Here is a 922,746-nt window from a genome sequence, read left to right as displayed (position 1 = left end):
TTTGATAGCCCGCAAGATAAATTTTTATGGGATGTAGGACATCAATCCTATGTACATAAAATTTTAACTGGACGCGCGAAAGAGTTTGGTACATTAAGGCAATATCAAGGTCTATGTGGTTTCCCGAAACGTTGCGAGAGTGAGCATGATGTATGGGAAACTGGTCATAGCTCGACTTCGTTATCGGCTGCAATGGGAATGGCTCTGGCACGTGATTTAAAGAAAACGAAAGAATATGTTATACCAATTATTGGAGATGGTGCTTTAACAGGTGGAATGGCCTTAGAGGCATTGAACCATATTGGACATGAAAAAACAGACATGATTGTTATTTTGAATGATAATGAAATGTCAATTGCACCAAACGTTGGTGCGCTTCATAATGTACTCGGTCGTTTACGTACCGCAGGAAAATATCACTGGGTAAAAGATGAGTTAGAGTATATATTAAAGAAAATCCCAGCAGTTGGCGGGAAAGTGGCTGCGACAGCAGAGAAAATAAAAGATAGTCTTAAATATTTACTAGTATCTGGTGTCTTTTTCGAAGAGTTAGGCTTTACATATTTAGGTCCAGTCGATGGGCATGATTATGAAAAGTTATTCGAAACGTTGCAATATGCAAAGAAAACAAAAGGCCCAGTACTTGTTCACGTTATTACGAAAAAAGGAAAAGGTTATAAACCGGCTGAGAGTGACGTTATTGGAACTTGGCATGGAACAGGACCTTATAAAATTGAATCAGGTGACTTCGTTAAGCCAAAAGAAGTTGCACCAGCATGGAGTGCTGTCGTTAGTGAAACAGTACTTAAGCTAGCGAGAGCGGATGAGCGTATCGTAGCAATTACACCTGCAATGCCTGTTGGATCAAAACTTGAGAAATTCCAAAAAGAATTCCCAGATCGTATGATTGATGTAGGTATTGCAGAACAGCACGCTACAACAATGGCAGCAGGTATGGCAACGCAAGGAATGAAGCCATTCTTAGCAATTTATTCGACATTTTTACAAAGAGCATATGACCAAGTTGTTCATGATATATGCCGCCAAAATTTAAATGTTTTCATCGGAATAGATCGCTCGGGATTAGTAGGAGCAGATGGTGAAACGCATCAAGGCGTATTTGATATCTCATTCTTACGTCACTTGCCGAATATGGTGCTTATGATGCCGAAAGATGAAAATGAAGGGCAACATTTAGTTTATACGGCGATGCAATATGAAGATGGACCAATCGCATTGCGTTATGCTCGTGGTAATGGACTTGGCGTTCATATGGATGAAGAATTAAAGGCGATTCCAATCGGTACGTGGGAGACGTTAAAAGAGGGTACACAAGCAGCTATTTTAACGTTTGGTACGACAATACCAATGGCAATGGAAGCAGCTGAGCGTCTTGAAAAAGCTGGGGTTTCAGTGAAAGTAGTGAATGCTCGCTTTATTAAACCAATGGATGAAGCATATTTACATGATCTTCTAGGGAAGAATATACCGATTTTAACGATTGAAGAAGCTTGTTTAATCGGTGGTTTTGGAACAGGAGTAGTTGAATTTGCATCTGAAAATGGTTACCATAGTGCATTAGTTGAACGAATGGGTATTCCAGACCGCTTCATAGAGCACGGAAGTGTAACAAAATTATTAGAAGAAATTGGTTTAACGACAGATGCTGTTGTAGACCGTATTCATACAATGATTCCATCAAAACAAAAAAGGGCGTAACAAATGAGCGTAAAAAAAGAAAGAGTAGATGTACTATTAGTAGAGCGAGGACTTATAGAAACGCGTGAGAAAGCAAAGCGCGCCATTATGGCCGGACTCGTATATGCAAATGAGATGAGACTTGATAAGCCAGGAGAGAAAATCTCGCAAGATACTGAGATTACGGTGAAGGGACAAGTTATGCCGTATGTAAGTCGTGGTGGTTATAAACTTGAAAAGGCATTAGAGACATTTCATCTTGATTTACAAGATAAAGTTATGATAGATATTGGTTCATCAACTGGTGGCTTTACAGATTGCGCGCTTCAAAATGGAGCGAAATTATCTTATGCATTAGATGTAGGATACAATCAACTAGCGTGGAAATTACGTCAGGATGAGCGTGTTGTTGTAATGGAACGAACAAACTTCCGTTACGTGACACCAGCAGACTTAGAACGTGGTTTACCTCAATTTGCAAGTATTGATGTTTCATTTATATCATTAAAGCTTATACTGCCAGTTTTAAAAACAATGCTTATGCCTAACGGAGATGTAGCAGCGTTAATTAAACCGCAGTTTGAAGCTGGAAGAGAGCAAGTTGGGAAAAAAGGTATCGTTCGTGATAGAAAAGTACATGAAGCTGTTGTAGAAATGATTGTCGATTTTGCTTTAAAAGAGGGCTATGATGTGGAAGGTTTAACATTCTCACCAATTACGGGTGGGGATGGTAATATTGAATTTTTAATTCATCTGAAATGGCATGGTGAACGTGAGAATGGCGAAAATCATTCTCCGATTTCTATAGAGCAAGTTGTTACAGAAGCACATGACGTTCTAAAACAAAAAGGGAAAGGGGAATAACATATGTTGTTCCTCTTTTTGCTGTAATTGTATAATGATTGTAAAAACAATTGTGTACAAGAAACGAATTATAAGTTAACATAAATAAGTGAAGTATACCAATGTTTAAACTATGGTAAGAGATAGTGTGAGGTGCAAATGTATGAATAAAGGTCAGCGCCATATTAAAATCAGGGAAATTATTGCAAACAAAGAAATTGAAACACAAGATGAATTAGTTGATATTTTACGTAATGAGGGATTTAATGTAACGCAAGCAACAGTATCGCGCGATATTAAAGAACTGCACTTAGTGAAGGTGCCATTACATGATGGGCGCTATAAATATAGCTTGCCAGCAGATCAACGATTTAACCCGTTACAAAAATTAAAACGAAATCTAGTGGATTCATTTGTAAAATTAGACACGGCAGGACATATGCTTGTGCTAAAAACATTGCCTGGTAACGCTCATTCACTTGGAGCACTTATTGATCATTTAGAGTGGGATGAGATCATCGGAACCATCTGTGGTGATGATACTTGCTTAATTATTTGCCGTACACCTGACGATACAGGTGTTGTCTCTGATCGTTTCTTAAATATGTTGTAACAAAAAATCTTGTTTGCTTTCCATCGTAAAGTGGGAAGTGAACAAGATATTTTTATTGGTCAAAAATATGATTTTTCAATTGTAATATAATATTTTGTTTGCATAAAGTTAGAAAATAGATGGATTGACCCGTAAAACAAATGTTTGGTACAATGAAGCGGGTTAGAAGAGTATATACATACAAATATATAGCATGATTATTTGAATGAAGAAATGAGAAAATCCTTTAGTAAGGGATTATTTTATAACGAGGTGAATGGGGCATTGTTATCGGAATTATCGATTAGAAACTTTGCTATTATTGAAGCATTAAATATTTCTTTTCAAAAAGGTTTAACGGTTTTAAGCGGTGAAACAGGGGCCGGAAAATCGATTATTATTGATGCGATTAGTTTACTTGTAGGTGGCCGTGGGTCAGCAGAATTTGTTCGATATGGAACAGAAAAGGCTGAGATTGAAGGGCTGTTTTATGTTGAAGATGATAAGCATCCATGTATTGAAAAAGCAGAAGAGTTAGATATAGAAATAGAAGATGGCATGATTATTTTAAAGCGTGATATTGCTGCGAACGGGAAGAGTGTATGTCGTGTAAATGGGAAGCTTGTTACACTTAGCATATTAAAAGAAATTGGGAAAACACTTGTTGATATTCATGGACAGCATGAAACGCAAGATTTAATGAATGAAGAACGACATCTGTTTATGCTTGATCACTTTGATGGGGATCGAATCGTTAAACAACTAGACATATATCAAAACGTATACGCTGACTATGAAAAATTAAAAAAACAATTGAAATCGTTAAGTGAAAATGAACAACAGATGGCACATCGCTTAGATTTAATTCAATTTCAGCATGAAGAAATTCGCAAAGCTGATTTAAAGATGGATGAAGAAAATGAATTAACTGAGGAACGATTGCAAATTTCTAATTTTGAAAAGATTTATAAAGCATTAGGTGATGCATATCGTTCATTGAGTGCTGACGGACAAGGATTAGATAATGTAAGAAGCGCAATGGGACAAATGGAAAGTATTACACATTTAGATGAAATGTATCAAGAGAATCATGATTCAATTGCAAATAGCTATTACTTATTAGAAGAGGTTGCATATCAACTGAGAGAAAAGCTCGATATGATGGAATATGATCCAAATCGTTTAGATGAAATCGAAACACGTTTGAATGAAATTCGTATGCTAAAGAGAAAATATGGAAATACTGTAGAAGAGATTTTAGCGTATGCAGATAAAATTGAACAAGAAATATTTACAATTGAAAATAAAGACGTTCATATTGAAACGACGAAGAAACAGTTGAAGGAATTAGAAAGTGTTATTCTGAAAGAAGCAACGTTGTTAAGTAATATGCGTCATGAGCTTGCAGAACACCTTACAAATGCAATTCATCAGGAATTAAAAGAATTATATATGGAAAAAACGAAATTTGAAGTGAGAATTATGAAGAGAGAAGGAAATGCAGAAGAGCCCCTTGTGGAAGGTGCACCGGTAAGACTTACGGCAGATGGTTACGATCATGTGGAATTTTATATTTCGACCAACCCAGGAGAGCCGCTAAAACCACTTTCAAAGGTTGCTTCTGGCGGAGAGTTATCTCGTATCATTTTAGCTTTAAAAAGCATTTTTTCTAAGCATCAAGGGGTTGCATCTGTTATTTTTGATGAAGTGGATACGGGTGTAAGTGGCCGGGTCGCACAGGCTATTGCTGAAAAAATTTATCGAGTATCAGTAAACTCGCAAGTACTTTGTATTACGCACTTACCTCAAGTAGCTTCAATGGCAGATTCGCATTTATTTATTCGAAAACAAGTAGCGAATGATCGGACAATTACATCAGTTACTGTTTTAACTATGGAGGATAAAGTAACAGAAATAGCTCGAATGATTTCTGGTGTGGAAATCACAGATTTAACGACGGAGCATGCGAAAGAATTACTTACGCAAGCGCATCATTTTAAACAGACAGCAGAGGCTATCCAGTAATGGATAGCTTTTTTTCTCAAATGACGATTTCTTAATTCTTCCGGTTATAAATAAAGCATTGCAAGGAGAGATTAAAAAGTGAAGCCAAGAGGCTGAATGTGGGGTAGGAGCGAGGAGAGTGAACAAGTTGAAATTAGAAAAATTTCGAAAAATAATAGGTCTTTGTCTCCTTGTTTCTTTAGTTTTTATTGGATGTTTTAAACCGCTTCGAACGTTTATTTCATCACCGAAACAACTTGTTGTTTTTGAAGGACAACAATCAGAAATATCATCATTACCAGTTTTCAAAGCTTCATCCACAAATCGTCATGTATTTACAGTGAGTTCGAATGAACAAAAACAAGGACTTATGGTAAATTCTCATCAAAATGGTGAAGCTGATATGGTATTTCAGCTTGCGGGTTTTCCAGTGAAAAAAGTAAATGTGAAAGTGTTAAAAGATTTTAAAGTGATTCCAGGTGGACAATCAATTGGTGTGAAATTAAATACAAAAGGTGTACTTGTTGTAGGCCATCATTTAATTCAAACTGAAAAAGGTAAAATATCTCCTGGTGAAACAGCAGGTGTACAAATTGGAGATATGATTACTGAAATTAATGGTAAAACCATTGAAAGAATGAGTGATGTAGCACCGTTTATTCATAATAGTGGAGAAACAGGTGAACCGCTTAATCTTGTATTGTTAAGAGATGGAAAATATATTCGCACGAAGCTAACGCCGCAAAAAGACAATGGTGAATCGTCTTATCGAATTGGCTTGTATATCCGCGATTCGGCAGCTGGAATTGGAACAATGACATTTGTTCATCCGGATTCTATGAAATACGGGGCGCTTGGTCATGTTATTTCTGATAATGATACAAAAAAGCCGATTCAAGTCGAAGATGGACAAATTATGCGCTCGACAGTTACATCAATTGAAAGAGGCAGTCATGGGAATCCAGGCGAGAAATTAGCAAGATTTTCACCAGATCGTGAAGTGATTGGCAATATTACAATTAATAGTCCATATGGTATTTTTGGAAAATTAAATACGAATATGAAAAACGGTATAATGGATAAAGCAATGCCTATCGCATTATCTCATCAAGTAAAAGAAGGACCGGCAAAAATATTAACAGTTATTGATCAAGATAAAGTAGAAGCGTTTGATATTGAAGTTGTTAGTACAGTGCAGCAAAAATTCCCAGCTACAAAGGGTATGGTAATAAAGGTAACAGATAAACGTCTATTAGCGAAAACGGGCGGTATCGTACAAGGAATGAGTGGAAGTCCAATTGTACAAAATGGAAAAGTAATTGGTGCTGTTACACATGTATTTGTAAATGATCCAACATCCGGATATGGTGTTCATATTGAATGGATGTTACATCAAGCTGGAATTAATATTTATGATCAAGAGAAAAAAGCGAGCTAATACATATTAGCTCGCTTTTTCTGTTGAAAAATTCGTTGAAATTTTGTAAAAGCTCCGCAAGAGGTGTTTTTTGTTGTAAAATAAAAGAAAAGGGTTGAACGTTTCGTTGTATTTCTATGATGGAATGTGTTGCGAAAGGGAATAAATGAACGATAAACATATTTTTTTGTGATTTTATCGGAAAGTAAGAAACTTTAAAAGGGAATTTTCACACAATTGTCGAACAATTCATGTAGCCTAGAAGGATACACATGTCGGAGAATCGATTCGGTAAGGGAGGAAAAGCTGTGGAGAAAATTAAAGTATGTCTTGTGGATGATAATAAAGAACTAGTATCAATGTTAGAGAGCTATGTAGCTGCTCAAGATGATATGGAAGTAATCGGTACTGCTTATAATGGTCAAGAGTGTTTAAACTTATTAACAGATAAGCAACCTGATGTACTCGTTTTAGACATTATTATGCCACACTTAGATGGTTTAGCTGTATTGGAAAAAATGCGACATATTGAAAGGTTAAAACAGCCTAGCGTAATTATGTTGACAGCATTCGGGCAAGAAGATGTGACGAAAAAAGCAGTTGACTTAGGTGCCTCATATTTCATATTAAAACCATTTGATATGGAGAATTTAACGAGTCATATTCGTCAAGTGAGTGGTAAAGCAAATGCTATGATTAAACGTCCACTACCATCATTCCGATCAGCAACAACAGTAGATGGAAAACCGAAAAATTTAGATGCGAGTATTACGAGTATCATTCATGAAATTGGTGTACCCGCTCATATTAAAGGATATATGTATTTACGAGAAGCAATCTCCATGGTATACAACGATATCGAATTATTAGGATCGATTACGAAAGTATTGTATCCAGATATCGCAAAGAAATATAATACCACAGCAAGCCGTGTGGAGCGAGCAATTCGTCACGCGATTGAAGTAGCTTGGAGCCGTGGGAATATTGATTCTATTTCGTCCTTATTCGGTTATACAGTATCCATGTCAAAAGCAAAACCTACGAACTCTGAGTTTATCGCAATGGTTGCGGATAAGCTGAGACTTGAACATAAGGCTTCGTAAACGCTGTAGTATCAAGGTGTTAAGCGTATTTCATAATAAAATTTAATAACCAACGAATTACGTATGTAGGCAATAAAGTACATAGGTAATTGGCGGTTAATTTAAAAACCTTCTATTTATTGGATTGAAATTTTGATTCCAATAGCTAGGAGGTTTTTTGTTGTATGAATAACTTTCAAATGAATGTAGAAAACTTTTTACTTCATTGCGATGCAAAGCATCTAAATAGAAGAAAATGATGAACTCTTATTAAGTTGACCTATCAATTTGAGGATGGGCACCAATAAATAGAATCATTTAATGATAGTTATGAAATATACAATGCCTTGATATAGCGATGGTTATACAGTATCCATGTCAAAAGCAAACCTACGAATTCTGAATTTATCGTAATGGTTGCGGATAAGCTGAGAGTAGGAACAGTAAGGGATTTAAGTTATAGTAAAGCTTAATAATTCTTGCAATTTATACTCGATAGTAAATTTAAAATCAATGAGTTTTTTATTTACCTCGATTTAAGGATTTTGAAGGAATACATATTTATATAGAAAAATGCAGTGAAAATACGGATATGTACAGAAAATAAGTGGATTTGACATCATAATCTCTATAACGTATCATTGATTTGGAAAAGTTAGAGATATAGGAGAATGGATGAATGACTTTAAAAAAAATAGTAAATCGAGCGTACCCAATCATTGTCATGACGGTGTTTTTATCTATATTTTCAATGATAGTAAGTAAATTTTTTATCCCAAAAACAATTTTGATGAGGGGTGAATTTCCTTATCCGACTGAGGAGTATACTCCCAAAAAAGTCGCTGCTGTTATAGCGTTGACGTTGCTTTTATTTGTGCTCTTCTTTATGTATTATAAATTGGTTATTAATAAAATGAAAAGAACGTATACAAATATTATGATTGCTTTAGGTATCATAATCATTTTGACGATGGAAATAAGTATTACTTCCATAGCATTTAACCCTGTTGTTGGGGATTATGCTATCCTTAAACAAGGAATTGTCTCTGTGTTTAATGGAGATAATCAATTTTTAGAAATGGGACAGCTTTTATTTTATCCATATAATACACATGTTGTATTAATAGGGGGATATTTTGCTAAATTGATAGGGAGCGTAGATTTAGCGATAAAAATATTACCAATAGCTTGTATAACAGGCAGTATTATTTTAAATGTATTGATTGTAAGGAAAATTACAAACTTTAAAGTTGCTCACATATCGATTGTGTTATCTGTGCTAAATATTTTTATATATTGGCAGGCACCAGTTTTCTATACTCATACATTGGTAATATTTTTTATTTCAGCAACAATGTATACATATTTGTGCTTGAAAACGGCGGAAACAAAAAGAATGAAGATTATTTTATGGATTTTATTAGGGGTTTTCGCAGCTTGTACTTATATTATAAGACCGACAGCATTAACCGTAGCGTTAGCGATTTTAATTGAAAATATTTTTAAGTTTCGTAAGGAATACTCTGTAAAGGTGTTAAGTAGTGTTTTATTTTGTTTAATCCTTATTGTAAGTTTTAAAGGTATAACGACAAAGCTAAATCTCAGTACCGATAATGAAATTGAAAAAATTCCATTCACTCATTGGGTGAAAATGGGCCTGAACAAAGATACGTATGGTGTGTGGAATCAGGCAGATGCAGATTATATTGATGATGAAAACATAAAGAATACGAAAGATTTGAATGAGCACAATCAAGAAGTTATAGTGCAACGTTTCAGTGAACTTGGTGTAATGGGTTATGTGCAACATTTGAATGAAAAAATAACTAGAGAATGGGTATCAAGTCAGTTCTCCATGTACCGTATTGGGCAATGGTTTGAACAGAAGAATGACATGGTAACTAATTACGTATCGAATTATAGTACAACGAAGTATAAAATCGTTACTATATATTCGTATATTATCAAATTATTTGTTTATATAGCTGTTTTGGCGGCTGTTATTCTTTATAAAAAGAAAGATGAAAATGAATCGGAAGTTATACGAATTGCGATGATTAGTGCATTAGGGGTATTTACTTTCTTGTTACTATGGGAAACAGCTCCTCATTATACGTATGAAGCATTTGCATTTATGAATATTCCAGCTTCTTTAGGATTGTATAAAGTGTTTATGATTTTTAACAAAGAAAAGAAAAACGCATAATTTGAGTAACTAAAACGAGTAATGAGAAGCCCCCTCTTTTGTTAAAAGAGGGGGCTTCATTTAAATGTTTGAAGAAAAGATTAAATGGGATCATAGTATATCCGGTAAGGGATTTTAGCAAGGAAGTCATCCGTGATATAATAGAAAATATAAAAAGCCCTGCAAAACAGGACTGTATTACTCTTCGTCTTTATTTTGTTTTTCTAATTCAACTAGCTTTTGAATTAAAATGTGCTGCGGCATATGCATGAGTTGTTCAAGTGGAACACCTAGTGCTTTTGATAAGCGGACTGCAGTATCTGGAGAAATTTGTAATGGTCTCATAGAAGTACCTCCTTTTTCGTATAGTATAGCATAAGATTGGGGGAGTGAGGATGACTCTTATATTTGCACATCGTGGTGCGGCTGGAACGTACCCAGAAAATACAATGATTTCATTTGAAGCGGCTGAGTCTTTTAGAGCGGATGGAATTGAACTTGATGTTCAATTAACGAAAGATGGAAAAGTTGTCGTCATTCATGATGAAACGGTGGACCGAACAACAAATGGAAAAGGTGCGGTTCGGAATTATGTATATGAGGATTTATGCAAGTTAGATGCAAGTTATAAATTTGGTGATAAAGTAGGGTTTTGTAAAATACCACTTTTAGAAGAGGTATTAGAATGGCTTGAACAAACGAGTTTGCTACTTAATATTGAACTTAAAAATAATAAAATTCCATACAGAGGTTTAGAGGAAGAAGTTATAACGCTTGTACGGAAATTTAGTTTAGAGGATCGTGTTATATTTTCTTCGTTTAATCACTACAGCATGAAACGGTGTCATATGATGGCTCCTGATATTCAAACAGCAATTTTATATCGCGAAGGTTTGCATAGTCCGTGGGCATACGCGAAAAAAATGGGGGCTACAGCAGTACATCCGAATTATCGTTACCTTCAAGATGCTATTGCTGAACTAACGATGGAAAGTGGTGTAGAGGTTCGCCCTTATACAATTAATGAAGAAACGCTTATGCGTAAATATTTTGATATGAATATATCGGCGATTATTACTGATTACCCTGAAACGGCAAGAACGTTGTTGCCAATAAAAAAATGAGACCGCGTGTAACGGTCTCATTTTTTTATTTATAAATAGTGGGGCCTTCCTATCTTCTAAAGCGAGCCTGTACTTTATTTCGTTTACGGTCTCGGTGCAAGACGAAGCCACCGAAGATATAAAACCCGAGCCCGAAGCAGAGAGCACCGATTAAAAATTGTAACCACAGTATAGAGATTGGTGGAAATAGAATCCCGAATACAGTATCTCTCATTAACTTTATACCAAACACAGCTAATGAAATAGGGATGAGTGCTAATAGTAGAGCAACGTAACGCTGCATACATAACTCTCCTTTTCAGATTATTTCGTATATTTTAATGATGTTATACGGAAAGGGGGTTTGTCAAGAGGGTGCTGAACGAGTAAGATAAGGGTGTGAAAAAATTTGCAGAGTTACTTCGAGAGGAAGTGTAATATATGAAACAAAAAGTATTAATTGTTGGTGCAGGTGAAGGCGGGAGCGCACTGCTGAATCTGTTACATAGTTCGAATATATTTCAAATTATAGGGATTATTGATATAAATCCGTTGGCAAAAGGATTACAAATTGCTAAGGAATATGGAATTGCAATTGGAGAAAGTGTAACTCCATTTCTTTCTATGCATATCGATGTAATATTTGATATGACAGGTGAAGATGATGTACATAAAGTTTTATTGGAAAAAAAGAAAAAAGACACTCTTCTTATACCAGGTGATATTGCAAAAATTGTTACAGGATTAGCGCATGAGAAGGAAGGGTTAATTGGGCGGTTAGAGGAACAAACGCAACAAGGAGAATTAATTTTAAATTCTACGCATGACGGCATGATCGTAATTGATCGAGAGGGACAAGTTCGTCTTTTTAATAAAAGTGCGGAGCGTATTATCGGATATAAAAAAGAAGAGGCGATAGGAAAATATATTTTAGAAGTCATTCCCACTAGTAAATTACTTCGCATTATACGTACGAAACAAATAGAAGTAAATTATGAACTAACATTAGAGAATGGAAAGAAAATTATTACAACGCGTATACCGATATTAAAAGAAGGCGGAGAGGTACAAGGGGCATTTGCAATTTTTAAAGATATAACAGAAGTTGTAGATTTAGCGGAAGAAGTTACAGACTTAAAAGAAATTCAAACACTATTAGAGGCAATTATCAACTCATCTGAAGAAGCGATTTCGGTTGTGGATGAAAAAGGAAGAGGTTTAGTCATTAACCCGGCATATACGAAATTAACGGGTCTAACAGAAGAAGATATTATTGGGAAGCCTGCTACAACTGATATTGTAGAAGGCGAAAGTATGCATATGAAAGTACTTCGAACGCGTCGTGCGGTGCGCGGAATACATATGAAGATTGGGCAAAAAAAGCGCGATGTAATTGTAAACGTAGCGCCAGTTATTGTGGATGGAATATTGAAAGGAAGCGTTGGCGTTATCCGTGACGTGTCGGAAATTCAAAAGTTAACAAATGAGTTGAATAGAGCAAGGCAAATTATTCGCACATTAGAAGCAAAATATTCATTTGATGATATTGTCGGAAATTCAGATGAAACAACGGCAGCTATCGAACAGGCGAAGCTAGGAGCGAATACACCAGCAACGGTACTGTTACGCGGTGAATCTGGGACTGGTAAAGAATTGTTTGCACATGCAATCCATAATGGAAGTAATCGAAAATACAATAAATTCGTCCGTGTAAACTGTGCGGCTATTTCGGAGACGTTGTTAGAAAGTGAATTATTTGGTTATGAGGAAGGGGCGTTTTCTGGAGCGAAAAGAGGCGGGAAACGTGGGTTCTTTGAGGAAGCGAATAACGGTAGTATTTTTTTAGATGAAATAGGGGAGTTATCTGCAAATACACAAGCGAAACTCCTTCGTGTATTGCAGGAAAAAGAAATTGTAAAAGTTGGTGGGACGAAAGCGATACCCATTAATGTTCGAGTAATTGCAGCGACACATGTGAATTTAGAAAAGGCTATTCTAGAAGGGAAGTTTAGGGAGGATTTATATTATCGATTAAATAAAATTCCAATTCAAATTCCATCTCTTCGTCAACGTAAAGGAGATATACCGAAAATTGCGGACAGGTTGATTCAAAAAATTAATCAAGATTATGGTCGTAATGTAGAAGGGCTCACTGATTCAGCTATTTTATATTTACAATCATACGAATGGCCAGGAAATGTGAGAGAACTTGAAAATATTTTAGGACGAGCGATTATTTTTATGAATTATAACGAGATCTATATTGATGTACAACATTTACCACCATTACATAATGAAGAGCAGGTAGAGTCAAAGCAATCTCATTTATTACCTGAATTAGAAGAAAAGCCACTTGAACATTTAGTAACAGAGTTTGAAGGGAATATTATTCATGAATATTTGGAGAGATTTGATGGGAATAAAACACAAACTGCAAAAGCGTTAGGAATTTCCGTTCGAAATTTATATTATAAGCTAGAAAAGTATGACCATGCAAAAAATAGCATGCAATAAATTGCGTACCGTGCAATTTATTGCATGGTATACAAAAAGCGACAAAATAAGACAGAATCTTTTGTTATTTTCCAAAGTATTGATTTTACTGCATTTTGAATGCGTTTTCATTATTGGTAAGACCACTTTTAAAAGTTGGCACGGTATTTGCTTTATAAATAGACGAGGGACGACGGAAAGGGTTGATTACAAAATATGAAGTTAGAATACTTAATTGATCAAGCAGCGGGACAGCCTAAAAAAACTGTAGCTGTAGCAGTAGCTGAAGATCATGAAGTAATTGAAGCTGTAGCGAAAGCAATTAAATTACAGCTAGCTCAATTTCGTCTATATGGAAATCAAGAAAAAATAATGGGGATGCTACAAGAACATGGTTTACAAACTTCAGAACATGTTGAAGTGATTGCAGCAATGTCTAATGCAGAGGCTGCAGAACTTTCTGTTAAATCTGTGAGAAATGGTGAGGCAGACGTGCTTATGAAGGGTAACATCCCAACAGCGAATATTTTGAAGGCTGTGTTAAACAAAGAGTGGGGCCTACGTAAAGGTAGCGTACTTTCACATGTAGCAGCATTTGAAGTTCCAAATTATGATCGTCTTATTTTCGTTACAGATGCAGCGATGAACATCGCACCTGATGTAACACAAAAAGCTGCTATTATACAAAATACTGTAGAAGTTGCCCGGGCAATAGGAATCGACTTGCCAAAAGTGGCACCAATTGCAGCAGTAGAAGTTGTGAATCCAGCGATGCAGGCGACAATTGATGCAGCGATGTTAACACAAATGAATCGCCGCGGACAAATTAAAGATTGTATCGTTGATGGACCACTTGCTTTAGATAATGCAGTATCACAAATTGCAGCAGAGCATAAAGGCATAGTAAGTGATGTAGCAGGTAAGGCAGATATTTTACTCGTCCCAACGATTGAAGCTGGAAATGTGCTATATAAATCACTCGTATACTTTGCGGATGCAAAAGTAGGAGCAATGATTGCTGGCGCAAAAGCACCGATTGTTTTAACATCTCGTGCTGATTCAGCAGAAACAAAAGTATATTCATTAGCATTGGCAGTTGCGACTGCTTCAAAATAAACCAAAAAGGGTAAAACATTAGGGGGAAACGACAATGACATTAGAAATCTTCGAATACTTAGAAAAATATGATTATGAGCAAGTGGTATTTTGTCAAGATAAAGAATCTGGTTTAAAAGCAATTATTGCAATTCATGATACAACACTTGGACCGGCTCTTGGTGGAACAAGAATGTGGACATATGATTCTGAAGAAGCGGCGATTGAAGATGCATTGCGTCTTGCAAAAGGGATGACATACAAAAACGCAGCAGCTGGTTTAAACTTAGGTGGTGCGAAAACAGTAATTATTGGTGATCCTCGTAAAGATAAGAGCGAAGCAATGTTCCGTGCACTAGGACGTTATATCCAAGGACTAAACGGACGATACATTACAGCTGAAGATGTTGGTACAACAGTAGATGATATGGATATTATCCACGAAGAAACTGACTTTGTAACAGGTATCTCACCATCATTCGGTTCTTCTGGTAACCCATCTCCAGTAACTGCATACGGTGTTTATCGTGGTATGAAAGCAGCTGCAAAAGAAGCTTTCGGTACTGACAATTTAGAAGGAAAAGTAATTGCTGTTCAAGGCGTTGGTAACGTAGCATATCATCTATGCAAACATTTACACGCTGAAGGAGCAAAATTAATCGTTACAGATATTAATAAAGAAGCTGTACAACGTGCTGTAGAAGAATTCGGTGCATCAGCAGTTGAACCAAATGAAATTTACGGTGTGGAATGCGATATTTACGCACCATGTGCATTAGGCGCAACAGTTAATGATGAAACTATTCCACAACTTAAAGCAAAAGTAATCGCAGGTTCTGCAAATAACCAATTAAAAGAAGATCGTCACGGTGACATCATTCATGAAATGGGTATTGTATACGCACCAGATTATGTAATTAATGCAGGTGGCGTAATTAACGTAGCAGACGAATTATATGGATACAATAGAGAACGTGCACTAAAACGTGTTGAGTCTATTTATGACACGATTGCAAAAGTAATCGAAATTTCAAAACGCGATGGCATAGCAACTTATGTAGCGGCAGATCGTCTAGCTGAAGAGCGCATTGCAAGCTTGAAGAATTCTCGTAGCACTTACTTACGCAACGGTCACGATATTATTAGCCGTCGCTAATCATTCATATATAACTTTTACAAAAGGTGTGGTTACCTCTTATGAGGTTTCCACTTCCTTTTGAATTTATTAGTGGAGGTAGCAACATTGTCTGTAAATCGAATTCTTGTTATTAACCCAGGTAGTACATCCACAAAAATTGGTGTTTTTGATAATGAAAGACCCGTTCTAGAAGAAACGATTCGTCATGACGTAGAACAGATTGGAAAATATAAGAGAATTATCGACCAATATGAGTTTCGAAAAGAAACGATTTTAGAAGTTCTACATTCTCATGGTATTAACATTTCAAAATTAAACGCTGTTTGTGGGCGTGGTGGATTACTTCGTCCAATCGAAGGCGGTACGTATACAGTAAACGATGCGATGTTAGAAGATTTGAAAAATGGCTTTAGCGGTCATCACGCTTCAAACCTTGGAGGCATTTTAGCATATGAAATTGCTTCTGGATTAAACATTCCTGCATTCATTGTAGATCCTGTCGTTGTAGATGAGATGGAGCCGGTTGCTCGTATAAGTGGCATTGCTGGTATGGAACGCAAAAGTATCTTCCATGCATTAAATCAAAAAGCAGTTGCTCGTAAAGTAGCTGAACAGTTAAATCACAAATACGAGGATTTAAATTTATTAGTTACACATATGGGTGGCGGTATTACAGTTGGTGCTCATAAAAAAGGAAGAGTAATCGATGTGAATAACGGTTTAAACGGAGAAGGACCATTTAGTCCAGAGCGCGCTGGTACAGTACCAGTAGGGCAACTAGTAGAAATGTGTTTCTCTGGTGAGTATTACCGTGATGAAATGATTAAAAAACTTGTCGGACAAGGTGGACTTGTAAGTTTAATCGGTACAAATGATGCGATTAAAGTAGAGCAAATGGTTGAAAAAGGTGATCCTGAAGCAACTCTTATTTATAAAGCAATGGCATATCAAGTTGCAAAAGAGATTGGCGGAGCTAGCGCTGTACTTCACGGGAAAATCGATGCAATCGTATTAACTGGTGGACTGGCATACAGTAAAATTCTTGTAGATGAAATAAAAGAGCGAGTGGACTGGATTGCAGATGTTATCGTACATCCAGGCGAAGATGAGTTAGAAGCGTTAGCAGAAGGAGCACTTCGTGTATTACGTGAAGAAGAAGCTCCAAAAGAATACGTTGTACGTGAAAAAGAAACGGTAGCTAGGGGTTGAGATAATGGCAAAAGAATATGATTTAGTCATCGTTGGCGGCGGTACTGGTGGATATGTTGCTGCAATTCGTGCATCACAATTAGGGTTAAAAACAGCACTAGTCGAAAAAGAAAATCTTGGTGGTACTTGTTTACACAAAGGATGTATTCCTAGTAAAGCTCTTTTACGTAGTGCGGAAGTATATGCAACTGCTAAAAAAAGCGAAGAGTTCGGAGTTATTGCAAGCAATGTAGAACTAAACTTTGCAAAAGTACAAGAGCGTAAAGAGAAGATTGTAACGCAGCTTCATAAAGGCGTTCAACATTTAATGAAACAAGGTAAAATTGATGTGTTTGAAGGTATTGGTCGTATTCTTGGCCCGTCTATTTTCTCTCCTATGCCAGGGACAATTTCAGTTGAACTTGCAAGTGGAGAAGAGAATGAAATGTTAATTCCAAAAAATGTACTTGTTGCAACAGGTTCTCGTCCAAATTCATTACCAGGTTTAGAATTAGATGGAGAATACGTAATGTCTTCGGATCATGCCCTAAAAATGGAAACGCTTCCTAGTTCGATTATTATCGTTGGTGGCGGTGTAATCGGTATTGAGTGGGCATCTATGCTTGCTGACTTCGGTGTAGAAGTTACAGTATTAGAGTATGCAAAAACGATATTACCACTAGAAGATCAAGACGTTTCAAAAGAAATGCAACGTCTATTCAAGAAAAAAGGTATTAAAGTGGTAACTGGTGCAAAAGTATTACCAGAAACATTGGTAAAAGATAATGGAGTAACAATCCAAGCTGAACACAACGGTGAAAATAAAGAATTTAAAGCAGAAAAAATGCTTGTATCTGTAGGAAGACAAGCGAATACGCAAAATATTGGCTTAGAGAACACAGATATCGTTGTGGAAAAAGGATACATTCAAACAAATGAGTTTTATCAAACGAAAGAATCGCATATTTACGCAATTGGAGATGTAATCGGTGGCCTGCAACTTGCTCACGTTGCTTCTCATGAAGGAATTGCTGCAGTAGAACATATTGCAGGGAAAGAAGTTACACCAATTGATTACTCTATGGTATCAAAATGCGTATATAGCAGTCCAGAAGTTGCTTCTGTCGGTTTAACAGAACAAGAAGCGAAAGAAAAAGGCTATAAGTTAAAAGTAGGTAAGTTCTCATTCCGCGCAATCGGAAAAGCACTTGTATACGGAGAATCAGATGGTTTCGTAAAACTTGTAGTTGATGAAGAGACAAATGACATTCTTGGTGTTCATATGATTGGACCGCATGTAACAGATATGATTTCTGAAGCTGGTCTTGCAAGAGTACTTGATGCAACACCTTGGGAAGTAGCACATACAATTCATCCGCATCCATCATTATCTGAGGCGATTGGTGAAGCAGCACTTGCTGTAGATGGAAGAGCGTTACACGCATAAAAATGTGGATTTAGGAGGTTATGAAAAATGGCAGAAGTAAAAGAAAAGCGCCATGAAGAGCTTGGCTTAAGTGATGAGCAAGTATTAGAAATGTTCCGTACGATGTTACTTGCACGTAAAATCGACGAACGTATGTGGTTATTAAACCGCGCTGGTAAAATTCCATTCGTAATTTCTTGTCAAGGACAAGAGGCTGCACAAGTTGGAGCGGCGTTCGCTCTTGATAGAGAGAAAGATTATGCATTACCATACTATCGTGATATGGGTGTTGTACTAGCATTTGGTATGACAGCTAAAGAGCTTATGTTGTCTGCTTTCGCGAAAGCTGGAGATCCAAACTCTGGTGGTCGTCAAATGCCTGGTCACTTCGGTCAAAAGAAAAATCGTATTGTTACAGGTTCATCTCCAGTAACAACGCAAGTACCACATGCAGTTGGTATTGCACTAGCTGGAAAAATGGAGAAGAAAGATTTAGTAACGTTCGTTACATTTGGAGAAGGTTCTTCAAACCAAGGTGACTTCCATGAAGGGGCAAACTTTGCTGGTGTACACAAACTACCTGTTATTTTTATGTGTGAAAATAACAAATATGCAATCTCTATTCCAGTTGAAAAACAATTGGCATGTAAAAACGTATCAGATCGTGCGATTGGTTACGGTATGCCTGGATATACAATAGACGGAAACGATCCGCTTGCAGTATATAAAGCTGTAAAAGAAGCAGCAGATCGCGGTCGTCGTGGTGAAGGCCCAACTTTAATTGAAACAGTATCATATCGTTTAACAGCACATTCTAGTGACGATGATGATCGTGTTTATCGTGATAAAGAAGAAGTAGAAGAAGCAAAGAAAAAAGATTCAATTATAACATTCGCGGCTTATTTAAAAGAAGCTGGTGTGTTAACTGAGGAATCGGAAAAACAAATGTTAGACGAAATTATGCATATCGTAAATGAAGCAACAGAATATGCAGAAAATGCTCCGTATGCAGCACCTGAAGATGCATTGAAGCACGTATACGCAGAATAGGGGGGAACGTTTCATGGCTGTAATGTCTTATATTGATGCTATTACATTAGCAATGCGCGAAGAAATGGAACGCGATGAGAAAGTATTCGTTTTAGGAGAAGATGTTGGTAAAAAAGGTGGCGTGTTTAAAGCGACACACGGTTTGTATGATCAATTTGGTGAAGATCGTGCGCTTGATGCACCGCTTGCAGAATCTGCAATTGCTGGGGTAGCAATTGGTGCGGCAATGTATGGTATGCGTCCAATCGCTGAAATGCAGTTTGCTGATTTCATCATGCCAGCAGTAAACCAAATTGTTTCTGAGGCAGCAAAAATTCGTTATCGTTCTAATAATGATTGGACTTGTCCAGTTACAATCCGTGCACCATTTGGTGGGGGGGTTCACGGTGCATTGTATCATTCACAATCTGTAGAAGCGATGTTTGCAAACCAACCAGGTTTAAAAATCGTTATCCCTTCTACACCATATGATGCAAAAGGCTTATTAAAAGCAGCCATTCGTGATGAAGATCCAGTATTATTCTTCGAACATAAACGTGCATATCGTTTAATTAAAGGTGAAGTGCCGGAGGATGACTACGTATTACCAATCGGAAAAGCAGATGTAAAACGTGAAGGTGATGATATTACAGTTATCACGTACGGATTATGTGTTCATTTTGCTCTTCAAGCGGCTGAAAAGTTAGCACAAGATGGCATCTCTGCACACATTCTTGATTTACGTACTGTATATCCATTAGATAAAGAAGCAATCATTGAAGCAGCTTCTAAAACAGGTAAAGTTCTTCTTGTAACAGAAGACAATAAAGAAGGAAGCATTATGAGTGAAGTGGCAGCAATTATTGCTGAAAACTGTCTATTTGATTTAGATGCGCCAATCGCACGTCTTGCAGGTCCAGACGTTCCAGCAATGCCATATGCACCAACAATGGAAAAATTCTTTATGGTAAATCCAGATAAAGTTGAAAAAGCAATGCGTGAACTTGCGGAATTTTAATCGGGGGGACTATACATGGCTGTAGAAAATATTACAATGCCTCAGCTCGGGGAGAGCGTTACAGAGGGCACAATTAGTAAATGGCTCGTTAATGTTGGCGATCACGTAAACAAGTATGATCCGCTTGCAGAAGTAATGACTGATAAAGTAAATGCTGAAGTACCATCTTCTTTCACGGGGATTGTAAAAGAGTTAATCGCTGGTGAAGGTGATACGTTAGCTGTAGGTGAAGTAGTTTGTGTGATTCAAGTAGAAGGCGCAGATGAAGTAGCAGCAACAGCTGTTGAGGAAAAAACGAAAGAAGAACCAAAGGTGGAAGTAGCTACGTCTGAAAAAGCACCGAAAGTAAAACAACCAACTGATGGAAAACCACGTTTTTCACCAGCTGTGTTAAAACTTGCGGGTGAGCATAACGTTGATTTAGATCTAGTAGAAGGTACGGGAGCAAACGGCCGTATCACTCGTAAAGATATTTTAAAGCTAGTGGAATCTGGAAATATTCCGCAAGCAGGTGCGGCGAAGAAAGAGGAAGCTGTAGCGGCAGTAGTAGAAGCTCGCCCAGAAGCACCAAAAGCAGCACCAGTAGCGCAAAAAGTAGAAGCCGCGAAACCAGTTTCTGTACCTACAATGCCTGGAGATATCGAAATTCCAGTAACAGGTGTGCGTAAAGCAATCGCAGCAAACATGTTACGTAGTAAACACGAAGCACCACATGCTTGGATGATGATTGAAGTAGATGTGACAAACCTTGTGTCATACCGTAACTCAATTAAAGGTGACTTTAAGAAGCGTGAAGGCTTTAACTTAACGTTCTTTGCTTTCTTCGTAAAAGCAGTAGCACAAGCGTTAAAAGAGTATCCTCAAATTAATTCAATGTGGGCTGGCGATAAAATTGTTCAGAAGAAAGATATTAACCTTTCTATCGCTGTTGCAACAGAGGAAGAACTATTTGTACCAGTAATTAAGCAAGCGGACGAGAAAACAATTAAAGGTATCGCTCGTGAAATTACAGAACTGGCAGGAAAAGTACGTACGAAATCGTTAAAAGCAGACGAAATGCAAGGTGGAACATTTACAATTAATAACACAGGATCATTCGGTTCTGTTCAATCTATGGGTATTATTAATTACCCACAAGCGGCTATTTTACAAGTTGAATCAATTGTAAAGCGCCCAGTAATTATGGATAACGGTATGTTCGGTGCTCGTGACATGGTTAACTTATGTTTATCACTTGATCACCGAGTACTTGATGGTTTAATTTGTGGTAAGTTCTTAGGGCGTGTTAAAGAAATTTTAGAAAACATGTCAGAAAATAATACATCTGTATATTAATAAAAAGCTCGCTTATGCGAGCTTTTTATTATCGTATTTCTTCATCTACATCCTACTATATGTATAAATACCTTTCCCAGTAATCTTACAATAAATGATTATGTATTAGGAATTTACGAAAATACATTGCTGATATATGGTATATGGATATAAAATAAGAAAAGAATAATTTTTTTGGCAAATCTTACTGATGAAACTGTAGTATAATATATTGTATTGTATGAAAAAGAGAGTTATTCTATATAAGTGTTTTATAGATAATGTGTAATCAGTCGTCAAAACATGAAGAATGTTGACTCCTGGTTTTTTATTTTTGCCGTAACAATGTTTCAGGAGGATGTCATGAAAAGAAGTACCGAGTTTCTAAAAAGTTTAGATGTAAAATTAATTTTAATTTTGTGTGCACTATGTGTGACGAGTATAGCTGCTATATATAGCAGTCAGCAAACGGGACAGTATGGAGCTGCAAACTTTGCTATGAAACAAGGTGTTAACTACATAATTGGGGTTGTATTGTTACTTCTTGTTGCAAGCATTGATTTAGATCAGTTACAAAAATTATCTTGGCCGCTTTATATTGCAGGGTTTGCTTCACTTATTCTTTTGAAAGTATTACCAGCATCAGGTTTTACACCTGAAAAGTTAGGTGCAAAAAGATGGTTTGTTTTCCCGGTATTTGGACAAATTCAGCCGTCTGAGTTTTTCAAAATTGCATTGCTACTTGTAGTAGCGAGTATAGCAGTGAAACATAATGCACAGTATATGGCAAGGACATTCCAAACAGATTTAAAGCTAGTAGGTAAAATTATGCTAGTTTCACTTCCGCCTATGGCGGTTGTATATAGTCAACCGGATACAGGTATGGTGTTCTTATATGCTGCTGCTATTGCATGTATTTTATTTATGTCAGGTATTCAAAAGAAATTGATAGCATTATGTACAGTTATTCCGTTGACCATATTATCTGCTTTAATATTTATTTTCTTTAAGTATCAAGATTTTTTCTATAATAATTTAGTTACTTTACTAAAACCTCACCAACAGTCGCGTATTGTAGGTTGGTTAAATCCATTTGAAAATGCAGATCAAGGTTACCAAACGCAACAATCGATTTTAGCTGTAGGTAGTGGAGGAATGGAAGGTAAAGGGTTTGGGGGAGGCAGCGTCTATATCCCAGAGAAGCATACTGACTTTATTTTCGCTACAATTGCCGAAGAAGGTGGATTTATCGTAGCAGCGTTAGTTGTCTTCTTGTTCCTGTTGCTACTATATCGAACAATTATTATTGGTTATTCCGCTGATAATTTATTTGGTACATTATTATGCGCTGGATCGATCGGTATATTAACAGTTCAAATATTCCAAAACATCGGTATGATCGTTGGGTTAATGCCTGTAAAAGGTATTGCATTACCTTTCTTATCGTATGGGGGAAGTTCCTTATTCTCGAATATGATTATGATGGGGCTCATACTATCGGTACGGAAAACTTATAAAAAATATATGTTTTCAGTTAAGTAAAAAAAGCTGGTTCGTTTTTTAACGAACCAGCTTTTTTACATATATGCTCATAAACGTTGCAAACTAAAACAGGATAGCAGTTTGAGACGGGTAAGGAGTGCAAAGTGATGCATATGCATATTTTTGAAGGAGCACGGCATCTTTCTAATAGTGAATGGGTTATTCGGGCTATTATAGCATACATATTTTTAATATTAGTTGCGAAAGCAATGGGGCAAAGGTCTATCGCACAACTTCGTTTTTTAGATGTTGTATTAGTGTTATTGCTTGGTGGGAATATTTCTAACGCATTGTCTGATGAAAAAGTAGGGTTACTGGGCTCGATGATTACAACGTTCATACTCGTTGTACTTCATATTATAAGCTCAGTTTTAATGCTGAAATGGGATAGATGGAGACGCTTTTTAGAGCCAGCACCTATCATTCTTATACATAATGGTTCCATTGATTTTAGCAATTTGAAAAAGGCGAGAATTACCGTGGAATATTTGTTTTCGGAACTTCGTATGCGAAATGTGAGCGATATTCAAACGATTAAATTAGCATTATGGGAAGCGAACGGTGTCGTTTCTATATTTCGGTATCCAGAATATGAAGCAGTTTCGCGGCTTGATCTTAAAGTGGCGGGAAGAAAATCTCCAGTTTCTTTTGTATTAGTAAAGGATGGGAGGATTCAGAAAGATGTTCTTGCATTATTAGGAAAAACAGAAGCGTGGGCGAGAGAATTTCTAGAGGAGAGTACAGAAGTCGAATCCATTATGTTAGCTACAGTAGATGAATCACATAAAATAAATATTTTGTTAAAAAAATGAAAAATATACGCATTTTGTCGTTTCGTACATATGATACAATAGTGTGGACAACGAAAAAGGAGGCGATACGGTGGGATATGTAGAAGAATTACGAAAAATAGTTGGTCATCGCCCTTTAATTTTAGTTGGTGCTGTTGTACTCGTTATAAATGAAAATGGTTATGTTTTATTGCAGCAGCGGACAGAGCCGTACGGAAAATGGGGGCTACCTGGCGGGCTAATGGAGCTTAGTGAATCACCAGAAGAAACAGCTTATCGTGAAGTATATGAAGAGACAGGAATAAAAGTGAAGAACTTGCGACTAATCAATGTATTTTCTGGAGCGAACTACTTTACAAAATTAGCAAACGGTGATGAATTTCAATCTGTAACAACCGCCTATTATACGGATGAATACGAAGGGGATTTTGTTATGAATAAAGAAGAAGCAGTTCAGCTTAAATTCTTTTCAGTAACAGAACTACCTGACTATATTGTAGGATCGCATAAAAAAATGATTGTTGAATATATGAAGATTATGGAAAAAAAGATATAATAAAAGTGAAAGAAATACAAAAACACAGCTCTGGTTGGTAGTCCAGACGCATGATTTCATGTCAGTAACCTTCCCCTCCGGGATGTCCCGTATTTCTAATTTTTTAAAGGAGGGGCTGTCAATGGAGTTGACAGTATATCACGATGGCCAATTTTTTGTTGGAATCATTACATGTAAAGAACAAGGGAAATTGTATGGAGCAAGGTATATTTTTGGAGCGGAACCGTCAGATGAAGAAGTGCTTATGTTTGTGAATAGTTCACTTTTAGAGCATTTTCAGCATTTTGCAAAATGTGGTGTAGAAGTTAAAGAAAAACAGCGTCCTAAAAACATAAAGCGTATCATACGACAAGCAGCAAAAGAAACAAATGTTAAACGTTTTACTAAGGCGCAAGAGGCGATTAGTTTATCTTATGAATTGCATAAACAAGAAAAGAAAGTGCAGTCTAAGGAGAAGCGAGAAGCTGAAAAAGAAAGAAGACGTTTAATTAAAGTACAAAAAGCAAAGCAAAAACATCGTGGTCATTAAAGAAAAGGTGTTAGAGCAATTGCTCTAACTCCTTTTCTATACTTAAATACACGTAAACTTACTTGTATTTCATAAACATTAACTGGTAAGATACAAATAGGTAGTTTTAGAGGAGGGAAAAGAGTGATTAATTTTAACTTTTTTATGAATGATGTTGTCCGCCAAGCGCGTGAAGAGATTGTCTCTGCTGGATATACAGAATTGACGACGCCAGAAGCGGTAGAAGAAGCGTTTAAAAGAAATGGAACAACACTTGTAATGGTAAACTCTGTATGTGGTTGTGCAGGTGGTATTGCTCGTCCTGCTGCTGCGCATTCCGTACATTATGATAAACGTCCTAACCACCTTGTAACGGTGTTTGCAGGTCAAGATAAAGAAGCGACAGCAAGAGCACGTGAATATTTCGAAGGGTATCCACCTTCTTCTCCATCATTTGCTTTATTAAAAGATGGAAAAATTGTAACGATGGTAGAGCGTCATGAAATTGAAGGTCATGAACCGATGCAAGTTATTGCGAAACTACAATCACATTTTGAAGAGAATTGTGAAGAACTATAAAAAATAAGAGAAAAGGCGGCACGTCCACAATCAAGTGGATGTGCCGCCTTTTTTATTTATTATTAAAATTTCAGAGATATGCATAGTTATGTTATTTTATGCATTATTTTATACATAACAAATAGCATTTATATTGTTTTATTATTTATTTTTATTTTATATATTGCATAAAAATAAAAGTGCTGATACAATACAAACATCGAATAAATATTCTATTAAACTTTTAAATATACATTATTAGGGGGAAGAAAGATGAAGAAGTTAGTATCAATATCGTTTGCACTTATTTTAATTGTAAGTATATTCAGCGCTTGTAGTAATGGGGAATCGAAAGAAACAAAAGGAAATAAGAAAGTACTCGTAATGGGGACTTCAGCAGATTATAAACCATATGAATACGTGGAAGCTTCAAAAAGTGATGAAATTATTGGTTTTGATGTTGATGTTGCTAAATATATCGGAAAAGAACTTGGGTATGAAGTGAAAGTGAAAGATATGGATTTTGGTGGTTTATTAGCATCTCTTAGTTCAGGAAAAGTTGATTTCGTAATGGCAGGCATGACGCCAACTGCAGAGCGTAAAAATAATGTTGATTTTACAGATATTTATTTTGTTGCGAAAAATATGGTTGTTTCTAAAAAGGATTCTAACATTAAATCTGTAGAGGATTTAAAAGGGAAAAAAGTAGGGGTACAAACAGGATCTATTCAAGAAGAGAAAGCGGCAGAATTTAAAAAACAAGTAGATTTCCAAGTTGAGGGACGTGACCGTATACCAGAAATCGTACAAGAAATTAAAGCTGGTCGTTTTGACGCTGCAATTATAGAAGACACAGTTGCTAAAAATTATTTAGAGAAAATGAAAGATTTACAAGGAATTGAAATTAAAGAAGCGCCAGAAGAAGTTGGAGCAGCAATTGCCCTTCCGAAAAACAGTGATAAAACAGCTGAATTTAATAAAGTAATTAAAAAAATGCAAGAAAATGGAGAAATGGATAAATTAGTGAAGAAATGGTTTGGCAGCGGAAAATAAGCTGCCTTTCACTTTTCTGTGAGGGGAATGAAAAGAATGAACTTAGATTTTTCGGCGATTACGCCTTCGATACCATATATACTAAAAGGTTTAGAAGTTACTTTGAAAATTGTAGCGGTATCAGCTTTAGCAGGATTTATTTTAGGAACGTTATTAGCACTTTGTAAAATTGCTAGAATACGAGCATTAAATATAGCAGCAGATTTTTATACATCAATTTTTCGTGGTACACCACTTGTATTGCAATTAATGATTATTTATTTCGGTGTCCCGCAAATAATTGGTTATGAAATACCAGCATTCTTAGCAGCTGTACTTGCATTTAGCTTGAATTCAGGTGCATACATGTCAGAAGTAATTCGTGCTGGTATTCAAGCAGTTGATAAAGGACAAACAGAAGCAGCAATGGCTTTAGGGATACCATATGGAAAAATGATGAGAAATATTATTTTCCCTCAAGCATTAAAAAATATATTACCAGCGCTTGTGAACGAATTTGCGACACTTACGAAAGAATCAGCTGTAGTAACAGTAATAGGCGCGACTGATTTAATGCGTCGTGCTTACATTGTAGGTGGTGAGACATTTAAATATCTTGAACCATTACTTTTTGTTGGACTGATTTATTATATGTTAGTCATTATTCTTACATTAGTCGGGAAGGCAATTGAAGGGAGAATGAAGAAAAGTGATTAAAATTGAAAACCTTCATAAATCATTTGGTAAAAACGAAGTATTAAAAGGAATTACAACAACGATTGAAAAAGGGGAAGTAGTTGCAATTATAGGACCTTCTGGATCAGGAAAATCAACATTTTTACGTTGTATGAATATGTTAGAAGCACCAACGGATGGTCACATTTGGATTGGAACGGAAGAAGTAACGAATCCGAAAACGAATGTTATGCATGTTCGTGAAAATGTCGGTATGGTATTTCAGCATTTTCACTTATTTCCTCATATGACTGTATTAGAAAATATTACGTATGCCCCTATCAATGTAAAAGGGGTAACGAAGCAAGAAGCTGAAAAGAAAGCTGAGAAACTTTTAGAAAAGGTTGGATTAGTAGATAAAAAAAATACGTATCCGAATCGTTTGTCGGGAGGACAAAAGCAACGTGTAGCAATTGCAAGAGCGTTAGCGATGGAACCGGAAGTTATGTTATTTGATGAACCGACATCGGCGCTAGATCCAGAGATGGTGAAAGAAGTGTTAGAAGTTATGAAATCGTTAGTTACGACAGGAATGACGATGGCTATTGTTACACATGAAATGGGCTTTGCAAAAGAAGTGGCAGATCGTGTTCTTTTCTTGGACGGAGGAAAGCTTGTAGAAGATAGTGCGCCAGAAGAATTTTTTGCAGCGCCGAAAAGTGAACGTGCGCAACAATTTTTACAAAAAATATTGTAATATGAAAAGGTTATGTGAATAATAAGTAGAAAAGGATGACATTGTGTCATCCTTTTTTATACTAGCTGTAAATACGTTTATACATATAGGAGCAATGATATGTTCAAAATTGGATACCGTACAGTAAAAACAGCAATAGGGACAGGCGCGGCAGTTTTTATTGCTCAGTTATTAGGATTAGAATTTTATAGTTCAGCAGGTATTTTAGTTATTTTATGTGTACAAAATACGAAGCGCAAATCGCTTCAAGTGTCGTTACATCGTTTTCTAGCGTGTGTATTATCAATGGTATTCGCGTTTTGTATTTTTGAAACGATCGGCTATACACCACTTGCAATTAGTATATTGTTACTTACATTTATTCCGACTGCAGTAATGCTTAAAATTCAAGAAGGTATTGTCACGAGTTCAGTTATTGTTATGCATCTATATTCATTGAAGCAAATTACATGGCTTATAGTTGGAAATGAAATTGCTATATTAACAATAGGAATTAGCGTGGCGTTATTAGTAAATATGTATATGCCGAGTAGTGAAAATAAGCTAAAAGAGTATCAGGATAAAATAGAGAGTAATTTTAAAACGATTTTGTTTGAAATGGTTGTGTATTTACGAAATCGAGAAAGTAGTTGGAGTGGAGCAGAACTCATTGAAACCGAGAATATGTTAAATGAAGCAAGAGATTTATCGTTTAAAAAACTTGAGAATGCATTTATGCGAGAAGATGATTATTACTATCGTTATTTTAATATGCGTATGCAACAATTCGAAATTTTAGAGCGAATGATACCATTAGCAGCTTCTTTATCGTGGACGTATGAACAAGCTGACATGATTGCAGATGTTGTTGAAAACATTGGTAATGCTATTAGCCCTGAGAGTACAGGCGTTATTTCCTTAAGGCAGCTTCAAGAAATGAGGGAATTATTTAGAGACATGCCATTGCCAGCTACACGCGAAGAATTTGAGATACGTGCGAAACTTGTTCAACTTGTGTATGAAATGGAACAATATTTACTCATTAAAAGTCGCTTTAAGGGAAAGGATAATATAAAAGAACTTATATAGAAGGTAGGAATTATCTATGCCGTATCTTCTCTCTATCATATTATGTCTTTCTTTATCACCGATTTGGCCTCTTGGGGATAATCCACGTGCCGGAGATCCTTTTATTATTGTAAATAAAGCAACGAATAAATTAGCTTACATTGACGATGGAAAGATTCAAAAGGTTTTTCCAGTAGCGACAGGGAAAACGAATGAATTAACTCCAGAAGGAACTTTTGATGTTGTAATGAAAGCGAAGGATCCGTATTACATTGCGAAGGATATTCCAGGTGGATCGCCAAAAAATCCACTTGGATCAAGGTGGATTGGATTTAATGCAAGAGGAACTGATGGAAGTAAATATGGAATACATGGAACAAACCAACCGAGTTCAATTGGAAAGTATATTTCACAAGGATGTATAAGAATGAAGAAAAACGATGTGGAATATTTGTTTGATCGTATTCCAATTGGAACGAAAGTATGGATTGTGAAATCGAAAAAATCATTTCAGCAATTGGCAAAAGAAAAAGGAGCCGTTGCATATGAAGAAGCCAACGAAAAGGTTGGCTTTTTCTATTGTAATAAGTTGTCTTGACATGTGTACATAACCATGCGTTAATGAAAGTATAGAAAGATAAAATTAGATAAAGGGGTTGCTCATATGTACTTGAATCCAAAACTTTCGTATATGCAGTTTTTTATGGGATTTCTATTTGTTATTACATTCATATTGGCAACTTTTAATATATGTTCTTATCTTGTAGCGATTGTATGTATGGCATTACTTAATCTCACTTTTGTTATTGGGGCATTTCAGCAGAAGCAATATACAAGTTTTGTAATAGCACTTGTAATGTCATTTTCCTTTAGTATTGTAGCGATTGTGTTTTATATAAAATAAACCATCTCGATGTCGAGATGGTTTATTTTGTCATGTGTAAAAAGTAAAAAAAGGACGAACACATCGCCCTTTTTACCAAAACATACTCGCGCCAGCAAGTAATGTTGTTACAAGCATAGAAATTAGCATCACATAAACCATAATTTTTTGAGCTTTTTTATGCATCGTTATACCTCCTTGCAAATCAGTACAATTTCATTGTAACGAGAAATGAAATTATGGACAAGGGGAGAGTAAGGACAAAATTCGGGAAGGGGTTGCAAAATATAACAGGAAATTTGAGTGTGTGTAGAGAATATAGTAAAAGGGTATATTGTTAATTTTTAGTTGGGCAAGCTGAAGAATGGAGATACGATGATGAAAATATACGAAACAGATCGTTTATATTTAAAGGAAATTGATGAGTCGTATGCTGAAACAGTTCTTCAATATTACGACAGAAATCGTGAGTTTTTAAAAGCTTGGGAAGAGTATAGACCGGATGATTTTTTTACGCTAGATTATCAAAAGAAAAAGTTGCAAAAGGATAGAAAAGAGTTCGAAGAAGGGAAAATCATCAGACTATGGATTTTTAAAAAGGGTGATGATACGAAAATAATTGGGTGTATTTCATTTAATTTAATCGTTCGTGGCATTTATCAATCTTGTGTACTCGGTTATAAATTAGATAAAGCAGAGTTAAACAAAGGGTATACGACAGAAGCGCTTAGAAAAGCAATTCAAGTTGCTTTTGAGGGATTTCAGTTACATCGTATAGAAGCTCCGATTATGCCTCGTAATTTAGCATCTATACAAGTAGTGACGAAGATAGGCTTTCAATATGAAGGCGTGTCTAGGAAGATGTTAATGGTAAATGGCGTGTGGGAGGATCATATGCGCTGGGTATTGTTAAATGAGTAATAGAAAGCAGATGGTTATCTAGACATGTAAACCATCTGTTTTTTGTCTTGTATTTCGAAACTTTTGCGAAATTCTGTTATAATTAATAGTGTTACATACATAATGGTAGTGCAGGAGGCGCAGTCTTATGATTAATCAAGAACGTTTAGTAAATGAATTTATGGAATTAGTACAAGTAGATTCTGAAACGAAATTTGAAGCAGAAATCTGCAAAGTATTAACGAAGAAATTTACAGATTTAGGTGTAGAAGTATTTGAAGATGACACAATGGCTGTAACTGGTCATGGTGCAGGTAACTTAATTTGTACTTTACCAGCAACAAAAGATGGTGTTGATACAATTTACTTTACTTCTCATATGGATACAGTAGTTCCTGGTAATGGAATTAAGCCTTCTATTAAAGATGGATATATCGTATCAGATGGTACAACAATTTTGGGCGCGGATGATAAAGCTGGATTAGCATCAATGTTCGAAGCAATCCGTGTTTTAAAAGAGAAAAATATCTCTCACGGTAAAATTGAATTTATTATTACAGTCGGAGAAGAATCAGGTCTTGTTGGTGCAAAAGCTTTAGATCGTGAGCGTATTACAGCGAAGTATGGCTACGCATTAGATAGCGATGGAAAAGTTGGTGAAATCGTTGTTGCAGCTCCAACACAAGCGAAAGTGAACGCAATTATTCGCGGGAAAACAGCTCACGCTGGTGTAGCACCGGAGAAAGGTGTATCTGCAATTACTATCGCAGCGAAAGCAATTGCGAAGATGCCACTTGGTCGCATTGACTCTGAAACGACTGCAAACATTGGACGTTTTGAAGGTGGTACACAAACGAATATCGTTTGCGATCATGTACAAATCTTTGCAGAAGCTCGTTCTTTAATCAATGAGAAAATGGAAGCACAAGTTGCGAAAATGAAAGAAGCATTTGAAACAACTGCAAAAGAAATGGGTGGTCATGCAGACGTTGAAGTAAACGTTATGTACCCAGGATTTAAATTTGCTGATGGCGATCACGTTGTAGAAGTTGCAAAACGTGCAGCTGAAAAAATTGGTCGTACACCTTCTCTTCACCAAAGTGGTGGCGGAAGTGATGCAAACGTAATTGCAGGACACGGTATCCCAACAGTTAACTTGGCAGTTGGTTATGAAGAAATTCATACAACAAACGAGAAGATTCCTGTTGAAGAGTTAGCAAAAACAGCAGAATTAGTTGTTGCAATTATTGAAGAAGTAGCGAAGTAATAGAATAGAAAAAGCGTGTAAATCAATTGTGATTTACACGCTTTTTATTTTGATTCGATTGTTTTTACAAGGCGTATAAGCCAATACAAGAAAAATCATAGCAGTATATAATATTAGACGAGAGAAAAATCCAAACGTATTCATGTTGAAAATTGGAAGGAGTAAATAATTAATTATGATGATTAATATAACTACAAGGAACATATAGTTAATTTCACCATAATCAGCCTCTTTCACATGTGTATCCTCTTTATATGGATTATAAAAAAGAACAAGTAATTATTATAACTATTGTGCAAAATTTGATATAATAAAAGAACGAACGTTCTGATTAGGGGGTGAGTACTATGCGAGAAATGTATCCGAAAAATGGTCGTGTAATTTTACATGTAGATATGAATTGCTTTTTCGCATCTGTTGAAATTGCTCATGATCCATCATTACAAGGAAAGCCATTAGCGGTTGCTGGAAATGAAAAAGAGAGAAAAGGAATTATTATAACATGTAGTTATGAGGCGAGAGAATACGGAATACGTACGACGATGCCCCTTTGGGAAGCGAAAAGGTTATGCCCGCAATTAGTTGTAAGGCGTCCTAATTTCGCATTATATCGCGAAGCTTCATTTCAAATGTTTCAAGTCCTTTCCCGTTTTACAGAAAAGATACAACCAGTCTCAATAGATGAAGGATATTTAGATATTACAGATTGCTACGCACTTGGTTCTCCTCTTGAAATAGCAAAGATGATTCAACAAGCACTATTAACAGAGTTGCAGCTTCCGTGTAGTATTGGAATCGCTCCAAATCTTTTCCTAGCAAAGACCGCTTCAGATATGAAAAAACCACTTGGTATTACCGTGCTTCGAAAACGCGATATTCCAGAACTGATTTGGCCACGTCCAGTTGGAGCAATGCATGGAATTGGTGAGAAAACAGCTGAAAAATTAAATGATATTCATATACAGACAATTGAACAGTTGGCAAAGGGAGACGAGCATATCATTCGCGCTAAAATTGGCAAGCACGGTGTTGATTTGCAAAGGCGTGCAAAAGGTATGGATGATAGGGAAGTGGATCCGAGTCAAATGGGACAGCATAAAAGTGTCGGTAACTCGATGACTTTTTCAAAGGATATGGATGAAGAGAAAGAATTACTTGATATGTTAGAACGTTTATCAAAGTCAGTGAGTAAAAGGTTACAAAAGCGAACCCTTGTCAGCTATAATATTCAAATTATGATTAAATACCATGATAGGCGAACAGTAACACGGAGTAAGCAATTGAAAAATGCGATTTGGGAAGAACGCGATATTTTTCAAGCAGCATCCCGTTTATGGAAGCAACATTGGGATGGTGATTCCGTTCGTTTACTAGGTGTTACAGCTACTGAAATAGAGTGGAAGACAGAATCGGTGAAACAATTAGATTTGTTTTCATTTGAAGAGGATGCAAAAAAAGAACCGCTACTTGCTGTCATTGATCAAATTAATGATAAGTATGGAACACCACTTTTACAACGAGGTAGTCAACTATTACGTAAGCAAGAGAAGTCGTTTCAACAAAAGTTAGAAAATAAATTTATGTAGAAGGTGTCATGAAGTAGTAAAAATCATGACACCTTTCCTATTTAACTCGCTTCTAAATCTAAAGAAGTCTTCCATCCAGCTCCAGTAACGCCAGATTCTAATAGCATTCTACTTACTATTTTTTCAATTAAGATAGCTGCATTTGTCTTGCAATGTAATGTAGCCTGTATACAAACTTTTTGATTAGAATCTACATCTTCACTATACAACTCTTTTAAACTGAGCCCTTCTGTACTTACCATATGCATAAGTAAAAAACGAATATGTGCTTCATTTTCTTCTGAACAAGTAAGGGAAAGTAAGTAGTTCGTTTGTTCAGGTGATTCTTCTTTTGATTTTTTATTCATAAAAAGAGCAATTGGACGAAGAAGTATATTTGCTAGTAACACGCCGGCTGCACCTAATATAGCTGCAACGAGGAAACCGGCGCCTGTAAGAGTACCGACAGCAGCTGCACACCATAAAGTAGCTGCCGTATTTAGCCCTCTAATACTAAAACCATCGCGGATAATAACGCCACCCCCTAAAAAACCAATGCCACTAACGACTTGAGCAGCAATGCGTGAGGGGCTAGCATCATGATCAAGCATGACAGATAATAAAACAAATATACAGGCACCAAGTGATACGAGAGCATTTGTCCGTAACCCAGCCATTCGATGTCTCCATTGTCTTTCCATTCCGATGCAAGCTCCTACAATAATTGCTATAACTAATCTGAATATAATGTCGTACCATACCATCATGGTCACCTCCATATATAAATATGTGTTATGTCTTTTAGAATGAGCGGGGAATACCCACTCATTCTTATTTTTACAACCAGCTATGAAACTTTTTAATATAAAGCTTTTTCAGGAATTGTGTTAAAAAAGCGTAGCCTAATAGTATTCCTACTAACCAAGGGAAGTAGCTAAGTGGCAATGCTTGTAAACCAACGGCTACACCAAGTGGTGAGAATGGAATATAAATCCCGATTGCCATAATAAGAGCGGTTAATAAAACGACGGGTGTTGATGCAGCGCTTTGAATAAATGGAATCTTCTGTGTTCGTATCATGTGAACAATTAAAGTTTGTGTTAACAATCCAACCACAAACCAACCGGACTGGAATAATGATTGCTCGCTCGGTGTATTTGCGCCAAATACATTCCACATGACTACGTATGTGATAATATCAAATATGGAACTAATTGGGCCGATACAAATAATGAAGTTTCGTAAGTTTGCAGTATCCCATTTTCGGGGTTTTTCTAGAAACTCTTTATCCATTTTGTCCCATGGAATAGAAAGTTGTGAAATATCATAAAGTAAGTTTTGAATTAAAAGATGAATGGCAAGCATCGGTAAAAAAGGAATGAAAGCACTTGCTACTAACACGCTAAACACATTACCGAAGTTAGAGCTAGCTGTCATCTTAATATATTTTAAAATATTTCCGAATGTAGTACGTCCTTCTACAATCCCGGCTTCTAATATAGTTAAACTTTTTTCGAGTAGAATAATATCAGAAGCTTCTTTCGCAATATCAGTAGCAGTATCAACAGATATTCCGACATCAGCTTCACGTAATGCTACAGCATCGTTAATGCCGTCTCCCATGTAACCTACAGTGTGTCTGTTACCTTGTAATGCTTGTATAATGCGAGATTTTTGCATTGGATTAAGCTTCGCAAATACAGTCGTTTCTTCAGCAAGTTTTGCTAATGCTTTATCGGGTAAAGAATCAATCTCGTAACCGAGGATTGGTTCGCCGATATCTAATCCAACTTCTTTACAAACTTTTCGTGTAACAATTTCGTTATCGCCAGTTAAAATTTTCACTTGTACACCATGCTTTTGTAATGCTTGAATTGCAGCTGATGCAGATGGTTTCGGGGGATCTAAAAAGCCGATATATCCAGCGAGAATCATATCAGTTTCGTCTTTTACTGCGTACTCTTTATCATTTATGTTTCTATCTTTTTTATAAGCCACAGCAATAACCCGCATACCTTCACTATTCAATGTCTCGCTTAGTTTTTTGACATTTGAGCGTATTTCCTCAGTGAGTGTAACGATTTTTTTATCCACTTCAGTGTAGTTGCAAATTGATAAAATTTCTTCTACGGCACCTTTACAAACCATTGTATGTTCACCTGAAATATCTTTTACGATGACTGACATACGCCGGCGGGCGAAATCGAATGGAATTTCATCTAGCTTTTGAAAAGCTGATGGGTCAAATGTATTGTTTTCCTCTGTATGCTTAATAACAGCTTTATCTATTAAGTTTTTCAATCCAGTTTGATAGAAACTATTTAAATAGGCAAATTGCAAGACGCGATTGCATTTATTTCCATTAGGATCTAAGTGACGAACAAGGATAACGTTATCTTCTGTTAAAGTTCCGGTTTTATCTGTACAAAGAATATTCATAGCACCTAAGTTTTGAATAGAATTTAGTTGCTTCACAATTACTTTTTGTTTAGACATGTTAACGGCACCTTTAGCTAAATTAGCAGTTACAATCATTGGCAACATTTCAGGTGTAAGGCCAACAGCCACGGCAATAGCGAAGAAGAAAGCTTCTTGCCAATCTCCTTTTGTGAATCCGTTAATGAGAAGGACAATAGGCGCCATAATAAGCATGAATGTAATTAAGAGCCAGCTTACTTTGTTTACACCTTTATCAAAGCTTGTTTCTACCCGCTTTCCGATTACCTTATTTGCTAAAGAGCCGAAATACGTATCGGTACTTGTTGAGATGACAACAGCTTTTGCGCTACCACTTACAATATTTGTTCCCATGAAGCAAAGGTTTTCCATATCGAGTGGATTGTAATTTTTTTTCATGTTTTTCGGTAAGATATGCTTATTTTCTGTATGGTAGCAGTTTTCGTATTTTTCTACAGGAAGTGCTTCCCCTGTTAAAGAAGATTGATTAACAAATAAATCTTTAGCGGATACAATACGCACATCGGCTGGAACGATATCACCTGCTGAAAGGGAAATAATATCGCCAGGTACAAGTTCCTCAATTGGAATTTCTGTTGTGTAATTTCGATTTAAATTCGTTACATTTTTTATTTCATGTACAAATCCATTTATTCTAAATACGCTCGCAGTTGTTCGAACCATAGCTTTTAACTTATCGGCAGCTTTTTGAGAACGAAATTCTTGGGAAAACCGAATCGTTGCACTAAGTAGGACCATTACAGATACGACAATTGTTCCTTGCATATCATCCGTGAAAAAGGAGAGTGCTCCAAGAGCTAATAAAACGAAAATAAATGGATTTTTAAATGCTAACAGAAGCTGAATGTACCACGGTGCCATTTTATTATGAGCTATTTCGTTCGGGCCATATAAAGAAAGTCTACGAGACGCTTCTTGTTTAGATAATCCATCTTGAGATGTTTCTAAAAGTTTTAACGCAGAGCTTATATCTTGTGTTGCAACCTCCACTAATAATTCGTTATTTGTTTTCATGCTATCTTGCTCATAAGCATGCTTTGTTTCTTGTCTTTGTAAATTAAACATCGGTAGTTCCTCCTCTGTCATGAAGGAGGAAACAATCTGTTACCTAACTATTTGAAATGGTGAGGAACAGTTTCTTTCCTACCTACATGATGAAATATGAATGTAAAACGTATGGGTATCTGGGCCGAATCATCAATTGCCAACTGTTCCTCACCTCCGTACAATTTAGTAGTTTCTGAATATGCTATGTTTGTTTCATAGTAAGGTGCATATAGACGTAAAAAGACCTTTACTCAAAACGAGTAAAGGTCTGAATTCGCAGTTAAAAGAGTCCACAACAAAGACTGCTAGTAGACATAAATAAAAACAGTTTTTGTGTATGACAAAATACATGCACCTCTCCCTCGTTGAGTTTTAGCACTGTATAGCATAGGTACTGAAACCAGCTACGTTAAAAAAGGCCTTCATTCCGACCTTTCCTGTTGACCCATTGGCGTCTCTCGACATTTTTGGGCAGCAGCGTTTCTCTATACAGGAGCCTCACCTAACAGAGACCATATTCAATTACATGTTGAATGTTAGCACTGTAAAATCGTAGTGTCAATATCTTTTTTATCTGTGTTTTTAAAATATTAAATGGATTTATAATAGATATATGGGATGAAATGCATGATATTAATTATAAATAATGTGGAAAATAAATATTTTTATAAAAGGGGAATTTGTAATGGTACCACAAAATTTTATTATAAATATTGAGAATCAAAAGTGGTTGTTTAATGAGCAGGAAGATTTATGTTCTCACGGGGAAATTTATTTAAATGTGGATGGAACGATTATTACACAAACAGGTATGGATGAGGAATGGGGAATAAGTGAATCAGCTTTAGCTCTGTTACGAACTTTAGATAAAGAATATATTTGTGATATTGAAAATGAAGAGGGGCTTATTTTGCACGGATGTGGCACTATGCTCATGTTAGGATGCCCAATTTTAATTCATTGGACTATAAACCATATAGGTGAAAATGTGGTTTTAAAGGATTTTGTCAAAGTTATTTCTACTGATCAAAAGGCTATATACTATGAAGGGCTTCATATAGAAGTAAATGAAAATGAATATAGAAAACAAATTGTTTCTTTTGCGCTACAAGCAAAAGAATTATTCAATAAATCAAGTGAAAAGATAATCTTAGATGAGTTTGATCAAAGTATGTATACAGACTTTTGGACGGAATATAATCATTTGCTAAATAAGTATAAATAAAAAAGCACTGTAACCAGTGCTTTTTTATTATAGATTACGAGATTGTAGGGTTTTCAAAAATAACAATCTCTGAACTGTTTGTAGTTGAAACGCGTTGGGCGTAATATGTTAAAGCTGAAGAAATATATGCTGGTAACGTATCATTTGTATGTGATGTTGTATATTCATGGATTAATTCCTTTAAAGTTGTCCATTCTAATTGTGCTGGGTGATCAGACACGAAAGAACTTACCCAGCGATCAAATGAAGATGAAAAATCAGTTTGTAAACGAAATACTTCTTTCATAATAAAACGCTCCCTTAAAATGTAGTATAATCATTTTAACACAAAACACGAACGATTGCTAAATTTTTTAAGTATAATGTTCGTGTTATATAGTTGTCTAGATGATTGGTTATGTAAATTCAATTTGCCATTTGAAATAACATTCCGTAAGATGAGAGATAGAGTATATTTAGAGCTGGAGGAAAGAAAGTGGAATTTGTATTTTTAGGAACTGGTGCAGGTGTTCCTTCAAAAGGAAGGAACGTTTCAGCAATTGCTTTACAATTGTTAGAAGAACGAGGACAAACTTGGTTATTTGATTGTGGCGAGGCCACGCAACATCAAATATTACATACATCTGTACGTCCGCGCCGCATTGAAAAAATATTTATTACGCATTTACATGGCGATCATATTTTTGGATTGCCTGGTTTATTAGGTAGCCGTTCATTTCAAGGAGGAACTACGCCTTTAACGGTGTATGGACCGAAAGGAATTAAACAATTTATTGAAGTGGCATTATCGGTAAGTACGACACATGTGAAATATCCACTTGAAGTTGTGGAGATAACAGAAGAAGGTACCGTATTTGAAGATAATGAATTTTATGTAGAAACGAAAAGATTGTCACACGGTATAGAATGTTTTGGATATCGTATTGTAGAGAAAGATATACAAGGTGCTCTTTTAGTTGATAAGTTGCTTGAGATGGGTGTGAAACCAGGTCCAATCTTTAAACGTTTAAAGGATGGAGAAGTAGTTGAATTAGAGGATGGCACGATATTAAATGGAAATGAGTTTATCGGCCCACCTCAAAAAGGAAGAATTATTACTATCTTAGGTGATACGCGATATTGCGAAGCAAGTAGGGAGCTTGCGCAAGATGCAGATGTACTTGTCCATGAAGCGACTTTCGCAGCAGAAGATGAGCAACAAGCGCATGATTATTTTCATTCCACATCTAAGCAAGCTGCGAGCATTGCACTTCAGGCAAATGCGAAGCGATTAATCTTAACTCACATTAGTTCTCGCTATCAAGGAGATACATATAAGGAATTATTGAAAGAGGCAAGAGAGTTGTTTTCTAATACAGAAATAGCGACAGATTTGAAATCATTCCCAGTAGAAAAATAATAATTTTGTAAAAAATGGTAACGGTGGGTTGCCATTTTTTTATGTCTAAAAAAATTTAAAAATAAAACTGTTATTATTTTATACTTATACTTGGATGATACAGAAAATTAGAATGGTTTGAATATATACGATAAAAATACGAAATAATGATTATTTAGAAAAACTGTTATATAAGTCAGATGACATACAAGTGATACAAATAGCAGGAATGGACTTTTATTCAGAACTTTTAAAATTCAACAAAAGTAAGCGTTTTATAAAAAACAAGCTATAATGAGGGCAGATTATAATTTATGATAAGTCACATGCTTTTTAGTTATTATCGTAACAAGTGAAGTTGACTAAACCATGAGAGAGTAACATGAGAATTATAATAGGAAAGATATCGCTTGTTTATGCTATCCTTGCAATGGCTTCTGTGTTAAACTTTGGATTGCTACCAGACTTTATTGTGGATTATCTTATATCATTTTTTAATGAAAATAATGCTAAGATTCTTATGTATTATTATAACTGGTATTATTTCAGGTTATATTGGATTACTTTTATTTAAAAATTATCCAATTCATACAGCAGAACAAATTCGTGGTACAACTGGAAAAGCGACAGATGTAGCAGGTTAATAGAATAGTAGAATAAATTTTTGCATAGAGGTTTAGGGGGAGTTATGATGAAGTATCGCTCAGTATTTGATATTATCGGTCCAGTTATGATTGGACCATCAAGTTCACATACAGCAGGCGCGGCAAGAATGGGGCAAGTTGCTCGCCAGCTGTTTCGTCATGAACCAGAAAGAGTAAGCATTTCGTTATATGGATCATTTGCAAAGACGTATCGAGGGCATGGTACGGATGTAGCACTAATCGGTGGAATATTAGGATTTGAAACAGATGACTTACGTATTCCAGAGGCGCTAGAAATAGCAAAAGAGCGCGGAATTGAAGTGGAATTCATTGAAGAAGATGCCAATGCACCTCACCCAAATACAGCGAAAATTCGTTTGTATAAAGGTGAAGAAGAAATTGAAGTTGTTGCTTGCTCAATTGGTGGCGGTAAAATTGAAGTTGTAGAATTAAACGGATTCGATCTTCAATTATCAGGCACAAGTCCAGCACTACTTATTGTAAATAACGATCGCTTTGGTGCTATTGCAGCAGTAGCTTCAATCCTTGCTACAAACGAGATTAACATTAGTACAATGAGTGTTTCTCGTAAAGAAAAAGGAAGAAGAGCGCTTATGGTTATTGAAACAGATGAATTATTAGCAGATGAAGTGATTGAAGAAATAAAAGCGCAACAAAATATTTGTCAAGTAACTATTATGGATTAATTGCAGGGGGGACACACCATGTTTCGGAACGCAGCGGAACTAGTGGCGCAAGCTAAAGAACAAAATGTAAAAATCGCAGAAATTATGATTCAATGTGAAATGGAAACAAGAAGTATTTCACGTGAAGAAGTAATTGCTGGTATGGAAAAGAACTTAGTCGTGATGGAACAAGCAGTAGAACGTGGTATTCGCGGCGTGAAATCACCAACTGGTTTAACTGGTGGAGATGCTGTAAAAGTTCAAGCGTATATGAAGAGTGGAAAAGGCTTATCTGGAGATACGATTTTGGATGCAGTAAGCAAAGCAGTTGCAACAAATGAAGTAAACGCAGCGATGGGAATTATTTGTGCAACACCAACAGCAGGGTCTGCTGGAACAGTGCCAGGTGTACTATTTGCGCTAAGAGAAAAATTGCAGCCTACACGTGAAGAAATGATTGAATTCTTATTTACAGCAGGAGCTTTCGGTATGGTTGTTGCGAATAACGCTTGTATTTCTGGTGCGGCAGGAGGATGCCAAGCTGAAGTTGGTTCAGCAAGTGGAATGGCGGCTGCAGCTGCAGTTGAGATGGCTGGTGGAACACAAGATCAAGCAGCTACAGCGATGGCAATTTCATTAAAGAACATGCTTGGTTTAGTGTGTGATCCTGTTGCAGGACTTGTAGAAGTACCTTGTGTAAAACGTAATGCAGCAGGAGCTGCAAATGCGATGATTTCAGCAGATTTAGCATTAGCTGGTGTAACGAGTACAATTCCATGTGATGAAGTAATTGAGGCAATGTTTAGAATCGGACAAACGATGCCAGTAGCACTTCGTGAAACAGCGGAAGGTGGACTTGCAGCAACGCCGACTGGTCGTCGCCTGCAAGAAGAGATTTTTGGGAAGAACAATAACTAAGTGTAATTATAGAAAAAGGAGCTCAAATAAACTTGAGCTCCTTTTTTTATTTTTCTTTTGTTAGTTGTTCTAATGTTTTTCCAAGATTATGTGATCGTTCCGTTGCCTGTGTAATACAAGAAATAAGTGCTTGTTGAAATTTATGTTCTTGTAATACTTCAATACCTGCTTCGGTAGTTCCGCCAGGAGAAGTAATTTCCTTTCGCAAAATAGAAGGGTGTTTGTCACTTGCTTTTAGCATTTCAGCAGCACCAATCATCGTTTGAAGAATAAGTGATTTTGCAACATCTTCTTTTAAACCAATTTTTTTTGCAGCTTCTTCCATAGCTTCCACTACGTAATAAATATAAGCAGGTCCACTTCCGGATAATGCAGTGACAGCATGCATATCTTCTTCCTCTACAACAGAGACGAGACCAATCGTTTCAAATAAAGATGTTGCAGTGCGAATATGTTCCGCTGTTGCATGTTTCGAAGGGGAGATAGCGGTAGCTGATTTTAAAATGGCTGCGGATGTATTTGGCATTGCACGAATAATTGGAACGTCTTTTTGAAGTAGTTTTCTAATTGAGTGAGTAGAAACACCTGCTAGTAATGAAATAATAAGCACGTTATTATTTATGTATTCTTTAAAAGGGATAAGCGCCTCTGCAACATCCTTTGGTTTCATTGCTAGAAAAAGAATATTTGCATCAGTAAGTAATTCTTTTTTATTATGAGTACCTTTGACACCGTATTTTTTATGTAGCTCTTGTAATCTTGTCTCGTTAGAACGATTACTTACAGTAATTTGTTCACATTTAACAACAGTTGCATGTAACAAGCCACCAATAATAGCTTCAGCAATAGAGCCTGCACCTAGAAAGGAAATGTTTTGAATAGACATGATGTTCCTCCTTTAATTTTGGTTAGAAATTCTTATAAATGTACATACATTCGTTTTTTTATAGGAAACACCTCTTTTTATCTGAAAATAATGACAAATATATATAGAAGTTGTAAACTGAAGAAGTATTCATTTTTGAACCGGAAAGAGACAGGGGGGCTAAGCATGACGGCGATTCACCGAATGGAGATTCCTGTACCATTTGCAGTGGAAACTGTGAATGTGTTTTTAGTTGAGGGGGAGACATTAACATTAATTGATACAGGGACGAATACAGAAGAGGCAAGAAATGCGTTAGAAAGTCAATTAGGTACATTAGGACATACGATAGAAGATATTGAAACAGTAGTCATTACGCATCATCATGCAGATCATTGTGGACTTTTAAATATATTTTCTGAGAAGACGAATATTATTGGACATCCTTGGAATGAGCCTTGGATCACACAAAATCCAGAGTTTTTAAAGCGGTATCATGAATTTTTTAGAGAGACGGCCTTACAGTTTGGTGTGCCAGTAGCATTTTTGAAAGACGAGTCGTTATTGACGACGAGGACACTTAAATATTCTTGTAATAGATCGTTAACGCATACTGTGAGAGAAGGAGATCGTATTAATTCTTTGCCTGGATTTACAGTGCTTGAAACACCAGGTCATGCTTCTACTCATATTTCTTTATATAGAGAATCTGATGGAATATTAATTGGTGGAGATGCTCTCATTAGTCATATTTCTTCGAATCCAATACTAGAACCACCATATGAAGGGCAAACAGAACGGGCACGCCCATTACTACAATATAATCAAACATTACAGCGTTTAAGCGAAATGAATATTTCACGCATTTTATCAGGGCATGGGGAAGATGTTCTAAATGTGAAACAACTTATTGAAACGAGATTACAAAAGCAAGAAACACGTGCTTTTAAAGTACTTGAGTTATTAAAGGAAAAACCAATGACAGCATTTGAAGTATGTGTAAAACTATTTCCGGTATTATATAAAGAACAATTACCACTTACTATTTCAGAAACGGTTGGACAATTGGACTATTTAGCATATAATCAACAAGTGATGATTGATGAGTCATCGCAACAATTGATTTATTATGCAAAGTAGGTGACAGCAATGACAGGACGTTTACAAAATAAAGTAATCGTCATTACAGGTGCTTCTAGTGGGATTGGTGAGCAAGTTGCAATGCAAGTTGCAGCACAGGGAGCGACTCCAGTATTAATGGCTCGAACAGAAGAGAAACTACAAGCGTTAGTAGACAAAATTAAAGAAACTTATAATACGCCTTGCTATTATTATGTATTAGATGTAAGTGATGAGATGGAAGTACAGTCTGTTTTTTCAAAGGTATTACAAGAAGTGGGACGTATTGATATATTAGTAAACAATGCGGGATTTGGTATTTTTAAAACGTTTGAAGATGCGTCAATGGGTGAAGTAAAAGATATGTTCCAAGTAAATGTATTTGGATTAGTAGCATGTACGAAAGCGGTACTACCTTATATGGTAAACAAGAATGAAGGACATATTATTAATATCGCTTCACTTGCTGGAAAAATTGCAACTCCGAAATCGAGTGCTTATGCAGCAACGAAACATGCCGTATTAGGATTTACGAATAGTTTACGCATGGAATTAGCCAATACAGATATTTATGTTACAGCAATTAATCCAGGTCCGATAGATACAAACTTTTTTGAAATAGCGGATCAATCTGGTACATATGTAAAGAATATGGGACGTTACATGTTAAAACCAACATACGTAGCAGAACAAATCGTAAAGTCGATGCACACGAAAAAACGTGAAGTAAACTTACCGAAGTGGATGGGAATTGGCCCGAAACTTTATGCTTTATTCCCAGGTTTATTTGAACGTGTAGCAGGTAAATCATTAAGTAAAAAATAGGAGATTTCCATATGGAAATCTCCTATTTTTTATTGTTTTCCAGTTACATAATCATAAACAATATCCTCAATTTCCTCGTATAAATCAATTTCAATATTTGAATGAGTCACCGTTTGAATATGTTTCACTAGCATTTCCTGATCTTCTTTTGATATTGGACTGCATTGATATTGTTGAAAACTTTTTATAATCATTTTCTCAATTAATTTTTCGTTCATATTTTTCCCCGCCTGTATGTACGTATGTATTGTTTTATTGTACTTGAAGTGAAATAAAAAAACTACTATGCACTATTTTTGTATAAAAATTCGGTTGAGTATATTATTTTTCTAATAAAATTAAGTTTTTTTAGATTTAAAAATTTATAAATATTTAATTGACTCTATAAATATACAATATTATAATCATACTTAATTTAAAGAATCGATATGAGGAGGAACTTATGAAAGTCGCAATTATTGGAGCCACTGGATATGGGGGCATTGAGTTAATTCGTTTATTAGAACAACATCCATATTTTTCGATAGCATCTCTCCATTCTTTTTCACAAGTTGGTGAGTGTATAACAAATGTATATCCGCATCTTCGAAATGTCCTTTTTCATACGTTACAAGAAATTGATGTGGAGACGATAGGAAAAGAAGCAGAAATCGTATTTCTAGCAACCCCAGCAGGAGTATCGGCGGAGTTAACTCCCAAGTTATTAGCAGAAGGTTTAAAAGTAATTGACCTATCTGGAGACTTTCGTATGATAGATCCTTCGTCATATGAACTGTGGTATAAAAGGCCAGCAGCGAAAGAAGAAATTCTTAGAAAAGCAGTGTATGGGTTAAGTGAATGGAAAAGGACTGGGATTCAAAAGGCAAATTTAATTGCAAACCCAGGATGTTTTGCTACAGCCACATTGCTAGCGATAGCGCCGTTAGTACGTAGCGGCATGATTGAAGAAGATTCGATTATTATTGATGCGAAATCAGGGGTATCAGGAGCAGGTAAAACACCAACAACAATGACTCATTTTCCTGAGCTATATGATAACTTGCACATTTATAAAGTGAATGAGCATCAGCACGTTCCAGAGATTGAGCAAATGCTTACAGAATGGAATAGTGAATCACAGCCAATTACATTTAGCACACATTTAATACCGATATCACGAGGAATCATGATTACACTTTATGCAAAAGTAAAACAAAAGATGGAAATAAAGCAAATTCAAAAATTGTATGAAGAAACGTATGAACAATCGCCTTTCATCCGAATTTGTACACAAGGGAAATTTCCAAGTCCAAAAGAAGTGAGAGGCTCAAATTATTGTGATATTGGCATAGCTTACGATGAAAGAGCTGAAAGAGTTACGGTCGTTTCTGTTATAGACAATATGATGAAAGGCGCGGCTGGGCAAGCGATTCAAAATGCAAACATAATAGCGGGACTAGAAGAGACAACAGGTTTACAACATATGCCGCTTTATCTATAAGGGGGACATGATGATTAAAGTAGCGTCTATTACAAAATTAGAAAATGGTTCAATTGTAACGCCGAAAGGCTTTTCTGCAATTGGTACTGCAAATGGTTTAAAAAAGGAGAAAAAGGATTTAGGTGCCATCGTTTGTGATGTACCTGCATCATGTGCCGCTGTGTATACAACGAATCAAATACAAGCAGCTCCTTTGCAAGTAACGAAGGATAGTATAACGGCAGAAGGGAAGTTACAAGCAATTATCGTTAATAGTGGAAATGCAAATGCTTGTACTGGAATGAAAGGATTACAAGACGCATACGAGATGCGCGCATTAGGGGCGGAACATTTTGGGATGAAAGAAAATTACGTTGCAGTAGCTTCAACAGGTGTAATTGGTGTTCCACTGCCGATGGATATAATCCGAAAGGGAGTTGCAACTCTTATACCAACGAAGGAAGAAAGTGAAGCATATTGTTTTTCTGAAGCAATTTTAACGACGGATCTTATAACGAAAGAAACTTGCTATGAAATGATTATTGATGGGAAGAAAGTGGCGATTGCGGGTGTTGCAAAAGGTTCAGGGATGATTCATCCGAATATGGCAACGATGCTTAGTTTTATTACGACAGATGCTCATATAGAGCATGACGTATTGCAAACAGTGTTATCCCAAATTACGAATCATACATTTAATCAAATTACGGTAGATGGAGATACTTCTACGAATGATATGGTCATCGTTATGGCAAGTGGATTATCAGAAACAAGACCGATAAATATGGAACATACAGATTGGGAAACTTTCGTATGTGCTTTACAGAAGGTATGTGAAGATTTAGCGAAAAAAATTGCGCAAGATGGTGAAGGAGCTAAGAAGTTAATAGAAGTAAATGTGCTAGGAGCTCAAACGAATGAAGAGGCAAAAAAAATTGCAAAGCAAATAGTCGGTTCGAGTCTTGTGAAAACAGCAATACATGGTGAAGACCCAAACTGGGGGCGAATTATTAGTAGTATTGGACAAAGTGAAGTAGCTATTAATCCGAACACAATTGACATTACTCTTCAATCTATATCGGTATTAAAAAATAGTGAGCCTCAAATATTTTCTGAAGAAGAAATGAAAGAGAGATTACAAGAAGATGAAATAGTCATTAATGTGTACTTACACTTAGGTGAAGAGACAGGATCAGCTTGGGGCTGTGACTTAAGCTATGAATATGTGAAAATAAATGCTTGTTATCGTACATAAGGAGAGAGAAGATGAGCGATTATATTGTAGTGAAATGCGGCGGTAGTATGTTGAATCAATTAAATGCTGTGTTTTTTGATTGTATAAAGAAATTGCAACAGAAGTATAAAGTAGTGATTGTTCATGGTGGTGGGCCAGAAATTGATGCCAAATTAAAAGATTGTAACATCAACGTAGAAAAAAGAGATGGATTACGCGTAACACCAAAAGAAGTTATGGATGTTGTTCAAATGGTGCTATGCGGAAGTACGAATAAAAAACTCGTAATGAATTTACAAAAGCATAATTTACTTGCTGTAGGTTGTTCGGGGTGTGACGGTAATTTACTTCAAGTTCAACCTGTCAGCGAGGAGATAGGATATGTGGGAGAAGTAAGTTATGTAGAAACAGCCTTATTAAAAGGATTAATAAATATGGGGTATATTCCTGTTATTGCTCCAATCGGGGTAAATGGTAATGAAATTTATAACATAAATGCGGACAATGCTGCAGCTGGGATTGCGGCCGCGTTAGGGGCAAAAGAGCTTATTTTTATTACGGATGTAGATGGAATATTACATGAAGGGAATTTGGTAAAGGAAACGGATGAATCTGAAATTGCAACTTTTATAGAAACAGGTGTTATTACAGGTGGGATGATTCCGAAAGTACAGGCGGCACTAGCATCATTAAAAATGGGAGTGCAAAAGATAAGTATTGTGAATGGTACAAAAGATTTTACTGAGGTTACGGGAGAGTGTATTGGAACGACGGTAACGAAAGGTGTGAGTATTGCATGACGAGTCATCTTTTTCAAACGTATGGCAGAAGAACTATTGAGTTTGTAAAGGGAACTGGAACGAAAGTTATTGATAATAAAGGTAAGCAATATTTAGATTTTACATCAGGAATTGGCGTATGTAATTTAGGACATTGTCACCCTACTGTTCTCAAAGGTGTACAAGAGCAACTTGATGATATATGGCATATATCTAACCTGTTTACAAACAGCTTACAAGAAGAAGTTGCGTCATTATTAACAGAAAATAGAGCATTAGATTATGTGTTTTTCTGTAATAGTGGGGCAGAGGCAAATGAAGCGGCTTTAAAGTTAGCACGTAAGCATACTGGAAAATCTCTCGTCGTAACATGCCACCAGTCTTTTCACGGTAGAACATTTGGAACGATGAGTGCAACGGGCCAAGATAAGGTGAAAGAAGGATTTGGTCCATTACTTCCATCTTTTTTACATATCCCTTTTAACGATATTAAAGCATTAGAGGAAGTAATGAATGAAGAAGTTGCGGCGGTAATGGTAGAAGTTGTTCAAGGAGAGGGAGGAGTAATACCTGCTGATCTATCTTTTTTGAAAGAGATTGAAACATTATGTAATAAGTTCGGTTCCTTATTTATTATAGACGAAGTACAAACGGGGATAGGAAGAACTGGAACACTATTCGCTTATGAACAAGTGGGAATAGAGCCTGATATCGTTACCGTTGCAAAGGCACTTGGGAATGGGATTCCTGTCGGAGCGATGATTGGCGGGAAAGAGCTCGGAACGTCGTTTACTGCAGGATCACACGGTTCAACTTTTGGCGGGAATTACATCGCGATGGCTGCAGCGAAAGAAGTATTGCAAGTGAGTAAAAAAACATCGTTTTTAAAAGAAGTACAAGAAAAAGGCGAGTACGTATTAGAGAAGTTGCAAGAGGAATTACAGCATGTCGAATGTATTCAAAATATACGTGGTAAGGGGCTTATGATTGGGATTGAGTGTAAGCATGAAGTTGCAAGTTTTATAGAACAACTAGAAAACGAAGGACTTCTCGTATTACAAGCAGGCCCTAATGTTATAAGACTATTACCGCCACTCATTGTCACGAATGAAGAGTTAGAACAGGCAGTATATATAATAAAAAAAGTAGTTTGTACAAAAAACGTATCAATCATATAAGGGGGAAGTTTCATGTCAACTGTACAAGTACCGAAATTAAATACGAAAGATCTTTTAACACTAGAAGAATTAACGAAAGAAGAAATTATTTCTTTAATTGAGTTCGCTATATATTTAAAAAAGAATAAGCAAGAGCCTTTATTACAAGGCAAAATATTAGGGCTTATTTTTGATAAGCATTCAACTCGTACTCGTGTATCTTTTGAAGCGGGAATGGTACAACTCGGGGGACATGGTATGTTTTTAAGTGGGAAAGAGATGCAAATGGGAAGAGGAGAAACCGTTTCAGATACTGCGAAAGTATTATCGCAGTATATTGACGGGATCATGATACGTACATTCTCACACGCGGATGTAGAAGAGCTTGCAAAAGAATCGAGTATTCCTGTTATTAACGGTTTAACGGATGATCATCATCCTTGTCAAGCATTGGCAGACCTCATGACGATATATGAAGAAACAAATACATTTAAAGGAATAAAATTAGCTTACGTAGGTGACGGAAATAATGTATGTCATTCATTGTTGCTAGCGAGTGCAAAAGTCGGAATGCATATGACTGTTGCAACGCCTGTAGGATATGAACCGAATGAAGAGATTGTAAAAAAAGCGTTAGCGATTGCCAAGGAAACAGGAGCTGAAATTGAAGTTTTGCATGATCCTGAATTAGCGGTGAATGAAGCAGATTTCATTTATACTGACGTTTGGATGAGCATGGGGCAAGAGGGCGAAGAAGAGAAATATTCTTTATTTCAACCTTACCAAATCAATAACGAACTTGTTAAGCATGCGAAACAAACATATCGTTTCTTACACTGTTTACCTGCCCATCGTGAAGAAGAAGTAACAGGCGAAATTATAGATGGACCACAGTCTATCGTATTTGAGCAAGCTGGTAATCGATTGCATGCTCAAAAAGCGTTATTAGTGAGTTTATTTAAAAATGTAGAAGAGCCTTCCTAAAAGGGAGGTTTTTTTATATTAAAATGTCGGATGTATATTTGGTTAACCATTTCGATATCATTTATAATAAAAGAGAAAACTAAATTTGTTTTTCAGAGTGTGTAAGGACATACTACATATAAAAATATAGTTAAAGAGATGATGAGGGTGAAAACAACTAAGAAAACATATTCGTTTTTTCAGCGGATGTGGAGAATATTAAAGTTTCAATATTATAAGTTGCTTCGATCGCCAGAAGGCGCAAAGAAAGTATCGTTAGGGTTTGCTATAGGATTCGGCTTAGAAATGTTAGTCATTTATACGGCATCGCTCGTATATGTAGTATTTTATCCAATCGTCAGGTTAGCAAAGGGATCTTTTCCTGCGGCAGTTATTGGCAATATTATTGGGAAAATATCGTTTCTCCCAGTATTTTTATTTCCGCTTGCGTATGCGCTAGGAAAAATGATTTATCCATTTCATGTACAGAAAATTCATCATGAACCATTTACGATAGCGGACTTGTTTTCAAGTCACATTTTTACGATATTAAAGAGCTTATTACAAAGTGAAGTGTATGTATTAATTGGAATGACGATTTTAGGAGTTGTGTTTGGTCTCATTTCATATTTCGTTGTGCATTATTTATACGAAAAGAACCGTAAGTTACGCTTGAAGAAAAGGAAGAAACGAGTGAGAGAACCACTTGTACAATTATAAACAATGTCACATTCATTTTCTCCTTTGAATATGTTTAAGAAAAAGGAGGAGAGGATAATGTATTATTATTACGTACCTCAAGTATATCCATATGTAAATTATTATCCGGTTTATGATACGAGTAGACAATACGAATTATATCGGCAACAACAATTACAGCAATTATCACAAATACCACAATTACCACAACAACAGCCTACACAGGAAAAAAAACCATATTTAACAACATGGCCATATTCCAATGTGTACTATGGTAACTATTACGAATCATAAAGCTGCTTCTATTTAGAAGCAGCTTTATACGTTTGTTTTCAAAATTAAATTTTGAATGGTTTGAAGAGAATGAATGAGCTTTTCGCGCTCTTCCTCAGATAATGTTTGGAAATTTTCTTTTAGTTTGTCTAAAATGAATTGCTGATACTGATTTACTAATAATTTCCCTTCAGCTGTTAGAGAAATTAAAATGACCCGTCGATCTTTTTCGCTATAATGACGCTCTATTAGTTCTTCTTGAATAAGTTTGTTTAATAGAGGTGTCATGTTAGGCCGTGAAATCGCTAGCCGCTTGCCGATTTCGGAAACTGCTAATGTGCCGTTTTCATGCAAAAGCAGTAATACTTGTGTATGTGATGGCGGCATATGTCTTTGAGAAGAAAATTCTCCAGGAAGCATAAATTTGCGATAAAAAAGAGGCACTAGCGAAAGAAGATGATCAACAATACGTTCCCACTCGCGTGATTCCATATAAAGGCCCCCTTCCACTATCATTGTAACAAAAAAGACATGTTATAAAAATAGAATTGTTTCATGGGAATTTTAATATTTGTAGGCCAATACTTTTTTTGTAAATGAATCGGCAATAATCGTATAGCCTTTATCATTTGGGTGTACTTGGTCAAAGAGCAATTCTTTTTTATCATTCGATATTAATTTACGAATTGGCAAAACGATAGATGGTTGATTCACTTTTGCAATGGAATAAACGGATTCATTCCAGCCGTCTAAAAACATATCTGCATAACTTGCGATGGAGTCATCGAGTTGTAACGGGTTATAGAGTTCAGAAAGAATGAGTAAAGCATCCGGATTTTGATCTCGGACTGTCTTTACAATATTTTTTACATCCGCTTCAAAATGAGCTTTTTCTTTATTTAACATTTTAATACCGTCTATAACACCGACATCACGATTTAAGCGAAATAAATTATTTCCCCCAATATTAATTGTAATGATATTTGCTGCTCTAATTTTTTGCTTTACATCTTCTGATTGAACTTTTTTAGCGAGACGATCTGTTGTAAGACCGTTTATCCCAAGGTTTTCTACAGTAATTGGTTTATGAATTTGTGCTTCTATTTGTTTAGAGGCTAATTCAGCAAATCCACCTTGTGTTGATCCATATCCTTTGGCGAGCGAATCACCTAGTACGAGATGATAAAAGGAATCGTTTGTTTGCTTATCAATCCAACTTGGAGTAGATGTTTTTTCTGTTTTTTCTTCGGGTTCATTTTGTTTTGTCTCGTCGTTCTTTTCAAAATAAGAATAAGAAATGATCAGAAGGAGGAGACAAACAATTGTTAAGATGACTTTTTTCATAAATTCATCCTCCTTGTAATTGGTAATTGTATCATATTCAGCAGTATTAGCAATGTAAGGGCATATTATATGTTTATGAAAAGTTTATAATAACTTTACAGAAAATTTGTTGAAGTTTGTCAAAAAATATTGACGATAGGAAAGAACTTTATATATGATAATGTCAGATAAGGTGAAATTTTAATTAGTGGGAGCTTTATTTCCTATTAATTGTTAGTCTTCATCAATCGAGCGTTTAAGGGGACTACTCGTTAGCGCAGGGTGAAATGAAAATTGTGTCTCTAATAGAAGAAAAAAGGTATGTGGTTAGAGACAGATAGGGATTCATTTCATTATTTCTGGTAATTGTATAAGGGGGATTTTTTGTGAAAAAGTCAAAAAAAATGCTAGCTGGAGCAACTCTTGCGATTGGTGTTATAGCACCGCAAGTAATGCCAACAACAGCTCATGCAGATGAGAACGCTGGGGAGAGTACAGTTAAGTTACGAATTCTAGAAACATCAGATATTCACGTTAACTTAATGAATTACGATTATTATCAAACGAAAACAGATAATAAAGTAGGTCTCGTACAAACGGCAACACTCGTTAATAAAGCACGTGAAGAAGTGAAGAACTCTGTCCTATTTGATGATGGGGATGCATTACAAGGGACGCCGCTTGGAGATTATGTAGCGAATAAAATAAAAAATCAGGAGAATTCTGTTGATTCTAACTATGTCCATCCATTATATCGTGTAATGAATTTAATGAAGTATGACGTCATCTCTCTTGGGAATCATGAATTTAACTATGGTTTAGATTATTTAAAGGAAGTGACTGGTAAAACAAAAATTCCGGTTATTAACTCGAATGTCTACAGAGATGACCATGATGGTAATGATGAGAATGACGAGCATTACTTTGATAGACCATATCATATTTTAGAGAAAGAAGTAATGGATGAAGCAGGCCAAAAACAAATAGTGAAAATTGGTGTAATGGGATTTGTTCCACCACAAATTATGAATTGGGATAAAGCGAATTTAGAAGGACAAGTTAAAGCGAAAGATATAGTTGAAACAGCGAAGAAAATGGTACCAAAAATGAAAGCAGAAGGTGCAGATGTTATCGTTGCACTAGCTCATTCCGGTGTTGATAAAAGTGGATACAACGTTGGTATGGAAAACGCGTCGTATTATTTAACAGAGGTTCCTGGCGTAAATGCAGTATTAATGGGACATTCACATACTGAAGTGAAGGATGTATTTAATGGTGTTCCAGTTGTAATGCCGGGTGTTTTTGGTAGTAACTTAGGTATTATTGATATGCAATTGAAAAAGGTAAACGGAAAATGGGAAGTGCAAAAAGATCAGTCTAAGCCGCAACTTCGTCCGATTGCTGATAGTAAAGGTAATCCATTAGTAGAATCTGATCAAAAATTAGTTAATGAAATTAAAGATGAACATGAAAAGACAATCGAATATGTAAATACACATGTAGGTGAAACGAAAGCACCAATTAATAGTTATTTTTCATTAGTACAAGATGATCCTTCTGTACAAATTGTGACAAATGCGCAAAAATGGTATGTAGAACAAGAACTTAAAAAACCAGAATACGAAAAGATTAAAGATATTCCGGTTTTATCTGCAGGTGCACCATTTAAAGCAGGTGGCCGAAACGGTGCAACATATTATACTGATATTCCAGCTGGAACGTTAGCGATTAAAAACGTTGCAGATTTATACGTATATCCAAATACGTTATATGCTGTAAAAGTAAATGGGGCACAAGTGAAAGAATGGCTTGAAATGTCTGCAGGTCAGTTTAATCAAATTAATCCTAAACCAAAAGAAAAAATTGAACAGCAATTGGTGAATACAGGATATCCTACATATAACTTTGATATTATAGATGGTTTAAAATATGAAATTGATGTAACACAACCGGCGAAATACGATAAAGATGGAAAAGTTGTAAATGCAAATACGAATCGTATTGTAAATATGACATATGAAGGTAAGCCAGTAGCTGATGATCAAGAGTTTATTGTTGCTACAAATAATTATCGCGGTAGCAGTAAAACGTTCCCTGGTGTAAGTGAAGGAGAAGTTATTTACCAATCGCAAGATGAAACACGTCAAATTATTGTAAAGTATATGCAAGAAACGCCAGTTATTAACCCGACAGCAGATAAAAATTGGACGTTTAAACCGATTGTTGCAGATAAATTAAATACAACATTTGATTCTTCACCAAATGCACAAAAGTACATAAAGAAAGATGGGAACATATCATATGTTGGACCATCTGAAAATCAATTTGCTAAATATGCAATTGATATAACGAAGAAGAATGATGATAAAGAAACTGGTGAAGGAAACCCAACGACACCGCCGAAAGGTGATGGAGGAAATCCGACGACACCACCAACAGGTGGGGGAGAAAATCCAACGACACCGCCAACAGGTAATGGAGAAAACCCAACACCACCAACAGAAGAAGGTAATAATGGTAATGAACCAAAGCAAGATGGAAACAATACTGGATCTGGACAAACTACAACAGATGATCAAAATACAAAAGAAACAACAACAACTGTAAGTGAAAATAAAGAAGCTGAAAAAGATGAACGTGATTTACCGAAAACAGGTGCAAGTATTGCTTCTACAATTGGAGCTGGTCTTGCGTTTGTTGGAGCGGGATTACTTATGTTATTTAGAAGAAAGAAAGCGAATTGATAGTCGAGAAATATAAAAAGGATTACCGATTTGGTAATCCTTTTTGTTATATTATGAAACTGGTACTGCTTTTTCTTTTTTCCATGAAAGACCGAATCCAGTAAAACCGACGATAATGGTTACGACTGGACAAGCTAAACAGAAGATTGCGTATGGCAGGTAATCGAATGTTGGAACGCTAAGAACATTTGTTAAGAATACGCCACTGACACCCCATGGTACGAGTGGATTAATTACTGTACCAGCATCTTCTAATACTCGTGATAAATTACGACGCTCTAAACCGACTTCATCGTATTTATTAGCGAATGCTTGTCCTGTTAAAACGATGGATAAGTACTGCTCACCAAGTAAGAAGTTTACACCAATTGCAGTTGAAGCAGTAGAAATAATTAAGCGTGTACTAGTTTTTACGAAGCTAGAGATAATATTCATCAGCTGCGCTATAATGCCCATTCCTTGTAATAATCCTCCCATACAAAGAGCTAGGAAAATAAGAGCAATTGACATCATCATACTTTGCAGGCCACCGCGAGATAATAAGCTATCAATATCTTTGATACCAGTTTTAGAAACGTAACCGTCTTGCATAATTTTAATTAAATCAGCTAAAGAAGTGCTAGGTTTAAAAATAAAGAGAATAATAATTCCTACCACAATTCCTGCAAGTAATGTTGGAACTGCGGGTACCTTTTTAAATGCGAATAGGAACAGTAATAAAATAGGAATAAGTGTAACGATAGAAATCGTTGCATTTTTTTCTAGTGTATTAATAAATGCTGAGAAATCAACGTTTCCACCAGATCCGCTTCCTAAAATGAAAAATGCGATAAAAGCAATAATGAAAGCTGGCACTGTTGTCCAAAGCATGTTACGAATATGTTCAAATAAATCTACACCCGTTACAGCAGGCGCTAAGTTTGTTGTATCAGATAAAGGAGACATTTTATCTCCGAAGAATGCACCAGAAATAATTGCCCCAGCAATAAGAGCTGGATCGTATCCAAGGGCAGTACCCATTCCCATAAAGGCAAGTCCTACAGTTGCAGCAGTTGTAAATGCACTACCGATACTCGTTCCAACAATTGCACAAACAACAAAAACAGTTGGAACGAAAATTTTTGGAGATACAAGTTGGAAGCCGTATACCATTAAAGTCGGAATAGTTCCAGCTGCGATCCAAACGCTAATTAATACGCCTACAAGTAAGAAAATAAATATAGATGGAATACCAGCTGAAATACTACTGATCATCCCTTTCTCCATAGTAGACCAAGAGATTTTCTTCAGGAATCCAAATGCTAATAAAAGAACGATACCAAATAAAATTGGGATGTGTGGTGAAACTTCTAATTGAATAACACTAAAACCAATACAGAAAAAGATAAAAATTGTTAAAAGAACAGACTCAATTTTTGAAACCATTGTTTTCCCCTCCTAAGTAATGTAAAATAGCTCTTTTTTATATAAAATTCGCCAATATTGTATATTTCCTTCTAAAATTTAGAATTTTGTGACAAATTACCGGTAATTGTTGGTCCTTCTATATGATACGGAAATGATTGGATAAAAAAACGTCCCTGCATATAATTATGCAGGGACGAAGAAATCGCGGTACCACCCTAGCTTGTGAAATGAATGTATCACAAAATAAAGGGTCATATGATATGCGCTTATAAAATAAAAAACGCCCCTGCAATATATGCAGGGACGAAAAATTCGCGGTACCACCCTAAATTGTGAAACAGTGTCGTTTCACCACTCTTTAGACATAACGGTCTATAACCGTCTTTCACTACTCCTCACGTTTCGTAAAAGAAGCTCCAGGGGGTAATTCATAATTCGCTCTGTACTGGTTCGCACCGACCACCAGCTCTCTGAAATCAGAAATCGAAATACTACTAAATCCTATCAACGCCGATTCATATGATGTTAGTTAAATTTTTATCATATTTTCATCTTACATGTCAATAAAAATATTAAATATTTTTTAGGGAAATAAAGGAGAATTGTTTTTAACGCTGTAAAAATGTACGTTATAATGAATTTGAAAGGGGGAGGAAAGAGTGAAGAAAAAAATAATTCTTTTTACCACTTTATTAGTTATTGGAGGAAGTGCTGGAATTTACACAGCTTTTGCGGCTGAATCAGAGCAGTTGAAACAAAAGCAAATACAACAGTCAGAAGTGAAGAAAGTAAAAGAAATAGAAGAGAAGAAATCAATGGAAAAAGCAGCAGAAAAACTAGGAGTTTCTACTGAGGGGAAAACAAAAGAAGAGGTTACGAAAGAAGTAAATACCGCTAGGTTTGAGAAGCGCCATGATTTATTAATTGAGCACGCTAAGCAACTTGGAATTGATACAGAGGGGAAAAAAGATGAAGAAATTATTTTAGAAATTGGAAAGATACAGCATGGAAAGTAGAACAACTTATCGTATGATAAGTTGTTCTTTTTTAAGAACTATTTGATTTTAAAATAATTGACAGTCATTCGGATTTAATGTTAACTATATTTATAAACAAGTTAACATTAGGGGTGACAGTTGTGACAATAAATAGTAGAACAATTGAAAAATCATCTTATACATATGAAGAATTAGCAGAGAAAAATAAAGCTTACGTATGGCACCCATTTACACAAATGAAAGATTATTTAGAAGAAGATCCTGTCATTATTGAACGTGGAGAGGGAAGAAAACTATACGATGTAAATGGTAATGAATATTGGGATGGTGTTTCATCTATATGGTTAAATGTTCACGGACATCAAGTACCGGAATTAGATGCAGCAATTCGTGAGCAATTAAATAAAATTGCTCATTCTACTATGTTAGGACTTGCTAACGTTCCATCTATTTTATTAGCAGAAAAAATTATTGAGGTTGTACCAGATGGATTGAAGAAGGTATTCTATTCTGATTCAGGTTCTACCGCTGTTGAAATTGCAATTAAGATGGCTTTCCAATATTGGCAGCATAAAGGGAAACCAAAGAAACAAAGATTTGTTACATTAAAAGAAGCATATCACGGTGATACAATTGGAGCTGTTTCAGTAGGGGCAATAGACTTGTTTCACCAAGTGTATAGTTCGCTCTTATTTGATGCGATTAAAATGCCGTATCCATATACATATCGTTCTCCTTACGGAAATAATAAGGAGGAAATTGTAAAAAGCCATTTAGAAGAAATGGAAGAATTGTTGAAAGAAAAGCATGAAGAAGTAGCTGCCATCATTGTAGAGCCATTAATGCAAGGTGCTGGCGGAATGATTACAATGCCAAAAGGATATTTAAAAGGACTGCGCGATTTATGTACAAAGTACAATGTATTATTTATTACAGATGAGGTAGCGACTGGATTTGGGCGTACAGGGAAAATGTTTGCGTGTGAACATGAAAATGTGACGCCAGACATTTTAACTGCTGGGAAAGGTTTAACAGGTGGATATTTACCAATTGCAGTTACGGTAACGACAGATGAAATATATAATGCCTTCTTAGGAGAATATGAAGAACAAAAAACATTTTTCCATGGACATAGCTACACAGGTAATCCGTTAGGGTGTGCCGTAGCAATCGCGAATCTAGAACTATATGAAAAAACAAATTTAATAGAAGAAGTGGCACGTAAAACGGATTATGTGACAGCGCAATTAGAAAAGCTCTTTGCCTATAAACATGTAGGTGATATTCGTCAGTGCGGATTAATGGTTGGTATTGAGCTTGTGAAGAATAAGGAAACGAAAGAAGCGTTTGACTGGACAGAAAGAGTCGGTGTTCAAGTATGTAAACGCTCAAGAGAGCTGGGTATGATTTTACGACCGCTAGGTAACACGATTGTATTTATGCCACCACTTGCTTCTACTTTTGAAGAGATTGATGATATGTTACGCATTTTATATAAGGCAATCTCAGATGTTACGGAGGGAGAATAATGAGTGGTTTTTTCATAACAGCAACTGATACTGAAGTTGGAAAAACAGTAGTTGCAGGTGCTATAGCAGGTGTATTTAGAGAATTAGGATATAACGTAGGGGTATATAAACCGTTACAAAGTGGGCATGTTGCATCAAACCCTGAGGGAGATGCGGCAAGGTTAAAAGTACTATCAGGTGTACCGACACAAGAAAATGAAATTTGCCCTTATTCTATTGAAGAACCACTTGCTCCGAGACTTGCCATGAAAAGAGCTGGAAGAGTAGTAAAGTTAAAAGAAATTACTGATTACTATAATGAACTATTAAAAGAGTTTAATAGCTTATTTGTAGAAGGAGCAGGTGGGCTTGCTGTCCCATATACAGAAGATGCTTTAGTAATAGATTTTGCAACAGAATTACAGTTGCCTCTTATTGTAGTAGCTCGTCCTACATTAGGAACAGTAAATCATACAGTGTTAACGATTGCTTACGCAAAGGCGCATGGCTTAACCGTAGCGGGTGTCATTTTATCAGGTTGCAAAGAATGTGAAATGGAAAGAGTGCAAGAAAATAAAGAGATGATTGAAGAGCTGAGCGGGGTACCAGTTTTAGGATTATTACCATTCTTTGAAGGTGAGTTTACGAAAGAAGAAGTATTAGAATCTGCAAAAGAACATATTATGATTTCAAAATTAGAGGAGTTTATCCAAAATGAATCAAACGTGGCGGGCGCATCTTCAATCTAAATTACAACAATTACATGAGCAAGGGCAGTATCGAAATTTATATGTAACAGAGAAGGCAGAAGAGACTTGGCTTATTCGAGATAAAAAAAGGATGTTAAATTTAGCGTCAAATAATTATTTAGGGTTAGCTGGAGATGAAAGGTTAAAAGAAGCTGCTATTGCCTGTACAAAAAGATATGGAACTGGAGCGACTGCCTCTCGTCTCGTTGTAGGAAATCATCCATTATATGAAGAGGTTGAGAGAAGCATATGTGACTGGAAAGGTACTGAAAGAGCTTTAATTGTAAATAGTGGGTATACGGCAAATATAGGTGCCATATCTTCTTTAGCCTCTCGGCACGATATTGTTTTTAGTGATAAGTTAAATCACGCAAGTATTGTTGATGGAATCATATTAAGCGGGGCAGAGCATAAAAGATATCGTCATAATGATTTGGATCATTTAGAGAAGCTGTTGAAAACAGCGTCACCTGAAAAGCGGAAATTAATCGTAACTGATACCATTTTTAGTATGGATGGTGATACTGCTTATTTGAGAGATTTAGTACAGCTGAAAGAGAAATACGGGGCAATCATTATAGTCGATGAAGCACATGCGAGTGGAATATATGGAATCGGCGGAGCTGGGTTATCTCATATAGAAAAAAATCTTGCTCAAAAAATTGATATACATATGGGGACGTTTAGCAAGGCTTTAGGGTGTTATGGTGCGTATTTGACAGGTGATGAAATTTATATAGAGTATTTACAAAATATGATGAGAAGCTTTATTTTTACTACAGCTTTACCACCAAGTACGTTAGGAGCAGTGCAAAAAGCAATTGAAATTGTAAAAGAAGATAACGAAAGAAGAGAGAACCTTATAGCAAACGGAGAATACTTCAGAACTAAATTAAGGGATGCTGGTTTTGATATTGGGAATAGTTCAACTCATATTGTACCGATTGTAGTCGGTTCAAATGAACATGCTTTACGGTTTAGTAAAAGGTTGCAAGAGGCAGGGATTGCGGCTATTGCAATTCGTCCGCCAACTGTGCCGGTTCATAGTTCTCGAATTCGCTTTGCAGTTACATCGCAACATACAATAGCTGATTTAAAATGGGCTATTGACCGAATTATTCACATTGCGAAAGAAGAGGAGATTTTCGTATGAACGAGCTAAAGGTTATTTTTATCCCCGGATGGGGAATGGAAGAGAATATTTGGGATTTAGTAATTCCGTATTTTAAAGGATATCCTGTTCAATGCATAGATTGGCGTAATGTGAACGAACGAAGTGAATTTGTGGACCGAATTATAGATGTAGCGCATAACGACAACGTAATTTTAGTTGGTTGGTCACTAGGAGCGTTAGCAGCAGTTGAAGCTTATAAAAAGATTAAGGCAAAAGGCATCGTATTAATTGGTGGTACTGCTAAATTTACAAATACGAGCGATTACAGTAACGGATGGAATGCTTTGCATGTAGAACGGCTGAAAAGGAATTTGGCGAGAAGGAAAGAAGATACGCTCAAACGGTTTTATGAAAATATGTTTACGAAAGATGAGTTAAAAGAGAATAAAAACTTTGAAGACATTGTAGACCGTTTTAAAGGTGATTCTATTCAGTCTTTACAACTAGGTTTGGATTATTTAATAGAAACAGATATGAGAGAAGAACTAAAAGAAATTAAAGTACCTATACTACTTATTCACGGAGAACAGGATGTAATATGCCCATTGTCTGCGGCACGTAGTATGACGGAGAATAGCAGCAGCGAGCTGAAAGTAGTAAGTGATGCAGGGCATGCGTTATGTGTAACGAATTTTGAATATTGCGCAAATGAGATAATTCAATTTATAGAGGGGATACGACATGATCAACAAAACGTTACTACAAAAACGGTTTAATGGGGCAGCCGTATCTTACGATCGATATGCAAATGTACAAAAAAAGATGGCACATTCATTACTTTCAATCTTAAAGGAACGATATAGTGAAACGGCATCAATACGTATTTTAGAACTGGGGTGCGGGACGGGGTATGTAACAGAGCAATTATCAAAGTTATTTCCGAAAGCACATATTACAGCAGTTGATTTTGCTGAAAGTATGATTGCAATTGCGCAAACTAGACAAAATGTAAAAAATGTAACGTTTCACTGTGAAGATATTGAGCGATTACGATTAGAAGAATCATATGATGTCATTATTTCAAATGCTACATTTCAATGGTTAAATAATTTACAACAAGTGTTAAGAAATTTATTTCAACATTTGTCTATAGATGGGATATTACTCTTTTCAACGTTTGGACATGAAACATTTCAAGAATTGCATGCTTCGTTCCAACGTGCGAAAGAAGAAAGAAATATAAAAAATGAAACATCGATTGGTCAACGTTTTTATTCGAAAGATCAGTTGCTTCATATATGCAAGATAGAAACAGGGGATGTGCATGTTTCTGAAACATGTTACATAGAGAGTTTTACAGAAGTTAAGGAATTTCTACATTCTATTCGAAAAGTAGGAGCGACTAATAGCAATGAAGGATCATATTGTCAAAGTCCCTCACTCTTTCGTGCGATGCTGCGCATATACGAAAGAGACTTCACGGGAAATGAAGGGATAATGGCAACGTATCATGCTTTATTTATGCATATAACAAAAGAGGGGAAGAGATGAAATGAAACAAGTACAAACAAAAAGGGATTGGAAAAAACTTGCATACGACGTAGTGGAAGAGAAGATGATTACGAAAGAAGATGCAATAGCGATATTAGAAGCTGATGATACAGAAGTTTTAGAAATTATGAATGCGGCTTACATTATTCGCCATCATCACTTTGGTAAGAAAGTAAAATTGAATATGATTATTAATACGAAATCTGGATTATGTCCTGAAGATTGTGGATATTGCTCACAGTCTATTATTTCAGAAGCACCGATTGATAAATATGCATGGTTAACGCAGGAGAAGATTGTAGAAGGGGCACATGAAGCAATACGCCGTAAAGCAGGTACATATTGTATTGTAGCGTCTGGTCGTCGTCCGACGGATAAAGAGGTAAATCACGTAATTGGAGCAGTTAAGGAAATTCGTGAAACGACAGACTTGAAGATTTGTTGTTGTTTAGGTTTCTTAAATGAAGATCAAGCAGGACGTTTAGCGGAAGCGGGCGTGCATCGTTATAACCACAACTTAAATACACATGAAAATAATTACGATAGTATTTGTTCAACTCATACGTATGATGATCGTGTTGATACAGTTCAAAAAGCGAAACAAGCGGGCATTTCCCCATGCTCTGGAGCGATTTTTGGCATGGGAGAAACAATTGAAGAGCGTGCTGAAATTGCATTTGAATTACAACGTATAGATGCAGATTCTATCCCTTGTAATTTCCTTGTTGCTGTAAAGGGAACACCTCTTGAAGGGCAAAAAGAGTTAACGCCAGTAGAATGTTTAAAAGTACTGGCAATGATGCGTTTTGTAAACCCGACAAAAGAAATTCGTATTTCAGGAGGACGTGAAATCAATTTACGCTCTGTACAGCCAATCGGTTTATTTGCAGCAAATTCTATTTTTGTCGGGGACTACTTAACGACAGCTGGACAAGAGCCGACTGCGGACTGGGGTATGATTGCAGATTTAGGATTTGAGATTGAAGAATGTGCATTATAAGATAGATGAAAAAGCAAACTTGTAAAAGGGTTTGCTTTTTTTGTAAATAAAATGTAATAAATAGTTGTGAACGCTTGATATTATTGGTTTTTGAGCGGAAAAAAGAATTTTTGTGGACGAATTTTCCAAGCCCTAGTTGTACATAGTAAATATGTAATTTATATTGGGTTGGAGGATTTTACATGTACAAATACATATTAGCGATTATGACTTGTTTAATTTTAATAAAAGCAATAAGTTCTGATCCAGTTAAGGCTGCTGAAAATCCTGAACAAAAAGAGATGCAACAAAGAATCGAACAACACTTTCGAACGAAAGCTGAACATTTTGGATTGAAAACGGAAGGAAAAGATTTAAAGGAAGTTAGAAAAGAAATTACTATTATAGAAGAAGCGAAAAAAAGAGAGAATGTATGGAGAACAGCACAAGCTCTTCATATAAAAACAGAAGGAAAAACGATGAATGAATTAATAAAAGATGTACAAAAAAAGGTGAAAAAATAAAAAGAGGCCGCAGCCTCTTTTTTTATGCCCATTGTTTTGATAAGTGAGCCATTTCAATTGCAGCAACAGCTGATTCATATCCTTTATTACCAGCTTTCGTACCTGCGCGTTCAATCGCTTGTTCAATTGTTTCTGTCGTTAATACGCCGAAAATAACTGGGATGTCCATTTGTAGTGATAAAGACGCAACACCTTTTGCTACTTCATTACAAACGTAATCGTAGTGAGTTGTAGCACCTCGGATTACAGTACCTAATGTAATAACCGCATCATACTTTCCGCTACTAGCCATCTTTTTAGCGATTAAAGGAATTTCAAATGCACCAGGAACCCAAGCAACATCAATATCATTTTCTTCTACACCGTGACGCTTTAATCCGTCTAAAGCGCCGCCAAGTAACTTACTTGTAATAAATTCGTTAAAACGTCCAACAACAACTCCAACTTTTAATCCTGTACCAACTAAATGACCTTCGAATACCATAATAAATCTCTCCTTTAATTATAAGTTTAGTAAGTGTCCTAATTTGTTTACTTTCGTTTGTAAATACGATTTATTCTCTTCTTTTGCTGGCATTTGCAACGGTACACGCTCGACTACTTCTAAATCGTAACCTTGTAAGCCAGCAATTTTTCTTGGGTTATTCGTTAATAATCGTAAACTTTGTAAACCTAAATCTTTTAATATTTGTGCTCCGATACCGTAATCACGAAGATCAGCAGGGAAGCCGAGTTTTTCATTTGCTTCTACAGTATCGAATCCTTCTTCTTGCAATTTATAAGCACGAAGCTTATTAAGAAGCCCAATGCCTCTTCCTTCTTGTCTCATATAAAGAAGAACACCTTTTCCTTCACGCTCAATTTGAGCAAGTGCTGCATGGAGTTGTGGTCCGCAATCGCAGCGATGTGAACCGAATACATCTCCTGTTAAGCATTCAGAATGAACACGCACAAGTACCGGTTCACCTATTGAAATATCACCTTTTACAAGTGCGATATGTTCTTTCGTATCTAATGAGTTAGAATAGCCAATTGCGTGGAAAGTACCGAAATCTGTAGGTAATGTAATTTCCACCTCTCTCGTCACAAGTGTTTCATGATGGCGGCGGTAAGCAATTAAATCTTCTATTGTAATCATTTTTATATCAAATTGTTTTGCGCATTCTATTAAATCAGGTACACGTGCCATCGTGCCGTCCTCATTTATAATCTCGCAAATAACTCCAGCTGGTTCGGCACCGCATAGCTTCGCTAAATCAACAGCAGCTTCTGTATGACCTGCACGACGCAGGACACCGCCTTCTTTCGCAATTAATGGAAAGATATGTCCAGGTCGATTGAAATCAGCGCCTTTTGATGCGGGGTTTAACAATTCTTGTATCGTAGTTGCACGTTCGTGAGCGCTAATCCCTGTTGTTGTAGAAACATGGTCAATGCTCACTGTAAACGCAGTATGATGTGAATCTGTATTATGAGATACCATTGGTTCTAATTGTAGACGTTCTGCGTACCCTGCTGTAATCGGTACACAAACGAGACCACGGCCATGTGTAATCATAAAATTAATTGTTTCTGGTGTAATGTACTCTGCTAAAGCAATAAAATCGCCTTCATTTTCTCGGTTTTCATCATCACATACGATAACGACTTTACCTTGTTTTAAATCTTCTAGAGCTTCTTCAATACGATGAAACATTGTGCTTCCCCCTTATAGAAATCCGTTTTCTTGTAAAAAGCTTTCGGTCATTGAACCTACTCGTTTTGTAGGTTTAGTAATAAAGCGTTCAATATATTTACCAATCATGTCACACTCAATGTTTACGATATCTCCGGCATTTTTTGCTCCAATGACAGATTCGCTTACTGTGTGCGGGATGAGTGAAATCGTTATGGAAGATTCGTCTATATCAAATATCGTTAAACTCGTTCCATCAACAGCAATGGACCCTTTCTGCAAACAATAGCGCAGTAGTTCATCAGAAATTGCTATTTTGTAATAGACGGCATTGTAATGTTGTTTTTTATTTAAAATCGTTCCGATTCCATCAATATGTCCTGAAACGAAATGTCCACCGAATCGTCCGTTTGCAGCCATTGCTCGCTCTAAATTTACTTTAGAGTGCGGTTTAAGCATGCGAAGTGATGTCGACTGCATCGTTTCAGGCATTGCATCAACTGTAAATGAAGTAGTTGTAAAGCTTGTTACAGTTAAGCAAATACCGTTAACCGCGATACTATCACCTAAGTGAACATCTGATAAAATTTTCTTTGCATGAATCGTTAATTTCATCGCTTCTCCGCTTTGTTGCATGTTTGCTATCGTTCCTAATTCTTCTACAATTCCTGTAAACATTTCGTCACCTCGTTTCGGGCATTCGCAACGATTTTTATATCATCACCAATTTGTTTCATCTCTTGAATTTTCAAGGAAAGCGCATTTTGTAATTTTGAAAAACCATTTCCTCCAAATAAAGTAGGAGCATCTTTCCCACCAATTAATTTCGGGCTTATATAGGTTACAATTTCATTAAAATTGTTTGTTTTTAAGAAACTTGCATGAATCGATTGGCCACCTTCAACGAATAGAGAAAGAATTTGTTTCTCTCCAAGAAAGGAAAGAAGGTCCTCGATTTCTATATGTTTCGTTTCCATTTGGAATATAGCTATATTTTTAGATTCATAAGAAGATATCTTCTCTTCCTTTACATCCTTACCGACAATAATCCATGTCGGTGCTAAACCATCTGTTATAACATGAGAAGATGGTGGCGTTCGTAAATGGGTATCTAAAACAACACGAATAGGATGTTTCCCACCATTTGGAATTCTTGTTGTTAAATGAGGATTATCAGCTATAACTGTATTCACTCCAACAAGAATTGCATCATGTGTATGGCGATATTGGTGAACATCAGCACGTGCTTCTTCACCTGTAATCCACTTACTTTCACCAGTTACAGTTGCTGTTTTTCCATCTAAGCTCATCGCTGTTTTGATTGTTACAAAAGGGCGCTTCGTTTTCATGTAGTGAAAAAAGTAGCGATTTAATAAAACTGCTTCTGCTTCAAGAACACCGGTCGTTACTTCAATTCTAGCTTCCTCTAATCTTCTTTTTCCGTTACCAGAAACGAGCGGATTACAATCGAGAGTAGCAATTACAACACGCTTAACTCCTTTTTCGATGAGCAATTCACAACAAGGTGGTGTTTTTCCAAAGTGGCTACACGGTTCCAGTGTTACATAAACGGTAGCGTCTTTGGCGTTCTGACCAGCCATTTGAAGGGCATGAACTTCAGCGTGTTCTTCACCAGCCCGTAAATGAGCCCCCATACCAACGATGTTTCCATCTTTTACAACAACAGCACCAACCATAGGATTTGGACTTGTTTGTCCTGATGTTCCTTCTGCTAACTGCAGGGCAATCCTCATATATTCTTGATCTGTCATTTTCTTCACCTCTCCTAAAAAAATCAAAAAACCCCAAGGATTTAATATCCTTGGGGTTTGGGAGACGTGATTTCTAGAAATATAGTTTGAATACGAAAGCATAGGAAAGAAACCTAACGATAATTGATATTTCTGCATAAGGAAAAAACCTAGCAAAATATCGAATTTTTAAACGCTAGTTGTCTCTTTTTATTTCAGTATAAAAAATAAGTATAGAAAATTAAACATATATAAAGAATCAAAATGAATCTTTAAAAATATGCATACTGAAATAAAAGTGTATTCACTATATAAAAAACTAGAAACATATCCTTCTCCCATCCAGACTATACTGTCGGCCCTAGAGTTTCACTAGATCCACCGTTTTCGAGTTGAAAACGGGTCACGGACTTAGAAGTTTTCACTTCATCACCGCCGGTTGGGAATTTCACCCGACCCCGAAGGATGCTGTTTGCTCAAATTATAGCACAAAAAAAATAAAAGGCTAGTAAAAAATATTCGAATGTGAAGAATTGTGTGAAAATATATGCAGGCTGGAATGGAAATAAAAGTATTAGAAATGTTGTAAGGAGAAGGGATATAACGGAGTTGCTAAAAAGAAAAAACATGCACAAAAAAATGTGCATGTCACATGTAAAATTATTCTGCCTCTGGTGCTCTAACAACAGACTCGAATTTACCTTTATGCGAAGCGTCGCAATAAGGCATATTTTTTGATAAACCACAACGGCATAAAGAAAATGCCGGTTTTGCTGGGAATACATTCCCTTGTGAGTCGACTAATTCCACGTCCCCTGTAACGCGAAAAGAGCCATTATCATTTACTTTAATTTGTACTTTTGCCAACGTTATCCCTCCTTCCCAAACGCTTAATTTCATCATATAATCAAGGGAAGTGCTTGGCAATATAAAGTGAAACTTTAATTAGTGGGGGAGGCATCCCCCACTAATTATTATTTGAACCAATCGGGCTTTTAGGGGCAGTTAATCTCCCGCCTAACTTCTTTGTTTCAGCCGAATTTTGAGATGGGAGTTTTACTGCCCGCAAATAGCGGGGAAAAAAGAGCACTTTGTTTGAGAAAGAAGAGAGTGTTATAATAGTTTTCATAACTGACTAGAGTAAGGTGACGAGAGATGGATAAACAATTACATACATTACGAAACATTGCAAATGAGCGCACGTGGGCATCATTTTTGAATGATAATCATCCATATAGTTTGTTACATTGGTCCATTGCAGGTGTAGGGCAAGAGGTAAAGGATGTTTGGTTACTTCAAGATGAAGTAACATTTCAAACGACAGAATTTCCAACGTTAGATGATGCAATGCAATGGATTTCTGAAAATATGGAACAAGTTACAGACGTTTTAGCGCAATAAAAAAACAGGCTTATGCAAGCCTGTTTTTTGTTTCTTTCACATATGTGTTTAAAAATTGATCGATGGCTGCTTCGTACTCTTCTTTATTTTCGTTATAAGAGCAAGCGTGTGCACCGTGTTCTGCAATATAAAGTTGCTTATTATTTTCTTTCGCTTCATATAACGCTTTTGTCATATCAGCTAAAATATAGTCGTCATCTTTACTATGAATAAAGAGAACGGGATTGTTAATGTTTTTTATACAGTCGATTGGTGAAACTTCACGAATTGTATAACCGTCACGAACTTTTAAAAATGCGTTTGCTAAAGGTAATAAAGGCCATTTTGGTAAATGGAATTCAACCTTTAAACGGTGCTGTAATTGTCCGTGAAAATCAGAGAAAGGACAATCTGCAATATAGAAATCAGCGCCATCTTCTACAAGTCCTGCGTATTGAAGAATTGTTGCGGCTCCCATAGATTCACCATGAATACCAAGTGTAATATTGGTTCCAAAACGGGTTTTTAGCCAGTCAACTACGGATTTCAAATCATGCTTTTCATAGTATCCATAGCTTGTTGTTTTTCCGCCAGTTTTACCATGACGACGATGATCGTAAATGAGGACATTATATCCCCTTTTTAAGAATAAGTTTGCATATTTTACAGAGTTTATTTTATTTACAGTTACACCGTGGCAAAAAACCATAAACTTATTGGAATGACCAGCAGGAATGTAATATCCGTGAAGGTCGTATCCGAATTGTGAAGGGATATGAATTTCTTCTTTATGAAGAGCATCAAAATCCTCTATACGAAAATGTTTTTTCGTTTCTCTTTCGAGTACTTCTTCCTCTGTTTTTTTCTTTAAGTACATCACTTTATTTGTAAAGAAAATCCCAAGGGCAGTTATTGCACCTAGTATAGTAAACAATGCTGCAAAAAAACGTTTCATACTTTACCTCATCCTCCAAATACCGTTACATGTGATACACTTATATTGTATCACAATGATATAAAAGGGGAGAAATAGGAAATGCTGCATATACAAAAAATTACGCCAGCGATGAAAGAAACAATCCGAATGTTCATGTGTGAGAACTGGGGAAGTTCATTGATGGTTTCACGTGGTAAGGGACATCAGTTAGAAGAGTTGCCAGGATTTGTTGCGCTCTCAGATGACAGAATAATCGGAATTATAACGTATGAAGTGACCGGAAATATGTGCGAAATTGTATCGCTAGATAGCTTTGAAGAAAGAAAAGGAATAGGGACGAAACTTGTGGATTGTGTATTACAAGTTGCAGAAGAAGAACGGTGCAGACAGGTTTGGCTTATTACAACAAATGATAATATGAATGCGTTACGATTTTACCAAAAACGTAATTTTGTAATGACTAATTTATATGTGAATGCGGTAGAGGAGGCGCGAAAAATAAAGAAAGAAATTCCACGTATTGGATATGATAATATCCCAATTTTACATGAAATTCAGTTGGAGTATCGTTTAGTGAAATGATGTAACAATTTTCAGAAATATGAGTTATTAATCTTGACGGATAGTGTAATTTAGGTTACCGTAAAATTGTAATCTATTACCATATTAAGGGGTGACGATGTGGCAACTATACGTGATGTTGCAAAATTGGCAGGTGTTTCAGTCGCAACCGTTTCACGAGTTATTAATGAAAAAGGATACGTTCATGAGGACACAGTAAAACAAGTAAAGGAAGCAATTGAAGAATTACGTTATAGGCCAAACAGTGCAGCGAAGCCACTATTTAAAGAGAATTCAACGATAATTGCATTACTTGTAGATAATTTATGTAACCAATCAAACATCACTTTGCTACATTGTATTGAGGAAATAGCATATAAAGAAGGCTATCAAATCATTATTTGTAATATAGAGAATAAAGATAGATACATACATATGCTGAAGCAAAATAACATTGCAGGTGTTATTTTGACGAGAGCAGTTTTTAAAAGTGTAGGAGAAATTCCATTTCCGTTTGTTGTGATCGATGAGCAACAATCACATGGAAATTATTATGAAAGTGGACAGAGAGCTGTTTCTTTATTAAAAGAGAAAGGGTGTCACTTTCTTGCATATTTCGGTGAGGGAGAAGAAAGTGAAGAAATGGAAGATTATATAGCAGGGTTTTTAGACGCTGTTTGGGATGAAGGAATCTCTTATCGAGAAGAATGTGTACAAGGGTATACAAATAAACAATTTATTACATTATTGCAAAACAATCCGTATATAGATGGAATTGTAACCTCAAGTGATCAGATTGCTATTGAGTTAATTCGGTCAGCGAGATTTCTAAATATACATATACCAGATAAATTAAAAATTGTTGGACCTAATGGGAGCATAGAGTGTGAATGGATAGGTTCATCACTACCGGCAATTGAAAGCTATGTCAAAGATAATGGAAAATTAGCTTTTCAACAATTAAAAGGAAAAATAAAAAAGTAAAAGGTGCGTTTTATACGCACCTTTTTATAATGTAATTGCGGCAATAAAACCAAATATAAGTAACGGTATATTGTAATGTAGAAAAGTGGGTACACATGTATCCCATATATGATGGTGCTGACCATCAGCATTTAAACCGGATGTTGGTCCAAGGGTACTATCCGATGCTGGAGATCCTGCGTCACCTAGTGCTCCGGCTGTACCGATAATTGCAATTGTGGCCATTGGACTAAATCCAAGCTGAATGCAAAGAGGTACAAAAATGGTTGTTAAGATAGGGATCGTTGAAAAGGATGAACCAATTCCCATTGTAACGAGAAGTCCAATAACGAGCATAAGAAATGCAGCGAGTGGTTTATTATTTCCGATTATATGTGCACTCGTTTGCACCAGAGATTCAACATGTCCTGTTTTTCGAAGAACAGCGCCGAATCCAGCGGCAGCAATCATAACAAAGCCAATAAAGGACATCATACGCATTCCGCTTGTTAATATCGCATCTGCTTCTTTAAGTGGTAGACTGCCACTAACCGATAAGACGATAATACCTGCTAAAGCACCAAAAATCATTGATTCTGTTGTTAATTGAACAGTTAATGTAGCAATGATAGATAATAACCCGAAAGTAATGCTACGTTTTGTATAGGGAACGATTTCATTTTCGGTAGTATGAATTTGTTCTGTTTCATACGTACGAGGTTTTCGGTACGTAATGAATACCGCTACACATAATCCAATAATCATACCAATTGCTGGAATAGTCATTGCTTTTGGAATAAGTGTGACATCAAATGTAAGGCCGCTTTGCGCAGCGTTGGTTTGTAATACGTCATGATAAATTTTTCCGAATCCTGCAGGGATCCACATATAAGGAGTAATCAATCCAAATGTAATAATACATGTGACAAGTCTGCGATCCACTTTCAGCTCATTTAATACTTTTAAAAGTGCTGGAATTAAGATGGGGATGAAAGCAATGTGAACAGGAATCACATTTTGTGAGAAACAAGCCATCGTTAAAATAATGAATAAAATAAGTATTTTAGAATAAACTTGTTTTTTCGTGTCTTGTTCATTGCCAATCCATTTTAATGCAGTTTGAATCATAGCATCTGGAAGTCCTGTTTTGGAAAGGGAAATAGCGAAACCACCAAGCATTGCATAACTTAAAGCGATTGGAGCACTGTTTCCAAGACCAGTTGTAAAAGTGTTAATCGTTTCTGAAATACCGAGTCCGCCGATAATTCCGCCTGTTAAAGCTCCAACAATGATGGCGACAATGACCTGGACACGTAACAAACTAAGCAATAGCATAATTGCTACTGCGACGAGTACAGCGTTCATAATAAATGTAATCTCCCTAAATTTTTATTCTGTTAAGACAAGTAAATATGAAATATTTTGCGATGTTTATACATACTTGCGACATATTATTATAAAATGTTTTCTATGAAATGTAAAAGAGCCTTTTGTTACTAATGCTGAAAAGCTAGCTCTTGTTTAATTGATTGCAAAGAATTAGCGAATAATTCTGGTTCTTCTAAATCAGGAGAATGTGCTGAATTTGGGAACCAAATCATCTTTTTTATAGGCGCTTCAATAAGATCGCAATATTCCTGAACGAGTGCATAAGGAGTTTGATAATCATAGCGACCAGAACAAAAATAAACTGGAATAGATAAACTTGAGATAGAAGAAAAGAAATCGATTGTCAGCATTTCTTCCCATAAAACGCCAGATTTTAAATTTCCTGCGAGAAACTTGAACCAATCTAATAGCGTATACTCAGGAGAAAAGAGACCTTTTCGTATGAAAGAAAAGGAAGATCCGTTTTGGATTGCGCCTCCAAATGTGCCAAGCCACTTTCTTTGAATAATGAGACGTCTCGTATCTAAAAATGGTGGTTTGCCTAATTTTAAAAGGGAAGCTAATGCTTTTTTATGATCATGTTTTTTTGCAGAATGAATTAAATGTTGATATAGCAATTCTTCATTTTGTTTCATATGTACAATTTGCCCAATACCGATGTAAGCCTCGATATACTTTGGATATTGATGTGCTATGTTAAGCCCAATAATACTTCCCCAAGAATGACCAGCGAGAAATAGTTTTTGTTTGTTGAACCTTTTAAGTACATATTGAATCACTTCTTTTGCATCGGAAACGAATTGTTCAATTGTGAAATTTGCTCCGAAATCTTTCATTGAAAAGGATTTACCAGCCCCGCGCTGATCCCAATTAATAACAATAAATTGCTTCTCTAATTCTTTTTGAAAATGGCGAATAAATCCGATTTGTGCCATCCCAGGTCCGCCGTGACAGCATAATAAAATAGGTTGCTCTACGTTTTGTCCACGCATAAGGAGAGTTTGTTTTCGATTATTTATCATAACGCTTTCTATCGTAGCGATACTATTAGGAATGAGTTGTTTGTTTTCGTTATAGAACTGAGGGGTGTAGCTACGAAAAAGCATATTGAAAACCTCCTTTTGTGAAATCGTATGAATCGCACAGGCTATTCATTTTGCATATACTGTTAGAAAATCATTGTAACATACCATACTAGTGTCATTTCAACACGGGAGGAGGGAAATTGTGACGATTGGAGAAATTATAGATGGTTTAAACAGACGTGAATCCATCGCTATTATAGCAAAACGTCTTGAAATAAGCCCGTATACATTATCGAAGAAATTAAGATTGATTGGATACGAATATGATGGAGAGCAGAAGAAACGTATTTTTGTAGGAGATGGAGAAGAACCACGTCACTTACAACTCCAAGAAGCGACCGCCCTTCAATATGAGAAAACAGATTATCAATTATTAATTTACGAGCAATTACAAAGCATTTATGAGTTACTAAGAAAAAGAGGCGAAGTAATTGCACCAATTATGAGTAAGAGTACAGAGAAAAAGAGACGAACCTTTTCTATTAATACAGAAATATTAGCAAGATTGGACCTTATATCAGAATCGAAAGGAATTCAAAAGTCTAAACTTGTAGAAGAGGCGTTGCAACAATTTTTACAGCAATATGAAGTTGACAAAACATCACATTTTGATAACTAAAGAAAAGGATACTATGTTCATTGGAAGAACGAGTATCCTTTTTATGATGTATATTACGTATAAAATAGAGGATCAGTACAAATCCTTTATGGCGTGAAAAATAAAATTTATTATTAGAGAAACACTTAATTTACTTTTTGAATTCTTCCATCAATAACTGGCTGAATTGGTTCTTTTAATTGTTTTACGTAATCGACTAACGCTTCAAAGTCGTTTGGACCAGTTTCTGCATTTTTACCATTTTTAAATGATACGAATCCGTCACCGCCAGAAGCTAAGAAGGCATTTGCAACTACGCTATACGTTTTAGATGGAGATAATTCTTCTCCGTTTGTTAAACGTATATTTGTAACTTTTTCACCGTTTGGTTTATTTGCATCCCACGTATATTGAATACCTGAAATTTGAAGCATTCTTGTTGTTCCTTTTTGCCATTGCTGATTTAAAATATCGCGAATGTCTTGACCTGTTAAATCTACTTTAATCAATTGATTTCCAAAAGGTTGAATGCCATATAACTCACCCCACGTAATATCACCAGCATCTAAGTCATTACGAATGCCACCAGGATTCATGAGGGCGATTTGAGTTTGCATCGTTTGACGCTGAGCATCGGCAACTAAATTTCCAAGAGTGGACTCACCAGCATCATTTTGTTTACGGTCGATAGGTGCTGTAGATTTTCCGACCACTTCATTTACAAGTGGTGCGATTTTTTCTTTATATTGATCTAGTTTTTTCTTTACTTGTTTATCAGGTTCTACACCTTCATGATACGTTGTAACAACTTCAGCTTTTTTCTTTACAATATCCTTTGTTTTACGATCAATTGTTACATCCACGTCTGAGAAAGCCGTTCCGTATGAATTTGCTTGGACAATTAGTTTATTATTTACTGTACCATTTACATACGTATGACTATGTCCACCGAAAATAACATCAACTTCTGGGTCTGTTTCATTTGCAATTCGAGTAAGATCGCCATTTGTTACCCCAGACTCATCGGTTGTTCCACCGACATGAGCAAGAACGACGATCGATTTAACGCCGAGGCGTTTTAATTGTTGTGTTGATTTATTAATTGCTTCTACTTCATCAGTAATTTGTACATTTTTAAGCATCGTAGGCATAACAACATTTGGTGTATCAGTTGTAACAACACCAATGAATCCAACAGGAACACCATCTACCATTTTTACAGTAAATGGTGGTAAAAATAAGCGGCCAGTTGATTTGTTATAGAAGTTAGCAGCTACATAGGGGAAGTTAGCCCCTTTGAAATTCCCTGTTTTTTCATGATATCCACCGTAAATGAGGCGTTTCATTTCATCAATGCCTTCATCAAATTCATGGTTCCCGATTGTACCAACATCAAATTTTAAATCATTTAAAAATTCAATCGTCGGTTCATCTTGTAATAATGCTGAAACTGGTGGACTAGCTCCGACGATATCACCAGCATGTACGAGAAGTGTATTAGGGTTTTGTTTTTTACGTTCTTTTAAATAAGTAGCTAAGTAATCAGCGCCACCAGCTTCTTTATTATTGATTTTTTTAACAGTATCTAGTTGTCCATGGAGATCATTAATACCAAGCATTTGTACGTCTATGTAGCGGTTTTGTTCAGCTGGATTCTGAGATGGGGGAGCGGCAAATACGCTTGAAAAAGTAATAGTGCTTAAAACAGCAACGGCAGGAATAATTTTTTTCCACATAATATAATTCTCCTCTTTTTATAATCTGACATCATACGACATAATTTTAATAGATTCATAGGATTATAGCTACATAAAAATTTAGTCTTTTCGAAAAATTAACATATTTACAAAAAGTGAATAATAGAGTAAAGACCCTTTTTTATTGTCGATTTCATCGTGTATCTACTATAATGGAGAAAAAAGTAAAAGGTGAGTAGCATGAAGAAAAAGAAACAAAGACAAATGCAAAGACAATCGCAAGTGAATCAACCAAAGAAAGAAACACTTACATTAGGCGATCAATTAAATGATTCACTCATGCAACAATTAAAGAGTAAGAAGAAAGAGTTGCAAGTGAGAGAAGAGGAAAAAGAGGTAGCTGAACTGGAAAGAAAGCGCCAAGAACAAAAAGAACGTGAAAAGAATAAATCATTTGAAGAACTGCTAAGTGAAAGTAACCTTACTTGGAAAGACTTTAAATAATAAAAAAATGATCAGTGAAATACCACTGATCATTTTTTGACGAGCTTGTAAGAAAAGGGGAGTTAGAATGAGAAAAATTGTCGTTGTTCCGCATGAAAACCATTGGATTGAAAAATTTCAAATGGAGGCTGAAAGATTAAAATCAGCGATGCCAGAAACGGTGAAAATGCATCATATTGGAAGTACGTCAGTGCCCGGACTGGCAGCTAAACCTATTATTGATATGATCATGGAAGTAGAAAATATCGAAAGAGTAGATGGGTGGAATGAACGATTTATAGAGCTTGGTTACATCGTAAAAGGGGAAAATGGTATTTCAAGACGCCGATATTTTATTCATGGAACTGAGGAAAAACGTTCGTATCATTTACACGTGTTTGAAAAAGGAAATCCAGAGATAGTAAGGCATTTAGCGTTTCGTGATTATATGATGGCTCATTGTGAAGAAGCAGAGGCATATGCAACCTTAAAGAAAGAATTAGCCGAAAAGTATACATATGATGGCACGTTATATACGGAAGGGAAAAATGAGTTTGTGCGCAATGTGGATAAAAAAGCGAAAGAATGGAGAGAAAATAACGTGAATGAATGAGTTCACGTTATTTTTTAGCTATATAAAAGTGTTATGTAAACTGTACGTATGTTTTGACTTTTTGGATGAATATTGTTGAAATAAAGTTGTGGCTTATAAATAATGTAACAATGAAAGGGAGACGACTGTGCATATTCCAACAACTACACTTCATAATGGCGTGAAAATGCCGATGATTGGTCTAGGCGTATATAAAGCAAAAGAAGGAGACGAAGTAAAACAAGCAGTAAAAACAGCGTTAGAGGTTGGATACCGTTCGATTGATACAGCGACTGTATATGAAAATGAAAGCGGTGTCGGAGAGGCGATACGTGAATCAGGAATTCCAAGAGAAGACCTATTTATTACAACAAAAGTATGGAACGACGATCAAGGATATGAGGAGACACTCGAGGCGTTTGAAAAGAGTTTAAAAAAATTACAAATGGACTATGTAGATTTATATTTAATACATTGGCCGGTAAGAGGGAAGTATGTTGATACGTACCGAGCTTTAGAGAAATTGTATGAAGAAGGTAAAGTGCGTGCGATTGGTGTTTCTAATTTTCATAAACATCATTTAGAACTATTATTACCAAATTGCAAAGTGAAGCCGATGGTAAACCAAGTGGAACTTCATCCGATGTTGACGCAATTTGAGTTGTGCAATTATTGTCAAGATGAGCAAATTCAAATGGAAGCATGGAGTCCGTTAATGAGGGGCGGAGAAGTATTCCAGCATCCAATCATTCAGGCTATTGCTAACAAATATGAAAAAACACCTGCACAAGTTATATTAAGGTGGGATATTCAAAGCGGGATTGTTACAATTCCTAAATCTGTTACACCATCTCGTATTAAAGAAAACTTTACTATTTTTGATTTTGCACTAACTGAAGAAGAAATACGTCAAATTAACACGTTGAATCGTGATTTACATGTAGGAACGAATCCTGATAAATATGATACGTTATAAAAAAGACTGTCTCCTAATACTGGAGACAGTCTTCTGTTTTATCGGTAATTCGATATTTTTAACGATGCAAAGCATATGTGTCATATTTAACAATCTTTTGAAGTTGTATATATTCTTCTTTCGTTAAAGGTAACTGTTGACTAGCTCGTATATTTTCCTGTAATTGTTGAAGAGAGCTTGCACCAGGTATAACAGCTGCAACAGTCTTATTATGTAAGCAATATTGAATAGCTGTTCCTGTTAAAGAGCGTTCTCCAATCATTTCTTTTACACTTGCTAGAGTTGCATGTAATTCATCGTAAGAATAAGAGAGATAATCCTTTCCCTTTACTCTTTCTATCTTTCTTGCATTATTATCAGTTAAAATTCCTTTTGCAAGTGGCCCGCGGGCAATGACGCTAATTTGGTGTTCATTTAGAAGGGGGAACCATTCTTCTGGACGACGATTTAAAAGGTTATATTCCATTAGTACACTAACGATGTTTGAGCGTTTTGCATATTCACGAACGACATTTGGGCGTATAGAAGAAATACCGTAATGGCGAATAATACCTTCCTTTTTCAATTCTTCAAAAGCTTCAATTGTTTCATCTATTGGATCTTCAATTGTTCCGCCATGAAGTTGGTAAAGGTCAATATAATCAGTTTGAAGTCTACGTAAACTTTCCTTTACTTCAGTCTTTATGTAAGCTTTAGAAGGATCCCAAGACCAGCCATTTTTTTCTTCTGTCCAACGATTTCCAACCTTCGTTGTAAGTACAATTTGGTCTCTTCTTCCCTTCAAGGCTTTTCCAACAAATTCTTCATTTAATCCGTAATCATATAAATCTGCTGTATCAAAAAAATTAATTCCTAAATCGATCGCTTCATCGATAATATGCATAGCTTCTGTTTCAGATGTACCGAGAGACATACAGCCAAGGCCCATTTCTGTAACAAACAAATCTGAGTTTCCTAATTGACGTTTTTTCATAGGTCAACCTCCTTACCTTTATTGTACGAGAGGGAAAAGAGGTTGACAAACGTTTACTTTCCGCTTCGCATTAACTGCCCGTAAAAGCATGATTAATGTTTCACTTTATTTGCTGTAATCCACTCTTGTACAGTTGTATACTCTTTGCTATATTGCTTTAGCTTATGGCGAATTTGCCATGCTTTTCCGACTAAAGTGACGCGATTTGGTAAAATATAAACTTTCATTTCTATCACGCTCCTTTCAATGTGGTAAAATGTATGAGGAAAGAATAGGAAATAGAACAGGGAGATGAAGTAGTATGAGTAATCTTGCAGAGAGAACAGTAAAAACTGAGCCAATTTTTGATGGTAGAGTTATAAAAGTTCGTGTTGATGATGTAGTATTACCAAATGGAGCAATGAGTAAACGTGAAATTGTAAATCACCCTGGTGCAGTTGCTATTATTGCTATTACTGATGAGGGGAAAATTGTGCTTGTTGAGCAGTATCGTAAAGCACTTGAAAAGGCGATTATAGAAATTCCGGCTGGCAAGTTAGAACCTGGTGAAAAACCTGAGGTAACAGCAGTTCGTGAATTAGAAGAGGAAACAGGATATGTATGTGAAAATATGGAGCTCATTACTTCTTTCTATACATCTCCAGGATTCGCAGATGAAATTTTATATGTATATAAAGCGACAGGTTTGACAAGAAAAGAAAATAAAGCTGAGTTAGACGAAGATGAGTTTGTGGAATTAATGGAAGTATCGTTAGAAGAAGCGATTACTCTTATGAAAGATCTTCGTATTCATGATGCGAAGACGATGTTTGCAGTACAATATTTACAACTACAAAAATAAACACTCGCCAAAGGCGAGTGTTTTTTAATTGATTTTTGCATATACACGTGCATCACGTAAGCTACCATCTGGTGCTAGGAAATCATTTTCCATTGTACCTTCTAGAATGAATTCTAGACGTTCTGCTAAGCTACATGCATTTATATTTGTTGCATCAGTACGAATTTCAATCCTTCTAGCGCCTAGTTTATCAAAGGCGAACTGAATTGCACCTTTAACAGCTTCGGTCATATAGCCTTGTTTTGTATAGGCACTATGTAGCCAGAAGTGAAGTGAAAACTTTGGAATATCCCAGTTTTCAGGCTTTAGTGTAATTGCTCCGATGAATGTACCAGATACTTTATCGTATAAGTGAAAATCAAGTGTTTCCCGAAGTAAAAACTGTCCGTGAGCTTCGCGAACAATTTCTTCAGCACTCTCTTCTGTTTCAGCGTTAATTGGTATCCACGGTACTAAGTCTTCTAGAGAAGCTTGGATTGCTTCATATACTTCTGCACCATCACCTGGAAATGGTTTACGAACTTGCAAGCGTTCAGTTTGAAATAATGTTGGAAAATCTAATAATAATGGTTTCAAGAGAAATCCCTCCTATTCTCTACTTTTTAGTTTAGCAAAGTAGAGCGGAATTTCAATGTTAATTCGTCATACTTTTTTCTTTCTTTCATACATTTTTAATAAGAGTGTGAACGGAGGGAAGAAAAATGTGGCGAAAAAATTGGCAAGACCGTGTAATGTCTCACATACAGGAAAACTCTTCATTATATATATTTAACGCTGTTTTATTATTGATGGGAGTAATATTCGGAGCCATTCTGGTGAATAGTTTACAAATCAATCAAAAACAAGATTTATCATTTTATTTACAACGTTTTTTTGGACAAGTCTCTAAAGGAGAATTTGCCATTGCGGGCGAAATGTTTCGAGAAAGTTACTTTTCGCAATTAAAATACATCGGATTTATTTGGATTTTAGGGATTTCAATTATTGGATTACCACTTATTTTTATTTTATTATTTGTAAAAGGAGTTGTCGTTGGATTTACAGTTGGTTTTTTAGTAAGTCAGCATGGATGGAATGGACTATTATTAGCATTTGTATCTGTTTTGCCACAAAATTTAATTATCATTCCAGTCTTTCTCGTTATGACAACTATTGCTGCAAGTTTTTCTTTACGGATGATTAGGCATCAATTTATTAGAAAAATAACCGAGCCACTATTACCATTATTAATCCGTTATACATGCTTCTTTCTCGTAATTGGAGTGGTGTTAGCACTTGCTTCTAGTGTGGAGGCTTACGCATCACCAGTTTTAATGAAAGAAGTCGTTGAGGCTATTAATAAAAAATAAATACTTTTTGAGAATAATTATCAATTTGTTTTTATTGTTTTTTCTTTTGACAGAAGCCCTTCTTCTGATATAATGGTGTAAGAGTGGCGAGGAGGGAGTAGTACCGAATGGAAGAAAGAATTGAACGAATTAAGAAGCAATTACATGCAGCGAGCTACAAATTAACACCGCAACGTGAAGCAACAGTTCGTGTGCTGCTAGAAAATGAAGAAGATCATTTAAGCGCAGAAGATGTTTACCTCCTTGTAAAAGAAAAGTCGCCAGAGATCGGATTAGCAACCGTCTATCGAACTTTAGAACTATTATCTGAGTTAAAAGTTGTCGATAAGATTAACTTCGGAGACGGTGTTTCACGCTATGACTTACGCCAAGAAGGTGCGCAGCGTTTCCACCATCATTTGATTTGTACACAATGTGGTGCTGTACAAGAAATACAAGAAGATTTACTTGGTGAAGTGGAAAGGAAAGTAGAACGAGACTGGAGCTTTAAGGTGAAAGATCATCGTTTAACATTCCATGGGATTTGTAAAAACTGTCAAGAAAATGAAACGGATGAAAAATAACCTTTTCCTATTTATCTAGGAAGAGGTTTTTTATTTGAATAAGGTATAAATTGGTGAAAGCTTGGCATATGTTGTAATAACTTATATTTTGGAGGAATTTACAATGCGCCGAGCTTTAAAATTAACTTTTGATGGAATAAAAGTATTTTTATTATTTACAAGTTGTACGATTTTGTTTTATTTCGCTATACTATGGATAAATGAAGAATATGAAAGCTATCATCGTTATGAAAAACCTAAAGAAGAGACTGTAGAAAAAGTATCAGGGAATGAAGAACCGGCAAAGGATGCTTTCGTAAATAGAATGATGTTTTTCTATGAAAATGGGGAGTAGTGTAGAGTGGAAGATCAATTAAAAGATTTTATTCATTATATGGTTGTCGAAAAAGGATTAGCAAAGAATACAGTAGTATCTTATGAACGGGATTTAAAAAGCTACGTAAAGTATTTGCAAAATGTGGAACAGACGAAAACTTTTCATGAAGTGACCCGTTTACACATTGTTAACTTTTTGCAGTATTTAAAAGAGAACGGAAAATCTTCGAAAACATTGGCGCGTCATATCGCATCAATTCGTTCGTTCCACCAATTTTTACTTCGTGAACGAGCGGTAGAACACGACCCATCCGTACATATTGAAACGCCGCAAGGGGAACGGAAATTACCAAAAGTATTATCAGTTGATGAAGTAGAGGCGTTACTTCAAACACCAAAAATGACAAGTGCTTTTGGGATTCGTGATAAGGCGATGCTAGAGTTACTGTATGCGACAGGACTTCGTGTTTCAGAATTGATTGCACTCAATTTAGAAGATGTACATTTAACGATGGGATTTGTTCGTTGCATAGGGAAAGGGAATAAAGAAAGAATTATTCCACTAGGAAGTTTAGCAACGGAAGCGATTCAAAAGTATATTGAAAAAGGAAGAAGAGAATTAATGGGGAAAAAAGTAGTAGATGCACTCTTTTTAAACCATCATGGTAATCGATTATCAAGACAAGGATTTTGGAAAATATTAAAACGATTAGCGAAAGAAGCAAATATTGAAAAAGAGCTTACACCTCATACGTTGCGTCACTCGTTTGCTACGCACTTATTAGAAAATGGAGCAGATTTACGTGCTGTACAAGAAATGCTTGGACATGCAGATATTTCAACGACTCAAATCTATACGCACGTTTCAAAAACTAGATTAAAAGATGTATATAAACAGTTTCATCCGAGAGCATAGTTACTATGCTCTTTTTTTCATAGATTAAGAGGGGAAGACCGCTTCACAGAAACTTCACAAACATTTCGTATATTGTTTTCAGCAGAAGACTGGAATATTACAATGTATTTCCTCTATACTAAATAGAGTATAAAGGAGGAAATGATGATGAAAAAACTGATTATAACTTTATTTATCGCGATGCTAGCGTTGGCTGGCTGTAATACAAACAAAGAAGAACCGAAAAAAGAAAAGAAACTTGAAAGTGTAAACGTAGCAATTCAAACGAATCCGAAAGAAATTAAACCTGGTGAAAAAACAGAAGTACAAGCACTTGTTACACAAGGAAAAGAAAGAGTAACCGATGCCGATGATGTAAAGTTTGAAATTTGGAAAGATGGCGACGAGAAGCACGAGATGTTAGATGGTAAGCATAAAGGAAAAGGTGTTTATGCAGTAGAGAAAACATTTGAAACTGACGGAGTATATCATATTATTCCTCATACAAATGCACGTGATATGCACGTTATGCCAGAACATAAAGTTGCTGTAGGAAATGCGAAAGTAGAAGATGCGAAAAAAGAAAATAGTGACCACAGTGCAGGACATGGAGATCATAAAAGTGACACAATGATCCATCTTATGGCTGGAGACATAAAGGCAAATGCTGAATCTACAATGAAAGTTCATTTAAAGCAAAAAGAAGAAGCATTAACTGGTGCTGAAGTACAACTAGAGATTTGGAAAGATGGTGTTGAAAAACACGAATTTATTCCGGCGAAAGAAGGAAATAAAGGAGAGTATGAAACGAAACATACTTTCAAAGAGAACGGTGCTTACAAAGTGAAAGTACATGTAAGAAAAGGCGAATTGCATGAACATAAAGAAGAAACAATAGAAGTAAAATAAAAAGTAGCTCTTTAGAGCTACTTTTTATTTTTGTTATGAAGAAATAAATCATAAAAAAATTAGCACTTCGTTGCAGAATGGATTACAATAGAAGTGTGAAGAAAATGAGAAATTCTACGAAAATGTATTAAAAAGAAAGCGTAAACATGTTATGATATCAGTATCAGATGTCTGACATCTGACTTAGAAAAAACTAGAAATGTTTTTGAATCGTTTCAAGTAAACGAAATAGGTTAGAAAATGATTTAAAGAAGTACTGTTTGACAATGAGAATTCTTTTGGATAACAGTTTCACTTTATAGCGTTTTGAACATACTACAAGAAGTAAAACTGAACTTATAGGAGGTCGCAGTTATGAATAAATATAAACGTATATTCCTAGTCGTAATGGACTCTGTGGGAATCGGTGAAGCACCAGATGCTGAGCAATTTGGTGATTTAGGATCTGACACAATTGGTCACATTGCTGAACATATGAATGGGTTACAAATGCCTAACATGGTGAAATTAGGTCTTGGTAACATTCGAGAAATGAAAGGTATCTCTAAAGTAGAGAAACCACTTGGATATTACACAAAAATGCAAGAGAAATCTACTGGTAAAGATACAATGACAGGTCACTGGGAAATCATGGGCCTTTACATTGATACACCATTCCAAGTGTTCCCGGAAGGATTCCCGAAAGAATTACTTGATGAATTAGAAGAAAAAACAGGCCGTAAAATTATCGGTAATAAGCCAGCTTCTGGAACTGAGATTCTTGATGAACTTGGTCAAGAGCAAATGGAAACAGGCTCTTTAATCGTTTATACTTCTGCTGATAGCGTATTGCAAATTGCAGCACACGAAGAAGTAGTGCCACTTGATGAGTTATATAAAATTTGTAAAATTGCACGTGAATTAACATTAGATGAGAAATACATGGTAGGTCGTGTTATTGCTCGTCCATTCGTTGGTGAACCTGGAAACTTTACACGTACACCAAACCGTCATGACTATGCATTAAAACCATTCGGTCGTACAGTAATGAATGAATTAAAAGATAGTGACTACGATGTAATTGCTATCGGTAAAATCTCTGATATTTATGATGGCGAAGGGGTAACTGAATCACTTCGTACGAAGTCTAACATGGATGGAATGGATAAGCTTGTAGATACATTAAATATGGACTTTACAGGTCTTAGCTTTTTAAACTTAGTTGACTTTGATGCATTATTCGGCCACCGCCGTGATCCACAAGGATACGGAGAAGCTCTGCAAGAATATGATGCACGTCTTCCAGAAGTATTCGCAAAACTAAAAGAAGATGATCTATTATTAATTACAGCAGACCACGGTAATGATCCAATTCACCCTGGTACTGACCATACACGTGAATATGTACCATTATTAGCATATAGCCCAAGCATGAAAGAAGGCGGACAAGAGTTACCACTTCGTCAAACATTTGCTGATATTGGTGCAACAGTAGCAGAAAACTTCGGTGTGAAAATGCCAGAATACGGAACAAGCTTCTTAAACGAGCTAAAGAAATAGGGGGATAAACAAATGAATCGTGAACTTATTACAAAATCAGCTTCATACTTAAAAGAGAAATTTCAAGAGACACCACAAGTAGGACTAATCCTTGGATCAGGACTAGGTGTATTAGCAGACGAAATTGAGAACGCAGTAACAGTACCTTACAGTGAAATCCCTGAATTCCCAGTATCAACTGTAGAAGGCCATGCAGGTCAACTAGTATTTGGTACACTTCAAGGTGTAACAGTAGTAGCAATGCAAGGACGTTTCCACTTCTATGAAGGATACGACATGCAAAAAGTAACATTCCCAGTTCGTGTTATGAAAGAACTAGGTGTAGAAACAGTAGTTGTAACAAACGCAGCTGGTGGTGTAAATACATCATTTGAGCCAGGCGATCTTATGTTAATTTCAGACCACATTAACTTCATGGGTACGAATCCATTAATCGGACCGAATGATTCTGAAATGGGCGTACGTTTTCCTGATATGTCTACATCATATACAGTAGAACTTCGCGAAATGGCGAAACAAGTTGCAGCAGACTTAAATATTAAAGTACAAGAAGGTGTATACGTAGGAATGACAGGTCCTGTATATGAAACACCTGCTGAAATTCGTATGCTTCGTACACTTGGCGGAGATGCAGTTGGTATGTCAACAGTACCTGAAGTAATTGTAGCGCGTCATGCTGGTATGAAAGTATTAGGTATTTCTTGTATTTCAAATATGGCAGCTGGTATTTTAGATCAGCCACTTCACCACGATGAAGTAATTGAAACGACAGAACGTGTTAAAGCTAACTTCTTAGCATTAGTAAAAGCAATCGTAAAACAAATGAAGGGGTGACTTCACAATGAGAATGGTGGACCTAATTGCAAAAAAACGTGACGGACATGCATTAACGACAGAAGAAATTAACTTTATTGTTGAAGGATATACAAATGGTGATATTCCTGATTATCAAGTAAGTTCACTTGCAATGGCAATTTTCTTCCAAGATATGAACGATCAAGAGCGTGCTGATTTAACGATGGCAATGGTAAATAGCGGTGATACAATCGACTTATCAGCTATTGAAGGTGTAAAAGTAGATAAGCATTCGACAGGTGGTGTTGGTGATACAACGACACTTGTATTAGGTCCATTAGTAGCTGCTTTAGGTGTACCAGTAGCGAAAATGTCTGGACGCGGTTTAGGACATACTGGTGGTACAATTGATAAATTAGAAGCAGTTCCAGGATTCCATGTGGAAATTGAAAACGATGAATTCATGCGTCTTGTAAATGAAAACAAAATCGCTGTTATCGGCCAAAGTGGTAACTTAACACCTGCTGATAAAAAGTTATATGCACTTCGTGATGTAACAGCAACAGTAAACTCAATTCCGCTTATTGCAAGTTCGATTATGAGTAAAAAAATTGCTGCTGGTGCAGATGCAATTGTTCTTGATGTAAAAACTGGAGCAGGTGCATTTATGAAAACGGATGAAGATGCAAAACGTTTAGCAGAAGCAATGGTACGTATCGGTAATAACGTTGGTCGTAATACGATGGCAGTTATTTCTGATATGAGTCAACCACTCGGTGAAGCTATCGGTAACGCATTAGAAGTTCAAGAAGCAATTGATACATTACAAGGTAAAGGGCCGAAAGATTTAGAAGAGCTATGTTTAACACTTGGAAGTCAAATGGTGTACCTTGCTGGACAAGCTTCATCTTTAGAAGATGCACGTGAAAAGCTAATTGAAGTAATGAACAACGGAAAAGCGCTAGAATCATTTAAAACGTTCTTATCAGCGCAAGGCGGTGACGCATCTGTTGTTGATGACCCTTCTAAATTGCCACAAGCACAATTTAAAATTGAAGTGGAAGCGAAAGAAGACGGATATGTATCAGAAATCGTTGCAGACGAAATCGGAACAGCAGCAATGCTTTTAGGAGCAGGACGTGCAACGAAAGAGTCTGAAATTGATTTAGCAGTTGGTCTAATGCTGCGCAAAAAAGTAGGCGATGGCGTGAAGCAAGGTGAATCCCTTGTTACAATTTACGCAAACCGCGAAAATGTTGAAGATGTAAAAGCGAAAATTTATGAGAACATGAAGATTTCTAAAGAACACGTAGATGCACCAACTTTAGTACACGGTATCGTAACGAAGTAATAAAAAAAAGCTGAGGAGATTTCTCCTTGGCTTTTTTTACTATTTTTTGTTTATAATAATAATGGGTGAAATTATGATTAGAATTTGTGCAGTAACAAAAACAGATGAAGTATTATATGATGTTTCTCTAGAAGAAACAAAGAAAGACCATATTGTATGGTATTGGCTAGATTTATATAAGCCAACGAAAGAAGAGTATACATATATTCTGCAAGACCATTTTAAGTTCCATCCCCTTGCAATTGAAGACTGTCTAGAATATGTACAGAGACCAAAAGTTGATTTTTATGATGGATATAACTTTTTAGTTCTTCACGCGTTTGGAGAAGATGGGCTAGAACCACATGAAATTGATTTGTTTGTTAGTGATCGCTATATTGTTTCTTTCCATTTTTCTCATAATAATGCAATTGAAAGAGTATGGAAAACACTTGGTGAGAAGAGGCGGATTAAGAAAGGACCTTTACATGTAGCACATACGATCACTGATCAAATTGTAGATGATTATTTCGCACCTGTATATTACATTGAAGATCATTTAAATGCGATTGATGATAATTTAACAGGTGAGACAGCAGGAGCCGTACTAGAAGAAGTATTTGATATTAGGGCAGATTTATCTAAGTTAAGACGTACAATTATTCCAATGCGTGATTTATTGTATCGTATTTTGAATTCCACTCGTTTTTACGGTATAAGTGATCATGAGATTTATTTTAAAGATATACATGATCATTTACTTAAACTTACGGAAATGATTGAGGCAAGTCGAGAGTTAACGGCCGATATTCGGGATAGTTATTTTTCATTAAACTCACATCATATGAATAACATTATGAAAACATTAACTGTATTCTCGACTATTTTCATGCCATTAACATTTATTGCGGGAGTATATGGAATGAACTTTACGCATATGCCAGAGCTTGGTGGACAATATAGTTATTTTATTTGTCTTCTTCTAATGGCATTAATTGGCGGCGGAATGATGGCCTGGTTTTATAAAAAAGGATGGTTTAAGTAAAAAAACACCGAGGATTTCCCCGGTGTTTTTTCTTAACCAATAGCATGTAATACAAACATAGCTAAGAATAAGCATGTAATGATATACATAGATGGTGCGACTTCTTTACGCTTTCCAAGAGCAACTTTTAAGATGGGGTAAGCAATAAATCCGAACGCAATGCCATCAGCGATACTATATGTGAGCGGGATCATGACGATAATTAAGAACGCTGGAAATCCTTCTGAAAAATCGTTCAGAGGAATTTGCTGAATGCTTGTAATCATCAGGCCGCCAATAATAATTAAGATTGGTGCAATGGCACTATCAGGAATTAGTTTGACAAACGGAAGTGCAAACAATGATGCAAAGAATAACAACCCCGTAACGATAGACGTCAGACCTGTCTTTCCGCCTGCAGTAATACCTGCGGCACTCTCTACTGTTGATACGGTAGGGCTTGTGCCAAATAGACCACATGTCATTGCTGAAATTGCATTGGCTTGGTAAGCACGTGGGAATTTACGGTCATCTTCTAATAAACCGTGCAGAAGTCCCATGTTCTCAAAAATAAGCACCATGCTTAAGGAGAATGTTGCAATCCAAAACGGTAAGGAAGAAAGTTTGCCAAATGACATAGCTCCAAACACATCGCCGTAATTAGCGAATGAGAATGAACTATTTCCGATTTGACTTGTATCAACAAGGCCAAATAGCCATGCAATACCAGTTCCTATTGCAATCGTCCATAAAAAGTTTCCACGTACGTTACGAATAAATAGTACAAGTGCAACGATAAGAGTAAGCACGGTCGCAAGAACGACAGGGTTACTTAATTTACCCATTGCAACAGCAGTATTTGGGTTCGAAACGACTAAACCACCTTTTTGCAATCCGATAAACGCTAAAAATAATCCGATGCCGACAGTAATTGCTTCTTTTAATGACTTTGGAATTGATACTGATAGCACGCGAGCGATTGGTGTAAAAGCGGCAATTGCAAAAATAATACCAGAGATAAAGACAGCAGCTAATGCTTCTTGCCAAGTTAGTCCAAGCGTATGCACAGCTGTGTACGTGAAGAATGCATTTACACCCATACCAGGGACAAGAATAGCAGGTGCATTTGCCCAAAATGCCATGAGTAGACATCCGACAAATGAACTGAAAACAGTTGCTAAAATTCCAGCTTCAAGAGGAATGCCAGCATCGGATAAAATTGACGCATTTACAATCATAATATATACGATCGTGAAAAATGACGTAACTCCAGCTAAAACTTCTTGTTTTGGTGATGTTTCGTGTAAACCTAATTTAAATGTTCTTTCAAGTATTCCTTTCATGTTAAACCTTCTTTTTCATATCCCTCTCCCACCCGTGATATCTCTTTCGTAAGAGCTCACCGTCCTTTATTATATCAGAACATCATGTTTTTACAACAAGGAAAATGATAACGTTTACTTATAAATGAAATTATTTATAAATACGTAAAAATCGCCCGTATTGTTGAAATAATTTCTAATTCTCCCGATTGAATAGGTGGAGCTGCTTGCGCATGTAAAGTAGCATAAGACGTAACCTCCCTTGGTAATTGGGCAGATTCTTCAACGAATGAGAGGGGAACAGGATTAATATTTAAATTATATGTACTCGCAATAGCACGAGCTTTTTCTACTGCCTGGTGCAGAGCTTGAATGAGAGCTTGCTCATAATATTTATTTGGATGAGATACTCGGAAACGTAACCCTTTTGCTACATTTGCGCCATTTGAAACGGCTATATCATATACTTCCCCAGCTTTTTGTACATTTAAAACGGTAATTTCATACAAATGCTCTACACGGTATCCTTGTAGCAATGCTTTATCATTTACATATTCGTATTGAGGAGTAATTGTATAAGAAATCGTCTCTATATCTTTATCGGCAATACCAAGCTGTTTAAGTGCATCCAGCAATTGTTTGGATTGCACTGCATTTTCTTCTTGAGCCTGTTTTACATTTTTATCATCTGTTCGAATGCCGAGTGTTAATATAACAACATTCGGTTTTGCTTTTACAACACCTTCTCCTTGTACAGTAATAGTAGCTTCTTTACCAGTATTAGCAGTGCGTACGTTGTGTAAATAAGGATTCATTCCACCCTGCATTTTCCATCACCATCCTTTTTATATGTATATGTGTGAACAAAAAAGAAATTTATATGAAAAAGTTACATAAATGAGAATGTTGAGGAAAGAAAGCATATACAACATAGGTATTTATAGATTATAATATGTGTAAATATGATAAAAAAGGGACGAGGCTATTGAACGAAAAAAGAGAAACGCTGATTTTAGATTTATCTGCATCATTTCGAAAAATGATACGTTTATTACAAAATGATATTAATACACGTTTTGCAGAACATATGCCATATAATGAATTTTCTGTATTACGTGCGTTATTTTTAAACAGTCCACAGATGGCTTCGCAAATTGCGAGTGAAGTAAACGTAACCTCCAGTCATATTACAGCTGTTACAGATCGTCTCGTACGAAAAGGATTAGTAGAAAGAAAACGTTCTAATTCAGATCGTCGAATCGTGTACTTAGAAATTACAGAGCACGGAAGAGAAGTAACTGAAAAACTTGAAGCTGTGCGTAAAGAATATTATAAAGAGAGATTTAAAGGTTGGAGCGACCAAGAAATAGAAATGGTCTTAGAACTATTTGGCCGCGTATTATAATAAATGAGGATAGGAAGCGAAAGCACTCCTATCCTTTTTCTTTTGAATAAAAATATTTTGAAACTCCGATACTTTAATTAAAAGATCGGAGGAAAGATTATGAAATATATTGCTGCACTTACCATTTTATTTGGTAGTTTTTTCTGTTTTCAAACATTCACGTACGCAGATACGCCTATCCAAGTGGTGCGAAAAGAAGTGAAGTACATCGAAAACGATAATACAGTCTTATATTCGAAATTATGGGTTCGTTCTATGCAAAACGCAGTATTATTCCACCATAGCGATAATATTCGTAATCGGGACACATTACGTAATGTAACAAGTTCATCGCTTGTTAAAGCGAAGCAACTATCTTTTCAGAAAGCGACCCTCTATATACCGAGATTATCGCAATACGTATCAAAAATAGGAAAAGAAAATATTCAAGTGTACTACATTGCGATTCACTATAATGTGAAAAAAGAAAATGCATATCAACTAGATGGCATGAATTATTTTCTACAAGTATTCGTAAAAGAGCGTGGGGAATGGAAAATTGCTGAAAGTATAGTTGCCCCGACAGAGCAAATTGTGCAAAATGGTGATGGATTTGGGATGAAAGAAGAGATGGTGTATGGGGATAGGAGAGAGAATGTGAAATAACCTCCTTTTAAAGGAGGTTATTTCACACGCCAAGAAAATTTAAATTTTAATAAGCGAGATAATAGTAGGTAGACTATCGTACTGGTCCCTATAAAACCAATATAATAATTTAAGATAGAACGACTTCCGCCCGCTGCCATTCCTCCAAACATTCCAATAAAGATTACACAACATATCATACATAGTGTTTTAAGCTTCGGATATAATAGAAAGTTTCCATTTTGTTCATTAGGTGATCTTGTATATAAGTACATTCCTAAAGGGAATAGAATAAGTATATTTGCAATTGGACCGGTAAGTTTTGTTGCTGAAGGGATATACGTAAAATTAGGTTCATCATGACGTACGCCTTGTTGATCAGTATAAGCACGTTGAGGATCGTAATTAAAATTAATATTGAATCCACGAACGGGCGCTAAAATACTCATTTTTTCTATTACTGAACCGTAACGATCTACATTTTCCTCCGTATAGACGGTATGATTGGAAGTAAGTCCAACCGTATGAATAGAAATAGCTCCGGCAATTAGAGTCGGCAAAATAAAAGGGAATCCAAGTATAGCAACACTGAAGAATCCTTGTGAAATCATATTACCAGCAATTGTTCCTATGCATAATGCAAGTGTATATATAGCAATTAAGACGATAACCATGTACAAGAAGTAAGTATGAAATGGTGAAAATATTTGATACTTATTATGAAAGGTTGTCTTTTTCATAATAGCAAAAAGTCCCCAATTTAGTATAACTATAGCTACAATATTACACACACCAAAAAGCCATTTCGTTATGAAGAGATGTGTTCGTTTAAATGGCATAGACCATAAAATGTCACTTGATTGATTTTGACGTTCCCATCCAATAAGAATGCAGGCTAATATAATAAGGAGTCCTCCTTGAACCATAATAGCATCGGGAAGTGAAAGTTGATAATTATATCGGTATATATACTTCCATTCATTATTTTCATGAAAATATTTTAATTGCTCGGCAGCTGCTAAATAGTATTTATATGATAGTACATAAAAACTTACTAACCAAAATAGCCAAATAATATATTTACTTTGTTTGTAGGTATGCACCCATAATGCTTTTTGAAACATAGGATCTCTCCTTTAAAAAACTTTATAGTTTGTAAGACGTGATAATATAAAATAAGTGACGATTCCAAATAAAAAGAACCCAACATAGTAACTAAATAATAAATCGAAACGTTTTAACATTTGCCCACCTATTAATGCAAAATAAAAGGTAGTACCCCATATCCAAATTGAGTTGTATTTTGGAAAAAGGAAAATTTTCTTATTATGTTCATTAGGTGATCGTGCATAGAGAAACATCCCAATAAGCAAACTGAAAATTGTATAGAAGATAGGAACAAGTATTATTTTTGCAGAGTAATAACTATGAAAAGTAGGTCCCCTTTGTATTACTTTTCCATGATCTTCATCTGATTGGGCAGTAGGGTGGTAATTATAACTAATTGAAAAGTCTAATATTGCGCTTGAAATGTTGGTTTTTCTATTGAATTCATAAACGTTTTCGAAATTCGTATAACTTTTATTCCCCTGTATCGCCTCAGCGTGAGCTGTAAAGAAAAGGAGTAAGAGTGAAAAGATTCCCATTCCCATGATGCAAAAAGTAATGCTAAAGATGCTTTGTGAAATAATACTGCCAGTAAATGTACCGATACATAAAGAGACAGTATAGATCGCTATATATGTGAAAATTGCATACAGGAAATATCGATGAAACGGTTCGAAAGATTGATATTCAAAGTGAATCGTAGATTTATAAATAAAATACATAAGACCCCAATTGATTAGAAGTGATAGTACAATGAAAAATCCACCGAAAACCCATTTCGACAAGAACATATCACGTCTTTTAAATGGAAACGTCATAAGTGAATTTCCATTTTGATTACTTCGCTCCCAGCCAATTAATATACAGGCTAGGATAATTGTAATAACACCTAACCAAAAGCTATTAGAGGAATAAAAAGAATAATGATAGTAGACCTTTTCTTCACCCAATCTTTCTGGGTGGAGAAAGAGAGACTGTTGTTCTTCTGCTGTTTGATAGTATTCAAAAGATAAACAATAAAGTGAACTGAAGAGAAAAAGCAACGCAGCATATTTCCCGCGCTTCCAATTCCACATCCACAACGCCTTATGAAACATACCCATCCTCCTCCAGTGTCGTAACGAAGACATCTTCAAGTGACATTGTTAATTCTTCAATGAGTATAGGTTGCTCTTTATAAAACTTCTCCAGTGTTGTAGCCACATTTCCCTCAATTAAAATCGTATACACTTTTCCTGTTTGATTTAATATTTTAATATTGCTTAAGTTTTCTAGTTTTTGAGGTAATGCACGCTCGTAAGCTACTTGTATTTTTGCAAATTGTGATTTTGCATCGTCTAGTGACGTAATAGATGCTACAGTATGTCCTTTTAACATAATGATTGTATCTGCAATTTGTTCCACTTCATCTAAATGATGGGTTGAGATGAAAATGGTAATTTCTTTTTCTGCAACTTCTCCAACGAGAAACTGTAAAATCTGTCTTTTAACGATAGGATCAAGTCCATTTGTTGGTTCATCTAAAATAATATATTCTGCTTTTGCAGCAACAGCTAAAATGATGGCAAGCAGTGCTTTCATTCCTTTTGAATAACTACGAATTCGTTTATTTGGTAAGTTGAAATGTTCTAGTAGTTCATAGAAATATGGTTCATCAAATGCTGTATAAACTGATTTATAAAACTTCACGATTTCTTTTACTGTATAACCGTTCAGTATGTTAGTAGAATCGGGAACATATACGATTTTTTGTTTCGTTTCAGGATTTTTATGGATGTCGATATCCTCATATGTAACAGTTCCCTCGTCCGGGTCTAAAATGCCGACCATCGTTCGTAATAAAGTTGTTTTTCCCGCGCCGTTTCTTCCAAGTAACCCGATGATACTACCTTTTTGTAATGTGAAAGAAACATCGTCTAAAATTGTTTGATTATCAATTGTTTTCTTCAAGCTTGTCACTTTCAGCATCCGTATTTCCTCCAATCTCTTTATAGTATGAATCTATCCAATCATGAATTTTATCTTTCGTAACACCAAGATAAGAGGCTTCTAATAGTAATTGATGAAATTGCTTTTCAACCATAGCGATTTTCCTTTCGTCTAATGTTGGGGTAATCGATTGGGATACAAATGTTCCTTTTCCTCGTAACGTTTCAATAATTCCTTGTCTCTCTAACTCTTGATACGCTTTACTCACTGTATTTGGGTTTATAACGAGTAAAGAAGCGAGTTCGCGTACAGAAGGAAGTTTATCACTTGGAGCCAACATGTTTTTCAATACGAGTTCTTTTATATTTTGAACAATTTGTTCCCATATCGGAGTGTTGCTTCTTGGGTCAAGTTGAATATGCAAGAGCAATGTCTCCTTCCTCATATGTATTAAGTGTACTACTATGCGTAATACACTTAATACAATATAGGGGGCGAATGTATTTGTCAACTGAAAATAATAGAAAAAATTGGTATTAAAAAAAGGAGAATTGGAAAAAATAGGTCTGATATAGAATGGAGGGTTAGTCATGAAGCGAGTTTTTGGAATACTTGTTTGTTTCATGTTATTGCTTTCTGGAACTTCAGTGAGTTTTGCGCAATCTGAAAAAACGAAGCAGGAGAAAACAGAAGAAACAACGCCGAAGTTAGCGGAACAAGCGTCGTCAGCAATCGTAATTGAGCAAGATACAGGTAAAGTTTTATTTGATAAAAACCCAAATGAAAAATTACCACCTGCTAGTATGACAAAGATTATGACAATGCTTTTAATTATGGAACAAGTTGAAAAAGGAAAACTAAAACTGACCGATAAAGTTAGAGCAAGCGAACATGCAGCTTCAATGGGTGGATCGCAAATCTTTTTAGAACCTGGGGAAGAGATGACTGTAAATGAGATGTTAAAGGGTATTGCAATTGCATCTGGAAATGACGCATCTGTTGCAGTAGCCGAGCACATCGCAGGTTCAGAAGAAGGATTTGTAAATATGATGAACAAAAAGGCGAAAGATTTAGGGCTGAAAAATACACATTTTCAAAACCCAACAGGTCTTCCGGCCAAAGACCATTATTCGACAGCAAATGATATGGCTATAATGGCGAGAGAATTGATGAAGTATCCACTTATTCGTAAATACACAGGTAAGTACGAAGATTATTTACGTGAAGATACGGATAAAAAGTTTTGGCTCGTTAATACGAATAAACTAGTACGTTTTTATCCTGGCGTAGATGGAGTAAAAACAGGTTTTACGACAGAAGCGAAATATTGTTTAACAGCATCGGCTGAAAAAAATGGTATGCGTGTCATTTCAGTTGTCATGGGAGCACCAACATCAAAAGAACGGAACAACCAAGTGACAAAGCTTCTTGACTATGCATTTGGACAATATATGACAAAGAAATTGTATACGCGCGGCGAAAAAATTAAGACAGTTCAAGTAGGAAAAGGGAAAAAAGAAAAAGTAGATTTAGTTGCGTCAGATAATGTTTCTCTTCTTATGAAGAAGGGCGAGAATATGGACAAGGTAAAACAAGAAGTAATTGCTGAAAAGAAAGTAAAAGCACCGATTAAAAAAGGTGACGCGCTTGGCACCCTTGTTATAAAAAAAGATAAAGATGTTTTATTAAAACAAACAATTATAGCAAAAGAAGATGTTGCTGCAGCGAGCTGGTGGGAGTTATTTAAAAGAAGTTTTGGGATGTTTTCAACATCAAAATAGCGGCAAATATTTTGCCGCTTTTCTATTCGTATGTAAGTGAATAATGCTGAAAGGTTTCACTTTATGACGAAATAGTTCTTCTTTTGTCAGCAGGAAGGATTCTTATTTTATATCACGAAAATCTTTATGTATGTGAATAAGTAAAGTTTGAGCATAAGGAGGAAATCGTGTGAGTCTTTCCATGCAATTAGAAGTAAAACGTGACGTCCTATGTGTGAGACTAGAGGGTGAATTAGATCATCATACGGCTGAAGAGTTGCGAACGAAAGTAACAGATATGATTGAGACACATGGTGTTCATCATATTGTTTTGAGCCTAGAGAACTTATCGTTTATGGATAGTTCTGGTCTAGGTGTTATATTAGGCCGATATAAACACGTAAAGGGATTAGGTGGAGAAATGGTTGTTTGTGCAATTTCACCGCCTGTTAAGCGTTTATTTGAAATGTCGGGCTTATTCAAAATCGTTCGCTTAGAAGAAAGTGAAGCGCACGCGCTCGCGACGTTGGGGGTGGCATAGATGAGAAATGAAATGAACCTTCAATTTTCAGCATTAAGTCAAAATGAATCATTCGCTCGCGTTACAGTGGCGGCTTTTATTGCACAACTAGATCCAACGATGGAAGAATTAACGGAGATTAAAACAGTTGTGTCAGAAGCGGTTACAAATGCAATTATTCATGGATACGAAGGAAATGCAGAAGGTATTGTTTATATTTCTGTAATTTTGGAAGAAGCAATGGTGAAACTCACGATTCGAGATGAAGGGATTGGAATCTTTAACTTAGATGAAGCGAGACAACCCCTTTTTACAACTAAACCTGAATTAGAGCGTTCCGGAATGGGATTTACTATCATGGAAAATTTTATGGATGAAGTAGAAGTTATTTCAAACGAATCTTTCGGGACAACAATCCATTTGACAAAATACTTATCAAATAGTAACGCTCTATGCAATTAAGGAGAATAGCCTATGGACATAGAGGTCAAAAATGAGAAGAAGAAACCTCAGTTAAAGGACCACGAGCTAAAAGCGTTAATTCAAAAAAGTCAAGATGGAGATCAACAAGCGAGAGATACAATCGTTCAAAGTAATATGCGCCTCGTTTGGTCGGTTGTACAGCGGTTTCTTAATCGAGGATACGAACCAGACGACCTATTTCAAATTGGATGTATTGGGCTCTTGAAATCGGTAGATAAATTTGATTTATCTTTCGACGTGAAATTTTCAACATATGCAGTTCCAATGATTATTGGTGAAATACAACGTTTCTTACGCGATGATGGATCAGTGAAAGTTAGTAGGTCTTTAAAAGAAACAGGAAACAAAATTCGAAAGATGAGAGATGAGCTTTCGAAAGAATTCGGAAGGGCTCCAACGATTAATGAAGTGGCAGAGGCACTAGAACTAACGCCAGAGGAAGTTGTTCTAGCACAAGAAGCGAGCCGGGCCCCTTCATCTATACATGAAACTGTATATGAAAACGATGGAGATCCAATCACTATTTTAGATCAAATTGCAGATCAATCTGAAACGAAATGGTTCGATAAAATTGCTTTAAAAGAAGCGATTAGAGAACTAGATGAACGAGAGCGCTTAATTGTATACTTGCGTTACTATAAAGATCAAACACAGTCAGAAGTAGCCGAGCGCATAGGCATTTCGCAAGTACAAGTTTCAAGACTTGAAAAGAAAATATTAAAACAGATGAAAGATCGAATAGACGAATAATTGTCTATTCGATTTTTTTGTGCCGTTAATAGGAGAGAAATGTTAATTTTCGCAAAAATTAACAGAATTTATTGATAATTTAGTCAATTTAAAATATAATCCAAGTATGAACTTGTCATAAAGGGGGAAGGAAATATGGAAACGAGGCAACAATGGGGAACGAGAGCTGGATTTATTTTCGCAGCGGTCGGATCTGCCGTTGGATTAGGAAACATATGGCGTTTTCCTTATACAGCGTATGAAAATGGAGGAGGAGCATTCTTTTTACCGTACTTATTTGCATTATTAACGACTGGTATTTCATTGTTAGCGTTTGAGTTTGCCCTTGGTCATCGTCATCGTGGTTCAGCACCACTTACATTTTTCCGTATTAACCCGCGTGCCGAATTTATTGGATGGTGGCAAATGTGCGTAACATTTATCGTTTCAACATATTATGCAGTAATTATTGCTTGGTCTATATCCTATACATACTTTGCAATTACTGGAGCGTGGGGAAAAGACACGCAATCATTTTTATTTAAAGAGTACTTACATGTTGCAGATAAGCCAGGACAATTTGGAGGACTTGTACCGGAAGTATTAATTCCGTTAGCTCTCGTTTGGATTATTGTGCTTGGCGTTGCATTTAAAGGAGTTAAAAAAGGAATCGAAGTTGTTAACCGTATATTTATTCCTTTATTAGTTGTTATGTTCCTTATTATCGTCGTTCGTGCAGTGACGATGGAAGGTGCTATGCAAGGACTAGATGCATTCTTTAAACCAGATTGGAGTCGTATTTTTGATGGGAAAGTATGGCTTGCAGCTTATGGTCAAATATTCTTTAGTTTATCTTTAGCATTTGGAATTATGATTACGTATTCTAGTTATTTACCGAAAAACTCGGATACAACAAATAATGCCTTTATTACTGGATTTGCAAATTCAGGATTTGAATTATTAGCAGGTATTGGGGTCTTTGCAGCTCTTGGATTTATGGCAAATAATATGGGAGTACCGGTTGATAAAGTAGCAAGTGCTGGCGTTGGGCTTGCGTTCGTAGTATTTCCCCAAATTATTAATGAATTGCCGATGTCACCGTTGTTTGGTGTTTTATTTTTCTTATCGTTAACGGTTGCTGGAATTACATCACTTATTTCACTCGCGGAAGTATGCTTTGCCGCTGTATCTGAAAAATTCAGTTTAAGTCGGGAAAAAACTATTGGAATTATGGGAACCCTTCTCGTGTTAGTTTCTCTTGTTTTTGCAACACGTGGTGGACTTATGTTCTTAGATGTTGTCGACTATTTCGCTAATAATTTCGGATTAATTACAATTGCACTTGCGGAAGTAGTTACGATAGGGCTCATTTTACGTCGTTTACCAGTTTATCAAAATCATGCAAACTTTGTATCTGATATTAAATTAGGAACGTTTTGGAGAGTGAGTTTACTCGTTATTACTCCGCTTATGTTAGGGTATATGCTAATTGATGGTACAATCCAAAATATTAAAAAGAACTACGGAGATTATCCGACTGAGTTTGTTGTAACGTATGGTTGGTCGATAGCAGCAGCATTCCTCATAGTTGCAATAATCATTGGCCTGAAAAAATGGGATGCACAAATTCATTCGGATTCTGCCAAGCTTGAAAAAGAATGGAAAGATCGAGGTGTTTCATAATGAGTGGATCAGCGATTATGATGATGGTTATTGGAATAGTAGTCATTTGGGGAGGGCTTGCATTAAGTATTGCAAACTTATTTAAGAAAAAGGCATAAGTAAAAAACATCTGTACCAAAATGGTGCAGATGTTTTTTTATGAAAAAATTGTATTAGAAAAAAATTCAATAACCATACTACAACTACGAGGAAGAGTGAAGGGGTGAATGAAAGTTGGAACAAACGATTTATATTAAAATGCGCAATCGTTTAAAAGTTTCTCCTACTTATGAAGTAAAGCTGGGTGATGTTGCTCAACTTGCCGGAGATTCTTCCGTAGTTGAGTTGTTACAAAATGAGATAGTTTACAAAATAACAGCGCATGATAAGACGCATGTTGTAATTGATGTTATGAAAGTAATTGAGATTATTCAACAGAAAGCATCTCACGTACAAATTAATTTACTCGGTTCCGGACAAACTCTTGTTGAAATTATATACGAAAAAAAGAAGGCACACCCAATTTTTTTCGGGCTTGTATGGCTTTTACTTTTCATTGGAGCAGCTCTTGCAATCATTTATTTCCATGAGGATGTAAGTATGCAACAAGTACATCAACGGTTATATTACATGATTACTGGAGAATTTAATGCACAACCACTTTTATTTCAAATTCCTTATTCTGTAGGTCTTGGTTTAGGGATGGTTCTATTCTTTAATCATGTATTTCAAAAACGAATTAATGAAGAGCCGAGTCCGTTAGAAGTTGAGATGTTTCAATACCAACAGTCACTTGATCAATATGTAATCGTTAATGAAAACAAGGATAATATGAAACAACTTGCCGATGATTGAGTCTGGGTTTGTTATTTTAATTGGTTTAGCTGGAGGGATAGCGGTAGGTAGCGGATATGTCGCATTTTTAGCTGTACTTGGTATAATCCCCCGTTTAGCTCAATTAACGAGAAGTGGAAAGCATATTCAATATTTTGAGTGGGCAGTCATTGCAGGTACTTTAACAGGGGCTTGGTGCAGTTTGAAAAACATTACACTTCAAACGTCGCAATATTGGCTCGTTATATTAGGGCTATTTTGTGGTACGTTCATTGGAATGCTCGCTGCGGCATTAACAGAGGTGTTAAATGTTCTACCTATTTTAGCTAAACGAGTAGGGGTAGAGGGGAAGATTATTGTTTTACTCGTTGCTCTTGTGCTTGGGAAAGTAATAGGATCGTTGTTTCACTGGATTTATTTCGTAAAGTAGGAGGCAGTATATAAATGACAAGTCAGAAATTGAAGGATGATTACATAAATAAAGTGAAGGAGTATCATCCAAAGCCAAACTATTTACTAAATTGTATCAAAGCATTTCTTGTAGGTGGACTCATTTGTACAGTTGGAGAAGTATTGATGAAATTTTATATACATTATTTTCACTTCAGTGAACAAGAGGCAGGAAACCCAACTGTTGCAACTCTTGTTTTATTATCCGCGATTTTAACGGGGTGTGGTGTATATGATAAAATCGGTCAATTTGCTGGAGCAGGATCAGCGGTACCGGTAACAGGATTTGCAAATTCTATGGCAAGCGCTGCTTTAGAACATAAGAGTGAAGGGATTGTTCTAGGGATTGCGACAAATATGTTTAAACTGGCAGGAAGTGTGATTGTATTTGGGGTTGTTGGTGCATATATCATTGGGTTAATAAGGTATACCTTTAAAATTTTTATGTCTTAAAGGAGGGGCTAGTATGAGGTTGACCGGAAAACAAACGTGGGTATTTCAAAACGACATATATGTGAATGCAACGGGTACTGCTGTCGGTCCGAAAGAAGCTGAGGGCCCTCTTGGAAAAGATTTTGATATTTCATATGATGACTTGCATTGTGGAGAGGAAAATTGGGAGCTCGCCGAACGAAGATTAATGTCAGACTCAATTCAACAAGCAGTGCAAAAAGGGAATATAAAAACATCGCAAATTGATTTCTTTTTAGCGGGAGATTTATTAAATCAAACAGTGACAGCAAATTATGTTGCGCGTCAGTGGGGCATTCCTTTTTTAGGAATGTTTAGCGCCTGTGCGACGTCTATGGAGACTTTAGCAGTTGGCTCAGCTTTTATAGACGGTGGATTTGCAAATCGTGTCTTAGCTACAGTAAGTAGTCATAATGCAACGGCTGAAAGACAATTTCGCTATCCAACAGAGTACGGTGGGCAAAAACCAGGGACAGCAAATTCAACTGTGACTGGTGCAGGATCTATATTAATTAGCAATGAAAAAAGTGCAATTAAAATTACGGCGGCTACAATCGGAAAAGTGCAAGATTTAGGAATCACAAATCCTTTGGATATGGGGGCAGCGATGGCTCCAGCAGCAGCTCATACAATTCAACAGCATTTTGAAGATTTAAGAAGAAGTGCCGATGACTATGATTTGATTGTTACGGGTGATTTATCAGCTGTTGGGACACCGATTGCAAAACAACTTTTACTTGAGGAAGGTTACGATCTTGGACATATATACAATGATTGCGGATTAATGATTTATGAATCAAGTCAAGAAGAAGTGTTTGCAGGTGGTAGTGGTTGCGCTTGTTCAGCAGTTGTCACATATGGCCATTTATTACACGAGATGCAAAAAGGGAATTTACAACGAATTTTTGTCGTTGCCACTGGCGCATTATTAAGCCCAATAATGATGCAACAGAAAGAAACGATTCCAACAATTGCACATGGTGTCGTATTTGAGAGAGTTAAAGGAGAGTGAATTGTGGATTTTATATATGCATTTCTTGTAGGTGGAGCTATTTGTGTAATTGGGCAACTATTGTTAGATTTCGCAAAGTTAACACCAGCTCATTTAATGGCAACTTTTGTAGTCATCGGAGCAATTTTAGATGGATTTGGATTGTACGATAAACTAATAAAGTTTGCAGGTGCTGGAGCAACAGTCCCTATTACAAGTTTTGGACATTCACTATTGCACGGAGCAATGCATGCAGCAGAAAAACATGGATATTTAGGAATTGGTATTGGCATGTTTAGTTTAACGTCTGCGGGCATTTCCGCAGCGATATTGTTTTCGTTTTTTATAGCACTTATATGTAAACCGAAAGGATAAATCAAATGAGACGAAGGGTTGTTTTGGTCACAGATGGAGATGAATATGCAAAGCGGACAATTGAGCTTTTAACGAAGGAATTTGGGGGAAGGTGTATTTCAGCATCACAAAGTAATCCAACCAAATTGACAGGGAAAAAAGTTGTTGAGCTTATTATGCAAACGCCATATGACCCTGTATTTGTCATGTTTGATGACAGTGGATTTATTGGAGAAGGATCTGGTGAAAAGGCTTTAAAATATGTAGCTACCCATAAACAAATTGATGTGCTCGGTATTTTAGCGGTAGCGTCTAATACGCATCATTGGGAATGGGCACGTGTAGATGTAAGTGTAGATCGGAACGGAAATTTAACCGAATACGGTGTTGATAAATTTGGACTTCCAGATGGTGAAATTGGCAGAATTAGCGGAGATACAATTTATTGTTTAGATGACTTGAATGTTCCTGTCATCGTTGGAGTCGGTGACATTGGTAAGATGTGCGGGAATGATGAATGGGAGAGGGGATCACCTATTACTAGAAAAGCGATTCAATTAATTTTGGAAAGGAGTGGTTTTTATGACGAAGCCTAAAAAAGTGGATATCCCTATATCAACTTTCATAAGTGATAATGAAAATTATTTAAAGCAGACAGTTGGACTAGGCGTTACATACGATGTTGGCATTCGTAAATTTCAAATTTTGAATAAAGAAATCGGTGTGTTATTTGTAAACGGACTTTGTGATACAAATTATATTATCCCTATTTTAGAAGAAGCGGTGGATACAAATGAGATAAGGGATGTAGAAGAAGATACAGTGAAGCTTTTAGAGAATCGCTTAATCCATCAACAAGTAAGCAAAGTGAAAACGATGGATGAGGTAATGCTCCAAGTATTATCAGGGCTCATTGTGATATTTGTGGAAGGTGAAACGGAAGCGTTCGCGATTGATGTTCGTAGTTATCCAGGGCGAACACCGACAGAACCAGATACCGAAAAGGTAGTACGCGGTGCGAGGGATGGATTTGTTGAAAATATCGTTGTAAATACAGCGTTAATTCGTAGGAGAATTCGAGATCCACGACTTCGAAATGAAATGGTTCGAGTAGGAGATAGATCACAAACGGATATTTGTATTACATACGTTCAAGATGTTGCAAATCCAGATTTAGTAAAGATTATAAAACAAGAATTAAATAACATCGATGTAGATGGAATTACGATGGCGGATAAAACAGTAGAAGAATTTGTTGTAAAGCAAAGCTATAACCCATTCCCGCTTATTCGATATACAGAAAGGCCAGATGTAGCAGCAAATCATCTACTAGAAGGACATGTATTAGTACTTGTTGACACATCGCCAAGTGCCATGATTACACCGACAACATATTTTCACCATTTACAGCATGCAGAAGAGTTTAGACAAAATCCAGCTGTCGGTACATTTTTACGCTGGGTGCGCTTTTTAGGTGTTATATTCTCGTTATTTTTATTACCATTTTGGTTAGTGTTTGTATTTGATCCAACTCTTTTACCAGCAAATCTTGCTTTTATTGGACCGACTAAGATGACGCATTTACCAATCCTATTACAGGTGTTAATGGCAGAGGTCGGACTTGAGTTTTTAAGGATGGCTGCTATTCATACTCCAACCCCATTATCGTCTGCAGCAGGGTTGATTTCCGCCATATTAATTGGTCAAATTGCAATTGATGTAGGTTTGTTTGTGCCAGAAGTAATTTTGTATGTAGCGGTTTCGATGATTGGTGCATATGCAACACCGAGTTATGAATTAGGATTAGGGAATAAGGTTGGGAAATTGTTTGTTATTATTTTAACAGGTCTCTTCCATGAGATGGGATTTGTAATTGGTATGACGATATTAATTTTATTTTTAACGTCTATAAAAAGTTTACAAACACCTTATTTATGGCCGTTTTTACCATTTGATTGGGGCGCGTTAACAAAAATTTTACTCCGTCCAACGATGTCTAGTTTAAAAGTACGACCAAGTATTGTAAGACCTCAAAATGTAAAAAGACAAAAATAAACGGGATTATACACCCGTTTATTTTTTTTAGTAAAAATTTATTGTTTTTTAACAAAAATCAAACATTTTTTGTGTACACTTAGAGTAGATATTGTGTATGGAAGGGGAAGAGGACATGATTAAATTATTTGTAAGTGATTTAGATGACACGCTCGTTTACGATGTGAATCATATGCAAAAAGAAGATGAACGTGCGCTGCGTTGGTTAGCTGAGAAAGGGACAAATATTTGTTTTGCCTCTGGCCGCTTTACACACAGAATTGATGAAGTTGTAAAAAGGTTTTCATTCCCATATTACACAACTGGCTTAAATGGAGCGACAATGTTACTTCCAGATGGGAATTTATTTCATGAATCGAGTTTTGAAAATACGGTTGCCCAGGAAATATATCGATATATACATAAAAAAGGACTAGCGGATATTGTTTGTGCAAATGAGCAACGATATACAAAAAGGAAAAATGAACATCACCATAATTTTGAAGCGTATATGGGCGTGCATATCGCTGAAATTGAAGCGTTAGAAGAAGAGTTTGGTAAGACTGTACACCCTGCAAAATTGTTTGTTTTTGGAGAAGAAGAGAAAATTGTGACGTTAGATCAAGAGCTACGAGATATGTTTCAAGGCGAAGCGGAAGTTTTTATATCAGGTAAACGCTATGTTGATATTATGCCAAGAGGCGTGAGTAAGGGGAGTGCTCTAAAGCGACTAATGGACCATTTGCAAATTGAAGCAAATGAAGTTGCTTGTATTGGAGATTCCTTCAATGATATTTCTATGTTTGAAGTAACCCCGCATTCATTTACTCTTCATCATGCCCATCCATATGTAAAGGAGAAAGCAAATCATATAGTGCGTTCGGTTGAAGAGGCTGTTATGAAATTACCGTTACTTGTATAAAAAAGAAGCCCGTCACTGGCGGGCTTCTTTTTTACTTGAATAAAGATTTAACAAAATCAATGATACTTGAGAAGAAATCTTTCACTTTATCTAGAAAACTTTGTCCTTCTTCAGATCCTAAAAAGGCAGAAACGTGTTCTTTTGCTTTGTTTAATTGACTACCAACTTGATTCCAATCGATATTAAGATTCTTCATTTTATCAAATAACGCTACTAGGTTATCTAACTGTTCATCTGTTAATGTAATGCCGAGTTGATCAGCAATTTTTTTAATTAATGAACGTAAATCTTCTGTTGTTTTTGGCTGTTCTTTTGCAATTTCTTCTTTAATTTTTGCAACAAGTTGAACTGCTTTTTCTTCACCAATTTTATCACCAAGCTGGGCTGTTTGTACCATTTCTTCATTCGCTACTTTTTTAACTTCTTCCGGAATTGGTTTATTGGACGCAGTTTCATATGCTTTCATTAATCCAGTTAAAGCTGCAGTTCCTGAAACTTTAAAAGGTGCAGTAATTTGAATTTCTGCATCTTTTACACCTGCTGTAATCAAAGCGTTAGTGTACATTGCATCTGTTACCCAGTTAATGTTCTTTGATCGTACAATAAGACCAGATCCTGGTTTTGTGTATGTAATCATAGAAGAAGAAATTGCTCTCGTACCAATTTGTGCTTTTGGAACAATGCCTTCTAGAAATTTATGTTCTTCCGCATTAGATACAGTGATAATTGTAGCATCTTTCGGTGCTTTCATTTCTTTTAACAGATCTTGTTTTTGTTGTTCGGATAAGTTCTCTCCTAGTGTAACAATTGATTCTCCCTCGATGATGTCTGCAAATGAAGCTGTTGGCATCATAAATACCGTTACAGCTAATAGCAGAGCTAATAATTTCGTTTTCACGAAAAACCGCTCCCTTTCTCTTTCTAAAATTTTCGGGCAACAAAGTTATTATAGTATATATTTCTTATTTGTCACCTAGCTTTTTCCACATTTCAAAAAAGAAGTATCTAGATTGTCGGATTCTTTTTGTTTCTAGTCATGAATGTGGTAATATAGTGCTGAGATAGTTGAAAGGAGACATATACATATGAAAACTTTAGGATACATATTAATGGAAAACGGTGAAAAAATCGAATTGGAATTTTTCCCAGAAGAAGCGCCAAAAACAGTAGAAAACTTTAAAAAATTAGCAGAGCAAGGATTTTATGACGGTGTTACATTCCACCGTGTTATTCCTGGCTTCGTAAGCCAAGGTGGAGACCCAACAGGTACAGGTGCTGGTGGTCCAGGTTACTCTATTCCATGTGAAACTGATGGAAACCCTCATAGACACCTTGTAGGATCACTTTCTATGGCTCACGCTGGCCGTAACACAGGCGGTAGCCAATTCTTTGTTGTTCATGAGCCACAGCCACATTTAGATGGCGTTCATACTGTATTTGGTAAAGCAACAAGCGGTATTGAAACAGTATTAAAAATGCGTCAAGGCGATGTAATGAAAGAAGTTAAAGTTTGGGAAGAATAAGGTAAGGGAAAAGAGAGCTTTTGCTCTCTTTTTTATTTTTAATGAGATTGAGTACTTCTTCTACAGCATCATACAAGTAGTATTGTTGCTAAAATATATTGCTTGTGAGAACAAACCTTTAACAAATTACATAGAATACATTACATTATATGTTTCCACAAATACTTTTTGTTATATTAATTTTGCTAGAATTGTGCTGCTTTAGGGTAACTATGAATGAAGTGATGTTGAATGATATGTTTCTTTTCATTCTATATAAAATTTTCTTTTTTTCACTCTATTTATTAAAGGAATAGTGCTGAAACATAGATTTGACTTTCTTCTTTTCGCTTTGTATGATTATCAAGTTGTTTTAGACTCTTCTCACTCTGTTGAAAATATTGTAAAATGAATGTGATATGAAAAGAGTGATTGAGGGGATTACTAGTTTGTAACTTTTGTGAGAAGGGATAAGGGTTATGTTAATTCGTTTTAAAAAAAGTTATGAAAAAATCGCAATGGGGCTTCTTTCGTTTATGCCAACTGAAAAAGATTTGAAAACATTACAATTGACAATGAAAGAATATGAAGCAAAAGATGATTGGCAATTGTATTTGTGGAAAGAAAATGAAGATTTTGTTGGAATAATGGGGATTGTAAAAAAAGAGAATCAAGTATTAGAAATTCAGCATTTAAGTGTAAATCCGTCTCACCGTCATGTGGGGATTGGAACGAAGATGGTTCAAGAGTTAAAGAGTAAATTTCTTGAGTTTACAATTTGCGGAAATGAGCAAACAGCAAGTTTTTGCGAAAAATGTAAAGGGCTAGAACAAAATATACATTCGTGAAAGCAGGGATAAGTAGTTTATTATCTCTGCTTTCTTTTTTGTAATTGTTCGTTTCGTTCAGTAATGACCTCTGTGCGATCACGCAAAGTGTGCTTGTGTATAATATATTCACTTGGAATAGCATTCAAGTCTTTCCAAGAGAGGTTTTGTTTTTTGCATAACTCTATGCACTGCTTCTCTAACAATGGATCTGATAAGGGTAAAAATAAAGGTACAAAACGTTCTTTTTTATGGATAGATTGCAATCTTTCATTGAGCAAGGAAAGAAGTTGTACTTGATTAATTCCTAAACGTTGTAAAGACACACCGCTTTTTTCTAAAATTGTGATTGCGCTTTTCATCATTTTTGTGGAACCATTCCAGTTAGCACGTCTTTGGTGGTATAAAGAAACTGCAATTTGAATGAGACCAACTAAGTAATGATCACGATTTCCTCTTGGTTTTGTCTTCCAGTACTCTTCTAGTATTTCGTGGCATTCAAAATAGTCGTAATCTCCTTGGAAATGAATTAAAAATTGTATGTATTCGGTAGGATACATGTTTTCTCGCCCCTATCTAACGGTTATACATATAAGTGTATCATAGAAATATGAACAATAAACGACTAGGAGATTTCCCCCTAGCCGTTATTGTTCATATTAGCAGAAGCAAGCTGCTCCTACAATAATTAGCAAAATAAACAGTACAACAAGTAATGCGAACCCACCGCTAAAACCACAATCAACGTGACCCATAGTTTTTTGACCTCCTACATTGTTCTTACTACACTGTTATCATATGAAGTGGTGGGCATGATGACATAGGCATCGGTCTATTTTTAATTAAATTTCTTAAAAAGGTTGGATAGAACATGAGTATGCTCTATACTTATGTTGTTATAGAAAAAATGTGGTGGGATGCTTTGTGCAATATAATTTTAAAGTAGAGGCTTTTGAAGGGCCTTTAGATCTATTGTTACATTTAATACATCGTTATGAAATTGATATATATAATATTCCTGTAGCAGATATTACAGAGCAATATTTATCTTATGTGCATACGATGAAAGAACTGCAATTAGATGTTGCAAGTGAGTATTTAGTAATGGCCGCAACGTTATTACAAATTAAAAGTAAAATGTTGTTGCCGAAACATGAAGAAGATGTACTTGATAACGGTGATGATTTTATAGATGATCCTCGTCAAGAATTGATGGAGAGGTTAATTGAATATAAGAAATATAAGCAAGTTGCTACTGAGTTAAAAGAAAGAGAACAAGAAAGAGCACAGCTATATACACGTCCACCAATTGACTTTACATCGTTGCAACAAGAAGAAGAGACAAGCTTGCCTCTTGATGTTACGTTATATGATATGCTAGCGGCATTTCAAAAATTAATGCGCCGTAAAAAGGCAAAAAAACCTGTAACAACACGTATTACTCGTCAAGAAATACCAATTGAACAGCGAATGACTGATATTTTAAAGCAGTTAAAAATAAAGGGTGGTCGCCAAAGTTTTCATGATTTGTTTGTTGATGATGAACGTGAAATAATGGTTGTAACATTTTTAGCAGTTCTGGAACTTATGAAAAATCAACAAATCATAATTGAGCAAGAACATAATTTTGATGAAATTTTCGTATCAAGCTCTAATAAATCTGCATAGAGCAAGTATATGAAATTGGGATAGAAACACTTTATCTCATGCTATGTTTTAATGTATCGTTTGGAACAAGAGAAGAAATATTGAACCGAACGCATTGATTGTGATTCGGTTTTTTGATGTGTATTTTTATGGGAAAATAGAAGGAAGGAGCTCGTGAAATGGATAGGAAAGAACAAAAGTCAATTATTGAAGGCCTTTTATTTGTTTCTGGTGATGAAGGGATTTATCCAGAACAAATAGCGAAAGTTCTTGAAATTGAAATGAATGAAGTAATTAATATTTTAGAAGAAATGCAACAAGAATGTGAAGGTGCAAACCGTGGTTTGCAAATTGTACAGTATGCAAAAGTATATCGTTTTGCTACAAAGAAAGAACATGCTTCATATTATCAAAAATTAATAGATACACCAACAGCTGCTTCACTCTCACAAGCTGCCCTTGAAACGTTAGCGATTGTTGCATATCGTCAACCAATCACAAGGACTGAAATGGAAGAGATTAGAGGAGTTAAAACCGATAAGGCGTTACAAACGTTGGTTTCACATTTACTTATAAAAGAAATGGGAAGAGCAGAAGGACCAGGGCGTCCTATTTTATACGGAACAACAAAAGAATTTTTGGACACATTTGGATTGAAAACATTAGATGATTTACCGCCGCTTTCTGAAGAGAATGAACAAATGAATGAAGCGGATTTATTCTTCGGTTCCTTACAAGAGATATCGAAATAAAAGCTTAGCATTTTGCTAAGCTTTTTTTGTATATCAATTATTTACAGTGCCATACTAAATGAAAAAAGGAGACGAGTTATGAGAGGTATGCGGATTATTCTATTATTAGTTTCTGTTTTATTATGTTTTTCTTTAAATAGCGCATCAGCTAAAAGGTATATGATGTCTATTCATACTACGTCTCCTTTACATATGCATCGGCAACATCTTAGTAAAATGAAAGTGAGCTTTTTAAAAGTGGGGCAAGGTGATGCAACACTTATCATAATGCCAAACGGACAAACAATGTTAATTGATGGAGGACCTTATGAAGCAGGAGAGGTTATTATTCAGAAATTAATTGAGAAAGGGATTAATCATTTAGATGTAATTGTCAGTACCCATCCTGATATGGATCATATAGGGGGGCTAATTCCAATTGTAGAGCAAATGCCGGTATCGCTTATATTAGATAGCGGAAAAACATATAGTTCTCTTACTTATCATACATATCGGAATAATATTAAAAAAAGAGGGATACCTTTCGTTTCAGTAAAGGAAGGACAATATATACCGCTGGATCCACATGTTTCTATACAAGTATTAAACAATGGGAAATCAAAAGATGAAAATAATGAATCCTCAATTGTTTTAAAGGTGCGATATGGAAAAGCGGATTTTTTATTAATGGGTGACGCGGATGTACGGACAGAACATGAAATATTAAAACAATTTGATGTACATGCAGATGTTTTAAAAGTGGGGCATCACGGCTCGTATACTTCAACAAGTGAAACGTTTATAAAAAAAGTGGAACCGCAGTTTGCTATTCTGTCTTACGGGAGTAGTAATCCGTATGGACATCCTCATCAAAGTGTAGTAAAACGCTTAAAAAGGCACGGTATAATGGTATATAGAACGAATAAACGTACAGTAGAAATAGAAACAGATGGTGAACATGTTATGTTAGAGTCTAGCGGGTTAATGCCATTGTTGAAGTGATTTCTATATTAGGGGTGGATACTGTCCCTTTTTGGAAAAATGAATAATATATATTATAATTATAAGGGACGTAAGAAATTTCCTTTTTTGTTGAATAAAAAGGAAATTTCATTAGAATGTATAGACAACTACTCGTGCATATATTAAGATGGAACTAGGCGAATAAGGTAATAATAACAAGTAGGTATTTCATGGGAAAGGATCGATGAAAATGAAAACGCAAATTGTCATCAATGCCAAAATTTACACAGGTCAAGAAATAGTGGAAAACGGATTTATCCGTTACGCAGAAACCATTAAAGAAATTGGTTTGATGGCTCAATATGTACCACAAGAAAATGAAACTGTTTTTGATGCTACAGGGAAGATTGTAATTCCAGGTATGATCGATGTTCATATTCATGGTGGATACGATATTGATGCGATGGATGCAAATAGCGATGGGTTAGTAACTCTAGGTAAAGAAATGTTAAAAGAAGGGGTTACAACTTACTTCCCGACAACAATGACACAAGCTCCAGAGGCAATTGAAGCAGCGCTAACTGCTGCGAAAGAAGCAAAAGAAAAAGGAGCGCATTTCGAATATATTCACTTAGAAGGACCTTATGTTTCAAAGAAACGTGCAGGTGCACAACCACTTGAACATATCGTTCCTGCAAATATTGAGCAATTTAAACAATGGCAAGAAGCAAGTGGGAATTTAATTAAATTAGTAACATATGCACCAGAAGAAGAGGGAGCATTAGAGTTTGAACAATATCTTGCTGAAACTGGTGTAGTGGGCACAATGGGGCATACAGATGCAATTGATGCGCAACTAAAAAATAGAAAGATTACACATGCGACACATTTATACAATCAAATGCGTGGATTACATCACCGTGAACCAGGAGTTGTTGGTCATGTGTTATTAAATCCAGATGTAATGGTTGAAGTAATTACAGATGGTATTCATATTCACCCTGATATGGTGAAATTAGCATATAAGTTAAAAGGACCGAAAAAAGTAAGTGTTATTACTGACGCAATGCGCGCAAAAGGTCTTGAAGATGGATTATATGAGCTTGGCGGACAGCCGGTACATGTAAAAGATGGTAGTGCTCGATTAGAAGATGGAACGTTAGCTGGTAGTATTCTAAAAATGGATCAAGCTTTCCGAAATGTAATTGAATTTACAGGTTGTTCAATCGAAGATGCAGTACTGATGACATCAGTTAACCAAGCAGAAGAGTTTGGATTAAATAATAAAGGTGCATTAGCAGTAGGAAAAGATGCAGACTTTGTTGTGATGAATGAAGATTTACATGTATATGATACGGTTCGTTTAGGAATTCATATGAAGGAAGGGAAGTAATTAAATGAATATTCTTGTTGTAAAAACTCCAGAAGAACTAGCAGAAGCAGGTTATAAATTAATTGAAGAAGTTGTAAAAACAAAAGAAAATCCAACATTAGGAATGGCTACAGGAAGCTCTCCATTAGGTATTTATGCAGAAATGCGAAAAAATAAACTTGATACAAGCCGTGTAACCACTGTAAACTTAGATGAGTACGTAAATTTACCACATGAAGATAAAAACAGCTATCACTATTTCATGCAAGAACAGTTGTTTAATCATCTTCCATTTAAACAAACTTATGTACCAAACGGGATGGCAAGTGATTTAGAGGAAGAGTGCAAACGTTACGAGGGCATTCTAACTGCTAACCCAGTTGACCTACAGATTCTTGGAATCGGTGAAAACGGTCACATCGGATTTAATGAGCCAGGAACACCGTTTAATTCTCCAACGAACATTGTTGAATTAACAGAATCTACACGCCAAGCAAACCTTCGCTTCTTCGAAAAAGAAGAAGATGTGCCAACTCATGCGATTACAATGGGAATTGGAAGCATTATGAAAGCGAAACAAGTTCTACTTGTTGCTATGGGTTCTAAAAAGGCAGAAGCTGTTAAAGAATTATTGCAAGGTGAATATAGTGAAGAGTGTCCGGCTACAGTTTTACAACGTCATCCGAATGTAACCGTAATCGCAGATCAAGAAGCTCTATCTTTATGCAGTGAGGCGATTGCTGATGAACATCGACAAGTATTCACCATTTCCGATCTATTATCAGATTCAAGAGTGGGTGAAACAGCTAATTGAGGACGGCGAATGGAAGCCGGGAGATAAAATCCCATCTGAGAATGAACTTTGTGATAAGTTCGAAGTGAGTCGTATGACAATCAGACAGGCGATTAATAATTTAGTGGAACAAGGCTATTTATATCGGAAGCGTGGAATTGGAACATTTGTCCAACTTCCGAAAGTGGAACAAAAATTGCAAGGAATGACGGGATTCACAGAAGATATGATTTCTCGTGGAATGAATCCAAGTAGTCAATTACTTAGTTTCCGCCTAGTTCCAGCTACTGCTAAAATAGCAGACCGGTTGAGAATACAGGAGGGGGAATCGGTTTATGAAGTGAGGCGTATCCGCTTAGCTGATGATGAACCGATTGCTTTTGAGACGACATATTTGTCGCCAGCTCTTGTAAAAGATATTAACGAAGAGATATTGCAACAATCTTTATATGAACATTTAGAGAAAAAACTGGGCTTTAAACTTGTTAGCGCTACTCAGTCAATTGAAGCTTCTGTTGCGACGGAAAATGAAGCTGAACATCTGCATATTCCTAAAAAGGCGCCTGTACTTGTAATGCGTCAATGGTCATATTCAGAAGGTGAGATACCGCTAGAGTACGTGAAATGTATTTATCGTGGAGATCGTTATAAATTTATTACGAATATCGCACGTAACAAATAGTATATTTCAGTTTGTGAAGTACAGTCGAAATGAAAATGGATAACATGTAAAGAAATAAAAATACGACTCATCCTTATAAGGAATGAGTCGTATTTTTATTATGAGCAATTACGTGGTTAACAGCATCTTTAACGTGATTTACTACATAGTGAGCGTGTTTTTTTACTGCATCATCTGCTTGCGACATAGCAAAACTGTGAGGAGTTAAAGAAAACATAGGAATATCATTGTAAGAATCCCCTATACAAGCAATTTCCTCAGGTTTTATTTCAAACTCATTTAATAAAACAGAAATGGCAGAGCCTTTACTAACATTCGGTGGCATTACATCTAAACATTGTTCTGCTGAGATGAAAGTACTAACTTTCCCGTGGAATTTTTCATCAATTTTTTTTTGAAGGAGTTGTAAGCTCTCCTTTGTTCCACCGACAGAAATTTTATTTGGGAAAATTGTATCATCAATCTTCTGTAGTAAGTTTGGTTCTTCAACAGAAGTCATTGTTACTTGTTGTTCAAGTTCTTGAATAAAAGGTGTTTTCTCTTCAATGTAATAATTATGCTCATCACTTACATAACGGAAATAAGGATTTTCATTCGTCATAGCTAACAAATCGGGAAGTATGCTGGAATCAAAAGTTGCAGATAATAGTTGTTTATTTTCATGTGTATATACAAAAACACCATTTACACTAATACGATGAAAATTTGTATTTACAGCTTTCATTAAGTCTGCAATTTCATTATCAAGTCTTCCGGAAGCGAAGCAAAGAATAACATTTTGCTCGGCGAGGCTGCGTAGTGCCGCAACATCTTGTTCATCAATAAGACCTCCGTGTTGCATCATTGTACCATCGATATCACTTACAAACATTTTAATCATGCTGTTATCTCCTTTCTATGTACAGTTGCTCTTACATTATACGCATCATATATAAACATGTCTAAAAAATGAATTTTTATTAAATGGCAGATGTTTTACATTGACGACAAAGAAGAATATTCTGTAACATAAAAGTAGGCTATTTAAGTACGAGGGTGGTGTTATATGAATAATTATCTAGAAATTAAAAAAGTTTTAAATAATAATGTCATCATTGCTAGCCATCCTGAACACGAGGAAGTAGTAGTGATTGGTAAAGGAATTGGATTTGGGAAAAAAGCGAAAGATGTATTGGAGCAAGAACAAATCGAAAAAATGTTTGTCTTAAAAAATGAACGTGATCGTGAACAATATAAATTATTAGTGCCGCATGTTAGTGAAAAATTAATTGAATTGATGAACGATATTATGCTGTACATTCAAGAAAAAGCGAAATCTCCACTAAATGAACATATTCATATTGCGTTAACAGATCATATTTCATTTGCAATTAAAAGGTTAAAACAAGGACTTACAATTGATAATCCTTTTTTAGTTGAAACAAAAATGCTCTATCCAGAGGAGTATGAAATTGCGGAAGGTGTTGTAGAACTTTTAAATTCTCGTTTGCAAATTACATTGCCAGAAGGAGAAATTGGTTTTATTGCACTTCACATTTACAGTTCGCTTACAAATTCTGATTTATCTTCAGTTAATCAAAACTCCCGTCTCATTGCACAACTTGTATCTTTAATTGAGACAAACTTAGAAATTACATTAGATCAAGAGAGCATTCATTATTTACGCCTTATTCGTCATCTTCAATATGCTATTGAGAGGGTGAAAAAAGGAGAAAAAGTAGAAGAATCGCAAAGTTTTGCTGATTTACTAAAGGCGGAGTATCCAGTTTGCTATAACGTAGCTTGGAAGCTAGTCAAGGTCATGCAAAAAGAGTTGCAACTACCTGTATATGAAGCTGAAAGTATTTATTTAACGATGCACTTGCAACGCTTAGTAAAGGCAGAGCATGTGTAATAAGTCATATATTTTTGTCTAAAATGAAAACGTTAAAAAAAATGATTGAATCGCTTACAATAGTTATGTATAATAACTATTGCAAAGTTATACAAATTTCGACAAACACATTAAGGTGAGTAACGAAAACGTTTGCCTTAATTATAGTGAACTTATACGTAAACCTATTTTTGACACGTGTTACTGATTCGATCAGGCATGAGTGGAGAAAAGTAAGGAATGTAAGCTAGAGAAAGGGATATACTACCCTTTGTATAGCTATCGTTCTATCTTTTTTTCCTCATGTCTTTTTGGCGTTTGTCGGAAGGTATCAATATAGATAAGAGAGGAAGGGTTTCCATGTTTAAGAAGATCTTTGGTGTTCTTCAAAAAGTCGGAAAAGCGTTAATGCTTCCAGTAGCGATTTTACCGGCGGCAGGTATTTTACTTGGATTTGGTAATGCATTTCAAAATCCACAGTTAACAAATGTTATTCCTGCTTTAAAAGCAGATTGGTTCGTAATGGTTGCAAAAATTATGGAACAATCTGGTGATATTATTTTCGCTAACCTTGCATTATTATTCGCAGTTGGGGTAGCAATTGGTTTAGCTGGTGGAGATGGAGTAGCTGGTTTAGCAGCATTCGTCGGCTACTTAATTATGAACAAAACGATGAGTGTGTTCTTAGAAGTAGATAAGCTAGTGAAAGTAACAAGTTCTGGAGCAGACCCAGTAAAAATTGGATTTGCAGATCCAGCGTATGCAAACGTATTAGGTATTCCAACGCTACAAACAGGGGTATTTGGTGGTATTATCGTCGGTATAGTAGCGGCATATTGCTATAATAAATACTTCAACATTGAATTACCATCATACTTAGGTTTCTTTGCAGGTAAGCGTTTCGTACCGATCGCAACTGCAACATTCTCTTTAATAGTAGGTATTATCATGTGCTTCGTTTGGCCATACATTCAAGGTGGCTTAAACACGTTCTCACATCAAATGATTGATGCAAATAGAACAATCGCAGCATTTATATTCGGTTTAATTGAACGTTCATTAATTCCATTTGGACTACATCACATTTTCTATTCACCGTTCTGGTTCGAATTCGGTCAGTATACAAATGCAGCTGGCGAATTAATCCGTGGTGACCAAAAAATCTTTATGGCACAGTTAAAAGACGGTGTAGAATTAACAGCAGGTACATTTACAACTGGTAAGTATCCGTTCATGATGTTCGGTCTTCCAGCAGCAGCTTTAGCAATGTACCATGAAGCACGTCCAGAAAATAAAAAATTAGCAGCAGGTATTTTAGGTTCTGCAGCATTAACATCTTTCTTAACAGGTATTACAGAGCCACTTGAATTTTCATTCTTATTCGTAGCGCCAGTATTATTCGGAATTCACGCTGTATTTGCTGGTCTATCATTTATGACAATGCAAATTTTAGGTGTTAAAATTGGTATGACATTCTCTGGTGGTTTAATTGACTTCTTATTATTCGGTGTACTACCAGGCCGTACAGCATGGTGGTGGGTAATTATTGTTGGCCTTGTACTAGCAGTTATTTACTACTTCGGATTCCGCTTTGCAATCCGTAAATGGAATCTAAAAACACCTGGTCGTGAAGAGGCAAATGCGAATGACGGTGCAGGAAAAACAGAAGCAGGCGAACTTCCTCGTGAAGTATTAGTAGCACTTGGTGGTAAAGAAAACATTGCTTCTTTAGATGCTTGTATTACTCGTTTACGTGTTCAAGTTAACGAACAAAAGAATGTAAACAAAGACCGCTTAAAAGAACTTGGAGCAGCTGGTGTACTTGAAGTTGGAAATAACATTCAAGCTATTTTCGGACCGAAATCTGACACATTAAAATCACAAATTCATGATATAATGTCAGGTCGTACACCTCATGTTGAAAAAGAAGAACCTGTAAAAGTGGAAGAAACTCCTCAAAAAGTTGATGAAAATGAAACAATTGTATCACCAATTGAAGGGAAAATCTTACCAATTACAGAAGTGCCTGACCAAGTATTCTCAGGAAAAATGATGGGAGACGGATTTGCAATTGAGCCAACTGAAGGAACAGTAGTTTCTCCAGTTAACGGTGAAATTGTCAATGTATTCCCTACAAAACATGCGATTGGTATTCAATCTGAAGGTGGAAAAGAAATTTTAATCCACTTTGGTATTGATACTGTAAAATTAAATGGTGAAGGATTCGAGGCACTTGTAGCACAAGGTGATAAAGTGAAGCAAGGCCAACCATTATTAAAAGTAGATCTTGCATTTGTAAAAGGAAATGCACCATCTATCATTACACCAATTGTATTTACAAACTTACAACAAGGGCAACAAGTCGAATTGAAAAAAGATGGAAATGTTAAGAAGGGCGAAACCGCTATTATTGACATTCAGTAGGAATTTGACGCAAAATGTTTATAATTATAATAGGCGATGTGGTTGACCGAACATCGCCTATTATATACAATAGATGATGTAGTACTCACGTCTATACAACTAAAAAAAACTGTAATTTAAAGGAGATAAATTATCATGGAAAAAATCTTTAAAGTAACTAGCGACTCAGGAATTCATGCTCGTCCAGCAACTCTACTTGTAAACACTGCAAGCAAATTCGGTTCTGACATTAACTTAGAGTATAACGGAAAGAACGTTAACTTAAAATCAATCATGGGCGTTATGTCTTTAGGCATTCAACAAAACGCAGAAATTAAAATCACTGCAAATGGTGATGATGCAGCTCAAGCACTAGCAGCTATCGAAGAAACTATGAAAAACGAAGGATTAGGAGAATAATGACTCTTAACATTCAAGGGATCGCTGCATCAAGTGGGATTGCTATTGCAAAGGCTTTCAGACTTGAAAATCCTGAATTTAACATCGAAAAGAAATCAATTACAAACGAAGCTGCAGAAATTGCACGCTTAGACGCTGCGCTTGAGAAAGCAAAAACTGAATTAGAAGCTATTAAGGACCACGCATTTGCTGAGCTAGGTGCTGACAAAGCTGCGATCTTTGAAGCACATTTATTAGTGTTAAATGATCCAGAACTAGTAAACCCAGTAAAAGATAAAGTAAATAGCGAAAAAGTAAATGCTGAATTTGCAATGGATGAAGTTGCATCAATGTTTATTTCTATGTTTGAAAACATGGATAATGAATATATGAAAGAACGTGCTGCGGACATTCGTGACGTAACAAAACGCGTTCTTGCACATTTACTAGGAATTAACTTCTCAAATCCTGGTACAATTTCTGAAGAGGTAATCATTATTGCTGAAGATTTAACACCATCTGATACAGCTCAGTTAAACCGTAAGTATGCAAAAGGTTTCACTACTGATATCGGTGGACGTACATCTCACTCTGCAATTATGGCTCGTTCTATGGAAATTCCAGCTGTTGTTGGTACGAAAGTTGTTATGGAGAAAATTCAAAACGGCGATATCGTTATCATTGACGGTTTAGATGGAGAAGTAATTGTAAACCCATCAGAAGAAACTCTTCGTTCGTTTGAAGAAAAGAAAGCGAAATTTGAAGAGCAAAAAACTGAATGGGCAAAATTAAAAGACCAAGCTACTGTAACAAGTGATGGACATCACGTTGAGCTTGTTGCAAATATCGGAACACCAAATGATGTACAAGGTATTATCGATAATGGCGGAGAAGGCGTTGGCTTATACCGTACAGAATTCTTATACATGGGTCGTGACAATCTTCCAACAGAAGAAGAGCAGTTCGAAGCGTATAAAGCAGTTCTTGAAGGTGTAAAAGAAGGTCAACCAGTCGTTGTTCGTACACTTGACATCGGTGGAGATAAAGAGCTTCCATACTTACATTTACCAAAAGAAATGAACCCATTCTTAGGATACCGTGCAATTCGCTTATGTCTTGATGAGCAAGATGTGTTCCGTACACAACTTCGTGCATTACTTCGTGCTAGCGTATACGGTAACTTAAAAATTATGTTCCCAATGATTGCAACTCTTGATGAGTTCCGTCAAGCAAAAGCAATTTTATTAGAAGAGAAAGCGAAACTTGTAGAAGCGGGTACAACTGTTTCTGATTCTATTGAAGTTGGTATGATGGTTGAAATCCCAGCTTCAGCAGTATTAGCAGACCAATTCGCGAAAGAAGTTGACTTCTTCTCTATCGGAACAAATGATTTAATCCAATACACAATGGCTGCAGACCGTATGAACGAACAAGTATCATACTTATACCAACCATATAACCCATCTATTTTACGTCTTGTAAAAATGGTTATCGATGCTGCTCATAAAGAAGGCAAATGGGCTGGTATGTGTGGTGAGATGGCAGGCGATTCACTTGCTATCCCATTATTATTAGGATTAGGTTTAGATGAGTTCAGTATGAGTGCAACATCTATTCTTCCTGCAAGAACACAACTAAGCAAGTTGTCAAAAGCAGAAATGGAAACATTAGCAGAAAAAGCATTAATGATGTCAACTGCTGAAGAAGTTGTTGAACTAGTTAAAAGCATATAACCAATAAAAAAACCTGAGTCGATTTGAAATCGGTCTCAGGTTTTTTCTATGAGAAAAATAAATCTTATTTTCTTACTATAGAGGATAAGGAACGGAATTAGATAGCGATAGCAACGATATCAGTTGGGCATACACGTAAAATACCAGTAAAAGTATTTCGATTTTGATTGTTCTTATCGTCTTTATTGTTATCTTTGTCGTCTTTGTTATTACGAGCTAAAGCAGAGAAAAGAGCAACACCGTTAGCGAAACCTTCAAAAATTACATTGTTGAAAGTGCCATTACCTCTAATGCTTAAAAGAGAAAGTTCTGTTCCAACTGAAATGCTAGCAAGTACGTTACATACAGCTGGTTGTTGTGGTCTAACTACTTCTCTCTCTTTCTCTTTCTCATGATGTCTGCACTCTCTTTCATGATGATGACAGTCTCTAAAGTTATCACAGCATCCAAATGATCCAAACATAATCCTCATCACCCCCTTCACACTTATAATCTATGTAAGTTCGGTAGTGAGTGACTGGACAGAGAGTGGAATTTTTTCTAGGGGATTTTCTCATTTTAAATGACTAGCTGGGTGTTTAGTACGGAATGATGTTTAAAATAGGGGAAATATAACAAAAAATGTAAAAACCACCGAAATAAATGAAATAGGTAGCCTTTACACTTTTTTACTTTTATATAAAACGATGATATATACAGGAAGAGCTAGGAGTAGTGGTACAATGGATCGTGCAGTATGTTTTTCTGATTCTAATTGGAATGCTTCTTCTTTTGGGAATTGTAAAATGGAGATGTTTGCGGCATCACCAATAAAATATAGAAGCAGTACAGTTACTATGTAACATAAAAGTGCGATAAAGCTTCCGTATGAACTCAATGAAAATCCCTCTCTTGTTATCTATTTGTTATCATTGTATCACAATTGTAACAAAAACACACGGGTATATTTCAACACCTAAACAAAATTCGACACAAAACGTCAAGTTTATTTATGATAAGGGAATAGAATATACTTTTCCATAAGTATAAATGTCGAATGATTTGTATTAATATTACAAAAGTATGACAGGGAATAAAAAAACGAAGGCAATGTAGTTACCTTCGTTTTTTATTATTTTGCCCACTCACTTACTTGCTCTACGCTCATACGAGGTGCAGGGTGTCCTTTTAAAGTTGATTCACCAATTGTAATAAGCATAATTGGAACGTAACGAGATGAAACGTTAAATTCGTCTGTCAGTGCTTGTGGATTGAAGCCACCAATAGCACAAGTATCCCAACCAGTTGCTTTAGCTGCAAGCATAAGTTGCATTGCTGCTAAAGATGCATTTGAAAAGGCAGCATCTCTTGGGAATTGTTCACGAGCATATGCAGATTCAATATTTTTAGCTAAGCGTTCTTTTGCTTCTTCTTTCATAAATCCTTGTTCTACAATTGGACCATATACTGGCTCAACATTTTTATAAGCTTCTAAATCACCTAAAATAGCGACTACTGCAGAAGCATCAAGAATTTGTTGTTGGTTATAAGCTATTGGGTGTAATCGTTTTTGTACATCTTCACCTTGAAAAACGAGGAATTTCCAGTGTTGCAAGTTCCAAGCGGAAGGTGCTTGTGCTGCGGCTTTTAAAATCTCATGTAATTCTGTAGATGAGATTTCTTTATTTGGGTTGAATGCACGTGTAGATGTGCGTTCATATAGAACGTTAAAAAAGTTGTCGTTTGTCATTGTATATCCTCCAAATTGTATATCGAATTATTTTCAAAAAAATAATATACACTACTTACATTTTGTAAGTTATCGAATTTAAGAATATAATATCTTTATTTTAATTGTCAAGTTTTAAAAATAAGCTAGGGCATTCATACAAACGATACAATTCCTACAATCATACACTAAAAAAGGAATTTATAGAGTGAAAAGCGAAGATAACATTCTCAATTAGCTTGTTAATATGTATCTCTCACAAATTAAAGTTTATTGGAGAACAGTCTTTTAAAAAAGTTTGTGAGGAATTCAGTAGAACAAGATATATGAAGTGAGTGAAGACTAGTGATGAACATACTACATTTTTTATTAGAGAATACGGTTTTCCAAAATGTGTTACAAGATCTGCAGTTAAATGTCCTTTATATAGAAAATGGATGTAAGCATCAACAAACGGTAGAAAATATCCATCCAAAATGTATGTTTATAGCAAATAGTTTTGAAGAGGGCGAACTATTATTTCAAAGAACGAAACCACACATTATCATTACGTATGTAACAGATTATTCTCAAATAAAATATATAAAGAATATGTATACTCCGCACAGTACATTCATTGTCATTTGGGATCAACAAATAACAAAAGAATTCACAGATGTACTTGCATTAGGAATACGTAATATTGTAATAGCTCCTGTAACTCCGCAAGCAGTGTTAGAGGAAGTGAATAAGAGTTTGTATCAACTTTCTTTAGTAAGGCAAGTCGGTTTGCAGCAGGAATTGCTTCAAACGATGTTTGATTTTCAAAATGATCTATTATTTATAGTAGAAGATGATGAGATTGTTGATTGTAATACAAATTTTTTAGCTTTTTTTGGATATGAAAATCTGTTTGCCTATCGTGAGCAACATTTAGTATTTGCTGAACATTTTATTAGAGAAAGTGGATACTATTCGACGACGCATGATATCACATGGTTAGACGATACTTTATCAAGTGGTAGAAGAATTAAGATGCTAAATTATGAAGGGGTAGTATCCACTTTTTTATTACGTGCGACACCATTGCCAGAAGATTTATCAAGATTTATTGTAAAGTGCACGGAAATTACAGAATTAGATGAAATCTATCAAGAGCAAGAAAGACTTGCTATGGTAGATTCATTGACAGAGATTTATAATCGTTTAAAGTTTCAACAAATACTAGAGGTAGAGTGGGAAAAGGTAATACGTAGTGATGAGAAAATAGCTATCATTTTATTTGATATAGATAATTTTAAAACGGTTAATGACACATATGGTCATGATTTTGGTGATTTGGCATTAATACAACTTGCAGAGCTTATGAAATCTAAAGTGGAGCAACAACATGTATTTGCAAGATGGGGAGGAGAAGAATTCATTATATTAGTGACAAATACAGTAGAAAAGGAAGCATTTCAAGTTGCGGAGTCATTACGATTCTTCATTGAAACAAAGCAATTCACTGGAATTTCGAAGCTAACAGCTAGCTTTGGAGTTGCGTTATATGAACAAGGAACTACAAGAGAAGAATTAATGCAACGAGCGGACATTGCATTATATGAAGCGAAAAAAAATGGGAAGAATCAAGTATGTGTGTATAGAAAAGAAAAAATGTAATTTTTCGCAACAAATTGTTGCGATTTTTTTTTATTGTTTGATAATAGAATAGGGGGACAATTTTTAGCGAAGGAATTATGGAGGATCAATATGATAAAAAAAGTAATGGTGATGGCTTCACTGTCTGCTATAGTTGGCGGCGGAGTATACTATTTTCTTGTTAGCCCCAATATAAAGGAAAACACTGTATTAACAACTAAAGTGAATCCTACTATTGAATCAGAAGTACAAGGGAATATAGAAGAAAAAGAAGAGCAACAAATTGATTATGCTAGCATATCTCAAAAATTAGATCAATATTTAGTCGGAAAGCAATTTAATGGAACAGTTTTGGTAACAGATAAAGAGCGTGTTATATTGAATAAAGGATATGGGTATGCTGATGTTCAAAATAAAATAGAAAATACGCCTCAAACAAAATATCGTATTGGTTCTATTACGAAAACAGTTGTTGCCACATCTATTTTACAGTTGCAAGAACAAGGTAAATTGAATATTCAAGATAATGTAAATAAATATATTCCTTCATTTCCGGAGAATAAAAATATTACACTATATCATTTGTTAACCCATACCTCTGGTTTACCTGAACATGCGAAAGGGAATGTGAATGCTGCTTCCCGTTTACAGTTAGTTAATTGGATTGGACGTCAAAATTTAGAATTTCCTGCAGGAACAGGTTGGAGATATACAGATTATAATTATATGGTTCTTGCTTATATAATAGAACATATCTCGAAAAAACCTTTAGGAGATTACATAAAAGAAAACATATTTGTAAAAGCAGATATGCATGAATCCGGTATGGGAAATATGGTACCTGGAGATAAAAATTTTACAAAGGGTTATGTGAAAAAAAATCAAGAGCTTGTACCAGCGCAGAAGTTAGGCATGGATTGGCTATATGGTTGTGGTGAGATGTATACGACAGTTGGAGATATGAAGAAGTTAGACGAAGCAATTATAAGTGGAAAACTTCTTTCTGAACAAAGTATACAAGCAATGTTTTCGCCTTCAGCAGAACGGAAATATGCATTTAGTTTTTATATATATCCAGATTATTTTCATAATCATGGTGTATTATCTGGTTGGAACACTTTCAATAATTTTAATAAAGAAAAAGGAATTTTTGTTATGTTATTTTCAAATGTAAAAAATAGTATGGATGATGACTTTAATAAAGAGTTCCGAAAGATGGTAAATGATTTATTAGAACAAAGGGGATGAGAAAATGGAACATAAAACTTTATCAATAGGTTTCATTGGTATTGGCGTAATGGGAAAAAGTATGGTTTATCACTTAATGCAAGATGGTCATAAAGTATATGTATATAATAGAACGAAAGCAAAAACAGATTCTTTAGTGCAAGATGGTGCACAATGGTGTGATACGCCAAAAGAGTTAGTGAAGCAAGTTGATATTGTAATGACAATGGTTGGATATCCACATGATGTAGAAGAAGTGTATTTTGGTATAGAAGGAATTATAGAACATGCAAAAGAAGGTACGATAGCAATTGACTTTACGACATCTACACCTACTTTAGCAAAACGTATTAATGAAGTTGCAAAAAGCAAAAATATATATACGTTAGATGCACCTGTCTCAGGAGGAGATGTTGGTGCGAAAGAAGCAAAACTCGCAATTATGGTAGGTGGAGAGAAAGAAATATATGATAGATGCTTACCTTTACTTGAAAAGTTAGGAACAAACATTCAATTACAAGGACCAGCTGGGAGTGGACAACATACAAAAATGTGCAATCAAATTGCGATTGCTTCCAATATGATTGGAGTATGTGAGGCTGTTGCTTACGCGAAGAAGGCTGGACTGAATCCAGATAAAGTGTTAGAGAGTATTTCAACAGGGGCAGCAGGTAGTTGGTCATTAAGTAATTTAGCTCCTCGAATGTTAAAAGGAGACTTTGAGCCAGGATTTTATGTAAAGCATTTTATGAAAGATATGAAAATTGCTTTAGAGGAAGCAGAAAAATTACAATTACCAGTCCCAGGCTTAAGTTTGGCGAAAGAATTGTATGAAGAGTTAGTTAAGGATGGCGAAGAAAATAGTGGAACACAAGTATTATATAAAAAATATATAAGGGGGTAAACGAGGTGGACCTTCAAAAGTTTGATGAGATGATTGATACTGTACAGCGAGCTACTTGTATGCAAATTAATGAAAAACAAAAAGAAGCTTTTAAACAAAAATATGATTTTGAACCAGACTTTGAATATGGAAGAGATGAGAAGGGGCATTATGTAATTCGAACCTCTAAAAAGATGTTAGAAGAAATGGAGTTTTATTTGGCATTGAAATATGATCGTGATGGAGTGGATCTTTATATGCAAGCTGAGATTGACGGTATATTTCATGTATCTGTTAGCTATGGTGAAGATGCCCTACATCTACAAGAATTGTTTCAATTTCTAGAAGAAAATAAATAAAAGTCCTCATTTGAGGACTTTTATTTATTTAGTCATTATAAGTTAGAAGCGCGGCGACATCGTTCAACCGGGAATGGGATAATTTGTGCGATGTGATTAGGACCAAATTGTTTTGTACGAGCATGGCGTATTATATAAAAAGCACACAGAATTGAAACAGGAATAGCGCCGAATAAACCAAATAATAAAGCGCTTACACAAGATGCGACAAATCCTAAAACACCAATTTCTAACTCTTCCATAATAGCTCCTAAAATAACAGGAAATGCTCCACATGTAACTCCAAGTATAAGTGCGATAAGTAAGCTCATGATTATCCCCCTCTGTTTGCGATATTATTTTCCTTCTTAGTTAATTGTAGTATATCACATGTAAAACAGAATTTTCAGAAAAATTTCAATAAATGTTCAATAAATGTTCAAAAAATACACTTGAAAAATCAAGACGTTAAATTTGTGATGAAATGGTACTTTTGAGTAAATAAAAAATCAGGCTTATTTCAAAAGTGAAATAAGCCTGTTCCATAGGAGGATGTATATATGTAGAGTGAATAAAAGTTTGGAAAAGGGGATCCAAGTCCTTTTATTCAACTAACTACCTTAATAGATTGGAACCCAGCCTTCAGTTGTCACAAAAATACGAATAGCTACAACTTGACGATCATCTTGCAAGGTAAAATAATGTCTTGCATTTTCTGGAACAGATATTAGATCGCCTGGCTCAAGTTCAACATCAAAGAATTTCCCATCTTTGCCTTCAATAGCGAAAATACCATGACCACTGACGATAAAGCGGACTTCGTCGTCTGTATGATGATGTTCTTTTTGGAAATTAATTAATAATTCGTCAAGGTTAGGTGTGCTATTTGAAAGTGAAATTACATCATGTGCTTTATAACCTCGACGTGCTGAAACATCAGCGATTTCTTTTGAAAAAACAGCTAATATTTCAGCTTTGTTTTCATCTGTTAAAGAATAATTTTCATTTAAATGAGTAGGAAGTTTAGAAATATTCCATTTCTCATATAAAACGCCTTCCTCTTGTAGAAATTTAGATACTTCCACTTCATTTTCAATACGAGTATTTACTTCATGAATACGAATTTGCGCCATTAGAAACGCCTCCTTGAATTGATAATAGTTTTATATGAAATTGGAATAAAAACTCATAAGCTTCTAATCTCTTCTTTGCATCAAAGCTATCTCGGCCCCATACGGTAATACCGTGGTTACGGATTAATACCGCTCCCGAATCACCTTGTATATGCTTTCGAAAGTTTTCTCCAAGCGTTGGGATATGGGCATGGTTTTCGATAATAGGAATGTGAATTGTTGCACCTTCTTCCCAAATATCGAGAGCTTTAATAATTTCTTGATTTTGAAGGGTAACTGCATCACTATATAAATTTGTGATGACATTATTATCAGTTGTATGAACATGAAGTACGCACCCGGCATTCGTATTGTTATAAATATGTGTATGCAATATTGTTTCTGCTGAAGGGCGTAATTCAGTCTCTAAAACGGGAACTCCTACATGATCTACTAATAGAAAATCATCTGGAGTGGTTTTTGTTTTATCTTTACCGCTTGCTGTAATGAGGAAAGTAAGTGGCTCATGACTAACTTTTATAGATATATTACCACTTGTTGCTGGGAACCAATTTCGAGTTGTTAATTCTTTTTTTATCTCGCTTAAGTCATACCATTGACGAAAAAGTTGTTTCATGATTTCACCTCCAACAAATGTTTTAATTCATTTTGAATATCATGGAATGTTTCAAACGGTGTATAAGCAATATAATTCTCTGCACACTTTGTAATAAGGAAGTCACGAGCAAATACTTTATCTGCTTGTTTCGCAGCTTGTAAATCAGTAATTGAATCTCCAATCACAATATGGAAGTCATTCGTATCACTCAATTTACGGATGAGAGATGATTTACATAATCCGCAATGATTTTGACAATGATGATCACAAGGATGAGGCCAATTCACCGTAATGTATTCATTTGAAAAATCTGTTTCATTACAGTAAATTTGCTCTTTTGGAATGAGTCCTTGTAAGAGTGGATAGACGAAGAAATCCATTCCACCTGATATAACGTAAAAAGAAATGTTATTTTCATTTGCAAATTGTATAAATTCATGAAAACCATTACGAAGTTCAGCAGTTTCTATTAAAAATTGAATAATTTCATCGTGCAGATGAGTAGGTATTAATCGAAATAATTGAGAAACACCTTCTTGAATAGATAGCTCTTGTGATAAAATTCTATTCTTTACTTCTTCAGCTTCTGGTGGTGCGAATTTTTCCATAATGGACATAATGTTATCATTATTTGTAATCGTGCCATCGAAATCACAAAATACTTGAATACTCATAATTTCACCTCATGAGAGGGATTTCCCCATATTTGTAGTGCACTATGCAAATTTATGTCATCTACTTCATGGAGTGGTTTATTTTGCAAAGTAGCCTCAATTGCAGTACGGAATGCTTTACCACCGCCTTGCGCTCCATTTGGATGTCCATGTATCCCGCCGCCAGCATTAATAACAACATCTTTACCGAAATCTCGTACAATAAAGGGAACGAAACCAGGGTGAATACCAGCAGATGGAACAGAAAAGCTCTTCTTGAAAAATGCATCGTCTTCAGTTAAATATTTTGAGATAGCAAGAGCTTCCTCTTTTTCTAGCGCAACACTTCCGTATGGAGATGGGAATAATGAAAAGTCAGCCCCAGCATAGCGTAGTAGCTTTCCGAGTAATAATGGAGATGAAATTCCATATAACTTAGATGCTGAATAAGCACCACTTACAGCAGGGTGTGCCATAATAGGAACTGGGATTTCATCATCTTCTGCAAGTGATTGCAGTACATCTAGTCCGTAAGCAAATACGTTAAATAATAGAATATCAGCTCCAGCTTGCACTGCACGTTTCGCATTTTCTTTTAAATCAAAAGTTCGTCCTGTTAAATTTACGGCATATAACGTTTTATGTCCGTATGTTTCATATACGGATTGTAAAACTTCTTTTCCAGATACAATGCGTTTCGTAAGTGGTGTTAATGCATTTTCAAATAATATTTCATCATCTTTTACTATATCTACACCACCACTTGCTTGATCACGTAATTGCGTTTTTAAATACCCAATATTTCGTCCAATCATTCCTTTAAAAATACTCATTAAAAGGGGACGATCATGCACTTGTAAAAGGTTTCGAATCCCATCTATCCCGAATTTTGGACCAGGAAAATGTTCTTTCAATTCTTCTGAAAAAGTTAAGTCAATTAATTTTACTTCGCCATCAAGGGATAGCTTTCCAAATGTAGTCGTTAAAATTGCTGGTAAATCTGGACTGAAGTTTAATAACGGATATTCGATTTTAATAATTCCGCGTTTTACTTTTTTACGTAAATACGAATTCGTATGTTCATGTTCAGCTAATTCCTCAATATGAATGACGTTGCCTTTATGTTGCTTTAATTGTTCTTGCAATAAGTGTGGCAAATGAGTCCAAGAGCCAATTGTTAAACCAAGTGCAATTTGCTCAGCCTTTTTTTCTAAGTTATGTGAATCATCATGGATTAAATACGTCGCTATAATTCCGCTCATTGTTATAACCTCCTAGTTAAATAAAAAAACCTCTCAGCTAAGGAGAGGTTTTTTTACAACCAGCTCCTTATCTGTCAGCATAATGCTGCGAGAATTAGCACCGTGTCTACGATTGTAGATCGGTTGCCGGGTTTCGTCGGGCTCGTCCCTCCACCTGCTCTTGATAAGAAGTATTTAGAAATGTTTAAATTTTTAAGATAACTGAATTTTGTCAGATATTTTTCATGTTGTCAATTACTTTTTGAAAAAATTTAATTTATCAATTCGATTAATGGCTTCTCGTAATCTATCTTCTGTATGCAAGAGACCAACACGGACATACCCTTCGCCATGTTCACCAAATCCAACACCAGGAGCAACTGCAACGTGTGCTTTTTCTAGTAAAATATCAGAAAATTGCTCGGATGTATAACCTTCTGGTACAGGAAGCCATGCAAAGAATGATCCGGTTGGAATGTCTACATTCCAACCAATTGAGTGACAAGCTGAAATAAGAGCGTTTCTCCGAGATTCGTAACTATTTACAAGATCTACTACACAAGACTGTGAACTTAATAGTGCTTCGCGAGCAGCATCTTGAATTGCACCAAAAATACTAACATACATATGATCTTGCAATAGGTTAATGGTTTCGATGACACTTTCATTTCCAACTGCAAAAGCAATACGCCAGCCAGCCATATTGAAAGTTTTTGATAACGTGTAAATTTCAATTCCTATATCTTTCGCACCATCTGCTTGCAAGAAACTAACAGGTTTGTGACCATCAAATCCGATAGCACCGTAAGCGAAATCGTGAACAACTAATATATTATGTTTATTAGCAAAATGAATGGTTGTATCAAAAAAATCTTTTGATGCAGTAGCACCTGTAGGGTTATTTGGATAGTTTAAAAACATTAACTTTGCCCGTTCAGCGATAGAGTCGTCAATTTTTTTATAATCCGGTAAAAAATGATTTTCTGCAATAAGCGGCATGGTTTCAAAGTGTGCCTTTGCTAAGGCAACCCCAGATAAATAATCTGGATAGCCTGGATCCGGAACGAGAATTGTATCACCAGGATTTGTAAAACAAATTGGTAATTCTACTAGTCCAGCCTTCCCACCAAACAAAATAGCAACTTCAGTTTTTGGGTTTAATTCGACGCCGTATTCACGTTTATAGAATGTAGTCACGGCTTCCTTTAAGCTTTCATGTCCGCGAAATGGCGGATATTTATGATGAATGGTCTTTTCGGCAGCATCTTGTAAAGCTTTTACGATATGCTGCGGTGTTGGTTGATCTGGATTACCTTGACCTAGATTAATAACATCGTGACCAGCTGCAACGACTTTGTTAACTTTTGCAACAAGTGAAGCGAAAAATTGTGTTGGCAATGATGTTACTATCTCAGAAGGTTGAAATAATTTCATACTTTCCACCTCTTTTGAAAGTTGTTACAATTCTAGTGACAAATGATATAATCTTTCCAGTATTTTGTAAAGAAAAAAATAAGAATGGGGCTGAAAAAATGAAAGTCGCATGTATTCAAATGGATATTGTTTTTGGAGATGTAGAAAAAAATATTGAGAATGCTAAAAATAAAATAAGCGAAGCTATGAAGGAAAGGCCAGATGTTATCGTCTTACCAGAACTATGGACAACAGGATATGATTTAACGAGACTTTCTGAAATTGCAGATAGGGATGGAGTGGAAACGAAAGAAAAGTTAATAGAATGGGCGAAGCAATATGATGTACATATTGTTGGTGGTTCTATAGCAAAGCAAACAGAGCAAGGCGTTACAAATACGATGTATGTTGTAAATAATGAAGGACAGCTAGTCAACGAATATAGTAAAGTACATTTATTTCAGCTTATGGATGAACATAAATATTTAATAGCCGGTAATGGTACGGGCGAATTTAAGCTGGATGATGTTGAATGCGCTGGAACAATTTGTTATGATATTCGTTTTCCAGAGTGGATGCGTGTCCATACTGCTAAAGGGGCAAAAGTATTATTTGTTGTAGCTGAATGGCCATTAGTTCGTTTAGCACATTGGCGTTTGCTATTGCAAGCAAGAGCAGTTGAAAATCAGTGTTATGTTGTTGCATGTAATAGAGCAGGAAAGGATCCAAATAATGTATTTGCGGGTCATTCTTTAATTGTGGACCCTTGGGGTGAAGTTGTAGTAGAGGCGGATGAAGAGGAATCAATTTTATTTGGAGAGCTTGAATTCGAGAAAATTAAAGAAGTACGTAAAGGAATTCCAGTTTTTGCGGATCGCCGTCCAGAATTATACAAATAAAATGTTGACAAGTGATTTTTATTCTTGGTATAGTCTTCAACATAAAGTTAAAAATTCAAAAAATTATACAACTCTTATCAAGAGCAGGTGGAGGGATTTGGCCCGATGAAGCCCAGCAACCGACCGTAATACCATTGTGAAATGGGGCGTTTATTACGCCAAAAGGCACGGTGCTAATTCCAGCAGAAAGTAAAACTTTCTGGCAGATAAGAGGGGAGAAGATAAACTTCAAACCTCTTTCTTAGTGGAAAGAGGTTTTTCTATGTTAGAAAAACCTCTGAATTTAAAAAGGGGGAGAAGACGATGGGATATTATTCATTAACAGAAATAACAGCTGTACAATATGCGAAAGATCATGGCTATTTTGAAGCGAAGGCAAATGTCGTTTGTCATGAAATTGGAGACGGAAACTTAAATTACGTGTTCAAATTAGATGATGGAGAGAAATCAATTATAATAAAACAAGCACTGCCTTATGCGAAAGTAGTTGGTGAAAGCTGGCCATTGTCTATAAAAAGAGCAACGATTGAAAGCAAGGCATTACAAATTTTTGCGCAGTATGTACCGGATTATGTTCCAGTAGTGTACAGTCATGATGAAGAGTTAGCGATAACGGTAATAGAAGACTTATCAAGACTAACAATTACAAGAAAAGGATTAATAGACGGAGAAGAATATCCGCTTTTATCCCAGCATATCGGCCGTTTTCTAGCACATGTTTTATTTTACACTTCAGATTTTGGTTTACAGTCAGAAGAGAAGAGGGTACTAGAAGGTACCTTTGTAAATCCGGACCTTTGTAAAATTACAGAGGAATTAGTGTTTACAGATCCGTTTGGACATTATGATACAAATGATTATGAGCCAGATTTACAGCTCGTGGTTGATGAACTTTGGAGTGATAAAACTTTAAAACTAAAAGTAGCACAATATAAATATAAGTTCTTAACAAGAAAAGAAACTCTTATTCATGGTGATTTACATACTGGTAGTATTTTTTCGTCACCTTCTGAAACGAAAGTGATTGATCCAGAATTTGCGACATATGGCCCATTTGGATTTGACATAGGTCAATTTATTGCAAATCTATTACTAAATGCTTTATCTAGAGAAGAAGAGAAAAGAAGTGTACTATTTTTCCATATAGAAAAGACGTGGAGTTATTTTGTAGAAACTTTTACAAAATTATGGATTGGAGAAGGTGTAGAAGCATATACGAAAGAAAAACAATGGTTACCAATTATTTTGCAAAATATCTTTACTGATGCAGTTGGATTTGCCGGATGTGAACTGATTCGTAGAACAATTGGTTTAGCTCATGTAGCAGATTTAGATGAAATAGAAAATAAAGAAACAAGAATTCAAGCTAAGAAACAAGCGCTATCCTTAGGTAAAGAACTAATAAAATATGAATCTAAAAGTGCTGATATTCAACTGTTTCGAACATTATTTCAACAGACAGTTTCAGGGGGCGTAAAAGCGTGAGTACAATTGTTACTGTTCCGAGATCTGTAAGCTGGAAAGGTGATGCAATTGCGGTATTAAATCAAACGAAATTGCCGCATAGCACAGAATACAAAACATTGACGACTATTGAAGAGGTTTGGAAAAGCATCGTAATGTTAGAAGTACGAGGAGCGCCTGCAATTGGAATTGTAGCTGCATTTGGCTTGGCGCTTGCATCAAAAAAATATAACACTGTACATATTGAAGAATTTCAAAAGAAGTTTAATAGAGATTGTAATTATTTAGGAACGTCACGCCCGACAGCAGTAAATTTATTTTGGGCAATTGATCGTATGAGAGAATCTATTCGAGAGATTACTACAATAAAAGAAGCACAAAAAACATTAGAAGAAGAAGCGCTTCGCATTCAGCAGGAAGATGAAGCGGTGTGCCGAAATATTGGGGAATATGCGTTAACATGTTTTAAAGATGGCGATAATATTTTAACAATCTGTAACGCTGGAAGTATCGCAACTGCCAGATATGGAACTGCATTAGCTCCCTTTTATATTGGAAAAGAGAAAGGTGTGCGTTTACATGTATATGCGTGTGAAACGAGACCAGTTTTACAAGGTGGTCGCTTAACGACCTGGGAATTGAAGCAAGCAAATATTGATGTGACCCTTATTACAGATAATACTGCAGCTCATGCTATTCAAACGAAAGAAATAAATGCAATTATTGTAGGGGCGGATCGAATTGTCGCAAATGGAGATACGGCAAATAAAATAGGGACAATGAATTTAGCTATTTTAGCAAAGCACTTTGATATCCCATTGTATGTTGCTGCGCCACTGTCAACATTTGATGTTACGAAAGAAACTGGAGCCGAAATAATTATTGAAGAAAGAGATGAAACAGAAGTTACGAAAATCTTTGGAAAACAAGTAGCACCAATTGGAACGAATGTTTATAACCCTGCATTTGACGTAACACCGAACGAATTAATTACAGGAATTATTACTGAGAAAGGTATTATAAGCGGGGATTATAAACGAGAAATTGCATCATTATTTGAAAAACAGGCTAATACATAATAGCTTGTTTTTTTATGCCTAAATGTATTGTTTTCTCTTACTTATATAATGAAAGGAGGAGAAGAGGATGGAAGAGTGGATCAAGATGATAGGTAATGTAGGGTTTCCAATTGTTGTAACATTATATTTACTCCACCGTATTGAAAGTAAATTAGAGGGGGTAATTGTTGCAATTGAGAAGCTCCCGCGGCAATTACTAAAGTACGAAGATCCTCGCAATAAAAAATAAAGTTTGCTCTTCTTGAGCAAACTTTATTTTTTATTGAGCAGTATAGCCACCATCGATAACGACAGCTTGACCAGTAATACCTTTAGCTTTTTCACTCGCTAAAAACATAGCATAATCAGCGATTTCTTGTACTTGTAATAAGCGCTTTTGTGGGACGAGTGGATAAATAACATCTTCTAAAACATTTTCAAGTGGTACATTTCGTGTAGTAGCTAAGTCTTGTAGTTGATTACGTACAAGAGGGGTATCGACATAACCAGGGCAAAGGGCATTAACAGTAATACCATGCGTAGCACCTTCTAAAGCGGCAACTTTTGTTAATCCAATTACGCCATGTTTTGCACTATTGTAGGCAGCTTTTCCAGCAAACCCGACAAGGCCGTTAATAGAAGCGACATTAATAATACGACCATATTTTTGTTGTTTCATAATCGGAAAGGCATGCTTAATTGCGATAAACGGAGCAATTTGCATAATTTGAATTAGTAGCTCAAACTTTTCCGTTGGAAAGTCTTCAATGGGTGAAACGTGTTGCATTCCTGCGTTGTTAATTAATATATCTAATGAACCGAAATGACTAACTGTTTGAGAAATTGATGCTGTAATTTCCTCTTCAGATGTAACGTCACATTTTAAACCGATAGCTTGAAAACCTTCACTTTGCAATTGCTCAGCAGCTTCTTTCGCACGTTCTTCAAGACGATCAGTAATTACAACTTTTGCACCTTCTTTTGCAAAAGCACTTCCCATTTCATATCCAATACCACTCGCAGCACCTGTTAAAAAGACAACTCGATTTGTAACCATGATGAAAAACATCCCTTCATAATAAAGTTTTCATAGTGCTCTATTTAGAGAGGTTATAATGAAAATCCTGCAAACATTTGGAAAAAATATCGTTAGCTATCTTGTTTTGCAAAATAGTCTTTGCTATACTATTTTGTAAAGCAAGATACTTACGCTTATCTATCTTGTAAAGCAAGATAGTAGGAGGATTTGAATTATGTCGACAAGTCAAATGCTGAAAGGGATTTTAGAAGGATGCTTACTTGCTATTATTTCTGAAGGCGAAATATACGGTTATGAAATGAGTGAGAAGCTAGCAAAGTATGGTTTTACAATGGCGAGTGAGGGAAGTATTTATCCGTTATTAATACGTATGCAAAAGGAAGGATTAATAACAAGTGTAATGAAGGAATCTCCATCTGGCCCAAAGCGAAAATATTATACATTAACAGAAAAAGGCGAAGAAGCACTAAATGAATTTATGGATCGCTGGGAAGCGATGCAAAGTAGTGTAGAACGTCTACTTGAAGGGAAGGGAAGGAGAAAATAATGTTATCAAGTGAAGCACGAAAGTTTTTGTTAGATATGAGATTATTTTTGACGGCAAAGAGTGTGAAAGAAAGTGATATTGAAAACTTTTTAGAAGACGCAGAACTTCATTTAATAGAAGGTGAGAGTGAGGGGAAGAGTGTAGAAGATATTTTCGGAAGCTCACCGAAAGAATATGCAAATGAACTTGTAAAAGTGATGGAAAGAGATAGACAGGAAACGTGGAAGCAAATTGGTTTTACAGTAATGAATATCGTATCTTTTTGGATTATTGCTTCTATCTTAATAGTGAATAATGGAATGTTACAGATTTCACTTATTCAGTGTATCGGTTACAGTTTTTCATTGATTTTAGTTGTTATGGGTCCTAATTTTCTACTTCGCAAAATGACCTTCGTCACAAGCTTTACAAAAACATGGTTTTCCATGTGGTCTTTAGTTATGATTGCTCCATTGTTTTTATTAGGAGCTGTTACGATATTAGATGTGATATATCCTACAAAAATGCTCACATTCACCGAAGTTCAAAGTTATATAGTAGCTGGTGGGATTTTTATCATAACAGTAGCTATAAATATATATTTTGAAGGATGGTTTAAAAACTTATATTTAATCATTCCGCTTTCTATTATGTTAATGTTTAAAACATTTACATCTGAAGATCTTATGCCAATGTTATTTCAAATTATATGTTTATACGGAAGTTTGTTTATTTTAATTTTCCTTGAAATTATGATGAAGACGAATAGAAGAGAAATGGTTAAATAAGGGAGGGGTTATAATGAATGTTTCTAAAGAAGGAGAAAAGTTTTTAATCGATACGAAAGTATATTTAATAACAAAAGGGATTAAAGAAGAAGAGGTGGACGCCTTTCTAGAAGATGCAGAACTTCATTTAATAGAAGGTGAAAAAAAGGGGAAGACGGTAAGGGACATATTTGGTGACTCACCAAAAGAGTATGCGGAAGAATTAGCGAAAGAGATGGAGAAGGATAAAAGCGGGAGTATAAAGACTATTTTAGGAATGATAATTGGAATAGGAGGATATTGGTTACTTACAAATATTTTATTTGGAAATCCGAATCAACAATTTACGTTAACGAATGTACAGTTAATCGGTTATCCTATCGTTTTAATCATTACGATTATTGGAACGATTGTTGCGTTTAGAATGTCTTCTTTTAAAAGTAAATTAGTAGAGTTTGGAATTATTTATGTAGTAGTGATGATACCTATTTTATTATTAGTGTTATTAATATTTATGAATAAATGGTATGGGACGCCAATTTTACAATTGTCGACAATACAGACATATATATTAGCAGTAACTATATTTTTATTACTTCTTATTGGTGAAGTATATGTTCTTGGTTGGATGGGTGTTGTGGTACTAATTGTTCCTCTTGCGATTATGTTCTTATTTAAAGACTTAGAAGAAAGAAATGTATTTTGGGGAATTGCAAAGATCTTACTTATGTATGGAAGTATATATGGATTAATGAGATGGTCTTTAAAAATTGAAGAAAGAAAAATTGGGAACTAGAAATTCAATAAAAAGCGGCTGCTCTGGATATACCAAAAATTATTTCCAAAGAAATATTATATAGGGATTTTTAGAGGGATTACATTTACATTTAGTTGTCTATTTTTATTTCTAGCAGCCGGGATTTGGTTTGTTGATTGGAACAAGTTGTTTTAAACAGTAACATGAGGGTTACTGTTTTTTTCTTTGTAGTAAAGAGCTTTGTAAAGAGAGCGCTTTTTGTTCTGTTGTTAATAAGGAATGAATATGAACGTTTTCTGGACGAGGGACTATCGGATACATAAGATTTGTTGGAGAAGGGTGGTGCTCCGAGCCGGTTGGAGAATGAGGATCTGCATGAGTAAGTTTTCCATGAATACGTCTTGTAAATAAAATATGACCGATTTCGTGAGCGAGCGTATATATATTTTTCATAGGGGCAGCCGAATTTGTTAAAACGATATAGCCAGTAAGTTGCTGTTGTTTTGCTAAAGAATAAGCGCAGGCAATTACTGCTGTTTCTTTGAAATAATCACTGCCAATATAACAAATATAAAGGTCGCATTCAGGAGCTTCATTTACACATGTTTGGAAAAAGGATGCCAACTTTTCTTGACTTTGAATGGAATTTTTATAACTGATTTCACGGTCAAAAAAACGGAAAAGTTCATTTAATACAATTACTTCTTGAATTTGAAATGTAATGGGGTGCCAAATTGATTCTGCAACAGCTAAATCTTTTGCGATGCGGTCATCAGAAATATCGGCGCCGGGAGTAATGCAAATACATATATTGACGTATGGATCCATAAGGAACACCTCAAATGAAAAAAGTTCTTCCTATAATATATGTGGGAAAAAGATGTCATGTATGGATAAACGCCTTCTTTATTGAATATATAGATGACAAGTCGAAAAAATTTCATAGTTCTATAACATGGTATGGTCGTCTTTTTGATATAGTAAAGGAAAGGGGGAGAATATATGTATACATTAAAAATCGTTTCAGACAGAGAAGCACTTTATCAATTTGCGAGTTATGTAAGAGTTGTACAAGGGGTTGAAGATGTATATGTAGAGGTGGGAGAACCTTTATATGAACATCCTTTAATGAAGTTTTATTTACATATTAAGCTGAAAGAAACATATGAGCAGCATAAAGCGTTACAGGAAATAGCAAGATTAGTAGAATTGGGTCGTTTTACATATGTCCATTATCGTAATGATGAAATTGAGGAAGCTTTTGAAGCTGTAAAATATGAAAGTTTTAAGAAATAAAGATGAAAAAACGGAGGCGAAAGCTTCCTTTTTTTCTTTAAAATTACATGAACAAAAAGAGAGAAATTTTGTTATGATAAGGGAGGTTAGGGAAAGGGGAATTTACATATGGGGTATATTGAAGAGTTACGAAAAGTCGTTGGTACAAGACCGCTTATTCTCGTAGGATCAGCAATCATTATATTAAATGATAAACAAGAAGTATTGCTTCAATATCGTTCAGATACATATGATTGGGGTGTACCTGGTGGGGCGATGGAACTGGGTGAAACGACAGAAGAAACGGCACGTAGAGAGTTATTTGAGGAAACGGGGTTAACTGCAAAAATAATGCAATTTCTTGGTGTTCTATCAGGAAAAGAAGTATATTTCCGTTATCCGAATGGCGATGAAATTTTCAATGTCATTCATCTGTATCAGGCACATCATGTGAGCGGGGAATTAAAGCTCGATCATGAAGGGTTGAAACTTCAATATTTTCCAGTAGATAAGTTGCCAAAATTGAATGAAACGACAGAGAAAATTTTGCAAAAGTTTTTATATGCACTGACAGAATAGAAGGTTAATTCCTTCTATTTTTATTATATTAAATATTTTGATTTTTTAGTATGTTTATAGTATGATAGTTGTAGATATACATCTTATGGAATTTCACCTAAAAACTGACTAGGGTACATAAGAGAGGGGCAAGTACAAAATGCATAATGTTGTTATTACAGCTGCAGTTCGTTCGCCAATTGGAACTTTTGGAGGAGCGCTAAAAAATGTAACGCCAGTAGAATTAGCTGTTCCTGTACTTCAGGAAGCTGTAAAACGAGGCGGGGTAGAACCACATGAAGTTGATGAAGTAATTTTAGGTCATTGTATTCAAAGAACTGATGAAGCAAATACGGCGAGAACAGCTGCATTAGCGGCAGGATTTCCTGACACAGTTACGGGATATACAATCCAACGTCAATGTTCTTCAGGTATGCAAGCAATTATGTCAGCTGCAATGCAAATCCAATTAGGTGTAAGTGATGTTGTTGTTGCAGGTGGAGTAGAAGCGATGAGTTCGAGCCCTTATGCATTGAAACAGCACCGCTGGGGACAACGTCTACAGCACGGAGAAATTCGTGACACGGTGTGGGAAGTGTTAGAAGATCCGATTCACCATATTATGATGGGTGAAACAGCGGAAAATTTAGTTGAACAATATGAAATTACAAGAGAGGAACAAGATGAAGTTGCTCTTCGCAGTCATACATTGGCACTGAAGGCAATCGAGTCTGGATACTTTGACGATCAAATTGTTCCTATTACAATAAAAGAGCGTAGAAAAGAAGTTGTATTTTCGAAGGATGAACATCCACGTGCCGATATTACAGCTGAAAAATTAGCTGGATTGAAGCCGGCATTCCGTAAAGATGGATCAGTGACTGCGGGAAATGCATCTGGCCTTAATGACGGGAGTGCAGTTCTAGTATTAATGAGCGAAGAAAAAGCGAAAGAAAAAGGTTTACAACCGTTAGCTAGAATTGTTGGATATTCAGTAGCTGGAGTAGATCCAAAAATTATGGGTATTGGACCAGCACCAGCAATTCGTAAAGGTTTAGAAAAAGTAGATTGGTCATTGGAAGATGCAGATTTACTTGAAATTAATGAAGCTTTCGCGGCTCAATATTTAGCTGTAGAGAAAGAGTTAGGCTTAGACCGTGAAAAAGTGAACGTAAACGGTAGTGGCGTAGGACTTGGGCATCCAATTGGTTGTACAGGGGCTCGTATTACGGTAAGTTTAATTCACGAATTAAAAAGACGTGGGTTAGAAAAAGGAATTGCCTCTTTATGCGTCGGTGGCGGTATCGGGGTTGCCTTATTTATAGAAGCACTATAAAAAAGAAGCAGCTATTGCTGCTTCTTTTTTTATGACTCAAATAGATGATGAAATAATCGATCACGATTTTCAAAGAAAAGTTTCGTCGTTTGATAATGCTCGGTTTCTTCTAATGTGGATTCGTGAATCCCCTCTTGTGTTAAAGAGTATATAGTAGATTCAGGGTAAGCCATTAAAATAGGAGAATGCGTCGCAATAACAAATTGTGAACCTTGTTCCGCTAGTTCATGCATTCGAATGAGCATGGAAAGTTGTCTCATAGGTGATAGAGCGGCCTCAGGCTCATCTAAAATGTATAAACCTTGTCCTGAAAAACGGTTCATAAATAAGGAAAAGAATGATTCACCGTGTGATTGTTTGTGTAGTGAGATACCACCATAAGAGTTGATAACCGGGTTCCCACGTGCTTCTCTATCAGCATCTATTTCATCAATATAAGAAGCAACGTTATAAAATGATTCAGCGCGAAGAAAGAAACCGTCGTTTGGTGTATTGAAACTTTTTGAAATTCGAAGGTATTCATGTAAAGGTGAATGGGAATCGTTTGTGCTAAAACGGAAGTTCTTCGTTCCACCTTCTGCATTAAAACCTAACGCAATTGCAATTCCTTCAAGTAATGTTGATTTACCCGTTCCGTTTTCTCCAATAATGAATGTTACATTTGGATGGAAAGCTAGTGATTGTAATGTTCGAATAGCGGGTAAGCAGTAAGGATATGCGGAAAAACTAGGGATATTTTCTTTTTTTAATGTGACATTTTGTAAAAAGGGTACGTCAATCAATATATAAACCTCAATTCATAACGGATTTTAATTCTAAAAAAGCAGCAAATACAAGTGTTAATGACACCTGAATTCCTTCCTTATATCCTGAATATTTTATGTGGATTATATCATTTAAACTATCATATTCCAATGTGAAAATAAATATTGCATGAAGATCTATTCTCTCGTTATGATAGATGGTATTCTATTGAAAATGTGAGAAGGAGTTAAAGTATGCCGTTTACATTTGCACATCCAGCAGCAGTTCTTCCTTTTGCGAAAAAGCATTCTAAATATATGTCAGTAACGGCTCTTATATTAGGTAGTATGGCGCCTGACTTTGAATATTTTTTACACTTTAGACCGTATGGTGTTATTGGGCATACGTGGCTTGGGTTCTTATATTTAAATTTACCACTTGTCTTCTTATTAGCATGTATATATCATTACATTTTAAAAAAGCCTTTTATAACACATTTACCTAAACCATTTGCTGGGTATTATACATATGTAGTAGATAAGGGGTGGAGGATTCATACATGGAAGGATCTTTTTATATTTTGTTATTCAGCATTATTCGGTATGTTAACGCATGTTGTTTGGGATGCATTCACTCATAAGACAGGCTATTTTGTTATGAAAATACCATTATTGCAAAGGGAATGGTACGGTATCCCTGTTTATAAATATATGCAACATGGAAGTACATGTATTGGTTTTCTATTATTAGTATACGTTTTATGGAAATATAGAAATGAAATGGGTAAAGACCTTATTTTAGCTTCGGAAAAAAGAAAGTATTGGATTTCAGTAATTGTTGTGGCAACTATTATATTTATCGTGCATGCGTTCCTAGATCCCTATTTTCATATTTTCCAAATTGGAGGTATAATAGTATCTGGACTGACAAGTTCATTTTGTGGACTTTTCATTGTTTCTATAGTTTACAAAGCAAGGGACTAATATTATATTCATGAATGATAGCGTTAGGAGAAATGAAATGATGAAAGCATGGAAAAGTATTTTTGTTTTATGTAGTTTTCTTCTTGTGTTAAGTGGTTGCTTCCATCAAGAAGAAAAGAAAGCTGAACCGAAGAAGAAAGAATCAATTCCTGAAACAAAAGAATATGGTGGGCGTGAGCTGAAAAAAGTAGGACAAAAAGTGAAAGAAACAGGATGGGGTACTTTCAAGTTAGAGCAGATGCACTCTGTGAATCAAACATTTGAAGTAGCGCCAATGAAAATTCACGTACAAGATGTGAAAGTAATCTCTTTATCACAGATGAGTGAAAAGGCAAAAAATACATTGAAAGTATACACGGCACTAACTCCTGAAGAAGTAAAACGTAGATTAGGGGATAAAGTAAGCCAAGAAGATGCAGAGTTATATGCATCGCTAAGTGGAACAGAGATTAGTAATACAATTCGTTACGTTGAGATTACATATAAAGTGGAGAATAGCGGAAATAAAAATATGCAATTTTTCTCTATGAATGATGTTATGATTAATGGTAAGCAACATTTTAAAGTAGCGACTCAAAACTTTTTATATGATGAAGATACGTTAGTTGGTACAAAAAATGTGTCAAGAGAAGACTATAAGCCTGGTGAAACAAGAGATGGTATTATTGGTTTAATACTTGACGATGGAAAAGACAAAGTAAAGGATATTCAGTTTACAACTGATGATTTACTTGCAGGAGATTCTGAAACACAAGATGTTGTAAAAGAGTCACAAACGTTTAATATCTCACTTTCGGAGTAAGGTGTTTTTAAAATAATGTAAGAAAAACAGTCAGCACTCAAATATTATGCTGACTGTTTTTTTATTTCTTTTATGTATGAATCTACATTTTGAAAAGGCACCTTAATTTTAAACGCATCTTTTTGTTCATTAAATTGCTTTTCATTGTAGGGACCGAAACGTTTATTGTGCTTTACGTCAATAATCCAATAATGTTCACTTTTTTTATTTGCAATTGCTGCGTCAGGGTTATTTGGATCTGATTTTTCCTCAGTTTGTTTTGCAATAATGTATTTATCATCCCAAGCAATGTCTGTAATTTTTGCAGGGATGTATTGTGTGGCATATACAGCATCTTGCGAGGGGAAAAGTTCAAATGCATTTCCAGAAGTACGTATGAGTTCGTATTCATCGTTAACCGTATAAGTTAAGTGACTTGTGTTTCCTGCACAACCAGTTAATAGGAAGGCGACGAATAGGATTATCCATTTTTTCAATATGGGAACCTCCTTTATAATGCTATTGTAACAAATTGTACAAGAAAAGTAAGAGAAACGCTAGTTTACAATGTTTTTTAGAAGTGGTACGATGAGACGGGTAAAGAAGGATATGAAGGAGTCGACATAAAATGAAGTTAAAGATGCATCGTCCAGCGCTTGTAATGAATCGCATAGGTGCTTCCCTAATTGACATGTTTTTAATCTCGGTTATGTATGGTGCAGTAGTAGCTATTATGACCGGAAACTATAGTGCTATGTTTAAGCGCTTTAATATAAGCTTAGGTGATTTTAGATATGATTTCGCAGTAGTTTTCATATTAATGGCGATATATTTTATTGTGTTACCCTTTATTTGGAACGGTGTTACACTTGGCAAAAAGGTAACAAGAATAAAATTAATTTCACTGAAGAGTGAAAAGCTAACGTTGCAAACATTAATTATAAGATTTTTTGTAGTGTTATTACCGAACGTATTGCTATTAGGAATTCCATTAATATGTAACGTATATATGATGTTGTTCCGCAAAGACAATTGCGGTTTTCAGGACTTAATTACAAAGACGAAAATAATAAGTCTTGTATAATAAAATAAAAAAAGACCCTTTTTATATATAAAAAAGGTCTTTTTTTATTTTATAAGTATATTGTGAATATTTACAGTGAGGAAAAGCTAAAATGTGTCATTTCTATTTGTAATAGATTGAAAATTAAGATAATGGTATAATAATTAAAAATAATATCTTTATCTCACCATTTGGGGCTGATTAAAGTTTTACTTTATATAATAAGGGGGAAGTTGAGATGACAGGAGGTAGCATAATTTTTTGGGGCATTCTCATTTTTATCGGTCTAGTTCTTGATCAGCGTAAGAGTAAGAAAAAAGAAGGATAAGAAGTAAACGCTTACAAATTGAATAGCAATTTTTCTTGCTTGCAGAATAATCTCATAAAGGAGTATACTGAATGACGGTAAGACTTATAGAAGGGGTAATGAAAATGAAGCTTGCAGGAAAAGTTGCTATCGTAACTGGCGGTGGCATCGGTATTGGACGTAATACAGCTCTTTTGTTGGCTAAACAAGGCGCAAAAGTAATTGTGACGGACATTGATCAAGAAAGTGGACAAGCAACAGTGGAGGAAATTACGAATCTAGGCGGAGAAGCCCTTTTTGTATTCTATGATATGGAAAAGCAAGGAGATTGGCAACGCGTTATTAGCATTACTTTGAATGCATTCAGTCGCATTGACATGCTTTTTCAAAATGCTGGTTTATATAAAATAGATTCTATTTTTTCTCGCCAACAAGAGAACGATTCCAATGTACTTTGTATTAATGACGTTTGGATAGAGATAAAACAATTAACGTCATCTTTTATGAAACAGCAAGAAGAAGTGGTGCTTAGTGATTTACCGATTTTCGGTATTATTGGCACGAAAGGACAATCATTTCATACAGTAGAAGCCCTAGTATAATAATGAAAACCGCCCTCAATATATGTGGACGGTTTTTTTGTATGTTATATAGAAGGAAATTTTTTTAGCGAATACGTTGTTCTGTTTGGTTGTCAAAGAAATGCGCTTTATTTAAATCAAATGCCAATTTAATTTGGTCTCCAGGTGAGAATATATGTCTTGCATCAACACGTGCTGCAAAATCTTGATTTCCAAGTTTCATATATAAAATAGATTCAGCACCTAACAATTCAGCAACTTCAATTTTTGTTGTGAAAGTAGTAGATTGTGAAGCTTCTAAAAATAGTAGTTCATCATGAATGTCTTCCGGGCGAATACCTAAAACAATTTCCTTATTTACATAGCCTTGTTCACGTAGCATCTTCATTTTTCCTTCAGATACTTTGATTTTTATAGTATTGTCTATAACGAAATCGGTTTCAGTCAATTTACCACGGAAGAAGTTCATCGCTGGTGACCCGATAAATCCACCCACGAAAATGTTTTCTGGTGTTTCATATACTTCTTTTGGTGTTCCAATTTGTTGAATCTTTCCATCCTTCATAACGACAAGACGCGAAGCCATAGTCATTGCTTCTGTTTGGTCATGTGTTACATAAATTGTTGTTGTTCCAAGGCGATGATGTAGCTTAGAAATTTCTGAGCGCATTGCAACACGGAGTTTAGCATCTAAGTTTGATAATGGCTCGTCCATTAAGAAAACTTTTGCATCTCGAACGATTGCTCTACCTAACGCAACACGTTGGCGCTGTCCACCTGATAATGCTTTCGGTTTTCTATCTAAATATTGTTCAAGTCCTAAAATTTTTGCTGCATCTTTTACACGACGATCGATTTCATCTTTTGGTATTTTTCGAAGTTTTAATCCAAATGCCATATTATCATATACACTCATATGTGGATAAAGAGCGTAGTTTTGGAATACCATTGCGATATCTCGATCTTTTGGAGGAACATCATTCATTAGTTTACCATCAATTGAAAACTCGCCTTTTGAAATATCTTCGAGTCCAGCTACCATTCGTAACGTTGTAGACTTTCCGCATCCAGAAGGACCGACAAATACAATAAATTCTTTATCTTGAATGTGTAAATTAAAATCAGTTACAGCTGTTACGTTATTATCATATATCTTATAAATGTTTTCTAATTTAAGTTCTGCCATGGTATTTCCCCCTAGAAATAATTATGCAAACGTTTTCTTTGAGTTCATTATAAACGAATAGATTCAAAAAATAAATAAAAAAAATAAAACGTTTTCATTTATTGGAGATTTATTAGTGGTTTTCATATGTTTTCTTAGAAAAAGAACAATAAAAATTGTAAGCGCTATTTTAAATTGAGATAGAATCTGTTATCATTCATTAATGAAAACGTTTGCGCCTTGAAAAAGAGAAAAATGAATGAAATGGGGTAGCATAATGGAAAAACAATGGTGGAAAGAAAGTGTAGTATATCAAATTTATCCTCGTAGCTTTATGGATAGTAATGGTGATGGTATAGGAGATCTTCAAGGGATTATTTCAAAGCTAGATTACTTAAAAGAGTTAGGGATTGATGTGATTTGGTTATCACCAGTCTATGAATCTCCAAATGATGATAATGGTTATGATATAAGCGATTATTGTAAAATTATGAACGAGTTCGGAACAATGGAAGATTGGGATGAACTATTACATGAAATGCATGAACGTAATATGAAATTGATGATGGATTTAGTTGTTAATCATACATCTGATGAACATAATTGGTTTATTGAATCACGTAAATCAAAAGATAATAAATATAGAGATTACTATATATGGCGTCCTGGAAAAGAAGGGAAAGAACCAAACAACTGGGGAGCTGCTTTTAGTGGATCTGCATGGAAGTATGATGAAATGACGGATGAATATTATTTACATCTGTTTTCTAAAAAACAACCGGATTTAAACTGGGATAATGAAAAGGTAAGACAAGATGTTTATGAGATGATGAAGTTTTGGTTAGAAAAAGGAATTGATGGATTCCGCATGGATGTTATCAATTTTATTTCTAAAGAAGAAGGGTTACCAACAGTTGAAACAGATGAAGATGGTTATGTTTCAGGTCATAAACATTTTATGAACGGTCCAAACATTCATAAATATTTGCATGAAATGAATGAGGAAGTATTATCGAATTATGATATTATGACGGTTGGTGAAATGCCTGGTGTAACGACAGAAGAAGCTAAATTGTATACTGGAGAAGAACGAAAAGAGTTGCAAATGGTATTCCAATTTGAACATATGGATTTAGATTCAGGAGAAGGTGGAAAGTGGGATGTAAAACCATGCTCACTTCTTACTTTAAAAGAGAATTTAACAAAGTGGCAAAAAGCATTAGAGCATACCGGATGGAATAGCCTTTATTGGAATAACCATGATCAGCCTCGCGTTGTATCTCGTTTTGGTAACGATGGAATGTATCGCATTGAATCTGCGAAAATGTTAGCGACAGTTCTTCATATGATGAAGGGAACGCCATATATTTATCAAGGTGAAGAAATCGGAATGACGAACGTTCGATTCCAATCAATTGATGAATATCGAGATATTGAAACGTTAAATATGTATAAAGAAAAAGTGATAGACCATGGTGAAGATATAGAAAAAGTAATGGAATCTATTTATATAAAGGGTCGTGATAATGCTAGAACTCCGATGCAGTGGGATGATCAGAATCACGCTGGATTTACAACGGGTGAGCCTTGGATTACTGTAAATCCTAACTATAAAGAGATTAATGTGAAACAAGCAATCCAAGATGAAGGTTCAATTTTTTATTACTATAAGAAATTAATTGAGCTACGCAAAAATAATGAAATAGTTGTATATGGATCATATGATTTAATATTAGAGAATAATCCTTCTATTTTTGCTTATGTAAGAACATATGGAGACGAAAAACTACTTGTTATTGCAAACTTTACTGCGGATGAAAGTGTATTTGAAATGCCTGAGGATATTAGTTATAGTGAATCAGAATTATTCATACACAATTACGATGTAGAAATCGGATTGATAGATAACATTACATTACGTCCGTATGAAGCGATGGTATTCAAATTGAAATAAGAAAAATCCTTATGCCACCTTGGCATAAGGATTTTTTGGGTTACCATTTTAATATGGAGAATCCATATGGAGGAAGTGTAACTTGTAATACACTTGCTTCTGCTGAAAATTCTTCATTTGTATAAATGTTAATTATTTTCTTACCAGTAACATGAAGAGGGAGTGAAACTGTAACTTCACTATTAGTAGGGTTTAAAACGAAAAAGATAGTTTCATCCTCATATGTTTTCGTATAAGAAATATAATTATGTTCATCATTTGCTTCGATGAATTGAAAAGTACCATGTCCTCCAAAAGCTGCATGTTGTTTTCGTAATGAAATCAATGTTTGTATATGTGTAAATAATGCATGATCTTGTTCTTTAGTATCCCAAATCATACATTTACGGCAATCGGGGTCCATACCACCATCCATGCCGATTTCATCTCCGTAATAAATACATGGAGAGCCGATGAAAGAAAGATGGAATACATAGAGCAATTTCAACTTATTTTTATCTCCATTGCATGTTGTTAAAATTCTTGGAGTATCATGGCTATCTAATAAATGAAAGGCTGCTTCATTTACATTCATAGAGTAGGAATGTAGAGATTCTGTAATTTGCTTCATAAATTCACTTGCTTTAATGGAATCGTTAGCAAAGTAAGAAAGTAGAGCGTTTGTAACAGGGTAGCTCATGACAGCATCAAATTGATCGCCTTGTAGCCACGGAAGGGCATCGTGCCAAATTTCTCCCAAAATATATACTTCAGGATTTAATGTCTTTATTTCAGTTCGGAATTCTCTCCAAAAGTTGTGATCGACTTCATTTGCGACATCAAGGCGCCAGCCATCTATATTGAATTCTCGTACCCAATAACGTCCTACTTCAAGTAAGTATTCTTTTACATCTGGATGAGCTGTATTTAATTTAGGCATATACGGTGTAAAGGCGAAAGTATCATAATTGGGAAGTGGATCGGTTATAATTGGAAATTCATGAATGTGGAACCACTCTTTATATGCAGACTTCTCACCGTTCTCTAGAACGTCTTGAAATTTCTCGAAAAAGTATCCACTATGATTAAACACAGCATCGAGCATTACTTTTATACCGTGTTTATGACATTCTTCAATGAGCTCTTTAAAAGTTTCTTCCGTCCCAAATTGTGGATCAATTTCCATATAGTCAATTGTGTCATATTTATGGTTTGAATGAGCTTTGAAAATAGGTGTGAAATATATTCCGGAAATGCCAAGCTTAACAAGGTAATCAAGGTTTTGAATAACACCAGCAAAATCCCCGCCGAAAAAATTAGTTGGAGTTGGATTCGTACTTCCCCAAGGAAGGGTGTTTTCTGGATTCAGCGTACTATCGCCATTAGCGAATCGTTCAGGGAAAATCTGATACCAAATGGTGTCTTTAATCCACGATGGTGCTTTGAATACATCATCTGCATGAATAAATGGAAAACAAAAAAAGTTACCAACATCATCATTTGGAATGTTAGAAAAGAATCCTCGCTCTGTATAAATAAGAGTGTCTGTTTCAGATTTTAATTCAAACCCATAACGTAAGCGCTTAAATTTTGGTTCGATTGCAATGGACCAATAATCAAATAATGCAGTAGAACCCGTTTTTTTCATTGGTGTACTTGCTGATATCCATTTCCCGTCTTTCCATTCGTAAGGATCACCGTAAATAAGATCGGCGCTTTGAACATCATCTCTCTTAGTACGTATTCGGATGTGAATTGTTTGTTCATCGTAAGCGTATGCATAATTATCTTTCGGCCTATGATAAATGGCTTCTTTAAACATATAGAAAATCCCCCTTCAATATCTCTATACATAGTATTCCCTTAAGTGTAATAATAAAGCCTGTATTGCAAACGATTGCCTTTCTTATAGCTTTAATATTGCTTATAAGAGTAGTATTCATTTCATATAAAGTCAATGTATAAAGAGTATAATGACATAATTTTTAAATTAATATTTGCAAAATGAATAAAAGAATGTATAATGATAGACAAATAGCGCAAACGTTTTCATAGACTTGAGATATTGTTTGCGCTTCAATTAAACTATTAAATGCAAACGTTTTCAGTTACTGAGGTACATAGACAATTTAGGGAGGTTTTTGGGATGAAGAAAGCATTATCATTATTAACGGTTTCAGCATTATCTATTGGTATGTTATCTGCATGTGGACCGAAAGATTCAGGGGAAAAAGAGGAAAGTAAAGCGAAAAAAGACTATGATCTTCTTGTTTGGGAAGATGATAAAAAAGGTGTTGGTTTAGAACCAGCAGTGAAAAGCTTTGAGGAAAAATATAAAGTAAAAGTAAAAGTTGTTGAAATGCAAATGACAGATCAAGTGAAGAAGTTACGCCTTGATGGGCCAGCGGGGACTGGACCAGATGTTGTAACATTGCCACATGATCAAATCGGAAATGCAGTAACAGAAGGTTTACTTTCTGAAGTGAAAGCAGATGATGCTGTAAAGAGTAAATTTACTAATTCATCAATAGAAGCACAGACATATAACGGAAAATTATATGGTTTACCAAAAGCAATTGAGACACCAGTCTTTATTTATAATAAAAAACTAATGCCAAAAGCGCCAGAAACGATGGACGAGCTGTTTAACTTCTCAAAAGAATTTACGAAAGATGGCAAGTACGGATTTTTAGCATTAGGAGATAACTTCTACTTTGCTAATGCATTCATGGCAGGTATGGGCGGTTATGTATTTGGTGAAAAAGATGGAAAGCCAAATGCAAGTGATGTTGGATTAAATAATAGCGGAGCAGTACAAGGTGCTGAATATCTTCAAAAATGGTACAAAGAAAAATTATTCCCGAAAGGTATTATCGGTGAATCAGGTGGGCCTGCTGCTGATGGACTATTCAATGAAGGAAAAGCAGCATCTATCATGAATGGCCCATGGGCGTTCCAAGCAATGGAAAAGAACGGGATTGATTATGGCGTTGCTCCAATGCCGAAATTACCAAATGGTCAACCGATGAAAACGTTTGTTGGGGTTAAAGGATGGCATGTAACAAGTTTTTCTAAACAAAATGATTTAGCTACAAAATTCACTGAGTGGGTAACAAATGAAGAAAACGCAAAAATTCGATTTGAGAAAACAAAAGAAATTCCTCCAGTAAAATCAGTAATGGAAGATCCAATTATTAAAGATAACGAAGCTGCAAAAGCAGTTGCAACGCAATCTGAAAATGGAATTCCAATGCCAAACATTCCAGAAATGCAAGAAGTTTGGAAACCAGCTGGAGATGCGCTTCAATTAGTTGTTACAGATAAAGAGGCACCAAAAGCGGCGCTTGATAGTGCAGTGAAACAAATTAAAGGTAATATTGAGGCAAATCATAACAAGAAAAAATAAGGTGAAATTCGTGCCTCTAATATGAGAGGCACGAATTCTCTCCCTTCCATGTAGGAAGAAAAAAGGGGGAAGGAACATGCAAACATCTATGGAACCAGCAAATGGGTTAAACCATTCAAAGCATAGAAAAATGGCAACCATGTTATCAATCATTCCAGGCGTGGGCCAAATGTATAATAAACAATTTGTAAAAGGTCTTATTTTTCTAGTATTAACAGGTTCATTTATTGTAGCCTTTGCTGATTTATTAAATATGGGATTATGGGGTATTGTAACGCTCGGTACAGAAGTTCCACGTGACCATTCTGTCTTTCTATTAGTAGAAGGAATCTTGGCCCTTATCGTTATCGTTTTTGGGCTCGGCATATATGCATTTAACTTATACGATGCATACCAAAATGGAAAGAAACGTGATATCGGAACACCGTTAAATTCTGTAAAAGAGCAATACCGTAATTTGTTAGATCAAGGTTTTCCTTATTTAATGGTTTCACCAGGTTTTCTACTACTTATCTTTGTTGTCGTATTTCCAATCATCTTCGTAATTTTAATTGGATTTACAAACTATGATTTATATCATTCTCCTCCAGCTAAATTAGTAGATTGGGTGGGCTTTAAAAACTTTATTGATATTTTCACTTTACCGATGTGGAGAGAGACATTTGTAAGTGTATTCTCTTGGACTGTCATTTGGACATTCGTTGCAACAACATTACAAGTTGCGCTCGGTATTTTCTTAGCGATTATCGTAAATCAGCCTGGTATTAAAGGAAAGGCGATTATTCGAACAATCTTCATTTTACCGTGGGCGGTTCCAGCATTCGTATCTATTCTTGTTTTCTCTGGTATGTTTAATGAAACATTCGGAGCGATTAACAATCAAGTATTAGCTTTATTCGGAATTGAAAAAATTGCTTGGATGACAGATCCATTTTGGGCGAAGATTGCTTTAATTATGATTCAAACGTGGCTTGGGTTCCCGTTTATCTTTGCGATGACAACAGGTATACTGCAATCGATTCCGGGAGAATTATATGAAGCGGCTACAGTAGATGGAGCGACAGCTTGGCAACAGTTTCGTAAAATTACATTGCCACTTGTGTTATATGCAACAGCACCAATATTAATTACGCAATATACGTTTAACTTTAATAACTTTAGTATCATCTATCTATTTAACGGTGGAGGTCCTGCTGTAGCTGGACAAGACGCAGGTGGAACGGATATTTTAATTTCATGGATTTATAAGTTAACGATGACTTCAGCGCAGTACGGAAAAGCAGCAGCTCTTACAATGATATTATCGTTAATCGTTATTACAGTTGCGTTATGGCAATTTAAGAGAACAAAATCATTCCAAGAAGAGGATATGATGTAAATGAATATTAAAAGACAGAAGATGTTACGTCTCTCATTAAGTTATTTAGTTATTTTCGTAATGTGTGCCATCATTTTCTATCCGTTATTATGGATTATTGGCTCATCGTTTAATCCAGGTGATAGTTTATCTGGATCAAGTATTATTCCACAAAATGCAACGTTAGATCATTATCGTAAGTTATTAGATCTAGAGAATAGTAATTACTTACTATGGTATAAAAACACATTAAAAGTAAGTGTTTTAACGATGATTTTCTCAGTGTTAGCAATTAGCTTTACTGCTTATGCATTTTCGAGATATCGTTTTGTTGGAAGAAAAAATGGTTTATTAACATTTTTAATCCTGCAAATGATTCCAAACTTTGCAGCGTTAATTGCTCTATACGTATTAGCTCAATTAACAGGATTAATTGATACACACCTTGCATTAATTTTAATTTATGTAGGCGGGGCCATTCCGATGAATACATGGCTTATGAAAGGGTATTTTGATACGATTCCGAAAGAACTGGATGAATCAGCTCGTATGGATGGAGCAGGACATTTCCGTATTTTTTGGCAAATCATTATGCCACTTGCAAAGCCAATCGTAGCGGTTGTAGCGTTATTTACTTTCATTGGTCCATTTACAGATTTCATTTTAGCGAGTATTATTTTGCGAACACCAGAAAATTATACTTTAGCAGTTGGATTATATGAAATGGTTGCGAAGAAATTCGGTAATGAATTTACAACGTTTGCAGCGGGTTCTGTGTTAATTGCGATCCCAATTTCAATTTTATTCCTATCACTACAAAAATACTTTATTTCTGGTTTAACAGCTGGAGGTACAAAAGGATGAAAAATGGGACATTACGTCCCATTTTTCTTTTCATCTCCCTATAAATAACTTTATAGGGAGATGAAAAGAGATTTGACATCACATGTGAAAAGAAGTGAAATAAATAGTATATTATAGTATAGGAAAAAATAGCTATATCCCTTACAATACATGAAGAGGGAGAATAGGATTAGTTTTGCAAGATATAAGAAATGAAAGTTTATGACTTGCAATGAGTGCGAGATAAAATATATGAAAAATGGCAGAGAAATGAGAGGAGGGGGATTTTTATGACAGTTACAATTAAAGATGTGGCGAAGCAAGCGAATGTGGCACCATCAACAGTTTCTCGTGTAATTGCTGATAATCCAAGTATAAGTGAAAAGACAAAGCGCCGTGTTAGGAAAGTGATGAGTGAATTAGGGTATCATCCCAATTTAAATGCGAGAAATCTTGCGAACCAAACGACGAAAACACTTGGTCTTGTTATGCCAAGTTCTGCAAGTAAAGCTTTTCAAAATCCATTTTTCCCAGAAGTTATAAGAGGGATTAGTTCATTTGCACACGTAGAAGGTTATGCGCTTTACATGTCGACAGGTGAAACGGAAGAAGAAATTTTTAATGGTGTCGTAAAGATGGTACAGGGACGCCAAATTGGTGGCATTATTCTTTTATATTCAAGGGAGAATGATCGGATTATTCAATATTTACATGAACAAAATTTCCCGTTTGTTTTAATAGGAAAACCATATGATCGAAAAGATGAAATTACATATGTAGATAATGACAATTATACAGCTGCAAGAGAAGTGGCAGAATATTTAATTTCATTAGGGCATAAGCAAATCGCGTTCATTGGTGGTGGATCAGATTTACTTGTAACGAGAGATCGTTTAGCTGGTATGAGTGATGCCTTGAAATTAGCAGACATTGTATTACCAAAAGAATATATTTTACATTTTGATTTTTCGAGGGAAAGTGGTCAACAAGCTGTTGAGGAATTAATGGGACTGCAGCAACCGCCAACGGCAATTATGGCAACGGATGACTTAATTGGACTTGGTGTGTTAAGTGCTCTTTCTAAAAAAGGATTCGTTGTACCGAAAGATGTTTCTATTGTAAGCTTTAATAATGCTTTATTATCAGAAATTGCGAGCCCTCCACTTTCGACAGTTGATGTGAATATTTATCAGCTAGGATATGAGGCAGCAAAAGCTTTAGTTGATAAAGTAGAGAATGCAGAATCCACTGCAAAGTGTATCATTATTCCTCATAAATTACTAAAACGTCAAACTTGTGATCATTATGCATAAAAAAGCTAAGAGTTTAACTCTTAGCTTTTTTCATTAGAAAGGCTTCTAATCGGTCGCAGCCTTCTTTTAAAGTTTCGATACTATACGCATAGGACAAGCGAAGGTAGCCTTCACCGTATTCAGAGAATGCTGTTCCAGGAACTACAGCTAGTCCCGCTTCTTTGACAAGATCAAGTGCAAAATCAAATGATGAAGATGTCAAATGACCAACATATGGGAATAAGTAAAATGCACCTGTTGGCTTTTCAACTGTTAATCCCATTTGAGTGAGTCTATTATATACGTAATCACGGCGTTTTTTATATTGGTGGCGCATCATTTTTGGTGCGTCTTTAGCTGCTGTTAATGCTTCAATTGCAGCGTATTGAGCGATTGAAGTAGCACACGTTACATTGTATTGATGAACTTTTAATATGTGTCCTGCTAAATAGCTTGGTGCAAATAAAAGTCCAACACGCCAGCCAGTCATAGAATGTGATTTAGATAAACCGTTAATGACAATTGTCTTTTCACGCATTTCTGGGAAATGAGCGATAGATGTATGCTTTTGTTCATACACAAGCTCGCTATAAATTTCATCTGAAAGGACGAAAATATTTTTATCTTTTAAAACATCTACAATATCTTTTAATTCTTCTGTGGATAAAGTTACACCAGTTGGGTTAGAAGGATATGGTAGTACGATACATCTTGTTTTTTCTGTAATAGCATTTTTTAGCGCGTCAGCTGTTAAACGGAATCCAGTTTCACGAACATCTACAAAAATGGGCGTTGCACCGCATAATCGAATAATAGGTTCGTAACCTGGATAAATAGGAGCAGGTAAAATTACTTCTGTTCCTGGCTCTAAAATCGTTCGGAATGCAACATCAATCGCTTCGCTAGCACCAATTGTAACGATGGTTTCGTTTTCAGGTGAGTAATGTAAATCGTAGTTATCTTTTACGAAGTTACAAGCTGCCTTACGTAATTCTAGTAAACCAGCGTTATGTGTATAGCTTGTATAGTTTTCTGTAATAGCCCGTTTTGCCGCTTCTTTTACGAGAGAAGGTGTAGGGAAATCGGGTTGTCCGATTGTTAAAGAAATCAAATTATCATAGTTTTGAATCATGTTAGAGAATTGACGGATTCCAGAAATTTGGATATCCTTCACTCTAGGGTTAATGAATTGTTCCATTGTATCTCCCTTTCTTCCGTTTGAAAATTAAGTTCATTTTATCATATTTTCTATGATTGCGCTTTGTATATGTAATTTAGAAAGAGAGAGAAAAGAGAAAAAAAGCCGCTATAAGCGACTTTTTAATATCCGTATTCCCAATCTATTTCATCTTCATTCCAGAGTACAGAGGATACCTTGCCAAGGTGAACAACTGATTCGTTCACAGCACATGTGCAATCTTCATCTCCTGCTTTATGCTGTAACTCTTCATATACTGATTTTTCAACATTTTCTAGAACAACCAAATTTTCTTCTTTTAAAACAAGCGTAGTACCCGCCATATTTATCTTCCTCCTACTAAAGTAATGATCACTTATTTGTAAACATAGATAGTATGGATTATATGCTGTATTTTGCTATAGTTGTCCGTCTAAAAAAGTATTTTTACATTTTCTTTGTAATCCGTATTCATTGTATACTGCACGAAGGAAATTTGGTACAGGGTTTACAATCATTTCGAAAATCTGTAACAATTATTATGAGTTGTTAACAAAGAATTAACAAATATGTTAAGAAAAATCAAAATTTTAAAACAAATAAACCTATAAAATGATATAATCATATCAAAATACATATAGGGGATGAGAGGTTATGGAGCTTATCCGTGATTTGTTGATTCAAATTGCCATCATAATTTTACCACTATTTTTATATGAAGCGATTCGTTTAAATCGCTATCAAGAAATGCCTCCGAAGCCAAATCGTTACTTTATTATGTTTTTATCTAGCGTTACGCTCGTTCTCTCCATGACATACTCTATTTGTTTTGGCAATGTGTGTGGGTATAACTTTCACCCAATTCCAATTGTCAGTGGTTTTTTATATGGTGGGATTGTTGGTTTAATCCCAGCGGTTATTTTTGTTGCATATGAATGGTTACTAAAGGGAATGAGCTTTCTTCCAGTTTTAGAAGTAACATTTCTATTGATAGTTCCGCTATTTTTATCAAAGAAATGGTCTCTTTTTTCAAGAGATAAGAAATTAATTTTAGCATTTATGATTTCATCATTTTATGTGCTTGTTTCTTTAGTATTAGGCATGATTAATGTTCTTTTGGAAACAGGATTTACACCGTATATTTCGCAAATATATAGCGGATTTATATTTGCCTCGCTTATCATGGTCATGACAATGGTATTTCAGGTGTATTTAACTGAATATTTAAATGAAAATGCATTGCTACGTACAGAGATGCAAAAATCAGAAAAGCTTAATATTGTAAGTGAGTTAGCAGCAAGTGTGGCACATGAAGTTCGAAATCCACTTACTGTTGTTCGTGGATTTATCCAATTGCTAGAAAGTACGGAAGATGTGAAGAATAAGGATTATATGCGTCTCGTATTAGCTGAATTGGATCGGGCGGAACAAATTATTTCAGATTATTTGAATTTAGCAAGGCCGCAAATTGAGAAAAAAGAACACATTTGTTTATCAGCCCAATTAATAGAAATGACCACTCTTATGTCGTCATTTGCAGCAATGCAAGGTGTATATTTACAAGTTGAAATTTCAGAAAGTCTTTATACGATTGGTGATAAGACAAAATTGAAGCAAGCTATTATGAATGTTGTTAAAAATGGTATTGAAGCAATTCAAGGAAATAAAGGATATTTAAAAGTAACAGCTATTCAAAAAGACGAAACAATCATAATAAGAGTTAAAGATAGTGGTGTTGGTATGACGAAAGAACAGTTAGCAAGGCTGGGGCAACCATATTATTCTTTAAAAGAAAAAGGGACAGGATTAGGGCTTATGGTAACATTTAGTATTTTACAAGCGCATAATGGTACATTGGAATATAAGAGTGAAAGTGGAAAAGGCACTGAAGCAATTATTATATTACCAGCTGTACAAAATAAGGAATAAAAGTTACCGATGGAAGGTAACTTTTTATTTTATATTGTTTATTCATTTGTTTTTTCTTGTTTTGCTCGGCTAAATAAACTTTTAAATGATTGAAAGAAGCTTTGCTCTTTTGAGGCAGCGACCATTCTTTTTGTTTCTTGAATTTCTCGAATAACTTGCATAAGCTGTGCATCACGATTACTGTCCTTGTTATAAATTTGACTAACAAGTTTATTCATTTTTTCTTCTTGTTTGGATTCTCGTTTATACATATGATTCATTAATAAGTCCATTTTTTCTTTTTGCAATGCATCTGTTTGAGCGGCGTGCTCGACTAACTCTTGAAGCATTTTTTCTTGAGAGCCTTCTTTTACATACACTTGTTGCATCAATTCATCTAGTTTCTCATCCTTTAAACGATTTTGTGTAATTAGAGTAGAATTTTGATGAATAATTGCTTCATTTAATTGAGCTAGCATTTCAAGTTTCAACATGAACTCCTCAAAGTTACGCCCATCTTCTTTTTCTTTCGGTTGTATCTCTTGCTTATCTTGTATAACTGGTACAGGTGGGGCCTCTTTTTCTTTTAAAATAATCGGTATCGTTTCTGAAATATCTTCTTGTAATGTGGCAGCTCTTTCATGTATAGATTTCAATAGTTTTAAATCATCAAGTTTATAAATACGAGCATCAGCTGTTTTAGAAATCATATAACCATGTTCCTCTAACAGTTGACTATATTTGCGGACTATATGTTTTGGGATGCCTGTTTTATTCGTGACATCTTTCGTTTTATAGGTAGCTTCCATGATATTTCCTCCCCAAAAAGTATCGTATATATCATTTCAATCTTTTATGAGGACTTCCTTTGAAAAAGAATGTCGGAAGGCTATTAGTTTTCTACAGCATTAGTGAAAAAATGAAATTTTTTGGCGGAATGGCAAGGAATAACTAAAATAATGTCTGAAAACATATACAGGAGAAGTTTGTTATAATAACTGAGGAAAAGAAACTGGTAGAAACATGGAGGTATACATGAAGCAATTAAAAGGTATTATCATTTCAATTATTGCAATTCTGTCTATTTTAGTAGCAGTTTATGAAGTACTTGTGCCAGAGGAAACAAGTGTAAAGAAAACGAATACGTATGATCAAGTGTTAGAATTTCCGAAAGAACGTTATCCAGAGACAGGAAAACATATTACGGATGCTATAAAAGAAGGGCATTCAGAAGTTTGTACAATCGATCGTGGTGGTGCTGCAGATAGAAGGAAATTGTCGTTAGCACCGTATCCATCAAAAAAAGGGTATGATCGTGATGAATGGCCAATGGCGATGTGCAAGGAAGGCGGAAAAGGAGCACATATTGAATATATAAGTCCGGCGGATAACCGGGGAGCAGGCTCTTGGGTAGGGAATAAGTTAGATAAATATCCAGATGGTACGCGTGTGAAATTTGAAGTGAAGTAGTATTTGTACATTTCATAATGAAGGAGAAGGGGAACTATGGAGTTAACAATTTCTTATTCGCAATTAATGTTGATGAACTATGACGGTGAGCAGCCTTATGTAGACTGGACGGATGAAGATTTTGAAAGAGGTTATGCTGAGGCAGAGGGAACTGTTATTTTTGAAGCACTTTCTGATTATACTTGTGAAGTGAAAGTGACCCCAGGGAAACATATTGAAAAAGAAGAAGTGGTTAGAACGATTACGGTTCCTTTTACGGTTGAAAATGAAAGTATCGTTATAACGAGCATTCTTTCAAACAAATTTCAAATATCTATTCCAAATGGTGAGTATACAGTTGTCTTACAAGCAATTCCTCTTGAAGAGCCAACGGATGATGAATTATATAAAATACAATACGAATTCTTCTTTGAAAGTAAAGAATAAAAAATGGGTTATCCTGAGAAAAGGATAACCCATTTTTGTTATGCGTTTGTTTTTAAAAGGGAACGAGCATCTTTCGCTGCTTGAACCATATGTTCTAAAGCTGGAATAACTTCTTCTGTTCTTCTCGTTTTTAAACCACAATCAGGATTAATCCAGAAATATTTAGGATCGCATACTTCTAAAGATTGTTCTACGATTTTATACATTTCATCTTTACTCGGTACACGTGGGCTATGAATATCATATACACCTAGACCGATGCCTTTTTCATATGTTGTATGTTTTAACGTATCAATAAATTCTCCGTGACTTCTTGATGTTTCGATAGAAATTACATCTGCATCTAATGCGCGAATCGCGTCAACAATATCTTCGAAGTTACTGTAACACATATGAGTATGAATTTGTGTTTCATTTGCTACAGAAGAAGTTGCTAAAAGGAAGGATTGTACTGCCCATGTAATATAAGCATCCCAATCTTTTTCTTTTAGTGGCATTCCTTCACGAAGTGCTGGCTCATCGACTTGAATTACTCTAATTCCGGAAGATTCAAGTAGTTCAATTTCGTGACGAAGAGCTAGTGCAATTTGATACGAAACTTCTTTTCTTGGAATGTCATTTCGAACGAAGGACCAATTTAAAATCGTAACAGGTCCAGTTAACATTCCTTTTACAACTTTCTCCGTTAAGCTTTGTGCATAAACTGTTTCCTTAATAGTCATGCCGTTAATAAAGGCTACATCACCATAAATAACAGGTGGTTTTACGCAGCGGGAACCGTATGATTGTACCCAACCGTTTTTAGTGAATGAGAAACCAGCAAGGCGCTCACCAAAATATTCGACCATGTCAGTTCTTTCAAATTCACCATGTACAAGGACATCAAGCCCAATTTCTTCTTGGTAACGAATCCATTTTTCTGTCTCTTTTTCAATAAATTGTTCATATTGTTCATTTGAAATAACACCGTTACGCCATTCTTTTCGCGTTTGACGAACTTCAGTTGTTTGCGGGAAGCTACCAATGGTCGTTGTTGGTAATAGCGGTAACTCCAGGGCAACTTGTTGTAATTCGTATCGTTTTTCAAATGGAAGAGGGCGTGAAAAATCTTCTTCTTTTAGTGCTGTTCGTGCTGCTTTGACATCTTCTCGGTTACGTGCAGCAGATGAGCGAATTGTATGATGTACGTTTCGATATGTTTCCAGCTCATTACTAATGCTTTCTGTACCTTGAGTGAGAGCGGAATGAATAAGAACTAACTCTTCTAATTTTTGATTTGCAAATGCTAATGCATCAAATAGCTCAGTCGATAAGTGAGTTTCTTCTGTTTTATCGATCGGTGTATGCAACAAGCTACAAGAAGGCTGAACGATGAAATCTTTCGTTTGGACTTGTTTTTGTAACGTTGTAAATAACTCAAGAACTTCATCAAGGTCAGCTCTCCAAATGTTACGGCCATCTATACAACCGACAGCTAAAGTTTTATCAGCTGGGAATCCATATTTTGAAATAGCATTTAAATTACCTTCTTTACCATGAATGAAATCTAATCCAATACCGGATACCGGGAATGTAATAATTTCTTCATAGTTTTCTTCCACGCTATCAAAATACGTTTGTAAAAGAAGAGTCGCATTTGGAACTTCTTTACGAATAGCTTCATAAATTTCTTTTGCTTGTTGAACTTCTTCTTTCGTTAAAGAAGCGAAAATTGGTTCATCAACTTGAATGGCTTGTGCACCAGCTGCATGTAGTTCTGAAAGCAGTTGTATGTAAGGTGCAACTAACTGTTTTAAAATGGAAGGGAATTGTTCTTTTGTATAGCCTTTAGCTAATTTTAAGAAAGTATATGGACCTAAAATAACAGGCTTTCCATCTACTCCTAATTCTTGTTTTGCCTCTTCGTATAAGCGAAGTGGACGATTATCTTTTAAAGAGATTTGTAATCCCTCTTCATATTCAGGAACGATATAGTGATAGTTTGTGTTAAACCATTTTGTCATTTCGGAAGCTACGTGATTTTTAGAGCCACGCGCCATTGCGAAATATACATCAAGGTAAGATGTAAACTCAGAAAAACGTGATGGGATAAATCCTAGCATATAGGCAGTATCCAAAACGTGATCATAATATGTAAAGTCGCCAATTGGAATGAGTTCAATCCCTTTTTCTTGCTGTACTTTTACGTGTTGAAGGCGAATTTCTTTCATTGTTGTTAAAAATTGTTCTTCATCAATTTTATTGGACCAAAAAGCTTCCAATGTTTTTTTCCACTCTCGTTGTAGTCCGATACGTGGATAACCTAAGTTACTTGTTTGAATTGCCATTTTAAATTCCTCCCTAATTGAAAGTAAGCATTTCCGTTTACTAGGAAATACTTATAACAAAAAGTGCAAAGACATAGAAAATAAGCCTTCCTTTTTGTTTTAACACCTCATCATCATCCGTGAATCTATCAGTGTTGTTAAAACAGGCAGGTCTCCTGACTTATGCTTCATATAATTTCTTTCACCTTCCCGTTTTCACAGTGGCACCAAAAAGAAATCTCAGCATTTACAGTGGCGGGACCGTGTTGGAGTTTCACCAAGCTTCCCTTTTAAACACGAAACGAAATGTTCGTGTACCTATTTTCCTTTTGAAAGGAATTTAACAAGCGATATGATATTGAAACAAATTCTAACACAATTTTTGGAATTTTGTCTACTGTTTTAAAATAAGAAAATTCCAAAGTTTTTATTTCTTATTATTCTGACTTTTTATTCTGAAGTAACTAATAATATTACAGTATAAAAAGAGAAATTGAGCTATGAAAGAAGTAGGGATGTCTTCTTTCATAGCTCAATTTTCATCTATAGCAACTTCTGAAAGTCGGCCTGCTATAGCATCTTTAAGGAGGGTGTTTAGCCATTGTAATTCAACTGTAATATGCTCAATTACACTTTGCAAGATATATAGTTGTGCACGTGGAACCTTTCCTTTATTACAATCATATATCGTTTGCATAGTATGTAAATATTGAAGAGTATCATTTTTCTTTTTTTCTAAAATAGGAACTAATTCATGATCATTGCTAAAGTGAGCGAAAGATAGGGCTGAATAAATAGGTTTATATATTTGGTTTTTTGCTTCGAATTGTTTTAATAGTAAAGTGTGGAATAGTTTTTTGCCTTCTTCTGTTATATGAAAAATCGTTTTGTCAGGTCGGTTTGTGTCTCTAATTACATTTGTAATGTGAATTGCGCCTTGCTTTTCTAATTGCTCGAAAGCGTAATAAAGTGATCCTTTAGCATATTTAATATAACAATCCATTTGTCGTTCTTTCATAATATGCTGCACTTCATATGGATGTTTATCTCCTTCGAGTAGCAAGCCGAGAATGACTAATTTCATGCTCATGCTGTCTCAACTCCTGTATATAAAAACTTTATACATATTATAAACGGCATATCCTTTTTCATAAAGGGATATGCCGCTTCTTTTTTATATTAACTGACTTGCTTTTGTTTTTCTTTCTTTTTAGGGCCTGTAAAGAGGCGTTCATTTCCCATTAGTAAAATACAAATAACACTTAGTACAGCCGGGATGAGTGCCCAGAAGAATGTGTTCGCAATAGATGTAGCGAGAGCTTCTTTAATACCCGCTAATATTTCAGCAGGAATTTTTGCGGTAGCGCCTGGTGATAATAAGAAACTTGTGTCTCCGCCTTTTGGAGCTAATTTTGCTAGTTCAGGGGGGAACACAGAGTTTAGTTTATCTGTAAAAATATGATTTTGAATTGTACCGAAAATCGTTACACCAAGAGTCATACCGAGTGATCGGAAGAATGAGTTTGTTGATGTCGCCGAACCGCGGTCTCGCATTTCTAACTTGTGAATAGAAGACATACTTAATACTGAGAATGAGAAGCCAACACCAAGCCCAGCGAGAATCATAAATAGTGTTACGAGTAAACGAGGTGTGTCCATTGTTAAAGTACTTAATGAATAAATACCAAGAACGAAGAAGACACCAGATACCATCATAATGTTACGATAGCTTGTTCGAGAAGCTAATTGTCCTCCTGTTTGACTTCCAATTACAGAACCAACCATCATTGGTGTTAAAATTAATCCAGCATTAGAGGCCGAACCTCCAAGAACGCCTTGAATGAAGATTGGAATATAAACTGTACAGATAATAAAAGCAGCACCATAGAAAAAGGCAACTCCTTGACTAGCTGCGAATAAAGGTTTTTTAAATAGATGGAACGAAATAATAGGCTCGGTTGCTTTTCTTTCTACAAAGAAGAAAATAATAAGCGCAATAACTACTGTTGTAAATAAGCCAATAATTACAGTGGAATTCCAGGCATATTCCTTACCACCAAGTTCTAATGCGAACATTAAGCAAACGATACTTATGACAAGTGTAATAGCACCAGCCCAATCAATTTTTTGTTTTCTAAATTCTAGAGACTCACTGTAGTATTTAGTAATGAAGAAAAAGGAGATAAGTCCTAATGGAATATTGATATAGAAGACCCAATGCCAACTTATATAGTCTGTAATATAAGCACCTAATAAAGGACCGAAGACACTAGATGTCCCGAAAACAGCACCGAATAGCCCTGTCATCTTCCCGCGTTTTTCTGGTGGGAAGATATCATACATAATTGTAAAGGCGATAGGCATAAGGGCACCACCACCGATACCTTGAATAGCTCTATAAATACTTAATTGCTCAATACTTGAAGCTGTTCCGCAAAGCGCAGAACCGAATAAGAAAAGAATGAGGCCCCCAATATAAAAACGTTTCCGCCCGTACATATCAGAAAGTTTCCCAAAGATAGGCATCCCTGCCATTGTTGCTACCATATAAGCTGATGTGACCCAAACAAACTTATCAAAGCCTCCTAGGTCTCCAACGATTGTTGCCATTGCGGTTGCAACGATTGTATTATCCATTGCGGCCATTAATATACCAAGTAGCAAACCAGCAACAACAAATTTTGTCTTGTTGGTGTCTTTTTTTAATGGTTGAGTTTCCAAATATAACCCTCCTTTAGAAATAAGTAAACTATATTAAGTTTTGAGTGCAGTGGATAAAAAATTTAAATGTATAGTTGATTTTAATTTCTTTTCCATAAGTGCACTAATATGCCATAAAGAATATTATAGTCAAATTTGACTATAAGGCAAATTTTTTCTTCCGTCAAAATATTCTTTCATATAAGTAGAGAACGAGTGAGCAATACGAATATTGCTATAAAGGAAATGAAGTAAATTGTAAAAAAATTTCATAAAGAACACCTTCTGTTAATAGATGAAAAATGGTTTTTTCTTCATATTGTCGAATAGGATAAAAGGAAGAGAAATATTAAACATTACTTGTAGCAAGCTTTAGTAAGTTGGGGAATTCATTGTGTGTATGGTACATCTGAAATGAGGTGAATATATATTATGAAAATATGGGGACGAATTTCGGATACAGGAAAGTATTCAATACCGCTACAACCAGTATTGTGGGTTGACGGATCGAAAAAGGAAAATGAATTTCCTCAAGTAGCCGTTACATTGCAAATTGGTAGTATGTATACAGAACAATTTTCGTATGAATTGACCTACGATGTAAACGACATACTTATTATGCGAATTGAAGTGGAAAATAAAGGGGTAGAAATGATTTCGAGAGTTGTTGTAAGTCATATGATTCGAGATTACTTTGCTTATATTCCTAATTCTTTAAAAGTTGATAAGGGGATAAGTGAGTTTTTATTCCAGCTTGTAAGGTGGCGAATTGATGATTTGTTACCAAATGAAAAGGTGGAACTACGTTGCAAAATAAAAGCTAATAAAGATAAAGCTCTTAAACAAGCATTCTTTCAGGCTACATATACATTTCAAGATAAAGAGATATCATATGGTCCACTGCAAACAAATGAAGTTGTTGTGCGGCAATGATAAAAAGGAACCTGTACAAAAGGTTCCTTTTTTAGTGAAGGTTGTGTTTTTTGAGTATTTTCTTTTGCTCTATTCCTTTTTTTCCTACATAGTTATTTTTGTAGCCAAAGTATAGAATAAATAAAAATGAAACAACATTTACAATTGCGTCGATTTGATCGTTTGTAATAAAGTGTATGCCGAAAGAGGTAAATAATAATTTTAATGATAATAGAAAACCAGCTAGTAAACGCATAGCATCTGATAGATTCTCTTTTTGTAGCATATAGATTACTCCTTTCTATAAAAGTTATATATTATATATATGAAATAGAGTAGGAAAGGTATACAAGCTTAAGCAGAAATGTACATTGCATATGTACATTTTTTATTTTGTAGAAAAACATTATTGATATAGAAACATATATTGGTATAAAAGGGGGAGAAGTATGAAACATAAAGGGAAAATTAGTGGATTATTACTTGGAAATACAGTGGCAGTTACAGAATGGATTGCACTTCAGGATGTAATTGCAAAACTGGATTCACGATCATTTTATACCGTCTTTATTATTTATATACTGCAAATGATACTAAGTTATTATTTTGGACATTGGTACGATAAAAGAGCGAACAAGCGTATGAATGTGGAAGTAGGAGGAATGGCAAGCAACGATTTTGTTGTTGATTTTTTTGGGAAAGTAGCCGCTTTATCTGAAAGAGATTCCCGTAATATTACAGTTTACATTCTTTCTGTAAAAGAATGGGAAGGATTAAAAGACACGTTGCAAGAAAAAAAATTGGGAGTGTTAGTACAAAAATTAGAGAGTACCATTGTAAAGACAATTCGGAAGGGAGATGTTGTTACAAAGTGGGATGAAAATAAGTATGTTATTGTAGCAATTGATAATGGTCATGAAACATCAACAATAACAAACAGATTAATGAAAAATATTGAAAGTGAAATAGAAGGTGATTTACTCAGTGTCACTCTTTTATTTGGAGCAGCTAGCTATCCAGTAGAAGGAAAAACGTTTGAAGAACTGTTGAGAAAGTCGCAAAATCAATTGTATCAGTATAGAAATTTGCAAGAAAATGAGTGAAGCTTCGATTTGAAGATATATGATAGGAAGAAGTTTTATTTGTAACATTTTTTTGACTTTTATTACAAAAAACGTTGCGTTTGTAATAAAAGTCTTTAAAAATATATGAAATAAGCATATAATTATGATGGTAGTGCCAATGCAATTTGCACAATGTGTTTTATTTTAAAAGTGTAGAGGAAAGCAAGCTCTACACTTTTCCTTTTTAGGAAATGAAAAGAATATTTGTAAGTTGTTGCGAGATATCGATTGTACTGTGTAAAATGAACAAAGAGATTATTTGATAGAAAGCTGGAAAGGGAATGATAGACGTGAGAGCGGAACGATCACCATTTATCAGGTGAACTATTATAGTCTTATTAAGACTGAGGTGAAATTCTGTGGCCATTAAGGTAATACATAGTGTGAACAGGTTTTAAAAAACACGAAGAACTATACTTAAAGATGGATATGGAACTGCTAAATACTTCAAAAAGAATAATGTAATATTAAGTAATAATTCGTACAAACAATATTAATGATCTTCGTAAAAAAGATGCGAGTGTATAGAACAATTACATATTTTATAACTTTTTTATATTACACGATGGTCGTTTATAAATAGGAGGAAGAGATGTTGAAATATAGTAAATTAGCAATTATAACTGCATTATCAATGACTTTATTAGCCGGTTGTTTTGGACCGAAACCAGAAGAAGAATTATATGTAGCGTTTGAAAACGCTGCTAAACAAGAAAAAACAATGTTTGAAGATGCAAAAAAACTTGAGGCTTTAGAGAAAGAAGGACAAGAATTATATAACCAGATTGTGCAAGAAGGAAAAGATAATAATCAAACTGTTAAAGAAAAATTGAATCAAGCAGCAAAGAATACAACTGAACGAGAAAAAGTACTTACAAAAGAAAAAGAGGCTTTAAATAAAGCGCAAGAAGAAGTGAAGTCAGCTGATAAGTATGTGAAGAAAATTGAAGATAATAAGTTGAAAAATCAAGCTGATAAAGTGAAAAGCACCTATGAGAAACGACACGATTCATTTAATAAAATGTATGACAGCTATAATAAATCTTTAAAACAAGAAAAAGAGTTATACACAATGTTACAAGATAAAGGTACTAAATTAAAAGATATTAGTGAAAAAGTAAAAGTAGTAAATCAATCTTATAAGGATATTGAGTCAGAAAAAGATAAATTTAATGAATTCACAAAGTCTTATAATACAGAAAAAGTAGCTTTTTATAAACAAGCAAATATTAAAATTAAAGAAGAGAAAAAATAAAACAGTTTGGCCTACACTTGGCCAAACTGTTTTATTTTTTTGTATAAGTACGACTATACCATGGAACAGGTTCACTTAATTTTTTTTCTTGTTTCAATGCTTCAGGACCAATATAATCTTGAAGTGTTTTTTTTGCTACTGTTAAAGATAAGGTTGTTTTCGGATTTCGATAGGAGGATTCAAGATGACCAAGATGCGGTAGAATTCGAAAATCTTCTTTCGTAGGAGGGATGTGGAAAAAATAATCGCCTAAACGTATAAGGACATCAGATTGTTGTTGGCTAAAACGTGGGTTTCTAGAAAAATGTAATCCTTCTTTAATTGCTTTTTTTTCAGCAATCAAACGTTCTAAAGCTGTCTTTTTTAACCAGTATAAATATTTAGGATTAGTAGCTGCTTTAGCATGACGATTCACAACGAAAATAGATTGAGCTAGTCGATTAATAGAATGTTGGTTTTGTAATTGAGATTGTGGTTGTGAAGGTTTCATATTGAATCTCCTTTCAATTTTTCATTATTATACCATAAATAAAGAGGTTTTTATTATATGCAAAAAGTGATTGTATATATTTTCAATATTAAAGCAATATTGTTACAAAAAACAACTATTTTGTATAATAGTAATAGAATATGTTTTTGAAATTTGATAATGAAAGAGTGAGAAGTTTGAAAGAAATATTAAAACAACAGTATGCCATTATAGATATTGGATCTAATACAATGCGTTTAGTTATTTATGAAAAGCAAAATGGAGGTTTTTATAAAGAGATTGAAAATACGAAAGTGGTTGCTAGGTTAAGAAATTACTTAATTGATGGTGTGTTGAATGAAGAGGGAATAGAAGTATTATTACAGACATTATTTCAATTTCAAGAAAGTACAAGGTTCCATCAGTTGCATCATGTACTTTGTGTTGCAACAGCAACAATTAGACAGTCTGAGAATCAAGAGGAAATTAAAAAGCTTATTGAAGGACAAACGGACTTTACTCTTAGAGTATTATCAGAGTATGAGGAAGCGCGTTACGGATACTTGGCGGTTATGAATTCTACATCGTTTTCAGAAGGAATAACGGTAGATATTGGTGGGGGAAGTACGGAAGTTACATACTTTAGAAATAGAGAGATTTTAGAGTACCATAGTTTTCCTTTTGGGGCACTTTCTTTAAAGCAACAATTTATTAAAGGTGATATTCCTACTAAAGATGAGTTAGAAGGAATGCAACGGTATTTAGAGTTTCAATTTCGAACGTTACCATGGTTAAGCAATAAGAAATTGCCTCTTATTGCAATTGGTGGTAGTGCGAGGAACTTAGTAAAAATCCATCAAAATTTAATATGTTATCCTATAGCAGGATTACATTTATACAAGATGAAAGAAGAAGATATTGAAAATGTAAAAGATGAATTAGAAAAATTGTCGTTCATAGAACTTCAGAAATTGGAAGGATTGGCAAAAGATCGAGCGGATACGATTATTCCAGCAGTTGAAGTATTTCATACACTTGTTCATGTTATAGAGGCACCGGCATTTGTATTAAGTAGAAAAGGGCTAAGAGAAGGTGTTTTCTATGAAGAGTTGACAAAAGATTTGGGGATTTCATATTATCCGAACGTAGTTGAAGAAAGTTTGCATTTACTATCACATGAATACGAAATGGACATGGAATTTGTTATTCAACTTATTAAACATGGAAGACTAATTTGCAAACAACTTGAGGAAATGGGGCTTATTTCTATGTCAGTAAAAGACTGGGAAGTGTTCCATCAAGCTACGAAAGTATTTAATATAGGCAAATATATAGACGAAGAAGCGAGCCGTTTACATACGTTTTATTTATTAGCGAATAAGACAATTGATGGCATGATGCATAAAGATCGAGTAAGGCTAGCGCTTATTGCATCGTATAAATCAAAAATGTTATTTAAACAACATTTATCACCATTTGAAGGTTGGTTTGATAAAAGCGAACAAAAAAAAATCCGCCTGTTAGGAGCTGTTTTACAATTTTCAGCTACTTTAAATGTAAGGCAACGATCGCTTGTTGATACCATATCTATAACAGAAAACGAAGAAGGGTTAACGTTTAAAGTTTTATGCGAACAATCAGCATTAGCGGAAAAAGTGCAAGCTGAAAAACAAAAAAAACAGTTAGAAAGAGTATTAAAAACGAATATTAACTTGTTATTTGAACTAAAACATTAGGTTGTACGGATGTCTTTACAAAAAATTTACACTTTATAATATTGTAATTTGCTAAAATAAAAGTAACTAAATTATAGTAAAAAAGTTTCAAGGGGAAGTGTGAAGAGAATGGAATTATTGAAGGGGAATGCAGTAAATTTAAATGATACAGCTTATTACAATAATCGAGAGTTAAGTTGGTTAGCATTTAATGAACGTGTCTTACAAGAAGCGCAAGATGCAAATAATCCACTTTTGGAAAGATTGAAATTTATTAGTATTTTTAGTTCGAATTTAGATGAATTTTTTATGGTACGTGTAGCGGGATTAAAGGATCAAGTGAGTGCTGGATTTAATCAACCAGAAAATAAAGCTGGCTTAACACCAAAAAAGCAATTAAATAAAATTGCGATAAAAGCCCATGCACTAATGACAGTACAATATGATACATTTAAAAATTATGTATTACCAGCGCTTGAGTTAGAGGGAATTGAACGTTTAACATTCAATGATTTGACGAAAGAGCAGCGAGAATTTATAGAAGAGTATTTTGATGAGCAAATTTTTCCGGTGTTAACTCCTGTAGCTATTGATGCATATCGCCCATTTCCAATGTTATTAAACAAAAGTTTGAATTTGGCTACTCTTTTATATGATGAGAAGCAAGCGGAAGAAGAAAACAGGACGAAATTAGGAATTGTGCAAGTTCCTTCATTACTTGAGCGCTTCATAATTTTACCGAGCGAAGGGCAAAAGCATAAATTTATTTTATTAGAAGACGTAATTAGTAGCTTTACTCATAAATTATTTACGGGATATACAGTATCATCTGTTACTCGTTTCCGTATTACACGCAATGCAGATTTAACGATTCATGAAGAAGGTGCGAGAGATTTATTAAAGGTAATTGAAAAAGAATTAAAAAAGCGTAAGTGGGGGGCTGCTGTTCGTTTAGAGGTTGGGAAAGAACACATTGATGAAAGAGTATTAGCGTTATTATATGAGGTTCTAGAAGTAAAAGATGAAGATGTATATATAATGGATGGTCCATTAGATTTAACATGTTTGTTTTCTTTATATAAAAAACTAGCTCCTTTATATGAACATCTTGTATATCCAGCTCTTATTCCGCAACCGCCTCAAGATTTAGGTGATGAAGAAGATGTATTTGAAAAAGCAATTGAGCATGATATTTTATTACATCATCCTTTTGAATCCTTTCAGCCGGTAGTTGATTTTGTTCGTGATGCGGCAGACGATCCGAATGTACTTGCGATTAAACAAACGTTATATCGTGTAAGTGGTGATTCACCGATTATTCAGGCGTTAAAGATAGCGGCTGAAAAGGGAAAACAAGTGACGGTATTGGTTGAATTAAAGGCAAGGTTTGATGAAGAAAACAATGTTCATTGGGCTAAAGAATTAGAACAGGCAGGCTGTCATGTTATTTACGGTGTAAGTCACTTGAAAACACATAGTAAAATTACGTTAGTTGTAAGAAGAAAAAACGGAAAAATTGAAAGGTTCGTACATCTTGGAACTGGAAACTATAATGATGCAACAGCGAAGTTATATACTGATTTTGGATATATTACATCAAGAAAAGACTTTGGGGTTGATGCAACCAATTTCTTTAATTATTTAAGTGGTTATACAACAAAGCCACATTTTCATCATTTATCGGTTGCTCCATTTGATATAAGAGAGCAATTTATGGATTTAATAGATGAAGAAATCCGTTATCATAGGCAATACGGAAATGGATATATTATCGCTAAGATGAATTCATTAACAGATAAACCATTAATTAAAAAAATGTACGAAGCATCACAAGCTGGAGTAAAGGTAGAGCTCATTGTTCGAGGAACATGTTGCCTACGACCTGGTATTCCAAATGTAAGTGAAAATATTCGTGTAGTTAGTGTTGTTGGAAGATATTTAGAACATAGCCGTATTTATTATTTCCATCATAATGGGGAGGAGAAAATATATTTATCTTCAGCTGATTGGATGACGCGAAATATGGAGAAGCGAGTGGAAATATCTTTCCCGATATTAGATATTGAAATGAAGGCACGAATTAAGGCGATTTTACAGCTTACATTAGCTGATAATGTGAAAACACGTGAACAAAATAAAGATGGTGATTACTATTATGTTATTAATGGTAGTACAGAAGAAATTGATAGCCAAGTGAAGTTGTTTAAGATGGCATATCAAAATACAGACGCTGAATAATGAAAAAAGTAAAAACCTCTTATGTCCATAAGAGGTTTTTACTTTTTTCTACTCATATGCTCCCAAAATGGAAGGATGAGTAGAAACAATAGTTTTATTATAAGCGTGTAATAAGGTGGTTCGTTGAGAGAATAACATTTGAAAGAATCGTTATTTTAACTTAGTAATAGTATGGTTGTTGACAGGGTCCACCGTAACAAGGATAAGGTGCTGGCGGCGGGAAAGGTGGTGGATAAGGTGGATAAAACGGTCGAGGGCCGAAAGCTAATGCTCCGCCGAGCAATCCACCAGCAATTCCAGCTAGAAAGGGAACGCCAAAAAACGGAAAGAAGCGTGAGTCGCCTACTGGACCAATAGGTGCTGAACGGACTGGGATTGGTTGATAATATGGATACATGAACATACCTCCTTTATTGGACTCACTTTCATCATATGGTAAATGAAACATGGATGAGCGCGTACAAGAAAGGATATGCAAGAAAATAGGCGAATTATTACGAATGTTGAAGTATAAAAAGTGTAATTTCAGGTTTTGACATAAAACGGAATGGGACACGTGTTCTTCCGAGGCCTCGATTGACATAGAGAGTTAAATCCTGAATTGTATAGAAGCCTTCAATATAGTCTTGGGCGAGTGCTGGTGTAATAATAGGTCCTAAAAAAGGAATTTGTACTTGTCCGCCGTGACTATGACCAGAAAGTTGCAAGTTGATTGGATATTTAGAAACTTTGGGCGCGATATCTGGTTCGTGAACAAGAAGAATGTTATAAGTACTTTGCCGTGCATGCTCTAATGTTTTCTCTATTTTTGGTCTGCCTAGTAGTATATCATCGAGACCGAAAATAGAAATTTCACTATTATCCATTAAACGAATTCTTTTTTCACTATTTAGCAATAGTTCAAATCCAGATTCACGCATGATGTGCTCATAGTATTCAGTTCCATATCCACCGTGATCATGGTTACCATAAATAGCGAATTTACCGAAGGGGGCTTGTATATTTTTTAAAATGGATGCAACGAAAGGAGTGTCAGTATACGTTTGATAATTATCAATGAGATCTCCGGTAAAAAGGACAATATCTGGATTTACAGCATTAATTTTAGAAACAACTTTAGATAAATGTTGAAGCGAGAAATAGTATCCGAGATGTAAATCGCTGAATTGAAGAATTTTTATACCATGAAAACTTTTTGGGATGAGTTGTGATTTTAATGTGTGCTGTGTAAAAGAAATGAAATGGGGCTCTATATATTTAGCATAGTAGTATCCGATGCTACTGGTTATAAATGAATAGAGACAAGTACGCATACCAATTTTTAAAAAATTTCTTCTTGTAATGTGCTTCATAAAAATATGAGTATACCTCAATGTTTTTATTCCATTTATAGGCTACTCAAATCTCCTTTCAGTTTATTTAAAATATACTTTACATAATAAAAAAGTAGTATAGATTACGAAAAAAAATGAATAAAAAGAAAGTTCTTTACGTTAAAATATCAGAAAAGTTTAAAAATATAAAGATTTCTATTAAATAAAGTGATAAAATGAATGTGTATTCATTTTTTGGAGGGGATGTATGTGAAAGAAAAGGTAGTTATTATAACAGGTGGATCGAGTGGAATGGGAAAAGGAATGGCGACTCGTTTTGCAAAAGAAGGGGCACGAGTTGTTATTACCGGACGTACAAAGGAAAAACTAGAGGAAACAAAGTTGGAAATTGAACAATTTCCAGGGCAAGTATTACCTGTACAAATGGATGTAAGAAATACGGATGACATTCAGAAAATGATTGAACAGATTGATGAGAAGTTTGGTAGAATTGATGTTTTAATAAATAATGCAGCTGGAAACTTTATTTGTCCAGCAGAAGATTTATCTGTGAATGGCTGGAATTCAGTCATTAATATTGTGTTAAACGGTACGTTTTACTGTAGTCATGCTGTCGGAAAATATTGGATTGAAAAAGGTATAAAAGGGAATATCATTAACATGGTAGCAACGTATGCATGGGATGCAGGTCCAGGAGTGATTCATTCGGCTGCAGCGAAGGCAGGGGTATTAGCGATGACGAAGACGCTCGCTGTTGAGTGGGGGCGTAAATATGGAATACGAGTTAACGCTATCGCGCCAGGACCAATTGAACGTACGGGCGGTGCTGATAAATTATGGATTTCAGAAGAAATGGCTAAGCGTACGATACAAAGTGTTCCGCTTGGAAGGCTGGGTACGCCAGAAGAAATCGCTGGTCTAGCTTATTATTTATGCTCAGATGAAGCGGCGTACATAAATGGAACTTGCATGACAATGGATGGAGGACAACATTTACATCAATATCCATTTTAAAAGGGATAAAAAATGAATGTTTGATTCATTTTTTATGGTTAAATGTGACGGAATTGTGACATATGAAAGAAAAGTGTTTACAAGAGGTCATATATACGTTATATTTAAGACCTCTTTTTTCTTCATAGTAGAATTGCTAATTCCCCTTAGCATTTTACCCCTCTAATCCCTTCAGGAAAACTGAAGGGATTTTTTATTATTTTTCCGTAAATATCATGTTATAATTTTTGAAAAGTAAAGGGAGGGAAGCACGTTGATAGATGCATTAGATGTAATGAGTAACTTGGATAAAGTCCTTCCTTATTATCAAGCTATTTTTAGTGCTGATGAGCATACTGTAATTGGATATGAAGTAGTAGGACGTATTCAAACAGAAGAGGGCATACAAAGTTTAGCTTCTTTCTTTCACGATGATTCGATTCCAAGTGAATTTCAACTGGAAGCGGATAATATTATAGTAGAAAAAGCTTTAAATCGTTATTTAGAAAGCGATCAAAAATTATTATTATTTATACATCGGAATGCTAATGTATTAATGAATGATGATGAAGAAAGCTTGCTTCAACTTTTATTGAGGTATGAAGAACAAGGTTTAAATTTAAAACAAATTGTTTTAGAGATTACAGAGCATGAATGTAAAGAAGATATAGAGCAATTTAATCATTTGCTTATGTATTATCGTACATATGGTATTCAAATTTCGATTAATAAGGTCGGAACGGGCACAAGTAATTTAGAGCGTATTAGCGTGTTAGCACCTGATATTTTAAAAGTAGATTTAACGAACTTAAGGCAAACAGCACTTTTACAATCTTATCAAGATATTTTATATTCTTTATCATTACTTGCTAGAAGAATTGGTGCAACTTTGTTATATGAAGAAATAGATGCTTTTTATCAACTGCAATATGCTTGGAAGAACGGCGGAAGATATTATCAAGGTAATTATTTGAAAGAATGTTTACCTGATTTTATTGAAACGAATGTTTTGAAAGAGCGACTTGGTAATGAATGTCATCAGTTTATTCAACATGAAAAGAAGAAGTTACAAAAAATTTATAATTTAACAGAGATGTTACGCGATCGCATTGGCGATGTTTTATCAAAACAAAAAAAGAATGAAGATATCAATGATTGGTTATTACAATTTAGTCAAAGTGTATCACAGTATAGTTTTCGCATATTTATTTGTAATGAAGATGGTTTCCAACAATCAGGAAATGTTATGAAAAAAGATGGAGAATGGATTGTGATGCCGGATTATTATATGAAGAACTGGAGTTGGCGCCCGTATTTTCTCGAGAATATCATGAAAATGCGTTTTGAGAATAAGGCAAGGCTTTCAGATTTATATGCAGATATCGAAACGGGCGAAATGGTACGAACATTTTCTTTCCCAATAGATGATGACAACTTTTTATTTATAGATTTATCATATGAATATTTATATGAAGAAGATGTTTTATTTTAATGCACGAAGAGATTCGTGCATTTTTTGTTTGTTTTTATCATAAATTGGTAATAGTGAAAATGGTGATGAAAATGCTGTCTATCGTTGTAAAGATTTTACGAACGAAATCTGTCCTTTCTTTGCATAATCATTGTTACAATGAATACTACAAAGACAAGTTCTTTTAAAAGGAAGGTGAAAAAATGAGGAAATATGGAATATGGCTTGTTCTATTTGTATGTGTTGCCTTTCTAGTTGGTTATAGTGTTACGACTGTTTTAGGGAAAGAGGAAGTGGAAGTGGATCGGAAAGAAGTATTTACAACGATACAAAAAGGCTATGAAACCCAGTTTTCAATTCGTGGGAAGCATTTGCCGATGAATAAGATGATAGAGACGTTATCACCGTATTTTACAGATAATTTCCTTCAAGTATTTACAGATGAAAATAGCAGAAGTGATAAACAAAGTGGTGAATATTTACTTCCGGCAAAAGAAGCGCCGTTTTCTTTTAATTCAGAAACGAAAATGTCGTATGATCAAGAGCATAAAAATTTATATGTATATGAGCGGACAAAAAGTGGACAATATCAAATTGTAACATTGAAAAGGGATCAAGATAAATGGAAGTTAGCAGGATATCATGAAAGTCAGGAACTTTTAACTGAAATAAAAAGGTTGCAACAATTATAAAGTGAAACTTTTAATTAGTGGGAGTTTTACTACCTACAAACAGCGGGATAAGAATAGGAATAGGTATTTACCTATTCCTATTCTATATTGAGTAGTTGTTGTAACTTTTCAATTTGAAAACCTGCAACTACTTCGCCATCAATTACGACTGTTGGAGTTGAATAGGAATCATAGTCGTTTAAAAGACGGTTGCGAGCAGCAGCGTCTTTTTTTACGTCAAATTCTTCATATGCAACGTTATTATGCTTCAAAAATTCTTTCACAATAACACATGGCGGACAATCAGGTTGTGTATAAACCTCAATTTTTTTCATTGTAATTCCTCCCTTTTTCTGTTTTTTATTATATTCTTCCAGTATAAAAACCGCAATAAAGAAGGGGAAATATGTTCTTTCTGTTTTTTCCTTCGCATTTCGACAAATTTTAGTTGAGTTTCTGGCTAATAACCTTTATCCTAGAGTGTGGAACATTTTTTCTGTTATGACGGATAGAATGAGTATAGCTGTAAAACCTATTGGTAGGAAGATCAGAGAAAGGAGAGATTTCATGTCTCTACTCCAAGGAATTTTAACTCGACTTGTTAGTCTACAAGAACAAGCTGAAAGCGGTGAAGTAGCACAACGCTATTTTGAAGTGAACGGTGAGCGCAAATGTAGCGTGAAATTTTTCGATAAAAGTGAAATGTATGAGTTAGAAGTGTATCAACAAGGTGAAAAACCTCAAGTGTACCAATTCGATAATATCGACATGGTTGCAATTGAGATTTACGATATCATTTCTTGATACATATAAAAAAGGTACTGCCATATGGCAGTACCTTTTTTAGTTCTATTACTTTCCAGCGTAATGTATAGAAGTTTTTTATTTTTCCTACAATGGTATTAAAATGAAAATTTAATCCGTGCAAGTTTGCTTATCCATGTGGATAAGTAGTCCCGTCAACCCGGTGAATATGTGAAGCTAAACTTCTCACAATTGCTGGGTTCTGCAAATAGCGGGAGAAATATAACTAGGAGGTTATCGTATGGAACGTTTACCAGTTGTGATTTGTCCTAATTGTCAAAGTTCTGCTGAGATTATTCATGTATTAACGGCTCAATCTAATCAAAATGTAATTTATACGTGTCAAGTTTGTCACTTTGTAATTCGAAATATTGAAACGAATAAAGGATAGGAAGTTATAATTTTAGTTTTTGTCCCATACAATGAGAATACGAAAAGTCTGTCTAATTGAAAGGACGTGACTCTGTGGACGGTGCACATAAATTTTACAATGTTTCAGAGAGACATTTAAATTTTGATATGGTCTTTAACCGTATTTGTAGTTTCATTGAAAAGGATCCGCGAAATTTGTATCGATTATCCATTGGGACAGACTCGCAAGCGCATCAAAAGGATACGAGGTTTATTACAGCAATCCATATTCATCGTGTTGGAAAAGGTGCCTGGGGTTGTTTACACCATAGATCAGTAAAAGATAAGCCAGCGACCTTACGTGAGAAAATATATTTAGAAACGCAGTTTAGTCAAGAAATCGCATGTCTATTTACGCCTACTCATATACAAACAATATGGGAGTTATTGCATCCTTATGCTCAAGATGGGGCTGGATTCATAATGGAAATTCATTTAGACATTGGGAATGATGGTTTAACAAGAGAATTTATTTTAGATATGACAGAAAAAATTCGAGCGATGGGATTAACTGCAAAAATTAAGCCGGATGCTTATGCGGCGTTTAGTTATGCAAATCGATATACGAAATGATTTTTTGTATGTTTATAATTGCTACATATCTTTTGGTAAAAACTGAATATTACATCTATTAAATAGGTTAAATTTTTTATATAATAAGAGTGAGTAACGATGCGAGTGTAAGGAGAGGGGTATATGCAAAGGGAAGTTGTTTTAACGAAGGAAGAAGAAAGTTTACTACTAGATATTTTATTTCAGCAAAATTATGCAAGTGAAATTTTAGCTGTGGAACTTACGGACATTGAGAATGGTTTGAAACAGACAGATGTGATGCAATATAAAAAAATCACAAGGTTATTTTACAGATTAAAAAATAAAGGGTATTAAGCGCTACCGGAATGGTAGTCTTTTTTTTGTGCTGTATGCTAAAATAGCTGTGTGATTGTATTTTTATTGAAATAAATTTAGGACAAAATAATAATATGAAAACGCTGTCATAAAATGTGAATAGAGTTATGAACATAAGCAGGAAAAAGGGAAAATGGGGGATGTAATATGATTAGTATTCCGAAAGACGAATTTCAACAAATTCTTGTGAAGGATTTAATGATTTCATCGGAAAAAGTAGCTCATGTCCAAATTGGAAATGGTTTAGAACATGCTTTACTCGTTCTTGTGAAATCTGGATATTCGGCGATACCTGTCTTAGATCCAATGTATAAATTACATGGTTTGATTAGTACGGCCATGATATTAGATGGTATGTTAGGATTAGAGCGTATTGAGTTTGAAAGACTTGATGATATGAAAGTAGAGCAGGTGATGAAGGAAGATATACCTTTTCTTAAATTAGAAGATTCATTTGCAAAAGCTTTAGAAATGACAATTGATCATCCTTTTATTTGCGCTGTTAATGAAGAAGGCTATTTTGAGGGGATTTTAACACGTCGGGCTATTTTAAAATTGTTGAATAAGAAAGTAAGGCAACATAATCGATAACGTGAGAAAAGTGACTTCATAGAAACGAAGAAGTCACTTTTTTTTCGTGCATATCACTTGTGTATGTATTATATTAAAAAAGACATAAAACATAAGGGAAGTTTGCGCTGAAAAATTGTATTTTCTGAATGAAAGCTTAATGGAATAAGGTGTATGGAAGCTAAGGAAAGAGGGAGAAAGTTGCAAATTGATGATTTTCAAATGATGGTTGTGTTAGCTCAGGAATCAAATATGAGAAAAGCGGCGGAACGTTTATTTGTTTCACAACCTGCGCTGAGTCAACGATTACAATCTATGGAGAAACAATGGGGAATGAAGTTTTTTATTCGCTCACAAAAAGGATTGACAATTACACCTGAAGGGGAAAAAGTTGCAAATTATGCCAAAGAAATGTTGCAAAAGGAAGAGGATATAAAAAGTGAGCTAGCTGTTTTTAGAACGGAAACTCATGGAACTTTAAAAATAGCTGTTGCATCAGTTATTGGTCAATATTGGCTCCCTCCTGTTTTGAAAAAGTTTGTGCATAAATATCCTTCTGTAAAGATATCGCTGTTTACTGGATGGAGTAGTGAAGTGCAAAAGCAGTTTTATGAAGGAGACGTTCATGTTGCTATACTGAGGGGAACACAAGAATATAAAGGTCAAAAGCAACAATTATTTGAAGATGAACTGTATTTAGTTGATAAAGAAATAAAAGATATTTCGATGCTAAAAGAAACAAATAGACCGTTCATTCAATTTAAAAGTGACTCAACTTATTATGGACAAATACAAAATTGGTGGTATGGTTTATTTTCTAATCCGCCTAAGCGAACGATTGTAGTTGACCAAATTGAAACATGCAAACAACTTGTTTTAAATGGTATAGGTTACGCCCTTTTACCTTCTACTGTTTTAAAGGAAGTACAGGAAAATATGTATAAAACACCTGTTCAACTGACGAGAGAAACATGGTTGTTAACAAGTGACTCGGCAAGGCAGTTGAAGCAAGTACAAGCATTTTTAGAAATTATAGAAGAAATTCAAAGGGAAAAATAAGATTATTATCTTGCTACTCGTTCTTTCGTTTGGTAGAGTAACATTATAAATGGATTTAGGAGGCAACAAGAATGAAAATGATGGACGCTAACGAAATTATTTCGTTTATTCAAAAAAGTGAAAAGAAAACTCCTGTAAAGGTATACATAAAAGGGGATTTAAAAGAAGTAACATTCCCTGAAACAGTACAAGCATTTGTGAATAAAAAATCAGGTGTATTATTCGGAGAATGGTCTGAAATTAAGACAATTCTTGATGAGAATAATAAGCACATCGTTGACTACGTTGTAGAAAACGATCGTCGTAATTCTGCAATTCCAATGCTTGATTTAAAAGGTATTAAAGCTCGCATCGAGCCAGGTGCTATTATTCGTGACCATGTTGAAATTGGTGACAACGCTGTAATTATGATGAATGCAACAATTAACATTGGTGCTGTAATTGGTGAAGGTTCTATGATCGACATGAACGCAGTACTTGGTGGACGTGCAACAGTCGGTAAAAACTGTCACGTAGGTGCAGGTGCTGTACTTGCAGGTGTTATTGAGCCACCTTCTGCAAAACCAGTTATCGTTGAAGATGATGTAGTAATCGGTGCAAACGTAGTTGTTTTAGAGGGTGTTACAGTTGGTAAAGGTGCAGTTGTAGCAGCAGGAGCTGTTGTAACAGAAGATGTGCCTCCATACACAGTTGTTGCAGGTACTCCAGCACGTGTAATTAAAGAAATTGATGAGAAGACAAAAGCAAAAACAGAAATTAAACAAGAGCTTCGTCAATTAAACCCAGAGAAATAAAAAGTAAAAAAAGCGTAAGAGCGTAAATGGGCTCTTACGCTTTTTATAGATAGAGGTGCAAAAATGACAGTAAGCAAATTTGTCCAAATTCGTAGAGATCTACATAGAATTCCAGAAATTGGATTTAAGGAATGGAAAACACAACAGTATATTTTAGATTATATAGGAACACTTTCTCTTGAATTTGTGGAAGTGAAGACATGGAAAACGGGTGTAATCGTTAAAGTAAATGGAAAAAATCCAGAAAAAATAATAGGTTATCGTGCAGATATAGATGGTCTGCCAATTACAGAGGAAACTGGATATGAGTTTGCTTCTATTCATGAAGGAATGATGCATGCATGTGGCCACGATGTACATACAACAATCGGTTTAGGCCTTCTAACGAAAGCTGTGAGCGAAAGAATAGATGATGACCTTGTATTTCTATTCCAGCCAGCAGAAGAAGGACCAGGCGGTGCTCTTCCTATGTTAGAAAGTGAAGAGTTAAAAGAATGGAAACCAAATATAATTCTTGGTCTTCATATTGCACCAGAATACGCTGTAGGGACAATTGCAACGAAAGAAGGACTGTTATTTGCTAATACTTCAGAATTATATATTGATTTAAAAGGGAAAGGTGGCCATGCTGCCTATCCGCATACTGCAAATGATATGATTGTTGCAGCGAGTCATCTTGTTACACAGCTTCAATCCGTTATTAGTCGCAATGTAAATCCTCTTGATAGTGCAGTAATTACAATCGGGAAAATTACAGGTGGTACGGTTCAAAATATTATTGCAGAAAAATCTCGTTTAGAAGGAACGATTCGAACATTATCAGTGGAATCAATGAAGCGTGTGAAAAGCAGAATTGAGGCAATTGTTGCAGGTATCGAAGCTTCTTTCCAGTGTGAGGCGATTATAGATTACGGAGCAATGTATCATCAAGTATATAACCATGAAGAGTTAACAAGAGAGTTTATGCAATTTGTACATAAACAAACAGATATGAATGTTATTACATGTACTGAGGCAATGACAGGTGAAGATTTTGGTTATATGCTTCGAGAAATCCCTGGATTTATGTTTTGGCTTGGAGTAAATTCAGAATATGGTTTACATCATGCAAAATTAAAACCAGACGAAGAAGTGATTGAAAAGGCAATTACATTTTTAAGCCAATATGTAAAGTGGAAAGGGAATAGAAAATAAAACTTCCGCTTTATTGAAGGTTCCAAAAAACTTTTTGTTATGAGGTGTAAGTAACGCTCGTATAGAGTGATTTTAGACATTTACATACAAATGAAAGAATAAAGTTAATTGGACTGTTTTAATAATGAGCAGGGGGTTTTTAGCCACTGCTCATTATTAATTATTTGACTAACTTATATATGTTTACTTTTAGTATGAAAAGTGTGTAAAATCAATGTGAAACATAGAAAAAAGGGTGGGGAATTACGTGCAAATTAGCAGTGCGATTTTATGTTTCGTCTTATATGCGTATGTTATTATTGCGGCGGTTTATTTTGGGATAAGTTTTTATGCCTATCGTTTAGTAGATAATAATGAATATGACGAAACATACAAATGGGTGAAGAGATATTTATCACCTGTACTAGAAATTATGAATGGGTTTGTGCTCTTTTTATTTATTGGATTAATTGCTTTCTCAACGAGTTTAGTAGGGAATAAAACTACGTTATTTGTATTGGGTATCATTATTTTTATGTTGTTAGGAATAAGGATTGGTAATACGGTCTTTTGGAATGAAAGAAAAGTAGATGGTTGGACGGGAATGTTAATTCCATGCATGTTAGCTGCAATCGTGACAAATATAGAACATGAATATTATCAATTACATTTTTGGCTTATTATCGTTTTAACAATTCTTTCTGTTTTGTATATAAGCACAGTAGTACTAACATATATTGCACATGAAAAAGGTGATGTTAAAGGCACTCGTTTCTTTAGAGGACGGGCATTATTTTGGAGTGTGCCGACGATGGCAGTTATCGCGCTTATTGCGATATTAGTAAATGGATATCAATTTTCTAGTTGGCAACTATTTTTAGAAAATTGGTGGATCTTTATCTTTTCGTTTATTGCTTTTTTAGGTGCAACGCATTATTTATTCCATCAACATCATTACATATGGGCGTTGTTATTTGCATTCATACAGCTTCTATTTGCCTTTTTTGGTCAAGAAACATTATTATTCGTTTTTGAAACATTTAGTTCGTTTGGAAATATATTTGTATTTGCTATGTTACTTGTTGGTATCGCTTTTTACTTGCAACAATATTTTTATATACAAAAACAAAAATAAGAGCTAATTACAGTTTTTGTGACGCATATAAAGTGTGTTACACTGAAAATAAATAGTACTTGAAGTTATTGGAGGAATTCCTGTGGGTGAGAAAGAAAAAGAATTTGCTGTCATTGGACTTGGTCGCTTTGGTGGAAGTATTTGCCGAGAACTAGCTCAATTAGGTATGGAAGTAATGGCAATCGACTCAGATGAGGATAAAATTAATGAATTTGCAAATATAGCTTCGCATGCTGTAATTGCAGATTCAACAGATGAGATGGTATTAAAAAGCCTTGGTATTCGAAATTTTGATCACGTAGTCGTTGCTATTGGAGATAATTTAAATTCAAGTATTCTAACTACTTTGATTTTGAAAGAATTGGGTGTAAAAAATATTACTGTAAAAGCTCAAAATGATTATCATGAAAAAGTGTTAAGTAAAATAGGTGCAGATCATATTGTGCATCCAGAACGTGATATGGGAAAAAGGATTGCTAATAATATTGCATCAAGCAATGTGTTAGACTACCTTGAGCTTTCAGATGAGCATAGTATTGTAGAGATTATTGCGAATAAAAAAATTGATGGGCACTCTTTAATTGAATTAGATATTCGTGCGAAGTTTGGATTGAATATTGTAGCAATTAAACGAGGTAAAGAAGTTATCGTATCCCCTCGGGCTACGGAGAATATTCAAGCAGGAGATATATTAATTGTCATTGGTCATGACGATGAAGTGGATCGATTTAAACACTTTTTAAGATAAGAGAAAAGAAAAGGACAATGCCTTCATAGCATTGTCCTTTTTCTTATATTTCCATAATGATTGGTAAAATCATTGGACGGCGTTTCGTTTTCTCATATAGGAATGGAGCTAATGTGTCTGTAATTTCATTTTTAATTTCAGACCATTGTGTTGTTTTACGCTCCATTACTTTTTCTAAATGAGTTGTAATTAATGTTTGTGCATCATTGATTAAATCGCTGCTTTCACGCATGTAAACGAAACCGCGTGAGATGATATCAGGTCCTGCTGCAACTTTAAATTCTTTCATATCAATGCTTACAACTACAATTACAAGTCCTTCTTCAGAAAGGATACGACGATCTCGTAATACGATATTGCCGATATCTCCAATACCGTTTCCATCAATGTAGACCGAACCAGATGGGATTTTTCCAGCTACGCTAGCTTCATCCGAACGTAAAGCAAGAACATCGCCATTATCCATAATGAAGCAATTTTCTTCAGGGATACCACAATCATTTGCTATGTTCATGTGCATACGCTGCATACGATATTCACCATGAATTGGCATGAAGTACTTCGGTTTAATTAGACGTAACATTAACTTTTGTTCTTCTTGTCCACCGTGTCCACTTGTATGGATATTTGAAAGTTTCCCGTGAATTACATCAGCGCCAGCGCGGTACAACATGTTAATTGTACGACTTACGCTAATTGTATTTCCTGGAATTGGTGAAGAAGAGAAAACAACTGTATCTCCAGGAATAATTTGAATTTGGCGGTGTGTACCGTTTGCAATACGTGAAAGTGCTGCCATCGGTTCACCTTGACTACCTGTACATAAAATAACAACTTTATTAGCTGGTAAACGGTTTAGTTGAGATGCATCTATGAATGTATCTTTTGGGCAACGAATATAACCAAGGTTTTGTCCGATTTCAATCGCTGCTTCCATACTTCGACCAAACACAGCTACTTTACGGTTGTTTTCAACAGCAGCTTCAATAACTTGTTGTAAGCGGTGAATATTTGATGCAAAGGTTGCGAATATAATCCGTCCGTCTACTTTACGGAAAATGTCTTGAATGCTATCACCAACGCGACGCTCAGACATAGTAAAGTTTGGAACTTCACTGTTCGTACTATCAGATAATAGACATAGCACGCCATCTTTACCGATTTCAGCCATTTTTGTTAAATCAGCTGGTTCACCAACTGGCGTGAAATCAAATTTGAAATCACCTGTATGAACAACTTGACCTTGAGGTGTTTTCACAACAACGCCGTACGAATCTGGAATACTGTGAGTTGTACGGAAGAAGGATACAGACGTTTTTTTGAATTTAATAACGTCATCTTCTTGAATTTCGTAAAGTTTTGCTTTACGAAGTAAGCCGTGTTCTTCTAATTTGTTTTTGATGAGTGCAATTGCTAATTTTCCGCCGTAAATCGGGATGTTCACTTGACGTAATAGGTAAGGGATTCCGCCGATATGATCTTCGTGACCATGTGTAATGAATAACCCTTTAATTTTATCTTCGTTTCGCACAAAATAAGTGTAGTCTGGTATTACATAATCGATTCCGAGAAGTTCGTCCTCTGGAAATTTAATTCCAGCATCAATTATAATAATTTCATCTTGAAATTGAACAGCGTATGTATTTTTACCGATTTCACCAAGCCCACCGAGAGCAAACACAGCAACTTGGTCGTTTTTTAGAAATTTCATATCGCTATACGATTTCCGCTAATGTTAAATCAGCGTTTTCTTTTTCATATTCAAGATGAGCGCCAGTAACAGACTGAACAAACTCGATATTATATGCGAACTTATTTAATTTTGTACGAACATCCTTTTCAGACGTAGCCTCTAAATATAAAACTTTTGTATTTTCACGTACTGGAACCTCAGTTAATTTTTCTTGATAAAATACTTTAAAAATCATTTGGAAAACCTCTCCTTGTCTATGTTTTGCATTATCTGTTACTTATTATAAAGCAAACAGTCACGATTTTCATGTTTTTTCGAATGAGAATGAAGAAAAAGCCCGAAATGGGCACAATTTAAGCGATTGTCTTTTTACGGACTAGACCGTTTAAATAACGCTTGAGCTTTTTCTTCAGCTTCTTCAGCATGATTACTCCTTCCTTTCCTTATTTTAAACATGCATATTACTAGTGAAAATTCTATCTCTGATATAAGAGATAGGACAAAAGTGAATGGTGAGTCTTGTCCTTTCCCATACAGTGAAAGTTATTCTATAGTAACGATTAGTAGCCGTTAGTTATAGGTATAGTATGAGGAAGAATGGAAAAGAAAATTCATCCGAACAAGTATCCACATGTTTTACTAATATATATATGCAAAGTTTACAAATAAGGTCAGAAAGGGAACGCTTTCTTCACAGATGTTTAATATGTTATACTTTTTTTTAGAATTTGAAAAGTGATATTCAAAATAGGAATATAGAGTGCCAGAAAGGATTTTGACAAATGAATGATAAAATTGTCTTTTTTGATATTGATGGAACATTATTAGATCATGATAAAAAAATTCCACAATCTACACGAGATGCAGTAAAACAGTTACAAGAAAAAGGTGTACATGTAGCAATTGCGACAGGGCGCGCGCCATTTATGTTCGAAGATATTCGTAAGGAACTTGATATACATAATTATGTTAGTTTTAATGGACAATACGTTGTCTTTGAAGATGAGGTAATATTTAATAATCCGTTACATCCAGATGCTTTACATAAGTTTACTCAGTTTGCAAAACAAGAAGGATATCCACTTGTATATCTTGACCATCAAGATATGAGAGCATCAGTGGAATATCATGATTATGTGAAAGAAGGCTTTGGAAGCTTAAACTTTGAGCATCCACCATATGAACCTAATTTTTATGAGGAACGTAATATTTATCAAACACTACTTTTTTGTGAAGTAAATGAAGAGGAAAAGTTTATTAATCATTATCCAGATTTTCATTTTATTCGTTGGCATGCATATTCAATGGATATCATTCCGAATGGTGGTTCTAAGGCAAAAGGAATTGAGAAATACATTGAAAAGTTAGGTTTTAATCGTGATCAAGTGTATGCATTTGGAGATGGTTTAAATGATTTAGAAATGATCGAAGCCGTTGGCACAGGTATTGTGATGGGAAATGGCCATGAAGACTTGAAAAAACTTGCAAATCATGTGACAAAGGATGTTAGTGAAGACGGTATATATCATGGACTAAAGTGGGCTGGATTGCTATAAGTGAATATGGAACCCATTTCATAATAAAGAGGCGGAAGATTAACTTCCGCCTCTTTATTATTATCGCTCTAGAGGCTTGGAATCATCAGGAGCGGCAAAAGGATTTTCTTTATTGATATGGTCATAGAACATAACGCCATTTAAATGGTCAATCTCGTGTTGGAATACGATTGCTGGTAAACCTTTTAAACGCAATTTTACTTCTTCGCCGTTAATAGAAGTTGCTTTTACTGTAATTCTTGTATAACGAGGAACATAACCAGGTACTTCGCGGTCTACAGATAGACAGCCTTCACCACCCTGTAAATATGTACGTTCAACAGAATGGCTAATGATTTTTGGATTGAATAATGCATGGCTATATAATGTACCATCCGCATCGGTTACATGAACTGCAATCATTTTTTTTGAAACACCGATTTGCGGAGCCGCTAATCCGATTCCAGGGCGTAAACTATATTTTTCAGCCATTTCAGGATCTTGGCTATTTATTACGAATTCAATCATTTCTTTTAAGGTAGTTGTATCTTCTTCGCTTGCCGGTAATGACACCTCTTCTGCAACGTTGCGCAAAATAGGATCTCCTTCGCGAATAACATCTTTCATTGTAAGCATATGTAATCTCTCCTTTCCTCTTTAGTCTACCAAAGGAGATGGAAAAAGTCATCGGCAAGAAAGGGTAGGCATTTTGGAAATGGTTCTATTATAGAGTAGTTATGTATGTGATAAACAGAAAAAGACGGCAAAGCCGTCTTTTTCTTTCCATAGTTGTTTCGTTTTACATTAGCGAATGCAAGCAGCACCAACGATAATTAAAAGAATAAACAACACAACGATTAAGGCGAAGCCGCGTCCAGACCCGCCACAAGAACCGCCATAACCGTAGGAAGGATATGAACAAGTTGGATAGCAATATGAGTATCCGTACATGAGATGACCTCCTTTATCATTTCCCGCTAATACTGCGGTTACTATAATGTATGGAAGAGAGGGGGGAAATGTATAGGTATTTACCTAAAAAAGGAAGAGTAGTTTGTATATTTTTGTTACGAAGAGAGAAAAACTAAAGAGAATTAAATCGTTTACATATTATTCTAAGAGAAAAAATAAGTGAAAAAGGGAATAATATAACAGTAGGTCAATGCTTACTAATACAGATGTAAAAAATAAAAACACGTTTGTGTAGTAGAAACCTGCATATTATTTATAAAAAAACGTATTCAAAGTAATTGACATCGTAATTAGAATAGTTGTAAACTAAAAAACGTGATCAAGATTGTATTAATATGTTTCTGAAAAAACATTAGTACAGATTGTTAGGTACACAAAATTATTCTCAACCGACAGACAAACATGTTGGTTTACATCGTTGCGCTTTTTAAACTGGAAAATAGCCAGTGAAAGCGTTTCAGAATATGGTTCAAGAGAGGAAGAGGTGAACGGAATGGGTACTAAAACAAAAAAGACCCTATTTAATGTTGATGAGCAAATGAAAGCTATCGCAGCTCAATTTGAAACATTACAAATTTTAAATGAAAACGGTGAAGTTGTGAATGAAGCAGCTATGCCTGAATTATCTGATGATCAATTAAAAGAATTAATGCGTCGTATGGTGTATACACGCGTATTAGATCAACGTTCTATTTCTTTAAACCGTCAAGGACGTTTAGGTTTCTACGCACCTACAGCTGGACAAGAAGCTTCTCAATTAGCGAGTCATTTCGCACTTGAAGCAGAAGACTTCATCTTACCAGGATACCGTGATGTACCACAATTAGTATGGCACGGATTACCATTATACCAAGCATTCTTATTCTCTCGTGGACACTTCATGGGTAACCAAATGCCTGAGAATGTAAATGCATTAGCTCCACAAATCATTATCGGTGCGCAAATCATCCAAACTGCTGGTGTTGCGTTAGGTATGAAACTACGTGGTAAAAAATCTGTTGCAATTACTTACACTGGTGACGGTGGTGCTTCACAAGGTGACTTCTACGAAGGTATGAACTTTGCAGGTGCATTCAAAGCTCCAGCAATCTTCGTTGTTCAAAACAACCGTTATGCAATTTCTACTCCAGTAGAAAAGCAATCTGCAGCTAAAACTGTAGCACAAAAAGCAGTAGCAGCAGGTATTTACGGAATTCAAGTAGACGGTATGGATCCATTAGCTGTATACGCAGCAACTGCTTTCGCTCGTGAGCGCGCAGTAAATGGCGAAGGCCCTACTTTAATCGAGACTTTAACATTCCGTTACGGTCCACATACAATGGCTGGTGATGACCCAACTCGTTACCGTACAAAAGATATCGAAAACGAATGGGAACAAAAAGACCCAATCGTACGCTTCCGTAAGTTCTTAGAAGCTAAAGGCCTATGGTCTCAAGAAGTTGAAGAGACAGTAATCGAAGAAGCAAAAGAAGATATCAAACAAGCAATTGCTAAGGCTGACCAAGCTCCAAAACAAAAAGTAACTGATTTAATGGAAATCATGTACGAAAAAATGCCTTACAACTTAGCTGAACAATATGAAATTTACAAAGAAAAGGAGTCGAAGTAAGCCATGGCTCAAATGACAATGATTCAAGCAATCACTGATGCTTTACGCGTTGAAATGAAAAATGATCCTAACGTACTTGTATTTGGTGAAGACGTTGGTGTAAACGGTGGTGTATTCCGTGCTACTGAAGGTTTACAAGCTGAATTTGGTGAAGATCGTGTAATGGATACTCCACTTGCAGAGTCTGGTATTGGTGGACTTGCAGTTGGTCTTGCACTTGAAGGATTCCGTCCAGTTCCAGAAATCCAATTCTTCGGTTTCGTTTTTGAAGTAATGGATTCAATTTCTGGTCAATTGGCTCGTATGCGTTACCGTTCTGGTGGACGTTGGACTGCTCCAGTAACAGTTCGTTCTCCATTCGGTGGTGGTGTTCATACTCCTGAACTACATGCTGATAGCTTAGAAGGATTAGTGGCTCAACAACCTGGTCTAAAAGTTGTTATTCCATCTACTCCATACGATGCTAAAGGTCTTTTAATCTCTGCGATTCGTGACAACGATCCAGTTATCTACTTAGAGCATATGAAATTGTACCGTTCATTCCGTCAAGATGTACCAGAAGGCGAATACACAATTGATTTAGGTAAAGCTGATATCAAACGTGAAGGTACAGATGTATCTGTTATCGCTTACGGTGCTATGGTTCACGCTGCATTAAAAGCTGCTGAAGAACTTGAAAAAGAAGGTATCTCTTTAGAGGTTGTTGACTTACGTACAGTTCAACCATTAGATATCGAAACAATCATCGCTTCTGTTGAAAAAACAGGTCGCGTAGTTGTAGTTCAAGAAGCTCAAAAACAAGCTGGTATTGCAGCTAACGTTGTAGCGGAAATTAACGACCGTGCAATCTTAAACTTAGAAGCTCCAGTTGTACGTGTTGCAGCTGCTGATACAGTATTCCCATTCTCTCAAGCAGAGAGCGTATGGTTACCAAACCACAAGGATATTGTTGAAGCTGTAAACAAAGTAATGAACTTCTAATTTTTAGTTTTTCATGTGCAAAAGAAATCAGCACATGCTGGTTTCTTTTGTACATATTCCATAATAATGAAATGAATCAGGGGGCTGAATTCCGTGGCATTTGAATTTAAACTACCAGATATCGGTGAAGGTATCCACGAAGGTGAAATCGTAAAATGGTTTATTAAACCAGGCGATGAAGTAAATGAAGACGATGTACTTCTTGAAGTGCAAAATGATAAAGCAGTAGTAGAAATCCCTTCTCCTGTTAAAGGTAAAGTACTTGAAGTACTTGTAGAAGAAGGAACAGTTGCAATCGTAGGAGATACATTAATTAAATTTGATGCTCCTGGATACGAAAACCTTAAATTTAAAGGTGACGATCATGATGAAGCTCCAAAAGCTGAAGAAGCAGCAGTAGAAGCTCCAGCAGCGGAAGCTACTCCAGCAGCAACTGCAGAAGTAGTAAATGAGCGCGTAATCGCTATGCCATCTGTTCGTAAATACGCTCGTGAAAAAGGTGTAGACATTCATAAAGTAGCTGGTACTGGTAAGAACGGCCGTATCGTAAAAGCTGACATCGATGCATTTGCAAATGGTGGACAAACTGTAGCAGCAACTGAGGCTCCAGCAGCAGTAGAAGCTACTCCAGCAGCAGCGAAAGAAGAAGCACCAAAAGCACAACCAATTCCAGCTGGTGAATATCCAGAAACTCGTGAGAAAATGAGTGGTATCCGTAAAGCGATTGCGAAAGCAATGGTTAATTCTAAGCATACAGCTCCTCACGTAACATTAATGGATGAAGTTGATGTAACTGAGCTTGTTGCTCACCGTAAGAAGTTCAAAGCAGTAGCAGCTGACAAAGGTATTAAATTAACTTACCTTCCATACGTTGTTAAAGCTTTAACATCTGCATTACGTGAATACCCAATGTTAAACACTTCTTTAGACGATGCATCTCAAGAAGTAGTTCATAAACATTACTTCAACATCGGTATCGCAGCTGATACAGACAAAGGTCTATTAGTACCAGTTGTTAAAGATACAGATCGCAAGTCTATCTTCACTATTTCTAACGAGATCAATGATCTTGCTGGTAAAGCACGTGAAGGTCGTCTAGCTCCAACTGAAATGAAAGGTGCTTCTTGCACAATTACAAACATTGGTTCTGCAGGTGGACAATGGTTCACTCCAGTTATCAATCACCCAGAAGTAGCAATCCTTGGTATCGGCCGTATCGCTGAAAAACCAGTTGTGAAAAATGGTGAGATCGTTGCAGCTCCAGTATTAGCATTATCTCTAAGCTTTGACCATCGTTTAATTGACGGCGCAACTGCTCAAAAAGCGTTAAACCAAATTAAACGTCTATTGAATGACCCACAATTATTAGTAATGGAGGCGTAATAACAATGGTAGTAGGAGATTTCCCAATTGAATTAGATACAGTCGTTGTTGGTGCAGGTCCTGGTGGATACGTTGCGGCAATTCGTGCAGCACAATTAGGTCAAAAGGTAGCAATCATTGAAAAAGCTAACCTTGGTGGCGTATGCTTAAACGTTGGATGTATTCCTTCAAAAGCGTTAATCAATGCAGGTCATCGTTATGAGAATGCAATGCATTCTGATGACATGGGTATCACTGCAGAGAACGTAAAAGTTGACTTTACAAAAGTTCAAGAATGGAAAAACGGCGTAGTTAAGAAATTAACTGGCGGTGTTGAAGGCCTTCTTAAAGGTAACAAAGTTGAAATCATTCGCGGTGAAGCTTACTTCGTAGATGCTAATACATTACGCGTTATGACTGAAGATGCAGCTCAAACTTATACGTTTAAAAATGCTGTTCTTGCAACTGGTTCTACACCAATCGAAATTCCAGGATTCAAATACTCTAAACGTGTTATCAACTCTACAGGTGCTTTAAGCTTACCTGAAATTCCTAAAAAACTTGTTGTAATCGGCGGCGGTTACATCGGTATGGAATTAGGTACTGCATATGCTAACTTCGGTACAGAAGTTACTGTAGTAGAAGCTGGCGACGAAATCTTAGCTGGTTTCGAAAAAGCTATGAGCTCTGTTGTTAAACGTGCTCTACAGAAAAAAGGTAACGTAAATATCCATACAAAAGCTATGGCTAAAGGCGTTGAAGAAACAGAAACTGGCGTAAAAGTTAGCTTTGAAGTTAAAGGTGAAATCCAAACTGTAGAAGCAGATTACGTATTAGTAACTGTAGGTCGTCGTCCAAACACTCAAGAAATCGGTCTTGAGCAAGTTGGAGTTAAAATGACTGACCGCGGCATCATCGAAATCGATGAGCAATGTCGTACAAATGTACCAAACATCTATGCAATCGGTGATATCGTTCCTGGACCACCATTAGCTCACAAAGCTTCTTACGAAGGTAAAGTAGCTGTAGAAGCAATTAGTGGCCATGCATCAGCTATCGATTACATCGGAATTCCTGCAGTATGCTTCACTGATCCAGAATTAGCATCTGTTGGTTACACTAAAAAACAAGCTGAAGAAGCTGGAATGACTGTAACTGTATCTAAGTTCCCATTCGCTGCTAACGGTCGTGCATTATCATTAAACAGCACTGACGGTTTCCTACAACTTGTAACACGTAAAGAAGATGGTCTTCTTGTAGGTGCTCAAGTTGCAGGTGCAGGTGCTTCTGATATTATCTCTGAGATTGGTTTAGCTATCGAAGCTGGAATGACAGCTGAAGATATCGCTCAAACAATCCATGCTCACCCAACATTAGGTGAAATCACAATGGAAGCAGCTGAAGTTGCTCTTGGAATGCCAATTCACATTGTAAAATAATTTAAGTAATGTAAATAGCCCCTCTCTTATTGTAAGAGAGGGGCTATTTTTATTTTCATCAAATGACTTGCAAGGTCTTTAAACGTACTTGTCGAATGAATATATAATACTTTAACAAATGATTTAGGCGTAACTTACTTCAAAGGTAATATATATCATCCTATAATATGTAATTGATTCAAACTTAACCCCATATATTAATAAAATAGAGCATGTCAAAGGAGAAGGTTCCATGAAAATATTACATGTTATATTTTATCATTTACTACTATGGAGTGGCTTTTCCACTGTATTAACATTATCGAATGGTGATAAGTTTCATTATAAAGTTATTCTTTTTTTCGTATTCCTGTATTTAGCCTATGTAATAGCGTATTTTGTATTACACGTAAGAAAGCAAGCGTTATTTCTTACATGTTCGAATTGTATACTATTTTTAATCGTATTATTTATTTTTTAAATTAACGTTTATAAAAATACATTGTTCTTCCATTAAATAATTGTAACTCTCCTTCTAATTTCTTCGCTAAAAAACGGCAAAATTCATTTGCTTTCCCTTTGTCACCATATGTTGCATTAGGTGGTAAAGAAACTTGGATGAAAAATTGTTCATTTTCTATACCAACACCAATATAAATTGAGTCATACCGGTCGTGATTGGATTGAAGTTTTAATGTTGTTGTAGATGTATCTAAAATTTCATAAGGAAAAGCGGTATTTGTATACGTGTAATTAATTTGGGCACCAGTTTTAGAAGTAACTGTTTTATAATAATGAAAAAGTTGTTTTATATCATCTATTGAAACAGATTGTTGTTTGGATTTTGGTACAAGCGTAATAAAGGCGTGTTGCATATAAGTTCCCCCTAACTTAGTAGAATACTATCATTCTACATCCTACTGAATTTTTTGACAATTAAAAGGAGTATTACATGTTTTGTTTAATATACTATTAATGAAACGTGATGTAGAAAGGTGGAAACCAATGTTTGAAAAATTGTATGATGAGCATGAAAGTGTGAAGGTACGATTTTTAGGGTTTATGACACATGATACACGTTATGATTTTGGTGTTATTTATACAAATATGTTTTTTGGAAAACCGCTCATTGTTTGTATGCAAACAGGAAGGTCTACTTTACTCGGAAGAGATGATGTAGAGAATGTTCAATATATACAGGAGATTTTTAAATTAGGATCAGAAGAGGAAGCGAAGGAGTTAGCTCAGTTTTTCAAATTTCTAGTTCCGTCAACTTCTTTACATGCGGAATATGAAGAATAATTAATGTGAAACAGTCGTACTTATAAATATGGCTGTTTTTTATTTGAATATCGCATACTAATTAAAATTTAAAATATTTAATGTGTTATACTAAAAACCTATTGACGTAAAAAGTATAACATATTAAAATAAAGACAGAAAGTTAAGCGGTTACAAAAAAGTTTTTGGGATTATAAACTTAGGGGGAAATGAAAAATGGGAACAATCGTATGTCAAGATTGTGAAGGTACAATTGCACACTTCGAAGATGAGAAAGTAACGGTACTTTACGGGAAATGTGGATCTTGCGGATGTGATCACACAGAGCATACAAAAGCCCAATAATTGATAGGAAATGGACAGCTAAAAGTTTTTAGGACCATAAACTTAGGGGGAAATGAAAAATGGGAACAATCGTATGCCAAGTATGTGAAGGAACAATCGGACATTTTGAAGATGAGAAAACGACAGTACTTTACGGAAAATGTGGAACAAATTGTGACTGTGCTAGAAAAGATAATGCGAAAGCTTAATGATAGATAAATAGATTACTATTAAAACTCAGGGGGAAATGAAAATGGGAACAATCGTATGCCAAGTATGTGAAGGAACAATTGGACATTTTGAAGATGAAAAATCAACAGTACTATACGGGAAATGTGGATCTCATTGCGAATGTGACCATAAAGAACATACAAAAGCTTAATAATAAGAAAAAGCGCCTACATGTGTAGGCGCTTTTTTAATAAATTGTAGTTGTATGGCCAACTGTTGCAACGATTGCATCATCTCTAATTGGAATAAAGCTTATGGATGTCTGTGGTGTACTAGAAGAAGCGTATTGGCTCATTATACGGCTATCTATACGGGTAATAGTATCGGTCAAGAAAGCTGAAATAAAAGCGTAAGGGACTCGTCGTTCATTTAATGAATAAATAATTTCTTCTTTTGTTTTTACACCTACGCCATGTCCGTAAAAAAAGAAATTTCCTAAATAGATTGTGTTTTCTCCTTGCCACTCAATCGTAGCTGGATTCACTTGTGGATTTTTAAAGTAAACGAGGTCACCTGGAACAAGATCGCCACCGTTTTTTGTTATGAGTCTTAGATCTTGATCGTAGTCCCATGTATAAAGTAAAAGGTTTGCAAATAGACGATTGAAAGTTTCTTCCTCATACAATGATAATAAAGCTTTATAAAAAATAATGATCATAGCGGTTGCGCATTCAGTTCCATATAGTTTTCCGTTTTTGAAAATATCTTGTATGGCAATAGAAGGTGGTATGTTTGGAAGAAGCTCGAATCCTCCAAGGGATGTTCTTTTCCAATACTGGGGGTTGCAAAAGGATTGTTGAAATGTGCGAAACTGAAATCCACTTTGAAAAAGTTCTAGTGCAGAGATAATAATATTAACTCGTAAATTGAGATCAAAGCTGAGTTCATCAGCTGTTCGGAAGGAATAAACTTCTTGATTTCCTGCCATTATTGATAAAATTTGTTGTTTCTCTGCTGCAAATGGCTCATATTCATTTGTAATATAAGGATGTACAATAGAACGGCCTATTACAATCATAATAGTATCCCCACCTATACGTTACATTCTTTAGTATCGTATGAAGAAAAGGAAAAAAGGTGAAAAAAAAGCCTATCAACTGATAGGCTTGTACTCTTTAATAACACGTAATGTTTGTAATGTCATATCTTCAGGACCTTGTACAGGTAAACCTGCTTCTAAGTTTTTACGAATATACTCTAAGTTTTCTTGTGTAATAATTTCCCCCGGAGTAAAGATTGGAATCCCTGGCGGATAAACCATAACAAAATCAGCTATAATACGACCCGCTGCATTTTCAAATGGAATGACTTCTGTTTCCGAATAAAAAGCATCTCGAGGAGAAAGTGCTAGCACTGGAATTTCTGGAATCTCTACTTGTACTTGAACACCTTTATCTGCCCTATTTCTAAATGTTGCTGCTAAATCTTGTAATGCTGCAATAAGTGTATTTGTATCACTTTCTGTGTCTCCTAAAGTGATAAGACATAGTATGTTGTATAGATCTGAGAGTTCTACTTCAATGTTATATTGCTCTCTAAGCCATACTTCAGCTTGGTGGCCGGTAATACCTAAATCTTTTACAGATACAATTATCTTTGTAGGATCATAGTTAAAGGTAGCATCTGTACCTAACATTTCTTTTCCAGGACAGTAAAGATGCTCAATAGAATTTATAGCATCACGAACATGTTCAGCTAATTGTATTGTTTGTTCTATGAGTGCTGTTCCTTCTGTAGCAAGACGTTTTCTCGCAACATCAAGTGATGCTAACAAGATGTAAGAAGTTGATGTAGTTGTAAGCATGCTAATAATAGATTGGACATGTTTTACATTCACCAAGCCTTCTTTCACATTAAGAATAGAACTTTGAGTTAAAGAGCCTCCTAATTTGTGAACACTTGTTGCTGCCATGTCTGCACCAGCTTGCATCGCTGACATCGGCAATTCATCGTGAAAATGAATATGAACACCATGAGCCTCGTCGACTAGTACAGGGATGTCATAAGAATGTGCTAATTGTACAATCTGTTCTAAGTCTGCAGCAAATCCAAAGTACGTTGGATTAATAACAAGTAAGCCCTTTGCATCTGAGTGCTCTTCAAGTGCTTTTTTGACAGATTGAATTGTGATTCCATGAGAAATACCGAGTTTCGGATCGATTTCAGGATGCATGAAAATCGGTTTTGCACCTGAGAAAATAATAGCTGACATTACTGATTTATGCACGTTTCGTGGTACTAGGATTTTGTCACCAGGACCGCAAACGCTCATCACCATTGTCATAATAGCGCCACTTGTACCTTGAATAGAAAAGAAAGTATGATCTGCACCGAATGCAGCGGCTGCTAAATCCTGTGCTTCTTTAATCATACCTTTTGGATGATGTAAATCATCGAGTGGCGCAATATTAATTAAATCAATTGCTAATGCATTATGCCCAATAAATTCGCGAAATGTAGGATCCATGCCTTGTCCTTTTTTATGACCAGGAATATGGAATTGAATTGGATTTCGCTTACTGTGCTCAACTAAAGCGGTAAACAATGGTGTTTCGTATTGGGACAATCTATACACCCCTTCTTCTTCATAATATTTAATTTGTTTTATATAATCCTGCTCTAAAAAAGGTAAGTCCTTTTTTTAGAATGAGGCTTGTTTTTCTGCCATTCAAAAAATCGGTTTTGAGATGGTAGCTTCACTTTATTTTCTATAAAACAAAAGCATTATATCACCAATAATTATAGATGTATAGAAAAAAATATTTTTAAGGTGAGTATGTTTAATAGTTAGCCTCAACTAATGAATGGAGGAAGACAATTCCATTAAAATGAATAAATAGTGTATAATGCAGAGTGGCTATAATGAAGAATAAAACATTCTCTTTAAGATAGCATAATGAAACAAGAAGAAATGATAAATGAGGTGCGAAATGGAATATCAATATCCGTTAGATTATGATTGGTCAAATGAGGAAATGGTTATAATTGTGAAGTTTTATGAAGCAATTGAGAAAGCTTATGAAAAAGGAATTATAAGAGAAGAATTAATGGGTTTATATCGTCGTTTTAAAGAGATTGTTCCATCGAAAGCAGAAGAAAAGAAAATTGATAAAGAGTTTCAAGAAGTAAGTGGATACTCTATATATCGTGCTATTCAAAGAGCAAAGGAAGTCGAAGAACAAAAGCTTGTAAAAATGTAAAAAATATTTTGAAAAATAAAAACTGAAGTGATATAATGTGATAACAACTAAAAACGGACAATATAAATTGTCCGTTTTCTACTATCGATTACAAAGTGCATATAAAGGAAGGAGTGATTGCATCGTAGATTCAATCTTAGCAAGGAATTGTTCGTTGGTCATTGCTGAAAACTCCTCTGGTGATATATGAATACCAACTAATAATTCTGCTTTTTTTACAGTAGCTAGTCGTTCAATCATCTTTTGTAAGTCTTCGGTTTCAAGTGTTTTATGTAATTTCACACTTGGTTTAGTATGGTCAATGGACCAAACGAAGTCATTTGGAATATTTGTTTTTAAATCATTTAAATGTTCTAAGAAGGCATGAGCCGTCTCAACTTTTTGTGGACACTCATAGATTAAACCAAAGTATATGAAGGCATGAGTACCCCATAAGCCGATTTGGAAATGCGGTAGCATTTTATATCCTCGTTTATTTGTTGAAAAAGCAACCCAAGTATCGTTTGGTGGATTGACTTTGCGACGTGCGTGTTTTGCAACATGATAAAAAAAGTTCTCATCAGTGTGTTGGGATAAGTATTCTGCAAATTGTTCCCCTAAAGCTTCTAGCTTAGGATGAATGTTCGTTTTAATTGCACTCATTCGTTCTTCGAGACCATCAACTGTAAAGACATCAAAATCAGTTGACTTGAATGTTTGTATTGTCATGATTGTTCCTCCAACTCCTATTTTGCTTTTATTTTAGCATAGCTTGTACTATTCATAAAAAAAACAGCACAAAAAAATTTAAATAAAAAAATATAATTTTGTTGCATAGATGATTTATCCAACATAGTATAGTATAAAACAAAAAATCAGAAAATTGAATTAATTCTAGTCCGAGGGCAGACGAATATTGGGAGGAGGCAAATAATATGAGACAGGTGATTAATGCGTTAAAGAGAACAGATGCCGAAAAGAGAATACCGGTGCTACGTTTGGAGCTAGATTATGAATTAGCAACTTTATATGATGCGATGATGGAAGATGATAAACAGAAAAAAGAAGAGTGTGTACAAAAGTTAGAAGTGTTAAGACTTGAAATGATTCGTTTAGAAGCGTAATAATAGTATATGTATAAAAAATTAGTTGGTGCGAACCTTATAAAGGGTTCGTTTTTTCTGTGAACAGTAAAGATCGGAGTGTTTAAACATGCAAGAAGTATGGAAAGACATCGATGCACACGCCAAACGGTGGATTCGGGATGCAGGAGAGTATTTAATGGCATCCATGAAAAAAGCACTTATTATAGAAACAAAATCCAATGCAGCTGACTTAGTTACAAATATGGACCGAGAGATAGAACAGTTTTTAATTGGGAAAATTAAAGAAACATTCCCGAATCATAATATTTTAGGAGAAGAAGGTTATGGAGACGAGATAACGTCTTCTGACGGGGTTGTTTGGTTAATTGATCCAATTGACGGCACGATGAACTTTGTTCATCAAAAAAGAAATTTTGCAATTTCAATTGGGATTTATGAGAACGGTATCGGAAAGATTGGACTTATTTATGATCCAGTACATGATGAACTATATCATGCAGTCAAGGGATCTGGAGCTTTTTGTAATGATATATCAATTCCTCCATTGGAAAAAGGAACTGTAGAGCAAGGTATTGTAGCTTTAAATGCGATATGGCTTACAGATAATCCATTGCTTAATATGGAAAGTATGATGGCACTTGTTAAGAAAGCAAGGGGCACGAGATCGTATGGCTGTGCAGCGTTAGAGATGGTGTACGTTGCAACAGGAAGAATAGATGCATATGTAACGCCGAGATTATCACCATGGGATTTTGGCGGAGGACAGATAATTGTAGAAGAAGTTGGAGGGAAGGTAACGACATTCTCTGGAGCGCCACTTTCTATCATAGAGAAGAGCAGTGTGCTAGTTGCAAAACCAGGAGTGTATGAAGAAGTGTTATCTTTTATATCAGAGCCACAAAAAAAGTAAGAGGCTATGTATAAGCTTCTTACTTTTTAGCGTTATTGTGATTTGCGCATTTTTCTTTTTGTTACAAAACCGTATCCAACTGCAACAAATGTACCGATAATGCAAATAATAATACCGATTGGACTATTTTCAGCAATCATAATGCCGATACCGATTAAGAAAATAACACCGATAATTGCGGTTAATAAAAAGCGATATTGAATGTGTTCCATTTCTTCACCCTCCAATCTCATTTTACTTTCACAAAAGTGAGAATACAACTATATTTTCATTCTTGCTTTTATTTTAATTGCTATTGTATCCCCTTCGCTCTTATAATAGAGAAGGATTAAAAAGACATTAGGAGTTGGACATGTTGAAAAAACGACAAGATTTACGTAATATAGCAATTATTGCCCACGTTGACCATGGTAAAACAACACTTGTTGACCAGTTATTACGTCAAGCGGGGACATTCCGTGCGAATGAACATATTGAAGAACGCGCAATGGATTCAAATGATCTAGAAAGAGAACGCGGTATTACAATTTTAGCGAAGAATACAGCGATTCACTATGAAGATAAAAGAATTAACATTTTAGATACACCAGGTCACGCTGACTTCGGTGGAGAAGTAGAACGTATCATGAAAATGGTTGATGGTGTTCTACTTGTTGTTGATGCATATGAAGGTTGTATGCCACAAACACGATTTGTTTTAAAGAAAGCTCTTGAGCAAAACTTAACTCCAATCGTTGTTGTAAACAAAATTGACCGTGACTTCGCTCGCCCTGATGAAGTAGTTGATGAAGTAGTTGACTTATTCATCGAACTTGGTGCAAACGAAGATCAATTAGAGTTCCCAGTTGTATTTGCATCAGCAATGAACGGAACAGCAAGTTTGGATTCAAATCCGGCAAATCAAGAAGAGAATATGAAATCATTATTCGATACAATTATCGAACATATTCCAGCACCAGTTGATAACAGCGAAGAGCCACTTCAATTCCAAGTAGCACTTCTTGATTACAACGACTACGTTGGACGTATTGGAGTTGGACGCGTATTCCGCGGTACAATGAAGGTTGGACAACAAGTTGCTTTAATGAAAGTTGACGGAAGTGTAAAACAATTCCGCGTAACGAAATTATTCGGTTACATTGGATTAAAACGTCAAGAAATTGAAGAAGCAAAAGCTGGAGATTTAGTAGCTGTTTCAGGTATGGAAGACATCAACGTAGGTGAAACGGTATGTCCGGTTGAGCATGAAGAGGCTTTACCATTATTACGTATTGATGAGCCAACGCTACAAATGACATTCCTTGTAAATAACAGCCCATTTGCAGGTCGTGAAGGTAAATTTATTACATCTCGTAAAATTGAAGAGCGTCTTCGTTCACAATTAGAAACAGATGTAAGTTTACGTGTAGATAATACAGATTCTCCTGATGCATGGATCGTATCTGGACGCGGGGAATTGCATTTATCTATCTTAATTGAAAACATGCGTCGTGAAGGTTATGAACTACAAGTATCTAAGCCTGAAGTAATTATTAAAGATATCGATGGCGTAAGATGTGAACCTGTAGAGCGCGTACAAATCGATGTTCCTGAAGAATACACTGGTTCTATTATGGAATCAATGGGTGCACGTAAAGGTGAAATGTTAGATATGGTGAATAACGGAAACGGTCAAGTTCGCCTTACTTTCATGGTTCCGGCACGTGGTTTAATTGGTTACACAACAGAATTCCTAACATTAACTCGTGGTTACGGTATTTTAAACCATACATTCGATTGCTACCAACCAGTACATGCTGGACAAGTGGGTGGACGTCGCCAAGGTGTTCTAGTTTCACTTGAAACAGGAAAAGCATCACAATACGGTATTATGCAAGTTGAAGACCGTGGTGTAATCTTCGTTGAACCAGGTACAGAAGTATATGCTGGTATGATCGTAGGAGAACATACTCGTGAGAACGACTTAACAGTTAACGTTGTGAAAATGAAACAACAAACTAACATTCGTTCTGCAACGAAAGATCAAACTTCAACAATGAAAAAACCACGCTTAATGACTCTAGAAGAGTCATTAGAGTACTTAAACGATGACGAGTTCTGTGAAGTAACTCCAGAATCAATTCGTTTACGTAAAAAGATTCTTGATAAGAGCGAACGTGAAAGAGCTGCTAAGAAAAAGAAATCTGTAGAAGCATAAAAAAAACAGCTACCTTTAAGGTAGCTGTTTTTTTTATGCTTATTTTTTAGAATATTTACTCTTTTTAGTGGACAGTATTTTTTTCGCAGGTTACTCTTGTATTAAGTACATAAAGAAATTTTGTTTTTTATGAGAAGGGGGGATAAATAGTGTTAGAAAGAATGTCTTTTTTTGCGAAATTATGTAAAGTTGATGAAAATCCAGAGTTAGGAATGTGGTTACTTTATGGGACGATTATTATATTAAGTGCTCTCGTCTATAATTTAGGATTTGCTAGAAAGTTGTCTGTACTAAAAAATATAGTAATATACATATCATTAGCAATTGGATGTACAGTATTAACCTTTTTTGCTGTATTTTTACCTGTTGGAGAAGGACTTGTTGTAGCGGCAATTGTACTTGGAATTTATAGATTGCGTTTGCGTCAAGCGAAACAACAAAAAGCAGGGTGAGGGGGCGAAGTTTTATGCGTTCAGTACAAGATGCACTATATAATTGGTTAACAATTAAAACAGTTGCGGAAGCACGTCCGGATGATAGTGCTGCAAAAGAAACGTATTTGTTATTTCAAAATATGATATATGAAGAACATATTTTGAAAAATGTGGAAGTTAAAAAGAACGAGGAAATGTATTTAATTACATATGAAATGAATGGGGAAAGGAAATCTGCAAGGTTTCCATTAGAAGCTATTGATTGTTTCTTGGATCAAATGAATCTTGAGCCTGAAAAATATAAATAAGTCCTTATCTATATGAGTAAGGACTTATTTACATTTTACCAATCGTCTTCGACTTTTTTATCACGATATAATCGGAAATTACCACTTGCATGACGTTCCATTGTACGCTCTGCAATTCGTTCCGAACATTCCATGCACATATATGTATGAATAGGGCGATTACGCAGTTTTTTTGCCATAGGATTTTCATTATCTAACATATCTTTTTTATCACAAATCATACATTTGACTCTCATTTCGTCACCTCAATACGAATTCTATCAGTATAAGTATATCATGGAAGTATAATGTTTTTGAATAATAGTGGGAAAAAATAATATTTTCGCAATTCGAAAAATAAGTTATGATAAGGATATACCAAGTATGTTTGGAGGTGAAAATATGGCGAATGTAGTAGAGCCTACTTTAACAGAGGGTTTAGTACAAACGTTGCGTAAAGAGTGTATTGTGATGATAGCAACGACAGATTTCGAAAAACAAGTTCCTAACGTAAGTGCTATTTCTTGGGTGTATGCAGTGAGCAAAACTAGTATTCGATTTGCAGTAGATCAACGTTCACGTATTGTGGAAAATATACGTCATAATACAGGTGTGGTATTGACTATAATGGCGAATGAATCCGTATTTTCCATAAGTGGTGCAGGTGAAATTTTGACAGATAGAATGGAAGGTATTTCTTTGAAATTAACTGTAATAGAAGTGAATGTGCAAGAAGTACGTGATGTTATGTTTTATGGAGCGAAACTTGCAATTGAACCAACATATGAAAAAACATACGATCTTCGGGCGGCCAAAAAGCTGGATAACGAAGTGCTAGTAGGAATAAGAGAATTATAAATGTGCTAAATAAGAAATTCGTTTATTCACTTTTGTAATCGGTTATTGTGATTTAACGTTAATAATTATAATAAAAAGTAATATATTGAATAGAAATGAATAAAGAATAAATAAAAGGTTTAATGACTATGATTTTCGATTCTACCTCGTTTACACGGTACATATAATTATAACAATGGTTCGTCCATATTTTATGGATGAAACCCTTGTTCTACAAATTTAAAAGTGGAGTCAGGGGGTAACAGGTTGGATAAAATTTATGTGTTAGATACGAATGTACTTTTGCAGGATCCTTTATCTATTTTTTCATTTGAAACCAATGAAGTAGTGATTCCAGCAGTTGTATTAGAAGAGGTTGATTCGAAAAAACGTTATATGGATGAAGTAGGACGAAATGCTCGTTATGTATCTAAGTTAATAGATAAATTTCGTGAAATAGGAAAGCTGCATGAAAGTATCCCGCTAGAAAATGGCGGAACATTTCGTATTGAATTAAACCATCGTTCATTTGTGCAACTACAAGATATTTTTGTAGAAAAAACAAATGATAATCGAATTTTAGCTGTAGCAAAAAATCTATCTTTAGAAGAACAGGAAAAAGAGGACGGGAAGTCTGTTATTTTAGTAAGTAAAGATGTACTCGTAAGGGTAAAAGCTGATGCAATTGGTTTGAAGGCTGAAGATTATTTAAGTGATCGCGTAATTGAAGTAGAAAATATATATTCTGGCTTTTTAGAAGGATATATATCAAAAGAACAATTGGATTATTTTTATGAGAAAGGTGAATTGCCTCTATCTGAAATTGCGAATCACCCTTTTTACCCAAATCAATTTGTAGTAATGAAAGATGCATTAGGGGGCTCTAGTTCTGCGCTTGGCATTGTGGATCACTTAGGTAAGAAGGTAAAGAAACTTATTTTTCACAATGAACAAGTGTGGGGGATACGACCACGAAACGTGCAGCAAATTATGGGATTAGAATTGTTGCTTCGTGAAGATATTCCGCTTGTAACATTAACGGGGAAAGCCGGCACAGGAAAAACGTTACTTGCGTTAGCTTCGGGACTTATGCAAACAGAAGATTTAGGGTTATATAAAAAATTACTCGTTGCAAGACCAATTGTCCCAGTCGGAAAAGATATCGGTTATTTACCAGGAGAAAAAGAAGAAAAGTTAAGACCATGGATGCAACCAATTTTTGATAACCTAGAGTATTTATTTAATACGAAAAAGCCAGGAGAGTTAGATGCTATTTTAGCTGGAATGGGTTCGATTGAAGTAGAAGCCCTTACTTATATACGCGGGAGAAGTATTCCAGATCAGTTCATTATCATTGACGAAGCACAAAATTTAACAAAGCATGAAGTGAAAACGATACTAACTAGGGTAGGGGAAAAGAGTAAGATTGTATTGATGGGAGATCCTCAGCAAATTGATCACCCATATTTAGATGAATATAATAATGGCTTAACGTATGTTGTAGAGAAGTTTAAAGAACAGCGCATTAGTGGTCATGTGAAGTTTGTTAAAGGGGAGCGATCTAATTTAGCTCAACTAGCAGCAGATTTATTGTAAAAAGGAGTGAGCTTAAGCTCACTCCTTTTCTTTAAATAATTGTAAATTTACGGATGTTCCGGATTGGATTTTGTCGATTAGATCCATCATTGAAATAGAGATGAACAGGTCCGTCTTCTTTTAATGGCTTTCCTTCTTTTGAAAAACCTAGTATAGCATTTTTGACAGTTTCTAATGGAAGTGTCATTGTATGATCTACAGTTTCAATTTCAACTTGCGTAGCGTCGTCTAAAATTTCAGCGTTAGCAAGGAATGGATGAAATGGTATACCAAATGTTCCAGTAATTAGCTGTTCTTTTTTATATTTCTTTACACTTTGTTGTATCGGCGGGAAGGCAGCACCATCACGAATTTCACGATCCCAATGTTCTGAAGTGTTTTTTAAATAAGTTTCTAGTTCAGACGTGTTTTCTCTAGTTTCATCAAAGTAAGTTGTCAAATCTACTTTTCGATCATCAAAGATCCAAACAGTTGGATCAATAGTGATTGGAAAACGTACTTTTCCGTTAATAAATAAAATTTCGCTCATTGTTGTTCCCCCATTTGTGTTATACTCCCACTTTTCAGTATAATAGCATTAGACACTGTTGTCACAAAAAATGTTTCTATTGCAATTTATTAAAACTATCGCTAATATTAATAGATAGGATAGAGGAGAGTAGGACGGAAACGGAGGGAATCAATTTGGCGTCTGAGACAGTAGCAAATCATCAGGAAAAGGCACTAGCCCTTCTACAAGCGGATGCAGAGAAGATTTTAAGACTTATTAAGGTGCAAATGGACCATCTTACAATGCCGCAATGTCCATTATATGAAGAAGTGTTAGACACACAAATGTTTGGACTATCCCGCGAGGTCGATTTTGCAGTTCGCCTTGGTCTTATTGCAGAAGAACAAGGGAAAGCAATGTTAGGTGAGCTCGAACGTGAGTTATCTGCACTTCATGAAGCGTTTACAAACAAACAACAATAACGGGTTCAAATAAGGGGGCTCAAACTAAATTAGTTTGAGCTTTTTATTTGTATAATAAAGCAGGAAGAATCAATGTACATATGGAATACAACAATAATTAAATTGAAACAGAAAGAGGAAATGAAATGAAAAAAGTATGGAAATCAATGGATTATTCATTATTACTTCCTCTTGTTATCTTATGTGTGCTGGGAGTAATAATGGTATATAGTTCTAGTTCCATTGTTGCGATTTCGAGGCATAACTGGCCGGCAAATTACTTTTTTAAAAAACAATTAATAACTTTAGCTATTGGAACGGTATTGTTAGTAATTGTAGCCTCGTTACCTTATAAGTTTTGGAGGAAACGAATAATTTTATCGGCGATGGGGCTAGGGAGTATTGCTTTACTAGCAGCAGCCTTGATTTTTGGTAAGGAAATAAATGGTGCAAAAGGTTGGATATTAGGTATACAGCCCGCTGAATTTGTTAAACTATCGATTATTATAATATTAGCTCGCTTTTTTGCAAGAAGACAAGAGACAAATACACCTGTTTTTAAAGGGTCGGGACTTACACTTGCTTTTGTTGGAATGGCAATGTTTTTAATTTTAAAGCAAAATGATTTAGGTACCGATTTGTTAATTGCAGGAACAGTAGGAATTATGTTTCTTTGTTCAGGAGTACGGATTAATTTATGGATTAAACGAATTGTTTTAACTTCTATAGTTTGGATTCCAGCGCTATATTTTCTGGCTAATTATAAATTAAGTGGGTACCAAAAGGCCCGTTTTTCAGTTTTTCTTGATCCATTCAATGATCCTCAGAATGATGGATTCCAATTGGTAAATTCTTTTATTGGAATTGCTTCAGGAGGGCTAAACGGTCGAGGATTAGGAAATAGTGTGCAAAAATATGGATATTTACCAGAACCGCAAACAGATTTTATTATGGCTATTATTTCTGAAGAGTTAGGTTTTATTGGTGTAGCTATTATTTTAATTTGCTTGCTACTTATTATTATTCGTTCATTCAGGATTGCTCAAAAATGTAAAGATCCGTTTGGAAGTTTAATTGCAATCGGAATTGCAAGTTTAATGGGAGTACAAACTTTTGTTAATGTTGGTGGTATGTCTGGATTAATACCGCTTACGGGAGTACCTTTACCGTTTATTAGTTATGGCGGGAGTTCCTTAATAGCTAATCTACTTGCGATGGGAATACTACTTAATATTGCTAGTCATGTAAAACGAGAAGAAAAACAGCAGAATGAGGTAATAAAAGAAAGAGAACAAAATGGACCACATCTTGTAGTTGTAAAATAAAAAACACATCGTGCTTTAGAGCATGATGTGTTTTTTATTTTCAAGTAGTTTTAAATATGATGTATTAATTTCTCTTTCAGTTAAAAGATATATCACATTTGTTTAAATGTGATATACAATTAAGTTGTTAGAAAAGGAAGAGGTATGCTATACTATTTTTGTGAAACAAATTGCACAGAAAACTTATCATTTGTTAAAAAATAAGGTATGATGGATAAAAATAAAGTGAAGCTTTCTAAGTATAATATAATGTGGAAAGTGAAGAACTTCACGCTTTTTAAGGTGTGTATATATTTTATCTCTAGAGTGGTAGGAAAGTAGAGGGGGAAAATCATGACAAAGCTGCAACGTATTCAAAAAGTATTGGTAGCTAACCGTGGAGAGATTGCAATTCGTGTGTTTCGAGCTTGTTCGGAACTTGGATTAAAAACAGTTGCAATCTATTCGAAAGAGGATAGTGGTTCTTATCATCGCTATAAAGCCGATGAGTCCTATTTAGTTGGGGAAGGAAAAAAACCAATTGATGCTTATCTAGATATTGAAGGCATTATTGAGATTGCAAAAAGTAATCATGTAGATGCAATCCACCCTGGATATGGTTTCTTGTCAGAAAATATTCAATTCGCGAAACGTTGCGAAGAAGAAGGAATTATCTTTATCGGTCCGAAAAGTAAGCATTTAGATATGTTTGGAGATAAAGTGAAAGCAAGAACACAAGCGCAGCTAGCACAAATTCCAGTTATACCTGGTAGTGATGGTCCAGTAGATTCATTAGAAGAAGTCGAAAAATTTGCTGAAAAGTATGATTACCCGATTATTATTAAAGCGTCCCTTGGTGGTGGCGGTCGTGGTATGCGTATTGTGCGTACTAGTGAGGAATTAGGAGAATCATATAATCGAGCAAAATCAGAAGCGAAAGCAGCCTTTGGTAATGATGAAGTTTACGTCGAAAAATTCGTTGAAAAACCTAAACATATAGAAGTACAAATTTTAGCAGATGAAGAAGGCAATGTTGTTCATTTATACGAGCGTGACTGTTCTGTACAACGTCGTCATCAAAAAGTTGTAGAAATAGCACCGAGTGTATCACTTTCAGATGATCTGCGTCAGCGTATTTGTGATGCTGCTGTGAAGTTAACAAAAAATGTAAACTATTTAAATGCAGGGACAGTAGAATTCCTTGTAAAAGATGATGAGTTTTACTTTATTGAAGTAAATCCACGTGTTCAAGTAGAACATACGATTACAGAGATGATCACAGGAGTGGATATCGTTCAATCACAAATTTTAATAGCTGATGGACATGCATTACATAGTAAAATAGTAGGTGTTCCGAAGCAAGAGGAAGTGGTTGTACACGGATTTGCAATCCAATCTCGGGTAACAACTGAAGACCCACTAAATAATTTTATGCCGGATACAGGAAAAATTATGGCGTATCGATCAGGCGGTGGTTTTGGTGTGCGTCTTGATACAGGAAATAGCTTCCAAGGTGCAGTTATTACACCATACTACGATTCTTTACTTGTAAAAGTTACAACTTGGGCACTTACTTTTGAGCAAGCTGCTGCAAAAATGGAACGTAACTTAAAAGAATTCCGTATTCGTGGTATTAAAACAAATATTCCATTCCTAGAGAATGTAGTAAAACATAAAAACTTCTTATCAGGAGAATATGATACTTCGTTTATTGATGTGTCACCTGAACTATTCTTGTTCCCAAAACGTAAAGACCGCGGAACGAAAATGTTAAATTATATTGGTTCAGTAACAGTAAATGGCTTCCCAGGAGTAGGGAAAAAAGAAAAGCCAATATTCCCAGATGCTCGTATTCCATGTTTAAAACATTCAGAGCCAATCCAAAATGGAACGAAACAAATTTTGGACGAGCGTGGAGCAGATGGATTAGTAAAATGGGTACAGGATCAAAATCGTGTACTTTTAACGGATACAACATTCCGTGATGCACATCAGTCATTACTTGCAACTCGTATTCGTACAAAAGATTTACATCAAATTGCAGAGCCAACAGCGAGAATGTTACCAAACCTATTCTCAGCTGAAATGTGGGGAGGTGCAACGTTTGATGTCGCGTATCGTTTCTTAAAAGAAGATCCATGGGAACGATTACTAGATCTTCGTGAAAAAATGCCGAACGTTTTATTCCAAATGTTACTACGTTCGTCAAACGCAGTTGGCTACAAAAACTATCCAGATAATTTAATTCAAAAATTTGTGGAGTGTTCTGCTCAAGCAGGCATTGATGTGTTCCGTATTTTTGATAGTTTAAACTGGGTAGAAGGTATGAGAGTTGCAATTGATGCTGTACGAGATACTGGTAAAATTGCAGAAGCAACAATGTGCTATACAGGAGATATTCATGATCCATTACGTAGTAAATATGATTTGAATTATTATAAAAACTTAGCAAAAGAGTTGGAAGCATCGGGAGCTCACATTTTAGGTATTAAAGATATGGCTGGCTTACTAAAACCAAACGCAGCATATGATTTAGTTTCAGCATTAAAAGAGACGGTATCGATTCCGATTCACCTGCATACGCACGATACGAGTGGAAATGGTATATTAACGTATACGAAGGCAATTGAAGCAGGGGTTGATATTGTCGATGTAGCAGTGAGTTCTATGGCTGGTCAAACGTCACAACCGAGTGCGAACACATTATTCTATGCACTAGGTGGAAATGAAAGACAACCAGATGTTAATATCGATTCTTTAGAAAAGCTATCTCATTATTGGGAAGATGTACGCAAATACTATGCACCGTTTGAAAGTGGTATGAATGCACCTCACACAGAGGTATATATGCATGAAATGCCAGGTGGACAGTATAGTAATCTTCAGCAACAAGCGAAGGCGGTTGGTTTAGGAGATCGCTTTGATGAAGTGAAAGTAATGTACCGTCGTGTGAATGACATGTTTGGAGATATTGTAAAAGTAACACCGTCATCAAAAGTTGTTGGCGATATGGCGTTATTTATGGTTCAAAACCACCTGACAGAACAAGATGTTTTAGAGCGTGGACATGCTTTGGACTTCCCTGGATCTGTTGTTGAAATGTTCTCTGGTGATTTAGGTCAACCGTACGGTGGTTTCCCGAAAGAATTGCAAAAGATTATTTTAAAAGGGAAAGAGCCGTTAACAGTAAGACCAGGTGAACTACTAGAGCCAGTAGATTTCGACGCGTTAAAAGAAGAATTATTCCATAAACTTGGACGCGAAGTAACAATTTTTGATGTAGTTGCATATGCATTATATCCAAAAGTATTTATGGACTATGAAAAAGTTGCTGAGCTTTATGGAAATGTATCTGTACTTGATACACCGACATTCTTCTATGGTATGAGGCTAGGTGAAGAAATTGATGTGGAAATTGAACAAGGTAAGACATTGATGGTTAAACTTGTATCAATTGGAGAACCACAGCCGGATGGAAATCGTGTCCTTTACTTGGAATTTAATGGTCAACCACGTGAAATTGTCGTGAAAGACGAGAGTGTGAAAGCAACAGTTGCACAACGTGTGAAAGGAAACCGTGAAAATCCAAATCACATTAGTGCAACAATGCCAGGAACGGTAATTAAAGTAGTTGTAAAAGAAGGCGATGAAGTGAAAAAAGGCGATTCTATGGCAATTACAGAAGCGATGAAAATGGAAACGACAGTTCAAGCGCCGTTCAATGGTAAAGTGAAAAAAGTATATGTTAACGATGGTGATGCAATTCAAACGGGTGATTTACTTATTGAATTAGATCACTAAAATAAAAAAAGAGCTGTGTAAATACAGCTCTTTTCTTTATTGCAAAAAATCCCTTGCCGAATTGGCAAGGGATTTTAGTTTTAAATTATTTTGTTTGTTTAGAAGTTGATCCGGCTTCTTTTGCATTCACTTTACTTCTTGTTCCTAACATAACTAAATAGCATAGTACGGCAAACAAGCAAGAAATGAATAGAGAATGTAACAATGCCATTGCTAAACTAGCGTTTGTAAATACAACTAAAATTCCTACTACAGCTTGAAGTGTAACAAGGATAAATGAAATGATCCATCCCCAATATACTACAGGTTGCTGTTTGTAATGACGAATAGCGAGAATCATCGCGTAAAGTATCCAAGCGAAAATTAAAATTGCTGCAACTCTATGGCCCATTTGAACCCATTCATGTAGTTGAGTTGGCATAGGTCTGTTTTTGCTACATAAAGGAAAGTCTGGACAGGCTAAGCTAGCTCTTTCGTGACGTACTAAAGCACCTGTGTAGACGACGATATAACTGTAAATTGTTACACCATAAATATGAAATTTCATTTTTTTGTCCATAATAAGAGAACGTGCATCAAATTTTTGGTCAATTTCAAAGATAAGACACGTTAATAAAATGACAGAAGCAAATGAAATTAAGGAAATACCGAAATGGATAGCAAGTACAGCTGGCATTTGTCCCCAAACAACTGCTGCTGCTCCCATTAATGCTTGTGCAACTAAAAATACGAAGGATAAAATTGCTAACGTTTTTGTTTCACGCACATGTTTATAATATTTCCAGGACAAAATACAAAGGAGAGTGACAAGAATTCCAGCTGATCCTGATGTTAATCGGTGGCTAAGTTCAATAATAGTTTCCATTGATAAATTAGATGGAACAAATTCACCGTTACAAAGTGGCCATGATTTACCACAACCTTGACCAGAACCTGTTTTTGTAACTAAAGCGCCTCCTAATAAAACTATTAATAAATCAAGGCTTGTAATGACTGCTAACCATTTAATAAAGCGTTGCAATCTCTTTCACCATCTTTCTGCTATGAAGTTATTGCGAAATATTTTCATTCCATTATGTATAGAATAAAACGCGCTAGTTCCTATGATATATAAAAAATAATAAAATAGCAAAGAAATGGAGGGGAAAGGAAAGGGGGAGAAAATAGGTGTAAAAACAGGGTTCCTAAGGAAAAAATTAGGTGAAAAATAGGCTATTTTGAAAAGAAATGGGGAGAATACGTGTTAAATAGGATAAAATAGTTTATTATAGAAGGTAACATCATGTTATGATAAGGACAAGTCAGAATGAAGTTTTTTATATTCGACACAAAAAGTTCATGTTTTCTTCACAAAATGTTCGGGAAATATGATTTAATATATTGGAGTATGGGCGTAGATTAGTAGTAGAATGGGTTAACAATGTTTCTACTGTAATAATATTGCTATATAGAAGCGAATTATTTCATTTGAAATAGGCGCAAAAAGAAAGATGAAAGTTTTAAGAGGGGGTTAGAGTGATGAACCATGCAACAAGTGAGCTGCATGATGAGTCCGCTGTTACAAGTGTACCGGAAACAACTCGGATACAAGATTTAAAAGCACTCGTTAAAATGGGGATTGTAAACTCAAATACACTTACTGTATTTACAGGATTTTGGTTGGCATTACACTTTAATGGATTAAGTGTAATGGACAATCTGGATAAGTTATTCTTTACAATCGTTGGTTCTGGATTAGTTATGGCAGGGGTATGTTGCTTAAACAACTACATTGATCGAGACATCGATCCATTAATGGAAAGAACAAAGACCCGTCCAACGGTTACTGGAAAGTATAAACCAGGATTTGCACTTACATTTGGACTAGTCATATTACTTCTTGGTTTTGTATTTTTATTATTAACAACACCAATGGCAGTCTTAATGGGATTTATTGGTGCTTTCACATATGTTGTTCTATATAGTTTATGGACAAAGAGAAAGTATACACTAAATACTGTTGTAGGTAGTATATCTGGTGCAGTTCCACCTTTAATTGGATGGGCAGCAATCGATCCATCTTTAGGTCATCCAATTGCTTGGATGTTATTTTTAATTATGTTTATTTGGCAAATCCCACATTTCCTTGCATTAGCGATGAAACGTGTTGATGAATATCGAAATGCAGGAATTCCAATGCTTCCTGTAGTTCATGGATTTGAAATTACGAAACGCCAAATTATGATTTGGACAGTATGTTTATTACCACTACCATTTTATATGAGTGGACTAGGGATAACATTTATGGTAATTGCAACACTGCTTAACATCGGATGGATCGCTTTAGGATTTTATGGATTCCGTAAGAAAGATGACATAAAATGGTCTGTGCAAATGTTTGTTTATTCCCTAAATTATTTAACAATCTTATTTGTATCAATGATTGTAGTTACATTCTTCTAAGACAACGACATAATTGGATTTCTTTACGTTGAGATTTACTTTACTTAACTATAAAGTACAATCTAATTCACAAGGAAAGTGGGGGTTGTTTGTATGAAGAAACAGTGGCGACTGCTTTCGTTCGTTTCACTGCTGGCTTTACTGTTAGGGGGATGCGGTAAAGCCTTTCAATCTACTTTAATTCCGCAAGGAGAAGTAGCAAAAATGCAATATGATTTACTTCTACTGGCAAGTGCAATCATGGTAGGAGTAGTACTAGTAGTTACTATTATTTTCTTGTATGTAATTGTGCGTTTCCGACAAAAGAAAGGTCAGGAAGATTATATTCCAGAGCAAGTTGAAGGAAATCACAAGCTTGAAATTATATGGACAGTTATTCCGATTATTCTTTTACTAATCTTAGCTGTTCCAACGGTTACATATACATTCAAACTTGCTGATGTAAGTGCGATGGAGAAAAAGAATATTGATAAAGATACTATCGTTGTTGATGTAACAGCGAATCTTTATTGGTGGGAATTTTCTTATAAATCAGAAAAGATAGTAACTTCGCAAGATTTAGTCATCCCCACAGGTAAGAAAGTGTATTTAAATTTGAAGGGTGCCGATATTAAACACTCATTTTGGGTTCCATCTTTAGCTGGGAAAATGGATACAAATACAGACAATGTGAACAAAATGTGGTTAAAGGCAGATAAATCGGGCACTTATAATGGTTTTTGTACAGAATTTTGCGGCCCATCACATTCTTTAATGCAATTTAAAGTGAAAGCTTTAGATGAAAGCGAGTACAAAAATTGGCTTGCTGATATGAAGAAGATTGATGGGAAGAAAGAAGTAGCTTCAACAAAGGCGCAAGAGGGCCAAGAAATATTTAATAAAAGCTGTATTGGTTGTCACGCAGTTGGATCTAATGATAGTAGACCACCTTCCGCTCGTATCGCACCAAACTTAGCAAACTTTGCGGATCGCGATATGGTTGCCGGTATTGCCGAAAACAATGAAGAAAACTTAAAAAAATGGCTGAAAGATCCTGAAAATATGAAGCCAGGAAACAAAATGACTGGCAAATATGGCAACTTAACGGATGATCAAATTGATGCATTAAATGCATACTTACAAACGTTAAAAGTTGAAAAGTAAAGAGGGATTATTCGCGAAGGGGAGGTTGAAAACGTGAGTTCTGTAGCAAAAAAACAGGGGATGGGTGCTGTCATATGGGATTATTTAACGACAGTAGACCATAAAAAGATTGCCATTCTCTATTTAATTGCAGGTGGATTGTTTTTTGTAATAGGCGGAATAGAAGCTCTATTTATTCGCCTTCAATTAGCGATTCCTAACAACGCTTTTCTTGTTGGGGATGCTTATAATCAAGTATTGACGATGCACGGTACAACAATGATTTTCCTCGCAGCTATGCCACTCGTGTTTGCATTTATGAACGCCGCTGTACCACTTCAAATTGGTGCACGTGATGTAGCGTTCCCGTTTTTGAATTCACTCGGATTTTGGTTATTTTTCTTTGGTGGAGTATTTTTAAATTTAAGTTGGTTTTTAGGTGGAGCACCTGATGCAGGATGGACATCTTATGCATCTTTAGCTTTAGCCTCTAAAGGTCATGGTGTTGATTTCTATGTACTCGGTTTGCAAATCTCAGGTATTGGTACATTAATTGGAGGGATTAACTTCCTTGTCACCATTATTAATATGCGTGCGCCAGGAATGACGTATATGCGTATGCCGATGTTTACATGGACGACATTTGTAACATCTTCGCTTATATTATTCGCTTTTCCACCGTTAACTGTAGGATTAGGACTTTTAATGTTAGATCGTTTATTTGGAACAAGTTTCTTTAATCCAGCATTGGGTGGGAATACAATTATATGGGAGCATTTATTCTGGATTTTCGGTCATCCAGAAGTATACATTCTTATACTCCCAGCTTTCGGAATATTCTCAGAAATCTTCGCGACATTTTCGAAAAAACGATTGTTTGGTTATTCATCGATGGTGTTTGCGACTGTATTAATTGGATTTTTAGGATTTATGGTATGGGCGCATCATATGTTTACTGTTGGACTTGGTCCAGTTGCTAATGCTATTTTCTCAGTTGCAACAATGGCGATTGCGGTTCCGACTGGTATCAAAATATTCAACTGGCTCTTTACAATGTGGGGCGGAAATATTCGTTTTACGACACCGATGATGTGGGCAGTAGCTTTCATTCCATCATTCGTCATGGGTGGAGTTACAGGGGTTATGCTAGCATCTGCACCAGCTGATTATCAATTTCATGATAATTATTTCGTAGTAGCACATTTTCATTATGTAATCGTTGGCGGTGTTGTATTTGGTTTACTTGCAGGAGCTCATTATTATTGGCCACTGATGTTTAATAAAGTATTAAATGAAACATTAGGAAAGATAACGTTTTGGCTATTCTTTATCGGTTTCCATTTAACGTTCTTTATTCAGCATTTCCTTGGCTTGATTGGTATGCCGCGCCGTTACTACACATATCTTGAAGGGCAAGGGTTGGAAATGGGGAATATGATTAGTTCTATCGGAGCGGTGTTTATGGCTCTTGGGACGATTGTTCTTCTATTCAATGTAATTAAAACGACAGTATCAAAAGAAAAAGCTGGTCGTGATCCGTGGGATGCACGTACATTAGAATGGACGATGCCAGCACCGACACCAGAATATAACTTTAAACAACTACCATTTGTTCGCGGATTAGATCCGTTTTGGATTGAAAAACGTGAAGGTAATAAAGAGATGACAGCAGCGGAACCAATTGGTGATATTCATATGCCAAATCCTTCGTTTTCACCATTTGTCATTTCTTTCGGATTGTTTATAGCGGCATTTGGTGCAATGTATATGCAGGGCGGAAAAGATAAGTTCTGGTTATTAGTAGCAATTATTGGTTTAATCATTACATTTGGCGCAATGTTCCTACGTTCAGTAATCGATGATCATGGATACCATATTCATAAGGAAGATTTAGATGATAAGGGGGGCAAGGCATAATGCATGTAGATGAAAAATTAACGAATGAAACATTTCCAGCAGAGCCTGAAAAAGCAACCCTTGAAGGGAAAAATAAGTTTGTCGGTTTTTGGTTATTTCTTGGAGGCGAAACAGTGTTGTTCGCTTCCTTATTCGGAACATATTTAGCATTAAAGAATTCTACAAATGGTGGACCAACATCTCAAGAAATGTTCCAAATGCCACTCGTTTTCATTATGACGATGCTTTTATTAACGAGTAGCTTAACAAGTGTATATGCGATGTATCACATGAAAAACTTTAACTTTAAGAAAATGCAACTTTGGTTACTAGTAACTGTATTGCTAGGTTTAGGATTTTTAGGGTTTGAGATATATGAGTTTTATCATTATACACATGAATTTAAGCATACTATGAGAAGTAGTGCGTTTGGCTCTGCATTTTATGCTCTTGTTGGTACACATGGACTCCACGTATTGTTTGGGTTGTGTTGGATTTTAACATTAATCTTTAGAAATGCGAAGAGAGGTCTAAATTTATACAATGCACCGAAGTTTTATGTTGCATCAATTTATTGGCACTTTATTGACGTAGTTTGGGTGTTTATTTTCACTGTAGTATATTTAATGGGAATGGTGGGATAAACAATGGCGATAAAGCAAACAAATAATCCTAAAGTTGATCTTGTTTATCGGAAGAGAAAAAGTGCGGAGGAAATGAAGCATCAAGTTATTACGTTTGCATTAATGATTTTTTTAACATTAGTTGCATTTGTAGCAGTGGCGTATCCAAAAACTTTTAGTCCGACTTTCTCTGTGCCATTTATTTTACTATTAGCAGTGGTACAAGTAATTTTTCAATTGTATTATTTTATGCATATGAGCCATAAAGGACATGAAGCAGCAAGTTTCTTTCTTTACTCTGGCCTGCTAATAGGGTTAATTACAATTTTAGCTTTTATGACAATTGTGTGGATTTGAAAAGTGAAAAATAAGGGAGCTTGTGTTGTCACAGCTCCCTCTTCATATTATGGAATAACCTTAAGAAGGTAGGTGTGACAATGAGTAACTTATGGATATTTGGTTTTCAGGCTTTATGGAGTCCAATTTTTTTATTATTTATGCTTTCGATTCTTATTGGGTACTTCTTAATTATTGGGCCTTATAGAATGAGATTTGAAAATGCGACGAAGGTAAGTAAGAAGCAAATTGTTTATTTTACGACTGGTATTGTTCTTTTGTATTTTGTAAAGGGAGGGCCTATTGATTTAATTGGCCATATTATATTTAGTGCTCATATGTTTGAAATGGCAGTCATGTATATTGCAGTTCCACCGTTACTGTTGCTTGGTATACCAATTTGGTTATATCGTTACATTACTTCTTTTAAGTTCGTTCAAATTATATTAAAGGTATTTGCTAAACCACTTATTGCATTGTTTGTATTTAACGGCCTGTTTTCTTTTTATCATTTACCAGTTGTTTTTGATACGGTAAAACAAAGTCAAATTGCTCATCCTATTTGTCTCACTATATTGTTTTTTACAGCAATCATGATGTGGTGGCCGATGTTAAATCCGTTACCAGAATATCAAACGTTAAGTGATATAAAGAAACTTGGTTACATGTTTGCTAACGGTATATTATTAACGCCAGCTTGTGCGTTAATAATTTTTGCGACAGCTCCGTTATTCGCAACGTATACGGATCCAGCCGCTTGGATGAAAGCAATGGAACTATGTGTACCGGCGGGCACTTTATCAGATTTAAATATAACTGGACCAGAATTTTTACACTGGATGCCAGTAGTACAAGACCAACAAACTGGTGGTATCATAATGAAAATTGTCCAGGAAATAGTGTACGGTACAATTATAGGCTATGTATTCTTTAGATGGGCACGTAGAGAGCGTGAAAAGGATAAGGAGCAGTTGCAGCAATTACCACCTTATTTGCAGACTAAGTAGAAGAAGTGTATGGGATTCCATACGCTTTTTCTTTTTTAGTTTTAGCTTTTCATTAAAGATTGAATTTTCTAATTATTTATGTTAAGTTAGTGTAGGCGTGTACTAAAAGTGGATATAAAATTTACTACTAGCTTTCATGCGTAATAATTCCATATGTAGTGCAAGTTTTTTAGAGAGTTACAAATATATATTGTTATCTTTAATAAATACGAACTATTTTAAGGGGGAATTTAAATGGGTAGTAGTGGAAGTATGGTAAAGCCGATTAGTGGTTTTTTGACAGCGCTAATTCAATATCCAGTACCAGTAGTAGAGTCACGTGCAGACATTGATAAACAAATTCAACAAATCATAAAAACAATTCATTCGACCAAATCAGGTTACCCTGGATTAGAATTGATAGTATTTCCTGAATATAGTACACAAGGGCTCAATACAAAAAAATGGACTACAGAAGAATTTTTATGTACAGTGCCTGGGCCAGAAACAGACTTATTTGCTGAGGCATGTAAGGAATCTGAAGTATATGGTGTTTTTTCAATAATGGAAAAAAACCCTGATGGTGGAGAGCCATATAATACAGCAGTTATTATTGATCCACAAGGTGAAATGATTTTGAAGTATCGTAAGCTAAATCCTTGGGTGCCAGTCGAGCCTTGGAAAGCTGGAGATTTAGGCTTACCTGTTTGTGATGGACCTGGAGGAAGTAAATTAGCTGTTTGTATTTGTCATGATGGCATGTTCCCTGAAGTAGCTCGTGAAGCGGCCTATAAAGGTGCAAATGTCTTGATTCGTATTTCTGGGTATAGCACACAAGTTAGTGAACAATGGATGCTAACCAATCGTTCAAATGCATGGCAGAATTTAATGTATACATTGTCGGTAAACTTAGCGGGTTATGATGGTGTATTTTATTACTTTGGTGAAGGACAAGTATGTAATTTTGATGGGACTACTTTAGTACAGGGGCATCGAAATCCTTGGGAGATTGTTACTGCTGAAGTATATCCAGAACTAGCAGATCAGGCTAGATTAGGATGGGGATTAGAAAATAATATATATAATCTAGGTTCAAGAGGATATGTAGCAACTCCTGGTGGGGTGAAAGAAAATCCATATACGTTTGTAAAAGATTTAGCTGAAGGTAAATATAAGGTTCCTTGGGAAGATGAGATTAAAGTAAAGGATGGATCTATTTATGGATATCCAGTAAAAAAAACGATTCATTCTTAGGGGAGGGAAAAAACAAGCGCATCATATTGATGCGCTTGTTTTTGTTAATCAATAATTTGAAGTTCCTTTAACTCTTTTTCGACATTTTGTAGGAGTTGTTCACTTTTTTGAAGTACATTCGTTGGGAAAGTCTCATCATCGCCATATTCAACGCCGTGAGGATAATAATGTTTTCCTAATAAGGGAGGGAGTAGTTTTACTTCAGCGTGTCTACTGCCAATGTCACCTTCAACAGCAACGCCTTGCACCCGCAAATAATAAACATCCTTTAATATTTCAAATTTATAATCGTATGTAACCCGTTCATAATCCCACTGTCCAGCAAGTACGAAGTGGTTGTTTTCCATGATTTCAGTTAAAAGAGTTAATTCAACGACGGCTCCATTAAATTTCGTATTTGTAAATTGCATATAATACCTCCTTTTTTAATGTTACACCATTATTTTTATAATAGTATGAATAATAAGAAAGTGCAATTCATATTGAGAGAAAAGGGATAATCCAGACTTTTTTCACCAAAATATGATATAGTGAAAAGAGTACGGTACACACAAAAAGAAAGAAAAGGATTTGTGTATATCTCAATTTTATGTTTTGTTCAGGAGGTATATCGTTTGAAGAAATTATTGCGTATCGTAATGATTACAATTTTAATTTTAGCTGTTGATTTATACGGGAAATTACTCGTTTCACAATATATATTAACCCCATCTCAATCAAAGCAAGAAAATAAAATTGTGAAAAAGAAAAAGCAAATTAAGGAAGACTCCTCAGACACTGTTTTAAATATGATTGGTGAAGACTCTGAAAATTTATTAGCGAAGTGGGGAGAACCCTCTCGAATAGAGCCATCTGCATACGGATATGAATGGTGGGTATACAATCAGGATTTAACTCAGTATGTTCAATTCGGAGTTTCTGAACGTAAAGTTATAACGGCGTACGCTGCTGGTGAACAAGTTAAGGTTCCACCTTATTATATAAATGAAAAATATGAAGAAGTATATAAAAAAAGTCCGCTTTCGCATGAAATTTCATTAAAAAGAGGGAAAAATAGTTATCAATTTGAACTATCTGATACCGAAGTCATGGAACAACCGTTAATACCTGTAGAAGATGGATGGGCGCAATTGTATTTTGATCAATTTACACATGAGCTTGTGGGTGTTCGTTATATGGATGATGAAACTTTATTACGCCAAAGACCATATCAGCTCGTTTATTCAGGTGAATTAATAGCAGAACAACCATTGACTCCAGAAAAGATAAAACAAGTAGAAAATGGGAATATGCAACAAATTTTTGATTTAACAAATATCATTCGAAGTCGTCATAAATTACCATTATTAACATGGGATCAGGAAACGGCAGATGTTGCTGTTGGTCACAGTAAAGATATGAAAGACAATAATTATTTTTCTCATGACTCACCTACATTAGGTACGCTAGGAGATCGTTTGCAGCGCGGGAAAGTAGGATTTCAACTTGCTGGTGAGAACATAGCGGCGCAACATAGTGATGGAATTGCGGCAGTGCAAGGTTGGTTAAATAGTGAGGGGCATAGAAAGAATTTATTAAATGAACAATTTACAGGATTAGGTGTTGGTGTATACGATAAATTTTATACACAAAACTTTATTCGAAAATAAAGCGAAACTGTAAGCGGTGGGGTGTTACATCACCTAATTAGTTACTTCGTATTCACTGAATTGTAGGTGGGAATCTGACCGTATGCAAATAGCAGAAAAAAAGGTGCATGAATCGTCTAAAAATAGGCGAACCATGCGCCTTTTTTTTCTTACTATATAGTAGATATACATGGAGAGGTGAGGATTATGCCAACAACAAAAGGGCCGTTACATCCATCGGTTCAACAGTTTAAAGAATTTGTAAACCATCACCCTAAAATGGTTCATGAGGTTAGAAGTGGTCACAAAACTTGGCAACAATTTTATGAAGAATGGTACTTACTTGGTGAAGAAGATCCAATATGGGCAACTTATAGACCGGATGGAGCGCCTGCGTTTTCTTCGGTAAAAGAAAATAAAAAAGAAAAAGATAATCGAACTGAAGAGGAAAAAACTGCTGATGTGATGGGGCAAATGCTTTCTTTTTTTAAAAAGTTGGACGTGGAACAAATGCAGAACCATTTAGCTAATGTGACGAGTGCTATTGGGAGCGTGCAACAAGTTATTCAGCAATTTCAAGGTAACCGTACGCAACAAGAACAAAGTACTTCAGAAAATAACCCGTTTTTCTTTCAAAAGGATTAGGGGGGAAAGATGATGAGAGCAGAAATTATGGAGTTTATAAAGGCTGATGAGGATTTATCTCGCTATATTAGAGAGCAACCGTACTGGTATAGAAAATTAACACGAAATCCTGAAGAAAAAGAGGCTTTTGAGTTAGCGGCGATGCAACATTTCAAAAAAACAATACCAGATAAAGTGGAAAAATTTCAAAATCAATTGGCTGTTGCTTCGATCATGATTGATATGTTTCAGTATATGAAGCAACAAAATGCAACCTAATTGCAAGTGAAAAATATGTCCGTCATGCAGAACTTTTGTTACAATAGAGATTGATTATTTAAAAAGGAGTTGCAGCATGACGGAAATTTGTTTAGTACGACATGGACAAACTGATTGGAATTTTCAAGAAATTATTCAGGGGCGAGAAGATATTCCGCTTAATGAAGTTGGTAAGAAGCAAGCGAGTCAAAGTGCAGCTGCTTTACAAGAAGAAACGTGGGATATCATTATAAGTAGCCCGTTAATTAGAGCGCAAGAAACGGCTAATGAAATCGCAAAGGCGGCTGGATTACAATCGATTTTATTAGATGATCGATTTGTTGAACGGAATTTTGGAGAAGCTTCAGGGAAGCCAGTTGCGACTGTTAGAGAGTTGATTGCTGAGGGTAAAGTAGAAGGTATGGAGCAAGATGAAGAGATTGTAGCTCGTTGCTTTGCTGCTTTAGAAGATGTTGCAACAACTCATTTTGGCAAACGTATTATTATTGTTGCTCACTCACACGCGATAAAAGCAATTTTACATGCCATTGAACCAGATGAAATTACATTTAAGACACCATTAAAAAATGCGTGTATTAGTTATGTGAAACAAAATAGTGGGAAATGGGATGTTCTTAAATATAATATAGCGGAACATATTACTGTATAAGTGTGTACGGATATAGTGTGAAAATAGTTTCATTATATCTTTCTTTTGAGTAAGTCACTTCAATTAGTAGTTCTAATCTAAATGTGGTATGATGGATACTCGGAGGTGTCTCTCATGATTGTAGCGACGCTAGAAAGCGTATTAATATTAGATAAGGCAGAGCAGCTTGCAAAAGCGATTATCTGTTCAGATATAGCAGAAGATTATCGTAAGTATTATAGAGAATTACATGAAGATATGGAACTTCAGACGTTAATTCAGCAATTTACAGCGATGAAAGAACGGTATGAGGAAGTACAGCGTTTTGGAAAATACCATCCTGACTACACTACCGTATCGATGAAAATGAGAGAATTAAAGCGTTCTGTGGACTTACATGATAAGGTTGCAGCTTTTAAAAGAGCAGAAACTGCTTTGCAGAAGTTATTAGATGAAGTTAGTGTAGCGATCGGTTCGGAAGTGTCTTCTTCCATTAAAGTGCCAACAGGGAATCCATTCTTTGATGCTGGTGGCTGTGGTGGAGGTTGTGGTACTGGCGGAGGTTGTGGTTGTAAAAAAACGGGGTGATGTACCCCGTTTTTTAGAAGTTGGAAGGAAACGTATACAGAGTTTGTCCTGTAATGTTATAAATTTCTGATTGGTTTTCATAGAATATAAAATATATGTTTTTAAAAGGAGAAGATGGAGAAGATTATGTTCGGGCAACGACAAAGTATGATTGTTTATTTACATTCATTGAAACATGCCAAGATTTTAAGGAAATATGGTAACATACATTACATATCAAAACGATTAAAATATGCTGTAGTATATTGTGACATGGAACAAATTGAGCATATGATGCATAAATTGAACAAACTTCCTTTTGTGAAAAAGATAGAACAGTCGTATCGCCCGTATTTAAAAACGGAATTTGAAAATTCCCGTCCTGATCGAGCAAAAGAATACGATTATAGCTAATAGAAAAAATCCCCTGCTAAATTTAGCGGGGGATTTTTTAATTGAAATAAAGTGTTATTTCATCGGAGGAATGAAATTGTTCATTCGTAAAATACCAATTAAATGATTAAAAAATAGTTCTTTTTCTGGGAAAGTTGTAGATGGCTTTACAGTAAAAGTAGCCACTTTTTTTCCGAGTTGCTCTGCCGTTTCTTCAAATAAAATGACACGTTTACTTTTTTTATTTTCAAATACAGGAATGCCTTCACGACATATGTATAATGGTTGGAAATCACCAGTAGTAGTTGGTTTTAATATTACAACAAGCGAACACACTTTTTTATCGTTTTTTATCGTTTCAAATTGTAACATATGTGCTATACGTTCTTGATTTGTTTTGGCAATTTCAAGTAATTCATATAAATCAGAGTAGCCTTCTCCGAGTTCTATAAAGCGTTGAATCATATTTTTTCCTCCTCTTTCTTTTACTGTAACATTTCACTTTTTAAATGAAAAGCACACAAAGAAAAAAAACCCTGCATAGCAGGGCCCTTCTTATACTAGCATGTACTAGTAAGAAGGCAAAGGGAGAGGAGAAACCGGAGGAAGAACTTATGGGGAAACGTAAGTCTTCTCCGCGGTTGGCAACAACATCGAAGGTGATGTTGTTATAATTATTTATGTCCAATCTAAATGAAGATATACATAATGAAATTAAATTTTATGTCAGGCTTTTTATTTTTCTTTTTTTTATTTTGTGATAGGATAAAAAAGATAAAGTGGAACTAATATACATATTGGATTCATATTAGTGAATGATGAGATGAATACATAAAAATAATGAGTGGTTATTTGATGCTGAGTTTTCTAATATTTTGGTGAATGTAATTTGTTAACGGTTACCGAAGTGGGAATGGCTTTCTATAATCGCTCGATAGATTGAAATAAAGGTAGTGACAACAGATGAGAGTAGTTTCAGGAAAATGTAAAGGACACCCACTTAAAGCGGTTCCTGGTAATACAACACGTCCAACGACAGATAAAGTAAAAGAATCTATTTTTAATATGATAGGTCCTTATTTTGATGGTGGTATCGCCCTTGATTTATTTGGTGGTAGTGGTGGCCTTGGAATTGAGGCTTTGAGCAGAGGGATCGATAAAGCGATTTTTGTTGATAGGGATAGTAAAGCGATAAAAGTAATTCATCAAAATTTAGAAAGTTGTAGAATACAGGAACAAGCTGAAGTATATCGAAATGATGCGGAACGTGCAGTAAAGGCGCTTATAAAACGTGAAATGTCATTCGATCTTATATTAATAGACCCACCATATAAAGAGCAAAAAATTGTATCTTTAATTAGTGTAATGGATCAACATGGATTGCTACATAGTGATGGATTAATTATGGCAGAGCATGGTAATGATGTGGTTTTACCTGATTCAATAGGAAAGCTTGTAAAAGTACGAGCTGAGAATTATGGGATTACTGCAATATCGATTTATAAGTATGAAGGTGAGGGGACAGAATGACAAGTATAGCTATTTCTTCAGGAAGTTTTGATCCAATTACCCTTGGGCATCTGGATATTATTAAAAGGGGAGCAAAAGTATTTGATGAGGTGTACGTAGTCGTTTTAAACAATTCATCTAAAAAACCATTCTTTTCAGTTGAAGAGCGATTAGAACTAATTCGAGAAGCGACAAAGGATATCCCGAATGTAAAAGTAGATTCGCATAGTGGGCTGTTAGTAGAGTATGCAAAAATGCGTAATGCAAATGCAATATTACGTGGTTTACGAGCAGTTTCTGATTTTGAATATGAGATGCAAATTACTTCTATGAATCGAAAATTAGATGAAAATATTGAAACATTTTTTATTATGACAAACAACCAATATTCATTTTTAAGCTCGAGTATTGTGAAAGAAGTTGCGAGGTATGGAGGAAGTGTAGTGGATCTTGTGCCTCCTATTGTAGAGCGTGCTTTAAAAGAAAAGTTTCAAACCCCGTTAAAGTGAACGGGGTTTTTCTTTATACGTGCGAAAAAATAATAAAATAACATATAAATATAGACAAAATAATGTAAAAATTGGTCCGTAATGTATAAAAGATGTCCAAATTTCATGTAGTATAGAAGGATGCTTGGATAAAAATACAGGAATATCTTTTTGCATAGGTGAGAAAGAACTTACTTTCTCATAAAATGGTGTCCAAAATATAAATGTAAAAATAGGGGCAAGAATACTTTGAATAATTCGTGCGAAAAAATAGGGTTTAAATCGGATGTCTGTTTCAGCTAATATGCTAGCAACTTGTGCCTGAATAGAAAGACCGCTAAATGCTAAAATGAAGCTTGTTACCATAGCTTGTTGTAAGAGGGGTGTTTCATTTATTTGACTAATCATTTGGCTTCCGAGTGTCATTTCGAAAACACCTGATAATATAGGTATACTAAAATCTGTACTTAGTTGGAAGAATGATAAAATATGTTGCATAATAAAAGAAAGAGCTGCTGTAATGTGGAATACAGTAATCATTTTATTTAACACAGAGAATAAAATAATAAATCCGCCAATCATAAGTAATGTTTGAATAGAAGAAACGATAGCGTCCCCAAGTAATTTACCGATTGGTCTTTTTTCTTGTAAGCGTGTCTCGTGAAGAATTAAAAAAGGGTTTTGAAAGCGGCGTTTTTTTGTAGTGTGTGTATTATTTTTGTAAGCGGTATTATGGCCGTAAAAACGCATAATTAATCCGACAGCAAAGTTACTTAAATAATGGGCAGCCGCTAATATAATCCCTAATTTTGGATTATTAAAAAAACCGATAGACACAGCACCGAAAATAAAAAGTGGATTAGAAGAATTTGTGAAAGAAACGAGGCGCTCCGCTTCAATCTGAGTTAAAAGGTTGCTTTTTCGTAGTCTAGCGCTTAGTTTGGCGCCTGCAGGGAAACCTGAAGCCATTCCCATTGCCCAAACGAATCCACCTATCCCTGGAACGCGAAAAAGTGGGCGCATGAGTGGTTCTAATATAACGCCAATAAATTTTACAACACCGATACTAATTAGAAGTTCCGCAATGATGAAAAACGGTAGTAGTGAAGGGAATACAACTTCCCACCATATATTTAACCCGCGAATAGAAGCTTGTAAAGCGGCTTGGGGGTGGAGTACAAGAGAAAAGGTTAAAAAAAGCGTTGATATGGTAAGGAAAGCGGTTTTCCATTTTTCATACATGTAAGTAAATCCCCCTTTGTCCCAAAAAACGTTCATTTCAGTATACGTGGATACGTAGTGAATTTAGACCATAAGTATGAAAAAGGAATGAAAAAAATTAAAGGGTGAGAAAAATGAAAGAACCAAAGATTGGTTTAGCACTTGGGTCTGGAGGAGCGAAAGGGTTTGCTCATATTGGTGTAATAAAGGTTTTAAGGGAAGCTGGTATCCCTATTCATATGATTGCAGGAAGTAGTATGGGGGCGCTAATAGGTACGTTTTATGCGGCAAGTAGTAACGTTGAAAGATTGTATAAATTGGCATCTGTTTTCAAGCGGAAGTATTATTTAGATTTCACGGTACCGAAAATGGGATTTATTGCTGGAAAACGTGTCAAAGATATGATTAAAATGTTTACATATAATAAAAATTTAGAAGAGTTAGATATCCCGACGGCTGTTGTGGCTACTGACATATTGAAGGGGGAAAAAGTGGTTTTTACAAGTGGACCAGTTGCAGATGCGGTGAGGGCTAGCATATCTGTTCCTGGAGTGTTTGTACCAGAAAAAATAGATGGACGATTATTAGTGGATGGTGGGGTTATTGATCGTATCCCAGTATCGGTTGTGAAAGAATTAGGGGCCGATATTGTTATCGCTGTGGATGTGTCTCCAATTAAGGTGAATGGCGATGTTACGTCCATTTATGACGTAATCATGCAAAGTATAGAAATTATGCAGCATGAGCTTGTAATGAATCGGCAAATTGCATCGGATTTAATGATGCGACCAGCTGTAGAGCAATTTAGTTCACGTGCTTTTACAAACATTGAAGACATTATTCGAGTTGGAGAAGTAGAAGCGGAAAAACATGTTTCAAATATTTATTTATTAATTGAGCAGTGGAAGGAGAAACATAATGTTTAAGCGTTTTCGGTTTATATATGCAATCTTAATAGGGGTTATATTGGCGATGTTACTTGTTTACGTGCGTTTACCGTATTATGTAACAAAACCAGGAATGGCTGCCAAATTAGAGCCTTACGTTCAAGTTGAGGGTGGAACGAAAGAATCTGGTGATTTTATGCTTGTTACGGTTTCAATGGGACCAGCAAATGTGGTGAATTTAATAGCGGCACAGTTTAATAAATATACACATATTTCAAAAGCGGAAGAAATATTGCAAAAAGGTGAGAGTAATGAAGAATATCAATTTCGCCAAAATTATGCGATGAAAGATTCACAAAATGCAGCAATTTATAATGCATATAAACGTGCAAATCGCTCCGTTTCTTTTGAAAATAAAGGTGTATTAGTTGCTGGTGTGGCAAAAGGAATGCCGTCAGAAGGAAAGCTTAAGCTTGGTGATGTTATTATAGCTGTTGATGGAAAAACATTTGAAAAGACGGAGCAATTTATTGAATATATGACTGGGAAAAAAGAAAGCGATGCTGTAAGTATTGAGTACATGAGAAATGGAAAACAATTGAAAGAAAATTTAAATGTAAAGACGATTCCTAATGGGAATGGACGTGTCGGTATAGGTGTTTCTATCGTTACGGAAAGAGAATTAGTGGTCGATCCGAAAGTGAAAATTAATTCTCATGAAATTGGTGGACCATCCGCAGGTTTAATGTTCACATTAGAAATATATAATCAACTTGTGGAAGAAGACTTAACAAAAGGGCATGAAATAGCTGGAACAGGTACAATTAATGAAAAAGGAGAAGTTGGCCCGATTGGTGGTATAAATCAAAAAGTGGTGGCTGCTAGCGATGCTGGGGCTGAGGTGTTCTTTGCGCCAAATGAAAAAGGAGCGGAGAAATCGAACTATAAAGATGCACTTGAGACTGCAAAGGACATTAAAACAAAAATGAAAATTGTACCAGTGGATACGCTGGATGATGCGTTAACATATTTAGAAAAGATGGATAAGGAAAAAACCTCTCTGAAATAGAGAGGTTTTTTTATAGGAATTTTGTAGTTGTTTCATCATAGCGAATAGGATGGTGTGTTATATCCTGTTTTAATAGTTGCGTGCGTAACGGTTCGTGCATGATGGAGAAATATACAGAGTTTGCTTTTTTCTCTATATCTAAAGCAGCATGGTCAAATGTTTTTGTATGAGTAAGGATTGGAAGTTCGATTTTTTTCTTGTTTTTTGAAAGATAAGTTTGTCCTTTTTGTGACATGCCTAGCAGGCGGATATATGGTGCATGTTGTTCTATATTTGCGCTACGTATTTCCTCTTTTGTTGTGTTTGTTAAAATGTGTGTACAAGCTCTTTGTAGTCTAGTCCATGTATAACGTTTTGTTTTTAATGCTTCCATGAATGAATAGAAGGAGGAACTGTTTTGTATTTTTGATAAAATACGATGCTCTAAACCTTCTTCTATTTCATATATATGTCGTAAGTCTCCTGAAGACATTGTCATGAGTTTATATTTAAAAAATGAAAAGTATTGTTCCCAATTATGTAATATCCCGTAGTTTTGTTTGTAATTTGCTAAAAGCGAAGTGGTTGCCTGTGGGAGAAAAGGTTCAATTGTTGTAAATGATCCTTCTTCGCTAAAGAGTTGTTTCCGAATGCTTGTCGCGCTTGCAATATGTTGGTCATTAAATGTTTCATCATGATAATGAGAGGCGAATCTTTTTATAGTTTGAGCTTGTATAGAGCTATTTTGTGACAGAATTGCTTTCATATATTGGAAGCCTAAAATATTATTTGGTTGTGACATATCTATGTTTTTTTCGGATGTTAAAATGTGTGAAAAAGCATCCGATGTTGCTTTTGCATAACTATTGCCAGCGTCCATGAATTGTTTTACAAGGCAGTTAAAAGTCTCTTCTTCGTTTTTTTGTACGGAGATGGTATTATAAAAATTTTCGATTTGTCCATCCTCACTACCGAAACAAATTTCAGAAACACGTAGGGCATTTAAAATGGAAATAGCACCATTTGCGAAGGTTTCAGCCTTTTGTGTCGCAAAGACGTATGGAAGCTCTACAACAAGGTCTACGCCGTTTGCTAAGGCCATTTTAGTGCGATACCATTTGGAAATGAGTGCGGGCTCACCACGCTGTAAAAAAGGACCACTCATAACGGCAATTATTATATCGGATTGTGTTAACTTTTTTGTCTCTTGCACATGATAAAGATGACCGTTATGAAAAGGGTTATATTCAACAACAATACCACCAGCTTTTATGGTAATCTCTCCTTTCGATGTAGCATCTTTTTGAAAAACGTGATACTCTATATATTATTTACTATGATGACTTCATTATAGTGTAAAGAAAAAACTTACACTATAAACGCATTATACCACTTGTTATACGGGTTTTAATCCTCTTCATTTTCAACGATGACCACATTTTGACCACTTCGACCACTTTTTAATACATTTCCTAGCATTTCAGTTACTTCAATTTGACGTTCTTCATAAACATCGGTATAAATATTTAAAGTTGTAGAAACATTTGTATGACCGAGCAATTTTGAAACAACCTTTGCATTTGCGCCAGAATCGATTAAAATAGTTGTAAACGTTCTTCGGATATCGTGGAATCTAATATACGGTACGTCAATTGCTTCGCACAAAGCTTTCATTTGGTAGCGTATCGTATATGGATGCACGATTTTTTTATTTCTTGTACAAATTAATAAGTCGAAAGAATTCTCCTTCTTATGACTTTGAAATTCTAACAACTCTCCCATTAATTCTTCTGTCATCGGGATTATACGATTAGATGCTTCAGTTTTTGTCTCACCTAATTCATACTTTCCATCAACAAGCGTTAATGTTCTTTGTACATGAATAGTCTTGTTTTTGAAATTAATATCATCCCACTGTAAAGCTAATACTTCTCCGATCCGCATGCCTGTATGCAACGCTAAAACAAACGCAATATAATAGCTTCCTTGTATTTTTGCATACTCCATAAACTTCATGGCTTGTTCAACTGTCCAACTAGCTTGCGACTTCTTTTTAACTTTAGGCCGTTTAGCTTTCTTAGCAGGATTAGAGTTAATCATTTCTAGTTCTACGCCTTTATCGAGGATTTGTTTTAACATAACATCAACGGATGAAATGTATTTCGTTGTTAGACCCTCTTTAAGTAGCTTCTGATGAAAATTATGCACAGTCAATGGTTTTATATCTGATAATCTCTTTTCGCCAAATTCAGGCATAACACGTGAGCGTAGAATGCGTTTGTATTGATACAATGTTGATGGTCTACATGATGATTCCTTTTCTTGCATCCAGATTTCTACGAGTTGAGAAAAGCGAATATCACTATTCTCGAAATCCCCATTTGCTAAATCATTTGTTACTCTTGCCACTTCTTCTTGAGCAGCTTTCTTTGTTTTAAAGCCACCTTTAGTGATTTGTTTCCGTTTACCTGTGATAGGGTCTTTGCCGACATCCATGGTAAAAGACCACTTCTCACCACGTTTACGAAAGTATGCCATGATTTTTCACCTCGTCATAATCGTTTTCTAGATACAAGCTGTGATATGTGGTAGTGGTATAAGAAATGATAGCACGGGTCTTAATAGCTGTAAAAGAAAAAATGTTTATGTAGATAAAAAGGAGATAAAAAAAAGATAAAAAAAAGATATATGTGTATTACAAAAAAGATGTACAATAGTATAGAAAAATATTTACATAAGCTGTAAAAGGGGAAGAGGATAAGGGGGAAAAAGTGTGGAGATTTATATTCCAACTCGTTTTAATCGTGCAACAATGTATGAACTTTTAGATATGTTAATTGATGAAAATTTAGAACCAAGAGATACAACTGTAATTTTTAATTTCCAAAATTTGCAATTCATTGAGCCTGTTGGGATAACTATACTGGGTAATTTATTTCAATGGTTAATGAAAAATGGAGTAGAGTGTTCAATTCGAACGCCTAGTGACATTCAGAATAATTATTCTCTTAAGTATTTAGATGACTCTTTATTCTTCGAGCGATATATTGGAAGGAAGTTAAGGACGTTTGCAAGTCCTAGGAACACTACGATCCCATTAAAACTTGTTAGCTATGCAGAAAGTTATTCGTTTTTAGAACTAACATTTTCAAATTGGTTGTCAAATCGATTGAATGTAACTGTTGAATCTGTTGCGGATATCAAGGCTTCACTTGGAGAAATATTTAATAATATCCGTGATCATGCCCAGGAAAATTCAGGATGTTTTTTTGCGCAGCATTATCCTAATAAAGATGGAGAAAATACTGTACAAATCGCCATTTCTGATTTTGGCGTAGGAATCCCATATAATATTCAACAGCAACGACCATCATTGAACGATGGTGAAGCACTTGCATTGGCTGTAGTACATGGTTTCTCTACACAAACTACTCCTCAAAATAGAGGGGCAGGATTAGCCTATTTATTAGCTCACGTTGTAAATAATAATCAAGGGAGTATGTATATTCACTCCAACCATGGTATATTATCTTGTAGAGCAGGAAATACTGCTCCTAATGTTGAATACGAAGTATCAACTTCTTATTATCCAGGAACTTTAATTGAACTAACTTTAAAGGCGGATAATATAGAAAATATTTTACCTGAAAGGGAGGATTTCGGATGGTAAATATTAATGTGTTAGATGTTGTAGAAAAATGCTATTCGAATGAGGACGGTCAAGTAATCCAAGACTTAATTAAAGTTGAATTTAAGAAGGATAAAAAAGTGGCAGTTTCATTTGCTGGAATTACAGCTGTAAATTCTTCATTTATAAATACTGCTTTTATCGATCTTTTATCTGAATACGACTTTTCTTTTATTAAAAATCACTTAACATTTGTTAATTCGACATCACAAATCAATAACATGATTAAAAGTAGGTTCGATTTTGAAGTGAACGAAAGAAAAAACTTGATAACCGTTTAAATTTATTCGAAAAATAAAAAGAGCCAATTTCGGCTCTTTTTATTTTGTATAATTTACAGTTACAGAGAAGGTGGGATACAATATTTGTATATTAAATAAAGGAGGGGAAAATATGGAGGAATTCACAAAGGATCCTGGTGGTCACAGAGTAGCTGATCCTGGTGTAGGTTGGCATAACGAACCAGGCGGTGGCGGTTGGAAATATGACGAAGATCCAGGAACAGGGTGGAAACCAATTTATGGTCCGGGGACAGGTGTATAAAAGAAAGGGGAGAGTGAGATTATGAAAAGCTACATAAAAGACCCAGGAGGTTCAAAGGTAATTTCTGATCCAGGAGGAGCAGGTGGAAGTCCATTAGTACTTGATCCAGGTAATGGAGGTGCAGGATTAAAAATAGAACCAGGTGGACATAGGATGAATGAGCCAGGTGGTGGAGGTTTAAAAAATAATACTGATCCAGGAGGATGGTAATTATGTTATTACACTCTAAAGAATCACAGAAACCCGGTACAGGATGGAAATTATACGATCCGGGGACAGGAATAGGTATTTTCGATCCAGGACCAGGCGGGGGATATATAACTGATCCAGGTGGTGGATGGCGAAAAGAACCGGGAGGTTTAAGAAAATGAAAAGAGATAACTCTGATCCAGGCGGTTTAAATGGAAGTCAATTGAAGCATAGTCCAAATCCGGGTGGAGGGTATTGGAAAGATCCAGGTGGCGGAATGGGTATGTATGATCCTTGGGCAGGTGGAGGATACATAAAAGATCCAGGCACAGGAATATAAAAAAAGAGAGCCAAGTGCTCTCTTTTTTGTTGATAAAAATTTGTTAATTTTTACCGTTGCGATTGGAAATGTTTTCTACTACAATCGACTCATAACAATTCTTTTTTCTCGTTTAAAAATTGCGTGTAAAACTTGAGTTGTTTACAGAACTGTTCTCGTTGGGATTCATCCAGGCCTGCGAAAACCGTTTGAATTTCATCGAGAACATTTTCTAAGTTCTTTTCATTGGTCGTGAACTTTCGACCCATTAGTGTATCGACAGAGATATCAAAGAATGACGCGATACGATCTAACGAATCTAAATCAGGTTCATTGAAGTTAGTTTCCAGATTACTAATCTGACTACGACTTAACTGAACTTTATTACCTAATTCAGCTTGAGTTAAAGAACGAATTTTTCTAAAACTTTTTAAATTTTCTCCAAATGTATTCATGCCTTTATTATAAATAAGGCATTATTTTTAGACTATATATACCAAATAATTTGGCGTAAATATTATATCAGCTTAATTATTTGGTTTAAAATCGAAAATAAACTAGAACAAGTGTTCTTTTGGTGGTAAAATATTCTTAATAAAAAACGAACTTTTCGAAAAAAACTTTCTCAACATAATTTGACTATAAACAGAATGAAGATTCTAAATCTTGTGATAAACTGATTTTAAAGATAAAAATAAGAACAAAAAAGACCCATAGCGCAGCAAAAGTAGTGTGCAGCCACTCTTATGCTGTTCCCCTAATACGGTAGGGAAAACACTTGCCATGAGTCAGCACAAGTATAACATATTAAATCTAAAAAAACTTAGATGGTGTAGTTTTTCTATTGAGAAAATTCAGGGAAGGTGTCTCGCGTTCAAAGGAGGCTTCATTATGAATAAAGTAGCTAGTTTAGGCGGCATTGTTTCAGGAGATGAATTAAATTCAGTAAAGCTTTCAAAAATAACTAATTTATCACAGTCAAATTTGTGGAAGACACTGAATGGAAAGGTGCCAATGACTTTCGCGAAGTTAGTTAAAATATTAAGTGGACTTGATTCTGAAGAACAAAAAATTAAAGTGATTCAAGAATTTTTAAAGTATACAGATAAAGAAGCAGATATAAGAATTGCAATGTATTATTTATATCTTTCAGGCTATACAGAATTACTTCACGGTCTTGTTGAGAAAGAATATAAACAATCAGTGACTAATAATTACAGAGATATATTCCGTGTATGTTTAGAGAGACAAACTCATTCATTAAGATCAGGAGCATTTCTTAAAGAAATAGAAGAATTACGGACAAAGATAAATTTAAACAAAACAGGTGTGAACATACTTATAAACACCTTAAGTGTATATGGTTATTTTGATTTAGGTGCATATAATGTTTTAACAGTTCTACAAGGAATGATACAAGAAAAAATAAATGAAATGCCAAGAGGATTGGAGAAGACATTAAATGAAGCGGAATTAAATATAATTTGTGCATATGCATATTTAATGCAAGATGAAGTAAAAATGGCTAGAGAATTATTGCAGGAAGTACTAGAAAAACAAGAGATTCCTCGTTTATTGAAAGCTACAGCACTTAGTATATTTGCTGAGAGCTATATTTTCTGTGATCCTAATAAAGCATTGCATTTTTTCGAACTCTCGCTTTCAGAATTAAGAAAGATTAAGAATAACAAATCATTACTAAAAAGAAAATTAGTGGAAAACACAACCGCTTTCTGTTGTATTATTCATAATATTCCTGTAAAATTAGAATATATACATGACGACGCTGAAATTGCGTTACGGTGTATTCGTCAAAACAAGAACAGTGAAGCTTGCGAAATATTAAATCAAATCAGTAATCGAACTGCAACTCAAGATTTTTATTTATCAATTGCAACGAATGATGAAGAATTGAGAAGAAAGGCATATCATCGGTTCTTAAAGGACGGAAACTTATTCTACATAAAAATTTTTGATATCTTAAAGTGAGGGACAGTGAGAATGAAAAAAATAATTGCTAGTGTAATTATTGCGTGTACGCTTACATTATCAGTGTTATCGATTAGTTCGGTACCAACTAAAGATAATCAAGCAGCAGAAAAAGTAAAAGAAGTACAACTAATGAAAATGGATCCAGGTACTTTAGGATAATAAATAAATTAAAATGCCATTGCATCTTAGGATGCGATGGCATTTCGTACGTTTAAGGGGTTATTCATTTTCTGCATTTTGGTATTTTTGAATAATTATTGGTGATGGGGGAAGGATTAAATGGGGAATTTAATAAAAGAAAAAAACGATATGATAATAATTGAAAGTAAAATAGAAGAGGCATTAGAAAGAAAATATAAAGGTGATAAAGAAGCAATGAAGAAACTTGAGAAAATAAAAAAAGCGATGGTTAGCAAATAAGCTATCTATCGCTTTTTTCTTATAATTCATCTTTAATCATAGCTATTATTTCTTCACGCTTTTTAGGATCAAGTTCATTAATTTGTAGCATTATTTCTTTAAGTTCGTCTTTCAAGTCTCTTGAATCATTTGAGTTTAAACTTTTATGTTCAGAAATTCCCATGATGTAATCCGCTGAAATACCTGATAAACGAGACATCTTTTCAACTGTCTCTCTTGATGGATTCCTTCGACCGTTTTCGTATAAAGAAATCATAGTTTTTTTTGCATTTAGAGCTTCTGCGAATTCACGTTGGCTCATCTTGAGAAGTTCGACTCGTATTTCTTTAATTCTAACGCCAATTACATTTTCACTCATTTTATTAATTCCTCCCCTAAAAACCATCACCTATAGTTTATGAACCCTCTATATAGAATGTATCAAAAAGGTTTGCTACAAGACAACTAAAATTTTTTGAATAAAAGGGTTGCTTGAAGCAAACCCTTAGTATATAATCAAATTAACCAAACAAGATGAAGGTGATAAAACATGATGATACTTGATATCGAAAAAGTTAAATCCCTAAGGACACAGCTGGGATATAGTCAAAGTGATGTTGCTGAAAACATCGGTTATCGAAATAAGTCAATCTATTGCAACCTAGAATTAGGGAACAGACAGCCAAGTATTACTAAATTAGTGAAATTAGCAAAGTTTTTAAATGTAACGACAGAAGAAATTTTGAAGGAGTCAATATAAGATGACTTATTTTTTTGCCAAGAGGTTTGCTTGAAGCAAACTAAAGGTGTCGTTATTTACCATGTAGTATTCCGATGAAATTATTAATCATACATAAAATATAAAGGAGTGAAATTCATGTACCAAATTAAACAATTACCATTCGCACTGAAAGCAGAGGATATACGGGAATTTCTAAACATTTCTCGATCGGCTGCGTATGCACTTATGAAGAGAGAAGATTTTCCGTTAATTGTAATCGGGAAAAGCAAACGTGTTAAAGCTGAAGATTTTCTTAAATGGGTAGAAGCGCAAAAGGTTGGAGCAAACGCTAGTTAAAATCAAGTTACGGATTTCCGATAAAATTACCGTTTGATAAATAAGGAGGTGATTTAGTGGAGGATACAACATCGTTAGTTATATTCGCAATGTTTATCGCGTGTAGCACTTTGTTACTTTACATTACTTACGAACCGATAAAAAGATGGGCTTGGAGTGACGTAAAACAAAATAAAAAGACCCACGGCAATGGGTCCTTTAAGAAAAAACACTTGTTATAAGTATATCACGGAAAGTAGGGAAATAGTACATGCGTTTAGCTGAATATCAAGTGCTATTACCTAAGAAGTTTTGGAACTTAGCAGAGAGCAAGGATGAATTAAAACAAATGATTGAACAGTATTTCATGGTTGGTTATCCGCATTATGAAATTCAACAAATTATCAAAAGTGGACAAGCATATGTGGCGGTTTGTACAAGGAGGTAAATATTTATGACAAATATAGTAACAGAAATTGGTGGATTAAATTTCAAAGGTAATGTGGTAGATCATGAGTGGTTTAATTACATTACTTTTAGTAATGGGAAGCCTCACATTGTAGCAATTATGGTTTTGAGTGAAATTGTTTATTGGTATCGTCCTACAGTTATTCGAGATGAAATAGATGGGAAAGTAACTTACAAGAAAAAATTTAAAGCAGACAAGTTACAAAAGAATTATCAACAGTTAGCCGATACTTTTGGATTTACAAAACTACAAGTGAAAAGAGCATGTGATTTATTAACGGATATGCTACTTATAAAAATCGAGTTCAGGACTATTAACGCTGATGGGAAAATTTTGAATAACGTAATGTTTGTGGAACCTGTACCAACAGAAATAAAGAAAATTTCTAGTATGTATCAACAATTAAAAGAAGCCCCTGGTTACTTAGAAGTAAATAGGGTGGTTACTTCTAAATTAAGACCCTCCTCACTTACAAGTAAGGAGTCTCCTAACTTTAAAGTAAAGACAAATACAGAGATTACTACAAAGAGTACTACAGAGAATGTAAGTAGTAGTAATATCTTCTCTTTCTACGAAAATAACTTCGGTATTTTAAATTCATTCATAGCCGAAAGTATTTCGCAATGGGTAAACGATACGAGCGAAGAACTTGTACAAGCGGCTATGGAGCGTGCTTTGAAACAGCAGAAGAAATGGAATTATGCTGAAGGGATTTTAAAACAGTGGGTTAACAAAAACATTCGTACTTTAGCTGATGTTAATGCAGCAGAAATAGAGTTTAAGAACAAAGGTAAAAAAGGAGCGAATAGAAATGGCAACACCAATGAAAAAACTGGCGGAATCCCTGGAATCGAAGGTGAATTACCATTCTGATCAATGTATGAATCACTCCTATGTAATAGGTGGACAAACAATCATTAAGCCAATTCAAATGATTATTTATCAAGGAAAACCTGTTTGCCCAAGATGTGTAGTTGAGCAAAACGATAAGGTTTTGGAAGAACAAGCTAACGCTCATTATAAGAAGATTAGCCGTTTACAGAAATTCAACATGCTGGAAAAGGCTAGTGTTATTACAAATAAGAAAATTCCTCTTTCAAGATTATCAGATTACAGAACCGGATGTGATGAAACGATTAGTCACAAGAAAGCTGTAGAAGAAACCTTGGAGGATTTAAAGAACGGAGAAATTAGAAAAGTTGTATTTACAGGAAATCAAGGGACGGCAAAAAGTTTCCTAGCATACAGCATGCTTCATGAATTAAATCGATATTTTTGGGATATCAGTCAAAAAGAAGAAAATTATCATCTTATGAAAAGTTGCTTGTACGTTGAATTAGAAGCAATAACAAGAATGATTATGGATTCTTTTGATGATAAGAGCAGTAAATATACACTTCAATATTTCGTTCAATTAATTGGACAAGCTGATTTCGTAGTTTTAGATGATCTTGGGGCAGAAAGCGGTTCAACGGATTCAAATAGACAGGCATCTGATTTCATTCAACGTCTTTTATATGCAGTATCAAACGCTAGACAAGGAATGAATACATTTACCACTACAAACTTTACTGGGAAACAACTTTTTAATAAATATGATGCTAAAACAGTTAGCCGTTTATTAGGTGATTCAAAGGTTTTGAAATTCACAACAGCTGATCAAAGGCTTGCAAATTTAGGTTTCTAATAAGGAGGAATAAGCATGTGTGCATTATGCCGTAATACAGGAATTATTCGTAAAGAAACTTATCCGGGTGTAATTGAAACGAACGGTTGTAATTGTGAAGTAGCAAAGCAACAGCAAGAAGAAAACGATAAGCGTTGGCAAGCATGGTTAATAAAATTCGAATCAATGAAACAAGAGTTGCAACGGAATCAACAACAAAAAGTAAGTTAACAAGGGGGAGCAAGGAATGAAAAACACAGGTGTTGCAAGAAAAGTGGACGAGCTAGGGCGTGTGGTAATTCCAGTAGAGTTACGCAGAACTTTAGGAATTGCTGAAGGTACAGCATTAGGCTTTCATGTTGAAGGGGAAAACATTGTTTTAAGAAAACATGACAAGTCATGCTTTGTAACGGGTGAAGTTGCTGAATCAAACATAGAGTTGCTAGGTGGCCGGATTTTTTTGAGTAAGGAAGGGGCAAGTGAGTTACTTAGTGCTCTTGAAAAGAGTGTGAAGGTACATGCCTAAACAATTGAATATTTTTGATCTAGAGCCAGCGATTTGTGAATTCGATGTAATGAAAGCCAATGTTAAGAAAGGAAATGGACGCGTTTCATATACAGATGTACGTGTCCAAATTCCAAGAAATGCAAAGGGAACAGATGAATTACCACGCACAACTAAACAAGATGATCGCTATGACATCTTTGAACAATATGTAATGGCAATTTGGAGATTTCAAAGAGCTATAGATAAGTTTTTTAATTGGGAGACAGCTGAAGAATTGTGTAAGGCAGCAAGGGATAAAAAAGAAATAATTCCGGTAAGGGTTTATTTAGGAAGTGGCTTTAAACCTGATGTTGTCGAGTACATGCAGTAGTAAAAAGGGAGAGGGACATATGAAAAAAATAGAAATTGATGTTAGCAGCAACAAACTTTTAATAGTGAAGGACGGAAATGTCACAGCAGTTAATCCACCAATGAGTGGATTCGGTGAGCAAGTCGCTGTTTGGATCAACGGTAAGGTTGATCGTGTGGATACTAAGTTTACAGAAAAAATAAAATAATCATTTTTAGAAAGTAGGTTCGCTTATGAGTATAGCAAGTAATCATGAAGCTATGAAGGAATCAAGATTGAAAATTTACATCGCTTTAGAAGAAGCTAACTTCATTTGGGATGAAAGAGAAGTAGTTCGTTTTCGTGAAATGTGGAGTCAAGGTATGAGTTTGCCGAAGATGGCAAAAGCGTTAAGGAGACATCAAGCGGAGGTTGCTCTCCTTGTAATAGATCAGGCTGATAAGTATTTAATTGAAAATCGTCCGATAGGATTAGGAATTTGCTAAATAGGAAGGGGAAATCAAAATGAAATCAATGAAAAACGGTGTTTTGGAAGTGACTAAATTAATTAGTAAATCAAAGGAAGGACAAGCTGTAATGAACGACAATCAAATTTGTGAATTAGATCAATATCAAGAAGCGGCATTACGTACATGGAATACAAATCAGGATTTTGGTGGACGTGTTTTAAATGCAGCATTAGGACTTTCGGGAGAAGCTGGTGAAGTCGCTGATATTGTAAAAAAAGCAATTTTCCACGGTCATGGATTTGATCCGGCTCATTGTCCAGGAGAAGAAGAAGGGAATACGCATAAAATCGCCTTAGAGCTGGGAGACATCTTGTACTACATTTCGATTATGTCTCACGAAATGGGATATACCTTAGAAGATATCGCTCAAATGAATATTGCGAAATTAGCTAAAAGATATCCGGATGGTTTTAGTAGAGAAGCAAGTCAAGCACGTGTAGATGTAAAGTAAGACAAAATTTGAATTTGGTACAAAAATACACAGAGTGATAAGTACAGTTTTATAAATAAAAGCTCCACTCTCAAAAGGGTGAGAGTGGAGCCTATGGATGAAATTACTGAGTTCTTGGGATGGTGAACATCAGTACATAAATAATAGCATGAGTATTCGGAAAAATCATCGAATAAATGTTTCCGATTTTTCAAATTATAGTTAATTAATTTTTATTAAACAAAAGCGTTATTTTAATCGAAAAGGGGAATGAACGATGGATGAGATTAAGTTTAGACTTTACCAAAAGTTAGCGAAGAAAATGATGTCTTGGGAACAGGCTAAAAGGCTATATAAATTAGATGTGTTGGATGATAACGATGAGAATAATGTTTTTAGCATCTGGATGCAATACACAGGGATTAAAGACGCACATGATAAGGAAATTTACGAAGGTGATATTGTATATCAAGAATTTTATGACCGTATATCAGAAAAACATGGATTTACAGGAGTAGTTAAGCAAAGGGAAGGCGCTTGGTGGATTTGCAACGGAATAGATCATGCTGAGTTGTTGTGGAGTGAATTAAACCTAAATCATATAAAGGGGAATATCTACGAGAATACAGAGCTGTTAGAAAATTGGACAAAATAGTTATTTGAATAGAAAAGGAGAAAAAAATGAAAACATCTAAATTTCAGTTTAATAGAAATCCAATTCGTGTTCTTGAGTATAGAGAGATTGAGCAACCAAGTATTGATGTATTAAAGAATACACCAGCATTATGGAACGCTTCATTAGATGATGCACTGAAATATGGAGGAGAGCTTACAAAGGCTGCTATTGGAGCGATGAATTTACGACATGACCGCAAGTACATTGTTGTAGATACAAAAGTTCATATGTTAATGCCTGGCATGTGTCCAGCAATTCCTAATTGGCATAGTGATGGTGTTCCAAGGGGATCGGAGTTACGACCGGAAGCAAAAGCAAATCCAGATATATTCGCGCAAGAAAAAATGAGCACTAGCCGTTTTCATCTACTTGTTACAGGTGAAGGGTGCTTAACTGAATTTATTGGACAACCTGTAGAGCTAGATGTACCTGCTGAACCAAGTACAAGGCTATACGGTATGGTGAATCAGCAAGTAAGGGAAAAAGTCGCATCAGGAGAATTAGAAGTATTCACAGCTCCTACATGTACGCCGATTGAGTTTGATTGGTTCGATATTCATCGCGGAATTGAAGCGACGAAACATGAATGGAGATATTTAATTCGAGTAACAGAAACGGATCATATGCCGCCACAGAGAGATTTACGACAAATTATTAGAACACAGCAGCAAGTATACGTTCCGACAGATTTCGGTTGGTAATTTGAACAAAATTCTTATTTTGGAGGGGAATAGATATGATGAAAGTTTTTAAAATGAATGATTGCGATTGGGTTTGCGCTGAAACGGAAGAGCAAGCTAAAGAGTATTACAAGAAAGAATGTGGTTTTGATGATGAGGAAATCAATGAATATTTTGAAGGGGAAGTTAGCTTGCAAGATACAATGCATATACTTGCAGATGATCTACCTTTAGAAGAGCAACAAATGTGTCAAACGATGATCCGTAGAGGCGGGGAACTACACGTTTTAAAAACATTTGATTGGGTAATTAGACACGAAAATATTACAAGCCCTCGTGTTATTGCGTCGACAGAATACTAAACAAAAACGCTATTTTATTAGAAAGGATGGTTCATATGAGCGGTTTCTATCCGAAAGCAAAAGTAAAATTATCCTTCGGTACTATGGGTGCAAATGTATATGATTTCGTTTCAACTGTTCAGGTTGAAAATAGAATAGATGATTTAAAGAGGTTGGAGCACAATTTGGAATTAGCATTAGAAATGGTTCGTAATGAAAAACGAGTTTTAGAGATGCATTTGAACAAAGAAAACTAAACAAAAACTTCATTTTGTTATAAATAAAAAGGCGGTTGTTTCCGCAACCACCTTTTTATAAAACAGAGCAACTTTTTCAGAAATAATATATGAATGATTCCTGAAAAGGTTATAGGATATAATCGCATTTTTATAACAAAAGTGACGAGCTCAGGTTATAAGAAAGGACTGACTATAGTGTATGCAATCCTACTTATAACAGTCACAAATAAAAGAGCAGCTAGTAAAAGCTAACTGCTCGATACAGATAAGTAGTGAAGGAATACATGGACGGTTAAAAGAGTTCTGGCTTATCGCCCATATATAGTATGTGTTTAATATTAAGGAATATTCGGATGTGTAAAATTAAAAAAGAGCACCTTCGAACAGTGCTCTTTCTCGGAGTGAATTTAAAACATTTAAGCAGGCCTTATGAAGGTGTATTGAAAAGTGTTCAATACAAAGTATGTCATTTTATAAAAAAGGTGATGAAAAATAAAAGAGCAGATAGCAAAAGCTAACTGCTCCACATTCGACAAAAGATTTCGGGCAGAAATCACTGCTAAGAAATCTGCTTATAGTTAGTATGTACAAGATTGCGCTTAGTATTCAAAGAAATAAAAAGCAGCCAGCAAAAGCTAACTGCTCCAAACAGGGATGTAACTCTAGATGTATATATATTATTGACGGAATGTTGGATTTTATTCAGGGGAGGAAGAGGGAAATGAAAGAAGTTGAGTTCAGAGCTTGGGATTTAAAAGATAAGCGAATGTATTATAACGTTGGTATTGTAGGAACTTTAATAATTTTAGAGCATGAACAAAGCGGTTATGAGTTCTGCGAATTGGAATTGAAATCATATGACCATATAGATAATAACTATGTGTTAATGCAGTATTCAGGCATTAAAGATGTAGAGGGAACAAAGATATTCGAGGGAGATATGGTAAGAATATTTGTTCCAAATGATCCAGAAGTAAAAGAATACACTTCTACAGTTTTTGAATTGGAAGGTGCACTTGTTGTTAAAATGGTTGGATTTGATATATACCAAGATGATCATTGTGTTGGATGGGTTCCGGAAGATTATGAATTAAAAGTGATAGAAAACATATATGAAAATAAAAACTCAATAAAATAATCCTTTTAATAGAAAGTGAGGTTAGGAGAATGAAGGCTTTGAAGAAAAGAAAAATTAGAAAAGCAATTGCTCGTCGTGCAAAAGATGTGGAGAAGTTTCAAGTCAATAAAGCTTGGAGAAACATTTTTGTACAAGCTGGTATTTTAAAGTGAATGCAAACAGAATACAGTCCGGCTAGAAAACTAGAGGACACCAATTCATTAAAGCAGCAATTAAGGCTGTTTTACGAATAGGTGTCCTTTTTATTTTGAAAAGGGAGATGGGGAAATGAAGGTGTTAAAGGATCAGCTACGTGAATGGAAAAAGCAATCAAAACAAGTAAAGAAGAAAAATATGAAAAAAAGAAAAGAAAAATTAAGTACTCGTGACATTGAAGATTTAATGGGGATGCATAGACCTTGTTACGAACGTAGACGTGGAGCATTAAGACAAAAATAATAACAATGGAGGAATTTAATATGAATAAACAATTAACATTTAAAATGCCTGTTTTAGATGAAGAAGAGACAAAAAATGAAGTTGAAAAAGTATTTGAGGAGTATCGTATGTATTTATCTCAAATGCCAAGTGACATTTTACCTAAAGTAACCGCATCGTATTCAATTGTTCCTCCATCTGTAACGAATGAATTCAACAGTTCTACAGAAAATATAGCGATTGAAAGGCTGCAATATGAAATGGCTAGAGATAAATTTATGAATTGGGTTCATAGGGCTGTTAACAGATTGCCAAAAAGAGAAAGACAGATCATTCATATGTATTATATGGAGGAAGAGAAGGGATACGATCCAGACATTATGGATGAAGTGAGACTGGGTAGAACCACATATTATAAGGTGAAAGGAAAAGCTTTATTACGTTTAGCTTTCAGTTTGCGAAAAGAAGTATTTAAACAAAAGGCGCAAAATGAAGAGGTAGAAGTAGTATGAACATTGTACAGCCGATTCGTGATAAAGAAATAATACAAGAAATAAAGGAATTCTATAAGAAGCAGAATGAGAGGAACTACATTCTGTTTCTTCTTGGTATTAATACAGGATTCAGAATATCGGACATCTTGCGTTTACGTGTTGGTGATGTGGAAGGTTGGAATATTGTAATACGCGAAAAGAAAACAAGAAAGATTAAAGATGTGAAGATGCCTTCAGAGCTGAAGAGAGCCATCAGAAATTATACTGAAGGAAAGCCAAAGAATGAATATCTGATTAAGAGTAGGAACGGAAAAAACAAACCGATTACTCGTGCAATGGCATATGTCATATTGAATCAAGCTGCAGAAGAATTTGGGTTGGAACGTATAGGTACTCATTCACTTAGAAAGACATATGGGTATCACCATTACAAACAATTTAAAGATGTAGTTGCTTTGCAAAAGATGTTAAATCATACAGATCAGAAAGAAACATTGAGATACATTGGGATGGAACAAGATACATTAAATGATTATCAAAGGAAGTTTAGAATCTAGCTCCTTTATTTTTTTAACACTTATTGAATTAGCTTTAAACTGAAAGTGTCAAATTCATTTTTATAAAATGCGAAAGAGATTGGTATATCTAAGGTTAAACGGAATAGGTGAATTTAACACAATCCAGATTATAGCTAATTCATTTTCAAGGATTAAAGAACATATTTATTCAAAACTATGCGAAAAGAGGTTGAAAAACGATGGGAAAAAGCACAAGAAGTAATGATGGGTTAAATTGCGGTGTAGTCATTTATGATGAAGTGGAGCAGAATTTACGAGAGAGATTAGGAAGTGATGCGGAAGCAAGGCGAGAATTTTATTCTCCAATTATTAATGGTGCAGGAGATGGCATTCAATTAATAGGAGGTATTGATTGGAGTTCTGGTAAAGATTGGTCTGTCATAGTAAGAAATCCAAGATTGTTAACTGAAGAGAAAAAGAGAAAATGAAAAACGCGAACTATTCGTGAACTATCTGCGGACGATTTACGGACACGTTTTGGTTTTTAACATGATATATTTGTATTGTGAGAAGTGGCGGAAAACACAACTCACAATGTTCCTTTATAAACTATATGTTGTCTAAACGATTTCATAATGATGGCACATAAAATCCGAAACCAGCAGATGGTAATGATTGAATGTTACCGTTATTAGGGAGAGCTTTTGCTCTTCTTTGAGCTAACAACATCCTAGGTAGACAGAATCAGGAGAACCTGATAAGTTTTCCGATGGTGTCTGTCGCGGTTGTTAGCTGAAAGCAGAATAAAACTTCATTTACCGTAATTATGTTTTGTGGATAGAGTAACAATTCCAAAGTTACTCTTTTATTCTAATTGAAGGATATTGCCTATTTTTGTCGAAATATAGATTATAGAATTGCAGAAAGGAGGAGTTAATAGTGGAGAAAGAAATGACTATTGCATTAGAAGGTAGAGAACTAGTGAAATTCACTGTACTAGAGCAAACGGCTGATAAGGTAGTTTCAGTGAGTGAGTATAATGACGGAACTATTGTTAAGTTTTATCAAGAAGCTGGTAACATTTCAGTTGAATGTAATAAAGATTTAGTCCTTCAAGAGGACGGTAAGACTGTGAAAATTGTAGGTTAAGTTAATAATAGGTTATTTAAAAAGCATTCCATACGGAGTGCTTTTTTTATTTTGGAGGAGGGTAAGTGATGAAATTTAAAGATATGGTTGAATGTATGGATAAGAATTGTAGAACTGTTGTTGTTGCTAAACATATTGACGGATTAAATTGTGTTAGATGTGGAGGTCCAACAATGCCGATGCAATTTGCGCCATTAGAAAAACAAGAAAAGAAATTAGGGACGATTGAACAAACAATTATCAATAATAAAAAGAAAGAGATTTATAAAGAACTTGTACAGCTTGCGCATCTAATAAAAGATAAACGGCATGAAATTAATTTGATGGTAGGGAATTTTCTTCCTGAAAAAAATAATATGGTGGACGAGTTTTTAATTGATGTTGTTACGAAGAACGAAATTCCTTCGGATATTGTTTTAACAAAGGAAGTGGGACAGTACTTATTAACAGAAGGTATTGACGAGCTATTGAAAAAGCCTCATGAAGTTGATGCGGAAAAGTTAGCTAAAAAAATTCATGAAACAATGCTTAAGAGAGTGAATGCAAATGCAAATATACTTAAATAAACTGGAAAAAACAATAATCATCGGCATAATCCTTCGCGCTCTTCGTAGTAAAAAGAAGTTAAAACAGTATGTGGGTTTAGAGCGGTTACCAGGTTTAATTCAAGTGTTAGATGAATTGCAAGAGAGTACAACATTTGAAGATAGAGAAGAAGCTCTAACAAGTCTAATCGATAAGTTGATTGATAATTTGTTAGAGAAAAGTAAGAGGTGATGTAATGAACTGGTTAGACTTCCTTATAGGCTGCTGTGTAGGTTCTTTATTTGGGATTATATTTTGTTCTATACAAGATATTAGATCAGTAGGTAGGAAAGGAATGAAAACGGATGGACATGTAATTTATAGATGTTTACTTTGTAAAAATGAAAGAAAGTTAAAAGTCCATAAAAAAGATTATTGCGAAGTAAAGGTTTGTCCGAATTGTCTTGGAGTTTCTGTAGACATTTTTAAAATAGCTAAGTACAAACAAGTTGGTGAGAAAGAATAATGGATAAAGAATACCTTATTCAATTAATAAAAGAAAATAAGCTGATGAAGTTCTATAAGTCAAAAGAATGGAGAGCGTTAAGATTAAAAGCGATTGAGCGAGCTAAGAATGAATGTGAGCATTGCAAACAGGAAGGGAAGGTAACGACACGGGATACGCTTGATAAACGTGGACGCAAGACAAAGATGGATGTGAATCATATCAAGCCAGTTAAAACTCATCCGCATCTTGCATTGGAATTAGATAACCTTGAATACATTTGTGTACGTCACCATAACATTGCTGATGGTAAGGATAAGATGATACGTAATAGTGAACCTAAGTTCGTCAATGAGGAGCGCTGGTAGCGATGATTATAGTTGATGGTAGTTGGACATTTGATACTGACTTAATGATTCAATACGCTGAGAAGGACGAGCGCACGTCATATGAACGAGATATGCTTAATCAGTTCCGGAAGTATTCTTACTGGCGTTACTGCCAAATAAGAGACTGTGTGAACCTAAGAAAGTGCAAACGACTTAAACTTAATGATGTTAGAGAAAGATTGCAAGAAGAAGAGAATTTAATATTTACGACAGACATTCTAAAGATTTCTAGTGAAGAAGTCTTTTTTATTTTGGATTTTATTGAAACTTACTTTGAATTAGTTTCTTAAACACCCCCCGGTCAAAAAGTTTGGCTTTTAGTAGGAGGACCATTCAACGGGGGGAGGAGATGGGAAAAAATATTTTTTGAGATATCAAATTAAGAGGGGGGGTACATGTGCAAAAACTATCAAAGAAAGCACAAATCAAACAAGATTTATTACAACAATTGGAAAATGCTAATTTGAATGGTATGCACTATGTTGACCTTGTCGACGATTACATAACATTGTTCGATACAAAAAACAAATTAGCGAGAGAAATTAAAAAGAATGGACCAATGATTGAATGGCAGAATAGTGAAAGCCAAAAGGGAATGAAAGCTAATCCAGCTACGAAAGAATTTCGTGAAACCAATAAGCGTATGACGGACTTATTAAAAGTGCTTGGTTTAAAAGAACCTGTATACGATGGAAGTAATGATGACGATGATGTCTAAGCAATCGGCAACATATCATCCATATATCGATGAATATATGAGTATGGTAGAAAGTGGTCGAATCAAATCATGTAAAGAACAAAAATTATTAATGAAATATGTTCGGAAAATATTAAGTCGCGACGACATCTACTTCAATGCTAAAGCAGCAGAAGATTCTATTAATGTTCCTGCTAAATATTTTCCGTTTGAATTATTCCTATGGCAAAAGTTTTTAAATGCATTGATGTATGGCGTACGCTTCAAAAAAGATGATCGTATTGTATTTGATGAAGTTTTAATATTAATGGGTCGTGGTGGCGGTAAAACAGGTTATATGGCATATGATTCTTTTTATATGATGACCGGACATCATGGTATTAATAATTACGATATTGATGTAGTTGCAACCAGTGAAGATCAAGCGAAGAGAACATTTACTGATGTATATAATGTTATAAATACGCCATCTTTTAAAGAGAAGTTTAAAAAAATCTTTAAATGGACATTAGAAGAAATTCAACATAAAAAAACAAATTCAGTGATGAATTATAACACTTCCAACTCTCGTACAAAAGACGGTAAACGTACTGGATGTGTAATTTTTGATGAGGCACATGAATACGAAAATTACGATAATATCAATGTTTATACAAGTGGTCAAGGTAAAGTAAGAGGTTCCCGAATCATTTACACCACAACAGATGGACACGTAAGAGGTGGGCCACTTGATGATTTAAAAGAAACAGCAAAATTAATTTTATCTGGCGAGATTGAAGATATTCATTTTTTACCATTCATTTGTAAGTTAGATAGTGAAGATGAGGTCGATGATCCAGCAAATTGGGAGAAAGCAAATCCTTCTTTACCATACAATGATGAGTTAAAAATAAAAATGAAACGGGAATACCAAAAAATGCAACGTAATTCGAAATTGCGAGTCGAATTTATGACAAAGCGTATGAATATCCCGATTTCAAATATCTTAGAAACTGTTTGTACCTGGGATGAATTAGAGCGAACAAATCAATCAATACCAGATTTATCTGGACTTGAATGTATTGGTGCTGTGGATTTCGCACAAGTACGAGATTTTTGTGGAATGGGTTTATTATTTAAAAAAGATAATAAACGATATTGGTTACATCATTCCTTTATTAATCAAGTTGCACTAGATATTCAAGATATAAATATGGATGTTATCCGAGAAGCAGAAGCAAAAGAATTATGTACCATTATTCGAACTGAAAAATCTATTGATCCACACCGGGTTAAAAATTGGTTCTTAGAAATGGCTAAGAAATATAGAATCAAAAAGATTTGTATGGACTCGCACCGTGCAAGTGTATTAGGACCAGTACTTGAAGAAGCGGGTTTTGAAGTTGAAATTGTAAGAAGGGGACATATTACGCATTCAAAATTATCACCACTTGTTGATGATTTATTTATTAATGGAAAGTTAGTATTTGGTGATGACTTATTAATGCGTTGGTATGTATGGAACACTTTCAAGGATAATAAAAACAATGGGAATATCGAATATGCAAAGATTGATCCAGAGAAGCGGAAAACAGATGGTTTTCACGCTTTTTTACATGCTCTTAATTTAGATAGTGAATTGAAAGAATCTAACGCTTTAACAAAAGAGAATGTTAGAAAGATATTTAGATCATTTAATGTGTAAAAGAGGTGGTGAGAATATGGGATTAAGAGAATGGATAAGTGGCTTTCTTGGAAGTAATAATACGATTACTTTAAAGGAGTGTGTTTATGAATTAAGTGTTGATTATTATTATAAAAAATTAGCTGTAGAAAGTTGTATTGATTTAATAGCCAACGCTCTAACTAGGAGTGAATTTCAAACGTTTGAAAAAGGGAAAGAAAAACGTGGTGAAAATCATTATTTACTTAATGTACAACCGAATCAAAATCAAAATGCATCAGAATTTATGCATAGCTTAGTTAATCATTTAATTATGGAAAATGAATGTGTAGTAATTATGCAAAATAAGCAATTATATATTGCAGATTCCTTTGATATTACTAAGTTTGCGTTAAAAGAAAACATCTACAACAGTATAACAATTGGTGATTTCACCTTTGATAAACCGTTTAATGAATCTGAAGTGTTTCATTTTAAATTGAATGACCGCAATATTATGCAAGTCATAGATGGAATGTATAACAGTTTTGGAAAATTGCTTGCATCGTCCATTGACTATTATAAAAGAAAAAATAATAAGCGCTTGTTAATTAAAGGCGATTTTCTAAGAGCGCAAGATCCAGAAACGCAAGCCGCGATTGATGAAATGTTTGAAGGTCAGTTAAAAAATTGGTTTAACGCTGATAAAGTAGGTTCTGCTTTTCAATTACAGAATGGATATGAAATTGAAGATATGAGTGATAGTAAAAACGGCGTCGCAAACAATAGCACAAGCCGTGATATTAGCGATTTAGTCAGTGACATATTTGGTTATGTAGCAACGGCTTTTCATGTGCCTATCGGTATTTTAAAAGGTGATGTGGCTGATATTGAAAAGCAAATGGATTCATTTTTAGCATTTTGCATTAATCCGATTGCTGAATTGATACAAGATGAATTTAATCGAAAGATGTACAAAAAAGAAGAGTATTTAAAAAGAACTTATTTAAAAATTGATACAACAAAAATTAAGATTGTTGATATTACGAAATTATCAACCGCAATGGATAAATTATTTGCGATTGGTGGTCTAACAATTAATGACGTCATAATGATGCTTGGAAAAGAGCCTATTGACGAAGAATGGGCAAACAGAAGACATGTAACAAAAAACTATCAAGAAGCGGATTCACTGGAAGGAGGTGAAAAGAATGAAACGTTACAAGAATGAAAAATATAACCATCTAGCTAATGTCCAACATGCCTTTAAGGCAGAAGCAAAAGCTGATTCGCTGGACATAACGATTTATGGTGATATTGGCGAATCATGGTGGAGTGATTCTACATCAGCAGTTGATATTGAGAGAACATTGAAAGCTACTTCGGCAAATGTTATTAATATCAATCTGAATAGTCCTGGTGGGGATGTATTTGATGGAATTGCGATTTATAACCAACTTAAAAACCATCCGGCAAAAATCATCATTAATGTAGATGGACTGGCAGCAAGCGCCGCATCTATTATTGCGATGGCAGCAGATGAATTAATTATGAATACAGGTTCTATGTTAATGATTCATGAAGCTTCTACATGGACTTGGGGGACAAAATTAGATATTCGTAAAACGTTGAATGCTCTTGAAGGAATTGACAAGTCGCTTGCGGATATTTATATGACTCGTTATCAAGGAGAACGTACAGAAATTGAGACAATGATTGCGAACGAAACATGGTTTACCGCAAATGAGGCAGTAGAATTTGGATTGGCTCACAAGGTAAATGAACATGTGGAAAATAATGAAGTGATAGATCCAGAGGAATTTAAAAATAATGTTCTACAAAATTTTCGAAATAAAAATAAACAGCATGAACCAGCAGTAGCAAGTGCAAATCAAAATATACTTAATAAATTTAAGCGCGCATAAAGCAGTGCTTTTTTTATTGTCTTACAAACAGGAGGGAATAAGATGACTATTAGAAATTTAGATCGTCCAGTAATCGAAAATAAAGATCAACAGATTATTAATGTGCAAGAAGCATTTGAAACAGGAGATGCACAGGTAGTAGCAGCACGTATTGTGGCAAATATGGAAAATAACATGCAGCATTTTCAAGATATGATGAACGATGTAATTAGTGAAGCACAACAAGCAAAAAATGAAAATTGGGATGCACAAGTATTAGCTTCCCGTGGTGTACGTATTTTAACAAATGACGAAAAGAAATTCTACAACGCAGCAATCGAGGCGAATTCATTCAATGAAACGCATAAATTAATGCCACCAACTATTTTTGAGCGTGTGTTTGAAGAGTTAGAAAAGGAACATCCATTATTATCCCTTGTTAACTTCCAAACAGTAGGAGCAACTACTCAATGGATTGTAAGAAAAGAAGGTGCAGCTTCAGCTTATTGGGGCGACGTATGTGATGAAATTAAAGAAATGATTGATGAAGGTTTTACAACAATTGATCAAGGAATGTACAAACTTAGTGGATTTTTAGTTGTATGTAAAGCAATGTTTGAGTTAGGTCCTGAGTGGTTAGATAAGTACGTCCGTACATTTATGAAAGAAGTTGTAGCTGAAGAATTAGAAAGAGTAATTGTTATGGGGACAGGAAAAAAACAGCCAATAGGCATGATTAAGGATTTAAAAGGTGCTGTAACAGATGGTATTTATCCAGATAAAAAGAAAATAATTCTAAAGGATTTTACACCCGCAACAATTGGAAAAGAAATTTTAGCACCTACAACAAAAGGTGGAACGAAACGTTATACAGGGGTTACTTTGATTCTGAATCCATTAGATTACGCAACGAAATTCTTCCCTATTGGGGCGAAGCGTAAAGACGATGGAACTTGGACGTATGATAACTTCGGTGTACCAGGTTTAACGATTGTTCAATCACCGGCAGTGCCATTAAACACAATGATTTCTGGAAAAACAAAAGATTACTTTATGGGGGTTGCTTCAAAACAAGAATTAGTATCAGATGATACAGTTCGTTTAATCCAAGATCAACGTTTATACCTGATTCGTCAGCTTGCAAACGGTCGTCCATTAGATCATGATTCGTTCACTGTATTTGATATTACAGCACTAGAACCGAAAGAAGGAACTCCAACACCCTAATTCCTCCTCTCCTGTTGAAGAGAGGAATTATGCAGCATTAACGAAGGTAGAGATTCAATCTCTACTAGATCAAAGCGGTATTGAATACAAGGCTAATGCAACGAAGGCCGAACTAATCACTTTATTAGAAGGTGATGCAAATGGATAATCTTTTGCAAGAATTAAAAGACGTTCTTAAAATCACATGGAATGAAGAGGATGCTAGTTTAATAAAACTTTTGGAAAAAGGAGAGGCGTATTTGTTGGCTTTAACAAATGCGTCTTTTGATTTTTCAAAGGAGCTAATCCCGAAAGATTTGCTGTTAGAACGGTGTCGGTATGTCTATAACAATGCAGGTGATGAGTTTGAAAAAAATTATAAAAATGAACTATCCAGACTTATTTTAGATGCAGCTTTAGGAAAAGTTGGTGTAATCAATGGCTCTAAAAGCGTATAGAGAAACGCTTAACGATGGATTTCTACAATATGGATATAAAAAAACAGAGCGTTCAGAAGAGGGGAAAAGAATAGGTGAGAAGTTCCATGAAGAAGGAAAGCTTGCCTATAAAGTGATGTCTTTACGAGACAGTGATTACAAAGTGGTGGGCGTTTTAACAACGGGATTAGATGTAAAAGTTAAAACACTATATCCACCTTCCTTTAGAAAGATAAATAAAAATAAACTTAAGGTATTAATAGATGGAATCGAATATGACGTGATTAAAGCGGATCATGATTCTAATAAACAATACCTATTCTTTTATTTGCAGCAGGCGGTGAAATCTCGTGAATGAAAAATCTAAAAGGCTTATGAAAGAGCAGAGAAGTGGCATTAAAAAAGCCCTTGAAGACGGATTTAAGCTGTTAGTTGTTGAGGATGAACTAGCAGAAGATGAAGAATCGCAGTTAACAGAAGAGGGATACAATTGTTTTATTTTGGAATATGGTGAGTTTCGACCATCTTCAAATGAGCGTACAATTTCTCAAAGCATATATGTTAGTTATTTATCGGAAAATCAATCAAATTTAGATGAGCAGGTCGTTGATATTATTTCGTGGGTTAGCAAGGTGAAAATGGTATCCTTTGTAGTTTCTAAAAGTGATCGTCTTCAAGTAAAAGATACAGATCGTTTTATTGATCGTGTTGTTTTTACGTTTAGGAGGGTGATTCCAATTGAGTGCATTTGAGCTTGAGTATGAAGCGATAGAAAAGCTTGAAGAAAAAATGCGGTTATTACCAAATAAGATGGAACCTACAATCAATACCATTCTCCACACGGATGGTATACGAATTGCAATAGAAGAGATTACGAAGCTGATTCCAGTATCTCGTTCTAAATGGAGTGTTCGAAATAAGACACATGCCAAAGATAGCAACTGGTCAAAAAGTGAAAAGATGAATTTAGGTTTTAGGATATTGGCCCGTGGTGGAGCAGCTAATAAAAAAGGTTCGTTTGGATATCTAGTTTTCCCAAACGAAGGTAGAGGATCTCACAATCCTTTAGAGCAAAGATTTGCGGAGCGTGGGATACAGAATGCCAGACCAAGAATTTTAGAGGAACTACATGTAGGTATAGATAAATTATTAGAGGAGGAATTATAAAATGCCTAAAGTGATTGAAGAATTTGATTCCGTATTAATTGCGAATGCAAGTATTCAATTTAAGAAGAAAGGTACGCAAGATCCAGGGACGAAATTTGGATGTGTAGGATCAATTGAAGGGGAACCAGAAAACAAGGAAATGAAAAAAACATGTGGTGGCGTGACGTTGAAAAAGAAATCGAAAACCACGGAACTGAAAGTTACTGTTTCAGCGCATATTCCTGTTAAAGTAGCAAGAGATTATTTTGGTTTTAATACAACTGGATTAAAGCCGGGTGTATGGGCGTTCGGTAGTGCTTCAAAGGGATATGATTTTGTATTTACGGCTGATGTAGTAGATGAGTTTGAAGATGTTGTAAAACTTATTGCGTTTCCAAATTGCTCAAACTCCACCGGTTTTAAATTTGCTATTGCAAATGGTGAGGAAGAATTGGCAATGATGGAGTTAGAATTTACGGCCTTACCAGATGAATTAAAGAATTTCTATTATGAAGCATTTGTAGATGAATTAGCAGATGCAACAGTCGCTCAAAAGTGGCATACACAATTTAATTCAGCTCTTGTGAAAGGAACAACTTCAGCTTAAAGCCCTAGTTTCATACAGGGCTTTTTCTTTTGGATTTAAATGAGAAGAAAATGAAAGTGAGGAAATAGCAGATGAAAGTACAAAAAATAACATTAAAAGAAGTCGAATTTGTAGAAGTAGAAGGTGAGTATGAAAAACGTTTTATTAATAAACAAAACTATCCGGCGTTTTTAACCAATTACGCTTTGAAAAAGGGCCAAGAAGAAGGGCTTATTACTAGTTCAATTATTGCTGATATCGTGAAATTCCAAGCATTAGATGGATTAAGAAATGAGGATAATGAAGATTTATCAGCTTTAGAACAAATCGATCAAACAAGTATTCATAAAGTGATTTATATGGCATTTAAAGGCGCAAACCCAAAAGAAAAGTTAACATTTGATGATTTCTTACAGAAGTATCATGATTCATTAGCAGAATCTATGGAATTATATACGAAACTGGTTGTTGATGTAATTAGTCAAGATCCAAATCAATTTGCCACAGCACTGAAAAAAAGTACAAATAGCGGCGGTAACGGTGAAAAAAAGTAAAAAATCCAGACATTAAAATTGAATGTGTGGAAGATAAATACGTCTTGTATTGTCTAGTCTCTGGAATAGATCCAGAGACTTTTTGGCATGAGCCAATTTCGTCTGTTGAGCGTATTTACGCAGGGATTACAGCGTTTGAAGCATGGCGTAACGATCCCAAGTAAAGGTAGGTGAGATAATGGCAAGAAATAATTCGGAAGTTGAAGTTATATTTAAAGCGCAAAATAAAGATTTTAATGATGCTATGAATGGCATGAATCAGGAAGCTAAAAAACTTCGTCAAGAAATGAAATTACAAGAAGAGCAGATGAAGTTAAACGCTACTGATTCAGAAAAACTACAAGCAAAGCTTCAAAATCTTTCTGGGCAATATGCAGTTGCACAAAGGGCTACACAAGCAACGGCGGAACATTTACAGAGAGCTAAAGAATTGTACGGAGAAAATTCAACCGAAGTTGCTAAGTTAGAATCAAAATTACGAAGTCAACAAATAACAGAACAACAGTTAGCGAATAGTATTAAACAAACTTCTGAAAGTTTAAAACAGGCAAGAGATGCTGAACAGGAAAGAACAAGTGAAACAGCTAAAGCAGCTCAAAAACTGAAAGAGCTAAAAGGGCAAGAAGAGCAGTTGCAATCTTCGCTTTCTAAGTTGAATGCTCAATACGAGTTACAAAAAGCGACGCTTGGTGAGAATGCTTCAGAAATAGAGAAGTTACGTTTAAAAATAGATAATCTTGGAGAGCAACATACTGTTGCAGCTAGTAAAGTACAAAACTATCAGAAACAGTTAGATCAAGCCAAACAGCAGTATGGTGAAAATGCTAGTGAAATCCAAAGATATGAAACGCAGCTTATACAAGCTCGGACAGCAGAACAGCAGTTGCAGAATCAATTAAGTGCGACAAATAGAAGTTTGCAGGAACAAGAAAACGCTACGAAACAATTAAAGACATTCTTTGATGCGACTGAAACGAGTGTAGATCATTTTGCAAATGCATTAGGAAATAACCTTACAAACGCAATACGAAACGGTACAGCGACAGCTAGGCAGTTAGAACAAGCGATTCAAATCATTGGTCGTGAAGCATTAGGTTCAGAAGCAGATATTGAGAAATTACAGCGCTCTCTTCGTTCTATAGATGATGGGAACTCATTACAACAAGTTCGAAATGACTTGAGAGACATTTCACGAGAAGCAGAAAGAGCATCGCACAGTTTTAAAGAATTAGATATCGGTTTAGAAAATATTCTTGGTGGATTAATGGCTGGCGGTGGTATTTCAGGAGCCATTGAGCAAGCACTGGATACCTCTAAATTAAAAACAAAAATTGATGTTTCTTTTGAAGTTCCAGCATCCTCTAAAAAATCAGTAGAAGAAGCGGTTCGTGGTGTAGAAGCCTATGGTGTTGATGTGGAAGAAGCACTGGAGGGTACACGTAGACAATGGGCGTTAAATAAAACTGTCAGTGATAAAGCGAATGCTTCCATTGTAAAAGGAGCAGGAGCCATTGCAAGTGCTTATGCAGGTATAGATTTTACTGAGTTAATTCAAGAAGCAAATGAAATTGGTAATGAATTAGGGATAACTAGTGATACGGCCTTAGGATTAACGAATCGGCTTTTAAAAATCGGATTTCCTCCTGAGCAATTGGACATTATCGCTGAATATGGTGGGCAGCTAACACGAGCAGGTTACAATGCTGAAGAAGTACAAGCGATTATGGAGGCTGGTGTTGATACAGGTACCTGGAATTAGATTATAGTTCCCTTGTATGGAGACATACAATGAAAAACTCCTTTAATTCAGTGGAACTCTCAAATGAGACAATACTGAGCGAAGCCTTTTAATTAAGGAACGTGCAACGACTAGTCGAGAGACGTAGGGTGTAAGCAAATGACACTCGAAACGGGGAGCAACTCAAGTAGTTGAAGATATAGTCTAATCTATGCGGTGACGTATAGCAGTTCATAAAAGAACGGGCGTGACGTTGCGAATCACGTTGAATATAAATGATTGATAATCTCTTAGATGGTTTGAAAGAAGGACGAATTAGGGCCGCTGAATTTGGTAAAGAAGTTCCTAAAGCACTTCAAGATTTACTTAAAGGCACAAAAATTTCTACTGAACAAATGCAAAAGTGGGGTAAAGCTGTAGCTGAAGGTGGTAGAGGCGGTTCAGTTGCCATGACTGAAATAGCAAAGGCTTTAGATGGTGTTGAAGATGCAACGCAGAAAAATTTAATAGGTGCGCAAATTTTCGGTAGATGATAAATTGTGCCGAAGTAAAATCGCGGTATGAAGCAAAGAGGGTGCGAATCCTGATTTGAACCGAAGGCTATACAAAGTATAGTCAGGGGCAGAGCATAGAGGGTGAAAAGATATAATCCCTCCACGAGACCGCGACACTTATTAGTGAAAACGTATGCCGAACTTACAGGAAATGAACTGTAAGAAGTAGAGGATAAAAAGCCTTTACGATAACAAATTGACGATGTACGAAGATCAAGGACAAAACATTACGAATACACTTATTGGAGCTCAAGACAAAGTTGTTGATCTAAACAAGAATCAAGAACAGCTAAATGAAACGATAAAGAAAATGGATGCCAGCCCAGCAGTAAAGTTTCAAAAAGCTATGAACGACTTGAAAATGGCACTTGAACCTGTTTTGGGAGTCATTGCTGATGTAATTAGTGCTTTTGCGAGCTTTGTTTCAGAGCATCCAGCATTAGCAGCAGCGATAACAACAATTGTAACTGCACTTGGAATCCTAGTTGGAGCCGCTATGGCTTTAGGGCCTATATTTATTACGTTAGCGAGTTATGCAACCTATGCTGGATTAAGTATAGGGGCGGTTGCCGCGACATTTTTTGGTTATACAGCAATTATTATAGGGGTAACCGCCGCAATTGTTGGATTAGTTGTTGGGATAAAACACCTTTGGGAAAACAATGAAGGGTTTAGAAATAGCATTACGAATGTAATTGAAAGCGTTCAAAATTTTGGACATGCATTATCTTCACTAGGTAAATATCTATTCTACACGGCTGTTGATGGAGATTATTTAAATGATTGGATTACTCATTTACCCAAAGGATTTCAAAATGCGGCTGAAATGATAGGATTGGCAGTCAGTAAGATACGCGAAGCGTGTCTTCATCTTTTTGATGCAGTAAAAGCTGTTTTTTCGGGAGATTTTAGTCAGTTAGGCGAAATCTTTAAGATGATCGGTCCTACTATAGCGGGAGCAATTGTAGGAGGAATTCCTGGTGTTCTTATTTCTGTATCTCGTTATTTACCAGCGATTGCAGAATATTTGAATGCAAACTCAGGAATTATCCTTGAAACTATTACGAATATCTTTACTAATATAGCCAATTTCGTAACAACAGCATTACCACAATTTCTTGAAGCTGGATCACAAATGATTTCAAGCCTTGTGAATGGTTTGGTTATAGCGGCTCCAATTGTGCTTGAAGCCATTGTTGGGATTATAAATACAATTTCACAGATGATTGCTACCTATCTTCCCGTGATTGTTCAAACGGGAATACAAATCATTCAAACTTTAATTTCTGGAATTGTACAAGTCTTACCTACACTCATAGAAACAGGACTTCAGTTGATCCTAACCTTAATAAACGGAATTATGCAGATGCTTCCACAGTTAATTCAAATAGCTGTAACAATTATTCAAACTATTATTAGTGGAATTATGTCATTTTTGCCCCAGCTAATTGAAATGGGAATAAATTTATTAGTTTCATTAATTACAGGAATCACACAAGCTTTACCTATGATTGCTTTAGCGATTATTACAGTCATTACAACTTTAATTGAAGCCATTACAGCGAATTTACCTATGATAATTGAAGCTGGTGTTAAGGTTTTAACTAGCTTAATAGACGGAATCATTAAAATGCTACCGCAACTTATTGATTTAGCGATAACTCTTATAACCAAAGTAGCGGATACTTTATTAACAAACTTACCTAAAATAATTGAATCCGGTGTAAAGATTTTAATGGCCATTATTGATGGAATCGTACAAGTGTTACCACAACTTATTAATGCAGCATTAGATTTAATTGTCAAAATAGCATCTACATTAATTGCGAACTTGCCGAAGATACTGGAAGCAGGCGTAAAGATTTTGCTTATGTTAATTGCTGGTATTGTAAAAGTTATACCAGATTTAATTGCGGCAGCATTAAAGCTTATCATTACTTTAGCAGGGGAGCTCATTAAGAATTTACCGAAGATACTGGAAGCTGGTGTCCAACTGATCTGGGCATTAATAAAAGGTATTGTCAGTATGGTTGGAAAATTAGGTTCTACAATCGTGACAGATATTGTACCGAAGATTGTCGATACATTAAAGAAGATTGATTTATTCAAGATAGGTAAAGATATTATAAGTGGATTGATAGACGGTCTAGGCAGTATGGCTGGCAAAGTGTTAAATAAGGTGAAATCTATTGGTAACGATATTCTTGACGGTTTTACTTCCTTCTTCGACATCCATAGTCCATCTCGAAAAATGAGGGATCAGGTTGGTAAACAAGTTGGTGCTGGGCTTGCTGTTGGTATGGAGCAATCTGTATCGACGGTTCTTGCAGCGGCTAAAAACTTAGCAACTTCGGTCTATTCCGTATTAGAAAATACGTTAGGTGCGTTCAATAGTTCGGCTATAAACGGAATGATGAATAATAATCCTCTTAGGAGTTATTTTGAAGCAATATTATACGATGGAGATTATCTTAATGATTGGATTACGCATTTACCAATGGACATGAGGGATGCATTAAAAGCGGTAGGTAAAGAATTAGAAAGTTTCACTATAGATGGAGTAGAAGACGATAGTCCTATTGCCCGTTATATTCGTAGTATATTAGAGGGCGGGAACCCATCCCAAGATATACTAAAAGAATTTAAGGAATCCAATAAGTGGCTAGAAATCGGTAAAAAAATAGCTGGTTTCAGAGAGCGAATTCTAAAAGATTTTTATAATGCTCCAAACGATAATACAAACAAAGATAATGCGTTGCAATCCGCTTTCAACAATATTTCAAACATGGTTGATGATACTTTTAAAAAGTTGAATTTATATGGGATAAACAAACAAGATAACATCGCTTCTAATCTGTCGGCATTAGCGACAGGAGCAGTTCAACCGATTGTTCAACAAATTGATAGTGGTCCTGTAGAAATTAATTTTTATAACACAATTAATAATGAACGTGATGTTGATCGCATGTTTGAAAAAGCAAATGATTGGTTTGCTGAGCGTGGCCGTAATGTAAAAATAGGAATAGGGAGGACTTAAATTGCTAGACATAGGTATCGATAATCAGTTAGCAAGTGACTATGGAATATGTATGGTAGAACGCCCTGTTATTCCTACAGCAGAACAGGAAGTAGAATATATTGAAGTGTCGGGTAGACATGGTTCACTTACAAAAAAAGGGGCGTTTAAAGACGTCCCTTTAAAAATAAAGTTCAATATGCTTGAAGAAGAGAATATTAAACCATTAATAAGGCGCATGAAGGCTTGGTTGATGAATGGAAAGAAATTATATTTTACAGATGATGATGTGTATCGAAAAATTAAACATGTTGTGGTAGGTGATATTGTAAATGAAATTGAAGAACACGGTGAATTTGAGGTGGATTTTAAGTTAGATCCCTTTGAATATACAGAAGATGCAAACATAATGTTGAGTACTCCTGGATTTATTCATAATCCGGGTACAATGGAATCGGCTCCAATGTTGTTTGTTGCAGGGAACGGTACATTTCGAATTTTCATTAATGATGTTTCTTTTCAGATTAAAGATGTAAAAGGCTCTGTTGTAATAGATTCAGAATTATTAGAGGCATATAGTGGTACAGTATCAATGAATGATAAAATGATTGGTGATTTTCCAGAATTTCAAATAGGATTAAATAAAATAGAGTGGTCAGGAGCTATCCAATTTATTTCAATTCAACCAAGATGGAGATATAAATAATGGTTACTTTATATAAACCAAATGAAACAGATTTTACGCATAACGGAATTGGTGTTTTAGATAAACATATTTATAGTGCAACTGTTGAGGAAGAACTCAACGGTTTATTTGTTTTTAATTTTAATTATCCTTTATTCGCTCCATATGGAACGAAAATTGACGGGATGAACATCATAAAAGTTCCTACTCCTGATGGGGATCAGTTATTTCGCGTGGTGACTCCTAAAGTGAGTATGGGAGAAATCAAAGCGGTTTGTTACCATATTTTTTATGATTTAACAGAAAACTTGATTGAAGATATATTTATTCAGCCCACAAATGGTAGTGCGGCTATGGCTAGGTTGTCATCGGGTTGTCAATATAAGCATCCTTTTACTTTTTATTCAGATGTAACAAATATCTCCACCGCACGTATTGTTCGAAAGAATCCAGTTGAAGCAATGTTAGATACGAGCCAAGATAATTCATTCGTAAATCGATGGGGTGGTGAATTAAAAAGGGATAACTTTGATGTGAAGATGTTGAAAAGCCGAGGGGCTAACCGTGGGGTAGTTATCAGGCATAAAAAAGATTTGTTAGGTTATGAAGGAAGTGTGGACTGGAAGAGCCCTACTACCAGAATTATGCCGCAGGGGTTTGACGGATTATTATTACCAGAAAAATATGTAGATAGCCCACTCATTAATAAGTATCCGTATCCGAGAATACGAGTTATTGAATTTAATCATATAAAAGCAGCTATCGGTAAAAATGCGAATGATGAAGATGCATTACCTCTAGAAGAAGCATATAAAAAGTTACGTCAAGCCGCTAAAGATATGTTTGATATTCAGATGGTAGATCAACCAAAAGCGACTTATAAGGTTGAATTTCAAGAGTTGTCTCAAACAGAGGAGTATAAGGAATATAAAATTCTACAGCGTGTCTGGATGGGGGATATTGTTACAGTTAAACATGAGGAAGATGGTATTGATATTCAAGCAAAGGTCATTGCGTATAAATATGATCCGATTAAAAAGGAATATATCAATGTAACCATTGGTAATTTTAAAGAATCTTTTACAGACGTGACAGGTAAAGTAGATCAAATTCAACAAGATTTATCCAATATGCCAGGATCTTTACTTGGTGCAGCGAAAGAAAATGCAACAAAATTAATTAATTCAGGGTTTGGTGGAAATGTTCGTGTATATCCAGACCGCATTCTAATCATGGATACAAAAAATGAAATGACAGCTTCAAAAGTGTGGCAGTGGAACATAAACGGGTTAGGTTATTCATCAAACGGGGTAAATGGTCCGTATGAGATTGCCATGACAAGTGATGGAAGAATTGTTGCGGATTTTATTACAACTGGAGTATTGAATGGGAATCTGATTCGAGGTGGAGAAATAACAGGAACCACTCTTAGAACTGCCAATGATTCCAATTATGTTTCTATTTCTAAGCAATTTATTAGATTAATGGAATCGTATATCACCCGGATTTTCATGGGCTATTATATAAATAATAATAATGTCATGCAACCCACTATTGTATTAGGTGGCAACAATGATATAACAGCCACGCAAGGTGCAGTGTTAATTTATCAGCTAGATGGTTCTCCGAAGTCAGGGGGAATCGGAATATCGAATGGGTATCAAAATGGTGACCCAACAAGAGTCTATTTCTCAGCATCTCTTGCGTTTAATAAAAATGGCCATGCGGAACTAAGTTCGGATCAAAGCTTAGAACTCGAGTCGAAAGAATCCTATGCTTCTTTGAAGTGTCAAAATAATCTTTTTCTGGAAAGTAAAGCAGGTGGCGCTTATTTTACTGCAAAAGAAGGGTTTAACTTTCGCCAAAATGGAGATCGAATTGTGGATTTGAAGTTGACACCTGGTGGAGATAGTGACATCGTATTTCAGAACATCTTATTACGGAATAATAGAAATTATGAAAGTACCTATGTGCAAGTAAAAAGTGGTGGAGGAACTTATTTTAACGGTGTTTTAGCAGCAGATTTTAAAGTGTCTTCTAAAAAGAAATATAAAACCAATATACGTGATATTAAATTTGACGCGTTAGAGAAGGTAATGGGGTGGGAGATTAAACAATATAACCTTAAAACAGAAATGGCTCAATTATATGATATGCGTATGAACCGTAAAGAAGGAGATCCACTCCTTACAACAAACGATATTACAACGCACTATGGAGTTGTACTTCCGGATGAATCAAAAGAAAATGGTGTTGGCTTATATGGGATGATTGCGCAGACTGTTAAAGCATTTCAGGAGTATGTAGCCAAAACAGATGCTAGAATCGAAGAATTAGAGCCAATAAAACCTAAAGGAAATATAAAACACAGGAACAAAGTAAAACGTCAAAGAAGACCGCCTAGACGCGTGAAAAGGAATAGTTAGAGAGAGGTGTAGTCATGCGAAATGAGGAAATTATTATAGATTTAGCAGATCCTGTGTTTACTAAAACAATTCGTTCCAGACAAAATGATAAAAACGGGTTGAAGATTACTGTATATGTAAGAGAAAAGGGGCAAAATGTTGATTTAACGGGGTATGCAGTGAAGTACGAAGCGATTAATCAAGTTGGACTGTTCGTTCGAGATGATGCTCAAATAGTTGATGCAAAGAATGGCGTATTTTCATACACATTGTCCTCACAAGCTGTTTCCGCATCGGATGATTGGACAGCTTATTTTGTGATGGAAAAAAGTACAGAACGAATGAGTACACCAGACATTCGGATTACATTAAGGCGTGATGTGAAAGAAGGAAATATTAAAATTGAAAACTATATTTCAGAGTTTGAGATTTTTAAGAAAACATTGGACGAGTTGCAGAAGAAATTAAATGCTATGGATGTTGTTAAGAAAAGCGGAGACACCATGACAGGTGATCTAGGGATGGACCCAGGTAAATCAGTTCAGTTTAAATCAAGTGGAAGTACTAATAATAATTATGTACTTAGAGGTCAAGCGGGACAGAATAAGCTGGTACTCTCAGATATCACGTCAAATAAGTTCATTTGGGATTACTTCAGTGACACGGATACTTTCACAGTTGTATCTAACACGAACCTCCTAAAGAAAACAGGAGATGTTATAACAGGTCTTTTAAAGTTCCATTCTCTGGGGCAAATGTTGATGACTCAACCTGATTCAGCGACAGGCCCTTCTGCTCGTGGGTTACACTACGCAGATAAAGACACAGACGGAAGCGTTAATCGTGGCGGAATTGGACGTTTCAAAGGGGCTAACAACGGTGATGAATATCTATACATGGGGTTCGGTACGAATCCTTGGGATTCTCAAAGTGGTTTAATAGTTCGTCCTGATGGATCAGCTACCTTGAAAGGTAAAAAGATAGCAACCGCTGATAATGATACAGGATGGATTAACCTTCCTACAACTGGGGTAGAGAATGTTACTGATAGAATTTTGAAGTACAAGAGAAGTGGGGAACAAGTTAATGTGATTGGTTCTATTCGAAATGCACAAAACGCAACAGTATTTGCTACACTTCCAGTTGGATGTAGACCTGTTCAAGACATTGCGGTTCCAACTATTATGATAACTGGAGGAGTGAATACAAACTTTTGTGAAGTTACAGTAAAAAAAGATGGTGGGATTTTCGTGAATGGTGTTCAAAGTGGAAGTACTTTTCATATTGCAATGAGCTTTTTAATTTAAATATTACAGATTGAGCGTGCATAAGCAGGCTTTTTTATTTTGTATAAAATAGGGCTTTGATTCAATTCATCAATCAAGAGGAGTGATTTCACTTCTCTTTTTATTTTGAGGAGATGATCAGTGTGAAACGAATAGTAGACCAAGTAATTTATGAAAAGCATGTTAGCCAGGAAAATAAAAACCTAGTCAAAGATTTTCTCATTGAAAAGAAATCGCAAGGGAAAGCGGCAAGCACTTTACAGCAATACAGTTGGGATTTACGGATTATTTTGTTTCTGATACATGAACACTTCGAAAATAAAAAGCTTATTGATTTAACACGTAAAGATATTCGGAATTTATCTATTATCTTTCAAGAGAGGGGAATGTCAAACGCACGTGTGAATGGATTGATGAGTGCATTACGTTCAGCTCTTGAGTTTTGTGCTGACGATGATGATTATAATTACGAGTTCAACGTAGGCTCAAGGGTGCGTGGTTTACCTAAGAATCCAATTCGAGACATCACATTTATAACAGAGGACCAGATTAATTGGCTAATCGATGAATTACTTGAGCAAGAGAAATATATGTTGGCTACGTATTTAGCTCTTTCTTATTACAGTGCAGCTAGAAAGAATGAGGTTTACCAGGTTCAAAAAGAAGGATTAACAGAACATTATTATACAAATGTGGTACGAGGGAAACGTGGTAAGAAGTTTAGAGTATATTACAATCACCGGGTGCAGAAATGCATCCGTTTATATATAAATCAGCGAGGTAAGGATACTATTCCAGATTTGTTTGTGCGTGTTTATAAGAATGGTGAGAGAAAAAGGTTGAACAAGAGTGTATTTAATTATTGGTGCGACATATTTGCTAAGATGCTGAATGAAAAGGAAGGAAAGGAATTTAAAATTAATCCTCATTGTTTCCGTCATAGCAGATTAGATAATTTGAAAGTACAAGGAATACCGCTTGAAAAACTAAAGTCACTTGCTAACCATTCTGATATTTCCACAACTGAATCTTATTTAAAAGATAGAAGTGAGGAAGATATTGCAGAGATATTTGGAATGGACCCAAGTTACTTTGCAGCTTAAAAAGGAGAGGGAAATATGGATCGTATTGATGTATTATTGAAAACATTTATAGCTACGTTTGGTGGCTTCTGTGGGTATTTTTTGGGAGGATGGGATGCGACATTGAAAGTCTTAGTGACGATGGCAGTTATTGATTATTTAACTGGCATGATTGCAGCAGGTTATAACGGTGAATTAAAAAGCAAAGTTGGTTTCAAAGGCATCGCCAAAAAGGTGGTGCTTTTTATTTTGGTCGGTGCGGCCGCCCAGCTCGATACAGTACTTGGAAGTAACAATGCAATTCGTGAAGCGACAATCTTCTTTTTCATGGGGAATGAATTGCTTTCACTTTTAGAAAATGCTGGACGAATGGGTATTCCACTCCCACAACCATTAACAAATGCAGTTGAAATTTTAGGTGGCAAACAAAAACAAGAAGAGAAAAAAGGGGATGTTCAATAATGGAAATCAGAAAAAAATTAGTTGACCCAAGTAAATATGGTACAAAGTGTCCGTATACAATGAATCCAGAATTTATCACAGTTCATAATACGTATAATGATGCTACAGCAGAAAACGAAGTAGCTTATATGATTCGTAATGACAACCAAGTCTCGTTTCATATTGCGGTAGATGATAAAGAAGCTGTACAAGGTATTCCTTTAGAACGTAATGCTTGGCATTGTGGTGATGGTGGCGGAAATGGTAATAGAAAGTCTATCGGGGTTGAGATTTGCTACTCTTTAAATGGTGGAGATCGATATTATAAAGCAGAAGATAATGCAGCTATTATTGTATCTCAACTGATGAAACAGTACGATATTCCGATTAGCAAAGTTCGTACACACCAATCGTGGAGCGGGAAATACTGCCCTCATCGTATGTTAGCAGAAGGACGTTGGAATAGCTTTATTGAAAGAGTCCAAAATGCATACAATGGAGGTGGTAAAGTAACTCCTACACCTATTCCTCCGGAAAATAATGGGACAGGTATTGCGTATATTGAAGGGAATGGCGTTAACCTTCGTAAAGGGCCAGGTACTGGATACGGGATTATTCGTCAATTAGGTAAAGGTGAGTCCTACGAAGTATGGGGACAATCAAACGGATGGTTAAACCTTGGTGGGGATCAGTGGATTTATAACGATCCATCATACATTCGTTATACAGGAGGAGATGCACCGGCACCTTCTAAACCTTCAAATGATGGTATTGGTGTAGTAACCATTACAACTGATGTATTAAGAGTTCGTACTGGTCCAGGAACTAACTATGGCGTCGTGAAAAATGTGTACCAAGGTGAAAAATATCAAACGTGGGGATATAGAGATGGTTGGTATAATGTTGGCGGCGATCAATGGGTTTCTGGTGAATATGTGAAGTTTGAAAAGTAAAACATATTACCATACAAAAGAATAATTTTGTAAACAAAAAGAGCCGTCATCATGACGGCTCTTTTTTTTATTTCTACGATTTTTAAAATTTATTTCTTATTCAATGCGCGGAATATAGGTTTCAATATTTTACCGAATATGCGGTATGCGTTGAAAATAGATCTTATGACTTTCATGTAATCTCCACCTTGAAATTTATTTAATATTAGATTCTTCTTCGATCCAAATATCTTCTACATGTAAATTTAATGTTTTTGCGATTTTAATAGCATTTCGTAAAGAAGGCTCACTTTTACCATGTACGATTTGACTTAGTTGCTGTGGTGTAATTTGCACTCTTTTTGCTAACGCTCCTTGTTTTATCATCCGATCATCTAAAATTTCTTTGAGCCTACATTTCATATCTATTCACCTCATCTTCGTATATTCGATAACAAAATGAAAATTCCTATTTATTTTTTTTAAGATGGACAAACAAGTTTTTATTTTCTAGTTCATATACCTGTATCAAGACCACGAGGAATACCAAGTGGAACTAAGGACATCAAGAAGGGGGAGGATTACATGCGTTGGCAGTATAACCACTTGAATACAACTCCATATTTACATCCTTCAAAAGAATTACAGTCTATGTACAATGAATCAAGATCCAGATCAGAAACAGAATCAATTATGAATCACATGAAAAATCATAAAGTGTTTAATAAAAAGGAATATAAAAGATATTTCAGTTTATCCCAGATTATCGAAGAGGATATATACGGTGAGGAAGAAGACGTTTTAAATTGGGAAATCCTAATGGACTGTTATGATGTAGTCCTTTCAAGAAAAGGTATTATATTCCGTGAAAAAGAAGAGGAGGAATAGGTATGACACTCGCAGGAGAAGCGGTAGTTATTTGGACGGCGACAGGTTTGTCAGTAGTTGCAATGAAGGTGGCGGAAAAAATGGGGAAGAGTGTTCCACATTGGCTTCCAGGTGTCACCTTGTACACAACACTTACAGGCTCGTTTCTATACCTTCTACGTTATGTTCTCGTTTTATTTCTATGAAGGCATACGACGTGGAAACCTTTTACTCCTTATGTCATAAGGAGTTTAGCTTGTATGCACGTATTCCTTGAAATAGGGATATATACCCTCTATAAGAGGGATATAGGGAGTGATTTTATGTTGGAGCTATTATCGGTACCGGTCGTTGGATTATTGTTCGCTATATTCGGTGATAAACTTAAAAGTAAAGATGATGACCGTAAAAAGATACAAGTATTTTTTGAGGTAAGTGGAATTGCTATCAGGATTGGGGAGAGATTACAGTATCCGGTTTTTCTTGAGCAAAAAAATGATGATCGAAGCACAACTTATGTATATCGATTACCGGTAGGGATGCCAAGTAAAATTATTCAGAAAGTTGAGGATGTTGTTTCTGAAGGATTGAACAAACCTGTTCGAATTGATTACGACAATTACAAATTAAATATTCGTGTTTTTCATAGAGATATACCGAAAAAATGGTCATGGTCTACGGATTTAGTGACAGAAGGGAAATGGCGTGTACCAATGGGCCAAAGTTTAGAAAAACTTATCTACCATGATTTTGATAAAACTCCACATATGGCACTAGGTGGTCTCACCCGAATGGGTAAGACGGTATTTTTAAAGAATGTAGTTACTTCACTTACTTTAGCGCAACCAGAGCATATTCATTTATACATTATTGATTTAAAAGGCGGTTTGGAGTTCGGGCCATATAAGAATTTAAAACAAATAGTTTCCATTGCTGAGAAGCCTATAGAAGCCTTTATGGTATTAAAGGATATTCTTGAGAAGATGGAAGAGAAAATGCAATACATGAAAGATAGACATTATACAAACGTTGTAGAAACAAGTATTAAAGAGCGTTATTTCATTATAGTAGACGAAGGCGCTGAATTGTGCCCTGATAAAAGTATGAAAAAGGAGCAACAAAGATTATTAGGAGCTTGTCAACAAATGCTTTCTCATATAGCGCGTATAGGTGGTGCTTTAGGATTTAGATTAATTTTCTGTACACAGTATCCGACAGGAGATACATTACCACGTCAAGTGAAACAAAATAGTGATGCGAAATTAGGTTTTAGGTTACCGACTCAAACAGCTTCAAGCGTTGTTATAGATGAACCGGGATTAGAATCGATAAAAAGCATTCCTGGACGTGCAATTTTTAAAACGGATAGGCTTACCGAAATACAAGTTCCTTACATTAGTAATGAAATGATGTGTAATTATTTAAAACAATATGAGGTGGAGAAACATGAGGATGCAAACGCATATGCAAATCAACCGTCAAATGGCGATACTTGCGACGATTAGGAAGCTACAGTTTGCAACAAGAAGGCATTTAATGAGTGTGCATGAAATGGGTGGGATAAGAAATGCAAATCGAATTATGAAGGATCTCTCTTCTTACACGAGTAAATTAACTCACAATAAAGAATATGTTTATTATTTAAATCAATCAGGGCACAAGTTATTTGGTGAAGGAAAAGTAGTTCATCATAGTAGAGTAGCACATGCTATTTTACGTAATGAAGCATGGTTACAACTGTTTTGTCCAGATAATTGGCAGATTGAAACAGAAATAAGGTATATAAAAGATAATAAGAAAAAGAAGATTATTCCAGATGTGAAGTTTCGTGATGAAGATAGGATACTTCATGCAGTAGAAATAGATCGTACTCAAAAGATGGTAGTCAATGATGAGAAATTAAAATGTTATGAAGAGTTTACTAAAATATATAAGCAAAAATATAAAGGAAAAGTGCCAGTTATCCATTTCTTCACCATTACAAAATATAGAGAAAAGAAGTTGGAGCAACTGGCAGCAAAATATGATGTGTTTGTAAAAGTATATGTAATCCAAGAAATTTAATTCTGTAGGCAATAACAAGAAAAGTATAGGGGAATATATATAAGAAGAGAGTGATCACAAACGACCACTCTCTTTTGACCACGTAGACCACATTGACCACAACTTGTACCACATTTATTATTTACTTTATGTCCATTTTGTCTAAAATAGAAAATATAGCTGGACAAAAACACACGTTTTAACACATAATGGACACAATGCATCTGTAGAGGTGTAAAGAAAAAACATTGACAAATATAAAATGGCTAGCTATAATTTTGTTTGTTGCCTTGAGGTGATATGATATGAAATGGTCCATCCATCAATTGAATAAATTGAGAAATAAAGGATTGACATTGGATGAGATGGTAGATGTAAGTGAGCTAAAAGAGGTCGAGAAAGATATTCGTGAAATTAATCCTGTTCATGTAACGGGAAGAGTTGATTTTGGCTCCGGTAAGTTTACGTTTCATCTACATATAACTGGAAGCATGGTTTTACCATGTTCTCGTTCTTTAGTAGATGTGACATTACCATTTGACATTAAAACAACTGAGGTGTTCCAAACTTCACAAGAAGAATTTGAAACTGAAGCTGAAATTCATTGTTTAGAAGGAGAAGTACTTGACTTACTGCCCGTAATCAAGGAAAATATACTTTTGGAGATTCCAATGCAAATTTTCAGTGATGATGTTTCTGGTGGAGCACCGACGCAAGGTCAAGACTGGCAAGTGATTTCGGAAGAAGACAAAGAAAAGACTGTTGATCCAAGATTGGCAGGACTTGCAAAGTTTTTTGACAAATAATCGGAAGACTGGTTCAGGCCTTCATATGAAAATAACTATTTCTTTTAAGGAGGTGGGAAGAATGGCTGTACCTTTTAGAAGAACTTCTAAAACAGTAAAAAGAAAGCGTCGTACGCATTTCAAATTATCAGTACCTGGTATGGTAGAGTGCCCAAGCTGTGGTGAAGCGAAATTAGCTCACCGTGTATGTAAAGCATGCGGTACTTACAAAGGTAAAGAAGTAATCAGCAAGTAATTGCAGGAAAATAAACGCAGAAGATATCTTCTGCGTTTATTTTTTTTGTCTTAATCTTTAGTTGTTGTATTCTATCTTTTCTAGTAACTGCATATGCTTAATAAAAAATGCATAGGGAGGACTAGAGAAATGGCGACAACAAGACAAGATGCTTGGACTGATGATGAAGATTTGCTTCTGGCAGAAGTAGTACTCCGGCATATTCGAGAAGGTGGAACACAACTTTCTGCCTTTAAGGAAGTGGGGAAAAATTTATCTCGTACACCAGCAGCATGTGGATTTAGATGGAATTCTTACGTAAGAAAGCAATATAAAGAACGTATTGAGGAAGCGAAGCAACTTCGTAAAGTAGAAAATTATGAAGTGAAAGAGACAAAAGTGTTAGAACCTACGTCAATTACGTTGAATGATGTTATTGATTTCTTGCAAAATTATAAAGATGAAAACTCTTTAACGGTGTTGCAACAACAAGTTGAATCATTACAAACAGAAAGAGAGCGTCTTCTGGAGCGATTATCAGTATATGAGGAAGAGTATAGAACATTGCTTGATTATATCGATCAAAAAAGAAGTGTAATGGTAGCGGAAAGAAACAATGCTCGCTCGACTGAGAAGTTAGAGAAGCTTAAGAAATAAAAAAACAGCTGTTATACAGCTGTTTTTTTTATTTCTTAAGCCGATTCTTCATTTGTAACCGCATTCAAATTTGTTTCTGGATGCCAAATATAAAAATCTCCATCAGTTACTGATACGGGGCTGAAATTTAATTTATCCCAAAAACCAGCTGAATGAATACGCGCTATCGTTTTAATAGGAAATTGCAGTTGTTTCGCATGATTTACAAGCATTTGTCCGAATCCTTGTTTTTGAAAAGTTGGTAATACTTCAAGTTTATAAAGTTCTAGGTAAGGACCTGTAATTTCGAATGGTTCTCCGCCGTTTCTTTTCATATATAGACTCATACGTGCGATTAGTGATCCGCCATAATAAATACCGTAAAATGGAGATTCACTGTCGTTTTCAATAATGTTTGCTTGCAATTCTTCCAGCATAGATAGTTCCTGGGCTCCGCACCCTTTAAATTTTTTGAATTCATCTAACGTTTTATAATTGATGAGCAAGCGCTCAACTTTTGGGAATCCCATTACATCACATCCTTTTCTTATCTCGTTGAATGCAGAAAAGTAAAAATATTTATAATATATAGTATAACTCATTTTTTTATTTTTATGAAGAAGATAGTATATTTCTTTTATTATTTTTTTGAGGATTTGCTAAACTAAGAGTATAAGTGTATTAATAGGCAGTATATACATAGTGAAAAATGAGAGTGTATTTGTTTGGCAGAGGACAACGAAATTATAGGGCGTGCTCATGTACTTTAAAAAGATATGAAAAAGGGGGGAGGCAAGGGTACTTAATGTGAATCCCTTGTGTGAAAATGAAAATTGGAATTGTCGGACCAGGTGCTATTGGTCTATTGTATACATTTTATTTACAAAAAAGTAACCAAGATGTTACGTTGTTTACAAGAACAGCTAAGCAGGCTGAAGAATTAAATGAAACAGGTGTAACTTGTATTAGAGATGGAAGATGGGAAACAGTATATCCGCCTGTTTTACCGATAGAAAGTATGGTAGCGCAAAATTTAGATTATATATTTATTGCTGTGAAGCAATATCATATAGATGACATACTACCGTTTGTGGAAGGTGCATCATCATTAATCTTTTTGCAAAACGGAATGTCGCATCTCCCAAAGATGCTGCAAATAGGGAGTGAAAATATAGCTGTTGGTATTGTAGAACATGGTGCGAAAAAAGAGGGAGGGCACATCGTTCATCATACTGGAGTAGGTGTAACGAGATTTGGAGTGGTTTGTGGCCAATCTATACATTTTAAAAAAATATTTCATTCTTTTCCTGTTGCTTATTTTCCAGTTCAAATAGAAACAGATTGGGAAGAGATTATGCGCAAAAAATTAGTAGTAAATGTATGTATCAATCCGTTGACGGCGTTATTGGGAGTAAAGAATGGTGAATTAATCACGAATCGTTTTTTTTATCAAATGATGGAGCAAGTGTTTCAGGAGGTCGCATTTCTTATTAGAGGAGAAAAAGAAATGGTATGGCAAATGGTACGAAATGTGTGTGAAGGAACGTCTCGTAATACATCCTCTATGTTAGCGGATGTAAGAGCGAATAGACAGACGGAAATTAATGCGATTGTTGGGTATGTATTAGAAGAGGCTAAGAAACAGCAACGACCAGTTCCGACACTTCAATTTTTGTTCGATGCAATAAAGGGGTTAGAAACAAGAGTATAAGTGTTATTCTTTGCTTTTAAGTGAAACATTGACTACAATGTGGATTGGTGAGAGAACTGGATACGAAAGGAAGAATTATATGGAGATAAAAGAAATCTCTGTTCCGCAACAAGGTGTTGTAGCGGACTATATGAACGGTAAAAAAGAGATACAGTCATGTTTTGATTATATGTTAACAGAAGATGCTTTTAAACAACGTTTACATGATTTGCGTGAAAGGGAGTTTTTCCGCCAAGATTTAGTAGCGCATTTATTAGAATATAATACAAAATTACAAGCGGGAGAATCTACACTTCAAAATGTAAAAGCGCTTGGAGATGAAAATACATATGTTGTTATAGCTGGACAACAAGCGGGGTTATTAACTGGACCGCTTTATACAATTCATAAAGTTATTTCAATTTTACAGCTTGCAAAGGAAAAGGAAGAAAGTTTAGGAGTTAAAGTTGTCCCTGTCTTCTGGATTGCGGGTGAAGATCATGATATGGATGAGATTAACCATACTTTTGTAGCGAAAAATAAAAAGATGAAAAAAACTATTTTTTATGATCGTAATCCGAAAAAGGCGAGTGCTTCTGAGTCTGAACTTTCTGTTGAAGATTGTAGAAGTTGGATTGAAGAGATTTTTAAAACATACCCAGAAACAAATTTTACAAAGGATGTATTAAAATTTGTTGATGATGCTTTGAAAAAATCGAATACGTATGTAGATTTCTTTGCTCATCTTATTACGAAAATCTTTGCTAATTCTGGTTTAATCCTTGTTGATTCACATCATCCTGAATTAAGAAAGTTAGAAATTCCATTTTTTAAGCGAATTATAGGTAAGTATAAAGAGGTGCAAGAGGGGCTTCGTAATCAGCAGGAAGTAATTAAAGAACTAGGATACAAACCGATTATTGAAACGAAGTCTCATGCAGTGCATATATTCATGGAAATAGATAATGAACGAGTATTGCTTGAAGAGCATCAAGGTAAGTTTGTTGGAAAGGATGGGGCGCATTCCTTTTCATATGAAGAGTTGATTGAAGAAATGGAGAGAAATCCGGCACGTTTTAGTAATAATGTTGTAACGCGTCCTCTTATGCAAGAGTATGTATTTCCTACGCTCGCATTTATTGGAGGTCCAGGGGAATTAGCTTATTGGAGTGAATTACAACAAGTATTCCATACTGTCGGTTTTCAAATGCCACCTGTCGTTCCTCGTCTTACAATTACTTATGTGGAGAGAGATATAGCGACAGATTTATTCGATCTGCAATTGAGAGAAAGTGATCCGTTTTTAAATGATGTCGATAAACTGCGTGAAAACTGGTTGTCTAATCGAGTAGAGGAACCGATTGATGATCATTTTGAAAAGGCGAAAAAAGAAATTGCCGATATTCATATATCTTTACAGCAATTTGTAAAGAAAATAGAGCCAGGATTAGGTGCGTTTGCAGGGAAAAACGAATTGAAAATTAATGAACAAATTGAACTGCTGGAAAGAATGTTGAAAAGAAATGTTGAGAAAAAGTATGAGGTTCAGCTAAATAAATTCCGCCGTATACAATTCGCACTTCGTCCATTAGGTGCGCCGCAAGAACGTGTGTGGAATGTATGTTATTATTTAAATCAGTTTGGTTTGGATTTCGTTGATCGTGTAATGGAAAACCCTTTTTCTTGGGACGGAAAACATCATGTTATAAAACTATAAAATCTTGCTCTTTGGAGCAGGATTTTATTTTTATTCCGTTGAATTTACTGTGAAGTGATTTTTTTCTGAATTATCAATCAAAAAAGTGTTGGATATGGTAATTGTGTTGGATACTTAAATATATGACAAAATAGCACAAAATGTAAACGTATTATTCGCTTTTTCGACAGTTTTTTATTTAAATTCCCGCAAAAGATGATAAAATTTAGTATATAATAAAAGAAAATAGCGATTTGTATAGTATGTTGCCTTTGTTGGTAAGTTAAATGAGTCGTTCTTTCGTATTATTTCATTCTCTAAGCGTGAAATATGTGCTTAGAGGAAGGGATACATTCAACATAATTAATTGGAAAAAGAGTAGGTGCAACAATGTTTAAACACGTAACAGTGCTTTTAAAGGAAACAGTAGACGGCTTAGATATAAAGCCAGATGGTACATATGTAGATTGTACACTGGGGGGAGGAGGACATAGTTCTTATTTATTATCCCAATTAACTGAAGGTGGAAAATTAATAGCGTTTGATCAAGATGAGATAGCGATTCAAAACGCGAAAGAAAAGTTCTCTTCATACGGTGAACAGTTTATAACAGTAAAGAGTAACTTCCGTTATTTAGCTGAAAAACTGCAAGAAATAGGTATAACAGAAGTAGACGGTATTTTATTTGATTTAGGTGTTTCATCCCCACAATTAGATACACCAGAGCGAGGCTTTAGTTATCATCATGATGCACCGTTAGATATGCGGATGGATCAAGATGCCCCATTAACAGCATATGATGTTGTAAATAGCTGGTCATATGAACAACTTGTAAGGATTTTCTTCCAATACGGTGAAGAGAAATTTTCAAAACAAATTGCAAGAAAAATTGAAGCTTATCGTGAGAATAAAGCTATTGAAACGACAGGAGAATTAGTAGAGCTAATTAAAGAAGGTATTCCGGCTCCTGCTCGTAGAACTGGTGGGCATCCTGCTAAGCGGGTGTTTCAGGCAATTCGTATAGCTGTAAATGATGAATTAAAAGTATTTGAAGAAGCATTGGAATCTGCTATTGAGATGGTTAAGCCAGGTGGAAGGGTTAGTGTTATAACATTCCATTCATTGGAAGATCGTATTTGTAAAACAACGTTTAAGCGAAATAGTACAACGCCACAATTGCCACCAGGATTACCGATTATTCCTGATGAATTTAAGCCGAAATTAAAGCTTATTACAAGAAAACCGATTTTACCTTCTGATATAGAGCTAGAAGAAAATAATCGTGCGCGTTCTGCGAAGTTGAGAATCGCTGAAAAACGATAAAAGGGAGAGAGAGGTATGACTAATTTAGCTGTAAAGTACAAACAACAAGCGCAAGAAGAGGTGCAAATTCAAACGCCCCCACAGCAGATGGCTAAGCCGAAGGTTAAAGCGAAAATTACAAGAATCGAAAAACTGTTGTATGTAGCGTTTATTGGCTTTTTATTGTATGCCTGTGTCGCGTTTATTGGAAATAAAGCAGGCCTTTATCAAGTTAATGTAGAAGCAGCGACGATAGAAGAAAAAATTGTACAGCAGCAAAAAGAAAATCAAGAATTACAAGCTGAAGTAGAGAAGTTAAGTCGCTATGAACGAATCGCTGAAGTGGCAAAAAAACATGGGCTAGAAATTAATGCGAATAATGTGAAAGGCCTCAAATAAGGCAATAGGTGTGAAGGAACGATGAAGAAGAATATGACTAAATTTCATACCAATAAGGGAGCAGGTTATTTTATGATATTTTTCCTCCTGCTCTTTTTGCTGTTATTAGCCCGATTTTTTTACATACAATCAACAGGAACAGTTCATAATCAGGATTTAGATGCACTTGCTAAACAAAAGCATAGTAAAACAGGAGTTCTTGAAGCGAACCGAGGAACCATTTATGATCAAAACGGTCATGTGTTAGCGCAAGACGCAAACTCTTACAAAATGGTAGCTGCACTAAAAGGTGCTAACTCAGTTGAGAATAAAGAAGATACTGCAAAGAAAATTGCAGGAGTACTTGGAAAAGGCGAAGAGGATATTTTAGCCACGTTAAATAAAGATAAAAGTCAAGTGGAATTTGGGAAGATAGGTAAGGGCTTGACGAAAGAAAAGAAAGAACAAATAGAAGCATTGAAATTGCCAGGGGTTTCTTTTATTACCGAAAATGCGAGAGTTTATCCAAATGGTGATTTCGCATCTTATGTTATAGGGCATGCGAAACCGAATGAAGATGGAATTGCAGTAGGTCAATTTGGATTAGAAAAAAGTTTGGATAAATATTTAGGAGCTTCAAATGGAGAGGTAGCTTATACAGGTGATCGTAGGGGGGTATCTCTTGACGGTGGGAAAGTGAATGTGAAGGCACCTAAAAATGGAGATAATGTATATTTGACAATGGATCAACGTATTCAAAGTTATTTAGAAGACGCGATGAAATCGGCGAGTCAACATTATGAGCCGGAAAGTTTAATTGGAATTGTGGCGGATCCAAAAACGGGGAAAATATTAGCAATGTCTAGTAAACCTAGTTATGATCCGAACATAGAGAATAATAAATACTTTTATAATGACGCAATTGCCAATGCATTTGAACCTGGATCAACAATGAAAATTTTCACGTTAGCGGCAGCTATTAATGAAGGTGTGTACAAAGGGCAAGATTATTATCAGTCCGGGACATATCAAGTCGGAAATAGGAAAATAAAAGACCATAACGGCGGTGCTGGTTGGGGCTCTATCACGTTTGATGAAGGGGTAGAGCGTTCTTCAAACGTAGCGTTTGCAATTTTAGGAGATCAAAAACTTGGTCCAGAACGTTTCCGAAAATATATTCATAGTTTTGGATTAGATGAAAAAACGAACATTGATTTATCAGGTGAAGGATCGAATACAATTTTATTTGATCAGCAAATACAACAGGTGACAACAGCTTTTGGACAAGGTTCCACTGTAACACCTATTCAGCTTGTACAAGCTGCAACGGCCATTGCAAATGATGGAAAAATGATGAAACCTTATGCAATTGATAAAATTGTAGATCCGATAACAGACAAAGTAAAATTAGAACATAAGCCAGAAGAAGTAGGAAAACCTGTTACAAAGGAAACAGCAGCGCAAGTAAGACAGTTATTAGAACGTGTTGTTACATCTCCGAAAGGTACAGGGACAGCTTATAAAATTGATGGATATTCAGTTGGTGGTAAAACAGGGACAGCGCAAATTCCGGATGGAAAAGGCGGCTATATGACAGGAAGACAGAATTATATATTCTCATTCTTAGGTATGGCACCAATGGACGACCCACAACTTGTTGTGTATGTAGCTGTTAAACAGCCGAAATTAAAAGATGATGAGAACGGCGCACAACCTTTAGCTGATATTTTTAAATATGTAACAAAAAATAGTTTAGAGTATTTAAAGATTAAGCCAAATGAAGTGAAAGATCCGAAAAAACATCTGAAAGAACAACAAACTACTGTTCCAGATGTAACTGGTAAAACGATGGCTGAAGCGGGGAAAGCGATTGATAAAGCAAAACTTCGTCCAATCGTACTAGGTGAAGGGAAAGTACAGCAACAAGTACCAAAAGCGACTGAACAAACATTAAAAGGCGACCGAGTCTTCTTGGTAGGAGATAAGCCTACAATGCCAAATATACAAGGATGGGCACTGCGTGATGTTATGAATTTAGCGAAGACATTACAGCTTAACTTGAAACCTTCTGGTACAGGATACGTAACAGAACAAAGTGTGGCGGAAGGAACATTATTACAACCTGGTACAGAATTAGGTGTCACACTCGTACCGCCACTCGAACCACAACAAGAAGCAGAAAAGCCGTAATGGTAAAAGAGAAGAAGTTCTAATTAAATAAGTACAAGCATATATTGGAACAAGCTAGGCGTAAGGGAGGCTTGTTCCGATATGCGTGTATCAAATGTAACAGTTAGAAAACGACTTATTTTTATACTTATATCAGGTATACTTATTTTCACTATTATCGATATTCGTCTTGGATATGTGCAATTTTTTCTTGGGAATATGTTAACGGATCGTGCGAAAGATTCATGGAGTCGTAATATTACTTTTGAACCCGAACGTGGGAAAATTTTAGACCGAAATGGTGTGGAACTTGCCACGAATAAAAGTGCTCCAACTGTCTTTGTTGTACCGAGGCAAATTGAAAAACCAGCAGAGACTGCAGAGAAGTTAGCTGCAGTATTAGGTGTGGAAAAAGATGAGATTTATAAAAGAATTACAAAAAAAGAATCGATTGTAAGGTTAGATAAAGGCGGAAGGAAAATATCACATGACAAAGCGAAAGAAGTACGAGGATTAAGTTTGAAGGGCGTGTATATCGCAGAGGATTCTATCCGGTACTATCCATTTGGAAACTTTTTATCACATGTATTAGGTTTTGCAGGTAGCGATAACCAAGGTCTTATGGGACTAGAAAAATATTATGATAAAGAGCTAAATGGGGACAAAGGTCATGTGCGTTTTTTTGCAGATGCGAAAGGACAAAGGATGCCTAATGTTGGTGATGATTTCAAAAAGCCAGAAGCCGGTTTAAATTTAGGATTAACAATCGATGCGCGTATTACAAGGATTATGGAAAGAGAAATGAATATTGCGGAGTCAACTTATAATCCAGACGGTATGATTGCAATTGCAATGAATCCTAAAAATGGTGAAATTTTAGGTATGTCTAGTCGGCCGAGTTTTGATCCAGCGGATTTTCAAAGTGTCTCTCCAGAAGTGTATAACAGAAATCTACCTGTGTGGAGTACGTATGAGCCTGGTTCAACATTTAAGATCATTACACTAGCTGCAGCATTGAATGAAAATTTAGTAGACTTAGAGAAGGATACGTTTTATGATGATGGAGCAGCTGAAGTCGGTGGAGCTAGATTGAAATGCTGGAAAGCAGGAGGTCATGGCAGTCAAACGTTTTTAGAAGTCGTTCAAAACTCATGTAACCCGGGATTTATTGAACTTGGTGATCGCCTTGGTAAAGACCGATTATTTAAATACATTCGTAATTTTGGTTTTGGGCAGAAGACTGGGATTGACTTGCAAGGTGAAGGCAGTGGGATTTTATTTAATTTAGATAAAGTTGGTCCAGTAGAGCAAGCGACAACTTCATTCGGCCAAGGGGTTTCTGTTACACCAATTCAACAAGTAGCAGCTGTAGCGGCGGCTGTAAATGGTGGAACATTGTATCAGCCGTATATAGCTAAGGAGTTTATTGATCCGAAAAATAATCAAGTTGTTAGTAAAAAGACACCTGTTGAGAAAAGAAAAGTTATTTCCAAGGAAACTTCAGAAAAAGTTCGTTATGCATTAGAGAATGTTGTAGCGAAAGGTTCTGGTAAAGGTGCTTATATTGATGGATATCGTGTAGGTGGAAAAACGGGTACTGCTCAAAAGGTGAAAGATGGTAAATATTTAGAGAATAATTATATTGTATCTTTTATCGGATTTGCTCCAGCGGATGATCCAGAGATTGTTGTGTATGTTGCTGTTGATAATCCAAAAGGGGTTACACAGTTTGGTGGAGTGGTAGCAGCTCCAATTGTCGGGAATATCCTTCGAGATGCGCTTCCTGTTATGGGAGTGAAACCGAGAAAAGAACAAGTTGAAAAAGAATATAAATGGGGCGATACACCAACTGTGGAAGTTCCGAATTTAATTGGAATGAAAAAGAAAGATTTACAAACACAACTCGTCGATTTACAGCTTGATATAAGTGGAGATGGAGAGAAAGTAATTAAGCAATCACCAGAAGCGGGAGCTAAAGTAAAAGAAGGCTCAAAAATTAGAATTTACTTCGGGAATTAAAGGTAACATAGTACGTTTTATGGTACAATTGGTGGAAGTGAGTTCTTTATAGAACAGTTACTTAACTTGAGACAATAAGTGTCTCAGTCATAAATAGGCCAGTAGCACTTACCTCCTTATATAGGAGGTAATGTGTTGCTTACTGAAAAAAAGATAAATAAACAATGTAGAGAGGGTTTAGTGAAATGAAGTTGCATACACTTTTATCATGTTTGCATGATTTTCCAGTTGTTCCAAAAGAAAATCCAGAAATCACATCTATAGAAGCTGATTCACGTAAAGTGAAAGAAGGAAGCTTATTTGTATGTATGAAAGGATATACGGTTGATAGCCATGATTTTGCTAAGCAAGCAGCGGCACAAGGAGCGGCTGCTATTGTTGCGGAAAGACCAATTGATGTTGACGTTCCAGTTGTACTTGTGAAAAATACTTTTCGTTCGTTAGCGGTTTTAGCTGATTATTTTTATGGTCAACCGACACACAAGTTACATTTAATTGGAATTACAGGTACAAATGGAAAGACAACAACATCGCATATTATGGATGAGATTATGCGAGCACATGGTCATAAAACAGGGCTAATTGGAACGATTAATATGAAAATCGGTGATGAAACATTTGAGGTGAAAAATACAACACCAGATGCACTAACACTTCAACAGACGTTTTCAAAAATGGTTGAACAAGGTGTGGACAGCACGGTAATGGAAGTTTCGTCACATGCGTTAGATCTTGGTCGTGTACACGGATGTGATTACGATGTAGCGGTGTTTACGAACTTAACACAAGATCATTTAGACTATCATAAAACGATGGAAGAATATAAACATGCAAAAGGGTTACTATTTGCACAGCTTGGCAATAGTTATAATCATAATCGTGAAAAGTACGCTGTGCTGAATAGCGATGATAATGTAACAGAAGAGTATATGAGAAGTACTGCAGCAACTGTTGTAACATATGGTATTGATACAACAAGTGACATTATGGCAAAAAATATCGTTATGACGAGTGGCGGAACTACATTTACCCTTGTCACACCGTATGAAAGTGTAAATGTTACGATGAAATTAATAGGTAAATTTAATGTATATAACGTACTTGCAGCAACAGCAGCAGGACTTGTTTCGGGTGTGAAATTAGAAACAATCATTGCTGTTATAAAGGAACTCGCTGGGGTTCCAGGGCGTTTTGAAGTTGTTGATGGAGGACAAAATTATACAGTTATTGTTGATTACGCACATACGCCGGATAGTTTAGAAAATGTATTAAAAACTGCAAAACAATTTGCAAAAGGTGATGTGTATTGTATCGTTGGTTGTGGTGGCGATAGGGACCGAACGAAGAGACCGATAATGGCAAGTGTTGCAACAAAATATGCAACTCATGCAATTTACACATCAGATAATCCAAGAAGTGAAGATCCAGCGGCTATTTTAGATGATATGGTACATGGTGCAAGTGGAAATAATTATGAAGTGATTATTGATAGAAAAGAAGCGATACACCATGCAATCACTAAAGTAAAAGCAGATGATATCATTATTATTGCTGGTAAGGGTCATGAAACGTATCAAATTATTGGTAAAGAAGTTCATCATTTTGATGATCGAGAAGTTGCGAAAGAAGCAATTACAGGGCGTTTAAACAACGAAGAGTAACAACGTGAGAGGAGGACTACATGTGCTTGAGCAAGGTTTATTAGTAACGGCTGGGGTAGCATTCTTAATTTCTGTTGCCCTTTCGCCATTGTTTATTCCATTTTTAAGAAAATTAAAGTTCGGACAGAGTATTCGTGATGAGGGACCAAAGTCACATCAAAAAAAATCAGGGACACCGACAATGGGTGGTATCGTCATATACGTATCTATGATGGTAACTTCACTTATTATGGCGATTAAGTTTAATTATTTAGGTGCAGAGGTTTCGTTATTACTATTAGTGACGTTTGGTTACGGATTAATCGGATTTTTAGATGACTACATAAAGGTAGTTAAGAAGAGAAATCTTGGTTTAACATCAAAACAAAAATTAGTAGGGCAGCTTGTTATTGCTATTGCATTCTTTTTAATTGGAAAAGGGCAAGCGTTCCACACATACATCATGATTCCGGGAACGGATGTTAAGTTTGAATTAGGTTGGGCGTATTTTGTACTTGTACTATTTATGCTTATTGGTGGATCAAATGCAGTTAACTTAACTGACGGTTTAGATGGTTTATTATCAGGAACAGCTGCTATTGCATTTGGAGCATTTAGTATTATTGCTGTGGCACAAGAGCAATTTGGAGTAGCGATATTCTGTATGGCAGTGGTAGGAGCTGTACTTGGATTTTTAGTATTCAATGCGAATCCAGCAAAAGTGTTTATGGGAGATACAGGTTCATTAGCTTTAGGTGGAGCCATTGCAGCTGTAGCGATTTTATTAAAACAAGAATTGCTACTTGTAATTATTGGCGGAGTATTCGTCATGGAAACTTTATCGGTTATTATTCAGGTCATTTCATTTAAAACAACAGGAAAACGTGTCTTTAAAATGAGTCCATTACACCATCATTATGAATTATGTGGTTGGTCAGAGTGGCGTGTTGTTGTGACGTTTTGGTCTGCAGGATTTTTATTAGCTGTGTTAGGAATTTATATCGGGGTGTGGATGTAATTGAAAACTGTAACTGAATTTCAAAATAAGAATATTCTTGTATTAGGCATTGCAAAAAGTGGTTATGCAGCAGCTACATTGTTACAAAAGTTAGGGGCGAATGTCATTGTAAATGACGGAAAGCCTTTAGCAGACAATGTACTTGCTGCAGAATTACAAGCAAAAGGAATGGACGTTGTATGCGGTGGCCATCCTTTAGAATTATTAGAGAGAAATATTTCTCTTGTCGTTAAAAATCCAGGAATCCCGTATTCTAATCCAATATTAGTTGCTGCGAAAGAAAAGCAAATTCCAATTGTTACGGAAGTTGAATTAGCATATCGTATTTCAAAAGCGCCATTTGTTGGAATTACAGGATCTAATGGTAAAACGACGACAACAATGCTGACATTTGAAATGTTAAAAGAAGGACAAAAGCATCCTGTTATTGCAGGGAATATAGGAACTGTAGCTTGTGAAGTAGCACAGGATGCAAAAGAAAATGAAGTTGTAGTTACAGAACTTTCATCGTTCCAATTGATGGGAGTAGAATCGTTCCAGCCTAAAATTGCAGCGTTCTTAAACTTATTTGAAGCCCACTTAGATTATCATGGGACGAAGAAGGAATATGGTTTAGCAAAAGCAAATGTTTTTAAAAACCAAACAGAAAACGATTATAGTGTAATAAACGCGGATGATGCAGATGTGATGGCTTTATCTGCGGATACTAAAGGTCAAAAAATCTTGTTTTCGACAACGAAAGAAATTGAAGATGGCGCGTGTATAAAAGATAACGCTCTTTATTTCAAAGGTGAAAAAGTTGTTGAAGTAAGCGATATCGTTTTACCTGGTCAACATAATCTAGAAAATATTTTAGCTGCGATGAGTATTGCGAAATTATTAGGTACTTCTAATGAAGCAATTACGGTCGTGTTAAAACGTTTTACGGGTGTAAAACATCGTTTAGAATATGTAACAACGATTAACAACCGTAAGTTTTATAATGACTCAAAAGCAACGAATATGTTAGCGACTGAGAAAGCACTATCTGCGTTTACACAACCGATTGTGTTACTAGCAGGTGGGCTTGACCGCGGAAATGAATTCGATGATTTAATTCCGTATTTCAAAAATGTAAAAGCGATTGTAACATTTGGACAAACAGCTCCCAAACTAGTAAGAGCGGCAGAAAAAGCGGGATTAGATATAATTGAAAGTGTCGATACTTTAGATGAAGCAGTGGTGAAAGCTTATGCTCATTCTAAAGAAGGTGATGTTGTTCTTCTTTCTCCAGCGTGTGCAAGCTGGGATCAATTTAAAACATTTGAAGAAAGAGGAGACATTTTTATACAAGCTGTGCATAAACTTATATAAAGTAAATCAAAACATCAGTAGGCTAACACCTACTGATGTTTTGTTACATAGGGCAAAAGGTTCTGCCTAAAGAGGTGGTGTTTGTGGGTAATGAAGAAAACGCCTGATTTTATGCTCATCATCGTAACACTTTCATTGTTGACAATCGGAATGATTATGGTTTATAGTGCGAGTGCAGTTTGGGCCTCTTATAAAATGGGGGACTCATTCTTTTTTGCAAAAAGACAATTACTGTTTGCGGGTCTTGGTGTAGTAGCTATGTTTTTTATTATGAAAATTGATTATTGGGTGTGGCGTACGTATTCAAAAGTAATTTTGCTAGTTTGCTTCATTCTTCTTATTCTCGTTCTTATTCCTGGAGTAGGTCTTGTTCGAGGAGGAGCACGAAGTTGGATTGGGATCGGAGCATTTTCGATTCAACCATCAGAATTTATGAAGTTTGCGATGATTATTTTCTTGGCAAAGTTTTTAGCGGAACGGCAAAAATTGATCACATCTTTTAAACGTGGTTTATTACCGGCTCTTAGTTTTGTGTTTCTTGCTTTTGGGATGATTATGTTACAGCCAGACCTTGGGACAGGAACGGTAATGGTTGGGACATGTATCATTATGATATTTATTTCGGGAGCGAGGGTCTTTCACTTTGCAATGTTTGGTTTGATTGGTGTAGCGGGATTTGTAGGATTAATTGCATCAGCACCGTATCGAATGAAACGCATTACATCATATTTAGATCCGTGGTCAGATCCACTTGGAAGTGGATTTCAAATTATCCAATCATTACTCGCAATTGGACCTGGTGGATTATTTGGGCTTGGACTTGGACAAAGTAGACAAAAATTTCTTTATTTACCTGAACCACAAACTGACTTTATATTTGCGATCTTATCCGAGGAATTAGGTTTTATTGGTGGTTCATTTGTGTTATTATTATTTAGTCTATTATTATGGCGCGGGATTCGTATCGCATTAGGAGCGCCAGATTTATATGGTACGTTTTTAGCAGTAGGTATTGTGGCGATGATTGCGATTCAAGTAATGATTAATGTTGGTGTTGTAACAGGACTGATGCCTGTTACGGGTATTACCTTGCCGTTTTTAAGTTATGGTGGATCAAGTTTGACATTAATGTTAATGGCAGTAGGTGTATTATTAAATATAAGTCGCCATTCTCGCTACTAAACCCTGTTTATAAGACAGGGTTTTTCGTATGTGTGTAAAAATGCAATATGTATATAGAAATAAATATAATGGAAATAAGAAAAGAGAAGCGGAGGAGTTAGTAGTGCGTGTATTAGTTAGTGGTGGGGGTACTGGTGGTCATATTTATCCAGCTCTTGCTTTAATTAGAGAAATAAAAAAGTTAAATCCAGAAGCAAGATTTTTATATATTGGTACGGAAAATGGACTAGAGAGTACAATCGTTCCAAAAGCAGGTATACCATTTCAGTCTATTGTTATAAGTGGATTTAAACGAAAAATATCATTAGATAATGTGAAAACAGTAATGCGTTTTCTAAAAGGTGTACAGGATAGTAAACGATATATTCGTCGTTTTAATCCGGATATAGTAATTGGAACGGGTGGATATGTATGTGGACCAGTTGTATACGCTGCAGCCAAATTAGGTATTCCAACTATTGTACATGAACAAAATAGTGTACCAGGTGTAACGAACAAATTTTTAAGTCGTTATGTTGATAAAGTTGCTGTTTGTTTTGAAGCAGCTACAGAGCATTTTCCAGAGTCAAAAGTGGTAATGACAGGTAATCCGCGAGCATCAGAGGTAATGGATCAAAATGGAATGAAAGGGAAACGTTCAGTTGGGCTTTCTCTTCCTAAAAAGTCTGTACTTATATTTGGTGGAAGTCGTGGAGCTAGACCGATTAACGATGCCTTCGTTGAAGCAATTGAACAGTTTGGGAACAAAAGCTACGAAATACTATATGTAACAGGTGAAGTACATTATGACAAAGTGATGGAAGCCGTGAAGCAAAAAGGGAACCCGAACAATGTTATTATTAAGCCGTTCATTCATAATATGCCAGAGGTACTAACTGGTGTAGACCTTGTTGTTTCAAGGGCTGGGGCAACAACACTTGCAGAATTAACAGCGTTAGGAAAACCAAGTGTGTTAATACCGAGTCCGTACGTAACAAATAATCATCAGGAAAAGAATGCACGTTCAGTTGTTGATAAAGGAGCGGCAAAAATGTTACTTGAAAAAGATTTAACAGCTGAAACGCTTATTCGTGATATTGATGAGATTTTATTGGATGCACAAACATTACAAAATATGAAGCTAGCTGCTAAGCAACTAGGTATTCCAGATGCAGCAAATAAGCTGTATGAAGTAATGAATAAGCTTGTAAAAAAATAAAGTGAGGCTTTAATCGGTGGGGAGTGATTCTTTCTCGTTGATTATTACCTTTCACTAATCGGATGTTTACTGGCATCCCGATTCTCGCCTAACTTCTTTGTTGCCGCCGAATTTTGATTTGGGAGCTGTACTGCCCGTAAATAGAGGGATAACGTTAGGTGAACGCCCTGCATATTATTGTCATAAGGAGACTTAATATGGGGGAGATTGTCTATGGAACAATTAGTAAATGAGCTTATAGAAGCAGACGTTGGTCGTGTTTTAGTTAACGAGTCGTTAGCACGTTATACAACTATGAAAATAGGTGGACCAGCGGATATTTTAATTGTGCCAAAGCATGTAGCCGGTATTGAAAAAACATTACAGTTAGTAAAGCAATACAAAACGAAGTGGACTGTAATTGGGCGCGGTTCAAACCTTCTTGTATCTGATCAAGGCATAGAAGGTGTTGTTATTCGTTTAGGAGAAGGATTAGATCACTTAGAGGTCGAAAAACATAAGGTAAGAGTTGGTAGTGGATATCCTCTTATTAAATTGTCAACTTTACTTAGTCGTCAAGGGTTAGCTGGATTGGAGTTTGCAAGCGGTATTCCAGGAAGTGTCGGTGGTGCAGTATATATGAATGCAGGTGCACATAAATCGGATATATCGAGTGTATTATCGAAGGCTCTCATTCTGTTTGAAGACGGTACAATTGACTGGTTAATGAATAAAGAACTGGAGTTTTCTTATCGGGCATCTGTATTGCAAACGAAACGTCCTGGTATTGTTTTAGAGGCGGAGTTTCAATTACAGGCGGGAAAACGTGAAGAAATTGTACGTAGCATGCAAAATAATAAAGATTACCGCCGTGAAACGCAACCATGGAATCACCCGTGTGCAGGAAGTGTATTTCGGAATCCAATCCCACATTTTGCAGGAGATTTAGTAGAAAAAGCAGGGCTTCGTGGTTATAGGATTGGTGGAGCTCAAATTTCTGAAATGCATGGCAATTTTATTGTTAATACCGGGGGAGCTTCAGCGCAAGATGTATTGTCCTTAATTGAATTAATAAAACATACAATTAAGGATAAATTTGATGTAGATATGCATACAGAAGTAGAAATCATTGGAAGATAACGGTTATTCGTTCCGCTCATTATCATTTATGTTATAATAAGAAGATAAGAACGGCATGAGGAACATGCCGTTCTTTATGTTACATAGGGGGATCGTACATGAATAATAGTAAAGTGATTAAACTACAAGATCGTGTACCAAAATTGAAAAATCAAAAGAAAAAAAACAAAAAAAATGTTAATCATCGATTGATTTTATACATATCAATTTTATTTTTATTAGTGCTCTTTTTAATTTATTTTCGGTCTCCGCTTAGTAATATAAAAAAGATTAGTGTGTTTGGAAATCACTATATGACGGATGAGCAAGTAATGAAGGATTCAGGCGTGACATATGATACAAGTTATTTCCGAGTGACAGCACATAAAGCTGAAGAAAACTTAACGAAGCGAAAAGAAATTAAAGCAGTAAATGTAAAAAAACGTTTTCCAAACAAGATTGATATTCATATCGAAGAATATTTAACGATTGGCTATATAAATAAAGAGGGAAAATTACAACCGTTATTAGAAAATGGAAAAACGCTTGATGTACTACCTAATGGAAAACTTCCTGTTGCAGCACCGATTTTCGAACCTTTTAAAGAAGAGAAAATGAAGGAGTTAATCGCTGAACTAGAAAAATTAACACCAGCTATTTTAAAATCTATTTCGGAGATTCGCTATTCACCAACGAATGCGAATGAAGATCATCTTACTTTATATATGAATGAAGGTTATGAAGTGAGCGCTACGATTCAAAATTTTGCAAAACGTATGGAAGCCTATCCGCTTATTTTAAAAACAATTGAGCCAGGTAAGAAGGTATTAATTGACTTAGAAGTAGGTGCATATACGAAAGAATTAGGTGCGGAAGAAAAAAAAGAATAGAATGGTAGTTTTCGTTGATTATAGCAGAAAAAACGAAACGAATGTTCTATTATATGTATACGAATTTAGAAGAATGGTTCATTTGATGAAAAATATGTAAAAATTCTTAGATTCATACTAGTATTGGTACAAGTTTCACTTTTCTATGAGTACATCTTAGTGTAGACTTATACTTGGCGGTAAACTTTACACTCGAAATAGAATTATTTCAAGATAAGCAGTTATTCATAGTTTACTGCGATATTCTTAATTGAATGCTAAATAAAAATAAGAAAAATATAGGGTTAAAAAAGGGAAACGTATAAAGACGTTGAATATTTTTCTTATAAATAGTAAAGTTGCGATTGTTGTTCCATATATTGAGTTGTATGGTATAAATAAAGAAGGAGGTGCCAAAGAATGAACAGCAATGAAATATATGTTAGTCTTGACATCGGTACATCCAATGTTAAAGTCATCATTGGTGAAATGGTTAATGACAGCTTAAACATTATTGGTGTTGGAAATGTAAAATCAAATGGTTTAAAGAAGGGATCGATAGTTGATATAGACGAGACTGTTCGATCAATTAAAAAAGCAATTGAACAAGCTGAGCGCATGGTGGGAATCCACATTGAGCAAGTTGTAGTAGGTGTCAATGCAAACCAGGTACAGCTACTTCCTTGTCACGGAGTAGTCGCTGTTTCAAATGAAGATCGTGAAATCGGGAATGAAGATGTCTTACGCGTTCTAGATGCAGCACAAGTTGTGTCAATTGCTCCAGAACGTGAGTTTATTGATGTGGTACCTCGACAGTTCATCGTAGACGGTCTTGACGAGATTAACGATCCACGCGGGATGATCGGTGTAAGATTAGAAATGGAAGGTACACTTATTACAGGCTCGAGAACTTTACTACATAACCTACTTCGTTGTGTAGAAAAAGCAGGTCTTGAAATTGTTGATATTTGTCTTCAACCTTTAGCGGCTGCAACAGTTGCTATATCTTCAGATGAAAAAAATAGAGGAGTAGCCCTTGTTGATATGGGGGGAGGATCTACAACTTTATCTATTTTTAAAGATGGAGAGTTACAAGCGACGAGCGTATTACCATTAGGTGGAGACCATATAACGAAGGATATTGCGATTGGGTTGAAAACTTCAACAGAAAATGCAGATCAAATTAAGTTGAAATATGGACATGCTTTTTATGATACAGCATCTGAAGAAGAGATGTTTACGGTTCCTATTATGGGAAGTGATCAAACAGAACAATATTCTCAGTTGGAATTATCGGATATAATAGAGGCTCGTGTAGAGGAAATTTTAATGTTTGTTCAAGATGAAGTGCGTAAGTTAGGAGTAAAGCAAGTGGCTTCTGGTTATGTACTAACTGGTGGAATTGCTTCTATGCCAGGTGTTCTTGACCTTGCATATGATATTTTACATGAAAATGTTCGTGTAGCAACTCCTGATTATATTGGTGTGCGTGAGCCCCAATATACAAGTGGAGTTGGATTAATTAAACATTCTTATCAAAAAGCTAAATTACGTGGGAAAAATGTGCAGGAAAAGCAAGAGCATTTTGAACCAGTACCAGCACCAGCACCAACGCCGGTACAACAGCAACCTGCAAAACAAAAAACTCGTAATCAAAACAATAATAATCAAAATGATGACCGCATGATGTCAAAAGTAAAACGTGTATTCCGTTATTTATGGGATTAAAATTGGACACGAAAAATGAGGTTCTAGGGGGATTTCGACATGTTAGAGTTTGATACTACTCAAGATCAATTAGCGAATATAAAAGTTATCGGTGTCGGCGGTGGCGGAAACAATGCTGTAAACCGTATGATTGAACACGGTGTACAAGGTGTAGACTTTATCGCTGTGAACACTGATGCACAAGCATTAAATCTATCAAAAGCTGAAACGAAAATGCAAATTGGTGGAAAATTAACGCGTGGACTTGGTGCAGGCGCAAACCCTGAAGTAGGGAAAAAAGCTGCAGAAGAAAGTAAAGAACAGATCCAAGAAGCACTTCGTGGTGCGGATATGGTCTTCGTAACTGCCGGTATGGGCGGTGGAACTGGAACTGGTGCAGCTCCAGTTGTTGCTCAAGTTGCAAAAGAATTAGGTGCTTTAACAGTTGGTGTTGTAACACGTCCATTTACTTTTGAAGGACGTAAGCGTGCGACGCAAGCAGCATCTGGTATTGCAGCATTTAAAGAAAATGTAGATACTCTTATTGTAATTCCAAACGATCGCTTATTAGAGATTGTTGATAAAAATACGCCAATGTTAGAAGCATTCCGTGAAGCTGATAACGTATTACGTCAAGGTGTTCAAGGTATTTCGGATTTAATTGCAACGCCAGGTTTAATTAACTTAGACTTTGCAGACGTAAAGACAATTATGTCTAATAGAGGTTCTGCTTTAATGGGTATTGGTTCTGGTAACGGGGAAAATCGTGCTGCAGAAGCTGCGAAAAAAGCGATTTCTAGTCCATTACTAGAAACATCTATTGATGGAGCTCAAGGTGTTATCATGAACATTACGGGTGGCGCTAACTTAAGCTTATATGAAGTACAAGAAGCGGCAGATATCGTAGCTTCAGCTTCAGATCCAGAAGTAAATATGATCTTCGGTTCTGTTATTAACGAAGGATTAAAAGATGATATCGTTGTAACTGTAATTGCAACTGGTTTTGATGATAGCATTGCAACTCAACCACCAAAACCAATTATTCGTCCGAATGCGAACCACACGCAACAACAGCAACAACCAGTAGCTCAACCTTCAAAACAACGTGAAGTAAAACGTGAAATGAAGCGTGAAGAGCCAGTTGTACATGAGCGTCATTCAGATTCAGATGATATCGATATTCCAGCATTTTTACGTAACCGTCGTAGACGATAAAAAAAGGAGCTTTCATGCTCCTTTTTTGTTTTTTTAATGGAAAAGACCTGCTAAGCAGGTCTTTTTTTATTTCGTATATTTCAATATATTTTGTTGGTGAAAATAAGAGTATATCATTCTATGAATTTGTACTTTTATTTTTTACCGACAGATTATGTCTAGAAATCACAAAATAACAAAAAAACACCTCCGCAAATTGACACACTTTCCTATTGGATATGCATTATACTAGTCTCAACTTGAAAAAAGAGGTGAATTGTTTGGTTGTTTACGCCGACGTTGTTTGGTTGTTAAACGCCTGCATTGATTTTCTTTTGCTTTTATTAACAGCTACCGTGTTAAAAAAGAAGATCAAAAGATGGAGGCTTGTGTTAGGGGCATTTATAGGTTCAACTATTGTTATTTTTGCCTTTACTCCTTTTGCTTCTATGATGACACATCCAATTATGAAACTACTGTACTCGTTACTTATTGTGTATACAGCATTTGGGTTTACAACATTTAGAAATTATGCACAAACTGTTTTTACTTTTTACTTTGTAACCTTTATGGTTGGCGGAGGATTAATTGGAACTCATTTCTTTTTGCAAACGAATGAAATGGTAAATGGATTGGTTCAATCTCAGTCAATTTCTTACGGCGATCCAATTAGTTGGTTATTTGTTATTTTTGGTTTTCCGGTAATTTATTATTTTTCTAAAAAGCGTATTGAAAGCGTAGAGGTCACGAAAATACACTATGACCAAATTGTGAAAGTAAAAATTCAATTAGCGGAAGAAGAACTAGAACTGGCAGGTCTTATTGACAGTGGGAACCAACTTTACGACCCATTAACAAAAACACCCGTTATGATTATGCATGTTTCATCATTAGAACATTGCTTACCATCTTGGTTAACAGAACAAATTTATTCCAAAACAGAAATTCCTCAAATACCAGAAAATGATTCTGGTTGGGCGACAAAATTACGTTTAATTCCTTTCCGTGCAGTAGGAGTAGAAAGTCAATTTTTGTGGGCAATTAAGCCTGACAGTGTGCAAGTTGATCATGAAGGTAGTTCTATTGTTGTAAACAAAGTATTAATTGGATTAAATACACAACAACTGTCTACTAATGGGGAGTATCAATGTATTGTGCATCCAAAAATGTTGATTTCACAAAAAATGGTGATCGCTTAATAATGAGAGGCGGGATAATATGATGAAATTAAAATTTTATTTAGTATACCTTTGGTATAAAGTATTGCTGAAATTAGGAATTAAGACCGATGAAATTTATTATATTGGTGGAAGTGAAGCGTTGCCACCACCGTTAACGAAAGAAGAAGAGGAAGTTCTTTTGAATAAATTGCCAAAAGGAGATCAGGCAGCAAGGTCATTACTTATTGAACGCAACTTAAGGCTCGTTGTATATATAGCAAGAAAGTTTGAAAATACAGGGATAAATATTGAAGATTTAATTAGTATAGGAACAATCGGCCTTATTAAAGCGGTAAATACATTTAATCCAGAAAAGAAAATAAAATTAGCAACATATGCATCGCGTTGTATAGAAAATGAAATTTTAATGCATTTACGTCGGAATAACAAAAATCGTTCGGAAGTTTCTTTTGATGAACCGCTAAACATTGATTGGGATGGGAATGAACTATTGTTGTCTGACGTGTTAGGTACAGATGATGATATTATTACAAAAGATTTAGAAGCTACTGTAGATCGTCACCTTTTAATGAAAGCATTACACCAATTAAATGATCGTGAAAAACAAATTATGGAACTTCGGTTTGGGCTTGCTGGAGGAGAGGAAAAGACGCAAAAAGATGTGGCGGATATGCTTGGGATTTCACAGTCATACATTTCGCGTTTAGAAAAAAGAATTATAAAAAGATTACGAAAAGAATTTAATAAAATGGTGTGAAGAATAGGACCAGCCGTTATGTAGGCTGGTCTTATTCTATTTAGTTGTATTAGGAAAGATAATTTAAATGAAAAATCGTGAAAAAACCATATGCATAAAATCCCCTTCAAAGGAAATACTTTACACTGTACAGCAACTCCCGATAGGAGGGAACACTTTGACGAGAAACAAAGTAGAAATTTGCGGTGTTGATACAGCTAAACTTCCAGTATTAAAAAATGAAGAGATGCGTAAATTATTTCGTGAAATGCAAAGTGGAGAGATAAGCGCAAGAGAAAAATTAGTGAATGGAAACTTACGTCTTGTACTGAGCGTCATCCAAAGATTTAATAACAGAGGAGAATATGTTGACGATTTATTCCAAGTTGGTTGCATCGGACTTATGAAATCAATTGATAATTTTGATTTAGGCCAAAATGTAAAATTTTCAACGTATGCTGTGCCGATGATTATTGGGGAAATACGCAGATATTTGCGTGATAATAATCCGATTCGCGTATCGCGCTCATTGCGAGATATTGCGTATAAAGCTTTGCAAGTAAGAGAGAAGTTAATTGCAGAAAATTCAAAAGAACCAACAGCAATGGATATTGCAAAAGTGCTAGAAGTAACTCATGAAGAGATAGTATTTGCTTTAGATGCAATTCAAGATCCAGTTTCATTATTTGAACCGATTTATAATGATGGAGGAGATCCTATCTTTGTTATGGATCAGTTAAGTGATGAAAAACAAAAGGACGAGCAGTGGGTTGAAGAACTAGCATTGAAAGAAGGAATGAAGCGTTTAAATGATCGAGAGAAAATGATTATTAGAAAACGTTTCTTCCAAGGAAAGACACAGATGGAAGTTGCAGAAGAAATTGGGATTTCCCAAGCTCAAGTATCACGTTTAGAGAAGTCAGCCATTAAACAAATGAATAAAACGATTCAAGGATAAGGTCTCACCAATTATGGTGAGACCTTTTTATATGTAATATGGTTTGTGCTCATAGTAGGGGATTAGTGTTCATATAATGAAACTAGCATGGTGTTTCGTATAGGTGGCTTCCTGTAAATATGAGAAACAGCTTCCAATTCGTCATATAAGGGAGAGGGTAAAAATGGTGATACGAATTTCAGAGTTACAGATGAAGGATGTTATAAATATTTCAGATGGAAAAAGGATTGGGAATATTGGAGATATTGAAATTGATATGAACACAGGGCAAGTTTGTTCTGTTATTATTTCCAAACAGACACGTATGCTAGGTATTTTTGGAAAAGATGTTGAGATTGTAATTCCTTGGAAGGAAATTGTGAAAATTGGGGAGGATGTCATACTTGTAAGAGTAGATCCTGTTAATACTGTAACAGAATCAATACAAACACCGACAATTTCATAAAGAATATTACAAATTCCTCTTTTTTTTCTGTTAGGATTATGAAAAAATAAAAGTATGGTAAAATAGACAGGAAGTACCATGCTTTTTTCTGTTATTTTAATTAAAAGGAGCCGCTTTATTATGAGAGAACCATTTAAATATGTGGACGGTATACTGTATTTACAAGCGTGGAAAGAACTTGGAAACATTACTGCTGGATTTACGACAAAAGATGGTGGGATAAGTACGGGCTCCTTTCATGCGATGAATTTAGGATTACATGTGAATGATATCGTGGAGAACGTTCATGAAAACAGACGCATTTTAGCAAATAAGTTACAAAAACCATTAGAAAACTGGATTTGCTCTGAACAAGTTCATGATCATCATGTTGAAAAAGTAGGGCAACAGGAAAAAGGAAGTGGCGTTTATTCATATGAGGACGGCATTTCAAAAACAGATGGCATTTATACGAGTAATGAAGATGTTCTGTTAACGTCTTGTTACGCGGATTGTGTTCCGCTCTATTTTTATGCACCATCACATGGTATGATAGGACTTGCGCATGCTGGATGGAAAGGCACTGTACAAGAGATTGCAAAGGAAATGATTCAAAAGTGGAATGCAGAAGGTATTTCAAGTGATGAAATTCATGTTGCAATTGGACCGTCGATTGGATCTTGTTGTTATGTTGTGGATGATCGTGTATTAACAGCAGCACAGAAAGTAATTAACGGTGCTGTTCCTCATCAAAAAATTTCTGACGGGCAGTACGCAATTAATTTAAAAGAAATTAATCGTATATTATGTGTACAAGCAGGCATAAAAGAAGAGCATATTGTAATGTCATCTCTTTGTACAAGCTGTGAAGAGCAACTATTTTTCTCTCATCGTCGTGATCAAGGTAAGACAGGAAGAATGTTGAGTTTCATAGGTTTTAAGGAGGAAGGAAGCAAGTGACAGTACAAGAAAATTTAGTAATTGTAAACGAAGCTATTAAAGAATCTTGCGTTCGAGCTGGACGTTCGTTGCAAGATATTAAACTTGTTGCAGTGACAAAAACTGTAGGGATTGAAAAAACAAACGAAGTAATTGAAACTGGAATTATCGATTTAGGTGAAAATAGAAATGAAGGTTTCTTACAGAAATATGAGCATTTCGGTTCAAAAGTTAATTGGCACTTTATTGGCTCATTACAAACGAGAAAAGTAAAAGAAATCATTAATGAAATTGATTATTTACATTCGTTAGATCGTCTTTCCCTGGCGAAAGAAATTCAGAAACGTGCTGATAAGAAAGTGAAATGCTTTATTCAAGTGAAAACCTCATCTGAAGAATCGAAGCAAGGATTAGCAATAGAAGAGGTTGTTTCTTTTATTCAAAGTTTGCAAGAATTCGATAAAATTGAAGTGGTTGGACTAATGACGATGGCTCCATTTACAGAAGAAGAGGAAGAAATCAGACGCTGTTTTAAGGAATTACGTATGTTGCAAACAAAGGTGCAGGAGCTAGAGTTATTACATGCGCCATGTAAAGAATTATCAATGGGAATGTCCAACGATTACACGATTGCAATTGAAGAAGGGGCTACATATATTCGTTTGGGAACGATTTTAGTAGGAAAAGCGTAAAAGGAAGGAGAATCTTATTATGAGTTGGTCAAAAGTAAAATACTTCTTTTTTGATACACCGGAAGAAAAAGAAGCAGCTCAATATGGTTATGAAAAGGAGCAAACAGACATGAAAAAGCAGCAAGATCCACCAGAACAACAAGATGTTACGTTTCCAAAAGCGCAACCGAAGCAAAATGTTGTGAGTATTGAAACAGCAAAACAATCTTCAAAAGTTGTTTTATTAGAACCACGCACATATTCGGAAGCACAAGGGATTGCGGACCACTTAAAAGGTAGACGAGCTGTTGTAATTAATTTGCAGAGAATGTCTACTGATCAAGCGGTACGTATCGTTGACTTTTTAAGTGGTACTGTATACGCTATAGGCGGGGACATTCAAAAAATAGGACCGAAAACATTTATGTGTACACCTGAAAATGTTGATATTGTTGGTGCAATTTCAGAGTTATTCGGTGAAGAAGAAGAAACAAATATAAAGAGGTGGTAATACGCCATGACAACAGTTTTAATGGTGTTAAGTTCTGCTATCGAGATTTACTCGTGGGCACTGATTATTTACATTCTCCTATCATGGTTTCCTGGTGCAAAGGAATCATCTTTTGGAGAGTTCTTGGCGCGAATTTGTGAACCGTATTTAGAACCATTCCGCAGATTTATTCCGCCGCTTGGTATGATTGATATTTCTCCACTCGTTGCGATTTTTGCGTTAAAACTTGCTAAAAGTGGTTTGTTCAGTTTGTTCAGCTATTTCTTATAGTAAGAGGTTAAATACATGAGCATTTACGAACATTTTAGGCCTGATGAAGAGGTCTTTGTAGATAAAGTGCTGGAGTGGAAGCGAACAGCGGAGTACCATCAAGTGAAATTAACAGATTTCCTTGATCCAAGACAGCAACAAATTGTTTCTATGGTAATTGGACAAGGAGATGTCGCTGTACAATTTGGTGGTGCAACGCCTAATGCAGAGCGTAAAAGAGCACTCATTTATCCAGACTATCTAGAATTAAATGAAGAAGAATTTCAAGTAGAAGTATTAGAAATTGACTATCCTTCCAAGTTTTATACGCTAGAACATAGGCAAATATTAGGTACATTTATGTCTCTTGGTTTAACGAGAGAAAAATGTGGTGATATTTTGCTGCAAGAAAACCGTGCCCAAATTGTAGTTGCGAAAGAAATCGTATCGTACATTGAGATGAACTTACAAGCAATAGGAAAAGTAAAAGTCTCCTTATCAGCAGTACAAGGAGAACAAATTCTACAAATACATGAAACGTGGGGGGAGAAATCTGGAACGGTTTCTTCACTTCGTTTAGATGTTATGTTAGCTGAAATGTTACATTTATCTAGACAGAAAGTACAACCTTTCATAAAAAATGGTTTAGTAAAAGTCAATTGGAAAACAGTGGAGCAAACTTCTTATGAATGTTATCCAGGAGACGTTTTTTCTGTTAGAGGATATGGCCGAAGTAAATTATTTTCTGTAGAAGGTAGAACAAAACGCGACAAATGGAGAATTTTGTATGGTATACTAAAATGATTGGTTTTTTAGAAGGAAATCCTCCTATTTTGTCGAAGAAAAGATATAATTGAAAGAGGAAATTTAGATAACTACTTGGAGGTGGCGTTGTGCCGTTAACACCATTAGATATTCATAACAAAGAATTTGGTCGCGGATTCCGTGGCTATGATGAAGATCAAGTAAATGAGTTTCTTGATCAAATTATCAAAGATTATGAATTGGTCATTCGTGAGAAAAAAGCTTTAGAAGAAAAAGTTGCGCAGTTAGAAGGGAAGTTAGATCATTTCTCTAATATTGAAGATACGTTAAACAAATCTATCGTTGTTGCGCAAGAAGCAGCGGAAGAAGTAAAACGTAATGCGCAAAAAGAAGCGAAATTAATTGTGCGTGAAGCTGAAAAGAATGCTGATCGTATTATTAACGAAGCATTAGTAAAATCAAGAAAAGTTGCTTTTGATATTGAAGAGCTAAAGAAACAAGCGAAAGTATTCCGAACTCGTTTCCGTATGTTATTAGAAACACAGCTTGAAATGTTAAACAACGATGATTGGGATAAACTAATTGAGTTAGAAGACGAAGTAGATGAACTGTTGAAAAAAGAAGAAACAGTGTAAGCTTGACGTTTTTCTCATTATTACATATAATTTTAAACAACATATTTATTAAGAAAAACGAAGATAGGGATAAGTACCTTTTCAAACCTTATATAGCGAACTGAGGATGGTGTAAGCTCAGGATAAGGAGATAGTGGGAATATCACCCTGGAGTTCCGCGCTGAACAAATAGAGTAAGCGTAGGCGTGTATTCGCGTTAAGAATATAAAGAGGATTCTATACATATGTATATGATCTACTAGGGTGGTACCGCGGGAGACTTTCTCGTCCCTTTTTGGGATGAGAAAGTCTCTTTTTTATTCCGTTTTTTAAGTATTTCTTTTATACATGTAAGGAGGAATTGAGCATGGAGTACAAAAATACATTACTGATGCCGAAAACAGAGTTCCCAATGCGTGGGAACTTACCAAAACGTGAGCCTGCAATGCAAGAAAAATGGGCTGAAATGAATATTTACGAAAAAGTACAAGAACATACAAAAGGTCGTCCTTTATTTGTATTGCATGATGGACCTCCATATGCGAATGGTGACATTCATATGGGACATGCATTAAATAAAGTATTAAAAGACTTTATTGTTCGTTATAAATCAATGACTGGTTTTAGTGCGCCATATGTTCCAGGATGGGATACGCACGGTTTACCAATTGAACAAGCTTTAACAAATAAAGGCGTAAAACGTAAAGAAATGACAGTTGCTGAGTTCCGTAAGTTATGTGCAGAGTATGCATATGAACAAGTAGAACGTCAACGTGAACAATTTAAGCGTTTAGGTGTACGTGCAGATTGGGATAATCCATATATTACTTTAGAGCCAGCTTATGAAGCACAACAAATTAAAGTGTTTGGTGACATGGCGAAAAAAGGTTATATCTATAAAGGTCAAAAACCAGTTTACTGGTCTCCAACGAGTGAATCTGCTTTAGCAGAAGCTGAAATTGAATATCAAGATAAAAAATCAGCATCTATTTACGTAGCATTCCCTGTAAAAGATGGAAAGAATGTATTAGAAGGTGATGAAAAGTACATCATTTGGACAACAACACCTTGGACATTACCTGCAAACTTAGGTATTTCTGTTCACCCAGAGCTTGAATATAGTATTGTAAAAGTAAATGATGAGAAATATATCATTGCTTCTGAGCTGTTTGAGACAGTTGCAAAAACGTTAGAGTGGGAAAATGCTGAAGTTGTGAAAACAGTAAAAGGTAGCGAACTTGAGTACACAGTTGCAAAACATCCATTCTACGATCGTGATTCATTAGTTATGCTAGGAGATCACGTAACAACAGATGCAGGTACAGGTTGTGTTCATACAGCACCAGGACACGGGGAAGATGACTTCGTTGTTGGTAAAAAGTATGGATTAGAAGTACTTTGCCCAGTCGATGATAAAGGTGTATTAACAAATGAAGCACCTGGATTTGAAGGCTTATTCTATGATAAAGCTAACAAGCCAATTACAGAAAAATTAGAAGAAGTAGGCGCGTTACTGAAACTAACATTCATTACACATTCATACCCACATGATTGGAGAACGAAAAAACCAATTATTTTCCGTGCGACAGCACAGTGGTTTGCATCTATTGAAGCATTCCGTAAAGAATTAATAGAAGCTGTAGCGGAAACGAAATGGGTACCAGCATGGGGAGAAACTCGTCTTCATAATATGGTTCGTGACCGTGGTGACTGGTGTATTTCTCGTCAGCGTGCATGGGGTGTGCCAATTCCGGTATTCTATGCTGAGAATGGTGATCCAATTATTACGGATGAAACAATTAACCATGTAGCAGATTTATTCCGTGAACACGGTTCTAACGTATGGTTCGAGCGTGAAGCGAAAGATCTATTACCAGAAGGATTTACACATCCGGGTAGCCCAAATGGCGAATTCCGTAAAGAAACAGACATCATGGATGTATGGTTCGATTCAGGTTCTTCTCACCAAGCGGTATTAGAAGAGCGCGAAGATTTACAGCGTCCAGCTGATTTATATTTAGAAGGATCTGACCAGTATCGTGGTTGGTTTAACTCTTCATTATCAACAGCAGTTGCTGTAACAGGTAAAGCTCCATATAAAGGCGTATTAAGTCACGGTTTCGTACTAGATGGTGAAGGACGTAAAATGAGTAAGTCGATTGGAAACATCGTCGTACCGAAGAAAATTATGGATCAATTAGGCGGAGACATTTTACGCTTATGGGTATCTTCTGTTGACTATCAATCTGACGTACGTATTTCAGATGATATTTTAAAACAAGTAGCAGAAGTGTATCGTAAAATCCGTAACACATTCCGTTTCTTATTAGGAAACTTAGACGACTTTAAGCCAAGTGAAAATGCAGTAGCTGTAGCTGAACTTCGTGAAGTAGATCGTTACATGTTAGTGAAATTAAATGACTTAATTACAAAAGTTAAAGAAGCATATGAGACATACGACTTCGCTGCTGTGTATCATGCAATTCATAACTTCTGTACAATTGATTTAAGTTCATTCTACTTAGACTTTGCAAAAGACATTTTATACATTGAAGGTGCAAATCACGAAGATCGTCGTGCAATTCAAACTGTATTATATGATGTTCTTGTTGCGTTAACAAAACTTGTAACACCAATCTTACCGCATACAGCTGATGAAGTATGGCCATACATTCCAGGCGTAACAGAAGAAAGTGTACAATTAACTGATATGCCAGAAGCTGTACAATTAGATGACGCGGAAGCGTTAAAAACAAAATGGGATGCATTTATGACATTACGTGATGACGTGTTAAAAGCACTAGAAGTAGCTCGTAATGAAAAAGTAATCGGTAAGTCATTAAATGCAAGCATTACGCTATATCCAACTGCAGAAATGAAAGCTATGTTAGAGTCTATTAGCGAAGACTTAAAGCAATTATTCATCGTTTCTGAGTATAAACTTGGTGGTATGATGGATGAAGCGCCAGCAGATGCACCGAAGTATGAACATACAGCGGTTGTTGTTGCTCAAGCAACTGGTGAAACATGTGAACGTTGTTGGGTAGTTTCAGAAACAATTGGTAAAGATGCTGAACATGAAACATTATGTGAGCGTTGTGCAACAGTTGTTAAAGAAAACTATGTAAAATAATAAAAAACTGACTGCTATTCATGCAGTCAGTTTTTTTGTTGATGGCATATCAAAAAAACTTTTCAGACTCTTTCCTGTGAAGGAAAAATGTGTGTGAGGTAAGCAAATAAATTTCGGACACACTAACTGTACATTACAGCTAGGAGGAATGTACACGTGAATGAAATTTACATGGAAATAAAAGAAGAATTGCAATTGATGAGAAAAGAGTTGCAAGAGAGACTAGCTAAAGAAGTAATGCACAAATATGATGTCGAGTTCAGCCAAGAGCTTGGATATGAAATTAAGGAAGAGATAAAGAAAAAATTGCTATTACATGATATAAAAGAGGATTTAAAGGATGTAGAACGCGCATTATTTAAAATGGAAATAGACATGTACGGTATTTGTGAAGAGACGGGGAGATTAATTTCGACAAAGCAAATGAAGACAATGCCGACTGCTCGTACGATTCATGAATTCTTCTATGAAAAGGTAAATGTATGAATACGCACAACGATATTATATTACCTTTTTTTAATTTATTTTATTCTTCTATAAAGGTTCATTGTGAAAAGGTAGCAGCTATGCTAAAATTTTGAGGTACACTGTCTTTGTGGGGGAAATGAAAATGATATATTATGTAATAGCGTTATTTGTCATTGCTATCGATCAAATATCGAAGTGGTTAATTGTAAAGAACATGGAATTGGGTACGAGTATTCCGATTATCGACAATGTATTATACATAACATCACATCGAAATAGAGGCGCTGCTTGGGGTATTTTAGAAAATAAAATGTGGTTCTTCTACATTATTACAGTTGTTTTTGTAGTGTTTATCGTATTTTATATGAAAAAGTATGCGAAAACAGACAAGCTTCTAGGTATTTCGTTAGGTCTAATTTTGGGCGGGGCAATTGGTAACTTTATTGATCGTGTATTTAGACAAGAAGTAGTGGATTTCATTCACGTGTATATTTTCTCGTACAACTATCCAGTATTCAATATAGCTGATTCAGCATTATGTATTGGTGTTGTATTAATTATTATTCAAACATTATTAGAAGGCAAGAAAGCGAAGGAGTAATTGAATGAGTGAAGTAGTACAAGTAACAGTTGCAGCAGAGCAAAAAAACGAGCGAATTGATAAATTCGTTACAGGGATAAATAACGAATGGTCACGTTCACAAGTACAGCAATGGATTAAAGATGATGTTGTGACAGTGAACGGGAAAGCAGTAAAAGTGAATTATAAAGTAAAAGAAGAAGATGAAATTACAGTAACGATTCCTGAGCCAGAAGCGCTAGATATTCAACCAGAGGATTTAAATTTAGAAATTTATTATGAAGATGCAGATGTGCTTGTTGTAAATAAGCCACGTGGCATGGTTGTACATCCAGCACCAGGGCATACAAGTGGTACACTTGTAAACGGCCTTATGCACCATTGTACAGACTTATCAGGCATTAACGGTGTAATGCGTCCAGGTATCGTGCATCGTATTGATAAAGATACATCTGGACTATTAATGGTTGCTAAAAATGATATGGCACATGAATCGCTTGTAAATCAGCTTGTAGCCAAAACAGTAACGAGACGTTACAAAGCGATTGTACACGGTGTGATTCCGCATGATAAGGGAACTATCGATGCACCAATTGGTCGTGATAAGAAAGAGCGTCAAAGTATGACAGTTGATGAAAATGGTAAGAACGCTGTTACACACTTCCAAGTGTTAGAACGTTTTAAAGACTTTACACTTGTAGAATGTCGCTTAGAAACGGGACGTACGCACCAAATTCGTGTTCATATGAAATATATTGGCTATCCACTTGCAGGAGATCCGAAGTATGGTCCGAAGAAAACGTTAGATATGAATGGACAAGCACTTCATGCGGGTATTTTAGGCTTTGATCATCCTCGTACTGGTGAATATATTCAGTTTGAGGCACCGATTCCAGAAGTGTTTGAAGACGCATTAAATATTTTACGAAAATAGTATTGACAAATCATAAGAAAACTGAGATACTGACAACAGTTAAATAATGATCCTTTAACACAGCCCCGTGAGGTTGAGAAGGTAACGGTTTGAAATACTTAGGGTATGTTGTACCCTTTTTTCAAAAGTCCTCTCGCACACGCTGAGAGGACTTTTTTTATACCATTACTCTCACGCAAGAAAAAAAGCTTGGAGGTGTAGAGCATGCAAGAGAAAGCTGTCGTTTTAGATGACCAAATGATTCGCCGCGCTTTAACACGAATTAGTCATGAAATCGTGGAACGAAATAAAGGTGTCGATAATTGTGTTCTTGTCGGAATTAAAACTCGTGGAATTTTTATTGCACAACGTTTGGCAGAACGAATTGGTCAAATTGAAGGAAAAGAAATGGAAGTTGGAGAGTTAGACATTACGTTATATCGTGATGATTTAACACTACAATCCAAAAATAAAGAACCACTTGTAAAAGGTTCTGATATCCCTGTAGATATTACGAAGAAAAAAGTTATCCTCGTTGATGACGTATTATATACAGGAAGAACAGTTCGAGCAGCAATGGATGCTCTTATGGATTTAGGTAGACCATCTCAAATTCAATTGGCGGTTCTTGTTGATAGAGGTCATCGTGAATTACCAATTCGCGCTGATTATGTAGGAAAGAACATTCCAACATCAAGTGAAGAGCGTATCGAAGTTGATTTGCAAGAGACAGATCAACAAGATCGAGTAAGCATATACGATAAGTAAAGCCCTTTTAAATGTAGTCCTGTGAGGCTGCCAAAGGGTCTTGGCTTTCATATGTCAAATTTGGCATACGAAAGTATAGGACTCTTTGTGCACAGGCACAAAGAGTTTTTTTATTGCAAAGATTTAAACTGAAGGAGGATGTAACAATGGAACAAAAGCCAGTGTTAGACGTTAATGAAGTACCGAAACCGGGAAAATGGTTATTTTTAAGTATACAACATTTGTTCGCGATGTTTGGATCAACAGTGCTTGTTCCGTTTTTAACAGGATTGAATCCATCAGTAGCATTAATATCAAGTGGATTAGGAACGCTAGCGTTTCTTCTTATAACGAAAGGTCAAGTACCAGCATATTTAGGATCATCATTCGCCTTTATCGCACCGATTATAACAGCGAAAACGGCAGGTGGGCCGGGAGCAGCAATGCTTGGTGGTTTACTAGCAGGGCTTGTGTACATCTTAATCTCACTCGGAATTAAGAAATCAGGATCAGAGTGGATTATGAAACTACTACCACCAATCGTAGTTGGTCCAGTAGTAATGGTAATCGGTCTAGCTTTAGCACATACAGCGGTTAACATGGCGATGAACGGTGCGGATGGCAAATACAGCTTTACACATTTTTCAGTAGCATTAGTAACATTAGCAATTACAATCATTTGCTCGATATTCGGAAGAGGATTTTTCAGTATCATACCAGTGTTACTTGGCATTATCGGCGGATATATCTTCGCTTACTTCCAAGGGCTAGTAGACTTAAAGCCGGTAGCTGAGGCAAAATGGTTTGTTGTACCAGATTTCACAGTACCATTTGTAACATACACACCAGAGTTTTCATGGAAGATTGTACTCTTGATGGTACCAGTTGCACTAGTAACAATATCAGAACATATCGGACATCAAATTGTACTTGGAAATGTTATTAAAAGAGATTTAATTGAAAAACCAGGTTTACACCGTTCGATCTTCGGTGACGGAGTAGCAACATTAATTGCATCACTAATCGGTGGGCCACCGAATACAACGTATGGTGAAAACATCGGTGTGCTAGCAATTACGAGAGCATACAGTGTATACTTATTCATCGGTTCAGCAGTATTCGCAATCATGTTCGGATTTATCGGTAAGATTTCTGCACTGATTCATTCGATCCCAACACCAGTTATGGGCGGGGTATCAATCTTACTATTCGGTGTAATCGCATCAAGCGGATTACGCATGATGGTAGATGATAAAACAGATTTAAGTGACAAACGAAACTTAATGATTGCATCAGTAATACTAGTAATCGGTATTGGTGGAGCGGTACTTCACGTAGGGGATTCATTCCAAGTCGAAGGAATGGCGCTTGCAGCAATTGTAGGTGTACTGTTAAATCTACTACTACCAGAAACAAAACAAGAAAAACATACAAAACAATCTAAGCAGATTGCTTCATAAAAATAACCTTTTAATTCAGTCCTGTGAGACAGAAAAGGGTGGCTTCTTCCTTGCACCCTAGTCTTACATGACTAGGGTATTTTTATGCAAAGGTTGTTATAAAAATACAAAAGTGGTAACATAAAAATCAGAAAGATGAGGGATGACGATGAGCCATTTGTTAACGATGAGTGAATTATCGGAAGTAGAAATTTCAGAAATCCTAAAAGACGCAGAAGATTTTGCGAATGGAAAAGAGAGCAAAACGACAGAGCAAACTTTTGTTGCAAACTTGTTCTTTGAGAATAGTACGAGAACGAGATTTAGCTTTGAAGTTGCTGAGAAGAGATTAGGACTAGATGTTTTAAACTTTTCAGCTGATGCATCTAGCGTACAAAAAGGAGAAACTTTATACGATACGATAAGAACACTAGAATCAATCGGAACAAAAGCAGTGGTCATCCGCCATGAGCAAGATCGCTACTTCGATGAACTAAAAGATCAGGTGAATATCCCGATCTTAAACGCTGGAGATGGATGTGGAAACCACCCAACGCAGTGCCTACTCGACCTTCTTACAATTAAACAAGAGTTTGGAAGATTTGAAGGTTTGAAGATTGCAATAGTAGGAGATGTTCGTCATAGCCGAGTAGCACGTTCTAATGCAGAAGCATTAACGAAGCTTGGTGCAACAATTTACTTTGCAAGTCCAGAAGAGTGGAAAGGTGAAGACAACACATTTGGAACATACAAACCATTAGATGAACTTGTTCCAGAAGTGGATGTAATGATGTTACTCCGTGTACAACATGAGCGTCATGATCATTATGAAACAGACATTATGAAAGAATATCATGAGAAACACGGATTAACAGTAGAAAGAGAAAAGCGTATGAAAGAAGGAAGCATTATTATGCATCCAGCTCCTGTAAACCGTGATGTTGAAATTGCAAGTGAACTTGTTGAGTGTGAGCGTTCACGCATATTTAAACAAATGGAAAATGGAGTTTACGTAAGAATGGCTGTACTAAAACGCGCCTTACCAAATGTATTAGGAGGAATGAAACATGAATTACTTGTTTAAAAATGGTCGTTATATGAATGAAGAAGGAAAAATTGTAGCAACAGATCTTCTCGTACAAGACGGTAAAATCGCTAAGGTAGCAGAAAATATTACGGCAGATAATGCTGAAGTAATCGATGTGAACGGAAAGTTAATCGCACCTGGATTAGTAGATGTACACGTACATCTTCGTGAACCAGGTGGTGAACATAAAGAAACAATTGAAACAGGTACACTAGCAGCGGCAAAAGGTGGATTCACTACAATTTGTGCAATGCCAAATACACGTCCAGTACCAGATTGCAGAGAACATATGGAAGACTTGCAAAATCGTATTAAAGAAAAAGCCCATGTCAACGTACTACCATACGGAGCAATTACAGTACGTCAAGCTGGTTCTGAAATGACAGATTTCGAAACATTAAAAGAACTTGGAGCATTTGCTTTCACAGATGACGGCGTAGGCGTACAAGATGCGAGCATGATGTTAGCGGCTATGAAACGTGCAGCAAAATTAGATATGGCAGTAGTTGCGCACTGTGAAGAGAATACGCTTATTAATAAAGGTTGTGTACATGAAGGGAAGTTTTCTGAGAAACACGGATTAAACGGTATCCCATCAGTATGTGAATCTGTACATATTGCAAGGGATATATTGCTTGCGGAAGCAGCAGATTGTCACTATCACGTATGTCACGTAAGTACGAAAGGTTCAGTACGTGTAATCCGTGATGCGAAACGCGCTGGAATTAAAGTAACAGCAGAAGTAACACCACATCACCTAGTGTTATGTGAAGATGATATCCCATCAGCTGATCCTAATTTTAAAATGAACCCACCGCTTCGTGGAAAAGAAGACCATGCAGCATTAATTGAAGGTTTATTAGATGGAACGATCGATATGATCGCAACTGACCATGCACCGCATACAGCGGAAGAGAAAGCACAAGGAATTGAAAGAGCACCATTCGGAATTACTGGTTTTGAAACAGCATTCCCGCTTCTATACACAAACCTTGTGAAAAAAGGAGTTATTACGCTAGAACAATTAATTCAATATTTAACAGAAAAGCCAGCTGATACATTCGGCTTAGAAGCAGGTCGCCTGAAAGAAGGTAGAACAGCTGATATTACAATCATTGATTTAGAACAAGAAGAAGAGATTGATCCAACAACATTCTTATCAAAAGGAAAAAATACACCATTCGCAGGTTGGAAATGCCAAGGATGGCCGGTAATGACAATCGTTGGTGGTAAGATCGCATGGCAAAAGGAGAGTGCATTAGTATGAAAAGACAACTTATCTTAGAAGATGGAACAGTATTAATTGGAAAAGGTTTCGGAGGAGAAATCGAAAAGTCAGGTGAGGTTGTATTTACAACAGGAATGACTGGATATCAAGAAACATTATCTGATCCATCATATTGCGGTCAAATCGTAACATTCACGTACCCATTAATCGGAAACTACGGCATTAACCGTGACGATTTCGAATCGATTCACCCATCTGTAAATGGTTTAATCGTAAACGAAATTTGTGATCATCCATCAAACTTCCGTAATGAAATTTCGTTAAATGATTACTTAAAAGAAAGAAACATCCCGGGATTAGCAGGAATTGATACGAGAAAATTAACGAGAAAAATTCGTCAATACGGTACATTACGCGGACGCCTTTGTAACATGGATGCAGATGTAGAATACATCGTGAGCCAATTAAAAGCGACAGTATTTACAGATCACGTGAAACGCGTATCAACGAAAGATCCATACCCAAGTCCAGGACGCGGACACCGAGTTGTACTTGTAGACTTCGGAATGAAACATGGTATTTTACGAGAATTAAATAAGCGTGACTGTGATGTAATTGTAGTTCCTTACAACACAACAGCAGAAGAAATTTTACGCCTTAGCCCAGATGGAATTATGTTAAGTAACGGACCTGGGGATCCAAAAGATGTACCAGAAGCAATTGAAATGTTAAAAGACATTATCGGTAAAGTTCCTTTATTCGGAATTTGCCTAGGACATCAATTGTTCGCTCTAGCATCTGGTGCAAATACAAGTAAGTTGAAATTCGGTCACCGTGGTTTAAACCATCCAGTAAAAAATCTTGCAACTGGAAAAGTAGCAATTACATCTCAAAACCATGGTTACGCAGTAGAAGAAGAATCAGTTGAAAATACAGAGCTTGAAATTACACATGTTGCTTTAAATGATGGAACAGTAGAAGGTCTTCGTCATAAGAAGTTCCCAGCATTTACAGTACAATACCATCCAGAAGCTTCAGCAGGACCTGAAGATGCAAATGATTTATTCGAAGATTTCTTAGCAATGATTGAAAACTTCAAGAAAGAAGGGGAAGAGTTATGCCAAAACGCCTAGACATTAACACAATTTTAGTAATCGGATCAGGACCAATTGTAATTGGGCAAGCAGCGGAGTTTGACTACTCTGGTACACAAGCTTGTCAATCTCTAAGAGAAGAAGGTTACAAAGTAATCCTTGTTAACTCTAACCCAGCAACAATTATGACAGATACTGCAACAGCAGATAAAGTATATATCGAACCATTAACATTAGAATTCGTAAGCCGTATTATTCGTAAAGAACGTCCAGATGCAATCTTACCAACATTAGGTGGTCAAACAGGGTTAAATATGGCTGTTGAACTTGCGAAATCAGGCATACTTGAAGAATGCGGAGTTGAAATTTTAGGAACGAAATTATCAGCTATCGAGCAAGCGGAGGATCGCGATTTATTCCGTACATTAATGCAGGATTTAAATGAACCAATTCCATCTAGTACGATCATTCATACGCTGGAAGAAGCACATGAATTTGTAAAAGAAATTGGTTATCCAGTTATTGTTCGCCCAGCATTTACAATGGGAGGAACAGGTGGCGGAATTTGTAGTAATGAAGAAGAACTAATTGAAATCGTATCCGGTGGATTAAAACATAGTCCAGTAACACAATGTTTATTAGAAAAGAGCATTGCTGGTTGTAAGGAAATTGAATATGAAGTAATGCGTGATTCGAATGATAACGCGATTGTAGTATGTAACATGGAAAACATCGATCCAGTTGGGGTTCACACAGGTGATTCTATCGTAGTAGCACCAAGCCAAACATTAAGCGACCGTGAATATCAAATGTTACGAAACACTTCATTACGAATTATTCGTGCATTAGGAATTGAAGGTGGATGTAACGTTCAGCTTGCACTAGATCCACATAGCTTCCAATACTATGTAATCGAAGTAAACCCACGTGTAAGTCGTTCATCTGCACTAGCATCTAAAGCGACTGGATATCCAATTGCAAAATTAGCAGCGAAAATTGCAGTCGGCTTAACATTAGATGAAATCATAAACCCAGTAACACAAAAAACTTACGCTTGCTTCGAGCCAGCATTAGACTATGTTGTTTCAAAAATTCCACGCTGGCCATTTGATAAGTTTGAATCAGCAAACAGAACACTTGGTACACAAATGAAGGCAACTGGTGAAGTTATGTCAATCGGACGTAACTTAGAGCAATCATTATTAAAAGCAGTTCGTTCTTTAGAGCTTGGCATTTATCACTTAGAATTAGACCACTTAAAAGAACTTGATAAAGAAACAATGAAAAAACGCATTATTAAAGCAGACGATGAGCGACTGTTTATTGTAGCAGAAGCAATTCGTCAAGGTGTAACGAAAGAAGAAATCAACGAATGGTGTGAAATGGACTTCTTCTTCTTACAAAAAATTGAAAACATCGTAAATATGGAACGCGAAGTAAAAGCGAATGTAGGAAATATGGAAGTACTACAAGCTGCGAAAGAAATGGGCTTCAGTGATCACTACATTGCAGCTGCTTGGAACAAAACGGAGCGTGAAATTTACGATATGCGTAAAGAAAGCAATATAACTCCTGTTTATAAAATGGTAGATACTTGTGCGGCAGAGTTTGAATCTGCAACACCATACTACTACAGCACATATGGTGATGAGAATGAATCGGTTATAACAGATCGTAAGAGTGTTGTTGTACTAGGGTCTGGTCCAATCCGTATCGGTCAAGGGGTTGAGTTTGACTATGCAACAGTTCACTCTGTATGGGCAATTAAAGAAGCTGGATATGAGGCAATCATTGTTAATAACAATCCAGAAACAGTTTCAACAGACTTCAGTATTTCTGACAAATTATACTTTGAACCATTAACAATCGAAGATGTAATGCACATCATTGATTTAGAAAAACCAGAAGGCGTTATTGTTCAGTTCGGTGGACAAACGGCAATTAACTTAGCGGCGAAATTAGAGGCTCACGGTGTGAAAATCTTAGGAACATCACTTGAAGACTTAGACCGTGCAGAAGATCGTGATAAATTTGAAGCTGCTTTAACAAAACTTGGTATCCCGCAACCAGTTGGTAAAACAGCAACGACTGTAGAACAAGCGGTAGCAATCGCAGAAGAAATTGGTTATCCAGTATTAGTAAGACCATCTTACGTACTAGGTGGACGTGCGATGGAAATCGTATATCGTCAAGAAGAACTGCTGCACTACATGAAAAATGCAGTTAAAGTTCATGCAGACCACCCAGTATTAATCGACCGTTACATGGTTGGTAAAGAAATTGAAGTAGATGCAATTTCAGATGGTGAGAATGTATTCATTCCAGGTATTATGGAACATATTGAACGCGCTGGAGTTCACTCTGGTGACTCAATTGGAGTATATCCACCACAAAGTTTATCTGAAAAACTAAAAGAACAAATCATTGAACATACAATTGCACTTGGAAAAGGATTAAACATTGTTGGATTACTAAATATCCAGTTTGTAGTATTCAAAGATCAAGTGTACGTAATTGAAGTAAACCCACGTGCAAGCCGTACAGTACCGTTCTTAAGTAAAATTACAGGCGTACCGATGGCGAATGTTGCAACGAAAGTTATTTTAGGGCAAGACCTAGTAGAGCAAGGATACGGAACGGGCTATCACCCAGAAGAGAAAGAAGTATATGTAAAAGCTCCGGTATTCTCATTCGCGAAACTACGTTCAGTTGATACAACATTAGGACCTGAAATGAAATCAACAGGGGAAGTAATGGGTAAAGACTTAACGCTTGAAAAAGCATTATATAAAGGATTAGTTGCTTCAGGAATTAACATCCCAACGCACGGATCAGTAATCATTACTGTAGCGGATAAAGATAAAGAAGAGGCGATGGAAATTGCAAAACGTTTCCACGAAATCGGCTATAACTTATTAGCAACAGCTGGAACAGCACAATCATTAGAAGAGCAAAATATCCCAGTACAAGTTGTAAACAAAATTGATTCTGAAGACTACAACTTACTAGATATTATCCGTCAAGGAAAAGCACAGTTTGTAATTAACACATTAACAAAAGGTAAACAACCAGCGCGTGATGGTTTCCGCATTCGCCGTGAATCAGTAGAAAATGGCGTGGCTTGCTTAACATCACTTGATACAACAAGAGCAATCTTACGAGTATTAGAATCTATGACATTCTCAGCTCATTCAATGAAAGAAATTACGCAAACAAAGCGTCACGAGGTGGTACATGCATGATGCAAAAGCAAAATATGATCGTCGTTAATCAAAAAGAAATCGCAAAAAACATTTACGAGTTAGTGCTTCAAGGAACTTTAGTACAGCAAATGAACGAACCAGGGCAGTTTGTACACATTAAGGTAGCAGAGGGCATTGCGCCCCTTCTGCGCCGCCCGATTAGTATTTGTAATGTAGATCAAGAGAAGAACGAATTTACAATGCTATATCGTGCGGAAGGACAAGGGACAAAAACATTAGCAACTAGAAAACAAGGTGAAATGGTAGACGTACTAGGACCACTAGGACACGGTTTTCCTGTAGAAGAAGCTGAAGCTGGTCAAACAGCTTTACTAGTAGGCGGGGGGATTGGTGTACCACCACTTTATGAACTATCACAGCGCCTCGTTGCAAAAGGTGTACGTGTAATTCACATCTTAGGTTTTCAAACGAAAGATGTAGTTTTCTATGAAGAAAAATTTGCAGAACTTGGTGATACGTACGTTGCGACAGTAGATGGTACACACGGTACAAAAGGATTTGTCACAGATGTAATTGATAATTACGGAATTGACTTTGATATTCTTTATTCATGTGGTCCGTTAGCGATGCTTCGTGCATTAGAAGGACGTTACAAAGAGAAAAAAGCCTATATTTCATTAGAAGAACGTATGGGCTGCGGTATTGGAGCTTGTTTCGCATGTGTATGCCACTTACAAGAAGATCCAAGTGGACATTCTTACAAGAAGGTGTGTAGCGACGGACCAGTATTTCCAATCGGGGAGGTTGTACTATGAACAGATTGCAAGTTGAATTACCAGGATTATCATTAAAAAATCCAATTATACCGGCATCTGGATGCTTTGGATTTGGTCGTGAATATGCACAGTTTTACGATTTAAGTGTACTAGGATCAATCATGATTAAAGCGACGACAGAACAACCACGCTATGGAAATCCAACGCCTCGTGTTGCTGAAACACCGGGCGGCATGTTAAATGCGATCGGACTTCAAAACCCAGGGTTAGAAAAAGTAATGAATTCTGAATTACCATGGTTAGAACAATTTGACCTTCCAATCATTGCGAACGTTGCAGGCTCACAAGCTGAGGATTACGTAGCGGTTGCAAAGGAAATTTCTAAAGCGCCTAATGTCCATGCACTAGAATTAAATATTTCTTGTCCGAACGTAAAAACAGGTGGTATCGCCTTTGGTACAAATCCTGAAATTGCTGCTGATTTAACGAAGCGAGTAAAAGAGGTTTCTGAAGTACCTGTATACGTGAAGTTGTCACCAAACGTGGCAAACATAGTGGAAATTGCAAAAGCGATTGAAAATGCAGGTGCAGATGGTTTAACGATGATTAATACATTGCTTGGTATGCGTTTAGATTTAAAAACAGCTAAACCAATTTTAGCAAACCGTACAGGCGGATTATCAGGTCCTGCGATTAAGCCAGTAGCAATTCGTATGGTACATGAAGTAAGCCAAGCGGTTAACATTCCAATTATCGGAATGGGTGGTATTGAAACAGCGGAAGATGTAATTGAATTCTTCTACGCTGGCGCAAGCGCAGTTGCAGTAGGTACAGCGAACTTTATCGATCCGTTCGTATGTCCGACAATTATTGAAGAGTTACCAGCATTACTAGATGAATTAGGATTTGATCACATTTCGGAATGTCAAGGAAGGAGCTGGAAGCAAACATGTCACAGTCGTTAATCGTTGCACTAGATTTTCCAGGGAAACAAGATGTAGAACAATTCTTGCGCCACTTTGAAGGGGAAGAGTTATTTGTCAAAGTTGGTATGGAGTTATTTTACAAAGAAGGCCCTGCAATTATTACGTACTTAAAAGAAAAAGGACATAAGATTTTTCTAGATTTAAAACTTCATGATATTCCGAATACAGTAAAAAGCGCTATGCGTAGCCTAGCTAGTCTAGATGTTGATATGGTAAATGTTCATGCTGCTGGGGGAAGCAGCATGATGAAAGCTGCGATTGAGGGATTAGAGGAAGGTAAGCAAGAAGGAAAAGAGAGACCGATTTGTATTGCAGTTACACAACTAACAAGCACTTCGGAAGCTATGATGAAAAAAGAGATTGGCATTGAGAAGACGTTAGAAGAAGCGGTTGCTCATTATGCAAAACTAACGAAAGAAAGTGGACTTGATGGCGTTGTTTGCTCAACGCTTGAAGTTCCAAAATTACGTGAAGTATGCGGGAATGAATTTGTAACAGTAACACCGGGGATTCGTCTTGCAAGCGATGATGTAAATGACCAGGTGCGCGTAGCAACACCGAAACGTGCGAGGGAACTTGGCTCAAGCTACATCGTAGTTGGACGTAGTATTACAAAAGCAGAAAATCCGCTTGAAGCGTATAAAACAGTAAAACAACAGTGGGAAGGTGTAACAGTATGAAAAAAGAAATCGCATCGCATTTATTAGAAATTGGAGCAGTATTTTTACAACCGAATGATCCATTCACATGGTCTTCAGGTATGAAATCACCAATTTATTGTGATAACCGTTTAACTTTATCTTATCCAAAAGTACGTCAAGCGATTGCAGCTGGATTAGAAGAGTTAATTAAAGAGAACTTCCCAACTGTAGAAGTTATTGCAGGAACAGCAACTGCTGGTATTGCGCACGCTGCATGGGTAAGCGATCGTATGGATTTACCAATGTGCTACGTACGTAGTAAAGCAAAAGGCCACGGTAAAGGGAATCAAATTGAAGGAAAAGCTGAAAAAGGTCAAAAAGTTGTAGTAGTAGAAGACTTAATTTCAACTGGCGGAAGTGCAATTACATGTGTAGAAGCACTTCGCGAAGCTGGCTGTGAAGTATTAGGAATCGTATCAATCTTCACATACGAGCTAGAAGCAGGAAAAGAAAAGCTAGAAGCAGCTAACGTAGCATCATATTCTTTAAGTGATTACAGTGCATTAACTGAAGTTGCAGCAGAAAAAGGTATGATCGGACAAGCTGAAACGAAAAAATTACAAGAGTGGCGTAAAAATCCAGCTAACGAAGCTTGGATCACAGCGTAACATGAAAAAAATGACCGCGGGGGAACGCGGTCGTTTTTTTTATTATTGTTAAAACTTCATGTAAAGAACAGATAGTAGGAATATCGTACTTGAGTTGTGAGTTATCTCGATTTAACCATATCCCTTGCATCCCAGCTGCTGTACTACTAATCGCATCAGTCTCTAATCGATCGCCAATATAATAGCAATCTTTCATTTCAAGGTTCGATTGTAATACGGTTCTGTGAAAAATTTCAGGATCTGGTTTCGATATACCAAGTTCACTAGAAGTAAATATATATTTGAAATGTTTTAAAATGTTTAGGGCAGTTAATTTTTCGACTTGTTGTTCATAGTCACCATTACTAATGATACCTAATGAGTGACCGCCTTGCTGCAAGTTCTGTAATGTATAGTGTACATCTTCAAACGCGGTCCAGTTGTTCTTATATAGTTCTATATATTGATTAAATCTATGCTGAGATTCTTTGGGTGATAGGTTTACTCCATATGTTTTAAATAAATGATACATTCGCATTACTTGTTGTTCTTGAAAAGATAATTCCCTGGATAAAAATTTGTTGAAATATTCTTCTGATAATTCATGCCAGACTTTCGTTGTCTCTAATTCATTGCCTGAAAAAATAGTATTATATATTTGAAAAAAATCTATAATACCATTTCTTTCAGCAGCCTCATAATCAAGTAAAGTTCCATCAATATCAAAGAAAATCATATTGCTGTCTCCTTGTTAACAACTATTTAGCGTTTTCAGCAACCTCATATCCTTTCACAAACAATAGCGTCATATAAGAAACGATAAACGAGAAGATGCTGTACATGCCAACCCAAAAGAAAAATTTTGGAGTAAAGGCGATAACACCTATTATTAAAAAACTAGCAAACGTTACAATCGGCATTACGTAATACATTTTCGTTTTGCGTGTTCCAATAACAGATACGATAAAGATAAATAATGGACAAATTAATAAGACGAAAATCAATTCATTCATAGGTATGTCCCCTTTTCTAATTGCAGTAATCTGTTTCTCGTAAACGTTTTGAAATAATTACTCTCCTAATATAATTTCGCTAAGTAATAACGAATCCCTCTTGAAAACTGATAATTCATGATGAATTTTACAAGCAAAAAACGTAAGCAAGAGAACACTTGCTTACGTTATAGGATAAACATTGCAACGATTGTGGTGACAATTAAACCGATAACAACCGGTAAAAAGTTTCGGCGTGCAAGTTCAAATGGATCGACTTTACAAATCGCAGCAGCAGGAATAAGTGCCCAAGGAATTAACGTCCCGCCCCCGGTCCATATAGCTGCAATTTGCCCGAGTGCTGTTAATGTAGCTGTTCCATGGCCAAGTGCTGTTCCAAAAAGATTGGCAATGGAACCAGCAAGTGATATACCTGAAAAACCTGATCCATCTAAGCCGGTAATGACACCAACGATGGTTAATGTCCCTGCCGATACATATTGATTTAAAGGAACAGTTTGAGATAAAGCGATGCCTAAGTCGTTAATGATTCCATGTGAACCTTTCGGTAAATAGTCCCCGATAATTTTCACAAAGCCACTATCTCCTAAATAAAAGAGTGCAGCGATAGGAATAACTGGTCCGAAAATTTTAAAGCCAAATTGGAGCCCTTCTATGAAATAATCGGTCGTTTTATTCAGTCCATTACCTTTGTAGGCGATGAGAGAAATGATGATAATCATAATAACAGTTGTTCCGCCGATAAGTGCAGTTGCGTCGCTTCCTTGTAGTTGAAATTGAATCATGCAAAGGATATCAATGATATATACGATAGGGATACAAATAGCGAGCCATTTCTTTGTGCGAGGAGATAATGAAGTGAGCGTTTTAGAAGACTCAGTTGATAGAATAGATTCTTGTATAGCTAAGCCTGTATGAAACTCTTTTCGTAAGAAGAAAAAAGCGACGGAAGTTGTCACAACGCCCATAACGATAACGAGTGGAACACTTGCAGATACGACGCTGGAAACAGGGAGACCCGCAGCGTCTGCGGTTAATTTTGGTGCGCCTTGTATAACGAAGTCGCCGGATAAAGCAATGCCATGACCGAATAAGTTCATAGCAATTGCTACTCCAATTGGAGGAAGACCGACACGTACAGCAACCGGTAATAAAATAGCTCCCATTAATGCGACAGCGGGAGAAGGCCAAAAGAAGAAAGAAATTGTCATCATCAAAAGGCCAATAATCCAGTAGGCGAGGGTAGGGGTACGGATCATCTTTGTAAATGGTGAAATCATTGTATCATTTATACCGGTATGAACGAGTAAATTGCTCATGGATACAATAATAGAAATGATTAATATAGTTGGTAATAGCTCAGTAATGGCGTAAATAAAACTTTGAAAAATGCCGCTAACGGCAAGAGGGATAGAACTTGTAGCAGTTAATGCTAATAAAAAGATAAAAACGATACAAATAATTGTAGTATCTTTCCGGAGAATAAAAAAGGTAATAATAGTGAGTAAACAAATAACATAGAGAGCGTGTAATAGCGTTAATTCAACTCCCATAACATTCACATCCTTAGGCAATCGTGTAGTTTATTGTATGAAAGTAGGGAAAGTATGTGAGTATAAGAAACAGAAAAAAAGGTAAAATTTCATGTACTGCAATGGTAAGGATAAAAAATGGATGTTACAGTACAATTAATCCTAAAAATGGAATTCAAGGAGGGCTTATGCACAAAAAAATTGGATTTTTGGGATTTATCATATCTTGTAGTCTATTAATCATTTTAAAGCTATTTACAAACAATGAATGGATAAGTATTATACCTGTTTTCGGGTTTGTATTTATACTTTTATATAACTGGGATGGTATGAAACAATACAGTAAAAAGTATCGGAATTATGATAGGTATCATCGTTGTTTGCTCATTGTTCGCAGGGGTTATTTTAATAGAGGGTCAGAAACAAATGGAGAAAATGTCTATTTTTCAAGAATGGATGTCTTCTGCAAACGGTCTTTATCTTGTAATAATAGTTGTTATTTTTCTAAGAATTGTTATAAGTATAGCAAGTTACATATTAAAGGAGAAGTAGAATGGGGGAGTGCGAATGAGAGAAAAAATAGGATATTATGGTGTGCTAGTTTGTTTACTATTATCAATTATTTCAGGACAATTTCTTAACAGTGAATGGGTACCAGTTATATTATGTATAGGAGTATTGATTTTTGCTTCTATGTATCGCTGGAATGAATGGAAAGCATATAGTCGAAAAAAGAAAATGGTTTTCAGCATCGAATTTGTCATTATAATCAGCACAATTCCGTTTTTGTTATGGAAAGGAAATGAGATAATAGATGGAATTGTAATGTTTCAAGGGTGGTTGTTTATTGCGAAAATGCTATATTTAATATGCATTTTAATGTTGGTAGTGGTAGTCACTAAAATAGTAAACGAAAAGCTATTCGTTAATGAATAAAAGAAAATGCCACCTTATTCGGTGGCATTTCCTCATTTTACTGCATGAGCTTTTTGCATCTTTTTAATTAAACGAATTTGTCCACGATGATTGATTTCATCTTCAAAAACGTGAAACCACTTAAAATAGTTATTTGCTGGTTTGTCATACCAAAAGTCTGTCGTTTTAAATAACCATTCATCAGGTAACGATTGAAAAGTCTCGATTGTTTTGGAACGTACTTCTTGTAATGTATTTATGTAAAATTCTATAGCGTTTCCTTTTATTTTCTCACGCCCAAGATCGCCTAATTCAATGCCAGGTAACCAGCGTTCTAATTCAGCCTCCGTTGGTTCACGGTCTTCAAAAGTATGAATCTGGTAGTAAAATTCAATAGCAGCCATATGATACAATAACATGCCAATTGAATTTGCTTCCTTATCATATAAATAATCAAGTTCTTCAATTGTTAAACTTTCCACTGCTTGCATTGTTGTATAGCGAGCGTAATTCATCATGGAAACAAGCTTTGAAAATTCTACATGTAAACCCTCCAATTTATCAATTACAAAATTCAATTAAAATTCCCCCTCTTTAAATGAATACTCCAGAGAAGGAATTCTATGTGCAAAAAAAGTTTTGTTTAAACCTTCATAATATTAACAAGGGATTATAATTAGTTCTCTATTTGATTTTGTAATAACGTCATAACCATCTTTGGTGATGACAATATCATCTTCGATTCTACAACCGCCCCAGTTCGGTATGTAAATGCCCGGCTCAACTGTAACAACCATACCTTCTTGTAAAGTTGCCTTGCTTTCTTGGGATAAGCGAAGTGGTTCATGTATTTCTAACCCAAGACCGTGCCCGGTAGAGTGGCCAAAGTATTGACCGTATCCATGTTCTGTAATGTAATTCCTCGTTATATCATCGATACTTTTCGCAGTTTCTCCAGGCTTAATTGCTTCAGTCCCACGCTTTAACGCTTCTCGTACAACATTGTATATTTTTTGGAATTCTTCCGATGGTTCCCCGATTGCTACGGTACGTGTTATATCGGAACAATATCCGTCGTAAAGTGCACCGAAGTCTAATGTAACGATATCGCCTCGTTCGATTATTTTATTTGATGCAACTCCATGGGGAAGTGAAGAACGAACGCCTGAGGCTACAATGATTTGGAATGAAGAAGATGTAGCCCCTTTTTTTCGCATGAAAAATTCTAACTCATCTCGAACGTCAGTCTCGCTTATTCCAGGCTTTAGAAATGTAACAATATGGTGAAATGCTTCGTCAGCGATTGTAGCTGCGATTTTCATTGTTTCTATTTCAGATGTGTCTTTAATAAGTCGAATATCTTCAATAATCTCACACACTGGAACCATTTCTGTATGTATATATTTTTGTAGTTTCTTAAATTGTTGCAAAGTCATATTATTGTCTTCTATACCAAGTTTTTGAATGTTTAATTTTGATACTTGATTTGCAACTTCTTCTTCTAAATTTCCTTTATGCATAATAATTTCTGCTGCTTTTATTTCCGTTTTTGCTTGATCTACGTAACGGAAATCAGTAATGAAAATAGCTTTATGCGCAGCGATTAAGACAACGCCTGCGCTACCTGTAAAGTTTGTTGCGTATTGACGGTTTTCTTTTTTTGTAATAAGTAACCCGTCGATTCCGTAATTATGTAGTTGTTTTTGGATGTTAGTTATTCTTACATTCATTTTAATTCCTCCTTTTTACATTAATAAAGCAAGAATTGTGCCAGTATATTTATTTAGAATAAAAGAGAAGAGGGTAGCTGTGTGTCAAAAAAACTAGACGAATGTAAAATAAATATATATAAAATTTTTACAGTAAGTTTTTATGTGACTGAACAATAATATAAACTCGCAAACGAAAATCTTTTTAATTTAAATATTATATTTTTTGTATAAATGAATTAAGTTAATTGGTATAATAAGGGATTGTTACGTTTTTTATAGGTAAAGAGATGTAACGAAAAAAACTGGGTTAAGGAATGTGAGTGTATGAAGAAATTAAGTAAAGTAATGTCATTTTGTTTGGCCGCTAGTATGCTTGTTATAACGGGGTGTGAAACAAGTGAACACAAAGTTCAAGTAAATGAAACGATTGAACAGCTTGATGAAGCGCCAGAAGTGACAGAAAAAGAAGCGAAAAAGATTGTAAGAAAGAGTGTAGATGGAATAGCAAATGCGTTTAGTGAGATGGAAAAAGAAAATGGATGGAGCCGAAATAATCCTGGGGATTTAGAGACAGCTAAAAAAGGAGTTAAAGGATTGGTTTCAGAAAAGTTTGTAGAGAATCAGCTTCCTGAATTGCTTGCTAACTTTAATAGATCGAGAGAGACTGATATGTTACCATTCCCAAATTATTTTCAAACTGAAATAAGATTTTCTTCTTCACAAGATAAAGAAAATTTAACGGTACATACATTAAGTTTAGAAGATGAAATAGGTCATGCGGCCCAAGATTGGGAATTTCATTTGGTGTATAAAGAAGGGGAATGGTTAATGGATAAATGGTCATTCGTTTTTCCTGAAGATTTAAAACTTACAAAAGAAGAAGCAAATAGAATTTTAAAAATGCCAGACGATAAGAATGTGTCATTTGTAAGTGAAGAAAATAGTGGCGATAAGAAATACATATTCAAAGATAGTAACGGATTAATTACTGTAAATGCGAAAACATCTCTTATTTCATACAATGTAGATAAAAATAGGTATGAAAAGGTAACGAAAGAAAGAAATATTCAAGAAACAGAACAAGTACAGAGAAAGGATTCGAGTGCGTATACAGGCTCAAAAGAAGAGAAACAATCGCAAAAAGAATCTTCTTCAAAGATAGATAGAGCAAATGTTTTAAGTGAATTAGCTGCTATAGATAAACAAGAAAAACATACGAATGCTATGTCAACCAATGATATAGTAAATGAAATAGAAGGAAATTATGAACTGTGGGATAATAAACTAAATGAAATTTACAGTACATTAAAAAGTACGATGTCACCTGATGCGTTTCAGTCGTTAAAAACGAAACAAATTGCGTGGGTTAAAGAAAAAGAAAGTAAAGTTAAAGCAATTGGTACTGATACAAATAACGGAACGATGAGGCGTATAGAAGCTTCAGAAGAGAAATATAAGATGACAAAAGCAAGATGTTATGAATTAGTAAATGGGTATATGAACTAGTGTGAACGAATATAAAAAATGCGTTGCTTATAAGCAACGCATTTTTGTATTTACGCTTTTAATTTCATTACAATATCAGCATCTGGTGTTACATATACGGTTTGCTGATTGTCGTACGTAACAAAACCAAGTTTTGCACCACTCGGTTTTTTCACATGGCGTATTTTAGTGAAATCAACAGGTACAGAGCTAGACTCTTTCGCTTTACTGTAATAAGCGGCAATTTTGGCAGCTTCTAGTAAAGTTTCTTCAGCAGGCTCTAAAGAACGAATGACAACGTGAGAGCCAGGTATGTCTTTCGTATGTAACCAAATTTCATCACGGCGGGCAAACTTCGTTGTTAAATAATCATTTTGTTTATTGTTTTTACCAACGAAAATCTCTGTGCCATCACTTGCTAAATATTTATCTAATACTGGCTTAGTAGGCTTTTTCTTTGCGTTTTTCGTTTTGCGATTGCGCACATAACCTTCTTCAGCTAATTCCTCACGAATTTCTTCAATATCTTTTGAAGAAGCAGCTTCCATTTGTTGAAGTAAGCTATCAAAATAAAGAATTTCTTCATTGGTTTTTTCGATTTGTTCTTCTACAACAACAACTGAATTTTTTGCTTTTTGATACTTTTGGAAATAGCGTTGTGCATTTTCAGATGGTGTTTTTAAAGGATCTAATGTGATTTTTACAGTTCCGCCATTTTCATCGTAATAATTAACGACCTCAATATCTTTATCGCCTTTTTTCAAAGCGTACATATTAGCTGTAAGTAGCTCTCCAAATAGTTGATATTTATCTGCTTTTCCAGCATCTTGCAGTGTTTTTTCGAGTTTAATGAGTTTTTTCTCGTTTTTATTTTTTTCATTTTGCATAAAGCGTTCTAAATCATGAGCTTGTTGTTTTACACGATCGCGCTCTGCTTTTCCGAAAAAGAAACGATCAAGCAATTCACTAACAGATGAGAACGTCTTATCTTCTCCTTGCAAGTGTGCAAGAGGGAAAAGATAAAAGAATTCTTTTCCATTTGAAGTAGTCATCGCTGGTGAATATGTATGAGTTAATAATGGTTTTTGTATGGAGAAAAATGCATCCGCTAATGCTTTTTCATTTACCATACCAGCTTTTTTCACTACTTCTTTTGCGAATAACGGGGATATTCCCGTAAAGGTGCCGACAAGCTGTTTATCCATGTTTCCAGATAGAAAGTCTAGTGGTCTAATAAATTCATCATTTGTTTCAATCTGAAGTGGGTTAATTTTATGTTGTGCTGGTGGTGCAATATATTCAGCTCCAGCGTATACAGTACGATGGCGGTTTACCGCTAAAGATATGTGTTTTAAGCTATCTAAAATAACATTTGTTTTCGTATCTACTAAGATAATGTTACTATGTCGGCCCATTATTTCGATTACTAATGTTTTTAATGATTCGTCTCCAATTTCATTCCGACTGCGAACTGTAATTTGAATAATACGTTCTAAGTCAATTTGTTCAATTTTTTCAATAAACCCACCTTCTAAATGTTTACGAAGAAGCATACAAAACATTGGCGGTATTGCTGGTGAATCGTAGTTTTGATTCGTTAAGTGCAGACGCGCATATGTAGGGTGAGACGAAAGAATTAGTTTTTGGTTCTTTCCGTTTGCTCGAATATGTAATAAAATCTCATACTTTGAAGGTTGATATATTTTGGAAATTCTTCCTGTGTAAAGAGAATTTGCAATTTCATGTGTAATTGCTCTTGTAAATAATCCATCGAATGCCATAAATGAACACTCCTTTCTAACTAAAAGTTAATTATAGCATTTTTTTGGACGAGGCTGAATAAGCTTTCAATAGAGTATGTCTGGAATCAGGAGGTCGATGGCAGGATGAACTGGTATGGAATGCGGGCACATGAAGTGGAAGAAAGAACGAATACGAATGTAAAGGTTGGACTTACAGAGAAAGAAGCAGAAGGGCGCGTAAAGAAATTTGGTACTAATGAATTAGAAGAAGCAAAAAGGCCTTCTGCACTAATGGTATTTTTAGCACAGTTTAAAGATTTCATGGTACTCGTTTTGTTTGGAGCAACAATTGTTTCTGCGTTTTTAGGTGAATACATTGATTCTATTGCTATTGTTGCCATTGTTATTATCAATGGTATTCTCGGATTTTTTCAAGAAAGAAAAGCTGAAAAATCATTGGAAGCTTTAAAGGAACTAGCCGCTCCACAAGTTACTGTAATGCGGAATGGAAAGTGGGTAAAAGCACCATCTAAAGCACTTGTTTTAGGTGATATTATTAAGTTTTCCAGTGGTGATCGTATTGGGGCTGATGTGCGTCTTGTTGAAGCATCAAGTTTATATATTGAAGAGTCTGCTTTGACAGGGGAGTCCGTACCTGTACAAAAGAAGGTAGAAGCATTGCAAGGGCAAGATGTTGCAATTGGTGATCAAAAAAATATGGCTTTTATGGGGACAATGATTACACGAGGATCTGGTACAGGAGTCGTTGTAGCAACTGGTATGAATACAGCGATGGGGCAAATTGCAAATATGTTACAAAATGCAGAGCAAATGGAAACACCACTGCAAAGAAGGTTAGAACAGCTCGGAAAAATATTAATTATTGTGGCTCTTATTTTGACAGCACTCGTTGTATTAGCTGGTGTGTATCAAGGGAATGAAGTATATCATATGTTTTTAGCTGGTGTGTCTCTGGCTGTTGCGGCTATTCCAGAAGGGTTGCCGGCAATTGTTACAGTAGCTTTATCACTTGGTGTACAGCGTATGATAAAAAAGAGAGCAATTGTACGAAAGTTACCAGCCGTAGAAACGTTAGGTTGTGCTTCCGTTATATGTTCTGATAAAACGGGAACAATGACGCAAAACAAAATGATGGTAACACATATGTGGTCAGGCGGAGAATTGTGGAAAGTGACAGGGCAAGGATATGAACCTAATGGCTCTTTTATGAAAGGTGAAAAAGAAGTGAATCCAGCTAAGACAAAAGCACTTTATCAGCTACTTACATTTGGTTCACTATGTAACAATGCAAATATTATTCAAAAGAAAAAGGCGTACGTATTAGATGGAGATCCAACAGAGGGAGCGCTTGTAGCTGCAGCAATGAAAGCTGGGATAACACGTGAGGCATTGAAAGGGAAATTTGAAGTTATTCGTGAATTTCCATTTGATTCAACTCGAAAAATGATGAGTGTTATTGTACGAGATCGAGAGGGGAAAAAGTTTATTGTTACGAAGGGAGCACCGGATGTTCTTTTACAAATGAGTCAAACGATTTTATGGGGGGATAAGCAACAGCCGTTAAGTGAGCTATATAGAAAAGAAGTACAGGCGGCTATTCATAGTTTAGGTAGTCAAGCGCTTCGAACAATTGCAGTTGCGTTTAAACCTTTAAAAATAACGGATTCTATTGAACATGAAAGAGACGTTGAAAAAGATTTTATGTTAGTTGGGATACAAGGTATGATTGACCCACCAAGACCAGAAGTGGCGCAGGCGGTAAAAGAGTGTAAAGAAGCTGGTATTCGAACAGTAATGATTACAGGTGATCATAAAGTGACAGCAATGGCGATTGCTGAACAATTAGGAGTTTTGCCACCAGATGGACGCGTTGTTGAAGGAGTAGAACTCGCGAATATGGATGTGGAGGAATTAGAAAATGTTGTAGAAGATACGTATGTATTCGCTCGTGTATCACCTGAACATAAATTAAAAATTGTTAAGGCACTGCAAAATCAAGGGCATATAGTAGCGATGACAGGTGATGGAGTGAACGATGCTCCAGCTATAAAAACAGCTGATATTGGGATAGCGATGGGGATTACAGGGACAGATGTTGCAAAAGAAGCCTCTTCACTTGTTTTACTAGACGATAATTTTGCTACAATTAAGTCAGCGATTAAAGAAGGAAGAAATATATACGAGAACATACGTAAGTTCATCCGATATTTATTAGCATCAAATGTTGGAGAAATTTTAGTTATGTTATTTGCGATGTTACTTGCATTACCCCTGCCGATGGTTCCTATTCAAATTTTATGGGTGAACTTAGTTACTGATGGTTTACCAGCGATGGCATTAGGTTTGGATAAGGCTGAAGGAGATGTGATGAAGAGAACGCCGCGCCACCCGAAAGAAGGGGTATTCGCTAGAGGGCTTGCGTGGAAAATAATAAGTCGAGGTTTTTTAATTGGGGCAGTGACGTTAGTAGCGTTTATTATTGCGTATAACCAACATCCAAATGAACTGAAATATGCACAAACTGTAGCGTTCGCGACGTTGGTACTTGCTCAGCTTATTCATGTATTTGATTGTCGTAGTGAGCATTCTGTCTTTCATCGTAATCCATTTGGGAACGTGTATTTAGTAGGGGCGGTTATCATTTCATTACTACTCATGCTAGTGGTGATATATTATCCACCGTTACAACCGATTTTTAGCACAATGCCGATACAAGCAAGAGATTGGTTATTAATTGGAGGTTTGTCATCAATTCCGACTTTCTTACTAGTAGGTTCTTTATTAACAGGGAAAAAGGCGAAAAAGAAAAAGCCAATGTTATATAAGAAGGGATTAAACTTGAAATAGTCAATGTTATGAAAATGTGATATAATTTACAGAAGGTAGTAGAGCCTTGTCTCTATTACCTTTTTCATTGAGTTATTTTATGGCTTGGATGTGATAAAAATGATTTCTAGTATGACAGGGTTTGGAAGATCGAAAGTAGAAAGTGATACTTTTCAAATTACAGTAGAAATGAAATCGGTGAACCACCGTTTTTTAGAGATGAGTATTCGACTTCCTAAGCAAATGATGGTATTTGAGGACAAAATTCGTAAAATAATTGCACAGCAAGTTCGACGTGGACGCATTGAAGTGTCTATTAGTATAGCAGGTGAAGGACTTGTTGAAAGAAAATTAAGTGTGAATTGGTCACTTCTTGAGCAGTACCAATCGATGATGGAAGATATAAAAGGAAAGTTTCAATTACAAGATTCTATTACACTCGAGCAATTAATGGCAATGCCAGAAGTAACAGCAATTGAAGAAATAGAAAATGTAAATGAACATTTTGAGAACAGTTTATATGAGGCTGTTCGTCAAGCTGCTCATATGTTGAAAACGATGAGAGATGACGAAGGAGAACGATTACATAAAGATATAGCGTATCGTTTACAAGAGATTAGCAATTGTGTAAATGCAATTATTCCACATGCACCAATTGTTACACAAAAATATCGTGAACGATTAGAAAATCGCTTAAAAGAATTACATAATCAAGAGTTAGATGAACAAAGATTGCTAACAGAAGTCGCAATCTTTGCAGAGCGTTGTGATATTCATGAAGAGTTAGTTCGTTTGCAAAGTCATTTAGAGCAATTTCGTGAAACATTGCAGATTGAAGAGCCTGTTGGAAGGAAAATGGATTTCATCGTGCAAGAGATGCATAGAGAAATTAATACGATTGGTTCTAAGGCAAATGACTTAACAATTTCAAAATATGTTGTAGAAATGAAAAATAACCTTGAAAAAATTCGTGAACAAGTACAAAATATTGAGTAGCTTTCAAAAAATATATAAAGTTATACGTGGTGGAGAAATCGGATAGACTTACTAGGAGGCGCAAACTATGGCCATGCGGTTTTTAAATATTGGATACGGAAATATTGTATCTGCTCATCGAATTATTGCTATTGTAAGTCCGGAGTCAGCTCCTATTAAACGAACAGTACAAGAAGCACGCGAACATAATGCTTTGCTTGATGCTACGTATGGGAGAAAAACAAGGGCGGTTATTGTTATGGATGATGGGCATGTTGTATTAAGTCCAATTCAACCAGAGACGATTGCACATCGTTTGAATAATAAAGAAGATTTAAGTGAGGAAGGGTAGGTTTTACATATTTATGAGAAGTAGAAGAGGATTGCTCATCGTTCTTTCAGGGCCTTCTGGGGTTGGAAAAGGAACGGTTCGTAAAGAGCTGTTTAGCCATGAGGATACACGTTTTCAGTACTCTATTTCAGTAACGACACGTAAGCCGCGTGAAGGTGAAGTAGATGGTGTGGATTATTTCTTTAAAGAAAGAGAAGAATTTGAGGAAATGATTCGTAATGAAAGATTACTTGAGTGGGCTGAGTTCGTAGGTAATTATTACGGAACACCAATTGACTATGTTGAAAAAACATTACAAGAAGGAAAAGATGTATTCTTAGAAATTGAAGTGCAAGGAGCAATTCAAGTTAAGAAAGCTTTCCCAGAAGGTGTATTTATTTTCTTAGCACCTCCAAGTTTATCTGAACTAAAGAGCCGTATTGTCGGACGTGGTACAGAGACTGAAGATGTTATTGAAAATCGTTTAACTGTAGCGAAAGAAGAAATCGAGATGATGGACGCTTACGACTATGTAGTAGAAAACGATCAAGTTGAATTAGCTTGTGATAGAATTAAAGCGATTGTGGTTGGCGAACATTGCCGCCGCGAAAGGGTAGCAAAATATTATAAAGAAATGACGGAGGGTCTATAATTATGTTAAATCCATCAATTGACTCATTACTACAAAAAATCGATTCTAAGTACACATTAGTAACAGTGGCTGCAAAACGCGCACGTGAAATGCAACTTGCTAATAACTGTGTTGTAGAGCAACCTGTTTCTCATAAATGTGTAGGTAAAGCATTAGAAGAAATCGATGCAGAAGCATTAAGCTACGTACCAAGTGAAGATAAAGTAGCTGAATAAGCCTTTGCCTTCGACAAAATAAAACATAGACTTTATAATTTTCTATGTAACGGTAACAACCTATTTACAAGTAGGTTGTTATTTTTTTACGAAAGGAATGAAATATTGGTACTGACGAGCTGGGAATTCTATTTCAGTATTATAAGTTTGAAAAAGAAAGAGGACGAGTCATATGCTAAAAGGGAAAAAGATACTTCTATGTGTAACAGGAGGCATTGCGGTTTTTAAAGCAGCTGCGTTAACGAGTAAATTGACACAATCTGGCGCGATTGTAAAAGTAATGATGAGTGAGTCGGCAATGAAGTTTGTTACGCCTCTTACATTCCAAGCGCTTTCTCGCCATGATGTATATACGGATACGTTTGATGAGAAAGACTCGGCTGTTATTGCTCATATTGATTTAGCAGATTGGGCGGATGTTGTACTTGTCGCACCTGCTACTGCCAATTGTATTGGAAAGTTAGCTGGTGGTATTGCAGATGATATGATTACAACTACTCTGTTAGCTACTACAGCCCCGGTATGGATTGCGCCTGCTATGAATGTGCATATGTATGAAAATAAAATTGTTCAAAAAAATATGATGACATTGAAAACGCTAGGATATACATTTATTGAGCCTGGGGAAGGCTTTTTAGCATGTGGATATGTAGCGAAGGGACGACTAGAAGAACCTGAAGCGATTATTGCACGGTTAGAGGAAGCTTTCTCAGAACACAAACCATTGCAGGGAAAAAGAATATTAATAACTGCTGGCCCAACACGTGAAAAAGTTGATCCAGTTCGTTTTATGACGAATTTTTCTTCTGGAAAAATGGGGTATGCGATTGCAGAAGTGGCGGCGAATTTAGGCGCTGATGTTATACTCGTTTCAGGACCGACAGCATTAAATCCACCGTTACATGTAACGACAGTGCAAGTGGAATCTGCACAAGATATGTTAGAAGCAGTTCTTCAACATTATCAAAACGTAGACGTTGTCATTAAAACAGCAGCAGTTGCAGATTATCGTCCGAAATATGTTCATGATAATAAAATGAAAAAGCAAAATGGTGATGCTGTCATTGAACTCGAAAGAACGGTGGATATTTTAAAAACGTTAGGTCAGAAAAAGGATCAACAGTTACTTATCGGTTTTGCTGCTGAAACGACAAATGTAGAGGAATATGCAACGAAAAAACTACGTGAGAAAAATGCAGATATGATTGTCGCGAATGATGTAAAAGCGCAAGGAGCTGGATTTGGCACGGATACGAATATTGTAACAATGTATAGAAAAGATGGAAAAGTTATTGAGTTACCACTTTTACTGAAAAAAGAGGTAGCTCGTGAAATATTAAAGCAAATTGAAATGATGTTAGAAGATGATCGTTTATGAAATTTGCAAGTGTAATTGTTGATGTACCTGCCCGTCAGACAGATCGACCATTTGATTACATTATCCCTGAAAAATGGGAAGATATTGTACAGACAGGAATGCGTGTAGTAGTTCCGTTTGGGCCAAGGAAATTACAAGGTTTTATTATTGGGATTAAAGATTCGGTGGATGTAGAAAGTAAGAAGTTAAAGACAATCCATGAAATATTAGATGTAACACCGGTTTTAAATGATGAATTATTAAAGCTTGGATATTGGCTTACAAGTGAAACGTTATGCTACATGATTTCAGCTTTTCAAGTGATGCTTCCAACTGCGATAAAAGCAACGTATAAAAAACGTCTACAAATTTGTAAGCAGGAAGAAATAGCATCTGAAATACTATATTTATTTCAGGATAAAGAAGCAATTGATTTTGAAGTAATCGAGCAGCAGCCACATTTATACCGGACTATTCAACAAGAAATTAAAAATGGTACGGTTGAAGTCGTTTATCAAGTGAAAGATAAAGTACAAAAGAAGAAGCAAAGAGTTGTTCAGCCGGAGTTGCCAGAAGATAAATTGGAATTAGCGGCATTTGAACTGAAAAGTAAAAAACAACAAGATGTACTTTATTATTTTGTGGAAAATTATAAAAGTGTACCGTTGAAAATAATTACAGAAGAGTTACAAATAACAGATGCTCCAATAAAAGCACTTGTTAAAAAGGGCTTCATTTCAGAAAAGTATGTGGAAGTATACCGAAATCCGTATGACGATGATGATTTTGAACAAACGAAACCATTTCCACTTACGGAGGAACAAAAACAAGTTATTACACCGATTTTATCATCAATTACAAATGAAACTTATAATCCATTTTTACTATATGGTGTTACAGGAAGTGGAAAGACAGAAGTATATTTACAATCTATAGCAGCAGTGCTCGAGAAAGGAAAAGAAGCTATCGTTCTTGTTCCTGAAATTGCACTAACGCCCCAAATGGTGGATCGTTTTAAAGGTAGGTTTGGCTCGCAAGTTGCAGTTCTTCATAGTGCGTTGTCTGTTGGAGAAAAGTATGACGAGTGGCGTAAGATTTTAAGAAAAGAAGTGAAAGTTGTAGTTGGTGCGCGTTCAGCCGTTTTTGCGCCTTTTGAGAATTTAGGGATTATTATTATTGATGAAGAGCATGAATCAAGTTACAAACAAGAAGATAATCCGAGGTATCATGCAAGAGATGTAGCTATCTGGAGAGGGCAATATCATAAATGTCCTATCGTTCTTGGTAGTGCGACACCAACACTTGAATCGTTTGCAAGGGCGAAAAAAGGTGTTTATAAACTACTAACAATGGAAAAACGTATGAATGAACAAGCTTTACCAACGGTAGAGATTGTTGACATGCGAGAAGAACTTCGTGACGGGAATAGATCAATGTTTTCTAAGGCGCTGCATGAAAAAATAGCAGATCGATTAGAAAAGAAAGAACAGATGGTACTATTTTTAAATAGAAGAGGTCATTCTACATTTGTTATGTGCCGTGATTGTGGGTATGTTGTACAATGTCCGCATTGTGATATTTCATTGACATATCATAAAATGAATCATCGTTTAAAATGTCATTATTGTAGTTACGAAGAGAATATGCCAACTGAGTGTCCAGCTTGTCAAAGTACATACATTCGTTTCTTTGGTACAGGTACACAAAAGGTAGAAGAAGAAATTACAAAACTATTTCCAGAGGCGCGAGTCATTCGAATGGATGTAGATACGACAAGTCGAAAAGGAATGCATGAAAAATTATTAAAGGCGTTTGGGGAAGAAAAAGCAGATATACTACTTGGAACACAAATGATTGCTAAAGGATTAGATTTTCCGAAAGTAACGCTTGTTGGGGTTTTAACTGCAGATACGACGCTTCACTTACCTGATTTTCGGGCAAGTGAAAAGACATATCAGTTATTGACGCAAGTAAGTGGACGAGCGGGTAGACATGAATTGCCAGGGGAAGTTGTGATTCAAACGTATACGCCAGAACATTACAGCATAGAGTTAGCGAAGAATCAACAATATGATGTGTTTTTTGACCAAGAAATGCAAATGAGACGAACAAGACAATATCCCCCATATTACTATGTTGTACTTGTAACTGTATCTCATCCTGAATTATTAAAAGCGGTGCAAGTGACGGAAAAAATTGCCTCGTATTTACGAACGCATTGCTCACAGCAAACAATGGTGTTAGGACCAGTTGCTTCAGCAATTCCAAGGATAAAAGATAGATATCGTTATCAATGCATGATAAAATACAAACGGGAACCAAACTTAAAGAACGTGCTCAAAATGGTAAATGAACATTATCAAGCAGAAATGCAAAAAGAGCTACAAATCTCAATTGATTTTAATCCAACAATGTTAATGTAGCGGAGGGAAATATGGCAGTTTTAGAAATAATCAAGCATCCAAATGAAGTGTTAGAAACACCATGCGAAAGAGTAATTAACTTTGATAAAAAGTTAGTGAAATTGTTGAAAGATATGCATGAAACAATGTTAATTGCGGACGGAGTCGGTTTAGCTGCGCCTCAAGTAGGTGTAAGCTTGCAAGTAGCGGTTGTTGATGTCGATGATGATACTGGGAAAATCGAGTTAATCAATCCATCAATATTAGAAAAACGTGGTGAACAAGTAGGTCCCGAAGGCTGTTTAAGCTTCCCGGGACTTTATGGTGAAGTAGAACGTGCCGATTATATTAAAGTAAGAGCGCAAAATCGCCGTGGGAAAGTATTTTTATTAGAAGCGGAAGGATTTTTAGCACGTGCAATTCAACATGAAATCGATCATTTACACGGTGTTTTATTTACATCGAAAGTGACAAGATATTATGAAGAAAACGAACTAGAATAGGTGTTAAAAGGAGCGGTTTTTAAATGATAAAAGTAGTGTTTATGGGAACACCGGACTTTTCAGTGCCGGTGCTTCGTCGTCTTATTGAAGATGGCTATGAGGTAGTAGGTGTTGTGACGCAACCTGATCGTCCAGTAGGTAGAAAAAAAGTATTAACACCTACACCTGTTAAAGTTGAAGCGGAAAAACATGGTATCCCTGTGTTACAGCCGTTAAAAATTCGTGAAAAAGATGAATATGAAAAAGTATTGGCATTAGAGCCAGATTTAATTGTAACAGCTGCATTTGGTCAGATTGTACCAAATGAAATTTTAGAAGCACCGAAGTATGGATGTATTAATGTCCACGCTTCTTTACTTCCTGAACTTCGTGGTGGTGCACCAATTCATTATGCAATTATGGAAGGTAAAGAAAAAACTGGTATTACAATTATGTATATGGTAGAAAAATTGGATGCTGGTGATATCTTAACGCAAGTGGAAGTGGAAATTGAAGAGCGTGAAACGACAGGCTCATTATTTGATAAATTAAGTGAAGCTGGAGCACACCTTCTATCTAAAACAGTACCTTTATTAATTCAAGGTAAGTTAGAGCCGATTAAACAAAACGAAGAAGAAGTAACGTTTGCTTACAATATAAAACGTGAACAAGAGAAAATTGATTGGACAAAAACAGGTGAGGAAGTATACAATCACATTCGCGGATTGAATCCATGGCCAGTTGCTTATACAACTTTAGCAGGACAAGTTGTTAAAGTATGGTGGGGAGAAAAAGTGCCTGTAACTGAACCGGCTGAAGCAGGTACGATTGTTGCAATCGAAGAAGATGGTTTTGTTGTAGCAACTAGTAATGAAACAGGTGTTAAAATTACTGAATTGCAACCTTCTGGTAAAAAGCGTATGAGTTGTTCACAATTTTTACGTGGAACAAAACCTGAAATTGGAACGAAGTTAGGAGAAAATGCATGAGACAAAATGTTCGTGAATTAGCTCTTGATGGTTTAATTCAAGTGGAAAAAAGTGGTGCATATAGCAACTTACTTTTAAATAATCTAATTGAAAAAAGTGCAATTGATAGAAAAGATATTGGTTTATTAACTGAAATTGTATATGGAACGATTCAACGTCGTGACACATTAGATTATTATTTACAGCCTTTTTTAAAAAAGAAGGTTGAGGCGTGGGTAAGGGTATTGCTTCGCTTATCTTTATATCAAATGATTTATTTAGACCGAGTGCCAGAAAGAGCGGCTATTCATGAAGCGGTTGAGATTGCAAAGCGTCGCGGGCATAAAGGAATTGCTGGTATGGTGAACGGTGTATTACGTTCGATTCAGAGAGAAGGTGTACCTTCTGTAGATGAAATCAAGGATCCAGTAGAACGTCTTGCAATTGCGACAAGTCATCCAGTTTGGCTTGTACAAGAGTGGACTTCTGCATATGGCTTAGAAACTGCAGAGAAAATGTGCGAAGTAAACATGTTACCACCTGTACCAACAGCACGTGTGAATGTTGATAAGGTAACGGTAGAAGAAGCGATTGAGTTGTTGGCAAGTGAAGGTATAGAAGCAAAACGTGGTGACTTGTCAGATGATGCAATTCAGATTGAAAGAGGAAATGTAGCGCATACAGAAGCGTTTAAAAAAGGATTTCTTTCTATTCAAGATGAAAGTTCTATGCTTGTAGCACGCGCTTTAGAACCGAATACGGGAGATGCAGTTCTTGATAGTTGTGCTGCTCCAGGCGGAAAAACAACGCATATCGCGGAACGATTAAAGGGAACTGGTAAGGTCATGTCCCTTGATTTACATGCACACAAAGTACGTTTAATTAAACAGCAAGCAGAGCGACTTGGTCTAGAAAATGTCGAAACAAAAGCGCTAGATGCTAGAAAAGTGCAAGAGCACTTTGCAAATGAAACGTTTGATAAAATATTGGTAGATGCACCGTGTTCTGGATTTGGTGTAATTAGACGTAAGCCTGATATTAAGTTAGGAAAAGATAAAGGCGATAGTGAAAGATTATCGACGATTCAACTTGCGATACTAGAAAAAATAGCACCATTATTAAAACAAGGCGGTCGTCTTGTTTATAGTACGTGCACAATTGAGAAAATAGAAAATGAACAAGTAATAGATAAATTTTTAAAAGAACATCCTGAATTTGAATGGGATACTACGATAAAAGAACGTATGCCAGAAAAATTAAGTCCGTATATTAATGAAGGTCAAGTACAAATTTTACCGCATTATTTTGCAACGGATGGCTTTTATATTGCTTGTTTAAGGAAGAAGGTGTAGCATCATGGAAACAACTGTAAGAAAACAAAAGAAAAATGTAGAAACGAAGAAACCATCAATTTACTCTTTACAACTTCATGAAATGCAAGATTGGTTAAAGGAACAAGGAGAACCGAAGTTCCGCGCTGGACAAATTTTTGACTGGCTATATAAAAAACGTGTAAAAAATTATGAGGATATGTCAAACCTTTCTAAAGGATTGCGTGATAAATTGTCGAATTCCTTTGATATTACTACTTTAAACACGTTAGTAAAACAAACGTCTTCAGATGGAACGATTAAATTCTTATTCCAATTATATGACGGATATTCTATTGAAACGGTATTAATGCGACATGAATATGGAAATTCCATTTGTGTAACAACGCAAGTTGGTTGTCGTATTGGATGTACGTTCTGTGCTTCGACACTTGGTGGACTAAAACGAAACCTAGAAGCTGGAGAAATCGTAGCGCAAGTAGTAGAAGTTCAGCGTGCGCTTGATGAAACAGAAGAACGTGTAAGTTCTCTTGTTGTTATGGGAATTGGAGAACCATTTGATAACTACGATAATTTAATGGGATTCTTACGCATCACTAACCATGAAAAAGGACTTCATATTGGTGCTAGACATATGACTGTTTCGACGAGTGGAATTATCCCGAAAATTTATAAGTTTGCTGAAGAAGAACTACAAATTAATTTTGCGATTTCATTGCATGCTCCAAACTCAGAATTACGTTCAAAATTAATGCCGATTAACCGTGCTTATAAATTACCGGATTTAATGGAAGCTATTAAATACTATGTAAATAGAACAGGGCGCCGTATTACTTTTGAATATGGATTATTTGGAGGAGAAAATGACCAAGTTGAGCACGCTGAAGAGCTTGCTGCGCTCTTAAAAGGTGTAAAATGTCATGTAAACTTAATCCCGGTAAACTACGTACCTGAACGTGATTATGTACGTACACCACGTGAGCAAATTTTCTTGTTCGAGAAAACGTTAAAAGATCGTGGAGTGAATGTAACGATTCGCCGTGAACAAGGTCATGATATTGACGCAGCCTGCGGTCAGTTGCGTGCGAAGGAGCGCAAAGAAGAGACGAGGTGACGAGATGAAAGCCGTATTTCTATCGGATAAAGGAAAAGTTCGTCAACATAATGAAGATAGTGCAGGAGTTTTTCACAATTTAGATGGAAATGTTTTAGCGGTAGTAGCAGATGGAATGGGAGGTCATCGAGCTGGTGATGTAGCTAGCTCGATGGCCATTCAATTATTCCATGATTATTGGAAGCAAACGCATAATATGAATGAACCGAAAAAAGTAGAACAATGGTTACATACTAGTGTTGGGATTATTAATGAGCGCATATATGAATACGCTCAGCAAAATGTAGAATGTAATGGTATGGGAACAACGCTTATAATAGCTGTTTGTACACCAAGTTTTGTGACGATAGGGCATATAGGAGATAGTCGTTGCTATATGGTATCAGAAGGAGAAATGACGCTTGTAACGGAAGATCATTCGCTTGTAAATGAGCTTGTGAGACATGGTGAAATTTCAAAGGAAGATGCAGAGTATCATCCGAAAAAGAATGTGTTATTAAGAGCGCTAGGAACAGAAGAAAAAGTTGGATTAGATGTTAAAACGTTGGTGCTTGAGGAAGATGATCAATTACTTCTTTGCTCTGATGGGTTATCAAACAAAGTTTCTATTGATGATATGCAACAAATTTTACAGTTAAATGAACAGCTTGAAGGTAAAGGGCAGCGTCTCATTCAATTGGCGAATGATCGCGGTGGAGAAGATAATATCACACTTGTTCTTATTGATTATGCGGGTTCGACAAACGAAAGTAGGTGAAGTGCAACGTGCTGATTGGAAAACGCTTAAATGACCGTTATAAGCTGCTGAAAATGATTGGTGGTGGCGGAATGGCCAATGTATATTTAGCTCATGATGATATACTTGGCCGAGATGTAGCGGTAAAAATATTAAGACTCGACTACTCAAATAACGAAGAGTTTATTAAACGTTTCCATCGAGAAGCGCAGTCTGTTACAACGTTGTCGCATCCAAATATTGTGAATATGTATGATGTCGGAGAAGAAGATGGTATATATTATCTTGTCATGGAATATGTACCCGGGCAAACATTGAAGCAATACATAATTGAGCGAGGTATGTTACCTATAGGAGAAGCTCTTGATATTATGGAGCAGTTAACATCCGCCATGGCACACGCCCATCATTTTGAAATTGTGCATCGTGATATAAAGCCGCACAATATTTTAATTCGAGCTGATGGAATAATAAAAGTAACAGATTTTGGAATTGCGACAGCTACAAGTGCAACAACAATTACACATACAAATTCAGTACTGGGTTCAGTCCATTATTTATCACCAGAACAGGCACGTGGCGGGATAGCAAATAAACAATCGGATATTTATTCTCTTGGAATAGTTATGTTTGAATTGTTAACAGGAAGACAACCGTTTTCTGGCGAATCTGCTGTTGCTATAGCTTTAAAACATTTACAAAGTGAAATCCCATCACCAAAAAGATGGAATGAAAATATTCCGCAAAGTGTTGAAAATATTATATTAAAGGCAACTGCAAAAGATCCTTTCCATCGATATCAATCTGCCAATGCTATGAAGCGAGATATTGAAACTGCGCTATATCCAGAGAGGATAAATGAGCAACCATTTTACATACCAGAAGATATGGAAGCGACGAAAGCGATTCCGATTATTCAACAAGAACAATTATTTGAAAATGTAAGTGATGAAACGATTGTTTTAAAAGGGAGTAAAGTGGAAGAACCGATAAGAGCAGAAGCAGCTGAGTTAGATAAGAAGAAAAAACGGAGTAACAAGTGGCTTAAAGTTTTAATTTCAACATTTTTATTTTTAGCAATAGGAATAACATTAGCGCTTACGGTTATTCCAGGATTATTTATTCCGAAAGATGTGAAAGTTCCTGATGTGGCTGGTATGAAATACACGACAGCTGTAAATACGTTAGTAGAAAAGGGCTTTGAGGTGACGGAGCCTAATATTGTATATACAGATGATATTGAAGTTGGGGATGTAATAAAAACGGAACCTGTAGCAGGAAGAGTCGTAAAAGAAAACGCTAAAATTACTATCTATCAATCAGGTGGAAAAAAGAAAAGTAAGATGGCGAATTTCACAGGGCAAAACTTTGAGAGTGTAAAAGCTGAGTTAGAAGAAAAATATAAACAAGTTACAGTAAATTATATTGAAAATGATAAGCCGAAAGGTGAAATTGTAGAGCAAATTCCGACGCCTGATCAAATGGTTATAGAAGCGGAGCAAGAACTGAAAATCTGGGTAAGTAAAGGTCCTTATCAAATTAGACCAGGTGACTTTTCGGGATGGACTGAAAATAGTGTAACTGGTTATTTGAATGAGAGAAAACTAACGTCAGATATAAAACGAGAGTATTCAGATTCAGTCGAAAAAGGACTTGTAATTTCGCAATTTCCAAAACCAGGTACACCATTAAAAGAGGGAGATAAAGTAACTATTATTATCTCTGATGGTCAAAAGCCTAAAGTGACTAAAACGGTAAAAGTGGACAATATCTCTATCCCATATGAGCCTGCTGTAACAGGTGAAAAAAAGCCGCAAACAATAGAAATTTATAAAGAAGACATGCAGCAAAAAATGGATAGACCGGTTGAAACAAGAACAATTACTGAATCAGCGACTATTTCTTTAGAATTTGTAATTCAAGAAGGTTCAAAGGGACACTATAAAATTGTACGAGATGGAGTAACGATTATTGATAAAGAAGTACCATATCCAACTCAATAATAGTGAAAGTCTACTTATTATTATTGCCTGTTATGCTGTCTACAAAGTGGACGGTATAGCAGGCAAAAATATATGATTCAAAAAGCTAGTAAAGTGATGCAGCTGTAAATATTTTTTTGCATTTAATGGGAAATTTAATGTATATTAGCGAAAGTATATATGGTAGGTTTTGAAATCGTTATTTGGAAAATTTAAATCCATTCATTTTTAAATTCAGCATCACCTTATACAAAAAAAGGAGAATTCTATGCCAGAAGGAAAAATTATAAAAGCTTTAAGTGGGTTTTATTACGTGCAGCATGAAGAAGGGGTTACGCAATGTCGTGGGCGAGGTGTATTTAGAAAAAATAAAATTACACCACTTGTAGGAGACCAAGTTGTTTTTCAGGCAGATAATCCAACTGAAGGTTATGTGCTTGAAGTGTTTGATCGAAAAAATGAACTTGTTAGACCTCCTATTGCTAATGTCGATCAAGCGATCCTTGTGTTCTCTGCAGTAGAACCAGATTTTAATCCTGGACTGTTAGATCGATTTTTAGTGCTGATTGAATATCATAACATTAAGCCAATTATTTGTATTAGCAAGATGGATTTAGTAGATGAAAAGATGAAAGCAACTGTTGAAGCTTATGCGAATGATTATCGTGAGATGGGTTATGATGTTTTATTTACTTCTATTAATACGTCAGAAAGTATTGATATATTAAAACCATACTTAGAAAATTGTGTTTCTGTCGTTGCGGGTCAATCTGGTGTTGGGAAATCTTCAATGCTTAATGTGCTACGTCCAGAATTAGAGCTGAAAACAAATGATATTTCCTCCCATTTAGGACGCGGGAAGCATACGACAAGACACGTAGAATTAATTGCAATTGGGAGTGGACTAGTAGCAGATACACCGGGTTTTAGTTCACTAGATTTCATTGATATAGAAGTAGAAGATCTTACATATTGTTTTCCAGAGTTGAAAGAAGCGAGCCAATACTGTAAATTTAGAGGGTGTACACATCTTTCTGAACCGAAATGTGCTGTGAAAGCTGCGGTTGAAGAAGGGAAGATTACAGAATATCGCTATAAGAACTATAAACAATTCGTAGAAGAAATTAGAGAGAGAAAGCCGAGGTATTAGTTATGATTAAAATTGCACCATCGATTTTATCAGCAGATTTTTCAAAATTAGGGGAAGAGATTAAAGATGTAGAAAAGGGCGGAGCGGATTACATTCACGTTGACGTAATGGATGGACATTTCGTACCAAATATTACGATTGGACCATTAATTGTAGAAGCTATCCGTCCAATTACATCATTACCATTAGATGTACATTTAATGATTGAAAATCCTGATAACTATATCCCGACTTTCGCACAAGCGGGAGCGGATATTATTACTGTTCACGTAGAGGCGTGTCCGCATCTGCATCGTACAATTCAGTTAATTAAATCTCACGGTATTAAAGCGGGCGTTGTATTAAATCCACATACGCCAGTTTCAGTGATTGAGCATGTATTAGAAGATATAGATATGGTATTACTTATGACAGTAAACCCTGGATTTGGTGGACAGAAGTTTATCCATTCTGTATTACCGAAAATTAAACAAGTTGCAGACATGGTGAAAGAGCGCAATCTAGAAGTAGAAATTGAAGTTGATGGTGGTGTAAATGCTGAAACAGCAAGACTTTGTGTGGAAGCAGGAGCAAATGTACTTGTAGCTGGATCAGCAGTATACAATCAAAAAGACCGCGGTGAAGCAATTCGCGTAATTCGTGGGTAGTGATGAACTTTTATCCTAGTAAGGTATTCATAGGATAGGGTAAAAATATGTAAAAAGGCAATCTACCGAATGGCAGATTGCCTTTTTACAATGGAAGGGGAAGAAAAAATGATTATTCATATTTTGGCAGGAGGACCTTCGGAATATTGCGCAGATTTTGCTCGATATGAGAATGAGGAAGTAGTGTGGGCTGCGGTTGATAGGGGAGTATACCGTCTATTAAAGAAAGGGATTACCCCGGCTGTTGCGTTTGGAGATTACGATTCAGTTACTGAAGAAGAATTAGTATGGATGGGACAGCAAACGAACGAATTACATATTGTTCCGCGGGAAAAAGATCAAACGGATTTAGAAATTGCAATCAACTGGGCATTAGGACAGAAGCCGGCACTAATTCGTATTTTTGGTGCTACCGGTGGAAGACTTGATCACGGTTTGGCAAATATACAAATGCTTTTAAAAGGGTTAGAAGTAGAGATAGAAATGTGTATTGTGGACAATAAAAATGAAATAACAGTTAAAAAAGTGGGTACACATATAATTGAAGAAAATAAAAATTTTCCTTATGTATCTTTTGTACCAGTTACTGAAATAGTGGAAGGGATTACATTGTTTGGTTTTAAGTACCCTCTTACTAATAAAACAATAGAGTGGGGATCAACACTTTGTATTAGTAACGAACTCGTTGAGGAAAAAGGTACTTTTTCATTTACTTCTGGCATATTAATGTTGATAAGAAGCACTGATTGAAGAAACAATTTTGCTCCTTACATCATATAGTGACCAAGTGGAGTAATGGGGATTAGGAGGGAAACCATGAGATTTTATACAATTAAGTTACCTAAATTTCTTGGTGGAATTGTTCGTGCAATGTTAAATACCTTCAAAAAAGATTAAAAAAAGCACCTATCACCGGTGCTTTTTCCATTGTTATAGTAAAAAAAGAGCCTATCGGCTCTTTTTTTTATTATTAAACACGTTCGATTTTGCCAGATTTTAATGCTCTAGCAGAAACGTAAACACGTTGAACTTTTCCGTCGATGCGTACGCGAACTTTTTGAAGGTTAGCGCCCCACTTACGTTTTGTAGCGTTCATTGCGTGAGAACGAGAGTTACCAGAACGAGCTTTTCTTCCAGTAATAGCACAAACACGAGCCATTTATATTTCCCTCCCTTGATACCTTACCATACGTAATTTTTCAATGTTAGTCTTTTATGCGATGCTAAAAACACTACTATAATTTAACACAACTAAAAAGAGAATGCAACACCGTAGAAAAAAGAAATCAAGAAAATTTACTTGACACTATATGTCAATGAAGAAAAGTTAAAATCCATAAAAATTGCTTGACATATTATAGTGGTACATGTTGTATAATAACAATGGACTATTTTGCTCATCATAAAAAAGTGTAATTTAAAACATAAAATATGAGAGTGAAAAGAAAGAACGATGGAATTTTCTTTAAAAAGATTATATGATAGTAACTAAAGTAGTCTAGCTCACTTTCACCATTTATGAAGGGGGAAACGAGATGTCAATTGAAATTAAAACGAAGTACGGTCAAATTGATATTAGTACAGATGTAATTGCAACAATTGCTGGAGGTGCCGCGGTAGATTGCTACGGTATCGTAGGTATGGCATCAAAAAATCAGTTAAAAGATGGATTAACAGACATTTTACGAAAAGAAAACTTCACTAGAGGTGTTATTGTTCGTAAAGATGAAGATGAAGTACATATTGATATGTATATTATTGTGAGCTATGGTACGAAAATTTCAGAAGTGGCACATAATGTGCAGACGAAAGTGAAATATACATTAGATCAAACTGTAGGACTAGCAGTAGATTCTGTAAACATCTACGTACAAGGAGTTAAAGTAATAAACTTGTAATGTGCATTAAGGAGGAAAATCTGTGTCAATTCAAAAAATTGATGGAAAACGTTTATCACAAATGATCATGCAAGGAGCGAATAATTTAACAAATAATGTTCAGCTTGTTGATGCATTAAACGTATTTCCAGTTCCAGATGGCGATACCGGTACAAACATGAACTTATCTATGACTTCAGGTGCGCGTGAAGTGAAAGCAAATCCTTCACAGCATGCTGGTAAAGTCGGCGTAAGTTTAGCCAAAGGATTATTAATGGGAGCTCGTGGTAACTCTGGAGTTATTCTATCTCAGTTGTTCCGTGGTTTCTCTAAATCCATTGAACAAAAAGAAGAATTAACAACAGTTGATTTTGCTGCAGCACTAGAAGCTGGAGTAGAGGCGGCTTATAAAGCGGTTATGAAACCGATTGAAGGAACGATTTTAACGGTTGCAAGAGAAACGGGTAAATATGCAGTAACAGTTGCGAAAAAACAGCGCGACTTTGTTTTGTTTATGGAAGACGTTGTGAAAGAAGCAAACGCATCGTTAAATCGTACGCCAGATTTATTACCTGTATTAAAACAAGTTGGCGTTGTAGATAGCGGTGGTAAAGGTCTTGTAGTAGTATACGAAGGATTTTTAGCTGACTTAAAAGGAGAAACGATTTCTTCTGATGCACCGACGCAAACATCTATGAATGAGATGGTACGCGCAGAACATCACCGTAGTGTACAAAGCCAATTGAGTACAGAAGATATTAAGTATGGATATTGTACGGAGTTCATGGTGAAATTAGAGGCTGAAAAGGTGAAAGAGCATAATTTCTCTGAACAAAAATTCCGTGAAGATATTAGTGTATATGGTGATTCTCTACTAGTTGTGTCTGATGATGAAATTGTAAAAGTTCATATCCACGCAGAACATCCTGGAGACGCTATGAACTACGGGCAAAAATACGGTAGTTTAATTAAGATCAAAGTAGAAAATATGCGTGAACAGCATACTGCTTTATTAGATGAACCTGCTATGGTTCCTGAACAACCAGCTCAATCGAAAGAAAAACAACCATATGGTATCGTAACTGTGGCAATGGGGTCTGGTATTAAAACTTTATTTGAGAGCATCGGCGCAACGAAAGTTATCGAAGGTGGTCAAACGATGAATCCAAGTACGGAGGATATCGTGAAGGCAATTGAAGAAGCAAATGCTGAAAAAATCATTATTTTACCGAATAACGGAAATATTGTAATGGCAGCAGAACAAGCGGCATCAGTTGTAGATCAAGAAGTTATTGTTGTTCGTTCGAAAACAGTTCCTCAAGGTATGGCAGCAATGTTAGCATTTAACCCAGTTGGAACGTTAGAAGAGAATGAAGAAAACATGCAAGAAGCTTTATCTCATGTGAAAACAGGTCAAATTACGTATGCTGTACGTGATACGGAAATTGATGGTGTAGCAATTCAAAAAGATGACTTCATGTGTATTGCAGATGGAAAAATTGTATCTACAAATGCTGAAAAAGTAGGAGCTGCGAAGCAATTACTAGAAGCGCTTATTGATGAAGATTCTGAAATCGTAACGATTCTACAAGGTGAAGATGCAACTGACGAAGAAGTAGCGGAGTTAGTTGAATTTGTAGAAGAGAAATTTGAAGATGCAGAAGTAGAAGTGCATGCTGGAAACCAACCAGTGTATTCTTTCATCTTCTCTGTAGAATAAGATAAGATTCGTTTTGAAAATAAATGGATTACTTACTTGCTAATGGATAAGAAGTAGTAATATGAAGTTTATTACTAGTTTTTATTCAAAAGGCTAGCATATTGAAGAGAGAAAAGAGCCTTGCTGCTAATAGTGAGGCTCTTTTTTACTTGTTTTATATAAGGGATTTGAGTAGTTTCTCTTAGAATGCCTATGATAGAATATATAAGGTGAAAGAGAGCGATTACAGATGCTAATTGGTACTCAAATAAAATGCAATAAAGAAAATAATGTGACGGGGTGTGAGAATCTTGAATGATGTTGTACAAGTTCCTGTTACGGATGTAAAGGGGATCGGAGGAGAAACATCTGAGTTACTACATGAGATGGGGATTTATACAGTTTCTCATCTATTAGAACATTTTCCGTACCGTTATGAAGATTATGCGATGAAAGATCTTGCTGAAGTAAAGCATGATGAACGTGTAACGGTTGAAGGGAAGGTTCATAGTGCTCCTTTGCTGCAATATTATGGTAAGAAGAAATCGCGTCTAACAGTTCGTGTTCTCGTCGGTCGTTATTTAATTACGGCGGTATGTTTTAATAGGCCTTACTATAAGCAAAAATTAACGTTAGATGAAACGGTAACGATTACTGGTAAATGGGATCAACATCGTCAAACAATTGCTGTATCAGAACTTCATTTTGGGCCAGTTGTACGTCAACAAGAAGTGGAGCCTGTTTACTCAGTAAAGGGGAAACTTACAGTAAAACAGATGCGTCGTTTTATTGCTCAAGCGTTAAAGGAATATGGAGATTCTATAGTCGAAGTGTTACCGGATGGTTTGTTAGGCCGGTATAAATTATTACCAAGATATGAAGCACTTAAGGCTTTGCATTTTCCGGTAGGACAGGAGGATTTAAAGCAAGCGCGTCGCCGTTTTGTATATGAGGAATTTTTCTTATTTCAGCTGAAAATGCAAACACTGAGGAAAATGGAGAGGGAAAATTCAAAAGGGACGAAGAAAGAGATTCTGTCAGTAGAATTACAAGAATTTATCGATGCATTGCCGTTCCCGTTAACTGGTGCGCAGCGCCGAGTTGTAGATGAAATTTTAAAAGATATGACATCTCCTTATCGGATGAACCGACTATTACAAGGTGACGTTGGTTCTGGGAAAACAGTTGTTGCTGCGATTGGCCTTTATGCATCGAAATTAGCTCATTATCAAGGTGCTTTAATGGTTCCTACAGAAATTTTAGCTGAGCAACATTATCAGTCGCTTGCTGAAACGTTTTCGCATTTTGGTATGAAGGTGGAACTGCTAACAAGTTCTGTTAAAGGTGCAAGACGCCGAGAAATTTTAGCGAAGTTAGAACAAGGAGAAATAGATATTCTTGTTGGAACGCACGCTTTAATTCAAGATGAAGTTATATTTCATAGGTTGGGTCTCGTTATTACAGATGAACAGCATCGATTTGGTGTAGCGCAGCGCCGAGTTTTACGGGAGAAAGGTGAAAGTCCAGATGTATTATTTATGACAGCGACACCAATTCCGCGTACGCTTGCAATTACTGCATTTGGAGAGATGGATGTTTCGATAATCGATGAGATGCCAGCAGGTAGAAAGGTGATTGAAACATACTGGGCAAAACATGATATGTTAGATCGCGTCCTCGGTTTTGTTGAGAAGGAAATAAAAAAAGGAAGACAGGCATACGTTATTTGTCCTCTAATTGAAGAATCTGAGAAACTTGATGTGCAAAATGCTATCGACTTACATAGTATGCTGACGCATCATTACCAAGGGAAATGCCAAGTTGGATTGATGCATGGGAGATTATCGTCTCAGGAAAAAGAAGAGATAATGGGCCAGTTTAGTGAAAATAAAGTGCAAATTCTTGTATCGACAACAGTTGTTGAGGTGGGTGTGAACGTACCGAATGCGACTGTGATGGTTATTTATGATGCAGAACGTTTCGGTTTATCGCAGCTTCATCAGCTTAGAGGGCGTGTCGGGCGTGGTAGTGAACAATCATATTGTTTATTAATAGCAGACCCTAAATCAGAAACAGGAAAAGAAAGAATGCGCATAATGACTGAAACAAATGATGGATTTGTATTGTCAGAAAAAGATTTAGAATTACGAGGTCCTGGAGATTTCTTTGGGAGTAAGCAAAGTGGCTTACCAGAATTTAAGGTTGCTGACATGGTACACGATTATCGAGCGTTAGAAACAGCAAGGCAAGATGCGGCGATACTAGTAGATTCAGAAGCATTTTGGCACAATGATCAGTACGCTGCCTTGCGTACGTATCTTGATGGGACAGGTGTGTTCCAAGGAGAGAAGCTCGATTAAAGGGAGTCAACAAAAATTTTTGTTGCATTCTACTTTTAATGATTATATACTACTGTTAGTACCTAGTCATAAAAATGGATGGTGCGGTATGAAGAAAAGAAGAAGTAAAAAAGAAAGACAAGAATTATTACAACAAACAATCGAATCAAATCCTTTTATTACGGATGAAGATTTAGCGGAAAAATTTCAAGTGAGTATACAAACAGTACGACTGGATCGTATGGAATTGTCTATTCCTGAATTAAGAGAGAGAATTAAACATGTAGCTACAAAGCAACATGAAGAAGATGTGAAATCTTTACCGTTAGAAGAGGTTGTCGGAGAAATTATTGATATTGAATTAGATAGACATGCAATCTCTATCTTTGAAGTAAAGGTAGAACATGTATTTAAAAGAAATCAAATTGCCCGTGGGCATCATCTGTTTGCGCAAGCAAACTCACTAGCTGTTGCGGTTATTGATGAAGAATTAGCTTTAACTGCAAAGTCTACCATTCGATACATTCGCCCTGTAAAATTAGGAGAGCGTGTTGTTGCAAAAGCGCGCGTTGAAGATGTAGAGAATGATAAGGGACGGACGGTTGTCAAAGTGCGTAGCTTCGTTGGAGAAGAACTTGTTTTTACAGGCACTTTTGAAATGTATCGATCTAGTAATTATAGTGAGGAAGGTAACAACTTATGAAAATCGCAATAGATGCAATGGGCGGAGATCACGCTCCAAAGGCTGTAGTATTAGGGGCAATGAAAGCTATTAAGGAATATTCTGATTTACATATTACGTTAGTAGGGAAAGAAGAGGAAATTCGTCAATATTTAACGAGTGATGAACGAATTACTATTCTTCATACAGACGAAAAAATAGAATCGACGGAGGAACCAGTAAGAGCGGTTCGTCGAAAAAAACAAGCTTCAATGGTACTTGCGGCACAGCAAGTAAAGGATGGAGAAGCAGACGCTTGTATATCCGCAGGTAGTACAGGAGCTTTAATGGCAGCTGGATTATTTGTTGTCGGTCGTATGGAAGGAATTGAGCGACCAGCTTTATCGCCTACAATGCCAACTGTAGATGGAAAAGGTTTTGTTATGTTAGATGTTGGAGCAAATGTTGATGCAAAACCAATTCATTTATATCAATATGCAGTAATGGGATCTGTTTATGCTGAGAAGGTAAGAGGAATTGAAAATCCTCGTGTTGGACTATTAAACGTTGGAACAGAGGATGGAAAAGGAAACGAGCTTTCAAAGCAAGTATTTGCAATGCTTAAGGATGCGCCAATTAATTTTGTTGGGAACGTTGAATCGAGAGATTTATTGCAAGGTGTAGCAGATGTTGTTGTATGTGATGGTTTTACAGGGAATGTAGCGTTGAAATCATTAGAAGGAACAGCACTTGCGCTATTCTCTATGTTGAAAGAACAACTAATGAGTTCGTTTACGAGCAAATTAGCAGCGGCGGTATTAAAGCCAAAACTTATGGTATTAAAAGATAAAATGGATTATTCGGAGTATGGGGGAGCTGCATTATTTGGATTGAAAGCACCTGTCATTAAGGCTCACGGTTCTTCTAATGACCAGTCGATATTTAGTGCGATTCGTCAAACGAGAGAAATGGTAGCGAAAGAAGTAATTCCTACAATTTCAAGCGTAATGGAGAAAGAGTCACTCCAATAAGAGGAGGATTTGAAATGGGAAAAATAGCATTTCTTTTTCCGGGCCAAGGTTCACAGGCAGTTGGAATGGGTAAACAATTAGCAGAGAATAATAAAGAGGTTGCAAAAGTGTTTGCAAAAGCAGATGAGGTGTTACAAGATTCACTTTCAGAAGTGATTTTTGAAGGACCGCAGGAAAAGCTTACATTAACAACAAATGCTCAGCCTGCATTATTAACAACAAGCTTTGCTATTTTGACAGCTTTGAAAGAGTATGACATTACACCTGACTTTGTCGCTGGTCATAGTTTAGGTGAATATAGCGCTCTTGTAGCAGCTGGTGCATTAACTTTTGAAGATGCGGTATATGCTGTAAGGAAACGCGGGGAATATATGGAAGAAGCTGTTCCGGGCGGGGAAGGTGCAATGGCAGCTATATTAGGTGCTGACCCACATATGCTGAAACAAGTTACAGAAGAAGTAACAAGTGAAGGATATGCAGTGCAAATCGCTAATATGAATAGTACGAAGCAAATTGTAATTTCTGGAACGAAGCAAGGCGTAGAGCTTGCTTCTCAAAGAGCGAAAGAAAATGGTGCAAAGAGAGCAATTCCACTAAAAGTAAGTGGGCCATTCCATTCCTCACTTATGAAGCCGGCAGCTGAGAAGTTCCAAAGTGTTTTGAATGAAATTACAATTCATGATACGAATATTCCTGTTATTGCAAATGTTACGGCGGATGTTATTACACGTGGTGCCGACATTCAAGAAAAGTTAATCGAACAGCTTTATTCGCCTGTATTATGGTACCCGTCTATTGAATGTATGGTGAAGCAGGGAGTAGATACATTTATTGAAATTGGACCTGGAAAAGTACTTGCTGGACTTATGAAGTCAATTGATTCATCAGTGAAAGCATATGCGATATATGATGAAGAGACATTAAAAGATACCATTTCAAATTTGAGAGGAGAAAACTGATGTTAAAAGGGAAGGTAGCATTAGTAACTGGCGCTTCACGTGGAATTGGTCGCGCGATTGCGATTGATTTAGCGAAACAAGGGGCAAATGTAGTAGTAAATTATGCAGGTAATGAACAAAAAGCAAATGAAGTAGTAGATGAAATTAAGAAATTAGGTTCTGATGCAATTGCGGTAAAAGCAGATGTTGCAAATGCTGAAGATGTTACAAATATGGTGAAACAAACAGTAGATACATTTGGACAAGTTGATATTCTTGTAAATAATGCTGGTGTAACAAAAGATAATTTATTAATGCGTATGAAAGAAGAAGAATGGGATACAGTTATTAATACAAACTTAAAAGGTGTATTCTTATGTACAAAAGCAGTATCTCGTTATATGATGCGTCAACGTCACGGTAGAATTATAAATATCGCTTCTGTTGTGGGTGTTATAGGAAACCCAGGGCAAGCTAATTATGTTGCTGCTAAAGCGGGTGTTATTGGATTAACAAAAACATCTGCAAAAGAGTTAGCAAGTCGAAATATTACTGTGAATGCAATTGCGCCAGGCTTTATTGCGACTGATATGACTGATGTACTAGATGAGAATATTAAAGCCGAAATGTTAAAAGTTATTCCAGCTGCTCAATTTGGTGAAGCGCAAGATATCGCGAATGCTGTAACGTTTTTTGCTTCTGATCAAAGCAAATATGTTACAGGTCAAACGTTAAATGTTGATGGCGGTATGGTAATGTAATAAAAGAATCGATTTCACCTAGTTTTTTTGGTCAATATTTAATATAATATTTGAGGGGAGGTGAATGGAATGGCAGATGTTTTAGAGCGCGTAACAAAAATCATCGTTGATCGTTTAGGAGTAGAAGAGACTGAGGTAGTACCAGCTGCAAGCTTCAAGGAAGATTTAGGAGCAGACTCCCTAGATGTAGTAGAACTTGTAATGCAATTAGAAGATGAATTCGAAATGGAAATTTCTGATGAAGATGCTGAAAAGATTGCTACTGTTGGCGATGCTGTGACTTACATAGAGAGTCATCTATAATGCTTAAGTGAAGTCCCGTTTTTTAGCGGGGCTTTCTGGCTTATATCTGGAGGGACCTATGCCGTACCGAAAATATAGAGAAAAAAAATACGAAACAAAATATCGTGAAGCATTTAAAGTGTTTCAAGAAAAGATAGGTATTACGTTTACAGATGAAAAATTATTGATTCAAGCATTTACGCATTCATCGTATGTGAATGAGCATCGAAAAAAACCGCATGAAGATAATGAGCGTCTTGAATTTCTTGGAGATGCAGTATTGGAACTTACTGTATCGCAGTATCTGTTTCAAAAATATCCGACAATGAGCGAAGGAGAGTTAACAAAACTACGTGCAGCTATTGTATGTGAGCCATCTCTTGTTCGTTTTGCGAACGAATTGTCATTTGGTAGCCTTGTTTTATTAGGAAAAGGTGAAGAAATGACAGGTGGACGTGAACGACCAGCTTTATTAGCGGATGTCTTTGAAGCGTTTATTGGTGCCCTTTATCTTGATCAAGGGTTAGAAACAGTTTGGGAATTCTTAAAAGAAATTGTATATCCGAAAATTAATGAGGGTGCTTTTTCTCATGTGATGGATTATAAGAGTCAGTTACAAGAATTGATTCAGCGTGATGGTAGTGGCAATGTTGAGTATCAAATTTTGCAAGAAAAAGGACCAGCTCACAATCGAGAATTTGTGTCACGTGTTACGTTAAATAACGTAGCTTTAGGTCTTGGTAGTGGTAAGTCGAAAAAAGAAGCAGAGCAACAAGCTGCTGCAGAAGCATTGAAAAAATTAAAAGAACAACTATAAGGAATCCCCCTTTGAATGAGGGGGATTCCTTGTGCATAGAATGAAACTTTCTTTTTGTTTGTAAATAAAAAGAAGGTAAATCCGTATAATAGCTTGTTTTTGTATAGAGAACATTTATAACGACGGAGAATAGGAGGAAGGCCTTTCGTGTTTTTAAAAAGATTAGAAATAGCAGGGTTTAAGTCTTTTGCTGAGCGTGTATCTGTTGATTTTGTCCCGGGTGTAACTTCTGTAGTAGGACCTAATGGAAGTGGGAAAAGTAATATTACTGATGCAATTCGCTGGGTACTTGGTGAACAATCTGCAAAATCATTACGTGGTGCAAAGATGGAGGATATTATTTTTGCAGGCAGTGATACGAGGAGAGCGGTTAATGTTGCTGAAGTAACAATAACTTTAAATAATGAAGATCAACGTTTACCAATTGAATACAATGAGGTGTGTGTAACACGTCGTGTATCTCGTTCAGGTGAAAGTGATTTTTATATTAATAAACAATCATGTAGATTGAAAGATATTATTGATTTATTTATGGACTCTGGTATGGGAAGAGAAGCTTTTTCAATTATTAGCCAGGGGAAAGTGGAAGAGATTTTAAGTAGTAAGTCAGAAGAGCGTCGAGGTGTATTTGAAGAAGCGGCAGGCGTACTAAAATACAAACTTCGCAAAAAGAAAGCTGAAGGAAAATTAGAAGAAACACAAGAAAACTTAAATCGTGTACAAGATATAATTCATGAATTAAGTAGTCAAGTAGAACCTTTAGAAAGACAAGCTTCTATTGCGAAAGATTATCTTGAGAATAAAGAAGAATTAGAGAAAGTAGAAGCTGCGCTTATTGTCCATGAAATTGAAGAATTGCATGAGAAATGGGAAGCACTTCGAAATCAGTTTGGGCATAATAAAAACGAAGAAGCTAAAATGTCAACGAATTTACAAAAAAGTGAAGAAGAACTTGAGGAATTACGAGGACAATTACAAGCGGTAGATGAGTCTGTAGACTCGTTGCAAGAGGTACTTCTTCTTTCTAGTAAAGAGCTAGAAAAACTAGAAGGGCAGCGCGAGTTGTTAAAAGAGAGAAAGCAAAATGCTACGACGCATTGTGCGCAACTTGAGCAGTTAATTGTTGAATTAACAGAGAAAGCTAAAATTTACGATGGTGAGATTGAGTCAAGTACAGAAGCTTTAATGCAATTTGTGAATGAAGTAAAAGAGTTGGAGCAAAAATTGCATGATAATGAGCAATTGCTTGCTACTTTTGCTGACAATTTAGAGGAACAGATTGAGAATTTAAAAGGTGACTATATTGAACTTTTAAATCAACAAGCTAGTCATCGCAATGAATTATCTATGATTGAAGAACAATCTAAACAGCAAACGTCTAAAAACGAGCGTCTAGATGAAGAGAATGCGAAATATGTAGAAATGCGTATGGAAATTACAGCGAAAAAGACGAAACTTGTAGAAAGTTACGAACAAGCGAAAGAAAAAGTAGCTGGCATTCTCTCAAACATACAGAAGACAGAGGCGGCACTTGGGAAATGTAAGACGCAGTATAGTGAAAATGAAACAAAACTATACCAAGCATACCAATTTGTGCAACAGGCACGTTCTCGAAAAGAAATGCTTGAAGAGATGCAAGAAGATTATTCTGGCTTCTATCAAGGTGTACGTGAAGTATTGAAAGCTAGAGAAAATAGGTTGCAAGGTATCGAGGGTGCTGTTGCGGAACTGTTAACGGTTCCGAAAGAATACGAAGTTGCAATGGAAATCGCTCTAGGTGCAGCGATGCAGCATATTGTTGTACAAACAGAGGAGCATGCTCGTAATGCGATTGCATTTTTAAAGCAAAATAAACATGGACGTGCAACGTTTTTACCGCAAGCTGTTATTAAAAGCAGATCGTTATCATTTGAGCAATTACGCATTGTAAATCAACACCCATCGTTTGTAGGTGTGGCGGCAGAACTTGTGCAGTACAACAATAAATATGAAAATGTAGTTTCAAATTTATTAGGTACTGTTATTGTTGCGAAAGATTTACGCGGAGCAAATGAGTTGGCGAAACAACTGCAATACCGTTATCGCATTGTAACAATTGAAGGTGACGTAGTGAATCCTGGCGGTTCTATGACTGGTGGGGCGGTAAAACAAGCGAAATCTTCTTTATTAGGACGCCAACGTGAACTGGAAGAGTGGACTCGCAAGTTAACTGATATGGAAGAAAAAACAACGAAGTTAGAAAACTTTGTTAAAGCAGTAAAACAAGAGATTCAAGAAAAAGAAGTGAAAATACGCGAACTAAGGCAAACTGTAGAAGTGGATCGTGTAGAAGAGCAGAAATTAAGAGAAGAGATTAATCGTTTAGAATTAGAAGAACATCGTATTAATGACCGCTTGTCTATTTATGATTTAGAGATTGAAGGGTTTTTACAAGATCGAGTAAAAATGCAAGGGCGTAAAGAGGAGTTAGAAGGGATTTTAGCGAATCTTCAAGCTGATATCACTGAGTTAGATAGTAAAATTGTAGCTTTAACAAAACAAAAAAGTGAGCAACATTCTTCGAAAGAAAAAGTTCAAAAAGAAATGACTGAATTAAAAGTGCTGGCAGCTGAAAAGCAACAACGCTTATCTAATCAAAAAGAAAAAGTTGAACGATTGACGAAGGAAAAAGAAGAAACGGATACGACACTTGTAAAAACGAAAGAGGATTTAGCATTCTTAAAACAAGAAATGACATCTAATTCAAGTGGTGAAGAGCAAATTACGAATATGATTGAGAAGAAAGCGTATGATCGTAATCAAACTTCAGAATTAATTCGCTCTCGTCGTGAACAACGTGTATCGTTGCAAGAGAGAGTAGAACATTTAGAACGCAATTTGAAAGAAACGACAGGTAAACATAAATATATTCTTGAAATGTTGAAAGATCAAGAAGTGAGAATAAACCGACTTGATGTAGAGTTGGAAAATAGATTACAACATTTACGTGAAACATATACGATTTCATTTGAAGCGGCGAAACTAAAATATACAATGACAATGCCTGCAGAAGATGCGCGTAAGAAAGTAAAATTAATCAAATTATCCATAGAAGAGTTAGGTACAGTGAACCTAGGGGCAATTGATGAATATGAACGTGTAGCGGAGCGTCATACATTCTTACTAGAGCAGAGAGACGATCTAGAAGAAGCGAAAACGACATTGCACCAGCTTATTACCGAAATGGATGAAGAAATGAAAAAACGCTTTTCTACTACGTTTGAAGGCATTAGAATGGAATTTCAATCGGTATTCTCTGAATTATTTGGAGGCGGTAGAGCGGATTTAGTAATGACTAATCCAGAGGATTTACTAAATACGGGTATTGATATTGTAGCACAACCGCCAGGGAAGAAATTGCAGAACTTAGGTTTACTTTCAGGTGGAGAGCGTGCTTTAACGGCAATTGCGCTTTTATTTGGTATTTTAAAAGTGCGCCCAGTACCGTTCTGTGTACTAGATGAGGTAGAGGCCGCCCTTGATGAAGCGAATGTAGCTCGTTTTGCACAGTATTTAAAGAAATTTAGTGATGAGACGCAGTTTATTGTAATTACACATAGAAAAGGTACAATGGAAGAGTCTGATGTGTTGTACGGTGTAACAATGCAAGAATCAGGGGTATCTAAACTTGTTTCGGTTCGTTTAGATGCCGGAGAAGAACTTATTGCAAGTGAATAGGAAGGATGGGAAAGTATGAGTTTTTTTAAAAAACTAAAAGAAAAAATTTCAAAACAAACGGATACAGTAACAGAGAAATTTAAACACGGATTAGAAAAAACTAGAAATTCATTTGCGGATAAAGTGAATGATTTAGTGTATCGTTACCGTAAAGTGGACGAAGATTTCTTCGAAGAGTTAGAAGAAATCTTAATTGGTGCAGACGTTGGCGTTGCGACGGTAATGGAATTAATTGATCAATTGAAAGAAGAAGTACAACGTCGTAACATTCAAGATCCAAAAGAAGTACAAGCTGTTATTTCAGAAAAACTAGTGGGAATTTACAAAGGTGACAGCGATTTTAGTAACGAAATTAATATGCAAGAGGACCAATTAACGGTTGTTTTATTTGTTGGTGTTAACGGTGTAGGAAAAACGACAACAATTGGTAAACTGGCGCATAAGTTTAAATCAGAAGGTAAGTCAGTCCTATTGGCAGCAGGAGACACATTCCGTGCTGGGGCGATTGAACAATTAGAAGTATGGGGCGATCGTGTTGGTGTAGAAGTGATTAAACAAGGATCTGGATCTGATCCAGCGGCGGTTATGTATGACGCTGTACAAGCTGCGAAAGCACGTAAGGTAGATGTATTACTATGTGACACAGCAGGACGCTTGCAAAATAAAGTAAACTTAATGAAAGAGTTAGAGAAGGTGAAGCGTGTAATTGAGCGTGAAGTACCAGGTGCTCCTCATGAAGTATTGCTTGTTATTGATGCAACAACAGGACAAAACGGTTTAAGCCAAGCGAAAACATTCCGGGAGGCAACGAATGTAACTGGTATTGTTTTAACGAAGTTAGATGGAACTGCTAAAGGTGGTATTGTATTAGCGATTCGTAACGAAATGGATGTACCGGTGAAGTTTGTTGGATTAGGAGAGCAAATGGATGATTTGCAGCAGTTTGATCCAGAACAATATGTGTATGGTTTATTTGCGAACTTAGTAGAAACAGAAGAAGTATAAGCGAAAGAAGCGGTATTTCCGCTTCTTTTTCTATAAAAATATATGATGTTAAGAAAAAAACTTGACACTCTTTTGGACTCCATGTAAACTAATTCATGTAAAGGGAAATCACTTAACAAAGGATGATCCAACATGCTCGAAAAAACAACGAGAATGAACTATTTATTTGATTTTTATCAATCGTTGTTAACGCAAAAACAAAGAAGTTATATGTCGCTTTATTATCTAGATGATTTATCTCTTGGTGAAATTGCGGAAGAATTTGATGTAAGTCGCCAAGCCGTGTATGATAACATTAAACGGACTGAAGCGATGCTTGAAGAATATGAAGAAAAATTAGTATTACTTCAAAAGTTTCAAGAGCGACAGCGACTTGTTGCAAAGCTAAAACAGCTAATCAGCGAAGAAGAGCATGTGAATGAAGAAATGAAACAAGTTGTTGAAGCTATCGAAAAATTAGATTAGGAGGGCGGCAATATGGCATTTGAAGGATTAGCCGACCGACTTCAACAGACAATGCAAAAAATCCGCGGCAAAGGAAAAGTTTCTGAAGCCGATGTGAAAGAAATGATGAGAGAAGTTCGTCTAGCTCTTTTAGAAGCAGATGTTAACTTTAAAGTAGTAAAAGATTTTGTGAAGCGTGTGTCTGAACGTGCTGTCGGACAAGATGTAATGAAAAGTTTGACACCTGGACAACAAGTAATTAAAGTTGTACAGGAAGAACTTACAGAACTTATGGGCGGAGAGCAAAGCAAAATTGCTGTTGCTAATAAGCCACCGACTGTTATTATGATGGTTGGTCTGCAAGGTGCGGGTAAAACAACGACGACAGGTAAGCTTGCGAATTTGCTTCGTAAAAAGCATAATCGTAAACCGATGCTTGTTGCAGCTGATATTTACCGTCCAGCAGCAATTAAACAGCTTGAAACATTAGGGAAGCAATTGGACATGCCTGTATTTTCTTTAGGAGATCAAGTAAGTCCTGTTGAAATTGCGAAACAAGCGATTGCAAAAGCAAAAGAAGATCATCATGATTATGTTTTAATCGATACAGCGGGTCGCCTGCATATCGATGAAGAACTAATGGATGAATTAGCGAAAGTTAAAGAAGTTGCGAAACCGGATGAAATTTTCCTTGTTGTCGATGCGATGACGGGACAAGACGCGGTAAATGTTGCACAAAGTTTCCATGAACAGTTAGGTTTAACAGGTGTTGTATTAACGAAATTAGATGGTGATACGCGCGGTGGTGCTGCATTATCTATTAAGGCTGTAACAAACACACCGATTAAATTTGCTGGTATGGGTGAAAAACTAGATGCAATTGAAGCGTTCCATCCAGAGCGTATGGCATCCCGTATTTTAGGGATGGGCGATGTCTTAACATTGATTGAAAAAGCGCAAGCTACAGTTGATGAAGAGAAAGCAAAAGAACTTGAGCAAAAAATGCGTACGCTTTCGTTTACGCTTGACGATTTCCTAGAACAACTTGGACAAGTGCGTCAACTTGGGCCGCTTGATGAATTGTTAGGAATGCTTCCTGGTGCAAATAAAATTAAAGGGCTGAAAAATGCGCAAGTTGATGAAAAACAAATTGGGCATATTGAGGCAATTATTCGTTCTATGACTAAATTAGAACGAGAACAACCGGAAATAATCAATGCTAGTCGCAAAAAGCGCATTGCCAAAGGTAGCGGTACAACTGTACAAGAAATCAATCGTCTAATCAAACAATTCGATGACATGAAAAAAATGATGAAGACGATGACTGGAATGCAAAAAGGCAAGAAAAAAGGACTAGGTGGATTGAAGTTTCCATTCATGTAAGGAAAAAAAGATGGCTCTGTTAAGAAAAAATACTTTACAAAGCAATAGTCTTTTTGCTAATATAATTATCTGTGTGAAATAAATTCGGAGGTGCTTTATAAATGGCAGTTAAAATTCGTTTAAAACGTATGGGAGCTAAAAAAACTCCTTTCTATCGTGTAGTTGTTGCAGATTCTCGTTCTCCTCGTGACGGACGTTTCATTGAGGAAATCGGAACTTACAATCCAGTTGCTCAACCAGCTGAAGTTAAGATCAACGAAGAAGCAGCATTAAAATGGTTAGGAAATGGTGCTAAACCATCTGATACAGTTCGTAACTTATTCTCTAACCAAGGTATCATGGAGAAATTCCACTTATCTAAACAAGGTAAGTAATTGAGGCAATGACTATGAAGAAGTTAGTCGAGACGATTGTCAAGCCTCTTGTCGATCATCCTGAAGATGTAAAAGTTACACAGGAACTTTACAACGGAGAGATAAAGTATCGATTAACTGTACATCCTGAGGATGTTGGAAAAGTCATTGGAAAGCAAGGGAGAGTTGCGAAAGCGATTCGGATGCTCTTGTATTCAGTGGGACATCATAATGATGAAAAAGTAACACTGGAAATTCAATAAACGTAAAAAGGGCGAGGAGTTATTCCTCTCCCTTTTTTAACATTTAAATAGAGATTGCATGTTCCATCTATGAAATGGAGATGCTTAATTTATATAGAAACCAGGGGTGACATACTATTTATGACAAAATGGTTTAACGTAGGGAAAATTGTAAATACTCATGGCGTAAGAGGAGAAATCCGTGTTATTTCTCGTACTGATTTTCCAGAAGAGCGATATAAAGTAGGAAACACACTATACATATCGAATGAGAAAGACACAGACTACCTTCCGGTGAAGGTAACTTCTCATCGCCAACATAAGACATTCGATTTATTAACATTTGAAGGATATAACAATGTAGATGAAGTAGAGAAGTTTAAAGGTTCTTTAATAAAAGTACCAGAAGAGCAGTTAGGCGAACTTGCTGAAGGTGAATACTACTATCACGAAATTATTGGTTGCAGCGTTGTAACGGAAGAAGGAGAAGCGCTAGGGACAATCAAAGAAATTCTCTCTCCTGGTGCAAATGATGTTTGGGTGATTAAACGTCCGAAGGGTCAAGATCTTTTAATTCCTTATATTGATGACGTTGTACTTCAAGTTAATATTGAAAATAAATTAGTAACCATTCATGTAATGGAAGGGTTGCTATAATGAAAATTGATATTTTAACGTTGTTCCCAGACATGTTTACCGGTGTATTTGGATCTTCTATATTAAAGAAGGCGCAAGAAAAAGAAGCGGTAAACCTTCGTGTTGTTAACTTTCGTGATTATACAACAAGTAAGCATAATAGCGTAGACGATTATCCTTACGGCGGAGGAGCTGGTATGGTGCTTACTCCTCAGCCTATTTTTGATGCTGTAGAAGATTTGACGAAAGAGACAGAGCGTAAGCCGAGAGTTGTCTTAATGTGTCCGCAGGGCGAAAGATTTACGCAGAAGAAAGCGGAAGAGCTTGCAGAGGAAGAACATTTGATCTTTGTATGTGGGCATTATGAAGGGTATGACGAACGAATTCGTGAGCATCTCGTAACGGATGAGATTTCTATTGGTGATTATGTATTAACGGGCGGAGAATTAGCTTCTATGGTTATTACTGATAGTGTTGTACGTCTCTTGCCAGGCGTGCTAGGAAATCATGCTTCACAAGTGGAGGATTCGTTTAGTACAGGTTTATTAGAGCATCCTCATTATACACGTCCGGCTGATTTTCGTGGTATGAAGGTACCGGATGTATTAATGTCAGGGAATCATAAAAATATTGACGAATGGCGACATAAGGAATCTTTGCGCCGTACGTATACGCGTAGACCTGATTTGTTAGATGATAGAGATCTATCTAAACAAGAGAAAAAATGGCTTGAGGAAATAAAGCGAGAGCAGTAATAACTTCATATATTTGCTATTGCAACAGGCCTAGTAATATGCTATTATAACATTTGTGCTACTGAAATCAGTAGCCGTATTAACGATGTTCCGCTGTAATTTATTAAGACTTTATAAGAGCATCTGTTTAAAGGAGAGAATTTAATATGCAACAATTAATCGCAGAAATTACAAAAGGCCAATTAAAAACTGACCTTCCTTCATTCCGTCCTGGTGACACTTTACGTGTACACGTAAAAGTTGTTGAGGGAACTCGTGAAAGAATTCAGCTTTTCGAAGGTGTTGTAATTAAACGTCGTGGTGGCGGAATTAGTGAAACATTCACAGTTCGTAAGATTTCTTACGGTGTAGGTGTTGAGCGTACATTCCCAGTTCACACGCCAAGAATCGCGAAAATCGAAGTACTTCGCCGTGGTAAAGTACGTCGTGCTAAGTTATACTACTTACGTAACCTTCGCGGTAAAAAAGCACGTATTAAAGAAATTCGATAAGACATGTATGGGAGCTTGTAAATGCACAAGCTCCCTTTTTCCAATCTATATGAAATTTTGGTATAATACGAACAGCTTACATAACCGTGGAGGGGAAATGCATGAAAAAAGAGAAGAGTTCACTTTGGGAATGGATTAAAGCAATTTTGATTGCTGTTGTATTAGCTGGTGTTATTAGACAGTTTTTCTTTGCTCCAATTCTCGTAGACGGGGTATCGATGGCACCTACTTTACATGATCGTGATCGAATGATTGTGAATAAAATTGGTTATCACATTGGAGATCCAAAACGCTTTGATATTATCGTATTTCGAGCAACAGAAGATAAAGATTACATTAAGCGCATTATAGGCCTGCCAGGCGATGAAATAGAGTATCGTAATGATAAACTGTATGTTAACGGAAAGGCTTATGAGGAGCCGTATTTAGACAAGCAGAAAAAGCAAATTGCTGACGGACCGCTTACATATGATTTTAATCTTGAAGAAATGACAGGCAAGAAAACTGTTCCAAAAGATCAATTATTTGTTTTAGGTGATAATCGTCGTTTTAGTAAAGATAGCCGTTCAATCGGTACGATTTCAAAGGATCAAGTAATTGGTAAAGCCAATATGTTATATTGGCCGTTAGAAGACGCACGTATTGTGAAATAAATGAAAAAGAAGGTGGCAACATGGTAATTCAATGGTTTCCAGGGCATATGGCGAAGGCTAGACGCCAAGTAACGGAGAAATTAAAATTAATTGATGTTGTAATTGAGCTTGTAGATGCTCGATTACCATTATCATCTCGAAACCCAATGATTGATGAAATCATTACACATAAGCCGAGGCTTGTTGTTTTAAATAAAGCGGATATGGCAGATGATCGTTTAACAAAACAATGGATCGCATATTTTAAAGAAAAAGGCCATATGGCAATTTCGATTAACGCGCAAGCTGGACAAGGTATGAAAGAAATTGCAGCAGCTTGTAAAGTGCTTGTTAAAGAAAAATTTGATAAAATGGTTGCAAAAGGTATTAGACCGAGAGCGATTCGCGCATTAATTGTAGGTATACCAAATGTTGGTAAATCTACATTAATTAATAAATTGGCAAAGAAAAATATTGCTAAAACAGGAGATCGTCCAGGTGTGACAACAGCCCAACAATGGATTAAAGTTGGGAAGGAAATGGAATTGTTAGATACGCCAGGTATTCTGTGGCCTAAATTTGAAGATCAATTAGTGGGTCTTCGCTTAGCGACGACGGGTGCAATTAAAGATTCAATTTTAAATTTACAAGATGTAGCTGTTTACGCATTACGTTTTATGGAGAAACATTATCCAGAACGCTTGAAAGAACGCTACAATTTAAATGAGATTCCAGAAGATATTGTGGAATTATTCGATGCGATTGGAAAAAATAGAGGCTGCTTAATGGGCGGCGGAATGATTGATTATGATAAGACATCTGAGCTTGTACTTCGTGAGCTTCGTGGTGGCAAACTTGGAAAAATGACGTTTGAAACACCGGAAGAGTTTGCAGAGCAAGTAGAAGATGTGGAAAAAATAGAAGAAGTATAAGACGTGCGTTTGTGCGTCTTTTCTTTTTGGATACGTTTAAAAAGGAGCTTGTATAAATGCAAACAATGACGATAAAAGAAGCGGAAAATGTATTGAAAGAAATTATGAATGAAGAAGATGATCGCTTTCAACTGTTAATGAAAGATGAGCGAAAAGGCGTTCAAAAGCTCGTTTTGAAGTGGTATAAACAAAAAGAGTTAGAACAGAAAGAAAAAGAGAAGTTTTTTGAAATGTCCAAGTATGAAAATGCTTTGCGTGAAAAAGGGGTCACATATATCGCGGGTATTGATGAAGTAGGGCGCGGGCCATTGGCTGGGCCTGTTGTGACGGCAGCTGTCGTTCTTCCTGAGGATTTTTATATTCCAGGGTTAAATGACTCAAAAAAGCTGAGTGAAGCGAAACGTGAGCGTTTTTATGATGAAATAAAAGTACAAGCGATTGCAATTGGAGTTGGAATTGTATCACCGCAAGTTATTGATGAAATTAATATTTACCAAGCAACGAAACAAGCGATGTTAGATGCTGTTGCAAATTTATCTTATACACCCCAACATTTATTAATTGATGCGATGAAGCTTCCCACACCAATTCCGCAAACTTCAATTATTAAAGGTGATGCGAAAAGTGTTTCGATTTCAGCTGCATCCATTATCGCAAAAGTAACGAGAGATCGTATGATGAAAGAACTGGGAGAGAAGTATCCTGAATACGGATTTGAGCAACATATGGGATATGGCACAAAGCAACATTTAGAGGCAATTGAAGTGCATGGAGTATTAGAGGAACACCGAAAGTCATTCGCGCCAATTAAAGATATGATTCAAAAATAAGCTGTAAATATACAGCTTATTTTTTATTTTGGCATATAAACATTACTATTTCCGAAAAAGAATAAAGCGATTTCAGTTTTCTGACACTTTATTGTAGACAGCGTGCCAATCATCTTATACAATGGCAATGTAATGTTTTTTAAACATTAAAAAACTTTTCGAGTAAAACAGGAAAACAGGGGAGGATGGGACCATGAATATCCATGAGTACCAAGGTAAGGCAGTCCTTAGAAGCTATGGGGTTAGCGTTCCGAACGGGAAGGTTGCATTTACAGTAGAAGAAGCTGTAGAAGCAGCGAAAGAATTAGGAACAGATGTATGTGTAGTGAAAGCACAAATTCACGCTGGTGGACGCGGCAAAGCTGGCGGAGTAAAAGTTGCAAAAAATTTAGATGAAGTTCGTACATATGCAGAAAGCATTTTAGGAACTACACTTGTGACACATCAAACAGGTCCTGAAGGTAAGGAAGTAAAACGCTTACTTATCGAAGAAGGTTGCGATATTAAAAAAGAATATTATGTAGGTCTAGTTTTAGATCGTGCAACTTCTCAAGTTGTTTTAATGGCTTCTGAAGAAGGCGGAACAGAAATTGAAGAAGTAGCAGAAAAAACACCTGAAAAAATCTTTAAAGAATATATTGATCCGGCAGTAGGCTTACAAGGTTTCCAAGCGCGCCGAATTGCATTTAACATCAATATTCCAAAAGAGCTTGTAGGACAAGCTGTGAAGTTTATGATGGGCTTATACCGTGCGTTTATTGAAAAAGATTGCTCTATCGCTGAGATTAACCCACTTGTTACAACAGGTGAAGGTAAAGTTATGGCACTAGATGCAAAATTAAACTTTGATTCTAATGCGTTATATCGCCATAAAGACATTTTAGAGCTTCGTGATCTTGACGAAGAAGATGCAAAAGAAATTGAAGCTTCAAAATACGACTTAAACTACATTCCTTTAGATGGAAATATCGGTTGTATGGTTAATGGTGCAGGTTTAGCGATGGCTACAATGGATATCATTAAACATTACCACGGTGACCCAGCTAACTTCTTAGATGTTGGTGGCGGTGCAACTGCTGAAAAAGTTACAGAAGCATTCAAAATTATCCTTTCTGACAAAAATGTAAAAGGTATCTTCGTTAACATTTTTGGTGGCATTATGAAGTGTGATGTTATTGCAGAAGGTGTTATTGAAGCAACGAAACAGGTAGGTCTTGAGTTACCTTTAGTTGTACGTCTTGAAGGTACAAACGTAGAACTAGGTAAGAAAATTTTAAATGAGTCTGGCTTAAATATTGTTGCAGCAGAATCTATGGCAGACGGTGCACAAAAAATTGTTTCACTAGTGGGCTAATAGAAAGCGGGGGAGAAAAATGAGCGTATTAGTTAATAAAGATACAAAAGTTATTGTTCAAGGTATTACAGGTTCTCAAGGTTTATTCCATACAAAACAAATGATTGAATACGGTACGAAAATTGTCGGTGGTGTAACGCCAGGTAAAGGTGGCACTGATATTGAAGGTGTACCAGTATTTGATACTGTAGAAGATGCAGTGAAAGCAACAGGCGCAAACGCTTCAGTTGTATACGTTCCACCCGCTTTTGCGGCTGATGCAATTATGGAAGCAGTTGATGCAGAAATTGATTTAGTAGTATGTATTACTGAAGGAATTCCTGTATTAGATATGGTAAACGTAAAGAGATATATGGCTGGTAAACATACACGTTTACTTGGACCAAACTGCCCAGGTGTTATCACGCCTGATGAATGTAAAATCGGTATTATGCCAGGATACATTCATAAAAAAGGTCATGTAGGTATCGTATCGCGCTCTGGTACTTTAACGTATGAAGCTGTACACCAGTTAACACAAGAGGGTATTGGACAATCTACTGCTGTAGGTATCGGCGGGGACCCTGTTAACGGTACAGACTTTATTGATGCGTTAAAAGCATTTAATGAAGATGAAGAAACACATGCTGTAATTATGATTGGTGAAATCGGCGGTACAGCAGAAGAAGAGGCAGCTGAATGGGTAAAAGCTAATATGACAAAACCTGTTGTAGGCTTCATTGGTGGTCAAACAGCGCCTGCTGGCAAACGTATGGGCCATGCTGGTGCAATCATTTCTGGCGGTAAAGGAACTGCTGCTGAAAAGATTAAAACAATGGAAGCTTGTGGCATTAAAGTAGCTGAAACTCCAGCAGTTATGGGAGAAACGCTAATCTCTGTTTTAAAAGAAAAAGGTTTATTTGAGACTTGCAAAAACTATTAATCTGTTGAAAGACACCCTCTTACTTGAGGGTGTCTTTTTACACTTTTTCTGTTTACATAATAAAAATTATGGGTAAGGAGAATTGAGATGAAAAGAGAGCGATTATTACATCTTCATTACTTGCTAGCAGATTATTGGAAAGCGATGGAGAGGCTACTATATGTCGATCCAGAATTAAAGAACATATATACTTTTAACGAAAAACAAATGGAATACTACACTGGAATATCCTCGAAAAAATCTTCAGAACTAGTGAAATTTCTTCAAAGTTCAAATCTTCCGCAATATATATCTTATTTAGAGAAAAATCGTATTTTTTATATAACGATATGGGATGAAAATTATCCGCAATTATTACGTGAAATACAAGATCCTCCCTTCGTTTTATATGGAAAAGGAGAAAAAGATTTTCTCAATAAAGTAAATAAATTAGCAGTTGTTGGAACGAGAGAACCATCATTATATGGTCATGAGAGTTTGAAGTTTATTTTACACCCTTTATTAGAAAGAGAGTGGCTTATTGTCAGTGGGTTTGCAAAAGGGATAGATACAATGTCTCATGAGATTACAGTAAGGCATCATTGCCCGACTATTGCGATATTAGGGCACGGATTGTCGTTTATGTATCCGAAAGAAAATAGACATTTATATGAAATGTGGAAGGAATATATATTGTTATTGACAGAGTATCCTCCGCACTATGCACCGAAAAAATGGTATTTTCCAAAAAGGAACCGGATTGTTAGTGGTATAAGTAAAGGTGTTTTAGTTGTAGAAGCCAAATCGAGAAGTGGAACACTTATTACTGCAGACCTTGCGTTAGAGCAAAATAGAGAGGTGTTTGCGCTTCCTGGACCTATATTTATAGAGGGGGCATCGGGAACGAATCATCTTATTCAACAAGGAGCAAAATTAGTAAGAAATGCAGAAGATATCTTGGAGGAGATTTTAAATTAACCTTATATTTTTAAATTTTTATTAAACAATTATTGACAAATGGTAGATTGGCACTGTATGGTATATTCATTCTTGATTGACAAAAACAAGAGAAATCAATAAGATTAATGAAGACTTGAATCCACCTCTTAAGGAGGCACTAGCATGTCAGATTACCTCGTAATCGTGGAGTCGCCTTCTAAGGCGAAGACCATTGAGAAATATTTAGGGAAAAAATACAAAGTTGTCGCGTCTATGGGACATGTTCGCGATTTGCCAAAAAGTCAAATGGGGATAGAAGTAAAGAACAACTTCACCCCGAAGTATATTACCATTCGTGGTAAAGGTCCCGTCTTAAAGGATTTAAAATCAGCGGCGAAAAAAGCAAAGAAAGTTTATCTCGCGGCCGATCCAGACCGCGAAGGGGAAGCGATTGCTTGGCATTTAGCGAATACGTTAAATGTGGACGTTGAATCAGATTGTCGGGTTGTGTTTAATGAGATTACGAAAGATGCAATCAAAGAATCATTTAAACATCCTCGCGCAATTAATATGGATTTAGTAGATGCACAACAAGCAAGACGCATACTTGATCGTCTTGTTGGTTACAATATTAGTCCTTTATTATGGAAGAAAGTAAAAAAAGGATTAAGTGCAGGGCGTGTACAATCTGTAGCAGTTCGTTTAATCATCGAACGTGAAAAGGAAATTCAAAGCTTTGAACCTGAAGAATTCTGGACAATTAAAACAGAATTTGTAAAAGGAAAAGACACATTTGAAGCAAGTTTTTACGGTGTAGATGGTGAAAAAGTTCAATTAACGAATGAAACGCAAGTGAATGAAATAATTGAACAGATGAAAGACAATGCGTTTTCAGTTGAAAATGTAACGCGCAAAGAGCGAAAACGTAATCCTGCATTACCGTTTACAACATCTTCCTTGCAACAAGAAGCAGCACGTAAGTTAAATATGCGAGCAAAGAAAACGATGATGCTTGCACAGCAATTGTATGAAGGGATAGATCTTGGAAAACAAGGAACTGTAGGTCTTATTACGTATATGAGAACTGATTCAACACGTATCTCAGAAACAGCTCAAACAGAGGCACGTACTTACATCACTGAAGCGTATGGTACGGAATACATAGGAACAGAAAAGAAGAAAGAATCGAAAAAGTCAAATGCACAAGATGCACATGAGGCAATTCGTCCTACTTCGGTAATGAGAAAGCCAGAGGAACTGAAAAGTTTCTTAAGTCGTGATCAACTTCGATTATATAAATTGATTTGGGAGCGATTTGTTGCAAGTCAAATGGCGTCTGCTATAATGGATACTGTGACAGCGAGACTCATTAATAACAATGTTCAGTTCCGTGCAAGTGGATCGGTTGTAAAGTTCCCAGGATTTATGAAAGTGTATGTAGAGTCGAAAGATGATGGTGCGGAAGAAAAGGATAAGATGTTGCCGCCTTTAGAAGTAGGGGAAACTGTATTTTCAAAGGATTTAGAACCGAAGCAACATTTTACACAACCTCCTCCGCGCTATACAGAGGCCCGTCTAGTAAGAACACTTGAAGAACTTGGAATTGGAAGACCGTCGACTTATGTACCTACACTTGAAACGATTCAAAAACGTGGATATGTAGGTTTGGATAATAAACGCTTCGTTCCGACTGAACTTGGTGAAATAGTAATTGAACTTATTTTAGAGTTTTTCCCAGAAATTATTAACATTGAATTTACTGCCAATATGGAGCAAAGCCTTGATGAAGTAGAAGAAGGAAATGCCAATTGGGTAAAAATTGTTGATGATTTCTACGTAGGATTTGAACCGCGCTTAGAAAAAGCGGAAAAAGAAATGCGTGAAGTGGAAATTAAAGATGAGCCAGCTGGGGAAGACTGTGAATTATGCGGACATCCAATGGTCTTTAAAATGGGTAAATACGGGAAGTTTATGGCTTGTTCGAATTTCCCTGATTGTCGTAATACAAAAGCGATTGTGAAAGAAATCGGTGTAACTTGTCCGAAATGTGAAGAAGGACAAATTATTGAGCGTCGCAGTAACAAAAAGAAACGTCTTTTCTATGGATGCGGTACGTATCCAGAGTGTGACTTTGTATCTTGGGATAAGCCGATTGGTCGTAAATGTCCGAAGTGTGAAGGCATGCTTGTAGAGAAAAAGTTAAAAAAAGGCGTGCAAGTACAATGTATTTCGTGCGATTATGAAGAAGAACAACAAATGTGAGCGTAACTGCTCACATTTTTTTCGGGAAGAAAAGGAAAGGTGATATAAATGACAACACAAGTAGTAAACGTCATTGGCGCAGGTCTTGCAGGAAGTGAAGCAGCTTACCAAATTGCAAAACGTGGTGTCCAAGTTAGATTATATGAAATGAGGCCGGTAAGGCAAACACCAGCTCATCACACAGATAAATTTGCTGAATTAGTATGTAGTAACTCACTTCGTGCAAACACTTTAACAAATGCAGTTGGAGTTATTAAAGAGGAAATGCGTTTAATGGATTCTGTAATTATTCGTGCGGCAGACGAGTGCTCTGTACCAGCTGGAGGTGCTTTAGCTGTAGACCGTCATGAGTTCGCAGCTAAAGTAACAGAATACGTAAAAAACCATCCGAATGTAACTGTAGTGAACGAAGAGCTTACTGAAATTCCAGAAGGACCAACAATTATTGCAACAGGTCCACTTACATCTCCTGATCTTGCTGCACAATTAAAAGAACTAACAGGTGAAGATTATTTTTATTTCTACGATGCGGCAGCACCAATCGTAGAAAAAGACAGCATTGACATGAATAAAGTATATTTAAAATCGCGTTATGACAAAGGTGAAGCTGCATATTTAAATTGCCCAATGACAGAAGAAGAGTTTGACCGTTTTTATGAGGCTTTAATTGCTGCTGAGACAGTGCCTTTAAAAGAGTTTGAAAAAGAAATTTTCTTTGAAGGTTGTATGCCAGTAGAAGTTATGGCAAGTAGAGGGAGACAGACGCTAGTATTTGGACCTATGAAACCTGTTGGATTGGAAGATCCAAAAACAGGAAAAACGCCATATGCTGTTGTTCAGTTGCGTCAAGATGATGCAGCGGGAACTTTATACAATATCGTAGGTTTCCAAACGCATTTAAAATGGGGACCACAAAAAGAAGTGCTACAGTTAATTCCGGGACTGGAAAATGCAGAGATTGTACGTTATGGTGTAATGCATCGTAATACGTTTATTAATTCACCTAATTTGCTTCGTCCAACATATCAATATAAACAACGTGATGATTTATTCTTCGCTGGTCAAATGACTGGAGTAGAGGGATATGTTGAATCAGCAGCATCAGGATTATTAGCGGGAATTAATGCTGCACGTCTTGTGCAAGGTGAAGAGCCAGTTGTATTACCGTCAGTAACTGCAATGGGTAGCATGGCAAATTACATTACGGCAACGAATGCTAAAAACTTCCAACCGATGAATGCGAACTTCGGTCTATTTGCACCGTTAGAGAAAAAGATCAAAAAGAAAGCGGAACGAAATGAAGCATACGCAACACGAGCTTTAGAAACAATTCAAAATTTTGTAAATATTTAGTTAAATTTCTTGCAAAGGCTACTAAGTTGTGATACGATTTAGTAGCCTTTATTGAGGTGAGTTGTGTGAATGTGAAGAAATTGTTACAATTATTCGTTGGATATTTACAAATTGAAAGAAATTATTCAAAATATACAATTGCAAGTTATCAAAATGATTTAGAACATTTTGTGCAATTTATGGAGCGAGAAGGCATATCCTCTTTTTTAGACGTTACATACGCGGATGTTCGTTTGTACTTAACGACGTTGCACGATGAAAAGTTAGCCCGTAAATCTGTCGCAAGAAAAGTATCAAGCTTACGAAGTTTATATCGTTTTTTGATGCGTGAAGGTTATCGAAAAGATAATCCGTTTGCACTTGCGTCACTCCCCAAAAAAGAATTGTCAATCCCAAAGTTTTTATATGCTGAAGAGTTAGAGGAATTATTTGAAGTTTCTGACACGGGAACACCATTAGGTCAAAGGAATCAAGCTTTATTAGAGTTGATGTATGCGACTGGAATCCGTGTGAGTGAATGTGTCAATTTACAACTTACCGATATTGACTTTGCGGTGGGAACAATTTTAGTAATGGGAAAAGGAAAAAAACAAAGGTATATTCCGTTCGGAAGCTATGCGCAAGATTCTTTAATTACTTATATAGAGAATGGGAGAAAACAGTTAGTTAATAAGACTGACGAAGACTCTCGTATGGTATTTTTAAATGCGAAAGGTACACCGCTAACAAGTCGTGGAGTACGTTATGTTTTAAATGAACTCATTAAAAAGGCGTCACTGACAATGCGGATAAGTCCCCATATGTTAAGGCATACATTTGCTACACACATGTTAGATGAAGGGGCGGATTTACGTACTGTACAGGAGCTATTAGGTCATGAGAATTTGTCGACTACACAAATTTATACGCATGTCTCTAAAGAAAGATTGCGTTCTGTTTACATGAAGCATCACCCGCGGGCATAAATTGCTTTAAAAGCTATAAAAACAAATAAAGGAGTTTTTTCTATGGGGAATTTCCACGCTACAACGATATTTGCAGTTCATCATAATGGAGAATGTGCAATGGCTGGAGATGGTCAGGTGACAATGGGAAATGCTGTTGTAATGAAACATACAGCTCGTAAAGTTCGCAGACTTTTCCAAGGTAAAGTTTTAGCTGGTTTTGCAGGTTCAGTTGCTGATGCATTTACTCTTTTTGAAATGTTTGAAGGGAAATTAGAAGAGTATAATGGCAACTTGCAGCGTGCTGCTGTTGAAATGGCAAAACAATGGCGTGGCGATAAAATGTTACGTCAACTAGAAGCGATGCTCATTGTCATGGATAAAACAACTATGCTTCTTGTTTCAGGTACAGGAGAAGTGATTGAACCGGATGATGGTATTTTAGCAATTGGATCTGGTGGAAATTATGCGCTTTCTGCAGGTCGTGCTTTAAAGCAATATGCAAGTGAACACTTAACAGCGAAACAAATTGCGAAAGCGAGTTTAGAGATTGCTGGTGATATTTGTGTTTATACGAATCACAACATAATTGTTGAAGAATTGTAGAATCGTAAGGGAGGCATTTTATATGCATTTACATTTTACTCCGCGCCAAATTGTGGAAAAATTAGATCAATATATCATCGGTCAAAAAGACGCAAAGAAAGCGGTTGCTGTAGCGTTGAGAAATCGATACCGTCGCAGTAAATTAGCTGAAAATTTACGTGATGAAATAGCACCTAAAAACATTTTGATGATTGGACCGACAGGTGTTGGGAAAACAGAGGTAGCACGACGAATGGCGAAACTCGTTGGAGCACCTTTTATTAAGGTTGAGGCTACAAAATTCACAGAAGTTGGATATGTGGGTAGAGATGTAGAGTCGATGGTACGTGACCTTGTGGAAACATCGGTTCGTATCGTAAAAGAAGAAATGGTAGTGAAAGTTCAAGATAAAGCAGAAGAGCAAGCGAATCAACGTCTTGTTGAAATTTTAGTACCGAGTCCAGAGAAGCAATCTGGATTTAAAAATCCATTAGAGATGCTTTTTGGGGGCGCTCAAAATTCGAGTCAAACGACTGATACACAAGAAGATGGTGAAATCGAAAAGAAACGTCAAGATGTGGAGAGAAAGCTTGCTGCAGGGCTTCTTGAAGAAGAGATTGTATCGATTGAAGTGACTGAGCAACAGTCGTCAATGTTTGATATGTTACAAGGAACTGGCATGGAGCAAATGGGAATGAATTTCCAAGATGCGTTAGGGAGTTTTATGCCGAAAAAAACAAAAAAACGTAAACTTTCTGTAAAAGAAGCAAGAAAACTCTTGACAAATGAAGAGGCACAGCGCTTAATTGATATGGATGAAGTTACACAAGAGGCTGTTTATCGTGCTGAACAGCTCGGGATTATTTTTATCGATGAAATTGACAAAATTGCTGGTAAGCAGTCGAATAGCGTAGATGTATCACGTGAAGGTGTGCAACGTGACATTTTGCCAATTGTAGAAGGGTCGAATGTTGCGACAAAATACGGATCAGTAAAAACGGATTATATTTTATTCGTTGCAGCTGGAGCGTTCCATATGTCTAAACCGTCGGATTTAATTCCGGAATTGCAAGGGAGATTTCCGATTCGAGTAGAATTAACAAAATTATCGACAGACGATTTTGTTAAAATATTAATCGAGCCTGACAATGCGTTAATTAAACAATATATGGCATTATTAGCGACTGAAGGTATAGAAATTGAATTTTCAGACGAAGCTATTCGTAAGATTGCTGAGATTGCTTATCAAGTTAATCAGGATACAGATAATATTGGAGCAAGAAGACTTCATACGATTATGGAGAAGCTCCTTGAAGATTTATCGTTTGAAGCATCTGAAATTACGTTAGAGAAAATAACGATAACCCCTCAATACGTTGAGGAGAAATTAGCAACAATTGCTAAAAATAAAGATGTGAGCCAGTTTATTTTGTAATAGTGTCATCAGGTGACTCGCCCTAGTTTCCAAGTGATGAAAAAATATGTGAGTAACATGTAGGAGGAACTTTTGAAATGGAATTATTAGCAAAAACAAGAAAATTAAATGCGTTATTACAGAGCGCAGCAGGGAAGCCTGTAAACTTTAGAGAAATGTCTGACACAATGTGTGAAGTAATCGAAGCAAACGTATTCGTAGTTAGTCGTCGTGGTAAATTACTAGGTTATGCAATTCACCAACAAATCGAAAACGAACGCATGAAGCAAATGCTTGCAGAACGTCAATTCCCAGAAGAATATACACAAAGCTTATTCAACATTACAGAAACATCTTCAAACTTAGATGTGAACAGTGCTTACACAGCATTCCCGGTAGAAAACAGAGAATTATTTGGTCAAGGTTTAACTACAATCGTACCGATCGTTGGTGGTGGTGAGCGTCTAGGTACATTAGTATTAGCTCGTCTTGGTCAAGAGTTCTTAGATGACGATTTAATCCTTGCTGAGTACAGCTCAACTGTTGTAGGCATGGAAATCTTACGTGAAAAAGCAGAAGAAATCGAAGAGGAAGCACGTAGTAAAGCTGTTGTTCAAATGGCGATCAGCTCATTATCTTACAGTGAGTTAGAAGCAATTGAGCATATCTTCGAAGAATTAAATGGAACAGAAGGTTTACTTGTTGCAAGTAAAATTGCTGATCGTGTAGGAATTACTCGTTCTGTAATCGTAAATGCACTACGTAAATTAGAAAGTGCTGGTGTAATTGAGTCTCGCTCTTTAGGTATGAAAGGAACATACATTAAAGTGCTAAACGACAAGTTTCTACAGGAACTTGCTAAATTAAAAACAAACTAATTTATAAAAAACTCTCCTCGATCGAGGAGAGTTTTTTTGTGCAATGGATTGATGGCGCTTGTGAAAAGTGCCATAAGCGTGTTTTCTGGGAAAACTATTAATTGTGTTTTACTTTTTTGCTTAAAAGAAATGAAGGTTGGTAATACTAGAATTCGAGTATGAACAAAGAAAGTTTTACATTGTTCGCATTTTCGACTTGATTGTAATATTTCAGTATGATATAGTAAGCAGTGGTGTCAGTACAAAGTACACACGTTTACTGATTTAAGTGTTGGTGCTACGTTTGTAGTTTCGCTTAGAGATGAAGTAAACGGAGGATATCAAAAACCATTTAGGAGGAACTATATTATGTCAGTAATTTCTATGAAGCAATTGCTTGAAGCTGGTGTTCATTTCGGACATCAAACTCGTCGTTGGAACCCAAAAATGAAGCGTTACATTTTCACAGAGCGTAACGGTATCTACATCATCGACTTACAAAAAACTGTGAAAAAAGTTGAGGAAGCTTACAGAACGATGCGCGACATCGCTGCTGAAGGTGGAGACATCTTATTCGTAGGTACTAAAAAACAAGCACAAGAAGCTATTAAAGAAGAAGCAACTCGTGCTGGTATGTACTTCGTTAACCAACGTTGGTTAGGTGGAACTTTAACAAACTTCCAAACAATCCAAAAGCGTATCAAGCGTCTTAAAGACATCGAAAGAATGCAAGAAGATGGTACTTTCGAAGTACTTCCTAAGAAAGAAGTTGTTCAACTTAAAAAAGAGTTAGAGCGTCTTGAGAAATTCTTAGGCGGTATTAAAGATATGAAAGGTCTTCCAAGTGCATTATTCGTAGTAGACCCTCGTAAAGAGCGTATTGCAGTTGCTGAAGCACGCAAATTACACATTCCAATCATCGGTATCGTTGATACAAACTGTGATCCAGACGAAATCGATCACGTTATCCCAGCAAACGATGATGCAATTCGTGCTGTAAAACTTCTTACATCTAAAATGGCAGACGCGATCCTTGAAGCAAAACAAGGTGAAGAAACTGTTACTGCGTAACAAAGTTGGAAAGGTGATAAGGGGTTCGGCCTTTTATCACCTTTTTTAAGGTATAAACACCTTTATAAAAGGTATAAATACATATTTTAGGAGGATGAAAAATATGGCAATCACTGCTCAAATGGTAAAAGAATTACGTGAAAAAACTGGCGCAGGTATGATGGACTGCAAAAAAGCTTTAACAGAAACTAACGGCGACATGGAGAAGGCAATTGACTTCTTACGCGAAAAAGGTATTGCGAAAGCTGCTAAAAAAGCAGACCGCATTGCTGCTGAAGGTTTAACTTTCATCGAAACAAACGGTAACGACGCTTTAATCTTAGAATTAAACTCTGAAACTGATTTCGTTGCGAAAAACGAAGGTTTCCAAGCACTAATTAAAGAATTAGCTGCTCACTTATTAACTAACAAACCAGCTAACGTTGAAGAAGCTATGGCTCAAACAATGGAAAACGGTAAAAACGTTGAAGAGCACATCAACGAAGCAATCGCTAAAATTGGTGAAAAACTTACACTTCGTCGTTTCGAAATCGTATCAAAAACTGATGCAGATGCATTCGGCGCTTACCTACACATGGGTGGACGCATTGGTGTATTAACAGTTCTTGAAGGTTCTACTGATGAAGCTGCTGCTAAAGATGTTGCAATGCACATCGCTGCAGTTAACCCTAAATACATCGACCGCGATGCTGTAACAGCTGAAGAAGTTGAGCATGAGCGTCAAGTATTAACACAACAAGCATTAAACGAAGGCAAGCCTGAAAAAATCGTTGCAAAAATGGTTGAAGGCCGTCTAGGCAAATTCTTCGAAGAGATTTGCTTACTTGACCAAGCATTCGTTAAAAACCCTGATATGAAAGTTCGTCAGTTCGTTGAGTCTAAAGGCGGAACATTAAAAGGATTCGTTCGCTACGCTGTTGGTGAAGGTATCGAAAAACGCGAAGACAACTTTGCTGAAGAAGTAATGAACCAAGTAAAAGGTAGTAACTAATACAGATTAGGGAACACATTGTGTTCCCTTTTTTAAAATAAAGATGTAAGCAATTGGAGGTTCATTATGAGTAAACCGAAATATAATCGTGTCGTTTTAAAGCTAAGTGGAGAAGCTTTAGCTGGAGAGCAAGGATTTGGAATTAATCCAACTGTTATTAAGTCAGTTGCAGAACAAGTAAAAGAAATTGCAGAACTTGATGTAGAGGTTGCTGTTGTTGTTGGTGGCGGTAACATTTGGCGTGGGAAAATTGGAAGTGAAATGGGCATGGATCGTGCAGGAGCAGATTACATGGGCATGTTAGCTACAGTTATGAATTCATTAGCTCTTCAAGATAGCTTGGAGAATATTGGAATCCAAACTCGTGTACAAACTTCAATTGAGATGCGTCAAGTGGCAGAGCCTTACATTCGCCGTAAAGCAGTTCGTCACTTAGAGAAAAAACGTGTTGTTATCTTTGCAGCAGGTACAGGTAATCCATACTTCTCTACAGATACAACAGCAGCATTACGTGCAGCGGAAATCGAAGCAGACGTTATTTTAATGGCAAAAAATAATGTGGATGGCGTATATAGCGCAGATCCATCTATTGACCCAACAGCTACGAAATACGAAACGCTTACTTACTTAGATGTATTAAAAGAAGGTTTAGGTGTAATGGATTCTACAGCTTCTTCTCTATGTATGGATAATGATATTCCATTAATTGTATTCTCAGTTATGGAAAAAGGTAATATTAAACGTGCCGTTTTAGGCGAAAATATTGGAACAGTTGTAAGGGGGAAATAAATATGGGACAACAAGTATTGAAGTCTTCAAATGAAAAAATGGAAAAAGCAGTTGCTGCTTATTCTCGTGAATTAGCAACAGTTCGCGCTGGTCGTGCAAGCTCGTCTGTATTAGATAAGGTACAAGTTGATTACTATGGTGCACCAACACCAGTTGTGCAATTAGCGAACATTACAGTTCCAGAAGCACGTTTACTTGTAATTCAACCTTATGATAAAACTTCTATCGGTGATATCGAAAAAGCAATTTTAAAAGCAGATTTAGGCTTAAACCCTTCTAATGATGGAACTGTAATTCGTATTGCATTCCCTGCATTAACAGAAGAGCGTCGTCGTGATCTTGTTAAAGTTGTGAAAAAATATGCTGAAGAAGCAAAAGTAGCTGTTCGTAACGTACGTCGTGACGGAAATGATGATCTTAAGAAGCTTGAAAAAGCTGGCGAGATTACAGAAGATGATTTAAGAGGATATACTGAAGATATCCAAAAAGAAACAGATAAATATATTGCAAAAGTTGACGAAATCGCAAAAAACAAAGAAAAAGAAATCATGGAAGTGTAATAGCGATAACTTCGCAAATATGACCCTCTTCTTAAGGGGGTCTTTTTACACTTTTAGGCATACGTCTGCTTGTTGGAGGGTATGAATGATGTTTAAAAACTTTCCTTTTTTTAAAGGTAAAAAGGACACATCGTTTGATCATCTCGTTGAAGAAGTGAAAAAAGGATATATCCCAGAACATATTGCCATCATTATGGATGGGAATGGAAGATGGGCAAAGAGGAGAGCAATGCCTCGTATTGCGGGACATCATGAAGGTATGCAAGTTGTAAAGAAAATTACAAAATTTGCAAGTAAACTTAATGTGAAAGTGTTAACTCTTTATGCTTTTTCAACTGAGAACTGGAAAAGACCGAAAAAGGAAGTTGATTATTTAATGAAGCTTCCAGAAGAATTTCTAGGTACATTTTTACCAGAATTGATTGAAGAAAACGTACAAGTCCGAGTAATAGGGCAAAAAGATCGTCTTCCTACGCATACACGCAGAGCGATGGAGAAAGCCATGGAAGATACGAAAGAGAATACGGGATTAATTCTTAATTTCGCGTTAAACTATGGAAGTCGAGATGAAATCGTTTCTGCTGTGCAACATATGATGAAAGATAATGAGGAAGGAAAAATTCGTTCTGAAGAGGTAAGTGAAGAAATGCTTTCCTCCTACTTAATGACGAGTTCTTTACCCGATCCAGAGTTGTTAATCCGAACAAGCGGAGAGCTACGTATTAGTAATTTCATGTTATGGCAAATTGCATATTCGGAGTTTTGGTTTACAGATGTGTATTGGCCAGACTTCAAAGAAGAACATTTGCTAAATGCGATTACTGACTTTCAACATAGAGGGCGCAGATTCGGAGGCGTGTAGAAAGAGAGGGTTTGGTAGTGAAACAGAGAATTATTACTGGAGTGGTTGCTGCCGCGCTATTCATTCCCATCGTAATATACGGTGGCGTGCCTTTTACGGTTTTAGTGTATGCACTTGCTTCTATAGGTTTATATGAATTAATTCGTATGAATAAGCTTACGCTTATTTCAGTACCGACAGTTTTAGCTGCAGTATTATTGTGGATTCTTTTAATTCCAAGTAGTGCATCAGAACTGTTTACATGGATTGGATTAGGTAAATTGGAAATCACATTTGTGATTGTTTTATTACTTTTATCATATACAGTCCTTTCTAAGAATACATTTACTTTTGATAATGCTTCATTTTTACTAATGGCAACGACATATGTGGCAATGGGATTCTTATATTTAAATGAAACGAGAATATTAGGAATTAAATATGTGTTTTGTGCATTATTTGTTATATGGGCTACTGATTCAGGCGCATATTTCGTAGGAAAAGCATTGGGCAAGAGAAAATTGTGGCCAGAAATTAGTCCAAATAAAACGATTGAAGGTTCATTAGGCGGCATCGTTTGTGGAATTATTGTGGCACTTGTTTACAACGTGTTCTTCCCAGTCGAATCGAATGTAGTAATTTTAATTGTGCTGACAATTATCATTTCTATTTTTGGACAAATTGGTGATTTAGTACAATCTGCTTTTAAACGTCATTATGGCGTAAAGGATTCAGGTACAATTTTACCTGGGCATGGTGGTATATTAGATCGAACAGATAGTTGGTTATTCGTTTTACCAATTCTCTACTTCTTATTACAATACAATTAATAAATGAACGAGGGGTTGGAGTCATGAAAAACATTAGTTTATTAGGTGCAAGCGGATCAATTGGTACACAAACTTTAGATGTATTACGCTCGCACCCAGACCAATTCCGTCTCGTTGCTTTTTCTGTAGGGAAAAATATTGACTACGCAGTAAAGGTAATTCAAGAATTTTCTCCGCAAATCGTCTCTGTGCAAAGAGAGGAAGATGTTTTAAAATTACAAACTGTTTCTGGTAATACAAAAATTGTATATGGTAGTGAAGGACTTTTAGAAGTAGCATTACATCCAGATGCGGAGATTGTAGTAAATGCTGTTGTAGGTAGCGTAGGGTTGTTACCGACACTTCGTGCGATTGAGGCGAAAAAAACAATTGGAATTGCAAATAAAGAAACGTTAGTAACTGCAGGACATCTTGTAATGGAAGCAGCGCGAAAACATAATGTTTCGTTACTTCCAGTAGATAGTGAACATTCGGCTATTTTTCAATGCTTGAATGGTGAAAATGAAAAAAGAATTTCTCGTCTTATTATAACGGCTTCTGGTGGAAGTTTCCGTGATAAAACGAGAGATGAATTGCATCATGTGACCGTAGAAGATGCGCTTCGACATCCAAACTGGTCAATGGGTTCGAAAATTACAATTGATTCTGCTACAATGATGAATAAGGGACTAGAAGTAATTGAAGCACATTGGCTTTTTGGTATCCCTTATGAGCAAATCGATGTTGTTTTACATAAAGAAAGTATTATCCATTCTATGGTTGAATTTGAAGATCGTAGTGTAATGGCGCAGCTTGGTTCACCTGATATGCGAGTACCAATTCAATACGCACTTACATATCCTGATAGATTGCCTCTTTCAGACACAAAACAGTTAAACTTATGGGAAATAGGGACGTTGCATTTTGAGAAAATGGACCAAGAACGATTCCGTTGTTTACGTTTTGCGTATGAAGCTGGAAAAGCAGGTGGAAGTATGCCAGCTGTAATGAACGCAGCGAATGAAGTAGCTGTTGAAGCTTTTTTACAAAAGAGAATTGGTTTCTTAACAGTGGAAGACCTCATTGAAAAAGCAATGAACCATCACAATGTCATTGCACGTCCGAGCTTAGAGGAAATTCTGGAAATTGATGCAGCCACAAGACGGTTTGTGATGGAACAAATTTAGCAAAGGTGGTTATGGAATTGAATACAGCGATTGCCTTTATATTAATTTTCGGTGCACTCGTATTTTTCCATGAGCTAGGGCATCTATACTTCGCGAAAAGAGCAGGCATTTTATGCCGCGAGTTTGCGATTGGTTTTGGTCCGAAAATATTCTCATTTGAAAAGAATGAAACGGTGTATACGATTCGATTACTGCCTCTGGGTGGCTATGTAAGAATGGCTGGCGAGGATGCAGACACAGTTGAGTTAAAGCCAGGGAAAAAGGTTGGCCTTGTGCTAAATGAAAAAGACGAAGCTGTGAAATTAGTTTTTGATGGATATGAAAAATATCCAAATGTTCGTGTTATTGAAGTCGAACAAGCTGATTTAGAGCATAATCTAACGATTTCAGGCTATGAAGAGTATGAGGAAGAGCTTCAAACATTCCGAGTGAATGAAAAGGCTCGCATCATTACTGCTGGAGAAGAAATTCAAATTGCTCCATATAACAGGCAATTTGGCTCTAAAAAATTGGGTCAACGCGCTTTAACAATCTTTGCGGGTCCTGCAATGAACTTCATTTTAGCATTTGTTATTTTTGTGATTCTTGGATTTGTACAAGGGGTTCCTATTGACAAACCAATGGTCGGAAAAGTGATGGATAATAGTGCAGCACAGCAAGCTGGCCTGAAAGAGAATGATACAATTCAAGCGATTGATGGGAAAAACACAAGTACATGGAAAGATGTTGTTACTATTGTACGTGAAAACCCGAATAAAGAAATTACGTTACAAGTAAAGCGTGATAATGAACAGTTTAATGTGAAAGTAACGCCAACACTTGATAAAGAAGGAAAAGACGAAGTTGGTAGAATTGGTGTTTATTCTCCTGTAGAGAAAACAGTAATGGGTTCTATTAAATCAGGATTTGAACAAACGTACCAATGGACGAAACTAATTTTTGAATCTCTTGTGAAATTAGTAACTGGTCAATTTTCTATTAATGAGTTGTCAGGTCCAGTAGGAATTTATAATCTAACAGATCAAGTTGTAGATTATGGATTTACGCGTGTACTAAGTTTAGCGGCAGTTCTAAGCATTAATCTTGGTTTATTTAATTTATTACCAGTTCCTGCTTTAGATGGTGGCCGTTTATTCTTCTTCTTAATTGAAGCGTTACGAGGGAAACCAATTGACCGTCAAAAAGAAGGAATGGTTCATTTTATTGGTTTTGCATTATTAATGTTATTAATGTTAGTTGTAACATGGAATGACATTCGTAAGTTTTTCTTGTAAAATAGAATGAAACTAATAATGAAATAGAGCTCGTAGAATAAAATCCCTCACCTAATTCGAGGTGAGGGGTTTTACTGCGTGTAAGAGTAAAATGAAGAGGTGCAAATAAATGAAACAAAGTATGGTATTCAGTCCTACATTACGTGAAGTTCCAGCTGATGCTGAAATTAAGAGTCATCAATTATTACTTCGCGCAGGTTTTATGCGTCAAAATGCTTCTGGTATTTATAGTTTTCTACCATTTGGATTAAAAGTATTACACAAAGTAGAACGTATCGTTCGAGAAGAAATGGAGCGTGCAGGAGCTGTAGAATTATTAATGCCAGCTATGCAAGCTGCAGAATTATGGCAAGAATCAGGTCGTTGGTATTCATACGGATCTGAATTAATGCGTATGAAAGATCGTAACGCTCGTGAATTCGCATTAGGAGCGACACATGAGGAAGTAATTACGGATCTTGTGCGTGATGAAGTGAAATCATATAAAAAATTACCGTTAACATTATACCAAATTCAAACAAAATTCCGTGATGAGCAAAGACCTCGTTTCGGTTTATTACGTGGAAGAGAGTTTCTAATGAAAGATGCATACTCTTTCCATGCTACACAAGAGAGCTTAGATGAAGTATACGATCGCTTATATAAAGCATACTCTAACATTTTTGCTCGTTGTGGCTTGAATTTCCGTGCAGTTATTGCTGATTCTGGAGCAATGGGCGGAAAAGATACACATGAATTTATGGTATTATCTGATGTTGGTGAAGATACAATTGCATACTCTGACACATCTGATTATGCAGCAAACATCGAAATGGCTCCTGTTGTAGATACGTATACGAAGAGTGACGAAGCAGAAAAAGCTCTTGAAAAAGTAGCAACACCAGACCAAAAAGCAATTGAAGAAGTATCTGCATTCTTAAACATTGCAGCTGACAAGTGCATTAAGTCTATGGTATTTAAAGTAGATGAGAAATTAGTAGTTGTACTTGTTCGTGGTGATCACGAAGTAAACGATGTGAAAGTGAAAAATGTATACGGCGCTTCAGTTGTTGAGCTTGCTTCTCATGAAGAAGTAAAAGAATTATTAAATTGTGAAATTGGTTCATTAGGGCCGATTGGTGTAACAGGTGATATTGAAATTATTGCTGATCACGCTGTAGCATCAATTGTTAACGGATGTTCAGGAGCGAACGAAGAAGGATTCCATTATGTAAATGTAAATCCAGAACGTGACTTTAAAGTAAGTCAATATACAGATTTACGCTTCATTCAAGAAGGAGACCAATCTCCAGATGGAAACGGAACAATTCTTTTCGCACGCGGAATTGAAGTTGGTCATGTATTCAAATTAGGAACTCGTTATAGTGAAGCAATGAACGCGACATTCCTAGATGAAAACGGAAAAACACAACCACTTATTATGGGTTGTTACGGTATCGGTGTATCTCGTACAGTGGCAGCAATTGCAGAGCAGTTTAACGATGAGAACGGCTTAGTTTGGCCAAAAGCTGTAGCACCATTCCATGTGCATGTAATTCCAGTAAATATGAAATCTGATGCACAACGTGAAATGGGTGAAAATATCTACAACTCATTACAAGAACAAGGCTATGAAGTGTTATTAGACGATCGTGCAGAACGTGCAGGTGTTAAGTTTGCAGATGCAGATTTATTCGGTCTTCCAGTTCGCGTTACAGTTGGTAAAAAAGCAGACGAAGGTATTGTAGAAGTGAAAGTACGTGCTACAGGTGAGTCTGAAGAAGTAAAAGTAGAAGAACTTCAAACATATATTGCAAATATTTTAAAATAAGAAGAGGTACCTCGTAATGGGGTACCTTCTCTTTCTTTGTAAACGTATTTTGTAAAAGAAGAAGGAAGAAATCTTTCTTTGTAGTACGTTTCAATTTATAATAGCAAATGGAAGGAGAGTGCTTATGTCTTTAACAAATGAACAACAAGAGCGATTTCAAATTTTGCTCCAGCAGTTGCAAATACCAGACGACCTTATAAATCAATATTTACAAGGCGGTGGTATTGAAAGGCTCGTTATTGATAAAGCGAATAAAAGTTGGCATTTTGATTTACAAGTGCCACGTATTTTGCCTACAGAATTATATGAATTGCTAGAAACAAAGCTTAAGCAATCATTTTCTCATATTGCAAGAACAACATTTGCATTAGAAACAGAGAATAAACAATTTACAGAAGAAGAAGTAAGGGCGTATTGGCCACTTTGTACGGAACGAATTACATTTTCACCCATGTTCGCGTACTTAAAGAAGCAACTTCCGCAGGTGAATGGAGTGAAGTTGTTAATAAATGTAAATAATGAGCTGGAGTCTACTGCTTTAAAGAAAAACGTTGCGAAACCAGTGGGGGATCAATACGAAGCTTTTGGATTCCCGCGTTTCCAGTTAGACACACATATACAGCAAAATGCAGAAGAAATGCAAAAGTTTCGTGAGCAAACGCAGCAAGAAGACCGCGAGCGTGTTATACAAGCTATGGAAGAAATGGCGAAGAAGCAAGCTGAAGAAAGCAGCGTTGTGCATGAAGGACCGATTACACTCGGGTATCTTATTAAGCCGGATGAAGAGATTACACCGATGCGAGAAATTCAAGATGAAGAAAGAAGAAAAACGGTTCAAGGATATGTCTTCCATGTAGAAACAAAAGAGCTTCGTAGTGGGCGTACGTTATTAACTTTAAAAATAACGGATTATACGGATTCTATTATGATCAAAATGTTCTCGCGTGACAAAGAAGATATTCCAATGCTGCAATCCTTGAAAAAAGGAATGTGGGTGAAAGCGCGTGGTTCTGTTCAAAACGATACATTCGTTCGAGATTTAGTAATGATTGCAAATGATATTAATGAAATAACAGGGCCGTCTCGTAAAGATAAAGCGCCAGAAGGCGAAAAGCGTGTAGAACTTCATCTTCACACTCCGATGAGCCAAATGGATGCTGTTACTCCTGTTTCTAGGCTTGTTGCCCAAGCTGGTAAATGGGGACATGAAGCTATTGCGGTTACAGACCATGCTGTGGCTCAGTCGTTCCCGGAGGCATATTCTGCGGGGAAAAAAGCTGGAGTTAAAGTTATATACGGTGTAGAAGCGAATTTAGTTAATGATGGTGTACCGATAGCGTATAACGAGGCGCATCGTTTACTTGCAGAGGAAACGTATGTTGTTTTCGACGTTGAGACGACAGGTTTATCAGCTGTATACGACACAGTCATTGAGTTGGCTGCCGTAAAAGTAAAGGGTGGCGAAATCATTGATCGCTTTGAATCTTTCGCAAATCCACATCAACCATTATCAGCGACGATTATTGAATTAACAGGTATTACAGATGATATGTTAACTGATGCACCAGAAGTGGACGAAGTGTTTAAAAAGTTTGAGGAATGGATGGGTGACCATACACTTGTTGCCCATAATGCAAGCTTTGATATGGGCTTTATTAACGTAGGTTTTAAAAAGGCTGGGTTAGAAAAAACGAATAACCCCGTTATTGATACGTTAGAACTTGCACGATTCTTATTCCCAGAAATGAAAAATCATCGATTAAATACGATGTGTAAAAAACTTGATATTGAATTAACGCAACATCACCGTGCGATTTATGATACAGAAGCGACGGGATATTTACTTGTGAAAATGTTGAAAGATGTAATTGAAAAGGGATTTGAATATCACGATCAATTAAATGATAGCATGGGACAAGGGGATGCGTATAAGCGTGGCCGTCCAAGTCATATGACGTTACTTGCCACATCAGATGTTGGGTTGAAAAATTTATATAAACTTGTTTCATATTCTCACCTTAATTACTTTTACCGTGTACCACGAGTACCGAGGTCACTATTAAAAAAATACCGTGAAGGAATTTTAGTAGGAACGGCTTGTGATAAAGGTGAAGTATTTGAGGCAATGATGCAAAAAGCTCCTGAAGAGGTAGAAGAAATTGCACAGTTCTATGATTACATTGAAGTAATGCCTCCAGAGGTGTTGCGTCATTTAGTAGAGCGTGAACTCGTTCGAGATGAAGGACAATTAAAAACAATTATCTCTAACTTAGTAAAACTAGGTGAGACGTTAGATAAACCAGTTGTCGCTACAGGGAACGTGCATTACTTAGATCCAGAAGATGCAATGTATCGTAAAATTTTAGTTAGTTCACAGGGCGGGGCAAATCCGTTAAATCGACATTCATTACCGCCAGTACATTTCCGTACAACTGATGAAATGCTAGAGTGTTTTTCATTTTTAGGTGAGGACAAAGCGAAAGAAGTTGTTGTAACGAATACACAAAAAGTTGCGTCATTAATTGGTGATGTTCGTCCGGTAAAAGATGATCTATATACACCGAAAATTGAGGGTGCCGATGATGAAACACGTGATATGAGTTATAAAATGGCACGCAGTATATATGGTGAAGAACTACCAGAAATTGTAGAGGCTCGCTTAGAAAAAGAATTGAAAAGTATTATTGGACATGGATTTGCCGTTATTTATTTAATCTCACATAAGCTTGTGAAAAAATCGTTAGTCGACGGATATCTAGTAGGTTCGCGTGGTTCAGTAGGTTCATCGTTCGTTGCAACGATGATGGAAATTACAGAAGTAAACCCATTACCACCACACTATGTCTGTCCAAAATGCAAGCAATCTGAATTCTTTAATGATGGTTCGGTAGGCTCTGGTTTCGACTTACCAGATAAAGATTGTCCGACATGTAATGTGGCATATGTAAAAGATGGACATGATATCCCATTCGAAACGTTCCTTGGATTCAAAGGAGATAAGGTACCCGATATTGATTTGAACTTCTCCGGGGAATACCAACCACGTGCCCATAACTATACGAAAGTACTGTTCGGTGAAGATTATGTATACCGTGCTGGAACGATTGGTACAGTTGCGGAAAAAACAGCTTATGGATATGTAAAAGGTTATGCAAATGATCACAATTTAACAATTCGGAATGCAGAGATTGACCGCTTAGTAGCGGGATGTACAGGGGTAAAACGTACAACTGGACAGCATCCAGGTGGTATAATCGTTGTGCCAGATTACATGGATATCTTTGATTTCTCCCCAATACAGTTTCCTGCTGATTCAATTGGTGCTGAGTGGAGAACAACGCATTTTGACTTCCACTCGATTCATGATAATTTATTGAAACTTGATATACTAGGACACGATGATCCGACCGTTATTCGTATGTTACAAGATTTAAGTGGTATTGATCCGAAAACAATCCCAACGGATGATCCAGAGGTAATGAAAATTTTCTCTGGTCCAGAAACGTTAGGGGTAACGGAAGAACAAATTAACTGTAAAACAGGTACACTTGGTATCCCAGAATTCGGTACGAAATTCGTAAGACAGATGTTAGAAGAGACAAAACCAACGACATTCTCAGAATTGGTCCAAATTTCTGGGCTGTCACATGGTACTGACGTATGGCTGGGTAATGCAAATGAGTTAATTTATAACGGTACATGTACGCTGAGTGAAGTTATCGGTTGTCGTGATGACATCATGGTATATTTAATCTATCAAGGTTTAGATCCATCATTAGCCTTCAAAATCATGGAGTCGGTTCGTAAAGGTAAAGGTGTACCGGAAGAATGGGAAGATGACATGAAAGGTAATAATGTACCAGGTTGGTATATTGATTCATGTAAGAAGATTAAATATATGTTCCCTAAAGCCCATGCGGCTGCTTACGTACTTATGGCTGTGCGTATCGCATACTTTAAAGTACATTTTGCACTTTTATTCTATGCGGCATATTTTACAGTCCGTGCAGATGATTTTGATGTAGAGGCGATGGCGAAAGGTTCAGCATCCATACGTGTGAAAATTGATGAAATAGCTCAAAAAGGATTGGATGCAGCGCCGAAAGAGAAAAGTTTATTAACGGTACTAGAAATGACGCTTGAAATGTGCGAGCGTGGATACTCATTCCAAAAGGTTGATTTATACCGTTCGCATGCAACGGAATTTATTATTGATGGAGACTCATTAATCCCTCCGTTTAATGCAGTGCCTGGTCTTGGTACGAACGCAGCCTTAAGTATTGTGGAAGCGCGCAAAAATGGAGACTTCTTATCAAAAGAAGACTTACAGCAACGAAGTAAGGTTTCGAAAACAATTATTGAGTATTTAGATAGCCAAGGTTGTTTAGGAGATTTGCCAGATCAAAACCAATTATCACTGTTCTAATAGGTAGGAAAAGTCTTTGCAAATCAATATTTGCTATGGTATACTATAAACCGAGATAACCATGTCATGTATATTTTGTGAAAAAGAGAGTGGGGAAACCCACTCTTTCGTGTTACTATCTACATTTTATTCATGTAGATAGTAAAGACATTTCTGTCGTATATACATATTTTGTTACAAGTTTTACTTCTTAAATTTGGTAATACTAAGACAGATATTCCCTGCTTAACGGCAGGGGCTTTTGTTAGCTAACGAGAAAGAATAAGATAGACCGTCTTTATGAACGGGATCTTTTCTTGTAAATGGTACATGGCGGCAGGAAGGAGGCTGTTTATGGATAAGAAAGTCACAGAAGTTGTAGAAGCATTTGCGCAGCCAATCGTTGAAGAGTTAAATCTTGAACTTGTAGATGTAGAGTATGTGAAAGAAGGACAAGACTGGTTCTTACGCGTATTCATCGATTCTGAAAAGGGAGTCGACATTGAAGAATGCGGTGCGGTAAGTGAACGTTTAAGCGAAGCTTTAGATAAAGAGGATCCAATTCCTCACCTTTACTTTTTGGATGTATCATCTCCTGGAGCAGAACGCCCATTAAAGAAAGAGAAAGACTTCCAGCAAGCGGTAGGAAAACAAGTGGCAATTAAAACATATGAGCCGATTGATGGCGAAAAGATGTTTGAAGGAAAGTTACTTTCCTACGACGGTACTACAATTACACTACTATTAACAATTAAAACACGTAAAAAAGAAATCCAAATTCCAATGGATAAAGTTGCAAATGCGCGACTTGCTGTTACGTTTTAGTAAGAAGGGGGATCTTCATGAGCACTGAGTTGTTAGATGCTTTGCTCGTATTAGAGTCAGAAAAAGGTATTAGTAAAGATATTATTATTGATGCGATTGAAGCAGCGTTAATCTCTGCTTATAAACGCAATTTTAACCAAGCACAAAACGTTCGTGTGAGCTTTAACCCAGAAGTGGGAACAATTCAAGTTTTAGCACGTAAGGACGTTGTTGATAATGTGTTTGATCCACGTCTTGAAATCTCTGTAGAAGAGGCAAGACAAATTAATCCAAACTACCAAGATGGCGACGTACTAGAAATTGAAGTAACGCCAAAAGATTTTGGTCGTATTGCAGCGCAAACTGCAAAACAAGTTGTAACACAACGAGTTCGTGAAGCAGAACGTGGTGTTATTTACTCAGAATTTAGTGATCGTGAAGAAGACATTATGGTTGGTATTGTACAACGCCAAGATGCTCGTTTCATCTACGTAAGCTTAGGTAAAGTAGAAGCTTTATTACCTGTAAGTGAGCAAATGCCAAATGAGCAATATAAGCCACATGATCGTATTCGCGTATTTATTACAAAAGTAGAAAAGACAACAAAAGGACCACAAATTTACGTATCACGTACACATCCTGGTCTTTTAAAACGTTTATTCGAAATGGAAGTTCCAGAAATTTATGATGGAACTGTAGAAATTCGCTCTGTAGCGCGCGAAGCAGGAGATCGTTCTAAAATCTCTGTGCATGCAGAAAACATTGATGTTGATCCAGTTGGTTCTTGCGTAGGACCGAAAGGACAACGTGTACAACGTGTTGTAGATGAACTAAAAGGTGAAAAGATTGACATCGTTCGCTGGTCAAATGATCCAGTTGAATATGTTGCAAATGCTTTAAGCCCATCACAAGTTGTTAAAGTACTTGTAGATGAAGATGAAAAAGCAACAACTGTTGTTGTTCCAGACCACCAGCTATCATTAGCTATCGGTAAGCGTGGACAAAATGCGCGTCTTGCAGCTAAATTAACAGGCTGGAAAATTGATATTAAAAGTGAGTCTGATGCGAAACAACTTGGAATTGTAACAGAAGAAGATAGCGTAATCGCATTCGGATTCGATTCAGTTGAAGACGAAATCGAATAGAGGTGATGAGTATGAGCAATCGAAAAGTTCCGTTACGAAAATGTATCGCGACGCAAGAGATGAAATCAAAACGAGAGCTCGTTCGCATTGTTCGTTCCAAAGAGGGCGAAGTGTCTATTGATTTATCTGGAAAAAAATCAGGACGAGGTGCATATTTGTCAAAAGATAAAGAATGCATTATGCAAGCCCAAAAGAAAAACATTTTGGAACATCATCTAAAAGCGAAAATCGACAGTTCTCTGTACGAAGAGCTTCTTGAGCTTGTTGAGAAGGAGTCGAAATAAGTGTCCGATTGGAAATCGTTTTTAGGACTAGCAAATCGCGCTCGAAAAATCATTTCGGGTGAAGAACTCGTTTTAAAAGAAGTACGAAGTGGTAAAGCAAAGCTCGTATTGCTTTCTGAAGATGCGTCAGCGAACACTACTAAACGTATCACTGATAAAACGACGTACTACAACGTACCAATGAAAAAAGTCGAAAATCGACAACAATTAGGGCATGCGATTGGGAGAGACGAGCGAGTCGTTGTAGCTGTGTTAGATGAAGGCTTTGCGAAAAAGCTACGTAGCATGCTCGATACAAATTACCGGGGGTGAAGGTATGAGTAAAATTCGAGTACATGAATATGCAAAAAAAAATAATATCTCAAGTAAAGATCTTATGACAAAACTTAAAGAGATGAATATCGAGGTTTCGAATCATATGACAATGTTAGAAGATGAAGTAGTAAATAAATTAGATAATGAATATAACACTGGAGCGGAAAAACCTTCTGTTGCAGATGAGTTTGAAGTAGAAGAGAAAGTTGTTCGCAGTAAAAAGAACAGCAATAAGAAAAAGAAAAAAGGCAAAGGAAATGAAGACAAACGTCAAGATAACTTTGCTGGAAGACAACAAACGCAAATAGTAGAAACACCAGATAAAATTACTTTCTCTGGAAGCCTTACAGTAGGTGAACTTGCTAAAAAGTTAAGTAAAGAGCCATCTGAAATTATTAAAAAGCTCTTCATGCTTGGAATTATGGCAACAATTAACCAAGACTTGGATAAAGATACAATTGAGTTAATTGCTACTGATTACGGTATTGAAGTAGAAGAAGAAGTAGTTGTAAGTGAAACTGAGTTTGAAACATTCATTGATGAGCAAGATGATGAAGAAAACTTAAAAGAGCGTCCAGCTGTTGTTACGATTATGGGACACGTTGACCATGGTAAAACAACATTACTTGACTCAATTCGTAATTCAAAAGTAACTGCTGGCGAAGCGGGTGGAATTACTCAGCATATTGGTGCATACCAAGTTGAAGTAAATGATAAGAAAATTACATTCTTAGATACGCCTGGTCACGCGGCATTTACAACGATGCGTGCTCGTGGTGCGCAAGTAACTGATATTACAATCCTTGTTGTTGCAGCTGATGACGGTGTTATGCCTCAAACAGTTGAAGCGATTAGCCATGCAAAAGCAGCTGGAGTACCAATTATTGTTGCTGTGAATAAAATGGATAAACCAGCGGCGAATCCTGATCGTGTAATGCAAGAATTAACAGAATATGAATTAGTTCCAGAAGCTTGGGGCGGAGATACAATTTTCGTACCAATTTCTGCAATCCAAGGCGAGGGAATTGACAACTTGCTAGAGATGATTCTTCTTGTAAGTGAAGTAGAAGAATATAAAGCAAACCCAAATCGTTATGCAACGGGTACTGTAATTGAAGCACAGCTTGATAAAGGTAAAGGAACTATCGCGACATTATTAGTTCAAAACGGTACACTTCGAGTTGGAGATCCAATCGTTGTTGGAACTTCATTCGGACGTGTTCGTGCAATGGTAAGTGATATTGGTCGTCGTGTAAAAGTTGCTGGTCCATCAACTCCTGTTGAAATTACAGGTTTAAATGAAGTACCACAGGCTGGAGATCGTTTCATGGCATTCGCTGATGAGAAGAAAGCTCGTCAAATCGGTGAATCACGTGCACAAGAAGCGTTAGTTGCACAACGTGGTGAGAAATCTAAATTAAGCCTTGAAGATTTATTCCAACAAATCCAAGAGAGCGATGTAAAAGAAATCAACTTAATCGTAAAAGCAGACGTACAAGGTTCTGTTGAAGCGATGGCAGCGTCACTTCGTAAAATTGATGTTGAAGGCGTAAAAGTTAAAATCATTCACACTGGTGTAGGTGCGATTACAGAATCTGATATCATTTTAGCTTCTGCATCTAATGCAATTGTAATTGGATTTAACGTACGTCCGGATGTGAACGCGAAGCGTACAGCTGAATTAGAGAACGTTGATGTTCGCTTACACCGCATTATCTACAAAGTAATCGAAGAAATTGAATTAGCAATGCAAGGTATGCTGGATCCAGAATTCGAAGAAAAAGTAATCGGTCAAGCGGAAGTTCGTCAAACATTCAAGGTAACAAAAGTTGGAACAATCGCAGGTTGTTACGTAATTGACGGTAAAATTACACGCGATAGTGGCGTTCGTATTATCCGCGATGGTATCGTAATTTTCGAAGGACAACTTGATACGTTAAAACGTTTCAAAGACGACGTAAAAGAAGTTGCACAAAACTATGAGTGTGGTATTACAATTGAGAGATATAATGACCTTAAAGAAGGGGACATCATTGAAGCATACGTTATGGAAGAAGTGAAGCGATGATTGTCGCTTCACTCTCATTCGAGTGTATGATTTACGATGTGCATTCTTTAAAAGAGAAACGGGCAATTTTGCAACGAGTGCTAACTCGTGTGAAACAGCGCTATAATGTAGCTGTTTCTGAAGTTGGGCATCAAGATGTATGGCAACGTACAGAAATTGCGATTGTTTCCGTATCCTCAAATCGTGTTATCTGTGAAAAAGAAATGAATCGTGTACTGGAGTACATCGATTCATTTCCTGAAATTGAACGTACGATAACACAATTGGAATGGTATTGAATGAGGTGAAGAGTTATGAAATTACGTGCAAACCGTGTAGGCGAGCAAATGAAAAAAGAATTAGGCGACATCATTAGTCGTAAAATTAAAGACCCACGTATCGGATTTGTTACAGTAACAGATGTACAAGTGAGTGGTGATTTGCAAATTGCCAAAGTATATATTTCTGTTTTAGGTGACGAAGAACAGAAAGAAAATACGTTAAAAGGTTTAGCGAAGGCAAAAGGCTTTATTCGTTCAGAAATTGGCCAACGTATTCGTCTTCGTAAAACACCGGAAATTACCTTTGAGTTTGATGAGTCTATCGGATATGGTCATCGAATTGATACACTTTTACATGAAATTAATAAAGACGGTAAACGTGAAGAATAATGGATAGACATTTGTCTATCCATTTTTTCAATGCAAAATAAGTTTTGGATATTTACTACGAAAGAATTATGATGAGGTGAACATATATGGAAGGTGTAGTATTATTACATAAGCCAAAAGGCATGACATCACATGATTGTGTATTTAAATTAAGAAAGATATTGCGAGAAAAGAGAATTGGTCATACGGGAACATTAGACCCAGATGTAACGGGAGTATTACCACTTTGTGTGGGGAGAGCAACGAAGATTGCACAATTTTTAACAAGTGAAACGAAAACATATGAAGGTGAAGTAACATTAGGGTTTTCAACAACAACAGAAGATGCTTCTGGTGAAGTTGTGGAGAAACAAGATGTAAACCGTGTTATTACACGTAAAGAAGTAGAAGAGGTACTAGCGGAATTAACAGGCACGATTGAACAAATGCCACCAATGTTCTCAGCTGTAAAAGTAAACGGGAAAAAATTATATGAATATGCAAGAGCAGGACAAGAGGTGGAACGTCCAGTTCGTACAATTACGATTCATGAATTCGTATTACTTGATGACCGTGAAGTTTTTGAAGGAGAAAATATTTCATTCCGTTTCCGTGTAACGTGTAGTAAAGGAACATATGTAAGAACGTTAGCGGTAATGATCGGGGAGAAACTTGGTTTCCCATCACATATGTCTCACCTTGTAAGAACGGCATCTGGTGAATTTTTATTAGAAGATTGCATATCATTTGAAGAAATTGAAGAAAACGTGCAAAATGGAACAGTAGAGTCTATCTTCATTTCAATTGATGAAGCATTAAGTAAGTTTCCAAAAATGGTTGTAGATGAAAAGCAAGCAGAGAAAATCAAGAATGGTATGTTCTTAAAGAATGAATTAGAAATAACAGCACCATTTATTACAGTGTTTGATAAAAATGATCGTTGCTTAGCAATTTATGAACATCATCCGAAACATCCTGGCATGTTAAAGCCGATGAAAGTACTTGTGAATAATCAAGAACTAAAGCTATAATGAATTATTGGAAGGATTATTACAGAAAAAGGTGAATTCAAGCGTGAAACTTATTCATTTAACTCATCCACATGAACAAAATAAATTAGAATTACCACCTACTGTAATGGCATTAGGATTTTTTGATGGCATTCATTTAGGACATCAATGTGTAATTCGAACTGCGAAAAAAATAGCGGACGACCGAGGATATAAAAGTGCAGTTATGACATTTCATCCTCATCCATCTGTTGTTTTAGGGAAAAAGGATGCGCATGTGGAGTATATTACACCAATGCGTGATAAAGAAAAAATAGTCGAAAGCTTAGGAATCGATATATTATATGTGATTAAATTTGATGAATCATTTGCAGGGTTATTACCACAACAATTTGTAGATGATTATATTATTGGTTTAAATGTAAAGCATGTAGTAGCAGGGTTTGATTATTCATATGGACGTTTAGGAAAAGGAAAGATGGAGACTTTACCATTTCATGCAAGAGGGGAGTTTACACAGACTGTGATTGAAAAAGTTGAATTTCAAGAAGAGAAAGTAAGTTCTACAGCATTACGAAAGTTAATTCGAAATGGCGAAATGGAACAAATTCCATCTATTTTAGGTAGAGCCTATACTGTAGCGGGAACAGTTATACACGGCGACAAACGTGGGCGTCAAATTGGTTTTCCAACAGCTAATGTAGGTTTAAGTGATGAGTATTTATTGCCACCTGTAGGTGTTTATGCAGTGAGATTAAAAGTTCACGATGAATGGTACGATGGTGTATGTAATATTGGATATAAACCGACTTTTAAAGAAGATGAGCGTCAATTATCAATTGAAGTGCACTTATTTGAATTTAACAAAGATATATACAATCAAAATGTTACAGTAGAGTGGCATATGCGTATAAGAGAAGAGAAGAAATTCAATGGCATTGATGAGTTAGTTGAACAAATCGCAAAAGATAAGAAAACAGCACAAGAATATTTTGCGAGCGAAAAGAATATACTTGCTTTTTCAAATGAAAAGTAGTATTCTATGTTATGTACTTTATGACAACCATTGCTTGGCATTGCGACTCACCGACGCTTGCTAGGTAATTGGGGGTTTAATTAATAGGAGGTGAAATAGGATGGCTTTAACACAAGAGCGTAAAAATGAAATCATTGCACAATTTAGAACTCATGAGACTGATACTGGTTCTCCAGAGGTTCAAATTGCTGTCCTAACGGAGCAAATTAACACTCTAAACGAGCACTTACGTACTCACAAGAAAGATCATCATTCACGTCGTGGTCTATTAAAGATGGTTGGTAAACGTCGTAATTTACTAACTTACCTTCGTAATAGCGATATCACACGTTACCGTGAATTAATCACAAAGCTTGGCTTACGTCGATAGTCAAAGAAGCGGGAATATTCCCGCTTTTTTGTTAGGTAAAAATATATCTTCTACGCTTTATAGCTTACTTAATTTTAGGCAATACTAGAGGTAGAATATTGTGATATACTATCCATTTACATAGAAGAATTGAATACTTTAAATTGAGAGGGGTACTTAAATGAGTCAAGAAAAGCAAGTCTTCTCGATAGATTTAGCTGGTCGCCAGCTAACAGTTGAAACTGGTCAGCTTGCCAAACAAGCGAACGGAGCAGTATTAGTAAGATATGGCGATACAGCGGTTCTATCTACAGCAACTGCATCAAAAGAAGCTAAAAATGTAGATTTTTTCCCACTTACAGTAAACTATGAAGAGCGTTTATATGCAGTCGGAAAAATTCCTGGCGGTTTTATTAAGCGTGAAGGTCGTCCAAGTGAAAAAGCAATTTTGGCAAGTCGTTTAATCGACCGTCCAATTCGTCCGCTATTCGCAGATGGTTTCCGTAACGAAGTACAAGTTGTCAGCATTGTAATGAGTGTTGATCAGGATTGTTCTTCTGAAATGGCAGCTATGCTTGGTTCTTCATTAGCGTTATCGATTTCAGATATTCCATTTGAAGGTCCAATCGCTGGTGCGACAGTTGGTCGTATTAATGGCGAATTCGTTATTAATCCAACAGTAGAACAGCAAGAACAAAGTGATATCCACTTAGTTGTAGCTGGTACGAAAGATGCGATTAACATGGTTGAAGCAGGAGCAGATCAAGTGCCTGAAGAAACAATGTTAGAAGCAATTATGTTTGGTCATGATGAAATTAAACGTTTAATTGCATTCCAAGAAGAGATCGTACAAGCTGTAGGTAAAGAGAAATCAGAAGTGAAACTTTATGAAGTTGACGCTGATCTTAATCAAGCTGTACGTGAAATGGCTGAGAAGGATATGCATTCTGCAATTCAAGTACATGAGAAACATGCACGTGAAGATGCAATTAACGAAGTGAAAAAGCGTGTAATTGAGCATTACGAAGCTGAGGAAGCTGACGCTGATACATTAGGACAAGTAAATGAGATTTTATATAAAATTGTAAAAGAAGAAGTACGTCGTCTTATTACAGTTGAAAAAATTCGCCCAGATGGCCGTAAAGGTGACGAAATCCGTCCTTTAGCATCAGAGGTTGGTATTTTATCTCGTACACACGGTTCTGGTTTATTCACACGTGGACAAACACAAGCATTAAGTATTTGTACATTAGGTGCATTAGGCGATGTGCAAATTTTAGATGGTCTTGGTGTAGAAGAATCAAAACGCTTTATGCACCATTACAATTTCCCATCATTTAGTGTTGGTGAAACAAGACCGATGCGTGGACCAGGTCGTCGTGAAATTGGTCACGGTGCACTAGGAGAGCGCGCACTTGAGCCTGTAATTCCATCTGAAAAAGATTTCCCATACACAGTACGCCTTGTATCTGAAGTATTAGAATCAAATGGTTCTACTTCACAAGCAAGTATTTGTGGTAGTACTTTAGCAATGATGGATGCGGGTGTTCCACTTAAAGCTCCAGTTGCAGGTATTGCAATGGGTCTGGTTAAATCTGGTGAGCATTACACAATTTTATCTGATATTCAAGGTATGGAAGATCATTTAGGTGATATGGACTTTAAAGTAGCAGGTACAGCACAAGGTGTAACTGCGCTGCAAATGGACATTAAAATCGATGGTTTATCACGTGAGATTTTAGAAGAGGCATTACAACAAGCGAAAATTGGTCGTGTGCACATTCTAAATCATATGTTATCTGTTATTGCAGAGCCACGTACTGAATTATCAGCTTACGCTCCAAAGATTATTACAATGACAATCAACCCAGATAAAATCCGTGACGTTATTGGACCAAGCGGTAAACAAATCAATAAAATTATTGAAGAAACTGGCGTTAAAATTGACATCGAGCAAGATGGTACAGTATTCATTTCATCAATAAATCAAGAAATGAACGACAAAGCTAAGAAGATTATCGAAGATATCGTTCGCGAAGTACAAGTAGGTGAGATCTACGAAGGAAAAGTGAAACGTGTTGAGAAATTTGGTGCTTTCGTTGAATTATTCAGCGGTAAAGATGGATTAGTTCATATTTCTGAACTTGCACTTGAGCGTGTAGGTAAAGTAGAAGACGTTGTGAAAATCGGTGATGTAATTACAGTTAAAGTTATCGAGATTGACAAGCAAGGTCGCGTAAATCTATCTAGAAAAGTATTGCTAAAAGAAGAGCAAGAAAAAGAAGCTGCTAAAGAAGAAAACAAACAAGAGCAGCAATAAGTAAAAGCCAGTTAAACTGGCTTTTTTTGTTATGTAAAAAACATGATGTTCATATATTTTTATGTCGGTATAGGTATAGTTTTCATTATAACGCTCAAATTAACAAAGATAAGAAGAAAATGTTTTTATATAGTTAATTTGGGAGGGTTTATATGAAAGTTCGTATATTGGCATACATATGTATATTTTCTTTATATGTCAGTTTAGGCTCTTATTCTGTTTTTGCACAAGATAACTTGCATGAAGAAATTCAAAAGCATGCAAAACAGTATGAGATTGCACCTCAAAATGCGATGATTGATAAAATATGGAAGGCAACACCTGGATATAATGGAAGACAAGTGGATATTGAAGCATCGTATAATAATATGAAGAAGCTAAAGGAATTTGATCAAAAATATCTTGAATTCAAAGAAGTCTCACCGAGTGTTCATTTGGAAGATTTATCACCAGCTCCAATTTATAGAGGGCATCCAAATAAAAAGATGGTAGGATTAACAATAAATGTGGCATGGGGAAATGAGTATTTGCCTCGCATATTAGAAATCTTGAAAAAGCATGATGTGAAGGCCACTTTCTTTTTAGAAGGACGTTGGGTGAAAGAAAATTTGCGGTTTGCAAAAATGATTGTCGATGCAAAACAAGAAGTTGGAAATCACTCATACACACACCCTAATATGAAAACGTTATCGTCAGATGAAATACGAGATCAGTTACAAAAAACAAATCGAATGATAGAAGTAGCAACGAATCAAAAAGTAAGATGGTTTGCCCCGCCGAGTGGAAGCTTTCGAGATGAAGTCGTAAAGATTGCAGATGATTTTCAAATGGGAACGATTATGTGGACTGTAGATACGATTGATTGGAAGCGACCTGAGCCGGATGTACTATTGCAGAGAGTAATGAGAAAAATACATCCAGGTGCTATCATATTAATGCATCCTACTTCGTCTACAGCAGAGGCTTTAGAAACAATGATTATAAAATTGAAGGAACAAGGATATAAAGTGGGGAATATAACTGAATTACTGGATGAAAAACGTGTGGATTAAATACATTTGCATGACATTCATCCTTAAACTTGTTATCATTAAATAATAGCGTTTTATTTAGAGAAACTGGCAGTAGGAGGAAAGTTTTTGATTAAAAAATATACTTGTAAAAATGGTGTAAGAATAGTTATGGAGAATATACCAACTGTAAGATCGGTTGCAATTGGTATTTGGATCCATGCGGGATCAAGAAATGAAAATGAAAAAAATAATGGGATTTCTCACTTTTTAGAGCATATGTTCTTTAAAGGGACAGAAACACGTAGTGCACGAGAGATTGCAGAATCATTTGATAGCATTGGTGGTCAAGTGAATGCATTTACTTCAAAAGAATATACTTGTTACTATGCAAAAGTATTAGATGAGCATGCTAAATATGCTTTAGATGTTTTAGCAGATATGTTCTTTAATTCAACATTTGATGAGGAAGAACTGAAAAAAGAGAAGAATGTCGTATGTGAAGAAATTAAAATGTACGAAGATGCGCCAGATGATATTGTGCATGATATGTTAACGAAAGCAACATATGAAACGCATCCACTTGGATATCCTATTTTAGGAACAGAAGAAACGCTTAATACGTTTACAGGTGATACGTTACGTCAATATATAAAAGATCATTACACACCTGAAAATGTAGTTGTATCAGTTGCAGGAAATATTGATGAAGCATTTTTACAAACAGTGGAGCAATATTTCGGTAGTTATGAAGGAACAACAAACCGTGAACAAGTACATAGCCCAATTTTCCATTTCAATAAGGTAGCCCGTAAAAAGGAAACGGAACAAGCTCATTTATGTCTAGGATATAAAGGCTTACAAATGGGACACGAAGATATTTATAACTTAATTGTATTAAATAATGTTTTAGGTGGTAGCATGAGTAGCCGTTTATTCCAAGAAGTACGTGAGCAACGTGGATTAGCTTACTCGGTATTTTCTTACCACTCTTCTTATGAAGATACAGGTATGTTAACACTTTACGGTGGAACAGGTAGCCAACAATTAGATACACTGTATGAAACAATGCAAGAAACATTAGAGACATTGAAAAATACAGGTATTACAGAAAAAGAGCTTATGAATAGTAAAGAGCAATTAAAAGGAAACTTAATGTTAAGTTTAGAAAGTACAAATAGCCGTATGAGTCGTAACGGTAAAAATGAATTGCTTCTTCGTAAACATCGTTCACTTGATGAGATTATTGAAAGTGTAAACACTGTAACAAAAGAAAATGTGGACGGATTAATTCGCAACATGTTTACTGATGAATTCTCTGCGGCACTTATTAGTCCAGACGGAAAACTTCCAAAAGGAATAAAACTATAATCGATTTTTATGATGTATCTGATAATAACCTTCTCTCTTTTTAAATGAGAGAAGGTTATTTTTTTTATACATATAGAATAGGTACTAATTATAGACAATGCAAATGAAAAATTCAGTAGGGGAGTGGAGTATGTATGCGATTAAGTGAATTAAGTGGTAAAGAGGTTGTAGATATAGAAAAAGCGGAAAAAATGGGAGTCTTAGGTTATATGGATTTAGAGATTAATGAGAAAGACGGACGAATACAAACACTTATAATACCTGTAGGGAAGTGGGGAGGTTTTAAAAAGGAACCACAAGAAGTAAGGGTGGCATGGAATCAAATAAAGAAAGTCGGACATGATATGCTTCTTTGTGATAGTATAGATCGTTCAAATTCGGAGTGAAGGATGGCCATTTTGGTCATCTTTTTTTGTATCTACATAGAAACCTGATAAATCATATGTGCATTTGGATTTTCAATCACCATAAACTCGTACATTACATATGATGTGGAGGAAAAAGAAAAAGTAGGCACTTTTCTTATAAATGACAGAAAAAGAAGGTGAATTAGGGAATGTTGACTGAGATGCATATTGCTGTCATAGGAGGAGATGCAAGGCAGCTAGAAGTAATTCGTAAGCTAGTTGAATTGGATGCGAAACTTTCTTTGATAGGGTTTGATCAGTTAGATCATGGTTTCACAGGGGCAGCAAAAGAAAGTATACAAAATTTAGATTTCACTTCTGTAGACGCAATTATTTTGCCGGTTGCAGGTACAAATGCTAAAGGAGAAGTAGATACTATTTTTTCAAATGAAAAAGTTTCAATAACGAAAGAACAAATTGAAAATACACCAGAACACTTTACTATATATTCGGGTATTGGTACACCTTACTTGGAAAATCTCGTATCTACTACGAACCGAAAACTTGTTAAATTATTTGATCGTGATGATGTGGCAATATACAATTCTATTCCAACTGTAGAAGGTACATTAATGATGGTAATTCAACATACCGACTATACAATTCATGGGTCCAATGTAATGGTTCTAGGATTTGGTAGAACAGGAATGAGTGTTGCGAGAGCATTTCAATCATTAGGAGCCCATGTCAAAGTTGGAGCAAGACGATCTGAACATATTGCACGTATTACAGAAATGATGTTTTCTCCTTTTCATATGCAAGACATAGAGAAAGAAGTAGGAAATATCGATATTGTAATCAATACAATTCCGCACCTCGTTGTAACAGCGAATGTTATTGCAAAAATGCCAGCTCATACGTTAGTGATTGATTTAGCTTCTAAACCAGGTGGTACTGACTTTAGATATGCGGAAAAAAGAGGAGTCAAAGCGTTGCTAGCACCTGGATTACCAGGTATTGTTGCTCCAAAAACGGCTGGGCAAATTTTAGCAAATGTTCTTTCTCAGTTATTAGCAGCAGATGCAATTGCAAAGGAGGAGGAAAAGAAATGAGTTTGAAGGGGAAACGAATTGGTTTCGGATTTACGGGTTCACATTGTACGTATGAGGAAGTTATGCCGCACTTAGAAAAATTAATTGCTGAAGGGGCAGAAGTACGTCCCGTTGTTTCATACACTGTTCAATCAACAAATACTAGATTTGGAGAAGGAGCAGAGTGGATTAAGAAGATTGAAGAAATAACAGGTTTTAAAGCAATTAATTCAATTGTTGGAGCAGAGCCACTTGGACCTAAAATTCCATTAGACTGCATGGTAATCGCTCCTTTAACAGGAAATTCTATGAGTAAATTTGCAAATGCAATGACAGATTCTCCAGTACTAATGGCAGCAAAAGCGACGCTAAGAAATGGCAAGCCTGTCGTATTGGCAGTTTCGACGAATGATGCTTTAGGATTAAATGGGGTAAATCTCATGCGCCTAATGGCCACAAAAAATATCTATTTCGTCCCATTCGGTCAAGATGCGCCAGAGAAAAAACCGAACTCAATGGTAGCTCGTATGGAGTTACTGGAAGATACAGTATTAGAAGCGCTGCAAGGAAAGCAATTGCAACCGGTGGTCGTAGAAAAATTCAGATATATGAATTAAAAAACGAAAAAAAACGGACAATTTTTGATGAAACCATCATTCTTACTGTAGAATATGATAAAATTAACGTTATTAAGATTAGAAGGGGTATTGTATACTCCTTCTGATTCTAAGTTATAGAAGGATTGGTATCTAGAAAGGGGCATAGTGATGGAAAAGCAAAAAACTTTTCATGTCGCTGTAGTTGGAGCAACCGGCGCAGTTGGTGAACAAATGTTAAATACTTTAGAGAAACGAGAATTTCCAATCGGGAAATTAACGTTACTTTCATCTAAACGATCTGCAGGTAAGAAACTTGTATTTAAAGGCGAAGAATTTACAGTTCAAGAGGCAACTCCTGAAAGCTTTGAAGGAGTAGATATCGCACTATTTAGTGCTGGTGGATCTGTATCGAAACAATTAGCGCCAGAAGCAGCAAAACGCGGTGCGATTGTTGTTGATAATACAAGTGCATTCCGTATGACAGAAAACGTGCCACTTGTTGTACCTGAAGTAAATGAAAACGACTTAAAAGAACATAATGGTATTATTGCAAATCCAAACTGTTCTACAATTCAAATGGTAGTAGCTCTTGAGCCAGTTCGTCAGCAATATGGTTTAAAACGAGTAATCGTTTCCACATATCAAGCTGTATCAGGTGCTGGTGCGGCAGCTATTGAAGAACTTCATGAACAATCACAAGCAATCTTAAATGGCGAAGAAGTTAAGGCAAATGTTCTTCCTGTATCAGGTGATAAGAAGCATTTCCCAATTGCTTTTAATGCGATTCCACAGATTGATAAGTTCCAAGATAATGGATTTACATTTGAAGAAATGAAAATGATTAACGAAACAAAAAAAATTATGCATATGCCTGAATTAGAAGTAGCGGCAACATGTGTACGTTTACCAGTTGTATCAGGACACTCTGAGTCTGTTTACATCGAAGTAGAAAAAGAAGGCGTAACAGTAGCAGAATTAAAGAGCTTACTTGCAAATGCGGAAGGTATTGTTCTGCAAGATAATCCAGAAGAGCAGTTATATCCAATGCCAGCTACTGCAGTAGGTAAAAACGAAGTATTCGTTGGAAGAATCCGTAAAGATTTAAATAACGATAAAGGATTCCATCTTTGGGTCGTATCTGATAACTTATTAAAAGGCGCTGCATGGAATTCTGTTCAAATTGCAGAGCGCTTAGTAAAATTACAATTAGTGTAAACGGCTAAGAGAAGGTGCAAAATATGAAAATAATTGTTCAAAAATTTGGTGGCACATCAGTACGTGATGACAATGGACGTAAGCATGCGCTTCATCATATAAAGAAATCATTAGCTGCTGGTTATAAAGTAGTTACTGTCGTATCTGCTATGGGTCGTAAAGGTGAACCATATGCAACGGATACGTTATTAAGTCTTGTAAATCAAGAGGAATCTACTATTTCTAAACGTGAGCAAGATTTATTATTATCGTGCGGAGAGTTAATCTCTGCAATTGTTTTCTCTAATATGTTGAATGAGAACGGTGTAAAAGCAGCAGCATTAAATGGTGCACAAGCTGGTTTTGTAACGAATGATGACTTTACGAATGCAAAGATTATTGAAATGAATTGCGATCGTATACATGAAGAGTTAGAAAATGTAGATGTAATCGTCGTTACAGGATTCCAAGGGCAAACGAAAAAAGGTGATACGACAACACTTGGACGCGGAGGTAGTGATACTTCAGCTTCAGCATTAGGTGTTGCACTTCATGCTGAATACATCGATATATTCACTGATGTAGAAGGTGTTATGACTGCGGATCCTCGTATTGTAAAAGATGCACGTCATCTTCAAACTGTAACGTATAACGAAATTTGTAACATGGCTTATCAAGGTGCGAAAGTCGTTCATCCACGTGCAGTTGAAATTGCGATGCATGCAAAAGTGCCACTTCGTGTACGTTCTACGTATTCTGATAGTGAAGGTACGCTTATTTCAGCATATGACGGTGCTACAAGAGGTCGTGATGTAGAAGAACGTCCTGTTACAGGTATCGCCCACGTATCAAACGTAACGCAAATTAAAGTGCTTGCAAAAGAAACGGCATATGATTTGCAACAACATGTGTTTAAAGAGATGGCGAACGAAGGAATAAGTGTCGATTTAATTAATATTTCACCTACTGGTGTAGCATATACGGTGAGTGATAATGTATCAAGTCATGCAGTTAAATTATTAAAGAACCTTGGATATGAGCCAATTGTGACAGAGCATTGTGCGAAAGTATCTATCGTTGGAGCTGGAATGGCAGGATACCCAGGGGTTACTGCGAAAATCGTTACAGCTTTAGCGGAAAAAGGTATTCAAATCCTGCAATCGGCAGATAGTCATACAACAATTTGGGTTCTTGTAAAAGAAACTGATTTAGTGGAGGCTGTAAATGCATTACATAGTGCGTTTGAGCTTTCAAAAGAAAAGCAACTGGAACAATAAGGAGTGAGACCATGATAGATTTTGGGACAATTGCAACCGCGATGGTAACACCGTTTGATATAAACGGGAATATCGATTTTGCAAAGACAACGAAATTGGTAAATTATTTAATTGATAACGGTACAACAGCAATCGTGGTAGGAGGAACGACAGGAGAATCTCCTACATTAACTTCAGAAGAGAAAGTAGCGTTATATCGCCATGTCGTATCTGTTGTCGATAAAAGAGTGCCCGTAATCGCTGGAACAGGTAGCAATAATACGCATGCTTCTATTGACTTAACTAAAAAGGCAACAGAAGTTGGTGTGGATGCAGTAATGCTAGTAGCACCGTATTATAACAAACCGAGTCAAGAAGGAATGTATCAGCATTTTAAAGCAATTGCTGAAAGCACGCCGCTTCCGGTTATGCTATATAACGTTCCAGGACGATCTATTGTACAAATCTCCGTTGATACAGTTGTTCGTTTATCAGAAATAGAAAACATTGTTGCTATTAAAGATGCCGGCGGCGATGTGTTAACAATGACAGAAATCATTGAAAAAACAGCGGACGACTTTGCGGTATACAGCGGTGATGACGGTTTAACGTTACCAGCTATGGCAGTTGGAGCGAAAGGTATCGTTTCGGTAGCCTCTCATGTTATCGGAAACGAAATGCAAGAAATGATTACAGCATTTCAAGCAGGAGAATTTAAGAAGGCACAAAAATTACATCAATTACTTGTAAGAGTAACTGATTCATTATTTATGGCGCCAAGTCCAACTCCAGTAAAAACAGCGTTACAAATGGTTGGATTAGATGTAGGTTCTGTACGTTTACCACTTCTTCCATTAACAGAAGAAGAAAGAGTAACGTTACAATCTGTAATGCAATCTATCCCTTGTTAATAAAAAATGACCTAGTGTAGGACTAGGTCATTTTTTATTATATGCAAATCTTTTCCTCTTTTTCTTACTTATATGTGTTCTTATAAGAATATTAATCGCTTCTTCATTATGTGTATAAGAAAATAATCGTACGCCTTTAACTGAGTCAAAAAATGATAGATATTATGGCATAAACGTAATAAACTACGGTGTCTGTTTTTAGAGAAATCCCCTCAAATGTGACGTAATTCATAAAAAAACTCCATTTTGTAAGTGTTTTTGTTGGATTCTAGAAAAATAAATCTTGAAACTCCCTATTATGAAATGAATTTAGCGTATGTATGGCTAGTTCTTCAAAATAATATGGAGTATAAAATCGGAGTAAATATAAAGGAAATACGTTCGATACTTTTGTTGTCATTCCGTTCTTTTCCTCTTTCTTTCGCACGATTTAACTTGTGTTCTATTTCTTGTATCAGGTATAATATGGCTAAGTAGCTTAGTACGGGTATGCTTAGCAAAATTGGGAAAAATTATAATTTAATTAAATTTTCATATCATATCGAATAAGATATTTGATTTATATAATGAAAGAGAGGTGAAACCTGGTTTAAAAAATAAACAAGGACATGATATCGCATAACGGTAAGGACATTCGTCTTGGACGGTGAAAATATGGTGGTTGTAGAGTTTCCCCTGGTGTCTCTGCAATTTTAGTGAAATCAGTGTTTGCAAGATTTTTAAACCAGGCAACAACATGAAGAGAAAAGAGAATGAGTCTGTTAAAGTATTTGCTCTTGGTGGAGTAGGTGAAATCGGGAAAAACATGTACTGTGTTGAAATTGATTCTGAAATCTTTATCGTAGATGCGGGGTTAATGTTCCCGGGAGATGAAATGTTTGGAATTGATATCGTTATTCCTGATATTACATATTTAGTGGAAAATCAAGAGCGAGTAAAAGGTTTATTTATTACTCACGGTCATGAAGATCATATTGGTGGAATTGTGTATGTGCTTCGTAAATTATCTATTCCAGTCTATGCAACGAAATTAACAGTAGGACTTATACAAGAAAAACTTGGTGAAGCGGGCATGTTAGGCCGTGTAGACCTAAAAACAATCGATTCAAATTCAACAGTAGAGTTTAACACTACAACAGTGTCATTCTTCGGAACGACACATAGTATTCCGGATTCTGTTGGCGTTTGTTTCCATACATCAAAAGGTGCAATCGTATATACTGGAGACTTTAAATTCGATCAAACTCCAATTGGAAATAGTGGAGCAGATCTTGGGAAAATGGCGCAAATCGGAAATGAAGGTGTACTTTGCTTATTATCTGATAGTACAAATGCAGAGCGTCCAGGGTATACAGGTTCAGAAAAAGAAGTTGGTGTAGAAATTTCTAAAGTGTTCTACGGCGCAGAAGGTCGTATTATCGTTGCTTCATTTGCATCGAATGTACATCGTATTCAACAAGTATTTGATGCAGCTGCCGAAACAGGGCGAAAAGTAGCGGTAGTAGGACGTAGTATGGTGAAAGTAGTAGACATTGCAAGACGTCTTGGTTATTTAGATGTTCCAGAAGGTATGGTTATTTCATTACAAGAAGTAGATAATTTCCCAGAGAAAAAGGTAGCTATTTTAACGACAGGTAGTCAAGGTGAACCGATGGCTGCTCTATCTAGAATGGCAAAACAAGCACATAAACAAATTTCAATTCGTAAAGGTGATACTGTTATCATTGCTGCTTCGCCAATTCCGGGTAATGAAATATCTGTATCAAAAATTATTGATTTGTTATTTAGAGCTGGAGCTGAAGTTGTTTATTACGGCGAAAGAAAAGTTCACGTTTCAGGTCACGGTAGCCAAGAAGAATTAAAATTAATGTTAAATTTAATGAAACCGAAGTACTTTGTACCCGTACATGGTGAGTTTCGTATGCAAAAAGCACATGCGTATTTAGCTGAAGATGTAGGTATTACAAGAGAAAATATCTTTATCGTAGAAAAAGGCGATGTAATTGCTTTTGGTGACGATGAAGCGAACTTAGTCGGTAAAGTACAAGCTGGTAATGTTTTAATTGATGGATTAGGTGTAGGTGACGTTGGTAATATCGTTCTTCGAGATAGAAAGATGTTATCTCAAGATGGAATATTAGTAGTTGTTGTAACACTTGGTAAAGATGAAAAGAAAATTATCTCTGGTCCAGAAATCATTTCACGTGGTTTCGTATATGTTCGTGAATCAGAAGCGTTAATTGAACGATCTACAGAGATTGTACGTATGATTGTTGAGCAGTCAATTAAAGAATATTCGATTGAATGGTCAATGTTAAAACAAAATATTCGTGAATTATTAGGACAGTTCTTGTACGAAGAGACAAAGAGAAAACCTATGATTTTACCGATTATTATGGAAGTATAAAAAAGATTACCCTTATGGGTGATCTTTTTTTCTTTTTAACCCTATCGAATGAAATTTATAACTTAAGAAATAATAGTTATATACGAGTGAAAGGGGATGCGAAATGACAGAACGTGATCGATATACAAATGAAGAAAAAGAAGCTGAGCCAAAAGAAGCTGGAAAAGAGGCTTCAATAGTAGAAAAAATTCAACAGCTTGGACAGACAAATGTACCACAGATGAATGAATCACGTATTCATTGTTTAACGATTATCGGACAAGTGGAAGGTCATGTTCAATTACCGCCGCAAAATAAAACAACAAAATACGAGCATATCATTCCGCAAATTGTTGCGATTGAACAAAATCCAAAAATTGAAGGTTTGCTGTTAATATTAAATACGGTTGGAGGTGACGTTGAAGCTGGACTAGCAATTTCTGAAATGGTAGCTTCACTTTCAAAGCCAACAGTATCTTTAGTTTTAGGTGGGGGACATTCCATTGGTGTACCGATTGCTGTTTCTACTGACTATTCGTTTATTGCGGAAACTGCGACGATGACAATTCATCCAATTCGTTTAACAGGTCTTGTCATAGGTGTGCCACAAACATTTGAGTATTTGGATAAGATGCAAGAAAGAGTCATTCGTTTTGTGACGAAGCACTCGAAAGTAACAGAAGATCGTTTTAAAGAGCTTATGTTTGCGAAAGGAAATTTAACGCGAGATATTGGGACGAATGTAATTGGTGGGGATGCAGTAAAGTACGGTCTTATAGATGATGTTGGTGGTATTGGAAATGCAATTCGAAAATTAAACGAATTAATCGATGTTCGCGCGGAAGGTAGTGCAGAAGGGACAATGTTACAATGATTTTATATACAATTATGCCAGAGCAACTTGTGTATCCGGCCGATTATTCACAATGTGAAAGTCAAAAAGTTGTAAATATAAATGGTGTGGAATTAATGGTTTCTGAAGAGGAACATGGGTGTTATTCTATTGTACGTGTGCTAAGTACGGACCCACTTCACTATTTAGAGTTTGAGCCAGGTCAGAAAATAACCTTTTAGCAAAAAGAAGGATTTTGTTTAGAAGCTATGGTATAATATAAAAAACAAGACGGTTGAGCAGCCATGAGTAGGCTGCTTTCTTCTGTTTATTTAGCATTTTACAAGAAGTGTAAAAATAGAAGATATAAAGACCTGAAAAATAGAGAAAACAGACATATAAATAGAGCATTTTTAGGAGAGCTTTACTTATATGTAGAACACGAGGTGAAGAAATGGCAAAACAAAAGCAAAGAGGGACGAAGGCAAAGGCAAGACGTACGATAAAGCCAACTTTGTATTATGAAATCGTCGGTTTAACTCTTTTTGCACTTTCAATCATTACGATTTTACAGCTAGGCGTTGTAGGGAAATCGTTTGTGTTATTTTTTCGCTTCTTCTTTGGTGAGTGGTACATAATTGGTGTGTTAGGTGTAATAGCTTTATCGGTTTCCTTTGTTATAAAACGCGGATGGCCGAACCTTTTAAATAAACGGTTAATTGGATTTTATTTAATTGTATTGGCAATATTAATGTTTAGTCATATTACATTATTTAACCTTCTTACAAAAGATGGAGCAGTGCAAAATACTTCTGTTATTGTGAGTACGAAAGATAACTTCTTTCTTGAAATGAAAAAAGGGCCAGATAGCGTTCATTTAGGTGGTGGTATGTTTGGTGCGCTTATGTTCGCGACATGTTACTTCCTATTCGACGAAGTAGGAGCCTATATCATTGGAATTATTTTAGTTATTCTCGGGGTACTCTGTATAACAAATAAACATATTGGAGAAGTGTTAGCTCCAGTTGGTAGAATTCTTAGAAGTCAATTTCAAGTGATACAAGGGGATTATAAAGATTGGAAATCCAAAAGAACGGCTGAACAAACAGAAAAGAAAAAAACAACAAGAAGTACAAGAAGCAAACGTGCTGCAGAACAAGAAGAAGTTATTGAGCCGATGGAAGAAATCCAAATTGATCCGCCAATTATTTCAAATTTCACTGAGAATTATCCTGTAAATGAAGAAGAGGATAAACGAATTGAAGTAGAGCAAGAAGATTTGATCACTTCACCGTTTATTGAAGAGACTCCACCAATTGAAGAATCAAAGAAAAAGCGTGGAGAAAAAATTGTTGAATCGTTAGAGAGTGAAGCGCAAGCACCTCCTATGCAATTTTCAAATGTAGAAAATAAAGATTACAAGCTTCCTTCACTTGATATATTAAAATTTCCAAAGAATAAGCAAGTTACAAATGAAAACGCGGAAATTTATGAGAATGCTCGTAAATTAGAACGTACATTCCAAAGTTTCGGAGTGAAAGCGAAAGTAACCAAAGTGCATAGAGGTCCTGCAGTTACAAAATATGAAGTGTATCCTGATATGGGGGTAAAGGTAAGCAAAATTGTCAGTTTAAGTGATGATTTAGCCCTTGCTTTAGCTGCAAAGGACATTCGTATTGAGGCGCCAATTCCCGGGAAATCAGCTGTAGGGATCGAAGTTCCGAACTCAGAAGTTTCGATGGTAACGCTGAGGGAAGTTCTTGATTCTAAGGCTAATAATCATCCGGAAGAGAAGTTGTTAATTGGTCTTGGCCGAGATATTACAGGTGAAGCTGTATTAGCCCGTTTAAATAAAATGCCCCATTTACTCGTAGCTGGTGCGACAGGTAGCGGGAAAAGTGTATGTATTAATGGTATTATTGTTAGTATTTTAATGCGTGCAAAACCGCATGAAGTAAAATTAATGATGATTGACCCGAAAATGGTAGAGTTAAATGTATATAACGGTGTGCCTCATTTGTTAACGCCAGTTGTAACTGATCCGAAAAAAGCATCGCAAGCATTGAAAAAAGTTGTGAGTGAGATGGAACGTCGTTATGAATTATTTGCTCATAGTGGTACACGTAACATTGAAGGATACAATGATTATATAAAAGAACATAATAGTCAATCAGAAGCGAAACAACCCGAATTACCGTATATTGTAGTAATTGTGGACGAGTTAGCAGATTTAATGATGGTTGCTTCGTCTGATGTAGAGGATGCGATTATGCGTCTAGCGCAAATGGCTCGTGCTGCTGGTATTCATTTAATTATTGCAACGCAACGTCCGTCAGTTGACGTTATTACGGGTGTTATTAAAGCAAATATTCCATCGCGTATTGCATTCGCTGTATCTTCTCAAACAGATTCTCGTACAATTCTTGACGGTGGTGGTGCAGAAAAGCTACTAGGTCGTGGCGACATGCTGTTTATACCAATTGGTGCATCGAAACCTGTACGTGTACAAGGCGCATTTTTATCAGATGATGAAGTTGAGAGAGTTGTAGAATATGTTATTGGACAGCAAAAAGCACAATATCAAGAAGATATGATTCCGCAAGATGTTCCTGATACGAAGCAGGAAGTAGAAGATGAATTATATGATGAAGCGGTTCAACTTGTAGTGGAAATGCAAACAGCATCTGTTTCTATGCTGCAACGTAGGTTTAGAGTAGGTTATACGCGAGCTGCTCGTCTAATTGATGCAATGGAAATGAATGGTGTAGTAGGTCCATATGAAGGTAGTAAACCGAGAGAAGTACTCATTAATGATGTACAAGAAAAAAGTTCTTAAAAAAAGCCTAATTGTTTTTACAATTAGGCTTTTTTATATAGTGTTTTTGTTATATACTATACTCAGCAATAAAGAAAGGGCTTACATTTATAGGGTCCCTATAGAATACGAATACTTTGAGTATGTTTTATGTAAATGTTCGATATTTAATGCAGAAAAATGTTGGATTTTGTTGACACGTATGAGAGCAAGTGGTAAGATTACTTCGAAAAGAATCACTGCCTCATATAATCTTGGAGATAAGGTCCATAAGTTTCTACCTGGCAACCATGAATTGCTAGACTATGAGGGGAAAAGTGTGTAACAAAGGATGTAAAGGATCTTTGTGCCGAACTTTTTCTCGAAATGAGGAATGTTTATGGTGCAAAGTTTTTTTTATACAGTAAAGAGTGAAAATTTCATTTTAAAAAATTATTATTATTTATTCGACAATTGTGCTTATTTTTAGTGGTTAGTCATTTGTACTATGTTGTAAGTTGAAAAAAGAGAAAAGAAGTCTTACATCAGAGGTCGAATAATTGAAATGCGGGGGAGTCTTATGTCAGTAAAATCCGATAGTCGTCACCTATATTTACGGGTGATTGATCACATCAAAGAAAAAATTAAAGATGGGGCTTATAAAGAACGACAAAAGTTACCATCAGAGTTTGATTTAGCGAAAGAACTTGGCGTAAGTAGAGCGACTTTAAGGGAAGCGTTACGTATTTTAGAAGAAGAAAATGTTGTCATTCGTAGACATGGTGTAGGGACATTTGTAAATGCAAAGCCATTATTTTCTTCTGGAATAGAACAACTTTCTAGTATTACAGATATGATTTCTAGTGTGGGGAAAACACCAGGAACGATCTTTTTATCATCATCTACTACAACTTTAACAGAAGAGGAAAAAGAGAAGTTTAATAGTGAAGATGGTTTTAATGCAGTGATGATTGAACGCGTGCGTACAGCAGATGGGGAACCTGTTGTATATTGTATCGATAAACTTGCAAAAGAAATATTGCCAGATTTATCGGGTTACAATGAGGAATCATTATTAACGGTGATACATAATAACACGCATAAGCGCATAACATATGCGGTTGCTCACATTGAGCCAATTGGCTATCACCCTAAAATCTCACCGATTTTAGAATGTGAGCCTGAAACAGCACTGCTTGTATTAAAACAAATGCACTATGATCAAAATGATGAGCCAATCTTATATTCTATCAATTACTTTAGAGCTGATAAGTTTAGCTTCCACGTATTAAGAAAGCGTATGTAGGTAAGTTCCTTTTTAGGGAGGTGACAGCAAGAAGTAAGGGACAGCAGCGAAAGAATAAATAAATATATATCATTTTTGGAGGGGTTTCTAGTATGAAGAAAAAAGCAGGTCTTTTATTATCATTAACATTAGTAGCAAGTACAGTTTTAGGTGCATGTGGTAACTCGGATAAGGCAAGCAGTGACAAGAAAGACACGAAAGACTTCAAGGTTGGTATGGTAACGGATGTTGGGGGCGTTGATGACAAATCGTTCAACCAATCTTCTTGGGAAGGACTAAAAAAGTTTGGTAAAGATAATGGATTAAAGGAAAAGACAAATTATCGTTACCTACAGTCTGAAAAAGAAGCGGATTATATTCCAAACTTAAAGAAATTTTCAAAAGATAAGTATGATTTATCTTTCGGAATTGGTTATAAATTAGAAGGTGCAATTAAAGAAGTAGCAAAAGAATCTCCAAAACAACAATTTGCAATCGTTGATACTGTAGTAGATGCACCAAACGTAACGAGCATTACATTTAAAGATCATGAAGGATCATTCCTTGTAGGTGCGGTAGCAGCTATGTCAACAAAATCGAATAAAGTAGGATTTGTTGGTGGGATGAAGAGTGATTTAATTAGTAAATTCGAAAATGGATTTAAAGCGGGTGCAAAAGCAGTAAATCCAAACATTGAAATCGTATCTGAATATGCAGAAGCATTTGATAAACCTGAAAAAGGTACAGTTCTTGCATCAGCAATGTATGGTCAAGGCGTAGATGTAATTTATCATGCTGCTGGTGGTACAGGTAACGGTGTATTCACTGAAGCGAAAAACCGTAAGAAAAAAGGTGAAAATGTTTGGGTAATCGGTGTTGACCGTGACCAAAACCAAGAAGGTATGCCTGAAAACGTAACATTAACTTCAATGGTAAAACGTGTAGATATCGCTGTTGAAAAAGTAGCACAAGAAGCGAAAGACGGTAAGTTAAAAGGCGGTAAAGTAGAAGCATTTGGTTTAAAAGATGACGGTGTTGGTATTGCAAAAACAACTGACAACGTGAAAAAAGTTAACCCTGAAATTTTAACAAAAGTAGAAGAGCTTGAAAAGAAAATTACAGACGGTGAAATTAAAGTACCAGCTACAGATAAAGAGTATAAAGAATATGAAGCTTCTCTAAAAAAATAAATAGAGAAATAGCAAAGGTTAGTTCATAGAACTAACCTTTGTATGTATAAAACTTCCGAATTGCTTAATAAGTTAATAGTGTAATAGGGAATGTTCCCTGTTAAAAGGAGGAACACAATGGAATACGTAATTGAGATGAATAACATTACGAAAGTATTCCCAGGCATTGTAGCGAATGATGATATTACGCTGCAAGTAAAGCAGGGTGAGATACATGCTTTACTTGGAGAAAATGGTGCAGGGAAATCCACATTGATGAATGTACTATTTGGTTTGTACCAACCAGAACAAGGTGAAATTAAAATTAAAGGAAAGTCTGTAAACATTACCAATCCGAATGTGGCAAATGACCTTGGTATTGGAATGGTTCATCAGCACTTTATGCTTGTTCATAATTTTACAGTTACAGAAAATATTATTCTCGGAAATGAACCGAAGAAAAAAGGGAAAATTGCTGTTGAGGAAGCTGCTAAAGAAATTCAAAAACTGTCTGAACAATACGGTTTAGCTGTAGATCCATATGCGAAAATACAGGATATTTCAGTTGGTATGCAACAGCGTGTTGAGATTTTGAAAACTCTTTACCGCGGTGCAGAAATTTTAATATTTGATGAACCAACAGCTGTGTTAACACCGCAAGAAATTCATGAGCTAATTCAAATTATGAAAAAGCTTGTGCAAGAAGGAAAATCTATTGTTCTTATTACACATAAGTTGAAAGAAATTATGGAAGTTTGCGATCGTTGTACGATTATTCGTAAAGGAAAAGGAATTGGAACGGTTGACGTTGCAAATACGGATGAAAATAAACTTGCAGAATTAATGGTCGGACGTCAAGTGAATTTTAAAACAGAAAAAATAGACGCGAAACCAAAAGAAGAGGTACTTTCAATTGCAAACCTTGTTGTTCACGATGCACGTCAACTACCTGCTGTAAAAGGCCTTGACTTAACTGTTCGTGCGGGGGAAATTGTTGGGATTGCAGGGATTGATGGAAACGGACAAAGTGAATTAATAGAAGCAATTACTGGTTTACGAAAAGTTGAGTCAGGTTCTATTGCAATTAAAGGGAAAGAAATAACAAATTGGCCTGTTAGAAGAATAACAGAAGAAGGAATTGGTCATATTCCAGAAGATCGTCATAAACACGGACTCGTCCTTGATTTTTCTGTTAGAGATAATATAGTTCTGCAAACGTACTATAAGAATCCGTTTTCAAAGAAAGGGATTTTAAATTTCAGCAAAATTACAGAAAAAGCAAAGGCTCTTATTGAACAGTTTGATGTACGTACACCTAGTGAGCAAACGTTAGCACGCGCTCTATCTGGGGGAAATCAACAAAAAGCAATTATTGCACGTGAAGTAGACCGTGATCCAGATTTATTAATCGCAGCACAGCCAACACGTGGTTTAGATGTAGGAGCAATTGAATTTATTCATAAGAGATTAATAGAGCAAAGGGATAAAGGGAAAGGTGTATTACTTTTATCACTAGAGTTAGATGAAATCTTAAATGTTAGCGATCGAATTGCTGTTATTTATGAAGGGAAAATTGTAGCAATAGTTGATGCGAAAGAAACGAATGAACAACAGCTTGGATTGTTAATGGCTGGAGGAACAAAGAAGGAGCAGGTGGGTACAAATGGCTAAAAAACTTTTAACAGAACGAACGATAAATATTTTAGTCCCAGTACTATCCGTTATTTTTGGCTTACTTGTCGGAGCGATTGTAATGCTAGTTAGTGGTTATGATCCAATTGTGGGTTATAGTGCACTTTGGACAGGGATGTTCGGCAGCGCAAGTGCGATTGGTGAAACGCTTCGTACAATGATACCGCTTATTCTTGCTGGTTTATCAGTGGCGTTTGCATTTCGTACAGGTTTATTTAATATCGGGGTAGAGGGTCAATTGCTAGTTGGTTGGCTTGCAGCGGTTTGGTTCGGTTATGCAGTTTCACTACCAGCTTTCCTTCATATTCCATTATCTATTTTATTCGCAGCATTGGTAGGAGGAATTTGGGGCTTCATTCCTGGATATTTAAAAGGAAAGTTTCAAGTTAATGAGGTTATTGTAACAATTATGATGAACTATATCGCATTATATGTAACATATGACATCATTAAGCGCTTTTTACATGAAGGTAATGATAAAACGTATGACATTAAAGAGAGTGCATCACTATCTTCAGACTGGCTTGCTTCTATTACTGATGGTTCGCGTCTTCACTGGGGAATTATTGTAGCAATATTAATTGCTATTTTAATGTGGTTCTTATTAGATCGAACAACTTTAGGCTACGAATTAAAGTCGGTAGGATTTAATCAGCATGCTTCTCAATATGCAGGTATGAAAGTTTCTCGTAATGTAGTATTCTCCATGACAATTGCTGGTGCATTTGCGGGGATTGGTGGAGCGATGGAAGGATTAGGAACATTCCAGAGTATGACAGCGATGTCTTCGTTTACAGGAGTAGGATTTGATGGGATTGCTGTAGCATTACTTGGAGGGAATAATCCGTTTGGGATAATCCTTTCAGCTTTATTATTTGGTGGTTTGAAAAGTGCTTCCCCTCAAATGAACTTTGAGGCAGATGTACCATCAGAGCTTATTAATGTAATTATTGCATGTATCATCTTCTTTGTTGCATGTAGTTATGTGTTAAGATGGGCGCTTACACGCATGAGCAAGGAGGGGAAATAAATGAGCTTTTTAGATATATTAGCCATTCTTGTGACGGGTACGTTATATACATCGGCACCTATCATTTTCACAGCACTAGGTGGTGTATTTAGTGAACGATCGGGTGTTGTAAATATCGGATTAGAAGGACTAATGCTATTTGGTGCATTTATTGGAGTTGTTACAAACTTATTAATGGGTGATACTTGGGGAACGATGACTCCGTGGATTGCGTTATTATTTGCGGCAATTGGTAGTGGATTATTTGCATTACTTCATGCGGTAGCTTCTATTACATTCCGAGCAGATCAAGTTGTAAGTGGTGTAGCAATTAACTTCTTATCTCTTGGTTTAACGGTATTTGCAATTAAGAAGATTTTTGATAAAGGGCAGACTGACTTTATTCAGTATCGTATTGAAAAGATTGATATTCCAGGCCTTTCGGATATTCCGGTTTTAGGGAAAATATTTTTCTCGAACGTACCAATAACGTCGTATATTGCCATTATTTTAGCATTCGTTGTTTGGTATGTTATTTATAAAACACCGTTCGGTCTTCGTCTACGTGCTGTTGGTGAACACCCAATGGCAGCGGATACGATGGGGATTAACGTATATAAAATGCGCTATATTGGAGTGTGTATTTCAGGAGTGTTTGCTGGAATTGGTGGAGCGATTTTTGCAATGTCAATTTCTAATAACTTCTCAGGGGCAACTATTACAGGACAAGGTTTCTTAGCTTTAGCTGCTATGATTTTTGGAAAGTGGAATCCACTAGGCGCACTAGGTGCAGCTCTATTCTTTGGTTTTGCACAATCTCTTAGTGTAACGGGCGGAACAATTCCTGTATTAGATCAAATTCCAAGTGTTTTATTAACGATATTACCATATGTATTCACAATATTAGCGCTTGTTGGTTTTGTAGGTCGTTCTGAAGCTCCGAAAGCATTAGGAACTCCTTATGAAAAAGGAAAACGATAAGTATTTTATAAGTATAAAAAAGCTCGCACATTAGTGTGGGCTTTTTTACATAGAATATATTTAATACGGAATTTTACTATGTTCCTTACATATTAAAGTTTTTAGAAAGAATCATATGTAAGCATAATAAGGGAGAAAAGTTGATTTTTTATTTCTAAAAACTGTATATTGAAGAGGAATATTCCTATATACGTAAAGGAGGGCTATAAATGAAACTAATGGAACAACAACTACATGAGTTAGGTGGTTTGCGCGTACATATTATTCCGACTGATAAATATAAAACGAATACCTTTGTATTTCGTTTTAAAGCGCCTTTAAATGAGGAGACGGTGACAGAGCGTGCCCTATTGCCATACGTATTGCAAAGTGCGACAGAAAAATTACCTTCTGTAATTCGTCTTCGTCAATATTTAGAAGAATTATACGGGTCTTCTTTAGCAGTAGATGTAAGTAAAAAAGGGGAAGACCATGTTATCTCTATTTATGTAGACATTGCAAATGAAGTATATTTACATGATGCACCACCGTTATTTGAAAAAGCGCTTTCTATGTTGTCGGATATTGTGTTACATCCAGCGACGGAGGGGAACGGTTTCCTACCTTCTATCGTAGAAAGTGAAAAAAGAGCACTGTTACAGAGAATTGAAGCTACTTATGACGATAAAATGCGTTATGCAAACGAGCGTTTAATTGAAGAAATGTGCAAAGTAGAACCGTATCGTTTAAGTGCAAATGGAAAAAAAGAGAGTGTTGCTTCTATTACAAATGAAAGTCTGTATCAATATTATCAAAAGGTGTTAGCGGAAGATGAGATGGATCTATATATTATTGGTGATATTTCAGAAAACGCCGTTGATCTTGTAAGTAAGTATTTTTCTATTTCAGCTCGTCCAGTGAGAGAAAGAAATGTACTCCTTCATAGACGAAATAATGAAGAAAAAGAAGTTGTTGAAAAACAAGAATTAAAACAAAGTAAATTACACATCGGTTATCGTACATTTGTCACATATAAAGATGAAGATTATTTTGCATTGCAATTGTTCAATGGATTGTTTGGTGGTTTTTCTCATTCGAAGTTATTCGTAAATGTGCGTGAAAAAAATAGTTTAGCGTACTATGCAGCATCGCGCTTTGAAAGTCATAAAGGTTTATTATTTGTTATGTCAGGAATTGAAGCGAAAAATTATGAAAAAGCAGTTGAGATTATTAAAGAACAAATGCTTGCGATGCAAAACGGAGAGTTTTCTGAAGAAGAAATACATCAAACAAAAAGTGTCATCCAAAATCAAATATTAGAGGCGATTGATACACCACGTGGATTTGTAGAAATGCTATATCATGGTATTATTTCAGATTGTACACGTCCAGTTGAAGAATGGCTTACAGGTATAGAAAGTGTGACAAAAGAAGAAATTGTAAAAGTTGCTAAAAATATTGAACTAGATACAATTTACTTTTTACAAGGAACGGAGGGAGAGTAAATGGAGAAAATTATTTATGAGCAATTAAAAGAAACACTCTATTATGAAAAACTTCCTAATGGATTAGATGTATATGTTTTACCGAAACAAGGATTTAATAAAACATTTGCGACGTTTACGACGAAATATGGTTCAGTAGATAATACATTTGTACCATTAGGGAAAGAAGAAATGATTCGTGTACCTGATGGGATTGCACATTTTCTTGAGCATAAATTATTTGAAAAAGAAGATCACGATGCTTTCCAATTGTTTAGTAAACAAGGAGCATCGGCAAATGCTTTTACATCCTTCACACGAACAGCTTACCTTTTTTCATGTACTTCAAACGTAGAACAAAATTTAAATACATTACTAAACTTTGTGCAAGAGCCTTATTTCTCTGAAAAAACAGTTGAAAAAGAGAAGGGGATTATTGGGCAAGAAATTCAAATGTATCAAGATAACCCAGATTGGCGTTTGTACTTTGGGTTAATTGATAGCTTGTTTGTAAAACACCCAATAAAAATTGATATTGCAGGGACAATCGAATCTATTAGTAAAATTACGAAAGATTTATTATATGAATGTTATGAAACATTTTATCATCCGAGCAATATGTTATTATTTGTTGTGGGTGCAATTGATCCAGAGAAAACAATGGATTTAGTACGTGAAAATCAAGCAAAAAAAGATTATAAAAACCAGCCAGAAATTGTGCGTTCATTTGAAGAGGAACCAAATGAGGTAAATGAAAAGAAAAAAATTATTTCAATGCCTGTGCAAACACCGAAATGTTTAGTTGGTATTAAAGCGACTAATTTAAAAGAAAAAGGGCAAGCGCTTTTAAAACAAGAAATTGCGCTTACGTTACTTTTAGATTATTTATTTGGAAAAAGTTCTGTTCATTACGAAGCTTTATATAATGAAGGGCTTATTGATGATTCATTCTCGTATGACTATACAGAAGAAAATAACTTCGGTTTTGCAATGGTTGGCGGTGATACGAAACAACCTGATGAATTGGCAGATCGTTTAAAAGATATTTTATTAAAAACAGATTATGATCAATTAGATGCGGCGGCATTAGAACGAGTGAAGAAAAAGAAAATTGGTGGTTTTTTACGCTCGTTGAATTCACCAGAATATATTGCAAATCAATTTACACGATATGCGTTTAATGAATCTAGTCTATTTGATGCATTGACTGTATTAGAAGGGCTAACCGTTCAAGACTTACAAGAAGTAGCAAAATTATTGTTATCAGAAGAAAAAATGAGTGTTTGTCAGGTGTTACCGAAAAAATAACATTTTAAAGATACCCTCATCTTATCATTGAAAAATTGTAAGATGAGGGTATTATTTAGTTGTGTAAAAAGTGAACTTGTAGAGATAAGAGAGGGAATTTATGAAAAAGTATGCGTTAGTAACTGGAGGGAGCGGAGGGATTGGCTCTGCTATTTCGAAACAATTAATTCAAGATGGATATACAGTTTATGTTCATTACAATAACAGTGAAGGAAAGGTATTGGAATTGCAGAAAGCATGGGGGGAAGTTATCCCTGTGCAAGCGAATTTGGCTTCTAGTGATGGAGCAGAGCAATTGTGGAGACAAATTGAACATCCTATTGATGTTATTGTATATGCAGCTGGGAAGAGTATTTTTGGACTAGTAACAGATGTAACAAACGATGAATTGGATTATATGGTAGAACTTCAAGTGAAGAACGTATATAAATTACTTTCAATGGCACTTCCGCCTATGATTGGGAGGAGAAGTGGTAATATTGTAATTGTTTCATCTATATGGGGACAAATAGGGGCTTCTTGTGAAGTGCTTTATTCAATGGTAAAAGGGGCGCAAAATTCATATGTGAAAGCTTTGGCGAAAGAAGTGTCTTTAAGTGGATTACGTGTGAATGCGGTAGCACCAGGAGCAATTGAAACGGAAATGTTAAGTGTTTTTTCTGAAGAAGATAAAATGGGAATTGCTGAAGATATACCATTAGGTAGAATAGGGTTACCAGAAGAAGTAGCAAAAACAGTTGCATTCCTCGTATCACCAGGAGCATCTTACATAACTGGACAAATCATCGGAGTGAATGGTGGTTGGCACTGTTAAAAATTTCTTACATAAAAAATGAACAGTTGCACAAATTAAGCATGATTTTATTACTCAATAGTGAGGTGCTTAATTATGTCAGTATTAGATAATTTTGATCAGTGGAAGAGCTTTTTAGGAGATCGTTTAGAGCAAGCGCAAGGAAAAGGTTTAGACGGCGGTGCGGTATCAGATATGGCATTTCGTGTTGGCGACTACCTTGCTAATGAAGTAGAAGGACGCAATGACCAAGAGAAATTATTAGCTGAGCTTTGGAAAGTTGCTGATGAACAGGAGCAACATACCATTGCAAACTTAATGGTTAAGTTTGTACAACATAAGTAAAAGTAGAGAGGAGATTCTCCTCTCTACTTTTTTTGTATAATAATTACACAGGATAGATTATACATTTAGCTTCCCTATTAAGGTGAAATCATATAATATAGTACGTAGGTGTAAAGTAAGCAAGGGGAGTGATCTTGGATGATTGAATGGTATTTTGAATATGAAATACATAAAAACCGACCTGGCTTGCTTGGTGACGTTTCTTCGTTAATCGGTATGCTCGGCATTAATATTGTCACAATTAATGGTGTAGATAATGCACGACGTGGGTTACTTCTTATGTGTGATAATCAAGAGCAAATCTCTAGACTTGAATCAATTTTAAATACGATGGATAACATAACGGTAACGAAATATCGTCCGCCAAAGCTAAGAGATAAGCTAGCGGTTAGGCATGGTAGGTACATACAACGAGATGCAGATGATAAGAAAACATTTCGATTTGTGCGTGATGAATTAGGCTTACTTGTAGACTTTATGGCAGAAATTATGAAAAAAGAAGGCCATAAACTAATTGGGATACGCGGAATGCCTCGTGTCGGAAAAACAGAATCCATTGTTGCTGCAAGTGTTTGTGCAAATAAAAGGTGGTTATTTGTATCATCTACTCTTATTAAGCAAACTGTTCGTAGTCAATTAATTGAAGATGAGTATAGCGATGACAATATTTTCATCCTAGATGGAATTGTGTCAACGAAGCGTGCTAACGAAAGACATTGGCAGCTCGTTCGTGAAATTATGAGATTGCCTGCAACAAAAGTTGTAGAACATCCTGATGTATTTGTGAGTCAGTCAGAATACACATTGGATGATTTTGATTATATTATCGAGTTGCGCAACGATTATGATGAAGAAATTCAATATAATTTAGTAGATGAAATTGAGCAAGGTACGCAAAATAATTTCTCTATGTTTGACTTTTAAAGAAATATTGAGGTGTTAGTAGTGACGGAATTGGGACAAAAGCTGAAAGAAGCAAGAGAAGCGAAAGGCTTGACTATTGATCAGCTGCATGAGATTACAAAAATTCAAAAACGCCATTTAGTGGCAATTGAAGAAGGCAATTATGATGTATTGCCAGGAGCTTTTTATGCGCGTGCATTCATTAAACAATACGCAGATGCGGTTGGATTAAATGGAGAGGAACTGCTTGTAGAACATCAGAGTACGATACCACAATCTGAAAAGCGTGAAGTTCCACAAGTATCAACGGGACAAAAAACACAAGAAACAATGCAAAAATCTTCATCATGGCCAATTGCAGATCACATGCCGAAAATCTTAGTTGCGTTGTTAGTAATCGCAGTTGGAGTGGTAATCTGGTTTGTGTTTCAAGCGTTAACTGGAAAAGATGATGAAAAAGTTCCGAGTGCTCAAAGTGAGAAAATTGAAGTTCAAAAAGCAAAAGATTCTCCGTTAGATACGAAGAAAGATGAAGCGAAAGCGGAAGAGCCAAAAAAAGAGGAACCAAAGAAAGAAGAACCAAAGAAAGAAGAACCAAAGAAAGAAGAGCAACCAGCACCACCAACGGGACAGCAAGAAGTGAAAGTAGTTGGAACAACTGGTAAGGTATCTACTTTGGAAATTCATAATAATAAAACGTTAGAATTGGAAATCATAGCGAAGGGTACAAGCTATGTAGATGTTAAAGATGATGCGGGTAACGAAATTTTAAACACTACAGTACAAGGTGGTCAAACAGAAAAACGTGATGTATCAACATTAAAAGAAGTACGACTTAATATTGGAAATGCAACGAATGTTGAAGTTAAACTGAATGGCCAAGTGGTTGCTTTCCCATTGGACCCAGAAAAAGAACTTCACCAAAGATTGGTGATAAAAAACCAAGGGATAGGGCAACCTGCACAATAACAGTCATCGCTTCGATGACTTTTTTCAATGAACAAATGTTTTTGATATGATGGAGGAATAGCTGTGAATTTACCAAATAAAATTACAATATCTAGAATCTTCTTAATTCCAATTTTCATGGTAATTATGTTAGCGCCCTTTAATTGGGGTTCATACACAATTGGTGATGTTGATTTACCAATTCAACATTTAGTGGGGGCACTTATCTTTATCGTTGCTTCAGCTACAGATTGGATTGATGGACATTACGCAAGGAAGTATAATCTTGTAACGAACTTAGGAAAGTTTCTTGATCCGTTAGCTGATAAATTACTTGTTTCAGCAGCACTTATTACATTGGTAGAGATGCGATATGTACCGGCTTGGATTGTTATTGTAATTATCAGTCGTGAGTTTGCTGTAACAGGTTTACGTCTTGTACTTGCTGGAACAGGGGAAGTAGTTGCGGCAAATCAGCTAGGGAAAATTAAGACATGGACACAAATTATTGCGATTGCAGCATATTTATTACACGATGTACCTTTAAATTTAATCCATATTCCAGTTGCGGATATCTTCATATGGATTGCATTAATCTTTACTGTTATTTCAGGATGGGATTATTTCTGGAAAAATAGAGCTGCATTTGTAAACTCAAAATAGAAGTTTATGGGGGAATTGGGATGAATGCTGAGATTATTGCGGTTGGAACTGAATTATTACTTGGACAAATTGCAAATACAAATGCCCAGTTTTTATCTGAAAAGTTGGCTTCAATTGGAATTAACGTGTACTATCATACTGTTGTTGGTGATAATAATAAGCGACTGCAAAAGGCAATTGAAGCTGCGGAAGAACGTGCTGATATCCTTATTTTTACAGGTGGGTTAGGGCCGACAAAAGATGATTTAACGAAAGAAACAATAGCGACTAGTTTAGATGAAAAGCTTGTGTATGATGAAAAGGCATTAGCCTTAATAAGTAATTACTTTAAGCGTACAGGCCGTGAATTTACGGAGAATAATAAAAAGCAAGCGCTCGTTTTAAATGGAGCAACAGTATTTGCAAATGACCACGGTATGGCGCCGGGTATGGGGGTAAATAAGAACGGAAAAGTTTATATTTTATTACCAGGGCCGCCAAAAGAAATGAAACCAATGTATGTAAGTTACGTAGAGCCTTTTTTACGTAATTTTACAACAGGAGAAAACATTTATTCACGTGTGCTTCGTTTCTTCGGTATTGGGGAGTCCCAATTAGAGGTGAAAGTTCAAGATTTAATTGATGGACAAACAAACCCAACAATTGCCCCGCTAGCAAATGATGGAGAAGTGACATTACGTTTAACTGCTAAGCATCAAAATGTTAGCGAAGCGGAGAAACTAATTCAACATGTGGAAGATTTGATTTTAGAAAGAGTAGGAGAATTTTTCTACGGATATGACCAAGAATTTTTGCATTATAAGGCAATCGAGTTATTGAAGAGAAAAGGGTTAACTTTAGCATGTGCAGAAAGTTTAACAGGTGGTCTTTTTGGAAATCAAGTAACTGAAAATGCTGGTGTTTCTTCTGTATTTAAGGGCGGTGTCATTTGTTATCATAATGATGTGAAGCAACATGTTTTACGTGTGCCTGAAGAAGTATTGCATACTGATGGTGCAGTTAGTAAGGAATGTGCTCGTTATCTTGCTGAAAATGTTAAGGATTTATTAAAAGCGGATATCGGAATTAGTTTCACTGGGGTAGCAGGGCCAGATGCGTCAGAACAGAAAGAGCCAGGAACAGTATTTGTTGGATTAGCGATTAAAGGTGAACAAACTGCAGTCTTTCCTCTTAATTTAAGTGGAAGTCGTCAACAAATTAGAGAACGATCAGCAAAATATGGATTTTATCATTTATATAAAAAGCTAGAAGAGATATAAGTCTCTTCTAGCTTTTTTTATAGTTAAATTCCGTATTTGTGTGATGGAAAATAAAAAAATCGAATAAATGTTCGATTTTTGTTGGCAAATTGAATTGAAAATAGGTATAATAAGATTAGCAATTCAGTTAAGGAGGAATTTTGAATGAGTGATCGTCAAGCGGCATTAGATATGGCGTTAAAACAAATAGAGAAGCAATTCGGTAAAGGTTCAATTATGAAATTAGGAGAACAAGCGGAACGTAGAATTTCTACAATTTCAAGTGGTTCTTTAGCACTTGATGTGGCGCTAGGGGTAGGCGGATACCCACGTGGCCGTATTATCGAAATTTACGGACCTGAAAGTTCAGGTAAAACGACAGTTTCATTACATGCAATTGCAGAAGTACAACGTCAAGGTGGACAAGCAGCATTCATCGATGCGGAGCACGCAATGGATCCTGTATATGCACAAAAATTAGGCGTTAACATAGATGAATTACTATTATCACAGCCTGATACAGGGGAGCAAGGATTAGAAATCGCAGAAGCACTTGTACGAAGTGGTGCGGTTGACATTATCGTAATTGACTCTGTAGCAGCTCTTGTACCGAAAGCAGAGATTGAAGGAGACATGGGTGACTCACACGTAGGTTTACAAGCACGTTTAATGTCACAAGCACTTCGCAAGCTTTCAGGAGCAATCAACAAATCAAAAACAATTGCAATCTTTATTAACCAAATTCGTGAAAAAGTTGGGGTTATGTTCGGAAATCAACTACAAGTTGCTTAATCGAAAAGATTAAGGAGTTTACCATGGGTTTCCCTTGCTAGTGATAGCATGTTAAAAAACCTTGTGAACCTTATTGCCTAAGGGTGTAACTATCCATATAGTTGCTAACGGTGAAGCCCACCATTATTTAGGGTAATACCGTGCCAAGCTCCATAGTGATATGGGGAAGGTGTAGAGACTACCGAAAAGGACTTTTAGTTAACTGAGTAGGGTACGGCAGATGATAGGCTACTGCTGGAAGTGCAAGGCTCTCTGTAAAGAGATGAAGAGATAGTCCAGACTATAGAGATGGAAAATCTATAGATAGTGCCAGAAACAACTCCAGGTGGTCGTGCGTTGAAATTCTATTCAACTGTTCGTCTTGAAGTGCGTCGTGCGGAGCAATTAAAGCAAGGTAACGACATCGTTGGTAATAAAACAAAAGTAAAAGTAGTGAAAAATAAAGTAGCGCCACCATTCCGTGTTGCTGAAGTTGATATTATGTACGGAGAAGGTATTTCAAGAGAAGGGGAAATCTTGGATATGGCTTCTGAGCTTGATATCGTTCAAAAGAGCGGTGCTTGGTATTCTTATAATGAAGAACGTTTAGGACAAGGTCGTGAAAATTCGAAGCAATTCTTAAAAGAGAATACGGACTTAAGAGAGGAAATTGCCTTCTTTGTTCGTGATCATCACGGAATTGGTGAAGATTCTGGTGTGGAAGACACGGAAGATTCAACTCTTCAAGATTAAAAAATAAAAGACACGGGTCCCGTGTCTTTTATTTTTTACCTTCTATTAAAGGGGTATCTATCGTAGTGGTTAAAATATTTTTTTGACTCAAATGGGATGTGTAAAGAGGAATATTCATGCGTTTTAAGGGAATAAAATGGTATTTACTAAGGTTTTCCAGGATAATATGCTATCAATTTTTCAAATTCAGATAACATTCAGGACTGAAGGTAAAGAAAGTAAAAGTAGACAACGCTTGACAATGAAAATTACGATAGATACAATGAGAATGTATATTTTTTCTTATATACGATATACTCTTCTCAAGAAGAGAAGTAATATTCGGAGTAAGGTTTAAAACTTACCGAAATAATAATATGACATTTTAATTGTGAAATGAAGAAAGTCCCTTAAAAAAGCGGGACGACGGTCTTTGCTGTATGTTGTAATTTAATGTACATGCCGACAGTCTTTTTTCATTCATAGCAAGGGGAGGTGAAATCATGAGTAGTACAGTTTGGATACTCATCTCCATTTTGCTTGCAACAACAGTCGGTGCAGTTGTTGGCTTTTTTGTTCGAAAGTCTATTGCTGAAGCGAAGATTAATGGTGCGGCTAATGAAGCGAAACGTATTCTAGACGAAGCGAATCGTGAGGCTGAAGCACTTAAGAAAGAAGCGCTTTTAGAAGCAAAGGATGAAATTCATACACTTCGTACAGAAGCTGAATTAGAAATTCGTGACCGTAGAAGCGAATTACAAAAACAAGAAAATCGTTTAATGCAAAAAGAAGAGAACCTTGATCGTAAAGACGAAACGCTCGATAAACGCGAGCAGCAGTTAGAGAAGAAAGAGGATTCTCTTGTAGCGAGACAACAACAGATTGAAGAGTTGGAAAGCAAAGTGGGAGAGTTAGTTCAAAAGCAACAAACAGAATTAGAGCGCATTTCCAATCTGACACGCGAACAAGCGAAAGCAATTATTCTTGGTAAAGTAGAAAATGAAGTTTCTCATGAAATCGCTGTTATGGTAAAAGAAAGTGAAGTTCGCGCGAAAGAAGAAGCGGATAAGAAAGCAAAAGAGATTTTATCTCTTGCAATGCAAAGATGTGCAGCTGATCATGTTGCTGAAACAACCGTTTCGGTTGTAAATCTTCCAAATGACGAAATGAAGGGACGTATTATCGGGCGTGAAGGTCGTAATATTCGTACGTTAGAAACGTTAACGGGTATTGACTTAATTATCGATGATACACCAGAGGCGGTAATCCTTTCTGGATTCGATCCAATTCGTCGTGAAACAGCTCGTATCGCTCTTGATAAACTAGTACAGGACGGACGTATTCACCCAGCGCGTATTGAAGAGATGGTCGAAAAATCAAGACGTGAAGTGGACGAGTATATTCGCGAAGTCGGAGAGCAAACAACGTTTGAAGTGGGTGTTCATGGATTACACCCAGATTTAATTAAAATTTTAGGTCGTTTAAAATACCGTACAAGTTATGGACAAAACGTCTTAAAACACTCTATGGAAGTTGCATATTTAACTGGACTTATGGCAGCAGAGCTTGGCGAGGATGAAAAACTAGCAAGACGTGCTGGTCTATTACATGATATCGGAAAAGCGATTGACCATGAAGTAGAAGGTAGCCACGTTGAAATTGGTGTTGAACTCGCAACGAAATATAAAGAGCATCCTGTAGTTATAAACAGTATCGCATCTCACCATGGTGACACAGAACCAACTTCTATCATTGCAGTTTTAGTTGCAGCAGCAGATGCTTTATCAGCTGCAAGACCGGGAGCTCGTAGTGAAACGCTTGAAAACTACATTCGTCGTCTTGAAAAGTTAGAAGAGATTTCAGAGTCTTATGAAGGCGTTGAAAAATCATTTGCAATTCAAGCAGGACGTGAAGTTCGTATTTTGGTAAAACCAGATACAATCGATGATTTAGAAGCTCATCGTTTAGCTCGTGATATCCGAAAACGTATTGAAAATGAACTGGATTACCCAGGACATATTAAAGTAACTGTTATTCGTGAAACACGTGCAGTGGAATACGCAAAATAAAGTGGTGAAACACCACTTTATTTTTTTGTGTTGGAATTGGATAAAATAAAGACAGTTAGTTATATAGCGTAAAAGTGAAACAAACTTATAATAAACATATTATAAGGAATTTCCTTAATGCTATAGCAATAAAAAATGCAGTACATAGAAAGGGTAAGACATATGAGAATATTATTTGTTGGGGATGTAGTAGGATCTCCTGGTAGAGGTATGATTCAACAATACGTACCGGCATTAAAGAAAAAATATACACCTACAGTAACAATCATTAATGGAGAAAACGCAGCAGGTGGCCGTGGGATTACAGAAAAAATATATCGAAACTTTTTAGAGTGTGGGGCGCAAGCAGTTACACTTGGAAACCATGCTTGGGATAATCGTGAAGTATTTGAATTCATCGATGATGCAAAATATCTTGCAAGACCAGCTAACTTCCCAGAAGGAACTCCAGGAAAAGGACTTATCTTTGTGAACTGTAATGGAACAGAAGTTGCAGTTATTAACTTACAAGGGCGTACTTTCCTTCCTCCGATTGATTGTCCATTCCGTAAAGTGGATGAATTAATTAATATTGCGAAAAAACGTACGAATATTATCTTTGTTGATTTCCATGCGGAGACTACAAGTGAAAAACAAGCGCTAGGTTGGTATGTAGATGGACGTGCTACAGCAGTAGTAGGTACGCATACGCATGTCCCTACAGCGGATAACCGTATTTTACCAAGCGGAACGGCATATATTACAGATGTTGGGATGACAGGGCCATATGATGGAATATTAGGTATGGACCGAGAAGCGGTATTGAAGAAGTTTTTAACGAACTTACCGGTACGATTTGAAGTAACAAGTGGTAGAACGCAATTAAGTGCAGTGTTAATTGATGTGGATCCAAATACAGGAAAAGCAAAGAAAATTGAGCGCATTTTAATTAATGACGATCAACCATTTTTTGAGTAAATTTCCGTTAAATTTTAGATAAGTTATTATATTTTAATTTTTTAGAAAAATTACGAAAATTTAGCAGGAATACGCGCCATTCCTCGTGAATATAAGTTAAAGTGAAATAATTGCTAATACTTTTTAAAGAAACGAGGAGGAAACGCGGAATGGAAATATTAAAAGTTAAAGCAACGTCGGTCCCTAATTCTGTAGCTGGTGCACTTGCAGGTGTTATTCGCGAACGCGGAACAGCAGAAATTCAAGCTATTGGTGCAGGTGCATTGAACCAAGCGGTAAAGGCAGTAGCAATCGCAAGAGGATTTGTAGCGCCTAGTGGTTTGGACCTGATTTGTATCCCAGCGTTTACAGATATTATGATTGATGGCGAAGAGCGTACAGCAATAAAATTAATTGTAGAACCTCGTTAAGTTTTAAACAACCTGTTTGCAGTATGCAAACAGGTTGTTTTTATAATGGAGGAATGAAAATGAAAATTTTTGATGCTCATTGTGACGTGCTTCTTCAGTTATGGAGTGCACAAGGGAAAAGGAATTTTAACGATGATTCACAATTACATATTACATTTGAACAGTTAAAGAGAAGAAAAGGAAGTATACAATGTTTTGCTATATATGTACCAGAAACAGTGGCATATGAAAACCAATTTGAAGCAGCATTACAAATGGTAGATATTTTTTATAATGAAATTTTATCGCTACCAAGTGTAAAGTTTATTCAGACACAAGATGATATTAACATGTTAAAACAGGACGAGGTTGGAGCGATATTAACACTAGAAGGATGCGAAGCAATTGGAAAAGAAGCAATGAAATTACGGTTGTTGTATCGCCTAGGAGTACGTTCTTTTGGACTAACATGGAATTATGCTAATCTCTTAGCTGATGGTGCGCTAGAGACACGTGGGGCGGGTTTAACGAATTTTGGTAAACAGGTTGTACAAGAACTGAATGCGCTACATGTATGGACTGATGTGTCTCATCTAAATGAAAGAAGTTTTTGGGATGTTATAGAGATTGCAAAAAATCCTATTGCTTCCCACTCAAATTGTATGAAACTTTGCGAGCACCCACGTAATTTAAACGATGAACAACTTAAAGCTCTTATAAAGAAAAATGGCATGATCGGTGTCACTTTTGTACCGCAGTTTCTAACAAGTGAAAGGCAAGCAAATATAACTGATATCATAAAACATATCGAATATATTTGCTCGCTAGGTGGAGAAAACAATATAGGGTTTGGTTCAGATTTTGATGGGATTGTAGATACGGTTGTCAATGTATCTGCCTATGGAGATTATGAAAATGTCATGAATGAGCTTTATAAATACTATGCTGCATCTACTGTAGAAAGATTTTTATATGATAATTTTGTTGAACATATGAGTTTTTAAGTTTGTGGTTTAAAATTCAGAAAAATTAAAATTAATTCATTTGATTTTATTGCTTTTTTTAAGACCTAATACTAGAATGAAAAACAAAATAGCTTTATACTAAAGATTCAGGGAAATCAGAAGAGGCATAATTTGCGTCCGTTGTAGTTTATTTGCATAAAAAATGCTAAACTATTACTGTAAAAAAATACACTACAATGAATGCAGCCAAAAGGGGTGTAGGAGATGATTAGTCAACTTTCATGGAAAGTTGGAGGCCAACAAGGTGAAGGAATTGAAAGTACAGGAGAAATCTTCTGTATTGCATTAAACCGATTAGGATATTACCTATACGGTTACCGCCACTTCTCATCACGTATAAAAGGCGGCCATACAAATAATAAAATTCGTGTAAGTACAACAGAAGTACGCGCGATCTCAGATGATTTAGATATTTTAATTGCTTTTGACCAAGAAACAATTGATTTTAACTTCCACGAACTACGTCCAGGTGGAATTGTAGTTGCGGATGCGAAATTTAATCCAACAATACCCGACAATACAGATGTAAATCTATATGTGATACCGTTTACAGATATTGCTTCAGAATTAGGCACATCATTAATGAAAAACATGGTTGCTGTTGGAGCATCAAGTGCAGTATTAGGATTAGACGAAACAGCTTATTTAGATGTTGTTGAAGAAATCTTTGGTCGTAAAGGAGAGCAAGTCGTTCAAAAGAATATGGACGCAATTAAACGCGGCTCTCAATATATGAAAGAATTACTAGGTGAGAAAGTAAACATGATGCAGCTTGAAAAAGCTGATGGTAAAAAACGCATGTTTATGATTGGAAACGATGCAATCGCATTTGGTGCGGTAGCTGGTGGTGCTCGTTTTATGTCAGCATACCCAATCACACCTGCATCAGAAATTATGGAATACTTAATTAAAAAATTACCGAAAGTCGGCGGAACAGTAATCCAAACTGAGGATGAAATTGCAGCTTGTACAATGGCAATCGGCGCAAACTATGCTGGTGTTCGTACATTAACTGCATCTGCTGGTCCTGGTCTGTCATTAATGATGGAAGCAATCGGTTTAGCAGGTATTACAGAAACCCCATTAGTAATTGTTGATACACAACGTGGTGGTCCAAGTACGGGATTACCAACGAAACAAGAACAGTCTGACTTAATGGCGATGATTTACGGTACGCATGGTGAAATTCCAAAAATCGTAATGGCGCCAAGTACAGTTGAAGAAGCTTTCTATGACATTGTAGAAGCATTTAACTTATCTGAAGAATATCAAGTTCCTGTTATTTTCTTAACAGATTTACAGCTTTCGTTAGGAAAACAAACAGTAGAACCACTTAAATTAGATAAAGTGGAAATCCGTCGTGGTAAGCTTGATTTAGAAGCAGAATTACCAGAACGTGAAAATAAAGCATACTTCAAGCGTTATGAAGTAACTGAAGACGGCGTTTCGCCGCGTGTTTTACCTGGTATGAAAAATGGTGTTCACCATGTTACAGGTGTAGAACATGATGAAACTGGAAAGCCATCGGAATCAGCAATAAACCGTAAAGATCAAATGGACAAACGTTTCCGTAAAATGGAGAACTTGAAGTTTAATACCCCTGTTTATAAAAATGTTAAGCATGAAGAAGCAGACGTATTGCTTGTTGGATTTAACTCAACTCGTGGTGCGATCGAAGAGGCAATGACGCGTTTAGAACAAGAGGGTATGAAAGTAAACCATGCTCATGTGCGTTTAATTCACCCGTTCCCAACAGCTGAAATCGATCCACTTGTGAAAAAGGCGAAGCGTGTTGTAGTAGTAGAAAACAATGCAACAGGTCAACTTGCTAACATTATGAAAATGAATCTTGGTAATGGTGAGAAAATTTCTAGTCTTTTAAAATATGATGGAAACCCATTCTTGCCGAAAGAGATTTACAACGAATGCAAAAAAGGGGTTGTATTAAATGGCAACATTTAAGGACTTTCGTAACAGTGTAAAGCCAAACTGGTGCCCAGGTTGCGGAGACTTCTCAGTGCAAGCTGCAATTCAACGTGCAGCAGCTAACGTTGGCTTAAATCCAGATGAACTTGCTGTTATTTCTGGTATCGGCTGTTCAGGCCGTATTTCAGGTTATATTAATTCATATGGTGTGCATAGTATTCATGGTCGTGCCCTTCCGATTGCACAAGGTGTGAAAATGGCAAATCGTGATTTAACAGTTATCGCTTCAGGTGGTGACGGTGATGGATTTGCGATTGGTATGGGACATACAATCCATTCTATTCGTCGTAATATCGATATTACGTACATCGTAATGGATAACCAAATTTATGGATTAACAAAAGGGCAAACTTCACCACGTAGTGAAGCTGGATTTAAAACGAAAAGCACACCACAAGGTTCAATTGAACCATCACTAAATGTAATGGAAATGGCTTTAACAGCTGGTGCGACATTTGTGGCGCAAAGCTTTTCGAGTGATTTAAAAGAATTAACACAAATTATTGAAGCTGGTATTAACCATAAAGGATTTTCATTAATTAACGTATTTAGCCCATGTGTTACTTACAATAAAGTAAATACTTACGATTGGTTTAAAGAGAATTTAACGAAACTAAGCACAGTAGAGGGATATGATCCATCTAATCGCATGATGGCTATGCAAACGTTAATGGAAAATAACGGTTTAGTAACAGGTTTAATTTATCAAAATACTAAGCAACCATCATATCAAGAACTTGTTAAAGGCTATAGTGAAGAGCCTTTAGTGAAATCTGATTTAAATATGGATCAGAAAATGTTTGATGAGCTTGTTGCTGAATTTATGTAATGTAAGAAGAGGAGGTTGCCGATTTGGCAACCTTTTTTATGTGCAAAAAATATAGGGTAGTTTTATTTACTTAGAAAATTCAGAATGGTAAAATAATATGTAAATCGTTGTATGAAAATGGCAAGTTCATTGCTTATGAAATGTAAGATAATAAAGGGCCTCTGGATTGTTAAAATTGGCGAAACACGTCATACTATGGTAATGTTTATAGGGATAAAGCAATATGCTTTTTGGTAGGACAATAAGAAATGATAAAAAGGGAATGTCTATTTGCGTGGGGAAGACTTCATTCTTATGAATGATTAGATTGATTACTCAAGTTTCAAAGGACAAGTTATCTCCAAGCTATCTAACCATTTTTGAGGTGAGTCTAAGCGCATTAAAATGGACTATAGAGTGTGTATAGTTAAGGGTGAAAGGAGATTACCGATGAACGAGCAACAACGATTAGCAAGTCAACAAGCAAATTCCTCTACGAAAAAAGAAGAGAAAGATTATAGTAAATACTTTGAAAGTGTATATCAACCACCTTCCTTAAAGGATGCGAAAAAGCGCGGGAAAGAAGAAGTTAAAATTGAACGGGATTTTGGCTTACCTGAAGAGTTTCGCAATTTTGGTACAGGCCGAAAGTTCTATATTCGTACATATGGTTGTCAAATGAATGAGCATGATACGGAAGTAATGGCAGGTATTTTCACAACGCTTGGATATGAACCAACTTTTTCAACTGAGGATGCAGATGTAGTTTTATTAAATACTTGTGCGATTCGTGAAAATGCTGAAAATAAAGTGTTTGGTGAACTAGGCCATTTAAAGTCACTAAAACGAAGAAATCCGGACCTTTTAATTGGTGTATGTGGTTGTATGTCTCAAGAAGAATCTGTTGTAAATAAAATTATGCAAAAAAATCAGCATGTAGATATGGTGTTTGGAACGCATAATATTCATAGATTACCGTACATTCTAAAAGATGCGATGTTCTCGAAGGAAACGGTAGTTGAAGTTTGGTCAAAAGAAGGGGACGTAATTGAAAACCTTCCGAAAGTACGCCGTGGTGATATTAAAGCTTGGGTAAATATTATGTATGGCTGTGATAAGTTCTGTACGTATTGTATTGTACCGTATACACGAGGAAAAGAGCGAAGTAGACGTCCAGAAGATATTATCCAAGAGATTCGTCACTTAGCTGCGAATGGTTATAAAGAAATTACATTACTTGGACAGAACGTAAATGCATATGGTAAAGATTTTGAAGATGTAAAATACGGTCTTGGTGATTTAATGGACGAACTTCGTAAAGTTGATATAGCCCGTATTCGTTTTACAACGAGCCATCCACGTGATTTCGATGATCACTTAATTGAAGTACTTGGCAAAGGTGGCAACCTAGTAGAACATATCCATTTACCAGTTCAATCTGGAAGTACAGATATGTTGAAAATTATGGCGCGTAAATATTCGCGTGAGCATTATTTAGAACTTGTAAGAAAAATTAAAGAAGCAATTCCAGATGCAGTATTAACAACAGATATTATCGTTGGTTTCCCAAATGAAACAGATGAGCAATTTGAAGAAACGATGTCGTTATATCGTGAAGTAGGATTTGATACTGCCTTTACATTTATTTATTCTCCTCGCGAAGGTACACCAGCTGCAAAAATGAAAGATAATGTACCGATGGAAGTAAAGAAAGAACGTCTTCAACGCTTAAATACACTAGTAAATACGTTGGCAATTGAAAAGAATAGTCGTTATAAAGGTCAAATTGTAGAAGTGTTAGTTGATGGGGAAAGTAAAAATAATCCGGAAGTACTTGCAGGTTATACTCGTACGAATAAACTTGTAAACTTCGTTGCTTCAAAATCTTTAATTGGTCAGCTTGTGAAAGTAAAAGTAACGGAAGCAAAAACTTGGTCTCTTAACGGGGAATTAGTTGAAGAGCCGATTGAGGTGAAATAATAGATGAAAGTATATTCGAAAGATGACATTGTTGAACAAGCGAAAGAATTAGCAAAAATGATTTCTGAAACAGAAGAGGTTGATTTTTTTAAGAAAGCAGAGGCGCAAATTCATAAAAATGAAAATGTAAAGCGCGCAATTGATGAAATTAAAGCACTGCAAAAACAAGCAGTAAACTTGCAACATTACGGGAAATGGGAAGCTTTAAAAAAGGTAGAAGCTGAAATTGATGCATTGCAAGATAAGTTAGACAGTATTCCAGTTGTACAAGAATTTAAATCTTCACAAACATATGTAAATGACTTATTACAGTTAGTTGCTAGTACAATTTCTAACAACGTAACAGATGAAATATTAATTTCAACTGGTGGCGATGTACTTAAGGGTGAAACTGGCGCAGCGGTAGAAAGTAAAAAAGGAAATTGTGGTTGTTAAAGAGATGTCATATTGACATCTCTTTTTTTTAGTTGATTAAACGTAAGTTCTTCTCAAAAAAAGAATGACACATTCCGCTATTGTCACGCATATGATTAAGTGAATAGTGATTGAGGAGGGTTACGAATGTCCGAATTTAGAGAGATTATTACAAAAGCAGTGGTTGGAAAAGGACGTAAGTATACAAAGTCAACGCATACATGTGAATCGAATAATGAACCAACAAGTATTTTAGGGTGCTGGGTAATTAACCACTCGTACGAAGCAAGAAAGAATGGGAAGCATGTGGAAATTGAAGGTTTCTATGATGTGAACACTTGGTATTCATTTGATGGAAATACAAAGACTGAAGTTGTAACAGAACGCGTGAACTACACGGACGAAGTCAGCATTGGTTATCGTGATAAAAACTTTTCTGGTGACGATTTAGAAATTATTGCTCGTGTTATTCAGCCACCAAATTGTTTAGAAGCGCTGGTATCACCAAACGGTAATAAAATTGTTGTAACTGTAGAACGTGAATTTGTAACAGAAGTAGTTGGAGAAACGAAAATTTGTGTAAGTGTAAATCCTGAAGGCTGCGTAGAATCAGATGATGATTTCCAAATTGCTGATGATGAATTTGAAGAATTAGATCCGAACTTTATCGTTGATGCAGAAGAAGAGTAATAGAAAGCTAGGGAGAAGTTCTTCCTAGCTTTTTACTTTACATAAGTGGCGCTGAATGAACATGATTCTTTATGAAATATGTTATAATGAAGATAGACTCCTGAAATAGGAGATATGGATGTCCGTGAAATGTGACATATATGAAAATTGATTACTATGTAAGAATTATGGAGGAAAAGTATGACGCAATATACCCCTATGATACAGCAATATTTAAAGGTTAAGGCAGACTATCAAGATGCCTTTTTATTTTTCCGATTAGGCGATTTTTATGAAATGTTCTTTGAAGATGCCGTTAAAGCAGCTCATGAGCTTGAGATTACATTAACGAGCCGAGATGGTGGCAGTAGTGATCGTATACCGATGTGCGGTGTACCCCATCATGCAGCTAAAAACTATATTGAACAACTTGTTGAAAAAGGATATAAAGTTGCTGTTTGTGAGCAAGTGGAAGATCCAAAAACAGCTAAAGGTGTAGTGCGCCGTGAAGTAGTACAACTAATTACGCCAGGAACGATGATGGAAGGGCGTACAATTGATGAGAAAGAAAACAACTTCTTAGCCGCATTAACACATTTTGAAGATGGATCATATGCTTTAGCTTGTAATGATTTAACGACTGGACAAAATACAGTAACGTTATTGACTGGTTCAGTAGAAGATATTTTATTGGAAGTGTATGCAACTGGTTCGAAAGAAATTGTTGTAGATTCTTCATTTTCTAAAGATGAATTAAATAAATTAACTGAAACGTTAAAAATGACAATTTCATATGAAGATGCAACGGCAATTCCTGAAGGATTAGAACATCTTGTGAAAAATGTTTCGCAAGCAAAGTTAATTAAAGCAATTGGACGCTTATTTAACTATGTGATAAGAACGCAAAAACGTTCATTAGATCATTTACAACCTGTAGAAATTTATTATACGAATCAATTTATGAAAATTGATGTGCATTCAAAGCGAAATTTAGAGCTGACGGAAACACTTCGAACGAAAGAAAAAACAGGATCATTATTATGGCTATTGGATAAAACAAAAACAGCTATGGGTGGTCGTATGTTAAAACAGTGGATGGAACGTCCACTTATTCAGAAAGAAAAAGTTGAAGAGCGTTTAGAAATGGTTGAAACATTTGTAAATGATTACTTCTTACGTGAAGATTTAAAAGAAAAATTAAAAGAAGTATATGATTTAGAACGTTTAGCAGGAAAAGTTGCATTTGGTAATGTCAATGCAAGGGACTTATTACAGTTAAGACGATCTTTACTTCAAGTGCCAGCTATTTTAGAAGCGATTAGTTTGTTAGATAATGCTTATGCAGCAAGGTTAATTCAAGGAGCGGATCCATGTGAGAGCTTAACTGAATTACTAGGAAGAAGTATTCAAGAAAACCCACCGCTTTCTATTAAAGATGGAGATATTATTAAAGACGGTTATAATGACAAGCTTGATCAATATCGTTACGTTAGTAAAAACGGAAAAACGTGGATCGCTGAGCTTGAAAAACGAGAGCGTGATATTACAGGAGTTAAATCGTTAAAAATCGGGTACAACCGTATTTTCGGCTACTACATTGAAGTGACGAAGGCGAATCTTGCAGCACTTCCAGAAGGCCGCTACGAACGAAAACAAACGCTTGCTAATGCTGAACGTTTCATTACAGATGAACTGAAAGAAAAAGAAACGTTAATTTTAGAAGCAGAAGAAAAAATTGTACAACTAGAATACGATTTATTTACAGCGCTTCGTGAAGAAGTAAAAGTATTTATTCCGAAATTACAACATTTAGCAAAAGTAATTAGTGAATTAGACGTACTGCAAAGTTTTGCGACAGTTAGTGAAGAAGAACAGTTTGTAAAACCTGTACTAACAACGAAGCGTGAAATCTTTATTAAAGATGGTCGTCATCCTGTCGTTGAAAAAGTATTGAACGGGAAATTGTATGTACCGAATGACTGTATTATGCCAGAGAAGATGGATGTCTTTTTAATTACAGGACCGAACATGTCTGGTAAAAGTACGTATATGAGACAGTTAGCACTTGTAACGGTTATGTCACAAATTGGTTGTTTCGTACCAGCAACAGAAGCAGTATTACCTGTATTTGATCAAATCTTTACGAGAATTGGTGCAGCGGATGATTTAATATCAGGTCAAAGTACATTTATGGTCGAAATGTTAGAAGCGAAAAATGCAATTGCAAACGCATCAGAAAGAAGTTTAATTTTATTCGATGAAATTGGACGAGGTACATCTACGTATGATGGCATGGCACTTGCACAAGCGATTATTGAACATATTCATGACCAAATTGGTGCAAAAACGTTATTCTCTACGCATTATCACGAATTGACTGTGTTAGAAGAGAGTTTAGATCAACTGAAAAATGTACACGTTTCAGCAATTGAAGAGAATGGAAAAGTAGTATTCCTTCATAAAATTCAAGATGGAGCAGCTGATAAAAGTTACGGAATTCACGTTGCGCAACTTGCAGAGCTTCCAGATAGCTTAATCGCCCGCGCGAAAGAAGTGTTAGCACAACTAGAAGGACAGGAAGAAATTATTATTCCAAAGCGTGTAGAAGTAAAGGTACAAGAAGTTGTTCCAGAACCTGTAGTTGTAAAAGAAGAACCGGCAGAAATACAAGAAAAGAAAGAAGAGACTGAAGAAGAGTCACAACTATCTTTCTTTGGAGGAGACCAATCTTCAAAAAAACAAGACAAGCCTGTGCTTGATCAAAAAGAAAGCGCAGTACTTGCGCAAATTAAAAAAATTGATTTACTTGATATGACACCTTTAGAAGCGATGAACGAATTGTATCGCTTACAGAAGAAGTTAAAGAAAGGATGAGTAAGTAGATGGGGAAAATTCGCAAACTCGATGACCAACTCTCTAACTTAATTGCGGCAGGGGAAGTAGTAGAGCGCCCTGCTTCAGTCGTAAAAGAACTTGTGGAAAATTCTATCGATGCGAATAGTACATCTATTGAAATCCACTTAGAAGAAGCTGGGTTATCGAAAATTCGTATCATTGATAACGGTGATGGTATTGCAGAAGAAGACTGTATCGTCGCTTTTGAACGCCATGCGACGAGTAAAATTAAAGATGAAAATGATCTGTTTCGCATAAGAACACTCGGTTTCCGCGGTGAGGCATTGCCGAGTATTGCCTCTGTTAGTGAATTAGAATTAATTACTAGTACAGGTGATGCACCTGGTACACACCTTATTATTAAAGGTGGAGACATTATAAAGCAAGAGAAGACTGCGAGCCGAAAAGGAACAGATATTACAGTACAAAACTTATTCTTTAATACACCAGCGCGTCTTAAATATATGAAAACCATTCATACAGAGCTCGGAAATATTACAGATATCGTGTATCGTATTGCAATGTCACATCCAGAAGTATCGTTAAAACTGTTTCATAATGAAAAGAAATTGCTTCATACATCAGGTAACGGTGATGTAAGACAAGTACTTGCATCGATTTACAGTATTCAAGTTGCGAAGAAGCTTGTTCCAATTGAAGCTGAATCTTTAGACTTTACAATTAAAGGCTATGTAACATTACCAGAAGTAACGAGAGCATCTCGAAATTATATGTCAACGATCGTAAATGGTCGTTACGTTCGAAACTTTGTACTAATGAAAGCAATTCAGCAAGGATACCATACATTACTGCCAGTCGGCCGGTATCCAATTGGCTTCTTATCTATTGAAATGGATCCAATGCTAGTTGACGTTAACGTACATCCAGCGAAGTTAGAGGTTCGTTTTAGTAAAGAACAAGAATTGCTAAAGCTGATCGAAGAAACATTGCAAGCTGCATTTAAAAAAATACAGCTCATTCCAGATGCAGGCGTAACAACGAAGAAAAAAGAAAAAGACGAAAGTGTGCAAGAACAGTTCCAGTTTGAGCATGCAAAGCCGAAAGAACCATCTATGCCGGACATTGTTTTACCAACTGGCATGGATGCAAAACAAGAAGAACCGCAGGCTGTGAAACAGCCACCACAACTGTGGCAACCGCCGAAACAAGAATGGCAACCACCACAGTCGCTCATAAGAGAAGAGCGAAGTTGGCAACCATCCACTAAACCGATAATCGAAGAACCAATTCAAGAAGAGAAATCGTGGGACAGTAATGAAGAGGACTTTGAACTAGAGGAATTAGAAGAAGAAGTTCGGGAAATAAAAGAGATTGAAATGAACGGGAATGACTTACCACCACTTTATCCAATTGGACAAATGCATGGAACATATATTTTCGCTCAAAATGATAAAGGCTTATATATGATTGACCAGCATGCCGCGCAGGAACGTATTAATTATGAATACTTCCGTGATAAAGTAGGAAGGGTAGCGCAAGAAGTACAAGAGTTACTTGTACCGTACCGTATTGATCTATCTCTTACTGAATTTTTACGTGTCGAAGAACAGTTAGAAGAACTAAAAAAAGTCGGGCTATTTTTAGAACAATTCGGCCATCAATCCTTTATCGTCCGCTCGCATCCAACATGGTTCCCGAAAGGACAAGAAACAGAAATTATCGATGAAATGATGGAGCAAGTTGTTAAACTAAAAAAAGTTGATATTAAAAAGTTACGTGAAGAAGCAGCCATCATGATGAGCTGTAAAGCGTCCATTAAAGCGAATCAATATTTAACGAACGATCAAATATTTGCCTTACTGGAAGAATTACGTACAACAACAAACCCATACACATGCCCACACGGAAGACCGATTCTTGTGCATCATTCTACTTATGAGTTGGAAAAGATGTTTAAGAGGGTTATGTAGAGTGAATAAAATTACTTTTCAAAAGGGAGCAACATTTACTGTTGCTCCCTTTTAATATGTAGATTTAATTGTTAAACGAAAATAAGGTGGAGTAATTTTGCAGTTTATTTCTTGGTTGCGTTAGCTTAAATTTATCTATGTATAAAAAAGCGCTGTATACAGCACTTTTTAAAAGGTGCATGAATTGTATAATAAAGATTTCTACATTACTAACCAAATAACTATGCATGGCCAAATGTTGCTTCTTATTTGGCTAATTGTTATAAGGATCTATACAATTATTTATTTTTATTATTATTGATTTTTTCAGTGTATAGAACTTGCTCTTTATAGTGCTTCTTAATTGGAAAGTTATGTGTACCTGTCCCGTTCTTGAATTTTTTGTCAATGGGGTTCTTTAGAGGAACTGTTGTAGTTTCAGTAAATTCATATGGGTAGTTTATTTTAGATTTATCTTCAAACATGAAAATGCCTCCTTTTAGGATTTCCTGAATTCTTTACTATAACATGATATGCATATAGATTTTTTTTGGACTAGTTATTTATATAGGTTAATGGAATTTAATTACATAACTACTGAAACATTTTAAAGGAAAACAATTTGAGAAAGAAATGGTATGAATAGCTGTTGGCTCTTATTGTTTTTTTGTTTGACAGCACAGTGAATTATGTATATAAATTCAATATAGATTGTTTTTATAATATGGTTTATATGGGATTTTCCTGATAATATAATGTGGAATATTATAGTGTTATTAGGTTATTAGGAACATTTAATGCTGTTTCATAACTGAAAGGGAATTGAAAAAAAACTGAAACTTTTCTCATAAAAATTCAATCTAACTTGAAAAATGAAAGGAAAATGAAATTTTCCAAAAGATATTCTTTGTTAAGATAAAAAGCATACATACAAAAAGTATTGACATATCTTAAAAATGTATTTTCAAGATATAGTGGGGGAAAAGATGAGATTAGAAAAACAATTAATAAAAAAGATGTATTATGAAACATTCCTAATGGAGAATGAAACAAAACCAACTCTTGACGTACTTGGACAAGCTTATGTAAACGAAGAAAAAAATGAGATTTCTGATGGGTCTTATATTCGTTTTGCACAAGGTGAATTTTATTATCGTCATCAAGATTTTGAAGCAGCTATTTTTAAATGGGAGAAGGTTAGTAATGAATTAGCACCATGGGCACAAAAAAATATTGCGGATGCTTATTTCGAACTTAATCAGTTATCATTTGCTGAAAATATTTATACTTCTATTACTACTGATAATAAAATATTGATGACCGAAATTAGACTACAATTACTTTCTCTTTACATTGAGCAAAATAATTTTGACTCAGCTTTCGGTGTTATTAAAGAAGCAGTTTCTTTAAATCCTGATTATCCGAATGTCACAAAAATTGCCCGTTCCTTTTATGAGGAACAGCAAGATTTTGATAGTGCAGTAGAGCTTGCTGTGAATGAGTTAATTCGCATAGAATCGTATCCTTGGTTTGAGGTGTTAAAAGGATATATCGATAAAGGGTTTACTAAACATATTTCACCAGACTATTTTTATGATGCATTAGCTACATTAAATAATGTAGATCAAGTACAATTTACGCAAATGGTTTCATCACTCTGGAACAGTTATAAAAATGAAAAAAATTACTTATTGTGGCTTAACACAATAAATGAATTTTTCTTACATATTGAAATACATTCGTCCGATATATGGAACAAAGTTTCTGCTCTTTACGAAGAAACGTACTTTGCATTAATTCAAGGTCAATATACGCTTAGACAATTAAACGATATCATACCAAATCTGTTAGCAAATTGGTTAAAGGTAGTCAATCCATCTTATGCTGTATTTCCATCTGCAGCTGTATTGGCATGGGATGAGATTTTCCCTTCCAAAATAGATTCAGCAAATATAGAACATGCAGAAAACTTATTGTCACATTCTATTAATCATGTAAATGGCTTAGAGTACAGCTTACATCTTTTTGAATCTATTACACAATGGGCACAAAAGCACAATATAGAAATAGGTCACCGATTTAAATGGCTAGTTGACGAGCTCGCAGATTTAAGAACAAATCGTATTTTAGTAACGGGAACTTCAGGAAACGGAAAAACTACATTTATTAACTCTATATTAGGAGAAAATATATTAGAAAAATCAATTTCAAATGTAGTAGTTTTAAAAAATGATGCTCATATAGAAATAAACGCTATAACAGACTCAGCAATTACAACAACGGAAGATGTCTCTGATTACCATAATATGATGTCTCAGCACCATCAAACATATAGAGATAGAGCATGTGTTGAATTTAAATTACCATGCAGATTTTTAAATGAAAATAAACTTACATTTGTAGTGACACCTGGCTTTAATAGGAATAACGACACTAGAGATGAGATATTCGAATATTTAAATTCTGTAGACGAATTACTGTTCGTATTGAATGCGGATTCACCTTTTACTGATAAAGAACGTGACATTCTATTAAGTATTCAAGAACATACGCCAAATTTACAAATTCATTTCTTACTAAATAAAATCGATAACATTTACAGTGAAGCAGAAGTGAAAAGGGTATTACATGATACGGCAACGAGAATAAACACATATTTCCCGCATGCGAGAATTTTCCCTTATTCTTCGTTATATACAAGTAGTCAACAATTAAATGATTTAACTGAGTTTATTCATTTTAACTTTAATCATAAACATATAGATGCAGAACGTACTGAAAAGTTATTATATTTCATTCGAAAAACAATTACATATCTTTTGGATAAACGTGTTGAGAAAGAAAACAATCTAGTGGATGCTATTAATTGGAATGAAGATATGCTAGTGAAACTAAACGGTAGCATTAATAACCTTACTGCATTTGAGCGGGAAAAAATTCATCTCATTACACAATCATATCGTTCAATGAAAACTGAAATTACAAATGATCTTACTGAAAATATTCCGAAGATATTAAAGAGCTGTTCTAATTTAATTAGTGAAGAAAGTGATTTCGGGCACATGGATACGGAACTAAATAAAGCAATGAATGAAAGAGTGCATAAATATTTAGAACAAACTGTATTACCTAATCTTGCTCTTTCTATGCAAAATTGGATTGCAACTTCTAATAATGAGCTTCTTCAAAGTCAAACGTATTTAGAAGAACTTAGTGAAGGGCTTAATTCACTATTTGGAGAAAATAGAATACAGTTAGAATGTGACTTTAAAGTGCTTGATGACTGGCGCAGAGATACTGACAGGATGACGACTAGAATACAAATGGATGAAGTAAATATTTTACGTCGATTTACGCCAGCACAATTTTTACTGAAAAGTGCCGGTAAATTATTTGGAGTTCTTCCTAAAAATAAATCTATGCTATATAACAAATACAAACAGTATGTAGAAAATGAAGATTATACTGAGGTAACGGCTTCTATTATGAAGAAATTTTTCTTGCAATTTGAGCTGTTTGAAAACACACAAGAGCGAGATATTAATATATTCTTTAGGAATCCATTTAACTCCTTAAAGCAAGCTGTAGAAAACACGCATATAGAAATACAAGAAAAACAAGAGATATTACATAAGATGAAATCAAATCCTGAAATCTATCATGATTCTATCATGCTCTTTGAATTGAGATTGCGTCAATGTGAAGTAATTTTAAATATTGGTAATGATAATACCTATACGGATGTAGCTTTAGAAACAAGCGTAGAATAAAAGTAAAAGGGAGCAACTGTAATAAGTTGCTCCTTTTTCATATATAGATTATTTTTCTGTTTCTTTAATTTTAGTTTGTACTTCGCCAGTTTTAATTTTATTGCTTTCTGAGAAGCGTAATAAATCGCCTTCAATAATTTTGTCAGACATTCGTAATTCATTTTGGGCACGTTTAATGAGGGTTTGAGCTTCTTTTTTTGGTAAATCTACAATTTCACCTGTTATACGGTCGTAGAAAGTGTTGTTTTTGTATGCATACTTATCTGTAATGAAGCTACCATCACGTAAAACAACAAAGCCAGTATATTCATCTGAAAACATATCATGGCCAAAACGAATATCATTCGTAGAATCAACACCTAATAAATTTAGAATAGTAGGTTTCATATCGATTTGTCCCGTAGGCTTTGAAATAGTTTGACCTTCTGTTTGTCCAGGAATATGAATATATAAAGGCGTACGTTGTAAATTTAAAGTATCAAATTCTGTTATTTGATCTTTTTCTAAAAACTGTGCCATTGCACGATTATGTTTTTCGGAAATACCATAATGATCACCGTATAACACAATAATAGAATCATCGTAAAGCCCCTCGGCCTTTAGACGTTCAATAAATTTTTTAATTGATTCGTCTAAGTAACGTGCTGTTACGATGTAACGATCAAATACGCCATTACCAGAGTTGTATGGTTCAATGAATTTTGTATCTTCATCATACGTAAATGGATAATGGTTTGTTAAAGTAAGGAAACGAGCATAGAATGGTTGATTAACAGTTTTTAATATATCTACTGATTGATCAAAGTATTCGATATCTTTTAATCCCCAATTTAAATTTGTTTCTGGTGTAATTTTGTAATCAAGCTCATTATAGTAACGATCATAACCAAGAGCAGAGTACATGATATTACGATTCCAAAATGTTGCGTTATTCGCATGGAATACAGAAGTGAAATAACCTTGCTGACGTAAGATTTCTGGAGTCGCAGTATAATCATTGTTACCGTGTGTGAAGAATACAGCCCCTCGATTTAATGGATACAACGACGTATCGATTAGAAATTCAGAATCGGATGTTTTCCCTTGACCAGTTTGATGGAAAAAGTTATCAAAGTAATAACTTTCATTTATGAATTCATTTAGGAATGGTGTAACTTCTTGCCCATTGACTGATGCGCCTATTAAGAAGGTTTGCAAGGATTCAAGAGTGACGACAATTACATTTTTTCCTTTCGCTGTACCAAACATATTAGGGTTTGGCTCGCTTTGGTTTGCTTTTACGTAGTTTTCAGTTTCTTGTAATTTACTACTATCAGCAAGCGCTTTTTGTGAACCGGCTTTTACTTGCAGTGTTAAGTCATATACTTGGTGAGTATATAGGCCTAAATTTTTGACAAGCATTACTCGGTCGAATGATCTCGTTAATAATTCAGGGCGCTCTTTTTCTGCAAGATGTAGATTCGCAAAGAATACACCAATTGTTAAAAGAAAGTATAACAAGCGTGTAGAATGAGTTACACGTTCTGTTTTAAAGACCAATGATTTCTTTTTTAATAAAATAAAGAAGAAAACAATGTCTACGAATGCGAGTATAATTTTGTAGTTTAATATTTCTATAATACTGCCGCCTAATTGTCCAAAGTTTGAGGTTTGTCCAAGTACTGGTAATGTAACGAAATCACTATAAAAATCATAGAACATTACATTTCCAACGAGTACGATTGTTAATAAGAAATTAATACATAGCGCTATATAATTTCGCTTTTCACCAGTTGCAAATAATGCTAATCCAACAAATGCTAATGATGCGGCTAGAGGACTAATAAACAAAATAAGCTCTTGCGTTGAAGACTCGATTTTTAAATCAAAACTGAATCGCGTAATAAGATATGTTTTTAACCATACTGCTAAAGCCATTATTATAACAAAGCTTATATTTTGCATTTGTAAATTTATTTTATTCTTCATTTTTACACCTTCTTTATACAATTTATTTAACTGAAGTTATATATTATGTTTTTATAACTATTAGAGTATAATGAACCATTTAGACTCTATTTTCTAAAGGGAATAATTTGAAGTATTCATATACATACAATGGGGATTTTTAAAGCGTAGTAGCATAAATATAACTCTTTTTGAGAAACGGGCAGAACAAGTCATAGTTGTAGTGAAATTGACTTATAGACATCCTACCATATTAAACACTATGATGATGTTACAAAATATCGAACAAATGAAAGTGAAAATGGATAGAGACTTTTAAAACTGTTGACATTCAATTTATTAGAATTGAATACCAACAGTTTTAAATATGTAGTTATATTACATATGTATCTTGTAAAATTCCGATTTTTTGTCGGTTAATCATTAGCCGGGAAGGATAGGAGGGCTTATTAATATATTTTTACTATATAAGTAAAGTGTTTTGAAATTAGGAATATTTGACTAGAATCTTAATGATAGAAATTAAATGTCAGATAAGTACTTTCCAACATATAGACCACTTGCAGCTGCTTGAGATAATGAGTGCGTAACGCCTGAACAATCTCCAATTAAAAATAGCCCATGTATACTAGTTTCAAAATGATTATTAATTTTTATCGTAGGAGCATAGAACTTTCCATCAATTCCATATAGTAAAGTATGTTGATCAATAGGTTCTTGTATAAATTGTTCTAAACGTAATAAAAATTCTTTGAGCCCTTCAATATATAATTGAGGAATTTCTTGATTCAAATCTCCATAATCCCCCTGTAGTGTAGGCTGTATACGGCTATGTTCCATGCTGTTTTCCGCTGTAGGTTGTTTCTTTAGTAAGTCCTCTAAGCGCTGTATAACAATCCGATCTCGTCCTTGGTTAATGCCTTTAATAATTGAACTTGCGTATACATTTGCTTCTTTGAGAGTAGGAAAATAGCGAGGAATAAATAAAGTGAAATTTAAATTAGAAGTGCCAGTTCCTTGTTCTCGAAAATTTTGACCGTCAGGCATAACTAAACCTTCTTCGTACTTTCGAATGATGCGTCCTTTTGGATTCATACAGTAAGTAGTTGCTATGAAATGCTCACCTTGATAAGAAAGTTTTGTTTCAAAAGTATCTTGTAATATAGAACGTAATTGATGTTCTTTCATTTCTACTCTAATTCCTAAATCTACACGTGTTTGCTCCTGAGAAATATTTAGGGAACTGCACATTTCTTTTAACCAATCGGCCCCAGAGCGCCCAGTTGCAAATACTAGTTGCTTAGTTTGAACTGTTCCTTGATTTGTATCTATTGTAAAATGATCTTCCTGTTTCAGAATATGTTGTACATCTATATGAAATTGGATCTTTATTTTCGTCAGTAAAAATTCATAGAGCTGCTGAAAAATGTTACTGGAAAGTGTAGTACCAAGATGTCTTACTTCTGTTGTTAGCATTTGTAAACCACACGCTTCAGCTCTCTTAGTGAGACTTGAATTTTCAGTAGAATATTTTGAAATCGAACTTCCACCAAACTGACATAGAATTTCATCTACTTCAGCCATGAGTTGTATAAAACCCTCTTTACCGACTTTTTTCTCAAGTTCTCCGCCAAATCCGTTTGTATAATTAAATTTCCCTTCAGATTTGCCTAAACCACCAAACCCGAAATATTTATCACATGTAGTACAATTACACACTTTTCCTTCGTCTAAAGGACAATGGCGATCTTCTAGCGCTTTACCTTTATCAAGAATTAAAACTTTTTTGTTACTTTTAGCTAGTGAATAAGCCATAAAAATGCTACTTACTCCAGCGCCGATAATTGTAACATCATACATATTCTTTCACCTGCTAACGAATAGTTTGTTTTTTATTTTTCTAGTGTATAACAATTTTATGAAGGTAAGAAATAGCTTTTATTAATAAAGTGGGAGTTTTTGAACTTGATGCTTTATTAATTTCTCCGAGTGGTGGAGTAAATACAAAAATTTTTATTTGAAAGAAGAAATAGTTTAAAAAATCACTATGTCATATGATTAATAACATCTTACATATAAAAAAACAGACCTTTTAAGTGAAGAGGCCTGTTAATGATTTTAAATCTTATTTAGCAAACACATGGTTACCAATTACTGCTACTGTTTGACGTGTCGTAATCCACTTGTCCGTTGATGTTTTTGGATTGTAGAAATAAATCCAGTCTGAATCTACTCCATTTGTGGAGATAGCCTCTTCTACAGCCATTTTTGCTTCTGCACTTGCAGGTTGATTAATTCTTCCATCTGTAATAGGAGTAAATGCATATCCGTATTTAATAGGTTCATAAATAACGCCTGTTATTGTATTTGGAAAACCTTTTGCATTTACACGATTTAGTATAACTTTGGCTACTGCTACTTTTCCTTTATAGGATTCGCCACCTGCTTCAGCGGTAACTAAGCGTGCCATTAAGTCTTTTTCTTTTTGTGAAATACTTGAGTTGATTTTTAAATGTTGTCCTGTATAAAGCTTGTTTCCGACTGTATTGTTCATTTGTTTTATAGATTGGACAGTGACATTGTAACGCTTTGCTATCGTTTCTAATGAATCTCCCGGTTGTACTTGATAAATAATTTGTTCAGAAATGTTCGCAGGCTTGGCGTTTTGAGGAACAGTGATTTCATTTGATTTCACGGACCCTGGAATATGTAACTGTTCGCCAATAAAGGTTTTATCGTTTCCTTTATTATTAGCCTGTTTAATGGATTGTATTGAAACTCCGTATTGTTTACTAATGCCCCAAAGTGTATCGTTCTTTTTTACTGTATGAATGGTAGAAGCTTCAGCTGTACTTTGACTACATACGAATGTAATTGCGGCCGCAGATAAAGGAATTATATGTTTTATTTTTAGTAATTTCATTGTAAATCCTCCTAAGAAAAAATTAAGGTGAAACGATTAAGTAATGTAGTTTGAAATGTGTATATGCGTAATATATTAATGTAAGTATATTAGCACATATAAAATAAATAATCACTATAAGTTTCATATTCGTTTAGTGTAGAGTCAGAATATGAAATATTGCATATGAAAATACATTGAAGTTCATATTTCTGATTACTATAATCTATTTAGTAGAAAGGGAATACGTTATAGAATTAATCATTATAGATTAATATAATGATTAATAATTATTAATAGGAGGATTGATGTAATGAAAATATTTCAAAAAATGTGTGCGTCAACTGTAATCATTACAACACTTTTAGGAACAGGAGGCACTATCAATAGTGTATATGCTGATTCTATAGAACAGCAGAGTAAATTAGGGATAGAACAAGAAACAGATAAGCAAATCATTGTAAAATTTAAAGCGGATTTGGATTTGCCATATGAAGATGGTATTGAAAAACAAATACAATCTCAAACGAATGATAAAGTAATAAAAGATCTTTTGACAGAATATCCAGATGTAACATTTACTCGTTTATTCACATCTGTAAGCCCGGAACAAATACAAAACCTTGAAGTGAAAGCACCTAATCATGTATCTACAAGTCTATTAAACTACTATATTCTTCAAAATCAAAATAGTGGGTATGAAGAAGAAATAGTAGATAAGTTAAAGGCATCTTCTTTAATAGAAGATGCGTATATGAAGAAACAAGAGAAAATAATGCCACCTGAAGTGCAATCATCAAGTGTAGCTCTTAATCCTAATAACAATCCTAGATTTAAAAAACAAGGTTATCTTGAAGCAGCCCCATACGGTATTAATGCGCCTTTCGCCTGGGGAATTCAAGGCGGTAATGGAAATGGTATTACTTTTGTTGATATGGAATACGGATGGCTATTAAATCATGAGGATTTATTACATCAAAATATTGAATTAATGTCTGGAAGAAATATAAATCAGCATGTCGGTCATGGGACGTCTGTACTAGGAATTGTATCCTCTGAGGACAATGAAGTCGGGAATATTGGGATTGCGCCAAAAGCGAAAGCAAAGGTTATCTCTCAAATAAGAGATAACGGACAGTATAATACGGCTGATGCAATATTAAGCGCTGTAAATCAGTTAGAAGCTGGGGATGTTTTATTATTAGAGGCGCAAGCATCCTTTGATGGATATGGTGATAAATATTTACCTGTTGAAGTACAACCAGATATTTTTGATGCAATTCGTGCTGGTACAGATAAGGGAATTGTAATTATAGAGGCTGGAGCAAATGGGTGGAATGATTTAGATCAGTTCAAAGATAGAAAAGGTAAGCAAGTCTTAAATCGTAATAGTAAAGATTTTAAAGATTCGGGTGCAATTATGGTAGGAGCTGGCTCTTCATCTTTCCCTCATGAACGTATGTGGTTTTCGAATTATGGAAGCCGTATTGATGTGTACGGATGGGGAGAAAATGTAGATACAACTACAGCCGAGCAAAGTAGAAGTGCTGTAAATCTTTATACTTCAAGCTTTAGCGGAACATCTAGTGCCTCGCCAATTATTGCTGGGGCAGCGACTTTAGTACAAAGCATTGCTAAAGAAAATTTAGGACAACCATATAGACCAAGTGAACTAAGAGCAATATTAAGCAACCAGAGCACAGGAACAAAATCTAAAGATCCATATGCAGATAAAATTGGCGTTTTACCAGATTTGAAGTCTATACTAGTAAACTTAGGTTATGAACAAAGAAAACCAAACGGTGGGAATGAGTTACAAGTAACAGAAAATGAACCAAACAATGAGCCTAGACAGGCAAATAAAGTTAACTTTCATACACCGGTGAAAGGAACGCTACATAATAGTGATAGAGTAGATGTATTTACTTTCCAAATTGACTCACCGGAAAATATTAATATTTCTCTACTAAATGAACAAAATATCGGAATGACATGGGTACTTCATCATGAATCAGATTTAAATAACTATGTAGCATATGGTGAAAATGAAGGAAATGTAGTTAAAGGAACTTATAATGCAAAGCCAGGGAAATATTATTTATACGTCTATAAATATGAGAATAAAGATGGTTCATATGTATTGAACATAAAATAAGCAAAAGGAACTTCAGATGAAGTTCCTTTAAATTTTTCTAATTTAGTATATGTGAATGATTTTTTAACTTTACTTCTATGCAATATTTCATATTGATGAAATGTTATTTATTTTTTATGAACTAGCTTATATTATATTCAATAAGTTTGATGTAAAAACAGAAAAAGTGAGGGATAATAATGAGCAATAAGAAGTTAATTTTGAAATTATTCATATGTAGTACAATATTTATCACATTTGTATTTGCTTTACATGATAAGAGAGTAGTTGCAGCTAGCTCTGTTAATGAGCTTGAAAATTGGTCAAAATGGATGCAACCTATACCTGATAATATCCCGTTAGCACGAATTTCAATTCCAGGAACACACGATAGTGGGACGTTCAAGTTGCAAAATCCGATTAAGCAAGTGTGGGGAATGACGCAAGAATATGATTTTCGCTATCAAATGGACCATGGAGCTCGCATTTTTGATATAAGAGGACGTTTAACAGATGATAATACGATAGTTCTTCATCATGGGCCATTATATCTTTACGTAACACTGCATGAATTCATAAATGAAGCGAAACAATTTTTAAAAGATAACCCGAGTGAAACAATTATTATGTCTTTAAAAAAAGAGTATGAGGATATGAAAGGGGCAGAAGGTTCATTTAGTAGTACGTTTGAAAAAAATTATTTTGTTGATCCTATCTTTTTAAAAACAGAAGGAAATATAAAACTTGGAGATGCTCGTGGGAAAATTGTACTACTAAAAAGATATAGTGGTAGTAATGAATCTGGAGGATATAATAATTTTTATTGGCCAGATAATGAGACGTTTACCACAACTGTAAACCAAAATGTAAATGTAACAGTACAAGATAAATATAAAGTGAATTATGATGAGAAAGTAAAATCTATTAAAGATACGATGGATGAAACGATGAACAATAGCGAGGATTTAAATCATCTATATATTAATTTTACAAGCTTGTCTTCTGGTGGTACAGCATGGAATAGTCCGTATTACTATGCCTCTTATATAAATCCTGAAATTGCAAACTATATAAAACAAAAGAATCCTTTGAGAGTGGGCTGGGTAATTCAAGACTACATAAATGAAAAGTGGTCACCATTATTGTATCAAGAAGTTATAAGAGCGAATAAGTCATTAATAAAAGAATAAAGATGATGAGAGTAAGAAGCGAGAAAATATATCGCTTCTTTTTCTTTTCCAATAGCCAACAATAGAAATTGTACTTTTATAATAGAAAAAAATAAAAACATAAGATATAATCATACATATAAAATTTGTACCTATAAATTTTATATGTATGAATGAATTTGATTTATTGTAATGAAATGGAGGTATATACTATGAAGTTTCCACATGATTTTTTATTCGGAGCTGCTTCAGCTTCTTATCAAGCAGAAGGTGCATGGAATGAAGATGGAAAAGGTGTTACGAATTGGGACGAGTTTTCAAAAATTCCTGGCAAAACATACAATGGAACAAATGGTGATGTAGCTGTTGATCATTATCATCGATATAAGGAAGATGTTCGCTTAATGGCTGAGATGGGATTAGAATCGTATCGTTTTTCTATTTCTTGGGCGAGAATATTGCCGACTGGAGATGGAAAGGTAAATGAAAAAGGGATTGAATTTTATAACAACTTAATTGATGAATGTTTAAAATACGGGATTGTGCCGTTTGTCACTTTATATCATTGGGATTTACCATTACCGTTAGAAAAAGATGGTGGATGGACGAATAAAAGAACAGCAGAGGCTTTCGTAAAATATGCAGAAACTTGTTTTAAGGCATTTGGTGACAGAGTTAAGCATTGGATTACTTTTAATGAGACAGTAATGTTTTGTGGATTAGGTTATTTAAAAGGTGCACATCCACCAGGAATCCAAAATGATGTTCCAAAGTATTTTCAAGCGACTCATTATGTATTTTATGCACATGCGAAAACAGTTGCGGTGTACAAGCAGCTGAAACAATATGGTGAGATTGGGATTACACATGTTTTCTTACCTGCTTATAGTGTGGATGATCAAAAAGAAAATATACGAGCAGCAAATCATGCGAATGAATATGAAACGTATTGGTATTATGATCCAATTTTAAAAGGCGAGTATCCGTCTTATGTTGTACAACAATTAAAGGAAAAAGGGTGGACTCCTAATTGGACGGTTGAAGAATTAGAAATCATTAAACAAAATGCAGAAGAAAATGATTTTATTGGCTTGAATTATTATCAACCAATACGAGTAGAAAGATACGATATGGATATAAAGAGTGAGGGACATTCTCGAGAAAACTCAACGCTTGCTCCAGGTAACCCTTCTTTTGATGGTTTTTATCGAACAGTTAAAATGGATGATAAAACATATACAAAATGGGGATGGGAAATATCTCCCGAAGGTTTCTTAGAGGGATTGCATATGTTGAAAGCGCGTTACGGTGACATAAAGATGTATGTAACGGAAAATGGACTTGGTGATGAAGATCCAATCATTGACGGAGAAATTGTAGATGTTCCGAGAATTAAATTTATTGAAGCGCATTTAAAAGTAATGAAGCGTGCAATTGAAGAGGGAATTAACTTAAAAGGTTATTATGCATGGTCAGTGATTGATCTTTTAAGTTGGTTAAATGGATATAAAAAGCAATATGGCTTTATTTTTGTCGATCATAATGATAACTTAAAACGTAAGAAGAAACTTTCGTTTCATTGGTATAAACGTGTGATCGAAACGAGAGGGGAAGAGTTATAACAGATAAAAGAGTATTTTAGGAGAAAGTGTATGAGTGCAAAGTATAAACAAATTGCAGATGTGTTAGAGCAAAACATTCGAGATGGGCTTTTTAATGAAACGAAAAAACTACCTACAGAAGAAGCGTTGATGAATCGATTTGAAGTAAGCCGTAATACGATACGTAAAGTAATTAGTCAGCTTGTGAATAGAGGTTATATTTTTCAAGTGCAAGGTAGTGGCATGTTTTTACGCGAAACTTCTGTAACAGATTACATTAATTTAGGAAGTTTACGTGGATTAACGAAAAATCTTGTTTCACAAAATATTGAAACGAAAGTGTTAGAGCTTGAAGTAATAGATGCGGACGAAGAGATAGCAAAGCGGATGCAATGCGAAACTGGAACTAGGTTGTATTTTTTGAAGCGCTTAAGAATTGTAGATGCTAAACCATTCTCTATTGAAATAAGTTATTTCAAAAAGGATATTATTCCATATTTGAACGAAGAAATAGCATTAAGCTCTGTATACAGTTATTTCATTGAAGATTTACGATTAAATATTGGTTTTGCTGATAAAGTTATTAGTTGTGAAAAAGTAAATAAAGAAAATGCACAGCTTTTAGAATTAAATGAAGGTGATCCGGCGCTTCTTATTGAAAATACAGTGTATCTTGTAAATGGAACAATTTTCGAGTTATCTCAGTCGATGTTTCATTATGAAAAGGCGAAACTTTTAAATCGAATTAATTTTAAATGAAAAATTATCGTGTGAAAAAAGCAACTGGTCCTAAGTGATCAGTTGCTTTTTATTTTTTAAGTGGATGAGCAAAAAAACACGAAAGTGGTTGGTCCGCTTTTTGCAAACATCTATTATGATAAGAGAAGAAAGGTAGTATGTTATCAACGTTTTAAAGAGGAAGGTTTTTATGTAAGTTCTTTAATTAAAATAGATGGGTCTTAGAGAGGTGAAAAGACAATGAGTTTTGCAATTTCACTAGTCGTTATTATTGTAATTGTATCGCTATTTGGGACTGTACTAGTTGCAAGAAACGTGGAGGAGAATTACGGTAAGTCTACAAAAAGAAATGTGAAAAACTTATCTGCAATCTATATTCTTCTTCTTTTTGTTCTACTGGCCGGGGTAACATGGTATGCGGTAATGATTTGATAGTTTGTAAAAGAACTGGAAATGAGAGTATGAAGTTGGAATTTCAGAAGCTATTGAGTAATCAGAAAGAGAACCATTTTGGATATATCCATTTACGGATAAGAAAATGTGACTAATTAATACTATTTTTACGGTGAATACTGTTAGTAAAAAATGAGGATAGTTCGTTTTGAAAGGAGGGAACTAGATGGAATGGAAACCAAATCGTGCAGATAAGACACCTGTATATAAACAAATTGCTGATTATATTGAAAGAGGCATTTCTTCAGGTGAATTTCCTTCTGATAGTAAGTTACCTTCTGAGCGTATATTGGCAAAGGAATTACAGGTGAACCGGAGTACAATAGTAGCTGCGTATGAAGAATTAAAATCACTTGGAGTAGTAGAACGGCAAAAGGGAAGCGGAACACGGGTTAATACAGACATATGGGGTGTCTCACATAAACGAATACCGAACTGGGGTAGGTACGTGGAGGATGGATCGTTCTTACCTAACGTACCACTCGTTCAACAAATTCGAACGGAAACACAAAAAGATGATTTAATTAATTTAGCGAGTGGTGAACTGTCACCAGAATTAATTCCGAGTGATAGATTTCGAACAATTTTGGCGGAGAAAACATTTATGGAAAATCTCGGCTATGACCATCCACTTGGAAATGAGATGTTGAGAAAAACAATTGCAGCACATGTTCAGCAATATAAACAAATTGAAGCAGATTCAAGCTCTATTCTTATTACGTCTGGAGCACAACAGGCGCTTAATCTTATCGTTCAATGTTTATTAAAACCTGGCGATGCGATTGCGATTGAAGATCCGTCATATTGTTTTTCGCTTCCAATGTTTAAATCGGCTGGTTTAAACATATTTCATTTACCTGTTGATGAGCATGGAATGAATCCAGATGACTTAATCGATTTGCACAAAAAGCATCGCATTCGTATGGTATTTTTGAATCCAGATTATCAAAATCCAACAGGTACTGTGCTTTCATTAGCGAGACGTAAAAAAATTTTAGAACTGTCTTCTGAGTTCGGTATACCAATTGTAGAAGATGATCCGTATAGTTTAATTTCTTTTAATGGAGAAGTGAACCCGACATTAAAATCAATGGACCAAAATGGAAATGTTCTTTATATAAGTTCATTATCAAAAATTGTTGCATCAGGATTACGTATTGGATGGATAATTGGTCCTACACGTGTAATTGAGCGTTTAGCAGATGCAAAGCAACAAGTTGATTTTGGCCATAGTGTATTTACGCAGTGGGTAGCAAATCAATTTTTAGAATCAAAGGATTTTCATACACATATTACGATACTTCGTGGACAATTGAAGCAAAGAAGAGATGAATTAATTGCAGAGCTTGAAGGAACATTGGGAGACCGAGTTGAATGTTTCGTGCCAGAGGGTGGAATACATGTATGGTGTAAAGTGAAAGGAAAGTTTGATGAATATCACTTATTAGGTGAATCTATACGGAATGGTATCGCATTTGTTCCGGGCAGTGTTTTAGGTTCGAAAAATGAATATATACGATTTACGTTTGGTAGAGCGAATATAGAACAAATTCAACTTGGAATTAAACGGTTTGCCTACACGCTAAATGAAATTTCATAATATGGATGTGTGATAGTGAAATGAGGGAAAGAAATGAAGTACGTGATGCTTTTACTTCAAGTAGGCGTGCTATATATATTTAGCTTAGTGGGTACGTGGATTCAGGAAATATTCCATCTATCAATACCGGGAAGTTTAATAGGGATGTTAATGCTGTTCCTGCTCCTTTCCACTCGCATTTTACCGTTAAAATGGTTTGAGTTAGGTGCGGAAAAGTTAATCGTATTTTTACCGTTATTTTTAATCCCTTCGACAACAGGGCTGATGGAATACGGGTCTTTTCTTTTAAGTAAGGGGAGTATTATATTCCTTTTAGTAGTTGCAAGTACTGTAGTAACTTTGATTGTTTCAGGGTATATAAGTCAATTATTAATAACAACAAAAAAATAAAATCGACAAGGTGCACGATTCAAATGGTCTTAATTATTATTACTGTAGCAATTTATTTCTTGGCGACAAAGCTATATAAAAAATTTACGTTTGCATTTACGTTACCGGTGTTAACAGTTACGGCAATTATGATTTGTTTATTTTTCATTTTTGATATTTCTCATCATGAGTATAGGGAAAATGGAGGAGACATTCTTTCAAGCTTATTGAGCCCTGCAATTGTAGCATTAGCCATACCTCTATTTAAAGAGCGAAAGATACTTATGAAAAATTTTTTATCGATACTTATTGGAGTAGTGATAGGTATAGTGGCTGTAACGAGTATGAATGTAGTGATTGGCGGAATTTTAAATATAGATAAGGAACTTATATTAACTACTTTACCACAGTTAGCAACGATGCCTATTGCCCTATCATTAGCGGATCAAATTGGTGGTATTCCATCTATGACTTCTAGTTTTGTAGTTGTTGCAGGAATAACAGGTGCTATTATCGGACCAACAGTACTTAAGCTTTTCAGTATAACAAGTACGATTGGAAAAGGAGTTGGAATGGGCTGTGCATCACATATTATCGGTGTGAGCCGTTTAGTGAAGGAAGGCGAGAAAGAAGCGACTATCGGCTCGGTAACGATGATTGTAACTGGAATACTCATTAGTATACTAATACCGTATGGAACGAAATTTATTTTTTAAATGTAATGGAGATGATAACAATGACAACATGGTTTATAGTTACATTATTTGTTTTTGGAGCTATTAAAGTATTAGTTTCTAGCATGCCCACTTCTGTTGTAGAATCAATTATTAGTAAATTTGAATTGCATCAAAAGCTTGAGGCGGAAAATACTTCTATATCGATAGATGGAAAAAATATAGAGGGAGAAATGAAACTACAAGTTATTCATGAATTTAATGAGGCTTTGTTTTTAGATAAACATTATTTCCCGCCGCACGGAGAAGGGACACCAATAGTCATTGATACGAAGAAAGGGAATAAAGAGATTAGGTTTTCTCTATATAGCTATGAGGAACATGTTGATGTCATTAAGCAATATAAGAAGAAAGTCGTTGCCTATCGTTTACGCTCTAAAAGCCTTCAAACACTGGCACCATTAGCAATAATGGAAGAGTATGCTTAAGAAGGGACCTATAATGGTCTCTTTATTTTTTTATCCAATTATATACGTTCCAAATAAAAGAATAAAAAATCATATAACCAAATAAAGAATATGTATGGTTCCAATTCGCACTATGTACAAATAAACCTAAACTTTCAGCAATCTGTTCAAAAAGGCTAGCGCAAATACCGATCGAAATAATAAATAGAATTCTAGAAACTTTAGATAATTTTTTTGAAATGTGTATAAAGATAACTGTTAAAATCGGCAGTACGAACAATGTAAAAGCTATATTAACTGAAAATGTGGATGAGAAGGGTCTAGCTGGAAAGGAATATATTTGTTTATGAACAAAAAAAGCATCTAAACAAGTTCCAATAATAGAAGAGAGAAAGATTGTAACTACTAATGCTAGAAACTCATTCTTCTTCTCGGAGGAGGACATTTTTCTTTGCGAGAATTGCGAGTTCAATTTTTTCGAGTGTTTTGCAGTAGTCTTCTGTAATTTGTCCATTTATATTTTCCTCCTTATCAACTAAGTAATTTACAACTTGCCAATCGGTAAACCAATCTTCACTGTCAACTTCTTCATGCTTCATATCTCGCCATGCATAGATGAGTGAAGGACTGTATATACGATAAGCGCCACTTCGCAACTGGCATTTCTTTATTCGGCGCTTATAAAACTCACGGGAAAAAGATTCATTTACACTTGAAAATAAATGGGGCCAGTAATCTTTCCTTGATCCTGTATGCGGATGATGTTGGGCCCAGCTTATTATTTGAGATAAAACATGTGTATCTCGAAATAATAATGAATACAATCTTTTTCCAATTAATATTCGTTCATGTAAGGAAGTGAAATGTTTCATTGTATCACCAAATAGTAATACTTTTTGTTTTTTATCATTTTCGTAGAATGGGAAAAGGATATGATTAAACTGAAAGAAATCAAAGAGTTTAAATCCAATACTATTTAGTACAGTCTTTTTAAATTGTACATTTTGAATCACTCTTTTTTCTAAGTAGTTTTGTTCATTAACAATAGTTGCAATCGCTAATGTTTTTTTGTTGCCTGTTTTCCAAAAATCGTTCCACATCGTTTCCATAAATGTAGAAACATTTAGGTGAGGGAGAAGGTGAAATAACTTTTGTGATCTCTTTACACTTTGTTCGTAAAGTAAAAATTGAGGGTATACATCTTGGAAAATAAGCCAATTCCCTCTTTCTAAAAAAGAAAAAAATATGAATTGATCTTTCTCTGATAAAATTCTCGTATATAAATCGCCCTTTAAATCAGTCATATTCCAACCGCCGTTACGTGATACCATATGCCCAAGCAGTGCCCAATGTATTTCTGGATATTGAATGTAAAATTGGTAGTATGCACGTGTTCTTGTAACATTATTTTTATTTAGCTGTTCTGTTTGTATTTTTATTTTGTTGATGATGAGTTGCTCTTCTTTCGTTAATTTATACATGGTATCAGAAGGAATAAGTTTGCTTTTTTGTTTCAATTCATTTTTTACATCGAATAGGGAGAGAGGCAGTGCTTTGGAAGGTCCGTTATATGTATGATATGAATTGTTTCGGTCCATTCCGTTACCTCCCTTTTTCATAAATTTAAACATGATTATTGGCTATGAATCATTCTATTTATTTTATTACGAGTATAAGAAATAAATGAGCGGTGTTTTTTACAAGGAATTTATTTATCATGCAAACAGTATAAAAAATCTTACTGTTGTGAGGTGAAATGAAAAACAGAAACTAAGTTTAATAGTTTCTGTTTTTTTATTTTGTCAATTAAATGTAACAAACGACGATTATGATTTGAATCAATTGAAAATAATTCAATAAATATTATTTAAATTGAGATGTTTCGTAGGAGGAAAAGGAATGTTAAATAAAATAATTTTAATTACTGGTGGTACAGGTTCGTGGGGGCATGAACTTATAAAACAACTATTAGAAAAATCACCGAAAGAAATTAGAGTTTTTTCAAGAAATGAAACGGTCCAGTTTGAAATGCAGCAACAGTTTATAAATGATGATAGGCTAAAATTTATTATTGGAGATATTCGTGATAAAGATCAACTAGTCTATGCATGCCAAGGTGTACATTATGTATTCCATCTTGCAGCTTTAAAACACGTTCCAGTATGTGAGTATTATCCTTATGAAGCTATAAAAACTAACATACATGGTACGCAAAATGTAATTGAAGCCTCTACACAGACGCAAGTTGAAAAAGTTATATATGTTTCAACGGATAAAGCAGCTGATCCATCAAATACGTATGGGATGACAAAAGCAATTGGTGAAAAATTAATGGTTCATGCGAATATACAAACGAAGAAAACAAAATTCATTTGTGTTCGTGGTGGAAATGTTTTAGGAACGAGTGGAAGTGTAGTACCGCTTTTTAAACAACAAATTAAAAGATCTTCACAAGTAGGGATTACCGATGCGAATATGACTAGATTTTTCTTAACAGTTGAAGATGCTGTTGGATTGTTATTTAAAGCAGTATATCAAGGTAGAGGCGGGGAAATCTTTGTTATGAAAATGCCGGCATGTAAAATAACAGATTTAGCAGAAATATTAATTGAAGATTCAAAAAAAGAAAACATTAAGGTGAAAGAGGTAGGGATAAGACCGGGTGAAAAATTAAGTGAAATGCTTCTATCTGAGGTAGAGAGTAAAACAAGTATAAGCTTTGATCAAAATTATTTTGTGGTACTACCGACGATTCCTATCGAAGGACTTCAAGAATATTATTCTAGCTATCCGCTAGTGGATGTGAAGAGTTTTAGTTCTCAACAAGACTTGCTTGCAAAACATGAGGTGAAACAAATGCTATTAAAAGGAGGGTTTTTGCGATGAAAAAAAATGCGAGCCTTTTAATAACTGGTGCAAATGGTTTCACAGGACGCCATGCTTGCCAATATTTTTTAGAGCAGGGCTTTCATGTAATTCCTATGTTTCAAAATCGTGCACATAGAGAAAAAATTAGAAATGGTATTACTTGTAATTTAACTAATAAGAGCGAAGTAATGAAGGTAATGAAACAAATAAAGCCAGACTACGTATTGCATTTAGCAGGAAGGAATTCGGTTATAGAATCTTGGACAGCTGCTCTTGAGTATATAGAGATTAATGTAATAGGAACGTTATATTTATTAGAAGCAATTAAGCAAGAAGCCTCGCATTGTAGAACATTAGTTATAGGATCTGCTTTGCAAGCAGATAGTATGAACGAAATAAAAATTTCAAATCCATATAGTTTAAGTAAAACGATGCAAGTCATTATTGCAGAGGCTTGGGGAGGATTAATGGATTCAAATATTATCATTGCAAAGCCCTCAAACTTAATTGGTCCAGGGGAATCGAATGGCATTTGTTCGATTCTCGCAAAGAAAATGATAGATATAGAATCAGGTAGAAGTAAAGCCATTATTGAAGTAAACAGTTTGAAAGATAGTAGAGATTTTCTAGATGTACGTGATGCGATTAAAGCGTATCATGTGTTATTACGAGATGGAATAAATGGAAAACAATATAATATCGGATCAGGAGTAAAACGATCTTTATTAAATGTACTAGAACAATATAAAGAATTAACACAGCTAAATTTTTTTATAGAGGAAACAGAGAAAAATGGGAGCGACTCAAATGAGAGTTTAGCAATAGAGGAGATAAAAAGGTTAGGTTGGATACCAGAAATTGAATTTCATCAATCATTAAAAGATGTACTTGAGTATGCGAAGTGTAGTGACATCTGCATGCAATGAAAAACAAAAAAGGGTGTAAGAAATATATGAATGATTATGAAATAATAGATAATCAAAATACGCTATTTCTTTCAATTGTTGATACGTTGGATTGGAGAGATGAAGAAGCGCATGTATTGCGTCTTTATGAGGCAATACATAAATATCAAGCGTATGTAGAAGAAAAAAGGGTTAATCAAATAAAGTCAGCATTAGAGACGGAAACTAGATATGTAATTCAAATCTTTGCTCAATACGAGTGTAGTGAGTATGGAAATGATTTTTATGAACTCATTAAAGATCTTTTACAAGATATAGAGGTGGAGTTAAAGATTTATATAAAAAATAATAAGTTTATTTACATTTAAAATGTAAAGAGATAGCTAGATTTTTAATAATAAAGGTGGGTATAAGTTATGAGCAAAACGATTCTTTTTACTGGGGGCGGTACAGCCGGACACGTTATGATTAATATTGTATTAATTCCTAAATTTATAGAGAAAGGCTGGAGAGTCGAGTATATTGGATCAAAAAATGGAATTGAAAAATCATTAGTGCAAAATGTTAAATACAATAGTGTTTCAACGGGCAAGCTTAGGAGATATTGGGATTGGGAAAATTTTAAAGATCCTTTTAAAATTATACGAGGGTGTTTACAAAGTTATAAATTAATTAAGAAAACAAAGCCTGACGTTATCTTTTCAGCAGGAGGATTTGTTTCAGTTCCTGTAGCTATAGGAGCATGGTTAAATCGTGTGCCTATAATTATACGTGAACCAGATAGCACATTAGGACTTGCTAATAAAATAGCATTACCTTTTGCTACAAAGCTATGCACAACATTTCCTCAGACAGGAGAAAATGTAAGTAATGAGAAGAAGGTTTATGTAGGACCAATTGTAAGGGAAGAAATTGAGAAGGGTAACGTATTACGAGGAAGAAGATATTGTGAATTTCAGCAAGATAAACCAGTATTATTAATTATGGGTGGGAGTCAAGGTGCTAAGTGGATAAATGATATGGTAAGGGAATGTTTAGATACAATACTATTAAATTTTAATATTATTCATATATGTGGTAAAGGAAAGGTAGACCCATCTATTGGTATGGAGGGGTATATGCAATTTGAATATATAGGCGACGAGTTGCCGCATATACTAAATATGGCAAGTGTTGTAGTTTCTAGAGCGGGTTCTACTGCTATTTCTGAATTGTTATTTTTGAAGAAACCGATGTTGCTTATCCCGTTAACTAACAGTTCCAGTAGGGGAGATCAAGTTTTAAATGCTGAATATTTTTCACGGCAAGGATATGCTGAAGTTATACTCCAAGACAGAGTAAGTACGAATACATTTATACATGCAGTAAATAAGTTGTATACAAATAAGGAGAAATATATTCAAAACATGAATGGATATAAGAAAACAAATGATGAGGGAATTCATCAAATAATAGATATAATAAATGAAGTGGTGAAGTAATAGAAATGTAAATAGAAAAACAAAAGGAAAGAAGGTATCTTCTTTCCTTTTTACTATATTTGTTCAAATTCATTATTATTTATTCTAATTAGTTATGTACTATCGGTGAATGCCGTTTTCTAATAGCTCAGTAAATGCATGAATATGAATAGGTTTACTGTAATAATAACCTTGAATAAACTGACATTTATTTTTTTGAAGGAAATTTACGTGCTCTTTTGTTTCTACACCTTCAGCAATGACAGACATTCCTAATGTATTTGCTAATGTGATGATCGTTTTAATAATTTCCATTCCATCATCACATGTTTCAGACATTGTAATAAATTCTCTCGGGATTTTTAACGTATCAATTGGATATAAAGGTAAGTAGGCTAGCGAAGAATAACCTGTACCAAAGTCGTCGATTGAGATGTGAATCCCTAAACTTTTTAGTGTACGCAGTTTTATCAATGTTTCTCGCTCATCCATCATTGCAATTCGCTCTGTTAATTCAAGATCAAGAGAGCTTGCTGGTAAACCTGTATTTGTTAAAGTAGAAGAAATAGATTTTACAAAATCCTCTTGTTCAAATTCTTTAGCAGATAAATTTACACCTATTTTTAAATGTGAATATCCGAGTGCGTGCCAACGTTTCATTTGCTTACAAGCCTGCTCTAATGTCCATTTTCCTATTGAAATAATTTGTAGTGTTTCTTCTGCAATCGGAATAAACTCGTATGGAGAAATAATACCTAATTCAGGATGATTCCACCTAATTAAAGCTTCTGCACCGATAATTTTATTAGATTCACTATCAACTTGAGGTTGATACAAAAGGAACAATTCTTCATTTTGTAGTACGTTTGGTAAATCTTTTTCTAATCGTAATCGTCTTTCAATTTTTTTAGCGATTACATCGTCATAAATAGAGACAGAATTAAGCTCTTTTGCTTTTGCATCATACATTGCAACATTAGCGTTTTTCAAAAGTGTAGCGGTATCGATTCCGGAATGTGGATAAATAGCGATACCGATACTCAGTGATAAAGTTAATTTATGCTCATGTATGATAAATGATTTTTTCATGCATTCAAATAATTGGTTACATAATTGGAATAAGTAATCTTCGTCAGTATAGTTTTCAATTATGATTGTAAATTCATCGCCACCGATTCTTGAAAGATGAGTATGTGATGGAAGACATGATTGGAATCGCTTTGCTACTTCTTCTAATATGTAATCTCCTGACGAATGTCCAAGTGTATCGTTAATTGCTTTAAAGCGATCTAAATCTAAATATAATAATGCAAACTCGCTTTCTGTTATTTTAGCATTTTTTATAACTCTCTTTAATTTCTTATGGAAAAAGGCACGGTTCCCAATTTTCGTTACAGTGTCATGGAATGCTAAATATTTTATTTCTTCTTGCTGTTTTTTTAGTGCAGTAATATCTTTCACCATAATATAGCTTCCTGAAATTTGTCCGTCTATTATAATAGGAATGATTGTAACGTATAAAAAATAAGTAAAGCCATCTTTATATTGAGAACTAAGTTGTAAGAATGCCGATTCTTGTTGTTTCACTTTTTCTAATGCCAATGCTAGCTTATGCTTATCTTCATCTAAAATGATCGAAAAACAAGTTTCGCCTAGTAACTCATCCGTTGGTGCCCCAAGTAGTACACTCCCAGCCTTATTTACATTTAAGAATGTTCCATTTAAATCAATGGTGAAAATAGGGTCAGGATGATATTCATATAATGATTTAAACTTTTGTTGTTTTTGAGAAAGAGCCTCTGATTTATGAACTAAATCAGACGTCCGTACAGTAACTTTTTCTTCTAGTTGGGCATTAAATGCCTGTAAACGTTTTGTTAAGGAATTGTTTTGCATACGTACGATAGAATGACGAATGAGTACGAAAATAAAAGTAATACAATTCCCTGTAATGAGAGTTGAAGATGATGTTTGTTCTTTTAATGTAAACCCGATTAGTATTGCAACAGCAAGATAGGGAAATACAACTAAAGCTTTTTTCCCTATTATAGGGTTTACAATGAAATAATTTTTATGGCTATTATGATCTTCTGAAATAGAGCCAGCTATTGCAATAAGTAATATAGGTATTCTATATAAAAGACGTAATAATGTTATTGTTTCTGTTGATAAGTGGTTATTTAAGTAAAAATAAATATAGTTAAAAGTTGCAGAACTTATTAATACAAAAATAAATATATAAATTTTCCGTTTGGAATTAAAAATTGTTGGACGGAAAAAGAGACTAACACCTAGCAGTAGAAATAATAAATCTGCAATTGGATATAAAAATGAAAGGAAAACATCTCCTAGTGAAAGAGCGAATATATTTAAATTTGGTTGATTAAATAAATACCATTCTAATGTAAATATGGAAGTAAGCACTATGCATATATCACAAATAAAGAACGCTTTTTCCCATTTATTGCATTCCTTTAAGATTTTATAGGAGAAAGCGATAAGACAGAAAAGTAGAAAAACCATGTAAAATACATCAGAAATAGTAAAACGATGTATTGGAATTTCGAAGAAGCTATCTTGATATGTATATACTATTTTCCCTAATAAAAAACTACCAATTGCTATTGTAATACATATCCAAAATGGATTTGAACTGACTTTTTTAGAATATATAGAGTAAATCAGTGATACAAATGTAATGGCTTCGACGATAAGTGAAGCGAAGCGTACATCTGAATTTGAAAAATGAGTAGGGAACAGATAGAAAAACATAAAATAGATTGAATAGCATATTAATGTTCCGATTAATATACATAATTGTAAATTTTTATTTAATTTCAATGAAATCACCTTCTTTAATTATGCACTATGTTCGTTATATCTATACATAATAATATTATTTAAGAATTGTATCAGATTTCCTTATAAAAATCATGTTTATAAGGAAAGTGTTAAAGAGTATAAGTATTCTCAAAGTTGAAAAAATATTGCGGTGGATAGTATAGACGGTATCAAGACTTTAAATAGAAATTGTATATTTAGTCATCCTTTGAATTGTAAAGTTTTTTTAGTGATTTGTAAGTGGAGATGCAAAATTGCATATAAAATGATGGGGATTTTTATTTTTAGTCTGAAAATTAATATTTGTAGAAATGTTAGGAAAAGATATAAAATAAGAACGTGTATTCTTACAGAGTGGAATAGTATTGCCACTAAATAGGGAGGTTTTTTATGATATATCGAATTAAAGATGCAGAAATATACTATGAAATTGTGGGGGAGGGTAAACCGGTCATTATCATACATGGCTGCGCTCCTGACCATAGGTTAATGATGAAATGTATGGAATCAGTATTTCAGAAATATGAAGGTTATAAGCGAATATATATTGATTTACCTGGAATGGGAAAATCGAATGCTCCAAATTGGATAAATAGTTCAGATCGTATAGTAGATGTGCTTATCACATTTATTGAGGAAATCATTTGTACTGAAAAATTTTTATTGGTAGGAGAATCATATGGAGGCTATTTAGCCAAAGGTATACTTGCAAAGATGTTTGAGAGAGTTAGCGGATTACTATTAGTATGTCCTGTTGTTGTAGCGGAGCCAGAAAAAAGGATTCTTTCAGATAAACAGATAATTGTACAAGATGAGGAATTTTTAAATACGCTCACTTCCACAGAAAGAGAGGAGTTTTGTGAGTTAGCTGTAATAGCAAATGAATATACATATACGCGATTTAAAGAAGAAATTAAGCCTGGGTTAGATGTTGCTAATTATGAATTTATTGAAAGGTTGCAAAAGAATTACTCTCTTACTATGGATTTTCAGCATGAAAAATATGGAAATCCCGTTCTTTTACTGACTGGAAGACAAGATATATCAGTAGGTTATCAAAATATTATAGAAATTATTGAAGAATATCCAAGGGCAACATTAGCAGTGTTAGATATGGCAGGGCATAATTTACAAATTGAGCAGCCTGAATTATTTGAGAGTTTAGTAGGAGAATGGATTAGACGAACAAATCAGCACAGTTTATAAAGTATTTTAGTATTACCCCTAAGTGTTGAAATGGGATAAATGAACGTGATTTATTAACTTATCTCGCTATTTGCCGGGCAGCCCGATTAGTGAGGGCTGATTAAAGTTTCACTTTATAAAAAATTTTAAGGAGAAATTATGAGCACATATATTTATATGGTTAGACATGGTGAATCACCAAAACTAGAAGGAAATGAAAGAATGCGTGGATTAACTGAGAGGGGACATATGGATGCCCGTGGAGTAACTGACATATTAAAAGCGGAGAGGATTGATACTTTTATTTCCAGTCCTTATAATCGGGCTATGCTAACGATAGAGGAGTCAGCTAATTTCCATGAAAAAGAAATAGTAGTATATGAAAATCTTAAAGAGTGTATGTTTTCAAGTGAGGATCAGGTTATATCAGACAAAGAGGTGTATCCACTTGTACAGAAGATGTTCTCTAATCCGGACTTTGCACGAACGGAAGGAGAGTCATATGCAGATTGCCAGAGAAGAGTAGTGAAAGTATTAAAAGAAATCTTAATGGATTTTCGAGGATGCAAAATTGTAATTGGTACACATGGGCTTGTCATGACATTAATGATGAACTATTTTGATAAACAATATGGTTTTGAATTTTTAATGAATACGTCAAAACCGGATATATATAAGATGGAGTTTAAAGAAGAACAATTAATGAATGTAAAGAGATTATGGAAAGCGGAATAAAATTAGTTGCATGGATTTTGTTGTAAAAGTTACTTTTATAGCAAAGTCTTTTTTTGAATAGAAAGCATCTTTATCAACTATTTTTAGAATGTTAAATCAATAAGTAATTATTCAGTATTTGAATAAATTATTGGGGAATTGGTTTAGGGAAACAATTTTAAATGTGTCAAAACTCCAAACGTTGGATTTATATTCAATAGGAGAAAAAGATGTAGAATTTTGTCTTACAGTCCCCGTTTACTTTTCATTTCATTACATATAGGCTTTGTGGTGTAAGGGAGGACATTACCTTTACGCAAAATCTATAAGGAGGTCATTGTAATGAAACAGATTAAAAAGTTTGCGGGAGTTGCTTTAGCGGGGACGATTGGATTAAGTGGACTACTGTTTTTAGAACCAAGTGTAAGCGTTGCGGAAGCACAGCAAGTGAAAGTGGAAAATTTCAATACAATTGATGTATCGATGAATCTAAATGAATTGTATGTATTAAGTGGCAGAAGCATTGATATTCTTTCTGGAGATAAAGAAGCAATTCAGTTAAATAAATACACAATTAGTTTTAATAAACCTGGGAAGTATGTGATTAAAGTAAATGGCTGTATTCATGATGATGTATATACTTTTATTGTGAATGAGTAGTATATATTCTTAAATTGCGAGATAAAAACAGAAACACCCTATTTGCGATGAGAGTCGTAAATAGGGTGAATTTATTTGTATTAAGCTGTACTTTAAATATGCTCACTAATTTTCTTTTTGCCATGTAAAGTATGTAAAAGTGTTTGAAACATCTTAAATGATTGCTGAAAGATTGGACTTTGAATAAAGGTGTACAGAAAAGTTACGATGAAAACAGGACCTCCTAGCATAAATCCAATAACTAGTACAATACATTCTACTATGATTCTAGCACGGCTAATAGAAAGTCCTGTTTTGTCTGAAATAGTAAGCATGAATCCATCACGGGGTCCAGCGCCAATCCCAGCCGCAACGTACATACCTCCCCCGATACCTGTAATGGCAATACCAGAAAATAAAATGAGTAAGTTTATCCATAAATAATTACTAGCGTCTGGAAGCATGTTTGATTGTAAGAAAAAGTCCATAATGGGACCGATAAGTAGTGCATTCAAAAATGTCCCCACATTTATATATTTTCGATCTACTAGTAAAGATATTAGAACGAGACATAACCCACATATGACACTCCACGTACCGATGGTCCATCCAAACTTTTGGTAGAGAGCCATATTTAAAACTTCCCAAGGGTGCAAGCCGAGAAATTTAACTTTGACTGCAAGAGCGTTTCCAAGGCCAAAGAAAATTAATCCTAAGAAAAAAAGAAAATAGCGAAAGAGAGTTAGCCTCATCTTTACAACCTCCCATATTTTATAATTATGTATGTTACCTGTTACAGTTTTAATGTACAAATATTATGTCTTTTTATCATTCGTTTAAAAGTGTTAACAATGTAAATGAAATATACATCTTCACAGTCAAAAAAGTTAAAATATTTCGTTTTAAGGATTATAATGGAGGGAGAAACATAAAAGGGAGTGAATGAACTTGAAACAAGAACTTATTGAAAGATTTACGAGATATGTAAAAATTGATACGCAATCAAATGAAGAAAGTCATACAGTACCAACAACACCAGGACAAATTGAGTTTGGTAAGTTATTAGTGGAAGAGCTAAAAGAGATTGGGTTAACAGAAGTAACGATGGATGATAATGGCTATGTAATGGCAACACTTCCAGCTAATACGGACAAGGATGTTCCTGTAATCGGATTTTTAGCTCATTTAGATACGGCAACAGACTTTACGGGGAAAAACGTCAAACCACAAATTCATGAAAATTTTGATGGTAATGCAATTACGTTAAATGAAGAGCTAAATGTTGTGTTAACACCAGAGCAGTTCCCAGAATTACCATCATATAAAGGACATACGATTATTACAACTGATGGTACAACACTGCTAGGAGCAGATGATAAAGCTGGTCTTACCGAAATTATGGTTGCAATGAACCATTTAATACATAATCCGCAAATTAAGCACGGGAAAATAAGAGTAGCATTTACACCGGATGAAGAAATTGGTCGTGGGCCAGCGCATTTTGATGTAGAAGCGTTTGGTGCATCATTCGCTTATACGATGGATGGAGGTCCATTAGGTGGTTTAGAGTATGAAAGTTTTAATGCTGCAGGTGCTAAGTTAACGTTTAACGGAACGAATACACATCCTGGAACAGCGAAAAATAAAATGCGCAATGCAACTAAACTGGCTATGGAGTTTAACGGGCATTTACCAGTAGAAGAGGCACCAGAGTATACTGAAGGATACGAAGGGTTCTATCATTTACTCTCTTTAAATGGTGATGTTGAGCAAAGTAAAGCGTATTATATTGTTCGAGACTTTGATCGTGAAAATTTTGAAACACGTAAAAATACCATTGAAAATATTGTGAAACAAATGCAAGAGAAGTATGGGAAAGATGCAGTCGTTTTAGAAATGAATGATCAATACTATAACATGCTTGAAAAAATTGAACCGGTAAGAGAAATTGTTGATATTGCATATGAAGCAATGAAAAGTTTAGACATTGAACCAAATATTCATCCGATTCGCGGAGGCACAGATGGATCACAATTATCATATATGGGATTACCGACGCCGAATATTTTCACTGGTGGTGAAAACTATCACGGTAAATTTGAGTATGTTTCGGTAGATACTATGGAAAAAGCCGTTCAAGTTATTGTGGAAATTGCAAGACGTTTTGAGGAGCAAGCGTAAAAAAGAACCAAGTAGTACAAATGTGCTACTTGGTTCTTTTAATATAGTACTCGCCATAAATAAAAAGTCGCATAAGACTCCCAATTAGCCCAGTTTGCCGCGAAATCTTTTATTTCATTTTTATTCGGTTTATTTTCGGAACCTGTTATAAATTTAATTGCATTATGGAGACCGACATCATCAATTGGAAAAGCTGAAGGAAATCTTAAACAACGCATTAAAACATAGTTGGCAGTCCAGGGGCCTATACCATGGATGGCGGTTAATTGTTTCTCAGCAACCTTTACATCTTGTGTTTGCAGTAAATCCTCTTTTGATAGTTTTCTCTCTGTAATAAGCTTCGCAATACCGATTAAATATTCACATTTTCTAGTCGTCATTTTTAATTGTTGGAGATCTTCTACATGTAGATTTGCAATTGTTTCAGGTGATGGGAATATCCAATGTTTTCTACCGTCCCATTCTACATAACTTCCAAATTTCTCAACTAATCTTCTTTTTAGCGTATAAGCATATGTTAAGTTAATTTGTTGACCGATAATTCCCCAGGAAAGTGCCTCAAATAAGTCTGGAATGCCTAAAGTACGAAGGCCATAATATTGTTCAATTGGTCCTTGAAGGAGTAAATCATGTTTAGCTAATGTATAAAATGGGGCTAAATCAGTAGTTAAATCAAACCATTCTTTTACATAGTTAACTACAGCTTCACGTATCGATTTTTCAGATGTATATGGTTCTTCTAAACAACGTATTTGAATATTTCCATCTGTATTCACACTAATTTCAACTAAAGGATTTACATCTTGAACAGGGATAACTTTATAAATTTTGTTATCTTCAATATGGAACATACATTCATTGTTCGAACGTGATAGATAACGTAAATTTTCTTGGAAACAAAATTCTTTTGGAACTGCTATAGATAATGCGCTATTATATTCTGTTGTCATATGAATTCCACCTGCACCTTTTCTAATGTAAGCAATTTTTTCTTCATTTCTAATCCGCCCCTAAATCCGGTTAGTTTCCCATTCTTCCCAATAACGCGGTGACAAGGAATGGTAATAAGAAGAGGGTTAGCAGCAATAGCAGAAGCAACGGCGCGCACAGCTTTAGGTTTTTGAATTCTTTCAGCAATTTCTGTATAAGAATATGTCTTTCCATAAGGAATTTCACGTACCGTATTCCAAACAGATAATTGAAAATTAGTTCCATAAGCATCGATAGGAAATGTGAAAGTTTCTCGCTTGTTTTCTAAATACTCGATAACTTCTTGCGTATATATTTGCAAGTAATCTGGACTATGGGTCAATATATGTTGGGGCAGTTTTTTTCTAGCCCATATATTTAATTCTTCAAAGTTTTCGTCTTGTGATCCAATGAAACATAGTCCATTTTCAGTTGCAGCAATATGAAATCGCCAATTTTTATGTGTAAGTAGCGTCCAATATATATAATTATTTTTGTAGGAATTCATTATCGTATCCCCCTTTCATTTCGTTCTTTTTTCGATATTCAGTAGGAGTAAATCCGGTTTTCTTTTTAAATAAAGTTGCGAAATACTCTGGGTTTTCTATCCCGACAGCAGTACTAATTTCTTTAATAGATTGATTTGTGTGTAAAAGGTATTCGGTTGCTTTAAGAACCCTGAATTGTTGTATATATTCTATAGGAGTTAGCCCTATTATTCTTTTGAAAGTACGCTGTAAATGAAAAGGGCTACCGTGACACATTTCCGCAAGCATGTCGAGAGTTAAGGGTTCGTCATAATGCTTTTCGATATAGTCTTTAATTTGTTCTACCCACTCTTCATTAGGTAAAGTGATCCCGTTTGGCTTACAACGTTTGCACGGGCGAAAGTTTTCACTTAATGCTTGCTCTGCATGATGAAAAATTCGTACATTGTTTCTATTCGGTATTCTTGATTTGCATGATGGTCTGCAAAAGATTCCAGTTGATTTCACAGCATAAAAGAATTTGCTATCATAGGAAGAATCATTATGAATAATTGCTTGCCAATACTCATTTGTTAATATAACTCCTTCATTGTGCAAAGAACATCACCTCAGAAATTAGTATAACCTGAATAAAGTCCGTATGTATGTATTCATAAATGTAAGAGCAAGATTACAAAGGTGAAAATATGATTGTTTTTCTATTTTGTGATAGCATGAAATTTGGAAATAAACATCAAGAGGAGGGCTAAAAGTGAAGTTAATTTCATGGAATGTAAATGGTTTGCGAGCAGTTATCGCGAAAGGTGGATTTTTGGAATATCTTGAGGAATCAAGTGCTGATATATTTTGTCTACAAGAGATTAAATTACAAGAAGGGCAAATTGATTTAAATCTAGAGGGATATTATACATACTGGAACTATGCTGTGAAAAAAGGATATTCAGGAACTGCTATTTTTTCGAAAAAAGAACCGCTTTCAGTTACATATGGTTTAGGCATTGAAGAGCATGACCAAGAAGGGCGACTTATTACTTTAGAATTCGAAGATTTTTACATGATAACGTTATATACACCAAATTCAAAACGTGGATTAGAACGATTAGATTACAGAATGAAATGGGAAGATGATTTCAGGTCCTATATCAAACGATTAGATGAGAAAAAACCAGTAATTTTTTGTGGAGACTTAAATGTTGCTCATAAAGAAATCGATTTAAAAAATCCAAAAAGTAATCGTAAAAACCCTGGATTCTCTGATGAGGAACGAGAGAAATTCACATGTATTTTAGAAGAAGGATTTGTTGATACGTATCGTTATCTTTATCCTAATCAAGAAGGTGCATATTCGTGGTGGTCGTATCGTATGGGCGCGAGAGCGAAAAATATCGGATGGCGTTTAGATTATTTTGTTGTTTCGGAAAGAATGAAAGACCAAATAACAGAAGCGAAAATTAATAGTGAAGTAATGGGATCTGACCATTGTCCAGTTGAATTACATATAAATTTCTAAAAAAAGAAGTATCCATCTAACATTAGGCGGATACTTCTTTTTTAATTCAGTTTGTTAAAATTTTTCAAATCTTTCTTGAAATAATTGCATATTAAATATATACTTAGTAACGATAATCATTATCAATGAAAAATATTATCAATGGATGAGGTATAAAAGAATTATAGCTTAGGGGAAGTGAACGAGAATGAGTTCTGGATAGAATTATTAATCTAATGAAATATATATGTAAGACAAGTTTCATATAGTTAAATTTTATTGAGAATATAGTTTGGAAAATTCGAGAGGAGATATATAAAGATGAATAAGAAGTTATTTACATTAGGGATGGTTACAGTTTTAAGTGTAGGTTTAGCGGCATGTAATAGTGCGGATAAAACTTCAGGCGAGCAAAAACAACAGACAAAAGCTACGGAAACGAAAAAAGATGAAAAACGTAAAATTACATATTTAGGTAAAGAATATACAGTGCCAGCAAAAGTAGATAAAATTGCGACAGCTAGTTTAGAGTCAATGGAAGATGCGGCAGTACTTGGAATTAAACCAGTTGGTGCCATTACTGTTGGTGGTAAATTACCGAAGTATCTTGAGAAAGATTTAGAAGGTGCGAAATCTGTTGGTGAGAAAATGGAACCAAATTTCGAAACATTACTTCAATTAAAACCAGACGTTATTACATCAAGTACGAAATTCCCAGCAGAAACAGCTGAAAAGTTTACGAAAGTAGCTCCTACATTCCCGGTATCACACGTTTCAACAAATTGGGAAGATAACTTAAAGTTAATGGGAGAATTAACTGGTAAAAAAGATAAAGCAGAAAAAATTATTAAAGACTACAATTCGGACGCTGAAAAAGCAAAAGCAAAACTAGGAGATAAGTTAAAAGATAAAAAAGTACTTGTCATTAGACTAAGAGCAAATGACTTATTCCTATACCCAGAAGGAGTATACTTTAACCCTGTAATTTATAAAGATCTTGGACTAACTGCTCCAGAACAACTTAAAACGGTAAAAGCACAAGAAAAAATTTCTTTAGAAAAATTAGCTGAAGTTAATCCTGATTATATCTTCTTGCAATACGAAGCAAGTGAAAATAATAAACCGAAAGTGCTAGAAGATATTGAAAATAATCCAATTTGGCAAAGTATGAACGCTGCGAAAGAAAAGAAAGTATTTGTAAATGTTGTAGACCCAATGGCACAAGGTGGTACAGCTTGGAGTAAAACAGCATTCTTAAAAGAAGCAGTGAAAAATTTATCTAAATAATACAATAAGTAAGGTGCGTTGAATGATATGCAGAAAACAAATGCAGTACCAGTAACTATATTATGTATAGCACCCATACTCATCTTATTTACAGTTATACTTTCGATTTTGTATGGGGCAAAAAGTATTGACGCTGAAACAGTGTGGAACGCATTATTTCATTTTGATTCAAGCGATGTAAATCATAATATTATTATTACTTCACGTTTACCAAGGGTAGTTGCAGCTCTTTTAGTCGGAGCATTTCTAGCCATATCAGGAGCACTTATGCAGGGGATGACAAGAAACTATCTTGCATCCCCTTCTATTATGGGTGTGACGGATGGCGCTGCCTTTGTTATTACACTTAGCATGATTTTTCTTCCGGGAATGTCATCAATTGGTATGGTTTTATGTTCAATGATTGGTTCTGCACTAGGAGCCGGTATCGTGTTTGGTTTTGGTTCGCTCCTTCAAAATGGCTTATCACCAGTTAGGTTAGCGATTATAGGAACAGTTATTGGAACATTTTTAAGTAGTGTATCGGCTGCAATGGCTTCGTATTTCCAAATTTCTCAAAATGTTAGTTTTTGGTTTAATGCAAAGTTAGATCAAGTAGATCCTAATATCATTAAAATCACGATACCGTTTGGGATAATTGGAATAATTTTAGCACTGTTAATATCAAAATCTATTACCATTCTTTCATTAGGCGAAGAGGTTTCTATTAATTTAGGGCAACGTACAAAACTAGTTAAAGCGATGGCAATTTTATCGGTAATTTTCTTAACAGGAACAGCAGTTGCTTTAGTGGGGAAAGTTGGTTTTGTAGGTTTAATTATTCCGCACATTACCCGCTTTATAATTGGGGTAGATTATAAGTGGATTTTGCCATGTGCAGGTGTTATTGGTGGCGTTTTCTTAGCGTTATGTGACGTTTTGAGTAGATTTGTAAACTATCCATTTGAAACACCTATTGGAGTCGTTACCTCTTTAATTGGAATTCCTTTCTTCCTTTATTTAATCCGTACTAGAGGAGGAGAGAGACATGCCTAAAAGTTCAAGTCAACGTTTCGGAATGACGATGGGGATTATTATATTTTTAATACTATGTGCTATTTATATTAGTTTAACAAATGGTACGTTCGATATTACGATTACAGATGTATTTAAAACACTGTTTAGAATTGATCCAGTACCAGAACATGATTTAGTTATTTTTGAGTTTCGCCTTCCGCGCATCGTAATTGCTGGATTAGTAGGATTAGGCCTTGGTGTTGCGGGTGCCGTTATTCAAGGGATTACGAGAAATGGGTTGGCGGACCCAGGTATTTTAGGCGTAAATGCCGGAGCAGGAACAGCGATTGTCATTTTTATGTTTTTCTTTCAAGGGCAATTAAAAAGCACAGACTGGGTTTCTATTATGATGATGCCAATGTTTGGTTTAGTAGGCGGATTAGGTGCAGCTATCATCATTTATCTGTTTTCTTGGAAAAACGGTAAATTAGATTCGCAGCGACTTTTATTAACAGGGATTGCAATTGGATCAGGATTTGGAGCCTTTTCTATGTACTTATCACTCAAAATGAAGTCAACTGATTTTGAAATGGCCGCAGTGTGGGTGTCTGGAAGCATATATAGTGCAAACTGGAAGTATATTGTGGCTATGTTACCATGGCTTATTATCTTAATTCCGCTTATACAAAAGAAAGCTTATTTATTAGATTTATTTCAATTGGAAGAAACGAGTATTACAAGTTTAGGTGTTTCAGTAGAAAGAGAGAAATCGATTTTACTATTAAGTAGTATCGGGCTTGTGAGCGCATGTGTTGCTGTTTCAGGGAGTATCGGTTTTATTGGCCTAATGGCACCGCATATAGCGAAAAGGCTTGTCGGTATTCAACATAAGTATATAATTCCTACGTGCGGCGTAATCGGAATGTTTCTTGTAATTGCTTCAGACTTTATTGCGAAAACAGTTTTTACACCTGTAGAGCTACCAGTTGGAATCGTTATTTCTATTGTCGGTGTACCGTATTTCTTATATTTACTTTATAAGGCGAAAGCGTAAGAGGAGGAATAAAAGTGAGTATTTTAAGTGCAAAAAATTTAGAAACAAGTTATGAAAAGCTTACAGTGTTTCGCGATTTAAATGTGGAAATACAAGAAGGAAAAGTAACGACAATTATAGGTCCAAACGGTTGCGGTAAATCGACATTGTTAAAAACAATGGGAAGAATTTTAAAACAAAAAAGCGGTAAAGTATATTTGCAAGGACAGGATTTACATACAATTCCAACGAAAGAAATTGCGAAGCAGTTAGCTTTACTCCCGCAAACTCCAATTGCACCAGGTGAGCTTAAAGTGGAAGAATTAATTTCTTATGGACGCTATCCACATCGAAATAACGTAAATAAGTTAACAACAAAAGATAAAGAAATGATTGATTGGGCATTAGATATAACGAAAACTTCTGAATTTCGAACGAGACAAATTGCAAATTTATCAGGTGGTCAAAGACAAAAGGTGTGGCTAGCGATGGCATTAGCACAAGAGACAGAAGTGTTGCTATTAGATGAGCCAACTACATACCTTGATATGTCTCATCAATTAGATGTATTACAAATTGTGGAGAAGTTAAATAAAGAACATAATTGTACGGTTGTTATGGTATTACATGATATTAACCATGCAGCAAGGTTTTCAGATGAAATTATTGCAATGAAGGAAGGAGAAATTGTTACAACTGGTAGCCCAGAAGAAATCATTACAAATGAAGTGTTAAAAGAAGTATTTCATATTGATGCACGTGTCATGATTGATCCGTATAACGGGGCTCCTGTTTGTTTCGGTTATGATAGCGTTGTATCTCAAGAAGAAAAAATTGAAATATATGTAACAAGTTAAAAGGGGGGGATAGGGTGAATACTACAATTGAAAAACAGCAGATTATAACATCTAATACAGAGCAGTGGAAAATGTATTCAAAATTAGAAGGTAAGGAATATCAAATTCATATTTCAAAGCCGAGGCAACCAGCACCGGATTCAGGATATCCTGTCATTTACGTATTAGATGGCAATGCCTTTTTTCAAACATTTCATGAAGCAGTTAAAATACAATCAGTAAGAGCGGAAAAAACTGGTGTTTCACCAGCTGTTATAGTTGGAGTGGGTTATCCGATTGAAGGCGCATTTTCAGGGGAAGAAAGGTGCTATGATTTTACGCCTAGCGTAATTTCAAAAGATGCCCCTTTAAAACCAGACGGTAAACCGTGGCCTAAAACAGGAGGAGCACATAATTTCTTTACTTTTATTGAAGAAGAACTGAAACCACAAATTGAAAAGAATTTTGAGATTGATAAAGGTAAGCAAACTTTATTTGGGCATTCTTTAGGTGGCCTATTCGCTTTGCATATACTATTTACAAACTTGAATGCTTTTCAAAATTATTTTATTAGTAGTCCATCTATATGGTGGAATAATAAATCCGTTCTTGAAAAAGAAGAGAACCTTATAATTGAATTAAACAATGCTAAGTTTGAAACAGGAGTGTTCCTTACAGTTGGATCACTTGAACGAGAGCATATGGTTGTAGGTGCAAATGAATTATCAGAGCGCCTTCTCCAAGTAAACCACGATAAACTTAAATTTAAGTTTTATGAAGCTGAAGGGGAGAATCATGCATCTGTTGTGCCGACGTCTTTAAGTAAAGGATTGAGGTTTATTAGTTACGTATAGGAAAAAAGGTAAGCAATTGCTTACCTTTTTTCCTTATTGTTTAAAGGCAATGTATCCATCAATTAAAAAACTAGTGAAAAAGCGAGTCATTTGAGTAAAGTCACATTCCTTCATGATAGTTAATAAATTAGCTTCGGAAATAGGGAATATTTCTGTTTCAAAAGAATTTTCAAATCGGTCCCAATCTTCTAATGGAATTTGATTTTGCATCATATGGTTGCGCCAAGCATGTAATTGTGTAGAAAACATACTCGTATGGGGCACACCATTTATTGAAGAGAGAAAGAATGGCGCACCAGGCTTTAGGCGACTACTGATGTCATTAATAAGTTCTTTTTTCTCCTTATTAGTTGGAATGAAGTGCAGGACAAGCATACAGGTGGCAGCGTCAAATAACTGATTTGGTAATAATGTGTGGATAGTTCCATGTACAAGATGAACATGATTTTGTATGCCTTCGTTGTTAATTCTTTTTTTAGCTAACTGTAGCATGCTTTCAGATGGATCGACACCTGTAAAATATAAATTACTATTTTGTTTGCCTATTGAGAGAATTTCTTGTCCGCCACCAGCACCTATAACTAGCAAATTGGGATTGATATTTTCTTTAGGGAGTGTAGTAAACAAGAAATGATTCATCATTTCATATAAGTGGTAGTAGCCTGGGATTTTACATGGAATTCTTTGTTCATATGAATTTACGGTAGTATCATTCCAATTCATTTTAAACCTCCTAAGTATGTGTTTTATAGGTTTATTATGAAATGAAATTATGAAGGGGAACAATCCCGTAAATCTGGGGGGGAAGAGGATGCATGAAAAAACAATGAAAGAAATTACAATGGTGGCGAATCATATAAGTTCTATAAGGTCATTTCAAGATTCATTTCTCCACTTGATACGTAAAGTCATTGATTTTGACGCCGCTTGTTTTACAACTATAGACCCGATTTCTTTTTTATCTACTGGGGCATTTACCGATGAGAGTGTTGAAAAGATTCATCCACAATTGTTTATGAATGAATTTTTAGAAGATGATTTTAATAAATTTAAATGTTTAACAGAACACTCTCCTCATGTTGCTTCTCTAAGTATGGCGACAAATGGTGAACAAAAGAAAAGTTCGAGATACCGAAATATTTTAAAACCAGCAAATTTTGGAGATGAATTAAGGGGCGTTTGTATGAGTAAGGGAAAATGTTATGGCCATCTTAGTTTATTTCGAGGAAGTACAAGTCCCGCGTTTCATATCGATGATTGTAAGTACTTAGCAACGATAGTCCCAATTGCTGGAGAGGCTTTAAAGAAGGCAGTTCCTATACCTTTTTCAGAAGAGAAGGTGATAGGCACAGGCACAGGCACGATTATAGTAAGTGAGGAATTTAATGTATTATATTGGAATCAAGATGGCAGCGAGTGGCTTTCAAATCTTAGAAAGTATGAACAGTTAAATATAAAAGAAATACCAAGACCAATACGTGCAGTTTGTTCAAAAGTAAAGGCTAACGAGTATAATGTAGGGTGTATGAATAGAGAAGAAAAAGTTTGTCTACCTTTAGCCTATGGCCATTTTTTAATCATTCGGGCTAGTAAGTTAGAACATACAAGTAGTTTTCAAGATGGTTATATTGTTCTATTCGAAAGAGCAAGACCGGAAGAGATTTTTCCACTTATTATGGAAACTTATAGTTTTACAATGCGTGAGAAGCAAGTAATACGTAAAATTCTTACAGGTATGTCGACAAAGGAATTAGCCCAAGAATTTTGTATATCTATATACACGGTACAAGATCATTTAAAATCCATTTTTGAAAAGACTGGGGTAAGTAGCAGAAATGAACTTGTGTGGGAAGTATTTTCGAAGTTTTGCTTTGATGCCACTGAATGAAAATAAAACAAGTCTACAAAGATCACATGAAGTATGGTGGATGAGTTGTAGAATTGAGCTTAAAAAGGTTATGGATGAGACATTCCATAACCTTTTTAATATGTAGAATTGTCCTTTTTGAAAGTTTTGTTTCAACTTTTCGTCTAAAGAGACAAAAAGTTGTCACAATTCGGTCACAATTAGCATAAACATAAAATAGACGAAATGAACTTATTTCCAAAAGGCTTGGTTTATTACAATCAGGATTCGTAGAGCTGAAAAAGCATGGATGAAAAGTTCACTATATTCCCAAGGAGGTAGATCGTATGAAAACAATTCTTGCTATCGCTGGACTTATTTGGGTTCTATCGCATGGCATCCCAATTTATGAAGGAGAACAAATTCGCAGTGCTCTGAATAAAAATTTTAATGAATATCATATCATTGATCGGCAAGATAATGTTGTGACAGTTCGAGTGAATGATTGTTTTCATACGGTAACCGTTGAAGGAACTTCAGTAGTGAATGATACAAAAGTATGTGATCAGCAATAATTATATATGGAAAGAAAAATTCTAGGGTTAAATATCTGAAAATTAAAATTAAAACATTATAGACGAAGAATAAGCGGGGGCGGGTAATCCCCGCTTATTCTTGTTTCACTTTATTGAATTTTGATGAGAGATATAATGATTTTTTGACAAAAAGGAAAGGGTATACTGAAAATTGAGATTAAGAAGCTAATGAGTTGTTAAGAATAATCATAAAGTGAAAATATACTCTTATGGGGTATCATGCGTAGATATTTAATGCTATAATTGGTATACTCATAAAAACAATTATTTTATTGGATGAAGAGAAACTTTAAGAAGGTGATAATATGGATCATAAAGAGCATGAAGCAGTAACACATAGATCAGAAAAAGAAAAAGAACAGATTATAAATAGATTAAAGAGAATTGAAGGACAGGTCCGCGGTATTCAAAACATGATTGAAAATGATCGTTATTGCGTAGATATTTTAGTGCAAATTTCAGCGATTAATGCAGCGATGAAAAAAGTAGGAATGGGCGTTCTCAAAAATCATACGAGTCATTGTGTTTCAGGAGCTATTAAAAATGGAAATGGTGACGAAGCAATTGAAGAATTAATGACAGTATTTGAACGTTTTTCAAAAGCGTAAAAACAAGCTAGTATTTAACTGGCTTGTTTTTTTGTTTACCCTCATATTGGATTTGGGTGTATTGTAGTGAAAAAGTGTGTGTAAAATAAACTTTTAGAAAATAATTGAAAAATCATGATACAAAACCATTGATTACCTTAGGGGGGTATGGTAAGATGTAATTGTGATTAACAAACAATGAATAAACAAGAGGAGGATTTTAAATGGAACAGTTAACATTACAAGTTGAAGGTATGTCTTGTGGACATTGTGTAAATGCTATCGAAAGCAGCGTGAAAGAGCTAAACGGTGTTGAACAAGTGAAGGTTCAATTAGCAGAAGGAACTGTTGAAGTTACTATCGACTCGTCTGCTGTAACATTAAAAGATATCGTTGCTGTAATCGAAGATCAAGGATACGATGTTCAATAATTATTTTTAGATATGGAAATAAATCGTACTTTAAATGAAGTACGATTTATTTTGCTAATAATTATACCTCATAAGGGTATATAGAGGTGAGAGACATGAATGAAAAAAAAGAGGCCAATCTTCAAATATCAGGAATGACATGTGCGGCATGTGCAAATAGAATTGAAAAAGGTCTAAAAAAAGTAGAAGGTGTTCATGAGGCAAATGTAAATTTTGCGCTTGAAAAAACAAAAATAATGTACGATCCAACTAAAACAAATCCGCAACAATTTAAAGAAAAAGTTGAATCATTAGGATATGGAATTGTAAGTGATAAAGCTGAATTTACTGTTTCAGGAATGACATGTGCAGCATGTGCAAATAGAGTTGAAAAGCGTTTAAATAAGTTAGATGGTGTGAACAAGGCGACAGTAAATTTTGCTTTAGAATCAGCCACAGTAGACTTTAACCCTGATGAAGTTAATGTAAATGAAATGAAGAGCGCGATTACGAAGCTAGGATATAAATTAGAAGTGAAACCAGATGATCAAGATGCATCAACTGATCATCGATTACAAGAAATTGAAAGACAAAAGAAGAAGTTTATTATTTCGTTTATTTTATCTTTCCCATTATTATGGGCAATGGTTAGTCATTTCTCATTTACGTCATTTATTTATTTACCAGATATGTTAATGAACCCTTGGGTGCAACTAGCACTTGCAACTCCTGTTCAATTTATCATTGGTGGACAGTTTTATGTTGGGGCTTATAAAGCGTTACGCAATAAAAGTGCTAATATGGATGTTCTCGTGGCACTTGGAACGTCGGCCGCGTATTTCTATAGTGTATATTTAAGTATTCAATCTATTGGTTCTTCGGAACATATGACAGATTTATATTTTGAAACGAGTGCGGTACTTATTACATTAATTATTTTAGGTAAATTATTTGAAGCGAAAGCAAAAGGGCGCTCATCAGAAGCAATTAAAAAATTGATGGGTTTACAAGCGAAGACAGCTACAGTTGTGCGAGATGGAACAGAAATAAAAATTTTGATTGAAGAAGTAGTAGCTGGTGATATCGTCTATGTAAAGCCTGGTGAAAAAATACCAGTAGATGGTGAGATTGTAGAAGGAAAATCAGCGATTGATGAATCGATGTTAACGGGTGAAAGTATTCCTGTTGATAAGTCAATTGGGGATGTAGTAATAGGTTCGACAATAAATAAAAATGGTTTTTTAAAAGTGAAAGCAACTAAAGTAGGCAGAGATACTGCATTAGCTCAAATCATTAAAGTAGTAGAAGAGGCACAAGGTTCAAAAGCTCCTATTCAAAGGGTAGCGGATCAAATTTCAGGTATTTTTGTACCGGTTGTAGTTGTGATTGCGATTATCACATTTGCAGTATGGATGATATTTGTTACACCTGGTGATTTTGGCGGAGCACTTGAGAAAATGATAGCAGTACTTGTTATCGCTTGTCCATGTGCATTAGGTCTTGCAACGCCTACATCTATTATGGCAGGATCAGGAAGATCGGCTGAGTATGGTATTTTATTTAAAGGTGGAGAGCATTTAGAAGCAACGCACCGATTAGATACAGTTATTCTAGATAAAACAGGTACTGTGACAAACGGAAAGCCTGTGTTAACAGATATAATTGTAGCAGATGGATTCCATGAAGAAGAAATACTACGTTTAGTAGGTGCGGCAGAAAAAAATTCTGAACACCCACTTGCAGAAGCGATTGTGGAAGGAATTAGAGAAAAGAAAATTGATATTCCAAGTTCAGAAACGTTTGAAGCGATTCCTGGATTTGGTATCGAATCAGTCGTAGAAGGAAAACAATTATTAATTGGCACACGTCGATTAATGAAGAAATTCAATATTGATATTGAAGAAGTTTCAAAATCAATGGAAGAGCTAGAACGAGAAGGAAAAACAGCAATGCTTATTGCAATCGATAAAGAATATGCTGGTATAGTTGCCGTTGCAGATACTGTGAAAGATACTTCAAAAGCAGCTATCGCAAGACTGAAAAAAATGGGTCTAGACGTTGTGATGATTACAGGGGATAATACACAAACTGCTCAGGCAATTGCAAAGCAAGTTGGTATTGATCACGTAATTGCAGAAGTATTGCCAGAAGGAAAAGCAGAAGAAGTGAAAAAACTGCAAGCAAATGGTAAGAAAGTAGCGATGGTTGGAGACGGGATAAATGATGCTCCTGCTCTTGCTACAGCGAACATTGGTATGGCAATTGGAACGGGAACGGATGTAGCGATGGAAGCAGCGGATATAACGTTAATCCGCGGTGATTTAAATAGTATTGCTGATGCGATCTTTATGAGTAAAATGACGATAAGAAATATTAAACAAAATTTATTTTGGGCATTAGCTTATAACGCGTTAGGAATTCCAATTGCGGCATTAGGTTTCTTAGCCCCTTGGGTTGCTGGAGCAGCGATGGCATTTAGTTCTGTATCCGTTGTATTAAATGCATTACGATTACAAAGAGTTAAATTAAAATCTTAAAAAGCTACATTAAGTAATTGAATAGAATTAAAAAACAATACTTTGAATAAGTATTGTTTTTTTGTTCGTATAGAAATTAAAACGATATAATAAAGAAGAATTATTGAATCGTATGTAGTAGAAAAGTTAAGAGGTAGTTTGGTAAGGAGACTTATATATGTTAAAAGATATTATAATTAGAACATTTCAGAAAGAAGATTTAAAGCAAGTATTACAATTGTTCTATGAAACAGTTCATACGGTTAATGCAAAAGATTATAATGAGTTACAGCTACAGGCATGGGCACCAGATCGACTAGATAGAGAAAGCTGGTTAAAGTCTTTAGAAAAGAATATTAGTTATGTAGCGGATCATAACGGTGTGATAGTCGGATTTGGAGATTATAATGAGGATCATTACGTAGATCGTTTATTTACACATAAATATTATCAAGGGAAAAGGATAGCCTCATCGATATTACAGAAGTTAGAAAAAGAAGCAGTGAACCTAGGGCATAGGGAAATCTATACAGAAGCGAGTATTACAGCAAAACCTTTCTTTGAAAGTAAAGGTTTTATTTGCATAAAGGAACAAAAGAAACAGCATAATGGTCAGATTTTTATTAATTATGTTATGAAAAAAATATCCTTCTCATAAATGAGAAGGATATTTTTCATTATTTTACAGCTTCTTTTAGTTCTTTACCAGCTTTGAAAGCAGGTACTTTAGAAGCTGCGATTTGCATTTCTTCACCAGTTTGTGGGTTACGGCCTGTACGAGCAGCTCTTTCACGAACTTCGAATGTACCGAATCCGATAAGTTGTACTTTTTCACCAGCAGCTAAAGTGTTAGTGATTGATTCTACTACAGTTTGTACAACTACAGTAGCTTCTTTTTGAGAAATCTCAGCATTTTGTGCTACGTTTTTAATTAATTCTGTTTTGTTCATGTTTTTCACCTCATATGTAAATAATGCTATTTAAGTTGTTATTATAACGTATAAAACATTCGAGAACAAGTGTACGTACATATATTCGCAAAAAAAATGAAATTTGTAATATTTTTTAGGGCACTTTATAGACATTCCATTTAAGCGGACAGAGATTTGTTTTTCATTTCAGTCTTCTCTTGATAAGAAGGTAGTTTCTTATTATAAGATATGAAGTAAGGTAGTGCTACAAATAACATACCTCCTACTAAATTTCCAAAGAAAACAAAAATAAAGTTTGGAAAATATTCAGCCCAAGTGAAATGACCGGCAAAAATCGCGGCTGGGATGACAAACATATTGGCTACAACGTGTTGAAATCCAATCGCAACAAAAGTCATAACCGGGAACCAAATACCGATAATCTTTCCGATAAATTCTTTACTTCCCATACTGAGCCAAACAGCTAAACAAACGAGCCAATTACATCCGATTGCAGAAATAAATGCTTGCAATGGTGTATCTTGTAGTTTCGCTTGAGCGATAGAAATAGTTTTCGCTAAAAAAGCTCCTTCAGTTAAGCCAACGATATGACCGAAAAAGTAGGCTACAAATACAGCCCCTATGAAATTGCTACATGTAACAATAACTAAATTTCGTATGAAATAAAATAAAGTAATTTTCTTTTGGAGCCAGGCCATAGAAACTGTCATCATGTTACCAGTTACTAGTTCACCGCCTGCAAGAATAACGAGAATGAGACCAACAGGGAATACAGCAGCGCCTAGAAAACTAGAAAATGATCCCCAATATTTTGGCATTGTCCCAATAACATGAATATCGAGTAAATACCCTAATGCGATAAAAGCGCCACCAAAAAAACCAAGAATTAGCATAGGGAGCAATGATAAATGAGCTTTTTTTCTTCCTGAATTCGCAGCAAGTTCCGTAATTTCTTCTGGTGTAAATACAGACATGAATAATCCCTCCGTAATAAAATGATGAAATGAATAGAAAAAATTTCAAAAATCTATGTATTATAAAAATATGTTATGACTTCTGTATAAAATTGTCAAAGTGAATAGAGAGGAAATTACATATTGATAACATTGTTCATATTGTCACATGAATGTAACAATAAGGATTTAAAGTGTTTCTAGAGGTGAAAACATGAATACGAATCATGTAAAAAAAGAACGAAAAAAATCAATCGTAAAGATATTTATTATTAGTTTTATAAGTATATTAATGATACCAGTAAGTTTGTATTATTATGCGACAGAAATAGAACGAAAACTAGTAACCGTTACGTGGAATGAAATAGAAGCTTCTACAATTCCTAAAGAGTTTAATAATAAAAAAATATTGCAGTTTTCAGATGTACATTTAGGACCAGAGTTTACACTGAAACAACTTGAACATTTAGTGGAGAAGATGAATGAATTACATCCAGATATAGTAGTTTTTACCGGAGATTTAATAGATAAATTTGGGTCTTATAGTGCGGAAAGAGAAGCAGCGAAGGCTATTTTGCAGAAAATTTACGCTCCCTTAGGGAAATATGCTGTGTTTGGGAATCATGATAGGGGCGGGGGCGGTAGTTTATTTTACAAAAAATATATGGAGGAAGCTGGTTTTTCTGTATTAGTAAATGAAGTGCAGAAAATTAAAGTGGAAAACGGCAAATATATTACAATATCAGGTTTGGATGATTTTCTATTAGGGAAGCCGCAAATAGATTCAACTTTAAAAAACTTGAAACAAGATGATTTCAACATGTTATTAGTACATGAGCCGGATGTTGTAACCAAAATAAATCGTTACCCAGTGGATCTTCAACTGTCAGGACATAGTCACGGAGGACAAGTCCAAATTCCTTTCGTAGGTCCATTAATTACTACCAAACTAGCTGAGAGCTATGTTGAAGGTATGTATGAAGTAGAGGGGAAGAGTAAGCTGTTATATTTATATGTAAATCGAGGTATTGGGACAACCCGAATGCCTGTTAGATTTTGGAGTGTACCAGAACTTTCAGTATTTGTATTGAAGCAAAATAGTAACTAATGTATTCAATTCCACATCATCATTCTCAATTTGATTTTGATGAACAATATATGGTAATTGATGGTAAATAAAAACAACAATAGGTCCTATAACCTATTGTTGTTTTTTATTATTTTTGCAAGGGAAGAGTATCAAAATATGTTCTGTAATTATTAGAGAATTCAAAGTTGTTTTTTGCATCCCAATTAATAGACCAAGACATTAGGCCGCGGAATGCAGGATAGCCACTTTGGTTAGAAAGTTTATACTTTCCTCCGAACGGAACTCCTTTAATGATATAATTTAAAGCTTTTTTCATTTCAGTTGGCGAAATGTATCCACCACTTGGAGCTGCCGCTGGTGCTGCTGGAAGCCCAATCATAACTTGATCTGAGCGAAGAGCTGGGAAAATGTTATTTGGATTACCACCTACAGGAAAACCATGTAAGAGCATATCTGCCATAGCGACTTCGTAGTCTGCAGTACCTTGATTGTAGTTATTACCGTCCATTCCAACCCCGCTGCCAGCGTTGTAGTGTTGAACGTGAATGTATGTTAGTTTATCTTTCACTCCGTAAATAATTGGTAAATATGCACCCCAGATACTTCCGTATGCGCTATAACCGCCTTGAACATAGGCTGTTTCAGGAGCCATGCTTAATAGAAAATCTGGACCATAATGATCTGAGATTGTGCGAATAGCTGATATAAGATTTACGATTTGGGGAGTAGTTGGGTTTTTGAAATTAATGTCATTTCCGTTTAAGTAAATACCTGATTCAAGGTCAATATCTATTCCATCAAAACCGTATTTATCGATTAGAGATTGTATGGAATTAATAAAACGTTGCTTAGCGGCATTGTCAGGAAGTAAAACGACTCCATTTTGTCCTCCTATTGAAAGAACTACTTTCTTTCCTTTACTTTTTAAATAAGAAATATCTGATTTGAAGTCTGCATCTGTACCATACACAGGAGAAAATTCAACAGTGGAACGATCACCACCAGTTTCACCAAAAGATACATTGATTACATCCCATTTTGGTGAAACGTCTTTTAATTTAATAATGCCAGTACCGTTATCAAAGTTATGCCAGTATCCAACGAGTAATTTTGAACCTAAATTGTTTGCTGCTTGTGTTTGGAAAGGGGATAGCGGTAGTAGTAAGAACAGTACTAAAATACAACAAAAAAATTTGAACTTGTTTAACATATCAACACTCCTATACAAAAAGTTGTCTAGATGTATAATCTTGTTTATTTAATAATATCTGAAAATTCTTTCTTTCGTAAGAGGACTATAATTTTCTCAACAATTGTGTGTGGGAAAGTATTAAACCTAATGAAATAATTTTTGAAGGAGATTGAATTGCAATTGTTAAATTCAGAATATTTTGATATATTTTAACGTATAGAACAAAATCTTTCGCACAGTACTCTTACATAAATTTCAAAATTTAGTTTGGAAGGGGATGTACAAGAGTTGGATAAAAATCTAAAGAAAGATCTCAAAATACGCCACATTACAATGATCTCAATTGGCGGCGTAATAGGGGCTGGTTTGTTTGTTGGAAGTGGTGCCGTTGTACATTCGGCAGGACCTGGTTCTATCGTTTCATATACATTAGCAGGACTTCTAGTCATTTTCGTCATGAGAATGCTAGGAGAAATGGCAGCTGTAAATCCGACAAGTGGTTCATTTGCAACGTATGCAAGAGAAGCAATTGGTCCATGGGCGGGTTATACAATAGGCTGGTTATACTGGTTTTTCTGGGTAATTGTTATTGCAATAGAAGCCACAGCAGGTGCTGGTATTATCCAATATTGGATTCCACAAATACCGCTATGGTTATTAAGTTTAATATTAACAATTTTATTAACGCTGACGAACGTTTTTTCGGTGAAATCATTTGGAGAGTTTGAATATTGGTTTTCTTTTATTAAAGTAATAAGTATTGTTTTGTTCCTTTGTCTAGGTCTTGCTGTTATTTTAGGATTTGTTCCAGGAACAGAAGCACCCGGCACTTCGAATTTAATTGGACAAGGTGGGTTTATGCCAAACGGTATAAGTTCGGTCTTGCTTGGAATTACTGTTGTTATATTTTCATTTATGGGATCAGAGATTGTAGCAGTAGCGGCTGGTGAATCTGCAGAACCTGTAAAAGCAGTAAAAACAGCAACAAACAGTGTGATTTGGCGTATTCTTGTATTTTTTATTGGGTCTATAGCGGTAGTTGTTACGCTACTGCCATGGAATTCAGCTAACATATTAAAAAGTCCATTTGTAGCTGTACTTGAACATATAGGAATACCAGCGGCAGCACAAATTATGAATTTTATCGTTTTAACAGCTGTACTTTCTTGCTTAAATTCAGGCTTATATACAAATTCAAGAATGCTTTTTTCAATGGCAGAAAGAGGAGATGCGCCAAAGTCATTTTTAAAATTGAACAGTAGTGGTGTTCCTGTTCGAGCGGTTTTATTTGGAACGGTCTTCGCTTATATTGGAGTTGTTTTTAGTTACATTTCTCCAGATAAAGTCTTTTTGTTTTTAGTGAATGCATCTGGCGGGATTGCGTTACTAGTTTATCTCGTTATTGCAGTTTCGCATTTAAAGATGCGTAAAAAAATGGGGAAAGTAGAACAAAAAAATTTGAAAGTGAAAATGTGGCTTTTTCCGTATGTAACGTATGTTACAATTGCTGCTATTATAGCAGTTTTAGTTGCGATGTTCGCAATTGATACTTTACGTTCACAAGCACTTTTAACAATGTTTGTTACAGTTCTTATCATACTTTCTTATTTTATTTTTAATAGAAATAAAAATAGCACAGTTTTGAATCCTAAAAGTAAGAATGAGGAATCTGTTCGATTCTAATTTTCTTATTTTCGAAGAGAGTTACACCCAGTCATTGCTATAAAAGAATCATATATAATCATAGAAACAAGTAATTACTATTGTCATAGTGGATATAAACTTTTTTCTTGACTTTTTATACGAAGGCGAGCAAAATGGTAAAAAAGGAAGGGGGGATGATGATGGAAGAGTACGTATTAGAGCTGTATAACCTGTTATATACGACAGAATGGCAAGATATTGTTTCGTTTCTAGGAATAGTATTTTGCATGAAAATTGTAATTGTATATATGGAAGAGCAAGGTATGTTCTATTCCTTCTCATCTCCGTTCGATGTGCAGCGCGAGCCGTTGCTAAACTATGCCAATGTGAATTACGAACAATTTCCTTTTGTAGTTTTCTTTATGATTCGATTTATTACAGCAATTGTAAAGAAGAAGGAAAGTGATGATGAAGAGTGCCACGCAACTTGTAAGGTAGCTAACGTTTTTTAAGCTAAATACAAGGAGGAGATTTATATGTGGTTTCGATTTCTTATGATTGGTTTCTTTTCATTAACAGCAATTTCATTAATGGGATATCAAGTGTCTGAAATTTTTCAAGCATATAGCGATACATTTTTTAACAAAAATTAATCGCGTTGCTATTTGAATAATAAAGCGATAAAATCCTTCTTAAGAAGTTTTATTAAGAAGGATTTTTTTCTTTGTTTTGTCTTGCTGTGTCAAACTATTGTCACATTTACACTGTGAATAATATGTTAAAATAGTGAGGTTACGTATACATACTTGAAGGAAGAGGGAGTGACCATTTTGGTGGATCAATCAACAAATCAGAAAAGCTATGCTCCTATTGTGATAACGCTTTCTGTAATTGTAAATGCGATTATTTTATTTTTGTTCTTTGGACCTGTTGGCTATGAAGGAGAAGTACATTTTGATGTAACGATTTTACCAATGTTAAACGCGATTTTTAATAGCTTTACGTTCGTATTTTTATTAGCAGCGTTATTCTCTATTATTAAAAAGAATGTGAAAATGCATCGTGGTTTCATCCTTGCAGCATTTACGACAACTTTACTATTTTGTGTGTCGTATTTATCGTATCATTACTTAGCACCGGCAACACATTTTGGCGGAGAAGGATTCATTAAATATGTGTATTTCATCATTTTAATTACACATATTATCCTAGCAGCAATTATCGTACCACTTGCATTGTTTGCACTTGTATTTGGTTTTACAAATCAATTAACACGTCACCGTAAAATTGTACGTTGGACAATGCCAATTTGGTTATATGTAAGTTTATCTGGTGTTATTGTGTACTTAATGATCTCACCTTATTATCAATAAAAGTCTCAGCCTTTAGGCTGGGGCTTTTTTGTTAAGCAAATCTTTTTGTGAAATGAAAAAAATATGGTATACAAAAGTATAGTTGCTTTTCAAATAGAAGGGATGGTAAAGAAATATGCAAAATTTTGTATTTCGTAATCCAACGAAACTTATTTTCGGTAAAGATCAATTAGAACAGTTAAAAACTGAAATTCCACAGTTTGGTAAGAAGGTTCTTCTCGTATATGGAGGAGGCAGTATTAAAAGAAACGGTATTTATGATAATGTGATTTCTATTTTAAAGGATATTAATGCAGAAGTATTTGAATTGACGGGTGTTGAACCGAATCCTCGTGTATCAACTGTAAAGAAAGGGATTCAAATTTGTAAAGATAATGGAGTCGAATTTATTTTAGCAGTTGGTGGAGGAAGTGTAATCGACTGTACGAAAGCGATTGCTGCTGGTAGTAAATATGATGGAGATGTATGGGATATTGTAACGAAAAAAGCATTTGCTAGTGAGGCATTACCATTTGGTACTGTACTTACTCTTGCTGCGACAGGTTCTGAAATGAATGCAGGCTCGGTAATTACAAATTGGGAAACGAATGAAAAGTATGGATGGGGAAGCCCAGTTACATTCCCGCAGTTTTCAATTTTAGATCCAGTTCATACTGCATCTGTGCCGAGAGATCAAACGATTTATGGTATGGTAGATATTATGTCACATGTATTAGAACAATATTTCCATCATGGAACGAATACAGAACTACAAGATCGTTATTGTGAATCTGTTTTAAAAACAGTAATTAAGACAGCTCCCAAGCTTTTAAGTGATTTAGAAAATTATGAGCATAGGGAAACAATTTTATATTGCGGAACGATGGCGTTAAATGGTATTTTAGCGATGGGAGTAAGAGGTGACTGGGCAACTCATAATATTGAACATGCAGTTTCTGCTGTTCATGATATACCGCATGGAGGCGGCTTAGCAATTCTATTCCCTAACTGGATGAAGCATGTCGTAGATGAAAATGTAAGTCGTTTTAAACAGTTCGCTATTCGTGTATTTGAAATAGAAACAGATGGAAAAACAGATAAAGAAGTGGCGTTAGAAGGAATTGAGGCACTGCGTCAATTTTGGACTTCGATTGAAGCGCCAGCAACATTAGCTGATTACGGTATTGGAGAAAATGAAATTGATATAATGGCTAATAAAGCGATGGCGTATGGTGAATTTGGTAACTTTAAAAAATTAAATAAAGATGATGTTCTAAGTATATATAAAGCTTCTTTATAAGTGAATTTAGAAAAGAAACCTATTTGATTGTTTGATCGAATAGGTTTCTTTTTTTGCTTTTTATAAACGTTTATGAATGTTTGTGATTATTTTTGGTTGTTTATGGTTGATTTTTGTGACCGTTTTCATTATACTGTAATCAAAGAAGAGGTGAATAAAATGTTAACTCCTGAACGTCATCAAATGATATTGCAACTTGTAAAAGAACAGAAAGTTGTAAAATTACAGCAATTAGTTGAAAGAACAGAAAGCTCTGAGTCGACAATTCGCCGTGATTTAGCACAATTGGAAAAGCAAAGGTTATTAAAAAGAGTTCATGGTGGTGCCGCTGTTTTAACAGGAAAAGGGCAAGAACCAACGATGGTTGAAAAATCATCCAAAAACATTCAAATAAAACAACAAATTGCTAATTATGCGGCTAGCGTTGTTGAACAAGGTGATTGTATTTATTTAGATGCAGGGAGTACAACATTTGAAATGATTCCATTTTTAATCAATAAAGATGTTACTGTCGTTACGAATGGACTTATGCATATTGAAGCTTTAGTTGAAAATAATATTCGTGCGTATTTACTAGGCGGAATGATGAAGAGTAGGACGAAAGCTTTAATCGGTGCTATGGCACAGGAAAGTATGCAGAAGTATCGCTTTGATAAATGTTTTTTAGGTGCAAATGGTGTACATGAACAGCTTGGCTTTACAACGCCAGATCCAGAAGAAGCGCTCCTAAAACAAATGGCACTAACATTAGCAAACGAAGGATATTTCTTAATTGATGAAAGTAAGTTTTCAGAAGTTGCGTTTGCGAAAATTGCAAATGTTGAAGATGCAAATATTATTACAAACCATTTAGAAATTGATTTAGAAAAATATAAAAAACAAACCAATGTAATTGAGGCTGATAAACAATGATCTATACAGTTACTTTAAACCCATCTATTGATTATGTAGTGCAAGTTCCTTCTTTTGATTTAGGAACAATAAATCGAGCGGAGAAAGATATGAAGTTTCCTGGAGGAAAAGGAATTAATGTTTCTCGTGTTCTTCAGCGTTTAGGTGTTAAAAATATAGCACTTGGATTTACTGGTGGATTTACTGGTCAATTTATTAAAGAGGTATTACAGACGGAAGGTGTAACAACAAACTTCGTCCAAGTAGATGAAGATACTCGCATTAATGTGAAAATAAAAGGGAAAGAAGAAACAGAATTAAATGGCCAAGGTCCTATTGTAACAAAAGAGCAGTTCGAACAGTTAATGAAAAAAATTGAGAGTATGCAACCTGGAGATTGTGTTGTACTCGCTGGGAGTGTACCGATCTCTATTCCAAGTACTTTTTACGAATCAATTGCTGCGTTTGGAGCTGAAAAAGGTATTCGTGTAGTAGTAGATGCAAGTGGAAGTGCACTGCAACATGTAATTAAAAATAAGCCATTTTTAATTAAGCCAAACCACCATGAACTTGGTGAGTTGTTTGGAGTGGAGCTTTCAACAGTAGAAGACATTTTACCTTATGGAAGAAAATTAATTGAACAAGGTGTAAAACACGTTATCGTATCGATGGCTGGAGAGGGAGCTTTATTATTTACGGCAGAAGGTATATATGAAGCGACTGTTCCAAAAGGTGTTGTAATTAATTCAGTTGGGGCCGGAGATTCTCTTGTTGCAGGGTTTGTAGGCAAATATGAACAGACAAAAGATATTGAAAAGGCATTTCAATACGGCGTTGCAACAGGGAGTGCAACAGCATTTTCAGCTGATTTATGTAAGAAGGAAAAAGTAGAAGAATTATTGTCGCAAGTAATTGTAGCTAAGCGATAGGGGGAAGCAACATATGAAAATTACAGAACTATTAAAAAGGGATACAGTCATTATGGATTTGACAGCTTCAAATAAAGAAGCTGTCATAGATGAATTAGTTGAGAAATTAAACGGGGCAAATCGTTTAAATAGTAAAACGGAATTTAAAGAAGCTATTTTAAAGCGGGAGTCCCAAAGTACGACTGGAATAGGGGAAGGTATTGCAATACCTCATGCGAAGACAAAGGCTGTTAAACAACCATCGATTTGTTTTGGTAGAAGTGTAAGCGGTATCAATTATGAGTCGCTTGATGGACAACCAGCACACTTATTCTTTATGATTGCTGCAAGTGAAGGAGCGAATAATACTCATTTAGAAACATTGTCTCGTTTATCGACATTATTAATGGATGAAGGGTTTCGCAAGCAACTATTAGAAGCGAAGGATGAAAGTGAGCTTCTTCAACTATTTGATGAAAAAGAGAATGAAAAAGAAGAAGAGATTGAAGTCGCAAAACCAGAAGGAAATGAACCGTACGTACTTGCTGTTACAGCTTGCCCAACTGGAATCGCTCACACATATATGGCGGCGGATAGCTTAAAAGCAAAAGCGGCAGAGTTAGGAATAGCGATTAAAGTTGAAACGAACGGATCAACAGGTATCAAAAACGGTTTAACGAAAGAGGATATTGAACGTGCAACAGCTATTATTGTTGCGGCAGATAAACAAGTAGAAATGAATCGTTTTGCTGGTAAACATGTCATTCAAGTGCCAGTTGCTGATGGGATTAGAAAAACGGAAAATCTGCTTAAACGAGCTGTCAAACAAGATGCACCAATCTTTAAAGGTGTAAAAGAGGATGGGAAAACAGAAAGTATTGAGAGAGAAAAAGGATTAGGAATTTATAAGCATTTAATGAGCGGTGTAAGTAATATGCTTCCATTCGTTGTTGGTGGCGGGATTTTAATAGCGCTAGCATTTTCGTTTGGTGGTATAAAGGCGGAAGGTCCTTTAGCTGAATTGTTCATGTCAATTGGTGGAGGAAAAACAGGTGCATTTTTATTCCTTGTACCAATTTTAGCTGGATTTATTGCAAGCTCTATTGCTGATCGTCCTGGTTTTATGCCTGGTGTTGTAGGTGGATTTTTAGCGGCGAATGCGAATGCTGGATTTTTAGGTGGATTAATTGCTGGTTTCTTAGCTGGATATGTTGTTTTAGGGTTAAAAAGATTATTTTCAGGACTACCAGTACAATTAGAAGGAATTAAACCTGTTTTGTTATATCCAGTCTTTGGATTATTGATTACAGGAGTTGTAATGCAAAAAGTAGTAATTCCGCCTGTAGTAGCATTAAATGAAATGTTGACAGGGTGGTTAAATGGTTTAAATGGTACGAATGCTATATTACTAGGTCTTATTTTAGGTGGTATGATGGCGATTGATATGGGTGGTCCAATTAATAAAGCGGCATTTACGTTTGGTATTGCTGCAATAGAAGCACAGAATTTTGGAGTGCACTCAGCAGTTATGGCTGGTGGTATGGTACCGCCACTTGCGATTGCATTCGCAACTACATTCTTTAAATCAAAGTTTACAGAAGCGGAACGTAAATCTGGTTTAACAAATTATATTATGGGAGCATCGTTCATTACAGAAGGTGCGATTCCGTTTGCAGCTGCAGATCCGGTTCGAGTAATCGTAAGTTGTGTTGTTGGTTCAAGTATTGCAGGTGCGTTATCTATGTTATTCCAAATTACATTACCGGCACCGCATGGTGGATTATTTGTAATAGCGTTAGTAAATAAACCGTTACTATATATTTTCTCTATATTAATTGGAACAATTATCTCGGCTATTATGCTAGGTGTTTGGAAAAAGAAAGTTCAATAACAAATAAAAAGAGAGTAGCTTTTAGTAGCTGCTCTCTTTTTATTACAAAAAAATAAGTTAACAATGGAATATTGATGTTTTTTGGTAAAAGATGTAACGAATTGTGAATTTTTTGTAACAAAAAAGTAACACTGTAATTTTTTCTGGAAAAAAGTTCTTGTGCTCGTATATGAAAAATATATGAAAACCACTGGAGATTGTATGAGAAATACATTTTATTAATATGGAAATTTATGTTACAACTCGTTAATTGTATATTACGAATGATTTGTAATTGTGTGATTTCTAAAAATTCTAAAAATCTGTTGCTATAATGAAAATACGAAAACAAAGCAAATGGAGGCTATTCATGAAAAAATTATTAAGTATAGCAACAGCAGCAGTTTTTGGTCTTGGGATTTTTGCGGGTTCTGCTAAAGCGGAAACAATTGTAACAACAGACGTATTAAATGTTAGAGAAAACCCAAATGTAGAGTCAAAGCTTGTAGGTAAAGTGTTAAGTGGGAATACACTAGATGTTATAAATACAGAAAATGGATGGACGAAAATTAAGTTAAACGGTAAGGAAGCGTTTGTAAGTGCTGATTTTACAAAGAGCACATATTATGTAACGGCGGGCGTATTAAATGTTCGTGCTGGAGCGAATACTGATTCTGAAATTTTAGGTAAACTTAATAAAAATGATGTGATTGAAACGACGAATCAAGTTCAAAATGAATGGTTACAATTCGACTACAATGGAAAAGTCGGATATGTTCACGTGCCATTTTTAACAGGAACGGCACCTGTAATTGAAAAGAAAGAGGTTGTAGCTCAAGAAGAAGCGCCGGTTAAAAATAATACAGCAGTTAAGAATAAAGAGTCTGTTAAGAGTAACGATTCTATTAAGAATGTAGAATCAAGTAAACCTGTGGTAAAAGAAAAGCCGGCTGCAAAACCAGTTGCGAAATCTACTGAAACAAGTGCGCCTACTGGTGGTCGTGAAATTACAGTAGAAGCGACGGCATATACAGCAGATCCGAGTGAGAATGGTTCGTATGGTGGTCGTGTATTAACTGCAATGGGGCATGATTTAACAGCAAATCCAAATATGAAAGTAATTGCTGTTGATCCGAAAGTAATTCCGCTTGGATCAAAAGTATGGGTAGAAGGATATGGAGAAGCGATTGCTGGAGACACTGGTGGTGCGATTAAAGGAAATCGTATTGATGTATTAGTCGGTTCGGATGGTAGTGCTAATAGCTGGGGGCGCAAATCTGTAAAAGTGAAAGTTATACAATAGGTTATCCATATTAATATAAAAAGCGGTTGCTTGAAATTATGTAAGCAGCCGCTTTTTATGGATTATTGAAAGGGATAAATAGTTTTACCTGTAATAATTTTATATGCACTGCAAAATTGTGTTTGTATATATTCTGTATTTTTATTTTCTGGATGTGATGTTGTTTCATGGAGAGTAGAATGAAAAGCCCGTAGTAAACAATTTAGGGCGAAGTATAATTCCTCTTGTGAACAATTTTGTTCTTTTGTAGAAGTAGCTAAAATGAGGTCTTTTGTCAAAGATGAAAAATTGATGGTGGATTGTTTCATAGTTAACTCATCCTCTCGAAACTATTTTTATCATGTATATGCAGAATTGGACAAACTATGTTCTTTTTTATATGTAATTTCATGTACCGAAATGAAAGAACTTGCAATCATGCCGTTAAAATTGGTAAGATTGGGTATAATCAATAGATGGAGTATATTACATAAAGAGAGTTGAATGCTATGGGAGAAGTGCAACGTGAAAAAGTTGCTGTCATCATTGGACCAACAGCTGTTGGAAAGACGAAGTTAAGTATCGATCTTGCCAAAGCGTTGAACGGTGAAATTATTAGTGGTGATTCCATGCAAATCTATCGAACGATGGATATTGGAACTGCAAAGGTAACACAAGCAGAGATGGACGGAATTCCACATTATATGGTCGATATAAAAAATCCGGAAGATTCATTTTCTGTCGCGGAATTTCAAGAACGTGTTCGCAAACATATTCGAGAAATTACAGAACGTGGTAAATTACCAATTATAGTTGGTGGGACCGGTCTTTATATACAATCTGTTTTATTCGATTATCAGTTTACAGATGATGCTGGTGATGTGATATACCGAGAGCAAATGGAAAAGTTAGCTTTAGAACGCGGTGTGGAATATGTACATAAAAAATTGCAAGAAGTAGATCCGGAAAGTGCGGAGCGTATTCATGCAAATAATGTACGACGTGTCATTCGGGCGTTAGAAATTTTCCACACGACGGGTGAAAAAATGAGTGACCAAATTGAGAAACAAGAAAAAGAGTTACTCTATGATGTTTCATTAATTGGCTTGACAATGGATCGAGAAATGCTATACGATCGCATTAACTTACGAGTGGATTTGATGATGGAACAAGGCCTATTAGAGGAAGTAGAAGGTCTGTATAATAGAGGGATACGAGATTGTCAATCTATTCAAGCGATTGGATATAAAGAAATCTATGATTATTTTGAGAATCGAGCCCCTTTAGAAGATGCGGTATCACAATTAAAGACGAATTCGCGTCGTTATGCAAAGCGTCAATTAACGTGGTTCCGTAATAAAATGGATGTCACGTGGTTTGATGTTACAGACGGTGAAAAAACGTCAGAAATTTTACGATACATAGAAGGAAAGTTACAAGTAAAGTCGAATAATAGTAAGTAGAGAAAAAGAGGAGGATTCGACATGAAGCAATCAATCAATATTCAAGATCAGTTTTTAAATCAACTCCGTAAAGAAAATACGTTTGTTACGCTGTACTTATTAAATGGTTTCCAGCTTCGTGGACTAATTAAAGGATTTGATAATTTTACAGTCCTGCTGGAAACAGAAGGTAAGCAACAGCTTATTTATAAACATGCAATTTCTACATTTGTACCACAAAAAAATGTTTCAATTGAATTAGAATAGTAATGAATTATTGTACATAACAAAAAAGAGCGAGTTTCCTCGCTCTTTTTTTATTTGTCATAAACAATATATGATGAAATTTAAGCGATTCTAAATACAGTAAGGCGGATGTTAGTATTTCCTGTCGCAGGGATCGTAATCTCATTAAGAGTAGATTGAACAGAAATTCTTGCACCAGCTGCTAATGTTTCGATTGTAGTAAATGAAAGTGAGTCGCCTATTAAATTTGAAGAGAAATTATCAGTTGCGACTGCTCCATTAATTGAAATTCCTACTCCGAGTGGAGCGCATCCTGGCGCAGTTGTAGAAATGGATACGCTAATTACATAAATACCACCGTTAATAACAGTAACTGTATCTGTGCCGTTGAAGATAATATTGTTTACGTTAATTGCAGTACTAAAAATAAAGTTATTAAATTGCAGTACTGTTTGCTGAATATTGTTTGTTACAACAATTGTTGCTATAGGGAAGCTAGGTCCAGTTGGCCCAGTAGGTCCGGTAGGTCCACCAGAAGGTCCAGTAGGTCCAGTAACTCCTATACCAGTAGCGCCGGTAGCACCCGTTGGTCCTTGAATGCCTTGAGGTCCGGTAGCGCCTGTGTTACCTTGAACACCTTGAGGTCCAGTAGCGCCAGTAGCACCCGTGTTACCTTGAGGTCCGGTAGCACCAGTAGCACCTGTGTTACCTTGAACACCTTGAGGTCCAGTAGCGCCAGTAGCACCGGTAGCACCAGTAGCACCCGTGTTACCTTGAACGCCTTGAGGTCCAGTAGCACCAGTAGCACCCGTGTTACCTTGAACGCCTTGAGGTCCAGTAGCACCAGTAGCACCCGTGTTACCTTGAGGTCCAGTAGCGCCGGTAGCACCAGTAGCACCTGTGTTACCTTGAACGCCTTGAGGTCCAGTAGCGCCGGTAGCACCAGTAGCACCTGTGTTACCTTGAACGCCTTGAGGTCCAGTAGCGCCTGTGTTACCTTGAGCACCCTGAGGTCCAGTAGCGCCAGTAGCACCTGTGTTGCCTTGAACACCTTGAGGTCCAGTGGCACCGGTAGCACCTGTGTTACCTTGAACACCTTGAGGTCCAGTGGCACCCGTGTTACCTTGAGCACCTTGAGGTCCAGTAGCGCCGGTAGCACCAGTAGCACCTGTGTTACCTTGAACACCTTGAGGTCCAGTAGCGCCGGTAGCACCAGTAGCACCTGTGTTACCTTGAGCACCCTGAGGTCCAGTAGCGCCGGTAGCACCTGTGTTACCTTGAACGCCTTGAGGTCCAGTGGCACCAGTAGCACCTGTGTTACCTTGAGCACCTTGAGGTCCAGTAGCGCCGGTAGCACCAGTAGCACCTGTGTTACCTTGAACACCCTGAGGTCCAGTAGCGCCGGTAGCACCAGTAGCACCTGTGTTACCTTGAACACCTTGAGGTCCAGTAGCACCGGTAGCACCTGTGTTACCTTGAACACCTTGAGGTCCAGTAGCGCCGGTAGCACCAGTAGCACCTGTGTTACCTTGAGCACCCTGAGGTCCAGTAGCACCTGTGTTGCCTTGAACACCTTGAGGTCCAGTGGCACCGGTAGCGCCTGTGTTACCTTGAACACCTTGAGGTCCAGTAGCGCCGGTAGCACCGGTAGCGCCTGTGTTACCTTGAACACCTTGAGGTCCAGTAGCGCCGGTAGCACCAGTAGCACCTGTGTTACCTTGAACACCCTGAGGTCCAGTAGCGCCGGTAGCACCTGTGTTACCTTGAACACCCTGAGGTCCAGTAGCGCCGGTAGCACCAGTAGCACCTGTGTTACCTTGAAGGCCTTGAGGTCCAGTAGCACCAGTAGCACCTGTGTTACCTTGAACACCTTGAGGTCCAGTAGCGCCGGTAGCACCAGTAGCGCCAGTAGCACCAGTAGCACCTGTGTTACCTTGAGCACCCTGAGGTCCAGTAGCGCCGGTAGCACCAGTAGCACCTGTGTTGCCTTGAACACCTTGAGGTCCAGTGGCACCGGTAGCACCTGTGTTACCTTGAAGGCCTTGAGGTCCAGTAGCGCCGGTAGCACCAGTAGCACCTGTGTTACCTTGAAGGCCTTGAGGTCCAGTAGCGCCGGTAGCACCTGTGTTACCTTGAGCACCCTGAGGTCCAGTAGCACCCGTGTTACCTTGAACACCTTGAGGTCCAGTAGCACCCGTGTTACCTTGAGCACCCTGAGGTCCAGTAGCACCTGTGTTACCTTGAACACCTTGAGGTCCAGTAGCACCCGTGTTACCTTGAACACCCTGAGGTCCAGTGGCACCGGTAGCACCAGTAGCACCTGTGTTACCTTGAGCACCCTGAGGTCCAGTAGCACCAGTAGCACCTGTGTTACCTTGAGGTCCAGTAGGTCCAGGAGGCCCGCCAGAAGGTCCGGTAGGTCCGGTAACTCCTATACCGGTAGCGCCGGTAGCACCTGTGTTACCTTGAACACCTTGAGGTCCAGTAGCACCAGTAGCGCCGGTAGCACCCGTGTTACCTTGAACACCCTGAGGTCCAGTAGCACCTGTGTTACCTTGAGGCCCCTGAGGTCCAGTAGCGCCAGTAGCACCAGCAGGTCCTTGAGCGCCTGTATTGCCGGTAGCGCCTGTGTTACCTTGAGGCCCCTGAGGTCCAGTAGCGCCAGTAGCACCAGCAGGTCCTTGAGCGCCTGTATTGCCGGTAGCGCCCGTGTTACCTTGAGGTCCCTGAGGTCCAGTAGCGCCCGTAGCGCCAGTAGCACCAGCAGGTCCTTGAGCGCCTGTATTGCCGGTAGCGCCTGTGTTACCTTGAGGTCCTTGAGGTCCTTGAGGTCCAGTGGCACCAGTGTTACCTCGAGGTCCGGTAGCACCAGTAGCGCCTGCTGGTCCAGTAGGTCCGGTAGGTCCTTGAATGAACGAAGCAGAATTAACTAGAGCAGTTTGTAATGCTGCTATTAATTTAAGAAGCTCTTGAAGTGTGCAAGGGTCAATTCGGAATAATTTTGTAATGTATAGTAAATAGTTAATGAGATTTTGAAGCTCAATAAATACAGCGCTTGCTACAAAGGTTGGATTTCTTAATATAGTTATTAAGTTTTTAATAATAGCTAACCCTTGTGCTTTCAGGGAGGAAGTAGCGTCTAGTGAACAAATAAATTTACTTAGTAGGTTCAATGTATCGATTAGATCTTCAATATTTTGGGGAGATGGATTTGCAAAAAGTGTTGGGATTATTTTTGTTAAATCAATAATAATCGCACGAAATGTTCTAAGTTGAGCTTTAGTAATTGGGATTGATGGAGTATTTGGGATTCGTCCAGCGCTACTTGGAAAGCATGGTTTGGAGAATTTGTTTTGATTGTCGTTATAACGAGACATTAAATCTCTCCTTTCTCACGAAAATGTGAACGAAACTCATCATAGTAGATGCAGAAATTAGTTAAATGGTCATAGTAAAATCGTTTGTTTAAAGAAAAAATAGAAAAAACGCCTTACAATAAGGCGTTTTTTCTATTTTCTGCGTATTGATAATATCGCTTTAATGAAATTTTTGATTTGAATCCAGCGAGCTTTATAATTTCTGATTCAGGAGTTTCTTTTTTTATTAAGTTTAAAATATAGGTGTTACGAAAATGTTGTCCTGAAATTCCTTTACGTAAATTGGCTCTAGCCACTTCGAGGCGAATCATTTTTTGTATAGCAATTTCCGTTAATGCCTTTGGTGCATCATTTTCATATACCCACCTGTATGTTCCGCGGTTAAAATCAAATGCGACAAACAATGAATCATCACTATGATACTTAGGACGAACTGGTTCTGGGATACTTTTGTAATAATTATATAGTTGTTTTTTGTCTTCTTTTGCTAATGTAATTGTTCTTTCTACACCTGCGGTTGCTGGGATTGACAATGTGTTAGTTTCAAAGTGAACGTGATGCATTGTTAATGCTGTAAGTTCCTGTAAGGATAAACCGTAGTCGATCAATAGATTTAAAATAGCAATATTGCGATCCATTAATAAAGGGCGCACAGGAAGTTGTTTTTCTGAAAGTCCTTCTAATGAAGTGACTATATACTTTAATCTTTTTTCTTCATCAGGTGAAATGAAATCTTCGTTACGAAGTGTACGGTCTGGTTGAATAGATATTTCCATATTCTTCAATGGATTGGGAATGTTTAGAAAGTGATGCATTCTATTTAATACAGTAAATACACGATGCATCGTTTTTTCTGAGTAATGTCGATTCGTTTTTAAATCGGAAAAGTAATCTTCGTAGTCTTTTGTACAAAGTGTAGCCCATATATTACTGGAAGGGAGCTTTTTGTTTTTTTCTAACCAATGTCCGAAGTCTTCAACGTCATAAACATAACGTTTAATAGTTGAGGGTTTTCGGCCTTTATTCAATAAAAAAATAGAAAAGGCTTGTATTGTATCATGGAATTCCGTTGTCTCCATAGTCCCACCACCTTAATTATTTCTTATATTATAGCAAACTTTTCTGAAAATAGGCATTTACAAGGGGGACAGGAATAATAATATTTGGTGAGTGGATAAAGTGAAACTATAATCAGTGGGGATTTTGTTTATCCTCTGCGATTATTAGTTGAACCAATCGGGCATTTACGGGCGGTTATCTCCCGCTTAAATACCAAACGTTTGCTGAATGTCGAGGTGGGAGTCTTACTGCTCGAAAATAGCGGGATAAAATGAGGTGATTGTATGGAACAATCGATGCGAAAGAAAAACAACAATCAAATTAATATTGTGTTAAACCATCGAAAGAAAATTTCTTTGCCAGCCGCAGAAAATAAAACGGTAATTTCAAATGAAACTACAATTAAACATGAAATGCTGCAGAGAATTGAAGAAGAGATGGGGAAGCTTGTTGGGATGGATGATATAAAAAAGATAATAAAAGAAATATATGCTTGGATTTATGTGAATAAAAAAAGACAAGAGAAGGGATTGAAGTCTGAGAAGCAAGTGCTTCATATGCTGTTTAAAGGGAATCCGGGTACAGGGAAGACGACTGTTGCTAGAATGATAGGAAAATTGCTGTTTGAGATGAATATTCTATCGAAAGGCCACTTGGTTGAAGCTGAACGTGCTGATCTTGTAGGAGAGTACATCGGCCATACAGCTCAAAAAACAAGAGACTTAATAAAAAAAGCAATGGGAGGTATTTTGTTTATTGATGAGGCGTATTCTTTAGCTCGAGGAGGAGAGAAGGACTTTGGAAAAGAAGCAATTGATACGCTTGTAAAACATATGGAAGATAAACAACATGGTTTTGTATTGATTTTAGCTGGATATTCAAGAGAGATGAATCACTTTCTTTCATTAAATCCAGGGCTGCAATCTCGTTTTCCATTTATTATTGAATTTGCGGATTACTCGGTAAATCAGCTATTGGAAATTGGGAAGAGAATGTATGAAGATCGTGAATATCAGTTATCAAAAGAAGCTGAATGGAAATTTAGGGATCATTTACATGCGGTGAAGTATTCGTCGCAAATTACATCGTTTAGTAATGGGCGGTATGTACGGAATATTGTTGAAAAATCAATTCGTACACAGGCGATGCGGTTGTTGCAAGAAGATACGTATGATAAAAATGATTTAATTGGAATATCGAGTATGGATTTGATGCTCGAAGAGGAGACGCACAGTACATAAACTGTGCGTCTATTTTTGTGTATAAGTTCGTTTACTCTTTTTTTGCTTTTTCTTGGTGCGCTTTATGGAAGCGTTCCATTTTAGCGCTCTTTTCGTGTGCTGAATTAGGGTCGTGTCCAAATTGGTTTACTGAACTTTTTTGAGCTCCTTTATTAACGTGGTTTGTCATTTGTATTCACCTCACTTTAAAAATTAGTATAAACATTATATAAAGAAAAAATCGTTAGAAAAGAAAAACCTCTTTACGATATGTAAAGAGGTTAGATTGCTATTTATGCATTGAACGTTCTTTCGTTTCGATACGTCTGTGCGGTAAATGCCATTTGTAATGAATAGAAACCATGCGGAAGCAAACAATTAAAATGAATAAAATGTAAAGGGCCCAATCGCTAACAATAATTTGAGCGCCAATTAAGAAACCTGCTAAAATTGTCCAAAAGGCATATACTTCAGCTCGAAGAACGAGAGGTTTTCTGCGGGCTAAAAGGTCGCGAATGATACCGCCGCCGATACCAGTTAAAACAGCTGCCACGATTGTGGCGCTAATTGGTAAATTTAATTTTTGAGCATATAATGCTCCTTGTACAGCAAATGCTGATAAGCCGATAGCGTCAGTGATATTTTCCCACTTTTTCCAATGTCTAATTAACTTATTTGGAAAAAGAAAAATAATAGTCATTGATAAAAGTGCGATTTGGAATAACATGTCTTGTTGCCAAAACGCGACAATCGGATAACCGATTAATAAATTACGAAGGGCACCTCCCCCAAATGCGGTTGCCATTCCTAAAATATACACCCCGAAAATATCATAATCCTCTTCCATTGCAACAATGGCTCCGCTTAGTGCGAAAGCGATTGTGCCTATGATGCTAAAAATCTCCCATGCCATGAATTTTCTCCCCCGCTAACTAGATGAAATGTGCTTCCTCTGCTATTATATTAGAAGGTTTAAATTTCGAAAAGGATGAGTGAACATATTTGATGGAAGAAAAAGAAAAAGTCATATTAGTAGGCTGTCAATTGCCGCAAGATGATGATGAAAAATTTATGCATTCCATGAAAGAGCTTGCATCACTAGCTAAGACTGCGAGAGCGGAAGTGTTAGTTTCAACAACGCAAAAACGACCAAAGTTTCATCCGGCAACTTACATAGGTAAAGGGAAATTAGAAGAGCTTACAATGCTAACTGAAGAATTAGAGCCGGATGTTATTATATTTAATAATGAATTAACGCCGAGTCAAATTCGGAATTTATCCTCAGTATTAGATGCGAGAGTAATTGATCGAACGCAACTAATACTAGATATTTTTGCGCAACGTGCGAAGTCGAGGGAAGGTAAGCTTCAAGTGGAATTAGCTCAGTTGCAATATACAATGCCACGTCTTATGGGGCAAGGGTTGTCCTTATCACGTCTTGGTGGTGGTATTGGAACGAGAGGACCGGGTGAGACGAAACTTGAGACGGATCGTCGTCATATTCGATCGCGTATTGATGAAATAAAGAAACAACTTGCAGTTGTTGTGGAACACCGAAAAAGATATCGTGAGAGAAGAAAAGACAATAAAGTATTTCAAGTTTCATTAATAGGCTATACAAATGCAGGGAAATCGACACTGTTTAATAGATTAACGGAAGCTAATACGTTTGAAGAAAACCTTCTGTTTGCAACACTAGACCCAACGACGAGGAAGATGCCGTTACCTTCTGGTTATACAGTATTACTAACTGATACTGTTGGTTTTATACAAGATTTACCCACTTCATTAATTGCTGCTTTTCGTTCAACACTGGAAGAAGCGGGGGAAGCAGATGTTATTTTACATGTAGTTGATTCTGCGGATCCTAACTACATAGGGCATGAAAAAACAGTAAAACGATTATTATCAGAACTTGAAATTAATCATATTCCTATTATTACGTTATATAATAAAAAAGATGAATTACATCAAAACTTTATTCCGTTTCCGAAAAGTGATTTCTTAATGACTAGTGCTTTTGAAGAAAGTGATGTATTGCGTATAAAAGAAGCGATAGAAATGAAAATGAAGAAAGAAATGGATCGTTATCGAGTAGAAATCCCTCCGAGTGAAGGTAAGTTATTAACGCTTTTAAAGACGGAAACGCTATTAGCAAAGATGGAGTTTCTGGAAGATAAATTTGTATATGATTGTGCAGGGTATATTTTTACTCATTCATCGCTTAATGTGCAATTAAAGAGATTTTTAGTGGAAGAAGGAGAAAATAAAAATGTTTGATCGTTTGAAAAATGGAGAAAAAATTGCTCCAATCGTAAAAGAAGTAGAGAGTCAGATTACAGAAGTACATAAACGTGCGGATGAAGTAATTGAAAGTAATCAGTTTCGTGTATTAGAAAGTTTTCGTAAACATAAAATTAGTGACTCGCATTTTATCCCGACGACAGGTTATGGTTATGATGATATTGGCCGTGATACGTTAGAAAAAGTGTATGCTGATGTATTTGGGGCGGAAGCTGGACTTGTTCGTCCGCAAATTATTTCAGGTACTCACGCTATTTCTACAGCGTTATTCGGTATTTTACGTCCAGGAGATGAGTTATTGTACATTACTGGGAAACCGTATGATACGTTAGAGGAAATCGTTGGTGTGCGTGGGAAAGGTGTAGGTTCATTTAAAGAATATAATATTGGTTACAATGCAGTTCCGCTAACTGAAGGTGGGCTTGTTGATTTTGAAGCTGTTGCAGCAGCGATTCATAGTAATACGAAAATGATCGGTATTCAGCGCTCGAAAGGTTATGCTACTCGTCCATCGTTTACTATTTCTCAAATTAAAGAGATGATCGGGTTTGTTAAAGAAATTAAACCTGATGTTGTTGTGTTTGTAGATAATTGTTATGGGGAGTTTATTGAAGAGCAAGAGCCGTGTCATGTTGGTGCAGATTTAATGGCGGGTTCGCTTATTAAAAACCCAGGCGGGGGAATTGTAAAAACTGGTGGTTACATTGTCGGTAAAGAACAGTATGTTGAAGCGTGTGCATATCGTTTAACATCTCCGGGAATTGGTGCGGAAGCTGGAGCGTCTTTATACAGTCTGCAAGAAATGTATCAAGGGTTCTTCTTAGCGCCACATGTTGCAGGACAAGCGCTGAAAGGTGCAATTTTTACAGCTGCGTTTTTAGAAAAGTTAGGAATGAACACGTCACCAGCGTGGAATGCACCAAGAACAGACTTAATTCAATCTGTTCAATTTGATGATAAAGACCGTATGATTGCCTTCTGCCAAGCGATTCAATATGCATCTCCAATTAATTCGCATTTTACTCCGTATGCAAACTATATGCCAGGTTATGAAGATGATGTAATTATGGCGGCGGGAACATTTATTCAAGGTGCAAGTATTGAATTGTCTGCTGATGGTCCGATTAGACCACCGTATGTTGCATATGTGCAAGGTGGATTAACGTATTCGCATGTTAAAATTGCGATTTGTTCTGCGATTGATGAATTGATTGAAAAGAATTTATTAACAATTTCTTAAAGGGGAGCTGTCGATATCGGCAGCTTTTTTCGTATAAAAGTAACGATTTATGCGATTAGAAAAAAGAATGAAAAAATTTATAAAAAAATCATGTAAGAAAAGCTAACATCTATTGACACTAAACATAACATGTTATAAAATGAGAAGCAGTTAAGGCGAAGGAGGAACTGAAAAATGAAAGAAGATAGACGTTCTGCCCCGCTGTTTCCAATTGGTATTGTTATGGATTTAACACAATTGTCTGCACGTCAAATTCGCTACTATGAAGAGCATAATCTTGTTTCGCCAACCCGTACAAAGGGGAATCGTAGATTATTTTCATTTAACGATGTAGATAAGTTGTTAGAGATTAAAGATTTGTTAGATCAAGGCTTGAATATGGCTGGTATTAAGCAAGTGTTACTAATGAAAGAAAATCAAACAGAAGCAGTGAAAGTAAAAGAAGAAACGAAAGAAATTTCAAAAACTGAGCTTCGCAAAATACTTCGAGATGAACTACAACATACAGGTAGATTCAATCGAACTTCATTGCGACAAGGTGACATTTCAAGATTTTTTCACTAAAGATAACTGATTCTGAAGGCGATTAGAGGGACTAAGGAGGAATTTATAATGTCTAGATACACAAAAGAAGATATTTTCCGTTTGGCGAAAGAAGAGAATGTAAAGTATATCCGTTTACAATTTACGGACCTTTTAGGGGTAATTAAAAACGTAGAGATTCCAGTGAGACAATTAACGAAAGCTCTTGATAACAAAATGATGTTTGATGGATCTTCGATTGAAGGTTTCGTACGTATTGAAGAATCTGATATGTATTTATATCCTGATTTAGACACTTGGGTAATTTTCCCTTGGACAGCTGAAAAAGGTAAAGTAGCTCGACTAATCTGTGATATTTACAATGCAGATGGCACTCCATTTGATGGAGACCCACGTAACAACTTAAAACGTGTGTTAAAAGAAATGGAAGCTTTAGGATTTTCAGACTTCAATCTTGGACCAGAGCCAGAATTCTTCCTATTTAAGGTTGATGAAAAAGGAAATCCAACATTAGAATTAAACGATAACGGTGGATACTTCGACCTTGCGCCGATGGATCTAGGGGAAAACTGTCGTCGTGATATCGTTCTTGAACTTGAAGAAATGGGATTTGAAATTGAAGCATCTCACCATGAGGTTGCTCCAGGGCAGCATGAAATTGACTTTAAATATGCAAATGCAATTCGCTCATGTGATGACATTCAAACATTCAAACTTGTTGTAAAAACAATTGCTCGTAAACATGGTTTACACGCAACATTTATGCCGAAACCACTATACGGTGTGAACGGTTCAGGTATGCACTGTAACTTATCATTATTTAAAAATGGTGAGAACGTATTCTTTGATGCAAACGGTGACTTACAACTAAGTGATGATGCTCGTCACTTCATCGCAGGTATTTTAAAACATGCACCAGCATTTACAGCGATAGCAAATCCAACTGTAAACTCATATAAACGTCTAGTACCTGGATATGAAGCGCCTTGTTACGTAGCATGGTCTGCACAAAACCGTAGCCCGTTAGTACGTATCCCTGCATCTCGTGGTATTAGTACACGCGTAGAAGTACGTAGTGTTGACCCAGCTGCAAACCCATATTTAGTAATGGCTACATTATTAGCTGCAGGTCTTGATGGAATTAAAAACAAATTAACTCCACCAGCTGCAGTAGACCGTAACATCTATGTAATGACAAAAGAAGAGCGCGAAGAAGCAGGTATCGTTGACTTACCAGCAACATTAGCGCAAGCGTTAGTTACATTACAATCTAATGAAGTAGTATGCGGTGCACTAGGAGAACACTTACTTGAGCACTTCATCGAAGCGAAAGAGATTGAGTGGGATATCTTTAGAACGCAAGTTCACCAATGGGAACGCGATCAATATATGTCTCTATACTAAGAGGCTTGAACCCTTGATACAACTCGTATCAAGGGTTTTTTAATTCCCTATTATTACAATTTTATATGGTTGCAAAATGAAAAACAGCCACATAAAAGCCAATAATTAATAACAAGTAGTGATATCATAGAAAAACATTATCAGATAAATGTAAGTTTTATATAATTTGTGAAATGAAAAAGCCTTGATACTACGGTATCAGGGCTTTTTTAGTGAAGTTATTGGATATGTTAACTACTAGATAATGGATTGTTTTTGGTTATTTTGAATCATGTTACTAAGAAAATCTTTTCAAAAGAATTGATCTTATCTTTTTTAATCACTTGTGCTAAAACTTAATAATTCTTTACTGCCTTGTACAACGCGAGCGATGATTTTTATGTCCTCATCTGCAAGGCTATAAGTTTGTGGCTTGTGAATCAGATTATTACTCAATGATATTAACGTAATGATGCTCAGTTATAACACAGTCTTATTCAGAATTTCGTTAGTTCATTTTCTAAATTTAGGGAATAAATATAGCTTAGTACCTTGCAATAAATAATACTAAGTGGTATATTATGGATAAAACAGGTACCGTGTATTGAACAGTACTAAGATAGGAAAGGAGGATAACACTTGAACGTTCAGTTTAAAAAAGGTGTGCTTGAACTTTGTGTATTAGCACTTGTAAAACGTAAAGATAGTTACGGTTATGAACTTGTTCAGCAAATTTCTAATAAATTTTTAATATCGGAAGGGTCAGTATATCCTTTGTTACGTCGTTTGACGAAAGAAGGGTATTTTCAAACGTATTTAAAGGAATCTACAGAAGGGCCACCTCGTAAATATTATCAATTAACAGAGCAAGGGGAGACGCAATTTCATTTGTTAGTAACAGAATGGCGTGATTTTGCGAAAGGGGTACAAGAAATTATTGAAGGGGTGGAATGGGATGAGTAAAGAAGGGTTTCTTAAAGAATTATCAAGTTATCTTAGAAAGTTACCAGAGGAAGAGAGGCAAGATATTTTATTGGATTATGAAGAGCACTTTCAGTTTGGACTAGAAGAGGGGAAAACTGAATCAGAAATAATTCAGGGCCTTGGTTCTCCGAAAGTAATCGCAAAAGAGTTACTTGCGATGTATCGCTTCGATGAAATGAAAAAAAATCCATCGACTTCAAATGTGACAAGAGCTGTTATGGCAGCGATTGGACTTAGTTTGTTTAATTTTATTATTGTGTTAGGCCCGTTAGTCGCAATTGTTGCTTTTATATTTTCTTTTTGGATTGGTGGTATTGCTAGTGTAGTAACACCATTTTTCGTTATTGGAAAAGTATTTATGGGTACTTTTATATGGTTGGATCTTTTCGTTAGTATAACGTTTGTTGGAGTAGGTTTATTGTTGTGTATTATCGCTTTTTATAGTACAAAGTGGTTTAAGAGATTGTGTGTACGATATGTAATATGGAACTTCAAAATGATAAAAGGAGAGTAAATGATGAAAAAACTATTTTTAATCGCTATCGCTTGTATCATTATTGGAGTAATAGGAATTTCCCAAACATATGAAAAAGCAGTACAAACTGCTGAAAAAGGCGATAAAGAAGATGTAATTAAAAACGAAACATTAAAAAATATAGAAGTTAAGTTAGATGCCGGAGATATTGTTATCCAAAAATCTCCTGATTCTTCTTTTTATGTAAAGCAATCAGGAGATGTACGTAAACAAGAGATTCGTATTGCAGAAGATGGTGACACATTAAAAATTATTGGGGAAAGAGAAAAAGGTGCTTCATTTGATTTTTCTTTTTATGATTTTAGGTTTCAAACGTCTAAATTGACTCTCCTTGTGCCCGAACGCTCTTATCAAGATGTAAAAGTAAATTCATCTGCTGGACAAATCGAAATGAGTGATGTGAAAAGTGATAGCGTAAGTGTTAGAACACTTGCTGGAGAAGTAGAGTTGAAACAAGTAACGGCTAAGAATGTGGAGGGATCGACAAAAGCTGGTGAGGTGAACTTTAAGAAGGTATTAGGGAAAGTGACCGCAAAAACAACAAGTGGGGAAATAAATATTCAAGATCATGATTCCAAGTATAATCTAGAAGCAAGTTCAACTGCGGGAGATATAGATATTACTTTATCGGAAAAACCACAAGATGCGGTAATTACTGGGCAAAGTGCTGCCGGAGATGTAACAATTTTTAATGAAGAAAATAATAACGTAACAATTGGCAATGGTAGTAAAAAGATTAGCGGTAAAACGGCTGCGGGAGATGTGACGATTGAAACTCGTTAATAAGAAATAGAATGTATGGAAATCTATCAAAATACAAAAAAGAAGATAATTACCGTATATAAATAAGGTAATTATCTTCTTTTTATTATTTTTAATGTAAATCACGATATACGCCAATTACTTTCCCGATAACTGACACTTGTTTTAAAATGATAGGTTCTAATGAAGAGTTTTCTGGTTGTAGACGGAAATGGTCTTTTTCTTTATAGAAACGTTTAACAGTTGCTTCGTTATCTTCTGTTAAAGCGACTACAATTTCACCATTATATGCAGACTGTTGTTGGCGAACAACAACTAAATCTCCATCGAAAATACCAGCTTCAATCATACTATCTCCAGAAATACGTAACATGAACACTTGGTCTGCTCCAGCAACAATACTAGCTGGAAGTGGGAAATGTTCCTCTACGCTTTCGACCGCTGTAATTGGTAAACCGGCAGTAACTTTTCCGACAATTGGAACTTGAATAACAGATTGTGTTTCCGTATCCATTCGGTCTTCACCTAAAATTTCAATGGCACGTGGTTTTGTTGGATCGCGTCGAATGTATCCTTTTTCTTCTAATCGTGATAAATGTCCGTGCACTGTAGAACTAGAAGCGAGGCCGACTGCTTGACCAATTTCACGTACGGAAGGTGGATATCCTTTTTCTTGTACTTTTAGCTTAATAAAGTCGAGAATGTCTTGCTGGCGTTTCGTTAACTTTTCCATGTTTTCTAACACCTCGTTTTCTTTCATTTTTCTTATTAATAAGTATAACATGTGAAAAAACATTCTACAAACATAAGTTCGAACAAATGGCGGATTTATGTTACACTATAGGGAAATAATAGGGAGAAAGAGGGGTTCAAAATGAATGCAATTATTTATGCACGTGTGAGTACAACGAAAGAAGCGCAAGAAACATCATTATTACGTCAAAAAGATGAATTATTGCATTTAGCTGAGCGCTATCAAATGAATGTTACTAAGGTGATTGAAGAGCAGGCTAGTGGATATACAATTGAACGTGACGGTATATTAGAGGTGCTGGATACAATTCGAGACGAACAAATTGATGTGTTACTTATACAAGATGAAACGCGCCTTGGTAGAGGAAATGCGAAGATCGCATTAATGCATTGTTTACATAAAGAAGGCATAAAAGTATATACGCATACACATAATGGTGAATTACAATTGTCGGATTCTGATTCGATGGTATTAGATATTATTGGTATTGTTGAAGAATATCAAAGAAAGATTCATAATTTGAAAATTAAACGAGGTATGCAACGTGCAGTAGAAAAAGGTTATCGTCCAGAAAATAATTTAAAAAATCGTCATTTAAGTGTAGGAAGAGAGAAAAAAGAAGTGCCAATTGAGGAAATTGTACGTTTGCGAAAAAGTGAACTCACGTTTGAAGAAATTGCAGCAACATTACGTGGATTTGGTCATAATGTTTCAAAGGCGACTGTACATCGTAGATATGTAGAGTATACGAAGCAATTGCTTGATAAAGAAGAGTAACTATTGTATGATAATAATCAGTTTTGATTAGAAGGGGGATTCGAGATGATTAATCACGAACTCGTTGAACGCATTAACTTCTTAGCGAAAAAAGCAAAAGCTGAAGGTTTAACTGAAGAAGAGCAACGTGAGCGTCAATCGCTACGTGAACAATATTTAAAAGGATTTCGTCAAAATATGTTAAACGAACTTAAAGGAATTAAAGTTGTTAACGAAGAAGGTACAGATGTCACACCGACGAAATTAAAAGCTTTAAAAAAGCAAGATAATGCAAAATTAAATTAAAAGATGGGCGAAGCCCATCTTTTTTTATTTGTAAAAATCGTTATTTAATAACTTTCCAGTTGTTATTAACTGTTGCTTCTATCGTTTTATGTTCCAATATATAATTAGCGATAAGTTCAGACATATCTGTGGGTATATCTTTTACTACCGGTTTGTTTTGAAACATAAAGAAATTTCCCCCGCCACTTGCACGATAATTATTCATTACAACTTCATATTCTTCATCCATATTAAGAGGAGCACTGTTATGCTGTAAAGATTCTACTCTTTCACCAATTGGTTTTGAAATGTTTAATACATATGAAATCCCTTCCCACATATCATAATTATAATGTTGTGGTTTTGGTTCTATGTAGGTAGGACTTACGATGATGGATCCATCTGTTTTTAATGTGAAATAAGAAGCAGAGAGTTCAAGAGCGGCTTTTATATCAGCTCCAGTTATTCTAATTACTTTTAATGTGTTTGGATAAATATAATTAGAAACGATGTCACGCATTGTTACATGTTCCGGGAAACCTGGAGATGTATTATGGAACAAACTTGTACAAGAAATTGATACCTTAGCTATATCCATCTGTATTTTATTTATGAATTCGATAAAAGGATGATCGTGCAAACGAGTTTGCATAGCATCTGAAATTTGCATGTCCCCCTGAATGATTCCAATAGGTTGATCAAGCCACTTTTGTGTTTTCTCTTCGTAATCGGCTACCAATGAAAGTACATCTTGGTCCGCTTCAATTCCTTGTACAGATAATAATTCAGAAGAGCTCTCTTTTTTTACCCATTTACGTTTCGTTTTTTCGAATGTTACTTTTACTTTTCCGACTGAGTGTCCATTGCATCCGGTCTGTAAAATTGTTACACCGTTAGCCATTGTGTGAGAAATTTCTCGGTGTTGATGACCTGTTAGTAAAAGATCTATGCCTTCAATTTCATGGCACATTGCATATCCTTGGTTTTCACCTGTTAACACTTCAGTAGGTTCCCCGGTTTGTAAATCTTTTTCAAATCCACCGTGATAGGCTACGACTAATAAATCGGGTTTCTCATGTTCGCGAATATAAGAAACCCATTTTTTTGTAGTCTTTAATGCATCTTCAAATAGTAAATCTTTAATGTGATGAGCCTGTTCCCAATTTGGGATGTAATGTGTTGTTACCCCTAAAATAGCGATTTTTATATTGGATTCAATCTGTTTGATTAAATAAGGTTTTCCGAAATAGGGTTTGTTTATGTTTTTATCTAATATGTTTGCTGATAGGTACGGGAAGTTCGCAGTAGTCACAGCATTATTTAATATATTCATCCCGTAATTAAATTCATGATTGCCGATAATTGCAGCGTCATATTGTAAGTAATTCGCTAATAAGGACATTGGATTTTTTTTGTTTTTTTCGTATGTAACGTAATGATAAGTAAATGGTGTTCCTTGAATAAAGTCGCCATTATCAATTAAAAGAACGTTTGTATTTTGGGAACGTTCTTTTTTTATAAGAGTAGAAATTTTAGCTAAACCAAGTTCTGCTGGGGAGTTATCTTGGTAGTGAATAGGATAAACAGTGCCATGTATATCGCTTGTTAATAAGATGTTTAAAGTTACAGTTTGATTTTGTTCCAATATGACTCACCTTTTCTATTGTTATCTTCCAATTAATCATATCAAATATGTGAAGTGAATTTTGATGTGAATGTATAGAATGTGTAAAGATTCTGTAAATAACCAATTGTGTATCAAAATATGTGATATATTTCTTCATGTTTACGGAAGGTTATTTTATAACAAGAAAAATGGAGGCATTAATATGTTGAAAAAAGTTTTTGCAATGAGTACAACAGTTGTACTAGCGGCCGGATTATTAAGTGGCTGCGGGACGAAAGAGTCCAGTGCAAGTAAAAATGAAGATACGAAAAAAGGTTATGTACCAAAGACCTTAAATGTTCAATTTGTTCCTTCTCAAAATGCGGATACGTTAGAGGCAAAGGCAAAACCATTGGAAAAGCTATTAAGCGATAAATTAAATATTCCGGTAAAAGTTAGTATTTCAACGAACTACAATACAATTGTAGAAGCGATGGCATCTAAACAAGTAGATGTAGGATTTTTACCGCCAACAGCGTACGTATTAGCACATGAAAAGAAGGCTGCAAATGTAATTTTACAAGCACAACGTTTTGGAGTAGAGGATGAAACAGGAGCTCCTACAAAAGATTTAGTAGATTATTATAAATCTGAGTTTGTTGTTAAAAAAGACTCTAATATAAATAGTGTAAAAGATTTAAAAGGTAAAAAGATTGGTTATCAAGACGTAACATCATCAGCAGGGTATGTATGGCCTGCAGCTGTTCTATTAAAAGAGGGAATTGATCCGCTAAAAGATGTGAAACCTGTTACATTAAAAGGTCACGATCAGTCGCTTATTGCTCTTTTAAATGGTGACGTAGATGCAGCTGTTGTATTCCAAGATGCTCGTAATATTGTAAAAAAAGATTATCCGAATATATTTGATCAAACGAAAATAGTGAAATTTACGGAGAAAATTCCAAACGATACGATTTCGGTACGTTCTGATTTAGATGAAGAGTGGAGCAAGAAATTACAGGATGCTTTCATTGAAATTGGAAAAAATGAGGAAGGCCGTAAAATCATTAAAGAAGTATATTCTCATGAAGGATATATTAAATCTGATGATAGTAAATTTGATATTGTTCGTGAATATGGAAAGACAGTGAAGACGCAATAATACATAGTGAAATGGCGGCTAGCTGGAAGGTGTGAGATTTCAGTTAGTTTGCCGTTTTTTAGTTATTGATAATACATTGAAAGTAGGTAAGATGTGTGATAGAGTTTCGAAATGTTTCCAAAATGTATCCGAATGGCACAAAGGGATTGAATAATATAAATTTAAAGATTCAAAAAGGTGAGTTTATTGTAATGGTCGGATTATCCGGAGCTGGAAAATCTACACTTCTCAGATCCGTAAATCGTCTTCATGAGATTACCGAAGGAGAAATCATTATTGAAGGTGAGTCTATTACTTCTGCGAAAGAAAAAGGATTAAGGCGTATGCGCCGGGATATCGGTATGATCTTCCAAAGTTTTAACCTTGTAAAGCGATCAACAGTATTAAAAAATGTATTAGCTGGTCGTGTTGGATATCATTCCACATTACGTACAACGTTAGGTTTGTTTCCGAAAGAAGATGTGGAGCTCGCATTTCAAGCATTAAAAAGAGTGAATATTTTAGAAAAAGCATATGCGCGTGCTGATGAATTATCAGGAGGACAACAGCAACGTGTATCGATAGCTAGAGCATTGGCGCAAGAAGCAAAAATCATATTGGCAGATGAGCCTGTTGCATCGTTAGATCCACTTACGACAAAGCAAGTGCTAGATGATTTGAAAAAAATTAATGAAGATTTTGGAATCACGACAATTGTAAATTTACATTCTATTGATTTGGCTAGACAATATGCGACACGCATTATCGGATTACATGCAGGAGAAATTGTTTTTGACGGTTTAGTAGAAGAAGCAACGGATGAAAAATTTGCTGAAATTTATGGGGACGTTGCTCAGAAAAGCGAATTATTAGAGGTGGTAGTAAAATGAATGACGTGACGATATATTCAAATGAAATACCGAAGCCGCCGAGTAAATTGAAACATATGTTAACGTTTATTTTAGTTATTTTAATGCTGTGGAGTAGTAGTGTACAAGTAGATGCATCATTTTCAAAACTGGTGGACGGTTTTCCAAATATGGTAGATCTATTGAAAGAAATGGTGCCACCTGATTGGAGTTATTTTCAAGTTATTACAACAGCGATGTTAGATACAATACGTATGGCGATTATGGGGACGACCTTAGGAGCGATTTTAGCTATTCCACTTGCATTGTTTGCAGCAAGTAATGTGTTTACTAACACATTTTTATACAGTCTAGCTCGAATGATTTTAAATTTTATACGAACAATACCAGATTTATTATTGGCGGCTATTTTCGTAGCGATTTTTGGAATTGGGCCACTTCCAGGTATTTTGGCTCTTACTTTTTTTTCAATTGGACTTGTAGCGAAATTGTTGTATGAATCAATTGAATCAATTGACCCTGGCCCACTAGAAGCGATGACAGCTGTAGGGGCTACTAAGGTACAATGGATTGTTTATGGAGTCATTCCACAAGTAAAAGCACACTTTGTTTCCTATGTACTATATACATTTGAGGTGAATGTACGTGCAGCGGCTGTCCTAGGTTTAGTAGGAGCAGGTGGTATTGGACTATATTATGATCGTACACTTGGATTTTTACAATATCAACAAACTGCTTCTATAATTATCTATACCCTTATTGTTGTTTTGTTAATTGACTACATTAGTACATTGTTGCGGGAAAAACTATAATGAATAGAACGACGATGATTGTGCCAAAACCGAAGAAACCGAGTATATATCGCTGGGTTATTTTAATAGCACTTACAGTTGTATATGTATGGGCCTTTTCAGGAGTACCATTAGAAGGGATAAAGGACACAGCAGGTGAAATCACGAAAGCAATTATGACAGGGATATTAAATCCAGACTGGTCGTATGTATCTTTGCCAGATGGTGAAGATTTATTACATGGATTAATTGATACGTTGGCAATTGCGATATTAGGTACATTTATTTCTGCATTTTTATCTGTTCCGTTTGCCTTTTGGGCGGCAACGAATATGAGTAGTGGAAAATTAACTTCAGGATCTGGGAAATTTGTACTTAGTTTTGTTCGTACGTTTCCTGAATTAGTTATGGCTCTTTTATTTATAAAAGCTGTTGGTCCAGGCTCTTTTGCGGGAGTATTAGCTTTAGGATTACATTCTATTGGAATGTTAGGGAAACTATATTCAGAAGGAATTGAAAACATAGATAAAGGACCGACGGAAGCGTTGCTAGCAACAGGAGCAAACCGTTTTCAAATACTTTGGTATGCAGTGTTACCACAAGTGTTACCAGATTTTCTATCGTATACGTTATACAGATTTGAAATTAATGTAAGATCCGCTGCGATTTTAGGGGTTATTGGAGCGGGAGGGATTGGTACACCTTTAATTTTTGCGCTGAGTTCACGGAATTGGTCTCGTGTTGGTATTATTTTATTAGGTATTATTTTAATGGTAATTATAATTGATTTGATTTCAAGTTCGATTCGGAAACGGATTGTTTAACTTATTTGAAAAGCATCGAAGTTGGATGCTTTTTTATGTTTTTAAAAACGTATTTAAAAAAGTAAGAATAGAAGAAATTTGTATAAATATACAGATAATTCTCTTTCTTTTTAAAATAAAAATAATGAAAAAGTATGTCATATTGAATGCCCATACATTCCCGGAAACATTGATTTTTTTATAAAAAATCAAAAAAATATCAACATATTTGTCGATACATGTTGTATAATCTTGCGTGGGAAGCTATCATATAAATGTATAAAACGTTTACTAATATAAGCGAAGGGAAGAATAGCATGTCACATTCAATCGAACAACTTTCTATCAACACGATTCGCACATTATCCATCGATGCGATTGAAAAAGCAAACTCTGGTCACCCAGGAATGCCAATGGGTGCAGCACCAATGGCTTATACATTATGGACTCAATTTATGAAACACAATCCAAATAACCCAACGTGGTTTAACCGTGATCGTTTCGTATTATCTGCAGGTCATGGTTCAATGTTATTATACAGCCTACTTCACCTATCTGGTTATGATGTAACAATGGATGACTTAAAGAACTTCCGTCAATGGGGAAGCAAAACTCCAGGACATCCTGAGTACGGTCATACAGCTGGTGTAGATGCAACGACTGGTCCACTTGGACAAGGTATTGCAACTGCTGTAGGTATGGCAATGGCTGAAAGACATTTAGCTGCTAAATATAACCGTGATGCGTATAATGTAGTAGATCATTATACATACGCTATTTGTGGTGATGGAGATTTAATGGAAGGCGTTTCTGCTGAAGCATCTTCATTAGCTGCTCATTTACAATTAGGTCGCCTTGTTGTGCTTTATGATTCAAACGATATTTCATTAGATGGCGATTTAAATCGTTCATTCTCTGAAAGTGTAGAAGATCGTTACAAAGCATACGGATGGCAAGTAATCCGTGTTGAGGATGGAAACGATATTGAAGCAATCGCGAAAGCAATTGAAGAAGCGAAAGCTGACGAAAAACGCCCAACGCTAATTGAAGTAAGAACGACAATTGGTTTCGGTTCTCCAAACAAATCAGGAAAATCAGCTTCACATGGTTCTCCACTTGGTGTAGAAGAAACAAAATTAACGAAAGAAGCATATGCTTGGACTGCTGAGCAAGATTTCCACGTAGCAGAAGAGGTATACGACAACTTCCGTAAAACAGTACAAGATGTTGGTGAAACTACGCAAGCAGAGTGGAACACTATGCTAGGTGAATATGCACAAGCATACCCAGAATTAGCAAACGAATTCCAAGCAGCAATGAACGGTCAACTTCCAGAAGGTTGGGAGCAAAACTTACCAACTTATGAATTAGGATCAAAAGCAGCAACTCGTAATTCTTCTGGTGCTGTAATTAATGCAATTGCAGAGTCTGTACCATCATTCTTCGGTGGATCTGCTGACCTTGCTGGTTCTAACAAAACATACATGAATAACGAAAAAGACTTTACAAGAGATGATTACAGCGGTAAAAACATTTGGTACGGTGTACGTGAGTTCGCAATGGGTGCAGCAATGAACGGTATTGCATTACATGGCGGTTTAAAAACTTACGGTGGTACGTTCTTCGTATTCTCTGATTACTTACGTCCAGCAATTCGCCTTGCAGCATTAATGCAATTGCCAGTAACGTATGTATTCACACATGACAGTATCGCTGTTGGTGAAGATGGTCCAACACATGAACCAGTCGAGCAATTAGCAGCGCTTCGTGCAATGCCGAACGTTTCTGTTATCCGTCCAGCTGATGGTAACGAATCTGTTGCAGCTTGGAGACTGGCTTTAGAATCTACAAACAAACCAACTGCTTTAGTATTAACTCGTCAAGACCTTCCAACATTAGAAGGTGCAAAAGATGATACGTATGAAAAAGTAGCAAAAGGTGCATATGTAGTTTCTTCAAGCAAGAAAGAAACGGCTGATGTTATCTTACTTGCAACTGGATCTGAAGTAAGCCTAGCTGTTGAAGCTCAAAAAGCATTAGCAGCAGACGGTGTTGACGCAGCTGTTGTCAGCATGCCATCTATGGATCGTTTTGAAGCTCAAACTGCAGAGTACAAAGAATCTGTATTACCAAAAGCAGTAACAAAACGTTTCGCAATCGAAATGGGTGCTACATTCGGATGGCACCGTTACGTAGGTCTTGAAGGAGATGTGTTAGGTATCGATACATTCGGTGCTTCTGCTCCTGGTGAGAAGATTATGGAAGAGTATGGATTTACTGTAGAGAACGTTGTTCGTAAAGTAAAAGAAATGCTTTAATGATTTCAGAAAAATCTCTCCGGCATGGAGAGATTTTTCTATGTAAATGAGTTTTTTCGACAGAAAAAGTTTTTTATCTCTCCGCAGTCAGACAATCATTGCAAATTTTCTTATATATAATGAAGAGAAAAGGTTGTCCAGATTGGGAGGGGAAAAATGAAAACGTATGAATTGTATTTAATTCAAGAGGATATTGCGAAATCTTATTTTGGTCGTGAATATTTGTTTTTTGATTTATTTGCTCGATTTTCAGAATCTGGGTCCCTTTCGGAGAAAAAAGTGTTATATAAACAAATGATGTATATAACAAAACCATTGCAAGTAATGAAAATTCATCATAAATTAGAACAAGCTTTGCGCGTTCTTGGTAAATATGATAGAACACATCATACACATACACTTTATACGGGAGCGGAGTACGGTGAAATAATGGTGAAACCGCACTATATTCGCATGAATACCTCTGGAAATGTCTCTATGGAAACGACTTTCTTTGAGGTGTTAAGAAAGTGTGAATTAACATTTTTAGCTATGGATTATGAAAATACAAAGTACGGATGGCTGAATCCTCTAAAACAAGTACGAACATATGTGTAAAAAATGTCGAATTGTATCTTGTCTTATTGAAAAGGTTTTAGTACACTGTAAGGTAGACAACATGAAGGAGGAAAATATATGCCAATTTGGTTAGGTATTCTAGTGGGCGTAGTAGCACTAGTAGCAGGCGTGGCGTTAGGATTTTTCATTGCCCGCAAATACATGATGAATTACTTACAAAAAAATCCACCAATTAACGAACAAATGTTAAAAATGATGATGATGCAAATGGGACAAAAACCTTCCCAAAAGAAAATCAATCAAATGATGAGCGCAATGAACAAGCAACAAATGAAATAAGCGCTAAAAGACACTCGCTAAGAGTGTCTTTCTTTTTGTTAGTTACAGTTTTTAAAACTTTTAAAAATTCTGTATTTTTGATAAACTGAAAACATCGCTCATTTTAAGGGAGGAGGAAAAAAATGAAAGTGTTTATGAATTTAGCGTGGTTTTTTAAACAAGAAAAACGAGCATACATAACCGGAATTATTTTATTATTTGGCGTTGCACTTTTAGAACTTGTAGCACCAAAAGTAATTGGAATCGTTGTAGATGAAATTAATGATGGAACATTGACGACCAATAAGTTACTAAATTGGGTTGTACTATTAGTAATTGTAGGTATTACGATGTACATATTACGTTACATATGGCGTATTATGATTTTCGGGTCTTCGTTAAAATTAGCTCGCCAATTACGAAAAAATTTATATGAACATTTTACAAAGATGAGTCCATCTTTCTATCAGTCAAATCGAACAGGTGATTTAATGGCACATGCGACCAATGATATTCAAGCGATCCAGCAAACTGCTGGAGCGGGTGTTTTAACGCTTGTTGATTCATTAGCTGTTGGGGGATGTGTACTCGTAGCGATGGGTTTTACAATTAGTTGGAAGTTAACATTGTTAAGTTTAATTCCGATGCCGATTGTAGCCATTTCGACAAATTATTATGGAACGTTATTACATAAAAGGTTTCATAAAGCACAGCAATCGTTTTCGGAAATTAATGATAAAGTGCAAGAGAGTATGAGTGGAATGAAAGTGATTCGATCGCTTGGGCAAGAGAAAGAAGATTTGCAGGCGTTTCGAAAAAAATCAGAAGATGTTGTGCATAAAAATGTGTTAGTTGCACGTATTGATTCGTTATTTGATCCGACAATCGCTCTTATCGTTGGATTTTCTTTTTTAATTGCAGTATGTTACGGATCGGTATTAGTTGTAAGAGGTGAATTAACAGTAGGTGATCTCGTTACATTTACGACATATTTAGGTACCCTCGTTTGGCCAATGTTAGCGTTTGGATGGTTGTTCAATATTATGGAGCGTGGGCGTGCTTCATATGACCGTGTAGAAAAAATTCTTTCACAAAAATCAGATGTAGTAAATAGAGAAAATGCTGTACATACAATAGCGAGCGGTAATGTTTCGTTTGCTGTTGATTCATTTTCGTATAAGAAAAATGAACTGTTACATTTAAACGATATTCACTTTGATTTGAAGAAGGGCGAAACACTAGGAGTTGTAGGACGTACAGGTGCAGGGAAAACGACTTTATTAAAATGTTTAATCCGTGAGTATGATCATTTTAATGGTGAATTAAAAGTTGGGGAGCGAGATATTCGAGATTTAACACTTCATGGTGTCCGTTCTGCTATTTCATATGTGCCGCAAGATCATTTTTTATTTTCAGCAAGTATTGGTGAGAATATTGCCTTTGGAAAGGCGGATGCTACATATAATGAAATTACCGAAGCTGCAGATATTGCTTGTATTCATAATGATATCCTCCAATTTTCAGAAGGATATGAAACAGTAGTAGGGGAAAGAGGCGTTTCGTTATCTGGTGGTCAAAAACAGCGAATCTCTATTGCTCGTGCTTTATTAACAAATGCTGAAATTTTAATTTTGGATGATTGTTTATCAGCGGTAGATGCAAAAACAGAAGAGACAATTTTAAGTGCCTTAAAGAGGGAAAGAGCAGGGAAAACGACGATTATTACTGCACACCGATTAAGTGCAATTCAGCATGCCAATCTTATTCTTGTTGTTGATGAAGGTAGAATTGTACAAAGAGGTACACATGAAGAATTAATGAAGGAAAACGGCTGGTATAAAGAAATGTATGAAAGTCAGCAATTAGAAGCTTTAGTTGAGAAAGGAGGCGTATGATGGTAGAGAAGAAGCGAAGTGATTTAAGTAGATTGCTTTCTTATATGAAGCCATATAAAGGGTTGCTATCTTTAGCATTTATCTTTTTAGTTGGTGCGACAGTAACGGAAATGATGGGGCCTTTTTTAATTAAACAATTCCTCGATGAACACCTAGTACCGCGGGATTTTGAACGATCAGCACTCGTTACTTTATTTGTAATTTACATAGTTGCTCATTTATTAAAAGTATTATTTACGTATTTAAATCTATTGTACTTTCAGAACATTGCTTTTAAGATTGTTCAAGATATGCGAGTTGAAGTATATGAACATGTTCAAAAGCTATCATTAAGTTTCTTTGATCGTACGCCAATTGGTACGCTCGTATCTCGTATAACGAATGATACGGAAGCGATTAAAGATTTTTATGTCAGTGTATTATCAACATTTGTGAAAAATGTAGTCTTTTTAGTAGGTATTTTAATAGCGATGTTTTTATTAGATGTAAAATTAGCGTTATTTTCTCTCGTATTAATTCCGATAATGTTCGCGATTATGGTATTATATCGCCGGAAAAGTGCAGCTTTTTATTTAGAAGTACGTAATCAACTAAGCGTGTTAAATGCAAAATTGAACGAGTCCATACAAGGAATGAATATTGTTCAAGTGTTCAGACAAGAAAAACGTATGAGAAAAGAGTTTGAAGAAGTGAATAATAAACATTATAGTGCAGGGCGACGTACATTGAAGTTAGACGCATTACTTTTACGACCAGCTACGGATTTAGTACATATTGTAGCTATTGCTTTAGTACTAGGTTTATTTGGGATTGATGCTTTAAAGAGCCCTGTTGAAGTAGGCGTTTTATATGCTTTTGTTAACTATATACATCGTTTCTTCCAACCTGTAAATGAGATGATGATGAAATTGTCCTTTTTCCAACAGGCACTTGTTTCGTCATCACGTGTATTTCATTTAATGGACGAGAAAGATTTAGCACCGGTTCAAAAAGGCAATGAGAATCCTCAAGTTGTGGATGGAGATATTGAATTTAAAAATGTTACTTTTTCGTATGATGGAAAGCGTGACGTTTTAAAAAATGTATCATTTCACGTGAAACAAGGGCAAACGGTTGCTTTTGTTGGGCATACTGGTAGCGGAAAAAGTACGATTATGAATTTGTTAATGCGATTTTATAATCTTAAGTCAGGAAATATTGTAATAGACGGTGTAGATTTAGAAAAATTTGAAGAACGAGAAATTAGAAAGAAAATAGGACTCGTATTGCAAGATGCATTTTTATTTGCTGGAAATGTAAAGCAAAATATTCGTATGTATAATGAAGAAATTACGGATGAAGAAGTAAAAGAAGCTGCTCGATTTGTGCAAGCGAATACGTTTATTGAAAAGTTACCAGAGCAGTATGAAACAGAAGTAGTAGAAAGAGGTGCAGCATTTTCAAGCGGTCAACGACAATTAATTGCTTTTGCTAGAACGATAGCAACGAATCCGAAAGTATTAGTATTAGATGAAGCAACAGCTAATATCGATACAGAAACAGAAGAGGCTATTCAAACAGCGTTGCAACAAATGCGAAAAGGTAGAACGACGATAGCCATTGCGCATAGGTTATCTACAATTCAAGATGCAGATCAAATTTTTGTGATGCATGATGGAGAGATAGTAGAAAGAGGAACACATCAAGAATTACTAAGTGAGCAAGGTTTGTATTATAATATGTACTTGTTACAAAATAAAGGGAGTTTGCAAAAGGCCTTGTAAATACAAGGTCTTTTTTATTTTGTATACAAAATATATTTACTCTTTGTTTCTATAGCATAAATGTCGTGTCCTCTTATGAAACTTGTACATATTGTATGTATACGAAGTAAAAAAATTGATAGGAGATTTTATATGCAAAACAGATCGAGTTCAAATGTTACGTTTATTGATGTGTCTCATTGGGAAGGGAATATTGATTGGAATGCAGTGAAGGCATCTGGAATTCCAGCAGCGTATGCAAAAGCGACAGAAGGTGTAAATTATATTGATCCTACTTTTACTAAAAATGTACAAGCAGCCCGAAGTGCGAATGTATTAATTGGTGCATACCATTTTGCACGTCCAGAACAAAATGATGCAATTTCAGAGGCGAAATATTTTGTGAGTATATTACAAAGTAACCAGACAGACTTAATGCCAGTTCTGGATTTAGAATCACCAAAAGATCCGAGTAATAGTAATTTAACTGGTAGCGCTATATCGAATTGGGCAAGAAGCTTCATAAATTATGTGAAACAGGCTACTGGAAAAGATGTAATGTTATATACAGGAGTTTGGTATATTAATGAGTTCGGAATTAGCGGATTAAGTGATATTCCACTTTGGATTGCTAAATACTCGAGTACACCGCCTGCTGATGCTGGTGGATGGACAGCGTGGACAGCATGGCAGTACACAGATTCTGGACAAATTTCAGGTGTAGGAAATTGTGATGTATCAGCTGCAGTTTCACTAGAAGCTTTACAAGGGAATGGAGCAAGTGGTGGAGGGAATGTTTCTCCGCCTAATAATGCAACTCCAGTGTACGGGGTTGCTATAATTAATGGAGATAATGTGAATTTGAGAAGTGGACCATCTTTGCAGTCTAGTATAATTCGCCAATTGAATCGTGGCGAAACATATGAAGTTTGGGGAGAACAAGATGGATGGCTTTGTTTAGGGACAAATCAGTGGGTATATAATGATCCGAGTTATATTCAGTATAAACATTATGTGGCGACTATTACTGGTGATAATGTAAATTTACGTGACGCTCCATCATTAAAAGGAAATGTTATAAGACAGTTACATCATGGTGAATCGTATCGAGTATGGAGTAAGCAAGATGGATGGCTTTGCTTAGGGACAAATCAATGGATATACTACGATCCAAGTTATATTCAGTATGGTGTACAATAGAGTGAAAATAAAAGGTGCCCCGTCAGAGGTGCCTTTTATTAAAAATATACAACTTTTACAAAGTCTATATCGAAACCATAGTATACTATAGTAGATATATTTTAAAAAAATAATAGAAAATGAAATAAAGGGGTAAAAATATGAATTATGTGCTAATAGGTGCTGTTTTATAAAAATAAACAGTTAGAATCAGAGAGTCAGCAAGTAGAATTTGAAAAGAAACAAGCAATTGAAACGTATGAAAACGAAATTGCAGCTACGGTGATAGAGCATAAAGAACAACAAAATAATTTAAAAAATATGGAACAGAAAAAATACAATGATTTACAAGTAAGTGCAAATAGAGAAATTGAAAATATGCGTATGATGAAAAATCAATTAGCTATGCAACATAGTAAAGAACGTAGTGAAATACAAAATAAACATAATAACGAAATACATATGTTTCAAAAATTAATTGCAAATTTACGAGAATATACTAAAAACGGCGCTGAAATGAATACGTACGAAACATTACATTATATGAAGCGAGGATTCATAGAGCAAGGCATCATATTAGATGCTGAAATTGAAATCATGCCGAATGTTTTTATTAAAAATAATAGTGAAATAAACGATAATCGAATCCATCATCTCATCTTGTGCAAAACTGGTATTTATATACTTGAGACGAAAGAATGGGAAGAGAAATTAATTCATGGTTTAACGAAAGAAAATGCTGGTATATATTCATTTATGATTGATGAAATGGGTAAGTATCAACAAGAAGTTGAAAAAGAAGAGACATTTGAATATATAGTAGGTAAAGATTCGTCAACTATACAAGTGAAAAATGAAGGAAATCCAGTATATAAGGCGAAGAAACTATCTCAAATTTTATACAATTGTTTGAAAGAAATGCAGGCTAATAGTATAAAAGAAAAGGTAAAACCAGTTGTATATTTTTATAATGAAAATGGAAAAGAAATAATAGATCTTTCTAGTGAGGAAACACCTAGATTAAAAGATCGGGAGCAAATTGTAACGTTCTTCAGAAATGAAATCTTAGCAGGGAAAGTAGTATATACAGTGCAAGAATTAGAACAGATTCGAGAAATGATTAGCCGGATGAATTATATAGTGAGTTAAAAGGAGAGATCTTTCTGAACGCTATGCTACGTGGCATTTTGTATGTATATTTTTGTTTGTATATAGTAATGTACATTGTATTTATATTCGTCATTGATATGGTCCATATACCCTTAAGTGTAAGGAGCATTTTTGTAGTATTCATACCATTTGTTTTATTAGTCATGATTCAAAGGGCTATTTTATATGTTTCTAAAAATCGTAATGAAGAAAAGAAGCAAATGTTGGGGGTTTTAATAGTAGCACTCATACCATTAATAGTGTGCACTGTACAACTAAGTGTAAATGAATATACATCAAAGTTTAATCAAAATAGATGGTTAAATCATGCAGATAAGCGGGTACATATGGTAGATGATCTATTACAAAAATATAAATTAATAGGGAAATCAAATGAAGAAATTATCCAATTGTTAGGAGCTCCAACGGAAACGAGAAGTGGGGAAGAAGGAGTTACCACTTTGTATTATCTTGGGACTGAACGTGGCTTTATTCCAATAGATAGCGAACAGCTTGTTTTCCAATTTGATAGAGATGGAAAAGTCATGGAATATACGGTGCATAAAGATTAAAGAAACGTAGAGGGAAGCTATATGTTATAGCTTCTTTTTTATTTTTCAATATGTCACGGAAGGGGGAGAAGGTTTTTGAGTGGAATAAGGAATGAAAGCGGAGGTGATGCATATATATAGATGCATTGGGTGATTATTAGTCCGATTGGTGAGGGGTAATAATTAATAAGTACGGACAAAAACCCCACTCATTAAAGTTTCACTTTATCATATTGTATAAATGAAAAGGAGGTAAGACGGTGAAAGCAATCCCGACTGATGTCCTGAGTAAAGAATTGATGGAAAGAGAAGGAGTTATCTCTATTACAGTAAAGGAATTTGAAAAGATAGAAGTAGCTGGAGTGGTGGTCGCTGGTCCAGCAGTTATTTTGATTAATCAAGATTAAGTACATATCATTGAAATAAAAAGCATCCATCTAGGATGCTTTTTATTTGTATGTAAGCATAAATATGATGGATAATTGTGTTACTGGAGGGAAAGTCTGTGGCAATAATTATAACAATGTTAGTAATGGGTATTTTATTAGGATTTGTTGGAGCTGGAGGAGCTGGGTTTATTATCGCGATACTCACTTTAGTATTCCAAATTCCTATTCATGTTGCTCTTGCAACATCTTTAACTGCAATGGCATTTACGACATTATCAGGTGTTGTAAGTCATTACCGTGAAGGCAATGTTGCACTTATTATAGGCGGGATTGTTGGGGGATTTGGCGCAATTGGCTCTTATATTGGTTCTAAATTTGGTTCACTTATACCAGCACATCTTCTTCATTGGTTTACAGCTGGGATGTTATTTTTATCGGCAATTTTTATGTTTATTAAATTAATTATGTTCCAAAACAAAGAAAAGTCGTCTTTATATAAACATAAAGAGTTTTCCGTGAACTACTTGTTGAAATGTGTATGCCTTGGATTAGTTACTGGAATGATGGCTGGTTCATTTGGGATTGGTTCTGCACCGTTTATTCAACTTGGATTAATGGTTCTATTGGGACTTACGATTCAGCAATCTGTAGGGACAACAATGCTGGTTATATTACCGATTGCAATTGGAGGCGGGATAGGATATAGTTCGGAAGGATATTTAGATTATATATTGTTATTGCAAGTATTGATCGGGACCATGTTAGGGGCATACATTGGCGCGAAGTTTACAAATTATGCACCGCGAACGCTTTTGAGGTTTTCGATGATTATGACACCGGTTTTAGCTGGGTGTATGCTATTGATGGAATAAAGTGAAATTATAATCAGTAGGGGGTTACTGCTTACAAATAGCGGGATAAAATTAATATAGCAAACTATTAATATATTTTACGAATGAATTATATAGGTAATTCATATTTCCCATATAAAAGGATTTGTTTTAATATTATGAGTGTAAAGTTCGAGTATTCGAAGTACTACTTGAATTATATCCCTATCCCTTTTCTAAAAATGCGAACAAGTTTTGCCCTATTCTATTCAATAGTTAATTGCATAGAAATATATTGTTCGATGACCATTATGGAACGTACATAATGGGAAAATCCCGATCCTTAAAGAGGATGCCCCTAATCTTCATGTGAAAATATGATCGGATATGAAAGCTGCCCAATTTATGGTCAGCTTTCTTTTTGTTCGAAAATTATTTCTTCTTTAATTTCTGTTTGCAATAATACAGTTTTTCCGAAGCGACGTTTGCATTCCGCGCGCACTTTTTCAAGGGCTAGTAGCTGAGTAGTGGCGGGAACTGTGACAATAGCTTGGCGAGGTTTTCGATTTTCTTCACAAAAGACACATTCCACAACATAATTAGAAATCATATTTTCATCCTTCCATTTTTAATTTCTAAGAAGGGATTGTCTATGAAGTTGATGTAACTTTTCGTCATTGTTTTATTATTTTCCTCTTTTTTTCAAGGGGAAAATAATAAAGAAGGCGAATTTTAGTAGGGGAGGGATGTTTATGGAGAGATGGATAGGTAGTGCAGCGGTATGTGTAAATGAAAAAAATGAAGTTTTAATGGTACTGCAGGGAAAAGAGGGAGAAGAAAAAAGGTGGTCTGTCCCAAGTGGAGGACTTGAAAAGGGAGAGACACTAGAAGAATGTTGTATCAGGGAAGTTTGGGAAGAAACAGGTTACAATGTGGAAGTTGTAAATAAAATATATGAAAAAGAGGGTATTACATACGGTGTTCCAGTGTATGTCCATTATTATTTTGTTAAACAAATAGGCGGTAATATGAAAATCCAAGATCCTGATGAGTTAATACATGAAATTGCTTGGAAAGGGATACATGAAGTTGAACAATTGTGTTTAGCTTTTCCAGAGGATTATGAATTGCTGTACCAATATATAAATAAAGAAGCAAGTATGTAAATACTTGCTTCTTTAATGTATCCAAGACAAGAAAAGCGGAACGATAACTAAACTAGCGCCTGCTGTTAAAAGCATGGATAAACTTGCAATTGTTCCTTCCACAGGACCGATTTCGAATGCTTTTGATGTACCGGTTCCATTTGCACTCGTTCCTAACATAATACCTTTTGCGATTGCTGTTTTAATACGGCAAATACGTATGAGAGAAGGACCGAGCAATGCTCCTGTTAAGGCAGTTAAAACGACAAATACAGCAGTTAATTGTGACATACCACCAATCATTTCTGAAATAGCCATTGCGATTGGTGTTGTTACGATATGTGGCGCTAAACTATGTTCTAGTGATGAATCAATTTGAAAATAATTTGCTAGTAGTGCTGAAGTAATGACTGATAAAAACGAACCGACAATGACATTAAGTAAGATAGCCATTCCATGTTTCTTTAATAAATCAAAGTATTTATAGATTGGCCATGCAAAAGCAACTGTTGCGGGTTTTAATAATTCAGTTAACCAGTGACCACCAGATTCATATGTTTCATAAGGTGTATCTAATCCGAGCAATAAAGAAATTAAAATAATGGGACAGACGAGAAGAGGAGAAAGTAGACTCCAATTCCATCGTTGATACATTTTTTTTGATAGCCAATATGTGAATAGTGTTAATAGTAAACAAAGAAATCCGATCATTGCGTTGATCCTTTCCGCTTTAGTAGCAATTCTGTTAAAAGTCCTGTAACTAAGGTAACGCAAAGAGTGCTAATCATAATAATTAAAATGAGATCGATTCCATATTGTGTTAGTGTATCTCTGTAACGTATGACAGCGACTGCAGAAGGGATGAAAAATAAAATAAGTTCTTTTAATAAAAAATCTGCTCCGTCCTGTATCCATTCTTTTTTAACTAGGTTAAATTTTAATGAAATTAATAATAAAAAAATACCGATTATACTTCCTGGAACTGGGAGGTGTGCCTGTTTTGCAATCCATTCACCTGTCCAAGCGAAACAAAATAGTAATAAAATTTGTCCGCTTAACTTCCACCATTTCATACAGTAACCACCTCTTTCTTTTTTTACATAAAAATTGTAAAAAAGAATTAACAATTTCTACTATACGTTCATTCAAAATATTTGTCTAATATATAAATTATATGTTATTAATATATTAGACATATTAATCGAAAGTGAAAAGGGTGTCCAAAAATGGAATTACGGCATTTGCAATATTTTGTTGTTGTGGCAGAAGAGTTACACTTTGGACGGGCGGCTGCTCGTTTACAAATGACACAACCACCACTTAGTCAACAAATACAGCAATTAGAAAAAGAAATGGGAGTTACATTATTTTCAAGAACGAAAAGAAAGGTTGAACTAACAGAAGCAGGAGAAATGTTTTTAAAAGAAGTAAAAAAGGCGTTTGAACAAATTGAAAAAGCAGTAGAAGTTGCACAAAGTGCGCAAAGGGGAGAAGTAGGATCACTTTCAATTGGTTTTGTAGGTGCGGCGATATATGATATTTTACCATCAATTGTTAGGGAATATAGAAAAAAATTTCCGAGAGTGTCTGTTGCATTACATGAATTGTCAACACCAGATCAAGTTCATGCACTTCATGATAACCGTATCGATATTGGCTTTTTACGTCCACCAATTCCAACACAATTATTAGAATTAGAGCCAATTCAAAGGTTATCTTGCACCTTATGTTTACCAAAGGCACATCCACTTGCAGAGAAAGATGAAATACATATAGAAGATTTACGAGATGAGCCGTTTGTATTTATTACGAGACCAGTATGGCCAGCTTTGTATGATACAATTTTATCTCTTTGCAGAGAAGTTGGATTTAGTCCGCGTATTGTACAAGAAGCAACAGAGTATCAAACAGTTATGGGGCTTGTAGCAGCAGGGATTGGAATTACAGTAATACCCGTGTCGGCAAATAAGTTATATAAAACAGAAGTTGTATATAAAGAGTTATATGATTCTAATTTTGTTGCAGAAATGTCAGTGGCTTACAAAAAAATGAATAGTAATCCAGAGCTGCTAGAGTTTTTAAAAATTGCAAGAGAGAAGAAAAGAATAGAAGTAGAAGATGAGCAATAGTAGTAACAGAATATGGATTTAATTCAAATCCATAAAAGTACACCTTATTAAACAATAAAGCGGAAATGCAACTTAAGTTGCATTTCCGCTTTATTGTTCTTTTTTTAGCTCGATACTAAATAGATAAACGTGTTCATTTTCTTTTAAGAGTAGATCAATACCTGTTTCTTCATCAATGGTAGGAACGCTTACAGTTTCTTTACTGCTTTGGATTACAGCAGCTAAGGTTGTTTTTTGATTGTATTTTAAATTTTTTATAGATTGGATTGTAGTAGTTGCAGAGCTATTTACGCTTGGTGGCGCTTCTTCAGGAACAAGTGTTGAACCACCTTCAATATTCAGATACCACTGCCTTTTTTCTTGTATATCTTTATCGAATTGGAAATGTGGTGGTAAAAAAGAAAGCTTTACTTTCTTTTTTGAAAAATGTGAGGTAGCTATATTAGCAATTTCTTTTGTTTTTTTACCATTGTTATAATAATCAATTGTAGCATTTATTTCATCTTTATCATTTTTAAGAGTAACGTTATAAAACATGCTATTTCCTTCTTGAAAAGGAGTCATTTGTAAAATAGAAGCTTGCTCTTTTGTTAATTTGTATGGCTCAACAATGGCAACTTCATTGTTTTTTATTTGGCTACAACTTGTGAGTAATAATAAACACAAGATTGATAGTAATTTTATACGCATGCAATCTCCTCCTTTTTACAATTATATTCTAAATGTGACTTTTTATCATTTCGTTTTCTAGGACTAAAGACTTAGAAGAAATTCCGATTGTAGTGCGATGTTTAAAATGTCATATTTTTATACACTAGTAGTATAGAATGCGTATGTAATAAGGTAGGGGAAGAATTTTATGTCTTTATGTCGGTTAGCGAGAAAAAATATTAGAACATTTGCTACCAAAAGGATGAAGCAATTTATGTGGATTGCTATGAGTACTATGATTTTGTTTTTTATGATATCGTTACAATTTAATGAAGGAGCTATTTTGAAAGTAGGGGATGCATTTGTATTTCAAATGTATTTTTACACACTGTTTATTGCACTAATTTTCATATGTATTTTTACTACATATAAAATGATGTACTCCCTTTTGCTAGTGAGGAGAGAGGAGTTTACATCTTATGTAGCAGAAAATATAAAAAGAAAAGAAGTACTATGTTTATTATGTCAGGAGCAATTATTCATTTATGGAGCAGCATTTGTTTTCGGATTAATTAATGGGATGCTATTTTTGAAATTATTCACGGTTATCTTTATGAAAATCGCAGGGATACAAGGAGTAAATAGTGCGCCAATTACAATATATGCAGTTGTAATTATTAGTATAATTATGATGACTGTCGTTTTAATAACGATGATGCAATGTTATCGATTTGTTCGAAGTTTAAAAGATGAAAATTCGTTGCGATTAAAAGAAAGGGCATGAGAAATCATGCTTTTTTCTATTTTACACATAAAAATAATCATGTTACAGTGAAAAGACCTGACAAAGAATGGGAAGGAAAGGTTGTATAGAATGACAAATGAACAATCAATTGTAAAAGTCGATCGGTTAACGAAGCGAATCGGCTCAAAGACACTTGTACAAAATATTAGTTTTGAAGTGAAAAAAGGCGAGGTTGTCGGTTTACTCGGACCAAACGGTGCTGGAAAAACGACTTTAATGAGAATGATGGTTGGTATGATCCGTATGACAGAAGGTGAAGTATGGATTGATGGTCAATCTGTGAAACAGCAATTTGAAAAAACCGCTGCGAAAATTGGGGCGGTAATTGAGACACCCGAATTTTATCCTTTTTTGAGCGGGTATGAAAATTTAACATATTTCGGACGAATGAATGGTAATGTGACCGAAGAACGTATCGATGAAGTAGTGAAATTGTTAGGAATGGGACAAGTAATTAATCGTAAAGTAAAAGCATATTCACTCGGCATGAGACAACGTTTAGGAATCGCTCAGGCGCTTATTCACGATCCGGATGTGTTGGTACTAGATGAACCGACGAATGGATTAGACCCTAGTGGAATACATGAAATGAGAATGTACATAAAAAAAATTGCACACGAACAAGGAAAAGCTGTACTTGTATCGAGTCACTTACTTTCAGAAGTTGAATTAATGTGTGACAGAGTTATCATTATTCAGCACGGGGAATATGTGGCTACGCAAAATATTCAGTATATTCAAAGTGAAGAGATGGAGACGATCCGTATACGTGTAGATGATGCGAATAAAGCAGCGGAAATGTTAGGGCATGATGTTTTATTAAAGGATAATGAATTAATTATTAACGTAAAAGATGAAGAAATCCCAAATGTTATTCGTACATTGCTTGAGAAAAATATTCAAGTGTATCGTGTATATGAAGAAAGAAAAACGTTAGAAGAGCAATTTTTAGAATTAACAGGGGGAAAAGATATTGTTTAATTTAGTATATAACGAACTGTATAAAATATTTAAGCGGAAGCGAACGATTATTCCATTTGCGGTTATTGCAGTATTAATAATCGGATTAGGGTGGGTTACGGTAAAGTATTTTGAACCGGAAACAAAAGGATGGAAAGTAGATTATACAGAACGTACTGTAGAAATTGAGAAAAAGCTTGGCATGAAAAAAGAAGCTATTTTAGCAGAAAAATCAGGGGATGAGCTTGTAAAAGAATACCAGCTTAAGATGAAGCATTTAGATACGGATACAGCACCGGCAAGCAGTTCTCCACTTTCTTTCATGAGAGATACAGGTTTTATCGTATTTCCAATTTTGCTCCCATTTATCCTCGTGTATGCAAGTACAATTTTTGCGAATGAATATAGCTGGGGAACATATAAATTTTTAACAATCCGTCCGGCGAGTCGATTTAAAATTTTAACAGCAAAGTTTTTAGCAATCGTTATATTTGCAGCTTTATTGTTTATATTTAATATGATTTTCTCCGCTTTATGTGGACTTGTTATTTATAAATTCCAACAGCCTGCATGGAGTGAGTTTATTTTCCAAGATGGAAATATAATAAAACAAAATATTTTTGTGGAAGCAAGTAAATATTATGTTTTATCGTGGTTACCAACGGTTGTGTATGCATCGTTTGCATTTATGATTTCTGTGTTAACGAGATCTAGTGGAGGTGCAATTGGTATTTCACTATTCCTTGCTTTATCAGGCAATATTGCGTTATTAGCAGCCACTAGATATAACTGGGCGAAATATTTATTGCCAGCAAACACAGATTTATATAGTATTTCAAAGAATGGAAGTTTTATTGATGGAGTAACATTCCCGTTTGCATCATGTATGTTACTGCTTTATTTGTTCGTATTTTTATGTATTTCATATACTGTGTTTTTAAAACGTGATTTAACTTAATAAGAAAAGCCGTTCAGGGTGCTGAGATGCACTTTGAACGGCTTTTTTTATGAGAATTGTTTAAGTGCTCTTTCGGCTAGTAAAGCAAAGTATTCTGCACTTATAGGCAGTGCCTCTTCATTAATTGTAAAAGCAGGATGATGCCATTCATGTGTACCGCTCGTTCCCATAAAGACGAATGAACCTGGTATTTCCTGTTGGTAAAATGAGAAATCTTCTCCAGCCATTGACGGACTAGGCGAGATGATATTAAGATTCATCTTTGTGGCAACTTGAGTAGATAAGTCTGTAAGAGCTTTATCGTTGTGAACAGCAGGAGGACCTGAATAAAAACGGAATTTCGTTTTTACACCTAATGCATCAGATACACCTTTAATAATACGCTCCATGAGTGCTGGAATCTTTTCACGTGTTTCAGCTTGGAACGTGCGAATCGTTCCTTCTAACGTAGCTTTTTCAGGAATCACGTTCCACGTATTTCCTGCATGAATATTTGTAACACTAACAACCGCATTATGAGATGAACTTATATTTCGGCTTACAATTGTTTGCAGTGCCATCACAATTTGAGAGGATGCGACAATAGGATCTACGCCAGCATCTGGTACAGCCGCGTGTGTACCAACTCCGTGAATTTCAATTTCAAATCGATCAACTCCAGCCATCAGTGGACCATCTTTAATGCCAATTGTACCTACTGGTAAATCAGGTTTATTATGCATGCCGAAAATCGCTTGCACATTACGTAAATGTCCAGCATCAATAACTTTGCAAGCGCCATTACTACTTTCTTCAGCTGGTTGGAATATGAAGCGAACCGTTCCATTTAGGGAAGATTCTCTTTCTTTTAATAAGAAAGCAGTACCTAAAATAGCAGCTGTATGAAAATCGTGTCCACAAGCATGCATTTTCCCTCGTACTTTAGATGCATAGGACAAATGTGTTTCTTCTTGAATAGGAAGGGCATCAATATCAGCACGAACTGCTACAATTGGTCCGTTTTTATTACCAGACACTTCAGCGATAATTCCTGTTTCTAAATTGGAATCAATGATAGTAATATTTTTTTCTTCTAACCAATTTTTTATTGCTTTTGTTGTTTCGAACTCTTCATATGATAGTTCTGGATACTCATGTAAATGTCGACGGATGGAAATAAGTTTTTCTTTTAGTTGATTTGAAATAGATACCATGTAGTATGCCTTCTTTCTTCAGCAAAATAGTTATCATAAGTATACAACAATAAAAGAGAGGATTCTCAAATGAAAATCCTCTCTCGTTTATCCCATAAAAGCCCGATTGGTTCAACTAATTAAAGTTTCACTTTATGCTGCGACTTTTTTATGCGTAGGATGTTTACGATAACGTCCACGCATTGCGTATGCAATTTGCGGGATTGCAATCCCAATTAATATAAGTGATACACCGAACCATTGTGAAGATAGTACAGCCTCTTTTAAAACGAATACGGACATAATTGTTGTAACTGGTAGTTCCGCTGCACCAAGAATAGTCGCTAAGCCAGAACCGATTTTTGGAATCCCGATTGTAAAGGCAATAGATGGAATGACGATACTAAATGTTCCTAATCCTAAACCGTATTTCCAAAGACCTTGAGAAATGGCACCATTAAAAATAAATGTTGGTGGGAATACAATCATGACTAAAGTTAAAGCACCAGTCATTAAGAGAACACCGCGCGGTAATGAAGGTACTTCAACAGCAACTTTTCCGCTCACGAAAATGTATGTTGCGAATGTAACAGCAGATAATAAACCTAAAATGATTCCAGTCGTATCGAAAGCACCTGCTGATTGTTCTAGTAAACCACTTGATAAAAATGTCCCTACAAGTAAGAAAATAACAGAAATAACTTTTTCTCTTGAAGGTAATGTTTTTGTTGCGACTGCTTCAATGATAATTCCGACCCAAACGAATTGGAATAAAAGAATAATTGCAATAGAAGCTGGTACAGTTTTTAATGAGGCATAATAAAAAATTCCGGTAAAACTTGCAGATGTTCCTGCAACGAATAAAAGTAATGCTTGCTTTAAAGGAACGCGATGTCTAGAAAATAGAAGTGTAGTAGCAAGCAAAATAATCCAACCGAACAAATATTGGCTGCCAATTACCTCTCCAAGTGAAAATCCTTCTGCATATGCAAGCTTAACAAAAATAGCTAAAATTCCATAACTACACGCTCCTAATAAAACTAAAAGAGAATAACGAAGCATGAAAAATTCCTCCCATCTATATGAAGTTGTTCCGTATCGAAAATATATAACTAGAGGGAAGTATACAAAATTAGAAATAAAGGGTCAAATGAAAGAAAAGTATGACATTTTATAGAATAATAATAAAAGTATGATATTTATGCATAATCTTGAAATTATTAATAGTAGAAGTATTATAAAATCAACTTTGCATTGTATAGAGACAGCATTTGAAAAAAATATTTTTTAAACAAATATGTAAATAGGCGTACTAGTAGCGTGCTAATTATTTGAGAAACTATGTTACCTTTGTTATGTTAATAACAATTAAAGGAGTTTCATAATGCATTTGAGTTTTTTCTATATAATAGAAGGAAATGAAAACGTTTTATTAGAAACTGTGAGGAAATATGTTTTTTCTTATTGCCACGTTGTAAAAGTGATTTCACGAATTGTTCATAGTATTTTTATGTGTTTTTGTTACAATATTTAGGGAGAGGAGTGGAATGATGCAAGATATTAGTATTTTTTTAGCGTTTGGCGCCGGGTTCTTATCATTTATTTCCCCATGTTGCTTACCGCTTTATCCGGCATTTTTATCGTACATAACAGGTATGTCGGTTTCTGAATTGAAAGAAGAAAATGCAATGCTTCGCAAAAGAAGTATGATACATACAGCGTTTTTCTTACTTGGATTTTCAATTATATTTATTGCAATTGGATTTGGTACAAGTTTTATTGGAGGAATCTTTACTGACTATAAAGATTTAATCAGACAGTTAGGTGGTATCTTTATCATCGTGTTCGGTTTAATTATTGTCGGGGTGTTTAAGCCGAAATTTTTAATGCAAGACCGTAAATTTACATTTAAAAATCGTCCAAGTGGCTATTTTGGATCAGTACTAATTGGATTAGCCTTTGCAGCAGGGTGGACGCCATGTACCGGACCAATTCTAGTGTCCGTAATTGGATTAGCAGCAACAAATCCAGAATCAGCAATGATATACATGATTGCTTACATACTTGGATTTGCTATCCCGTTTTTCGTACTGTCATTTTTTATTACGAAAATGTCTTGGATTAAAAGAAATAGTATGGCCTTCATGAAAGTCGGAGGATACATTATGATTGTTATGGGTGTCTTCCTATACTTTAACTGGATGACGAAAATTATCGTATATTTCTCAAGTTTATTTGGTGGTTTTACCGGTTTTTAGTATTATTCTGCGAAAATGTTGGAAATACTAACGGAAAAGCATATAATGAAAGTATATTTTGCATATAGCCACAAAAAAGGATGAGAAAATATGAACATAGTTGTTTTATCCAGTATCGTTGCTGTTTGTATGGCTGTCGGTGCGATGTTTATTCGTTTAAAAGCAGCTAAGAAACCTGCAACATTGAAAAAAATTATACTTCCACCATTTTTTATGAGTACGGGCGCATTGATGTATGTTTTTCCTGAATTTCGATTAACTCCAGCAGAAATGTTAGAAGCAATTGGTGTCGGTTTGATTTTCTCTATTTTTCTTATTAAAACATCTAAGTTTGAAATTAGAGGACAAGAGATTTATTTGAAGCGTTCAAAAGCCTTTGTTTTTATATTAATTGGATTACTTGTCGTGCGGATTGTATTTAAAACATACTTAAGCCAATCTCTTGATTTAGGACAACTTAGTGGCATGTTCTTCTTACTTGCGTTTGCGATGATTGTGTCATGGAGAATTGCAATGTATCGTTCCTTTACGAAATTACAGAAGGAAATGGAAAAAGAAGATGGTTTTTATAATGAAAAAGATATGAAGCTAACTTAAAAACTGTATATGTACTAAATAAAAAGACAGCGTTAAAGGCGCTGTCTTTTTTATCGAAAATAATATGGAGTTACTTTGCGAGTAAAGATTGATAGTTAGAATAATCAATCTTTTTTTCTTGTAGTTTTTTAATTAAAAATTTATGATCACGCTTTGGTGTGGCAATGATATATCCTTTAATAATTAAGTCTTGTGTAATTCGAGAGGCATTTTCTTGTAATGCAAGTTCCCCGATTTTTCCAGCGATCTTTGATTTTGCAACATCGCGAAATAGTTCTGGAACAGGGCTTACAAGCTCTTCTAACAATTGTTTTTGTTCGTCAGCCCATAAATGTCTCGTTTTATTTATGTAGTGTTCTTCCCAATCCAAAATGGACATGCCGTCTTCTTTTGGTAATCGTTTTAAAAATTTTCTGAACATAAAGTATCCACCGATAGACATAAGCCCTAATAAAATAACCGTCCATAATACAATGAACCAACTGAACCATCCTTCGAGCAAGCATATCCCCCCTTAATGATAGCGGTTTTCTTTTATTCATATTATATACAGTGAGATTCATAGAAAGCAAGAACGCTTGGTCATTTTGACCAAGCGTTATAGTTTAAACGAAGTATAGTTGTTCAACACATAAATTATTATTATCGTCTTCAACATACTCAATAATAAGTGTGCCAACTTTACGATCTTTATCTTCAGTTGTGAAAATAGAGTAAGAAGTAAAACGTGTTTTTGATAGGCCGCTTATATGTGTAGGTAAAGAAATGTAGTCGTTATCGCGGAAGAATTCCATTAGTTCAATATCCTCAAATTCTTTTCGGTCAACTTGTTTGTTTGTATAGCGGCGTTGAAGTTGTTTTAAAGACTCATTCCAAGAAATTGCTTTTGTGTCGTATACCATTGTTCTATCTCCTTACTGTATGTAATCATTAAGAACATACGTTCTAATCTAGTATACTCTTTTTATTCGAAAAGGGAAAGCAAAAAATAATGTAAGCTTGGATTTCCAAGCTTACATTATTGATGCGTCCGTCATAATCTCTATTTTTTATTATAAGTTAGATAGGAATAAGAAACAAGATGATATATATAATGTTGAGAGTTTTAAAAATTCTGTATATTATAGGTGTACTAAAGTGTAAGGGAATGAGAGGTATGGTATACGTAATTTCACTGCAAGGGCCGATGGCTAGCGGAAAAACAACATTGGCTAAAAGGTTAGAGAGATGTGGGCTTTCGGTTATATATGAAAATCCTTATCCAATTGTAGAAAAGCGAAAGCGATTAAATTTGGATATGAATTCAAAAGAAGGGTTTATCATAAATCAAAAAATGTTTATTGAAGCAAAAATTAAGGAGTTTCAAAATGTGAAAGATTCAGTCGTAATTTTTGATCGCGGACCAGAAGATATTGAGTTTTTTTACACTCTTTTATCCAACGATTATAGGGGAAGAGTGGGATATAGAAGCTGAATTGAAAGATGAATTATATGAATTAAGAGAATGCCGTTCGGATGCGATTTTTTACTTAGATGTTACGAAGAAGAATGTATATGATAGAAAAAATAATGATAGAACAAGAAACAGAAGTACGTTTGAGGAGCAATTTAAATTAGTAGAAACTGAAAAAGACTGGTATAAACAATTTCCTGTAACTTATGTGGACACGAATAGATTAACAGTGGACGATTTAGAGGTATATTTTATGGACTGGTTAAAGGAGAGAGAGCTATGAAAAAAATACTTTTACTTGTATACCCAACATTTGCAGAGTTTGAAATAACAGTAGCAACGGCATTGCTGAAGAATAAATTTGAAATCATTACAGCGGGCTTAACAAAAGAATTGATTATAAGTGAAACTGGGTTGCAAGTGCAGCCACATATAGAAGTAAGTAAAGTACGTGTAGATGAGTATGAGGGGATACTTATTCCAGGTGGAGAAGAAGTACAGTTGGAAGATGCAAAATCTCTTTTTTCAATCATTCGTCAATTTCATGAACAAGAAAAATTAGTGGCGGCAATTTGCGCTGGACCGTATGCGCTAGCAAAAGCGGGCTTATTTAAGGGGATTTCTTATACTGCGACTATAGATTATCAAAAGTTCGATTGTTTTCCAATAGAAAATTTCGTGTATAAAGAAGTTGTGCAACACTCAAATATTATTACAGCACAAGGACATGCATTTGTACCATTCGGAATAGCGATTGCCTCTTACTTTGGGATAGCGAACGAACATAATACAAATTTTTATGGCGGTAAGGGTAATGTGATGATGGAGAAACTTTTATCTGAAAATGTATAAAAGCTAGCGAATGCTAGCTTTTTTCTTTTTTACACCGATAAATAACTAAAGTTTTCGGATCGCGCCATATACCGTTATGAAGTGATAATTCATTTTCTACTTCTTCTTTTAGCCATACCTTCATTTCCGCGTGAAGAAGTGTATTATCAGGTATATTTAGCGACGGAAACATGCTAGAAATATAGTTTACTATTGGGGTAGAATGATGAAAAACGAGCGCATTATGAATAACTGTTTCTTCAACCGTTGGAAAAACGGATTGTAATATCTCTTTACCATTTTCTAAACAAAATGGAGTGACTGATGATGTTGTTTTCGGTAAATCAAATGCGTCTAACATGCGGTTACACATTTCAACTATACGAGGTAATGTAACACTAGAATTTGTTGTAGCTAAAAGTGAGCCGCCGGGACGAATTACTTTATGGAATCCTTGAATTGTTTTTTCAACATCTTTCATGTGATATAACATATGTCTTGCGATTATTAGGTCATAATAATTTGTTTTGAAAGGGAGTTTACTAGCATCCCCTCGTTTCCATTCTATTAAGTTATTCGTCTTAGCAGCTTCAGCAAGCATAGCTTCGGATTGATCTAACCCGGTTAATAGGCCTTTATGACCATTTGTTTGTAAAAGGGAAAGGAATTTTCCGCTAGCGCACCCAACCTCTAATATGCTTTCTTCCCCTTGAAGTTGTAAATGTTCAATAACGATTTCATCTAAATTCACTTGTTTTTCTTCGTAATGTTTATGCGTATCGATACGTGTTTGTAAATTGTTACTGACGCTATATTGCCTTTTTACATCATTCATTTTTTCATATTCCACTTTCGTACAAAATTGTTGGATCGCATGTGTTAATACATCCGTTTTCTTTAAACCTTCGTAATGGAGTGCAGCTTCAAACCTTGCAAGTAATTTTTCTTCAATTCGAAAATGAATATCTTTTCGCTTCGTCATTGAAATCTCGCCCCTTTGCATCTGTTAGTGAGACTATAGCATGCTTGGAAAAATTGTGTAAATAATTTGTGTACACAAATGGAGGGGATGAAAAAAATGTTTGAATGTGAGTTTAAACTATTGACGATTTAACCGTTTTCATATATTCTTAAATTAAGTAATATTCAAATAATTCAAAAGAAATGAGAGAGTCACATGCTTCTTCAAGGAACACATCGAATTGGTCGTATGGCCATGCTGTTGGCACTTGCGGATGAAAATGAAAGTCCTGTATTATCCATTCCAAAAGGTTGGAAGTATTGTACGGGGAAAGTGGGTTCGATGAATTCGCAAAAGGTTGTCGCAGCAATGGAAACAGCGGCTAAGAGCAACCAAGTTATTGAAACAGACGTTTACAGAGAAACACATGCACTTTATCATGCAATTATGGAAGCTTTGTACGGAGTGACGAGAGGTCAAATTCAGTTAGCAGACGTTCTTCGTACAGTAGGACTTCGGTTTGCGATTGTGCGCGGTACACCATACGACGGAAAAAAAGAAGGCGAATGGGTTGCTGTTGCGCTTTATGGAACGATTGGTGCACCTGTAAAAGGATCTGAGCATGAGGCGATTGGTTTAGGAATTAATCACATATGATTTGCCCATAGTCTATTAGTTAGAAGGGGGCCTTACTTTTTTAGGACAGAAGTCTGTCTTAAAAAAGATAAGGTCCCCTTTTGCCTTTTTAAGGAGGAAAAATGATGATTACGTTAACAGGACATACATTGACAGTTGAAGAAATGAAGAGGTTATTACTTGAAGGAGAAGGTGTAACAGCTTGTCCAACTAGTATGCAAAAGGTAGCAGAATGCCGCGAAGTAGTTGAGAAAATCGTAGAAGACGGAAAAGTCGTTTACGGTATTACAACTGGATTTGGAAAGTTTAGTGATGTGCTAATTCAAAAAGAAGATGTGAAGGCACTTCAGCATAATTTAATTCAGTCACATGCATGTGGAATAGGCGATCCATTCCCAGAAGAAGTATCACGCGGTATGTTAATTTTACGAGCGAACACGATGCTTAAAGGAGTATCTGGTGTTAGACCGCTCGTTGTAAATATGCTTCTTGAGTTTGTAAACCGTAAGATTCACCCAGTCGTTCCGCAACAAGGTTCACTTGGTGCGAGTGGAGATTTGGCACCTTTATCTCATCTTGCGCTCGTATTATTAGGCGAAGGTGAAGTGTTCTATAAGGGGAAACGGGTTCATGCAATGGTTGCTCTTACAGAAGAAGGTCTTGAGCCGATTGAACTTGAAGCGAAAGAAGGTCTTGCATTAATTAATGGTACGCAGGCGATGACAGCGCAAGGAGTTCTTTCTTATATAGAAGCAGAAGCAACGGCGTATCAAGCTGAATTAATTGCTTCGATGACAATTGAAGGGTTACAAGGCATTATTGATGCATTTGATGAAAATGTTCATAAAGCACGTGGTTATAAAGAGCAAGTGGATGTAGCAAGCAGAATTCGTGACATTCTTCATGATAGTAAGTTAACAACAAAACAAGGAGAACTACGTGTACAGGATGCCTATTCACTTCGCTGTATCCCGCAAGTACACGGTGCTTCTTGGCAAGTTTTAAATTATGTGAAAGAAAAGCTAGAAATTGAAATGAATGCAGCGACAGATAACCCACTTATTTTTGATGGCGGAGAAAAAGTAATTTCAGGTGGTAACTTCCATGGTCAACCAATTGCATTTGCGATGGACTTCTTAAAAGTAGGGATGGCAGAACTTGCAAATATTTCAGAGCGTCGTATTGAGCGTTTAGTAAATCCGCAATTAAATGATTTACCTCCATTTTTAAGTCCAGAACCAGGACTTCAGTCTGGTGCAATGATTATGCAGTATGCAGCAGCGTCACTTGTTTCTGAAAATAAAACGTTAGCACATCCGGCGAGTGTAGATTCAATTCCGTCTTCTGCTAACCAAGAAGATCATGTAAGTATGGGAACAATCGCTTCACGCCATGCTCATCAGATCATTCAAAATGCAAGACGTGTTCTTTCAATTGAGATGATTTGTGCAATGCAAGCAGCAGAATATCGTGGTATTGAAAATATGAGTACAGTGACGAAGAGCTTCTACCATCAAGGTCGTCAGCAAGTGCCATCTATTAAAAATGACCGTATATTCTCAACGGATATTGAAAATATTGCGCATTGGTTAAAAACGAATTATTCAATAAAAGAAAGATTAGATGTAAACGCAGCACTATAAAATGAGAAAAGGGAGAGATTGAAATGGAAAAAGTACAACAAACAATTCGCGCGCCAAGAGGTACAGAGTTACAAACGAAAGGTTGGGTGCAAGAAGCAGCACTTCGAATGTTAATGAACAATTTAGATCCTGAGGTAGCTGAAAAACCAGAAGAATTAGTTGTATATGGTGGAATTGGCCGTGCAGCTCGTAACTGGGAAAGCTACAATGCAATCGTAGATTCATTAAAAACGTTAGAAAGCGATGAAACGTTACTTGTTCAATCAGGAAAACCAGTTGCCATTTTTAAATCACATGAAGACGCGCCGCGTGTTCTGTTAGCGAATTCAAACTTAGTACCAAAATGGGCGAATTGGGATCACTTCCGAGAACTAGAGAAAAAAGGACTTATGATGTACGGACAAATGACAGCTGGTAGCTGGATTTACATTGGAACACAAGGGATTCTACAAGGAACATATGAAACATTTGGTGAAGCAGCTCGTCAACATTTCGATGGTTCATTAAAAGGTACATTAACACTTACTGCTGGCTTAGGTGGTATGGGTGGTGCACAACCTCTTGCTGTAACGATGAATGGCGGTGTTGTCATTGCTATTGATGTAGATAAGCGTAGTATCGATCGTCGTATTGAAAAGAGATATTGTGATAAGTATACAGAATCATTAGAAGAAGCATTGGCTATTGCAAACGAGTATAAAGAGAAGAAAGAGCCTATTTCAATTGGATTATTAGGCAATGCAGCAGAAATTTTACCTGAGTTAGTAAATCGTAATATTATCCCTGACTTAGTTACGGATCAAACATCTGCTCATGACCCATTAAACGGTTATATTCCAGTAGGTTATACGTTAGAAGAGGCAGCGAAACTTCGTGAAGAAGACCCAGAACGTTACGTACAATTATCAAAAGAAAGCATGACAAAACATGTAGAAGCAATGCTTGCAATGCAAGAAAAAGGCGCAATTACATTTGATTATGGAAATAACATTCGTCAAGTTGCTTTCGATGAAGGCTTGAAAAATGCATTCGATTTCCCAGGATTCGTTCCAGCGTTTATTCGTCCATTATTCTGTGAAGGAAAAGGACCGTTCCGCTGGGTAGCACTTTCTGGTGATCCAGAAGATATTTATAAAACAGACGAAGTAATTTTACGCGAATTCGCTGACAATGAGCATTTATGTAACTGGATTCGTATGGCACGTCAACAAGTGGAGTTTCAAGGGCTTCCATCACGTATTTGTTGGTTAGGTTACGGTGAGCGTGCGAAGTTTGGCCGCATCATTAATGAAATGGTGGCAAATGGTGAATTATCAGCACCAATCGTAATCGGTCGTGACCATTTAGATTGCGGATCAGTAGCATCTCCAAACCGTGAAACAGAAGCGATGAAAGACGGTAGTGATGCAGTAGCAGACTGGCCAATTTTAAATGCATTAATTAACAGTGTAAACGGTGCAAGCTGGGTGTCTGTTCACCACGGTGGCGGCGTTGGTATGGGTTATTCACTTCACGCTGGAATGGTTATCGTTGCAGATGGAACAGAAGCAGCAGCAAAACGTATTGAGCGCGTATTAACTTCTGACCCTGGTATGGGTGTTGTTCGTCACGTGGATGCTGGATATGACTTAGCTGTGGAAACTGCGAAAGAAAAAGGCGTTAACATTCCAATGATGAAATAAGGAGGAGAAAACATGCTGGACACTTTACTAATAAATATTGGTCAATTACTAACAATGGATCAAGAAGATGGCTTGTTAAGACGGGAAGCGATGAACACGCTTCCTGTTATCGAAAACGGTGCGGTTGGAATTGAAAACGATGTAATTACTTTCGTTGGAACAGCGGAAGAAGCGAAAGGATTACAAGCGAAAGAAGTTATTGATTGCGGCGGGAAAATGGTTTCTCCTGGTCTTGTTGACCCGCATACTCATCTTGTATTTGGTGGATCTCGTGAAAATGAAATCGCACTAAAATTACAAGGAGTTCCGTACTTAGAAATTTTAGAACAAGGCGGAGGCATTCTTTCGACTGTAAATGCAACGAAACAAGCATCGAAAGAAGAACTTGTTCAAAAAGCGAAATTCCATTTAGACCGTATGTTATCTTTCGGAGTTACAACTGTAGAAGCGAAGAGTGGTTACGGATTAGATGATGAGACGGAATGGAAACAATTAGAGGCAACTGCACAATTACAAAAAGAGCATCCGATCGATTTAGTTTCCACATTTTTAGGTGCTCATGCAGTTCCGAAAGAATATAAAGGTAGATCGAAAGAATTTTTACAATGGATGTTAGACCTACTACCAGAAATGAAAGAGAAGCAATTAGCGGAATTCGTTGATATTTTCTGTGAAACAGGTGTGTTCTCTGTCGAAGAGTCAAAAGAGTTTTTATTAAAAGCGAAAGAGCTTGGCTTTGATGTGAAAATTCATGCAGATGAAATCGACCCTCTTGGTGGTGCGGAAGCAGCGGCAGAAATCGGTGCAGCATCAGCAGACCATTTAGTTGGCGCTTCTGATAAAGGAATTGAAATGCTTGCAAACTCTAATACAGTAGCCACTTTATTACCAGGAACAACTTTCTATTTAAATAAAGAAAGTTTTGCTCGCGGTCGTAAAATGATTGATGAAGGTGTTGCAGTTGCGTTAGCTACAGACTTTAACCCAGGTAGCTGTCCAACTGAAAATATTCAGCTTATTATGAGCATTGCGATGCTAAAACTGAAAATGACACCAGAAGAAGTTTGGAATGCTGTAACGGTTAACTCATCATATGCCATTAACCGTGGTGATGTAGCTGGGAAAATTAGAGTTGGTCGTAAGGCAGATTTAGTTTTATGGGATGCTTACAATTATGCTTACGTACCGTATCATTACGGCGTAAGTCATGTGAATACAGTATGGAAGAATGGTAATATTGCATATACAAGAGGTGAACAATCGTGGAGCACGGCCACTATTTAAAGAAAAATGCAAAGTTTATTGATCGTGAAGTGACAAAATGGAGTGAGATGATTAAAGATTGGGAGGAAGGCGTAGAAATATTCGGTGCTGCTTTAATTGGAGCACCCCTTTCTAAACCATCTATTAGTCATTCAGGAGCAAGTTTTGCTCCAAAAACAATTCGAGCGATGTTAGATGCATACAGCACATATGCAATTACAGAAGAACACGATATGAAAGAAAGTGTCTTATATGATTGCGGCGATATTACGATGCATGTGACGGATATAAAAGAAAGTCATAACCGAATTGCGAAAACAGTTGGTCATGTAACGAAAGTAAATCCGAACATGATACCAATCGTTCTTGGTGGTGACCACTCGATTAGTTTTCCGAGTATAACAGGCTTTGCAAACAGTAAAGGAAAGGTCGGGATTATTCAATTTGATGCTCATCATGATTTACGTAATTTAGATGATGGAGGCCCGTCAAATGGTACACCATTCCGTAGTTTACTAGAAAATGATGTCATTACAGGGAAACAACTTGTTCAAATTGGAATTCGTAATTTTGCTAACGCACGTACGTACCATGAATATGCAATAGAGCATGGCGTAACAGTGTATACAATGAAAGACGTACGAGAGCGAGAAATAAAAGATATTATCACGGAAAGTATTGAAGTGTTAAGAAAACAAGGTGTGACTTCTATTTATATTTCTCTCGATATGGATGTACTAGACCAAGCGTTTGCACCAGGTTGTCCAGCAATTGGGCCAGGTGGAATGGATAGTACGACTTTACTAGATGCGATTGAATTCCTTGGTAAAGAACCGCTCGTTCAAGGGATGGATATAGTAGAGATTGATCCAACTCTTGATTTCAGGGATATGACGAGTAGAGTAGCAGCGCAAGTGATTATGAGTTTTCTTTTAGCGAGGGAAATAGTTAGTAAGCAGGTTAGTATATTGACGGAAAAGTAGATCTTTATCTATGCCTTATCAAAAACACATTACTACTCAAATGTAGTAATGTGTTTTTATGTTAAAAGAGAATGAATGTGGGTGCAACCGTTAATAAAATTGCGGGTTTTTATAGTGTGTTATGTAAATTTAATTTCTTGCTTTTGAAGTATTGACGCGTAAAATAATTTTATGATAAAATAAAAATTTTGCTAAAAAACTAAAAGTGTGTTAAGCTTGAGAAGGTTACCATATATGGAGGTGGATTATTTGTTTCAAATTGGCGATAACATTGTTTATCCAATGCAGGGAGCAGGTATAATTAAAGCCATAGAAGAGAAGGAAGTCTCAGGAGAAAAACAACAGTATTATGTTATAAAAATGTCGGCTAGTAATATGGAACTAATGATTCCAGCAGGGAGAATATTGAATTCGAATATACGACCAGTGACGGATATAACCGCATTAGCACACATAATGGATATTTTTCAACATGGGGAATCAGATAGATTACTTACGTGGAAACAAAGGTATAAATTGAACACTGATAAAATAAAGACGGGTAAAATGCAAGAAGGTGCTGAAGTTGTGCGCGATTTAATGCGTATACAGAAAGAAAAAGCACTTAATGCAAGCGAAAAGAAGATGTTAGATAACGCATATGAATTTTTGATTAGTGAACTGGGATTAATTGAAGGTATCACAGAAAATCAGATAAAAAGCTTTTGTTAAGGTTCATTACAAATAATGTATTATATCCCAAAAAAGATCTTGAATTTTTTGGGAACATAATTATAGAAAATTTATCATTTCAAAGACATTCAACTCTTTCAAACCACTTTTAGAGCATTACCTCTATTGTTATTACTACAATCAAATCCATTTTTATTTTTTAATTTCATTTATGAATGTTCGAAGTTTAATTGAATACTTCGATAAAATAGTTACTTGATTTTTGCAATCCTGATTCACACTGGCACGGACGAGGAGCCGTAAGGATGAAAGAGAGGTAGGGCTTTCATTGTTTTAGGTATATAAGTTATTATTTTTAGAAGAATACTGAACCATATTCACTTCTATTGATAAGGTATTTTTTATATTAAAGAGATAAACGAATTGACAGCCATATATGGTCAACAAAAAAGGTTTCCTTCTAAGGAAACCTTTTTTAATATTATTTATAGTATTTTATTTTTTTGATATTCGAATTTTTTATTGTAAAGTCGTAAAAATTGACGTTACTATCTAAAAGTAAGTATGATGCGATTATAGTAAGATTTTTTAGGGGGAAGAAAAATGACAAGTTCAAGTAATAAAGCAGCGAGTATTTATGAAGGAACAAATGTAAATGCTGGGGGATTTTTTGAAAACGTTGAAGAAACAAAGTTGTTTGATCCAATTCAAATTGGAGCTTGGTCTCTTCGTAATCGTATAGCGATGGCACCGATGACAAGATGCTTTGCAGATAATGAAACTGGAGTAGTTGGTGCGGATGTAGTGGAGTACTACAGAAAACGTGCTGCGGATGGAATTGGACTAATTATTACAGAAGGAATTGTCATTAGTCCGAGAGCAAAAGGAAACCCAGGAGTACCAGGTATTTATACACAAGAACAAATCGATTCTTGGAAACCTGTTACAGAGGCAGTACATAAAGAAGGCGGGACGATTATTGCTCAAATATGGCATGTTGGGCGTATGAGTCATCATGAAATAATTGGTGGTCAAATGCCACAAGCACCGTCGGCTATCGCTGCAGAGGGAAATGTTCCACGCTTTCGTAAACCGTTTGATACGCCAGAAGCAATGACGTTAGAAGAAATACAAGAAGTGATCGGTCAATACGCACAAGCTGCGAAAAATGCGATCGAAGCTGGATTTGATGGAGTAGAAATTCACGGTGCACACGGATATTTAATCGATCAATTTACGTATGAGTTTGCGAATAAGCGAACAGATAAATATGGAGGTAATTTAAAACAAAGGTTAACGTTTATGAAAGAAGTAACGGCGGCTGTAATAGAAGCTGTTGGAGCTAATAAAACACTTCTTCGTTTCTCTGCTTTCAAAGGTGATAATCCTACTTATATGTGGGAAAACCCTGAGTTTGCAATTGAAACGTTCATAAATATGTTTACAGAGGTTGGATTAACGATGATCCATCCTTCAACGATGAATTATACCCAAGAGATTGCTGACGGAAAGAATTTTCATCAACTAGTAAGAAAATATTGGGATGGTACGATTGTTGGGGTTGGTAATTTAAATCCGAAAGAGGCCGAAGAAGCGTTGCAAGAAGGAACGATTGATGTAGCGGCATTCGGAAGACCGTTAATTGCTAATCCAGACTTTGTTCATCGAATTAAACACGCTGAAAGTTTAGTTGAATATGACGCGAAAGAGCATCTTGCTACGTTAGTATGAATAAAGATAAAAGGAGAACACATCTAGTGTTCTCCTTTTATTATGGAATTTCATAGGGGGAAGCGGGATGAGTGAAACGCTACTCGTTATTATTAGTATATTACTATTTTTAATGTTGCTTTTAATCGTCTTTTTTATCATTACATTTTTTATAAAAAAACGAACACATCATTCTATTTTAAAATTACATCCGTACTTAGGAAGAATGCGCTACTTACTGGAAAAGATAGGGCCTGAATTTCGACAATATTGGTTTGATCATGATACGGATGGAAAGCCTTTCTCACGTTATGATTTTCAAAGTGTTATGTTTTTAGCGAAATATCGCTCTGAAATACTTGGTTTTGGATCAAAACGAGATTTTGAAGCTTCTGGATATTATATTGCTAATACATTATTTCCGATATTAACGGAGGAATTAAGTGTGAATCTCACGCAAGAGCGAGAGGGTAAAAAGTACGTGATTCATAAAGAAGGGTTATTTTCAAGAAGAGAAAAATTGACAGCGGATACAACGAATCTTTGGCTGTACGAAGAAGATGATGCAATTATAGTCGGTGAGAACCGTAAATATCCGTGGAAGCTACATGGCATGTTTGGTGCATCTGCGACTTCTTATGGTGCGATTGGAGAAAATTATATTTTAGCGAGTGGTCTTGGAGCAAAAATGGCAGGCGGATCGTGGATTAATACGGGTGAAGGTGGCGTTATTCCAGAACATTTACATACAGGAGCGAATATCGTTGCGCAAATTGGTCCAGGGTTATTTGGATACCGTGATGAAGACGGTAATTTTTCAATGGGAAAATTCATGGAGAAAGTGAAAGAAAGTAATATTAGAGCATTCGAATTGAAATTTGGGCAAGGTGCTAAAATACGTGGTGGTCATTTAGAGGGGCAAAAAGTAAATGAGAAAATTGCGTTTGTTCGCAACGTCCGAAAGGGAGAGACGATTAATTCACCGAATCGATTTTCATTTTTAAAGAATGCAGCGGATACACTTTATTTTATTCAACAGTTGCAAGAAAGCGGCGGTAAACCAGTTGGAATGAAAATTGTAATTGGTCAGCAGAAGCCTTTGGAAGATTTAATAAAAACAATGAAAGAACTAAACATTTATCCAGATTTTATTACAATAGACGGTTCAGAAGGCGGATCAGGGGCAACGTATAAATCGATGGCAGATTGTATGGGACTGCCGCTTATTCCAGCATTACTTACATTTATCGATACAGCAAACCATTATGGTGTCCGTAACAAGTTTAAAGTATTTGCATCGGGTAAATTAATCACACCAGATAAAGTGGCGATTGCTTTAGCGATTGGGGCGGATGCTGTAAGTTCAGCCCGCGGATTTATGATGGCAAGCGGCTGTATTATGGCCCTTCAATGTAATTCTGGCCAATGTCCATCTGGTGTAGCCACGACAAATCCGCATTATCAAAAAGCGTTAGATCCGTATGAGAAGAAGTGGCGAGTCATGAATTATATTATTAGTATGAGATATAGTTTATTTTCATTAGCAGCGGCAGCGGGAGTGAAGAGCCCGCGCCATTTAACTAGAGAGCATATTGTGTTTAAAGACGAGGTGGGGAGAGTAGTTCCTCTTTCGGAATTGTTTCCTATAGTAAATCAAACCTAAAAGTATATTTGATATGTAAGATTTTTTAAAGGAATAATCATATTTTTGGAAAAATTAGGAGTATAATAGGGAAGTATTTTTAAAAATGACTATTTTTAGGGAGAGATTCACTTGCAGCAAGGTTCTTACAGTATTACAATTTTTTTACTCGTCATAGGGGTCGTTATATTTAGACGCATGCGCTCTATGAATCGACCAATTAATAATAAAGGAAGACGACTACTATTGCCATTATTTTTCTTATTACCAGGTTTTTCTTTATATGCTGCACCGATACAACTTGCTGATTGGCAAATTGGTATAGCTGCTGGGATCGGACTGTTATTGTCAATTCCACTTATTATTTTAAGTGGGTATGAAGTCAGAGAAGATGGTCAAATTTATGCAAAAAAAAGTATCGCTTTTATTGCTACATTTTTAGTTATCGTTCTTTTACGTGCTTATTTTAGAAGACATTTACAAGGTTTAGATCCAAAGTCAATCGGCATTCTTTTCTATACTCTTGCGGTTTGTTATATAGTACCTTGGCGTATTGGATGCTATATGAAATTTCGTAAAGTATATGTAGAGAAAGCGAAAATTGAGACGTCAATAAGCTAAAAGTCATACATTTGTATGGCTTTTTCTTTTAAAATTTATCGGGTAAACGAATAAAAATAAGGTGTGAAAAAACACTGTTTAATTTTCTGAATATTATTACTTTAATTTCTTAAAAAATCATTGTAATCCACTGGGATAAAGGCGTTTATAAAGGTTTTCAAATGTAATGAAAAGTGCTCGTTCACTTGAAAGAACAAAAAAAGTTTGTTAAGGTAGGGAACCATAAGCGAAAACAAGAAAATAGAAAAAGTCATTTTTCGAAATTTTGAATGGCTTATGGAATAAGGGAGAGATTTGGTGAAGATTGAAATTATGGTTTCGCTTGCTATTTATATGGCAGGTATGTTGTATATCGGATATTGGTCTTATAAGAAGACATCCGATTTATCAGATTATATGTTAGGTGGAAGGGGACTCGGTCCAGCAGTTACAGCTTTATCAGCTGGTGCTTCTGACATGAGTGGTTGGATGCTAATGGGATTACCTGGTGCGATGTATGCAACAGGATTATCAAGTGTATGGATTGCGATAGGTTTATTAATAGGTGCTTATGCAAACTATTTAATCATTGCCCCACGTTTACGAACGTATACAGAAGTGGCAAATGATTCAATTACGATTCCAGACTTTTTAGAGAATCGGTTTAAAGATCGTACGAAAATACTTCGTTTTGTCTCCGCTATCGTCATTTTAGTATTTTTCACATTCTATGCGTCGGCTGGTTTAGTTTCAGGTGGACGTTTGTTTGAAAATTCTTTCAACCTAGATTATAAAATTGGTTTATTTGTAACAGTGGGTGTCGTTGTTGCGTATACACTATTCGGTGGCTTTCTAGCCGTAAGCTGGACGGACTTTGTACAAGGTTGTATTATGTTTATTGCGCTTGTACTAGTGCCAATTGTTGCTTTTACGGATGTCGGTGGTGTAACAGAAACATTTAATACGATTAAACAAGTCGATGCATCGCATTTAGATATGTTTAAAGGGACCACAATACTTGGCATTATTTCATTTTTAGCATGGGGACTTGGGTATTTTGGTCAACCGCATATTATTGTCCGTTTTATGGCAATCACCTCTATTAAAGATTTAAAGACTTCTCGTAGAATCGGTGTCGGTTGGATGACAATTTCAATTATAGGTGCAATGCTTACTGGTCTAATTGGTATCGCTTATTATGCTAAAAATAATGCGACATTGCAAGATCCAGAAATGGTCTTTGTAACATTCTCCAATATTTTATTCCATCCGTACATTACAGGATTTTTATTATCAGCTATTTTGGCTTCGATTATGAGTAGTATTTCCTCACAATTACTTGTTATTTCAAGTGCAGTAACGGAAGACTTCTATAAAACATTTTTCCGTCGTAATGCAAGTGACAAAGAACTTGTATTTATCGGTAGATTGTCAGTATTAGTAGTAGCTATGATCGCAGTTGTTTTAGCGTATCATCCAAGTGATACAATTTTAACACTTGTAGGTTATGCTTGGGCTGGATTTGGTTCAGCGTTCGGACCAGTCATTTTATTAAGTTTATATTGGAAAAGGACGAATAAATGGGGCGTTCTTGCAGGTATGATTGTTGGTGCAGTAGTTGTTATAGCATGGGTACAAATTCCAAGTTTAAAAGCAATTATGTATGAAATGGTACCTGGATTCTTCTGTAGTTTATTAACTGTTATCGTTGTAAGTTTATTAACGAAAGAACCCGTTAAGGCAGTTCATCGTGAATTTAATGAGATGGAAGCAATATTGGAAGAAGAAACGAAATGATTAGCGAAGAGAGTAAACGAAACTGGAGTTTACTCTCTTTTTATTTAAAATGAAAATAAGGAACTTATTGACAACTAAAAGTAAGTAACTTATAATAAATTTGAGTTCAAGTTAATTTGTACTTTGAATAAAGCTTTCAAATGGAGTAAATATTTTTCGGAAATTATCTCGAATTTGAGATGAATTGACAAGCTGGAAGTTAATGTGTAATTTTGTAATCGATATCTCGAATTCGAGATAAAATTATAATGACGGATTTTACTTTGTAGCATGGACAAAATGAATAATGAATTTAAATGTAAAAGAATTTTTATAATGAAATAAAAAAGGAGTGGAAGAAATGGAAAAGAAAACAATGGGAATCCATCACATTACAGCGATTGTAGGGCATCCACAAGAAAATGTAGACTTTTATGCTGGTGTATTAGGGTTACGTTTAGTGAAACAAACAGTGAATTTTGATGATCCAGGTACGTACCATCTTTATTTTGGAAATGAAGGAGGAAAACCTGGAACAATTATTACGTTTTTCCCATGGGCAGGTGCTCGTCAAGGTATTATTGGGGATGGTCAAGTAGGAATTACGTCTTACGTTGTACCAAAAGGTGCAATGGAGTTTTGGGAAAATAGATTAGAAAAATTCGATGTTTCGTATACGAAAATGACTCGTTTTGGAGAGCAGTATTTAGAATTTGATGATCCGCATGGTTTGCATATAGAATTAGTTGAAAGAGAAGCAGGCGAATTAAATAATTGGAGTTTTGGAGAAGTTACACCAGAAGTAGCAATTAAAGGGTTTGGAGGTGCTGTTCTTTTATCTGCACAGCCTCAAAAAACAGCTGAATTGTTAGAACATATTATGGGTCTTGAGAAAATTGGAGAAGAGGGTGAATTTGTTCGATTCCGTTCTTCTGCTGATATTGGAAATATTATTGATTTGAAATTATCAACAATCGGTCGTGGCCAAATGGGCGTTGGTACAGTTCATCATATAGCTTGGAGAGCGATTGACGATGCTGATCAGCTAGACTGGAAAGAGCATGTGTCGCGTTTTGGATATCACGTAACTCCTGTACAAGATCGAAATTATTTTAACGCGATTTATTTTAGAGAACATGGTGAAATCTTATTTGAAATTGCAACAGATCCTCCTGGTTTCGCTCATGATGAATCGTTAGAGACGATGGGTGAGGAATTAAAGTTACCGGAACAATATGAACAACATAGAAAACAGATTGAACAAACGCTTTTACCATTTGAAGTGAGAAATTTAGATTAAAGTGATTGAAGGGGGAACAGGATTATGATGAAACATGTTTTTCAAAAAGGAAAAGATACGTCAAAACCAGTGTTGTTATTACTTCATGGCACAGGTGGTAATGAATTAGATTTACTACCACTTGCAGAAATAATTGATCCGGAAGCGTCGGTATTAAGCGTTAGGGGAAATGTGTTAGAGAATGGGATGCCGCGTTTCTTCCGCCGATTAGCAGAGGGCATTTTTGATGAAGAGGATTTAATTTTCCGTACGAAGGAATTAAATGAATTTTTAGATGAAGCGGCTAAAGAATATAAATTCGATAGAAATAACATTGTAGCTATCGGTTATTCGAATGGGGCAAATATCGCAGCAAGCTTATTATTCCATTACGAAAATGCATTAAAAGGTGCTGTGCTTCATCACCCAATGGTACCTAGAAGAGGAATGCAATTAGCAAATTTAGCAGGGAAATCTGTGTTTATTGCTGCTGGGACAAATGACCCAATTTGTTCATCAGCAGAGTCAGAGGAATTGAAGGTACTATTAGAAAATGCAAATGCGAATGTAACAATGCATTGGGAAAATCGAGGGCATCAATTAACGATGGGTGAAGTAGAAAAAGCAAAAGAGTGGTATGACAAAGCATTTTAAAAAAAGAAGCATCTGCTAACGATTAGCAGATGCTTCTTTTTTATTTAAGACTGGATTGCAAGATGAGATGAAGAAAGTGGTAGCTCAATATCAACAATCGTACCTTTATTTAATTCGCTTGAAATGTGTAATCTACCATGATGTTCTTCAATTATTTTGTAACACATCATTAATCCTAGTCCTGTGCCTTTTTCTTTTAAACTATAAAAAGGTTCGCCTAGACGGGAGATACGATCTTCAGGAATGCCGCAACCTTCATCGATAATTCGTATTAAGATGAAATTATCCTCTAATGGTTTTGTTTGGATGAAAATATTTCCGCCATTTGGCATTGCTTCTATCGCATTTTTTAATATGTTTATAAACACTTGTTTTAATTGGTTACCGTCACATTGAATATCATATACGTAATCAAAATGATCCATGATGATATGAACGCTATGCATAATTGCAGTCGGTAAAATAAATGTAACTACCTCTTCAATTAAAGTTTGTATGTTACAAGTTTGGATAGATAATACTTGTGGCTTAGACATCGCCATAAATTGACTCGTGATGGATTCCATTTGTGAAATCTCACTTAACATAACATCGATATACCATTTCTGCTCTTCACTTATTTCAGGGAGGAGCAACGTTAGAAAACCTTTTAGAGAAGTGAGTGGATTTCGAATTTCATGGGCAATTCCAGCTGTCAGTTGTCCGACTACTGCGAGCTTCTCTGATTTTCGTAGTAACTTTTCAGTTTCTTTTAGCTCAGTAACATCTCGCCCCATCACGATAAGACCTTTGCGAGAACCATCAGGATGATAAAGCGGAACTTTTGATATACTTAAGATTAGATCGAAATCATCTCTATGTATAATAAATTCCTCGCCATGAAGAATTTGTCTTTGTTGCCATGCTAGTTCATCGATTTCTTCACAATGTAAAAAAGCTTCTCGGTATGCTTCATTATATTGAATGAGTTCGCTATCTTTTTTCCCGTGGTAAGGTACATGATGGAAATTGAAGCAAGAAAGTGCGTAATCATTTGCCTCAAGCCAGCGCCCTTCATGATCTTTAAATATAACAAACGCAGGCATGGAGTTTACTAATGTACGTAATCTCTTCTCACTTTCTTTTAGCATATTCTCAATTCTTTCTGATTTTTCAAGCGGCTTCATAATAGCGTATACGCCAGTAAGACGATTTTGAACAAAAATAGGAACTAGTTTTGTCACAACATCTAATAAGAATCCATTTTTATGATAAATAGATAAGATATACTCTTGTTGATTATCCGCTTCAGTATTCTTTATATTTTGTAATACTTGCTCAGAAATATGGGCTTCTAAAATAGAGGTAATATTTTTCTGTTCTAATTCTAAAGAAGTGTAACCTAATATTCTTTCGGCAGAAGGATTTATATGTAGAATAACTCCTTCTAAATTTAATGAAATAATACTATCAGGATTGTGTTCGAACAGAGATGCGTACATTTCTGTTAATGAACGATCTTGTATATGGTTTCGCAAACGTCTAGAAATGTTCGGATGACGTTTTTTTTGAGTTGGTGAATATTTTTTACGACTCATAATAGTTCCTCCGTACAAATAGCATCTAAAAAGATTTGTCTATTCATAACTATAATATAGATGTAATGTGTATTTCTATAAAAAATGGAAGTTATAGAATAAATTTTGTTTTTTTTATTTTTTGCAAGGTGAATGCAGGATGGTAATAAGGGGAGCTTATATTGTTTTATAAACCTTTTGTAAGTTACAGACGGCTGTTTTCCGTATAACATTAGGGTAGAGGAGGGGGAGAGAAAATGGAAAATTATATTCAAGGGATTGATCACGTGCAAGTAGCTGCACCTGTAGGGTGTGAAGAAGAGGCGCGTGATTTTTATGGGAATACGATTGGTATGGAAGAAATTCCAAAGCCAGAAGAGTTGAAAAAACGAGGTGGATGTTGGTTTAAATGCGGAAATCAAGAAATCCATATTGGTGTCGAGCGGAACTTTACACCAGCTAAAAAGGCTCATCCAGCTTTTTATGTGAATGAAATTAATGAATTTAAGCAAACACTTATAGAGCAAGGTGTTAAAGTGATTGATGATTATGCACGGCCAGATGTAATTCGATTTTACGTGTCAGATCCATTTGGAAACCGAATTGAATTTATGCAAAATAAAGACTAGGTGGATTCCCACCTAGTCTTTAACTTCTTCTGAAAAGTCCTAACACTTCTACAGTTTCTGTAATATTAACGAAAGCATTCGGGTCGATTTCAGAAATTGTTAGTTTCATACTTGCTAATTCTTCACGAGAAACGACGGTCATAAGTACACGCTTTTTCTCGCTTGAATAAGCACCTTCGCCATCAAGTAACGTTATTCCACGTACAACAGTTGAAAGAAGTTGTTTTTTCATTTTTTCTGCTTCATTTGTTACAATCATAAGTGTAACTTTACGATGTTTTGTATGAACAGCATCAATTACTTTACCAGTTACATAAATTGAAAGTAAGCTTGTAAGTGCAACATCCCAGGTGAAGAAGAATCCTGCGATTATTACAACGACTGCATTTAAAATAATAAGGAATCCGCCAAGTTTAATGTCTCGCTTGCGGGATAAAAGCATACCGATAATATCAAATCCACCAGTGGATCCATTACAGTTAAAAACAAGACCAATACCAGCTCCGGCGATTACACCTCCGAAGATAGAAGATAACAATGGATCTGTTGCTACGACTTTTACTGGAACGTAGTATAATGCAACAGATAATACAACTACAGAGACAACTGTGTTAAAAATTACTTTTTTTCCAAGACCTATGTACCCTAAAATAAGGATAGGTAAGTTTAATACAAAGTTAATAATGCCTGTGTTTACAGGGGTTACAATCCCTAAAATAATAGCAATTCCGCCAATTCCACTACTTAAAATTTTGTGGGGGATAAGGAAAAGATTAAAGGCAACCGCAATAATAATAGAACCGATAATAACACCAAGGAATCTGACCATTTCTTTCCCGTCCTTCACTGAAAAATTCATATTATTTCAAGATTATATATGATATTGAAAGTTTTGGGTAAAAACAGTTTATTTAGGTAAATTAGATTAATCAAAAGAATTTGAGTATTTTATCATTTGAAAGGGGATACAGTTGTGAAGATAAAAACATATCAACAGAAAAGCCCGTTGAAGCAAGAATGTGAGGATTCTTATTTTTGTAATAAAGAAAAAAAGATTTATGGTGTATGTGACGGTGCAACACCACTTGTCCCGTTTCGTGATGAAAAGGGACATAATGGAGCATACATCGCTTCGTATTTATTTGCAAGTTATTTTACTGCATTACGAGAGAATCATAGTTTACAATTTGCAGTTGCCAAAGCAAATGAAGCATTGCAAAGCAAAATGTTAGAATATGAAGTAGACACGAGAAAAAAAGAGCATTTGTGGTGCACATGTATCGCAGCAGTCCAAATAGTTGGTGAGAAAATTGAATATGCGCAGCTTGGGGACTGTATGATTGTCGCAACTTTTCAAAATGGAACGATGCAAGTATTAACGAAAGACACAGTTGAAGGAATTAGTAAAAGAGCAAAAAAGAAGAGGGAAGAAGATCGTAAAAAAGGGTTATCTGTACCAGAAGAATATGTTTTTCAAGATGTTCGAGAACAGTTAAAATACAATCGTTATCTTGCAAATATGCCAAATGGTTATTCAGTTGCAAATGGAATGAAAGAAGCGATACATTATTTACAACATGGTGAATTACATACAGATGAAGTGAGTGGGATTTTTATTTGTTCAGACGGGTTATTTCACCCAGATTGGTCATTAGAACAAACTGTTGCATATATAAGAAAGAATAGTATAAACGAATATATAGCAATTATTGAAGAGCTAGAAGCGGAAAAGAGAATAAGGCCAGATGATAAAACGATTATTATGATTGATTTTTAAGAGGAGGCAGTTCAAATGGAAATTAAACGTGTCAATCTAACATTTCAAGATGAATTAGTTCCTTTAGAAAAAGTAAACAAACTGATTATTCACCATACAGCTGAAGATGGATGGGACGTGTATAAAACGCATGAATTTCATCAAACTGTAAGAGGGTGGAGCGGAATTGGTTACAACTATTTTATCGAAAAGGATGGAACTGTAGTGGAAGGACGAGGTTTACATATTGGAGCGCACGCGAAAGACCATAACCGCCATACAATTGGAATATGTATGACGGGAAATTTCGATAAATACGATCCAACTCCTGCACAAGTGAATGCATTATATTCTTTATGTAAACTGTTTATGAAGCAATTTGCTATAAAGAAAGAAAATATACTCGGTCATAGAGAGTTAGAAGGAGTTACAAAAAGCTGTCCTGGTAATCGTTTTTCTATGGTAGAGTTAAGGAAGATATTATCTTAAATATAGAGGAGTAACAACGATGATGAATATAAAAATACCAAATGATAAAAAAGAAGAGCTTGTAGCACAAATTCAGCAATTTTTTATGGAAGAAGATTTAGATGAAATTGGACGTTTCCAAGCAGAGCGTTTAATAGAAGAAATGATTAAATTAGTTGGACCGTTTGCATATAATCAAGCAATTGGAGATGCAAGAAAGCTTGTAAGTGAGAAGTTAACGAATATGGAAGAAGATTTATACGTGCTAGAGAAGAATGAAGGAAAATAAAAAAAGAGCCGATGGGCTCTTTTTTTATTTTTCTTTCTTGTGTTCTTTATATTCATGTACTTTTTCTTTTACATTACCAACTGTATCTTTAGCAGTGCCTTTCACCTTATCCCATTTTCCTTCAGCTTGTAATTTCTTATTGTCAGTTACTTTCCCAACAACTTCTTTTACTTCACCTTTTACCTTATCAATGGTACCTTCTACTTTTTCTTTTAAACCATGATCATGTTTAGTCATACATTTCTCCTCCTTGTAGTTTGATTAGAATTCTCTTTTCATATTGCAAGTTGAATGATGTATCTAGTAATATCGTAACAAATCTAGTTTGAATATTCAAATGATTAATAGGATAGAAAAGGATTTGTCATAAAATGTTTAAAAATGTAACGGAAGGAGAAATAAAGTAAATTATATGTCTTTTGCGGTCCATATTGATTTTGTATAAGCAATTTTCATGTGGGCACGTTCCATGTTATTTTGACTGCCGCTACCGAACCTTGCTTGTCCAACTATTAAATTACAATTGGATTCAATAGCTGTTTCAATTCGCTTTTGAATTAATGCAGTATGACAGCCTTTACGCTGAAATTCTGGCAAAGTAGCAGAAGCAGCTAATGAAGCAATCCCATTATTTATGTACAGGACACCAATGCCTGCAGGAGTATTTTGAACTTCGGCTATGAAAAAATGCCATCCTGGTTTATCGTAAAGAATTTCGTTATTTTGGCGCACTCCATCTTTTGTAAAGGATGGCATATTAAATCCACGTACATATATGTCTGCAAAAATATGAAATTCATTTTCTTTCAGTTGGCGTACTGAAATGTTAGCAGGAAGCAGGGATGGATCTTCTCTCGGTATACTATATAAAGCGGTATGGAAGCTGGATTGGTAAAATCCTTTTTGAGACAAGTATTGAAATAATTCAGCTGTCCCTTGAGCTGGTGTAATTTCAAAACGGCAAGGAATTTGTAGTGATTCATAATAAGAAATGATTGCATCAATCGCATCTGCATTTGTAATACCTTTTACCGTATTAAAAGCAGGACCGGCAATTATTTTTGATGAAAAGGTAGTGGCACTACCGAACTTTTTCATTTGCACTTGCATTGGATTTCCACTCATTGCTTGTAGTCCCTCTAATCTAGAAGAGAGCATATCAATTTCTGCATTTTCAATTTCTGTTGCTATATCGAGTGTCATAACAGTAGTCATAAAATTCCTCCGTTAATAAATATATTTCATAGTATATATACGATTTTTGTTTTGAGATTCCTGTTGTAATGTAGGAGAATAAGAAGTTTTTTGGAAGGGAAATGGAATTGAACTGTCGAAGGGAGTAGAAACAGATTAAAGGTGGTGCTCTCATGAAACAAAAAGCCGTGCAGACATGCTCTAATTGTGGTTCTCAAAACATAGGAGAAGGTGAGTTTGTCGGATATGCACAAATACGGAAAAAGGAAACGATGTTCACATCTTCACCGGTGGATGCTTATATTTGTACAGACTGCGGAAATATCCTTTCATTAAAAGTACGACATTATGAAAAGTTTAAGCAGAAGCCGTTATGATTATTGAGTAGTGGTTTTATTAGGGTAGTTAATAAGAGTAATATTTTACATATATATGAGTATGCCTCAGATAAAGAGATGAAAACATATACAGTACATAGTTCGTTATATGACACATAAAAATATATAGAAGAAATTGTGAGGTAGTAGGAGGAAGAAAAAACAGCTCCTCTTGGAATATTTCATATTTAAAACTCCTTTAAATGAATAAAGGAGTTTTTTGATTTTTTATAACAATAATTACCTTTAATTGTTATAATTGGTTATTAAGAAAGGGTGGTTTATTAACGCCATAATCATAGAAGAATAATAGCTAAATCGTATACAAAACCACTATATAACACAATCGCAACCGTAAGTTGACAAGGTGCAACCGCAGGAAGATAGAGGTAAGAGCAATGTTTACATACAATTTAGTTAAGAAAACGAAGGGGGACACACATATGGGATTTGGTGAGAAGCTTTTTAAATTAAGAAAAGAAAAGGGTCTTTCTCAAGAAGCATTAGCCGAGAAATTAAACACAACAAGGCAAGCGGTTAGTAAATGGGAAAACGGTCAAGGTTTTCCTGAAACTGAAAAGTTAATAATGATTGGAAATGTATTTGAAGTATCACTTGACTATTTATTAAAAGAAACTGCTGAGCAAAGTAACGAAAAGGAAAATGGTTATTATGTAAGTAAGGAAATGGCAGAAGGGTATATAGTGTATGGACAAAAAATTTCTAAATATATTGCATTAGGATTTAGCTTGCTTATTTTATCTACAATACCGTACTTATTATTTAAAGAAAATGCAACAATGTCTACGTTTCTTGTCATTATCATTGCAGTGCTTGGGATCGGAGCAATGATGGCACCTGTAACGATAGAAGAGAGTCGATACAATGTATTGAAAAAAGAAGAACTACTATTTGATCAAAACTTTCTAAAAGAATTGACAAAAAGATATGCGATTATTAAGAAGAAGTATGCCGCAGTGATGATTGTTGGATTTTGTTTTATTGCAGCAGGAGCGATACCGTTTTTATTTGAGAAAAAACGAATCACTTCGGGAGAACTCGTACAGTATTATCCTTATTGTGTTGTACTTATTGCTATCGGAGTTTATCTTTTTGTACGTGTGTTAGGAGTGTTAGAGACGTATCGGATTTTAGTAGAAAATAAGGAATACAGTAATCGTTTTATTTTTAAACTGAAAAAGAAAGTAAGGAAAAAGGTAGATAGTTTATAAAAAATAAAAAACATGTTTCGAATCAATGTATTCAAAACATGTTTTTTATCGTTCTGAATTATTTCCAAAGAAATAATTCAGAAAATACAGAAAAATATCGTAATCATTTGTAGAAGTCTGTTATAATAAACGGAAAATGAAAACGTTTTAAAGGGGGACATAACCAATATGATGATGAATGTACCGCTAACAATTAGTTCTATGATGGAAAGAGCAGAGAAACTGTTTTCGAAGAAAGAAATTGTTTCACGGACGCATGATACAGTTACAACGTTAACGTATAAGCAGTTAGGGGAAAGGACGAGAAGACTTTCCAGTGCGTTGAAAAAGCTTGGAATTAAAGAAGGTGAACGTGTAGGAACGTTAGCGTGGAATCATCATCGACATGTGGAGGCGTATTTTGCTATTCCTGGTATTGCTTCCGTTTTACACACAATTAATATTCGTTTATCTCCTCAACATATTTCATACATTATTCAGCATGCAGAAGATCGAATTTTACTTATTGATGAAGATATCGTACCACTCGTTGAAAGTATTCAATCCGAATTATCAACTGTACAAGCTTACATTATTATGACTGATAAAGATAAACTCCCAAATACGACGTTGAAGCCTGTATATCATTATGAAAAGCTATTAGAAGAAGGCGATCCAAATTTCAAATTTGTAAAAGATATTGATGAAAATACACCTGCTGGTATGTGTTATACGTCAGCGACTACAGGAAATCCAAAAGGTGTTGTATATACGCATCGTAGTACTGTATTACACTGTATGGCACTCGGTTTAGCTGATACAGCTGCTTTATCGGAAAGTGATGCAGCAATGGCAATCGTCCCGATGTTTCATGTGAACGCTTGGGGACTTCCTTTTGCGGCTACTTGGTTTGGATCAAAACAAGTTCTTCCAGGACCGATGTTTACGCCGAAAATTTTATTAGAAATGATCCAATCTGAAAAAGTGACGTTAGCTGCCGGTGTGCCGACAATTTGGCTCGGTGTATTACAAGAGTTAGAAAATAATAGTTATGATTTATCTAGTATGACGAGAATACTATGTGGTGGTGCAGCCGCACCGAAAAGTGTTATTAAAGCATTTGAACAGAAACACAATGTTCCTTTCATCCATGCATATGGTATGACCGAAACAAGCCCACTCGTAACACTTGCACGTTTAAAAAGTTATGAAACAGAATTATCGTATGAAGAGCAATTAGAAATTAGATCAAAGCAAGGGTATCTTGTCCCTGGTGTAGAGATGAAAGTAGTCGGTACAAATGGTGAAGTGAAGTGGGACGGTACGGAGATGGGAGAACTATGTTTACGAGCACCTTGGATCGCTGAAAGCTATTATAACGATGATCGTACTGTCGAAGGGTTTCGCGATGGATGGTTATATACTGGTGATGTTGTCACAGTGGATGAGGAAGGTTGCGTGAAAATTGTTGACCGTACGAAGGATGTTATTAAAAGCGGGGGAGAATGGATTTCTTCGGTCGATCTTGAAAATGCTTTAATGGCACATGATGCTATATTTGAAGCGGCTGTCGTTGCAGTTCCTCACCCTCAGTGGCAAGAGCGACCAATTGCCTGCGTTGTTCAAAAGAAAAATAGTACGGTTACAAAAGAAGAAATATATGAGTTTTTAAAACCACAGTTTGCGAAGTGGTGGTTGCCAGACGATATTGTCTTTATGGAAGAAATACCGAAAACATCTGTTGGGAAGTTTTTAAAACAGGCGCTTCGGAAAGAACTGGAGCATTTGCATAGAGAGAAATAAGTGAACTTCTATTTGTAAACTCTAATACATTAATGGTTGACAAAAGAGGAGTGGAAAGATAATATAATTTTTGTGATATGTTATCTAAAATAAATTTTAAGTTTACAAATAGGAGAAGCAAATATGAATACAAAAAACTTAGTTTTTGTCGCTTTATTTAGTTCTATTATGGGAGTGTTAGGGTTAATACCTCCGATTGCTCTTTCTATTACACCAGTTCCAATTACATTGCAATCACTCGGTGTTATGCTTGCGGGTGGGGTGTTAGGATCACGTCTAGGTGCGTTAAGTCAGCTTATTTTCTTACTTATTGTAGGAGTTGGAGCACCATTGCTTGCTGGTGGACGCGGTGGCCTTGGTGTATTTGTTGGACCAAGTGCAGGATATTTACTTGGTTACATCATTGGGGCGTTTGTTATTGGTTATTTAATTGAGCGTTTACGTGAAGTTTCTATTATAAAAGTATTATGTATTAATATAATTGGTGGTATTTTCGTAGTTTATGTATTTGGTATTACTGTACAAGCGTTCTTAATGGATGTTTCTGTATGGGAGACAATGAAAGTGAGTGCTGTGTTTTTACCAGGGGATTGTATAAAAGCAATTATTGCGGCAGTTCTCGTAACAAAATTACATCGTTCATTGAAACATATTATTACGCCCGCTTTAAAGAATGGAAAATATACAAATGCGGGATGATAAAGGGAAGAAACACGTTAATTGCGTGTTTCTTTTTATTATTATTGTAAAGAAAGGACGTCTCATATGGGGATTACAAAAGAATATAAAAAGCATGCCTCTTTACAACCAAATAAAATAGCGATAAAGGAAAATGATAGAGTTTTAACATATAAAGAGTGGTTTGAATCAGTTTGTAAAGTAGCAAGCTGGTTAAATGAAAAAAAATCGAAGAATAAAACGATAGCAATCCTATTAGAAAATCGTATAGAGTTTTTACAACTATTTTCTGGTGCCGCTATGGCCGGGTGGGTTTGTGTTCCGTTAGATATAAAGTGGAAACAAGATGAGCTCAGAGAAAGAATTGAAATTAGTAATCCGGATATGATTGTGACAGAACGATATAAGGTGAATGATCTATTGGATGAAGAAGGAAGAGTAATTGAAATTGATGAGTGGAAAAGAATGATAGAGAAATATCTTCCTACATATTCCACTGTAGAAAGTGTACAACATGCTCCTTTTTATATGGGATTTACATCAGGATCAACAGGAACAGCAAAAGCATTTTTACGTGCACAACAATCGTGGGTTCATAGTTTTGATTGTAATGTACATGACTTTCATATGAAAAGGGAGGATTCGATTTTAATAGCTGGGACGCTCGTTCATTCTCTTTTCTTATACGGGGCAATAAGTGCATTATATGTAGGACAAACAGTGCACATTATGAGAAAGTTCTTTCCAAATCAAGTATTAGATAAGTTAGAAACTGAAAATATATCAGTTATGTATACAGTTCCGACAATGCTTGAATCTTTATATAAAGAAAGTAGATTAATAGAAAATAAAGTGAAAATTATTTCGTCAGGAGCGAAATGGGAAGCTGAAGCGAAAGAAAAAATAAAGAATATATTTCCTTATGCGAAAAGATATGAATTTTATGGTGCATCAGAGTTAAGTTTTGTAACAGCACTAGTCGATGCAGAAAGCGAAAGAAGGCCAAATTCAGTAGGAAAACCGTGTCATAATGTGCAAGTTCGAATATGTAATGAAGCAGGCGAAGAAGTACAAAAAGGTGAAATAGGAACTGTTTATGTGAAAAGTGATCAGTTTTTTATGGGATACATAATAGATGGGGTTTTAACACGGGAGTTGAATGCAGAAGGTTGGATGACAGTGCGAGATGTAGGCTATGAAGATGAAGAAGGCTTTATATATATTGTTGGTAGAGAGAAGAATATGATTTTATTTGGAGGAATCAATATTTATCCAGAAGAAATAGAAAGTGTATTACATGAACACCCAGCTGTTGATGAAATAGTTGTAATTGGTGTGAAAGATAGTTACTGGGGTGAAAAGCCCGTCGCGATCGTAAAAGGAAGTGCTACGAAACAACAATTAAAGAGTTTTTGCTTACAGAGATTATCCTCTTTTAAAATACCGAAAGAATGGCATTTTGTAGATGGAATACCTTATACAAATAGTGGGAAAATCGCTCGTATGGAAGCAAAAAGTATGATTGAAAACCGGGAGAAAATATATGAATAGAGCAGTCATTGTAGAGGCGAAAAGAACACCTATTGGTAAGAAGAATGGGATGTTAAAAGAGTATGAAGTTCAGCAATTAACAACGCCGCTTCTTACGTTTTTAAGTAAAGGGATTGAGAGGGAAATAGATGATGTCATATTAGGTAATGTTGTTGGGCCAGGAGGGAATGTTGCGAGACTATCTGCTTTAGAGGCGGGACTTGGCTATCATATTCCTGGTGTAACGATTGATCGGCAATGTGGTGCTGGTTTAGAAGCAATTCGAACTGCGTGTCATCTCATTCAAGGCGGGGCAGATAAGTGTTATATCGCCGGGGGAGTAGAGAGTACAAGTACGTCACCTTTTCAAAAAAGAGCACGATTTTCACCTGAAACAATTGGTGATCCTGACATGGGAGTAGCGGCTGAATATGTTGCGGAGCGTTATAATATAACGAGAGAAATGCAAGACGAGTATGCTTGTCTTAGTTATAAGCGGACACTGCAAGCGTTAGAAAAAGGATATATACATGATGAAATATTTTCTTTTAATGGATTATTAGATGAATCTATAAAGCCAGAAATGAATTATGAACGAATCATTAAAAGAACAAAGCCCGCATTTTTACAAAATGGAACAGTGACGGCAGGTAATTCATGTGGTGTAAATGATGGGGCATGTGCTGTTCTTGTAATGGAAGAGGGACAAGCCCGTAAGTTAGGTTATAAACCTGTCCTTCGTTTCGTTCGTAGTGCTGTAGTGGGAGTAGATCCCAAGCTTCCAGGGACTGGTCCGATATTTGCGGTGAACAAATTATTAAACGAAATGAATGTAAAAGTAGAGGACATCGATTATTTTGAAATAAATGAAGCATTCGCCTCAAAAGTTGTTGCTTGCGCAAAAGAGTTACAAATTCCATACGAAAAAGTAAATGTAAATGGTGGAGCAATTGCGCTCGGTCATCCGTACGGTGCATCTGGGGCTATGCTTGTAACACGTTTGTTTTATCAGGCACAAAGAGAGTCTATGAAATATGGAATTGCTACATTAGGAATTGGAGGCGGGATAGGGATTGCGCTATTATTTGAGAAAGTAGAAGACTAGCGAGGTAACTAGTTTTCTACTTTTTGAGGAACATAAATATTGCTACCAGGCTTCGCTTTCATTTCGTTCCAAGCAGCAATCGCATCAGCTTTTGCTTTCCCTTTATTATTTGGATCTTCGAAAAAGTCGCGAGTAAAGCGATTGTATTCAAACTGCGAGCTGATAGTTGTTTTATAAGTAGGATCTTTTTTTCGTTCGTTCTCTTCATACCAAAACGTTATCGCGTCTTCATATGTTTTTCCAACATTCTCTTTGAAAAATTTTTGAAGAGCTACTGTAAAGCGGAAGTTTGTTCCGATTTTTTCTTTGAAAAAAGCACGAACATCTTCGCTACAGCGGTGATTGTTAGTAATAATCGTTCGAAGAGAAAGGTCTTTATAGGATAGGGAAGCTTTACTCACCTTTTGAACAGAGCTGTTTTTTAATATTTTACCAGTAGTTAAATAATGTGAGATACGCTCGGTTATTTCGATCTTAGAGCCACTAGCTGGCAAATCATGTTCACGACAAAATGTTTGGAGTTCTGCTTTTAACCAATAATAGTTTTGGAAATCTTCAAGTGATATAGACTTTGTTAAAGTTGGACGCATGAATGTAACAACTACTTTCTTCCATAATTTTCTTCAATTATAAAACGTATGTTCTTTTTATGGAAGGGTTAATTTGTAAATATAATGGGAAGAGGAGATTGCATATGGAAAATGTAATGCAAGTTCGTGTTACAGGAATTTTAATTGAAGATGAAAAGGTATTGCTAGTAAAGCAAAAAGTGGCTAATCGAAATTGGTCTTTACCTGGAGGAAGAGCAGAGAATGGCGAAACGCTAGAGGAAGCAATGATTCGAGAAATGAGAGAAGAGACAGGGTTAGAAGTTAACATTCAGAAGCTACTCTATGTTTGTGATAAACCAGATGCTCGCCCGTCTTTATTACATATAACGTTTTTGCTTAAAAGGATTGAAGGTGAAATTATGCTACCTTCTAACGAGTTTGATCATAATCCAATTCATGATGTGCAAATGGTGCCGATTAAAGATTTAAGTCATTATGGTTTTTCGGAAACTTTTATCAATCTTATAAGTGAAGGTTTTGTAAATGCAGGGAGTTATCAAGGTTTGAAACAAAATATAGGTCTGTAAATATAGGGGAAGGATAGCCGTTCGCTATCCTTCATAACATGTTTTAAACTGCTGACTGTAAAGAAGAAACAAGCTGATTTAAAAATTCATCTCCGCTCATAATTGCTTTCCCGCCACCGCGAGCACTCTTCTTATTTCCGCCACCTTTTCCTTCGATTGTAGGAAGAGCGTCTTTTAAAAGAGCATTCATATCGAGTGATACTGATTTTCCGCAAGCGAGAATACATTGTAGTTTGTCATCATTTTCGATGACGAAATACGTAATTGCATGCTCTTGTTGTTCTGTAATAATAGCGGAAAGCTTTGCGATTTCTTGCATAGAACGATTTGTAAATACTTTAGAAATAAGTATGTCAGCATGAATTTTTATAGGCTGTAGAAGTAGTTCATTTGCCTCTGCAAATAATAATTTTTCATTCATTGTTTGTATTGCTTTTTCGTTTTCTTTTTGAGAAGTAAGCAGTTGCGCCACTTTTGCTGGAATATCAGTTTCGCTACTGTTTAATTGTTTAGAAACATCTTTCATAATTTGTTGCTGTTGTCCCATTAATTTAAGTGTACGCCAACCAGCGATAAACGTTAAGCGTATACCACCTTTATTGCGCTCCCATCCTAGTACTTGAATAGGACCAACTTCACCAGTTCGTTTCGGATGCGTTCCACCACAGCCGTTGTAGTCAAAGTTTTCGATAATAACAACCCGTATATTTTCTGTCATAGTCGGTTCTTTACGAAGGGGCAACGTTTTCGCTTCTTCTAAGTCCATCCACTGGATGCTGATTGGATGGTTTTCAAAAACAATTTTGTTTGCAATTTGTATTGCTTTTTCAACCGTTTCTGCATGAAGATTTTCTGTTTCTAAATCAATTGTTACTGTTTCTTTACCAAGATGGAATCCAATTGTAGGTATGTTAAAATGGTCCCAAAAAGCAGCAGATAAAATGTGCTGAGCTGCATGTTGTTGCATATGATCAAAACGGCGCTCCCAATTGATTTTACCTTCTACGTCTTCTGTATGTAATTGTTCTGCAATGTAGTGACGAATTTCTCCGTTTATCTCTTCTACATTGATTACATTGATATCATTTAATGTACCAGTATCATATGGTTGTCCGCCACCTGTCGGATAAAATGCTGTTTCATTCAAAACAACGTATAAGTTACCGTCTTTATCATAATCTTGCTTTATAATTTTAGTAGTAAAGTCTTGCTTATAAGCGTCAGTGTAATATAATTTGTGCTCCAATTTTCTTTCTCCTCTCGCATTAACTAGTTTCATTGTAATGCAATTAAAATTAGTTTCCTAATATTTCAGAAGAAAGAAACTATTTTTAGAATTTTCTTGCTATAATAAGGGGAAGAAAATGCGGGGGTGGAATAAATATGTTATATGAAAACGGCGTAGATAAACTGCTTAGTTTAAGTAGAAATATTTCCGAATTATATCGAGAATTAAACGAAATGACCCGGATTTTAACGGATTGTAATCGAGAAAGTGTGAAGTTTGATCGATTATATGTAAAAGAGTTACTTTGGAAGAAAGAAGATGTAATAGAGAAATATGACCAGCTACTTGTACAACTTTGTATTAACGAATGCTTTGATCTAAAAAGTGTCATTACAGGGGAATATAAGTATACATATGAAGAAGTAGAAAACATAGTTTTACAATTTAATGAAAAGTATAATGTCGCAATCTTAATTAAAGATGTGTGTAAAGAATTACAGTTCACATATGGAATTGATATGGACATAACGAGAACAACTCGGGTATCAACAGCTCAAGTATAGAAAAAGGAAAAGAAAGCAGATCCTTTGCTTTCTTTTTTTTGTGAAAATAGAGAGAGTAGGTTTAACGATGAAGGGGAAGTTACAGCATATTCATCCGCTTGGAATGAGTATTATTTTAGGGACATTGTTTGCTAGGTTTGCAACTTCAATGAGTATCCCTTTTTTAGCGATTTATTTAACGACTGTTAAAGGTGTATCAGCTGGAATGACTGGTGCTATTATCGGAACGAGTGCACTTGTTGGTGTTTTTGCTAGTTTTATCGGAGGGAATTTATCAGATCGATTTGGCCGGAAAACGATTATGCTCTGGTCCATGATCGTTTGGATTTTTGTGTTTATAGGTTTTTCACTTGCGGATCATGTTTTAAGTTTCTTTTTATTAAACGCTTTAAATGGATTATGTAGGTCGTTTTTTGAGCCAACATCAAGAGCATTATTATCAGATTTAACAAAGCCTGAGTATCGGTTACTCGTCTATAATTTACGATACGGTGCAATAAATGTTGGAGTTGCAATTGGACCAATTGTTGGATTACAGATTGGAAGTGCAAAATCAACAATTCCTTTTTTAGTAGCAGCTGGGGTATATATTCTATATACAGCTATATTAGCGTTCCAATTTAAGAAGTATCCAATGGAAAAAAAGAAATTGAGTACAGAAAAACCTGTTACAATGCTAAATGCAATACGTATATTGCGAAAAGATATAGTATTTTTAGTTGCTTTAGTCGGTATTATTTTGAGTAATTGCGGTTTTTCACATTTAACGACGACAGTATCTCAATATTTTGCAAATGCACATATATTTGAGGATGGGGTGAAGCTATTCTCATATATGCTCGCTTTAAATGCAATTGTTGTAGTGATGATCCAATACCCTGTTATTCAAATGTGCAAAAAGTATACACCGTTAACATCAATTATGGTTGGGACTTTATTTGTGAGCGGGGGATTATTTGGCTTTGGAATAGTAGAATCTATGCTAGGTGCTGCCGTTTGTACAATTATTTTTACAATTGGAGAAGTCTTAATGTTTTCGATGACGGATGTATTTATTGATGATATTGCTGTTGCGCATCTAAAAGGAACATACTTCGGTGCGATGGGCTTTTCGGGAATTGGAGCAGTAATAGGTCCGTGGTTCGGAGGAGTACTTCTCGATTACTACGGGTACCAAAATGGGTTTGCGGTATTTTCAGCATTAGCTATATTTTCAACTGTGGCATTTCCTGTGCTTTTAGTTACAAAAGGTTTATCGAAAAAAAGATATGATAGAAATTCTAATATAGAAATGCATGCGAAATAACATAAGCCCCAGTAACCAACTGGGGCTTAGTTTGAATTATATTAACTCTTAATTTGAAAAAAGAACTTTTTTTTCATGCTTATCAGCAACTTCATTTTTGGAAATATGAATGGCTAAAAATCCGTTTTCTAAGCAGGCTAGCATCTTTTTATAAATGATAGTAGTAGGTAAAGGGATTGTTCGTTGTAAGGAAATGTTTTTATGAAGTATGCATATAGCTAGGCCTGTCTCTAACTTTTTAATGAGTACATTTTGTTCCGTGACATTTTGTACATCTGTTTCCAAAATATATTCTTCTTCGGTTTCGCAAAGATCGATGTGAATTTGATTTGGAAAGCTAAAGTTACTATAAGAATCGGAACAAAATTGATCCATCCATTCTTCGAAACCATCAACATGAAAAAGACAATTCTTCTTTTTCTTGCCCATGTAAGACACCCTCCGTAAAATATCAATTCATATCATGTTATGCATGAATGAAACAGAGGTGAAGAATAAATGATGAAATACAAACATTTTATGTTGAATGTGCACGGTATGTGAATGTTTTTATTACATATCATGATGTGAATGTTTTTTTTGGCGTGAATGGTTACGGTTTTTTACTTTATGAGATCCGCTTAATGGTTCAGGTTGTCCTTGTTTTTCTTTTGATTCACGGTTGTTTTTACCCATTGTATATGACACCTCCTCTTTCTTTTTAGAATGAGAGAAGTTGGCGATTTTATACGAGAATGTTTTTAGAAAAAAAGGTAAAGATAAAGGGGACTAACAATTATAGAAAGGGGATTATATAATGCCATATCATAAAGATAAGCAACAAGCCTTTCAAGCGGCACAGCAAGGAGTTACACAAGCAGAAAATGCATTTAATAATATTGTGAAAAATGACCCTAACTACGGTCATGATTTAAAAGAGTTACGCCAAGAGGTTCAGGAAGCATATGAACAAATTCAAAATGCACTAGAGGTAGCTTCAGAAACACAACGTCCACAACTTGAGCAATATGAAAAGAATCTCCAAAATATAATGCGAAATGTAGATCAATTAGAAAAGTAAATGAGGTTGTTGTCTATTCGACAACCTTGCTGCTTTAGTAAACGTTATGCTAAAACAGAAAATTTTTCTATTAGTTTTTTCTTTGCTATGTGCAGTACATATATTTCAAGTGGAAAAAGTGGAAGCGAAAATGTTGCTCAGAAAAGAGTTAGAACCAACTGGTTATGTAACATGGGAAGTACCTAATAATGAAAAAATTATTGCAATTACATTTGATGATGGGCCAGATCCAACGTATACACCACAAGTTTTAGATTTATTACGTCAATATAAGGCGGAAGCGACATTTTTTATGATTGGATTTCGAGTTCAGCGTAATCCATACTTAGTAAAGCAAGTTTTAAAAGATGGGCATGAAATTGGAAATCATACGATGAATCATTTGTATGCAAATAACTCATCAGATGAAAAATTGAAAAATGACATTCTGGATGGAAAGAAATTTTTTGAAAAATGGGTGAAAGAACCTTTGCTATTCCGTCCTCCTGGCGGATATATTAACGATGCTGTATTTAAAACAGCGAAAGAAGCCGGTTATCAAACCGTTCTATGGTCGTGGCATCAAGACCCGCGTGATTGGGCAAATCCAGGGGTTGAATCCATTGTAAATCATGTAGTGAAAAATGCTAAAAGTGGCGATATTGTATTGTTACATGATGGAGGGAATGATCGTAGTCAAACGGTAGCAGCGCTAGCAAAAATTTTACCTGAGCTGAAAAAACAGGGCTATCGATTTGTAACGGTTTCGGAATTACTACGTTATAAACATTAGAAGAAATCCCAAAAGGAAAATAGACCTTTTGGGATTTTTCTTTACTGGTTCTTTTTACGTTTCTTATTATTTTGTCGCTCTGCTGGAGTTAAAGGCTCGTTTGCAAATTCTTCATTGTAACCAGTTCCTTGTCCTTGTCCTTGTGCAGATGCAGCATTCATTCCTGAAATAGTATGATTTGCTTTTCTTTTACCCATTTTATTTCACCTCTATAACATTTTTTGTATGTTGAATGATGAGCAGTTCATAGTATGTATGAACTGTAAGTAAACCGCTGATAGAGCACTTTACTTTATGATAATAGTATTCATAAGGAGCATGAAAGCTATTCAAATTTAGAAACATAAAGAAAACTTATGATAATCTATAAGTTTCTTATTATTTACTTATTTAGAAAGTTGTAATAAGATATTATCGTAAGGTATTGAAAAGTTTGTCTACATTTTATATTCAGACAACTTAGTCACGTTTAACAGGGGGGAAATATAATGGTCAAACATAATCCATTTGAATCACGTGCAACTTTTGAAGTAGATGGAAAAACGTATCATTATTATGATTTGAAAGCGCTTGAAAATGCAGGGGTTGGCAACGTATCTCAATTACCATATTCCGTGAAAGTTTTACTTGAATCAGTACTTCGTCAAGTAGACGGACGTGTAATCACAGAAGAGCATGTTACAAATTTAGCGAAATGGGGAACGAAAGATGTGCAAGATATCGATGTTCCATTTAAACCATCTCGTGTAATTTTACAAGATTTCACTGGTGTTCCAGCTGTTGTTGATTTGGCTTCGCTTCGTAAAGCAATGGCAGACATGGGTGGGGATCCTGACAAAATTAATCCTGAAATTACTGTAGACCTTGTAATTGACCACTCTGTACAGGTTGATAGAGCGGGTACGGCAGACGCGCTTGCATTCAACATGGACTTAGAGTTTAAACGTAATGAAGAACGTTATAAATTTTTAAGCTGGGCACAAAAATCATTTGATAACTACCGTGCAGTTCCACCAGCTACAGGCATTGTACACCAAGTAAACCTTGAATATTTAGCACCAGTTGTTCATGCTGTGAAAAATGCTGAAGGTGACTTAGTTGCATACCCAGATTCATTAGTTGGAACAGACTCACATACAACAATGATTAACGGTATCGGCGTTCTTGGATGGGGCGTTGGTGGTATTGAAGCAGAAGCAGGAATGCTTGGACAGCCTTCATACTTCCCAGTACCTGAAGTAATCGGTGTGAAATTAACTGGCACACTTCCAAGTGGTACTACAGCAACAGACGTTGCATTAAAAGTAACACAAGTATTACGTCAAAAAGGTGTAGTTGGTAAATTTGTTGAGTTCTTCGGTAATGGACTAAAGAGCATGCCTTTAGCTGACCGTGCAACAATTTCAAATATGGCACCAGAATACGGCGCAACTTGTGGATTCTTCCCAATCGATGATATTTCATTAGAATACTTACGTTTAACAGGTAGAGATGAAGAGCAAATTCGTATTGTTGAAGAATACTGTAAAGCGAACGGTTTATTCTATACAGCAGACAGTAAAGATCCAATCTACACTGATCTGGTTGAAATTGATTTAAATACAATTGAATCTAACCTTTCTGGACCGAAACGCCCACAAGATTTAATTCCACTTTCAGATATGAAAGATGCGTTCCACAAAGCTGTTGTAGCACCAGTTGGAACACAAGGACTTGGATTTAATGAGCAAGAGTTCGATAAAGAAGTGAAGGTTACATTAGAAGATAAAGAAGTAACGATGAAAACAGGTGCAATTGCAATCGCTGCAATTACAAGCTGTACAAATACATCAAACCCATATGTATTAATTGGGGCAGGTCTAGTTGCGAAGAAAGCAATTGAAAAAGGACTTGTAGTACCTGAGTACGTAAAAACATCATTAGCACCAGGATCTAAAGTTGTTACAGAGTACTTAGATAAGTCTGGTTTAACAACATATTTAGATCAATTAGGTTTCCAAACAGTTGGTTACGGCTGTACGACTTGTATCGGTAACTCTGGTCCATTAGCGCCAGAATTAGAAGAAGCAATCGCAGCAAACGACTTATTAGTAACATCTGTTTTATCTGGTAACCGTAACTTTGAAGGTCGTATTCATCCACTTGTAAAAGCAAACTACTTAGCATCACCACCACTTGTTGTGGCATATGCACTTGCAGGTACTGTTGATATTGACCTGAAAAATGATGAAATCGGTAAAGATGCAAATGGCAATGCTGTTTACTTCAACGATATTTGGCCATCAGCTAAAGAAATTGAAGATGTAGTTCAAAGCGTTGTTACATCTGAACTATTCAAGAAAGAATATGCACAAGTATTTAATAGCAATGAGCGTTGGAATGAAATCCAAACTTCAAACGAAGCTTTATATACTTGGGATAATGATTCAACATACATTCAAAACCCACCATTCTTTGAAGGGTTATCTAAAGAGCCAGGTGAAGTTGAAACGTTATCAGGTTTACGCATAGTTGGTAAATTTGGTGATTCTGTAACGACAGACCACATTTCACCAGCAGGTTCAATTGGTAAGCACACACCAGCTGGACGCTACTTATTAGAAAACGGCGTACAACCAGTTGACTTTAACTCTTACGGTTCTCGTCGTGGTAACCATGAAGTTATGATGCGTGGTACATTTGCAAACATCCGTATTAAAAACCAAATCGCACCAGGAACAGAGGGCGGATATACAACATATTGGCCAACTGGTGAAGTAACATCAATCTATGATGCTGCTATGAAATATAAAGAAGATGGAACAGGTCTTCTAGTTGTTGCTGGTAAAGATTACGGTATGGGAAGTTCACGTGACTGGGCTGCGAAAGGTACTAACTTATTAGGTATTAAAGCAGTAATCGCAGAAAGCTTCGAACGTATTCACCGCAGTAACTTAGTGTTAATGGGTGTATTACCACTTCAATTTAAAGATGGCGAAAGTGCTGAAACATTAGGCCTTGTTGGTAACGAGTCATTTGAAATTCAAATCGACAAATCAGTTAGACCACGCGATCTTGTAAAAGTAGTTGCAACTGATTTAGATGGCAACGAAAAACAATTTGAAGTAGTAGCTCGTTTCGATAGTGAAGTAGAAATTGACTACTACCGTCACGGTGGTATTCTGCAAATGGTTCTTCGTGAGAAAATCGAAGAGTCAAAAGTGTCGAACTAAATAATTGAAATGAAAAATAAGGAAGCTAACAATAGTTAGCTTCCTTATTTTATGGAAAGGGATGAAACCATATGGTTTCATCCCTTTCTTTTTACTACGAAAAGTGGAGGGAACGTCATGAAAGAATATAAAAGAATATTGTTGCCGTTACGAAAAGAGAAAATATTAGTAATGGCATCTGTATGTAGTGGGATAATTGCTGCCATTTTAAATTTATCACGCCCAATTTTCATGGGATTAATTGTAGACAATCTTATTCAAAGGGAGCTAAAAGGTGCGTATTTATATATAGCTTTGTTTGCGGGTATTCGCTTTTTAATGTGGACGAACAATCTTTTATTTGATTATATAAGCTCAAAAGCCAGTCAACGTATATTACAAACGAAACGTATAGAATTATTGCGTCACTATTTCTCATTATCGTTTGAAGAGAGTGAGAAGATTAAGCAAGGGGAGTTAGAAACTTTGGTCGTATCTGATATTCCGAACTGGGTCAGATTATATGGCTCTATATTAATAGAGTATATACACGCTATTGCCCAATTTATTGGAGCTTTCATAGCACTACAACATATAGATTTGCAGTTTATATTGTGGGTAACTCCGTTTTTATTTTTAAGTGCAATTGTTCCAATACTGATGGGAGGAAAGGTAAGGGATATTGCAAGCATTGCTCAAAAAAATCAATCGAGTGTTGTAGAGATGGTGTCACAGTTTGTAAAGGGTATACAAGATTTACGTAGTTTACAAAAAGAAAAATGGGCCATTCGCTTATTTAAAGGAGTAACGGCACAATCTTATAAATCGGAAGTAAAGAAGACGATGATGCAACATTGCATTGGAGTAGTTGAAACAGTGATTGAAACAGGAGCATATATCGTTGTTCTCATTGTAGGTGCACAAAAAATAATGAAAGGGGAAATGGAAGTTGGTTCACTTGTTGCAGTGTTAGCTACAATTGAAATGCTCTTTTTCCCAGTCCGTTACGTGGGCGATTTATTAATGACGACACAAGTTGCAGTCGCTTCGGCAAATAGAGTTTTTTCCTTTTTAGATAAAAGAGTGGCAGATAGTAATGTAGAAAGAGCGATGGGGATGATAATAACAAATGTTTCATTTCAGGAGAGTGAAGAAGAGAAATGTAGAATTAATAATATTGATTTGCAAATTAATCCTGGTGAATTCGTTATCATTGTCGGAGAAAGTGGTGCAGGAAAAACAACGCTTTTAAAATTAATGACAGGTTTGTATAAACCATCTAACGGTAGTGTTGTTTATTATGGTCAAAAGGCTCGAATGACTACAGTGTGGCAAGAACCACGTTTTTTCCGAACGACGGTAACAGAGAATATGTATTTCGGGGAAGAGGGTTTAGAAAATCAGTTAGAAAAAAATAGTGAACTTATAAATGCAACGCCGATTATTAGAGGGTTATCTGAAGGGAGTCAAACTGTGCTACATAAAAGCGGTGAAGAGTTTTCAGGAGGCGAAAGAAAACGTCTTGCATTATTACGAGCAATTGGTTCAAATCCGAATCTTATTATTTTAGATGAACCGACTGCGGGGTTAGATCCGAGTAATCAAGAAACTGTTTGGAATATGATTGAAGGACTAGGAAGAGATGTAACGAGAATTGTGGCAACACATGATGTAGAGAAAGTGATACTAGCGGATCGTGTTGTCATAATGAGAGAAGGAAGTATTATTGCATGTGGAAGTCCTGAAGAATTAATAAATAGTCATTCATTTTGAAAGAGATGTGAATAAAGATAAGAGCAGTGACCTTATCTTTATTCAACATCATTTATTTGATATTGGATAGATTCTGAATGATTTAGATCTACGTTAAAAGTAGCAGTCATAAGGAAAGTTGTAATTCCAAGGATTAAGAAAAGGACGAATGAGACTAGAGAGATGTAAAGACAAATACGCCCTACGTTCTTTTTTTCAAGATCGTTACTAAAGAGTGAAATGATCCATGTAATAATACCGATTGGGTATAAAAGAAAACTAAGAATATATAATGTTATTTTTTCGAATGAATTCATAAAAAATCCCCCTTTTGTTGAAGTTTATATAAGTACGAAAGTAAAAAGGTGAATGGGCCCATAAGAAGATAAACAACACTTCATCTGTTTTTCTAATTATATGATAAAAAGGAAAAAATTACACTTCGAATAAGAATATTCTAATTATTTCGACTCTGAATATTTCCAAGCTTGTCCGTATAAGCTAAAATAAGGTATATAGTATTTTGATGAATGTGTTAAAAGAAGATAATACGTTAGGGTGATATAAAATGTGGCGGAAGCTTACGATTATTGTAGTGTTACTTTGTTTAGCAGGATATGCAGCTTATGAACAGTTTGGTAAAAAAGAGCAGGTGGTACAAGGGGAGCAAGAACAAAGTGAAGCTGCTATGAAAGAGATGATTGCAAGTAATGGTATTGAAATAGGGAAGAGTGCGCCAGACTTCGAATTAACGAAGTTAGATGGAACGAATGTAAAGCTATCAGATTTAAAAGGAAAGAAAGTGATTTTAAACTTTTGGGCAACGTGGTGTGGACCTTGCCAACAAGAAATGCCGGATATGGAGGCTTTCTATAAAGAACATAAAGAAAACGTAGAAATTTTAGCAATCAACTATACGCCTTCAGAAAAAGGTGGGGGGGAAGAAAAGGTAAGCAATTTTGTTAAAGAAAAAGGAATTACTTTTCCTATTTTATTGGACAAGAACATTGATGTGACAACAGCTTATAAAGTAATTACGATTCCAACTTCGTATTTTATAGATACAAAAGGTGTCATTCAAGATAAGTTTATTGGGCCGATGACGCAAAAAGAGATGGAGAAAAGGGTTGCTAAATTAAAATAATGGTGAAAAGGTAGAGGTGGAGAGTTCCCATTTCTGCCTTTTCTTTTTCAAGTAGTAATAACTTCATGATATGATGTAAGAAATATAAACGTTTAGAGATAAAGGAGTGTATGGAGTGGGGAATGTATCCTTACCGTTAGATTATGTTGTAATTGATTTTGAAACAACAGGATTTAACCCCTATAATGATAAAATTATTCAAGTTGCAGCGGTGAAATATCGTAATCATGAACTAGTAGATCAATTTGTTTCCTATGTGAATCCAGAACGTCCAATTCCGGACCGAATAACGAGTTTAACGGGTATTACTAATTATCGTGTTTCAGATGCGCCGACGATTGAAGAAGTGTTACCTTTATTTTTAGCATTTTTACATACAAATGTTATTGTCGCCCATAACGCTTCTTTTGATATGCGCTTTTTGAAAAGTAATGTAAATATGCTTGGGCTGCCCGAACCTACAAATAAAGTAATTGATACTGTATTTTTAGCAAAGAAATACATGAAGCATGCGCCTAATCATAAACTTGAAACGTTAAAAAGAATGCTTGGAATTCGTTTAAGCTCCCATAATGCATTTGACGATTGTATTACATGTGCTGCTGTTTATCAAAAGTGTGCAGCTATTGAAGAAGAAGGACAGAGAAAAGTAAATAAGGTCTTACTCGATGAAACCGTAGTATACGAAGCGGTGAAAGAAATGCTTGAACGTAATAAACGTAATGTAAAATGGCTACGTTGTATGCATGTAGGAAGTTATTTAGATATAAAAGCTTTTTATCCAGTTATGAGATTAAAGGTAAAAGGGCGAAAGAAATATGTATTAACAGAGATATTAGAAGATGATGTGAAAGAAATATGTACAAGCTTAACATGTGAACCAGCGTTAAATAGTGAAGCTGGTAATACGAGAATTATGCTGAATAGCTTAGAGGATGTTATGAAATTAGAAAGTTATATTTTAGAACAGTATGATTTTGTATTACAGGCGCTTCATGATTATAAAGAAAATGAAATGAATGCAGATGAAAAGTTGAAAGAGTATTTAAACGTTATGGTATAAAAACTCCGTGTGCAATATATTGTACACGGAGTTTTTTTAGGAGTACTAAAACATAAAATTTTCTTACAAATCTGATTAAAGAGTTTTTCGTTTGCTCATACTATGTAATAAGAAAGCGAAGGAGAGAGGGTGAACAACATGAGAAGAAGTCGCCGTAAATCGTTTGAAGAACTTGTAAATGAAAATAAACAACAATTATTAAGCGATCGTGATGCAATTGAGCGCATTGAAGAGCGCATTGAAAAACGTTATGAAATGAAACTTTTTAAGCAAGCTGAATAATTCTTAACACTAGTACGATACTAGTGTTAAGGAGGCGATAGTAATGGGTAATCCGAAAAAAAATTCAAAAGACTTTGCACCAAATCATATTGGAACTCAATCGAAAAAAGCTGGTGGAAATAAAGGAAAGCAAATGCAAGATCAAACAGGTAAACAACCGATTGTTGATAACGGTTAAAAAGGAGAATGTTATCATTCTTCTTTTTTGTGAGGAAATGAAAGATGAGTTTTTAGCAGTAATATGAAAAAAGGGCTGACTTTTGTCAGCCCTTTTTCGTAATCGTGAAATTTTCAACGAGTAAACGCCAATTTTGCGGGAATGGTAAACCGATTTTCCAGTAACTAATACCACCTATACCTTGTTCTTTCATTAAATTGAATTTACTTTGAACAGACCGTGAATCTTCAAACCAAACTTCGTGTTGCACGCCGTTTTCATCAAAATAATTAAAATGAGGAGCTTGGGCTGTGAAATCATAACGAATAGGAACATTATATTTACGAGCTAGTGCAACAGCTGCGACAGAGCTAATTGCTTTTGCGGGTGGATTTCCTTGTTTAAATGGAAGCTTCCAATCAAACCCGTATAAATTTTGCCCCATCATAATTTTTTGTGGAGGCATTTGAGATTTTGCATATTGAAGTACTTCTTTCACTGGACCGATAGGAGAAATCGCCATCGGTGGACCGCCTTGCCATCCCCAGTCATATGTCATAATGACGACGAAATCAACAATTTGCCCTTGCGCTTTATAATCGTGAGCTTCGAAAAATTTTCCCTTTTGATTTGAACTTGTTTTCGGTACGAGAGTTGTGCTCAATGTGTACCCGCTAGGTAAGCGTGTTTTTACATTTCGTAAAAAGCGATTATACGCCTCGCGGTCTTCAGGTGCTACACTCTCGAAATCGAAATGAATGTCTCGCATGCCATATTTTTCAGCTGTTTGCAAAATGTTAGTAATAAATTTGTTTTGAATCGTTGCGTCGCGTAAAATAACTGATGTTAGATCGGCACTGAAATTACCATTTTCAATATTTGTAATAACGAGCATAGGGATTGTTTTACCTTGCGTTGCGATATTAGCGATTTTAGCTGTTTCAGTAGGTTCTTTTAATGTGCCATCTCTTTTTGCCTCAAAACTAAAATAAGCTAAGTATGTTAAGAATGGATTGATGGCACGTGTAGCATTAACTAAACTCTCTTTAATCGGTATAGTTGAAGGTTGTAAATAAGCGATGGATTCTACAGCTCGTTTTGTACCTTTTGGTACGTATAATTGTTGTCCGACATGGAGAATAGATTTTAAAGATAAATTATTCACTTTAGCTAAACTAGCGAGGGGGACATTATATGTTTGAGAAATTCGATATAGGCTGTCACCAGGCTGTACATAATAATTATTCCCTTTCGTATTAACGATAAGTGCCTGACCAACAACGAGTGTTTCAGCTGGATTTAATCCATTGTCTTTTACTATTTCGTCAGGTGTTGATCCATATTTTGATGCCAAGCTATATACGCTATCACCACTGCGAACAGTTACAATTTGAATCATATGCTGGCTCCTTTCGGGAAAAGATTCACTATTTTTATTTTATTTTTGATGTCACTGTATTATGATTAAATGTATGCAAGGTAGCAGAAGTGAAAGAAGGCGAATACATATGTTTGTAGCAGAACATGAAGTTGAAATCCGTTATGCGGAAACAGATCAAATGGGTGTTGTTTACCATTCAAACTACTTAGTGTGGCTTGAGTTAGGTCGCACGAAACTTATACAAGATTTAGGTTTTTCATATGTTGAAATGGAGAAAGAAGGAATTATTTCTCCTGTGTTAGATTTACAAATTTCATACCGTAAAGCGATGCGTTACGGAGAAAAAGCAATCGTAAAAACATGGGTAGATACTGTGAGCCCACTTCGCGTTGTATATGGATATGAAATATATAATGGTGATGGTGAACTTTGTATTACTGCAAGTACAACGAATATTTGTGCGAAAAAAGAAGGGTTCCGCCCTGTATCATTTAAAAAGTTATATCCTGAGTGGTATGCGAAATATGAGGAAATTAAGAAAAAATAAAAAAGCGTGGCAGAAGCCACGTTTTTTTATTTTTCATAATTAAATTGTGGGAAGTCGTCACCTTCGTTAAGTGTAACAGATAAATTATGTCCATCGAAGAACCATTCATCATCGCCTTCAATAAAGAAGTTAATACCTTCTTCTTGAATTTGAACAGCAGGATGTGCAGGATCATCTTTACGAATACCTAAAGAAAGTCCTTTTTGCACAGTACTACAACCACCGTATTGTACGAAAAAGCGTAGTGTTTCATTTGATTGTAAGTTTAATTCATTTTTATACCATTGTGCTGCTTCTTTTGTTACGGAAAGATTCATGTATAGTTCCTCCAAATTATGTTGCTTTTCTTTAGTATAAAAAATAACGCAAAAAGACGCTATTAATATGCTTCACGTTTTCTTTTTGCGTTATGTGGGTTACGATCTTATTTTTGCTTTTTTGAAAAGTTTGCTTTTGGTTCAGTTTTATTTATAATTCGTCCGATATTTGCACGGTGTTTATAAATAACCATACCTGCTAATAAACACATCGCAATAATGAAGATTTTATCCCCGCTAACAATGGATGCAATAACAGCAACAACTGCTGTTACCATAGAAGAAAGTGATACGTATCTTGTTGTAAATAAAAGGGTGAAAAATACAACAGCCAATATTGCAAAAACAACTGGTGAATAGCATAATAGCACCCCAGCAGAAGTTGCAACTGCTTTACCACCACGGAATTTCGCGAAGATCGGGTAGACATGTCCAAGAACAGCCGCTAACCCGAACCATAGTGGGTGAATATCTAATCCGAAAATCATTGGTAGACTTGTTGCTAATGTCCCTTTTAAAATGTCAGCAATTGTAACGGTAAAACCTGCTTTTTTCCCTAATGTACGGAATGTGTTTGTTCCGCCTAGATTACCGCTCCCGTGCTCACGAATATCGATTCCGTAGCCAATTTTTCCAACAACTAGTGCAAATGGAATCGAGCCAAGCAAGTAGGCAACGATAAATAAAAGATATGTAGTAACCATAAGTTCAGTCTCCTTTATTCAAATGTGTTGATAAAGGGTAAAAAGAGTTTTTCCCGTATATTGTACCATACATTTGTAAAGAGCACATTTCTTTTTTGTAAATGAAAAATTCATTATTTCGTGAAAAAAATTTCACAGTAATGTTACATTTCTCACAGAAACAGCAAGACTATATGTAGTAACATTTTAATCAAAAGACAACAACATATTGGTGGAGGGTTATAAATGTTACAAAATAATACACGTGGAGAAGAATTAATGAAAGTGTTCGAGACGATAGTCCACGGCAATGAACAAGATTTAATGCAAGAAAATGCAAATGTAGACGGCCGCTCTCCAATGGGTGTAATGGGAACGTTCGCATCTGAGAGTGCAAAATATTATGCTGTTGAGAATTTATTGTCAGATCAAGTGAAAAAAGCGATAAATGAAAATATATTATATCCACATGATTTAGATTTTTATGCGACAGGAACGACGACTTGTTCGCAAATTCCGTTAGCGCAAATGCTTGCTAACGGTTTTCATACTGGACATGGACATATGAGACAGCCACAAGACATTAAAAGTGCATTGGCTCTTTCGTCTATTATTTTTCAAGCGAATCAAAATATGCAGCATGGCGGTCAATCGTTTGCACTCTTTGATATTGATTTAGCACCTTATGTACGAAAAACAATTGAGAGACATAAAAAACGATTACAATCATATCCGCTTACGAAAGAACAAATAGAAGAATTCGCGTGGAAAGAAACGGAAAATGATACGTATCAAGCGTGTGAGGCTTTCGTTCATAATTCGAATAGTATGCATAGTAGGGGCGGAGGACAAGTACCGTTTATTTCTATTAATTACGGAACAGATACATCAAAAGAAGGAAGAATGTTAATTAAACAACTATTAAAAGCGACACAAGCTGGACTTGGTAAAGGAGAGACACCAATTTTTCCGATTCAAATTTTCAAGATGAAAAAAGGTGTGAATTTTGAAGAAAGTGATCCGAATTACGATTTATTTGAATTAGCATTAGAGACAACTGCAGAGCGATTATTCCCTAACTTTTCATTTTTAGATGCTCCGTTTAATGCAGTGCATTATGATGGAAGACCAGAAAGTGAAGTATGTTACATGGGATGTCGTACCCGTGTTATGTCTAATATACATGGAGAAGAAACAGCGATTGGTAGAGGGAATTTATCATTTACGTCTATCAATTTAGTGAAATTAGCGTTAATTAGTGGTTCAAAAGAAGCATTTTTTGAAGCGCTAAACTACTATTTAGATTTAGGAATTAAGCAGTTATTAGAAAGATTTGCGTATCAATGTACGAAGCGAGCAAGAGATTTTCAGTTTTTATATTCACAAGGTGTATGGCGTGGTGGAGAAGCATTGCAGCCTGAAGACTCCGTAGCTTCGATTTTAAAACAAGGGACGTTAAGTGTTGGTTTTATCGGTCTTGCGGAATGTTTAGTAGCTTTAACAGGAAAGCATCATGGGGAAGATGAAGAATCATGGAAACTTGGGTACGAAATTATTTCCTTTATGAGAGATAGAATGGATAAAGCGACAGAAGAACATCAACTGAATTTCTCGATAATTGCAACTCCAGCAGAAGGATTATCAGGAAAGTTTGTGAAAAAAGATAGAGAAGAATTTGGCGAGATTAGCGGTATAACGAACCATAATTACTATACGAATTCATTCCATATTCCAGTTTATTATAACATTCAAGCGATAAATAAAATCCGTTTAGAAGGCCCGTTCCATGCTCTCTGTAATGGAGGACACATTACGTATATTGAACTGGACGGAGCAGCGATGCATAACAAAAAGGCATTAAAACAAATTGTACAAGCCATGGCAGAACATGGCGTTGGATACGGTTCAATTAATCATCCTGTTGACCGTTGTAAGTGCTGTAGTTATCACGGGGTTATTGGAAATGAATGTCCAAGTTGCGGGAATGAAGATGAGGCTAATATAGAAAGAATTCGCCGTATAACAGGCTATCTTGTAGGAGATATGTCGAAGTGGAATAGTGCGAAACGTAGTGAAGAGATAGATCGGGTGAAACATAAATGAAAGTGATGAATATTATTCATGATAGTGTAGTAGATGGAGAAGGATTGCGGACAGTCGTGTTTTTTGCGGGCTGTCCGCATCGTTGCGTTGGTTGCCACAATCCGAAATCGTGGAATATTTGCAACGGAACGGAAATGACAGTAGAAGAAATTGTGAAAGAGATTGCAAGTAATCCATTAACTGATGTAACATTTTCAGGTGGAGATCCATTTTTTCAAGCTGCTGAAGTGAAAAAGGTAGCAAAAATCGTGAAAGATTTGAAAAAAAACCTATGGATGTATACAGGTTATACGTTAGAAGAGATACAGAGTTCTCAAAATAATGATATGATAGAGTTGTTACATTATGGGGATGTTTTAGTCGATGGAAGGTTTGAAATTGAGAAAAAAGATTTAACACTTCCATTTCGCGGAAGCTCCAATCAACGTATTATTCGATTGAAAGAGTAAAAAGGCGGGATAGATTATATGAATAAAACAGTATTGCTTGTTGAAGATGAAAGAAGATTACGTGAAATTGTTAGTGATTATTTTCGTAATGAAGGCTTTGAAGTAATCGAAGCAGAAGATGGGAAAAAAGCGTTAGAGTTATTTGCAGAGCATGAAATTGATTTAATTATGTTAGATATTATGTTACCGGAAATAGATGGATGGTCTGTTTGTAGACGAATTAGAAAAGAATCAGCAGTACCAATTATTATGTTGACAGCGCGTTCGGATGAGGATGATACATTGCTAGGTTTCGAATTAGGTGCAGACGAGTATGTAACGAAACCATTTAGCCCGAAAGTATTAGTAGCTCGTGCAAAGACGTTATTGAAACGTGCGGATGGTGCGGTAGGAGTAGCGGAAGAAAATGCTATGTCTTTAGCTGGAATAGAAGTGAATCGTCTATCTAGAACTGTTTTAGTAGATGGAGAAGAAATTATATTGACACATAAAGAATTTGAACTTCTTGTGTATTTAATGGAGAACAAAGGAATTGTGTTATCACGTCAACATTTATTAGACCAGTTATGGGGATATGACTATTACGGTGATGACCGAACGGTTGATACCCATATTAAAAAACTTCGAAATAAGTTAGGAGATAAAGCGAAGCATATCGGTACTGTTATTCGAGTTGGTTATAAATTTGAAGAATAATCTAGAACGATTTGTGTAATTTAGCCTAGGAAAATGGCGATTTTATACTCTCTTTTGAAGGTAGAATGTACAAAAAATACTTTTCTTGTCTACAATGTTAGATAGGAGTATTTTTTTAATTGGATTTCACGATGAGTTCACAAGAAGGACACAAAACGTGACTATACTGAAAATACGAATTCACCAGAGAGGGGAAATAAAACATGGGATATTACGACGGACCAAATTTAAATGAAGAGCATAGTGAAACGAGAGAAGTGAGAAAATCAGGTAGTAAAAAAGGCTATTTCTTCACAGGTTTAGTGGGAGCTGTAGTCGGAGCGGTTTCGATTAGTTTTGCAGCACCATATATGCCATGGGCTCAAAATAATGGAGCACCAGTATCATCATTTAGTTCGGATTCAAAAGTAGAAGGTACTGTAGTTCCTGTTGTAAATAAAGCGAAAAATGAAACTGATTTACCTGGTATGATTGAAGGAGCGAAAGACGTTGTTGTAGGTGTTATTAATATGCAGCAAAGTGTTGATCCATTTGCAATGCAACCGACAGGTCAAGAACAACAAGCTGGTTCAGGATCAGGTGTTATTTATAAAAAAGCAGGAAATAAAGCATATATTGTAACAAACAACCACGTAGTAGATGGTGCAAATAAACTTGCTGTAAAACTAAGTGATGGTAAAAAGGTAGATGCAAAGTTAGTAGGGAAAGATCCTTGGTTAGATTTAGCTGTTGTTGAAATTGACGGCTCTAATGTGAATAAAGTTGCAACTTTAGGTGACTCAAGTAAAATCCGTGCGGGTGAAAAAGCAATTGCAATCGGTAACCCACTAGGATTTGATGGAAGTGTAACGGAAGGCATTATTAGTAGTAAAGAACGTGAAATTCCAGTTGATATTGATGGCGATAAACGACCAGATTGGCAAGCACAAGTTATTCAAACAGATGCAGCGATTAACCCAGGTAATAGTGGTGGTGCATTATTTAACCAAAATGGTGAAATAATTGGGATTAATTCAAGTAAAATTGCACAGCAAGAAGTTGAAGGAATTGGATTTGCTATTCCAATTAATATCGCAAAGCCAGTTATTGAATCACTTGAAAAAGACGGAGTAGTAAAACGTCCAGCTCTTGGAGTAGGTGTCGTTTCGTTAGAAGATGTGCAAGCTTATGCAGTCAATCAATTGAAAGTACCGAAAGAAGTAACAAACGGTGTTGTATTAGGTAAAATTTACCCAATATCACCGGCAGAAAAAGCTGGTTTAGAGCAATATGATATTGTAGTAGCATTAGATGATCAAAAAGTAGAAAACTCACTTCAATTCCGTAAATATTTATATGAAAAGAAAAAAGTAGGCGAGAAAGTAGAAGTTACATTCTACCGTAACGGTCAAAAAATGACGAAATCGGCTACTTTAGCAGATAATTCAGCTACAAAGAATCAATAATCGAAATAAAAGAAAGTCTCTTTCATATTGAAAGAGACTTTCTTTATCGGCTATACTAAAGGAATAGGAGGGATTAATTATGACAATTGAAAACCCAACTCGTACGGAAATTGGTGAAGTGTTAAAGAGAAGCAAAACAATTGCGGTTGTTGGATTATCAGATAAGCCAGAACGTACATCGTATATGGTTTCAAAAGCAATGCAAGATGCTGGATACCGTATTATTCCAGTTAATCCAACAGTAGATGAGGTGCTTGGAGAAAAGGCAGTTTCTTCACTAAAGGATATTAAGGAACACGTTGACATAGTAAATGTATTTCGTCGCTCAGAGTTTTTAATTGATATTGCAAAAGAATTTGTAGAGATTGATGCAGATGTTTTTTGGGCACAATTAGGAGTACAAGATGAAGATACATATAAACTTTTAAAAGAAAAAGACTATACTGTAATAATGGATCGTTGTATTAAAGTAGAACATGCGATGACAAAATAGTATAGATTTAAAAGTAGAAAGATTGATTCAGCTCTCATTATAGATAAGTAGGGCCGATGAACGAGGTGTTCATCATGAGATTTTTTAAAGGCTGTTTTTGGGGATTGTTATTTGTAATCCCATTTTGGATCTTGATCATTTGGATCATAATAAAGGTTTGGAATGTGTAATCTTGGAATACATATCCATTTCTCGTTGACAAACGATTATTTTTCTGAAATAGTAGCCTAGAGGAATCCTTGTGAGAAAACAAGGATTTTTCTATTGAAGATGGTATATAAAAGAGATAAGATAACTTGCCAAAACTATAGTCGAGGCGTTATTCTATAATAGAAACATATGTTCTGATTTTGGATTAGGAAAGGGGCAAGGAGTTTGGCGAAGCATCAGTTCCAATATAATGAAGATGCGATTCAAGTGTTAGAAGGACTTGAAGCCGTTCGAAAACGCCCGGGTATGTATATCGGGAGTACGGATAGCCGTGGATTGCATCATTTAGTATATGAAATAGTAGATAACTCCGTTGACGAAGCGTTAGCGGGATTTGGCGACGAAATTTCAGTCGTAATACATAAAGATAATAGTATTAGCGTTATAGATAAAGGGCGAGGAATGCCTACGGGAATGCATAAACTTGGGAAACCTACACCTGAAGTTATTTTAACTGTACTTCATGCAGGTGGTAAGTTTGGTCAAGGTGGCTATAAAACGAGTGGTGGTTTACACGGTGTTGGGGCATCAGTTGTAAACGCTTTGTCAGAATGGTTAGTAGTAACAATTAAACGTGATGGTAACATTTATGAACAACGCTTTGAAAATGGTGGTGTTCCTGCAACGACGTTAGAGAAAATCGGGAAAACAAAAGAGTCTGGTACGACAATGCACTTCAAACCAGATACAACGATTTTCAGCACGACAAATTATAATTATGAAACATTATGTGAGAGATTACGTGAATCTGCATTCTTATTAAAAGGAATGAAAATCTCGATAAAAGACGAACGTAATGATTTAGAGGATGTATTTCATTATGAAACAGGAATTGAAGCTTTCGTTTCATATTTAAACGAAGAAAAAGATTCAATTCACCCGGTTGTATACTTCACTGGTGAACAAAACGGGATTGAAGCAGAACTAGCATTCCAGTTTAATGATGGTTACTCAGAAAATATTCTTTCGTTTGTAAATAACGTACGTACAAAAGATGGTGGAACACACGAAGCTGGATTTAAAACAGCAATGACGCGTGTGTTCAATGAGTATGCTCGTAAAGTTTCATTATTAAAAGAAAAAGATAAAAATTTAGAAGGTACAGATATTCGTGAAGGTGTAGCGGCTATCGTTTCTGTACGTGTACCAGAAGAAGTACTTCAGTTTGAAGGACAAACGAAAGGGAAACTTGGTACAAGTGAAGCTCGTTCTTCTATTGATGCCATTGTATCAGAGCATTTAGCTTACTTTTTAGAGGAAAACCCGGATGTAGCTACACTTCTTGTGAGAAAGGCAGTTAAAGCAGCGCAAGCACGTGAGGCTGCTCGTAAAGCGAGAGAAGAAGCACGTAGTGGTAAGAAGAAGAAAAAATCAGAAGGTACGTTAAGCGGGAAGTTAACACCTGCACAATCACGTAATCCTCAGAAAAACGAATTGTATTTAGTAGAGGGTGACTCTGCTGGTGGTTCAGCGAAACAAGGACGAGACCGTCGTTTCCAGGCCGTATTACCATTACGTGGTAAAGTAATTAATACAGAGAAAGCAAAGCTTGCTGATATCTTTAAAAATGAAGAGATTAATACAATCATTTATGCGATTGGCGGCGGTGTAGGAAATGAATTTGATGTTGAAGATATTAACTACGATAAAGTTGTAATTATGACCGATGCCGATACGGATGGAGCTCATATTCAAGTATTGTTATTAACGTTCTTCTACAGATATATGAAGCCACTTATCGAAGCGGGTAAAGTGTTTATCGCACTCCCTCCTTTATATAAAGTAAGTAAAGGAAAAGGTAAGAGTGAAGTAATTGAATACGCTTGGTCAGACGAGGAATTAGACGGTGTAACGAAAAAAGTTGGAAAAGGCTATATGTTACAACGTTATAAAGGGCTTGGTGAAATGAATGCGGATCAATTATGGGAAACAACAATGAATCCTGAAACGCGTACATTAATTCGCGTGAAAATTGATGATGCAGCAAGAGCAGAGCGTCGCGTTACAACATTAATGGGCGATAAAGTAGAACCGCGCCGTAAATGGATTGAACGTAATGTACAGTTTGGTATGCAAGAAGAAGGAAATATTTTAGAAAATGAAATGATTATGGAGACGGAGGTGGAATAACATGCAAGCAGAGAAGTTTCATGACCTCCCGCTTGAAGACGTGTTAGGTGATCGCTTTGCACGTTATAGTAAATATATTATTCAAGATCGTGCACTTCCAGATGCACGTGATGGCTTAAAGCCAGTACAAAGACGTATTTTATATTCTATGTATGTAGAAGGTAATGTACATGATAAAGCGTTTCGTAAATCAGCTAAAACAGTAGGTAATGTTATCGGTAATTATCATCCACATGGAGATTCCTCTGTATATGAAGCAATGGTACGCTTAAGCCAAACTTGGAAAGTACGTAATGTTTTAGTTGAAATGCATGGTAATAACGGTAGTGTTGATGGGGACCCAGCGGCAGCAATGCGTTATACGGAAGCTCGTTTATCACCAATCGCATCTGAATTATTACGTGATCTTGATAAAGAAACAGTTGAATTCGTGTCAAACTTTGATGATACGAGTGAAGAACCAGTTGTATTACCAGCAGCGTTCCCGAATTTATTAGTGAACGGATCTACAGGGATTTCCGCTGGTTATGCAACAGAAATTCCTCCGCATCATCTTGGAGAAGTTATTGATGCTACAATGATGCGTATTGATAAGCCAAATAGTACTGTTGATGATTTATTAACAGTTATGAAAGGACCAGATTTCCCAACAGGCGGTATTATTCAAGGGATTGATGGTATTAAAAAGGCGTATGAAACAGGTAAAGGTAAAATTATTATTCGCGGAAAAGCAGAAGTTGAAACAGTGCGCGGTGGGAAACAACAAATTGTAATCACTGAAATTCCTTACGAAGTGAATAAGGCAAACCTTGTAAAGAAAATGGATGAATTACGTCTAGATAAAAAGTTAGATGGTATTGCTGAAGTGCGTGATGAGACAGATCGTACTGGTTTACGAATTGTTGTTGAATTAAAGAAAGAAGCAAACGCCGAAGGTATTTTAAATTATTTATATAAAAATACAGATTTACAAATTCCATATAACTTTAATATGGTAGCGATTAATAATCGTCGTCCAACACTTATGACATTACCAAAAATTTTGGATGCTTATATTGGACATCAAAAAGAGGTTATTACGAGACGTTCGCAATATGAATTAAGAAAAGCAGAAAATCGTCAACATATTGTAGAAGGTTTAAAGAAAGCATTATCGATTTTAGATCAAGTAATCGAGACAATTCGAGCTTCAAAAGATAAACGTAATGCGAAAGATAATTTAAGTGCAAAATTTGGCTTTACAGAAGCACAGGCGGAAGCAATTGTTTCCTTGCAATTATATCGCTTAACGAATACAGACATTACGGCGTTACAAGAAGAAGCAGATGAGCTTAATAAGAAAATTCTAGAGCTACAGTCAATTTTACAAAGTGAAAAAAGATTACTTCAAGTCATTAAAACTGATTTGAAGAGAGTTAAGAAAACATATAGTGATGATCGCCGTGCTATTATTGAAGAACAAATTGAAGAAATTAAAATAGACGTAGAAGTGATGATTCCACAAGAAGATGTCATCGTTACTGTAACGAAAGAAGGATATGTGAAACGTACTGGATGGCGCTCACATAATGCATCAAACGGCAAAGACTTCGGTATGAAAGAGGGTGACATCTTACTTGAACGATTCGATACGAATACGACTGAAACAGTTCTTTTATTCACAAGTAAAGGGAACTATATATATCTTCCAGTATACGAAATGCCAGATATTCGTTGGAAAGATTTAGGTCAGCACGTTGCAAATATCGTTTCACTCGACCGAGATGAAACGATCATTTGGGCAACGGTTGTACCGAACTTTGAGGAAGAAAAACGATTTATCGTATTTGTAACACGAAATGGTATGATAAAGAAAACAGAATTAAATCAATATAAAGTTCAGCGTTATTCAAGGGCATTCGTTGCTGTAAACTTGAAAAAAGATGATGAAGTTGTCGATATATTTGCGACAGATGGAACGAGTGATATCGTTCTTGCTACACATGGTGCATATGCACTTATTTTCCATGAAGATGAAGTAAGTCCAGTCGGTGTAAGAGCTGCTGGTGTGAAAGCAATTAATTTAAAAGAAGATGACTATGTCGCTTCTGGTAAACCGTTAAATGGTGATAAAGATCAACTTATTCTCGTAACGCAGCGTGGTGCTGTAAAACGTCTAAAAGCATCAGAAATTGAAAAATCAACGAGGGCGAAGCGAGGTCTTGTTATTTTCAAAGAGTTAAAACGTAATCCGTACCGCATTGTCGGTATTGAAATTGTTCGGGACGATGAATTAGTTTACATGAAGACAGAGAAAAACATTGTAGAAGAGATTGATCCGAAAGCGTATCGAAATAAAGACCGGTATAGTAATGGTAGCCTAGTGCTAGATGTAAATGATACTGGTGAAGTAGTAGAAACGTGGACGAAGAAAAGACCAGAATAAAGAGGGCATCTTGCTATGAATAGTAGCAAGATGCTTTTTTCTAGGCAATTTATTATGTAAATAATAATAATCTTGTTATAATAACTGAATGAAATCGTTCTCATAAAGTTCAACTAATCGGGCTTTAACAAGCAGTTGATTCCTCACCTAATTCCTTAGCTTTCACTGAATTTTGGGTTAGGAATTTTACTGCCCGTTAAAGCGGCACAAATGGAGGGGCAACATGAAAAAAATAGGTGTAGGGATTGTAGGATTTGGTTTTTCTAGTACGACATTTCATATCCCACTATTACAAACAATAGAAGAATATGATATTCGAGCTGTATTATCCTCAAAAGAAGAGGTAGTAAAAGAAACATTACCAAACGCTAATGTTGTTAGTACAATTGATGAATTGGTGAAGCGAGCTGATGTTGACTTAGTTGTTATTACATCACCTAATACAACTCATTTTCCATATGTAAAAGAAGCAATTTTAAACGGTAAGCATGTTGTTGTAGAAAAACCATTTGTTGTTTCAATTGAAGAAGGGGAAGAGCTTATTACATTAGCAGAGCAGCATAATGTAATGTTAAGCGTATATCATAATCGTCGTTTTGATAATGATTTCTTAACAATTAAGAAATTGTTAGGAGAAAACAGAGTAGGGAATGTATACGCATATGAATCAAATTTTGATCGTTTCCGTCCACATGTACGTGATCGATGGAGAGAAAAAAATCTACCAGGTTCCGGTATATTATACGATTTAGGATCGCATTTAATTGACCAAGCGTTATCAATATTCGGGAAACCAGATGCGATAAGTGCAGATGTAATAAAACAACGACCAGGTGCAGAGGTGGATGATTATTTCCACATAGTACTGCATTACGGAGTTAAACGTGTCATTTTACGTAGCAGCAGTTATGTGAAAAAAGCTGGACCGCATTTTATAGTGCATGGAGAGAAAGGTTCTATCGTGAAGTACGGTATGGATTCGCAGGAAGAGCAATTAAAAAGTGGAATGAAGCCAGGCAATAACGGTTATGGGGTAGACGATGAAGAGAATTTTGCTACTTTAGAAACAGAAGAAAGCTTAGAGCGTATTCCAACAGAAGTCGGTTGTTATGACAATTATTATAAAGGTGTACGAGATAGTATATTAAATGGTGAGGAACTACCTGTAACAGCAAAAGAAGGTTTAGATGTTATTAAACTGATTCAATTAGCGATTGAAAGCAGTGAAAAGGGAAGAGTCATTTCTATAAAATAAAAAAGACACGAAATTCGTGTCTTTTTTATTAGGAATATGTGAATATGATTAATTATTTAGTTTAGTCGTTTATCATACATTAATTGGATTTGTATGCCATAAGGATCTTCAATAATACCATATGCTTCACTAAATATATTTTTTTCTAGCGGAGAGATTATTTTCACATGCTTATCGGAAATTAAATTATTATAAAACCTTTGTATTTCTTCTAAATTAGCGCTTTGAATGCAAAGTGACATGTTATTTCCAACGTTATAACGTTCATTAGGCTTCATTGTATCTTCTGCTATCATTAGCTTTGTATTCCCAATTTGTAAAACAGAGTGAGCAATATAATTTTTATTTTCACTTGTAATTTTAAAAGAACTATCTCTTTTCGCCAGTTCTTCATACGTAACAACCATTAACTTTGTGGCTTCTAAATTACGTGTATAAAAGTTAATCGCCTCCTTTGCTTGCCCCTTCATTGAAAGAAAAATAGCTATTTCTAATGTCATAAATATATAACTCCTTTATTAGTTGATAATTATAATATAGATTAAAAGGGTTTCAATACATGACACCTTTTTGGGAGGGAAATATGAAAAAAACTGAACGAATAAATGATATGCTTATTTTCTTAAATAATAAAAGATATTTTAATTTAAAAGATTTAATGGTTAGATATGATATTTCTAAAAGTACCGCTTTGCGAGATATTCAATCATTGGAAGAAATAGGTGTACCCATATATTCTGAATTAGGTAGAAATGGAAGTTATAAAATTATAGAAAATAGTGTTTTATCGCCAATTTATTTTAGTGTGGATGAAATGTATGCGTTATACTTTTCAATTCTTACGCTAAATGGATACAAGACAAAACCATTTAATGTAGAAAGTATTGCGCTTGAAAATAAATTTAAACATGTATTACCTGATAATGTGAGTAAAAATATTTCAATTATGGAACGAACGCTTTCCTTTGAAGTAACAAATCATAGTAATTTTAGTCCGTTCTTGAAAGAAATTTTACAGGGGATTTTTGCTGAGCGAGTTTATCATTTAACATATTTAAAAAAAGGTGAGGAGAAAGCATTGGTTGCCCAATTTATTCGAATAGAATCTAAATTTGGCCAGTGGTATGCTAAAATCTTTAATTTCGAGACGAATAATGTTCAAATAATTAGATGTGATAAAATTCTTTCTATTGTGGAAACGAGCAATATTAATCCGAAAAATCTTGAAGAATTATTAAGTTATCTTACTACTTTTCACAGAAAGCCTGATGCAATTGATTTTAGCGTCATTGTTAGTCAAAAAGGAAAGGACATTTTTGATAAAGAGAATTATCCTTCCATGAGGATGCAAAAGGAAAATGAAAATTACATTATAACAGGCTATTTTAACAAGCAAGAATTTGATTTTATTTCAAATTACTTTCTGAATTTCGGTGAAACGATTATCTCAATTCAGCCTGTTATGCTAAAAGAGTTAATCTATAATAAGGTGTTATCTATAAAGCAGCATTTAACTTCTTTAAGATAAAGTTAGTTTTAGCTATTTATTTGATATGAGAAAGCCCTTGAGATTTAAATATCCAAAGGGCTTTTTGGTGATTCTATTTGTTCTTTAGAAAAATTATTTTTTTGGGACGGAGAGTCCATAAAAGAACATCGTAACGATATCTTGTATATGTTTTTCACGATCTCCTTCAAGAAGTTGTGCCCCAAAATCATCACCTAATTTAGTAAACATTTGAATGTAAAGTAACATCATTTCTTTAGTAAGGTGTGGATTAATTTCGTTTTTGCGCTGAGCTCGTTCTAATATTTCTAAATACCAGGGCAGGATTTTTTCATTTTGATAACTATAAATAAACTTACGGAGTTCTTCGTCCCTTTGCATCATTTGTAGTAACATATCAGGTTGAAATAGTCCGCCAGTATTCATTTTTCTTACAATCATTTTTTGCATCATATCATGAAAAGGTAATTTTTCTTCTGCAAGCTCTTTATAATATTGAAATTCAGATATGATAAATTCTTGTATAAGCTCCCTAAATAACGCATCTTTACTTCCGAAATGATTATAAATTGTAACTTGAGAAACGTTTGCTTCTTTTGCGATATGTTCTATTTTCACTTCATTAAATCCACGTTCTGAAAATAATAAGAATGCTGCTTCTTTAATGGCACGCTTTTTCTTTTCTTTTACTCTTTCAAAGCCGTTCAATGCAATCACCTCACTTAAAATATACAAGAAAAAATAATGGAAAACAATAATTTTGAAATATGGACTAATAAATATTTCAAAAAGTTGTTGCGAATATGAAAGATGAGGAGTACAATAATTTTGAAATATCACATATTAAATATTTCAAAAATGAGGTGGAATTATGATTTCAGTTCAAGATGTCACAAAACAGTTTTCAAATGGAAAAGGTTTGTTTCATATTACATTTGATGTAAAAAAGGGAGAAGTATTTGGTTATTTAGGACCGAATGGTGCCGGGAAATCAACGACGATTCGTAATTTAATGGGATTTATAAAACCGACAGCTGGTAAAGCGACAATTTTTGGATTAGATTGTTGGAATGAAGCAGCGAAAATTCAAAGAGAAGTTGGTTATTTACCGGGTGAAATTTCTTTTATTGAAGGAATGAACGGATTAGAGTTTTTTAAATTAATGCAAGGAATGCGTGGATTAAAGGATACGAAAAGACGAGATAAACTGATAGAGCGTCTGCAATTTGATGTGAAAACACCGATTCGCAAAATGTCTAAAGGAATGAAGCAAAAAGTAGGGATAGTCGCTGCATTTATGCACGATCCAGAGGTGTTAATTTTAGATGAACCAACATCTGGACTTGATCCACTTATGCAGCAAGTGTTTATAGATTTAATATTAGAGGAAAAGCAAAGAGGAAAAACAATCCTGATGTCATCACATATTTTTACTGAAATTGAGAGAACTTGTGACAGAGTAGCTATTATTAAAGATGGTCGACTCGTAACGGTTGAAAATATTCACGATTTACAAAGTATGAGAAGACAGGTGATAGATGTAACAGTATCATCACAAGAAGAGATTGAGTCCCTTACAAAGTGTAATTTGCAATTTGAAGCGGTAAAAGGCAGAGAGGCATCTATCATTGTACAAGGAAACTATCAAACTGTTTTACAAACACTTTCAAACTATAATGTAACGGCACTTCAAACGAGAGCGATGGATTTAGAACATTTATTTATGCATTATTACGATAAGAAAGAAGGGATAACGCATGAATAAGCAATTGTTTTTAGCTAGTTTGAAAGAAACACAAAAAAGTATTTTGAGTTATGCGTCTGGTGCGGCTTTATATTTGTGGTTATTAATTTGGATATTCCCGTCAATGGTATCAGCGAAAGGGCTAAATGAATTAATAGCTGCCATGCCTGATAGTGTGAAAAAAATCGTTGGTATGGAAAGTCCGATTCAAAACGTAATGGATTTTTTAGCTGGTGAATACTATAGTCTATTGTTTATTATCATTTTAACAATTTTTTGCGTAACAGTTGCGACACATTTAATTGCTCGTCATGTAGATAAAGGAGCAATGGCATACTTGCTAGCAACACCTGTATCTAGAGTGCAAATTGCTATTACACAAGCTACTGTTCTCATATTGGGACTTCTGATTATTGTATCTGTTACGTATGTAGCTGGGTTAGTAGGTGCAGAATGGTTTTTACAAGATAATAACTTAAATAAAGAATTATTTTTGAAGATAAATATAGTCGGAGGGCTCATATTTTTAGTCGTTAGTGCGTATTCATTTTTCTTTTCTTGTATATGTAATGACGAAAGAAAAGCACTAAGTTATTCAGCGAGTTTAACTATCCTATTTTTCGTATTGGATATGGTAGGGAAGTTAAGTGATAAGTTAGAATGGATGAAAAACCTATCATTATTCACGCTGTTTCGTCCGAAAGAAATTGCTGAAGGAGCGTATAATATATGGCCAGTAAGTATAGGGTTAATTGCCGGAGCACTTTGTATTTTCATAGTAGCAATTGTAGTGTTTAAGAAGAGGGATTTACCGTTATAAAGTAGAAAGTCCACTAGAAAGTGGGCTTTTTTTATTTATAAATTTAAACTAGTATGTTTATCGCATAACACTTATAAAGGATATTTATCTTTTTGATTAAGAAAATATTCAAAAAAATGAACCTTTTTCTAGGTTCATACGTCTAATACATGTAAAGTTAAATTGGAAGTGATGAAGTGAGGATGAAACAGGAGGAGCAATTGTGAAAGTAATCCCTTTATATAAAATGATTATAAAAGAAGAAACGGATGTTTCTTTGGCGAAAAAAGGTGATCATGAAGCCTTTATAGCGCTTATACATACAGAAAAAGTGAAGATGTATCGAATAGCAAAGGCGATGTTACGTGATGAGACAAATATAGAGGATGCGATACAGACAACAATTTTAAAGGCCTATGAAAATATAAAAAAATTAAAAAAAGAAGAATTTTTTCAAACTTGGTTAATTCGAATACTAATAAATGAGTGTAACAATATTATTAGAGCGTATAAAAATGTAATTGTGACAGAAGAGAATGATTACAATATGAGTGCGTGTGATCAGTATGAAGATATAGATTTGTGTAATGCGATTCAATCGTTACATGAAGAATTAAGAGCTGTTACGGTGCTTTATTATTATGAAGATATGAATCAAGAGAGTATAGCAAAGCTGTTAGAAATACCGAAAGGAACAGTGAAATCAAGATTGTCACGCGCGAGGGAACAACTACAAAAACGATTAAAGATGGAATAGGGGGTGTAAAGGGTGGATAATGAAAAATTATTTGATGAGAAATTAAAAAAGAGAATAAAAGATGAAAATGTTATAGTACCTCCAGAGTTAAATGAAAAGATTAATGGCACACTACATAATCTTGAGGTAAAAAAGAAGAGTTACAAAATTCATATGATGATAATTAGTGCAGCGGTTTGTATACTTTCAGTGGTATCTATGTCTGAGTTTTCTATACAAAGTTTTGCGCAAAATGGTGGAGTATTTGAATATGTAAAGAAAAAAGCGTTTTCTGATTTTGAAAATGAAGAAGAAATAAAATCGAATGTACATTATCCAGATAAAGAAAAGATTCATCAAAAAATGCTAGATTCTATTGATTATTTTAAAAATATTTCAGGACAATTTGAGGAATATTCTAGCTCATCAAGAATTGCTACAACATATAAGTATGCGATTGATACGGAAAAACAAAGAGGTATCTCTTCGAAAGAAGATAAACTAGCGAAAAAACGAACAATTATATATAACGAGGGCAAGAAAAAAGAGTTTGATGATGAGAAGTATACCTATAAAGAGACAAAATGGAACCCGAAAGAAAGAAACAATGAACTATTAAAATTAAATCCTACGGAAAGGTTATTGAAAAAAGCAGGTGAAAAAAAGCGATATGATGATGAATATATAGGGCTAGCTAAATATAGTATTCAATCAGAATTCGCAGATTTGTTAATTCGATATAAAGATTGGAATTATAAAGAAACGAAATATCTTGGATTAGATTGTTACAAAATTGAAGGAGTCATCAACATAGAGATGCCTGTTAGCACCTCTGAAGATTTAAGAGGGAAATTCGAAATGGTTGTGGAGAAAAATACAGGGATTATGTTGAAATTTCTTAGTTTTCAAGAAGGCTTGATTCAATATTCAGTTACGACTGAATGGATACAAATAGATAAGGGATTGAAAGAAAGTATGTTTCAAAAGGATAGCGCTAAATATGAAAAAATGAAAAACATATTGGATGAATAGAAACAGGAGGAGAGTAAATGGAGAATCATTCATCTTTAAGAGAAGAGAAAAATAAGCAAAAATATAAAAAGAAAACGATAATAAGTTTACTACTGGCGGTATTACTATTTGGTGGAATTGGCTATGGAGCCTATGTATATATGAAAACTTCTAGTCTCGTACAAAAATCTAACTTGAATTTAGCACGAGGTGAAAAATCCAATTTACGTGAGAAATCTGTAAAGCCAATTGCAAATCATGTTTCACTTTTAATTATGGGAATTGATGAAAATCAAGAACGACAAAAGGAATATAATGGTGCATTTCATACAGATGCATTATTGTTAGCGACTTTTAATAAAGACGATAAAACAGTGAAATTAACGAGCATACCGCGTGATACATATACATATGTTCCAGTTGAAAAGAAAAAAGATAAAATAACCCATGCATATGGAAGTGGTTTCGTTAAAAATGGTAGAGATGGAGGACCGCAAGCTTCTGTGGAAGCGGTAGAAAAATTGTTACAGGTGCCCGTTGATTATTTTGTGAAATTTAATTTTGGTTCCTTTACTAAAATTGTTGATGGGTTAGATGGTATTGAAGTGGATGTCCCAGTTGAATTTACGGAGCAAAATAGTAAAGATGAACCTGATGCGATTCATTTGAAAAAAGGATTACAAAAATTAAATGGGGAAGAAGCACTTGCACTAGCAAGAACGCGTCATATTGATAGTGATGCAATGAGAGGTCAGCGCCAACAACTTGTTATTGAAGCGATGTTAAGTAAATTAAAAAGTGTAGGTTCGATTACGAAACTAGAAAAAATGGTTGAGGCGGTTGACGGTGATTTTAAAACAAACTTAGTAATGGATGATATTTTATCTTTTTATAAATACGGATTAAACGGTTCAGTTGAAAAGATTCAATTAGCTGGTGATGATTTATATTTACCTAACGGTCCAAATGGGCAACGTGTATATTATTATAATCCTAATAAAAAAGATCTACAGAGTTTGAGTAATACTCTTAGAACACATCTAGGGTTAAGTGAAAAGCAAATTGAGGAGAATTGAAGCAGGCGAAATGTCTGCTTTTTTATTTTTGTAGAAAAGCGGTTTGTTATAATATACATTATTTATTAACAATAATTTACAAGTATTTTATAGTGGATGGATATAAAGACTGTTAAATCAATACATAGAATTCAATGAGGTATAGTGTTTCGAAACTTTATGGAATTTTTATGAATATTACTGTAAGAAAATAATTTTTTAAAAATTTTCAATAATAGTACTTTACAAATTTTAAAAAATTAGTAGAATAAGAAGTAGTAAGAATCGTCTGATAAATATATAAAGAAAAACAGAATCATCAGAAAATTCTTTAATAGCTATCGTTTAGAATTAGGGAGGGTACAGAAAATGAAAAAGAAAAAAATGAAAAAACTAACAGCAGTTGTAGTACCGGTTTTAGCAATGAGCATGGCATTAACAGCATGTTCTACATCAGGTGGAGATAAGAAGACAAGCACAAATTCTAGCTCTGGTGGAGATAGTAAATCAGAAGGAAAATTAGCAGCAAAACAAGTACTAAATCGTACTGAAACAAATGAGATTCCAACAATGGATACTTCTAAAAATACAGATACATTAGGTTCTCAAATTTTAGGGAACACAATGGAAGGTTTATATCGATTAGATAAAGATAACAAACCAATCCCAGCTGCTGCAGAATCAAGCACGAAGAGTGAGGATGGTAAAAAATATACATTTAAACTACGTAAAGATGCAAAATGGTCAAATGGTGATCCTGTAACAGCGAAAGATTTTGCATATGCATGGCAACGCTTATTAGATCCAAAAACAGCTGCTGAGTATGCATTTATTGCATTTCCAATTAAAAATGCGGAAGCGGTGAATAAAGGTGAAAAACCTGTAGCAGAGCTAGGAGTAAAAGCGGTAGATGACTATACGCTTGAAGTTGAGTTAGAACAAGCAGTACCATACTTCTTAAACTTAGTAGCGTTCCCATCGTACTATCCATTAAATGAGAAGTTCGTAAAAGAAAAAGGGGATAAATACGGTTTAGAGTCTGATACAACAGTATATAACGGACCGTTCGTTCTTACTGATTGGAAGCATGAGCAAGGTTGGAAATTAAAGAAAAACGACCAATATTGGGATAAAAAGACTGTAAAACTAGATGAAATTAACTATAGTGTAGTAAAAGAAGTAGCTACAAGAGTAAATTTATATGATACAAATGCAATTGATTTTGCACTTCTATCAGGTGAATTCGTTGATAAGTATAGAAATAATAAAGAAGAGTTTGGCACATATTCACAAGTAAGCACATACTTCTTACGTCTGAACCAAAAACGTGGCGGACAAGATACACCGTTAAAGAGCCAAAAATTACGTGAAGCAATCGCGCTTTCTATTGATAAGAAAAATCTATCAAATGTAATTTTAAATGATGGATCTAAACCTGCGGACTTCTTAGTACCAAAAGGATTAGCAACCGGACCGGATGGTAAAGATTTCCAAGAAACATTTAAAAATGGTATTAAGCCAGATGCGAAAAAAGCAGCAGCTGCATGGAATGAAGCGAAAAAAGAACTTGGAAAAGACCAAGTTACAATTGAGCTATTAAACTATGATACTGGTAATGCGAAAAAAGTTGGAGAATATGTAAAAGACCAGATCGAGAAAAACTTAAAAGGTGTAACAGTTAATATTAAACTTCAGCCATTCAAACAAAAGTTAAAATTAGAAACAGAGCAAGATTATGATTTATCATTTGCTGGTTGGGGACCTGACTACGCTGACCCAATGACATTCTTAGATATGTTCCAGTCTAATCATTCTCATAACCAAATGAGCTTCGCTGATTCGAAGTATGATGATATGATCAAAAAAGCTGGCGGAGAATTAATGGGTGACGCGAAGAAACGTTGGGAAGAGCTAGGAAAAGCTGAGAAATTACTTCTTGAGCAAGATGTAGCGCTTGTACCTTTATACCAACGTGGTGATGCATATGTTCAAAAACCAAATGCAAAAGGTATCGTTCACCATAACATCAGTCCAGAGTATAGCTTCAAGTGGGCATATATGACTGAAAAAGATGGAAAATAATTTTTAAACAGTAATGTTATCTTTAAGTGGATGTATACAAGTTTCTTAGCTTATTTTGTAGTGAGACACTCGTACAATAGAAAGATAAATGATAGAGCATTCCAAAAGTAGACTATTTACTTTTGGAATGCTCTTTTTATTATGAGATTACATGTAAATAAATCGATAGATGTAAGGAAGAATTTGTATCATGACAATTGTAAAAAATACGTTTTACTATAATAAAAAAATAATTTTTAGAATATTTTAAAAATAACTTTACAAAAGCGGAAAAATTAGTAGAATATTAATTAATAAGAATTTTCTGATAACTAGTTATTAGAAAGTCTATCAAAAATGGTTTCGTACATATAATTGGGGAGGGTACAAAAATGAAGAAAAAGATGAAAAAGTTCACGGCGGTTGTAGCGCCAGTTTTAGCAATGAGTATGGCGTTGACAGCGTGTTCTGGATCTGGTGGGGAGAAGAAATCAACTACGACGTCTAGTGGTGGTGGGGAAGAGAAAAAAGCTGAAATTAAATATGCAGCGAAACAAGTATTAAATCGTACAGAAAATCAAGAAATTCCGACGATGGATGTTTCAAAATCTACTGATACATTAGGTTCTCAAATTTTAGGGAACACAATGGAAGGTTTATATCGATTAGATAAAGATAATAAGCCAATCCCAGCTGTGGCAGAATCTAGTACGAAAAGCGAGGATGGCAAAAAATATACATTTAAACTACGTAAAGATGCAAAATGGTCAAACGGTGATCCTGTAACAGCGAAAGATTTCGTATACGGATGGCAGCGCTTACTCGATAAAAATACAGCTGCAGAATATGCGTTTATCGCTTTCTATATTAAAAATGCAGAAGCAATTAATAAAGGTGAAAAACCTCTAACAGATTTAGGAGCAAAAGCGGTAGATGATTATACACTAGAAGTAGAATTAGAAAAGCCAGTACCGTATTTCTTGAATTTAATGGCATTCCCATCGTACTATCCTTTAAATGAAAAGTTCGTAAAAGAAAAAGGAGATAAGTTCGGTTTAGAAGCAGATACAACGTTGTATAACGGACCGTTCGTTATGGCGTCATGGAAACATGAACAAGGATGGCAATTAAAGAAAAATGATCAGTATTGGGATAAAAAGACTGTGAAATTAGAAGAAATTAACTATAGTGTAGTAAAAGAAGTTGCGACGAAAGTAAACTTATATGATACAGGATCAATTGATTTTACACTATTATCAGGAGAATTTGTTGATAAATATAAATCGAACAAAGAGGAGTACGGTGAGTATTCAGAAGCAAGTACATTCTTCTTACGTTTAAATCAAAAGCGTAACGGACAAGATACACCGTTAAAGAGCAAAAAACTACGTGAAGCAATCGCATTATCAATTGATAAAAAAGGTTTAGCGAACGTTATTTTAAATAACGGTTCAAAAGCAACAGATCAATTAGTACCAAAAGGGCTTGCGACAGGGCCTGACGGTAAAGATTACCAAGATACATTTAAAAATGGTCTAAAATATGATCCGAAAAAAGGTGCAGCAGCTTGGGAAGCAGCGAAAAAAGAACTTGGAAAAGATCAAGTGACAATTGAACTACTAAGCTATGATGATGGAACTGCGAAAAAAATTGCTGACTATTTTAAAGATCAAATTGAGAAAAACTTAAAAGGTGTAACGGTTAACACGAAAATTCAGCCGTTCAAACAAAAACTGAAATTAGAGTCAGCGCAAGATTATGAAGTTTCATTTGCAGGTTGGAGCCCAGATTATTCGGATCCAATGACGTTTATTGATATGTTTGAATCGAAGAGCCCATATAACCAAATGAGTTATTCGAATCCAAAATACGATGAAATGGTAGCGAAAGCAGGTAATGAATTATTGTCTGATCCGAAGAAGCGTTGGGAAACGTTAGGAAAAGCAGAGAAATTGTTCCTTGAAGAAGATGCAGGATTAATTCCTTTATATCAAACAGGTAGAGCGTATGTAATGAAACCGAATGTTAAAGGAATTGTGAAACATAACATCAGTCCAGAATATAGCTTTAAGTGGGCTTATGTAACGGAAGGGAAATAATAAAAAAGAGCGTTTTAAAGGTAGATAAATGACTTTTAGAACGCTCTTTTACTATTAAATTAAATAGAGAAGAATAAGAAAAGTGGTACTTACATATAGTAGATGTGGGAGAATTCGTATAGTAGTAATAGATTGTTATCGAATTAAATAAATTAATTATTATGAATATTTTTAAAAATACTTTACAATCCGAGGAAAATTAGTAGAATAATAATTAGTAATAATTTTCTGATAATTCAAATTAGAAATCTCTCAAAGTTAGTTTCTTACATATAATTGGGGAGGGTACAAAAATGAAGAAAAAGATGAAAAAGTTTACGGCGGTTGTAGCGCCAGTATTAGCAATGAGTGTGGCGTTAACAGCATGTTCTGGATCTTCTGGTGGGGAGAAGAAAACGACTACGACGTCTAATAGTGGCGGGGAAGAGAAAAAATCCGATATTAAATATGCGGCACAGCAAGTAATGAATCGTACAGAAACGAATGAAATTCCGACGATGGATACTTCTAAAAATACAGATACGTTAGGTTCTCAAATTTTAGGAAACACGATGGAAGGGTTATATCGTCTAGATAAAGATAACAAGCCAATTCCAGCGGCGGCAGAATCTAGTACGAAAAGCGAGGATGGCAAAAAATATACATTCAAATTACGAAAAGATGCAAAATGGTCAAACGGTGATCCTGTAACAGCGAAAGATTTCGTATTTGCATGGCAACGTCTAGTAGATCCAAAAACAGCTGCTGAGTATGCGTTTATTGCTTACTATCTTAAAAATGCAGAGGCAATAAATCAAGGGAAAGCAGAAGTTTCTACATTAGGTGTAAAAGCGGTAGATGATTATACGCTGGAAGTTGAACTAGAGAGACCAGTACCATATTTCTTAAATTTAATGGCATTCGCGTCATACTATCCATTAAATGAAAAGTTCGTAAAAGAAAAAGGAGATAAATACGGTTTAGAGTCTGATACGACAGTTTATAATGGACCGTTTGTACTTACTGATTGGAAGCATGAACAAGGTTGGAAATTAAAGAAAAATGATCAGTATTGGGATAAAAAGACTGTAAAACTAGAAGAAATCAACTATAGTGTAGTAAAAGAACCAGCTACAAGAGTAAATTTATATGATACAGGTGCGATTGATTTTACACTTTTATCAGGTGAATTTGTTGATAAGTATAGAAATAATAAAGAAGAGTTTGGTGCATATTCAGAAACAAGTACGTTTTACTTGCGTCTAAATCAAAAACGTGGTGGGCAAGATACACCGTTAAAGAGTAAAAAACTACGTGAAGCAATTGCATTATCAATCGATAAGAAAGCTTTAACGAATGTCATTTTAAATGATGGTTCAAAACCAGTGGATTATTTAGTACCAAAAGGTTTAGCAGCTGGACCAGATGGTAAAGATTTCGCAGAAACGTTTAAAAATGGTTTAAAACAAGACTCTAAAAAGGCAGCAGCAGCCTGGGAAGCTGCGAAAAAAGAACTTGGAAAAGATCAAGTGACAATAGAGCTATTAAATTATGATACTGGTAATGCGAAAAAGGTTGGGGAGTATGTAAAAGATCAAATTGAAAAGAATTTAAAGGGTGTAACAGTAAATATTAAACTGCAACCATTTAAGCAAAAACTAAAATTAGAATCAGACCAAGATTATGATTTCTCATATGGCGGCTGGAATCCAGATTATGCGGATCCAATGACATATCTTGATATGTTTGAAACGAAAAATTCACAGAATCAGATGAGCTATTCAAATTCAAAATATGATGACATTATTAATAAAAGTAAGACGGAATGGATGGCTGATGCAAAAAAACGTTGGACAGAGCTAGGGAAAGCAGAAAAACTGTTACTTGAAGAAGATGTAGCGCTCGTACCTTTATATCAAAGTGGTAGATCGTATGTTATGAAACCAAATGTAAAGGGAATTGTAAAACATAATATTAGTCCGGAATATAGTTTCAAATGGGCGTATGTAGAAGAGAAATAGTAAAAGAAAAAAGCGTTTTCAAGTTGCAACATTGCACTTGAAAATGCTTTTTTTCTGTGCACTATTTTTTTGAGGATGAATATATGTATTATAGAAAACTTGAAGGAGAGTCCTATGAAGCGAAACACATACATCGATTTCCTAGCTTATTACGGAATAGGAAGTGCTCATCCTGGTGGTTTTACGTTAACAAAACAATTGTTAGCACAACTGCCTTTTAAATATGGAGCGAATGTCCTTGAAATAGGTTGCGGTACGGGAAAAACAGCGGCATATATGACAAGGGAATTTGGTTATAAAGTAACAACTGTTGAAAAGAATGAAATTATGATTCAAAAGGCAAAAGATAGATGGTTGTTTGAAGGGTTAGATATACAATTAATTGAAGGAAGTGTAGAGCAATTACCATGTTTGAATAACTCATTTGAGTTCGTACTTGGAGAATCAATCATCGCTTTTACAGAGAAAGAAAGGGTTATCTCGGAGTGTTACCGTGTATTACAGCAGGACGGTAAGCTTGTTGTCATTGAAATGATTATTGATAGGCACATTGATAAGGGTGAGGAAGAAAAAATCGCCCAATTATATGGCATGAAAGAACTATTAACTGAGAATGAGTGGGTACAATTATTTCAGAAAGCAAATTTTAAAAGAATTACAATTGCTGGCGGTGGCACGATTGCAGAAACGATCTCTGGCTATGTAGAAGAGCCAGAGTGGAATGTATCCTCACATATTCCGAATGAGTTATATGAGGCGTGGGTACAGCATGAAAATGTACGGCTTATGTACCAACACATTTTAGGGCATCGTATTTTTATATGTGAAAAATAAAGAAAAAGAGTTGGCTAAAGGTAGCCAACTCTTTACTATGTTAAATGAAAAATAATGCAGCTAATGTAATTCCGAAGATGAAACCAAATCCGAGTTCAACACCCCAGCCACAACCGCCGCCACCCCAGCCGCCGCCACCACAACTACCGCAACCACGGCCACCACATCCGCAACTGCTGAATCCACCACCGCATCCAAATCCGCAACTATCACATCTTCTAAGGCCGCCGCAAAGGTCACAACCACCGTTTGCATAAGCATCATAGTATCCGAATCCTGAATCAAAAGATGAGCGCTGTTGCACCGGTTCGATCCATACAGAGTTTTGTGTCAAATCAATTATTTTACCTAAATGTATACGGCCATCACGGTCTTCAATCCGAACAACTTTTCCAAAATAACGTCGGCATGTATCATAACATTTTTGTCTATGCATGTTCTTTCCTCCTTCCGCATTACAGTAATACGATATGTAAGGGGGACAAGTGCGGCTTGTACGAATGTCCTATCTATCATAATTGTTATAGGAAAGGGGAAATATAAGAAGAGGATATATAAGGAGGAAAAGGCATGAAATCTACAGATCAGTTTCAGACATACGAAGTACCGTGGGAAGAATTTATTGAAGCGTTGCGAGAGGAAATGAAGAAGCAAGTAGGGGCAGATATTATTGATACAGTAGTTTGCAATTTAGAAGATGGTTTTGAAGTGTATACATATGTGCAGGGGGATTTAGATTTTGAATATAAGGAAGGGCTTGAGAGAAAATACGGAAGTGATGCGAAGATACCTAATGTGTTAACGATAATGTTATTAGCTAGTATTTATAATACAAGTGAAGCGAATATACGCTTGCATGCGGATAATAAAGAGAATCCGATTGTTGAAGTGTATGTAAAGCAATGAAACACGCTGTGAAAAGCGTGTTTTTTATTTGTATGATAAAATGTTAGAAAATTGAGAAATGAGGTGGGGGATTGGGAATTAAACATCTTAATTTAACAGTTACAGATGTAACAGCATCTAGAGAGTTTTTAGAGAGGTATTTTGGTTTAATTTGTAGTGGAACAAGGGGGAATGCCTTTGCAGTTATGCGTTGATGGATTTATACTAACTTTAATGAAAGGAAAAGAAGTTCAGTATCAAAAAACATTTCATGTAGGATTTCCACAAGAAAGTGAAGAACAAGTAGATAAGATAAATCAAAGATTGAAGGAAGATGGATTTTTGGTGGAGCCTCCCAAGCATGTCCATGCGTATACGTTTTACGTTGAAGCACCTGGTGGATTTACAATAGAAGTGATGTGTTAAGTTAAAAATCAAACTTTTTGTTATGTGTTTTTAAAATAAAAAGTAGGAAAAGTCTGTTTTAAGCGTGGAGCTTAAACAGGCTTTTTTACTTATATAATTGGATAGAGAATGCTAGAAGGAATATTACCAAGTGTATAATCTGTTTACATAATAAAGTTATGGTGGGTTAGTTGTCCTAAAATACAAGTCATATATCTTGTTTCCTCTCATAAATTTAAACATAGGAATTTGTCTACAAAGGTGGCGAAGCCTCATCATGAAAATCCGAATTTGTGCCACGTTCATGTTGTTTCTATTTATATGTTTACCTTTATCAGCTTTTGCAAAAGGAGAGGAGGCAAAGGAAAGGGTCGTTTCACTTGTATATGACGATTCGGGCAGCATGAGAAATAACGATCGCTGGAAATATGCCAATTATGCTTTGCAAAGTTTAGTTGCGCTATTAGATGAAAAAGATAAATTTTCTTACGTTCCAATGAGTAAGCCGAATGATCCATTAAACATTTCGTTAACGAAGGATAAAAGGCAAACAGAAATTGAGGGGATTGGAGCGTGGAAAACGTATTTAAATACTCCATTTAGCGCGGTAGAAACGGCGATGCAATCTATAAAAAAGGAAGCAGATATAGATGGAAAACGTGAATTTTGGCTTATTGTATTAACTGACGGGGCATTTAATGATTTAGAGAAAGATAAGGTTGGCGGAAAAGAACAAATTTTGCAGAAATTAGCCCAGTTTAAGAAAGAAATGGATGCAAAAAAGATATCGTTACACCCAGTCTTAATTACGATGGAAGAAGATTTAGGACAACAAGAAAAAGAACAATTAAACACGTTCAAAGAAATATGGAAGAAAGAGATAAATGGTGTTACTATGCCGTCAAGCGGAGAAGATGGCATTGTAAAAAGTGTAAATCAAGTGGCAGCATTAGTTGCAAATCGTGATCCATTCTCCTCTGTTGAATCGATTGTAAAAACGAAAGTAGTGGGGAAAAGAGTAGAGATTACAACACCGTTTCCATTAAAGCGTATGACGCTTGTACGACAATCGCCTTCTCTGCCCGATTATCAGGTCACACAAATTTCTAAACCATTACAATTACAATCTTCTTTTTCCATACATGCACCAGGAGAAGCAAAATTGTTCGGAAATATAGTTCATATAAGTACGGAAAATCAGGAAGTTATTAAACCAGGAACTTATACGATAGAAGTGGACCAGGACATTGAGAAAGAAGGACTACAAGTACTAGTTGAACCAGCGCTTAATTATACGGTTTCTACTTATGACAAAGATGATAGTAGTCAAAAAAATGTAGAGGAAATGTACGAAGGTGTTACTGCTGTTATTGAAGCAAAGCCTACGGAGTTGCCAGTTCAGTCTTCTTACTTTCAGGCAGAAGTAGAAATAGACGGAAAACAATATCCGATGAAGTGGGACGATAAGAGGCATGTGTTTTATTACGAAACTAAGCTTGGTAAAGGGTTAGTACGCGGGAAAGTTCATATGAATATAAAGGGGTTTTATAGACAGACGAAAGAATTTAAAATTGAAACAGCTGAGAAACCAAAATTATCACTTCAAACTGTTACAAAAGATTATGAAGAAAAAGTGACAAATTTAGAGAATAGTAAACCATTTGTTTTGCAGCCACAGTTAGATGGTAAGCCGATGACAGAAGAAGCTGTAAAAAAACTATTAAAATCTACTGGTATCACATCTAAACAATCAATCAATTATGAAATAAAGCAACATGGAAATCAGATCTATGTTTATCCTCGTCCCTATTACTCCGACACATTTAATTTTACAGATACCGGCACCGTAGAAGCTACCATCGTAATGCAGGATTCAAAATTACAAGAAGTAAAGAAAAACATAACATTCCATATTCAAGATGCTCCGTTTTATGAAAAATATGCGCTTATTTTTAAGTTTGTCATTCCTATCACTTTATTACTACTAGTAGTAGGAATCATTGTTTTAGGATGGATTGTTCGGCCAAGATTTCACCGGAAAGCACTACTGTATTATGAATGGGATCAAGAGGTAGCGAAAGATTGGCTATATCAATCTGAACCAGAATTACTTCGAAATAAATGGTGGAACCATTATTTTGGTATCCCATTTAGAGCAGAAAGAAAAACAGTGCAATCCGTTACGTTTATAGCGAAGAAAGGTTCGAAATCTGTCTTTGTAGCGAAAGAATCACAAGTAGTTGGAATGATTATTGATGGGATGTTTATAACAGAGGATGAAGTAGGAATGGAACATAAGACACTATATCCAAATGAACTTTTACTAATTGATAGAGGATATGGTAAGGAGATTTACAAGTACGAATGTGAATAGTAGATAGGGAAAAGAAGGGGATGGAGTATTGATTCTCTTTCCCTTTTTTCAAACAAGCAAGAATAGGAAGGTGGTTCACATGACATTACAAGTTCCAACAATATTAATTGGTTTAGGTGGAATCGGTAGTACTGTGACGCATCAAATATATGAAAAATTGCCTGAAGAGCGCCGGAAAAAGGTAGCAATGCACGTATTTGATACAGATGTGAATACATTAAGTAAATTTGATCATATTCGAAAGTTTAAGACACAAACAAGTTCTAGTAAAACGCCTAGGGAGTATATTGCGGGAGATCCAACGATCCCAGAGTGGTTTCCGATGGATCCGACTATACTTGATAAGCCATTAACAGAAGGAGCAGGACAGTTACGCGTCATTTCACGTTTAGCGTTACGTGCTGCGATGAAAGAAGATAAATTAACGTCCTTTTGGCAAGAAATTGAGAAAATTTTTCCGGTTACAAGTGATCAAACGGAATATGGTGTGCGTGTCATTATAGTAACATCACTAGCAGGCGGAACAGGTTCGGGGATGTTTCTGCAAATTGCATTATATTTACGTGAAATGCTTCGGAAGAAATTGCAGCATCATAACATTTTAATACGCGGTGCGTTTTTAATGCCGGATGTTTTAGTAAAGACGAGAACAGTTAGTGCGAAAGAGTTTGAAACGGTGCAAGCGAACGGCTATGCATCGTTAAAAGAATTACATGCTATTACACTCGGTTCTACTGGAGAATTATCAAAACGCGGCGGTGTAACAATTGAATTAGAGTATCGCCCTGATCAAGTAGATGAAGACGGAAGAACAAATCATACAATTAAACAACATCATTTACCGTACAATTATTGTTTCTTATACGATTATGAAAACCTACATGGACACCATTTACACAATTTATCAGATTATATGGAACAGATGACAAATACAATTTATTTACAGTTATTTAGCCCGATGTCTACAAGTCATTTTGCACAAGAAGACAATCAAATTCAGCAATTAGCAGAATCAAGCGGAAAAGGACGATATTGCGGGGCAGGAACGGCAAAACTCATTTATCCGTATGAGCATGTGTTAAAATATTGTGCTTTAAAATGGGCTGTGCAAGGTTTAGATGAATCGTGGCTTCATTTAGATCAACTGTTTCAAGAGAAGAAGCAAAGATATGACCAAGATGTAAAACGTGGGATGCAGCGCGAAAAGCCGGAGAGAGGTAAAAGTTATTTAGAGGACTTGGAACATCTTGCTACCCGTCCAGAGCAAGCTCATATTTTCTATAGACAAATGTACAATGAAACACGTGAAGGAGCAGAGGGTGGTAAGCTCGGAGTTGCGAAATCAAAACTGTTTTTAGAAGCTGTAGAAAGTTATGTACAACGCACGGTGCAAAAAGATGAGGAATTAAATCGTCTGCAACATGAGTGTAAAATTTCAGCTGCGAAACTGAAAATGATGGAACAAATGAAAGGTGAAGTAGCAAGAGTGGATCACGCGGTTCGCTTATATGCATATGCGATTCCGAGCCGTGTACATGAACATGTAACGACACTTTTATATGACATGATTGAATCAGACCGCTTTTCACCAAGTGGTTCTGAAGGGCAGTCCTATCAATTAAATACATGGTTTTTAAAGAAAACAGATCCAGTTCACCCAGTAGCAGCACGTTTTATGTTATATGAAATTCGAAAACAGTTAGTAGAAAAAATGAATCGACTACATGAAAATAATGAACAAAAGCGTAATGTAATTCAAAACTACGATAAAAAATTTAATGTAGGTAATATCGATGGCACGGTAACGGCTGTACGCCGAGTAGAAATTGCTCAACAACAAGGCTGGTTCGGAAAAATGATTAATAATCAGCAACGTTTATTCAAAAGAGAATTTGAAGACATCGTAACGCAATATGTACACAAATTAAATGAATATCGAAAAGAAATGCTATTAGAACTTGTGTATCAATCGCTATATCAGGCAGTTAATAAAATGATTCAATATTGGGAAAGATTTTTTGATAATTTACATGAAACACGTGAAAATTTATTGTTTGAAATCCAAAAGCGCAGTAAGGAATTTGAAGGGAAAACAAACCCGACGAATGTTTATGTATTAGCAGAGGAACAGCTGCAAGAAAAGATATGGCAAGATATGCAGCAACATTTAAATTTAGGTGTACTACCGAAAGATATATCAGCGGAAATTTATATGAGTTTGTATGGGGAATATTGTCGTGATGCGAAAACAGAAGAGATTCAGTCGAAAAAGGTAGAGGATTTCTATCGCGAACATATACTGAGCTATTGTTATGACGAACTGCAAGTACGCTATCGTGATAAATTAGAATTGAATATTATTGAAGCGTTGCGAAAAGAAGCAGATTATAAGAAACGTGATCGCGATGAATACGTGCGTGAAAAAATTGAAGACCTGTTCCATTTAGCAAGTCCATTCATTCCGAAAGTTGCTCATCATAGGGAATTACAATATTGGGGTATACATCCTTCTTTAAAGAAAGAGCTACAAGAGGAATTGATTCAAGAAATGTTTAAAGAAAAAGATACAGTACACGAAGCCTTTTCGCCATTTGAAGTGATCTGTTATCGAGCACATTATGGCTTATCGCTGCAAGATTTTCCTAAATTATCATCAGGACATATTTCAAACGGATTTATGAATGATAAAGGGGACTATTTCCAATCGTATTATCGCCGTGTAAACAAATTAAATAGTAAAAAATCTAGTTTAACGCCGCATTTAGATAAGTATTGGCACTTACCAGCCTTTATGCCAGATTTGAATGCGACTCAAACAAAATTAGATTATGATAAATGTAATCGTGCCTTACTATACGCATATATGTATCGCTGGATTAGTTTAGTTGCTGTTGATGGACAGTTTGTGTATCAATATAACGGTGTGGGACGTAGCTTTTTAATTCAGTCGATGGGGAAAAATATTTCAAGCGAAAGTTATAAATTACACAGAGCATTGCTTCATAATCCGTTTATTTATGAAAACATCTTGTCACGATTTGAAGAAGAGCAAGAAAAGGCGATGATACAAGGTGGACATTTATATACACATCCGTTCGTATTAGGAGCCCAAGATGTAAGATGGCTTAGAAAAGAACATGTCCACAATCTTTTAGACATGATTTTAATGTATGACCGTGAAGCGAAGTATGATCCGACGTTAGAAGAAACATCAGATGAATTATTAAGACTATTCCTTGATGAAATCGAGTTGTATTTCCAGAACTATTACGGTACAGGTGCTGATATGGTTGCAAAGAAAGAGAAAGAAATGTTTATTAAACAATTGTGGGATCGCTCGCATGCGAAAGGATATGTAGATCCAAATAGCGCTCCGTATAAAAAATGGCAAAATTTATTAAGTATTCAAGATGAAGAAGAAACGCCAAAAACGAATGTATAATGAATGAAAAGGGAATCCTTAAAAGTGGCAATACAACTTTAGAAAAGAGGGATTCTGATGCCGTTTTTAGGAAGTGTATATCAAATATTTGGGTTATATCCGGAACTTTATTATGGGATGATTTCAGCAGAGTTGCAAGAGGAAGCTCAGAAGGAGCATCTTGAAAATAGTAGTGCAGAAGCTGAAGTGGAAGAATAAAAAAAGTGCAGATGAAAATCTGCACTTTTTTGTTAGTATTAAAACGGTGAAATAACCTCAAATGAATTATTATTTTTAAATAATAATTCATTTTCATTACATACAATTTTCATTACATTGTATGTAATGAAAATTGTATGTAAATCAATGTAATAAAATACATATGAATATTAAGGTGGAAAACAACAATGTTTTTAAGAAAATAATTATGTATAAAAATAACATTTGATACATAATCAACCGATTATTTTTGAGTGATTTATTATTGACAATATAATTAATTGTATGATAAATTCAATCAGCATTCTTAATGGTTTTTTGGTATGATTAATATTTTGAAAATTCAATACGGTATAAGGAGATTGAATTTTCTGTTTTTATGAGTTGGGTTACTAAGTCTATAGGGGAAGTGAACTATGTATATTTTTATTTTTAAAATAGAACAGTAATAAAGAATGTAACAAGTAAGAGATAAACTTGAAAAAGAGGTTTCAAAGAATGAGTCTTTTCATAAAGAAAGTAATGGATGAAGAAAAGAAAAAAGTATTGAATCAAACTTTAGGAGCGATTGATTTAACTCTTTTAGGTATTGGAGCAATTATTGGTACAGGTATTTTCGTATTAACTGGTATTGTAGCAGCGAAACATGCTGGTCCAGCGATTGTATTATCTTTTGTATTAGCGGCAATTATATGTGCATGTGTAGCTTTCTGTTATGCTGAATTTGCATCTACAGTTCCAGTTTCGGGAAGTGTATATTCATATACATATATGACACTAGGTGAGATTTTTGCATTTATAGTTGGCTGGTGTGTTATGCTGGAGTATTTATTAGCGACTTCTGCGGTTGCAGCAGGCTGGTCAGCATATTTTCAGTCATTGCTACTAGGTTTTAATATTCACATTCCTACGGTTTTTGCTTCGGCACCAGGAATGGGGAAGGGTGGAATCATTGATTTACCAGCAGTTCTTATTATTTTAGTTGTTACATTTTTATTAAGCCGTGGTGCAAAAGAAAGTGCACGAATTAATAATATAATGGTTATTATTAAACTGGCTGTTATTGTAGGATTTATTGTTGTAGGGACACAATATGTAAGACCAGAGAATTGGCAACCATTTCTACCGTTTGGTTTTCACGGTGTGGTAGGGGGCGCTGCTACTGTATTTTTTGCTTTTTTAGGATTTGATGCAGTTGCAACAGCCGCAGAGGAAGTGAAGCGTCCACAACGTAACGTGCCAATTGGGCTACTTGTTTCCTTGTTCATTTGTACCGTTCTATATGTAGGTGTTTCATTCGTGCTAACTGGAATGGTTCCGTTTACGGAATTAAATGTTGCTGATCCGGTTGCATATGCGTTGCGCACTGTAGGAGAAGATAGAATTGCTGGGTTGTTATCGGTGGGAGCGATAGCGGGGCTAACAACAGTTCTGTTAGTAGCTATGTTTGCATTTGTTCGTGTATCTTACTCGATGAGTCGAGATGGACTGTTACCAAAAAGACTTTCAAGTGTCCATAAACGTTTACAAACTCCATTTTTTAATACGTGGATTACAGGTATACTAGCAGCTTTATTAGCGGGATTAGTGGATTTGAATTTATTAGCTAATTTAGTGAATATGGGAACGATAACAGCATTTGTGTTTGTATCTATAGCTGTCATTGTATTAAGAAAGACGCATCCTGATATGAAGAGGCCATTCCGTGCCCCTCTAGTACCTTTTTTACCTATCGTTTCAATAGTAAGTTGTATATATTTGGCTTTGAACCTTTCTAAGCTTACTTTAATTAGTTTTGTGGCATGGATTATAATAGGCGTTTTCATATATTTTGTATATGCTAAAAAACATAGTAATGTTAGAAATGGAAATAGAGTATAGTCCATTGAAATAATACTTGTAATGGAAATGAAAACACGCTACTTATTCATATAAGAACAAGTAGCGTGTTTTTTCTATTTAATAATCCCATTTTCTAAAATTTTAATAGTTGGTGCCACTTTCACATTAGCTTTTGAAAAGGCACTTGGCCAATCATCTTCAACTTGTTTCCATTCTTTATATTGAAACGCTCTCGCATAATCACCAAATCCGAATGGATCAAGTTGCTGTTTTTGAATTTTGTGGATTAAATCGTTTAAATCATTGTTTAGTTGTTTTGTAATAAGAGAAGTTAATTTTTTTCTATCATTTTCTATATCCATGTTGAATGTAAGTTCAGATACGGCAATTTTTAAATCCATTTTAATATTAAATTTGAAGCGGTTATCGCTATAGTCTGTACCGATATCATGATTCATACTAAGAACATTTATTGTTATAAAATCGTCGCCTTTTGTATCTTTTAGATGGCTATTACTTTCAACTAAATTAGAGGGGATTTTCATTGTAAGTGAAACGGGTATATTAGCTTTCTTTTGCACCATAAGAAGAAGGGCACTTTCGTAGCGATTTAAAGACATCTTATAAGTTCCACGAGAGGTTAATAGTGCCGAACCGGTAACAATAACATCTTTCTTCCCTTTTTTTATTTCTGAAATAGCAGGAGTTACGCCTTTATTAAAAGTTTGTCTATGAAATTCATGGAATGTCGTAAACACGGTCCGATTGTATAGTTTGTTCGTATTAATTAAATCTGTTAAATATTCAGGAAGAGCAGGCTTATCTTTGAAATTATTATATATAACAGAAGAAATGGGGCCATCTACTGCAACCATGCGCATATTCCCTGTATTTTTAGGGTCGCGATACCAAACATCCAGATAAGGCATAGCTCCTTCTTGTTTTAAAAAATTCGTGCTAAACAATATAAGCTGTAACTTTTCTGTGGACACTAAACCGCTGCTTGAACTGTTAAACGTATCTTTTGCTTCTCGGGGTGTATGTACTTTCGCTTCATGAATTTCGTACTTTTTCTCTACATCTTCATTGAAAATAGGATTTACGTGATACACAATTAATTTTCCTTTTCCTTTTGCTTTTGCGTCAAAACCGTAAATTAATGAGATGGATTGTTTTTCTAAATCAAGCCGATCTTCACAACCTGCTAAAAAAATTATGAGAAAACAAAATATAATAAAATGAATAAAGCGCCTCATTTAAACTTTTCTCCTTTTCCAATGCTGATAAAGTGTCATGTATAAGAGAAATACAACTGGGAATAGAAAAACGATAAAATAACTAGCAGTTCCCCAAAATTCCCGCAACGAACTTATCTGATAAGAAGAAGGGATATAAAAGAATAAGATGAAAATACACCCGAATAATAAAAAATAAATAGGTAATGAACTGCCTTTTTTGTTAAGTAATTGATTAATACCATCTGAAGCAGTAAAAATATAAGGAATACAGGAATCAAAAATAATAAAGAGATAAAATGACAAAAAGATAATTTCAAACCGCTCAAGAAATGAGAAATGAAACGGTGTAACAAGAGAAAGAGTTGGCCATAAAAACTTTGTTATACCATCTGGACTAAAATAAATAAAAGAAACGAACGTGATTTGAAGATAAATAAATAACGTAATCAAATTTGCAATAACAATTCCTTTTTTTGCAGATGCTTTGTTAGTTAAATAAGGATAAAGGACAAACGCAAACTCGAATCCGAGAAACGCAATGATAGTTGATTTTACGGTGTTTATAATTGGTAGCCATCCTTCCTTGATAAGAGGAAGAAGATATATAAAATGCCCATCTTTAAGAGGAATAAATAATAATAATGGCATCCAAAGTGTAAAGATGACAGTGAAAACAGCAAAACGACTAATAATAAGTGCTCCTTTACATGCAAGCATAAGCATTGGAATAGATAGCAAAATCATAATTAAAGACATAGGAGATCTAGGTAAAATCCAAATATGAATAACGTATAAGAGGGAAAAAATTAAGGAAACAGCTGCGAGTACAGCATATAAAATCCAAAAAATCATTACTACTCTTCCTAGCCATTTTCCAAGATAGCGTATCAGCACATCAAGTAAAGTATATCCTGGATGTTTTTCCATGATTTTTACAATACATAGACTGACTAAAGTAGTAATGACACATCCGATAATAATAGACATCCAGCCATCTGTATTCGCTCCTTGTGCAACTTCACGCGGAAGTGTAAGTACGCCGAATCCGACTTGAACACCACTAATAGTTAAAATGTATTGAAATAAAGTGATCTCCCTCTTTGCACGTTTTGTCACTAATTCTCCTCCTTTTCTTCAACATCTCTTTGCCGGTTATCTTGTTTTAATTGTAGAGATAGTGGCCGTTTCTTCATAATTTTCCATGGGAAACGTATAAGGGTATCTTTTAAATCCGAAGCATATGACGGAGAAAAAGGACTACCATATGGTACACCAAGTGATTCCATAGAAAGAATATGGATGATAATGATTGCCATTCCAACCATAATTCCAATGACGCCAAATAAAGAGGCGGCTATCATCATTGGGAATCGAAGAAGCCGAATTCCTGCTGACATTTCTAAGTTAGGAATAATGAAGGAGGCAACCGCAGTAATTGATACGACGATAACCATAACGTTACTCACAATCCCAGCTTGAACCGCAGCTTGTCCAATTACAATTCCTCCTACGACGCCGATTGTTTGTCCAACAGGCCCAGGAAGCCGAATCGCTGCTTCTCGGAGCATTTCGAGAACTAATTCCATTAATAAAGCTTCTAATATGGGAGGAAAAGGAATTTTGGCTCGAGATTCTCCAATCGTTAACAACAATTTGAGCGGAATCACTTCATAATGGAAGGAAATCATAGCAATATAAAGAGCAGGAGCAAATATTGCAATAAATAGCCCAGTGAAACGAAGGAGTCGTATAAAAGATGGAATCATAGGTCTGAAGCTGTAATCATCTATCGTCTGAAAGAAGGATGAAAAGGTCATAGGTCCTATTAATACGCCTGGTGAGCGATCTACAACAACAGCAATTCGCCCATTCAAAATATGATGTGCCGTTGTGTCAGGACGTTCAGTGATAGACAATTGTGGGAAGAGAGTATAGGAATTATCTTCAACAAATCCTTCTAATTCACCGGTAGTAAGAATAGCATCTACTTTGATTGATTCAATGCGGCATGCCATATCTTGTACAACATCTTCGTTTGTAACATCTGCAAGATAAAGTAAAAAAACTTTAGAGGTTGCTCGTTCGCCAACAGTGAATTCTTTCACTTTTAATTCGCGATTTGGAATATAGCGACGAATAAGTGCGATACTATCACTTGCCACTTCATTAAATCCTTCGTGTGAGCTTTTTATGGAAGTCTCTGTTGTAGGTTCTTCAATACTCCTTTTTGGCGCCGCTTGCGTATCTAGTTCTAAAGCTGATAATTGCCCGTTTATAAATAAAATACTTTTGCCATGTAAGAGAGATTGCTCAATGTCTATCCACTTCTGAACTTTTTTAATATTCCCTATAGAAACAGAAGATTCCCAAAAATCATCTTCATTCCATTCTTTAAATAAGAGAGGACGAAGAATATCTACATTAATAACAGTTTTATCTACAAGTCCTTCCATATATATAAGAGCAGCTTCTTTTCCGTTTTTTAACGGGAAAGTGCGTGTAATTAATTCTGGAATACCACTAAATAATTTGGATAAGTGTTTAAGATTAAGCGGCATGGAGGAAGAAATTTCTTTATTTAATACAGTTTCAGATTGCTCATGTGTAGAGAAAGATTTTTCGCCCCTTATCCATTTTCGAAAAGATCCCATATATTCACCTTATTCCTCGTTGAACTTTATATGGGTTATTATGGATAGTTACATACAGACATATGCGCAGTTTAAAATTTATATTGTATATTTGTACATTTAACGCTATAATTATAGTGTTAAAGATGGAATCGTGATATGACCTGTTATGAATCTATCGTTTTATTTATGAATAAATGGATTGGTATTTTAGCAAGATGTGCTAATAAACTACTCCACCATGATGATAGCGTGCCCAAAATGTGGTGCGTATATTTTCGTGGTGGAGTTTTTTTATTCTCAAAAAGGGGGAAAGACCATGAATGACAACATGGTTCATATTACAATTGACGGAAAAAAGTATACAGCGGAGCCTGGTTCAACGATATTGGGTGTTATTAATGAGAACGGGATTGAACATCCGCAAATTTGTTACGTGCCGGAAGTAGATCCTATTCAAACATGTGACACTTGTATTGTAGAAGTTGACGGAAAGTTAATGCGTTCTTGTTCGACGATAGCAACGGAAGGTATGAACGTTGAGCGTGCTTCTGTTCGCGCAAAAGAAGCACAAACAGAGGCGATGGATCGGTTACTAGAAAATCATTTATTATACTGTACAGTATGTGACAACAACAATGGGAACTGTAAACTGCATAATACAGCAGAATTAATGGAAATTGAACATCAAAAATATCCTTATGAACCGAAAGTAGATGTAAGTGAAGTTGATATGACGCATCCGTTTTATCGCTATGACCCTAATCAATGTATTGCATGCGGTCAATGCGTTGAGGTGTGTCAAAACTTACAAGTAAATGAAACGTTATCGATAGACTGGGAAGCGGAACGCCCACGAGTTATTTGGGATGAAGGAGTAAATATTAATGATTCTTCATGCGTTAGCTGTGGTCAATGTGTAACGATTTGCCCTTGTAACGCTTTAATGGAGAAAACGATGCTCGGTGAAGCTGGATTTATGACGGGATTAAAACCAGATATTCTTGAACCGATGGTAGATTTAATTAAAGAAGTTGAGCCTGGATATAGCGGTATTTTTGCGGTATCAGAAGTGGAAGCGGCCATGCGTGATACTCGTACGAAGAAAACGAAAACAGTATGTACATTTTGTGGTGTAGGTTGTTCGTTTGAAGTGTGGACGAAGGGGCGTAAAATCCTTAAAGTACAGCCATCTTCAGATGCACCAGTTAACGCAATTTCCACTTGTGTAAAAGGGAAATTTGGTTGGGATTTCGTAAATTCTAAAGAACGAATTACAAAACCTTTAATTCGTAAAAATGGAACGTTTGTTGAATCTACATGGGAAGAAGCACTGAATGTAGTTGCAAATAAATTAGGTACTATTAAAGAAGAGTATGGTAAAGGTTCTATCGGATTTATTTCTTCCTCTAAAATTACAAATGAAGATAATTATGTAATTCAAAAATTAGCTCGACAAGTATTTGGAACGAATAATATTGATAACTGCTCACGTTATTGCCAATCACCAGCAACGGATGGTTTGTTCCGTACAATTGGTATGGGCGGTGATGCAGGAACGATTAAAGATATTGCGCAATCTGGTCTTGTTATTATTGTAGGATGTAATCCGACAGAAGGTCATCCTGTTTTAGCTACACGTATTAAACGTGCACATAAATTACACGGACAAAAGTTAATTGTAGCTGATCTTCGTAAAACAGAAATGGCAGAGCGATCAGATGTCTTTATTAGTCCAAAACAAGGAACAGATCAAGTTTGGTTAATGGCTGTTACAAAATATATGATTGATCGAGGTTGGCATGATCAGGAATTTATTAATGAGAATTTAAACTTCTTTGAAGATTTCAAAGAAAGTCTAGAAGAATATACACTTGCATATGCAGAAGAAGTAACAGGTATTTCAAAAGAAACACTTATTCAAATGGCTGAAATGATTCGTGATGCAGATGGTACATGTATCCTTTGGGGTATGGGGGTAACGCAAAATACAGGTGGTTCTGATACTTCCGCTGCAATTTCAAACTTACTTCTTGCAACAGGGAACTATCGTCGTCCAGGAGCAGGTGCATACCCACTTCGAGGTCACAATAACGTACAAGGTGCTTGTGATATGGGTACTTTACCAGGATGGCTTCCAGGATATCAGCACGTTACTAACGAAATGGAACGTGCGAAATTTGAAACTGCTTACGGAGTGAAAATTGATAGTGAACCAGGTCTTAATAATATTGAAATGCTTCACGCAATTGACGAAGGAAAAATGAAAGCAATGTATCTTGTCGGAGAAGATATGGCTCTTGTAGATTCTAATGCAAATCATGTACATGAAGTGTTGTCGAGCCTTGATTTCTTCGTTGTGCAAGATGTTTTCCTTTCTAAAACTGCTCAATATGCAGATGTTGTATTACCAGCAGCGCCATCTCTTGAGAAAGAAGGTACTTTCACAAATACAGAGCGCCGTGTCCAAAGATTATATCAAGTTCTTCCTACGCTAGGAGATGCGAAACCAGACTGGTGGATCGTCCAGGAGGTTGCGAATAAACTAGGGGCAAACTGGAACTATAGCCACCCAAGTGAAATCTTTGCTGAAATGGCAAGTTTATCACCATTATTCTCGCAAGCGAACTATGAAGTGCTTGAAGGATGGAACAGTTTCCATTGGGGAAGTTTTGATGGAACAAATACACCACTTCTGTTCCAAGATGGATTTAACTTCCCAGATAAAAAAGCTCGTTTTGCGATTGCTGACTGGGTACGTCCAGCTGAATTTCCAGCGGAGTTCGACCTTCACATTAACAACGGTCGTATGCTTGAGCATTTCCATGAAGGGAATATGACAAATAAATCAACAGGTATTCAAACGAAAGTACCTGGTGTTTTCGTTGAAGTCTCTCCAGACCTTGCAAAAGAACGTGGCGTAAAAACAGGTTCGTTAGTTCGTCTTGTCTCTCCTTTTGGAGCATTAAAATTACGTGCACTCGTTACAGATCGTGTAAAAGCGAATGAGTTATATTTACCGATGAACTCTACAGATAACGAAACGGCAATTAATTTCTTAACAGGTCCTGCTGTGGATGTACGTACGAATACACCTGCGTATAAACAAACGAAAGTGCGTATGGAAGTGTTAGAAGTTGATGGCGAAAATCCGATGCCAAAAGCGAACCCACGCAATAAAAAACGTCACCCTCAAGCTGGAATTGAGGTACATCGTAAGTGGGCACGTCCAGGGTATGTGCATTTAACGGATAAGTAGGAGGAGAAAACTATGGCTGCACCTATAAAAATGATTCAAAAACAAGAATTAACTGAGGAAGAAATAAAACAGCAAAAATTAGATGATTTAAAGGAGCTTTTAACAAATAATGAAGAAGCTCTAAATCAGATGTTTAATATAGTAGGGGAATTAAATGACATTGGAATGCTAGAAGCTGCAAATTCTATGCTGAAAGCGAAAGAACCAATTGCAAAAATTGTTCTAGGTCAAGTAACTCGTGAGCCTGTTACAAATTTAATTAATAATATGATGGGTGCTGCAGGTGCGTTAACTGAACTTGACCCAGAACTTACGAAAAAGCTTATAGGTAGTTTATTAGTCGGGCTAGAAGAAGGTAATGAACATCTAGAAAGTAATAAAAAAGTAGGGGTATTCGATCTTATGAAAGTATTGAAAGACCCAGATATTAACCGTGCTATCGGGTTTGGGCTTCATTTCTTAAAAGGAATGGGGAAAGGGTTAAAAGACGAATAAACTTCATGAAGTGAACCTTTCCGCCCAAATATTTGTACGAAATAGTTTGGGCGGAAAGCTCATTTTGGTAAAATATATAATAAAGTAAAATGAGGCTTTTGGGAGGTATAATTGTATGTCAAAAAAAGTACATGAATTTAATGATATGATACGAAAACTTCGAAAGGAACTTTTCGGAAAAGGACCAGAACGAATTCATACTGTTTTTGCGGAAAATATGGCTATAGCGACTCTTTACGGAAACTTAACACCTACTGAAAAATTTATTTCAAGTACGATGGACGGTGCGGAAATGGTTCATATGGCTAGAACGAAAATGATTCAAGAAGTGTATGCTGCGAATTCCCGTGAACATTTGGAGGAACTTGTTGGAGCGAAATTAGTAAATTTGTTTTCAGATATGAAAGTAGAAGAAGATATTGCAGTTTCTGTATTTGTTTTTGATAAAAATATAACGTGAGAGAAGGATACTGATCGTGAAACCGATACAGGTAGAAAGAGAAATCTTTCGTTATGAACAAGGAGCATTTAAGCATATAGAGGACAGCATTGTAACAGAGTTTCCTGTCACCATTAAAATGAACGGACAGGAGTTTGTTACAATGGTTAGTACTCCAGAATATATAGAAGATATGGTAATAGGCTTCTTAGCGTCTGAAGGAATCATTCGGAAGTATGAAGATATTGATAGCATATGGATGCAGGAGAAAGAAGGCTTTGTGCATGTAACAACGACAAAAGTAAATCCGTATTATGAACAAATGCAAAATAAACGCTATATTACGTCTTGTTGTGGTATGAGTAGGCAAGGGTTTGTTTTTGCAAATGATGCACTAAGTGCAAAAAAAATGAAGGGTGTCCATGTACAGGTTACGGCAGAGGATTGTTTTCGGTTAATGAAAGAAATGCAGCAATCTGCGGATACGTTTCATTATACTGGTGGGGTTCATAATGCAGCTTTATGTGATGTGAATGGTATTATTTTAAGCCGAATGGATATTGGTAGGCATAATGCACTAGACAAAATTTACGGTTATTGTTTAAGAAACGATATTTCTATAAAAGATAAAATCATTGTTTTTAGTGGTCGTATTTCTTCGGAAATATTATTGAAAGTTGCAAAAATCGGTTGTGAAATTATACTATCAAAATCAGCTCCAACTGAGTTAGCTTTGCAACTAGCGGAAGATTTAGGTATTACGACAATAGGATTTATTCGTAATCACTCCTTAAATGTATATACCCATCCAGAACGAGTTTTAAATATAAAATAAAAGTGAGGCAATGAAGATGAAATCAGTTACATTAGACAAGTTGCAACGTCCGTTAAAGGATTTACGTATTTCAGTTACTGATCGCTGTAATTTTCGCTGCCGATATTGTATGCCAGAAGAAATATTTGGTCCTGATTACTCGTTTTTGTCTAATGATAAAATTTTATCTTTTGATGAAATTGAAAGGATAACACGTATTTTTGTTTCTTTAGGTGTAAGAAAGTTACGAATTACGGGCGGAGAACCGTTACTTCGAAGAGGTCTTCCTAAGCTTATTGAGCGCCTTAATAAAATTGATGGTGTAGAAGATATCGGTTTAACAACCAATGGATCGTTACTTAAAAAGTTTGCTCCTGATTTATATAAGGCGGGACTATCACGTGTAACAGTTAGCTTAGATTCCTTAGAAGAAGAGCGGTTTTTCTATTTAAATGGTAATAGGAGCAAAGTGCAAAGGGTTCTGGAAGGAATACAGGCTGCAGCTGAAGTTGGAATGAAAATTAAAATAAACATGGTCGTTCAAAAGGGAAAAAACGAACAGGACATTTTGCAGATGGCGCAATATTTTAAGGGAAATAAGCATATTCTTCGTTTTATTGAGTATATGGATGTTGGAAATTATAATGGTTGGGATTTAAAAGAGGTCGTCTCTAAACAAGAAATAGTAGATACGATTCATCAAGTTATGCCGTTAGAACGGATAGAAGCAAATTATTCTGGTGAAGTGGCTACTAGGTATCGTTATATAGGAAGCGATGAGGAAATAGGTATTATTTCATCAGTAACAGATTCTTTTTGCTCATCATGTACGAGAGCTCGTATTTCTGCAGAAGGAAAATTATATACTTGCTTATTTGCTTCTAAAGGAAATGATTTAAGAGAATTGCTTCGTTCTGAACATACAGATGAGGACATTACAGATGTAGTACGCGATATATGGAATAATAGGGAAGATCGTTATTCAGATGAACGCTTAAATCGTACAAATAAGAAAACAATACCTAAAATTGAAATGTCACATATCGGTGGTTAATATATAAAGCTAGCTTCATAGTGAAAAATGGAAAATTTACAAGAGTTGTGGATTTTCTATTTTATAGTAAAAGTGATGATTGATATCTCTGTAAAAGATGTGCAGAGAAATTAAGCAGCATTCAAAAACCTTTATTTGAGGAGGTTTTTTGAAGCTGCTTTTTTATTTGGAGAAAATGGAGGAATGGGTAATGGCATTTCATAAGCCGGAACAAATTGCTGAACTTGTCATTGAGGCCGGTGTTCAAAAAGTAAGACAGACATTGCCAGCGATGCTTATTCTCGGTTTTTTAGGAGGAGCGTTTATTGCGATAGGTTTTTTACTTAACATTCGAGTTTTAGGGAATTTACCTGAGCGCTGGGGAAGTCTAGTGAATGTTTTAGGAGGAGCAGTATTTCCTGTTGGACTCATGCTCGTAGTATTAGCAGGAGGAGAATTAATTACGGGAAATATGATGTCACTGTCTATGGCGCTTTATGCAAAGAAAATTACATTGATAAGTGTACTGAATAACTGGGTTTGGATTACTCTCATGAATTTTATTGGGGCAATTTTCGTTGCGTATTGCTTTGGGCATCTTGGCGGATTAACAGAGGGAGAGTATTTAAATAAAACGGTAGCGATAGCGGAAGGGAAGTTACATGAATCATTTGGGAGAACTTTAATTTTAGCAATTGGTTGTAATTGGCTCGTTTGTCTTGCTCTTTGGCTCGCTTACGGGACGAGTGATTTTGTCGGAAAAATCATCGGAATTTGGATTCCAATTATGGCATTTGTAGTGATTGGATTTCAGCAAGTAGTAGCAAATATGTTTGTCATTTCCGCTGTTATTTTTGCTGGTCATCTAACGTGGATGGATTTGGCTAAAAATTTTGTTCCTGTTTTTATCGGAAATGTAATTGGAGGAGCTGGGTTTGTTGGTTTTGCTTACTTTGCTTGTTATCAGAAACAACATTCTAATATGAAATAGAGTTCTTGAGAGGAAGGGTATGTAATGGCTGATCGGTATTCACGACAACAGTTGTTCAAACCAATTGGGAGTAAAGGACAAGAAAAAATTCGAAATAAACATGTGTTAATTGTAGGGGCAGGCGCATTAGGAAGTGCAAGTGCCGAAAGTTTCGTACGTGCAGGTGTTGGCAAGTTGACGATTATTGATCGTGACTACGTTGAATGGAGTAATTTACAAAGGCAACAATTGTACTCTGAACAAGATGCGAGAGAGAAAATGCCGAAAGCAATTGCTGCAAAAAATCGGTTAGAACAAATTAATTCGGAAGTACAAATACATGCTTTCGTAATGGATGCAACTTCAGAAAATATGGAAGGTCTATTAAAAAATGTAGATGTAATCATTGATGCAACAGATAATTTTGATATTCGATTTGTAATAAATGATTTATCACAAAAACATAATATTCCTTGGGTATATGGTTCTTGCGTTGGATCGTATGGTATGAGTTATACAATTATTCCGCAAGAGACACCGTGTTTACATTGTATGCTGAAAAATATTCCTGTTACAGGTGTGACATGTGATACCGCTGGAATTATTAGCCCGACTGTTCAAATCGTCGCAGCATATCAAGTGGCAGAAGCACTCAAAATTTTAGTGGAAGATTTCTCAGCAATTAGAAAAACATTTTTCATGTTTGATATATGGAGTAATCAAAATCATTTTATAAAATTAGGGAAAATAAAAACAGACACTTGTCTCTCATGCGGTTTGAATCGAACTTATCCTTATTTATCATACGAAAATCAAACGAAAGCAGCTGTTTTATGCGGAAGAAATACAGTTCAAATTAGAACAGTAGACAATAGGAAATACAATTTTGATGATATAGAAAAAGTATTACAAAAACTGGGGAAAGTAGATCGGAATCCGTATTTACTATCTTGCCAATTCGATGATTACCGCGTGGTTGTTTTTCGAGATGGTCGTGTTTTTATTCATGGTACAAATGATATTTCGAAAGCGAAACAACTATATTATCGCGTATTCGGTTAATAGAGAGGGTGTCAACAATGGAAAGAAGAGTGCCAATTACGGTTGAAGAAGCTGTTCGTAAAGTGATGGGATTTGCTGATAAAGGCTTAAAGGAGCTATTACCAATTGAATTAGCTTATGGACGTATATTAGCAGAGGATTTAGTAGCTGACCATGATGTACCGTCATTTAATCGTTCGCCGTATGACGGATTTGCTATTCGAGCAGAAGATACTAATTTAGCAAGTTATGAAACGCCAATTGTATTTGAAGTAGTGGGTGAAATTGGTGCAGGATCGCTATTCCATGAGAAAGTAGGTCCGTTTCAAGCAGTTCGAATTATGACGGGAGCACAAATTCCGAATGAGTGTGATGCGGTTGTTATGTTAGAGCTGACTCGTCAATATGAGAAGAATGACAACAATTATATGGAAGTGAAGCGATCATTCAAAACGGGCGACAATATTTCTTTTCAAGGTGAAGATGCTCGTAAAGGAACGGTTCTTGCAAAGAAAGGATCGTACATTAATCCAGGTATTTCAGCTCTTCTTGCTACATTCGGTTATAGTGAAGTACCAGTTGCGAGAAAGCCTGTAATTGGACTGTTAGCGACTGGGAGTGAATTACTGGATGTCGATGATTCATTACAGCTAGGGAAAATCCGAAACAGTAATACGTACATGATATTGTCTCAAATTCGAAGAGCGGGTGGCAGAGTAAAATATTTTGGGAAGTTTAGTGATGATTTTAATACGTGTTTTACAGCTGTGAAAGAAGCGCTTGGCCAAGTAGATATGTTAATTACAACCGGCGGTGTATCTGTAGGAGATTATGATTATTTACCAGCTATTTACGAAAAGTTAGGTGCATCTGTTCTTTTTAATAAAGTTGCAATGCGACCAGGAAGTGTTACGACCGTAGCACAATTAAATGGCAAGTTATTATTTGGTTTATCAGGAAATCCATCCGCTTGTTACGTAGGGTTTGAATTATTCGTAAGACCGTGTATTCGGACGTATATGTTTAGTGAAAAAGTACATTTAAAAAGAGAAAAAGCGTTATTAGGAGAAGATTTTCTAAAACCGAATCCATTTACAAGATTTGTACGAGCAAAATTGCAATATGATGAGGGGAAATTAATCGCTTATCCATCAGGGTTTGATAAATCTAGCTCAGTTTCTTCATTGGCAGAATCAAATGCGTTTATCGTATTGCCGGGCGGGACAAGAGGATATAAAAAAGATATGTTTGTTGATGTTCTTTTATTAGAAGATAACGAAGGTAGTGAATGGCCTTGGACATTTCATAAAGTGAGAGGTGGTTCTAATGAGACAAGCGCTATTTGAAATTGTAGATAATCCGATTTTAGTTGAAGAAGTAACGAATAAAGTCGCAAGAAGGGAAGCAGGTGCGATTACAACATTTATTGGTACGGTGAGAGAATTAACAAAAGGAAAACGAACGCTACATTTAGAGTATGAAGCATATAAACCGATGGCAGTAAAACAACTTATGAGAATTGGTGAAGAGATTAGTGAAAGATGGCCGGATGCAAAAGTAGCAATTACGCACCGTGTAGGGCGGCTAGAAATAATGGATATTGCGGTAGTCATAGCGGTTTCATCACCGCATCGTAAAGTAGCTTATGAAGCGAATGAGTACGCGATTGAACGTATAAAACAAATTGTTCCAATTTGGAAAAAAGAATTTTGGGAAGATGGAACGATGTGGATTGGAGATCAACTTGAAAACACACCATATCCAGAAGGAAAACCAAAGGAGGAAGAATGAGAAAATGATTACAATTTTATTATTTGCAAATTTGCGTGAGGAAGTTGGATCGGATCGATTAGTAATTTCAGAAAAGCAAGAAATGACAGTGCAGCAATTAAAAGAATGGCTCAAAGTCAGCTATTGTTTACAATCGCTGGATAAAGTGATGGTGGCTGTTAATGAGGAGTTTGTAATGAATGAAGAGATGATAAAGGCTGGAGATATAGTCGCATTAATCCCGCCCGTTAGCGGCGGGTAATAAGCTTTTTCACCAGATGAAGCGCCAAGAAGATGTTGTATATAAATTAGAATAAGAGAAGGGATGAGTTCCATGCTTACTCAAGAACAAATAATGAATGCATTAAAACATGTAGAGGATCCAGAGTTACACAAAAGTGTTGTAGAATTAAATATGGTTAGAAATATACAAATGAACGGAACAGAGGTTAAACTTGAAGTAGTACTAACAATCCAAGGTTGTCCGTTAAAAGCAAAAATTCAACAAGATATTGAAGAATCACTTTACGCAATTGGTGCTTCTAAAGTGGAGATAACATTTGGTTCTATGACACAAGAAGAACGTGCAGCTTTAACAGAGAAGTTAAAGAAAAATACTAGAACAGAAACTGGTATGCCGAGTATGCTTCGCCCGGAGTCAGGAGTACGTTTTATTACTGTAACGAGCGGAAAAGGCGGAGTTGGAAAATCAACGGTGACAATTAATCTTGCAACTGCACTAGCTCGTATGGGGAAAAAAGTGGGGATATTAGATGCGGATATATATGGTTTTAGTATTCCAGCTATGATGGAAACGAATACGAAACCAACGATGATTGATCAAACGGCAATTCCAGTCATTAGTCACGGTGTTAAAATCATGTCGATGGGATTTTTTACAGAAGGAAATAACCCAGTTATGTGGCGCGGTCCGATGCTAAATAAATGGATTCAAAATTTCCTTGCGAATACGCACTGGGGAGAATTAGATTATCTATTACTTGATTTACCACCAGGTACAGGAGATGTTGCGATTGATGTTGCAGCGATGATTCCGCAAGCGAAAGAAATAATTGTTACAACTCCGCACAATGTAGCTTCATTCGTTGCTTCAAGAGTCGGTGTAATGGCAAAACATACGAAACACGAGATTTTAGGTATTGTGGAAAACATGGCTTATTATGAAGAACAAGATGGATCGAAAAATTATCTGTTCGGAAAAGGCGGCGGCGAAATGTTAGCAGAACAATTGCAAACAGAAGTGATTGCGCAAATACCTTTTGCAAAACGAGAAGAAAATAACGGTTCATCTGTATATGATGAAGACTCTCTTGTAGGAGAAGTGTTTACATCGTTAGCGGAGGATATTATTTATAAAGGATAGAGGGGGAAGTTTAGTATGGCGTGTAATATAGATCATTCTAGTGAAGATGTAATGAATAAGCTCGAAAGTCAAAAGAATTCTTTACCTGAAGGGATCTTTAAAGAGTTAAAGAGTTTTTTACAAGGTAATCATTCGCAGAAATTATTAAATGATATTTTTCACCTTCTAAAAAAGTATGATTTAGTCAGTGAGGAAGAACGAGAGACGAGAAACGCACAATTATTGCACATTTTGAATTAAGTACTTTTTGGCTTTAGAATTTTTTCAGAAGGGGTGAATGTGATGGATATGAAAAAGATGATTGAAACGATAGAAGTAACTAGAGTGACTGAAGAGGAATTATCGATTTCGAATTTACATCCAAAGCTTGTGAAGTTGTATAGTCAAAAAGATAGTACAGAGTATAAGAAGCTATTAAAATATATTTTATCATTATCCGTGCAGTTGAAGCTGAATCTCGTATTGAAATATTTTGGTGTGCGTCCGATTGTTGCTGCAGACGAGCGTATGCAATTTCAAGAGATATTTAAATGCTTAGCTAAGAAAGATGAGAATGGGGAATGGTTTCTAAATTTGGTTTCTTTATATGTAGGGCTAATTGTAGTTCTTCATTTTGAGGAGAAAGTGATTGAGAGCAGTTTTTTTGATGATATGGTAGTGGGTGAATGTAATGAAATATAAGATTCTGCTCATAACATTTTTCTATTTAAATGCTTTAATTGCGATTTTAGTTGGTTTTGTAAATATGAAGGTAACTAATTAAGAAAAAGGAATGAAACTAGTTTGATAAAAAGAGTTCTTCAGTTGTTTCCGGCGTTTTTTCGTGTTACCATTAAGCGAATTTTTCATAAGGAGAGAAAGCGATGAAATGGATTTATTTTCTTATTATTAACGTTATAGCTTTTAGCCTTATGGGGCTTGATAAACGAAAAGCAAAGAAGAAACAGTGGAGAACGCCAGAAAGTACGCTGTTTTTATCAGCGGCAGCTGGGGGAGCAGTTGGAGCTTGGATTGGTATGTATATGTTTCATCATAAAACTCATAAAAAGAAATTTGTTTTCGGCATACCGTTACTTGTTGTAATAACGGTATGTTTATTATTCGTTGTATGAGAAATGTCGAAAGAAATGCAGATTGATTATTGGTAAAGTGAGCATGTGAGACCGTATAATGGAGAAAAAATGAGAAGAGGAGAAAAAGGAAGATGGGGAGTCAATCAGCAGAGCAAAAAAAAGGGATACTATATGCGGCTGGTGCTTATACGATGTGGGGAATTCTACCGATTTATTGGAAATGGGTTGAGGAAGTTCCAGCAGATGAAATATTAGCACACCGCATCGTTTGGGCGTTTGTTTTTATGTTACTTGTATTAGGTGTTACGAAGAGGTTTCGCCAGTTTATTGGGGAATTTGTGAATCTTTTTAAACGACCTAAATTATTAATGTCATTAACTATAGCTTCAGTCTTGATTAGCGGAAACTGGTTTGTTTACATATGGGCCGTTAATCATAATCATGTTATTGAAGCGAGTCTTGGCTATTATATTAATCCGCTTATTAGTATTTTACTTGGTACAGTCGTTTTAAAGGAAAAGTTAAACTTTTGGCAATATGTTGCAGTTGGTTTAGCAGGAGTAGGGGTTGTCATTTTAACAGTACGTTTCGGATCTATTCCGTGGGTTTCTCTTTCACTTGCTTTTTCATTTGGATTATACGGATTAACGAAAAAACTATTAAATTATGATGCTACAATTGGACTTACGATGGAAACGATGTTAGTGACACCGTTTGCAATCATTTATCTTGTTATGACAGGCGCCCATGGTTTCGGCTCATTTGGATCTATTTCAATGTTATCAACGTTACTTTTAATAGGAGCAGGTATTGTAACGGCATTACCACTATTTTATTTTGCAAAAGGAGCACAACTTATTCCGCTTTATATGGTGGGATTTTTACAATATATTGCGCCAACAATTAGCTTAATTTTAGGTGTATTTGTATTTGGTGAACATTTCACATCCACACATATGATTGCATTTTTCTGTATATGGGTTGCTTTATTTGTATTCTCGGTAGCGAAGACAAAGTTTTTAGTGCAGAAACAGCCGAAATTTATAAAAAATAAATCAGCAAAAGTATCATAATGCGTAGTATTTTCTACGCATTTTTCTTTATACTTATATTATATAGAATTTCCATTATAGTCAGTAAGGAGCTGAGAACATGGAAACAATTTTACATAATGATCCGCTTATGGCAGCTGTAATTTCATGGTTTTTAGCACAATTAACGAAAGTAGTCTTTAAATTAGTTAAAATGGGTGAATTTGATTTTGCAAAGTTTTTTGCTTCAGGTGGGATGCCAAGTTCTCATGCTTCAACAGTGACAGCGCTTGCTACAGGAGTTGGGGTAGTAGAAGGTGTGGAAAGCTCGATGTTTGCGGTTGCTACTATTTTTGCCATTATTGTTATGTATGATGCTTCAGGAGTAAGGCTTGCAGTAAGTAAACAAGCAAAAATATTGAATGAGTTTTTTCACGGTAGACAAACAGAATATAAGAAGTTAAATGAACTTGTTGGGCATACACCGTATGAAGTAGTAGTTGGTGCTTTATTAGGGATTATTGTCGGAGTAGGATATTGTTTATGAGCGGAACATTTTATATGTTCTGCTTTTCTTTGTTTTTATACATATTCAGCTACCTTTTTGAATATCGTTATACGGATTTCGAAAGGGTGGGTGAGTAACTTGTTATTATATGAAAAAGTGCATGAAGAAATAGCGAGAAGAACAACTGCACTTCAAACAATGCAACGGCAAGATGGTACGTGGCAGTTTTGTTTTGAAGGAGCGCCACTAACAGATTGTCATATGATTTTTTTATTAAAATTATTAGGTAGAGATAAAGAGATAGAACCGTTTGTAAAAAGATTAGCATCACTTCAAACAAATGAAGGAACATGGAAATTGTATGAAGATGAAATGGGTGGCAATTTATCTGCTACAATTCAATCTTATGCTGCCTTACTTGCATCGGAAAAATATACAAAAGAAGATGCGAATATGAAGCGAGCGGAAAATTTTATTAAGGAACGCGGAGGCGTGGCGCGTGCTCATTTTATGACGAAGTTTTTATTAGCAATTCATGGAGAATATGAATATCCTTCACTCTTCCATTTACCAACACCAATCATGTTTCTACAGAATGATTCCCCCCTCAGTATATTTGAATTGAGTAGCTCAGCACGTATCCATTTAATTCCGATGATGCTGTGCTTAAATAAAAGGTTTCGAGTAGGGAAAAAGTTATTGCCAAATTTAAATCACATTGCAGGCGGGGGCGGAGAATGGTTTCGAGAGGATCGGTCTCCAGTTTTTCAAACGTTAGCAAGTGACGTGAAGAAAATTATAACGTATCCACTTTCTTTGCATCATAAAGGATATGAGGAAGTAGAACGTTTTATGAAAGAGCGTATTGATGAAAATGGAACATTATATAGTTACGCAACTGCTTCGTTTTATATGATTTATGCTTTACTTGCATTAGGACATTCTATTCAATCACCAATTATTGAGAAGGCTATAATGGGAATTACATCTTATATATGGAAGATGGAAAGAGGGAGCCATTTGCAAAACTCTCCGTCAACTATATGGGATACAGCTTTACTCAGTTATGCTTTGCAAGAAGCTCAAGTTCCGAAAGCAAGTAAAGTGATTCAAAATGCATCAGCGTATTTACTAAGAAAACAGCAAACAAAGAAAGTAGATTGGAGTGTACATGCACCGGATCTCTTCCCAGGTGGTTGGGGCTTTTCGGATGTGAATACGACGATTCCAGATATTGATGATACAACTGCTGTGTTAAGAGCATTGGCGCGAAGTAGAGGGAACGAAAATGTAGACAATGCTTGGAAGCGAGCGGTTAATTGGGTTAAAGGATTGCAAAATAATGATGGTGGTTGGGGAGCTTTTGAAAAAGGGGTAACGAGCCGTATATTAGCAAATTTACCAATCGAAAATGCGAATGATATGATTACAGATCCTTCTACACCAGATATTACAGGGAGAGTGCTAGAGTTTTTCGGGACGTATGGACAAAACGAATTGCCTGAGAAACAAAAACAAAGTGTGATAAATTGGTTAACGAATGCACAAGAGGAAAATGGATCATGGTATGGGAAATGGGGGATTTGTTATATATATGGTACGTGGGCAGTGTTGACGGGTTTACGGTCACTCGGAATACCATCTAGCGATCCATCATTGAAACGAGCAGCTTTATGGCTTGAACATATACAGCATGAAGATGGTGGCTGGGGAGAATCTTGCCAAAGTAGTGTGGAAAAAAGATTTGTTACTTTGCCATTTAGTACACCATCCCAAACAGCATGGGCGTTAGATGCCCTCATTTCTTACTATGATAAAGAAACGCCAGTCATTCGAAAAGGTATTTCATATTTGCTCTCCAACCCTTATATAAATGAAAAATATCCTACTGGAACAGGTTTACCAGGTGGGTTTTATATTTGTTATCATAGTTATGCTCATATATATCCGTTGCTTACTTTGGCTCATTATGCAAAAAAATATAGAAAATAAACCGAGAGATGTCTCTCGGTTTATTTTGTTGGGTAGTAGGTCCCTTTTGAAAAGAATAAGGTTGTGATGTACCTTATTTTTCGGTTGATTGGCGTTTTTGACGTGCATCAGCGGCATTTGCACGTGCGTTTGCTTCTAAGTCATTGTGGTCAGCGAGTTCGCGAGAGAACTCAACATCAATGCCATCAGTTGCTTTGCTTTGTTTGAAATTCTTTTTGTTCATTCGACATAATCTCCTTGCACTTTATGCGACGTTGCAAAGTTAGTTTGACACAAATAGACTTTTTTATACAAAGAGGAATTGGAAAGTAAAAAGCCGAAATATACAGTATAAGTAATAGAAATGGGGGATAGGAATGGAGTTTTTATATGGGAAAACAGCTGTTGTAACAGGAGCTGCACAGGGAATTGGAAAAGAGATTGCAAGGGTTTATGCAAAGCTGGGGGCGAAAGTATTAATTAGCGATGTAAATGAAGAGAAGCTACAAAAAACGACACGTGAATTATCGGACGAAGGATATGAAGTATGCTCATATCGATGTGATGTGAGTAATCAAAATGAAGCGAAGTCGTTAATTGAATATGCGGTTCAAAAATTCGGTACATTACATATTTTGGTGAATAACGCCGGGATTACAAGAGATGCAATGTTACATAAAATGGAGAAGTCTGCTTGGGAACAAGTATTACAAGTGAACTTAACTGGTGTTTTTTATTGTATGCAACCAGCGCTTCTTTACATGAGACAACAAGGGTATGGACGCATTATTAATATATCTTCAATTAGTAGAGAAGGAAACATAGGTCAAGCAAATTATGCGGCTACGAAGGCAGGCGTTGTAGGTTTAACGAAAACGGCAGCGAAAGAAGTTGGAAGTTTCGGTATTACGTGTAATGCGATTTGTCCAGGGTTTATGGATACAGATATGACAAAAACGATACCAGATAAAGTGAAAGAAAAGATGGTTGGCGCGATTCCAGTTGGTAGAATTGGAACGCCAGAAGATATTGCAAACGCAGCAGCTTTTTTAGCATCAGAATACGCATCCTATATTACAGGAGAAGTATTAAATGTGAGCGGAGGACTGCAAGTTTAAAGGAATACATAATGAAAAGAACCTGACCGGATAGGTCAGGTTCTTTCTCATTAATTTAAGTTAAGCCAAACGCTCTTCACTTCTGTATAGTTATTTAATGCATAAGATCCCATTTCACGACCAAGACCGGATTGTTTAAATCCTCCAAATGGAGATGCTGCATCAAAGACGTTATAACAGTTTACCCATACTGTACCTGCACGTACTTTACTTGCAACATAGTGTGCTGTTTTAACATTTTCTGTCCACACACCAGCCGCTAAGCCGAATTGTGATTTATTTGCACGTTCAATTACTTCATCAATATCGTTAAACGGTATTGCAGAAATAACTGGACCGAAAATTTCTTCTTTTGCGATCGTCATTTCATCATTTACGTCAGCGAATACTGTAGGAGAAACGAAGTAGCCTTGATCGAATGGATTACTTCCTCCACATAGTACTTCAGCTCCTTCTTCAATCCCTTTTTCAATGTAGCCCATTACACGTTTTTGTTGTTCTTCAGAAACGAGAGGACCAATTGTTGTTTCAGGGTTAAGACCGACACCTTGATTTAGTTTTTTAGAATAGAGGACGAGATCAGCCATGACATTATCATACATTTTCTTCGGAACAAATAAGCGTGACCCAGCAGAGCATACTTGTCCTTGGTTAAACATAACACCAGAAAGTGCACCAGGAATCGCGCGAGATAAATCAGCATCTGGCAAGATGATATTTGGTGATTTACCGCCTAATTCAAGTGTAACGCGTTTTAATGATTCGGATGCTTGTCGCATAATTTGTTTACCGACAGGAGTAGAACCGGTAAATGCAATTTTATCAACGAGTGGATGATTAACGAGAGCTTGTCCAGCTGATTCACCGAATCCAGGTACGATATTAATAACACCTTTCGGGAATCCAGCTTCTTCAATTAATTCAGCTAAGTATAGAGCAGATAGTGGAGTTTGTTCTGCAGGTTTTAAAACGATTGTACATCCTGTAGCAAGCGCTGCTCCCATTTTCCACATTGCCATAAGAAGCGGGAAGTTCCAAGGGATAATTTGACCAACGACACCAACAGCTTCATGGCGTGTATAGTTAAAGTAATCACCGGAAACAGGAATTGTTTGACCAACGATTTTCGTAGCCCATCCAGCGTAATAGCGCATATGCTCAATTGCAAGTGGTATGTCTGCTGCCATTGTTTCACGGATTGGTTTTCCGTTATCTAATGTTTCGAGCTGTGCAAGCTCTTCTTTATGTTCTTCCATTAGATCAGCTAACTTGTACATGAGACGGCTTCGTTCAGCAGTGCTCATACGAGACCAAGGACCTTCGTCAAAAGCCATACGAGCTGCGACTACAGCTTTATGAATATCTTCGCGACCAGCTTCAGAAACGACGGCAAGTGTTTCACCAGTTGCTGGGTTAGGTGTTTTAAATGTTTTACCGGAAGCGCTTTCAATGAAAGATCCATTCACATATAACTTTTTTGTACCTTGAAGAAACTTTTCTACCTTTTCATGAAGATTTACAGCTAGTTGACTCATTGTATAACCCCCTTGAAAATATAATGTAAACGCAGTACGAGACGGCGCTTATTCCGAAATCAAGGATGTGGAAACTAGATGGAAAGCCTCTAATTAAAATCATAATTAATAAATACTGAAAATTCAAATTTCATTTGTGTTACAATTGTAAAAAATATGTAATGTAAGAGAAGCTTCTATATGATTATAAAAAATCCTGCTTGTTTTTGCTTTCTAGTAGGAAAAACTAGAAGAACAATGGTACAATAATACATCGTGAGAGGAGGGGGAAAAATGAAAGATTATCATGATGATCCACGCTTTCGAATAGCCCATAGAGAAGCGTTAATTGGTCTTGGACTTGCTATTATTAATTTTATAATATGGTACGGATTTGCTTATGGGCTTGGTAGTAAAGATCCGAGTGAATATACATATGTATTAGGTTTTCCCGCATGGTTTTTTTATAGCTGTATCGTTGGATTTATCGTTATGGTTATTTTACTTAGTTTAGTTGTTCGTTTTGTATTTCAAGATATTTCACTCGATGAGGAAGAAAAAAGTGAGGAATAATAGATGAATTGGTATGTAATCATTCCAATGATAATTTCGTTTATCGTTGTATTTTTAATTGGTGTATATGCTTCAAGACGCGTGCAAGCAACAGCACATAATAAATTTTTACAAGAATATTTTCTTGGTGGGCGTGAGTTAGGCGGTTTATTATTAGCGATGACAATGATTGCTACGTACGGTAGTGCAAGTAGCTTTATTGGTGGTCCCGGTATTGCTTACAATATGGGGCTTGGATGGGTACTATTATCTGCGATTCAAGTTGTAACAGGATATATCGTTTTAACGGTTATCGGTAAAAAGTTTGCAATTATTGCTAGGAAGATGGAAGCAATTACTCTTATCGATTATTTAAAAGGGAGATACAATAATAAAGCAGTTGTTATACTCTCTGCGTTATGTATTATTATCTTTTTATTTTCAGCGACAGTAGCCCAGTGGGTCGGCGGTGGACGATTAATCGAGTCACTAACGGGTCTATCGTATACAACAGCACTATTTTTATTTACTTTTTCTGTACTTGTGTACGTATTAATTGGTGGATTTCGTGCAGTCGCGCTATCAGATACATTATTAGGAATCATTATGTTAGTTGGAACGACAATCATTTTAATTGCTACTGTCATTGCTGGTGGTGGAATTGAAAAGATTATGCAGGAACTTGTTCAAATTAATCCAAATTTAATTACACCATTCGGAGCAGATGGCAGTTTAACGAAATCATATGTTACATCATTTTGGATTTTAATTGGAATTGGCGTTGTAGGTTTACCGCAAATTAGTGTGCGTGCCATGTCTTATAAAAATTCAAAAGCTATGCACCAAGCTTTAATAATTGGAACAGTTGTCGTTGGTACAATTATGATTGGTATGCATTTAACAGGTGTATTTGCAAGAGTAGTACTTCCAGGTATAACGGTACCAGATAAAGTAATGCCGCTACTCGCGATGGAAGTGTTGCCACCTTGGTTAGCTGGAGTTTTCTTAGCTGCACCAATGGCGGCGATTATGTCTACAGTAAACTCTTTATTATTACTTGTAAGCTCGTCAATTATTAAAGATATATACGTAAATTACATAAATAAAGATGCAGCAGACAGTACGATAAAAAAAGGAAGTTTGTGGATTACTGGTATTGTAGGGCTACTCGTTTATGCAGCGGCGATTAAACCACCAGATTTTTTAATATGGCTAAATTTATTTTCTTTCGGTGGATTAGAAGCAGCATTCATTTGGCCAATCGTATTAGGGTTATATTGGAGAAAAGGAAATGCTACAGGAGCGCTTGCTTCCATTTTCGTTGGAGTAGGTTCATATATGTGTATTCATCTTTTCTATCCAAATCCGTTCGGTATACATACAGTTGTCTTCCCAATTTGTTTTGCGTTTATCGCTTATGTTATTGGAAGTATGAGTGCTGTAAAAAAAACAGTATAGGTTAGCTGAAGAACGTAGTCCTTATAAGACTGCGTTTTTTCGTATGAATTTGTTCTTTTTTATTCTGTATATCCACGTTTATTCATAAATTAATAACAACTGAGGGGATGGAGTTGAGGTCGATGAAAAAAGTGTTATTTTTAGGAGACCCAGGCATTGATGACTCTTTAGCAATTATGTATGGATTGTTGCATCCTGATATTGATATTGTTGGAGTAGTAACGGGATATGGAAATGTAACACAAGAAAAGGCGACAAGTAATGCCGCATATTTATTGCAAATGGCAGGACGGGAAGATATACCTGTTATTAATGGTGCGAAAATTCCTTTATCCGGAGATGTTACAACGTATTATCCAGAAATTCATGGGGCAGACGGTTTAGGGCCAATTAAACCTCCAAAAACTTTTTCGCCAAATATAAAGCCTTTTTGTGCATTTTTTGATCTTCTTGAAAAATATAAAGGGGAATTAATAATAGTCGATGCTGGTAGATCAACAACACTAGCGACGGCATTTATTTTAGAAAAGCCGATGATGAAGTATGTGAAAGAATATTATATAATGGGCGGTGCTTTCTTAATGCCTGGCAATGTAACACCAGTCGCAGAGGCGAATTTTCATGGTGATCCGATTGCGTCGCAATTAGTTATGCAAAATGCTAAAAATGTGACATTAGTACCACTTAACGTTACATCTGAAGCAATTATTACGCCGGAAATGGTAAAATATATTACGAAACACTCTAAAACGAGTTTTAATAAGTTAATCGAGCCGATATTTACGTATTATTATAAAGCTTATAGAAAGTTAAATCCGAAAATAAAAGGAAGCCCAGTACATGACGTCGTTACAATGATGGTTGCGGCAAATCCATCTCTTTTAGACTATGTATATCGTCGTGTCGATGTAGATACAGCTGGAATTGCAAAAGGAGAGAGTATTGCTGATTTTCGGCCTCAACCTGATGCAAAAGCATTAAAAAATTGGGTGCGAATTGGTTGGTCGTTACATTATAAAAAGTTTCTTGAGGATTTTGTGAAATTTATGACGTAGACATAATAGGAGCATACAAGTTAAAATAATGGAGATGGTTATTTAAATGACCATCTCCATTATTTTGTTTTTTAAATGATAAATAGAGAAGAGTTACACAATAGGAGAGGAATTTTACTTGAAAAAAACTATAGTATGCGCAGTAATTGTGGGTATTTTTGTTTTGCTAATATCGGGTAACTTTTTAGTGAAAAAAGTGTGGAGTTCAAATAATGATGATGCACAGTATATTGCATCTTTTATTGAAGAACATAAAGATGAAAAAAATAGTGCGCTTCTAGTAAAGAGAAATGATAAAGTTGTTTATTCTGTAAACCCAAATGTTGTATTGCCAGTTGCAAGTACGATGAAATTAATTGTGGCGCTTGAATATACGAAACAAGTTACTGAAGGGAAAATTGATTCGTCTAGTTTTGTGTCGATTAACGATGTGAATCGCTATTATGTGCCGAATACAGATGGTGGTGCACAAGATAGATGGCAAAAGTATTTGGAGAAGACGGGCAAGATAACTGAAGGAGCGGTTTCTTTAGAAGAAGTGGCAAAAGGAATGGTTAAGTTTAGTTCGAATGCAAATGCTGAATACTTAATGGAATTGTTAGGATTAGACAACATCAATCGAAATTTACAAAGTTTATCACTTCCTGCACATCAACCACTATTTCCAATCGTTTCATCTTTGTATATCCCGGGATATTTGCATAAAGAATTACATGTTCCAAAATATAAAATAGAGAAAAAGTTAAAAGAAATGTCTCAAGAGCAATATCGTGAATATTCGATGATTATTCATGAACGCTTAAAGAAGAAGGGACCATTATTACAGAAGGAAATTCCGCTTTATTTAGAGGAACGTTACGACAAAATTTGGTCAGATAGATTACCAGCAGCTTCTGCAAATGATTATATGGTATTACTTCAAAAGGCAAACCATAAAGGTGGCTTGACAGAAGCTGAAGAAAAAGTGTGGGCAAATATCGTTGAAACAGACATGAGTGCTAAGAAATACCGTAAAACATTTAGACATGCTGGACAAAAGAATGGTTACACACCATGGACGGTTACAAAAGCGGTTTACGCTATGGATAAACGTGGAAACTGTACAGAAATTGTGTTTTTGGCGAACAATTTAAATGAAGACGATAGTGCAGAAATACGGAAACATTTAGCAAACTTACATTTCCAAGTGTTGCAAAGTGATAAGTATGATGCGACTTTTATTAAATAAACTCGGTGCAGAGAGCACCGAGTTTATTTTTATGTACAGGCACTTTTTTTCTATCAATGGGTATGATGGGTAGTAATACTTAGGTGAGAGGGGAAAAGGTGATGAAACAGAGTAAGGAAGAGTTTATAAAGAGTGAAGGCGCTGATTTCCCTGGAAAAACATATGTGGATTGTGTATTACAACATGTATTTGATTTTCAACGAAATTACTTATTGAAAGATATGTTTCAAGTGCATAAAGCACATATTACGATGCTGACTGAAGAAAGTTTAATAAAAATAGAAGAAGCTAAAGTTATATTAAACGCACTTAGAAAAGTAGAGCGAATACCAAAAGATAAATTGGTATATACAGAGCAGCATGAAGACCTCTTTTTTTTAATCGAACATTTAATTTCTCAAGAAGCGAAATGCGATTTTGTAAGTAATATGCATATTGGTAGAAGTAGAAATGATATGGGTGTAACGATGTATCGCATGAGTTTAAGGCGGTATATATTACGATTAATGGAACATCATTTGCTATTGCAAGAAAGTGTACTGCAACTTGCTGATGATCATAAGGAAACGATCATGCCAGCTTATACACATACACAACCGGCACAGCCAACAACATTTGGTCATTATACTTTGGCAATTTATGATACGATGCAAAGAGATTTAGAACGAATGAAAAAAACGTACCAGCTTTTAAATCAGTCTCCAATGGGGGCGGCTGCACTCTCTACAACAAGTTTCCCGATTAAACGAGAACGAGTTGCTCATCTACTTGGATTTACAACTGTAATTGAGAACTCATATGATGCTGTTGCCGGAGCGGATTATTTATTAGAAGTTAGCTCGCTACTTATGGTAATGATGACGAATACGAGTAGATGGATTCATGACTTTTTGTTGTTAGCAACGAAAGAATATGACGGTATTACTGTTGCAAAGCCATATGTACAAATTAGTAGTATTATGCCGCAAAAACGAAATCCGGTTTCAATTGAACACGCTCGTGCAATTACGAGTAGTGCTTTAGGAGAAGCATTTACAGTATTTCAAATGATTCATAATACACCATTTGGTGATATTGTCGATACGGAAGATGACTTGCAGCCATATTTATATAAAGGGATTGAAAAGGCGATTCGTGTTTTTTGTATGATGAATGCAGTGATCCTAACGATGAAAGTAGAAGAAGAAACGTTAAAAAGTCGTTCCTATAAACATGCAATAACGATAACGGATTTCGCTGATGTTTTAACGAAAAATTATGAAATTCCATTTCGGCATGCTCATCATGCAGCAAGTGCTATTGCAAATATGTCATTGGAGCAGAAAAAAGAACTACATGAATTACACTTCAAAGATGTAAATATGTATTTGCAAGAACATTTTAAAATAAATTTATTAGAAAAAGAGTGGAAAGAAATTATATCGCCAGAAGCTTTTATTCAAAAAAGAAATGTATACGGTGGACCGAGTAAAAAAGAAATGAAGCGTATGATTAAAAATCGAAAAGAGTCCTTTCGAAAAGAAGAAGATGTATTTGAAAAGGAAAAACAGAGAATTTTACAAGCTGAAAATGCCTTGAATACATTAGCTTTGAATATTATTGAATCGTAAAAGAGGGATTTAATGAATTAATCGCCAATACTTAATTAAAATATAAATAGAGAGAAGAGATTGTCGATGATTCAATTACATGTATATGAAGAGATTTTTCATTTTAAAGAAGATGTTACACCATTTCTAGAAAAGAATGAGCAGGAAAACAATCTCATATTAGGTGTATTACAAATGGTTCAAGAACCGATATTTATGGGGATAGCGAAACAAGGAGAAGACATTGCGGTTGTATTTCTGCAAACAGAAGAGAAGAAACAAATCATTGTTGCAACTTCTGAAATTTCGGGAGTAGCTATTGAGGAACTTGCAAAAGAGTTAACGAAAGTATATCCGGATATTCCTGGATTGATCGGTAATAAGAAAATTGTACAGAAATTAGCGGAAGAGATTGCGGTATTAGAAAATAAGAAAATGAATGTTGCAATGGAGCAAGGTGTGTATGAGCTGAACAGAGTAAAGAAGAAGTGTAATGCGAACGGACTTTTCCGGGCGGTAAATAATGATGAATTACCATTAATAGAACAGTGGATATATCAATTTTGTGAAGACGTAAAGCTTCCTACTACGAAAGAAGAAGCAAAACAAACTGCGCATACATTAATAACTACAAATCGACTGTTTGGTTTGGAAGTAGATAGGAAACTTGTTTCTGTAGCTGCAAAAACGAGACCAACGAAAAATAATATAACAGTTAATTTCGTATACACGCCGAAAGAAGCAAGGAAAAAGGGATACGCATCTAATTGTGTAGCGGCACTTAGTCAACGTATGTTAGATGAAGGGTACAAGACGACTACGTTATATACTGATTTAGCGAATCCGATATCGAATAAAATTTATCAAGAAATTGGTTATGAGCAAATTGCGGAGTCTGTGCTTATATTTTTAGAGAAGTAAAACAAAAAGGTGTGCAATTTTAGCACACCTTTTTGTTATTCATCAATTCTAATAATCTCGCCTTGAGGGAAGTCCTCAGTTTCTAGTAAGTTACGAATAGCTTTCGCAACATATTCAGGTGATAATAGTTTTCCTTCTTCTTTTAATGCAATGAAGCGGTCCAAATTTATGAAATCTTCTTTATTTGTTTCACGAATTTGTGATTGCATATTAGTATCAACAACACCAGGTGCAAAAGCGACGATTTTTACTGGATATTCTTTTTCTACTTCTTCAGTTGCTACGCACTGTGTAAACATATTTACACCAGCTTTCGTTGTACAATAAGCGCCCCAGCCAAAGTAAGGGTTTTTTCCTGCACCAGATGAAATGTTAATAACGCGTTTATCTACTTTCCAGTCTTTCGTATGTTTCATAAATGTAGATGTAAGAATCATAGGTGCAAGTAAATTAATGTGAACGTTCGTAATGAATTGTTCACTTTCAGCTTTTTCAATTGGCTTCATAGGTGCAACTGTACCCGCATTATTAATTAAATGAATAGAGGATACATTGTCTTTTTTAATAGATGAAATGATCTCTTTAAAGTTAGTTTCTAAGTTATGTACATCTTGAAGATCTAGGGAATGAAAAATGCAATTGCTGTTATATTGTTCTGCAAGTTTAGTAAGCTCTTTATTTTCTCTTCTAGAAATAGAGATGACAGTTGTATTTTTTTCTAATAATTGCGTAGCGATTGCCTCACCTAAACCTTGTGAAGTTCCTGTTATGATAACGTAGCGCATAGTTTTATAAACCCCTCTCATATGTGCGGAATTTTGTTGGACAACGTACATTGTATAGTTTGTCTACATTTTATAGTATAGAGCACTTTTTACTATAATTGAAATGAGATGATTGTGTGCCTTTTATAAATAGGTTTACGACAACAGTACCTGGTGCCGTCACGTTTACTGGGAATACGCTGGGACTTAGCCCTACATCACCTGCACCAGGTAATATTTTTGGTACACTTGCTGTGTTTACGACAGTAAATACAGCATTGCAAGTACCAGGGTTCCCAGCAGGGACAACAGATGAATGGCAATTGAATTCTTCAAGTGCAATTTTAAATCTTCCAGCGGGAAGCAGTGTATTATATGCAGAATTAGTTTGGGCTGGTACTTTCCGGACTGATACGGAAGATGTGTTACCATTTTTAAATGATAACATTACATTTACAACGCCAGCAGGGACGTTTTCTGTTACGCCAGATCCTGCTACCGCGCAGCAAGGTTCAGTAGGAAATCAGTTTTATTATGCTCGCTCTGCCAATGTAACAAATCTTGTTAGTGCAGGTGGAGCAGGCACATATACAACGGGTGCTGTGCCAGCTGCAAGAACTTCAGCCGACCCAACAATCAGTCGTTCAGCTGGATGGACGCTTGAGGTTGTGTATCAAAATGCAAGTTTACCACTTCGAAATTTGTCAGTATATGCAGGTCAAGAAATTATCGATGCTTCATCCCCGCCAGTTGATGCTACAATTTCAGGTTTTGCTACGCCGGCAACAGGAGCTGTTACAGGAAGAGTGCTCGTAACTGCTCAAGAAGGTGATTCTAACATTGTTGGAGATCAACTTCGCTTTGGGCCGAATGCAAATGCTACAGTTGCATTATTCGGACCGAGAAATCCTGCGAATAATTTCTTTCAGTCACAAATTTGTAATGATAGTGGAAATTTAGATACGAGCGGCACGTTTGGAGATTTGAATCAGCCGTTAGGGGTAGCTTTGGCCGTCCGAAGACAAGGGTGGGATATTACGAATGTAGATGCCTCCTCATCTTTAGTAAACAGTCAAACATCAGCAACGGTTCGATTTGTTACAAATGGAGATGGATACGCAGCAGCTGGTTTTGGTGTTCAAATTGATGCAACAGGTCCAATTATTAATCCTGTTAAATCAGTTAATAGAACAGTCGCGGGGGTAGGGGATACTCTCACTTATACAATTACGGTCCCAAATACAGGAACAGGAAGTGCAGAAAACGTTGTATTACGTGATAGTATTCCGAACGGAACGACGTTTGTTGCAGGTAGTGTTACGGTAGGGGGAGTAACACAGCCGAATGCAAACCCTGCTAATGGAATTAATTTAGGTACAATCCCAAATAACACGCAAAGAATTGTTACATTTCAAGTTCGAATAACATCATTCCCGAATCCCAATCCTATTTTAAATCGTGCAATGGTGTCATATCAATTCCGTCCCTTCGTTGGTAGTCCTCCTATTACAAGTACGTCTTCTTCAAACACAGTACAAACGACAGTGAACCAAGCAACTATTAGTATGCAAAAATCTGTAGATTTACAGACGGCAACACTTAATGATGTATTAACGTACACAGTTAATGTCACAAATAATGGAAACGTCACTGCGAACAATGTTATTTTTGTTGATAGTATCCCTGCTGGAACAACATTTGTCGCAAATAGCGTTACGGTAAATGGAGTAGCGCGTCCAGGAGCGAATCCAGCAAGTAGTATTAATCTTGGAAGTATTAATGCATCGCAAACGACTGTAGTGCGCTTTCAAGTTCGAGTAACATCGAACCCTCTTGTCAATCCAATTCCAAACCGTGCGAGTGTAACATTTAACTTTACTCCAGTGCCTGGTCAACAACCAGTTTCAGGGCAAGCGACAAGTAATACTGTAGTTACGATAATTAATATAGCTGATATAACAACGAGAAAAACAGTGGATAAAGCTTTTGCAACGGTTAACGACGTTCTTACGTACACGGTAACAATTCAAAATACAGGAAATGTACTTGCAACGAACGTTATTTTTCAAGATCCGATCCCAATTGGAACGACATTTATCGCAAATAGTGTGACTGTGGATGGGGTTTCACAACCTGGGGTAAATCCAGCGACTGGGTTTACAGTAGCTAATATATCTCCTGGCGGAAGTAGGACTGTTACATTTCAAGTACGAGTAACATCTACACCATCGGGAGGTACGATTGCGAATCGCGGAAATGTATCTGCTAATTTCGTCGTTATTCCGAATCAGCCACCGATAACAATTAATAGACAAACGAATACAGTTGTGACACAAGTTAATACAGGCGGTTTAAATGTAATAAAAGAAGTAAATACAACGCAAGCGGCGGTAGGGGATACTTTAACGTACACAATTGCCGTCCAAAATACAGGGAATGTTCCGTTAACAAATGTATTTTTCCAAGACCCTATTTCTTCTGCTGTTTCATTTGTTGCAAATTCTGTAACAATTAATGGAGTACAGCAAAGTGGACTAAATCCGAATACAGGATTCTCTCTTCCGAATATTCCTGCGGCTCAAACGGTTGTAGTCACATTTGACGTAGTAATTGTACAGAATCCAGAAAATGAAGATATTTTAAATCAAGCAAATGTAACAGCAAGCTTTCAAGTGAATCCGAATGAACCACCAGTAACAATCAATGTACCGAGTAATGTTGTGAATACGACAGTACAATCAGGAAACTTTGAAGTTTTGAAAGCAGTCAATACGGATGTTGCAACAGTAGGGGATATTTTAGTATATACAATAGAAGTCATAAATGCAGGTAGTGTACCAGCTACGAATGTATTTTTCCAAGATTCAATTCCCCAAGGGACATTATTTATTGAAAATAGTGTAGTTGTGAATGGTGTTTTACAAGAAGGGGCAGATCCAGAACTTGGATTCCCATTAAATAATTTGCCTACTGGCGCCAGTGTTATTGTTACATTTGAAGTATTAATTGATGAAATTCCCCAAGGAAATAATGTTGTAAATAATGCGAATGTAACTGGAGATTTCCTTGTAAATCCAACAGAGCCGCCGATTACTGTAACAGTACCAAGTAATACTGTTATGACGATCGTGAATTCTTCAGGGTTAAATGTAATGAAAAGTGTAAGTGCTACTGAAGCCGGTGTAGGAGATACGTTAACGTATACAGTTCGTATACAAAATAGTGGAACGGTGACAGCGACAAATGTATCATTCCTTGATCCGATTCCAGTTGGAACCACTTTTGTAGCGAATAGTGTAACAATAAACGGGACACCTCAACCAGGTTTAAACCCGACAACTGGATTTCCACTTGCTAATATTCCAGTAGGAGGGATGGTAACAGTTACTTTCCAAGTGACAATCACGAGTGTACCACCAAATAGAGTTCTTCCGAATAATGCGAATGTCACTGCTGATTTCCAAGTAAGTCCTCTCCAGCCACCAATTACAATTGTAACGATTAGTAATATTGTTGTGACGCGAGTGAATGTAGGATCACTTAATGTAATGAAGAGTGTAAATACACTACAAGCCGGTGTAGGAGATACGTTAACGTATACGATTCTTATTCAAAATACAGGAACTGTTCCTGCAACGAATATTGTTTTTCAAGATCCAATTCCGTCTGGTACTGCCTTTGTAGCAAATAGTGTGACGATAAATGGAGTCGTACAGCAAGGCGCGGATCCTATGCTAGGTTTCCCGGTACCAAATATTCCGGTCGGGCAAACGGCTACGATTACGTTTCAAGTTACAGTGACGAGTGTTCCGAGCGGTGGAAATATAAGAAACCAATCGAACGTTACTGCAAGTTTTCTTATAAATTCAGCAAACCCTCCAATAACGACTGTTACAAATAGTAATTTTGTAGTGACGCAAGTAAACACAGCACAGTTAAATATACAAAAATCTTCATCTGTACAACAAGCAGCACTTGGAGAAACTTACACGTATTCTGTTGTCATTCGAAATAACGGTACAGTAACAGCAACGAATGTCTCTTTCCTTGATCCAATTGCTTTAGAAACAACTTTTGTAGCAAATAGTGTAACGATAAATGGAACGCCACAACCTGGATTTGACCCAAATGTTGGTTTCCCGCTTCCTAATATTGAAGCTGGAACATCATTGACAGTAACGTTCCAAGTTACGGTAGTTGCACCGTCTACACGTGGAGCAGTATTAAATACAGCATCTGCTACAGCCACTTTCTTATTAAATCCTTTACAGCCACCTGTAACAACAACGAATTCAAGTAATACAACGGTAGTTACAATACCGTTACCTCCTCCTGGTGAAGTAACTGCAACAAAAACAGTTGATGTTGCAACTGGGGCCGTTGGGGATGTATTAACGTATACTGTGCTCATTTCAAACGTAGGAATTATCCCTGTTACAGATGTGTTCTTCCAAGATGTCATACCAGAAGGAACGACGTTTGTTGACAATAGTGTAACGATAGGTGGAGTGCAGCAACTTGGTTTAAATCCAGAAATAGGATTTACAGTTACTCCATTATTAATCGCTGGTGGAAGTATTGAGGTCACATTCCAAGTGACGATTACAGAAATTCCAGATAATGAAGTCATATTAAATGATGCAGATGTTACATTTACTTCACAACCAAATCCGCAGGAACCACCGATTACGGAAACGATATTAACAAATTTAGTCGTTACGACAATTAATATAGCGTTTATTTTTCCATTGAAACTAGTAGATAAAGAAGTAGCGACGGTAGGAGAAATATTAACGTATGATGTATTGATTTTTAATTTCGGAACAGTGCCAGCGACGAATGTTCAATTTATCGATACTACTTCCGCGGGTGTAGCATTTGTACCAGGAAGTGTGAGCATAAACGGGGTACCAGCACCAGGACTAGATCCTTTCATTGGTTTTACAGTTCCAGATATACCTGTCGATGATTTTGTACTTGTCACATATCAGGAAGTGGTTACAAGCATACCAGAAGGTGGAACGATTGTTAATTTTGTAGACGTTACAGCTACATTTGCTGTAAGTGAAACAGAACCCCCTATTACGGAAACAACGACAAGTAATACGACATTAACAGAAATCAATGAGCCTGGTTTGAATGTTTTAAAATCAGTGAGTCAGCCGGTTGTTGCAGTAGGCGATACAATCACATATACAACAGTAGTTCAAAATACAGGAACAGTGCCAGCAACGAATGTTCAATATAGTGATGTATTACCTTCCTCTATAGCATTCGTGCCGAACAGTGTAACGATAGATGGTGTGTTACAACCTGGATTCAATCCGAATAACGGATTCCCGCTTCCAGATATAAATCCAGGTGAAAGTGTAGAAGTCATCTTCCAAGTAACCGTTGTTAGTGCGCCATCAAACGGAACAATTGCCAATACGGCAAATGTAACTGGAAGTTTTGTATTAGTACCAGGAGAACCACCAGTTATAGTAACAGAGCCGAGCAATACAACACTTACAACTGTAAATAGAGGGCAATTTAATGTTATTAAACAAGTAAATAGGGTTGCTACTCTCGTTGGAGATATATTAACGTATACGGTTCAAATAACAAATACAGGAACAGTAACAGCTAATGCTGTTCAGTTTGTTGATACCATTTCAGCAGGAGCGTCATTTGTACCAAATAGTGTAACGATAAATGGAGCCCCGCAACCAAACTTAAATCCGATTACTGGATTTGGAGTTGGAGATATCCCAGTTGGTGAAACAGTTATAGTGACGTTTCAAGCGACAGTTACAAACATCCCGTCATCAGGAACAATTACGAACGTTGCAAATATAACAGGAAGCTTTACTTTAGTGCCAGGAGAACCACCAGTTGTAGTAACAGAGCCGAGTAATACGACGATAACTAGAGTGAATAGAGGACGATTCAGCGTTATAAAATCTGTAAATAAAGAAGCGACACGATTAGGAGATACGTTAACGTATAGTGTGCAAGTTACAAATACGGGAACGGTAACAGCAACGAATGTTCAGTTTATCGATGTTCCATCACCTAGTTTAGAATTCGTTCCTGGAAGTGTACAAATAAATGGGATTCCGCAAGTAGGTTTAGATCCATTTGTAGGCTTTGCATTGCCTGATCTTGCAGTAGGGGATAGTGTATTAATTACATTTGAAGTAAATGTAATCGCAGTTCCGCCTTCTAGTAGCATTATGAATACAGCAAGAGTAACGGGTGATTTCGAATTGATTCCAGGAGAACCTCCGTCTACAATTACAAATTCAAGTAATACGACGGTTACGCCGGTAAATAGAGGCAGCTTAGATATGCTAAAAGAAGTAGACCATTCAGTTGTTGGTGTAGGAGAAACGGTAACGTATACTGTTCGTATATTAAATACTGGTACTGCTGATGCAATGAATGTTCAATTTATCGATGTGCTATCTCAGGAAGCTGATTTCGTTCCAAATAGTGTAACGATAAATGGGGTTCCGCAACCGGGGTTAAATCCGCAGATTGGATTTACGATACCTGATATACCAGTTGGTGAGACGGCACTTGTAACATATGAAGCTACGATTACAAGTTTTCCGGATGGTGGTACAGTAGTGAACGTTGCTGGGGCGTTAGCAGAATATATTTTAGTACCAGGGGAGCCGCCAGTTACAGTGATGGATACAAGCAATACAGTTATAGTGACGGTAAATACTGCAATCTTATTTGTTGCAAAAGGAGCAAACTTTGAAGTAGCAATGATAGGGGATGTTGTCACTTACGGAATCGCTGTTATAAATGATAGTACAGTTCCTGTGACCAATATTGTGTTAACAGATATCATTGATCCGAATACGCTGTTTATAAATGGTAAGGTAACGGTAAATGATGTACCTCTTCCATTTGCTAATCCGAATACTGGTATTCCGTTAGGTGATTTTCAGCCAAATGATGCAGCAATTATTAATTTCCAAGTTGTAATAATAGGAGGGCAAGTAAATAATTTAGTTACAAATACTGCTACAGCGAATGGGCTTGCAACTGTAAATCCGAATGAGCCGCCAGTAGTAGTTGAAGGTGATAGTAATACAGTTGTTATCCCGTTTATTCCTCAAAATGTCTCAACGACAGTCGTAAAAACGGCAGATTTACAGGTAGCAACAATTGGAGATGTCATTACGTTTACGACAGTCATCACAAATACGGGTGATACTGTAATGCAAAATATTCGTTTTCAAGATATGTTAGATAGTAGTGTTCGATTTGTTCCTGGAAGTGTAACAGTTGATAATACGCCAGTGCCGAATGTAAGCCCGGCAGTAGGGTTTCTTATCGGAAGTTTAAATCCTGGTGAAGCAAGGACAGTTTCGTTCCAAGTAGCAGTACAGAGCGCGCCAAATGGTTCAGGAAATTATATAAATCAAGCGAGTATTCGTTTTGAACATCAAGTAGGCACAGTATTGCCACCTGTTACACAAATAGTAGAAAGTAACATAGTTGTCATTCCATTTGTTCCAACGATTGAACAAATTTGCGAAACAAACTTTAATTGCTTAGATAAGATTCCATTTCAATGTTCTCCGTGTAATCATTTGCATGGACATAAAAAATAAAAACAGAAAGAGCATCCTGAAAAATAATTGGATGCTCTTTTTGTTTTAATCATATAGATTCATTTTCGGGCGAGGTGAAAAATTCGTCGATTTTGTCGGAGAGTAGTAATGGAATGGCTCCTTTTATAACAGAAATGTCCCAGTCCCACCATGCGAGATTCTCTAGTTTGTCAATCGTTTCTTGTGGGAAACGATATCGAACAAATTTTGCAGGATTACCAGCTACAATTGCATACGGGGGTACGTCTTTTGTAACAACGCTCCTGGCGCCGATAATGGCCCCGTTACCAATTGTAACACCAGATAAAATACAGGATTGATAACCAATCCATACATCATTGCCGACTACGATATCACCTTTTGAAGAAGGGTGACCAGTAATATGTGCTCCTTCATCAAAAAGTGCATTAAATGGATAAGTCGTTATCCAGTCTGCGCGATGTTCACCGCCAAGTATGAAAACGACTTCTTCTGCTAATGAACAAAACTTACCTATTTTTAATTTTGTTTCATCGTTCCAAGAAAAAATGGTTGGCCCTACTTTACTATAAGTATAATCACCAATATCATATTTATTATATTCAGGTTTTTGATTTAAATATAACATGCTTCTTCAGCCTCCTTTCTCAATTAAGCGATACGTATGGAATATTATATGCAAGATGTAGTAATGTGAACTGTATTAATAGGTGAAATGAACAAAAGGGAGTGGGGTGTATGCGATACGAAATGGGTTTATATAATAAACCGTTTCAGTCAATTCAATCAGGAAAAAAAGTATATGAAGTACGCCTATACGATAAAAAACGTCAACTAATAAACAAAGGTGATGAAATCGTATTTACGAATCTTACGACAACAGAAATGATGACGGTAAAAGTAACGGAAATAAAGCGATACGAGAGCTTTAAATCTATGTATGAACAAATTGATAAAAAGTTATTGGATTGTGAAAATGATAGTTTAGAGGAAATGTTAGAAAATACATACAAAATATATACGAAAGAACAAGAAAAAGAGTGGGGAACAGTCGCGATTCGTATTGAGGAAATAAAATGATAAGAAATCGCGGGGCGGCTATTATTGTACAGGAAGGGAAAATCGCTCTTATAAAACGTATTCGAGAAGAGGAAATATATTATGTTTTTCCTGGCGGAGGGATTGAGGAAGGTGAAACGCCTGAAGAGGCAACGAAAAGAGAGGTATACGAAGAATTAGGGCTACATATAAAAGTGAAGCACCTTATTGCAAAGGTAAAATATAAAGGAAATGAATATTATTATGGTGCCTATATTACAGGTGGAGTGTTCGGAAGTGGAACAGCTGAGGAATTTCAGCGGGAAGGTAAAGGAAGTTATATTCCGTTATGGCTACCGATAAACGAGTTGGAAAAAGTGAATATAAAACCTTATGAAGTGGTCGGAAATATATTTAATCATTATAAAATATAACGTCTGACAACATACAAAAAAAACCATTGACATAGGCTTCTGATTTAAGTATTGTATTCGAGTATGTTTATAATCAGGAGGTTTATATGAGCAATCAAACTACTACACATCATGTGAAAATGACAACAGCGGATCCATCTGGAATTGGTCTATTTGGATTAGCGATGGTAACACTTGTAGCATCATCTCAAAAGTTAGGCTTAACAGATGGCGTTTCACTTGTATTACCATGGGCAATCTTTTTAGGAGGATTTGCACAAATCTTTGCTTGCATTCACGATGCAAAGCATAACAATACATTCGGTACGACAGCATTTGGTGCGTACGGCCTATTTTGGTTAGGTGTTGGAATGACTTGGTTAATTCAACTTGGAGTATTTGGCGAAAAATTAGCACAAGCTGCAGATTCAAAACAGCTTGGTGTAGCCTTTATCGGATATTTGATTTTCACAATCTTTATGACGATTGGTGCAATGGAAACACATAAAGTATTATTTATGATCTTCGTCCTTATTGATTTCTTATTTATTGGTCTTTCATTAAGTACTTTAGGTGTTATGCCGCACGCAATGCATAATTTAGCAGCATATTCTGAACTTCTTATTTCATTATTATCTTTCTATGGTTCAGCAGCAGCAGTGTTAAACACACACTTCGGAAAAGTTGTTTTACCAGTAGGGAAGCCTTTTGGTATTTTTAAAAAGTAATAAAAAAGCACAGATGATTGTATAGTCATCTGTGCTTTTTTTATTCCTCTATTTGTGGGCTGTCTGAAAAATCCTGATTGGTGAGGACTCATTAAAGTTTCACTTTATTTGAAATAAGTAATGTGAAATGTAAATAAAAGTAGAAAAAAATCAATTGAAATTGATTCTCATTATTAATATAATGAGAATGAGAATCATTTATTGTTAGAGGGGGATGCCAAAGTGGCAAAAATTTTAATAGCTTATGCAAGTATGTCAGGAAATACAGAGAGTATTGCTGATTTAATTAAAGTTAGTTTAGATGCTTTTGATCATGAAGTAGTATTGCAAGAGATGGAAGGCATGGATGCTGAAGAATTATTAGCTTATGATGGAATCATTTTAGGATCTTATACGTGGGGCGATGGTGAATTACCATTTGAAGCGGAAGATTTTCATGAGGACTTAGAAAATATAGATTTAGCTGGGAAAAAGGTAGCGGTATTCGGATCAGGTGATACGGCGTATGAACTGTTTTGTGAAGCGGTAACGATATTTGAAGAACGCCTTGTAGAACGAGGTGCAGAGCTTGTACAAGAAGGGCTGAAAATTGAATTAGCTCCAGAAGATCAAGAGGATGTTGAAAAATGCAGTAATTTTGCAATTGCATTTGCTGAGAAGTTCTAAGAATGGGAGTGTCAACGTGGAGACGATGTTAAGTGCAACTGCTATTACAAAGTTAAGAGATGGAAAACTGTTGTTAGCTACTACATATAATGGCTTATTTGTTGAACAAGACGGAGAATGGAAACGAATTTTAAATGGTTTTCAAAAACGAATTAGGGATTTACATAGCGAAGATAATGTAGTTTATGGTGTAGGTGACGAAGGGATTTTTATTCGTAGTATAAATGGTGGAGAGAACTGGACAATTCAACGTTTTCCAACAAAAGCAACAAGTTGGAATGTATGTAGCAATGTACAAGGAACTGTTGTTGCTCATGGAGAAAAAACGCTGTATCTTTCTAATAATTTCGGTTCTACATGGGAGACTATTCATCCGTTTCTTGAGTATGGCAGTGCGGCACCGTCTATTCGATCATTATTTTTATATAAACATTACTTATTTATTGGTACGAAAATACATGCTAAATATGGTGGTGTTTGGCTCTTTGATTTGAAGACACGTAAATTAAAGAGGATTAAAATTGCGATGAATCAAATGATCTCCGCGTTGACTTTACACAATTCTTATTTAGTGGCGGCAAGTGGATCGTGCAAGGGAGTTAGCGGGAATATTTCTTATTGTAAAATAGATGATAGTATTGCGAGTGAAAAAATATATTGGCATACATGTCAAAGTGAGCAGAAAGCAAGTAGTTATTTAGACTTAAGTGTAGACCAACATGTCTTATATACAACTTCAACGCAAAATAAGGTGGGTATTAGTAGTGTGTGCCGTGTACTTCTTGACGAAGGTATTGTTACAGTATGTGATTCAGTTAAAGGGCACGGATGGCGCATTGTTAATCAAAAAGATGGTTATGTAGTAGCTGGATCAGGTGAATTAAAAGCAATGCAGTGGGAACAAAAAATAATTTGAGAAAAAAACTTTACTTTTATTATATTGATATGATATAGTATGTTTAAACCATTTTACTTTTAATAATATAGAGATTTAAATGAGCTGTAACTTCCGAGGAGGATAGCAATGTTAAATCTCCTCAGGGGTTGCAGTTTTTTAATATCTGGCTTATTATTGTAAGGTGGTTGAAAATGAATATGTACATATAGGTACATTGTAGGAGGATTTTTTTCATGCAAAACGGTAAAGTAAAATGGTTTAACTCAGAAAAAGGTTTCGGTTTCATCGAAGTTGAAGGCGGAGAAGACGTATTCGTTCATTTCTCAGCTATCCAAGGCGAAGGCTTCAAAACTTTAGAAGAAGGTCAAGAAGTTACTTTCGAAGTAGAACAAGGTAACCGTGGACCTCAAGCTACTAACGTAAACAAGAAGTAATTTTTGAAAAAAGAAGGGCTCGCCCTTCTTTTTTTTTGCATTTTTATAGATATCCTCCTACTTACATATCATAACAAGACTGAATTTTCATTTATTTATTCGTAGTATTTTTGTATAAAGTACATGAATAAATAAATACTGAAAATAAAGTGTTTGTGTGAAAAGGAATTTAGAAAGAGGTAAATAAATTGAAAAACGCTACACATTTCATTGTGTTTGATATTGAGAGGAATTTCAGACCGTATAAATCAGAAGATCCGTCAGAAATAGTTGATATCGGAGCTGTAAAAATAGAAATAGGTACAATGAAGATAATTGAAGAATTTTCGGAGTTAGTAAAACCAAGTGCACGATTAACTCGTCATACAACAAAATTAACCGGTATTACGAAGAAAGATTTAATGGATGTAGAAAAATTCCCTCAAATTATAGAGAAATTTATTCAGTTCATCGGAGAAGATTCTATATTTGTTTCATGGGGAAAAGAAGATTATCGCTTTCTATCTCATGATTGTACATTACATGGTGTTGAATGCCCCATTATAGAAAAAGAAAGTAGAATTGATTTGCAAAAATTTGTTTTCCAAGCATATGAGGAATTGTTTGAACATACGCCAAGTTTACAATTTGCGGTAGAACAGCTCGCTTTAACGTGGGAAGGGAAACAGCACCGTGCTTTAGCAGATGCCGAAAATACAGCAAATATACTTCTTAAAGTGTATAGCGAGAGAGATATTAATAAGCGATACAAAAGACATGGTGAACTTGAACTTGTAAAGAACGGGAAACTAACGGAAAAAGCGAAAAAAAAGATGCGAAAATGGGTGTTTAAAGAACTAAAGAAAAATACAGAACGCCCTTTTGAATGGAGTACATTTGAAAGTAGTGACACGTGGGAAAGTATAACGGAAAGATATTATATAAGTGAAAATACAGTAGAACTCCTGAAAAAACATTTTCGTACGGCAGTGAGAAAAGCGGAACGACAGATTAGGTATTTGGCTGAGATGGAGGAGAATGTAGAGGTTAAATGATATTCTCCTCTATTTCTAGCTACATAAATTTAACATCATTATACTGATGGATGAATAAAGTATTCATATTAAATAGGAATTGATTTGTTGTGATTGGGCCATTATAATTGCTTTGAAAATTAAGGGGTGGTAAGAATTTTTAAATGCATTCATAAAATTAGAGCCCATAGAAATGAAAGAGGGTAGAGTTAAATGGAAGCAATCTTTAACATTGTAACAGTTTTAGTTTTGGGGATAATATTTGCCACGCTATCAGCAGTAATTATACTTCCTTTCATAGCAAAGAAGAAGAATTGGAAAAAGCTTAATATATCTTTAAAGCGTGGTGTATTAAAGATTAAAATCGAAGAGTAAAATATGAGTTTTATACAAGGGAGGTGTGATAGTGATAGACTTGGATATTAAAGACGTCACCGTACAGATGGAATTAAACGGTGTCTTTTGGAATGAGGATGGGGTTGCTGAAATAACGGTGACTACAAAAGCTGAGCATTCTCTTCTTCTTCGTTTAGTAGTTGACTTAAAAAGTAAAACTATTAGGGCGACAAGTGCCGACATAGTAAATGGATTCTGCCCTCTGTGCAAACAGAAAAAGGACAAATGTAGTGAACTTAATGACTTGCAAAACAAAATGGAAATTTTAGAAGAAGCCTACGATTGGGTGAGAGAGCATCCGGAATATCGTTTTCAATTATCTTTTTACGAGTATAATAAATTTGAGGTAATGAAGTGAAGTTTTCATTTTACCAACATACATAGTGACAACTCTAATGGAAATACGCTTGTACAACAAGGAAGGAATTTACTTGATTCTGCGACAATTGATATCTTGGATCAATAATAATTTTTAAAAATAAGCATATTTTTGTTATAAATCAGGAAAAACGATTCTATTAAGAATCGTTTTTTAATATAAACATCAACTAAGCTCAAAATAAAAGAGCGCTTGTTAAAAGCGCTCAGTAAAAAATAATTATATGGAAGTATTTATTCAATACCGCTCGGATCATACGAATACTGTTGCTTATTCTCAATCCGCTCAATCACATCTTGCAGCTCATCTGGCTTCAGAAACTCAATAGGAGAGAAGCCCTTCTCAAATGTAAGTGTATCAGCCTCAATCATTAATACGTATCGATCATTTACCTTTGCAATATGTATTTGATCCCCGAAATCAGCAAGCAAAGCCTTCACAGAGATATGATCTGCTTTTAGTTTTAATTCCACTTCAGGAGCATGCTCGACGATTTGGGCAGTTGCTTCCATTACTTCTTCGGTTGAAAATTGTTCCATAATTTCGCGTTTCGGACTGGCAGCCCATACTTCCATCGCTTGGTCGAATTGTTCGCGTTCTTCCGTACCTTCTTCAAATACATCTTCAATTTGGTCGTATACCATGTCCATTACTTGTGTTTTCATAATTTCAGGCATAGAGCGTTCATATTCGACGAATTTTAAGAAGTCTTCAAAGTAGCGGGCATGTGATGCTTGGTGTATTTTTAGTTCGCCTACTTCAACCATACCTTCTTCAGGCATGTATGGGTATTGGATAGATTTCATATTCTTTGTTGTGATGGCCATTTCAACGTTACGAATCAGTGTTGATTCATCAGAAATAGAAGCAACCTTTGGTTCGAAGTCGCATTTCATTACGAATACAAATGGATCATCAAAGTATTTGCGTAGTTTTGCCTGAGCAATTAAAAATACACCACCGCGTACAGCGCTTGTGTCAAGATATGTATAAACGAGAGGTTCGCTCATATCTTTAAAGTTGTCCTTTGTTTCTGCAAAGCGAATACGATTAAAAAGGTTGTAATGAGGGTTTGAATCAAGTTCGTGCCCTTCCTCTACAATAAAGCGACCAATTTTTGTTGGGGCTTGTTCTGTTTTTGCATGACGTTCTACTTTTCGCTTCGATATTTTTAATAACTCACCATTCAAAAATTCTTTTAAGGAGCTATCTTCATATTCTTCAGCGTCTAAAGTTTGAAAATGTTTGTAGCGTTTATCAACTGCTTCACCTTTTCCTTCTACTTGTACAACATAAAAGGAAAGATAATTTATTTCAAAATCCATATTTATCACCTTGTTTCATTTCATTAACTCTTATCAGTATAGAGATGGAAAAAACTTTCGTCAATTTATATAAGGAAGGGGGAGCCCCTTCCTTATATAATTTTTATTTTCTCGATTAAAATCCGTCTTCTAATGCTGCGAATGGAATGTTTAGTCTGTTTTCTACTGTACGTAAACGTTGGTTTAAGCGGTTTAGTCTACCTGTATGGCGCTCAACTGTATTTTCTAGTTGACGTACTCTTTGTTCAAGCTCATTTACGCGTCTTTCTAATTGACGATTTCCAGTGCCAGGAAAAGAGATTGGAAGTTGGAATTGTCTATTTTGGTCATATGGATTCGTTTGCTCTGCTTGATCTATATAAGATTGATATTGTGCTTGTAAGTCATACTGTGGTTGTTGGTACGCATATTGATTATATGGATCATATGGATTGTAGGGATACATAATAACATCCTCCATTTCTTTAAAATAGGTTGAATTCACCATAATGTATGTGCAAAAGCGGAGCGGTGGCACGGCAAATACCTATTTATGTTGACGGGATTTCTCTTTATCCCGCATTAACGGGCAGTAAGACCACACTGATTAAAGTTTCACTTTATAAAAAATAGCTTGAGGGTTTTTGATTTGTATTTCTTTTGCTTGATGGTATATACTGGATAAAAGAAAGAGTTTACATAAAAGTTACAATTCTATCAAACTCAAACTTTTATGTAAATATGTATAGACATTTATAAAAGAAAAGAGTAATTTATATAGAGTGAAAAATAACTTGTAACATTTTATAAACATATTGTAAAATGATTGTAACAAAACATACATAAAAATGAAATAAATACATAATAGTGATGTTGGGGAAAGGGAGAGAGTATATTGTTCCGTAAAGTAAAGGGTATATTAGTTGGGGTGTTATGTGTAGCTGTAGTGAGTGGCTGTGGTGCAAAAGTAAGTGATGTTGCATTGGTAAGTGATATTGGTGGGCACACTGTAGAGGCTAAAGCAGAAGTGCAGGATACTATTAGTTTAGTTGATGGCCGAACTGGTACTGAAGTGAAAAAATTAGATTTATCTGGTTTAGGCTATTTCGAAGATGAAGCGAAATTTAAAAAGTCTGTAACAAAGGTTGTTGGTGAGGTTGGAAAAAGCGTCGACAAAAAAATGGTTCCTTCACGTATAGCACCTGATGGAAGTTGGCAAGAAGGAAAACCTTCTTATGAATTAATGGAAAAAGAATTAGTAGATAAATTGTTAAATGTTGGTATGTGGGATGCTACGTATCAGTTGCCGATCGTGGAGAAAAAACCAGTCGCAACATTAAGTGATGCGCAAGGAAATGGTACGGTAATTGGTAGATATGAAACGAACTTAGGTGGTTCAACAGGTGGCCGTATTGAGAATATTCGTTTGTCAGCAGCGAGCATAAATGGAGTTGTGTTAGCAAAAGGAGACCGTTTCTCTTTTAATTCATTAATCGGTGATACAACACCAGATAAAGGATATCAATTAGGGAAAGAAATAGTTGATGGTAAATTAGTAGATGGATATGGCGGTGGTGTTTGTCAAACATCTTCAACTTTATACAATGCAGCAGATCAAGCTGGCCTGAAAATGGTGGAGAGAACTACACATTCTAAAACGGTAGGTTATGTTCCACAAGGAAGAGATGCTACAATTGCATATCCATATTTAGATTTAGTATTTGAAAATACGAATGATGCACCTGTGAAGCTTTATATGGGCATTCAGGGTGGAAAGCTAGTTGCTGAAGTACATAAAATGAGATAAGAGTTAAAAAGCCACCTTTTCTAAAAGTTAGAAAAGGTGGCTTTTTATTATGAAAAAAATGCATGTAAATTCTGACTTTTCTTATTTACATAGGATGATTTTAGTTGTATCCTTCATAGTAACGGTTATATGTAATGGGAAAATATAGGGATAAGGAGATGAAGTTATTCATGGTACAAATTCATCCGAAAACACGTATTGGTCATGTTGAATTTAAAGTGAAAGATTTAGAGCGTCAAATTGCTTTTTATGAAAATGTTGTAGGCTTAGAGGTAATTAAGCAAGAGGGAAATAAAGCATATTTATCTGGAAAAGGTGGAAAGAACGCGTTACTTGTTCTTGAAAAGTTAGAGGACGGGGTACTGCAAGAACCGCGTACGACTGGTATATATCATGTAGCCTTTTTAGTTCCGACTCGTGAAGCTTTTGCTTCTGCGCTATTTGGGGTTCTTCGTAATAAGAATGTAATTGACAGCCCGGCTGAGCAAGAAGGGCGTTATACATATTCAAATGAAATTTTACCAATTTCAAGGTTTAATAGTGCAAGTGATCATACGTATAGCGAAGCTTTTTATTTGCAAGATTTAGAGGGGAATGGTATTGAAATTTATGCAGACCGTCCGCGCGATCAATGGGGAGAAGGGCCAGGAGGAAGTACACCACTTGATTTAAAAGAATTGGCAACACTCGTTGATTATGAGTTTGCTGGTTTGCCTGCTAATACTGTCGTTGGGCACGTACATTTACGAATAGCTGATGTAGAGAAATCACATGAATTTTATGTGGAAACAGTAGGTTTTGAAGTACAACAGCGTGAAGAGGATTGCTTATTTATTTCAGCAGGGGGATATCATCACCATATTGGTGCAAATACGTGGAACGGAGTAAACAATCCACACCCACCAGTACATGCAACTGGACTAAAGGTATATGCGATTGTACTACCGCATAAAGAAGCATTAGATGAAGTGAAAGAAAGATTAATAGAAAAACAACATGAAATAAATGAAACTACAAATGGGTTTGCGGTAGTAGATCCAAGTGGTATTACAGTGCAGTTTGAAATAGAAACAGTGTAAAAGAAGCGAGAAAGTGTATAATCACTTTCTCGCTTCTTTTTGATCATTCATAGCTCAATCCAAAATCTTCTTACTACATTTCCATCTTCCTCAGTGAAATCATCATCACGAATCCCGCCGTTATGTAAAATCGTTTTTTCAGAAGCGGTATTTACTGCGTCGCAAACGACAAGTACTTTCGTGATGTCTAATTCCTTCGTTTTTTCTAATGATAATGCTAGTAACTTCGTAGCATAACCTTTTCTTCTTTCAGAAGGGCGAATGCCATAACCGATATGACCGCCAGCGTTAAATAGATGTTCAGTTAAACTATGACGTATATTAACAGCTCCCACAATTTTATTTTCATCTGTAACAAGCCAATATGTAGAGTCTGGTACCCAAGTTTCAGGGATATTTATTCCGTTATGCGCATCGAGAAGTTCTTGAACCATAGCTGGGAAGTTGGCAGGATTTTTTGTGATAACCCACGGGATCATTGTTTCACCGCTATCTTTCCATTCGTTATAGAAATCTAAGTATTCTTCTTGTAAATCAGTAGTAGGTGTAAGTAATGAGAGGTTCATTGTTAGTAAGCTCCTTTAGTTATGTAGTTTTTATAAAAAATTATGAAACAAAGTGAAAGCGTTTTCCGGAATTTCTCAACCTAATTTCATGCAATCCACCTTTGGTTTTTTAGAAAATTAGTGAAGGTTTAAAATTAGGAGTTATTTGTTTTATGTTAATATTTAAAATATTAACATAAAACAGTCGGAGTATTAAGTGTATTTTAGTGGTATTCTTTCATGTTGATAAATGGATGTTTGTGATAATTTTTGTTTTATCTATCTATAATGAATGAAAGGGGGAAGTGCCCGTGAGTGTAGATTTTGATTTTATTATACGAATCGGTGTTGCTGGCTTGTTAGGAGCAATGATTGGTATTGAAAGAGAAATTCGATCGAAAGAAGCTGGATTAAAGACTCATTTCCTCGTAGCGGTAGGAAGTGCGTTAATAATGGTTGTTTCGAAATATGCCTTTTCAGATATTGTGTTTGAAGAGCATATGTCTCTAGACCCAAGTCGTATTGCAGCACAAGTCGTTAGTGGAGTTGGCTTTTTAGGTGCAGGCACAATTATTATTCAAAAGCAGGCGGTGAAAGGATTAACGACAGCGGCTGGTTTATGGGCCACAGCAGGAATTGGATTAGCAATTGGGGCTGGCATGTATGTAGTAGGGATTGGAGCGACGATTCTCGTTTTAATTGGTTTAGAAATTGTAAGTCGTATTTTTAAAGTGCAATTTTTATTTCCACAAAATATAACAGTGCAAATGTTTGTAAATAAACATGAAGCAGTACAACAAATATTAGAAACACTACAGGTGAAAGGTATTCCAATACTTTCATATGAAGTAGAAGCTTCACAGCAAGGTACAGAAACTGTTTATAAGGTAGGGATGCAACTGAAAAATATATCGTCAGAAGAAAAGAATGAGTTTATTCAGCATATGCAAACATTACCGGAAGTTACGTTTATAAAGTTAAAATCATAGTGTTGAAAACGAGGATAGATGTAGCAGGAATTTTGCTATTATCTATCTTTTTTGATATAAAATGCACGGAAAGTCAAGCGTTAACTTTACATGAAATGAATATATGTGTGAACGTTACCTTATTTTTTCTCAATACAGGACAAAAAGTAAAAATAGTAAAATAATGGAGCGGGACACTAAAAATGTAAGGTAGGGGAGAGTATGAAAGGCTATTCAAAGAAAATGTTAGTAGGGGTAAGTTTTGCTAGTTTAATGTTAGGGAGTTTTCAAGGGGGCAGTTTGGCAGAAGATACTAAGGGAGAGCAAGTTTCTTATCGAAATGTGCTCAAAATGGAGCCAGTCGGTGTACAACTACCAGTACAAGAATTAGCTCATTCATCGAAAGTGCTCGAAAGTAAGTCTTTTGAGAAAAGGCTACAATTTGCCGATTTATCACAAAGACCACCTGAGGTGAAAAAAGAAAATAAGCAATTAGCTGTAGCGAAAACTTATACAATTGCTGAATTAAATCAATTAAGCAATCAGCAGTTAGTAGATTTACTTGTAACAATTGATTGGGAGCAAATTACGGGGCTATTTCAGTTTAATACAGACAGTCTAGCATTCTATCAAAATGATAGTAGGATGCAGGCGATTATTGATAAATTGAAGCAGCAAGGACAAGCCTATACGAAGGATGATTCAAAAGGGATTGAGACATTAGTAGAGGTATTACGTTCAGGATTTTATTTAGGATTTTATAATTCGGAACTTAGTAAATTAAATGAACGGAGTTATCATGATAAATGCTTACCTGCATTAAAAACGATAGCTAACAATTCAAATTTCAAGCTGGGTACATTAGAGCAAAATAGAGTGGTATCATCATACGGAAAGTTAATAGGAAACGCTTCGAGTGATGTGGAAACGATAACATCAGCTGCAAAAATTTTTAAACAATATAATGATAATTTTTCTACATTAGTAGATAATCTTTCAGCTGGAAATGCTATTTACGATATTATGCAAGGTGTTGATTACGACATTCAATCGTATTTGTACGATACGAGGAAAGCACCGAAAGATACAGTATGGTATCAGAAAATAGATAGTTATATTAATGAACTAAGTCGTTTTGCATTAATGGGAACGATTACAGCAAAAAACGGTTGGCTTATTAATAATGGCATTTATTATACAGGTAGACTCGGTACGTTCCATAGTACAGGAACGAAAGGGTTACAAGTTGTAACAGATGCGATGAAAATTTATCCGTATTTAGGGGAGCAATATTTCGTAGCTGCTGAGCAAATCGCAACGAATTATGGCGGAAAAGATGCAAATGGTAAAGTGGTGAATTTAGATCAAATAAGAGAAGATGGAAAGAAAAAATATTTGCCAAAAACGTATACGTTTGATGATGGGGCAATTGTTTTAAAAGCTGGAGATAAAGTGACAGAAGAAAAAGTAAAACGTTTATATTGGGCGGCAAAAGAAGTCAAGGCACAATTCCATCGTACGGTTGAAAGTGATCAACCTTTAGAAAAAGGAAATCCTGATGATGTACTAACGATGGTTATTTATAATAGCCCAGCAGAATATCAATTTAATCGTCAATTGTACGGTTATGAAACGAATAACGGTGGTCTTTATATAGAAGGAACAGGTACGTTCTTTACTTATGAGCGTACGCCAGAAGAAAGTATTTATAGTTTAGAAGAATTATTCAGACACGAGTTCACGCATTATTTACAAGGTAGATATGAAGTACCAGGGTTATGGGGACAAGGGAAAATATATGAAAATGAAAGATTATCTTGGTTTGAAGAAGGGAATGCTGAATTTTTTGCAGGGGCAACGAGAACGGATAATGTTGTACCGAGAAAGAGTATTATAGGAGGATTATCTTCAAATCCAGCGGAGCGTTATACGGCAGAGCGAACGTTAAATGCAAAGTATGGAACGTGGGATTTCTATAATTATTCCTTTGCTTTACAATCTTATATGTACAATAAGAGATATGATATGTTTGATAAAATACATGATCTTATTAGGAAAAATGATGTAACAGCATATGATGCATATCGCTCTACATTAAGTAAAGATGCGAATTTAAATAAAGAATATCAAGACTATATGCAAATGCTAGTTGATAATCGTGAGAAATATAACGTGCCATTAGTATCAGACGATTATTTAGCAAATCATGCACCGAAACCAGTTTCAGATATTGCGGCAGAAATAACGGCGGAAGCAAAATTGAAAAATGTATCAGTGAAGAAAAATAAATCACAGTTCTTTAATACATTCACACTACAAGGAACATATACAGGAACTGCAGCAAAAGGAGAATATGAAGACTGGAAAACAATTACACAAAACGTTAATGATACGTTAAAACGTTTAAGTGCAAAAGAATGGACAGGTTATAAAACAGTAACAGCATACTTCGTAAATTATCGCGTGAATGCATCAGGACAATTTGAATATGATGTTGTGTTCCACGGTATTAATACAGAAGAAGGTGCAGAGAATAAAGCGCCAGTTGCGGTTATAAACGGTCCGTATAGTGGAAATGTAAATGAAGCAATTTCATTTAAAAGCGACGGATCAAAAGATGAAGACGGGAAAATTATTTCATATAAATGGGAGTTTGGAGACGGTACTGTAAGTAATGAGCAAAATCCAACTCACGTATATATAAAAGAAGGAACGTATACGGCGAAATTAACAGTAACAGACGATAAAGGAGCAACTAATACTGCTACAGCGACTGTAACTGTTCAAAAGAAAGAAGATAACAGTGTAGAAAAAGAACCGAATAACTCATTCCAAACAGCAAACAAACTGCAGTTAAATCAAGTTTTACGTGCTAGTTTAGGAAATGGCGATACAAGTGATTTCTTTGAAATTAATGTGGAGACTGCTAAAAACCTTCAAATTAACGTAACGAATGAAAATAATATCGGAATGAACTGGGTACTTTATTCTGAAGCAGATTTAAATAATTATGTTACGTATGCTCAGCAACAAGGGAATAAACTAGTAGGTAGTTACTACACGTATCCAGGGAAGTATTATTTACATGTGTATCAGTATAGCGGGGGGACAGGGAATTATACGGTGGAAGTAAAGTAGTAAAAAGGGAGTTGTCTTTTTCAATGAATGGCATAAGGTCTGTACTTTAATAAAAAAACAATTGTAGGAAATGTCTATAATGATAATAACAAATTAAGTGCCGAGAGATGTTATATTTACATTAAACAAAAGGATTAGAGTGTATCTGTAACAATAGATAAGCTCTGATCCTTATTGTTTTTAATTAACGCACATAAATTTAAGATAATTAATAAGTAAGTTAGCTAGCAGGATTCTTAAAATGTGCTTATGTAATTAACTAAACAGAAAATTTTTGTCGCATTAGCAAGGGATACTAATAGAAAAGCGTGTCCCTTTACCCAATTCACTCTCTATCTCTATATCTCCGTTTAATTCTCTAATAATACTATAAGCAATCATAGTACCAAGCCCAGTTCCTTTTTCTGTTGTTGAATAGAATGGCAAAGCAATTCGTTTTATTTGTTGAGATGACATCCCAATTCCTGAATCAATAATATCAATTATGATATTTCCTTTTACTTTTTGTATATTTATTTGTAATAATCCACCATTTTTCATAGCCTCAATTCCGTTTTGGATGATGTTGTTTAGACAGAGTTTGAATTTTTCGGGGTCCCCATTTATATAAAAGGAATCTGTACTATTTTGCTTGATTTCAACTTTGTATGATAGAGCGAGTGGTGAAATAGTATCTTTCACTTGATTTAAAATGTGATTAATATCTATTTTCTCTTTTAGGGTGTTCTGTGGTTTGGTTAAAGATAAATAGTTATTAATAGTAGATTGTATTTGCTGCATTTCAATTAACATGATTTCTAAGTATTGATCCTGAGATAGCTTAGAGGCATGTTTTTCATTTAATAATTGAGTGAATCCATGTACCGTGGTTAGTGGATTGTGGATTTCGTGTGCAATTGACGCTGCTAGTTCGCTAGCTATATAAAATTTTTCAGCTCGTTGTAGCTTTTCTTTCATTTTATATTTCTCAATCATTCCCTCTATTAAATAAACTGATAATAATACTGTGAAAATATTAATGATTATGTAATTTAATAAAAATTCTATGAGAGTAGAGTCTATTTTCCCTCCTGTATGTATTTGAGTTACAATACCGCAAATAGAAAGTGAAGTTGTACATACTAAAATAAGGAGTAAGCTTAATAATACTTTTTTTTCTTTAACATACATAGGTAATAAGTAACGAAAGAGCATTGTTATACCAAAAATAATAGTGAAGATAATAAATGATGGAAGAACGCCATTTCCGCCTAAGTAAAACCGATAAGAAAGATATAAAATTCCTATAAAAACAATGTTTTTTGTATTTCCATATAGAAAAACTAATATTATAGGAATAAAACGTAAATCATAAATAAATCCCACATGTAAATGAAAAGGAAAAGTCATACAAAAAATAATAGCAATGGAGGAAAGGGTAGAAAATAATATATTATTACATATTGTTTTTTCTTTAAACTCTAGCCAAAATACGTGATAGCTAAGGATACAAATTATTATAATAAAGGTATTTAATAAAAGAGTAGAAATTCCCATAGTTTTGCATCTCCGATAGTTTGTAAGTAGAATTATGTATGAGTTGGACATAGATGTTTAGTATTAGTAGACTTTTTATCTAAAAAAGGAAGGGTACTTGAAAAACATGCTGTTATATTACTCGTATTAAAATTGATAAGGATAATAGAAAAAATCTATTTAAATTTATGTACATATGAAATTATAAACTAACTTTTGTATAGGTAAAATTTAGATTGAGTTACTGATAAAATAAGGTTTTTAAGTATGAATATTCTGTGAAAATGATATGCGTGGTGACTCCTGTTTGTAGCCTTCGTTATATTAACATGGAATATATCAAATTACAAAGTGAAATTTTAGAAAAATTTTATTAGTACATTTTATCTGAAATAGAAATGCTATTTATGTGAGTATTTTAGTACTTACTCGTATAAAACTTTGTTAGAAAAAGAATTTAAAATTTACATGTTTTTTATGAAGCGTAATATTGTAACTTTATCTATGTGGGTTTCTCAATAACTATTAAGGTGAAGAGTTAAGATATATAGGTTTATAGATATGAATTATTACATAAAAACGCACTTGGAAAAGGATGTATGATGGTAATAGAATACAAACATCAAGGGGGAACTTAAAATGAAGTTAAATAAACTAGTGCTTAGTTGTGGAGTAGTTTCAGCATTAACACTTGGTGTGTTAGGGAATAATACTTATGCTGAAGAAGTACACAAAACGAATGATCCAATTCATGTAGTTGAACATGTTTCTGCAGACTTATTATTAACCCAAACAATGGATTATAGTGGCGAGGCTGAAACTTCTTTCGTATATGATGGGAGTACTGACTTAAGCTTCTCTATGAAAAATAATGGTCAAAATACAATGGGATATAGTGTAAAAGGTCCAAATACAGAGCTAATTGTTGGTGGTTATATAAAACCTGGAGAACAACAAATTAATGTTACAAATGTACGGAATGCTTTATCTCCATTACCGAATGGAACATATAAAATTTACGTTTCAAATGATGATGGTTCTAAGGGGCAATTCCAAGTTTCAGTAAGATCTATGAATTAAATTTAAAACGCTTTGCTTTTAAGTTAATTTAATCTTTACTTATTGGAAAGAAGCTAAATTGAATTGAGAATTACCGATAAAAATGAAAACGAGCACCTTATCTAATTGTGAGAGGCTGTTCGTTTTTTGCTATTAAACAGAAAACAATTATAAATACATTTTGATATTTCCATTGCTAACCTACTAGATTGTGTCAACGAGAGAATGTCTACTATAAAAGATATCAAAATAAAGATGATGTAACATTCCGCTAAATTATATGGGGAAATAGAAAAACCACTCTTATATGAGTGGTTTTTAGTAATTATTTTTAGGTTATACATTTAAAATTAGGCTAAGTTATAGAAATAATAAACATTTAATCCGTTGTTATTATTTTGGTTCTGGATAATGATTGTAGTATGAGATTCTAATAAATTCTTGGTAGACATTTGTTAATTTAGCATCTCTAAGAGCATCGTTGAATTTTTGCATACGTACACTCCCTTGAGCGTAGCCTCCACCTGGAGTATAAGGGTTTCTTGCTTCAAAGTCATCCAAAAATACTTTTAATTTTTTATAGTCTTGAGATTGATAGAAAGCCACGGCCTCTTCAGGAGTGACATCAAAGTAAGAGGATGACGTTGAGTTATAAGAAGCTGCTTGAGCAGTAGGTGCCTCTAGCATAGTTGCAGCTCCACCGAACATAGTAAGCGCCATAGAAGATACAATAATTTTTTTAAACATAATAAAACCTCCATGTAGAATATTGGATTAATAGCAATCCTGTAATCATTATAGTTACAATGAAAATGATTATCAAATGCAATATTGCATAATGTATCCCGCTATTTTGGGGCAGTAAGACTCCCGCCCAAAAATTCAATGAAAGCAAAGAAGTTAGATGGGAATCGGGAGGATTAAAGTTTCACTTTATTCTTTGAACGAGAAGTCACCTTTATATTTAAATGGAGGAGTGTAATAGATTAAAAGAGGTGTATAAGTTACTCAGGTTAACAAGAAAATGAAGAGGATATTTTTAATAGGGGGAAAGCTTAATAACTGGAGTAAAGGAATTGCTATTTATATATTTAACATACATATTTGTTTTTTAAATTGTAGGCGTGTTTTAGAATTTGTATATAGTAAATTCGTTAAAAAACTTGATAAATAATAAAATGTGTAAATTTTTTGACTATTTAATTAAAATTATTTAATATTTGTAATTTATTGTTTTATAATGATAATCGGGTCGATCGTGAATGTTTTAGATATTGCGATATATACTCGGATTAATTTATTCTAGGGAGGTTACAAAATTGGGTAAGAGAGTCATTATAAGAGTTTTTACATTATTATCAGTACTGGCATTATTCCTTAATGTATTTTTACCTAGGGCTAGTGCAGAGGTTATGACGCATGAGAAATATTCAATGGACTGGAGTTATAGTAATAGTCTAGGTAAGTACATTCGCACTGAAATGATTAAAAATTCAAGTGGTCAAATTGCTTATTGCTTAACCCTTGGATTAAAATCACCAAATGGTGAAGATCTTCCTGAAATGGGGAAAACAGATAATGTAGTATATAGAGTCTTATTAAATGGTTTCCCGCAAAAAAGTGCTGAACAGCTGGGAGTAGCTAATAAGAATGAAGCGCATTATGCAACGCAACTTGCGGTTTGGAATGCATTAGGTCAACTCGATGTAAATGAATTAAAACATGAGAATAAAAATGTTGAAAAAGCAGCTAAGGCTATTATTAGTAATGCTAATAATAGTGAAGAGACTCAAGATGTTTTTATGAATGTCATTCCTGCTGAAAAGCAAAAAGCAGAATTAAAGGGTGAATTCTTCGAAACAAATCTATATTCAGTACAAACAAATGCTAAGAGTGGTTCTTATAAGGTAGTAGCGAAAAATGCACCTAATGGAGTTAGAATTGTAAGTGAAAATGGAGAAGTGAAAGATCAGCTTTCAGTTGGAGAAAAATTTCGTATCCAAATTCCTAAGAATACAAAAACGGGTGAATTTAATTTAAGTGTTGCTGCTAATTTAACTAAAGTTCAAGCAATTGCTTACAGTGGTACGGATACTGTTCAGAATGCTACAGTACTATTAGAAAGAAATGAAGAAAAGCTTAGTAGTGATCTTGCAGTAAATTGGGAAGCAGCTGGTTCTTTAAAAATTAAAAAGGTTGGAGAAAATGGAGAAGTTTTAGCTGGTGCAGTATTTGAGGTCTTTAATGCAAATAATGAATCAGTTGTAAAAATCACGACTGGTGCTGATGGTATGGCAGAATTAAACAACTTACCAATTGGTACTTACACATTAAAAGAAATTAAAGCACCAACAGGCTATGTTTCAGATGATAAACCACAAACTATTGAAGTTAAGACAGGAGAAACAGGAGCTGTCCAAATAGTAAATAACAAAGTAAAAGGTAACATCGAAATTAAAAAGCTCAGTGATTCAGGAAAGGTTTTACCAAATGTTGAATTCACAGTCTTTACTGAAGATGGAAAAGAAGTGCAAAAAGTAGTAACAAAAGAAAATGGAATTGCAAACGTTGAAGGTCTTACGTATGGTAAGTATTATTTCTTAGAGACAAAAACACCTAATGGATATATTGGAAATAAAACAAAGTATCCTTTTGAAATTAAAGAGCACAATAAAACACTTACTTTTACAGTGGAAAATACCGAAGTGAAAGGTAGTGTAAAATTACTAAAAGTAGATAATGAAGATATTAGCAAAAAATTAGAAGGTGCAGTATTTGAATTGAAAGATGAAAGTGGAAAAGTAGTTGGGGAATATAAGACAGATAAAAATGGCGAGATTAACGTCAAAGATTTAGCGTATGGTAAATATTCATTTGTAGAAAAGACTTCTCCACATGGTTACGTTCTTGTTAAAGAACCAATTATGTTCGGAATAAAGGAACATGGGAAGATTATTGAGTTATTGGCAGTTAATCATCATATCAAAGGTGATCTAGAAATTACAAAGGTAGATGTAGCTGATGGAAATAACAAGCTTCCAAATGCAGAATTTACGATTTATAACGAAGCAGGAAAAGAAGTAGTAAAAGGAAAAACAGACGATAAAGGAATCGCTAAATTTGAAAAATTACCATTTGGAAAATACACATATAAAGAAACTGTTGCGCCAAAAGGTTATGTATTAAATGAAGAAACGTTCTCTTTTGAAATTAAAGAAAATGGTCAAATCATTAAACACATTGTCAAAGATGAAAAGATTCCTTCAATAAAAACAACAGCTACTGATAAAACAGATGGTACAAAAGAAATGCACACGTCAAAGTCTGTAACAATCCAAGATAAAGTGGAATACAAAGACCTACAAGTAGGTAAAGAATACACTGTAAAAGGTAAATTAATGAATAAAGAGACTAATAAACCATTAGTTGTAAATGGTAAAGAAGTAACAGCTGAAACGAAGTTTACACCAAAAGAAGCAAATGGCTCTATTACATTAGACTTCACATTTGATGCAACTGGTTTAGAAGAAAAAGAGGTAGTAGTATTCGAAGAGTTATTGAAAGAAGGAAAAACTGTTACAACACATGCTGATATCAATGATAAAGGTCAAACAGTTAAGTTCGTTAAGCCATCAGTAAAAACGACAGCAACAAACAAAGCTGATGGTGGAAAAGAGATTCATTCAAAGGATTCTATCACTATCCAAGACAAAGTGGAGTATACTAACTTAGTTGTAGGTAAAGAGTACACTGTAAAAGGTAAACTAATGAACAAAGTTATTAACAAACCATTATTAATTGATGGAAAAGAAGTAACAGCTGAAACGAAGTTTACTGCAAAAGAAAAGAACGGTTTTGTAACATTAGACTTTACTTTTGTTGGTGCTGAACAGCAAGGAAGAGAAGTAGTCGTGTTTGAAGACTTATTACATGAAGGGCAAGTAATTACAACGCATGCTGACATTAATGATGTAGGTCAAACAGTTCGATTTGTAGAACCTTCTATTAAAACGACAGCAACAAACAAAGTTGATGGTTCTAAAGAGTTAGACGCTTCTAAATCTGTAACAATCCAAGATAAAGTGGAATACAAAGACTTAATCGTGGGTAAAGAGTATGTTGTAAAAGGTAAACTGATGGATAAAGCAACAAACAAGCCATTATTAGTTGATGGTAAAGAAGTAACAGTAGAATCTAAGTTTATTGCTAAAGAGAAGAATGGTTCTATCACACTAGATTTCACATTTAATGCTTCTGCATTACAAGGTAAAGAAGTAGTCGTGTTTGAAGAACTGTATCAAGATAATATATTAGTAGCTATTCACGCTGAAATTGAAGATAAGGGACAAACAGTGAAATTTAAAGAGGTAAAGCCGGAACAACCTAAACCAGAACAGCCAAATTCAGATAAAAATACTCCAACACCAGAGCAGCCTAACGAGCAAGTAAAAGAACAACCACAACCTAAGCAAGAAATTCAATCTAAAATTGGATGGTTACCGCAAACAGGTACTAATCTTACAAGTTGGATCTCTATGGCTGCAGGCGCATTACTGTTAATTGTTGGTGGAGTGATTTTCTTAAAACGTAAAAATGCATAGAAATTAAAAAATAAGCACATCTGTTTTTATAACAAGATGTGCTTATTTTTATCATTTTAGCCAAGAAGACTCCTATATTCAAGCGTGAATGGCATTTAAAATAGCAAATTTATTTGTAGTAAATAATACATAATTTTGTTTTACTGTTTTAATTAAAATACGGTCTGTTGTCCCATAAGCTGTTCCAATACGTATGACATCTACTTCTTCAACACCAGCATAGGTAGCATCTTCGGTAATCTCAATCACATCACGTAATGGAATTGTAATCTCCGCCAATTGCCATGAAATAATTAACTCTTCATTTGTTTTTTTTACATTAATGCCTAGCATTATACCAAGACCCTTCAATAATAATACGCTACACTTCTAATCTTATTATATAAATTTTTAGATTTTTTATCTATATGTAGGAATAGAATTTATTTATATTTGTGAGCATCTTAATGATGTCAAACAAATAGAAGGATATACAGTCTTTCTATTAAGAAATATGGTAAGAACAAAAGTTCACTTCAAATTAATATGAATTTGATATGGTTGAGATATTATGAACGAGAAATAGTAAGAGTTGCAGGAAGGAAATGAATAATGAGACTTAAATTAGTAGGAATTTTCATTTGTGTAATTATGATGTTAGGTATCTTTATAATTTACACCAATCAATCTATTGGTAAAGAACCAGATAAGACGAACTATGAATCTCGTGAAAACTCCATAAATAAAGAGAAAGATAGTAGAGGAAAAGGGCAATCAAAATACAATGAAAGTTCTTTTGCTAGTATACAGGCTGTAGTTAATAAGGAATATGGATTACCCGAAGACTATAAACCAGAGGATTTAGTTGTACCAAATGTACCATTCTCATTTAGTGGAACGGTAGAAAAGAGCCACCTCCGTAAAGAGGCGGCAGAAGCACTGGAAAAGTTATTTGATTTAGCAAAGCAGGAGGGGATTCAGTTAAATGCTGTTTCGGGATTTCGTTCCTATGACTATCAACAACGATTGTATACAAACAATGTGAAAAGAAAAGGACAAGAGCATACGGATCGCTTCTCGGCAAAACCAGGACATAGCGAACATCAAACAGGGTTAACAATGGACGTTTCTTCTAAAAGTGCGAACAATGAACTAGAGTTATCCTTTGCTAATACGAAGGAAGGAAAATGGCTGAAAGAAAACGCGCATCGCGCAGGGTTTATCATTCGTTATCCTAAGGGAAAGGAAAGTATTACAGGTTATGCATATGAACCTTGGCATATTCGCTATGTAGGAGATATTGCTGAAAATATATATAAACAAAAGCAGACTTTAGAAGAATACATGAATCTATGAAAATAGAATTGAAGAATTAAACTGGCTATCAATAGACGTGAGATTGTAAAAGGCAGGGGATATAAATTAAGGTGTTTTTTAATTTTTTTGGTGAAGAGGGAAGGTATTCCTCTTCTTTTTTCAGTCCTTGTAAAATTTGAGGATGTCTTAAGGGAGTGAAAAGATGGATTGTGTGAGTGTATTAATAAAGGCTACTTTAGGTGGCTTCTAGAGATTTTTTTTGAGGAAATACTAGTATTCATTGCAGCAATCGCCTATATTATAGGAGCATTCACGTTGGGATATAACAGAGAATTATAGAGTAAAGTAGGATTCAAAAGCATTGTTGAAAATGCGGTGGTTATAAGTTATTTTCCTATTAAAATAATTAGTCTTTGTTCAAAATTTAAGATTGTTATTTTATTATATCTAGTAACTATTTATAATATTTAATAATTACTTGGTTTACTATTAAGGTGGTTATCTTACAAAATTGTAAGGTTATTTTAATTGACACTCGTATGTATAAGTAACTATACTGGTTACACGATGTTGGTGAGTATATTTAATAATCTCTATCTATAAGTGTATGTCCGAGGATTATTTTTAGAGTAATAGTTCGATTTAAAATTCATTATCCGTTATATAGTAATATAAACGAATTAATCTATTCTTTATTCAAGGTCGTATTATTTAAAGATTAATTATAAATGATATATTTACCAAATTGTAATAACTTGATAGAGGTGTTCATTTTGAAATACAAATTAATTGCTACAGGAATTCTTGCTGGAAGTTTATTATCCTACTCATCTAATACATTTGCAAATACTCATAAGTTCCCAGATGTTCCTGCATGGGCGGACAAATCCGTTAATTATTTAGTTGATAAACAGGTATTGAATGGCTATCCAGACGGAACTTTCGGTTCAAATGACTCATTAGACAGAGCTTCAGCTACAAAAATTATGACAAAAGTTTTAGATATACAAATTGACTCTAATGCAAAACCATCATTTACAGATTCACAAAACCACTGGGCTACTCCGTATATTGCTGCTGCTGAAAAAGCTGGTATTGTTAAAGGTGAGGGTAATGGAATCTTCAATCCATCCGGAAAAGTAACTCGCGCTGCTATGGCTACGATGCTAGTAAATGCATATAAACTACAAAGCACACCAAATCATAACGAGCAGGTTAAATTTGAAGATTTAAAAGGCCATTGGGGAGAAAAATATGCCAATATTTTAATCGGTTTGAAAATTTCTAATGGTACTGAGAACGGTTGGCAACCAAATAGATTTATAACACGTGCTGAAGCTGCTCAACTTACTGCAAAAACAGATATGATGCAACATCGTCCAAAAAACCCATTAGAAAGCAAAATAATCATTATTGATCCTGGACATGGTGGCGAAGATCCTGGGAAATCCACAAAGGGATTACCTGAAAGTAAGATTGTACTAGACACTTCTTTACGTCTACAACAATTACTTGAAAAGCATACACCATTTACAGTTTTATTAACTCGTCAATCTGATAATAGACCAGGACATGATCAAAAAAGTTCTTTACAGGAACGTGTTAAATTTGCTAAGAAAAATCAGGGTGATATCTTTATAAGCGTACATGCAAATGCTTTTAATGGTAATGCAAAAGGGACAGAAACATATTACTATAAATCTTCTAAATCCGAAAAAACAAATCCTCATGTGGAAGAAAGTCGTGTTTTAGCGGAAAAAATTCAAACACGTTTAGTAGAGGCACTTCAAACACGAGATAGAGGAGTTAAACATGGAGACCTTCATGTTATAAGAGAAAATGACATGCCAGCTGTGTTGACGGAACTGGCGTTTATAGATAATGGTATTGATTACAGTAAATTATCTACGGAAAATGGCAGACAAATTGCAGCAGAAGCCATTTATGAAGGAATTTTAGATTATTATGAATGGAAAGGAAATAATGTATCTGAATATAGGCTGTAATAAGTAATTGAAAATATAGTAATTCTCGAAATGAAGAATTCTATAATTTTTTTGCAGTTTTTTAAACAACAATTTTAAATTTGTATTTAAAATTGTTGTTTAAATCGTTATTTTATGTTTTAATAATGTTGATAATAGTTATCAATAATAGTGAGAGGAAGATTAGTGAAACATGTGTTTTTAGTTAGTGTCATAAAAGTTAATGAATTTCTATATTGTATGGCTATGAATCTATCTCTATTTTTGTGAACTAGAAATAATATATTTATATCTTTTAAATGTTTAAGAAGGAGTGGCTGTCTGTATGAAAAAAGCAAAAGAAATAGCTAAATGCGTTGCGGTAGCGTCCGTTATTATGTCTGGATCATTTGGTTTACAAGCAACATCTGCATTTGCAGATTCTAAAGGAACTGTAGAAAATCTTCAAAATGGTGGGAAGGTCTATAATAGTTTTAAAACTACTTATGACATGAAGCAGAATATCAAAAATTCAGTAAAAGTTTCTTTTATTGAGGATCCTTACGCAGATAAAAAGATTGCAATTGTTACCACTGATGGTAGTAATATAGATGCTAAATATACAATTAATAGCGGATACTATAACGCAGGTTTAAAATGGCCATCAGCCTATCATACTGAAGCAGAAATAACAAGTGGTGATAGTGCTCAATTCCATAAAGCTGCCCCAGTTAATACAATGACTTCAGCAAAGGTCACTTCTGAGGTAGGGTATACACTTGGTGGAAGTGTTAAAGTAGGAGTAAATGATAAAGGGCCAAATGCCGATGCAAGTATCACAGGTAGCTTTGCTTGGAAAGAAAGTGTATCTTATGATCAAGTAGATTATAAAACGGTATTAGAGACTCACACAGATAAAAAATTAAATTGGAAAGTAGGATTCCAATCATTTAATTTCCCAGAATGGGGAATTTATAATCGTGATTCATTCAATACTTTCTATGGTAATCAACTATTTATGAAATCACGTAGTTATAATGAAGGAACGAATAATTTTGTTTCAAAAGATACAGTACCAGCTTTAACAGGCTATGGTTTTTCTCCAAACGTAGTAGCGGTTATTACTGCTGATAAAACAGAAACTACATCAGATTTAAAAATAACAAATCGTAGAGTTTCAGATCAGTACAATATCGAATGGGTAAGTTCAAAATGGTGGGGAACAAATAATAAAGATACATATAATGAATTCTTTACGAACCACTATAAATTAGACTGGAAAAACCATCAAGTTACTCTTGATAACCAAAAAGCCCTTGAAGAACAAATGAATAGTATCAACAGCGTGAATGATAAACTTAACAAAGGAAAAGGAAAATTATCTCTTTCAATGAATGGAAATCAACTCAAAGCTACGTCTAGCAATGCTGGTTATGGTATCAGTTACGAAGATAAAAATTGGGGTATCTTTGTAAATGGTGAAAAGGTCTATACTTTTAATGAAAAATCAACTGTAGGCAATATATCTAATGATATTAACAAATTAAACATTAAAGGACCTTATATCGAGATTAAACAGATTTAGTCAGAAAATGATGGACGATTGATGGATAATTATCTCATCAAGATACGAGTATACTAGTTTATCCCGCATTAACGGGCAGCCCGATTGGTTCACCTAATAATCAGTGGGGGATGAACAAAACCCCCACTGATTAAAGTTTTACTTTATTTTAAATCTGTATAATGTAACGAAAGGACCAAAGTTTATCTATAAAATAAATAAACTTTGGTCCTTATTATGTTTTTATTCGCGCACGAAATTAAGATGAAATTAGATGTTTTTTGTCTATTCTTTTACTCAATTAGAAAAGAGCGTAAAGTAGTTGAAAGCTATTGATGCTACGCAAGGGGATATTGTTTAAAGTAATCAGAACTTCATCGGTTGTTAAGTTACCACTTTAAATATATAATTAAATTTCATTAAAAAGATACTCTATTCAAAGTCCTTATTGGGTTTTTGAAGTGAAATATATACTATTTGAGGTGTGTGAAATGGGGAAATCTCGAGAGCAGACGATGGAAAATATCTTAAAGGCTGCTAAGAAAAAATTTGGAGAGCGTGGCTACGAAGGTACGAGCATACAAGAAATTGCAAAAGAAGCGAAAGTGAATGTTGCTATGGCCTCTTACTATTTTAATGGGAAAGAAAACCTATATTATGAGGTGTTTAAGAAATATGGTCTTGCTAATGAGCTACCCAATTTTCTTGAGAAGAATCAATTTGATCCTATCAATGCCCTTAGAGAATATTTAACGGTTTTTACTACACATATAAAAGAGAACCCTGAAATTGGATCATTGGCATATGAGGAGATTATTAAGGAAAGTGCACGATTAGAAAAGATTAAACCGTATTTCATAGGTAATTTTGAACAGTTAAAAGAAATATTACAGGAGGGTGAAAAGCAAGGAGTTTTTCATTTCTTCTCCATAAATCATACGATACATTGGATCACTTCTATTGTTTTATTTCCAAAGTTTAAAAAGTTTATTGATTCTTTAGGGCCAAATGAAACGAATGATACAAATCATGAATGGATGCCAGAAGACTTAGTGGACAGAATTGTTACTGCATTAACAGATAAACCTAACGTGTAAATTATTCAGTGTATATGAATTCTATTATTACTATTTAAAGCCTAATTTCTCAATGTATTGTAGAGAAATTAGGCTTTTTTCAACACGTCATTAAAGTATTTATAATTCAATGACTCAATTTGCTGATTATATTTTCAAGTATTCGTTTTGAGCTACATAGATATAGTTTTTGTTGCAACTGTTTGTTGAAATGCTTTATCATGCTCAACAATAACCATTGTGGGATTAAATTGTTGAATAAGCTCTTCGATTTGCATACGGGAATAGATATCTATAAAATTTAGTGGTTCATCCCATATATATATATGAGCTTTTTCACATAAGCTTTTAGCGATAAGCAGTTTTTTCTTTTGTCCACCAGAATAATGAGATATATCTTTCTCAAATTGAATTCGGTCAAAGTCCATCTTACGTAGGATGGATTTAAATAAGGTCTCATCAATCTTGTGCTGTTCAATAAAGTCTGATAGCGATCCCCTTAAATGAGAAGTATCTTGTTGGACATAGGAAATGATGAGTCCTGTACCTAAAATAACTAAGCCTGTATGCTGTATCGGATGTCCTAGAATTAGTTTTAGGATACTACTTTTTCCGCTCCCATTCGTTCCATCAAGTACAATTCGGTCACCTTGTTCAACTATGAAGCTAATCGAATCATTCACAATTTGGTCATCGTACTTAACGGACACATCAACCAAAGTAATCAATTCATTTGATTTAAATTGTAATTGTTCCAATTTTAAGGACTCAGTTTTCTCCACATTTTTTAGTAATTTTGACTTTTCTTCAATAGCTTTTTGTTGTCTTGATTCAAGGTTTTTTGCTCTTTTCATCATCTTGGCTGCTTTATGACCTACAAACCCCTTATCCAACTTAGAGCCTGAATTCCTCGTTCCATTTTTTGAAGCTTCCACATCATGAGACCAACTTGCTGAACGCTTGGAAGACTGTTTTAATCTCCCTATGTCTTTTTGTAGACGCTCATTTGTAGCCTCTTCGTGCTCTTGCTGTCTATCAAAATTTAACTTCCAAGAAGAATAGTTACCACTCTGAACTTCAATATTTGCTCTATTTATAGATAGGATATGGTCAACGCACCCATCTAAAAAGATTCTGTCATGTGAAATTAAAATAAATCCTTTTTTCTTCCTTAGATAATCAGAGACTATCTTTCGTGCATCAGTATCTAAATGATTTGTTGGTTCATCAATTAATAGGAATTGGCCCTCATTTAAAAACAGTGCAGCAAGCAACACCTTTGTTTGTTCCCCATTTGATAATGTTTTAAATGGTCTGTATATGACCTCAGCATCAACATTTAAATAGGATATCTCACGCAGAAATTCCCAATCTTCTGCTTGGGGACAAATTTCTTCAAGGATTTCATGAGTGAATTTGTTCTTATCTGCAACAGAGTAGGGGAAGTAATTGAATTCTACCGAAGCAAGGATTTTCCCACCATACTCATAATTCCCTAACAATAAATTAAAGAATGTCGTTTTACCTCGTCCGTTTCTACCGATAAATCCTAGCTTCCAATCCGTATCTATTTGGAAGTTTACACTTTCAAAAATATTATCAAAGCTACCTGGGTATGAAAAAGTTAAATCTTGGACTTTTATCATTGACATAATAATTCCTCCTTTATATATCGAAACGTTTCGTATAAAGTCGGAACATCCATCCATTTTTTAATTGCTCTATATAAGTTTGATGGATATTAACGACTTATATAGAGCATTACATGTGTAACAATAGTGTCTGAAGTACTCATTTTTCTCGCTCCTTTATTTGTTAGGTACATTTAACAATTAATAAGTTCCAACTAACATAAACGGGAATAAAAAAATCCCCCAATTGTAATCGGAAGGATTAGTCTTTCGTCTATACTTAATAAGTACTTATTAATCATTTGAATCATGACAAATAAAGTATGAACTGAATTTTAAAAATGGATAGACTAACCCTATATTTTGTAGTTTGAAGTTATAAAATTCAACTTAAAATATAAATTAGTTAATCATTATTCATCCATCATTCCTTTCATAATTCTATTTTTAGAGTAACATTCTTTTTAGAGAGATGCAATATCAGCTTCAGCTTCACCTAATCCTAGATTATTTATAATTCTTTGAGTAAGGAGGAAAGATGAAATTGACATCAATCTAAGTTGTAACTATGATTGTTACAGTTAGTTTCGAAAACTAATTCGAATTTCTATGTTAAAGATAGTATATTTTCATTCCTTTTTAAGTGTGACAGTTAGCAACTAACTATAATTCAATAGAGGATTAGATTTTATCTCATATTTAAAGAGTAGATAAGTTGTACAATCCAAATTTACGATGCACAAATAATTGAAAAACTACATTTTTTAACTGATCCTTTTTGGAATCCTCAGTATTGGAAATTGTAAAAATCTACAAAAAGTTAATAAGACTGTTGTATGTAGAAAAAAATCTTTTAAAAAGGTCATAATATGGATAATAGGTAGCACACATTTTAATTAGTAGGAGTTGTGCCACTATCAAGACATTTCTTAATAAAAGTATAGAAAAAACTCAAGAAGGTGAGTCCATTGCGTAAACATGCATATGTGCAATTTTATGTATTGATATTGGCTTTAATAGCTTATATAAGCTTTTGCTGTATATTTTTATTTGTTCTTCCGAATCATTATTTCGTATCAGATTTTAATATCCGGCTATCATCTTTAGTTGTTGAAACTACTGTATTTATTTCATTACTGTATTCTATATTATCCAGAAAAATTAAGTTAGGAGTATTCTGGATTTGCATAATTATTGCGATAGGGTGTTTCCTGATAGGAAATTTCATATCTGCTTTTCAAGTACTTAATGTAGAATTACCAATACAAAATTTTAGTATCTCTGATGTATTTTTGTTGTTTTTCTTATTTTTCTTTCTCTTTGCGTTTTTTTATAAAATTATGATGGAATGTAACAAATGGGAGAAAGCGTATTTACTTTGTGATTTATGCATTGTTGTTACTGCTATTTTTACATTAGAGTGGTACCTATTTAATAAACCTTCTGCAAATATCTTATTCTTTTCAATTGGAGATGTTTTTCTTTCATTTATTTTTCCGATTATAGATTTATTGCTTCTATTACTTGGAGTTACACTAATCTTTCGACCTGCTATTTTCAATGCAAAAAGTAAATTGTTTATTTTTATCCTAGTATTAACTGGATTGGCTATTACGGACTACTTATATTTTTACTTACAAGATGATTTGTCAGATCGTTCAGTTATATTATTAAGGTGTTTGTATAGAGTTTTCCTATTATTTATCGCTATTGCTGCTACAATTCCAAAGAATACTTCTTCTAAAAGAAATTATTTTATTGTCAATCCAACATTTGGAGAGAAACTTCTTGTCATATTTCCTTATCTTGCAGTTGCAGTCTTAATTGGCTTTACTTTGAAAGAACAAACTTCTTCAGCTACATTGATTACGGGAAATTGTATTGCTTTTGTATTTGTACTGATTCGTCATACAATTGTACGAATGCAAAACAAGGATTTAACCGAGGCCTTAAAAGTGTTTAATAATCAATTAGAACGAACAGTAATTCAAAGAACACGGGATTTAATAAACAAATCTAATGATTTGGTAAAAAATCAAGAGAGATTTAAGTCTTTATATGAGTATCATCCAGATCCTATTTTAACGATTGATTCAAATGGTATCGTATTAAATATAAACCAGGCTGGAAGTATGTTATTAGGAAAAGAAAGTGCTGCATTAATAGGGAAAGAGTGCTTCTCTATTTTTTTAGATGAAGATAAATCTGAATTGGAATCGGCTATAAAGAAAGGGAAACGATGTAGTTCATCTTCGTTACAGTTACGTGTGAAAAATAACAATGAGAAGGATATCCTCTTTTGGTATGTCACTATAGTTCCTATTATGATAGAAGGACAAACCTTTGGGAGTTATGTAATGGTAAAAGACATAACGAGGATTAAACAACAACAGGATGAGATAAATTATCTTGCATTCCATGATACGGTGACGGAGATTGGAAATCGTATATTCTTCCAACAAGAATTAGATAGATCCATTAAGCGTGCACAAAAAACACAGGATAAGTTCGGGCTCCTGTATATTGATTTAAATCGCTTTAAGACCATTAATGATACATTGGGTCATTCGATTGGTGACAGAGTTTTAAAAGAAGTTGCCAAACGTTTTAGGACATGTCTGTCACCGACTATTCCTCTAGCAAGAATAGGTGGAGATGAGTTTGCAATCATTGTCCATAACCAAACGGAGCAACAGCTATTGGATTTGTGTAAAACTCTATTTCGTATAACTGAAGAACCATTTGTAGTAAATCAGCATAGTTTTTACTTATCTCTTAGTATAGGAATAGCAGTGTATCCATTTGGAGGAATAAATACTACTACACTTTTACAACACGCTGATATCGCTATGTATAGCGCAAAGGAAAAAGGTAACAATGCTGTTTGTATGTATGACGAGACATTATCACAAAAAGTAACTCGTCGATTACGATTAGAACAGGATTTACCAAATGCAATTGAAAATAATGAGTTGTTTTTATTGTATCAACCACAAATTGATAGTAAGGCAGGTAAGGTTATTGGTGCAGAGGCTTTAATACGCTGGCAACATCCAGAGCTTGGGCTGATTTCTCCTTTTGAGTTTATACCTATCGCAGAAGAAACGGCGCAGATTATTTCAATTGGGAAGTGGACGTTACAGAAAGCGTGTCGACAACTGAAAGAATGGTATTCTGCGGGCTATTCAAATCTAAAGATGGGGATAAATTTATCAGCTATAGAGTTTGAACAGAAAGATTTTGTTCAAACAATGATATCTACCATAGAAGAGATAGGAGTACCTGCTAATTCAATTGATTTGGAATTAACAGAGCGAATAGCAATGGTAGATGAAAAAGAAACCTTATCGAAGTTAAAAGTATTAAAATCATATGGTGTACATTTATCAATTGACGATTTTGGTACAGGTTATTCTTCACTAGCGTATTTGCCTCTTTATCCAATTGATACTTTGAAAATTCCAAAAGAATTTGTTAATAGGATCGGAACTTTTACTGATGGAGATGAAATTATACAAACCATTATTTCACTTGCTCATACTTTAAACATGAAAGTGATAGCAGAAGGGGTAGAAACGAAAGAACAATTAACAGTGTTGCAACGTAATGCATGTTATCTAATTCAAGGCTATTACTACAGTAAACCTGTAAATGAAGATGAATTTATCGATTTTTTAAGTACAATGCAAAATGAATAAGTGAAAAATCAGTATCTGTATAAAGTAAAGTGAAAAGACGTTCTATCCATATGGATTTGAACGTCTTTCTTATGTTTATTTTCAGTAGTTACGCAGCAAGGTTTCAGCCTTTGAAAGTAAAATAAGTATCTATATTCCTGGTATTTTGGGCTAATGGGATATGAGATGAAAATTGCTTCTTGTGAAAACGCATTAGGGACAGCTTGTATATTCTTAAAGCAATTTGAAAAAGGATTAGCAGTTTGTATGGGATTAGGAAATGAAGAGTATGTATATCATTTCAATATTTTACGTTCTCTTAATGAAGATGAAGCAATTAAACTCTTAGAAGAAGTGAAAAAAGTATTTCTTACTTCGAAAAGCAAGGTTTAGGGGATTTCGTAGAAGAATATGCAGATCTAAAAAGGAAGAAATTATACAATAATCACATGCTATCATTTTTAATAGCTAATTAACAAAGGGACTCCAATTATGGAGTCCCTTTGTTAATGGGGTAATGCTCTGGTTTATCTAATTATAACAATATTTGTAAAAAGTGTAAAGGGGCCCTAGTTTGGAGGGAGAATTATTTAATCTTTTTTATTTAATAAAAGGGATAATATTTAGTTATCTGCGCTTCTTAATTATGTTTTCTATCACAATTTGAAGTGAATTTCATTTAATCTTATTTATTTTATAGGAATTATAAGGTATACTAAAAATAGGTGCAAAATGTACCATTTGAAAAAGAGTGCATTGCAAAAAGGGATCCGTAAAGGATTCCTTTTTTGTTTCTTTGAAAATGAAGCAATGTTCTAATTATCTCTTTCATTTTTATGAATGCGCTGTGATCTTATAAACTAAAAAGGAATTTTTGGGAAATTGCCATATTCCTGTAACAAAACAAAGGTATGTTATGTGTGTTAAATATAAAGAGAAAGAAGGAAAAGTTGTGAAAAAAATTTTGCCAATTGTTGCGTTATTAGGCATGATGAGTTTTGGAGTACAGGAAATGAATGTAAGAGCTGATACATACCACAAGGGCGATTCAAAAATTAGTTTTTGGGATTCGAAAAGAAAGGGTACTAATTTCATGAATAGTACGTCATTACCTGAAAACTATAAAAGTGCAAAAGAAGCTAATATTGAATATGTACGTTTAGCACCTGATAAATGGGCAAAAGATAAAGGTTTTCTATTTGAGGATAAACCAGATACTTATGGAAAGGATTTTCTGATAGGTAATGCAGATAACTATCAGGGATTAGTAAAGGAGGATTTAGAAAAATTAAAGGCGGATTTAGATGCCGCACAATCACAAGGAATGAAAGTTGTTCTTACAATGTTATCCTTACCTGGTGATCGATGGCGCCAATTTAATAATAACAAGAATGACGACAGAATATGGGAAGAAGAGAAGTATCAAGAACAAGCAAGTCAATTTTGGAAGGATCTTGCTCTGGAATTAAAAGATCACCCTGCGGTGGTTGGTTATAATATTATAAATGAACCACATCCAGAAACAGCTAAAAATAATAGATATAATGATTTTTGGACGGAAGATTATGAGAAATGGTATTCAAAAGTGAAGGGAACGACAGCCGATTTAAACAGATTGTATCAAAAAGTGATCAATTCCATTCGTGAAGTAGACCAGGAAACGCCGATTATTTTAGATTCAGGTTTATATGCTACTCCATGGGCCTTTAAATATTTAAAACCAGTAAATGATAAAAAAACACTATATGCATTTCATATGTATGAACCATATGAATTAACGAGTCAAGGTGAAAAACAAAACAAGGAGTATCAATATCCAGGATTAGTAAAAGTAGGAGATTTAGAGAAACCTGTAATGTGGAATAAGCAGGGATTAGAGAAATTTTTGAAGCCAATCCAACAATGGTCTAAGAAAAATCATGTATCATCTAATCGAATTATTGCAGAGGAGTTTGGAATTAACCGTACTGTTCCAGGAGCTACCCAATACATGCAAGATCTTATTTCTATCTTCAACCAAAAAGGTTGGCATAAATCATTCTATGCATTCCGTGAAGACACATGGACAGGGATGAATTATGAATTGGGAACCGGAAAAATAAAATGGGATGAAGAGGGTAAACCGATGCCTCAAGATAATTCACTCTGGGAAGTAATAAAAAACGATTTACAAGCACATAAATAGTTTAGAATATTTGTCCTAAGGACTAAAAGTAAGCATCTAATTCAAATGGAATTAGATGCTTTTTTTTCAAAAAAGGTGGAGACTTAAACAAATGTGGTTGCAATTGTATTAACCTTTAAAGTAAAAAAGTTTTATGAATTTTTCGTGAGATTTCAATCCTTATATGCTGAAAATTATTTACTTATTTCTCCAATTGGGTATATTTCTCCAATCGGATGGAAGTTTAGAATACAGAATCAAAACATAATAAGCTGTTATCGATGAGTTTATCGTAAAGTTGTTATTTAATGTGTCATCAAATAACATTTATATACAATAATAAATAAAGAAAAGGAGATATTTATGAAAAAATATAGAGTAATAGACACAACTTAAATAGTATGAATAGTTTAGAGTGTAAAAACATGAAGAAGAAAATAAAAAAATCCTTAAAAGTATTAAGGAAAAATGAGGAGATAATATGGGGAATAATTCAAAACATAAAACTAGAAAAATACTTGCAGCTACTGCTACAGTAACTATGCTTGCGACTGGAATGATGTCTTCATCAGATGTCTTTGCAGAGCAAAAGGAGCAGCAAAAAAATTTATCGACATCACTGCAAAGTGAAAAGTCAGTTAAATCAGAAAATATAACATTTACAGTCCCAGGAAAAGGAGATGTTGAGGTACTAAAACAACAGGAAAGAAAAAGTATGGCATTTAGTCCATATGAACCAACTGGGTTATATGCAAAGCCAAATGAACAAATAACGATTAATGTAGAAGGTAATCAAGATATTCAGGTATATATTGGAACGTATTCGTATGATGCTTCTTGGAGAGAAGATTCTAAGATAAAATCATTTACATTAAAACCTGGTGTAAACACAATCCAATCTCCAAATGGGGGGCTGATTTATTTTTATAATAAACAGCAAGGAGGTAGCATTCGAACAACAATTACAACAGGTGGAACGACTACGCCTTTCTTTGAACTAGGAAAGCATACGAAACAAGATTTAATAAACATGCTGGACCAATATCCTAATGCACATGCAGTGGAGTTAAAAGGCGAACGTGTATTAATTACGGCCAGCCCTGCACGTGTTAAGAAATATTTGTTGGGTTCTAATACAGATCCTGTACAACTCTTAAAAAAGATGGATGAAGCTACTCGAATTCAAGACAAAGTAGCTGGATTATCTGAAGAACAAGTAGATAAACATTATGTTCATTACGTAGAAGAAAATCATTCTCCTGATTATTATATGTATGCAACTTCTTATCGAACAGCATATGTAGGAGATGCAATCCAATACGTGTTAGATATTAATAAATTTATAACAGATGGCTGGGGCCCTTGGCATGAGGCAGGACATTTGAGACAACAATCGCCCTGGAAGTTTTATAATATGACAGAAGTACAAAATAATATATACAGCCTATCTGTAGAAAAAGCATTTAATCAACCATCCAACTTAGAGAAAAGTGGAATTTATCCAAAAGCATTTCAATATCTAGAACAAGTGAATAAAAATTATGATGAAATTAGCGATGTTTTTGTAAAGCTTGTTATGCTTTGGCAACTACAGTTAGCGTATGGAGAGGATTTCTATCCTAAATTGCATCAATTGTATAGAGACATGCCTTCAAGTGAACTTCCACAAACTGATGAAAATAAAAAACAATTATTTATGATTTCAGCATCAAAAGTAGCCAAACAAAATTTGATTCCTTTCTTTGAGAAGTGGGGATTACGTCCAAATAACGATACCATTCAAAAAGTAGCTGCATTAGGATATCCAATTTTAACAGCAGAGATTTGGAAGGGTACGGATGCTAATCCAATTAAACCAGATATGCCTAATGTAAATAATATATTAGAAGGAAACCAGTTTGCATGGTCGCTGAAAGGAATTGGAGATTTTGAATTCGCAAAAGTAAATTTAAATAAATCAACAGAAGAAATGCAAATTGATCTAAAAGCAGGTGTACCACATAACTACTTTAATAGTACATATGCAAGTATTAAAGTGCAAAACACATCAGGTAAAGTAGTATATAACAAGGAGTTTTATGGGAATAAACAGCAAAATGCTGGAACACAAAAAGTTTCAGTAAAGACCGGCGATTTTATTGAGCTTACACATTTAGAAGGCGGAGAGAGGGCAACATTAATAAATTTAGATAATAATAAACGTGAAAGTCTTGATAAAAAAGTAATGTATGAAGTTACAAAGGATGGCCTGAAAAAAGTAAATCAAATTGTTAATCCGAAACCAGATACAGAAGCTCCCACACAGCCACAAGGATTATATGCAAACAATCTTACTTCTAACAGTGTAGAGCTAAAATGGAATCCTTCTACAGATAATATAGGTGTAAAAGAATATCAGGTATTACGTGATGGACAATTGATTCAAACCGTACAAGGAACGACATTTATTGATCAAAACTTAACAGCTAATAAGGAATATAAATATGCAGTGAAGGCTGTAGATGCAGCTGGAAATACATCAATTCAAAGTGAAATTCTTCCGGTAAAAACCAAAGATCAAAATGTATCTTATGAAAAATGGGATCCAAAGAAGGCATATACAAAGGGCGATAAAGTAGAACATCAAGGGACGGTGTATGAAGCGGTTCAAAATCATCAAGGAAATGGTGACCCGAATTGGATATTTGCGTTATCTTTATGGAAACCACTTACAATCAAATAACATGTAAGAATCAGATGTGAAGATAGAACAACATAAAATTGGGGCAGTATTTTAAAGATTTACTGGATGTTGTTTGAATTTTGATAGATTTCTCTACTAAGTTATTATTCAATAATAAAAATTAGAAAAGGATGTAGATTAGGGATTAGTCAGAAAACGAAGAAAAGATTTAATAAAGTTATTATAATGACCGCAGCATGTAGCATGTTTTCTATGTTTGGAACGTCTATTTGGCACACTAAAGCTGCAACACATTCAGCTGCTCCAGCAGTTTATGTGAGTCCCCAAAATATACCTGCCTCAGATATTATTAGTATAGACTGGTCACCAGTTCAGACTCCACCTTATACGTACTGGGCTGTACACAACTGGAATGCAGGTGGTGAAGCTGGAGGATATGCTGGTTTTCAACAACAAAGTGGGTTTGATGAAAATGGAAAACGTACTTTACATTTTGCCTTATGGGATCCAATTTCCTCTAAAGAAGCAATAAAGGCCGAATACTTATCTCCGAATTCGCAAGCTGGACCCTTTGGAGGAGAAGGAACAGGAATGAAGGTTCAAACAACTTATGGTTGGAAAGACTACAATTGGTACACAATGACAATGCGTTCATGGCAAGAAAATGGTCATACTAAATTTGGACAATGGATGAAAGATGTAACAAAGAATAAATGGCATCAAATTGCAATTATGGAATTTCCGGTTGCTAATGTTGCATTTAATCATGGATTAGGAATGTTTCAAGAAGACTGGGCTGATAGTGGACAGAATGTTCGAGAAGCGCGCCTAAAAAATGGTTATAGCCGAAAATTAGTTGATAAACAATGGAGTTCTTGGAATAATCAAAGTATTTCTGGAACGCATGATAATACTTATCAATATGATGGAGGCTCTACTTCAGAATATGTATGGGTCAAAGCAGGAGGTAATACGCAGTCTACTATTGGGGCAGGAAAAATATTCACGCTAAATCAACCTACTCAACCTGAAATAGGAAAACTAGATTTTGATATCCAATCTATATATTATGAAAATGAAAAATTAAATGTATCTTGGAAACTAAAAGAAAATAGTACACCGCAATTTAAGGGGAAAATTGAAATTTATAACAATGAAAATATGACGGGCCAACCTATTAACGTAATTAATGATATTAAATCCTATCAAAATGGAATCAGTCAATCTATATCATTACCAACAAATGCTTATGCAAAGATTGTATTAACGGATATATTTGATCAAACTGTTGAGAAAAAGGTACAAATCAAAAATGAATCTCCAAACATTTTTGAAGGTAATGAATTTGCATGGTCGCTGAAAGGGATTGGAGATTTCGAATTTGCGAAAGTAAATTTAAATAAATCAACAGAAGAAATGCAAATTAATCTAAAAGCAGGTGTACCACATGACTACTTTGATAGTACATATGCAAGTATTAAAGTGCAAAACACATCAGGTAAAGTGGTCTATAACAAAGAGATTTATGGAAACAAACAGCAAAATGCTGAATCGCAAAAAGTTCCAGTCAAAGTAGGCGATTATATAGAGTTAACACATCTAGAAGGTGTACATAGAGCTACTCTTACAAATGTAGATAATAGTAAACAAGAGAGCTTTGGAAAAAAAGCCATATACGAAGTTACAAAGGAAGGTCTGAAGAAAGTAGAAAAAATGCCAGAAGCAACAATTTTAGAAGGAAACAAGTTTGCATGGTCATTAAAAGGATATAGTGATAGAGAAATTGCAAAAGTAGATTATGATAAAACGGTAGAAGAGATGAAGGTAAAACTAGAAGCAGGTGTACCACATTCCTATTTTGCTAGTACGTATGCGAGTATTAAGGTCCAGAATTCTTCTGGTAACGTTCTGTACAATAAGGAAATCGTGGGAAATAAACAACAAAATGCTGAAAGCCAAACTGTGCCCGTCAAGGTAGGGGATTACATTGAATTTACCCATATAGAAGGAGAAGCAACAAAGGAAAAAACGCGAGCAACTTTAATTAACCTTGAAAATAACAAAAATGAAACCATTGGAAAAACAGCAAGATATCAAGTTACAAAAGAAGGCTTGAAGAAAGTAGAAACAATGCCAGAAACAACGGTTTTAGATGGAAATCATTTTGGGTGGTCATTCAAAGGATATAGTGATAGAGAAATCGCAAAGGTAGATTATAATAAGACAACAGAGAAAATGCAGGTGAATTTAGAAGCGGGCGTACCACATTCTTACTTTAATAATACGTATGCAAGTATTACAGTAAAGAATTCAACCGGTAGTATTTTGTACAATAAGGGAATAGTGGGAAATAGACAGCAAACTGCTGAAAGCCAAACCGTGCCCGTAAAAGTGGGAGATTACATTGAGTTTACCCATATAGAAGGGGAAGCAGTAAAAGAAAAAACACGAGCTATACTTATTAATCTTGAGAATAATAAACAAGAATATATGGGCAAAAAAAGAACCTATCAAGTTACTTCAACGGGATTAAACAAAATAGAGTAACATGAAAAACATTCTAATTATTAGTTAGATGCAAATAGTCGTTCATTATGAACGGCTATTTGGCTTTTATTTAAAGAGAAGTGAAATGAAAATATTCTCTCTTTTGTATATACTCTCGTTGCTATCAACTGCTACATTCTTTTATCAGGAGAAAATAATTTAAAAAATGTGCTTGAGAATGGATACATGTTTAAGTGCTATAGATTTGAGAAAAAAGAAACAGAATAGTAAGGTATTTGTTGATAAATCAACTTTTATATTACAATATTTTACATATTTAGTATGATGTATATGAGTTCTGTATATTAAGGGAGGAATGGGAATGAAAAGGTTCATAACACGTGCAAGTGGTAATGCAATCTCAAAAAAGTTAGTTTTAATGGTGTTGTCGATGGTTTTCATGATATTGATGATTACCCCATCGAATGATGTATCGGCCGCCAACCTATCAAAAGGAGGTTCACTAAAAGGCGTGAATTTATTTAATGGAAGTTGGACAGTTGCTATCCAGGCAGCAAATTTACAATATGTTTCCGCTGAGCCTTTTGGAAATGTAATAGCAAATCGTAATGCAGTTAATGAATGGGAGAAATTCGAATTAATTCCGACTGGGGAATTATATACGTACGCTTTAAAAGCTAAAAGTAATGGGAAGTATGTTTCGTTTGAGCCAAATGGTAGAGTAGTAGCAGATCGTACATCAATTGGGGCATGGGAAAAGTTTATCTTATATAATGGTGGAGACAATAGGATATATGTATTACAAGCATTAAGTAATGGTAGATATATATCAGCAAATGGTGGTAGAGAATTAACAGCTACTAGTTATGTAGCTGGAAGCTGGGAAAGATTTGTTATTGTATACTTCTAAACTTTGAAGTGTTATATATTTAAATGATAATGGCATGTTTAGTTTTTATAAACGCCTTAATACAATAAAGTATTAAGTATTTAATACAAGTGTATATTAACGTGTAAAAGGGCTGCAAGTAATTAGCAGTCCTTTTTACATGTTAAATAAGGACTTACTGAGGTTATAATGAAAAGAAAAAGAACCCTATAGGGTTCTTTTTCAAGGCATATTAACAGTAAGGAGAATCATGAAATGCTACTTCAAATCTTTATTAGGGGAAAGATTTGAATAAGCTTAACATACATCTATTTTTACATAAATGTAATATATAGTAAATTGATAATGTTTATACTTACTATTACTAATATTCAATTAAGATAATTAACACTATTTGTATAGTGTTAATTAAGTCTGTATTTAGAAAACTAATAATAGTCCCCAAGTTGGTTATATACGTATAATATTATATTATACGTATATTATATTTGCTAAAAGAGCTTATAGATATATCATTTTAAAAATTAATTAACATTTAAACAATTTTAACTGAAATTGGGTGTGTATTATCTAAAAGCAAATAAAATAAACAAAGACCCTGTAATTATTGTAGTAAGGTACATAGAACTAAAACCAAGATATTCTTGCGAACTCAAAAAGCCTAAATTCCTTAATTTAGGAATTTAGGCTTTGACGCTATGTCATGGATTACAATCGGAATGGAATCGGGCATATCTACTACAACAGAGTTATAATTTCTTCAGCTCATTAAATTAGAAACTGATATTTGATTACCGTAGTTGAATTATTTCTCTTTTAAAAGAACGGAAAGATTTTTTTACGTTAGCATTTTTTACATAATAATTATTTAAGAGAAAAAATACTACTGAGTAATGCTATTAAATCCCAGTCTAATTTCTAATGGTCCCAGTATCTTTTATTTTGACGTGTGTCTTTACATTTATTTTAGCCTCTGCTAACGCTTGCAACCAATCTCCCTTTACTTTTTTCCACTCTTTATATTGAAATGCTCTAGCATATAGGGATAATCCGATTGGATCAATTTTATTCTGCTGTATTTCATACAACATATTTTGTAAATTATTATTAATTTCTTTTTGAATAGCACTTTTTAAATTATTTATATTTTTTTTATTATCATAGTGTCCCTTAATTGAATTCGCATTGGTTTTTTCTATTAAAGCTACATTAGCATATATATCGAGATTAAATACAAACTTTCCGTTTTGAAAATTAACAACTACCTTCCTTGTCGCGTTCTGTACGAAGATAGAAGTGTTTGTTTTTTTGTTGGACTTTTTAGGAGGAAGCGCAAGGTGTAGTATCATTCGCCCGCTACTTTTTTGCTTATTTATAAGATTGAAAAATTTAACATCTTTTTTAGGGATATGAGTTAAATATTTCCCTTTTTGATTTAAAAATGCAATTCCAACTGTGTCGATTTCATTCTTTGTTTTTTTGATAATTGGAACAGTTTGCGTCATTCCTTCTTCATTTTGTTCTCTCATTAATTGTTGAATTGTAGAAGAGACGGATTGGTTATTTTGAATTGACGATTCGATTACACCATTTATATAAGATGAAAGTGATGGTTTACTAGGCTTATGAATTTTAAAAACTTCTTCTGCAGGTCCATCTACAAGTACTACTTTAGCATTAATGGTAGCGTAAGGATCACGGTAAGAAGAATCAAGCTCCTGCAACCAATTTGCTTCTTGCGCTAATTTTTTCCCAATTAAAATGATTTCAGCTTTGGAAGCTGTCATAAAGCCTGTTAACTTCGTATCTATCTTACTGAATCCAGTATATACAGTTGATGCTTGTGTCCAATGTTCTATAGTACTTTTTGGTTGTTTATGATGAAAGAGTGGTATGCTTGTTCCAACTTTTATGTCTCCATTAGGGGTTCTATCCAAGCCAATTAACAGGATTAATGAAACCTTCTCAAGAGGAATTCTCTGACTACAACCAATTATATATACACAACAAATTACAATCCATATCCATTTTCGAATCAAAGTTGTTTCCTCCTAGTAATCCAAGTAAAAAGAATACTGTAAGCGAAAAATAAGATTGGTAATAGAATAAAGAAAACGACATTTAAGATATCCATAAGAGAATATATAAACAAATATTGATCCACATCGGGATTTAGGAAAATAAATAGGCCAACTATAAGTAACATAAAAGCAAGTAGCGCCCAATTGCGGGCGTTTTTTTGAAGTGAAATGGTCACAGATTCAAAACTGAAAAATAAATACGGATATATTGTAGTGGAAAATACAATTAAATAGTAAGCGATATATATAATTTCTAATCGTTCCATGAAAGAAAAACGAACCCCTTTTAACAGATGAAATACTGGCCAGATTACATCTTTTATCCCTTCTGGACTAAAGTATATATAAGAAAGGATAGTAACATATAGATAGAAAAACATGGTTCCAGTATTCGCTATTAGTAGTCCTTTTATGGCTTTTTGTTTTTTTTGTAAGAATGGGTATATATAATATGCAATTTCTAGGCCAGCATAAGGAGTAATAGTTTCTTTTGTTGCCTTTACAATAGGGTATAATCCTTCTTTAAATATAGGTAGTAGGTGTAAAGGATTGTAGTTAGTCTTTAGTGAAAAAAGAAGAAATAGCGGCATCCAAGTAGTGAAGAAGAAAACAAGCATAGAATAACTAGTAAGAGCCCTTAACCCACTCAGGGCTAAAATAATAAAAGGTAATAGTAATAATATGGTGATTTGATAAGCAGGAGTGGAAGGGAATATCCACACTTTTACAATATCAGTTGCCTTTAATAAAGTATTAAATCCAGCAAAAAATAGATAAAAGGCATATGCAAGAAAAAGAATTGTCCCTATCCATTTACCAAAGTATGTTTTTAAGATTTGTGAGAAATTTTTGTTAGGATTTTTTTGTAACATTAATATAATAAATACACCGATTGTAGAAGTAACTATCCATCCGAGAATGATCGAAATCCAGCCATCTGTACCAGCAGTAGTAGCAAGTGGGCTTGGCATAATTAACATACCAGATGCGAGTTGCAGCGAATGAATGAAAATAATAAATTCGAATAAAGTTACTTTTTGGAACTTAAGATTCCCCATGTTAACCACCTTCTTTTTTCTTTCTTTGTTTCGGCTGTCCTGTACTCGAGCGGGTGGTAATCATCGAAATAGGAAATCTTACAAAAGAATCTTTTAACTCTTGGAGACGAAATGGTGCGATTGGCATTCCGTATGGTGAACCATAGGAAGTTAGTGAAACAAAATGAGCAAATAAGAGCATTAATCCACTAACAATACCTACAATCCCATAAAAGTAAGCCAATAACATCATTGGAAAACGGATAAGGCGTATAGAACTTGATAAATCATAATTAGAAACAATAAATGAAGCAATGGCTGTAATAGATACAATAATAACCATAACGTTACTAACAAGACCAGCTTGAACAGCCGCCTGTCCAATTACAATCCCTCCAACGATTCCAATAGTTTGTCCAATTGGTTGTGGTAAGCGAATGCCAGCTTCACGTAGCATTTCTAGTGTAATTTCCATTATAAAAGCTTCCAATAAGGGGGAGAAAGGGACTTTGACTCTTGATGTTGCAATAGAAGTGTATAAGTCTATAGGAATAATTTCAAAGTGAAAAGAGACTATAGCAATATAAAATGCGGGTAAAAAAATAGCTATAATAAATCCTGCAAATCGTAATAAGCGAAAAAATGATGCGATGAGCCAATGAATATTATAGTCATCTGGGGTTTGAAAAAATCCAATCAAATTCATAGGAACAACCATTGCACCAGGGGATCTATCCATTAATACTGCTACTTTCCCATCAAGTATATGATTTGAAATGGCGTCTGGGCGCTCGCTTAAATACGCCTGTGGAAAAGGAGTCCAATTTTGATCTTTTGTATAATTAGATAGCTCTCCAATACTTAATACCGCATCTGTTTTGATTTTACAGATTCTAGTTTCAATTTCTTGGACTACATCTGCGTTTGCTACATCATCTAAGTAAATTAAATAGACTAAAGAAGTGGCTCGTTCTCCAATCGTCAGCTTTTTGATTTTTAACTCTGTAGAAGGAATATATCGACGGATAAGACCTATATTTTTTGTGGCATTTTCAATAAATCCATCATGGGATCCTTTAATAGTAACTTCTGAAATTGGCTCTTGAATTGCTCTCTCTGCCCAGCCTTTTGTATTTATTAGAAGTGACCGCTTTTCTTTCTCCATAAACAGTACACATTGCCCCTCAAGTAATCCTTCTTTAATTTCATTCCATGTATATACTATTTTGGTATGAGTAGCAATAATATTAGAATTAAATATTTGACTGTCTTCATTTACTTCTTGTAATAATGGTGTAACAACATTGGTTTTTAATGCAACACCATCTGTAAGGCCTTCAAAATAATATAGTAAAATATTCGTGTTTGTTTTTAATTGCAAAGGATGTTCAATTAAATCTGCACTAATATCAAAGATATTATCTAGTGTATTTTTAAGTTGTTTTAAGTTACTTGTTTGGATCTTTTCAATGGTTTTATCTGTCTTAGTTTCTAAGGTCTCTTCATTTAAGGACAAAATTGACACCTCTTTAATATATAACGATTAGTTGTATTTATTATTTTTATATGATTGAATTTTATTCACTAATTTAAACTAATTGAAGATAAGAATTAATAAATTTGATGTGCTATATTATTAATTCAATAATTGAGAGCAAAAAGTAGATGTAATTTGTGTGGAAATGTAAGTATTAAGATAGAATTGAAATTTGAATGATTATAATAAAAAGAACCCTCGATAGGTTCTTTTTATTTGGTAAATATGTTGTCAACAATAGATGGCGATAAAGGTAGTAATTTAGATGTCTTTATGTTAATCAGCTAAATTTTGTAGGAAGAATTCTTTTTTCATACCTTAATACTCAATGAAAAAGGATATTTCATTTATTTGGATGTTCTAGTGTATTTGAATTTTGCGCACCAACAAATTTTGTTTAGGGACAAAATGCATTTTCTTAATTATCAGAAAAAACAGCGCAACAAAATTCCTATTCATTATTTTGGTAGGTATCAAATATTTCTTTGGCCTTATTTTCTTGATATTACCGTACGTTTATATGTTTCTAAGGGAAAGAAATACTTTCATTTTTATTACCATCTATTGTTTGATTAAGATGGTAACATGAAAGTGAAACGTTTACAACCAGAAAATAAAGAAAAAATATTAAAATGCGACTTTTTTCGACAATTATTCTATGTTTATATTTAATTTTATTATAGGAAAAGGCGGAGGAAAGCGGACCTTTTCCTATAAACTGTTTTGTTGGAATTAGAAATAACTAAAAAAGTAATAATAGCTTAAAAGGAAAATGAAATTCAATGATAAAGTTATTATTGAATTTGTGAACCTCAGGTATCTTGAAAGTATGGTCAAATTTTAATCCACTTTGCGTTTCTTCCTTTTGTAACTAGCTTAATATGGCCAAACAGTTGCAAGGAATTTAAAGCCTTACTGATCGTGCTCTCTGCAATGTCTGGATAAGTGTTACGAATACTTTCCTTAGTAAAGGGTTGTTTTTGTTTAAGTATAAAATTCTGAATTCTCTCAACTTTAGTATGTTTACATATAGAATCTAGAACTGTGTTATGAAGATCTTTATAAGCCTCTAATATAATTGTTAAAAACGTTTTTAACCAAAAGCTATTATTATGTTCCTCGCAGTACCAATTCACCGAAGATTTATAAATCGAATTGTAATAATCAGATTCATGTTTCTTAATATATTTATCCAAACATACATATTTTACAAATGTGTGTCCACTCCTAATTAACAGCAATTGCATTAACATAAATGCCAACCTGTTATTACCTTGATTGAAAGGGACTATGCAATAAAAATTTAATATAAAACGAGCTATTAATAAAAGTGAATGAAGCCCCTTACTAGTATTTAATGAGTTGTATTGATCACATAATTGCTCCATAAACTGTGGAATAAGTTCATGCGGAAGAATGCGGTAACTATTCAAGTGCATTCCATGTTCTGGAATTCCTGGAATAATAAAAGGTTTTTCACGCCATTTGGCACTGTCAGAGGTAATGTAATGTATTAGTTGAAAATGTAATTCCTGTATAGTTGCTGGATTGATTAATAAAGTACAGGAGTTTTTATGTACAAAAGAAAGTGTTTGATAATAGCAAAAAATAGCATCTTCCGAAATATTTTGAGGTACGATATCATCTAAAATAAGTTCTTTTAATCTTTTATTAGGAACTTTTATATCCTCGTAAATAGTTGTGAAATTTTTTATGTAATGTAGTGGTATAGTTTTTTCTAAGCTATTAAATATGTCCGGGTTTTGTTCCTGATAAGCAGCTAATTTTCCTTTGAATTCGCTAATTTCACTTATTAAATTTATTAACCTCCTTTTCAATTCAATATTTTTGTACTTATCATCAAAAAAGTCTCTCATTTTTGTTCCTCCTGTAACCCCTTAACACGTTGTTGCATATATCTTTCCATTCTAAAGGTATGCCATGAAATCATTGTAAAATAAAGATATTGTAGGTCTGATTTTGAATATATATATATCAGAATCTATATTTTTATTTAACAATTAAAATATGGAAATTATAAAGAAGAATCGTTACGATTCAATTTTAATAGGCATAATCCTAACATCAAATGCAAAAATGTACAATAAAAAAATATAAAATATAAAACTATCAAATCTTTTGAAAGATTATCTAAAAGAGTTTTAAGAAATTGTAGGTATAGATGTTCTTTGGTTTAGGAGTAAATAATAAAGCGATAATAAAGTTTTCATAGGTAATTAAAAAGTAGATAGACTATTAATTTGTGACAATTACGTGCCTAATCTATCATATGCTTTTATGAGAATTCTAAAATTAAATCCTAACGAGCTGAATTTTCTATATTTAGCATAAATATTAGGGAGGCGTGCTGATGAAATGTATCATTTTATATAGAAATATGTAACGTTTAACACTCGTATTGTAAAATATTTTGACATACGTTAATTTAAATATTAGGTACAGGAACATTTAATAAAAACTCAGTACTAAAATACCCTTTAAACGTTTCATCCTAAGAACTTTTCTCAAGCACACTGAAGTTCATCCTTTGTTTCTGTGCCTTATTAGATAAAAATAACACAATAAATTATTAGAATGTGATAGTTAAAATTGCATTTTTAAATCTTTTATATTTTTAAACCTTTTCTCTTTTCTTAAGTATTAACAATTTCTTGATAATCTGTTTAAAATAAGGAAATACAGGATAGAAAATAATGGCTATTAATAAAGAAAATACAGTTAAGCTAGATACCTTAAGTTATTTTATAAGTAATTAAGCGTTAGTTTGAATTAGTAGGAGTATTATATGTGTTTGTTAAAAGGCTTGTTTTATTTGATTTGTTACTATTAATTTATGAATTTTAACATCTAGAAGTTAGTCAATATATAGATAATATTAGTTATGTGGGTTTTAACCTCAAGTGTATATGTTTAAGGTTAAAGAATTTGTGAGTGGTATAAAAGTAGCGGAAGTCTGGAAGAAACGGATATAATCGGTTTCTTCCAGACTTTTTTGCTTTTTGTAATATAAAAATTTTATTTTTCCTACATGAGGAATTTTTTTGTTTTAATATTTGAATTTTTTGTGAAATTAAATGGAGTTTTTAGTCTTCTTTAAATACATAATGTTACAAAATAGCGTAATTGTATTTACTTTATTTTTATAGGAGATTAAAAATAATAATAAATGTACCAATTTATGAGAGATATTAATATATTAATTGGTGATTTGTTCGTTTATCCCTATATTGCTATTATATTAGCGAGAACAATATATTGGGGGGACAAGAATGAATTTGAAATTAACATCTAAATTGGAAAGATTAAGAAAAAGTAAAAAAGGAATTGGTGCTTGTCTTCTGGCTGCAGGGGTGACGGCAATTACAATGATTCCTCAAAGTGCGTATGCACATGGGTTTGTTGAAAAACCGAGTAGTCGTGCTGCTTTATGTAGTCAGAATTATGGGGCATTAAATTTAAATTGTGGAAATGTAATGTATGAACCTCAAAGTCTAGAAGCACCTAAAGGGTTTCCAGATGGTGGACCGATTGATGGGAAAATCGCTTCGGCAGGAGGATTATTTGGAGGAACTCTTGACCAACAAACAACAAATCGTTGGTTCAAAAACACAATTAAGGGGGGAGAAAATACATTTACATGGAAATATACAGCAGCACATTCTACAAGTAAATGGCATTATTACATTACAAAAAAGGGATGGGATCCTAACAAACCGTTAACACGTGCTGAATTAGAACCAATTGGAACTGTGAAACATGACGGTTCGGCTGCATCAAATAATTTAACACATACAATTAATGTACCAACTGATCGTAATGGTTATCATGTTATTTTAGCTGTATGGGATGTAGCAGATACGTCAAATGCCTTTTATAATGTAATTGATGTAAATTTGGTAAATAATGAAACACCTGATACAGTAGCTCCAAGTCAACCAACTGAATTAAATGCCTCTAAAGTTTCTGCCAATAGTGTTGAAATAACATGGAAGGCTTCTACTGATAATATAGGTGTAAAAGAATATCAAGTGTTACGTAATGGAGAAGTAATTGATACGGTACCAGGTACAACTTTTATTGATAAAAAGTTAAAAGCAGATACGGAATATACCTATACAATAAAGGCATTAGACTCTGCTGGAAACATATCAAAAGAAAGTGAAAAACTAAAGGTTAAGACAACACATGCAATCCCAGATAAAGAGGCTCCGACTCAACCAAAAGGATTACATAGTATGGGTACAACAGCGACAACTGTTGATTTGATGTGGAGTCCGTCAGAAGATAATGTAGATGTTGACCATTATATTGTATATAGAGAAAGCGCTGGGGTTATGAATAAAATTGGGACATCAGCTAATACATCCTTTATAGATAAAGGTTTGAAGGCTAATACATCGTATAAATATGTAGTGACAGCGGTTGATTTAGCTGGAAATGAATCTAGTAGAAGTGATGTTTTGAATATAACTACTAAGTTAGAGGATTCCACATATGAAAAATGGGATGCAAGAAAAGTATATACTAAAGGTGATAGGGTAGTACATGAGGGAAAAGTGTATGAAGCGGTTCAAGATCATCAAGGAAATGGCGACTCAAATTGGATTTTTGCCTTATCGCTTTGGAAACCAGTTTTGAATAAATGATAAGCTGAAAAAGGTAGCTAACAATTTTGGATTTCTCTTTAAAAATTAAGGGCCGTTCCAAATATAATTATCTAATGGATTAAATGATATGTTAATAAAGTGAAAATTTAATCGCCATCCTAATATTTACGAAATGAAATCAAAAAAGAATCCCAATGGGATTCTTTTTTTCTAATTTGTAATAGCGTATATTTTCACTGTGAATTTGCTAGTGGCACCAATTGGACTTGCAATATAATATTTAGTATTTGTGTAAGCTTCAGTCCTAGATTCATGTGAAATATTTTTCCAACGAGTAGAATCTATTCCTAGGGAAACATCAATCATTACATTGAAAGAAATAGTATAAGGATAATCTTTTTCTGAAGGCTCAATAACCCATTTTAATTCTTTGGTACCTACAGGTAAACTATCAATTTTAAAGTTTTGGCTGGATCGATTTTGTTGCCCTGATAAAGGAATAGATTCAGATGATATTTGTGAAATTAATATTTCTTTTTCATTTGAATGTATACCATTTAATTTAATGATACTATCAATTAAACCTGGACCGGGAAAATCAGCCGCGATGATACCAGAATGTTTAATTGCGCCTTGTTGTAAGAGTTCGGTCCCAAGTGTATTCATCCCCCCATAGTATACTTGTCCGTTTCTATCACGAGGGAAATCACTCCACGCATTAGTGGAATTCGTTTGAAGCAATTTAGGACTACTGTCAGTATTCCTACTCTCTTTTCCGCTTGCAACAAACCAAGGATATACATTATTTAAAAATGCGGCTGCGCCTCCCGTACCACTAAAATGGTTGAGATAAATTTTTCCATTATTAAAATTAATATTTGTATTTTGTAGATGTTTTTTTATCGCAATCCATTTTGTATATATTTCGTCTGGTCCGCTTCCAATTTCAAATTTATCTTGTATATTTAAACCTTCGTAATCAATCCCGTACAATTGAGCGGATGTAAAGTTTTGTAAGATTACAATTTTTCCGCGGGTATCTCCTAAAGTAGGGTTATTTCTATCTGAAGTTGGTACGGAATTAGGATCCCAAAAATATGAAGCATTAACGTTTTTATATTTTAAAAATATCTCCTCAAATGATAGAGATCCACTTTCAGGAGTAGTTTCTTCTTTTAAGCGCATTAATATTGTTTCTGTTGGATGATCTTTTAAAAATTGAATGGTCTCTTTTAATACATCTTCAAACACTGCTTTTTGATTTACAACGCCATGATACATTGCAAAAGAATCTTTTACACGTTTAACACGCATATCTACATATCGAATTCCGGAATTTAATTGTTGGGATAAACTCATAGTTTGATTTCTTGTCAAATTTTCATCAAGAAAACTCGCTCCATGTAAAGCCATCGTACCGTGAGTCCCTGGAATAGATATTTCACTTATTTTTGTTGAACCTTCTATTTTCGACATCCACGATGGATTTTGATACCCTATATTGGATTCATAGGAGTAACCTGGATGACTATCAGCTAAAATAGTAGATGGTGTACTTAAACTTGCTAGTGTAATACAAGTAAGGATGCTAATTTTAAAGAAATTTCTCATTTTTATTTTGTTCATTTTTTCTCTCCTGACCTTTAAACAATTGTTAGATGATTTTTTACTATATTTATTGTTTTTCATTCTTAAGATAATAAATTTTTGTATTTAAAAATAATTAACAATAGGAGGAGTAAGTTATTTGAGACTTTAATAATTTTTTATTATAAATTGTCCCTAATAGCCAAGCGGATTCTTGAAAACTCGAAGTATAGCCTCCAAAAAACAACTGTTTATCGTATTGAATACAAACAAAACAGAAGTCCTAAAAAAGACTTCTATTTTGTGACATATAATGAATGATAAGGTGGTAAACAAATCAAGATAATGTGATTGAGTGGTAAAAATTTATTAATAGCTGTTTTAGAATCTCTTATAACAAGGCTGATTACAAAAAGCGGATCTCTACACTGCTAATAAAAATTGAAAAATTCTACTCATTAAAACTTAAACTAACTACAGTTGCAATTGATTGGGCTGCATGTTCCCAGCTTCCATCTATAACTTTACCAATCTGCTGACCAAGTGCATTTAAATCATTTGGATTAACTGGAATTCCATTATACGCAGCAAGAATTGATAAAAGTGGAGCAGCAAATGGTGTCCAACCACCTCTATCAATATTAAATACAGGTTTATCTAGTACCTTTCCATCTTGTACTGTAAACTCATAATAAAATTGATCATCTGGACGAAAACTTAAATGATGAGAGATTTGCCCCTTAACATATTTTTTTCCTGCACCTAGATTTACTACTTCTATTTCCTTTACATTAAATTCATGTTCAAATACTTTGATTTTTTTGACTTCTGGACCATTTAAGGCAGCTTGAACGGCTGTTTCCAAATTGTTTTGTGCAAAAGGTTGAATACTTAATTGTGCCTCTTTTTGTTGAATAGGAACATCCTTTTCTGCAGCAAACACCGAGGTAGTAGGTAGTGCACCTGTAGCTAACGTAGCTGCAAGTGCCGTTGTCATCATGATTTTTCGTTTCATCTTCATAGTTTTCCTTCCTCTCTTAAAGTTATGATATATAATTTTTTAAGATTGACACGGTACAATTTTTTCATAATGCACGCAAAAAACTGGTTTAAGAACTATGTGAAAAACGTGTCGGAAAATTAAAATTAATTATATATGTATTTTAAATGATATATATCTACACGTATTTTTTCAATTTTTAGATAAATTAAGCGGTAATTACTGCATAAGAGTCAATTTAGCACTTTATTTATCTATACACTTCCTATAAACACATTTAGTTCATAGTAAAAGTGATATATTTGATATTAAATGTCTTGCATAATGCGATAAAATTTCACAATTTTATCGCATTATATACAAAAAATGAAGAATTTAAATAAGTATGAATTTTAAAATTCGCAAGAAAAGAAAGAGAACTGCTATTAATACAGTAGAAGAATTTCAAGAAATTTTGAGCAACGTTCACCAAATAGTTGATATAAGAGATGTATCGAGTTTTGCTGCAGGTCATATTGAGAAGTCAATAAACATACCTTATAAAAATTCTTTCACAACTTGATGTGGATGGTTATTAGATTATAAAACAGAAACTTTAATAATTTTAGATGAGGAAAAGGTTAAAGTGGAGGCAGTTATTAGAGAATTTGAATCTATTGGGTTAGATAATATTATTGCTTTTGCACCCTAAAAAGTAATACAGAAACTTAATAGATTTGAAAGTTACAAAGAAAAAACATCGATTGAATTATATTCGCATATAAAAAGTGGAAGTGTTAAGGTTATCGATGTGCGTAGTACAACAGAGTGGGAGGAAGGAAACCTTCATGATGCAATATATCACTTTAGGCAATCTATTTGAACAATTAGATTATATCCCGAAAAATTGTCCAATAGTTTTGCAATGTCGAACCGGATTGCGTTCCCCTATAGCAGCTAGTATTTTACAAAGAGCTAGTATAAAGGAAGTAGTGAATTTAAAGGGAGGATTTCTTGTATGGAAAGAAGAAGGTCGCCATTCAAGGCGACCTTCTTTACTATGCGTTATATCCAAATAATTTTAAATCTTCTCCTGAATCTGAAATGATTTTCTCAAATCGTAATCCTACTTTTTCTAAAAGCTTTCCTGAGGCGATGTTATCTATAGAAGTAATTGCTACAATTCGTTTCATGCCGAGCTTTTGTACACCGTATTCGATTATCGCAGAAGCTGACTCGTAGCCATATCCTTTTGAACGGAATGTTTCTAAAAAGGCAAATCCGATATCAACGTCTTCTAATGAATCTCTTTTAATAAGGCCACACATACCAAGTGGAGTGAGATCTTCTTTTCGTTCTACTAAGTAAAGGCCAAATCCGAGTTTGTTATACATATCGATGGGACCGTTTACAATATAATTTTTTGCATCTTCTAAGTTTCTAACCCCTTTGTCACCAATAAACTGAATCCATGCAGGATCGTTTACTAACTCAAGAATAAAAGAAGCGTCTTTTATATCAAACCAACGAAGATTTAGACGTTCGGTTTCAAGAACTATCAATTATTACACCACCTTTAAAAAGTTATAACAATTAGTATGGATTGTGTAAAACAAAAGTGCAACATATTTTAATGGGGGTGTTTGTTCACATAAAGTTCGTTTGTTTTGTATAGAGAGATATTTTATAATTAGGATTGATTGTAAAGAGTGAGATACTTATACAATGACTCCTAGGTGACTAGGAGTTTTTACTATATAACTATCATTATTACTAAATATGACACACTACACATTCTACTCAAGGAGGTACATAATGAAGAAATTATATAATGCATCGTTTACGTATTTGATTATCGGTTTATTATCAGGGATTTTCGCTAGGGAGTATGGTAAGTATAAAGGGATTTTAGGATCTACTTTGTTAAATCTTTTGCATACACATACACTTGTACTTGGCTTTTTCTTCTTTTTAATTGCTTTAGGATTAGCAAAAGTATTCGCGTTTCATGAAGTGAAAGGGTTTAATAAGTGGTTTGTTTTACATAACATTGCATTAACATTAATGTTAGGTTCGCTAGCAGCGAGAGGGCTTCTTCAGTTAAATGGAGCTGACTTTAAAGGGTTAACTTATATTGTAGGGTTTTCTCATTCGTTGATGGCAGTTACTTTAATTTGGTTTATGTTGTTAATAAAGAAATCGTTTAAAATGTAGTGAAAAAGAACTTGTAGCGTGTGCTGCAGGTTCTTTTTTGTATGTTTAGGTTTAATAATCTTATTTTTCTAATTATTTTGTATAAAGATGGTATACTTGTTTTAAAATTAAAAAGGAGAGTTGATTATGGAAATAACAATTGAACATGTAGTAAATGAATTAAAAGGCATACTTCCTGAAGATCGAGTAGTAATAAATATGACAGTACGAGAGTTACATAGTAAAGATGAATCTTACCACGTTAGTAGTTTACCTGATGTAGTTGTTTTTCCAAAAACGACCGAAGAAGTTAGCGCGATAATGAAAATAGCGAGTCAGCACGGAACAGCTGTCGTTCCATTTGGAGTAGGGTCCAGCTTAGAGGGACATGTAATTCCTTACGAAAAAGGAATTACAATGGACTTTTCTCTTATGAACAAAATACTTGAAATAAGAGAAAAGGATTTTCTTGTGAGAGTACAGCCAGGGGTGACGCGCTCTCAGCTTAATAAAGAATTGAAAAAGTATGGATTATTTTTTAGTGTAGACCCAGGAGCTGATGCAACGTTAGGAGGAATGGCTGCTACAAATGCGAGCGGAACGACAGCGGTAAAGTATGGTGTAATGCGTGATCAAGTTCGAGATTTAGAAGTCGTTCTTGCTGATGGAGGAGTAATACATACCGGGAATTTAGCGGCGAAGTCATCATCAGGTTATCATTTAAATGGTATTTTCGTAGGATCAGAAGGAACACTTGGATGTTTCACGGAGTTAACTTTAAAAGTATACGGTATACCAGAACATGTTATGGCTGCGAGGGCATCGTTTCCAACTATAAATGATGCAGTAGAAGCTGTAATTAACATATTACAAGCAGGTATTCCAATCGCGAGAATTGAACTCGTTGATGAATTATCTATGAAACAAGTAAATTATTACAATGAAACAAGTTACAGAGAAGAACCGACACTGTTTTTAGAGTTTCACGGCAATGAAGCAGGGTTAAAGCAAGATATTGAATTTACGAAAGAAATCGTTCTTGATCATAAATGTATAGAAATTACGTTTGAGACGGAAACAGCAGCGAGAAATAAACTGTGGGATGCAAGACATAACTTAGCGTACTCTTACGTGCATAGTTATCCTGGTAAAAAGCTAATGAGTACAGACGTATGTGTGCCAATTTCGGAATTAGCTGGAGCGATTCAACATGCGAAAGAGGTATTAGATAAAGTAGGGCTTATTGGCGGTATTCTAGGTCATGTTGGAGATGGGAATTTCCATGTACTCTTAATGATTGACACAAATGATAAAGAGGAAGTAAAGAAGGCGGACGAAATAAACGAAAGTATCGTTCTGTATGCTCTTAAACGAGGAGGAACGTGTACAGGAGAACATGGCGTTGGAATCGGAAAACGAAAGTATCAAGAAGAAGAACATGGGGCGGCATTATTTGTAATGGAGAAAATAAAGAAAGCTCTTGATCCGCAAAATATTTTGAATCCGAATAAGGTGTTTCAATTAAAAGATAGGGGCTGATTGGATGAAAGTACTAGAAGCGATAAGTAATATAGCTGGAAAGTATTTTGCATTTTGGACCGGCTGCTGCACTCCCAAGTGTATTAGCGGCAGTATGGCATAACATTTCAGGGCCAATATTAGCAACCATCTGGTCAAAAAATGCAAAGAACACTTTCAGCGATGAAAATGTATCAATAAATATAGAAAAATAGGAATGATAAATAATGCAAAAACGTATTGTACATTTTGAAGGAATGGTTGTATTTTTAGCCACGATTTATATGTATTCAATATATGAGTTTAGTTGGATTATATTTTTTGTATTCCTTTTAGCGCCGGATTTATCCATGTTAGCGTATGGGATCAATAATCACGTTGGTGCGAAAATATATAACGTATGTCATACATATATCATATCCATATTAATTGTTCTAATAGGTGTCTATTTTAAGATAGATACCGTTATAGTGATTGGCTTAATATGGACAGCACATATTGGAATGGATCGAATGTTTGGATATGGATTGAAATATGAGACGGATTTTAAGGATACTCATATTCAAAGATTATAATTGCTTTTGAGGAGAGGGATACGTTGAAACAGAGAATTACTATCGAAGAATATAACATCAAATGGGAAAGTGAATTTAATAAGCTACAAACTCTCATTAACGATGTGATGGAAGACAGCATTTTATCCATTGAACATGTTGGGAGTACATCTGTTAAAGGGCTTGCATCAAAACCAATACTAGATATTGATGTTGTAATAGAAGAGTACGAAATTTTTCATGAGGTAGTAAAAAAACTTGAGAAGATAGGGTACTATCATCAGTTAGAATGGAGCTTTAAAGGAAGAGAGGCGTTTGGAAGAAAGGATATGTTCGTTCCATGGAACGAGGGAAATACAGTTTGGATGGAACATCATTTATATGTGTGTGATAAAAATAGTGAAGAGTTGAGAAGGCATATAGCGTTTCGAGATTACCTTCGTGAACATACTGAAGTAGCTAATGAGTATGGAAACTTGAAGGAAGAGTTAGCAAGAGAGTCGAAAAATCGATCTAGTTATATTGAGGGTAAGACCGTATTTATTACAAATATATTAGAAAAAATAAACTAAAGCAGCATGGAATACATGCTGCCTATTGTTTTGAAATAGAAAGCTGCCATTATAAAACAAATGCAAACTGGCCCTGTTGATTGATGCGGTTACTAAATATAATAGGAAATAAATTAGAAAAGATCGGAAAAGAGGGAGCTTATGTACATACCAAAATATTTCGCAATACAAGATGAAGAGATGAAGTACGAAATAATGGAACAAAATAGCTTTGCGACATTATTTTCTCAACATAACGGAGAACCATATGCAACGCACTTGCCGTTGTTATTAAATAGGGAGACCCTTACTTTACATGGTCACTTCGCACGGCCGAATGAACAGTGGAAAGATATTGGGACTCAGCAAGTACTAGCTATATTTCAAGGACCACATAGTTATATCTCTCCGTCATGGTATGAAACAAACAATGCAGTACCAACATGGAATTACGTTGCAGTGCATGTATACGGTGAATTAGAAATTGTTGAAGATGAGAAGACATTAGTAGATTCTCTTCAAGATTTAGTAAATAAATATGAAGATCCAGAGAGCACCTACTCACTTAATGATGTAGATCCAAATTATATGGGAGGATTAAGTAAGGGAATAGTTGGATTCAAAATAAAGATAAATAAAATAGAAGGAAAAGCGAAGTTAAGTCAAAATCATTCTGTAGAGAGACGAAATTTAGTTGTGGAGAAACTTGAGAAAGTTGGTAGTGAGGAGAGTAAGAGGATTGCGGAGTTGATGAGAAAATAAAGTCTACATGAAAGGAAAATATTCTAAATAAGCGTATTTAAAAAGACCTTCTTAATTGAAGGTCTTCCGTTTTTTAAAGTGCTTTTTCAGTTGTTGTTGAGTTGTAGTCTTTACTTACGTCAACGGATTGAACAAGACCAGGTCTTTGTGGTGCAGGGGTGTCCCCAATGTTTAATGCTACATATCCTAACTGTGTTTTCGGTGTTTCTGAGGTGAAGCTTAATCCAAGAGTTGTGATGCTAATAACAGCTAAGCCAATGATGCTCAATTTAATCTTTTTCATTATATCAAAGCTCCCTTTTCTTCATGTTTTTTTCTTGCTTGATTGGCCATGTAAAAGTATTGACTAGCTTTTATATGGTCTTCTTTTTCATAAAACATATTTGCTAGAACATCAGTGTACTCTTGTATACATTCCCAAAGGTTTTCTGTTTTAAAGTAAGAAATTCCTTCCAAAATTATCATTTCTAAATCATTTATAGAAGTTTTATTATTTAGTTCTCTTAAAATCATGAAACGATATTGAAACTCTTTGTTTTCTAGTTTATTTGAGATGTTTAATCCTTTTTTTATAAGTTCTTTAGCCTGGGTATATTCTCCAAGCTTGTAGTATTCACGTGCTTCAACAAAAAGTGCTTTAAAGTGATTTGGTTGCTTAGTTGTAACCTCTGAAATATGACGCATTGCTAACTCTGAAAGGTTTTGACTTGCATATAGCCAAGCTAAATTATGTCGTACTCTTAATGATAAAGTCTCCTCTGAATACTTCTGTAGAATATTTAATGCTGAATCAAGTCTAATTTCAGCTTGTTCAAACTGTTTTAAATCAATACAAGATAAACCAAAGATGTTATCACACAAAGCAACATTAATTTCGCAGTTTATATGTTTTGAAAAAATCGCTTTAGCTTCATTTGCAGATTGGATTGCTACTAGTGGTTGATATGTTTGATAATAATAGGAAGCTAAGCGGTAGTTAAATTCAGCATTCTCTAGTTCGTCAGGTACGTGTATTAGCAGCTTTTTAGCGTTCTCGAAAAGGTGTTTTGCTGCATTGTAGTTTCCAATAATTGTATTGTGAATAGCCTTAAAAAAATGATAATAATAAGAAAATAGCCCATTCTCTGGAAGTGGGAAAGAATCAATTTTATTAAAATCATCTTTATTAATATTTAAACCATCTGTTAAAATTTTGTATCTGAAATTAAAAAGTGAATAATACAATTGTAGGTTTGTATCTTCTTCTGAATTAGAGATGATATTTTCAATATCTTTTTTTATTTTTGTTGCATGGGTAGTTTGATGTTGTAACATAGCTCTATACCAGTCATTAAATAATTTTGTAATTTGTTCATTACCTTGTAGTTGAACGTTCATGAAATCCCCTCACTTTTTGAATATTCTTATAAAATATAGTATCAAAAATAAAAATATTTAGAAATGATGTTTTATATTTCTCAATATTTGTTTAACAAGCTTACGAGTAATTCTATTGGAATAGTGTAGAATTTATTTTGGATTAAAGAAATGGCATCGGGGGGTGTGCATTTTAAAGTTTTAGTTGAGTGGGGGGATATAAAAAGGGTGCGTTCACACAATTTATATGAACGCACCTTTTTACATATTAAACAATCAAGTCCCACAAAAAGTACGATAAGGACGACTCGTAGGCGCAGGCGGAATGCAGTATTCTTCTTGATCTGTAGAATACGCATAAGGGTTTGATAAAGCTTCAAGAAGTTGCTCCATTACGCTATAGTCGTCATTTGTAACAGCTGCTTCTAGTGCTTCTTCTACACGGTGGTTCCTCGGGATGATTGATGGGTTATTATTTTTCATCATCTCGTAGGCGTTTTCTTTTGATTGTTCTTGTCTTTCTAATCGAGATTGCCAAAGTTTGTACCATTCTTTAAATTCAGGACTTTCAAATAGAGCTGTATTTTCGATAGCATCAAGAGTTAATGAACGGAATGTATTTGTGTAATCCGCTTTATATTTCTCCATCATTTTTAAAAGTTGCTCAATAAGTGATTGATCTTGTTCTTCGTTGCTAAATAGTCCTAATTTCTTTTTCATTCCAAGGAACCACTGTTTTTCATACTGTACGCTAAATTTCGAAATTTCGTCTTGAGCGATTTTTAATGCTTCTTCTTCATCTTCGTGCAGAATTGGCATTAAAGATTCAGCTAGTCGTGCTAGATCCCATGCGGCCATATATGGTTGATTTCCATATGCATAACGACCTTGTGTGTCAATAGAGCTAAATACGGTTCCTTGGTCGTAATTGTCCATAAATGCACAAGGACCGTAATCAATTGTTTCGCCACTGATCGTTATATTGTCAGTGTTCATTACGCCGTGAATAAATCCAACAAGTTGCCATTTTGCGATAAGACTTGCTTGTTTTTTAATGACTTCTTGTAGTAATGCAGTATATCGGTTTTCATGGGATTCACTTTCTGGGTAATGTCTTTTTATCGTATAGTCAGCTAGCGATTTAAGGTCCTCTATTGAACCACGAGCTGCAGCATATTGAAATGTACCGACCCGTATATGGCTACTAGCTACTCTAGTTAAAATTGCTCCAGGTAATTTTGTTTCACGATATGTTGGTTCCCCGGTTGTAACAACTGCTAAACTGCGAGTAGTCGGAATATCAAGTGCATACATTGCTTCACTAATAATATATTCACGTAGCATCGGACCGAGTGCAGCACGGCCATCTCCTCGGCGTGAATAGGGAGTAGGGCCAGAACCTTTCAGTTGAATATCGAAACGCTCACCTGAAGGAGTAATTTGTTCGCCAATTAAAAGAGCACGACCGTCGCCTAACATATTAAAATGTCCGAATTGATGACCAGCATATGCTTGAGCTAATGGATGAGCTCCTTCTGGGAGTGCATTACCAGCGAAAATAGCAATTTCAGCTTCCTTTTTCAGTTCTTCAGGGGTCAAGCCAAGAGATATCGCTAATGAATGGTTTAGTTTAACTAACTTCGGTGAACTTACGGGAGTAGGGGGGATTTCTGTATAAAATGATTGTGGTAAAGTCATATAACTATTATCTAAATTCCAACCTGTTTCATTATTTTTAGTCATTGTATCTCCTCCTTTTTGTATTTTAAATTATGTATTTGTACGTATGTATTCTTTGTAAAGTTAACTAAAAGTATAATACAATATTTCCCCTTGCAATCTATTGTAAGGACTTCATTGTACTATGTCTATTTAACAGCAAATTTAAAACCTCCATTTTTAAAAATGGAGGTTTTATTATTATTTAATTTTTACAATTAATTTTCCTTTTGCTCTTCCAGACTCTGAATATTCCATTGCTTTTTGCGCATCTTCAAAAGGGAAAACTCGATCGATTACCGGTTTAATTTTTCCGGCTTCAATATAGTTTGCAATAGTACGTAATTGATCCCCGCTTGGCTTCATAAATAAAAATGAATATTGAGCATTATGTTTTTCTTCAAGTGCAGTAAGTTTTTTGCTGGCTAATGAAAATAAGAGAGTTTTAAAGAATCCTGAACCAAATTCTTTACCGAAGCGAGCATTCGGCATGCCTGAAACTGAAACAATGTTTCCTCCGCTTTTTATAATATTGAATGATTTTTCAAGTGTTGCACCGCCGATTGTATCAAATACCGCATCATAATTTTTTAGTATATCTTCAAATTTTTCTGTTTTGTAATTAATAATTTCATCTGCGCCAAGAGACGTTACTAAATTCGCACCAGCTTCACTAGCAGTCGTTGTAACAATGGCACCCATTATTTTTGCTAGCTGAATAGCGAAAGTACCAACACCACCGGATCCAGCGTGAATTAAAATCTTTTGTCCTTTTTGTAATTGCATGATGTCATGTAATGCTTGATATGATGTTAAGCCAACGAGTGGAATCGAAGCAGCTTCCTCAAAATTTAAATTTTTCGGTTTTAAAGCTATATCATCTTCATGAATGGCTATATACTCCGCGAAAGTACCAATCTTATTTTTTCTTGGGCGTGCATATATTTCATCATCGACTTTAAAGTTAGTCACTTTTGCCCCAACCTTTACGATGACACCGGAAAAGTCATTACCAAGGATTAGGGGCATCTCATATTTAAGCAACATCTTCACTTTTCCATCGCGTATTTTAAAATCAATTGGATTAATACTAGCTGCATGAATTTCTGCGAGCACTTCATACTCATTAATTTCAGGAGTAGGTACCTCTGCCATACGCATTGGGACTTTTCCGTACTTATCAATTATCATTGCTTTCATTTCTTATACCTCCAAGTTTTAATAAAAGTTTTGCAATAGCTTCTCAATATCTAATACAAGATTTTTTAATAAACCTAATTTTGTACGTATATCAATATAATAAAAATTCTTTGTACCTTCTTTTCTCATTAAAATAATGCCAGCTTCTCGTAAAATCTTAAGGTGATGTGATACGGCTGGACGGGAAAGGTGTGTTTGCTTCGTGATTTCTCCTACACGTAATCCTGTTTGACATTCTGTTTCCATTAGCACTAATAAAATAGCTTGACGTGTTTCATCACCAATTGCCAATAATACTTTTTGAGAATCAATAAAATCTTTTTTTATAATATTTAATTGTTCTTGTTTATTCATTTCAATCACTTTGCCTCCAGGTAATTAGTCGAAAGGTTTAAGATGATGAACCATTACTTCGATACGGTAATGCTACATGATTGTTGTACGAGGTGCAATATTGAGAAAGAAAATCGAGACGAATGAATTTTTTATTGTTGAAAATTATAGGGAGATAGAAAAGGGATTGGAAGGATTACATAACACAATAGATGAAGTTTTAAAAACAAAAAATGATGTAACAATAAAATAAGCGGTCGTAACCTTGTATAATCCATAAGGTTACGACCGCTTATAATGTTTGTATTATTTTTGATTTTTACGATAGAACATGGTTCAACGTAAAGTACATTCTTTTGTTTTACACTTTCATACAGACACAATTCAGGTGGATTATAGATGTATGAAAAGGTAAAAGGAATTTTGGGGCGTAATCTATCTATATGATAATTTAAAATGAAATATAAGTCTATATTTTAATGTTTTTTTTGATTATATTTATGTCACTGAGCTCAGAACAATGATGTGGAGGGTAAATATATGAATGTACCAGTTTTAATTGTTGGAGGGGGATTATCTGGGTTAGCGTCTGCGTTATTTCTTGCAAAACATAACATTGAGTACTTACTTATTGAAAGGCATCCGTCTACTGCCATTCATCCGAAAGCAGGCGGTCTTACTTTACGTACAATGGAGTTATTTCGAGAATTAGGTTTGGAAAAAAGAATTAAATTGGCAGGTAAAGCATTAGAGAACTGCCGAGGAAGAATAGCAGTTCATACAATAGCTGAGGCGAATAAAGAAGAATTGGAACAAATGAGAGCGACACAATACGGAAACGATGAAGAGTTACTTCAAAAAATAGAAAAGATTAGTCCATCAAAACAAACTGCGTGTTATCAAATTATTTTAGAAGAGGTGATGTTACAAGAAGCGAAAATGCTAGGCGGGCAACTATCTTTTTATCATGAATTAGTTTCATTTGAACAAAATGAAAACGGGGTAAAAGCAAAGATTCGAAATCGTGAAACAGAAAAAGAAAGTGTCATACATTGTGACTATGTAATTGCAGCAGATGGAGCGAAAAGTAAAATACGTGAGCAGTTAGGGATTAAAACTGAGGGGCGTGGAACCATTGGTGGCTATTATATGAATATTTATTTTGAAGCAGACTTAAGTGAGTTTATACAAGGAGACGCATTCGGTTTTTCTATGGTACTTCATCCAGAGGTTCTTGGTGCACTGATCCCAGTAGATAACGTAAAAAAATGGATTTACCATGTAGCCTACGATCCATTAAAAGGAGAGGGACCAGAGGATTTCACGATGGAACGTTGTAAACAAATTATTCAAATAGCAATTGGAAGTACAAATATTGAGTCAGAAATATTAAGTGTTTTACCGTGGGAAGCGGCCGAAAGTACAGCGGTGAAATTTCAAGGAAATCGAGTCTTTCTAGTTGGAGATTCAGCACATATTATGCCGCCAACAGGCGGATTTGGTTCAAATACAGGAATACAAGATGCGCATGACTTAGCTTGGAAATTAGCGGCTGTTATAAAAGGGAAGGCAAAACCAAAATTGTTAGAAACATATCATGAAGAGAGACACTCTGTTGCAAAATTAACGACAGCTTATGCAAGTAGTTTACTGTTTCGTGCTGCGAAGAGAGAGAAAGGCAGTTTGAATAATATGGATGGTTTAGCTGTTACAGCTGGATATCAGTATTGTTCAGAGGCGATTATAGATAATTCAGTCACTCCACATAGAATGGATAGCATAGAGTTGAACGGAAGACCTGGAACGCGAGCGCCACATTTATGGGGAACGTATGAAGGAAAGGAAGTTTCTATATTAGACTTATTCGGTAACAGTTTTGTATTACTTACAAGAGTAGAAAATAGTTCTTGGGCTGAAGCAGCACATACTGTTTCAGCTAAATTAGGAATAAATATAAAAGGGTATCGTGTTGGCTTAAGTGGAGACTTTGTTGCTCCAGAAGATATTTTTAGCAAATTATATGGTATAGGGAATGGAGGTGCTGTATTAATTAGACCAGATGGCTTTATCGGATGGCGTTCGGAAAAAACGGTAGTAAATCCAGATATAGTATTGGAAGAGGTAATGAGAAATTTATTATGTGATTTTTAAGTAACTACGGAAATATTGTTTTATGTGCTTCACTGTACTGAAAAAAATATTCACAAATTTCAATAGGTTTGATATTATTAAATTCGACAAGTTAATAGAGGCCGGAGATATTTGAGAAAAGCCATAAATTTATTTAGGGATACAGGAGTGTAGCCTAAATAATTTATGGCTTTTTTTATTGAATGAACCGTACAAAATAGGGAGTTACATGTGAAAAGGAGGGCTATAGGAATTAAATAGGATAATACTAGTTTTCTATATTAATAATATAGAGAAAGTATATTTGTAAGATTGGAATTTTAATATAGGTTTATAAAAATAATGAAAGTGTGTCTTCTATTTCGTGTAAATCTCATTAGCTTGTTGAAATTTGCAACGTAGGAAGGGTTAGAAGGATGAGAAAGATTATTAGCGTTTTAGTTATTTTCTTTATGACGGGAAGCATCTTTGCTGGGGGAGCTGTTCATGCAAAGGCAGAAGGAAAGCATGAGGGGAATGCGAATAAGTTTTTAAATATTGCACATCGCGGAGCAAGTGGACATGCACCTGAGCATACTTTTGCTTCTTATAATCTAGTGAAAAAAATGAAAGCGGATTATTTAGAGTTAGATATCCAATTAACAAAGGATGGCCAATTAATTGCAATGCATGATACAGCAGTTGATCGCACTACAAATGGAACAGGCGAAGTACGTGATAAAACGTTAAGCGAAATAAAGAGTTTAGATGCAGGATCATGGTTTAATAAAGCGTATCCAGAAAAGGCTAAGCAAGAGTATGTTGGGCAAAAAGTTCCAACTCTTGAAGAAATTTTTCAAAAGTATGGAAGAAGTATGAAGTATTATATTGAAACAAAATCACCAGATGTGTACCCAGGAATGGAAGAGAAATTGTTGGCGTTGTTACAAAAATATAATTTAGTAGGTCAAAACATGTCTTCTAGCCGTGTTATGATTCAATCATTTAGTAAAGATAGTTTGAAAAAGATTCATAGTATGAATGAAAATATTCCGTTAGTTCAATTGCTTTGGTATTATCCAAATGAAAACAATGAAATTGTCGAATGGTCTGGCATTACACATGAACCGAAAAGTGTAACGAATGATGATTTTCAAGAAATTAAAAAGTATGCAGCTGGTATTGGACCAAACTTACGTAATGATAACGGAGAACTAATTATTGATGAGTCATATATGAAAATGGCTAGGAAAAATGGACTGTTAATTCACCCTTATACAATTAACGAGAAACCAGATATGAGACTGTTAATCAAATGGGGTGCTACAGGAATGTTTACAAATTATCCGGATCGATTACATAGTGTATTGAAGGAAAAATAAGTGGAAAAGGGTATACCAGTGTTTTAGGTATACCCTTTTTAATTTAACTCCCCGATAAACAGAATCTCTTTTTCATAGCATTCATCTTCATCATAAATAATTTCTTGAAAGCGAAGTGTTTGGAAGGAATGATAAACCGAAATTTTCCATGTCTCCCAAAAATCAATTTCATTTGAAAGAAGAATCCATTTTTGAAATTCACTATCTCTATTAAAGAAATTATGAAAGTAGTTCTCATTTTTAAATATAATGATTTGCGAATCACACAAATTATTTATAGAAATCAAAACAACAACTCGATATGTATGTGTATCGCCCGGTTTCATATTTATTAAATGATTTGCTTGATTTAATAAGGTTTGAATACATAATCGCTTTACTTTTCTAGGTGTTTTACGAGAGTCAATAAAAGCTCGCGAAACTGGCAATAGCATATTCCAATATTCATCGTTATAGAAAGTAGAAGGGAACGTTTTTGTATGTTCCTCAATTCGCTTTATCATAGTGTTTGTTTTTCGTTTCATACCACGTATTTTCTTTTCACGCATTGAGAGTCATCTCCATAAATTTTTGTAATGCAGCAGAGTGATATATATCTTTTCTAGTAATAAAAGTAGTAGGAACTTTTTTGAAGCTATTTGGCAAAGGGTTGAATGATATGTCATGTTGATGACCATTTAAAATAGACTTCATCATAATTGCTACGCCCATACCTGATTTTACACATGCGAGTATCGCTTCAATTGTTCCAAACTCTAATACTCGTTTAGGTGAAATTCCTTCTTCTTGAAGCCAATCTTCTAATAAATTTCTATAATAGCACCCGTGACTAAATGCAAGTAAATTCATGTCTCCTATGTCTTTAAAGGAAGATAAAGGATTTTTGCTAATGAGAACTAATTCTTCTTCATGAAATATATTTGTATGAAGTTCAGCATGCTGAGTGGTTCCAGCGATAAACGCCCCGTCTAGTTTTCGTTCTAATACAAGTCTAATCAATTGTTCCGTCGTATTTGATTCTAAAATCAATTCGACTTTTGGGTATTCCTCATAATAGGCCGTTAATATAGATGGAAGTCTTACAGCGGTTGTAGATTCTGTACATCCAATTTTTAAAGTGCCCCTTGGTTCGATCCCATTACTTTGAACTGCTTTAATAGATTGATCCATTAAGTGGATAATTTGTTTAGCGTATGTTAATAAAATCTCACCGTTAGAAGTTAAAGTTACACCTTTTCCGTTTCGGTAAAATAAAGGTACACCTAGTTCGTTTTCTAGTTGTTTCATACGCATTGTTACGCCAGACTGTACATAGTTTAAATTTTTAGCTGCGTGAGATATGTTTTTTTCTTTCGCAACTTCGTAAAATACAGTTAAATCTTTTATATCCAAGTATCATCCCTCCATAAAAGGTATCATTTTTTTTGATGGATTACATGATAAATCTTTATTTTATATGATATCAGAACTTTCATACAATGGAAGGGGATGGAGGGATTATTGTGTTAATGGAAGAAAGGATGAATGGTACTTATAAGTGGGTTATGTTAATTTTTGCGACAGTTGCTCAAACAACAGCGACACTTATAACGTATGGTGTTGGAGCATTTGCTTTATTTTGGAAAGAAGAATATGCACTTACGAATACGGAGAGTGGATTGTTAGTAAGTGTTGTAAATATAGGACCGCTATTTTGTATGCTTTTTGTTGGGCGGCTACTTGATCAATACAATGAAAAGTTGTTAATTTCGATAAGTTTATTTTTACTAGGGGGTTCGTTTTTACTGACTAATATGGTCAATGGATTTAATGGGTTACTCTTTGTACTTTTATTAGTAGGAACGTTTTATAGTGTTTCGCAGCCAGGAGGAAGTAAGGTGATAATGAAGTGGTTCTCAAAAGAAAATCGCGGGTTAGCGATGGGGATTAGACAAGCCGGTATACCGATTAGTGGTACATTAGCGGGAGTATTGATCCCGTTTCTTACAATAAAATATAATATGGCCTATGCGGTAAATAGCATTGCATGCATTTGTATAATTGGAGGGTTTTTATTTTTTATATTTTATAAGGAACCATATATTCAAGAGAAAGTTAAACAAGAACGTAGTAAACTTTCTTTTTGGATGCAGTTAAAAGAAGTGATGTGCAAAAAAGAGTTGTATGCAATTTATATAACTGGCATTTGTATGATTTCATTGCAAATGGTGTTAGTTGCACACTTTATAAAATTTTTAGTATTGGAACAATCAATCACGCCAATTTTAGCTGGAAAAGTATTTTCCGTTATGTTCTTTTCTGGAATGGTTGGTAGGGTTATATTAGCAGCTACTAGTGATTTATTTTATAAGGGGAATAGGCGTACCCCCTTATTTATAACTGTTTGTATTTCTATTTTCTTCATTCTAATATTAGTAATGAGCATACATACAATAACGAATGTATTGTATGGCGTAAGTGCATTGTTAGGGTTCTTTTCAATTGGATGGTTTAGTCTTTTTATAACTGAAGTTGCGGAATCAGCAAGTGAAGAATCGGTAGGGATGACAGTGAGTTTTGCACTTACATTAAATCAAATTGCTATTATTGTTGCGCCTGCTTTATTTGGTTATATTGTAGATAAGAAGGGATATACGTACGCGTGGTTATGCATAGTTGTATTACTAACTATTTCAGCGGCTAGCTTATATAGGAAGTATAGAAAATGAAGGAATGTTAGCAATGTAAATTTTTTATGAAGAAAGTCTAAAGAAATGTTGAATGAGAGACATTTCTTTTTTATTTGTTGTATAATCAAAATGTAAATGAGATTCGTTTTCAATTTCGTTCATTACCTCTTTTGAAATTACCTGTAATTTTAGCCATAATTAGCTGTTTTTCTTTATCGTTATTTGCATGATTTATTTTATTTAAAAATTTTTCAGCATCATTTCCTTTTAATATCATAATCTGCTTTCCGTAATATTCAATTAATACCATGTTATTTTTTGTTATCCGATAATGAAATATCTTATCATCTAAACGATTGCGTTTATCGGTGTTTTTCATATTACATCTCCATTCTTTTTAGTATGTAACAAATGTTACAAAAGAATTTGAAATTATAGTGTAATGCATCCGATTGTATGTTGGAAATTTTGCAAGAAAGAAATACAATAGAGAGTAGTAAAAATTGAAAATGAGAAAAAGGAATCTAGTTTTAACAGAGTGAATATTAAATAATATTATAATATACTTGATAATTAAAAGATATAAAATAGAATGGATGTACGTTAAGTGAAACTAGATAAAAGAGGGTTCCTAGTATGTTAAAGAAATGGTTAATCGTTTTCTTTATTTTTGCTGTTTTTTGTGGGAGTGTTGTTACACTAATACATGCAAATAAAGGAAAAAAATATGATACAAAGGCATTTTCTAATGTAAATAATAAGCAAAAAGATGTTAAGCAGGAAGTTGATGCGAATGAGAAAAAGCGTTATGAAATTGCAGCTGGAAAACTAGATCAGTACTTAAAAGATAAAGGATTTAATGGGAGTGTTCTTGTAGCAAGTAAAGATCATGTCATTTTACGAAAAGGCTACGGTTATGCGAATGTGAAAGATCAAGTATTAACAACGCCAAGAACGAAATATCGCATTGGGTCTATTACGAAAACAGTAGTTGCAATATCTATTATGCAACTAAAAGAAAAAGGGAAGTTGAACATTGAAGACAATGTAAATAAATATATCCCATCGTTTCCGGCAGATAAAAACATTACGTTACGAAACTTGTTAACACATACGTCTGGATTACCAGAACAGGGACAAGGTAGTGTTGACGCAGCATCACGGTTAAAATTAGTAACGTGGATTGGGGCACAAACGTTACAATTTCCAGCAGGGACAGGATGGAAATATACAGATTATAATTATATGGTGCTTGCATATATTGTAGAAAAAATATCGAATAAACCACTTGCTGAATATGTGAAAGAAAATATTTTGACTCCTGTTGAAATGAATGAATCTGGAATGGGCGCAACACTCCCAGAAGATATTTTCTTAGCAGAAGGGTATACGAAAAAAGATAATAAGTTAATAGCCACGCCTCGCTTAAAAATGAACTGGCTGTATGGTTGTGGTGAAATGTATACGACTGTTGAAGATATGAAAAAGTTAGATGAAGCTATTATGGATGGTAAACTACTTTCCAAACAAAGTGTATCAGATATGTTTTCTGCATCACCTGCAAGAAAATATGGATTTAGTTTCTATATTTACCCAGATTATTATCATAACCACGGTGTATTAGCTGGCTGGAACACTTTTAATAATTTTAACTGGGATAAACGAATGTTTGTCATATTATTTTCTAACGTCCAAAATGGTATGAATGATGCATTTAATCAGGAATTTAGGAAAATGGCGAATGATTTAATAGAAGGAAAGTAATTATAAAAAAATCGGTATTGATATGTAATTATCAATACCGATTTTTTTATTTTGTAAAGTTTTACTTACTGAATAAAGTGAAACTTTAATCAGCAGGGCCCCACCTAACTTCTTTGCTTTCGCTGAATTTTGAGGTGGGGGTCTTACTGCCCACAAATGGCGGGATAAATAGGTAAAAAGGTGATTGGCATTTGAATAAATCTAAATAGGTAGTTAAATGATAAGTAATGCAAAGAACAATTGGTAATTTTTACATTGATAAAAAAGCTTGAGCTTCACACTATGTGAAGCTTTACAGTATTGGAGACAAGAACAGGAGGTTGGAAAAATGAAAAAAGCAATAAAGTTTTGTTTAATAGCTACATTATCTACAACGATTATTAGTGGATGCTCTTTTGAGGGTAACAATGAAAATGTTAAAGGGAAAGAAGGAGAAAAAGTAGAGGTACAGAAAAATGCTGGGAAATATACGATGCCAGATGAAAAAGATAAACATGAAGGTACATGGCTGCAATGGCCACATGAATACACATATGGTGAAGAGTATAAGCAGGAAGTTGAACCTATTTGGGTTAAGATGGCAAGTGCTTTAACTGAGGGTGAGAAAGTTCACATTGTTGCATATGACCAGGAAGAAAAGGAGAGAATCAATAAGCTTTTAACAGATGAAGGGTTAAATATGGAGAAGATTGATTTCTTTATCGCGCCTACTGATGATGTATGGGCAAGGGATAGTGGACCGATTTTTGTTTATGACAGCAACAAAAATCTCAAAATATTAGATCCAGCATTTAATGGTTGGGGGAAGAAGACACCTTATAAAAATGATGCTCAAATACGTAAGAATGTTAGTAAACAATCAGGAATTGAAAGAATTGATTGGGGGAAATTTGTCCTTGAAGGCGGCGCAATTGAATTAGACAGCAATGGGACTGCTTTATTAACTCGAAGTGCGGTAACGAATAAAAATAGAAATCCTGATTTATCAGAAAAGGAAATTGAAAAATATATAAGTGACCTTGGGGTATCAAACTTTATTTGGTTAGACGGAGTACCTAATTTAGATATTACGGACTTTCATATTGATGGATTTGCTAAATTCCATAATAAATCTACCATTGTAACGATGAAAGAAGATGACCTAGCTGAATGGGGTTTATCTAATAAAGATATGGATACATTGTTAGATGCCAAAAATGCTTCAGGACAGAAATATAAGTATGAATACTTGCCGCTTAGTAAAGAAAAGGTTGCTTTAGAGAATGGAAAAACTCTCGATTATAAGGGATCGTATATCAATTATTATATTGGGAATACAGTTGTATTAGTGCCTAATTATAATGATCCGAATGATAAAATCGCAAACGATACGATTCAGAAGTTATACCCAGATCGTAAAGTAGTCGGTATTGATGTGAGGGAGTTGTATAAAAACGGCGGTATGATACATTGTGTGACACAACAACAACCAATTGCATTGAAGTAATTAATTGTAATTTCGTTGTGCTGCTATATAGACAAAATAGGTGAAATCTTATCTTTGCCTATTTTGTCGTTCCTTATTATTTGTAAAAATAAAAATTAAATATAATGATAATTGAATTGTAGTGTATGTTCGCTTTTCGTTTTATATGGTAAAGGAGAAAAATGTTTGTGTTAAAGAATTTTAAAATAGTGTTTTCGTATTTCCCTATCGTTTTACAGTACATTTTAAATGTAGCCTTAATTTGCTTAGGGGTTGTTCTAAGTGTATTTCTTATGAAAGAAGTCATTCAGTTTATACAAGAACTGAAATTGGATGGTAATGAATCTAGTTATCATTTAATTGATAGTATCGTCGTATTCTTTCTGTACTTTGAATTCATCGTAATGATTATAAAGTATTTTCAAATGAATTTTCATTTTCCATTACGATATTTTATATATATAGGTATAACAGCTATTGTTCGTCTTATTATTATAGATCACGATAGTCCGTTAGATTTATTGTTATATGCCTGTGCAATCTTTGTATTAATTAGTGCGTTGTTCATTGCGAATTCTAAAATGATGCGTCGAGATTTAGAATAGTGAACATTTGTTGTTGAATTAAATAAGATATTTTATCTTTTTGAAAAAAGGAGTAACAGTATTGAAAGAAATAATCTTAACCAGCCTCATAATGATAGGGTTTATGATTCTATTATTTAATTGTATACTTTCATGATTTAAAAGAATAAAAGGTTAATAGAGAAAGAGGTTTTTGTAAATATGGTTCATTACAATAATCAAAATAGTTTACATCAAATATTTACATTAAAAGGGACAATTATAAGAGATATTTTCCCGCAAATCGTATTATATACGTGTATTTCAACGATAGTAGCTGTGATTAATTATTACTATACAGAAATAAATATAAATCAGACTCCTTGGGTAATCGTCGGAGGAGCTTTAGGATTACTATTAGTGTTTCGTACGAATACTGCCTATGATCGGTACTGGGAAGGTAGAAAGCTCTTTGGCACGGTTGGTGCTTGTACTAGAAATTTAGCAATTAGTTTTTTATGTCATTGGGATTCTAAAGGGAAGAGTATGGAGCAGGAAAAAATAAAATTTTTACATTTATTAATTGCATTTCCAAAGTTAGCGAAAGGACACTTGAGAGAGGAAAAAAATCTATCTGAAGTGAAATCATTGCTCGCTGTCTGTTCTGAGAAGGAAAAAGCACTTTTGGTTGAGTCCAATCATTTACCGATTAGTATAGTTTTTATGTTGAAAACTATACTATCAAAAGGTTTGAAAACGGGGCAAATTCATCCAAATGCGATAATTAGTATGGAAATGGATTTGAATACGTTACTTACATCTGTGGGTGGATGTGATCGTATCAAAACAACACCTATTCCTTTTGCATATTTTGCTCATATAAAAATTTTATTGATTATATTTTGTGCGACTTTACCGATTGGTCTTGTTGATAGTCTCGGATGGTTTACAGTACTTGCGACTACGTTTATAAGTTTTGCATTCATAGGTATTGAAGCAATAGGGGTTGAAATTGAAGATCCCTTTGGTCAGGATCCAAATGATCTTCCGCTAGAAGGAATTTGTATAGGAGTAGAAGCGCATTTAGTGAATTTATATAATCAAAACGATCTATTAGAAGTAATGGGTTTGAATCTTGATACAAAAATCATTTAATCATTTATTGTTGTTTTAAAATAGGTTATTTAAAAAACTTGTCAAGAGTCAATTTAAGGCTTAACGTCAGCTTTATATTTTTTATATAAATATATAATATTTCTCCATGCTATAATCCATTCATGAAATATACGCGGTTCATGAGTTGTAATGAAAAGAGAAATGAATTGAGGAATAGTTGGCTTTGTGAAATCAGTTATGTAACTACTATTAAAAAGCGAGGTAAATAATATGGAACAAAAACATAATGGGATTATTTTTACTGCAATACCAGACGAATCGAATGAATATTATCAACCATTTTATGAAGACTTGATTTACTTTAATGAATGTTTAAATGAAAAGAAATCAATTGCGGATCAACTTATATCTTTATCTGTTGAAGAACAAGACTTTCATACGAGCTGTTTTGAGTATGATGATATTTGGCTAAGAGATGTTGCACCGGTTGTCACAAATCATCTAGTTAAATTTAAATATCGACCAAATTATTTGCCAGATGATCAAGGGCGATATTTAGATCAACAGTTTAATAAATGGTTGAAAAAGAATGACTTTGAATATGTGAAATCCCCATTAATATTAGATGGTGGTAATCTTATTTGGAATAAAAAAGATACCGTAATATTAACAGAACGTATATTTGATGATAACGATGATTGGACAGAAGAGGAAATTATTGAGCAGTTAGAATGGGATTTAGATGTGAGTCGAGTTATTATTATTCCTGCTGAAGAAGGGGATGTACTAGCACACGCAGACGGAATGGTTAAATTTATTGATGAACATACAATGTTTATTAGTGATTTTTTAGGAGATCATGAATTTAGATATAGTGTTCAAGAGATTATTCAAGAACAAATGCCAGAAGCTGAATTTATAGTTGTTCCTTCATCATATACAGAGAAAGGACAATATGATCAAGAGATAGCATCAGCAAAAGGGTTGTATATAAATATGTTAGAATCATGTGATGCTCTTTATGTTCCTAAGTTTGGACTAGCCAAAGATGAGGAAGTTTTACGATATATTCAACAGTATACGGAGAAGCAAGTTATTCAAATTCATGTAGGAGAAATATCAACAATGGGAGGCGCAATGAATTGTTTAACGTGGTATTGTCCAAGCCATTTGTTACCTTCGAAAATGAGAAGATTGAAAAATCAGAATGAAGATTTTTCAATGAAGAAGATTTTTGATTGGTTTTAATAAATAAGTAATGAAAAGAAAATATATTCAAGGAGTATTGATATGTATACCATCGCTGAGTTTTCTCGGATTTGTAAAATGAGTACGCGGATGTTAAGACATTATGACAAAGAGGAGATATTAAAACCGGCATATGTGAATCCGGTTAATGGGTATAGGTATTATGAACAAGAGCAGCTGGAAGTAGCATTGAAAATAAAAAAGCTAAGGGAGTATAAATTTCCTCTTCCAAAAATTAAAATTGTTTTGCAGTCATCGGATCAAGATTCGTTTGTTCAACATATACAATCACAAATTATCGAGTTGTCTCATGAAGTGAAGCAAAATTTACAGGTTATTTCAGAAATGAATGAAATGGTAATGGTGAATAGTAGTCTAAATATTGCTCGCCATAGAAGTTACGATATATTAATGGGAATGAGGAACGAAGTAACGATAATTACTCAAAGAGTAAAAATAGATATAGATGATATGGATGATTATTTTTATGACTTATATGAAGAGGTACAAAAAAATAACTTTCAAATAGTCGGTTCTCCATCTGCAGTCTTTTATGATGAAGAATATATTCCAAGTAACAGTGATATTGAGTTAAGAATTCCGGTTATGCAGGGGAATGATGAAGACGTAGCACCAAAGTATGAAATGAAACAACTAAGTCCACATCATATCGTTACTACTATGCATTATGGAAGTTATGACTATATAGGTTACGCTTATATAGCGTTAGAAGAATGGGTTGAAAAAAATGGGTGTGTAATAGTTAATTCGCCATATGAGGTTTATATAAAGGGACCTGAATGTGATTGTTTAGCAGAAGAGTATGTGACACAAATTTGTTTTTTAGTTACGAAAATAGAATGAGAATAAGGATTGACATTAACATTATGTCAATCCTTATTCTATGTACGAAAGCAATTTATCATAATAAAAAGGCGAAATAAAGAGTCACCTTATAAAGTTGCTACAAGTAAATGAAGATATTCCTGTTGACCTTAACACGATGTCAAAGTATAGACTGTACGTACATTCATATAAGGGGTGAACACGTATGAGAAATATAGAAAATAGTTTGTTTTATATGCCTGCGGAATGGGAGAAACATGAAGGTACATGGCTCCAATGGCCACATGATAAAGCACATAGAGGTGAAGGTTATAGAGCTAAGTTAGATGATATTTGGATATCGATGGCAAAGGAGCTTCACTATGGAGAAAATGTCCATATTGTTGTATGTGATGAAGAAGAGAAAATACATGTCCAATCGAAGTTAATGGAAGCTAATGTAAATATGGATAAAATTGATTTCTTAATTCAAGAAACTGATGATATTTGGATAAGAGATAACGGACCAATCTTTGTAACGGATAAGGAAGGGAATCGCTGCCTAACGCACTGGATATTTAATGGTTGGGGAAATAAATATCCGTACGAAAAAGACGCTAATATTCCGAATAAAATAAGTGAAATGTATCGCATTCCAAAAGTTGAATCTAGTGTCTGTCTAGAGGGCGGGGGAATTGAGATAAACGGAAACGGGACCTTAATGGCGGCGAAAACGTCTATTATAAATGAAAATCGAAATCCCACACTAAGTCAGAAAGAAATTGAAATGGAATTAACGAAATATTTAGGAGTAACGAATTTTATATGGATAACTGGTATACGCGGAGAAGATAATTATGATGAAGATACGGATTATCATATTGATGGCGCGGCACGGTTTGTAAATGAAAATACGATACTGTATGAATATGATCCTTTCGGTGAAGGAGAGCCATACCTTTTGGAGGCGTACGAAAAGCATTATCAAGAATTACGACAAGCGAAAAATATAGATGGAAAGCCATTTCAGCTCATTCCAGTACCAGTAACAAGAAAAGTGGTAAAAGAAGCAGACTGTAAGGGTTCATATTTGAATTTTTATATTGGTAATGAAGTTGTATTAGTTCCTGTATATGGTGATGAACATGACAAGTTAGGGCTGCAAATTATTGAAGGTCAGTTTCCAGGAAGAAGAATTGTCGGTATTTATGTGAATGAATTGTATGCGTATGGTGGTATGATTCACTGTGTGACGCAGCAGCATATAGAATAGAGTAATTCAAATGAAAAAGCATGCAGAGCATATACTCTGCATGCTTTTTATAATGCTGAAAACTCCTCAACAAGTTGAGTGAATTGTTTCAATGCACTTTCAATCGGTTCTGGCGTAGTTAAATCAACACCAGCTTTTTTCAATAGGTTTAGTGGATAATCAGAACTTCCACCTTTCAGGAATTCAATATAATTTTTCTGAGCATTCGGATCACCGCTTAATAGTTTATCAGCGATTTGAATGGCAGATGCGAATCCAGTTGCATATTTGTATACGTAAAACGGGCGGTAGAAATGAGGGATTCTAGCCCATCCGTATTTTACTTCTTCATCAAATACAAGTGAATCACCGTTATATTCTTTAAATAGTTTTTCATAAATTTCACTGAAGACTTGTGCATTTAATGGTTTACCTTGTTCCGCCATTTCATGTGTGATTTTTTCAAATTCTGCAAACATAATTTGTGTAAAGAAAGTACCTTTGAATTTTTCAATAAAATGGTCAACTAAATGGTTACGCACGTTCGTTTCTTTTGCTTCTTTTAATAAATAGTGAATTAATAACACTTCATTTACTGTAGAAGCGACTTCTGCCACAAAGATAGAATAATGTGCAGAAATTCTTGGTTGGTATCCATGTGAATAGTGCGTATGCATACCGTGCCCGCATTCATGAGTAAGAGTGAACAGGCTATTTAAATCATCGTGATGATTTAAAAGAATGAAAGGATGAACACCATATACACCAAAGTTATAAGCACCAGAACGTTTTCCTGGTGTTTCTCTTACGTCTATATATCGTTTATCTTTAAAACTTTTTAATGTCTCAATATATTCTTCTCCTAAAGGAGCTAGTGATGCAATCATAATGTCAAATGCTTCACTATATGGGATGTCTTGTTTTGCACCTTCTACTAAATCGACGCCTAAGTCGTATTGTCTTAGTTCATCTACGTTTAATTTTTCTTTTCGAATTTCATTGTATGTATGTAATGTTTGAATGTTTTTTTTCGTTGTATCAATAAGGTTTTCATATACTTCTTTCGGAACCATATCGCCAAATAATGATTTCTCTAGCGCTGATGGATAGTTTCTTAGCTTCGAAACGGTAACATTATTTTTAATAGCAGCGGATAAAGTAGATGCGATGGAATTCTTTAACTGAACATATGGTTTGTAATATGCTTTATAAGCTTCTTTACGCTTTTCACGATTCGTATCTTCTATTAACTTTGCATACATTCCGCGTGTTAAGTTCACTTTTTCTCCATCGTCAGTCGTCACTTCACCAAATAATATATCTGCATTGTTTAACATACCAAATGTGTGCTGTGGAGAAGAAAGAGCTTCACCCATCTGTGATAAAATTGCTTCTTGGTCCTTATTCAATACGTGTTTTTTATAACGATATAATTCAAATAAGTCTTCTTTATAATATTGTAAGCCTTCTGTTTCTTCTATGTAAGAATGTAATGTGCTTTCGTCTATGCTAAGTAAGAAGGGGGAAAAGAAAGATTTAGCTGCACTTACTTTTACGTGTAATTGTGATACTTTATCGACAAGAGACTGCGCGTCAGTATCGCGTGTATCAAGGTCAGATTGTAATCGTGCATAAGCGAACATTAAAGATATTATGCTAGAAATTTCTTCACTCTTCGTTAAATAAGCTAATAAACTATTGCCATCGTGAATATTGCCATTAAACTCGTGTAATTCCTTCGTTAATACTTCAATTTTATGAAAATCACTTTCCCAATCTTCAATTGTATGGTAAATGTCTGTTAAATCCCATTTTTCTATATCAGCTACTTGTAATCGATCTTTAAGTTCTGTCATAATCATTTCCTTTCTAAACATGTAGTTATATTTCTATATAACTATGAAATACAACAAATTGCAAAAAATCCCTGCTGAAAATTGAAAAGCCTTGCTAAAATAACAAGGCTTACATACTTATAGTGTAATTCCAAATTTTGAATGTAAAAGGTTTGTAAATTGCATGTCTGTAACGGTTTCTTTCGTTTTTTTACCATTTTTCGCTACTGTAAGGCTATCTTTCGTTAAAGAGGCATGCCCATCTTCAGTTAGTTTTACAATAAGAGGTAGTTTATTAAAGGGTGACCCTTCATGTTCAACGATAATTTTTTGTGCTGTATTTGCTTTTTCTTCATCCACTTCTTCTATATAAAATGCATAGCCTAACGTCCAATCATCAGCAGAAGATTGATCCGAGAACTCATTGTTTTTCCGCATCTCTAAAATGTAGTTTCCCTTTTCGGTCATTTCTTTACGAATACGATAATCTCCTGTAACAGAGTGAATGACTTCACCTGAGAAAGGGACAGGGGTAAGAGGTAAGTATGATCCGAATCCTACTTCAATTAAATAAAGTTCATTATGATGTGTTAAAACGGTTGCGATATGGCCAGAATCAACAGCCCATATGGAGTTTGCAGCGTTATAAACTGTTCCTGAAACGAGATGAACATCGAATCCAAAATCTTTCAGGAAGTAATACATAGTAGGATTGAGTTCATAACAAAGACCGCCACGGTTATTTACTAAAATTTTCTCTTTCAAATTTTCTTTTGATATTTCTTTAAAATTCTTTTCGAGAATATTTAAGTTTTCAAAAGGAACAGTTTGTGCCATTGCGTACATAATGTTAGATAAATCTTCAAATGAAACTGTGTCTTTTTCTTCTATATGTAATCGTGCGAAAAATTGTTTTTGAAAGTCTGTCATAGAAATCCCTCCGTTATGTTTTTATAGGTAAATTGTAAACAATCTTGAATAGGATGTGAAATTAAAACTACGTTGAATATTTGAAGTGAGATTAAAAATAATGTGGGAGAGTGAGAGATTGCTACTTTACTAACGGTGGGACGAATATTATAATAATTCTGATAAACTATGCAAACGCTTTCTTAGAAGGGGATGGTGTACAGATGTTTAAAAGAATAACAATAGTCGGATTGTCAGTTGTTTTGTTTTTACCTAGTATATATGAGGGGAGTAAAGCATATGCAGATACAGTTAACAATGGAACGTTAATGCAGTATTTTGAGTGGTATGCTCCGAATGATGGGAATCATTGGAATCGTTTGCGTACTGATGCTGAAAATTTAGCGCAAAAGGGAATTACATCTGTTTGGATACCACCTGCATATAAAGGAACTACGCAAAATGACGTAGGATATGGAGCATATGATTTATATGATTTGGGGGAATTCAATCAAAAGGGAACAGTGCGGACGAAATATGGGACGAAAGCACAATTGAAGTCTGCAATTGACGCTTTACATAAGAAAAACATCGATGTATACGGTGATGTAGTTATGAATCATAAAGGTGGGGCTGATTATACGGAAACTGTCACAGCAGTTGAAGTAGACCCGAGCAATCGAAATGTTGAAGTATCAGGTGATTATGAAATTAGTGCGTGGACAGGGTTTAACTTTCCAGGGCGTGGAGATTCTTATTCTAATTTCAAATGGAAATGGTATCATTTTGACGGAACAGATTGGGATGAAGGAAAGAAATTAAACCGAATTTATAAATTTAGGGGCATAGGTAAAGCGTGGGACTGGGAAGTGTCTAGCGAGAATGGGAATTATGATTATTTGATGTACGCGGATCTTGATTTTGATCATCCAGATGTTGCGAATGAAATGAAAAAATGGGGAACGTGGTATGCGAAGGAATTAAATTTAGATGGCTTTCGTTTAGATGCTGTTAAACATATTGATCATGAATATTTGCGCGATTGGGTAAATCATGTTAGACAGCAAACGGGGAAAGAAATGTTTACAGTAGCTGAATATTGGCAAAATGATATCCAGACTTTAAATAATTATTTAGCGAAGGTCAATTATAATCAATCTGTGTTCGATGCACCACTTCATTATAATTTTCACTATGCTTCAACAGGAAATGGGAATTATGATATGAGAAATATTTTAAAAGGAACGGTAGTTGCGAATCATCCTACACTTGCGGTTACTCTAGTTGAAAATCATGATTCACAGCCTGGTCAGTCATTGGAATCTGTAGTGAGCCCTTGGTTCAAACCGTTGGCATATGCATTTATTTTAACGCGTGCAGAGGGATATCCTTCTGTTTTCTATGGTGATTACTATGGTACAAAAGGAAATAGTAACTATGAAATTCCAGCGTTAAAGGACAAAATTGATCCGATTTTGACGGCACGAAAAAACTTTGCATATGGTACGCAGCGGGATTATTTTGATCATCCAGATGTAATTGGCTGGACAAGAGAAGGTGATAGTGTACATGCTAATTCTGGTTTAGCAACATTAATCTCTGATGGACCAGGAGGGTCAAAGTGGATGGATGTTGGGAAGAATAACGCAGGGGAAGTATGGTACGATATTACGGGTAATCAAACAAATACTGTAACAATTAATAAGGATGGTTGGGGACAATTCCAAGTAAGTGGAGGATCAGTTTCCATATATGTTCAGCAGTAATTTGGTGATGAAAAAGAAGAGGTAGACTGAAACATAAGTCTACCTCTTCTTTTTATATTGTGCATATTTATCCCGCTATTTGTGGTCAGTCCGATTGGTGAGGGCTTATTAAAGTTTCACTTTATTTTTCCTGAATCTTTATTGTAATAAAAGAGTTAGTCGACCTTTATAACAACAAGAGAGGCATTGGAATATATAATGTCACCCGTGGCTTCTCTTATTCGTACTCGAAGAACGTCCCCTTGATTTAAAGGTAGTAAATCAGTTCTGGCGGATGTAGCTCTCACCCCAGAAGCACCACCAACTCGCGTTTCAATTGCGAATTGAATGGAATCGTTTATTGTAAGATTTAATATACTAGACGATATAGTTTGTATTACAAATACAATTGAAAAGGATACAGAGTACACGCCAGTGGTATCAATTGTAATAGAATTATTTAATGGATTTAGGGTAGTTCCACTAGCAGGTCCTGGAATGGTAAAATTAATATTTGTATTAACTACTGCTGAAAAACCGATTCCTACTTCAGAAGTTATTGCTCCAAATATGGGAAGAATCCCTAAACCGGTTGCGCCAGTAGGACCAGTTATTCCGATTCCGGTAGAACCTGTAACCCCAGTAGGACCAGTTATTCCGATTCCGGTAGGACCTGTAACCCCAGTAGGACCAGTTATTCCGATTCCGGTAGGACCTGTAACCCCGGTAGGACCAGTTATTCCGATTCCGGTAGGACCTGTAACCCCGGTAGGACCAGTTATTCCAATTCCGGTAAAACCTGTCGCGCCGGTAGGTCCTGTGATTCCAGTAGGTCCGGTGGGGAATGTAAATGGTGGAATTGATGGTAGTGTGGGACCGATTAAATTTGGTTCCAGAGCAGGTCCATGTAAAATATTATATTCTTCACTCATATAGTAAACCTCCTATCATTGCTTGTCATAATTATTAAATGTATTAGGGGAAGTAAATGACATTCGCAATAGCGGAGGCGCTTCTTATAATTTCTCTTCAGTGAATATAGACCTAATTTAAGCAATATTGAAATCTATAGTTACGTACTACTAAAGTATGACACCTTTACTTCTCACGTAACATATAGTATGATGATTTCAATAAATTAGATTTCAATGACTATAATATAAATTAATGAGAGGTGCTTTTTGTGAGTGCGGTAGGTATTAAATAGGAAAAATTTAATGAAATAAATCGGATAAGACCAGGGGATTTTTATGTACATCATACCCCTAATTTTGTCATGCATTTATTTCAAAACCTATGAAGATACCTACAATACTTTATAAAGCGTGTAATAAGGGACTGCCATCTATTTTTATGGCTTATTTCCTCATACGTTATTACACATGCCTTGTAAATGTAAAAGCTGCGGTATCCCCGCAGCTTTTTTGTATATATTTTTAATGTATAAAAATGGTAATTAAATAATGTAGAGCTCATTGGAATCTAATGAGTAGGTATCTTCATTTATGATAAAAATCAATCATAGTGAGGAGAAACAAAATGAATACGATGACTTTTGAAAAGTTACAATATAACGAATTAAAGGATATAGTGAAATCTTATTGTGTAAGTGGATTAGGTAAGGAATTAGTAAACAAATTAGAGCCGAGTACGAGTATAAAAGTAGTGAGAAATCGCTTGAATGAAACGACAGAAGCACGAGCTATATTAGATGCAGAAGGGCATGTTCCTTTCTTCGGCATTTCTAATATTGCTAGTACAATTCAAAAATTAGAAAAAGGGATGATTTTAGATCCAGAAGAATTAGTAAGTGTTTCAGACTTTTTACGTGGGTGTAGAAAGATTAAAAAGTTTATGTTAGATAAAGAATTTTTTGCACCAGTATTAGCTTCTTATGCAAATTCAATGACTGAATATAAAAGTATTGAAGAGGAAATTAACTTTTCAATTAAAGGAAATAGTATTGATGTAGCTGCAAGTAAAGAGTTAAAACGAATTCGAAATAATATCGATTCTGTAGATGGGAAAATAAAAGAACGTTTAACGAAGTTTTTAAATAGTAGTGCAAATAAGAAATTCATTCAGGAATTCTTTATTAGTAAAAAGGATGACCGTTATACGATTCCAATTAAATCTTCCTATAAAAATCAAGTTGCTGGAAGTATTATTGAAGCCTCGGCAAAAGGTTCTACTGTATTTATAGAACCGCATACGGTTACGAAATTGAATGCAGAATTAGCAGGTTTGAAAGCAGAAGAAGCGGTTGAAGAGTATCAGATTTTAGCGACTTTATCAGGAATGGTGTTAGAAAACATTTATAATATAAAGATTAACATGGAGCTAATTAGTCAGTATGATATGGTATTTGCGAAAGCGAAGTTTAGTAAATCGATTGATGGAATAGAACCGAAGTTAAACGATCATGGCTACATTCATTTAGTGAATTGTAAGCATCCGCTTTTAACAGGGCAAGTTGTACCGTTACATTTTAAAATTGGTCAAGAGTATCGTAGTTTAATTATTACAGGGCCGAATGCGGGCGGAAAGACAATTGTGTTAAAAACGATTGGATTGTTAACATTAGCTACAATGTCAGGTCTTCATATTGCAGGAGATAAAGGTACAGAAATCGCTATTTTCGAAAATGTATTCGTAGATATTGGTGATAATCAAAGTATTGAAAATGCACTAAGTACATTTTCGTCTCATATGAAAAATCTGTCTGAGATTATGAGGATGTCAAATAATAATACGTTACTTTTATTTGATGAAATAGGGAGCGGTACAGAACCAAATGAAGGTGCAGCACTTGCAATTTCTATTTTAGAAGAGTTGTACTTTGCGGGATGTATTACCGTTGCGAGTACGCATTACGGAGAAATTAAACGATTCTCAGAAATGCATGATGACTTTATGAATGCAGCGATGCAGTTTAATAGTGAAACGCTAGAGCCGCTTTATAAATTAGTTATCGGAAAATCAGGAGAAAGTAATGCACTTTGGATTGCGAATAAAATGAGCGTAAAAGAACATGTACTGAAAAGAGCGAAAGAGTATATGGGAAATAAAGAGTACGCTTTAGAAAAAGTGAATGAAAGTAAAATTAGAAAACCGAAATTTGTACAAGAAAAAAGAGAATCTCATTATGAGTACAAAATCGGCGATCGTGTGAATTTATTGGATCATGATGATTTTGGTATCATCTATAAGGAAAAAGATAATTTTTATAACGTTGTTGTATATTATAACGGTGAATTCGTTGAAGTAAATGTAAAACGTATTACTTTAGAAGTAGCAGCGAAGGAGTTATATCCAGAAGGATACGATTTAAATACACTATTTGTTGATTATAAAGAAAGAAAAATGCAACACGATATTGAGCGCGGATCGAAAAAAGCACTGCGTAAAATTCAAAAAGAAATAAGAAAGAATAGAGGATAAGTTAAAATGGTAACGATTAGACAAGAACAAAAAAATGATTATAGAAAAACAGAAGAAGTCATAAAAGAAGCATTTTTAAAGGAAGAATTTAGTGATAAAACAGAACATGAACTTGTAAAACGTATTAGAGAATGTGACGCGTTTGTTCCAGAGTTATCAATTGTTGCGGTAGATGAAGATATAGTTGGTCACATTATGTTATCGAAAATTACAATAGAACAAGATGGAACTTCTGTAGAATCGTTAGCACTTGCACCAGTTTCAGTTGCTAGGGGTCATCAGAAAAAAGGAATTGGTGGAAACCTGATTGTAGCTGCATTAGAAAAAGCGAAAGAACGTGGATACGGATCAGTTGTAGTATTGGGACATCCAGAGTACTACCCGAAATTTGGTTTTAAGAAAGCAAGTGAGTGGAATATAAAAGCACCGTTTGAAGTGCCTGAAGAGGTATTTATGATAATGGAATTAACAGAAAATTCTCTTCGAGGTGTAGAAGGAATTGTACAATATTCGAGTGCTTTTGCTGAGTAGGAGTAACGGTTAAGAAATGTAATCATAAAAGATGCTATCTTTTTGTATGGATATACAGAAAGATAGCTTTTTTTATTAAGCGGATCTACTGACGTATATTTTGCTCAATGAATAATTGAGGTGGTAAAATTGATATAGAAACGTAAAGGGAGAGAATGAAATGAATAAGCGAGAAACAGATAGCAATGAGAATGCAGTTACGTTATATGTTACAAGACACGGTAAAACAATATTAAATACGAATCATCGCGCGCAAGGTTGGGCTGATTCTCCATTAGTAGAAAAAGGTGTTGAAGTTGCCACAAATTTAGGAACAGGATTAAAAGATATTCATTTTATGAATGCGTATAGTAGTGATAGCGGCCGAGCGATTGAAACTGCTAATTTAGTATTAAAATATAGTGAGCAATCAAAATTAAAACTTGAGCAAAGAAAAGATTTGCGAGAATTAAATTTCGGTATTTTTGAAGGTGAAAAACTTGAGAATATGTGGGATGTGGTTGGAAAAGCTGCAGGCGTTGCATCACCAGAAGAACTTATGAAGTTTTCTATTCAAGAAGTGATTAATCTTATTAGAGTAGCAGATCCTACAAAACAGGCGGAAGATTGGGAATTATTTTCTACTCGTATAAAAGCTGAGATAGATAAAATTAGTGAAGAAGCTGCTGGAAATGGTGGCGGTAACGTTTTAGTTGTCGTTCATGGGCTTTTGATTACTACCTTAATAGAAATGTTAGACAGTAGCAAAACAAAACTTGGGGTGGAAAATGCTAGTGTGACGAAGATTGTATATCAAGATGGAACATATACAGTCGAGTCGGTTGGAGATATGAGTTATGTTGCAAAAGGGAAAGAAAGTGTGGAAATATAATTAAATCTCAAATAGAAATAAGAAAAGGAAGGTAGAGAAATCTAGCTTCCTTTTCATTTTGTGAATTATGGGATTAATAAAATCTTCCCTGTGCTTTTACGGCTCTCTAATAATTCATGAGCAAGAGCACCGTCTTGTAAAGAGAATGTAGTAGGATTTGAAATGTTTAATTTTCCAGTTGCGATCCAATCGAATAATTGAGTAGATCGTTTTTTACGTTCTTCATAAGTGGTAAGAACGTTCCAAAGGTCTCCGCCAGTTAAAGTTTTTGAAGTATCCATAAGCATACGTGGATCAACTGGAGCAGGATTACCACCAGCCATTCCGTAAAATACGACAGTACCGCCAATTTTAGTAGCGTTAAAACTTTCCTCTAATGTAGAACCTACTGATTCATATACAAGATTTACTCCAGTTCCATTAGTCATTTCAAGTACTTTCGTATGCCATTCTTCGTTATATAAAAATACGTGATCGGCACCAGCTAATGTAGCTATCTTTGCTTTTTCTTTTGATGATGTAAGACCAATTACTGTTCCGCCCTGTAGTTTAATCATTTGAATAAGAAGTTGACCGACGCCACCAGCTGCAGCGTGTACTAAAGCTATATCACCTTGTTTTAGTTGATAGCTATCGTGCGTTAAATAATGTGCAGTTAATCCTTGTAATAAGACAGAAGCGGCTGTTTCAAAAGAAATAGAATCTGGTAGTGGGATTACTTTTTCAGATGGAACGGCAACTAGTTCTGCATTTGCAAATGGGACGTCCGCAAATGCAATACGGTCTCCTAGGTTGATAGTAGTAACGTCAGCTCCTACTTTTTCAACAATTCCAGCTCCTTCATAACCTAATACATAAGGCGGATTGCCAGCAAGATGATAATCGCCGCGGCGTCTATAAATATCAGCGAAGTTTAATCCGATTGCTTTCGTGCGGACAAGAATTTCATTTGGACTTATGATTGGATCGTGTATTTCTTTATAGTGTAGAACATTAGCGTCTCCGAATGTTTCGAAACAAAGTGCTTTCATATGGAATACCTCCATTTATATTGTTTATAGATGTTCTTTATCATACAATACAAATATCAATAGACAAAGAGGATTATTTCGATGGAATCAATCGGAAATATCGATTGAAAAGAGGGATGATAAATGGAAATAAAACAGTTAATTACATTTAAAGTAGCGGCACATACTTTGAACTTTACACAAACTGCGAAGAAATTAAACTTTGCTCAATCGAGCGTGACAGCGCAAATTAAAACGTTAGAAGCTGAGCTCGGTACACCGTTATTTGAAAGATTAGGAAAACGTCTTTTCTTAACTGAAGCAGGTAGGAAGTTTCAACTATATGCCGACAAGATGATTGCACTCAGTAACGAAGCGAAAATGGCTGTGAAAGATGATGAAGAAATAGCAGGTACGTTAATAATTGGTGCACAAGAAAGTCAATGTACATACAGACTGCCTTCTATATTAAAGCGGTTTAAAATAAAATTCCCAAAAATAAAACTTATATTTAAACCAGCACATTCCAATAAAGATGCGAAGGAACAATTGATGGAGGGGAAAGTAGATCTTGCATTTATTTTGGACGAATGTAAAACAGAAGATGTTTTACATGTGGAACCACTTATGAAAGAAGAATTAAAAGTAGTAGCTGCTCCTACGCATCGTTTACTTGAACAACCTTCAGTTTCTATAAAAGATTTAGAGAGTGAAACACTTTTACTAACAGAATTAGGCTGCTCGTATCGGACTTTATTTGAAGAGCTATTTCGCTGGGAAGATGTATATCCAGCAAATAAAATTGAGTTTGTTAGTGTTGAAGCAATTAAACAATGTGTTATTGCAGATTTAGGCATAGCCGTTTTACCAGCAATAGTAGTAGAAAAAGATATACGAGAGGGGACGATAAAAGAGTTACATTTAGAAAATACAATCTCTCCGATTTATACGCAAATCGCTTGGCATAAAGACAAATGGATGACAGTGCCACTGCGACAATTTATTGATGTAACGAGGGAGTTTTTTGTAACGGATTAAGTGGAGAAATATTTATTTTATATAAAAGAAAAAATGGCAATTTTGTATAAAGAACCGATGCTTGAATATAACAAGTATTGGTTCTTTTATGTTTTAAATATAGAATGCTATAAAATGTGTATTTCTCAACTTTTTTTCTTACAAGGATAAGTAAAATTCTTCGTATATTCCAATAATCATAAGGGAATTTACAACGTTTATTCGTTTCTGTAAGATGCCTCTAGGAAGCGTGAAAGGAGGACTTACATAGCAGTATAGCTTGTCTTTAGTATACGTACTTATTGTGAGGAGGAATTTAAAATGTTTAAAAAGTTAATGAAAGTATGCGTGTTAAGTGCGGCAAGTATAGGTGTATTATTTAGTTTTCAAGGAAGTACATTTGCAGCTACTGATTTAAGTAGTTATTATGACGGGAAAAATCCAGCAACAACGAAAGTATACGGGGGAAGTACAACGTGTGATGCAGATGGATTTAATGCAAAGTCTACAGCAGTTTATGAAGGTAGTAAAAAAGTAGGGACAGTGTATTTACGTTACAGTAATAAATGTCATGCAGCGTGGTCTAAGCTTGTTTTAGATCAACCAGCTCCTTCTGTTTCTGGAGGGGTATATGCTTACGCTGTTATTAATAAATATAAAAATGGTGTATTCCAAAAATCAGTAGACTCTAATAGTGGCAATGGGGCAATTAAAACAGGACAAACGAGTACGTATACAGGAATGGTGTTTGATTTAACTGCTGATTTTGGTTATACAGCTGATGCCGAAGCGGTGACGATTAATAATGGTTACGGGAAAACAGCACGTTATTAATAAAGGAGTGAAATGATATGAAACTTTTAAAAAAGACGAGTGCATGTTTATTGCTATCTTTACTCGTTGTAACTAGTATGTTTAGCACGACTAATAGCGATAAAGCATACGCAGAAGACCATTCATATGATGGGAAAAGTCCTTATTATAACAGCTGTGATCAATCCGCAGTAACGAAAGAAAAGAAGTGGATTGATTCAAATTCTTATGTGGAATTAAAATTTAGCACGACGTGTAAGACAGCGTGGGCAAAAGTTACTGTAACTCGCCTGGCAGTTTATAATAACGAAGCTGATGCAAGGATTGTTAGAAAAACAGATGGAAAGGCATACACTTGTGGAAGCGCTGGAGGAAATGGTGTTGTAAATAAAGGGCAAACATCATGCTATACGCCAATGGTATATGACTTAGATCCAAGAAAGGCGCAAGCACAGGGGAAACATGCAATACCAAATAGTGATGCTTATAATTATGCGGAGACTATTTGGTATTGATGAGGATATGGAGATTGTAAGATAGAATATTTTAAGAGCATGTTTTGATTGGATTTCAAAACATGCTCGTTTTGTATTCATTCTAATTTTTTCTGTAATCATGGACCATTGAATTAACTAAGGTCTGTATCAGGAGGATTGTATCCAAGGTGACGAGCCATTGATACAATTTGTCCTTTATGATGAAACTCATGAGTCTCTGTATGAGTTAAAAGCCATAGCGGAGTTGTGCTCCAAGGTTCTCTTTGCCATTTCACTTCATTTGCTATGTTTTCAAGCCAACGATCATTGTATTCATTTAAAAAACTTTGTACAGTCTCATCTACTAATTTAAATCTAGCACGGACTTTCGCGACATCTGCATGCTCAATTTCGTAATCGCTAGCAAATGAAAAATCTGCTCTTTTTTGCTTGAATGCGAATGACCCAAGCCAGTATCGATAGCAATCGGCTACATGAATATGTGTCTTTATAATGCTACCGCTCCCGAAATTCGGAACAGTGCTATGTAATTTTTCTAATGGGATTTCTTCTAAAAATGTGAATAGAGTTTCTCTTGTAGAGCTAATAAGATTATATTGCTGTTTTAAAATATGTAACATGCAAGTACACTCCTCTTTTATTTACATAGTAAGTAATTCTATATTTACGAGGAGTGAACCTTTTTATTATTTTTAATAAGCATATTAGATGTATTTCTTATTTGTTTCTGATAGATTAAACAAGGTGAAACTTTAATAAGTTGAACATTATTAGTTCATAATAAATTGTACATCAAGAAGGGGAACGATAAAATGAACAGACTAGTGGGTTTAAAACAATTTGAAATAACGCGCGGGGCGTTACTTAAATTTATGGAAACGTTAGATGATAAAACTGCGGATACGCAGCCAGAGGGTTTTAACAATACAATTCGTTGGCATATCGGTCACGTGTTAACAGCAGCAGAAGTTTTCATGTTTGGAAAAGAATTCAAACAATTACCAACTGAATATCCAGGTATGTTTGGGTATGGATCACGACCATCTAAATGGAAAACAGAAGGACCATCGTTAGAAGTGTTAACGGCTCAATTAAAAGAACAAGCAAAACGTATTAACGAAATTCCAGCAGAAGCATTTGAAAATAAACTACCAGAGCCATTCCTAGGATTGGAAACAGTAGGGGAGCTTTACGGTATGATGCTTTATCATGAAGCTGATCATATTGGGCAAATGAAAGCGATGGAACGTATTATTAAAGCTCTTTAGTCTTAATTGCATATAAAACAAGCAATACAGTTGTAATGTTAAATAATATATACAAAAAAGGTAGATAAATTATTATCTACCTTTTTTGTATAACTTCTTGAAGGATTAGGGATTATCATCGTGGTGCTGATGAAGAAGGATAAGAGAATTTTATAATTTTTATGGTGTGATTATTAATTATAGTATTCCTAAATATGGAATATACGTATAATAATAGAGAAGAACTAGAAATAGGGGTGAATACTATGATTACATTAGAGCAAAAGTTGGAGCAATATAAACATACATATGTACAGTTAAAGGGAGAACTAAAATGGAAAACGAGTGATTCTCGAACAGGAATGATGATTGCTGCTATGTATGCAGGTAGTGATAAATTGTTTGATCTCGGACGTTTTTTAGAAATTAGTAGTTATATTAAGAATCAGGTAGGGATGTTTTCATACTTAAAGTCTTATCATCGTTTTGTAGTGGCCGCAACATTAGATATTCACTTTACAGATTACAAGGAAGCTTTTCGGAAGTTTTTAGATTTATATGAACAATTGGTCACTGGTGGCTTTAGCCGGAGTATATTTACTTATCTCGCAGCAGCTGTGCTTTTAACAGAAGAAAATGAACAGCATGGCGCGCACATTCAGCGTTCGATGCAAGTATATAAACGCATGAAAAAGGATCACCTCTTTCTTACAAGTACAAATGATTATCCGCTCGCAGTTTTATTAGCAGGACAATCAGAGCATGTAGAAACACTTATGGACCGAGTGGAACGTCTTTACCAGAAACTAGCGACAGCTGGTTTGCGTAAAGGGAATGATCTTCAATTTTTGAGTCATATTCTTTCACTAAAGAAGGATGTCAGGGAAGAACTATTAGTTGCAAAATGTACAAATATATGGAATTTGTTAAAGCAAGAAAAGGTAAAAGTAAAACAGATGCATTACCCAGCTATCGGGCTACTAGCGTTACTCGAGGACGGAGAAAAAGAGATTCATTCTATTCGAGCATTTATTGAAAAATTGCAGGGGGATAAATTGTTCCGTTGGCATACAGATACAACTATTCTTATTGCTATTCAACTGTTCGTAAGTCAGAAAGGTGAGGAAAGTAAAGCTACTAACACAGGTTTACAAACAATGATAGAAGTCCTCATACAAGCACAACAGGCAGCCATGATGGCAACGATTGCCGCTTCATCTGTAGCAACATCTTCTGCTAGTAGCAGTTCATAATGTGTAATTGCTTATAATCTTGTAAATTATAACTCCCTTGATAAGGACGGTTTAAAAAATATTACTAAAAACAGTTAGCTCATCACTCTCTAATGAGTGATGGGCTAACTGTTTTTACATAATCAGCATTATCTTTTTGATTCCTTCAAATGTTTGAGCTGCGTGACAATCATAATGCTAATAACAACGAGTAAAAACCATGAACTAATTTTGCTTAAGTGAACGAGACTCCATGCTTCCCGTTGATTTGGATATTGCCATGCTCCGAAAAATGTTGCGATGTTCTCTGCAATCCAAATGAAAAATCCGATAAGGAAAAAGGAGAGAACGAGTGGCATTTTATATGTAACGCCTTGTAATGAAAATTGTACAAATGTGCGAGAGAAAACAATGAATAGTAGTAAAGTTAATATCCATCTAAAATCGTATGTAAAGTGGTGTGTGAAAAAATTGAAGTAAATCATAGCTCCTAACGGCACGGCAAAAATAGCTTTCGGCCAATGATGCATTTTTAAATGCAACCTTCTCCACGCTTGACATATGTAACTCGCGACACTCGCATACATAAAACCGCTGTAAAGCGGAACTCCAAAAACCTTCGAATATGCCTCTTCGGGATAACTCCATGAACCGAAATGTACTTTATATATTTCTAGTAAAAGGCCGATGAGGTGGAAGATGGTAATTACTTTTAGTTCGTCTTTTGTTTCAAGACCCGTCTTGTACATAATCCACTGCATAAGAAGGCATACGATGAGTATGAAATCATAGCGGTATAACTCTGGGATTGAAACAATTTTTGAAAGGGCTAGTGTTAAGAAAATAATGACTGGGAATAAGCAAGATAATGCTTGTTCGTAAGTGAAATGTAGTAGTTGTTTTATATAGAACATTGTGTCACCTTCGATGTTTTTTTATTGGAAAAATCAAAATAATCAATAATTATACTACGATTTAAAAAATAATCCAGTAGTCTATTTTGCATGTATTTGTAAGTTTTAGAAGGGAATTGTAATGAGTATTTTAATATTGTAGAAAAGTAAAAAAATAGTTTGCTATTTAAAAAAAGTGGGGATATAATATCTAAATGAAAATGATAATTATTATCAATAATAATTACAAATAAAAAATAATTATAAAAAACAACTGAATATAAAGGATGAAATGAAACATGTTACATAAGTCTACTGTACATGCTGGTAATAACCGCTGGATACATATTAAGTTCATATGTTTCATGAGCTTAACAATTTTATGTTTAATTGGATCTATATTTTTAGCCATTTCATTTGGTGCAAAAGATATTCATTTACAAACGGTGTGGGTAGCGGTTTTGGATTACGATCCGAAATTAACACAGCACCAAATTATTTATGAATTAAGGCTCCCGAGAGTAATTGGAGCAGCAGTTGTAGGGGCAGCTTTTGCGGTTGCTGGTGCTGTTATGCAAGGTGTAACACGAAATCCTTTAGCTGATGCAGGTGTACTTGGCATAAATGCAGGAGCGATGTTTGTAGTAGCACTTAGTTTTGCTTTTTTTCCGCATATGCCGTATTCCTATTTAATGATTGTTTCCTTTATTGGAGCAGTCTTAAGTACAGTACTTATTTTTGTTATTGGATCAGCAACATCAGGCGGGTTAACACCAATGAGGTTAACGATTGCTGGAGCGGTTATGGCAGCGCTTTTACATTCATTAAGTTCAGGTGTTGCGATTTATTATGATTTAAGCCAGGATTTAGCGTTTTGGTATGCTGGTGGTGTTGCAGGGGTTAAGTGGGAACACTTGAAATTTTTAGTCCCTATTATTCTTATAACGATTATTTTTGCAATAGTGTTAGGGCGATCTATTTCACTCATATCAATGGGGGATGATGTTGCTACAAATTTAGGAGTAAAAACGAACCGAACGAGAATACTAGGGATGATTATAGTAGTCATTCTTGCAGGTGTATCTGTTTCAGCTGTTGGCTCTATTGGGTTTGTAGGACTAGTTATCCCGCATATTGCTAGAAAATTAGTTGGTGTGAATTATAGACTCATTATTCCTATGTCAGCATTATTAGGAGCTATGTTATTAGTTGTAGCTGATTTAGGGGCAAGAACAGTAAATCCTCCTAAGGAACTTGCGATAGGGATTATGGTAGCTCTTGTTGGAGTTCCGTTCTTCCTCTATATAGCACGTAAAGTTGGGAGGGAGTTGTAAGTGAAGGATCTTTTGAACACAGATAAAAAGAGAGCCATTACTGTAACTACAATTTTTGGTTGTATTAGTATCGCTGTCATTTTAATTAGTTTAAATACAGGGACACTGAGCATTGCACCGCTCAAAGTAATTCAAACGCTTTTCGGTTATGGTGATTTTGAGAGCGAGACCGTGCTATATGATTATCGTATGCCAAGAATAATAATCACAATGTTAGCCGGTATTGGCCTTGGGATTTCCGGTGCGATTTTGCAAGGGTTATCACGTAATGCACTTGCAGACCCTGGTATTTTAGGATTACATGCAGGTGCATCTTTCGGGCTAATTATATTCGTTACTTTCTTTCATTCTATTAATGAGAATGCATCGATTTTAATACCGTTATTTACATTTGGCGGGGGAGTACTAGCTGCATTTTTAATTATTATACTGGCGAGTGATCGGTCAAAAGGTTTACTTCCTATTAGACTTATTCTCGTTGGTATTGCTGTTTCAGCTGGATTTAGTGCGATTTCGTTATTTTTCTCTCTCAAGTTAAATGATGAGACGTATACATTCGCTTCTAGATGGTTAGTTGGTAACGTGTGGGGAAGGGATTGGATTCATGTCCTTGCATTATTACCTTGGATTTTCATACTAACCCCGTATACATGGATAAAATCTAAAACGTTAAATGCATTGTCACTAGGTGATAGTGTAGCAGCAGGGCTTGGTGTTTCTGTTCAAAAAGAACGGTTACTACTTTTAGCTACAGCGGTTGGATTATCTTGCGCGAGTGTATCGATGGCAGGAGGAATTGGTTTTATCGGTTTAGTTGCTCCGCATATCGCAAGGAAGTTAGTAGGTACTACATATCAAGACTTTCTTCCTTTAGCTGGCATTATCGGAATGATTATTTTAGTGCTAGCAGATACGATAGGTCGTTCTATATTTGAGCCAAACTCTATTCCAGCTGGTGTAGTAGTGGCGGCATTAGGAGCACCGTATTTTCTTTATTTACTTACAAAAACAAAATAAATACTTCAAAGAGGAGAACATATGAAAAAGAAACTTATTATTTTATTTAGCATGATGTGTATTTTAGTATTAGCAGCATGTGGTCAAACGAAAGCTAATGAAGAGGCAACGAAAAAAACGGAAAAAAGTAATGATCCAAAAATCGCCTCTATGTCCATTCATTTAACAAATAATTTACTTGCATTAGGAATTACACCAGTAGGTTCTGTTATTGGTGGAGATTTAAAAGATTTCTTACCGCACGCTAAAGAGAAGTTGAAAGATACGAAGAAGCTTGGTGTTGTAACAGATCCGAATATGGAAGCGTTACTTCAATTAAAGCCAACGGACATTTATGTTGATGAAAAATATGCTGGTAAAGATGTAGCGAAATACGAAAAAATTGCAAAAACACATTCTTTCAATTTAGATGAAGGTACGTGGAGAGATCATTTAAAACAAGTTGGTAAACTTGTAAACCGTGAGAAAGAAGCAGATAAATATATTCAAGATTACGAAGAGCAATCAAAACGAGTAAAAAGTTTAATAGATAAAGAGCTAGGTAATAACGAAAAAGTAATGGCAATTCGCGTTACTGCAAAAGAATTACGTGTATTTAGTACAAAAAGACCGATGGGACCAATTTTATTCCAAGACTTAGGATTACAACCTGCAAATGGTGTAGAGAAAATTGATGGAAACCGTCCTTTCGAAGTCATTTCACAAGAAGTATTACCTGACTTTGATGCAGATGCTATTTTCGTTGTCGTTAATAGAGATGATAAAGCGAAAGCTGCATTTAAACAACTTCAAGAAACACCAATTTGGAAAGACTTAAAAGCTGTTAAAGGTAAGCACGTATACATTATTAATGACCAACCATGGCTTGACTATTCTGCTTTAGGTAACAAAATGGCAATGGATGAAGCGGAGAAAATGTTTACGAAATAATATAGTTTCGCTATTAGGAAAGGCCCTCTAAATTTGGAGGGCTTTTTATTATTGTTAGAATAAACGAAAAATTATACAATGAAGTTAATTTCGTGTAGAGGAGATGTGCCAATGTCAGCGCTTATTGTAAGTATCCCGTGTATAAAGCAGTTTATAGAATAAGGGGATAAATAGGCTAATAATTATCCCTGTTATTAAAAAAGGGGGAGTTTGAAATGACAATGAATCTTTTTCAAAATAAAACGATTAAATTATCAGCTATTAGAGAAGCAGATGCTGAAGTAATGGCTATGTGGCAAGAAGATAGTGAGTATTTAAGGAATGTAGATACAGATGTAGCATTCCCGCAATCGATACAAGAAATAGCAAGTGATGGGCTATTAAAGGGACGGAGATCGAATAGTGTTTCTTTCATGTTAAGGACAGTTCAAGATGATCGCTTAATTGGTTTTGTTGCAATTCATGGCATAGAGTGGAATAACAGAACGGGTTTATTAGCCATTGGTATAGGAGATGCAAATGATAGAGGAAAGGGATATGGAAGAGAAGCAATCCATCTTATCTTAAAATATGCTTTCTATGAATTGAATTTACACCGCGTCGGTCTGGATGTGATTTCTTATAATAAAGCAGCCATTGCGTTGTATAAAAAGATAGGTTTTCAGATGGAAGGGTGTATGAGAGAAGCGGTTCAAAGAGATGGGAAGTGTTTTGATCGTATCATTATGGGGATATTGCGGGATGAATGGATAGGGTTGCAAGATTAGCGAATACATTCAATATTATATATGTAGTATGCAGGAGATATAATGATAATTGGCGAAAATTCACAGTGAACTGATTGAATTTATAAGGAGTTATGTAAAATGAATTTAGAAAAAGCAAAACCAGTAAATGAAGAGGTCGCTGAATTAAAGGAACTAATTAAAGAGTTACACGGAAGTGTACATCAACTGCAAAGCGAAGTGCAACAACTAAGGCACGAAAGACCAGTTGTTGAAGTGAGAAAAGGTGTTCAATTATCACCAACAATTGTCGGACAAATTGGTGGTATGATTTTAGGTGGGTTAGCAATTATCGGTATATTTTGGTGATGAAAAAAGGTTTGCAGCACGATGCTGCAAACCTTTTGGATTTGACGATATAATTTCATGCAATACAACTTTTACATTAAATAACGTAAATATATATAAGCATGTGATAACAAGAGTGCAACAATAGTTAATGGTAAACCAATTTTTAAGAAGTCCATATAAGAGAAAGCATGTCCTTCACGTTTTGCAATACCAGCAACGACTACGTTTGCAGATGCTCCGATTAGCGTTCCATTTCCTCCTAAGCAAGCTCCAAGAGATAACGCCCACCATAGTACTTCGATTTGCGGAGAATCGACAGATAGTCCGAGTCCTATAGCTAAGTCTTGAATAAGAGGAATCATCGTAGCGACAAATGGGATGTTGTCGATTGTCGCAGATGCGATGCCAGATACCCATAAAATCAGTATAGCTGCGAATCCGATGTCACCGTTTGTTACGCCGATTACTTCTTTTGCAAGTGAAGAGATAAGTCCGATATCAATTAACCCGCCAACGAGAACAAATAGTCCGGCGAAGAAGAAAATGGTTACCCATTCAACGTGGGCAAATACATCTTCAATATCATGTTCTTTCACGCCGATTAACATAAGAAGTGTAGCGCCTGTCATCGCGATAACAGCAGCGTCTACATGAATAATCGAATGAAGTACGAAGCCTAAAATAGTTAGTCCTAAAATCGAAATAGATTTTAAAAGGAGGCTTTGATCTTTAATGTAATCTTTTTCGTTTAATGCCATTAGTTTTTCGATTTGTTCAGGTGTTGTTTTTAGTTTGTTACGGTACATGAAGTAAATAATGCCAAGTGTCACAATAGAAATAATAATTACGATTGGAGCTAAGTTAAGTAAAAAGGCGTTAAAGTCTAAATGCTTGTTTGCTGATCCAATCATAATATTAGGTGGATCACCGATTAATGTTGCTGTTCCGCCTATATTTGAAAACAGCACTTCTGAAATCAAATAAGGCACAGGATTTACTTTTAAAATACGTGTAATGGATAATGTAACAGGAACGATTAATAAAACAGTCGTTACATTGTCCAAAAATGCTGATCCGACAGCAGTTAATAGGGATAGTAATAATAAAATGCGAATCGGTTTTCCGCCAGCTGCTTTTGCCGCTTTAATGGCCACAAATTCAAAGACGCCTGATTGACTCGTAATATGTACGAGAATCATCATCCCAATTAAAAGGGTAATCGTTTCCCATTGAATATGTGATGTGAAAGCAGTATGTAAATCTACAACTCCAAAAATAATCATAATAGCAGCACCGAATAGTGCGATTACAGCACGATTCAATTTCTCAGAAATAATAAATCCGTACGTGATTAAAAATACGGCAATTGCAAAATAATATTGCCAATTTGCTACTTCATGTGCTGACTGTTCCAATCATGTCACCTTCTTTAAATTATGTATTCAATTGTCGAAATGTATCTCGCTGCAATAATACGGGATAAAATATATTGTAGCAAATTCAAAAAAGAAAGAAAACTATTTAACAAAGTGAAGGAAAAAATGTATTTTTTACATATCATATAAAAAATATAAAAAACACAGTGCAAATTATTAGGAAAAGTGAGCGTTGTCCTCTAATATAGAGATAGCAATTTACATTATTTTTGCGTAAAATGGTTTAAAGAGGTGAATTCCGATGGAAATAGTAAAAGATAGTTCTCTTATTCAAAATGAAATTGAACGTTTTGTAAATAAAGATGTATATATTCATTTAGAAACGACAAACGGAGCGTATGCATCACACATAAATGAAAAGATGATGACAGTTGGTGCTTTCATTCGAAATGCAATTATCCGTTTTGAACGCGGGAAGATAACTGGAACAAATCCATACCGAGTTGGTCTAAAAATGGATCATGGTTGGGTATATGCTGAAGGTATTACGCACTGGGAAGTAGATGGTCAAGAGCGTTTATTACTAGCTGGACATGATAATTTAGGTCGTCTAGCAGTTGCACTTGAGTTAAGCTTAACACCATTTAAGTAAGAAGGAGGGAAACTTATGGAGAGACATGTACTTGTTGTATTTCCGCATCCAGATGATGAAGCATATGCTGCGGGAGGAACAATTCGCTTATTAACAGATCAAGGAGTACCTGTAACATATGCATGTGGTACTCTAGGACAAATGGGACGTAACATGGGTAAGAACGTATTCGCTAACCGTGAAACGATCCCAAATATCCGTGAGAAAGAATTGAAAGATGCTTGTGAAGCGATGGGCATTAAAGATTTAAGAATGCTTGGCTTCCATGATAAAACGTTAGAATTTGAAGATGTTGATTTCGTTGCTGACAAAATTGAAGCAATCATTCAAGAAGTAAATCCATCTCGAATTATTACATTTTATCCAGAGCACGGTGTACATCCAGATCATAATGCATTTGGCCGCGCTGTCGTTCGCGCTGTATCACGTATGCCAAAAGAAGAGCGCCCAGTTATCCATGCTGTTGCGATTACGAAAAATCGTGAGGCAGTATTAGGAGAACCGGATGTTGTAAATAACATTAGTGAAGTATTTGATCATAAATTAACGGCACTAGGTGCGCACCGTTCACAAACAGAAGCAATGCTTGAAGACACGCATGCAAAAATAAAAAACAAAGATGCAGCAACATTAAAATGGCTGCAACTTGAACAGTTTTGGACTTATAAATGGGAGTAGGCTAGAAGGATATCTTCTAGTTGCTCTTACATAGAAAAAGCGCCGTCACTTGTGATGGCGCTTTTTCTTGTTGAAGACTATATATTTTTTAGGGTGCTTCAAAATTTAAAAATTAACGTGCAGTATAGCCTCCATCAACAAGAAGTGTTGTACCGTTAACAAAACTAGCATCATCACTTGCTAAAAATAAGACAGCTTTAGCGACTTCTTCTGGTGTTCCAAGTCTGCCTTGTGGATGAAGTGAAGCTAAATATTCTTTCTGTTGAGGATTAACACTACCTAGTAAAGGGGTGTCAATATAACCAGGGCACACCGCATTAATACGTATTCCATATTTAGCGTAGGCAGTACATAAATTTTGAGTTAATAGTTTCACACCACCTTTTGCAGAGGAGTATGCTGTTGGGGTAGGTAATGAAACAAAACTATGAATCGAACCAGCGTTAACGATGACACCACCTGTACCTTGTTTAAGAAATTGTTCAATCGAATATTTATCAGAAAGGAATACCCCAGACAAATTAATATCAATAGTTCTTTTCCACTTTTCATAGGATAATTCGTTTGCCGGTGCATCATCAGCAACGCCGGCATTGGCATACATAATATCTAAATTACCGTATGTACTTACTGTCTCATGAATTAGCTGTTTAATATCTGCCTCTTTTGTTACATCGGTTTTAATAAATAACGTATTGTATCCATGTGCATTCAATTCATCTGATAGTTCTTTTCCACGTTCAGAAAAGTCAGCAATAACTACTTTTGCACCTTCTTCGATAAAAAGACGAACAGTAGATTCGCCAATTCCACTTGCACCACCAGTTATGATTGCTACTTTGTCTTTTAATTTCATATAAACCTCTCCATTCATCAATGAATTTAAGTCGAATTTTTAAATCTTGTTACTAAACTATTAACCTTAAATAGTAAGTAGATAGAAGAAAAAGCTCGCGTTTACTTAATCGTGAGAGTGCTATTTTTCTTTAGTGTACTTTTTGATACAGTTATGGACGAAAATATTAATTTGGTCAATTTTATCATTAGATTGAATATTTGGTAAAGAGCTCTCGAACAGAGCGAGTACGGATGCTGAAAAATTAAAATAAACATGCAGTATTATTTGTAGGGTAAGGAACAAGGGGGGGAGAGAAGCATAACGAAAACTACTACTCTAGTTAAATAGGAAAAAGCCTTGCAGGGGGGCAAGGCTTTAAACAGGGTATTAAAAATTATTGATTTATTAAGAATAACTTCTTCTTGTGAATAAACTAATTTTAGCATGATAACTCATATGTATGTGTTACGAATTTGTGAATAAAAACTCAATGATAAAAGTATGAGTGAAAGGAAATAATTTATTTGAAATATGTATTATTACAGAAAGTTCAGTTGAAATAGTGAGGAAAATAAAAAAGTGCAATGAGCAAAATAAGTAAGAGACGAATTATACCAAAGATTAGTGGAACGCCTACTATGTAATTTCTTTTTGAATTTAATTCTTTAGAACTGATTTTTAATAATGTACATAAGAAGCGTATATTTTGAATTATTTAATAGGATAATATATATTTATATTGATTTAATGATTTTAGTTTGTTAAAAATGGGGAAATCGATATGAAGGTTAAATTTGCCGTAATAAAAGATGAGAATTTTGATTGTAGTTTATTGGAAACAAAATTATTGAAAACTTTTAAAGAAGTAGATTGTGAAGCAGATATTGTAAAGGTTGAGGATGAAATTTTTGAAAACAATGATATACAAACGTATTTATCAGAAATAACCATTCATGTTACTGGAAAAAATATTGGATATAGATCCGTTTCAGCCAGTATATTTATTGTTCTAGAGAGTTTATCAATACAGCTATTTCATATTCATATTAGTATACTTTAAACAGTTCAAAAAGTGGATTTATATTGCGTTGTAAATATGAAAATGGTGATGAAAACAATAGAAATTATCGTATGTGCTCCCGAATGTAGGATTGCACTTTGTTTGTTGTTAAATAAGCAAGGGGTCCCTTTTTAAATTTTAATCTATCTTAACGCTAATTTATAAATAGAAGAATGGAAACATGTGAGTAATTCAATTAGATTGTACAAATAATTTGGTACGCGGATATACGCAATGTATTCACAGGTAAGAGGGTTGTCTCATAATATATATAGATTTTTCTATTAAGATGAACAGAGGGTGTGAATATATGGAAGATGTTTACGCTAAAATTGACAGTCTCAAGGCGGAGCAAAAAGAAATGATGAGAGACATTCGAAATTTAGAAACGCGTACTACTATTAATGAGAAAGATATAGCAACAATCAATAAGCAATTAGAAAAAATAAGTACAAACACTACTTGGATTTTGCGAATTATTATTAGTGCGATAATAATGTCAGTTTTAGGATTGATATTAAAAGGGATGATTTAAAAGAAAGAGGGGAGCTCCCTCTTTCTTTTATGTAAATGAGAAACTATAAATTTTCCGTTTCCTTTTCGTCTGCATACTTATCCTCTAAGGAAATCAATAGAGGGATTGATATAGTTACAAGAATGATTAAAGTGGTGATAAAAGATTTAGAAAGAGAAAAAGAACCTTCAATTAAAGGTGATAAAAACTTGAATGAAAGTATACTTGTTATGAAGGAAATTACTAAAAAGCTCAAAAGAGATATATTTTTATTCTTTATAGATGTCTCTATAAAGTCTTTAACACAGGTTATTACGACAAATATAGTTAATATGATAAGAGAAACAAAATAATGTGTTAAATTCGTCATACTAATAGTAGGATCGTCTATTATGTAAGCAAGTAACTTAGATACTAATATTCCTCCAAACAATAAAATAATAAAAGCAAGTAATCCTTCCGATATATAAGTGCTTAAATTGTTTTTCTTGTCAAAGAGTTTATAGTTTAGAGTAGATTGGGTTATTTGAATTAGGAATAGGGTAATAATCCATACATAATATACAAATGGTAATTCTCCTGAGAATAGAGAAATTAGAAAGTTGACTACTGTCCTTAAAATTTCAATCATTACGAAAGTCCTCCTACTTGTTCAGCTTTATGACATTAGGAATATATGAGTCTATCATTTTATAATTGGGTTTATATATTCAAACTATTTCTAATTATTCCATAATAAGGTGGTTATATCAAGTAGTTATCTTCTATGGTGTGTATTAGTTGTTCACTAATATAAAAAGAACATTTGAACGTTAATACTAGAAAAATAAAAGTAATATGTAATATAATTGAAAAAGTATATTTAAAAATCGATGTTAATATTACCCTCCTATAAGTATTAACATACGTAATTGAGGTGTTTTCTTTGTTGTTTTATGACCGGATTTCTATAATGGCCCCTCCTGTTCCGTAGCTAAGGAAAGTCTTTTTATTTCTGAGATTTTCAAAGTTATAGGAGGGTATGAAAAATGAAAAAAGTCTCAGTACCATCACTTTTGTTAATGATTATTCTTGTCGCATTTCCGCAAATTAGTGAAACGATTTACACACCGTCTTTACCGGACATTTCAAAGGCGTTACATGTAAGTAATAATGAGGTGCAGTTAACACTTAGTTTGTATTTTGCTGGATTTGCTTTAGGTGTATTTTTTATTGGATGGCTATCAGATATAATTGGCCGTCGCCCAGCAATGTTATTTGGAATTGTAATATATGGCGTTGGGAGTTTCTTATGCTTTATTGCAAATTCCATTGAAGTTTTATTGGTAAGTCGTTTTATTCAAGCGTTTGGAGCAAGTGCAGGATCCGTGGTTACACAAACGATTCTTCGTGAAAGTGTAGAAGGGCATAAGAGGCATGTTATGTTTGCTCAAATCTCGGCAGTCATTGCTTTTACACCAGCGATAGGACCGTTAATTGGTGGCTTTCTTGATCAAATGTTTGGATTTAAAATAGTATTTTTAAGTTTAGTAGTTATGAGTGTCGGGATTTTTCTGTATACATTTGTTTCTCTTCCTGAAACAAAGACGGACTCAGTAACGAATCAAATAAATGTGTTTTCTGTTTTAAAACGGTTGATTACAAATCCGAAAGTAGTAACATACGGTCTATTAATTGGAGGAGCGAATGGTGTTTTATTTAGCTATTATGCAGAAGCGCCGTTTATCTTTATTGATTACTTTCAATTATCGCCTAGTATGTATGGATTTCTAGGAATTGTCGTTGCTTCTGCTTCTATTATTGGAGCGAAAGTTTCAAAACGTTTACTTGCTACTTATAAACCAGAGAAAATTATATATATCGGTTGTCTCGTAATGACAGGAGGAGCTATCCTTTTATCTGTAATTACGTTTGTTGGATCAAATCCAAATGTAATATATATGGTTGTATTTTTAATAGCGATGTTTATATTGCTATTAGGAATTGGAGTAGCATTACCTAACTGCTTAAGTTTAGCGTTAGTAGATTTTCAAGATGTCATTGGTACAGCTGGAGCGTTGTTTAGCTTAGGATACTATGTAATTGTAACGATGACAATTTGGGGAATGAGTCAACTGCATACGGGCTCGTTACTAGTGATGCCACTTTATTTTCTAGTTATTGTAGTTATAATGGCAGTGTTTACTAGGGTGTTTATCTTTGGTAAGCAAACTTTGAAATCGGTTTAAATATGAAATCGTAAAAGAGTCTCATTTTTAAATGAGGCTCTTTTATATTTTGGCTGGGGTAAAGAAGTTAGTAGTTTATTAATATATTAAATTTCTCATTGGTATATAAATCGAATGTGTGGGAAATTACGTTATCAACTATAAAGGTTGAAGTATTTGACATATGAAACTGAGGAAGAAATGCTCTCCTCTGTTATTTATATTGTAATAATATACATGCCGGAATCATATTGAATAGATGTATTTTATTGTTAATTTAGTTAAAAATTAATCAGAATTATGTATAATAATTTATTGAAAAAATAATTGAATTTTTCAGATTAATGAATTAATATAAGGTAAGTAATTTTAATATTTATAGAATATTGGAAGATGAAAGGTTTTGAGAATTTTATTAGGAGCACAAAACGATTTTAGGATAGCTTTAAAGCTAGTGTAAAATGACGTTTGCTTCATCATTTTCAGGGCCGAAAGGAATTAGGGGAAAGCATCTTGTGTTAAAATGCGGCTATGAATCATCTAAGAGGGGGAAGTGAAGTGGCAAACAAAGAATTGAAAAGAGGTTTAGAAGCACGTCATATTCAAATGATTGCTTTAGGCGGAACGATTGGTGTTGGTTTGTTTATGGGGTCAGCCAGCACAATTAAATGGACAGGTCCGTCAGTAATGCTTGCTTATGCAATTGCAGGTATTTTCATATTCTTCATCATGCGTGCCATGGGAGAAATGTTGTATATGGAGCCAAGTACAGGCTCATTTGCGACGTTCGGTCATAAGTATATTCATCCACTAGCTGGTTATATGACAGCGTGGAGTAACTGGTTCCAGTGGGTTATCGTTGGGATGTCAGAAATTATCGCGGTTGGAGCGTATATGCAATATTGGTTCCCGGATTTACCAGCTTGGATACCAGGTATAATCGCAATGGTTATTCTTGGTGCAGCTAACTTAATTTCAGTTAAGTCATTTGGCGAATTTGAATTTTGGTTCGCGATGATTAAAATCGTTACGATTCTATTAATGATTATTGCGGGATTTGGACTTATTTTCTTTGGAATTGGTAACGGCGGAGAAGCGATTGGTATATCAAATCTTTGGTCAAATGGCGGTTTCTTTACAGGTGGTTTTTCAGGATTCTTCTTTGCATTATCACTTGTAGTTGGAGCGTATCAAGGTGTGGAATTAATCGGAATTACTGCTGGAGAAGCGAAAAATCCGAAGAAGACACTTACAAGAGCGATTCAAAGTACAATTTGGCGTATTTTAATATTCTATATTGGTGCTATTTTTGTTATTGTAACTGTATATCCGTGGGATCAATTAAGTACAATTGGTAGCCCGTTCGTAGCAACTTTTGCGAAGGTTGGTATTACGGCAGCAGCTGGACTTATTAACTTTGTTGTTATTACAGCAGCAATGTCTGGTTGTAATAGTGGTATTTATAGTGCTGGTCGTATGCTTTATACGTTAGGTGTAAATGGACAAGCACCGAAATATTTCACGAAACTTTCTGGAAATGGTGTACCTTTATTCGGTACAGTTGGCGTAATTATCGGTCTGGCGGTTGGTGTTGTTTTAAGTTACATCGCACCGAAAAATTTATTCGTATACGTATATAGTGCGAGTGTACTCCCTGGTATGGTACCATGGTTTGTCATTTTAATTAGTCAAATTAATTTTAGAAAAGAAAAGGGAGCAGAGATGAAAGATCATCCGTTCAAAATGCCATTTGCTCCTGTAACAAACTATTTAACGATTGCCTTTTTAATTATGGTATTAATCGGAATGTGGTTTAACGATGATACTCGTATTTCTTTAGTTGTAGGTATTATTTTCTTAGCTATCGTTACAATTAGTTTCTATGCTTTTGGAATAGGAAAGCGAGCTCCGTTAGACGTTCAAAATAATAAAGAGATTTCAAGTAAATAAAGAAAAGGCTGTTCATCTGGAACAGCCTTTTTTTATTGTTGCTATTTGTCGATAAATCGATATACCTTGACGAATCGTTGATATAATTTGATTTGTGATAGATATATTTGAAAAATCGTTGATATATTGTACGTTATGATAGATATATTCGAAAAATCGTTAATATAATTTTACATACTATCTGTCACTATCATGATTAAAATTTCTCTAATACGATTTTTCCAATGGTGTGCCCGCTTTCAAGTAGTGCATGTGCTTTCTTTAAGTTTTCAGCGTTAATCGGTTTTAATGTTTCATTTTTATGTAAGCTGTACTGATAGTCTAGAAGGAGTTTATTTCTAAAAAGAAGAATTTTTTACTGTATTACTTTATCCAAAACTAAATGTAAAGGTGGATACATAATGACAGTAAAGAAGCTTTATTTCATCCCAGCAGGTCGTTGTATGTTAGATCATTCTTCTGTTAATAGTACACTCGCGCCGGGGAATTTATTGAACTTACCTGTATGGTGTTATCTTTTGGAGACAGAAGAGGGGCCTATTTTAGTAGATACAGGTATGCCAGAAAGTGCAGTTAATAATGAAGGGCTTTTTAACGGTACATTTGTTGAAGGACAGATTTTACCGAAAATGACTGAAGAAGATAGAATCGTGAATATATTAAAGCGTGTAGGGTATGAGCCGGACGACCTTTTATATATTATTAGTTCTCACTTACATTTTGATCATGCAGGAGGAAACGGTGCTTTTACAAATACACCGATTATTGTGCAACGAACGGAATATGAGGCAGCACTTCATAGAGAAGAATATATGAAAGAATGTATATTACCGCATTTGAACTATAAAATTATTGAAGGGGATTATGAAGTGGTACCAGGTGTTCAATTATTGTATACGCCAGGTCATTCTCCAGGCCATCAGTCGCTATTAATTGAGACAGAAAAATCCGGTCCTGTATTATTAACGATTGATGCATCTTATACGAAAGAAAATTTTGAAGATGAAGTGCCGTTCGCGGGATTTGATTCGGAATTAGCTTTATCTTCAATTAAACGTTTAAAAGAAGTTGTGATGAAAGAGAAGCCAATTATTTTCTTTGGTCATGATATAGAACAGGAAAAGGGATGTAAAGTGTTCCCTGAATATATATAATGCAAAAAGTCATGAGCTTACGTGCTCATGACTTTTTCGTTTAAATAATTTTTTTGAATAAGTTATAAACCTTTTTTGAGCTATCTTCATTTAATTGATAGTACGTAAGGTTTACATCATCAGGAGTATCTTGCTGAGCAATCATCACTTCGCTGCTGTGATGATCAACTACCCATATGAAATATTTTTTATAAGTTCCATCCTCGAAAGTAATCCACATATCACAATCTATTAAGTCTGATCCTTCTTCATCTAATGTTAATTTACCTTTTTTTGCGGTATTCATACTGTTAATAAACGTTTTTAATTCATCTGTTTTTGTGAGAAAGATATCCTGTTTTGTTTTAATTGATTCTACATGTATATCTTTTATTTCCTGTTTTCCTAAAAAAACAGGGGGCTCATTTGGATCTCGCGAGCTTGAAATAATAGTAGCTTTCTTTTTCGGTTTATTTGCAGTATAGAGATCTTGAATAGATTTTCCCGAGTTTATAAACCATGCAATTCCAGAAAGAATTAATACGCTACCTAGCAATAAAAAAATTTTTTTAATAGGATTTTCTCCTCTCTATTACTTCGTGTGAAGAGCTTTTCTATTAATATATGATAGTTAAGCGTAAAGTATTATAGTTGAACTTGGTTATGCTTCACAGTTTTTATCGGGCGATCTATGAGTAAATTGTAAGTGAGCCCAATTAATACGAAAATGCCACCAATAACTTTACCAATTGAGAGTTCATTTGTCAGGAAGAAATCAATAATAGTCCCCGCAAATAATTGTCCGATAAAGATGAGTAATGTTAAATAAAAGGCTGATATTTTAGGAGTAATATAGTTGGATAATGAAATAACGATAACGCCTACTAATCCGCCTAAGTATACGGCGATAGGAATAGATTGCAACTTATGAATAGGGATATACAATGAATCTGAACTGAAAATTAAAAATAACATAGAGAAAAATAATCCAGTAATATAATTGAAAAACGTGCCTTCCCAGTTTCCAATTTCCTTTGCTAAATTCGCGTTAATAATTCTAGCAACAACGATAGAAACACCAGCTAAAATAGCGATCGTAATATATAACATTTTCTTGCCCCCATTAATAAATTGTCATGATTATAATTCCAGAAGAGATGAAACATAATCCAATTAGTTTTTTCTTTTCAAACTTTGCAACTTTCATTCCTAATAAGCCGAAATGATCAATAATAATGGAAGCAATGGATTGGCCGAGTAAACTTAATGCGATCGTAATAGAGGCACCAAGGATGGAGAAACTTATATTGTTAAAAAGAACAGTGAATACTCCAATCGCTCCAGCGCTATATAAAAAAAGCGGAATACTTTTATCGAAATGAATTTTATGTTTGTTTAAGATTAAAATGAAAATAACTGCAATTAAACCGACAAGGTGAATGACAACGCTTGCTGTGTACTTGCCAATTAACTCAGATAAAATCCCATTCAATGGAAGCATAACGGCGATGAGCACACCAATAAAGACAGAAAGAAAGTTATACAATGTAATATCCCCTTTGTATTTCATATTTGTAATGACTGTATCATGCTGAAATTGTGTATTGTTATGACATATGTCATAGTGGAAGAAGAAAATTTTGATTACAATGGGGATGAGTTGTAAAGGTGGGGAACTATGAAGAAAGTATGTAATTCTATTAAATTAGCAGAGTATATGAAGAAAAATAATATTGATTCATTTTTTAGTCATGATATGAAGCCATATATGGAACTTATATTTTTTAAAAAGAATGAGTTTATTTGTAGAGAAAATGAAGAGATAGATTATTTATATTTCTTTGTTGAAGGAAAAGCGAAAGCGTTTAACACATTAAGTAACGGGAAATCCGTATTACTGTGTTTTTATGATAGTTTGCAGTTACTTGGAGATGTGGAGTTAATTCATTCCCAAAGGATTACTTCAAATGTACAAGTAATGGCAGATTCATATTGTGTTGGTTTACCATTAGGAAAAGTGAGAAATCAGCTATTTCATGATGCGAAATTTTTAAGATGTATTTGTGGATCGTTAGCACATAAGTTAAATCGACTTTCAAAAAATAGTACAATTAATTTATTGTATCCGCTTGAAAATAGACTTGCGAGTTACATGTTAGCAGCAGGGGAACGAGCAGTTCAGCATGAAAATAGAATTGTATTTAGTGGGAATTTAACGGAAATAGCGGAATTGTTAGGAACGAGCTATCGGCATTTGTTGCGAACATTAAATATTTTTTGTGATAAAGAGATAATAAAGAAGAACGATGGATGCTATGAAGTAGTAAACGTGGATGTTTTGAGAGAATTGGCAGCAGATGTTTATAAATAGGAGGAGAGTATAAATGATAACACCTATATTTAGAATTTTTGATATTGAAAAAGAAAAACTATTTTACTTAGGTTTTTTAGGATTTAAACTGGATTGGGAACATCGGTATGAGGAAAATATGCCATTATATTTGCAAATTTCGTTACAGGATGCTGTGATACATTTATCAGAACATCATGGTGATGCCTCACCAGGTGGTGCGATTCGGATCAAAATAGATGATGTAAAGGATTATCATTCTGTATTATTAAGTAAAGAATATGCTTATTCGAAGCCGAATATAGAAAAAACACCTTGGGGTACAATTGAATTAACTGTAATTGATCCGTTTTCAAATAGAATTACACTATACGAGGAAAAATTGTAGAAATGGAATGAAGAGTAGTTCATAGAGCAGTGAACTGCTCTTTTTTATTTTGAGTAGATATTGAATCATATAAAAAGAAAATGTTATGATTATGGAAACGTATGAATATATGAACAAGTATTCATATGTTTAAGAAGAGGAGGGATTAGAATGAAAGATCTAATTATTATTGGGGCTGGTCAAGCTGGATTAACAATGGGATATTACTTGAAGCAAGAAGGGTATAATTTTTTATTACTTGAGGCAGGAAAACGAGTTGGTGATTCATGGAGAAATCGATATGATTCTTTGCAGCTTTTTACCTCAAGGTCTTACAGTAGCTTGCCGGGTATGACGTTAATAGGTGAAAAAAATGAATTTCCATATAAAGATGAAATTGCAACTTATTTAGAAGAATATGCAAGACATTTTCAATTACCGGTACAATTACAAACGGAAGTTTTAAAGATAAAGAAAGAAAAAGAAATATTTGAATTACACACTCCTACAGAAATTTTACAAACGAAAACAGTTATTATCGCATCAGGTGGTTTTCAGCAACCGTTTATTCCCTCAGTTTCAGCAAATCTATCATCACATATTTTTCAAATACATTCATCACAATATAAATCACCATCACAAATTCCTAAGGGAAAAGTACTAGTAGTAGGTGGTGGGAATTCAGGAATGCAAATTGCAGTAGAACTGGCAAAGACTCATGAAGTTACGGTGTCTATTAGTCATCCTTTAACGTTTTTACCGTTACAACTTTTTGGAAAAAGTATTTTTAATCTGCTAGAAAAAGTGGGTTTATTGTACGCTGAAATAAATACAAAGAGGGGAAGATGGTTTCAGAAGAGAAAGGACCCTATTTTCGGTTTTGAAGGTAAGAAACTTATTCGTAATGAAGCAATCAAACTGCAAGAAAAAGTAGTAAGTGCATCAGGAAATAACATTATGTTTCAGAATGGTGATACTTATAGTGCAGAAAGCGTTATATGGTCAACTGGTTTTGTACAAAATTATAATTGGATTGAAATTGAACAGGCAGTGAATGAGAAAGGATTTCCTAATCATATAAAGGGAATCAGTCCAGTAAAAGGATTGTATTATATCGGTTTACCTTGGCAATCTCAAAGGGGTTCCGCACTTATTTGTGGTGTAGGAAAGGATGCAGAGTATGTACTTTCTGAAATCAAAAAAATAGATCAGTAGCAATAACTACTGATCATCCATATGTACATGAATTAGGAGAGGTCAAACATTTATTAACTTTATTATAATAGATTTTCATAGAATTAAAAACTGAAAATTCAAATTTAATGTTGAGAAAGTTTTTTGTATCGAAATATATGAAAAAATAGGGATTTTTATTAAAACAGAAAAAGATATTTCTATTTTAGTAAATTATGATATAGTCTAAATAAGCGTGTTTTTCCATAAATGTAATTATTTTCATTGTAGTTTTGTTTATATGAGGGAAGGAGAAGTAATTATGAAGTTTGATGATCAACGCTTACTAGGAGTCCGATTAGGTTCTGTACTTGTGACAGAGGAAAATCAATATTTAGTAATTAAGAAAAAAGATCATTATGCACTGTTAAATATACATAATTTAGAATGCACTCATGTTGAAGTGCAGTTAGAACATTTGGAAGAAATGTTGCGGGAAGATTTCCAAGAAAGTATAACGGAGATTATCGCACCAGAACATATAAAAATTGTTGCGAAAAATGTTATATAGATAAAGAAGCTGGAAGGAACAGCTTCTTTATTTTCATTATAAGGATAACGTTTTTACAACCTCACCAATGAAGTGTTTTCTTTTTTAGTTAGTTTGAAGTGAACTTTTGAAAAAATTTGTCTCGGTACATGTACATAACCCATGAGATTGTTATTAAAGAAATAATGATTTGTTTGTTTTTAATTGGTGCATTGAAAACAAGCCAACCAACTATATCAAATAATAAATGTAGCACGATTGAAAGAACTACAAATTGAAGTAACGTATTTAAAAATCTTTTCATAAAGTGTCCCCCTAAAATAATAGGTTTTATTAACAGTTTGATATAGTGATGTTATACATTAAATGTGTATTGTGGTAAAATTTACATAAGTTAGTGGAATAAAGCAAATGAAAGTTAGTAAGGGGGAACATTCATGGAATTCTGGATGGTTATACTGATAGTAGCTGTTGGTTTCATTTATATCGCTGAAAAATTAACTACAATTGAAAAGAAAAATGATGCGCGTTTAAAGAGAATTGAAGATAGATTACAATTAATTACGAAAGAAATGGGAATTATAGAAAGAGAACCTGAAATTAATAAAGAACTACGCCAGCTTGTAGAAGAAGGCAAAAAAATTACAGCAGTTAAGAGAGTAAGAGAAGCTTTTGGTTTTTCCTTACTAGAAGCGAAGCAATATGTTGATAAATTATAAAAAAGATCATCCATTTGGGTGATCTTTTTCACTGCACCATGCGTGTATTTACATAAGCCGCGATTGTAAAGTGTCCAATTAGAGTGATAGGAATAACGATTGTGACATTAGGCGTAGTGAAGACACTGCCGATTGTCGCAATGACACCAGCAATTAAATTATAAAGACCTACTATTTTTGATAGTTTCACTTTATCAGGTACGCGGCGTTCGTTGAATCCTGATAAGAGCCAAGTGTACTGCTTTACTCCGATGAAATAAGCTAGTGCAAATGAAATAATTGCTACTATAAATAATGTTGGTGAAGCGAAGAGAGTCATTGCAAACACCTCCGTTAATGGGCTATAAATAAATTATAGTCCGAATGTTATAATTTAACAAAATATAATTTTGGTTTTAAGTGTAATAGAAAAATGGAGTATTGGTAATGAGGGGAGATTAAGTATGAATATTGTGGAGTTTCAGAGGTATGTATCAAATTTCAGTAAAGAAAAAGGATTTCAAGATACAACAATTGAAGAGCGTACGATATATACGATGGCGGAATTAGGTGAATTAGCAGAAGTTATATTAAAGCGTGATAAAATACAAGATTCGAAAAGAGAGATTGGTTTAGAAATGTTTGATGTCATTTGGAATGTATGTGATTTAGCAAATAAGTTAGAAATTGATTTGGAGAAGGCATTTGAAGAAAAAATGAGGATAAATAAAAAACGTGAATGGTAAGTGGAATATTAATGTGTAAAGAAGGGGGATACGAGTGAAAAGGAAGCTTTTTATAGGAGGAATCTTTACCTTAATTAGTGTAATGAGTGTTGTCGCTTACTTAGTTTTTCAGGGTATATTCATTCCGAATCAAATAAGTGCGGATAAGTATGAAATAAAAGGTGTAGATGTTGCGTCGTATCAAGGGGATATAGATTGGAGAGAGTTGGAAAAGCAAAATATGAAGTTTGCGTTTATAAAGGCGACTGAAGGAAGTTCGTTTGTGGATGAGTACTTTTCGAAAAATTGGAGGAATGCGAATAAGACAGATATGCGCATCGGAGCGTATCATTTTTTTAGTTTCGATAGTAAGGGTGAAACACAAGCAGAACAATTTATACGAACTGTTCCAAAATATAAACAAGCACTGCCACCCGTGATTGATGTTAAGTTTTACGCTAACAAAAAAGATAATCCCCCTAAGCGTGAAGATGTTACGAAAGAGTTGTCGGTTATGATTGAAATGCTAGAAAAACATTACGATAAGAAAGTAATATTGTATGCAACGCAAGAGGCGTATGATTTATATATAAAGGATGCGTATCCAAAATGTAATATATGGATTCGTAGTGTTCTTACAAAACCGAGTTTATCTGATGAGAGAAAATGGACGTTTTGGCAATACACGAACCGCGGGAGATTAAGCGGTTATAATGGAAAAGAAAAGCATATTGATTTGAATGTATTTTATGGGAATGAGGAAGAGTTTGAGAGTTATGGAATGAAAGATTAAGTTTTAAAGCGTACAAAATTTTGTACGCTTTTTTGTTAATTACATAAAAGTATGCAAATGAAGATGGAACAAACATTTGAGATAAATTGTCTAATATAGGTAATAACTATTTAGCTTGAAAGAAAGGGTTGATGACATGAAAAAGAATACGTTGTTAAAAGTAGGATTATGTGTAGGTTTACTAGGAACAATTCAATTTGTTAGCACAATTTCTTCTGTACAAGCATCACAAAAGGTAGAGCAAACAGTAATCAAAAATGAGACGGGAACCATTTCAATATCTCAGTTAAACAAGAATGTATGGGTTCATACGGAGTTAGGTTATTTTAATGGAGAAGCAGTTCCTTCGAACGGTCTAGTTCTTAATACTTCTAAAGGGTTAGTACTTGTTGATTCTTCTTGGGATGACAAATTAACGAAGGAACTAATAGAAATGGTAGAAAAGAAATTTCAGAAGCGCGTAACGGATGTCATTATTACACATGCGCACGCTGATCGAATTGGCGGAATAACAGCGTTGAAAGAAAAAGGAGTTAAAGCGCATAGTACAGCATTAACCGCAGAACTAGCAAAGAACAGTGGATATGAAGAGCCGCTTGGAGATTTACAAATAATTACGAGTTTGAAGTTTGGTAATACAAAAGTAGAAACGTTCTATCCAGGGAAAGGACATACAGAAGATAATATTGTTGTTTGGTTGCCACAATATCAAATTTTAGCTGGAGGCTGTTTAGTAAAATCTGCGGAAGCTAAAGATTTAGGAAATGTTGCGGATGCGTATGTAAATGAATGGTCTACATCGATTGAGAATGTGCTGAAGCGATATGGAAATATAAATTCGGTAGTACCTGGTCATGGAGAAGTAGGAGACAAGGGATTACTTTTACATACATTGGATTTATTAAAATAAGAAATTGTAGAAATACAAAAGAAAGGAGAAATAATTTTCTCCTTTCTTTCTTCTAACTATATTTAAATGCTGAATCTGTCGATTACGTCAGCATATATTACTGAGATTTTAATTCCAAGTATACAAATACTAGTACTGTCATAATTGCAATAACAACGTAAGTAGCATCAAGCATTATAAGTGTTTTTAAAGTTTCAGTCATCGTAATTCACCCCTGTTATAAAAATATAACATGATCTTTTTATTGATTAGATTAGAGATCATAAAGATAAAATGTATATGAAATTTCTTAAGTAGCTTCTATATAAATATATCATATAAATAATGTAAGTAATGTTAAGATAGTGTAAATGTATTGTAAATAAAGAGGTTTACAATGAAGGCTTTAATAAAAAAATGATAGTTCCTTAAAATAAAAAATACGCTATTTTCATATGAGATGAATTGCAATTATTTGTATAAGGGATTCAAAAAAATTTTTTTGTTGTATATATTTCTCCAAATTAATTATTTAGCTATTTAAAAGTATCGAAAGATGTGTGCACACTAATGTATATTTTTTGGATGTCAATAAAAGTATTATGTCAACAATATGAACTGTCACAAATCTTTATATATTATTGTGATTGATATCACATCACTTTTTTTCAATGGGTATTATGCTTAAGGTGTAATGAATGATTGGGAGAGGGTGGGATGATATGTTTTGTTATCAATGTGAACAAACGCCAACAGGCGGATGTAAAGTAATGGGTGTTTGTGGCAAGAATGAAACGATTGCGAGTCTACAAGATACGATTGTGTTTGGGCTAAAAGGAATTGCAGCTTATCGCACACATGCTGCTCAGCTAGGGTATACGGATGGATTTGTAGATGCTACAACACAAGAAGCTTTATATATGACATTAACAAATTCTAATTTTAACGAACAAGAGCATATTGATATGGCTATGAAAGTGGGGAAATCAGCTTTACGGGTGATGGAATTATTAGATGAGGCACATACGAATCATTTTGGTGTGCCAGAACCTGTACAAATTACACAAAATCGTGTAGAAGGTAAAGCAATTGTAGTTACGGGCCATAATTTATTTGCATTAGAAGAACTATTAAAGCAAACAGAAGGAAAAGACATTAATATTTATACGCATTCTGAAATGCTACCAGCACACGGATACCCGCAACTGAAAAAATATAAACATTTAAAAGGAAACATCGGTAAGGCATGGTATGATCAAAGACGCCTTTTTGAAAAATTTACTGGTGCCATATTAGCTACAACGAACTGTGTTATGCCAATTAAAGGATCATACTCTGATCGATTCTTTTCATATGACATTGCAGGTTTAGAGGGTGTACAAAAAATTGAAAATGATGATTTTACACCATTGATTCAAAAAGCACTAGAACTTTCAGAAGTACATATGGAGTCGGATGAACAGTTAGTAACAGGGTTTCATCATAATACAGTATTATCATTAGCTCCGGAAATTATTAATGCAGTAAAAGAGGGGAAGATAAAGCGTTTCTTTGTTATTGCCGGTTGTGATGCACCGGGAAAAGGTGGAGAATATTATCGTGAATTAGCAACGTCACTTCCGTCAGAAACAGTTATTTTAACAACTTCTTGCGGGAAATTCCGCTTTAATGATGTGGATTACGGTGTTGTACCTGGTACCGAGATTCCGCGCTACATCGACTTAGGACAATGTAATAATTCCATTTCTACAGTGAAAATAGCAGCTGCATTAGCTGATGCTTTCCAATGTGAAGTGAATGAATTGCCAGTAAGTATTGTGCTATCATGGTTTGAACAAAAAGCGGTTGCCATTTTACTCGGGCTATTTAGTCTTGGAATTCAAGATATTCGCATCGGTCCAAAGGCTCCTGAATTTATTTCACCTGGCGTGCTTGATGTATTACAAGAAACATTTGGTTTAAAACTAATTACAAATGCAGCAGAAGACATGGCTATGATGTTATCGTAACGGAAAAGGTGTTTTCACTTAATTGTGGCTTTATAAATCATTTGTATGTGTGTGAGTAAACGCACATACAAATGATTATTAATAAAGAAAATCGCTATATCTATAAATTTTATAGAGCTTTTAAAGTATAACACCACATGCTCATCACCTTAAGATTTTAAGTATCCCCAAAACGAAATTTCTACATGAATATCTATAAATTTACCTCTTTTTCATTTGATTTGAAAATAAGCTTTCTATTTTTAAAAACCAACGATACCACCTCAAATTATAGGAATAAAATCCATTCATTTATTAGGAAAATGGATTGAAAATAATAAGGTAGACTAAAAAGTAAAATATTATTTATGATAATCATTCTTTTATAAAATTTAAATTGGAAATAGCCCTACTCATTTTGATTGCGCATTTTCAAAATGGAGGGGCTTTTTTTACTGTAAAATCAATAACTGCATCTTATTTTTGTTGAAAAAATTCTCATTCTTATTTTGAAAGTGATATGGGTACATTTACATGCACATCAATCTTTTATTATGAAGTGGCCCTTGAATATATTGTTTTTTATTGACAGACATAAAAATGATTTATTTGCTATATTGATAATTTGTAGACGTTATAATAAAATGTTTATGTATATGTAAACTTAATTTATTTTTGTTTGGTTTTATTGTAAGGTTAGGCAGTGTTGATAACAATAAAATAATGAATATATCACCTGTAAAAAGAATGAAACCAATACGGAGAAGATGATTTCGTTAAAAATTCGAAAAATAAGCGTTATTAGCTCTTGAAGAAAAATTACAAGCATATGGAAAATAGGGTTATACAAAAAGTCCTAAAGGGGGACGGAATTATGGAGAAAAGAAAGTATTCAGTAACACCACAAGATCGAATGAATTATGTATTAGGTCATTATTCTGCAGATCAACAAATTAATGCAGTTCTTTATTTTCCTGTAGGTATATCAAAGGAAATACTTGAAGAATCAGTAAGGATAACGTTGCAATTGCAACCAGTTTTGAACAGCCGGTTTGTAGAAAATGATATTCCTTACTGGGAGGAACATTCATCTGACACTAACTCATCTATTTGCTTTTTTGCAGAAGGAAATAATCAAGAACTTGAAATAATGGCAATAGATTTTATTAAGGAACCTGGTGATCGTATTCAGGGGCCTATGGTTCAAACGAAATTATTACGGGGCACTACAATAGATATGTTAGTTGTGAAATTGTCTCATCTATGTTCAGATGGTGCAGGAGTCAAGGAATATATAAAATTGCTTGGAACAATATATACTCACCTTTCATTGGGACGGTCTAAGAAGCAAATTATAAAGGAATTTGATGAGGGAAATGAGAGTTGTCGAGATCAATCACATGTATTCAAATACGCTGGAATATCGGACATAAAAAGTGCGTATCGTCCTAACCAAGAACAACAGGCATCGTTATGGTCTTTTCCATCTCAACCTAACAAAAATAAATTTCCCCAAATGTCCGTACGGCGATTGAGCCATAAGCAAACTCTACGTTTAACCCAATGGACAAAAGCACAACAGGTTACCTTGAATGATGTAATCATGACTGCTTACTTCCGAGTTTTATCACATTTCACTGTGTATGCAGAACCTCGCACTGCAGAAAAAATGATTGGTTTGACAATTGATTTACGTCGATATCTGCCTAATAATACAACTGGTGCTATTTGCAACTTATCCGGTATGGAAATGCCAGTGATTAAAATGGAAGACGATGAAACATTTAAGCAGACTCTTGTTCGAGTTAAACAATCAATGGATAAAATAAAGTCTCAAAATCCAGGTCTTTCTTCAGCAGCAGGAATGGAGTTACTGGCAGAAATGAAGCTATCTACAGTGAAGGAAATGTATAATCAGCAATATGAACAGGCTGTACAGATGGGGATGGGGTTGCCATTACTGACAAATTTGGGAGTGATTGCTGAGGAACCTATTCAGTTTGGTCAAATTCAAGCTGAGGACGGGTATATGGCATCACCTATTATGTATGCACCATTCTTTTCAATGGGAGCAAGCTCTTATAATGGAAGGCTTACATTTACGATCGGTTATCATGCGCCGGATACATCAAAAGAAAAGGTAGAAAAATTTTTAGATAGTGTTGCTAATCAACTATCAGAAATAAAATAAAAGAGAATATAGAGAACAGATTTCTAACAGAATTGTATTTTAGGGGCTCGTATCATGTACGGATAATCTCTGGAAATTTTCTCTGACCGCACTTGCCTTTATGCTTTATATACAATGGGAATGGTAGTGAGAAACAATTTGTATCGTGAAAAAACAAGATATATCGGTATAAAAACAATAAAACAGAGCTGATTTAAATTACACTTTGAATCAGTTCTGTTTTGCTAGTGTGATGGTCCTTACAACAAAAAAAGTAGGCTGTATCCGGTTAGGGTAAAGCGGATTTTTAATTTTTTTGAAAATAAAGTTGACATCCATAACTACTTAGTCATACAATGTAGATGTAATAAGTGATACTGAATAGTTCGGATTCACAAAAACTGTTCAGTAAAAAATTCGCCTTAGTACTCTGTGATACTGAATATAAGTCAGACAGAATAGGGGGTAAAGGAGGATCAGGACATGGAAAATTTAACTGAAATGCTGAAAGGTTCACTGGAAGGGTGTGTACTGGAAATCATTAGTCGCCGTGAAACGTATGGCTATGAGATTACCCGCCACCTGAATGATCTTGGGTTTACCGAAGTTGTGGAAGGTACGGTGTATACCATCCTCGTACGATTAGAGAAGAAAAAGCTTGTGAATATTGAAAAGAAACCATCAGATATGGGACCGCCTCGTAAGTTTTATTCATTAAATGAAGAAGGCCGCCAGGAGCTTGAATTGTTTTGGAAAAAATGGGATTTTGTATCGTCAAAAATTAACGTCTTGAAGTCAAAATAGGTTCATAAGATAAAATGTTCCGGCCGATATTTTGAGAATTTCTTGTTCGGTTTTATAAAAAAGGAGGAAAATAAGATGTTAGAAATGTTCAAAAAGTTAATTGGTGATAAAAAAGAGTACAAAATGATGATGGCACGAGTTGAGGCTCTGCCAGAGGACTACCAATTTGTATTTAAGAAAATTCAAAACTACATGTGGAATTTTTCAGCGGGTAACGGGATGGATATGTTACACATACAGTATGAATTAATCGATTTGTTCGAAGCGGGTGCAGCGGAAGGAAGACAAGTGCTTGACATTACTGGGGATGACGTGGCTTCCTTTGCTGACGAACTAGTGGCAAATGCTAAAACTTACGTCTCCAAGTATCGTGAAGATTTGAATGAAAGTATTATGAAGAAATTGAGAAAAAAATAAATGGAATAAGTAGTACCGACTGATTAGCTGGTTACACATATGAATTGCCATCATAGCTATTCAGTTATATTTTTAACTCGGTACTAAGTAATACAGAATATCAGTGATACTAAATAGATAGAGGTAAATAAATAGTCTTCGCAAAACATTTTTATAGGGAGGAAAAAAGTATGAGTCATGCAGCGATTTCTGTAAAAGGCTTGAAAAAATCCTTTAAAGACAAGGAAGTTTTAAAAGGGGTAGATTTTGAGGTGCAGCGTGGAGAAATTTTCGCGCTGCTAGGCTCAAATGGAGCTGGAAAGACGACAACGGTTAACATCCTTTCGACGCTAATGAAGCAAGATAGCGGTGAAGTAAGTATTTGCGGATTTGATGTACAGCGTCAACCAGACCATGTTCGTCAAAGTATCAGTTTGACAGGGCAGTTCGCAGCTTTAGACGGTATGCTGACAGGGAGGGAAAACTTGATAATGATCGCCAAATTACGTGGTGTTTCCAATCCCGCTCAAGTTGCTGACAATCTACTTGCAAGATTTAGCCTGACTGATGCGGCAAACCAAAGGGCAGATCAGTATTCAGGCGGGATGAAGCGCCGGCTTGATATCGCGATGAGTTTGATTGGGGCGCCAGCAGTTATTTTTCTTGACGAACCAACGACTGGACTTGATCCTGAAGCGCGAATCGAAGTGTGGGATACAGTCAAGGAACTTGCTGGTAGCGGTACAACTATTTTGCTTACGACTCAGTACTTGGAGGAAGCAGAACAACTGGCAGACCGTATCGCTATTTTGCATGGCGGAAAAATTATTACGACAGGTACTCTTGCTGAACTAAAAGAGATGTTCCCGCCAGCAAAAGTGGAGTATATCGAGAAGCAACCGACATTGGAAGAAATATTCCTTGCGATCATTGGCAAAAAGGAGGAGATGTAAATGAAAAGTAAAACAGGTGTATTACTAGGTCGTTTAATGCGTAACATTATGCGCAGTCCGGATACAATTATTACAGTAGCGATTACACCGATTATGATGATGCTATTATTTGTCTACGTGTTTGGCGGCGCAATAAAAACTGGAACGGAAAACTACGTTAATTATTTATTGCCGGGAATTTTGCTAATGGCTATCGCATCCGGTGTAGCTTACACTTCCGTGCGACTCTTTACGGATGTAAAGAGTGGGCTGATGGCACGTTTCATTACGATGCCTATTAAGCGCTCATCGATATTGTGGGCTCACGTTCTAACCTCTCTTGTTGCTAATGTACTTACTATCGTGGTGGTTATTCTTGTTGCACTCTTAATGGGTTTCCGTTCCAGTGCTAATATTCTAGATTGGCTCGCGGTAGCTGGGATACTTGGGATGTTTACGCTGGCGCTAACATGGCTAGCTATCATTCCAGGATTGAAAGCGAGGTCTATGGAAGGGGCGACTGCTTACTCGTACCCGCTAGTTTTTCTTCCATTTATTAGTTCGGCCTTTGTGCCTACCGAAACGATGCCAAAAATTGTTCGTGCGTTTGCAGAGAATCAGCCTGTAACTTCAATCGTGAATGCGATTCGTGCTCTTTTATATGAAGGAACTGTTGGAAACGATATTTGGATTGCGCTCGCTTGGTGCGTAGGTATAATGGTCATCTCTTACTTTTTCGCCAGTAAAGCATTTAAACGTCAGTTAGGGTAAGAAACGTGATAAACGAAACCTTCAGGAATAATATATATTTAGAAAAGCACGGGAGATTTTCCGTGCTTTTATTATTTATCATGCTCTCATTGTAGTAAATGAAATGGTATTTAAAAATAGGATAATTATCCAGTGATAAAGCTTAATATTTGAGGCTCACTGCTTATGGAATGTATAAGCACACTCGTTTTTGTAAATCTGCTAATACTTCATCGGGTATTTCTTTGATTTTAATATCCTTCCCTAGAAAAAGCAGCCAATTTATTATTTCCGTCACTTCATCGGGATTGTTAACATTGATAAAAGTTTTTAAAATGGCTGTGGATTGGTAAGGATTAGTATAAGATATTGAAATTTTTAAAGGATGGTATTTTTTGAACTGGGCAATTGCTGTCGGACCAAGTTCAAATACAAGGTTAATTGCTTCGTCCTTCTTACTTAGTTTTTCTAAAATCTTTTTCTTATTTAGCCTTTTGTTCGTCGTGTATGGTTCAATATTAATGAGATCATCGACAGGAAACATCATCTTCTTTTCTTTTTTTAAGTCAAACCCTTCAATGATCCAATGGCTTTTTTCTTGATAAAGGTGCAATAGATAAATTGGATAAGACTTGATTTCTTCATCTTCTTTCATAGTAATCAATAAATGGTTATCCAAAAGAAGGATTTGAATGAGTTTTTCTAACATAGGATGGGGGAGATCAGAAAGCTCAAGTAGATCGGGATTATGAGGGTTAGTCCCTTGGAAAAGCAAGAGTTGATTTAAAAGAACGAGATCATCTTGCTGGGTTTCTGAGATGAGTCCTAGTAGTTTTTCGGCTAAAGATTGACGACTCTTTAGGTAGGGAAGTTGTTGATTCCTCGTAGCCATAAAGGCAATAAAAAGAGCTTTCACTTCATTATCAGTAAAGCGAACAACGGGCAGGATAGAGTTGTGCATAACAAAATATCCCCCAGTCCTCCCAACTTCAGTGACAAGTGGCATTCCCATAGCTTCAATTTCTCTAATGTCTCTAATAGCTGTCGACCGTGATATGTTAAATTCTTGTATAATTTCAGAAATTGTAAAGTGAGAGCGGTTGTTGATATACCGCATAATTGTATTAATCCGTTCAACTTTTTTCATTTTAGTCTCCTAAACAGTATCATTTTTTGACATGGTTTAAAGGTATTATAAACGTATCAGATGAAAAGATAAATCGTTTGATTAATAAAAAAAAGAGGCAGGTTTTGAACATGAAAAATTATACTATAGAAGAAAAAGATAGCTTTATTGTGTTAGGTATTGGAACTGAAATTAAGAGTGAATACACAGACTTTGCTGGAATAAATAAAGAAAAGGACGACTTTTGGTCGGCTGTTAAAGAAGATGGAAGGCTGGACACTTTAAAAGCTTTAGCGACAAATGAATATATTTTTTCTGTGAGCGAAGCGGTGAATAACAAAATGATGTATTATGCGGGTGTCATGACAGAAGCACAAATAGAAGAAGAATCTAGAGTGATTCAGTTTCCGAGGGGAGAATACTTAGTAGTAAAAGGGGAAGACAAAACAGCTGAAGAGTTAAGTAATAAGTTGACTGGCATCGCCTTCGGTCAAGCTTTACCAGATGCAAATGAGTTTGCTTATGTTGGTGGACCAAATACGACGGTTGAGATGGGGAAAAGAAACGGCTTAGTGTTTGGTGAAATGTGGATTCCAGTTGTAAGGAAGTAAAGTGATAAAAGGTGCGAATATGGAAATTAGAGGCTAACAATCTTGGATTGTTGGCCTTTTTAACATGAATATAATATTCATGTGCTGCTACACAGTATGTTCTGATAAAATGGAATGAAAGGGAATTACTGTAAGGTGGTGGTGGGGTGAATAAAAAAAGGCTATTTGAGCTATTCATAGTAACGTTTGTTTTTCTATTCCTTCATGTAAGTACATTTACAAATGAGAAGTTTAACGATAAATTGGGTGCTTTTACTTACATTGTTTTATTTCTTATGCTTACTATCAACGCTATATTTATAGAAAGGTATTTTGGTGATATACAAAAGTGGATTCGAAATATTACATGTTGCTTTGCTTTATTCGTAGTGGTTTTAGTAGCTCTATGGATAGGTTATTTTTAGTCCTTACTTAAGAGAATGAGAAATATGTGATTACACTACATTTGATCCGATACTATTACTTAGCTGCATCGGTTTATATTAATCTTTTCTCTCCTCAATCATGATAAAATGTACAATAGGAAATTTTATGTAAGATAAAGAAGGAAGGTTTATGGTGAGCCTGAGTACTTTGCTAGCTTTTGCGCTTGTTTTACTTAGTATGGTTTGTTCACCTGGGCCTATTTTGATTTATCTTATTTCTCGTTCCATTACGTAGGGGCGTATGGCAGGATTTATTTTTTTTATTGAGCATCATGCTTGGATTTGTAATTCATATAAATGAAGCGACTTTAGTATTCACTCAAAAATCCATTGTCTATGAAACAACTAGATTTGTAAACGGCTTTAATAGAAAGATGTCTATTGTATTTTTTGCGGCAAGATTAAATAGCTTTTTTGTTACTTTACAATAAAGTATACTTAATATCAGTAATTCATGTAATTAGGGGTGGTTTCTATATTTAGAGAAAATACAAAAAGGATACTTCTGTCATTAGTAACAAATCCAATACTAATAATTGTATACGGAATTTTTTGTTATGAGTTGGCCTTATACTGTAAGTACGGAAGAATGAATTATAATATTTACATTTTGTTATTATGTATAGTACTTTTTATATCCATAACTACATTTACTACAATACGGGTGATAAAAAATAGAGAATATGAATCTAAAAAATTAACTAATTCAATAGTATGGAGATCCATTTCTATTATCATTATTGTTGTAATTACATCATTTTATGGGATGCAGATTTATAAAAGTGCAATAAATTACAATGGTAAATTGGCATGGTTTATAGAAAAGTTAAAACATGAAAGGTCAGTTAAACTTAAACACAATAATATATATAAGTCTGGAGTAGAAGGTATTTTTGAAGATATAAATAAAAAATATCCTTTGCCAAAGAAATTGTATATGGCAACTGATTTTGATCTTACATTTCATTCAGATGGAACAATCACAGCGTTTGATACATTTGTTTATGGGAAAAATGATGATGGGAAAGAAGAAACTTATTTAATCTCTTATAATAAGAAGAAGTCAGAAGATATTACTATAATACGAGACGGATACGCAAAGCCTGATTATAATGATGATAAATTAGTAGAACCTTTAATTGAAACGGTTAAGGCGATTCCAGTTAAGCAAACGGTTAGAAAATGGAATGAAAGTAAGTATGGGTTGATTTATTATGGAAAAAGAAATTGGGGATCCAATACAGAGGGAATTATTAATATTACTGAGGATGGTAAGGGGCAGAGTCTTAAAAAAGCAGCTTCTGATATCATTGGATATACTGTATCTATATTTGTCCCTGGAAAAGAGCAAGAGCTAGTCCCTGCTAGATATAATTTAATAAGTGACGCAAGTTGGAGTAAATCAAAGACGCCTCCAAAAGAAGATATGCTTAAAGAGAAGAAACAACAAGATTTAAAGAATGAAAAAGAACAGTTTTTCCTATCGAAAGAAGTTGGTTATAAACTAAATATGACAGATAAAGCATTAGGGAGCGCCTTTTATTCATTAAGCAAGACTAGTGATGAAGGGAAAACATGGGAGGTTATCAATCCAGATCCATTTAATGGGGGGATTGGTAGTGTATCAGGAATCACTTTTATAAATGATAAACTTGGGTTTTTAGGAGCAATTAGGCCTTCTGGTAATGAAGGAGAGTTATATCGCACAGATGATGGGGGAGTATCTTTCAAAAAGGTAGAATATCCGCCGCATGAAGTGAAATTAGATCATACACAGTCCACAATAAGTCCTTTTGATTCACCTAGTATGCCATATGAGAAAGATGGGGTTTTTAATATGTTAGTTGGACAAGGGGCAGATGGAGACTACAATGGCGATAGTAGTGCACTTTATCAATCAAAAGATAACGGAGAGACATGGGAATTTGTAGAAGAAGTGAAAAAGAAATAATCAGAATTTTTTTGAAAAATAAGGTAACTACTCAGCTATACATTTTATTTAGAAGTTTGGTAAGGGGTATAATTCCAGCCATGAAGATAAAAATGGACCTATACCTCGCTGCCTTTCTTTGTTTTATTTCTTATGCTTACTATCAACGCTATATATAGAAAGGTATTTTGGTGATATACAAAAGTGGATTCGAAATATCACATGTTGTTTAGCTTTATTTGTAGTGGTTTTAGTAGCTCTATGGATAGGGTACTCTTAGATCCTTACTTAAGAGAATGAGAGGTATGTGATTACAATACATTCGATCCGATACTATTACTTAGCTGCATCGTTTTATATTAATCTTTTCTCTCCTCAATTATGATAAAATGTACAATAGGAAATTTTATGTAAAATAAAGGGGGAAGGTTTATGGTCAGCTTGAGTACATTGGTAGCTTTTGCAATTGTTTCGCTTAGCATGGTTTGTTCACCTGGGCCTAATATGATTTACCTCATTTCCCGTTCCATTACGCAAGGACGTATGGCGGGATTTATTTCTTTATTGGGCATCATGCTCGGATTTGTAATCTATATAATCGCAACTATGTTTGGACTTACAGTTCTATTCGTTGCTGTTCCCGCTGTATATGAAGCAGTAAAGTGGGCAGGTGCTGCTTACTTGCTCTGGCTCGCCTGGAATTCGATTAAACCGGGTGCTACACCTATTATGGAACCTCGTATGATTTCTAATGAGCCACCAAGGAAATTATTTCTGATGGGACTCATGACGAATCTTCTGAATCCAAAGATTGCTATTTTGTATGTATCACTTCTACCTCAATTTGAAGATCCAGAGAAGGGATCGTTGCTTTTTCAAGGTGCAGTTTTGGGGCTTACGCAAATCACTGTTAGCTTTATAGTTAACCTTGTAATTGTATGTACAGCAAGTAAAATTGCAAAATGGTTTGGCACACGCCCGACGTGGCTACGAGTACAGCGTTGGCTTATGGCAAGTGTTTTAACGGGGCTTGCTGTACGTCTTGCTTTTGAACGTCGACAGTAAGAGCCTCTTTACCGTCAGTTTCTATAATATAACCTAATAAATATTAATATAATTTATGTATAGTAGATATTTACCTTATAAAATAAGGGGGGAATATTATGACTGAGACAAACGAATCTTCAGGAGTTAATTTGAAAAAAGATGTGAAGTTTTCTATTATAATTCCTGCGCATAATGAAGAAAAGTACATTAGAAAATGTTTAGATTCAATTGCAAAGGCATCAGAGGCATATAAAGAGCAAACGGAAGTTATAGTTGTTTTAAATCGTTGTACAGATAAAACAGAGGAAATAGCAAAATCTTATAATTGTGTTACATTGAAAAATAACGATAAAAACTTATCTAAAATTCGAAATGCAGGGGCTAAAATAGCTAGTGGAGAAATAATCGTTACTATAGACGCTGATACCATAATGACAGAGTCTATGTTGTTTAATGTAGATAAATATTTAGCTTCAGGTACATACATTGGTGGTGGGGTGAATGGTAAGTTTGAAAGAATATCTTTAGGAATATTTCTCTCCGCAATGTTAATCATAATCCCCTTACTTTTTAAGTACGGAGCTATATCTGTAGGGATTTTTTGGTGCTATAGAAAAGACTTTATGGCAATCAACGGATTTAATGAAAATATGCTTATGGCAGAAGATGCAGATTTCGCTAAACGTTTAAAAGAGTGGGGAAAGAAAAATAATAAGAAATTCGGTACTATTAAAAATGGAATGATAACTTCATGCAGAAGATTTGATACATATGGAGACTGGACTTTACTTAAAAATCCAAAAGTAATTTTAGCTTATCTAAAAGGAAATGATAGAAAATACGCAGATAAGACATATTATGATAACCAAGAAAGATGAAAATGGAGAAAATCGGCAGAGGATAGCTAGTACTTTTTTAGATATAATGAGAATCCAACTTAATTTAATAGATATTATAAGAAAACCATCAATTTGATTATCTTTTTTCAAATTGATGGTTTTTATTTTTGAAATAAATATGTATTTTTTTATGAAAATATTTTTTGACCCCCATAAAACTATGTATTCCTCCGAATATGTATAGTGAAGAAAATAAATAGAAGAAAAATGACTATGAAAGAATATAGAAGCATTAATAAAATTACTAGATTAAGTGGGCATCCAAAATGGAAGGATAAAATTACCAATTATATAAAGAAGAGTTATTCAAGGATTGCAGATAAAATAGAAAGAGAATAAGCAAAACGAACGGTAGAAAATAAGAAAGTAGATAAAAATACAAACCTAACTGTAGTGCCGAGAGAAAAGGAAAATCATTAAGAAAACGTTGGAAAAAGTTAGACTCGAAAAATATAACTAACAGCAAGAAAACAAGACCGAAGAAAAGTACCAAGAAAATCTGGTTAAATGGTCACTTGTGTAGTGGCCATTTTGCTATTTGAAGGAGGCTGGGAGATTACAAGTGTTGAGTTTAGTAATGAAGATCTTAAGAAAACCGAAAATAGAAGATATCGTATGTAACATACAAAACAACGAAGAAGATAAAGAAGCGTTTATCGTACAGTATCAGCCTTTTATTAGAAAATCAATCTCATCTGTCTGCCGCCGATATATTACAGAACAGGATGATGAATATAGCATTGGATTGTTTGCGTTTAACGAAGCAATTGAACAGTATTCATATACAAAAGGAAAATCCTTTTTAGCGTTTGCTGATCTTCTTATAAAAAGAGATGTAATTGACTATATACGTAAGGAGTCTAAACATAACTTTGTCTTTTTAAAAGAAGATGAGCAAGAGGAAATGTTAGAAATGCAAGTGTCGCTTACGGAGTATATGAAAGAGATGGAAAATAGTAACCGTAAGGAGGAAATTCTTCATTTTCAAAGTGTGCTAGCTGAGTTTAAAATCACATTCTCAGAGCTTGCTAAAGAATCTCCTAAGCATCGTGATACGCGTGAGCACTTAATAGAAATTGTAAAAATTATTATAAAAGAAGAGGAAATGATGGAAGAGCTGTTCCGAAAGAAAAAGTTACCGCTTAAACATATTGAACCGCGTGTTAGGGTAAGTCGTAAAACGTTGGAACGACATAGAAAATACATTATTGCAATGTGTATTATTTTTGCAAACAACTATACATATATTCTGGATTACATAAGAGGGGAAAAGCATGATGAATAAAGGAATTGTGATGGATATAAAAAAGCATAGCGTAGTTGTTTTAACACCAAATGGAGAGTTTATTACGTGTAAAAGAAAAGGGGATTCTTGCATGATCGGGGAGGAAATCTCATTTGATGAGCAAGAACAAAAAGCATCGCATTTTTCGATCCCTTCCTTTTTAAAACCTGCATCAATACTTGTTGCTTGTTTTCTATTTGCAGTGCTGTTTTTCTACAACCAACCAGAAGAAAAAGTATTTGCTTACGTCTCAGTTGATATAAATCCAAGTTTAGAGGTGAGCGTAACGAAGGATTTTCGTGTTATAGATTTACAGGCTTGTAATGATGATGGAAGGCGTATTTTAAAAGAATTGAAGCAATGGGAAAATAAACAATTACAAGAAGTAATACGTACTATTATAAAGCAAAGTCAAGAGGATAAGTATTTAACGAATGATAAGCAAGTTATGCTAACAGCAGTTGCAAAGGACAAGGCGCTAGAACCACAGTTAGAAAAGGCAATGAAAGAATTGAAGAAAGAATATGAGTTAAAACATATTACAGTTGAATATCAAAGTAGCACGATGCAAGTACGAGAGAATGCTAGAAAAGCTGGAATTGGCACAGGTGTCTATATAAAGCAAGAGAATGAGAAAAACAAATCGCTTACTCCTCCTGCCACGCCGCCTAATCCGGTGGAAAATGAAGAAGAGGTGCAATCACAGCCGGAGTCATCTCCTGATGCATCAATGGATTTATCTCCTGTAGACGAAAAAAAATATGAAAAGCAAGAGCAGAAAGAACAAAAGAAAACAGAGGAACAGCCATCGAAGCAAATAAAAGAAAACAATGGAAGAGGATCTCAGCAAGAAAATAGAGGGAATCAACAGGAGAATAAAAGTAGAGAAGCTCAACAAGGAAATAATGGGAATCAGCAAGGGAACAACGGAAGAGAATCACAACAAGGAAATAATGGAAATGGGCAAGGGAACAACGGAAGAGGATCACAACAAGGGAATAATGGAAATGGGCAAGGGAACAACGGAAGAGGATCACAACAAGGGAATAATGGAAATGGACAAGGGAACAACGGAAGAGGGTCTCAACAAGGAAATAATGGGAACGAGCAAGGGAACAACGGAAGAGGGTCTCAACAAGGGAATAATGGGAATCAGCAAGAGAACAACGATAGAGAATCTCAAAAAGGAAATAATGGGAATCAGCAAGGGAACAATGGAAGAGGATCCCAGAAAGAAAATGGTGGAAACGAGCAAGGGAATAATGGTAGGGAGTCTCAACAAGAAAATAGAGGCCACCAGCAAGGGAATGAAAAGAAGAATCAATAGAATATGGAAGTGAGAGATTCATTTCAAAGCTAAAAGGATTTCTCTCGCTATTGTGGGCAGTAAAACTCCCATCTCAAAATTTGGCTTGGGAAAAGAAGTTAGGTGGGAGTTGAGCTGCTTGTAAATGCCCAATTGGTGAGGGCTGATTAAAGTTGCACTTTATTATTCTATAGTTCTATTAAGAAGGAGTATGTGAAAAATATAATGGAGAAAAACATTCAACAAGAGAAAGATAAAGAAAAACCTGTTTTTTATGATCCGAAAGGAAGGAGAAACATAGCCTTTATTTGGTTTCTATGTATCTCAATAGTTAGTGTAGGTGTTGTATTTTATTTTTTCTTTCAAAGTATTTTTTCAACACCAGAAATTCCAAATATGAATACCGCTGTACAACAAGATACTAAACTTGTACCAATTAATCAAAAACTTAGTGATCAGCAGTTAAAGAAGGAAGAATTTAACCCAAATACCGAAACGAAGGATAATAAAAATTTGGTGAATTCGCCGAAGGATAGTAAACAACCTAAAGAAGTGTATGGTTTTTATGTAAACTGGGATGAAAATAGTACCGCTTCTTTAAAAGAAAATATCGATTCCTTAACTACGTTAGTACCAGAGTGGTATCATTTAAAAGCAGATTTAACGATTAGAAGTGAGATCAAACCTGAGATAGTAAAGTTGGCAGAAAAAAATCAAGTGAAGATTATGCCTTTGCTTACTAACTATACTGAGGAAGCTTCTGGTCCTGATAGTGGGCTAATTCATAAGTTACTGAATTCCTCAAATGATGTAAAGACAAAGTTTATTAATGATTTAGTAAGCCAAGTTAAAAAGAATCATTTTTCAGGAATTAATATTGACTTTGAGGCCGTACCTGAAAGTGATAGAGAAAACTTAACAAATTTTATGAAAGAACTTACTACGGAATTTCATCAACATGATTTGCTCGTTACACAAGATGTTCCAGCTAATGATAAGGCTTTTGATTATAGTGCGTTAGCAAAAATAATAGATCGAATGATTGTAATGATGTACGATGAGCACTATGGAGCCGGGGAACCAGGACCAATTGCTTCAAATAAATGGTTCCAACATACATTGAAAGAACTGAATATTCCGTCTAATAAGCTTATAGTTGCTTTCGGTAACTATGGATATGATTGGCAAGTAAATAGTAAAGAAGCTGCGAAGTCTTTAACTTTCTCAGAAGTTATGGCAATGGCTCATGATTCAAATATGAAAATTCAATGGGATAAAATGAGTGGAAACCCTTATTTTAGGTATAAAACAGAAGGGAAAGAACATACTGCTTGGTTCTTAGACGGTGTAACTCTTTATAATCAAGTGAAAATCGCAATGGACAATAATGCAAAGGGATTTGCGTTATGGAGACTAGGAGCAGAAGACCCTACAATATGGAAAGTTTTAAAAAATCCGATTGAGGCACAAAAAAATCCTAATGTATTACATAAAATCAATAGTTTAGATGAAGTAAATTATTCTGGACAAGGTGAAATTTTACAGATTGAGAATGAAAGAAAAAATGGATTGAGAGATTTTAAAGTAGGCAAAGATGGTTACCTTACAGATGAAGTATATCAATCCTTACCATCTGCATATGAAGTGCAACGATATGGAAAACCAAATGGGAAACAAGTAGTATTAACATTTGATGATGGACCAGACCCGAAATATACGCCAGAAATTTTAGATATATTAAAAGAGAATCAAATAAAAGCTGCTTTTTTTGTACTTGGTGAAAACGCACAACTAAATACTAGTATTGTAAAAAGAATATACGATGAAGGGCATGAAATTGGCAATCATACTTTCAAGCATCCTAACATAGCTGATACGTCTTTACTACGAACGAAAGTAGAACTTAATACGACGCAACGTTTAATTCAGGAAGTAACTGGACATTCTACGGTTTTATTTAGACCGCCATATGAAGCGGATGCTAACCCGGATTCATCAAATGAAATATTGCCTATTTTACGTGCACAAAATATGAACTATACAATGGTAGCGGAAAAAGTTGATCCCGAAGACTGGGCAACACCATCAACAAATGAATTAGTAAGACGTGCTCTTAATCCCATTTATAAGGGAGAGGGAAATATTATTCTTCTCCATGATGCGGGAGGGAATCGTACCCATACAGTAGAGGCACTCCCGATCATTATTAAAGACCTAAAAAAGCATGGATATAGTTTTGTAACAATTTCAGATTTAATGAATAAAGAACGAGATGAAATTATGCCTCCTGTTTCTTCTGAGGGGAAGCAATATTTACTTTACAATAAAGCTGTCTTTTCAGGAGCTGGATATTTTAAGCATATATTAACTACTATTTTTTATATTGCTATTGGATTAGGGATTTTTCGATTTTTATTCTTAATTTATTTTGCATGGAAGCAGAAAAGAAAAACGTTATCTCGCTATATTAATTCGTCTTATCAACCTTTTGTTAGTGTTGTCATAGCGGCATATAATGAAGAAAAGGTGATAGCCAAGACGATTCACTCAATTTTGGATAGTAATTATAGAGAATTTGAAGTTATTGTTGTGGATGACGGATCGACAGATGGTACGTCAAAAGTAATGAAAGAAACATTTTATAAACACCCTAAAGTTCGTTTCATTCAGAAAGAAAACGGCGGGAAATCATCGGCAATGAACCTAGGGTTTCAACAATCGCGAGGAGAAATCATTGTCACTTTAGATGCGGATACTATTATTGCGCAAGACGCTATTTCTTTAATGGTTAGACACTTTGAAGATCAGAATGTAGCTGCAGTTTCAGGTAATGTCAAAGTGGGGAATAGACGGAATTTGTTAACTACTTGGCAACATGTTGAGTATATTACAGGGTTTAATTTAGAACGTAGAGCTTTTGATGAGTTAAATTGTATTACAGTAGTTCCAGGAGCTATTGGGGCGTGGCACAAGAAGAATGTAGTTGAATCTGGATATTTAAGCGAAGATACATTAGCAGAAGATACCGATCTTACTATTACATTTTTACGTCAAGGGCATAGAATTGTATATGAAGAAAAAGCGCATGCTTTTACGGAATCACCTGAGGATGTGAAAAGTCTCATTAAACAGCGATATCGTTGGTCATATGGTACACTTCAATGTCTTTGGAAACATCGAAAAGCGTTGTGTAATTCAAAACATAAAACGTTAGGGTTTATTGCACTGCCTAACATGTGGTTATTCCAATATGTTCTGCAATTCATTGCTCCTTTTGCAGATATATTAATGATTATAGGACTATTTAGTAGTAATCCGCTAAAAGTTTTAGGATTTTATTTTGTATTCTTTTTAATGGATCTTCTCGCTTCTCTGTTCGCATTTAAATTAGAGGAAGAAAATCCGAAACCATTAGTATGGTTAATTTTACAACGTTTTATTTATCGTCAATTTATGACTTATGTTGTCATTAAATCTATATTCTCATCGCTTCGAGGAGTAGCGGTAGGGTGGAATAAACTAAAGAGACTGGGGAGTGTTAAACATTCCACGGAACATAAGGAGGCATCATAAAAGAGCGGACTATCTGCTCTTTTTTTCATTGATTTTAGTTAGTTGAATGTAGAGTTGTAGCATAAAAACTACTGCTTCTATAACGAGATTCCTATTCATTATGAATAGTGAGACATTATGTTAAGCTAATCCTTTAGTTTCGGATTAAAGTTTTTTTATATTTTTTTAAAATGACGGACACAAAAACGCATATACCTTCGAATTATATATATGGATAACATAAATATGTATATAAAAGGGGAGAAATAGGATGAAAGAAAAAAAAGAAATGTTTCAAGAAATCGCTGAGGTGTTAAAGGTATTGGCGCATCCAGTTCGTCTATCTTTAGTAAAAATAATGCTTGCAAAAGGTCCTACTAATGTAACAACAATGTATGGGGATTTACAAATGCCTCAAAGTACAATTAGTCAACATTTATCTAAATTAAAAGCTGCTAAAATGGTTACAGGTACTCGGAAAGGATTAGAAATTTATTATGAAGTAACTGACAATCGTACAAAATCAATATTAGCATGTTTAGTTTAAATACAGACTTCTATTTCAAAATAAAAAACGCTATTCTTTTCTATGATTTTAAAGAGAGAATAGCGTTTTTTATTTTTAAGGAGTATCTTTTTATATGCCTATAGAATGGAGTGGAAGGTTTATGGGTTTAAATGTACCTACTATTACCTTAGGTTCTAATGCGTCTAATAATGAAAAAATTCTCGGTTTAGGGGTGCTTCTTTATAGCTTACGTACAATTGAGATTAGAAAAAGTAGAGCGAGCGTTTAATGAGGCGGAAGTAGTGTTTATATGCGAAACTTTATAGAAATCTCATTTTTCTAATTGTATCTTTTTAGATTGATGGATGTGGGGTCACGTCCATCAATCTAAGAAAACAAGTTAGCTAAAAAATGATGAAAATGAACTTTATAAAAATAAAAAATATGAACGTAGAGGATTAAACAAAGTATATAGTGTTTTTTTAGTCATGTAATCTTTTAATCTGATGATCTTTTCCCCATTCAAACAGATCATTCATTATTTGCATTAAAGATTTTCCGTATTCACTTATGGTGTACTCAACCTTTGGTGGTACTTCTTGATATACGGTACGATAGATAATCCCATCAGCTTCAAGTTGCCGAAGTTGTTGTGTAAGAACCTTTTGTGTAATGTTTGGGATTTCTCGTTTAATTTCATTTGTTCGCATTTTTCCATCCGACAAAATACATAAAATATGAACTTTCCATTTTCCACCGATTACATCGAGTGTTGTTGCAATTGGGCAATCATCATTTTGATTCATATAACACCTCCAAAGGTACTTCAAGGTTCCTATAGTACCTGAAAGTACGTACTTTTCAATTATATGTAACTCATTCATACTAATACGTAAAGGATTGATTAATTTATAAAGGGGCTGGAAAATGATGAGAACACTTGTAATTGTAGCACACCCTCATATTGAAAAATCAAAAATTAATAAAAGATGGATAGAAGAACTTGAGAAACATTCAGATGAAATTACGGTGCATGAATTATATAAGGTGGCACCAAATTGGGAGTTTAATATTGAACAAGAGCAAAAGTTATTAGTAGAACATGACAGATATATATTTCAATTTCCGCTTTACTGGTACAGCACACCACCATTATTAAAAAAATGGTTCGATGATGTATTAACATATGGATTTGCGTACGGATCACAAGGAGATAAAGTGAAGGGGAAAGAATTTGGTGTAGCTATTTCTATAGGTGGATTAGAAAAAGACTATGAAAATAGTGGGATTACAATGGATGAGTTGACGAAACCATTCCAAGCTACATGCCTATATACAGGTATGGAATTTATACCTTCCTTTTATTTATATGGTGCAGAATATAAACTAAGTGATGAAGAGATTGATAAAAGTGCACCTGAGTATGTGCAATATGTAATGAACAAGAAGTATTCTAATATATAATGAAAAATAGCCATTTACTTGTGAAGTAAATGGCTATTTTATATTTTTCTTATATTCACTAAGTGTAATCTTTAGTAAATTAATAGTTAATCTGGTAAAATAAAAAACCTAACATATATAAAGGGGAGTTTTACTTGAGAACGATGCGACAATTATTACAAAAGAGAGCAATGCAGTCACCAAATTTGGAAGCGCTTGTAGGAGGGAAGAAAAGATATTCGTTTCAGCAATATAATGAACGAGTAAATCAGCTTGCACATTATTTGTTACATAATGGTGTGCAAAGAGGAGATCGTATAGGAATACTATGCAAAAATAATCACCCATTTCCAAGCGTTATGATGGCAAGTTTAAAAATTGGAGCGGTATTTATTCCGCTAAATCATCAGCTTACTGTATATGAATTAGAAACAATTGTAAAAGAAGCGAAATTAAAAGTGTTAGTTATTGATGAAGAATTTAGTGAAGTGTTATTAAATGTTGATGCTGTTAAAGAAATTCCTTATGTAATTCAAACGACAAAAGAAGGTTTTGGTTCATTTGAATTAGAGCTGCAAACACAGCCAACGACAGAACCGAACGTAGAAGTTCATGAAGAAGACGACGCCATTTACTTATTTACTTCAGGAACGACTGGACAGGCGAAAGCATGTGTAATTGGACATAAAAACTTACATCACTATTTTGCTGAAATTGCGGGACAAAGAGAAATACCAGCAGGTGAACGCTTTTTATCTGTGCATCCATTGTTCCATATGAGTGGCGTGCTTTCTATTTTAAATTGTATTTATCATGGCGTTACGATGATTTTCTTAGCTGATTCGAATCCTACTCTTATTTGGGATAAGATTGAAGAAGAGAAAATTACTACGATGCTTGCGTTCCCTGCTGTTTATAGTTACATGCTTGATGAATTAAATAAAAAAGAACGTAATATTTCAACCTTTAAAGTAGCACAAAGCGGTGGTACAAAAGTGCCAGAAACACTCATTCAAAAATATATGGAAAAAGGAATATATATGGTGCAAGGTTATGGTAGTACAGAAGGTTGGGTTGTAACCTCATGGCATCCAATGATGGGAAAAGAAAAGATGTCTTCTGTAGGAAAAACCTTGAAAAATGTAGAGGTGAAAATTGTTCATCCGGAAACAGGACATGAACTAACAACAAATGAAGTTGGAGAGATTCATGTGAAAAGTCCATACATGTTTAAAGGGTATTGGAATAATGAAAAGGCGACAAAGAAGGTAGTAAAAGATAACTGGTTTAACATGGGTGATGCTGGCATGATAGATGACGATGGATTCCTGCATATTATGGGAAGATATAAAGACGTTATTATACGCGGTGGTGACAATGTATATCCAGATCAAGTAGAAGATGTTATTCATGAAATACATGGTGTTTTAGAAGTTGCAGTAGTTGGAGTTCTAGATGACTTTTGGGGAGAGGTTCCAAGAGCTTTCATTGTGAAGGATAGCGAAACAATATTAACAGAAGAAAGTATTACTCAGTATTGTAAACAGAAATTAGCCAGTTACAAAATACCAGAAGTGGTATTCATAGATGAGTTACCGAAAAATGCTTTAGGAAAAGTGTTGAAGAGGGAATTACGAGATGTAGTTCTTGTGAAATAGAAAATTATGAAACGATGGAGAACCCAGTTATGTATAAAGCATGACTGGGTTTTTATGTATCAAAAACATAATGATTTACTAGATTTTGTATTTTGTGTAAGATAATAAAGAATATTCGAAAAACAATTGAGGGAAGAGATATAAATGAAGCTACCGCTATTACAGGTAGAGACAGAGAGACTGATGATCCGTCCGTTCCAAAATGATGATTATGAAAGTTGGTTAGATCAATTTTCTTATTGATTATAAAAATAAAGAAATGGACAAATAAGGGGAAAGAAAATGAAGATTATAAACGTATTTCATTACGACGCATTTACGAATAAACCAAATAAGGGAAATCCAGCAGGTATTGTATTAGAAGCAGATGGATTAACGGAAGAGGAAATGCAAATTATTGCTGAAAAAGTTGGATATAACGAAACAACTTTTGTTCTTTCCTCAGAAGTAGGAGATATAAGAATGCGCTATTTTACACCTGGTTTTGAAATGGATTTATGTGGTCATGGGACAGTAGGGACGATATATGCCTTGCGCGAAAAAGGTTTATTAGAAGAGAAAAGTAACCTTACGATTGAAACGAAGGCAGGGATTTTACCAATACAAATAGGTGTAAATGAAAAGGGAGAAACCTTTATTAAAATGAGGCAGACAGCACCTCATTTTAAAGATTTTGCAGGTTCAAAAGAAGAATTAGCTCATAGTATTGGTTTAGAAGTAAATGATTTAGATGTAAGTTTACCGATAGTATATGGAAGTACAGGAAACTGGACTGTAATTGTGCCGATTAAAAATCTAGATGCGTGTGAGAGAATGAAACCTAATAATGCTGCATTTCCGTCAGTATTAAGAGAAATACCTAATGCTTCTATTCACCCAATTTGTCTAGAAACTTATGATGAACTAGCACAAATGCATGGCCGTCATTTCTCGTCAGCTTATGCAGGAACGATTGAAGATCCAGTGACAGGAACAGCTTCAGGTGTAATGGGAGCGTATTATGCGGAGTATTTAGAGAAAGATTTTGAACATGAATTGGATTTAATCGTTGAGCAAGGACAGGAAATAAATAAAGATGGTCGTGTAACCGTTTATGTAACGAAAGGGATAGAAAACGAAAAGTTACAAATAGATATCGCTGGAACAGCGGTGTATGTGAAAGAGTTTGAAGTTTCAATATAAAAAAAGAAAGCCCGGCATACATCCGGACTTTCACTATCTGTTCAATACTTCAATATACGAAGCATTTCCAGTTGTTCTTAAAGCAGAGCGAAAATTGTTATTTTCTAGCGTTTTAGCGACTTGTTGTAATTGCTGTGCATCATCATGATGGATAAGTAAGCTGTCAGCACCGCTTTCTTCTATATGAATATGTTCGACGTTTCCAATGGCATCATGTACAGCTTTTAAAAATTCAGGTTTCATAGTGTCCTCCTATATGTATGTAACGTTGTTGTTAGTATTTCCTTATTTTTGAAATGTAAAAGTGAACGAATTTTTGTTATATTAAGATTTTTGAAGGGATCTACCATTTGTTTGTCAAATAATGGTAAAGTTACCTTTTGAATTGAGGGAATATTCGGAGTTAAAGGGTGAGAGAATGGACATTTCAATAATCACTGCAAAACTAGTTAAGGAAAAAGTTATTTCACATTATCCAAATAGCGTAAAATCGTTAAGCGGGGGAACGACAAGTACTATATATTTGTTAGATGAACAATACGTTGTAAAGTTGAATGAATCGGATGTCATACGTGAAGAAGCTTATTTTCTTCAGTTTTATAAAAAGGACGAATTATTTCCAAAGCTTTTATATAAGGAACCTTTAAATCGCTATATTGTTTATTCATTCCTTGAGGGCACAACTTCTTGCAAACTAGGCTATAAACGGAGTGTTCTTTGTAAACTTGTAAAAGAAGTTATCAATGAGTATGAAGTAGCTACAGAGGTTGATGGCTGGGGATGGAAAGAAAATCCGGTTCAATCTTGGAGTGAATTTTTAACAACAAATGTGATAGAAGCTCATGAAAATGTAAGGCGTTACATAAGTGAAGAAGAGTATAGAACGGTTCTTAAGTTAGCGAATAGGGACGCTGGAATAAATCAGCCGTTTTTATTGCATGGTGATCTTGGATTTCATAACTTTATATTTAAAGAGAATGAGCTGCACGGTGTAATTGATCCTTTACCAGTGTTAGGAGATCCTATATATGATTTAATTTATGCGTTCTGTTCAACTCCGGAAGATTTAACAAAAGAAACGATTGGTTATGCGATGAAACAATGTGTATTTCATAAAAATGACCGTGATTTATATGAAGAGATAGTCATAGGATTATATTTGCGTATAGATACATGTTTACGGCACCACCCGAAAGATTTAGAAGATTATTTAGAAGCTTGGCGTTATTGGATGGGTGAGGTTGAGGTGACTTTATAGTACAAATATTTTTGGGGAGATAGTGAGATGAATGTTGCAGAAGCGAAAAAGGATTTAGCAATAAAAACGAAGAGAGGCCTACCGATTATATTAGCCGGTGTTTTATTTTGGATAGTTATGAGTATAACGGGATTTGTTCTTTCTGAAAAACAAGTGGTGTGGGTATATTTAATCGGTATGGGCTGTGTGTTTCCTTTTGGCTTAATGATAGCTGCTATATTGAAGATTGATATGTTTGCGAAAGGAAATCCGTTAGGGGTTTTGGCAGGCTTAATTGGTGGAATAAATGTATTGAATATTCCACTTGTATTACTTGCCTATTTTCAATTTCCAGAATGGTTACCTTTTGTAGTAGCGATGTTAATAGGTGTTCATTTTATTCCGTACGTATGGATTTATGAAAGTAAAAGTTATGGTTTATTGTCAGTAGGGACTGTATTTGTAACGTCAGTTTGCGGGATTCTTTTTGCAGAAAAAGGATTTACTGTAATTCCGTTATCGGTTACAGTTGTCTATTTACTTACTTTTATAAGTTTATTAATTGAAAATAAAAAAGCAGATCATTATCAACAAAAATCAGCTTAATAAAAATATAGGGATAGGGGAAATTATGATGAAAAATTTCGTTTGTACAACGTGTGGCGTGCAGTATGCGGCGAGTGTAGAAGAACCGGTGAGCTGTCATATTTGTGATGAAGAGAGGCAATATGTGAATCAAAAAGGACAATCTTGGACGACACTAGAAAGCTTACAAATTGGTGATACATATAAAAATGAAATAATCGAAGAGGAAGATGGACTTTATAGCATTACAACAAAACCAGGATTTGCAATCGGTCAAACGGCATTTGTAGTGAAAACAGAGTCATATCGTTTACTGTGGGACTGTATTACGTATTTAGATGAAACGACAATTACGAAAATAAAAGAGCTTGGCGGATTAGATGCGATTGCGTTGTCTCATCCTCATTATTATTCAACGCAAGTAGAATGGGCAGAGACATTTGATGTACCAATTTATATACACGAAGATGATAAAGAGTGGGTGATGCGTCCGAGTAGTCGTATTATTTACTGGTCTGGTGAGTCTTTACAATTAGCGGATGGGATTACTGTGCATCGTCTTGGAGGACATTTTAGTGGTGGATCTGTCTTACATTGGGAAGAAGGTAATGACGGAAAAGGGATTTTGTTAACAGGTGATATTATTCAAGTTGTAGCAGATGAGCGGTGGGTAAGCTTCATGTACAGCTATCCAAACTTAATTCCACTACCAGCGAGAAAAGTGGAAGAAATGGTGAATCGAGTGAAGCCGTTACAGTTTAATCGTTTATACAACGCTTTTCATCGAGTAGTAAAAGAAAATGCAAATGAGGCAGTTGAACGTTCTGCTGACAGATATATAAAAGCAATAGAAGGAAAGTTGTTTCATACGTAAAAGGAGAGTAGCTTAATGAAAACGTTAGTATGTTTTGGAGATAGTATTACAGCTGATGAAACATTTTTTGATGGAATGCCGAGATTAACACCACGTTTGCAAGAGATGTTTCCGAACTGGAAAGTAGTGAATGCAGGTGTTCCAGGTGATAATACATTCGATGCGTTAAATAGGATTGAAGAAGATGTAATATCATATAAACCAGATTTCGTAACAGTTTTTCTTGGTACGAATGATGCAGTTTCTTTTTCTCAAGTGTCATTACAAGCATATAAAGAAAACTTAGAGAAGATTGTGAACCAAGTTTTATCAGATAAAGTGCTACTGATTAGTCCTGCACCAGTTGATGAAGAAAGACAGCATAATAGAACAAATAGAGTGCTTAGTCAGTATGCAGACGTGGTGGAGAAAGTGGCGAGGGAAACAGGAAGTTATTTTCTAAACGTATTCGCTGAAATGATTCAAGAACGGGATTATAAAAGATTTGTAGAAAATGATGAAAAAGATGGATTACACTTTGGGCCAGAAGGTTATGAGTATGTAGCGAAGTTAATTGGTGAAAAGTTAAAAGGGATTTTATAAGGAGCAAAGCACTTAGTGCTTTGCTTTTTCGTATTTCTTTCGTAGTCCATAAACTTATTGATTGCTGTAATTTGGATAGATATTTTGCATTTTTATCCCGCATTAACTGCCCGTAAATGCCCGATTGGTGAGGGCTAATAATCAGTGGGGGATGAGCAAAAAAAACACTGATTAAAGTTTCACTTTATGTGGGTAAAAGGTTAGTGCTGTTTTAAAGTAATATAAATTTATTTTTAAAAATTTATATTTCGTAGTTGAAAATTAATAAAGGTGTAACTATAATAGTTACAGTAAGTTTGTTGTTTTGAGATGTACATATTGAATTACAAGAATGAAGGGAGTTTTTATGTAAATCAAAAAGCTATAAAATCCATTAATTTTTATAATAAGATAAAATGCTTTTGGTTCATACACATTATTAAATATGTTATTTCTAATAGAAAACTAGAGGTGGAAAAATGAAAAATTTTAAAGGTATGTTAATATCATCACTTGCAATTACAGCTTTTGCTGGGGTAGGTACGACATTTGTAACAAATACAGTACATGCTGCTAATGACGATTCTAGTAAAATACAAGTTCGTTCTAATAAGAGTATAAACACAACAACTGGCTCGAGATTGCCTGTATTATCAGTCAATCCTTATGATGAACCTAGATTTTCAAGACAGGGATATCTTGAAGAGGCACCTTTAGGAATTAATGCTCCTTATGCTTGGGGAATTAAAGGAGGAAATGGCCAGGGAGCAACTTTTGTAGATTTGGAAGAAGGTTGGTTATTAAATCATGAAGATTTAGTCGGTCAAAATATTGAATTTATGTCTGGAAAAATGAGTAATGATCTTTCTCACGGTACTTCAGTTCTAGGTGTTGTTTCTGCAGCTGACAATGGGATTGGGAACATTGGGATTGCACCAAAAGCAAAGGCAAAAGTAATTTCAGTGATCCGAGATAATGGGAGAATCGATGTAAGAGATGCTATTTTAAGTGCCGTAGATTCTTTACAGGCTGGAGATGTTTTATTAATAGAAGAATCCTTTAAATATGATGGATATGGAGATGACCCTTTACCAGTAGAAGTATACCCGAGTATATTTAACGCAATTCGCAAAGGTACAGATAAAGGCATTATTATTGTAGAAGCAGCTGGTAATGGTGGGATTGATTTAGATGAATTTAAAGACCGTAATGGTAAGCAGATTTTAAATCGAAATAGTCGAGACTTTAAAGATTCAGGAGCTATTATAGTTGGAGCATCTACTGCAAGAGTTCCTCATAAACGTTTAGCTTTCTCTAACTATGGTAGTAGAATTGATGTATATGGTTGGGGAGAATATGTTGATACATTAGATACATATCAAAATCAAAATAGTAAAGGACAAAAAGTTACAGATCAGAACATAATTAATCGTTATACTTCTAATTTTCGTGGTACTTCTAGCGCTTCGCCTATAATTGCTGGGGCTGCTGTATCGATTCAAGGGATTGCTAAAGAACATTTAGGTAAGGCATATACACCAAAAGAATTGAGAGCAATTTTAAGTAATCCTAATACAGGCACAAAGACTAATAACCCATCATCTGATAAAATAGGGGTTTTACCAGATTTAAAAGCGATTTTGTCTAACCTTGGATTTCATAATGATTTGACTACCAATGATCCTATGGTATTTCCAGATAACGTAGAAAAAAATGAAGGAAAAGAAAATTCAACTTTCGTATTTCCAGGTGAAGAAACAAAAAGAACAGGTGATAAAAATTCAACTGTAACCTTTCCAGAAGAAGATTTAAAACAGGAGGAAAAAGAAGAGGGATTAATTGTTTTTCCTGATTAATAAAAAAATACTACCTTCCATTTGGAGGTAGTATTTTTTATTTCTTGTCAATAACAAGCAGGCATGAAATTTGTATTTGTTTATCTTTCATAATGAATTTAACTAAAAAAATCGAATATTTGACTGTTAATTTACTTTTTCGTCTCAATCAATTACATGAATTAATCTAGAAATGCTTGCTGTAATGCTTTCAGTCCATCGCTGTAAATACCATGAAACAGATTTATTGCCTCTTCATCACTAACCTCAACAGGAGTGAATGTACCAGACCACTCTACTAACGATGTATTACTTTCAGTACCTTCTTTCACCTGGATTGTAGATAAATAATTAGTGACTGGGAACGGTGCATTCATGATTGAATACGTGTAGTAGCGTTCTTTATCATTGAATATTTCTAAGCGTTCTATAATTGTATCACCATCTGGATTAGCTAGATGACGTACACGACCGCCTTCCGTTAATTTACTGCTAGGTATATAAGGTAACCAGTCTGGAAGGGAGTTGAAACCTCCGATTAATTGCCATACTTGTTCAGGTGAACCGAAAATTTCCATAGATGTAGTAGTATGTGCCATATTCATTACGCTCCTTTTCATCCCGGTATTTACGGGTAAATAATCAGTGGGGGATGCTCCCACTGATTAAAGTTATATTATTATTTTACGTTGATTGGTAGTGGTGCATTAGGTGCTACTAGTTTTTGTTCGCGCATTTCTTCCCAGAATGCTGCTGGAATTACTGTATTTAAGGCGTTTTGGTCTTCTACAATTCGTTCCGGTTTACTTGCACCAGGAACAACGGCAGCAACTGCTGGATTTGCTAGTGAAAATTGTAATGCAGCAGCTTTGATGCTGATGTCGTGACGATCTGCAAGAGCTTTGATTTTCTCAACCTTTGCAATAATTTCTGGCGATGCTTTTTGATATTCGAAGTGAGCGCCTCCAGCAAGAATACCTGAGCTATATGGGCCACCAACAACAATATCCATATTATGCTTTACAGCTGCAGGCATTACTCGTTGTAATGCACGTTCGTGGTCTAATAATGAATAGCGACCAGCTAGTAAGGATATATTTGGTTTCGCTTCTTCTAAATCAAGCATAAGTTCAATTGATTCTACTTTGTTTACTCCAAGCCCCCAGCCCTTAATAACTCCTTCTTCACGTAAACGTGTTAGCGCACGGAATGCTCCTGTTCGAGCTGTTTCAAATTGTGAAATCCACTCATCACCATAAAAGTCTTGTGCTAAATCATGAATGAAAACAAAGTCTAGACGATCTGTTTTTAAACGTTTCAAACTTTGCTCGATAGAACGAAGTGTTGCATCTGCGCTATAGTCATTGATCATTTTATTTTTGCGACCAAATTCGAAAAGTCCGCCTTTTTCACCTAAATCACGTGCAGATGGATCTTCTAGTTCATCTGAAATCGTTCGACCTACTTTGGTGCTTAAAAAGTAATCATCACGATTTCTTTTTGACAGTGCTTCACCAAGACGGATTTCCGCTAATCCAGATCCATAAAGTGGAGCTGTATCAAAGTAACGAACGCCATTCTCCCAAGCAGCATCCACTGTAGCGATTGCTTCTTCCTCTGGGATATTACGGTACATATTTCCTAGTGGTGCTGTACCAAACCCGATTTTTTCTTTTAGTAATTTACTCATTATAGATATCCTCCTAAAATGTATTTGAAAATTATTTATTCATTGTGAATGGATGTGAAAATGAAAACATGTCATTTCATCGTCTGACAAAATGTATGATAAAAATACTCACTTTAAAGTACATGTACTAACAGGTAATTTCTAACACTGCATGACTCACTCAACTCTTACAAATGCTATTATGAAATGTATTTTACATAATGAAAAGTACGTACTTTAAAGTGATATAGATACTAAAAAGTAATACAGGTACTTTTTGGTGCCGTACTACTCATCTGCTGTTTACGTATGCTATTATGAAACATGTTTAACACAATAAAAAGTACGTACTTTAAGGTGCTATAGATACTTAAAAGTAATATTTAAATATTTTAGCTTATTTGTCTTATAAAATTATTAAAGGAGATTTTTATATGAAAACATACAATATTCCTGTAGAGGCAACTTTAGAGGTTATCGGTGGAAAGTGGAAAGTAGTTATCCTTTGTCATTTAAAGAAAGACAAAAAGAGAACGTGCGAATTAAAACAATTAATGTCTGGTATTACACAAAAGATGTTAACGCAACAATTACGTGAATTAGAAGAAGATGGTGTAATCGAGAGAAAAGTGTATAACCAAGTGCCACCAAAAGTAGAATACTCTTTAACTGATTACGGTCATTCTTTAGATTCTATACTCGATACTCTTTGTAACTGGGGAGAAAATCATCTTGAAAAGAATGGTAACACGTCTATGCTTATAACCGCAGCTGAATAAAGAAAGAAAAAACGAACGAGAATACGTTCGTTTTTTCTTTTTGTATAGAGGGAGATTTTTAAGCAGCATAATTACTTTTTTGTAATATAGGTACTTTTTTGTGCTGTAGGAACTAAAATGTGCCGTATAGAAAATTATTTATTTTTACGTAACAATAGATAAGGAATTTATAAAAAAGGAGAGGAGATCGCGTGAAACAATATAATATACCTATAGAAGCAACTTTAGAAATTATCGGTGGAAAGTGGAAGGTCGTCATTTTATGTCACTTAACGAAAGGGACGAAGAGAACGAGTGAGTTGCAACGTCTAATTCCTGAAATTTCTGTGAGAATGTTAACGCAGCAACTACGTGAGCTGGAAGAAGATGGTGTGATTACACGTGAAATTTACAAAGAAATTCCCCCTCGAGTAGAATACTCCCTAACCGATTATGGGTGGTCTTTACAAAATGTATTAAATCAATTAACCGCATGGGGAGAACGATGCATAGATAGAAAAAACACAGAAGTTAAGTGAAATCTCTATATGTAATATTGAAAACACCACCTAATGAAGAGGTGGTGTTTTTCGTTTTAAAACTTTAGAAAGTTGTTATGATGAAAAGTAAAATTTTTGAGGACCTGTTTCAGTCATGGGTACTTAAAAGTGCCTACATCACTTTAAAGTACGTACTATGCTTCATAATATAACCGTTTTATAATGACACTCGTAGCAAGAAGTCATAAAGATTTTAAGCTATGTTCAAAAAGACGTATTAACTAGTATAGTTTTTTGTTCAATTTTTTAGTAGGAGATGTTTTTATGGTTGAAGAACTTTTTTATAAAAAAATACTTAAAAATCTGTTTTCAGATCCAGTTCAAATTACACTTTGGAATGGAGAAACAATACAATATGGCGAAGGGGAACCTCAATTTCATATAACATTCCATAAGCCGCTCTCAAAAAAAGAAATTGCTAAGGATCCTTCTATTGCATTCGGTGAAGCATATATGAATGGGGACCTTGAAATAGAGGGGAATCTTGAAAAAGCAATTCAATCTATTTATAAAAGGCAGGATAGCTTTTTAGGTGATAGTAAGTTGCAATATTTCAAAAGTAAATGGAATTTCTCAAAACAAAAAAATAAAGATGATATTGCTCATCATTATGATATTGGGAACGATTTCTATAAATTATGGCTTGATGAAACAATGACATATTCTTGTGCATATTTCCAAAATGAGCAAGATTCTTTAACGACAGCTCAACATAATAAAGTGAATCATATTTTGAAAAAGTTGAACCTTCAAAAAGGTGATACGCTATTAGACATCGGTTGCGGGTGGGGTGAGCTCATTACAGCTGCCGCTAAGCAGTACGGTGTGAAAGCGATGGGAGTAACGTTAAGTGAGGAACAATTTGCAAAGACTTCCGAGCGAATTAAACAAGAGGGACTTACGGATTTAGTTGAAGTATCTTTACTTGATTACCGCGATATTAAGAATCGTAAATTTGATAAAATTGTTAGTGTAGGTATGATCGAACATGTAGGAAAAGACAACATTACGCAATACTTTGAAACAGTTAACAAACTACTAAATGATGGCGGGATTTCTCTGCTGCATTGCATTACTTCTCCGGCTAATGGTGGTGCTACGAATGGTTGGATTGAAAAATATATATTCCCTGGTGGGTATGTTCCTGCTGTTAACGAATTAATCACGAACATGACAAACGAACAATTTTTCATTGTTGATGTGGAAAGCTTACGTAGACATTACGGGAATACATTACAACATTGGGCTCAAAATTTTGAAAACGTACTAGAGGAAGTTCGCAAAACGAAAGATGAGCAATTTATCCGCATGTGGCGTTTATATTTAAATGCATGTGCAGCTTCGTTCTTTACAGGTAATATTGATTTACATCAATTTGTATTTACAAAAGGGATTAATGATACAATTCCGATGACACGTTCGTATATGTATGAATAAGAGTATATAACTAAGTAGCTCTCAAGTCATTGAGTATAAATAAAATGATGATAGGACATAAGTCTATAACGTAAAGTCGAGATGGGGATCAGAAAAGGATTTCTATCTCGATTTTTTAATATATAATTTTAAAATAAAAACTATATACTTTTAAAGAAAAAATATATAATAAATGTAGAAACGAAAATTTATAAGTAAGGAAGTTGAAGAACATGACATTAACAATGGGCTTTATTGGATTTGGAAAATCAGCTAACCGTTATCACCTACCTTATCTGAAGACACGTAAAAATATAAAAGTAAAAACAATTTTTGTGCGTCAAATAAATAAAGAATTAGCGGCTCCATATGAGGAAAAAGGTGTTTACTTCACTACTGATTTGGACGAATTGTTGAATGACAAAGAAATTCAAGTAGTGACGATTTGTACGCCAGCACATACGCATTATGAATTAGCAAAAAAAGTTATACTAGCCGGAAAATCAGTTATCGTTGAAAAACCATTTTGCGATACAGTAGAACATGCGAAAGAATTATTAGCTTTAGGACGAGAGAAAGGTGTAGTCGTTATGCCTTATCAAAACCGTCGTTTTGATGGTGATTTTTTAGCTGTAAAGCAAGTAGTTGAACAAGGATTCCTTGGTGATATTATTGAGATTGAATCACATATTGATTATTTCCGTCCTGGTTCAATCACTCATGAAGCTCCAAAAGAAGAAGGTTCATTTTACAGTTTAGGTATTCATACGATGGACCGCATGATTTCACTATTCGGCCGTCCAAATACAGTGACATACGATATTCGTAATAATGAAATGGAAGGTGCGGTTGATAACTATTTCGATGTTGGTCTACATTACGGAAATCAGTTGAAGATTAAACTAAAAACGAACCATGTTGTAGCAAAAGATTATCCACGTTTTATCGTTCATGGAACAAATGGCTCATTTATTAAATACGGTGAAGATCAGCAGGAAAATGATTTGAAAGCGGGTATTATGCCTGAGAGTGCAGGATTTGGTGAAGATTCGCCGATGTACTATGGAATTGCTAAGTATCGTAATGCAAATGGTGACTGGATTGAAAAACAAATTAAAACGCCGCTTGGTGATTATGGTCGTTTCTATGATGCAGCTTATGACACAATTGTAAATGGTGCACCAAAACTTGTGAAAGACGAAGAAGCGGTAACGAATATTGAAATCTTGGAAAACGGATTTGCTTCCCCATCACCTTCAGTCTACAAACTTGAGGCTTTACATTTGAATGAATAGAAGCGAGTATGCAGTATAAAGGAGGTATGGAAATGGCAAGCGGATCAACACAAGTAAAATACCTCGGCATTTATCAAAAGATTAAACAGCAAATTTTAGACGGTGAATATAAAATCAATGAAAAAATTCCGAGTAGCCCCGTCCTTGCTGAAGAATTTGATGTTTCAGCACTTACTATTAAAAAAGCGCTGGATCTGTTAGTAAGAGACGGCTACATCATCCGCCGGCGCGGAAGTGGAACAGTGGTGCAAGATTGGCGTCAGCAGGAAAAGGCACGAATGATTCAAACTTTAACAGGTACGAAAGCTGTTTACGGCAGTGAGGTAGAAAGTAAAATTATCGAGTTTGCGATTGTTGGTGCTGATGAAGTAGTTGCTGAGAAATTGGGAGTTTCAATCGGTGATTTCGTCTATAAAATCATTCGCCTCCGCATCATTCACAGCATTCCAACGATTATGGAGCATACATGGATGCCAATTTCGGTTATCCCAGGTGTTAAGGCTTCTGTTTTAGAGGAGTCGATATACTCACATATTCAAAATACACTTGGTCTTGAAGTAGGGACATCTGTTGTCAGGGTTAAAGGAATTCGCCCAGATGATAGGGAAAAGCAGTTTATGAACTTAACAAATCAGGATTTCCTCATGCGAGTTGAACAAGTAGCTTACTTAACGGATGGACGAACTTTTGAATATTCTTATGCAGATCATCTACCGGAAACCTTTGAGTTTGAAACAGTCATTACGGCAAAAAATTATAAAGAGACATAAAAACCGGTTGAGGCAAGTATTGTCTCAACCTATTTTTATGTCTTCTACAGTTATTATTCATCTGCTGTAATCAGCATGGATGTGTTCCCGGTTTTTTCAAGATGAACTTCTCCCCAGGAACAGAGGGAATCGAGTATAGCTCCTAAAGACGAACCGTAATCCGTTAAAGAGTACTCTACTTTTGGTGGTACTTGGTCATATATTTTCCTTTGGATTACACCATCTTCTTCTAGTTCCCGTAATTGTTGGGTTAACATTTTTTGCGTAATACCAGGCATTAAACGTTTTAATTCACTCGTTCTTTTTGTTCCTTTTTTTAAGTGACAAAGGATAACAACTTTCCACTTTCCGCCAATAACTTCTAAAGTCGCTTCTACAGGAATATTGTATGTCTTCATAAAAAAAACTCCTTTGATGAATTTAGATTACAGTTGTGAGCCTACATCCGTTGCAATACTAAAATTATTTCTTTTTAGTACCTATAACACTTTAAAGTGCGTACTATTTATTGTGCTAAATATCGGTCATAATAACCGATGTAAGAGAGAAATAAGCAGAATGGCACTTGAAAATGCATATGTTACTTTTTAGTACCTATAACACTTTAAAGTACGTACTTTTTATTAGGATGAATATAATCCATAATAGCACTTGTAAGCAAGAAATGCGTGAAATGTGCTTTGAAGGAGCCATCATGCTATGGGGAATTTTACATGAGAATAATTTGTTGTGTTATTAAAATTAATCCAAGACTTAACAGTTGATTAATTGAACTGTAAAGTTTAAAATTACAGTAAGATTTTTAAAAGTGAGTTGTTAACGTCTGTAAAATGTAGCATGAATAATAGAGATAAATGAAACATTGCTGAATAATTAACATTATGTGAATTTGATTCTAAACTGTAATTTTTTTTAATACATTTCAATAAGCGATATTTAAAATGTACGTTTAATAACATTAAAGGAGTGAGTTAAATATGGTAATTCTATATACAACAGCAAGCTGTGCTTCATGCCGAAAAGCGAAAGCATGGCTTGAAGAGCATCAAATTGATTATATTGAAAAAAACATCGTATCAAATTCTATGACAGTTGATGAGCTTAAATCGATTCTTCGTTTAACTGAAGAGGGGGCTACTGAAATTATTTCAACTAGATCCAAAACTTTTCAGGACTTAAATATAAATATTGATGAGCTCTCGCTAAATGAATTTTATACATTAATAATTGAGCATCCACTAATGTTGCGTCGCCCGATTATGCTGGATGAAAAAAGATTGCAAATTGGTTTTAACGAAGAAGAAATTCGCAAATTTTTACCACGTAGTGTCCGAACATTTTTAAACATTGAACTGCAAAAGTTGGCTAATTAATAAGTAATAGTATGAAAGAGAAATTTTTTGAAAGGAGGAAACTGAAGGTGATAGAAGTATGCGTTACAGTTAATTATAAAGACAGAAACTATCAAACAAATGTCATTGTGAACAAAGATACGATTTGGACAAAAATTGAACAGTTGGCAGAAGAACAAGTGAAGAAACAGTGGGGTTTTTAAACTTAATTATTTAAACAAATGAAGTTATATGCTAGAGATTATAACTAAATTCAAAATTTTTCAGGTATTAAATATAAATAAGAAATTTTCTTGAAAGGAGGAAGCAGAAGATGATTGAAGTATGTGTTACAGTTAATTATAATGATAGAAATTATCAAACAAATGTTATTGTGAGTAAAGATACGATTTGGACAAAAATTAAACAACTGGCAGAAGAACAAGTGAAGAAACAGTGGAGTGTTTAATTTTATTTTCAACTTAAAAAGCTAAATGAAGTTATCGGATATAGGTGAGACCGGATAGAATATAAAGGAATTAATTTTTTTATGGTAAGAAGTATTCTATATGTTTTAACGTTCTAACCAATCTGTAATATTTATGGCTACAGTATGTTAATATATGAGAAACAATATTTTTAATCGTAGGAGGAAAATCATGAACAGCGACTTTACCTTGGCCATTCACAGTTTAACTTATTTAGCTTTACAGCCAGACCGGATGTCAACAAGTAATGCTATTTCAGAAAGTGCAGGTGTTCATCCAGTACGCATTCGCAAAGTACTAAGTTTGTTAAAAAAACATAAGTTTATACAATCGAAAGAGGGGACTGGTGGCGGTTTTATTTTCGCTCGCGATTTAGATGAAATTAATCTTTGGCATATTTATCAGATAACCTCTGAAGGTGCTTTGCAGCCGAAGTGTCCAGAATCAAACAATCAGTGTGTTGTAGGTTCGAACATGCGAAAAGTTCTTTTCGCTATTTTCTTAGGTGCTGAAGAGCATCTAGGTGAATACTTAAAGAATTATACAATGAAAGAAGTTGTTGACCTTATCAATCAAGAGCGTTAAGCGGCTTAATTATTATATAGCCGTGAGTTCTTAATACTTAAATGTAATGAAAAATATTACAGTATAATTTGTTTTTATATCTTTTTTATCGTCACAAAAAATATTTATAGGAAGGTGAAACGGTATGATGTCAAATAATAATCATGTTTTAAAAGTAGGAGATTGGGTTCGTGGAATATCAAATGAAGGTGAATTAATAGTTGGTTATATTGTATCACTTGATGATGTAGAGGATATAGTTACAGTTAGTATTGTGAAACGTGACGGCCAGTACACAATAAACGAAGCGATTTTACTCTTTAGTAAACACGTTAACAAACTCCCTGAATCAAAGGTAATAAATAAGGAACAAATCCTTTATCTTATAGATCTTGCATTATTAACAGGGGATGAAGAATGGTTTATCGAGCTTTCTTCAAAATTAAACTCGATAAACGAGCTAGTTAATGGGGGAGTTTAATTTTTTAGCTTATGCCCTAATCAATAATATCCTCTCTTTTGTTGCATCTTAATAAAAGAGAGGATTGATGTTATGAAAATAAGATTAACAATGGTTAGCATCATATGTCTGTTTAGTTTTTTATTACCATGCATTTCTGCTCAAGCAATTGTAGAAAAGGAAAATGATATAAACAGAAATTTTGGCATAGATTTAACCGGTTATGAACTTTATTCGTTTGGAGACTTTAACCAATTAGATTATAAGATAACGCCACTTACTCAGTTGTTTTTAGGGATAGTGCAAACAGAAGGTGAGTGGATTAATGAACCACGATTATATATTAAGGGAAATAAAGGTTATTTTCATCTTTTGAAAGCGGACGGTACGAATGTTCTTTATACCGTTGAAAAGAGCGGGGATTTTTGGAGGATTATAGATGTAAAAAGAAAGAAAATCAACAGAATACCTGTACCCAAAAAACTTTTAAAAGAAGTAGTAATTGAGCTCTTATTGGAGCCGATAAGCAAAGAGGTTGAAAACTATTATAAGGAACCAAAACTTTGGTATCGAGGTTCTGAAAAAATACTTGAAATAAGAAAAGATACAACAAATTATACTTTTTATGTAACTGTTCAAATTCAAACTTTTGAGGGTGCACACAATCCGCCTTATGGAGAGGACACAATTACTTTTCGCATAAAAGGAAATGATCTAAAAACGATTCATTACAAACATAGAGATATTTCTGAAGAAGAGTCGAACAAACTACACTTAAGATGACATTGAAGTAATTTGTTTGTGAATCCTTGATAACGATAATTATGTAAATGAGCTGTCCATATGGGGCAGCTTTTTTGCTCAGTGTAGCTTTTTAAATTGTATATGAATTCAATATTAATAATATATATCCTAAAAATTGGTTTTTGTATTTTGTGAATCTTTTCTTTTTACCTACATTAATTATTTATTAGAATATCTTTTATGTTTAAAATAAAATTTTTTAATAAAAGGGGATATAAGTATTTTTAGAATGAGTCACCTAGAAAGACAATATATAATTGTATATTTTTACTAACTAATTCAGCTTTACGCGATAAAAACAATGGCTACATGCTAACTGTAAAATATTATCCATATAAAATTATTCCGCTTTAATATTTCTGAAAATATAAAAATATTAATTTTATAAATATACACGTTATAATGAGGGCGTCGAGAGAAATTTTATTATCTCTGGAGAAAATATAAAAAATGCGATTCTTAGTAAGAAAGGTGTGTGATTAGAGGCGAAATGTATGTAATGTGCTTCAGTGGCTTGTGTAAGCAATATCATCAGTGCTACCGAAGTTATGAAAGTAATGTATAGAATTGAGAAAGAAATGCCTCGCAAATGAAGAGAGGCCGGTTTAGCTAAAATTACTGTTAAAAGTAAAAAAGAGAAACCATTAAAGTAATACACTGTTATTAGAAATGTTGCAACGTATTTATGAGGTCTATTCTATATTGTTCTCTTAAGGGGTCTTTATATAAAGAGCGGATACTTTGAGTAAACTTTTTTGTGAACGCTAACAATTATATTAGGACGCTAACTAGCGAATGTTTCAATTTGGATTCATTATGATGAAGGACATACAATGTGGGGCAACTTGTAAGGAATTCATTTTCCGAAAAGGGAATATTTGTTAGATGCAAAGAGAGATGTAGGAATAGATACAAGGGGGAGTTATTATATGAACGGGAATACTGCAAAGAAAATAGAAGTTCAAGCTGAAAATACCGCACTAAAAAATGAGCAATATGCAGATCCGAAAAAGTGGCATAAGCAGGATACTACATGGGCACTCAGTCTATTTGGAACTGCAATTGGAGCAGGGGTGCTCTTTTTACCGATTAATGCAGGTTCAGGTGGTTTATTATCTTTACTACTAATTACATTGCTTGCATATCCAGTTATGTACTACTCACATAGGGCACTTGCTAAAATGATATACGCTTCTAATTCTGCTGATGAGGGGATCACAGGTACAATTAGAGAGTATTTCGGAAATAAAGCGAGTATCATTTTTAACATCGTATATTTCGGTTCAATTTATACAATCGTACTAATGTATTCGGTTGCGCTTACAAATACTGCAAGTAGTTTTATCGTGCATCAATTGCACATGGCAGAACCTCCAAGGGCTATTTTATCACTTGTATTAGTTCTTGGTCTTATCGCTATACTAAATTTTGGTCAAGATATTACTGTAAAGGTAATGAGTATGTTAGTGTATCCTTTCATAGTTTCTCTACTTTTTATCGCAATATCTTTAATTCCACAGTGGAATACGTCAATGCTTAGTTTTTCAGCTGTTTCAACTGCTTCAACAGGAACAGGCTATTTTGGGACGATATTGATGATTCTACCAATTATCGTATTCTCATTTAATCATTCACCTATGATTTCATCATTTGTTGTGAAACAGAGAGCTACGTATGGAATCGAAGCCACTGATGCTAAATGTGCGCAAATACAAAAGGTTTGTTATATCATGACATTCGCTGTTGTTATGTTCTTCGTTTGGAGTAGCGCATTGAGCTTGACTCCAGATGATATAAAAATGGCAAAAGAACAAAACTTATCAATCCTTTCATATCTTGCTAATGAGCTTAATTCGCCTGTAATCACTATTGCAGCTCCAATTATTGCTTTTGTGGCTATTACAAAGTCTTTCCTTGGCCATTATATAGGAGCATTTGAAGTAATGCGTGACATGATTATTAAGTTCGGTAAATCACGTGGAAAAGATATTGAAGAAAAAACAATTAAGACAATAATCCTTACTTTTGTTGTATTATCATGCTGGTTTGTTGCTTATACAAATCCAAGTATTCTTGGACTTATTGATTCTCTAAGCGGTCCTTTAGTTGCTGCTATTTTATGTCTATTACCGATGTATGCGATTCAAAAAGTACCAGTACTAGCTAAATACAAAGGGAAAATGAGTAACGTATTTGTTATTATTGTAGGTGTACTTACTGTCTTAGCAAGTATTAAGTCATTATTCTAATTCACTACTGTTGGTTTTAGTATCAAAATAGTTGGATCTGAGAAAATAAGGAGCAAGTTTTGAATAGTTTTTTTCAAAACTTGCTCTTAAAATATTCTAAGCAATTAATTTTACAAATAAGTTTATTCATATTAGTCATCTAGCGTTTTGGTCATATACTCATCCAATATTATCAAGACCTAAATCGAAAAATTTTAAATATCAAGCGCCTAACGTATTATATATCCCTAATATGTTAGGCGCTTTTATTTTGGATAATAAATTTTGAACCTAAATTTGAATAGTATATTTCTCTATTTGATGCTTATTTAATATTGTAAAATTTGTATTGAAAATTCGAGGTTTTAAAAGTATCATATACATATTCAAACATTTGAAGATGTATATGATACTTTTTGAAATTGAGGAAAAGTAACGGAGGGATTTCAATGGGAAACGAAATGCAACAATTTAAAGCAGATTTCTTTAAAGCCTTAGCACACCCTTTGCGAATAGGTATCTTAGAATTATTGTCAGAAGGTGAAAAAAGCGTAAACGAAATTCAAGATATTCTAAATAAGGAAGGTTCAGCTATTTCTCAGCAATTAAGTGTACTACGTTCAAAAAACATTGTTGTTGGTAGAAAAGATGGAAAAAGAGTTTTATATTCTTTACGAGACCCTATTATTGTGGATTTATTGGTGGTTGCACGGAAGATTTTTAACAACCATTTAATCGATACGATTTCAATGTTAGAAGAGCTAGATGGAGCAGAAAGTGAAATGATGGCTAAGGAGGGATAGGTTGAGTATTGAGGTTAAGAAAGAAGATATCATCCAACATGGAATTGAAACATTTCGCTCATTAGGAGCTCATTACGTTTGTGAAGTTTGTATAAAAAGTGGAAATTCTTGTTGTTTTTCATGCCAACATTTACAAGATGGAGTTGGATGTCGAAAAAGAAATACTGCTTGTACAGCTTGGTTATGTGGAATTCAAGGTTTTTTATTTGATCAAATAGGATTACTGGATGAATGGAATCGTTTTTGGAGTGAAATTCCAGGACAAATGTTTCGTAGAGATATTACTCCAGATAAGGTAAGGATTAGATCGTTTATTGATACAAAGAAGCTAGATAGTCGAGCCGGAGAACGTTTAGCAGAAAGATTGAAATCCTATGTACAACAAGGTGGAGATATAGGTGAATTGGAGTGTCATTTAAGTAAAACATATAGTAAATATTAGGGTGTTTTTTATTTTTGTGAAAAGGACAATTTTCTGTATAAGGGACCGAGAAATACATTTGTAATCCAGATCTATTAAAAATAGAAAAGAAGGGTTTGTAATGAGAAAGTTATTTACAGGAAGGTTTGAAGGATATTCATTAGCACATTTTCAAAAGGATCTTCTTTCAGGAATGATTGTTGGAGTTGTTGCGATTCCACTTGCTATGTCTTTTGCTATAGCCTCTGGTGTTAAGCCAGAGTATGGGATTTATACAACCTGTATTGCTGGAATACTCATTTCACTGTTTGGTGGTTCGAAGTATCAAATTGGAGGACCTACAGGTGCTTTTGTTCCGATTCTTTTAGGAGTTGTAATTACCTATGGATACGAAAATTTACTACTCGCGGGTTTGTTAGCTGGAATTATTTTATGTCTTATGGGAATCTTCAAACTAGGCTCTTTAATTAAGTTTATTCCACGTCCTGTAACAATTGGTTTTACTTCAGGTATTGCTGTTATTATCTTTACGGGACAAATTGCTAGTTTTTTAGGTTTAACAGGTATAAAAAAGCATGAGGAATTTCTAGCAAATTTGAAGGAACTCTTCACTCATATCAGTACTACCAATTTTTATAGTGTTATAACTGCTTTGATTTGCTTTTTTGTTATACTCATAACACCAAAGATTTTACCAAAAGTGCCTGGTTCATTAGTAGGTGTTGTTATTTCAACTGTAATTGCAACTGTATTTTTCTCAGGTCATGTACCTACTATTGGTACAGCATATGGCACGATTCCAAATACACTTCCTCAGTTTGATATACCAGAAATCACATTAGAACGTATAAAACAGTTAATTGGTCCTGCATTTGTTATTGCGATGCTCGGTGGAATTGAGTCGCTTTTATCCGCTGTCGTGGCAGATGGTATGACAAATAGTAAACACAACAGTAACAAAGAGCTTGTCGGTCAGGGGATTGCAAATATTGTTACCCCGTTATTTGGCGGGATTCCAGCGACTGGAGCAATTGCTCGTACAGCGACTAATATTAAGAGTGGGGCTGTATCTCCGATGTCGGGTATTATTCATGGGGGATTTGTGTTATTGACACTTTTACTGTTAGCTCCATATGCTTCACATATTCCTCTTGCTAGTATGGCTCCCATTTTAATGGTGGTAGCTTGGAATATGAGCGAACAAAAACATTTTTATCACATACTCAAAATGAAGACAGGAGATTCCCTTGTATTACTAGTAACATTTTTACTTACTGTATTTACTAGTTTAACAACAGCTGTGGAGATTGGTCTTATTTTAGCTGTTATTTTGTTTACAAAACGTATGAGTAATATGCTTGTTATATCTAAAGTGCTTCCTGATCATACAAAAAAGAATGAAAAATTGTTATCGCATGTGGTAAATAAAGCTCATGATTGTCCACAAATTAGTATTTATACAATAGAAGGGCCATTATTCTTTGGGGCTGCTCAAACATTTGAACAAAATATTTTAGCGACTATTCATTATAAACCTAAAGTTTTAATTTTACGTATGGGAAAAGTTCCTTTTATTGATACCACAGGAGAGTCTTACTTTAGGAATATTGTTCAGCACTTCAAAAAACAAGGTGGCGTACTTCTTATTTCTGGAATTCAATCAGAGCTAAAAGCCAATCTAGATAAGAATGGATTGTATGCTGAAATTGGGAAAGAAAACTTTTTTGATCATACCGGGGAAGCAATTAATTGTGCTTTAGGACATCTGAATACAAAAAAATGTATAGGGTGTAAGCATTTTGCTTTTCATGAGTGTACAGGGCTTTCTCAGCAATCGCAGGAAATCAATACAATAAAGAATAAAGTAAATGCATTAGATTTTTAAAAATTTCACTTCACATACAAAGTTTGTTTGATTTAATCTACTTTTTCATCATTTTATTAAAAAATAGAGAAGAAGAAAGTTTGCTTTGGAGAATGTGGAGAAGATTTTTTACAAGATGTGAACAAGTAGTTTTTTTTATACATTCAACAAATAAGTATCAAACAGTAAGAAGAGAATATTTTCCGTATATTTAAACGGAAAAGGGAAATTAAAAATAATATTTATTTAATAGAATACACGAAAACGAGTGGAGGAAATAAAAATATGTCTAATTTACCAAATTGTCCAAAATGTAATTCAGAATACACTTACGAAGATGGGAATCTTTTTGTTTGTCCAGAATGTGCTCATGAGTGGACTTTAGAATTAGAAGCTGAAAATAGTGAAGATACAAAGGTAATTAAAGATGCAAATGGAAATATTTTAAACGATGGTGATTCTGTAACAGTAATTAAAGATCTTAAAGTAAAAGGAACTTCATCAGTTGTAAAAATTGGTACAAAAGTAAAGAGTATCCGATTAGTTGATGGAGATCATGATATTGATTGTAAAATTGATGGTTTTGGAGCTATGAAATTAAAATCTGAATTTGTTAAAAAGGTATAAATACAATTTTGTTACATCAAAATTAGTTTGAAGTTAATGAATATACACTGTTTTTCAGCTGTACCCCGTGCCCAACAACTTAAGAATTTCGAATTACCTTGAAATGATAAAATGAACTTTTGGTTATGATTCAGCAGATTTTTTTGGGGAGTACTATGAAATTTTAGCTTGCTAGCAATATAGTACAGCCGAAATATTTGAAATAGCTATAAGACTATTCTTTCGATGGTATGATGAAAGATATGGAAACGGAATAGGTGTCAATCAGACCTCAATATTAATCTTGACCATTAGCAACAAAAACCACCTCTCATAAAGGTGGTTTTTCAGTATTAATATATTTTAATTAGTCACGTCTAAATGGCCCTTTTGGAGCAATTAGCTCTAAATTAGTACCATCTGGATTACGGAAGTAGGCAACTCCTGTACCAAATCCAGATTTCAAGCCGTTTTCTTGAAAGATAATTGGTTCTCCATATGGGTGCTATCTTATGCCCATCAGGCTAATAAAATGGATTGCCTCTGAAACAAAAAAATGATTTTTATTACTATAAAAAACGTAAAGTATCTGTTTTTAGAAAAAATTAATTTTTATAAATTGATGGAGATATAGCTCAATTCTTTTATATATTTAGTTAAATATGATTGTCAGAATGAACTTAAAGTAATTATGATTTCTAGAAATGCGAACTGATGTTTTGAATTGGTTTAAAGTTGCTAGAACAAAATAAAACCAATTGAGCAAAAAAACTTGCAAAAATAAAAAGAGAGATGTATATTGATTGATGTATCAATAATTGATATATCAATTAATATTTTGACAAGAAAGAAAAGGAACATTTTATGAAGGAAATGTTCGTAAATATCAGTGGAGAAGAACGCAAAATACTTATTCATGTTCTATTACAGATGCAAAAAAATGTAGAGAATATTAAAGAATAGAGAGTGTAGGGGGGCAGAATAGTGTGGAAATAATCGCAGCTATTTTAGTCGGGATCGTAGCATTAGAACATTTGTTTATCATGATCCTTGAAATGTTTTTTATTGATTCAAAAGTAGCGAAACGTGCTTTCAAATTACCGAAGCATTTAGAAGGAGATCGAAACGTAGCCATTATGTTTGCAAACCAAGGTTTATATAATGGATTTTTAGCGGCTGGTCTCATTTGGGGACTTGTACTTGGACTCAATCCAATTGGTTATATGGTCCAATTATTTTTCGTGATTTGTGTGGTGGTAGCAGCTATTTTCGGAGGTTTCACATCTAATAAATCAATTATTGTGAAACAAGGACTTCCAGCTGTTTTAGCACTGGTTGCCCTTTTATGTATGATATAGAATCAAAGTTTCTCAATAAAAGAACTCATTTTTGAAAAGAATACGCTATTCTTTCTTTAAAATTATAGGAAAGGATGGCGTTTTTGTATGTCTATTTCTATAAGTAGTGAATTATAACTATTCCCTCAAGGGACTCAACTGCTTTTCAGCTTTTGGATATATTTTCATCCATCTTTGTTTCCTCCTATTGTTGGATAGTGTAATAATTGATAAAAATTTTGATGAAATTGGATTATAACGATTGATCAAAAAAGTTAGTGATTAAAAATATTATTCTTTAGTACATACATTTTTAAGATGTTAAATATATTTCATAATAGTCTCTGTAAGATAGGGATAAGTAGAATAGTACTTTAAAGTACCTATAGCACTTTAAAGTGCGTACTTTTTATAACTTTGAATATCATTCATAATAGCACCAGTAAGAAGAAAACAAGCTTTACGGTACTACTAGTTACCAACGATGTTACAGCAGTTTATTTGGAATCAGATTGATTGAAAGGTTGTACTATATGGCCTAATAATTTCGAAAAAATGTCGGTGTGGCATAAAACAATTATGGAGGTTAAAGATATGAGTACTTCAAATTTGAATGAAATAAGTAAACAAATTTTAAAAGAGGAGGAAACGCTTCAATTTTCCTCTTTTACAAATGAAGATGTCTTGCAACTAGGTTTATTTATCGTTGAAACAGCAAAGCGAGAGGGGAAATTGATTGCTGTTGATATAACGAAAAATGGTGTGCAATTATTTCATTTCAAGATGACAGGGACAAATGCGGAAAATACGAAATGGATTGAGCGTAAAAAACGAGTCGTTTCCCTGCATGATCGTAGCTCGTATTATATGCAGATACAAAGTGAAATAACTGGAATTTCATATAATGAAAAATATCTTTTAGATACTTCGGAATATGCTGCGTTTGGTGGATGCTTTCCTATCAGGATAAAAAACGTAGGGGTTATTGGAATGATAACAGTTTCAGGATTACCACCAGAAGAAGATCACGAATTGGTAGTAAGAGCAGTTAAAAATCATTTGAACCAATAGTTGTAACTAGTCAATAGATAATTAATTTTAGGGGGCAATACTATGCCATTAATCGAGCTAAATACTTGGCCAACCATGTCAGCAGAAGAAAAGAAGGAATTTATTTATAGTGTAACGGAACTTACAATAAAACTATTAAAAATTGTCCCTGACAAAATTCAAGTGTTGATAAAGGAACTTGAGAAAGAAAACTGGGGGAAAGCTGGGGCTGTAGCAAGTGATGCTACCTTTGCTGAGAAAAGTAGGGTGTCCAATTGGGAGACAAAAGAGTCTTACGATACACCAGGTCGTAACGTTAATGGAATGGCTATTATTAAGATTGATATATGGAATACATTTGATCAAGAGACAAAGGATAAGTGGGTAAACGAACTTACACAAGTAACATCTAAATATACTCATGCACCTTTGGATAAAGTACTAATTCTTATTCGCGAAATGATTCCAGGGAACTGGGGACAAAGTGGTGTAACAGGAGCTAATGCAGATTTCCTTTCCAGAAGTCGTACATTTTAATCGTTAAATAAAAAAGGCAAAAATGAACACATTTCTGTTCGTTTTTGCCTTTTTATTATTTGTCTGTGGTAATGAACATGATCCTTTATATGTTTAAGTAATGTCCTCTAAAGTTGCCTCTACGGGAAAAGTGTATTTCTTCATTTGAAAGTCTTTTTCATGGAATGTAGATTTCAATTTTTGAGCAAAATAAGTTAGGTTATATAAATGTTACTTTTTAGTACCTATAGTACTTTAAAGTACGTACTTTTTATTATGTTAAATATCATTCATAATAGCACATGTGAGAGGGAACAAGCTTTATGGTACTAGTAATTAACTATGTTACTTTTTAGTACCTACAGCACTTTAAAGTGCGTACTATTCATTATGTTAAATATATTTCATAATAGTACATGTAGGAAAGAGACAAGCTTTACGGTACTAAAAAGAGAATGCAACCATTCATAATAGCGTTTGTAGAGATTAAATATGTTTTTTAGAAGATAAAAGGGCCTTTTTATCGCACTATTATGATAGGAATTATAGGGAAGAGGGGGAACTTAATTGAATTCATATACAGCATCGTCTTCAGAAGTTCAGATGAATCGAAGAAGTATATTTGCGTTGTTAGCGTTAGCAATTAGTGCGTTCGGGATTGGGACAACTGAATTTGTTAGTGTTGGTTTATTACCATCTATTTCGGAAGATTTACATGTGTCGGTTACAACGGCTGGTTTAACAGTTTCTTTATATGCGTTAGGCGTAGCGTTTGGGGCTCCAGTATTAACGTCATTAACAGCTAATATGTCACGAAAAACGTTATTAATGTGGATTATGATTATTTTCATTATTGGTAACGGAATCGCAGCGGTAGCAACAAGCTTCACTGTATTACTTATTGCGCGAATTGTTTCTGCACTTTCGCATGGTGTGTTTATGTCAATTGGTTCAACAATTGCTGCGGCACTTGTACCAGAAAATAAACGTGCTAGCGCGATTGCAATTATGTTTACCGGCGTAACAGTTGCGACTATTACAGGGGCACCAATTGGAACATTTATTGGTCAACAATTTGGCTGGAGAACATCATTTTTAGCAATTGTAGTAATTGGAATTATTGCCTTAATCGCAAATAGTATTCTCATTCCATCTAATATGAAAAAAGGTACGTCTGTATCATTCCGCGATCAGTTTAAATTGATTACGAACGGAAGACTGTTACTAGTTTTCATCATTACTGCATTAGGATATGGGGGAACATTCGTAACATTTACGTATTTATCTCCGTTATTACAAGAAGTAACAGGATTTAAAGCTAATACGGTTACTATCATTTTATTAGTGTATGGAATCGCCATTGCGATAGGGAATGTGATTGGCGGAAAATTATCGAATCATAATCCAATTCGAGCGCTATTCTACATGTTCTTTATTCAAGCGATTATATTATTTGTTTTAACATTTACGGCACCATTTAAGGTAGCTGGGTTAATCACTATTATTTTAATGGGGCTATTCGCATTTATGAATGTTCCAGGGTTACAAGTATATGTCGTAATGTTAGCTGAACGATTTGTACCGAGTGCTGTCGATGTTGCATCGGCAATTAATATTGCGGCGTTTAATGCTGGGATTGCCCTTGGTGCTTATTTAGGTGGTATTGTAACGAACTTGTTAGGGTTAATTCATACAGCTTGGGTAGGCGGCATTATGGTAGTAGGTGCTGTTATTTTAACAGCATGGAGCATGACATTAGAAAAAAGAGATCAAGTAAAATAAAAGGAGAGAAAATAAAATGAAAAATTTACAAAGTAAAACAGTATTAAGTAATGGTGTGGAAATGCCTTGGTTTGGTTTAGGTGTATTTAAAGTAGAAGAAGGACCAGAACTTGTAGAAGCGATTAAATCAGCAATTAAAGCAGGATACCGCAGCATCGATACAGCTGCAATTTATGGAAATGAAGCAGCTGTAGGTGAGGGGATTCGTGCCGGTATTGAAACAACTGGTATTTCAAGAGAAGAATTATTTATTACTTCAAAAGTATGGAACGCAGATCAAGGATATGAAGAAACGATTGCTGCATACGAAGAGAGCTTAAAAAAATTAAAGCTAGATTATTTAGATTTATATCTTGTTCACTGGCCTGTAGAAGGGAAATATAAAGATACATGGAGAGCGTTAGAAACACTTTATAAAGAAAAGCGTGTACGTGCAATTGGCGTAAGTAATTTCCAAATTCACCATCTGCAAGATGTAATAAAAGATGCAGAAATTAAGCCGATGATCAATCAAGTAGAATACCATCCTCGTTTAACACAAAAAGAATTACAAGCTTTCTGTAAAGAACAAGGTATTCAAATGGAAGCATGGTCACCACTTATGCAAGGTCAATTATTAGATAATGAAACCTTACAGGCAATTGCTGAGAAACATGGTAAAACAACAGCACAAGTGATTTTACGTTGGGACCTTCAAAATGAAGTGATCACAATTCCAAAATCAACGAAAGAGCACCGCATTATTGCAAATGCAGATGTATTTAACTTTGAATTAACGAAAGAAGATATGGAAAAAATCGATGCATTAAATCAAAATCACCGCGTTGGTCCAGATCCTGATAACTTTGATTTCTAATAGAAATGAGTAAAAAGAGTGCAAAAATTGCACTCTTTTTTTATTGTCTATTCAATAAAATGTTTCTGTTTATATTATGACTTTTAAATTACTTTAGACGAGCTAAAGAACTGATTAACAGTATTAAAGTTTGACATAAAATAATGGATTCTATATTATATATGCTATAGCATGTAAAATGCGATTTATTTAGAGGTGGCATATGGACTTATATGAGTTAACAGGACATCTTGTTCATCATACGGATGTGAAGTTAACAAATTATATAATGTAAGTTTTTAATCACATATTGCTTAGAAAATTTACCTTTTATATGCTATAGCACATAAATGTCACCTCTTAACTTGTAATGGTAAAGATTCAAATAATACAAGATATATTATGAAACGAGGAGATTTTAGTTATGGAAAAATTCATATTAGCGTTTGATAGAGAACTTGTAATTGCAGAAAAAAAAGACTCAACATGGAGCGTCCAATCGCAGTTTGTAGGTGCGAATCCAGTTGCGTTAGCTTCAGATCCATACGATCCAGAAAGAATGTATTGTGGTACTTTTGATAGGGGATTATGGAGAAGTAAAGATGGAGGAAGTTCGTGGGAAGCAATTGGTGCGTTACCTTCATTTGGTGAAGTGTTCCCAGCTAATACTATTCATATGAGAGCTATTACAGCAGTTTCTGTATCTCCAGCGAAGGGGGATGACGGTAACGGGATTGTATATGTAGGAACTGAACCGAGTGCAATGTTCGTATCCAAAAATGGAGGAGACAGTTTTGAGCTGCTAACAGATTATCGACAAATGCCATCATATTCATCATGGTTCTTTCCTCAAAGAACATATACACACCATGTAAAACATATTGAAATTGATGCTAATAATCCAGAAACTATTTATACGACTATTGAGGTAGGCGGATTAATTAAAAGTGTAGATGGAGGTAAGACATGGACTGAGGAAAAAGAGGGGAACTATCCTCAAGATATTCACATTCTTAAATCACATCGCAATGCCCCAAATCGTTTATACGGGGTGTTAGGTGATTCATTCTTGAAAGAACCAGGTCAAGAGTATGCGGAGAGTAATGATGGAGGTAAGACTTGGAACTATATGTGTAGTGGGCTAAAGCATCATTACGCATATCAAATGGCAGTTAACCCAAATGATCCAGAAAATATTATCATCGCGACATCTTCAAATCCACACGTAGCGCATGATTACAATAATGGAAATTGTGAATCATTTATTTATAAGAAAGAAAAAGATCAGCCTTGGGCAGAAATGAATGCAGGTTTACCAACTCCTAAAGGGGCAATCATACCAGTATTAAAGGCAACAAGTGATGGAACGTTTTATCTGTTTAGCAATAAAGGAGTGTATCAGTCAGTAGACGGTGGTTCAAATTGGACATCATTAGAGATTCCTTGGGAGAATAGATTTATGGAACAACATCCTTATGAGATGTTAATTATTAAATAAGTGACGGGTATAGTTTTTACTACTATTCATTGGTAATGTTTAGTTGAATTTAAATTAAAAATGTAAAAAGCCAGGTAATGTGTTATTCATACTACCTGGCTTTTTTGACCAGCAATTTAAGGTTATTTTCATATTTGTGTAAATATGAAACAAGCAGGATACATGAATAGAGAATGGGTAAAATAATACCGAATGATCACTAGATTGTATCAATGATGCTATAAGTGTTTTTTTAGGGAAACTGAAGCAAGAAGCAGTGGTTTAGATTCAGAATGACTAGCAATTGGTGTTATGGTGTTCAATGGTTCAAAAATGAACTCATTTCAACTCATATTATCTTCGCAATGTATCATTTTGAAGAATATTAAAACTTAGGAGGAAATGAATTATGACAAAAGATTTCTATACTGCACTGAAAGAAAGACGTACTTACTATGGAATTAACAAAGAGGTACAAGTATCGGATGAAAAAATTAAAGAAATTGTGGAGTTTGCTGTGAAATATACTCCATCAGCTTTCAATTCTCAAACTGCGCGATTAGTTGTATTATTTGGTGAAGCTCATGATAAATTATGGGATATTACAACTGAAACATTAAGAAAAGTAGTTGGAGATGGAGATTTCTCAGGAACGCAACAAAAAATGGATTCTTTTAAAGCTGGTTATGGAACAGTACTATTCTTTGAAGATGAGGCTATCGTTAAATCGCTTCAAGAAAAATTTGCTGCATATGCTGAAAACTTCCCAATTTGGTCACACCAAGCATCAGGTATGCACCAATTAGTCGTGTGGACAGGTTTAGAAGCAGAGGGATTAGGGGCATCTTTACAACATTATAATCCATTAATTGACGATGAGGTAAAACAAGAATGGAATGTCCCTGCTAATTGGAAACTAATTGCACAAATGCCATTTGGTAATCCAACGGCTGCACCAGGAGAAAAAGAATTCCAACCACTTGAAGAGCGTGTGAAATTTCATAAGTAATATTCAAATGTAATAAAGTGAAACTTTAATTAGTAGCGGTCTTACTGTCCGTAAATAGCGGGGGAAGCTAACTGTATTGTGAAAATAAAACTGTTTAGTTACAAAAAGTTTATTCGTTCTTTTTATTAAGCGAGTATGTATGAATAAAAGGCGTTAGAAACACTATTTTAATTTTTAAAGGAACAAGGTGATCGTTTTGATCACCTTGTTTTATTTCTTACATTTTATTTATTAAAAAACGCTAAGTTTTCATAAATGCTTGAAAAAATAGCGTTTTAATAATAGGTATCTGTAATTTGATTACTTAAAACTATATACGAAAAAGCTTTTATGTTATTCCTCAAGTTCTATCCATTCCTGTGACCATTCTTCTATTCCGCGAATAATAGCTTCTAAAGCAAATCCTTTTTGAGTTAAAGAATATTCTATACGAACTGGTGTCTCAGGAAAGACTTTACGTTCAACAATTCCTTCTAGTTCTAATTCTTTCAATCTTTCTGAAAGTAATCTTCCGCTAACAGGAAGAGAAGATTCAAGCGTACAAAAGCGCTGAGATCCAGAAAAAAGTTGGTAAATAATTAGTGCTGTCCATCGTTGGCTAAAAAATTTCATTCCTTTTTCAAAGCGAGGGCATAATGTAGAATCATTCATTTTCCTTCACCTCCTAAAACAAATTATATAACATCTTACTATTAGTAACAAATGTTTTTATAATTAATTACTTGACGTAAATTAATTACGAATGTATACTCACTTACATAAAGTAACTAAGTTGTTTTATGTAACTAAAACTCTTTTCTTTAAATGGCCAAAGTTGTAATGATACATATTGCATATAAGCTGAGAGAAAAAAGAATAGCATCTGTAAAAACACTTACGTTGTGTAAGTTAAACAATAAAAAATATAACAATGGAAGAGAATTTTTAGAGATTCTCAATACTAGGAGGTACCTAATGGTTACAACAGATACAATTCATATGTTAGAAGATAAAATTCAATTTATACATCAAGATGGAAAGGATATTTATTTAGTAGGACCTATCAAATTGCCAATTAATTTATATGGGGAGACTAAAATTTTCCAATGGTATTCTTGGTTACAATGTAGTGAGGTTACAAATAGTGTAGAAGGAATTATCGAAAAACTCTCATCTATTAATTTAGCTGATATGCAGCAATCTAGTGTGCTTGTATATGGTGATTTTGAGAATTCTGAAGATGCCCTAATTCGTATGCATAGTATTTGTCACACCGGTGATATCTTTGGTAGTAAACGTTGTGACTGTGGATTCCAATTAAAGCAGTCTTTACAAATGATTACAGAACATGGTTCAGGTGCTTTATTTTACTTAGCGAATCATGAAGGAAGAGGAATTGGTTTGTTTAGTAAAGCAATGACGTACCTCTTGCAAGAAAATGGGTTAGATACAGTAGAAGCTAATCTGAACCTAGGCTTTGAAGATGATGTTCGAAACTATGATGATACAATTGAAGTATTAAAAGCGCTACGTTCAAAACCTGTAAAACTTATTACAAATAATCCGAAAAAATTAGAAGCGTTACAAAAAGCTGGATTAAATGTTACGAGTCGTGAACCGTTATGGGGTGATATCTCAGAGTTTAATGAGAAATATTTGCAAACGAAGATTCAGCGTTCTGGACATTTTGAAGGGGGACACTTACATGCTTGAGCATGAATTGTATATGAAGCTAGCACTAGAAAATGCCAAGGCTATGAAGGGACAAACGACTCCAAATCCATTGGTTGGATCTGTAATTGTAAATGATAATCGAATTGTAGGGGTCGGAGCACATATGAAGGCCGGAGAACCACATGCCGAAATACATGCGATACGTATGGCTGGAGAACAGGCACGTGGTGCTACAATCTATGTAACTCTTGAACCTTGTTCTCATTATGGTAGAACAGGGCCTTGTGCTGAAGCAATTGTACAAGCAGGAATTAAGAAGGTAGTAGTTGCTACACTTGATCCAAACCCGCTTGTTTCTGGACGTGGAATTAAAATTCTACAAGATGCAGGTATTGAAGTACTTGTAGGAGTGTGTGAAGAAGAATCTAAAAAAATGAATGAAGTCTTTAATAAATATATTTTGACAAAGCGTCCATTTGTAACGATTAAATCAGGAGTTACATTAGATGGGAAAATCGCTACGTCTTCATCGGATAGTAAGTGGATTACATCTACAGAAGCAAGACAAGAAGTACACCAAATACGAAACGAAAATGCGGCTATTTTAGTAGGAGCGAATACTGTTCAAAAGGATAATCCATCATTGACAACGCGTATTCCAAATGGACGAAATCCAATTCGAATAATATTGGACTCGACATTACGCATACCGATGGAAGCTAACGTTGTTACAGATGGAGAAGCTCCTACCTGGATATTTACAACAAGTAATCATGCAGCGAAAAAAAAGAAAGCATTAGAAAATGCAGGAGTTAAAGTATTTGTTACTAGCGGAGAAAAGCATATAAACTTACATGAAATGCTTGATGTTTTAGGGCAAAAAGGAGTTTCCTCCCTGCTTATTGAAGGTGGTGGAGAGGTAAATGCTTCGTTTATTGAAAATAAATTGATGAATAAACTTATATTATATGTCGCACCAAAAATTATTGGGGGCAGATTGGCGCCTAGCTTTGTAGGGGGGACTGGTATTACAAAAATGCAAGATGCAATTGAATTTAAGGATATATCATTTACCCAGGTTGGAAAAGATTATAGATTTATTGGCTATCCAGAATATCGGAAAATATAAGGAGAATAAAAGCTACTTATATTTTCCGATAAATGGATTGCAGAAAGGAGCGATGAAGAGTGAAGTTTGGATTTGATATCGATGATACATTAATTGATTTAAGGCAGCATGCTTTTCATTTATATAATAAGAAATTAAACAAAAAAATAGGATTGGATGTATTTCATTCTTTAAAAACAATTGAAATTCATGAAGCATTTGGCATGACTTCGGAGGAAGGCAGTCATATGTGGAATAGTTTGCTGGATGAGATTTATTATACTTCTTGTTCACCGTTTCCATATGCAGTAGAGACATTACAAGAATTAGAAAAACAGGGACATGAAATATACTATATAACAGCACGGCCTAAAGAACATGGAGAGCAAACAAAAAAATGGTTAATAGAAAAAGGTTTTCCGGTATATGAAGATCGCTTTTTCTATGGAATGAGGGATGAAGAAAAAATACACTTCATACAAGAAATAAAATTAAACTATTTCTTTGATGATAAGCCGGCAGTCTTAGAAACGTTAATAGGAAAACCGATAAATGTGTATGCAAAAACTACTTCTTACAATCAACATCTCAATATCCCGCGGATTACAAGTTGGACGGAGTTAGGAGATATTATAAAGAAAGAAATGTGAGGATTTAACTGGCAAATCAAATAGAGCTAAGAGTATATTGAGTGTTACAATTTTAGAGGAAAGACATAGGTGTTATGTCTTTCCTTATTTTTTAATACTATCGTTTTTATTAGTGCGATGTGCTAGGAGTACTTCTAATAGAGAGGAAATAGAAAAATGAGCAATAAGAAAAATATTTTTAAGCTAGTCTTGTATAGCAGTGTAATTTATATATCAATGATGGGTTCCCCTGGTGCCACAATATTTTTGGATATTTTGGATGAGAAGTTTAAGAATTAATAGGGTGTGTTCATAATCATGAATTTTTGGAAAACCAAAATTACAATGTTAGGTTATTTTGAATCAGTAGTGGATGATATGCAAAATTGCATATCACAAAATAAACATCGTAATTTTTGGATTCTTAGTATAAAATACATTACTTAAACTATATATTAGAATGGAGAAAGTGAATTGGAATTATTAAGAAACAGTAAGGTTGGTACAAAACTAAACATATTAATAACTATATCAAGTATTGCATGTATAGTATTATCCCTAATAGGGTTTTGGGGATTAGAAAGAGGGAAAAGTACTTCCTCTAATATGTATGAGGATAATTTACTACCAATTGAGTGGATTGGTATTGTAGAATCTAATTTTTATCATGTTAATATGAACTTTATGGAAATTATGGTATCAAAAGATGAAAAAAGAATGAATGAATTAATAAGAGAAATGGACGGAATTCGTCAGGAAGATGATCATCTTTTAAAGCAGTTTGAGGCTAAAGTTATTTCTACTAAAGAAAAAGAATTATATAACACGTTTTATGAAACATTTAATGAATTAAGAACTCAAATGAAGAAAGCGCAAGAATTAGGGAAATCTAATAATGAGGAAGCATATGCATATTACCTAAAAGAGATTGAACCTAATATGCAAAAATCAATAAAATCAATTCGTGAATTGATTTTATATAATAGTAATAATGCAGAGCTTTTACAGAAGGAAAATAATAATAGTGCTCAAAATACAATGATAATGTTTATTAGTATTTCGCTTTTAGCAATTTTGATAATTATATTAATTGGATATATTATTAAATTAACTATCCGAAAACCACTTGTGTTACTACAAAATGATATGGAAAAAGTAGCAGCTGGAGATTTAACAACACGTACTCCTTATAAAGCAAATAATGAATTAGGGCATATTGTTCAGTCTTTTAATAGTATGTTAGATAACCTTCAACAATTAATTGCGAATGTTAAGATGACAACACAAGAGGTTATTTCTACTACGGAGGGCGTATTACAAGATACAAATCGAGCGTCTAGTATTTCAAATGAGGTTGTACAGACTGTTTTAGAAGTAAAAACAAAAATAGAAGGACAGGTAACTAGTATTCAGGAGAGCTCATCCTCAATGGAAGAAATTACAACAGGGGTGCAAACTGTAGCTGAATCTTCAGCAGTAGTCGCTGAGGTAGCAGTAACGACTACAGAACGAATAAATATCGGTAGTGAAGTGATAAATCACTCTATTCTTCAAATGAATAGTGTGCATGATGTTGTCGAGGAAACATCAAAAGTAATAAATAAACTTGTTACACGTACACAACAGATTGATACAGCTCTCGCTGCAATTACTAATATTGCCGAACAAACGAATCTTCTTGCCTTAAATGCCGCTATTGAAGCGGCACGTGCTGGAGAGAATGGGAAAGGATTTGCAGTGGTTGCCGCAGAAGTTCGAGACTTGGCTGAGCAATCTAAAGAATCTGCAAAAGAAGTTAATCATTTAATAAAATCCATTCAAAAAGATACCCAAGATACAGTTAATGTCATGCAAAAAGGACAACAAAAGGCAGTAGAAGGAAAAGAAGCTGCTTACAAAGCGAATCAAACCTTCTTGTCTATTATGAGAGATATTGATAAGATTACAAGTCAAATTCAAGAAGTATCCGCAGCGACAGAAGAGATGTCTGCTGGTACAGAAGAAGTAAATGCTTCTCTTTCGCTAGTTTCTGAAACTGCAACGGATGTGAAAAAGGAGACGCTTCAAACAGTAAATTCAATTCAATCACAGGCCGTATCAATTGAACAAATATCAATCCAATCCAACAAAATGAAAGAAAAGGTGGAAGAATTAACGGAACTGGTTTCAAAATTTAATATTACAGAACAAAAAGGATGAGTAAATCATAAAAGTTTACGTATGGCTATCAGCCTAAAAATAATTGATTTTTCGCGATTAAAAAGATTTAAGTAATTAATTCAATCACAAGTTTAATAACATGTATAAAAAAACATGAAGACTTAAGAGTCTTCGTGTTTTTTTTTGAATAATGTCTGAAAAAATATTGATAATTATAGGATACTTTGGGAATTGTCATTAAGTATTCGTATATGCAAAATTACATACATTTAATGATTGATAATCACGAGTTAATGTAACTATAATAATTACACTGATAAGTAACTTACTGACGACAGTTATAAGTGAAGAAGGAGGGTTTTATTGTATTTTGTATATAAAAAATAGAAAAGGAGATATGCAAATGAAAAGATTACTTGTTATAGGCATCATGTATACAATGTTTTTCCACATAGGAAATATACATTTACATGCTGATGAACGAACAAATGTAAAAGAAATTACAAGTTTAGAAGAGCCTACTTGGATATTTCAGGCGGGCATAAGTAAGGGTAAATATCACGATCGACAAGATTTAGGATTTATTTTGCAGAGAAATACACCATTAAAGGTAAGACAAACGAATCCTAATTTTAAAGACAAATTAACATTACGTTTATTGTCTAATGACTCTAAAAATGAAAAATCCATACAAGTAGGAAATGAATGGATTACCATTCAAGGTGATACGCCTTTAGTTCCTTTCATAGATACTCCGTATGGTGAAGAGCATGCTGTACTTGAGTACCAAGTAGGGAATGAAAGTGCTACTAAACCTCTTCCCATTTATAAACAACAAGGAAGTGTATCTCAATTTTTTAGTACATGGGATCAATTTGATGGAGAGTATGCGTTACTTCAAGGGGAGAGTTTTCAATTATTTATACCTAAAAAAGATAAAGAAATAGTAAGGTCTTTAAAAGATTTTCAATCATTGGATGAGTTAATTGCGTATTATGAAGATATTTTTGCGATGTATGATTCAATTATTGGTTTAGATGGTTCAGCGGTTGAAAATAAAAAAAGTCAAAATCGTTATTTTTTAAAAGCAGATATATCTGGTGCTGGCGGTGCCTATTATGGCACAAATTGGACAGCGAATAGTTCAGATAGTACAAAAATGTGGTTAGATAAACTGAGTTGGGGAACTTTACATGAAATCGCTCACGGATACCAAGCTGGTTTTGATAATCAAGGAATATTTACAGGAGAAGTTTCTAATAATCTATTCGGTGTTCAATATCAATATAGTAAATATGGAAAAAAAGCAGATCAAGTTGGTTGGTTGTTTAATTTCGGGAAAAAGGAACAAGTAGAACGGAATTTATATAATGCTTTAATGAAAGAAAATAAAAATTATGATGATTTAGATTTACGACAAAAACTTATTCTTTTAACGATGGCGAAACAAAAAGCTGGTGATGAAGCTTTTGCAAAAATGTATCAAGGTTATCGAAAACTAGCTAGCAATGCTGCTTTCAAAAAGGATGATCATTCTTTACCGGATTTAATGAATCAGTATTATAGTGAGAATGGACAAGTTGATTTTACACCCGTGTTTGAAAGATGGGGCTTTAAGCTTAATAATAAACAAGTAGAGATAAATAGGGCGAAAGGTTATCCGGCTGTTACGTCTTTAGCCTATATAGTGCCTGAATCACAATTAGCTAAAGCGAGAGCTCTAGTTGATTCTGATATTACGATAAACTCCAACTTTGAAATAGTTACAAATCAGCAAATTGCTTCACTTGGGCTAAAAGGGAATTTGCATATCCATTTAAATACAAATGAAATAGATACATTGAAAGGAGGAAAAATTAAATTAAAAGAAGGGAATACAGTTGTTCAAGAGAAAACAATTGAAACAACAGATATCAATTTACAAGACGTACCAAATGGAGTTTATACAGTTGAAATTTCAGGTGGGAAAACGGATAGTATGTACCATTTTAGTTCGTATTATGCCTATGTAAAAGAAAAAGATAATAGTCTAACGATTGATGTTAACGAAATGAAAGTGAGTAAGTTGGTAAATCAAACAATTCAATTCCTAGGATTAGGAGATGACCAGTTTGCCGAATTAAATACAGACTTAGAGCAAAAGCAAGCTGTTTTTACGGTTACTACTAAAACTCCTCATAGCTATTATACAGATGAAAAATACGCATCAATAGAGGTGTTTAATGATAAGGGAGAAAAAATTTATACGAAGGAAATGGAAGGAACAAATGTAACGATAGTAAACGATAGCATTTCACTAAAAGAAGGATATAGAATTAAAATCTATCATGATGAAATAAAAAAACGATTAACTAGTAGAGCTACTATTATTAATCCTATGAATAAAACGAATGAATTTATAATGACAAAATGGGGATTGAAAAATACTTATTTGAAAAATAATCCAGAAGAAAATCTTATGCAAAGAATTGATGAAGAAATGGAAGAAATTATAGGTAATCCAGTTTTAAAAGAGATACCAATGCAAAAATTAGAAATGAAAAAGAATGTGTGGATGGCGATAAATATGTTATCAGAACCACAAAAAATAACGTATATAAATAAATATAAAGATAGCTTATATAATGAGTAATTTTTGAGAAATGAAATGAATCTAAAAGTAACGACGCAATCTATCTATATTATGAGGAATCACAATTCATAGTAGATAAACATAGATAGCTTGAAATATCTATGTTTCCAATTTCGAAAAAACATTCGTTTAACTTAATAATAAGATTATAAAGGAGTAAGAATATGAATAATTTCGTAAAGGTAGGTTTAACTACAGGAGTCGTGTTATCGGCGATTATGCCCTATGGAGGAGTGCATGCGGAAACAGAAGATTTAAAAGTGGAAACAAAGGAAGATACGTTCCGAACAGGTAATTTAACAGCACCTTCTCAAAATTCGGCAGAAAATGTAGCAAAGGATGCACTAAAAGGAAAAACAGAACAAGCATTATCAGCAAAGCAAGTTAATACGGAATCCAAAGTTAATTATAATGTTACGCAAAGTCGTAAATCTTATGATGGTACTACATTGGTACGTCTTCAACAAACGTATGAAGGACGTGATGTATACGGATATCAACTAACAGCACATATTAATGATGATGGTGTACTTACGAGCGTTTCGGGGGATAGTGCCCAAGATCTACAACAACAGGAAGATTTGAAACAACCTATTACTTTATCAGAAGAGGATGCAAAGAAACAGCTTTTCAACATCTATGGAAATGATCTCACATTTATTGAAGAACCAGAAATTAAACAAGTGGTATATGTAGATGAAAATACAAATAAAGCTACAAACGCATATCAAATTACTTTTAGTGCATCTACACCTGAATATGTATCTGGTACAGTATTAATTGATGCTTTTGGTGGTAATCTATTAAAAGAACTCGTTCAAAAATTGGGTATACAAGTAGATAGTAGTATTGTCCAATCTGCGACAGCAAATAAATCACAAGATCCTTCAAAATTAACAGGTACAGGAAAAGATGACTTAGGCATTAATCGTACGTTTGGAATTACACAGCGAAGTGATGGAACGTACATGCTTGCAGATTATTCTCGTGGTAAGGGAATTGAAACATATACTGCTAATTATAAAGATTATAATAATTATAGAAGAAATGTATGGGGGTATCTCGATGATTTAGTAACAAGTAATTCTACAAATTTTACAGATCCTAAAGCAGTTAGTGCCCATTATTTAGCAACAAAAGTATATGATTTTTATCAAGAAAAATATGCCCGTAACAGCTTTGATAATAATGGGCAAAAAGTAATTTCTGTCGTTCATGGTTGGAACACAAATGGTACGAATAAAGGAAATCCTAAGCAGTGGTTCAATGCATTTAGTAATGGAGCTATGCTAGTATACGGAGATCCAATTGTTAGAGCATTTGATGTGGCAGGACATGAATTTACACACGCGGTTACAAGAAATGAGTCTGGACTTGAGTATGCAGGAGAAGCTGGTGCAATTAATGAGGCTCTATCTGATATTTTAGGAGTAGCAGTTGAAAAGTATGCCAATAACGGAAAGTTCAATTGGACAATGGGAGAACAATCAGGTCGTATTTTTAGAGATATGAAAAACCCATCATCTATCTCTTCTAGATATCCGGAGGACTATAGACATTATAATAACTTACCTATTGATGCTGACCACGATCATGGTGGTGTACACACGAACTCTAGCATTATTAATAAAGTAGCTTACTTGATTGCTAGTGGTGGAAACCATAATGGAGTAAACGTACATGGCATTGGAGAAGATAAAATGTTTGATATTTTCTATTATGCAAATACGGATGAATTAAATATGACTTCTAACTTTAAAGAATTAAAAGAAGCTTGTATTCGTGTAGCAACGAACTTATATGGTAAAGACTCATTAGAAGTACAAGCTGTCCAACAAGCCTTTAAAGCAGCTTATATTTAATATTATTTTGATGAATTATAAACCCTTTTATTTTAATATAGTGATTAATTTGTGTGTATAGGCAAAAACCTTGTAGAATTTTTCTGCAAGGTTTTTTTAGAATTTTATTTTACAAATGTGTTATATGGTTTTTAGTTAATTAGAATAAAAATAATCTTATAACTGTATGTAAGAATGTGTGATTTTACAACCTTTTCTATGATAGAAAAGGATACTACGTTAGTAAATGTAAAGGGTTAGAAATTATGGTTTATGGGTTACTTTTTTGTTCCTATGGAACTTTAAAGTGCGTAATTTTCTTTATCGTTAATATATATCATAATGGTATTTATTAGTTGGTTTTAGCGTTACTCTGTTGTTGATGTGATTTTTTAACATTACAATGATTAGAATCAGAATTATCGAGTAGATCTAAATGATGATAATTTCGATTTTTAATTCAGTACAGAGTCCAATAGCTACATAATTTTCGTTTATCCCGCTATTTGCCGGGCGGTAAGACCCCCACTGATTAAAGTTTCACTTTATACTCTTTCGAAAAAAGGGTGGATCTGCTTATTTTCTGTTAAAGATAAGAGAAGTGAACCACAATATAAACGTAATTATTTATTCCAACGTAAGTCAATCATTTAGCACATGAATTTGGAGGAATCTATATGCATATGCAATTAAAAGGAAAAACAGCACTGGTTACTGGATCTACGGCAGGGATTGGAAAAGCAATTGCCACTTCATTAGTAGCGGAAGGAGCTACTGTACTTATTAATGGACGCCGTGAAGAAAATGTTAATCAAACGATAAACGAAATTCAAGCGCAGTATCCGGATGCTATCCTTCAACCCGTAGTAGCTGATTTAGGAACAGAAAAAGGGTGCCAAAATGTGATTGAAAAGTACCCTGAAGTAGACATTCTTATTAATAACTTAGGAATTTTTGAACCTGTAGAATATTTTGATATTCCTGATGAAGATTGGTTTAAATTGTTTGAAGTCAATATTATGAGTGGTGTTCGACTTACTCGCTCGTATTTAAAACAAATGATTGAAAGAAAAGAAGGAAGAGTCATCTTTATTGCTAGCGAAGCAGCTATTATGCCATCTCAAGAAATGGCTCACTATAGTGCGACTAAAACGATGCAACTCTCACTTTCTCGCAGTTTAGCTGAGCTGACGACAGGAACGAATGTGACTGTTAATACTATAATGCCTGGTTCGACTTTAACGGAAGGAGTGGAGACTATGTTAAATAGTCTTTATCCTAATGAGCAATTGACAATAGAAGAAGCTGAGAAGCGATTTATGAAAGAGAATCGACCAACCTCTATTATTCAAAGACTTATTCGACCAGAAGAAATTGCCAATCTTGTCACTTTCTTAAGCAGCCCACTTTCTTCAGCAATTAATGGTTCCGCGTTGCGAATAGACGGGGGATTAGTACGTAGTGTGTTTTAAAAAATTAAAAACAACATAATATTCTGTTGAAGGTAAAGATGGTAAGGCAAATGAGTTGTATTTTATCTATTAATGGAAATATACAAAAAGTAAATTGCGACATGCAAACAGCCGAATTTTCTACTATAAGAAAAATTCGGCTGTTATTTTTTACTTGTTGTAAAGGATGGAAAGCTTTTAAGGTTGTGGCACGCCTCTTAAGACAAAGATAAGGCGAAGCAATCCCGCTGTTATTTGTATTATTTAGTGAAAGTTACCAAACGTTTTTCAACACTATTTTCCCAATTGCTTTATTTGACTCCAAATATTCATGTGCTTGTGCAACTTCATCAAACGTAAAAGGTTTAGAATCTAGCAATGGTCGAAGGTGTCCTTCTTCTACTATTTGCGTTAGTTTAGTTAAAATTTCCCCGCAAGCGTCACGTTTATCTGTATGTAATATTTTTAACGCCATAAAAGTAACGTGCAGAGAGAGTCCTTTTGCGTGTAAAGGAGAGAGGTCATGGGTTGAACGAGCAGCGATTGTTACGACGGTTCCATTGACCGCAGCAGCTTCAAAAGAATGATCAAGATTCTTGCCGCCTACTGTATCAAATATAACTTCAAATCCGTTTCCGTTCGTATGTTTTTGTACATATTCTTGAACAGATTCTTCTTTATAATTAATAGCTATGTCGGCTCCTAGACGATGGGCTATGTCTATTTTGCTTTGCTGAGAAGCGGTTGTAAAAACTTTAGCGCCTGCCCATTTAGCTAGTTGAATGGCTACGTGTCCTACGCCACCAGTAGCTCCATGAATGAGAACATTTTGACCAGGTTTAATATTTGCACGATCAAATAAAGATTCCCAAGCTGTAATTGCAACTAATGGTAGAGCAGCTGCTTCTTCCATTGTTAAATTTTTAGGTTTGTGAGCAATTAATCGCGCATCAGCAAGCATAAATTCTGCAAGTGCACCTCCAGTTTCTTTAAAACCTCCGGCACATCCGTATACTTCATCCCCTGATTTGAATTTCGAAACACCTTCTCCTACTTCAATAACAATACCAGCTACATCGCCGTGTAATATAGCTGGAAACTCAGGAGCGACTGCTGAAACAGCGCCACTACGCATTTTGGTATCGATTGGATTTACACTTGTTGCTTTTACATCGATTAGAACATGACCTGGTAAAAGTTTTGGTTTTGAAACTTCTTCTAATTGAAATACAGATGAATCCCCAAAAGAATGGATAATTTGTGCTTTCATAGTTTATACCTCCTGTTTGTGGTTATAGCATAGCAAAGTGCGAAAAATAAGTATAATATTTTGAATTTGGTTAGTGAGAATTTTATATAAAGAAGAGGAAAGTGCATGAAATGAAATAATGTAACGTACTTCTAAAAACTACTGTAAAGCTTTTTGAAGAAAGGGTAGATGTTATTTTTGCAGCATGATTTATTATTACTCACTTAGTATAGGTACTTAAAAGTGCCTACATCACTTTAAAGTACGTACTGTTATTCATGTTATGGCCGATTTATAATAACACTCGTAGCACAAAGAAAGTTATAACGATTACAATCGGCAACAATGTGGTGTTACAGCATTGTCTATGAAATTTCAAAAGAAATATTAAGAGTAAAGAAAAGTATAGATTTATATGAATGAAGGAAAGTGAGTGAAACACATGGAAAAGTTTGCGAATCATTTTGGATATAATCGTATGTTTGCGAAAGATCAACTTACATTAGGAGTTCACATTCCGATTGAAAATTATCAGTTTCATGCTCCAACGATGGAAAAACAAGTAGAGTTAGTACAAAAAGCGGAACAATACGGTTTTACAGGTGTATGGCTTCGCGATGTATTGCTGCAAGACCCTGACTTTGGTGATCCTGCAACAGGTCAAATTTACGATATGATGATTTATTTGACATATTTAGCAAGCAAAACAGAGAAAATCGCATTTGGAACGTCGGCAACTGTATTGTCACTTCGTCATCCATTGCGTGTGGCGAAAGAAATTGCTACATTGGATCAACTATTTCCAGAAAGAATTATGCTTGGCGTTTCATCCGGTGACAGACGTGCTGATTTCAAGGCGTTAGGTGTTAGTCATGAAACACGAGGTGAAAAGTTTAGAGAAGCGTTTGCTTACTTGGAAGAAATTTTGTATAAAAACTTCCCGTCTATCCAGTCGACACTAGGAGAAGTTCATGGTGCGAATTTAGTTCCAAAACCGTCTAAGCATATTCCAACCTTTATTACAGGTTTTAGTCAGCAAAATATGGACTGGTTCGCTGAACATGGAGATGGATGGATGTATTATCCACGTAGTCCAGTACATCAAGCGGGAGCAATTGGACAATGGAGAGAACTAGTAGAGGATTATCATCCAGATGTATTCAAACCATTTATACAACCGATGCATTTAGATTTATCTGAAGATCCAAATGAACGTCCTACACCGATCCGTTTAGGTTACCGTACAGGGCGTAAGGCACTAATTGAATTACTTGATATATATAAAAGTATTGGTGTGAATCATTTATTCCTTGCTCTATTTGATGGTCAACGTCCAGCTGACGAAGTATTGGATGAGCTAGGAGAAGAAGTACTACCTCATTTCCCAGCATTGTAAAGGAGTGTAAAGAATGAAAGCAATAGGACTTATGCAATATGGAGATAAAAGTGTACTACAAGAGATTGAAATGCAGAAACCGCTATTGGGAGACAACGATATACTGATTGAAGTATATGCAGCTGGTGTAAATCCTGTGGATTGGAAAATACGTGAGGGTTTACTTCAAGACGTAATTTCTTATGACTTCCCGCTCGTTTTAGGATGGGATGTTGCAGGTGTAGTTGCTGCTATAGGAAAAAACGTAACAGCATTTAAAGTGGGGGATGAAGTATATAGTCGTCCAGATATTGAACGAAATGGTACGTATGCAGAGTACGTGGCTGTAGATGAGAAGTATGTAGCGAAAAAACCGAGAAATCTATCTTTTGAGGAAGCAGCATCAATCCCTCTAGTAGGTTTGACAAGTTGGCAAAGTTTAGTGAAATTCGCTAATGTTCAAAAGGGTAATAAGGTTTTAATTCATGCTGGATCTGGCGGGATTGGTACGTTTGCTATTCAGCTAGCAAAAAGCTTCGGTGCACATGTTGCAACTACGACTAGTACGAAAAACATACAGTTTGTAAAGGATTTAGGCGCTGATACTGTCATTGATTACAAAACAGAAGATTTTTCTTTGCTTTTGCATAATTACAATATTGTATTTGATGTGTTAGGCGAGGATGTACTAAAGGATAGTTATAAAGTACTTGCACCAAATGGAAAGTTAGCGTCTATCTATGGTCCGAAAGGTATGGAAATTCCGCAAACTGAAATAGCAAGAGAGAAAAATATTCAGAGTGACCATATATTTACTGAACCTAATGGATATGAACTTTCTCTTATTACAGAATTAATTGAGGGCGGGAAGATTAAACCTGTTGTAACACATGTGTTGCCTTTACATGTAGAAGGCGTAAAAAAAGCACACCACATAAGTGAGTCAGAACGTGCTCTTGGCAAAATTGTATTGAAGAAACATTAGTAAAGTATGAGGTTTTAGAGACAATATTTTGCTAAGTAGCGAATGAGCTTATATATTCTATTCTAGCAATTGTTTTAAAAGGGAGAGAACAAATGGATTCAATGACATTTCTTTTATTCGGAGCGACAGGGGATTTAGCGAAACGCAAAATTTACCCTGCTTTATATAAACTATTTAGTAATCAAAATATACCACAATCTATTTCGATTATCGGTATTGGCAGAAGGGCAATGTCAGATGTGGAATTTCAAACAAAGGTAGAACAATCCCTTGCTACATTTTCTAGAATATCTTCTGATGACGAATCAGGAGTAGAAGAATTTATTAGCACATTTCGTTATTGTCAATTAGATACAGCGAATATAGTGGGCTATCAAGATTTACTGAGCCTTGTAAAAAAGCGTGAAACAGAATTAAATATTTCTGAAAACCGTATGTTTTATCTATCTGTTGTACCAGAAGTATTTGATGTGATTGCTTTAAATATTAAAGAGAGTGGATTGTGGACTACAAAAGGATTAAACCGTCTTATTATAGAGAAGCCTTTTGATTATAATGTAACGTCTGCTCGCGAGTTTAACCGAAAATTAATTGAAGATTTTGATGAAACTGATATTTATTATATCAATCATTATCTTTGAAAATGAATGGTAACTAGGAATACACTTAGAAAAGTATTACAAAATAAATAGTATTTAATTCAAGACATTTTTATTGACGATAATAATTTATGTGGTTAATATACTAGACATAGGATTACTTAATTACTAAAAGTAATTAGATATAAAATATTTCGTTAAGTTCTATAAATAAGTAAGTTGCAGTAGAAATGCTTTGAATTGCCACTATTAATATTGGGGACAATGAGAGAGCGAAAGGTATAAAAAGAATTGGAATTAGATAACTCTTTGTTTTTTATAAAAACAGGAAGTATAAGAGTATGATCTTCTGTACAATTCATTTTTAGTATATTGACGAGGATTATACAACAAGAGGGGGACTGAACTTGGAATCAATGACCTTTGTTTTATTTGGAGCGACAGGGGACTTAGCGAAACGCAAAATTTACCCCGCGCTATATAACTTATATAGAGATCAAAAGCTTCCAAAGCAGATATCTGTTATCGGGCTTGGAAGACGTCAAGTATCTCATGAAGATTTTCAAGAAAGAATAAAAGAATCAATAGAGACGTTTTCTCGTCAGAGGGAAGAAGGTACTCCGGAACTGGAAGGTTTTTTAGATAATTTTCGCTATTGTCCATTAGATGTGAGTAAGCCGGAAGACTATGAGAGATTATTACAAGTCGTTCGTGAAAGGGAAGAAGAACTACATATAAAAGGTAATAGAATGTTCTATCTTTCAGTTGCTCCTGAATTTTTCGAGACGATTGCTTTAAATATTAAGGAAAGCGGACTTGATAAAACGGATGGATGGAAACGCCTGATGATTGAGAAACCGTTTGGGCACGACCTTACATCTGCTCGTGAGCTGAATGATAAGCTTAGTCGCACGTTTGAAGAAGACGAGATATACCGTATCGATCATTATTTAGGTAAACCGATGATTCAAAACCTTGAAGCGCTAGAATTTGCAAATCCTGTTCTCCAGTCGATTTGGAATAAAGAACATATAGCGAATGTACAAATTACAGCTAGTGAAACGGTTGGGGTTGAAGAAAGAGCTGGATATTATGATCACGCAGGAGCCATTCGAGATATGGTTCAAAATCATATGTTACAAATATTAATGATGACTGCTATGAATCTGCCGGAAAAGGTTAATGCGTGTGAAATTCGAGAGGAAAAACGAAAAGTAATGGAGACGCTTCGTAAAGTGAAAAAAGAAGACGTTCAAAACCATATCGTTCGCGGTCAATACTCTTCAGGAGAGATAAAAGGCGGGCAAGTTGTAGCATATAAAGAGGAACCAGGAGTAAATCCTTCTTCTAACATAGACACATTTATTGCTGCTCGCTTGTGGATCGATAATCCGTTTTGGACTGGCGTTCCATTTTATATACGAACAGGAAAACGAATGAAAGAAAAGTCTACTCGTATTGTAATCGAATTTAAAAATACGTTAAAACAGCAATATCAAGATAATAATCCAAATGCAGAACCTAACTTATTAATAATTGAAATTAGCCCAGGTGAGAACGTTTCATTACAGTTAAATAGTAAAAATCCATTGAAAAATGGAGAAATTGAACCGATGCGTATTAACTTTACTTGTGAGCAAGCGGATGTGGGAGTACCTGAAGCGTATGAAAGACTCATTCATGATGCTGTGAGTGGAGACGCTACATTCTTTGCACATTGGAGAGAAGTTGAATTGTCATGGGAATGGGTACAACCAATTCTTGAAGCGTTCGAGGAAAACTTATTACCGCTTCATGAATATGAGTCTGGTTCATATGGTCCAGAAGCGTCTAATGAACTGTTGCAAGAAAGTGGATTTAAATGGTGGTTAGATCAAGAGACGGAAAAATAAGTACTTTCTTTCATGAAAGCATTTAGGGGGACGATTACTATGACACAAAACATAAATCAATTAGCAGTGAATACACTTCGTACGTTATCAATTGATGCTATTAATGCGGCAAACTCAGGTCATCCAGGTCTTCCGATGGGAGCAGCACCAATGGCTTATGCATTATGGGCGAATCATTTAAATTACAATCCTAATCACCCAGAATGGTTTAACCGTGATCGTTTCGTTTTATCGGCGGGACATGGATCTAGTCTGTTATATAGCCTGCTTCATTTAGCTGGATATGATGTTTCAATTGATGACTTGAAAAATTTCAGAAAGTTAAATAGTAAAACACCAGGACATCCTGAGTTTGGTCATACTTCTGGAGTCGAAGCGACGACAGGCCCGTTAGGACAAGGGATTGCCAATGCTGTCGGAATGGCAATGGCAGAAGCGCATTTAGCAGCGAAGTTCAATAAGGATGGTCACTCTATTATAGATCACAATACGTACGCTTTAGTCGGAGATGGTGACTTAATGGAGGGTGTCGCTTATGAAGCGATGTCAATGGCAGGACATATGAAACTTGGCAAGTTAATTGTACTGTATGATTCAAATGAAATTTCACTTGATGGTGAATTAGGCATTGCTTTCTCTGAAGATATTCAGAAAAGGGCAGAATCTGTACATTGGCAATATGTAAGAGTTGAAGATGGAAACGATGTCGATGCTATTACAAAAGCTATTCAATCAGCGAAAGAAAATACGGATCAACCTACTCTTATAGAAATTAGAACTATTATAGGTTATGGAAGTCCAAAAGTTGCTGGAACGAACAAAGCACATGGTAATCCGCTTGGAGTAGAAGAGGCAACAGCGACAAAACAAGTGTATGGTTGGGATTATGAGGAAGATTTCTTTGTACCTGAAGAAGTAAAAGCTCATTTTAATGAACTGAAACAAAGAGGTACTGAAAAAGAGAACGAATGGAATGAGCAGTTCAACTTATACAGAGAGTCGAACCCTGCACTAGCAGATGAATTAGAAAAAGCGATTACAGGTGATGTTTTAATTGAAGCGAAAGACATTCTATCCTTTGATATTGAAAAAACGATTTCTACTCGTGTTGCAAGTGGGGAAGCTATTAATCATTATGTGAAATCGATTCCTTCTATTTTCGGTGGAAGTGCAGATCTTTCGCATTCTACGATGACAGATATAAAAGGTGAAGCAGTGTATGCGATAGAATCGTATGCTGGCCGAAATATATACTTTGGTGTACGTGAACATGCAATGGGCGCGGCAGCGAATGGACTGGCTCTTCATGGAGGAGTAAAACCGTTCGTAAGTACATTCTTTGTATTTAATGATTATCTTCGTCCATCAATTCGACTTGCTGCATTGCAAAAGTTACCTGTTACTTACGTATTTACACATGATTCGATCGCTGTAGGAGAAGATGGTCCAACGCATGAACCAATTGAACAATTGGCAGCTCTTCGGGCAATTCCTGGTTTAACAGTTATCCGCCCATCAGATGCAAATGAAACAGCGAGTGCTTGGGCGTATGCTTTACAGCAAACGGATGGTCCAGTCGTTTTAGTACTGAGCCGTCAAAATTTACCGGTGTTTAATGAAACGAAAGCGAACATAGAGAATCTCTCTAAAGGAGCTTACGTATTAACACAAACAAATGAAAATCCGGATGTAATTTTAATTGCGACAGGTTCTGAAGTATCCTTAGCTGCTAGTGCGAAAGCAAAATTAGAAGAAGAACAAGTTTCTGTTCGCATCGTTGCAATGCCAAGCTGGGAGCTATTCGATCGCCAATCGAACGAATATAAAGAATCCGTTCTTCCGTCTTCTATAACGAAACGAGTATCTCTTGAAATGGGTGTATCTCTAGGTTGGGAACGTTATGTAGGACAAGAAGGAAAAATATTATCGATTGAAACATTTGGAGCTTCAGGAACTGGAGCTGAAGTCATGAATCTATTTGGATTTACGACAGAAAATGTTGTTCAAATTACAAAAAATGTATTGAATTCTTAAGCTATGACTGTGAATACCTTTCTGTACATACCAACTTATTAGTGCTGAAAGGTATTCCAGATTGTAGTGATATGAATTTTTAATAAAAGATGATCTGAGGAGGAATTATATTATGCAAGTAGGATTAATTGGTTTAGGTAAAATGGGATTAAACTTAGGGAAAAATTTAATGGATCATAAACATGAAGTAGCAGCATTTGATTTAAATTCAAGTGCAGTAGAAGAAATGAAAGAATACGGGGCTACAGGTGTATCTAGCTTAAATGAACTTGTTCAGTCATTACAATCACCAAGAATTCTTTGGGTAATGGTACCACACGCTGTTGTTGATTCTGTTATTGATGAGGTTACACCACTTTTATCAAAAGGAGATATTTTAATTGAAGCTGGTAATTCACATTATAAAGAGTCTATCCGCCGATATGAGCAATTAAAGAAAGATGGCATTCACTTTATGGATGCAGGGACTTCTGGCGGAATGGAAGGCGCTCGTAATGGTGCTTGTTACATGATCGGAGGAGATCAAGAAGCTTGGGACATCGTTGAACCTATCTTCCGCGATACTGCTGTAGAAAATGGATTCTTATATGCAGGAAAAGCTGGTAGTGGTCACTTCTTAAAAATGGTTCACAACGGAATTGAATACGGTATGATGGCTGCTATTGGTGAAGGATTTGAGATTCTAGAGAAAAGTGAATTTGACTACGATTATGAAAAAGTATCAAGAGTATGGAACAACGGTTCAGTCATTCGTTCTTGGTTAATGGAATTAACAGAAAATGCATTTTCTAAAGATGCAAAACTGGATGAAATTAAGGGTGTTATGCATTCTTCTGGTGAAGGAAAATGGACAGTAGAAACAGCATTAGACCTTCAAACAGCAACTCCTGTTATCGCAATGTCTCTATTAATGCGCTACCGCTCATTAGACAATGATACATTTACAGGAAAAGTTGTAGCAGCTCTGCGCAATGAATTTGGCGGACATGCAGTAGAAAAGAAATAAAGTGAAACTTTAATAAGTAGGGGCTTTATTCCATACCAATCGGGCTTTTACGGGATAAGCATATTAAACATGTAAATCATCAACGTTTAAAAACTGGAGGGAATTGATCATGAAATTTTTTATTGATACTGCAAATCTTGAGGACATAAAAAAAGCATATAAACTTGGAGTTTTAGCTGGTGTTACAACGAATCCTTCTTTAGTAGCAAAAGAGGGCGTTAAGTTTGAAGACCGTATCGCAGAAATTTGTCAGGCAGTACCTAAAGTTGAGTCTGTTTCGGCAGAAGTAACGCCAGATGCTGTTACAGCTGAAGAAATGATTGCTCAAGCAGAAGAATTAATTAAAATTAACGGTGGCGATAAAAACGTCACGATAAAACTTCCAATGACGCTAGCAGGATTAGAAGCTTGTCGCTATCTTACTGAAAAAGGTGTGAAAACGAACGTTACACTTATTTTCACTGTGAACCAAGCACTTTTAGCTGCTCGAGCAGGTGCAACGTATGTTTCTCCATTTTTAGGACGCTTAGATGATATTTCTGAAGATGGTGTACTATTAGTTGCTAAAATTGCTGAATTATTCGATGTTCATCAATTAGATACACAAATTATTGCGGCTTCTGTCAGACATCCAGATCATGTAACTCGTGTAGCGATGGCAGGTGCTCACATTGCAACAATCCCTTATAAAGTAATCGAGCAACTTGCTATGCACCCATTAACAGACCAAGGTATTGAGAAATTTGCTGCGGATTGGGCGAAAGCTCCTAAATTATAATACATGAAAGTGAAGGTGCTTTCCGAAAATTGCTTTTCATGAGAGGACAAATCCTAAGTAACTTCATCGTTTAAACTGGATCCCGAGTTTGTAGTCTTACTACGTGAAAAAAGCAGAGATGAAAGTGTCATTCACTTTTAAAAAAGGAAAAATTGATCGCGCGAAGCGTTTATCACAATAACATTATAATTATGAAAGAGAAATCCCCTTATTAGAGAGATGAGTTATAGTGTATCTCTAATAAGGGAGATTCTTTTTATATAAATCATTATGATGTGAAGATGCTTTTAAACGTATAGCAATATGTAAAGGTATCTTTTACTCAAGTAAGAACTATATAGGTTCTTTTAATTATATAGTAATTATGAAAGGGTTTACATAAAGGGGGATTGAGTATGAATATGTACCTTTTAATTATTACATTATTATCAATTGTAATTGTTATTTTAGGGGTATCGTGGTGGAGATGGCATGCGTTTATTAGTTTAACGGTTGCAAGTTTGTTTTTAGCAATTATGTCTGGAATGCCAATGGATAAAATAGTGAGTGCTTATGAAACGGGAGTCGGAAGTGTTCTCGGGCATTTAGTAGGTATTTTAGTATTAGGTACAATTTTAGGGAAAATGATGGCAGAGTCAGGTGCTGGAATGCAAGTGGCAGAGTTCTTTATTAAATCCTTTGGGATAAAAAACTTACCATGGGCTATGTTAATTGCAGGTTTTATTATTGGAATTCCGGTGTTTTTTGAAGTAGGCATTTTAATATTACTGCCGTTAGTAATTTCAATTCATAAAACAACGAAACAAAATATTTTATTGATAGCATTACCAGCAATTGCTGGGCTATCTGTCGTACACGGCCTTGTTCCTCCGCATCCAGGGGCAATTGTAGCAATTGGTATTTATAAAGCGAATCTTGGGAAGGTACTATTGTATTCACTCATTATTACATTTTTTGCAGCGATTATTGCAGGTCCTATATTTGCGAAATGGATTCACAAACGTGTAATTCCTGAAAATGAGCCAGAATTGATTCGTGTAAATACAAAATCAACGAAATTACCAGGAATAGGAGTTTCATTTTTAGTTATTTTGTTACCTGTTATGTTAATGGTTTTAGCTGCAGCAGCTCCTTATGTGCCTCTTTCTAATACTTTGATGAAGATTGTCACATTAATCGGTAGTCCTATCATTGCACTATTGATTGCATGTTTTGCGGCGTTCTATTTTCTTGGATTTCGTCAAGGTATCGATAAAAAAGCTATTAAGAAGATAACAGAAGATAGCTTATTACCAATCGGTTCAATTGTTGCGATTATTGGTGCCGGCGGGGGATTTAAGCAAATTCTTATCGATAGTGGTGTAGGCAATGCTATTGCTCAAATGTCTGAGCATTTAGCTCTATCCCCAATTGTATTAGCATTTATAGTAGCAGGATTAATTCGAATTGCTACAGGGTCAGCGACAGTCGCTTTAACAACAGCAGCGGGTATCGTTTCGCCAATCGTTGAAAATACAACAGGTGTGAACTTAGAGTTACTCGTTATTGCAACAGGTGCAGGAGCATTAATGTTTTCACACGTAAACGATGCTGGTTTTTGGATGGTAAAAGAATACCTAGGGTTAACAGTGAAAGAAACATTTAAAACATGGACAGTATTAGAAACGTTACTTTCATTTATCGCTTTTGGAGGAGTTTTACTACTCGATATGTTTGTTTAAGATAAAGATGTTTCTATTTAGATAATTGTGGCATACAACGTTATCAATAGATAAAAGGAATGTATTTTTATGGTGGGATACTGTAACAATTTTTTGTTAGGAGGAAGAAATGGTGAGCTCAAAATATATGATTGGTGTAGACATTGGAACAACTAGTACAAAATCAGTTCTATTTTCTACTGATGGATCTGTTATTGCTAGTCATGGAATTGAATATCCTTTATATTCTCCTACGCCTGAAACAGCGGAACAAGACCCAGAAGAAATTTTTCGTGCAGTAATAAATACGATTAAAGAAACTGTACGATCAAGTAGTGTACAGCCAAGTGATATTCTTTGTGTCTCTTTTAGTTCGGCAATGCATAGTATCATTGCCGTAGATGAAAAGGGAGAGCCGTTAACGAGATGTATCACTTGGGCAGATAATAGAAGTGCAAGCTGGGCGGAGAAAATAAAGAATGATATGAATGGTCATGAAATTTACCTTCGTACTGGGACACCAATTCATCCGATGTCACCACTTTCGAAATTAGTTTGGCTACAGAATGAGCAGGCAGAGTTATTCGCAAAAAGTTATAAATTCATTTCTATTAAAGAATATGTTTTTTACAATTTATATAAAGAGTATGTAATTGATTATTCTATAGCGTCAGCAACAGGGATGTTTAATTTGAAATCTTTAAAATGGGATGAAGAGGCTTTACATGTTGCGGGAATTACAGATGAAAAGCTTTCTAAACTTGTTCCAACAACGCACAGTTTAACAGGATTAGATGAAGAGCTTGCCAAAGAGATGAATGTACTTGTTTCTACGCCTTTTGTAGTAGGAGCGAGTGATGGAGTACTATCTAATTTAGGTGTAAATGCAATAGATCCTGGCGTTGTGGCTGTTACAATTGGTACAAGCGGTGCGATACGTGCTGTAACAAATCGTCCTGTAACAGATCCAAAAGGTAGAATTTTTTGTTATGCGTTAACTGAAGACCATTGGGTAATCGGTGGACCAGTTAATAATGGCGGTATGATTTTCAGATGGGCTCGTGACCAATTAGGTACTTCAGAGATTGAGCTTGCAAAGCGTTTAGGGAAAGATCCATATGAAGTACTTACTGAAATAGCAGCAAAAGTGAATCCTGGATCTGACGGTTTATTGTTTCACCCGTATTTAGCAGGGGAAAGAGCTCCTTTATGGAATGCAAATGCACGAGGATCTTTCTTTGGACTCGGATTGCATCATAAGAAAGAACATCTTATCCGTGCTGTTTTAGAAGGAGTAATTTATAATTTATATACGGTTCTTCTCGCTTTAAAAGAGTTAATTGGCGAACCGAAAAAAATTCAAGCGACAGGCGGCTTTGCAAGGTCGGAACTTTGGAGACAGATGATGGCGGACATCTTCCATCAAGACGTATATGTTCCGGAAAGTTTCGAAAGCTCTTGCTTAGGAGCTGCCATCCTCGGTTTATATAGTTTAGGTGAAATAGATACATTATCTGTAGTTTCTGAAATGGTAGGTGCAGATTTCCATCATGAGCCAAACATGGAAAGTGTGGAAAAATATAAAGATTTAACGCCAATCTATATCCGTCTGTCCCGTCAATTGGAAGAAGAATATGAAAGTATAGCAGCGTATCAAAAAAAGTGGGTTTAAAAGCTATTTACCAAGAAAATATGGTAACGTATAAAGAGGTACTCCGATTTTTTAGGATACTCTTTCAACATAAAATATTTTAAGAAGCATGATGAACGAAAAATATAGGGAGAGAGGGTTATGAAAATGAAGGATAACAAAGAGTTTATTGGATATGTTGGAACTTACACGAAAGAAAATAGCGAAGGAATATATAAGTTTACTTTAGACACAGAAGCAAAAAAAATTAGTAATGTAACACTTGCCGCTAAGCTTGATAACCCTACATATGTAACGATTAACCGAAAGAATGAATATCTCTATTCTGTTGTTAAGGAAGGCGAATCTGGCGGTGTAGCTGCGTATTCCATTGATAGTCATACTGGAGAACTAAAAGCGAAAAATAGACAAGTAGTAGAAGGTGCTTCTCCTTGTCATATTAGTGTTGATAGTGGAAATCATACAGTAGTTACAGCGAATTACCATAAAGGAACGATTGAGTCTTTTGAAATAAATGAAGAAAATGGAACTGTAAATCCTGCTTCATCTATTATGGCACATGAAGGTTCAGGTCCGAATAAAGAAAGACAAGAAAAACCACATGCACATTACGCGGGGTACACTCCTGATGAAAAATATGTAGTGGGCGTTGATTTAGGGATAGATAAAATAATTACGTATGAAGTAAAAGATAGTACATTAACAGAAGTGAATCGTTTATCTGTAAATCCAGGAAGTGGTCCAAGACATATTACTTTTCATCCGAATGGAAAGTATGCGTATGTGATGACGGAGCTTAGTTCAGAGGTTATTGTGTTAACATATAATCCTGCAGAAGGATCCTTTACAGAATTACAGTATATTTCTACTGTTCCAGAAGAGTTTGATGAAAATAATCAAGGAAGTGCGATTCATATTTCTTCTGACGGCCGTTTTGTATATGCAGGTAATCGTGGTCATAATAGTATCGCTGTTTATAGCGTAGATCAAAATTCAGGTCAGCTTACATTTGTTGAACACACATCTACAGAAGGAAATTGGCCAAGAGACTTTGTATTAGATCCTACTGAAAAGTTCCTTGTTGCTACAAATGAAAAGTCACATAATCTTGTGTTATTTTCAAGAGATGAATCTACAGGTAAGTTAACACTTTTACAATCTGATGTTGCTGTGCCAGAGCCTGTTTGTGTGAAGTTTGTAAATGTTTAAGTTGTGTTCGATATAATTTCATAAACTTAGAAAATAATAAAAAGCAAAGCGATATCGCTTTGCTTTTTATTATTTCTTTTTCGGTCTACGTACTAATTCGCCGCCGCAGTTTGGACAAACGTTATGTCTTTCTTCTGTACATGGTGCGCAAAATGTACATTCATATACACAAATGTATGCTTCAGAATCTTGTTCGAGCGATTGATCGCAAATTTGACAGTTTGTTTTCATTTCTAGTGCCATAATAAGTCTCCTTTTAGTTTGAAAATTTATAATTTAATTATAATTCATTGAATAGAAATAGTCCTTTTCAATTGAAAGGAAATCGAATGATAAAGTTATGAATTGAAATGAAAGATGCTAGTTTATTTTAAAATTGATTATTTATTACAGTTGGAATATTATGAAATAGTCAAAAGACAACAGGGGGTATAGATTTTGACTAATCATAACGATCATTTAAAAGCAAACTGCGAAACATGCTTCGGTCTATGTTGCGTTGCATTACCGTTTGCAGCATCGGTAGATTTTGCAGTGAATAAAGATGGTGGTAAACCATGTTCCAACTTACAATCAGATTTTAAATGTAGTATACATAAAAATCTTAGAGGAAAAGGTTATAAAGGTTGTACAGTATTTGAATGTTTCGGTGCTGGGCAGAAGATTTCTCAGGGTACGTTTAAAGGGATTGATTGGAGGAAAGATGCAAGCATGCAAGAAAAATGTACGATGCTTTTCCGGTTATGCATCAACTTCATGAAATGCTTTGGTATTTGAATGAAGCGATTCTTTTAAAGGCAACACAGCCAATTCATAAAGAGCTGGAGACCGCAATTGAGGAGACAGAGCGACTTTCGAATTTAAATCCAGATGAGTTAATGAAAATAAATGTTCCAATGCATAGGGCAGAGGTGAACATTCTTCTTTTAGAAACGAGCGAATTAGTATGGAAGGAAATGAATACTGCGCGTAAGAAACGAATCATTCACCGCGGAGCAGACCTTATGGGAGCGAATCTGAAAAAGAAAAATTTACAAGGTGCAAATTTAAGAGGAGCTTACTTAATTGCGGCTAACTTAAATGGTGCAGATTTAAGAGGAGCAGATCTCATTGGAGCAGATTTGCGAGATGCAGATATTCGCGGGGCTGATTTTACTAATAGTATTTTTCTGACGCAAGTTCAAGTTAATGCTGCTAGAGGGGACAAACATACGAAATTACCGAAATTATTGTCTCGTCCATCGCATTGGAGTGCGTAAAGAGTGAGGAGTATTTAGTGTGGATATATTTCAGTATTTAGAAGAGATGCAAGAGGATGTCTTTTCGTTAGCAGTAGAGCAAATAGAAGCGAAGTATTATGATATATACCGATTTGTATTGGTTTTCACGACCAAGATCCAATAATGCGAACAGGCAGAGACTAAGAATCTCTGCCTGCTTTTTATTTCTTTTCAAAAGTAGTAATTAAAACGCTACATATAATAAGAATACCACCAATAAAAAAGTTACTATTTAATGTTTCATTTAAGAGCAACCAACCAAGTAACGATCCAACGATAGGTTGGAAGAAGAAAAATAAGGAACCTATGCTTGCATCCAGTAATTCTAATCCTTTATTCCAAAGGAAAAAGGCACCTGCTGTTGAGACGATTCCTAAGTATAATACGCCTAATATTACGTACGTATTTACTGTTCCGATAGAGGCCGCTTGTAGCTCCCATATCATAAAAGGTGTAATAAAAAAGAGTGAAAAGAAAATTGCGTACGTTGTAATAACTAAGGATGAAAATTGGATTGAAGCGATTTTTACATAAATAGATAGTAAAGCCCACGTAATAGCGGCTCCAACTAAAATGATTGTTCCGATAAAATAGGAGCCAATTTCAATATCCCATCCGATTACGATAATGACACCGATTGTCGCTATTATAGTAGATAAAAGTCTACGAGCAGTTAGTTTTTCTTTCAAAATGAGCGCTGCAAATATAACCATAAATGCAGGTGTAGCTGATGTAACTAACGAGCCTGTATGAGCGTCGGATAATTTTGTTCCGATAAATTGGCATGTGATCGAAATGAAATAGCCGATAAATCCAATCCAAGCGAATAGGAGCCAATCTTTTTTGCGAATGGTTACTTTTTTCTTTTGCTTTTTCTCAGCTAGTTTCAAAATGCCATATAAAACAACAAAAGCGATAATAAAGCGTAGCCAAACGAGTGTTAGTGGTGGGATAAAATCGAGTACGTATTTGCTAACAACATACATACCGCCCCATATACTTGCTGCTAGTGATAAGTATATAGCTCCTAAAATTGTTTGTTTCATTTGAAATACCTCCGTCTATTTTTAGGGTAATATGAGTTCCCTAAGACGAGGCATAGTGTATGTGCTAAATGAATGCCCGTCTTAGTTTATAGACGGCCTACAGGTTGATCGTTTTCGAATGAAGTGTTGTAGTACATGAGTGCATTCCTCCTTCATAATTTTATAATGATATTATAACTTAATTTTCAGTTTATTGGAGGTTCTTATGAAATATATCGTTATAAAATCACATGTTAGCAATTATCCTAATCCAATTCGCTTAGAAGAGAGGGGTGTAGTGAAAATGATAGAGAGTTACGTTGGTCCAGAAGACTGGGAAAACTGGATGTTTTATCACGAAGAGAAGTATAACTGGAAAGGATGGGTTTGGTGAGAAGGAACAGATGATGAGAAGGGCTGGACACCAAAGGAAAACTTACAAAAATATTAGTAATACTATTTGTTTAATAATTAGGAAACATATTTTTTGTTTGTGAGTATATTGGTTGTAGAGTAAAAAGTAGATTAATAGAGAAAGAGGAGGAGATTGTAATAACTACAACCGTTATTTCTCATTTTTATAACGAAGAGTATTTGCTACCATGGTGGCTTATGCATCACACGAAACTGTTTGATCATGGTATTTTAATTAATAAAGGTTCAACAGATCGTTCCGTTGAGATTTGTAAAAAATTCGCACCGCATTGGGAGGTGCGAGATTCTGTAAATCCAGAGTTTGATGCATATGCGACAGATCATGAAGTGATGAGGATAGAACAAGAAGTACAAGGATGGAAAACGATTTTAAATACGACTGAGTTTCTTTGCGTGCAAGATAAAAATCAGTTTTGGAAATCGCTAAATGAATTGGGGGGGAGGATGTATTGGCTGGACGGGCTTATTATGGTTGATGATCCTAACTACAACTATCCGGACCTTAACTTTGGAATACCTTTAATGAAACAGCGATTTCATGGTTATTTACCAGAAGATTGGCCGTTATGGAGAAGAGGTAGATTTATTCATAATCATGAGCATGGAAGTTATACGGTTGGAAGACATTTATCTGCGCATGAATCGATGATTTATCCACCTCTTGCCTGTATATTATGGTTTGGGTTTAGTCCGTGGAACGATGCGATGAGAAAGAGAAAGTTACAAATTGGTCCGACTCTTTCTGAAGCTAGTAAGCATGGGGGAATGGGGACGCAACATATTGTTACGTCGGAAAGATTAGAAGAATGGTATAAGGAATTAGCGAGAGGAACGAAGGATTTACGTTTTAATGATGCATATCGTTATGTTTTTGTATAAATGATTTCCACCATAAAATTGTTTCTTCAATTCCTGTATTTAGATCGTATGTTGGTTTCCAGTTTACTTCAGTTTTTAAACGTTCTACATTAACCCCGACAAATAAAGGTTCATCTTTAGAGAAAGGGATTGCACCTAGTTTAATTAAATGTTCTTTTCCTATCTTTTTAGCAATGATAGAAGCTAACTTTTTAATTTGTACAGATTGACCAGAAGCGATATTGATGGTGCCTGTAACGCTGTGTTCTAATATTGTTACGAGAGCTTCAGCGACGTCACTCACATGGAGGAAATCTCTCGATTGTTTTCCATGTGTACATAGTGCCTCCTCGTTTTTTAATAAGGAAGTGATAATGTTAGAAACGAGCCGATTACCTTGTTCGTGAGGTCCATACATATGAAAAATGCGGCCCCAACACATGCTGAGGCCTGTTTGTTGTGCATACGTTTCTAGCCAGGAGTGCAGTGCATTTTTACATAAAGAATACGGGGTTTTATAGGAAAGGAGCGGTGAATCTTCAAATAATACGCCGTTAAACCATTCGTACTCTGCGCCAGTACCTGCAACGACAACACGCTTTCCACCGCATATTGTGAAGTGTTGAATCAATGAAATACTAGACTTTAGCCAATAGTAATTATTAATAGATACATAGCATGCTGGTGGCACTGCTTCCCAAGCAAGGTGAATGAGATGGCTAGGCTGAACGTCGGAAATGAATTGTTTTACTTCGTTATCGCGAAGCAAGTTTACTTTATGCCAATGGCAAGGGAGGTGAGAGGGTTTATTTTTATTATACGTGGCGTGCACTTCATATCCCTTTTGTATAAGTGAATGTACAACATATTTACCTATCCAGCCACTACCACCTGTTACAACAACTTTCTTCATGGCTCGATCACCTCAACTTCTGGAACCGTCACTAAAAATTTACCGCCCCATTCACGAATGAAAGAGCATTCTTTCATAATTTCGTCTTTCAAATTCCAAGGAAGTATGAAAATGTAATCCGGTTTTGTACGTTTAATTTCTGCTGGAGATTTTATTGGAATACGAGTTCCTGGTAAAAGGAGATTTTGTTTGTGAGGATTTTTATCTACTGTATAAGCTAGAAACTCTTTACCTATCCCGCAATAATTCAAAAGGGTGTTTCCTTTAGCTGGAGCACCGTAACCGATAATTTGTTTGTTTAAAGTTTTCGCTTCAATAAAGAACTTTAAAATATTTATTTTCAATTGTTCGATGCGTTTAGAAAAAAGGAGATAGCAATCTAAAGTATCTAACCCTTGGTCGACTTCTTTTTGAATTAATTTTGTAACATTGGAATGGATAGTTGATTGGGCACTTAGATGGTTTACAAAAATCCGTAAGGAACCACCATGCGTTGAAAGTTCTTCTACATCAACAATTTGTAAATGATGATAACTTAAAACTTTTTGAAGGCTTATAAGTGAGAAGTAGGAAAAGTGCTCATGGTAGATAGTATCGAACTGTTTAAAGGATATGAGGTTTAATAAGTGTGGGAATTCAATTGTTATCGTGCCATCTTGTTTTAATAACGTTTTTAAACCGGCAACAAAATCATGCAAGTTTGGAACGTGTGCTAATACGTTATTTGCGACGATTAAATCAGCTTGTGGTAATTTTTTTGCTAAGTCATTACTGAAAAAATTCACATGAGTAGGAATTCCTTTTTTGATAGCGATGTCTGCTACGTTTTTTGCTGGTTCAATTCCCAACGCATCGATATTTTCTTTTTGAAAGTATTGTAATAAGTACCCATCGTTACTTGCAATTTCAATCACTTTTGAATGTTTCGTTAAGTTGAAACGCTTAATCGCTATTTCTACATATTGTTTAGCGTGTAGTAGCCAACTTGAGGAGTAAGAGCTGAAGTATAAATAGTTATGAAAAATATTTTGTGGAGATTCAAATTCATCTAGCTGTACGAGTAAACAAGAGTTACAAACAAATGTGTGCAGGGGATAAAAAGGTTCCATTTTATATGAGCTTTCAGGAGCTACAAATGAATTAGCGAGAGGGGAAACGCCTAAATCTAAAAAAGTATTAGTTAGTAATGAGTGGCAAAAACGGCATTTTTTCTGTTCCATTTTATAGCCCCCTTATAAATTTTTGAATGTGTCGATTTGTTGTCGTGTGAAAGATTCTATATTTTCACCAGATGCATATTTTTTGTACCAATCAACAGTCCAAGCGATAGAATCATCTGTTGATAACTTAGGAGTCCAGTCGAGTTTGTTTACTGCTTTTGTACTGTTGAGTGTTAAAATTGGTGATTCATAAGGAGTTTTTGTAGAGGGAGAATGGATTGTGAGTCGTTTATTCCATAATTTCATTACGGATTGAATGACATCATTTACGGTTCTGCTAGGTTCATTGATTGGACCAAAATTCCACGCTTCTGCATATTTAGCATCATTCCAAAGTTTCTCAGCTAAAAGGATGTAGCCGTGTAGAGGATCTAAAACATGTTGCCATGGACGGATGGCATATTTGTTTCGAATACACAAAGTATGATTGTGCAAATATGCCCGAATGATATCAGGGAATAATCGATCTTCTGCCCAATCACCACCACCAATAACGTTACCTGCTCTTACAGAAGCAAGCGAAGTAGTATTCGTGTGAAAAAAAGATTTGTGATAAGATGTTGTAACTAATTCAGCACAAGCTTTACTAGCGCTATAAGGGTCGAAACCTCCTAGTCGGTCATTTTCCACGAACGCTCGGTCGCCACTACCGTCATTCTCATAACATTTATCGCTTGTCACATTAATAATGGCACGTACGCTTTCGACGGACTTTGCTGCTTCTAGCACGTGGACAGTACCTAAAACATTCGTTTTGAATGTATCGATAGGATTTTTGTATGAAGCGGTTACGATTGGCTGAGCTGCTAAATGAAATATTATGTCGGGTTTATGCTGCTTCATGGCATGAAATAAAGAATGGTAATCTGTAATATCGCCTTTTATTGTCGTGCACTCTTTTGCTACGTTACCTTGTTCAAAAAGGTTAGGAATGGATGGGGGATGAGAAGAAAAGCCTACTACTTCTGCACCTAAAGAAGTTAAGAAAAGGGTGAGCCATGAGCCTTTAAATCCAGTATGTCCCGTAATAAATACTTTTTTCTTATTCCAAAAAGATGATGAAGCCATATTACCAAACCTTCCATGGAGCGTTATTACTTTCCCATAGCTCGACTAATTTATTTTTATCGCGCAATGTATCCATCGGATGCCAAAAACCAGAATGTTGATATGCGGCCAATTCATTTTTGTTTACTAACTGAACTAAAGTGTCTGTTTCAAAAACAGACTTATCTCCACTAATGTAATTGAAAACTTCAGGATTTAAAACGAAAAATCCACCGTTAACCCATCCGCCATCACCTAATGGTTTTTCTTGAAAAGATGTTACAGACTGTTTATCTAATATGAGAGAACCAAATCTACCAGGAGGTTGTACGGCAGTAACAGTAGCCATTTTCCCATGTTTTTTATGGAATGTAATAAGTTCTTTTATATTTACATTACTTAATCCATCACCATAAGTGAGGCAGAAAGGTTCGTCTCCGACATAATTTTGAATCTTTTTCACTCGGCCACCCGTTTCGGTATTTACACCAGTATCGATTAGTGTAACTTTCCATGGTTCTACACGATGAGAATGGCTAGTAATTGTATTATCGTTTAACTGTATTGTGAAATCAGACATGTGTAAGTTGTAATTTAGAAAGAACTCTTTAATTGCATATCCTTTATAGCCTAAGCAAATAATAAACTCAGTAATCCCGTAATGACTATACAAACTCATAATGTGCCATAGAATGGGCTTTGTTCCAATTTCAATCATAGGTTTCGGTTTTAAATGTGTTTCTTCCCCAATTCTTGTACCGTACCCACCAGCAAGAATAACAGCTTTCATTTTTTCCTCCTAAAATAAAAATTTATTATTTATACAGTATTCATGTTTTATGCAAATGAGATTGTTTTTGATTAAGCGAATGAAAATGTTTGAGGTGATGACGATGCAGAAAATATTACGGTTTGAATTTTGGGAATAATTCTTGATATTCAGGGTTATGACGGAGGTCTTGTGTTAGGTTACTAAGCTCTAAAAAACGTATGTCCAGTACTTCAGGAGATTGACCGTAATGTGTTTGAAGCCCCATTTGAATACCCCTTTTTGAAAGGGTAGGTGTAATTTGTAATTTTCTTGCTTTTGATTGTTCATTCCAAGGGCTAAAATAGAATTTTAAAATAAATGAAGGATAGTCATAAATTATATATCCGTGCCGCGAATGATGTCTACCAGGTAAATATGCACCGTCTAGATGATTGTGAATAAATCTCCAAGCACATCCTAGATTTGGGTTATAAGGGAAGACACCGTGGTATCGCTGTTCTACTAAGGGGATAGAATATCTAGGCTTTGAATAATTATAATTATGATTATCTATCATTAAAATCATTCTAATCGCATACATGTTTTGGCCTAGTGTATGAAGAGATGAAAAAAATTCTTCAGTATTATTACAACAAAAGAATTCAGTAGTATTTAAAACGATTTTCCAACCTGAAACTTCTCTTTCAATTTCCATCACTTCAATATCAGTATTAGTTGGATCAAACTCAAGAAATCTTGAATTTCGTACTTCCCAGTGGGGTGCTAATAGTTTACAAATCTCTACGGAACGATCTGTAGACCCTCTATTAATTAAAATGCCGTGATCAAATATTTTCGTGTGATGCATAAGCCACCATGGAAGTAGGTATTCTTCATTATAAAAATGAGAAATGATTGTCTTTTTCATGTTAATTCCCTCCTATACAAGCAATCGTTATTAGTAGGATATGCTTTTAAATAAGAAAGGTTAAAAAGGGCAGACAATGTAGTGATTAGGTAATAGTTTAGTGATTTTATTGCATAAGTGTAGATTACTCGTATTGAATAATCATAGGATGAGATTGAAATTTTGTATAAATTGTGAATAATAAACCGTCACGTTTGACTGTACAGTTTATGTGTTGTATGATGTAAGTAATATAAACAAGGGGGGAAGATCGTTGGGAAGGTGTATCGAATCGGACAGTTGGCTCTCATGGCTCACGTGTCGAAACGAACGATTGATTATTATACGAATCTAGGTATCTTAAAAGCGGAGCGATCTCAATCTAATTATCGCTATTACGACGAAACAGCATTTGAGACATTACAATTTATTGAGAAGTGCAAAGAAATGCATATGCCGCTTTGTGAGATTAAAGAGAAAATCGAGGAGAAGAAGAAGCTGCTCGGTATCAATGAACACGTTTCGAAACAAGTGAATGAAGTGACAGACCATATTCATCGATTAGAAGTGGAGCTTACTGAGTTAAAACCGCTTTTAGATGAATTGACTGATTCACAACGTGAAAAAATATCGAAATCTTTATCAGGTCAAACGACAGCTTTAATACAGACACTTGCTCTATTATTATAGAATAAGTGAAATCCGACCTCTTTAATTTTTGTATCGGGCTATGTTTTCTAACAAACAAATAAGAAAACATTATAGTATACAGGAGGTGGACACCTTAGTTTTTTAACTAAGGGGATTCATTGGAAATATTTAATTTAGTCATGGTTGCGATTTTAATCGCATTTACTGGATTTTTCGTAGCAGCAGAGTTTGCGATTGTAAAGATACGTTCAAGTCGTATCGACCAGCTTGTTGCGGAAGGAAAACGCGGTGCTTTAGCAGCGAAAAAGGTAACAACAAATTTAGATGAATATTTATCTGCTTGTCAATTAGGTATTACAGTTACAGCTATGGGATTAGGTTGGTTAGGTGAACCGACAATTGAAAAGTTATTACACCCGTTATTTGAGAAATGGAACTTAAATCCTTCTATTTCATCAGTATTAACATTTGGTCTTGCTTTTATGATTATGACGTATTTACACGTTGTAGTAGGAGAATTAGCTCCAAAAACGATGGCAATTCAAAAGGCTGAAAGGGTAACGTTATTATTGGCAGGTCCATTAATGATGTTCTATAAAGTAATGTATCCATTTATTTGGGTATTGAACGGTTCAGCTCGTGTGATAACTGGTTTATTTGGTTTAAAGCCAGCTTCAGAACATGAAGTAGCTCATACAGAAGAAGAATTACGTCTTATCCTTTCAGATAGCTATGAAAGTGGCGAAATTAATCAAGCTGAATACAAGTATGTAAATAACATTTTTGAATTTGATAATCGTATTGCAAAAGAGATTATGGTACCGCGAACAGAAATCGTTGGTTTCTACCTGGAAGATTCAGTAGAAGAACACATGAAAGTAATCCAAAATGAGCGATACACACGTTATCCGATTTTTGGAGAAGATAAAGATGATATTATCGGTATGGTCAACGTAAAAGATTTCTTTATTCGATATATGACCGAGGATCAAAAAGATTTATCATCTATTCGCTCGTATATGCGTCCGATTATTGAAGTGATGGAAACGACTCCAATTCACGATTTATTACTTCAAATGCAGAAGAAGCGAATTCCGATGGCTGTTTTATATGATGAGTACGGAGGAACAGCCGGAATTGTAACGCTTGAAGATATCTTGGAGGAAATCGTCGGCGAAATTCGTGACGAATATGATGAAGATGAAGCACCGCCAATTCAACATGTGAACGAGCAACATATCATTGTTGATGGAAAAGTGCTTATCTCAGAAGTGAAAGATTTATTTGGATTACACATCGAAGAAGATGATGTGGATACAATCGGTGGATGGATTATGATGCAAAATCATGAAATCGAAGAAGGACAACACGTTGAGGCAGAAGGTTATGAATTTAAAGTGTTAGAAAAAGACGCTTACCAAATTAAACGTGTTGAAATTCGTAAGATGGAACAAGAACAAGAAGAAGAGAAAGCAGCAACTGTGTAAGTTGCTGCTTTTCTTCTAAAGTACAAAAAATGAGAACTTAGGAGCGGATATTTTGATTCAAGAAGCCTTACGTGTATATCGATTACAATTGTATGTGATCTTTAGTGGTTTACTACTTATGTGGACGATTACTCCGTTTGGAAAACAAGTGACAGGGTTCGGTATTGGATTAGCAGTAAGCGCCTATTGTCTTTGGTTATTAGCTCGCAGAGTGGAGAAACTCGGGAAAAGTATCGTAATGAAGGAAAAGGCTCCTGGATTAGGAGTTTTAAACCGATTTGCAGCTGCTATTTTAGGAGCTATCATCATGTATGAAATTGAGCATGAAATGGAAATGTGGGCATTCGGTACAGGTATTTTAGGTGGTCACTTTTTAATGATTGCAAATTTAGCTTATGCAAATATGCAATTAGTGAAAGAAGAAGAGAAGCAAAGGGAACATGCTTCGAAAAATATAGAGCTATGATGAAAGGGACCTAATCGGGTTCCTTTTTTAATTTAGCGATATTATACAAGTAATCAAATTAACGACAAATATAATACGCTTCTTTTTTGCGTTTTTCAATAGTATGAAAAATAATAAAAAAATTTTAAAAAACCCATCGATTTCTAAAGGTTATGTATGTTATTATGACAAAAGACTTTTTGAAAGAGGTGGATACCAATGTTACAAGCGCTACTTATTTTTGTGCTTCAAATTATTTACGTTCCAATTTTAACAATCCGTACGATTTTGCTTGTAAAGAATCAAACAAGATCCGCTGCTGGTGTTGGATTGTTAGAAGGAGCTATTTACATTGTCAGTTTAGGTATTGTGTTTCAAGATTTATCAAATTGGATGAACATCGTTGCCTATGTCATTGGCTTTAGTGCGGGACTGTTATTAGGCGGTTATATAGAGAATAAATTAGCAATTGGTTATATTACGTATCAAGTTAGTTTACTAGACCGTTGTAATGAATTAGTAGATGAGTTACGTCACTCTGGATTTGGCGTTACAGTATTTGAAGGCGAAGGTATTAATTCTATACGTTATCGCTTAGATATCGTCGCAAAGCGTTCTAGAGAGAAAGAGCTTTTAGAAATCATTAATGAAATTGCACCGAAAGCGTTTATGTCTTCGTATGAAATTCGTTCGTTTAAAGGTGGATATTTAACGAAGGCGATGAAGAAAAGAGCGTTAATGAAGAAGAAAGATGAACATGCATCGTAAAAAAGAGGAGTAGTGCTGCATTAAAAGCGCAGTATAAGTCCAAATGTAAAAGGGAGGAATCTATTTTGATGTAGATTCCTCTCTTTTTTTATGAAAAATATTCATCTATTAATTCAAAAAAACTAAATCGTATAATTATGTTTTTTACTCATTCTCAAATTAATGATTAGCCATATAATTTGAAAAAATACCGGTATGATAAACGTGATTAATAAAACGATAAGTGATATTGATTTAATTTCAGGTGTTTGAATAACACCAGCACCATCAACATCTCGTAGCCAAATAATAGCGGCCCATATTCCAAAAACGATAATCCAAAATATGTTACCAATCCACCAAGAAATCCATCGTTTTTTCATGTTAGCACCCCCTACATTTATCTACTGTTAAAAGTATATTTTCGTTCGTTACATTTATAATGAAACAACTTTAAAATCAGTTTTTAACTGTATATCTAACTTGTTTGAAGGTTACCATTTCTCCATCATCATTATCATCTTTCGTTTGGAAAAGTTGAACTTTTGGTTTGTAGTCCGTCCTATGAGCGTGTTCGATATCTGTAATGTTAAGTTTGTAGGATTCACCATTTTTTAGTTTTTGTTCCAACACTTTTTTATTAGCAACATAAATAAAAGTTACTTTATTTTCATCAATGCCTTTAGTTTTAATTTCTAATTCATTATCTTTTGCTGTAATCGTTGGTGTTAATAATTCCATACTGCCTTTCCCGCTTTCTAAAGAATTCTCTGTTATAGTTGAACATCCTGATAATATGATTCCAGTGAATAGAAGAACAGCTAATTTCTGTTTCATAACATCCCTCAATTCCATGTGATTTTTGATTTTGGTATTGCTAGATTACTAGTGTGGAGCGTAAATGTTTAGTTAGTACCCTCTTAATTGTACCATAATATGTAAAATGAAACAGGATGTATATCCAATTTAAGGGAGAATGAAAGTTTACTTATTGCCGTAAATTAGTATTTTTACAGTAGGCATATATCTTCTTTAGGAAATCCTTTTTCATATTTAAAATATGTAATGAAATAAAACCAATAAGTCCTATTCCACCGAAAATAAGCCATGGTGTATACATTCCGCTTAAGTTGGCTGTAAAAGATGTACCGGTATAATTACCGATGATAAAGCCAAATGCGAGTGATAGTTGATAAAATCCGAAGAAAGTGGCTGTATATGATTCATTACTGTAATTTGCAATAGCGATATCAGCGTTAGGTAATACGAGTGTTTCACCGATTGTAAATAAAATTACACAAATAAAGAGCCAATATGGGTGTTGAAATAAAGGAATGAGTAAAAAGGAAATACTCATTAATAAAACACCGTATTTAATAATCGAAAGTGTGTTGTATTTGTGGAATAATTTTCGGAATAATACCATAAATATGACGCCTGTTATCGCATTTATCGTAATAACGAGTGTAGCAAGTTGATTGCTATTACTAATGTTTTTCATATGAAGTGGAAGTGCGACAGTAAGCTGAGTAAACATAATGTAGAAGAAAATCATGATAAAGGAAAACAGAAGGAAAGACTTGTTTTGTAAGATGGCCTGTATTCCTAATGTAATAGACGTGTTTTCAGTAGTGACTTGGAAGTGGTTTTTAAGTAAGTAAAAGATAAAAGCGAATAACAGCATAAGTGATCCTGTTAGAGAGAAGGCATAGATTGGATCAAGTAAGAGTAAGAACCCTCCTGCAATTGGTCCGATTATTGCACCGCAATTAAAGCTAAGGTTTAAATATGTAAATAAATTTTTTCTCAAATGAGCTGGTTGTGAACCGAATATGGCGCGCGTAGCAGGTTCGTAAAATGCAGTTCCGAAGCCAATAAGTGCAGAAGAAATAGAAATTGTATAGAAATCAGAGCATATTCCTAAAGCGATAAATCCGATTCCTCTCAAAAATAAACCGGCTATCATCATAATGATATAGCCTATTTTGTCAGCAATTAACCCTGAGAATAATGGGATAACTCGTGATGTAATTGTCATAACCGTCAACACTGTTCCTACTTGGACAGCAGAAAAATGAAGAAAGGTTAATAGATAAATAGCTAAAAATGCGTATACTGCAAAATACCCAAAAGACATAAAAAATGAAGAAATAAGCATGAAACGTATCGGTGTTGAGAAACTTTTCATAGAAATCCTCCTAATTATGTAACCAGTAAAATTATTTGATGGTTAACTATTTTATACTATAATTATACATAAAGTCAGAAAAAAGTAAATTTTAAGAAGAAGGTGGATCGAATTGAATCAAAACGCTCCAAATGAACTAGAATATATTCGGGAATTTTTAAATACATGGAGAATACCAAACGATACGAGAGAGCCAATTGATTTGCTGCAAACAGCAGAAGACATAAAGCTCTTTATGAAAGAATATTTTGATGAAGAGTTTCCATTTCATACAATAGAGGAATTAAGAGGTTTTCGGGAAGATATTCGGATGACAATTGAAGGCGAAGGATCATTGCAAAAATGGTTAGAGAAATACCCATTTCATGTACATATAAAGGATGATATGAAAGGTATTACATATGAACCGGTATATGAAGAGAATGTGTATACAAAAGTGTTAAGCATTGTGTTAATGTCAATTCAAGAAAATGTGTGGGGAAGGTTAAAAGCATGTCCAGATTGTCGCTGGGTATTTTATGATCATTCGCGAAATGGAAGTAAAAGATGGTGCGGCATGTATGCTGGAGAAGAAGGAGGAAGAGCATGCGGTACGATTGCGAAAGTGAAAAACTACCGGGCGAAGAGAAAAGGGCGATCTGGTTATGATATGTAATTAATATTAGAGAAAGAAAAATGGATGGGGGAATGTAGAATATGAAAGGTGCGCAAATGTTAGCTTTAAATAAAAAGTGTTGGGATACAGTTGCACCTTATTTCTTTCAAGTGGATTGTTTACCTAAATATGGTCCGTATACGGCGTCTGAAGATGAGATTCGTTTGTTCGATTCAATCAGAAAGAAAAAGGTTCTTGATATTGGCTGTGGAAGTGGGCATTCGTTGCAATATATGGCGGAACAAGGGGCAGAGGAATTATGGGGGCTTGATCTTTCGAGTACACAAATTGAAATAGCGAATAAGACGTTAAAGGATTGGAATCCAAAGTTAGTATGCGGAGCAATGGAAGAAGAAGGAGATATTCCGAAAGGATATTTTGATATTGTATATTCCATTTATGCATTAGGTTGGACTTTGGATTTAAGAAAAACGTTGGAACTGATTTATTCATATGTAAAGCCAGGGGGAAGTTTTATTTTTAGTTGGGAGCACCCAGTATATTCAAACTTACAGTATGGTACGGAAGAAGTTGCTATAAAGTCTTCTTATCATGAGGAAACGCCCATTACGTTTGAAACATTTAAAGGAGAAAATGTACAAGCGACATTATATAAGAGAAAAATAAGTACATACATAAATGAGTTAAATAGAGCGGGATTTAAAATTGAGAGAATAGAAGAGCCTGAACCATCGAGCTCGTTTGATGAAGAACTAACTGAGCTGTCTACGAAATATTATTCTTTATATAAAGCTAGGATGGTGCCAACTACTTTTATTATGAAAGCTAGAAAGTAAACTGTTTTTATAAAAGAAGCCTATCATTTCAAACAAATGATAGGCTTCTTTATTTTAATAAAATTGAGGTTAAATGTGTACTTTTGTTATAAAAATGCATTTCATATAAAAAGTGTAATTATTTTTGGGGAGGGGGATTGTTGTGCGTCATCATAGAAATTGCAAAAAATTCGGAGTGGCACTGCCTCTTCCACTTATAGGAGCAACTGGTTCGACAGGTAATAGTGGTCCAATCGGTCCAACTGGAGGGCATGAAGGTCCTGTTGGTCCTACAGGGGTGACTGGACCGACGGGAGCAACTGGGCCCCAAGGTCCTCAAGGTATCAGGGGGATACAAGGTCCCCGAGGGACAACAGGAGCACAAGGAATACAAGGAGCTATTGGTGATACAGGAGAGCAAGGTATAACTGGCCCAACTGGTCTCCAAGGTGCTCAAGGATTAATTGGAACCCAAGGTTTAATTGGTGATATTGGAGTACAAGGATTAGAAGGAATACAAGGAGCTACGGGTCCTGCTGGTAGTCAAGGTATACAAGGCACACAAGGAATACAAGGGGAAATAGGTGAGCGAGGACAAACGGGAGCACAAGGAATGCAGGGAGAGAGAGGCATAACTGGAGTCTCGGGTGTAACTGGTCCACAAGGTCCTCAAGGTGTTCAAGGAATACAAGGAGAGCAAGGGGCTATTGGTATACAAGGAGAAGACGGCCTCCAAGGGATACAAGGAATTACTGGAGAGGAAGGGCCACAAGGAGCTCAAGGAATACAAGGTGAAGTGGGTCCAACTGGTTCTACTGGAATACAAGGTGCTCAAGGGATAAGTGGAATAAAGGGGATAACAGGTGCAATAGGTTTACAAGGCCCACAAGGTGTGCAAGGAATACAAGGTATAACGGGAGCAACAGGCTTTCAAGGGATAAAGGGAATAAGAGGTATAACGGGAGCGACGGGTAGTATCGGTATTCAAGGCTTAGAAGGACCACCGGGCGGTCCGACGGGAACAACCGGTCCAATTGGTCCATCTAGTGGAGTGACTGGTCCATCAGGTCCACCAGGTCCACCAGGAGGTCCAACAGGTCCAACGGGAGCGACTGGTTCAACAGGTGTAAGCGGAGAGATAGGTCCAATTGGAGCGCAAGGAGTGCAAGGTATAACCGGTCCAACAGGTCATCAAGGTGTAAGGGGAGCGCAAGGTTCCCAAGGTGTAGTTGGAGCAGTTGGAGTACAAGGTGCACAAGGTCCTCAAGGTAACCAAGGTATAGCAGGTCCAACTGGTGCAGAAGGTTCTCAAGGAATACAAGGTCCGCTGGGAGTAACTGGTCCAACTGGTGCAGAAGGTCCTAAAGGTATTCAAGGTATTCAAGGTGTAATAGGTCCAACAGGTGCACAAGGAATGGTGGGAATACAAGGCGTATCCGGTCCAGTTGGTGTTACAGGAGCGGAAGGAACTCAAGGTGCACAAGGAATCCGAGGAGCAACCGGTCCTGCTGGAGCACAAGGAATCCAAGGCGTACAAGGAATTCAAGGGGAAGCAGGAGCAGCTGGAACACAAGGTCCTCAAGGGGTTCAAGGGATACAAGGGACTACCGGATTAACAGGTACACAAGGTGCCCAAGGTCCTCAAGGCGTACAAGGAATAATAGGACCGACTGGAGCTATTGGTTTGCAAGGTCCTCAAGGATTACAAGGAATAACGGGTCCAACAGGAGCTCAAGGAGTGCAAGGAATACAAGGTGTGCAAGGAATTATCGGTCCAACAGGTGCACAAGGAATTAGAGGCCCCCAAGGAAATACAGGGGAAATTGGTATAACAGGACCTCAAGGAGTCCAAGGAGCGCAAGGTAGTCAAGGGCCCCAAGGTCCACAAGGAAATGTTGGAATTACAGGTGCAACGGGTGAAACTGGGGCTACTGGAGCAACCGGGGCAACTGGACCACAAGGTGTGCAAGGAGTGCAAGGGATTACGGGAATACAAGGAATAACGGGAACGACAGGAATTACAGGTGCAACGGGTCCGCAAGGAATACAAGGGATACAAGGAGTTCAAGGTTTGCAAGGCCCAACTGGAGCAAGTGGAGTGACAGGTGCTAGTGGTAGTATAGGACCAGTTGGAGCGCAAGGTAGTCAGGGGCAAAACGGAGCGGTTGGACCTACAGGTGCAACTGGTAGCGTAGGAGCAATAGGCTTCTCGGGAATAGTAGGAGCGACTGGAGCGACTGGTTTACCTAGTGGGGGCGGTTATTTCTTTTCCACTGCAACGAGTGCAATTGCAGCGAATGCGCTAATACCAATCAATTCTGGTTCTACAATTTTTGGATCAGGAATTAGTTTAACAAGTGCAACAACTGTAACGTTGAGTACGCCGGGAATATATTTAGTAAGTTATTATTTTCAAGGTGATCCAACTAGTGGGAATGAAACGATTTCAGTAAGGCTGACGTTAAACGGAACACAAGTCGCAGGGAGTTTTATTTTTTATGTTACAGCAGGTTTTTTATTGGAACCAGCGATTTCTAATACGATGATAATTCAAGTTACTTCTTCAAATTCCACCTTGTCATTACAAAATGGTCCATTAGCTATTGGGCATGTAACGACATTAGCGGGAGTAATAACAGCTAGCTTAAACATATTACAAATAGTTTGATGCGTTACAAACGGGAGGAGATGCTTGTGAAGAATCAAGATAAGTGTAGTAAGTTTCAAGCACCTATTCCTTTTCCAACGCCAGGTATTACGGGGCCCACTGGACCAACCGGTCCAACTGGTGCTTTAGGTGGACCGACTGGACCACAAGGAATACAAGGCGTACAAGGTCCAATCGGTCCAACTGGTCCTCAAGGAATACAAGGAGTGCAAGGGGTGCAGGGAGAAAATGGTCCAACAGGCCCAACGGGTTTAACTGGACCACAAGGTTCTCAAGGTAATCAAGGACCTGTGGGAGAACGAGGGCCACAGGGAATACAAGGTGTTCAAGGAATTCAAGGTGAAAGAGGTCCGACTGGTCCAACTGGTATTCAAGGGATACAAGGAATTCCTGGCCCAATAGGTCCAACAGGCCCAACAGGAATACAAGGTATACAAGGAATGCAAGGTGAAATCGGGTTAACAGGTCCAACAGGAATACAAGGTATACAAGGAGTACAAGGTGAAATCGGTCCAACGGGACCAACTGGAAATACGGGTATACAAGGTGTTCAAGGGAATTTAGGGAGTAGTGGTTTACAAGGGGTAATAGGTATACAAGGTATTCAGGGACCAATTGGCCCGACTGGTCCAACAGGATCTCAAGGAATTCAAGGAGAACAAGGTCCAATGGGACCAACAGGGGTAACTGGGGTCCAAGGTTTACAAGGTCCACAAGGTGAGATGGGGCAGGTCGGTCCAACAGGATCTCAAGGAATTCAAGGAGTGCAAGGTGAAATCGGTCCAACAGGCCCAACTGGTTTACAAGGTGATCCCGGTCCAACAGGACCGACAGGAGCAACTGGGATAACTGGTCCGACTGGTTCTGCAACAGGTCCGACGGGAGCAACAGGTCCAACGGGGCCACCGGGAGGCCCGACAGGTCCAACAGGTCCAGCAGGATCACCAGGGGGCCCAACAGGTCCGACGGGAGCAACAGGGGCAACAGGGGCGACCGGAGCAACGGGAGCGACTGGAATTCAAGGAGTGCAAGGAGTACAGGGACCAACTGGAGCAACAGGTTTAACAGGAGTGCAAGGAGTGCAGGGACCAATGGGGACAACTGGTCCAACGGGTGATCAAGGTATTCAAGGACCTCAAGGTGTAATGGGAGTAACAGGTCCAACCGGTCTACAAGGTTTACAAGGGATACAGGGACCGGTAGGAGCAACCGGCCCAACCGGCCCGCAAGGTGTGCAAGGGGCACAGGGGCTAATCGGTCCAACCGGCCCACAAGGAATTCAAGGCATACAAGGTGAGCAAGGCGTAAGGGGAGCAACGGGTCCAACTGGTTTACAGGGGTTACAAGGGATTCAAGGCATACAGGGACCAACTGGACCCCAAGGAATCCAAGGAGTACAAGGGCTGAGCGGCATAACAGGCCCAACCGGTCCACAAGGAATTCAAGGCATACAGGGACCTCAAGGAAATATCGGTCCAACCGGTTCGACTGGAATCCAAGGAGTGCAAGGTCCAGAGGGTCCAACTGGTCCAACAGGGGCGACAGGACCACAAGGAATTCAAGGCATACAAGGTCTACAAGGCCCAACCGGTCCACAGGGCATTCAAGGAATCCAAGGAATCCAAGGGCCTATTGGTCCAACCGGCCCAACTGGACCGCAAGGAATTCAAGGGGTAACCGGTTCGACGGGACCAACCGGAGCAACTGGAGCAACAGGTCCAACTGGAGTAACGGGGCCTCAAGGTCCCCAAGGAATTCAAGGACCACAAGGAGTAACAGGGCAGACGGGAGCAACTGGAGAGATAGGAGCAACGGGCTCACAAGGTCCACAAGGAATCCAAGGACCACAAGGGATAACAGGTCCAACTGGTGCAACCGGCCAGACGGGAGCGACGGGTCCAACCGGTCCACAAGGAATCCAAGGTCCACAGGGTGTGACAGGAGCAACCGGAGCAACCGGCCAGACGGGAGCGACGGGTCCAACCGGTCCACAAGGAATCCAAGGCATACAAGGAATCACCGGAGCAACAGGGGGAATGGGAGTAACAGGCCCAACTGGTGCTACTGGCCCAACGGGCTTAACTGGAGCGACAGGATCATCTGCTATATCTACAGGTGGTGGCTATTTCTTCTCTACATCAACAAGTACAATTGCAGCAAATACTAACATTCCAATTAATTCTGGATCCACTGTATATGGAACTGGTGTATCTTTAACTAGTGCTACGACAGTCACAGTAGCGACGCCAGGAATATATTTAGTAAGCTACTATTTCCAAGGGGATGCAAATGGTGGGAATGAGACAGTATCTGTGAGATTACTATTAAATGGAACGCAACTAACAGGGAGTTTTATACAAAACGTAACGACATCAACTGTAGTAATCGAACCAGCCATTTCAAATACACTTCTTGTGAATGTGACGAGTGCCAATTCAACATTAATATTACAAAATGGCCCGTTAGGTGTAGGGCATGTGACTACTATAGCAGGTGCGATTACAGCAAGTTTAAATGTAGTGAGAATTTTATAAAGAATATAAAAAACACAAGGAATGTCTTTGTAAGACACACCTTGTGTTTTTTAATATTAAATAAACATTTTCTTCATCTTTTCGGTTGAAAAATATGCTGAAAGAAGTATTTGTGATGTAAGTTATCTACAACTTTATTTGCTTGATATGTGCGTTGTTTTTCAATTCGGAGTCTTTGCTCCATCATTTTTATTGCGTGATCAGATAAACGTAACATAATACATTCTCCTTTTCTATAAATATAGGTGACTATTTGATATCGATCCCATATTTATAATTAAGGAGGCAAAATGTGTAACATAGGCAAAAAGCACCTTCCTCTCCCATTACGCTTACGAGGTTAGCTGTCGGACTCGGGAAGTGAGAGTTTCCCTACTTAAAAAAGATTCGCCCCAAGTAGCATAGCTACAAAAATGGTTCCCCCGCTCCAAAATTTGGACTCAGCAAAAGGTTTTATAAAGTAAAAAATAACATAAAGGAGATAACAAGTCAAATTATTTTGTGTTTTCTGTCTTTTTTAATTGCGTAAGAATCATACCGTCAGGAAGTATTGTATCTGATACTGTAATGAATCCGTGTTTTTTATATAAAGTAATAGCAGGGGTATTCGCTTTACCTGTTTGTACAATGTATGTCATTGGAGAGGGAAACATGTTAAATATATAAATTAGGAGTTTCGTTGCGATTCCTTTTTGAAAAAAATCGGGCGATACAACTAGCCTATGGATATCGATTAGTTTTTCTTCTTGTACAAAAGAAATAAAACCGACAAGTTTATTTTCAGAAAAATATCCATAGAATGTTTCAACGCAATTTTGAATATCGTTTACAGTATCATATAAACGAGGTATGGCAGTACTATTTAAGTAGTCTGCTTCAATTTTATAAGCTGGAATTTGAACCTGTAAAATGGATGTTGCTACTTCAAAAGAAGTGGAATTTAACTTAAGAATCATAGATAATGAAGCCTCCTTTAAATATGGTATATGAATATAATTGCTTTATGGGTGAGTTTGACAATATTTTTCTTTTTTGCATATAATATATGTATCTCCATATGTAAAATAGTAGTAAATATATTTCTATAGTGAAATATGATTAGCAATGATAAATACATATGTTTGTATTAAATCATACAAACTATAATAGAAATGGAGGACTAAAAATGGGATGGATTATCACATTAATAGTTGGTGCTATTATAGGTGCAATTGCTAGTTCTATAACAGGTAAAAATTTCCCAGGTGGTATGTTCGGAAATATTATCGCAGGTTTATTAGGTGCTTCGTTAGGTGGTAGATTATTTGGATCCTTTGGGCCATCATTTGGTGGGATTCATGTCGTGCCAGCATTATTAGGTGCAATCGTGTTAATTTTTATTGTATCATTTGTAGTGAAAGCTGCAAAGAAATAGATATATAGATTATGATGAAGAGCCCTGAATAAGGGCTTTTCATCATTCGAAGAGGTGGTTTCATTGGAGAAAATAAATATAAGAAAAAGAGATAAGTTAAGAAAGTTTTTTAGAGAACAAAATTATTTGGCGGTATTACTTGGATTTGCGTTATTGTTCATTAATATTTTATTGCTAACAAAAATATCATTTGTTTTTACACCGTTTATCGTATTTTTAAAAACAATTTTCTTCCCAGTACTATTAGCAGGCGTGCTATTCTATATTTTACATCCATTCGTTTCGCTTTTAGAAAAGAAAGGTGTTTCAAGAATCGTATCGATAGCTTCCATATATTTAATCGTACTAGGATTATTTGTATTTTTAGTTGTAACGGTTATCCCTATTATTAAAGATCAAATTGATGCATTAATTGATAACTTACCGTATTTTGGCCATGAGATTGAACAAGCAGCACGTAGATTCGGGGAAAGTAATTTACTCGGTAAAATTCAAGAGAATTTAAATATTAATGTTGCGAATATGGTAAAAGAATACACAGTTGATTTTACAAAGTCATTATCATCAGTAACTGGGAATGTAACTGGATTTTTGAGTACTGTTACAGAGGTTGTTTTAACATTTGTAATGGTTCCATTTATATTGTTCTATCTTTTAAAAGATGGTGAGCAATTGCCGAATCACTTTTTAAAGTTTATTTCAGAGCAAAGACAACCAGCAGCAATGAGAATACTAGATGATATGCATTATGCGATTAGTTCGTACATTAGAGGGCAAATTATAGTTAGCTTGTTTATCGGTATTATGCTATTAATCGGTTACCTTATTATCGGTATTAAATATGCAGTACTACTCGCTATTTTAGCGATGATTGTAAATATCGTTCCGTACGTAGGACCAATTATCGCAATTACACCAGCGTTAATTATTGCGTTTATTGATTCGCCAGGGATGGTTTTAAAGGTAATTATTGTAATGATGGTTGTACAATTAGCAGAAGGTAAATTTATTTCTCCGCAAGTTATGGGTAAGAAGTTAGATATTCACCCAATTACAATCATATTTATCATTTTAACTGCCGGAAACTTATTCGGGATTATGGGCATTATTTTAGCCATTCCAGGATATGCGATATTAAAAGTGTTAGTTACACACGGTTATAGATTTGTTAAGTTGAATACATGAAAAAAAGAGCTAAAACAGTGGGAACTGTTTTAGCTCTTTTTTATTAACAATTCATTTGCATATTGGCGTGCCCATTGATCCGCTTCCAATATAGCATCAAGTGAAGGATCTTTTACATTATGATGAGCTTCAACTGTTTTGTAAATTGTTTTTTCAATATCGAAAAAGGCAATTTCATTTTTTAAGTATAGTGCATTCGCAATTTCATTTGCTGCATTTAATACAGCGGGAGTAGTACCACCGATTTTGCCACATTCATATGCGTATTGTAGACAAGGGAACTTCTCTAAATCTGGTTTTTTAAAATGTAAACTACCGATTTCTAATAAATTTAATTTTTCATAGGAAGAAGGTAGCCGAGTAGGATAGTGAAACGCATATTGAATCGGCATTCTCATATCAGGAGCACCGAGCTGTGCCATAACTGATCCATCAATAAATTCTACTAAAGAATGAATGATACTTTCTTTATGAATCATTACATCAATTTTTTCATACGGAATATCAAATAGCCATCTCGCTTCCATTACTTCAAAGCCTTTATTCATTAATGTGGCAGAATCAATCGTTAGTTTTGCACCCATTAACCAGTTTGGATGTTTTAAAGCGTCCTTAGCTTGTAATGTTTGCATTTCTTCACGTGTTTTATCACGAAAAGCACCACCGGAAGCTGTTACAATTAACTTCTCAATCTCTTTATTATTTTCTCCGTTTAAACATTGGAAAATAGCTGAATGCTCACTATCTACTGGAATTAAGCGACATCCGTTTTGTTTCGCTAGTTCAGTTACGATATGTCCAGCTGCAACCAAAGTTTCTTTATTAGCAATAGCGATATCTTTCTTCGCTTTTAATGCTTCAATTGTTGGGAGTAATCCTGAAACACCTACAACAGAGCTTAATACAAGATTTGAATCAGGGTGAGTAGCTACTGCAATTAAGCCATCAGTCCCGTGTGTGATTTTTGTATTTGCTGAAATACGCGTACGAAGCTTGTCTGCTAAGTCTTTTGTCGCAACGCTTACAATACGAGGTTGAAACGTTTTGATTTGTTGCTCAAGAAGATCGATATTATAATTTGCGGTTAAACCGACGATTTTAAAATGTTCTGGATGAGCTGAAACGACATCTAATGCAGATGTGCCGATGGATCCTGTTGAACCTAAAATTGATATATATTTTACCATGAAAAAACCTCCAAAGTTGTTTCGAATATTTCTGCAAACCTATATAACATTAGACAATTGAAGTGGAAATTCCTGCTATATAAAATAGAAAATTAGGATTTGTTTGGAAGTGAAATGTGATAAACTGTAAAAAATAACGAAAAAGCAATGAAAGAGAAGAGTACATATTCGAAACTTTTTAGAGAGCTGATGTGTGGTGGAAATCAGTAAGGGATGAATATGGAATGGGCTCTGGAGCTTCTAACTGAAATGAGTAGGTAAAGACGGTTACTTCACGTTATTGAAGTATGAAGTGAGCTAATGATAGCTAATTAAGGTGGTACCGCGGGAGCCTCTCGTCCTTTTTAAGGATGAGAGGCTCTTTTTATTTTGAGAAAGGAGGAGTTAGTGTGAGTGAAAAAATAATGTTAACAGGAATTAAGCCGACAGGTTATCCGCATTTAGGAAATTATATTGGTGCGATTAAACCTGCATTGCAAATGTCAAAGAATAATGAAGGAAAAGCATTGTACTTTATAGCTGATTATCATGCATTAAATGCTGTTCATGATCCAGAGAAGTTCAGCAGTTATACGAAAGAGGTAGCAGCTACTTGGTTATCGCTTGGACTTGGGGAAGATGTTGTTTTTTATCGGCAAACAGAAGTATCGGAGATTCTAGAATTAGCTTGGATTTTAGCTTGCCTAACTCCGAAAGGTCTTATGAACCGTGCTCATGCGTATAAAGCGAAGGTGGAGCAAAATAAAGAAGCGGGTTTAGAGGTAGATGCAGGAGTGAATATGGGATTATATACGTATCCGATTTTAATGGCGGCGGATATATTACTATTTCAAGCTACTCATGTACCAGTTGGGAAAGATCAAATTCAGCATATTGAAATTGTACGTGATATTGCGACGTATTTTAATCATACATTAGGCACGACATTTACACTTCCGGAGTATGTAGTGCAAGAAGAAGGAGCAATATTACCAGGACTTGATGGAAGAAAGATGAGTAAAAGTTACGGGAATGTAATCCCATTATTTGCAGAGAAAGAAAAACTACGAAAGTTAATATTTAAAATCAAAACAGATTCTTCACTTCCAAATGAATCGAAAGAATTAGAAACATTATTTATGATATATAAAGAGTTTGCGATGGAAGATGAAATACAGTCGATGCGTGAAAAGTATGAGACTGGAATCGGATGGGGCGATGTGAAAAAAGAGTTGTTTCGCGTTGTAGACCGTGAGTTAGCTGGACCTCGTGAGAAATATAGTATGTATATGAATGAGCCGAATTTATTATACGAAGCTTTAGAAAAAGGTGCTGAGCGAGCAAAAAAAATCGCGAAGGTAAATTTAGCGGAAATTAAAAAACGGATTGGATTTGAGAGGGGGCGCTGAGCGTTCCCTCGTTTTTCGATATAAATTATTCTTCATATCGATACGTAGAGCAAGGAGTTCGCACTTCTTTTCCGAACTTATTAGTTGCATATATGAAAAAGTATGCTAATATAAGGTTACTTATTAAACGTGTTTAATAAGTTTAATTAAAGGCACTTATTAAAGGTGTTTAATAAGTGAATCTCATTCAATAAAAAAGGAGATGAATGTATGAAAACGGAGAAAGAAAAGATGGTGGCAGGAGAAATGTATATTGCGGATGACGAAGAATTGGTGGCTGATAGGGTGGAGGCAAAACGTTTAACACGCCTTTATAACGAGGCGATGGAGACAGGAGATGAGAGGCGTTTTACGTTATTAAATCAGCTTTTAGGTTCTTCAACTGATGGGAAAGCACAAATTAATCCTGATTTTCGTTGTGATTACGGCTACAATATTCATGTTGGAAAGAGCTTTTTCGCAAATTTCAATTGTGTGATTTTGGACGTTTGTGAAGTTCGAATCGGTGATAATTGTATGTTTGCACCTGGTGTTCACATTTATACTGCTACTCATCCATTACATCCGGTGGAACGAAACTCTGGCAAAGAATATGGAAAACCGGTAAAGATAGGTAACAATGTCTGGGTTGGCGGAGGCGCTATTATTAACCCTGGTATTTCAATTGGAGATAATGTTGTAATTGCTTCAGGGGCAGTTGTGACAAAAGATGTACCTAATAATGTAGTTGTTGGTGGAAACCCAGCTAAAGTTATTAAAACGATAGACTTATAGAAATCGTTTTTTATGAGTGCATGAATAAACAGATGTCGTATCGTATAGAAAAGGTGAAAGATGTTTCATATAAAGAAAAATAGTACGGAAAATCGTACGAAGACATTACTTACTTCTTGAAACGCTCTTTTTCGTATTTGTTTTGCCGGTTTTCTCGTTTGCTGTAAGTTTCTATCATGCCTTTCGAGAGGACTCCCACCTCTAAACGTAAGTGAAGGTGGTGAGGTGAATCGAAAGAAATATTTTATTTTCAAGAAAACAATAGAAACATACGTTCCGTTTTGCTATAATATCCTTAACAAGGAGGTGAATAAAATGACAAAGGAAAATCCGTCAAACTATAAAACTCTTCAAATTTGGATTAAAAAAGGGCATCGTATGTATTCTTATTTTCAAGAATGTTGTCATAACGCTAAGAACATGTACAACACCACAAACTTTTATATACGCCAGGTGTACACTGGATTAACGCAAGAAAAAGAGTTGCAGCCTTTGCAAAAAGAAGTTCTGGATCATATTCATAAAAATATTGGTAAGATGAATGACACACAACGTCTTGCCTATCAGAAGAAATTGGAAAAAGAGAAATTAAAGCCTAAAGAAGAACAGAAAGAGATTACATGTAATTTGTTTTCAGAACCTAATTTTGAAAAACCTTATGTAGATTACAACTTTCTAGATGCACTATTTAAGGCTATGATTCAAAATGATTATCGAGCTTTGCCTACGCAATGTAGCCAGTCAATCATGAAGGGTTTGTTCCAAAATTGGAAATCTTTTTTTGCTAGTTTAAAAGACTATAAAAAGAATCCAAACAAATATGCTGGAACGCCTAGGATTCCAAAGTATATTCGTTCTTCTGAAAAAGAGATTCTGTATACAAACCAAGATTGCATCATTAAAAACGGTAGATTTTTAAAGTTTCCAAAGACGAAATTGCAATTAAATATTGGGAAACTAGGTTTCACTGAAGGTAAACTGAAACAAGTTCGTGTGATTCCAAAATACAATGAATATGTAGTGGAATTGGTAATTGATGTTCCTTCTGAACAACAAATGATTGAAGAGAATGCTCGTTATATGAGTATTGATTTAGGGATTGATAACCTTGCAACCATCGTAACAAACACAGGTATGAAACCTGTCCTTGTTAAGGGCAAACATATCAAAAGCATAAATCAATATTACAACAAAATGAAGAGTCATTTTACAAGCATTCTTAGAAATGGAAAACAAACGAATGAAGGACCTTTTACTTCTAAAAGGATAGAAAAACTTCATCAAAAACGTTACTTGAAAATAAAAGACGTCTTCCATAAAGTTAGTCACCATATCGTAAAACTAGCTCAAGAAGAAGAAGTTTGTAAAATTGTTATTGGTCAAAACAAAAGTTGGAAACAAGAAACGAATATGGGAAAAAGAAATAACCAAACGTTTTGTCATATCCCACATAGTTTATTGATTCAAATGATTACATACAAAGCAAATGCTGTAGGCATTCAAGTTGTTGTAACTGAAGAATCATATACATCGAAAGCAAGTTTTCTGGATAACGACTTCATTCCAACGTATGGAGAAAATGACCAAAATACAACTTTTTCAGGAAAACGAATAAAGCGCGGCATATATCGTTCAGCAAATAAAACTTTAATTCATGCAGATGTAAATGCTGCGGCTAACATTTTACGAAAGGTAATCCCAAATGCATGGACAAATGGGATAGAGGGGTTAGGCGTGAAACAGCTCGCTAATGTGTTAACTCCCCTGACGTTAATCGTCCGTTAGGTCGAAACGTTAGAAACCCCCACTTCAAGCTTTGCTAAGTGGGGGAGTGTTCATTGCTTTAGAAAATGATGTATGATATATTGTCAACGCAACTTATTAAAAGTGTTTAATAAGTATGTTGATTAAGGTGGTGAGCGATTTGAGTGAACAATTTGTTACTCAAAAATCGATTAAAGAGACGATCCTTCGCGGCATTCGTACAGCTCTTCTAGAGCGAGGTAGTGCAACGAAAGTTGAACTTAGTAATACATTAGAAATCAGTTTTCCAACGATAAGTAAATTTATAGAAAAAATGAAACAAGACGGTGAAGTCACTTTAGCCGGTTTAGATGATTCAAGTGGTGGAAGAAGAGCAAAACGATATGAATATAATCCAGAATATATGTTAGGTTTAGCGATATTTTTAGAAAAAAATGAGACGAACTATACAATTTTTAACTGTTTAGGGGAAGTAAAAGAACAAGGCAGTACTTCAAGTGCATTAATCGATACGGGTCTAAGTGTATTGACAGAACATATAGAAAGTCTTATAGCTACGTTTCCAAAGATAAGTTCAATCTCAATTGGTGTTCCTGGTGCTGTCGATAATGGGCGTATTTTCTATATTCCTGGATATGAAAAGTTCCAAAATTTTAATTTGAAAAGTCACTTGGAGGAACTGTTTTCTATACCAGTAGTAATAGAAAACGATATGAATGCTGCAGTACTCGGCTATCATAAAAATACTGGAAACAATGAAAATTCCTCTCTTGTATATTTGTATTCAGGTCAAAATGGCCCAGGTGCGGGGATTATGGTAAATGGAGATGTCGTACGCGGAAGCACATTTTTCTCAGGAGAGATATCTTTCGTCCCGCAGTACGATAATAAAAATTTCTTGCAAGCTTTGAGAAGTGAAGATTCGAATAATCCAGAGGAATATAATATAGATGCTATTACTCGTTTAATAGCTACATGTATAGCTATTATTAACCCTCATGGATTCATCTTCTGTGATGATGAAGTGAACCAAATTGTAATAGATCAGATTGTAAAAAGTTGTCCGCAGTACATTCCGGCAGAACATATTCCGAAAATAACAGTGAGCAACTGGAAAGAAGATTATTTATATGGGTTAAAAAGCCTTGGACTTGATCTTATGATTACGAGAACAAATAAAGAAAATTAAATGTACTGGCAATGAAGCATCCAATTGCCAGTTGAATAACATAAAAAAAGGTGTCGATTATGAAAATTGAACATGTAGCAATTTGGGTGAATGATTTAGAAAGAATGCGTGATTTTTATAAACAGTACTTTGGTGGTGAAGAAAATAGCTTATATCACAATCCGAAAAAGCAGTTTGAATCTTATTTCATAACTTTTGAAGGCGGTGCGCGTCTAGAACTTATGAAGCAGGTAGGGATAGACGAGAAAGTACAAACACAAACAATAGGATATGCGCATATTGCTTTTTCAGTAGATAGTAAAGAAAAAGTGAACGAATTAACTAATACATTAAGAGAAGCAGGATACTCAGTGTTAAACGGGCCGCGTACTACAGGGGATGGTTATTATGAAAGTGTAGTAAGTGATCCTGAAGGAAATCAGATTGAGATAACAATCTAACATTATATTTACTAATAATTGATAAAAAATAAAATTTTGTTGTTCCCCAAAATGTGTACGAGAAACCTATTATTTCTGCAGAAAGGGGGACATAATGTTGAGTGAAATCATTTTTATTTTCTGTATATATCCATTGCTTGTTTGTATTGTTTCAATAGCTGGAGCATATAAAGTAGGTACATTTTATGTGATGCCAATAGTAACATTTCTTATTTTTCTTATGTTAAATGTTACAGTGCACGATCCAGCATTTTTCTTTTGGGTGGGCATGTATACTATTCTTTCATTTATTGTTTCTTATATAACTATCCTTTTTATAAAGGGATATAAAGTTGTAAAAAGAGAGCGTTAATATCATTTTGGGAAAATAGGGATTTACGGTGAACGATAACAACCTCATTTCACGTTGTAATGACGGGAAATGAGGTTGTTTGATTTCTATTTTTTATTGGAGTGATGAAAATCGCGAAGAATCTTCTCAATGACTGGATGAAGAGTACTAGGTAACTCATCAAGCGGAAAGAAACGTAATTCTTTTGACTCAGTTTTATCACATACAAGCTCCCCATAAAATTCTCGGCAAATATAAACAACGAGTACACCGTGTACTTGATCGCCATTTGGATAGATTTGAAAGAAATCTGGCCCTGAGTATGTACGGAATAGTTCTGGATTTTTAATAATAAGTCCAGTTTCTTCATATACTTCTCGCTTTAAAGCGTCTTCTAATGTTTCGTTATATTCTAAAGCGCCGCCAATAATGCCCCAGCGGTTAAAGTCTGTACGGAGCTGCAGTAATACTTCACCTTTTTCATTTACTATAATGGCGTGCGAACCTATTAAAATAAGTGGATGATTTCCTACTAAATTTCTCATGTCTTCAATATAACCCATGTTTTGACTCCTTGTTTTTAATAGTAATTAGGAAGTTCTTTTAACATTCTTTCTGTTTTACGTGCTGTAAAGGCTAAGTTATGATCATCTTTCGTTCTGAAAAATAATGTGCGTAAAAAGGTTTTAATGTTGGCACATAAAATACAATACTCATTAAGCGAAAGGCGTTTTCTAATTTGAGGAAGCCTTTTTATTTTTTTATGAATAATAGAAATTAACTCGTTTTGAGGAAAATCATGATACAGCATTGCTAGTAATGGAGTAACAATGCGTTCATCTTCGTTATTATGAAAAAGGTCAGATGGAATAAAGATTTTATTTAATAAACAATGAATTAATTCTTCGTACCACTCAAAGGTCGTATACGTATTATGAACAATTTCGGTAAAAGCATCAGATATGTGAGCAAGACAATGAGCCCATCCTTTATTTTCGATATAGCCCCGAAAATCCGTTTCTAAGTTTGTGTATGTAATGAGTTTATTTTTTATTTCTTCGATATCCTCCTCTGTACAAAAGTAGTGCGAATTAGCGAATTGGAGTATTAACGCAATTAACGAAACAGTGTAAGAACGTGTGAAAACCCCATCTGTATGTGGGGAGTAAATGTCACAATATAAATACTCATCACTTAAACAAGTTTGCAGAAGTAATTTCAGCTGATCGTCCATAAGGAATTCATGATGAATGAAATGCGCAAAACATTTATATATAAGTTGGTAACGAACGTAGCTATCAGTCGTTCCGATATACTGAAGCATGTTCAAAGTTAACTCATTTACGTCTATATGTTGCAGTTGCGTATAGTCATTTTGTTGTATAAGCTCTAACTGTTGTTGCAATGCTGTAATATCCAATGGAGAACCTCCTCCGCACTTTAAAGATGCGATCTTTTCTAGTATTCTATATATTCAAGGACAATCCTGCTCATGCAAGGAGAACGATTAGAAATTCGAGTATGATATAGATGAGGGAAGAATATGACGACGATAGAACAGTTAGAAAAACATTTTAAAATAAGAAGAAGTGCTTCTTCTATTATGATAAAAGAAAATAATGCAGAGGTTTTTACAGAAGAGCAATTAGAAGAGATGTTGCAATATTGCGTTGCTGAAGCTCAAAAAGATGGATTAGAAAAACTACATTTTGAAATCTCTTCAAAAAGTCCAAATTATGATGTGTATAAAAAATGTTTTGAAACGTATTCATTTGAATATATTACTGAAAACATGATTGTATTTAAAGATATATACGAAGTAGAAGATGCAGAAAGTGAAGTTGATTTTAAGTTAATTGAAGAAGTAGGGGAAGAGGCTTTTTATTCACTGTGGAATGAAGCGACGGGAGAACCAGTCGCTCATGATCAATTTGTGCATATGATGCTACAAGAAATTGGTGAGCAATGGAAAGAACATTGCTTAACAGCGAGTGTCGATGAAGAGCCGATAGGAATTGTAATCCCGCATATTGAAAGAGGTACGTTAGAAGAAGGGAAACTTATGTACTTCGCAGTTACTCCAAATATACGTAACAAGGGATATGAAGCTGCACTATTTGCAGGTGCGATGTTTGTCTTAAAGGAAATAGGTGCATCTTATTATATTGGTGAGACAAATATACAAAATGAGTGGATGAAGGATGTTTTTGAAAAGAACGGATGTCAGTTGCTGAGTTGTACTGAGCGGTATGTGAGGGAGTTTTAAGATATACCCTGGGACACATCTAGTGGGAACCCGTGTACAAATTTTGAACAAGTAAAAGAACTTTTCGCCTGTTTGTAAGATAAAAAGAAAAATGAGAACGACAAAGTAGATATTTGTATAATAAAATAGAGTAAGATTCGACTATAAGAGAAAGCGTTGGTGAAAGAATGGAGCAGCAAAGAAATTGGCTACAAGCAACTGTAGAAAGAATTGAAGATAATACGTTACAAATAAAGTGGGAAAATAATATAGAAGAAGTTCGTATTTATTGGAGTACTTCACCAGATCATATTGAAGAAAATGGAGAACTACTTGCAACTGTAAATGGAGGATTATCATATACAATTGAAAACCCGAGTGAAAATGAACGTCCATATTTTAGACTAGTAGGAAGTAATGGACAAGCAGTGACAGTAGCTGAGCGTAGATTGCCATTACAAGGTGCGTTTAACTTCCGTGATATGGGTGGATATGAAACGACAGATGGACGTAAAGTGAAATGGGGCAAATTATACCGTTCTGAAGAATTAGCAGGACTAACAGAGTGGGATATCGACTATTTACAAAAGTCTGGTTTAAAGTTAATTTGTGACTATCGTACAGACTTTGAGGTAAAGCATAAGCCAAATCCTGAGATTACAGGTGCTCGTCAAGTGTGCTTACCAGTTATGCAAGACTTAGCGAAAGACTTAAATATAAATGAGTTTTTCCAAGTTGGTGACCTTTCTATGTTAGGAAAACCAGGTGAGTATCTTGTGAAAATGAATCAAGATTTCGTAAGTGGTAACGAGGCATTCGTGAGCTTCTTAAACTTAGCGCAAAACCCGGAAAACTTACCGTTAGTAAACCATTGTACAGCTGGGAAAGACCGTACTGGATTTGGATCAGCATTATTATTACTTTTACTAGGTGTACCAGAGAAAACAGTAATGGAAGATTATTTACTAAGTAACGGTTTCCGTGAAAAGTTAAACGAGAAAATGATGGCCTTTTTAGGTGCAAAACTACAAAACGATGAGAGTAGAGCGATATTAGGTGCGATGTTTGAAGCACGTGCTGAATACTTGCAAGCTGCGATTGGTGAAATTCAAAAGCAATACGGATCAGTTGAAGCATACGCTGAAAGGGCTCTTGGCTTTACGAAAGAGTCGTTAGAGGAAATGAAAGAGTTACTGCTGGAAGAAAAGTAAAAAGAAGGGAGGCTGGTTTTAATTAGCCTCCCTTTCTTATTGTTGTTATAATTAAGCTATGAGAATATAGGAGTTGAGAAAAACATCATGAAATACAAAGTTATATTATTCGACGTAGATGATACATTATTAGATTTCCCAAAAACGGAAAGACACGCATTACACAATGCGTTTGTACAGTTCGGCATGCCTACAGGGTATAATGATTATCTTGCAAGCTATAAAGAGATTAGTAATGGATTATGGAGAGATTTAGAAAATAAAATGATTACGCTAAGTGAATTAGCCGTAGAGCGATTTAGACAATTATTTGCAATTCATAATATAGACGTAGATGCGCAGCAATTTAGTGATGTATACCTTGAAAATTTAGGGAAGGAAGTACATCTTATAGAAGGCGCAGTACAATTATGTGAAAATCTACAAGATTGCAAGTTAGGTATTATTACGAATGGATATACGAAGGTGCAACAATCAAGAATCGGAAATTCGCCTTTATGTAATTTCTTTGATCACATTATTATTTCTGAAGAAGTTGGTCATCAAAAACCAGCACGTGAGATTTTTGATTATGCGTTTGAGAAGTTTGGGATTACTGATAAATCAAGCGTACTAATGGTTGGAGATTCGTTAACTTCTGATATGAAAGGCGGAGAAGATTACGGCATTGATACGTGTTGGTATAATCCGAGTTTGAAAGAAAACGGGACAGATGTTAACCCGACTTATGAAGTGGAGAGTCTGCTACAAATTTTAGAAATTGTAGAAGTGGCGGAAGAAAAGGTAGCTTCATTTTAATCATGCTGATATTTGTCGAAAAATCGATATATTGAAAAAATCGTTGATATATTGTGAGTTGTGATAGATATATTTGAAAAATCGTTGATATATTGTAAGTTGCGATAGATATATTTGAAAAATCGCTCATATAAATTCATATACTAAGATATAGAACAAAAAAATAGAGCTACTATACAAGGCCATTCACGTGTTATAATGCGTGAATTAAATATGCGTATATAAATAGTTTCCTAGCGTGATGCGATGTCATGTATGATTAGTGTAACAACTAGAGGTGAATAAAGAATGTTAAAGTTTTTATTTGAGTTAGACAAGAATCTCCCGCAGAAGGATGAGCCACGGTATGATGCTTATTCAAAGGGCTTTATCGAAGGAGATGTAACGATTTGCGCGAGTGACAGCGTATTTTTTCAAAAATCATGTATGAAGGTTGCAGAGCTGGGCATTTATTTAGGACAGTGGATGGAACAAGTGCAACATGGGCAGAACGTGCCTATGAAATATGAAACGGCTGACCGTGAAGAGGTAATTCTTGGTTTCTTCTATGAAGAGGATCATAACCAATGGAATGTTTTTTCCAGCTGGCAAGAATTTGAACTTCAAGAGCTTATATCTACTACAACATTAATAGAGAGCGTTCAACGCTATTTATATGAGTTAAATAAGGAACTGCGCGTGATAGAATATCCTGTGACGTTTGATCAGTACTTAAGAGGAGAGCGAATGATGCAGCTTTCTTACAAACGACTGTGTGATAGCAAAGCAGATACGACACCGATAGAGGTTTATAATGGAAGTGAGCAAGTAGGTGTAGTAAGGGGCTATTATAAAAATACGCTGATGAGAGTGCTGGATTTTATTCCGAAAATTGGTAGTAATATTATTTATGAAATAAAGGATAGTAAGGACAATATTCGCGTCATTGCAAAGGATGTAAGTAGGCAGCGCCAAAGAAGGATTTTAGTAATGTACAAAGATAATCATGATGCAGAGCATGAAATACTTGTATGTGACGGAAAGTTATTGGATGCAAATTTCTTATTTACCTTTACATATAAGGCAGAAGAATATGTTGTCCATAAAACTTCATTTGGAATGGGAAAGTTATTACGAAAGGGCTATGTAATTGCAGATTGGAATATTCGTCTTGAGGAAGATATGTATTACATTGAGATGAATGTATATGATGAAGATTACATTCAGGATCAATACTTACTATTAGGCGTATTTCATGCGGTTTTATATGGATAATCAATGAGAAATACCGTCATTCTTCTTGGAAAGAATGACGGTATTTTTTATTTATCCTCAAAAATAAAAATCTCATCAATCGTACTATGTAGTGCCTTCGCTATATCGTGAGCAAGTTGTAAGGAAGGATTGTATTTACCTTTTTCGAGATGACTAATTGTTTCACGTCGCACACTAACGCTCTTCGCTAAATCTTCTTGTGTCATGTTCAATTTTGCGCGGTATTCTTTTATCCTCGTTACGAACGCCATGGTGCATCTTCCATTTCATCAACAGGTTTATCATAAAAGAACATAGAAAAACCGAACGTAAGAATGAGTGTGCCGAAAATAAGAGCGATATCAATTTCTTGTAGCGCCGGGTTTGGAAATAACATTTCAATAAATATAATGATAGCGGTAGTTAGTAATGTAACGATAAATGCATTGCGACACGATTTATTGACAATTTGTTCAAACAGTTCATCGTGTTGAACTGTTCTATACGATGTGAAAAAGGAGAAGAAACAGAACATAGTAAACAATCCTTTTTCATAAAAAAATCCGAGGAAACCGAAGAAACCGAGAAATCCTAAATATTTTATCCAAGTTGTTTTCATGATAGGTCCTCCTTACGTTGTTAGAAATAAGTCACGTTATGTTACAAATATATCACAATTGGATAGGAATGGTAATAATAGTTTTCCAGTTTGCTTCATAATAATAGTAAAAAGAGGAAATATGCTGCGAAATAAAGAGGATAATATTGTAAAATGGTTGTAAGGAGGGGGAGGAAGAAATGCTAACTTGGATCATGATCGTTGTATTACTTGTAGTGATTACTGTCATTGTGACGGTGTTAATTGGGCGGAATGGTGATGCAAATTATAGCAAAGCGACAAAGGGGAATATTAAACGATTAACAATGATTTATATTATACTAGCTGTCGTTTTAGTTGTTGGATTAGGGGTGTATATTTATTTTAAAGGTTAAATAAACTGAAAAATGTAAAAATCTTAAAATAGAAGTATGCTATAATATCAATATAGTTATTTGGTAATTAAGGAAAGGATTGGATGGAATGATTGAAATTACGAATGTGTCAAAAAGTTATAATGGGTCTACCTATGCAGTAAAAGATTTAAGTTTATCTGTACCTAGCGGCGAAATCTTTGGATTTTTAGGACCGAATGGTGCGGGTAAATCAACGACAATTAAGATGATTACTGGTATTCACGGAGTGGACAAAGGGACTATTACGATTAACGGAAAAAATATTATGGAAGAGCCGATGGAAGCGAAGAAGACGTTTGGTTATGTGCCGGATAGTCCGGATATGTTTTTACGTTTAAAAGGAATTGAATATTTAAACTTTATGGCTGATATGTATGAAGTGCCGAAAGAAGTAAGACAAGAACGAATAGAGTCTTTAGCGAAGAAGTTTGATCTTTATAATGCATTATCTGATCAAATTCAAAGTTATTCGCACGGTATGAGACAAAAAATCGTTATTATTGGTGTGCTCGTGCATGAGCCAGATGTATGGATTTTAGATGAACCGTTAACAGGGCTTGATCCGAAATCTGCATATATTTTAAAAGAAATGATGAGAGAACATGCGGATAAAGGAAAGATTGTATTTTTCTCTACACACGTATTAGAAGTAGCGGAAAAAATATGTGACCGGGTTGCCATTATTAATAAGGGGAATTTGCAGTTTAAAGGAAATTTAGATGAAATGAGAGATCATTTTAAATCCAATGAATCACTTGAAAAAATGTTCTTGGAGATGACCGGCAATGAGTAAAATTTGGACGTTAACGAAGGTACTATTAAAGTTAAATTACGCAGATTTTATAGCAGATAAGAAGAAGCGATGGGCGTATTTATTTTCATTTGCAGCTATTTTATTTGTTGGATTTTTAATATTTGGTTCGATGACGCACGGAATGTATGAAGGTCTGAAACAATTAGGGCAAGGGCCGGGAATGATTATTGCAATGGGACTTGCGATTGCGAGTATATGGGTATTTTTAATGAGTATAACGAACATTTTAACTGTATTTTACTACAGCAATGATATTGAAATGTTACTGCCGTTACCATTAAAACCAGCGCAAATTATTTCGGCAAAATTTTTAACGGTATTAATTACACAATACGTAATGAGTTCATTTATTTTATTACCAATCTTCATTACGTACGGTTTAAAAAGTGGCGCATTTATTACATATTACATATATATGATTTTTATTTACTTACTCTTCCCAATCGTGCCGTTAGTATTAGCTTCGTTACTGATGACAATTATTATGAGGTATACAAATATAGCGAAAAATAAAGATCGAGGAAATATATTTATTGGAATCGTAAGTATATTATTTATTGTAGGAATTAACGTATTTATGCAGTGGAGAAATAAAAGTGCGTTTTCTGGAGATGGGGCTGCGGAATACCTTGTAAATAATCAATCTTCTCTTTTAGTACAAATGACAAATTATTTTCCAACTACATATTTTGGAGCAGTGGCATTAGTAGAAAATGCAAATTGGAAGGGACCTTTATATGTAATAATCTTTGCAGTTATTTCATTTGTCTTCTTTGTGTTGTTTTATTACATAGCAGAGCGTACATATTTAAAAGGGGTTATTGGACTTTCAACGAGTACAGCAAAGAAACAAGTTATTTCGGCGGAAGGTTTACAGAAATCAACAGTACAAAGTTCGCATTTAAAAGCGTATGTGAAAAAAGAATTTAAAACGTTATTCCGTACACCACAATTTTTCTTAAATTGCATTGTACAAACTTTCGTTATGCCAATTATGTTGTTCTTTATTTTATTTGTGCAAGATGGAAATTTAAAGTTTATTACAGAGTATATTAACAATCCAGAGACAACGGGATTTGCAATAGGTGTTGGCCTTTGTGCATCGTTATTTTTAATGGGGAGTAACGTCATTGCAACAACGTCATTTTCGCGAGATGGAAACTCTTGGTTTGTGAATCGTTATTTACCAGTAAAGGCTGCGGATATCTTTTTTGCGAAAGCAATCACTGCTTGGTTAATTAATGTAATCATTTTAGCAGTATTCGGTATTACGATGGCAGTTGTAGCTGGGATTTCTCCAGTCTTTATGATACTGTGGTTTTTACTAAGTGCGAACGGGTTACTGTTAATTAATTTAATTGGAACACGCTGGGACGCACAAACTGCAGATATTCATTGGGATACAGAGCAGAAATTATTTAAAAGTCGATATACAACTTTATGGAATTTTTTAGCTAATATTTTAATAGCTTTAATTATTGTGGGGGGAGTAAGTGTATTATACTTCTTCCTTCATGTCGGACTGTGGGTTATGTTTATCGTTTTATTTGTAATGTTTACGATTGTAAATTATATCTTTATTAAAATGTTAAAATTAGGTGCTGAACGTATACTGTCAAATATTCAATAAGAAGATAGATCCTCTGTATTCATGCAGGGGATCTGTGTATAGATGGAGGAGAAAAAGGTGAAGAAAATAGCAATTGTAACAGGGGCAACTCGTCTGAATGGAATTGGTGCAGCTGTATGCAAGGTGCTTGCTCAAAAGGGGATAGACATTTTTTTCACGTACTGGCCAAAGTATGATAAAGCGATGCCATGGGGAATGAGTGATCAAGAACCCTTTTTGCTGAAAAAGGAAATTGAAAGTTACGATGTTCGATGTGAAATGGCAGAAATCAATTTATCGCAGTCTTATTCGCCAAATCGTTTGTTTTATATAGTATCAGAACGGTTAGGTGATCCATCTATTCTAGTTAATAATGCAGTATATTCTACTCATACGAGAATTGAGGAATTAGATGTAGAGCAGTTGGATAAACATTATACAGTTAATGTTCGGGCTACTATGCTATTAAGTTCATTGTTTATAAAACATTATTCACTTAAAACGGGCGGGAGTATTATTAATCTTACTTCAGGACAGTCAGTAGGTCCAATGCCAGATGAACTAGCATATGCAGCAACGAAAGGGGCAATTGAAGCATTTACAAAGTCAGTAGCACCAGTTGCGATGGAGAAGGGGATTACAGTGAATGCTGTAGATCCAGGACCGACGAATACAGGATGGATTACAGAGGAGCTGAAGCATCATTTAGTATGGAAGTTCCCGCAAGGTAAAGTAGGAGAACCGGTGGATGCTGCGCGCTTAATTTCTTTTTTAGTAAGTGAAGAAGCGAAATGGGTTACTGGGCAAGTCATTCACTCGAATGGTGGTTATTCATAAAAATATTATGTTAACAAATGTTGAGAAACAAAAAACGAAAGAAAATTTTATTTTTTTGTATAAATAAAATGTCAAGAAAGATAAAAATTTGATAGAAGAGTATATCGTCATATGAAGATAGTAATTCTTAATGTGACAATATACTCTTTTTCTTTTACTTGCAAGTAGAAAAATGAAGTAGAAGAAACTCGAATATTAAAATGAGTTTATCAGTTTTTGTACGTATTATTATGAAGATTACTGTCGGAAAGATGATAATTCGTATGAAAAGGGATTTTTTAAGGGGGAATCGAATCGTAAAGGGGAGGATAAATTATGTAAAACATAGGGGGATTTATATGAAAATGAAAAAGGTCGCTATCGCATCGATAACAATTGGTACAATGCTTACTATGGCAGCTTGTAGTCCTTCAGCAGATAAAGAAACGGAAAAGAAAGAGCAAGTAACTGCGCAAAATGATGGAGAAGCAAAAACGACAAGTGCAGATGAAGCGTCAAAAACAACGAAAGATACTGAAAAAGAAACAAATACTTCTTCAAATGAAAAAACAGATAAGGAGGCAAAAAATACGAAAGAATCATCAGGGACAGAAAGTAACGGCAAAACGTCAACTCAAAACGAAAATGTAAAAACAAAAGAAAAAGAGACGACAGGAAAAACGAATGATCAAACGACTAGCGGGAAAACAACAGATCAAAGCACAAGTACAAACAATAACGGAAAGACAACGAAAGATCCGAAGAAAAGTGTTGCTGTGAAAACGAATGTTAAAGAAGTTGTAGCATTAATTGATAGCTTGGACAAGCAGTTAGCTGCTAATCCGAAATTGGAAACAGTGAATAAGCTTGGCAAACAAATTAATGAAAAGTGGGATGTGATTGAAAAAGAGCTAGAGGCATCACATCCGACGGATTCTAAAACAATCGGTCAAAGTATGTATCCGTTAATTGTAGGAGCGGAGAAAGAAAAAATCGATATTAATAAAATGAAATCTTTAACGACGAAAACGAAAAAAGATTTAAATCAGTTATTGACGAAACTTTCGTAGTTTCAAAAGCCTACTCGTGTGAGTAGGCCTTTTTTGGTTGTTGTAATGTGCACAGTATAACTTATTTATTTTCATTTTCAATTACGATGCGAAAAGAACTGAATGCTTGTTGACTGATATAATCTTCTTCGCTAACTTTATAAGGAAATGGAAAAGCGACGAGTTGAAAATTACTTTCCTGATCCACTGAAGGCAATATGAAATTAAAGATTTGCCTCGTTTCAGGTGCAACTTTAGTATAAACGACTTTTCTATTGTTAAATACTTCAACTTGTTTCCAATCTTTAAAAGCCACGATTGCGTAAGTCATTTCATCATTCGTTTCATTACCGTTTGATAAGGTTAATTGCTTGCCTTCCTTTTCAAAGAAGACAGTTTGTAAGTTCTCTTCACGGTTCGTAACAAATAATGGTTCGTAAAGACCATCTTTTAAAATAGCATCTGGATCTATATGGGAGAGTTTTATTTTTTCGCTTTCTTTCTGAGGAGGATGCATTGAGTATCGCATACTTAGAATATCTTCTAAAATGGCTGCTTTATTTAAGTTATTATCTTTTAATTTGTATTCAGGTTTTTTAATTATTAAAAAGGTTAATTCACTTGCATTAGGAGAAGTGTGTAAAGAGATTTTCGTAGTCATTGAACTGTTGGGCTTCATATCGAAAAAATAGTGTGATATTTCATTAGTAGTATCTTCTATTTTAAAAGGTTTTTGTTCGTAATCTTCTAGAACAATCAATCCATATTTTCGGTTTTCGTTAATAGTATGTACGAATGATAATGATACATTAATTTTATTATCCTCACTAGTAATTGTGCTACCGTTGTTAATATGTTGGCCTTGATTATCCTTCAATCCGTAAGAAATAGTATTGGTTTGTTGCTCTCTCTTATTTTCTTTAGAAGGTGGATGAGGTTGTATGATTGAAGTATTGAACAAAATATAAATTGTAAGTAATGAAATGAGTAAAACACCGATAATAATATATATTTGTTTCATAAATAGCACCTCAATATATGTAAAGTATTAGAGAAAAAAGATATGCAAGATGCATATCTTTTTTCTCTTTCTTACCAGAAGGCTTTTGTTTCGTGATTCACATCATTATAACCACTTAATTTATAGGTATGATTACCGATAGCGTAATCATCTCCATAATAAATGCTTGTGTTGGTCGCTGTAGCACTTACAAAGGATGATTTTTTTGCACTATTACTTTTCGTATTTACTAATGAGCCATCGCCATTGAAAGTTCTTGCTTTTGCATAAACATAGTCTTCGGTCGTAGTTGATTTCGATTTCGCAACTGCATATGGGTTACCAAAAAAGGGAGTATATACGCTAATGTTAGAGTCATTCTTAGGTGCAGCTGCAACAGTCAAACTAGGAACACTAGATGTTTTTGTTGATTGAATTGTATCAAAGTCAACTAAAACGGGCTGCTTGTCTACAGTATCGACCTCTGAAGCACTTGCGTTATTAGTAATACCAAAACCTAAAACCGCTAACCCTAAAGTTGTCACCGATAAAGATTTTTTCATATTCACTAATTTTCCCACCTTTTTAAATTTTTGAGTTCGAACTCAATTCATACAATATATGAAAATTTCGAAACTCTCAATGGTTTATCCCATACTTAACTTTTCTTTTACTTTCGATTCAACATGTCTTCATTTGCAAAAAAGCGAATATATCTTCTAATGCTTAGCCAGCAAGGGATACAGGTTTAACTTTATGAAATTCGTGTAAATTTAAATCTATTTATGTCATTATCTCTGTTATTTTCAAGTTCATATGGGAAACTTATTAAAAAAAGGATGGTGACAAAAATGACAATCGATCGAATTTGTACAATTGGACCCGCAAGTAATAATAAAGAAACGTTAGCACAGTTAATAAAGAATGGTATGAAAATTGTTCGACTGAATTTATCGCATGGCACGCATGAAAGTCATAAAGACATCATTCGTTTAGTGAAATCATTAGATGACTCTATTAAATTTTTGGGTGATGTACAAGGTCCTAAAATAAGATTAGGTGAAGTGAAGGGAGAGCAAATTACACTTCAGGCAGGAGATTCTTTTATTTTACATACACAACCAGTTACAGGGAGTAATACAGAAGCAAGCGTTGATTATGAAGGAATTGCGAATGATGTGAAAGTAGGCAGTAGAATTTTAATTAATGATGGAGAAGTTGAATTAATTGTTGAAAAGATAAGTACGGATAAAATAGAAACGAAGGTAAAAACAGGTGGCAATATCTCATCTCATAAAGGAGTTAATTTACCAGATGCGGCTGTTCGTTTACCAGCTATTACAGAGAAAGATAAAAAAGATATTCAGTTTCTTTTAGAAGAGAATGTTGATTTTATCGCGTGTTCTTTCGTAAGAAAACCTAGTCATATAAAAGAAATACGAGATTTTATACAACAGTATAAAGAAACGTCACCTAATGTAATTGCAAAAATAGAAACGATGGAAGCAATCGAGAATTTTCAAGATATATGTAAAGAAGCAGATGGAATTATGATTGCAAGGGGCGATTTAGGAGTAGAGTTACCGTATCAATGCATTCCGCTTTTACAGAAAATGATGATTCAGGAATGTAATCGAACGAATACATATGTCATTACAGCAACACAAATGCTTCAATCTATGGTAGATCATTCTATTCCAACAAGAGCAGAGGTGACTGATGTGTTTCAAGCTGTACTGGACGGGACGAATGCAGTTATGCTTTCAGCTGAAAGTGCATCAGGAGAACATCCAATCGAAAGTGTGAGAACATTACGTCTCGTTTCAGAATTTGCAGAGCATGTTAAAAAAGATGGACCTTTTGCGATGAAAGATGTACTGGAGTTACTGCATAAATCACTGAATGAGTGATGAATAAAAAAAAGAGGGTGGATATGCATCCCCCCTCGTGTTTACTCTTGTTCTTGTTCATCTAAAATCTTATCAAAAGCAGCAGATACTTTATCAAACTCTTCATCATTTTCAATGTATGAAAACTCATTATCTTCTTCTACTTTTAAAAAGAAAATATCAATGTCTTCCTCAGTTTCTGTTTGGATATCTTCAACAAAGGCAACTGCAATATATTCTGCACCTTCGACATCCATTGCTCCAAGTACTTCTACTTCCTGATCCTCATTATTCTCATCGCTAAGTGTAAACACTTCGCCAACTTCAATATCAGACATATTCATTCTCCTCCTGTTCGACTCTAAAAATAGAGCACTCAAACTGTATACATACTAACATATCTTTCCATGAAAAACCAAATTCATACGTAAGAAAACAATTGATTCTTCTTTAGTATGAGTATACAGCTATTAGGAGCATTATTTGTCTGTGCTATATTACTTAATCCATTCAACAATTGTATCCATAGTCTGTCTTGTTTTATCACGCTTTGGCTCTTCTTTACGGTAACCAAAGGCAACCATAACTGATACTTCAAGATTATCGCCTTGTATAATGCCTTCTTGACGAAGTAAAGAATCTACTTCCTCTTTATCAAATCCTTCTATTGGACAAGAATCAATACCGATTTGAGCTGCACTCGTCATCATATTACCTAAAGCAATATAAGTTTGTTTAGATGCCCAATCAAATACAGCACGATCGGATTGTAATAAGTTAAAATCTGTTTCCTGGAACTTTTTGAAGAATTCATATCTAATTTTTTGAGTGTCTTCAGGCAATCCAATAATATCGTTCATCATATATTTAATATACTCTGCATCATAATGCATATCTTTAATGTTTCTTGAAAGAACAATAACAAAATGACTAGCTGTTGCAAGTTGCCCACCAGCGCCCCATGAATACGGTTGTAGTTTTTCTCTTAATTCTTTATTTTGTACGACAATAAATTTCCAAGGCTCATATCCAAAAGAAGAAGGAGATAATCTGCCTGTTTCTAAAATGAATTTGAAATCCTCTTCTGAAATTTTGTGCATAGGATCGAATTCTTTACATGCATGTCTGAAATGAAAAGCCTCCATAATTTTTTCTTTTGTAATTTCTTTTGTATTTGTCATAAAAGTTCCTCTTTTCATGAATTTATTTTTGTAAGTAAATTATATTTTTAAAGTAACATAGATACAAGTACGCACATTTATGTGGTATAGTATCAAAAAAGATACTAATGTTAAGAGAAGGGATTTATTATGGATTGTCCAAACGAAAATAATATAAATTACCCATTTTTAAATAAATATTCTTGTCCAGTTGAAGCTATGGTTGAGGTGATTGGAGGGAAATGGAAAGGGGTAATTTTGTATCATTTATTAGATGGTACAAAGCGGTTTAATGAATTAAAAAGATTAAAACCAAATATCACACAAAGAATGTTAACACTGCAGCTGAGAGAACTTGAAGCAGATGGCATCATACATCGCGAAGTATACCGTGAAGTGCCGCCAAAAGTAGAATATTCATTAACTGAGCTTGGTGAATCTCTTCGTCCAATGATTTTATTAATGATGGAGTGGGCAACTCATAATATGGAGAAGGTTTTGGAGAGTAGGAATACGAAAGATAATAATTAAGAGTTGAAATTGGTATAGATGAGATATGTGAAATAGTTGTAGAAATAAAAGGTGTTTCCATACGTGAAAACACCTTTTATTTCTATATTTTTACTTTTTAACTTCAACTGCTGAAGTTGGAAAGTTATTTAAGTTTGCAATTTGACCATACCAATCAGCATGTTTAAAAACAACACCTTTTCCATATCCTTCAGTTGAAGTACGTTCCCATAGTGTTGTTGAATAGCTAGCGGTAGGGGATGCTGTACGTACAGAAACAATTTGATTTTGCCAACTAGCAGACAAGTTTTTATAACCGCTACTTACAGAAAAATACTCGCTACCTTGATTTGTGCGTTTATAGAAGTCTGTACTACCAGGTCCGCTTCCTCCAACACCAAGGGGAGTGATTGAATTATTCAACCTTTGTTTATCTTTTTCAATAAAAGCCTCTAAACTTTCTTTGCTCGAAAATCCATAAGATAACCAGTCACCATTTTGATTTTGTTTCGGTAGAACTAACGTTATTTTTACGTCTTCCTTTAATGGAGCACTCAATTTGTTAAACGAATCAACAGTCTTTTCATCTACAGTTACATATTCGAAAGAGGAAATCGTATAATCTTTTTCGGTACTAGCCGATACTAATCCCATTCCTCCAGTTAACGACGAAACAGTTAATAATGCACCTGCTACCAACTTTTTCAGCATGGATTCATCTCCTTAAAACTTAGATTTTTTACATAACTAAAATGTATGTTAATTTGAATACATTATAAATATTTAGAAATTTATAAAAATTAAACAGAATATTCTTTTATTAGTCTTGAGTAAGGAAAGTAATTAAAAATGAAAAAAAGGTTTACTTAAAAAGTAAATCCTTTTTGCCGACCTATCTCAAAACTCTATGGATTAAAGTTTCATTTTATCCATCTATGAATCATACACTTCTTTTGCATTCATAGAAACAGCATCTAATAAAAGAAAAACGGCTGCTATAATATGTAGAAGGATTTCTATATAAGGAAAGAAGGCAACTAGAGTAACGATAATACCTATATAATGAGCGTACGTATTCATCCCTGCTTTTTTAGCTAATAAAATAGTAGTGATATGTAAAGCAATCAATAGTAGTAAAGGTAATCCATCTAGGTTAACAAGACTTGGAAATAAATAATAACAAGGAATTAATAAAAGATGATAGATTCCTGTGATCCACTTTAGTGCTTGTATGTAAGTTTTCAAAGTGAACCCTCCTAAAATAATCCATATCTATATATTACCAAAAATAATAGGTGATTGGATATTAAATACTTGTGGTTTTTAGTTGAATATAGTCTTTTTATGTAAACTAATTGTTTCTTGTTCTATAAAATAGAAAAACCACCCAAACGAGGGTGGTTCGTATTATAAATAACTACTTAAAGAAGAAAGGGAGACCTTCACCTCACTACCTTCCTTCATATTTCGCAGCATAACGGTTTCTGTACTAAGTTCGTCTTCACCAATGATAAGCACATAAGGGATATTCTCTTTATTGGCATAATTAAGGGCACGTTTTAATTTGCGTCCTGCTAGTTCAAGTTCAACTTTTAAGGAAGTGGTAGAACGTAATTGCTGGGCAATTTGTAAGCATTGTAATTCTGTTCCGAGTGGGATGATAAATAGATCCGCTGTAGATGATAATGTTTCTTTCTGCGAAAGTGCTGTATAAATAACGTCTAAACCGAATGAAATACCGACTGTTGGATAGTTCATATTATCATCACGGAATGCTCCGATAATGTTATCGTAACGGCCGCCACTACCTATGCTAGATGTAATTGAGCCATCTTTTAGGAAGATTTCATATACAGTCCCTGTATACATTGTGAGTCCTCTTGCTAAAAACGGATTGAATATCGTATTTTCATTTATTCCGAGAGCGATTAAATATTGCTGTAATTGTTGTAATTCGTTTACGCCATCGGCAACGAGTTGGTTATTGAAAGCTTCTTTAAAGTTAGCAATTGTAAGCTTTAGACAAGATAATACAGTATTACATATTGTATCAGCCATTTCTTCAGAAATTCCGCGCTCTAATACATCTTTTCGTACACCATCAATCCCAATCTTTTCGATTTTGTCTAATGATAAAATGACGTCACTCGTTAGTTCAGTAGGGATGTTAATGGACTCGAGAATACCGTTTAATAATTTTCGGTTATTATATTGAATCGTTACTTCTAAGTTTAACGTTCGGAATAGTTCAAACGCCATGCTCATAAGATCAGCTTCTGCCATGACGGATTCTACACCGACTATATCAACGTCGCATTGTATAAATTCACGGAATCTCCCTTGTTTAATTGGCCCATCTCGAAATACTTTCCCAATTTCATAACGTTTAAAAGGGAGGCGAATATTCGGATTCATCGCCACGACTTTTGCGAATGGAATGGTTAAATCGTATCGTAAGGCAAGGTCGCGTTTTCCTTGATCCTTTAGCGTATATATTTCTTTTAATATTTCATCGCCACCGCCGTACTTGTAAGACATAAGCTCATACATATTTAACGTTGGTGTCTCTAACGGTTTGCATCCGTATCGTTCAAACGTATCTTCACAAGCCCTTTTAATTTTATTTCGCAGCACTTGCTCCTCTGGTAAATAGTCTTTCGTGCCTTTTACATTTTTCATTTCCATTGTAATCACTCCTTTTTTAAATTAAAAAAAGCTATGCAGGTATAAAAATACCCACATAGCTTTATGAACGCTTCGTGGGTCAACAGGAAAAGCCCTGTACCCACGAAGAAAAATTTTTCTTCGGATACACGGCGTTACGTATGATGATGAAGTTGGAAAGAAGTATTAAAATTTCGCATTACAAATCTCTCCTTAACATAAGTTTTTCCAAATTATATCAGATGATTTTTGAATTATCAATATTTTTAGTTTTGAAATATACGTGAAGTTATGTAGGAGAAATGGAAAAGGGTGTATAATAAAACTTAATAATATGAAATAACCTTTTAAGGAGAACGTTATGAAAAAAGATAAAACAAATGCGATGCGAATATTAGATAAAGAAAAAATTGAATATTCGATGATGTCATATGATCCAGACGATGGGAAAATTGATGGCGTATCAGTAGCCGAGAAAATTGGACGAGAAGTGAGAGAAGTATATAAAACGTTAATCGCTCAAGGGAATAGTAAAAATTATCATGTGTTTATTATTCCGGTAGATGAGGAACTAAATTTAAAAGCTGCCGCAAAAGCAGTAAGTGAAAAGAAGATTGAAATGATTGCTGTGAAAGATATTACGAAAGTGTCAGGATATATTCGTGGTGGTTGTTCACCAGTCGGAATGAAGAAGTTATTTTCTACATGTATTGATGAAAGTGCCCAATCACTTGAAACGATGATAGTAAGTGGCGGGAAAATTGGTATACAAATTGAGCTTAAAGTAGATGACTTGGCGAAAGTGACGAGAGCGCAGTTTGGAGAGGTAACGAAGTAAATATACATAGGAAAAGAAGTTCTTGTTTTATTAAATTTAGATAAAGATTTATAGGATAATTAGTCCATTATGAGGACGGATTATCCTTTTTTCTTGCTACTGATCATGAGACGTTATGTTAACCGAGTGTGTATACAATATTCAACCGAAAACAAACAACATATCAACTCTATAAAATGGTAAAATAGGGAAAAGGGCATTCTGAATAATACCTTTAGAAACCACTATTTATCACATAGGGGTTTTCAAAAAAGTAAAGGGGGGGGATAAATGAAATATATTAATGGATTGTACATAGCACTTATATTGATGATGTTCATTAATTTACTTAATTTCACAATTTTTGATAATAAATACTCAGGGATAACAATGTATCTTTCTTCCGTTATATTCATAATTGGGAGCGCATTTTTTGGAAGTGCAAAACGGCTTAAAATGAGTGAGAAAAAATAAACCTTTTAGGAGGTTATAATCATTAATGAAACAACAAGAACAAGTAATCTTTCGTGAGGTTCAGCGATCCCCAATTTGGGTATGGATACTCATATTAGGGATCTCCATGCTGATGTGGTATGGATTTATTCAACAAATTATTCTTGATATCCCGTTTGGAGATAAACCAGCTTCTAATGGTGTCTTAATTGTTATGTGGTTGTTGTTCGGGATTGCCTTTCCTGTATTAATGCTTGGAGTATTGAAACTGATTATTGAGGTCCGTGAAAAAGGTCTTTATGTCCGCTTTGTTCCTTTTCATTTTCAATATAAGCAGTACCTTTTCAAAGATATACATCATTATGAATGCATTACTTACAGTCCAATAAAACGATTTGGAGGATGGGGAATTCGTTTTAACCTTAAGAATGAAAAAGCCTATAACATGAATGGAAATAAAGGTATAGAGTTAAAGTTGCAATATAACACAGTAGTAATCGGCACTCAAAAATCAGATGAATTAAAAAAAGCACTGGACTCAGTACAAAAAGTATAATGAAAATTAAACTTTAACAAACGGGCACAATTCAACAATTTCTACTAGGTATACCTACTTTAAAAACAACTTAAATTTACTTCCAATATCGAAAATTATGTAAATAAGCTGTTCACTGGATTCCCATAGAAAACTGTGATGAGATGAAATGTTTGATTTTGAAGCACTTCAAAATCTTAGCTAGATGGCTATGTAGCGGTACCAACATTAAAAAGGCAGGAACATATCAAATATGTTCCTGCCTTTGATTTTAGACAGATGTTTCCTAACAGTTGATTTTGTAAATGAAAGTCGAATTTAAATCCATATTTTGTGTGAAATATAAAACATATAATAAAAGTATGAGGTGATACAGTGAGAGAGATTCATATTCATAAAATCATTGCGAATAAGAGAAAAGAAAAGGGAATTACGCAGGAAGAGTTAGCGGCGTATATCGGTATTACGAAGGCATCTGTTTCCAAATGGGAGACGGGGCAGAGTTATCCGGATATTACATTTTTACCACTATTAGCATCATACTTTAACATTAGTATAGATGAACTAATTAGTTATACACCGCAAATGAAACAGGAAGATATTAAAAATTTATATCATAGACTCGCAGAAGCTTTTAGTGAAAAACCGTTTGATGAAGTGATGATAGAGTGCAGAGGAATAATCAAAAAATATTATTCTTGTTTTCCGTTATTACTTCAAATGGGACTACTTTTTATTAATCACCATATGTTAACGGAGGATACGGATAAAAGAATTGAAATGTTAGAAGAGGCAATGAATCTCTTTAGCAGAGTGCAGGAAGAAAGTGACGATGTTTCTCTTGTGAAAGAGGCGGCATCGTTTCAAGCAACTTGCTATCTTATACTCAATAGACCAAATGAGGTGCTTCAATTACTTGGCGAAACGATACGTCCTAACTTTCCAGAGGAAGATCTAATCGCACAGGCGTATCAAATGCTTGGAAATACTGAGAAGGCAAATGAAGTGATGCAAATTAGTATGTATCAACATTTAATACAACTCGTTGGGACAATACCGAATTATGTAGTAGTAAATGCTTCAAGCGCTGAAAAAGTAGAGGTAATTTTAAATAGAGCTTTTATGTTAATAGATATATATGAATTAGAAACGTTACATCCCAATATGACTTTAAAAGTATACTATGCTGCTGCACAAGTATATTGCATGCAAGGGAATTTTGAAGGTTCATTAGAAATGCTAGGGAAATATGCAGCGGTTTGTACGAATAGCTTCACAGTAAATAGCCTGCATTTACACGGCGATTCCTATTTTGATGCGATTGATGGATGGTTTGCAGAATTTCCACTTGGTGCTAAAACAGTTAGAAATGAAGAGATTATAAAGCGAAGCATGCTACAAAGCATTGCAGAGAACCCGGTTTTCGTTCCGATGAAAGATGTAAGAGAGTACAAAAATATAATAGCGAGTTTGAAATTCAAATTAGATATAACGGAATAGAAGGAGGATTAATATAATGATCTTTGATGAATATGAAGTAGCGGTAAAAAGTGAATTAACTTTGCAAGGTACGATTACAAAGCCAAAAGCTGGTGGGAAGTATGCTGCTGTTGTAATTATCGCTGGATCTGGAGAAGTTGATCGTGATGGAACGATAGTACCGCTAAAGCTTGAGTCGAACATATATAAAGATTTAGCACATGTATTGGCGAGGCTTGGAGTAGTGACGCTCCGTTTCGATAAGCGCGGAGTAGGAAAGAGTAACGGAGAAATTCTGAAGACTGGAATGTGGGATTTAGTTAGTGATATAGAGGCCATGATAACGTATTTAAAAGAACAACCATTTGTTGATCCAAAAAATATCATTTTAGCTGGTCATAGTGAAGGGTGTATGTTAGCCACTGTAGTAAACGCAAGAACACCAGTTAATGGACTCATACTTATTACAGGAGCTGCAGAATCATTAGAAGAAGCTACAAAAAGACAAAGAGAAATTGCTTATAAAGAACTAAAAGAGCAGAAAGGAATAAAAGGAAAACTAATGCGTCTTCTTAATGTAGAGAAACGCGGAGAAAAACAGATGGAAAAAATAAAAGAGAAAATGATGAACACAGAAAAAGATACGATTAAAGTTGGTTTTAAACCGATGAATGCAAAGTGGTTTAGAGAGCATTTTCAGCATGACATCTATAAAGACTTACAACAAGTAACATGTCCAGTACTAGCTATTGCTGGTGATAAAGATATTCAGGCTGACCCTGAAAGAGCGAAGCGGATCGGTGAGTATGTGAAGGGTGATTCTGAAGTACGTGTAGTAAAAAATATGGATCATAGTTTAAAAAGTTTTGAAGGTGAATTTAAAGCATTAGAGTTTAAAAAGAATTATGAAGAAGGGGCAGGAAAGCCACTTCATCCAGAGTTGGAAGAAATAATTGTGAATTGGATGGAAGTACATTTTATCCCGGGCAGTAAGGCTTTTACATCAAAATTAGGTGAGGAAGTTGGGAAAGAAAGAAACTGCTTGTAAAAGATTGGTTGTTGAGTGGGAATCTAGTTTAGTATATAAATTTTTTTAATGAAAAAATCTGTTAAGAGATAGGTTTTTTATCCGATTTTCATTTAAAAACGAACATTTTGAGTTATTTAATCGAAAATGTTCACTTTTTTCTTGCGCATATACTAGTAGTTTGTTATATTATCCATATAATAATTTTGAATAACATCACTCGTATATACTCGGTAATATGGTCCGAGCGTTTCTACCTAGTTCCCAATGAAAGAACTGGACTACGGGTTAAAGTATTCGGGCGCTCTATGTAATGTGCGCTACCGATTTATAATTTTGCATGTGCTTAATTAACTTTGACTACCGTAGTTCTAGAAAGTAGAGATTCTTCTACAATTTCTAGAACTTTTTTTGTTTGGACCAAAAGCATCGAGTATAGAAAACAACAAGAGAAAGAGGAGATTATTTATGAAGAAGAATACGTTGAAAAAATGTGCTGCCTTAGTAACTACTGTTGCATTGTCATTCTCGATACTTGCGGGATGTGATGCGAGTCCGAAACAAGTTGAGGCAAAAAGCAATCAAAAACCAATCTTAATTCAAGGGCCAATGCCGATAGAAGCAGAAAAGTTTGCGAAAAGGCTAAAAAATGTGAAAGAAGAAAAGTCTGGAACTTTTGTATTTTATAAAGGAACTGTCGACAATTATCCTGTAATCGTTGCGAAAACAGGTAAAGGAATGGAGAATACAGCAGCTGCTACAGCGGTGGCTATTGAAAAATATAAACCTACAGCAATTATTAACCAAGGAACATCAGGTGGACATGATCCAAATTTAAATGTATTTGATATTGTGTTAGGAAAACAAGTTGCAAATATAGGTTCATTAAAAACGACCAATATGGATGAGAACAAAGGAATTGAGCCGACAAAATGGATATCTATGGACTTAATGGCTTCTGAAGGAAGTGCAGGAGAAGATCCAAATGCTGAGAAAATCCGATACTACGAAGGAGATAAGGAATTACTTGCAGCGGCTCATGCAGTGAAAGATAAATATACAAAAGGTAAAGTAGTTGAAGGTACGATTGGTTCAGCAGACGTTTGGAATAATGAAGTTGATAGAATTAAGTGGTTCCATACAAAATACGGTACATCTGTAGAAGAAATGGAAGGAGCTGCTGCAGCTCAAATCGCAAAAGCTTATGACGTCCCGTTTTTAGGGATTCGAGTATTATCTAATAATAAAACAAACGGTGGGAAATACAACCCAAATACAGCAGCGGCAAATCAAGAATATGTATATGAAGTAGTTAAAAAATATATAGGTTCAATGCAAAGTAAATAGTAGTAGTTCTGTTCCAACATAAACGTCAAGTAACTGTAAATGTTTTCGAGACGGATAAACTTGTCTTAGGAATGGTAGTTGAAAAAGAAAAGCTTGTTTCTTATAGAAAATATAAGAAACAAGCTTTTTTATTTAAAATAAATTGGTAATTAAACTATAACATCAATATATAACGTTGAATATCATAATAATATAATGGAGGTGATGTTATATGGCTCTTACTACAGGACCAATTGAAAACGTAGGAAATCAACCTGCTAATGCAAATAGAGTTAGGGTAAAAATCCTTAACCGTACTGCGGGCCCACTTACTGGAGTAGCTAGAGTTTTTAGACTTGACGGTTCATTAGTATTAATTGAACAGGTAAACTTCAATGTAAATTCTAATGCTTCTACTTTTGCAACTCTAAGTTTAGTTCATCCTGCTCTTGGACAAGCATTTGAATATGAAGTTCAAATTGTTCCTAATCAACCTGGTGGACTATATAGTGTTTATGGACTAACAGCTGACAGTATTATCATTACTGCACAACGTATTGTGAACTCAGAATTGACACAGTTTCTTTAATTAAAATAGATTGGTGCCTACATGGTATCCAATCTATTTTTGTACGTATTATTCAGAGAAAGAAAGGTTTTACACAAAAATAAAGACAGTTATGGAAAAGGAAAAGTCGAGCTATCATCTTGATTTTTATCCCGCTATTTGCCGGGCAGTAAGACCACCACCTCAAAATTCAGCGGAAGCAAAGAAGTTAGGTGAGGGAGGAACGAAATCCCACTGATTAAAGTTTCACTTTATCTGTTTTGTGGCACAGTTTTCTTTGAATGCTTTTTATTCAAACTGTTTTTTTAAGTATTTATCAAATATGCATTATTGCATAAATTAATTTAAATTTATAAGTTAATATTAAACTACTTTTTAATTGTAAAGAATATTTTAATAATCTTTACGGGAGAAGGATATTTCTTGTGAAAAGTAAAATTGTTTGGAAAGTAGATAAACAAAAAGTTTGGAAATGATATAAACTCAATAGAGTTTTGTATTAAATAAAAAGAAAAGGGTGGGTATGGGTTTCTAAAAGTTTTGGGGGGAGAAAGCATTTTTTAGTGAATAGCTTTAAATTATATTTTAAAGGGGAATGGGTATATGAAGTTTCGAAATACAAAGATTGCTATGATTACACTATCTTCATTTTTTATTTTAGGTTCTGCATCTCTATCATTCACAGATACTATACACGGTGAAGTGGTTCCAGCATCAGCACAGGAGATTATTGTAAAAAATTATGACGATACATATTATAATAACGCAATAGGAAAAACGGGGTTAGAATTAAAGAAGGAACTGCATAATATTATTGATAATCATACAAAGTTATCATACAGTGCGGTTTGGGAAGCGTTAAGAGATACTGATGAAGATCCAAATAATAAAAATAATGTGATACTCTTATATACTGGTCGTTCGCAAGGGAAACTTACGAATGGATCAGGAGTAAATAACTGGAACCGAGAGCATGTTTGGGCAAAATCTCACGGTGACTTTGGAACGACTGCAGGACCTGGAACAGATCTACATCATTTAAGAGCGACGGATGTATCTGTAAATAGTTCACGTGGAAATCTAGATTTTGATAACGGTGGTGTAAATCATTCTGAAGCGACAGAATGTAAATATGATAGTGATTCTTGGGAACCTCGTGATAGTGTAAAAGGAGATATTGCTAGAATGCTGTTTTATATGGCTGTTCGTTACGAGGGGGACAACGGCGAAATAGATTTAGAACTAAATGAAAAAGTGAATAACAACAAAGATCCATACATGGGGAAACTATCTGTTTTATTAAAATGGAATGAACAAGACCCGGTCGATGATTTAGAGCGAAAGCGTAATGAAGTGATTTTTACAAAATATCAACATAACCGCAATCCTTTTATTGATCATCCAGAATGGGTAAATAAAATCTGGAACTAAGATTTTTAAAGGTATTATATTTTGATAAAAGGGATTGATCATAATGATCAATCCTTTCTTATATTTTTACTAGAATAAATGATTTTTATAGAATTGAAGAGGAGAATAGGATAGATATTTTATCAAGTTAAGTATATATGGGTATTTTAGTACGGCCCCCACTCAATATTCACCCCAACAATAAGAAAAACAAGTCCAATGATAAACCAAATGAGTGCAAGTGGAGCCATGAAACGAATCCATTTTCCATAAGAAATGCCGCTTGCTGCGAGAACGCCCATTAAAACACCGGAAGTTGGATTTAAGCAGTTTACTACACCTTCTCCGAGCATAACAGCCTGTACTGTAACTTGGCGTGTAATGTGCATGAAATCAGCTAATGGAGCTAATATCGGAATAAAAATAACCGATTCTCCTGTCCCGGATGAAATAAGGAAATGTAATGCAGCACTACTTACGTACATACCGAGAACGCCAAATACAGGGCTTTGTCCTTCAAGAGACTGTGCGAGCTGGTTAACGATAGTATCAAGTAATTTGCCTTGTTCTAAAATGACTGAAATACAGCGAGCCATTCCGACAATTAAAGCACCATAGATAAGGTTTTGGCAGCCAGTTAGAAAAGTAGAAGCGATATCGTTTGCTTTCATGCCACCTATTATTCCGGCTGTAATTGCTATGAAAATAAAAGTAGCGGTCATTTCTGCGTCCGTCCAATGCAGACGAAAAGCGCCTATTAAAAATGCAATTAATGATAAAGCTGAAACGAGTAAAATTAATTTATGACGTATCGTCCAAGGAACTTCTTTTTTCTCTGTTTCTTTTTCGCTTGAAAGAGCGTTACTTGGAAACCAGTTGTCGCCAAGAATGCTTCCTTTATTCGATTTTTTCAAGCGTTTTACATACCAATTAATATAAAGGATAGTGGCAAGTAAAAAAGATATATAGATAGCTGTGCGTAAACCAATCCCCGAAAACATCGGAAGTTCTGCAATCTTTTGTGAAATGCCTAAAGGTGAAGGGGATAAAATAGTAGCATTAAAACCAGCATAGGTGCCTAAATAAATAATTGCTACACCGACGATAGCGTCCCATTTTAACGTGCGTGCAACGATGATACCGATGGGGATAAAACCGATAACTGAGTTAACGATAATACCAGTCGTTCCAAGAATAGAAAAGAGCGCAGCAACTATACAAATGAAAAGTAATTGCTGATTCCGAAATTTGTTAATAACATGATAGATTAAGCCGTCAAGAGCACCTGTTTTTTCAAGAATTGCAATAGCTCCACCTGTAAATAAAATTAGAAAGATAATAGGAGCAGCAAGTGTCATTCCTTTTTCAATAGCGGTAAAAAAAGAAACAAATCCTACGGGTGATTGCGGAACAGAATGGTAGCTACCTGGTATTGTCGTTGTAACGGTCCCGTTTGTAACCCTTTTAAATTCTCCAGCAGGAACGAAGTACGTAGCAATGGCGCAAAGTAAGGCAATAAAAAATAGTAGTACGTACGCATCAGGCATTTTAAACTTTTGTTTACTAGGTTGTTTTTTTGCCTCAGTTTGTATTTGCATAAAATCCCTCCTTCTTCACTTTGTTAATTTTTAATATTCTGAATTTAATCTGTGAAATAGATTATAATAAAGGTAGCTTCTTAAGGCAATAGTTTTTGTATCCTTTTCCCGCACATACAAATTATTGCAATATTAGACAGGGAAACGATAATAAGCCAAGAATATGTTATGTAGAAAGAAAAAGGAAAAGAGGGAACAAGATGTGGAAAACTACTGATTTATGTGATGAATTTGAAAAGGAATTACAAATATGTCGACAGTCTTTTCGGTCTTTTGGGAAGAAAGAACAATTCTACGGAAAAATTGCAACTGTAAAAGTGAAAGATGATAATGTACTAGTGAAGGAAGGATTGCAAACATTACCAGAAGGAACAGTATTAGTTGTTGATGGCGGAGCGTCTACGAATTGTGCGTTACTCGGTGATAATTTGGCAGCTATTGCGGAAGAAAGAAAGCTAGCAGGAATTATTGTGAATGGGTATGTTCGTGATTCTAGTGAACTAAAGAATATTAATATTGGTATTTTAGCATTAGGAACGATGCCAAATAGAAGTGTGAAAGAAGGAAAAGGAGAACGAAATATTTCATTGCACTTTGGACAAGTAGAATGGAATCCAAATGAATATGTCTATGCGGATGAAGATGGCGTCATTATTAGTGAAAAGAGTTTACATAGTTAAGAGTTAATAAGTTATTATTCTTAGAAAATAAATCCGATAAAGCATGGACAAAATTCTTTGTCAATAGTAAAATAATACAGAAATTTAAAATTTACAGAATGTATAGGTTTATCGTTTTACGATAACTTAAATGGAAGTAAGTTGTGCCAAGAAAAGTGAATGTTATCACAATGATACGTTCATAAACAAAATTATTTTTCCTATACAAATATAGCCGCGAATAATGCGGGTAGGAGGTGTTGTACATTTTTGTTCGACACTTACAAAAAGAGAGTGTCAATCGCACGCCCTTGAAGGGCCTTTTTTTGTGTAAATGGTAGTAAGGGAGGAAATTTTGGGATGGCAATGTTGAAAAAATGGCTGCTTACGTCTTTAATGGCAGTGACACTTGTATTTGTTTCTTTTGCGAATACAGTACATATTACGTTTGCTGAAGGAAATACAGCAAAACTTGCAATTATTGGGGAATCACAAAAAGGCATTATGTTATGTCCGAAAGAAGAGCAAATTAAAGATGGGGAAACAGCTTTAAGTTTGCTGCAAAAGGTCATGGGGGACAAAGTAGAATCTGAAACGATGTCGTTTGGAACATATGTAAAAGGCATCGATGGTTTAATGGCCGGAGCTACAAGTGGTTGGACATACGATGTAAATGATACATCTGCACAAGTTGGGGCAGATAGTTATAAATTAGAGTCTGGTGATGTGGTTGTATTCCGTTTTGTTTCAGACTGGAGCAATATGAGCCAGGAAACATTGAAAGAAACGTTAGATAAGTTCGGAACGTGTAAAACAGAAGAACCTAACGGTGGCAAACCAGAAGAACCAAAGACGGATGATCCAAAACAAGAAAAACCAGAAGAACCGAAGACGGATGATCCAAAACAAGAAAAACCAGAAGAACCAAAGACGAATGATCCAAAACAAGAAAAACCAGAAGAACCAAAGACGGATGGTTCAAAACAAGAAAAACCAGATGGTACAAAAACAAATGATGAAAAACCAGAACAACCAAAGCAAGAGAACATTCAAGATCCAAGTGCACAATTAAACGAAGCCATTTCTAAAACATCAGACAAGATGTTACAAGATGGAATTGAAAGTGATTGGGTAGCTGTAGCGCTTTCTCGTTCTGGAAAGAATGTGCCAATTGAGGCAAAATTAAATTATGTTAAGTCAGTAACTGAAAAAGTAGAAAAGCGCATTAATCGTTTTTCAGCGACAGATTTAGCTAGAACAATTATTATGATGAATGCAATGAGTGCAGACCCTAAAAATGTAGGTGGACATAATTTAGTTCAAAAATTGTATGAGTCAGATAAAGTGAATTCTGTTACAGGTTATGCATTTGCTTTACTTGCATTTGATACGAAGAAGTATGAGATTCCAGTTGAATCAAAATGGAACAGAGTTGCTCTAGTGGAAGCACTGTTAAATAATCAGCATACAGACGGTGGATGGACTTATAATAGTTCAGGTAGTAAAGATAGTGCTAGTAGCGTTGATGTAACAGGTATGGTTTTATCAGCATTAGCTCCTTATCAAGAGCGATCAGATGTGAAACCAGCTATACAAAAAGCTGTTGCGTATTTATATAACGAACAGCTGCAAAATGGCGGTTTTTCAGCTGATGGACAAGAAAATTCAAATAGTACTGCGCAAGCAATTATTGGATTATCGCTTGTTAAAGATGTAGATCAAGATCGTCTTCATAAGGCAATGCAAAACCTATTATCATATCAACTTTCAAACGGTGAATTTAAATGGTTACCAAGTGATCAAAATGGTAACGGAATGGCTACAGAACAGGCTCTTTTAGCATTACTTCAATTTAAGGAAATGGGAAAATCTATTTATGATTGGTCTAATGTAGACGCTGGTGATGTAATTAAGCCAAAACCGATTGAAGAGCCAGAAAAGGTCGTTGAACCAGAAAATAATGTAGTAGAAAAAGAAGTTACTGAAGAACCGAAAGAACAAAAACAAGTACAACAAGAAACAAAAGATGAAAATCTAAAAGTAGTTGTAGATAACGAACCGGTTAAGAATAAAAAAATCGGAAACGGTAACAGTCTACCAAAAACAGGAGCATCTTCTCATAGTGCAGCAACAGAAGTAGGTATGGGTGTATTATGTATTGCTTCTGCATATGTATTATGGAGACGTAAAGCAGCTTAACAAAAAATTAGGAGCAATTATTTGCTCCTAATTTTCGTATGAAAGGTGAGAGATAGGATGAGTAAGGTGAAATGGTTCATTTCTTTACTGCTTTCGCTTGGGCTACTTGCCGGATGTGAAGAGGCAGCTGTAAAGCCTGAGAAGAAGGTAGAACCGAAGCAAGAAGAGGTAGCGAAACAAGAAGAACAAAAAGATGAAGCGAAGCCGGAA

The 922,746-nt window shown here is 35.3% G+C and carries 932 protein-coding genes, 16 pseudogenes, 8 riboswitches and 3 other annotated features (2 of these 959 running past the window's edge); of the genes and pseudogenes, 736 read left to right on the top strand and 212 right to left on the bottom strand.

Going from position 1 to position 922,746, the window contains the following annotated elements; translation table 11 throughout:
• From dxs to N2V79_RS20450, 8 genes and pseudogenes are all read left to right on the top strand, one after another.
• On the top strand, positions 1 to 1,719 hold the 3' portion of the coding sequence (gene dxs / locus N2V79_RS20480) for a 1-deoxy-D-xylulose-5-phosphate synthase (RefSeq protein WP_000366452.1). The gene continues 174 nt to the left of window position 1, outside the view; only the last 1,719 of its 1,893 coding nucleotides appear in the window; the start codon falls outside the window, past its left edge; it ends in the stop codon at positions 1,717 to 1,719.
• A gap of 3 nt (positions 1,720 to 1,722) precedes the next feature.
• Positions 1,723 to 2,562, top strand: a complete 840-nt coding sequence (locus N2V79_RS20475; protein ID WP_000111872.1) for a TlyA family RNA methyltransferase — start codon at positions 1,723 to 1,725, stop codon at positions 2,560 to 2,562.
• A gap of 142 nt (positions 2,563 to 2,704) precedes the next feature.
• Positions 2,705 to 3,154, top strand: coding sequence for an arginine repressor ArgR (argR, locus tag N2V79_RS20470; protein WP_001032580.1), 450 nt, complete (start codon positions 2,705 to 2,707; stop codon positions 3,152 to 3,154).
• Between the two features lie 264 nt (positions 3,155 to 3,418).
• On the top strand, positions 3,419 to 5,158 hold the full coding sequence (recN, locus tag N2V79_RS20465; protein WP_000947734.1) for a DNA repair protein RecN: 1,740 nt from the start codon (positions 3,419 to 3,421) through the stop codon (positions 5,156 to 5,158).
• Between the two features lie 118 nt (positions 5,159 to 5,276).
• The gene (gene spoIVB / locus N2V79_RS20460) at positions 5,277 to 6,575 is read left to right on the top strand and encodes a SpoIVB peptidase (protein ID WP_002000940.1); all 1,299 of its coding nucleotides are present in this window, start codon (positions 5,277 to 5,279) and stop codon (positions 6,573 to 6,575) included.
• Positions 6,576 to 6,826: 251 nt separating this feature from the next.
• Positions 6,827 to 7,657 carry a sporulation transcription factor Spo0A gene (gene spo0A / locus N2V79_RS20455; protein WP_001293873.1) on the top strand — a complete coding sequence of 277 codons (831 nt, stop codon included), beginning with the start codon at positions 6,827 to 6,829 and terminating at the stop codon, positions 7,655 to 7,657.
• Positions 7,658 to 7,996: 339 nt separating this feature from the next.
• Positions 7,997 to 8,109: pseudogene (locus N2V79_RS29250) on the top strand (hypothetical protein); the annotation flags it as partial.
• Positions 8,110 to 8,315: 206 nt separating this feature from the next.
• Positions 8,316 to 9,842, top strand: coding sequence for a hypothetical protein (locus tag N2V79_RS20450; protein WP_340720188.1), 1,527 nt, complete (start codon positions 8,316 to 8,318; stop codon positions 9,840 to 9,842).
• Between the two features lie 177 nt (positions 9,843 to 10,019).
• Here the strand turns inward: N2V79_RS20450 and N2V79_RS20445 are convergent, their stop codons facing one another.
• Positions 10,020 to 10,166, bottom strand: a complete 147-nt coding sequence (locus N2V79_RS20445) for a YycC family protein (protein WP_001247671.1) — start codon at positions 10,164 to 10,166, stop codon at positions 10,020 to 10,022.
• Between the two features lie 50 nt (positions 10,167 to 10,216).
• Between N2V79_RS20445 and N2V79_RS20440 the strand changes: the two genes are divergently transcribed.
• On the top strand, positions 10,217 to 10,945 hold the full coding sequence (locus N2V79_RS20440) for a glycerophosphodiester phosphodiesterase (RefSeq protein WP_000172580.1): 729 nt from the start codon (positions 10,217 to 10,219) through the stop codon (positions 10,943 to 10,945).
• A gap of 49 nt (positions 10,946 to 10,994) precedes the next feature.
• Here the strand turns inward: N2V79_RS20440 and N2V79_RS20435 are convergent, their stop codons facing one another.
• Positions 10,995 to 11,228, bottom strand: coding sequence for a DUF2627 domain-containing protein (locus N2V79_RS20435; RefSeq protein ID WP_001190211.1), 234 nt, complete (start codon positions 11,226 to 11,228; stop codon positions 10,995 to 10,997).
• 137 nt (positions 11,229 to 11,365) lie between these two features.
• Here N2V79_RS20435 and N2V79_RS20430 point away from each other — a divergent pair, with 137 nt between their 5' ends.
• The 19 genes from N2V79_RS20430 to N2V79_RS20340 all read left to right on the top strand — a co-directional run bounded on the left by N2V79_RS20430 (position 11,366) and on the right by N2V79_RS20340 (position 29,995).
• Positions 11,366 to 13,438 carry a sigma-54 interaction domain-containing protein gene (locus tag N2V79_RS20430; RefSeq protein ID WP_023522991.1) on the top strand — a complete coding sequence of 691 codons (2,073 nt, stop codon included), beginning with the start codon at positions 11,366 to 11,368 and terminating at the stop codon, positions 13,436 to 13,438.
• Positions 13,439 to 13,633: 195 nt separating this feature from the next.
• Positions 13,634 to 14,533 carry a phosphate butyryltransferase gene (gene yqiS, locus N2V79_RS20425; protein ID WP_053563676.1) on the top strand — a complete coding sequence of 300 codons (900 nt, stop codon included), beginning with the start codon at positions 13,634 to 13,636 and terminating at the stop codon, positions 14,531 to 14,533.
• A gap of 34 nt (positions 14,534 to 14,567) precedes the next feature.
• Positions 14,568 to 15,668: a leucine dehydrogenase gene (locus N2V79_RS20420; RefSeq protein WP_000171355.1), complete on the top strand. Its 1,101-nt coding sequence runs from the start codon at positions 14,568 to 14,570 to the stop codon at positions 15,666 to 15,668.
• An 87-nt stretch (positions 15,669 to 15,755) separates the two neighbouring features.
• A complete protein-coding gene (gene buk / locus N2V79_RS20415; RefSeq protein ID WP_000115781.1) occupies positions 15,756 to 16,859 on the top strand; it encodes a butyrate kinase in 1,104 nt (367 codons plus the stop codon).
• A 4-nt stretch (positions 16,860 to 16,863) separates the two neighbouring features.
• Positions 16,864 to 18,285 (top strand): dihydrolipoyl dehydrogenase, encoded by a 1,422-nt coding sequence (lpdA, locus tag N2V79_RS20410; RefSeq protein ID WP_001051295.1) that lies wholly within the window; start codon positions 16,864 to 16,866, stop codon positions 18,283 to 18,285.
• Positions 18,286 to 18,312: 27 nt separating this feature from the next.
• Entirely contained in the window at positions 18,313 to 19,314 is a 1,002-nt protein-coding gene (bfmBAA, locus tag N2V79_RS20405; protein WP_000852551.1) for a 3-methyl-2-oxobutanoate dehydrogenase subunit alpha, read from the top strand.
• 13 nt (positions 19,315 to 19,327) lie between these two features.
• Positions 19,328 to 20,311: a 3-methyl-2-oxobutanoate dehydrogenase subunit beta gene (gene bfmBAB / locus N2V79_RS20400; protein WP_000290071.1), complete on the top strand. Its 984-nt coding sequence runs from the start codon at positions 19,328 to 19,330 to the stop codon at positions 20,309 to 20,311.
• A 15-nt stretch (positions 20,312 to 20,326) separates the two neighbouring features.
• Positions 20,327 to 21,646, top strand: coding sequence for a dihydrolipoamide acetyltransferase family protein (locus N2V79_RS20395; RefSeq protein ID WP_048655603.1), 1,320 nt, complete (start codon positions 20,327 to 20,329; stop codon positions 21,644 to 21,646).
• Between the two features lie 342 nt (positions 21,647 to 21,988).
• Complete coding sequence (locus tag N2V79_RS20390; protein WP_075716802.1) at positions 21,989 to 23,167, top strand: FtsW/RodA/SpoVE family cell cycle protein; 1,179 nt, start codon at positions 21,989 to 21,991, stop codon at positions 23,165 to 23,167.
• 107 nt (positions 23,168 to 23,274) lie between these two features.
• Positions 23,275 to 23,979, top strand: coding sequence for a DUF421 domain-containing protein (locus N2V79_RS20385; protein WP_000550963.1), 705 nt, complete (start codon positions 23,275 to 23,277; stop codon positions 23,977 to 23,979).
• Between the two features lie 70 nt (positions 23,980 to 24,049).
• Positions 24,050 to 24,514 carry an NUDIX hydrolase gene (locus N2V79_RS20380; RefSeq protein WP_053563679.1) on the top strand — a complete coding sequence of 155 codons (465 nt, stop codon included), beginning with the start codon at positions 24,050 to 24,052 and terminating at the stop codon, positions 24,512 to 24,514.
• Between the two features lie 121 nt (positions 24,515 to 24,635).
• Entirely contained in the window at positions 24,636 to 25,043 is a 408-nt protein-coding gene (locus tag N2V79_RS20375; RefSeq protein WP_000424203.1) for a YjdF family protein, read from the top strand.
• 144 nt (positions 25,044 to 25,187) lie between these two features.
• Entirely contained in the window at positions 25,188 to 25,601 is a 414-nt protein-coding gene (locus tag N2V79_RS20370) for a BrxA/BrxB family bacilliredoxin (protein WP_166504400.1), read from the top strand.
• Positions 25,602 to 25,853: 252 nt separating this feature from the next.
• On the top strand, positions 25,854 to 26,633 hold the full coding sequence (locus N2V79_RS20365; protein ID WP_000737678.1) for a transporter substrate-binding domain-containing protein: 780 nt from the start codon (positions 25,854 to 25,856) through the stop codon (positions 26,631 to 26,633).
• Positions 26,634 to 26,669: 36 nt separating this feature from the next.
• Complete coding sequence (locus tag N2V79_RS20360) at positions 26,670 to 27,329, top strand: amino acid ABC transporter permease (protein WP_001046915.1); 660 nt, start codon at positions 26,670 to 26,672, stop codon at positions 27,327 to 27,329.
• Complete coding sequence (locus tag N2V79_RS20355) at positions 27,322 to 28,044, top strand: amino acid ABC transporter ATP-binding protein (protein ID WP_000590203.1); 723 nt, start codon at positions 27,322 to 27,324, stop codon at positions 28,042 to 28,044. The genes N2V79_RS20360 and N2V79_RS20355 overlap by 8 nt, the downstream gene beginning before the upstream one ends.
• Before the next feature lie 99 nt (positions 28,045 to 28,143).
• Positions 28,144 to 29,112, top strand: coding sequence for an aromatic acid exporter family protein (locus N2V79_RS20350; RefSeq protein WP_000472671.1), 969 nt, complete (start codon positions 28,144 to 28,146; stop codon positions 29,110 to 29,112).
• A gap of 16 nt (positions 29,113 to 29,128) precedes the next feature.
• Entirely contained in the window at positions 29,129 to 29,689 is a 561-nt protein-coding gene (locus N2V79_RS20345) for a L,D-transpeptidase (protein ID WP_001146564.1), read from the top strand.
• Positions 29,690 to 29,755: 66 nt separating this feature from the next.
• Positions 29,756 to 29,995: a DUF3894 domain-containing protein gene (locus N2V79_RS20340; protein WP_000281167.1), complete on the top strand. Its 240-nt coding sequence runs from the start codon at positions 29,756 to 29,758 to the stop codon at positions 29,993 to 29,995.
• A gap of 72 nt (positions 29,996 to 30,067) precedes the next feature.
• Here the strand turns inward: N2V79_RS20340 and prli42 are convergent, their stop codons facing one another.
• Positions 30,068 to 30,160 carry a stressosome-associated protein Prli42 gene (gene prli42, locus N2V79_RS20335; RefSeq protein ID WP_000549037.1) on the bottom strand — a complete coding sequence of 31 codons (93 nt, stop codon included), beginning with the start codon at positions 30,158 to 30,160 and terminating at the stop codon, positions 30,068 to 30,070.
• Positions 30,161 to 30,349: 189 nt separating this feature from the next.
• Here prli42 and N2V79_RS20330 point away from each other — a divergent pair, with 189 nt between their 5' ends.
• Positions 30,350 to 30,895, top strand: coding sequence for a GNAT family N-acetyltransferase (locus N2V79_RS20330; RefSeq protein ID WP_025118231.1), 546 nt, complete (start codon positions 30,350 to 30,352; stop codon positions 30,893 to 30,895).
• A gap of 127 nt (positions 30,896 to 31,022) precedes the next feature.
• The gene (locus N2V79_RS20325) at positions 31,023 to 32,141 is read left to right on the top strand and encodes a tripeptidase T (protein ID WP_000609816.1); all 1,119 of its coding nucleotides are present in this window, start codon (positions 31,023 to 31,025) and stop codon (positions 32,139 to 32,141) included.
• 44 nt (positions 32,142 to 32,185) lie between these two features.
• On the opposite strand, the pseudogene N2V79_RS29245 reads toward N2V79_RS20325, so the two are convergent.
• Positions 32,186 to 32,378: pseudogene (locus N2V79_RS29245) on the bottom strand (hypothetical protein).
• Positions 32,379 to 32,488: 110 nt separating this feature from the next.
• Between N2V79_RS29245 and N2V79_RS20320 the strand changes: the two are divergent.
• Positions 32,489 to 33,727: a DNA polymerase IV gene (locus N2V79_RS20320; RefSeq protein WP_069356180.1), complete on the top strand. Its 1,239-nt coding sequence runs from the start codon at positions 32,489 to 32,491 to the stop codon at positions 33,725 to 33,727.
• A gap of 41 nt (positions 33,728 to 33,768) precedes the next feature.
• Here N2V79_RS20320 and N2V79_RS20315 read toward each other — a convergent pair whose 3' ends face one another.
• Positions 33,769 to 34,470, bottom strand: a complete 702-nt coding sequence (locus N2V79_RS20315) for an MgtC/SapB family protein (RefSeq protein ID WP_141240987.1) — start codon at positions 34,468 to 34,470, stop codon at positions 33,769 to 33,771.
• 73 nt (positions 34,471 to 34,543) lie between these two features.
• A complete protein-coding gene (gene mgtA / locus N2V79_RS20310) occupies positions 34,544 to 37,249 on the bottom strand; it encodes a magnesium-translocating P-type ATPase (protein WP_340720187.1) in 2,706 nt (901 codons plus the stop codon).
• 331 nt (positions 37,250 to 37,580) lie between these two features.
• A riboswitch (M-box (ykoK) riboswitch) is annotated at positions 37,581 to 37,748 on the bottom strand.
• Between the two features lie 168 nt (positions 37,749 to 37,916).
• On the opposite strand from mgtA, the gene N2V79_RS20305 reads away from it, so the two are divergent.
• Positions 37,917 to 38,456 carry a hypothetical protein gene (locus N2V79_RS20305; protein ID WP_048563888.1) on the top strand — a complete coding sequence of 180 codons (540 nt, stop codon included), beginning with the start codon at positions 37,917 to 37,919 and terminating at the stop codon, positions 38,454 to 38,456.
• 34 nt (positions 38,457 to 38,490) lie between these two features.
• Here N2V79_RS20305 and N2V79_RS20300 read toward each other — a convergent pair whose 3' ends face one another.
• The gene (locus tag N2V79_RS20300; protein ID WP_000665709.1) at positions 38,491 to 38,742 is read right to left on the bottom strand and encodes a DUF3932 family protein; all 252 of its coding nucleotides are present in this window, start codon (positions 38,740 to 38,742) and stop codon (positions 38,491 to 38,493) included.
• Between the two features lie 189 nt (positions 38,743 to 38,931).
• Here N2V79_RS20300 and rnz point away from each other — a divergent pair, with 189 nt between their 5' ends.
• From rnz to sdaAA, 4 genes are all read left to right on the top strand, one after another.
• Complete coding sequence (rnz, locus tag N2V79_RS20295; protein ID WP_000397454.1) at positions 38,932 to 39,855, top strand: ribonuclease Z; 924 nt, start codon at positions 38,932 to 38,934, stop codon at positions 39,853 to 39,855.
• Between the two features lie 485 nt (positions 39,856 to 40,340).
• Positions 40,341 to 40,478 carry a hypothetical protein gene (locus tag N2V79_RS20290; protein WP_000943432.1) on the top strand — a complete coding sequence of 46 codons (138 nt, stop codon included), beginning with the start codon at positions 40,341 to 40,343 and terminating at the stop codon, positions 40,476 to 40,478.
• A 47-nt stretch (positions 40,479 to 40,525) separates the two neighbouring features.
• Positions 40,526 to 41,185: an L-serine ammonia-lyase, iron-sulfur-dependent subunit beta gene (gene sdaAB / locus N2V79_RS20285; protein ID WP_000877449.1), complete on the top strand. Its 660-nt coding sequence runs from the start codon at positions 40,526 to 40,528 to the stop codon at positions 41,183 to 41,185.
• A gap of 18 nt (positions 41,186 to 41,203) precedes the next feature.
• Positions 41,204 to 42,082 (top strand): L-serine ammonia-lyase, iron-sulfur-dependent, subunit alpha, encoded by an 879-nt coding sequence (gene sdaAA, locus N2V79_RS20280; protein ID WP_000489461.1) that lies wholly within the window; start codon positions 41,204 to 41,206, stop codon positions 42,080 to 42,082.
• 46 nt (positions 42,083 to 42,128) lie between these two features.
• On the opposite strand, the gene proI is transcribed toward sdaAA, so the two are convergent.
• Complete coding sequence (proI, locus tag N2V79_RS20275; protein WP_340720186.1) at positions 42,129 to 42,968, bottom strand: pyrroline-5-carboxylate reductase ProI; 840 nt, start codon at positions 42,966 to 42,968, stop codon at positions 42,129 to 42,131.
• Between the two features lie 165 nt (positions 42,969 to 43,133).
• On the opposite strand from proI, the gene N2V79_RS20270 reads away from it, so the two are divergent.
• Together N2V79_RS20270 and N2V79_RS20265 are read left to right on the top strand one after the other, a co-directional pair.
• Positions 43,134 to 44,087, top strand: coding sequence for an MBL fold metallo-hydrolase (locus N2V79_RS20270; protein WP_000125135.1), 954 nt, complete (start codon positions 43,134 to 43,136; stop codon positions 44,085 to 44,087).
• Between the two features lie 9 nt (positions 44,088 to 44,096).
• Positions 44,097 to 44,891, top strand: a complete 795-nt coding sequence (locus tag N2V79_RS20265) for an SDR family NAD(P)-dependent oxidoreductase (RefSeq protein WP_000147789.1) — start codon at positions 44,097 to 44,099, stop codon at positions 44,889 to 44,891.
• A 29-nt stretch (positions 44,892 to 44,920) separates the two neighbouring features.
• On the opposite strand, the gene N2V79_RS20260 is transcribed toward N2V79_RS20265, so the two are convergent.
• The gene (locus N2V79_RS20260; protein WP_001003222.1) at positions 44,921 to 45,109 is read right to left on the bottom strand and encodes a YqzH family protein; all 189 of its coding nucleotides are present in this window, start codon (positions 45,107 to 45,109) and stop codon (positions 44,921 to 44,923) included.
• Positions 45,110 to 45,333: 224 nt separating this feature from the next.
• On the opposite strand from N2V79_RS20260, the gene argC reads away from it, so the two are divergent.
• The 7 genes from argC to N2V79_RS20225 all read left to right on the top strand — a co-directional run bounded on the left by argC (position 45,334) and on the right by N2V79_RS20225 (position 51,476).
• A complete protein-coding gene (gene argC / locus N2V79_RS20255; protein WP_071729704.1) occupies positions 45,334 to 46,371 on the top strand; it encodes an N-acetyl-gamma-glutamyl-phosphate reductase in 1,038 nt (345 codons plus the stop codon).
• Positions 46,372 to 46,381: 10 nt separating this feature from the next.
• On the top strand, positions 46,382 to 47,605 hold the full coding sequence (argJ, locus tag N2V79_RS20250) for a bifunctional glutamate N-acetyltransferase/amino-acid acetyltransferase ArgJ (protein WP_050844495.1): 1,224 nt from the start codon (positions 46,382 to 46,384) through the stop codon (positions 47,603 to 47,605).
• A gap of 11 nt (positions 47,606 to 47,616) precedes the next feature.
• Positions 47,617 to 48,384, top strand: a complete 768-nt coding sequence (gene argB / locus N2V79_RS20245) for an acetylglutamate kinase (RefSeq protein WP_001286792.1) — start codon at positions 47,617 to 47,619, stop codon at positions 48,382 to 48,384.
• Entirely contained in the window at positions 48,381 to 49,541 is a 1,161-nt protein-coding gene (locus N2V79_RS20240) for an acetylornithine transaminase (protein WP_340720185.1), read from the top strand. The genes argB and N2V79_RS20240 overlap by 4 nt, the downstream gene beginning before the upstream one ends.
• Before the next feature lie 12 nt (positions 49,542 to 49,553).
• Positions 49,554 to 50,504 (top strand): ornithine carbamoyltransferase, encoded by a 951-nt coding sequence (gene argF, locus N2V79_RS20235; protein ID WP_000108861.1) that lies wholly within the window; start codon positions 49,554 to 49,556, stop codon positions 50,502 to 50,504.
• A 138-nt stretch (positions 50,505 to 50,642) separates the two neighbouring features.
• Entirely contained in the window at positions 50,643 to 51,203 is a 561-nt protein-coding gene (locus tag N2V79_RS20230; protein WP_063537384.1) for a DUF2062 domain-containing protein, read from the top strand.
• Positions 51,204 to 51,260: 57 nt separating this feature from the next.
• Positions 51,261 to 51,476: a hypothetical protein gene (locus tag N2V79_RS20225; RefSeq protein WP_000291956.1), complete on the top strand. Its 216-nt coding sequence runs from the start codon at positions 51,261 to 51,263 to the stop codon at positions 51,474 to 51,476.
• 24 nt (positions 51,477 to 51,500) lie between these two features.
• On the opposite strand, the gene N2V79_RS20220 is transcribed toward N2V79_RS20225, so the two are convergent.
• Both N2V79_RS20220 and N2V79_RS20215 read right to left on the bottom strand, forming a co-directional pair.
• Complete coding sequence (locus N2V79_RS20220) at positions 51,501 to 51,947, bottom strand: MarR family winged helix-turn-helix transcriptional regulator (RefSeq protein WP_000445819.1); 447 nt, start codon at positions 51,945 to 51,947, stop codon at positions 51,501 to 51,503.
• Between the two features lie 72 nt (positions 51,948 to 52,019).
• Positions 52,020 to 52,799, bottom strand: a complete 780-nt coding sequence (locus N2V79_RS20215; protein WP_000755838.1) for a GDSL-type esterase/lipase family protein — start codon at positions 52,797 to 52,799, stop codon at positions 52,020 to 52,022.
• Between the two features lie 365 nt (positions 52,800 to 53,164).
• Here N2V79_RS20215 and cpdB point away from each other — a divergent pair, with 365 nt between their 5' ends.
• Entirely contained in the window at positions 53,165 to 55,522 is a 2,358-nt protein-coding gene (cpdB, locus tag N2V79_RS20210; RefSeq protein WP_340720184.1) for a bifunctional 2',3'-cyclic-nucleotide 2'-phosphodiesterase/3'-nucleotidase, read from the top strand.
• A 51-nt stretch (positions 55,523 to 55,573) separates the two neighbouring features.
• On the opposite strand, the gene nhaC is transcribed toward cpdB, so the two are convergent.
• Positions 55,574 to 56,947: a Na+/H+ antiporter NhaC gene (nhaC, locus tag N2V79_RS20205; protein WP_000253730.1), complete on the bottom strand. Its 1,374-nt coding sequence runs from the start codon at positions 56,945 to 56,947 to the stop codon at positions 55,574 to 55,576.
• A 278-nt stretch (positions 56,948 to 57,225) separates the two neighbouring features.
• Positions 57,226 to 57,446 (bottom strand) — a binding site (T-box leader).
• A gap of 142 nt (positions 57,447 to 57,588) precedes the next feature.
• On the opposite strand from nhaC, the gene N2V79_RS20200 reads away from it, so the two are divergent.
• The 8 genes from N2V79_RS20200 to N2V79_RS20165 all read left to right on the top strand — a co-directional run bounded on the left by N2V79_RS20200 (position 57,589) and on the right by N2V79_RS20165 (position 64,352).
• Positions 57,589 to 57,945, top strand: a complete 357-nt coding sequence (locus N2V79_RS20200) for a hypothetical protein (RefSeq protein ID WP_000726902.1) — start codon at positions 57,589 to 57,591, stop codon at positions 57,943 to 57,945.
• Between the two features lie 77 nt (positions 57,946 to 58,022).
• Positions 58,023 to 59,456, top strand: coding sequence for an adenosylmethionine--8-amino-7-oxononanoate transaminase (gene bioA, locus N2V79_RS20195; protein ID WP_140155617.1), 1,434 nt, complete (start codon positions 58,023 to 58,025; stop codon positions 59,454 to 59,456).
• Entirely contained in the window at positions 59,456 to 60,184 is a 729-nt protein-coding gene (gene bioD, locus N2V79_RS20190; protein ID WP_053563696.1) for a dethiobiotin synthase, read from the top strand. Before bioA ends, bioD begins: the two co-directional genes overlap by 1 nt.
• Positions 60,150 to 61,337, top strand: coding sequence for an 8-amino-7-oxononanoate synthase (bioF, locus tag N2V79_RS20185; protein WP_089171735.1), 1,188 nt, complete (start codon positions 60,150 to 60,152; stop codon positions 61,335 to 61,337). The genes bioD and bioF overlap by 35 nt, the downstream gene beginning before the upstream one ends.
• Complete coding sequence (locus N2V79_RS20180; RefSeq protein WP_340720183.1) at positions 61,334 to 62,074, top strand: alpha/beta fold hydrolase; 741 nt, start codon at positions 61,334 to 61,336, stop codon at positions 62,072 to 62,074. The genes bioF and N2V79_RS20180 overlap by 4 nt, the downstream gene beginning before the upstream one ends.
• On the top strand, positions 62,040 to 62,849 hold the full coding sequence (bioC, locus tag N2V79_RS20175; RefSeq protein ID WP_000608912.1) for a malonyl-ACP O-methyltransferase BioC: 810 nt from the start codon (positions 62,040 to 62,042) through the stop codon (positions 62,847 to 62,849). Before N2V79_RS20180 ends, bioC begins: the two co-directional genes overlap by 35 nt.
• A 1-nt stretch (position 62,850) precedes the next feature.
• Positions 62,851 to 63,849 (top strand): biotin synthase, encoded by a 999-nt coding sequence (bioB, locus tag N2V79_RS20170; protein ID WP_000815858.1) that lies wholly within the window; start codon positions 62,851 to 62,853, stop codon positions 63,847 to 63,849.
• Between the two features lie 182 nt (positions 63,850 to 64,031).
• Positions 64,032 to 64,352, top strand: a complete 321-nt coding sequence (locus N2V79_RS20165; protein ID WP_000280032.1) for a hypothetical protein — start codon at positions 64,032 to 64,034, stop codon at positions 64,350 to 64,352.
• 22 nt (positions 64,353 to 64,374) lie between these two features.
• On the opposite strand, the gene ribH is transcribed toward N2V79_RS20165, so the two are convergent.
• The 5 genes from ribH to N2V79_RS20140 all read right to left on the bottom strand — a co-directional run bounded on the left by ribH (position 64,375) and on the right by N2V79_RS20140 (position 68,645).
• Positions 64,375 to 64,836 carry a 6,7-dimethyl-8-ribityllumazine synthase gene (gene ribH, locus N2V79_RS20160; protein WP_000230895.1) on the bottom strand — a complete coding sequence of 154 codons (462 nt, stop codon included), beginning with the start codon at positions 64,834 to 64,836 and terminating at the stop codon, positions 64,375 to 64,377.
• A gap of 18 nt (positions 64,837 to 64,854) precedes the next feature.
• On the bottom strand, positions 64,855 to 66,048 hold the full coding sequence (gene ribBA / locus N2V79_RS20155; protein WP_000468981.1) for a bifunctional 3,4-dihydroxy-2-butanone 4-phosphate synthase/GTP cyclohydrolase II: 1,194 nt from the start codon (positions 66,046 to 66,048) through the stop codon (positions 64,855 to 64,857).
• A gap of 12 nt (positions 66,049 to 66,060) precedes the next feature.
• Positions 66,061 to 66,705: a riboflavin synthase subunit alpha gene (gene ribE / locus N2V79_RS20150; protein WP_000493908.1), complete on the bottom strand. Its 645-nt coding sequence runs from the start codon at positions 66,703 to 66,705 to the stop codon at positions 66,061 to 66,063.
• A complete protein-coding gene (ribD, locus tag N2V79_RS20145; RefSeq protein ID WP_000131986.1) occupies positions 66,687 to 67,799 on the bottom strand; it encodes a bifunctional diaminohydroxyphosphoribosylaminopyrimidine deaminase/5-amino-6-(5-phosphoribosylamino)uracil reductase RibD in 1,113 nt (370 codons plus the stop codon). Before ribD (N2V79_RS20145) ends, ribE begins: the two co-directional genes overlap by 19 nt.
• Before the next feature lie 305 nt (positions 67,800 to 68,104).
• Positions 68,105 to 68,248: riboswitch (FMN riboswitch) on the bottom strand.
• A 190-nt stretch (positions 68,249 to 68,438) separates the two neighbouring features.
• Positions 68,439 to 68,645, bottom strand: coding sequence for a CDGSH iron-sulfur domain-containing protein (locus tag N2V79_RS20140; protein WP_001151582.1), 207 nt, complete (start codon positions 68,643 to 68,645; stop codon positions 68,439 to 68,441).
• 288 nt (positions 68,646 to 68,933) lie between these two features.
• On the opposite strand from N2V79_RS20140, the gene N2V79_RS20135 reads away from it, so the two are divergent.
• Entirely contained in the window at positions 68,934 to 69,179 is a 246-nt protein-coding gene (locus tag N2V79_RS20135) for a DUF2552 family protein (protein ID WP_000360796.1), read from the top strand.
• 10 nt (positions 69,180 to 69,189) lie between these two features.
• Here N2V79_RS20135 and N2V79_RS20130 read toward each other — a convergent pair whose 3' ends face one another.
• Positions 69,190 to 70,113: an alpha/beta hydrolase gene (locus tag N2V79_RS20130; protein WP_000819230.1), complete on the bottom strand. Its 924-nt coding sequence runs from the start codon at positions 70,111 to 70,113 to the stop codon at positions 69,190 to 69,192.
• An 81-nt stretch (positions 70,114 to 70,194) separates the two neighbouring features.
• Between N2V79_RS20130 and N2V79_RS20125 the strand changes: the two genes are divergently transcribed.
• Positions 70,195 to 70,677, top strand: a complete 483-nt coding sequence (locus N2V79_RS20125) for a GNAT family N-acetyltransferase (protein WP_000902437.1) — start codon at positions 70,195 to 70,197, stop codon at positions 70,675 to 70,677.
• Between the two features lie 99 nt (positions 70,678 to 70,776).
• Complete coding sequence (locus tag N2V79_RS20120) at positions 70,777 to 71,640, top strand: LacI family DNA-binding transcriptional regulator (RefSeq protein ID WP_000201347.1); 864 nt, start codon at positions 70,777 to 70,779, stop codon at positions 71,638 to 71,640.
• A gap of 24 nt (positions 71,641 to 71,664) precedes the next feature.
• On the opposite strand, the gene N2V79_RS20115 is transcribed toward N2V79_RS20120, so the two are convergent.
• Together N2V79_RS20115 and N2V79_RS20110 are read right to left on the bottom strand one after the other, a co-directional pair.
• The gene (locus N2V79_RS20115) at positions 71,665 to 72,984 is read right to left on the bottom strand and encodes a Na+/H+ antiporter family protein (RefSeq protein ID WP_000994810.1); all 1,320 of its coding nucleotides are present in this window, start codon (positions 72,982 to 72,984) and stop codon (positions 71,665 to 71,667) included.
• A gap of 131 nt (positions 72,985 to 73,115) precedes the next feature.
• A complete protein-coding gene (locus N2V79_RS20110) occupies positions 73,116 to 74,114 on the bottom strand; it encodes an alpha/beta fold hydrolase (protein WP_340720182.1) in 999 nt (332 codons plus the stop codon).
• Positions 74,115 to 74,235: 121 nt separating this feature from the next.
• Between N2V79_RS20110 and N2V79_RS20105 the strand changes: the two genes are divergently transcribed.
• Positions 74,236 to 74,712, top strand: coding sequence for a ribbon-helix-helix domain-containing protein (locus N2V79_RS20105; protein ID WP_000151933.1), 477 nt, complete (start codon positions 74,236 to 74,238; stop codon positions 74,710 to 74,712).
• 125 nt (positions 74,713 to 74,837) lie between these two features.
• On the opposite strand, the gene N2V79_RS20100 is transcribed toward N2V79_RS20105, so the two are convergent.
• Complete coding sequence (locus N2V79_RS20100) at positions 74,838 to 76,427, bottom strand: bifunctional metallophosphatase/5'-nucleotidase (protein WP_000265555.1); 1,590 nt, start codon at positions 76,425 to 76,427, stop codon at positions 74,838 to 74,840.
• 201 nt (positions 76,428 to 76,628) lie between these two features.
• On the opposite strand from N2V79_RS20100, the gene N2V79_RS20095 reads away from it, so the two are divergent.
• The 3 genes from N2V79_RS20095 (at position 76,629) to N2V79_RS20085 (ending at position 78,439) form a co-directional block, all read left to right on the top strand.
• A complete protein-coding gene (locus N2V79_RS20095) occupies positions 76,629 to 76,892 on the top strand; it encodes a YqkE family protein (protein ID WP_144465044.1) in 264 nt (87 codons plus the stop codon).
• Between the two features lie 67 nt (positions 76,893 to 76,959).
• On the top strand, positions 76,960 to 77,484 hold the full coding sequence (locus N2V79_RS20090) for a GrpB family protein (protein WP_001227176.1): 525 nt from the start codon (positions 76,960 to 76,962) through the stop codon (positions 77,482 to 77,484).
• A gap of 127 nt (positions 77,485 to 77,611) precedes the next feature.
• Positions 77,612 to 78,439, top strand: a complete 828-nt coding sequence (locus N2V79_RS20085; RefSeq protein ID WP_088022433.1) for an aldo/keto reductase — start codon at positions 77,612 to 77,614, stop codon at positions 78,437 to 78,439.
• Between the two features lie 58 nt (positions 78,440 to 78,497).
• Here the strand turns inward: N2V79_RS20085 and N2V79_RS20080 are convergent, their stop codons facing one another.
• Entirely contained in the window at positions 78,498 to 79,412 is a 915-nt protein-coding gene (locus N2V79_RS20080; protein ID WP_088022435.1) for an aldo/keto reductase, read from the bottom strand.
• Positions 79,413 to 79,504: 92 nt separating this feature from the next.
• The gene (gene mciZ, locus N2V79_RS20075) at positions 79,505 to 79,639 is read right to left on the bottom strand and encodes a Z-ring formation inhibitor MciZ (RefSeq protein ID WP_000870302.1); all 135 of its coding nucleotides are present in this window, start codon (positions 79,637 to 79,639) and stop codon (positions 79,505 to 79,507) included.
• 74 nt (positions 79,640 to 79,713) lie between these two features.
• Here mciZ and N2V79_RS20070 point away from each other — a divergent pair, with 74 nt between their 5' ends.
• Positions 79,714 to 80,253, top strand: coding sequence for an NUDIX hydrolase (locus tag N2V79_RS20070; RefSeq protein WP_000067042.1), 540 nt, complete (start codon positions 79,714 to 79,716; stop codon positions 80,251 to 80,253).
• A gap of 24 nt (positions 80,254 to 80,277) precedes the next feature.
• Here N2V79_RS20070 and N2V79_RS20065 read toward each other — a convergent pair whose 3' ends face one another.
• Positions 80,278 to 80,829, bottom strand: a complete 552-nt coding sequence (locus N2V79_RS20065) for a GNAT family N-acetyltransferase (RefSeq protein WP_000803479.1) — start codon at positions 80,827 to 80,829, stop codon at positions 80,278 to 80,280.
• Between the two features lie 155 nt (positions 80,830 to 80,984).
• On the opposite strand from N2V79_RS20065, the gene spoIIM reads away from it, so the two are divergent.
• The 9 genes from spoIIM to corA all read left to right on the top strand — a co-directional run bounded on the left by spoIIM (position 80,985) and on the right by corA (position 88,993).
• On the top strand, positions 80,985 to 81,602 hold the full coding sequence (gene spoIIM, locus N2V79_RS20060; RefSeq protein ID WP_013142149.1) for a stage II sporulation protein M: 618 nt from the start codon (positions 80,985 to 80,987) through the stop codon (positions 81,600 to 81,602).
• Between the two features lie 107 nt (positions 81,603 to 81,709).
• Positions 81,710 to 82,165: a ferric iron uptake transcriptional regulator gene (fur, locus tag N2V79_RS20055; RefSeq protein WP_000392657.1), complete on the top strand. Its 456-nt coding sequence runs from the start codon at positions 81,710 to 81,712 to the stop codon at positions 82,163 to 82,165.
• A gap of 103 nt (positions 82,166 to 82,268) precedes the next feature.
• Complete coding sequence (locus tag N2V79_RS20050) at positions 82,269 to 82,499, top strand: YqzK family protein (protein WP_001250432.1); 231 nt, start codon at positions 82,269 to 82,271, stop codon at positions 82,497 to 82,499.
• Between the two features lie 6 nt (positions 82,500 to 82,505).
• Positions 82,506 to 83,396, top strand: a complete 891-nt coding sequence (gene xerD / locus N2V79_RS20045) for a site-specific tyrosine recombinase XerD (protein ID WP_000390088.1) — start codon at positions 82,506 to 82,508, stop codon at positions 83,394 to 83,396.
• A 144-nt stretch (positions 83,397 to 83,540) separates the two neighbouring features.
• Positions 83,541 to 84,284, top strand: a complete 744-nt coding sequence (locus N2V79_RS20040; protein WP_002101286.1) for a FixH family protein — start codon at positions 83,541 to 83,543, stop codon at positions 84,282 to 84,284.
• Between the two features lie 354 nt (positions 84,285 to 84,638).
• Positions 84,639 to 85,823 (top strand): phosphopentomutase, encoded by a 1,185-nt coding sequence (deoB, locus tag N2V79_RS20035; protein WP_001046079.1) that lies wholly within the window; start codon positions 84,639 to 84,641, stop codon positions 85,821 to 85,823.
• Positions 85,824 to 85,835: 12 nt separating this feature from the next.
• Positions 85,836 to 86,657: a purine-nucleoside phosphorylase gene (locus N2V79_RS20030; RefSeq protein ID WP_001078446.1), complete on the top strand. Its 822-nt coding sequence runs from the start codon at positions 85,836 to 85,838 to the stop codon at positions 86,655 to 86,657.
• Positions 86,658 to 86,664: 7 nt separating this feature from the next.
• Entirely contained in the window at positions 86,665 to 87,969 is a 1,305-nt protein-coding gene (locus N2V79_RS20025; RefSeq protein WP_069356161.1) for a pyrimidine-nucleoside phosphorylase, read from the top strand.
• Positions 87,970 to 88,030: 61 nt separating this feature from the next.
• Complete coding sequence (corA, locus tag N2V79_RS20020) at positions 88,031 to 88,993, top strand: magnesium/cobalt transporter CorA (protein ID WP_002026281.1); 963 nt, start codon at positions 88,031 to 88,033, stop codon at positions 88,991 to 88,993.
• A 32-nt stretch (positions 88,994 to 89,025) separates the two neighbouring features.
• Here corA and N2V79_RS20015 read toward each other — a convergent pair whose 3' ends face one another.
• Entirely contained in the window at positions 89,026 to 90,315 is a 1,290-nt protein-coding gene (locus N2V79_RS20015; protein ID WP_000676248.1) for an NCS2 family permease, read from the bottom strand.
• A 134-nt stretch (positions 90,316 to 90,449) separates the two neighbouring features.
• Positions 90,450 to 91,121, bottom strand: coding sequence for an SIMPL domain-containing protein (locus N2V79_RS20010; RefSeq protein ID WP_001161449.1), 672 nt, complete (start codon positions 91,119 to 91,121; stop codon positions 90,450 to 90,452).
• Positions 91,122 to 91,279: 158 nt separating this feature from the next.
• Here N2V79_RS20010 and N2V79_RS20005 point away from each other — a divergent pair, with 158 nt between their 5' ends.
• Positions 91,280 to 91,699: a MarR family winged helix-turn-helix transcriptional regulator gene (locus N2V79_RS20005; protein ID WP_001003307.1), complete on the top strand. Its 420-nt coding sequence runs from the start codon at positions 91,280 to 91,282 to the stop codon at positions 91,697 to 91,699.
• Positions 91,700 to 91,798: 99 nt separating this feature from the next.
• A complete protein-coding gene (locus tag N2V79_RS20000) occupies positions 91,799 to 92,344 on the top strand; it encodes a hypothetical protein (RefSeq protein ID WP_069604579.1) in 546 nt (181 codons plus the stop codon).
• A 17-nt stretch (positions 92,345 to 92,361) separates the two neighbouring features.
• Here the strand turns inward: N2V79_RS20000 and N2V79_RS19995 are convergent, their stop codons facing one another.
• From N2V79_RS19995 to N2V79_RS19980, 4 genes are read right to left on the bottom strand one after another with little or no spacing between them, the layout of a single operon-like run.
• Positions 92,362 to 93,447, bottom strand: coding sequence for an ABC transporter permease (locus tag N2V79_RS19995; RefSeq protein ID WP_340720181.1), 1,086 nt, complete (start codon positions 93,445 to 93,447; stop codon positions 92,362 to 92,364).
• Positions 93,448 to 93,459: 12 nt separating this feature from the next.
• Positions 93,460 to 94,527 carry an ABC transporter permease gene (locus tag N2V79_RS19990; protein ID WP_142947115.1) on the bottom strand — a complete coding sequence of 356 codons (1,068 nt, stop codon included), beginning with the start codon at positions 94,525 to 94,527 and terminating at the stop codon, positions 93,460 to 93,462.
• A complete protein-coding gene (locus N2V79_RS19985; protein ID WP_065485110.1) occupies positions 94,517 to 95,398 on the bottom strand; it encodes an ABC transporter ATP-binding protein in 882 nt (293 codons plus the stop codon). The genes N2V79_RS19990 and N2V79_RS19985 overlap by 11 nt, the downstream gene beginning before the upstream one ends.
• Positions 95,364 to 95,783, bottom strand: coding sequence for a GntR family transcriptional regulator (locus tag N2V79_RS19980; RefSeq protein WP_000548040.1), 420 nt, complete (start codon positions 95,781 to 95,783; stop codon positions 95,364 to 95,366). The genes N2V79_RS19985 and N2V79_RS19980 overlap by 35 nt, the downstream gene beginning before the upstream one ends.
• A gap of 166 nt (positions 95,784 to 95,949) precedes the next feature.
• On the opposite strand from N2V79_RS19980, the gene dacF reads away from it, so the two are divergent.
• The 14 genes from dacF (at position 95,950) to N2V79_RS19910 (ending at position 106,569) form a co-directional block, all read left to right on the top strand.
• Positions 95,950 to 97,140 (top strand): serine-type D-Ala-D-Ala carboxypeptidase DacF, encoded by a 1,191-nt coding sequence (gene dacF, locus N2V79_RS19975; protein ID WP_000831997.1) that lies wholly within the window; start codon positions 95,950 to 95,952, stop codon positions 97,138 to 97,140.
• A 169-nt stretch (positions 97,141 to 97,309) separates the two neighbouring features.
• Positions 97,310 to 97,660: an anti-sigma F factor antagonist gene (gene spoIIAA / locus N2V79_RS19970; RefSeq protein WP_000059135.1), complete on the top strand. Its 351-nt coding sequence runs from the start codon at positions 97,310 to 97,312 to the stop codon at positions 97,658 to 97,660.
• Entirely contained in the window at positions 97,661 to 98,101 is a 441-nt protein-coding gene (spoIIAB, locus tag N2V79_RS19965) for an anti-sigma F factor (RefSeq protein ID WP_001243398.1), read from the top strand.
• A 12-nt stretch (positions 98,102 to 98,113) separates the two neighbouring features.
• On the top strand, positions 98,114 to 98,872 hold the full coding sequence (gene sigF, locus N2V79_RS19960; RefSeq protein ID WP_000350729.1) for an RNA polymerase sporulation sigma factor SigF: 759 nt from the start codon (positions 98,114 to 98,116) through the stop codon (positions 98,870 to 98,872).
• Between the two features lie 135 nt (positions 98,873 to 99,007).
• On the top strand, positions 99,008 to 100,534 hold the full coding sequence (locus N2V79_RS19955; protein WP_029443184.1) for a sodium-dependent transporter: 1,527 nt from the start codon (positions 99,008 to 99,010) through the stop codon (positions 100,532 to 100,534).
• Complete coding sequence (locus tag N2V79_RS19950) at positions 100,534 to 100,632, top strand: methionine/alanine import family NSS transporter small subunit (protein ID WP_000016826.1); 99 nt, start codon at positions 100,534 to 100,536, stop codon at positions 100,630 to 100,632. The genes N2V79_RS19955 and N2V79_RS19950 overlap by 1 nt, the downstream gene beginning before the upstream one ends.
• Positions 100,633 to 100,747: 115 nt before the next feature.
• On the top strand, positions 100,748 to 101,368 hold the full coding sequence (locus N2V79_RS19945) for a stage V sporulation protein AA (RefSeq protein WP_053563708.1): 621 nt from the start codon (positions 100,748 to 100,750) through the stop codon (positions 101,366 to 101,368).
• Entirely contained in the window at positions 101,361 to 101,777 is a 417-nt protein-coding gene (gene spoVAB, locus N2V79_RS19940) for a stage V sporulation protein SpoVAB (RefSeq protein ID WP_000572941.1), read from the top strand. Before N2V79_RS19945 ends, spoVAB begins: the two co-directional genes overlap by 8 nt.
• A gap of 14 nt (positions 101,778 to 101,791) precedes the next feature.
• A complete protein-coding gene (spoVAC, locus tag N2V79_RS19935; protein ID WP_000203808.1) occupies positions 101,792 to 102,250 on the top strand; it encodes a stage V sporulation protein AC in 459 nt (152 codons plus the stop codon).
• A 13-nt stretch (positions 102,251 to 102,263) separates the two neighbouring features.
• Entirely contained in the window at positions 102,264 to 103,280 is a 1,017-nt protein-coding gene (gene spoVAD / locus N2V79_RS19930; protein ID WP_001241140.1) for a stage V sporulation protein AD, read from the top strand.
• 3 nt (positions 103,281 to 103,283) lie between these two features.
• Positions 103,284 to 103,634 (top strand): stage V sporulation protein AE, encoded by a 351-nt coding sequence (gene spoVAE / locus N2V79_RS19925; RefSeq protein ID WP_000345907.1) that lies wholly within the window; start codon positions 103,284 to 103,286, stop codon positions 103,632 to 103,634.
• 5 nt (positions 103,635 to 103,639) lie between these two features.
• The gene (locus N2V79_RS19920; protein WP_001254416.1) at positions 103,640 to 104,209 is read left to right on the top strand and encodes a stage V sporulation protein AE; all 570 of its coding nucleotides are present in this window, start codon (positions 103,640 to 103,642) and stop codon (positions 104,207 to 104,209) included.
• Positions 104,196 to 105,668: a spore germination protein SpoVAF gene (gene spoVAF, locus N2V79_RS19915; protein ID WP_000165595.1), complete on the top strand. Its 1,473-nt coding sequence runs from the start codon at positions 104,196 to 104,198 to the stop codon at positions 105,666 to 105,668. Before N2V79_RS19920 ends, spoVAF begins: the two co-directional genes overlap by 14 nt.
• Positions 105,669 to 105,765: 97 nt before the next feature.
• Complete coding sequence (locus tag N2V79_RS19910; protein ID WP_069356158.1) at positions 105,766 to 106,569, top strand: Cof-type HAD-IIB family hydrolase; 804 nt, start codon at positions 105,766 to 105,768, stop codon at positions 106,567 to 106,569.
• 31 nt (positions 106,570 to 106,600) lie between these two features.
• Here N2V79_RS19910 and N2V79_RS19905 read toward each other — a convergent pair whose 3' ends face one another.
• Positions 106,601 to 107,467 (bottom strand): DUF1002 domain-containing protein, encoded by an 867-nt coding sequence (locus N2V79_RS19905; RefSeq protein WP_000850513.1) that lies wholly within the window; start codon positions 107,465 to 107,467, stop codon positions 106,601 to 106,603.
• A 187-nt stretch (positions 107,468 to 107,654) separates the two neighbouring features.
• Here N2V79_RS19905 and N2V79_RS19900 point away from each other — a divergent pair, with 187 nt between their 5' ends.
• Together N2V79_RS19900 and ribT are read left to right on the top strand one after the other, a co-directional pair.
• Positions 107,655 to 108,092 (top strand): peptidylprolyl isomerase, encoded by a 438-nt coding sequence (locus tag N2V79_RS19900; RefSeq protein ID WP_016080395.1) that lies wholly within the window; start codon positions 107,655 to 107,657, stop codon positions 108,090 to 108,092.
• Between the two features lie 458 nt (positions 108,093 to 108,550).
• Positions 108,551 to 108,919 carry a GNAT family N-acetyltransferase RibT gene (gene ribT / locus N2V79_RS19895; protein WP_025118450.1) on the top strand — a complete coding sequence of 123 codons (369 nt, stop codon included), beginning with the start codon at positions 108,551 to 108,553 and terminating at the stop codon, positions 108,917 to 108,919.
• A gap of 20 nt (positions 108,920 to 108,939) precedes the next feature.
• Here ribT and N2V79_RS19890 read toward each other — a convergent pair whose 3' ends face one another.
• Positions 108,940 to 109,458, bottom strand: coding sequence for a DUF309 domain-containing protein (locus tag N2V79_RS19890; RefSeq protein WP_000283610.1), 519 nt, complete (start codon positions 109,456 to 109,458; stop codon positions 108,940 to 108,942).
• Between the two features lie 99 nt (positions 109,459 to 109,557).
• Positions 109,558 to 109,653, bottom strand: coding sequence for a YjcZ family sporulation protein (locus N2V79_RS19885; protein ID WP_000510194.1), 96 nt, complete (start codon positions 109,651 to 109,653; stop codon positions 109,558 to 109,560).
• Between the two features lie 169 nt (positions 109,654 to 109,822).
• Here N2V79_RS19885 and scpA point away from each other — a divergent pair, with 169 nt between their 5' ends.
• From scpA to N2V79_RS19855, 6 genes are all read left to right on the top strand, one after another.
• Entirely contained in the window at positions 109,823 to 110,566 is a 744-nt protein-coding gene (gene scpA / locus N2V79_RS19880) for a segregation/condensation protein A (protein WP_001199751.1), read from the top strand.
• A gap of 158 nt (positions 110,567 to 110,724) precedes the next feature.
• Positions 110,725 to 111,297, top strand: coding sequence for a segregation/condensation protein ScpB (scpB, locus tag N2V79_RS19875; protein WP_000375171.1), 573 nt, complete (start codon positions 110,725 to 110,727; stop codon positions 111,295 to 111,297).
• 78 nt (positions 111,298 to 111,375) lie between these two features.
• Positions 111,376 to 112,278 (top strand): ComEC/Rec2 family competence protein, encoded by a 903-nt coding sequence (locus tag N2V79_RS19870; RefSeq protein WP_001214828.1) that lies wholly within the window; start codon positions 111,376 to 111,378, stop codon positions 112,276 to 112,278.
• A gap of 211 nt (positions 112,279 to 112,489) precedes the next feature.
• A complete protein-coding gene (gene nagA / locus N2V79_RS19865; RefSeq protein WP_001987227.1) occupies positions 112,490 to 113,632 on the top strand; it encodes an N-acetylglucosamine-6-phosphate deacetylase in 1,143 nt (380 codons plus the stop codon).
• A gap of 4 nt (positions 113,633 to 113,636) precedes the next feature.
• Positions 113,637 to 114,425 (top strand): glucosamine-6-phosphate deaminase, encoded by a 789-nt coding sequence (gene nagB, locus N2V79_RS19860; RefSeq protein ID WP_340720179.1) that lies wholly within the window; start codon positions 113,637 to 113,639, stop codon positions 114,423 to 114,425.
• Positions 114,355 to 115,086, top strand: a complete 732-nt coding sequence (locus N2V79_RS19855) for a GntR family transcriptional regulator (protein ID WP_014894892.1) — start codon at positions 114,355 to 114,357, stop codon at positions 115,084 to 115,086. Before nagB ends, N2V79_RS19855 begins: the two co-directional genes overlap by 71 nt.
• Positions 115,087 to 115,159: 73 nt before the next feature.
• Here the strand turns inward: N2V79_RS19855 and N2V79_RS19850 are convergent, their stop codons facing one another.
• Positions 115,160 to 115,966, bottom strand: a complete 807-nt coding sequence (locus N2V79_RS19850; protein ID WP_000594249.1) for a Cof-type HAD-IIB family hydrolase — start codon at positions 115,964 to 115,966, stop codon at positions 115,160 to 115,162.
• Between the two features lie 165 nt (positions 115,967 to 116,131).
• On the opposite strand from N2V79_RS19850, the gene glcT reads away from it, so the two are divergent.
• The 4 genes from glcT (at position 116,132) to ptsP (ending at position 121,494) form a co-directional block, all read left to right on the top strand.
• Positions 116,132 to 116,980 (top strand): glucose PTS transporter transcription antiterminator GlcT, encoded by an 849-nt coding sequence (gene glcT, locus N2V79_RS19845; protein ID WP_001067322.1) that lies wholly within the window; start codon positions 116,132 to 116,134, stop codon positions 116,978 to 116,980.
• Positions 116,981 to 117,319: 339 nt separating this feature from the next.
• The gene (ptsG, locus tag N2V79_RS19840) at positions 117,320 to 119,383 is read left to right on the top strand and encodes a PTS glucose transporter subunit IIABC (RefSeq protein ID WP_016080402.1); all 2,064 of its coding nucleotides are present in this window, start codon (positions 117,320 to 117,322) and stop codon (positions 119,381 to 119,383) included.
• A gap of 135 nt (positions 119,384 to 119,518) precedes the next feature.
• Positions 119,519 to 119,782 (top strand): phosphocarrier protein HPr, encoded by a 264-nt coding sequence (ptsH, locus tag N2V79_RS19835; protein ID WP_000411080.1) that lies wholly within the window; start codon positions 119,519 to 119,521, stop codon positions 119,780 to 119,782.
• A complete protein-coding gene (gene ptsP / locus N2V79_RS19830; protein WP_000174216.1) occupies positions 119,782 to 121,494 on the top strand; it encodes a phosphoenolpyruvate--protein phosphotransferase in 1,713 nt (570 codons plus the stop codon). The genes ptsH and ptsP overlap by 1 nt, the downstream gene beginning before the upstream one ends.
• A 97-nt stretch (positions 121,495 to 121,591) precedes the next feature.
• Here ptsP and N2V79_RS19825 read toward each other — a convergent pair whose 3' ends face one another.
• The 3 genes from N2V79_RS19825 to N2V79_RS19815 form a co-directional block, all read right to left on the bottom strand.
• Positions 121,592 to 121,957 carry a DUF3915 domain-containing protein gene (locus tag N2V79_RS19825; RefSeq protein ID WP_000468017.1) on the bottom strand — a complete coding sequence of 122 codons (366 nt, stop codon included), beginning with the start codon at positions 121,955 to 121,957 and terminating at the stop codon, positions 121,592 to 121,594.
• Between the two features lie 195 nt (positions 121,958 to 122,152).
• Positions 122,153 to 122,371: a hypothetical protein gene (locus N2V79_RS19820; RefSeq protein WP_000100485.1), complete on the bottom strand. Its 219-nt coding sequence runs from the start codon at positions 122,369 to 122,371 to the stop codon at positions 122,153 to 122,155.
• A 234-nt stretch (positions 122,372 to 122,605) separates the two neighbouring features.
• Entirely contained in the window at positions 122,606 to 123,223 is a 618-nt protein-coding gene (locus tag N2V79_RS19815) for a nitroreductase family protein (RefSeq protein ID WP_000180387.1), read from the bottom strand.
• 327 nt (positions 123,224 to 123,550) lie between these two features.
• On the opposite strand from N2V79_RS19815, the gene N2V79_RS19810 reads away from it, so the two are divergent.
• The 4 genes from N2V79_RS19810 to N2V79_RS19795 all read left to right on the top strand — a co-directional run bounded on the left by N2V79_RS19810 (position 123,551) and on the right by N2V79_RS19795 (position 127,291).
• Positions 123,551 to 124,843 carry a GGDEF domain-containing protein gene (locus N2V79_RS19810; protein ID WP_001023187.1) on the top strand — a complete coding sequence of 431 codons (1,293 nt, stop codon included), beginning with the start codon at positions 123,551 to 123,553 and terminating at the stop codon, positions 124,841 to 124,843.
• Between the two features lie 90 nt (positions 124,844 to 124,933).
• Positions 124,934 to 126,070 carry a serine hydrolase gene (locus N2V79_RS19805; RefSeq protein WP_142245152.1) on the top strand — a complete coding sequence of 379 codons (1,137 nt, stop codon included), beginning with the start codon at positions 124,934 to 124,936 and terminating at the stop codon, positions 126,068 to 126,070.
• A gap of 4 nt (positions 126,071 to 126,074) precedes the next feature.
• A complete protein-coding gene (locus N2V79_RS19800; protein ID WP_053563711.1) occupies positions 126,075 to 126,953 on the top strand; it encodes an NAD(P)-dependent oxidoreductase in 879 nt (292 codons plus the stop codon).
• A 5-nt stretch (positions 126,954 to 126,958) separates the two neighbouring features.
• Positions 126,959 to 127,291 (top strand): DUF3909 family protein, encoded by a 333-nt coding sequence (locus tag N2V79_RS19795; protein WP_000365617.1) that lies wholly within the window; start codon positions 126,959 to 126,961, stop codon positions 127,289 to 127,291.
• A 35-nt stretch (positions 127,292 to 127,326) separates the two neighbouring features.
• Here N2V79_RS19795 and N2V79_RS19790 read toward each other — a convergent pair whose 3' ends face one another.
• The 6 genes from N2V79_RS19790 to N2V79_RS19765 form a co-directional block, all read right to left on the bottom strand.
• Positions 127,327 to 127,602 (bottom strand): hypothetical protein, encoded by a 276-nt coding sequence (locus tag N2V79_RS19790; protein WP_000054659.1) that lies wholly within the window; start codon positions 127,600 to 127,602, stop codon positions 127,327 to 127,329.
• 288 nt (positions 127,603 to 127,890) lie between these two features.
• Entirely contained in the window at positions 127,891 to 128,403 is a 513-nt protein-coding gene (locus N2V79_RS19785) for a 1,2-dihydroxy-3-keto-5-methylthiopentene dioxygenase (RefSeq protein WP_000057317.1), read from the bottom strand.
• On the bottom strand, positions 128,381 to 129,019 hold the full coding sequence (locus N2V79_RS19780; protein ID WP_000811341.1) for a methylthioribulose 1-phosphate dehydratase: 639 nt from the start codon (positions 129,017 to 129,019) through the stop codon (positions 128,381 to 128,383). Before N2V79_RS19780 ends, N2V79_RS19785 begins: the two co-directional genes overlap by 23 nt.
• Positions 129,016 to 129,675 (bottom strand): 2-hydroxy-3-keto-5-methylthiopentenyl-1-phosphate phosphatase, encoded by a 660-nt coding sequence (mtnX, locus tag N2V79_RS19775; RefSeq protein WP_069356155.1) that lies wholly within the window; start codon positions 129,673 to 129,675, stop codon positions 129,016 to 129,018. Before mtnX ends, N2V79_RS19780 begins: the two co-directional genes overlap by 4 nt.
• Positions 129,672 to 130,916, bottom strand: coding sequence for a 2,3-diketo-5-methylthiopentyl-1-phosphate enolase (gene mtnW / locus N2V79_RS19770; protein ID WP_069356154.1), 1,245 nt, complete (start codon positions 130,914 to 130,916; stop codon positions 129,672 to 129,674). The genes mtnX and mtnW overlap by 4 nt, the downstream gene beginning before the upstream one ends.
• Before the next feature lie 64 nt (positions 130,917 to 130,980).
• A riboswitch (SAM riboswitch) is annotated at positions 130,981 to 131,086 on the bottom strand.
• Between the two features lie 64 nt (positions 131,087 to 131,150).
• Positions 131,151 to 132,329: a pyridoxal phosphate-dependent aminotransferase gene (locus N2V79_RS19765; RefSeq protein ID WP_069356153.1), complete on the bottom strand. Its 1,179-nt coding sequence runs from the start codon at positions 132,327 to 132,329 to the stop codon at positions 131,151 to 131,153.
• 14 nt (positions 132,330 to 132,343) lie between these two features.
• Between N2V79_RS19765 and N2V79_RS19760 the strand changes: the two genes are divergently transcribed.
• The 4 genes from N2V79_RS19760 (at position 132,344) to N2V79_RS19745 (ending at position 135,979) form a co-directional block, all read left to right on the top strand.
• Positions 132,344 to 133,207 carry a carbon-nitrogen family hydrolase gene (locus N2V79_RS19760; protein WP_069356655.1) on the top strand — a complete coding sequence of 288 codons (864 nt, stop codon included), beginning with the start codon at positions 132,344 to 132,346 and terminating at the stop codon, positions 133,205 to 133,207.
• A 71-nt stretch (positions 133,208 to 133,278) separates the two neighbouring features.
• Positions 133,279 to 133,420: riboswitch (SAM riboswitch) on the top strand.
• Between the two features lie 90 nt (positions 133,421 to 133,510).
• Positions 133,511 to 134,692 (top strand): S-methyl-5-thioribose kinase, encoded by a 1,182-nt coding sequence (gene mtnK / locus N2V79_RS19755; protein ID WP_053563714.1) that lies wholly within the window; start codon positions 133,511 to 133,513, stop codon positions 134,690 to 134,692.
• On the top strand, positions 134,689 to 135,750 hold the full coding sequence (gene mtnA, locus N2V79_RS19750) for an S-methyl-5-thioribose-1-phosphate isomerase (protein WP_069356152.1): 1,062 nt from the start codon (positions 134,689 to 134,691) through the stop codon (positions 135,748 to 135,750). The genes mtnK and mtnA overlap by 4 nt, the downstream gene beginning before the upstream one ends.
• 67 nt (positions 135,751 to 135,817) lie before the next feature.
• Positions 135,818 to 135,979: a YvrJ family protein gene (locus tag N2V79_RS19745; protein WP_000393338.1), complete on the top strand. Its 162-nt coding sequence runs from the start codon at positions 135,818 to 135,820 to the stop codon at positions 135,977 to 135,979.
• A 30-nt stretch (positions 135,980 to 136,009) separates the two neighbouring features.
• Here N2V79_RS19745 and N2V79_RS19740 read toward each other — a convergent pair whose 3' ends face one another.
• Positions 136,010 to 136,786 carry a 3-hydroxybutyrate dehydrogenase gene (locus N2V79_RS19740; RefSeq protein WP_000258450.1) on the bottom strand — a complete coding sequence of 259 codons (777 nt, stop codon included), beginning with the start codon at positions 136,784 to 136,786 and terminating at the stop codon, positions 136,010 to 136,012.
• A gap of 196 nt (positions 136,787 to 136,982) precedes the next feature.
• Here N2V79_RS19740 and N2V79_RS19735 point away from each other — a divergent pair, with 196 nt between their 5' ends.
• The 4 genes and pseudogenes from N2V79_RS19735 to N2V79_RS19720 form a co-directional block, all read left to right on the top strand.
• On the top strand, positions 136,983 to 137,315 hold the full coding sequence (locus tag N2V79_RS19735) for a PadR family transcriptional regulator (RefSeq protein WP_000107988.1): 333 nt from the start codon (positions 136,983 to 136,985) through the stop codon (positions 137,313 to 137,315).
• A complete protein-coding gene (locus N2V79_RS19730; RefSeq protein WP_053563717.1) occupies positions 137,315 to 138,082 on the top strand; it encodes a DUF1129 domain-containing protein in 768 nt (255 codons plus the stop codon). Before N2V79_RS19735 ends, N2V79_RS19730 begins: the two co-directional genes overlap by 1 nt.
• A gap of 13 nt (positions 138,083 to 138,095) precedes the next feature.
• Positions 138,096 to 138,857, top strand: a complete 762-nt coding sequence (locus tag N2V79_RS19725; RefSeq protein ID WP_001103075.1) for a DUF1129 domain-containing protein — start codon at positions 138,096 to 138,098, stop codon at positions 138,855 to 138,857.
• Positions 138,858 to 138,869: 12 nt separating this feature from the next.
• Positions 138,870 to 139,013: pseudogene (locus tag N2V79_RS19720) on the top strand (DNA-binding protein); the annotation flags it as partial.
• 15 nt (positions 139,014 to 139,028) lie between these two features.
• On the opposite strand, the gene N2V79_RS19715 reads toward N2V79_RS19720, so the two are convergent.
• Positions 139,029 to 139,646: an ImmA/IrrE family metallo-endopeptidase gene (locus N2V79_RS19715; RefSeq protein ID WP_000371606.1), complete on the bottom strand. Its 618-nt coding sequence runs from the start codon at positions 139,644 to 139,646 to the stop codon at positions 139,029 to 139,031.
• 174 nt (positions 139,647 to 139,820) lie between these two features.
• On the opposite strand from N2V79_RS19715, the gene N2V79_RS19710 reads away from it, so the two are divergent.
• From N2V79_RS19710 to N2V79_RS19700, 3 genes are all read left to right on the top strand, one after another.
• Entirely contained in the window at positions 139,821 to 140,114 is a 294-nt protein-coding gene (locus N2V79_RS19710) for a DUF3928 family protein (RefSeq protein WP_340720178.1), read from the top strand.
• Positions 140,115 to 140,222: 108 nt separating this feature from the next.
• Positions 140,223 to 140,672 (top strand): NUDIX hydrolase, encoded by a 450-nt coding sequence (locus N2V79_RS19705; protein ID WP_002005651.1) that lies wholly within the window; start codon positions 140,223 to 140,225, stop codon positions 140,670 to 140,672.
• A gap of 139 nt (positions 140,673 to 140,811) precedes the next feature.
• Complete coding sequence (locus tag N2V79_RS19700) at positions 140,812 to 141,987, top strand: acetyl-CoA C-acetyltransferase (RefSeq protein ID WP_000552078.1); 1,176 nt, start codon at positions 140,812 to 140,814, stop codon at positions 141,985 to 141,987.
• A 29-nt stretch (positions 141,988 to 142,016) separates the two neighbouring features.
• Here N2V79_RS19700 and N2V79_RS19695 read toward each other — a convergent pair whose 3' ends face one another.
• Complete coding sequence (locus tag N2V79_RS19695; protein ID WP_069356150.1) at positions 142,017 to 142,769, bottom strand: AAA family ATPase; 753 nt, start codon at positions 142,767 to 142,769, stop codon at positions 142,017 to 142,019.
• Positions 142,770 to 142,985: 216 nt separating this feature from the next.
• Between N2V79_RS19695 and N2V79_RS19690 the strand changes: the two genes are divergently transcribed.
• Both N2V79_RS19690 and N2V79_RS19685 read left to right on the top strand, forming a co-directional pair.
• On the top strand, positions 142,986 to 143,714 hold the full coding sequence (locus tag N2V79_RS19690; protein ID WP_016080420.1) for a DUF4184 family protein: 729 nt from the start codon (positions 142,986 to 142,988) through the stop codon (positions 143,712 to 143,714).
• Positions 143,715 to 143,751: 37 nt separating this feature from the next.
• Positions 143,752 to 144,516: a hypothetical protein gene (locus tag N2V79_RS19685; RefSeq protein WP_029443164.1), complete on the top strand. Its 765-nt coding sequence runs from the start codon at positions 143,752 to 143,754 to the stop codon at positions 144,514 to 144,516.
• Positions 144,517 to 144,560: 44 nt separating this feature from the next.
• Here N2V79_RS19685 and N2V79_RS19680 read toward each other — a convergent pair whose 3' ends face one another.
• Positions 144,561 to 144,992: a DUF3997 domain-containing protein gene (locus N2V79_RS19680; RefSeq protein ID WP_000758789.1), complete on the bottom strand. Its 432-nt coding sequence runs from the start codon at positions 144,990 to 144,992 to the stop codon at positions 144,561 to 144,563.
• Positions 144,993 to 145,123: 131 nt separating this feature from the next.
• Here N2V79_RS19680 and N2V79_RS19675 point away from each other — a divergent pair, with 131 nt between their 5' ends.
• The 3 genes from N2V79_RS19675 to N2V79_RS19665 all read left to right on the top strand — a co-directional run bounded on the left by N2V79_RS19675 (position 145,124) and on the right by N2V79_RS19665 (position 146,467).
• Positions 145,124 to 145,579 (top strand): RDD family protein, encoded by a 456-nt coding sequence (locus N2V79_RS19675; protein WP_000769080.1) that lies wholly within the window; start codon positions 145,124 to 145,126, stop codon positions 145,577 to 145,579.
• A 217-nt stretch (positions 145,580 to 145,796) separates the two neighbouring features.
• Positions 145,797 to 145,886 (top strand): hypothetical protein, encoded by a 90-nt coding sequence (locus N2V79_RS19670; protein ID WP_000145638.1) that lies wholly within the window; start codon positions 145,797 to 145,799, stop codon positions 145,884 to 145,886.
• A gap of 71 nt (positions 145,887 to 145,957) precedes the next feature.
• Complete coding sequence (locus tag N2V79_RS19665) at positions 145,958 to 146,467, top strand: SDR family NAD(P)-dependent oxidoreductase (protein ID WP_000218413.1); 510 nt, start codon at positions 145,958 to 145,960, stop codon at positions 146,465 to 146,467.
• A 64-nt stretch (positions 146,468 to 146,531) separates the two neighbouring features.
• Here N2V79_RS19665 and N2V79_RS19660 read toward each other — a convergent pair whose 3' ends face one another.
• Positions 146,532 to 147,632 (bottom strand): ABC transporter ATP-binding protein, encoded by a 1,101-nt coding sequence (locus N2V79_RS19660; RefSeq protein WP_069356149.1) that lies wholly within the window; start codon positions 147,630 to 147,632, stop codon positions 146,532 to 146,534.
• Between the two features lie 256 nt (positions 147,633 to 147,888).
• On the opposite strand from N2V79_RS19660, the gene malL reads away from it, so the two are divergent.
• The gene (malL, locus tag N2V79_RS19655) at positions 147,889 to 149,565 is read left to right on the top strand and encodes an oligo-1,6-glucosidase (RefSeq protein WP_071729761.1); all 1,677 of its coding nucleotides are present in this window, start codon (positions 147,889 to 147,891) and stop codon (positions 149,563 to 149,565) included.
• Between the two features lie 40 nt (positions 149,566 to 149,605).
• On the opposite strand, the gene N2V79_RS19650 is transcribed toward malL, so the two are convergent.
• A complete protein-coding gene (locus N2V79_RS19650; protein ID WP_075718309.1) occupies positions 149,606 to 151,366 on the bottom strand; it encodes an alpha-glycosidase in 1,761 nt (586 codons plus the stop codon).
• A 324-nt stretch (positions 151,367 to 151,690) separates the two neighbouring features.
• Between N2V79_RS19650 and N2V79_RS19645 the strand changes: the two genes are divergently transcribed.
• From N2V79_RS19645 to malR, 4 genes are all read left to right on the top strand, one after another.
• A complete protein-coding gene (locus tag N2V79_RS19645; protein WP_030027746.1) occupies positions 151,691 to 152,950 on the top strand; it encodes an extracellular solute-binding protein in 1,260 nt (419 codons plus the stop codon).
• A gap of 76 nt (positions 152,951 to 153,026) precedes the next feature.
• Positions 153,027 to 154,328 (top strand): maltosaccharide ABC transporter permease MalC, encoded by a 1,302-nt coding sequence (malC, locus tag N2V79_RS19640; RefSeq protein WP_069356146.1) that lies wholly within the window; start codon positions 153,027 to 153,029, stop codon positions 154,326 to 154,328.
• On the top strand, positions 154,329 to 155,171 hold the full coding sequence (gene malD / locus N2V79_RS19635) for a maltosaccharide ABC transporter permease MalD (RefSeq protein ID WP_001022608.1): 843 nt from the start codon (positions 154,329 to 154,331) through the stop codon (positions 155,169 to 155,171).
• Positions 155,172 to 155,440: 269 nt separating this feature from the next.
• The gene (gene malR, locus N2V79_RS19630) at positions 155,441 to 156,463 is read left to right on the top strand and encodes a maltose operon transcriptional repressor MalR (RefSeq protein ID WP_000219053.1); all 1,023 of its coding nucleotides are present in this window, start codon (positions 155,441 to 155,443) and stop codon (positions 156,461 to 156,463) included.
• Between the two features lie 13 nt (positions 156,464 to 156,476).
• On the opposite strand, the gene N2V79_RS19625 is transcribed toward malR, so the two are convergent.
• On the bottom strand, positions 156,477 to 157,640 hold the full coding sequence (locus tag N2V79_RS19625; RefSeq protein ID WP_000434575.1) for an aminotransferase A: 1,164 nt from the start codon (positions 157,638 to 157,640) through the stop codon (positions 156,477 to 156,479).
• A 122-nt stretch (positions 157,641 to 157,762) separates the two neighbouring features.
• Positions 157,763 to 157,963, bottom strand: a complete 201-nt coding sequence (locus tag N2V79_RS19620; protein ID WP_000929276.1) for a hypothetical protein — start codon at positions 157,961 to 157,963, stop codon at positions 157,763 to 157,765.
• Between the two features lie 310 nt (positions 157,964 to 158,273).
• On the opposite strand from N2V79_RS19620, the gene kinB reads away from it, so the two are divergent.
• Positions 158,274 to 159,548 carry a sporulation sensor histidine kinase KinB gene (gene kinB / locus N2V79_RS19615; RefSeq protein ID WP_000420372.1) on the top strand — a complete coding sequence of 425 codons (1,275 nt, stop codon included), beginning with the start codon at positions 158,274 to 158,276 and terminating at the stop codon, positions 159,546 to 159,548.
• Positions 159,549 to 159,586: 38 nt separating this feature from the next.
• Here the strand turns inward: kinB and N2V79_RS19610 are convergent, their stop codons facing one another.
• Positions 159,587 to 160,336: a DUF3967 domain-containing protein gene (locus N2V79_RS19610; RefSeq protein ID WP_000388467.1), complete on the bottom strand. Its 750-nt coding sequence runs from the start codon at positions 160,334 to 160,336 to the stop codon at positions 159,587 to 159,589.
• 226 nt (positions 160,337 to 160,562) lie between these two features.
• Between N2V79_RS19610 and nucA the strand changes: the two genes are divergently transcribed.
• The gene (nucA, locus tag N2V79_RS19605; RefSeq protein WP_000811494.1) at positions 160,563 to 160,997 is read left to right on the top strand and encodes a DNA-entry nuclease; all 435 of its coding nucleotides are present in this window, start codon (positions 160,563 to 160,565) and stop codon (positions 160,995 to 160,997) included.
• A 36-nt stretch (positions 160,998 to 161,033) separates the two neighbouring features.
• On the top strand, positions 161,034 to 161,423 hold the full coding sequence (locus N2V79_RS19600; RefSeq protein ID WP_000424024.1) for a competence protein ComJ: 390 nt from the start codon (positions 161,034 to 161,036) through the stop codon (positions 161,421 to 161,423).
• A 38-nt stretch (positions 161,424 to 161,461) separates the two neighbouring features.
• On the opposite strand, the gene metE is transcribed toward N2V79_RS19600, so the two are convergent.
• The 3 genes from metE to N2V79_RS19585 form a co-directional block, all read right to left on the bottom strand.
• A complete protein-coding gene (gene metE / locus N2V79_RS19595; protein WP_053563724.1) occupies positions 161,462 to 163,750 on the bottom strand; it encodes a 5-methyltetrahydropteroyltriglutamate--homocysteine S-methyltransferase in 2,289 nt (762 codons plus the stop codon).
• 128 nt (positions 163,751 to 163,878) lie between these two features.
• A riboswitch (cobalamin riboswitch) is annotated at positions 163,879 to 164,066 on the bottom strand.
• Between the two features lie 195 nt (positions 164,067 to 164,261).
• Complete coding sequence (locus N2V79_RS19590) at positions 164,262 to 164,819, bottom strand: PadR family transcriptional regulator (RefSeq protein WP_000062063.1); 558 nt, start codon at positions 164,817 to 164,819, stop codon at positions 164,262 to 164,264.
• 89 nt (positions 164,820 to 164,908) lie between these two features.
• Complete coding sequence (locus N2V79_RS19585) at positions 164,909 to 166,450, bottom strand: MDR family MFS transporter (RefSeq protein WP_053563725.1); 1,542 nt, start codon at positions 166,448 to 166,450, stop codon at positions 164,909 to 164,911.
• Positions 166,451 to 166,861: 411 nt separating this feature from the next.
• On the opposite strand from N2V79_RS19585, the gene N2V79_RS19580 reads away from it, so the two are divergent.
• Positions 166,862 to 167,362 carry a hypothetical protein gene (locus N2V79_RS19580; protein WP_053563726.1) on the top strand — a complete coding sequence of 167 codons (501 nt, stop codon included), beginning with the start codon at positions 166,862 to 166,864 and terminating at the stop codon, positions 167,360 to 167,362.
• Positions 167,363 to 167,393: 31 nt separating this feature from the next.
• Here the strand turns inward: N2V79_RS19580 and N2V79_RS19575 are convergent, their stop codons facing one another.
• Positions 167,394 to 167,627 carry an SPP1 phage holin family protein gene (locus tag N2V79_RS19575; RefSeq protein WP_000939446.1) on the bottom strand — a complete coding sequence of 78 codons (234 nt, stop codon included), beginning with the start codon at positions 167,625 to 167,627 and terminating at the stop codon, positions 167,394 to 167,396.
• A 163-nt stretch (positions 167,628 to 167,790) separates the two neighbouring features.
• Here N2V79_RS19575 and N2V79_RS19570 point away from each other — a divergent pair, with 163 nt between their 5' ends.
• Entirely contained in the window at positions 167,791 to 168,444 is a 654-nt protein-coding gene (locus N2V79_RS19570) for a diguanylate cyclase domain-containing protein (RefSeq protein ID WP_053563727.1), read from the top strand.
• Between the two features lie 613 nt (positions 168,445 to 169,057).
• Positions 169,058 to 169,720 carry a YkyA family protein gene (locus N2V79_RS19565; RefSeq protein WP_000922469.1) on the top strand — a complete coding sequence of 221 codons (663 nt, stop codon included), beginning with the start codon at positions 169,058 to 169,060 and terminating at the stop codon, positions 169,718 to 169,720.
• Positions 169,721 to 169,751: 31 nt separating this feature from the next.
• On the opposite strand, the gene N2V79_RS19560 is transcribed toward N2V79_RS19565, so the two are convergent.
• Positions 169,752 to 170,210: a YkyB family protein gene (locus N2V79_RS19560; RefSeq protein ID WP_000804864.1), complete on the bottom strand. Its 459-nt coding sequence runs from the start codon at positions 170,208 to 170,210 to the stop codon at positions 169,752 to 169,754.
• 140 nt (positions 170,211 to 170,350) lie between these two features.
• Between N2V79_RS19560 and ppx the strand changes: the two genes are divergently transcribed.
• The gene (ppx, locus tag N2V79_RS19555) at positions 170,351 to 171,925 is read left to right on the top strand and encodes an exopolyphosphatase (RefSeq protein WP_340720177.1); all 1,575 of its coding nucleotides are present in this window, start codon (positions 170,351 to 170,353) and stop codon (positions 171,923 to 171,925) included.
• 108 nt (positions 171,926 to 172,033) lie between these two features.
• Entirely contained in the window at positions 172,034 to 174,142 is a 2,109-nt protein-coding gene (locus tag N2V79_RS19550) for a polyphosphate kinase (protein WP_053563730.1), read from the top strand.
• 160 nt (positions 174,143 to 174,302) lie between these two features.
• Here the strand turns inward: N2V79_RS19550 and N2V79_RS19545 are convergent, their stop codons facing one another.
• The gene (locus tag N2V79_RS19545) at positions 174,303 to 174,539 is read right to left on the bottom strand and encodes a hypothetical protein (protein ID WP_000283738.1); all 237 of its coding nucleotides are present in this window, start codon (positions 174,537 to 174,539) and stop codon (positions 174,303 to 174,305) included.
• Between the two features lie 97 nt (positions 174,540 to 174,636).
• The gene (locus tag N2V79_RS19540) at positions 174,637 to 175,494 is read right to left on the bottom strand and encodes a metallophosphoesterase (protein ID WP_340720176.1); all 858 of its coding nucleotides are present in this window, start codon (positions 175,492 to 175,494) and stop codon (positions 174,637 to 174,639) included.
• 231 nt (positions 175,495 to 175,725) lie between these two features.
• Here N2V79_RS19540 and fadH point away from each other — a divergent pair, with 231 nt between their 5' ends.
• From fadH to N2V79_RS19525, 3 genes are all read left to right on the top strand, one after another.
• Positions 175,726 to 176,490 (top strand): 2,4-dienoyl-CoA reductase, encoded by a 765-nt coding sequence (gene fadH, locus N2V79_RS19535; protein WP_000660913.1) that lies wholly within the window; start codon positions 175,726 to 175,728, stop codon positions 176,488 to 176,490.
• A gap of 253 nt (positions 176,491 to 176,743) precedes the next feature.
• Positions 176,744 to 177,961 (top strand): EAL domain-containing protein, encoded by a 1,218-nt coding sequence (locus tag N2V79_RS19530; RefSeq protein ID WP_098678449.1) that lies wholly within the window; start codon positions 176,744 to 176,746, stop codon positions 177,959 to 177,961.
• A 182-nt stretch (positions 177,962 to 178,143) separates the two neighbouring features.
• A complete protein-coding gene (locus N2V79_RS19525) occupies positions 178,144 to 178,632 on the top strand; it encodes a DUF3993 domain-containing protein (RefSeq protein WP_001233805.1) in 489 nt (162 codons plus the stop codon).
• Positions 178,633 to 178,709: 77 nt separating this feature from the next.
• Here the strand turns inward: N2V79_RS19525 and N2V79_RS19520 are convergent, their stop codons facing one another.
• The gene (locus N2V79_RS19520) at positions 178,710 to 178,946 is read right to left on the bottom strand and encodes a glutaredoxin family protein (RefSeq protein WP_000717873.1); all 237 of its coding nucleotides are present in this window, start codon (positions 178,944 to 178,946) and stop codon (positions 178,710 to 178,712) included.
• Between the two features lie 232 nt (positions 178,947 to 179,178).
• Here N2V79_RS19520 and N2V79_RS19515 point away from each other — a divergent pair, with 232 nt between their 5' ends.
• From N2V79_RS19515 to N2V79_RS19470, 10 genes are all read left to right on the top strand, one after another.
• On the top strand, positions 179,179 to 179,415 hold the full coding sequence (locus N2V79_RS19515) for a YkuJ family protein (RefSeq protein WP_000055151.1): 237 nt from the start codon (positions 179,179 to 179,181) through the stop codon (positions 179,413 to 179,415).
• 241 nt (positions 179,416 to 179,656) lie between these two features.
• On the top strand, positions 179,657 to 179,806 hold the full coding sequence (locus N2V79_RS19510) for a hypothetical protein (RefSeq protein ID WP_000440540.1): 150 nt from the start codon (positions 179,657 to 179,659) through the stop codon (positions 179,804 to 179,806).
• A 74-nt stretch (positions 179,807 to 179,880) separates the two neighbouring features.
• The gene (locus N2V79_RS19505; RefSeq protein ID WP_000348490.1) at positions 179,881 to 180,399 is read left to right on the top strand and encodes a ribonuclease H-like YkuK family protein; all 519 of its coding nucleotides are present in this window, start codon (positions 179,881 to 179,883) and stop codon (positions 180,397 to 180,399) included.
• Positions 180,400 to 180,522: 123 nt separating this feature from the next.
• Positions 180,523 to 180,714 (top strand): antirepressor AbbA, encoded by a 192-nt coding sequence (gene abbA / locus N2V79_RS19500; protein ID WP_001188692.1) that lies wholly within the window; start codon positions 180,523 to 180,525, stop codon positions 180,712 to 180,714.
• Positions 180,715 to 180,882: 168 nt separating this feature from the next.
• Positions 180,883 to 181,326 (top strand): cyclic-di-AMP-binding protein CbpB, encoded by a 444-nt coding sequence (cbpB, locus tag N2V79_RS19495; protein ID WP_000623573.1) that lies wholly within the window; start codon positions 180,883 to 180,885, stop codon positions 181,324 to 181,326.
• A 153-nt stretch (positions 181,327 to 181,479) separates the two neighbouring features.
• The gene (locus tag N2V79_RS19490; RefSeq protein ID WP_002094125.1) at positions 181,480 to 182,364 is read left to right on the top strand and encodes a LysR family transcriptional regulator; all 885 of its coding nucleotides are present in this window, start codon (positions 181,480 to 181,482) and stop codon (positions 182,362 to 182,364) included.
• Positions 182,365 to 182,435: 71 nt separating this feature from the next.
• A complete protein-coding gene (gene dapD, locus N2V79_RS19485; protein WP_000783241.1) occupies positions 182,436 to 183,158 on the top strand; it encodes a 2,3,4,5-tetrahydropyridine-2,6-dicarboxylate N-acetyltransferase in 723 nt (240 codons plus the stop codon).
• 63 nt (positions 183,159 to 183,221) lie between these two features.
• Positions 183,222 to 184,352, top strand: coding sequence for an N-acetyldiaminopimelate deacetylase (locus N2V79_RS19480; protein WP_000218677.1), 1,131 nt, complete (start codon positions 183,222 to 183,224; stop codon positions 184,350 to 184,352).
• A gap of 247 nt (positions 184,353 to 184,599) precedes the next feature.
• The gene (locus N2V79_RS19475) at positions 184,600 to 185,466 is read left to right on the top strand and encodes a hypothetical protein (protein WP_001167322.1); all 867 of its coding nucleotides are present in this window, start codon (positions 184,600 to 184,602) and stop codon (positions 185,464 to 185,466) included.
• A gap of 82 nt (positions 185,467 to 185,548) precedes the next feature.
• On the top strand, positions 185,549 to 186,214 hold the full coding sequence (locus N2V79_RS19470; protein ID WP_000504032.1) for a potassium channel family protein: 666 nt from the start codon (positions 185,549 to 185,551) through the stop codon (positions 186,212 to 186,214).
• Between the two features lie 43 nt (positions 186,215 to 186,257).
• On the opposite strand, the gene rnjA is transcribed toward N2V79_RS19470, so the two are convergent.
• Both rnjA and N2V79_RS19460 read right to left on the bottom strand, forming a co-directional pair.
• The gene (gene rnjA, locus N2V79_RS19465; RefSeq protein WP_000670375.1) at positions 186,258 to 187,925 is read right to left on the bottom strand and encodes a ribonuclease J1; all 1,668 of its coding nucleotides are present in this window, start codon (positions 187,923 to 187,925) and stop codon (positions 186,258 to 186,260) included.
• Between the two features lie 4 nt (positions 187,926 to 187,929).
• The gene (locus tag N2V79_RS19460; protein WP_000576435.1) at positions 187,930 to 188,142 is read right to left on the bottom strand and encodes a DNA-dependent RNA polymerase subunit epsilon; all 213 of its coding nucleotides are present in this window, start codon (positions 188,140 to 188,142) and stop codon (positions 187,930 to 187,932) included.
• 547 nt (positions 188,143 to 188,689) lie between these two features.
• On the opposite strand from N2V79_RS19460, the gene N2V79_RS19455 reads away from it, so the two are divergent.
• Entirely contained in the window at positions 188,690 to 189,463 is a 774-nt protein-coding gene (locus tag N2V79_RS19455; protein WP_090977163.1) for a Cof-type HAD-IIB family hydrolase, read from the top strand.
• A 60-nt stretch (positions 189,464 to 189,523) separates the two neighbouring features.
• On the opposite strand, the gene def (N2V79_RS19450) is transcribed toward N2V79_RS19455, so the two are convergent.
• Positions 189,524 to 190,078, bottom strand: coding sequence for a peptide deformylase (gene def / locus N2V79_RS19450; protein WP_000957048.1), 555 nt, complete (start codon positions 190,076 to 190,078; stop codon positions 189,524 to 189,526).
• Positions 190,079 to 190,246: 168 nt separating this feature from the next.
• Positions 190,247 to 190,393: a YjcZ family sporulation protein gene (locus N2V79_RS19445; RefSeq protein WP_000274562.1), complete on the bottom strand. Its 147-nt coding sequence runs from the start codon at positions 190,391 to 190,393 to the stop codon at positions 190,247 to 190,249.
• A gap of 514 nt (positions 190,394 to 190,907) precedes the next feature.
• Here N2V79_RS19445 and pdhA point away from each other — a divergent pair.
• The 5 genes from pdhA to N2V79_RS19420 all read left to right on the top strand — a co-directional run bounded on the left by pdhA (position 190,908) and on the right by N2V79_RS19420 (position 196,265).
• Positions 190,908 to 192,023, top strand: a complete 1,116-nt coding sequence (pdhA, locus tag N2V79_RS19440) for a pyruvate dehydrogenase E1 component subunit alpha (RefSeq protein ID WP_000536895.1) — start codon at positions 190,908 to 190,910, stop codon at positions 192,021 to 192,023.
• Between the two features lie 3 nt (positions 192,024 to 192,026).
• Positions 192,027 to 193,004 carry a pyruvate dehydrogenase complex E1 component subunit beta gene (pdhB, locus tag N2V79_RS19435; RefSeq protein ID WP_000068163.1) on the top strand — a complete coding sequence of 326 codons (978 nt, stop codon included), beginning with the start codon at positions 192,027 to 192,029 and terminating at the stop codon, positions 193,002 to 193,004.
• A gap of 93 nt (positions 193,005 to 193,097) precedes the next feature.
• The gene (gene pdhC, locus N2V79_RS19430) at positions 193,098 to 194,387 is read left to right on the top strand and encodes a pyruvate dehydrogenase complex dihydrolipoyllysine-residue acetyltransferase (protein ID WP_000863420.1); all 1,290 of its coding nucleotides are present in this window, start codon (positions 193,098 to 193,100) and stop codon (positions 194,385 to 194,387) included.
• A gap of 5 nt (positions 194,388 to 194,392) precedes the next feature.
• Entirely contained in the window at positions 194,393 to 195,805 is a 1,413-nt protein-coding gene (gene lpdA, locus N2V79_RS19425; RefSeq protein ID WP_000260104.1) for a dihydrolipoyl dehydrogenase, read from the top strand.
• 232 nt (positions 195,806 to 196,037) lie between these two features.
• Positions 196,038 to 196,265, top strand: a complete 228-nt coding sequence (locus tag N2V79_RS19420) for a hypothetical protein (RefSeq protein ID WP_000697470.1) — start codon at positions 196,038 to 196,040, stop codon at positions 196,263 to 196,265.
• Between the two features lies 1 nt (position 196,266).
• On the opposite strand, the gene N2V79_RS19415 is transcribed toward N2V79_RS19420, so the two are convergent.
• Complete coding sequence (locus N2V79_RS19415) at positions 196,267 to 196,659, bottom strand: DUF1885 family protein (RefSeq protein WP_023522926.1); 393 nt, start codon at positions 196,657 to 196,659, stop codon at positions 196,267 to 196,269.
• 130 nt (positions 196,660 to 196,789) lie between these two features.
• On the opposite strand from N2V79_RS19415, the gene N2V79_RS19410 reads away from it, so the two are divergent.
• The 4 genes from N2V79_RS19410 to N2V79_RS19395 all read left to right on the top strand — a co-directional run bounded on the left by N2V79_RS19410 (position 196,790) and on the right by N2V79_RS19395 (position 197,771).
• Positions 196,790 to 197,086: a DUF3055 domain-containing protein gene (locus N2V79_RS19410; RefSeq protein ID WP_000462038.1), complete on the top strand. Its 297-nt coding sequence runs from the start codon at positions 196,790 to 196,792 to the stop codon at positions 197,084 to 197,086.
• A 195-nt stretch (positions 197,087 to 197,281) separates the two neighbouring features.
• Positions 197,282 to 197,410: a GapA-binding peptide SR1P gene (locus tag N2V79_RS19405; protein WP_000536778.1), complete on the top strand. Its 129-nt coding sequence runs from the start codon at positions 197,282 to 197,284 to the stop codon at positions 197,408 to 197,410.
• A gap of 59 nt (positions 197,411 to 197,469) precedes the next feature.
• Positions 197,470 to 197,598 (top strand): GapA-binding peptide SR1P, encoded by a 129-nt coding sequence (locus N2V79_RS19400; RefSeq protein ID WP_000536803.1) that lies wholly within the window; start codon positions 197,470 to 197,472, stop codon positions 197,596 to 197,598.
• Positions 197,599 to 197,642: 44 nt separating this feature from the next.
• A complete protein-coding gene (locus N2V79_RS19395; protein WP_000536796.1) occupies positions 197,643 to 197,771 on the top strand; it encodes a GapA-binding peptide SR1P in 129 nt (42 codons plus the stop codon).
• A gap of 36 nt (positions 197,772 to 197,807) precedes the next feature.
• Here the strand turns inward: N2V79_RS19395 and N2V79_RS19390 are convergent, their stop codons facing one another.
• Positions 197,808 to 198,638, bottom strand: coding sequence for a protein-glutamine gamma-glutamyltransferase (locus tag N2V79_RS19390; RefSeq protein WP_000635337.1), 831 nt, complete (start codon positions 198,636 to 198,638; stop codon positions 197,808 to 197,810).
• A 75-nt stretch (positions 198,639 to 198,713) separates the two neighbouring features.
• Positions 198,714 to 200,186 carry an arginine decarboxylase gene (gene speA / locus N2V79_RS19385; RefSeq protein ID WP_000084899.1) on the bottom strand — a complete coding sequence of 491 codons (1,473 nt, stop codon included), beginning with the start codon at positions 200,184 to 200,186 and terminating at the stop codon, positions 198,714 to 198,716.
• A gap of 364 nt (positions 200,187 to 200,550) precedes the next feature.
• Here speA and N2V79_RS19380 point away from each other — a divergent pair, with 364 nt between their 5' ends.
• Entirely contained in the window at positions 200,551 to 200,820 is a 270-nt protein-coding gene (locus N2V79_RS19380; RefSeq protein ID WP_000456546.1) for a UPF0223 family protein, read from the top strand.
• Positions 200,821 to 200,901: 81 nt separating this feature from the next.
• On the opposite strand, the gene N2V79_RS19375 is transcribed toward N2V79_RS19380, so the two are convergent.
• Entirely contained in the window at positions 200,902 to 201,528 is a 627-nt protein-coding gene (locus N2V79_RS19375; RefSeq protein WP_000155318.1) for a YktB family protein, read from the bottom strand.
• A gap of 206 nt (positions 201,529 to 201,734) precedes the next feature.
• On the opposite strand from N2V79_RS19375, the gene N2V79_RS19370 reads away from it, so the two are divergent.
• Together N2V79_RS19370 and N2V79_RS19365 are read left to right on the top strand one after the other, a co-directional pair.
• Entirely contained in the window at positions 201,735 to 201,923 is a 189-nt protein-coding gene (locus N2V79_RS19370; protein ID WP_001250164.1) for a hypothetical protein, read from the top strand.
• A gap of 88 nt (positions 201,924 to 202,011) precedes the next feature.
• Complete coding sequence (locus N2V79_RS19365; protein ID WP_340720175.1) at positions 202,012 to 202,815, top strand: inositol monophosphatase family protein; 804 nt, start codon at positions 202,012 to 202,014, stop codon at positions 202,813 to 202,815.
• Positions 202,816 to 202,847: 32 nt separating this feature from the next.
• Here N2V79_RS19365 and N2V79_RS19360 read toward each other — a convergent pair whose 3' ends face one another.
• The gene (locus N2V79_RS19360) at positions 202,848 to 203,027 is read right to left on the bottom strand and encodes a DUF5325 family protein (protein ID WP_000400123.1); all 180 of its coding nucleotides are present in this window, start codon (positions 203,025 to 203,027) and stop codon (positions 202,848 to 202,850) included.
• A gap of 140 nt (positions 203,028 to 203,167) precedes the next feature.
• On the opposite strand from N2V79_RS19360, the gene typA reads away from it, so the two are divergent.
• The 3 genes from typA (at position 203,168) to N2V79_RS19345 (ending at position 205,754) form a co-directional block, all read left to right on the top strand.
• Positions 203,168 to 205,012: a translational GTPase TypA gene (gene typA, locus N2V79_RS19355; RefSeq protein ID WP_000914752.1), complete on the top strand. Its 1,845-nt coding sequence runs from the start codon at positions 203,168 to 203,170 to the stop codon at positions 205,010 to 205,012.
• A 149-nt stretch (positions 205,013 to 205,161) separates the two neighbouring features.
• A complete protein-coding gene (locus N2V79_RS19350) occupies positions 205,162 to 205,464 on the top strand; it encodes a YlaH-like family protein (protein WP_000893662.1) in 303 nt (100 codons plus the stop codon).
• A 14-nt stretch (positions 205,465 to 205,478) separates the two neighbouring features.
• Positions 205,479 to 205,754 carry a hypothetical protein gene (locus tag N2V79_RS19345; protein WP_197242691.1) on the top strand — a complete coding sequence of 92 codons (276 nt, stop codon included), beginning with the start codon at positions 205,479 to 205,481 and terminating at the stop codon, positions 205,752 to 205,754.
• Between the two features lie 35 nt (positions 205,755 to 205,789).
• Here N2V79_RS19345 and N2V79_RS19340 read toward each other — a convergent pair whose 3' ends face one another.
• On the bottom strand, positions 205,790 to 205,990 hold the full coding sequence (locus N2V79_RS19340) for a YlaI family protein (RefSeq protein WP_340720174.1): 201 nt from the start codon (positions 205,988 to 205,990) through the stop codon (positions 205,790 to 205,792).
• Positions 205,991 to 206,135: 145 nt separating this feature from the next.
• Here N2V79_RS19340 and N2V79_RS19335 point away from each other — a divergent pair, with 145 nt between their 5' ends.
• Both N2V79_RS19335 and N2V79_RS19330 read left to right on the top strand, forming a co-directional pair.
• A complete protein-coding gene (locus N2V79_RS19335) occupies positions 206,136 to 206,591 on the top strand; it encodes a pyridoxamine 5'-phosphate oxidase family protein (RefSeq protein WP_000024600.1) in 456 nt (151 codons plus the stop codon).
• 246 nt (positions 206,592 to 206,837) lie between these two features.
• A complete protein-coding gene (locus tag N2V79_RS19330) occupies positions 206,838 to 208,166 on the top strand; it encodes a PhoH family protein (protein ID WP_000358083.1) in 1,329 nt (442 codons plus the stop codon).
• 31 nt (positions 208,167 to 208,197) lie between these two features.
• Here the strand turns inward: N2V79_RS19330 and N2V79_RS19325 are convergent, their stop codons facing one another.
• Complete coding sequence (locus N2V79_RS19325; RefSeq protein ID WP_053563735.1) at positions 208,198 to 208,695, bottom strand: hypothetical protein; 498 nt, start codon at positions 208,693 to 208,695, stop codon at positions 208,198 to 208,200.
• 155 nt (positions 208,696 to 208,850) lie between these two features.
• Between N2V79_RS19325 and N2V79_RS19320 the strand changes: the two genes are divergently transcribed.
• The 3 genes from N2V79_RS19320 (at position 208,851) to pyc (ending at position 214,222) form a co-directional block, all read left to right on the top strand.
• Positions 208,851 to 209,138: a YlaN family protein gene (locus N2V79_RS19320; protein ID WP_000135694.1), complete on the top strand. Its 288-nt coding sequence runs from the start codon at positions 208,851 to 208,853 to the stop codon at positions 209,136 to 209,138.
• Positions 209,139 to 209,263: 125 nt separating this feature from the next.
• Positions 209,264 to 210,442 carry an FtsW/RodA/SpoVE family cell cycle protein gene (locus N2V79_RS19315; RefSeq protein ID WP_053563736.1) on the top strand — a complete coding sequence of 393 codons (1,179 nt, stop codon included), beginning with the start codon at positions 209,264 to 209,266 and terminating at the stop codon, positions 210,440 to 210,442.
• A 333-nt stretch (positions 210,443 to 210,775) separates the two neighbouring features.
• Complete coding sequence (gene pyc, locus N2V79_RS19310; protein WP_000164055.1) at positions 210,776 to 214,222, top strand: pyruvate carboxylase; 3,447 nt, start codon at positions 210,776 to 210,778, stop codon at positions 214,220 to 214,222.
• 85 nt (positions 214,223 to 214,307) lie between these two features.
• Here the strand turns inward: pyc and ctaA are convergent, their stop codons facing one another.
• Complete coding sequence (ctaA, locus tag N2V79_RS19305) at positions 214,308 to 215,243, bottom strand: heme A synthase (RefSeq protein ID WP_340720173.1); 936 nt, start codon at positions 215,241 to 215,243, stop codon at positions 214,308 to 214,310.
• 497 nt (positions 215,244 to 215,740) lie between these two features.
• Here ctaA and ctaB point away from each other — a divergent pair, with 497 nt between their 5' ends.
• The 7 genes from ctaB to N2V79_RS19270 all read left to right on the top strand — a co-directional run bounded on the left by ctaB (position 215,741) and on the right by N2V79_RS19270 (position 222,881).
• Complete coding sequence (ctaB, locus tag N2V79_RS19300) at positions 215,741 to 216,664, top strand: protoheme IX farnesyltransferase (RefSeq protein WP_001015053.1); 924 nt, start codon at positions 215,741 to 215,743, stop codon at positions 216,662 to 216,664.
• Between the two features lie 93 nt (positions 216,665 to 216,757).
• Positions 216,758 to 217,807 carry a cytochrome c oxidase subunit II gene (coxB, locus tag N2V79_RS19295; RefSeq protein ID WP_000745273.1) on the top strand — a complete coding sequence of 350 codons (1,050 nt, stop codon included), beginning with the start codon at positions 216,758 to 216,760 and terminating at the stop codon, positions 217,805 to 217,807.
• Between the two features lie 60 nt (positions 217,808 to 217,867).
• Complete coding sequence (gene ctaD / locus N2V79_RS19290) at positions 217,868 to 219,703, top strand: cytochrome c oxidase subunit I (protein WP_170924972.1); 1,836 nt, start codon at positions 217,868 to 217,870, stop codon at positions 219,701 to 219,703.
• Positions 219,703 to 220,326: a cytochrome c oxidase subunit III gene (ctaE, locus tag N2V79_RS19285; RefSeq protein WP_000557861.1), complete on the top strand. Its 624-nt coding sequence runs from the start codon at positions 219,703 to 219,705 to the stop codon at positions 220,324 to 220,326. Before ctaD ends, ctaE begins: the two co-directional genes overlap by 1 nt.
• Before the next feature lie 3 nt (positions 220,327 to 220,329).
• On the top strand, positions 220,330 to 220,662 hold the full coding sequence (gene ctaF / locus N2V79_RS19280; RefSeq protein WP_000985703.1) for a cytochrome c oxidase subunit IVB: 333 nt from the start codon (positions 220,330 to 220,332) through the stop codon (positions 220,660 to 220,662).
• Positions 220,663 to 220,742: 80 nt separating this feature from the next.
• Positions 220,743 to 221,648, top strand: a complete 906-nt coding sequence (gene ctaG, locus N2V79_RS19275) for a cytochrome c oxidase assembly factor CtaG (RefSeq protein WP_340720172.1) — start codon at positions 220,743 to 220,745, stop codon at positions 221,646 to 221,648.
• Positions 221,649 to 221,882: 234 nt separating this feature from the next.
• Positions 221,883 to 222,881 (top strand): formamidase, encoded by a 999-nt coding sequence (locus N2V79_RS19270; protein WP_065229293.1) that lies wholly within the window; start codon positions 221,883 to 221,885, stop codon positions 222,879 to 222,881.
• Between the two features lie 44 nt (positions 222,882 to 222,925).
• Here the strand turns inward: N2V79_RS19270 and N2V79_RS19265 are convergent, their stop codons facing one another.
• On the bottom strand, positions 222,926 to 223,291 hold the full coding sequence (locus N2V79_RS19265; RefSeq protein ID WP_001160948.1) for a YugN family protein: 366 nt from the start codon (positions 223,289 to 223,291) through the stop codon (positions 222,926 to 222,928).
• A gap of 204 nt (positions 223,292 to 223,495) precedes the next feature.
• Here N2V79_RS19265 and N2V79_RS19260 point away from each other — a divergent pair, with 204 nt between their 5' ends.
• The 6 genes from N2V79_RS19260 to N2V79_RS19235 all read left to right on the top strand — a co-directional run bounded on the left by N2V79_RS19260 (position 223,496) and on the right by N2V79_RS19235 (position 227,021).
• Entirely contained in the window at positions 223,496 to 224,530 is a 1,035-nt protein-coding gene (locus N2V79_RS19260; protein WP_000735387.1) for a CAP domain-containing protein, read from the top strand.
• A gap of 186 nt (positions 224,531 to 224,716) precedes the next feature.
• On the top strand, positions 224,717 to 225,154 hold the full coding sequence (locus N2V79_RS19255) for a YlbD family protein (RefSeq protein ID WP_001143346.1): 438 nt from the start codon (positions 224,717 to 224,719) through the stop codon (positions 225,152 to 225,154).
• 12 nt (positions 225,155 to 225,166) lie between these two features.
• Entirely contained in the window at positions 225,167 to 225,412 is a 246-nt protein-coding gene (locus tag N2V79_RS19250; RefSeq protein ID WP_001200990.1) for a YlbE-like family protein, read from the top strand.
• Positions 225,413 to 225,488: 76 nt separating this feature from the next.
• Entirely contained in the window at positions 225,489 to 226,061 is a 573-nt protein-coding gene (locus N2V79_RS19245) for a histidine phosphatase family protein (RefSeq protein WP_053563739.1), read from the top strand.
• A gap of 114 nt (positions 226,062 to 226,175) precedes the next feature.
• On the top strand, positions 226,176 to 226,628 hold the full coding sequence (locus tag N2V79_RS19240; protein WP_000634366.1) for a YlbF family regulator: 453 nt from the start codon (positions 226,176 to 226,178) through the stop codon (positions 226,626 to 226,628).
• Positions 226,629 to 226,754: 126 nt separating this feature from the next.
• Entirely contained in the window at positions 226,755 to 227,021 is a 267-nt protein-coding gene (locus tag N2V79_RS19235; protein ID WP_002082261.1) for a YlbG family protein, read from the top strand.
• Positions 227,022 to 227,075: 54 nt separating this feature from the next.
• On the opposite strand, the gene N2V79_RS19230 is transcribed toward N2V79_RS19235, so the two are convergent.
• Positions 227,076 to 227,465, bottom strand: a complete 390-nt coding sequence (locus tag N2V79_RS19230; protein WP_000616017.1) for a DUF7147 family protein — start codon at positions 227,463 to 227,465, stop codon at positions 227,076 to 227,078.
• A 498-nt stretch (positions 227,466 to 227,963) separates the two neighbouring features.
• Here N2V79_RS19230 and rsmD point away from each other — a divergent pair, with 498 nt between their 5' ends.
• Together rsmD and coaD are read left to right on the top strand one after the other, a co-directional pair.
• Positions 227,964 to 228,530 (top strand): 16S rRNA (guanine(966)-N(2))-methyltransferase RsmD, encoded by a 567-nt coding sequence (gene rsmD / locus N2V79_RS19225; RefSeq protein WP_001266976.1) that lies wholly within the window; start codon positions 227,964 to 227,966, stop codon positions 228,528 to 228,530.
• A complete protein-coding gene (coaD, locus tag N2V79_RS19220) occupies positions 228,527 to 229,018 on the top strand; it encodes a pantetheine-phosphate adenylyltransferase (RefSeq protein ID WP_000200601.1) in 492 nt (163 codons plus the stop codon). Before rsmD ends, coaD begins: the two co-directional genes overlap by 4 nt.
• On the opposite strand, the gene ylbJ is transcribed toward coaD, so the two are convergent.
• Positions 229,010 to 230,239, bottom strand: coding sequence for a sporulation integral membrane protein YlbJ (gene ylbJ / locus N2V79_RS19215; RefSeq protein WP_000273089.1), 1,230 nt, complete (start codon positions 230,237 to 230,239; stop codon positions 229,010 to 229,012). The genes coaD and ylbJ overlap by 9 nt on opposite strands.
• Before the next feature lie 113 nt (positions 230,240 to 230,352).
• On the opposite strand from ylbJ, the gene N2V79_RS19210 reads away from it, so the two are divergent.
• Positions 230,353 to 231,144, top strand: coding sequence for a patatin-like phospholipase family protein (locus tag N2V79_RS19210; protein ID WP_000662590.1), 792 nt, complete (start codon positions 230,353 to 230,355; stop codon positions 231,142 to 231,144).
• Positions 231,137 to 232,174, top strand: a complete 1,038-nt coding sequence (locus N2V79_RS19205) for a SepM family pheromone-processing serine protease (RefSeq protein WP_053563741.1) — start codon at positions 231,137 to 231,139, stop codon at positions 232,172 to 232,174. The genes N2V79_RS19210 and N2V79_RS19205 overlap by 8 nt, the downstream gene beginning before the upstream one ends.
• Before the next feature lie 10 nt (positions 232,175 to 232,184).
• Here the strand turns inward: N2V79_RS19205 and N2V79_RS19200 are convergent, their stop codons facing one another.
• Complete coding sequence (locus N2V79_RS19200; RefSeq protein WP_069356137.1) at positions 232,185 to 233,366, bottom strand: nucleotidyltransferase; 1,182 nt, start codon at positions 233,364 to 233,366, stop codon at positions 232,185 to 232,187.
• A 194-nt stretch (positions 233,367 to 233,560) separates the two neighbouring features.
• Entirely contained in the window at positions 233,561 to 234,691 is a 1,131-nt protein-coding gene (locus N2V79_RS19195) for a site-specific integrase (protein WP_137071766.1), read from the bottom strand.
• Between the two features lie 235 nt (positions 234,692 to 234,926).
• On the opposite strand from N2V79_RS19195, the gene N2V79_RS19190 reads away from it, so the two are divergent.
• The 6 genes from N2V79_RS19190 (at position 234,927) to N2V79_RS19165 (ending at position 236,913) form a co-directional block, all read left to right on the top strand.
• On the top strand, positions 234,927 to 235,823 hold the full coding sequence (locus N2V79_RS19190) for an ATP-binding protein (protein ID WP_137071765.1): 897 nt from the start codon (positions 234,927 to 234,929) through the stop codon (positions 235,821 to 235,823).
• Positions 235,817 to 236,122, top strand: a complete 306-nt coding sequence (locus N2V79_RS19185; RefSeq protein WP_137071764.1) for an STAS-like domain-containing protein — start codon at positions 235,817 to 235,819, stop codon at positions 236,120 to 236,122. The genes N2V79_RS19190 and N2V79_RS19185 overlap by 7 nt, the downstream gene beginning before the upstream one ends.
• A 112-nt stretch (positions 236,123 to 236,234) precedes the next feature.
• Positions 236,235 to 236,384, top strand: coding sequence for a hypothetical protein (locus N2V79_RS19180; protein WP_033694515.1), 150 nt, complete (start codon positions 236,235 to 236,237; stop codon positions 236,382 to 236,384).
• Between the two features lie 21 nt (positions 236,385 to 236,405).
• The gene (locus N2V79_RS19175) at positions 236,406 to 236,594 is read left to right on the top strand and encodes a hypothetical protein (RefSeq protein WP_029438037.1); all 189 of its coding nucleotides are present in this window, start codon (positions 236,406 to 236,408) and stop codon (positions 236,592 to 236,594) included.
• 2 nt (positions 236,595 to 236,596) lie between these two features.
• Complete coding sequence (locus tag N2V79_RS19170) at positions 236,597 to 236,755, top strand: hypothetical protein (RefSeq protein ID WP_340720171.1); 159 nt, start codon at positions 236,597 to 236,599, stop codon at positions 236,753 to 236,755.
• The gene (locus tag N2V79_RS19165) at positions 236,752 to 236,913 is read left to right on the top strand and encodes a hypothetical protein (RefSeq protein ID WP_340720170.1); all 162 of its coding nucleotides are present in this window, start codon (positions 236,752 to 236,754) and stop codon (positions 236,911 to 236,913) included. Before N2V79_RS19170 ends, N2V79_RS19165 begins: the two co-directional genes overlap by 4 nt.
• Before the next feature lie 89 nt (positions 236,914 to 237,002).
• On the opposite strand, the gene N2V79_RS19160 is transcribed toward N2V79_RS19165, so the two are convergent.
• Complete coding sequence (locus N2V79_RS19160; RefSeq protein WP_340720169.1) at positions 237,003 to 237,347, bottom strand: helix-turn-helix domain-containing protein; 345 nt, start codon at positions 237,345 to 237,347, stop codon at positions 237,003 to 237,005.
• 436 nt (positions 237,348 to 237,783) lie between these two features.
• Here N2V79_RS19160 and N2V79_RS19155 point away from each other — a divergent pair, with 436 nt between their 5' ends.
• From N2V79_RS19155 to N2V79_RS19145, 3 genes are all read left to right on the top strand, one after another.
• Positions 237,784 to 238,881: an AimR family lysis-lysogeny pheromone receptor gene (locus N2V79_RS19155; protein WP_340720168.1), complete on the top strand. Its 1,098-nt coding sequence runs from the start codon at positions 237,784 to 237,786 to the stop codon at positions 238,879 to 238,881.
• 12 nt (positions 238,882 to 238,893) lie between these two features.
• The gene (locus N2V79_RS19150) at positions 238,894 to 239,043 is read left to right on the top strand and encodes a hypothetical protein (RefSeq protein ID WP_340720167.1); all 150 of its coding nucleotides are present in this window, start codon (positions 238,894 to 238,896) and stop codon (positions 239,041 to 239,043) included.
• Between the two features lie 120 nt (positions 239,044 to 239,163).
• Positions 239,164 to 239,304, top strand: coding sequence for a hypothetical protein (locus tag N2V79_RS19145; protein WP_340720166.1), 141 nt, complete (start codon positions 239,164 to 239,166; stop codon positions 239,302 to 239,304).
• 19 nt (positions 239,305 to 239,323) lie between these two features.
• Here N2V79_RS19145 and N2V79_RS19140 read toward each other — a convergent pair whose 3' ends face one another.
• Positions 239,324 to 239,662, bottom strand: coding sequence for a helix-turn-helix domain-containing protein (locus N2V79_RS19140; protein WP_340720165.1), 339 nt, complete (start codon positions 239,660 to 239,662; stop codon positions 239,324 to 239,326).
• Between the two features lie 171 nt (positions 239,663 to 239,833).
• On the opposite strand from N2V79_RS19140, the gene N2V79_RS19135 reads away from it, so the two are divergent.
• The 49 genes and pseudogenes from N2V79_RS19135 to N2V79_RS18900 all read left to right on the top strand — a co-directional run bounded on the left by N2V79_RS19135 (position 239,834) and on the right by N2V79_RS18900 (position 271,674).
• On the top strand, positions 239,834 to 240,043 hold the full coding sequence (locus tag N2V79_RS19135; protein WP_098758129.1) for a helix-turn-helix domain-containing protein: 210 nt from the start codon (positions 239,834 to 239,836) through the stop codon (positions 240,041 to 240,043).
• A 117-nt stretch (positions 240,044 to 240,160) separates the two neighbouring features.
• Positions 240,161 to 240,361, top strand: coding sequence for a helix-turn-helix transcriptional regulator (locus tag N2V79_RS19130; RefSeq protein ID WP_340720164.1), 201 nt, complete (start codon positions 240,161 to 240,163; stop codon positions 240,359 to 240,361).
• Between the two features lie 56 nt (positions 240,362 to 240,417).
• Positions 240,418 to 240,582, top strand: coding sequence for a hypothetical protein (locus N2V79_RS19125; RefSeq protein ID WP_179957920.1), 165 nt, complete (start codon positions 240,418 to 240,420; stop codon positions 240,580 to 240,582).
• 29 nt (positions 240,583 to 240,611) lie between these two features.
• Positions 240,612 to 240,788, top strand: a complete 177-nt coding sequence (locus tag N2V79_RS19120; protein ID WP_340720163.1) for a hypothetical protein — start codon at positions 240,612 to 240,614, stop codon at positions 240,786 to 240,788.
• Positions 240,789 to 240,794: 6 nt separating this feature from the next.
• Positions 240,795 to 241,682, top strand: coding sequence for a DnaD domain-containing protein (locus tag N2V79_RS19115; RefSeq protein ID WP_340720162.1), 888 nt, complete (start codon positions 240,795 to 240,797; stop codon positions 241,680 to 241,682).
• Positions 241,621 to 242,496 carry an ATP-binding protein gene (locus N2V79_RS19110; RefSeq protein ID WP_340720161.1) on the top strand — a complete coding sequence of 292 codons (876 nt, stop codon included), beginning with the start codon at positions 241,621 to 241,623 and terminating at the stop codon, positions 242,494 to 242,496. Before N2V79_RS19115 ends, N2V79_RS19110 begins: the two co-directional genes overlap by 62 nt.
• Before the next feature lie 15 nt (positions 242,497 to 242,511).
• On the top strand, positions 242,512 to 242,706 hold the full coding sequence (locus N2V79_RS19105; protein ID WP_340720160.1) for a hypothetical protein: 195 nt from the start codon (positions 242,512 to 242,514) through the stop codon (positions 242,704 to 242,706).
• A gap of 16 nt (positions 242,707 to 242,722) precedes the next feature.
• Positions 242,723 to 243,001: an AbrB/MazE/SpoVT family DNA-binding domain-containing protein gene (locus tag N2V79_RS19100; RefSeq protein ID WP_340720159.1), complete on the top strand. Its 279-nt coding sequence runs from the start codon at positions 242,723 to 242,725 to the stop codon at positions 242,999 to 243,001.
• Positions 242,994 to 243,353 carry a cell division protein SepF gene (locus N2V79_RS19095; protein ID WP_340720158.1) on the top strand — a complete coding sequence of 120 codons (360 nt, stop codon included), beginning with the start codon at positions 242,994 to 242,996 and terminating at the stop codon, positions 243,351 to 243,353. Before N2V79_RS19100 ends, N2V79_RS19095 begins: the two co-directional genes overlap by 8 nt.
• A gap of 19 nt (positions 243,354 to 243,372) precedes the next feature.
• Positions 243,373 to 243,540, top strand: a complete 168-nt coding sequence (locus N2V79_RS19090; RefSeq protein WP_000717825.1) for a DUF3954 domain-containing protein — start codon at positions 243,373 to 243,375, stop codon at positions 243,538 to 243,540.
• A 25-nt stretch (positions 243,541 to 243,565) separates the two neighbouring features.
• A complete protein-coding gene (locus N2V79_RS19085; protein ID WP_340720157.1) occupies positions 243,566 to 243,817 on the top strand; it encodes a helix-turn-helix domain containing protein in 252 nt (83 codons plus the stop codon).
• Between the two features lie 19 nt (positions 243,818 to 243,836).
• Positions 243,837 to 244,292 carry a nucleoside triphosphate pyrophosphohydrolase family protein gene (locus N2V79_RS19080; protein ID WP_098973928.1) on the top strand — a complete coding sequence of 152 codons (456 nt, stop codon included), beginning with the start codon at positions 243,837 to 243,839 and terminating at the stop codon, positions 244,290 to 244,292.
• 256 nt (positions 244,293 to 244,548) lie between these two features.
• Positions 244,549 to 244,926 (top strand): YopX family protein, encoded by a 378-nt coding sequence (locus N2V79_RS19075; RefSeq protein ID WP_340720156.1) that lies wholly within the window; start codon positions 244,549 to 244,551, stop codon positions 244,924 to 244,926.
• Positions 244,927 to 244,952: 26 nt separating this feature from the next.
• Entirely contained in the window at positions 244,953 to 245,648 is a 696-nt protein-coding gene (locus N2V79_RS19070) for a hypothetical protein (protein ID WP_340720155.1), read from the top strand.
• Positions 245,649 to 245,683: 35 nt separating this feature from the next.
• Positions 245,684 to 245,989 (top strand): hypothetical protein, encoded by a 306-nt coding sequence (locus tag N2V79_RS19065; protein WP_270698733.1) that lies wholly within the window; start codon positions 245,684 to 245,686, stop codon positions 245,987 to 245,989.
• Positions 245,990 to 246,024: 35 nt separating this feature from the next.
• The gene (locus N2V79_RS19060; RefSeq protein WP_340720154.1) at positions 246,025 to 246,225 is read left to right on the top strand and encodes a hypothetical protein; all 201 of its coding nucleotides are present in this window, start codon (positions 246,025 to 246,027) and stop codon (positions 246,223 to 246,225) included.
• Between the two features lie 703 nt (positions 246,226 to 246,928).
• Positions 246,929 to 247,345, top strand: a complete 417-nt coding sequence (locus tag N2V79_RS19055) for a YopX family protein (protein WP_000665664.1) — start codon at positions 246,929 to 246,931, stop codon at positions 247,343 to 247,345.
• Positions 247,346 to 247,374: 29 nt separating this feature from the next.
• Positions 247,375 to 247,497 carry a DUF3983 domain-containing protein gene (locus N2V79_RS19050; protein WP_049106871.1) on the top strand — a complete coding sequence of 41 codons (123 nt, stop codon included), beginning with the start codon at positions 247,375 to 247,377 and terminating at the stop codon, positions 247,495 to 247,497.
• Between the two features lie 115 nt (positions 247,498 to 247,612).
• Complete coding sequence (locus tag N2V79_RS19045) at positions 247,613 to 247,783, top strand: hypothetical protein (protein WP_079245262.1); 171 nt, start codon at positions 247,613 to 247,615, stop codon at positions 247,781 to 247,783.
• 20 nt (positions 247,784 to 247,803) lie between these two features.
• The gene (locus tag N2V79_RS19040; protein WP_086395682.1) at positions 247,804 to 248,274 is read left to right on the top strand and encodes an ArpU family phage packaging/lysis transcriptional regulator; all 471 of its coding nucleotides are present in this window, start codon (positions 247,804 to 247,806) and stop codon (positions 248,272 to 248,274) included.
• The gene (locus tag N2V79_RS19035) at positions 248,271 to 248,813 is read left to right on the top strand and encodes a tyrosine-type recombinase/integrase (RefSeq protein WP_079245264.1); all 543 of its coding nucleotides are present in this window, start codon (positions 248,271 to 248,273) and stop codon (positions 248,811 to 248,813) included. Before N2V79_RS19040 ends, N2V79_RS19035 begins: the two co-directional genes overlap by 4 nt.
• Before the next feature lie 200 nt (positions 248,814 to 249,013).
• Positions 249,014 to 249,262 (top strand): hypothetical protein, encoded by a 249-nt coding sequence (locus N2V79_RS19030; protein WP_340720153.1) that lies wholly within the window; start codon positions 249,014 to 249,016, stop codon positions 249,260 to 249,262.
• A gap of 451 nt (positions 249,263 to 249,713) precedes the next feature.
• Positions 249,714 to 249,923, top strand: a complete 210-nt coding sequence (locus N2V79_RS19025) for a hypothetical protein (protein WP_340720152.1) — start codon at positions 249,714 to 249,716, stop codon at positions 249,921 to 249,923.
• Positions 249,924 to 249,991: 68 nt separating this feature from the next.
• Complete coding sequence (locus tag N2V79_RS19020) at positions 249,992 to 250,489, top strand: hypothetical protein (protein ID WP_340720151.1); 498 nt, start codon at positions 249,992 to 249,994, stop codon at positions 250,487 to 250,489.
• Complete coding sequence (locus N2V79_RS19015; RefSeq protein ID WP_340720150.1) at positions 250,470 to 250,700, top strand: hypothetical protein; 231 nt, start codon at positions 250,470 to 250,472, stop codon at positions 250,698 to 250,700. Before N2V79_RS19020 ends, N2V79_RS19015 begins: the two co-directional genes overlap by 20 nt.
• Positions 250,701 to 250,704: 4 nt before the next feature.
• On the top strand, positions 250,705 to 250,974 hold the full coding sequence (locus N2V79_RS19010) for a hypothetical protein (RefSeq protein ID WP_340720149.1): 270 nt from the start codon (positions 250,705 to 250,707) through the stop codon (positions 250,972 to 250,974).
• Entirely contained in the window at positions 250,974 to 251,321 is a 348-nt protein-coding gene (locus N2V79_RS19005) for an HNH endonuclease (RefSeq protein ID WP_340720148.1), read from the top strand. The genes N2V79_RS19010 and N2V79_RS19005 overlap by 1 nt, the downstream gene beginning before the upstream one ends.
• A gap of 2 nt (positions 251,322 to 251,323) precedes the next feature.
• The gene (locus N2V79_RS19000; protein WP_340720147.1) at positions 251,324 to 251,632 is read left to right on the top strand and encodes a hypothetical protein; all 309 of its coding nucleotides are present in this window, start codon (positions 251,324 to 251,326) and stop codon (positions 251,630 to 251,632) included.
• A 107-nt stretch (positions 251,633 to 251,739) separates the two neighbouring features.
• On the top strand, positions 251,740 to 252,060 hold the full coding sequence (locus N2V79_RS18995; RefSeq protein WP_001170969.1) for a P27 family phage terminase small subunit: 321 nt from the start codon (positions 251,740 to 251,742) through the stop codon (positions 252,058 to 252,060).
• Positions 252,044 to 253,723: a terminase TerL endonuclease subunit gene (locus N2V79_RS18990; protein ID WP_340720346.1), complete on the top strand. Its 1,680-nt coding sequence runs from the start codon at positions 252,044 to 252,046 to the stop codon at positions 253,721 to 253,723. The genes N2V79_RS18995 and N2V79_RS18990 overlap by 17 nt, the downstream gene beginning before the upstream one ends.
• Positions 253,724 to 253,739: 16 nt before the next feature.
• Entirely contained in the window at positions 253,740 to 254,912 is a 1,173-nt protein-coding gene (locus N2V79_RS18985; RefSeq protein WP_002066848.1) for a phage portal protein, read from the top strand.
• Positions 254,893 to 255,606, top strand: a complete 714-nt coding sequence (locus tag N2V79_RS18980) for a head maturation protease, ClpP-related (RefSeq protein WP_033707116.1) — start codon at positions 254,893 to 254,895, stop codon at positions 255,604 to 255,606. The genes N2V79_RS18985 and N2V79_RS18980 overlap by 20 nt, the downstream gene beginning before the upstream one ends.
• A 42-nt stretch (positions 255,607 to 255,648) precedes the next feature.
• Entirely contained in the window at positions 255,649 to 256,812 is a 1,164-nt protein-coding gene (locus tag N2V79_RS18975; RefSeq protein WP_000155514.1) for a phage major capsid protein, read from the top strand.
• Positions 256,813 to 256,846: 34 nt separating this feature from the next.
• Positions 256,847 to 256,960: pseudogene (locus N2V79_RS29240) on the top strand (hypothetical protein); the annotation flags it as partial.
• Positions 256,953 to 257,249, top strand: coding sequence for a hypothetical protein (locus tag N2V79_RS18970; protein ID WP_033707117.1), 297 nt, complete (start codon positions 256,953 to 256,955; stop codon positions 257,247 to 257,249). The pseudogene N2V79_RS29240 and the gene N2V79_RS18970, both read left to right, overlap by 8 nt.
• On the top strand, positions 257,230 to 257,586 hold the full coding sequence (locus tag N2V79_RS18965; RefSeq protein WP_002066850.1) for a phage head closure protein: 357 nt from the start codon (positions 257,230 to 257,232) through the stop codon (positions 257,584 to 257,586). Before N2V79_RS18970 ends, N2V79_RS18965 begins: the two co-directional genes overlap by 20 nt.
• Positions 257,579 to 257,980, top strand: coding sequence for a hypothetical protein (locus tag N2V79_RS18960; RefSeq protein WP_235622608.1), 402 nt, complete (start codon positions 257,579 to 257,581; stop codon positions 257,978 to 257,980). Before N2V79_RS18965 ends, N2V79_RS18960 begins: the two co-directional genes overlap by 8 nt.
• On the top strand, positions 257,967 to 258,395 hold the full coding sequence (locus N2V79_RS18955; RefSeq protein WP_033707118.1) for a hypothetical protein: 429 nt from the start codon (positions 257,967 to 257,969) through the stop codon (positions 258,393 to 258,395). The genes N2V79_RS18960 and N2V79_RS18955 overlap by 14 nt, the downstream gene beginning before the upstream one ends.
• A gap of 1 nt (position 258,396) precedes the next feature.
• A complete protein-coding gene (locus N2V79_RS18950) occupies positions 258,397 to 258,981 on the top strand; it encodes a hypothetical protein (RefSeq protein WP_001127157.1) in 585 nt (194 codons plus the stop codon).
• A gap of 71 nt (positions 258,982 to 259,052) precedes the next feature.
• The gene (locus N2V79_RS18945) at positions 259,053 to 259,514 is read left to right on the top strand and encodes a hypothetical protein (protein WP_340720146.1); all 462 of its coding nucleotides are present in this window, start codon (positions 259,053 to 259,055) and stop codon (positions 259,512 to 259,514) included.
• Between the two features lie 178 nt (positions 259,515 to 259,692).
• The gene (locus tag N2V79_RS18940) at positions 259,693 to 261,273 is read left to right on the top strand and encodes a hypothetical protein (protein ID WP_340720145.1); all 1,581 of its coding nucleotides are present in this window, start codon (positions 259,693 to 259,695) and stop codon (positions 261,271 to 261,273) included.
• 254 nt (positions 261,274 to 261,527) lie between these two features.
• Positions 261,528 to 261,785 (top strand): hypothetical protein, encoded by a 258-nt coding sequence (locus N2V79_RS18935; RefSeq protein WP_144489812.1) that lies wholly within the window; start codon positions 261,528 to 261,530, stop codon positions 261,783 to 261,785.
• A gap of 217 nt (positions 261,786 to 262,002) precedes the next feature.
• Positions 262,003 to 264,843, top strand: coding sequence for a phage tail protein (locus tag N2V79_RS18930; protein ID WP_340720144.1), 2,841 nt, complete (start codon positions 262,003 to 262,005; stop codon positions 264,841 to 264,843).
• A gap of 1 nt (position 264,844) precedes the next feature.
• Entirely contained in the window at positions 264,845 to 265,528 is a 684-nt protein-coding gene (locus N2V79_RS18925; RefSeq protein ID WP_340720143.1) for a distal tail protein Dit, read from the top strand.
• A complete protein-coding gene (locus N2V79_RS18920) occupies positions 265,528 to 267,933 on the top strand; it encodes a phage tail spike protein (RefSeq protein WP_340720142.1) in 2,406 nt (801 codons plus the stop codon). The genes N2V79_RS18925 and N2V79_RS18920 overlap by 1 nt, the downstream gene beginning before the upstream one ends.
• Before the next feature lie 14 nt (positions 267,934 to 267,947).
• On the top strand, positions 267,948 to 269,219 hold the full coding sequence (locus tag N2V79_RS18915; protein ID WP_340720141.1) for a BppU family phage baseplate upper protein: 1,272 nt from the start codon (positions 267,948 to 267,950) through the stop codon (positions 269,217 to 269,219).
• Between the two features lie 122 nt (positions 269,220 to 269,341).
• A complete protein-coding gene (locus N2V79_RS18910; protein ID WP_340720140.1) occupies positions 269,342 to 270,301 on the top strand; it encodes a tyrosine-type recombinase/integrase in 960 nt (319 codons plus the stop codon).
• 15 nt (positions 270,302 to 270,316) lie between these two features.
• Entirely contained in the window at positions 270,317 to 270,742 is a 426-nt protein-coding gene (locus N2V79_RS18905; protein WP_000373895.1) for a phage holin family protein, read from the top strand.
• Positions 270,742 to 271,674 (top strand): N-acetylmuramoyl-L-alanine amidase, encoded by a 933-nt coding sequence (locus tag N2V79_RS18900; protein ID WP_340720139.1) that lies wholly within the window; start codon positions 270,742 to 270,744, stop codon positions 271,672 to 271,674. The genes N2V79_RS18905 and N2V79_RS18900 overlap by 1 nt, the downstream gene beginning before the upstream one ends.
• Positions 271,675 to 271,869: 195 nt before the next feature.
• Here N2V79_RS18900 and N2V79_RS18895 read toward each other — a convergent pair whose 3' ends face one another.
• The gene (locus N2V79_RS18895; protein ID WP_021728012.1) at positions 271,870 to 272,076 is read right to left on the bottom strand and encodes a helix-turn-helix transcriptional regulator; all 207 of its coding nucleotides are present in this window, start codon (positions 272,074 to 272,076) and stop codon (positions 271,870 to 271,872) included.
• A gap of 162 nt (positions 272,077 to 272,238) precedes the next feature.
• On the opposite strand from N2V79_RS18895, the gene N2V79_RS18890 reads away from it, so the two are divergent.
• The 7 genes from N2V79_RS18890 (at position 272,239) to N2V79_RS18860 (ending at position 276,240) form a co-directional block, all read left to right on the top strand.
• Positions 272,239 to 272,541 (top strand): hypothetical protein, encoded by a 303-nt coding sequence (locus tag N2V79_RS18890; RefSeq protein WP_033707124.1) that lies wholly within the window; start codon positions 272,239 to 272,241, stop codon positions 272,539 to 272,541.
• 2 nt (positions 272,542 to 272,543) lie between these two features.
• The gene (locus N2V79_RS18885; RefSeq protein WP_340720138.1) at positions 272,544 to 272,726 is read left to right on the top strand and encodes a hypothetical protein; all 183 of its coding nucleotides are present in this window, start codon (positions 272,544 to 272,546) and stop codon (positions 272,724 to 272,726) included.
• 117 nt (positions 272,727 to 272,843) lie between these two features.
• The gene (locus N2V79_RS18880; protein ID WP_002066863.1) at positions 272,844 to 274,025 is read left to right on the top strand and encodes an FtsK/SpoIIIE domain-containing protein; all 1,182 of its coding nucleotides are present in this window, start codon (positions 272,844 to 272,846) and stop codon (positions 274,023 to 274,025) included.
• Positions 273,967 to 274,584, top strand: a complete 618-nt coding sequence (locus N2V79_RS18875; RefSeq protein ID WP_340720137.1) for a replication-relaxation family protein — start codon at positions 273,967 to 273,969, stop codon at positions 274,582 to 274,584. Before N2V79_RS18880 ends, N2V79_RS18875 begins: the two co-directional genes overlap by 59 nt.
• 284 nt (positions 274,585 to 274,868) lie before the next feature.
• Positions 274,869 to 275,369 carry a YceD family protein gene (locus tag N2V79_RS18870; protein WP_000872146.1) on the top strand — a complete coding sequence of 167 codons (501 nt, stop codon included), beginning with the start codon at positions 274,869 to 274,871 and terminating at the stop codon, positions 275,367 to 275,369.
• 61 nt (positions 275,370 to 275,430) lie between these two features.
• A complete protein-coding gene (gene rpmF / locus N2V79_RS18865; RefSeq protein WP_001984764.1) occupies positions 275,431 to 275,604 on the top strand; it encodes a 50S ribosomal protein L32 in 174 nt (57 codons plus the stop codon).
• 129 nt (positions 275,605 to 275,733) lie between these two features.
• Positions 275,734 to 276,240 (top strand): RsfA family transcriptional regulator, encoded by a 507-nt coding sequence (locus N2V79_RS18860; protein WP_000246469.1) that lies wholly within the window; start codon positions 275,734 to 275,736, stop codon positions 276,238 to 276,240.
• A 35-nt stretch (positions 276,241 to 276,275) separates the two neighbouring features.
• Here the strand turns inward: N2V79_RS18860 and N2V79_RS18855 are convergent, their stop codons facing one another.
• Positions 276,276 to 276,749, bottom strand: a complete 474-nt coding sequence (locus N2V79_RS18855; protein ID WP_000506690.1) for an N-acetyltransferase — start codon at positions 276,747 to 276,749, stop codon at positions 276,276 to 276,278.
• 296 nt (positions 276,750 to 277,045) lie between these two features.
• Here N2V79_RS18855 and panE point away from each other — a divergent pair, with 296 nt between their 5' ends.
• The 39 genes from panE (at position 277,046) to pyrE (ending at position 320,743) form a co-directional block, all read left to right on the top strand.
• Entirely contained in the window at positions 277,046 to 277,930 is an 885-nt protein-coding gene (gene panE / locus N2V79_RS18850; protein WP_014482115.1) for a 2-dehydropantoate 2-reductase, read from the top strand.
• A gap of 79 nt (positions 277,931 to 278,009) precedes the next feature.
• Entirely contained in the window at positions 278,010 to 279,626 is a 1,617-nt protein-coding gene (gene bshC / locus N2V79_RS18845) for a bacillithiol biosynthesis cysteine-adding enzyme BshC (protein WP_069356136.1), read from the top strand.
• Between the two features lie 369 nt (positions 279,627 to 279,995).
• On the top strand, positions 279,996 to 280,928 hold the full coding sequence (gene rsmH / locus N2V79_RS18840; RefSeq protein WP_000472508.1) for a 16S rRNA (cytosine(1402)-N(4))-methyltransferase RsmH: 933 nt from the start codon (positions 279,996 to 279,998) through the stop codon (positions 280,926 to 280,928).
• 15 nt (positions 280,929 to 280,943) lie between these two features.
• The gene (ftsL, locus tag N2V79_RS18835; protein WP_000182804.1) at positions 280,944 to 281,306 is read left to right on the top strand and encodes a cell division protein FtsL; all 363 of its coding nucleotides are present in this window, start codon (positions 280,944 to 280,946) and stop codon (positions 281,304 to 281,306) included.
• A 21-nt stretch (positions 281,307 to 281,327) separates the two neighbouring features.
• Positions 281,328 to 283,475, top strand: a complete 2,148-nt coding sequence (locus N2V79_RS18830) for a penicillin-binding protein (RefSeq protein WP_436628110.1) — start codon at positions 281,328 to 281,330, stop codon at positions 283,473 to 283,475.
• Positions 283,476 to 283,556: 81 nt separating this feature from the next.
• Positions 283,557 to 285,473: a stage V sporulation protein D gene (locus N2V79_RS18825; protein WP_001266235.1), complete on the top strand. Its 1,917-nt coding sequence runs from the start codon at positions 283,557 to 283,559 to the stop codon at positions 285,471 to 285,473.
• Between the two features lie 185 nt (positions 285,474 to 285,658).
• On the top strand, positions 285,659 to 287,134 hold the full coding sequence (gene murE / locus N2V79_RS18820; protein WP_000766289.1) for a UDP-N-acetylmuramoyl-L-alanyl-D-glutamate--2,6-diaminopimelate ligase: 1,476 nt from the start codon (positions 285,659 to 285,661) through the stop codon (positions 287,132 to 287,134).
• Between the two features lie 22 nt (positions 287,135 to 287,156).
• Positions 287,157 to 288,131, top strand: a complete 975-nt coding sequence (gene mraY / locus N2V79_RS18815) for a phospho-N-acetylmuramoyl-pentapeptide-transferase (protein ID WP_000893060.1) — start codon at positions 287,157 to 287,159, stop codon at positions 288,129 to 288,131.
• On the top strand, positions 288,132 to 289,484 hold the full coding sequence (murD, locus tag N2V79_RS18810) for a UDP-N-acetylmuramoyl-L-alanine--D-glutamate ligase (protein ID WP_000860103.1): 1,353 nt from the start codon (positions 288,132 to 288,134) through the stop codon (positions 289,482 to 289,484). It begins immediately after the preceding gene.
• Between the two features lie 90 nt (positions 289,485 to 289,574).
• Positions 289,575 to 290,666, top strand: a complete 1,092-nt coding sequence (gene spoVE, locus N2V79_RS18805) for a stage V sporulation protein E (RefSeq protein ID WP_000753524.1) — start codon at positions 289,575 to 289,577, stop codon at positions 290,664 to 290,666.
• Positions 290,667 to 290,769: 103 nt separating this feature from the next.
• The gene (murG, locus tag N2V79_RS18800; RefSeq protein ID WP_024927913.1) at positions 290,770 to 291,864 is read left to right on the top strand and encodes an undecaprenyldiphospho-muramoylpentapeptide beta-N-acetylglucosaminyltransferase; all 1,095 of its coding nucleotides are present in this window, start codon (positions 290,770 to 290,772) and stop codon (positions 291,862 to 291,864) included.
• Positions 291,865 to 292,077: 213 nt separating this feature from the next.
• Positions 292,078 to 292,983: a UDP-N-acetylmuramate dehydrogenase gene (gene murB, locus N2V79_RS18795; RefSeq protein ID WP_000437027.1), complete on the top strand. Its 906-nt coding sequence runs from the start codon at positions 292,078 to 292,080 to the stop codon at positions 292,981 to 292,983.
• A gap of 98 nt (positions 292,984 to 293,081) precedes the next feature.
• Complete coding sequence (gene divIB / locus N2V79_RS18790) at positions 293,082 to 293,852, top strand: cell division protein DivIB (protein WP_340720136.1); 771 nt, start codon at positions 293,082 to 293,084, stop codon at positions 293,850 to 293,852.
• Between the two features lie 399 nt (positions 293,853 to 294,251).
• The gene (gene ftsA / locus N2V79_RS18785) at positions 294,252 to 295,559 is read left to right on the top strand and encodes a cell division protein FtsA (protein ID WP_001087557.1); all 1,308 of its coding nucleotides are present in this window, start codon (positions 294,252 to 294,254) and stop codon (positions 295,557 to 295,559) included.
• Positions 295,560 to 295,598: 39 nt separating this feature from the next.
• Positions 295,599 to 296,753: a cell division protein FtsZ gene (gene ftsZ / locus N2V79_RS18780; RefSeq protein WP_000888984.1), complete on the top strand. Its 1,155-nt coding sequence runs from the start codon at positions 295,599 to 295,601 to the stop codon at positions 296,751 to 296,753.
• 260 nt (positions 296,754 to 297,013) lie between these two features.
• Complete coding sequence (gene spoIIGA, locus N2V79_RS18775; RefSeq protein ID WP_000261975.1) at positions 297,014 to 297,931, top strand: sigma-E processing peptidase SpoIIGA; 918 nt, start codon at positions 297,014 to 297,016, stop codon at positions 297,929 to 297,931.
• 19 nt (positions 297,932 to 297,950) lie between these two features.
• Entirely contained in the window at positions 297,951 to 298,670 is a 720-nt protein-coding gene (gene sigE, locus N2V79_RS18770; RefSeq protein WP_000976948.1) for an RNA polymerase sporulation sigma factor SigE, read from the top strand.
• A 157-nt stretch (positions 298,671 to 298,827) separates the two neighbouring features.
• Entirely contained in the window at positions 298,828 to 299,607 is a 780-nt protein-coding gene (gene sigG / locus N2V79_RS18765; protein ID WP_000197755.1) for an RNA polymerase sporulation sigma factor SigG, read from the top strand.
• Positions 299,608 to 299,770: 163 nt separating this feature from the next.
• The gene (locus N2V79_RS18760; RefSeq protein WP_000236749.1) at positions 299,771 to 300,052 is read left to right on the top strand and encodes a YlmC/YmxH family sporulation protein; all 282 of its coding nucleotides are present in this window, start codon (positions 299,771 to 299,773) and stop codon (positions 300,050 to 300,052) included.
• Between the two features lie 120 nt (positions 300,053 to 300,172).
• On the top strand, positions 300,173 to 300,991 hold the full coding sequence (gene pgeF / locus N2V79_RS18755; protein ID WP_001209012.1) for a peptidoglycan editing factor PgeF: 819 nt from the start codon (positions 300,173 to 300,175) through the stop codon (positions 300,989 to 300,991).
• Positions 300,988 to 301,662 (top strand): YggS family pyridoxal phosphate-dependent enzyme, encoded by a 675-nt coding sequence (locus N2V79_RS18750; protein ID WP_000218011.1) that lies wholly within the window; start codon positions 300,988 to 300,990, stop codon positions 301,660 to 301,662. The genes pgeF and N2V79_RS18750 overlap by 4 nt, the downstream gene beginning before the upstream one ends.
• A gap of 19 nt (positions 301,663 to 301,681) precedes the next feature.
• Positions 301,682 to 302,152: a cell division protein SepF gene (locus N2V79_RS18745; protein ID WP_000119129.1), complete on the top strand. Its 471-nt coding sequence runs from the start codon at positions 301,682 to 301,684 to the stop codon at positions 302,150 to 302,152.
• Between the two features lie 6 nt (positions 302,153 to 302,158).
• Entirely contained in the window at positions 302,159 to 302,422 is a 264-nt protein-coding gene (locus N2V79_RS18740; protein WP_000214324.1) for a YggT family protein, read from the top strand.
• Positions 302,423 to 302,437: 15 nt separating this feature from the next.
• A complete protein-coding gene (locus N2V79_RS18735) occupies positions 302,438 to 303,205 on the top strand; it encodes a YlmH family RNA-binding protein (RefSeq protein ID WP_000029713.1) in 768 nt (255 codons plus the stop codon).
• Between the two features lie 89 nt (positions 303,206 to 303,294).
• Positions 303,295 to 303,801, top strand: coding sequence for a septum site-determining protein DivIVA (divIVA, locus tag N2V79_RS18730; protein WP_001131611.1), 507 nt, complete (start codon positions 303,295 to 303,297; stop codon positions 303,799 to 303,801).
• A gap of 51 nt (positions 303,802 to 303,852) precedes the next feature.
• Positions 303,853 to 304,076: a binding site (T-box leader), on the top strand.
• Between the two features lie 71 nt (positions 304,077 to 304,147).
• Positions 304,148 to 306,913, top strand: coding sequence for an isoleucine--tRNA ligase (ileS2, locus tag N2V79_RS18725; RefSeq protein WP_000455951.1), 2,766 nt, complete (start codon positions 304,148 to 304,150; stop codon positions 306,911 to 306,913).
• A 156-nt stretch (positions 306,914 to 307,069) separates the two neighbouring features.
• Positions 307,070 to 307,399, top strand: a complete 330-nt coding sequence (locus tag N2V79_RS18720; protein ID WP_001002956.1) for a molecular chaperone DnaK — start codon at positions 307,070 to 307,072, stop codon at positions 307,397 to 307,399.
• A gap of 124 nt (positions 307,400 to 307,523) precedes the next feature.
• On the top strand, positions 307,524 to 307,982 hold the full coding sequence (lspA, locus tag N2V79_RS18715) for a lipoprotein signal peptidase LspA (RefSeq protein WP_000642180.1): 459 nt from the start codon (positions 307,524 to 307,526) through the stop codon (positions 307,980 to 307,982).
• Positions 307,983 to 307,986: 4 nt separating this feature from the next.
• A complete protein-coding gene (locus N2V79_RS18710) occupies positions 307,987 to 308,895 on the top strand; it encodes an RluA family pseudouridine synthase (RefSeq protein WP_000005832.1) in 909 nt (302 codons plus the stop codon).
• A gap of 204 nt (positions 308,896 to 309,099) precedes the next feature.
• A complete protein-coding gene (gene pyrR, locus N2V79_RS18705; RefSeq protein ID WP_001156491.1) occupies positions 309,100 to 309,642 on the top strand; it encodes a bifunctional pyrimidine operon transcriptional regulator/uracil phosphoribosyltransferase in 543 nt (180 codons plus the stop codon).
• A 146-nt stretch (positions 309,643 to 309,788) separates the two neighbouring features.
• Positions 309,789 to 311,081 (top strand): uracil permease, encoded by a 1,293-nt coding sequence (gene uraA, locus N2V79_RS18700; RefSeq protein WP_053563749.1) that lies wholly within the window; start codon positions 309,789 to 309,791, stop codon positions 311,079 to 311,081.
• Positions 311,082 to 311,229: 148 nt separating this feature from the next.
• A complete protein-coding gene (gene pyrB, locus N2V79_RS18695; RefSeq protein WP_000018860.1) occupies positions 311,230 to 312,144 on the top strand; it encodes an aspartate carbamoyltransferase in 915 nt (304 codons plus the stop codon).
• Positions 312,128 to 313,414, top strand: a complete 1,287-nt coding sequence (pyrC, locus tag N2V79_RS18690) for a dihydroorotase (protein WP_001108371.1) — start codon at positions 312,128 to 312,130, stop codon at positions 313,412 to 313,414. The genes pyrB and pyrC overlap by 17 nt, the downstream gene beginning before the upstream one ends.
• Complete coding sequence (locus N2V79_RS18685; RefSeq protein ID WP_000828670.1) at positions 313,411 to 314,508, top strand: carbamoyl phosphate synthase small subunit; 1,098 nt, start codon at positions 313,411 to 313,413, stop codon at positions 314,506 to 314,508. The genes pyrC and N2V79_RS18685 overlap by 4 nt, the downstream gene beginning before the upstream one ends.
• Positions 314,493 to 317,711, top strand: coding sequence for a carbamoyl-phosphate synthase large subunit (gene carB / locus N2V79_RS18680; RefSeq protein ID WP_001126128.1), 3,219 nt, complete (start codon positions 314,493 to 314,495; stop codon positions 317,709 to 317,711). Before N2V79_RS18685 ends, carB begins: the two co-directional genes overlap by 16 nt.
• On the top strand, positions 317,708 to 318,487 hold the full coding sequence (pyrK, locus tag N2V79_RS18675; protein WP_000983359.1) for a dihydroorotate oxidase B electron transfer subunit: 780 nt from the start codon (positions 317,708 to 317,710) through the stop codon (positions 318,485 to 318,487). Before carB ends, pyrK begins: the two co-directional genes overlap by 4 nt.
• Positions 318,484 to 319,413, top strand: a complete 930-nt coding sequence (pyrD, locus tag N2V79_RS18670; protein ID WP_001081057.1) for a dihydroorotate oxidase B catalytic subunit — start codon at positions 318,484 to 318,486, stop codon at positions 319,411 to 319,413. Before pyrK ends, pyrD begins: the two co-directional genes overlap by 4 nt.
• Positions 319,398 to 320,114, top strand: a complete 717-nt coding sequence (pyrF, locus tag N2V79_RS18665; RefSeq protein WP_000083496.1) for an orotidine-5'-phosphate decarboxylase — start codon at positions 319,398 to 319,400, stop codon at positions 320,112 to 320,114. The genes pyrD and pyrF overlap by 16 nt, the downstream gene beginning before the upstream one ends.
• Positions 320,111 to 320,743, top strand: a complete 633-nt coding sequence (gene pyrE / locus N2V79_RS18660) for an orotate phosphoribosyltransferase (protein WP_053563751.1) — start codon at positions 320,111 to 320,113, stop codon at positions 320,741 to 320,743. The genes pyrF and pyrE overlap by 4 nt, the downstream gene beginning before the upstream one ends.
• Here pyrE and N2V79_RS18655 read toward each other — a convergent pair.
• From N2V79_RS18655 to N2V79_RS18645, 3 genes are all read right to left on the bottom strand, one after another.
• Positions 320,733 to 321,458, bottom strand: a complete 726-nt coding sequence (locus N2V79_RS18655) for an HAD family hydrolase (protein ID WP_340720134.1) — start codon at positions 321,456 to 321,458, stop codon at positions 320,733 to 320,735. The two genes, pyrE and N2V79_RS18655, sit on opposite strands and share 11 nt — an antisense overlap.
• A gap of 22 nt (positions 321,459 to 321,480) precedes the next feature.
• Positions 321,481 to 321,735 (bottom strand): YbeF family protein, encoded by a 255-nt coding sequence (locus N2V79_RS18650; protein WP_340720133.1) that lies wholly within the window; start codon positions 321,733 to 321,735, stop codon positions 321,481 to 321,483.
• A 167-nt stretch (positions 321,736 to 321,902) separates the two neighbouring features.
• Positions 321,903 to 323,288: a membrane protein gene (locus tag N2V79_RS18645; RefSeq protein WP_000537906.1), complete on the bottom strand. Its 1,386-nt coding sequence runs from the start codon at positions 323,286 to 323,288 to the stop codon at positions 321,903 to 321,905.
• A 167-nt stretch (positions 323,289 to 323,455) separates the two neighbouring features.
• On the opposite strand from N2V79_RS18645, the pseudogene N2V79_RS18640 reads away from it, so the two are divergent.
• Both N2V79_RS18640 and N2V79_RS18635 read left to right on the top strand, forming a co-directional pair.
• A pseudogene (locus tag N2V79_RS18640) lies at positions 323,456 to 323,819 on the top strand (YoqO family protein).
• A 15-nt stretch (positions 323,820 to 323,834) separates the two neighbouring features.
• Positions 323,835 to 324,203, top strand: a complete 369-nt coding sequence (locus tag N2V79_RS18635) for a YoqO family protein (RefSeq protein WP_053563753.1) — start codon at positions 323,835 to 323,837, stop codon at positions 324,201 to 324,203.
• Between the two features lie 32 nt (positions 324,204 to 324,235).
• Here N2V79_RS18635 and N2V79_RS18630 read toward each other — a convergent pair whose 3' ends face one another.
• Entirely contained in the window at positions 324,236 to 324,760 is a 525-nt protein-coding gene (locus tag N2V79_RS18630; protein ID WP_001012056.1) for a DinB family protein, read from the bottom strand.
• Positions 324,761 to 324,841: 81 nt separating this feature from the next.
• Entirely contained in the window at positions 324,842 to 325,912 is a 1,071-nt protein-coding gene (locus N2V79_RS18625; protein WP_001102865.1) for a M24 family metallopeptidase, read from the bottom strand.
• A gap of 306 nt (positions 325,913 to 326,218) precedes the next feature.
• Between N2V79_RS18625 and N2V79_RS18620 the strand changes: the two genes are divergently transcribed.
• Positions 326,219 to 327,400: a lysozyme inhibitor LprI family protein gene (locus N2V79_RS18620; RefSeq protein WP_000736520.1), complete on the top strand. Its 1,182-nt coding sequence runs from the start codon at positions 326,219 to 326,221 to the stop codon at positions 327,398 to 327,400.
• A gap of 50 nt (positions 327,401 to 327,450) precedes the next feature.
• Here N2V79_RS18620 and N2V79_RS18615 read toward each other — a convergent pair whose 3' ends face one another.
• Positions 327,451 to 329,160, bottom strand: coding sequence for an Rqc2 family fibronectin-binding protein (locus tag N2V79_RS18615; protein ID WP_000863271.1), 1,710 nt, complete (start codon positions 329,158 to 329,160; stop codon positions 327,451 to 327,453).
• A gap of 105 nt (positions 329,161 to 329,265) precedes the next feature.
• Here N2V79_RS18615 and N2V79_RS18610 point away from each other — a divergent pair, with 105 nt between their 5' ends.
• The 17 genes from N2V79_RS18610 to spoVM all read left to right on the top strand — a co-directional run bounded on the left by N2V79_RS18610 (position 329,266) and on the right by spoVM (position 347,207).
• Positions 329,266 to 331,989, top strand: a complete 2,724-nt coding sequence (locus N2V79_RS18610) for a calcium-translocating P-type ATPase, SERCA-type (protein ID WP_001104774.1) — start codon at positions 329,266 to 329,268, stop codon at positions 331,987 to 331,989.
• Between the two features lie 99 nt (positions 331,990 to 332,088).
• Positions 332,089 to 332,964, top strand: coding sequence for a YicC/YloC family endoribonuclease (locus N2V79_RS18605; protein WP_000625865.1), 876 nt, complete (start codon positions 332,089 to 332,091; stop codon positions 332,962 to 332,964).
• Between the two features lie 67 nt (positions 332,965 to 333,031).
• Positions 333,032 to 333,295, top strand: a complete 264-nt coding sequence (remA, locus tag N2V79_RS18600; protein ID WP_001251456.1) for an extracellular matrix/biofilm regulator RemA — start codon at positions 333,032 to 333,034, stop codon at positions 333,293 to 333,295.
• Positions 333,296 to 333,308: 13 nt separating this feature from the next.
• Positions 333,309 to 333,926, top strand: a complete 618-nt coding sequence (gene gmk / locus N2V79_RS18595; protein ID WP_001257742.1) for a guanylate kinase — start codon at positions 333,309 to 333,311, stop codon at positions 333,924 to 333,926.
• Between the two features lie 2 nt (positions 333,927 to 333,928).
• Positions 333,929 to 334,141 carry a DNA-directed RNA polymerase subunit omega gene (gene rpoZ / locus N2V79_RS18590; protein WP_000933961.1) on the top strand — a complete coding sequence of 71 codons (213 nt, stop codon included), beginning with the start codon at positions 333,929 to 333,931 and terminating at the stop codon, positions 334,139 to 334,141.
• A 172-nt stretch (positions 334,142 to 334,313) separates the two neighbouring features.
• A complete protein-coding gene (gene coaBC, locus N2V79_RS18585; RefSeq protein ID WP_200458035.1) occupies positions 334,314 to 335,519 on the top strand; it encodes a bifunctional phosphopantothenoylcysteine decarboxylase/phosphopantothenate--cysteine ligase CoaBC in 1,206 nt (401 codons plus the stop codon).
• Positions 335,516 to 337,921, top strand: coding sequence for a primosomal protein N' (gene priA, locus N2V79_RS18580; RefSeq protein WP_340720132.1), 2,406 nt, complete (start codon positions 335,516 to 335,518; stop codon positions 337,919 to 337,921). The genes coaBC and priA overlap by 4 nt, the downstream gene beginning before the upstream one ends.
• An 11-nt stretch (positions 337,922 to 337,932) precedes the next feature.
• Complete coding sequence (def, locus tag N2V79_RS18575; RefSeq protein ID WP_000279455.1) at positions 337,933 to 338,403, top strand: peptide deformylase; 471 nt, start codon at positions 337,933 to 337,935, stop codon at positions 338,401 to 338,403.
• A 23-nt stretch (positions 338,404 to 338,426) separates the two neighbouring features.
• Positions 338,427 to 339,371: a methionyl-tRNA formyltransferase gene (gene fmt / locus N2V79_RS18570; RefSeq protein ID WP_000598805.1), complete on the top strand. Its 945-nt coding sequence runs from the start codon at positions 338,427 to 338,429 to the stop codon at positions 339,369 to 339,371.
• Positions 339,368 to 340,702, top strand: coding sequence for a 16S rRNA (cytosine(967)-C(5))-methyltransferase RsmB (gene rsmB, locus N2V79_RS18565; RefSeq protein ID WP_001249664.1), 1,335 nt, complete (start codon positions 339,368 to 339,370; stop codon positions 340,700 to 340,702). Before fmt ends, rsmB begins: the two co-directional genes overlap by 4 nt.
• Positions 340,703 to 340,706: 4 nt before the next feature.
• Positions 340,707 to 341,795: a 23S rRNA (adenine(2503)-C(2))-methyltransferase RlmN gene (gene rlmN / locus N2V79_RS18560; protein ID WP_000450550.1), complete on the top strand. Its 1,089-nt coding sequence runs from the start codon at positions 340,707 to 340,709 to the stop codon at positions 341,793 to 341,795.
• Positions 341,796 to 341,799: 4 nt separating this feature from the next.
• Complete coding sequence (locus N2V79_RS18555) at positions 341,800 to 342,552, top strand: Stp1/IreP family PP2C-type Ser/Thr phosphatase (RefSeq protein ID WP_000648708.1); 753 nt, start codon at positions 341,800 to 341,802, stop codon at positions 342,550 to 342,552.
• A gap of 8 nt (positions 342,553 to 342,560) precedes the next feature.
• Complete coding sequence (gene pknB / locus N2V79_RS18550; RefSeq protein WP_000904746.1) at positions 342,561 to 344,534, top strand: Stk1 family PASTA domain-containing Ser/Thr kinase; 1,974 nt, start codon at positions 342,561 to 342,563, stop codon at positions 344,532 to 344,534.
• Between the two features lie 247 nt (positions 344,535 to 344,781).
• Positions 344,782 to 345,663: a ribosome small subunit-dependent GTPase A gene (gene rsgA, locus N2V79_RS18545; RefSeq protein ID WP_001113932.1), complete on the top strand. Its 882-nt coding sequence runs from the start codon at positions 344,782 to 344,784 to the stop codon at positions 345,661 to 345,663.
• Between the two features lie 2 nt (positions 345,664 to 345,665).
• Positions 345,666 to 346,310, top strand: coding sequence for a ribulose-phosphate 3-epimerase (gene rpe, locus N2V79_RS18540; RefSeq protein WP_000589974.1), 645 nt, complete (start codon positions 345,666 to 345,668; stop codon positions 346,308 to 346,310).
• A 69-nt stretch (positions 346,311 to 346,379) separates the two neighbouring features.
• Positions 346,380 to 347,060 (top strand): thiamine diphosphokinase, encoded by a 681-nt coding sequence (locus tag N2V79_RS18535; protein WP_000752665.1) that lies wholly within the window; start codon positions 346,380 to 346,382, stop codon positions 347,058 to 347,060.
• Between the two features lie 66 nt (positions 347,061 to 347,126).
• Positions 347,127 to 347,207 (top strand): stage V sporulation protein SpoVM, encoded by an 81-nt coding sequence (gene spoVM / locus N2V79_RS18530; protein WP_001213599.1) that lies wholly within the window; start codon positions 347,127 to 347,129, stop codon positions 347,205 to 347,207.
• A 73-nt stretch (positions 347,208 to 347,280) separates the two neighbouring features.
• Here spoVM and rpmB read toward each other — a convergent pair whose 3' ends face one another.
• Positions 347,281 to 347,469, bottom strand: coding sequence for a 50S ribosomal protein L28 (rpmB, locus tag N2V79_RS18525; protein ID WP_000124776.1), 189 nt, complete (start codon positions 347,467 to 347,469; stop codon positions 347,281 to 347,283).
• 376 nt (positions 347,470 to 347,845) lie between these two features.
• Here rpmB and N2V79_RS18520 point away from each other — a divergent pair, with 376 nt between their 5' ends.
• The 89 genes and pseudogenes from N2V79_RS18520 (at position 347,846) to mutL (ending at position 446,655) form a co-directional block, all read left to right on the top strand.
• Complete coding sequence (locus tag N2V79_RS18520; RefSeq protein ID WP_000021109.1) at positions 347,846 to 348,208, top strand: Asp23/Gls24 family envelope stress response protein; 363 nt, start codon at positions 347,846 to 347,848, stop codon at positions 348,206 to 348,208.
• Positions 348,209 to 348,230: 22 nt separating this feature from the next.
• Positions 348,231 to 349,907 carry a DAK2 domain-containing protein gene (locus N2V79_RS18515; RefSeq protein ID WP_000027131.1) on the top strand — a complete coding sequence of 559 codons (1,677 nt, stop codon included), beginning with the start codon at positions 348,231 to 348,233 and terminating at the stop codon, positions 349,905 to 349,907.
• A gap of 290 nt (positions 349,908 to 350,197) precedes the next feature.
• Positions 350,198 to 352,246 (top strand): ATP-dependent DNA helicase RecG, encoded by a 2,049-nt coding sequence (recG, locus tag N2V79_RS18510; RefSeq protein WP_088024031.1) that lies wholly within the window; start codon positions 350,198 to 350,200, stop codon positions 352,244 to 352,246.
• A gap of 88 nt (positions 352,247 to 352,334) precedes the next feature.
• Positions 352,335 to 352,928 (top strand): transcription factor FapR, encoded by a 594-nt coding sequence (fapR, locus tag N2V79_RS18505; protein ID WP_000747349.1) that lies wholly within the window; start codon positions 352,335 to 352,337, stop codon positions 352,926 to 352,928.
• A complete protein-coding gene (plsX, locus tag N2V79_RS18500; RefSeq protein WP_000684100.1) occupies positions 352,925 to 353,917 on the top strand; it encodes a phosphate acyltransferase PlsX in 993 nt (330 codons plus the stop codon). The genes fapR and plsX overlap by 4 nt, the downstream gene beginning before the upstream one ends.
• 14 nt (positions 353,918 to 353,931) lie before the next feature.
• A complete protein-coding gene (gene fabD, locus N2V79_RS18495; protein ID WP_000515902.1) occupies positions 353,932 to 354,876 on the top strand; it encodes an ACP S-malonyltransferase in 945 nt (314 codons plus the stop codon).
• Positions 354,876 to 355,616, top strand: a complete 741-nt coding sequence (gene fabG, locus N2V79_RS18490; RefSeq protein ID WP_088024028.1) for a 3-oxoacyl-[acyl-carrier-protein] reductase — start codon at positions 354,876 to 354,878, stop codon at positions 355,614 to 355,616. Before fabD ends, fabG (N2V79_RS18490) begins: the two co-directional genes overlap by 1 nt.
• Positions 355,617 to 355,685: 69 nt before the next feature.
• Positions 355,686 to 355,919 carry an acyl carrier protein gene (acpP, locus tag N2V79_RS18485; protein ID WP_000786062.1) on the top strand — a complete coding sequence of 78 codons (234 nt, stop codon included), beginning with the start codon at positions 355,686 to 355,688 and terminating at the stop codon, positions 355,917 to 355,919.
• A 58-nt stretch (positions 355,920 to 355,977) separates the two neighbouring features.
• Positions 355,978 to 356,715 carry a ribonuclease III gene (gene rncS, locus N2V79_RS18480; RefSeq protein WP_001146875.1) on the top strand — a complete coding sequence of 246 codons (738 nt, stop codon included), beginning with the start codon at positions 355,978 to 355,980 and terminating at the stop codon, positions 356,713 to 356,715.
• 147 nt (positions 356,716 to 356,862) lie between these two features.
• Positions 356,863 to 360,432 carry a chromosome segregation protein SMC gene (smc, locus tag N2V79_RS18475; protein ID WP_075717457.1) on the top strand — a complete coding sequence of 1,190 codons (3,570 nt, stop codon included), beginning with the start codon at positions 356,863 to 356,865 and terminating at the stop codon, positions 360,430 to 360,432.
• Between the two features lie 15 nt (positions 360,433 to 360,447).
• The gene (ftsY, locus tag N2V79_RS18470; RefSeq protein ID WP_000007642.1) at positions 360,448 to 361,437 is read left to right on the top strand and encodes a signal recognition particle-docking protein FtsY; all 990 of its coding nucleotides are present in this window, start codon (positions 360,448 to 360,450) and stop codon (positions 361,435 to 361,437) included.
• A 132-nt stretch (positions 361,438 to 361,569) separates the two neighbouring features.
• The gene (locus tag N2V79_RS18465; protein ID WP_000891062.1) at positions 361,570 to 361,902 is read left to right on the top strand and encodes a putative DNA-binding protein; all 333 of its coding nucleotides are present in this window, start codon (positions 361,570 to 361,572) and stop codon (positions 361,900 to 361,902) included.
• Positions 361,903 to 361,914: 12 nt separating this feature from the next.
• Positions 361,915 to 363,264: a signal recognition particle protein gene (gene ffh, locus N2V79_RS18460; RefSeq protein WP_000863460.1), complete on the top strand. Its 1,350-nt coding sequence runs from the start codon at positions 361,915 to 361,917 to the stop codon at positions 363,262 to 363,264.
• A 101-nt stretch (positions 363,265 to 363,365) separates the two neighbouring features.
• Entirely contained in the window at positions 363,366 to 363,638 is a 273-nt protein-coding gene (gene rpsP / locus N2V79_RS18455; RefSeq protein ID WP_000268750.1) for a 30S ribosomal protein S16, read from the top strand.
• A gap of 14 nt (positions 363,639 to 363,652) precedes the next feature.
• Positions 363,653 to 363,880 carry a KH domain-containing protein gene (locus N2V79_RS18450; protein ID WP_000737399.1) on the top strand — a complete coding sequence of 76 codons (228 nt, stop codon included), beginning with the start codon at positions 363,653 to 363,655 and terminating at the stop codon, positions 363,878 to 363,880.
• 120 nt (positions 363,881 to 364,000) lie between these two features.
• Complete coding sequence (gene rimM, locus N2V79_RS18445; RefSeq protein WP_000170272.1) at positions 364,001 to 364,516, top strand: ribosome maturation factor RimM; 516 nt, start codon at positions 364,001 to 364,003, stop codon at positions 364,514 to 364,516.
• On the top strand, positions 364,516 to 365,250 hold the full coding sequence (trmD, locus tag N2V79_RS18440; protein ID WP_000686899.1) for a tRNA (guanosine(37)-N1)-methyltransferase TrmD: 735 nt from the start codon (positions 364,516 to 364,518) through the stop codon (positions 365,248 to 365,250). Before rimM ends, trmD begins: the two co-directional genes overlap by 1 nt.
• Positions 365,251 to 365,396: 146 nt before the next feature.
• A complete protein-coding gene (gene rplS, locus N2V79_RS18435) occupies positions 365,397 to 365,741 on the top strand; it encodes a 50S ribosomal protein L19 (RefSeq protein ID WP_001186516.1) in 345 nt (114 codons plus the stop codon).
• Positions 365,742 to 365,842: 101 nt separating this feature from the next.
• Entirely contained in the window at positions 365,843 to 366,394 is a 552-nt protein-coding gene (gene lepB / locus N2V79_RS18430) for a signal peptidase I (protein WP_000711852.1), read from the top strand.
• Positions 366,395 to 366,414: 20 nt separating this feature from the next.
• A complete protein-coding gene (gene ylqF / locus N2V79_RS18425) occupies positions 366,415 to 367,305 on the top strand; it encodes a ribosome biogenesis GTPase YlqF (RefSeq protein WP_000236702.1) in 891 nt (296 codons plus the stop codon).
• Positions 367,306 to 367,361: 56 nt separating this feature from the next.
• A complete protein-coding gene (locus N2V79_RS18420; RefSeq protein ID WP_001194269.1) occupies positions 367,362 to 368,135 on the top strand; it encodes a ribonuclease HII in 774 nt (257 codons plus the stop codon).
• A gap of 193 nt (positions 368,136 to 368,328) precedes the next feature.
• Positions 368,329 to 369,489: an ADP-forming succinate--CoA ligase subunit beta gene (gene sucC, locus N2V79_RS18415; protein ID WP_001020790.1), complete on the top strand. Its 1,161-nt coding sequence runs from the start codon at positions 368,329 to 368,331 to the stop codon at positions 369,487 to 369,489.
• A gap of 19 nt (positions 369,490 to 369,508) precedes the next feature.
• Positions 369,509 to 370,411, top strand: coding sequence for a succinate--CoA ligase subunit alpha (sucD, locus tag N2V79_RS18410; protein ID WP_000115178.1), 903 nt, complete (start codon positions 369,509 to 369,511; stop codon positions 370,409 to 370,411).
• Positions 370,412 to 370,498: 87 nt separating this feature from the next.
• Positions 370,499 to 371,368, top strand: coding sequence for a DNA-processing protein DprA (gene dprA / locus N2V79_RS18405; protein WP_000818046.1), 870 nt, complete (start codon positions 370,499 to 370,501; stop codon positions 371,366 to 371,368).
• Between the two features lie 144 nt (positions 371,369 to 371,512).
• On the top strand, positions 371,513 to 373,591 hold the full coding sequence (gene topA / locus N2V79_RS18400; RefSeq protein ID WP_001286955.1) for a type I DNA topoisomerase: 2,079 nt from the start codon (positions 371,513 to 371,515) through the stop codon (positions 373,589 to 373,591).
• Positions 373,592 to 373,639: 48 nt separating this feature from the next.
• The gene (gene trmFO / locus N2V79_RS18395) at positions 373,640 to 374,944 is read left to right on the top strand and encodes an FADH(2)-oxidizing methylenetetrahydrofolate--tRNA-(uracil(54)-C(5))-methyltransferase TrmFO (RefSeq protein ID WP_000213006.1); all 1,305 of its coding nucleotides are present in this window, start codon (positions 373,640 to 373,642) and stop codon (positions 374,942 to 374,944) included.
• Positions 374,945 to 375,009: 65 nt separating this feature from the next.
• A complete protein-coding gene (gene xerC / locus N2V79_RS18390) occupies positions 375,010 to 375,909 on the top strand; it encodes a tyrosine recombinase XerC (protein ID WP_001101245.1) in 900 nt (299 codons plus the stop codon).
• A 42-nt stretch (positions 375,910 to 375,951) separates the two neighbouring features.
• Positions 375,952 to 376,494: an ATP-dependent protease proteolytic subunit HslV gene (gene hslV, locus N2V79_RS18385; RefSeq protein WP_000526274.1), complete on the top strand. Its 543-nt coding sequence runs from the start codon at positions 375,952 to 375,954 to the stop codon at positions 376,492 to 376,494.
• Positions 376,495 to 376,516: 22 nt separating this feature from the next.
• A complete protein-coding gene (gene hslU / locus N2V79_RS18380) occupies positions 376,517 to 377,908 on the top strand; it encodes an ATP-dependent protease ATPase subunit HslU (RefSeq protein WP_340720130.1) in 1,392 nt (463 codons plus the stop codon).
• 77 nt (positions 377,909 to 377,985) lie between these two features.
• Positions 377,986 to 378,765, top strand: coding sequence for a GTP-sensing pleiotropic transcriptional regulator CodY (codY, locus tag N2V79_RS18375; RefSeq protein ID WP_000421290.1), 780 nt, complete (start codon positions 377,986 to 377,988; stop codon positions 378,763 to 378,765).
• Positions 378,766 to 379,113: 348 nt separating this feature from the next.
• A complete protein-coding gene (gene rpsB, locus N2V79_RS18370; protein WP_000111485.1) occupies positions 379,114 to 379,815 on the top strand; it encodes a 30S ribosomal protein S2 in 702 nt (233 codons plus the stop codon).
• A gap of 103 nt (positions 379,816 to 379,918) precedes the next feature.
• Positions 379,919 to 380,806, top strand: a complete 888-nt coding sequence (gene tsf / locus N2V79_RS18365; RefSeq protein WP_001018577.1) for a translation elongation factor Ts — start codon at positions 379,919 to 379,921, stop codon at positions 380,804 to 380,806.
• Positions 380,807 to 380,872: 66 nt separating this feature from the next.
• Positions 380,873 to 381,595, top strand: coding sequence for a UMP kinase (pyrH, locus tag N2V79_RS18360; protein ID WP_000042669.1), 723 nt, complete (start codon positions 380,873 to 380,875; stop codon positions 381,593 to 381,595).
• A gap of 2 nt (positions 381,596 to 381,597) precedes the next feature.
• On the top strand, positions 381,598 to 382,155 hold the full coding sequence (gene frr, locus N2V79_RS18355) for a ribosome recycling factor (RefSeq protein ID WP_000531505.1): 558 nt from the start codon (positions 381,598 to 381,600) through the stop codon (positions 382,153 to 382,155).
• Between the two features lie 85 nt (positions 382,156 to 382,240).
• Positions 382,241 to 383,017 (top strand): isoprenyl transferase, encoded by a 777-nt coding sequence (uppS, locus tag N2V79_RS18350; protein WP_000971296.1) that lies wholly within the window; start codon positions 382,241 to 382,243, stop codon positions 383,015 to 383,017.
• Positions 383,018 to 383,034: 17 nt separating this feature from the next.
• A complete protein-coding gene (gene cdsA / locus N2V79_RS18345) occupies positions 383,035 to 383,826 on the top strand; it encodes a phosphatidate cytidylyltransferase (protein WP_000813592.1) in 792 nt (263 codons plus the stop codon).
• 23 nt (positions 383,827 to 383,849) lie between these two features.
• Complete coding sequence (gene dxr / locus N2V79_RS18340; RefSeq protein WP_000790379.1) at positions 383,850 to 384,992, top strand: 1-deoxy-D-xylulose-5-phosphate reductoisomerase; 1,143 nt, start codon at positions 383,850 to 383,852, stop codon at positions 384,990 to 384,992.
• A 17-nt stretch (positions 384,993 to 385,009) separates the two neighbouring features.
• A complete protein-coding gene (rseP, locus tag N2V79_RS18335) occupies positions 385,010 to 386,266 on the top strand; it encodes an RIP metalloprotease RseP (RefSeq protein ID WP_001090233.1) in 1,257 nt (418 codons plus the stop codon).
• Positions 386,267 to 386,375: 109 nt separating this feature from the next.
• Positions 386,376 to 388,076: a proline--tRNA ligase gene (locus N2V79_RS18330; RefSeq protein ID WP_016080534.1), complete on the top strand. Its 1,701-nt coding sequence runs from the start codon at positions 386,376 to 386,378 to the stop codon at positions 388,074 to 388,076.
• 124 nt (positions 388,077 to 388,200) lie between these two features.
• Positions 388,201 to 392,502, top strand: a complete 4,302-nt coding sequence (locus tag N2V79_RS18325; protein ID WP_053563760.1) for a PolC-type DNA polymerase III — start codon at positions 388,201 to 388,203, stop codon at positions 392,500 to 392,502.
• Positions 392,503 to 392,835: 333 nt separating this feature from the next.
• Complete coding sequence (gene rimP / locus N2V79_RS18320) at positions 392,836 to 393,306, top strand: ribosome maturation factor RimP (protein WP_000359095.1); 471 nt, start codon at positions 392,836 to 392,838, stop codon at positions 393,304 to 393,306.
• A gap of 17 nt (positions 393,307 to 393,323) precedes the next feature.
• Positions 393,324 to 394,430, top strand: a complete 1,107-nt coding sequence (nusA, locus tag N2V79_RS18315; RefSeq protein WP_000102598.1) for a transcription termination factor NusA — start codon at positions 393,324 to 393,326, stop codon at positions 394,428 to 394,430.
• Positions 394,431 to 394,441: 11 nt separating this feature from the next.
• Positions 394,442 to 394,714, top strand: coding sequence for an RNase P modulator RnpM (gene rnpM / locus N2V79_RS18310; protein WP_000071125.1), 273 nt, complete (start codon positions 394,442 to 394,444; stop codon positions 394,712 to 394,714).
• Positions 394,715 to 395,026 carry a YlxQ family RNA-binding protein gene (locus N2V79_RS18305; RefSeq protein WP_001286522.1) on the top strand — a complete coding sequence of 104 codons (312 nt, stop codon included), beginning with the start codon at positions 394,715 to 394,717 and terminating at the stop codon, positions 395,024 to 395,026.
• A gap of 4 nt (positions 395,027 to 395,030) precedes the next feature.
• The gene (infB, locus tag N2V79_RS18300) at positions 395,031 to 397,097 is read left to right on the top strand and encodes a translation initiation factor IF-2 (protein WP_000036347.1); all 2,067 of its coding nucleotides are present in this window, start codon (positions 395,031 to 395,033) and stop codon (positions 397,095 to 397,097) included.
• Positions 397,094 to 397,375: a DUF503 domain-containing protein gene (locus N2V79_RS18295; RefSeq protein WP_000634349.1), complete on the top strand. Its 282-nt coding sequence runs from the start codon at positions 397,094 to 397,096 to the stop codon at positions 397,373 to 397,375. The genes infB and N2V79_RS18295 overlap by 4 nt, the downstream gene beginning before the upstream one ends.
• A 15-nt stretch (positions 397,376 to 397,390) precedes the next feature.
• Positions 397,391 to 397,747 carry a 30S ribosome-binding factor RbfA gene (gene rbfA / locus N2V79_RS18290; protein ID WP_000776437.1) on the top strand — a complete coding sequence of 119 codons (357 nt, stop codon included), beginning with the start codon at positions 397,391 to 397,393 and terminating at the stop codon, positions 397,745 to 397,747.
• 86 nt (positions 397,748 to 397,833) lie between these two features.
• Positions 397,834 to 398,757 carry a tRNA pseudouridine(55) synthase TruB gene (gene truB, locus N2V79_RS18285; RefSeq protein ID WP_000399362.1) on the top strand — a complete coding sequence of 308 codons (924 nt, stop codon included), beginning with the start codon at positions 397,834 to 397,836 and terminating at the stop codon, positions 398,755 to 398,757.
• Positions 398,758 to 398,800: 43 nt separating this feature from the next.
• Positions 398,801 to 399,772, top strand: a complete 972-nt coding sequence (ribF, locus tag N2V79_RS18280) for a bifunctional riboflavin kinase/FAD synthetase (protein ID WP_063675623.1) — start codon at positions 398,801 to 398,803, stop codon at positions 399,770 to 399,772.
• 100 nt (positions 399,773 to 399,872) lie between these two features.
• Positions 399,873 to 400,142, top strand: coding sequence for a 30S ribosomal protein S15 (gene rpsO, locus N2V79_RS18275; RefSeq protein WP_001229392.1), 270 nt, complete (start codon positions 399,873 to 399,875; stop codon positions 400,140 to 400,142).
• Between the two features lie 160 nt (positions 400,143 to 400,302).
• The gene (gene pnp / locus N2V79_RS18270; RefSeq protein WP_000076745.1) at positions 400,303 to 402,441 is read left to right on the top strand and encodes a polyribonucleotide nucleotidyltransferase; all 2,139 of its coding nucleotides are present in this window, start codon (positions 400,303 to 400,305) and stop codon (positions 402,439 to 402,441) included.
• A gap of 152 nt (positions 402,442 to 402,593) precedes the next feature.
• Entirely contained in the window at positions 402,594 to 403,493 is a 900-nt protein-coding gene (locus N2V79_RS18265; RefSeq protein ID WP_053563762.1) for a polysaccharide deacetylase family protein, read from the top strand.
• An 87-nt stretch (positions 403,494 to 403,580) separates the two neighbouring features.
• On the top strand, positions 403,581 to 404,822 hold the full coding sequence (locus N2V79_RS18260) for a M16 family metallopeptidase (RefSeq protein ID WP_000593001.1): 1,242 nt from the start codon (positions 403,581 to 403,583) through the stop codon (positions 404,820 to 404,822).
• Between the two features lie 134 nt (positions 404,823 to 404,956).
• Complete coding sequence (locus N2V79_RS18255; RefSeq protein WP_090977198.1) at positions 404,957 to 405,208, top strand: YlmC/YmxH family sporulation protein; 252 nt, start codon at positions 404,957 to 404,959, stop codon at positions 405,206 to 405,208.
• A gap of 170 nt (positions 405,209 to 405,378) precedes the next feature.
• Positions 405,379 to 406,281, top strand: coding sequence for a dipicolinic acid synthetase subunit A (gene dpaA, locus N2V79_RS18250; protein ID WP_000954735.1), 903 nt, complete (start codon positions 405,379 to 405,381; stop codon positions 406,279 to 406,281).
• Positions 406,278 to 406,877 (top strand): dipicolinate synthase subunit B, encoded by a 600-nt coding sequence (gene dpaB / locus N2V79_RS18245; RefSeq protein WP_000053596.1) that lies wholly within the window; start codon positions 406,278 to 406,280, stop codon positions 406,875 to 406,877. The genes dpaA and dpaB overlap by 4 nt, the downstream gene beginning before the upstream one ends.
• Before the next feature lie 150 nt (positions 406,878 to 407,027).
• Complete coding sequence (gene asd / locus N2V79_RS18240; RefSeq protein ID WP_000414846.1) at positions 407,028 to 408,074, top strand: aspartate-semialdehyde dehydrogenase; 1,047 nt, start codon at positions 407,028 to 407,030, stop codon at positions 408,072 to 408,074.
• A 23-nt stretch (positions 408,075 to 408,097) separates the two neighbouring features.
• The gene (gene dapG, locus N2V79_RS18235; protein WP_071729816.1) at positions 408,098 to 409,330 is read left to right on the top strand and encodes an aspartate kinase; all 1,233 of its coding nucleotides are present in this window, start codon (positions 408,098 to 408,100) and stop codon (positions 409,328 to 409,330) included.
• Between the two features lie 11 nt (positions 409,331 to 409,341).
• Positions 409,342 to 410,220 (top strand): 4-hydroxy-tetrahydrodipicolinate synthase, encoded by an 879-nt coding sequence (gene dapA, locus N2V79_RS18230; RefSeq protein WP_340720129.1) that lies wholly within the window; start codon positions 409,342 to 409,344, stop codon positions 410,218 to 410,220.
• 736 nt (positions 410,221 to 410,956) lie between these two features.
• Positions 410,957 to 412,627: a ribonuclease J gene (locus N2V79_RS18225; protein ID WP_000823089.1), complete on the top strand. Its 1,671-nt coding sequence runs from the start codon at positions 410,957 to 410,959 to the stop codon at positions 412,625 to 412,627.
• Positions 412,628 to 412,730: 103 nt separating this feature from the next.
• A complete protein-coding gene (tepA, locus tag N2V79_RS18220; RefSeq protein ID WP_000139807.1) occupies positions 412,731 to 413,480 on the top strand; it encodes a translocation-enhancing protein TepA in 750 nt (249 codons plus the stop codon).
• Positions 413,477 to 413,680 (top strand): YlzJ-like family protein, encoded by a 204-nt coding sequence (locus N2V79_RS18215; RefSeq protein ID WP_000605020.1) that lies wholly within the window; start codon positions 413,477 to 413,479, stop codon positions 413,678 to 413,680. Before tepA ends, N2V79_RS18215 begins: the two co-directional genes overlap by 4 nt.
• A gap of 212 nt (positions 413,681 to 413,892) precedes the next feature.
• Entirely contained in the window at positions 413,893 to 416,274 is a 2,382-nt protein-coding gene (locus tag N2V79_RS18210; RefSeq protein WP_053563764.1) for a DNA translocase FtsK, read from the top strand.
• A gap of 203 nt (positions 416,275 to 416,477) precedes the next feature.
• A riboswitch (purine riboswitch) is annotated at positions 416,478 to 416,579 on the top strand.
• A gap of 233 nt (positions 416,580 to 416,812) precedes the next feature.
• Positions 416,813 to 417,538, top strand: coding sequence for a GntR family transcriptional regulator (locus tag N2V79_RS18205; RefSeq protein WP_000114182.1), 726 nt, complete (start codon positions 416,813 to 416,815; stop codon positions 417,536 to 417,538).
• Between the two features lie 92 nt (positions 417,539 to 417,630).
• Entirely contained in the window at positions 417,631 to 418,707 is a 1,077-nt protein-coding gene (locus N2V79_RS18200; RefSeq protein WP_000725773.1) for a BMP family lipoprotein, read from the top strand.
• Between the two features lie 117 nt (positions 418,708 to 418,824).
• Positions 418,825 to 420,357 carry an ABC transporter ATP-binding protein gene (locus tag N2V79_RS18195; protein ID WP_000456925.1) on the top strand — a complete coding sequence of 511 codons (1,533 nt, stop codon included), beginning with the start codon at positions 418,825 to 418,827 and terminating at the stop codon, positions 420,355 to 420,357.
• Positions 420,350 to 421,408 (top strand): ABC transporter permease, encoded by a 1,059-nt coding sequence (locus tag N2V79_RS18190; RefSeq protein WP_001085255.1) that lies wholly within the window; start codon positions 420,350 to 420,352, stop codon positions 421,406 to 421,408. Before N2V79_RS18195 ends, N2V79_RS18190 begins: the two co-directional genes overlap by 8 nt.
• Positions 421,409 to 422,368, top strand: coding sequence for an ABC transporter permease (locus tag N2V79_RS18185; RefSeq protein ID WP_000008857.1), 960 nt, complete (start codon positions 421,409 to 421,411; stop codon positions 422,366 to 422,368).
• Between the two features lie 209 nt (positions 422,369 to 422,577).
• The gene (gene yfmF, locus N2V79_RS18180) at positions 422,578 to 423,852 is read left to right on the top strand and encodes an EF-P 5-aminopentanol modification-associated protein YfmF (RefSeq protein ID WP_340720128.1); all 1,275 of its coding nucleotides are present in this window, start codon (positions 422,578 to 422,580) and stop codon (positions 423,850 to 423,852) included.
• Positions 423,853 to 425,139 (top strand): EF-P 5-aminopentanol modification-associated protein YfmH, encoded by a 1,287-nt coding sequence (gene yfmH / locus N2V79_RS18175; RefSeq protein WP_000411277.1) that lies wholly within the window; start codon positions 423,853 to 423,855, stop codon positions 425,137 to 425,139. It begins immediately after the preceding gene.
• Positions 425,140 to 425,239: 100 nt separating this feature from the next.
• Positions 425,240 to 425,953, top strand: coding sequence for an elongation factor P 5-aminopentanone reductase (gene ymfI / locus N2V79_RS18170; RefSeq protein WP_000759626.1), 714 nt, complete (start codon positions 425,240 to 425,242; stop codon positions 425,951 to 425,953).
• Between the two features lie 75 nt (positions 425,954 to 426,028).
• On the top strand, positions 426,029 to 426,277 hold the full coding sequence (locus N2V79_RS18165; RefSeq protein WP_000114444.1) for a DUF3243 domain-containing protein: 249 nt from the start codon (positions 426,029 to 426,031) through the stop codon (positions 426,275 to 426,277).
• 138 nt (positions 426,278 to 426,415) lie between these two features.
• Positions 426,416 to 427,201, top strand: a complete 786-nt coding sequence (locus N2V79_RS18160; protein ID WP_000574107.1) for a DUF3388 domain-containing protein — start codon at positions 426,416 to 426,418, stop codon at positions 427,199 to 427,201.
• 21 nt (positions 427,202 to 427,222) lie between these two features.
• A complete protein-coding gene (locus tag N2V79_RS18155) occupies positions 427,223 to 428,149 on the top strand; it encodes a helix-turn-helix domain-containing protein (protein WP_061659878.1) in 927 nt (308 codons plus the stop codon).
• Positions 428,150 to 428,212: 63 nt separating this feature from the next.
• Complete coding sequence (pgsA, locus tag N2V79_RS18150; protein WP_001052977.1) at positions 428,213 to 428,791, top strand: CDP-diacylglycerol--glycerol-3-phosphate 3-phosphatidyltransferase; 579 nt, start codon at positions 428,213 to 428,215, stop codon at positions 428,789 to 428,791.
• 20 nt (positions 428,792 to 428,811) lie between these two features.
• The gene (gene cinA, locus N2V79_RS18145) at positions 428,812 to 430,050 is read left to right on the top strand and encodes a competence/damage-inducible protein CinA (RefSeq protein ID WP_029443109.1); all 1,239 of its coding nucleotides are present in this window, start codon (positions 428,812 to 428,814) and stop codon (positions 430,048 to 430,050) included.
• A gap of 144 nt (positions 430,051 to 430,194) precedes the next feature.
• Positions 430,195 to 430,803, top strand: a pseudogene (gene recA, locus N2V79_RS18140) (recombinase RecA); the annotation flags it as partial.
• 327 nt (positions 430,804 to 431,130) lie between these two features.
• Positions 431,131 to 431,553, top strand: a pseudogene (locus N2V79_RS18135) (recombinase RecA); the annotation flags it as partial.
• Between the two features lie 482 nt (positions 431,554 to 432,035).
• Positions 432,036 to 433,601: a ribonuclease Y gene (gene rny, locus N2V79_RS18130; protein WP_000099769.1), complete on the top strand. Its 1,566-nt coding sequence runs from the start codon at positions 432,036 to 432,038 to the stop codon at positions 433,599 to 433,601.
• Between the two features lie 162 nt (positions 433,602 to 433,763).
• Complete coding sequence (locus tag N2V79_RS18125; RefSeq protein WP_001221097.1) at positions 433,764 to 434,558, top strand: TIGR00282 family metallophosphoesterase; 795 nt, start codon at positions 433,764 to 433,766, stop codon at positions 434,556 to 434,558.
• 149 nt (positions 434,559 to 434,707) lie between these two features.
• Positions 434,708 to 434,968, top strand: coding sequence for a stage V sporulation protein SpoVS (gene spoVS, locus N2V79_RS18120; RefSeq protein ID WP_000404341.1), 261 nt, complete (start codon positions 434,708 to 434,710; stop codon positions 434,966 to 434,968).
• Positions 434,969 to 435,027: 59 nt separating this feature from the next.
• The gene (locus tag N2V79_RS18115) at positions 435,028 to 435,951 is read left to right on the top strand and encodes a dipeptidase (protein WP_340720127.1); all 924 of its coding nucleotides are present in this window, start codon (positions 435,028 to 435,030) and stop codon (positions 435,949 to 435,951) included.
• Between the two features lie 225 nt (positions 435,952 to 436,176).
• Positions 436,177 to 437,934: a 2-oxoacid:acceptor oxidoreductase subunit alpha gene (locus N2V79_RS18110; RefSeq protein ID WP_000625417.1), complete on the top strand. Its 1,758-nt coding sequence runs from the start codon at positions 436,177 to 436,179 to the stop codon at positions 437,932 to 437,934.
• Entirely contained in the window at positions 437,921 to 438,787 is an 867-nt protein-coding gene (locus N2V79_RS18105; RefSeq protein WP_000190155.1) for a 2-oxoacid:ferredoxin oxidoreductase subunit beta, read from the top strand. Before N2V79_RS18110 ends, N2V79_RS18105 begins: the two co-directional genes overlap by 14 nt.
• Positions 438,788 to 439,216: 429 nt before the next feature.
• Positions 439,217 to 440,746, top strand: a complete 1,530-nt coding sequence (miaB, locus tag N2V79_RS18100; protein WP_001005393.1) for a tRNA (N6-isopentenyl adenosine(37)-C2)-methylthiotransferase MiaB — start codon at positions 439,217 to 439,219, stop codon at positions 440,744 to 440,746.
• 3 nt (positions 440,747 to 440,749) lie between these two features.
• Complete coding sequence (locus N2V79_RS18095) at positions 440,750 to 441,181, top strand: RicAFT regulatory complex protein RicA family protein (protein ID WP_000870460.1); 432 nt, start codon at positions 440,750 to 440,752, stop codon at positions 441,179 to 441,181.
• 126 nt (positions 441,182 to 441,307) lie between these two features.
• A complete protein-coding gene (gene cotE, locus N2V79_RS18090) occupies positions 441,308 to 441,850 on the top strand; it encodes an outer spore coat protein CotE (protein ID WP_001288799.1) in 543 nt (180 codons plus the stop codon).
• A gap of 180 nt (positions 441,851 to 442,030) precedes the next feature.
• Positions 442,031 to 444,703, top strand: a complete 2,673-nt coding sequence (gene mutS / locus N2V79_RS18085; protein ID WP_000195993.1) for a DNA mismatch repair protein MutS — start codon at positions 442,031 to 442,033, stop codon at positions 444,701 to 444,703.
• 8 nt (positions 444,704 to 444,711) lie between these two features.
• Positions 444,712 to 446,655 (top strand): DNA mismatch repair endonuclease MutL, encoded by a 1,944-nt coding sequence (mutL, locus tag N2V79_RS18080; RefSeq protein ID WP_069356114.1) that lies wholly within the window; start codon positions 444,712 to 444,714, stop codon positions 446,653 to 446,655.
• Between the two features lie 278 nt (positions 446,656 to 446,933).
• Here mutL and N2V79_RS18075 read toward each other — a convergent pair whose 3' ends face one another.
• The gene (locus N2V79_RS18075; protein WP_000461138.1) at positions 446,934 to 447,119 is read right to left on the bottom strand and encodes a hypothetical protein; all 186 of its coding nucleotides are present in this window, start codon (positions 447,117 to 447,119) and stop codon (positions 446,934 to 446,936) included.
• 501 nt (positions 447,120 to 447,620) lie between these two features.
• Between N2V79_RS18075 and N2V79_RS18070 the strand changes: the two genes are divergently transcribed.
• A complete protein-coding gene (locus N2V79_RS18070; protein WP_200458030.1) occupies positions 447,621 to 450,404 on the top strand; it encodes a dynamin family protein in 2,784 nt (927 codons plus the stop codon).
• Positions 450,405 to 450,452: 48 nt separating this feature from the next.
• Here N2V79_RS18070 and N2V79_RS18065 read toward each other — a convergent pair whose 3' ends face one another.
• From N2V79_RS18065 to N2V79_RS18055, 3 genes are all read right to left on the bottom strand, one after another.
• Positions 450,453 to 452,372 (bottom strand): LTA synthase family protein, encoded by a 1,920-nt coding sequence (locus N2V79_RS18065; RefSeq protein WP_340720126.1) that lies wholly within the window; start codon positions 452,370 to 452,372, stop codon positions 450,453 to 450,455.
• 501 nt (positions 452,373 to 452,873) lie between these two features.
• On the bottom strand, positions 452,874 to 454,211 hold the full coding sequence (locus tag N2V79_RS18060; protein WP_200458029.1) for an NAD(P)/FAD-dependent oxidoreductase: 1,338 nt from the start codon (positions 454,209 to 454,211) through the stop codon (positions 452,874 to 452,876).
• A gap of 265 nt (positions 454,212 to 454,476) precedes the next feature.
• A complete protein-coding gene (locus N2V79_RS18055) occupies positions 454,477 to 455,274 on the bottom strand; it encodes a cell wall hydrolase (protein WP_090977230.1) in 798 nt (265 codons plus the stop codon).
• Between the two features lie 292 nt (positions 455,275 to 455,566).
• Here N2V79_RS18055 and N2V79_RS18050 point away from each other — a divergent pair, with 292 nt between their 5' ends.
• The 9 genes from N2V79_RS18050 (at position 455,567) to N2V79_RS18010 (ending at position 464,479) form a co-directional block, all read left to right on the top strand.
• Positions 455,567 to 457,408 carry a S8 family peptidase gene (locus N2V79_RS18050; protein WP_069356110.1) on the top strand — a complete coding sequence of 614 codons (1,842 nt, stop codon included), beginning with the start codon at positions 455,567 to 455,569 and terminating at the stop codon, positions 457,406 to 457,408.
• Between the two features lie 179 nt (positions 457,409 to 457,587).
• Positions 457,588 to 458,577, top strand: coding sequence for a phosphatidylinositol diacylglycerol-lyase (gene plcA / locus N2V79_RS18045; RefSeq protein WP_000066297.1), 990 nt, complete (start codon positions 457,588 to 457,590; stop codon positions 458,575 to 458,577).
• 191 nt (positions 458,578 to 458,768) lie between these two features.
• The gene (locus N2V79_RS18040; protein ID WP_340720125.1) at positions 458,769 to 460,178 is read left to right on the top strand and encodes a glycoside hydrolase family 1 protein; all 1,410 of its coding nucleotides are present in this window, start codon (positions 458,769 to 458,771) and stop codon (positions 460,176 to 460,178) included.
• A 30-nt stretch (positions 460,179 to 460,208) separates the two neighbouring features.
• A complete protein-coding gene (locus tag N2V79_RS18035; RefSeq protein ID WP_016080562.1) occupies positions 460,209 to 460,916 on the top strand; it encodes a GntR family transcriptional regulator in 708 nt (235 codons plus the stop codon).
• A gap of 219 nt (positions 460,917 to 461,135) precedes the next feature.
• Entirely contained in the window at positions 461,136 to 461,327 is a 192-nt protein-coding gene (locus N2V79_RS18030; RefSeq protein ID WP_000006458.1) for a hypothetical protein, read from the top strand.
• Positions 461,328 to 461,514: 187 nt separating this feature from the next.
• Complete coding sequence (gene pdxR / locus N2V79_RS18025; protein WP_340720124.1) at positions 461,515 to 462,948, top strand: MocR-like pyridoxine biosynthesis transcription factor PdxR; 1,434 nt, start codon at positions 461,515 to 461,517, stop codon at positions 462,946 to 462,948.
• A 33-nt stretch (positions 462,949 to 462,981) separates the two neighbouring features.
• A complete protein-coding gene (locus N2V79_RS18020; RefSeq protein ID WP_000878380.1) occupies positions 462,982 to 463,338 on the top strand; it encodes a CidA/LrgA family holin-like protein in 357 nt (118 codons plus the stop codon).
• 23 nt (positions 463,339 to 463,361) lie between these two features.
• The gene (locus N2V79_RS18015) at positions 463,362 to 464,033 is read left to right on the top strand and encodes an LrgB family protein (RefSeq protein WP_053563775.1); all 672 of its coding nucleotides are present in this window, start codon (positions 463,362 to 463,364) and stop codon (positions 464,031 to 464,033) included.
• A 20-nt stretch (positions 464,034 to 464,053) separates the two neighbouring features.
• Positions 464,054 to 464,479 (top strand): YfmQ family protein, encoded by a 426-nt coding sequence (locus N2V79_RS18010; RefSeq protein ID WP_000214633.1) that lies wholly within the window; start codon positions 464,054 to 464,056, stop codon positions 464,477 to 464,479.
• 22 nt (positions 464,480 to 464,501) lie between these two features.
• Here N2V79_RS18010 and N2V79_RS18005 read toward each other — a convergent pair whose 3' ends face one another.
• Positions 464,502 to 464,903 (bottom strand): CBO0543 family protein, encoded by a 402-nt coding sequence (locus N2V79_RS18005; RefSeq protein WP_053563776.1) that lies wholly within the window; start codon positions 464,901 to 464,903, stop codon positions 464,502 to 464,504.
• The gene (locus N2V79_RS18000) at positions 464,878 to 466,056 is read right to left on the bottom strand and encodes a DUF2515 domain-containing protein (RefSeq protein ID WP_000375774.1); all 1,179 of its coding nucleotides are present in this window, start codon (positions 466,054 to 466,056) and stop codon (positions 464,878 to 464,880) included. Before N2V79_RS18000 ends, N2V79_RS18005 begins: the two co-directional genes overlap by 26 nt.
• Before the next feature lie 301 nt (positions 466,057 to 466,357).
• Between N2V79_RS18000 and N2V79_RS17995 the strand changes: the two genes are divergently transcribed.
• From N2V79_RS17995 to N2V79_RS17980, 4 genes are read left to right on the top strand one after another with little or no spacing between them, the layout of a single operon-like run.
• The gene (locus tag N2V79_RS17995; RefSeq protein ID WP_000932612.1) at positions 466,358 to 467,344 is read left to right on the top strand and encodes a UDP-N-acetylglucosamine 4,6-dehydratase family protein; all 987 of its coding nucleotides are present in this window, start codon (positions 466,358 to 466,360) and stop codon (positions 467,342 to 467,344) included.
• Positions 467,341 to 468,252: an NAD-dependent epimerase/dehydratase family protein gene (locus N2V79_RS17990; RefSeq protein WP_000739091.1), complete on the top strand. Its 912-nt coding sequence runs from the start codon at positions 467,341 to 467,343 to the stop codon at positions 468,250 to 468,252. Before N2V79_RS17995 ends, N2V79_RS17990 begins: the two co-directional genes overlap by 4 nt.
• Positions 468,249 to 468,599, top strand: coding sequence for a DUF6572 domain-containing protein (locus N2V79_RS17985; protein ID WP_002094117.1), 351 nt, complete (start codon positions 468,249 to 468,251; stop codon positions 468,597 to 468,599). Before N2V79_RS17990 ends, N2V79_RS17985 begins: the two co-directional genes overlap by 4 nt.
• A gap of 48 nt (positions 468,600 to 468,647) precedes the next feature.
• Positions 468,648 to 469,712, top strand: coding sequence for an undecaprenyldiphospho-muramoylpentapeptide beta-N-acetylglucosaminyltransferase (locus tag N2V79_RS17980; protein WP_053563777.1), 1,065 nt, complete (start codon positions 468,648 to 468,650; stop codon positions 469,710 to 469,712).
• A gap of 99 nt (positions 469,713 to 469,811) precedes the next feature.
• Here the strand turns inward: N2V79_RS17980 and N2V79_RS17975 are convergent, their stop codons facing one another.
• Entirely contained in the window at positions 469,812 to 472,532 is a 2,721-nt protein-coding gene (locus N2V79_RS17975; RefSeq protein WP_322367832.1) for a sensor domain-containing protein, read from the bottom strand.
• A 390-nt stretch (positions 472,533 to 472,922) separates the two neighbouring features.
• Between N2V79_RS17975 and N2V79_RS17970 the strand changes: the two genes are divergently transcribed.
• The 3 genes from N2V79_RS17970 to N2V79_RS17960 all read left to right on the top strand — a co-directional run bounded on the left by N2V79_RS17970 (position 472,923) and on the right by N2V79_RS17960 (position 475,091).
• Positions 472,923 to 473,738, top strand: a complete 816-nt coding sequence (locus tag N2V79_RS17970; protein ID WP_340720123.1) for an alpha/beta fold hydrolase — start codon at positions 472,923 to 472,925, stop codon at positions 473,736 to 473,738.
• A 138-nt stretch (positions 473,739 to 473,876) separates the two neighbouring features.
• Positions 473,877 to 474,452 (top strand): histidine phosphatase family protein, encoded by a 576-nt coding sequence (locus N2V79_RS17965; RefSeq protein ID WP_053563780.1) that lies wholly within the window; start codon positions 473,877 to 473,879, stop codon positions 474,450 to 474,452.
• 321 nt (positions 474,453 to 474,773) lie between these two features.
• Complete coding sequence (locus N2V79_RS17960; RefSeq protein WP_053563781.1) at positions 474,774 to 475,091, top strand: hypothetical protein; 318 nt, start codon at positions 474,774 to 474,776, stop codon at positions 475,089 to 475,091.
• Between the two features lie 92 nt (positions 475,092 to 475,183).
• Here N2V79_RS17960 and N2V79_RS17955 read toward each other — a convergent pair whose 3' ends face one another.
• Positions 475,184 to 475,822 (bottom strand): YczE/YyaS/YitT family protein, encoded by a 639-nt coding sequence (locus N2V79_RS17955; RefSeq protein ID WP_001241256.1) that lies wholly within the window; start codon positions 475,820 to 475,822, stop codon positions 475,184 to 475,186.
• A 196-nt stretch (positions 475,823 to 476,018) separates the two neighbouring features.
• Between N2V79_RS17955 and pepT the strand changes: the two genes are divergently transcribed.
• The gene (gene pepT, locus N2V79_RS17950; protein WP_053565479.1) at positions 476,019 to 477,251 is read left to right on the top strand and encodes a peptidase T; all 1,233 of its coding nucleotides are present in this window, start codon (positions 476,019 to 476,021) and stop codon (positions 477,249 to 477,251) included.
• Between the two features lie 38 nt (positions 477,252 to 477,289).
• Here the strand turns inward: pepT and N2V79_RS17945 are convergent, their stop codons facing one another.
• The 3 genes from N2V79_RS17945 to N2V79_RS17935 are packed head-to-tail and all read right to left on the bottom strand — an operon-like array spanning position 477,290 to position 479,305.
• The gene (locus tag N2V79_RS17945; RefSeq protein ID WP_053563782.1) at positions 477,290 to 478,201 is read right to left on the bottom strand and encodes a DNA glycosylase; all 912 of its coding nucleotides are present in this window, start codon (positions 478,199 to 478,201) and stop codon (positions 477,290 to 477,292) included.
• A complete protein-coding gene (locus N2V79_RS17940; RefSeq protein WP_053563783.1) occupies positions 478,198 to 478,728 on the bottom strand; it encodes a methylated-DNA--[protein]-cysteine S-methyltransferase in 531 nt (176 codons plus the stop codon). Before N2V79_RS17940 ends, N2V79_RS17945 begins: the two co-directional genes overlap by 4 nt.
• Positions 478,709 to 479,305: a bifunctional transcriptional activator/DNA repair enzyme AdaA gene (locus tag N2V79_RS17935; protein WP_053563784.1), complete on the bottom strand. Its 597-nt coding sequence runs from the start codon at positions 479,303 to 479,305 to the stop codon at positions 478,709 to 478,711. Before N2V79_RS17935 ends, N2V79_RS17940 begins: the two co-directional genes overlap by 20 nt.
• 154 nt (positions 479,306 to 479,459) lie before the next feature.
• Between N2V79_RS17935 and N2V79_RS17930 the strand changes: the two genes are divergently transcribed.
• From N2V79_RS17930 to N2V79_RS17905, 6 genes are all read left to right on the top strand, one after another.
• Entirely contained in the window at positions 479,460 to 480,218 is a 759-nt protein-coding gene (locus N2V79_RS17930) for an exodeoxyribonuclease III (RefSeq protein ID WP_000767622.1), read from the top strand.
• 300 nt (positions 480,219 to 480,518) lie between these two features.
• Positions 480,519 to 481,484, top strand: a complete 966-nt coding sequence (locus N2V79_RS17925) for an iron-hydroxamate ABC transporter substrate-binding protein (protein ID WP_001035498.1) — start codon at positions 480,519 to 480,521, stop codon at positions 481,482 to 481,484.
• 27 nt (positions 481,485 to 481,511) lie between these two features.
• Positions 481,512 to 482,519, top strand: coding sequence for a FecCD family ABC transporter permease (locus N2V79_RS17920; RefSeq protein WP_001173064.1), 1,008 nt, complete (start codon positions 481,512 to 481,514; stop codon positions 482,517 to 482,519).
• Positions 482,512 to 483,534, top strand: coding sequence for a FecCD family ABC transporter permease (locus tag N2V79_RS17915; protein WP_023522806.1), 1,023 nt, complete (start codon positions 482,512 to 482,514; stop codon positions 483,532 to 483,534). Before N2V79_RS17920 ends, N2V79_RS17915 begins: the two co-directional genes overlap by 8 nt.
• Before the next feature lie 14 nt (positions 483,535 to 483,548).
• Entirely contained in the window at positions 483,549 to 484,370 is an 822-nt protein-coding gene (locus tag N2V79_RS17910) for an ABC transporter ATP-binding protein (protein ID WP_000025764.1), read from the top strand.
• 14 nt (positions 484,371 to 484,384) lie between these two features.
• Positions 484,385 to 485,203 carry an alpha/beta hydrolase gene (locus tag N2V79_RS17905; protein ID WP_327886909.1) on the top strand — a complete coding sequence of 273 codons (819 nt, stop codon included), beginning with the start codon at positions 484,385 to 484,387 and terminating at the stop codon, positions 485,201 to 485,203.
• A gap of 33 nt (positions 485,204 to 485,236) precedes the next feature.
• Here the strand turns inward: N2V79_RS17905 and N2V79_RS17900 are convergent, their stop codons facing one another.
• The gene (locus N2V79_RS17900; RefSeq protein ID WP_001104345.1) at positions 485,237 to 485,926 is read right to left on the bottom strand and encodes a class I SAM-dependent methyltransferase; all 690 of its coding nucleotides are present in this window, start codon (positions 485,924 to 485,926) and stop codon (positions 485,237 to 485,239) included.
• Between the two features lie 88 nt (positions 485,927 to 486,014).
• Here N2V79_RS17900 and N2V79_RS17895 point away from each other — a divergent pair, with 88 nt between their 5' ends.
• The 6 genes from N2V79_RS17895 to N2V79_RS17870 all read left to right on the top strand — a co-directional run bounded on the left by N2V79_RS17895 (position 486,015) and on the right by N2V79_RS17870 (position 491,816).
• Complete coding sequence (locus N2V79_RS17895; protein ID WP_340720122.1) at positions 486,015 to 487,091, top strand: helix-turn-helix transcriptional regulator; 1,077 nt, start codon at positions 486,015 to 486,017, stop codon at positions 487,089 to 487,091.
• A 305-nt stretch (positions 487,092 to 487,396) separates the two neighbouring features.
• A complete protein-coding gene (locus N2V79_RS17890) occupies positions 487,397 to 487,624 on the top strand; it encodes a hypothetical protein (protein WP_000849103.1) in 228 nt (75 codons plus the stop codon).
• A 326-nt stretch (positions 487,625 to 487,950) separates the two neighbouring features.
• The gene (locus tag N2V79_RS17885; protein WP_000349637.1) at positions 487,951 to 488,253 is read left to right on the top strand and encodes a metal-sensing transcriptional repressor; all 303 of its coding nucleotides are present in this window, start codon (positions 487,951 to 487,953) and stop codon (positions 488,251 to 488,253) included.
• A 203-nt stretch (positions 488,254 to 488,456) separates the two neighbouring features.
• Entirely contained in the window at positions 488,457 to 488,663 is a 207-nt protein-coding gene (copZ, locus tag N2V79_RS17880) for a copper chaperone CopZ (RefSeq protein WP_000436973.1), read from the top strand.
• Between the two features lie 95 nt (positions 488,664 to 488,758).
• Positions 488,759 to 491,179, top strand: a complete 2,421-nt coding sequence (locus tag N2V79_RS17875) for a heavy metal translocating P-type ATPase (RefSeq protein WP_065222999.1) — start codon at positions 488,759 to 488,761, stop codon at positions 491,177 to 491,179.
• Positions 491,180 to 491,336: 157 nt separating this feature from the next.
• Positions 491,337 to 491,816 carry a GNAT family N-acetyltransferase gene (locus N2V79_RS17870; RefSeq protein WP_069356102.1) on the top strand — a complete coding sequence of 160 codons (480 nt, stop codon included), beginning with the start codon at positions 491,337 to 491,339 and terminating at the stop codon, positions 491,814 to 491,816.
• Positions 491,817 to 491,835: 19 nt separating this feature from the next.
• On the opposite strand, the gene N2V79_RS17865 is transcribed toward N2V79_RS17870, so the two are convergent.
• A complete protein-coding gene (locus tag N2V79_RS17865; protein WP_001043904.1) occupies positions 491,836 to 492,108 on the bottom strand; it encodes an HU family DNA-binding protein in 273 nt (90 codons plus the stop codon).
• 140 nt (positions 492,109 to 492,248) lie between these two features.
• The gene (locus N2V79_RS17860; protein ID WP_069356101.1) at positions 492,249 to 493,064 is read right to left on the bottom strand and encodes a formate/nitrite transporter family protein; all 816 of its coding nucleotides are present in this window, start codon (positions 493,062 to 493,064) and stop codon (positions 492,249 to 492,251) included.
• 193 nt (positions 493,065 to 493,257) lie between these two features.
• Between N2V79_RS17860 and N2V79_RS17855 the strand changes: the two genes are divergently transcribed.
• Positions 493,258 to 494,151, top strand: coding sequence for a metallophosphoesterase (locus N2V79_RS17855; protein ID WP_075718845.1), 894 nt, complete (start codon positions 493,258 to 493,260; stop codon positions 494,149 to 494,151).
• Between the two features lie 109 nt (positions 494,152 to 494,260).
• Here the strand turns inward: N2V79_RS17855 and N2V79_RS17850 are convergent, their stop codons facing one another.
• Positions 494,261 to 495,343, bottom strand: coding sequence for a chitinase (locus N2V79_RS17850; protein ID WP_053563792.1), 1,083 nt, complete (start codon positions 495,341 to 495,343; stop codon positions 494,261 to 494,263).
• Positions 495,344 to 495,613: 270 nt separating this feature from the next.
• On the opposite strand from N2V79_RS17850, the gene gabP reads away from it, so the two are divergent.
• The 8 genes from gabP (at position 495,614) to entD (ending at position 504,593) form a co-directional block, all read left to right on the top strand.
• On the top strand, positions 495,614 to 497,008 hold the full coding sequence (gene gabP / locus N2V79_RS17845) for a GABA permease (protein WP_065229220.1): 1,395 nt from the start codon (positions 495,614 to 495,616) through the stop codon (positions 497,006 to 497,008).
• Between the two features lie 134 nt (positions 497,009 to 497,142).
• Positions 497,143 to 497,481 (top strand): hypothetical protein, encoded by a 339-nt coding sequence (locus N2V79_RS17840; protein WP_003271231.1) that lies wholly within the window; start codon positions 497,143 to 497,145, stop codon positions 497,479 to 497,481.
• A 318-nt stretch (positions 497,482 to 497,799) separates the two neighbouring features.
• Positions 497,800 to 498,342: a DUF420 domain-containing protein gene (locus N2V79_RS17835; RefSeq protein ID WP_000228315.1), complete on the top strand. Its 543-nt coding sequence runs from the start codon at positions 497,800 to 497,802 to the stop codon at positions 498,340 to 498,342.
• A 115-nt stretch (positions 498,343 to 498,457) separates the two neighbouring features.
• The gene (locus N2V79_RS17830; RefSeq protein WP_078401154.1) at positions 498,458 to 499,621 is read left to right on the top strand and encodes an iron-containing alcohol dehydrogenase; all 1,164 of its coding nucleotides are present in this window, start codon (positions 498,458 to 498,460) and stop codon (positions 499,619 to 499,621) included.
• A 159-nt stretch (positions 499,622 to 499,780) separates the two neighbouring features.
• A complete protein-coding gene (locus N2V79_RS17825; protein WP_000957288.1) occupies positions 499,781 to 500,533 on the top strand; it encodes a DeoR/GlpR family DNA-binding transcription regulator in 753 nt (250 codons plus the stop codon).
• Positions 500,530 to 501,441, top strand: a complete 912-nt coding sequence (pfkB, locus tag N2V79_RS17820; RefSeq protein WP_197234697.1) for a 1-phosphofructokinase — start codon at positions 500,530 to 500,532, stop codon at positions 501,439 to 501,441. The genes N2V79_RS17825 and pfkB overlap by 4 nt, the downstream gene beginning before the upstream one ends.
• Before the next feature lie 13 nt (positions 501,442 to 501,454).
• A complete protein-coding gene (locus N2V79_RS17815) occupies positions 501,455 to 503,311 on the top strand; it encodes a PTS fructose transporter subunit IIABC (RefSeq protein ID WP_327904692.1) in 1,857 nt (618 codons plus the stop codon).
• 349 nt (positions 503,312 to 503,660) lie between these two features.
• Positions 503,661 to 504,593 carry a cell wall-binding protein EntD gene (gene entD, locus N2V79_RS17810; protein ID WP_023522798.1) on the top strand — a complete coding sequence of 311 codons (933 nt, stop codon included), beginning with the start codon at positions 503,661 to 503,663 and terminating at the stop codon, positions 504,591 to 504,593.
• Positions 504,594 to 504,655: 62 nt separating this feature from the next.
• On the opposite strand, the gene N2V79_RS17805 is transcribed toward entD, so the two are convergent.
• The gene (locus tag N2V79_RS17805) at positions 504,656 to 504,901 is read right to left on the bottom strand and encodes a hypothetical protein (protein ID WP_000814431.1); all 246 of its coding nucleotides are present in this window, start codon (positions 504,899 to 504,901) and stop codon (positions 504,656 to 504,658) included.
• A 180-nt stretch (positions 504,902 to 505,081) separates the two neighbouring features.
• Here N2V79_RS17805 and miaA point away from each other — a divergent pair, with 180 nt between their 5' ends.
• Both miaA and hfq read left to right on the top strand, forming a co-directional pair.
• Positions 505,082 to 506,035 (top strand): tRNA (adenosine(37)-N6)-dimethylallyltransferase MiaA, encoded by a 954-nt coding sequence (gene miaA / locus N2V79_RS17800; protein WP_000504953.1) that lies wholly within the window; start codon positions 505,082 to 505,084, stop codon positions 506,033 to 506,035.
• Positions 506,036 to 506,056: 21 nt separating this feature from the next.
• Entirely contained in the window at positions 506,057 to 506,281 is a 225-nt protein-coding gene (gene hfq / locus N2V79_RS17795; RefSeq protein WP_000813896.1) for an RNA chaperone Hfq, read from the top strand.
• An 80-nt stretch (positions 506,282 to 506,361) separates the two neighbouring features.
• Here the strand turns inward: hfq and N2V79_RS17790 are convergent, their stop codons facing one another.
• Entirely contained in the window at positions 506,362 to 509,637 is a 3,276-nt protein-coding gene (locus N2V79_RS17790) for a Gly-Xaa-Xaa repeat protein (RefSeq protein ID WP_340720121.1), read from the bottom strand.
• Positions 509,638 to 509,750: 113 nt separating this feature from the next.
• On the bottom strand, positions 509,751 to 510,716 hold the full coding sequence (locus N2V79_RS17785) for a tyrosine-type recombinase/integrase (protein ID WP_000450330.1): 966 nt from the start codon (positions 510,714 to 510,716) through the stop codon (positions 509,751 to 509,753).
• 264 nt (positions 510,717 to 510,980) lie between these two features.
• On the opposite strand from N2V79_RS17785, the gene spoVK reads away from it, so the two are divergent.
• Positions 510,981 to 511,937, top strand: coding sequence for a stage V sporulation protein K (spoVK, locus tag N2V79_RS17780; protein ID WP_000438177.1), 957 nt, complete (start codon positions 510,981 to 510,983; stop codon positions 511,935 to 511,937).
• 31 nt (positions 511,938 to 511,968) lie between these two features.
• Here the strand turns inward: spoVK and N2V79_RS17775 are convergent, their stop codons facing one another.
• Positions 511,969 to 512,106 carry a hypothetical protein gene (locus N2V79_RS17775; protein WP_000181505.1) on the bottom strand — a complete coding sequence of 46 codons (138 nt, stop codon included), beginning with the start codon at positions 512,104 to 512,106 and terminating at the stop codon, positions 511,969 to 511,971.
• Positions 512,107 to 512,205: 99 nt separating this feature from the next.
• The gene (locus N2V79_RS17770; protein ID WP_000312267.1) at positions 512,206 to 512,829 is read right to left on the bottom strand and encodes a trimeric intracellular cation channel family protein; all 624 of its coding nucleotides are present in this window, start codon (positions 512,827 to 512,829) and stop codon (positions 512,206 to 512,208) included.
• Between the two features lie 92 nt (positions 512,830 to 512,921).
• Between N2V79_RS17770 and hflX the strand changes: the two genes are divergently transcribed.
• The 7 genes from hflX (at position 512,922) to N2V79_RS17735 (ending at position 519,688) form a co-directional block, all read left to right on the top strand.
• Entirely contained in the window at positions 512,922 to 514,196 is a 1,275-nt protein-coding gene (gene hflX, locus N2V79_RS17765; RefSeq protein WP_053563798.1) for a GTPase HflX, read from the top strand.
• Entirely contained in the window at positions 514,189 to 515,460 is a 1,272-nt protein-coding gene (locus tag N2V79_RS17760; RefSeq protein ID WP_078400351.1) for a methionine gamma-lyase family protein, read from the top strand. The genes hflX and N2V79_RS17760 overlap by 8 nt, the downstream gene beginning before the upstream one ends.
• 174 nt (positions 515,461 to 515,634) lie before the next feature.
• Positions 515,635 to 516,024: a transcriptional repressor GlnR gene (gene glnR, locus N2V79_RS17755; RefSeq protein WP_000656783.1), complete on the top strand. Its 390-nt coding sequence runs from the start codon at positions 515,635 to 515,637 to the stop codon at positions 516,022 to 516,024.
• A gap of 48 nt (positions 516,025 to 516,072) precedes the next feature.
• Entirely contained in the window at positions 516,073 to 517,407 is a 1,335-nt protein-coding gene (glnA, locus tag N2V79_RS17750) for a type I glutamate--ammonia ligase (protein WP_000092763.1), read from the top strand.
• A 618-nt stretch (positions 517,408 to 518,025) separates the two neighbouring features.
• On the top strand, positions 518,026 to 518,349 hold the full coding sequence (locus N2V79_RS17745) for a PadR family transcriptional regulator (RefSeq protein WP_001102628.1): 324 nt from the start codon (positions 518,026 to 518,028) through the stop codon (positions 518,347 to 518,349).
• Positions 518,342 to 518,884 carry a DUF1700 domain-containing protein gene (locus N2V79_RS17740; RefSeq protein WP_000031386.1) on the top strand — a complete coding sequence of 181 codons (543 nt, stop codon included), beginning with the start codon at positions 518,342 to 518,344 and terminating at the stop codon, positions 518,882 to 518,884. Before N2V79_RS17745 ends, N2V79_RS17740 begins: the two co-directional genes overlap by 8 nt.
• Positions 518,885 to 519,688 (top strand): DUF4097 family beta strand repeat-containing protein, encoded by an 804-nt coding sequence (locus N2V79_RS17735; protein ID WP_001986547.1) that lies wholly within the window; start codon positions 518,885 to 518,887, stop codon positions 519,686 to 519,688.
• 91 nt (positions 519,689 to 519,779) lie between these two features.
• On the opposite strand, the gene lexA is transcribed toward N2V79_RS17735, so the two are convergent.
• Positions 519,780 to 520,400, bottom strand: coding sequence for a transcriptional repressor LexA (lexA, locus tag N2V79_RS17730; RefSeq protein ID WP_000413738.1), 621 nt, complete (start codon positions 520,398 to 520,400; stop codon positions 519,780 to 519,782).
• 141 nt (positions 520,401 to 520,541) lie between these two features.
• On the opposite strand from lexA, the gene N2V79_RS17725 reads away from it, so the two are divergent.
• Positions 520,542 to 521,198, top strand: coding sequence for a YneB family resolvase-like protein (locus N2V79_RS17725; RefSeq protein ID WP_000991471.1), 657 nt, complete (start codon positions 520,542 to 520,544; stop codon positions 521,196 to 521,198).
• 45 nt (positions 521,199 to 521,243) lie between these two features.
• On the top strand, positions 521,244 to 521,483 hold the full coding sequence (locus tag N2V79_RS17720; RefSeq protein ID WP_000607015.1) for a DUF896 domain-containing protein: 240 nt from the start codon (positions 521,244 to 521,246) through the stop codon (positions 521,481 to 521,483).
• 40 nt (positions 521,484 to 521,523) lie between these two features.
• On the opposite strand, the gene N2V79_RS17715 is transcribed toward N2V79_RS17720, so the two are convergent.
• Positions 521,524 to 523,107, bottom strand: a complete 1,584-nt coding sequence (locus N2V79_RS17715; RefSeq protein ID WP_340720120.1) for a bifunctional metallophosphatase/5'-nucleotidase — start codon at positions 523,105 to 523,107, stop codon at positions 521,524 to 521,526.
• Between the two features lie 184 nt (positions 523,108 to 523,291).
• Between N2V79_RS17715 and N2V79_RS17710 the strand changes: the two genes are divergently transcribed.
• The 14 genes from N2V79_RS17710 (at position 523,292) to N2V79_RS17645 (ending at position 537,643) form a co-directional block, all read left to right on the top strand.
• The gene (locus tag N2V79_RS17710; RefSeq protein WP_340720119.1) at positions 523,292 to 524,230 is read left to right on the top strand and encodes a phosphate/phosphite/phosphonate ABC transporter substrate-binding protein; all 939 of its coding nucleotides are present in this window, start codon (positions 523,292 to 523,294) and stop codon (positions 524,228 to 524,230) included.
• Positions 524,231 to 524,325: 95 nt separating this feature from the next.
• Positions 524,326 to 525,099, top strand: coding sequence for a phosphonate ABC transporter ATP-binding protein (gene phnC, locus N2V79_RS17705; RefSeq protein WP_340720118.1), 774 nt, complete (start codon positions 524,326 to 524,328; stop codon positions 525,097 to 525,099).
• Positions 525,096 to 525,890, top strand: coding sequence for a phosphonate ABC transporter, permease protein PhnE (gene phnE, locus N2V79_RS17700; protein WP_340720117.1), 795 nt, complete (start codon positions 525,096 to 525,098; stop codon positions 525,888 to 525,890). The genes phnC and phnE (N2V79_RS17700) overlap by 4 nt, the downstream gene beginning before the upstream one ends.
• Entirely contained in the window at positions 525,890 to 526,693 is an 804-nt protein-coding gene (phnE, locus tag N2V79_RS17695; protein WP_340720116.1) for a phosphonate ABC transporter, permease protein PhnE, read from the top strand. The genes phnE (N2V79_RS17700) and phnE (N2V79_RS17695) overlap by 1 nt, the downstream gene beginning before the upstream one ends.
• A gap of 296 nt (positions 526,694 to 526,989) precedes the next feature.
• Entirely contained in the window at positions 526,990 to 528,990 is a 2,001-nt protein-coding gene (tkt, locus tag N2V79_RS17690) for a transketolase (RefSeq protein WP_000019776.1), read from the top strand.
• 156 nt (positions 528,991 to 529,146) lie between these two features.
• Positions 529,147 to 529,587, top strand: a complete 441-nt coding sequence (gene sirA / locus N2V79_RS17685) for a sporulation inhibitor of replication protein SirA (protein ID WP_000860652.1) — start codon at positions 529,147 to 529,149, stop codon at positions 529,585 to 529,587.
• A 78-nt stretch (positions 529,588 to 529,665) separates the two neighbouring features.
• Positions 529,666 to 529,887, top strand: coding sequence for a YneF family protein (locus N2V79_RS17680; protein ID WP_001123317.1), 222 nt, complete (start codon positions 529,666 to 529,668; stop codon positions 529,885 to 529,887).
• A gap of 122 nt (positions 529,888 to 530,009) precedes the next feature.
• On the top strand, positions 530,010 to 531,761 hold the full coding sequence (locus N2V79_RS17675) for an ABC transporter ATP-binding protein (RefSeq protein WP_000862466.1): 1,752 nt from the start codon (positions 530,010 to 530,012) through the stop codon (positions 531,759 to 531,761).
• A complete protein-coding gene (locus N2V79_RS17670) occupies positions 531,761 to 533,524 on the top strand; it encodes an ABC transporter ATP-binding protein (protein ID WP_000229518.1) in 1,764 nt (587 codons plus the stop codon). Before N2V79_RS17675 ends, N2V79_RS17670 begins: the two co-directional genes overlap by 1 nt.
• Before the next feature lie 132 nt (positions 533,525 to 533,656).
• Positions 533,657 to 534,703, top strand: a complete 1,047-nt coding sequence (locus tag N2V79_RS17665; protein WP_001181401.1) for a GH25 family lysozyme — start codon at positions 533,657 to 533,659, stop codon at positions 534,701 to 534,703.
• Positions 534,704 to 534,862: 159 nt separating this feature from the next.
• Positions 534,863 to 535,831 (top strand): NERD domain-containing protein, encoded by a 969-nt coding sequence (locus tag N2V79_RS17660; protein WP_340720115.1) that lies wholly within the window; start codon positions 534,863 to 534,865, stop codon positions 535,829 to 535,831.
• A 23-nt stretch (positions 535,832 to 535,854) separates the two neighbouring features.
• A complete protein-coding gene (locus N2V79_RS17655) occupies positions 535,855 to 536,403 on the top strand; it encodes a hypothetical protein (RefSeq protein WP_065484986.1) in 549 nt (182 codons plus the stop codon).
• Positions 536,404 to 536,642: 239 nt separating this feature from the next.
• Entirely contained in the window at positions 536,643 to 536,789 is a 147-nt protein-coding gene (locus tag N2V79_RS17650) for a BC1881 family protein (protein WP_000644411.1), read from the top strand.
• Between the two features lie 98 nt (positions 536,790 to 536,887).
• A complete protein-coding gene (locus tag N2V79_RS17645; RefSeq protein ID WP_000974667.1) occupies positions 536,888 to 537,643 on the top strand; it encodes a sulfite exporter TauE/SafE family protein in 756 nt (251 codons plus the stop codon).
• A 367-nt stretch (positions 537,644 to 538,010) separates the two neighbouring features.
• On the opposite strand, the gene N2V79_RS17640 is transcribed toward N2V79_RS17645, so the two are convergent.
• Complete coding sequence (locus N2V79_RS17640; protein WP_000625226.1) at positions 538,011 to 538,211, bottom strand: DUF3903 domain-containing protein; 201 nt, start codon at positions 538,209 to 538,211, stop codon at positions 538,011 to 538,013.
• Between the two features lie 142 nt (positions 538,212 to 538,353).
• Here N2V79_RS17640 and N2V79_RS17635 point away from each other — a divergent pair, with 142 nt between their 5' ends.
• The gene (locus N2V79_RS17635) at positions 538,354 to 538,767 is read left to right on the top strand and encodes an NUDIX hydrolase (protein ID WP_053563807.1); all 414 of its coding nucleotides are present in this window, start codon (positions 538,354 to 538,356) and stop codon (positions 538,765 to 538,767) included.
• 12 nt (positions 538,768 to 538,779) lie between these two features.
• On the opposite strand, the gene N2V79_RS17630 is transcribed toward N2V79_RS17635, so the two are convergent.
• Both N2V79_RS17630 and N2V79_RS17625 read right to left on the bottom strand, forming a co-directional pair.
• Entirely contained in the window at positions 538,780 to 539,457 is a 678-nt protein-coding gene (locus N2V79_RS17630) for an LrgB family protein (protein WP_053563808.1), read from the bottom strand.
• Positions 539,454 to 539,819, bottom strand: coding sequence for a CidA/LrgA family holin-like protein (locus N2V79_RS17625; RefSeq protein WP_000872365.1), 366 nt, complete (start codon positions 539,817 to 539,819; stop codon positions 539,454 to 539,456). The genes N2V79_RS17630 and N2V79_RS17625 overlap by 4 nt, the downstream gene beginning before the upstream one ends.
• Positions 539,820 to 539,972: 153 nt before the next feature.
• Between N2V79_RS17625 and alsR the strand changes: the two genes are divergently transcribed.
• Positions 539,973 to 540,875 (top strand): acetoin biosynthesis transcriptional regulator AlsR, encoded by a 903-nt coding sequence (alsR, locus tag N2V79_RS17620; protein WP_000423235.1) that lies wholly within the window; start codon positions 539,973 to 539,975, stop codon positions 540,873 to 540,875.
• Between the two features lie 90 nt (positions 540,876 to 540,965).
• Here the strand turns inward: alsR and N2V79_RS17615 are convergent, their stop codons facing one another.
• A complete protein-coding gene (locus tag N2V79_RS17615; protein WP_001220605.1) occupies positions 540,966 to 541,565 on the bottom strand; it encodes a hypothetical protein in 600 nt (199 codons plus the stop codon).
• Positions 541,566 to 541,734: 169 nt separating this feature from the next.
• On the opposite strand from N2V79_RS17615, the gene N2V79_RS17610 reads away from it, so the two are divergent.
• From N2V79_RS17610 to N2V79_RS17600, 3 genes are all read left to right on the top strand, one after another.
• Positions 541,735 to 542,310: an ABC transporter permease gene (locus N2V79_RS17610; RefSeq protein ID WP_340720114.1), complete on the top strand. Its 576-nt coding sequence runs from the start codon at positions 541,735 to 541,737 to the stop codon at positions 542,308 to 542,310.
• A 90-nt stretch (positions 542,311 to 542,400) separates the two neighbouring features.
• Positions 542,401 to 543,312, top strand: coding sequence for an ABC transporter ATP-binding protein (locus tag N2V79_RS17605; RefSeq protein ID WP_000180627.1), 912 nt, complete (start codon positions 542,401 to 542,403; stop codon positions 543,310 to 543,312).
• Positions 543,305 to 544,249, top strand: coding sequence for an ABC transporter permease (locus N2V79_RS17600; RefSeq protein ID WP_000482759.1), 945 nt, complete (start codon positions 543,305 to 543,307; stop codon positions 544,247 to 544,249). Before N2V79_RS17605 ends, N2V79_RS17600 begins: the two co-directional genes overlap by 8 nt.
• A 47-nt stretch (positions 544,250 to 544,296) precedes the next feature.
• Here the strand turns inward: N2V79_RS17600 and N2V79_RS17595 are convergent, their stop codons facing one another.
• Complete coding sequence (locus N2V79_RS17595) at positions 544,297 to 545,442, bottom strand: M20 peptidase aminoacylase family protein (protein WP_000253676.1); 1,146 nt, start codon at positions 545,440 to 545,442, stop codon at positions 544,297 to 544,299.
• Between the two features lie 132 nt (positions 545,443 to 545,574).
• Positions 545,575 to 546,483, bottom strand: coding sequence for an EamA family transporter (locus tag N2V79_RS17590; protein ID WP_000947049.1), 909 nt, complete (start codon positions 546,481 to 546,483; stop codon positions 545,575 to 545,577).
• Between the two features lie 322 nt (positions 546,484 to 546,805).
• Here N2V79_RS17590 and N2V79_RS17585 point away from each other — a divergent pair, with 322 nt between their 5' ends.
• The 3 genes from N2V79_RS17585 (at position 546,806) to N2V79_RS17575 (ending at position 548,276) form a co-directional block, all read left to right on the top strand.
• Positions 546,806 to 546,955: a hypothetical protein gene (locus N2V79_RS17585; RefSeq protein WP_002152557.1), complete on the top strand. Its 150-nt coding sequence runs from the start codon at positions 546,806 to 546,808 to the stop codon at positions 546,953 to 546,955.
• A gap of 16 nt (positions 546,956 to 546,971) precedes the next feature.
• Positions 546,972 to 547,679: a cytochrome c-type biogenesis protein CcdA gene (gene ccdA / locus N2V79_RS17580; protein ID WP_001152676.1), complete on the top strand. Its 708-nt coding sequence runs from the start codon at positions 546,972 to 546,974 to the stop codon at positions 547,677 to 547,679.
• Positions 547,680 to 547,769: 90 nt separating this feature from the next.
• Positions 547,770 to 548,276: a CcdC family protein gene (locus tag N2V79_RS17575; RefSeq protein WP_001028640.1), complete on the top strand. Its 507-nt coding sequence runs from the start codon at positions 547,770 to 547,772 to the stop codon at positions 548,274 to 548,276.
• Positions 548,277 to 548,346: 70 nt separating this feature from the next.
• Here N2V79_RS17575 and N2V79_RS17570 read toward each other — a convergent pair whose 3' ends face one another.
• Complete coding sequence (locus N2V79_RS17570) at positions 548,347 to 548,778, bottom strand: DUF2621 domain-containing protein (RefSeq protein WP_000889378.1); 432 nt, start codon at positions 548,776 to 548,778, stop codon at positions 548,347 to 548,349.
• A 103-nt stretch (positions 548,779 to 548,881) separates the two neighbouring features.
• Entirely contained in the window at positions 548,882 to 549,178 is a 297-nt protein-coding gene (locus N2V79_RS17565; protein ID WP_000262400.1) for a hypothetical protein, read from the bottom strand.
• A gap of 245 nt (positions 549,179 to 549,423) precedes the next feature.
• Between N2V79_RS17565 and N2V79_RS17560 the strand changes: the two are divergent.
• A pseudogene (locus N2V79_RS17560) lies at positions 549,424 to 550,012 on the top strand (AAA family ATPase).
• Positions 550,009 to 550,581 carry a DJ-1/PfpI family protein gene (locus N2V79_RS17555; RefSeq protein WP_340720113.1) on the top strand — a complete coding sequence of 191 codons (573 nt, stop codon included), beginning with the start codon at positions 550,009 to 550,011 and terminating at the stop codon, positions 550,579 to 550,581. Before N2V79_RS17560 ends, N2V79_RS17555 begins: the two are co-directional and overlap by 4 nt.
• Positions 550,582 to 550,594: 13 nt before the next feature.
• On the opposite strand, the gene N2V79_RS17550 is transcribed toward N2V79_RS17555, so the two are convergent.
• Positions 550,595 to 551,542, bottom strand: a complete 948-nt coding sequence (locus N2V79_RS17550; protein WP_000166750.1) for a class I SAM-dependent methyltransferase — start codon at positions 551,540 to 551,542, stop codon at positions 550,595 to 550,597.
• A 195-nt stretch (positions 551,543 to 551,737) separates the two neighbouring features.
• Here N2V79_RS17550 and hutP point away from each other — a divergent pair, with 195 nt between their 5' ends.
• The 12 genes from hutP (at position 551,738) to N2V79_RS17490 (ending at position 566,061) form a co-directional block, all read left to right on the top strand.
• Positions 551,738 to 552,178: a hut operon transcriptional regulator HutP gene (hutP, locus tag N2V79_RS17545; RefSeq protein ID WP_000926516.1), complete on the top strand. Its 441-nt coding sequence runs from the start codon at positions 551,738 to 551,740 to the stop codon at positions 552,176 to 552,178.
• A 104-nt stretch (positions 552,179 to 552,282) separates the two neighbouring features.
• The gene (gene hutH, locus N2V79_RS17540; RefSeq protein ID WP_069356088.1) at positions 552,283 to 553,800 is read left to right on the top strand and encodes a histidine ammonia-lyase; all 1,518 of its coding nucleotides are present in this window, start codon (positions 552,283 to 552,285) and stop codon (positions 553,798 to 553,800) included.
• A gap of 23 nt (positions 553,801 to 553,823) precedes the next feature.
• Positions 553,824 to 555,482 carry a urocanate hydratase gene (gene hutU, locus N2V79_RS17535; RefSeq protein WP_000416938.1) on the top strand — a complete coding sequence of 553 codons (1,659 nt, stop codon included), beginning with the start codon at positions 553,824 to 553,826 and terminating at the stop codon, positions 555,480 to 555,482.
• A 12-nt stretch (positions 555,483 to 555,494) separates the two neighbouring features.
• Entirely contained in the window at positions 555,495 to 556,766 is a 1,272-nt protein-coding gene (hutI, locus tag N2V79_RS17530; protein ID WP_071714694.1) for an imidazolonepropionase, read from the top strand.
• The gene (hutG, locus tag N2V79_RS17525; protein WP_340720112.1) at positions 556,745 to 557,728 is read left to right on the top strand and encodes a formimidoylglutamase; all 984 of its coding nucleotides are present in this window, start codon (positions 556,745 to 556,747) and stop codon (positions 557,726 to 557,728) included. The genes hutI and hutG overlap by 22 nt, the downstream gene beginning before the upstream one ends.
• A 249-nt stretch (positions 557,729 to 557,977) precedes the next feature.
• Positions 557,978 to 558,439: a CarD family transcriptional regulator gene (locus N2V79_RS17520; RefSeq protein WP_014482101.1), complete on the top strand. Its 462-nt coding sequence runs from the start codon at positions 557,978 to 557,980 to the stop codon at positions 558,437 to 558,439.
• A 564-nt stretch (positions 558,440 to 559,003) separates the two neighbouring features.
• Positions 559,004 to 560,131: an alkene reductase gene (locus tag N2V79_RS17515; protein WP_000204578.1), complete on the top strand. Its 1,128-nt coding sequence runs from the start codon at positions 559,004 to 559,006 to the stop codon at positions 560,129 to 560,131.
• A gap of 67 nt (positions 560,132 to 560,198) precedes the next feature.
• A complete protein-coding gene (locus N2V79_RS17510; RefSeq protein ID WP_000005167.1) occupies positions 560,199 to 561,773 on the top strand; it encodes an FMN-binding glutamate synthase family protein in 1,575 nt (524 codons plus the stop codon).
• A 111-nt stretch (positions 561,774 to 561,884) separates the two neighbouring features.
• Positions 561,885 to 562,373 carry a cytochrome c biogenesis protein CcdC gene (locus N2V79_RS17505; RefSeq protein WP_340720111.1) on the top strand — a complete coding sequence of 163 codons (489 nt, stop codon included), beginning with the start codon at positions 561,885 to 561,887 and terminating at the stop codon, positions 562,371 to 562,373.
• Between the two features lie 297 nt (positions 562,374 to 562,670).
• Positions 562,671 to 564,149, top strand: coding sequence for a sodium/proline symporter PutP (putP, locus tag N2V79_RS17500; RefSeq protein ID WP_000687594.1), 1,479 nt, complete (start codon positions 562,671 to 562,673; stop codon positions 564,147 to 564,149).
• Positions 564,150 to 564,489: 340 nt separating this feature from the next.
• Entirely contained in the window at positions 564,490 to 565,428 is a 939-nt protein-coding gene (locus N2V79_RS17495; protein ID WP_000412727.1) for a ring-cleaving dioxygenase, read from the top strand.
• Between the two features lie 24 nt (positions 565,429 to 565,452).
• The gene (locus N2V79_RS17490; protein ID WP_000975455.1) at positions 565,453 to 566,061 is read left to right on the top strand and encodes an alpha/beta hydrolase; all 609 of its coding nucleotides are present in this window, start codon (positions 565,453 to 565,455) and stop codon (positions 566,059 to 566,061) included.
• A gap of 44 nt (positions 566,062 to 566,105) precedes the next feature.
• On the opposite strand, the gene N2V79_RS17485 is transcribed toward N2V79_RS17490, so the two are convergent.
• Complete coding sequence (locus N2V79_RS17485; protein ID WP_000087652.1) at positions 566,106 to 567,638, bottom strand: BA3702 family sensor histidine kinase; 1,533 nt, start codon at positions 567,636 to 567,638, stop codon at positions 566,106 to 566,108.
• Positions 567,639 to 567,874: 236 nt separating this feature from the next.
• Between N2V79_RS17485 and N2V79_RS17480 the strand changes: the two genes are divergently transcribed.
• The gene (locus N2V79_RS17480; RefSeq protein WP_340720110.1) at positions 567,875 to 568,246 is read left to right on the top strand and encodes a VOC family protein; all 372 of its coding nucleotides are present in this window, start codon (positions 567,875 to 567,877) and stop codon (positions 568,244 to 568,246) included.
• Positions 568,247 to 568,265: 19 nt separating this feature from the next.
• Here N2V79_RS17480 and N2V79_RS17475 read toward each other — a convergent pair whose 3' ends face one another.
• Positions 568,266 to 569,075 (bottom strand): YitT family protein, encoded by an 810-nt coding sequence (locus N2V79_RS17475; RefSeq protein ID WP_000251344.1) that lies wholly within the window; start codon positions 569,073 to 569,075, stop codon positions 568,266 to 568,268.
• Positions 569,076 to 569,201: 126 nt separating this feature from the next.
• Between N2V79_RS17475 and N2V79_RS17470 the strand changes: the two genes are divergently transcribed.
• Genes N2V79_RS17470 through N2V79_RS17460 form a run of 3 tightly spaced genes read left to right on the top strand, consistent with a single transcriptional unit; the run spans position 569,202 to position 570,759 of the window.
• Positions 569,202 to 570,023: a protein phosphatase 2C domain-containing protein gene (locus tag N2V79_RS17470; RefSeq protein WP_003271186.1), complete on the top strand. Its 822-nt coding sequence runs from the start codon at positions 569,202 to 569,204 to the stop codon at positions 570,021 to 570,023.
• Between the two features lie 15 nt (positions 570,024 to 570,038).
• On the top strand, positions 570,039 to 570,491 hold the full coding sequence (locus N2V79_RS17465) for a peptidoglycan recognition protein family protein (RefSeq protein WP_000403999.1): 453 nt from the start codon (positions 570,039 to 570,041) through the stop codon (positions 570,489 to 570,491).
• A 19-nt stretch (positions 570,492 to 570,510) separates the two neighbouring features.
• Positions 570,511 to 570,759, top strand: a complete 249-nt coding sequence (locus tag N2V79_RS17460; protein WP_000981066.1) for a DUF2164 domain-containing protein — start codon at positions 570,511 to 570,513, stop codon at positions 570,757 to 570,759.
• 24 nt (positions 570,760 to 570,783) lie between these two features.
• On the opposite strand, the gene N2V79_RS17455 is transcribed toward N2V79_RS17460, so the two are convergent.
• A complete protein-coding gene (locus tag N2V79_RS17455; protein ID WP_000160421.1) occupies positions 570,784 to 570,996 on the bottom strand; it encodes a CsbD family protein in 213 nt (70 codons plus the stop codon).
• 171 nt (positions 570,997 to 571,167) lie between these two features.
• Complete coding sequence (locus N2V79_RS17450; RefSeq protein ID WP_000214335.1) at positions 571,168 to 571,974, bottom strand: GNAT family N-acetyltransferase; 807 nt, start codon at positions 571,972 to 571,974, stop codon at positions 571,168 to 571,170.
• Between the two features lie 152 nt (positions 571,975 to 572,126).
• Between N2V79_RS17450 and N2V79_RS17445 the strand changes: the two genes are divergently transcribed.
• The 6 genes from N2V79_RS17445 (at position 572,127) to N2V79_RS17420 (ending at position 578,657) form a co-directional block, all read left to right on the top strand.
• Entirely contained in the window at positions 572,127 to 572,330 is a 204-nt protein-coding gene (locus N2V79_RS17445; RefSeq protein ID WP_000810194.1) for a hypothetical protein, read from the top strand.
• A 443-nt stretch (positions 572,331 to 572,773) separates the two neighbouring features.
• Positions 572,774 to 573,562, top strand: coding sequence for a helix-turn-helix domain-containing protein (locus tag N2V79_RS17440; RefSeq protein ID WP_000505605.1), 789 nt, complete (start codon positions 572,774 to 572,776; stop codon positions 573,560 to 573,562).
• A gap of 168 nt (positions 573,563 to 573,730) precedes the next feature.
• On the top strand, positions 573,731 to 575,344 hold the full coding sequence (locus N2V79_RS17435) for a long-chain fatty acid--CoA ligase (RefSeq protein ID WP_053563822.1): 1,614 nt from the start codon (positions 573,731 to 573,733) through the stop codon (positions 575,342 to 575,344).
• Positions 575,345 to 575,467: 123 nt separating this feature from the next.
• Positions 575,468 to 576,043 (top strand): biotin transporter BioY, encoded by a 576-nt coding sequence (locus tag N2V79_RS17430; RefSeq protein ID WP_340720109.1) that lies wholly within the window; start codon positions 575,468 to 575,470, stop codon positions 576,041 to 576,043.
• Positions 576,044 to 576,109: 66 nt separating this feature from the next.
• Positions 576,110 to 577,573 (top strand): acyl-CoA synthetase, encoded by a 1,464-nt coding sequence (locus N2V79_RS17425; RefSeq protein ID WP_000513156.1) that lies wholly within the window; start codon positions 576,110 to 576,112, stop codon positions 577,571 to 577,573.
• Positions 577,566 to 578,657, top strand: a complete 1,092-nt coding sequence (locus tag N2V79_RS17420; RefSeq protein ID WP_340720108.1) for an acetyl-CoA C-acyltransferase — start codon at positions 577,566 to 577,568, stop codon at positions 578,655 to 578,657. The genes N2V79_RS17425 and N2V79_RS17420 overlap by 8 nt, the downstream gene beginning before the upstream one ends.
• Positions 578,658 to 578,665: 8 nt before the next feature.
• On the opposite strand, the gene N2V79_RS17415 is transcribed toward N2V79_RS17420, so the two are convergent.
• Positions 578,666 to 579,247: a DUF6434 domain-containing protein gene (locus tag N2V79_RS17415; RefSeq protein ID WP_098127248.1), complete on the bottom strand. Its 582-nt coding sequence runs from the start codon at positions 579,245 to 579,247 to the stop codon at positions 578,666 to 578,668.
• Positions 579,248 to 579,351: 104 nt separating this feature from the next.
• Here N2V79_RS17415 and N2V79_RS17410 point away from each other — a divergent pair, with 104 nt between their 5' ends.
• On the top strand, positions 579,352 to 579,795 hold the full coding sequence (locus N2V79_RS17410; protein WP_000432568.1) for an NUDIX hydrolase: 444 nt from the start codon (positions 579,352 to 579,354) through the stop codon (positions 579,793 to 579,795).
• A gap of 43 nt (positions 579,796 to 579,838) precedes the next feature.
• On the opposite strand, the gene N2V79_RS17405 is transcribed toward N2V79_RS17410, so the two are convergent.
• Positions 579,839 to 581,041 carry an alanyl-tRNA editing protein gene (locus N2V79_RS17405; protein WP_340720107.1) on the bottom strand — a complete coding sequence of 401 codons (1,203 nt, stop codon included), beginning with the start codon at positions 581,039 to 581,041 and terminating at the stop codon, positions 579,839 to 579,841.
• A 137-nt stretch (positions 581,042 to 581,178) separates the two neighbouring features.
• On the opposite strand from N2V79_RS17405, the gene N2V79_RS17400 reads away from it, so the two are divergent.
• Both N2V79_RS17400 and N2V79_RS17395 read left to right on the top strand, forming a co-directional pair.
• Positions 581,179 to 581,586 carry a hypothetical protein gene (locus tag N2V79_RS17400; protein ID WP_000965149.1) on the top strand — a complete coding sequence of 136 codons (408 nt, stop codon included), beginning with the start codon at positions 581,179 to 581,181 and terminating at the stop codon, positions 581,584 to 581,586.
• A 67-nt stretch (positions 581,587 to 581,653) separates the two neighbouring features.
• A complete protein-coding gene (locus tag N2V79_RS17395; RefSeq protein ID WP_048655769.1) occupies positions 581,654 to 582,892 on the top strand; it encodes an MDR family MFS transporter in 1,239 nt (412 codons plus the stop codon).
• Between the two features lie 48 nt (positions 582,893 to 582,940).
• Here the strand turns inward: N2V79_RS17395 and N2V79_RS17390 are convergent, their stop codons facing one another.
• Positions 582,941 to 583,321: an Hsp20/alpha crystallin family protein gene (locus N2V79_RS17390; protein WP_000516758.1), complete on the bottom strand. Its 381-nt coding sequence runs from the start codon at positions 583,319 to 583,321 to the stop codon at positions 582,941 to 582,943.
• A gap of 123 nt (positions 583,322 to 583,444) precedes the next feature.
• Positions 583,445 to 583,567 (bottom strand): small acid-soluble spore protein P, encoded by a 123-nt coding sequence (locus tag N2V79_RS17385; protein ID WP_000517654.1) that lies wholly within the window; start codon positions 583,565 to 583,567, stop codon positions 583,445 to 583,447.
• A gap of 121 nt (positions 583,568 to 583,688) precedes the next feature.
• Here N2V79_RS17385 and N2V79_RS17380 point away from each other — a divergent pair, with 121 nt between their 5' ends.
• A complete protein-coding gene (locus tag N2V79_RS17380) occupies positions 583,689 to 583,952 on the top strand; it encodes a hypothetical protein (RefSeq protein ID WP_098127245.1) in 264 nt (87 codons plus the stop codon).
• 46 nt (positions 583,953 to 583,998) lie between these two features.
• Positions 583,999 to 584,724 (top strand): polysaccharide deacetylase family sporulation protein PdaB, encoded by a 726-nt coding sequence (gene pdaB, locus N2V79_RS17375; protein WP_141241000.1) that lies wholly within the window; start codon positions 583,999 to 584,001, stop codon positions 584,722 to 584,724.
• A 41-nt stretch (positions 584,725 to 584,765) separates the two neighbouring features.
• Here pdaB and sspO read toward each other — a convergent pair whose 3' ends face one another.
• Positions 584,766 to 584,921, bottom strand: a complete 156-nt coding sequence (gene sspO / locus N2V79_RS17370; RefSeq protein WP_340720106.1) for a small acid-soluble spore protein O — start codon at positions 584,919 to 584,921, stop codon at positions 584,766 to 584,768.
• Between the two features lie 291 nt (positions 584,922 to 585,212).
• Here sspO and acnA point away from each other — a divergent pair, with 291 nt between their 5' ends.
• Positions 585,213 to 587,936, top strand: coding sequence for an aconitate hydratase AcnA (acnA, locus tag N2V79_RS17365; RefSeq protein ID WP_098127244.1), 2,724 nt, complete (start codon positions 585,213 to 585,215; stop codon positions 587,934 to 587,936).
• A gap of 117 nt (positions 587,937 to 588,053) precedes the next feature.
• Positions 588,054 to 589,688, top strand: coding sequence for an ABC transporter ATP-binding protein (locus tag N2V79_RS17360; protein WP_340720105.1), 1,635 nt, complete (start codon positions 588,054 to 588,056; stop codon positions 589,686 to 589,688).
• A gap of 38 nt (positions 589,689 to 589,726) precedes the next feature.
• Here N2V79_RS17360 and N2V79_RS17355 read toward each other — a convergent pair whose 3' ends face one another.
• A complete protein-coding gene (locus N2V79_RS17355; RefSeq protein ID WP_340720104.1) occupies positions 589,727 to 589,984 on the bottom strand; it encodes a hypothetical protein in 258 nt (85 codons plus the stop codon).
• Between the two features lie 251 nt (positions 589,985 to 590,235).
• On the opposite strand from N2V79_RS17355, the gene N2V79_RS17350 reads away from it, so the two are divergent.
• The 4 genes from N2V79_RS17350 to sspN all read left to right on the top strand — a co-directional run bounded on the left by N2V79_RS17350 (position 590,236) and on the right by sspN (position 592,334).
• Positions 590,236 to 590,811, top strand: a complete 576-nt coding sequence (locus N2V79_RS17350) for a redoxin domain-containing protein (RefSeq protein WP_063246455.1) — start codon at positions 590,236 to 590,238, stop codon at positions 590,809 to 590,811.
• 115 nt (positions 590,812 to 590,926) lie between these two features.
• Positions 590,927 to 591,874 (top strand): 3'-5' exonuclease, encoded by a 948-nt coding sequence (locus N2V79_RS17345; protein ID WP_063246454.1) that lies wholly within the window; start codon positions 590,927 to 590,929, stop codon positions 591,872 to 591,874.
• A 138-nt stretch (positions 591,875 to 592,012) separates the two neighbouring features.
• Complete coding sequence (locus tag N2V79_RS17340) at positions 592,013 to 592,156, top strand: FbpB family small basic protein (protein ID WP_042969030.1); 144 nt, start codon at positions 592,013 to 592,015, stop codon at positions 592,154 to 592,156.
• A 43-nt stretch (positions 592,157 to 592,199) separates the two neighbouring features.
• Positions 592,200 to 592,334 carry an acid-soluble spore protein SspN gene (sspN, locus tag N2V79_RS17335; RefSeq protein ID WP_000527987.1) on the top strand — a complete coding sequence of 45 codons (135 nt, stop codon included), beginning with the start codon at positions 592,200 to 592,202 and terminating at the stop codon, positions 592,332 to 592,334.
• An 85-nt stretch (positions 592,335 to 592,419) separates the two neighbouring features.
• Here sspN and N2V79_RS17330 read toward each other — a convergent pair whose 3' ends face one another.
• Complete coding sequence (locus N2V79_RS17330; RefSeq protein ID WP_000614855.1) at positions 592,420 to 593,712, bottom strand: glycosyl hydrolase family 18 protein; 1,293 nt, start codon at positions 593,710 to 593,712, stop codon at positions 592,420 to 592,422.
• A gap of 109 nt (positions 593,713 to 593,821) precedes the next feature.
• Here N2V79_RS17330 and N2V79_RS17325 point away from each other — a divergent pair, with 109 nt between their 5' ends.
• Positions 593,822 to 594,241 carry an acyl-CoA thioesterase gene (locus tag N2V79_RS17325; RefSeq protein ID WP_000495812.1) on the top strand — a complete coding sequence of 140 codons (420 nt, stop codon included), beginning with the start codon at positions 593,822 to 593,824 and terminating at the stop codon, positions 594,239 to 594,241.
• A 26-nt stretch (positions 594,242 to 594,267) separates the two neighbouring features.
• Here N2V79_RS17325 and N2V79_RS17320 read toward each other — a convergent pair whose 3' ends face one another.
• Both N2V79_RS17320 and plsY read right to left on the bottom strand, forming a co-directional pair.
• On the bottom strand, positions 594,268 to 594,558 hold the full coding sequence (locus tag N2V79_RS17320; RefSeq protein WP_001054453.1) for a HesB/YadR/YfhF family protein: 291 nt from the start codon (positions 594,556 to 594,558) through the stop codon (positions 594,268 to 594,270).
• A 107-nt stretch (positions 594,559 to 594,665) separates the two neighbouring features.
• Entirely contained in the window at positions 594,666 to 595,262 is a 597-nt protein-coding gene (plsY, locus tag N2V79_RS17315; protein ID WP_000258974.1) for a glycerol-3-phosphate 1-O-acyltransferase PlsY, read from the bottom strand.
• A gap of 225 nt (positions 595,263 to 595,487) precedes the next feature.
• Between plsY and N2V79_RS17310 the strand changes: the two genes are divergently transcribed.
• From N2V79_RS17310 to N2V79_RS17275, 8 genes are all read left to right on the top strand, one after another.
• Positions 595,488 to 597,344 carry an anaerobic ribonucleoside triphosphate reductase gene (locus tag N2V79_RS17310; RefSeq protein ID WP_000940080.1) on the top strand — a complete coding sequence of 619 codons (1,857 nt, stop codon included), beginning with the start codon at positions 595,488 to 595,490 and terminating at the stop codon, positions 597,342 to 597,344.
• The gene (nrdG, locus tag N2V79_RS17305) at positions 597,341 to 597,793 is read left to right on the top strand and encodes an anaerobic ribonucleoside-triphosphate reductase activating protein (RefSeq protein ID WP_000867078.1); all 453 of its coding nucleotides are present in this window, start codon (positions 597,341 to 597,343) and stop codon (positions 597,791 to 597,793) included. Before N2V79_RS17310 ends, nrdG begins: the two co-directional genes overlap by 4 nt.
• A gap of 18 nt (positions 597,794 to 597,811) precedes the next feature.
• Entirely contained in the window at positions 597,812 to 598,489 is a 678-nt protein-coding gene (locus N2V79_RS17300; protein WP_001044679.1) for a response regulator transcription factor, read from the top strand.
• Positions 598,490 to 598,692: 203 nt separating this feature from the next.
• Positions 598,693 to 599,934 (top strand): S1C family serine protease, encoded by a 1,242-nt coding sequence (locus tag N2V79_RS17295; protein WP_000542643.1) that lies wholly within the window; start codon positions 598,693 to 598,695, stop codon positions 599,932 to 599,934.
• A 79-nt stretch (positions 599,935 to 600,013) separates the two neighbouring features.
• Positions 600,014 to 600,427, top strand: a complete 414-nt coding sequence (locus N2V79_RS17290; RefSeq protein WP_340720103.1) for a CoA-binding protein — start codon at positions 600,014 to 600,016, stop codon at positions 600,425 to 600,427.
• Positions 600,428 to 600,802: 375 nt separating this feature from the next.
• Positions 600,803 to 602,767 carry a DNA topoisomerase IV subunit B gene (gene parE / locus N2V79_RS17285; RefSeq protein WP_001062198.1) on the top strand — a complete coding sequence of 655 codons (1,965 nt, stop codon included), beginning with the start codon at positions 600,803 to 600,805 and terminating at the stop codon, positions 602,765 to 602,767.
• A 1-nt stretch (position 602,768) separates the two neighbouring features.
• On the top strand, positions 602,769 to 605,192 hold the full coding sequence (gene parC, locus N2V79_RS17280) for a DNA topoisomerase IV subunit A (RefSeq protein WP_001147467.1): 2,424 nt from the start codon (positions 602,769 to 602,771) through the stop codon (positions 605,190 to 605,192).
• Between the two features lie 223 nt (positions 605,193 to 605,415).
• Positions 605,416 to 606,447, top strand: a complete 1,032-nt coding sequence (locus tag N2V79_RS17275) for an oxidoreductase (RefSeq protein ID WP_063548324.1) — start codon at positions 605,416 to 605,418, stop codon at positions 606,445 to 606,447.
• A gap of 56 nt (positions 606,448 to 606,503) precedes the next feature.
• Here N2V79_RS17275 and N2V79_RS17270 read toward each other — a convergent pair whose 3' ends face one another.
• Complete coding sequence (locus N2V79_RS17270) at positions 606,504 to 606,947, bottom strand: VOC family protein (RefSeq protein WP_340720102.1); 444 nt, start codon at positions 606,945 to 606,947, stop codon at positions 606,504 to 606,506.
• A gap of 59 nt (positions 606,948 to 607,006) precedes the next feature.
• Between N2V79_RS17270 and N2V79_RS17265 the strand changes: the two genes are divergently transcribed.
• Entirely contained in the window at positions 607,007 to 607,975 is a 969-nt protein-coding gene (locus N2V79_RS17265; protein ID WP_106824421.1) for a helix-turn-helix transcriptional regulator, read from the top strand.
• A gap of 93 nt (positions 607,976 to 608,068) precedes the next feature.
• On the opposite strand, the gene N2V79_RS17260 is transcribed toward N2V79_RS17265, so the two are convergent.
• Complete coding sequence (locus tag N2V79_RS17260) at positions 608,069 to 608,671, bottom strand: TetR/AcrR family transcriptional regulator (protein WP_145959769.1); 603 nt, start codon at positions 608,669 to 608,671, stop codon at positions 608,069 to 608,071.
• Positions 608,672 to 608,825: 154 nt separating this feature from the next.
• Here N2V79_RS17260 and N2V79_RS17255 point away from each other — a divergent pair, with 154 nt between their 5' ends.
• From N2V79_RS17255 to N2V79_RS17215, 9 genes are all read left to right on the top strand, one after another.
• Positions 608,826 to 609,719, top strand: coding sequence for an ABC transporter ATP-binding protein (locus N2V79_RS17255; protein WP_157417699.1), 894 nt, complete (start codon positions 608,826 to 608,828; stop codon positions 609,717 to 609,719).
• Positions 609,712 to 610,518 carry an ABC transporter permease subunit gene (locus tag N2V79_RS17250; RefSeq protein ID WP_097961077.1) on the top strand — a complete coding sequence of 269 codons (807 nt, stop codon included), beginning with the start codon at positions 609,712 to 609,714 and terminating at the stop codon, positions 610,516 to 610,518. Before N2V79_RS17255 ends, N2V79_RS17250 begins: the two co-directional genes overlap by 8 nt.
• A 202-nt stretch (positions 610,519 to 610,720) precedes the next feature.
• Positions 610,721 to 611,254 (top strand): RNA polymerase sigma factor, encoded by a 534-nt coding sequence (locus tag N2V79_RS17245; protein ID WP_000864723.1) that lies wholly within the window; start codon positions 610,721 to 610,723, stop codon positions 611,252 to 611,254.
• Between the two features lie 12 nt (positions 611,255 to 611,266).
• Positions 611,267 to 612,265 carry an anti-sigma factor gene (locus N2V79_RS17240; RefSeq protein WP_088023473.1) on the top strand — a complete coding sequence of 333 codons (999 nt, stop codon included), beginning with the start codon at positions 611,267 to 611,269 and terminating at the stop codon, positions 612,263 to 612,265.
• 17 nt (positions 612,266 to 612,282) lie between these two features.
• Positions 612,283 to 613,320, top strand: a complete 1,038-nt coding sequence (locus N2V79_RS17235; protein ID WP_088023476.1) for an LCP family protein — start codon at positions 612,283 to 612,285, stop codon at positions 613,318 to 613,320.
• 348 nt (positions 613,321 to 613,668) lie between these two features.
• Positions 613,669 to 615,381, top strand: coding sequence for a peptide ABC transporter substrate-binding protein (locus N2V79_RS17230; protein ID WP_000727535.1), 1,713 nt, complete (start codon positions 613,669 to 613,671; stop codon positions 615,379 to 615,381).
• 371 nt (positions 615,382 to 615,752) lie between these two features.
• The gene (locus N2V79_RS17225) at positions 615,753 to 617,459 is read left to right on the top strand and encodes a peptide ABC transporter substrate-binding protein (RefSeq protein WP_000728442.1); all 1,707 of its coding nucleotides are present in this window, start codon (positions 615,753 to 615,755) and stop codon (positions 617,457 to 617,459) included.
• Positions 617,460 to 617,752: 293 nt separating this feature from the next.
• Entirely contained in the window at positions 617,753 to 619,459 is a 1,707-nt protein-coding gene (locus N2V79_RS17220; protein ID WP_053563837.1) for a peptide ABC transporter substrate-binding protein, read from the top strand.
• A gap of 114 nt (positions 619,460 to 619,573) precedes the next feature.
• The gene (locus N2V79_RS17215; protein WP_000828255.1) at positions 619,574 to 620,293 is read left to right on the top strand and encodes a class I SAM-dependent methyltransferase; all 720 of its coding nucleotides are present in this window, start codon (positions 619,574 to 619,576) and stop codon (positions 620,291 to 620,293) included.
• Positions 620,294 to 620,333: 40 nt separating this feature from the next.
• Here the strand turns inward: N2V79_RS17215 and N2V79_RS17210 are convergent, their stop codons facing one another.
• Positions 620,334 to 620,729: a hypothetical protein gene (locus tag N2V79_RS17210; protein ID WP_069356064.1), complete on the bottom strand. Its 396-nt coding sequence runs from the start codon at positions 620,727 to 620,729 to the stop codon at positions 620,334 to 620,336.
• Between the two features lie 134 nt (positions 620,730 to 620,863).
• Here N2V79_RS17210 and N2V79_RS17205 point away from each other — a divergent pair, with 134 nt between their 5' ends.
• The 6 genes and pseudogenes from N2V79_RS17205 (at position 620,864) to N2V79_RS17180 (ending at position 629,478) form a co-directional block, all read left to right on the top strand.
• The gene (locus N2V79_RS17205) at positions 620,864 to 621,199 is read left to right on the top strand and encodes a hypothetical protein (protein ID WP_000842905.1); all 336 of its coding nucleotides are present in this window, start codon (positions 620,864 to 620,866) and stop codon (positions 621,197 to 621,199) included.
• A 71-nt stretch (positions 621,200 to 621,270) separates the two neighbouring features.
• Positions 621,271 to 621,604: pseudogene (locus N2V79_RS17200) on the top strand (VOC family protein).
• Positions 621,605 to 621,860: 256 nt separating this feature from the next.
• Entirely contained in the window at positions 621,861 to 623,957 is a 2,097-nt protein-coding gene (locus N2V79_RS17195; protein ID WP_071731383.1) for a vWA domain-containing protein, read from the top strand.
• 79 nt (positions 623,958 to 624,036) lie between these two features.
• Positions 624,037 to 627,399 carry a tubulin-like doman-containing protein gene (locus N2V79_RS17190; RefSeq protein WP_340720101.1) on the top strand — a complete coding sequence of 1,121 codons (3,363 nt, stop codon included), beginning with the start codon at positions 624,037 to 624,039 and terminating at the stop codon, positions 627,397 to 627,399.
• A gap of 57 nt (positions 627,400 to 627,456) precedes the next feature.
• Positions 627,457 to 627,597, top strand: coding sequence for a hypothetical protein (locus tag N2V79_RS17185; RefSeq protein ID WP_001116193.1), 141 nt, complete (start codon positions 627,457 to 627,459; stop codon positions 627,595 to 627,597).
• Between the two features lie 498 nt (positions 627,598 to 628,095).
• Entirely contained in the window at positions 628,096 to 629,478 is a 1,383-nt protein-coding gene (locus tag N2V79_RS17180; RefSeq protein ID WP_340720100.1) for an APC family permease, read from the top strand.
• A 74-nt stretch (positions 629,479 to 629,552) separates the two neighbouring features.
• Here the strand turns inward: N2V79_RS17180 and N2V79_RS17175 are convergent, their stop codons facing one another.
• The 3 genes from N2V79_RS17175 to N2V79_RS17165 are packed head-to-tail and all read right to left on the bottom strand — an operon-like array spanning position 629,553 to position 633,328.
• The gene (locus N2V79_RS17175; RefSeq protein ID WP_069356062.1) at positions 629,553 to 630,695 is read right to left on the bottom strand and encodes a Ger(x)C family spore germination protein; all 1,143 of its coding nucleotides are present in this window, start codon (positions 630,693 to 630,695) and stop codon (positions 629,553 to 629,555) included.
• Positions 630,696 to 631,793 (bottom strand): endospore germination permease, encoded by a 1,098-nt coding sequence (locus N2V79_RS17170; RefSeq protein ID WP_000166524.1) that lies wholly within the window; start codon positions 631,791 to 631,793, stop codon positions 630,696 to 630,698.
• Complete coding sequence (locus tag N2V79_RS17165) at positions 631,793 to 633,328, bottom strand: spore germination protein (RefSeq protein ID WP_000534548.1); 1,536 nt, start codon at positions 633,326 to 633,328, stop codon at positions 631,793 to 631,795. The genes N2V79_RS17170 and N2V79_RS17165 overlap by 1 nt, the downstream gene beginning before the upstream one ends.
• A gap of 298 nt (positions 633,329 to 633,626) precedes the next feature.
• Here N2V79_RS17165 and fdhF point away from each other — a divergent pair, with 298 nt between their 5' ends.
• The 17 genes from fdhF (at position 633,627) to N2V79_RS17080 (ending at position 649,116) form a co-directional block, all read left to right on the top strand.
• Positions 633,627 to 636,566 carry a formate dehydrogenase subunit alpha gene (fdhF, locus tag N2V79_RS17160; RefSeq protein WP_199717044.1) on the top strand — a complete coding sequence of 980 codons (2,940 nt, stop codon included), beginning with the start codon at positions 633,627 to 633,629 and terminating at the stop codon, positions 636,564 to 636,566.
• Between the two features lie 12 nt (positions 636,567 to 636,578).
• Positions 636,579 to 637,061 carry a DUF1641 domain-containing protein gene (locus N2V79_RS17155; RefSeq protein WP_000729897.1) on the top strand — a complete coding sequence of 161 codons (483 nt, stop codon included), beginning with the start codon at positions 636,579 to 636,581 and terminating at the stop codon, positions 637,059 to 637,061.
• A gap of 115 nt (positions 637,062 to 637,176) precedes the next feature.
• Positions 637,177 to 637,521, top strand: a complete 345-nt coding sequence (locus N2V79_RS17150; RefSeq protein WP_000039582.1) for a DUF2294 domain-containing protein — start codon at positions 637,177 to 637,179, stop codon at positions 637,519 to 637,521.
• A 16-nt stretch (positions 637,522 to 637,537) separates the two neighbouring features.
• Complete coding sequence (gene fdhD, locus N2V79_RS17145; protein ID WP_069356058.1) at positions 637,538 to 638,335, top strand: formate dehydrogenase accessory sulfurtransferase FdhD; 798 nt, start codon at positions 637,538 to 637,540, stop codon at positions 638,333 to 638,335.
• A 16-nt stretch (positions 638,336 to 638,351) separates the two neighbouring features.
• Positions 638,352 to 639,368, top strand: coding sequence for a GTP 3',8-cyclase MoaA (gene moaA, locus N2V79_RS17140; RefSeq protein WP_069356057.1), 1,017 nt, complete (start codon positions 638,352 to 638,354; stop codon positions 639,366 to 639,368).
• 190 nt (positions 639,369 to 639,558) lie between these two features.
• Complete coding sequence (locus tag N2V79_RS17135; protein ID WP_000863998.1) at positions 639,559 to 640,338, top strand: formate/nitrite transporter family protein; 780 nt, start codon at positions 639,559 to 639,561, stop codon at positions 640,336 to 640,338.
• Positions 640,339 to 640,362: 24 nt separating this feature from the next.
• Positions 640,363 to 641,379 carry a molybdopterin-synthase adenylyltransferase MoeB gene (locus tag N2V79_RS17130; RefSeq protein WP_000785264.1) on the top strand — a complete coding sequence of 339 codons (1,017 nt, stop codon included), beginning with the start codon at positions 640,363 to 640,365 and terminating at the stop codon, positions 641,377 to 641,379.
• 17 nt (positions 641,380 to 641,396) lie between these two features.
• Complete coding sequence (locus N2V79_RS17125; protein WP_340720099.1) at positions 641,397 to 642,704, top strand: molybdopterin molybdotransferase MoeA; 1,308 nt, start codon at positions 641,397 to 641,399, stop codon at positions 642,702 to 642,704.
• Entirely contained in the window at positions 642,685 to 643,149 is a 465-nt protein-coding gene (locus N2V79_RS17120) for a molybdenum cofactor biosynthesis protein MoaE (protein WP_001248110.1), read from the top strand. Before N2V79_RS17125 ends, N2V79_RS17120 begins: the two co-directional genes overlap by 20 nt.
• A 4-nt stretch (positions 643,150 to 643,153) precedes the next feature.
• The gene (moaD, locus tag N2V79_RS17115; protein WP_000628502.1) at positions 643,154 to 643,390 is read left to right on the top strand and encodes a molybdopterin converting factor subunit 1; all 237 of its coding nucleotides are present in this window, start codon (positions 643,154 to 643,156) and stop codon (positions 643,388 to 643,390) included.
• 72 nt (positions 643,391 to 643,462) lie between these two features.
• Positions 643,463 to 644,512: a P-loop NTPase gene (locus tag N2V79_RS17110; RefSeq protein WP_000957515.1), complete on the top strand. Its 1,050-nt coding sequence runs from the start codon at positions 643,463 to 643,465 to the stop codon at positions 644,510 to 644,512.
• Positions 644,513 to 644,527: 15 nt separating this feature from the next.
• Positions 644,528 to 644,752: a hypothetical protein gene (locus tag N2V79_RS17105; protein ID WP_340720098.1), complete on the top strand. Its 225-nt coding sequence runs from the start codon at positions 644,528 to 644,530 to the stop codon at positions 644,750 to 644,752.
• A gap of 42 nt (positions 644,753 to 644,794) precedes the next feature.
• Positions 644,795 to 645,193, top strand: coding sequence for a hypothetical protein (locus tag N2V79_RS17100; protein WP_340720097.1), 399 nt, complete (start codon positions 644,795 to 644,797; stop codon positions 645,191 to 645,193).
• A gap of 182 nt (positions 645,194 to 645,375) precedes the next feature.
• A complete protein-coding gene (locus N2V79_RS17095) occupies positions 645,376 to 645,624 on the top strand; it encodes a DUF1294 domain-containing protein (RefSeq protein WP_000871349.1) in 249 nt (82 codons plus the stop codon).
• 92 nt (positions 645,625 to 645,716) lie between these two features.
• Complete coding sequence (gene rarD / locus N2V79_RS17090; protein ID WP_000535541.1) at positions 645,717 to 646,658, top strand: EamA family transporter RarD; 942 nt, start codon at positions 645,717 to 645,719, stop codon at positions 646,656 to 646,658.
• 79 nt (positions 646,659 to 646,737) lie between these two features.
• Positions 646,738 to 647,163: a divergent PAP2 family protein gene (locus tag N2V79_RS17085; protein ID WP_069356054.1), complete on the top strand. Its 426-nt coding sequence runs from the start codon at positions 646,738 to 646,740 to the stop codon at positions 647,161 to 647,163.
• Positions 647,164 to 647,262: 99 nt separating this feature from the next.
• Positions 647,263 to 649,116 carry a terpene cyclase/mutase family protein gene (locus N2V79_RS17080; RefSeq protein WP_069356053.1) on the top strand — a complete coding sequence of 618 codons (1,854 nt, stop codon included), beginning with the start codon at positions 647,263 to 647,265 and terminating at the stop codon, positions 649,114 to 649,116.
• A 73-nt stretch (positions 649,117 to 649,189) separates the two neighbouring features.
• Here the strand turns inward: N2V79_RS17080 and N2V79_RS17075 are convergent, their stop codons facing one another.
• Positions 649,190 to 649,339 (bottom strand): YfhD family protein, encoded by a 150-nt coding sequence (locus N2V79_RS17075; RefSeq protein WP_001035815.1) that lies wholly within the window; start codon positions 649,337 to 649,339, stop codon positions 649,190 to 649,192.
• Positions 649,340 to 649,472: 133 nt separating this feature from the next.
• Here N2V79_RS17075 and fabG (N2V79_RS17070) point away from each other — a divergent pair, with 133 nt between their 5' ends.
• Positions 649,473 to 650,213 carry a 3-oxoacyl-ACP reductase FabG gene (gene fabG, locus N2V79_RS17070; protein ID WP_000395352.1) on the top strand — a complete coding sequence of 247 codons (741 nt, stop codon included), beginning with the start codon at positions 649,473 to 649,475 and terminating at the stop codon, positions 650,211 to 650,213.
• Between the two features lie 50 nt (positions 650,214 to 650,263).
• On the opposite strand, the gene dhaS is transcribed toward fabG (N2V79_RS17070), so the two are convergent.
• Positions 650,264 to 651,748, bottom strand: a complete 1,485-nt coding sequence (gene dhaS / locus N2V79_RS17065; protein ID WP_000080279.1) for an aldehyde dehydrogenase DhaS — start codon at positions 651,746 to 651,748, stop codon at positions 650,264 to 650,266.
• 273 nt (positions 651,749 to 652,021) lie between these two features.
• Here dhaS and N2V79_RS17060 point away from each other — a divergent pair, with 273 nt between their 5' ends.
• The 6 genes from N2V79_RS17060 (at position 652,022) to N2V79_RS17035 (ending at position 658,530) form a co-directional block, all read left to right on the top strand.
• Positions 652,022 to 652,300, top strand: a complete 279-nt coding sequence (locus N2V79_RS17060; RefSeq protein ID WP_000656237.1) for a YhdT family protein — start codon at positions 652,022 to 652,024, stop codon at positions 652,298 to 652,300.
• Between the two features lie 3 nt (positions 652,301 to 652,303).
• Entirely contained in the window at positions 652,304 to 653,737 is a 1,434-nt protein-coding gene (gene panF, locus N2V79_RS17055) for a sodium/pantothenate symporter (protein ID WP_001104824.1), read from the top strand.
• 122 nt (positions 653,738 to 653,859) lie between these two features.
• Positions 653,860 to 654,792: a nucleoside hydrolase gene (locus tag N2V79_RS17050; protein WP_000756465.1), complete on the top strand. Its 933-nt coding sequence runs from the start codon at positions 653,860 to 653,862 to the stop codon at positions 654,790 to 654,792.
• A 118-nt stretch (positions 654,793 to 654,910) separates the two neighbouring features.
• Positions 654,911 to 656,020, top strand: coding sequence for a serine hydrolase (locus tag N2V79_RS17045; protein WP_000751368.1), 1,110 nt, complete (start codon positions 654,911 to 654,913; stop codon positions 656,018 to 656,020).
• Between the two features lie 101 nt (positions 656,021 to 656,121).
• A complete protein-coding gene (gene argH / locus N2V79_RS17040) occupies positions 656,122 to 657,630 on the top strand; it encodes an argininosuccinate lyase (RefSeq protein ID WP_000813967.1) in 1,509 nt (502 codons plus the stop codon).
• Between the two features lie 66 nt (positions 657,631 to 657,696).
• The gene (locus N2V79_RS17035) at positions 657,697 to 658,530 is read left to right on the top strand and encodes a GNAT family N-acetyltransferase (protein ID WP_000615371.1); all 834 of its coding nucleotides are present in this window, start codon (positions 657,697 to 657,699) and stop codon (positions 658,528 to 658,530) included.
• A 35-nt stretch (positions 658,531 to 658,565) separates the two neighbouring features.
• Here the strand turns inward: N2V79_RS17035 and N2V79_RS17030 are convergent, their stop codons facing one another.
• The gene (locus N2V79_RS17030) at positions 658,566 to 659,315 is read right to left on the bottom strand and encodes a (S)-benzoin forming benzil reductase (protein ID WP_065484849.1); all 750 of its coding nucleotides are present in this window, start codon (positions 659,313 to 659,315) and stop codon (positions 658,566 to 658,568) included.
• 116 nt (positions 659,316 to 659,431) lie between these two features.
• Between N2V79_RS17030 and N2V79_RS17025 the strand changes: the two genes are divergently transcribed.
• Entirely contained in the window at positions 659,432 to 666,904 is a 7,473-nt protein-coding gene (locus tag N2V79_RS17025) for a DUF7507 domain-containing protein (RefSeq protein WP_340720096.1), read from the top strand.
• Between the two features lie 49 nt (positions 666,905 to 666,953).
• Here the strand turns inward: N2V79_RS17025 and N2V79_RS17020 are convergent, their stop codons facing one another.
• Positions 666,954 to 667,511, bottom strand: coding sequence for a CatB-related O-acetyltransferase (locus N2V79_RS17020; RefSeq protein ID WP_000966308.1), 558 nt, complete (start codon positions 667,509 to 667,511; stop codon positions 666,954 to 666,956).
• A 110-nt stretch (positions 667,512 to 667,621) separates the two neighbouring features.
• Between N2V79_RS17020 and N2V79_RS17015 the strand changes: the two genes are divergently transcribed.
• From N2V79_RS17015 to N2V79_RS16975, 9 genes are all read left to right on the top strand, one after another.
• Positions 667,622 to 667,963, top strand: coding sequence for an ASCH domain-containing protein (locus N2V79_RS17015; protein WP_199663955.1), 342 nt, complete (start codon positions 667,622 to 667,624; stop codon positions 667,961 to 667,963).
• Positions 667,960 to 668,355 (top strand): NUDIX hydrolase, encoded by a 396-nt coding sequence (locus tag N2V79_RS17010; protein WP_000620821.1) that lies wholly within the window; start codon positions 667,960 to 667,962, stop codon positions 668,353 to 668,355. Before N2V79_RS17015 ends, N2V79_RS17010 begins: the two co-directional genes overlap by 4 nt.
• Before the next feature lie 86 nt (positions 668,356 to 668,441).
• Positions 668,442 to 669,062: an acetate uptake transporter gene (locus N2V79_RS17005; protein ID WP_000070938.1), complete on the top strand. Its 621-nt coding sequence runs from the start codon at positions 668,442 to 668,444 to the stop codon at positions 669,060 to 669,062.
• A gap of 222 nt (positions 669,063 to 669,284) precedes the next feature.
• Entirely contained in the window at positions 669,285 to 669,728 is a 444-nt protein-coding gene (locus N2V79_RS17000) for a flavodoxin (protein ID WP_001062759.1), read from the top strand.
• Between the two features lie 16 nt (positions 669,729 to 669,744).
• Positions 669,745 to 670,644: a WD40/YVTN/BNR-like repeat-containing protein gene (locus N2V79_RS16995; RefSeq protein WP_340720095.1), complete on the top strand. Its 900-nt coding sequence runs from the start codon at positions 669,745 to 669,747 to the stop codon at positions 670,642 to 670,644.
• A 215-nt stretch (positions 670,645 to 670,859) separates the two neighbouring features.
• The gene (gene cspB, locus N2V79_RS16990) at positions 670,860 to 671,060 is read left to right on the top strand and encodes a cold shock-like protein CspB (protein ID WP_001179150.1); all 201 of its coding nucleotides are present in this window, start codon (positions 670,860 to 670,862) and stop codon (positions 671,058 to 671,060) included.
• A 188-nt stretch (positions 671,061 to 671,248) separates the two neighbouring features.
• A complete protein-coding gene (locus N2V79_RS16985; RefSeq protein WP_053563856.1) occupies positions 671,249 to 672,094 on the top strand; it encodes an exonuclease in 846 nt (281 codons plus the stop codon).
• Between the two features lie 192 nt (positions 672,095 to 672,286).
• Positions 672,287 to 672,448 carry a hypothetical protein gene (locus N2V79_RS16980; protein ID WP_078400509.1) on the top strand — a complete coding sequence of 54 codons (162 nt, stop codon included), beginning with the start codon at positions 672,287 to 672,289 and terminating at the stop codon, positions 672,446 to 672,448.
• 31 nt (positions 672,449 to 672,479) lie between these two features.
• Entirely contained in the window at positions 672,480 to 672,827 is a 348-nt protein-coding gene (locus tag N2V79_RS16975) for a hypothetical protein (RefSeq protein WP_340720094.1), read from the top strand.
• 254 nt (positions 672,828 to 673,081) lie between these two features.
• Here the strand turns inward: N2V79_RS16975 and N2V79_RS16970 are convergent, their stop codons facing one another.
• Positions 673,082 to 674,173, bottom strand: coding sequence for a DUF3900 domain-containing protein (locus tag N2V79_RS16970; protein WP_088023553.1), 1,092 nt, complete (start codon positions 674,171 to 674,173; stop codon positions 673,082 to 673,084).
• Between the two features lie 115 nt (positions 674,174 to 674,288).
• On the bottom strand, positions 674,289 to 674,618 hold the full coding sequence (locus N2V79_RS16965) for a hypothetical protein (protein ID WP_340720093.1): 330 nt from the start codon (positions 674,616 to 674,618) through the stop codon (positions 674,289 to 674,291).
• Between the two features lie 429 nt (positions 674,619 to 675,047).
• Between N2V79_RS16965 and N2V79_RS16960 the strand changes: the two genes are divergently transcribed.
• On the top strand, positions 675,048 to 675,959 hold the full coding sequence (locus N2V79_RS16960; protein ID WP_000488980.1) for a VanW family protein: 912 nt from the start codon (positions 675,048 to 675,050) through the stop codon (positions 675,957 to 675,959).
• Positions 675,960 to 676,129: 170 nt separating this feature from the next.
• Complete coding sequence (locus N2V79_RS16955) at positions 676,130 to 677,038, top strand: VOC family protein (protein WP_016084530.1); 909 nt, start codon at positions 676,130 to 676,132, stop codon at positions 677,036 to 677,038.
• 47 nt (positions 677,039 to 677,085) lie between these two features.
• Here N2V79_RS16955 and N2V79_RS16950 read toward each other — a convergent pair whose 3' ends face one another.
• Entirely contained in the window at positions 677,086 to 677,604 is a 519-nt protein-coding gene (locus tag N2V79_RS16950) for a GNAT family N-acetyltransferase (RefSeq protein WP_069356047.1), read from the bottom strand.
• A 290-nt stretch (positions 677,605 to 677,894) separates the two neighbouring features.
• On the opposite strand from N2V79_RS16950, the gene N2V79_RS16945 reads away from it, so the two are divergent.
• Both N2V79_RS16945 and colA read left to right on the top strand, forming a co-directional pair.
• The gene (locus N2V79_RS16945) at positions 677,895 to 678,572 is read left to right on the top strand and encodes an MgtC/SapB family protein (RefSeq protein ID WP_000109720.1); all 678 of its coding nucleotides are present in this window, start codon (positions 677,895 to 677,897) and stop codon (positions 678,570 to 678,572) included.
• A 201-nt stretch (positions 678,573 to 678,773) separates the two neighbouring features.
• Complete coding sequence (colA, locus tag N2V79_RS16940) at positions 678,774 to 681,689, top strand: collagenase ColA (protein ID WP_053563861.1); 2,916 nt, start codon at positions 678,774 to 678,776, stop codon at positions 681,687 to 681,689.
• A 282-nt stretch (positions 681,690 to 681,971) separates the two neighbouring features.
• On the opposite strand, the gene N2V79_RS16935 is transcribed toward colA, so the two are convergent.
• The gene (locus tag N2V79_RS16935) at positions 681,972 to 683,225 is read right to left on the bottom strand and encodes a sensor histidine kinase (protein ID WP_000513021.1); all 1,254 of its coding nucleotides are present in this window, start codon (positions 683,223 to 683,225) and stop codon (positions 681,972 to 681,974) included.
• 618 nt (positions 683,226 to 683,843) lie between these two features.
• Here N2V79_RS16935 and N2V79_RS16930 point away from each other — a divergent pair.
• Positions 683,844 to 684,284 carry a hypothetical protein gene (locus N2V79_RS16930; RefSeq protein ID WP_000773517.1) on the top strand — a complete coding sequence of 147 codons (441 nt, stop codon included), beginning with the start codon at positions 683,844 to 683,846 and terminating at the stop codon, positions 684,282 to 684,284.
• A gap of 372 nt (positions 684,285 to 684,656) precedes the next feature.
• On the opposite strand, the gene N2V79_RS16925 is transcribed toward N2V79_RS16930, so the two are convergent.
• Complete coding sequence (locus tag N2V79_RS16925; protein WP_000473483.1) at positions 684,657 to 685,010, bottom strand: hypothetical protein; 354 nt, start codon at positions 685,008 to 685,010, stop codon at positions 684,657 to 684,659.
• Positions 685,011 to 685,582: 572 nt separating this feature from the next.
• Between N2V79_RS16925 and N2V79_RS16920 the strand changes: the two genes are divergently transcribed.
• Positions 685,583 to 688,864 (top strand): VaFE repeat-containing surface-anchored protein, encoded by a 3,282-nt coding sequence (locus N2V79_RS16920; RefSeq protein WP_340720092.1) that lies wholly within the window; start codon positions 685,583 to 685,585, stop codon positions 688,862 to 688,864.
• 78 nt (positions 688,865 to 688,942) lie between these two features.
• On the opposite strand, the gene N2V79_RS16915 is transcribed toward N2V79_RS16920, so the two are convergent.
• Positions 688,943 to 689,197, bottom strand: a complete 255-nt coding sequence (locus N2V79_RS16915) for a SunI/YnzG family protein (RefSeq protein ID WP_000900689.1) — start codon at positions 689,195 to 689,197, stop codon at positions 688,943 to 688,945.
• 258 nt (positions 689,198 to 689,455) lie between these two features.
• On the opposite strand from N2V79_RS16915, the gene N2V79_RS16910 reads away from it, so the two are divergent.
• From N2V79_RS16910 to hlyIIR, 4 genes are all read left to right on the top strand, one after another.
• The gene (locus tag N2V79_RS16910; RefSeq protein ID WP_001237442.1) at positions 689,456 to 690,199 is read left to right on the top strand and encodes a M15 family metallopeptidase; all 744 of its coding nucleotides are present in this window, start codon (positions 689,456 to 689,458) and stop codon (positions 690,197 to 690,199) included.
• A 734-nt stretch (positions 690,200 to 690,933) separates the two neighbouring features.
• Positions 690,934 to 692,166, top strand: coding sequence for an N-acetylmuramoyl-L-alanine amidase (locus N2V79_RS16905; RefSeq protein WP_000875658.1), 1,233 nt, complete (start codon positions 690,934 to 690,936; stop codon positions 692,164 to 692,166).
• Between the two features lie 304 nt (positions 692,167 to 692,470).
• Entirely contained in the window at positions 692,471 to 693,709 is a 1,239-nt protein-coding gene (gene hlyII / locus N2V79_RS16900) for a hemolysin II HlyII (RefSeq protein WP_053563863.1), read from the top strand.
• Between the two features lie 470 nt (positions 693,710 to 694,179).
• Positions 694,180 to 694,785, top strand: coding sequence for a hemolysin II regulator HlyIIR (gene hlyIIR, locus N2V79_RS16895; protein WP_053563864.1), 606 nt, complete (start codon positions 694,180 to 694,182; stop codon positions 694,783 to 694,785).
• A 152-nt stretch (positions 694,786 to 694,937) separates the two neighbouring features.
• Here hlyIIR and N2V79_RS16890 read toward each other — a convergent pair whose 3' ends face one another.
• Positions 694,938 to 696,416, bottom strand: a complete 1,479-nt coding sequence (locus N2V79_RS16890) for an Lsa family ABC-F type ribosomal protection protein (RefSeq protein WP_016080735.1) — start codon at positions 696,414 to 696,416, stop codon at positions 694,938 to 694,940.
• A gap of 947 nt (positions 696,417 to 697,363) precedes the next feature.
• On the opposite strand from N2V79_RS16890, the gene N2V79_RS16885 reads away from it, so the two are divergent.
• From N2V79_RS16885 to N2V79_RS16860, 6 genes are all read left to right on the top strand, one after another.
• Positions 697,364 to 700,093: a sensor domain-containing protein gene (locus N2V79_RS16885; protein ID WP_256425088.1), complete on the top strand. Its 2,730-nt coding sequence runs from the start codon at positions 697,364 to 697,366 to the stop codon at positions 700,091 to 700,093.
• 153 nt (positions 700,094 to 700,246) lie between these two features.
• The gene (locus tag N2V79_RS16880; RefSeq protein WP_053563865.1) at positions 700,247 to 700,465 is read left to right on the top strand and encodes a hypothetical protein; all 219 of its coding nucleotides are present in this window, start codon (positions 700,247 to 700,249) and stop codon (positions 700,463 to 700,465) included.
• A gap of 523 nt (positions 700,466 to 700,988) precedes the next feature.
• Positions 700,989 to 702,257 (top strand): glycoside hydrolase family 5 protein, encoded by a 1,269-nt coding sequence (locus tag N2V79_RS16875; RefSeq protein ID WP_014482097.1) that lies wholly within the window; start codon positions 700,989 to 700,991, stop codon positions 702,255 to 702,257.
• A gap of 460 nt (positions 702,258 to 702,717) precedes the next feature.
• Complete coding sequence (locus N2V79_RS16870; RefSeq protein WP_340720091.1) at positions 702,718 to 704,958, top strand: M60 family metallopeptidase; 2,241 nt, start codon at positions 702,718 to 702,720, stop codon at positions 704,956 to 704,958.
• 186 nt (positions 704,959 to 705,144) lie between these two features.
• Positions 705,145 to 707,466 (top strand): putative mucin/carbohydrate-binding domain-containing protein, encoded by a 2,322-nt coding sequence (locus tag N2V79_RS16865; RefSeq protein ID WP_276577637.1) that lies wholly within the window; start codon positions 705,145 to 705,147, stop codon positions 707,464 to 707,466.
• Positions 707,467 to 707,788: 322 nt separating this feature from the next.
• A complete protein-coding gene (locus N2V79_RS16860) occupies positions 707,789 to 708,337 on the top strand; it encodes a fascin domain-containing protein (protein ID WP_340720090.1) in 549 nt (182 codons plus the stop codon).
• An 890-nt stretch (positions 708,338 to 709,227) separates the two neighbouring features.
• On the opposite strand, the gene N2V79_RS16855 is transcribed toward N2V79_RS16860, so the two are convergent.
• From N2V79_RS16855 to N2V79_RS16840, 4 genes are all read right to left on the bottom strand, one after another.
• A complete protein-coding gene (locus N2V79_RS16855; protein WP_000619980.1) occupies positions 709,228 to 710,355 on the bottom strand; it encodes a Ger(x)C family spore germination protein in 1,128 nt (375 codons plus the stop codon).
• A complete protein-coding gene (locus N2V79_RS16850) occupies positions 710,352 to 711,455 on the bottom strand; it encodes a GerAB/ArcD/ProY family transporter (protein WP_340720089.1) in 1,104 nt (367 codons plus the stop codon). Before N2V79_RS16850 ends, N2V79_RS16855 begins: the two co-directional genes overlap by 4 nt.
• A gap of 1 nt (position 711,456) precedes the next feature.
• Positions 711,457 to 712,950 carry a spore germination protein gene (locus N2V79_RS16845; protein WP_000055706.1) on the bottom strand — a complete coding sequence of 498 codons (1,494 nt, stop codon included), beginning with the start codon at positions 712,948 to 712,950 and terminating at the stop codon, positions 711,457 to 711,459.
• An 854-nt stretch (positions 712,951 to 713,804) separates the two neighbouring features.
• Complete coding sequence (locus tag N2V79_RS16840; protein ID WP_001204212.1) at positions 713,805 to 714,848, bottom strand: Fic family protein; 1,044 nt, start codon at positions 714,846 to 714,848, stop codon at positions 713,805 to 713,807.
• A gap of 1,413 nt (positions 714,849 to 716,261) precedes the next feature.
• Between N2V79_RS16840 and N2V79_RS16835 the strand changes: the two genes are divergently transcribed.
• A complete protein-coding gene (locus N2V79_RS16835) occupies positions 716,262 to 717,638 on the top strand; it encodes a lytic polysaccharide monooxygenase (protein ID WP_001049835.1) in 1,377 nt (458 codons plus the stop codon).
• A gap of 171 nt (positions 717,639 to 717,809) precedes the next feature.
• On the opposite strand, the gene N2V79_RS16830 is transcribed toward N2V79_RS16835, so the two are convergent.
• Together N2V79_RS16830 and N2V79_RS16825 are read right to left on the bottom strand one after the other, a co-directional pair.
• Positions 717,810 to 719,225 (bottom strand): phosphatidylinositol-specific phospholipase C, encoded by a 1,416-nt coding sequence (locus N2V79_RS16830; RefSeq protein WP_340720088.1) that lies wholly within the window; start codon positions 719,223 to 719,225, stop codon positions 717,810 to 717,812.
• Positions 719,226 to 719,637: 412 nt separating this feature from the next.
• Positions 719,638 to 720,207 carry a hypothetical protein gene (locus N2V79_RS16825; protein ID WP_053563869.1) on the bottom strand — a complete coding sequence of 190 codons (570 nt, stop codon included), beginning with the start codon at positions 720,205 to 720,207 and terminating at the stop codon, positions 719,638 to 719,640.
• Positions 720,208 to 720,540: 333 nt separating this feature from the next.
• Between N2V79_RS16825 and N2V79_RS16820 the strand changes: the two are divergent.
• Positions 720,541 to 721,244: pseudogene (locus N2V79_RS16820) on the top strand (rhodanese-like domain-containing protein); the annotation flags it as partial.
• On the opposite strand, the gene N2V79_RS16815 reads toward N2V79_RS16820, so the two are convergent.
• Positions 721,224 to 721,727 (bottom strand): GNAT family N-acetyltransferase, encoded by a 504-nt coding sequence (locus tag N2V79_RS16815; protein WP_000636213.1) that lies wholly within the window; start codon positions 721,725 to 721,727, stop codon positions 721,224 to 721,226. The pseudogene N2V79_RS16820 and the gene N2V79_RS16815 sit on opposite strands and share 21 nt — an antisense overlap.
• A 253-nt stretch (positions 721,728 to 721,980) precedes the next feature.
• Between N2V79_RS16815 and N2V79_RS16810 the strand changes: the two genes are divergently transcribed.
• The 6 genes and pseudogenes from N2V79_RS16810 to N2V79_RS16785 all read left to right on the top strand — a co-directional run bounded on the left by N2V79_RS16810 (position 721,981) and on the right by N2V79_RS16785 (position 725,743).
• The gene (locus N2V79_RS16810; protein ID WP_000737891.1) at positions 721,981 to 722,379 is read left to right on the top strand and encodes a DUF2871 family protein; all 399 of its coding nucleotides are present in this window, start codon (positions 721,981 to 721,983) and stop codon (positions 722,377 to 722,379) included.
• Between the two features lie 126 nt (positions 722,380 to 722,505).
• Positions 722,506 to 723,897, top strand: coding sequence for an FAD-binding oxidoreductase (locus N2V79_RS16805; protein ID WP_000406581.1), 1,392 nt, complete (start codon positions 722,506 to 722,508; stop codon positions 723,895 to 723,897).
• 50 nt (positions 723,898 to 723,947) lie between these two features.
• Positions 723,948 to 724,091, top strand: a pseudogene (locus tag N2V79_RS16800) (bile acid:sodium symporter family protein); the annotation flags it as partial.
• Positions 724,092 to 724,103: 12 nt separating this feature from the next.
• The gene (locus N2V79_RS16795; RefSeq protein ID WP_053563872.1) at positions 724,104 to 724,451 is read left to right on the top strand and encodes a DUF4260 domain-containing protein; all 348 of its coding nucleotides are present in this window, start codon (positions 724,104 to 724,106) and stop codon (positions 724,449 to 724,451) included.
• 23 nt (positions 724,452 to 724,474) lie between these two features.
• Positions 724,475 to 725,002, top strand: a complete 528-nt coding sequence (locus tag N2V79_RS16790; protein WP_000813613.1) for a GrpB family protein — start codon at positions 724,475 to 724,477, stop codon at positions 725,000 to 725,002.
• A gap of 141 nt (positions 725,003 to 725,143) precedes the next feature.
• Positions 725,144 to 725,743 (top strand): FMN-binding negative transcriptional regulator, encoded by a 600-nt coding sequence (locus N2V79_RS16785; RefSeq protein WP_000275796.1) that lies wholly within the window; start codon positions 725,144 to 725,146, stop codon positions 725,741 to 725,743.
• Between the two features lie 73 nt (positions 725,744 to 725,816).
• On the opposite strand, the gene N2V79_RS16780 is transcribed toward N2V79_RS16785, so the two are convergent.
• The 5 genes from N2V79_RS16780 to N2V79_RS16760 form a co-directional block, all read right to left on the bottom strand.
• Positions 725,817 to 726,026, bottom strand: coding sequence for a hypothetical protein (locus N2V79_RS16780; protein WP_197241942.1), 210 nt, complete (start codon positions 726,024 to 726,026; stop codon positions 725,817 to 725,819).
• Entirely contained in the window at positions 726,026 to 727,120 is a 1,095-nt protein-coding gene (locus tag N2V79_RS16775; protein ID WP_001102729.1) for a response regulator aspartate phosphatase, read from the bottom strand. Before N2V79_RS16775 ends, N2V79_RS16780 begins: the two co-directional genes overlap by 1 nt.
• 255 nt (positions 727,121 to 727,375) lie before the next feature.
• Positions 727,376 to 728,842 (bottom strand): protein adenylyltransferase SelO, encoded by a 1,467-nt coding sequence (locus N2V79_RS16770; RefSeq protein WP_197241940.1) that lies wholly within the window; start codon positions 728,840 to 728,842, stop codon positions 727,376 to 727,378.
• A 177-nt stretch (positions 728,843 to 729,019) separates the two neighbouring features.
• Complete coding sequence (locus N2V79_RS16765) at positions 729,020 to 730,018, bottom strand: NADP-dependent oxidoreductase (protein WP_000646415.1); 999 nt, start codon at positions 730,016 to 730,018, stop codon at positions 729,020 to 729,022.
• Positions 730,019 to 730,036: 18 nt separating this feature from the next.
• Positions 730,037 to 730,381, bottom strand: coding sequence for an ArsR/SmtB family transcription factor (locus N2V79_RS16760; RefSeq protein ID WP_000571870.1), 345 nt, complete (start codon positions 730,379 to 730,381; stop codon positions 730,037 to 730,039).
• Between the two features lie 91 nt (positions 730,382 to 730,472).
• Between N2V79_RS16760 and N2V79_RS16755 the strand changes: the two genes are divergently transcribed.
• The 3 genes from N2V79_RS16755 to N2V79_RS16745 all read left to right on the top strand — a co-directional run bounded on the left by N2V79_RS16755 (position 730,473) and on the right by N2V79_RS16745 (position 733,842).
• Positions 730,473 to 730,604 (top strand): hypothetical protein, encoded by a 132-nt coding sequence (locus tag N2V79_RS16755; RefSeq protein WP_001227549.1) that lies wholly within the window; start codon positions 730,473 to 730,475, stop codon positions 730,602 to 730,604.
• 287 nt (positions 730,605 to 730,891) lie between these two features.
• Entirely contained in the window at positions 730,892 to 732,502 is a 1,611-nt protein-coding gene (locus N2V79_RS16750) for an FAD-dependent oxidoreductase (RefSeq protein WP_340720087.1), read from the top strand.
• 395 nt (positions 732,503 to 732,897) lie between these two features.
• Positions 732,898 to 733,842: a glycerophosphodiester phosphodiesterase gene (locus N2V79_RS16745; protein WP_098400787.1), complete on the top strand. Its 945-nt coding sequence runs from the start codon at positions 732,898 to 732,900 to the stop codon at positions 733,840 to 733,842.
• Between the two features lie 38 nt (positions 733,843 to 733,880).
• Here the strand turns inward: N2V79_RS16745 and N2V79_RS16740 are convergent, their stop codons facing one another.
• Together N2V79_RS16740 and N2V79_RS16735 are read right to left on the bottom strand one after the other, a co-directional pair.
• Positions 733,881 to 734,390 carry a DUF3916 domain-containing protein gene (locus N2V79_RS16740; RefSeq protein WP_197241938.1) on the bottom strand — a complete coding sequence of 170 codons (510 nt, stop codon included), beginning with the start codon at positions 734,388 to 734,390 and terminating at the stop codon, positions 733,881 to 733,883.
• Complete coding sequence (locus N2V79_RS16735) at positions 734,383 to 735,234, bottom strand: LysR family transcriptional regulator (protein WP_197241936.1); 852 nt, start codon at positions 735,232 to 735,234, stop codon at positions 734,383 to 734,385. Before N2V79_RS16735 ends, N2V79_RS16740 begins: the two co-directional genes overlap by 8 nt.
• 86 nt (positions 735,235 to 735,320) lie before the next feature.
• Between N2V79_RS16735 and N2V79_RS16730 the strand changes: the two genes are divergently transcribed.
• On the top strand, positions 735,321 to 736,550 hold the full coding sequence (locus N2V79_RS16730) for an MFS transporter (RefSeq protein ID WP_197241935.1): 1,230 nt from the start codon (positions 735,321 to 735,323) through the stop codon (positions 736,548 to 736,550).
• A 109-nt stretch (positions 736,551 to 736,659) separates the two neighbouring features.
• Here N2V79_RS16730 and N2V79_RS16725 read toward each other — a convergent pair whose 3' ends face one another.
• Positions 736,660 to 736,890: a hypothetical protein gene (locus N2V79_RS16725; RefSeq protein WP_078401307.1), complete on the bottom strand. Its 231-nt coding sequence runs from the start codon at positions 736,888 to 736,890 to the stop codon at positions 736,660 to 736,662.
• A 257-nt stretch (positions 736,891 to 737,147) separates the two neighbouring features.
• Here N2V79_RS16725 and N2V79_RS16720 point away from each other — a divergent pair, with 257 nt between their 5' ends.
• From N2V79_RS16720 to N2V79_RS16690, 7 genes are all read left to right on the top strand, one after another.
• Positions 737,148 to 738,275, top strand: coding sequence for a serine hydrolase domain-containing protein (locus N2V79_RS16720; protein ID WP_197241933.1), 1,128 nt, complete (start codon positions 737,148 to 737,150; stop codon positions 738,273 to 738,275).
• A gap of 328 nt (positions 738,276 to 738,603) precedes the next feature.
• Positions 738,604 to 739,761, top strand: a complete 1,158-nt coding sequence (locus tag N2V79_RS16715) for an agmatine deiminase family protein (RefSeq protein WP_016080772.1) — start codon at positions 738,604 to 738,606, stop codon at positions 739,759 to 739,761.
• 167 nt (positions 739,762 to 739,928) lie between these two features.
• Positions 739,929 to 740,345: a phosphate-starvation-inducible protein PsiE gene (psiE, locus tag N2V79_RS16710; protein WP_000916570.1), complete on the top strand. Its 417-nt coding sequence runs from the start codon at positions 739,929 to 739,931 to the stop codon at positions 740,343 to 740,345.
• 180 nt (positions 740,346 to 740,525) lie between these two features.
• Positions 740,526 to 741,458 (top strand): bestrophin family protein, encoded by a 933-nt coding sequence (locus N2V79_RS16705; protein WP_197241932.1) that lies wholly within the window; start codon positions 740,526 to 740,528, stop codon positions 741,456 to 741,458.
• Positions 741,459 to 741,689: 231 nt separating this feature from the next.
• Entirely contained in the window at positions 741,690 to 742,667 is a 978-nt protein-coding gene (locus tag N2V79_RS16700) for an agmatine deiminase family protein (RefSeq protein WP_000435519.1), read from the top strand.
• A gap of 42 nt (positions 742,668 to 742,709) precedes the next feature.
• Positions 742,710 to 743,531: a MerR family transcriptional regulator gene (locus N2V79_RS16695; RefSeq protein ID WP_182813159.1), complete on the top strand. Its 822-nt coding sequence runs from the start codon at positions 742,710 to 742,712 to the stop codon at positions 743,529 to 743,531.
• A gap of 187 nt (positions 743,532 to 743,718) precedes the next feature.
• Entirely contained in the window at positions 743,719 to 744,765 is a 1,047-nt protein-coding gene (locus tag N2V79_RS16690; protein WP_001244187.1) for an agmatine deiminase family protein, read from the top strand.
• A gap of 47 nt (positions 744,766 to 744,812) precedes the next feature.
• On the opposite strand, the gene pepF is transcribed toward N2V79_RS16690, so the two are convergent.
• Both pepF and N2V79_RS16680 read right to left on the bottom strand, forming a co-directional pair.
• Positions 744,813 to 746,600 carry an oligoendopeptidase F gene (pepF, locus tag N2V79_RS16685; RefSeq protein ID WP_182813163.1) on the bottom strand — a complete coding sequence of 596 codons (1,788 nt, stop codon included), beginning with the start codon at positions 746,598 to 746,600 and terminating at the stop codon, positions 744,813 to 744,815.
• Positions 746,601 to 746,717: 117 nt separating this feature from the next.
• A complete protein-coding gene (locus N2V79_RS16680) occupies positions 746,718 to 747,509 on the bottom strand; it encodes an arylamine N-acetyltransferase family protein (protein ID WP_088024286.1) in 792 nt (263 codons plus the stop codon).
• A gap of 203 nt (positions 747,510 to 747,712) precedes the next feature.
• On the opposite strand from N2V79_RS16680, the gene amyS reads away from it, so the two are divergent.
• Positions 747,713 to 749,254 (top strand): alpha-amylase, encoded by a 1,542-nt coding sequence (gene amyS / locus N2V79_RS16675; RefSeq protein ID WP_071731248.1) that lies wholly within the window; start codon positions 747,713 to 747,715, stop codon positions 749,252 to 749,254.
• 155 nt (positions 749,255 to 749,409) lie between these two features.
• Here amyS and N2V79_RS16670 read toward each other — a convergent pair whose 3' ends face one another.
• Positions 749,410 to 750,165 carry an exosporium leader peptide-containing protein gene (locus N2V79_RS16670; protein WP_197241931.1) on the bottom strand — a complete coding sequence of 252 codons (756 nt, stop codon included), beginning with the start codon at positions 750,163 to 750,165 and terminating at the stop codon, positions 749,410 to 749,412.
• A gap of 607 nt (positions 750,166 to 750,772) precedes the next feature.
• Between N2V79_RS16670 and N2V79_RS16665 the strand changes: the two genes are divergently transcribed.
• The 3 genes from N2V79_RS16665 to N2V79_RS16655 all read left to right on the top strand — a co-directional run bounded on the left by N2V79_RS16665 (position 750,773) and on the right by N2V79_RS16655 (position 754,076).
• Positions 750,773 to 752,674, top strand: coding sequence for an endonuclease MutS2 (locus N2V79_RS16665; protein ID WP_182813169.1), 1,902 nt, complete (start codon positions 750,773 to 750,775; stop codon positions 752,672 to 752,674).
• Between the two features lie 6 nt (positions 752,675 to 752,680).
• Positions 752,681 to 753,205, top strand: coding sequence for a GNAT family N-acetyltransferase (locus N2V79_RS16660; RefSeq protein WP_075718569.1), 525 nt, complete (start codon positions 752,681 to 752,683; stop codon positions 753,203 to 753,205).
• A 160-nt stretch (positions 753,206 to 753,365) separates the two neighbouring features.
• Entirely contained in the window at positions 753,366 to 754,076 is a 711-nt protein-coding gene (locus N2V79_RS16655) for a histidine phosphatase family protein (protein WP_001042044.1), read from the top strand.
• A 65-nt stretch (positions 754,077 to 754,141) separates the two neighbouring features.
• Here the strand turns inward: N2V79_RS16655 and N2V79_RS16650 are convergent, their stop codons facing one another.
• Positions 754,142 to 755,107 (bottom strand): quinone oxidoreductase family protein, encoded by a 966-nt coding sequence (locus N2V79_RS16650; RefSeq protein ID WP_000645266.1) that lies wholly within the window; start codon positions 755,105 to 755,107, stop codon positions 754,142 to 754,144.
• Positions 755,108 to 755,230: 123 nt separating this feature from the next.
• Here N2V79_RS16650 and N2V79_RS16645 point away from each other — a divergent pair, with 123 nt between their 5' ends.
• The 3 genes from N2V79_RS16645 to N2V79_RS16635 all read left to right on the top strand — a co-directional run bounded on the left by N2V79_RS16645 (position 755,231) and on the right by N2V79_RS16635 (position 757,431).
• Entirely contained in the window at positions 755,231 to 756,124 is an 894-nt protein-coding gene (locus N2V79_RS16645; RefSeq protein ID WP_000403896.1) for a LysR family transcriptional regulator, read from the top strand.
• Positions 756,125 to 756,424: 300 nt separating this feature from the next.
• Positions 756,425 to 756,937, top strand: a complete 513-nt coding sequence (locus N2V79_RS16640; RefSeq protein ID WP_000473735.1) for a DUF2690 domain-containing protein — start codon at positions 756,425 to 756,427, stop codon at positions 756,935 to 756,937.
• Positions 756,938 to 756,954: 17 nt separating this feature from the next.
• Positions 756,955 to 757,431, top strand: a complete 477-nt coding sequence (locus N2V79_RS16635; RefSeq protein ID WP_000771162.1) for a DUF2690 domain-containing protein — start codon at positions 756,955 to 756,957, stop codon at positions 757,429 to 757,431.
• 113 nt (positions 757,432 to 757,544) lie between these two features.
• Here N2V79_RS16635 and N2V79_RS16630 read toward each other — a convergent pair whose 3' ends face one another.
• Entirely contained in the window at positions 757,545 to 758,033 is a 489-nt protein-coding gene (locus tag N2V79_RS16630) for a DinB family protein (protein WP_000902416.1), read from the bottom strand.
• 192 nt (positions 758,034 to 758,225) lie between these two features.
• On the opposite strand from N2V79_RS16630, the gene N2V79_RS16625 reads away from it, so the two are divergent.
• The gene (locus tag N2V79_RS16625; protein WP_001081119.1) at positions 758,226 to 758,681 is read left to right on the top strand and encodes a DinB family protein; all 456 of its coding nucleotides are present in this window, start codon (positions 758,226 to 758,228) and stop codon (positions 758,679 to 758,681) included.
• 194 nt (positions 758,682 to 758,875) lie between these two features.
• Positions 758,876 to 759,913: a DUF4003 domain-containing protein gene (locus tag N2V79_RS16620; RefSeq protein ID WP_002041575.1), complete on the top strand. Its 1,038-nt coding sequence runs from the start codon at positions 758,876 to 758,878 to the stop codon at positions 759,911 to 759,913.
• Positions 759,914 to 760,041: 128 nt separating this feature from the next.
• Here the strand turns inward: N2V79_RS16620 and N2V79_RS16615 are convergent, their stop codons facing one another.
• On the bottom strand, positions 760,042 to 760,806 hold the full coding sequence (locus N2V79_RS16615) for a DUF817 domain-containing protein (protein WP_078401451.1): 765 nt from the start codon (positions 760,804 to 760,806) through the stop codon (positions 760,042 to 760,044).
• Positions 760,807 to 761,084: 278 nt separating this feature from the next.
• Here N2V79_RS16615 and N2V79_RS16610 point away from each other — a divergent pair, with 278 nt between their 5' ends.
• From N2V79_RS16610 to N2V79_RS16590, 5 genes are all read left to right on the top strand, one after another.
• The gene (locus N2V79_RS16610) at positions 761,085 to 762,119 is read left to right on the top strand and encodes a FecCD family ABC transporter permease (protein WP_182813175.1); all 1,035 of its coding nucleotides are present in this window, start codon (positions 761,085 to 761,087) and stop codon (positions 762,117 to 762,119) included.
• On the top strand, positions 762,120 to 763,136 hold the full coding sequence (locus N2V79_RS16605; RefSeq protein ID WP_182813178.1) for a FecCD family ABC transporter permease: 1,017 nt from the start codon (positions 762,120 to 762,122) through the stop codon (positions 763,134 to 763,136). It abuts the gene before it with no gap.
• A gap of 21 nt (positions 763,137 to 763,157) precedes the next feature.
• A complete protein-coding gene (locus tag N2V79_RS16600) occupies positions 763,158 to 764,066 on the top strand; it encodes an iron-hydroxamate ABC transporter substrate-binding protein (protein WP_098680001.1) in 909 nt (302 codons plus the stop codon).
• A gap of 215 nt (positions 764,067 to 764,281) precedes the next feature.
• Complete coding sequence (locus tag N2V79_RS16595) at positions 764,282 to 764,833, top strand: GNAT family N-acetyltransferase (protein ID WP_065229144.1); 552 nt, start codon at positions 764,282 to 764,284, stop codon at positions 764,831 to 764,833.
• A 99-nt stretch (positions 764,834 to 764,932) separates the two neighbouring features.
• On the top strand, positions 764,933 to 765,160 hold the full coding sequence (locus N2V79_RS16590; RefSeq protein WP_001047304.1) for a hypothetical protein: 228 nt from the start codon (positions 764,933 to 764,935) through the stop codon (positions 765,158 to 765,160).
• Positions 765,161 to 765,231: 71 nt separating this feature from the next.
• On the opposite strand, the gene N2V79_RS16585 is transcribed toward N2V79_RS16590, so the two are convergent.
• A complete protein-coding gene (locus tag N2V79_RS16585; RefSeq protein WP_340720086.1) occupies positions 765,232 to 766,557 on the bottom strand; it encodes an ArsB/NhaD family transporter in 1,326 nt (441 codons plus the stop codon).
• Between the two features lie 262 nt (positions 766,558 to 766,819).
• Here N2V79_RS16585 and N2V79_RS16580 point away from each other — a divergent pair, with 262 nt between their 5' ends.
• Together N2V79_RS16580 and bshB2 are read left to right on the top strand one after the other, a co-directional pair.
• On the top strand, positions 766,820 to 767,170 hold the full coding sequence (locus tag N2V79_RS16580) for a YojF family protein (RefSeq protein ID WP_000407046.1): 351 nt from the start codon (positions 766,820 to 766,822) through the stop codon (positions 767,168 to 767,170).
• 15 nt (positions 767,171 to 767,185) lie between these two features.
• On the top strand, positions 767,186 to 767,848 hold the full coding sequence (bshB2, locus tag N2V79_RS16575; protein ID WP_000439487.1) for a bacillithiol biosynthesis deacetylase BshB2: 663 nt from the start codon (positions 767,186 to 767,188) through the stop codon (positions 767,846 to 767,848).
• A gap of 112 nt (positions 767,849 to 767,960) precedes the next feature.
• Here the strand turns inward: bshB2 and N2V79_RS16570 are convergent, their stop codons facing one another.
• On the bottom strand, positions 767,961 to 768,704 hold the full coding sequence (locus tag N2V79_RS16570; protein WP_098680002.1) for an SDR family NAD(P)-dependent oxidoreductase: 744 nt from the start codon (positions 768,702 to 768,704) through the stop codon (positions 767,961 to 767,963).
• A 763-nt stretch (positions 768,705 to 769,467) separates the two neighbouring features.
• Here N2V79_RS16570 and N2V79_RS16565 point away from each other — a divergent pair.
• Both N2V79_RS16565 and N2V79_RS16560 read left to right on the top strand, forming a co-directional pair.
• Positions 769,468 to 769,746 (top strand): hypothetical protein, encoded by a 279-nt coding sequence (locus N2V79_RS16565; RefSeq protein ID WP_088024301.1) that lies wholly within the window; start codon positions 769,468 to 769,470, stop codon positions 769,744 to 769,746.
• A 310-nt stretch (positions 769,747 to 770,056) separates the two neighbouring features.
• Positions 770,057 to 770,281 (top strand): hemolysin XhlA family protein, encoded by a 225-nt coding sequence (locus tag N2V79_RS16560; RefSeq protein ID WP_000390469.1) that lies wholly within the window; start codon positions 770,057 to 770,059, stop codon positions 770,279 to 770,281.
• Between the two features lie 43 nt (positions 770,282 to 770,324).
• Here N2V79_RS16560 and N2V79_RS16555 read toward each other — a convergent pair whose 3' ends face one another.
• A complete protein-coding gene (locus N2V79_RS16555; RefSeq protein WP_000570038.1) occupies positions 770,325 to 770,891 on the bottom strand; it encodes a DUF5823 family protein in 567 nt (188 codons plus the stop codon).
• 397 nt (positions 770,892 to 771,288) lie between these two features.
• Between N2V79_RS16555 and N2V79_RS16550 the strand changes: the two genes are divergently transcribed.
• The 3 genes from N2V79_RS16550 (at position 771,289) to aiiA (ending at position 775,571) form a co-directional block, all read left to right on the top strand.
• Positions 771,289 to 772,488 (top strand): multidrug effflux MFS transporter, encoded by a 1,200-nt coding sequence (locus N2V79_RS16550; RefSeq protein ID WP_000757966.1) that lies wholly within the window; start codon positions 771,289 to 771,291, stop codon positions 772,486 to 772,488.
• 537 nt (positions 772,489 to 773,025) lie between these two features.
• Positions 773,026 to 774,417, top strand: a complete 1,392-nt coding sequence (locus tag N2V79_RS16545) for an amino acid permease (RefSeq protein ID WP_001284410.1) — start codon at positions 773,026 to 773,028, stop codon at positions 774,415 to 774,417.
• Between the two features lie 401 nt (positions 774,418 to 774,818).
• Complete coding sequence (aiiA, locus tag N2V79_RS16540) at positions 774,819 to 775,571, top strand: quorum-quenching N-acyl homoserine lactonase AiiA (protein ID WP_000216591.1); 753 nt, start codon at positions 774,819 to 774,821, stop codon at positions 775,569 to 775,571.
• 40 nt (positions 775,572 to 775,611) lie between these two features.
• Here aiiA and N2V79_RS16535 read toward each other — a convergent pair whose 3' ends face one another.
• The 3 genes from N2V79_RS16535 to N2V79_RS16525 form a co-directional block, all read right to left on the bottom strand.
• Positions 775,612 to 776,106: a hypothetical protein gene (locus N2V79_RS16535; protein WP_053563902.1), complete on the bottom strand. Its 495-nt coding sequence runs from the start codon at positions 776,104 to 776,106 to the stop codon at positions 775,612 to 775,614.
• An 89-nt stretch (positions 776,107 to 776,195) separates the two neighbouring features.
• Entirely contained in the window at positions 776,196 to 776,660 is a 465-nt protein-coding gene (locus N2V79_RS16530; RefSeq protein WP_000965811.1) for a DMT family transporter, read from the bottom strand.
• Positions 776,661 to 776,673: 13 nt separating this feature from the next.
• The gene (locus N2V79_RS16525; RefSeq protein WP_069356001.1) at positions 776,674 to 777,120 is read right to left on the bottom strand and encodes a DMT family transporter; all 447 of its coding nucleotides are present in this window, start codon (positions 777,118 to 777,120) and stop codon (positions 776,674 to 776,676) included.
• Positions 777,121 to 777,228: 108 nt separating this feature from the next.
• On the opposite strand from N2V79_RS16525, the gene yeiL reads away from it, so the two are divergent.
• The 4 genes from yeiL (at position 777,229) to N2V79_RS16505 (ending at position 780,011) form a co-directional block, all read left to right on the top strand.
• Complete coding sequence (gene yeiL / locus N2V79_RS16520; protein ID WP_000754830.1) at positions 777,229 to 777,921, top strand: transcriptional regulator YeiL; 693 nt, start codon at positions 777,229 to 777,231, stop codon at positions 777,919 to 777,921.
• A 13-nt stretch (positions 777,922 to 777,934) separates the two neighbouring features.
• Positions 777,935 to 778,288 (top strand): glyoxalase superfamily protein, encoded by a 354-nt coding sequence (locus N2V79_RS16515; RefSeq protein WP_340720085.1) that lies wholly within the window; start codon positions 777,935 to 777,937, stop codon positions 778,286 to 778,288.
• A gap of 150 nt (positions 778,289 to 778,438) precedes the next feature.
• On the top strand, positions 778,439 to 779,482 hold the full coding sequence (locus N2V79_RS16510) for a flavin-containing monooxygenase (protein WP_069356000.1): 1,044 nt from the start codon (positions 778,439 to 778,441) through the stop codon (positions 779,480 to 779,482).
• A gap of 280 nt (positions 779,483 to 779,762) precedes the next feature.
• Positions 779,763 to 780,011, top strand: a complete 249-nt coding sequence (locus N2V79_RS16505; RefSeq protein ID WP_000666948.1) for a hypothetical protein — start codon at positions 779,763 to 779,765, stop codon at positions 780,009 to 780,011.
• A gap of 88 nt (positions 780,012 to 780,099) precedes the next feature.
• Here N2V79_RS16505 and N2V79_RS16500 read toward each other — a convergent pair whose 3' ends face one another.
• Positions 780,100 to 780,294: a hypothetical protein gene (locus N2V79_RS16500; protein WP_000819660.1), complete on the bottom strand. Its 195-nt coding sequence runs from the start codon at positions 780,292 to 780,294 to the stop codon at positions 780,100 to 780,102.
• Positions 780,295 to 780,427: 133 nt separating this feature from the next.
• Between N2V79_RS16500 and N2V79_RS16495 the strand changes: the two genes are divergently transcribed.
• On the top strand, positions 780,428 to 780,709 hold the full coding sequence (locus tag N2V79_RS16495) for a hypothetical protein (RefSeq protein WP_000397724.1): 282 nt from the start codon (positions 780,428 to 780,430) through the stop codon (positions 780,707 to 780,709).
• 28 nt (positions 780,710 to 780,737) lie between these two features.
• On the opposite strand, the gene N2V79_RS16490 is transcribed toward N2V79_RS16495, so the two are convergent.
• Positions 780,738 to 781,028 (bottom strand): DUF3784 domain-containing protein, encoded by a 291-nt coding sequence (locus N2V79_RS16490; protein ID WP_340720084.1) that lies wholly within the window; start codon positions 781,026 to 781,028, stop codon positions 780,738 to 780,740.
• 124 nt (positions 781,029 to 781,152) lie between these two features.
• Between N2V79_RS16490 and N2V79_RS16485 the strand changes: the two genes are divergently transcribed.
• The 9 genes from N2V79_RS16485 (at position 781,153) to N2V79_RS16445 (ending at position 790,156) form a co-directional block, all read left to right on the top strand.
• Positions 781,153 to 781,434, top strand: a complete 282-nt coding sequence (locus N2V79_RS16485; RefSeq protein ID WP_001028130.1) for a MazG nucleotide pyrophosphohydrolase domain-containing protein — start codon at positions 781,153 to 781,155, stop codon at positions 781,432 to 781,434.
• Positions 781,435 to 781,468: 34 nt separating this feature from the next.
• Positions 781,469 to 782,206, top strand: a complete 738-nt coding sequence (locus N2V79_RS16480; protein ID WP_340720083.1) for a glycoside hydrolase family 25 protein — start codon at positions 781,469 to 781,471, stop codon at positions 782,204 to 782,206.
• 136 nt (positions 782,207 to 782,342) lie between these two features.
• Positions 782,343 to 783,116: a BcII family subclass B1 metallo-beta-lactamase gene (gene bla2, locus N2V79_RS16475; protein ID WP_182813191.1), complete on the top strand. Its 774-nt coding sequence runs from the start codon at positions 782,343 to 782,345 to the stop codon at positions 783,114 to 783,116.
• A 701-nt stretch (positions 783,117 to 783,817) separates the two neighbouring features.
• Positions 783,818 to 785,104 (top strand): hydroxylamine reductase, encoded by a 1,287-nt coding sequence (hcp, locus tag N2V79_RS16470; protein WP_002204729.1) that lies wholly within the window; start codon positions 783,818 to 783,820, stop codon positions 785,102 to 785,104.
• Positions 785,105 to 785,957: 853 nt separating this feature from the next.
• A complete protein-coding gene (locus N2V79_RS16465) occupies positions 785,958 to 787,274 on the top strand; it encodes a condensation domain-containing protein (RefSeq protein ID WP_340720082.1) in 1,317 nt (438 codons plus the stop codon).
• Positions 787,275 to 787,736: 462 nt separating this feature from the next.
• A complete protein-coding gene (locus N2V79_RS16460) occupies positions 787,737 to 788,057 on the top strand; it encodes a PadR family transcriptional regulator (RefSeq protein WP_000429488.1) in 321 nt (106 codons plus the stop codon).
• 75 nt (positions 788,058 to 788,132) lie between these two features.
• Positions 788,133 to 788,474, top strand: coding sequence for a DUF1048 domain-containing protein (locus N2V79_RS16455; RefSeq protein WP_000891986.1), 342 nt, complete (start codon positions 788,133 to 788,135; stop codon positions 788,472 to 788,474).
• Between the two features lie 170 nt (positions 788,475 to 788,644).
• Positions 788,645 to 789,406: an ABC transporter ATP-binding protein gene (locus tag N2V79_RS16450; protein WP_000017471.1), complete on the top strand. Its 762-nt coding sequence runs from the start codon at positions 788,645 to 788,647 to the stop codon at positions 789,404 to 789,406.
• The gene (locus N2V79_RS16445; protein ID WP_000837816.1) at positions 789,407 to 790,156 is read left to right on the top strand and encodes an ABC transporter permease; all 750 of its coding nucleotides are present in this window, start codon (positions 789,407 to 789,409) and stop codon (positions 790,154 to 790,156) included. It begins immediately after the preceding gene.
• Between the two features lie 163 nt (positions 790,157 to 790,319).
• Here N2V79_RS16445 and N2V79_RS16440 read toward each other — a convergent pair whose 3' ends face one another.
• A complete protein-coding gene (locus N2V79_RS16440; RefSeq protein WP_023522595.1) occupies positions 790,320 to 791,282 on the bottom strand; it encodes a helix-turn-helix transcriptional regulator in 963 nt (320 codons plus the stop codon).
• A gap of 110 nt (positions 791,283 to 791,392) precedes the next feature.
• On the opposite strand from N2V79_RS16440, the gene N2V79_RS16435 reads away from it, so the two are divergent.
• From N2V79_RS16435 to N2V79_RS16380, 12 genes and pseudogenes are all read left to right on the top strand, one after another.
• Entirely contained in the window at positions 791,393 to 791,872 is a 480-nt protein-coding gene (locus N2V79_RS16435) for a GyrI-like domain-containing protein (RefSeq protein WP_340720081.1), read from the top strand.
• A 146-nt stretch (positions 791,873 to 792,018) separates the two neighbouring features.
• Complete coding sequence (locus N2V79_RS16430; RefSeq protein WP_001036206.1) at positions 792,019 to 792,276, top strand: DUF3963 domain-containing protein; 258 nt, start codon at positions 792,019 to 792,021, stop codon at positions 792,274 to 792,276.
• A gap of 151 nt (positions 792,277 to 792,427) precedes the next feature.
• Positions 792,428 to 792,593 (top strand): annotated as a pseudogene (locus tag N2V79_RS16425) (LysE family translocator); the annotation flags it as partial.
• Between the two features lie 170 nt (positions 792,594 to 792,763).
• Positions 792,764 to 794,248, top strand: a complete 1,485-nt coding sequence (locus N2V79_RS16420) for a WD40/YVTN/BNR-like repeat-containing protein (protein ID WP_338153715.1) — start codon at positions 792,764 to 792,766, stop codon at positions 794,246 to 794,248.
• 105 nt (positions 794,249 to 794,353) lie between these two features.
• Positions 794,354 to 794,507 (top strand): annotated as a pseudogene (locus tag N2V79_RS16415) (DUF3963 domain-containing protein); the annotation flags it as partial.
• 152 nt (positions 794,508 to 794,659) lie between these two features.
• Positions 794,660 to 795,292 (top strand): LysE family translocator, encoded by a 633-nt coding sequence (locus N2V79_RS16410; RefSeq protein ID WP_340720080.1) that lies wholly within the window; start codon positions 794,660 to 794,662, stop codon positions 795,290 to 795,292.
• Between the two features lie 98 nt (positions 795,293 to 795,390).
• A complete protein-coding gene (locus tag N2V79_RS16405; RefSeq protein WP_000141007.1) occupies positions 795,391 to 796,152 on the top strand; it encodes a glycosyltransferase in 762 nt (253 codons plus the stop codon).
• Between the two features lie 583 nt (positions 796,153 to 796,735).
• Entirely contained in the window at positions 796,736 to 797,458 is a 723-nt protein-coding gene (gene sigI, locus N2V79_RS16400; RefSeq protein WP_002082432.1) for an RNA polymerase sigma factor SigI, read from the top strand.
• Positions 797,448 to 798,785 carry an anti-sigma factor domain-containing protein gene (locus N2V79_RS16395; RefSeq protein WP_340720079.1) on the top strand — a complete coding sequence of 446 codons (1,338 nt, stop codon included), beginning with the start codon at positions 797,448 to 797,450 and terminating at the stop codon, positions 798,783 to 798,785. Before sigI ends, N2V79_RS16395 begins: the two co-directional genes overlap by 11 nt.
• 204 nt (positions 798,786 to 798,989) lie before the next feature.
• Complete coding sequence (locus N2V79_RS16390; protein ID WP_069355993.1) at positions 798,990 to 802,337, top strand: glycosyltransferase; 3,348 nt, start codon at positions 798,990 to 798,992, stop codon at positions 802,335 to 802,337.
• 250 nt (positions 802,338 to 802,587) lie between these two features.
• Positions 802,588 to 802,863 carry an ArsR/SmtB family transcription factor gene (locus N2V79_RS16385; protein WP_000660066.1) on the top strand — a complete coding sequence of 92 codons (276 nt, stop codon included), beginning with the start codon at positions 802,588 to 802,590 and terminating at the stop codon, positions 802,861 to 802,863.
• Between the two features lie 94 nt (positions 802,864 to 802,957).
• Positions 802,958 to 803,113 (top strand): hypothetical protein, encoded by a 156-nt coding sequence (locus N2V79_RS16380; protein ID WP_016080830.1) that lies wholly within the window; start codon positions 802,958 to 802,960, stop codon positions 803,111 to 803,113.
• 193 nt (positions 803,114 to 803,306) lie between these two features.
• On the opposite strand, the gene N2V79_RS16375 is transcribed toward N2V79_RS16380, so the two are convergent.
• On the bottom strand, positions 803,307 to 803,630 hold the full coding sequence (locus tag N2V79_RS16375; protein WP_001072958.1) for a winged helix-turn-helix transcriptional regulator: 324 nt from the start codon (positions 803,628 to 803,630) through the stop codon (positions 803,307 to 803,309).
• Between the two features lie 124 nt (positions 803,631 to 803,754).
• Between N2V79_RS16375 and N2V79_RS16370 the strand changes: the two genes are divergently transcribed.
• From N2V79_RS16370 to N2V79_RS16355, 4 genes and pseudogenes are all read left to right on the top strand, one after another.
• Positions 803,755 to 804,288, top strand: coding sequence for an NAD(P)H-dependent oxidoreductase (locus tag N2V79_RS16370; protein ID WP_048538105.1), 534 nt, complete (start codon positions 803,755 to 803,757; stop codon positions 804,286 to 804,288).
• 143 nt (positions 804,289 to 804,431) lie between these two features.
• Entirely contained in the window at positions 804,432 to 805,925 is a 1,494-nt protein-coding gene (locus N2V79_RS16365; RefSeq protein ID WP_340720345.1) for a class I adenylate-forming enzyme family protein, read from the top strand.
• Positions 805,926 to 806,069: 144 nt separating this feature from the next.
• Positions 806,070 to 806,162, top strand: a pseudogene (locus tag N2V79_RS16360) (GNAT family N-acetyltransferase); the annotation flags it as partial.
• A gap of 45 nt (positions 806,163 to 806,207) precedes the next feature.
• Positions 806,208 to 807,107 carry a PhzF family phenazine biosynthesis isomerase gene (locus tag N2V79_RS16355; RefSeq protein ID WP_069355992.1) on the top strand — a complete coding sequence of 300 codons (900 nt, stop codon included), beginning with the start codon at positions 806,208 to 806,210 and terminating at the stop codon, positions 807,105 to 807,107.
• A gap of 33 nt (positions 807,108 to 807,140) precedes the next feature.
• On the opposite strand, the gene N2V79_RS16350 is transcribed toward N2V79_RS16355, so the two are convergent.
• Positions 807,141 to 807,350: a hypothetical protein gene (locus N2V79_RS16350; RefSeq protein WP_000801654.1), complete on the bottom strand. Its 210-nt coding sequence runs from the start codon at positions 807,348 to 807,350 to the stop codon at positions 807,141 to 807,143.
• A gap of 175 nt (positions 807,351 to 807,525) precedes the next feature.
• Here N2V79_RS16350 and N2V79_RS16345 point away from each other — a divergent pair, with 175 nt between their 5' ends.
• The 5 genes from N2V79_RS16345 (at position 807,526) to N2V79_RS16325 (ending at position 812,220) form a co-directional block, all read left to right on the top strand.
• Positions 807,526 to 808,365 (top strand): aminoglycoside phosphotransferase family protein, encoded by an 840-nt coding sequence (locus N2V79_RS16345; protein ID WP_340720078.1) that lies wholly within the window; start codon positions 807,526 to 807,528, stop codon positions 808,363 to 808,365.
• Positions 808,366 to 808,392: 27 nt separating this feature from the next.
• Complete coding sequence (locus tag N2V79_RS16340; protein ID WP_078401559.1) at positions 808,393 to 808,950, top strand: DUF7010 family protein; 558 nt, start codon at positions 808,393 to 808,395, stop codon at positions 808,948 to 808,950.
• Between the two features lie 25 nt (positions 808,951 to 808,975).
• Positions 808,976 to 809,803, top strand: a complete 828-nt coding sequence (locus N2V79_RS16335; RefSeq protein ID WP_340720077.1) for a hypothetical protein — start codon at positions 808,976 to 808,978, stop codon at positions 809,801 to 809,803.
• A 15-nt stretch (positions 809,804 to 809,818) separates the two neighbouring features.
• On the top strand, positions 809,819 to 810,385 hold the full coding sequence (locus N2V79_RS16330; RefSeq protein ID WP_340720076.1) for an SGNH/GDSL hydrolase family protein: 567 nt from the start codon (positions 809,819 to 809,821) through the stop codon (positions 810,383 to 810,385).
• Positions 810,386 to 810,843: 458 nt separating this feature from the next.
• Positions 810,844 to 812,220, top strand: a complete 1,377-nt coding sequence (locus N2V79_RS16325; protein WP_071731211.1) for a S8 family peptidase — start codon at positions 810,844 to 810,846, stop codon at positions 812,218 to 812,220.
• A gap of 161 nt (positions 812,221 to 812,381) precedes the next feature.
• On the opposite strand, the gene N2V79_RS16320 is transcribed toward N2V79_RS16325, so the two are convergent.
• The gene (locus N2V79_RS16320; protein ID WP_053563924.1) at positions 812,382 to 812,798 is read right to left on the bottom strand and encodes an SRPBCC family protein; all 417 of its coding nucleotides are present in this window, start codon (positions 812,796 to 812,798) and stop codon (positions 812,382 to 812,384) included.
• Positions 812,799 to 812,878: 80 nt separating this feature from the next.
• A complete protein-coding gene (locus N2V79_RS16315) occupies positions 812,879 to 813,889 on the bottom strand; it encodes an aldo/keto reductase (protein WP_000040529.1) in 1,011 nt (336 codons plus the stop codon).
• A 413-nt stretch (positions 813,890 to 814,302) separates the two neighbouring features.
• On the opposite strand from N2V79_RS16315, the gene N2V79_RS16310 reads away from it, so the two are divergent.
• The 5 genes from N2V79_RS16310 to N2V79_RS16290 all read left to right on the top strand — a co-directional run bounded on the left by N2V79_RS16310 (position 814,303) and on the right by N2V79_RS16290 (position 818,667).
• The gene (locus N2V79_RS16310) at positions 814,303 to 814,647 is read left to right on the top strand and encodes a winged helix-turn-helix transcriptional regulator (RefSeq protein ID WP_000860820.1); all 345 of its coding nucleotides are present in this window, start codon (positions 814,303 to 814,305) and stop codon (positions 814,645 to 814,647) included.
• Between the two features lie 191 nt (positions 814,648 to 814,838).
• Positions 814,839 to 815,165, top strand: coding sequence for a winged helix-turn-helix transcriptional regulator (locus N2V79_RS16305; RefSeq protein ID WP_000816339.1), 327 nt, complete (start codon positions 814,839 to 814,841; stop codon positions 815,163 to 815,165).
• A 285-nt stretch (positions 815,166 to 815,450) separates the two neighbouring features.
• Positions 815,451 to 816,623 (top strand): cyclopropane-fatty-acyl-phospholipid synthase, encoded by a 1,173-nt coding sequence (locus tag N2V79_RS16300; protein WP_053563927.1) that lies wholly within the window; start codon positions 815,451 to 815,453, stop codon positions 816,621 to 816,623.
• Positions 816,624 to 816,835: 212 nt separating this feature from the next.
• Positions 816,836 to 817,897, top strand: coding sequence for an oxidoreductase (locus N2V79_RS16295; RefSeq protein ID WP_340720075.1), 1,062 nt, complete (start codon positions 816,836 to 816,838; stop codon positions 817,895 to 817,897).
• Between the two features lie 32 nt (positions 817,898 to 817,929).
• Positions 817,930 to 818,667, top strand: a complete 738-nt coding sequence (locus tag N2V79_RS16290) for a GntR family transcriptional regulator (RefSeq protein WP_078401044.1) — start codon at positions 817,930 to 817,932, stop codon at positions 818,665 to 818,667.
• Positions 818,668 to 818,720: 53 nt separating this feature from the next.
• Here the strand turns inward: N2V79_RS16290 and N2V79_RS16285 are convergent, their stop codons facing one another.
• On the bottom strand, positions 818,721 to 819,065 hold the full coding sequence (locus N2V79_RS16285) for a winged helix-turn-helix transcriptional regulator (protein WP_000860826.1): 345 nt from the start codon (positions 819,063 to 819,065) through the stop codon (positions 818,721 to 818,723).
• Positions 819,066 to 819,644: 579 nt separating this feature from the next.
• On the opposite strand from N2V79_RS16285, the gene spxA reads away from it, so the two are divergent.
• From spxA to N2V79_RS16230, 11 genes are all read left to right on the top strand, one after another.
• The gene (spxA, locus tag N2V79_RS16280) at positions 819,645 to 820,040 is read left to right on the top strand and encodes a transcriptional regulator SpxA (RefSeq protein WP_000236189.1); all 396 of its coding nucleotides are present in this window, start codon (positions 819,645 to 819,647) and stop codon (positions 820,038 to 820,040) included.
• A gap of 47 nt (positions 820,041 to 820,087) precedes the next feature.
• Positions 820,088 to 820,222: a BA3454 family stress response protein gene (locus N2V79_RS16275; protein ID WP_000573515.1), complete on the top strand. Its 135-nt coding sequence runs from the start codon at positions 820,088 to 820,090 to the stop codon at positions 820,220 to 820,222.
• A gap of 110 nt (positions 820,223 to 820,332) precedes the next feature.
• Positions 820,333 to 820,467 carry a BA3454 family stress response protein gene (locus N2V79_RS16270; RefSeq protein ID WP_000573532.1) on the top strand — a complete coding sequence of 45 codons (135 nt, stop codon included), beginning with the start codon at positions 820,333 to 820,335 and terminating at the stop codon, positions 820,465 to 820,467.
• 190 nt (positions 820,468 to 820,657) lie between these two features.
• The gene (gene saiR, locus N2V79_RS16265; RefSeq protein WP_001083465.1) at positions 820,658 to 821,071 is read left to right on the top strand and encodes an Rrf2-family transcriptional regulator SaiR; all 414 of its coding nucleotides are present in this window, start codon (positions 820,658 to 820,660) and stop codon (positions 821,069 to 821,071) included.
• A 124-nt stretch (positions 821,072 to 821,195) separates the two neighbouring features.
• On the top strand, positions 821,196 to 821,531 hold the full coding sequence (locus N2V79_RS16260; RefSeq protein WP_000987464.1) for an IDEAL domain-containing protein: 336 nt from the start codon (positions 821,196 to 821,198) through the stop codon (positions 821,529 to 821,531).
• Positions 821,532 to 821,603: 72 nt separating this feature from the next.
• Positions 821,604 to 822,293, top strand: a complete 690-nt coding sequence (locus N2V79_RS16255; RefSeq protein WP_078401043.1) for a DUF3888 domain-containing protein — start codon at positions 821,604 to 821,606, stop codon at positions 822,291 to 822,293.
• A 950-nt stretch (positions 822,294 to 823,243) separates the two neighbouring features.
• Positions 823,244 to 824,563 (top strand): aromatic amino acid transport family protein, encoded by a 1,320-nt coding sequence (locus N2V79_RS16250; protein ID WP_001014163.1) that lies wholly within the window; start codon positions 823,244 to 823,246, stop codon positions 824,561 to 824,563.
• A gap of 428 nt (positions 824,564 to 824,991) precedes the next feature.
• Entirely contained in the window at positions 824,992 to 825,345 is a 354-nt protein-coding gene (locus N2V79_RS16245; protein ID WP_016080855.1) for an ArsR/SmtB family transcription factor, read from the top strand.
• A gap of 1 nt (position 825,346) precedes the next feature.
• The gene (locus N2V79_RS16240; RefSeq protein WP_000021461.1) at positions 825,347 to 825,787 is read left to right on the top strand and encodes a hypothetical protein; all 441 of its coding nucleotides are present in this window, start codon (positions 825,347 to 825,349) and stop codon (positions 825,785 to 825,787) included.
• Positions 825,788 to 825,887: 100 nt separating this feature from the next.
• Positions 825,888 to 827,651, top strand: coding sequence for a SulP family inorganic anion transporter (locus tag N2V79_RS16235; RefSeq protein WP_001228485.1), 1,764 nt, complete (start codon positions 825,888 to 825,890; stop codon positions 827,649 to 827,651).
• Between the two features lie 264 nt (positions 827,652 to 827,915).
• The gene (locus N2V79_RS16230; RefSeq protein ID WP_000067658.1) at positions 827,916 to 828,257 is read left to right on the top strand and encodes a zinc ribbon domain-containing protein YjdM; all 342 of its coding nucleotides are present in this window, start codon (positions 827,916 to 827,918) and stop codon (positions 828,255 to 828,257) included.
• Positions 828,258 to 828,603: 346 nt separating this feature from the next.
• Here the strand turns inward: N2V79_RS16230 and N2V79_RS16225 are convergent.
• Positions 828,604 to 828,738: pseudogene (locus tag N2V79_RS16225) on the bottom strand (VOC family protein); the annotation flags it as partial.
• A gap of 484 nt (positions 828,739 to 829,222) precedes the next feature.
• Here N2V79_RS16225 and N2V79_RS16220 point away from each other — a divergent pair.
• The 7 genes from N2V79_RS16220 to N2V79_RS16190 all read left to right on the top strand — a co-directional run bounded on the left by N2V79_RS16220 (position 829,223) and on the right by N2V79_RS16190 (position 836,242).
• Positions 829,223 to 829,594: a DUF1304 domain-containing protein gene (locus N2V79_RS16220; RefSeq protein WP_000402473.1), complete on the top strand. Its 372-nt coding sequence runs from the start codon at positions 829,223 to 829,225 to the stop codon at positions 829,592 to 829,594.
• Between the two features lie 534 nt (positions 829,595 to 830,128).
• The gene (locus tag N2V79_RS16215) at positions 830,129 to 830,644 is read left to right on the top strand and encodes a heme-degrading domain-containing protein (RefSeq protein WP_340720344.1); all 516 of its coding nucleotides are present in this window, start codon (positions 830,129 to 830,131) and stop codon (positions 830,642 to 830,644) included.
• A 42-nt stretch (positions 830,645 to 830,686) separates the two neighbouring features.
• On the top strand, positions 830,687 to 831,160 hold the full coding sequence (locus N2V79_RS16210; RefSeq protein WP_242806512.1) for a tautomerase family protein: 474 nt from the start codon (positions 830,687 to 830,689) through the stop codon (positions 831,158 to 831,160).
• 582 nt (positions 831,161 to 831,742) lie between these two features.
• On the top strand, positions 831,743 to 832,921 hold the full coding sequence (locus tag N2V79_RS16205; RefSeq protein WP_340720343.1) for an MFS transporter: 1,179 nt from the start codon (positions 831,743 to 831,745) through the stop codon (positions 832,919 to 832,921).
• 16 nt (positions 832,922 to 832,937) lie between these two features.
• Positions 832,938 to 833,777: an aldo/keto reductase gene (locus N2V79_RS16200; RefSeq protein ID WP_000793565.1), complete on the top strand. Its 840-nt coding sequence runs from the start codon at positions 832,938 to 832,940 to the stop codon at positions 833,775 to 833,777.
• Between the two features lie 403 nt (positions 833,778 to 834,180).
• Positions 834,181 to 835,254: a WD40/YVTN/BNR-like repeat-containing protein gene (locus N2V79_RS16195; protein WP_000410436.1), complete on the top strand. Its 1,074-nt coding sequence runs from the start codon at positions 834,181 to 834,183 to the stop codon at positions 835,252 to 835,254.
• Positions 835,255 to 835,642: 388 nt separating this feature from the next.
• The gene (locus N2V79_RS16190) at positions 835,643 to 836,242 is read left to right on the top strand and encodes a nitroreductase family protein (protein ID WP_000158938.1); all 600 of its coding nucleotides are present in this window, start codon (positions 835,643 to 835,645) and stop codon (positions 836,240 to 836,242) included.
• Between the two features lie 333 nt (positions 836,243 to 836,575).
• On the opposite strand, the gene N2V79_RS16185 is transcribed toward N2V79_RS16190, so the two are convergent.
• A complete protein-coding gene (locus N2V79_RS16185) occupies positions 836,576 to 836,893 on the bottom strand; it encodes a winged helix-turn-helix transcriptional regulator (protein ID WP_001000104.1) in 318 nt (105 codons plus the stop codon).
• Between the two features lie 303 nt (positions 836,894 to 837,196).
• Between N2V79_RS16185 and N2V79_RS16180 the strand changes: the two genes are divergently transcribed.
• The 7 genes from N2V79_RS16180 to N2V79_RS16150 all read left to right on the top strand — a co-directional run bounded on the left by N2V79_RS16180 (position 837,197) and on the right by N2V79_RS16150 (position 847,737).
• A complete protein-coding gene (locus N2V79_RS16180) occupies positions 837,197 to 837,934 on the top strand; it encodes a GTP cyclohydrolase II (RefSeq protein ID WP_000258857.1) in 738 nt (245 codons plus the stop codon).
• Positions 837,927 to 839,024, top strand: a complete 1,098-nt coding sequence (ribD, locus tag N2V79_RS16175; RefSeq protein WP_098679733.1) for a bifunctional diaminohydroxyphosphoribosylaminopyrimidine deaminase/5-amino-6-(5-phosphoribosylamino)uracil reductase RibD — start codon at positions 837,927 to 837,929, stop codon at positions 839,022 to 839,024. The genes N2V79_RS16180 and ribD (N2V79_RS16175) overlap by 8 nt, the downstream gene beginning before the upstream one ends.
• A 59-nt stretch (positions 839,025 to 839,083) precedes the next feature.
• A complete protein-coding gene (locus tag N2V79_RS16170; protein WP_197241917.1) occupies positions 839,084 to 839,653 on the top strand; it encodes a 5' nucleotidase, NT5C type in 570 nt (189 codons plus the stop codon).
• Between the two features lie 453 nt (positions 839,654 to 840,106).
• Entirely contained in the window at positions 840,107 to 841,831 is a 1,725-nt protein-coding gene (locus N2V79_RS16165; RefSeq protein ID WP_340720074.1) for a methyl-accepting chemotaxis protein, read from the top strand.
• Positions 841,832 to 842,195: 364 nt separating this feature from the next.
• Entirely contained in the window at positions 842,196 to 844,424 is a 2,229-nt protein-coding gene (locus N2V79_RS16160; protein ID WP_014482088.1) for a putative mucin/carbohydrate-binding domain-containing protein, read from the top strand.
• 164 nt (positions 844,425 to 844,588) lie between these two features.
• The gene (locus N2V79_RS16155) at positions 844,589 to 846,286 is read left to right on the top strand and encodes a M4 family metallopeptidase (protein WP_340720073.1); all 1,698 of its coding nucleotides are present in this window, start codon (positions 844,589 to 844,591) and stop codon (positions 846,284 to 846,286) included.
• Between the two features lie 656 nt (positions 846,287 to 846,942).
• Positions 846,943 to 847,737: an SDR family NAD(P)-dependent oxidoreductase gene (locus tag N2V79_RS16150; protein ID WP_000551091.1), complete on the top strand. Its 795-nt coding sequence runs from the start codon at positions 846,943 to 846,945 to the stop codon at positions 847,735 to 847,737.
• A gap of 253 nt (positions 847,738 to 847,990) precedes the next feature.
• On the opposite strand, the gene N2V79_RS16145 is transcribed toward N2V79_RS16150, so the two are convergent.
• Positions 847,991 to 848,986, bottom strand: a complete 996-nt coding sequence (locus N2V79_RS16145; protein ID WP_000647249.1) for a zinc-dependent alcohol dehydrogenase family protein — start codon at positions 848,984 to 848,986, stop codon at positions 847,991 to 847,993.
• Positions 848,987 to 849,407: 421 nt separating this feature from the next.
• Between N2V79_RS16145 and N2V79_RS16140 the strand changes: the two genes are divergently transcribed.
• From N2V79_RS16140 to N2V79_RS16095, 10 genes are all read left to right on the top strand, one after another.
• Positions 849,408 to 850,361: an LLM class oxidoreductase gene (locus N2V79_RS16140; protein WP_000410326.1), complete on the top strand. Its 954-nt coding sequence runs from the start codon at positions 849,408 to 849,410 to the stop codon at positions 850,359 to 850,361.
• A 13-nt stretch (positions 850,362 to 850,374) separates the two neighbouring features.
• Positions 850,375 to 851,325, top strand: a complete 951-nt coding sequence (locus N2V79_RS16135) for an NADP-dependent oxidoreductase (RefSeq protein WP_016080868.1) — start codon at positions 850,375 to 850,377, stop codon at positions 851,323 to 851,325.
• Between the two features lie 92 nt (positions 851,326 to 851,417).
• The gene (locus tag N2V79_RS16130; protein WP_000377932.1) at positions 851,418 to 851,966 is read left to right on the top strand and encodes a glucose-6-phosphate 1-dehydrogenase; all 549 of its coding nucleotides are present in this window, start codon (positions 851,418 to 851,420) and stop codon (positions 851,964 to 851,966) included.
• A gap of 365 nt (positions 851,967 to 852,331) precedes the next feature.
• Positions 852,332 to 853,816: a glucose-6-phosphate dehydrogenase gene (zwf, locus tag N2V79_RS16125; RefSeq protein ID WP_000445356.1), complete on the top strand. Its 1,485-nt coding sequence runs from the start codon at positions 852,332 to 852,334 to the stop codon at positions 853,814 to 853,816.
• A gap of 39 nt (positions 853,817 to 853,855) precedes the next feature.
• Entirely contained in the window at positions 853,856 to 855,850 is a 1,995-nt protein-coding gene (tkt, locus tag N2V79_RS16120) for a transketolase (protein WP_000193054.1), read from the top strand.
• Between the two features lie 112 nt (positions 855,851 to 855,962).
• Entirely contained in the window at positions 855,963 to 856,856 is an 894-nt protein-coding gene (gnd, locus tag N2V79_RS16115; RefSeq protein ID WP_001195916.1) for a phosphogluconate dehydrogenase (NAD(+)-dependent, decarboxylating), read from the top strand.
• A gap of 109 nt (positions 856,857 to 856,965) precedes the next feature.
• Complete coding sequence (fsa, locus tag N2V79_RS16110; RefSeq protein ID WP_000667692.1) at positions 856,966 to 857,634, top strand: fructose-6-phosphate aldolase; 669 nt, start codon at positions 856,966 to 856,968, stop codon at positions 857,632 to 857,634.
• A gap of 395 nt (positions 857,635 to 858,029) precedes the next feature.
• The gene (gene gntP, locus N2V79_RS16105; protein WP_340720072.1) at positions 858,030 to 859,355 is read left to right on the top strand and encodes a gluconate permease GntP; all 1,326 of its coding nucleotides are present in this window, start codon (positions 858,030 to 858,032) and stop codon (positions 859,353 to 859,355) included.
• 109 nt (positions 859,356 to 859,464) lie between these two features.
• A complete protein-coding gene (gntK, locus tag N2V79_RS16100) occupies positions 859,465 to 861,006 on the top strand; it encodes a gluconokinase (RefSeq protein ID WP_340720071.1) in 1,542 nt (513 codons plus the stop codon).
• Positions 861,007 to 861,126: 120 nt separating this feature from the next.
• On the top strand, positions 861,127 to 862,194 hold the full coding sequence (locus tag N2V79_RS16095) for a lactonase family protein (RefSeq protein WP_000782228.1): 1,068 nt from the start codon (positions 861,127 to 861,129) through the stop codon (positions 862,192 to 862,194).
• A gap of 69 nt (positions 862,195 to 862,263) precedes the next feature.
• Here the strand turns inward: N2V79_RS16095 and N2V79_RS16090 are convergent, their stop codons facing one another.
• Entirely contained in the window at positions 862,264 to 862,437 is a 174-nt protein-coding gene (locus N2V79_RS16090; RefSeq protein ID WP_001162788.1) for a DUF1272 domain-containing protein, read from the bottom strand.
• 195 nt (positions 862,438 to 862,632) lie between these two features.
• On the opposite strand from N2V79_RS16090, the pseudogene N2V79_RS16085 reads away from it, so the two are divergent.
• Positions 862,633 to 863,453, top strand: a pseudogene (locus N2V79_RS16085) (pentapeptide repeat-containing protein).
• A gap of 19 nt (positions 863,454 to 863,472) precedes the next feature.
• Positions 863,473 to 863,598, top strand: a complete 126-nt coding sequence (locus N2V79_RS16080) for a hypothetical protein (RefSeq protein ID WP_254909184.1) — start codon at positions 863,473 to 863,475, stop codon at positions 863,596 to 863,598.
• Positions 863,599 to 863,635: 37 nt separating this feature from the next.
• Here N2V79_RS16080 and N2V79_RS16075 read toward each other — a convergent pair whose 3' ends face one another.
• Positions 863,636 to 864,520 (bottom strand): DMT family transporter, encoded by an 885-nt coding sequence (locus tag N2V79_RS16075; RefSeq protein ID WP_000814762.1) that lies wholly within the window; start codon positions 864,518 to 864,520, stop codon positions 863,636 to 863,638.
• 205 nt (positions 864,521 to 864,725) lie between these two features.
• Between N2V79_RS16075 and N2V79_RS16070 the strand changes: the two genes are divergently transcribed.
• Together N2V79_RS16070 and N2V79_RS16065 are read left to right on the top strand one after the other, a co-directional pair.
• Positions 864,726 to 864,893, top strand: a complete 168-nt coding sequence (locus N2V79_RS16070) for an SH3 domain-containing protein (RefSeq protein WP_000875292.1) — start codon at positions 864,726 to 864,728, stop codon at positions 864,891 to 864,893.
• Between the two features lie 107 nt (positions 864,894 to 865,000).
• A complete protein-coding gene (locus N2V79_RS16065; protein WP_071731198.1) occupies positions 865,001 to 865,813 on the top strand; it encodes a glycosyltransferase family 2 protein in 813 nt (270 codons plus the stop codon).
• Here the strand turns inward: N2V79_RS16065 and N2V79_RS16060 are convergent.
• From N2V79_RS16060 to N2V79_RS16040, 5 genes are all read right to left on the bottom strand, one after another.
• Complete coding sequence (locus N2V79_RS16060; protein ID WP_023522547.1) at positions 865,782 to 866,705, bottom strand: NAD-dependent epimerase/dehydratase family protein; 924 nt, start codon at positions 866,703 to 866,705, stop codon at positions 865,782 to 865,784. The two genes, N2V79_RS16065 and N2V79_RS16060, sit on opposite strands and share 32 nt — an antisense overlap.
• On the bottom strand, positions 866,702 to 867,925 hold the full coding sequence (locus N2V79_RS16055; protein WP_340720070.1) for a class I SAM-dependent methyltransferase: 1,224 nt from the start codon (positions 867,923 to 867,925) through the stop codon (positions 866,702 to 866,704). Before N2V79_RS16055 ends, N2V79_RS16060 begins: the two co-directional genes overlap by 4 nt.
• A gap of 12 nt (positions 867,926 to 867,937) precedes the next feature.
• On the bottom strand, positions 867,938 to 868,993 hold the full coding sequence (gene rfbG / locus N2V79_RS16050) for a CDP-glucose 4,6-dehydratase (RefSeq protein WP_340720069.1): 1,056 nt from the start codon (positions 868,991 to 868,993) through the stop codon (positions 867,938 to 867,940).
• A 1-nt stretch (position 868,994) separates the two neighbouring features.
• Positions 868,995 to 869,762 (bottom strand): glucose-1-phosphate cytidylyltransferase, encoded by a 768-nt coding sequence (rfbF, locus tag N2V79_RS16045; RefSeq protein WP_000648807.1) that lies wholly within the window; start codon positions 869,760 to 869,762, stop codon positions 868,995 to 868,997.
• Between the two features lie 115 nt (positions 869,763 to 869,877).
• Positions 869,878 to 870,651, bottom strand: coding sequence for a glycosyltransferase family 2 protein (locus tag N2V79_RS16040; protein WP_000750972.1), 774 nt, complete (start codon positions 870,649 to 870,651; stop codon positions 869,878 to 869,880).
• A 261-nt stretch (positions 870,652 to 870,912) separates the two neighbouring features.
• Between N2V79_RS16040 and N2V79_RS16035 the strand changes: the two genes are divergently transcribed.
• The 4 genes from N2V79_RS16035 to N2V79_RS16020 all read left to right on the top strand — a co-directional run bounded on the left by N2V79_RS16035 (position 870,913) and on the right by N2V79_RS16020 (position 873,981).
• Entirely contained in the window at positions 870,913 to 871,320 is a 408-nt protein-coding gene (locus tag N2V79_RS16035) for a MerR family transcriptional regulator (protein ID WP_000285639.1), read from the top strand.
• Between the two features lie 119 nt (positions 871,321 to 871,439).
• Positions 871,440 to 872,768, top strand: coding sequence for a hemolysin family protein (locus N2V79_RS16030; protein WP_000402258.1), 1,329 nt, complete (start codon positions 871,440 to 871,442; stop codon positions 872,766 to 872,768).
• A 52-nt stretch (positions 872,769 to 872,820) separates the two neighbouring features.
• The gene (locus N2V79_RS16025) at positions 872,821 to 873,234 is read left to right on the top strand and encodes an ATP synthase subunit I (protein ID WP_000613876.1); all 414 of its coding nucleotides are present in this window, start codon (positions 872,821 to 872,823) and stop codon (positions 873,232 to 873,234) included.
• Between the two features lie 198 nt (positions 873,235 to 873,432).
• The gene (locus N2V79_RS16020; protein WP_000938438.1) at positions 873,433 to 873,981 is read left to right on the top strand and encodes a DUF2179 domain-containing protein; all 549 of its coding nucleotides are present in this window, start codon (positions 873,433 to 873,435) and stop codon (positions 873,979 to 873,981) included.
• 122 nt (positions 873,982 to 874,103) lie between these two features.
• On the opposite strand, the gene N2V79_RS16015 is transcribed toward N2V79_RS16020, so the two are convergent.
• The 3 genes from N2V79_RS16015 to N2V79_RS16005 form a co-directional block, all read right to left on the bottom strand.
• On the bottom strand, positions 874,104 to 874,343 hold the full coding sequence (locus tag N2V79_RS16015) for a DUF3923 family protein (protein WP_000747681.1): 240 nt from the start codon (positions 874,341 to 874,343) through the stop codon (positions 874,104 to 874,106).
• 76 nt (positions 874,344 to 874,419) lie between these two features.
• The gene (locus N2V79_RS16010; protein WP_078400294.1) at positions 874,420 to 874,815 is read right to left on the bottom strand and encodes a hypothetical protein; all 396 of its coding nucleotides are present in this window, start codon (positions 874,813 to 874,815) and stop codon (positions 874,420 to 874,422) included.
• Positions 874,816 to 874,948: 133 nt separating this feature from the next.
• Complete coding sequence (locus N2V79_RS16005; RefSeq protein ID WP_000834875.1) at positions 874,949 to 876,148, bottom strand: MDR family MFS transporter; 1,200 nt, start codon at positions 876,146 to 876,148, stop codon at positions 874,949 to 874,951.
• Between the two features lie 112 nt (positions 876,149 to 876,260).
• Here N2V79_RS16005 and N2V79_RS16000 point away from each other — a divergent pair, with 112 nt between their 5' ends.
• The 4 genes from N2V79_RS16000 to N2V79_RS15985 all read left to right on the top strand — a co-directional run bounded on the left by N2V79_RS16000 (position 876,261) and on the right by N2V79_RS15985 (position 882,781).
• Positions 876,261 to 876,803, top strand: a complete 543-nt coding sequence (locus tag N2V79_RS16000; RefSeq protein WP_340720068.1) for a CGNR zinc finger domain-containing protein — start codon at positions 876,261 to 876,263, stop codon at positions 876,801 to 876,803.
• 41 nt (positions 876,804 to 876,844) lie between these two features.
• Positions 876,845 to 877,600 carry a class I SAM-dependent methyltransferase gene (locus tag N2V79_RS15995; protein WP_340720067.1) on the top strand — a complete coding sequence of 252 codons (756 nt, stop codon included), beginning with the start codon at positions 876,845 to 876,847 and terminating at the stop codon, positions 877,598 to 877,600.
• 142 nt (positions 877,601 to 877,742) lie between these two features.
• A complete protein-coding gene (locus tag N2V79_RS15990; protein WP_340720066.1) occupies positions 877,743 to 880,247 on the top strand; it encodes a collagen-like protein in 2,505 nt (834 codons plus the stop codon).
• 20 nt (positions 880,248 to 880,267) lie between these two features.
• Positions 880,268 to 882,781: a BC_3345 family exosporium-associated protein gene (locus N2V79_RS15985; RefSeq protein WP_340720065.1), complete on the top strand. Its 2,514-nt coding sequence runs from the start codon at positions 880,268 to 880,270 to the stop codon at positions 882,779 to 882,781.
• 73 nt (positions 882,782 to 882,854) lie between these two features.
• Here N2V79_RS15985 and N2V79_RS15980 read toward each other — a convergent pair whose 3' ends face one another.
• Both N2V79_RS15980 and N2V79_RS15975 read right to left on the bottom strand, forming a co-directional pair.
• The gene (locus N2V79_RS15980) at positions 882,855 to 882,998 is read right to left on the bottom strand and encodes a hypothetical protein (RefSeq protein WP_000945243.1); all 144 of its coding nucleotides are present in this window, start codon (positions 882,996 to 882,998) and stop codon (positions 882,855 to 882,857) included.
• 96 nt (positions 882,999 to 883,094) lie between these two features.
• Positions 883,095 to 883,237: riboswitch (cyclic di-AMP (ydaO/yuaA leader) on the bottom strand.
• Between the two features lie 38 nt (positions 883,238 to 883,275).
• Entirely contained in the window at positions 883,276 to 883,737 is a 462-nt protein-coding gene (locus N2V79_RS15975) for a GNAT family N-acetyltransferase (RefSeq protein ID WP_340720064.1), read from the bottom strand.
• Between the two features lie 209 nt (positions 883,738 to 883,946).
• Here N2V79_RS15975 and N2V79_RS15970 point away from each other — a divergent pair, with 209 nt between their 5' ends.
• Together N2V79_RS15970 and N2V79_RS15965 are read left to right on the top strand one after the other, a co-directional pair.
• Positions 883,947 to 884,195, top strand: a complete 249-nt coding sequence (locus N2V79_RS15970) for a GlsB/YeaQ/YmgE family stress response membrane protein (protein ID WP_000539730.1) — start codon at positions 883,947 to 883,949, stop codon at positions 884,193 to 884,195.
• Between the two features lie 63 nt (positions 884,196 to 884,258).
• Positions 884,259 to 885,380 carry an AI-2E family transporter gene (locus tag N2V79_RS15965; RefSeq protein WP_000411485.1) on the top strand — a complete coding sequence of 374 codons (1,122 nt, stop codon included), beginning with the start codon at positions 884,259 to 884,261 and terminating at the stop codon, positions 885,378 to 885,380.
• Positions 885,381 to 885,409: 29 nt separating this feature from the next.
• On the opposite strand, the gene N2V79_RS15960 is transcribed toward N2V79_RS15965, so the two are convergent.
• Positions 885,410 to 886,567: a 1-deoxy-D-xylulose-5-phosphate reductoisomerase gene (locus N2V79_RS15960; RefSeq protein WP_340720063.1), complete on the bottom strand. Its 1,158-nt coding sequence runs from the start codon at positions 886,565 to 886,567 to the stop codon at positions 885,410 to 885,412.
• A 138-nt stretch (positions 886,568 to 886,705) separates the two neighbouring features.
• Positions 886,706 to 886,913, top strand: a binding site (T-box leader).
• 43 nt (positions 886,914 to 886,956) lie between these two features.
• On the opposite strand from N2V79_RS15960, the gene N2V79_RS15955 reads away from it, so the two are divergent.
• From N2V79_RS15955 to N2V79_RS15930, 6 genes are all read left to right on the top strand, one after another.
• A complete protein-coding gene (locus N2V79_RS15955) occupies positions 886,957 to 887,955 on the top strand; it encodes a tryptophan--tRNA ligase (RefSeq protein WP_001290880.1) in 999 nt (332 codons plus the stop codon).
• Between the two features lie 210 nt (positions 887,956 to 888,165).
• Positions 888,166 to 888,729, top strand: coding sequence for a maltose O-acetyltransferase (locus tag N2V79_RS15950; protein WP_000845630.1), 564 nt, complete (start codon positions 888,166 to 888,168; stop codon positions 888,727 to 888,729).
• A gap of 315 nt (positions 888,730 to 889,044) precedes the next feature.
• Positions 889,045 to 890,514: an RNA-guided endonuclease InsQ/TnpB family protein gene (locus N2V79_RS15945; RefSeq protein WP_340720062.1), complete on the top strand. Its 1,470-nt coding sequence runs from the start codon at positions 889,045 to 889,047 to the stop codon at positions 890,512 to 890,514.
• 139 nt (positions 890,515 to 890,653) lie between these two features.
• Positions 890,654 to 891,682, top strand: coding sequence for an ROK family transcriptional regulator (locus N2V79_RS15940; RefSeq protein ID WP_000003038.1), 1,029 nt, complete (start codon positions 890,654 to 890,656; stop codon positions 891,680 to 891,682).
• Between the two features lie 59 nt (positions 891,683 to 891,741).
• Positions 891,742 to 892,122 carry a VOC family protein gene (locus N2V79_RS15935; RefSeq protein ID WP_000687573.1) on the top strand — a complete coding sequence of 127 codons (381 nt, stop codon included), beginning with the start codon at positions 891,742 to 891,744 and terminating at the stop codon, positions 892,120 to 892,122.
• 97 nt (positions 892,123 to 892,219) lie between these two features.
• Positions 892,220 to 892,474, top strand: a complete 255-nt coding sequence (locus N2V79_RS15930) for a YbeF family protein (RefSeq protein WP_001289515.1) — start codon at positions 892,220 to 892,222, stop codon at positions 892,472 to 892,474.
• An 86-nt stretch (positions 892,475 to 892,560) separates the two neighbouring features.
• Here the strand turns inward: N2V79_RS15930 and N2V79_RS15925 are convergent, their stop codons facing one another.
• The gene (locus N2V79_RS15925; RefSeq protein WP_063220409.1) at positions 892,561 to 893,016 is read right to left on the bottom strand and encodes an NUDIX hydrolase; all 456 of its coding nucleotides are present in this window, start codon (positions 893,014 to 893,016) and stop codon (positions 892,561 to 892,563) included.
• A gap of 17 nt (positions 893,017 to 893,033) precedes the next feature.
• Positions 893,034 to 893,873, bottom strand: a complete 840-nt coding sequence (locus tag N2V79_RS15920; RefSeq protein WP_000355450.1) for a DUF2785 domain-containing protein — start codon at positions 893,871 to 893,873, stop codon at positions 893,034 to 893,036.
• A gap of 123 nt (positions 893,874 to 893,996) precedes the next feature.
• Here N2V79_RS15920 and N2V79_RS15915 point away from each other — a divergent pair, with 123 nt between their 5' ends.
• From N2V79_RS15915 to N2V79_RS15900, 4 genes are all read left to right on the top strand, one after another.
• On the top strand, positions 893,997 to 894,719 hold the full coding sequence (locus N2V79_RS15915) for a GNAT family N-acetyltransferase (protein ID WP_000207414.1): 723 nt from the start codon (positions 893,997 to 893,999) through the stop codon (positions 894,717 to 894,719).
• 167 nt (positions 894,720 to 894,886) lie between these two features.
• Complete coding sequence (locus N2V79_RS15910; RefSeq protein WP_088022264.1) at positions 894,887 to 895,909, top strand: tyrosine-protein phosphatase; 1,023 nt, start codon at positions 894,887 to 894,889, stop codon at positions 895,907 to 895,909.
• 87 nt (positions 895,910 to 895,996) lie between these two features.
• Positions 895,997 to 896,707, top strand: coding sequence for a YjjG family noncanonical pyrimidine nucleotidase (locus tag N2V79_RS15905; RefSeq protein WP_340720061.1), 711 nt, complete (start codon positions 895,997 to 895,999; stop codon positions 896,705 to 896,707).
• A gap of 288 nt (positions 896,708 to 896,995) precedes the next feature.
• Complete coding sequence (locus tag N2V79_RS15900; RefSeq protein ID WP_340720060.1) at positions 896,996 to 897,961, top strand: tubby C-terminal domain-like protein; 966 nt, start codon at positions 896,996 to 896,998, stop codon at positions 897,959 to 897,961.
• A gap of 47 nt (positions 897,962 to 898,008) precedes the next feature.
• Here the strand turns inward: N2V79_RS15900 and N2V79_RS15895 are convergent, their stop codons facing one another.
• Positions 898,009 to 898,212, bottom strand: a complete 204-nt coding sequence (locus N2V79_RS15895; RefSeq protein ID WP_078400306.1) for a helix-turn-helix transcriptional regulator — start codon at positions 898,210 to 898,212, stop codon at positions 898,009 to 898,011.
• Positions 898,200 to 898,559 (bottom strand): DUF3796 domain-containing protein, encoded by a 360-nt coding sequence (locus tag N2V79_RS15890; protein ID WP_000859208.1) that lies wholly within the window; start codon positions 898,557 to 898,559, stop codon positions 898,200 to 898,202. The genes N2V79_RS15895 and N2V79_RS15890 overlap by 13 nt, the downstream gene beginning before the upstream one ends.
• Positions 898,560 to 898,738: 179 nt before the next feature.
• On the opposite strand from N2V79_RS15890, the gene N2V79_RS15885 reads away from it, so the two are divergent.
• From N2V79_RS15885 to N2V79_RS15865, 5 genes are all read left to right on the top strand, one after another.
• Positions 898,739 to 898,933, top strand: coding sequence for a hypothetical protein (locus N2V79_RS15885; protein WP_340720059.1), 195 nt, complete (start codon positions 898,739 to 898,741; stop codon positions 898,931 to 898,933).
• An 88-nt stretch (positions 898,934 to 899,021) separates the two neighbouring features.
• Positions 899,022 to 899,747, top strand: coding sequence for an ABC transporter ATP-binding protein (locus tag N2V79_RS15880; RefSeq protein WP_000570204.1), 726 nt, complete (start codon positions 899,022 to 899,024; stop codon positions 899,745 to 899,747).
• Positions 899,740 to 901,398, top strand: a complete 1,659-nt coding sequence (locus tag N2V79_RS15875; RefSeq protein WP_090977564.1) for a putative ABC transporter permease subunit — start codon at positions 899,740 to 899,742, stop codon at positions 901,396 to 901,398. Before N2V79_RS15880 ends, N2V79_RS15875 begins: the two co-directional genes overlap by 8 nt.
• Positions 901,399 to 901,455: 57 nt before the next feature.
• Positions 901,456 to 902,214, top strand: coding sequence for an SDR family oxidoreductase (locus tag N2V79_RS15870; RefSeq protein WP_340720058.1), 759 nt, complete (start codon positions 901,456 to 901,458; stop codon positions 902,212 to 902,214).
• Positions 902,215 to 902,552: 338 nt separating this feature from the next.
• Positions 902,553 to 903,263 (top strand): hypothetical protein, encoded by a 711-nt coding sequence (locus N2V79_RS15865; RefSeq protein WP_340720057.1) that lies wholly within the window; start codon positions 902,553 to 902,555, stop codon positions 903,261 to 903,263.
• Between the two features lie 61 nt (positions 903,264 to 903,324).
• Here the strand turns inward: N2V79_RS15865 and N2V79_RS15860 are convergent, their stop codons facing one another.
• Positions 903,325 to 904,263: a hypothetical protein gene (locus tag N2V79_RS15860; protein WP_340720056.1), complete on the bottom strand. Its 939-nt coding sequence runs from the start codon at positions 904,261 to 904,263 to the stop codon at positions 903,325 to 903,327.
• 71 nt (positions 904,264 to 904,334) lie between these two features.
• Positions 904,335 to 904,811, bottom strand: coding sequence for a XoxI protein (locus N2V79_RS15855; protein ID WP_069355958.1), 477 nt, complete (start codon positions 904,809 to 904,811; stop codon positions 904,335 to 904,337).
• Positions 904,812 to 905,093: 282 nt separating this feature from the next.
• Between N2V79_RS15855 and N2V79_RS15850 the strand changes: the two genes are divergently transcribed.
• Positions 905,094 to 906,152: a pyruvate kinase gene (locus tag N2V79_RS15850; RefSeq protein WP_000151078.1), complete on the top strand. Its 1,059-nt coding sequence runs from the start codon at positions 905,094 to 905,096 to the stop codon at positions 906,150 to 906,152.
• 41 nt (positions 906,153 to 906,193) lie between these two features.
• On the opposite strand, the gene N2V79_RS15845 is transcribed toward N2V79_RS15850, so the two are convergent.
• Together N2V79_RS15845 and N2V79_RS15840 are read right to left on the bottom strand one after the other, a co-directional pair.
• A complete protein-coding gene (locus N2V79_RS15845; protein WP_003271045.1) occupies positions 906,194 to 906,475 on the bottom strand; it encodes a DUF1292 domain-containing protein in 282 nt (93 codons plus the stop codon).
• Positions 906,476 to 906,628: 153 nt separating this feature from the next.
• Entirely contained in the window at positions 906,629 to 907,312 is a 684-nt protein-coding gene (locus tag N2V79_RS15840) for an NAD(P)H-dependent oxidoreductase (protein WP_000185606.1), read from the bottom strand.
• 129 nt (positions 907,313 to 907,441) lie between these two features.
• Between N2V79_RS15840 and N2V79_RS15835 the strand changes: the two genes are divergently transcribed.
• On the top strand, positions 907,442 to 907,822 hold the full coding sequence (locus tag N2V79_RS15835) for a winged helix-turn-helix transcriptional regulator (RefSeq protein WP_071731050.1): 381 nt from the start codon (positions 907,442 to 907,444) through the stop codon (positions 907,820 to 907,822).
• Between the two features lie 90 nt (positions 907,823 to 907,912).
• Here the strand turns inward: N2V79_RS15835 and N2V79_RS15830 are convergent, their stop codons facing one another.
• The 3 genes from N2V79_RS15830 to N2V79_RS15820 form a co-directional block, all read right to left on the bottom strand.
• A complete protein-coding gene (locus N2V79_RS15830) occupies positions 907,913 to 908,512 on the bottom strand; it encodes a hypothetical protein (protein WP_023522519.1) in 600 nt (199 codons plus the stop codon).
• A gap of 222 nt (positions 908,513 to 908,734) precedes the next feature.
• A complete protein-coding gene (locus N2V79_RS15825; protein ID WP_340720054.1) occupies positions 908,735 to 909,046 on the bottom strand; it encodes a hypothetical protein in 312 nt (103 codons plus the stop codon).
• 162 nt (positions 909,047 to 909,208) lie between these two features.
• Complete coding sequence (locus N2V79_RS15820; protein ID WP_340720053.1) at positions 909,209 to 910,486, bottom strand: histidine--tRNA ligase; 1,278 nt, start codon at positions 910,484 to 910,486, stop codon at positions 909,209 to 909,211.
• Between the two features lie 340 nt (positions 910,487 to 910,826).
• Here N2V79_RS15820 and ybaK point away from each other — a divergent pair, with 340 nt between their 5' ends.
• From ybaK to N2V79_RS15780, 8 genes are all read left to right on the top strand, one after another.
• Positions 910,827 to 911,303 (top strand): Cys-tRNA(Pro) deacylase, encoded by a 477-nt coding sequence (ybaK, locus tag N2V79_RS15815; RefSeq protein WP_000710852.1) that lies wholly within the window; start codon positions 910,827 to 910,829, stop codon positions 911,301 to 911,303.
• Positions 911,304 to 911,573: 270 nt separating this feature from the next.
• Positions 911,574 to 911,756, top strand: a complete 183-nt coding sequence (locus N2V79_RS15810; RefSeq protein WP_000875160.1) for a hypothetical protein — start codon at positions 911,574 to 911,576, stop codon at positions 911,754 to 911,756.
• Positions 911,757 to 911,781: 25 nt separating this feature from the next.
• Complete coding sequence (locus N2V79_RS15805; RefSeq protein ID WP_000813121.1) at positions 911,782 to 912,291, top strand: DUF6141 family protein; 510 nt, start codon at positions 911,782 to 911,784, stop codon at positions 912,289 to 912,291.
• Between the two features lie 354 nt (positions 912,292 to 912,645).
• Positions 912,646 to 913,770 carry a helix-turn-helix domain-containing protein gene (locus N2V79_RS15800; protein ID WP_340720052.1) on the top strand — a complete coding sequence of 375 codons (1,125 nt, stop codon included), beginning with the start codon at positions 912,646 to 912,648 and terminating at the stop codon, positions 913,768 to 913,770.
• A 16-nt stretch (positions 913,771 to 913,786) separates the two neighbouring features.
• A complete protein-coding gene (locus N2V79_RS15795; protein ID WP_340720051.1) occupies positions 913,787 to 914,797 on the top strand; it encodes an alpha/beta hydrolase in 1,011 nt (336 codons plus the stop codon).
• Between the two features lie 179 nt (positions 914,798 to 914,976).
• A riboswitch (purine riboswitch) is annotated at positions 914,977 to 915,080 on the top strand.
• Between the two features lie 164 nt (positions 915,081 to 915,244).
• Positions 915,245 to 916,123, top strand: a complete 879-nt coding sequence (locus tag N2V79_RS15790; protein WP_078400313.1) for a 5'-methylthioadenosine/S-adenosylhomocysteine nucleosidase — start codon at positions 915,245 to 915,247, stop codon at positions 916,121 to 916,123.
• Between the two features lie 211 nt (positions 916,124 to 916,334).
• Positions 916,335 to 916,691 (top strand): ATPase, encoded by a 357-nt coding sequence (locus N2V79_RS15785; protein WP_340720050.1) that lies wholly within the window; start codon positions 916,335 to 916,337, stop codon positions 916,689 to 916,691.
• Between the two features lie 582 nt (positions 916,692 to 917,273).
• Positions 917,274 to 918,101 carry an endonuclease I family protein gene (locus N2V79_RS15780; protein WP_340720049.1) on the top strand — a complete coding sequence of 276 codons (828 nt, stop codon included), beginning with the start codon at positions 917,274 to 917,276 and terminating at the stop codon, positions 918,099 to 918,101.
• A gap of 146 nt (positions 918,102 to 918,247) precedes the next feature.
• On the opposite strand, the gene N2V79_RS15775 is transcribed toward N2V79_RS15780, so the two are convergent.
• Entirely contained in the window at positions 918,248 to 919,678 is a 1,431-nt protein-coding gene (locus tag N2V79_RS15775) for a YfcC family protein (protein WP_340720048.1), read from the bottom strand.
• Between the two features lie 200 nt (positions 919,679 to 919,878).
• On the opposite strand from N2V79_RS15775, the gene rraA reads away from it, so the two are divergent.
• From rraA to N2V79_RS15760, 3 genes are all read left to right on the top strand, one after another.
• The gene (gene rraA, locus N2V79_RS15770; RefSeq protein WP_000266049.1) at positions 919,879 to 920,358 is read left to right on the top strand and encodes a ribonuclease E activity regulator RraA; all 480 of its coding nucleotides are present in this window, start codon (positions 919,879 to 919,881) and stop codon (positions 920,356 to 920,358) included.
• A gap of 339 nt (positions 920,359 to 920,697) precedes the next feature.
• Positions 920,698 to 922,536: a DUF4430 domain-containing protein gene (locus N2V79_RS15765; RefSeq protein ID WP_197235342.1), complete on the top strand. Its 1,839-nt coding sequence runs from the start codon at positions 920,698 to 920,700 to the stop codon at positions 922,534 to 922,536.
• Positions 922,537 to 922,593: 57 nt separating this feature from the next.
• Positions 922,594 to 922,746: the beginning of a DUF4430 domain-containing protein gene (locus N2V79_RS15760; RefSeq protein ID WP_048564584.1), read on the top strand. The gene runs 684 nt beyond the window's last position; only the first 153 of its 837 coding nucleotides appear in the window; its start codon is at positions 922,594 to 922,596; its stop codon lies off the right edge, out of view.

The organism is Bacillus sp. CH_70 (genome assembly GCF_038007045.1).
Taxonomy (GTDB): domain Bacteria; phylum Bacillota; class Bacilli; order Bacillales; family Bacillaceae_G; genus Bacillus_A; species Bacillus_A cereus.
This window is presented reverse-complemented; position numbering and strand designations above follow the sequence as displayed.

What these genes read in the sequence shown, in the direction of transcription:
- N2V79_RS20475 (WP_000111872.1), top strand. Translation starts at nt 1,723, where the DNA reads ATGAGCGTAAAAAAAGAAAGAGTAGATGTACTATTAGTAGAGCGAGGA.
- argR (WP_001032580.1), top strand. Translation starts at nt 2,705, where the DNA reads ATGAATAAAGGTCAGCGCCATATTAAAATCAGGGAAATTATTGCAAAC.
- spo0A (WP_001293873.1), top strand. Translation starts at nt 6,827, where the DNA reads ATGTCGGAGAATCGATTCGGTAAGGGAGGAAAAGCTGTGGAGAAAATT.
- N2V79_RS20450 (WP_340720188.1), top strand. Translation starts at nt 8,316, where the DNA reads ATGACTTTAAAAAAAATAGTAAATCGAGCGTACCCAATCATTGTCATG.
- N2V79_RS20445 (WP_001247671.1), bottom strand. Translation starts at nt 10,166, where the DNA reads ATGAGACCATTACAAATTTCTCCAGATACTGCAGTCCGCTTATCAAAA.
- N2V79_RS20440 (WP_000172580.1), top strand. Translation starts at nt 10,217, where the DNA reads ATGACTCTTATATTTGCACATCGTGGTGCGGCTGGAACGTACCCAGAA.
- N2V79_RS20435 (WP_001190211.1), bottom strand. Translation starts at nt 11,228, where the DNA reads ATGCAGCGTTACGTTGCTCTACTATTAGCACTCATCCCTATTTCATTA.
- N2V79_RS20430 (WP_023522991.1), top strand. Translation starts at nt 11,366, where the DNA reads ATGAAACAAAAAGTATTAATTGTTGGTGCAGGTGAAGGCGGGAGCGCA.
- yqiS (WP_053563676.1), top strand. Translation starts at nt 13,634, where the DNA reads ATGAAGTTAGAATACTTAATTGATCAAGCAGCGGGACAGCCTAAAAAA.
- N2V79_RS20420 (WP_000171355.1), top strand. Translation starts at nt 14,568, where the DNA reads ATGACATTAGAAATCTTCGAATACTTAGAAAAATATGATTATGAGCAA.
- lpdA (WP_001051295.1), top strand. Translation starts at nt 16,864, where the DNA reads ATGGCAAAAGAATATGATTTAGTCATCGTTGGCGGCGGTACTGGTGGA.
- bfmBAA (WP_000852551.1), top strand. Translation starts at nt 18,313, where the DNA reads ATGGCAGAAGTAAAAGAAAAGCGCCATGAAGAGCTTGGCTTAAGTGAT.
- bfmBAB (WP_000290071.1), top strand. Translation starts at nt 19,328, where the DNA reads ATGGCTGTAATGTCTTATATTGATGCTATTACATTAGCAATGCGCGAA.
- N2V79_RS20395 (WP_048655603.1), top strand. Translation starts at nt 20,327, where the DNA reads ATGGCTGTAGAAAATATTACAATGCCTCAGCTCGGGGAGAGCGTTACA.
- N2V79_RS20390 (WP_075716802.1), top strand. Translation starts at nt 21,989, where the DNA reads ATGAAAAGAAGTACCGAGTTTCTAAAAAGTTTAGATGTAAAATTAATT.
- N2V79_RS20385 (WP_000550963.1), top strand. Translation starts at nt 23,275, where the DNA reads ATGCATATGCATATTTTTGAAGGAGCACGGCATCTTTCTAATAGTGAA.
- N2V79_RS20375 (WP_000424203.1), top strand. Translation starts at nt 24,636, where the DNA reads ATGGAGTTGACAGTATATCACGATGGCCAATTTTTTGTTGGAATCATT.
- N2V79_RS20370 (WP_166504400.1), top strand. Translation starts at nt 25,188, where the DNA reads ATGAATGATGTTGTCCGCCAAGCGCGTGAAGAGATTGTCTCTGCTGGA.
- N2V79_RS20365 (WP_000737678.1), top strand. Translation starts at nt 25,854, where the DNA reads ATGAAGAAGTTAGTATCAATATCGTTTGCACTTATTTTAATTGTAAGT.
- N2V79_RS20360 (WP_001046915.1), top strand. Translation starts at nt 26,670, where the DNA reads ATGAACTTAGATTTTTCGGCGATTACGCCTTCGATACCATATATACTA.
- N2V79_RS20350 (WP_000472671.1), top strand. Translation starts at nt 28,144, where the DNA reads ATGTTCAAAATTGGATACCGTACAGTAAAAACAGCAATAGGGACAGGC.
- N2V79_RS20345 (WP_001146564.1), top strand. Translation starts at nt 29,129, where the DNA reads ATGCCGTATCTTCTCTCTATCATATTATGTCTTTCTTTATCACCGATT.
- N2V79_RS20340 (WP_000281167.1), top strand. Translation starts at nt 29,756, where the DNA reads ATGTACTTGAATCCAAAACTTTCGTATATGCAGTTTTTTATGGGATTT.
- prli42 (WP_000549037.1), bottom strand. Translation starts at nt 30,160, where the DNA reads ATGCATAAAAAAGCTCAAAAAATTATGGTTTATGTGATGCTAATTTCT.
- N2V79_RS20330 (WP_025118231.1), top strand. Translation starts at nt 30,350, where the DNA reads ATGATGAAAATATACGAAACAGATCGTTTATATTTAAAGGAAATTGAT.
- N2V79_RS20325 (WP_000609816.1), top strand. Translation starts at nt 31,023, where the DNA reads ATGATTAATCAAGAACGTTTAGTAAATGAATTTATGGAATTAGTACAA.
- N2V79_RS20320 (WP_069356180.1), top strand. Translation starts at nt 32,489, where the DNA reads ATGCGAGAAATGTATCCGAAAAATGGTCGTGTAATTTTACATGTAGAT.
- N2V79_RS20315 (WP_141240987.1), bottom strand. Translation starts at nt 34,470, where the DNA reads ATGGTATGGTACGACATTATATTCAGATTAGTTATAGCAATTATTGTA.
- mgtA (WP_340720187.1), bottom strand. Translation starts at nt 37,249, where the DNA reads ATGTTTAATTTACAAAGACAAGAAACAAAGCATGCTTATGAGCAAGAT.
- N2V79_RS20305 (WP_048563888.1), top strand. Translation starts at nt 37,917, where the DNA reads ATGGTACCACAAAATTTTATTATAAATATTGAGAATCAAAAGTGGTTG.
- N2V79_RS20300 (WP_000665709.1), bottom strand. Translation starts at nt 38,742, where the DNA reads ATGAAAGAAGTATTTCGTTTACAAACTGATTTTTCATCTTCATTTGAT.
- N2V79_RS20290 (WP_000943432.1), top strand. Translation starts at nt 40,341, where the DNA reads ATGCTAAGATTCTTATGTATTATTATAACTGGTATTATTTCAGGTTAT.
- sdaAB (WP_000877449.1), top strand. Translation starts at nt 40,526, where the DNA reads ATGAAGTATCGCTCAGTATTTGATATTATCGGTCCAGTTATGATTGGA.
- sdaAA (WP_000489461.1), top strand. Translation starts at nt 41,204, where the DNA reads ATGTTTCGGAACGCAGCGGAACTAGTGGCGCAAGCTAAAGAACAAAAT.
- proI (WP_340720186.1), bottom strand. Translation starts at nt 42,968, where the DNA reads ATGTCTATTCAAAACATTTCCTTTCTAGGTGCAGGCTCTATTGCTGAA.
- N2V79_RS20270 (WP_000125135.1), top strand. Translation starts at nt 43,134, where the DNA reads ATGACGGCGATTCACCGAATGGAGATTCCTGTACCATTTGCAGTGGAA.
- N2V79_RS20265 (WP_000147789.1), top strand. Translation starts at nt 44,097, where the DNA reads ATGACAGGACGTTTACAAAATAAAGTAATCGTCATTACAGGTGCTTCT.
- N2V79_RS20260 (WP_001003222.1), bottom strand. Translation starts at nt 45,109, where the DNA reads ATGAACGAAAAATTAATTGAGAAAATGATTATAAAAAGTTTTCAACAA.
- argC (WP_071729704.1), top strand. Translation starts at nt 45,334, where the DNA reads ATGAAAGTCGCAATTATTGGAGCCACTGGATATGGGGGCATTGAGTTA.
- argJ (WP_050844495.1), top strand. Translation starts at nt 46,382, where the DNA reads ATGATTAAAGTAGCGTCTATTACAAAATTAGAAAATGGTTCAATTGTA.
- argB (WP_001286792.1), top strand. Translation starts at nt 47,617, where the DNA reads ATGAGCGATTATATTGTAGTGAAATGCGGCGGTAGTATGTTGAATCAA.
- N2V79_RS20240 (WP_340720185.1), top strand. Translation starts at nt 48,381, where the DNA reads ATGACGAGTCATCTTTTTCAAACGTATGGCAGAAGAACTATTGAGTTT.
- argF (WP_000108861.1), top strand. Translation starts at nt 49,554, where the DNA reads ATGTCAACTGTACAAGTACCGAAATTAAATACGAAAGATCTTTTAACA.
- N2V79_RS20230 (WP_063537384.1), top strand. Translation starts at nt 50,643, where the DNA reads ATGATGAGGGTGAAAACAACTAAGAAAACATATTCGTTTTTTCAGCGG.
- N2V79_RS20225 (WP_000291956.1), top strand. Translation starts at nt 51,261, where the DNA reads ATGTATTATTATTACGTACCTCAAGTATATCCATATGTAAATTATTAT.
- N2V79_RS20220 (WP_000445819.1), bottom strand. Translation starts at nt 51,947, where the DNA reads ATGGAATCACGCGAGTGGGAACGTATTGTTGATCATCTTCTTTCGCTA.
- N2V79_RS20215 (WP_000755838.1), bottom strand. Translation starts at nt 52,799, where the DNA reads ATGAAAAAAGTCATCTTAACAATTGTTTGTCTCCTCCTTCTGATCATT.
- nhaC (WP_000253730.1), bottom strand. Translation starts at nt 56,947, where the DNA reads ATGGTTTCAAAAATTGAGTCTGTTCTTTTAACAATTTTTATCTTTTTC.
- bioA (WP_140155617.1), top strand. Translation starts at nt 58,023, where the DNA reads ATGTTAACTATATTTATAAACAAGTTAACATTAGGGGTGACAGTTGTG.
- bioD (WP_053563696.1), top strand. Translation starts at nt 59,456, where the DNA reads ATGAGTGGTTTTTTCATAACAGCAACTGATACTGAAGTTGGAAAAACA.
- bioF (WP_089171735.1), top strand. Translation starts at nt 60,150, where the DNA reads ATGAATCAAACGTGGCGGGCGCATCTTCAATCTAAATTACAACAATTA.
- N2V79_RS20180 (WP_340720183.1), top strand. Translation starts at nt 61,334, where the DNA reads ATGAACGAGCTAAAGGTTATTTTTATCCCCGGATGGGGAATGGAAGAG.
- bioC (WP_000608912.1), top strand. Translation starts at nt 62,040, where the DNA reads ATGATCAACAAAACGTTACTACAAAAACGGTTTAATGGGGCAGCCGTA.
- bioB (WP_000815858.1), top strand. Translation starts at nt 62,851, where the DNA reads ATGAAACAAGTACAAACAAAAAGGGATTGGAAAAAACTTGCATACGAC.
- N2V79_RS20165 (WP_000280032.1), top strand. Translation starts at nt 64,032, where the DNA reads ATGTACAAATACATATTAGCGATTATGACTTGTTTAATTTTAATAAAA.
- ribH (WP_000230895.1), bottom strand. Translation starts at nt 64,836, where the DNA reads ATGGTATTCGAAGGTCATTTAGTTGGTACAGGATTAAAAGTTGGAGTT.
- ribBA (WP_000468981.1), bottom strand. Translation starts at nt 66,048, where the DNA reads ATGTTTCATCGTATTGAAGAAGCTCTAGAAGATTTAAAACAAGGTAAA.
- ribE (WP_000493908.1), bottom strand. Translation starts at nt 66,705, where the DNA reads ATGTTTACAGGAATTGTAGAAGAATTAGGAACGATAGCAAACATGCAA.
- ribD (WP_000131986.1), bottom strand. Translation starts at nt 67,799, where the DNA reads ATGACAGATCAAGAATATATGAGGATTGCCCTGCAGTTAGCAGAAGGA.
- N2V79_RS20135 (WP_000360796.1), top strand. Translation starts at nt 68,934, where the DNA reads ATGGATAAACAATTACATACATTACGAAACATTGCAAATGAGCGCACG.
- N2V79_RS20130 (WP_000819230.1), bottom strand. Translation starts at nt 70,113, where the DNA reads ATGAAACGTTTTTTTGCAGCATTGTTTACTATACTAGGTGCAATAACT.
- N2V79_RS20125 (WP_000902437.1), top strand. Translation starts at nt 70,195, where the DNA reads ATGCTGCATATACAAAAAATTACGCCAGCGATGAAAGAAACAATCCGA.
- N2V79_RS20115 (WP_000994810.1), bottom strand. Translation starts at nt 72,984, where the DNA reads ATGAACGCTGTACTCGTCGCAGTAGCAATTATGCTATTGCTTAGTTTG.
- N2V79_RS20110 (WP_340720182.1), bottom strand. Translation starts at nt 74,114, where the DNA reads ATGCTTTTTCGTAGCTACACCCCTCAGTTCTATAACGAAAACAAACAA.
- N2V79_RS20100 (WP_000265555.1), bottom strand. Translation starts at nt 76,427, where the DNA reads ATGTGGAAAAAAATTATTCCTGCCGTTGCTGTTTTAAGCACTATTACT.
- N2V79_RS20095 (WP_144465044.1), top strand. Translation starts at nt 76,629, where the DNA reads ATGAAGAAAAAGAAACAAAGACAAATGCAAAGACAATCGCAAGTGAAT.
- N2V79_RS20090 (WP_001227176.1), top strand. Translation starts at nt 76,960, where the DNA reads ATGAGAAAAATTGTCGTTGTTCCGCATGAAAACCATTGGATTGAAAAA.
- N2V79_RS20080 (WP_088022435.1), bottom strand. Translation starts at nt 79,412, where the DNA reads ATGAAAAAACGTCAATTAGGAAACTCAGATTTGTTTGTTACAGAAATG.
- mciZ (WP_000870302.1), bottom strand. Translation starts at nt 79,639, where the DNA reads ATGAAAGTTTATATTTTACCAAATCGCGTCACTTTAGTCGGAAAAGCA.
- N2V79_RS20070 (WP_000067042.1), top strand. Translation starts at nt 79,714, where the DNA reads ATGAGTAATCTTGCAGAGAGAACAGTAAAAACTGAGCCAATTTTTGAT.
- spoIIM (WP_013142149.1), top strand. Translation starts at nt 80,985, where the DNA reads ATGTCTCACATACAGGAAAACTCTTCATTATATATATTTAACGCTGTT.
- fur (WP_000392657.1), top strand. Translation starts at nt 81,710, where the DNA reads ATGGAAGAAAGAATTGAACGAATTAAGAAGCAATTACATGCAGCGAGC.
- N2V79_RS20050 (WP_001250432.1), top strand. Translation starts at nt 82,269, where the DNA reads ATGCGCCGAGCTTTAAAATTAACTTTTGATGGAATAAAAGTATTTTTA.
- N2V79_RS20040 (WP_002101286.1), top strand. Translation starts at nt 83,541, where the DNA reads ATGATGAAAAAACTGATTATAACTTTATTTATCGCGATGCTAGCGTTG.
- deoB (WP_001046079.1), top strand. Translation starts at nt 84,639, where the DNA reads ATGAATAAATATAAACGTATATTCCTAGTCGTAATGGACTCTGTGGGA.
- N2V79_RS20030 (WP_001078446.1), top strand. Translation starts at nt 85,836, where the DNA reads ATGAATCGTGAACTTATTACAAAATCAGCTTCATACTTAAAAGAGAAA.
- N2V79_RS20025 (WP_069356161.1), top strand. Translation starts at nt 86,665, where the DNA reads ATGAGAATGGTGGACCTAATTGCAAAAAAACGTGACGGACATGCATTA.
- corA (WP_002026281.1), top strand. Translation starts at nt 88,031, where the DNA reads ATGGGTGAAATTATGATTAGAATTTGTGCAGTAACAAAAACAGATGAA.
- N2V79_RS20015 (WP_000676248.1), bottom strand. Translation starts at nt 90,315, where the DNA reads ATGAAAGGAATACTTGAAAGAACATTTAAATTAGGTTTACACGAAACA.
- N2V79_RS20010 (WP_001161449.1), bottom strand. Translation starts at nt 91,121, where the DNA reads ATGCAGGGTGGAATGAATCCTTATTTACACAACGTACGCACTGCTAAT.
- N2V79_RS20000 (WP_069604579.1), top strand. Translation starts at nt 91,799, where the DNA reads ATGAAATATATTGCTGCACTTACCATTTTATTTGGTAGTTTTTTCTGT.
- N2V79_RS19995 (WP_340720181.1), bottom strand. Translation starts at nt 93,447, where the DNA reads ATGTTTCAAAAAGCATTATGGGTGCATACCTACAAACAAAGTAAATAT.
- N2V79_RS19990 (WP_142947115.1), bottom strand. Translation starts at nt 94,527, where the DNA reads ATGTTTCATAAGGCGTTGTGGATGTGGAATTGGAAGCGCGGGAAATAT.
- N2V79_RS19985 (WP_065485110.1), bottom strand. Translation starts at nt 95,398, where the DNA reads ATGCTGAAAGTGACAAGCTTGAAGAAAACAATTGATAATCAAACAATT.
- dacF (WP_000831997.1), top strand. Translation starts at nt 95,950, where the DNA reads ATGAAGCGAGTTTTTGGAATACTTGTTTGTTTCATGTTATTGCTTTCT.
- spoIIAB (WP_001243398.1), top strand. Translation starts at nt 97,661, where the DNA reads ATGAGAAATGAAATGAACCTTCAATTTTCAGCATTAAGTCAAAATGAA.
- sigF (WP_000350729.1), top strand. Translation starts at nt 98,114, where the DNA reads ATGGACATAGAGGTCAAAAATGAGAAGAAGAAACCTCAGTTAAAGGAC.
- N2V79_RS19955 (WP_029443184.1), top strand. Translation starts at nt 99,008, where the DNA reads ATGGAAACGAGGCAACAATGGGGAACGAGAGCTGGATTTATTTTCGCA.
- N2V79_RS19950 (WP_000016826.1), top strand. Translation starts at nt 100,534, where the DNA reads ATGAGTGGATCAGCGATTATGATGATGGTTATTGGAATAGTAGTCATT.
- spoVAB (WP_000572941.1), top strand. Translation starts at nt 101,361, where the DNA reads ATGATTGAGTCTGGGTTTGTTATTTTAATTGGTTTAGCTGGAGGGATA.
- spoVAC (WP_000203808.1), top strand. Translation starts at nt 101,792, where the DNA reads ATGACAAGTCAGAAATTGAAGGATGATTACATAAATAAAGTGAAGGAG.
- spoVAD (WP_001241140.1), top strand. Translation starts at nt 102,264, where the DNA reads ATGAGGTTGACCGGAAAACAAACGTGGGTATTTCAAAACGACATATAT.
- N2V79_RS19920 (WP_001254416.1), top strand. Translation starts at nt 103,640, where the DNA reads ATGAGACGAAGGGTTGTTTTGGTCACAGATGGAGATGAATATGCAAAG.
- spoVAF (WP_000165595.1), top strand. Translation starts at nt 104,196, where the DNA reads ATGACGAAGCCTAAAAAAGTGGATATCCCTATATCAACTTTCATAAGT.
- N2V79_RS19910 (WP_069356158.1), top strand. Translation starts at nt 105,766, where the DNA reads ATGGAAGGGGAAGAGGACATGATTAAATTATTTGTAAGTGATTTAGAT.
- N2V79_RS19900 (WP_016080395.1), top strand. Translation starts at nt 107,655, where the DNA reads ATGAAAACTTTAGGATACATATTAATGGAAAACGGTGAAAAAATCGAA.
- ribT (WP_025118450.1), top strand. Translation starts at nt 108,551, where the DNA reads ATGTTAATTCGTTTTAAAAAAAGTTATGAAAAAATCGCAATGGGGCTT.
- N2V79_RS19890 (WP_000283610.1), bottom strand. Translation starts at nt 109,458, where the DNA reads ATGTATCCTACCGAATACATACAATTTTTAATTCATTTCCAAGGAGAT.
- N2V79_RS19885 (WP_000510194.1), bottom strand. Translation starts at nt 109,653, where the DNA reads ATGGGTCACGTTGATTGTGGTTTTAGCGGTGGGTTCGCATTACTTGTT.
- scpB (WP_000375171.1), top strand. Translation starts at nt 110,725, where the DNA reads ATGGATAGGAAAGAACAAAAGTCAATTATTGAAGGCCTTTTATTTGTT.
- N2V79_RS19870 (WP_001214828.1), top strand. Translation starts at nt 111,376, where the DNA reads ATGAGAGGTATGCGGATTATTCTATTATTAGTTTCTGTTTTATTATGT.
- nagA (WP_001987227.1), top strand. Translation starts at nt 112,490, where the DNA reads ATGAAAACGCAAATTGTCATCAATGCCAAAATTTACACAGGTCAAGAA.
- nagB (WP_340720179.1), top strand. Translation starts at nt 113,637, where the DNA reads ATGAATATTCTTGTTGTAAAAACTCCAGAAGAACTAGCAGAAGCAGGT.
- N2V79_RS19855 (WP_014894892.1), top strand. Translation starts at nt 114,355, where the DNA reads ATGAACATCGACAAGTATTCACCATTTCCGATCTATTATCAGATTCAA.
- N2V79_RS19850 (WP_000594249.1), bottom strand. Translation starts at nt 115,966, where the DNA reads ATGATTAAAATGTTTGTAAGTGATATCGATGGTACAATGATGCAACAC.
- glcT (WP_001067322.1), top strand. Translation starts at nt 116,132, where the DNA reads ATGAATAATTATCTAGAAATTAAAAAAGTTTTAAATAATAATGTCATC.
- ptsG (WP_016080402.1), top strand. Translation starts at nt 117,320, where the DNA reads ATGTTTAAGAAGATCTTTGGTGTTCTTCAAAAAGTCGGAAAAGCGTTA.
- ptsH (WP_000411080.1), top strand. Translation starts at nt 119,519, where the DNA reads ATGGAAAAAATCTTTAAAGTAACTAGCGACTCAGGAATTCATGCTCGT.
- ptsP (WP_000174216.1), top strand. Translation starts at nt 119,782, where the DNA reads ATGACTCTTAACATTCAAGGGATCGCTGCATCAAGTGGGATTGCTATT.
- N2V79_RS19825 (WP_000468017.1), bottom strand. Translation starts at nt 121,957, where the DNA reads ATGTTTGGATCATTTGGATGCTGTGATAACTTTAGAGACTGTCATCAT.
- N2V79_RS19815 (WP_000180387.1), bottom strand. Translation starts at nt 123,223, where the DNA reads ATGACAAACGACAACTTTTTTAACGTTCTATATGAACGCACATCTACA.
- N2V79_RS19810 (WP_001023187.1), top strand. Translation starts at nt 123,551, where the DNA reads ATGAACATACTACATTTTTTATTAGAGAATACGGTTTTCCAAAATGTG.
- N2V79_RS19805 (WP_142245152.1), top strand. Translation starts at nt 124,934, where the DNA reads ATGATAAAAAAAGTAATGGTGATGGCTTCACTGTCTGCTATAGTTGGC.
- N2V79_RS19800 (WP_053563711.1), top strand. Translation starts at nt 126,075, where the DNA reads ATGGAACATAAAACTTTATCAATAGGTTTCATTGGTATTGGCGTAATG.
- N2V79_RS19790 (WP_000054659.1), bottom strand. Translation starts at nt 127,602, where the DNA reads ATGAGCTTACTTATCGCACTTATACTTGGAGTTACATGTGGAGCATTT.
- N2V79_RS19785 (WP_000057317.1), bottom strand. Translation starts at nt 128,403, where the DNA reads ATGGCGCAAATTCGTATTCATGAAGTAAATACTCGTATTGAAAATGAA.
- N2V79_RS19780 (WP_000811341.1), bottom strand. Translation starts at nt 129,019, where the DNA reads ATGAAACAACTTTTTCGTCAATGGTATGACTTAAGCGAGATAAAAAAA.
- mtnX (WP_069356155.1), bottom strand. Translation starts at nt 129,675, where the DNA reads ATGAGTATTCAAGTATTTTGTGATTTCGATGGCACGATTACAAATAAT.
- mtnW (WP_069356154.1), bottom strand. Translation starts at nt 130,916, where the DNA reads ATGAGCGGAATTATAGCGACGTATTTAATCCATGATGATTCACATAAC.
- N2V79_RS19765 (WP_069356153.1), bottom strand. Translation starts at nt 132,329, where the DNA reads ATGAAATTATTTCAACCTTCTGAGATAGTAACATCATTGCCAACACAA.
- mtnK (WP_053563714.1), top strand. Translation starts at nt 133,511, where the DNA reads ATGGGATATTATTCATTAACAGAAATAACAGCTGTACAATATGCGAAA.
- N2V79_RS19745 (WP_000393338.1), top strand. Translation starts at nt 135,818, where the DNA reads ATGGAAGAGTGGATCAAGATGATAGGTAATGTAGGGTTTCCAATTGTT.
- N2V79_RS19740 (WP_000258450.1), bottom strand. Translation starts at nt 136,786, where the DNA reads ATGGTTACAAATCGAGTTGTCTTTTTAACAGGTGCTGCGAGTGGTATT.
- N2V79_RS19735 (WP_000107988.1), top strand. Translation starts at nt 136,983, where the DNA reads ATGTCGACAAGTCAAATGCTGAAAGGGATTTTAGAAGGATGCTTACTT.
- N2V79_RS19730 (WP_053563717.1), top strand. Translation starts at nt 137,315, where the DNA reads ATGTTATCAAGTGAAGCACGAAAGTTTTTGTTAGATATGAGATTATTT.
- N2V79_RS19725 (WP_001103075.1), top strand. Translation starts at nt 138,096, where the DNA reads ATGAATGTTTCTAAAGAAGGAGAAAAGTTTTTAATCGATACGAAAGTA.
- N2V79_RS19715 (WP_000371606.1), bottom strand. Translation starts at nt 139,646, where the DNA reads ATGGATCCATACGTCAATATATGTATTTGCATTACTCCCGGCGCCGAT.
- N2V79_RS19710 (WP_340720178.1), top strand. Translation starts at nt 139,821, where the DNA reads ATGTATACATTAAAAATCGTTTCAGACAGAGAAGCACTTTATCAATTT.
- N2V79_RS19705 (WP_002005651.1), top strand. Translation starts at nt 140,223, where the DNA reads ATGGGGTATATTGAAGAGTTACGAAAAGTCGTTGGTACAAGACCGCTT.
- N2V79_RS19700 (WP_000552078.1), top strand. Translation starts at nt 140,812, where the DNA reads ATGCATAATGTTGTTATTACAGCTGCAGTTCGTTCGCCAATTGGAACT.
- N2V79_RS19690 (WP_016080420.1), top strand. Translation starts at nt 142,986, where the DNA reads ATGCCGTTTACATTTGCACATCCAGCAGCAGTTCTTCCTTTTGCGAAA.
- N2V79_RS19685 (WP_029443164.1), top strand. Translation starts at nt 143,752, where the DNA reads ATGATGAAAGCATGGAAAAGTATTTTTGTTTTATGTAGTTTTCTTCTT.
- N2V79_RS19675 (WP_000769080.1), top strand. Translation starts at nt 145,124, where the DNA reads ATGAAGTTAAAGATGCATCGTCCAGCGCTTGTAATGAATCGCATAGGT.
- N2V79_RS19670 (WP_000145638.1), top strand. Translation starts at nt 145,797, where the DNA reads ATGACAGGAGGTAGCATAATTTTTTGGGGCATTCTCATTTTTATCGGT.
- N2V79_RS19665 (WP_000218413.1), top strand. Translation starts at nt 145,958, where the DNA reads ATGACGGTAAGACTTATAGAAGGGGTAATGAAAATGAAGCTTGCAGGA.
- N2V79_RS19660 (WP_069356149.1), bottom strand. Translation starts at nt 147,632, where the DNA reads ATGGCAGAACTTAAATTAGAAAACATTTATAAGATATATGATAATAAC.
- malL (WP_071729761.1), top strand. Translation starts at nt 147,889, where the DNA reads ATGGAAAAACAATGGTGGAAAGAAAGTGTAGTATATCAAATTTATCCT.
- N2V79_RS19650 (WP_075718309.1), bottom strand. Translation starts at nt 151,366, where the DNA reads ATGTTTAAAGAAGCCATTTATCATAGGCCGAAAGATAATTATGCATAC.
- N2V79_RS19645 (WP_030027746.1), top strand. Translation starts at nt 151,691, where the DNA reads ATGAAGAAAGCATTATCATTATTAACGGTTTCAGCATTATCTATTGGT.
- malC (WP_069356146.1), top strand. Translation starts at nt 153,027, where the DNA reads ATGCAAACATCTATGGAACCAGCAAATGGGTTAAACCATTCAAAGCAT.
- malD (WP_001022608.1), top strand. Translation starts at nt 154,329, where the DNA reads ATGAATATTAAAAGACAGAAGATGTTACGTCTCTCATTAAGTTATTTA.
- malR (WP_000219053.1), top strand. Translation starts at nt 155,441, where the DNA reads ATGACAGTTACAATTAAAGATGTGGCGAAGCAAGCGAATGTGGCACCA.
- N2V79_RS19625 (WP_000434575.1), bottom strand. Translation starts at nt 157,640, where the DNA reads ATGGAACAATTCATTAACCCTAGAGTGAAGGATATCCAAATTTCTGGA.
- N2V79_RS19620 (WP_000929276.1), bottom strand. Translation starts at nt 157,963, where the DNA reads ATGGCGGGTACTACGCTTGTTTTAAAAGAAGAAAATTTGGTTGTTCTA.
- kinB (WP_000420372.1), top strand. Translation starts at nt 158,274, where the DNA reads ATGGAGCTTATCCGTGATTTGTTGATTCAAATTGCCATCATAATTTTA.
- N2V79_RS19610 (WP_000388467.1), bottom strand. Translation starts at nt 160,336, where the DNA reads ATGGAAGCTACCTATAAAACGAAAGATGTCACGAATAAAACAGGCATC.
- nucA (WP_000811494.1), top strand. Translation starts at nt 160,563, where the DNA reads ATGAAGCAATTAAAAGGTATTATCATTTCAATTATTGCAATTCTGTCT.
- N2V79_RS19600 (WP_000424024.1), top strand. Translation starts at nt 161,034, where the DNA reads ATGGAGTTAACAATTTCTTATTCGCAATTAATGTTGATGAACTATGAC.
- metE (WP_053563724.1), bottom strand. Translation starts at nt 163,750, where the DNA reads ATGGCAATTCAAACAAGTAACTTAGGTTATCCACGTATCGGACTACAA.
- N2V79_RS19590 (WP_000062063.1), bottom strand. Translation starts at nt 164,819, where the DNA reads ATGAGCATGAAATTAGTCATTCTCGGCTTGCTACTCGAAGGAGATAAA.
- N2V79_RS19580 (WP_053563726.1), top strand. Translation starts at nt 166,862, where the DNA reads ATGAAAATATGGGGACGAATTTCGGATACAGGAAAGTATTCAATACCG.
- N2V79_RS19575 (WP_000939446.1), bottom strand. Translation starts at nt 167,627, where the DNA reads ATGCTACAAAAAGAGAATCTATCAGATGCTATGCGTTTACTAGCTGGT.
- N2V79_RS19570 (WP_053563727.1), top strand. Translation starts at nt 167,791, where the DNA reads ATGAAACATAAAGGGAAAATTAGTGGATTATTACTTGGAAATACAGTG.
- N2V79_RS19565 (WP_000922469.1), top strand. Translation starts at nt 169,058, where the DNA reads ATGTTGAAATATAGTAAATTAGCAATTATAACTGCATTATCAATGACT.
- N2V79_RS19560 (WP_000804864.1), bottom strand. Translation starts at nt 170,210, where the DNA reads ATGAAACCTTCACAACCACAATCTCAATTACAAAACCAACATTCTATT.
- ppx (WP_340720177.1), top strand. Translation starts at nt 170,351, where the DNA reads ATGTTTTTGAAATTTGATAATGAAAGAGTGAGAAGTTTGAAAGAAATA.
- N2V79_RS19550 (WP_053563730.1), top strand. Translation starts at nt 172,034, where the DNA reads ATGGAATTATTGAAGGGGAATGCAGTAAATTTAAATGATACAGCTTAT.
- N2V79_RS19545 (WP_000283738.1), bottom strand. Translation starts at nt 174,539, where the DNA reads ATGTATCCATATTATCAACCAATCCCAGTCCGTTCAGCACCTATTGGT.
- N2V79_RS19540 (WP_340720176.1), bottom strand. Translation starts at nt 175,494, where the DNA reads ATGAAGCACATTACAAGAAGAAATTTTTTAAAAATTGGTATGCGTACT.
- N2V79_RS19525 (WP_001233805.1), top strand. Translation starts at nt 178,144, where the DNA reads ATGAGGAAATATGGAATATGGCTTGTTCTATTTGTATGTGTTGCCTTT.
- N2V79_RS19520 (WP_000717873.1), bottom strand. Translation starts at nt 178,946, where the DNA reads ATGAAAAAAATTGAGGTTTATACACAACCTGATTGTCCGCCATGTGTT.
- N2V79_RS19515 (WP_000055151.1), top strand. Translation starts at nt 179,179, where the DNA reads ATGTCTCTACTCCAAGGAATTTTAACTCGACTTGTTAGTCTACAAGAA.
- N2V79_RS19510 (WP_000440540.1), top strand. Translation starts at nt 179,657, where the DNA reads ATGGAACGTTTACCAGTTGTGATTTGTCCTAATTGTCAAAGTTCTGCT.
- abbA (WP_001188692.1), top strand. Translation starts at nt 180,523, where the DNA reads ATGCAAAGGGAAGTTGTTTTAACGAAGGAAGAAGAAAGTTTACTACTA.
- cbpB (WP_000623573.1), top strand. Translation starts at nt 180,883, where the DNA reads ATGATTAGTATTCCGAAAGACGAATTTCAACAAATTCTTGTGAAGGAT.
- N2V79_RS19490 (WP_002094125.1), top strand. Translation starts at nt 181,480, where the DNA reads ATGGAAGCTAAGGAAAGAGGGAGAAAGTTGCAAATTGATGATTTTCAA.
- dapD (WP_000783241.1), top strand. Translation starts at nt 182,436, where the DNA reads ATGAAAATGATGGACGCTAACGAAATTATTTCGTTTATTCAAAAAAGT.
- N2V79_RS19480 (WP_000218677.1), top strand. Translation starts at nt 183,222, where the DNA reads ATGACAGTAAGCAAATTTGTCCAAATTCGTAGAGATCTACATAGAATT.
- rnjA (WP_000670375.1), bottom strand. Translation starts at nt 187,925, where the DNA reads ATGAAATTTCTAAAAAACGACCAAGTTGCTGTGTTTGCTCTCGGTGGG.
- N2V79_RS19460 (WP_000576435.1), bottom strand. Translation starts at nt 188,142, where the DNA reads ATGATTTTTAAAGTATTTTATCAAGAAAAATTAACTGAGGTTCCAGTA.
- N2V79_RS19455 (WP_090977163.1), top strand. Translation starts at nt 188,690, where the DNA reads ATGAATGATAAAATTGTCTTTTTTGATATTGATGGAACATTATTAGAT.
- def (WP_000957048.1), bottom strand. Translation starts at nt 190,078, where the DNA reads ATGCTTACAATGAAAGATGTTATTCGCGAAGGAGATCCTATTTTGCGC.
- N2V79_RS19445 (WP_000274562.1), bottom strand. Translation starts at nt 190,393, where the DNA reads ATGTACGGATACTCATATTGCTATCCAACTTGTTCATATCCTTCCTAC.
- pdhA (WP_000536895.1), top strand. Translation starts at nt 190,908, where the DNA reads ATGGGTACTAAAACAAAAAAGACCCTATTTAATGTTGATGAGCAAATG.
- pdhB (WP_000068163.1), top strand. Translation starts at nt 192,027, where the DNA reads ATGGCTCAAATGACAATGATTCAAGCAATCACTGATGCTTTACGCGTT.
- lpdA (WP_000260104.1), top strand. Translation starts at nt 194,393, where the DNA reads ATGGTAGTAGGAGATTTCCCAATTGAATTAGATACAGTCGTTGTTGGT.
- N2V79_RS19420 (WP_000697470.1), top strand. Translation starts at nt 196,038, where the DNA reads ATGAAAATATTACATGTTATATTTTATCATTTACTACTATGGAGTGGC.
- N2V79_RS19415 (WP_023522926.1), bottom strand. Translation starts at nt 196,659, where the DNA reads ATGCAACACGCCTTTATTACGCTTGTACCAAAATCCAAACAACAATCT.
- N2V79_RS19410 (WP_000462038.1), top strand. Translation starts at nt 196,790, where the DNA reads ATGTTTGAAAAATTGTATGATGAGCATGAAAGTGTGAAGGTACGATTT.
- N2V79_RS19405 (WP_000536778.1), top strand. Translation starts at nt 197,282, where the DNA reads ATGGGAACAATCGTATGTCAAGATTGTGAAGGTACAATTGCACACTTC.
- N2V79_RS19400 (WP_000536803.1), top strand. Translation starts at nt 197,470, where the DNA reads ATGGGAACAATCGTATGCCAAGTATGTGAAGGAACAATCGGACATTTT.
- N2V79_RS19395 (WP_000536796.1), top strand. Translation starts at nt 197,643, where the DNA reads ATGGGAACAATCGTATGCCAAGTATGTGAAGGAACAATTGGACATTTT.
- N2V79_RS19390 (WP_000635337.1), bottom strand. Translation starts at nt 198,638, where the DNA reads ATGATTGTAATAGGCCGTTCTATTGTACATCCTTATATTACAAATGAA.
- N2V79_RS19380 (WP_000456546.1), top strand. Translation starts at nt 200,551, where the DNA reads ATGGAATATCAATATCCGTTAGATTATGATTGGTCAAATGAGGAAATG.
- N2V79_RS19375 (WP_000155318.1), bottom strand. Translation starts at nt 201,528, where the DNA reads ATGACAATACAAACATTCAAGTCAACTGATTTTGATGTCTTTACAGTT.
- N2V79_RS19370 (WP_001250164.1), top strand. Translation starts at nt 201,735, where the DNA reads ATGAGACAGGTGATTAATGCGTTAAAGAGAACAGATGCCGAAAAGAGA.
- N2V79_RS19365 (WP_340720175.1), top strand. Translation starts at nt 202,012, where the DNA reads ATGCAAGAAGTATGGAAAGACATCGATGCACACGCCAAACGGTGGATT.
- N2V79_RS19360 (WP_000400123.1), bottom strand. Translation starts at nt 203,027, where the DNA reads ATGGAACACATTCAATATCGCTTTTTATTAACCGCAATTATCGGTGTT.
- typA (WP_000914752.1), top strand. Translation starts at nt 203,168, where the DNA reads ATGTTGAAAAAACGACAAGATTTACGTAATATAGCAATTATTGCCCAC.
- N2V79_RS19345 (WP_197242691.1), top strand. Translation starts at nt 205,479, where the DNA reads ATGCGTTCAGTACAAGATGCACTATATAATTGGTTAACAATTAAAACA.
- N2V79_RS19340 (WP_340720174.1), bottom strand. Translation starts at nt 205,990, where the DNA reads ATGAGAGTCAAATGTATGATTTGTGATAAAAAAGATATGTTAGATAAT.
- N2V79_RS19335 (WP_000024600.1), top strand. Translation starts at nt 206,136, where the DNA reads ATGGCGAATGTAGTAGAGCCTACTTTAACAGAGGGTTTAGTACAAACG.
- N2V79_RS19325 (WP_053563735.1), bottom strand. Translation starts at nt 208,695, where the DNA reads ATGAGCGAAATTTTATTTATTAACGGAAAAGTACGTTTTCCAATCACT.
- N2V79_RS19315 (WP_053563736.1), top strand. Translation starts at nt 209,264, where the DNA reads ATGAAAAAAGTATGGAAATCAATGGATTATTCATTATTACTTCCTCTT.
- pyc (WP_000164055.1), top strand. Translation starts at nt 210,776, where the DNA reads ATGACAAAGCTGCAACGTATTCAAAAAGTATTGGTAGCTAACCGTGGA.
- ctaB (WP_001015053.1), top strand. Translation starts at nt 215,741, where the DNA reads ATGAACCATGCAACAAGTGAGCTGCATGATGAGTCCGCTGTTACAAGT.
- coxB (WP_000745273.1), top strand. Translation starts at nt 216,758, where the DNA reads ATGAAGAAACAGTGGCGACTGCTTTCGTTCGTTTCACTGCTGGCTTTA.
- ctaD (WP_170924972.1), top strand. Translation starts at nt 217,868, where the DNA reads ATGGGTGCTGTCATATGGGATTATTTAACGACAGTAGACCATAAAAAG.
- ctaE (WP_000557861.1), top strand. Translation starts at nt 219,703, where the DNA reads ATGCATGTAGATGAAAAATTAACGAATGAAACATTTCCAGCAGAGCCT.
- ctaF (WP_000985703.1), top strand. Translation starts at nt 220,330, where the DNA reads ATGGCGATAAAGCAAACAAATAATCCTAAAGTTGATCTTGTTTATCGG.
- ctaG (WP_340720172.1), top strand. Translation starts at nt 220,743, where the DNA reads ATGAGTAACTTATGGATATTTGGTTTTCAGGCTTTATGGAGTCCAATT.
- N2V79_RS19270 (WP_065229293.1), top strand. Translation starts at nt 221,883, where the DNA reads ATGGGTAGTAGTGGAAGTATGGTAAAGCCGATTAGTGGTTTTTTGACA.
- N2V79_RS19265 (WP_001160948.1), bottom strand. Translation starts at nt 223,291, where the DNA reads ATGCAATTTACAAATACGAAATTTAATGGAGCCGTCGTTGAATTAACT.
- N2V79_RS19255 (WP_001143346.1), top strand. Translation starts at nt 224,717, where the DNA reads ATGCCAACAACAAAAGGGCCGTTACATCCATCGGTTCAACAGTTTAAA.
- N2V79_RS19250 (WP_001200990.1), top strand. Translation starts at nt 225,167, where the DNA reads ATGAGAGCAGAAATTATGGAGTTTATAAAGGCTGATGAGGATTTATCT.
- N2V79_RS19245 (WP_053563739.1), top strand. Translation starts at nt 225,489, where the DNA reads ATGACGGAAATTTGTTTAGTACGACATGGACAAACTGATTGGAATTTT.
- N2V79_RS19240 (WP_000634366.1), top strand. Translation starts at nt 226,176, where the DNA reads ATGATTGTAGCGACGCTAGAAAGCGTATTAATATTAGATAAGGCAGAG.
- N2V79_RS19235 (WP_002082261.1), top strand. Translation starts at nt 226,755, where the DNA reads ATGTTCGGGCAACGACAAAGTATGATTGTTTATTTACATTCATTGAAA.
- N2V79_RS19230 (WP_000616017.1), bottom strand. Translation starts at nt 227,465, where the DNA reads ATGATTCAACGCTTTATAGAACTCGGAGAAGGCTACTCTGATTTATAT.
- rsmD (WP_001266976.1), top strand. Translation starts at nt 227,964, where the DNA reads ATGAGAGTAGTTTCAGGAAAATGTAAAGGACACCCACTTAAAGCGGTT.
- coaD (WP_000200601.1), top strand. Translation starts at nt 228,527, where the DNA reads ATGACAAGTATAGCTATTTCTTCAGGAAGTTTTGATCCAATTACCCTT.
- ylbJ (WP_000273089.1), bottom strand. Translation starts at nt 230,239, where the DNA reads ATGTATGAAAAATGGAAAACCGCTTTCCTTACCATATCAACGCTTTTT.
- N2V79_RS19210 (WP_000662590.1), top strand. Translation starts at nt 230,353, where the DNA reads ATGAAAGAACCAAAGATTGGTTTAGCACTTGGGTCTGGAGGAGCGAAA.
- N2V79_RS19205 (WP_053563741.1), top strand. Translation starts at nt 231,137, where the DNA reads ATGTTTAAGCGTTTTCGGTTTATATATGCAATCTTAATAGGGGTTATA.
- N2V79_RS19195 (WP_137071766.1), bottom strand. Translation starts at nt 234,691, where the DNA reads ATGGCATACTTTCGTAAACGTGGTGAGAAGTGGTCTTTTACCATGGAT.
- N2V79_RS19185 (WP_137071764.1), top strand. Translation starts at nt 235,817, where the DNA reads ATGGTAAATATTAATGTGTTAGATGTTGTAGAAAAATGCTATTCGAAT.
- N2V79_RS19180 (WP_033694515.1), top strand. Translation starts at nt 236,235, where the DNA reads ATGGAGGAATTCACAAAGGATCCTGGTGGTCACAGAGTAGCTGATCCT.
- N2V79_RS19175 (WP_029438037.1), top strand. Translation starts at nt 236,406, where the DNA reads ATGAAAAGCTACATAAAAGACCCAGGAGGTTCAAAGGTAATTTCTGAT.
- N2V79_RS19170 (WP_340720171.1), top strand. Translation starts at nt 236,597, where the DNA reads ATGTTATTACACTCTAAAGAATCACAGAAACCCGGTACAGGATGGAAA.
- N2V79_RS19165 (WP_340720170.1), top strand. Translation starts at nt 236,752, where the DNA reads ATGAAAAGAGATAACTCTGATCCAGGCGGTTTAAATGGAAGTCAATTG.
- N2V79_RS19160 (WP_340720169.1), bottom strand. Translation starts at nt 237,347, where the DNA reads ATGAATACATTTGGAGAAAATTTAAAAAGTTTTAGAAAAATTCGTTCT.
- N2V79_RS19155 (WP_340720168.1), top strand. Translation starts at nt 237,784, where the DNA reads ATGAATAAAGTAGCTAGTTTAGGCGGCATTGTTTCAGGAGATGAATTA.
- N2V79_RS19150 (WP_340720167.1), top strand. Translation starts at nt 238,894, where the DNA reads ATGAAAAAAATAATTGCTAGTGTAATTATTGCGTGTACGCTTACATTA.
- N2V79_RS19145 (WP_340720166.1), top strand. Translation starts at nt 239,164, where the DNA reads ATGGGGAATTTAATAAAAGAAAAAAACGATATGATAATAATTGAAAGT.
- N2V79_RS19140 (WP_340720165.1), bottom strand. Translation starts at nt 239,662, where the DNA reads ATGAGTGAAAATGTAATTGGCGTTAGAATTAAAGAAATACGAGTCGAA.
- N2V79_RS19135 (WP_098758129.1), top strand. Translation starts at nt 239,834, where the DNA reads ATGATGATACTTGATATCGAAAAAGTTAAATCCCTAAGGACACAGCTG.
- N2V79_RS19130 (WP_340720164.1), top strand. Translation starts at nt 240,161, where the DNA reads ATGTACCAAATTAAACAATTACCATTCGCACTGAAAGCAGAGGATATA.
- N2V79_RS19120 (WP_340720163.1), top strand. Translation starts at nt 240,612, where the DNA reads ATGCGTTTAGCTGAATATCAAGTGCTATTACCTAAGAAGTTTTGGAAC.
- N2V79_RS19115 (WP_340720162.1), top strand. Translation starts at nt 240,795, where the DNA reads ATGACAAATATAGTAACAGAAATTGGTGGATTAAATTTCAAAGGTAAT.
- N2V79_RS19110 (WP_340720161.1), top strand. Translation starts at nt 241,621, where the DNA reads ATGGCAACACCAATGAAAAAACTGGCGGAATCCCTGGAATCGAAGGTG.
- N2V79_RS19105 (WP_340720160.1), top strand. Translation starts at nt 242,512, where the DNA reads ATGTGTGCATTATGCCGTAATACAGGAATTATTCGTAAAGAAACTTAT.
- N2V79_RS19100 (WP_340720159.1), top strand. Translation starts at nt 242,723, where the DNA reads ATGAAAAACACAGGTGTTGCAAGAAAAGTGGACGAGCTAGGGCGTGTG.
- N2V79_RS19095 (WP_340720158.1), top strand. Translation starts at nt 242,994, where the DNA reads ATGCCTAAACAATTGAATATTTTTGATCTAGAGCCAGCGATTTGTGAA.
- N2V79_RS19090 (WP_000717825.1), top strand. Translation starts at nt 243,373, where the DNA reads ATGAAAAAAATAGAAATTGATGTTAGCAGCAACAAACTTTTAATAGTG.
- N2V79_RS19085 (WP_340720157.1), top strand. Translation starts at nt 243,566, where the DNA reads ATGAGTATAGCAAGTAATCATGAAGCTATGAAGGAATCAAGATTGAAA.
- N2V79_RS19080 (WP_098973928.1), top strand. Translation starts at nt 243,837, where the DNA reads ATGAAATCAATGAAAAACGGTGTTTTGGAAGTGACTAAATTAATTAGT.
- N2V79_RS19075 (WP_340720156.1), top strand. Translation starts at nt 244,549, where the DNA reads ATGGATGAGATTAAGTTTAGACTTTACCAAAAGTTAGCGAAGAAAATG.
- N2V79_RS19070 (WP_340720155.1), top strand. Translation starts at nt 244,953, where the DNA reads ATGAAAACATCTAAATTTCAGTTTAATAGAAATCCAATTCGTGTTCTT.
- N2V79_RS19065 (WP_270698733.1), top strand. Translation starts at nt 245,684, where the DNA reads ATGATGAAAGTTTTTAAAATGAATGATTGCGATTGGGTTTGCGCTGAA.
- N2V79_RS19060 (WP_340720154.1), top strand. Translation starts at nt 246,025, where the DNA reads ATGAGCGGTTTCTATCCGAAAGCAAAAGTAAAATTATCCTTCGGTACT.
- N2V79_RS19055 (WP_000665664.1), top strand. Translation starts at nt 246,929, where the DNA reads ATGAAAGAAGTTGAGTTCAGAGCTTGGGATTTAAAAGATAAGCGAATG.
- N2V79_RS19050 (WP_049106871.1), top strand. Translation starts at nt 247,375, where the DNA reads ATGAAGGCTTTGAAGAAAAGAAAAATTAGAAAAGCAATTGCTCGTCGT.
- N2V79_RS19045 (WP_079245262.1), top strand. Translation starts at nt 247,613, where the DNA reads ATGAAGGTGTTAAAGGATCAGCTACGTGAATGGAAAAAGCAATCAAAA.
- N2V79_RS19040 (WP_086395682.1), top strand. Translation starts at nt 247,804, where the DNA reads ATGAATAAACAATTAACATTTAAAATGCCTGTTTTAGATGAAGAAGAG.
- N2V79_RS19035 (WP_079245264.1), top strand. Translation starts at nt 248,271, where the DNA reads ATGAACATTGTACAGCCGATTCGTGATAAAGAAATAATACAAGAAATA.
- N2V79_RS19030 (WP_340720153.1), top strand. Translation starts at nt 249,014, where the DNA reads ATGGGAAAAAGCACAAGAAGTAATGATGGGTTAAATTGCGGTGTAGTC.
- N2V79_RS19020 (WP_340720151.1), top strand. Translation starts at nt 249,992, where the DNA reads ATGAAATTTAAAGATATGGTTGAATGTATGGATAAGAATTGTAGAACT.
- N2V79_RS19015 (WP_340720150.1), top strand. Translation starts at nt 250,470, where the DNA reads ATGCAAATATACTTAAATAAACTGGAAAAAACAATAATCATCGGCATA.
- N2V79_RS19010 (WP_340720149.1), top strand. Translation starts at nt 250,705, where the DNA reads ATGAACTGGTTAGACTTCCTTATAGGCTGCTGTGTAGGTTCTTTATTT.
- N2V79_RS19005 (WP_340720148.1), top strand. Translation starts at nt 250,974, where the DNA reads ATGGATAAAGAATACCTTATTCAATTAATAAAAGAAAATAAGCTGATG.
- N2V79_RS19000 (WP_340720147.1), top strand. Translation starts at nt 251,324, where the DNA reads ATGATTATAGTTGATGGTAGTTGGACATTTGATACTGACTTAATGATT.
- N2V79_RS18990 (WP_340720346.1), top strand. Translation starts at nt 252,044, where the DNA reads ATGACGATGATGTCTAAGCAATCGGCAACATATCATCCATATATCGAT.
- N2V79_RS18985 (WP_002066848.1), top strand. Translation starts at nt 253,740, where the DNA reads ATGGGATTAAGAGAATGGATAAGTGGCTTTCTTGGAAGTAATAATACG.
- N2V79_RS18980 (WP_033707116.1), top strand. Translation starts at nt 254,893, where the DNA reads ATGAAACGTTACAAGAATGAAAAATATAACCATCTAGCTAATGTCCAA.
- N2V79_RS18975 (WP_000155514.1), top strand. Translation starts at nt 255,649, where the DNA reads ATGACTATTAGAAATTTAGATCGTCCAGTAATCGAAAATAAAGATCAA.
- N2V79_RS18970 (WP_033707117.1), top strand. Translation starts at nt 256,953, where the DNA reads ATGGATAATCTTTTGCAAGAATTAAAAGACGTTCTTAAAATCACATGG.
- N2V79_RS18965 (WP_002066850.1), top strand. Translation starts at nt 257,230, where the DNA reads ATGGCTCTAAAAGCGTATAGAGAAACGCTTAACGATGGATTTCTACAA.
- N2V79_RS18950 (WP_001127157.1), top strand. Translation starts at nt 258,397, where the DNA reads ATGCCTAAAGTGATTGAAGAATTTGATTCCGTATTAATTGCGAATGCA.
- N2V79_RS18945 (WP_340720146.1), top strand. Translation starts at nt 259,053, where the DNA reads ATGAAAGTACAAAAAATAACATTAAAAGAAGTCGAATTTGTAGAAGTA.
- N2V79_RS18940 (WP_340720145.1), top strand. Translation starts at nt 259,693, where the DNA reads ATGGCAAGAAATAATTCGGAAGTTGAAGTTATATTTAAAGCGCAAAAT.
- N2V79_RS18935 (WP_144489812.1), top strand. Translation starts at nt 261,528, where the DNA reads ATGATTGATAATCTCTTAGATGGTTTGAAAGAAGGACGAATTAGGGCC.
- N2V79_RS18920 (WP_340720142.1), top strand. Translation starts at nt 265,528, where the DNA reads ATGGTTACTTTATATAAACCAAATGAAACAGATTTTACGCATAACGGA.
- N2V79_RS18915 (WP_340720141.1), top strand. Translation starts at nt 267,948, where the DNA reads ATGCGAAATGAGGAAATTATTATAGATTTAGCAGATCCTGTGTTTACT.
- N2V79_RS18905 (WP_000373895.1), top strand. Translation starts at nt 270,317, where the DNA reads ATGGATCGTATTGATGTATTATTGAAAACATTTATAGCTACGTTTGGT.
- N2V79_RS18900 (WP_340720139.1), top strand. Translation starts at nt 270,742, where the DNA reads ATGGAAATCAGAAAAAAATTAGTTGACCCAAGTAAATATGGTACAAAG.
- N2V79_RS18895 (WP_021728012.1), bottom strand. Translation starts at nt 272,076, where the DNA reads ATGAAATGTAGGCTCAAAGAAATTTTAGATGATCGGATGATAAAACAA.
- N2V79_RS18890 (WP_033707124.1), top strand. Translation starts at nt 272,239, where the DNA reads ATGCGTTGGCAGTATAACCACTTGAATACAACTCCATATTTACATCCT.
- N2V79_RS18885 (WP_340720138.1), top strand. Translation starts at nt 272,544, where the DNA reads ATGACACTCGCAGGAGAAGCGGTAGTTATTTGGACGGCGACAGGTTTG.
- N2V79_RS18880 (WP_002066863.1), top strand. Translation starts at nt 272,844, where the DNA reads ATGTTGGAGCTATTATCGGTACCGGTCGTTGGATTATTGTTCGCTATA.
- N2V79_RS18875 (WP_340720137.1), top strand. Translation starts at nt 273,967, where the DNA reads ATGAGGATGCAAACGCATATGCAAATCAACCGTCAAATGGCGATACTT.
- N2V79_RS18870 (WP_000872146.1), top strand. Translation starts at nt 274,869, where the DNA reads ATGAAATGGTCCATCCATCAATTGAATAAATTGAGAAATAAAGGATTG.
- rpmF (WP_001984764.1), top strand. Translation starts at nt 275,431, where the DNA reads ATGGCTGTACCTTTTAGAAGAACTTCTAAAACAGTAAAAAGAAAGCGT.
- N2V79_RS18860 (WP_000246469.1), top strand. Translation starts at nt 275,734, where the DNA reads ATGGCGACAACAAGACAAGATGCTTGGACTGATGATGAAGATTTGCTT.
- N2V79_RS18855 (WP_000506690.1), bottom strand. Translation starts at nt 276,749, where the DNA reads ATGGGATTCCCAAAAGTTGAGCGCTTGCTCATCAATTATAAAACGTTA.
- panE (WP_014482115.1), top strand. Translation starts at nt 277,046, where the DNA reads ATGAAAATTGGAATTGTCGGACCAGGTGCTATTGGTCTATTGTATACA.
- bshC (WP_069356136.1), top strand. Translation starts at nt 278,010, where the DNA reads ATGGAGATAAAAGAAATCTCTGTTCCGCAACAAGGTGTTGTAGCGGAC.
- rsmH (WP_000472508.1), top strand. Translation starts at nt 279,996, where the DNA reads ATGTTTAAACACGTAACAGTGCTTTTAAAGGAAACAGTAGACGGCTTA.
- ftsL (WP_000182804.1), top strand. Translation starts at nt 280,944, where the DNA reads ATGACTAATTTAGCTGTAAAGTACAAACAACAAGCGCAAGAAGAGGTG.
- N2V79_RS18830 (WP_436628110.1), top strand. Translation starts at nt 281,328, where the DNA reads ATGAAGAAGAATATGACTAAATTTCATACCAATAAGGGAGCAGGTTAT.
- N2V79_RS18825 (WP_001266235.1), top strand. Translation starts at nt 283,557, where the DNA reads ATGCGTGTATCAAATGTAACAGTTAGAAAACGACTTATTTTTATACTT.
- murE (WP_000766289.1), top strand. Translation starts at nt 285,659, where the DNA reads ATGAAGTTGCATACACTTTTATCATGTTTGCATGATTTTCCAGTTGTT.
- spoVE (WP_000753524.1), top strand. Translation starts at nt 289,575, where the DNA reads ATGAAGAAAACGCCTGATTTTATGCTCATCATCGTAACACTTTCATTG.
- murB (WP_000437027.1), top strand. Translation starts at nt 292,078, where the DNA reads ATGGAACAATTAGTAAATGAGCTTATAGAAGCAGACGTTGGTCGTGTT.
- divIB (WP_340720136.1), top strand. Translation starts at nt 293,082, where the DNA reads ATGAATAATAGTAAAGTGATTAAACTACAAGATCGTGTACCAAAATTG.
- ftsA (WP_001087557.1), top strand. Translation starts at nt 294,252, where the DNA reads ATGAACAGCAATGAAATATATGTTAGTCTTGACATCGGTACATCCAAT.
- ftsZ (WP_000888984.1), top strand. Translation starts at nt 295,599, where the DNA reads ATGTTAGAGTTTGATACTACTCAAGATCAATTAGCGAATATAAAAGTT.
- sigE (WP_000976948.1), top strand. Translation starts at nt 297,951, where the DNA reads ATGATGAAATTAAAATTTTATTTAGTATACCTTTGGTATAAAGTATTG.
- N2V79_RS18760 (WP_000236749.1), top strand. Translation starts at nt 299,771, where the DNA reads ATGGTGATACGAATTTCAGAGTTACAGATGAAGGATGTTATAAATATT.
- pgeF (WP_001209012.1), top strand. Translation starts at nt 300,173, where the DNA reads ATGAGAGAACCATTTAAATATGTGGACGGTATACTGTATTTACAAGCG.
- N2V79_RS18745 (WP_000119129.1), top strand. Translation starts at nt 301,682, where the DNA reads ATGAGTTGGTCAAAAGTAAAATACTTCTTTTTTGATACACCGGAAGAA.
- N2V79_RS18740 (WP_000214324.1), top strand. Translation starts at nt 302,159, where the DNA reads ATGACAACAGTTTTAATGGTGTTAAGTTCTGCTATCGAGATTTACTCG.
- N2V79_RS18735 (WP_000029713.1), top strand. Translation starts at nt 302,438, where the DNA reads ATGAGCATTTACGAACATTTTAGGCCTGATGAAGAGGTCTTTGTAGAT.
- ileS2 (WP_000455951.1), top strand. Translation starts at nt 304,148, where the DNA reads ATGGAGTACAAAAATACATTACTGATGCCGAAAACAGAGTTCCCAATG.
- lspA (WP_000642180.1), top strand. Translation starts at nt 307,524, where the DNA reads ATGATATATTATGTAATAGCGTTATTTGTCATTGCTATCGATCAAATA.
- N2V79_RS18710 (WP_000005832.1), top strand. Translation starts at nt 307,987, where the DNA reads ATGAGTGAAGTAGTACAAGTAACAGTTGCAGCAGAGCAAAAAAACGAG.
- pyrR (WP_001156491.1), top strand. Translation starts at nt 309,100, where the DNA reads ATGCAAGAGAAAGCTGTCGTTTTAGATGACCAAATGATTCGCCGCGCT.
- uraA (WP_053563749.1), top strand. Translation starts at nt 309,789, where the DNA reads ATGGAACAAAAGCCAGTGTTAGACGTTAATGAAGTACCGAAACCGGGA.
- pyrB (WP_000018860.1), top strand. Translation starts at nt 311,230, where the DNA reads ATGAGCCATTTGTTAACGATGAGTGAATTATCGGAAGTAGAAATTTCA.
- pyrC (WP_001108371.1), top strand. Translation starts at nt 312,128, where the DNA reads ATGAATTACTTGTTTAAAAATGGTCGTTATATGAATGAAGAAGGAAAA.
- N2V79_RS18685 (WP_000828670.1), top strand. Translation starts at nt 313,411, where the DNA reads ATGAAAAGACAACTTATCTTAGAAGATGGAACAGTATTAATTGGAAAA.
- carB (WP_001126128.1), top strand. Translation starts at nt 314,493, where the DNA reads ATGCCAAAACGCCTAGACATTAACACAATTTTAGTAATCGGATCAGGA.
- pyrK (WP_000983359.1), top strand. Translation starts at nt 317,708, where the DNA reads ATGATGCAAAAGCAAAATATGATCGTCGTTAATCAAAAAGAAATCGCA.
- pyrD (WP_001081057.1), top strand. Translation starts at nt 318,484, where the DNA reads ATGAACAGATTGCAAGTTGAATTACCAGGATTATCATTAAAAAATCCA.
- pyrF (WP_000083496.1), top strand. Translation starts at nt 319,398, where the DNA reads ATGTCACAGTCGTTAATCGTTGCACTAGATTTTCCAGGGAAACAAGAT.
- pyrE (WP_053563751.1), top strand. Translation starts at nt 320,111, where the DNA reads ATGAAAAAAGAAATCGCATCGCATTTATTAGAAATTGGAGCAGTATTT.
- N2V79_RS18655 (WP_340720134.1), bottom strand. Translation starts at nt 321,458, where the DNA reads ATGATTTTCTTTGATATTGATGGAACTTTACTTGATTATGAGGCTGCT.
- N2V79_RS18650 (WP_340720133.1), bottom strand. Translation starts at nt 321,735, where the DNA reads ATGAATGAATTGATTTTCGTCTTATTAATTTGTCCATTATTTATCTTT.
- N2V79_RS18645 (WP_000537906.1), bottom strand. Translation starts at nt 323,288, where the DNA reads ATGGGAGTTGAATTAACGCTATTACACGCTCTCTATGTTATTTGTTTA.
- N2V79_RS18635 (WP_053563753.1), top strand. Translation starts at nt 323,835, where the DNA reads ATGAGAGAAAAAATAGGATATTATGGTGTGCTAGTTTGTTTACTATTA.
- N2V79_RS18625 (WP_001102865.1), bottom strand. Translation starts at nt 325,912, where the DNA reads ATGAATGTAAGAATAACTAACATCCAAAAACAACTACATAATTACGGA.
- N2V79_RS18620 (WP_000736520.1), top strand. Translation starts at nt 326,219, where the DNA reads ATGAAGAAATTAAGTAAAGTAATGTCATTTTGTTTGGCCGCTAGTATG.
- N2V79_RS18615 (WP_000863271.1), bottom strand. Translation starts at nt 329,160, where the DNA reads ATGGCATTCGATGGATTATTTACAAGAGCAATTACACATGAAATTGCA.
- N2V79_RS18610 (WP_001104774.1), top strand. Translation starts at nt 329,266, where the DNA reads ATGAACTGGTATGGAATGCGGGCACATGAAGTGGAAGAAAGAACGAAT.
- N2V79_RS18605 (WP_000625865.1), top strand. Translation starts at nt 332,089, where the DNA reads ATGATTTCTAGTATGACAGGGTTTGGAAGATCGAAAGTAGAAAGTGAT.
- remA (WP_001251456.1), top strand. Translation starts at nt 333,032, where the DNA reads ATGGCCATGCGGTTTTTAAATATTGGATACGGAAATATTGTATCTGCT.
- gmk (WP_001257742.1), top strand. Translation starts at nt 333,309, where the DNA reads ATGAGAAGTAGAAGAGGATTGCTCATCGTTCTTTCAGGGCCTTCTGGG.
- rpoZ (WP_000933961.1), top strand. Translation starts at nt 333,929, where the DNA reads ATGTTAAATCCATCAATTGACTCATTACTACAAAAAATCGATTCTAAG.
- coaBC (WP_200458035.1), top strand. Translation starts at nt 334,314, where the DNA reads ATGCTAAAAGGGAAAAAGATACTTCTATGTGTAACAGGAGGCATTGCG.
- priA (WP_340720132.1), top strand. Translation starts at nt 335,516, where the DNA reads ATGAAATTTGCAAGTGTAATTGTTGATGTACCTGCCCGTCAGACAGAT.
- def (WP_000279455.1), top strand. Translation starts at nt 337,933, where the DNA reads ATGGCAGTTTTAGAAATAATCAAGCATCCAAATGAAGTGTTAGAAACA.
- fmt (WP_000598805.1), top strand. Translation starts at nt 338,427, where the DNA reads ATGATAAAAGTAGTGTTTATGGGAACACCGGACTTTTCAGTGCCGGTG.
- rsmB (WP_001249664.1), top strand. Translation starts at nt 339,368, where the DNA reads ATGAGACAAAATGTTCGTGAATTAGCTCTTGATGGTTTAATTCAAGTG.
- rlmN (WP_000450550.1), top strand. Translation starts at nt 340,707, where the DNA reads ATGGAAACAACTGTAAGAAAACAAAAGAAAAATGTAGAAACGAAGAAA.
- N2V79_RS18555 (WP_000648708.1), top strand. Translation starts at nt 341,800, where the DNA reads ATGAAAGCCGTATTTCTATCGGATAAAGGAAAAGTTCGTCAACATAAT.
- rsgA (WP_001113932.1), top strand. Translation starts at nt 344,782, where the DNA reads ATGCCAGAAGGAAAAATTATAAAAGCTTTAAGTGGGTTTTATTACGTG.
- rpe (WP_000589974.1), top strand. Translation starts at nt 345,666, where the DNA reads ATGATTAAAATTGCACCATCGATTTTATCAGCAGATTTTTCAAAATTA.
- N2V79_RS18535 (WP_000752665.1), top strand. Translation starts at nt 346,380, where the DNA reads ATGGCAGATTGCCTTTTTACAATGGAAGGGGAAGAAAAAATGATTATT.
- spoVM (WP_001213599.1), top strand. Translation starts at nt 347,127, where the DNA reads ATGAGATTTTATACAATTAAGTTACCTAAATTTCTTGGTGGAATTGTT.
- rpmB (WP_000124776.1), bottom strand. Translation starts at nt 347,469, where the DNA reads ATGGCTCGTGTTTGTGCTATTACTGGAAGAAAAGCTCGTTCTGGTAAC.
- N2V79_RS18520 (WP_000021109.1), top strand. Translation starts at nt 347,846, where the DNA reads ATGTCAATTGAAATTAAAACGAAGTACGGTCAAATTGATATTAGTACA.
- fapR (WP_000747349.1), top strand. Translation starts at nt 352,335, where the DNA reads ATGAAGAAAAGAAGAAGTAAAAAAGAAAGACAAGAATTATTACAACAA.
- plsX (WP_000684100.1), top strand. Translation starts at nt 352,925, where the DNA reads ATGAAAATCGCAATAGATGCAATGGGCGGAGATCACGCTCCAAAGGCT.
- fabD (WP_000515902.1), top strand. Translation starts at nt 353,932, where the DNA reads ATGGGAAAAATAGCATTTCTTTTTCCGGGCCAAGGTTCACAGGCAGTT.
- fabG (WP_088024028.1), top strand. Translation starts at nt 354,876, where the DNA reads ATGTTAAAAGGGAAGGTAGCATTAGTAACTGGCGCTTCACGTGGAATT.
- acpP (WP_000786062.1), top strand. Translation starts at nt 355,686, where the DNA reads ATGGCAGATGTTTTAGAGCGCGTAACAAAAATCATCGTTGATCGTTTA.
- rncS (WP_001146875.1), top strand. Translation starts at nt 355,978, where the DNA reads ATGCCGTACCGAAAATATAGAGAAAAAAAATACGAAACAAAATATCGT.
- ftsY (WP_000007642.1), top strand. Translation starts at nt 360,448, where the DNA reads ATGAGTTTTTTTAAAAAACTAAAAGAAAAAATTTCAAAACAAACGGAT.
- N2V79_RS18465 (WP_000891062.1), top strand. Translation starts at nt 361,570, where the DNA reads ATGCTCGAAAAAACAACGAGAATGAACTATTTATTTGATTTTTATCAA.
- ffh (WP_000863460.1), top strand. Translation starts at nt 361,915, where the DNA reads ATGGCATTTGAAGGATTAGCCGACCGACTTCAACAGACAATGCAAAAA.
- rpsP (WP_000268750.1), top strand. Translation starts at nt 363,366, where the DNA reads ATGGCAGTTAAAATTCGTTTAAAACGTATGGGAGCTAAAAAAACTCCT.
- N2V79_RS18450 (WP_000737399.1), top strand. Translation starts at nt 363,653, where the DNA reads ATGAAGAAGTTAGTCGAGACGATTGTCAAGCCTCTTGTCGATCATCCT.
- rimM (WP_000170272.1), top strand. Translation starts at nt 364,001, where the DNA reads ATGACAAAATGGTTTAACGTAGGGAAAATTGTAAATACTCATGGCGTA.
- trmD (WP_000686899.1), top strand. Translation starts at nt 364,516, where the DNA reads ATGAAAATTGATATTTTAACGTTGTTCCCAGACATGTTTACCGGTGTA.
- rplS (WP_001186516.1), top strand. Translation starts at nt 365,397, where the DNA reads ATGCAACAATTAATCGCAGAAATTACAAAAGGCCAATTAAAAACTGAC.
- lepB (WP_000711852.1), top strand. Translation starts at nt 365,843, where the DNA reads ATGAAAAAAGAGAAGAGTTCACTTTGGGAATGGATTAAAGCAATTTTG.
- ylqF (WP_000236702.1), top strand. Translation starts at nt 366,415, where the DNA reads ATGGTAATTCAATGGTTTCCAGGGCATATGGCGAAGGCTAGACGCCAA.
- N2V79_RS18420 (WP_001194269.1), top strand. Translation starts at nt 367,362, where the DNA reads ATGCAAACAATGACGATAAAAGAAGCGGAAAATGTATTGAAAGAAATT.
- sucC (WP_001020790.1), top strand. Translation starts at nt 368,329, where the DNA reads ATGAATATCCATGAGTACCAAGGTAAGGCAGTCCTTAGAAGCTATGGG.
- sucD (WP_000115178.1), top strand. Translation starts at nt 369,509, where the DNA reads ATGAGCGTATTAGTTAATAAAGATACAAAAGTTATTGTTCAAGGTATT.
- dprA (WP_000818046.1), top strand. Translation starts at nt 370,499, where the DNA reads ATGAAAAGAGAGCGATTATTACATCTTCATTACTTGCTAGCAGATTAT.
- topA (WP_001286955.1), top strand. Translation starts at nt 371,513, where the DNA reads ATGTCAGATTACCTCGTAATCGTGGAGTCGCCTTCTAAGGCGAAGACC.
- trmFO (WP_000213006.1), top strand. Translation starts at nt 373,640, where the DNA reads ATGACAACACAAGTAGTAAACGTCATTGGCGCAGGTCTTGCAGGAAGT.
- hslV (WP_000526274.1), top strand. Translation starts at nt 375,952, where the DNA reads ATGGGGAATTTCCACGCTACAACGATATTTGCAGTTCATCATAATGGA.
- hslU (WP_340720130.1), top strand. Translation starts at nt 376,517, where the DNA reads ATGCATTTACATTTTACTCCGCGCCAAATTGTGGAAAAATTAGATCAA.
- codY (WP_000421290.1), top strand. Translation starts at nt 377,986, where the DNA reads ATGGAATTATTAGCAAAAACAAGAAAATTAAATGCGTTATTACAGAGC.
- rpsB (WP_000111485.1), top strand. Translation starts at nt 379,114, where the DNA reads ATGTCAGTAATTTCTATGAAGCAATTGCTTGAAGCTGGTGTTCATTTC.
- tsf (WP_001018577.1), top strand. Translation starts at nt 379,919, where the DNA reads ATGGCAATCACTGCTCAAATGGTAAAAGAATTACGTGAAAAAACTGGC.
- pyrH (WP_000042669.1), top strand. Translation starts at nt 380,873, where the DNA reads ATGAGTAAACCGAAATATAATCGTGTCGTTTTAAAGCTAAGTGGAGAA.
- frr (WP_000531505.1), top strand. Translation starts at nt 381,598, where the DNA reads ATGGGACAACAAGTATTGAAGTCTTCAAATGAAAAAATGGAAAAAGCA.
- uppS (WP_000971296.1), top strand. Translation starts at nt 382,241, where the DNA reads ATGATGTTTAAAAACTTTCCTTTTTTTAAAGGTAAAAAGGACACATCG.
- dxr (WP_000790379.1), top strand. Translation starts at nt 383,850, where the DNA reads ATGAAAAACATTAGTTTATTAGGTGCAAGCGGATCAATTGGTACACAA.
- N2V79_RS18330 (WP_016080534.1), top strand. Translation starts at nt 386,376, where the DNA reads ATGAAACAAAGTATGGTATTCAGTCCTACATTACGTGAAGTTCCAGCT.
- N2V79_RS18325 (WP_053563760.1), top strand. Translation starts at nt 388,201, where the DNA reads ATGTCTTTAACAAATGAACAACAAGAGCGATTTCAAATTTTGCTCCAG.
- rimP (WP_000359095.1), top strand. Translation starts at nt 392,836, where the DNA reads ATGGATAAGAAAGTCACAGAAGTTGTAGAAGCATTTGCGCAGCCAATC.
- nusA (WP_000102598.1), top strand. Translation starts at nt 393,324, where the DNA reads ATGAGCACTGAGTTGTTAGATGCTTTGCTCGTATTAGAGTCAGAAAAA.
- rnpM (WP_000071125.1), top strand. Translation starts at nt 394,442, where the DNA reads ATGAGCAATCGAAAAGTTCCGTTACGAAAATGTATCGCGACGCAAGAG.
- infB (WP_000036347.1), top strand. Translation starts at nt 395,031, where the DNA reads ATGAGTAAAATTCGAGTACATGAATATGCAAAAAAAAATAATATCTCA.
- N2V79_RS18295 (WP_000634349.1), top strand. Translation starts at nt 397,094, where the DNA reads ATGATTGTCGCTTCACTCTCATTCGAGTGTATGATTTACGATGTGCAT.
- rbfA (WP_000776437.1), top strand. Translation starts at nt 397,391, where the DNA reads ATGAAATTACGTGCAAACCGTGTAGGCGAGCAAATGAAAAAAGAATTA.
- truB (WP_000399362.1), top strand. Translation starts at nt 397,834, where the DNA reads ATGGAAGGTGTAGTATTATTACATAAGCCAAAAGGCATGACATCACAT.
- rpsO (WP_001229392.1), top strand. Translation starts at nt 399,873, where the DNA reads ATGGCTTTAACACAAGAGCGTAAAAATGAAATCATTGCACAATTTAGA.
- pnp (WP_000076745.1), top strand. Translation starts at nt 400,303, where the DNA reads ATGAGTCAAGAAAAGCAAGTCTTCTCGATAGATTTAGCTGGTCGCCAG.
- N2V79_RS18265 (WP_053563762.1), top strand. Translation starts at nt 402,594, where the DNA reads ATGAAAGTTCGTATATTGGCATACATATGTATATTTTCTTTATATGTC.
- N2V79_RS18255 (WP_090977198.1), top strand. Translation starts at nt 404,957, where the DNA reads ATGCGATTAAGTGAATTAAGTGGTAAAGAGGTTGTAGATATAGAAAAA.
- dpaA (WP_000954735.1), top strand. Translation starts at nt 405,379, where the DNA reads ATGTTGACTGAGATGCATATTGCTGTCATAGGAGGAGATGCAAGGCAG.
- dpaB (WP_000053596.1), top strand. Translation starts at nt 406,278, where the DNA reads ATGAGTTTGAAGGGGAAACGAATTGGTTTCGGATTTACGGGTTCACAT.
- asd (WP_000414846.1), top strand. Translation starts at nt 407,028, where the DNA reads ATGGAAAAGCAAAAAACTTTTCATGTCGCTGTAGTTGGAGCAACCGGC.
- dapG (WP_071729816.1), top strand. Translation starts at nt 408,098, where the DNA reads ATGAAAATAATTGTTCAAAAATTTGGTGGCACATCAGTACGTGATGAC.
- dapA (WP_340720129.1), top strand. Translation starts at nt 409,342, where the DNA reads ATGATAGATTTTGGGACAATTGCAACCGCGATGGTAACACCGTTTGAT.
- N2V79_RS18225 (WP_000823089.1), top strand. Translation starts at nt 410,957, where the DNA reads ATGAAGAGAAAAGAGAATGAGTCTGTTAAAGTATTTGCTCTTGGTGGA.
- tepA (WP_000139807.1), top strand. Translation starts at nt 412,731, where the DNA reads ATGACAGAACGTGATCGATATACAAATGAAGAAAAAGAAGCTGAGCCA.
- N2V79_RS18215 (WP_000605020.1), top strand. Translation starts at nt 413,477, where the DNA reads ATGATTTTATATACAATTATGCCAGAGCAACTTGTGTATCCGGCCGAT.
- N2V79_RS18210 (WP_053563764.1), top strand. Translation starts at nt 413,893, where the DNA reads ATGGCAAAACAAAAGCAAAGAGGGACGAAGGCAAAGGCAAGACGTACG.
- N2V79_RS18205 (WP_000114182.1), top strand. Translation starts at nt 416,813, where the DNA reads ATGTCAGTAAAATCCGATAGTCGTCACCTATATTTACGGGTGATTGAT.
- N2V79_RS18200 (WP_000725773.1), top strand. Translation starts at nt 417,631, where the DNA reads ATGAAGAAAAAAGCAGGTCTTTTATTATCATTAACATTAGTAGCAAGT.
- N2V79_RS18195 (WP_000456925.1), top strand. Translation starts at nt 418,825, where the DNA reads ATGGAATACGTAATTGAGATGAATAACATTACGAAAGTATTCCCAGGC.
- N2V79_RS18190 (WP_001085255.1), top strand. Translation starts at nt 420,350, where the DNA reads ATGGCTAAAAAACTTTTAACAGAACGAACGATAAATATTTTAGTCCCA.
- N2V79_RS18185 (WP_000008857.1), top strand. Translation starts at nt 421,409, where the DNA reads ATGAGCTTTTTAGATATATTAGCCATTCTTGTGACGGGTACGTTATAT.
- yfmF (WP_340720128.1), top strand. Translation starts at nt 422,578, where the DNA reads ATGAAACTAATGGAACAACAACTACATGAGTTAGGTGGTTTGCGCGTA.
- yfmH (WP_000411277.1), top strand. Translation starts at nt 423,853, where the DNA reads ATGGAGAAAATTATTTATGAGCAATTAAAAGAAACACTCTATTATGAA.
- ymfI (WP_000759626.1), top strand. Translation starts at nt 425,240, where the DNA reads ATGAAAAAGTATGCGTTAGTAACTGGAGGGAGCGGAGGGATTGGCTCT.
- N2V79_RS18165 (WP_000114444.1), top strand. Translation starts at nt 426,029, where the DNA reads ATGTCAGTATTAGATAATTTTGATCAGTGGAAGAGCTTTTTAGGAGAT.
- N2V79_RS18160 (WP_000574107.1), top strand. Translation starts at nt 426,416, where the DNA reads ATGATTGAATGGTATTTTGAATATGAAATACATAAAAACCGACCTGGC.
- cinA (WP_029443109.1), top strand. Translation starts at nt 428,812, where the DNA reads ATGAATGCTGAGATTATTGCGGTTGGAACTGAATTATTACTTGGACAA.
- rny (WP_000099769.1), top strand. Translation starts at nt 432,036, where the DNA reads ATGAGTAGTACAGTTTGGATACTCATCTCCATTTTGCTTGCAACAACA.
- N2V79_RS18125 (WP_001221097.1), top strand. Translation starts at nt 433,764, where the DNA reads ATGAGAATATTATTTGTTGGGGATGTAGTAGGATCTCCTGGTAGAGGT.
- spoVS (WP_000404341.1), top strand. Translation starts at nt 434,708, where the DNA reads ATGGAAATATTAAAAGTTAAAGCAACGTCGGTCCCTAATTCTGTAGCT.
- N2V79_RS18115 (WP_340720127.1), top strand. Translation starts at nt 435,028, where the DNA reads ATGAAAATTTTTGATGCTCATTGTGACGTGCTTCTTCAGTTATGGAGT.
- N2V79_RS18110 (WP_000625417.1), top strand. Translation starts at nt 436,177, where the DNA reads ATGATTAGTCAACTTTCATGGAAAGTTGGAGGCCAACAAGGTGAAGGA.
- N2V79_RS18105 (WP_000190155.1), top strand. Translation starts at nt 437,921, where the DNA reads ATGGCAACATTTAAGGACTTTCGTAACAGTGTAAAGCCAAACTGGTGC.
- miaB (WP_001005393.1), top strand. Translation starts at nt 439,217, where the DNA reads ATGAACGAGCAACAACGATTAGCAAGTCAACAAGCAAATTCCTCTACG.
- N2V79_RS18095 (WP_000870460.1), top strand. Translation starts at nt 440,750, where the DNA reads ATGAAAGTATATTCGAAAGATGACATTGTTGAACAAGCGAAAGAATTA.
- cotE (WP_001288799.1), top strand. Translation starts at nt 441,308, where the DNA reads ATGTCCGAATTTAGAGAGATTATTACAAAAGCAGTGGTTGGAAAAGGA.
- mutS (WP_000195993.1), top strand. Translation starts at nt 442,031, where the DNA reads ATGACGCAATATACCCCTATGATACAGCAATATTTAAAGGTTAAGGCA.
- mutL (WP_069356114.1), top strand. Translation starts at nt 444,712, where the DNA reads ATGGGGAAAATTCGCAAACTCGATGACCAACTCTCTAACTTAATTGCG.
- N2V79_RS18075 (WP_000461138.1), bottom strand. Translation starts at nt 447,119, where the DNA reads ATGTTTGAAGATAAATCTAAAATAAACTACCCATATGAATTTACTGAA.
- N2V79_RS18070 (WP_200458030.1), top strand. Translation starts at nt 447,621, where the DNA reads ATGAGATTAGAAAAACAATTAATAAAAAAGATGTATTATGAAACATTC.
- N2V79_RS18065 (WP_340720126.1), bottom strand. Translation starts at nt 452,372, where the DNA reads ATGAAGAATAAAATAAATTTACAAATGCAAAATATAAGCTTTGTTATA.
- N2V79_RS18060 (WP_200458029.1), bottom strand. Translation starts at nt 454,211, where the DNA reads ATGTATGATGTTACAATTATCGGCGCTGGAGTAAGTAGCATTTTTATG.
- N2V79_RS18055 (WP_090977230.1), bottom strand. Translation starts at nt 455,274, where the DNA reads ATGAAATTACTAAAAATAAAACATATAATTCCTTTATCTGCGGCCGCA.
- N2V79_RS18050 (WP_069356110.1), top strand. Translation starts at nt 455,567, where the DNA reads ATGAAAATATTTCAAAAAATGTGTGCGTCAACTGTAATCATTACAACA.
- plcA (WP_000066297.1), top strand. Translation starts at nt 457,588, where the DNA reads ATGAGCAATAAGAAGTTAATTTTGAAATTATTCATATGTAGTACAATA.
- N2V79_RS18040 (WP_340720125.1), top strand. Translation starts at nt 458,769, where the DNA reads ATGAAGTTTCCACATGATTTTTTATTCGGAGCTGCTTCAGCTTCTTAT.
- N2V79_RS18035 (WP_016080562.1), top strand. Translation starts at nt 460,209, where the DNA reads ATGAGTGCAAAGTATAAACAAATTGCAGATGTGTTAGAGCAAAACATT.
- N2V79_RS18030 (WP_000006458.1), top strand. Translation starts at nt 461,136, where the DNA reads ATGAGTTTTGCAATTTCACTAGTCGTTATTATTGTAATTGTATCGCTA.
- pdxR (WP_340720124.1), top strand. Translation starts at nt 461,515, where the DNA reads ATGGAATGGAAACCAAATCGTGCAGATAAGACACCTGTATATAAACAA.
- N2V79_RS18020 (WP_000878380.1), top strand. Translation starts at nt 462,982, where the DNA reads ATGAAGTACGTGATGCTTTTACTTCAAGTAGGCGTGCTATATATATTT.
- N2V79_RS18015 (WP_053563775.1), top strand. Translation starts at nt 463,362, where the DNA reads ATGGTCTTAATTATTATTACTGTAGCAATTTATTTCTTGGCGACAAAG.
- N2V79_RS18010 (WP_000214633.1), top strand. Translation starts at nt 464,054, where the DNA reads ATGACAACATGGTTTATAGTTACATTATTTGTTTTTGGAGCTATTAAA.
- N2V79_RS18005 (WP_053563776.1), bottom strand. Translation starts at nt 464,903, where the DNA reads ATGTCCTCCTCCGAGAAGAAGAATGAGTTTCTAGCATTAGTAGTTACA.
- N2V79_RS18000 (WP_000375774.1), bottom strand. Translation starts at nt 466,056, where the DNA reads ATGGACCGAAACAATTCATATCATACATATAACGGACCTTCCAAAGCA.
- N2V79_RS17995 (WP_000932612.1), top strand. Translation starts at nt 466,358, where the DNA reads ATGTTAAATAAAATAATTTTAATTACTGGTGGTACAGGTTCGTGGGGG.
- N2V79_RS17990 (WP_000739091.1), top strand. Translation starts at nt 467,341, where the DNA reads ATGAAAAAAAATGCGAGCCTTTTAATAACTGGTGCAAATGGTTTCACA.
- N2V79_RS17985 (WP_002094117.1), top strand. Translation starts at nt 468,249, where the DNA reads ATGAAAAACAAAAAAGGGTGTAAGAAATATATGAATGATTATGAAATA.
- N2V79_RS17980 (WP_053563777.1), top strand. Translation starts at nt 468,648, where the DNA reads ATGAGCAAAACGATTCTTTTTACTGGGGGCGGTACAGCCGGACACGTT.
- N2V79_RS17970 (WP_340720123.1), top strand. Translation starts at nt 472,923, where the DNA reads ATGATATATCGAATTAAAGATGCAGAAATATACTATGAAATTGTGGGG.
- N2V79_RS17965 (WP_053563780.1), top strand. Translation starts at nt 473,877, where the DNA reads ATGAGCACATATATTTATATGGTTAGACATGGTGAATCACCAAAACTA.
- N2V79_RS17960 (WP_053563781.1), top strand. Translation starts at nt 474,774, where the DNA reads ATGAAACAGATTAAAAAGTTTGCGGGAGTTGCTTTAGCGGGGACGATT.
- N2V79_RS17955 (WP_001241256.1), bottom strand. Translation starts at nt 475,822, where the DNA reads ATGAGGCTAACTCTCTTTCGCTATTTTCTTTTTTTCTTAGGATTAATT.
- N2V79_RS17945 (WP_053563782.1), bottom strand. Translation starts at nt 478,201, where the DNA reads ATGACAACAGAATATAATAGCGCATTATCTATAGCAGTTCCAAAAGAA.
- N2V79_RS17940 (WP_053563783.1), bottom strand. Translation starts at nt 478,728, where the DNA reads ATGAATTCCTACAAAAATAATTATATATATTGGACGCTACTTACACAT.
- N2V79_RS17925 (WP_001035498.1), top strand. Translation starts at nt 480,519, where the DNA reads ATGAATAAGAAGTTATTTACATTAGGGATGGTTACAGTTTTAAGTGTA.
- N2V79_RS17920 (WP_001173064.1), top strand. Translation starts at nt 481,512, where the DNA reads ATGCAGAAAACAAATGCAGTACCAGTAACTATATTATGTATAGCACCC.
- N2V79_RS17915 (WP_023522806.1), top strand. Translation starts at nt 482,512, where the DNA reads ATGCCTAAAAGTTCAAGTCAACGTTTCGGAATGACGATGGGGATTATT.
- N2V79_RS17900 (WP_001104345.1), bottom strand. Translation starts at nt 485,926, where the DNA reads ATGAATTGGAATGATACTACCGTAAATTCATATGAACAAAGAATTCCA.
- N2V79_RS17895 (WP_340720122.1), top strand. Translation starts at nt 486,015, where the DNA reads ATGCATGAAAAAACAATGAAAGAAATTACAATGGTGGCGAATCATATA.
- N2V79_RS17890 (WP_000849103.1), top strand. Translation starts at nt 487,397, where the DNA reads ATGAAAACAATTCTTGCTATCGCTGGACTTATTTGGGTTCTATCGCAT.
- N2V79_RS17885 (WP_000349637.1), top strand. Translation starts at nt 487,951, where the DNA reads ATGGATCATAAAGAGCATGAAGCAGTAACACATAGATCAGAAAAAGAA.
- copZ (WP_000436973.1), top strand. Translation starts at nt 488,457, where the DNA reads ATGGAACAGTTAACATTACAAGTTGAAGGTATGTCTTGTGGACATTGT.
- N2V79_RS17875 (WP_065222999.1), top strand. Translation starts at nt 488,759, where the DNA reads ATGAATGAAAAAAAAGAGGCCAATCTTCAAATATCAGGAATGACATGT.
- N2V79_RS17870 (WP_069356102.1), top strand. Translation starts at nt 491,337, where the DNA reads ATGTTAAAAGATATTATAATTAGAACATTTCAGAAAGAAGATTTAAAG.
- N2V79_RS17865 (WP_001043904.1), bottom strand. Translation starts at nt 492,108, where the DNA reads ATGAACAAAACAGAATTAATTAAAAACGTAGCACAAAATGCTGAGATT.
- N2V79_RS17860 (WP_069356101.1), bottom strand. Translation starts at nt 493,064, where the DNA reads ATGTCTGTATTTACACCAGAAGAAATTACGGAACTTGCTGCGAATTCA.
- N2V79_RS17855 (WP_075718845.1), top strand. Translation starts at nt 493,258, where the DNA reads ATGAATACGAATCATGTAAAAAAAGAACGAAAAAAATCAATCGTAAAG.
- N2V79_RS17850 (WP_053563792.1), bottom strand. Translation starts at nt 495,343, where the DNA reads ATGTTAAACAAGTTCAAATTTTTTTGTTGTATTTTAGTACTGTTCTTA.
- N2V79_RS17840 (WP_003271231.1), top strand. Translation starts at nt 497,143, where the DNA reads ATGGTAAAAAAGGAAGGGGGGATGATGATGGAAGAGTACGTATTAGAG.
- N2V79_RS17830 (WP_078401154.1), top strand. Translation starts at nt 498,458, where the DNA reads ATGCAAAATTTTGTATTTCGTAATCCAACGAAACTTATTTTCGGTAAA.
- N2V79_RS17825 (WP_000957288.1), top strand. Translation starts at nt 499,781, where the DNA reads ATGTTAACTCCTGAACGTCATCAAATGATATTGCAACTTGTAAAAGAA.
- pfkB (WP_197234697.1), top strand. Translation starts at nt 500,530, where the DNA reads ATGATCTATACAGTTACTTTAAACCCATCTATTGATTATGTAGTGCAA.
- N2V79_RS17815 (WP_327904692.1), top strand. Translation starts at nt 501,455, where the DNA reads ATGAAAATTACAGAACTATTAAAAAGGGATACAGTCATTATGGATTTG.
- entD (WP_023522798.1), top strand. Translation starts at nt 503,661, where the DNA reads ATGAAAAAATTATTAAGTATAGCAACAGCAGCAGTTTTTGGTCTTGGG.
- N2V79_RS17805 (WP_000814431.1), bottom strand. Translation starts at nt 504,901, where the DNA reads ATGAAACAATCCACCATCAATTTTTCATCTTTGACAAAAGACCTCATT.
- miaA (WP_000504953.1), top strand. Translation starts at nt 505,082, where the DNA reads ATGGGAGAAGTGCAACGTGAAAAAGTTGCTGTCATCATTGGACCAACA.
- hfq (WP_000813896.1), top strand. Translation starts at nt 506,057, where the DNA reads ATGAAGCAATCAATCAATATTCAAGATCAGTTTTTAAATCAACTCCGT.
- N2V79_RS17790 (WP_340720121.1), bottom strand. Translation starts at nt 509,637, where the DNA reads ATGTCTCGTTATAACGACAATCAAAACAAATTCTCCAAACCATGCTTT.
- N2V79_RS17785 (WP_000450330.1), bottom strand. Translation starts at nt 510,716, where the DNA reads ATGGAGACAACGGAATTCCATGATACAATACAAGCCTTTTCTATTTTT.
- spoVK (WP_000438177.1), top strand. Translation starts at nt 510,981, where the DNA reads ATGGAACAATCGATGCGAAAGAAAAACAACAATCAAATTAATATTGTG.
- N2V79_RS17775 (WP_000181505.1), bottom strand. Translation starts at nt 512,106, where the DNA reads ATGACAAACCACGTTAATAAAGGAGCTCAAAAAAGTTCAGTAAACCAA.
- N2V79_RS17770 (WP_000312267.1), bottom strand. Translation starts at nt 512,829, where the DNA reads ATGGCATGGGAGATTTTTAGCATCATAGGCACAATCGCTTTCGCACTA.
- hflX (WP_053563798.1), top strand. Translation starts at nt 512,922, where the DNA reads ATGGAAGAAAAAGAAAAAGTCATATTAGTAGGCTGTCAATTGCCGCAA.
- N2V79_RS17760 (WP_078400351.1), top strand. Translation starts at nt 514,189, where the DNA reads ATGTTTGATCGTTTGAAAAATGGAGAAAAAATTGCTCCAATCGTAAAA.
- glnR (WP_000656783.1), top strand. Translation starts at nt 515,635, where the DNA reads ATGAAAGAAGATAGACGTTCTGCCCCGCTGTTTCCAATTGGTATTGTT.
- glnA (WP_000092763.1), top strand. Translation starts at nt 516,073, where the DNA reads ATGTCTAGATACACAAAAGAAGATATTTTCCGTTTGGCGAAAGAAGAG.
- N2V79_RS17740 (WP_000031386.1), top strand. Translation starts at nt 518,342, where the DNA reads ATGAGTAAAGAAGGGTTTCTTAAAGAATTATCAAGTTATCTTAGAAAG.
- N2V79_RS17735 (WP_001986547.1), top strand. Translation starts at nt 518,885, where the DNA reads ATGATGAAAAAACTATTTTTAATCGCTATCGCTTGTATCATTATTGGA.
- lexA (WP_000413738.1), bottom strand. Translation starts at nt 520,400, where the DNA reads ATGGAAAAGTTAACGAAACGCCAGCAAGACATTCTCGACTTTATTAAG.
- N2V79_RS17725 (WP_000991471.1), top strand. Translation starts at nt 520,542, where the DNA reads ATGAATGCAATTATTTATGCACGTGTGAGTACAACGAAAGAAGCGCAA.
- N2V79_RS17720 (WP_000607015.1), top strand. Translation starts at nt 521,244, where the DNA reads ATGATTAATCACGAACTCGTTGAACGCATTAACTTCTTAGCGAAAAAA.
- N2V79_RS17710 (WP_340720119.1), top strand. Translation starts at nt 523,292, where the DNA reads ATGTTGAAAAAAGTTTTTGCAATGAGTACAACAGTTGTACTAGCGGCC.
- phnE (WP_340720117.1), top strand. Translation starts at nt 525,096, where the DNA reads ATGAATGACGTGACGATATATTCAAATGAAATACCGAAGCCGCCGAGT.
- phnE (WP_340720116.1), top strand. Translation starts at nt 525,890, where the DNA reads ATGAATAGAACGACGATGATTGTGCCAAAACCGAAGAAACCGAGTATA.
- tkt (WP_000019776.1), top strand. Translation starts at nt 526,990, where the DNA reads ATGTCACATTCAATCGAACAACTTTCTATCAACACGATTCGCACATTA.
- sirA (WP_000860652.1), top strand. Translation starts at nt 529,147, where the DNA reads ATGAAAACGTATGAATTGTATTTAATTCAAGAGGATATTGCGAAATCT.
- N2V79_RS17680 (WP_001123317.1), top strand. Translation starts at nt 529,666, where the DNA reads ATGCCAATTTGGTTAGGTATTCTAGTGGGCGTAGTAGCACTAGTAGCA.
- N2V79_RS17675 (WP_000862466.1), top strand. Translation starts at nt 530,010, where the DNA reads ATGAAAGTGTTTATGAATTTAGCGTGGTTTTTTAAACAAGAAAAACGA.
- N2V79_RS17670 (WP_000229518.1), top strand. Translation starts at nt 531,761, where the DNA reads ATGGTAGAGAAGAAGCGAAGTGATTTAAGTAGATTGCTTTCTTATATG.
- N2V79_RS17665 (WP_001181401.1), top strand. Translation starts at nt 533,657, where the DNA reads ATGCAAAACAGATCGAGTTCAAATGTTACGTTTATTGATGTGTCTCAT.
- N2V79_RS17655 (WP_065484986.1), top strand. Translation starts at nt 535,855, where the DNA reads ATGCTACGTGGCATTTTGTATGTATATTTTTGTTTGTATATAGTAATG.
- N2V79_RS17640 (WP_000625226.1), bottom strand. Translation starts at nt 538,211, where the DNA reads ATGATTTCTAATTATGTTGTGGAATGTGTCTTTTGTGAAGAAAATCGA.
- N2V79_RS17635 (WP_053563807.1), top strand. Translation starts at nt 538,354, where the DNA reads ATGGAGAGATGGATAGGTAGTGCAGCGGTATGTGTAAATGAAAAAAAT.
- N2V79_RS17630 (WP_053563808.1), bottom strand. Translation starts at nt 539,457, where the DNA reads ATGATCGGATTTCTTTGTTTACTATTAACACTATTCACATATTGGCTA.
- N2V79_RS17625 (WP_000872365.1), bottom strand. Translation starts at nt 539,819, where the DNA reads ATGAAATGGTGGAAGTTAAGCGGACAAATTTTATTACTATTTTGTTTC.
- alsR (WP_000423235.1), top strand. Translation starts at nt 539,973, where the DNA reads ATGGAATTACGGCATTTGCAATATTTTGTTGTTGTGGCAGAAGAGTTA.
- N2V79_RS17615 (WP_001220605.1), bottom strand. Translation starts at nt 541,565, where the DNA reads ATGCGTATAAAATTACTATCAATCTTGTGTTTATTATTACTCACAAGT.
- N2V79_RS17610 (WP_340720114.1), top strand. Translation starts at nt 541,735, where the DNA reads ATGTCTTTATGTCGGTTAGCGAGAAAAAATATTAGAACATTTGCTACC.
- N2V79_RS17605 (WP_000180627.1), top strand. Translation starts at nt 542,401, where the DNA reads ATGACAAATGAACAATCAATTGTAAAAGTCGATCGGTTAACGAAGCGA.
- N2V79_RS17595 (WP_000253676.1), bottom strand. Translation starts at nt 545,442, where the DNA reads ATGGTATCTATTTCAAATCAACTAAAAGAAAAACTTATTTCCATCCGT.
- N2V79_RS17590 (WP_000947049.1), bottom strand. Translation starts at nt 546,483, where the DNA reads ATGCTTCGTTATTCTCTTTTAGTTTTATTAGGAGCGTGTAGTTATGGA.
- N2V79_RS17585 (WP_002152557.1), top strand. Translation starts at nt 546,806, where the DNA reads ATGCATTTGAGTTTTTTCTATATAATAGAAGGAAATGAAAACGTTTTA.
- ccdA (WP_001152676.1), top strand. Translation starts at nt 546,972, where the DNA reads ATGCAAGATATTAGTATTTTTTTAGCGTTTGGCGCCGGGTTCTTATCA.
- N2V79_RS17575 (WP_001028640.1), top strand. Translation starts at nt 547,770, where the DNA reads ATGAACATAGTTGTTTTATCCAGTATCGTTGCTGTTTGTATGGCTGTC.
- N2V79_RS17565 (WP_000262400.1), bottom strand. Translation starts at nt 549,178, where the DNA reads ATGGTATACGACACAAAAGCAATTTCTTGGAATGAGTCTTTAAAACAA.
- N2V79_RS17555 (WP_340720113.1), top strand. Translation starts at nt 550,009, where the DNA reads ATGAAAAAAATACTTTTACTTGTATACCCAACATTTGCAGAGTTTGAA.
- N2V79_RS17550 (WP_000166750.1), bottom strand. Translation starts at nt 551,542, where the DNA reads ATGACGAAGCGAAAAGATATTCATTTTCGAATTGAAGAAAAATTACTT.
- hutP (WP_000926516.1), top strand. Translation starts at nt 551,738, where the DNA reads ATGCTTCTTCAAGGAACACATCGAATTGGTCGTATGGCCATGCTGTTG.
- hutH (WP_069356088.1), top strand. Translation starts at nt 552,283, where the DNA reads ATGATTACGTTAACAGGACATACATTGACAGTTGAAGAAATGAAGAGG.
- hutU (WP_000416938.1), top strand. Translation starts at nt 553,824, where the DNA reads ATGGAAAAAGTACAACAAACAATTCGCGCGCCAAGAGGTACAGAGTTA.
- hutI (WP_071714694.1), top strand. Translation starts at nt 555,495, where the DNA reads ATGCTGGACACTTTACTAATAAATATTGGTCAATTACTAACAATGGAT.
- N2V79_RS17515 (WP_000204578.1), top strand. Translation starts at nt 559,004, where the DNA reads ATGACAAGTTCAAGTAATAAAGCAGCGAGTATTTATGAAGGAACAAAT.
- N2V79_RS17510 (WP_000005167.1), top strand. Translation starts at nt 560,199, where the DNA reads ATGAGTGAAACGCTACTCGTTATTATTAGTATATTACTATTTTTAATG.
- N2V79_RS17495 (WP_000412727.1), top strand. Translation starts at nt 564,490, where the DNA reads ATGGAAAAGAAAACAATGGGAATCCATCACATTACAGCGATTGTAGGG.
- N2V79_RS17490 (WP_000975455.1), top strand. Translation starts at nt 565,453, where the DNA reads ATGATGAAACATGTTTTTCAAAAAGGAAAAGATACGTCAAAACCAGTG.
- N2V79_RS17485 (WP_000087652.1), bottom strand. Translation starts at nt 567,638, where the DNA reads ATGAGTCGTAAAAAATATTCACCAACTCAAAAAAAACGTCATCCGAAC.
- N2V79_RS17480 (WP_340720110.1), top strand. Translation starts at nt 567,875, where the DNA reads ATGGAAAATTATATTCAAGGGATTGATCACGTGCAAGTAGCTGCACCT.
- N2V79_RS17475 (WP_000251344.1), bottom strand. Translation starts at nt 569,075, where the DNA reads ATGGTCAGATTCCTTGGTGTTATTATCGGTTCTATTATTATTGCGGTT.
- N2V79_RS17465 (WP_000403999.1), top strand. Translation starts at nt 570,039, where the DNA reads ATGGAAATTAAACGTGTCAATCTAACATTTCAAGATGAATTAGTTCCT.
- N2V79_RS17460 (WP_000981066.1), top strand. Translation starts at nt 570,511, where the DNA reads ATGATGAATATAAAAATACCAAATGATAAAAAAGAAGAGCTTGTAGCA.
- N2V79_RS17455 (WP_000160421.1), bottom strand. Translation starts at nt 570,996, where the DNA reads ATGACTAAACATGATCATGGTTTAAAAGAAAAAGTAGAAGGTACCATT.
- N2V79_RS17450 (WP_000214335.1), bottom strand. Translation starts at nt 571,974, where the DNA reads ATGACTACTGTTATGACACTCGATATAGCAACAGAAATTGAAAATGCA.
- N2V79_RS17445 (WP_000810194.1), top strand. Translation starts at nt 572,127, where the DNA reads ATGAAACAAAAAGCCGTGCAGACATGCTCTAATTGTGGTTCTCAAAAC.
- N2V79_RS17440 (WP_000505605.1), top strand. Translation starts at nt 572,774, where the DNA reads ATGGGATTTGGTGAGAAGCTTTTTAAATTAAGAAAAGAAAAGGGTCTT.
- N2V79_RS17435 (WP_053563822.1), top strand. Translation starts at nt 573,731, where the DNA reads ATGATGATGAATGTACCGCTAACAATTAGTTCTATGATGGAAAGAGCA.
- N2V79_RS17430 (WP_340720109.1), top strand. Translation starts at nt 575,468, where the DNA reads ATGAATACAAAAAACTTAGTTTTTGTCGCTTTATTTAGTTCTATTATG.
- N2V79_RS17425 (WP_000513156.1), top strand. Translation starts at nt 576,110, where the DNA reads ATGGGGATTACAAAAGAATATAAAAAGCATGCCTCTTTACAACCAAAT.
- N2V79_RS17420 (WP_340720108.1), top strand. Translation starts at nt 577,566, where the DNA reads ATGAATAGAGCAGTCATTGTAGAGGCGAAAAGAACACCTATTGGTAAG.
- N2V79_RS17415 (WP_098127248.1), bottom strand. Translation starts at nt 579,247, where the DNA reads ATGCGTCCAACTTTAACAAAGTCTATATCACTTGAAGATTTCCAAAAC.
- N2V79_RS17410 (WP_000432568.1), top strand. Translation starts at nt 579,352, where the DNA reads ATGGAAAATGTAATGCAAGTTCGTGTTACAGGAATTTTAATTGAAGAT.
- N2V79_RS17400 (WP_000965149.1), top strand. Translation starts at nt 581,179, where the DNA reads ATGTTATATGAAAACGGCGTAGATAAACTGCTTAGTTTAAGTAGAAAT.
- N2V79_RS17395 (WP_048655769.1), top strand. Translation starts at nt 581,654, where the DNA reads ATGAAGGGGAAGTTACAGCATATTCATCCGCTTGGAATGAGTATTATT.
- N2V79_RS17390 (WP_000516758.1), bottom strand. Translation starts at nt 583,321, where the DNA reads ATGGGCAAGAAAAAGAAGAATTGTCTTTTTCATGTTGATGGTTTCGAA.
- N2V79_RS17385 (WP_000517654.1), bottom strand. Translation starts at nt 583,567, where the DNA reads ATGGGTAAAAACAACCGTGAATCAAAAGAAAAACAAGGACAACCTGAA.
- N2V79_RS17380 (WP_098127245.1), top strand. Translation starts at nt 583,689, where the DNA reads ATGCCATATCATAAAGATAAGCAACAAGCCTTTCAAGCGGCACAGCAA.
- pdaB (WP_141241000.1), top strand. Translation starts at nt 583,999, where the DNA reads ATGCTAAAACAGAAAATTTTTCTATTAGTTTTTTCTTTGCTATGTGCA.
- sspO (WP_340720106.1), bottom strand. Translation starts at nt 584,921, where the DNA reads ATGGGTAAAAGAAAAGCAAATCATACTATTTCAGGAATGAATGCTGCA.
- acnA (WP_098127244.1), top strand. Translation starts at nt 585,213, where the DNA reads ATGGTCAAACATAATCCATTTGAATCACGTGCAACTTTTGAAGTAGAT.
- N2V79_RS17360 (WP_340720105.1), top strand. Translation starts at nt 588,054, where the DNA reads ATGAAAGAATATAAAAGAATATTGTTGCCGTTACGAAAAGAGAAAATA.
- N2V79_RS17355 (WP_340720104.1), bottom strand. Translation starts at nt 589,984, where the DNA reads ATGAATTCATTCGAAAAAATAACATTATATATTCTTAGTTTTCTTTTA.
- N2V79_RS17350 (WP_063246455.1), top strand. Translation starts at nt 590,236, where the DNA reads ATGTGGCGGAAGCTTACGATTATTGTAGTGTTACTTTGTTTAGCAGGA.
- N2V79_RS17340 (WP_042969030.1), top strand. Translation starts at nt 592,013, where the DNA reads ATGAGAAGAAGTCGCCGTAAATCGTTTGAAGAACTTGTAAATGAAAAT.
- sspN (WP_000527987.1), top strand. Translation starts at nt 592,200, where the DNA reads ATGGGTAATCCGAAAAAAAATTCAAAAGACTTTGCACCAAATCATATT.
- N2V79_RS17330 (WP_000614855.1), bottom strand. Translation starts at nt 593,712, where the DNA reads ATGATTCAAATTGTAACTGTTCGCAGTGGTGATAGCGTATATAGCTTG.
- N2V79_RS17325 (WP_000495812.1), top strand. Translation starts at nt 593,822, where the DNA reads ATGTTTGTAGCAGAACATGAAGTTGAAATCCGTTATGCGGAAACAGAT.
- N2V79_RS17320 (WP_001054453.1), bottom strand. Translation starts at nt 594,558, where the DNA reads ATGAATCTTTCCGTAACAAAAGAAGCAGCACAATGGTATAAAAATGAA.
- plsY (WP_000258974.1), bottom strand. Translation starts at nt 595,262, where the DNA reads ATGGTTACTACATATCTTTTATTTATCGTTGCCTACTTGCTTGGCTCG.
- N2V79_RS17310 (WP_000940080.1), top strand. Translation starts at nt 595,488, where the DNA reads ATGTTACAAAATAATACACGTGGAGAAGAATTAATGAAAGTGTTCGAG.
- nrdG (WP_000867078.1), top strand. Translation starts at nt 597,341, where the DNA reads ATGAAAGTGATGAATATTATTCATGATAGTGTAGTAGATGGAGAAGGA.
- N2V79_RS17300 (WP_001044679.1), top strand. Translation starts at nt 597,812, where the DNA reads ATGAATAAAACAGTATTGCTTGTTGAAGATGAAAGAAGATTACGTGAA.
- N2V79_RS17295 (WP_000542643.1), top strand. Translation starts at nt 598,693, where the DNA reads ATGGGATATTACGACGGACCAAATTTAAATGAAGAGCATAGTGAAACG.
- N2V79_RS17290 (WP_340720103.1), top strand. Translation starts at nt 600,014, where the DNA reads ATGACAATTGAAAACCCAACTCGTACGGAAATTGGTGAAGTGTTAAAG.
- parC (WP_001147467.1), top strand. Translation starts at nt 602,769, where the DNA reads ATGCAAGCAGAGAAGTTTCATGACCTCCCGCTTGAAGACGTGTTAGGT.
- N2V79_RS17275 (WP_063548324.1), top strand. Translation starts at nt 605,416, where the DNA reads ATGAAAAAAATAGGTGTAGGGATTGTAGGATTTGGTTTTTCTAGTACG.
- N2V79_RS17270 (WP_340720102.1), bottom strand. Translation starts at nt 606,947, where the DNA reads ATGACATTAGAAATAGCTATTTTTCTTTCAATGAAGGGGCAAGCAAAG.
- N2V79_RS17265 (WP_106824421.1), top strand. Translation starts at nt 607,007, where the DNA reads ATGACACCTTTTTGGGAGGGAAATATGAAAAAAACTGAACGAATAAAT.
- N2V79_RS17255 (WP_157417699.1), top strand. Translation starts at nt 608,826, where the DNA reads ATGATTTCAGTTCAAGATGTCACAAAACAGTTTTCAAATGGAAAAGGT.
- N2V79_RS17250 (WP_097961077.1), top strand. Translation starts at nt 609,712, where the DNA reads ATGAATAAGCAATTGTTTTTAGCTAGTTTGAAAGAAACACAAAAAAGT.
- N2V79_RS17235 (WP_088023476.1), top strand. Translation starts at nt 612,283, where the DNA reads ATGGAGAATCATTCATCTTTAAGAGAAGAGAAAAATAAGCAAAAATAT.
- N2V79_RS17230 (WP_000727535.1), top strand. Translation starts at nt 613,669, where the DNA reads ATGAAAAAGAAAAAAATGAAAAAACTAACAGCAGTTGTAGTACCGGTT.
- N2V79_RS17225 (WP_000728442.1), top strand. Translation starts at nt 615,753, where the DNA reads ATGAAGAAAAAGATGAAAAAGTTCACGGCGGTTGTAGCGCCAGTTTTA.
- N2V79_RS17220 (WP_053563837.1), top strand. Translation starts at nt 617,753, where the DNA reads ATGAAGAAAAAGATGAAAAAGTTTACGGCGGTTGTAGCGCCAGTATTA.
- N2V79_RS17215 (WP_000828255.1), top strand. Translation starts at nt 619,574, where the DNA reads ATGAAGCGAAACACATACATCGATTTCCTAGCTTATTACGGAATAGGA.
- N2V79_RS17210 (WP_069356064.1), bottom strand. Translation starts at nt 620,729, where the DNA reads ATGCATAGACAAAAATGTTATGATACATGCCGACGTTATTTTGGAAAA.
- N2V79_RS17205 (WP_000842905.1), top strand. Translation starts at nt 620,864, where the DNA reads ATGAAATCTACAGATCAGTTTCAGACATACGAAGTACCGTGGGAAGAA.
- N2V79_RS17195 (WP_071731383.1), top strand. Translation starts at nt 621,861, where the DNA reads ATGAAAATCCGAATTTGTGCCACGTTCATGTTGTTTCTATTTATATGT.
- N2V79_RS17190 (WP_340720101.1), top strand. Translation starts at nt 624,037, where the DNA reads ATGACATTACAAGTTCCAACAATATTAATTGGTTTAGGTGGAATCGGT.
- N2V79_RS17185 (WP_001116193.1), top strand. Translation starts at nt 627,457, where the DNA reads ATGCCGTTTTTAGGAAGTGTATATCAAATATTTGGGTTATATCCGGAA.
- N2V79_RS17180 (WP_340720100.1), top strand. Translation starts at nt 628,096, where the DNA reads ATGAGTCTTTTCATAAAGAAAGTAATGGATGAAGAAAAGAAAAAAGTA.
- N2V79_RS17175 (WP_069356062.1), bottom strand. Translation starts at nt 630,695, where the DNA reads ATGAGGCGCTTTATTCATTTTATTATATTTTGTTTTCTCATAATTTTT.
- N2V79_RS17165 (WP_000534548.1), bottom strand. Translation starts at nt 633,328, where the DNA reads ATGGGATCTTTTCGAAAATGGATAAGGGGCGAAAAATCTTTCTCTACA.
- fdhF (WP_199717044.1), top strand. Translation starts at nt 633,627, where the DNA reads ATGAATGACAACATGGTTCATATTACAATTGACGGAAAAAAGTATACA.
- N2V79_RS17155 (WP_000729897.1), top strand. Translation starts at nt 636,579, where the DNA reads ATGGCTGCACCTATAAAAATGATTCAAAAACAAGAATTAACTGAGGAA.
- N2V79_RS17150 (WP_000039582.1), top strand. Translation starts at nt 637,177, where the DNA reads ATGTCAAAAAAAGTACATGAATTTAATGATATGATACGAAAACTTCGA.
- moaA (WP_069356057.1), top strand. Translation starts at nt 638,352, where the DNA reads ATGAAATCAGTTACATTAGACAAGTTGCAACGTCCGTTAAAGGATTTA.
- N2V79_RS17135 (WP_000863998.1), top strand. Translation starts at nt 639,559, where the DNA reads ATGGCATTTCATAAGCCGGAACAAATTGCTGAACTTGTCATTGAGGCC.
- N2V79_RS17130 (WP_000785264.1), top strand. Translation starts at nt 640,363, where the DNA reads ATGGCTGATCGGTATTCACGACAACAGTTGTTCAAACCAATTGGGAGT.
- N2V79_RS17125 (WP_340720099.1), top strand. Translation starts at nt 641,397, where the DNA reads ATGGAAAGAAGAGTGCCAATTACGGTTGAAGAAGCTGTTCGTAAAGTG.
- N2V79_RS17120 (WP_001248110.1), top strand. Translation starts at nt 642,685, where the DNA reads ATGAGACAAGCGCTATTTGAAATTGTAGATAATCCGATTTTAGTTGAA.
- moaD (WP_000628502.1), top strand. Translation starts at nt 643,154, where the DNA reads ATGATTACAATTTTATTATTTGCAAATTTGCGTGAGGAAGTTGGATCG.
- N2V79_RS17110 (WP_000957515.1), top strand. Translation starts at nt 643,463, where the DNA reads ATGCTTACTCAAGAACAAATAATGAATGCATTAAAACATGTAGAGGAT.
- N2V79_RS17105 (WP_340720098.1), top strand. Translation starts at nt 644,528, where the DNA reads ATGGCGTGTAATATAGATCATTCTAGTGAAGATGTAATGAATAAGCTC.
- N2V79_RS17100 (WP_340720097.1), top strand. Translation starts at nt 644,795, where the DNA reads ATGGATATGAAAAAGATGATTGAAACGATAGAAGTAACTAGAGTGACT.
- N2V79_RS17095 (WP_000871349.1), top strand. Translation starts at nt 645,376, where the DNA reads ATGAAATGGATTTATTTTCTTATTATTAACGTTATAGCTTTTAGCCTT.
- rarD (WP_000535541.1), top strand. Translation starts at nt 645,717, where the DNA reads ATGGGGAGTCAATCAGCAGAGCAAAAAAAAGGGATACTATATGCGGCT.
- N2V79_RS17085 (WP_069356054.1), top strand. Translation starts at nt 646,738, where the DNA reads ATGGAAACAATTTTACATAATGATCCGCTTATGGCAGCTGTAATTTCA.
- N2V79_RS17075 (WP_001035815.1), bottom strand. Translation starts at nt 649,339, where the DNA reads ATGAACAAAAAGAATTTCAAACAAAGCAAAGCAACTGATGGCATTGAT.
- fabG (WP_000395352.1), top strand. Translation starts at nt 649,473, where the DNA reads ATGGAGTTTTTATATGGGAAAACAGCTGTTGTAACAGGAGCTGCACAG.
- dhaS (WP_000080279.1), bottom strand. Translation starts at nt 651,748, where the DNA reads ATGAGTCAACTAGCTGTAAATCTTCATGAAAAGGTAGAAAAGTTTCTT.
- N2V79_RS17060 (WP_000656237.1), top strand. Translation starts at nt 652,022, where the DNA reads ATGAAAGATTATCATGATGATCCACGCTTTCGAATAGCCCATAGAGAA.
- panF (WP_001104824.1), top strand. Translation starts at nt 652,304, where the DNA reads ATGAATTGGTATGTAATCATTCCAATGATAATTTCGTTTATCGTTGTA.
- N2V79_RS17050 (WP_000756465.1), top strand. Translation starts at nt 653,860, where the DNA reads ATGAAAAAAGTGTTATTTTTAGGAGACCCAGGCATTGATGACTCTTTA.
- argH (WP_000813967.1), top strand. Translation starts at nt 656,122, where the DNA reads ATGAAACAGAGTAAGGAAGAGTTTATAAAGAGTGAAGGCGCTGATTTC.
- N2V79_RS17035 (WP_000615371.1), top strand. Translation starts at nt 657,697, where the DNA reads ATGATTCAATTACATGTATATGAAGAGATTTTTCATTTTAAAGAAGAT.
- N2V79_RS17030 (WP_065484849.1), bottom strand. Translation starts at nt 659,315, where the DNA reads ATGCGCTACGTTATCATAACAGGAACTTCACAAGGTTTAGGTGAGGCA.
- N2V79_RS17020 (WP_000966308.1), bottom strand. Translation starts at nt 667,511, where the DNA reads ATGTTATATTTAAATCAAAAACCTGAATATAATAAATATGATATTGGT.
- N2V79_RS17015 (WP_199663955.1), top strand. Translation starts at nt 667,622, where the DNA reads ATGCGATACGAAATGGGTTTATATAATAAACCGTTTCAGTCAATTCAA.
- N2V79_RS17010 (WP_000620821.1), top strand. Translation starts at nt 667,960, where the DNA reads ATGATAAGAAATCGCGGGGCGGCTATTATTGTACAGGAAGGGAAAATC.
- N2V79_RS17005 (WP_000070938.1), top strand. Translation starts at nt 668,442, where the DNA reads ATGAGCAATCAAACTACTACACATCATGTGAAAATGACAACAGCGGAT.
- cspB (WP_001179150.1), top strand. Translation starts at nt 670,860, where the DNA reads ATGCAAAACGGTAAAGTAAAATGGTTTAACTCAGAAAAAGGTTTCGGT.
- N2V79_RS16980 (WP_078400509.1), top strand. Translation starts at nt 672,287, where the DNA reads ATGGAAGCAATCTTTAACATTGTAACAGTTTTAGTTTTGGGGATAATA.
- N2V79_RS16970 (WP_088023553.1), bottom strand. Translation starts at nt 674,173, where the DNA reads ATGGATTTTGAAATAAATTATCTTTCCTTTTATGTTGTACAAGTAGAA.
- N2V79_RS16965 (WP_340720093.1), bottom strand. Translation starts at nt 674,618, where the DNA reads ATGTATCCCTACAATCCATATGATCCATATAATCAATATGCGTACCAA.
- N2V79_RS16955 (WP_016084530.1), top strand. Translation starts at nt 676,130, where the DNA reads ATGGTACAAATTCATCCGAAAACACGTATTGGTCATGTTGAATTTAAA.
- N2V79_RS16950 (WP_069356047.1), bottom strand. Translation starts at nt 677,604, where the DNA reads ATGAACCTCTCATTACTTACACCTACTACTGATTTACAAGAAGAATAC.
- colA (WP_053563861.1), top strand. Translation starts at nt 678,774, where the DNA reads ATGAAAGGCTATTCAAAGAAAATGTTAGTAGGGGTAAGTTTTGCTAGT.
- N2V79_RS16935 (WP_000513021.1), bottom strand. Translation starts at nt 683,225, where the DNA reads ATGGGAATTTCTACTCTTTTATTAAATACCTTTATTATAATAATTTGT.
- N2V79_RS16930 (WP_000773517.1), top strand. Translation starts at nt 683,844, where the DNA reads ATGAAGTTAAATAAACTAGTGCTTAGTTGTGGAGTAGTTTCAGCATTA.
- N2V79_RS16925 (WP_000473483.1), bottom strand. Translation starts at nt 685,010, where the DNA reads ATGTTTAAAAAAATTATTGTATCTTCTATGGCGCTTACTATGTTCGGT.
- N2V79_RS16915 (WP_000900689.1), bottom strand. Translation starts at nt 689,197, where the DNA reads ATGCTAGGCATTAATGTAAAAAAAACAAATGAAGAGTTAATTATTTCA.
- N2V79_RS16910 (WP_001237442.1), top strand. Translation starts at nt 689,456, where the DNA reads ATGAGACTTAAATTAGTAGGAATTTTCATTTGTGTAATTATGATGTTA.
- hlyII (WP_053563863.1), top strand. Translation starts at nt 692,471, where the DNA reads ATGAAAAAAGCAAAAGAAATAGCTAAATGCGTTGCGGTAGCGTCCGTT.
- hlyIIR (WP_053563864.1), top strand. Translation starts at nt 694,180, where the DNA reads ATGGGGAAATCTCGAGAGCAGACGATGGAAAATATCTTAAAGGCTGCT.
- N2V79_RS16890 (WP_016080735.1), bottom strand. Translation starts at nt 696,416, where the DNA reads ATGTCAATGATAAAAGTCCAAGATTTAACTTTTTCATACCCAGGTAGC.
- N2V79_RS16880 (WP_053563865.1), top strand. Translation starts at nt 700,247, where the DNA reads ATGGGATATGAGATGAAAATTGCTTCTTGTGAAAACGCATTAGGGACA.
- N2V79_RS16875 (WP_014482097.1), top strand. Translation starts at nt 700,989, where the DNA reads ATGTGTGTTAAATATAAAGAGAAAGAAGGAAAAGTTGTGAAAAAAATT.
- N2V79_RS16870 (WP_340720091.1), top strand. Translation starts at nt 702,718, where the DNA reads ATGGGGAATAATTCAAAACATAAAACTAGAAAAATACTTGCAGCTACT.
- N2V79_RS16865 (WP_276577637.1), top strand. Translation starts at nt 705,145, where the DNA reads ATGACCGCAGCATGTAGCATGTTTTCTATGTTTGGAACGTCTATTTGG.
- N2V79_RS16860 (WP_340720090.1), top strand. Translation starts at nt 707,789, where the DNA reads ATGAAAAGGTTCATAACACGTGCAAGTGGTAATGCAATCTCAAAAAAG.
- N2V79_RS16850 (WP_340720089.1), bottom strand. Translation starts at nt 711,455, where the DNA reads ATGGGGAATCTTAAGTTCCAAAAAGTAACTTTATTCGAATTTATTATT.
- N2V79_RS16840 (WP_001204212.1), bottom strand. Translation starts at nt 714,848, where the DNA reads ATGAGAGACTTTTTTGATGATAAGTACAAAAATATTGAATTGAAAAGG.
- N2V79_RS16835 (WP_001049835.1), top strand. Translation starts at nt 716,262, where the DNA reads ATGAATTTGAAATTAACATCTAAATTGGAAAGATTAAGAAAAAGTAAA.
- N2V79_RS16830 (WP_340720088.1), bottom strand. Translation starts at nt 719,225, where the DNA reads ATGAACAAAATAAAAATGAGAAATTTCTTTAAAATTAGCATCCTTACT.
- N2V79_RS16825 (WP_053563869.1), bottom strand. Translation starts at nt 720,207, where the DNA reads ATGAAGATGAAACGAAAAATCATGATGACAACGGCACTTGCAGCTACG.
- N2V79_RS16810 (WP_000737891.1), top strand. Translation starts at nt 721,981, where the DNA reads ATGAAGAAATTATATAATGCATCGTTTACGTATTTGATTATCGGTTTA.
- N2V79_RS16805 (WP_000406581.1), top strand. Translation starts at nt 722,506, where the DNA reads ATGGAAATAACAATTGAACATGTAGTAAATGAATTAAAAGGCATACTT.
- N2V79_RS16795 (WP_053563872.1), top strand. Translation starts at nt 724,104, where the DNA reads ATGCAAAAACGTATTGTACATTTTGAAGGAATGGTTGTATTTTTAGCC.
- N2V79_RS16785 (WP_000275796.1), top strand. Translation starts at nt 725,144, where the DNA reads ATGTACATACCAAAATATTTCGCAATACAAGATGAAGAGATGAAGTAC.
- N2V79_RS16780 (WP_197241942.1), bottom strand. Translation starts at nt 726,026, where the DNA reads ATGAAAAAGATTAAATTGAGCATCATTGGCTTAGCTGTTATTAGCATC.
- N2V79_RS16775 (WP_001102729.1), bottom strand. Translation starts at nt 727,120, where the DNA reads ATGAACGTTCAACTACAAGGTAATGAACAAATTACAAAATTATTTAAT.
- N2V79_RS16770 (WP_197241940.1), bottom strand. Translation starts at nt 728,842, where the DNA reads ATGACTAAAAATAATGAAACAGGTTGGAATTTAGATAATAGTTATATG.
- N2V79_RS16765 (WP_000646415.1), bottom strand. Translation starts at nt 730,018, where the DNA reads ATGAAAGCAATGATAATTGATAAGTACGGAAAAGTCCCAATGCGTATG.
- N2V79_RS16750 (WP_340720087.1), top strand. Translation starts at nt 730,892, where the DNA reads ATGAATGTACCAGTTTTAATTGTTGGAGGGGGATTATCTGGGTTAGCG.
- N2V79_RS16745 (WP_098400787.1), top strand. Translation starts at nt 732,898, where the DNA reads ATGAGAAAGATTATTAGCGTTTTAGTTATTTTCTTTATGACGGGAAGC.
- N2V79_RS16740 (WP_197241938.1), bottom strand. Translation starts at nt 734,390, where the DNA reads ATGCGTGAAAAGAAAATACGTGGTATGAAACGAAAAACAAACACTATG.
- N2V79_RS16730 (WP_197241935.1), top strand. Translation starts at nt 735,321, where the DNA reads ATGGAAGGGGATGGAGGGATTATTGTGTTAATGGAAGAAAGGATGAAT.
- N2V79_RS16725 (WP_078401307.1), bottom strand. Translation starts at nt 736,890, where the DNA reads ATGAAAAACACCGATAAACGCAATCGTTTAGATGATAAGATATTTCAT.
- N2V79_RS16720 (WP_197241933.1), top strand. Translation starts at nt 737,148, where the DNA reads ATGTTAAAGAAATGGTTAATCGTTTTCTTTATTTTTGCTGTTTTTTGT.
- N2V79_RS16715 (WP_016080772.1), top strand. Translation starts at nt 738,604, where the DNA reads ATGAAAAAAGCAATAAAGTTTTGTTTAATAGCTACATTATCTACAACG.
- N2V79_RS16705 (WP_197241932.1), top strand. Translation starts at nt 740,526, where the DNA reads ATGGTTCATTACAATAATCAAAATAGTTTACATCAAATATTTACATTA.
- N2V79_RS16700 (WP_000435519.1), top strand. Translation starts at nt 741,690, where the DNA reads ATGGAACAAAAACATAATGGGATTATTTTTACTGCAATACCAGACGAA.
- N2V79_RS16695 (WP_182813159.1), top strand. Translation starts at nt 742,710, where the DNA reads ATGTATACCATCGCTGAGTTTTCTCGGATTTGTAAAATGAGTACGCGG.
- N2V79_RS16690 (WP_001244187.1), top strand. Translation starts at nt 743,719, where the DNA reads ATGAGAAATATAGAAAATAGTTTGTTTTATATGCCTGCGGAATGGGAG.
- pepF (WP_182813163.1), bottom strand. Translation starts at nt 746,600, where the DNA reads ATGACAGAACTTAAAGATCGATTACAAGTAGCTGATATAGAAAAATGG.
- N2V79_RS16680 (WP_088024286.1), bottom strand. Translation starts at nt 747,509, where the DNA reads ATGACAGACTTTCAAAAACAATTTTTCGCACGATTACATATAGAAGAA.
- amyS (WP_071731248.1), top strand. Translation starts at nt 747,713, where the DNA reads ATGTTTAAAAGAATAACAATAGTCGGATTGTCAGTTGTTTTGTTTTTA.
- N2V79_RS16670 (WP_197241931.1), bottom strand. Translation starts at nt 750,165, where the DNA reads ATGAGTGAAGAATATAATATTTTACATGGACCTGCTCTGGAACCAAAT.
- N2V79_RS16665 (WP_182813169.1), top strand. Translation starts at nt 750,773, where the DNA reads ATGAATACGATGACTTTTGAAAAGTTACAATATAACGAATTAAAGGAT.
- N2V79_RS16660 (WP_075718569.1), top strand. Translation starts at nt 752,681, where the DNA reads ATGGTAACGATTAGACAAGAACAAAAAAATGATTATAGAAAAACAGAA.
- N2V79_RS16655 (WP_001042044.1), top strand. Translation starts at nt 753,366, where the DNA reads ATGAATAAGCGAGAAACAGATAGCAATGAGAATGCAGTTACGTTATAT.
- N2V79_RS16650 (WP_000645266.1), bottom strand. Translation starts at nt 755,107, where the DNA reads ATGAAAGCACTTTGTTTCGAAACATTCGGAGACGCTAATGTTCTACAC.
- N2V79_RS16645 (WP_000403896.1), top strand. Translation starts at nt 755,231, where the DNA reads ATGGAAATAAAACAGTTAATTACATTTAAAGTAGCGGCACATACTTTG.
- N2V79_RS16640 (WP_000473735.1), top strand. Translation starts at nt 756,425, where the DNA reads ATGTTTAAAAAGTTAATGAAAGTATGCGTGTTAAGTGCGGCAAGTATA.
- N2V79_RS16635 (WP_000771162.1), top strand. Translation starts at nt 756,955, where the DNA reads ATGAAACTTTTAAAAAAGACGAGTGCATGTTTATTGCTATCTTTACTC.
- N2V79_RS16630 (WP_000902416.1), bottom strand. Translation starts at nt 758,033, where the DNA reads ATGTTACATATTTTAAAACAGCAATATAATCTTATTAGCTCTACAAGA.
- N2V79_RS16625 (WP_001081119.1), top strand. Translation starts at nt 758,226, where the DNA reads ATGAACAGACTAGTGGGTTTAAAACAATTTGAAATAACGCGCGGGGCG.
- N2V79_RS16620 (WP_002041575.1), top strand. Translation starts at nt 758,876, where the DNA reads ATGGAATATACGTATAATAATAGAGAAGAACTAGAAATAGGGGTGAAT.
- N2V79_RS16615 (WP_078401451.1), bottom strand. Translation starts at nt 760,806, where the DNA reads ATGTTCTATATAAAACAACTACTACATTTCACTTACGAACAAGCATTA.
- N2V79_RS16610 (WP_182813175.1), top strand. Translation starts at nt 761,085, where the DNA reads ATGTTACATAAGTCTACTGTACATGCTGGTAATAACCGCTGGATACAT.
- N2V79_RS16600 (WP_098680001.1), top strand. Translation starts at nt 763,158, where the DNA reads ATGAAAAAGAAACTTATTATTTTATTTAGCATGATGTGTATTTTAGTA.
- N2V79_RS16595 (WP_065229144.1), top strand. Translation starts at nt 764,282, where the DNA reads ATGACAATGAATCTTTTTCAAAATAAAACGATTAAATTATCAGCTATT.
- N2V79_RS16590 (WP_001047304.1), top strand. Translation starts at nt 764,933, where the DNA reads ATGAATTTAGAAAAAGCAAAACCAGTAAATGAAGAGGTCGCTGAATTA.
- N2V79_RS16580 (WP_000407046.1), top strand. Translation starts at nt 766,820, where the DNA reads ATGGAAATAGTAAAAGATAGTTCTCTTATTCAAAATGAAATTGAACGT.
- bshB2 (WP_000439487.1), top strand. Translation starts at nt 767,186, where the DNA reads ATGGAGAGACATGTACTTGTTGTATTTCCGCATCCAGATGATGAAGCA.
- N2V79_RS16570 (WP_098680002.1), bottom strand. Translation starts at nt 768,704, where the DNA reads ATGAAATTAAAAGACAAAGTAGCAATCATAACTGGTGGTGCAAGTGGA.
- N2V79_RS16565 (WP_088024301.1), top strand. Translation starts at nt 769,468, where the DNA reads ATGAAGGTTAAATTTGCCGTAATAAAAGATGAGAATTTTGATTGTAGT.
- N2V79_RS16560 (WP_000390469.1), top strand. Translation starts at nt 770,057, where the DNA reads ATGGAAGATGTTTACGCTAAAATTGACAGTCTCAAGGCGGAGCAAAAA.
- N2V79_RS16555 (WP_000570038.1), bottom strand. Translation starts at nt 770,891, where the DNA reads ATGATTGAAATTTTAAGGACAGTAGTCAACTTTCTAATTTCTCTATTC.
- N2V79_RS16550 (WP_000757966.1), top strand. Translation starts at nt 771,289, where the DNA reads ATGAAAAAAGTCTCAGTACCATCACTTTTGTTAATGATTATTCTTGTC.
- aiiA (WP_000216591.1), top strand. Translation starts at nt 774,819, where the DNA reads ATGACAGTAAAGAAGCTTTATTTCATCCCAGCAGGTCGTTGTATGTTA.
- N2V79_RS16530 (WP_000965811.1), bottom strand. Translation starts at nt 776,660, where the DNA reads ATGTTATATATTACGATCGCTATTTTAGCTGGTGTTTCTATCGTTGTT.
- N2V79_RS16525 (WP_069356001.1), bottom strand. Translation starts at nt 777,120, where the DNA reads ATGAAATACAAAGGGGATATTACATTGTATAACTTTCTTTCTGTCTTT.
- yeiL (WP_000754830.1), top strand. Translation starts at nt 777,229, where the DNA reads ATGAAGAAAGTATGTAATTCTATTAAATTAGCAGAGTATATGAAGAAA.
- N2V79_RS16515 (WP_340720085.1), top strand. Translation starts at nt 777,935, where the DNA reads ATGATAACACCTATATTTAGAATTTTTGATATTGAAAAAGAAAAACTA.
- N2V79_RS16510 (WP_069356000.1), top strand. Translation starts at nt 778,439, where the DNA reads ATGAAAGATCTAATTATTATTGGGGCTGGTCAAGCTGGATTAACAATG.
- N2V79_RS16505 (WP_000666948.1), top strand. Translation starts at nt 779,763, where the DNA reads ATGAAGTTTGATGATCAACGCTTACTAGGAGTCCGATTAGGTTCTGTA.
- N2V79_RS16500 (WP_000819660.1), bottom strand. Translation starts at nt 780,294, where the DNA reads ATGAAAAGATTTTTAAATACGTTACTTCAATTTGTAGTTCTTTCAATC.
- N2V79_RS16495 (WP_000397724.1), top strand. Translation starts at nt 780,428, where the DNA reads ATGGAATTCTGGATGGTTATACTGATAGTAGCTGTTGGTTTCATTTAT.
- N2V79_RS16490 (WP_340720084.1), bottom strand. Translation starts at nt 781,028, where the DNA reads ATGACTCTCTTCGCTTCACCAACATTATTTATAGTAGCAATTATTTCA.
- N2V79_RS16485 (WP_001028130.1), top strand. Translation starts at nt 781,153, where the DNA reads ATGAATATTGTGGAGTTTCAGAGGTATGTATCAAATTTCAGTAAAGAA.
- bla2 (WP_182813191.1), top strand. Translation starts at nt 782,343, where the DNA reads ATGAAAAAGAATACGTTGTTAAAAGTAGGATTATGTGTAGGTTTACTA.
- hcp (WP_002204729.1), top strand. Translation starts at nt 783,818, where the DNA reads ATGTTTTGTTATCAATGTGAACAAACGCCAACAGGCGGATGTAAAGTA.
- N2V79_RS16465 (WP_340720082.1), top strand. Translation starts at nt 785,958, where the DNA reads ATGGAGAAAAGAAAGTATTCAGTAACACCACAAGATCGAATGAATTAT.
- N2V79_RS16460 (WP_000429488.1), top strand. Translation starts at nt 787,737, where the DNA reads ATGGAAAATTTAACTGAAATGCTGAAAGGTTCACTGGAAGGGTGTGTA.
- N2V79_RS16455 (WP_000891986.1), top strand. Translation starts at nt 788,133, where the DNA reads ATGTTAGAAATGTTCAAAAAGTTAATTGGTGATAAAAAAGAGTACAAA.
- N2V79_RS16450 (WP_000017471.1), top strand. Translation starts at nt 788,645, where the DNA reads ATGAGTCATGCAGCGATTTCTGTAAAAGGCTTGAAAAAATCCTTTAAA.
- N2V79_RS16445 (WP_000837816.1), top strand. Translation starts at nt 789,407, where the DNA reads ATGAAAAGTAAAACAGGTGTATTACTAGGTCGTTTAATGCGTAACATT.
- N2V79_RS16440 (WP_023522595.1), bottom strand. Translation starts at nt 791,282, where the DNA reads ATGAAAAAAGTTGAACGGATTAATACAATTATGCGGTATATCAACAAC.
- N2V79_RS16435 (WP_340720081.1), top strand. Translation starts at nt 791,393, where the DNA reads ATGAAAAATTATACTATAGAAGAAAAAGATAGCTTTATTGTGTTAGGT.
- N2V79_RS16410 (WP_340720080.1), top strand. Translation starts at nt 794,660, where the DNA reads ATGGTCAGCTTGAGTACATTGGTAGCTTTTGCAATTGTTTCGCTTAGC.
- N2V79_RS16405 (WP_000141007.1), top strand. Translation starts at nt 795,391, where the DNA reads ATGACTGAGACAAACGAATCTTCAGGAGTTAATTTGAAAAAAGATGTG.
- N2V79_RS16395 (WP_340720079.1), top strand. Translation starts at nt 797,448, where the DNA reads ATGATGAATAAAGGAATTGTGATGGATATAAAAAAGCATAGCGTAGTT.
- N2V79_RS16390 (WP_069355993.1), top strand. Translation starts at nt 798,990, where the DNA reads ATGGAGAAAAACATTCAACAAGAGAAAGATAAAGAAAAACCTGTTTTT.
- N2V79_RS16385 (WP_000660066.1), top strand. Translation starts at nt 802,588, where the DNA reads ATGAAAGAAAAAAAAGAAATGTTTCAAGAAATCGCTGAGGTGTTAAAG.
- N2V79_RS16380 (WP_016080830.1), top strand. Translation starts at nt 802,958, where the DNA reads ATGCCTATAGAATGGAGTGGAAGGTTTATGGGTTTAAATGTACCTACT.
- N2V79_RS16375 (WP_001072958.1), bottom strand. Translation starts at nt 803,630, where the DNA reads ATGAATCAAAATGATGATTGCCCAATTGCAACAACACTCGATGTAATC.
- N2V79_RS16370 (WP_048538105.1), top strand. Translation starts at nt 803,755, where the DNA reads ATGAGAACACTTGTAATTGTAGCACACCCTCATATTGAAAAATCAAAA.
- N2V79_RS16365 (WP_340720345.1), top strand. Translation starts at nt 804,432, where the DNA reads ATGCGACAATTATTACAAAAGAGAGCAATGCAGTCACCAAATTTGGAA.
- N2V79_RS16355 (WP_069355992.1), top strand. Translation starts at nt 806,208, where the DNA reads ATGAAGATTATAAACGTATTTCATTACGACGCATTTACGAATAAACCA.
- N2V79_RS16350 (WP_000801654.1), bottom strand. Translation starts at nt 807,350, where the DNA reads ATGAAACCTGAATTTTTAAAAGCTGTACATGATGCCATTGGAAACGTC.
- N2V79_RS16345 (WP_340720078.1), top strand. Translation starts at nt 807,526, where the DNA reads ATGGACATTTCAATAATCACTGCAAAACTAGTTAAGGAAAAAGTTATT.
- N2V79_RS16340 (WP_078401559.1), top strand. Translation starts at nt 808,393, where the DNA reads ATGAATGTTGCAGAAGCGAAAAAGGATTTAGCAATAAAAACGAAGAGA.
- N2V79_RS16335 (WP_340720077.1), top strand. Translation starts at nt 808,976, where the DNA reads ATGATGAAAAATTTCGTTTGTACAACGTGTGGCGTGCAGTATGCGGCG.
- N2V79_RS16330 (WP_340720076.1), top strand. Translation starts at nt 809,819, where the DNA reads ATGAAAACGTTAGTATGTTTTGGAGATAGTATTACAGCTGATGAAACA.
- N2V79_RS16325 (WP_071731211.1), top strand. Translation starts at nt 810,844, where the DNA reads ATGAAAAATTTTAAAGGTATGTTAATATCATCACTTGCAATTACAGCT.
- N2V79_RS16320 (WP_053563924.1), bottom strand. Translation starts at nt 812,798, where the DNA reads ATGGCACATACTACTACATCTATGGAAATTTTCGGTTCACCTGAACAA.
- N2V79_RS16315 (WP_000040529.1), bottom strand. Translation starts at nt 813,889, where the DNA reads ATGAGTAAATTACTAAAAGAAAAAATCGGGTTTGGTACAGCACCACTA.
- N2V79_RS16310 (WP_000860820.1), top strand. Translation starts at nt 814,303, where the DNA reads ATGAAAACATACAATATTCCTGTAGAGGCAACTTTAGAGGTTATCGGT.
- N2V79_RS16300 (WP_053563927.1), top strand. Translation starts at nt 815,451, where the DNA reads ATGGTTGAAGAACTTTTTTATAAAAAAATACTTAAAAATCTGTTTTCA.
- N2V79_RS16295 (WP_340720075.1), top strand. Translation starts at nt 816,836, where the DNA reads ATGACATTAACAATGGGCTTTATTGGATTTGGAAAATCAGCTAACCGT.
- N2V79_RS16290 (WP_078401044.1), top strand. Translation starts at nt 817,930, where the DNA reads ATGGCAAGCGGATCAACACAAGTAAAATACCTCGGCATTTATCAAAAG.
- N2V79_RS16285 (WP_000860826.1), bottom strand. Translation starts at nt 819,065, where the DNA reads ATGAAGACATACAATATTCCTGTAGAAGCGACTTTAGAAGTTATTGGC.
- spxA (WP_000236189.1), top strand. Translation starts at nt 819,645, where the DNA reads ATGGTAATTCTATATACAACAGCAAGCTGTGCTTCATGCCGAAAAGCG.
- N2V79_RS16270 (WP_000573532.1), top strand. Translation starts at nt 820,333, where the DNA reads ATGATTGAAGTATGTGTTACAGTTAATTATAATGATAGAAATTATCAA.
- saiR (WP_001083465.1), top strand. Translation starts at nt 820,658, where the DNA reads ATGAACAGCGACTTTACCTTGGCCATTCACAGTTTAACTTATTTAGCT.
- N2V79_RS16260 (WP_000987464.1), top strand. Translation starts at nt 821,196, where the DNA reads ATGATGTCAAATAATAATCATGTTTTAAAAGTAGGAGATTGGGTTCGT.
- N2V79_RS16255 (WP_078401043.1), top strand. Translation starts at nt 821,604, where the DNA reads ATGAAAATAAGATTAACAATGGTTAGCATCATATGTCTGTTTAGTTTT.
- N2V79_RS16250 (WP_001014163.1), top strand. Translation starts at nt 823,244, where the DNA reads ATGAACGGGAATACTGCAAAGAAAATAGAAGTTCAAGCTGAAAATACC.
- N2V79_RS16245 (WP_016080855.1), top strand. Translation starts at nt 824,992, where the DNA reads ATGGGAAACGAAATGCAACAATTTAAAGCAGATTTCTTTAAAGCCTTA.
- N2V79_RS16235 (WP_001228485.1), top strand. Translation starts at nt 825,888, where the DNA reads ATGAGAAAGTTATTTACAGGAAGGTTTGAAGGATATTCATTAGCACAT.
- N2V79_RS16230 (WP_000067658.1), top strand. Translation starts at nt 827,916, where the DNA reads ATGTCTAATTTACCAAATTGTCCAAAATGTAATTCAGAATACACTTAC.
- N2V79_RS16215 (WP_340720344.1), top strand. Translation starts at nt 830,129, where the DNA reads ATGTCGGTGTGGCATAAAACAATTATGGAGGTTAAAGATATGAGTACT.
- N2V79_RS16210 (WP_242806512.1), top strand. Translation starts at nt 830,687, where the DNA reads ATGCCATTAATCGAGCTAAATACTTGGCCAACCATGTCAGCAGAAGAA.
- N2V79_RS16205 (WP_340720343.1), top strand. Translation starts at nt 831,743, where the DNA reads ATGAATCGAAGAAGTATATTTGCGTTGTTAGCGTTAGCAATTAGTGCG.
- N2V79_RS16200 (WP_000793565.1), top strand. Translation starts at nt 832,938, where the DNA reads ATGAAAAATTTACAAAGTAAAACAGTATTAAGTAATGGTGTGGAAATG.
- N2V79_RS16195 (WP_000410436.1), top strand. Translation starts at nt 834,181, where the DNA reads ATGGAAAAATTCATATTAGCGTTTGATAGAGAACTTGTAATTGCAGAA.
- N2V79_RS16190 (WP_000158938.1), top strand. Translation starts at nt 835,643, where the DNA reads ATGACAAAAGATTTCTATACTGCACTGAAAGAAAGACGTACTTACTAT.
- N2V79_RS16185 (WP_001000104.1), bottom strand. Translation starts at nt 836,893, where the DNA reads ATGAATGATTCTACATTATGCCCTCGCTTTGAAAAAGGAATGAAATTT.
- N2V79_RS16180 (WP_000258857.1), top strand. Translation starts at nt 837,197, where the DNA reads ATGGTTACAACAGATACAATTCATATGTTAGAAGATAAAATTCAATTT.
- ribD (WP_098679733.1), top strand. Translation starts at nt 837,927, where the DNA reads ATGCTTGAGCATGAATTGTATATGAAGCTAGCACTAGAAAATGCCAAG.
- N2V79_RS16160 (WP_014482088.1), top strand. Translation starts at nt 842,196, where the DNA reads ATGAAAAGATTACTTGTTATAGGCATCATGTATACAATGTTTTTCCAC.
- N2V79_RS16155 (WP_340720073.1), top strand. Translation starts at nt 844,589, where the DNA reads ATGAATAATTTCGTAAAGGTAGGTTTAACTACAGGAGTCGTGTTATCG.
- N2V79_RS16150 (WP_000551091.1), top strand. Translation starts at nt 846,943, where the DNA reads ATGCATATGCAATTAAAAGGAAAAACAGCACTGGTTACTGGATCTACG.
- N2V79_RS16145 (WP_000647249.1), bottom strand. Translation starts at nt 848,986, where the DNA reads ATGAAAGCACAAATTATCCATTCTTTTGGGGATTCATCTGTATTTCAA.
- N2V79_RS16140 (WP_000410326.1), top strand. Translation starts at nt 849,408, where the DNA reads ATGGAAAAGTTTGCGAATCATTTTGGATATAATCGTATGTTTGCGAAA.
- N2V79_RS16135 (WP_016080868.1), top strand. Translation starts at nt 850,375, where the DNA reads ATGAAAGCAATAGGACTTATGCAATATGGAGATAAAAGTGTACTACAA.
- N2V79_RS16130 (WP_000377932.1), top strand. Translation starts at nt 851,418, where the DNA reads ATGGATTCAATGACATTTCTTTTATTCGGAGCGACAGGGGATTTAGCG.
- tkt (WP_000193054.1), top strand. Translation starts at nt 853,856, where the DNA reads ATGACACAAAACATAAATCAATTAGCAGTGAATACACTTCGTACGTTA.
- gnd (WP_001195916.1), top strand. Translation starts at nt 855,963, where the DNA reads ATGCAAGTAGGATTAATTGGTTTAGGTAAAATGGGATTAAACTTAGGG.
- fsa (WP_000667692.1), top strand. Translation starts at nt 856,966, where the DNA reads ATGAAATTTTTTATTGATACTGCAAATCTTGAGGACATAAAAAAAGCA.
- gntP (WP_340720072.1), top strand. Translation starts at nt 858,030, where the DNA reads ATGAATATGTACCTTTTAATTATTACATTATTATCAATTGTAATTGTT.
- gntK (WP_340720071.1), top strand. Translation starts at nt 859,465, where the DNA reads ATGGTGAGCTCAAAATATATGATTGGTGTAGACATTGGAACAACTAGT.
- N2V79_RS16095 (WP_000782228.1), top strand. Translation starts at nt 861,127, where the DNA reads ATGAAAATGAAGGATAACAAAGAGTTTATTGGATATGTTGGAACTTAC.
- N2V79_RS16090 (WP_001162788.1), bottom strand. Translation starts at nt 862,437, where the DNA reads ATGGCACTAGAAATGAAAACAAACTGTCAAATTTGCGATCAATCGCTC.
- N2V79_RS16075 (WP_000814762.1), bottom strand. Translation starts at nt 864,520, where the DNA reads ATGAAACAAACAATTTTAGGAGCTATATACTTATCACTAGCAGCAAGT.
- N2V79_RS16070 (WP_000875292.1), top strand. Translation starts at nt 864,726, where the DNA reads ATGAAATATATCGTTATAAAATCACATGTTAGCAATTATCCTAATCCA.
- N2V79_RS16060 (WP_023522547.1), bottom strand. Translation starts at nt 866,705, where the DNA reads ATGAAGAAAGTTGTTGTAACAGGTGGTAGTGGCTGGATAGGTAAATAT.
- N2V79_RS16055 (WP_340720070.1), bottom strand. Translation starts at nt 867,925, where the DNA reads ATGGAACAGAAAAAATGCCGTTTTTGCCACTCATTACTAACTAATACT.
- rfbG (WP_340720069.1), bottom strand. Translation starts at nt 868,993, where the DNA reads ATGGCTTCATCATCTTTTTGGAATAAGAAAAAAGTATTTATTACGGGA.
- rfbF (WP_000648807.1), bottom strand. Translation starts at nt 869,762, where the DNA reads ATGAAAGCTGTTATTCTTGCTGGTGGGTACGGTACAAGAATTGGGGAA.
- N2V79_RS16040 (WP_000750972.1), bottom strand. Translation starts at nt 870,651, where the DNA reads ATGAAAAAGACAATCATTTCTCATTTTTATAATGAAGAATACCTACTT.
- N2V79_RS16020 (WP_000938438.1), top strand. Translation starts at nt 873,433, where the DNA reads ATGTTACAAGCGCTACTTATTTTTGTGCTTCAAATTATTTACGTTCCA.
- N2V79_RS16015 (WP_000747681.1), bottom strand. Translation starts at nt 874,343, where the DNA reads ATGAAAAAACGATGGATTTCTTGGTGGATTGGTAACATATTTTGGATT.
- N2V79_RS16010 (WP_078400294.1), bottom strand. Translation starts at nt 874,815, where the DNA reads ATGGAATTGAGGGATGTTATGAAACAGAAATTAGCTGTTCTTCTATTC.
- N2V79_RS16005 (WP_000834875.1), bottom strand. Translation starts at nt 876,148, where the DNA reads ATGAAAAGTTTCTCAACACCGATACGTTTCATGCTTATTTCTTCATTT.
- N2V79_RS15995 (WP_340720067.1), top strand. Translation starts at nt 876,845, where the DNA reads ATGAAAGGTGCGCAAATGTTAGCTTTAAATAAAAAGTGTTGGGATACA.
- N2V79_RS15985 (WP_340720065.1), top strand. Translation starts at nt 880,268, where the DNA reads ATGCTTGTGAAGAATCAAGATAAGTGTAGTAAGTTTCAAGCACCTATT.
- N2V79_RS15980 (WP_000945243.1), bottom strand. Translation starts at nt 882,998, where the DNA reads ATGTTACGTTTATCTGATCACGCAATAAAAATGATGGAGCAAAGACTC.
- N2V79_RS15975 (WP_340720064.1), bottom strand. Translation starts at nt 883,737, where the DNA reads ATGATTCTTAAGTTAAATTCCACTTCTTTTGAAGTAGCAACATCCATT.
- N2V79_RS15970 (WP_000539730.1), top strand. Translation starts at nt 883,947, where the DNA reads ATGGGATGGATTATCACATTAATAGTTGGTGCTATTATAGGTGCAATT.
- N2V79_RS15960 (WP_340720063.1), bottom strand. Translation starts at nt 886,567, where the DNA reads ATGGTAAAATATATATCAATTTTAGGTTCAACAGGATCCATCGGCACA.
- N2V79_RS15950 (WP_000845630.1), top strand. Translation starts at nt 888,166, where the DNA reads ATGAAAACGGAGAAAGAAAAGATGGTGGCAGGAGAAATGTATATTGCG.
- N2V79_RS15945 (WP_340720062.1), top strand. Translation starts at nt 889,045, where the DNA reads ATGACAAAGGAAAATCCGTCAAACTATAAAACTCTTCAAATTTGGATT.
- N2V79_RS15935 (WP_000687573.1), top strand. Translation starts at nt 891,742, where the DNA reads ATGAAAATTGAACATGTAGCAATTTGGGTGAATGATTTAGAAAGAATG.
- N2V79_RS15925 (WP_063220409.1), bottom strand. Translation starts at nt 893,016, where the DNA reads ATGGGTTATATTGAAGACATGAGAAATTTAGTAGGAAATCATCCACTT.
- N2V79_RS15915 (WP_000207414.1), top strand. Translation starts at nt 893,997, where the DNA reads ATGACGACGATAGAACAGTTAGAAAAACATTTTAAAATAAGAAGAAGT.
- N2V79_RS15910 (WP_088022264.1), top strand. Translation starts at nt 894,887, where the DNA reads ATGGAGCAGCAAAGAAATTGGCTACAAGCAACTGTAGAAAGAATTGAA.
- N2V79_RS15905 (WP_340720061.1), top strand. Translation starts at nt 895,997, where the DNA reads ATGAAATACAAAGTTATATTATTCGACGTAGATGATACATTATTAGAT.
- N2V79_RS15900 (WP_340720060.1), top strand. Translation starts at nt 896,996, where the DNA reads ATGTTAAAGTTTTTATTTGAGTTAGACAAGAATCTCCCGCAGAAGGAT.
- N2V79_RS15895 (WP_078400306.1), bottom strand. Translation starts at nt 898,212, where the DNA reads ATGGCGTTCGTAACGAGGATAAAAGAATACCGCGCAAAATTGAACATG.
- N2V79_RS15890 (WP_000859208.1), bottom strand. Translation starts at nt 898,559, where the DNA reads ATGAAAACAACTTGGATAAAATATTTAGGATTTCTCGGTTTCTTCGGT.
- N2V79_RS15885 (WP_340720059.1), top strand. Translation starts at nt 898,739, where the DNA reads ATGCTAACTTGGATCATGATCGTTGTATTACTTGTAGTGATTACTGTC.
- N2V79_RS15880 (WP_000570204.1), top strand. Translation starts at nt 899,022, where the DNA reads ATGATTGAAATTACGAATGTGTCAAAAAGTTATAATGGGTCTACCTAT.
- N2V79_RS15875 (WP_090977564.1), top strand. Translation starts at nt 899,740, where the DNA reads ATGAGTAAAATTTGGACGTTAACGAAGGTACTATTAAAGTTAAATTAC.
- N2V79_RS15865 (WP_340720057.1), top strand. Translation starts at nt 902,553, where the DNA reads ATGAAAATGAAAAAGGTCGCTATCGCATCGATAACAATTGGTACAATG.
- N2V79_RS15860 (WP_340720056.1), bottom strand. Translation starts at nt 904,263, where the DNA reads ATGAAACAAATATATATTATTATCGGTGTTTTACTCATTTCATTACTT.
- N2V79_RS15850 (WP_000151078.1), top strand. Translation starts at nt 905,094, where the DNA reads ATGACAATCGATCGAATTTGTACAATTGGACCCGCAAGTAATAATAAA.
- N2V79_RS15845 (WP_003271045.1), bottom strand. Translation starts at nt 906,475, where the DNA reads ATGAATATGTCTGATATTGAAGTTGGCGAAGTGTTTACACTTAGCGAT.
- N2V79_RS15840 (WP_000185606.1), bottom strand. Translation starts at nt 907,312, where the DNA reads ATGACAAATACAAAAGAAATTACAAAAGAAAAAATTATGGAGGCTTTT.
- N2V79_RS15835 (WP_071731050.1), top strand. Translation starts at nt 907,442, where the DNA reads ATGGATTGTCCAAACGAAAATAATATAAATTACCCATTTTTAAATAAA.
- N2V79_RS15830 (WP_023522519.1), bottom strand. Translation starts at nt 908,512, where the DNA reads ATGCTGAAAAAGTTGGTAGCAGGTGCATTATTAACTGTTTCGTCGTTA.
- N2V79_RS15820 (WP_340720053.1), bottom strand. Translation starts at nt 910,486, where the DNA reads ATGGAAATGAAAAATGTAAAAGGCACGAAAGACTATTTACCAGAGGAG.
- ybaK (WP_000710852.1), top strand. Translation starts at nt 910,827, where the DNA reads ATGAAAAAAGATAAAACAAATGCGATGCGAATATTAGATAAAGAAAAA.
- N2V79_RS15810 (WP_000875160.1), top strand. Translation starts at nt 911,574, where the DNA reads ATGAAATATATTAATGGATTGTACATAGCACTTATATTGATGATGTTC.
- N2V79_RS15805 (WP_000813121.1), top strand. Translation starts at nt 911,782, where the DNA reads ATGAAACAACAAGAACAAGTAATCTTTCGTGAGGTTCAGCGATCCCCA.
- N2V79_RS15795 (WP_340720051.1), top strand. Translation starts at nt 913,787, where the DNA reads ATGATCTTTGATGAATATGAAGTAGCGGTAAAAAGTGAATTAACTTTG.
- N2V79_RS15790 (WP_078400313.1), top strand. Translation starts at nt 915,245, where the DNA reads ATGAAGAAGAATACGTTGAAAAAATGTGCTGCCTTAGTAACTACTGTT.
- N2V79_RS15785 (WP_340720050.1), top strand. Translation starts at nt 916,335, where the DNA reads ATGGCTCTTACTACAGGACCAATTGAAAACGTAGGAAATCAACCTGCT.
- N2V79_RS15780 (WP_340720049.1), top strand. Translation starts at nt 917,274, where the DNA reads ATGAAGTTTCGAAATACAAAGATTGCTATGATTACACTATCTTCATTT.
- N2V79_RS15775 (WP_340720048.1), bottom strand. Translation starts at nt 919,678, where the DNA reads ATGCAAATACAAACTGAGGCAAAAAAACAACCTAGTAAACAAAAGTTT.
- rraA (WP_000266049.1), top strand. Translation starts at nt 919,879, where the DNA reads ATGTGGAAAACTACTGATTTATGTGATGAATTTGAAAAGGAATTACAA.
- N2V79_RS15765 (WP_197235342.1), top strand. Translation starts at nt 920,698, where the DNA reads ATGGCAATGTTGAAAAAATGGCTGCTTACGTCTTTAATGGCAGTGACA.